This window comes from Dyella japonica A8 (assembly GCF_000725385.1).
Lineage (GTDB): Bacteria > Pseudomonadota > Gammaproteobacteria > Xanthomonadales > Rhodanobacteraceae > Dyella > Dyella japonica_C.
This window is the reverse complement of the sequence record NZ_CP008884.1, coordinates 745874-1668619: the sequence shown is the minus strand read 5'-3', so window position 1 is coordinate 1668619 and position 922746 is coordinate 745874. Positions and strand designations below refer to the sequence as shown.

The 922746-nt window shown below is 65.7% G+C and carries 758 protein-coding genes, 3 tRNA genes, 2 other RNA genes, 4 pseudogenes and 2 riboswitches (2 of these 769 only partly in view); of the genes and pseudogenes, 351 read left to right on the top strand and 416 right to left on the bottom strand.

Features of this window, described 5'->3' with window-relative positions; genetic code table 11:
- Positions 1 to 530, bottom strand: the start of a protein-coding gene (gene btuB, locus HY57_RS06845) for a TonB-dependent vitamin B12 receptor (RefSeq protein WP_081500698.1). It extends 1432 nt beyond the left edge of the window; 530 of the gene's 1962 nt are visible here — the first part of the coding sequence; the start codon lies at positions 528 to 530; the stop codon falls past the left edge of the window.
- Positions 531 to 551: 21 nt separating this feature from the next.
- A riboswitch (cobalamin riboswitch) is annotated at positions 552 to 791 on the bottom strand.
- Positions 792 to 881: 90 nt separating this feature from the next.
- Here btuB and HY57_RS21875 point away from each other — a divergent pair.
- Entirely contained in the window at positions 882 to 1112 is a 231-nt protein-coding gene (locus HY57_RS21875) for a hypothetical protein (RefSeq protein ID WP_144240785.1), read from the top strand.
- 802 nt (positions 1113 to 1914) lie between these two features.
- Here the strand turns inward: HY57_RS21875 and clpB are convergent.
- The gene (gene clpB / locus HY57_RS06835) at positions 1915 to 4497 is read right to left on the bottom strand and encodes an ATP-dependent chaperone ClpB (RefSeq protein ID WP_026033810.1); all 2583 of its coding nucleotides are present in this window, start codon (positions 4495 to 4497) and stop codon (positions 1915 to 1917) included.
- Positions 4498 to 4696: 199 nt separating this feature from the next.
- On the opposite strand from clpB, the gene otsB reads away from it, so the two are divergent.
- The 3 genes from otsB to otsA are packed head-to-tail and all read left to right on the top strand — an operon-like array spanning position 4697 to position 8671.
- Positions 4697 to 5500: a trehalose-phosphatase gene (gene otsB, locus HY57_RS06830; protein ID WP_019464605.1), complete on the top strand. Its 804-nt coding sequence runs from the start codon at positions 4697 to 4699 to the stop codon at positions 5498 to 5500.
- Complete coding sequence (locus HY57_RS06825) at positions 5472 to 7283, top strand: glycoside hydrolase family 15 protein (RefSeq protein ID WP_019464606.1); 1812 nt, start codon at positions 5472 to 5474, stop codon at positions 7281 to 7283. The genes otsB and HY57_RS06825 overlap by 29 nt, the downstream gene beginning before the upstream one ends.
- A complete protein-coding gene (otsA, locus tag HY57_RS06820; RefSeq protein ID WP_019464607.1) occupies positions 7283 to 8671 on the top strand; it encodes an alpha,alpha-trehalose-phosphate synthase (UDP-forming) in 1389 nt (462 codons plus the stop codon). Before HY57_RS06825 ends, otsA begins: the two co-directional genes overlap by 1 nt.
- 164 nt (positions 8672 to 8835) lie before the next feature.
- Here the strand turns inward: otsA and pgeF are convergent, their stop codons facing one another.
- Entirely contained in the window at positions 8836 to 9588 is a 753-nt protein-coding gene (gene pgeF, locus HY57_RS06815; RefSeq protein WP_019464608.1) for a peptidoglycan editing factor PgeF, read from the bottom strand.
- Positions 9585 to 10562 (bottom strand): 23S rRNA pseudouridine(1911/1915/1917) synthase RluD, encoded by a 978-nt coding sequence (gene rluD, locus HY57_RS06810; protein WP_026033812.1) that lies wholly within the window; start codon positions 10560 to 10562, stop codon positions 9585 to 9587. Before rluD ends, pgeF begins: the two co-directional genes overlap by 4 nt.
- Positions 10563 to 10631: 69 nt before the next feature.
- Here rluD and HY57_RS06805 point away from each other — a divergent pair, with 69 nt between their 5' ends.
- Positions 10632 to 11471 (top strand): outer membrane protein assembly factor BamD, encoded by an 840-nt coding sequence (locus HY57_RS06805; protein WP_019464610.1) that lies wholly within the window; start codon positions 10632 to 10634, stop codon positions 11469 to 11471.
- A gap of 224 nt (positions 11472 to 11695) precedes the next feature.
- On the opposite strand, the gene HY57_RS06800 is transcribed toward HY57_RS06805, so the two are convergent.
- Together HY57_RS06800 and HY57_RS06795 are read right to left on the bottom strand one after the other, a co-directional pair.
- The gene (locus HY57_RS06800) at positions 11696 to 13327 is read right to left on the bottom strand and encodes an NAD+ synthase (protein ID WP_026033813.1); all 1632 of its coding nucleotides are present in this window, start codon (positions 13325 to 13327) and stop codon (positions 11696 to 11698) included.
- Between the two features lie 111 nt (positions 13328 to 13438).
- Positions 13439 to 14056 carry a LysE/ArgO family amino acid transporter gene (locus HY57_RS06795; RefSeq protein ID WP_019464612.1) on the bottom strand — a complete coding sequence of 206 codons (618 nt, stop codon included), beginning with the start codon at positions 14054 to 14056 and terminating at the stop codon, positions 13439 to 13441.
- Between the two features lie 121 nt (positions 14057 to 14177).
- On the opposite strand from HY57_RS06795, the gene HY57_RS06790 reads away from it, so the two are divergent.
- Positions 14178 to 15077 carry a LysR family transcriptional regulator ArgP gene (locus HY57_RS06790; protein WP_019464613.1) on the top strand — a complete coding sequence of 300 codons (900 nt, stop codon included), beginning with the start codon at positions 14178 to 14180 and terminating at the stop codon, positions 15075 to 15077.
- Positions 15078 to 15263: 186 nt separating this feature from the next.
- On the opposite strand, the gene sucD is transcribed toward HY57_RS06790, so the two are convergent.
- Positions 15264 to 16139 carry a succinate--CoA ligase subunit alpha gene (gene sucD, locus HY57_RS06785; RefSeq protein ID WP_019464614.1) on the bottom strand — a complete coding sequence of 292 codons (876 nt, stop codon included), beginning with the start codon at positions 16137 to 16139 and terminating at the stop codon, positions 15264 to 15266.
- A 14-nt stretch (positions 16140 to 16153) separates the two neighbouring features.
- Positions 16154 to 17317, bottom strand: a complete 1164-nt coding sequence (gene sucC / locus HY57_RS06780; RefSeq protein WP_019464615.1) for an ADP-forming succinate--CoA ligase subunit beta — start codon at positions 17315 to 17317, stop codon at positions 16154 to 16156.
- A 298-nt stretch (positions 17318 to 17615) separates the two neighbouring features.
- Between sucC and HY57_RS06775 the strand changes: the two genes are divergently transcribed.
- Positions 17616 to 19262 (top strand): sensor histidine kinase, encoded by a 1647-nt coding sequence (locus HY57_RS06775; RefSeq protein ID WP_019464616.1) that lies wholly within the window; start codon positions 17616 to 17618, stop codon positions 19260 to 19262.
- Positions 19263 to 19587: 325 nt separating this feature from the next.
- Here the strand turns inward: HY57_RS06775 and HY57_RS06770 are convergent, their stop codons facing one another.
- Entirely contained in the window at positions 19588 to 20541 is a 954-nt protein-coding gene (locus tag HY57_RS06770) for a LacI family DNA-binding transcriptional regulator (RefSeq protein ID WP_019464617.1), read from the bottom strand.
- A 408-nt stretch (positions 20542 to 20949) separates the two neighbouring features.
- Here HY57_RS06770 and pgmB point away from each other — a divergent pair, with 408 nt between their 5' ends.
- The 7 genes from pgmB to HY57_RS21910 all read left to right on the top strand — a co-directional run bounded on the left by pgmB (position 20950) and on the right by HY57_RS21910 (position 33175).
- On the top strand, positions 20950 to 24009 hold the full coding sequence (gene pgmB / locus HY57_RS06765; protein ID WP_019464618.1) for a beta-phosphoglucomutase: 3060 nt from the start codon (positions 20950 to 20952) through the stop codon (positions 24007 to 24009).
- A 30-nt stretch (positions 24010 to 24039) separates the two neighbouring features.
- Positions 24040 to 26595, top strand: coding sequence for a TonB-dependent receptor (locus HY57_RS06760; protein ID WP_019464619.1), 2556 nt, complete (start codon positions 24040 to 24042; stop codon positions 26593 to 26595).
- Positions 26596 to 26694: 99 nt separating this feature from the next.
- The gene (locus HY57_RS06755) at positions 26695 to 27960 is read left to right on the top strand and encodes an MFS transporter (RefSeq protein WP_026033815.1); all 1266 of its coding nucleotides are present in this window, start codon (positions 26695 to 26697) and stop codon (positions 27958 to 27960) included.
- Between the two features lie 79 nt (positions 27961 to 28039).
- A complete protein-coding gene (locus HY57_RS06750) occupies positions 28040 to 29728 on the top strand; it encodes a trehalase family glycosidase (protein WP_019464621.1) in 1689 nt (562 codons plus the stop codon).
- Positions 29725 to 30792, top strand: a complete 1068-nt coding sequence (locus HY57_RS06745) for an alpha/beta hydrolase (RefSeq protein ID WP_019464622.1) — start codon at positions 29725 to 29727, stop codon at positions 30790 to 30792. Before HY57_RS06750 ends, HY57_RS06745 begins: the two co-directional genes overlap by 4 nt.
- A gap of 79 nt (positions 30793 to 30871) precedes the next feature.
- Positions 30872 to 32278, top strand: coding sequence for a sigma-54-dependent transcriptional regulator (locus HY57_RS06740; protein ID WP_019464623.1), 1407 nt, complete (start codon positions 30872 to 30874; stop codon positions 32276 to 32278).
- A 717-nt stretch (positions 32279 to 32995) separates the two neighbouring features.
- Positions 32996 to 33175: a hypothetical protein gene (locus HY57_RS21910; protein WP_144240784.1), complete on the top strand. Its 180-nt coding sequence runs from the start codon at positions 32996 to 32998 to the stop codon at positions 33173 to 33175.
- 558 nt (positions 33176 to 33733) lie between these two features.
- Here HY57_RS21910 and HY57_RS06730 read toward each other — a convergent pair.
- The 4 genes from HY57_RS06730 to HY57_RS06715 form a co-directional block, all read right to left on the bottom strand.
- A complete protein-coding gene (locus HY57_RS06730; protein ID WP_038580632.1) occupies positions 33734 to 35290 on the bottom strand; it encodes an ATP-binding response regulator in 1557 nt (518 codons plus the stop codon).
- A gap of 66 nt (positions 35291 to 35356) precedes the next feature.
- Entirely contained in the window at positions 35357 to 35803 is a 447-nt protein-coding gene (locus HY57_RS06725) for a response regulator (protein ID WP_019465375.1), read from the bottom strand.
- Positions 35800 to 37596 (bottom strand): sensor histidine kinase, encoded by a 1797-nt coding sequence (locus tag HY57_RS06720; protein ID WP_019465376.1) that lies wholly within the window; start codon positions 37594 to 37596, stop codon positions 35800 to 35802. Before HY57_RS06720 ends, HY57_RS06725 begins: the two co-directional genes overlap by 4 nt.
- Positions 37597 to 37682: 86 nt before the next feature.
- Complete coding sequence (locus HY57_RS06715; RefSeq protein ID WP_019465377.1) at positions 37683 to 40085, bottom strand: GH92 family glycosyl hydrolase; 2403 nt, start codon at positions 40083 to 40085, stop codon at positions 37683 to 37685.
- Positions 40086 to 40242: 157 nt separating this feature from the next.
- Between HY57_RS06715 and HY57_RS06710 the strand changes: the two genes are divergently transcribed.
- Genes HY57_RS06710 through HY57_RS06695 form a run of 4 tightly spaced genes read left to right on the top strand, consistent with a single transcriptional unit; the run spans position 40243 to position 45206 of the window.
- Positions 40243 to 41292, top strand: a complete 1050-nt coding sequence (locus HY57_RS06710) for a LacI family DNA-binding transcriptional regulator (protein ID WP_026033946.1) — start codon at positions 40243 to 40245, stop codon at positions 41290 to 41292.
- Between the two features lie 15 nt (positions 41293 to 41307).
- Entirely contained in the window at positions 41308 to 43008 is a 1701-nt protein-coding gene (locus tag HY57_RS20775; RefSeq protein ID WP_019465379.1) for a sugar MFS transporter, read from the top strand.
- Positions 43009 to 43020: 12 nt separating this feature from the next.
- Positions 43021 to 43998, top strand: coding sequence for a carbohydrate kinase family protein (locus HY57_RS06700; protein WP_019465380.1), 978 nt, complete (start codon positions 43021 to 43023; stop codon positions 43996 to 43998).
- Positions 43995 to 45206, top strand: coding sequence for an AGE family epimerase/isomerase (locus tag HY57_RS06695; RefSeq protein ID WP_019465381.1), 1212 nt, complete (start codon positions 43995 to 43997; stop codon positions 45204 to 45206). The genes HY57_RS06700 and HY57_RS06695 overlap by 4 nt, the downstream gene beginning before the upstream one ends.
- Positions 45207 to 45395: 189 nt before the next feature.
- On the opposite strand, the gene HY57_RS06690 is transcribed toward HY57_RS06695, so the two are convergent.
- Complete coding sequence (locus HY57_RS06690; protein ID WP_019465382.1) at positions 45396 to 46022, bottom strand: hypothetical protein; 627 nt, start codon at positions 46020 to 46022, stop codon at positions 45396 to 45398.
- A gap of 230 nt (positions 46023 to 46252) precedes the next feature.
- Between HY57_RS06690 and HY57_RS06685 the strand changes: the two genes are divergently transcribed.
- Together HY57_RS06685 and HY57_RS06680 are read left to right on the top strand one after the other, a co-directional pair.
- A complete protein-coding gene (locus HY57_RS06685; RefSeq protein WP_235186627.1) occupies positions 46253 to 47116 on the top strand; it encodes an SDR family NAD(P)-dependent oxidoreductase in 864 nt (287 codons plus the stop codon).
- 128 nt (positions 47117 to 47244) lie between these two features.
- A complete protein-coding gene (locus tag HY57_RS06680; protein WP_019465385.1) occupies positions 47245 to 47658 on the top strand; it encodes a DoxX family protein in 414 nt (137 codons plus the stop codon).
- A 40-nt stretch (positions 47659 to 47698) separates the two neighbouring features.
- On the opposite strand, the gene HY57_RS06675 is transcribed toward HY57_RS06680, so the two are convergent.
- From HY57_RS06675 to HY57_RS06600, 16 genes are all read right to left on the bottom strand, one after another.
- Positions 47699 to 48523, bottom strand: a complete 825-nt coding sequence (locus HY57_RS06675) for an alpha/beta hydrolase (RefSeq protein WP_019465386.1) — start codon at positions 48521 to 48523, stop codon at positions 47699 to 47701.
- 200 nt (positions 48524 to 48723) lie between these two features.
- The gene (locus tag HY57_RS06670) at positions 48724 to 51195 is read right to left on the bottom strand and encodes a tetratricopeptide repeat protein (RefSeq protein ID WP_019465387.1); all 2472 of its coding nucleotides are present in this window, start codon (positions 51193 to 51195) and stop codon (positions 48724 to 48726) included.
- 127 nt (positions 51196 to 51322) lie between these two features.
- Entirely contained in the window at positions 51323 to 52657 is a 1335-nt protein-coding gene (locus HY57_RS06665) for a BatD family protein (RefSeq protein WP_019465388.1), read from the bottom strand.
- Positions 52654 to 54279 (bottom strand): VWA domain-containing protein, encoded by a 1626-nt coding sequence (locus tag HY57_RS06660; protein WP_019465389.1) that lies wholly within the window; start codon positions 54277 to 54279, stop codon positions 52654 to 52656. Before HY57_RS06660 ends, HY57_RS06665 begins: the two co-directional genes overlap by 4 nt.
- Positions 54280 to 54282: 3 nt before the next feature.
- Entirely contained in the window at positions 54283 to 55305 is a 1023-nt protein-coding gene (locus tag HY57_RS06655; protein ID WP_019465390.1) for a vWA domain-containing protein, read from the bottom strand.
- A complete protein-coding gene (locus tag HY57_RS06650) occupies positions 55292 to 55795 on the bottom strand; it encodes a DUF4381 domain-containing protein (RefSeq protein ID WP_019465391.1) in 504 nt (167 codons plus the stop codon). Before HY57_RS06650 ends, HY57_RS06655 begins: the two co-directional genes overlap by 14 nt.
- 4 nt (positions 55796 to 55799) lie before the next feature.
- Positions 55800 to 56750, bottom strand: a complete 951-nt coding sequence (locus HY57_RS06645; RefSeq protein WP_019465392.1) for a DUF58 domain-containing protein — start codon at positions 56748 to 56750, stop codon at positions 55800 to 55802.
- Positions 56751 to 56758: 8 nt separating this feature from the next.
- A complete protein-coding gene (locus HY57_RS06640) occupies positions 56759 to 57739 on the bottom strand; it encodes an AAA family ATPase (protein ID WP_026033947.1) in 981 nt (326 codons plus the stop codon).
- 31 nt (positions 57740 to 57770) lie between these two features.
- Positions 57771 to 60236 carry a fused MFS/spermidine synthase gene (locus HY57_RS06635; protein WP_200873907.1) on the bottom strand — a complete coding sequence of 822 codons (2466 nt, stop codon included), beginning with the start codon at positions 60234 to 60236 and terminating at the stop codon, positions 57771 to 57773.
- Positions 60237 to 60604: 368 nt separating this feature from the next.
- Positions 60605 to 62272 (bottom strand): arylsulfatase, encoded by a 1668-nt coding sequence (locus HY57_RS06630; protein ID WP_019465395.1) that lies wholly within the window; start codon positions 62270 to 62272, stop codon positions 60605 to 60607.
- Between the two features lie 98 nt (positions 62273 to 62370).
- Positions 62371 to 63303 carry an HAD family hydrolase gene (locus HY57_RS06625; RefSeq protein WP_200873906.1) on the bottom strand — a complete coding sequence of 311 codons (933 nt, stop codon included), beginning with the start codon at positions 63301 to 63303 and terminating at the stop codon, positions 62371 to 62373.
- A gap of 458 nt (positions 63304 to 63761) precedes the next feature.
- Positions 63762 to 64292 (bottom strand): NADPH-dependent FMN reductase, encoded by a 531-nt coding sequence (locus tag HY57_RS06620; RefSeq protein WP_019465397.1) that lies wholly within the window; start codon positions 64290 to 64292, stop codon positions 63762 to 63764.
- 64 nt (positions 64293 to 64356) lie between these two features.
- Positions 64357 to 65889: a CehA/McbA family metallohydrolase gene (locus HY57_RS06615; RefSeq protein WP_019465398.1), complete on the bottom strand. Its 1533-nt coding sequence runs from the start codon at positions 65887 to 65889 to the stop codon at positions 64357 to 64359.
- Positions 65890 to 65962: 73 nt separating this feature from the next.
- A complete protein-coding gene (locus HY57_RS06610; protein ID WP_200873905.1) occupies positions 65963 to 68764 on the bottom strand; it encodes a TonB-dependent receptor domain-containing protein in 2802 nt (933 codons plus the stop codon).
- A gap of 126 nt (positions 68765 to 68890) precedes the next feature.
- Positions 68891 to 70006, bottom strand: coding sequence for a FecR family protein (locus HY57_RS06605; protein ID WP_019465400.1), 1116 nt, complete (start codon positions 70004 to 70006; stop codon positions 68891 to 68893).
- Positions 69999 to 70514, bottom strand: a complete 516-nt coding sequence (locus HY57_RS06600; RefSeq protein ID WP_019465401.1) for an RNA polymerase sigma factor — start codon at positions 70512 to 70514, stop codon at positions 69999 to 70001. Before HY57_RS06600 ends, HY57_RS06605 begins: the two co-directional genes overlap by 8 nt.
- Positions 70515 to 71262: 748 nt before the next feature.
- Between HY57_RS06600 and HY57_RS06595 the strand changes: the two genes are divergently transcribed.
- The 7 genes from HY57_RS06595 to HY57_RS06565 all read left to right on the top strand — a co-directional run bounded on the left by HY57_RS06595 (position 71263) and on the right by HY57_RS06565 (position 80374).
- The gene (locus HY57_RS06595) at positions 71263 to 71469 is read left to right on the top strand and encodes a hypothetical protein (protein ID WP_144240782.1); all 207 of its coding nucleotides are present in this window, start codon (positions 71263 to 71265) and stop codon (positions 71467 to 71469) included.
- A gap of 108 nt (positions 71470 to 71577) precedes the next feature.
- A complete protein-coding gene (locus tag HY57_RS06590; RefSeq protein ID WP_019465403.1) occupies positions 71578 to 74223 on the top strand; it encodes a beta-mannosidase in 2646 nt (881 codons plus the stop codon).
- On the top strand, positions 74223 to 75659 hold the full coding sequence (locus HY57_RS06585) for a glycoside hydrolase family 125 protein (RefSeq protein WP_019465404.1): 1437 nt from the start codon (positions 74223 to 74225) through the stop codon (positions 75657 to 75659). Before HY57_RS06590 ends, HY57_RS06585 begins: the two co-directional genes overlap by 1 nt.
- Positions 75660 to 75732: 73 nt before the next feature.
- A complete protein-coding gene (locus HY57_RS06580) occupies positions 75733 to 78150 on the top strand; it encodes a GH92 family glycosyl hydrolase (protein WP_019465405.1) in 2418 nt (805 codons plus the stop codon).
- A gap of 2 nt (positions 78151 to 78152) precedes the next feature.
- A complete protein-coding gene (locus HY57_RS06575) occupies positions 78153 to 78686 on the top strand; it encodes a gluconokinase (RefSeq protein ID WP_019465406.1) in 534 nt (177 codons plus the stop codon).
- A 106-nt stretch (positions 78687 to 78792) separates the two neighbouring features.
- Complete coding sequence (locus HY57_RS06570) at positions 78793 to 79449, top strand: class I SAM-dependent methyltransferase (protein WP_019465407.1); 657 nt, start codon at positions 78793 to 78795, stop codon at positions 79447 to 79449.
- A 1-nt stretch (position 79450) separates the two neighbouring features.
- A complete protein-coding gene (locus tag HY57_RS06565) occupies positions 79451 to 80374 on the top strand; it encodes a flavin reductase (RefSeq protein WP_019465408.1) in 924 nt (307 codons plus the stop codon).
- Between the two features lie 218 nt (positions 80375 to 80592).
- Here HY57_RS06565 and HY57_RS06560 read toward each other — a convergent pair whose 3' ends face one another.
- Positions 80593 to 82353 carry an ATP-binding cassette domain-containing protein gene (locus tag HY57_RS06560; RefSeq protein ID WP_050997852.1) on the bottom strand — a complete coding sequence of 587 codons (1761 nt, stop codon included), beginning with the start codon at positions 82351 to 82353 and terminating at the stop codon, positions 80593 to 80595.
- Positions 82354 to 82502: 149 nt separating this feature from the next.
- Entirely contained in the window at positions 82503 to 83519 is a 1017-nt protein-coding gene (locus HY57_RS06555; RefSeq protein WP_026033643.1) for a serine kinase, read from the bottom strand.
- A gap of 207 nt (positions 83520 to 83726) precedes the next feature.
- On the opposite strand from HY57_RS06555, the gene HY57_RS06550 reads away from it, so the two are divergent.
- From HY57_RS06550 to HY57_RS06515, 8 genes are all read left to right on the top strand, one after another.
- A complete protein-coding gene (locus HY57_RS06550; RefSeq protein WP_019463567.1) occupies positions 83727 to 85205 on the top strand; it encodes a B12-binding domain-containing radical SAM protein in 1479 nt (492 codons plus the stop codon).
- A 22-nt stretch (positions 85206 to 85227) separates the two neighbouring features.
- A complete protein-coding gene (locus HY57_RS06545; RefSeq protein ID WP_051821646.1) occupies positions 85228 to 86445 on the top strand; it encodes a nucleotidyltransferase family protein in 1218 nt (405 codons plus the stop codon).
- 474 nt (positions 86446 to 86919) lie between these two features.
- Positions 86920 to 89577 (top strand): type VI secretion system Vgr family protein, encoded by a 2658-nt coding sequence (locus tag HY57_RS06540; RefSeq protein ID WP_038579450.1) that lies wholly within the window; start codon positions 86920 to 86922, stop codon positions 89575 to 89577.
- Positions 89578 to 89579: 2 nt separating this feature from the next.
- Positions 89580 to 91568 carry a phospholipase D-like domain-containing protein gene (locus HY57_RS06535; protein ID WP_019463599.1) on the top strand — a complete coding sequence of 663 codons (1989 nt, stop codon included), beginning with the start codon at positions 89580 to 89582 and terminating at the stop codon, positions 91566 to 91568.
- Positions 91569 to 91640: 72 nt separating this feature from the next.
- Positions 91641 to 92879: an SEL1-like repeat protein gene (locus tag HY57_RS06530; RefSeq protein ID WP_019463600.1), complete on the top strand. Its 1239-nt coding sequence runs from the start codon at positions 91641 to 91643 to the stop codon at positions 92877 to 92879.
- Positions 92876 to 94171 carry an SEL1-like repeat protein gene (locus HY57_RS06525; RefSeq protein ID WP_019463601.1) on the top strand — a complete coding sequence of 432 codons (1296 nt, stop codon included), beginning with the start codon at positions 92876 to 92878 and terminating at the stop codon, positions 94169 to 94171. Before HY57_RS06530 ends, HY57_RS06525 begins: the two co-directional genes overlap by 4 nt.
- Positions 94168 to 95484 carry an SEL1-like repeat protein gene (locus HY57_RS06520; protein ID WP_200873904.1) on the top strand — a complete coding sequence of 439 codons (1317 nt, stop codon included), beginning with the start codon at positions 94168 to 94170 and terminating at the stop codon, positions 95482 to 95484. The genes HY57_RS06525 and HY57_RS06520 overlap by 4 nt, the downstream gene beginning before the upstream one ends.
- A gap of 212 nt (positions 95485 to 95696) precedes the next feature.
- Entirely contained in the window at positions 95697 to 96122 is a 426-nt protein-coding gene (locus tag HY57_RS06515; protein ID WP_038579447.1) for a hypothetical protein, read from the top strand.
- A gap of 222 nt (positions 96123 to 96344) precedes the next feature.
- Here HY57_RS06515 and HY57_RS06510 read toward each other — a convergent pair whose 3' ends face one another.
- Genes HY57_RS06510 through HY57_RS06440 form a run of 15 tightly spaced genes read right to left on the bottom strand, consistent with a single transcriptional unit; the run spans position 96345 to position 111342 of the window.
- Positions 96345 to 97508, bottom strand: coding sequence for a glycosyltransferase family 4 protein (locus HY57_RS06510; RefSeq protein WP_019463532.1), 1164 nt, complete (start codon positions 97506 to 97508; stop codon positions 96345 to 96347).
- A complete protein-coding gene (locus tag HY57_RS06505) occupies positions 97505 to 98575 on the bottom strand; it encodes a glycosyltransferase family 4 protein (RefSeq protein ID WP_235186626.1) in 1071 nt (356 codons plus the stop codon). Before HY57_RS06505 ends, HY57_RS06510 begins: the two co-directional genes overlap by 4 nt.
- A 60-nt stretch (positions 98576 to 98635) precedes the next feature.
- Positions 98636 to 100174, bottom strand: a complete 1539-nt coding sequence (locus tag HY57_RS06500) for a B12-binding domain-containing radical SAM protein (protein WP_235186625.1) — start codon at positions 100172 to 100174, stop codon at positions 98636 to 98638.
- Positions 100171 to 100869, bottom strand: coding sequence for a class I SAM-dependent methyltransferase (locus HY57_RS06495; protein ID WP_038579444.1), 699 nt, complete (start codon positions 100867 to 100869; stop codon positions 100171 to 100173). The genes HY57_RS06500 and HY57_RS06495 overlap by 4 nt, the downstream gene beginning before the upstream one ends.
- A complete protein-coding gene (locus HY57_RS06490) occupies positions 100869 to 102104 on the bottom strand; it encodes an amidohydrolase family protein (RefSeq protein ID WP_019464602.1) in 1236 nt (411 codons plus the stop codon). Before HY57_RS06490 ends, HY57_RS06495 begins: the two co-directional genes overlap by 1 nt.
- Positions 102105 to 102108: 4 nt before the next feature.
- Positions 102109 to 102951 (bottom strand): class I SAM-dependent methyltransferase, encoded by an 843-nt coding sequence (locus HY57_RS06485; RefSeq protein WP_050997886.1) that lies wholly within the window; start codon positions 102949 to 102951, stop codon positions 102109 to 102111.
- A complete protein-coding gene (locus HY57_RS06480; RefSeq protein WP_019464600.1) occupies positions 102948 to 103892 on the bottom strand; it encodes a Wzz/FepE/Etk N-terminal domain-containing protein in 945 nt (314 codons plus the stop codon). The genes HY57_RS06485 and HY57_RS06480 overlap by 4 nt, the downstream gene beginning before the upstream one ends.
- Positions 103893 to 103903: 11 nt before the next feature.
- Positions 103904 to 105085: a hypothetical protein gene (locus tag HY57_RS06475; RefSeq protein ID WP_019464599.1), complete on the bottom strand. Its 1182-nt coding sequence runs from the start codon at positions 105083 to 105085 to the stop codon at positions 103904 to 103906.
- Positions 105082 to 106020, bottom strand: coding sequence for a glycosyltransferase (locus tag HY57_RS06470; RefSeq protein ID WP_100218165.1), 939 nt, complete (start codon positions 106018 to 106020; stop codon positions 105082 to 105084). Before HY57_RS06470 ends, HY57_RS06475 begins: the two co-directional genes overlap by 4 nt.
- The gene (locus HY57_RS06465) at positions 106017 to 107267 is read right to left on the bottom strand and encodes an O-antigen translocase (protein ID WP_019464597.1); all 1251 of its coding nucleotides are present in this window, start codon (positions 107265 to 107267) and stop codon (positions 106017 to 106019) included. The genes HY57_RS06470 and HY57_RS06465 overlap by 4 nt, the downstream gene beginning before the upstream one ends.
- Positions 107264 to 108376 (bottom strand): DegT/DnrJ/EryC1/StrS family aminotransferase, encoded by a 1113-nt coding sequence (locus HY57_RS06460; RefSeq protein ID WP_019464596.1) that lies wholly within the window; start codon positions 108374 to 108376, stop codon positions 107264 to 107266. The genes HY57_RS06465 and HY57_RS06460 overlap by 4 nt, the downstream gene beginning before the upstream one ends.
- Positions 108376 to 109308 carry a GNAT family N-acetyltransferase gene (locus tag HY57_RS06455; protein WP_019464595.1) on the bottom strand — a complete coding sequence of 311 codons (933 nt, stop codon included), beginning with the start codon at positions 109306 to 109308 and terminating at the stop codon, positions 108376 to 108378. The genes HY57_RS06460 and HY57_RS06455 overlap by 1 nt, the downstream gene beginning before the upstream one ends.
- Entirely contained in the window at positions 109301 to 110248 is a 948-nt protein-coding gene (locus tag HY57_RS06450; protein WP_026033807.1) for a hypothetical protein, read from the bottom strand. Before HY57_RS06450 ends, HY57_RS06455 begins: the two co-directional genes overlap by 8 nt.
- Positions 110249 to 110254: 6 nt before the next feature.
- The gene (locus HY57_RS06445; protein WP_026033806.1) at positions 110255 to 110920 is read right to left on the bottom strand and encodes an acetyltransferase; all 666 of its coding nucleotides are present in this window, start codon (positions 110918 to 110920) and stop codon (positions 110255 to 110257) included.
- Entirely contained in the window at positions 110905 to 111342 is a 438-nt protein-coding gene (locus HY57_RS06440; protein WP_019464592.1) for a sugar 3,4-ketoisomerase, read from the bottom strand. Before HY57_RS06440 ends, HY57_RS06445 begins: the two co-directional genes overlap by 16 nt.
- 250 nt (positions 111343 to 111592) lie before the next feature.
- Between HY57_RS06440 and HY57_RS06435 the strand changes: the two genes are divergently transcribed.
- From HY57_RS06435 to folE2, 8 genes are all read left to right on the top strand, one after another.
- Positions 111593 to 112210 (top strand): cytochrome b, encoded by a 618-nt coding sequence (locus tag HY57_RS06435; RefSeq protein WP_019464591.1) that lies wholly within the window; start codon positions 111593 to 111595, stop codon positions 112208 to 112210.
- Between the two features lie 49 nt (positions 112211 to 112259).
- Positions 112260 to 113588: a cytochrome C gene (locus HY57_RS06430; RefSeq protein ID WP_100218164.1), complete on the top strand. Its 1329-nt coding sequence runs from the start codon at positions 112260 to 112262 to the stop codon at positions 113586 to 113588.
- Positions 113589 to 113649: 61 nt separating this feature from the next.
- A complete protein-coding gene (locus HY57_RS06425; protein WP_100218163.1) occupies positions 113650 to 114006 on the top strand; it encodes a c-type cytochrome in 357 nt (118 codons plus the stop codon).
- A gap of 180 nt (positions 114007 to 114186) precedes the next feature.
- Positions 114187 to 114978 (top strand): hypothetical protein, encoded by a 792-nt coding sequence (locus HY57_RS06420; protein ID WP_019464588.1) that lies wholly within the window; start codon positions 114187 to 114189, stop codon positions 114976 to 114978.
- A 64-nt stretch (positions 114979 to 115042) separates the two neighbouring features.
- Positions 115043 to 115630: a sigma-70 family RNA polymerase sigma factor gene (locus tag HY57_RS06415; protein ID WP_019464587.1), complete on the top strand. Its 588-nt coding sequence runs from the start codon at positions 115043 to 115045 to the stop codon at positions 115628 to 115630.
- On the top strand, positions 115627 to 116262 hold the full coding sequence (locus HY57_RS06410) for an anti-sigma factor family protein (protein ID WP_019464586.1): 636 nt from the start codon (positions 115627 to 115629) through the stop codon (positions 116260 to 116262). Before HY57_RS06415 ends, HY57_RS06410 begins: the two co-directional genes overlap by 4 nt.
- Positions 116259 to 117551 (top strand): S8 family serine peptidase, encoded by a 1293-nt coding sequence (locus HY57_RS06405; RefSeq protein ID WP_019464585.1) that lies wholly within the window; start codon positions 116259 to 116261, stop codon positions 117549 to 117551. The genes HY57_RS06410 and HY57_RS06405 overlap by 4 nt, the downstream gene beginning before the upstream one ends.
- A 64-nt stretch (positions 117552 to 117615) precedes the next feature.
- A complete protein-coding gene (gene folE2, locus HY57_RS06400) occupies positions 117616 to 118515 on the top strand; it encodes a GTP cyclohydrolase FolE2 (protein WP_038580590.1) in 900 nt (299 codons plus the stop codon).
- 54 nt (positions 118516 to 118569) lie between these two features.
- Here the strand turns inward: folE2 and HY57_RS06395 are convergent, their stop codons facing one another.
- Entirely contained in the window at positions 118570 to 119193 is a 624-nt protein-coding gene (locus HY57_RS06395) for a DNA-3-methyladenine glycosylase (protein ID WP_026033803.1), read from the bottom strand.
- A gap of 924 nt (positions 119194 to 120117) precedes the next feature.
- Here HY57_RS06395 and HY57_RS06390 point away from each other — a divergent pair.
- Positions 120118 to 120720 (top strand): GNAT family N-acetyltransferase, encoded by a 603-nt coding sequence (locus tag HY57_RS06390; protein ID WP_268746183.1) that lies wholly within the window; start codon positions 120118 to 120120, stop codon positions 120718 to 120720.
- Positions 120721 to 120783: 63 nt separating this feature from the next.
- Here HY57_RS06390 and HY57_RS21505 read toward each other — a convergent pair whose 3' ends face one another.
- The 17 genes from HY57_RS21505 to HY57_RS06310 form a co-directional block, all read right to left on the bottom strand.
- Entirely contained in the window at positions 120784 to 121029 is a 246-nt protein-coding gene (locus HY57_RS21505) for a hypothetical protein (protein WP_144240781.1), read from the bottom strand.
- 367 nt (positions 121030 to 121396) lie between these two features.
- Complete coding sequence (locus HY57_RS06380) at positions 121397 to 121807, bottom strand: hypothetical protein (RefSeq protein ID WP_019464579.1); 411 nt, start codon at positions 121805 to 121807, stop codon at positions 121397 to 121399.
- Positions 121808 to 121881: 74 nt separating this feature from the next.
- On the bottom strand, positions 121882 to 122289 hold the full coding sequence (locus HY57_RS06375) for an MAPEG family protein (RefSeq protein ID WP_019464578.1): 408 nt from the start codon (positions 122287 to 122289) through the stop codon (positions 121882 to 121884).
- Positions 122290 to 122467: 178 nt separating this feature from the next.
- The gene (locus HY57_RS06370; RefSeq protein ID WP_019464577.1) at positions 122468 to 122809 is read right to left on the bottom strand and encodes an antibiotic biosynthesis monooxygenase family protein; all 342 of its coding nucleotides are present in this window, start codon (positions 122807 to 122809) and stop codon (positions 122468 to 122470) included.
- Positions 122810 to 123032: 223 nt separating this feature from the next.
- Positions 123033 to 123791, bottom strand: a complete 759-nt coding sequence (locus HY57_RS06365) for an EAL domain-containing protein (protein WP_019464576.1) — start codon at positions 123789 to 123791, stop codon at positions 123033 to 123035.
- 171 nt (positions 123792 to 123962) lie between these two features.
- Positions 123963 to 126605 (bottom strand): excinuclease ABC subunit UvrA, encoded by a 2643-nt coding sequence (locus tag HY57_RS06360; protein WP_026033802.1) that lies wholly within the window; start codon positions 126603 to 126605, stop codon positions 123963 to 123965.
- Positions 126606 to 127005: 400 nt separating this feature from the next.
- Positions 127006 to 127566: a single-stranded DNA-binding protein gene (ssb, locus tag HY57_RS06355; protein WP_019464574.1), complete on the bottom strand. Its 561-nt coding sequence runs from the start codon at positions 127564 to 127566 to the stop codon at positions 127006 to 127008.
- Between the two features lie 232 nt (positions 127567 to 127798).
- Complete coding sequence (locus tag HY57_RS06350; RefSeq protein WP_019464573.1) at positions 127799 to 128491, bottom strand: response regulator; 693 nt, start codon at positions 128489 to 128491, stop codon at positions 127799 to 127801.
- Positions 128488 to 131154, bottom strand: a complete 2667-nt coding sequence (locus tag HY57_RS06345; protein WP_019464572.1) for a sensor histidine kinase — start codon at positions 131152 to 131154, stop codon at positions 128488 to 128490. Before HY57_RS06345 ends, HY57_RS06350 begins: the two co-directional genes overlap by 4 nt.
- Positions 131155 to 131950: 796 nt before the next feature.
- A complete protein-coding gene (gene kdpC / locus HY57_RS06340; RefSeq protein WP_019464334.1) occupies positions 131951 to 132520 on the bottom strand; it encodes a potassium-transporting ATPase subunit KdpC in 570 nt (189 codons plus the stop codon).
- A 10-nt stretch (positions 132521 to 132530) separates the two neighbouring features.
- Positions 132531 to 134024, bottom strand: a complete 1494-nt coding sequence (locus tag HY57_RS06335; protein WP_019464333.1) for an outer membrane beta-barrel protein — start codon at positions 134022 to 134024, stop codon at positions 132531 to 132533.
- 86 nt (positions 134025 to 134110) lie between these two features.
- The gene (locus HY57_RS06330; RefSeq protein ID WP_019464332.1) at positions 134111 to 134311 is read right to left on the bottom strand and encodes a hypothetical protein; all 201 of its coding nucleotides are present in this window, start codon (positions 134309 to 134311) and stop codon (positions 134111 to 134113) included.
- A 155-nt stretch (positions 134312 to 134466) separates the two neighbouring features.
- Positions 134467 to 136542, bottom strand: a complete 2076-nt coding sequence (kdpB, locus tag HY57_RS06325) for a potassium-transporting ATPase subunit KdpB (protein ID WP_019464331.1) — start codon at positions 136540 to 136542, stop codon at positions 134467 to 134469.
- Between the two features lie 31 nt (positions 136543 to 136573).
- The gene (gene kdpA / locus HY57_RS06320) at positions 136574 to 138376 is read right to left on the bottom strand and encodes a potassium-transporting ATPase subunit KdpA (RefSeq protein WP_019464330.1); all 1803 of its coding nucleotides are present in this window, start codon (positions 138374 to 138376) and stop codon (positions 136574 to 136576) included.
- Positions 138373 to 138465 (bottom strand): K(+)-transporting ATPase subunit F, encoded by a 93-nt coding sequence (gene kdpF / locus HY57_RS21145; protein ID WP_019464329.1) that lies wholly within the window; start codon positions 138463 to 138465, stop codon positions 138373 to 138375. Before kdpF ends, kdpA begins: the two co-directional genes overlap by 4 nt.
- A gap of 379 nt (positions 138466 to 138844) precedes the next feature.
- Positions 138845 to 139816 carry a VTT domain-containing protein gene (locus HY57_RS06315; RefSeq protein ID WP_038580584.1) on the bottom strand — a complete coding sequence of 324 codons (972 nt, stop codon included), beginning with the start codon at positions 139814 to 139816 and terminating at the stop codon, positions 138845 to 138847.
- 108 nt (positions 139817 to 139924) lie between these two features.
- Positions 139925 to 141145: an MFS transporter gene (locus HY57_RS06310; RefSeq protein WP_026033768.1), complete on the bottom strand. Its 1221-nt coding sequence runs from the start codon at positions 141143 to 141145 to the stop codon at positions 139925 to 139927.
- Between the two features lie 139 nt (positions 141146 to 141284).
- Between HY57_RS06310 and HY57_RS06305 the strand changes: the two genes are divergently transcribed.
- Positions 141285 to 142286 (top strand): polyprenyl synthetase family protein, encoded by a 1002-nt coding sequence (locus HY57_RS06305; RefSeq protein WP_019464325.1) that lies wholly within the window; start codon positions 141285 to 141287, stop codon positions 142284 to 142286.
- Between the two features lie 331 nt (positions 142287 to 142617).
- Here HY57_RS06305 and HY57_RS06300 read toward each other — a convergent pair whose 3' ends face one another.
- From HY57_RS06300 to ubiH, 3 genes are read right to left on the bottom strand one after another with little or no spacing between them, the layout of a single operon-like run.
- A complete protein-coding gene (locus HY57_RS06300) occupies positions 142618 to 143406 on the bottom strand; it encodes a dienelactone hydrolase family protein (protein WP_019464324.1) in 789 nt (262 codons plus the stop codon).
- Between the two features lie 35 nt (positions 143407 to 143441).
- The gene (locus HY57_RS06295) at positions 143442 to 144668 is read right to left on the bottom strand and encodes a UbiH/UbiF/VisC/COQ6 family ubiquinone biosynthesis hydroxylase (RefSeq protein ID WP_019464323.1); all 1227 of its coding nucleotides are present in this window, start codon (positions 144666 to 144668) and stop codon (positions 143442 to 143444) included.
- Entirely contained in the window at positions 144665 to 145894 is a 1230-nt protein-coding gene (gene ubiH, locus HY57_RS06290; RefSeq protein WP_019464322.1) for a 2-octaprenyl-6-methoxyphenyl hydroxylase, read from the bottom strand. The genes HY57_RS06295 and ubiH overlap by 4 nt, the downstream gene beginning before the upstream one ends.
- A 124-nt stretch (positions 145895 to 146018) precedes the next feature.
- Here ubiH and HY57_RS06285 point away from each other — a divergent pair, with 124 nt between their 5' ends.
- The 9 genes from HY57_RS06285 (at position 146019) to HY57_RS06245 (ending at position 155279) form a co-directional block, all read left to right on the top strand.
- A complete protein-coding gene (locus tag HY57_RS06285) occupies positions 146019 to 146624 on the top strand; it encodes a hypothetical protein (protein ID WP_019464321.1) in 606 nt (201 codons plus the stop codon).
- A 5-nt stretch (positions 146625 to 146629) separates the two neighbouring features.
- On the top strand, positions 146630 to 147196 hold the full coding sequence (locus HY57_RS06280) for a cob(I)yrinic acid a,c-diamide adenosyltransferase (RefSeq protein ID WP_019464320.1): 567 nt from the start codon (positions 146630 to 146632) through the stop codon (positions 147194 to 147196).
- A gap of 6 nt (positions 147197 to 147202) precedes the next feature.
- A complete protein-coding gene (locus HY57_RS06275) occupies positions 147203 to 148126 on the top strand; it encodes a histone deacetylase family protein (RefSeq protein WP_019464319.1) in 924 nt (307 codons plus the stop codon).
- A gap of 168 nt (positions 148127 to 148294) precedes the next feature.
- A complete protein-coding gene (locus tag HY57_RS06270; RefSeq protein WP_019464318.1) occupies positions 148295 to 150772 on the top strand; it encodes an LPS-assembly protein LptD in 2478 nt (825 codons plus the stop codon).
- Between the two features lie 38 nt (positions 150773 to 150810).
- Positions 150811 to 152157 carry a peptidylprolyl isomerase gene (locus HY57_RS06265; RefSeq protein ID WP_019464317.1) on the top strand — a complete coding sequence of 449 codons (1347 nt, stop codon included), beginning with the start codon at positions 150811 to 150813 and terminating at the stop codon, positions 152155 to 152157.
- Positions 152158 to 152170: 13 nt separating this feature from the next.
- Positions 152171 to 153175 carry a 4-hydroxythreonine-4-phosphate dehydrogenase PdxA gene (gene pdxA / locus HY57_RS06260; protein ID WP_019464316.1) on the top strand — a complete coding sequence of 335 codons (1005 nt, stop codon included), beginning with the start codon at positions 152171 to 152173 and terminating at the stop codon, positions 153173 to 153175.
- On the top strand, positions 153172 to 153957 hold the full coding sequence (gene rsmA / locus HY57_RS06255; RefSeq protein ID WP_019464315.1) for a 16S rRNA (adenine(1518)-N(6)/adenine(1519)-N(6))-dimethyltransferase RsmA: 786 nt from the start codon (positions 153172 to 153174) through the stop codon (positions 153955 to 153957). The genes pdxA and rsmA overlap by 4 nt, the downstream gene beginning before the upstream one ends.
- 90 nt (positions 153958 to 154047) lie before the next feature.
- A complete protein-coding gene (gene apaG / locus HY57_RS06250; RefSeq protein WP_026033765.1) occupies positions 154048 to 154431 on the top strand; it encodes a Co2+/Mg2+ efflux protein ApaG in 384 nt (127 codons plus the stop codon).
- Complete coding sequence (locus tag HY57_RS06245) at positions 154431 to 155279, top strand: symmetrical bis(5'-nucleosyl)-tetraphosphatase (protein WP_019464313.1); 849 nt, start codon at positions 154431 to 154433, stop codon at positions 155277 to 155279. Before apaG ends, HY57_RS06245 begins: the two co-directional genes overlap by 1 nt.
- A 1208-nt stretch (positions 155280 to 156487) precedes the next feature.
- On the opposite strand, the gene secA is transcribed toward HY57_RS06245, so the two are convergent.
- Both secA and HY57_RS06235 read right to left on the bottom strand, forming a co-directional pair.
- Positions 156488 to 159223 carry a preprotein translocase subunit SecA gene (secA, locus tag HY57_RS06240; RefSeq protein WP_019465338.1) on the bottom strand — a complete coding sequence of 912 codons (2736 nt, stop codon included), beginning with the start codon at positions 159221 to 159223 and terminating at the stop codon, positions 156488 to 156490.
- A gap of 246 nt (positions 159224 to 159469) precedes the next feature.
- On the bottom strand, positions 159470 to 160399 hold the full coding sequence (locus tag HY57_RS06235) for a M23 family metallopeptidase (RefSeq protein WP_019465339.1): 930 nt from the start codon (positions 160397 to 160399) through the stop codon (positions 159470 to 159472).
- A gap of 31 nt (positions 160400 to 160430) precedes the next feature.
- Between HY57_RS06235 and HY57_RS06230 the strand changes: the two genes are divergently transcribed.
- Positions 160431 to 160913, top strand: a complete 483-nt coding sequence (locus HY57_RS06230; RefSeq protein WP_026033943.1) for a DUF721 domain-containing protein — start codon at positions 160431 to 160433, stop codon at positions 160911 to 160913.
- Between the two features lie 231 nt (positions 160914 to 161144).
- Here the strand turns inward: HY57_RS06230 and lpxC are convergent, their stop codons facing one another.
- The 17 genes from lpxC to rsmI all read right to left on the bottom strand — a co-directional run bounded on the left by lpxC (position 161145) and on the right by rsmI (position 179492).
- Positions 161145 to 162059, bottom strand: coding sequence for a UDP-3-O-acyl-N-acetylglucosamine deacetylase (gene lpxC / locus HY57_RS06225; RefSeq protein ID WP_019465341.1), 915 nt, complete (start codon positions 162057 to 162059; stop codon positions 161145 to 161147).
- 462 nt (positions 162060 to 162521) lie between these two features.
- A complete protein-coding gene (gene ftsZ / locus HY57_RS06220) occupies positions 162522 to 163706 on the bottom strand; it encodes a cell division protein FtsZ (RefSeq protein WP_019465342.1) in 1185 nt (394 codons plus the stop codon).
- Positions 163707 to 163854: 148 nt separating this feature from the next.
- A complete protein-coding gene (ftsA, locus tag HY57_RS06215; RefSeq protein ID WP_019465343.1) occupies positions 163855 to 165087 on the bottom strand; it encodes a cell division protein FtsA in 1233 nt (410 codons plus the stop codon).
- The gene (locus HY57_RS06210; protein WP_019465344.1) at positions 165084 to 165821 is read right to left on the bottom strand and encodes a cell division protein FtsQ/DivIB; all 738 of its coding nucleotides are present in this window, start codon (positions 165819 to 165821) and stop codon (positions 165084 to 165086) included. Before HY57_RS06210 ends, ftsA begins: the two co-directional genes overlap by 4 nt.
- Complete coding sequence (locus tag HY57_RS06205; RefSeq protein WP_019465345.1) at positions 165818 to 166753, bottom strand: D-alanine--D-alanine ligase; 936 nt, start codon at positions 166751 to 166753, stop codon at positions 165818 to 165820. Before HY57_RS06205 ends, HY57_RS06210 begins: the two co-directional genes overlap by 4 nt.
- The gene (murC, locus tag HY57_RS06200; protein ID WP_019465346.1) at positions 166750 to 168189 is read right to left on the bottom strand and encodes a UDP-N-acetylmuramate--L-alanine ligase; all 1440 of its coding nucleotides are present in this window, start codon (positions 168187 to 168189) and stop codon (positions 166750 to 166752) included. The genes HY57_RS06205 and murC overlap by 4 nt, the downstream gene beginning before the upstream one ends.
- Entirely contained in the window at positions 168186 to 169259 is a 1074-nt protein-coding gene (murG, locus tag HY57_RS06195; protein WP_019465347.1) for an undecaprenyldiphospho-muramoylpentapeptide beta-N-acetylglucosaminyltransferase, read from the bottom strand. Before murG ends, murC begins: the two co-directional genes overlap by 4 nt.
- Positions 169256 to 170491, bottom strand: coding sequence for a putative lipid II flippase FtsW (ftsW, locus tag HY57_RS06190; protein ID WP_019465348.1), 1236 nt, complete (start codon positions 170489 to 170491; stop codon positions 169256 to 169258). Before ftsW ends, murG begins: the two co-directional genes overlap by 4 nt.
- A gap of 1 nt (position 170492) precedes the next feature.
- The gene (mraY, locus tag HY57_RS06185; RefSeq protein ID WP_019465349.1) at positions 170493 to 171593 is read right to left on the bottom strand and encodes a phospho-N-acetylmuramoyl-pentapeptide-transferase; all 1101 of its coding nucleotides are present in this window, start codon (positions 171591 to 171593) and stop codon (positions 170493 to 170495) included.
- Positions 171583 to 172953, bottom strand: a complete 1371-nt coding sequence (locus tag HY57_RS06180) for a UDP-N-acetylmuramoyl-tripeptide--D-alanyl-D-alanine ligase (RefSeq protein ID WP_019465350.1) — start codon at positions 172951 to 172953, stop codon at positions 171583 to 171585. The genes mraY and HY57_RS06180 overlap by 11 nt, the downstream gene beginning before the upstream one ends.
- Positions 172950 to 174422 carry a UDP-N-acetylmuramoyl-L-alanyl-D-glutamate--2,6-diaminopimelate ligase gene (locus HY57_RS06175; RefSeq protein WP_019465351.1) on the bottom strand — a complete coding sequence of 491 codons (1473 nt, stop codon included), beginning with the start codon at positions 174420 to 174422 and terminating at the stop codon, positions 172950 to 172952. Before HY57_RS06175 ends, HY57_RS06180 begins: the two co-directional genes overlap by 4 nt.
- Positions 174419 to 176212, bottom strand: a complete 1794-nt coding sequence (locus tag HY57_RS06170) for a peptidoglycan D,D-transpeptidase FtsI family protein (protein WP_235186623.1) — start codon at positions 176210 to 176212, stop codon at positions 174419 to 174421. The genes HY57_RS06175 and HY57_RS06170 overlap by 4 nt, the downstream gene beginning before the upstream one ends.
- 14 nt (positions 176213 to 176226) lie before the next feature.
- Positions 176227 to 176499: a cell division protein FtsL gene (gene ftsL, locus HY57_RS06165; RefSeq protein ID WP_019465353.1), complete on the bottom strand. Its 273-nt coding sequence runs from the start codon at positions 176497 to 176499 to the stop codon at positions 176227 to 176229.
- Positions 176496 to 177419: a 16S rRNA (cytosine(1402)-N(4))-methyltransferase RsmH gene (gene rsmH, locus HY57_RS06160; protein ID WP_019465354.1), complete on the bottom strand. Its 924-nt coding sequence runs from the start codon at positions 177417 to 177419 to the stop codon at positions 176496 to 176498. The genes ftsL and rsmH overlap by 4 nt, the downstream gene beginning before the upstream one ends.
- A gap of 56 nt (positions 177420 to 177475) precedes the next feature.
- Entirely contained in the window at positions 177476 to 177922 is a 447-nt protein-coding gene (gene mraZ, locus HY57_RS06155) for a division/cell wall cluster transcriptional repressor MraZ (protein ID WP_019465355.1), read from the bottom strand.
- 313 nt (positions 177923 to 178235) lie between these two features.
- Positions 178236 to 178602: RNase P RNA component class A (rnpB, locus tag HY57_RS21030), an RNA gene on the bottom strand.
- A 62-nt stretch (positions 178603 to 178664) separates the two neighbouring features.
- The gene (rsmI, locus tag HY57_RS06150) at positions 178665 to 179492 is read right to left on the bottom strand and encodes a 16S rRNA (cytidine(1402)-2'-O)-methyltransferase (protein WP_019465356.1); all 828 of its coding nucleotides are present in this window, start codon (positions 179490 to 179492) and stop codon (positions 178665 to 178667) included.
- Between the two features lie 94 nt (positions 179493 to 179586).
- Between rsmI and HY57_RS06145 the strand changes: the two genes are divergently transcribed.
- From HY57_RS06145 to HY57_RS06130, 4 genes are all read left to right on the top strand, one after another.
- Positions 179587 to 181443 carry a penicillin-binding protein activator gene (locus HY57_RS06145; RefSeq protein ID WP_019465357.1) on the top strand — a complete coding sequence of 619 codons (1857 nt, stop codon included), beginning with the start codon at positions 179587 to 179589 and terminating at the stop codon, positions 181441 to 181443.
- The gene (locus HY57_RS06140) at positions 181443 to 181799 is read left to right on the top strand and encodes a YraN family protein (protein ID WP_019465358.1); all 357 of its coding nucleotides are present in this window, start codon (positions 181443 to 181445) and stop codon (positions 181797 to 181799) included. The genes HY57_RS06145 and HY57_RS06140 overlap by 1 nt, the downstream gene beginning before the upstream one ends.
- Positions 181800 to 181947: 148 nt before the next feature.
- Positions 181948 to 183453, top strand: a complete 1506-nt coding sequence (locus HY57_RS06135) for an alpha/beta hydrolase (RefSeq protein WP_050997915.1) — start codon at positions 181948 to 181950, stop codon at positions 183451 to 183453.
- 45 nt (positions 183454 to 183498) lie between these two features.
- Positions 183499 to 184869, top strand: a complete 1371-nt coding sequence (locus HY57_RS06130) for an FAD-binding oxidoreductase (protein WP_019465360.1) — start codon at positions 183499 to 183501, stop codon at positions 184867 to 184869.
- 50 nt (positions 184870 to 184919) lie between these two features.
- On the opposite strand, the gene rhtC is transcribed toward HY57_RS06130, so the two are convergent.
- Positions 184920 to 185543 (bottom strand): threonine export protein RhtC, encoded by a 624-nt coding sequence (rhtC, locus tag HY57_RS06125; RefSeq protein ID WP_019465361.1) that lies wholly within the window; start codon positions 185541 to 185543, stop codon positions 184920 to 184922.
- Positions 185544 to 185761: 218 nt separating this feature from the next.
- Here rhtC and HY57_RS06120 point away from each other — a divergent pair, with 218 nt between their 5' ends.
- The 4 genes from HY57_RS06120 (at position 185762) to HY57_RS06105 (ending at position 190396) form a co-directional block, all read left to right on the top strand.
- Positions 185762 to 187030, top strand: coding sequence for a nucleoside permease (locus HY57_RS06120; RefSeq protein ID WP_019465362.1), 1269 nt, complete (start codon positions 185762 to 185764; stop codon positions 187028 to 187030).
- A 124-nt stretch (positions 187031 to 187154) separates the two neighbouring features.
- Positions 187155 to 188141: a tRNA dihydrouridine synthase DusB gene (dusB, locus tag HY57_RS06115; RefSeq protein ID WP_019465363.1), complete on the top strand. Its 987-nt coding sequence runs from the start codon at positions 187155 to 187157 to the stop codon at positions 188139 to 188141.
- A gap of 419 nt (positions 188142 to 188560) precedes the next feature.
- The gene (locus tag HY57_RS06110) at positions 188561 to 189496 is read left to right on the top strand and encodes an alpha/beta hydrolase (protein WP_019465364.1); all 936 of its coding nucleotides are present in this window, start codon (positions 188561 to 188563) and stop codon (positions 189494 to 189496) included.
- A gap of 69 nt (positions 189497 to 189565) precedes the next feature.
- Positions 189566 to 190396 (top strand): class I SAM-dependent methyltransferase, encoded by an 831-nt coding sequence (locus tag HY57_RS06105; RefSeq protein ID WP_019465365.1) that lies wholly within the window; start codon positions 189566 to 189568, stop codon positions 190394 to 190396.
- 16 nt (positions 190397 to 190412) lie between these two features.
- Here the strand turns inward: HY57_RS06105 and HY57_RS06100 are convergent, their stop codons facing one another.
- Positions 190413 to 191090: a hypothetical protein gene (locus HY57_RS06100; protein ID WP_144240780.1), complete on the bottom strand. Its 678-nt coding sequence runs from the start codon at positions 191088 to 191090 to the stop codon at positions 190413 to 190415.
- Between the two features lie 155 nt (positions 191091 to 191245).
- Positions 191246 to 191941, bottom strand: a complete 696-nt coding sequence (locus HY57_RS06095) for an SGNH/GDSL hydrolase family protein (protein ID WP_019465367.1) — start codon at positions 191939 to 191941, stop codon at positions 191246 to 191248.
- A gap of 178 nt (positions 191942 to 192119) precedes the next feature.
- Between HY57_RS06095 and HY57_RS06090 the strand changes: the two genes are divergently transcribed.
- Both HY57_RS06090 and metK read left to right on the top strand, forming a co-directional pair.
- Positions 192120 to 193949 (top strand): FAD-dependent oxidoreductase, encoded by a 1830-nt coding sequence (locus tag HY57_RS06090; RefSeq protein WP_019465368.1) that lies wholly within the window; start codon positions 192120 to 192122, stop codon positions 193947 to 193949.
- Between the two features lie 255 nt (positions 193950 to 194204).
- Complete coding sequence (gene metK / locus HY57_RS06085) at positions 194205 to 195404, top strand: methionine adenosyltransferase (RefSeq protein ID WP_019465369.1); 1200 nt, start codon at positions 194205 to 194207, stop codon at positions 195402 to 195404.
- A 264-nt stretch (positions 195405 to 195668) separates the two neighbouring features.
- Here the strand turns inward: metK and HY57_RS06080 are convergent, their stop codons facing one another.
- Positions 195669 to 196781 (bottom strand): D-alanyl-D-alanine carboxypeptidase family protein, encoded by a 1113-nt coding sequence (locus HY57_RS06080; RefSeq protein WP_019465370.1) that lies wholly within the window; start codon positions 196779 to 196781, stop codon positions 195669 to 195671.
- 399 nt (positions 196782 to 197180) lie between these two features.
- Between HY57_RS06080 and HY57_RS06075 the strand changes: the two genes are divergently transcribed.
- On the top strand, positions 197181 to 199052 hold the full coding sequence (locus HY57_RS06075; RefSeq protein ID WP_019465371.1) for an ATP-binding cassette domain-containing protein: 1872 nt from the start codon (positions 197181 to 197183) through the stop codon (positions 199050 to 199052).
- A gap of 34 nt (positions 199053 to 199086) precedes the next feature.
- Here HY57_RS06075 and HY57_RS06070 read toward each other — a convergent pair whose 3' ends face one another.
- From HY57_RS06070 to HY57_RS06060, 3 genes are all read right to left on the bottom strand, one after another.
- Positions 199087 to 200055: a glutathione S-transferase family protein gene (locus tag HY57_RS06070; RefSeq protein WP_019465372.1), complete on the bottom strand. Its 969-nt coding sequence runs from the start codon at positions 200053 to 200055 to the stop codon at positions 199087 to 199089.
- A gap of 68 nt (positions 200056 to 200123) precedes the next feature.
- On the bottom strand, positions 200124 to 202829 hold the full coding sequence (gene ppc / locus HY57_RS06065) for a phosphoenolpyruvate carboxylase (protein ID WP_019465373.1): 2706 nt from the start codon (positions 202827 to 202829) through the stop codon (positions 200124 to 200126).
- 723 nt (positions 202830 to 203552) lie between these two features.
- Positions 203553 to 206054 (bottom strand): S9 family peptidase, encoded by a 2502-nt coding sequence (locus HY57_RS06060; protein ID WP_019466298.1) that lies wholly within the window; start codon positions 206052 to 206054, stop codon positions 203553 to 203555.
- Positions 206055 to 206305: 251 nt separating this feature from the next.
- A riboswitch (S-adenosyl-L-homocysteine riboswitch) is annotated at positions 206306 to 206393 on the top strand.
- A 40-nt stretch (positions 206394 to 206433) separates the two neighbouring features.
- On the opposite strand from HY57_RS06060, the gene ahcY reads away from it, so the two are divergent.
- Positions 206434 to 207867: an adenosylhomocysteinase gene (gene ahcY / locus HY57_RS06055; protein WP_019466297.1), complete on the top strand. Its 1434-nt coding sequence runs from the start codon at positions 206434 to 206436 to the stop codon at positions 207865 to 207867.
- A gap of 141 nt (positions 207868 to 208008) precedes the next feature.
- Here ahcY and HY57_RS06050 read toward each other — a convergent pair whose 3' ends face one another.
- From HY57_RS06050 to ccoN, 10 genes are read right to left on the bottom strand one after another with little or no spacing between them, the layout of a single operon-like run.
- A complete protein-coding gene (locus tag HY57_RS06050; RefSeq protein ID WP_019466296.1) occupies positions 208009 to 208734 on the bottom strand; it encodes a sulfite exporter TauE/SafE family protein in 726 nt (241 codons plus the stop codon).
- Complete coding sequence (gene ccoS / locus HY57_RS06045; RefSeq protein ID WP_019466295.1) at positions 208724 to 208930, bottom strand: cbb3-type cytochrome oxidase assembly protein CcoS; 207 nt, start codon at positions 208928 to 208930, stop codon at positions 208724 to 208726. Before ccoS ends, HY57_RS06050 begins: the two co-directional genes overlap by 11 nt.
- Entirely contained in the window at positions 208927 to 211332 is a 2406-nt protein-coding gene (locus HY57_RS06040; protein ID WP_026034103.1) for a heavy metal translocating P-type ATPase, read from the bottom strand. Before HY57_RS06040 ends, ccoS begins: the two co-directional genes overlap by 4 nt.
- 2 nt (positions 211333 to 211334) lie before the next feature.
- Positions 211335 to 211820, bottom strand: coding sequence for a hypothetical protein (locus tag HY57_RS06035; RefSeq protein ID WP_144240779.1), 486 nt, complete (start codon positions 211818 to 211820; stop codon positions 211335 to 211337).
- Complete coding sequence (locus HY57_RS06030; RefSeq protein ID WP_019466292.1) at positions 211817 to 213370, bottom strand: 4Fe-4S dicluster domain-containing protein; 1554 nt, start codon at positions 213368 to 213370, stop codon at positions 211817 to 211819. The genes HY57_RS06035 and HY57_RS06030 overlap by 4 nt, the downstream gene beginning before the upstream one ends.
- Positions 213367 to 213651, bottom strand: a complete 285-nt coding sequence (locus HY57_RS06025) for a hypothetical protein (RefSeq protein WP_050997954.1) — start codon at positions 213649 to 213651, stop codon at positions 213367 to 213369. The genes HY57_RS06030 and HY57_RS06025 overlap by 4 nt, the downstream gene beginning before the upstream one ends.
- A gap of 20 nt (positions 213652 to 213671) precedes the next feature.
- On the bottom strand, positions 213672 to 214607 hold the full coding sequence (gene ccoP, locus HY57_RS06020; RefSeq protein WP_019466290.1) for a cytochrome-c oxidase, cbb3-type subunit III: 936 nt from the start codon (positions 214605 to 214607) through the stop codon (positions 213672 to 213674).
- Positions 214604 to 214744 carry a cbb3-type cytochrome c oxidase subunit 3 gene (locus HY57_RS21140; protein ID WP_019466289.1) on the bottom strand — a complete coding sequence of 47 codons (141 nt, stop codon included), beginning with the start codon at positions 214742 to 214744 and terminating at the stop codon, positions 214604 to 214606. The genes ccoP and HY57_RS21140 overlap by 4 nt, the downstream gene beginning before the upstream one ends.
- A 1-nt stretch (position 214745) precedes the next feature.
- Entirely contained in the window at positions 214746 to 215387 is a 642-nt protein-coding gene (gene ccoO, locus HY57_RS06015) for a cytochrome-c oxidase, cbb3-type subunit II (RefSeq protein ID WP_019466288.1), read from the bottom strand.
- 10 nt (positions 215388 to 215397) lie between these two features.
- Positions 215398 to 216843, bottom strand: coding sequence for a cytochrome-c oxidase, cbb3-type subunit I (ccoN, locus tag HY57_RS06010; RefSeq protein ID WP_019466287.1), 1446 nt, complete (start codon positions 216841 to 216843; stop codon positions 215398 to 215400).
- 214 nt (positions 216844 to 217057) lie between these two features.
- Here ccoN and metF point away from each other — a divergent pair, with 214 nt between their 5' ends.
- The 3 genes from metF (at position 217058) to HY57_RS05995 (ending at position 219492) form a co-directional block, all read left to right on the top strand.
- Complete coding sequence (gene metF / locus HY57_RS06005; protein WP_019466286.1) at positions 217058 to 217885, top strand: methylenetetrahydrofolate reductase [NAD(P)H]; 828 nt, start codon at positions 217058 to 217060, stop codon at positions 217883 to 217885.
- Positions 217886 to 217913: 28 nt separating this feature from the next.
- The gene (locus HY57_RS06000; RefSeq protein ID WP_019466285.1) at positions 217914 to 218489 is read left to right on the top strand and encodes a DUF4124 domain-containing protein; all 576 of its coding nucleotides are present in this window, start codon (positions 217914 to 217916) and stop codon (positions 218487 to 218489) included.
- An 85-nt stretch (positions 218490 to 218574) separates the two neighbouring features.
- Positions 218575 to 219492: a branched-chain amino acid transaminase gene (locus tag HY57_RS05995; RefSeq protein ID WP_019466284.1), complete on the top strand. Its 918-nt coding sequence runs from the start codon at positions 218575 to 218577 to the stop codon at positions 219490 to 219492.
- 99 nt (positions 219493 to 219591) lie between these two features.
- On the opposite strand, the gene HY57_RS05990 is transcribed toward HY57_RS05995, so the two are convergent.
- The 6 genes from HY57_RS05990 to HY57_RS05965 all read right to left on the bottom strand — a co-directional run bounded on the left by HY57_RS05990 (position 219592) and on the right by HY57_RS05965 (position 223938).
- The gene (locus tag HY57_RS05990; protein WP_019466283.1) at positions 219592 to 220875 is read right to left on the bottom strand and encodes a sensor histidine kinase; all 1284 of its coding nucleotides are present in this window, start codon (positions 220873 to 220875) and stop codon (positions 219592 to 219594) included.
- Complete coding sequence (locus HY57_RS05985) at positions 220859 to 221545, bottom strand: response regulator transcription factor (RefSeq protein WP_019466282.1); 687 nt, start codon at positions 221543 to 221545, stop codon at positions 220859 to 220861. The genes HY57_RS05990 and HY57_RS05985 overlap by 17 nt, the downstream gene beginning before the upstream one ends.
- Positions 221546 to 221837: 292 nt before the next feature.
- Positions 221838 to 222320: a hypothetical protein gene (locus HY57_RS05980; RefSeq protein ID WP_019466281.1), complete on the bottom strand. Its 483-nt coding sequence runs from the start codon at positions 222318 to 222320 to the stop codon at positions 221838 to 221840.
- Between the two features lie 112 nt (positions 222321 to 222432).
- Positions 222433 to 223356, bottom strand: a complete 924-nt coding sequence (gene rimK / locus HY57_RS05975; RefSeq protein ID WP_019466280.1) for a 30S ribosomal protein S6--L-glutamate ligase — start codon at positions 223354 to 223356, stop codon at positions 222433 to 222435.
- Positions 223353 to 223808, bottom strand: coding sequence for an ATP-dependent zinc protease family protein (locus HY57_RS05970; RefSeq protein ID WP_019466279.1), 456 nt, complete (start codon positions 223806 to 223808; stop codon positions 223353 to 223355). Before HY57_RS05970 ends, rimK begins: the two co-directional genes overlap by 4 nt.
- 56 nt (positions 223809 to 223864) lie before the next feature.
- A tRNA-Gly gene (locus HY57_RS05965) sits at positions 223865 to 223938 on the bottom strand.
- Between the two features lie 239 nt (positions 223939 to 224177).
- On the opposite strand from HY57_RS05965, the gene HY57_RS05960 reads away from it, so the two are divergent.
- The 5 genes from HY57_RS05960 to HY57_RS05940 all read left to right on the top strand — a co-directional run bounded on the left by HY57_RS05960 (position 224178) and on the right by HY57_RS05940 (position 230995).
- Positions 224178 to 226598: a DUF6600 domain-containing protein gene (locus HY57_RS05960; protein ID WP_019466278.1), complete on the top strand. Its 2421-nt coding sequence runs from the start codon at positions 224178 to 224180 to the stop codon at positions 226596 to 226598.
- Positions 226599 to 226696: 98 nt separating this feature from the next.
- A complete protein-coding gene (thiS, locus tag HY57_RS05955; protein WP_019466277.1) occupies positions 226697 to 226897 on the top strand; it encodes a sulfur carrier protein ThiS in 201 nt (66 codons plus the stop codon).
- Between the two features lie 59 nt (positions 226898 to 226956).
- Positions 226957 to 227757: a thiazole synthase gene (locus tag HY57_RS05950; protein WP_019466276.1), complete on the top strand. Its 801-nt coding sequence runs from the start codon at positions 226957 to 226959 to the stop codon at positions 227755 to 227757.
- Between the two features lie 3 nt (positions 227758 to 227760).
- A complete protein-coding gene (trmB, locus tag HY57_RS05945) occupies positions 227761 to 228486 on the top strand; it encodes a tRNA (guanosine(46)-N7)-methyltransferase TrmB (RefSeq protein WP_019466275.1) in 726 nt (241 codons plus the stop codon).
- A 691-nt stretch (positions 228487 to 229177) separates the two neighbouring features.
- Entirely contained in the window at positions 229178 to 230995 is a 1818-nt protein-coding gene (locus HY57_RS05940; RefSeq protein WP_019466274.1) for an SLC13 family permease, read from the top strand.
- Between the two features lie 15 nt (positions 230996 to 231010).
- Here the strand turns inward: HY57_RS05940 and HY57_RS05935 are convergent, their stop codons facing one another.
- Positions 231011 to 231355, bottom strand: coding sequence for a Rieske (2Fe-2S) protein (locus HY57_RS05935; protein WP_019466273.1), 345 nt, complete (start codon positions 231353 to 231355; stop codon positions 231011 to 231013).
- Between the two features lie 78 nt (positions 231356 to 231433).
- Between HY57_RS05935 and HY57_RS05930 the strand changes: the two genes are divergently transcribed.
- From HY57_RS05930 to HY57_RS05915, 4 genes are all read left to right on the top strand, one after another.
- On the top strand, positions 231434 to 231706 hold the full coding sequence (locus HY57_RS05930) for a hypothetical protein (RefSeq protein ID WP_019466272.1): 273 nt from the start codon (positions 231434 to 231436) through the stop codon (positions 231704 to 231706).
- 178 nt (positions 231707 to 231884) lie between these two features.
- Positions 231885 to 232763 (top strand): methylated-DNA--[protein]-cysteine S-methyltransferase, encoded by an 879-nt coding sequence (locus tag HY57_RS05925; protein WP_100218252.1) that lies wholly within the window; start codon positions 231885 to 231887, stop codon positions 232761 to 232763.
- Between the two features lie 128 nt (positions 232764 to 232891).
- Complete coding sequence (yedA, locus tag HY57_RS05920; protein WP_019466270.1) at positions 232892 to 233806, top strand: drug/metabolite exporter YedA; 915 nt, start codon at positions 232892 to 232894, stop codon at positions 233804 to 233806.
- A 101-nt stretch (positions 233807 to 233907) separates the two neighbouring features.
- Entirely contained in the window at positions 233908 to 235296 is a 1389-nt protein-coding gene (locus HY57_RS05915) for a short-chain fatty acid transporter (protein ID WP_026034101.1), read from the top strand.
- Here the strand turns inward: HY57_RS05915 and HY57_RS20770 are convergent.
- The 5 genes from HY57_RS20770 to HY57_RS05890 all read right to left on the bottom strand — a co-directional run bounded on the left by HY57_RS20770 (position 235272) and on the right by HY57_RS05890 (position 241353).
- Positions 235272 to 236351: an alpha/beta hydrolase family protein gene (locus HY57_RS20770; protein WP_019466268.1), complete on the bottom strand. Its 1080-nt coding sequence runs from the start codon at positions 236349 to 236351 to the stop codon at positions 235272 to 235274. The two genes, HY57_RS05915 and HY57_RS20770, sit on opposite strands and share 25 nt — an antisense overlap.
- A gap of 338 nt (positions 236352 to 236689) precedes the next feature.
- Positions 236690 to 238009 (bottom strand): ABC transporter permease, encoded by a 1320-nt coding sequence (locus HY57_RS05905; RefSeq protein ID WP_019466267.1) that lies wholly within the window; start codon positions 238007 to 238009, stop codon positions 236690 to 236692.
- A 10-nt stretch (positions 238010 to 238019) separates the two neighbouring features.
- The gene (locus tag HY57_RS05900) at positions 238020 to 239186 is read right to left on the bottom strand and encodes an ABC transporter permease (protein WP_019466266.1); all 1167 of its coding nucleotides are present in this window, start codon (positions 239184 to 239186) and stop codon (positions 238020 to 238022) included.
- 108 nt (positions 239187 to 239294) lie between these two features.
- Positions 239295 to 239984: an ABC transporter ATP-binding protein gene (locus tag HY57_RS05895; RefSeq protein ID WP_019466265.1), complete on the bottom strand. Its 690-nt coding sequence runs from the start codon at positions 239982 to 239984 to the stop codon at positions 239295 to 239297.
- Positions 239985 to 240066: 82 nt separating this feature from the next.
- Positions 240067 to 241353 carry an efflux RND transporter periplasmic adaptor subunit gene (locus HY57_RS05890; RefSeq protein ID WP_100218248.1) on the bottom strand — a complete coding sequence of 429 codons (1287 nt, stop codon included), beginning with the start codon at positions 241351 to 241353 and terminating at the stop codon, positions 240067 to 240069.
- A 185-nt stretch (positions 241354 to 241538) separates the two neighbouring features.
- Between HY57_RS05890 and HY57_RS05885 the strand changes: the two genes are divergently transcribed.
- The 3 genes from HY57_RS05885 to HY57_RS05875 all read left to right on the top strand — a co-directional run bounded on the left by HY57_RS05885 (position 241539) and on the right by HY57_RS05875 (position 244465).
- Positions 241539 to 242225, top strand: a complete 687-nt coding sequence (locus tag HY57_RS05885; RefSeq protein WP_019466263.1) for a fumarylacetoacetate hydrolase family protein — start codon at positions 241539 to 241541, stop codon at positions 242223 to 242225.
- Between the two features lie 238 nt (positions 242226 to 242463).
- The gene (gene mscL, locus HY57_RS05880) at positions 242464 to 242880 is read left to right on the top strand and encodes a large-conductance mechanosensitive channel protein MscL (RefSeq protein WP_019466262.1); all 417 of its coding nucleotides are present in this window, start codon (positions 242464 to 242466) and stop codon (positions 242878 to 242880) included.
- Positions 242881 to 243025: 145 nt separating this feature from the next.
- Positions 243026 to 244465, top strand: coding sequence for a M20/M25/M40 family metallo-hydrolase (locus HY57_RS05875; RefSeq protein WP_019466261.1), 1440 nt, complete (start codon positions 243026 to 243028; stop codon positions 244463 to 244465).
- Between the two features lie 167 nt (positions 244466 to 244632).
- Here HY57_RS05875 and HY57_RS05870 read toward each other — a convergent pair whose 3' ends face one another.
- From HY57_RS05870 to HY57_RS05860, 3 genes are all read right to left on the bottom strand, one after another.
- Positions 244633 to 247734: an efflux RND transporter permease subunit gene (locus HY57_RS05870; RefSeq protein WP_026034100.1), complete on the bottom strand. Its 3102-nt coding sequence runs from the start codon at positions 247732 to 247734 to the stop codon at positions 244633 to 244635.
- A 13-nt stretch (positions 247735 to 247747) separates the two neighbouring features.
- Entirely contained in the window at positions 247748 to 248881 is a 1134-nt protein-coding gene (locus HY57_RS05865; RefSeq protein ID WP_050997953.1) for an efflux RND transporter periplasmic adaptor subunit, read from the bottom strand.
- Between the two features lie 283 nt (positions 248882 to 249164).
- Positions 249165 to 249629, bottom strand: coding sequence for a MarR family winged helix-turn-helix transcriptional regulator (locus tag HY57_RS05860; RefSeq protein ID WP_019466258.1), 465 nt, complete (start codon positions 249627 to 249629; stop codon positions 249165 to 249167).
- A gap of 73 nt (positions 249630 to 249702) precedes the next feature.
- Here HY57_RS05860 and HY57_RS05855 point away from each other — a divergent pair, with 73 nt between their 5' ends.
- On the top strand, positions 249703 to 250224 hold the full coding sequence (locus tag HY57_RS05855) for an O-acetyl-ADP-ribose deacetylase (RefSeq protein WP_019466257.1): 522 nt from the start codon (positions 249703 to 249705) through the stop codon (positions 250222 to 250224).
- On the opposite strand, the gene HY57_RS05850 is transcribed toward HY57_RS05855, so the two are convergent.
- From HY57_RS05850 to HY57_RS05800, 11 genes are all read right to left on the bottom strand, one after another.
- Positions 250208 to 251914 (bottom strand): BatD family protein, encoded by a 1707-nt coding sequence (locus tag HY57_RS05850; RefSeq protein ID WP_019466256.1) that lies wholly within the window; start codon positions 251912 to 251914, stop codon positions 250208 to 250210. The genes HY57_RS05855 and HY57_RS05850 overlap by 17 nt on opposite strands.
- Positions 251911 to 253824, bottom strand: a complete 1914-nt coding sequence (locus HY57_RS05845; protein WP_019466255.1) for a tetratricopeptide repeat protein — start codon at positions 253822 to 253824, stop codon at positions 251911 to 251913. The genes HY57_RS05850 and HY57_RS05845 overlap by 4 nt, the downstream gene beginning before the upstream one ends.
- The gene (locus tag HY57_RS05840; RefSeq protein ID WP_019466254.1) at positions 253821 to 254801 is read right to left on the bottom strand and encodes a VWA domain-containing protein; all 981 of its coding nucleotides are present in this window, start codon (positions 254799 to 254801) and stop codon (positions 253821 to 253823) included. Before HY57_RS05840 ends, HY57_RS05845 begins: the two co-directional genes overlap by 4 nt.
- Positions 254798 to 255325, bottom strand: a complete 528-nt coding sequence (locus tag HY57_RS05835) for a DUF4381 family protein (RefSeq protein WP_026034098.1) — start codon at positions 255323 to 255325, stop codon at positions 254798 to 254800. The genes HY57_RS05840 and HY57_RS05835 overlap by 4 nt, the downstream gene beginning before the upstream one ends.
- Complete coding sequence (locus HY57_RS05830) at positions 255322 to 256254, bottom strand: DUF58 domain-containing protein (protein WP_019466252.1); 933 nt, start codon at positions 256252 to 256254, stop codon at positions 255322 to 255324. The genes HY57_RS05835 and HY57_RS05830 overlap by 4 nt, the downstream gene beginning before the upstream one ends.
- Positions 256251 to 257246 (bottom strand): AAA family ATPase, encoded by a 996-nt coding sequence (locus HY57_RS05825; RefSeq protein WP_019466251.1) that lies wholly within the window; start codon positions 257244 to 257246, stop codon positions 256251 to 256253. Before HY57_RS05825 ends, HY57_RS05830 begins: the two co-directional genes overlap by 4 nt.
- A gap of 158 nt (positions 257247 to 257404) precedes the next feature.
- Positions 257405 to 259555 (bottom strand): type IV pilus secretin PilQ, encoded by a 2151-nt coding sequence (gene pilQ, locus HY57_RS05820; protein ID WP_019466250.1) that lies wholly within the window; start codon positions 259553 to 259555, stop codon positions 257405 to 257407.
- A gap of 54 nt (positions 259556 to 259609) precedes the next feature.
- A complete protein-coding gene (locus HY57_RS05815) occupies positions 259610 to 260146 on the bottom strand; it encodes a pilus assembly protein PilP (RefSeq protein ID WP_019466249.1) in 537 nt (178 codons plus the stop codon).
- Entirely contained in the window at positions 260143 to 260823 is a 681-nt protein-coding gene (locus tag HY57_RS05810; protein WP_019466248.1) for a type 4a pilus biogenesis protein PilO, read from the bottom strand. Before HY57_RS05810 ends, HY57_RS05815 begins: the two co-directional genes overlap by 4 nt.
- On the bottom strand, positions 260823 to 261548 hold the full coding sequence (locus HY57_RS05805; RefSeq protein ID WP_019466247.1) for a PilN domain-containing protein: 726 nt from the start codon (positions 261546 to 261548) through the stop codon (positions 260823 to 260825). The genes HY57_RS05810 and HY57_RS05805 overlap by 1 nt, the downstream gene beginning before the upstream one ends.
- Positions 261548 to 262606, bottom strand: coding sequence for a pilus assembly protein PilM (locus HY57_RS05800; RefSeq protein ID WP_019466246.1), 1059 nt, complete (start codon positions 262604 to 262606; stop codon positions 261548 to 261550). Before HY57_RS05800 ends, HY57_RS05805 begins: the two co-directional genes overlap by 1 nt.
- A 251-nt stretch (positions 262607 to 262857) precedes the next feature.
- On the opposite strand from HY57_RS05800, the gene HY57_RS05795 reads away from it, so the two are divergent.
- The gene (locus HY57_RS05795) at positions 262858 to 265353 is read left to right on the top strand and encodes a penicillin-binding protein 1A (protein ID WP_026034097.1); all 2496 of its coding nucleotides are present in this window, start codon (positions 262858 to 262860) and stop codon (positions 265351 to 265353) included.
- Between the two features lie 345 nt (positions 265354 to 265698).
- Positions 265699 to 266373 carry a hypothetical protein gene (locus HY57_RS05790; protein ID WP_019466244.1) on the top strand — a complete coding sequence of 225 codons (675 nt, stop codon included), beginning with the start codon at positions 265699 to 265701 and terminating at the stop codon, positions 266371 to 266373.
- A 140-nt stretch (positions 266374 to 266513) separates the two neighbouring features.
- On the opposite strand, the gene HY57_RS05785 is transcribed toward HY57_RS05790, so the two are convergent.
- The 7 genes from HY57_RS05785 to rpoZ all read right to left on the bottom strand — a co-directional run bounded on the left by HY57_RS05785 (position 266514) and on the right by rpoZ (position 274735).
- Positions 266514 to 267809 (bottom strand): citrate synthase, encoded by a 1296-nt coding sequence (locus HY57_RS05785; RefSeq protein WP_019466243.1) that lies wholly within the window; start codon positions 267807 to 267809, stop codon positions 266514 to 266516.
- A gap of 256 nt (positions 267810 to 268065) precedes the next feature.
- Positions 268066 to 268311, bottom strand: coding sequence for a type B 50S ribosomal protein L31 (locus tag HY57_RS05780; protein ID WP_019466242.1), 246 nt, complete (start codon positions 268309 to 268311; stop codon positions 268066 to 268068).
- A 108-nt stretch (positions 268312 to 268419) separates the two neighbouring features.
- Positions 268420 to 269346, bottom strand: coding sequence for a nucleoside hydrolase (locus HY57_RS05775; protein ID WP_019466241.1), 927 nt, complete (start codon positions 269344 to 269346; stop codon positions 268420 to 268422).
- A 95-nt stretch (positions 269347 to 269441) separates the two neighbouring features.
- Positions 269442 to 271559, bottom strand: a complete 2118-nt coding sequence (gene recG, locus HY57_RS05770) for an ATP-dependent DNA helicase RecG (protein ID WP_019466240.1) — start codon at positions 271557 to 271559, stop codon at positions 269442 to 269444.
- 81 nt (positions 271560 to 271640) lie between these two features.
- A complete protein-coding gene (locus HY57_RS05765; protein WP_019466239.1) occupies positions 271641 to 272024 on the bottom strand; it encodes a RidA family protein in 384 nt (127 codons plus the stop codon).
- Positions 272025 to 272145: 121 nt separating this feature from the next.
- Entirely contained in the window at positions 272146 to 274311 is a 2166-nt protein-coding gene (locus HY57_RS05760; protein ID WP_019466238.1) for a RelA/SpoT family protein, read from the bottom strand.
- A gap of 133 nt (positions 274312 to 274444) precedes the next feature.
- The gene (rpoZ, locus tag HY57_RS05755) at positions 274445 to 274735 is read right to left on the bottom strand and encodes a DNA-directed RNA polymerase subunit omega (RefSeq protein ID WP_019466236.1); all 291 of its coding nucleotides are present in this window, start codon (positions 274733 to 274735) and stop codon (positions 274445 to 274447) included.
- A gap of 201 nt (positions 274736 to 274936) precedes the next feature.
- Between rpoZ and HY57_RS05750 the strand changes: the two genes are divergently transcribed.
- Entirely contained in the window at positions 274937 to 275797 is an 861-nt protein-coding gene (locus HY57_RS05750) for an MlaA family lipoprotein (RefSeq protein ID WP_019466235.1), read from the top strand.
- A gap of 71 nt (positions 275798 to 275868) precedes the next feature.
- Here the strand turns inward: HY57_RS05750 and HY57_RS05745 are convergent, their stop codons facing one another.
- From HY57_RS05745 to HY57_RS05715, 7 genes are all read right to left on the bottom strand, one after another.
- Positions 275869 to 276174: an STAS domain-containing protein gene (locus HY57_RS05745; RefSeq protein ID WP_019466234.1), complete on the bottom strand. Its 306-nt coding sequence runs from the start codon at positions 276172 to 276174 to the stop codon at positions 275869 to 275871.
- Positions 276171 to 276854, bottom strand: coding sequence for an MlaC/ttg2D family ABC transporter substrate-binding protein (locus HY57_RS05740; protein ID WP_019466233.1), 684 nt, complete (start codon positions 276852 to 276854; stop codon positions 276171 to 276173). The genes HY57_RS05745 and HY57_RS05740 overlap by 4 nt, the downstream gene beginning before the upstream one ends.
- Before the next feature lie 53 nt (positions 276855 to 276907).
- Positions 276908 to 277771, bottom strand: a complete 864-nt coding sequence (gene mlaD / locus HY57_RS05735) for an outer membrane lipid asymmetry maintenance protein MlaD (protein ID WP_019466232.1) — start codon at positions 277769 to 277771, stop codon at positions 276908 to 276910.
- Between the two features lie 46 nt (positions 277772 to 277817).
- Positions 277818 to 278591: a lipid asymmetry maintenance ABC transporter permease subunit MlaE gene (mlaE, locus tag HY57_RS05730; protein ID WP_019466231.1), complete on the bottom strand. Its 774-nt coding sequence runs from the start codon at positions 278589 to 278591 to the stop codon at positions 277818 to 277820.
- A complete protein-coding gene (locus tag HY57_RS05725; protein ID WP_019466230.1) occupies positions 278588 to 279424 on the bottom strand; it encodes an ABC transporter ATP-binding protein in 837 nt (278 codons plus the stop codon). The genes mlaE and HY57_RS05725 overlap by 4 nt, the downstream gene beginning before the upstream one ends.
- Before the next feature lie 259 nt (positions 279425 to 279683).
- Complete coding sequence (gene gmk, locus HY57_RS05720; RefSeq protein ID WP_019463609.1) at positions 279684 to 280310, bottom strand: guanylate kinase; 627 nt, start codon at positions 280308 to 280310, stop codon at positions 279684 to 279686.
- Positions 280307 to 281167 carry a YicC/YloC family endoribonuclease gene (locus tag HY57_RS05715; protein WP_019463610.1) on the bottom strand — a complete coding sequence of 287 codons (861 nt, stop codon included), beginning with the start codon at positions 281165 to 281167 and terminating at the stop codon, positions 280307 to 280309. The genes gmk and HY57_RS05715 overlap by 4 nt, the downstream gene beginning before the upstream one ends.
- A 75-nt stretch (positions 281168 to 281242) precedes the next feature.
- Between HY57_RS05715 and rph the strand changes: the two genes are divergently transcribed.
- The 10 genes from rph (at position 281243) to cydX (ending at position 292452) form a co-directional block, all read left to right on the top strand.
- Positions 281243 to 281974 carry a ribonuclease PH gene (gene rph / locus HY57_RS05710; RefSeq protein WP_026033650.1) on the top strand — a complete coding sequence of 244 codons (732 nt, stop codon included), beginning with the start codon at positions 281243 to 281245 and terminating at the stop codon, positions 281972 to 281974.
- A gap of 16 nt (positions 281975 to 281990) precedes the next feature.
- On the top strand, positions 281991 to 282590 hold the full coding sequence (rdgB, locus tag HY57_RS05705; protein WP_019463612.1) for an RdgB/HAM1 family non-canonical purine NTP pyrophosphatase: 600 nt from the start codon (positions 281991 to 281993) through the stop codon (positions 282588 to 282590).
- A 3-nt stretch (positions 282591 to 282593) separates the two neighbouring features.
- On the top strand, positions 282594 to 283760 hold the full coding sequence (gene hemW, locus HY57_RS05700) for a radical SAM family heme chaperone HemW (protein WP_019463613.1): 1167 nt from the start codon (positions 282594 to 282596) through the stop codon (positions 283758 to 283760).
- 81 nt (positions 283761 to 283841) lie between these two features.
- Positions 283842 to 286127 carry a DUF1631 family protein gene (locus tag HY57_RS05695; RefSeq protein WP_019463614.1) on the top strand — a complete coding sequence of 762 codons (2286 nt, stop codon included), beginning with the start codon at positions 283842 to 283844 and terminating at the stop codon, positions 286125 to 286127.
- Positions 286124 to 286483, top strand: a complete 360-nt coding sequence (locus HY57_RS05690) for a hypothetical protein (RefSeq protein WP_019463615.1) — start codon at positions 286124 to 286126, stop codon at positions 286481 to 286483. The genes HY57_RS05695 and HY57_RS05690 overlap by 4 nt, the downstream gene beginning before the upstream one ends.
- A 1334-nt stretch (positions 286484 to 287817) precedes the next feature.
- A complete protein-coding gene (gene pepQ / locus HY57_RS05685) occupies positions 287818 to 289143 on the top strand; it encodes a Xaa-Pro dipeptidase (RefSeq protein ID WP_019463937.1) in 1326 nt (441 codons plus the stop codon).
- A gap of 201 nt (positions 289144 to 289344) precedes the next feature.
- Positions 289345 to 289587, top strand: coding sequence for a hypothetical protein (locus HY57_RS05680; RefSeq protein ID WP_019463936.1), 243 nt, complete (start codon positions 289345 to 289347; stop codon positions 289585 to 289587).
- Entirely contained in the window at positions 289587 to 291164 is a 1578-nt protein-coding gene (locus HY57_RS05675) for a cytochrome ubiquinol oxidase subunit I (protein ID WP_200873924.1), read from the top strand. The genes HY57_RS05680 and HY57_RS05675 overlap by 1 nt, the downstream gene beginning before the upstream one ends.
- Before the next feature lie 10 nt (positions 291165 to 291174).
- Positions 291175 to 292305, top strand: coding sequence for a cytochrome d ubiquinol oxidase subunit II (gene cydB, locus HY57_RS05670; RefSeq protein ID WP_019463934.1), 1131 nt, complete (start codon positions 291175 to 291177; stop codon positions 292303 to 292305).
- Positions 292306 to 292320: 15 nt separating this feature from the next.
- Positions 292321 to 292452, top strand: coding sequence for a cytochrome bd-I oxidase subunit CydX (cydX, locus tag HY57_RS05665; protein WP_019463933.1), 132 nt, complete (start codon positions 292321 to 292323; stop codon positions 292450 to 292452).
- 100 nt (positions 292453 to 292552) lie between these two features.
- Here cydX and HY57_RS05660 read toward each other — a convergent pair whose 3' ends face one another.
- Together HY57_RS05660 and HY57_RS05655 are read right to left on the bottom strand one after the other, a co-directional pair.
- The gene (locus tag HY57_RS05660) at positions 292553 to 293863 is read right to left on the bottom strand and encodes an aminopeptidase P N-terminal domain-containing protein (protein WP_019463932.1); all 1311 of its coding nucleotides are present in this window, start codon (positions 293861 to 293863) and stop codon (positions 292553 to 292555) included.
- Positions 293860 to 294423 (bottom strand): UPF0149 family protein, encoded by a 564-nt coding sequence (locus HY57_RS05655; protein ID WP_019463931.1) that lies wholly within the window; start codon positions 294421 to 294423, stop codon positions 293860 to 293862. The genes HY57_RS05660 and HY57_RS05655 overlap by 4 nt, the downstream gene beginning before the upstream one ends.
- Before the next feature lie 151 nt (positions 294424 to 294574).
- Between HY57_RS05655 and HY57_RS05650 the strand changes: the two genes are divergently transcribed.
- From HY57_RS05650 to HY57_RS05625, 7 genes are all read left to right on the top strand, one after another.
- Positions 294575 to 294814: a TIGR02449 family protein gene (locus tag HY57_RS05650; protein WP_019463930.1), complete on the top strand. Its 240-nt coding sequence runs from the start codon at positions 294575 to 294577 to the stop codon at positions 294812 to 294814.
- Positions 294807 to 295130 (top strand): cell division protein ZapA, encoded by a 324-nt coding sequence (locus HY57_RS05645; RefSeq protein WP_019463929.1) that lies wholly within the window; start codon positions 294807 to 294809, stop codon positions 295128 to 295130. The genes HY57_RS05650 and HY57_RS05645 overlap by 8 nt, the downstream gene beginning before the upstream one ends.
- A gap of 7 nt (positions 295131 to 295137) precedes the next feature.
- Positions 295138 to 295324, top strand: a non-coding RNA gene (gene ssrS, locus HY57_RS21135) — 6S RNA.
- Positions 295325 to 295396: 72 nt separating this feature from the next.
- Positions 295397 to 296017, top strand: a complete 621-nt coding sequence (locus HY57_RS05640; RefSeq protein WP_019463928.1) for a 5-formyltetrahydrofolate cyclo-ligase — start codon at positions 295397 to 295399, stop codon at positions 296015 to 296017.
- On the top strand, positions 296014 to 296478 hold the full coding sequence (locus HY57_RS05635) for an EVE domain-containing protein (protein WP_019463927.1): 465 nt from the start codon (positions 296014 to 296016) through the stop codon (positions 296476 to 296478). Before HY57_RS05640 ends, HY57_RS05635 begins: the two co-directional genes overlap by 4 nt.
- A gap of 30 nt (positions 296479 to 296508) precedes the next feature.
- Entirely contained in the window at positions 296509 to 297147 is a 639-nt protein-coding gene (gene rpiA / locus HY57_RS05630) for a ribose-5-phosphate isomerase RpiA (RefSeq protein WP_019463926.1), read from the top strand.
- Between the two features lie 269 nt (positions 297148 to 297416).
- Positions 297417 to 298301, top strand: a complete 885-nt coding sequence (locus HY57_RS05625) for a hypothetical protein (protein ID WP_144240778.1) — start codon at positions 297417 to 297419, stop codon at positions 298299 to 298301.
- Between the two features lie 374 nt (positions 298302 to 298675).
- On the opposite strand, the gene HY57_RS05620 is transcribed toward HY57_RS05625, so the two are convergent.
- The 3 genes and pseudogenes from HY57_RS05620 to rplM all read right to left on the bottom strand — a co-directional run bounded on the left by HY57_RS05620 (position 298676) and on the right by rplM (position 299635).
- Positions 298676 to 298749, bottom strand: a tRNA-Gln gene (locus HY57_RS05620).
- A gap of 54 nt (positions 298750 to 298803) precedes the next feature.
- A pseudogene (gene rpsI, locus HY57_RS05615) lies at positions 298804 to 299197 on the bottom strand (30S ribosomal protein S9).
- 9 nt (positions 299198 to 299206) lie between these two features.
- A complete protein-coding gene (rplM, locus tag HY57_RS05610) occupies positions 299207 to 299635 on the bottom strand; it encodes a 50S ribosomal protein L13 (RefSeq protein WP_019463923.1) in 429 nt (142 codons plus the stop codon).
- Between the two features lie 140 nt (positions 299636 to 299775).
- On the opposite strand from rplM, the gene HY57_RS05605 reads away from it, so the two are divergent.
- Positions 299776 to 300984 (top strand): (Fe-S)-binding protein, encoded by a 1209-nt coding sequence (locus HY57_RS05605; protein ID WP_235186620.1) that lies wholly within the window; start codon positions 299776 to 299778, stop codon positions 300982 to 300984.
- The gene (gene coq7, locus HY57_RS05600; RefSeq protein ID WP_019463921.1) at positions 300981 to 301622 is read left to right on the top strand and encodes a 2-polyprenyl-3-methyl-6-methoxy-1,4-benzoquinone monooxygenase; all 642 of its coding nucleotides are present in this window, start codon (positions 300981 to 300983) and stop codon (positions 301620 to 301622) included. The genes HY57_RS05605 and coq7 overlap by 4 nt, the downstream gene beginning before the upstream one ends.
- Before the next feature lie 270 nt (positions 301623 to 301892).
- On the opposite strand, the gene speD is transcribed toward coq7, so the two are convergent.
- Positions 301893 to 302678, bottom strand: coding sequence for an adenosylmethionine decarboxylase (gene speD / locus HY57_RS05595; RefSeq protein ID WP_019465856.1), 786 nt, complete (start codon positions 302676 to 302678; stop codon positions 301893 to 301895).
- Positions 302679 to 302944: 266 nt separating this feature from the next.
- Here speD and crp point away from each other — a divergent pair, with 266 nt between their 5' ends.
- Complete coding sequence (gene crp / locus HY57_RS05590) at positions 302945 to 303652, top strand: cAMP-activated global transcriptional regulator CRP (RefSeq protein WP_192813455.1); 708 nt, start codon at positions 302945 to 302947, stop codon at positions 303650 to 303652.
- A 63-nt stretch (positions 303653 to 303715) separates the two neighbouring features.
- Here crp and HY57_RS05585 read toward each other — a convergent pair whose 3' ends face one another.
- From HY57_RS05585 to HY57_RS05535, 11 genes are all read right to left on the bottom strand, one after another.
- Positions 303716 to 304687, bottom strand: coding sequence for a bifunctional helix-turn-helix transcriptional regulator/GNAT family N-acetyltransferase (locus HY57_RS05585; protein WP_019465854.1), 972 nt, complete (start codon positions 304685 to 304687; stop codon positions 303716 to 303718).
- Positions 304688 to 304856: 169 nt separating this feature from the next.
- Positions 304857 to 305558: an HAD family hydrolase gene (locus HY57_RS05580; RefSeq protein ID WP_038579425.1), complete on the bottom strand. Its 702-nt coding sequence runs from the start codon at positions 305556 to 305558 to the stop codon at positions 304857 to 304859.
- 24 nt (positions 305559 to 305582) lie between these two features.
- Positions 305583 to 306377, bottom strand: coding sequence for an indole-3-glycerol phosphate synthase TrpC (gene trpC, locus HY57_RS05575; RefSeq protein ID WP_019465852.1), 795 nt, complete (start codon positions 306375 to 306377; stop codon positions 305583 to 305585).
- A gap of 42 nt (positions 306378 to 306419) precedes the next feature.
- On the bottom strand, positions 306420 to 307487 hold the full coding sequence (trpD, locus tag HY57_RS05570; RefSeq protein WP_019465851.1) for an anthranilate phosphoribosyltransferase: 1068 nt from the start codon (positions 307485 to 307487) through the stop codon (positions 306420 to 306422).
- A complete protein-coding gene (locus tag HY57_RS05565; RefSeq protein ID WP_019465850.1) occupies positions 307484 to 308080 on the bottom strand; it encodes an anthranilate synthase component II in 597 nt (198 codons plus the stop codon). Before HY57_RS05565 ends, trpD begins: the two co-directional genes overlap by 4 nt.
- Before the next feature lie 366 nt (positions 308081 to 308446).
- Complete coding sequence (locus HY57_RS05560) at positions 308447 to 309583, bottom strand: NAD(P)/FAD-dependent oxidoreductase (RefSeq protein WP_019465849.1); 1137 nt, start codon at positions 309581 to 309583, stop codon at positions 308447 to 308449.
- Between the two features lie 106 nt (positions 309584 to 309689).
- On the bottom strand, positions 309690 to 310475 hold the full coding sequence (locus tag HY57_RS05555; protein WP_026034025.1) for a L,D-transpeptidase family protein: 786 nt from the start codon (positions 310473 to 310475) through the stop codon (positions 309690 to 309692).
- Positions 310476 to 310522: 47 nt separating this feature from the next.
- Positions 310523 to 311377, bottom strand: a complete 855-nt coding sequence (locus HY57_RS05550) for a MurR/RpiR family transcriptional regulator (RefSeq protein WP_019465847.1) — start codon at positions 311375 to 311377, stop codon at positions 310523 to 310525.
- Between the two features lies 1 nt (position 311378).
- On the bottom strand, positions 311379 to 312476 hold the full coding sequence (locus HY57_RS05545; RefSeq protein ID WP_019465846.1) for a dipeptide epimerase: 1098 nt from the start codon (positions 312474 to 312476) through the stop codon (positions 311379 to 311381).
- A 44-nt stretch (positions 312477 to 312520) separates the two neighbouring features.
- Complete coding sequence (locus HY57_RS05540; RefSeq protein ID WP_019465845.1) at positions 312521 to 313918, bottom strand: SH3 domain-containing protein; 1398 nt, start codon at positions 313916 to 313918, stop codon at positions 312521 to 312523.
- Between the two features lie 17 nt (positions 313919 to 313935).
- Positions 313936 to 315090: a DUF819 domain-containing protein gene (locus tag HY57_RS05535; RefSeq protein WP_019465844.1), complete on the bottom strand. Its 1155-nt coding sequence runs from the start codon at positions 315088 to 315090 to the stop codon at positions 313936 to 313938.
- Between the two features lie 148 nt (positions 315091 to 315238).
- Between HY57_RS05535 and HY57_RS05530 the strand changes: the two genes are divergently transcribed.
- From HY57_RS05530 to HY57_RS05515, 4 genes are all read left to right on the top strand, one after another.
- Entirely contained in the window at positions 315239 to 316738 is a 1500-nt protein-coding gene (locus HY57_RS05530) for a transglutaminase-like domain-containing protein (protein ID WP_019465843.1), read from the top strand.
- A 218-nt stretch (positions 316739 to 316956) separates the two neighbouring features.
- The gene (locus HY57_RS05525; RefSeq protein WP_019465842.1) at positions 316957 to 318174 is read left to right on the top strand and encodes a dipeptidase; all 1218 of its coding nucleotides are present in this window, start codon (positions 316957 to 316959) and stop codon (positions 318172 to 318174) included.
- 4 nt (positions 318175 to 318178) lie between these two features.
- Entirely contained in the window at positions 318179 to 319711 is a 1533-nt protein-coding gene (locus HY57_RS05520) for a serine hydrolase (protein WP_019465841.1), read from the top strand.
- Positions 319698 to 320423 carry a M15 family metallopeptidase gene (locus HY57_RS05515; protein ID WP_085931560.1) on the top strand — a complete coding sequence of 242 codons (726 nt, stop codon included), beginning with the start codon at positions 319698 to 319700 and terminating at the stop codon, positions 320421 to 320423. Before HY57_RS05520 ends, HY57_RS05515 begins: the two co-directional genes overlap by 14 nt.
- A gap of 63 nt (positions 320424 to 320486) precedes the next feature.
- Here the strand turns inward: HY57_RS05515 and HY57_RS05510 are convergent, their stop codons facing one another.
- From HY57_RS05510 to trpE, 4 genes are all read right to left on the bottom strand, one after another.
- Positions 320487 to 320720 (bottom strand): hypothetical protein, encoded by a 234-nt coding sequence (locus HY57_RS05510; RefSeq protein WP_019465839.1) that lies wholly within the window; start codon positions 320718 to 320720, stop codon positions 320487 to 320489.
- A 159-nt stretch (positions 320721 to 320879) separates the two neighbouring features.
- Positions 320880 to 321575 (bottom strand): hypothetical protein, encoded by a 696-nt coding sequence (locus tag HY57_RS20765; protein WP_019465838.1) that lies wholly within the window; start codon positions 321573 to 321575, stop codon positions 320880 to 320882.
- 415 nt (positions 321576 to 321990) lie between these two features.
- Positions 321991 to 322662, bottom strand: coding sequence for a hypothetical protein (locus HY57_RS05500; protein WP_019465837.1), 672 nt, complete (start codon positions 322660 to 322662; stop codon positions 321991 to 321993).
- 26 nt (positions 322663 to 322688) lie between these two features.
- Entirely contained in the window at positions 322689 to 324164 is a 1476-nt protein-coding gene (gene trpE / locus HY57_RS05495; RefSeq protein WP_019465836.1) for an anthranilate synthase component I, read from the bottom strand.
- A gap of 151 nt (positions 324165 to 324315) precedes the next feature.
- On the opposite strand from trpE, the gene HY57_RS05490 reads away from it, so the two are divergent.
- Positions 324316 to 325527 (top strand): hypothetical protein, encoded by a 1212-nt coding sequence (locus tag HY57_RS05490; RefSeq protein WP_019465835.1) that lies wholly within the window; start codon positions 324316 to 324318, stop codon positions 325525 to 325527.
- 120 nt (positions 325528 to 325647) lie between these two features.
- Here HY57_RS05490 and HY57_RS05485 read toward each other — a convergent pair whose 3' ends face one another.
- From HY57_RS05485 to HY57_RS05460, 6 genes are all read right to left on the bottom strand, one after another.
- Positions 325648 to 327651, bottom strand: coding sequence for an ATP-binding protein (locus HY57_RS05485; RefSeq protein ID WP_019465834.1), 2004 nt, complete (start codon positions 327649 to 327651; stop codon positions 325648 to 325650).
- Between the two features lie 279 nt (positions 327652 to 327930).
- Entirely contained in the window at positions 327931 to 328527 is a 597-nt protein-coding gene (locus HY57_RS05480; protein WP_019465833.1) for a hypothetical protein, read from the bottom strand.
- Positions 328527 to 329216 (bottom strand): proteobacterial dedicated sortase system response regulator, encoded by a 690-nt coding sequence (gene pdsR / locus HY57_RS05475; protein ID WP_019465832.1) that lies wholly within the window; start codon positions 329214 to 329216, stop codon positions 328527 to 328529. The genes HY57_RS05480 and pdsR overlap by 1 nt, the downstream gene beginning before the upstream one ends.
- Before the next feature lie 762 nt (positions 329217 to 329978).
- Entirely contained in the window at positions 329979 to 330659 is a 681-nt protein-coding gene (rpe, locus tag HY57_RS05470) for a ribulose-phosphate 3-epimerase (RefSeq protein ID WP_019465830.1), read from the bottom strand.
- A gap of 98 nt (positions 330660 to 330757) precedes the next feature.
- A complete protein-coding gene (djlA, locus tag HY57_RS05465; RefSeq protein ID WP_019465829.1) occupies positions 330758 to 331576 on the bottom strand; it encodes a co-chaperone DjlA in 819 nt (272 codons plus the stop codon).
- Positions 331573 to 331875 carry a c-type cytochrome gene (locus HY57_RS05460; RefSeq protein WP_019465828.1) on the bottom strand — a complete coding sequence of 101 codons (303 nt, stop codon included), beginning with the start codon at positions 331873 to 331875 and terminating at the stop codon, positions 331573 to 331575. Before HY57_RS05460 ends, djlA begins: the two co-directional genes overlap by 4 nt.
- A gap of 239 nt (positions 331876 to 332114) precedes the next feature.
- Here HY57_RS05460 and HY57_RS05455 point away from each other — a divergent pair, with 239 nt between their 5' ends.
- The 3 genes from HY57_RS05455 to HY57_RS05445 all read left to right on the top strand — a co-directional run bounded on the left by HY57_RS05455 (position 332115) and on the right by HY57_RS05445 (position 333962).
- The gene (locus HY57_RS05455) at positions 332115 to 333011 is read left to right on the top strand and encodes a phosphoribosylaminoimidazolesuccinocarboxamide synthase (RefSeq protein WP_019465827.1); all 897 of its coding nucleotides are present in this window, start codon (positions 332115 to 332117) and stop codon (positions 333009 to 333011) included.
- A gap of 7 nt (positions 333012 to 333018) precedes the next feature.
- Positions 333019 to 333468, top strand: a complete 450-nt coding sequence (locus HY57_RS05450; RefSeq protein WP_019465826.1) for a DUF962 domain-containing protein — start codon at positions 333019 to 333021, stop codon at positions 333466 to 333468.
- An 86-nt stretch (positions 333469 to 333554) separates the two neighbouring features.
- Complete coding sequence (locus HY57_RS05445; RefSeq protein WP_019465825.1) at positions 333555 to 333962, top strand: hypothetical protein; 408 nt, start codon at positions 333555 to 333557, stop codon at positions 333960 to 333962.
- A gap of 113 nt (positions 333963 to 334075) precedes the next feature.
- Here the strand turns inward: HY57_RS05445 and HY57_RS05440 are convergent, their stop codons facing one another.
- Both HY57_RS05440 and HY57_RS05435 read right to left on the bottom strand, forming a co-directional pair.
- Complete coding sequence (locus tag HY57_RS05440) at positions 334076 to 336310, bottom strand: hypothetical protein (protein WP_019465824.1); 2235 nt, start codon at positions 336308 to 336310, stop codon at positions 334076 to 334078.
- Positions 336311 to 336398: 88 nt separating this feature from the next.
- Positions 336399 to 337733, bottom strand: a complete 1335-nt coding sequence (locus HY57_RS05435) for an APC family permease (protein WP_019465823.1) — start codon at positions 337731 to 337733, stop codon at positions 336399 to 336401.
- 298 nt (positions 337734 to 338031) lie between these two features.
- On the opposite strand from HY57_RS05435, the gene HY57_RS05430 reads away from it, so the two are divergent.
- The 6 genes from HY57_RS05430 (at position 338032) to HY57_RS05405 (ending at position 348136) form a co-directional block, all read left to right on the top strand.
- Entirely contained in the window at positions 338032 to 339357 is a 1326-nt protein-coding gene (locus tag HY57_RS05430) for a flavohemoglobin expression-modulating QEGLA motif protein (RefSeq protein ID WP_019465822.1), read from the top strand.
- Positions 339358 to 339495: 138 nt separating this feature from the next.
- The gene (gene dinB, locus HY57_RS05425) at positions 339496 to 340599 is read left to right on the top strand and encodes a DNA polymerase IV (protein WP_019465821.1); all 1104 of its coding nucleotides are present in this window, start codon (positions 339496 to 339498) and stop codon (positions 340597 to 340599) included.
- 170 nt (positions 340600 to 340769) lie between these two features.
- Positions 340770 to 343682, top strand: coding sequence for a TonB-dependent receptor domain-containing protein (locus HY57_RS05420; protein ID WP_019465820.1), 2913 nt, complete (start codon positions 340770 to 340772; stop codon positions 343680 to 343682).
- A 69-nt stretch (positions 343683 to 343751) separates the two neighbouring features.
- Entirely contained in the window at positions 343752 to 345623 is a 1872-nt protein-coding gene (locus HY57_RS05415; RefSeq protein WP_019465819.1) for a tetratricopeptide repeat-containing sulfotransferase family protein, read from the top strand.
- Positions 345624 to 345683: 60 nt separating this feature from the next.
- Positions 345684 to 346352 (top strand): hypothetical protein, encoded by a 669-nt coding sequence (locus tag HY57_RS05410; RefSeq protein WP_019465818.1) that lies wholly within the window; start codon positions 345684 to 345686, stop codon positions 346350 to 346352.
- A 734-nt stretch (positions 346353 to 347086) separates the two neighbouring features.
- On the top strand, positions 347087 to 348136 hold the full coding sequence (locus tag HY57_RS05405; RefSeq protein WP_019465817.1) for a hypothetical protein: 1050 nt from the start codon (positions 347087 to 347089) through the stop codon (positions 348134 to 348136).
- A gap of 63 nt (positions 348137 to 348199) precedes the next feature.
- Here the strand turns inward: HY57_RS05405 and lpdA are convergent, their stop codons facing one another.
- The 3 genes from lpdA to HY57_RS05390 all read right to left on the bottom strand — a co-directional run bounded on the left by lpdA (position 348200) and on the right by HY57_RS05390 (position 352826).
- A complete protein-coding gene (lpdA, locus tag HY57_RS05400; protein ID WP_019465816.1) occupies positions 348200 to 349984 on the bottom strand; it encodes a dihydrolipoyl dehydrogenase in 1785 nt (594 codons plus the stop codon).
- A 107-nt stretch (positions 349985 to 350091) separates the two neighbouring features.
- Positions 350092 to 351777: a dihydrolipoyllysine-residue acetyltransferase gene (aceF, locus tag HY57_RS05395; RefSeq protein ID WP_019465815.1), complete on the bottom strand. Its 1686-nt coding sequence runs from the start codon at positions 351775 to 351777 to the stop codon at positions 350092 to 350094.
- A 215-nt stretch (positions 351778 to 351992) separates the two neighbouring features.
- Positions 351993 to 352826 carry a mechanosensitive ion channel family protein gene (locus tag HY57_RS05390; protein WP_019465814.1) on the bottom strand — a complete coding sequence of 278 codons (834 nt, stop codon included), beginning with the start codon at positions 352824 to 352826 and terminating at the stop codon, positions 351993 to 351995.
- 538 nt (positions 352827 to 353364) lie between these two features.
- Here HY57_RS05390 and HY57_RS05385 point away from each other — a divergent pair.
- Together HY57_RS05385 and HY57_RS05380 are read left to right on the top strand one after the other, a co-directional pair.
- Positions 353365 to 355023: an FAD-binding dehydrogenase gene (locus HY57_RS05385; protein ID WP_019465813.1), complete on the top strand. Its 1659-nt coding sequence runs from the start codon at positions 353365 to 353367 to the stop codon at positions 355021 to 355023.
- On the top strand, positions 355020 to 356057 hold the full coding sequence (locus HY57_RS05380) for a 2-dehydropantoate 2-reductase (RefSeq protein ID WP_019465812.1): 1038 nt from the start codon (positions 355020 to 355022) through the stop codon (positions 356055 to 356057). The genes HY57_RS05385 and HY57_RS05380 overlap by 4 nt, the downstream gene beginning before the upstream one ends.
- A 98-nt stretch (positions 356058 to 356155) precedes the next feature.
- On the opposite strand, the gene HY57_RS05375 is transcribed toward HY57_RS05380, so the two are convergent.
- The 9 genes from HY57_RS05375 to HY57_RS05335 form a co-directional block, all read right to left on the bottom strand.
- Complete coding sequence (locus HY57_RS05375; protein ID WP_019465811.1) at positions 356156 to 357376, bottom strand: low temperature requirement protein A; 1221 nt, start codon at positions 357374 to 357376, stop codon at positions 356156 to 356158.
- 59 nt (positions 357377 to 357435) lie between these two features.
- The gene (locus tag HY57_RS05370) at positions 357436 to 357753 is read right to left on the bottom strand and encodes a DUF2845 domain-containing protein (RefSeq protein WP_019465810.1); all 318 of its coding nucleotides are present in this window, start codon (positions 357751 to 357753) and stop codon (positions 357436 to 357438) included.
- 146 nt (positions 357754 to 357899) lie between these two features.
- Positions 357900 to 358172: a hypothetical protein gene (locus HY57_RS05365; protein ID WP_019465809.1), complete on the bottom strand. Its 273-nt coding sequence runs from the start codon at positions 358170 to 358172 to the stop codon at positions 357900 to 357902.
- A 38-nt stretch (positions 358173 to 358210) separates the two neighbouring features.
- Complete coding sequence (locus HY57_RS05360) at positions 358211 to 358786, bottom strand: DUF924 family protein (RefSeq protein ID WP_026034017.1); 576 nt, start codon at positions 358784 to 358786, stop codon at positions 358211 to 358213.
- Between the two features lie 30 nt (positions 358787 to 358816).
- Positions 358817 to 359251 carry a PA2169 family four-helix-bundle protein gene (locus HY57_RS05355; protein WP_019465807.1) on the bottom strand — a complete coding sequence of 145 codons (435 nt, stop codon included), beginning with the start codon at positions 359249 to 359251 and terminating at the stop codon, positions 358817 to 358819.
- A 117-nt stretch (positions 359252 to 359368) separates the two neighbouring features.
- Positions 359369 to 360121, bottom strand: coding sequence for a DUF2884 family protein (locus HY57_RS05350; protein WP_019465806.1), 753 nt, complete (start codon positions 360119 to 360121; stop codon positions 359369 to 359371).
- Positions 360122 to 360208: 87 nt separating this feature from the next.
- Positions 360209 to 360760 carry a hypothetical protein gene (locus HY57_RS05345; RefSeq protein WP_144240777.1) on the bottom strand — a complete coding sequence of 184 codons (552 nt, stop codon included), beginning with the start codon at positions 360758 to 360760 and terminating at the stop codon, positions 360209 to 360211.
- An 11-nt stretch (positions 360761 to 360771) separates the two neighbouring features.
- Positions 360772 to 361317 carry a peroxiredoxin gene (locus HY57_RS05340; RefSeq protein ID WP_019465804.1) on the bottom strand — a complete coding sequence of 182 codons (546 nt, stop codon included), beginning with the start codon at positions 361315 to 361317 and terminating at the stop codon, positions 360772 to 360774.
- A 93-nt stretch (positions 361318 to 361410) separates the two neighbouring features.
- Positions 361411 to 361869, bottom strand: a complete 459-nt coding sequence (locus tag HY57_RS05335) for a hypothetical protein (RefSeq protein ID WP_019465803.1) — start codon at positions 361867 to 361869, stop codon at positions 361411 to 361413.
- Between the two features lie 397 nt (positions 361870 to 362266).
- Between HY57_RS05335 and HY57_RS05330 the strand changes: the two genes are divergently transcribed.
- Together HY57_RS05330 and HY57_RS05325 are read left to right on the top strand one after the other, a co-directional pair.
- Positions 362267 to 362683 carry a universal stress protein gene (locus tag HY57_RS05330; RefSeq protein ID WP_019465802.1) on the top strand — a complete coding sequence of 139 codons (417 nt, stop codon included), beginning with the start codon at positions 362267 to 362269 and terminating at the stop codon, positions 362681 to 362683.
- 143 nt (positions 362684 to 362826) lie between these two features.
- Complete coding sequence (locus HY57_RS05325) at positions 362827 to 363648, top strand: ferritin-like domain-containing protein (RefSeq protein ID WP_019465801.1); 822 nt, start codon at positions 362827 to 362829, stop codon at positions 363646 to 363648.
- A 1218-nt stretch (positions 363649 to 364866) separates the two neighbouring features.
- Here the strand turns inward: HY57_RS05325 and HY57_RS05320 are convergent.
- The 3 genes from HY57_RS05320 to HY57_RS05310 form a co-directional block, all read right to left on the bottom strand.
- The gene (locus HY57_RS05320; RefSeq protein WP_026033638.1) at positions 364867 to 365313 is read right to left on the bottom strand and encodes a DUF6491 family protein; all 447 of its coding nucleotides are present in this window, start codon (positions 365311 to 365313) and stop codon (positions 364867 to 364869) included.
- Positions 365314 to 365371: 58 nt separating this feature from the next.
- Positions 365372 to 366097, bottom strand: a complete 726-nt coding sequence (locus HY57_RS05315) for a hypothetical protein (protein ID WP_019463548.1) — start codon at positions 366095 to 366097, stop codon at positions 365372 to 365374.
- A gap of 90 nt (positions 366098 to 366187) precedes the next feature.
- The gene (locus HY57_RS05310; protein ID WP_019463549.1) at positions 366188 to 367081 is read right to left on the bottom strand and encodes a LytTR family DNA-binding domain-containing protein; all 894 of its coding nucleotides are present in this window, start codon (positions 367079 to 367081) and stop codon (positions 366188 to 366190) included.
- A gap of 154 nt (positions 367082 to 367235) precedes the next feature.
- On the opposite strand from HY57_RS05310, the gene HY57_RS05305 reads away from it, so the two are divergent.
- Positions 367236 to 368468 (top strand): acyltransferase family protein, encoded by a 1233-nt coding sequence (locus HY57_RS05305; RefSeq protein WP_019463550.1) that lies wholly within the window; start codon positions 367236 to 367238, stop codon positions 368466 to 368468.
- 20 nt (positions 368469 to 368488) lie between these two features.
- Here the strand turns inward: HY57_RS05305 and HY57_RS05300 are convergent, their stop codons facing one another.
- Positions 368489 to 368791 (bottom strand): DUF3247 family protein, encoded by a 303-nt coding sequence (locus tag HY57_RS05300; RefSeq protein WP_019463551.1) that lies wholly within the window; start codon positions 368789 to 368791, stop codon positions 368489 to 368491.
- A gap of 140 nt (positions 368792 to 368931) precedes the next feature.
- On the opposite strand from HY57_RS05300, the gene HY57_RS05295 reads away from it, so the two are divergent.
- The 3 genes from HY57_RS05295 (at position 368932) to HY57_RS05285 (ending at position 372151) form a co-directional block, all read left to right on the top strand.
- Positions 368932 to 370200, top strand: a complete 1269-nt coding sequence (locus tag HY57_RS05295; protein WP_038579418.1) for an MFS transporter — start codon at positions 368932 to 368934, stop codon at positions 370198 to 370200.
- Between the two features lie 344 nt (positions 370201 to 370544).
- Complete coding sequence (gene ubiM / locus HY57_RS05290; RefSeq protein WP_019463556.1) at positions 370545 to 371750, top strand: 5-demethoxyubiquinol-8 5-hydroxylase UbiM; 1206 nt, start codon at positions 370545 to 370547, stop codon at positions 371748 to 371750.
- Between the two features lie 77 nt (positions 371751 to 371827).
- Positions 371828 to 372151, top strand: coding sequence for a hypothetical protein (locus HY57_RS05285; protein ID WP_019463557.1), 324 nt, complete (start codon positions 371828 to 371830; stop codon positions 372149 to 372151).
- A 234-nt stretch (positions 372152 to 372385) separates the two neighbouring features.
- Here HY57_RS05285 and aceE read toward each other — a convergent pair whose 3' ends face one another.
- The 5 genes from aceE to rsgA form a co-directional block, all read right to left on the bottom strand.
- Positions 372386 to 375079 (bottom strand): pyruvate dehydrogenase (acetyl-transferring), homodimeric type, encoded by a 2694-nt coding sequence (aceE, locus tag HY57_RS05280; protein WP_019463558.1) that lies wholly within the window; start codon positions 375077 to 375079, stop codon positions 372386 to 372388.
- A 1498-nt stretch (positions 375080 to 376577) separates the two neighbouring features.
- Positions 376578 to 378869, bottom strand: coding sequence for an NADP-dependent malic enzyme (locus HY57_RS05275; RefSeq protein WP_019463744.1), 2292 nt, complete (start codon positions 378867 to 378869; stop codon positions 376578 to 376580).
- A 238-nt stretch (positions 378870 to 379107) separates the two neighbouring features.
- On the bottom strand, positions 379108 to 380382 hold the full coding sequence (locus HY57_RS05270; protein ID WP_019463745.1) for a flavohemoglobin expression-modulating QEGLA motif protein: 1275 nt from the start codon (positions 380380 to 380382) through the stop codon (positions 379108 to 379110).
- Complete coding sequence (locus tag HY57_RS05265; RefSeq protein ID WP_019463746.1) at positions 380379 to 380861, bottom strand: hypothetical protein; 483 nt, start codon at positions 380859 to 380861, stop codon at positions 380379 to 380381. The genes HY57_RS05270 and HY57_RS05265 overlap by 4 nt, the downstream gene beginning before the upstream one ends.
- A 73-nt stretch (positions 380862 to 380934) precedes the next feature.
- A complete protein-coding gene (rsgA, locus tag HY57_RS05260; RefSeq protein ID WP_019463747.1) occupies positions 380935 to 381990 on the bottom strand; it encodes a ribosome small subunit-dependent GTPase A in 1056 nt (351 codons plus the stop codon).
- Positions 381991 to 382129: 139 nt separating this feature from the next.
- Between rsgA and HY57_RS05255 the strand changes: the two genes are divergently transcribed.
- From HY57_RS05255 to HY57_RS05225, 7 genes are all read left to right on the top strand, one after another.
- Positions 382130 to 383374 (top strand): aminotransferase class I/II-fold pyridoxal phosphate-dependent enzyme, encoded by a 1245-nt coding sequence (locus HY57_RS05255; protein WP_019463748.1) that lies wholly within the window; start codon positions 382130 to 382132, stop codon positions 383372 to 383374.
- A 12-nt stretch (positions 383375 to 383386) separates the two neighbouring features.
- A complete protein-coding gene (locus HY57_RS05250; protein WP_235186619.1) occupies positions 383387 to 383998 on the top strand; it encodes an SGNH/GDSL hydrolase family protein in 612 nt (203 codons plus the stop codon).
- A gap of 258 nt (positions 383999 to 384256) precedes the next feature.
- Complete coding sequence (locus tag HY57_RS05245) at positions 384257 to 385114, top strand: UDP-2,3-diacylglucosamine diphosphatase (RefSeq protein ID WP_019463750.1); 858 nt, start codon at positions 384257 to 384259, stop codon at positions 385112 to 385114.
- Between the two features lie 251 nt (positions 385115 to 385365).
- A complete protein-coding gene (gene grxD / locus HY57_RS05240; protein WP_019463751.1) occupies positions 385366 to 386289 on the top strand; it encodes a Grx4 family monothiol glutaredoxin in 924 nt (307 codons plus the stop codon).
- Between the two features lie 144 nt (positions 386290 to 386433).
- The gene (locus HY57_RS05235) at positions 386434 to 387099 is read left to right on the top strand and encodes a response regulator (protein WP_019463752.1); all 666 of its coding nucleotides are present in this window, start codon (positions 386434 to 386436) and stop codon (positions 387097 to 387099) included.
- A 19-nt stretch (positions 387100 to 387118) separates the two neighbouring features.
- On the top strand, positions 387119 to 388516 hold the full coding sequence (locus tag HY57_RS05230) for a sensor histidine kinase (RefSeq protein ID WP_038579413.1): 1398 nt from the start codon (positions 387119 to 387121) through the stop codon (positions 388514 to 388516).
- Positions 388517 to 388619: 103 nt separating this feature from the next.
- Positions 388620 to 389987, top strand: a complete 1368-nt coding sequence (locus HY57_RS05225; protein ID WP_019463764.1) for a glutamate--cysteine ligase — start codon at positions 388620 to 388622, stop codon at positions 389985 to 389987.
- A gap of 60 nt (positions 389988 to 390047) precedes the next feature.
- Here the strand turns inward: HY57_RS05225 and HY57_RS05220 are convergent, their stop codons facing one another.
- Entirely contained in the window at positions 390048 to 390869 is an 822-nt protein-coding gene (locus HY57_RS05220) for a hypothetical protein (RefSeq protein ID WP_144240775.1), read from the bottom strand.
- 203 nt (positions 390870 to 391072) lie between these two features.
- On the opposite strand from HY57_RS05220, the gene HY57_RS05215 reads away from it, so the two are divergent.
- Positions 391073 to 392062: a TolB family protein gene (locus tag HY57_RS05215; RefSeq protein ID WP_019463766.1), complete on the top strand. Its 990-nt coding sequence runs from the start codon at positions 391073 to 391075 to the stop codon at positions 392060 to 392062.
- A 78-nt stretch (positions 392063 to 392140) separates the two neighbouring features.
- Positions 392141 to 392704, top strand: coding sequence for a hypothetical protein (locus HY57_RS05210; RefSeq protein ID WP_019463767.1), 564 nt, complete (start codon positions 392141 to 392143; stop codon positions 392702 to 392704).
- Positions 392705 to 392810: 106 nt separating this feature from the next.
- Here the strand turns inward: HY57_RS05210 and dcp are convergent, their stop codons facing one another.
- The 3 genes from dcp to bioD form a co-directional block, all read right to left on the bottom strand.
- On the bottom strand, positions 392811 to 395015 hold the full coding sequence (gene dcp, locus HY57_RS05205; protein WP_019463768.1) for a peptidyl-dipeptidase Dcp: 2205 nt from the start codon (positions 395013 to 395015) through the stop codon (positions 392811 to 392813).
- Between the two features lie 114 nt (positions 395016 to 395129).
- Complete coding sequence (locus tag HY57_RS05200; protein ID WP_019463769.1) at positions 395130 to 395474, bottom strand: hypothetical protein; 345 nt, start codon at positions 395472 to 395474, stop codon at positions 395130 to 395132.
- A 56-nt stretch (positions 395475 to 395530) separates the two neighbouring features.
- A complete protein-coding gene (gene bioD, locus HY57_RS05195; protein ID WP_019463770.1) occupies positions 395531 to 396202 on the bottom strand; it encodes a dethiobiotin synthase in 672 nt (223 codons plus the stop codon).
- Between the two features lie 144 nt (positions 396203 to 396346).
- Between bioD and HY57_RS05190 the strand changes: the two genes are divergently transcribed.
- Positions 396347 to 396841: a GAF domain-containing protein gene (locus HY57_RS05190; protein WP_019463771.1), complete on the top strand. Its 495-nt coding sequence runs from the start codon at positions 396347 to 396349 to the stop codon at positions 396839 to 396841.
- A 27-nt stretch (positions 396842 to 396868) separates the two neighbouring features.
- Here the strand turns inward: HY57_RS05190 and yihA are convergent, their stop codons facing one another.
- Complete coding sequence (gene yihA, locus HY57_RS05185) at positions 396869 to 397504, bottom strand: ribosome biogenesis GTP-binding protein YihA/YsxC (RefSeq protein WP_019463772.1); 636 nt, start codon at positions 397502 to 397504, stop codon at positions 396869 to 396871.
- Positions 397505 to 397614: 110 nt separating this feature from the next.
- Between yihA and HY57_RS05180 the strand changes: the two genes are divergently transcribed.
- The 5 genes from HY57_RS05180 (at position 397615) to HY57_RS05160 (ending at position 401241) form a co-directional block, all read left to right on the top strand.
- Positions 397615 to 398397 carry a c-type cytochrome gene (locus tag HY57_RS05180; RefSeq protein ID WP_026033677.1) on the top strand — a complete coding sequence of 261 codons (783 nt, stop codon included), beginning with the start codon at positions 397615 to 397617 and terminating at the stop codon, positions 398395 to 398397.
- 92 nt (positions 398398 to 398489) lie between these two features.
- Entirely contained in the window at positions 398490 to 399188 is a 699-nt protein-coding gene (locus HY57_RS05175) for a thiol:disulfide interchange protein DsbA/DsbL (protein ID WP_235186618.1), read from the top strand.
- 46 nt (positions 399189 to 399234) lie between these two features.
- Positions 399235 to 399891, top strand: a complete 657-nt coding sequence (locus tag HY57_RS05170) for a thiol:disulfide interchange protein DsbA/DsbL (RefSeq protein ID WP_019464375.1) — start codon at positions 399235 to 399237, stop codon at positions 399889 to 399891.
- Between the two features lie 109 nt (positions 399892 to 400000).
- Positions 400001 to 400807, top strand: a complete 807-nt coding sequence (locus HY57_RS05165; protein WP_019464374.1) for an endonuclease/exonuclease/phosphatase family protein — start codon at positions 400001 to 400003, stop codon at positions 400805 to 400807.
- Positions 400804 to 401241 (top strand): hypothetical protein, encoded by a 438-nt coding sequence (locus HY57_RS05160; protein WP_019464373.1) that lies wholly within the window; start codon positions 400804 to 400806, stop codon positions 401239 to 401241. Before HY57_RS05165 ends, HY57_RS05160 begins: the two co-directional genes overlap by 4 nt.
- On the opposite strand, the gene HY57_RS05155 is transcribed toward HY57_RS05160, so the two are convergent.
- The gene (locus HY57_RS05155; RefSeq protein WP_019464372.1) at positions 401137 to 402759 is read right to left on the bottom strand and encodes a hypothetical protein; all 1623 of its coding nucleotides are present in this window, start codon (positions 402757 to 402759) and stop codon (positions 401137 to 401139) included. The two genes, HY57_RS05160 and HY57_RS05155, sit on opposite strands and share 105 nt — an antisense overlap.
- 407 nt (positions 402760 to 403166) lie before the next feature.
- Between HY57_RS05155 and HY57_RS05150 the strand changes: the two genes are divergently transcribed.
- From HY57_RS05150 to HY57_RS05135, 4 genes are all read left to right on the top strand, one after another.
- On the top strand, positions 403167 to 405245 hold the full coding sequence (locus HY57_RS05150; RefSeq protein WP_019464371.1) for a transglycosylase SLT domain-containing protein: 2079 nt from the start codon (positions 403167 to 403169) through the stop codon (positions 405243 to 405245).
- A 20-nt stretch (positions 405246 to 405265) separates the two neighbouring features.
- Entirely contained in the window at positions 405266 to 406204 is a 939-nt protein-coding gene (locus HY57_RS05145) for a complex I NDUFA9 subunit family protein (RefSeq protein WP_026033776.1), read from the top strand.
- Between the two features lie 133 nt (positions 406205 to 406337).
- Positions 406338 to 407567: a multifunctional CCA addition/repair protein gene (locus tag HY57_RS05140; protein WP_019464369.1), complete on the top strand. Its 1230-nt coding sequence runs from the start codon at positions 406338 to 406340 to the stop codon at positions 407565 to 407567.
- Between the two features lie 166 nt (positions 407568 to 407733).
- The gene (locus HY57_RS05135; protein WP_019464368.1) at positions 407734 to 409689 is read left to right on the top strand and encodes an LTA synthase family protein; all 1956 of its coding nucleotides are present in this window, start codon (positions 407734 to 407736) and stop codon (positions 409687 to 409689) included.
- A gap of 235 nt (positions 409690 to 409924) precedes the next feature.
- On the opposite strand, the gene HY57_RS05130 is transcribed toward HY57_RS05135, so the two are convergent.
- From HY57_RS05130 to HY57_RS05115, 4 genes are all read right to left on the bottom strand, one after another.
- On the bottom strand, positions 409925 to 411049 hold the full coding sequence (locus tag HY57_RS05130; protein WP_019464367.1) for an acyltransferase family protein: 1125 nt from the start codon (positions 411047 to 411049) through the stop codon (positions 409925 to 409927).
- A gap of 216 nt (positions 411050 to 411265) precedes the next feature.
- Positions 411266 to 412552: a hypothetical protein gene (locus HY57_RS05125; RefSeq protein ID WP_158407923.1), complete on the bottom strand. Its 1287-nt coding sequence runs from the start codon at positions 412550 to 412552 to the stop codon at positions 411266 to 411268.
- A gap of 109 nt (positions 412553 to 412661) precedes the next feature.
- A complete protein-coding gene (locus HY57_RS05120) occupies positions 412662 to 413855 on the bottom strand; it encodes a class I SAM-dependent methyltransferase (RefSeq protein ID WP_019464365.1) in 1194 nt (397 codons plus the stop codon).
- 110 nt (positions 413856 to 413965) lie between these two features.
- Positions 413966 to 416167 (bottom strand): TonB-dependent receptor, encoded by a 2202-nt coding sequence (locus HY57_RS05115; protein ID WP_019464364.1) that lies wholly within the window; start codon positions 416165 to 416167, stop codon positions 413966 to 413968.
- A gap of 934 nt (positions 416168 to 417101) precedes the next feature.
- On the opposite strand from HY57_RS05115, the gene HY57_RS05110 reads away from it, so the two are divergent.
- The 7 genes from HY57_RS05110 to HY57_RS05085 all read left to right on the top strand — a co-directional run bounded on the left by HY57_RS05110 (position 417102) and on the right by HY57_RS05085 (position 433798).
- Entirely contained in the window at positions 417102 to 418736 is a 1635-nt protein-coding gene (locus HY57_RS05110) for an arylsulfatase (protein ID WP_050997874.1), read from the top strand.
- A gap of 259 nt (positions 418737 to 418995) precedes the next feature.
- Positions 418996 to 419586 (top strand): YSC84-related protein, encoded by a 591-nt coding sequence (locus HY57_RS05105; RefSeq protein ID WP_019464362.1) that lies wholly within the window; start codon positions 418996 to 418998, stop codon positions 419584 to 419586.
- A gap of 249 nt (positions 419587 to 419835) precedes the next feature.
- Entirely contained in the window at positions 419836 to 419991 is a 156-nt protein-coding gene (locus HY57_RS21815) for a hypothetical protein (protein ID WP_019464361.1), read from the top strand.
- On the top strand, positions 419988 to 420788 hold the full coding sequence (locus tag HY57_RS05100) for a DUF2092 domain-containing protein (RefSeq protein WP_158407922.1): 801 nt from the start codon (positions 419988 to 419990) through the stop codon (positions 420786 to 420788). Before HY57_RS21815 ends, HY57_RS05100 begins: the two co-directional genes overlap by 4 nt.
- Positions 420785 to 421303 carry a DUF6515 family protein gene (locus tag HY57_RS22065; protein ID WP_100218152.1) on the top strand — a complete coding sequence of 173 codons (519 nt, stop codon included), beginning with the start codon at positions 420785 to 420787 and terminating at the stop codon, positions 421301 to 421303. Before HY57_RS05100 ends, HY57_RS22065 begins: the two co-directional genes overlap by 4 nt.
- Before the next feature lie 292 nt (positions 421304 to 421595).
- Positions 421596 to 432038 carry a YDG domain-containing protein gene (locus HY57_RS05090; protein WP_081870086.1) on the top strand — a complete coding sequence of 3481 codons (10443 nt, stop codon included), beginning with the start codon at positions 421596 to 421598 and terminating at the stop codon, positions 432036 to 432038.
- 56 nt (positions 432039 to 432094) lie between these two features.
- A complete protein-coding gene (locus HY57_RS05085; protein ID WP_038579406.1) occupies positions 432095 to 433798 on the top strand; it encodes a ShlB/FhaC/HecB family hemolysin secretion/activation protein in 1704 nt (567 codons plus the stop codon).
- 154 nt (positions 433799 to 433952) lie between these two features.
- Here HY57_RS05085 and HY57_RS20760 read toward each other — a convergent pair whose 3' ends face one another.
- A complete protein-coding gene (locus HY57_RS20760) occupies positions 433953 to 434960 on the bottom strand; it encodes an AraC family transcriptional regulator (protein WP_144240773.1) in 1008 nt (335 codons plus the stop codon).
- Between the two features lie 680 nt (positions 434961 to 435640).
- Between HY57_RS20760 and HY57_RS05075 the strand changes: the two genes are divergently transcribed.
- The 3 genes from HY57_RS05075 to HY57_RS05065 all read left to right on the top strand — a co-directional run bounded on the left by HY57_RS05075 (position 435641) and on the right by HY57_RS05065 (position 438193).
- Positions 435641 to 436315: a response regulator transcription factor gene (locus HY57_RS05075; protein ID WP_019464954.1), complete on the top strand. Its 675-nt coding sequence runs from the start codon at positions 435641 to 435643 to the stop codon at positions 436313 to 436315.
- A gap of 425 nt (positions 436316 to 436740) precedes the next feature.
- On the top strand, positions 436741 to 437388 hold the full coding sequence (locus HY57_RS05070) for a hypothetical protein (protein WP_019464953.1): 648 nt from the start codon (positions 436741 to 436743) through the stop codon (positions 437386 to 437388).
- A 58-nt stretch (positions 437389 to 437446) separates the two neighbouring features.
- Entirely contained in the window at positions 437447 to 438193 is a 747-nt protein-coding gene (locus HY57_RS05065) for a pteridine reductase (RefSeq protein ID WP_019464952.1), read from the top strand.
- Between the two features lie 56 nt (positions 438194 to 438249).
- Here the strand turns inward: HY57_RS05065 and HY57_RS05060 are convergent, their stop codons facing one another.
- The 4 genes from HY57_RS05060 to tsaD all read right to left on the bottom strand — a co-directional run bounded on the left by HY57_RS05060 (position 438250) and on the right by tsaD (position 441316).
- A complete protein-coding gene (locus HY57_RS05060; RefSeq protein ID WP_019464951.1) occupies positions 438250 to 439104 on the bottom strand; it encodes a DUF6159 family protein in 855 nt (284 codons plus the stop codon).
- A 221-nt stretch (positions 439105 to 439325) separates the two neighbouring features.
- Complete coding sequence (folK, locus tag HY57_RS05055) at positions 439326 to 439808, bottom strand: 2-amino-4-hydroxy-6-hydroxymethyldihydropteridine diphosphokinase (protein ID WP_019464950.1); 483 nt, start codon at positions 439806 to 439808, stop codon at positions 439326 to 439328.
- Positions 439809 to 439820: 12 nt separating this feature from the next.
- Positions 439821 to 440180, bottom strand: coding sequence for a dihydroneopterin aldolase (gene folB, locus HY57_RS05050; protein WP_019464949.1), 360 nt, complete (start codon positions 440178 to 440180; stop codon positions 439821 to 439823).
- Positions 440181 to 440290: 110 nt separating this feature from the next.
- On the bottom strand, positions 440291 to 441316 hold the full coding sequence (tsaD, locus tag HY57_RS05045) for a tRNA (adenosine(37)-N6)-threonylcarbamoyltransferase complex transferase subunit TsaD (RefSeq protein ID WP_019464948.1): 1026 nt from the start codon (positions 441314 to 441316) through the stop codon (positions 440291 to 440293).
- A 123-nt stretch (positions 441317 to 441439) separates the two neighbouring features.
- Here tsaD and rpsU point away from each other — a divergent pair, with 123 nt between their 5' ends.
- Complete coding sequence (rpsU, locus tag HY57_RS05040) at positions 441440 to 441655, top strand: 30S ribosomal protein S21 (RefSeq protein WP_014404075.1); 216 nt, start codon at positions 441440 to 441442, stop codon at positions 441653 to 441655.
- Positions 441656 to 442089: 434 nt separating this feature from the next.
- Positions 442090 to 442536 carry a GatB/YqeY domain-containing protein gene (locus HY57_RS05035; RefSeq protein WP_019464947.1) on the top strand — a complete coding sequence of 149 codons (447 nt, stop codon included), beginning with the start codon at positions 442090 to 442092 and terminating at the stop codon, positions 442534 to 442536.
- Positions 442537 to 442560: 24 nt separating this feature from the next.
- Here the strand turns inward: HY57_RS05035 and HY57_RS05030 are convergent, their stop codons facing one another.
- Positions 442561 to 444303 carry a S41 family peptidase gene (locus tag HY57_RS05030; protein ID WP_019464946.1) on the bottom strand — a complete coding sequence of 581 codons (1743 nt, stop codon included), beginning with the start codon at positions 444301 to 444303 and terminating at the stop codon, positions 442561 to 442563.
- A 235-nt stretch (positions 444304 to 444538) separates the two neighbouring features.
- Here HY57_RS05030 and HY57_RS21130 point away from each other — a divergent pair, with 235 nt between their 5' ends.
- On the top strand, positions 444539 to 444709 hold the full coding sequence (locus HY57_RS21130; RefSeq protein WP_019464945.1) for a DUF1328 domain-containing protein: 171 nt from the start codon (positions 444539 to 444541) through the stop codon (positions 444707 to 444709).
- A gap of 5 nt (positions 444710 to 444714) precedes the next feature.
- On the opposite strand, the gene HY57_RS05020 is transcribed toward HY57_RS21130, so the two are convergent.
- On the bottom strand, positions 444715 to 445353 hold the full coding sequence (locus HY57_RS05020; protein ID WP_019464944.1) for a GNAT family N-acetyltransferase: 639 nt from the start codon (positions 445351 to 445353) through the stop codon (positions 444715 to 444717).
- A 162-nt stretch (positions 445354 to 445515) separates the two neighbouring features.
- On the opposite strand from HY57_RS05020, the gene dnaG reads away from it, so the two are divergent.
- Both dnaG and HY57_RS05010 read left to right on the top strand, forming a co-directional pair.
- A complete protein-coding gene (gene dnaG / locus HY57_RS05015; protein WP_019464943.1) occupies positions 445516 to 447246 on the top strand; it encodes a DNA primase in 1731 nt (576 codons plus the stop codon).
- 402 nt (positions 447247 to 447648) lie between these two features.
- Positions 447649 to 448275, top strand: coding sequence for a DedA family protein (locus HY57_RS05010; RefSeq protein WP_019464942.1), 627 nt, complete (start codon positions 447649 to 447651; stop codon positions 448273 to 448275).
- Between the two features lie 237 nt (positions 448276 to 448512).
- Here HY57_RS05010 and HY57_RS05005 read toward each other — a convergent pair whose 3' ends face one another.
- From HY57_RS05005 to HY57_RS04960, 10 genes are all read right to left on the bottom strand, one after another.
- Entirely contained in the window at positions 448513 to 450030 is a 1518-nt protein-coding gene (locus HY57_RS05005; protein WP_019464941.1) for an efflux transporter outer membrane subunit, read from the bottom strand.
- Positions 450031 to 450032: 2 nt separating this feature from the next.
- Positions 450033 to 453134, bottom strand: a complete 3102-nt coding sequence (locus HY57_RS05000) for an efflux RND transporter permease subunit (RefSeq protein WP_019464940.1) — start codon at positions 453132 to 453134, stop codon at positions 450033 to 450035.
- Positions 453127 to 454239, bottom strand: coding sequence for an efflux RND transporter periplasmic adaptor subunit (locus HY57_RS04995; protein ID WP_019464939.1), 1113 nt, complete (start codon positions 454237 to 454239; stop codon positions 453127 to 453129). The genes HY57_RS05000 and HY57_RS04995 overlap by 8 nt, the downstream gene beginning before the upstream one ends.
- A 289-nt stretch (positions 454240 to 454528) precedes the next feature.
- Complete coding sequence (locus tag HY57_RS04990; protein WP_019464938.1) at positions 454529 to 456178, bottom strand: Na/Pi cotransporter family protein; 1650 nt, start codon at positions 456176 to 456178, stop codon at positions 454529 to 454531.
- A 332-nt stretch (positions 456179 to 456510) separates the two neighbouring features.
- Entirely contained in the window at positions 456511 to 459180 is a 2670-nt protein-coding gene (mgtA, locus tag HY57_RS04985) for a magnesium-translocating P-type ATPase (RefSeq protein ID WP_019464937.1), read from the bottom strand.
- Between the two features lie 167 nt (positions 459181 to 459347).
- Entirely contained in the window at positions 459348 to 459578 is a 231-nt protein-coding gene (locus tag HY57_RS04980; RefSeq protein ID WP_019464936.1) for a hypothetical protein, read from the bottom strand.
- A gap of 1240 nt (positions 459579 to 460818) precedes the next feature.
- Entirely contained in the window at positions 460819 to 461733 is a 915-nt protein-coding gene (cyoE, locus tag HY57_RS04975; protein ID WP_019464084.1) for a heme o synthase, read from the bottom strand.
- The gene (locus HY57_RS04970) at positions 461730 to 462896 is read right to left on the bottom strand and encodes a COX15/CtaA family protein (protein WP_019464085.1); all 1167 of its coding nucleotides are present in this window, start codon (positions 462894 to 462896) and stop codon (positions 461730 to 461732) included. The genes cyoE and HY57_RS04970 overlap by 4 nt, the downstream gene beginning before the upstream one ends.
- Complete coding sequence (locus HY57_RS04965) at positions 462896 to 463465, bottom strand: hypothetical protein (protein WP_019464086.1); 570 nt, start codon at positions 463463 to 463465, stop codon at positions 462896 to 462898. The genes HY57_RS04970 and HY57_RS04965 overlap by 1 nt, the downstream gene beginning before the upstream one ends.
- Positions 463462 to 464199, bottom strand: coding sequence for an SURF1 family protein (locus HY57_RS04960; protein ID WP_019464087.1), 738 nt, complete (start codon positions 464197 to 464199; stop codon positions 463462 to 463464). The genes HY57_RS04965 and HY57_RS04960 overlap by 4 nt, the downstream gene beginning before the upstream one ends.
- 59 nt (positions 464200 to 464258) lie before the next feature.
- On the opposite strand from HY57_RS04960, the gene HY57_RS04955 reads away from it, so the two are divergent.
- Positions 464259 to 464474, top strand: a complete 216-nt coding sequence (locus tag HY57_RS04955; RefSeq protein ID WP_019464088.1) for a twin transmembrane helix small protein — start codon at positions 464259 to 464261, stop codon at positions 464472 to 464474.
- Between the two features lie 248 nt (positions 464475 to 464722).
- On the opposite strand, the gene HY57_RS04950 is transcribed toward HY57_RS04955, so the two are convergent.
- From HY57_RS04950 to HY57_RS04935, 5 genes are read right to left on the bottom strand one after another with little or no spacing between them, the layout of a single operon-like run.
- Positions 464723 to 465610, bottom strand: a complete 888-nt coding sequence (locus HY57_RS04950; protein ID WP_019464089.1) for a cytochrome c oxidase subunit 3 — start codon at positions 465608 to 465610, stop codon at positions 464723 to 464725.
- A gap of 60 nt (positions 465611 to 465670) precedes the next feature.
- The gene (locus tag HY57_RS22210) at positions 465671 to 465802 is read right to left on the bottom strand and encodes a hypothetical protein (protein WP_019464090.1); all 132 of its coding nucleotides are present in this window, start codon (positions 465800 to 465802) and stop codon (positions 465671 to 465673) included.
- A 51-nt stretch (positions 465803 to 465853) separates the two neighbouring features.
- Positions 465854 to 467473 (bottom strand): cytochrome c oxidase subunit I, encoded by a 1620-nt coding sequence (gene ctaD / locus HY57_RS04945; RefSeq protein WP_026033727.1) that lies wholly within the window; start codon positions 467471 to 467473, stop codon positions 465854 to 465856.
- Between the two features lie 47 nt (positions 467474 to 467520).
- Positions 467521 to 468483, bottom strand: a complete 963-nt coding sequence (coxB, locus tag HY57_RS04940; RefSeq protein WP_026033728.1) for a cytochrome c oxidase subunit II — start codon at positions 468481 to 468483, stop codon at positions 467521 to 467523.
- A 23-nt stretch (positions 468484 to 468506) separates the two neighbouring features.
- Complete coding sequence (locus tag HY57_RS04935; RefSeq protein ID WP_050997864.1) at positions 468507 to 468947, bottom strand: DUF2244 domain-containing protein; 441 nt, start codon at positions 468945 to 468947, stop codon at positions 468507 to 468509.
- A gap of 710 nt (positions 468948 to 469657) precedes the next feature.
- On the opposite strand from HY57_RS04935, the gene putA reads away from it, so the two are divergent.
- Positions 469658 to 472813 (top strand): bifunctional proline dehydrogenase/L-glutamate gamma-semialdehyde dehydrogenase PutA, encoded by a 3156-nt coding sequence (gene putA / locus HY57_RS04930; protein WP_019464094.1) that lies wholly within the window; start codon positions 469658 to 469660, stop codon positions 472811 to 472813.
- 56 nt (positions 472814 to 472869) lie between these two features.
- Entirely contained in the window at positions 472870 to 473604 is a 735-nt protein-coding gene (locus HY57_RS04925) for a TlpA family protein disulfide reductase (protein ID WP_081500578.1), read from the top strand.
- Between the two features lie 177 nt (positions 473605 to 473781).
- Here HY57_RS04925 and HY57_RS04920 read toward each other — a convergent pair whose 3' ends face one another.
- Positions 473782 to 474579, bottom strand: a complete 798-nt coding sequence (locus HY57_RS04920; protein WP_019464096.1) for an acid phosphatase — start codon at positions 474577 to 474579, stop codon at positions 473782 to 473784.
- Between the two features lie 131 nt (positions 474580 to 474710).
- Between HY57_RS04920 and HY57_RS04915 the strand changes: the two genes are divergently transcribed.
- Positions 474711 to 475784 carry an AraC family transcriptional regulator gene (locus HY57_RS04915; protein ID WP_019464097.1) on the top strand — a complete coding sequence of 358 codons (1074 nt, stop codon included), beginning with the start codon at positions 474711 to 474713 and terminating at the stop codon, positions 475782 to 475784.
- A 145-nt stretch (positions 475785 to 475929) separates the two neighbouring features.
- On the opposite strand, the gene HY57_RS04910 is transcribed toward HY57_RS04915, so the two are convergent.
- The 3 genes from HY57_RS04910 to HY57_RS04900 all read right to left on the bottom strand — a co-directional run bounded on the left by HY57_RS04910 (position 475930) and on the right by HY57_RS04900 (position 480569).
- A complete protein-coding gene (locus HY57_RS04910) occupies positions 475930 to 477600 on the bottom strand; it encodes an ArnT family glycosyltransferase (protein ID WP_235186616.1) in 1671 nt (556 codons plus the stop codon).
- Positions 477601 to 477659: 59 nt separating this feature from the next.
- Entirely contained in the window at positions 477660 to 479375 is a 1716-nt protein-coding gene (locus HY57_RS04905) for an ArnT family glycosyltransferase (RefSeq protein ID WP_019464099.1), read from the bottom strand.
- A 63-nt stretch (positions 479376 to 479438) separates the two neighbouring features.
- Positions 479439 to 480569 carry a glycosyltransferase family 9 protein gene (locus HY57_RS04900; RefSeq protein WP_019463522.1) on the bottom strand — a complete coding sequence of 377 codons (1131 nt, stop codon included), beginning with the start codon at positions 480567 to 480569 and terminating at the stop codon, positions 479439 to 479441.
- A 358-nt stretch (positions 480570 to 480927) separates the two neighbouring features.
- On the opposite strand from HY57_RS04900, the gene HY57_RS04895 reads away from it, so the two are divergent.
- From HY57_RS04895 to HY57_RS04880, 4 genes are all read left to right on the top strand, one after another.
- Positions 480928 to 482166, top strand: a complete 1239-nt coding sequence (locus tag HY57_RS04895) for a parallel beta-helix domain-containing protein (RefSeq protein WP_019463521.1) — start codon at positions 480928 to 480930, stop codon at positions 482164 to 482166.
- A gap of 209 nt (positions 482167 to 482375) precedes the next feature.
- Entirely contained in the window at positions 482376 to 483518 is a 1143-nt protein-coding gene (locus HY57_RS04890) for an SO2930 family diheme c-type cytochrome (RefSeq protein ID WP_019463553.1), read from the top strand.
- 60 nt (positions 483519 to 483578) lie between these two features.
- On the top strand, positions 483579 to 486059 hold the full coding sequence (locus tag HY57_RS04885; RefSeq protein WP_019463554.1) for a TonB-dependent receptor: 2481 nt from the start codon (positions 483579 to 483581) through the stop codon (positions 486057 to 486059).
- A gap of 15 nt (positions 486060 to 486074) precedes the next feature.
- On the top strand, positions 486075 to 487487 hold the full coding sequence (locus HY57_RS04880) for a coniferyl aldehyde dehydrogenase (protein ID WP_038579393.1): 1413 nt from the start codon (positions 486075 to 486077) through the stop codon (positions 487485 to 487487).
- Between the two features lie 210 nt (positions 487488 to 487697).
- On the opposite strand, the gene HY57_RS04875 is transcribed toward HY57_RS04880, so the two are convergent.
- A complete protein-coding gene (locus tag HY57_RS04875) occupies positions 487698 to 492614 on the bottom strand; it encodes an ESPR-type extended signal peptide-containing protein (protein ID WP_038579390.1) in 4917 nt (1638 codons plus the stop codon).
- 403 nt (positions 492615 to 493017) lie between these two features.
- Between HY57_RS04875 and HY57_RS04870 the strand changes: the two genes are divergently transcribed.
- Positions 493018 to 493296, top strand: a complete 279-nt coding sequence (locus HY57_RS04870) for an aldehyde dehydrogenase family protein (protein ID WP_026033706.1) — start codon at positions 493018 to 493020, stop codon at positions 493294 to 493296.
- 203 nt (positions 493297 to 493499) lie between these two features.
- Here the strand turns inward: HY57_RS04870 and HY57_RS04865 are convergent, their stop codons facing one another.
- The gene (locus HY57_RS04865; protein WP_019463971.1) at positions 493500 to 494939 is read right to left on the bottom strand and encodes an OmpP1/FadL family transporter; all 1440 of its coding nucleotides are present in this window, start codon (positions 494937 to 494939) and stop codon (positions 493500 to 493502) included.
- Between the two features lie 345 nt (positions 494940 to 495284).
- Here HY57_RS04865 and HY57_RS04860 point away from each other — a divergent pair, with 345 nt between their 5' ends.
- Entirely contained in the window at positions 495285 to 495581 is a 297-nt protein-coding gene (locus HY57_RS04860; protein ID WP_019463970.1) for a YcgL domain-containing protein, read from the top strand.
- An 84-nt stretch (positions 495582 to 495665) separates the two neighbouring features.
- Positions 495666 to 499133, top strand: coding sequence for an ankyrin repeat domain-containing protein (locus tag HY57_RS04855; RefSeq protein WP_019463969.1), 3468 nt, complete (start codon positions 495666 to 495668; stop codon positions 499131 to 499133).
- Here HY57_RS04855 and HY57_RS04850 read toward each other — a convergent pair.
- The 3 genes from HY57_RS04850 to HY57_RS04840 form a co-directional block, all read right to left on the bottom strand.
- Positions 499130 to 500221 carry a glycosyltransferase family 9 protein gene (locus HY57_RS04850; protein ID WP_019463968.1) on the bottom strand — a complete coding sequence of 364 codons (1092 nt, stop codon included), beginning with the start codon at positions 500219 to 500221 and terminating at the stop codon, positions 499130 to 499132. The genes HY57_RS04855 and HY57_RS04850 overlap by 4 nt on opposite strands.
- Positions 500222 to 500416: 195 nt before the next feature.
- Complete coding sequence (locus HY57_RS04845; RefSeq protein ID WP_019463967.1) at positions 500417 to 502264, bottom strand: monovalent cation:proton antiporter-2 (CPA2) family protein; 1848 nt, start codon at positions 502262 to 502264, stop codon at positions 500417 to 500419.
- A 91-nt stretch (positions 502265 to 502355) separates the two neighbouring features.
- The gene (locus tag HY57_RS04840) at positions 502356 to 503246 is read right to left on the bottom strand and encodes a LysR substrate-binding domain-containing protein (RefSeq protein ID WP_026033705.1); all 891 of its coding nucleotides are present in this window, start codon (positions 503244 to 503246) and stop codon (positions 502356 to 502358) included.
- Between the two features lie 106 nt (positions 503247 to 503352).
- On the opposite strand from HY57_RS04840, the gene HY57_RS04835 reads away from it, so the two are divergent.
- Both HY57_RS04835 and HY57_RS04830 read left to right on the top strand, forming a co-directional pair.
- Positions 503353 to 503898, top strand: a complete 546-nt coding sequence (locus HY57_RS04835; RefSeq protein ID WP_019463965.1) for a DUF4865 family protein — start codon at positions 503353 to 503355, stop codon at positions 503896 to 503898.
- 18 nt (positions 503899 to 503916) lie between these two features.
- On the top strand, positions 503917 to 504297 hold the full coding sequence (locus HY57_RS04830; protein WP_019463964.1) for a tautomerase family protein: 381 nt from the start codon (positions 503917 to 503919) through the stop codon (positions 504295 to 504297).
- Positions 504298 to 504472: 175 nt separating this feature from the next.
- Here HY57_RS04830 and soxR read toward each other — a convergent pair whose 3' ends face one another.
- The gene (gene soxR / locus HY57_RS04825) at positions 504473 to 504940 is read right to left on the bottom strand and encodes a redox-sensitive transcriptional activator SoxR (protein ID WP_026033704.1); all 468 of its coding nucleotides are present in this window, start codon (positions 504938 to 504940) and stop codon (positions 504473 to 504475) included.
- Between the two features lie 70 nt (positions 504941 to 505010).
- Between soxR and HY57_RS04820 the strand changes: the two genes are divergently transcribed.
- Positions 505011 to 505346: a hypothetical protein gene (locus tag HY57_RS04820; protein WP_019463962.1), complete on the top strand. Its 336-nt coding sequence runs from the start codon at positions 505011 to 505013 to the stop codon at positions 505344 to 505346.
- A 1220-nt stretch (positions 505347 to 506566) separates the two neighbouring features.
- Here HY57_RS04820 and hemB read toward each other — a convergent pair.
- Positions 506567 to 507559, bottom strand: a complete 993-nt coding sequence (hemB, locus tag HY57_RS04815; RefSeq protein WP_019463524.1) for a porphobilinogen synthase — start codon at positions 507557 to 507559, stop codon at positions 506567 to 506569.
- Between the two features lie 185 nt (positions 507560 to 507744).
- Between hemB and HY57_RS04810 the strand changes: the two genes are divergently transcribed.
- A complete protein-coding gene (locus tag HY57_RS04810) occupies positions 507745 to 509403 on the top strand; it encodes a S53 family peptidase (RefSeq protein ID WP_019463523.1) in 1659 nt (552 codons plus the stop codon).
- Between the two features lie 35 nt (positions 509404 to 509438).
- On the opposite strand, the gene HY57_RS04805 is transcribed toward HY57_RS04810, so the two are convergent.
- Positions 509439 to 510287 (bottom strand): fumarylacetoacetate hydrolase family protein, encoded by an 849-nt coding sequence (locus HY57_RS04805; RefSeq protein WP_200873902.1) that lies wholly within the window; start codon positions 510285 to 510287, stop codon positions 509439 to 509441.
- Positions 510288 to 510496: 209 nt separating this feature from the next.
- On the opposite strand from HY57_RS04805, the gene HY57_RS04800 reads away from it, so the two are divergent.
- From HY57_RS04800 to HY57_RS04795, 3 genes are all read left to right on the top strand, one after another.
- Positions 510497 to 511297, top strand: coding sequence for an alpha/beta fold hydrolase (locus tag HY57_RS04800; protein ID WP_050997863.1), 801 nt, complete (start codon positions 510497 to 510499; stop codon positions 511295 to 511297).
- Positions 511298 to 511630: 333 nt separating this feature from the next.
- A complete protein-coding gene (locus HY57_RS21810; protein ID WP_157786172.1) occupies positions 511631 to 511816 on the top strand; it encodes a hypothetical protein in 186 nt (61 codons plus the stop codon).
- A complete protein-coding gene (locus HY57_RS04795) occupies positions 511816 to 513660 on the top strand; it encodes a tetratricopeptide repeat-containing diguanylate cyclase (RefSeq protein WP_019464053.1) in 1845 nt (614 codons plus the stop codon). Before HY57_RS21810 ends, HY57_RS04795 begins: the two co-directional genes overlap by 1 nt.
- Positions 513661 to 513921: 261 nt before the next feature.
- Here the strand turns inward: HY57_RS04795 and HY57_RS04790 are convergent, their stop codons facing one another.
- The 6 genes from HY57_RS04790 to HY57_RS04765 all read right to left on the bottom strand — a co-directional run bounded on the left by HY57_RS04790 (position 513922) and on the right by HY57_RS04765 (position 523497).
- Positions 513922 to 515526 carry an ArnT family glycosyltransferase gene (locus HY57_RS04790; RefSeq protein ID WP_158407921.1) on the bottom strand — a complete coding sequence of 535 codons (1605 nt, stop codon included), beginning with the start codon at positions 515524 to 515526 and terminating at the stop codon, positions 513922 to 513924.
- A gap of 125 nt (positions 515527 to 515651) precedes the next feature.
- A complete protein-coding gene (locus HY57_RS04785) occupies positions 515652 to 518702 on the bottom strand; it encodes an efflux RND transporter permease subunit (RefSeq protein ID WP_019464055.1) in 3051 nt (1016 codons plus the stop codon).
- Complete coding sequence (locus tag HY57_RS04780) at positions 518699 to 519763, bottom strand: efflux RND transporter periplasmic adaptor subunit (RefSeq protein ID WP_019464056.1); 1065 nt, start codon at positions 519761 to 519763, stop codon at positions 518699 to 518701. The genes HY57_RS04785 and HY57_RS04780 overlap by 4 nt, the downstream gene beginning before the upstream one ends.
- Positions 519760 to 521124, bottom strand: coding sequence for a TolC family protein (locus HY57_RS04775; protein ID WP_019464057.1), 1365 nt, complete (start codon positions 521122 to 521124; stop codon positions 519760 to 519762). Before HY57_RS04775 ends, HY57_RS04780 begins: the two co-directional genes overlap by 4 nt.
- Positions 521125 to 521425: 301 nt before the next feature.
- Positions 521426 to 522835: an ATP-binding protein gene (locus HY57_RS04770; protein ID WP_019464058.1), complete on the bottom strand. Its 1410-nt coding sequence runs from the start codon at positions 522833 to 522835 to the stop codon at positions 521426 to 521428.
- A complete protein-coding gene (locus HY57_RS04765; protein WP_019464059.1) occupies positions 522832 to 523497 on the bottom strand; it encodes a response regulator in 666 nt (221 codons plus the stop codon). Before HY57_RS04765 ends, HY57_RS04770 begins: the two co-directional genes overlap by 4 nt.
- 253 nt (positions 523498 to 523750) lie before the next feature.
- Between HY57_RS04765 and HY57_RS04760 the strand changes: the two genes are divergently transcribed.
- From HY57_RS04760 to HY57_RS04750, 3 genes are all read left to right on the top strand, one after another.
- The gene (locus HY57_RS04760) at positions 523751 to 526171 is read left to right on the top strand and encodes a DEAD/DEAH box helicase (RefSeq protein WP_019464060.1); all 2421 of its coding nucleotides are present in this window, start codon (positions 523751 to 523753) and stop codon (positions 526169 to 526171) included.
- A complete protein-coding gene (locus HY57_RS04755) occupies positions 526168 to 527007 on the top strand; it encodes a ribonuclease H-like domain-containing protein (RefSeq protein WP_019464061.1) in 840 nt (279 codons plus the stop codon). The genes HY57_RS04760 and HY57_RS04755 overlap by 4 nt, the downstream gene beginning before the upstream one ends.
- Before the next feature lie 1350 nt (positions 527008 to 528357).
- A complete protein-coding gene (locus HY57_RS04750) occupies positions 528358 to 529020 on the top strand; it encodes a MarC family protein (protein ID WP_019465164.1) in 663 nt (220 codons plus the stop codon).
- A gap of 15 nt (positions 529021 to 529035) precedes the next feature.
- Here the strand turns inward: HY57_RS04750 and HY57_RS04745 are convergent, their stop codons facing one another.
- From HY57_RS04745 to HY57_RS04735, 3 genes are read right to left on the bottom strand one after another with little or no spacing between them, the layout of a single operon-like run.
- Positions 529036 to 529764 carry a cytochrome c biogenesis CcdA family protein gene (locus HY57_RS04745; protein ID WP_019465163.1) on the bottom strand — a complete coding sequence of 243 codons (729 nt, stop codon included), beginning with the start codon at positions 529762 to 529764 and terminating at the stop codon, positions 529036 to 529038.
- Positions 529764 to 530150, bottom strand: coding sequence for a thioredoxin family protein (locus HY57_RS04740; RefSeq protein ID WP_019465162.1), 387 nt, complete (start codon positions 530148 to 530150; stop codon positions 529764 to 529766). The genes HY57_RS04745 and HY57_RS04740 overlap by 1 nt, the downstream gene beginning before the upstream one ends.
- Before the next feature lie 26 nt (positions 530151 to 530176).
- Positions 530177 to 530683, bottom strand: coding sequence for a DoxX family protein (locus HY57_RS04735; RefSeq protein ID WP_157786187.1), 507 nt, complete (start codon positions 530681 to 530683; stop codon positions 530177 to 530179).
- 289 nt (positions 530684 to 530972) lie between these two features.
- Here HY57_RS04735 and bufA2 point away from each other — a divergent pair, with 289 nt between their 5' ends.
- From bufA2 to HY57_RS04715, 4 genes are all read left to right on the top strand, one after another.
- Positions 530973 to 531257: a BufA2 family periplasmic bufferin-type metallophore gene (gene bufA2, locus HY57_RS04730; protein WP_019465160.1), complete on the top strand. Its 285-nt coding sequence runs from the start codon at positions 530973 to 530975 to the stop codon at positions 531255 to 531257.
- Between the two features lie 62 nt (positions 531258 to 531319).
- Complete coding sequence (gene bufB / locus HY57_RS04725; RefSeq protein ID WP_235186615.1) at positions 531320 to 532162, top strand: MNIO family bufferin maturase; 843 nt, start codon at positions 531320 to 531322, stop codon at positions 532160 to 532162.
- Positions 532159 to 532938: a DNA-binding domain-containing protein gene (locus tag HY57_RS04720; RefSeq protein ID WP_019465158.1), complete on the top strand. Its 780-nt coding sequence runs from the start codon at positions 532159 to 532161 to the stop codon at positions 532936 to 532938. The genes bufB and HY57_RS04720 overlap by 4 nt, the downstream gene beginning before the upstream one ends.
- Positions 532939 to 533008: 70 nt before the next feature.
- Positions 533009 to 533923: a helix-turn-helix transcriptional regulator gene (locus tag HY57_RS04715; RefSeq protein WP_050997904.1), complete on the top strand. Its 915-nt coding sequence runs from the start codon at positions 533009 to 533011 to the stop codon at positions 533921 to 533923.
- Positions 533924 to 533929: 6 nt separating this feature from the next.
- Here the strand turns inward: HY57_RS04715 and HY57_RS04710 are convergent, their stop codons facing one another.
- Positions 533930 to 534967: a sensor domain-containing diguanylate cyclase gene (locus tag HY57_RS04710; protein WP_200873901.1), complete on the bottom strand. Its 1038-nt coding sequence runs from the start codon at positions 534965 to 534967 to the stop codon at positions 533930 to 533932.
- Between the two features lie 509 nt (positions 534968 to 535476).
- Between HY57_RS04710 and HY57_RS04705 the strand changes: the two genes are divergently transcribed.
- The 6 genes from HY57_RS04705 to HY57_RS04680 all read left to right on the top strand — a co-directional run bounded on the left by HY57_RS04705 (position 535477) and on the right by HY57_RS04680 (position 543722).
- A complete protein-coding gene (locus HY57_RS04705) occupies positions 535477 to 537348 on the top strand; it encodes a serine hydrolase domain-containing protein (RefSeq protein ID WP_019465155.1) in 1872 nt (623 codons plus the stop codon).
- Between the two features lie 3 nt (positions 537349 to 537351).
- Positions 537352 to 537723 carry an MliC family protein gene (locus HY57_RS04700; RefSeq protein WP_019465154.1) on the top strand — a complete coding sequence of 124 codons (372 nt, stop codon included), beginning with the start codon at positions 537352 to 537354 and terminating at the stop codon, positions 537721 to 537723.
- A gap of 230 nt (positions 537724 to 537953) precedes the next feature.
- Positions 537954 to 540908, top strand: a complete 2955-nt coding sequence (locus HY57_RS04695) for a TonB-dependent receptor (protein ID WP_019465153.1) — start codon at positions 537954 to 537956, stop codon at positions 540906 to 540908.
- A 236-nt stretch (positions 540909 to 541144) separates the two neighbouring features.
- Entirely contained in the window at positions 541145 to 542098 is a 954-nt protein-coding gene (gene pip, locus HY57_RS04690) for a prolyl aminopeptidase (RefSeq protein ID WP_019465152.1), read from the top strand.
- Positions 542099 to 542337: 239 nt separating this feature from the next.
- Positions 542338 to 543285 (top strand): hypothetical protein, encoded by a 948-nt coding sequence (locus HY57_RS04685; protein WP_019465151.1) that lies wholly within the window; start codon positions 542338 to 542340, stop codon positions 543283 to 543285.
- 155 nt (positions 543286 to 543440) lie between these two features.
- On the top strand, positions 543441 to 543722 hold the full coding sequence (locus HY57_RS04680) for a hypothetical protein (RefSeq protein ID WP_144240771.1): 282 nt from the start codon (positions 543441 to 543443) through the stop codon (positions 543720 to 543722).
- A gap of 32 nt (positions 543723 to 543754) precedes the next feature.
- Here the strand turns inward: HY57_RS04680 and HY57_RS04675 are convergent, their stop codons facing one another.
- From HY57_RS04675 to HY57_RS04660, 4 genes are all read right to left on the bottom strand, one after another.
- Entirely contained in the window at positions 543755 to 545335 is a 1581-nt protein-coding gene (locus tag HY57_RS04675) for a tryptophan halogenase family protein (protein ID WP_019465149.1), read from the bottom strand.
- Between the two features lie 367 nt (positions 545336 to 545702).
- Positions 545703 to 548180: a TonB-dependent receptor gene (locus tag HY57_RS04670; protein ID WP_019465148.1), complete on the bottom strand. Its 2478-nt coding sequence runs from the start codon at positions 548178 to 548180 to the stop codon at positions 545703 to 545705.
- Positions 548181 to 548545: 365 nt separating this feature from the next.
- Entirely contained in the window at positions 548546 to 551080 is a 2535-nt protein-coding gene (locus HY57_RS04665; RefSeq protein ID WP_081500642.1) for a glycoside hydrolase family 3 protein, read from the bottom strand.
- A 202-nt stretch (positions 551081 to 551282) separates the two neighbouring features.
- Positions 551283 to 552296 (bottom strand): LacI family DNA-binding transcriptional regulator, encoded by a 1014-nt coding sequence (locus HY57_RS04660; RefSeq protein ID WP_019465146.1) that lies wholly within the window; start codon positions 552294 to 552296, stop codon positions 551283 to 551285.
- Positions 552297 to 552532: 236 nt separating this feature from the next.
- Between HY57_RS04660 and HY57_RS04655 the strand changes: the two genes are divergently transcribed.
- A complete protein-coding gene (locus HY57_RS04655; protein ID WP_019465145.1) occupies positions 552533 to 553126 on the top strand; it encodes a hypothetical protein in 594 nt (197 codons plus the stop codon).
- Positions 553127 to 553217: 91 nt separating this feature from the next.
- Here HY57_RS04655 and HY57_RS04650 read toward each other — a convergent pair whose 3' ends face one another.
- Positions 553218 to 554402 (bottom strand): alpha/beta fold hydrolase, encoded by a 1185-nt coding sequence (locus tag HY57_RS04650; RefSeq protein WP_026033900.1) that lies wholly within the window; start codon positions 554400 to 554402, stop codon positions 553218 to 553220.
- A 316-nt stretch (positions 554403 to 554718) separates the two neighbouring features.
- Between HY57_RS04650 and HY57_RS04645 the strand changes: the two genes are divergently transcribed.
- Entirely contained in the window at positions 554719 to 555837 is a 1119-nt protein-coding gene (locus HY57_RS04645; protein ID WP_144240770.1) for a hypothetical protein, read from the top strand.
- Positions 555838 to 556038: 201 nt separating this feature from the next.
- Positions 556039 to 556668 carry a hypothetical protein gene (locus HY57_RS04640; protein ID WP_019465141.1) on the top strand — a complete coding sequence of 210 codons (630 nt, stop codon included), beginning with the start codon at positions 556039 to 556041 and terminating at the stop codon, positions 556666 to 556668.
- A gap of 334 nt (positions 556669 to 557002) precedes the next feature.
- Here the strand turns inward: HY57_RS04640 and HY57_RS04635 are convergent, their stop codons facing one another.
- Positions 557003 to 558652, bottom strand: coding sequence for a M20/M25/M40 family metallo-hydrolase (locus HY57_RS04635; protein WP_019465140.1), 1650 nt, complete (start codon positions 558650 to 558652; stop codon positions 557003 to 557005).
- 530 nt (positions 558653 to 559182) lie between these two features.
- On the opposite strand from HY57_RS04635, the gene HY57_RS04630 reads away from it, so the two are divergent.
- From HY57_RS04630 to HY57_RS04600, 7 genes are read left to right on the top strand one after another with little or no spacing between them, the layout of a single operon-like run.
- Positions 559183 to 559908 carry a FadR/GntR family transcriptional regulator gene (locus HY57_RS04630; RefSeq protein WP_050997903.1) on the top strand — a complete coding sequence of 242 codons (726 nt, stop codon included), beginning with the start codon at positions 559183 to 559185 and terminating at the stop codon, positions 559906 to 559908.
- Complete coding sequence (locus HY57_RS04625; RefSeq protein ID WP_019465138.1) at positions 559905 to 560828, top strand: 2-dehydro-3-deoxygalactonokinase; 924 nt, start codon at positions 559905 to 559907, stop codon at positions 560826 to 560828. The genes HY57_RS04630 and HY57_RS04625 overlap by 4 nt, the downstream gene beginning before the upstream one ends.
- A 4-nt stretch (positions 560829 to 560832) precedes the next feature.
- A complete protein-coding gene (locus tag HY57_RS04620; RefSeq protein WP_019465137.1) occupies positions 560833 to 561471 on the top strand; it encodes a 2-dehydro-3-deoxy-6-phosphogalactonate aldolase in 639 nt (212 codons plus the stop codon).
- Complete coding sequence (gene dgoD, locus HY57_RS04615; protein ID WP_019465136.1) at positions 561468 to 562616, top strand: galactonate dehydratase; 1149 nt, start codon at positions 561468 to 561470, stop codon at positions 562614 to 562616. Before HY57_RS04620 ends, dgoD begins: the two co-directional genes overlap by 4 nt.
- Before the next feature lie 2 nt (positions 562617 to 562618).
- Positions 562619 to 563380: an SDR family NAD(P)-dependent oxidoreductase gene (locus HY57_RS04610; RefSeq protein WP_019465135.1), complete on the top strand. Its 762-nt coding sequence runs from the start codon at positions 562619 to 562621 to the stop codon at positions 563378 to 563380.
- Positions 563377 to 564312, top strand: a complete 936-nt coding sequence (locus HY57_RS04605; protein ID WP_019465134.1) for an SMP-30/gluconolactonase/LRE family protein — start codon at positions 563377 to 563379, stop codon at positions 564310 to 564312. Before HY57_RS04610 ends, HY57_RS04605 begins: the two co-directional genes overlap by 4 nt.
- A gap of 35 nt (positions 564313 to 564347) precedes the next feature.
- Complete coding sequence (locus HY57_RS04600; RefSeq protein WP_019465133.1) at positions 564348 to 565739, top strand: sugar porter family MFS transporter; 1392 nt, start codon at positions 564348 to 564350, stop codon at positions 565737 to 565739.
- A gap of 191 nt (positions 565740 to 565930) precedes the next feature.
- Here HY57_RS04600 and hrpB read toward each other — a convergent pair whose 3' ends face one another.
- Positions 565931 to 568447, bottom strand: a complete 2517-nt coding sequence (gene hrpB, locus HY57_RS04595) for an ATP-dependent helicase HrpB (protein ID WP_026033898.1) — start codon at positions 568445 to 568447, stop codon at positions 565931 to 565933.
- A 620-nt stretch (positions 568448 to 569067) separates the two neighbouring features.
- On the opposite strand from hrpB, the gene HY57_RS21125 reads away from it, so the two are divergent.
- Complete coding sequence (locus HY57_RS21125; protein ID WP_081870085.1) at positions 569068 to 569283, top strand: hypothetical protein; 216 nt, start codon at positions 569068 to 569070, stop codon at positions 569281 to 569283.
- Between the two features lie 437 nt (positions 569284 to 569720).
- On the opposite strand, the gene gspD is transcribed toward HY57_RS21125, so the two are convergent.
- From gspD to gspE, 11 genes are all read right to left on the bottom strand, one after another.
- Positions 569721 to 572138: a type II secretion system secretin GspD gene (gspD, locus tag HY57_RS04590; RefSeq protein ID WP_019463525.1), complete on the bottom strand. Its 2418-nt coding sequence runs from the start codon at positions 572136 to 572138 to the stop codon at positions 569721 to 569723.
- Positions 572139 to 572141: 3 nt separating this feature from the next.
- Positions 572142 to 572873, bottom strand: a complete 732-nt coding sequence (locus HY57_RS04585; RefSeq protein ID WP_038579379.1) for a hypothetical protein — start codon at positions 572871 to 572873, stop codon at positions 572142 to 572144.
- A complete protein-coding gene (gene gspM / locus HY57_RS04580; protein ID WP_019463883.1) occupies positions 572870 to 573511 on the bottom strand; it encodes a type II secretion system protein GspM in 642 nt (213 codons plus the stop codon). The genes HY57_RS04585 and gspM overlap by 4 nt, the downstream gene beginning before the upstream one ends.
- Positions 573508 to 574674 (bottom strand): PilN domain-containing protein, encoded by a 1167-nt coding sequence (locus HY57_RS04575; RefSeq protein WP_019463882.1) that lies wholly within the window; start codon positions 574672 to 574674, stop codon positions 573508 to 573510. Before HY57_RS04575 ends, gspM begins: the two co-directional genes overlap by 4 nt.
- Positions 574671 to 575519 (bottom strand): general secretion pathway protein GspK, encoded by an 849-nt coding sequence (locus tag HY57_RS04570; protein WP_026033690.1) that lies wholly within the window; start codon positions 575517 to 575519, stop codon positions 574671 to 574673. Before HY57_RS04570 ends, HY57_RS04575 begins: the two co-directional genes overlap by 4 nt.
- An 8-nt stretch (positions 575520 to 575527) precedes the next feature.
- The gene (locus tag HY57_RS04565; RefSeq protein WP_019463880.1) at positions 575528 to 576211 is read right to left on the bottom strand and encodes a prepilin-type N-terminal cleavage/methylation domain-containing protein; all 684 of its coding nucleotides are present in this window, start codon (positions 576209 to 576211) and stop codon (positions 575528 to 575530) included.
- Positions 576208 to 576606, bottom strand: coding sequence for a prepilin-type N-terminal cleavage/methylation domain-containing protein (locus tag HY57_RS04560; protein WP_019463879.1), 399 nt, complete (start codon positions 576604 to 576606; stop codon positions 576208 to 576210). The genes HY57_RS04565 and HY57_RS04560 overlap by 4 nt, the downstream gene beginning before the upstream one ends.
- Positions 576603 to 577064, bottom strand: coding sequence for a GspH/FimT family pseudopilin (locus tag HY57_RS04555; protein ID WP_019463878.1), 462 nt, complete (start codon positions 577062 to 577064; stop codon positions 576603 to 576605). The genes HY57_RS04560 and HY57_RS04555 overlap by 4 nt, the downstream gene beginning before the upstream one ends.
- A 77-nt stretch (positions 577065 to 577141) precedes the next feature.
- The gene (gene gspG / locus HY57_RS04550) at positions 577142 to 577567 is read right to left on the bottom strand and encodes a type II secretion system major pseudopilin GspG (RefSeq protein ID WP_019463877.1); all 426 of its coding nucleotides are present in this window, start codon (positions 577565 to 577567) and stop codon (positions 577142 to 577144) included.
- A 42-nt stretch (positions 577568 to 577609) separates the two neighbouring features.
- Positions 577610 to 578827 carry a type II secretion system inner membrane protein GspF gene (gspF, locus tag HY57_RS04545; RefSeq protein WP_019463876.1) on the bottom strand — a complete coding sequence of 406 codons (1218 nt, stop codon included), beginning with the start codon at positions 578825 to 578827 and terminating at the stop codon, positions 577610 to 577612.
- Between the two features lie 225 nt (positions 578828 to 579052).
- Positions 579053 to 580786 carry a type II secretion system ATPase GspE gene (gene gspE, locus HY57_RS04540; protein WP_019463875.1) on the bottom strand — a complete coding sequence of 578 codons (1734 nt, stop codon included), beginning with the start codon at positions 580784 to 580786 and terminating at the stop codon, positions 579053 to 579055.
- A 317-nt stretch (positions 580787 to 581103) separates the two neighbouring features.
- On the opposite strand from gspE, the gene HY57_RS04535 reads away from it, so the two are divergent.
- Entirely contained in the window at positions 581104 to 581898 is a 795-nt protein-coding gene (locus HY57_RS04535) for a TatD family hydrolase (protein WP_019463874.1), read from the top strand.
- Between the two features lie 52 nt (positions 581899 to 581950).
- Here the strand turns inward: HY57_RS04535 and HY57_RS04530 are convergent, their stop codons facing one another.
- The 4 genes from HY57_RS04530 to HY57_RS04515 all read right to left on the bottom strand — a co-directional run bounded on the left by HY57_RS04530 (position 581951) and on the right by HY57_RS04515 (position 585450).
- Positions 581951 to 582523 (bottom strand): OmpA/MotB family protein, encoded by a 573-nt coding sequence (locus tag HY57_RS04530; protein ID WP_019463873.1) that lies wholly within the window; start codon positions 582521 to 582523, stop codon positions 581951 to 581953.
- Positions 582524 to 582859: 336 nt separating this feature from the next.
- The gene (locus tag HY57_RS04525) at positions 582860 to 583393 is read right to left on the bottom strand and encodes a pseudouridine synthase (protein WP_019463872.1); all 534 of its coding nucleotides are present in this window, start codon (positions 583391 to 583393) and stop codon (positions 582860 to 582862) included.
- A gap of 38 nt (positions 583394 to 583431) precedes the next feature.
- Complete coding sequence (locus tag HY57_RS04520) at positions 583432 to 584319, bottom strand: class I SAM-dependent methyltransferase (protein WP_038579374.1); 888 nt, start codon at positions 584317 to 584319, stop codon at positions 583432 to 583434.
- Positions 584320 to 584532: 213 nt separating this feature from the next.
- Positions 584533 to 585450 carry a LysR substrate-binding domain-containing protein gene (locus HY57_RS04515; RefSeq protein ID WP_019463870.1) on the bottom strand — a complete coding sequence of 306 codons (918 nt, stop codon included), beginning with the start codon at positions 585448 to 585450 and terminating at the stop codon, positions 584533 to 584535.
- A 105-nt stretch (positions 585451 to 585555) separates the two neighbouring features.
- Between HY57_RS04515 and HY57_RS04510 the strand changes: the two genes are divergently transcribed.
- Positions 585556 to 585747, top strand: coding sequence for a hypothetical protein (locus tag HY57_RS04510; protein WP_019463869.1), 192 nt, complete (start codon positions 585556 to 585558; stop codon positions 585745 to 585747).
- Positions 585748 to 585962: 215 nt separating this feature from the next.
- On the opposite strand, the gene HY57_RS04505 is transcribed toward HY57_RS04510, so the two are convergent.
- Positions 585963 to 588194, bottom strand: coding sequence for a beta-glucosidase family protein (locus HY57_RS04505; protein ID WP_019464083.1), 2232 nt, complete (start codon positions 588192 to 588194; stop codon positions 585963 to 585965).
- Positions 588195 to 588308: 114 nt separating this feature from the next.
- Between HY57_RS04505 and HY57_RS04500 the strand changes: the two genes are divergently transcribed.
- A complete protein-coding gene (locus tag HY57_RS04500) occupies positions 588309 to 589253 on the top strand; it encodes an aldo/keto reductase (RefSeq protein ID WP_019464082.1) in 945 nt (314 codons plus the stop codon).
- A gap of 37 nt (positions 589254 to 589290) precedes the next feature.
- On the opposite strand, the gene HY57_RS04495 is transcribed toward HY57_RS04500, so the two are convergent.
- From HY57_RS04495 to HY57_RS04465, 7 genes are all read right to left on the bottom strand, one after another.
- Positions 589291 to 590370 carry a TraB/GumN family protein gene (locus tag HY57_RS04495; RefSeq protein WP_019464081.1) on the bottom strand — a complete coding sequence of 360 codons (1080 nt, stop codon included), beginning with the start codon at positions 590368 to 590370 and terminating at the stop codon, positions 589291 to 589293.
- Positions 590371 to 590444: 74 nt separating this feature from the next.
- Entirely contained in the window at positions 590445 to 591659 is a 1215-nt protein-coding gene (gene chrA, locus HY57_RS04490) for a chromate efflux transporter (protein ID WP_019464080.1), read from the bottom strand.
- A 199-nt stretch (positions 591660 to 591858) separates the two neighbouring features.
- A complete protein-coding gene (locus HY57_RS04485; RefSeq protein ID WP_019464079.1) occupies positions 591859 to 594087 on the bottom strand; it encodes an NADP-dependent isocitrate dehydrogenase in 2229 nt (742 codons plus the stop codon).
- A gap of 312 nt (positions 594088 to 594399) precedes the next feature.
- Positions 594400 to 597528: an efflux RND transporter permease subunit gene (locus HY57_RS04480; protein WP_019464078.1), complete on the bottom strand. Its 3129-nt coding sequence runs from the start codon at positions 597526 to 597528 to the stop codon at positions 594400 to 594402.
- A gap of 332 nt (positions 597529 to 597860) precedes the next feature.
- Complete coding sequence (locus HY57_RS04475; protein WP_026033726.1) at positions 597861 to 598376, bottom strand: hypothetical protein; 516 nt, start codon at positions 598374 to 598376, stop codon at positions 597861 to 597863.
- A gap of 154 nt (positions 598377 to 598530) precedes the next feature.
- A complete protein-coding gene (locus HY57_RS04470; protein ID WP_019464076.1) occupies positions 598531 to 601767 on the bottom strand; it encodes an efflux RND transporter permease subunit in 3237 nt (1078 codons plus the stop codon).
- A gap of 171 nt (positions 601768 to 601938) precedes the next feature.
- Entirely contained in the window at positions 601939 to 603201 is a 1263-nt protein-coding gene (locus HY57_RS04465; protein WP_019464075.1) for an efflux RND transporter periplasmic adaptor subunit, read from the bottom strand.
- A gap of 367 nt (positions 603202 to 603568) precedes the next feature.
- On the opposite strand from HY57_RS04465, the gene HY57_RS04460 reads away from it, so the two are divergent.
- Positions 603569 to 604090: a c-type cytochrome gene (locus tag HY57_RS04460; RefSeq protein ID WP_026033725.1), complete on the top strand. Its 522-nt coding sequence runs from the start codon at positions 603569 to 603571 to the stop codon at positions 604088 to 604090.
- Positions 604091 to 605340: 1250 nt separating this feature from the next.
- Here the strand turns inward: HY57_RS04460 and HY57_RS04455 are convergent.
- Positions 605341 to 605934, bottom strand: a complete 594-nt coding sequence (locus HY57_RS04455; RefSeq protein WP_019463735.1) for an ACP phosphodiesterase — start codon at positions 605932 to 605934, stop codon at positions 605341 to 605343.
- Positions 605935 to 605982: 48 nt separating this feature from the next.
- On the opposite strand from HY57_RS04455, the gene HY57_RS04450 reads away from it, so the two are divergent.
- The 4 genes from HY57_RS04450 to HY57_RS04435 all read left to right on the top strand — a co-directional run bounded on the left by HY57_RS04450 (position 605983) and on the right by HY57_RS04435 (position 610400).
- Positions 605983 to 606672 (top strand): alpha/beta hydrolase, encoded by a 690-nt coding sequence (locus HY57_RS04450; RefSeq protein WP_019463736.1) that lies wholly within the window; start codon positions 605983 to 605985, stop codon positions 606670 to 606672.
- 70 nt (positions 606673 to 606742) lie between these two features.
- The gene (zapE, locus tag HY57_RS04445; protein WP_019463737.1) at positions 606743 to 607864 is read left to right on the top strand and encodes a cell division protein ZapE; all 1122 of its coding nucleotides are present in this window, start codon (positions 606743 to 606745) and stop codon (positions 607862 to 607864) included.
- A gap of 180 nt (positions 607865 to 608044) precedes the next feature.
- Positions 608045 to 608422, top strand: coding sequence for a hypothetical protein (locus tag HY57_RS04440; protein WP_019463738.1), 378 nt, complete (start codon positions 608045 to 608047; stop codon positions 608420 to 608422).
- Between the two features lie 136 nt (positions 608423 to 608558).
- Positions 608559 to 610400, top strand: coding sequence for a putative bifunctional diguanylate cyclase/phosphodiesterase (locus HY57_RS04435; protein ID WP_019463739.1), 1842 nt, complete (start codon positions 608559 to 608561; stop codon positions 610398 to 610400).
- Between the two features lie 129 nt (positions 610401 to 610529).
- Here the strand turns inward: HY57_RS04435 and HY57_RS04430 are convergent, their stop codons facing one another.
- Positions 610530 to 612209 carry an AMP-binding protein gene (locus HY57_RS04430; protein WP_019463740.1) on the bottom strand — a complete coding sequence of 560 codons (1680 nt, stop codon included), beginning with the start codon at positions 612207 to 612209 and terminating at the stop codon, positions 610530 to 610532.
- Between the two features lie 335 nt (positions 612210 to 612544).
- Here HY57_RS04430 and HY57_RS04425 point away from each other — a divergent pair, with 335 nt between their 5' ends.
- Positions 612545 to 613840: an amidohydrolase gene (locus HY57_RS04425; RefSeq protein ID WP_019463741.1), complete on the top strand. Its 1296-nt coding sequence runs from the start codon at positions 612545 to 612547 to the stop codon at positions 613838 to 613840.
- A gap of 67 nt (positions 613841 to 613907) precedes the next feature.
- Here HY57_RS04425 and HY57_RS04420 read toward each other — a convergent pair whose 3' ends face one another.
- Both HY57_RS04420 and HY57_RS04415 read right to left on the bottom strand, forming a co-directional pair.
- Positions 613908 to 615839 carry a S8 family serine peptidase gene (locus HY57_RS04420; RefSeq protein WP_019463742.1) on the bottom strand — a complete coding sequence of 644 codons (1932 nt, stop codon included), beginning with the start codon at positions 615837 to 615839 and terminating at the stop codon, positions 613908 to 613910.
- 58 nt (positions 615840 to 615897) lie between these two features.
- Positions 615898 to 619533 (bottom strand): beta strand repeat-containing protein, encoded by a 3636-nt coding sequence (locus tag HY57_RS04415; protein ID WP_038579368.1) that lies wholly within the window; start codon positions 619531 to 619533, stop codon positions 615898 to 615900.
- A 332-nt stretch (positions 619534 to 619865) separates the two neighbouring features.
- Between HY57_RS04415 and HY57_RS04410 the strand changes: the two genes are divergently transcribed.
- Complete coding sequence (locus tag HY57_RS04410; protein ID WP_157786170.1) at positions 619866 to 621293, top strand: sensor histidine kinase; 1428 nt, start codon at positions 619866 to 619868, stop codon at positions 621291 to 621293.
- Here HY57_RS04410 and HY57_RS04405 read toward each other — a convergent pair.
- Complete coding sequence (locus HY57_RS04405) at positions 621290 to 622033, bottom strand: response regulator transcription factor (protein ID WP_019463698.1); 744 nt, start codon at positions 622031 to 622033, stop codon at positions 621290 to 621292. The two genes, HY57_RS04410 and HY57_RS04405, sit on opposite strands and share 4 nt — an antisense overlap.
- Positions 622034 to 622408: 375 nt before the next feature.
- On the opposite strand from HY57_RS04405, the gene HY57_RS04400 reads away from it, so the two are divergent.
- The 3 genes and pseudogenes from HY57_RS04400 to HY57_RS04395 all read left to right on the top strand — a co-directional run bounded on the left by HY57_RS04400 (position 622409) and on the right by HY57_RS04395 (position 627514).
- Positions 622409 to 624658 (top strand): protease pro-enzyme activation domain-containing protein, encoded by a 2250-nt coding sequence (locus HY57_RS04400; protein WP_019463697.1) that lies wholly within the window; start codon positions 622409 to 622411, stop codon positions 624656 to 624658.
- A 180-nt stretch (positions 624659 to 624838) separates the two neighbouring features.
- Positions 624839 to 624952 (top strand): annotated as a pseudogene (locus HY57_RS22275) (ESPR domain-containing protein); the annotation flags it as partial.
- 186 nt (positions 624953 to 625138) lie between these two features.
- The gene (locus tag HY57_RS04395) at positions 625139 to 627514 is read left to right on the top strand and encodes a YadA family autotransporter adhesin (RefSeq protein ID WP_235186613.1); all 2376 of its coding nucleotides are present in this window, start codon (positions 625139 to 625141) and stop codon (positions 627512 to 627514) included.
- 86 nt (positions 627515 to 627600) lie between these two features.
- Here HY57_RS04395 and HY57_RS04390 read toward each other — a convergent pair whose 3' ends face one another.
- The 5 genes from HY57_RS04390 to HY57_RS04370 all read right to left on the bottom strand — a co-directional run bounded on the left by HY57_RS04390 (position 627601) and on the right by HY57_RS04370 (position 634687).
- Entirely contained in the window at positions 627601 to 627816 is a 216-nt protein-coding gene (locus HY57_RS04390) for a hypothetical protein (protein WP_019463544.1), read from the bottom strand.
- Between the two features lie 183 nt (positions 627817 to 627999).
- Positions 628000 to 628821 carry an OmpA family protein gene (locus tag HY57_RS04385; RefSeq protein WP_019463545.1) on the bottom strand — a complete coding sequence of 274 codons (822 nt, stop codon included), beginning with the start codon at positions 628819 to 628821 and terminating at the stop codon, positions 628000 to 628002.
- A gap of 44 nt (positions 628822 to 628865) precedes the next feature.
- Positions 628866 to 632078 carry a YadA-like family protein gene (locus HY57_RS04380; RefSeq protein WP_144240768.1) on the bottom strand — a complete coding sequence of 1071 codons (3213 nt, stop codon included), beginning with the start codon at positions 632076 to 632078 and terminating at the stop codon, positions 628866 to 628868.
- On the bottom strand, positions 632024 to 633436 hold the full coding sequence (locus tag HY57_RS04375; protein ID WP_038579362.1) for an ESPR-type extended signal peptide-containing protein: 1413 nt from the start codon (positions 633434 to 633436) through the stop codon (positions 632024 to 632026). The genes HY57_RS04380 and HY57_RS04375 overlap by 55 nt, the downstream gene beginning before the upstream one ends.
- Before the next feature lie 279 nt (positions 633437 to 633715).
- Positions 633716 to 634687, bottom strand: a complete 972-nt coding sequence (locus HY57_RS04370) for an AraC family transcriptional regulator (RefSeq protein WP_019464294.1) — start codon at positions 634685 to 634687, stop codon at positions 633716 to 633718.
- 618 nt (positions 634688 to 635305) lie between these two features.
- On the opposite strand from HY57_RS04370, the gene HY57_RS04365 reads away from it, so the two are divergent.
- From HY57_RS04365 to HY57_RS04305, 13 genes are all read left to right on the top strand, one after another.
- Positions 635306 to 635491, top strand: coding sequence for a Flp family type IVb pilin (locus tag HY57_RS04365; RefSeq protein WP_019464295.1), 186 nt, complete (start codon positions 635306 to 635308; stop codon positions 635489 to 635491).
- Between the two features lie 71 nt (positions 635492 to 635562).
- Positions 635563 to 636105 carry an A24 family peptidase gene (locus HY57_RS04360; RefSeq protein ID WP_019464296.1) on the top strand — a complete coding sequence of 181 codons (543 nt, stop codon included), beginning with the start codon at positions 635563 to 635565 and terminating at the stop codon, positions 636103 to 636105.
- Positions 636102 to 636593 carry a TadE/TadG family type IV pilus assembly protein gene (locus tag HY57_RS04355; protein ID WP_019464297.1) on the top strand — a complete coding sequence of 164 codons (492 nt, stop codon included), beginning with the start codon at positions 636102 to 636104 and terminating at the stop codon, positions 636591 to 636593. The genes HY57_RS04360 and HY57_RS04355 overlap by 4 nt, the downstream gene beginning before the upstream one ends.
- Positions 636594 to 636629: 36 nt before the next feature.
- On the top strand, positions 636630 to 637631 hold the full coding sequence (gene cpaB, locus HY57_RS04350; protein WP_019464298.1) for a Flp pilus assembly protein CpaB: 1002 nt from the start codon (positions 636630 to 636632) through the stop codon (positions 637629 to 637631).
- A complete protein-coding gene (locus tag HY57_RS04345) occupies positions 637628 to 638926 on the top strand; it encodes a type II and III secretion system protein family protein (protein WP_019464299.1) in 1299 nt (432 codons plus the stop codon). Before cpaB ends, HY57_RS04345 begins: the two co-directional genes overlap by 4 nt.
- A gap of 10 nt (positions 638927 to 638936) precedes the next feature.
- Positions 638937 to 640217 carry an AAA family ATPase gene (locus tag HY57_RS04340; protein WP_019464300.1) on the top strand — a complete coding sequence of 427 codons (1281 nt, stop codon included), beginning with the start codon at positions 638937 to 638939 and terminating at the stop codon, positions 640215 to 640217.
- Positions 640202 to 641566 carry a CpaF family protein gene (locus tag HY57_RS04335; protein ID WP_019464301.1) on the top strand — a complete coding sequence of 455 codons (1365 nt, stop codon included), beginning with the start codon at positions 640202 to 640204 and terminating at the stop codon, positions 641564 to 641566. Before HY57_RS04340 ends, HY57_RS04335 begins: the two co-directional genes overlap by 16 nt.
- Complete coding sequence (locus tag HY57_RS04330; protein ID WP_019464302.1) at positions 641563 to 642492, top strand: type II secretion system F family protein; 930 nt, start codon at positions 641563 to 641565, stop codon at positions 642490 to 642492. Before HY57_RS04335 ends, HY57_RS04330 begins: the two co-directional genes overlap by 4 nt.
- 33 nt (positions 642493 to 642525) lie before the next feature.
- Positions 642526 to 643479, top strand: coding sequence for a type II secretion system F family protein (locus HY57_RS04325; RefSeq protein ID WP_026033763.1), 954 nt, complete (start codon positions 642526 to 642528; stop codon positions 643477 to 643479).
- Positions 643480 to 643481: 2 nt separating this feature from the next.
- Complete coding sequence (locus tag HY57_RS04320) at positions 643482 to 644333, top strand: hypothetical protein (protein WP_019464304.1); 852 nt, start codon at positions 643482 to 643484, stop codon at positions 644331 to 644333.
- Complete coding sequence (locus HY57_RS04315) at positions 644330 to 644755, top strand: DUF3613 domain-containing protein (RefSeq protein WP_081500587.1); 426 nt, start codon at positions 644330 to 644332, stop codon at positions 644753 to 644755. The genes HY57_RS04320 and HY57_RS04315 overlap by 4 nt, the downstream gene beginning before the upstream one ends.
- Positions 644756 to 644760: 5 nt before the next feature.
- The gene (locus HY57_RS04310) at positions 644761 to 646938 is read left to right on the top strand and encodes a TadG family pilus assembly protein (RefSeq protein ID WP_144240766.1); all 2178 of its coding nucleotides are present in this window, start codon (positions 644761 to 644763) and stop codon (positions 646936 to 646938) included.
- 124 nt (positions 646939 to 647062) lie between these two features.
- Complete coding sequence (locus HY57_RS04305; protein WP_019464307.1) at positions 647063 to 647806, top strand: DUF2968 domain-containing protein; 744 nt, start codon at positions 647063 to 647065, stop codon at positions 647804 to 647806.
- 58 nt (positions 647807 to 647864) lie between these two features.
- Here HY57_RS04305 and HY57_RS04300 read toward each other — a convergent pair whose 3' ends face one another.
- Positions 647865 to 648584, bottom strand: coding sequence for a DUF6624 domain-containing protein (locus HY57_RS04300; protein WP_019464308.1), 720 nt, complete (start codon positions 648582 to 648584; stop codon positions 647865 to 647867).
- Positions 648585 to 648735: 151 nt separating this feature from the next.
- Here HY57_RS04300 and HY57_RS04295 point away from each other — a divergent pair, with 151 nt between their 5' ends.
- From HY57_RS04295 to HY57_RS04270, 6 genes are all read left to right on the top strand, one after another.
- On the top strand, positions 648736 to 650277 hold the full coding sequence (locus tag HY57_RS04295) for a S10 family peptidase (protein WP_019464309.1): 1542 nt from the start codon (positions 648736 to 648738) through the stop codon (positions 650275 to 650277).
- Between the two features lie 165 nt (positions 650278 to 650442).
- Complete coding sequence (locus HY57_RS04290; RefSeq protein WP_019464310.1) at positions 650443 to 652008, top strand: S10 family peptidase; 1566 nt, start codon at positions 650443 to 650445, stop codon at positions 652006 to 652008.
- Positions 652005 to 653699, top strand: a complete 1695-nt coding sequence (acpA, locus tag HY57_RS04285; protein ID WP_019464311.1) for an acid phosphatase — start codon at positions 652005 to 652007, stop codon at positions 653697 to 653699. The genes HY57_RS04290 and acpA overlap by 4 nt, the downstream gene beginning before the upstream one ends.
- 185 nt (positions 653700 to 653884) lie before the next feature.
- Positions 653885 to 654202 (top strand): EF-hand domain-containing protein, encoded by a 318-nt coding sequence (locus HY57_RS04280; RefSeq protein ID WP_019464312.1) that lies wholly within the window; start codon positions 653885 to 653887, stop codon positions 654200 to 654202.
- Positions 654203 to 654525: 323 nt separating this feature from the next.
- Positions 654526 to 656382: a M1 family metallopeptidase gene (locus HY57_RS04275; protein ID WP_019463678.1), complete on the top strand. Its 1857-nt coding sequence runs from the start codon at positions 654526 to 654528 to the stop codon at positions 656380 to 656382.
- A 75-nt stretch (positions 656383 to 656457) separates the two neighbouring features.
- Positions 656458 to 657462, top strand: a complete 1005-nt coding sequence (locus HY57_RS04270) for an alpha/beta fold hydrolase (RefSeq protein ID WP_019463677.1) — start codon at positions 656458 to 656460, stop codon at positions 657460 to 657462.
- Positions 657463 to 657502: 40 nt separating this feature from the next.
- On the opposite strand, the gene HY57_RS04265 is transcribed toward HY57_RS04270, so the two are convergent.
- The 5 genes from HY57_RS04265 to ttcA all read right to left on the bottom strand — a co-directional run bounded on the left by HY57_RS04265 (position 657503) and on the right by ttcA (position 662324).
- A complete protein-coding gene (locus HY57_RS04265) occupies positions 657503 to 658081 on the bottom strand; it encodes a methyltransferase family protein (RefSeq protein WP_019463676.1) in 579 nt (192 codons plus the stop codon).
- A gap of 179 nt (positions 658082 to 658260) precedes the next feature.
- A complete protein-coding gene (locus HY57_RS04260; RefSeq protein WP_019463675.1) occupies positions 658261 to 659031 on the bottom strand; it encodes a M48 family metallopeptidase in 771 nt (256 codons plus the stop codon).
- 138 nt (positions 659032 to 659169) lie between these two features.
- The gene (locus HY57_RS04255) at positions 659170 to 660087 is read right to left on the bottom strand and encodes a recombination-associated protein RdgC (protein WP_019463674.1); all 918 of its coding nucleotides are present in this window, start codon (positions 660085 to 660087) and stop codon (positions 659170 to 659172) included.
- 145 nt (positions 660088 to 660232) lie between these two features.
- Positions 660233 to 661432 carry an aromatic amino acid transaminase gene (locus HY57_RS04250; protein ID WP_026033664.1) on the bottom strand — a complete coding sequence of 400 codons (1200 nt, stop codon included), beginning with the start codon at positions 661430 to 661432 and terminating at the stop codon, positions 660233 to 660235.
- Positions 661433 to 661460: 28 nt separating this feature from the next.
- The gene (gene ttcA / locus HY57_RS04245; protein ID WP_019463672.1) at positions 661461 to 662324 is read right to left on the bottom strand and encodes a tRNA 2-thiocytidine(32) synthetase TtcA; all 864 of its coding nucleotides are present in this window, start codon (positions 662322 to 662324) and stop codon (positions 661461 to 661463) included.
- A 98-nt stretch (positions 662325 to 662422) separates the two neighbouring features.
- On the opposite strand from ttcA, the gene HY57_RS04240 reads away from it, so the two are divergent.
- Positions 662423 to 662629, top strand: a complete 207-nt coding sequence (locus tag HY57_RS04240) for a YdcH family protein (RefSeq protein WP_019463671.1) — start codon at positions 662423 to 662425, stop codon at positions 662627 to 662629.
- A gap of 25 nt (positions 662630 to 662654) precedes the next feature.
- Positions 662655 to 663251 carry a GNAT family N-acetyltransferase gene (locus HY57_RS04235; RefSeq protein WP_019463670.1) on the top strand — a complete coding sequence of 199 codons (597 nt, stop codon included), beginning with the start codon at positions 662655 to 662657 and terminating at the stop codon, positions 663249 to 663251.
- Between the two features lie 937 nt (positions 663252 to 664188).
- Here HY57_RS04235 and pssA read toward each other — a convergent pair.
- From pssA to HY57_RS04195, 7 genes are all read right to left on the bottom strand, one after another.
- Positions 664189 to 665583: a CDP-diacylglycerol--serine O-phosphatidyltransferase gene (pssA, locus tag HY57_RS04225; RefSeq protein ID WP_026033673.1), complete on the bottom strand. Its 1395-nt coding sequence runs from the start codon at positions 665581 to 665583 to the stop codon at positions 664189 to 664191.
- A 125-nt stretch (positions 665584 to 665708) separates the two neighbouring features.
- A complete protein-coding gene (locus HY57_RS04220; protein ID WP_019463716.1) occupies positions 665709 to 666737 on the bottom strand; it encodes a biotin/lipoyl-binding protein in 1029 nt (342 codons plus the stop codon).
- 9 nt (positions 666738 to 666746) lie between these two features.
- A complete protein-coding gene (locus tag HY57_RS04215) occupies positions 666747 to 666947 on the bottom strand; it encodes a DUF1656 domain-containing protein (RefSeq protein WP_019463715.1) in 201 nt (66 codons plus the stop codon).
- Positions 666937 to 669078, bottom strand: coding sequence for an FUSC family protein (locus HY57_RS04210; protein ID WP_019463714.1), 2142 nt, complete (start codon positions 669076 to 669078; stop codon positions 666937 to 666939). The genes HY57_RS04215 and HY57_RS04210 overlap by 11 nt, the downstream gene beginning before the upstream one ends.
- Before the next feature lie 3 nt (positions 669079 to 669081).
- Positions 669082 to 669576, bottom strand: coding sequence for a MarR family transcriptional regulator (locus tag HY57_RS04205; RefSeq protein ID WP_019463713.1), 495 nt, complete (start codon positions 669574 to 669576; stop codon positions 669082 to 669084).
- 197 nt (positions 669577 to 669773) lie between these two features.
- Positions 669774 to 670199: a DUF4156 domain-containing protein gene (locus tag HY57_RS04200; protein WP_019463712.1), complete on the bottom strand. Its 426-nt coding sequence runs from the start codon at positions 670197 to 670199 to the stop codon at positions 669774 to 669776.
- Positions 670200 to 670301: 102 nt separating this feature from the next.
- Entirely contained in the window at positions 670302 to 673184 is a 2883-nt protein-coding gene (locus HY57_RS04195) for a M16 family metallopeptidase (protein WP_038579348.1), read from the bottom strand.
- A gap of 323 nt (positions 673185 to 673507) precedes the next feature.
- On the opposite strand from HY57_RS04195, the gene HY57_RS04190 reads away from it, so the two are divergent.
- The 9 genes from HY57_RS04190 to HY57_RS04150 all read left to right on the top strand — a co-directional run bounded on the left by HY57_RS04190 (position 673508) and on the right by HY57_RS04150 (position 681310).
- Positions 673508 to 673708, top strand: a complete 201-nt coding sequence (locus tag HY57_RS04190; protein ID WP_026033671.1) for a hypothetical protein — start codon at positions 673508 to 673510, stop codon at positions 673706 to 673708.
- 52 nt (positions 673709 to 673760) lie between these two features.
- On the top strand, positions 673761 to 674228 hold the full coding sequence (gene trmL / locus HY57_RS04185; RefSeq protein WP_026033670.1) for a tRNA (uridine(34)/cytosine(34)/5-carboxymethylaminomethyluridine(34)-2'-O)-methyltransferase TrmL: 468 nt from the start codon (positions 673761 to 673763) through the stop codon (positions 674226 to 674228).
- Between the two features lie 1349 nt (positions 674229 to 675577).
- A complete protein-coding gene (locus HY57_RS04180) occupies positions 675578 to 676231 on the top strand; it encodes a ubiquinone biosynthesis accessory factor UbiJ (RefSeq protein WP_019465504.1) in 654 nt (217 codons plus the stop codon).
- Between the two features lie 29 nt (positions 676232 to 676260).
- Positions 676261 to 677877: a ubiquinone biosynthesis regulatory protein kinase UbiB gene (ubiB, locus tag HY57_RS04175; protein WP_038580466.1), complete on the top strand. Its 1617-nt coding sequence runs from the start codon at positions 676261 to 676263 to the stop codon at positions 677875 to 677877.
- Between the two features lie 180 nt (positions 677878 to 678057).
- Positions 678058 to 678759: a pseudouridine synthase gene (locus HY57_RS04170; protein ID WP_026033965.1), complete on the top strand. Its 702-nt coding sequence runs from the start codon at positions 678058 to 678060 to the stop codon at positions 678757 to 678759.
- A gap of 49 nt (positions 678760 to 678808) precedes the next feature.
- Complete coding sequence (gene arfB, locus HY57_RS04165; RefSeq protein WP_019465507.1) at positions 678809 to 679231, top strand: alternative ribosome rescue aminoacyl-tRNA hydrolase ArfB; 423 nt, start codon at positions 678809 to 678811, stop codon at positions 679229 to 679231.
- A gap of 8 nt (positions 679232 to 679239) precedes the next feature.
- Complete coding sequence (locus tag HY57_RS04160; protein ID WP_235186612.1) at positions 679240 to 679821, top strand: 1-acyl-sn-glycerol-3-phosphate acyltransferase; 582 nt, start codon at positions 679240 to 679242, stop codon at positions 679819 to 679821.
- Between the two features lie 63 nt (positions 679822 to 679884).
- Complete coding sequence (locus HY57_RS04155) at positions 679885 to 680652, top strand: TonB family protein (protein WP_038579345.1); 768 nt, start codon at positions 679885 to 679887, stop codon at positions 680650 to 680652.
- A gap of 22 nt (positions 680653 to 680674) precedes the next feature.
- On the top strand, positions 680675 to 681310 hold the full coding sequence (locus HY57_RS04150) for a LysE family translocator (protein WP_019465510.1): 636 nt from the start codon (positions 680675 to 680677) through the stop codon (positions 681308 to 681310).
- 109 nt (positions 681311 to 681419) lie between these two features.
- On the opposite strand, the gene HY57_RS04145 is transcribed toward HY57_RS04150, so the two are convergent.
- Entirely contained in the window at positions 681420 to 682442 is a 1023-nt protein-coding gene (locus HY57_RS04145) for a LysR substrate-binding domain-containing protein (RefSeq protein ID WP_019465511.1), read from the bottom strand.
- 145 nt (positions 682443 to 682587) lie between these two features.
- Between HY57_RS04145 and aceB the strand changes: the two genes are divergently transcribed.
- Both aceB and aceA read left to right on the top strand, forming a co-directional pair.
- The gene (aceB, locus tag HY57_RS04140; protein ID WP_019465512.1) at positions 682588 to 684186 is read left to right on the top strand and encodes a malate synthase A; all 1599 of its coding nucleotides are present in this window, start codon (positions 682588 to 682590) and stop codon (positions 684184 to 684186) included.
- Positions 684187 to 684311: 125 nt separating this feature from the next.
- Entirely contained in the window at positions 684312 to 685616 is a 1305-nt protein-coding gene (aceA, locus tag HY57_RS04135; protein ID WP_019465513.1) for an isocitrate lyase, read from the top strand.
- A 99-nt stretch (positions 685617 to 685715) separates the two neighbouring features.
- Here the strand turns inward: aceA and HY57_RS04130 are convergent, their stop codons facing one another.
- The 3 genes from HY57_RS04130 to HY57_RS04120 form a co-directional block, all read right to left on the bottom strand.
- The gene (locus tag HY57_RS04130; RefSeq protein ID WP_019465514.1) at positions 685716 to 687506 is read right to left on the bottom strand and encodes a cation:proton antiporter; all 1791 of its coding nucleotides are present in this window, start codon (positions 687504 to 687506) and stop codon (positions 685716 to 685718) included.
- A 282-nt stretch (positions 687507 to 687788) separates the two neighbouring features.
- Positions 687789 to 689288: a YifB family Mg chelatase-like AAA ATPase gene (locus tag HY57_RS04125; RefSeq protein ID WP_026033968.1), complete on the bottom strand. Its 1500-nt coding sequence runs from the start codon at positions 689286 to 689288 to the stop codon at positions 687789 to 687791.
- Positions 689289 to 689454: 166 nt separating this feature from the next.
- Positions 689455 to 689703, bottom strand: a complete 249-nt coding sequence (locus tag HY57_RS04120; RefSeq protein WP_019465516.1) for an accessory factor UbiK family protein — start codon at positions 689701 to 689703, stop codon at positions 689455 to 689457.
- 194 nt (positions 689704 to 689897) lie between these two features.
- On the opposite strand from HY57_RS04120, the gene glnK reads away from it, so the two are divergent.
- Positions 689898 to 690236 (top strand): P-II family nitrogen regulator, encoded by a 339-nt coding sequence (gene glnK, locus HY57_RS04115; RefSeq protein ID WP_019465517.1) that lies wholly within the window; start codon positions 689898 to 689900, stop codon positions 690234 to 690236.
- A gap of 5 nt (positions 690237 to 690241) precedes the next feature.
- Here glnK and HY57_RS04110 read toward each other — a convergent pair whose 3' ends face one another.
- Together HY57_RS04110 and gpmA are read right to left on the bottom strand one after the other, a co-directional pair.
- On the bottom strand, positions 690242 to 690751 hold the full coding sequence (locus HY57_RS04110) for a hypothetical protein (protein WP_019465518.1): 510 nt from the start codon (positions 690749 to 690751) through the stop codon (positions 690242 to 690244).
- Positions 690752 to 690875: 124 nt separating this feature from the next.
- Positions 690876 to 691619 carry a 2,3-diphosphoglycerate-dependent phosphoglycerate mutase gene (gpmA, locus tag HY57_RS04105; RefSeq protein ID WP_019465519.1) on the bottom strand — a complete coding sequence of 248 codons (744 nt, stop codon included), beginning with the start codon at positions 691617 to 691619 and terminating at the stop codon, positions 690876 to 690878.
- 145 nt (positions 691620 to 691764) lie between these two features.
- Here gpmA and HY57_RS04100 point away from each other — a divergent pair, with 145 nt between their 5' ends.
- Positions 691765 to 692427, top strand: a complete 663-nt coding sequence (locus HY57_RS04100; protein WP_019465520.1) for a hypothetical protein — start codon at positions 691765 to 691767, stop codon at positions 692425 to 692427.
- A gap of 234 nt (positions 692428 to 692661) precedes the next feature.
- Here the strand turns inward: HY57_RS04100 and hemF are convergent, their stop codons facing one another.
- Together hemF and HY57_RS04090 are read right to left on the bottom strand one after the other, a co-directional pair.
- Positions 692662 to 693564 carry an oxygen-dependent coproporphyrinogen oxidase gene (gene hemF, locus HY57_RS04095; protein WP_019465521.1) on the bottom strand — a complete coding sequence of 301 codons (903 nt, stop codon included), beginning with the start codon at positions 693562 to 693564 and terminating at the stop codon, positions 692662 to 692664.
- 86 nt (positions 693565 to 693650) lie between these two features.
- A complete protein-coding gene (locus HY57_RS04090) occupies positions 693651 to 694364 on the bottom strand; it encodes a YdcF family protein (RefSeq protein WP_235186611.1) in 714 nt (237 codons plus the stop codon).
- Between the two features lie 157 nt (positions 694365 to 694521).
- Here HY57_RS04090 and HY57_RS04085 point away from each other — a divergent pair, with 157 nt between their 5' ends.
- Genes HY57_RS04085 through HY57_RS04075 form a run of 3 tightly spaced genes read left to right on the top strand, consistent with a single transcriptional unit; the run spans position 694522 to position 697270 of the window.
- Positions 694522 to 695721 carry a beta-ketoacyl-[acyl-carrier-protein] synthase family protein gene (locus HY57_RS04085; RefSeq protein ID WP_019465523.1) on the top strand — a complete coding sequence of 400 codons (1200 nt, stop codon included), beginning with the start codon at positions 694522 to 694524 and terminating at the stop codon, positions 695719 to 695721.
- The gene (locus HY57_RS04080) at positions 695718 to 696515 is read left to right on the top strand and encodes a beta-ketoacyl synthase chain length factor (RefSeq protein WP_019465524.1); all 798 of its coding nucleotides are present in this window, start codon (positions 695718 to 695720) and stop codon (positions 696513 to 696515) included. Before HY57_RS04085 ends, HY57_RS04080 begins: the two co-directional genes overlap by 4 nt.
- Positions 696512 to 697270: a glycosyltransferase family 2 protein gene (locus HY57_RS04075; RefSeq protein WP_019465525.1), complete on the top strand. Its 759-nt coding sequence runs from the start codon at positions 696512 to 696514 to the stop codon at positions 697268 to 697270. The genes HY57_RS04080 and HY57_RS04075 overlap by 4 nt, the downstream gene beginning before the upstream one ends.
- A gap of 10 nt (positions 697271 to 697280) precedes the next feature.
- Here the strand turns inward: HY57_RS04075 and fabG are convergent, their stop codons facing one another.
- The 8 genes from fabG to HY57_RS04035 all read right to left on the bottom strand — a co-directional run bounded on the left by fabG (position 697281) and on the right by HY57_RS04035 (position 703665).
- Positions 697281 to 698018, bottom strand: coding sequence for a 3-oxoacyl-ACP reductase FabG (gene fabG, locus HY57_RS04070; protein ID WP_019465526.1), 738 nt, complete (start codon positions 698016 to 698018; stop codon positions 697281 to 697283).
- Positions 698019 to 698031: 13 nt separating this feature from the next.
- Positions 698032 to 698466: a hypothetical protein gene (locus HY57_RS04065; protein ID WP_019465527.1), complete on the bottom strand. Its 435-nt coding sequence runs from the start codon at positions 698464 to 698466 to the stop codon at positions 698032 to 698034.
- On the bottom strand, positions 698450 to 700768 hold the full coding sequence (locus HY57_RS04060) for an MMPL family transporter (RefSeq protein WP_019465528.1): 2319 nt from the start codon (positions 700766 to 700768) through the stop codon (positions 698450 to 698452). The genes HY57_RS04065 and HY57_RS04060 overlap by 17 nt, the downstream gene beginning before the upstream one ends.
- Before the next feature lie 2 nt (positions 700769 to 700770).
- On the bottom strand, positions 700771 to 701397 hold the full coding sequence (locus HY57_RS04055) for a LolA-related protein (protein ID WP_026033971.1): 627 nt from the start codon (positions 701395 to 701397) through the stop codon (positions 700771 to 700773).
- Positions 701342 to 702301, bottom strand: coding sequence for a hypothetical protein (locus HY57_RS04050; protein ID WP_019465530.1), 960 nt, complete (start codon positions 702299 to 702301; stop codon positions 701342 to 701344). Before HY57_RS04050 ends, HY57_RS04055 begins: the two co-directional genes overlap by 56 nt.
- A complete protein-coding gene (locus tag HY57_RS04045) occupies positions 702298 to 702597 on the bottom strand; it encodes a hypothetical protein (RefSeq protein WP_019465531.1) in 300 nt (99 codons plus the stop codon). The genes HY57_RS04050 and HY57_RS04045 overlap by 4 nt, the downstream gene beginning before the upstream one ends.
- Entirely contained in the window at positions 702594 to 703316 is a 723-nt protein-coding gene (locus HY57_RS04040) for a hypothetical protein (RefSeq protein WP_026033972.1), read from the bottom strand. The genes HY57_RS04045 and HY57_RS04040 overlap by 4 nt, the downstream gene beginning before the upstream one ends.
- A 79-nt stretch (positions 703317 to 703395) precedes the next feature.
- Positions 703396 to 703665 (bottom strand): phosphopantetheine-binding protein, encoded by a 270-nt coding sequence (locus HY57_RS04035; protein WP_019465533.1) that lies wholly within the window; start codon positions 703663 to 703665, stop codon positions 703396 to 703398.
- Positions 703666 to 703757: 92 nt separating this feature from the next.
- Here HY57_RS04035 and HY57_RS04030 point away from each other — a divergent pair, with 92 nt between their 5' ends.
- On the top strand, positions 703758 to 704744 hold the full coding sequence (locus tag HY57_RS04030; RefSeq protein WP_026033973.1) for a pteridine-dependent deoxygenase: 987 nt from the start codon (positions 703758 to 703760) through the stop codon (positions 704742 to 704744).
- Positions 704745 to 704751: 7 nt separating this feature from the next.
- Here HY57_RS04030 and HY57_RS04025 read toward each other — a convergent pair whose 3' ends face one another.
- From HY57_RS04025 to HY57_RS03950, 16 genes are all read right to left on the bottom strand, one after another.
- Positions 704752 to 704991: a hypothetical protein gene (locus tag HY57_RS04025; protein WP_144240765.1), complete on the bottom strand. Its 240-nt coding sequence runs from the start codon at positions 704989 to 704991 to the stop codon at positions 704752 to 704754.
- A gap of 50 nt (positions 704992 to 705041) precedes the next feature.
- Positions 705042 to 705587, bottom strand: coding sequence for a hypothetical protein (locus tag HY57_RS04020; protein ID WP_144240764.1), 546 nt, complete (start codon positions 705585 to 705587; stop codon positions 705042 to 705044).
- 57 nt (positions 705588 to 705644) lie between these two features.
- On the bottom strand, positions 705645 to 707018 hold the full coding sequence (gene glmU, locus HY57_RS04015) for a bifunctional UDP-N-acetylglucosamine diphosphorylase/glucosamine-1-phosphate N-acetyltransferase GlmU (protein ID WP_019465537.1): 1374 nt from the start codon (positions 707016 to 707018) through the stop codon (positions 705645 to 705647).
- 82 nt (positions 707019 to 707100) lie between these two features.
- Positions 707101 to 707667 (bottom strand): energy transducer TonB, encoded by a 567-nt coding sequence (locus HY57_RS04010; protein ID WP_235186610.1) that lies wholly within the window; start codon positions 707665 to 707667, stop codon positions 707101 to 707103.
- Between the two features lie 89 nt (positions 707668 to 707756).
- Positions 707757 to 708182, bottom strand: coding sequence for a F0F1 ATP synthase subunit epsilon (locus HY57_RS04005; RefSeq protein ID WP_019465539.1), 426 nt, complete (start codon positions 708180 to 708182; stop codon positions 707757 to 707759).
- Between the two features lie 79 nt (positions 708183 to 708261).
- Positions 708262 to 709674, bottom strand: coding sequence for a F0F1 ATP synthase subunit beta (gene atpD / locus HY57_RS04000; RefSeq protein WP_019465540.1), 1413 nt, complete (start codon positions 709672 to 709674; stop codon positions 708262 to 708264).
- 127 nt (positions 709675 to 709801) lie between these two features.
- Entirely contained in the window at positions 709802 to 710728 is a 927-nt protein-coding gene (gene atpG / locus HY57_RS03995; protein WP_019465541.1) for a F0F1 ATP synthase subunit gamma, read from the bottom strand.
- An 89-nt stretch (positions 710729 to 710817) separates the two neighbouring features.
- The gene (gene atpA, locus HY57_RS03990; protein ID WP_019465542.1) at positions 710818 to 712368 is read right to left on the bottom strand and encodes a F0F1 ATP synthase subunit alpha; all 1551 of its coding nucleotides are present in this window, start codon (positions 712366 to 712368) and stop codon (positions 710818 to 710820) included.
- A gap of 92 nt (positions 712369 to 712460) precedes the next feature.
- Positions 712461 to 712994, bottom strand: coding sequence for a F0F1 ATP synthase subunit delta (locus HY57_RS03985; protein WP_019465543.1), 534 nt, complete (start codon positions 712992 to 712994; stop codon positions 712461 to 712463).
- Between the two features lie 3 nt (positions 712995 to 712997).
- Positions 712998 to 713468, bottom strand: a complete 471-nt coding sequence (locus HY57_RS03980; RefSeq protein WP_019465544.1) for a F0F1 ATP synthase subunit B — start codon at positions 713466 to 713468, stop codon at positions 712998 to 713000.
- An 83-nt stretch (positions 713469 to 713551) separates the two neighbouring features.
- Positions 713552 to 713839 (bottom strand): F0F1 ATP synthase subunit C, encoded by a 288-nt coding sequence (atpE, locus tag HY57_RS03975; RefSeq protein ID WP_019465545.1) that lies wholly within the window; start codon positions 713837 to 713839, stop codon positions 713552 to 713554.
- Positions 713840 to 713915: 76 nt separating this feature from the next.
- Positions 713916 to 714749, bottom strand: coding sequence for a F0F1 ATP synthase subunit A (gene atpB / locus HY57_RS03970; RefSeq protein ID WP_019465546.1), 834 nt, complete (start codon positions 714747 to 714749; stop codon positions 713916 to 713918).
- Positions 714750 to 714752: 3 nt separating this feature from the next.
- Positions 714753 to 715118 (bottom strand): ATP synthase subunit I, encoded by a 366-nt coding sequence (locus HY57_RS03965; protein ID WP_019465547.1) that lies wholly within the window; start codon positions 715116 to 715118, stop codon positions 714753 to 714755.
- 246 nt (positions 715119 to 715364) lie between these two features.
- The gene (locus HY57_RS03960) at positions 715365 to 715763 is read right to left on the bottom strand and encodes a phasin family protein (RefSeq protein ID WP_019465548.1); all 399 of its coding nucleotides are present in this window, start codon (positions 715761 to 715763) and stop codon (positions 715365 to 715367) included.
- 153 nt (positions 715764 to 715916) lie between these two features.
- A complete protein-coding gene (gene queD / locus HY57_RS03955) occupies positions 715917 to 716279 on the bottom strand; it encodes a 6-carboxytetrahydropterin synthase QueD (protein WP_019465549.1) in 363 nt (120 codons plus the stop codon).
- A 298-nt stretch (positions 716280 to 716577) separates the two neighbouring features.
- Positions 716578 to 716654, bottom strand: a tRNA-Met gene (locus HY57_RS03950).
- Positions 716655 to 716837: 183 nt separating this feature from the next.
- On the opposite strand from HY57_RS03950, the gene HY57_RS03945 reads away from it, so the two are divergent.
- From HY57_RS03945 to HY57_RS03910, 8 genes are all read left to right on the top strand, one after another.
- Positions 716838 to 717395: an RNA pyrophosphohydrolase gene (locus HY57_RS03945; protein ID WP_019465551.1), complete on the top strand. Its 558-nt coding sequence runs from the start codon at positions 716838 to 716840 to the stop codon at positions 717393 to 717395.
- 154 nt (positions 717396 to 717549) lie between these two features.
- Positions 717550 to 717750, top strand: a complete 201-nt coding sequence (locus tag HY57_RS03940; protein WP_019465552.1) for a (2Fe-2S)-binding protein — start codon at positions 717550 to 717552, stop codon at positions 717748 to 717750.
- A gap of 138 nt (positions 717751 to 717888) precedes the next feature.
- Complete coding sequence (bfr, locus tag HY57_RS03935; protein WP_019465553.1) at positions 717889 to 718359, top strand: bacterioferritin; 471 nt, start codon at positions 717889 to 717891, stop codon at positions 718357 to 718359.
- Between the two features lie 98 nt (positions 718360 to 718457).
- Positions 718458 to 719207 (top strand): DUF6776 family protein, encoded by a 750-nt coding sequence (locus HY57_RS03930; protein ID WP_019465554.1) that lies wholly within the window; start codon positions 718458 to 718460, stop codon positions 719205 to 719207.
- Positions 719194 to 719616, top strand: coding sequence for a bactofilin family protein (locus HY57_RS03925; RefSeq protein WP_019465555.1), 423 nt, complete (start codon positions 719194 to 719196; stop codon positions 719614 to 719616). Before HY57_RS03930 ends, HY57_RS03925 begins: the two co-directional genes overlap by 14 nt.
- A 46-nt stretch (positions 719617 to 719662) precedes the next feature.
- Positions 719663 to 720040, top strand: coding sequence for an iron-sulfur cluster insertion protein ErpA (gene erpA, locus HY57_RS03920; protein WP_019465556.1), 378 nt, complete (start codon positions 719663 to 719665; stop codon positions 720038 to 720040).
- A gap of 13 nt (positions 720041 to 720053) precedes the next feature.
- Complete coding sequence (gene nudC / locus HY57_RS03915; protein ID WP_019465557.1) at positions 720054 to 721025, top strand: NAD(+) diphosphatase; 972 nt, start codon at positions 720054 to 720056, stop codon at positions 721023 to 721025.
- A gap of 224 nt (positions 721026 to 721249) precedes the next feature.
- A complete protein-coding gene (locus tag HY57_RS03910) occupies positions 721250 to 722119 on the top strand; it encodes a cobalamin biosynthesis protein (RefSeq protein ID WP_019465558.1) in 870 nt (289 codons plus the stop codon).
- Between the two features lie 58 nt (positions 722120 to 722177).
- On the opposite strand, the gene HY57_RS03905 is transcribed toward HY57_RS03910, so the two are convergent.
- Complete coding sequence (locus tag HY57_RS03905) at positions 722178 to 724052, bottom strand: MFS transporter (RefSeq protein WP_019465559.1); 1875 nt, start codon at positions 724050 to 724052, stop codon at positions 722178 to 722180.
- A gap of 175 nt (positions 724053 to 724227) precedes the next feature.
- On the opposite strand from HY57_RS03905, the gene HY57_RS03900 reads away from it, so the two are divergent.
- From HY57_RS03900 to HY57_RS03890, 3 genes are all read left to right on the top strand, one after another.
- Entirely contained in the window at positions 724228 to 724647 is a 420-nt protein-coding gene (locus HY57_RS03900) for a hypothetical protein (RefSeq protein WP_019465560.1), read from the top strand.
- 140 nt (positions 724648 to 724787) lie between these two features.
- Positions 724788 to 725438 carry a dihydrofolate reductase family protein gene (locus HY57_RS03895; protein ID WP_026033974.1) on the top strand — a complete coding sequence of 217 codons (651 nt, stop codon included), beginning with the start codon at positions 724788 to 724790 and terminating at the stop codon, positions 725436 to 725438.
- Between the two features lie 86 nt (positions 725439 to 725524).
- Positions 725525 to 725971: an SRPBCC family protein gene (locus HY57_RS03890; RefSeq protein WP_019465562.1), complete on the top strand. Its 447-nt coding sequence runs from the start codon at positions 725525 to 725527 to the stop codon at positions 725969 to 725971.
- Between the two features lie 60 nt (positions 725972 to 726031).
- Here HY57_RS03890 and purD read toward each other — a convergent pair whose 3' ends face one another.
- From purD to HY57_RS03860, 6 genes are all read right to left on the bottom strand, one after another.
- Complete coding sequence (gene purD / locus HY57_RS03885; RefSeq protein WP_019465563.1) at positions 726032 to 727315, bottom strand: phosphoribosylamine--glycine ligase; 1284 nt, start codon at positions 727313 to 727315, stop codon at positions 726032 to 726034.
- Positions 727316 to 728412: 1097 nt separating this feature from the next.
- Positions 728413 to 729783, bottom strand: a complete 1371-nt coding sequence (locus HY57_RS03880; RefSeq protein WP_019463846.1) for an AMP-binding protein — start codon at positions 729781 to 729783, stop codon at positions 728413 to 728415.
- A gap of 189 nt (positions 729784 to 729972) precedes the next feature.
- Positions 729973 to 730545 carry an L-threonylcarbamoyladenylate synthase gene (locus tag HY57_RS03875; RefSeq protein ID WP_019463845.1) on the bottom strand — a complete coding sequence of 191 codons (573 nt, stop codon included), beginning with the start codon at positions 730543 to 730545 and terminating at the stop codon, positions 729973 to 729975.
- Positions 730546 to 733071 carry a DNA topoisomerase I gene (locus tag HY57_RS03870; protein ID WP_019463844.1) on the bottom strand — a complete coding sequence of 842 codons (2526 nt, stop codon included), beginning with the start codon at positions 733069 to 733071 and terminating at the stop codon, positions 730546 to 730548.
- A 124-nt stretch (positions 733072 to 733195) separates the two neighbouring features.
- Complete coding sequence (dprA, locus tag HY57_RS03865) at positions 733196 to 734323, bottom strand: DNA-processing protein DprA (protein WP_019463843.1); 1128 nt, start codon at positions 734321 to 734323, stop codon at positions 733196 to 733198.
- A gap of 82 nt (positions 734324 to 734405) precedes the next feature.
- A complete protein-coding gene (locus tag HY57_RS03860; RefSeq protein ID WP_019463842.1) occupies positions 734406 to 735533 on the bottom strand; it encodes a LysM peptidoglycan-binding domain-containing protein in 1128 nt (375 codons plus the stop codon).
- A 188-nt stretch (positions 735534 to 735721) separates the two neighbouring features.
- Between HY57_RS03860 and def the strand changes: the two genes are divergently transcribed.
- From def to HY57_RS03840, 4 genes are all read left to right on the top strand, one after another.
- On the top strand, positions 735722 to 736231 hold the full coding sequence (def, locus tag HY57_RS03855) for a peptide deformylase (protein WP_019463841.1): 510 nt from the start codon (positions 735722 to 735724) through the stop codon (positions 736229 to 736231).
- Positions 736228 to 737148: a methionyl-tRNA formyltransferase gene (gene fmt / locus HY57_RS03850; RefSeq protein ID WP_019463840.1), complete on the top strand. Its 921-nt coding sequence runs from the start codon at positions 736228 to 736230 to the stop codon at positions 737146 to 737148. The genes def and fmt overlap by 4 nt, the downstream gene beginning before the upstream one ends.
- Before the next feature lie 191 nt (positions 737149 to 737339).
- Positions 737340 to 738635, top strand: a complete 1296-nt coding sequence (rsmB, locus tag HY57_RS03845; RefSeq protein ID WP_019463839.1) for a 16S rRNA (cytosine(967)-C(5))-methyltransferase RsmB — start codon at positions 737340 to 737342, stop codon at positions 738633 to 738635.
- Between the two features lie 101 nt (positions 738636 to 738736).
- Positions 738737 to 740467 carry an ArnT family glycosyltransferase gene (locus HY57_RS03840; protein WP_019463838.1) on the top strand — a complete coding sequence of 577 codons (1731 nt, stop codon included), beginning with the start codon at positions 738737 to 738739 and terminating at the stop codon, positions 740465 to 740467.
- Positions 740468 to 741208: 741 nt separating this feature from the next.
- On the opposite strand, the gene HY57_RS03835 is transcribed toward HY57_RS03840, so the two are convergent.
- The 5 genes from HY57_RS03835 to HY57_RS03815 all read right to left on the bottom strand — a co-directional run bounded on the left by HY57_RS03835 (position 741209) and on the right by HY57_RS03815 (position 746273).
- The gene (locus HY57_RS03835) at positions 741209 to 742324 is read right to left on the bottom strand and encodes a glycosyltransferase family 4 protein (protein WP_019465027.1); all 1116 of its coding nucleotides are present in this window, start codon (positions 742322 to 742324) and stop codon (positions 741209 to 741211) included.
- Positions 742321 to 743163, bottom strand: a complete 843-nt coding sequence (locus HY57_RS03830; protein WP_019465026.1) for a glycosyltransferase family 2 protein — start codon at positions 743161 to 743163, stop codon at positions 742321 to 742323. Before HY57_RS03830 ends, HY57_RS03835 begins: the two co-directional genes overlap by 4 nt.
- Entirely contained in the window at positions 743160 to 744377 is a 1218-nt protein-coding gene (locus HY57_RS03825) for an O-antigen ligase family protein (protein WP_019465025.1), read from the bottom strand. Before HY57_RS03825 ends, HY57_RS03830 begins: the two co-directional genes overlap by 4 nt.
- Positions 744374 to 745270: a glycosyltransferase family 2 protein gene (locus HY57_RS03820; protein ID WP_019465024.1), complete on the bottom strand. Its 897-nt coding sequence runs from the start codon at positions 745268 to 745270 to the stop codon at positions 744374 to 744376. The genes HY57_RS03825 and HY57_RS03820 overlap by 4 nt, the downstream gene beginning before the upstream one ends.
- Before the next feature lie 100 nt (positions 745271 to 745370).
- A complete protein-coding gene (locus tag HY57_RS03815) occupies positions 745371 to 746273 on the bottom strand; it encodes a hypothetical protein (RefSeq protein WP_019465023.1) in 903 nt (300 codons plus the stop codon).
- 306 nt (positions 746274 to 746579) lie between these two features.
- Between HY57_RS03815 and HY57_RS03810 the strand changes: the two genes are divergently transcribed.
- The 4 genes from HY57_RS03810 (at position 746580) to HY57_RS03795 (ending at position 750560) form a co-directional block, all read left to right on the top strand.
- Positions 746580 to 747395: a glycosyltransferase family 2 protein gene (locus HY57_RS03810; protein ID WP_026033880.1), complete on the top strand. Its 816-nt coding sequence runs from the start codon at positions 746580 to 746582 to the stop codon at positions 747393 to 747395.
- Positions 747396 to 747398: 3 nt separating this feature from the next.
- Positions 747399 to 748448, top strand: a complete 1050-nt coding sequence (locus tag HY57_RS03805; protein WP_019465021.1) for a CDP-glycerol glycerophosphotransferase family protein — start codon at positions 747399 to 747401, stop codon at positions 748446 to 748448.
- A gap of 88 nt (positions 748449 to 748536) precedes the next feature.
- Positions 748537 to 750243: an ArnT family glycosyltransferase gene (locus HY57_RS03800; protein WP_019465020.1), complete on the top strand. Its 1707-nt coding sequence runs from the start codon at positions 748537 to 748539 to the stop codon at positions 750241 to 750243.
- Positions 750240 to 750560 carry a tetratricopeptide repeat protein gene (locus tag HY57_RS03795; protein ID WP_019465019.1) on the top strand — a complete coding sequence of 107 codons (321 nt, stop codon included), beginning with the start codon at positions 750240 to 750242 and terminating at the stop codon, positions 750558 to 750560. The genes HY57_RS03800 and HY57_RS03795 overlap by 4 nt, the downstream gene beginning before the upstream one ends.
- A gap of 205 nt (positions 750561 to 750765) precedes the next feature.
- Here the strand turns inward: HY57_RS03795 and HY57_RS03790 are convergent, their stop codons facing one another.
- A complete protein-coding gene (locus tag HY57_RS03790) occupies positions 750766 to 751647 on the bottom strand; it encodes a lipid A biosynthesis acyltransferase (RefSeq protein ID WP_019465018.1) in 882 nt (293 codons plus the stop codon).
- 141 nt (positions 751648 to 751788) lie between these two features.
- Between HY57_RS03790 and dtd the strand changes: the two genes are divergently transcribed.
- The 3 genes from dtd to rpoD are packed head-to-tail and all read left to right on the top strand — an operon-like array spanning position 751789 to position 754257.
- Positions 751789 to 752229, top strand: coding sequence for a D-aminoacyl-tRNA deacylase (gene dtd, locus HY57_RS03785; RefSeq protein WP_019465017.1), 441 nt, complete (start codon positions 751789 to 751791; stop codon positions 752227 to 752229).
- Positions 752226 to 752402, top strand: coding sequence for a hypothetical protein (locus HY57_RS21805; protein WP_157786185.1), 177 nt, complete (start codon positions 752226 to 752228; stop codon positions 752400 to 752402). The genes dtd and HY57_RS21805 overlap by 4 nt, the downstream gene beginning before the upstream one ends.
- The gene (gene rpoD, locus HY57_RS03780) at positions 752395 to 754257 is read left to right on the top strand and encodes an RNA polymerase sigma factor RpoD (RefSeq protein WP_019465016.1); all 1863 of its coding nucleotides are present in this window, start codon (positions 752395 to 752397) and stop codon (positions 754255 to 754257) included. The genes HY57_RS21805 and rpoD overlap by 8 nt, the downstream gene beginning before the upstream one ends.
- 223 nt (positions 754258 to 754480) lie before the next feature.
- Here rpoD and HY57_RS03775 read toward each other — a convergent pair whose 3' ends face one another.
- The 5 genes from HY57_RS03775 to ftrA all read right to left on the bottom strand — a co-directional run bounded on the left by HY57_RS03775 (position 754481) and on the right by ftrA (position 758908).
- Positions 754481 to 754855, bottom strand: coding sequence for a nuclear transport factor 2 family protein (locus tag HY57_RS03775; protein ID WP_019465015.1), 375 nt, complete (start codon positions 754853 to 754855; stop codon positions 754481 to 754483).
- Positions 754856 to 754969: 114 nt separating this feature from the next.
- The gene (locus HY57_RS03770) at positions 754970 to 756145 is read right to left on the bottom strand and encodes a radical SAM protein (RefSeq protein WP_157786184.1); all 1176 of its coding nucleotides are present in this window, start codon (positions 756143 to 756145) and stop codon (positions 754970 to 754972) included.
- 168 nt (positions 756146 to 756313) lie between these two features.
- The gene (locus HY57_RS22205) at positions 756314 to 756436 is read right to left on the bottom strand and encodes a hypothetical protein (RefSeq protein WP_268746182.1); all 123 of its coding nucleotides are present in this window, start codon (positions 756434 to 756436) and stop codon (positions 756314 to 756316) included.
- 538 nt (positions 756437 to 756974) lie between these two features.
- Positions 756975 to 757832, bottom strand: a complete 858-nt coding sequence (locus HY57_RS03765; RefSeq protein ID WP_019465012.1) for an EamA family transporter — start codon at positions 757830 to 757832, stop codon at positions 756975 to 756977.
- 86 nt (positions 757833 to 757918) lie between these two features.
- Positions 757919 to 758908 (bottom strand): transcriptional regulator FtrA, encoded by a 990-nt coding sequence (gene ftrA / locus HY57_RS03760; protein ID WP_050997895.1) that lies wholly within the window; start codon positions 758906 to 758908, stop codon positions 757919 to 757921.
- Between the two features lie 78 nt (positions 758909 to 758986).
- Between ftrA and HY57_RS03755 the strand changes: the two genes are divergently transcribed.
- The 4 genes from HY57_RS03755 to HY57_RS20750 all read left to right on the top strand — a co-directional run bounded on the left by HY57_RS03755 (position 758987) and on the right by HY57_RS20750 (position 762484).
- Entirely contained in the window at positions 758987 to 759379 is a 393-nt protein-coding gene (locus HY57_RS03755; protein WP_019465010.1) for a rhodanese-like domain-containing protein, read from the top strand.
- A gap of 1 nt (position 759380) precedes the next feature.
- Positions 759381 to 759857, top strand: coding sequence for a GNAT family N-acetyltransferase (locus HY57_RS03750; protein ID WP_200873900.1), 477 nt, complete (start codon positions 759381 to 759383; stop codon positions 759855 to 759857).
- A 64-nt stretch (positions 759858 to 759921) separates the two neighbouring features.
- Entirely contained in the window at positions 759922 to 760227 is a 306-nt protein-coding gene (locus HY57_RS03745; RefSeq protein WP_019465008.1) for a DUF1272 domain-containing protein, read from the top strand.
- Positions 760228 to 760306: 79 nt separating this feature from the next.
- Entirely contained in the window at positions 760307 to 762484 is a 2178-nt protein-coding gene (locus tag HY57_RS20750; RefSeq protein ID WP_019465007.1) for a sensor domain-containing diguanylate cyclase, read from the top strand.
- A gap of 10 nt (positions 762485 to 762494) precedes the next feature.
- Here the strand turns inward: HY57_RS20750 and HY57_RS03735 are convergent, their stop codons facing one another.
- Entirely contained in the window at positions 762495 to 763820 is a 1326-nt protein-coding gene (locus tag HY57_RS03735; protein WP_019465006.1) for an MFS transporter, read from the bottom strand.
- 142 nt (positions 763821 to 763962) lie between these two features.
- On the opposite strand from HY57_RS03735, the gene cyoA reads away from it, so the two are divergent.
- The 5 genes from cyoA to HY57_RS03710 are packed head-to-tail and all read left to right on the top strand — an operon-like array spanning position 763963 to position 768778.
- Positions 763963 to 764943, top strand: coding sequence for a ubiquinol oxidase subunit II (gene cyoA, locus HY57_RS03730; protein ID WP_019465005.1), 981 nt, complete (start codon positions 763963 to 763965; stop codon positions 764941 to 764943).
- A gap of 45 nt (positions 764944 to 764988) precedes the next feature.
- Entirely contained in the window at positions 764989 to 766962 is a 1974-nt protein-coding gene (cyoB, locus tag HY57_RS03725; RefSeq protein ID WP_200873918.1) for a cytochrome o ubiquinol oxidase subunit I, read from the top strand.
- A complete protein-coding gene (gene cyoC, locus HY57_RS03720) occupies positions 766955 to 767590 on the top strand; it encodes a cytochrome o ubiquinol oxidase subunit III (protein WP_026033875.1) in 636 nt (211 codons plus the stop codon). Before cyoB ends, cyoC begins: the two co-directional genes overlap by 8 nt.
- Positions 767587 to 767976, top strand: coding sequence for a cytochrome o ubiquinol oxidase subunit IV (cyoD, locus tag HY57_RS03715; protein ID WP_019465002.1), 390 nt, complete (start codon positions 767587 to 767589; stop codon positions 767974 to 767976). Before cyoC ends, cyoD begins: the two co-directional genes overlap by 4 nt.
- Positions 767977 to 768010: 34 nt before the next feature.
- Positions 768011 to 768778, top strand: a complete 768-nt coding sequence (locus HY57_RS03710) for an SURF1 family protein (RefSeq protein WP_019465001.1) — start codon at positions 768011 to 768013, stop codon at positions 768776 to 768778.
- 105 nt (positions 768779 to 768883) lie between these two features.
- Here HY57_RS03710 and HY57_RS20745 read toward each other — a convergent pair whose 3' ends face one another.
- Entirely contained in the window at positions 768884 to 769417 is a 534-nt protein-coding gene (locus HY57_RS20745; protein ID WP_019465000.1) for a DUF2501 domain-containing protein, read from the bottom strand.
- Between the two features lie 157 nt (positions 769418 to 769574).
- On the opposite strand from HY57_RS20745, the gene HY57_RS03700 reads away from it, so the two are divergent.
- The gene (locus tag HY57_RS03700; RefSeq protein ID WP_019464999.1) at positions 769575 to 769940 is read left to right on the top strand and encodes a membrane lipoprotein lipid attachment site-containing protein; all 366 of its coding nucleotides are present in this window, start codon (positions 769575 to 769577) and stop codon (positions 769938 to 769940) included.
- Positions 769941 to 770040: 100 nt separating this feature from the next.
- Here HY57_RS03700 and eda read toward each other — a convergent pair whose 3' ends face one another.
- From eda to zwf, 4 genes are all read right to left on the bottom strand, one after another.
- Positions 770041 to 770682: a bifunctional 4-hydroxy-2-oxoglutarate aldolase/2-dehydro-3-deoxy-phosphogluconate aldolase gene (gene eda, locus HY57_RS03695; protein WP_019464998.1), complete on the bottom strand. Its 642-nt coding sequence runs from the start codon at positions 770680 to 770682 to the stop codon at positions 770041 to 770043.
- 173 nt (positions 770683 to 770855) lie between these two features.
- Complete coding sequence (edd, locus tag HY57_RS03690) at positions 770856 to 772673, bottom strand: phosphogluconate dehydratase (protein ID WP_019464997.1); 1818 nt, start codon at positions 772671 to 772673, stop codon at positions 770856 to 770858.
- A 70-nt stretch (positions 772674 to 772743) separates the two neighbouring features.
- Positions 772744 to 773457, bottom strand: coding sequence for a 6-phosphogluconolactonase (gene pgl / locus HY57_RS03685; RefSeq protein WP_026033874.1), 714 nt, complete (start codon positions 773455 to 773457; stop codon positions 772744 to 772746).
- Positions 773458 to 773699: 242 nt separating this feature from the next.
- Entirely contained in the window at positions 773700 to 775205 is a 1506-nt protein-coding gene (gene zwf / locus HY57_RS03680) for a glucose-6-phosphate dehydrogenase (protein WP_019464995.1), read from the bottom strand.
- 178 nt (positions 775206 to 775383) lie between these two features.
- On the opposite strand from zwf, the gene HY57_RS03675 reads away from it, so the two are divergent.
- From HY57_RS03675 to HY57_RS03665, 3 genes are all read left to right on the top strand, one after another.
- Entirely contained in the window at positions 775384 to 776136 is a 753-nt protein-coding gene (locus HY57_RS03675; RefSeq protein ID WP_019464994.1) for a GntR family transcriptional regulator, read from the top strand.
- A 187-nt stretch (positions 776137 to 776323) separates the two neighbouring features.
- Positions 776324 to 779479: an efflux RND transporter permease subunit gene (locus HY57_RS03670; RefSeq protein ID WP_038579326.1), complete on the top strand. Its 3156-nt coding sequence runs from the start codon at positions 776324 to 776326 to the stop codon at positions 779477 to 779479.
- A gap of 1500 nt (positions 779480 to 780979) precedes the next feature.
- On the top strand, positions 780980 to 784135 hold the full coding sequence (locus tag HY57_RS03665; protein WP_038579323.1) for an efflux RND transporter permease subunit: 3156 nt from the start codon (positions 780980 to 780982) through the stop codon (positions 784133 to 784135).
- 1286 nt (positions 784136 to 785421) lie between these two features.
- Here the strand turns inward: HY57_RS03665 and HY57_RS03660 are convergent.
- The 5 genes from HY57_RS03660 to HY57_RS03635 all read right to left on the bottom strand — a co-directional run bounded on the left by HY57_RS03660 (position 785422) and on the right by HY57_RS03635 (position 792380).
- Positions 785422 to 785892, bottom strand: a complete 471-nt coding sequence (locus tag HY57_RS03660; RefSeq protein ID WP_019463679.1) for a DUF3617 domain-containing protein — start codon at positions 785890 to 785892, stop codon at positions 785422 to 785424.
- 75 nt (positions 785893 to 785967) lie between these two features.
- Positions 785968 to 787989: an alkaline phosphatase family protein gene (locus HY57_RS03655; RefSeq protein ID WP_100218129.1), complete on the bottom strand. Its 2022-nt coding sequence runs from the start codon at positions 787987 to 787989 to the stop codon at positions 785968 to 785970.
- 471 nt (positions 787990 to 788460) lie between these two features.
- Entirely contained in the window at positions 788461 to 790107 is a 1647-nt protein-coding gene (locus tag HY57_RS03645; RefSeq protein WP_019463682.1) for a multicopper oxidase family protein, read from the bottom strand.
- A gap of 170 nt (positions 790108 to 790277) precedes the next feature.
- Positions 790278 to 791753, bottom strand: coding sequence for an MATE family efflux transporter (locus HY57_RS03640; RefSeq protein ID WP_019463683.1), 1476 nt, complete (start codon positions 791751 to 791753; stop codon positions 790278 to 790280).
- 30 nt (positions 791754 to 791783) lie between these two features.
- Positions 791784 to 792380: a DUF2239 family protein gene (locus tag HY57_RS03635; protein ID WP_019463684.1), complete on the bottom strand. Its 597-nt coding sequence runs from the start codon at positions 792378 to 792380 to the stop codon at positions 791784 to 791786.
- Positions 792381 to 792498: 118 nt separating this feature from the next.
- Here HY57_RS03635 and HY57_RS03630 point away from each other — a divergent pair, with 118 nt between their 5' ends.
- Both HY57_RS03630 and HY57_RS03625 read left to right on the top strand, forming a co-directional pair.
- On the top strand, positions 792499 to 793419 hold the full coding sequence (locus HY57_RS03630) for a bestrophin family protein (protein WP_019463685.1): 921 nt from the start codon (positions 792499 to 792501) through the stop codon (positions 793417 to 793419).
- A 265-nt stretch (positions 793420 to 793684) separates the two neighbouring features.
- The gene (locus tag HY57_RS03625) at positions 793685 to 794200 is read left to right on the top strand and encodes a hypothetical protein (protein WP_019463686.1); all 516 of its coding nucleotides are present in this window, start codon (positions 793685 to 793687) and stop codon (positions 794198 to 794200) included.
- A gap of 682 nt (positions 794201 to 794882) precedes the next feature.
- Here HY57_RS03625 and HY57_RS03620 read toward each other — a convergent pair.
- The 5 genes from HY57_RS03620 to HY57_RS03600 all read right to left on the bottom strand — a co-directional run bounded on the left by HY57_RS03620 (position 794883) and on the right by HY57_RS03600 (position 800156).
- Positions 794883 to 796403, bottom strand: a complete 1521-nt coding sequence (locus HY57_RS03620; RefSeq protein ID WP_019463593.1) for a DHA2 family efflux MFS transporter permease subunit — start codon at positions 796401 to 796403, stop codon at positions 794883 to 794885.
- Between the two features lie 257 nt (positions 796404 to 796660).
- A complete protein-coding gene (locus HY57_RS03615; RefSeq protein ID WP_019463594.1) occupies positions 796661 to 797863 on the bottom strand; it encodes an efflux RND transporter periplasmic adaptor subunit in 1203 nt (400 codons plus the stop codon).
- Positions 797864 to 797878: 15 nt separating this feature from the next.
- Positions 797879 to 799345, bottom strand: coding sequence for an efflux transporter outer membrane subunit (locus tag HY57_RS03610; RefSeq protein ID WP_019463595.1), 1467 nt, complete (start codon positions 799343 to 799345; stop codon positions 797879 to 797881).
- A 29-nt stretch (positions 799346 to 799374) separates the two neighbouring features.
- Positions 799375 to 799746 carry a MarR family transcriptional regulator gene (locus HY57_RS03605; RefSeq protein WP_019463596.1) on the bottom strand — a complete coding sequence of 124 codons (372 nt, stop codon included), beginning with the start codon at positions 799744 to 799746 and terminating at the stop codon, positions 799375 to 799377.
- 170 nt (positions 799747 to 799916) lie between these two features.
- A complete protein-coding gene (locus HY57_RS03600; RefSeq protein WP_019463597.1) occupies positions 799917 to 800156 on the bottom strand; it encodes a hypothetical protein in 240 nt (79 codons plus the stop codon).
- A 244-nt stretch (positions 800157 to 800400) separates the two neighbouring features.
- On the opposite strand from HY57_RS03600, the gene HY57_RS03595 reads away from it, so the two are divergent.
- Positions 800401 to 801225: an AraC family transcriptional regulator gene (locus tag HY57_RS03595; protein ID WP_019463598.1), complete on the top strand. Its 825-nt coding sequence runs from the start codon at positions 800401 to 800403 to the stop codon at positions 801223 to 801225.
- 816 nt (positions 801226 to 802041) lie between these two features.
- Here the strand turns inward: HY57_RS03595 and HY57_RS03590 are convergent.
- Positions 802042 to 804477, bottom strand: coding sequence for a S9 family peptidase (locus tag HY57_RS03590; protein WP_019463868.1), 2436 nt, complete (start codon positions 804475 to 804477; stop codon positions 802042 to 802044).
- Positions 804478 to 804717: 240 nt separating this feature from the next.
- Here HY57_RS03590 and HY57_RS03585 point away from each other — a divergent pair, with 240 nt between their 5' ends.
- From HY57_RS03585 to HY57_RS03575, 3 genes are all read left to right on the top strand, one after another.
- Entirely contained in the window at positions 804718 to 805383 is a 666-nt protein-coding gene (locus HY57_RS03585) for an alpha/beta hydrolase (protein ID WP_019463867.1), read from the top strand.
- 255 nt (positions 805384 to 805638) lie between these two features.
- Positions 805639 to 806685, top strand: coding sequence for a sensor histidine kinase (locus HY57_RS03580; protein ID WP_026033688.1), 1047 nt, complete (start codon positions 805639 to 805641; stop codon positions 806683 to 806685).
- Between the two features lie 10 nt (positions 806686 to 806695).
- Positions 806696 to 807400 (top strand): LytR/AlgR family response regulator transcription factor, encoded by a 705-nt coding sequence (locus HY57_RS03575; protein WP_019463865.1) that lies wholly within the window; start codon positions 806696 to 806698, stop codon positions 807398 to 807400.
- Positions 807401 to 807437: 37 nt separating this feature from the next.
- Here the strand turns inward: HY57_RS03575 and HY57_RS03570 are convergent, their stop codons facing one another.
- On the bottom strand, positions 807438 to 808106 hold the full coding sequence (locus HY57_RS03570) for a tetratricopeptide repeat protein (RefSeq protein WP_144240763.1): 669 nt from the start codon (positions 808104 to 808106) through the stop codon (positions 807438 to 807440).
- A gap of 135 nt (positions 808107 to 808241) precedes the next feature.
- On the opposite strand from HY57_RS03570, the gene hemC reads away from it, so the two are divergent.
- On the top strand, positions 808242 to 809159 hold the full coding sequence (hemC, locus tag HY57_RS03565; protein WP_019463863.1) for a hydroxymethylbilane synthase: 918 nt from the start codon (positions 808242 to 808244) through the stop codon (positions 809157 to 809159).
- Positions 809160 to 809234: 75 nt separating this feature from the next.
- Here the strand turns inward: hemC and HY57_RS03560 are convergent, their stop codons facing one another.
- Together HY57_RS03560 and HY57_RS03555 are read right to left on the bottom strand one after the other, a co-directional pair.
- A complete protein-coding gene (locus HY57_RS03560) occupies positions 809235 to 810071 on the bottom strand; it encodes a DUF481 domain-containing protein (protein WP_019463862.1) in 837 nt (278 codons plus the stop codon).
- 128 nt (positions 810072 to 810199) lie between these two features.
- Positions 810200 to 811102: a hypothetical protein gene (locus HY57_RS03555; RefSeq protein WP_019463861.1), complete on the bottom strand. Its 903-nt coding sequence runs from the start codon at positions 811100 to 811102 to the stop codon at positions 810200 to 810202.
- 143 nt (positions 811103 to 811245) lie between these two features.
- On the opposite strand from HY57_RS03555, the gene HY57_RS03550 reads away from it, so the two are divergent.
- Positions 811246 to 812217 (top strand): helix-turn-helix transcriptional regulator, encoded by a 972-nt coding sequence (locus HY57_RS03550; protein ID WP_019463860.1) that lies wholly within the window; start codon positions 811246 to 811248, stop codon positions 812215 to 812217.
- Between the two features lie 94 nt (positions 812218 to 812311).
- Positions 812312 to 813271: a patatin-like phospholipase family protein gene (locus HY57_RS03545; RefSeq protein WP_038580440.1), complete on the top strand. Its 960-nt coding sequence runs from the start codon at positions 812312 to 812314 to the stop codon at positions 813269 to 813271.
- A gap of 4 nt (positions 813272 to 813275) precedes the next feature.
- Here the strand turns inward: HY57_RS03545 and HY57_RS03540 are convergent, their stop codons facing one another.
- The 10 genes from HY57_RS03540 to HY57_RS03495 all read right to left on the bottom strand — a co-directional run bounded on the left by HY57_RS03540 (position 813276) and on the right by HY57_RS03495 (position 823973).
- A complete protein-coding gene (locus HY57_RS03540) occupies positions 813276 to 813641 on the bottom strand; it encodes a DUF488 domain-containing protein (RefSeq protein WP_019463858.1) in 366 nt (121 codons plus the stop codon).
- Positions 813642 to 813853: 212 nt separating this feature from the next.
- The gene (locus HY57_RS03535; RefSeq protein ID WP_019463857.1) at positions 813854 to 814570 is read right to left on the bottom strand and encodes a glycosyltransferase; all 717 of its coding nucleotides are present in this window, start codon (positions 814568 to 814570) and stop codon (positions 813854 to 813856) included.
- 1212 nt (positions 814571 to 815782) lie between these two features.
- Positions 815783 to 816655 (bottom strand): ParB/RepB/Spo0J family partition protein, encoded by an 873-nt coding sequence (locus tag HY57_RS03530; protein WP_019464150.1) that lies wholly within the window; start codon positions 816653 to 816655, stop codon positions 815783 to 815785.
- Between the two features lie 2 nt (positions 816656 to 816657).
- On the bottom strand, positions 816658 to 817521 hold the full coding sequence (locus HY57_RS03525; RefSeq protein WP_019464151.1) for a ParA family protein: 864 nt from the start codon (positions 817519 to 817521) through the stop codon (positions 816658 to 816660).
- A 50-nt stretch (positions 817522 to 817571) separates the two neighbouring features.
- Positions 817572 to 818207 (bottom strand): 16S rRNA (guanine(527)-N(7))-methyltransferase RsmG, encoded by a 636-nt coding sequence (gene rsmG, locus HY57_RS03520; protein ID WP_019464152.1) that lies wholly within the window; start codon positions 818205 to 818207, stop codon positions 817572 to 817574.
- A gap of 274 nt (positions 818208 to 818481) precedes the next feature.
- Positions 818482 to 818940: an SPFH domain-containing protein gene (locus HY57_RS03515; RefSeq protein ID WP_019464153.1), complete on the bottom strand. Its 459-nt coding sequence runs from the start codon at positions 818938 to 818940 to the stop codon at positions 818482 to 818484.
- Between the two features lie 455 nt (positions 818941 to 819395).
- Entirely contained in the window at positions 819396 to 820229 is an 834-nt protein-coding gene (locus HY57_RS03510; protein WP_019464154.1) for a pirin family protein, read from the bottom strand.
- 155 nt (positions 820230 to 820384) lie between these two features.
- Positions 820385 to 821062, bottom strand: a complete 678-nt coding sequence (locus HY57_RS03505) for a YecA family protein (protein ID WP_019464155.1) — start codon at positions 821060 to 821062, stop codon at positions 820385 to 820387.
- A gap of 31 nt (positions 821063 to 821093) precedes the next feature.
- Positions 821094 to 821873, bottom strand: a complete 780-nt coding sequence (xth, locus tag HY57_RS03500; protein ID WP_019464156.1) for an exodeoxyribonuclease III — start codon at positions 821871 to 821873, stop codon at positions 821094 to 821096.
- A 57-nt stretch (positions 821874 to 821930) separates the two neighbouring features.
- On the bottom strand, positions 821931 to 823973 hold the full coding sequence (locus HY57_RS03495; RefSeq protein WP_019464157.1) for a M3 family metallopeptidase: 2043 nt from the start codon (positions 823971 to 823973) through the stop codon (positions 821931 to 821933).
- Between the two features lie 110 nt (positions 823974 to 824083).
- Between HY57_RS03495 and HY57_RS03490 the strand changes: the two genes are divergently transcribed.
- Positions 824084 to 825799 (top strand): patatin-like phospholipase family protein, encoded by a 1716-nt coding sequence (locus tag HY57_RS03490; RefSeq protein WP_019464158.1) that lies wholly within the window; start codon positions 824084 to 824086, stop codon positions 825797 to 825799.
- 169 nt (positions 825800 to 825968) lie between these two features.
- Complete coding sequence (locus HY57_RS03485; protein ID WP_019464159.1) at positions 825969 to 826505, top strand: gamma carbonic anhydrase family protein; 537 nt, start codon at positions 825969 to 825971, stop codon at positions 826503 to 826505.
- 88 nt (positions 826506 to 826593) lie between these two features.
- Here HY57_RS03485 and HY57_RS03480 read toward each other — a convergent pair whose 3' ends face one another.
- The 6 genes from HY57_RS03480 to aroE form a co-directional block, all read right to left on the bottom strand.
- On the bottom strand, positions 826594 to 827142 hold the full coding sequence (locus tag HY57_RS03480; RefSeq protein WP_019464160.1) for a hypothetical protein: 549 nt from the start codon (positions 827140 to 827142) through the stop codon (positions 826594 to 826596).
- Between the two features lie 144 nt (positions 827143 to 827286).
- Positions 827287 to 827577 carry a hypothetical protein gene (locus tag HY57_RS03475; protein WP_019464161.1) on the bottom strand — a complete coding sequence of 97 codons (291 nt, stop codon included), beginning with the start codon at positions 827575 to 827577 and terminating at the stop codon, positions 827287 to 827289.
- Positions 827578 to 827635: 58 nt separating this feature from the next.
- Entirely contained in the window at positions 827636 to 828604 is a 969-nt protein-coding gene (locus tag HY57_RS03470) for an energy transducer TonB (protein ID WP_019464162.1), read from the bottom strand.
- A gap of 200 nt (positions 828605 to 828804) precedes the next feature.
- Positions 828805 to 830571 (bottom strand): peptide-N4-asparagine amidase, encoded by a 1767-nt coding sequence (locus tag HY57_RS03465; protein ID WP_019464163.1) that lies wholly within the window; start codon positions 830569 to 830571, stop codon positions 828805 to 828807.
- A gap of 129 nt (positions 830572 to 830700) precedes the next feature.
- Positions 830701 to 830979 (bottom strand): YkgJ family cysteine cluster protein, encoded by a 279-nt coding sequence (locus HY57_RS03460; RefSeq protein ID WP_026033744.1) that lies wholly within the window; start codon positions 830977 to 830979, stop codon positions 830701 to 830703.
- Positions 830980 to 830989: 10 nt separating this feature from the next.
- Complete coding sequence (gene aroE, locus HY57_RS03455) at positions 830990 to 831820, bottom strand: shikimate dehydrogenase (protein WP_019464165.1); 831 nt, start codon at positions 831818 to 831820, stop codon at positions 830990 to 830992.
- Positions 831821 to 831976: 156 nt separating this feature from the next.
- Between aroE and HY57_RS20740 the strand changes: the two genes are divergently transcribed.
- On the top strand, positions 831977 to 832231 hold the full coding sequence (locus HY57_RS20740; protein ID WP_019464166.1) for a hypothetical protein: 255 nt from the start codon (positions 831977 to 831979) through the stop codon (positions 832229 to 832231).
- A 338-nt stretch (positions 832232 to 832569) separates the two neighbouring features.
- Here the strand turns inward: HY57_RS20740 and HY57_RS03445 are convergent, their stop codons facing one another.
- Entirely contained in the window at positions 832570 to 834054 is a 1485-nt protein-coding gene (locus HY57_RS03445; protein ID WP_019464167.1) for a RimK family protein, read from the bottom strand.
- 368 nt (positions 834055 to 834422) lie between these two features.
- On the opposite strand from HY57_RS03445, the gene HY57_RS03440 reads away from it, so the two are divergent.
- On the top strand, positions 834423 to 834887 hold the full coding sequence (locus HY57_RS03440; RefSeq protein WP_019464168.1) for a GNAT family N-acetyltransferase: 465 nt from the start codon (positions 834423 to 834425) through the stop codon (positions 834885 to 834887).
- Between the two features lie 1161 nt (positions 834888 to 836048).
- Here the strand turns inward: HY57_RS03440 and HY57_RS03435 are convergent.
- Entirely contained in the window at positions 836049 to 836720 is a 672-nt protein-coding gene (locus HY57_RS03435; protein ID WP_019464765.1) for a hypothetical protein, read from the bottom strand.
- 158 nt (positions 836721 to 836878) lie between these two features.
- Between HY57_RS03435 and lptM the strand changes: the two genes are divergently transcribed.
- The 8 genes from lptM to HY57_RS03395 all read left to right on the top strand — a co-directional run bounded on the left by lptM (position 836879) and on the right by HY57_RS03395 (position 842936).
- Entirely contained in the window at positions 836879 to 837247 is a 369-nt protein-coding gene (gene lptM, locus HY57_RS22060) for an LPS translocon maturation chaperone LptM (protein ID WP_019464766.1), read from the top strand.
- Entirely contained in the window at positions 837247 to 838080 is an 834-nt protein-coding gene (gene dapF / locus HY57_RS03425; RefSeq protein ID WP_019464767.1) for a diaminopimelate epimerase, read from the top strand. The genes lptM and dapF overlap by 1 nt, the downstream gene beginning before the upstream one ends.
- Positions 838081 to 838174: 94 nt before the next feature.
- The gene (locus HY57_RS03420) at positions 838175 to 838858 is read left to right on the top strand and encodes a DUF484 family protein (protein WP_019464768.1); all 684 of its coding nucleotides are present in this window, start codon (positions 838175 to 838177) and stop codon (positions 838856 to 838858) included.
- 9 nt (positions 838859 to 838867) lie between these two features.
- Positions 838868 to 839755 (top strand): tyrosine recombinase XerC, encoded by an 888-nt coding sequence (gene xerC / locus HY57_RS03415; protein ID WP_019464769.1) that lies wholly within the window; start codon positions 838868 to 838870, stop codon positions 839753 to 839755.
- Positions 839756 to 839763: 8 nt separating this feature from the next.
- A complete protein-coding gene (locus HY57_RS03410) occupies positions 839764 to 840096 on the top strand; it encodes a GlpM family protein (RefSeq protein WP_026033837.1) in 333 nt (110 codons plus the stop codon).
- A gap of 183 nt (positions 840097 to 840279) precedes the next feature.
- Complete coding sequence (gene hslV / locus HY57_RS03405; RefSeq protein WP_019464771.1) at positions 840280 to 840813, top strand: ATP-dependent protease subunit HslV; 534 nt, start codon at positions 840280 to 840282, stop codon at positions 840811 to 840813.
- Between the two features lie 134 nt (positions 840814 to 840947).
- The gene (hslU, locus tag HY57_RS03400; RefSeq protein ID WP_019464772.1) at positions 840948 to 842285 is read left to right on the top strand and encodes an ATP-dependent protease ATPase subunit HslU; all 1338 of its coding nucleotides are present in this window, start codon (positions 840948 to 840950) and stop codon (positions 842283 to 842285) included.
- A gap of 36 nt (positions 842286 to 842321) precedes the next feature.
- Positions 842322 to 842936 (top strand): hypothetical protein, encoded by a 615-nt coding sequence (locus tag HY57_RS03395; RefSeq protein ID WP_019464773.1) that lies wholly within the window; start codon positions 842322 to 842324, stop codon positions 842934 to 842936.
- A 244-nt stretch (positions 842937 to 843180) separates the two neighbouring features.
- On the opposite strand, the gene HY57_RS03390 is transcribed toward HY57_RS03395, so the two are convergent.
- Both HY57_RS03390 and HY57_RS03385 read right to left on the bottom strand, forming a co-directional pair.
- Entirely contained in the window at positions 843181 to 845454 is a 2274-nt protein-coding gene (locus HY57_RS03390) for a S9 family peptidase (RefSeq protein WP_019464774.1), read from the bottom strand.
- 269 nt (positions 845455 to 845723) lie between these two features.
- On the bottom strand, positions 845724 to 846422 hold the full coding sequence (locus HY57_RS03385; protein WP_019464775.1) for a glutathione binding-like protein: 699 nt from the start codon (positions 846420 to 846422) through the stop codon (positions 845724 to 845726).
- A gap of 133 nt (positions 846423 to 846555) precedes the next feature.
- Here HY57_RS03385 and HY57_RS03380 point away from each other — a divergent pair, with 133 nt between their 5' ends.
- Both HY57_RS03380 and rbsK read left to right on the top strand, forming a co-directional pair.
- On the top strand, positions 846556 to 847008 hold the full coding sequence (locus HY57_RS03380; protein ID WP_019464776.1) for a hypothetical protein: 453 nt from the start codon (positions 846556 to 846558) through the stop codon (positions 847006 to 847008).
- Between the two features lie 74 nt (positions 847009 to 847082).
- On the top strand, positions 847083 to 847964 hold the full coding sequence (gene rbsK / locus HY57_RS03375) for a ribokinase (RefSeq protein ID WP_019464777.1): 882 nt from the start codon (positions 847083 to 847085) through the stop codon (positions 847962 to 847964).
- A gap of 127 nt (positions 847965 to 848091) precedes the next feature.
- Here the strand turns inward: rbsK and HY57_RS22055 are convergent.
- The 5 genes and pseudogenes from HY57_RS22055 to HY57_RS03350 form a co-directional block, all read right to left on the bottom strand.
- Positions 848092 to 849561: pseudogene (locus HY57_RS22055) on the bottom strand (DNA translocase FtsK); the annotation flags it as partial.
- Between the two features lie 750 nt (positions 849562 to 850311).
- A pseudogene (locus tag HY57_RS22050) lies at positions 850312 to 850656 on the bottom strand (DNA translocase FtsK 4TM domain-containing protein); the annotation flags it as partial.
- 319 nt (positions 850657 to 850975) lie between these two features.
- Positions 850976 to 851392, bottom strand: a complete 417-nt coding sequence (locus HY57_RS03365; protein WP_019464779.1) for a DUF4279 domain-containing protein — start codon at positions 851390 to 851392, stop codon at positions 850976 to 850978.
- A gap of 233 nt (positions 851393 to 851625) precedes the next feature.
- Positions 851626 to 852615 (bottom strand): SOS response-associated peptidase family protein, encoded by a 990-nt coding sequence (locus HY57_RS03360; protein ID WP_019464780.1) that lies wholly within the window; start codon positions 852613 to 852615, stop codon positions 851626 to 851628.
- A gap of 229 nt (positions 852616 to 852844) precedes the next feature.
- The gene (locus tag HY57_RS03350; protein WP_019464782.1) at positions 852845 to 853159 is read right to left on the bottom strand and encodes a hypothetical protein; all 315 of its coding nucleotides are present in this window, start codon (positions 853157 to 853159) and stop codon (positions 852845 to 852847) included.
- 315 nt (positions 853160 to 853474) lie between these two features.
- Here HY57_RS03350 and HY57_RS21120 point away from each other — a divergent pair, with 315 nt between their 5' ends.
- The gene (locus HY57_RS21120) at positions 853475 to 855283 is read left to right on the top strand and encodes a recombinase family protein (protein WP_158407920.1); all 1809 of its coding nucleotides are present in this window, start codon (positions 853475 to 853477) and stop codon (positions 855281 to 855283) included.
- An 867-nt stretch (positions 855284 to 856150) separates the two neighbouring features.
- Positions 856151 to 857287, top strand: coding sequence for a fimbrial protein (locus HY57_RS22045; protein ID WP_235186609.1), 1137 nt, complete (start codon positions 856151 to 856153; stop codon positions 857285 to 857287).
- A 155-nt stretch (positions 857288 to 857442) separates the two neighbouring features.
- Here the strand turns inward: HY57_RS22045 and mnmE are convergent, their stop codons facing one another.
- The 4 genes from mnmE to rpmH form a co-directional block, all read right to left on the bottom strand.
- Complete coding sequence (gene mnmE, locus HY57_RS03330; protein ID WP_026033838.1) at positions 857443 to 858783, bottom strand: tRNA uridine-5-carboxymethylaminomethyl(34) synthesis GTPase MnmE; 1341 nt, start codon at positions 858781 to 858783, stop codon at positions 857443 to 857445.
- A 236-nt stretch (positions 858784 to 859019) separates the two neighbouring features.
- Entirely contained in the window at positions 859020 to 860708 is a 1689-nt protein-coding gene (yidC, locus tag HY57_RS03325; RefSeq protein ID WP_026033839.1) for a membrane protein insertase YidC, read from the bottom strand.
- Between the two features lie 58 nt (positions 860709 to 860766).
- The gene (gene rnpA / locus HY57_RS03320) at positions 860767 to 861165 is read right to left on the bottom strand and encodes a ribonuclease P protein component (protein ID WP_019464788.1); all 399 of its coding nucleotides are present in this window, start codon (positions 861163 to 861165) and stop codon (positions 860767 to 860769) included.
- Positions 861166 to 861178: 13 nt separating this feature from the next.
- The gene (gene rpmH / locus HY57_RS03315; RefSeq protein ID WP_019464789.1) at positions 861179 to 861316 is read right to left on the bottom strand and encodes a 50S ribosomal protein L34; all 138 of its coding nucleotides are present in this window, start codon (positions 861314 to 861316) and stop codon (positions 861179 to 861181) included.
- A 212-nt stretch (positions 861317 to 861528) separates the two neighbouring features.
- Here rpmH and dnaA point away from each other — a divergent pair, with 212 nt between their 5' ends.
- The 9 genes from dnaA (at position 861529) to HY57_RS03270 (ending at position 872009) form a co-directional block, all read left to right on the top strand.
- Positions 861529 to 862878: a chromosomal replication initiator protein DnaA gene (gene dnaA, locus HY57_RS03310; protein WP_019464790.1), complete on the top strand. Its 1350-nt coding sequence runs from the start codon at positions 861529 to 861531 to the stop codon at positions 862876 to 862878.
- A 250-nt stretch (positions 862879 to 863128) separates the two neighbouring features.
- A complete protein-coding gene (gene dnaN, locus HY57_RS03305) occupies positions 863129 to 864229 on the top strand; it encodes a DNA polymerase III subunit beta (protein WP_019464791.1) in 1101 nt (366 codons plus the stop codon).
- Positions 864230 to 864325: 96 nt separating this feature from the next.
- A complete protein-coding gene (gene recF, locus HY57_RS03300) occupies positions 864326 to 865405 on the top strand; it encodes a DNA replication/repair protein RecF (protein WP_019464792.1) in 1080 nt (359 codons plus the stop codon).
- A gap of 76 nt (positions 865406 to 865481) precedes the next feature.
- Positions 865482 to 867902: a DNA topoisomerase (ATP-hydrolyzing) subunit B gene (gene gyrB / locus HY57_RS03295; RefSeq protein WP_019464793.1), complete on the top strand. Its 2421-nt coding sequence runs from the start codon at positions 865482 to 865484 to the stop codon at positions 867900 to 867902.
- Positions 867903 to 868213: 311 nt separating this feature from the next.
- Positions 868214 to 869503: a tetratricopeptide repeat protein gene (locus HY57_RS03290; protein WP_019464794.1), complete on the top strand. Its 1290-nt coding sequence runs from the start codon at positions 868214 to 868216 to the stop codon at positions 869501 to 869503.
- Positions 869504 to 869699: 196 nt separating this feature from the next.
- Positions 869700 to 870365, top strand: coding sequence for an energy transducer TonB (locus HY57_RS03285; RefSeq protein ID WP_038579307.1), 666 nt, complete (start codon positions 869700 to 869702; stop codon positions 870363 to 870365).
- A 49-nt stretch (positions 870366 to 870414) separates the two neighbouring features.
- A complete protein-coding gene (locus HY57_RS03280) occupies positions 870415 to 871161 on the top strand; it encodes a MotA/TolQ/ExbB proton channel family protein (RefSeq protein WP_019464024.1) in 747 nt (248 codons plus the stop codon).
- Positions 871162 to 871172: 11 nt separating this feature from the next.
- A complete protein-coding gene (locus tag HY57_RS03275; protein WP_026033714.1) occupies positions 871173 to 871586 on the top strand; it encodes an ExbD/TolR family protein in 414 nt (137 codons plus the stop codon).
- A 6-nt stretch (positions 871587 to 871592) separates the two neighbouring features.
- A complete protein-coding gene (locus HY57_RS03270; protein ID WP_026033713.1) occupies positions 871593 to 872009 on the top strand; it encodes an ExbD/TolR family protein in 417 nt (138 codons plus the stop codon).
- Positions 872010 to 872173: 164 nt separating this feature from the next.
- On the opposite strand, the gene HY57_RS03265 is transcribed toward HY57_RS03270, so the two are convergent.
- Complete coding sequence (locus HY57_RS03265) at positions 872174 to 872917, bottom strand: pyridoxine 5'-phosphate synthase (protein WP_019464021.1); 744 nt, start codon at positions 872915 to 872917, stop codon at positions 872174 to 872176.
- 72 nt (positions 872918 to 872989) lie between these two features.
- Positions 872990 to 873634: a 4'-phosphopantetheinyl transferase family protein gene (locus HY57_RS03260; protein ID WP_019464020.1), complete on the bottom strand. Its 645-nt coding sequence runs from the start codon at positions 873632 to 873634 to the stop codon at positions 872990 to 872992.
- 116 nt (positions 873635 to 873750) lie between these two features.
- Between HY57_RS03260 and HY57_RS03255 the strand changes: the two genes are divergently transcribed.
- Positions 873751 to 877215 (top strand): hybrid sensor histidine kinase/response regulator, encoded by a 3465-nt coding sequence (locus HY57_RS03255; protein WP_026033712.1) that lies wholly within the window; start codon positions 873751 to 873753, stop codon positions 877213 to 877215.
- A 90-nt stretch (positions 877216 to 877305) separates the two neighbouring features.
- Here HY57_RS03255 and HY57_RS03250 read toward each other — a convergent pair whose 3' ends face one another.
- Positions 877306 to 877977, bottom strand: a complete 672-nt coding sequence (locus HY57_RS03250; RefSeq protein WP_019464018.1) for a response regulator transcription factor — start codon at positions 877975 to 877977, stop codon at positions 877306 to 877308.
- 152 nt (positions 877978 to 878129) lie between these two features.
- Positions 878130 to 880070 (bottom strand): acetate--CoA ligase, encoded by a 1941-nt coding sequence (gene acs / locus HY57_RS03245; protein WP_019464017.1) that lies wholly within the window; start codon positions 880068 to 880070, stop codon positions 878130 to 878132.
- A gap of 219 nt (positions 880071 to 880289) precedes the next feature.
- Here acs and HY57_RS03240 point away from each other — a divergent pair, with 219 nt between their 5' ends.
- Both HY57_RS03240 and HY57_RS03235 read left to right on the top strand, forming a co-directional pair.
- Positions 880290 to 881792, top strand: a complete 1503-nt coding sequence (locus HY57_RS03240) for a hypothetical protein (RefSeq protein ID WP_019464016.1) — start codon at positions 880290 to 880292, stop codon at positions 881790 to 881792.
- Between the two features lie 180 nt (positions 881793 to 881972).
- A complete protein-coding gene (locus tag HY57_RS03235) occupies positions 881973 to 883631 on the top strand; it encodes an MFS transporter (RefSeq protein ID WP_019464015.1) in 1659 nt (552 codons plus the stop codon).
- Positions 883632 to 883695: 64 nt separating this feature from the next.
- Here the strand turns inward: HY57_RS03235 and HY57_RS03230 are convergent, their stop codons facing one another.
- Positions 883696 to 883956 carry a GlsB/YeaQ/YmgE family stress response membrane protein gene (locus HY57_RS03230; protein ID WP_019464014.1) on the bottom strand — a complete coding sequence of 87 codons (261 nt, stop codon included), beginning with the start codon at positions 883954 to 883956 and terminating at the stop codon, positions 883696 to 883698.
- Between the two features lie 195 nt (positions 883957 to 884151).
- On the opposite strand from HY57_RS03230, the gene HY57_RS03225 reads away from it, so the two are divergent.
- From HY57_RS03225 to HY57_RS03205, 5 genes are all read left to right on the top strand, one after another.
- Positions 884152 to 886368: a hypothetical protein gene (locus tag HY57_RS03225; protein ID WP_158407919.1), complete on the top strand. Its 2217-nt coding sequence runs from the start codon at positions 884152 to 884154 to the stop codon at positions 886366 to 886368.
- Positions 886369 to 886904: 536 nt separating this feature from the next.
- Positions 886905 to 887681 carry a class I SAM-dependent methyltransferase gene (locus HY57_RS20735; protein WP_019463508.1) on the top strand — a complete coding sequence of 259 codons (777 nt, stop codon included), beginning with the start codon at positions 886905 to 886907 and terminating at the stop codon, positions 887679 to 887681.
- Between the two features lie 114 nt (positions 887682 to 887795).
- Positions 887796 to 888254, top strand: a complete 459-nt coding sequence (locus HY57_RS03215) for a hypothetical protein (RefSeq protein WP_038579300.1) — start codon at positions 887796 to 887798, stop codon at positions 888252 to 888254.
- A gap of 153 nt (positions 888255 to 888407) precedes the next feature.
- Positions 888408 to 889499, top strand: coding sequence for a PA0069 family radical SAM protein (locus HY57_RS03210; protein WP_019464190.1), 1092 nt, complete (start codon positions 888408 to 888410; stop codon positions 889497 to 889499).
- 235 nt (positions 889500 to 889734) lie between these two features.
- Positions 889735 to 891174, top strand: coding sequence for a hypothetical protein (locus HY57_RS03205; protein ID WP_019464191.1), 1440 nt, complete (start codon positions 889735 to 889737; stop codon positions 891172 to 891174).
- A 369-nt stretch (positions 891175 to 891543) separates the two neighbouring features.
- On the opposite strand, the gene HY57_RS03200 is transcribed toward HY57_RS03205, so the two are convergent.
- Positions 891544 to 891888 (bottom strand): helix-turn-helix domain-containing protein, encoded by a 345-nt coding sequence (locus HY57_RS03200; protein WP_019464192.1) that lies wholly within the window; start codon positions 891886 to 891888, stop codon positions 891544 to 891546.
- 222 nt (positions 891889 to 892110) lie between these two features.
- Between HY57_RS03200 and HY57_RS03195 the strand changes: the two genes are divergently transcribed.
- The 9 genes from HY57_RS03195 to HY57_RS03160 all read left to right on the top strand — a co-directional run bounded on the left by HY57_RS03195 (position 892111) and on the right by HY57_RS03160 (position 901548).
- On the top strand, positions 892111 to 892704 hold the full coding sequence (locus HY57_RS03195) for a fimbrial protein (protein ID WP_019464193.1): 594 nt from the start codon (positions 892111 to 892113) through the stop codon (positions 892702 to 892704).
- 90 nt (positions 892705 to 892794) lie between these two features.
- Positions 892795 to 893529 (top strand): fimbrial biogenesis chaperone, encoded by a 735-nt coding sequence (locus HY57_RS03190; protein ID WP_038579296.1) that lies wholly within the window; start codon positions 892795 to 892797, stop codon positions 893527 to 893529.
- A gap of 295 nt (positions 893530 to 893824) precedes the next feature.
- Positions 893825 to 896677 (top strand): fimbria/pilus outer membrane usher protein, encoded by a 2853-nt coding sequence (locus HY57_RS03185; RefSeq protein ID WP_019464195.1) that lies wholly within the window; start codon positions 893825 to 893827, stop codon positions 896675 to 896677.
- A gap of 51 nt (positions 896678 to 896728) precedes the next feature.
- The gene (locus tag HY57_RS22035) at positions 896729 to 897811 is read left to right on the top strand and encodes a fimbrial protein (RefSeq protein ID WP_235186608.1); all 1083 of its coding nucleotides are present in this window, start codon (positions 896729 to 896731) and stop codon (positions 897809 to 897811) included.
- Between the two features lie 200 nt (positions 897812 to 898011).
- Positions 898012 to 898581 carry a hypothetical protein gene (locus tag HY57_RS21490; protein ID WP_144240761.1) on the top strand — a complete coding sequence of 190 codons (570 nt, stop codon included), beginning with the start codon at positions 898012 to 898014 and terminating at the stop codon, positions 898579 to 898581.
- Between the two features lie 553 nt (positions 898582 to 899134).
- The gene (locus tag HY57_RS03175; protein WP_019464197.1) at positions 899135 to 899518 is read left to right on the top strand and encodes a hypothetical protein; all 384 of its coding nucleotides are present in this window, start codon (positions 899135 to 899137) and stop codon (positions 899516 to 899518) included.
- 43 nt (positions 899519 to 899561) lie between these two features.
- Positions 899562 to 899807: a hypothetical protein gene (locus tag HY57_RS03170; RefSeq protein ID WP_019464198.1), complete on the top strand. Its 246-nt coding sequence runs from the start codon at positions 899562 to 899564 to the stop codon at positions 899805 to 899807.
- A gap of 412 nt (positions 899808 to 900219) precedes the next feature.
- Entirely contained in the window at positions 900220 to 900882 is a 663-nt protein-coding gene (locus HY57_RS03165; protein ID WP_019464199.1) for a hypothetical protein, read from the top strand.
- Positions 900883 to 900885: 3 nt separating this feature from the next.
- Positions 900886 to 901548 carry a helix-turn-helix transcriptional regulator gene (locus tag HY57_RS03160; protein WP_019464200.1) on the top strand — a complete coding sequence of 221 codons (663 nt, stop codon included), beginning with the start codon at positions 900886 to 900888 and terminating at the stop codon, positions 901546 to 901548.
- A gap of 17 nt (positions 901549 to 901565) precedes the next feature.
- On the opposite strand, the gene HY57_RS03155 is transcribed toward HY57_RS03160, so the two are convergent.
- The 7 genes from HY57_RS03155 to HY57_RS03125 form a co-directional block, all read right to left on the bottom strand.
- Positions 901566 to 903053, bottom strand: a complete 1488-nt coding sequence (locus HY57_RS03155; RefSeq protein ID WP_019464201.1) for a hypothetical protein — start codon at positions 903051 to 903053, stop codon at positions 901566 to 901568.
- The gene (locus HY57_RS03150) at positions 903050 to 903946 is read right to left on the bottom strand and encodes an ABC transporter ATP-binding protein (RefSeq protein WP_019464202.1); all 897 of its coding nucleotides are present in this window, start codon (positions 903944 to 903946) and stop codon (positions 903050 to 903052) included. Before HY57_RS03150 ends, HY57_RS03155 begins: the two co-directional genes overlap by 4 nt.
- Positions 903947 to 904033: 87 nt before the next feature.
- A complete protein-coding gene (locus HY57_RS03145; protein ID WP_019464203.1) occupies positions 904034 to 904417 on the bottom strand; it encodes a GntR family transcriptional regulator in 384 nt (127 codons plus the stop codon).
- Between the two features lie 109 nt (positions 904418 to 904526).
- The gene (locus HY57_RS03140; protein WP_019464204.1) at positions 904527 to 906557 is read right to left on the bottom strand and encodes an alpha/beta hydrolase family protein; all 2031 of its coding nucleotides are present in this window, start codon (positions 906555 to 906557) and stop codon (positions 904527 to 904529) included.
- Positions 906558 to 906623: 66 nt separating this feature from the next.
- Complete coding sequence (locus HY57_RS03135) at positions 906624 to 907139, bottom strand: hypothetical protein (protein ID WP_019464205.1); 516 nt, start codon at positions 907137 to 907139, stop codon at positions 906624 to 906626.
- A gap of 102 nt (positions 907140 to 907241) precedes the next feature.
- Positions 907242 to 908189 (bottom strand): patatin-like phospholipase family protein, encoded by a 948-nt coding sequence (locus tag HY57_RS03130; protein ID WP_019464206.1) that lies wholly within the window; start codon positions 908187 to 908189, stop codon positions 907242 to 907244.
- Positions 908190 to 909629: 1440 nt separating this feature from the next.
- Positions 909630 to 910643, bottom strand: coding sequence for a class 1 fructose-bisphosphatase (locus HY57_RS03125; RefSeq protein ID WP_019463536.1), 1014 nt, complete (start codon positions 910641 to 910643; stop codon positions 909630 to 909632).
- Positions 910644 to 910977: 334 nt separating this feature from the next.
- Here HY57_RS03125 and HY57_RS03120 point away from each other — a divergent pair, with 334 nt between their 5' ends.
- The 8 genes from HY57_RS03120 to HY57_RS03085 all read left to right on the top strand — a co-directional run bounded on the left by HY57_RS03120 (position 910978) and on the right by HY57_RS03085 (position 919828).
- Positions 910978 to 911595, top strand: a complete 618-nt coding sequence (locus tag HY57_RS03120) for a DJ-1/PfpI family protein (RefSeq protein ID WP_019463537.1) — start codon at positions 910978 to 910980, stop codon at positions 911593 to 911595.
- A gap of 22 nt (positions 911596 to 911617) precedes the next feature.
- Entirely contained in the window at positions 911618 to 911812 is a 195-nt protein-coding gene (locus HY57_RS03115) for a hypothetical protein (protein WP_019463538.1), read from the top strand.
- Positions 911809 to 912213: a GFA family protein gene (locus HY57_RS03110; RefSeq protein WP_019463539.1), complete on the top strand. Its 405-nt coding sequence runs from the start codon at positions 911809 to 911811 to the stop codon at positions 912211 to 912213. The genes HY57_RS03115 and HY57_RS03110 overlap by 4 nt, the downstream gene beginning before the upstream one ends.
- Before the next feature lie 22 nt (positions 912214 to 912235).
- Positions 912236 to 912865: a glutathione S-transferase family protein gene (locus tag HY57_RS03105; protein WP_019463540.1), complete on the top strand. Its 630-nt coding sequence runs from the start codon at positions 912236 to 912238 to the stop codon at positions 912863 to 912865.
- A gap of 234 nt (positions 912866 to 913099) precedes the next feature.
- Entirely contained in the window at positions 913100 to 913807 is a 708-nt protein-coding gene (locus HY57_RS03100) for a helix-turn-helix transcriptional regulator (RefSeq protein ID WP_019463542.1), read from the top strand.
- A gap of 1212 nt (positions 913808 to 915019) precedes the next feature.
- Positions 915020 to 916687, top strand: coding sequence for a SulP family inorganic anion transporter (locus HY57_RS03095; protein ID WP_019466494.1), 1668 nt, complete (start codon positions 915020 to 915022; stop codon positions 916685 to 916687).
- Entirely contained in the window at positions 916684 to 918474 is a 1791-nt protein-coding gene (locus tag HY57_RS03090) for a DUF885 domain-containing protein (protein ID WP_019466495.1), read from the top strand. The genes HY57_RS03095 and HY57_RS03090 overlap by 4 nt, the downstream gene beginning before the upstream one ends.
- A gap of 118 nt (positions 918475 to 918592) precedes the next feature.
- Positions 918593 to 919828, top strand: coding sequence for a hypothetical protein (locus HY57_RS03085; protein ID WP_019466496.1), 1236 nt, complete (start codon positions 918593 to 918595; stop codon positions 919826 to 919828).
- A gap of 7 nt (positions 919829 to 919835) precedes the next feature.
- Here HY57_RS03085 and HY57_RS03080 read toward each other — a convergent pair whose 3' ends face one another.
- Positions 919836 to 920381: an SRPBCC family protein gene (locus tag HY57_RS03080; protein WP_019466497.1), complete on the bottom strand. Its 546-nt coding sequence runs from the start codon at positions 920379 to 920381 to the stop codon at positions 919836 to 919838.
- Positions 920382 to 920524: 143 nt separating this feature from the next.
- Here HY57_RS03080 and HY57_RS03075 point away from each other — a divergent pair, with 143 nt between their 5' ends.
- Positions 920525 to 920917 carry an MbcA/ParS/Xre antitoxin family protein gene (locus HY57_RS03075; RefSeq protein WP_019466498.1) on the top strand — a complete coding sequence of 131 codons (393 nt, stop codon included), beginning with the start codon at positions 920525 to 920527 and terminating at the stop codon, positions 920915 to 920917.
- Positions 920918 to 921079: 162 nt separating this feature from the next.
- Positions 921080 to 921763, top strand: coding sequence for an RES family NAD+ phosphorylase (locus HY57_RS03070; protein WP_019466499.1), 684 nt, complete (start codon positions 921080 to 921082; stop codon positions 921761 to 921763).
- Positions 921764 to 921841: 78 nt separating this feature from the next.
- On the opposite strand, the gene HY57_RS03065 is transcribed toward HY57_RS03070, so the two are convergent.
- Together HY57_RS03065 and phhA are read right to left on the bottom strand one after the other, a co-directional pair.
- A complete protein-coding gene (locus HY57_RS03065; protein WP_019466500.1) occupies positions 921842 to 922459 on the bottom strand; it encodes an OmpW/AlkL family protein in 618 nt (205 codons plus the stop codon).
- A 176-nt stretch (positions 922460 to 922635) separates the two neighbouring features.
- Positions 922636 to 922746: the 3' end of a phenylalanine 4-monooxygenase gene (gene phhA, locus HY57_RS03060; RefSeq protein WP_019466501.1), read on the bottom strand. It continues 780 nt past the right edge of the window; 111 of the gene's 891 nt are visible here — the last part of the coding sequence; the start codon falls outside the window, past its right edge; the stop codon is at positions 922636 to 922638.

The following is a 922746-nucleotide window of genomic DNA, read 5'->3' as shown; positions in this document are numbered from 1 at the left end:
GAGCCATACAGGCTGGAAAACGGACCGCGCACGATTTCGATGCGCTCGATCTGCTCGACCGGGATGTCCTGCAGCGCGGCCGTGCCCAGGGTGGCCGAGCCGATCTTGACGCCGTCGATCATCACCAGCACGTGATCTGCTTCGGTACCACGCAGGAAGGCACTGGTGGCCTTGCCGGCACCGCCATTGTTGGTGATCTGCATGCCCGGCGTGCCACGCAGCAAATCCGCCAGCGACGAGGGCTGCAGGCGTTCGATGTCGGCGCGGTCGATCACGGTGACCGCCGAGAGCGTCTGGCTCTGGGTCTGCTCGGTGCGCGTGGCGGTGACGACGACGCCGTCGAGGTTGGTGGTTCCCTCGTCCGCGAGCGCGGGGAAGACCACAGACAAAAGCGCCGTCGCCAGCACGGAACGACGGATCGTGGAAATTCGGATGGCCAAAACATTGCTCCTCAGCCGCGCCTGCCCGCGCGGATCGCATGGATAAAGGACAGGTGGAGGGAGACTTGGCGTCCGTGCGATACACGGCATCCCCAACATGGCCCACCGCCTGTCTGGTCGTACCTCAAGGCCGGTCTCCGGGCTCGCGGGCGAAGACGCTGACGTCTTCCAGATCGACGCCTTCCCGTGCGCGGGGCACAGTGGCTTGATGTCAGTCTGTCGATCCTCTCTGGATCGCACTCGCCTACCGTTGCGGGGGCAGCTCCGGAATGGGCGCTCACGCGCCGCACCGGATTCCCGTTTCAACCTTCGGCCGTTTGGCCGTTGGTCACCTCAGGTGGTGCGCATGGTAGCAGACAAGGAAATGTGAAGGCCGGGGGTGGCGAGGGTGGGCTTGCGAAAGGGGGCGCGCTGCTCGCCGGGGTATGGGGGTGGCCGTGGATGGGCGCGGCCTTAAGGGTTGGAGAGAGGGTTGGAGAGAGGGTTGGAGAGAGGGTTGGAGAGAGGGCTGGGGAGAGGGCTGGGGAGAGGGCTGGGGAGAGGGTTGGGGAGAGGGCTGGGGAGAGGGTTGGGGAGAGGGCTGGGGAGAGGGCTGGGGAGAGGGTTGGGGAGAGGGCTGGGGAGAGGGCTGGGGAGAGGGTTGGGGAGAGGGTTGGGGAGAGGGTCGGGTAAGGGGGCCATCTAGCCCCACCGCTCCATAAGCACCGTCATCCCGGCGCAGGCCGGGATCCAGTGACTTTGCGTTTGGTTGTCGCCTCAGACGATCCCGCGATCTGGCCGCTTACGCAGCGGGCGTTTCGACCTTCTGCCGAAGGCCGAGTCACTTTTCTTTTGCTGGCCCAAAAGAAAAGTAACCCAAAGAAAATGGCCTCAAGAGCCAGAGCTGGCAGCATTGCCCAGGGAAAAGCTCGAACGCTCGAGGCGGTTTGTTGCTTGGCTACCTCCGCCTCTACACAGCGGGTATTTCCAAGCGCTTCGCAACGCGCCAAGGCGATGAGGACTTAAAGCAGCGCCTCTCTGCTCTTTGGCGTGGTCGGAACCCGCACGGCCGCCCGCTTTTCTGTGGGAGCGCACCCTGTGCGCGACAACCTAACGGAGCGATGACTACGAGGCCCCGCAGTCGCGCACAGGGTGCGCTCCCACAGGGGACTCGCCACCTTCAGGAGGGCGGAAGCCCGCGGCAGGCGAGCCAGGTCGCCGTATCGCGACAACTAAACACCGAGGCTCTGGATCCCGCCCCTTGCCCCCTTTCCGGGGTACGCAGGGATGACGGCTAAAGAACGAAGCAGTGAGCCCCCCCTACCCCAACTCTCACCACGCTCGTCAAACCACCACCATCCACAACCACTCCTCGCGTGCCCCAAAAAAAGCGAGCAAGAAGCCCCCCCCGGCAAGAACAACAACCCCAGAAACAAAACGCCCGCCCTGCTCTCACAGGACGGGCGCTCCCCTTCGCCATCAACGCTTCAAGGCATCACTGCTTGTGAAACGTCAAATGGCCATCCTTCGCATCCACCACAATGGTGTCACCCGCAAGGAACTTCCCTTCCAGGATCTCCTTCGCCAGCGGATTCTCCAACTGTTGCTGGATGGCCCGCTTCAGCGGTCGCGCGCCATACACCGGATCAAAACCCACGTTGCCCAGCAGATCCAGCGCCTTGTCGCTGATCTCCATGCGCAGATCACGCTCCGTCAGGCGCTTCTCCAGATAGGTCAGCTGGATCAAGGCGATCTTGCGGATCTGCTTCTTCTGCAGCGGACGGAACACCACCAGCTCGTCGAGGCGGTTGATGAACTCCGGGCGGAAGTGCGCCTGCACCACGCCCAGCACCGCGGCCTTCATCTGCACGTAGTCGGCCTCGCTGTCACCAGCGTTCTCCTGGATCATCTGCGAGCCGAGGTTGGAGGTCATCACGATGACGGTGTTACGGAAATCCACCGTGCGACCCTGTCCATCGGTAAGGCGACCGTCGTCCAGCACCTGCAGCAGGATGTTGAACACATCCGGATGGGCCTTCTCTACCTCGTCCAGCAGGATGACGCTGTACGGGCGGCGACGCACCGCCTCGGTGAGGTAACCGCCTTCCTCGTAACCCACGTAGCCCGGAGGCGCGCCGATCAGGCGGCTCACGGAGTGCTTCTCCATGAACTCGCTCATGTCGATGCGCACCATCGCGTCCTGCGTGTCGAACATGAACTCGGCGAGCGCCTTGCACAGCTCGGTCTTGCCTACGCCCGTCGGGCCAAGGAACAGGAACGAGCCATACGGGCGATTGGGATCGGACAGGCCGGCGCGCGCACGACGGATCGCGTCGGACACGGCACGCACGGCCTCATCCTGGCCCACCACGCGCTTGTGCAGCGCCTCTTCCATGTGCAGCAGCTTGTCGCGCTCGCCTTCCAGCATCTTGTTGACGGGGATGCCCGTCCAGCGAGACACCACCTCAGCGATCTCTTCCTCGGTGACGCGATCCTGCACCAGCTTGAATTCCTGCTTCTCGGCGGCCTGCGCGGCGGCGAGCTGCTTTTCCAGTTCCGGCAGCTTGCCGTACTGGATCTCGCTCATCTTCGCGTAGTCCTGATGGCGCTGGGCCGTTTCCAGTTCCACGCGCGCGGCTTCGATCTGCTCCTTCACCTTGGTCGCGCCCTGCAGCGCGGCTTTTTCGGATTTCCAGATCTCGTTGAGGTCGGAGAACTCTCGCTCCAGCTTTTCGATGTCCGCATCAAGATCGGCCAGGCGTTTCTTGGAGGCGTCGTCGGTTTCCTTCTTCAGCATCTCGCGCTGGATCTTCAACTGGATCAGGCGACGCTCCAGGCGATCGAGCTCTTCCGGCTTGGAATCGATTTCCATGCGGATGCGCGACGCGGCTTCGTCCATCAGGTCGATGGCCTTGTCCGGCAGCTGGCGATCCGGGATGTAGCGGTTGGACAACGTGGCGGCCGCAACAATGGCCGGGTCGGTGATCTCCACGCCGTGGTGCACCGCGTAGCGTTCCTTCAGGCCGCGCAGGATAGCGATGGTGTCTTCCACGCTGGGCTCGCCCACGTAGACCTTCTGGAAGCGGCGCTCCAGCGCGGCATCCTTTTCGATGTACTTGCGGTATTCGTCCAGCGTGGTGGCGCCGATGCAATGCAGTTCGCCACGCGCCAGCGCGGGCTTGAGCATGTTGCCTGCATCCATGGCGCCGTCGGCCTTGCCGGCGCCGACCATGGTGTGCAGTTCGTCGATGAACAGGATGATCTGGCCTTCGCCCTTGGCAAGGTCGTTGAGCACGGCCTTGAGGCGCTCCTCGAATTCACCGCGGAACTTGGCGCCGGCGATCAGGGCGCCCATGTCCAGCGCAAGCACGCGACGGTCGCGCAGGCCTTCGGGCACCTCGCCCTTGACGATGCGCTGCGCCAGGCCTTCGACGATAGCCGTCTTGCCCACGCCGGGCTCGCCGATCAGCACCGGGTTGTTCTTGGTGCGACGCTGCAGCACCTGGATGGTGCGGCGGATTTCCTCGTCGCGGCCGATCACCGGATCGAGCTTGCCCGACTCGGCTCGCGCCGTCAGGTCGATGCAATATTTCTCCAGCGCCTGGCGCTGGTCCTCGGCATTCTCGCTCTGCACCTTTTCACCGCCACGCATCTTGTCGATAGCGGCCTCCAGGTTCGCCTTGGTCGCGCCGGCAGCCTTCAGCGCCGAGCCCAGTTCACCCTTGTCCTCCAGGGCGGCCAGCACGAACAGTTCGCTGGCAATGAACTGGTCGCCGCGCTGCTGTGCGAGCTTGTCGGTAAGGTTGAGCAGGCGCGTCAGTTCGTTGCCCACATGGATGTTGCCTTCCTGTCCGGTGACGCGCGGCAGGCGGTCCACCATTTCGTTCACGCGCTGGCGCAACGCGGGCACGTTCACGTGCGCCTGCGTCAGCAGCGGTGCGGTCGAGCCGCCTTGCTGTTCAAGCAACGCGGCCATGACGTGCACCGGTTCAAGCATGTTGTTGTCGCGTCCGACGGCAAGCGATTGGGCATCTGCCAACGCCTGCTGAAAACGCGACGTGAGTTTGTCCATCCTCATGGGTGTCCCCTCGATCAATAGGATTGGCGGCCACGCCACCTCTGCGCGATGAGATGCGGCTCGCCCGCGCATGATTCAAGCCGCGTCAACGTCAGGTGTAGGCCTTTTTTTCAGTCGTCTTTCCCAAGCATCCATAGCTCGCCTTCACATTCGCCTTGATAGGCTGCTGCACGTGCAATCGCCCGCGTCCCAACCTGCCATGGCCGCCCAACTGCCCCTCCCGGTTCCGCCCCTGCCAGGCGTGGAAGATCGCTGGGCGTTGTTTCTTGACGTCGACGGCACGCTGCTCGACTTCACCGATCATCCCGACCAGGTCTGCGTCGATTCGCGCCTGCGCGAACTGGTGGAAGACCTCTATGGTGCCCTCGACGGCGCGCTGGCCCTGGTGAGCGGGCGCGGGCTGGATGACCTGGACGACCTGTTCGACCACCCGCCCTGGGCCATGGCCGGCCTGCATGGGCTGGAGCTGCGCGGTGCCGACGGTCGTTATCGTGGCGTGCATATCGGCGCCAGCCGGCGCTCGCTGGTGCGCGACATTGCCGGCAGCGTCGCCGCCGGGTTGCCAGGCGTCATGATGGAAGACAAGGGCATGGCGGTGGCCCTGCACTGCCGTACCTCGCCGCAGCTGTTTGAACGTCTGCGCGAACAGGTGCAGAACGTGCTGCCCTCGCTGGCCGGCTATGAAATGCAGCCGGGCAACATGGTGATCGAGCTGAAACCCGAAGGCATGGACAAGGGCTCGGCGGTCACCACCCTGATGGCCACGTGGCCGTTCCGCGGCCGCCAGCCGGTGTACCTCGGCGATGACCTGACCGACGAGCACGCTTTCGCCGCGGCAAACCTCGAGAGCGGGTTGAGCATTCGCGTGGGTTCCCGCGAACCAAGCCTGGCTCGCTATTCCCTGCCCGAGCCCGCCGCTGCGCGGGCCTGGCTGTTCCGCGTGCTGCACGCGCTCAAGCATGGAGCCCTCTCGCATGCCCATTCCTCAGGAGGAAAACACTGACGCCCTGTCCAGCCTGGAACTGGGCGTCATCGGCAACGGTAGCGTTGCCGCACTGATCGACGGGAGCGGCCGCATCGTCTGGTGTTGCCTGCCGCGCTTCGACGGCGATGCGAGCTTCTGCGCGCTGCTGTCGCCCCGGCGTGAAGGGGGCGACTGGACGATCGAGCTGGAAGACCTCGAGCGCAGCGAGCAGCACTACATGCCGAACACGGCCGTGCTGGTGACGCGCCTTTACGACCGCAGCGGTGCGGGCGTGGAGATCGTCGACTACATGCCGCGCTTCCGCTCACGGGGGCGCTTCTACCATCCGGTCCTGCTTGCCCGCCGCGTACGCCCCATCGGCGGCTCACCGCGCATCCGCGTGCTGCTGCGGCCGCTTTGCCGGTATGGCGCCGAGGCGCCACAGACCACCTCGGGCAGCAATCACATCCGTTTCCTGCTCGATGGCGTCGTGCAGCGCCTGACCTGCGATGTCGCGTCCATCATGGTCGAGCGGGGCTTGCCGTTCTTCCTGGAGAAGCCCGCGCATTTCGTGTTCGGCCCCGACGAAACCCTCACGCACAGCCCGGCGGATTTCATCCACCACACCCTCGAACGCACGCTGGGCTACTGGCGTGAATGGGTACGCAACCTGTCGGTGCCTTACGAGTGGCAGGAGCCCATCATTCGCGCTGCCATCACGCTGAAGCTGTGCCAGTACGAGGCCACCGGCGCGATCGTGGCGGCGCTCACCACGTCCATTCCCGAATCCCCGCACTCCGAGCGCAATTGGGACTACCGCTATTGCTGGCTTCGTGACGCCGCCTTCACCGTGCGCGCGCTGAACCGCCTCGGCGCAACCCGCAGCATGGAGGAATACATCCGCTACGTGTTCAACCTGGTTGCCTCCGACGGCGACAACGAGATCGGGCCAGTGTTCGGCATCACCTTCGAGCACGAGCTGCCCGAAACCCAGGTGGACAGCCTGGCCGGGTATCGCGGCATGGGGCCGGTACGGGTGGGCAACGATGCGTGGCGGCAACGCCAGAACGACGTCTACGGTTCGGTGGTGCTGGCCGCGGCCCAGGTCTTTTTCGACCGCCGCCTGGAACACCCGGGCGACGAACTGACCTTCCGGCGACTGGAGCGCATGGGCGAGATGGCGCTGCGCGTGGCCGAAACGCCCGACGCGGGGCTGTGGGAATACCGTGGCCGTGCCGCGGTGCACACCTATTCGGCGGCCATGTGCTGGGCAGCGTGCGACCGGCTGGCCCATATCGCCACGGAGCTGGGCCTGGACGAGCGCGCCCGCTACTGGCACGACGAAGCCGTGGCGCTGCACGCGCGCATCGAGGCGCGGGCGTGGAACAACCGCCTGGGCACCTTCGTCGATGCCTACGACGGCGAGCACCTGGATGCGAGCCTGCTGCTGCTCGCCGACATCGGCTTCATCCCTGCCATGGACCCGCGCTTCATCGCCACGGTGGACGCCATCGGCCAGGCGCTGGGGCGCGGCGACTACCTGTTCCGCTATATCGCGCCGGACGATTTCGGCGCCCCGGAAACCAGCTTCAACATCTGCACGTTCTGGTACATCGAGGCGCTCGCCGCCACCGGCCGCAAGGAGCGCGCCCGCGCCATGTTCGAGCACATGCTTTCGCAACGGAACCCGCTGGGCCTGCTGTCGGAAGACATCGCGCCGGCCAATGGCGAGCACTGGGGCAATTTCCCGCAGACCTATTCGATGGTGGGCCTGATCCAGGCCGCCATGCGCCTGTCCCGGCGCTGGGAGGATGCATTGTGATGAGGGTGGGCAGGGGCAACGATCAGGGACGTTTGATCGTGGTCTCCAACCGGGTCGCACTGCCCGACCAGACCGCCACCGGCGGACTCGCCTCGGCCATGCGCGCCGCCCTGCAGGAGCGGGGAGGCCTGTGGTTCGGCTGGAGCGGCAAGCTCGCGCGGCAGACCGCCGAGGAGGTGCACAAGCAGCGGGACGGCCCGGTGGAATACGCCACCATCGACCTCTCCCGCGCGGACCACGACGACTTCTACGACGGCTTCGCCAACCGCACGCTATGGCCGCTGCTGCACTACCGGCCCGACCTGGTGGACTACGACCGCAAGCACCTGGCCGGCTACCTGCGCGTCAACAACGTCTTCGCCGAACGACTGATGTCGCTGATCCGTCCCAACGATCTGGTCTGGATCAACGATTACCACCTGATCCCGCTGGCCGCCATGCTGCGCGAGCGTGGCGTGCGCAACCGCATCGGCTTCTTCCTGCATACGCCCCTGCCGGCCGCCGGCCTGCTGATTACCCTGCCCCGCCACCGGGAGCTGCTGGAGACGCTGGCGAGCTACGACCTGATCGGCCTGCACACGCCACGCGACCGCCGCGCGCTGGAGGAGTACTTCCTGCACGAGCTGGGCGCGACCATGCGCCGCGACGGGCGCATCCGCACGCCGGAAGGACGCCTGTTCCGCGCAGAGGTGTTCGCCATTGGCATCGACACCGCCGAGGTGGCCGAATCAGCCAGCCATGCCAACGAGCACGAGGAAATCCACGACCTCACCCAGAGCCTGGAAGGCCGCGCGCTGATCATCGGCGTGGACCGCCTGGATTACTCCAAGGGTCTGCCCGAACGCTTCCAGGCCTATGCACGCCTGCTCGAGCGTTCACCGCAGCTGCATCGCAAGGTGAGCTTCCTGCAGATCGCTCCCCCCTCGCGCGGCGGCGTGCCGGAGTACCGGCAGATCCGCCGGGAGCTCGAACGCATGGCCGGCCACATCAACGGCATGTATGCGGCGCCGGACTGGGTGCCGATCCGCTACGTCAACAACTCCTTTCCACACAGCCTGCTCAGCGGCTACTACCGCAGCGCACGCGTGGGGCTGGTGACGCCGCTGCGCGACGGCATGAACCTGGTGGCCAAGGAGTACGTCGCCAGCCAGGACCCGGACGACCCCGGCGTGCTCGTGCTGTCCCGCTTCGCGGGCGCCGCGCAGGAGCTTCGCGAAGCGCTGCTGGTCAACCCAGCGGATACGGAGGAAGTGGCCGAGGCGCTGGGTGTCGCGCTGGACATGCCGCTGCACGAACGCCGCCGCCGCTGGCGCCTGATGATGGACGTGCTGGAAAAGCAGGACGTCACGGCGTGGCGCAATGCGTTCCTGCGGCGGCTGGCCGAATGACCTCAGGACACCGGTGGGAGCGCACCCTGTGCGCGACCGCGGACTGCCGGCGTTCGTCGGTGTCCGGTCGTCGCGATGATGCGATCCCGGCCGTCGTCGCCCCGACATGCGTGGCGCAGTCGCGCACAGGGTGCGCTCCCACAGTGAGGGTCCGATCTGGGGGGTTAGCCCTCGATCCAGATCAGGCTCGCGAAGCGACCACTTTGCGCGCCATCGCGCCGGTAGGAATAAAACCGGTCGTCGGTGCGCGTATCAAATTCCCCGCCAAGGATGCTGGCCACGCCCGCCGCCTGCAGCCGGCGCCGTGCCAACCAGGCAAGGTCGCACAGCCAGTGGCCTGGGCGCGTGGGCTCGAAACCACCGACCGCACCGTGATCGAGGGCGATGAAGGCGTCACGCACCTCATCCCCGACCTCATAGCTGGCCTTGCCGATGCACGGCCCCAGCCACGCCATGACATCGGCAGCGGGTGACTGCAGCGCCTTGAGGGTCTCTTCCAGCACGCCGGCCTGCAGCCCCCGCCAGCCCGCGTGGGCCGCGGCCACCGCACGGCCGTCGGCCGTGCAGAAAAGCACCGGCAAGCAGTCGGCAGTGAGGATGGCCAGGGGTTCGCCCAGCCGATGGGTCACGGATGCGTCCGCCCGGGGTTCCGCCGCGTCGGTCGGGTGATCCACCCGGGCCACGTCCACGCCGTGGACCTGCTGCAGCCAGTGCGGGTCACGCGCCAGCCCCAGCGCGGCCGGCACGGTCGCCCGGTTGGCGGCGACCGCCTCGGGCGCATCGCCGCAGCGGGCGCCAAGATTGAACCGTTCCCAGGCGCCGGTGGAGATGCCCGGCCCATACCGGGTACTGACCGCCGCCCGCACGCCGGGAGGCGCCGGCCAATCGGGGATGACCCAGGCGCCGTCCTGGCTCACCGCCAGTCGTCCGGATCGGCCTGGGCGGCGTCGGCGCGCAGGGCGTCGATCAGGGCCTGCTGGTCAGCCGGCCGCTCGGCGCTGAACGACAGCGGCTCATGGGTCACCGGGTGCTCGAAGGCCAGCCGCTCGGCGTGCAGCGCCTGGCGCCGGAAGCCGCGCAGGGCGGCGACCAGCTCCGGCGTGGCGCCCTTGGGCAGCTTCAGGCCACCGCCGTACAGCGGGTCGCCAACCAGCGGATGGTTGATATGGGCCATGTGCACGCGGATCTGGTGGGTGCGGCCGGTTTCCAGGCTGCACTGGATCAGGCTGTGGGCGCGGAAGCGCTCGCGCAGGCGGTAATGGGTGACGGCGCGCTTGCCGTCCTCCTCGTCACGCACGGCCTGGCGCAGGCGGTCGCCCATGTGGCGGCCGATAGGGGCATCCACGGTGCCGCCGGCCACCAGGGTGCCCAGCACCACGGCCTCGTACTGCCGCTCCACATCGTGGCGGGACAGCATGTCCACCAGCGCCGTATGCGCCGGCAGGCTCTTGGCCACCACCATCAGGCCCGAGGTGTCCTTGTCCAGGCGGTGCACGATGCCGCCGCGGGGCAGCTGGGCCAGCGCCGGATCGTGGTGCAGCAAGGCATTCAGCACCGTACCGGCGCTATTTCCTGCGCCCGGGTGCACCACCAGCCCGGCCGGCTTGTTCAGCACCAGCAGGTGCTCGTCCTCGTGGACGATATTCAGCTCGATGGCCTCCGGGGCCAGCTCCACTTCGGTCTCAAGTTCCGCTTCCAGCTGGACTTTTTCCCCGCCACGCAACAGCTGGCGGGGCGGCGCCACGGCGCCGTCCAGGGTCACAGCACCCGCCTTGATCCACGCCGTGAGGCGGGACCGGGAGTAGTCGGGGAACATCTCGGCCAAAGCCTGGTCGAATCTCCGACCCGCGGCAGACAGGGGCACCGTGGCTTCGTGACGGATCGTCGTCATGACCGGCCCCCCGGGCGCCCGGTGGTTTCGGCTATCATCCCTTTTCGCTCAAACATCTGAACCTTTCTCATGCGCGTAACCAAGCTGCCGGCTTTCAAAGTTTTTGTCGTGCTCGCCATCGCCGTTTCGATGAGCGCTTGCTCGATGTTCCATCACAAGAGGGACACCAACGATACGCTGCCGGTTGACCAGCTTTACGCCAAGGCTCACGACTCGATGCAGCACGCCGACTATTCGGCAGCCACGAAAGCGTACCAGCGACTGATCGCCCGTTTCCCGTCCGGCGACTACAACGAGCAGGCCCAGCTTGACCTGGCCTACTCGCAGTACAAGGACAACCAGCCGGACGACGCCTATTCCACGATCAACCGCTTCATCAAGACGTATCCGACCCAGAAGCATGTGGATTATGCCTATTACCTGCGCGGTCTGATCAATTTTGACCGCACTGGCGGCGCCATGGAGCGCCTGCTGCAGCCGGGTGACCCGCAGACCCGCCGCGACCAGGGCTTCAACCTGAAGTCGTTCGACGATTTCTCGGAGCTGTCGCGCCGCTTCCCGGACAGCGCCTACACCGCCGACGCCCGCCAGCGCATGATCTACCTGCGCAACCTGCTGGCCCAGTTCGAGATCAACGTGGCCGAATACTACCTGCGCAACAACGCCTACGTGGCCTCGGCCAACCGCGCCCAGTACGTGATCGAGCATTACCAGCAGGCACCGCAGACCGGCGACGCGCTGGCCATCCTCACCCGCAGCTACATCGGCATGGACCAGAAGAACCTCGCCGACCAGACGCGCCAGGTGCTGGCCATGAACTACCCGGACCATCCGTACCTGAAGGATCCGAAGTGGCCGCATTCGCCGTCGCTGCTGCGCAAGGCGATCCCGTTCTCGGGTCACCACTGATCGAACATCCGGGTTACCGGATGGCATGAAAAAAAGCCGGTGCGAATGCACCGGCTTTTTTGTTGGGTCGTCACGCGACCCGGCTTCACTGTGGGAGCGCACCCTGTGCGCGACAGCCAACGAAGCGATGAAGCAGCTGCGATTGGCGGCGAAAGCGCAACACAGCGATACACCGGAACTCCGCGGTCGCGCACAGGGTGCGCTCCCACAGGTGTGGCTGTGCGTTACTTCCAGCCCGACGTAATGGGATAACGCCGCTCGCGCCCGAATGCCCGCGTGGTCACGCGCGGCCCCGGCGCAGACTGACGGCGCTTGAACTCATTGAGCAGCACCAGCCGCACCACGCGCCGCACGGTGTCGGCATGGAAACCCTGCGAGGTGATTTCGGCCTGCGATTCCTCGCCCTCGATGAAGCGCGCGAGGATGGCATCCAGCTCGTCGTAGGGCGGCAGCGAATCCTGATCGGTCTGGTTGTCGCGCAGCTCCGCCGAGGGCGGGCGGTCGATCACCGCCGAAGGAATGGCCTCCGGCTCGCCCATGCGGGCGGCATGCGCGTTGCGCCAGCGCGACAGGCGGTAGACGACGGTCTTGTAGACGTCCTTCAGCGGTGCATAGGCGCCGCACATGTCGCCATAAAGCGTGGCATAGCCCACCGCCATCTCGCTCTTGTTGCCGGTGGCGAGCAGCAGGCGGCCATGCTTGTTGGACAACGCCATCAGCGTCACGCCGCGCGTGCGCGACTGCAGGTTTTCCTCGGTGGTGTCCGCCGGCTTGCCGGCGAACGCGGGCGCCAGCGAGCCGAGGAAGGCATCGACCATCGGCTCGATGTTGATGACGTGGTAGTCCACGCCCAGCTGCTCGGCCTGCGCACGCGCGCCGTCCAGCGACAGCTGCGAGGTGTAGCGCGTCGGCATCATCACGGCGGTGACACGGTCCGCGCCCAGCGCGTCCACGGCCAGCGCCAGCGTCAGCGCGGAATCGATACCGCCGGACAAACCGAGCAGCACGCCCGGGAAGCCGTTCTTCTCGATGTAGTCGCGAATGCCGCGCACCAGCGCCGCATACAGCGTCGCCTCGTGGGACGCATCGGGCACGGTCGGCCAGTTGTCCGGGCGCAGCGTACGCGTCTCGCTGTCAAACTCGGCCCAGAGCATGGCGTCGACGAAGTTCGGCGCACGCGCGGCGATGCTGCCGTCGGCATTCAACAGGATGGAGCCGCCGTCGTACACGACTTCGTCCTGCCCGCCGACCATGTTCACGTAGGCGATGGCGCAGCCGGTTTCCAGCGCGCGCGCGATCAGCACCTCCTCGCGACCGGTTTGCTTGGCGTCGTCCCACGGCGAAGCGTTGATCACCACGATCAGCTCGGCGCCCGCGGCAGCGGCCTTGGCGGCGGGCTCGGGCTCCCACACGTCTTCGCAGATGATGATGCCCACGCAGACGCCGTCGATCATCGCCACGGCACTGTCGCTACCGGGGCGGAAATAGCGCTTGTCGTCGAACACGCCGTAATTGGGCAAGGCCTGCTTGTGCGTGGTCAGCTCGATGGCGCCATGACGCAGCAGGCTGGCGGCGTTGTATACCTCGCCCTCGCTGTGCGGATGACCCACCAGCGCGGCGATGCCGTTGGTGGCGCCGGCCAGCGCATTGAGCTCGCACTGGCACGCGGCGAGGAAGCTCGGGCGCAGCAGCAGGTCTTCCGGCGGATAACCGCTCAGGGTCAGCTCGGGAAACGCCACCAGCGCCGCGCCGCCTTCGCGCGCCTGCGCCAGCAGGTCGCCCACCTTGGCCGCATTGGCCGCAACCGCGCCTACCGGGAAATCGAACTGCGCCAGCGCGAAGCGTAGGGAGGACATGCCGTCGGAATCCATAGCCTTGGGGCCCGTCATTGTACCCGAGCGCCCCTGGCCCCCGTCCCGGTCAGGGGCGGCCGGGCTACCCCATGGGCTGCCTACCCCACGAGTTGCCTACCCCACGGGCTGGCACACCAGCAGCACCGCCAGGGTCAGCATGAACAAAGCGATGGCCACGTCGAACACACGCCACGCCAGCGGGCTGCGGAACACCGGCAGCAGCAGGCGCGCGCCGTAGCCCAGCGAGAGGAACCACGCCACGCTCGCCGTGCACGCCCCGGCCGCGAAAACCCAGCGTTCATCACCCTGGTAGTGGGTGGAAAGGCTGCCGAGCAGCACCACCGTGTCCAGATACACGTGGGGATTGAGCAAGGTGAAGGCCAGGCACGCCGCCATCACGCGGCCGCGGCTCAGCGCGCCGTCGCCCGCTGGCTGCAGGCCACTTTCGCCCTGCCACGCGCGCCGCGCCGCCATGGCGCCATAGGTGACCAGGAAGGCCGCACCGGCATAACGCAGCCATTGCAGCAGCCCCGGATGCTGCTGCACTGCCAGCCCCATGCCGGCAACGCCCAGCAGAATCAGGCTGATGTCGGCCAGGATGCACACGGCCACCACCGAGCCGATGTAATGGCGCTGCACGCCCTGCCGCAGCACGAACGCGTTCTGCGCGCCAATGGCGATGATCAGGCCCGCGCCAGCCGCGAGGCCAGCCAGGTAAGGCGCGAAATCCATGGGATGACCTCCGGAAAAGGCGCCTACTCTCGCTTAGACGTCCCATTCAGTAAAACTAAATATCCTTATGATGCTTCAGTTCTACTAATGTGGCCGCGCGTCCGCGCGGTAGGAGATGCCGATGAGCCTGCTCAATCCCCAGCTGGCCGCCTTCGCCGCGGTGCTCGATGAGGGCAGCTTCGACGGCGCGGCCCAGCGCCTGTCGCTGACGCCATCGGCCATCTCCCAGCGCATCAAGGCACTGGAGGATCGACTCGGCCAGATTCTTATCCTGCGCCGCACGCCCTGCGAGGCCACCGAAGCCGGGGAACGCCTGCTGCGCAGCGTGCAGCAAATGCGGCTGCTCGAAGCCGAAACACTGAACGATTTCCACGTCGGCCCCGACAGCAGCGGCCCCACCACCGTCGCCATCGGCGTCAATGCCGATTCGCTGGCCACCTGGTTCCTGTCCGCGCTGGCGCAACTGCACGACACACATCAACTGCTGTTCGACATCCGCGTGGAAGACCAGGACCACTCCACCAACCTGCTGCGCGACGGCTCCGTGCTCGGCGCCATCACCGCCGAGGCCAGTCCGGTGCAGGGTTGCAGCGTGAAGAAACTCGGCGTGATGCGTTACCTGCCCGTCGCCCCACCCGCCTTCGTTGCGCGCTACTTCGGCGAAGGCGTAAACGCCGCATCGCTGGGCAACACGCCCATGCTCGTGTTCAACCGCAAGGACGAGTTGCAGTGGCGCTTCATGCACGGCATCACGCGCGCACGACTCGCGCCGCCCATCCATTACGTGCCCTCGGCCACGGCGTTCGTGGAAGGCGCCGCACTGGGCCTGGGCTGGGCCATGGCGCCGGAATCCCTGCTGCAGAAGCACTTTGCCGATGGCACGCTCAAGCCCATCGCACCGAATCGATGGCTCGACGTGCCGTTGTACTGGCAGAGCTGGTCGATTCGTTCGAGCACGCTGGCGATGGTGACGGATGTCTTGATCAAGGCCGCGAGCACCGGGCTTCGCCAGCATCGCTGACGCCGAACTCCCTGCAGGCCTTTTGTGGGAGCCCACCCTGTGGGCGACAAACCCGCGACGAGGCAGCGGCACAGCGCCGTCGCGCACAGGGTGCGCTCCCGCAGGAAGGCGATCGCACCGTGACTTACGCGCAAAGAAAAAGGGCCGCATCGCTGCGGCCCTTTTCATATCGGTAATAAAACCCGATTACTTCTTCATCAGACCGGCGAGGGTCTTGCCGAGGTCGGCCGGGGACTTCACCGTGGTGACGCCCGCCTTCTCCAGCGCAGCGAACTTCGCAGCCGCCGTGCCCTTGCCGCCCGAGATGATGGCGCCGGCATGGCCCATGCGCTTGCCCGGAGGGGCCGAAGCGCCAGCGATGAACGAGACCACCGGCTTGGTGACGTACTCGCCGATGAACTCGGCAGCGTCTTCTTCAGCCGAACCGCCGATTTCGCCGACCATGATGATGCCTTCGGTCTGCGGATCGTCCTGGAACATCTTCAGGCAGTCGATGAAGCTCAGGCCGTTGATCGGGTCGCCGCCGATGCCGATGACCGTGGACTGGCCCAGGCCTTCGTTGGTGGTCTGGAACACCGATTCGTACGTCAGCGTGCCGGAGCGCGAGACGATGCCGACCTTGCCCGGCATGTGGATGTGACCCGGCATGATGCCGATCTTGCACTCGCCCGGGGTGATGATGCCGGGGCAGTTCGGCCCGATCAGCACGGTTTCCGGATGCTGTGCCAGCACGTTCTTCACGCGCAGCATGTCCAGCACCGGGATGCCCTCGGTGATCGCCACGATGACCTTGATGCCGGCATCGATGGCTTCGAGGATCGAGTCGGCCGCGAACGGCGGCGGCACGAAGATGACGGACGCATCGGCGCCGGTTTCATCGACAGCCTCGGCGACCGAGTTGAAGACCGGCAGGCCGATGTGCGAGGTGCCGCCCTTGCCCGGGGTCACGCCGCCGACGACCTTGGTGCCGTAGTCCAGCGCCTGCTGCGCGTGGAAGGTGCCCTGCTGGCCGGTGAAGCCCTGCACGAGGACCTTGGTGTTCTTGTTGACGAGAACGCTCATGGTTCTTTTGCTCCTCAGGCCTTGGCCGCAGCCACGGCTTTCTGCGCCGCATCGTTGAGATCGTCAGCCGGCGTGATCGCCAGGCCGGAGTTGGCCAGCAGTTCGCGGCCCAGCTCCACATTGGTGCCCTGCAGGCGCACCACGACGGGGATCTTCAGACCCACTTCCTTCACGGCCGCGATGATGCCTTCGGCGATCAGGTCGCAACGCACGATGCCGCCGAAGATGTTGACCAGGATGGCCTTCACCTTGTCGGAGGAGAGGATGAGCTTGAACGCCTCGGTGACGCGTTCCTTGGTGGCGCCGCCGCCGACGTCAAGGAAGTTGGCCGGCTCGCCGCCTGCCAGCTGGATCACGTCCATGGTGGCCATGGCCAGGCCTGCGCCGTTGACCATGCAGCCGATGGAGCCGTCCATCGTCACGTAGTTGAGGTTGTGCTGCACGGCAGCCGCTTCGGCCTGGTCTTCCTGGGTCAGGTCGCGCATGGCGGCCAGGTCCGGGTGACGGAACTCGGCGTTGTCGTCGGAGTTGACCTTGCCGTCGAGGGCGGCGAGGTTGCCGTCTTCGAGGATGGCGAGCGGGTTCAGCTCGACCAGGGACAGGTCCTTCTCGTTGAACAGCTTGTACAGGCCCAGCATGATCTTGGTCAGCTGGCCGACCTGCTTCGCGTTGAGGTCCATGGCGAAGCCGAGCTGGCGGCACTGGTACGGCTGCAGGCCTTCCACGAAGTCCACCACGATGGTGTGGATGTCTTCCGGCGTGTCCTTGGCAACCTGCTCGATGTCCACGCCGCCGTGCTTGGAGGCGATGAACGAGATCGACTTGGAATCGCGATCCGTCAGGATCGACAGATACAGTTCCTTGGCGATGTTGGTGGCGTCCGTCACCAGCACCAGGTTCACCGGCAGCGCACGGCCGGCGGACTGGTAGGTTTCCATGTTGGTGCCCAGCATGCCCTTGGCAGCTGCGCGCACGTCGTCGAGGCTCTTGCAGAACTTGACGCCGCCGGCCTTGCCGCGGCCGCCTGCGTGGATCTGAGCCTTGACCATCCACTGCGAACCACCAAGGTGCTTGGCGGCGTCGACAGCGGCATCGGGAGAGTTGGCGACCTTGCCCGGCGGCACGGCGATGCCGTACTTCGCGAACAATTCTTTGGCCTGGTACTCGTGGAAATTCATGGATACCTCGAGAGTACGGGGAAACATGGCGGCCGTGATGGACTGTGGGGGCCCATACGGTCAGGGGAACGACGGCGGTACAAGCGCTGCCGGATGCAGTGCGCCGCCGTCAGGCCTGTCGACATGACGAAAACCGCGCAATACGGCCGCCTATTTTCGCGGAAGCGGCCCCCGATGGAAAGGGGCGCGCCGTGAAGGGGCCCCGCCGACACACGGCGGGGGGCCGCCCACCCAGAGTGTGAAAGCCCCGTCTATACTGGTTAAAACCGCCCTCTGACCCGCCGAGAGAGCCCGCCAGGTGTCCAGCACCGTGCAGTCTGCCTACCCCAACGCGCGCCCCGCTCCCGAGGCCGCGCGCCACGAATTGCTGTTCCTCAACTGCTTCCGGCTGGCCCAGGCCCTGGTCTACGTGGGCCTGGCGCTGAGTCCCAGCACGCTGGGCTGGCCCAAGCTGGCCGACGTCGGCCTGGCCCGCGGCGTGGGGGTGCTGTTCCTGCTGTTCGCGCTGGGCATGCTGTCGCTGACCCGCCGATCCACCCCGTACATCCGCTGGACGGTATCGGCTGCCCTGGTGGTGGACATCATCGCGGCGGTGCTGGCCATCATCACCATGCACGATGCCCGCATCGGCATCGCCATGATGCTGGCGGTGAACCTGGCCGCCGGCGCGCTGATCCTGCCGCTGCGCCTGTCGTGTTTTTTTGCGTCGCTGGCCACCCTGGGGGTGATCGGGCACTCGGTCATCGAAGTGCAACACGGCCAGGCGGGCATGGACCGGGAGCTGCTCGAATCGAGCCTGTTCGGCCTCGCCTACTTCGCCATCACCATGCTCTGCTACGTGCTGAGCCGCCAGATCCGCGCCAGCGAGGCGCTGGCCGAGCAGCGCGGCGTGGACCTGGCCAACCTAGCCCAGGTCAACGAACTGATCATCCGCCGCATGAAGACCGGCGTGCTGCTGGTGGACGACGCCAACCGCGTCCACCAGATGAACGAATCGGCCTGGATGCTGCTGGGCAACCCCACCGCTGACCAGCGCGACCTGGGCCGCGTGGCGCCGGAGCTGTCCCGCCGCCTGTATCACTGGATGACCTCCGGCAAGCTGGACGAGTCGGCCACCCAGCTCGCCGACGGCGTGCCCGAAGTGGTGCCGCGCTTCAGCCGCCTGGCGCCCAACGACGACTCGCACGTGCTGATCTTCCTGGACGACACCTCGCTGGTGTCGCGTCGCGCCGAGGAGCTGACGCTCAGTTCGCTGGGCCGTCTCTCCGCCTCGATCGCGCACGAGATCCGCAATCCGCTGGCGGCCATCCGCTACTCGGCGCAGCTGCTGGCCGAGTCGGAGGACCTGCCGCCGACCGACCAGCGCATGGTGGAGATCATCAACAACCACTGCGTGCGCCTGAACGAGATCATCGAAAACATCCTGCAGCTGTCGCGGCGCGAACGCTCGCGGCCGGAAACCCTGGACCTGGGCACCTGGGCCAACCTGTTCGTGGACGAGTACCGCCAGGGCAACGACCTGGGCGAAGACTCGCTGCGCGTGATCCAGGCCAGCACGCCCGTGGCCGCCGTGGCCGACCCGCAGCAGCTGCAGCAGGTGGTGTGGAACCTCGTGCAGAACGCCCTGCGCTACGGCCGCATGCCGGGTGAACCCGCCCGCGTGATGGTGGTGGCGCGTCACGGCGAGCACGGCGTGCCGATTCTTGAAGTGATCGATCGCGGCCCCGGCATCGCGCCGAAAGTCGCTGCGCAGATTTTCGAGCCGTTCTACACGACGCACGAATACGGCACCGGCCTGGGCCTGTACCTCGCTCGCCAGATGAGCGAGGCCAATCAGGCGTCACTGGAATACGTGCGCGTGGCGGGTGGCGGCAGCTGCTTCCGCCTGGTGCTGACGCCGGCACGCATGGGCAAGGCGACCGGTGACGCCGCGGCCACCGGCTAACTCCATTTCCTGATTGCGAGCCACGCTTTTCTGTAGGAGCGCACTTGTGCGCGACAAGGTAACGACGAAGCGCTGCAGTCGCGCACAGGGTGCGCTCCCACCGAAGCCAGCCGCGCCTCGCTCTTTTGTGGGAGTCCACCCTGAGGGCGACGGCCGTGCGGCAAGGTAACGACGAAGCGCTGCGGTCGCGCACAAGTGCGCTCCTACAGGACCTCCGCGCCCATCACTCTTTTGTGGGAGCCCACCCTGTGGGCGACGGGCCTGCGATGAGGTAACAACGAAGCGCTGCGGTCGCGCACGAGTGCGCTCCTACAGGGGCGCGCGCTCAGGTTTCGCGAACCACCAGCTCCACCGGCAGCGTTTCCGACTGCTCCTGCTGGTCGTTGATCATCGCCAGCACCTTGCGCGCCAGCAGGGTGCCACCTTCCTGCCAGTCTTGTCGCACGGAGCTGAGCGGCGGCAGGAAGCTGGCGGCGAGCGGCATGTCGTCATACCCCACCACGGACACATCGCCGGGCACGGTGCGGCCCAGTTTGTTGAGCGCGCGGATGGCTCCCATGGCCAGCAGGTCGCTGCAGGCGAACACGGCATCGAACGGCACGGCGCGATCCATCAGCGAGTGCATGGCGTCTCCACCCGACGCCAGGGTGAATTCGTCGCGGCGGATCAACAGCGGCTTGATGCCGTGCGCGGCCAGCGCATCCACGAAACCGGTGAGTCGCTCGAAGATCTCCGGATGGTTGGGGTTGCCCACGAACACCGGGTTGCGGCGCCCCAGGCTGACGAAATGCTCCGCCACCACGCGGCCGCCCTGGCGGTTGTCGCTGCCCACCACCACGTGCTCGTCGCCCGGCGCGCCCCACACCACCATGGGCAGGCCCAGCTTGTCGAAGCGGCGCACCGCGTCCTGCCGCGAACCCTGACCGAGCAGGATCAGCCCATCCGCCGCCTGCACCGCTGCCGCTGTGGCCCCTTGGCGAGTGGTAAGCAGGACGCTGTAGCCGTGCGCGGTCAGCTCCTGGGAGATACCGCCCAGCAGCACCAGCGGGTAGGGGTCGAGCATGGTGCGGTCGTGCGAGGGCTTCATTTCCACGATCACCGCCACCGTATGGCTGCGGCGCAGGCGCAGGTTGCGCGCGCTGACATTGAGCTTGTAACCCGCCTCCTGGGCCAGGGCCTGCAAACGCTCGCGCGTTTCGCGATTCACCAGCGGGCTGTCACTCAAGGCCCGCGAAATGGTGATCTTGGATACGCCGGCCATCTTCGCCAGATCCGCCATGGTGAGACTGGCGGAAGGCACGGCTCCCTGGCGGTTCTTTTGGTGACGACTCAAGACCTGGCCCCGATGTCCTGTGAGCGGTCGCGCGGCTCCCACGCGCCGGCCAACCTTGGCAAACCGGGACAGTGTCGCGGTTTGCGTTCTTAACGTCCAACACCGTACGGCATCGCGCGTACCGGTCGGTCACACCGGCGTCCGGGCCTGTTTCGCAAGCCTTTGCCCGGGATCAAGCAACACTCGTGCATGATATCGATATCATACGCAACCATGTTGTGTTGCAGCAATTGTTATCGATGTCTTGATATCGATAACAATTGCTGCGAAGCTCCGCCCCCACATAAGAACCTACGCCTCACCCACACGACGACGGGCGAGACGGGAAGCAAACAGCGCAGCGGGGAGAGGACGTTGGATCATCGAGAAACGGCGCAGGCGTTGCCGCCCTCTGATCGTGCCCGGCACGACCCCTGGGTCGTCACCAGCCGTCGCGTCGATCCCGCCTGCTTCGCCCAGGACGAGAGCCTGTTCGCTCTGTCCAACGGCGCGCTGGGTGTGCGCGGCGGCCTGGAAGAAGATGACAGCCCCAGCCAGGGCTGTTTCCTCGCCGGGGCGTGGGAACGCACGCCCATCGAGTACCACGAACGCTTCCCCGGCTTCGCCGCCCACACCGACACGCGCATCCCCGTGGCCGACGCCACCCGCATCCACCTGCGCCTGGGCGATACGCCGGTGCGCCTTGGCGAAGGCGAATGGCAGTACTTCGAGCGCGCGCTGGACCTGCGCAGCGGCTGCTACCGCCGCCAGCTGGGCTGGCGTTCGCCGGAAGGCGCCACGCTGCTGATCGAGGCGGAGCGCATCGTCAGCCTGGATCGCCCGGCCCTGCTGGCCATCCGCTTCCGCGTGCATTCGATCGACTACACCGGGCCGGTGACGCTGGAGTCCTCCATCAGCACCGCGCGTAACGCCACCGAACAAGGCGATGACCCGCGCATCGGCACCCGCGTCGACGGCGGCCTGGCGACGATCGACGCGGCAGCTGGCGAGTCGACCTCGCATGTGCTTCAGTGCACCGCCCACAGCGACATCCGCGTGGCCTGCATGCAGCAGCACGCCGTGGTCAACGACAGCCTGCGCTTCCGCCTGGCCAATCTCGCCCCGCACGGGGTCATGCAGGTGTTCGAGGGCAAGCTGTCCCCCGGCCGCTCCGTGGTGCTGGAAAAGTACGTCGCGTACGCATGGACCCAGCCCGGTGGCACCGATACCGACGCGGAACTGCTGGCGCGTACCGCGCATGAGCTGGCCAACGCACATGCGCTGGGTCACGGCGCGCTGCTCACCCGTCAGACCAGCATGCTGGCGCAGCTGTGGCAGAACGCCGACCTGGCCATCGACGGTGATGACGCCACCGAACAGGCACTGCGCTTCAACCTCTTCCACGTGTTCCAGTCCAGCAGCCGCGACGGCCTGGGCAGCACGGCCGCCAAGGGCCTCACCGGTGAAGGCTACGAAGGGCACTACTTCTGGGATGCCGAGGTATTCATGCTGCCGGCGATGGTCGCGGTGGCACCGCACGTGGCACGCAGCATGCTGATGTACCGCCACGGCACGCTGGAGCGCGCCCGCGCGCACGCCCGCGAACTCAATCACGCACGCGGCGCGCTGTATGCGTGGCGCACCATCAGCGGCGACGAATGTTCCGCCTATTTCCCCAGCGGTTCGGCGCAGTACCACATCAATGCCGCCGTGGCCTGGGCGATCCGCCACTATGTGGACGGCACCGGCGACGAGGCGTTCCTGCGCGACGCCGGCGCCGAAATGCTGTTCGAGACGGCGCGCGTGTGGCTGGACATCGGCCACTTCAACCCGCGCCGCGATGGTGCCTTCTGTATTCACGGCGTCACCGGTCCGGACGAATACACAGCACTGGTCGACAACAACCATTACACCAACCGCATGGCGCAACGGCACCTGCGGGACGCGGCTGCCGTGGCGCACTGGCTGCAGGACACCGCGCCGGCGCTGTATGCGGAACTGTCGCGCCGCATCGGCCTTGAGCCATTCGAGATCATGCAGTGGCAGCGCGCCGCCGAGCAGATGTATCTGGCCGAAGACGCACAGCTCCGCATCTTCCCGCAGGACGACACCTTCCTCGACAAGCCGCGCATGCCCGCCCGCAGTACAGGCGAAGGCAAGCGCCCGCTGCTGCTGGAACTGCACCCGCTCACCATCTATCGCCACCAGGTGTGCAAACAGGCCGATGCCATGCTGGCGCTGATGCTGGCGGGCGACGGCGTGCCGGTCGCCGCCAAGCGACGCAACTTCGATTACTACGAAGGCGTCACCGTGCATGACTCCACGCTGTCGGCATCCACGTTCAGCGTAATGGCCGCCGAAGTCGGGGCCATGGAGAAAGCCTGGCACTATTTCCAGGACACCTTGCGCGTCGACCTGGACGACCTCCACGGCAACGCCGCCCACGGCCTGCACATGGCCGCGATGGCCGGTAGTTGGCTGTCGCTGGCCTGGGGCTATGGCGGCATGCGCGTGGTCGACGGCGAACTGAGCCTTCATCCGCAATTGCCGGGCGCGTGGCGCAGCTACCGCTTCGGCATCAGCTGGCGCGGTGCGCACCTGCGCGTGGACGTCGACGCGAACGGCGTGCGCTACACCGTGACGCGCGGTGACCAGGTAACGTTCCGCCATGCCGGCGAAGCCCTGCGCGTGCGCAACGGCGAGCCCGTGTCCCGCACGCACCGGCATCAGGTGATGAAAGCCCCGCTGCAGGCCGTGATCTTCGACCTCGACGGCGTCATCGCCGACACGGCCGTGGTGCATCGCGCGGCGTGGGAGCGCCTGGCACGGGAAATCGGCGCGCCCTTCGACGAGGACATCGCCGCGCGCATGAAGGGCGTCGACCGGCGCGGTTCGCTGGACATCCTGCTGGAGCGCGCCCCGCGCGCCTACGGCGAGCAGGAAAAGTGTGAGCTGGAGGCGCGCAAGAACGGCTACTACGTCGAACGCATCGAAAGCTTCGGCCCGGACCAGCTGCTGCCCGGTGCCCGCGACGCGGTGGAATCGGTTCGCGCGGCAGGACTGCGCATTGGCCTGGCGTCCGCCAGCCGCAACGCGCCGCTGCTGCTCGAACGGCTCGGCATCGCCCCTCTGTTCGACTACATCGTGGACGCCGCTCGCATCGAGCGCTCCAAACCCGATCCGGAAATTTTCCTGGCGGCCGCCGCAGGTCTGGGCGTGCCGCCGGAGGCCTGCCTCGGCGTGGAAGACGCCGCCGCGGGTGTCGACAGCATTCACGCCGCGGGCATGGTCGCCATCGGTATGGGTCGGCGCGAAGACCTGGGGGAGGCAGACATCGTGCTGCCAGGCCTGATCGCGCTTCGTATTGCGGACTTCGTAGACAACAAGAACGGTGCGACGGCGAGGGTTGCCGACGCCACCAACATCAACGCGTAAGTGGCCCACATTCGGGCGGGGAGGCTCGGCATGAAGAACACGCAAGGCATCACACGACAGTTGTTGGCGGCAGCCATCGTCAGCGCGCTGGCGATCGGCGCGGCGCACGCGCAGGATGCATCACAGACATCCGCGGCACCGGCAGCCGCGCCGGCCGCCCAGCAGGCCAACGGCCCGGCACCGGCGAAGGGCGAAGAGAAGTCCGCCAAGACGCTCGACCAGGTGGTGGTCACGGGTACGTCCGCCGCTGGCGGCCTGAAGAAGATCGACGCCAGCTACTCCATCGTCAGCGCCAATGCCGAGCAGATCAAGGAAGCCAACCCCAAGAGCACGGCCGACCTGCTGAAGATCTCGCCAGGCCTCTGGCCGGAATCCACCGGTGGCCAGACGGGTGCCAATATCGAGATCCCCGGTTTCCCGGGCGGCGGCGATGCACCGTTCTTCACCACGCAGATGATGGGTTCGCCGCTGTACGGCATGCCCACCCTGTCCTTCTTTGAAACCACCTCGATCTTCCGCCTGGACGACACGGTCGAGCGCGCGGAAATCCTGCAGGGCGGCCCGTCGGTGGTGTACGGTGACGGCCAGATGGGCGCCACCGCCAACTTCATCCTCAAGCAGGGTACCGACGTGCCCAGCGGCAGCTTCGGCGTCACCTACGGCAACGAAGGCCTGTGGCGCTACGACGGCTTCCTCGGCTTCAAGATCGCCGACAAGTGGTACGGCAGCATCGGCGGCTTCTACCGCGATTCGGACGGCGTGCGCAGCCCCGGCTACCCGGCCGACAAGGGTGGCCAGTTCACCGCCACGCTGTCGCACGACATGGACAACGGCTCGCTGGTGTTCTACGCGCGCCAGCTCAATGACCGCAACCAGTTCATCACGCCGATTCCGCTGATCCAGCATGGCTCGGACAACTTCAGCGCCTATCCGGGCTTCGACCCGCTGACCGACACGTACTACAGCAAATACATCCAGCACGTGAACCTGCCGGGCTATCCGGGTGGCGGCACCAGCGCCAACCTGGCCAACGGCCGCGGTGCGAAGTTCAGCTTCTTCGGCATGAACTTCGACTACGACCTGGGCGACGGCTGGAACCTGTCGGACAAGTTCCTGATCGACGGCGGCAACGTCGATACCAACGCGCTGTTCTCCGGCACCAACCCGGCCTCGCTCAACGACGAGCTGTACAACCTCGGCACCGATTTCGGCGGCTTCAAGCTGCCGGCCGGCTCCGCCACGGCCACCTACGTCAACGGCGGCGGCGCGGTCGACCCGAACCAGAGCGTGATCCATCAGGGCTGGTGGTTCATCCACAAGCACCTGAAGAACATCAACAACGACTTCCGCGTCAGCAAGGAACTGTTCGACGGCAACACGCTGACCGGTGGCGTGTACCTGGCGCACTACACCGACGACGACCAGTGGAACCTCGGCAACCAGATGCTGATGACCAACACGCCGAACGCGCGGCCGATCCAGGTCAGCTACGTGAAGAACGGCCAGACGCATCAGCTGACCGACTACCAGGGCTTCCTGGACTACGGCGCATACAACATCACCGAGCACGGCACCTCGACCAACAAGGCGTTCTACCTGTCCGACTCGTGGCGCATCGACCGCTGGCTGATCGACGCCTCCGCGCGCATCGAGAACCAGGACTCCACGCTGCACGTGTGCAACCTGACCAACCAGAACCTGGACGGCAACCCGCTCACGGACTACGACAACGCAGTGCCCGTATGCAACGGCACCTTCGCCACCACCAACTACAACAAGACGCATACGTCCTGGACGTTCGGCGTGAACTATGAGCTCGCCGACAACATGTCGGTGTACTTCCGCGCCAACAAGGGCGCCCACTTCGGCGACTTCGACAACGCGCTGCGTGGCAACACCACCGGCAACACGCCGCCGCTGCAGAAGGTCCAGAACTTCGAAGGCGGCTTCAAGTACCAGTCCAAGTACGCGTATGCGGACATCAGCATCTATCACCGCCAGTTCAACGGCCTGCCCTACCAGCCGACCAATGGCGAAGGCGTGCCGGTGGGCCAGCCGCTGCTGTACGGCTCCGACTCGAAGGGCGTCAACCTGACCGGGTCCGTCACGCCCATCGACAACCTGAAGCTGTCGCTGGTCGCCAACTACATGGACGGCCATTACTCGCACTACTCGGCCTGTATCCCGTACGTGAACCAGGTCAGCGGCAATGGCTGCGCGTTCATCGACGGCGTGCAGCTGCAGCGCCAGCCGAAGTACCGCTACATGTTCACGCCGAGCTACAAGATCCCGTTCTCGTGGGGCGACATCATGGCCTTCGTCACCTACACCTACGTGGGTCCGCATACGCAGGATCTGTCGGGCCTGCAGCAGCTGGGCACCTACTACACGCTGGACTTCGGCGTGGTGGCGGACATCCAGCAGAACTGGGAGCTGCGCGTGCAGGGCACCAACATGACCAACCAGCTGGGTCTCACCGAGAGCAACTCGCGCATCTTCGGTTCGGCCGTCGGCACGAATGGCGTGATCCTGGCGCGTCCGCTGGAAGGTCGCGAGGTCAATTTCCAGGTGAAGTACAAGTTCTGATGTAGTGTTTCCCCCCGAGTCCCGGGCCGCCAGTGGATCGGCGGTCCGGGACTGTTTTGCGGGGACGTGGGCAAACCGCAGGGGCGAGGGAGGTTGGGGATGAGTCGTTACCGCATGATCGCGGCGCTGGCGTCGATTTACATGGTGTTCGCGATACTGCTGAACAGCGTCGGCACAGTCATCCTGCAATCCATCCACACCTTCGGCGTCGACAAGCCGCAGGCAAGCCTGCTGGAACTGTTCAAGGACCTGCCGATCGCCATCACCTCGTTCCTGGTGGCGTCGTTCCTGCCGAAACTGGGCTATCGCCGCGCCATGATGCTGGCGCTGGGCATCGTGGGCTGCGCGTGCATGCTGATGCCGTTGTTCCCGGGTTTCCACACCACCGAACTGCTGTTCACCTGCATCGGCGTGTCGTTCGCGCTGGCGAAGGTGGCCGTCTACTCCTCCATCGGCCTGCTCACCCACGACAAGGCCGAGCATGGTCGCCTGACCAATACCATCGAAGGCCTGTTCATGCTGGGCGTGCTGGCCAGCGGCTGGCTGTTCAGCGCGTTCATCGACCACGCGAACCCGGCCAACCCGTCGTGGTTCAACGTTTACTGGGTGCTGGCCGTGCTGTGCTTCGGCACGCTGGCGCTGCTGTGGGGCGCGCAGCTGGATGAATCGGCCGCGCACGGCGGCACCGCGCATTCGCTGGTGCAGGCCATGCGCGACATGTATCGCCTGCTGATGCGCACGCTGGTGTATGTGTTCCTGCTGTCCGCCTTCCTCTACGTGTTGATCGAGCAGAGCTTCAGCACCTGGCTGCCGACCTTCAACAACGAGATCCTCAAGCTGCCCAACACGATGAGCATTCAGATGGCGAGCATCCTCGCCGGTGCCACCGCGCTGGGCCGCATTGCCGCCGGGCAACTGCTGCGCCGCATGTCCTGGCATGTCCTGCTCAATCTCTGCGTGGTCGGCATGGGCGCCCTGATCCTGCTGGTGCTGCCGCTGGCGCGCGAGGTGCACCCGGGCGCCAGCGTGGGCTGGCTGAACGCGCCACTGGCGGCCTATCTGATCCCACTGATCGGCCTGCTGATGGCGCCGATCTATCCGGTCATCAACTCGGTGGCGCTCAGCTCGCTGCCCAAACCGTCGCACGCGGCGATGACGGGCCTCATCGTGATCTTTTCCGCACTGGGCGGCACGCTGGGCTCGCGCATCACCGCCATCGTGTTCTCCAGCTTCGGCGGCATCCACGCGTTCTATTTCTCGCTGGTACCGATGACCCTGGTGCTGGTGACGCTGTTCTATTTCAAGCGCGAAACCGATCGCGCCGGCATCGCCGAACCGGTGGCCGCCGGCTTTTCGGCGGAGTGACGATACATCGCGCAAAGCCAGCGCCCGATTCCAGGAAGAGATAGACGTTCAACGACCACGCAACGACCCGGGAGCCGACATGACCCGCCACGCCCTTCCGCCCGTCCGCCTTCGTCTGATCACCGCCGCGCTCACATGTGCGGTCGCAGGCACGGTCTTCGCGGCCACGCCAGACCCGGCGAAGACCCGCGCCTATATCGACAAGGCCTGGACCACGCTTACCCGCTCGCAGGACGACTGCGCGGCGCTCACCGACACCAAGGTGGTGGGTCATCCGGTGCTCTATGTTCCCGCGGATATGCCGGTGCCGGCCAACGTGGCGCAGACAGGCAAGCGTTGCGGCATCGACGTGCGCCCGCTGCCGCGCAAGGTCGAGCAGCTGGGTGACATCGACGCTACCCAGTTGCCCCAACAAGGACTGCTGTACCTGCCGCGCCCCTATGTGGTGCCAGGTGGCTTCTTCAACGAGATGTACGGTTGGGACAGCTATTTCATCCTGCTGGGGCTGGTTGCCGATCACAAGCTGGACCTGGCGAAAGACATGGTCGACAACGCGCTGTTCGAGGTGGCGCACTACGGCGGCGTGCTCAATGCCAACCGCACATACTACCTCAGCCGCTCGCAACCGCCCTTCCTCACCGCGATGATGACGGCGCTGCTGGACGACCCCGCCAGCTTCCCCAGCGCCGATGCACGGCGCGAATGGCTGGCCAGGGCGTATCCGCTGGCCGTGCGCAACTACGAGATCTGGACGCGCCCCGAACATCGCGCCGGCGACACGGGACTGGCGCGTTACTACGACCTGGGCAGCGGGCCGGTGCTCGAGGCCAAGGACAGCGAGTTCTACAAGGGCGTGATGCGCTGGCTGATCGCGCATCCGAAGGACGATCCCGGTTATCTCCTCAAGGCCCCGCAGCACCCGGACGACGCGGAGGCCGCGCGACTGAAGGACACCAGCTGCGACGTGCGCGCATCGAAGGTATGCGAGGGCGCGTGGGTGGATGGTTACCGGCTCACCGCCGCCTACTTCCACGGCGACCGCGCCATGCGCGAATCGGGCTTTGACACCAATTCGCACTTCGGCCCCTTCGGCGGCTCCACGCACCACTACGCCGACGCCAGCCTCAACAGCCTGCTCTACCGCTACGAGCGCGACCTGCACGACCTTGCCCTGCAGCTGGGCAAAGCCGGCGACGCCGAACGCTGGGCCAAGGCAGCGGACGCGCGCAAGGCTGCGATGGACAAGTACCTGTGGAACGCACAGGACGGCATGTACCGCGACTACGACTTCGTAGCCGGCAAGCCGTCGCCGTATCCCTATGTCACCACGTACTACCCGTTGTGGGCCGGCGCGGCCTCACCACAGCAGGCGGCGGTGGTGCGCGGCAAGCTCGGCGTGTTCGAGCGCAAGGGCGGCCTGAGCATGGACAACCGGCCGATGAGCGTGCAGTGGGGCGACCCGTTCGGCTGGGCGCCAACCAATTGGCTGGCGGTGAAGGGCCTCGATGACTACGGCTTCCACGACGACGCGCGCCGCATCGCCGCCAAGTTCGCCACCACCGTGGACCAGGGCCTGGCTGATGACGGCACCATCCGCGAGAAATACAACATGGCGCTCGGCAACGCCGACGTGAAGGTGAGCGCGGGATACAGCGAAAACGTGGTGGGCTTTGGCTGGACCAACGGTGTCTACCTGAAGCTGCACCAGATCCTGGATGCGTCCGCGACGCAGCCCAGCCCGGCCGCCAGGAAGGTGACGACGCCATGAGCGCACGCCCACTCCTCCGTGTCGCGCTGGCGGCGGCCCTGCTGTGTGGCCCCTTGCATGCGCAGGAGGGCAAGCCCACGGTGCATGCCGACGGCAGCATCCATGGCGCAGGCATCACCCTGCCGTACTCGTCGATGGCGTCGCCGGAGGCGCGCGCCTTCTTCCCGAAGATGCTCGCCGCCGGCAGCAAGGCGCCGCCGATCACCGCGCCCATCGAGCAGAGCCGCGCCTTCTACGACCGCATGAACACCGATCGCGCTCGTCGCATGATGGCGATCTATCCGGTGAAGACACACCGCGAAACCATCGCCGGCGTGGTGACCGACGTGGTCGAGCCCGCGCAAGGCATCGCACCTGCCAACCAGAAGCGCGTGCTGATCAACCTTCACGGCGGCGCGTTCCTGTGGGGCGCGCACAGCGGCGGCCTGGTGGAATCCATCCCCATCGCCAGCCTGGGCCGCATCAAGGTCATCAGCGTCGACTACCGGCAAGGGCCCGAACACGTGTTTCCCGCCGCCAGCGAAGACGTAGAGGCGGTGTATCGCCAACTGCTCAAGCAATACTCACCCGGCAGCATTGGCATCTATGGCTGCTCGGCCGGCGGCGTGCTTACCGGCGAGGCGGTGGCGCGGTTGATCGACCACCAATTGCCCGTGCCCGGCGCCATCGGCACCTTCTGCGGCTCGCTGGTGGACATGTCCGGCGATTCGGCCTACATGGCCCCGCTGCTCAACGGCGCGCCCGTGCCGGACCATCCCCTGGCCCTCGCCGACCTGCCCTACTTCAAGGGCGCCCGCGCAACCGACCCGATGGTGTCCCCCGGGCTTTCCCCGGGCTTGCTGGCCAGGTTCCCGCCCACCCTGCTGATCACCGGCACGCGCGACATGGCCATGAGCTCAGTCATCCACAGCGAGAACCTGCTCAGCCAGGCCGGCGTGAGCACCGAACTGCACGTCTGGGAAGGCATGTGGCACTCGTTTTTCTCCGACCCCGAGATGCCGGAATCCAGGGCGGCCTACGAGACTATCGTGAGATTCTTCGACCATCACCTGGCCCACCCGTAGTCGCCGCTCCGGCGTCAGACTTTGCCCACTGGCGGGGTGCCGGTTATCCTAGCCCCGTCCACAGCGCAATACTGACGACATGAGCCAACAGACCGTTCTGGTCATCGATGACGAACGCGATATTCGCGAACTCCTGACCATTACCCTCGGTCGCATGGATTTGCTGGTCGATGCGGTGGGTACCGTGACGGAAGCCCGTCGCGCCCTCGCCGAACGCCATTACGACCTTTGCTTCACCGACATGCGCCTGCCTGACGGCACGGGGCATGAGGTGGTGGAGCTGATCGCCGCCGAACATCCGGACACGCCGGTCGCCATGATCACGGCGTACGGCAACGTCGATGCCGCGGTGAGCGCGCTCAAGGCCGGCGCCTTCGATTTCGTCTCCAAGCCGGTCGACATCCAGATGTTGCGCCGCCTGGTGCGCACCGCCCTGCGCCTGGCCGAGGAAAAGCGCAGCGGCCACGCCGCGGCCAAGCCCGATGGCAACGAGCGGCTGATCGGCGAATCGCCCGTCATGCAGCAGGTGCGCGGCACCATCGGCAAGCTCGCCCGCAACCAGGCCCCGGTGTATATCGCCGGCGAGTCCGGCGTGGGCAAGGAGCTGGTCGCCCGCCTCATCCACGAACAAGGCCCCCGCGCCACCGGCCCGTTCGTACCGGTGAACTGCGGCGCCATTCCCTCCGAGCTGATGGAAAGCGAGTTCTTCGGCCACCGCAAGGGCAGCTTCACCGGCGCGGTGGGCGACAAGGAAGGCCTGTTCCAGGCCGCCCACGGCGGCACGCTGTTCCTCGACGAAGTGGCCGAACTGCCGCTGCACATGCAGGTAAAGCTGCTGCGCGCGATCCAGGAAAAGGCCGTGCGCCCGATCGGCGCGCGCGAGGAAGTGCCAGTGGACGTGCGCATCCTCTCGGCCACGCACAAAAACCTTGCCGCGCTGGTCGAACAGGGCCAGTTCCGCCAGGACCTGTTCTACCGCATCAACGTCATCGAACTGCGCGTGCCGCCGCTGCGCGAGCGCCGCGGCGACGTGCCGCTGCTCGCCAACTTCGTGCTGCGCCAGCTCGCCACCAAGAGCGGCGGCACACCCGGCCACCTGCTGCCCGCCGCCCAGCAGGCGCTGGAGAGCTACGACTTCCCCGGCAACGTGCGCGAGCTGGAGAACATCCTCGAGCGCGCGATGGCGATGTGCGATGGCGACCAGATCGACGTCAGCGACCTGATGCTGCCGCAACGCGCGCCGCGCGCCCACGCTGAAGCCGCTGCAGCCACGCCCGCCACGGCAAGCATGCCAGCCGCTGAGCCTGCCCAGCCCGCCTCGGCCACGGCCAATGGCGGCCTTGACGACTACATCAGCAACCTTGAACGCACGGCGATCATCAAGGCGCTGGAGGAGTCGCGTTACAACAAGACCGCGGCGGCGAAGAAGCTGGGGATTACGTTCCGGGCGCTGCGGTATAAGTTGAAGAAGCTGGGTATCGACTGAAGCGGGTCGATGCGATGCGATGCGAAGGGGCCGGACATTGTCCGGCCTTTTTTGTTTTTGGGGGTTGCTCGGGGCGGTTTGGAGTTTGGGCCCCTCGCCCGTTTTGGGGGACGTGGGAAGGGGTGATGGGTGGTCGCGGTGTGGAGAGGGGTGTGGAGAGGGGTGTGGAGAGGGGTGTGGAGAGGGGTGTGGAGAGGGGTGTGGAGAGGGGTGTGGAGAGGGGTGTGGAGAGAGGTCTGGAGCGGATTGGGATGAGGGTTGGATGGTTGCCGCACCGTTTCATCTTTGCCGTCATCCCGGCGCAGGCCGGGATCCAGTTTCGGTCACGTTGGGTCTTCGCCTCGTGCGCTCCCGCGATCTGGCCGCTTACGCAGCGGGCGTTTCGACCTTCTGCCGAAGGCCGAGTCACTTTTCTTTTGCTGGCCCAAAAGAAAAGTAACCCAAAGAAAATGGCCTCAAGAGCCAGAGCTGGCAGCATTTCATGGGGATAAGCCCGAACGCGTGAGGCAGATCGTTGCTTGGCCACCTTCGCCTCTACATAGCGGGTACTTCCAAGCGCTTCGCAACGCGCCCTGGCGAAGAGGACTTAAAGCGGGGCCTCGCTTCGCTTCGGCGCCGATGGAATACGCACGGTCGCCTCACTTTTCTGTGGGAGCGCACCCTGCGCGCGACAACCTAACGGAGCGGTGACTACGAGGCGCCGCGGTCGCGCACAGGGTGCGCTCCCACAAGGGACTCGCCACCTTGAGATGCTCCGCTGACAGCGCGGGTTCTTGCTTTGGCTTTGGCTTTGGCTTTGGCTTTGGCTTTGGCTTTGGCTTTGGCTCTGGTTTTGGCTCTGGTTTTGGTTTTGGTTTTGGTTCTGGTTTTGGCTTTGGCTCTTGCTTTGGCTTTTGACCTACCGGGTCCCCGTATGACGCGGCGGGCGGGTGGAGATCAGGCCCCGCAGGGGTGCCAGGGATGGATCCCTGGCACTTTTCGTCGGGGCAGGATGCCCCGTCGAAAAGCCCGGAACCCGCCCGCGAACCTTTCGGGCCAAAGGCCCGGAAGGCGCGTCATCCGGGGGGCCCTTCTCTTTGGTTACTTTCTCTTGGGCAAGCAAGAGAAAGTGACCCGGCCTCCGGCAGGAGGACGGAACGCCCGCCGCGCAGGCGGCCCGGTCGCGACAACGTCCGAAGCGACAACCAAACACCGACGCGCTGGATGACCAGCCACGCGGCTGTTGCAAAGCGCTTCCGACCTGCGACGCGAAGCTAGTCCCTGCGGGGCTCCGGGATGACGGCTAAAGGACGAAGCGGTGAGGCTAGGTTGAACCCAACACCCAACCCTCTCCCCCGCCTCCCCTCAAGGCACGGCCTCAACGCCCCGCCTCAAAGGCAAGAAGAAGCAAGCTCCTCCCACTACACCGCCATCATCACGACAGCAACAGGAAAACCCACAACCACAAAATCCCCCTTACACCGGCCCCATCGGCCCCACCCCCGACGCACTCTCCTCCAGCGCCTCCCTCACCGTCCTCAACAACTTCATCGTCGAAATCGGCTTGTCCACCAGATACAGATGCTCCATCACCGGGAGCTCGTCCATGTCCGGCGGCGCCTCCGGTCGTGCCAGCAGGATCACCGCGCCGCGATAACCGTGGTCAAACAAAGCCGCCAGCGTACGCACACCGGTGAAGAGGTTCATGTCCGCATCGAGCACGACCAGGTCAGGCACGCCTTGCGCCTCGAGCCACTGCAGGGCGGCGGTACCGCTCTGGCTGGCATGGGCCTGATAACCCCACGAATCGAGCGTGTCGACTAGCAGGGACAACTGGCCGGCTTCTTCCACCACCACCAGTACCCGCTCGGCCTCGCCCTGCAGGTTGACGCTTCCCTGCTCCTCGACCACGTCGCCGGGTTGCTGCATCAGGGGGATGTGCATGTGGAAGCGCGTGCCTTCACCCGGCCGGCTGTCCACGCGCATCACGCCGCCATGCGCGGTGATGATGCGCTTGCACGAGACCAGGCCTAGCCCGGTGCCGCTCTCCTTGGTGGTGTAGAACGGCTCGAACAGGTGCTGCAACGCTGCATCGTCCATGCCCGTGCCCGTGTCGCTCACGGTCAGGCATACGTAGCTGCCTTCGCGGCATTCTTCGCCGGGTTGAAAGAAGCTCTCCGGCAAGGAGGCCAGCGAGGCGGAAATGCGCAGCGTGCCGCCCTCCGGCATGGCCTGGATGGCGTTGAGGCTGAGGTTGAGCAGGCATTGCTGCAGCTCGGTATGGTTGCCGTCGAAGCTGAGGTCGGGGTCGTAGGCGTCCAGGTTGAGCGTTACGTTGCGCGGCACACTGCCCTGCAGCAGCAGGCCAAGCGCGTCGAGCAGCGCCCCCACCCGCACCTGCTCGGCACGTCGCGCGCCACGCGCAAAGGAGAGCATGGACTGCACCATGTCCAGGCCGCGCTTGCCGCAGTCGCGCACGAGGCGGCCCAGGCGCGCCAGGCGCGGATCGTCCTGGTAATCCTGCAGGCTGTCGCCAGCCAGCAGCAGCGGTTGCAGCAGGTTGCGCAGGTCGTGGCTGAGGCCGCCGGCCAGCATGGCCAGGCTCTCGAAGCGCTGCGCGCGGATCAGCTCGGTTTCCGCACGGCGCCGCACGCGCTGCGCCTCCGCCTCGCGCATGGCGCGACGCACGGCCGATGCCAGGCGCGCGGGATTCTGCTTGAGGATGTAATCGGTGGCGCCGTTGCGCAGCGCTTCAATGGCCGCCTCTTCACCCAGCGTCGCGGAGACGAAGATGAAGGGCAGGTCCTGGTCGCGCTCGCGCAGGATGTCCAGCGCACGCTGCCCGGAAAAACCGGGCATGCTCAAATCGGACAACACGATATCCGGCTGGAACTCATCCAGCGCGCAAAGATATTCGCGCTCCGCATCCACCAGCCGCACGTCGTAGTCGATGTGATCGGCATCCAGCTCGGACAACACCAGTTCGGCGTCGAGCTGGCTGTCTTCGATCTGCAGTACACGGATTCGGGGCAACGCCCACTGCTGCCTTTCCACGTTCAACCACCCCGTTCTGGAGCTTCCCGTCCCGTCCTGTTGCCTTCAGACATGATCCGGGCCCTGGTTGAGCACGGCCCAGAACTGACCCAAGGTACGCACCGCTTCAAAAAACTGGTCCACGTCCACCGGTTTGATCACGTAAGCATTCGCACCGATGTCCCAACTGCGCGCCAGGTCGCTCTCTTCCCGCGACGAGGACAGGATCACCACCGGCACCCGGCGGAAACGGTCGTCCGCGCGCAGTTGCGTGAGCACTTCCAGGCCGCTCATGCGCGGCATCTTGATGTCCAGCAACACCACGGCGGGGTCGATCGGCTCGCGGCCGGCCCATTGGCCACGGCAGTAAAGGTAATCCAGGCAATCCACGCCGTCCTCGACGTGCACCACGGGATTGGCAAGGTGTGCCCCGGCAAGCGCATCCAGCGCCATTTCGGCATCGGCGAGGCTGTCCTCCACCAGCAGGATGGTACGCAGGTCTCGATGTTTCATTGGCGCCTCTGCGCGAAGCTTTCTGCGAGGTCCGAGGACGGCAGGGTGAAATGGAAACGCGCGCCCTGGCCGGGCTGGGCATCCGCCCAGACGCGGCCGCCGTGTCGCGTGACGATGCGACGCACGTTGGCCAGGCCGATGCCGTTGCCCGGGAATTCCGAGGCACGGTGCAGCCGCTGGAACACACCGAACAGTTTACCCGCGTACTGCATGTCAAAGCCGGCGCCGTTGTCGCTCACCACGAATTCGTAACTGCCGTCGCGGTGGCGCTGCACGTCCACGTCGATGCGCGCCACCTCGCATTTACCGGTGTATTTCACCGCGTTGCCCAGCAGGTTCTGCCAGACGGTGCGCAGCATGTTCTCGTCGCCGATGACAATGGGCAGCGGCGCGATGGACCAGACGATATGGCGGCCGTGCGCGTCCGTCTCGGCCAGCGCGCGGGCCTCGTCCGCCAGCGACTGCATGTCCACCGGCTGCAGGCGCAGCGCGCCGCGGCCCAGGCGCGAGAACACCAGCAGGTCCTCGATCAGCAGCGCCATGCGCTTGGCGGCGTCGTTGATCACCTCGATGTAGTGGCGCGAGCGCTCGTCCGCCTGCTCGCCCAGGTGCTGGTGCAGCTTGCCGGCGAAGCCGCTGATGTGGCGCAGCGGTGCGCGCAGATCGTGCGACACCGAATAGCTGAAGGCCTCGAGCTCACGGTTCACGTCCGACACCTGCTCGATCTTGCCCTCCAGCTGCCGGTTCAGCTCCTTCACCTGCTGCTCGACCAGTGCGCGCGCCGTGACATCGCTCAGGGTCAGCAGCAGCACCGGATCGCCGCCGCCATCCTGCTCCAGTCGGCGGGCGTTGATCACCACGTGGCGGTCCACGCCGTCGACGGTGCGCTGTATCAGCTCGTAATCCCACAGCTCGCGATCGAGCAGCAGCACGTCGTTGAGGCGTTGCAGCAAGGCGCTGTCGCTCCAGGCGCCGTCGCCGATTTCGGTAAGCGGCAGCGACTGGCGGAAATCGGGCGGCAGACCGTAGAGCTCGCCGAAGGCGGCGTTGACCAGCAGCGTGCCGAGGCTGGCGTCGAGCAGCGCGATGGGTTCGCGCACCGCCTGCACGATCAGTTGCGAACGCTGCACGGCCTGCCCTTCGCGCACTTCGGCGCGCAGGCGGCGGCTGATCTGGCGCTCGGACACGATGACCACGATGGCGAGCAGCAGCACCTGCGCGATGGCAGTGATGGTCAGCGCCAGTTCGCTGTTGAACGATTCGCGGTTGGCGGCATCCCGGCGATTGAGCAACGTGCTGTCTTCGTTGCGCACGATGCCGTCGATCAGGTCGTCCATCTTGAACAGCGTGCCGGAGTCGCGCATGGCATCGCTCGCGCCGGCCTCGTCGCCATGGTCGTGGCGCATCACGGCCTGCCCGCTCAGCGCAAGGCGGCCACTGACGGTGGAACTGAGCGAGCCGATCAGCGCCTGCTGGTCGGGGCTGTCGCGCGTCATCTCGCGCAGCTGCTGCAGCAGGCCGGGCATCTCGTGGGTGGCCCGTTCCGCGCGCAGGCGCACCTGCGGGTCCGCGTCACCATGAATAAGGCGATAGATCGACGCCTCGCTGTCGCGCGTGACGTAGGCGATCCGGTAGGTGAGCGACTTCACTTCGCTGGAATGGGTGACGCGCTCGTTCGCCAGAATCGCTTCGCTGGCGCCGGAGCGGGTCACCACGTACGGCAAGGCCACGATGACCAGCACGGCGGCCAGCAGGCCGCCCAGCCGCCAGCGCAGCGCGACGCGGTCCTTCATGGACGGTCGTTTTGTCGACGCCGTTTTCCAGGATGAGCGCAACATGCCCGGCATAGTTGCAGAATCACCCCGGCAAACGCCACCACCTATCGGGCTGTTTTGGTATCACTTTTGCGGGAGGCGTCCGCGACCTTGGTCGTAGAGACACTCATCGACGAAGGCCGTTCGCCCTGCGCCTGTCCCCAGGCACGGTTGGGCTCGGCCTGCATGGTGAAGTGCAGCTCGCCACCCGCGACCAGCTCGCCATGGCGCAGGAAGACGCGGTTCAGCGGCTTGCCGTTGAGCGTCACCGCGCCGACATAGGGATGGGCGTCGTCCAGCGGATCGGCCGTGACCGTGAAGGTCTTGCCGCCGGCCAGGTGCAGGGTGGCGCGCGCCACGAACGGGCGACCGATGGCGTACTCGTCACTGGCCGGCGTCACCGGATAGAAACCGAGCGCAGTGAAGATGTACCAGGCCGACATCTGGCCCAGGTCGTCATTGCCTGCCAGGCCGTCGGGACGCGTGGCGTACTGGCTGTCCATGATCTGCTTCAGCCGCTTCTGCGTCTGCCATGGCGCCCCCGCATAGTCGTACAGGTACGCCAGGTGATGGCTGGGTTCGTTGCCGTGCGCGTACCAGCCGATCAGGCCGGTGATGTCCTCGACGTTGGCGAAGTGCGACGGATCGACCTTGGCGTCGAACACGCTGTCCAGCTTGCTGACGAAGCGCTGGTCGCCGCCCATGGCCTTGACCAGCGCGGCGACGTCCTGCGGCACGTACCACGAGTACTGCCACGCGTTGCCTTCGGTGTAGTCGCTGCCGTAGCCGGCGGTATCCGGGTTGAACGGCTCGCGGAACGCGCCGTCACTCTTGCGCGCACGCATGAAGCCGGTCTTGGGGTCGTACGCGTTGCGCCAGTTGCCTGCGCGCTTGTCGAAGGTGGCGGCGATGTCCTTGCGGCCCATGGCCTTGGCCATCTGTGCCAGCGACCAGTCGTCGTAGGCGTATTCGAGCGTCTTGGAGGCGGCTTCCGGCTCCTTGTCGATGGGCACGTAGCCGAGCTTCATGTAATCGCCGAGGTCACCGTACGGCGCATAGGTCGCGCTGGCGACCATCGCCTTCAGCGCCGCATCCGCATCGAAACCGCGCACGCCCTTGACGTAGGCGTCGGCGATCACCGGCACCGCGTGGTAGCCGATCATGCACCACGTCTCCAGGCCCTGGTACGCCCACACGGGCAGGATGCCGAACGGGCTGGCTTCACGCGAGGCGATCAGCGAGCGGATGAAATCCGTGCTGCGCTCAGGCATCAGCAAGGCCATCAACGGCTGCTGCGCGCGATAGACGTCCCACAGCGACCAGGTGGAATGGAAGGCGAACTTGCCGTTCTTGTCGACGGCCTCGTGCACGGCGCCGTCGGGTCCGCGGAACTGGCCGTTCACGTCCATGCTCAGCGTGGGCGACAGCAGGGCGTGATAGAGCGAGGTGTAGAAGCCGACGCGCTGGTCCTTGCTGCCTTCCACGTCGATGGAGGCCAGCGCCTTGTCCCAGTCGGCACGCGCCTCGGCGCGGCGGGCGTCGAAATCCCAGCCCTGTCCTTCCGCATCGAGGTTGGCGACCGCATTGGCCTCGCTCACCGTCGAGATCGCTACCTTCACGCCCAGCGGCTGCTTGAGGTTGCCGAAGTCGAACACGCCTTCCAGCGCGCGGCCGCTCTGCGCATCGCGGTCCTCCGGCTGATGGCCCGGGCCCTTGAAGCCCTTGTAGACCACGTCGGTTTCGCGGTTGTAGAGCGTGCGCGAGCTCATCGGCTGCGAGAAGCGCATGGCAAAGCACAGCTCGCGGCCGGGCGCCCAACCGCGCGTGGTGCGGCAGCCGGTGACAGTGCCGTCGTCGTGCACGCGCAGGCTGGCCCACAGCACCTTGCCGGGGTAGTCGTAGATGCTCGGGCGCAGGTCCAGCAGCAGGTGCGCCGGCTTGCCCGCCGGGAACGTATAGCGATGCCAGCCGATGCGGCGGCCGGCCGTCAGCTCGGCGCGCACACCGCCGTCGCTCAGGGTCACCGCGTAATAGCCGGCCTGCACCACTTCGGTGTCGTGGCTGAAGCGGGAGCGGTAGCCGCTGCCCGGTTTGGCTGCGTCGCCCGGCTCCAGGCGGACCTCACCGGCCATGGGCATGACCAGCACGTCGCCCATGTCCGAATGGCCGGAGCCGGAGAAGTGCGTATGGGAAAAGCCCAGCAGGCTGCCGTCGCCGTATTGGTAGCCGGCGGCGTACTTGTAGGCGTGCTTGAAGTCCGGCATGGCCGTGTCCGGGGACAGCTGGATCATGCCGAACGGGACGGTGGCTCCGGGGAAGGTGTGGCCATCCCCACCGGTGCCGATGCGGGGATCGACATCGGCCGAATGCCCCTCGGCGGCTTGGACCCCGGCCGGTGCCGCGAGGGCAAGGGACACGGCAACCGCCAGCAGACCGGGCAGGTATGCGCGCAAGGACGGACAACGCATAGAATTCCCCAAAGCAGTAGATTTGAATCGTTCTAATTTCGCCTGACGCTAACACCCAAGCAGGCATCGTTGCATGCTGCGTCGCGCCATCGAAATCGGTTTCGTCCGCGACGGAGGCGAGGTACCTTTAGATCGTTCCAATTAACCCAGGCCTGCGATGGAAAGCCAGACCCCGGTCGGAAGAAAGATCACACTGAACGACATCGCAGCGGGCTGCGGGGTGTCGCGCGCCACGGTTTCACTGGTGCTGCGAGGCAGCCCCCTAGTGAACAAGATTACCCGGGCGCGGGTAGAGGAAGAACTGCGCCGCCAGGGCTATGTCTACAACCGCGCCGCCGCCAACCTACGCCGGCGTACGTCCTCCAGCGTGGCGCTGGTCATCAATGAACTGGCCAACCCGTTCTTCGCCGAATTCGCCGCCGGTGTCGACGAGACCCTGGGCGCGGCCGGCTTCGTCACCCTGCTCGGCAGCACCGGCGACTCCGCCGAGCGCGAGCATGCCGTGCTGGGCTCGCTGATCGAGCACGGCCCGGGCGGCATCATTCTTTCCCCGGCGGAAGACAGCGAGGCGCGCAAGGTGCTGGCCGCCGTTGGCACGCATACCCCGGTGGTGCTGTTCAACCGCGAGCTCGGCGGCGAACTGCCGGAATACGCGCACTGGGATCGCCTGATGCTCGACAACGAGCGCGGCGCCCGCATGGCCACCGAGCACCTGATCGCCCAGGGCCACCGGCACATCGCTTTCTTCGGCGGACACGACCACGCCAGCTCGACCCGCCAGCGCTACGCGGGCTACCGCCAGGCCATGCAGGCGGCTGGGCTTGCCATCGAGCCGCAATGGCGCGTGCAGAGCACGCCCACCCGCACGGACGCCGCACGCGCGGCGGGGGCCCTGTTCGAAGGACAGGCCACCGTGCCGACCGCCGCCGTCTGCTACAACGACGCGGTCGCGCTGGGCCTGATGCTCGGCCTGCACCAGCACGGGCGGCAGGCCGGGCGCGACTTCGCCGTCACCGGTTTCGACGACATCGCCGAAGCCGCCATGAGCATGCCGTCGCTGACCACTCTGTCCACCGCGCCGCGCGCCCGCGGGCGGCAGGCGGCCGACATGCTCCTCGCCCGCCTGCGGGATCCGCAGGCGCCCTCGGGCACCCTCGTCGCGCCAGTGGACCTGGTCGTGCGCGAAAGCAGCTGTCCTCACTCCTGACCCTTCGGATAACGCATGGCCTTCGCAGCTCCACCCATCCAGTCGGCGACCACGTCGCCGGCCACCGGAAAGACGCGCTATACGGACTATCCGATGGCGATGGCGGTTACCACCACGATCTTCTTCATGTGGGGGTTCCTGACCGTCCTCAACGACATCCTGATTCCGCACCTGAAAACGGTGTTCGAGCTGAACTACGCGCAGGCGATGCTTGTGCAGTTCACCTTCTTCGGCGCGTACTTCCTGATGTCGCTGCCGGCCGGCCGCGTGGTGGCCGCCCTGGGGTACAAGAAAGGCATCGTGGCGGGGCTGGCGATTGCCGCGGTCGGTGCGTTCGGCTTCTGGCCGGCGGCGCAGCTGCACTCGTATGCGGCCTTCCTGGCGGCACTGTTCGTGCTCGCCACCGGCATCACGGTGCTGCAGGTGGCGGCCAATGCCTATGTCGCCCTGCTGGGCCCTGAGCGCACCAGCTCCAGCCGCCTGACCCTGGCGCAGGCGATGAATTCGCTGGGCACCACCATCGGGCCGAAGTTCGGTGGCCTGCTGATCCTCTCCGCCGCCACCGCGGTGATTCCGCTGGCCCTGCGCCAAGCACCGGAAACCGTGCAGCTGGTGCAGACCCTCAACAGCGCACCGGCGGCGCAGGCCTTGGAGGCGATTCGCCAGGCGCCGCCTGACCGGCTCGTCGCCGCGCTGGACGATGCCTCGGCCACCGCCCTCGATCGCCTGCCGGCCGCGGACCTGGCCAACAGCATCGTGCGCCTGCCGGCCCAGCCGATGGCGCAGGTGGTGGATACCCTTTCCGGTGCGCCGCTGCTGGCCACGCTCTCGGCCATGTCGCCGCAACAGCTGGCCACCCTGCCCGCCGCCACGCTCGCCACTGCGCTGGACAAGCTGGCGTCCTCGCGGCTGGCTGCCGATGACGCCGCGCAGTTCGCCAAGGTGCGCGCAGGCCTGACCCAGGAAACCACGCAGCAGCTCGCCAGCTATCGACAGAAGCAGGCCGAACTCGTGCAGGTGCCTTATCTCGGGCTGGGCCTTGCGCTGGTCGTGCTCGCCAATGGCGTGTGGCTGTTCCGCCTGCCGCCGCTGACCGAGTCCACCGAACAGGCCGACACCTCGCACCACACCCTGATGGACGCGCTGCGCCACAGCCACGTGTTCTTCGGCGTGCTTGCCATCTTCTTCTACGTGGGCGCGGAAGTGTCCATCGGCAGCTTCCTGGTGAACTACCTGTCGCTGCCGGAAATCGGCCACATGAGCGAACAGGCGGCGGCCGGCCACGTGATGTACTACTGGGGCGGCGCCATGGTGGGCCGCATTGCCGGCTCGGCCCTGCTCGTCTATTTCAATCCGCGCAAGCTGCTGGCGGTCTTTGCCGCCATCGCCGGCCTGCTGGTGCTCACCACCATGCTCACGCAGGGCAACGTGGCGATGGCCAGCGTGATCGCGATTGGCCTGTTCAACTCCATCATGTTTCCGACCATCTTTGCGCTCGGCATCGAACGCATGGGCCCGCTCACCGGCAAGGCCTCCAGCCTGCTGATCATGGCCATCGTCGGCGGCGCGCTGGTGCCGCTGGCGCAGGGCGTGCTGGCCGACCACATGGGCATCCAGCACGCCTTTATCCTGCCGCTGCTCTGCTACGGCTACATCATCTTCTATGGACTGCGCGGTTCGCTTGTACGCGATCCCGTCACGCCCGTTACCCACTGAGTCGCACAACAGATGTCACGCACCATCCTCTGCTTCGGTGAAGCCCTGATCGATTTCCACAGCGAAGGCGGCGACGAAGCCGGCTTCCCCCGCAGTTTCGTCCCTTACGCCGGCGGCGCGCCGGCCAACGTCGCCGTGGCGGTCGCGCGCCTGGGTGGCGACTCGGCCTTCGCCGGCATGCTGGGCAAGGACATGTTCGGCGATTTCCTGCTGGACAGCCTGCGTCGCGTCGGCGTAAACACCGACGGCGTCGCGCGCACCGGCGAAGCGAATACGGCCCTCGCCTTCGTATCGCTGGATGCGACCGGCGAACGCAGCTTCAGCTTCTATCGCCCGCCGTCGGCCGACCTGCTGTTCCGCCCCATGCATTTCCACCCGGAAAGCTTCAAGGGCACGGCGGTATTCCACGTCTGTTCCAACAGCATGACGGATGCCGCGCTGGCCGAAACCACGCGCGAAGGCATGCGTCGCGCGCACGCGGCCGGCGCCCTGGTGAGCTTCGACCTCAACCTGCGCCCGGCACTGTGGCCGCGCGACGTGGAACCGCGTCCGCTGATCTGGCCTGCGCTGCACCTGGCCGACGTGGTCAAGCTCAGCGCCGAGGAGTTCGCCTGGCTCGCCGTGGACGGCGAGGAAGCGACGCTGGAAAAACTCTGGAAAGGCCGCACGCGCCTGGTCATCATCACCGACGGTGCGAACGCGCTGCGCTGGTTCCACCCCGACGTGGAAGGCGAATTGCCGGTGTATTCCGTGCCGGCCGTGGATACCACCGCGGCGGGCGACGCCTTCGTCGGCGGCCTGCTGCATCAGCTTGCCAAGCTGGACCACACCGCGCACCGCATCGACCACCTCATCACCGAACTGCCCCGCCTGCATGCAGCGCTGCGCTTCGCGTCGGCCTGTGGCGCACTCACCGTGACGCGCCAGGGTTCGTTCTCGGCCATTCCCGACGAAGCCGAAGTGTTCAGCTTCATGGAGACCTACGCATGACCACCACGCCCGATGTCCGCAGCGCGGCGTTCCTGCGCGAACACATCGCCACGACGATGGCGTTCTACCACCCGCACTGCATCGATCCGGCCGGTGGCTTCTTCCACTACTACAAGGACGACGGCACGATCTACGATCGCAGCCATCGCCACCTGGTCAGCAGCACGCGCTTCGTCTTCAACTACGCGATGGCGCATAACGAGTTCGGCAACCCCGAGTACCTCGATGCCGTGCACCACGGCCTGCGCTATCTGCGCGACGTGCACCGCAACCCGGCCACGGGCGGCTATGCGTGGACCATCCGCGACGGCAAGCCCGAGGACACCATGTACCACGCGTACGGCGTGGCCTTCGTGCTGCTCGCCTACTCCACCGCCCTGAAGGCCGGCGTGCGCGAAGCCAGCGCGTGGATGGACGAAACCTGGAACCTGCTGGAACAGCGCTACTGGGACGCCGACGCCGGCCTGTACCGCGACGAGGCGAACGACCAGTGGCAGTTCACCGACTACCGCGGCCAGAACGCCAACATGCATATGTGCGAGGCCATGCTCGCCGCCTACCAGGCCAGCGACGAGCCGCGCTATCTCGAACGCGCGCTGCAACTGGCGGACCACATGACGCGCCGCCAAGCCGCCAAGGCCGATGGCCTGGTGTGGGAACACTACGACGTGAACTGGAACGTCGACTGGAAGTACAACCTCGACAATCCCAAGCACCTGTTCCGCCCGTGGGGCTTCCAGCCCGGCCACCAGACCGAGTGGGCCAAGCTGCTGCTGATCATGGAACCGCTGCTGCTCGAGCGTGGCCGCGAAGAGAACTGGCTGGTGCCCACCGCCAAGCACCTGTTCGATACGGCGCTCGCCCGCTCGTGGGACAACGAGTACGGCGGCATGGCCTACGGCTTTGCACCGGACGGCACCGTGTGCGATGACGACAAGTATTTCTGGGTGCAGGCCGAATCCCTTGCCGCTGCCGCCTTGCTGCACGCGCGCACGGGGCTGGCCGAATACGACACGTGGTACCAGAAACTGTGGGCGTATTCGTGGGAGCACATGATCGATCACACGTACGGTGCGTGGTTCCGCATCCTCACGCGCGACAACCGCAAGTATGACGACGAGAAGAGCCCCGCCGGCAAGACCGACTACCACACCATGGGTGCATGCTATGAGGTGTTGGCGTTGATTCGGGATGGCGGGGTTCCGTAAGCGCCCCTGGCACTGGCGTGGCCCCTGTGGGAGCGCACCCTGTGCGCGACAACCTGACGGAGCGGGAACTGTGTGCGCCGCCGTCGCGCACAGGGTGCGCTCCCACAGACCAGCGGCCCGCGCATCCTGCGCCTGTGCACCCATCCCTGTGCCAAGCAAAGAGAGGGCCGCATCGCGGCCCTCTCTGACTCACTTGGACTTCGCCGCCTTGGCCTTCGGCGTCACCGTGACCGCCAGGGCTTCGACATAGGTGGCAACGACCATGTCGCCCACCTTCAGTTCGCTCATCTTCGCCTGCCGTTCCGGATCCTTCACGGCAATCGTGCGCTCGTTGCCGTCGGGGCCCTTCAGGGTCACCGTGTGGTTCTTCAGGTCGATCGCCGTGAGCTTGCTGGTCACGGTCACCGCCTGCCCTTCCTTCACGCCCGGCTTGCTCCCCGGCGCCGCGGTTGCCTGGCCGGCGTCATAGGTCACATCGCGCTTGGCGCTGCCGGCGGGCATGATCTGCACGGCCACGGCGGCCTGATAGTGCGCCGTCACCTGGTCGCCCGCCTTCAGCTGGTCGAAGTTCTTCACTTCGGGTCCGGCCTGGATGGTCACTTCCTTGCCCTTGGGGCCCTTGAGCGTGATGAAGCGCTCCTGCTGGTCCACGGACACCACGGTCGCGGTGATCGTCTTGTCTTCGCGCGCCAGCTCGTCCGCGGTGGACTGCACGGCAGGCTCCGTGGTCGCCTGCTGTGCCCAGGCGAACATCGGGGTCGAGAGGGCCATCGCCGCGCCAAGCAGGTAACGGGTGGAATGTGGGAACGTCTTCATGATGATGTCTCCTGTGGGTATCGATCGCCCGGTGCCGGGTTCGGTGTGGGAGGGCGGATGCGATCCGCGCATGCGCGGCTGGCGCATCCTTCACCCGGTCATGTTCGAACAGGACGCCTTGGGCCACGAGCGAAAAACCACCCAAAGGCGATAGGTATATCTACTGAAGAATTAACCGCGCGCGGCGTGACACCGCGTGCTGGCGGGCGCAAGCTTGGGCGGGCGTTGCCATGCACCGACGCGATCACGCCATCCTCACCCCGCAGCCAGAGAGAGACACCATGGTCGTCGTGGAACAGCTCGACACGGTCCTGATCACCGGCGCGTCCGCCGGCATAGGCGCGGCCTACGCGGACCGTTTCGCCCGGCGCGGCCATCCGGTCGTGCTGGTGGCCCGCAACGAGGAGCGGCTGGAAGCGCTGGCCCTGCGGCTTTCCCGTGAATATGCCGTGAAAGCGGAAGTGCTGGCGGCGGACCTGACCGTGCCGGACGAACGCGCCCGCGTGGAACGGCGACTGTCCGCGGACGATGCCATTGGCGTCCTGGTGAACAATGCCGGCATCGAGGGCGGACCGGCGTTGACGCAGACCACCCCGGACGCTGTGCAGGCGATGATCGAACTCAACGTCACCGCACCTTCGCGCCTGGTTGCCGCCCTGCTGCCGCGCCTGCTGGCCCGTGGCCGGGGCAGCATCATCAACATCGCATCGATCCTGGCGCTGGCGCCCGAGCTGTTCGACGGCGCGTACGCCGCCAGCAAAAGCTATGTGCTGTCCTATACGCAGACGCTGCACAAGGAAGTGGCCGCGCGCGGCATCCGCGTGCAGTGCGTGCTGCCCGGCGTGACGCGCACCGCGATCTGGAACGCGACGGGCGGGGTCGATGCGTTCCCTCCCCGCATGATCATGGAAGTGGATGAAATGGTGGACGCGGCGCTGACCGGCTACGACCAGGGCGAGCTGGTCACCATCCCGTCGCTGGTCGACGGTGCGGAATGGAAGCGCTTCGAGGAGGCACGCCGGCACATGCTGCCGGAGCTTTCGCGCAGCGTGGCCGCCGACCGTTACAAGAGCGATATACCCGAGGACGCATGACCCGCCCACCGGGACTGCACCATCGGCCGCGCGCAGGCATATAGTGTTGTCGACCGCGTCGCGTGGGTGGCGCGGTCCACGCGGGTTACCCACCCGCATGCCTTGCGTGGAGTCATGGGAGAACGACCATGCGTTATACGTTACTGGCAGGCAGCAAAGACGGCATGCTGCTCCTCGCTCGCCTTCTGCTGATGATCCTGTTCGTCATCTTCGGCTGGAGCAAGCTCATGAGCTTCTCCGAATCGACGGCCTACATGAGCTCGGTAGGGGTGCCCATGCCGGCGGTCACGGCGGCCATCGCAGTGATCATGGAGTTCGTCGTCGGCATCGCCATCGCCATCGGGTTCTATACGCGGCCGCTGGCCATCCTGCTGGGCCTGTACACGCTGGCCGCAGCGGTGATCGGCCACCAGTTCTGGAACATGGTGGACCCCGAGCGCATCGGCGCGATGATCAATTTCTACAAGAACGTGAGCATCGCCGGCGGCCTGCTGTTGTTGTGCATCGCCGGCCCCGGCAAATACTCGCTGGATCGACGCTAGTCACGCCGCCTGGCTTTCCCTGGCGCGATGAAGCGTCGCGTCAGGGCAGGCCAAGGCCGTGCAGGAAGGCATCCACGGCGCCGGTGTAGTCGCCGGGCTCCCCCAGCGTCGCATTGATCTGGCCGTGCGTGAGCGGCTCGGGCAGCACGCTGGCCCGTACACCAAGCCCTTGTGCCTTCGCCGCATACCCCTCGTTGTGCGGGCACGACGCCTTCCGCTGGCGGGAGCACACCAGCAGGATCGGCAGGGCATCCCGGCCAAGCCGGTCGATCGGCGAGGCTTCCCGCCATGACGCAGGATTCTTGCCGAACACGCGGTCGTAGAAGCCCGCATGCGGCGCACCCATGATGCCCGGCACATCGATGGCACCCGCATCGAGCGACACCGTGCCCAGCCAGCGCTGTGCTCCGCGCCCCGTGGCCAATGAGGGCGACGACGACAGCAGTGCCACCAGGTGCGCGCCGGCCGAATGCCCCATCAGCACGATCCGCGAGGGATCGGCGCCCCACGCCTTCGCATGCTGCTGGACGTAGGCCAGCGCATCGGCCACGTCGTTCGCCTGTTCGAGCGGACCGGCCTGCGGCCACAGGCGATAGTCCACCGAGACGAAGACATAGCCGGCCTGCGTCCAGTGGGTGGCCTTGGGTTCGACCACGGCACGATGGGACTTGTCGCCGATCATCCAGGCGCCGCCGTGAACCATCACGATGACGGGCGCGTCGTGCGGGGTCGCAGGCAGATAGACGTCCAGACGCTGGGCTGGCGCCGCCCCGTAGGCCAGGTCATGCCGGATCTCCATGGCCACGGCGGCATGGATGCCGCCCCATGCCAGAAGCAGAGCGAACCCGCCGCGCCAGCGAATCATGGTGGCTTCCTCGTCATGTGTCGGTCCAGCGCCATGTCACGCCACCGGGCGCGACATCGTCGCCACTATCAACGGACCAGATCACCGCAGGCTGACCGTCGCCCTGAACCCCGCCGTTTCGAAGCCTGTTTCCAATCGGCCGGGAGCGCGCGCCAGACGCACCGCGTCGGGGGGCTGAGTTCAGCCCCCACCGCCAGCCATCAACGGAAGGCCGGCAGGCTGTCGCCACCCAGGCTTTGCAGCAACTCGCGGGCCTCGCGGGAGCGCGGCGCCACCGCCACCAGCCGCTCGGCATAACCGCGGGCCTGGTCCTTGTTGCCGGCGTCGCGTTCGGCGCCCGCCAAGGCGAACAGCAGCGAAGGGTCGTACGGTGACGTTCGCAGACTCTCCTCCCACAGCTTGCGTGCCTGCTCGCCCTGCCCGGCCGAGTTGAGCGCCACGCCATAGACGTAGGCGAACCGTGCATTGGCCGGCTCGGCGCGATGCGCGCGCTCCAGCCAGGTCAGCGCCTCCTTCGACTGGTCCTGGCGGATCAGCGCCAGGCCCTTGGCATGTAGCAGGTTGGCATTGCCCGGCACGGCCTTGAGCCCCTCGTCGATGAGCTTGCCGGCATCCGCTTCGCGGCCCATCGCCCGATACATGTCCGCCAGGTTCACATAAGCGGGCACGAAATCCGGCTGCAGTTTCAATGCCTGCCGGAACGCCTGCTCCGCCGCCGCGGTATCGCCACGCTCGACATAGACCAGACCCAGATCGAAATGCGATTCGGGCCGATCGGCGATGGCGTCCTGCGCCTGCCGGTAGGTGGCGAACGCGCGGTCACGCGCCATGCGCTGGTTCGCATCGAGCGGCGCGTCGGGCACGCCCGCCAACACACGGCCGGCTTTCACCCGCACGGCCAACACCGGGTCATCCGCCAGCGGTGCCGCCAGCGGCCCGCGTACCTCGGTGGGAAAAGCCAGCAACGCGTCGAGCGCTGCCTCACGCATGAGCGGGTCGGCATCGCCGAGCGCCGCCTGGATCGCTGGCACCGCGTCAGGACTGGCGTAGTGGCGCAGTTCGCCGACAGCCGTGGCACGGGCGATCGTCGGGGACGAGGCATCGCCCGCCAGCGTGGTCAGCAACGATGCGGCACCGGGCTTGCCGTGTCGCGCTGCATCCAGCGCCTCGACGAAGTGCTGGTAGCCCTTGCGCTCGGGTCCGTGCGCCTTCGTGATGGCATCCGCTGCCCACGGCGCGCCCTTGTCGGCATGGCAGTTGGCGCAGGCGTTCGGCACACCGTATTGCACGGTGAGATCCGGCCGCGGCACGCGAATGGAATGATCCGGCCGCGCGTTGATCACCATGTAGTTCTTGGACGGCATATGGCAGGCCACGCATTGCGAGCCGGCGCTGCCGTCCTTGTGCATGGTGTGCTGGGCCGTGTCGTAGACGGCCGGCGTATGGCAGCTCTCGCACAGTGCATTGCCCTGTGCACGGGTCTTGCCGGTGTGCGGATCGTGGCAATCGCTGCAGGTAACGCCCTTGGCATACATGCGGCTCTGCAGGAACGAGGCATACACATAGACCTCGTCCAGCTGCTGGCCGTCGGCGTGATAACGACCCTCGGTGAGCAGCACGGGATCGTGCGTGTCCATCAGGCGCCCCGTGGGCGCCGTATCCTTGGCGATGATGCCCCGGCGCGCATGGCAGACCGCGCAGGTTTCCACTTCGCGATGCGTAGACAGCGGCGCGCTGCGCACGGGGTTGCCGGTCGCGGGATTGGGGATCCAGTGCATGTCCCTGCGCTCGTCGAGCGCGATGGTCAACCCCTTGGATGAATCGGCCTTCTTCTTGTCGCCGCTGGCGTTCGACCATTCAACGTGGCGGGAGCCCGGGCCGTGGCAGGCCTCGCAGGCGACGTTGATCTCGCTCCACGTCGACTTGAAGGTGTTGCTGGCCACGTCGTAGTTGCGCTGCACATTCGTGGAATGGCAGTCCGCGCACATGAAGTTCCAGTTCTGGTTCAGCCGTGTCCAGTGCAGCGTGTCGTGCGCATCGATGTGTTCGCCGGGATAGAGGTTGAACCAGCGCTGCCCGCCCTCGGCGGAGGGGCGTGCATCCCAGGTCGCGCGCAGCGCCTGCAAGCGGCCGTCCGGGAAGGCGACGAGATACTGCTGCAGAGGATAGACGCCGAAGGTGTACTTCACCTCGAACTCGCCGGGCTTGCCGTCCGGCCCGTCGGTCTTCACGAAGTACGCGTGGTCACGCTTGAAGAAGCCGGCGGTGGAGCCATCCGCCTTCAGCGTGCCCTCGAAGTGGCCCTCGATAGTCTTGTCGTCGGCCACCTGCATGGCCAGCGCATGATGGGATTGCTGCCAGGCCTGGGTTTCCTTCGCATGGCACGAAGCGCATGCCTGTGCACCGACGTAGTGCGCCGGTGGCGTGGCCTGGGATGCAGGCGCGGCGGCCGAAGCAGCCGTGGCCACCGGTGCGGTCGCTACGCCTGGCGCGGGCGCGCGCAACCACCAGATGCCAAACAGGACGAGCACCAGCACGGCCACACCCAGCGGCAACCACCACAGGTGGCGATGACGAGGCTCAGCGGCCGGTGGCGGTGCCGGCACTGGCGACGGCGGCGCAGCCGCTGCCTTGCCAGAGCGCTTGCCATGGCTCTTCCTGGAACGCCCCATCCTGCTCTCCCCCATTCCTACGGCATGAATGTCATGCGTCCCTTCCTGGGACGCTGTTTTTTTCGTTCGCGCGGGGGCATGTTAGCCGGCGCATGCGATGGGTTCGTGAATGTCCCGCCATTACTGGTCACGGCGCGGGGTTCAGCGGCGGCAGCGCGGGACGGCGCTGCCAACGCCGCGAACCACGCTTCCACCTTCGCCGTGCGGATGCAAGTGCATCGACGAGAGCGGGCGCCGACCATGTCGATGCACCCTGCCCGTACAGTGCATCCTGCAATGCGTTCCAATGCGCCTGCAGCGAGGCATCGCCATAATGCACTGCCCAGCCCGCCACGCTGGCCGGCGCGCCATGGTCCGCCGCACGCCGCACCCACGCATCGACCGCTTCGGCCAATATCGCCGCCGACGTGGCGCGGCGCTGGCGGGCGACGGCACGGAACGCGACCGCCTCGGATTGACGATGCCGGTAACGCCACGCCTTCCCTTGCTGCCAAAGCCGTTGCCACGAATCTCGAAAGCGCCAGCTGAGCCACGCCAGGCCAGCCAACACGAGAACGCCGAGCCCGGCATCGCTGGACAGCCACTCGATCAGCCTCGGCATGAAGCCACGCTGCGGCAAGGCGAAGCGCGGTTTGTCCGTGCCGCCCCACCATGCATGGAAATGGACGGCCGGCACGGTGCTTTCGCGCCATTCGCGCGTGCGGCTGTCCATCCAGCGCACGGTCACGGGCGGCAGGGTATAGCGGCCCCGGCGGTCGACGACGTAGCTGGCGGTATCCACGCGATTGCCGCCGACGAAGCCACCGTGATTGTCCACGGCGTCGCGCACGATCGGCGATGCCGCATACAAGGTAAGCCCACCCACCGGCGCGAAGACGGTGGGCGGCAACATCATCGCGGGCGTACCTTCGGCGGCGATCTCGACGCGGCGCGTCACCGTATCGCCCACATGCAGGCTGCCGTCCTGCGGCGTGACGGTCTGCGTGATCTTCAGCGAGCCGGCGATCAGGGCGTCCGTCACGCCGGCAGGCAATACCAGCGGCTGTACCTGCAGCGCCAGCGGCTGGGTCTGTACGGCGACGGGGGTGCGCTGCGCGCCCAGGTGCGCGGTGATTTCGAAGGAGGGGATCTCCATCGGGCCGGACATCAACGGCGTGATGAGGTAGGTGCGCGACACCCCGGACCAACTCTGCCCGGCGATGGTCTCCACCAGGTGCCCGGGCGTTTCATCGGAAAGCGACAGATAAGCGCCGTCCACATGCAACTCGGGCAGTACCGGCGCATCAGTGAAGAAATCCGGTGTCAGCATGTCCACCACGATGCGCGTGGTCTCGCCCTGCATCAGCGTGCCGGGTGGCTCCTGATGCACGCGCACCTGGATGGGTGGCGCGGGCGGCGCGGGCTCGTCGGCATGGACGGCGACCGCGCACAGCCACAGCAGGCACCACCACCACGTTTTCATGGCGATGGCTCCGGCGAACTTGTCGCGGGTGCCGGCACAGGTGGCGCCGATGTGCCGTTCTCGATACTGAACTTGGTACGCAGGAACTCGGCGGGCGACACGCTCAGGTTGCGCATCCATACATCCGCCGGCAGCTGGATGGGTCGCTGGCCCATGACCTGGTCCATCTTGTTGCCCTTATTGCCTTCCTTGTCTTTCTTGATTTTGTCGGGCTTGGTGTCGTCGTCTTCGGTTTCCGGTGGCACCTCCGCCCGCTGCTTCATCAGCTTGACCATCAGGCGCAGGTTGGCTTCCGCCTCGGGAAACGGGTGACGCATGCGCAGCGCTTCGTTATAGGCGTCGATGGCCTCCTGGTATTCGAACTGGCGCGCATAGCTGTTGCCCGACATCAACTTCGCGTCCGGCCCCGGCAGGGTGTCGAAGACCTTCTGTGCCTCGTCGTAGCGCCCGTGCTGGTACAGGGCCCAGCCTTTCCAGTAAGGGTTCTGGAAATGTTCCGCGGCGCGGCCGAAATCCCGGTGTTCGTAGTACCAGCGCCCCTGCTGGTCCGGCGTGAAGAACCAGTCCGCCACATGCCCGTCTGCCGCGGCCGCCGGCGTCGGCAACGCGCCCAGCCCGGCGAAGCCGAGCACGAAGACCCATCGCACCATCCAGCCACGGCGGAACCAGAGCAGGGCCAACAACACCAGCGGGTAGCACAGGTAATAGCCATACTCCTTCCAGTGCACGGACGACTTGTCGTTGACGATCTGCAGGTGATGCACAGCCTCGCGCTGCACCCACTGCATGTCGGCGTTGTTCGTGGTGATGCTCGCCAGCGGAATATGCGCCTGCGACGCGAGGCGCTGCAGTGCCTTGTCGTCGAGCTTGGCCACCACCGGGGAGCCGTCCTCCCCGGTCTGCTCGCCGCCATGGGCCGTGCGCAGGGGGCCACCCCTGGTGGTACCCACGGCAAGCATCAGCACCTGTTGCCGCGAATGCTGGCGATGCGCGACAAACGCGGGAATCTGCGTGTCGTCGAATCCACTGGTGAAGAACACGATGGTGCCAGGGTCGTGCTCGGCGTCCAGCAACCGGTCGGCCAGTGTCAGCGCGGCACCTGCGTTGAGCCCCTTGGCCGGCAGCAGGTCGGTGCTCAGTGCCGAAAGAAACATCTCCATCAGGCCGGCATCGTCCGTGGGCGGCAACACCATATGCGCGGTGTTGGTGTACACGATGAGGCCGGTGCGCCCGCCCACCCGCAATGCCATCAGGTCACGCACCTTTTGCTTCGCACGCTCCAGCCGCGTCGGCGAAACATCCATGGCATTCATGGCCGGCGACAAGTCCATGGCCACCATCATCGGCGCCCGGTCCTCGGCGAACGGCGGCGACTCGCGCTCCCACGTCGGTCCGGCACAGGCGATGCTGCCGACGACGATGACGGCGCAAACGAGGTGGATGGGTCGCGGCCGCCAGTGCTCACTGTCGCCCACCACCAGATGGGCCAGCAGATGCGGCGCGATCATGCCCTTCCAGCGTTGCAGCGGGTCGTTGCGCCGCTGCCACCACCACAGCAGCAGCGGACCGAGCGGCAACAGCAGCAGCCACAGCGGACGGATGAAGTGGAAGCCCTGATCCATCGCTCAGCCCTCCGATGGCTCAGGCGACACCGATGCGCCAACACGCTTGCGCGTGAGGGGCGCGAAAACGCCGAGCATCAGCAGGTGATAGACGACCATCAGCAGCAAGGCCGCGCCCAGCGGCAGGTAGTACAGCTTGACCTTGGGCCGGTAGACCGAGTGCTTCACCTTGCTGGGCGTCATGCGGTCGAGCAAGGCATAGATGTCGGCCAGCTGCTCGCGGTTTTCGCCGCGAAAACTGCGCCCGCCGGTGGCCGCGGCAATGCGCTCGAGCGCATCCAGGTCCACCCGGTTCTCGCCCTTGGCGTTCGGATCGCCGATGCCGATGGTATGGATGACGATATGGTTGGCCTTGGCGATATCAGCGGCCGTGCCCGCGGGAATCCGGCCGGCGGTATCGTTGCCGTCGGTCAACAGGATCAGCACGCGCTCGCGTTGCTGCGAGTGCGCGGTCATCTTCACCGCCACGCCGATGGCGTCGCCAATGGCGGTCTGCTCGCCCGCCATGCCCACACGCAGTTCTTCCAGCAGCTCGCGCACGGCCACGTGGTCCAGCGTCAGCGGCGCCTGGGGAAAAGCGTTGGTGCCGAAGACGATGAGCCCGATGCGGTCGGTGGCGCGGCGTCCGATGAAATCGTCCACGACACCTTTCACCGCGTCCAGGCGGGAAATACACTGGCCCTGCGGATCGAGGAAGTCCGGCGTGGCCATGGATCCGGAGAGATCGATGGCGAGCAGCAGATCGCGCGCCGCCTCGGTACGTTCAACCGGCGGCTCCAGTCGCTGGGGGCCTGCCAGCGCAAGCACCACCAGCGCCCAGCACAGCGGCGCCAGCACGCGGCGCAACCAATTGCCTCGCAGCACGACCGCTCCGCGCGCCGGCTTCTGCCCCGTCGCTTCGGCGAGTTCGTCGAAGAAAGGCACGCGAACCGCGCGCGTGCGCTCCCCGTAGGGCGGCAGCAGCCACCACACCAACAGCGGCAAGGGCAGCACGACCAGCAGCCAGGGATACTCAAGCTGCAACATGGCCGTCGATCCATTGGTGCAGCAAGGCCATGAGCGACGCCAGCTCGTCATGGGCGATCGTGCCCTGCCCATAGGCCAGCTCATCGAGCTGTCGGCCCGGTCCCTGCGAGAAGCCACCCGCGGGATAGGTACGGTCCAGATAACGCAGCCACGCCTCGCCGCTCATCGGCCCCACCTGTGCCCGTGGCGCCCAGGCAAGCACGGTCCGTTTCACCAGTGCCGGGATGGCCATCAGCGCCGCCGCACGGGTGGCGGGATCGGCCATGGCCTGCTCGATGGCGGCCAGCTCGGCGCGTGCCTCACGGCGATAGCGGTTGCGTCGCCAGGCGCGCCAGCGCAGGAACAGGAAGACCAGAAGCCCCGCCAGGAGGACGCCCCCGACGACCCACCAACCCGCGGTCTGCGGCATCCAGGAAACCGGCGGCGGCGCGGGAATGTCCCTGAGATCGGCGATGGACGCCATCTTGGCGGGCTCGGCAAGCCAAAGCATGCGCCTAGCCCCGCATCTGCGCGAAGTGACCGAGCATGCGCGCCATCTGCAGCAAGGTGGGCTGTTCGGTATCGATGGCCAGCGTGGGCACGCCGCAGCGCTGCACCAGTGCCACCGTCTGCTGCAGGCGCTGGTCGAACATGGCGCTGAGCGGCTCGCGAATGGTCTTGCGACCGAAATCCAGCTCGACCTGCAACTCGCCCTCGGTCACCACGATCTTGCCGTTGTCGGGCACGGCGCGCGCCGAGGGATCGAACACCAGCACGGCGACGACATCGTTGTGCGTCGCCAGCTCGCGGATGAGCTGCAGGGTCTGTTCGTCCGCACCAAGAAAATCGCTCACGATGCAGACCAGGTAGTCATGGGTTGCCAGATGCAAGGCCGCACGCAGCGCTCCATCCAGCTGCGCGGGATTGATGCGCGCGGGGCTGTCGGCGCGCAACGCCTGATTGCTCTGCGCCAATGCGCCCAGCACCGCTTGCACGCTGGAGCGGCTGCGGCGCGCACGCACGCTGTGGATCTGGCTGTCGTCGAACACCACGGCGCCCGCACGGTCACCCGCCTGGAAACTCATCCAGGCGCCCAGCGCGGCAACTTCCGCCGCCACCACCGACTTCATCGCGCGACGGGTGCCATAGAACATCGACATGCGCTGATCCACCACGAACAACGCGGGCCGGTCGCGCTCCTCGGTGTACGACCGCACCATGGCATGTCCCACGCGCAGGGAAACCTTCCAGTCGAGATGGCGGATGTCGTCGCCCGGCACGTAGGCCCGTATTTCCTCGAAATTCAGTCCGCGCCCGCGCAGGCGCGACGCATGCCGGCCCGCGAGCACGCTGTGGTGGGGGCGATGCGGCGTGGCCCGCAGGCGACGCGCGTCGTACTCCATGCGCGCCAGATGCGCGGGAGTGACGTAGACCGTGCCGATGTCACTGGCTTTCACCGTGCTCATTCGCCACCTCAGGCCGGCACGGCGACCCGTTCCAGAATCCTGTCGATCACCTGATCGGCACGAACACCCTCGGCGCTGGCGTCATAGGAAAGCATGATGCGGTGACGAAGCACGGGATGAACCATGGCGCGCACGTCGTCCGGCGTGACGTGGTCACGGCCTTCCAGCCATGCATGGACGCGCGCGGTGCGCTCCAGCGCGATGCCGCCACGGGGGCTGGAGCCGATCTGGATCCATGTCGCCAGCGTCGTGTCGTAGCGGTCCGCGTGTCGCGTGGCGTCGACCAGGGCCATGATGTATTGCTCGATGGCTGGCGCCACGTGCACGCCGTGGATCTCGCCCCGTGCCGCGAAGATGCTGGCGGGCTCGATGCGCTGCGTGGATGCGCCAGCGCTCCCGGACGGACCGCCCACCTCTTCGCTGCGCACCAGTTCGAGCACGCCGATCTCGCTGTCGCGGTCGGGATAATCCACCAGCACCTTCAGCAGGAAGCGGTCGAGCTGCGCCTCAGGCAAGGGGTAGGTGCCCTCCTGCTCGATGGGGTTCTGCGTCGCCATCACGATGAACAGGTCGGACATCTTGTGCGTGGTGCCCGCCACGGTGATCTGCCGCTCCTCCATGGCTTCGAGCAACGCGGCCTGCACCTTGGCCGGCGCACGGTTGATCTCGTCGGCCAGAATGACGTTGCCGAAGATGGGCCCCGGCTGGAACTGGAAGACGTTCTGCCCGCCCTGCTGATGCAGCACTTCGGTGCCGGTGATGTCCGACGGGAGCAGGTCGGGCGTGAACTGGATGCGGCGCATTTCGGTGTCCAGATGCCTGGCCATGCTCTTCACCGCGCGGGTCTTGGCGAGGCCGGGCAGGCTTTCCAGCAACAGGTGTCCGTTGGCCAGCAGGCCCACGATCATCTGACGGATCAGGTCGCGCTGCCCGATGATGGATGTTTCCATCTGCGTCTGCAGGGTTGAAACGGCCTCTCTGGCGTTCATCGGTCCTCCCGGCTCCCTTGCCTGGCGCGCATTACTGAGCATCGCCGGCGATCCATCGGTAATAAGGGTTCTGGCCATCGGCCTGCATGACCATGCCCATGGCCTCGGACCACTGGTCGCGATCACCCTGATAGGCGGCCAGGCCCGCGGCGTAGAAGGTGAACAGCACATCGCGTTGGCGGCGCATGGCTTCGATCAGTTCCGGGTTCGCGCCGTGCAGCGGCGGCTCGACACGCAGCCTCACCAGCTCGGGCAGTACGCGCACCAGTTCGTTGCGCCGCACCCAGGTGGCGTATTCGATGCTCGGACGATCGTCGGTCACCGGCGGGGTGTCGCCCGCGTAACGCTCGAGTCCGGCGCGATCGGTCACCCAGGTGGCGAGCAGCGCTTCGGGCGAGCCCACGCCGACCTCGCCAAGCGCACGGGCGACAGACGGCTGGTTGAAGCGTTGCGCGATCTGCGTCGCGTCCAGTTCGATGGGGTCAAGGGAGCCGACCAGCAGCATTTCATGCAGCTCGGTGGTCCACAGCGTGGCGTGGGGGAACGCATCGAGGAAGGCACGCACCATGGCGCGCGAATCCTCGTCGTTCTGCGTCGGCAGAGGCAGCCATTGCGCCAACAGGCCTCCCGGTGCAAGGCGTTTTGCGGCCAGCTGGTAGAAGTCGCGGGAATAGAGGTTGACCACGCCGGCCGCCGAGGGCGGTGGTGGCTCCAGCGTAATCATGTCGTAGGCCTGCCCGCTCGCCAGCAGTTCACGGCGGCCGTCACGCAGGCGGACCTCAAGCCCGGGATCAGCGCCCGCACCATAGTTGCCGTTGAACTGCGCATGCGCCTGCACGACCGCAGGCAGCAATTCCGCGCACACACGCGTCGTCAGCCCCGGATACTGCGACAGCGCACCGGCCGTAATGCCCGTGCCGAACCCGATCACCAAGGCCGAGCGCGGCTCGCCGCGATGGATGAGGAGCGGCAACAGTGCCTGCAGACGCATATAACGTTGCGACGGCAAGGTGTCGCCCGAGTTGGACACGCCCTGGATATACAGGCGATGGAAGCGGTTGTTCCCCTGCCCCTGTGCCAGCACGGCCACGGTGCCGCCGCGGCTTTCCTGATAGAACGTGATATCGCCGCCGCGCGCCTGGGCCAGCAGCTGCGCCATCTTCTGCGGCGGCATGAGCACCGCCACCGCCAACGTGCCAAGGCAGACGCCCACGACGGCCCAGCGCGAACGTCCACGCGAGCCGGTACCGGCAAACGCGGCCATCAGGCCCACCACGCCGGCCGCCAAGGCCAGCAGCGCCAGCGACCGCACCAGTCCGAACGCCGGCACCAGCACGAAACCGGTCAAGGCCGTACCCGCGATGCCACCCAGGGTATTGAGCGCCACCGCCAAGCCGATGCCACGACCACTGCGCTCCGGCTGCGCCGACAGGCGGAGCACGGCGGGAAACGCAGCGCCGAGCAACAAGGTCGGCAGCAACACCAGCGCGGCAGCCGCCACCGCGAAGCGTGTGCACATGGCCACCAGCCGACTCCCCGTGAGCGAGGTAGCGACCTCGGCCAGCGTCGCCTGCAGAGCCGGCAACCAGGCACCGAGCAAGCCAACCTGCAGCAAGGCGACCAGGCCGGCCAATGCAATCAGGACGCCGAAGGCAGCCCACGCGTTGCGTACCCGATCGGCGAAGCGCGCATAGATTGCACTGCCCGCCATCAAACCCAGCAGGTAGACCGCCAGCATCATGGCGAACGCGAACGCGCGCGTGCTCATGAACTGTACGACGGTCTGCGACCAGATCACCTCGTAGCCCAACGCGATGCCACCGGCGATGGCGTACAAGCTCAGCGCCAGCCGCGCGGAACGCAGCGGCAACGCGGTTTCGGCCGTCACCGATGGCGTGGCGGACGGGCGCCGCCGATCCAGCGCCAGCGCCACCACCGCCACCAGCCCATTGATGGCCGCGGCCGCCAACGCCGAACCCAACACGCCAAGCGCTGGCAGGAGCACGAAGGGCGCGAGCAGCACACCGGCGATGGCGCCGGCCGTATTGGCCGCGTAGAGCCGGCCGCCGGCCGCCGCCACGCTGTGGCGCGCGGTGGCACGCACCAGCACCGGCAAGGTGCCACCCATGGCTATCGCCGGCGCGCCGACCAGCGCAAAAGGCAGCAACCAGGCCAGCCAGCCGACATGCAGCTCAAGCTGCGCGAACAGCGCGGCGCTATGCGCCAGCAACACGGTCGCCATGACGGCCAGCAACGCGACACCGCCTTCCAGCCAGGCATAAAGCCGCAACGGGTGCGCTATCTCGTCAGCCCTGCGGCCGAACCAGGCGCCACCGATGGCGAGTCCTCCGAAGAATGCACTGACGGCAACGGTGACGGCGTAGACCTCGACGCCGACCACCAGCGAAAGCTGTTTGATCCAGAGCAACTGGTACACCAGCGATGCTGCGCCCGAACCGAAGAGCAGCGCAGCGGCCCCACCCGTTGTCGACGACACGGCGGGCTCGGCGACGAAAGCATGTTGTCCAACACGGGGAGGCTTCATGACGTGCATGGTTCTCGCGCAAGGCTGGATGTATCCGAGTATAGGGATGAAACAGCGCGCGATACGCTACTTAAGTAAGAATGATCTCAGACAGCACCGCAGCGAATAGCGAAGACGTCGTCTGCCCTTCGCAAGCAATCCCTTTCCTGTGCGACCGGCCTCTCCTGCCATGAAAACGGCAGAGCGACAACGCCCTTGGCGATGGTGAACGTGACCACGTCTTCATCACGACCCACCAAAGAAAAGCGCCAGCCGTGTACAACGGCTGGCGCCCGTCTTTCTCCTCACCAGCGGCATCCATGCCGCACACCTGCTCGCTCCTACTTACCTTCCTTCTGCAGCTGCATCTTCAGCTGCTCAACGGCCTTGTCGATGGTGAAGGAATCCGGCGTCTGGCTCGGCGGATAGTCCTTGAAGGTCTGAAGGAATCGTGCCGCACGCATATTGCCCTCGATGACCACGTAAGCGTTCTCGGTCATCCACTGGTAGTAGCCGTTTGTCTGACCGATATCCGCTCGCTCATAGGGATCCATGCGCAAGTTGTAGAGCTTGGGCAGACGCAGGCAGGTGAAGGGTTCAGACCAAATCTGCAAGCTGCCCGGTGCCCGCTGTTCGCAGAATACGTCCTTCCAGGCATCGGGGCGGACGCCACCCGGCTCCATCGGATCCCAACGAACAGCTACCAACTGGGCATCGTCGTCGAAATAGAAGAACTCATTGCGGGGACTGGTATTGGTCTTACCCGTCAGGTAGGGCAGGAAGTTGTACCCGTCCAGATGGACCTTGAACGTCTTACCACCGATGCTGGTGCCCTTCAGCAGCTTGTTCGCGATGTCGCTATCGCCTGCGGCCGCCACCAGGGTGGGAAACCAGTCCAGGCCGGAGATCAGCGCATTGCTTACCGTGTTGGGACGGATATGACCCGGCCAGCGGATCATGGCCGGTACGCGGAAGGCACCTTCCCAGTTCGAGTCTTTCTCGCTGCGGAACGGCGAGTTCGCCGCGTCCGGCCAGCTGAAGAAGTTGGGACCGTTGTCGGTGGTGAAGATCACGATGGTGTTCTTGGTGATGCCCGCATCGTCCAGCGTCTTCAGCAGCTTGCCGACGTTCTGGTCCATCTCCCACATGCCATCGGCATAGTTATGGCCCTTGCCCAGGCCACCCTTGCCTTCGTACTCCGGCCGCACGTGCGTGAACATATGCATGCGCGTGAAGTTCATCCACACAAAGAAAGGTTGCTTGGCCTGTGCCTGCTTCTGGATGTAGCCAATCGCGGCACCCGTGGTCTCATCGTCAATCGTTTCCATGCGCTTGACGTTCAGCGGACCGGTATCCTGAACCTTGCCGTCGGCGAAGGAGTGAATCACGCCGCGCGGGTTATAGACCTTCAGGAAGGCCGGATCATTCGACGGCCAGTACGGGCGCTCGGGCTCTTCCTCGGCATTGAGGTGATACAGATTGCCGAAATACTCGTCAAAGCCGTGCTTGGTCGGCAGGTACTCATCACGATCACCCAGATGGTTCTTGCCGAACTGACCCGTGGCATAGCCCATGCCCTTGAGCGCTTGAGCAATCGTCACGTCACGATCCTGCAGGCCCGCCTTCGCGCCGGGCATGCCCACCTTGGACAGGCCGGTACGCAGCACCGTCTGGCCCGTGATGAAGGTCGAACGACCTGCCGTACAGCTGTTTTCACCGTAGTAGTCGGTGAAGAGCATGCCCTCGCGGGCGATGCGGTCGATGTTCGGCGTGCGGTAGCCGACCACGCCCATACCGTAGGCGCTCAGGTTCGAGATGCCCACGTCATCGCCAAAGATGACGAGGATGTTCGGCTTTCCGTTGTCGGATGACTGCTCCTGCGAATCCTGCGCTGGCTGTGCTTTGACGACAGGGGGTTGGATGGTCACCGCAGCCACGACGAGCAAGGCTGTCGTGACGACGGTAGTCAGTGATTTCAGCAAGGTACTGCGCTGCCACGGGCGAAACATGGGGAGTCCTCCTTCTATGCACGACTGCTCGGGGCAGCCACCGGTCATTGCTTCACTCAATCCTCAACGGCGCCCAGGGACGACTCCGTCGTCTTGCGTTACTGCCTTTCTGCCGGGTAGATCACCTTCCACTCTTTCTTCATGTCCACCACGGTCCAACCCTTGGCACCGGCTTCGTCCAGCGCCTTGTCCAGCGTGCCTACCTTCGACTGGCGGTCGTAGGCGTATTCGCGATCGGCATCGGTGTGATGAACAAGACCGGCAAAGCGCGCGCCGTCGCCGGACATCGTCCACTCGAGCATCTGCTGGTCGCCGTCGGAGTTGCCGAAGGCGAAGATGGGCTTGCGGCCGATAAAGCGCTCGATGCCCACCGGCTTGCCGGCGTGGTCATCCACGAGGGCGACCTTGGGCTGCTTCAGGAGCACCGGCTGGCCATCCCGCCACTCGTAGGTGAGTTCGCCTTCGCTGCCGATCACCTGTTCCGGTGGAATGCCGTACACCGCCTCGGCCCAGGCGCGCATGAAGTCCTGCCCGCCGCCGGACACGATGTAGATCTTGAAGCCGTTGTCGCGCAGGTAGTGCAGCAGTTCCAGCATGGGCTGGTAGACCATCTCGGTGAAGACGCGGTGCGTCTTCGGATGGCGTGCGGTAGATACCCATTGGTTGACGCGACGGGCGAATTCGTCGGTGGTCATGCCGGCGTGGGTAGCCGCCACCAACTCGAGGGCGCCTTTCTCGCCGGTGGCGGCGAGCCCCTTCATGTCGCCCGCGAGCGCGGACTTGAACGGCTCGGTGGTTTTCCATTCGGGGTGCTGGGGCGACTGCGCCTTGACCTGGTCCAGCGCGAAGAACACCTCGGCATACACCGGCTGCTCGGTCCACAAGGTGCCGTCGTTGTCGAACACGGCGATGCGTTTGGCCGGCTCTACGTAGTCGGGGGATCCCGGCGTCGTGACTTTCCTGACGAAACTTTCGATCTGCTGCCTGCTGGCCCCATCGTTCCAGGAGGGCAACGCATCCTGCGCCGCCATGCAAGTCTGAGCCCACACCAGCGCACCGAACATGCACAACGCAGCCCAACGGCTGCGCCACCGATGTCCCGGCATGGCGCTGACAGCGTCAGATCGACTCGCTACATGCATTCACGCAATCCCCGGTGATTCGATCCGGTCGCCTCGACCGACGCAGCCTGTCGTGCCGACCCGTTCGGCTCGTCGCAGGGCACATCCAACGCCCCACATCAATGCAGGCCAATGCCCGCAATGAGCGACGGTCTTAACCGTCGCGGATTTGGGTGGCCCTGACAATTCGAGAGACTACGTATATGTGCTAGGCAAAATTACGGTGCCCAAATGCGGCGACACCGGCGAGCACATCGCTCAGGCGAGCGTGATGGCGTGAGGAGAGAGTGAAAACGGCCGCCACAGGCACGACATGACGCGGCCAACGGCGCGCGGATATAACCGCCGCCTATACCTTCGACAAAGCGCTAGCCTGCACGGATGGCCGTTGCAAGCTCCGACAGGAATCCGATGACCTGCGCGGCCTGGTCAGGCTCGCTCATCATCACGTCCACCTCGGCCGGCGACTTGCCGACCAGGGGAGTACGCAGGAACACCTGACTCAGGAAACCATCGCTGACGGTGGCAAGCACGGTGCGCAACGACGCCAGCATCTCGTCCCCACGATGGGATGCATGGGCGAGCGCGATGGGTTTGCCGATGACCTCCAGGCGCGACACCATCCAGTCGATGGCGTTCTTCATGCCGCCGGGAATCGCGCGCACATACTCCGGGCTGGAAATGATGATGCCATCGGCCTGGGCCACCCGTTCCAGGAACCGAAGCACCGCCACCGGTGTTCGTTCTCCCTCGGCATCCGGCGAGAAGACCGGCAAGCTGTCCAGGCGATGGAAGACGGATACCTCCACACCCTCGGGTGCAAGGCGCTTCATCGCCCTCAGCAGGGCGGTGTTGGTGGAGTCATGGCGTGCGCTGCCGGAGATGGCCAGAAGCTTCATGTCGGCGGGATCGTGGACGGGTTTCTTCCCTGAAAGCTGGCAGAGGTTGCCCGTCGACGCAACCTCAGTCGTTGAGATAGACCGGATTGCCCACGATCAGCAGTGTCCCGTCCGCCGCGCGCACATTGGCGCGGAGCCAGTGCCTGCGGCCATCCGATGGCCAGTCGAATGACAGGGACTGCTCAGCGTCACGAATGGCCAGGTCCGCCTTGGGTTTGACGAGATGGCCGTCGACGATGATCTCCCCATGTGCGCCGGCCATGCCCTTGACGTGGATGGCGACCCGCACGGTGCTGTTACGCGGCGCGGGCAGCGTGTCACCCATCTCCACCGTGCGGTCGCCTGCCGTGGCGGCGAAATCAAAGGCCGAACCCGGCTTGCCTTGCGTGTCGATGTAGACATGGCCCGCGCGAATGGCTTCGACGATCGCCTGCATCGACAATTCGCCCGCATGCACCACCGTGGTCGGGATGCCGATCGGGTTGCTGCCACCCGGTGCCGGCAGCGGCAGCTTGACGTCATGGCTGTCGCTGCCGCCGATGCCGGTGAGGTGGAAGCCCTTGTCGAGCTGTTCCTGCCAGAACGCGATGCCGCTGTACGTCGGGCTGAGCGAATCCATGCCGTTCACCGCCTCGATGGCCTGTACCAGGTGCATGTCCACCGGTTGCGCGGGCGTCCAGCCGCAACCCATGCAGGTCTCGTCGTTGGGGCGAATCGGATGGTTGATGGAGAACACGCCATGCAGGCCGGCCGCCTGCGTGAGCAGTGCGTTCCAGTCCGGCACGGCCTTGCTGCCCAGACGGAAATCCAGCGGCTCGCTGCTGCCCAGCAGGTTGCCATGCCCCTGGAAGGTGGTCACCTCGCGCGAGGGAATCAGCAGAAGCCGATCGTAATAGGGCTGCAGCTCGCGGATGTCGTTGGCCTGCGACACGGCGTTGTGGTCGCTCAGCGCGATGAAGTCGAGCCCGCGCCGTGCCGCGTCTTCCACCGTGAAGGACAGCGGACAGGGCACGCGCGCATCGCCGCTCTCGCTCTTGCAGCTGCCATCGCTGTGCGCGCCATGCATGTGCAGGTCGCCGCGATACCAGCCCGGCCCCGTGCGCAGCGCCGGATGGAGCACCGCCGGCTGCCACGCCGGGTCACCCGGATGCCCGAACCAGATCTTCGCGGTGAAGTCGGAAGTCGACGCCGCGCGTATGTTGGGAATACCCAGCAGCAGGTGCCAACGCCCCGGCTGGATCGGCCCCGGCGAGAACGACGGCGTGGCATCCACCGCGCCCACGGTGAAGAGCCGCTTGCTGCCGCCGGTCCAGCCGCGCAGCCCCTGCTGGCCATGGAAGCCGTCCGGATCCTTCAGCCCCAGGTCGACCGCCGTGTGTTCCTCGCGGCCGCTGTATTCGAACTGCACGGTGATGCGGTTGACGCCTGCCGGCACATCGAACGGCACGTCGCGATAGCTGTGATTGTCGCTGCCGTCCAGCCGGCCGCGCAGCACCAGGTCGGGCGCGGTCTCGGTGGCACAGGCCACCCCGAGGATCGTCAGCCACAGTGCCACCAGGGCAAGAAAGCGGGGCGGGCAACGGGAATATTCAGTCATGACGCGATTCCTTCCACGGTAACACCGTCCCGCGTGTCGCCATGCGGAGCGACACGCGGGACACCAGACGCCATCAGAAGCGGTACATCACCGAGGCGCGGAACGAGCGGCCCAGCAGCGGACGCGCAATGAACACGCTCTTGGTCGCATCGCTGCTCGCCAGCTCGCCGGCACGCGGGTTGCCCTCGGTCAGTCCCAGCGAGTTGTTGAGGTTGTCGGCGTAGAAGAAGAACGACAGCTCCGGCGTCATCTGGTAGCGGGCACTGAAGCCGATGGTGTGGTACTGCGGCAGCACCACGGAGTTGGCGGTGTCGACATAGCGGCGGCCTTCGTACTCGTAGCTCATCTGCAGGCGCAGCTTGTCGTCCAGCAGGTTCACGCCGGGCACGATGCGGAAGCTGTTCTTGGGCACGCGGATGAGCTGGTTGCCGTCATAGTCGAGCAGCACCGGCGCATTGTTGGTGATGACGGTGTAGCGCAGGCCCTTGTACTGGGGATCCTGGACGGTGGCCGTGTACTGCACGTCGAAATACTTCGACGGGTAGAAGGTGCCTTCCAGCTCCAGGCCGTAGGTCTTGGTATCCGCATAGCCCGTCTGCGGCGTCGACACGCCCGTATTCGGATCGAACACGTAGTTGCTGAAGCTGACGTTGTTGTACTTGGTATAGAACAGCGTGGCGTACGCATCCATGTAGCGGTTGCTGTACTTGTAGCCCATCTCCGGCAGGATCATCGTCTGGATGACCGGCGTGGCCGTGGGCGAGGTGATGTACGAGCTCAGGTTCGGCAGGCGGAAGGTGGAGGTGTAGCGCGCGAACACGCCCTGGTGGTCGCTGAACTGGTAGTTCGCGCCAAGGGTCCAGCCGATCTTGTCGAAGCTGTGGTCATACGACACGTACTGGCCGTTGCCGGTGAGGATGTTCGATGTCGGCGGCGTGCCCAGGTTCACCGTCTGCGAACCCTCGGTCCAGCCCTTGGTGTTCACGCGCTCCCAGCGCGCGCCGCCGTCGATGCGCAGCTGGTCGTTGACCTGCCATTCGTCCGACAGGTAGAACGCGCTGGTATTGGACGTGCCGCTGGCGTGCGCCCACTCATAACCGTAGCTGTAGATGCCGCCGTTGGTGAGCTTGCCCAGCGGATTGCCGGCCGCATTCACCGCCACCACGTCCAGCAGGCGCGCGTTGTCCGTCGCGGTAAGAATGGCGGTGGACGAATAGCGGTCAAAGCTCTGGTTGAAGTGCGCGTAGTAGTAACCCAGCGTGACGTCGTGGGTCTGGTCGCCGAATTCGAACTTGCGCATCACCCGCGTGTTGCTGGTGAACTCGTCCATCGGCATGGTGACGCCACGCAGGCCGCCCAGGATGACCAGGCCGTTGTTGCCCTGGTTGGGGACAAACGCCTGGCCGTTGTCCACGTACTGCAGCTGCATGCCGGCCGCGCCCGGGTAGTACTGCGCCAGCCGCTTCTTCGCCGTGGCGAGGAAGTCGCTCACCGTCTGCACGGCGTTCGGAAACACGCCATTGCGCTGCGTGTCGGTGTCGCTGTAGCGCAGGTCCTCGGCAATCTTCCAGCCGTCGCCCAGGTTGTAGTCGAACTTGGTGGTGAACTGCGTGCGCTTCACCTGGGTGCCCAGGCTGTTGTCGAAGTTGTACAGGCTGCCATTGCCCTGAATCATCTTGACGTGTTCGGTCTCAGGGCCGGCCAGCGTGCCGTAGTTGCCGTTGAAGCCCGGCACGGCCACCAGATCGCTGCTGGCATTGCGGTACATCGGAATGCCAAGGTCCAGCGCCACCTTGTCGTCCATGCGCTTGATGTCGAAGCTGATGCTGCCGTTTTCGAACTGCTTGGACAGCGTCGCGCGGAGCTGGCCACCCTGGTCGTTGGTATAGCCGGGCCGGCGGATGCCATTGTCCTGGCGATAGAAGCCGCCCGCGCTCAGCTTCCAGCCGTCGCCGACCGGCGTGCCGTACCAGAAGTCGAGGCGGTTGAGGCCGTAGTTGCCCACGGTGTACTTCACCAGGCCCTCGGCGGCATCGCCGACCTGGCGCGGGATGAAGTTGATGGCGCCGGCCGGCGCGTTGGAATAGAAGATCGACGACGGGCCGCCACGCACCACTTCGATGTGGTCGATGGTCTCGTCGATGCGGAACGCCTGGTCGGCATTGAGATAACCCAGCGCCGGGTCGTGCTGCACCGGGATGCCGTCTTCCAGCAGGTTCACGGAACCATAGCCGTCCACCGGAATGCCGCGCGCGCGGATGTTGCCGCTCGCCTCGCCGCCCGACGACTCCACCCAGAAACCCGGCACCGATTTCATCGCTTCGGTAACGCTGGTGGGGTTTTGCATGCGCAGGCGGTCTTCATCGATCGTGGTGATCGAATAGCTGGTCTGCGCCTTGGACCGCTCGTCCACGCCGGAGCGTGCGGTAACCACCACCTGGTCCAGATCCTTGGCACTCTTGCTGGTGCCCGGCGCGGCCGTCGCGTCGCTGGCGGGATCAGCGCTGGCGTTACCGGCCGTCGTCACCGCAGCGGAGGCCGGATTGCCCGCATTGGCTGCCACGTTTCCCGGGATGATCGACACCGTGTTTGGCGTGACGAAGCGATAGGTCAGGCCGGTGCCTGCGAGCAGCTGGCGCAGCTGCTGCTCCGGCGCCACGCCGCCATCGGCGCCGGGGCTGCGGATGGCATCGGGAATGTCCGAGCCATACACCACCTGCATGCCCGCCTCGTGCGAGAAGTTCTCCAGCGCCCTGGAGAGCGGCATGGCGGCAATGGCCGTGGTATGCGGCGCAGCGGCGGCCTGGGCAAAGGCGGCCAGGGGAAGACCGGCGCCAAGCGCCAGCGCGATATGGAAGGCCAAACGATTACGCATGTGGAAAGCAACCTTGAGTGGGATAGTCGATGGCCGGCGCGACACGCGATGTGTTTTTCGCCGCCCCATACCCATCAAGAGCCTCCGCTCGCGCAACCGGGTACCTCCGATTGCATGAATCTTTTCTTACAGTCGCCGGGCTTTCGTTTCCATCTGGTTCGCGGCCACGATACGCACGCGGTCGCGTTCTTCGATGACACGCACGTCCGGCAGCGTTGCCAGGTAGGCAGCGAACGCCTGCGGGTTGTCGGCATGGAAGATGCCGCTGATGCGCTCCTGGGCAATGTCCTCGTTCTCGATCACCAGTGGCCTGCTCGTGTACGCATTGAACCGGCGGGCGACATTGCCGATGGTCTCGTGCTGAAAACGTATGTCCGCAGGCAGCCATGCCGTGGTCCTGGCGATCTGCGCAGGCTCTTTCACCCCCACGCTGGCCGTGCCCAGGGAGATCTGCTGGCCTGCCGTGAGATCCGCCACGGCCTCGCCCTCCAGCAGGGAGAAATCAAAGGCCGCCAGCGGCGTGTCCGGCGCATTGAGCACGCGCACGCGACCGCTGATGACGGTAAGCGTGTCGCCATGCACATCGCGCCTGACGTCGAATACGGTGCCGATGTCCTGCAGGATATGTCCGCCCACGTTGACCAGCATGGGCCTATCCGCATCCTTGCCCACATCGAACAGCGCATTGCCCCGCACCACTTCAATGCGGCGCAGGCGGCCATCGAAATGCACGTCGATGACGCTGCCCCGCTCCATCTGCACCAACGTGCCATCGGGTAGCGCCACGGAACGCACGGCAGCGGCATCGGCGGCGTAGCTCTGTTCGACGTAGCCATGGGCGGAACGCCATGGCCCCACACCAAGCCACGCGACCGCCACCGCGGCGGCCACCGCCACCAGCCCGGCGACCACGCGATGCGCGCGCCCCGTGCGCGGCGCCGGTGGCTCATGCATGGCCCGATCCATGTGCGGGAACATGACGACGGGGTTGTTGCTGCTGGCCTGCTCGACCAGCTCGTCGGTCGTGATGGTCTTCAGCGCGGCGGCCGCCCGCAGGTCACCATGCATCTGCGCCACCGCGAGGTATTCCGCCACGTGGCGCGGCGACGCGCGCAACCATTCGAGGAAGGCCACGCGCCGGCGTTCGCTCAGCGGCTCCTGCTGCTCGATGTACCAGGACACCGCCTGTTCGGTGATGCGCCGCGCCTGCCGTGCGGCGTCGAACTGGGAGGAATCATTCATAGTCGGCCATCCTTTGCCTGCATGCCGCCAAGCCTTTCACGATGTACTTCTTCACCATGTTCGTCGAGATGGACATGCGCTCGGCGATCTCGCGATACGACAGGTCGTCGCGATAATGCATGATGAGCACGGCCTTGCACTTGGGCGACAGGCGATCGATCAGCACGCCCAGGCGCTCCTGCCGCCGTTCGCGGTCCATGTCCGCTTCGAGGTTGGTCGGCGCCACGAGTTGCTCCACCACCTGTTCCAGCTGATCGCTGCCCAGCGGCTGCTGCTGGCGCAGCACGGCGTGCTCCTTCACCAGGTTCGCCGCCACGGTGAAAAGATACGCCTCGGGGCTGCGGATGTTGGCCGCGTCGTCCGGCTCGATGCGCAAGAGGCGCAGGTAGACCTCCTGCACCAGGTCCTGCGCATCCCAGCGATGCGCCACGCGACGCAGGAAATACTTGCTCAGCGTCGCGCCCTTCTCCGCGAACAGCGCCGACCACGCCCCATGCTTTTCGCGCACCGCGCCCTCCTCCGACCGTATTCGCCGAAGCTGGCTACGGCACCCAGACGGCCCCGGAGCCTAGGGACCGGTTGTGACGGATTGGTGAAGGCACCAACTTCCCGCGCCCCCTGGCCATGGTCCAGCACCGGCGGAAGGCCAGCCCCGGCCCGCCCTGCGCGCGAGCTTGCGATGCAACGCAGCAAAACCGGCGGGTGATCCATCGCCGCCGCCGCGATCCAGCGTCAGCCGCATGAATGCCAGTCCCCGCCTGACTCCCCGGGCGATGGTCGTCCTGCTCGCCATAGGCCATCAGCTTGGATCGATTTAAAAACGCCCTCCAAGATATTGCAGCGCAATATCCGGCCTGATCTTTTCATTCCGCCAAATCAATCAGTTACGCACACGCATTATTTTTAGATCGAGTTAAATTTTCTGTTGACAAGGTTGTCCACGCACTCCAAGAATGACCTGTCGTCGGCGACCGCCACACGTGGCCAGCGATACGGCAGGGGTTCTGAGGCAAGCGGTCTGAGTCGCGTGACACCGAGAAGGCGAGGGCGCCCCCCACGGCTGCCCGACGGCCCCATCGGCATCTGGTCCAGCGCTGGCAAGCGACCCGTTCCCTCGCCGGCCCCAACCGGCCAACTCACCCGAAGACCCTTGTCACCGCCGCCAGGCAGTGCGGGGGAGTTCGTCCCGAAAACCACGGGCAGCGCGCCTGATGCGCGTCGCCCCACAGCCCGTTCAACGTTGCAGGAAGGTAGGCGTGACTTATCGGAAGAACGCACTTTGGATGGGCACGGCGGCGGACGCCTCCGTCGGCCGCCCGGGCAACGACCACGCGCGCGTCTCGCGCGGCGACACGAACCTGATGGACCCGACCTGCCATGTCGACCACACCGCCACGGCCGAACCGTTCCATGCGTACGAGAACGCGCCCACCCGCACGCTCAACCTCGGATTCAAGTTGTAAGCCCCCCACTTTGGGCGCTCCCTGAGCGCCCATTTTTTTGAGCCGGCGCCCCTCTGACGCCGGCCCGTGCGATAAGCCACCTTTCAGCGAGATCTGGAGCGCCCTGCCTTGCCGTCCCTGACCCGTCTGTCCACCGGCCTGCTGGCCGCCCTCACCTTCGCGCCTGCCATCACCTGGGCGGCCGCCACCATCACTCCGCTCAACGACGGCTGGCAGTTCCGCCTGTCACCCGATGCGGCACAGGTCGCCCAACACCCCGATCTGACGGGCTGGACGCCGGCCCATGTGCCCGGCAGCGTACAGACCGATCTGCTGACGACCGGCAACATCGGCGACCCGTTCTACCGCGACAACGAAGCGCAGCTGCAGTGGATCGGCCTGGCCGACTGGGATTACCAGCTCAGCTTCAACGTCGATGCGGCCACGCTCAAGCAGGATCACGTGGAGCTGGTGTTCGACGGCGTGGATACGTTTGCCGACGTCATCGTCAACGACAAGCCGCTGCTGAAGACCGGCAACATGTTCCGCCGCTGGCGCATCCCGGTGAAGAAAGTGCTGCACGCCGGCAGCAATACGCTCACCCTGCGCCTGCACTCGCCCATCGCCAAGCTGCAACCGTGGCTGCTGATGCAGCCGTATGCCCTGCCCGGCGAGTTCGACTCGGCGTTCGGCGACGAACCCAAGGGCAAGCAGACGTCCAACTACGTGCGCAAGGCCAACTACCAGTACGGCTGGGACTGGGGCCCGCGCTTCGTCACGCTGGGCATCTGGCAGCCCGTTCGCCTGGAAAGCTGGACGGATGCGCGGCTGGAGGATGTCCATATCGCCCAGCCGCATGTCGACGCCGACCACGCGCAGCTCGCCGCGGAAGTCTCGCTGCAGGCGGGCAAGGCCGGCCCCGCGCACGTCACCGTCAACTGGACCGCGCCGGACGGCAGCCAAGGCGAGACGGCGCAGGACGTCACCCTGAAGGCCGGCGACAACACGCTGAGCCTGCCCTTTGCCATCGCCCATCCCGATCGCTGGTGGCCCGTCGGTTACGGCAAGCAGAACCTCTATCGCTTCCACGTCGACGTGACCCGCGGCACCGACACGCTGGCCAGTGCCGACCGCAACACGGGCCTGCGCAGCGTCGAGCTGCGCCGCGATCACGACCAGTGGGGCCGCGGCTTCGCCTTCGTGGTCAACGGCGTGCCCATCTTCGCCAAGGGCGCGGACCTCATCCCGACCGACAGCTTCCCCGAGCGCACCACGCCCGAGCAGCTGAAGCAGCTGCTCACCTCCGCCCGCGACGGCAACATGAACATGCTGCGCATGTGGGGCGGCGGTTACTACCAGAGCGATGCCTTCTACGACCTGGCCGACCAGCTCGGCATCATGATCTGGCAGGACTTCATGTTCGGCGGTGCGATCACGCCTTATGACCATGAGTTCCTCGGCAACTCGCGCGTGGAGGCCGAGGAACAGGTGCGCCGCCTGCGCAACCACCCCAGCATCGTCCTGTGGTGCGGCAACAACGAAGTGCAGACGGGTTGGGAATCCTGGCCGGATCGCCTCGACTTCAGGAAGTCGATCAGCGACGCCGAGCGCCAGCGCATCGAAAGCGGCATGACCGAGTTGTTCGGTCACACGCTACGCGAGGTGGTGAAGAACAACGATCCGGACGTGCCGTACTGGGCCAGCTCGCCCAGCACGGATTTCGACGGCGAAGCCAACGTGCTCAACGATGGCGACTACCACTACTGGAAAGTGTGGTCCGGCTCCGAGCCCATCGAGCACTACCTGGACATCACGCCGCGCTTCCAGTCCGAGTACGGCCTGCAGTCGTTCCCGGTGATGTCCACCATCGAAAGCTTCGCCACGCCAGCCGACATGGCGCCGAACTCACCGGTGATGCGCGCGCACCAGAAGTTCGCCAACGGCAACGGCAACGACCGCCTGCTGCTCTACATCCGCGGCAACTACGGCGAGCCGAAGGACTTTGCTTCGTTCGTCTACCTCAGCCAGCTGATGCAGGCGGAGGGTATCGAACTGGCGGCGGAACATCTGCGCAGTGCGCGTCCGCAGAGCATGGGCTCGCTGTACTGGCAGCTCAACGACGTGTGGCCGGGCCCGTCGTGGTCCAGCATCGACTACAACGGTCGCTGGAAGGCGCTGCAGTTCCACGCCAGGCGCTTCTATGCACCGGTGGACGTGGTGCCGATCCGTCGCGACGGCCAGACCACGCTGCACCTGGTGTCCGACCGCACCGAGCCCTTCAAGGCCACGCTGCGCACGCGCGTCTACGACATGGCGGGCAAGCTGCTGCACGAAAGCAGCAAGCCGGTGGATGCCGCCGCGCTCGGCAGCACGTCGGTCGCCGAGTACAGCGACGCGGACCTGCTGCACGGTGCGAAGCCGGCGCAGACGGTGGCCGCGTTCGACGTGATCGAGGACGACAACGTGGTAGCGCACCACCTGCTCTATTTTGGCCTGGCCAAGACGCTGGACCTGCCCAGGCAGCCGGGCCTGAGCACCGCATGGCACAGCGACGGTGACAAGACCGTGCTGCGCATCAGCACCAAAAAGCTGGCACGTGGCGTGTGGATCGATTTCGGCAAGCTCGACGCCACGCTGTCCAACAACGCCTTCGACCTGCTGCCTGGCGAGCACGTCGATATCACCGTGGACAGCAAGGCCGACCCCGCCGCGCTCAAGGCGGCGCTCAAGCTGACCTCGCTGGTGGACGCGGTGAAACCGGGGGCCACGCCGTGATGACCACCCGCCGCCACCTGCTCAAGTGGATGGCGCTGGCGCCGGCCGCCACGCTGCTGTCCGACGGAGTGTTCGCCGCCACGGGCAAGGCCAGCTACCTCAGCCAGCGTCCGCCCGTGGGCAAGCGCAAGTTCACCAGCGCCGCCGTGGAGCAGCTGATCGCGCAGACCAAGGCGCGCATCGGCGACCCCGAGCTGGCCTGGATGTTCGAGAACTGCTTCCCCAACACGCTCGACACCACCGTCGAGGTGGGCACGCTGCGCGGCAAGCCCGATACCTTCGTCATCACCGGCGATATCAACGCGATGTGGATGCGTGATTCGTCCGCCCAGGTCTGGCCCTACGTGCGGCTGGCGAAACAGGACAAGGCGCTGCAACAGCTGTTTCGTGGCCTGATCCACCGCCACGCCCTGTGCATCAGCATCGATCCCTACGCGAATGCCTTCATGCCGGACCCAGGCGCGACGTCGAACCTGGACTGGGCGCAGCACGACATCACCGATATGAAGCCCGGCGTAGCCGAGCGCAAATGGGAAATCGACTCGCTGTGCTATCCCATCCGCCTCGCGCACGGCTACTGGAAGGCGACTGGCGATACCTCCGCCTTCGATGACGACTGGCACGCCGCCATGCGTACCGTGCTCGCCACCTTCCGCGTGCAGCAACGCAAGGACGGCCACGGGCCCTACCATTTCCAGCGCACGTCGCCCACGCCCAGCGAATCGCAGTTCCTGCAGGGCTACGGCAACCCGACGCACCCGGTCGGCATGATCCACGCGATGTTCCGCCCGTCGGACGACGCCACGGTCTACCCGTTCAACATTCCCGGCAATCTGTTCGCGGTCACCAGCCTGCGCCAGCTTGCCGAGATGTTGCGGGCCGTTCGCCACGACGACGCCACCGCCAGCGACTGCAGCGCGCTCGCCGACGAGATCCAGCGCGCGGCGGAAGCGCATGGCGTGATCCACGGCGATGGCGGCGACTACTGGGCCTACGAAGTGGACGGCTACGGCAACCAGCTGTTCATGGACGACGCCAATGTCCCCAGCCTGCTCGCCCTGCCCTACCTCGGCGCCTGCGAGCAAGGCGATGCGCGCTACCAGCGCACGCGCGCGCAGGCATGGAGCACGCGTAATCCGTATTTCTTCAAGGGCAGCGCCGCCGAAGGCATCGGCGGTCCGCACGAAGGGCTGCGCATGATCTGGCCGATGTCGATCATGATGCGCGCCTTCACCACCCAGGACACACGCGAGATCGCCCAGTGCGTGTCGTGGCTCAAGACCACGCATGCGGGCTCCGGCTTCATGCACGAGGCCTTCGACCAGGACGATCCGAAAACCTTCACGCGGCCCTGGTTCGCCTGGGCCAACACGTTGTTCGGCGAGCTGATCGTGCATCTGGTCGATCGCCATCCGGAAGTGCTGCGCAAGGCGTAGCACCTTCCTGCCATTCATTCGGGGATTTTCCGGCCGACCCACGGCCCACGTTTCGCTTCATAGGAGTCAGACCATGGTTACGCGCCGCCGCTTCCTGCAAGGCATGGCCGCACTTTCCGTCCTGGGCAGCAGCGTCCGTACGCTGCCGTCCTTTGCCGCCGCCGGCAAGAAGACCGCGCTGGCCGATGCTGTGTCGCGCCATGTCGACGTGTTCGTCGGTACCGGCGGACACGGCCATACCTACCCGGGCCCGTCGATGCCGTTCGGCATGATGCAGCTCGGCCCCGACACCAATAACTCGCAATGGGACGGCAGCTCCGGCTACCACCAGGGCGACGGCTCGATCATGGGCTTCTCGCACACGCACCTGTCGGGCACCGGCGCCGCGGACATGCTCGACGTGCTCGTGGTGCCGGCGATGGGGCCGGTGCTGCTGCAACCGGGCGACCGCGACTATGACGGCGTCAACTACACCTCGCGCTATGACGGTGTCCACGCGGGCAACGGCCCCAAGCCCAAGGGCTACCGCACCGGCATCAAGGGTTACCGCTCGCACTACACCGGCGAGCAGGCGCGCCCCGGCTACTACCGCGTGCAGCTCACCGATAGCCACGTGCTGGCCGAGTTGACCACCACCGAGCGCGCGGGCATCCATCGCTACACCTTCCAGCAGCCGGGCGAGGCTCACCTGCTGGTCGACTTCGCGCACGGCTTCCACGACGATCCGAAGACGCCGGCCAAGGTCACCGATGCCGAGCTGAAGCTGGTCGGCAACGACACCGTGGTCGGCAGCCGCGTGGTGCACCAGTGGGCCAATGGCCGCCACATCTACTTCGCGATGAAGGTGTCGCGCCCGTTCAAGCGCGGCGTGCTCTATGCCAACGACACCGCGCTCGCCGATGGCAACACCCAGGCCAGCGGCACCAACCTCAAGGCCGCGCTGCACTACGACACGCTCAACGATGCACCGTTGCTGGTGAAGGTCGGTATTTCCGGCGTGGACATCGAAGGCGCGCTGCGCAACCTGAGCACCGAGATTCCCGCGTGGGATTTCGACGGCGTACAGGCCGCCGCCGAAGCGGCGTGGGAGAAGGAGCTGAGCCGCATCCGCGTGCAGTCCTCGGACGACGCCGTGATGCGCACCTTCTACAGCTCGCTGTACCACACCATGCTCGCGCCCACGTTGTTCAGCGACGTGGACGGCCGTTACCGCGGCATGGACATGAAGGTGCACCAGCTGCCCAAGGGCCAGCACAACTACAGCACCTACTCGCTGTGGGACACCTACCGCGCCGAGCATCCGCTGTTCACGCTGTACCAGTCCGAGCGCGTGCCCGACCTGGTCAACGGCCTGGTGCGCATGGCGCAGGAAAGCCCCGCCGGCCCGCCGGTGTGGCCGCTGCAGGGCATCGAGACGGTGTGCATGATCGGCTACCACTCCGCCGTGGTCATCGCCGAGGCGCAGGCCAAGGGCTTCACCGGCATCGATTACGCCGCCGCGTGGCCGGTGTTCCGCAAGCGCGCGATGGAAGACGATTACTTCGGCCTGCCGGAGTACCGCAAGCGCGGCTACATCCCCAGCGATGTGGAAGGCGAAGCGGTCAGCAAGACGCTCGAATACTCGTACGACGACTGGGTGATGTCGCACTACGCCGAGAAGCTCGGCCATCACGAGGATGCCGTGGCGCTCAAGACGCGTTCGCAGAACTACCGCAACGTGTTCGACAAGGCGACCAACTTCGCGCGTCCGCGTGGCAGCGACGGCCAGTGGCTGGAGCCGTTCGACCCGCGCGGCATGGGCCATTCCAAGAAGTGGCGGGACTTCACCGAGTCGAATGCGTGGCAGGCCACCTTCCTCAACCAGCATGACGTCTACACGTTCATGAAGATGTTCGGCAGCGTCGACGTCTTCGAGAAGAAGCTGGACGAACTGTTCACCACCGACTCCGAACTGCCCTCCGACGCACCGCCGGACATCGCCGGCATGGTCGGCCAGTTCGCCTTCGGCAACGAACCCGCCCACCACATGCCTTACCTGTACGCCTACAGCGGCGCGCATCACAAGACGCAGGCGCGCGTGCGCATGCTGCTGGAAACCATGTACCTGCCCGAGCCCGATGGCCTGCCCGGCAACGAGGACTGCGGCCAGATGAGCGCCTGGTACGTGATGAGCGCGCTGGGCCTGTACGCGGTCGACCCGGTGAGCACGCACTACGTGTTCGGCAGCCCGCTGCTGGACCGCGCCGAAGTGCAGCTGGCCGGCGGCAAGAAGCTCGTGGTGCAGACCCAGGGCAACGGCAAGGGCCGCCCCTACATCCAGTCGGTGAGCTGGAACGGCAAGCCGTGGACCAAGAGCTGGATCAGTCACGAGGAACTCACCGCAGGCGGCACCCTGCTCTTCGTGATGGGCGACAAGCCGAACACCTCGTTCGGCAAGGCACCGACGGATCGCCCGCCGAGCTTCGGGAAATCCGCCAGCGAACAGGTGTAACCGTGGGCGGGGCGTCGCCGGACGCCATGCGCGCCATCGTGGTGATGGGCGTCACCGGGTGTGGCAAGACCAGCGTCGCCATGGCGCTGGCCGAACGCATCGACGCACGCATGCTCGAGGGCGACGCCTTCCACCCCGCGCAGAACATCCAGAAGATGAAGGACGGCATCCCGCTGACGGATGCCGATCGCCAGGGCTGGCTCGAAAGCCTGGGGCACGAACTCGCCCAGGCCAGCGCCGCGGGCGAGTTCGCCGTGCTGAGCTGTTCGGCACTGAAGCGGCGCTATCGCGACACCTTGCGCGCCTCTTCACCGGGCCTCGGCTTCGTTTTCCTGCAGCTGTCGCGCTCCGCGGCGATGGAGCGCGTCGCCCATCGGAATGGCCATTTCATGCCCGCTTCCCTGGTCGACAGCCAGTTCCGCGACCTCGAGCCGCCCATCGACGAGCCAGCCGTGCTGACCCTCGATGCCACCGAGTCGCTGCCCGTCATCGTCGATCGCATCGTGGCCTGCTGGCGCCTGCCCCGGGCCGGCTGAGGCCCGCCCCTCCGAAGTCGGCCGGCCGCAACCATTCACCGGTCAGCCGGGCACTCACGCCCGGGCCGCCCCATGCGGGCTCCTCGATACCGGAGCCCTGGGCAAGGTGCTTGTCGACAACACGGTCGGTGACATGCATACGGGTGAGCAGTACCACAACTTCTTCCTTACCTCGCGGCGGGACGTGGCCGTGCGCAGCCGGTTCCAGCGGATGGCGATGGAGCTGCTGCCCCGCGGCGCGGACGTGCTCGACTTCGGCGCCGGTACCGGCATCGACGCACGAACGTACGCGGCCCATGGGCACCGCACGTTCGTCTACGAGCCGTCGGCGTCCATGCGGGAATACCTGTTGACGTACTGCCGCGAAGAACTCGAGCAGCGCACCATCGTCGCAATCGACTCTCTCCGGGACTGCAAGGTGCCGGCGGTCACGGCGAACTTCGCGGTGCTCAACCATTTCGCCGACCACGCCGAGCTTTTCGATGAGCTGTCGTGCATCGTTCCCCGCGGCGGCTTCGTGCTGGCGAGCATGCTCAACCCGTTCTACCTCGGCGATGCGCGTTACGGCTGGTGGCTGGCGAACGTCTTCCACCTGATCCGCCAGGGCCACTACGCCATCCCCAGCGAAAGCCGCATCCACCGCTTCACGCCGCGCGTCGTCGCACGGGCGGCGGAGCCCTATTTCCAACTGGAACAACGGGTGCCTGGCGGTTTCGGCATCGCCACCCAGCTCTACATGTTCCTGCTGTTCCGGCGAACCTGACATGTGGAAAGACTGGATACGGCCGTTCGTCCGTCCGCTGCCGCAATGGTCGGTGGTGGCGGTGGCGCCTCCGCAGCATGCGGTGGCGGCTTACCTGCGCGGGGACGATGGCGCGGTGGATGTCACGATGGACCACACCGTGGCCTCGCTCAAGCCACTGGTCATCGCCTCCAGCGTGGACGCGGGCCAGCGCCCGGTCATCGAATACTGCGACACGGCCACGGGCCGGCTGGTCGGCATCCTGCGGCTGGCGCGCATGGTGACCCTGGATACCGACGGCGCATCGCTCACGCTCTATCGCGTCACGGCGGGCGAGCACCATTGCCTTCACTGGCCGCGGCGTTCGTGGAACCGCTGGCTGCAGAACCGGGGGATGCGCAAGCAGCCTTCGGGGCAGCACGCCTTGATGACGCCCGCGACGGTACAGCAGCTGATGGTGGCGTATCTCTGTCCACGGCCGGTTGTGCTGGTGTCCGTCGACACGCCAGGCCACCAGAACATGTTCCCCATGGACCTGATCGGCCCGCTGGCGCAGAGCGGGCTCTACTCGCTCGCCTTGCGCAGCACCAACGTGTCGGCCCAGGTCATGCGCGAGACGGGACGCGTGGCACTGTCCTGCGTTCCCGCGGCGATGAAGCCGGAGGTCTACCGGCTGAGCGAGCACCACAAACATCCATTGCAGGACTGGAGTGCGCTGCCCTTCCCTGTTCGCTCGTCGCGGGAACATGGCATCCCCGCGGTGGCCTCCGCATTGTACGTGCACGAGCTGACCATCCTGCACAGCCAGCAGATCGGTTCGCACATCTTCTTCCTCGGCCGTCTCGCCTTGGGCGAACGCCTCGCCGAAGGCGCGCAGCTGCATCACACGCCGGGTTTCTACCAGGCGTATCGGCGGCGTCGGGATATGGCGTTTGCGGAGGTTTAGGGAGTGCGTTGCCTTCGTGCCCGCACGAACCCTAGGGCACAACGGACTCCCCTCACCGTCATCCCCGCGAAAGCGGGGATCCAGCGTCTTTCGCTCTTCCCGTGCGCTTTAAAGGCACTGGATCCCCGCTTTCGCGGGGATGACGGTGAGGGGGGATGACGGTGAGGGAAAGATTGTGTGTGACGGAGGGAATAGGCAGGTACGAAAACATCCGCCCTCTAGCGCACAGTCGTTCCGGTACGACCCGCATCCGCAAGCAACCGCGCCCCTCGCCCTTCCTCATCCACCAGCGCCGTCACGCTCGCCACAAGATCGCTGCCGATGACCAGGCTGCTGTCCGCCAGGTCGGCAACGCTGGCGCGATGGGAGATCACCACGAGGATCGTGCCGGGCAGCCGTTGCTTCACCATCGAAAGCACCCTGGCCTCCGCGCCGGCATCGAGGGCGTTGGTTGCTTCGTCGAGAATGGCCAGGGCCGGGCGGCGCAACAGCACCTGCGCCAGCAGCAGGCGCTGGAGTTCGCCACCCGAAAGCCTGCCCGAAGAACCATCCAGCGTAGCGTCCAGTCCCTGTCCGGCAAGGCGCTTGTCCAGGCCGACATCCACCAGGGCCGCATGCATGGCGGCGTCGGTGGCGTCGGCGGCGGCCCAGCGCAGGCAATCGCGCACGGTGCGTTGCCACGGCCGCACGCTCTGGCTGATGTAGGCGCCGTTGCGTACCCATGCCCGGTAGGCGTCGAAATCCATGCGGCATCCGTCCAGCCATGCCGTGAACGCTGCCGGGCGGATCATGCCTGCCAGCACATCCGCCAGGCTTGTCTTGCCGATGCCGGAATCGCCGGAAATCAGCAGCAGTTCGCCCGGATGAAGCCACAGGTCCGTCACGCGAAGAGGCACGGGATCGGCGAGGGCCAGCGTCTCGATGCGCATCGGCAACCAGCCTTGCGCAGGCACGTACTCGCGGTTCGCGGGTGGCGACGGTGCCATGCCTGCGTACCGGCACCAGAGCTCGAAGGCCGGAATGGCCGAGGCCAGCTGGTGGAAACTCTGCCGGGTGTAAACCAGATAGGGAAGCAATCGCCCCAGCAGCAGGCATACCGCGATCAACGACGCCTGGTCGACGCCGCGCCAGCAGTACGCCACCAGGAAGATCGCCGCGATGCCAAGCGCCGCGAGCAATTCCAGCAGCAGGCGTCCCGAGGCGATCAATTCCATCTGCCGGCGATGCCCGTTGCCCAATTGCGCTGACGCGGCCGCGTGGCTCGCCTTCTCCGCCTGCTCCTGCCCGAACGACTTGATGTGCCGCCAGCGTCGCGGGAAGTCCTCGCTCATCCAGAACAACCGCGTCATGTCGGCCACGTACTGCCGGCTCACCGCCGCGTGCTCGCGGCTGCTGAAGCGCGCGGCGATCAACGAACACGCCACGATGACCGGCACCGCCAGCACCAGCGGCGGTGACACCCAGAGCGCAAGCGCCAGGCTCACCACCGTGGTGATGCCCGCGACCAGCAACTGCAGCAGTGCGTTGAAGCCCTGGGTGACGATCTCGACATTGTGCGTGAGGACGTTGGCCAGCTCCGCGGACGTGGCGTCGGCCAGCGAAGAAAGCGGCGCTTCGATCAGGCTGTCGTGCACGCGCGCGCGCAGCTGCATGCCGTAGCCGCTCGCCAGCCGTGCCGCCAGCCGTGCCGCCTGCCAGCGCACCAGGGCGAACACTGCCGACGCGACGAGGAACAACGCCGCCCGCATCTCCATGCCGACGGGAGCACCCGGCCATCGGCCGTCGAACCATGCCGTGGACCCGGGCTGTATCAGCGGAACCACCAGCAGGGCGGCGACACCGCCGGTCAAGGCGCTGCCGAGCGACAACACCACGTAGGCGACGATCCTGAGCGGCCCCAGCGGGGTCAAGGTGGCAAAGAAGGACCGCGGCAGGCCATTCACCCGGTCACGCAACACTCCCGTCCATGCGCTCGGCATGATCAGGATTCCATGTCGCTGCATGACCGCGCCTGTCGCGGCTCAGTTGGCACCTGGTGACTACGCAAGACCCTACCCGGATGAACCCTTACTGCCGATGAGTGCGGCCCGGCGGCGAAAGGGTTGCCTTGCGTGGCGCAAGATGTGGCTCAGTCCAGCAGCGGCATCAAGGCCCGGACGGAATCCGCCGGATGCCGGCCACGTACCAGTTCGCAGGCCGTCAGGCGGGACAGTCCGCGCATGAAGTCGTCCCAGCCTGCCTGCCCGGCGGCGTAGGGTTGTTCGGCGACAAGGCGTGCGGACAAGCTGTCCCTGTCGATGGGGCGCCATCGCGCCGGGCTCTCGCCCGGCTCCGGCGGCGTCACGAACACAATGCCCGCCAGTTCGACCGGTGAAGCGGCGAGGCTCGCCGGCCCCTTGCGGAGATCGACCTCGAACTTCTCCACGCCGCTGCGGCGCCTGATCATCGGCGAGTCGCTGATCCAGCGCCGGTGCCGCTCGTCGTCCACCCACGCCAGTCCGTCCGGCCTCACGTGAAGGTAGTTGGCGACACCGGTGGCGCGCAGGCTTTGCGGGTGCACGAAGACGGCGTCCTCGGCGAGCACCTCCAGGCCTTCCAGCACGGCACGCAGAACCAGCGTGGACTTTCCCGCCCCGCTGCTTCCCACGATCAGCAGGCCACGCCCTTCCCGGCCAAGGCAGGCGCCGTGCAGCGGAACCAGTTGCTGCACGCGCGTCGCCAGGGTGAACACCGCGAACTCGATGAGTTCGTAACGCAGGTGATAAGGGAACGCGAGCAGGTCTTCGGACACCACCACGAGCGCCCGTCCCGCGTCGGGCGCCATCACCACGAAGTTGGCCGCATCCATGACGCCGCACAGCAGCCCCGCACCCGATTGCAGGTTGACCGGTGGCGGCTCGTCGCCATGCCACCCGGCGCAATGCGGCGTGAGGCGAAGCTCGATCTCAAGCACCGACGAGGTGACGGGCAGTACATGGTCCGGCAGGCCGCCGTACGCGGCATCCACCAGTGCCAGCAGGGCCTCGCTCGCACTGGTGAAACGGAAGCGTCCGCCGAGAATCCAGTGCTCCACCGATCGCCCGCGCAGCGGTCGCTCCAGGAAAGGATCCGCAAGGATGTCGTTGGTCCCGGACTCGGATGTCATGAGGCACATCGATGGCTTTCGGCGGCCCTGTGATAGCACAGGCCCGAACGAATGGACATCCAAATATTTCCGCCGGCCCACGCAACCGCTGCCCCACGCCACGGCACTCACCCCCGACGAGCGTAGAACGCTGGAGGCTCTGGAGCCGACCTGCCGTGGATGCGCCGGATCTGCTCGCCCAACGGTCAGGACGGAGGCCCTTCCAAGATGCTAACCATTCAGGTCGGCCACTCCTATTTCCTGAGGTTCGACCGCAAGCAATGGGAGCGTGGCAAGCCCTATCCACCGCTCGCGACCATCCACGTGGCCGCGTTGCTGCGGCGCATGGGCCACCGGGTTTCCCTGTTCGACGCCATGCTCGCCGAGGGTGTCGAGGACTACGCGCGCAGCCTTCCGGCATCGCGGCCCGACGTCGTGGTGATCTACGAAGACAACTTCAACTACCTCACCAAGATGTGCCTTGGCCGCATGCGCGATGCCGCGTGCGAAATGATCGCGATGGCGCATGCCTCGGGTGCGCGCGTGATCGTGGCGGGGTCCGACGCGTCGGACCAGCCGGAGGCCTTCCTGGCCGCTGGCGCCGATGCCGTGCTGATCGGCGAAGGCGTTGCGCCGTTGATCGAACTGATCCGCCGTCTCGATGGCGATCCCTCGCTGGCCACGGGCACATGGGCGGCCGGCCTCGCTGGCGTGGCATCGCTGGCGGATGGGCAGCTGCAGCTGACACGCGTCGGCGCGACGCCGCCCGATCCGCGCATCGTCGGTCATCCGGCCTGGGATCTGGTCGACATCGAACGCTATCGCCAGCTGTGGATGGAACGCCACGGCTACTTCAGCCTCAACATGGCGGCCTCGCGCGGTTGCCCGTTCCGCTGCAACTGGTGCGCCAAACCCATCTGGGGCAATCACTACAACCGACGTCCCGCCGAGGACGTCGCGGCGGAGATGGCGCATCTCAAGCACACCTTCCGTGCGGACCATATCTGGCTTGCCGACGACATCTTCGGCTTCCACGTGGATTGGGTGGAAGCCTTCGCCGCGCACGTCAACCAGACCGGCGGCTCCATTCCCTTCACCATCCAGACGCGTGCCGACCTGGTCAGCGAACGCATGGCCACCGCACTGAGCCACGCGGGCTGCGCGGAGGCATGGATAGGCGCGGAGAGCGGCAGCCAGCGCGTGCTCGACCACATGAACAAGGGCACCAAGGTCGCCGACCTGATCAACGCGCGCGAACGCCTCGGCGCGCACGGCATTCGCGTCGGCTTCTTCATCCAGCTCGGCTACCTGGGCGAGCAGCTCGACGACTTGCTGGCCACGCGTGACCTGATTACGCGTGCCGCGCCGGACGACATCGGCGTCAGCGTCTCCTATCCCTTGCCCGGCACGCGCTTCTACGACGAGGTGAAAGCACAGCTCGGCGACAAGACGCATTGGCTGGACAGCGGCGACCTGGCGATGATGTTCCAGGGCGCGTACGACTCGGAGTTCTATCGCCATGTGCGCGACCTTCTGCACGAACAGGTGCTGGCGCAGCAATGGAAGGTGGTGGACCAGCTCGACCGGCGCCGGCAGGCGTCGCGCGCCGTCGAGGCGAAGTGGCGCGCACTGATCGAGGTCGAGGAAGCCCACCGCACGACGCCGATGGCCACGCCGTTGCTGGCGGGGACATCCCGCCATGTCTGACCGTCACGACCCGCACGATGACTTGCCGCCGCTGGGCGCCATCAAGGCCGGGCTTGAGCGCACGACCGAGGTGCTGGCGAACGAACTGGCCCACCCGACCGGCGACACGCCTGACTGGACGGCACTCGAATGGCGCCTGGCCACAGCAGCGGCCACCGTGCATGGCGTCGGCGGGCAACGGGACATCTATGGCCGCTGGCGGCATACCGCCTGGGTGAGGTTTCTGGAAAGCCAGCGCGAACACGTGGCGCTGCGTCACCAGCGTATCGCGGCCCTGCTGGAACGCATCGACGCGGAAGCACGCGGCATGGGCCTGCCGCTGGTCGCGCTCAAGGGAGCGGCCCTGCACGCGCTGGGCGTCTATGAGCCGGGCGAGCGCCCCATGGCCGACATCGACCTGCTGGTGAGCGAGGCCGACCGGGAGCGCGCGGGCGCCATGCTCGAACGCATCGGCTACGTCCTGGGGTCCGCCAGCTGGAAGCACCATGCCTACAAGCCGGCGGAAGGCGCGCCACACGCGGGCCCCGGCGAACACCGCGATACACCGGTCAACATTGAACTGCACACCCGCATCCAGGAACGGCTTCCGGTATCCACGGTGGATATCACCCACTGCATCTATCCCCGGGCGCCGGTACCGGGCATCAACCCCTATCCGTCGCATGGCGCGTTGATGAGCCACCTGCTGCTGCACGCGGCGGGTTGCATCTGCAGCCGCTCGACACGGCTCATCCACCTCAACGACATCTCCCTGCTTGCCACGCGCATGATGCGCGGCGAATGGCTGGCGCTGTGGGGAGACGGCACGACGGAACCGCCCTGGTGGGCGCTGCCGCCGCTGCTGCTGGTGTCGCGCTACTACCACGGCGCGGTGCCGGCCACGCTGCTGTATGAGCTTGAGCGCGACTGTCCCGCCGTGCTGCGGTTCGCATCGAAGCATCTCACCCTGACGCAGGTGTCCTTGTCCGAACTGTGGCTGCATGCCTGGCCGGGCATCGAATGGGCGCGTTCCGTGCGTGAAGTCGGGCAATACGTGCGCAACCGCGTGCGGCCCTCGGCGGAAGCACGACAGGAGCGCGCGGACATGGTGCGCACCCAGCTGTGGCTGCAGGAATCCACCTGGGTCACCTCCAGCCAGCTGCATCGCATCGTCGCCTGGCTGACGCACCCGGTGACGCGCACGGACACCATGTATGCCGTGCGTGCCGCGCTCGGGCAGGCGCCGGCTGCGTGGGCCTGAGAGCCTGTTCAAAACCTTGCGTGGAACCCGCCACCCCTCACCGTCATCCCCGCTTTGGCGGGGAAGGTGAGGAAGGCTGGCCCTTGAAGGAAATCGTGAACAGGCTCTTAGCCATCGCTTCAGTTTCACCCTAACGGCGGTGGATAGCGGGCGGCGAGTGCGCTAGCACTCAGCGCCCGCGCTCTTGGTTGATCGTCAATCGATGCCGCCACTGGCGTCGACACATCGCCGGGCGACGTCTGGCATCCGTTCCGACATGCCCCCACAAATTCAGCCTAGTCCGATGGATTCCCCCCGGGCGCCATCGTTACGTTCAACGCTTCGTAAAACCGATCCTTCTTGCTCTTCCTGCGGGCACGCGGCACGTCTGGGCCTGTCCGTGCAAGGTGATACGCCTACCCAGTCACCGCCGCCAGGTCAGGCAAGGGGTTGTTTCGGCAAGACCACGCTCCGTGCCTGCTCAAGGAAGAACCGATGTCTGATCGCTTTGACGCCATCGCCGCCACGGTCGCGGGCCCGTTTCACCAGCACTACGCTATCGAGGTCCCCGGCCTTGCCACGGCGTCGACGTTGTCCGTGCAATCGTTCAAGGTGCACGAATCGCTGGGCGAGCCGTACCGCATCACGCTCAGCCTCACCTCGCCGCAGACGCTGTCGCGAGGCGACCTGCTCGGCAAGCTCGCCACCTTCCGCATGCGCTCCGCTGAACGCATGCCGCGCCGCTTCGCCGGCTGCATCACTGCCTTCAGCCAGCTCAAGCGCACCCCGGACGAGGTGACCTATGGTCTGGTGATCGAGCCGCAGGTCGCACGGCTGCGCCTTACCCGGGCATCACGCGTGTTCCAGCACATGACGGCCCCGGCCATGATCGACGCGCTGCTGCGCCGTCACCGCCTTGAGGGCCATCAGTTCGCGTTCCGGCTCCGCCGTGCGTATGCGGAGCACGCCTTCCATCTGCAGTACCAGCAGAGTGACTGGGAGTACGTGCACCTCCTGATGGAACAGGAAGGCATCTATTGCTTCTTCGAGGAAGGCGAGCATGGCGATGTGCTCGTCTTTGCCGACGACGTCGACCATTACACCTACCAGCCCACCCTCACGCTGCCCCTGCGCGAATCGGCCGGCCTGAACGCCGCCAGCGACGCCATCCTCTCGCTGGAAACGCATGCGCGGACGGTGCAGCAATCCTTCGTCGTCGCGGATTACAACCCGGATCAGGCGTGGGAGCGCCTCAAGGCTGACGCCAACCTGGCCAGCAAGGATGCCACCACCTACGGCGAGTCCTATGTCTACGGCACGGGCCACCTCGATCAGGCCCAGGCCCGTTGGCAGGCACAGCTGCGGCATGAAGCGGCCCTTGCCGCCCAGGTGGTGTTCGCAGGCCAGAGTACCGCGCTGGCCCTGCGGCCCGGCCGCGTCACCCACACGGACAGCGCCCTGCCGGAGGCGCCTCACGGCATGGTGATTACCGCCGTGACCCATCACGGTGCGCGCGATAAGCCGTATGCCAACGACTTCAAGGCCATCCCGGCCGATCGGCGCTTCCGGCTTCCGCTCAACCCAGCAACGTGGCCGACCCTCACCGGCACCCTGTCCGCGCGGGTCACGTCCCCCAGCACCTACAAGTACGCCTATCTGACCAAGGCAGGCGAATACGTCGTGCGCCTCGACCTGGATTTCGACCCGTGGAACCCCGGCGGCGAAAGCGTGCCGCTGCGCCTCGCCAAGCCCTTCGCCGGCAAGCTGCAAACCGGCATGCACTTCCCGGCGCTGGATGGCGACGAAGCCGTCATCGCCTTCCGCGACGGCGACCCCAACAAGCCGTATATCGCCGCCTTCCACCACCACAGCCAAGCCACCGACCTGATCACCAATCAGGACCGCTGGATGTCGCGCAACGTCATCCGCACGCAAAGCGATAACAAGCTGCAGATGGAGGACTGGGAAGGCCAGGAGCACGTCAAGCTCAGTACGGAGCATTCCGGCAAAAGCCAGCTCACGCTGGGCCACATGGTGAGTGGCGCGATGGTCAACGGCCAGCGCGAGACGCGCGGCGAGGGCTTTGAGCTGCGCACCTCCGCCAAGGGCGCGGTGCGGGCGGGCCACGGTCTGTTCGTCACCACCGATGATCGTCCTCGTGCCCAGGGCAAGCAGCTCGACATGCAGGAGGCGATGCAGCAGTTAAGCGCCGCGCAGGCAGCGATGGAACGTCTGGCCGAGGTGGTCCGTGCAGCGCAGGCAGACGCGGCGGACACCATCGCCATGAACCACGTACTGCAACAGCAGCTCAAGGATCTCAAGGAAGCGGTGATGCTGTTCTCCGCGTCATCGTCCATCGCCCTGACCACACCCGAATCCATCCAGCACAGCGCCGGCAAACACCTCACGTTCACCGCGGGTGAGAACGCCGACGTGGGCGTGCTGAAAAAATTCACCGTCGCGGCGGGCGAGGCGATCAGCCTGTTTGCGCAAAAGATGGGCATCAAGCTGTTCGCCGCCAAGGGCAAGGTCACGATCCAGGCCCAGAACGACGACATGAGTCTGGCTGCGCTGAAGGACCTCACCATCACCAGCACCAACGGCAAGCTGATTCTCAGTGCCAAGGAGGAGGTGTGGCTCGGTGCGGGCGGCTCGTACATCAAGATCAACAGCAACCGCATCGAAAACGGCACGCCCGGCGATATCTACGAAAAATGCGCGTGGTGGGGAACGCAGAAGGCGGCCTCGCAAGCCATGCCTGCTGAACTCAAGAACAGCCTTCCGGCCACGCCACTGCAACTGCGTGCCTTCGCCTCGCCGGCATCCCGCAACGCCATTTCCGCCGGCATGCCTTACAAGCTGTTCGCCGATGGTGCGCTGGTAGGAACGGGCGTCATCGACGCGACCGGCAACCTGCCCATCGCACACCAGCGCGCAACGCAGGCGTATCGGGTCGAACTGGCCAACGGTCATGCCTTTCATATCCCCGTCGCGGAGAACTTTCGCGGCGACGCCGCCAACGGCGCGCTAGCCAACCAGGGTTTTCACTACCTCGAAGACTCGCCCGAGGCCGGTGCCTCAAGCGTCGACCGCGCCGTCCATCGGCAGACCTACCACGCCGTGCTCCACCCGAACGCCGACAAGGACGCCTGACCATGAGCAAGCCAGCCACCACCGTCCCCATCGCGCTTAGCCGTGACACCACGGCTGACCTCACGCTGCCCTGGTTCGTGCAAAAGGCCGAATACCTTGCCGCACCGGCCACCTTCAAGCCACTCGTCAATGGCGAGGAGGCTTTCGGCGCGGTCTACGATGCCATCTTCCATGCAAAGAAAACCGTGGACATCATCTGCTGGGGATTCCAGCCGTCCATGTACTTCAAGCGCGGCGCCGAAGGCCGGGGCACACTGCCCATCGGCACACTGCTGGAAGAGAAAGGCAAGCAAGGCGTCATGGTGCGCCTACTGTGCTGGTACGACCCGCTGCATCTCACCGACGTATTCAGCGAGAACATGCAGCCGGGAAACAACCCCGCCTCCCTCATGGCCGACACCCGTAACAGCGCGCAGCGGGAGCTGGATGCGCGGTGGTACTTCCGCGCCCGCTACAACGACGTCACCAAGACCTCGCTTCCCGAGCGCATGATTGTCACCACGCGGGACATCGCGACTGCCGTGGGAGCGGGCGTTCTTCGCGCCAAACCCTTCGACAACCTTGAATTTGCCAATCGCAGCTTTGATTTTCTGGAGCGCACCGAAATTGCCTGGCGCACATGGCTGCAAGGCGCGGATATAGAACGCAGTGCGGACACCAAGGCCATGAATAGCGGCGGCATGGGCGTCGTGCCCACGCATCACCAGAAAACTGTGCTGGTCGACGTGGAAGACCCTGGGCGCGCTATCGGCTTCGTCATGGGCCACAACATGCTCGACGAATACTGGGACACCAACGAGCACAGTAGCGTGCGCCTCCATCCACAAATGGGGCGTAATGGCAAGCACGCGCGCCAAGACATCTCCAGCCGCGTCACTGGCCCCATCCTCAAAAGTCTCAACCACAACTTCTGCACTGCTTGGGATCGGGCCACCGGCCAAGACCTCACGGCCACCCGCGCCGCCATCCGTTACCCGGAAACGCTGCGGGTCGATGAAGGCACCCCCGTGATAGCGCAGATCCTGCGCACCCAATCCCAAGAGGGCAAATGCGACATCGAAAAGATGTACCTGCAGGCGGTCAACAACGCCACCCAGTTCATCTACATTGAAAACCAGTACTTTCGATGGAAACCCCTGGTAGATCAACTCCAGCAGGCCGTGCGCAAGCAGATCGAATGGGGCCGCGTCACGGGAGAGCACGGTGCGGTTCATCTGTTCGTGGTCACCAACGCCAGTGACGAAGGCATCGGCGATGGCACCGTTAACACCTACCGCATGCTCGATGCGCTGGGTCGGGCCGACACCATTCCCAACGTGGCAAAGGCTGAACGCAACACGGCGCTGCTCAAGCAGCGCCACGAACTGGAAAAACGGGTCAGCGAAGAGCGAGCGATTCAGAACGATCCGGGCGTGGGTACGGGCGACCCCTATGGATACAGCCTTTCCACCTCGCAGCGGCAAACCCTGCGTTCCCAGAGTAGAGGCCGTGAGCAAAGCGCCCAACAACAGGTCGACCAGCTGGATCAACAGATCAAGAAGAATAACGATGAAAAGGTGCTGTCGACATCCATTGATGGCTTGAAGGTGCACATATGCACCCTGGTGTCGCCCGACACGCCACCGGCCCAGCCGTGGCAGTACACCTACGTGCACGCCAAGTTGATGATCGTGGATGACGTGTTCACCACGTTGGGCTCGGCCAATATCAACACGCGCAGCATGGAAGGCGACAGCGAACTCAATATCTGCCATGAGCACAGTGGGGTGACGCAGCCGTTACGGCGGAAGTTGTGGGGATTGCATACGAAGGGGGTCAAGGATGGGGCTTCGGATGATCCGGCGGATGCGTTTGATGCGTGGGCTGTCATCATCGATCAAAACAAAAAGCGCCAGAAGGCCAATGAGACGCCCGGGGAGGCGCATCAGACTCCCTACGCCCCGCTAGTCGAGTTCCAGTACACAGGCACCAAGCGCAGCATTCTGGACTAACGCATGAAACGCCTCCTGCCGCCCTGCCTACTCGTCCTACTTATCAGCGCTTGCTCCCACTCGGATAACGCCATGCCTACGCCCACCGAACTAGCCGCCATGCGCGCCAACCTCGCTTTTACATGTACCCGCGAGACGGATCGCCATCCGCCTCTGAACCCCGAGGCGGATCAACTGTTCAAGTACGCCCGCTATCTGCAGAAGGCGGATGGCCCCAAAGACTTCAACACCGTGGCGCGTTACTACCGCATCGCAGCCGCGTATGGTCACTACAAGGCTAATCACAACCTGCAACTATTGGTGTCGGAAGGCTTCGCCGATTCGCCCAACCGCTCCAAGGAGACCATCGACTTAGTCGAGCAGCTGATCAAGGATGGCATCCCCGGTGGCTACTACGACATGGGACGTTATCTGGAGTTGGGCTATGGCGTCGAGCAAAATCAGGAGAAAGCGTTGCAGTACTTCCGCAAGGCAGCGGACTTTGGCAACCCGGAGGCGCAATATTATGTAGCCGACAAGCTCACCTCAGCGAAAGATGCTGATGCCTTCGCAGTGGGCATGCAGATGTACCGCTGCGCAGCGGAGCAGGGGTACGGACAAGCAGCCAATTTTTTGGGAGTGATGCTCCAGGACCTTGGCGATGGTTCGGGCGGGGCAGATGCGGACAATGCCAAAGCGGTCGAAGCTTTTCAAAAAGGTGTAGCTGCCGGTAATGGCAAATCTGCGGCCATATTAGAGGAAGCATTCGAGGCGCCTTCGCCGGGCAGCCTGGGTCATCTCGATCTCCAAAGCGATCCCGATCGCTCACGCCGGTACCGCGAAATCCGTCTATTTTTCCGCCGCAACGATGGCCGCAACCCCAAAGTCCCCGACATCGACCAAATCGTGCCCCTGCCGCCCGCGCCGTTACCGGAGTGGGACGGCACGTTCCAGTGGGAGAAAGAACAAGCCGCCGCCACGCCGCCACCGCAGCCCAGCGAGGAACTGATCCAGCGCTTGGCCAAGGCCAAAAACCTCGATCCCGCCACGGGCCTGCCTATTCCACCGCCACCCAAAGCAGCATTGGGCACACGCGCGCAAACCGGCGAACGCTGCCCTGAACATGGCGAATGGTGCGTGCGCTTCAACGATGGCTTCCGCTCGCATGATCGGTACACCTTCACCAAGGGCGAGACCCTGCCCACCTACGCCGCCTATCGGCCACGCCGCTTCGATCTGTTCGACGTGCTCGAAAACCTGTTTGGCATGCGCTACGAGCAGGTAGCCGTGACGTGGGAGCTGGTGGGCTATGGGAAGGAGCCGGTCGCATGAGGCATCGATGGCATGCCGGTTTTTCGCTGGGGCTGCTCGTGCTGTTGATCAGCGCCTGCTCCCACTCGGATAACGCCATGCCTACTCCCACTGAACTAGCCGCCGCGCGCGCCAATCTTGCTTTTACCTGCACGCATGAGGCGGATCATCTGCCGCCGCTTAACTCGGAAGCAGATGAGTTGTTCAAGTACGCCCGATATCTGGAAAAGGTTAACGGCCCCAAGGATTTCAACGCGGTAGCGCGTTACTACCGCATTGCAGCGGCCTACGGTCATTACAAGGCCAACGGCAATCTGCAACAGTTGGTGTCGGAAGGCTTTGCCGATTCGCCGAATCGCGCGAAGGAAACTATCGCCTTGGTGGACCAGCTTATCAAGGACGGTATTCCCGGTGGCTACTACGACATGGGCCACTTTCTGGAGCTTGGCTACGGTGTCGAGCAGAATCAGGAGAAGGCGCTGCGGTACTTCCGCAAAGCGGCAGACCTTGGAAACTCAGAGGCACAGTATTACGTGGGCGACAAGCTCACATCCGCAAAGGACGCCGAAGCCTTCGATGTGGGCGTGCAGATGTACCGCTGCGCCGCAGGGCAAGGACATGGTGAAGCAGCTAGTACATTGGGCATCGACCTAAAAAATGATAAGAACTACACGGAGGCTATCACTGTATTCCAGCAAGGTGTGGCGGCAGGTGATACATCGTCGGCGTCGTTCCTGGAACAGGGGTTCACCGCACCACCACTCAAAGACATGTACTACCTCGCCCTCTCTAGCGATCCCGAGCGCTATCGCCGATACCACGAGATTCGTCTATTTTTTCGCCGCAACGACGGTCGCAACCCCAAAGTCCCCGACATCGACCAGATCGTACCGCTGCCGCCGGCACCGTTGCCCGCATGGGATGGCACCTTTCAGTGGGAAAAGGAACAGGCCGCCGCCACACCACCCGCGAAGCCCAGCGAAGAGTTGATGCAACGCCTCGCCAAGGCCAAGCATCTCGATCCTGTCACGGGTCTGCCCATACCACCGCCACCCAAAGCGGCACTGGGCACCCGCGCGCAAACCGGCGAACGCTGCCCCGAACATGGTGAATGGTGCGTGCGCTTCAACGATGGCTTCCGCTCGCCTGATCGGTACACCTTCACCAAGGGCGAGACCCTGCCCACCTACGCCGCCTATCGGCCACGCCGCTTCGATGTGTTTGATGTGCTCGAAAACCTGTTTGGCATGCGCTACGAGCACGTTGCCGTGACGTGGGAACTGGTGGGCTATGGGAAGGAGCCGGTCGCATGAGGCATCGATGGCATGTCGGTTTATCGCTGGGGCTGCTCGTGCTGTTGACGAGCGCTTGCTCCCACTCGGATAACGCCATGCCTACTCCCGCTGAACTGGCCGCCGTGCGTGCCAACCTTGCCTTTACTTGCACACATGAAGCCGATCATCTGCCACCACTCAATATGGAAGCGGATCAGTTGTTCAAGTACGGCCTCCATCTAGAAAAGAAAGACGGTCCCAAAGACTTCAATGCGGTCGCACGCTACTACCGCATCGCGGCGGCCTACGGTCATTACAAAGCCAATCACAATCTGCAATTGTTGGTATCTGAAGGCTTTGCGGATTCGCCTAGCCGCCCCAAGGAAACCATCGCCTTGACCGAGCATCTCATCAAGGATGGTATCCCCGGTGGCTACTACGACATGGGCCACTATCTGGAATTGGGTTATGGCGTGAAGCAGGACGAGGAATTGGCCTTGCGGTATTACCGCAAGGCGGCGGATAAGGGCAGTCCGGAGGGACAGTATTACGTCGCCGACAAGCTCACCTCTGCCAAAGATGCCGATGCCTTCAAAGTGGGCGTGCAGATGTATCGCTGTGCTGCCGAACAAGGGCACGGAGATGCGGCCAACTTTCTTGGCGTCATGCTCCGAGATATTGGTGATGGTTCCCGTGGGCCAGACGCCAATAACGCAAAGGCCGCGGAGGCGTTTCAAAAGGGCGTGGCAGCGGGCGATAACTTATCAGCATCCATACTGGAAGGGGCGTTCAAGGCTCCGCCACCTGGCAGCCTTAGCCATCTGGATCTCCCCAATGATCCCGAACGCTCCCGCCGCTACGAGTTGATCGGCCAATTCATCGACAACAACTACGGCCTTAACCCCAAAGTCCCCGACATCGACCAGATCGTGCCGCTGCCACCCGCAGCGCTGCCCACGTGGGACGGCACCTTCCAGTGGCAAAAAGAGCGCGATGCCGCCACGCCACCGGCGCCACCTTCAGAAGACCTGATGCAACGCCTGGCCAAGGCCAAGAACCTCGATCCCGCCACGGGCCTGCCCATACCACCACCACCCAAAGCGGCATTGGGCACACGCGCGCAAACCGGCGAACGCTGCCCCGAACATGGCGAATGGTGCGTGCGCTTCAACGATGGCTTCCGCTCGCGTGATCGATACACCTTCACCAAGGGCGAGACCCTGCCCACCTACGCCGCCTATCGGCCACGCCGCTTCGATCTGTTCGACGTGCTCGAAAACCTGTTCGGTATGCGCTACGAGCACGTGGCCGTGACGTGGGAGCTAGTGAGCTACATCGATGACAAGGCGTGACCGTTCCCCCATGCCTAAGTCGCGCACGAGCTATCTAGCCATGATGGGGTTCCTTGGGCTGGCGCTGGTCGCTTGCTCCCAGGAAGGCCTCATGTCCCCCTTATACGGATGAGGCGTGATGGGACAAGTGCGCGTCAGGTCAAACACGCGCAGTTGCACGGACGGATCGATGAAGCCCCTTTTGCTGCCTTGCCTGCTGGTGTTGCTGGCGAGTGCTTGCACACCATCCGATAACGCTGCTGCTGGTGTCGCGCTACTACCACGGCGCGGTGCCGGCCACGCTGCTGTATGAGCTTGAGCGCGACTGTCCCGCCGTGCTGCGGTTCGCATCGAAGCATCTCACCCTGACGCAGGTGTCCTTGTCCGAACTGTGGCTGCATGCCTGGCCGGGCATCGAATGGGCGCGTTCCGTGCGTGAAGTCGGGCAATACGTGCGCAACCGCGTGCGGCCCTCGGCGGAAGCACGACAGGAGCGCGCGGACATGGTGCGCACCCAGCTGTGGCTGCAGGAATCCACCTGGGTCACCTCCAGCCAGCTGCATCGCATCGTCGCCTGGCTGACGCACCCGGTGACGCGCACGGACACCATGTATGCCGTGCGCGCGGCACTCGGGCAGGCGCCGGCTGCGTGGGCCTGAGAGCCTGTTCAAAACCTTGCCTGGCACCCGCACCCCCTCACCGTCATTCCCGCGAAAGCGGGAGGCGACTTTCAACAGCCGAAGGGCTGGTCATCCAGTGCCTTTAAGCTTTGAGCGGAACGGGAAAAGGCACTGGATCCCCGCTTTCGCGGGGATGACGGTGAGGGAACATGGGGCTTGTTGGTGACTTCGAACAGGCGCCAGACATGCGCCACCCGGCACTCACCCCATTTTCTTCGGCGTACGCGGGGATGACGCGGCATGCAAGGCGCCCCCGCGGCCCGACCCCGTCGCCACGGCCTGCAGATAAAGCGTCTGGAACGTGCGCGCGGTGTAGTCGGCATCTTCCGTGATGGCACGGCGTTGCGCCGCCACGGCCAGCCGCAGGCGCAGCTCGTCATCGGCAAGCACGTGCCGGATGGCCTCCGCGAGCGCGGCCCAGTCCCCCACCGGCACCGACCGCGCGGCCGATGGCGACCATTCCGCGATATGTCCCACGGCGGTGCCGACGGTGGGTACGCCGACCACGGCCGCTTCCAGCAGCACCAGCGGCCCGGCCTCGTGGAGCGATGACATCACCAGCAGGTCGGCCTGCTCCATCATCGGCCTCAGCTCGCGCTGCGTCCGGAAGCCATGAAAACGCACGCGCCCGTCCAGGCTCAGTTCGTGGGCCAGGCGCTGCATCTCGCCGTCGAGCGTGTCCTGCCCCACGATGTCCATGTGGAAATCCACGCCTGTCTCGGCGAGCACCGCGAGTGCGTGCAGCAGCGTCGACTGGTCCTTCACGCGGTTGAGGCTGGCGACGTGGATGAGCTGCGCGCGCCCCTCGCGCCTGCCATGCGGCGGCCGCGGCGGCCAGTAGCGCAGGTCCACGCCCAGTGGCACGCGGCGCGCCTGCAGGCCCAGCGCGCGCAGCGAATCGATGATGGGTGCACTCGCTGCCGTGACCGTGCCGGCGCCGCGCAGCACCAGCGCTTCGCGCACACGCCCCTTCAGGAAGCGCCGGCCGCCGTAGCCGATCTCGTGCATGGCTACCAGTTCGCCGCCACCGATGTGCACCAGGCTCGGCAGGCCCAGCGACATCGCGGCGGCGACGGCAACGAAGCTGCACGAGCCGGAAAATATCGCGTGTACCAGGTCGAACGGCGCGCGGCGGTGTTCCTCGCGGATGGCGCGGATGGCACGCAGCCGTGGCCAGCCGTCGCCGATGTTGTGGATGTGCGCGCCCATGAGCTGCCAGCAGTCGGCGGACGCTTCCTGCCGCAGTGCGTATACGTGCACTTCGTGCTCGCAGGCAAGCCGCCGGATCAAGGACAGCAGCACGGGAATCACGCGGAACTCGCCGGTGCGATCGACGCCGCCGGGCACCACCAGCGCCAGTTTCATGACGGGGCTCCCCGTGGGCCGCGTGCCAGTTGCGCGTAGGCATCGCCCCAGCGCCGGCCCACCGCCTCCAGCGACAAATGGCGCTCGAAGTGCGCGCGCGCCGCCTGCGGTGACGGGCCCCGCGCGACCGCATCGATCAGCGCCTTGGCGAGCGCCGCCGCATCGCCGCACGCCCACCGATGGCCGATGTCACCGGTCAACGCGCGGAACGAGGGAATATCGGTCACCACCGGTGTCGCGCCGCAGGCCATCGCTTCGAGCAAGGCGTAGCCGCAGCTTTCCCGGTGGCTGCCCGATACGAAGATATCCGCCGCGCGCAGCAGCGACTGCACGCGCTCATGCGGCACCCGGCCCAGCAAGTGGACGCGCCCGGCGAGCCGCGGATCGTCCGCGATGCGCCGCTGCACCTGCTCCAGCAACGGTGCGGTGCCAAAGGCGCACCACAGTTGCAGGCCCGGCAACGCCTCCGACGCACGCGCCACGCCGTCGAGCACGCTCAACGGGTCCTTGTTCGGCTGCAGATGCCCTACCCAGACCACGCAGGGTTCACCGTAGAGCCCCGTCTCGGCCCGCGCACTGGCACGGCTTCCCGGCGTGAAGCGGCTGGTGGATTCGGGGATGGAAAACAGCCGCATGGAGGGATCGAACAGGCCCGCCGACACATACGGCCCCGCCAGCTCCGGTGCCGTGAACGCCGCGCCACGCGCGGAGGCATACCAGCGCCGCCAGCGCGGACGCCGCCACCACGCAGGCATGCGATCCGCATGGTCCTGCAGCAGGATGGGCACGCCGGGCAAGGCGCGCGACAGGGCATGCGCACCCGCCGCCGCACCGAGGCTGTGGATGTGCATCAGGTCCGGGCGAAGATCCACCAGCGCGCACGCCATGCCATCGAAGCGATGCAAGTGCGTGGCAGCATCCGCCACGACGAAACGGTACTCGACGCCATGGCGATGCAACTGTTCGGCATGGGATGCCGACTGCAGTACCGTGATCCGCGCGCCGCTGCTGGCGGCGGCTTCGGCAACGTCGGCCAGCGACGGCCATTGCGCCAATGTCTCCGCCAATCCCCATCCTTTCGGCGCGGGAAAGAAGTTGATCTGGGTGACATGGAGCGGCGGCACGGATCAGAGCCCCTCGGCCTGTGGCAAGCGCAGGCGCACCAGCCGGTTGGCAAGGGTCAGCTCCCACGGGCGGTCGTAGCGGCGCAGGCGATAACGCCACGAGGCTGCCGCGGCGAGCGTGCGCTTGGCCCACGGCGGCGACCGCAGGTCTTGCACGGTGGGATAGCGGCAACGCAGCACGGTGACGAAATCGTCGATGCGCTGGCGCAGCTTTTCGCTCAACCAGGGCGCGTCCGCGTGGCAGGCGTAATCCACCCAGTGCTTCTGCGTCCACTCGTCCGGTGTCGAGGGAAACACCACCGGCTCGCCGTGGAGATCCCGCAGCGTCGCCGTCGGATGGCGCAGGCGATCCTTCTCGTGCCGGCTGCTGTCGGGCAGTGGCGTGTAGATGTAGATGACGATTTCGGACTGTGGATTGACGCGCTTGAGCGCGCGAATGAACTCGAACGTGTGCTCGGTTTCTTCCTCGGTGTTCTCCGGCGGCGCCACCATGAAGGAGAACTCCGGGATGACTCCGTGTCGCCGGCACGCTTCGGCCACGGCCATCGTCTGGTCCGGCCGCGTGCCCTTGCGGATTTCCTTCAGCATGGTCGGGCTCGGCGATTCCGCGCCGATGTAGGCCATGCGCAGGCGGCTCCTGCGCACCAGCTTCCAGCTGCTCTCCGACAGGTTCAGCAGGGCATCGGCACGCGCGAAGCACCACCACGGCAGTTCGTGGCGCGCCATCACTTCGAGCAGCGGGATCATGTCCTGCTCGCGGTCGAAGAAGTTGTGGTCGAAGTACTGGACGGAGTCGGCGCCAAGCTCATGCTTGAGGTAAGTCAGGTCGCGATCCAGCCGCGCGGCGGGTGGCAAGGCGGTGGCTCCGCCGAACATGGCCGCCACGCCACAGAACGTGCAGTGGAAACGGCACCCCACCGCGGCCTGGTGCGCCACCGTGCGACGGCCGAGATAGGTGCGCGCCAGGTAGCGGCGTGGATCGCCCAGCTTGTCGTACGGCAACAGCGTGGGTGGACCGTTGCGGGAGAACGCACGGGCAGGGTTGTGGCTGATGCCGCCCTCGTGCTTCCACGACAGGCCGCTGATCGTCGGCAGCCGCGACGCGTCGCCGGCATGCAGTGCGTCCACCAGTTCCCGCAGGCTGTCTTCGCCCTGCCCGCGAATGGCGTAGTCCACATAGGGCGCCGCCAGTACGGTGTCCGTGTAAAGCGTGGGGAAATAGCCACCCCATACGATGGGCAACTCCGGCCGATGCGCGCGGACGGCACGCGAGATGGCAATGGCCGGCGCCACATGCGGGCCACCCATGACGCTGATGCCGACCGCGGTGCAGGCGCGTTCGTCCAGCGCGCGCAAGGTGGCGTCGACCACATCGCGATCCAGGTTGCCATCGACGATGCGGCTGCTGCCGACGCGGTCAAGCGACAGGGCCAGATGCAGCAGCGACAACGGAAACCGCGCGCTGTGGCGCGACGTAATGGTGGGGTTGACCAGCAGCGTATGCGGTTGGGGGTTCATGGGTGCAGGGATGGTCAGGGTCATGGCCGGCGCCACAACTGGAAGACAAGGGCGACCGGCACCTCCAGCGCCGCCGGGTCGAAATGCGCGCCGGCCGGGATGTCCGCAGGGTCGAGCATCGGCTCCAGCACGCCGCCGATCTCCAGCCCCAGTGCCGCGCACGCCGCGTGCCAGTGGCTGTAGAGGTGTGCGGTGTGGCGCACGGCGTAGCGGCGCCCTTCCGCCTTGAAGTCGCGCAACCAGCCGAGTGCATGGCCGATGGGATGCACGTCGCTACACAACACCATGCCGCCCGGCTGCGTCACGCGACACAGCTCGGCCAGCACGGGCTCCAGCTGTTCCACATGACCGACGGCCAGCCCGCAGACGGTAAGGTCGGCCCAGGCATCGGCCAGCGGCAAGGCATCCAGCCTGCCCTGCATGAGCTCCATCGGTACGCGCCGCCGCTCGCCACGCAGTTCACCGGCGGCGCGCGCCAGCATGTCGCGCGACAGGTCCACGCCGGACACCCGTGCCGCACCACGCTGGATGGCGTGGCGCATATAGCGTCCGGTGCCGCAACCGGCATCGAGCACGTTGCGCCCGCTCAGGTCCTGCGGCAGCAGGCTCAGCATCGCCCGCTCCTCCGCCTGCATCACGGGGTTGTGCGCATGCGCCGGATAATGGGGCGCCCACAGCGCGTAGGCTTCGGCGGGATCGAGGATGGGCGTGTGCAGCATCAGCGGCATGCCTCGAGGGAGATAAAGGCCTGCACCGCGCGGGTGTCGCGGGCGTCGGACAACACCAGGCCCGGCTCCAGCGCGATCACGGCCGGTTCTGCCAGCGCCTTGGCGAGCAGCTTGGGGCGACCGTCGAGCGTAACCGGCACCGCCTCCACGCCCGCCGCCTCGAACCAGTCCGCGAAATCCGGGTCGGCGATGCGTGGCAGGCCATCGCGCACGACGGCGCGCAGCTGCCTGCGTTCGATGCCGACCAGGCTGCGCAACGGATCGCCGCCGCGATCGGCGACGATGACCAGGTCCGCGTGCGCACCCACCTGCAGGTGGCCATGCCGCGGCAGGCGCAGCAGGCGCGCCGCATCGTCCGTCACCAGTCCCAGCCATTGCTGCGGCGGAAGTTCATCGCCGGCAGCGACGCGACGCAGTTCTTCCAGCAGATCGCGCGATCCGCTCAGGCGCGAGTCCGTGCCCAGGGCCAGATGCCCCGCGTCGGCCAGCCGGCCCGGTCGCAGGGTGCGGCCCAGCAGGCGTTCGTTGCTGGTGGGGCACCACACCACCCCGGCGCCCACAGCGATGATCCGGTCGATATCCGCCTCGCGCAGCCCCACGCCGTGCACCAGCACGCTGCGCGGCGCCAGGCAGCCGAGTTCGTCGAGGCGGGCGAGTTCGCCCTGCGCCGCCGCATCCGTGCCCTCGGCCAGGTGGATCAGCCACGGCCAGTCCACCGGCGTCTGCGCAAAGCTCTGCTGCACGGGCGGACCGTACGAGGTCCAGTCCAGCGCATAGCTCCAACCGTAGTCGCGCAGCAGCGCCACGGGAAAATCCGCGTCATCCAGCGCCGTGTGCCATGGATCGTGGTGCGCGACGCAGGTGGTTCCGGCCAGCAGGTTCTTCAGCCCGCCATGGCGCAGTCGCACCGCCTTGGGCACCAGCAGCGCCTCGATCACGGCCGGCTCGCCGAAGTGCTGCTGGAACGCCTCGATCCACGCATAGCTGTTGGGAAACACCGCGGTCGTGGCGAGCGGCGGCACCGCGTTCACCTGCAGGTGTTCGTGCGCGTTGACCAGCCCGGGGAAGATCAGGTGATCGCGCAGGTCCACCCGGTACGCCCAGGCCGGCACCGACGCGGCGACGCGGCCGCCGCGTATCCGCAGCGGTGCGCGCGATACGCCCTGCGGCAGCACGCTTGCGGCGCCGCACAGGCTGGCATGGGCTCGGGCGGACCGGACGGCCATGGCATTACCGCCTGCGCATGACGATGAGGAAGTGGTCACCCATGTCGCGCAACAGCGGCAGCGCGCCGAGGTGGTCGTCGAGGCGCCCCAGCCGTTCGTACCAGTGCCGGCGACGGCGGTAGTAGTGCACCAGGTACGGCGGCGGCATGAACAGGCTCAGCGCCCGGTAGTGCTCCAGCGAGAACAGCGGGGCGAAGGCGCGGTAGAACTCGCGCGGCAGGTAGTAGTACGTCCAGATCGTGTGCTTGTTCATGCCCACCGCCGCCGGGCCGCGCGTGCCGCGCACGCTGGCCCGGCGAAAACGGCCGCGCAGCGCGTAGTGCCCCAGCTCCCAGGGGCAGATGCGCCCGATCACGGAGAACACCAGCTTGCCGCCGGGCTTGAGCAGCCGCGCGCACTCCTGCGCCACCACGTGCAGGTCCGGCGCGCAGTTGAGCGGACCGAAGTTGGAGTAGATGCCGCCGAATTCTTCCTGCAACTGGTCCAGTTGCTGCACGCCCAGGTGCACCGCCACCACGCTCGATTCCAGCCCCGCTACCGCGGCGCGCGAACGCGTGCGGCCCACCATCGCCGGGGACCAGTCGCTGGCGACGACCTGGTAGCCGCGCCGCGCGAACTCGATGGCATCCAGGCCGGTGCCGCAGCCGATGTCCAGCAGCTGCGCGCCCGCCGGCACCTCGCGGCTCACGGTGTCCCACAGCGTGCCGCGCATGCGCTGGATCAGCTCGTTGTTGCCGCGCGGGCCATCGTAGTCCTCGGCAACGCTGTCGAAGGCGCGCTGCGTGTCGAGCAATTGCGCTTCGTTCAAGGAGGCCTCCGCCGGGCGTCGGCTTGCTTGTCCCATCATGGGCTACCCACGCCTGCCTGAAGATTGGACGCGACGGCGTCACGCCCGGCCTGGGCACCACGACCGCCATTCGCCGGTAGGTGCCTTGTGTCTTCCGTTTGGTTGAACGACATCGTGGTCCCGTGCGACCGCCGCAGCGCATGCCGCACGATGGCGGCGAAGGCGCCCAGCGACAGGGCGAAGAGCAGGCCGATGCCCATCACCAGGAAGAGATTCGGAAAGGCCTGCGAGCGGGGCACGTAGATCGGCCACATCAAGGAGGTGTCGTAGGTGTAGTTCGGGCTCAGGCGTACCGTGAGATCACCCTCGGCCTGGCGCAGGCCGAGAATCTCGGCATCGGTGGTGGTGAGCAGCACGGACGCCACGCTCGCGGTCGGCGCGTCCTTGCCATGCGTATCGCCGACGGCCTGCGCCAGCCGTTGACGCTCGCTCTGCGCGCTGACGAGATCGGCCTTCACCTCGCCCAGTCGCGCCTGCGTCATGGCCAGTGGCCCGGCCAGCAGCTTCTGATGCAAAGCCTGCAACTGCGTCACGGTGGCGTCGGCAAACTGCCTGGCTTGTTGCGGCGACCAGCCGCGCACGGTGAATTTCACCAGGGGACCGGCATACGGCAGCGGCTCGATCTTCAGACTCTTGCGATACAGCTTCGCCTCCGGCGCGTCGTCCTTGATGCCGATGCTGGCCATCACCTGGTTCTGGAACGGCACCAGCTTCAGGCGCTCGAGCACGCGCGCCAGCGGCTCCACCTTGGGATCCTGTCCCGGCGGCACGCCCGACACCTGGCCGATCTGGATATACGCCGTCGCCTCCCATTGCGGCCGGGCCGCATGCGCGAAGGCGAACACCGCCGCGAGCACCAGCAGCGCTCCCGCCACAAACCAGCGCCATTCGCGCAGGAGGATCCGCCACATGTCCAGTACGTACACTTCGTCTCGTTGCATGGCTGCCTGACTCATGGATGGGTGGTTGGGGACGCGCCGGCACCCGCGGGTACGGCGTGATCGAAGGATGTGGCGGCGGCGCGCCGGCGATCCGGCAGCAGCGCTGCCACCAGCTGCAGCAACAGGCACAGCGCGATGAAACCGAAGCTGGTCCAGGTGAAGGCCTGCGGCGCGAAGGGCGCCATGGCGGCCGTATAGGACACGCGCAGGAAGATCAGCAGACCGAACAACGGCACCGTGGGCTGCACGCGGCGCACGCTCCACAGCAGCATCAGGTACAGCGCGACCATGGAGGCGACGGCACCCGCCGGCCCCAGCGCCATGAGGAAGGGAAAGAACTCCGTGCCCACGTTTATGTTGGGCGCGTCCAGCGGAATGCCGGTGCCCGCCGTGACGATCGAACCGGCCATCGGCACCAGCTGATTGATCAGGAAATGGGTATCCGAGTACTGCTTGGCCAGGATGGCGGCGAAGTTGTAAGGCCCCGCGCTGGCGTACAGCAGCAGCCATTTCACGCCCTGCGGCGCATCCCGGTACATGTCGCTGAAGGGCAGCGTGACGTAGTCCAGCGTGCCCGAGCGCAGGATGCCGAGCACCGAGAACACCACGGTGCCGGCAAGCGCCAGCGCCAGCACCCGCTTCCACGGGAAGGGCTTCGCCTCGGGACGCCGCAGCAGCATCACCAGCGCGACGGAGAACAAGGCGGCGAAGATGCGGTTGCGGTCGATCACCAGCACCGGGAAGACAAAGCCGATCAGCACCAGTGTGGCGCGCAGCCAGCGGTTGCGCGTGCACAGCAGGCCGATCGGCGGCAGTACCCAGCACATGTCGGACACGTGCCGGATGTGGTCGCGACCACCTTCCATGTTCGCGTAGGACGAGGGAGAGGCAAACAGGGGCACCGGAAAGAGCAACAGATCGAGCGCGCAGAACGCCACGATCAGCGCGGCGAATACCAGGGCGACCAAAGCATCCCGCGTGCCGGCGTAGTCGCGGGCAAGGAACGCCTCGCTGCGTGGCAGGCGCACACCGGCGAAGACGTCGAATGCCAGGATGGCCATGGCGACGGCGGCCAGCAGCAACAGCCCTTCCAGGTAGTCGGTCGGCAGGTCGTAGGTGAGCAGGGTCAGCCCGCAGGCGACCAGCAGCGGCATGCTCAGGTAGAACGACGGCAGGCGCAGGAGCTGTTTCATGCCGGCGTCACCACTCGATGCGGCGGCCCGCGCCGCGTCCGCGCGACCAGCAACAGCAGCCCGTAGACCGCCATGTGCATCACCACCGACCACAGCCGCCGCTGCAGAAAGGACACCTTGGCGCCCAGATGGTGCGACTGCGCAAGCAACAGCGTGCGGTACGGCTCATCGAACATGGCCATGCGCCGGATCGCCACGTCACGCGCCTCGATGAGGTTGTGGATGCGGGTGCGGGCATCGCGTGTGCGGCTTACGTTCGTACCGTGGATGCGGTAGGCGCACACGTTGCAGTCGATGAAACCGATGGCATCGTGCGCGGCCAGGCGCAGGAAGAAATCCCAGTCGTCGAAGCGCAGGCCCTCGCTCCACCCGGCCACCGTCTCCAGCGCGCGGCGACGCACTAGGGTCACCGGGCCGCCGATGGCCCATTGCGTGATCACCGCGCGGCGGATGCCGTCGTCGGTGCGATAGAGCGCCTTGTCCGCATGGTGCAGGTCACGCATGCCGCTGTCGTGCAGGCGGTGGCCGTGCTGGTCCACCACTTCCGAGTCGCCGATCACCGCCCACTTGCCGGGATGCGTCAGCAGGTAGCCCACCTGCGCGTCGAGGCCGCCCGGCAACAGGTAATCGTCGCTCGCGCCCAGCCGCAGGAAATCGCCACGCGCGCGCGCGGCCAGTTCATTGAGCGTGGCGGTGATGCCCTTGTTGCCGCGGCGCACGTATTCCACCGGCACCTCGTTGCCATGGCGAGAGATCCAGGCGGCGATCCGCCGGCCGGTACCGTCGGTGGAGCCGTCGTCGATGATGACGATTTCCTTCGACGGGTACGGATCCTCCAGCACGCTGTCGAGGCAGCGCTCCACGAAGGCCTCGTGGTTGTACGCAGGCACCAGCACGGACACCAGCGGCATGGGTGCGCCTCCGTCCATCGTCATAGCCCTCCCAGGTAGCGACGCACGATGACCACGTTGAAAACCAGGTAAAGCGCGTAGTTCACCGCGAACGCATACATGGCCCCGACCAGACCGAAGCGCGCGGTGAACAGAAACACCAACCCCACGTAGCTGATGGCGAAGGCCAGCTCGGACGCCACGAACAGCCGCGTCATGGCCTTGGCCAGCATCACGTAGGACAGGACGAACGAGGCAATCTTCACCACGTCGCCGACCAGTTGCGGCGCGTACAAGGCATTGGCAGCGGCGAAGCCGTCACTGAACAACAGCGACGTCACCCAGCCACGGCACAGGTAGACCCCGGCGGCCAGCAACACGACGGCCGGCATGATGTAGCGATAGGCCTGGCGCAGTTCCGACACCAGCGACTCGCGCGCATGCGTGGAGGCCAGCTTGGGCAGGTAATACACATTGATGGCGGTGGTGAGGAACAACAGGTACGCATCCGACACCTTGCCTACGGCCTGCCAGTAGCCCACCTGCTCCCAACCGAAGCGCCCGGCGAGGTGATCGCGCACGGCGATGTTCACCAGCGGCGGCAGCAGCGCGGAGGTCAGCGTCATCACGGAGAACGCGGCCAGCCGCAGCGTCATCTCGCGATCGAAGCGCATGCGCAGCATGCCGCGGTCGAAGTACGGGCTATGCCACCAGGCCGGCAGGCCGACCACCAGTACCAGCAGCTGCCCGATCACCAGCGCGAGCAAAGCGCCATAGAGATGCAGCCAGTGCGCCAAGGCCAGCGCCACCACAATGCTCAGCAGCGAACCCAGCACCTGGATGCAGGCCAGCCGCTTCACGTCCATGAAGCCGTTGATGACGGCCAGGATGTAGTTGACCAGCGCGATGCCCAGCTGCACCGCCGCCAGCACGGCGATGAGCCCCTGGTAACGGATATCGCCCAGCAGCCAGCCGGCGATCTGCCGGCTGAGCAGCAGGCCGACCGCGCCGGTCAGACAGGACGCGCACAGCGCGTACCACAGCGCCGCGGCCAGCAGGCGCGAGAGCTTCTGCGGATCATCCCGATATTCGGCGACGTACTTCACCACGCCCGCACTGATGCCGCCGCCGGCCAGCACGGCCAGCACCGACATCAGGCTCATGAACTGGCCCAGCCGGCCCACGCCTTCGGGGCCCGCCTTCCATGCCACCAGCTTGATGATGACCAGGCCCGCGAGCAGCTTGGCCGCCGTGGCGATGGATGCGTAGATGCTGGCGCGCGCGATGTTCACGCCGCGCCTCCGAAGGCATTGCACGCATCGATAACCCGCGCAATGGCTTCCTCGCCCATAACCGGGCTCATCGGCAGGCTCAGCACCTCGCGGTGCATCTGTTCGGTGACTGGCAGTTGTGCATCGTGCAGCGACGCATAGGCCGGCTGGCGGTGCGCCGGCACCGGGTAGTGCACCTGGCTCTGCACGCCGTGCGCGCCAAGGTGATCCCGGAGCGCGTCGCGCTGGGCGCAGCGGACCACGAACAGGTGCCACGCATGCCTCTCTTCGGCCTGCACGCGCGGCAGCGCGATCTGCGGATGACGTATCCCATCGCGGTAGCGTCGCGCCACCTGCCGGCGACGCGCGACCTCTTCGTCCAGATGCGCCAGCTTGACCCGCAGCATGGCCGCCTGCATCTCGTCGAGGCGCGAGTTGAGTCCCTGGTACAGGTGGTGATACTTCACCTCGGAGCCGTAGTTGCGCAGCGCCGTCACGCGCGCGGCGAGCTCGTCGTCATTCGTCACGACGGCGCCGCCGTCACCGAGCGCGCCCAGGTTCTTGGCGGGGAAGAAGCTGAATCCCGCCGCGTCACCGAAGGCCCCGGCCCGCCGGGCGCCATCGCTCGCGCCATGCGCCTGCGCGGCATCCTCGATCAGCAGCAGGCGGTGCCGGTCCGCGATGTCCGCCAACGCGGCCATGTCCGCCAGCTGCCCGTACAGGTGCACCGGCATGATCGCGCGCGTGCGCGTCCCCACCGCGGCCGCGACATGGGCCGGATCGATGTTGCAGGTGGCCGGGTCCGGCTCCACCGGCACCGGCACCAGCCGGTTCGCGGAAATCGCCAGGAAGGTGGCGATGAAGGTGTTGCCGGGAACGATCACCTCGTCACCGTCGCGCAGCCGCCCCATCTCCTTGTAGCCGCGCAGGATCAACGACAGTGCGTCCAGCCCGTTGCCCACGCCCACGGCATGCCCGACACCGCAGTAAGCGGCGAACTCGCGCTCGAAGGCCGCCAGTTCGTCGCCCATGATGTACCAGCCCGAATCGATCACCCGCGCCGCGGCGGCCTTGAGCTCGTCGACATAGCGGGCATTGACGTCGCGCAGCGAGAGGAAGGGCACGTCCATCACAGCGTCCACTCGTAGAAGTCGTGCACGACGCCACGCGCGCCGAAGGATTCCTTCTGCGCGACCAGCCCGCTGTTCAGCACCCTCCCCTCCTGCTCGGTGGAGATGCCAAAGCTGAAATAGGTACGGTCCGCGTATACGGCATCCACCAGTTCGCCGAGCAGCAGGCTGAGTGCGTCGACGCGCTTGCCCTCTGCCGAGGCAGCGATGTATTGCGCGTGCACCGTCTGCCCGAAGTCATAGACGAGCACGCCAGCGAGCAGGGCCCCGTCCATGCGCGCCTCATGAAGCACGATCTGCCCGGGGAAGCGCGACTGCAACAGGCTCAGCTCGGCCGCGCTGTGCGTGGGTGCGGCACCGTGCCCCCGCAACACCTCGCTCAGCAAGGCGTGGAACGCCGTGAGGTCGTCGCCGCGCTGGATCTGCACACCGGCGCTCTTCGCCTTGCGGATGGCCCGCCGCCGCGTGTCCGAGAAGCCCGCGCCGTCACGCAACAGCGCCACTGAGGAAATGTCCCGTCGCTTCAGCCGTGCCCCCATCCGCTGCAGGGCATACAGGTCCTCCTCGCTCGGGTAGGCGTGGAACACATGCGGCACCGGCTTGTAGATCAGGCGTTGCGCGCCGGCCTGCCGGTAATGCCCGGCCATCCGTTCGAACACGGCGAGGGTGGATTCGGCCCGCAGCTCGTGGGTCGCGATCAGGCCCGCGTAGGTCAGCCCGCCATGGCTGGTCACCACGTGCTCGCGAATATTGGCGGGAAACACGGCCACCATCTCGCCGCCCCGCTCCACCACCAGCGAGCAGTCCGTGAAGCGGTCGGCGTGATAATCCATGTAGGCACGCCGGTGCAGGAAATTGCCATTCCTCGAGCGCGCCACCGCGGCATCCCAGGCGTTGGCGTCCGACGGCTGGTAGCGGCGTACCTCAAGCATGGTCGCCACCGTCGAACAGCGGCGTGCGGGCGACCGCCACACCGAAGCCATCCAGCCCCATGTCGTTGCCGTTGTAGAACATCAGCACGTCGTCGCCGCGGCGTATCAGCGCGGGATAGCACAGCGTGCGCGAGTCCCAGCCGCTGTCGGAAAGGGCAATGCCCAGCGCCTCGTCGCGGCGTTCCCAGCCGATGCCATCGTCGCTGAAAGCCAGCCCGGGGAAGTATTCGCCGGTGACGTTGCCGCGCGTAAACACCATCGCGTAACGGCCGTCCATCCGGTAGACGCGCGGTCGTCCGATGCGGTACTCGCTGCCGCGCGGCAACAGGCAGACGTGGTCATCGCGGGGGATATCCGCCAGGTCGCGCGTCGTCACGCAACGGATGTGATAGCGGGGAAACGGCCGCCCGTCGATGAACTCCCAGTCGTCGCCCACGGCGTACCAGAGGCGCCACTGCGCGCCATCGAACATCGCCGAGTGCACGGCGCCGATGGTGCTGCGCCCGGGGGCACGGTCGAGGATGGGCGTGTCCTGCACGCGCTGGAAAGACTCGCCACCATCGGTGGACAGGGCCAGTCCGGTGAAGGCCAGGAACTTCGCGCGCGCCACGCGCTGAAAGCCCACGTAGAACAGATGGAGGCCGCCGGGCCCGTCCACGACATCGCCCAGGATCATGCCGTTGTCATCGAAACAGCCGCCACGGCCCACGTCCAGCACCGGTGCGCTGCTGACGCGACGCACGACGGACGGATCGTCCGCAAGCACGTCGACGTAGCCGATGCGGCTCACGCCCTCGTCGTCGCGGAAGCCGGCGTAGACGCGAATGGTTTCGCCGTCCATCCGCCAAGGGGTTGGCGTCAGCGCGGAATGACGCATCCAGCCGCCCACGCCCTGTCGCGCGGTGTCGAAGACCAGCCCCTGCTTGCGCCATGCCGCCATGGGCATTCAGAGCCTCACGTCAAAACTGGATCGATCGGGCACCGCCTTCGCGGGCGAGCCGACGTAAACCCTTCCCGGTTCCGTATCGCGGTGGACCAGCGCGCCGGAACCGATCACGTTGTCCATGGCCACCTTCACGTGGTCGTTGAAGGTGGTGTTGACGCCGATGAAGCTGCTTTCGCCCACGTCGCAATAGCCCGAGATCACCGCGTGCGAGGCGACGAACACGTGGTCGCGTATCACCGTGCGATGCCCGACGTGGTTGCCGCTCCACAGGATGCAGTTATTGCCGATGCGCACGAACGGCTGGATCACGTTGTTCTCGAAGATGAAGCTGTTCTCGCCGATCTCCACGTTGCGCCACACGAAGGCATGCGAGCTCACGTAGGTCGCGAAGCGATAGCCGCGGGCCTTCGCGTCGAGGTAGAAGCGCGTGCGCAGGCGGTTGAGCTGGCTGGCCGGAATGGCCACGAACAGCTCGTACTCCGTCGGCGGATAAAGCGACTCCAGCGCCTCGTAGGCCACCACGGGCCGACCGGCCAGCGTGCTATCGGTCAGGTAGGCGCTTTCGACACTGAAAGCGGCAACGTCATAGTCGCTGTCGTGCTCGAAGTACTCGCAGGCAATCTGCGCCAGTTCGCCCGCCCCGATCAGCACTAGACGCTTTGGCATGCGACCAGTCCTGCCGGGTAGGGGATGCCTTTCACTTCGCTCAGGAAGGCATCGTAGTCGGTGATGTAGTCGGCCGGGTCGTACAGATGGTCCGCCAGCACCATCAACACGCAGTCTTCACTGAAGTCGTACAGCTCGCGCCATACCATGTCGCCCATCAGCAGGCCCTGGGACGGATCGTTCAGCACCACCTCGACCGGTCCCGAGCCGTCGTCGAGCAGGATGGTCACCGACCCGCGCACGGCCACCGCCAACTGGCGCAGATGCCGGTGCGCGTGCTTGCCGCGGTGCACGTCATGCTCGGTCGCGAAGATGTAGTACACGCGCCGGATCACGAAGGGCACGTTGATGTCTTGTTCCAGGGCGATGAGCATACCGCCGTGGTCGCCATGCATCTGCAGTTGTACGCGTTCGATGTCCATGCTGTCGGCCCGGCATTTGGCGTTGTCGTGGAGAACCCTTGGCACTGAGTGCCTGCTGCCTCGGCGAAAGGTTGCGTGGCGACGTTCAACCGGCCGTTCGGCCAGCCATACAACCTTTCCGTGCCGCGCTGGCACTCACGCACATAGAGCAGTTCCGGTTCCGCGCGCCCTTCCTGTCTCCCGGCACGTCATCGCCGTTGAAGGCGTGCGGACCGCGTGGACGCCAGTGGCGTGGTGCAGAGGCGCGTACATGGATTGGCAGAACAAGAATCCGCCAGCAACGAATACCAGCAGGGCGACCTCGCCGGACCCCGCCGCAAGCGCCGCAGGCGACGCGTTGCCGATGCGTCCGCGCGCCCTCGTCATCCTGCACTGGCTGACCGCGCTGTTCCTGGTGCTTGGCGTCACCCTCATCCTGGTACGCGACGAGGTGGAAGGCCGCGCGTTGCGCCAGTGGCTGCTGGAAGGCCATCGCCACTTCGGGCTGCTGATCCTGCTGCTGTTCTTCGTGCGGGCGGCGCTGCGCTTCCGGCTGGGCAAGTGGCCGGCCGAGGGCGACACGTCGCCCTTGGTCCGTTTTGCGGCGGCCTCGACGCACCTGGCCCTGTATGTCCTGCTGCTGGTGCAGCCCTTGCTTGGCTGGGCGCTGAGCAGCGCGGAAGGCAAGCCGGTGCATTTTTTCGGACTCACCCTGCCCTCGCTGGTCGCCAGCGACGAAGACCTCGCCGACAGGCTCACCGACTGGCACCAGGGCGTTGCCTGGGTGCTGCTTGCCCTGATCACGCTGCACGTGGCCGCCTCGCTCTGGCACCACTTCGTGCTGCGCGATCGCACGCTCCGCATGATGTTGCCCAGGCGCGGCCGCTGATGCGCGCCGGGCGCCGCATGCACGAGCCTCATCGAGACAAGGAAACCTCATGCATCCCTCAATGACCCGTTACTGGCCCCTGGTGGCCTGCTATGTCGTGGTCGTCGTGCTGTCCTTGCTGGCAAGCAACGGCGTGCACGCGGTGCCTGCCTATGCCCGCCAGACCGGCTCCGCCTGCGCGGATTGCCACGCCGGCGCCTACGGTCCGGCGCTGACGCCCTATGGCATGCGCTTCAAGCTCGGCGGTTATACCGATACGGATGGCCAGGGCATCAAGATCCCGGTGGCCGCGCAGCTCATCGGCTCGCACAACGTGCCCGAGACCGGCCAGCACACCACCCAGCTCACCGAGGCGGACATCTATCTGGCCGGCCGCATCAGCGACCACCTCGGCGGCTTCGTGAAGGTGGAGACGGACAACAACGGCAAGGACCAGTTCAGCACCCGGCTCAGCAATCTGGATCTGCGCTTCGTCGCCAAGGACCTGAAGATCGCTGGCAAGGACACCATCGTGGGCGTGAGCGTCAACAACAGCCCTGGCTTCGACGATCCCCTCGGCGTGCTGCCCAACGCATCGACCCTGGGCCCACCGGCGATATCCGGCACGCTGCTCAATCTGTCCAGCCCCAATTCGCTGTACAACCGCGTGATCGGTGGCGGCGTGTATGCGCTCTACGACGACAACTGGTACGGCGAGATCGGCACCTACAACAGCATGCCGACCTCGGTGCAGGACAAGCTCGGCTACAAGCTTGCCGGCGATCCCGGCCGCCTCAGCGATACGGGCTACTTCCGCTTCGCCTATATGAAGGACATGAAGCGACAGTTCTTCTCCGTAGGCCTGGTGGCGCTCACCACCACGCGGCGCCTGCCGCGCAATGCGCCGGGCGACGACATCACCGACCTCGGTTACGACCTGACCTACCAGTTCCTCGGCAATCACGAGCACATCGTGCAGGCGAGCTATGTGAACATCCTGGAGCAGCGCGACTACGGCAGTACGCCGACCATCAACGGCCTGGTGGCCAAATCGCACGGCGATGCGCACGACCGCACGCTCAGCGTGACCTATACCTTCAAGCAGAGCTATGCGCTGCAGGTCGCGCACCTGGTAAGCACGGGCACGGAAGATGCCGCGCGCTACCCACCCTATGGCAAGCCGGACAGCACCGCCAACCTGATTACCCTGTACTGGACGCCGTTCGGCAAGGACGATTCGTTCACCTCCAAGGCGAACCTGAAGATCGCCGCCACCTGGTTCCTCTTCACGCGCTTCAACGGCGTGAGCAACAACGTGTTCGGCGCCCCGCCGGGCGCGCCGATGTTGCGGGCCAAAGACCTTGATGCCTTCACCTTGAGCGCAAGCATTGCGTTCTGACACCTGCGGGAGCCTGGACGTGACTACACCCAAGCTGGGGAGAGCGGCGCGCAGCGCCTTGATGACCGGAATGCTTGTCTACGCCGCGGGCAGCCAGCCCGCGCTGGCGGGCGATGCGAGTGCCGGCGCGGATGTGTTCAAGCAGGAGTGCTCCGAATGCCACACCACCCGGGAGGGCCACAACAAGAAGGGCCCCAGCCTGTTCGGCATCGTCGGTCGCCACGCGGGCAGCCTTGCCGGCTACAAGTACACGGACGCGCTCAAGAACGCCGACTGGGTGTGGACCGAGGACAAGCTGCACTGGTACCTGTCGCAATCGGCCAGGAAGGCCAACCCCGGAACCCGGATGAAGTACCCGGGGCTCGACGACCCCAGGCAGCTCGACGACCTGATCGCCTACCTGCAATCGAACCACTGACGGGATGGGGCATGCACGTGTACAGCGCCTGTGCCGGCGATTAATCTAGGCCGGCACCGACGCGGCTCATCACGGGGAACGATGTTGCACGGCGCTGCCCCAGCCAGCAGTAACCGGGCCTACCCACCCGCGGTGCTAGCCGGCCCGCGTGGTGCGGATGCGCGCCTCCCCGGGTGGCCCATGCAGCCGCCCAGCAGCGCCTCGCCCGTCGTCACCGTCATCACGCAGCGTCGACATCGGATTCATCACGCGCTGGTCGCCATGGCCGCATGCGCCTGCCTGCCATGGCCGGCGCTGGCGCAGTCGGGAAACATCAACGGCATCGTGGCCCTCAGTTCGCAACTCGTCGACCGCGGGCTGGCCGTCACTTCCGACACGGCCATTGTGCAGGGCGCGGTGTCCTGGACGCTGCCTTCCGGCTGGGCATTCGGCGTCGCCGCCAGTACGGAAGTACGCAACGCCACACCGCTCGCCGAAACATTCGCGCAAGCTTCTCACACCTGGCGGATGACGCCGGACTGGCAGTTCGCGGCCACCGCCGCCTATTACGACTACCCGGGGCGCGGCAATGGCGCCTTCAACCGCGCCGAAGGCGGCGCCAACTGGATCTACCGCGACGTCCTTACCCTGGGCATCGCGGCCATGATTCCCACGGGTGGCGGCAACCACCAGCTGCGCGGCGCGGCCGACGTGGATTTCCACTGGCCGCTGCCCTGGCATGTTTCCTTTTCGGCAGGCGCCGGCTATGCCCAGACCCAGGTGCCCACCTACGGCACCTACGACGATGAGTACGGCAGCCACCGCTATCCTCGCGGCGACCGCGTAAACTCCTATGGGTACGGGCACCTGGGCCTGATCTGGGCGCAGGGCCCGTGGCGTGTGGAAGTGGATCGCGTGTTCGTCGACGCGAGCATGCGCGAAGCCTGGTTGGCCGCCTCGCCTTGGGTGGCGACGATGTCGTGGTCATTCTGAGACGGGACAACCATTTCGGTCGGATCGGGCACTAACCGGGTAACACCCTGCCTTCGTCACAGCCATGAAAAATGACGATATTGATGCGGATGAGACGGACCGCCTGCTGCTCCAGCGCATGGCGACAGGCGACCGCGCGGCGCTGGCCACGCTGTACCACGCCTACCACGGCCGGTTGTCCCGGTTCCTGTCGCGATTGACGCGCCGGGCCGACCTGATCGAGGAAGTCATCAACGACTGCTTCTGGATCGTCTGGCAGAAGGCTGGCGCGTTCAACGGCGATTCGCGAGTCTCGACCTGGATCATCGGCATCGCGTATCGCTGCGGCTTGAAGGCGCTGCGCCAGCGCGGCGACGAGCCGGTGGACGAGGAAGGGCTGCCCGAAGACCGCATACCCGCCTTCGACCCCAGCGAAGACCGCGAACTGCGCGACTGGCTGGGCAAGGCCATGGAACGCCTCTCGGCCGACCAGCGCGTGGTGGTAGAACTGGTCTACGGCGTGGGACACACGCTGGATGACGTCGCCGCCATCATGCAATGCCCGGTGGGCACGGTGAAGGCGCGGCTGTTCCATGCCAGGGTGAAGTTGCGCAACGTACTGCCAGCCCTTGCTGGCGAACAGCTCACGCAGAAAGAGAACCGCGTGCCATGAAGTTGACGAAAGACACCGACAAGGATTGTGCAAAGGCGTGGGAAGCGATGCCGTGGGTGCTGCAGGACAGCGCCCCGGCGGAGCAGAGCGCCTGGCTCACCGAACACCTTGCCGGTTGTGAGGCCTGCCGCGAAGAGTTCGCGCAGCAGAGCAAACTGCGCCTGGCACTGGCCCTGCCGACCGGCATCCAGCTCGACCCCGAGGCCGGACTGCGGCGATTGCTGGGCCGCATCGACGCCGAGGAGGCCGACGCACCGGCAGCCCCGGCGCGCACCGGCAGCTGGGTCACCCGTGCACTGGTGGCCGCCGTGCTGGTGCAGGCCGTGGGCATGGGCATCCTTGGCGCGGAGCTGTGGTCGTCCGATGGCGCCCATTCGTCCTACCGCACGCTGAGCGATTCCGCGCAGCGGACCCTGCCGGGGGCGATCCGCGTGGTTCCCGACACCGGCATGAAGCTCGCCGAGTGGAACGCCCTGCTGCACTCGCTGCAGCTCGATGTGGTCAATGGCCCCAACGATGTCGGCGCCTACACCGTGGTGCCGGCGCATGCCTCGTCCGCACCGGACGCTCTGCGGCAATTGCGCGCCGCGCGTGGCATCCGCCTCGCCGAGCCGGTCGCCGCGAACCCATGAAGTACGCCACGCTGCTGCTTCTGTTGGCCATCACCCTGCTGGGCGCGTGCACGCCGTTGCGCCCCGATCCACCGTCGGATACCGCCGCCGGTGGTGGTGCCGTCACCACCATGGACAGCACGCGGGACATCGTGCTCGCCGTCACCAACCCACAGGACCCGCCGCCGACGCACGCCGGCTCCACCATGCTCGGCTATGTCCCCAACGCGAATTACGGCGCGGGACAGCGCGCGATGTCGGCGCTGCAGGCCATGCGCCAGCATTACGGCTGGCACGAGGTAGTGGGCTGGCCCATCAAGGCGCTGAGCCTGTATTGCATCGTGCTCGAACCGCCCTCGGGCATGACGCGCGACGAGCTGCTTGCCGCCCTGTCGAAGGATGACCGCGTCGCGCTGGCGCAACCGCTGCAGGATTACACCGTGTACTCGGCGCCGTCGTCCGACGCGCACAAGTACAACGACCCCTATGCCAACCTGCAGCGGGGTTTCGTCGAAACGGACGCGGCCGAAGCACACAACATCAGCCAGGGCGACCACGTCCATATCGCCATTGTCGACACCGGCGTCGACACCTCGCACCCCGACCTTCAGGGGCGCATCCATGACACCAGCAACGAAGTCGATGGCAACGGGCCGGCCTTCAACCGCGACCCGCATGGCACGGAAGTCGCCGGCATCATCGGCGCCATCGGTGACAACCACGTGGGCATCGTCGGCATCGCGCCACGGTCCATCATCAGCGTCTACAAGGCGTGCTGGTATCCCGCCAACAGCCAGGAAGGCGCGCGCTGCAATTCGTTCACGCTCGCCAAGGCCATGGCGGCGATCCTTGATACCGATGCGCGCATCGTCAACCTCAGCCTTGGCGGACCGCCGGATCCCCTGTTGAACAAGCTGCTTGGGCAGCTGCTGGAACAACAACGCATCATCGTCGCGGCGATGCCACCCGATGGAAGCCATGCCGGATTTCCCGACAGCGCGCCCGGCGTGATCGTGGTGCGCGTGAGCGGCAGCACGCCGGCACCGCCTGGCGTGCTGAACGCGCCCGGCAACGACATCCTCACGACCCAGCCGGGCGGGGGCTACGACTTCACCTCCGGCTCGTCCATGGCCGCCGCTCACGTCAGCGGCATCGTCGCCTTGCTGCTGTCGCTATCGCCCAACCTCGATGCCGGCAGCGTCCGCGACCTGCTCCTGACCAACAGCAAGGTGGTGGGCGGCACGCCACAGGTCGATGCGGCGGCGGCGGTGAACGCGCTGCGCAAGGGCCGCGACGCTTCGCATCGCTGACGCCCTGCCCTCCACCCCTGCCCCCGGTGCCGACGTGAAGCAGATCGCCGAACCCCTGTTCCTCATGCCCGATGTCGCTGTCGATCCCGCGCTGGGCGGCCAGCTGGCATGGGTCGGGATGGAACGCATCGCCACGCCCGTGCGCATCGATGCCGGTGGCTCAACCACGCTGCAGGTGATCGCCAGCGTCGATGCCTTCGTCAATCTAGTGCGCACGGACCGGCGCGGCATCCACATGTCGCGCCTGTACCGGCTGATCGACGAACACCTCGGCGCCGAGCCGATCAGCACGGTGATGCTCGAACGCCTGCTGCGTGCGTTCCTGCAGTCCCAGCACGGGCTTGCCGACCGCGCGCGCCTGCGCCTGCGTTTCGAGCAGCCGGTGCGCCGCATGGCGCTGCGCAGCGGGCAAGACGGGTGGCGCGTGTACCCGGTGACCATCGAAGCGACGATGGAACACGGCGACATGGATGTTTCGCTGGCCATCGAGGTCACCTATTCGTCCACCTGCCCTGCGTCGGCGGCCCTGGCGCGGCAAGTCATCACCGAGCACTTCGCACGGCGATTCCCCTCGCCCGATCCCGTGCCCCGCGATGCCGCGCTGGCGTGGCTGGACAGCGAGCAGGGCATAGCCGCCACACCGCATGCGCAGCGCAGCATGGCCTATGTGTGGACGCGGCTGGCCCATGGCTCGGCCTGGGATGCCCCTGCCCTGATCGACCGCGTCGAAGCCTCGCTGGGCACGCCCGTGCAGGCCATGGTCAAGCGCGAGGACGAGCAAGCCTTCGCGCTGGCCAACGGCAGCAACCTGATGTTCTGCGAGGATGCCGCGCGACGCATCCAGCAGGCGCTGGAGACGGACGACGGCATCGCGGACTTCCACATCCGCGTCGAGCACCAGGAAAGCCTGCACGCGCACAATGCGGTGGCACAGGCGAGGAAGGCGCTGACGCCTCGCGCGTGACATCGCCAGGTGCAACGCGCGCTCCAGCGACGAAACGCACGGGGAAAACCCCACTCAGGGCGATGCGGTCGCCATGCGGCCCGACACGTAGCGATTGTCCGGCACGCTCCATCGCCACGGAAAATCCACGCCCACCCGGATGCCGATGCGCGGCCCGCCCAGCAGCGCGTCGGGCGGGGCGGTGCCGTCATCGACGATGGTGAAGCCGTCGCGTGCACGGACCAGGTCAATGCCGTTCTGCGCACCGGCAATCCCCATGGCCTGCGTCAGGCGCGCCGGCCCGCGGCAAAGATCCCGCTCACGGGTTCCCGATGGGCGCGCCTCATGCATCAGGTCCAGGCCGTGAAGCGGTTCGAGCGCCCGAATCAGCACGCCTTCGCCCGTGGCGCACACGCAGTTGCAGCACCAGTGCATGCCATAGGTGAAGTAGACATACATATGCCCGGCCGGGCCGAACATGGTGGCGTTCCTCGGGGTCTTGCCGCGATACGTATGCGCGGCCGGATCGATGGAGCCCACATAGGCCTCCACCTCCACAATGCGGCCCGCCCGGCCATCCGCGCGGGCAAGGATCTTGTTGAGCAACTGCGGCGCCACCGTCGTGGACGGCCGCTCGAAGAACGGCCGGGACAGCACACGGCCCGGCCACGCCACCGGTCGAGAAGATCCCCTGGGCATCCGAACGCTCCGCTCAGCCTGTCTGAAACACCATTCTAGCCAGGCGCCCCGCAATCACCGTCGCCCTTGACCATACACAGGTCGGGATAACGGGACAGGAAGGCCAGCCGCATGGGCAGGAGGTAGCGCATGCCGAGCGACGTGGGAGCGCTGACCTTCAGCGTATTGGCGGGGAATTTTGATCGACGCCCGCGGCGGTCATCGCCCATGGTTACCACGCATGGATAGGTAGAACCGCTCGCCACGCCGAATGCGGATCTTCGCGGCAACCCCCGCGCTGGGTCGGAAGCGGACGCTGGAACTCGACGTTTCTGGCTTCGGAAGACTGCCGGCCTCAACCTGAGCGCTTTCCACCTTCCAGCCAAGCAGGAGGCTGCAGCCAGCGTGTTACCACGATGTTGAGCTGGGTTCCCACTCCTTCACCGAACCTTATCGGCGCGCTTCGTATTGCCGGCACATAATGCCAGTGCGATTGGCGCCAGGCCCATGCAATCGGGAGAGCAACGATGACCAGTCACAAAGTGAAAGGCGATTCCGACGCGAAAGCGAAAGACCGGGCAGCCAAAGGCCAGGGCCCGGCACGAGCTGGCCAGCAGCATGCGGAATCAAGGGAATCCTCCCATTACGTGGCCGGCCAGGGAGCTCCGGGTGGCACCTGCGACGATGACGGCGACAGCGCAAATCAACAGGGCGACAGTGGCCACGACGCAGCAAAGCCCAACACCAGATAGGGCCTCAGCCCCTCAGACTTTCCTCTTGCGACCGCTTTGGGTCGAAAGCGGACCTTGGAAACGAGTTTCGGGCTAGCCCATTTCCACCCCGACCGGCTTGCCCTCGAACGGCCTCCATCGCGACACGGGTACGTCAGCCTTTGCGTGTGCAATACGTCCCCATTCTCTGGGCTATCTGCACAACAGGCGCACCGTGCTCACTCCTTGGCTTCAACACCCACTGATCCTCAAAGGCTGCCAGGTTGAACTTCGCCCTGTGGAAGAAGAACACCTGGATGCACTCTTCGATGTCGGTCGCGACCGAGACATATGGCGCCTGACTTCCGTGGACTACTCGGACCCTGCCATCTTCTATCAGAGCTTCAAAACCGCGTTGCAAGACCGGGCGCTAGGCAAGGCGTATCCGTTCCTGGTGTGCCTTCGCGGCAGCGGCCGGATCATAGGTACCACGCGGATCCTCGACATTCATCCCGACGACAAAAAGGTCGAGATCGGCGTCACTTGGATCGCAAGCGAGTTCTGGGGTACCGGCATCAATATGGAATGCAAGCAGCTACTGCTCACGTTTTGCTTCGACACGCTCGGCGTCGGTCGCGTCCAGTTTCGAGCCAAGGCCGACAACGCCAGATCACGGCGTGCGCTCGAAAAGGTCGGGGCAACATTCGAGGGAATTCTGCGACGTGACAAGATTGAGCCCAATGGCAAGCCACGAAATACGGCCTTCTACAGCATCGTGAGCGACGAATGGCCATCTGTGAAATCCCATCTCGCAAGCCAGCTGGCAACGCCCCGATAGCCAGGCCTGCCACTCTCGCTCCTGATGCCCGCTACGGGTCGGAAGCGGACATCGACCACCGAACTACGCTTCGTTGATAACTTCCGCCGACGATGTCGCCGCGTGAATCAGGCGAGCCGCGATCTTGTAGGGCCGTGTCACGAAGTAAATGCCGAGACCGATCTGCAGGACATCCAGTAGTGCGGCTATCCTCCCTCCAACTCCAAGCCAGTCAAAAGCTGTTTTCCCGGCATCCGCAGACAATGCGACAGCCCTGAGCCATAGGCCAAGAAGAGGAATGATTGCCTCTTTCAACCACCACAGGCCCATCAGGACGCACCCAGTGGCCACTAGATCAGTTGCGTTGAGCCTTGGACTTTCTGCTTGCTGCATTCCGGAAGTGAGCCATCTTGAAAGAGGGCCGCTTATTGCCCAGACGATGGCCGCGGCGCCGATGAACACCCCGACAGCCAACACCCCAAGCCATTGGGAATCACCCCAAGCTATCGCTTGCCTTCTGAATACAGCGACGAGCCCAAAAGCCTGAAATGCAGCGACGCCCAACCAAAGGGCGAATAGCCTTAGGCCTACCGTTACCAACTGTCTTACTTGCATGCGCTCCCCCTTTTGATCCCCGTTTCACCATACCCGACCAGCGAACAGCGCGTCCGCTTTGGGTCGGCAGCGGACCTGACAATCAAGGATCCCAAATCGGCTTGGTAATGGGGAGTGATGTCCGCGAACTGATGGCCTGGAGGAGTTCATCAAACCTCGCAATGCCACCATCCAGCCAGAGTGTCCTCCCTCCCTGAAGCTCAACTGCGCCAGTTCTCCCACCTTTCGTTCGCCGGACGCTGATAGCCTTGATGCTCGAAAGCGCATATTGCCTGCGCATAAACGAGCCAGCATCTATCTCCGCGTCGGTTACCCGCACCGAGTACATCCATTCGGATGCACCAATCGCGGCAACGACAAGCGCAAAGGCCGATGAAGCAACGAATCCGGTGAGCGACGCCTGACCTATAACTGCGCCAAGCAGGAAGACTGTCGCCAAGCAGAAAAGGAGCAGCGAGCGTCGCCGGGGAAACCTGAAAGTATCAACGGACATGCGGCCCTCGATATCTCCTGATTTATGTCCGCTTTGAGTCGGAGGCAGACACCCCAATCATCCAAACGCATGAACTATCGTGCGAGTAATGCCAACGTCCAGTAGACCGCGATCGTTAGCTGAACTGCAAAGAAGAAAAAGCGCGCATTGACCGCGAAGATACTTAAGGAGACGAGATGCGTGATTGACTGGGCAATGCGGGCAAACAAGAGCCATGGGGCTAACGTATCGGTAAGCCCGGTACGGCTGGTCAGCATAGCGACAAGAAGAAGGCCACCAAAAACAGGAAGGCTCTCGATACAGTTGGCATGTGCCCGCGCCAGTCGCTGCAAAAATGGGGATAGGTTTGAGTTGTCGGGCTTGAATTCATTGGACTTGGCACGACCGGAGAGAACCAGATAAGAGCGAATGCCTTCCATGAGCACGAGCAAGAAGAGTGCCCAAGCGATGAATAGCGTCAGTACCAAGGCAGAAGTACTCATCGATCAACTCTCCTGCATTCTGAAGTGGATGAATATGCCTTGCCGATCTTGGAAGGGCCTTCCCACGTTTGATATCCATTACTCTCCCTCAAGAAGAGCTGATATCACCTACGGCACTCTTGGCGCTAACAACGTCCGCTTCGGGCCGAAACCAGACGTCTGCCGCTGACTCAAACCGCTAGCTTTCGGTCTTCGTTTGACGGGTCGGCACCATCAGATCAACCACTGGCTCAAGAACGATTTCCGGCAGGGTCTCGGCAATGGCGCTACGCATGAGCTCCCCGGTCTCCCTGTCGAGCGTACCTGCCGAGAAGGCCGCTTCCCGGGCGGCCCTGTCCGGCCACTGAGCGTAGCTATACCAGATGCCCTCCGGACCGCGATGCAGTCGTGAACCCAGTGACCCGTGTCGATGCAGATAAAGCTCGGAGATACGCGTCCAGGCTTCGATGAACTGAGCCTCCTTCCCTGGATGCAGTCGCCACCGATAGATGACGGCAAAACCGGCGGTGGATTCTTTCATGGCTGCCACTCCTTTCATTGCCTGGGTCCGCTCCTAGCACAGCGGGCGGATCCCGAAGGTCTGCTGCGCGATCTGGTCGGCATGGGTGATGCCAAGGTGTGGTCGATGGAACAAGCCCATCTCCGATGTCAGGGGCGTGCGTTGTTTCGTGCATCGAGGAGTCGCGCTGTCGCGGCCCGCTCCACGATGCGCCTGGGGTTACGTGACTCCGCAAAAACATGTTTCATGATCGGGCGGCATAGAACGCCTTGAGCTCTTCCGCCGGCACGGACTTCGAATACAGCCAGCCTTGCGCGTACTGCACACCGATGTCGCGCAGCAAACGTTCCTGCGCGACGGTTTCCACACCTTCGGCCACCACGTAATGCCCTGGCATGCGGATCAACGCGGCGACCTGTTCCAGCCGCGCACCGCCTGTGCCTGTCAGGCTGGCCACGAATGCCTTGTCGAGCTTGATCACCGGAACCGGTTGCCGGGACAGCACGATGAAGTTGCTCTCGTCCAGATCCACGTCGTCCATGGCAATGAGCTGGTGCCCGCGAGCCAGGTCACGCAACTCGGCCAGACCGAGCCGGTCGGGAATGCCCCGCTCGGTGATCTCCAGGATGATCTGCCGCCTCACCTCGAACAGCGCCGCCCGGCGCGAGGCGTATTCCAGCCCTCCCCGCCCGAGTACTTCCGGGGGAATGTTGATGCCGACATGCGCGCTGCGGTGCCTGCGCAGCCAGTCGCCCAACTCGCTGGCAACGGTGTCGATGACCCAATAGGTCAGCAGGCCCGATACGGGGGTGTCTTCCACGACCGGCACGAAATCACCGGGATACAGCACGTGCGAGCCGCGCCGCCAGCGCACCAGTGCCTCGCAACCCACGCAGCGGCCATGCTCCTGGAGTGCGATGGTCGGCAGGTATTCAAGGAAAAGCTCGTTGCGGTTCATGCCCTCATGCACCGCACTGGGCGTGATGTCGTCGTGCGCTGCCATGGTTTCCCCACAAGACCCCGGCCCTGGGAAGGACTCTAGCACGCTCGTTCATCCGTTCCCGGCTGCAACCGTGGCCCCATCAGGCGCTCAGGCGCGTCATCCGGCACGACCCACGCCATAGCGATATCAGCTTTGCTGACGACGCCGCCTCAGGTGGCCCAGTCACTCATGTCACTTGAGCTGCTGTGCAAGAAACGGGGCCGTTCGGCTACCGCGTGCCCGCGCCACCTGTTGAGGCGTGCCAGTGGCCACGATAAGGCCGCCGGCATCGCCCGCGCCTGGCCCCACGTCGATCACCCAATCCGCCTGGGCCACTGCGCGCATATCGTGCTCAACCATCACCACGGTATTGCCGGCATCGACCAGGCGCTGCAACTGGACCATCAGGCGATCGGCATCTGCCGCGTGCAGCCCCGTGGTCGGCTCGTCGAGGACATACAGGCTGCGACCACGCTGGCTGCGCTGCAATTCGGTGGCCAGCTTGATGCGCTGCGCCTCGCCGCCGGACAGTTCGGTGGCAGGTTGTCCCAGGCGCAGGTAGCCCAGCCCGATCTCTTTCAGCAATTGCAGTGGCCGCGCCACGGCGTCCTCATCCGCGAAGAACTCGTGCGCTTCGTCCACTGTCATCCGCAGCACTTCGGCGATGTTGCGCCCGTTCCAGAGCACCTTCAGCGTCGCCTCGTTGTAGCGGGCACCATGGCACGTCGGGCATGGTGCGTAGACACTGGGCATGAACAGCAATTCCACGCTGACGAATCCCTCGCCCTCGCAGGTTTCGCAGCGCCCCTTGGCCACATTGAACGAGAACCGCCCGGCATCGTAGCGACGGCGGCGCGCATCTGGCGTGGCGGCGAACAGCTTGCGCACGTGGTCGAACAGGCCGGTATAGGTCGCCAGGTTGGAGCGTGGCGTACGCCCGATCGGCTTCTGGTCCACCTGCACCAGTCGCTGTATGGCATCCACGTCACCGGCCAGATGGCCACCGGTGACCTCGATCACCGCCGGCCCTTCGCTGTTGCCGCTTTCGGCCGCATCGTCTTCGGGCTCGTGGCCCAGGTGCAGCAACACCAGCTCTGGCAACGCCTGCGCGACGAGACTGGATTTGCCCGAGCCGGATATGCCGGTCACCGCCGTCAACACGCTGAGCGGAATACGCGCATCCACACCGTGCAGGTTGTGGCGCTGGATGCCTTGCAGCTCCAACCAGCCGGCGGGTTTGCGCTCACGGCTGCTGGGCGAGGGGATCTCATCGAACAGATAGCGGGCGGTACGCGATTCGGCAATCGTGCGAAGGCCGGCTGGCTCACCGCTGTAGAGCACGCGGCCACCGCGCTCACCGGCCTCCGGCCCCACGTCCACCAGCCATTGCGCGCGGCGCATCAGGTCCAGGTCGTGCTCCACCACGAACACCGAATTGCCTGCATCGCGCAGCCTGTCGAGCGCGTCGTAAAGCGCCTGGCTGTCGGAGGGATGCAAGCCCGCCGAGGGTTCATCAAGCACGTACACGACGCCGAACAACAGGGAACTCAATTGCGTGGCCAGCCGCAGTCGCTGCAACTCGCCGGCCGAAAGGGTGGGCGTGGCCCGGTCCAGCGTCAGGTAGCCCAGGCCCAGCCCGCGCAGTTGACGCAGACGCCCCACCACGCCACCGGCAAGGCGTTGCGCGGCGAGGCGCTTTTCTTCCGATAGCGCGGAGGTGCGTCGCACATCGGGCGCCACCGCATGAACGGCGCGGCCGGAAGCCTTGCGTTCCGCTCGGTCGCGCCGGGTGGCTTCCTTGTCAGTGCCAGCGCCCGCCGCATGGGCGCGGAAGTCGCCTTGGGCGATGGGTTCGAGCAACGCCGCCAGCTGGTCCACTGGCATTTGCATGAACTCGCCAATGTCCACGCCAGCGAAGGTCACCGACAGCGCCTCCGGCTTGAGCCGCTTGCCGTGGCAGGCGGGGCACAGCTTGCCTTCCATGAAGCGGGAAACGCGCCTGCGCATCAAAGCACTTTGCGTACTCGCAAACGTGTGCAACACGTAGCGCCGCGCCCCCGTGAAGGTGCCCATGTAGCTCGGCTCCATCTTGCGCCGGAGGGCAGCGCGCGTCTCGGCAGGCGTCAAGCCGGCATAGACGGGCACGGTCGGGGTTTCTTCCGTAAACAGGATCCAGTCGCGATCCTTCTTGGGCAGATCCTTCCATGGACGGTCGACGTCGTAGCCCAGGCTGACCAGGATGTCGCGCAGGTTCTGCCCTTGCCAGGCCGGCGGCCACGAGGCGATCGCCCGCTCGCGAATGGTCAGCGAGGGATCGGGCACCATGGTGGCCTCGGTCACCTCGTACACATGGCCCAGGCCATGGCAGGTCGGACATGCGCCCTGCGGGGTGTTCGGCGAAAAATCCTCGGCGTACAGCATCGGCTGATGCGCCGGATAGGCGCCGGCGCGCGAGTACATCATCCGTATGAGGCTGGACAAGGTGGTCACGCTTCCGACGGAAGAGCGCGCATTGCTGGCGCCGCGTTGCTGCTGGAGCGCTACCGCCGGTGGCAGGCCATCGATGGCATCGACATCCGGCACCCCCGCCTGATCGATCAGGCGGCGAGCATACGGAGCCACCGACTCGAAATAGCGTCGCTGCGCCTCGGCATAAATGGTGCCGAAGGCGAGCGAGGACTTGCCGGAGCCGGAGACCCCGGAAAACACCACCAGCGCATTGCGCGGTATGGAGACGTCGACATCCTTGAGGTTGTGCTCGCGCGCGCCACGCACTTCCACGAGGCCGCTGGCCGCAGCGGAACAAGAGGATTCACCGAAAGTAAGGGTTGGCATGTTCTTATCCTGCCGGTCGTGAGAGTGCGATGGAAAAAATGCTGGATGGGATCGTTCAGGCATCCATTTCACGCAGCCCCGTGTCATCAAGCGGGAGCAGCCAAGCGAGCCCTTTACGCCTTGTTCGCTCGGTACATCCAACTGTCGATCGGTACCCGTCCGCTCGCGTCATACCTTCCGGGAGATACGCTTGACCCGCGGCGTCGCCGTTAAGCCCGTGAAGGAAAAAGGTGCAGCGCGAATCTCTTCGGTCATTCATGGCGGCTGATGAAGGGATGCCGCAACGCATCACCCTGCGGCACACCCGACACCCGACCCAACGAGTACGCCTCGCAAACAAAAAGCCCATGGCGACCATGGGCTCTTTGATATCACGCAACGATGTCGCCGCCGATGAAAATCAGAACGGGATATCGTCGTCGTCGAAGCTGTTGTTCTGCACCGGCGGCGCGGACTGGCGCTGCTGGTTGCCGTAGTTGTCGCCGCCGCGCGAGCCGCCGCCGTAGTTGTCGCCACCGCGGGACTGCTGGCCACCGCCGTAGCCGCCCTGGCGCTGGCCACCGCCGCCGCCCTGGGAGGAGCGCTGGAAGTTGCCGCCGCCACCGCCGCCCGCACCGCCTTCCGAGCCACCGCCGAGCATCTGCATTTCGGCCGCGATGATGTCGGTGCTGAAGCGCTCGACGCCGTCCTTGTCGGTGTACTTGTCGGTGCGCAGCGAGCCTTCGATGTAGACCTGGCGACCCTTCTTCAGGTATTCGCCGGCGATTTCAGCGAGGCGGCCGAACAGCTTCACGCGATGCCACTCGGTGCGCTCTTGCTTCTCGCCGCTCTGCTTGTCGGTCCAGTTTTCGGACGTGGCGATACGGATGCTGGTGATCGCCGTACCGTTGCCGGTGTAGCGGGTTTCCGGGTCCGCGCCGAGGTTGCCGACGATGATGACTTTGTTGATGCCGCGTGCCATGGGTTTTGATGTCCTCTGTGAGCCGGCGCTGCGTTCTTGGGCAGTCAGCGCCGGGATGTTGGTCCGGCGGCCATCATAACCGCGCCCCGCCCGTGGAGACAGGCGTTGACCGGTGCCGGAGAACTGTGAATCTGGCCAGCCTTCGCCCCGCCCCGGCGTCCGGGACGGGCGAAAAAAGCCCTTGAATCAGACCACTACCGGCTCTCACCGGCTGCGACACCGGCCCGTTGGCTCAGCCGGGGCCGAGGAAGCGGTAGCCCACGCCCGGCTCGGTCTTGAGCCAGCGGGGTGTCGCCGGGTCGTCGCCCAGTTTCTGGCGCAGCTTGCCCACCACGATGCGCAGGTAGTGGCTGTCGTGGGTGTGGGTGGCGCCCCAGATCTCCCGCAGCAGCTGTTGCTGGGTCACCACGCGGCCGGCATGGCGCAGCAGCAGGGCCAGCACGGCGTATTCCTTGCGGGTGAGCGACAGCGGCGCACCGTCGAGCGACACCTCGCGGCGGGAAAGGTCGATGGCCAGGCGGCCGTCGTCGTAGCGCTGCGTGGCCTCCGGCTCGCCCTGCCGGTTGCGCAACAGGGCGCGCAGGCGTGCCATCAGTTCCTGGATGCCGAACGGCTTGGTGACGTAGTCGTTGGCGCCGGCGTCGAGCGCCTTCACCTTTTCGCTTTCCGCATCGCGCACGGACAGCATCACCACGGGGACGTGGCTCCACTGGCGCAGCTCGGCCAGCACCTCGTGCCCCTCCTTGTCGGGGAGGCCGATGTCGAGGATCACCAGATCGGGCGAGCGCGTGGCCGCCAACGCCAGCCCTTCGGTCGCGTTCGCGGCCAGCAGCACCTCGTAGCCTTCGGCGCGCAGGCCAATGTCGAGGAATTTGCGGATCTGCGCCTCGTCGTCGATGACCAGGACACGTGCGGCTGACGTCATGCGTGGTTAACGGGCTGCGCCGGCAACGGCAAGGTAATGCGAATGGTGGTGCCAACGCCGTCCCCCGGCAAGGCCTCCACGCTGCCGCCATGCGCGCCGATCATGCCGCGGCAGATGGCAAGGCCCAGGCCGGTGCCCTGCGGCGCGCGGTCGCCGCGCGACACGGAATAGAACATGTCGAAAATGCGGGCGCGCTCATCTTCGGGAATGCCCGGACCGCGATCGACCACGTCCATCTGCACCTGCTCGCCCTTGGGCCGCACCACCACGCGCACCGGTTCGCCGGGCGGCGAGAAGCGCGCGGCGTTCTCCAGGATGTTGAACAGGGCCTGCTCGATCAGCGCGGGATGGACGTACAGCAGCAGGGTCTGCGGGGGCAGCACGGTATCCACCCGCAGATCGGGGAACAGCTTGCGCAGTCGCGTGGTGGCGGCCGCGACGATCTCGGCGACGTCGGTCCAGTCGCGGTTGAGTTTCAGCGTGCCGTGGCCGAGCTTGGTCATGTCCAGCAGGTTCTGGATGTAGCGATCCAGCCGCTGGCCTTCGCCGAGGATGGCTTCCAGCAGTTCCCGCCGTTCTTCCGGCGGCAGCTGGTCGCCGTAGCTGGACAAGGTGCCGGCGGAACCGATCATCGAGGCCAGCGGGGAACGCAGGTCGTGCGACACCGACGACAACAAGGCATTGCGCAGGCGCTCGGTTTCGCCCTGCACGCGGGCGCCTTCCAGTTCCTCCGCGAGCCGCGCGCGCTGCAGGGCCTGGCCGATGTCCTGCACCATGGTCAGCGCAAGGCTGCGCTCGTCGGTGGAGGGCTCGCCCTGCCCCGGTGGAAAGCGCAGCGCCGCCACGCCCAGATGGTTGTTGTCGCTGCCCAGCGGCAATACCCAGCATGGCGCGGCGTTGAGCGTATCGGTGTAACGGCCGGCCTGTTCCGCGTGCTGCTCACACCACGCGGCGGCGCCGAGATCCTGCGTGGTCAGGTCGAAGTCACGCGGCGACGCTGCCACCGCGCGCAACACCTGGCTGGCATCGCGCGCCAGCATCGCCACGTCGCACCGCAGGACGTCCGCTAGCGCGGCGGCGCCCACGCGGCGGATGCCCTCGGCGTCTGTACTGGTGGAAAGCCGCTGCCCCAGCGCGAGCAGCGCACGCGCCTGCGCATGCGCCATGCGAAGGGATTCCACCTGGCTGGCGAGCTTGGTCGCCAACCGGCTCGCCACCAATGCCGCGACGAGGAACAGGCAAACCGCCAGCACGTCGTCGAAGTTGGCGATCATCAGGGTGTAGCGCGGCGGAGCGAAGAAGAAGTTGTAGCCCAGGAAACACAGCGTTGCCGTGTAGACCGCCACCGCCATGCGCGTACGCACCGCCACCACCAGCACGGCGGTGAGGAAGATCAGCGAAAGATTCGCCACGGACAGGTAGCGGTCGGCGATGAACGACAGGCCGAACGCCACCAGCGTGGCGAGCGTGGCGTAGATGTACTCGCCGCGCCGCCCCGGCCCACCCGGCATGCGAAGGCGCAGGCGCGACTTCGCCCGCTCGGCGGGCGTGGCGATGATGGTGAGCTCCAGGTGCGCCCCACGCCGCAGCAGCAACTGTGTCAGTGAGCGGCCAAGCATGCGCGCCAACGGACGTTCACGCGTACGCCCAAGGATGATCTGGCCGATGCCCTCGCGATCCGCGTGCGCGATCAGTTCATCGGCAATGGCATGACCGCGCAGCACCACGGTGTCGCCACCCAGGCGGCGCGCAAGCCGCATGGCGGCGTCCAGCCGTTCGCGTCGCCCTTTGTCGAGGGTAACGCCGGTATCGACGAACGCCACGCTCCATGGCGCACCGCGGCGCTCGGCGATACGGCGCGCGATGCGCACGAGGTATTCGCTCTGCGAATGCCCGTCGATGGCGGCCAGCACACGCCGCCGCACCGGCATCGCGCCACCGCGCGCCAGCATGTGCTCGCGCAGGTCGCTGTCCACGTGGCCGGCCACGGTATCCACCGCCAGCTCGCGCAGGGCGACGAGATTGGTGGGCGAGAAGAACGCATCCAGCGCCGCGGCGGCCGTCTCGGGCACATACACCTTGCCCTGCTTCAGCCGCTGGATTAGCTCGCGCGGCGGTAGATCCACCAGCACGATGTCACGCGCGCGGTCGAGGAACGCATCCGGCACGGTTTCGCGCACGGTGACGTTGGTGATGCGCCGCACCTGATCGTTGAGGCTCTCCAGATGCTGCACATTGAGCGCGGTGTAGACCTCGATGCCCGCTTCCAGCAGCTCGGCGATGTCCTGCCAGCGCCGTTCGTGGCGACCGCCCGGCAGGTTGGTGTGTGCGAGCTCATCGACCAGGATGATGTCCGGCCGGCGTGCGAGGGCGGCATCGAGATCGAACTCCGTGAAGTCCCGCCCCTTGTAGTTCACCTTGCGACGGGGGAGCTGCTCCAGCCCGTCCAGCAGTGCCGCGGTTTCCTGTCGGCCATGCGTCTCCACCAGCCCGATCACCACGTCCACACCCTGCCGCTTCAACTCGCGCGCGGCCGAGAGCATGGCGTAGGTCTTGCCCACGCCCGGCGCGGCGCCGAGGAAGATCTTCAGGCGGCGCGTGCGCTCCTCCTGCACGGAATCGAGCAGGGCGTCGGCACGTGCTTCGCGGGAGGGTTCGGACATGGGTGGCCGTGGGTGGTGGTGTGTGGATAAGGGTAGGACTTGGAGTGGGGAGCAGGAAGTGAAATCGTTTTGTTCGCTGGCTATGTTCCCACGAGCCCCCTCCCCTTACTCCGCCCTCTCCCCCTAGGGAGAGGGGAAAATGATGTTCGCAGCGAACCAAACAAAGCTACAACAGCACAACGCTTTAAGCCCTCTTGGCGACGGCGCGTTGCGGTGTAACCGTAGTGTGTAGGCGTTACGCCTGTCGCATTCCGGGCTCCGGAACCGGCACCGCTTGTATTCCACGCCATGCAGAGCTCCTCAGGGTGATGGCGCGTTGCGGTGTAGCCGCGGTGTGTAGGCGTTACGCCTGTCGCAATCCGGGCTCCGGAACCGGCACTGCTTGTATTCCACGCCATGCAGAGCTCCTCAGGGTGATGGCGCGTTGCGGTGTAGCCGTATCGTTCAATAAGGAGATCGCGCGGCACCGGTTACCGAGGTCTTCAAGGTTTGTATTCAACACGGCGCTACTGGAGCTCTAAAGGCCATTTCTTTGGGTTACTTTCGACGCGAAGCTAGTCCCCGTGGGATCTTTTGGGCCAGCAAAGAAAAGTGACTCGGCCTTCGGCAGAAGGTCGAAACGCCCGCTGCGTAAGCGGCCCGATCGCGGGAAGGTACGAGGCGACGACCGACCACAGACGCTACTGGATCCCGGCCTACGCCGGGATGACGGCTGAAGAATGAAGCGGTGAGGCGAGCACCCGCCCCTCACCCCAACCCTCTCCCCTGCGGGGAGAGGGTGGAAAGGGGCTCACGTTCAACGGCCATCCAATGCCAGATTGAGCTTCAGCACATTCACCCGCGGCTCGCCCAACATCCCAAACTGCCGCCCCGTGGTCGCCATCGCCACCATCGCCTGCACCTGCGACTCGCTCAAGCCACGCACCTTGGCGACACGCGATACCTGATAGTCGGCGGCCGCCGGCGAGATCTCCGGATCGAGGCCACTGGCCGAGGCCGTCACCAGATCCACCGGCACCGGCTTCGTATTGCCCGGATCCGCCGCGCGCAGCGCGTCAATGCGCTGCTTCACCGCATCAGTGAGAGCAGGATTCGTAGGGCCCTGGTTCGAGCCGTTGGAACCCGTGCCGTTGTTCGGCTGCGGCGTGGTGGCCGAAGGACGACCCCAGAAATACTTGGGGTCGTCGAACGATTGGCCGATCAGGGTGGAGCCGACCGGCTTGCCGTCTTTCACGATCAGGCTGCCGTTCGCCTGCGACGGGAACAGCACCTGGGCCAGGCCGGTGACCACCAGCGGATAGGCCACGCCGGTAATCACGGTCATCAGGAGCAACATCACGATAGCGCTGCGAATCAACTTGCCCATGGTTCAAACCTCAGTAGTGGAGGATCGCGTCGAGAAGAGCGATCGCCTGGTAGTTCTTCTTGCCGTTGTTGTAGGCATTCACGTTGTACGAGTGCTCGTAGCGAAGCTCGGGACGGATCTCGAGGTCCGGCGACACCCAATGCGTGAGGCCCAGCGTGTGGCTGCTGTACTTGGTGGCGAAGCCGGTGCGCTGGCCCTTCTGGTCGTTGTAGAACTCGTTGCGGAACGACAACATGTTGTTGGCGTTCAACTCGAAGTTCAGGTAGTTCACCACGCCGTACTCGCCCGCCTTGCCCGGGTACGGCGAGGAAGCCACCACGCCCGGCTCGCCATCCGGCCCGAAGCCGGGGATGTTGCGGCCGTACATGTAGTAGGCCTCCGTCTGCATGTGCACCTTCTGGCTGAAGCGGTGGCCCCAGGTCATCACGTACATCTGCACGTTGTTGTAGTTGTAGTCGGACGTGTTCCAGCTGTTGATGCAGGGGTAGAGCATGTCGTTGTTGTCTTTGGACACCCAGCGCACGCAACCCTGCAGCGTCGGGCGCGCGGAGTGGTTCCACGGCGCCGTGTCGTTGCTGGCATTGATGCCCAGCTGCACCGTCCACTGGCTGCTGAGCTTGGTCGTGGTCATGATGCCGGTCTGGGTATACGGGTCGACCGTGTAGAGAATCGAGTGCGTCACCAGGTAGTTCTGCGGCGAGAACTGCGCCTCGATGTCCGGCAGCGACAGATAGCGGCCAAAGCGGATGACCATGCCCTCGGCAACCGACGGAATGTACAGGTCGTAGTAGAACAGCATCGGATCGACGCCGTAGATCTTGCCGTTCAGCGCGCTGTGCGCCTTGGGGTTGTTCAGCAGCTGGTTGCTGAACACGCCCTTGGTCACGGTGTAGTGGTAGTCGTAGCCGTACAGCGTGGAGATGTTGAAACCCCAGTCCACGTGATCGGTCTGTACCGTGTCCTCGACGCGGGTGATGTTGAACACCAGCTGGTCGAACTCCAGGCGATTGGGGCGCGTCGCGTACGACAGCGGGAAGTTGGTGAAGCTGGAGGAGCTCGCGTTCAGCGACGGATTGATCCAGCCGTTGATCTCGATGCGGTTGCGCTTCATCCAGCCACCCAGCTTGGTGCAGGACAGCGCCTTCTGCAGCGGGTACTGGCCGTAGCTGTTCGGCACGCCGATGGGTGCCGCCACGCCGCCGAGCTGCCATTCACCGCTCGGGAACGGCGGAGAATCCAAAGGTGCGTCCATGCCGCGACGCTGGGCGGCGGGGGCATTGGGATCGGCCGGCTGCGCGTCTTCGCGATAGGCCGCGCCGAGACGGGAGAGGAAGCCTTGCGAGCAATCATCGCTGGCGGCCGTCGGCGCGCTCGCCGGGCTGTCGCCCAGGCTCGCGGCAGGCGCCACATCCGTGCTGTCGACGGATACCGCAGCGGCGGCCGCTTCGCCCGCGGGAGCGAGGGCCAGCAACAGTGCAAACGAAAGAACCTTCTTGGACATCATGGGGTGTTCCTGAAACCGGCTCGGGGCGAGCCGTCCTTTTCTTGTGAGTAGGGAGTAGTAGTGGGCCGCTGTCATGCGGCCTCGTATCAGATGCCGGCGTAACCGCCGAGCACGTAATCGTCCTGTTCGCTGTGCGGCGTTTCCGTGTCACGCGCCTGGATGCGCGTGCGTCCCTGCGCCGGCAGCGCGATCACCACGTCGCAGCTGGAGTCGTTCGAGGAAAGCCGAAGCTCCATGTCCGGGTGGGTATCGTCGGGCAGTGAAACGGAAAGCTTGAGTACTTGCATGGCAAAGACTCCGGGAGTGAAGAGCAAAGCGTTTCTTTTCCTATCCGTCATCCCGGCGCAGGCCGGGATCCAGTAGCGTGAGTGCGCGCTTTTCGCGACAACCTGTCACCGCGGCTACTGGATTCCGGCCTGCGCCGGAATGACGAGCAGAAGCGTCAGGCCAGACCGCAGACCACCAACAACATATCGATCACCTTGATGCCCAGGAACGGCACCACGATGCCGCCGAGGCCGTACACGAGCAGGTTGCGCCGGAGCAAGGCGCCAGCGCCCAGCGCCCGGTACTTCACGCCCTTCAGCGCCAATGGGATCAGGAAGATGATGATGAGCGCGTTGAAGATCACCGCCGACAGAATGGCGCTCTGCGGGGTGGCGAGCTTCATCACATTCAGCGTGTTCAATGCCGGGTAGGTCGTCGCGAAGGCCGCCGGGATAATGGCGAAGTACTTGGCGACGTCGTTGGCGATGGAGAACGTGGTCAACGAGCCGCGCGTGATCAGCATCTGCTTGCCGATCTCCACCACCTCGATGAGCTTGGTTGGGTTGGAATCGAGGTCGACCATGTTGCCGGCTTCCTTGGCCGCCTGGGTACCCGTATTCATCGCCACCGCCACGTCGGCCTGGGCCAGCGCCGGGGCGTCGTTGGTGCCGTCGCCGCACATGGCCACCAGGCGGTTCTCGGCCTGGATCTTGCGGATCAGCTTGAGCTTGGCTTCCGGCGTGGCCTCGGCGAGGAAGTCGTCCACGCCGGCTTCCGCTGCGATCGCCGCTGCCGTCAGCGGGTTGTCGCCGGTGATCATGATGGTCTTGATGCCCATCCGGCGCATTTCGGCGAAACGCTCACGGATGCCGCCCTTCACGATGTCCTTCAGCTCGATCACGCCCAGGGCGGTGATGCCTTCGGTGACGATCAGCGGCGTGGCACCACGGCGCGCGATGTCTTCGGCCAGGCGCTTGACCAGCGGCGGCAGGTGGCTGCCGCTGGTCTCGAGGTAACGCTCCACCGCATCCAGCGCGCCCTTGCGGATCTGGCGATCGCCGATATTCACGCCACTCATGCGGGTCTGCGCGGTGAACGGCACGAACTCGGCGTGGCCTTCTTCCAACTGACGCTCGCGGATGCCGAAGCGCTCCTTGGCCAGCACCACGATGCTGCGACCTTCCGGCGTTTCATCGGCCAGCGAAGCAAGCTGCGCGGCATCGGCCAGCTTGCCTTCCTCGACGCCCGGGGCCGGCACAAAGGCCACGGCCTGGCGGTTGCCCAGCGTGATGGTGCCGGTCTTGTCGAGCAGCAGCACGTCCACGTCGCCCGCCGCTTCCACCGCACGGCCGGAGGTGGCGATGACGTTGGCGCGGATCATGCGGTCCATGCCCGCGATGCCGATGGCCGACAGCAGCGCACCGATGGTGGTGGGAATCAGGCACACCAGCAGCGCCACCAGCACGGTAAGCGTGATGGGATTGCCCGAACCGGCCACCTGCACGCTGTAAATGGAATACGGCAGCAGCGTGGCGCAGGCCAGCAGGAAGATCAAGGTGAACTTGGCCAGCAGGATGGTGAGGGCGATCTCGTTGGGCGTCTTGCGGCGCGCGGCGCCTTCCACCATCGCGATCATGCGGTCCAGGAAGCTTTCGCCCGGGTTGGCGGTGATGCGCACCACCAGCCAGTCGGAAAGCACACGGGTACCACCCGTCACCGCGCTGCGGTCGCCGCCCGATTCGCGGATCACCGGCGCGGATTCGCCGGTGATGGCGCTTTCGTCAACGCTGGCCGCACCCATCACCACTTCACCGTCGCCCGGCATCTGCTCGCCGGCTTCCACCAGCACGTGATGACCCACGCGCAGCTCGGAGGACGGCGTGAACGTCACGTTGGCGTCCTTGTGCGGCGAGGCCAGGCGTTTGGCGACGACGTCCTTGCGCGAGCTGCGCAGCGCGGCGGCCTGGGCCTTGCCGCGGCCTTCGGCCAGCGCCTCGGCGAAGTTGGCGAACAGCAGGGTGAACCACAGCCACACCGTCACCCAGAAGATGAAACCGGTAGGCGCTTCGCCGTGGCCGGTCAGCGCCTGCACCCACAGGAGGGTGGTCAGGATGCTGCACACGAACACCACGAACATCACCGGATTGCGGAACTGCTGCTTCGGCGACAGCTTGCGGAACGAGTCCGCCACGGCTTTCACGATCAGGTCGCGATCGAAGCTGCGAACACCGTGAACAGGGGTATGAGTCATTGTCATGGTTCCAGGTTCCTTCGCGCGCTTCTCAGCGCACCGACATCAGGAATTCAGCGATGGGACCCAGGGCGAGCGCGGGCAGGAAGGTCAGCGCACCCACCACCACCACCACGCAGGCAAGCAAGGTCACGAACAACGGCGTATGCGTGGGCAGCGTGCCGGCCGACGGCGGCACGTGGCGCTTGGCGGCCAGCGAGCCGGCCATGGCGAGCATGGCGATGGCGAGCAGGAAGCGCGACAGGTACATGCACACGGCCAGCAGCACGTTCCAGAACGGCGTGTTGGCAGACAAACCACCGAACGCGCTGCCGTTGTTGTTGGTCGCCGACGACACCGCGTAAAGGATTTCGCTGAAGCTGTGCGCACCGGGGTTGCCCACGCCGGCCACGCCGGCCGGCGACAGCACGGCGATGGCGGTGCAGATGACGATCAGCGCGCACGGCACCAGCACGGCCAGGCTGGCCATCTTCATCTCATGCGCCTCGATCTTCTTGCCGAGGTATTCGGGCGTACGACCCACCATTAGTCCGGCAATGAACACCGCGACCACGGCGAAGGCAAGCATGCCGTAAAGACCGCAACCGACGCCGCCGAAGATCACCTCACCCAGCTGGATCAGCCACATCGGCACCAGGCCGCCAAGCGGCGTCATGGAGTCGTGCATGCTGTTCACCGCGCCACACGAAGCGGCCGTGGTGATGGTGGCGAACAGGCCGCTCGCGGCGATGCCGAAGCGCGTTTCCTTGCCTTCCATATTGCCGCCCGCCTGCAGCGCGGAGGCCTGCTGGTCGACGGCCAGGCCATGCAGCGCCGGATTGCCGGCCTGCTCGGCACCCACCGCGGCGTAAGCAAGGGGGATAAAGATGAGCAGCATGGTGGCGAGGATCGCCCAGCCCTGTCGGCGGTCACCCACCATGCTGCCGAACGTGTAGCAAAGTCCCCCAGGAATCAGGAAGATCGCCAGCATCTCGATGAAGTTGCTGAACGGCGTCGGGTTTTCGTACGGATGCGCGGAGTTCGCGTTGAAGAAGCCGCCACCGTTGGTGCCAAGCTGCTTGATCGCGATCTGCGAGGCGGCCGGGCCCATCGGCAGGGTCTGCGTGGTGACCGTGCTGGACTTGGTCACGTCCTTGCCCTGGGCATCCTTCACCGTATTGCCCGCGGCATCCTTCACCGTTTCCACGGCCGTGGTGTTCTGCACCAGCGGCACGTCGACGTAGGATTTGAAGTTCTGCACCACGCCCTGCGAGGAAAGCAGCAGCGCGATCACCAGCGAGAACGGCACCAGCACATAAAACGTACTGCGCGTCATGTCGACCCAGAAGTTGCCGACACTGTTTGCACTGCGACGCGTGAAGCCGCGAATGACCGCAAGCAGCACGGCCATCGCCGTGGCCGCCGACAGGAAGTTCTGCACCGCCAAACCCATCATCTGGGTCAGGTAGCTCATGGTGCTTTCGCCGCCATAGGCCTGCCAGTTGGTGTTGGTGACGAAGCTGATGGCCGTGTTCATGGCCAAGTCCGGCGACAGCGCATCGAAATGCTGCGGGTTGAGCGGCAGCCACTGCTGCACGCGCTGCAGGCCATACACCACGAACACGCCGACCAGGTTGAACACCAGCATGGCGATGGCGTAGCGCTTCCAGCTCATCTGGTCGTCGACATGCACGCCGGCGAGGCGATAGAGCAGATGCTCGAGCTTGCCGCCCACGCGGTTCACCCGGTTGGGAGTATCGGCGAACGCGAGCGCCATGTAGCTGCCCACGGGCTTGATCAGCACGAGCAGCACGGCGAGATAGAGCACGACCTGGAAGAAGTCGAAAGTAGTCATTCGAACCACTCCGGCTTCAGCAGGGCCACGCACAGATAGCCCGTCAAGGCCACCGCGATCACGGCAGCCACGATATACAACGCGTTCATGGATGAAATCTCCCGAAGGAAAGGCGGGGACCCGGTCGCCAGCAGGGGCGACAGGTGCTCGTCAGGGACGGCGGCCCAGGCGGTCGCAGATCAGCAGGAAGCCGAGCGCCGCGGCGAATAGCACGATCGAAAAAAGTAGATAAATGGCGTCCATGGAAGCCCGACTCACCGTGTCAGTTAACGGTGGAAATTGTCGGAACCGGCGCATAAGAAAGGGGTAGCGAATTTTCGCGACCGCGTATAAAAGCCGTAAAAATTTGCCGGGACCCAGAGAGCACAGTTGTGGGAGCGCACCCTGTGCGCGACCGCAGAGGTGGGGCTACCGCTCCGCACGTTTGTCGCGCACAGGGTGCACTCCCACAGGAAAGAGAAGTAGCCCTCAGACCGCGTGGGAGACCACGACCTCTTCCACCACCGGGGGGCGATGCACCGGGTACCCCGCAGCATCCCACGCGTCCAGCCCGCCCAGCAGGGGCCGCACGCGCTTGTAGCCGCGCGACATCAAGGCCTTGGCCACCAGCGCGGCGGAGGCTTCGTTCGGGCAGGTGCAATAAACCACCAGCTCCGCATCCAGTGGAACCACTTCCACGATGCGGTCGACGCTGTTCACGTCCGCCAGCAACGCGCCGGGGATGATGCGTGCGTCGATCACTCGGGCCGCCTCCGAACGCACGTCGACAATGGCCGGGTTACGGCCATTGATCACGGCGTCGTTGAGTTCTTCCACGGTGATGCGCGCCATGCGAAGGGCGCGCAGCAGGCGATGGCGCTGCCACCACTTGATGAGGATGTAGAGCGCGAGCAGGCTGCCGATCAGCATCAGGGCCACGCTGCCGGCATTGGCCAGTGCCATCAGCACGGCATCGATCTGGTTGGCGAAGACGTAGCCAAGACTGACCGCCATGCCCACCCACATCAGTGAGCCTAGCCCGTCGAACAGGATGAAGGGCGCCGCGCGCAAACCCATGGCCCCTACCAACGGCGGAGCCACGGTGGACAAGCCCGGCACGAACTTGGCGAGCAGCAGCACGCCGCCGCGCCAGCGCTGGAAACGCAGCTCCGACTGCTTGACGCAGGAGTCGGGCGACAGGGAAATGCGGCACAGCGTGCGCATCACGCCACCACCGAAATAGCGACCCGCCGCATACCAGGCGTAGTCGGCCAGCAGGCAGGCCAGCAGGGCCACCAACACCACGCCGGTCAGCGGCAATCGCTCCATGGCCGCCAGGGCACCGGCCACGATCATGGTCGGTACGGCAGGCACAGGGACACCCGCCTGCTCGATCAGCACGTTGGCGAAAACCAGCAGCAGTCCGTACTGCGCGATGAGTTCAATGATGTGGTGTGCCATGGACGCCAGCCTCGTCGCCCGATCGGGCGGCAACGCGCCGCCCGGCGCCACGATCATTGGGTCTGCGGGGCCTAAACGCAATGCGTCCGCGCACACTTTTTACAGCGCTCAGGCGCCCGGCGACACCTCGGCCGCGGCGCCCACCCGCGAGGCGCTGCCGGCGATGCGCCGGCCGCCCAGCAGGACCAGCGGCAACCACGCCAGGGTCAGGGCCGCCGAGCACAGGAAGATGCCCTCCGTCCCCAACCGCCCCAGCGCGATACCCCCCACCGCGCCACCCACGAAGGCACCCAGGAACTGGCTAGTGGAATAGGCGCCCATCGCCGCGCCGCGCAGGGAGCCTGGTGCCAGCTGGGACACCAGGCTCGGCAAGGCGGCCTCGAGCAGGTTGAAGGCCGAGAAAAAGACCGCTGCGGATACCCCGAGCGCCGCCACGTGATGGCCCGACAGGCCCAAGCCCAGCAGCCCGAGCCCGGTCGCCACCACGCACAAGGCCACCAGCCGCAGGCTTTGCGCAAGCTCGCGCATACGGTGCAGGCAGGCGCCCATGACGAAGGCGGCGATCACCATCACCGGCAGGTAAAGCTCCCAGTGGCGGTTCACCGGCAGGTGCAGTCCGTCGGCGAGCAACAGCGGCAGGCCAACGAAGCTGGCCGTCAACAACATGTGCAGGAAGAACACCGAGCCGTTGAGCACGAGCAGGCGGCCGTCACGCAACATGGACAGGACGCCGGCAAACGTCGCCGACGCGGGCGCCGCCGGCCGCTCGGGCGTGGGGACGATCAACCACAACAGGACCAGCGCGGCCAGGGCCAGTACCGACGTGGTGGCGAACAACCCCGGCAGCCCCGCGATGGCCTCCAGCGGCGGCCCGAGGATGAGCGCCAGCAAAAACGCCACGCCGATCGAGACGCCGATGATGCCCATGACCTTGCCGCGGTTCTCATGGCGTGTCAGGTCGGCGGCCAGCGCCGTGCCGGCGCCGGCCACCGCGCCCATGCCCTGCAGCGCCCGGCCCAGCACGATGCCAAGCAGGCTGTGCGCCATGGCGGCCACCAGCCCACCGGCTGCGAACACCAGCAAACCCAGCGTAATCGCCGACTTGCGACCGATCCGGTCGGACAGCAGTCCCAGCGGAATCTGCAACAGCACCTGCCCCAGCCCGTAGACCCCCAGGGCCAGGCCGATCAGCCACGGCGTGGCATCCGGCATGCGCTGCGCGTACAGCGAAAACACCGGCATGATCAGGAACAGGCCGAACAACCGCAGGCTGATCACGCAGGCCAGGGTCAACGCACTGCGCCGCTCGAGTGGGGAGAGTTTGCTCACCGGGGGCTTCTTAAAAGGGTCGCACCAGGGCGCGATTATTACGTCTCGGCCCAAAAAACCAACCGTGGTGCCGTGTCGCGGCGGTTTCTTGCGAACGTTCTCTCTCTATAATGCCTGAATACGACGCTACGACCGCCTCATGACCACGACCCAAGCCGACACCCGCCGCTCTGCCGACTTTGCCGCCGTCCGGGGGCTCGCCGCCGCAGACATGCACCGGGTCGACTCCCTGATCCGCCAACGCCTTTCGTCAGACGTGGTGCTGATCAACCAGATCGCCGACCACATCATCGCGGGCGGCGGCAAGCGGCTGCGCCCGATGCTGCACGTGCTGGCGGCGAACGCGGCCGGGTACCGTGGCGAACACCACATCAAGCTGGCGGCCGTGATCGAGTTCATCCACACGTCCACCCTGCTGCACGACGACGTGGTGGACGAATCGGACCTCCGCCGCGGCCGCAAGACGGCCAACGCGCTGTGGGGCAATGCCGCCAGCGTGCTGGTGGGCGACTTCCTGTACTCCCGCTCGTTCCAGATGATGGTCGAGCTGGATGACATGCGCGTCATGCGCATCCTGGCCGACACCACCAACACCATCGCCGAAGGCGAAGTGCTGCAGCTGCTCAACATCGGCAACGCCGACGTGGACGAGGCGTCCTACCTCAACGTGATCGAGCGCAAGACTGCCGTGCTGTTTGCTGCCGCCACCGAACTCGGCGCCCTGCTGGGCGGCTTGCCGGCAGAGCAGCAGGTGGCGCTGCGCCGCTACGGCATGCAGCTGGGCTACGCCTTCCAGATTGCCGACGACCTGCTCGACTACGTCTCCGACGCGGGCACGCTGGGCAAGAACATCGGCGACGACCTCGCCGAAGGCAAGCCCACGCTGCCGCTGATCTACGCGCTGCAGCGCGCCGACGGTGAGCAGCGGCGGTCGTTGCGCCACGCGATCGAACACGGCGGTCTGGATTCGCTCGACCGCATCATCGCCGCCATCCGCGATTCCGGCGCGCTGGAGCGCACCCACGAGCGTGCCGTGATGCACGCCGACGCCGCGCGCGACGCGCTGCGCGTACTGCCGGATTCGCCGTGGCGCGACGCCATGGCGACGCTGGCGGATTATTCGGTGCAGCGGTCGTTCTGACGCACTCTTAGGCAAGTTCCAACGCGTTCTTCAGGCTTGGGCGTACCGGGCCTGCCCGCCCAACGGTTTGGCACACGCCCATTCACCCTCACCGTCATTCCATCCTCACCGTCATCCCGGCGCAGGCCGGGATCCAGTAGCCGCAGGCTGCGATTCTTGCGGCAGTACAGGTGCGGGATAAGGCGAAGACTGCGAACTGACATTACTGGATCCCGGCCCTTGCCCCCTTTTGCGGGGTGCGCCGGGATGACGGTGAGGACATCATGGGGGCATGAGGGCATGCAGGCTGTACGGCACCCCGCCTCCGCCCCACGCGTGTCGCGAGATCGACTCACGGCGTGCCGCTGAACGCCCCGTGCAGCCAATCCTGCATCATCCGGTAGCTACGCTTGGCGGCCCGCTCGTCATAGGCACAACCGGTGCTGTGCTGGTCAGTTTCCGTGAAGCAATGCACCGCATTGCCGAGCACCACAAACTGCCAGTCGGCCTTGGTGGCGCGCATTTCGTCCATGAACTTGTCGGCGTCAGGCATGGTGCCCTTGTCGTCGGCGCCGTTCATCACGAGCACGCGCGCCTTGATGTTCTTGGCCAGCGCCGGATCGTCGGTCTGCAACCCGCCATGGAATGACACGACGGCCGCCACGTCGGCGCCGCTGCGCGCCAGATCCAGGACGGCGGTACCGCCGAAGCAGAAACCGATCGCCGCCAGTTTGGTGAGGTCGACGGGTGCCGCCTTGGCCTGCGCCTTGAGTTGGTCCAGCGCCATGTTGGCGCGCTTGCGCATCAGCACGCGGTCGCCATACAGCGGCTTGATCGCCGCGCGCGCCTCGTCATCGTTGGCCGGACGCGTTTTCGCGCCGTACATATCGGTGAGCAGGATCACGTACTCCTTGCCCGCGATCATTTCGGCCTTCTTGATGGCCAGGTCGTTCACGCCATACCAGTTGGGCACCATCACCAGGCCGGGGCGCTTGGTGGCCACGGCATCGTTATAGATCAGCACGCTGTGGAAGGTGGTGCCATCCTGGGTCCATTCGACCGGCTTCTCCACCATCTTCGCCTGCGCGGCGACGGCGAATCCTGCGAACAACAGAAAGCTGCAAAGACGGGCGATGCGCATGACGTCCTCTCCTCGTTGCTGTTTTTTGAAGCCGGTTACAGGCCGGCGGCGTGTTCCGCGAGTCTGCGTTTGACGGGTGACAGTTTGTCGATCAGGCGCACGCCCAGGCCGCGTGCGGCCACCAGCGGCGACGCCTGCCAGGCGTAGATGCGCGCCAGCGCGTCGAAACCCAGTGCGTCGAGGGTGTCCTCGCTGCGGCGGCGGCGCGCATAGCGGCGCAGCACGTGGGTCGCGGCAATGTCGCTGCCTGCGTCCCGGGCGGCCACCAGCGTGTCGCGCAGTTCGGCGACGTCGCGCAAACCCAGATTCACGCCCTGGCCTGCCAACGGGTGCACGGCATGCGCGGCATCGCCCAGCAGCACGAATCGCTCGGCCTGGTAGGTTTCCGCGAGCTGCAGGCGCAGCGGGAATGCCGCGCGCGCGGTGGCGCCGATGATGCGCCCCAGGCGGAAGTCGCTGGCGACACCGAGTTCGTTGAAGAACGCCTTGTCGTCCAGCGCGAGCACGCGTTGCGCTTCATCCTCCGGCAGCGACCAGACGATGGAGCTGCGCCCGTCCGCCAGCGGCAGCAAGGCGAGCGGGCCGGTGTCGAGGAAGCGCTGCCACGCCGTGCCGTCGTGCGGTCGCTCAGTCTGTACGTGCGCGACCACGCCACGCTGCGCGTAGTCGCGGCCCGTGGTGCCTATGCCGGCCATGGTGCGCAGCGGCGACGCCGCTCCGTCGGCGGCCACCAGCAGGCGTGCGGAAACCGCGTCCGTATCGGCGCCGTTCAGCGATAACTGCACGCGATCGTCGAGCACCTCATAACCGGTGACCTGCGCGGGACAAATGCGACGCACGCCCGCCGCCTCGAGCGCATCCCAGAGCCGCCATTGCACGAGGTTGTTCTCGACGATGTAGCCAAGCAGGTCGCGGCCTTCCTGGGCGGCATCGAAATGGATGGCAGCACCGGTGGCCGCGTCCCACACATGCATGTGCGCGTAGGGGCTGGCGCGCGACGTGCGGATGGACGTCCATACACCGAGCTCGTCCAGCAACCCGATGGACGAAGGCGCCAGGCCGACCACGCGCAGATCCACGTCGTCGCGCGGCGACCACGGTGCCGGCGCGCGGGCCTCGAGCAGCGCCGTGGCAGAGCCGGCGCGTGCCAGCGCCAACGCCGCCGCCGCACCCACCATGCCGCCACCCACCACGGCCACGTCGAGCGACGGACCGCGGCGACGCGACGATTCGTAGCGCGAAGAAGACGCCGGCATGCTCATGGCAGGCGCTCCAGCACGGCACGGGGCGGCTCGCCGCGGAAACCCATGCCGCGCCGTGCCATCAGGCGCTGCAGGGGCGGCAGGCGATCGAACGCCAGCATGGCCATGGAACGCAACGGCCCCAGCAAGGGCTGTGGCAGACAGGCGAGCTGCACCAGGCCGTGGCTCATCATCATGGTGCCTTCGCGATCCGGCGCGCGGCGCGCGACGTAAGTCGCCAGCAGTTCGTCAGCCCCGGGATCGGCGGCGCCCGTCAGCAGCTCGGCCAAGGTGAGGGCATCGCGCAGGCCCAGATTGAAGCCCTGCGCGCCGATGGGATGCACCGTCTGCGCCGCGTTGCCCACCAGCACGGCACGCGTGGACACCAAGGAACGCGCGGCCACCCGCTGGATCGCATAGGGATGACGCTTGCCTGGGCGGCTGAGGCGCCCGAGGCGCCAACCGAAACGCTCCTGCGCCAGCGCGATGAAGGCCTCATCGTCCATGGCCTCCACCGACCGGGCCTCATGCTGCGGCACCGTAAGCACGAGGCCGCAGCGTCGGGCCGCCAACGGCAGCAGGGCGATGGGCCCGTTGTCCGCGAAGCGCTCGTAGGCGCGCTGGGCGTGATCGCGCTCGGGCGTCACCGTGCAGACGAACAAGGTCTGCCGGTAATCGTGGCGCTCGACCTCGATGCCGAGGCGCTCGCGCACGAAGGATGCCGTGCCGTCGGCGCCCACCAGCAGCGGCGTGTCGATCTCGACTGCACCATCGGCGGTCTGGATGCGGGCACGCCAGCCATCGACCAGCGGTTCCAGTGATTCCACGCGCGCGGGCGCCAGGCGCCGCAGGCGCGTGCATTCGTCCAGGCGACGCAGCAGGGCGGCGCCGAGCTCGCGCGCGGGCAGCGTCCAGCCCATGGCATCGACACCGTGGCGCTCGGCATCCATCTGCACACTGCCGAATTCCCCGGCCCGCGTGACATGGATATGCCGGATCGGCGTGGCCTGGGTCACCGCATGCTTCCACACGCCGATGGCGGTCAGCCCATTGACGGTGGCGCGCGCCAGGGCCAGATTGCGTTCGTCGTAACTCGGCTGCTCGCCGATGCGCGGCGCGGCCGCTTCCACCATCACGGCGTCGATGCCCGCGGCATCCAGGGCAATGGCCAGGCTGGCACCGACCAGCCCGCCACCGACGATGAGTACGGGCTGCCGGGAGGCGGCCAGGGAAGATGGGTTCGTCATGGCGCCGAATGATACGCGCTAAGCGCCTGCCCCAAGCTCCTGTGGTGCCCTGCCCGCCTTGGGGCCTGTCCAATTGCGATAGACTTGGCCCTTGCACTCGACGCGACCCTTTCTGGAGCAGCTCATGGCTAAGACGCAAACCCAGCGCCTCGGCATTTTCCTTGCCTTGGCCGCGGTGATGGCCGCCACCCGCATTCATCTTTCGCTGTTCCACCATGACATCTGGGACGCTTCGTGGGGCATCTTCTTCCTGGCCGGCTTCTGGCTGCGCGGTTCGGTGCGCTGGGCCTTCCCGCTGCTGATGGCGGAAGCCGTGCTGGTGGACTACCTGGTCATCAGTAACCAGGGCATCAACTTCTGGGATCACTACTGCGTCTCGGCGGGTTACTGGTTCCTGATCCCGTCGTACTTCAGCCTGTGGCTGGGCGGCAGCTGGCTGGCTGGCCGCAAGCTCGGCCTCAACGCCCGCAGCCTCGCCCTTGCCCTGGGTGCCGTGCTGGTGAGCTGGCTGGCCTGCTACGTGATCTCCAACGGCAGCTACTACTGGCTGAGCAGCACCGTGCCGCAGCCGCGCAGCGTCGCGGCGTGGTTCTCCAATATGACCGACTGGTACGGTTTCTTCCTGGAGACCACGGCGCTCTACGTGGCGCTCGGTCTGGTCATGCATGGTCTGGTGGTGCAGCTGTCACAGCTGCTGGGCCATGCCGATTCCTCGAAGCTGTCGCGCTAACCACGATGGGTAACCGCCTCTCGAAGATCTACACCCGCACCGGCGACGACGGCAGCACCGGACTCGGCGACGGCTCGCGCGTCGCCAAGGACTCGCTGCGCGTCGGCGCCTACGGCACGGTGGACGAACTCAATAGCACCATCGGCATGGTGCTCGCGTCCGACGGCGTTGCCGACGACGTGCGCGAAGCATTGACCCAGGTACAGCACGACCTGTTCGACCTGGGTGGCGAGCTGTGCATCCCGGGCATGGCGATGGTCCACGACGCTGATATCGAGCGCCTGGAACAGGTGCTCGATGCGTTCAACGATCCGCTGCCGCCGCTCAAGGATTTCATCCTGCCCGGCGGCGGCATGGCGGCATCCTGCTGCCATCTGGCGCGCACCGTGTGTCGCCGCGCCGAGCGCGAGGTGATCGCGCTGGGCCGTGAGGAAGAGGTGCGACCGCAGGCGCAGCGCTATCTCAATCGCCTGTCCGACCTGCTGTTCGTCGTGTCGCGCGTGCTGGCCCGTGCCAGCGGCCACGGCGAAGTGCTCTGGAACCACGAGCGCCGCCGCAAGCCACAGGCGTAACCGGCAATGCTGCGGCTCTACACCCACGCCAGTTGCCTGCAGCACGACCCCGGCCCGGCCCAGCCCGAATCACCCGCCCGCCTGCGTGCGGTATTGCAGGCGCTGGACCACGACCGTTTCGCGGCCATTGACCGCGTGGAGGCGCCACGCGCCACGCGCGAGCACCTGCTGCGCGTGCATGCGCCGGCCTACGTGGACCGCATCCTCGGCATCACGCCGGCCGAAGGCACGGTTCGTCTGGACGAAGACACGCTGATGTCGCCCGGCTCGGCCGAGGCGGCGTTGCGGGCGGCAGGCGCCGTGGTGGCCGCGGTGGACGCGGTGCTGGGCGCCCAGGGCGGCAAGGCATTCTGCGCGGTGCGCCCGCCGGGGCACCATGCCACGCCCGACCGCGCCATGGGCTTCTGCCTGTTCAACAACGTGGCGGTGGGCGCGGCTCATGCCCTCGCGGAGCACGGCCTCAAGCGCGTCGCCATCGCCGACTTTGACGTGCACCACGGCAACGGCACGCAGGATATTTTCGCCCGCGAGCCGCGCGTGCTGTTCATCTCCAGCCACCAGATGCCGCTGTATCCGGAAACGGGAAGCGCGGAGGAATGCGGTGTCGGCAACATCGTCAACGCGCCTTTGTCGCCGGGCGACGGCTCCTATGAATTCCGCGAGCTGTGGGAAGGGGCGCTGATTCCCAGGCTGCACGCGTTCAGGCCGCAGCTGCTGCTGATCTCGGCAGGCTTCGACGCCCATCGCAACGACCCGCTGGCCGACCTACGCCTGGGCAGCGAAGACTACGCGTGGATCACCCAGCGCCTGATGGACGTGGCCCGCGCCCATGCGCAAGGGCGCGTGGTGTCGACCCTGGAGGGCGGCTACAACTTGCTCGCACTCTCGACCAGCGTCGCCGCCCATGTGGGCGAACTGCTCGAAGGCTGAGGCCTGCACCCCATCACTCCAGCCATTTGGGTGTCAGCCATGGGCGGGCCTTTTGCGCATTTTCTGACCAGGCATACTGAACCCGGCTTCCGGCGGCGGGGTGCGCAACTGCCGCCCATGGGGCCTTTCTGCTAGTTTTACGGGCCTCCCAGCCGACAGACTGCCACCGTGACGCCAAAGCTCCCTCCGCGCCACCTGCCACCGCGCCGCCTGCTGGCGGTTGCCGCCGCCCTTGCCCTGTTCGGCAGCCCGGTCGAGGCACAGTCTGCGCCGGACCAGCCCGTCGCCCCGGACCAGCCCAGCCCGGCGCCACCGCCGAGCAATACGGCGCCCGCGGCCGTGTCCAACTGCCCGCTGGGCGCCTTCCGCTGTCCGCCGCGCCCGCTGAATTTCAGCATGTGCCGCCCCAATGCGATGCTCTCGTTCTACGACCCGACGATGAGCAAGGACAGCTCCGTCCGCGAAACGTCGAACACCTTTGTCTCGGCGCAGCGCGTGGATGGCTCCAACCAGACCGTCTACCACCTCGAGGGTGATGTGAAGCTGGACCGTGCCGACCAGCGCCTGCAGGCCGACGTCGCCGACTACAACAACGACACCACCGACTACGACGCGCGCGGCAACGTGCGCTATCAGGAAGCCGGTCAGCTGATGTCGACGGACCATATGCGCGGCAACCAGGACGCCAGCACGGCGACCGCCGACAACGTCGCCTTCCAGATGCTCACCACCCGCGGCAACGGCGTGGCGACCCAGGGCCAGCTGCTGGACGACCAGCGCAGCCGCTATTTGAACGCCACCTACTCCACCTGCGACGTGGGCAACCACGTGTGGGAGATCCGCGGCAAGGACATCCGCATGGACAAGGAGACCGGCGAGGGCGTGGCGCACGATGCCACCATGTCCGTCTACGGGTTTCCGCTGTTCTGGCTGCCGACCTTCACGTTCCCCATCGACGACCGTCGCAAGACGGGCTTCCTGACCCCGACCATCGGCAACTCCAGCCGCTCGGGCTTCACGGTGAGCACGCCGTACTACCTGAACCTGGCGCCGAACTATGACGCCACGCTGGACCCGCGCATCTATACCGACCGCGGCGCCATGCTGGCGGGCGAGTTCCGCTATCTCGTGCCCGGCAGCCTGGGCCAGATGAATTTCGAATACCTGCCCAACGACCGTGGCGACAATGATCCGGACAGCACGGCGGTCACCAAGGGCAAGGACCGCTGGCTGCTGAAGTACTACGACTCCACGCACCTGTACGGCCCGTGGTCGCTCAATGTCGGCGTAAACCGAGCCTCCGATCGCAATTACATGCGCGACTTCGGCGACGACCTCTATACGACGACGATCAGCCAGCTGGTCTCGTCCACCTACATCAGTGGCGGCGGCAAGTGGGGCAAGGCCTACTGGAACGCCAGCCTCGGCGCGGACTACTACCAGAACGTCGACTACTCGCTGCCGGATTCCTCGGTGCAGTACAAGCGCTGGCCCCGCGCCACCTTCAACGTGGATTACCCCATCAACCGCTGGCTCGACGTGGGGGCCAATACCGAGGCGGTGGCGTTCCGCAAGAACGACTCGGTCGAAGGCAACCGCCTGGACCTCTACCCGTACATCCAGGCCAATTTCCAGGGCGCCGCGTGGTTCGTGAAGCCCAGGGTCGCCTATCGCTATACGGGTTACGACCTCACCGGCAACTACCAGCAGTACGGCTATTACGGCCTGCTTGGTCAAGGCCAGGCCTCGCCGTTCAGCAGCAGCTCGCCGAGCCGCTCGCTGCCCGTGGTCAGCGTGGACAGCGGCCTCGTCTTCGACCGCAGCATGTCGCTGTTCGGCACCAGCTATACGCAGACGCTCGAACCGCGCCTGTATTACCTGTACGTGCCGTACCGCAACCAGGACAACATCCCGCTGTTCGACACCAACCTGATGTCGTTCGATACCTGGGAGCTGTTCACGCCCAACACCTATTCGGGCGCGGACCGCCAGATCAATGCGAACAACCTCAGCGCCATGCTGACCACACGCCTGTTGGACGACAACGGCGTGGAACGCGTGTCGGCCAGCTTCGGCCAGATCCGCTACTTCACCCAGCAGCGGGTGCAGACGCCCAACAGCAACAACACCGTCACGCCGCCGACGAACTGGTCCGGCTCCGACTACGTCATCGACCTCACCACCCAGCTCAACGACGACTGGAAGGTGACCTCGCAATACCAGTGGAACCCGAACACCAGTCTCACGGACCTGGGAGCCATCGGCCTGCAGATGCGCATCAAGACCGACGGCATCCTCAACTTCTCTTACCGTTATCGCCGCCAGCCGGGCACCGAATCCCCCCTGCTGGAACAATATGACGCCTCCGTGGTCTATCCCGTTTCCGACCGCTGGCGCCTGATCGGCCACTGGACCTATTCGGTGCTGGACAAGCGGACGGTGGAGGCCCTGGCCGGTGTGGAATACGACACCTGCTGCGTGGCGTGGCGGCTGGTGGGGCGCCACTACGTGAACACCTACAACTACAACACCCAGCTGGGTTCGGCCAACACGGCGGTCATGCTGGAAGTGGAGTTCAAGGGGTTGACCAACTTCACCGGTCAGTCGGAAAACGCCTTGCGCAATGGTATTCTTGGTTATCAATAACTTCCCTGTCGCCTACGGCGATTGAAGGCCCCGGACTGATGAAGCAGCCTCTCGCGTTGTTCTTGCTCGCGATCGCTACCGCGACCGCCCTGCCCGCCCATGCCCAGCTCCTGCCGCAGGCGGCTCAGGGCAAGCAGCCGCTCGACCGCATCGTGGCGGTGGTGGACGAAGGGGTGATCCTGCAGAGCGAGCTGAACGAGGCCGTGCGTTCGGTCCAGCAGCAGTACGCCAACAACCCGGGCCAGCTGCCGCCGATGGACGTGCTGCAGCGCCAGGTGCTGGATCGCCTGATCCTGATGAAGCTGCAGGTGCAGCGCGCCGACGACCAGGGCATCCGCGTGTCCGATGCCGACGTGGATCAGGCGGTTGCCGCCGTGGCCCAGCAGAACCACATGACGCCGGAGCAGTTGCGCGCTGCCGTGGAATCCGAAGGTGGCAGCTTCGCCGCGTTCCGTCACCAGTTATCCGACCAGCTCATCGCCCAGCGCCTGCATGACAGCGTGATCCGCGATCAGGTGACCATCACCGACAGCGAAATCAACAACATGCTCGCCAGCCCGTCCTACAAGGCGGGTGAAGTCCACCTGGCCCACATCCAGGTCAGCCTGCCGGCCGGCGCCAGCGCCGCCGACATCAAGGCTGCCCAGGACAAGGCCACCCAGGCCATGGACGCCATCAAGGGCGGCATGGACTTCCACGCCGCGGCCATCCGCTACTCCGATGCCCAGGACGCGCTTGAAGGCGGCGACCTCGGCTGGCGCCGCATGGACGAGATCCCGCCGGCCTTTGCCGACGCCGTGGGCAACATGAAGCCCGGCGATGTCTCCCCGGCCATGCGCGGCCCCACCGGCTTCCATATCCTGAAGCTGGTCGAGCAGCGCCAGCCCAGCCGCCAGGTGGTGCAGGAATTCCACGCCCGCCAGATCCTCATTCGCCCGAGCGAACTGATGACGCCGGAGCAGGCCCACCAGAAGGCCCAGGATCTCTACAGCCGCATCGTCAACAAGCATGAGGACTTCGCCACCCTGGCGAAGGAAAACTCCAAGGACGACACCACCGCCAACAACGGTGGCGACATGGGCTGGTTCATGCAGAACGACTGGGGCTCCACCATTGCCCAGCACATGGGCGAGCTGAAGGACGACCAGGTATCGCAGCCCTTCCAGAGCGAAGCCGGCTGGCACATCCTGCAGCGCTTGGGTACCCGCCAGAGCGACCGCACCGACGAGCTTTCGCGCAACCAGGCGCGCCAGGCCATCGGCAATCGCAAGGCGGAGCAGGCGTACGAAGACTACTTGCGCGAGATGCGTTCCAGCGCTTACGTGAACATCCTGGTTCCCGAGCTGCGCGACCCGAACGAGCAGCAGGGCAAGAAGTCATCCTGAGGCCGCTTTGAACATGCAGACCCTGCCCCGGCTGGCCATCACCGCAGGTGAGCCGGCGGGGATCGGTCCCGAGCTCCTTATCCGATTGGCCGCCACTCCGCTGGCGGCCAATTTCATTGCGGTCACGGATCGCGCGCTGCTGGAGCGCGCAGCGGCGCGCTGCGGCCAGCCCATCGAACTGATCGACGATGACGGCAGCGACACGGCCATGCGCCGGCCCGGGCAACTGCGCGTGCGCCACGTTCCGCTGGGCACGACGGAACAACCCGGCACGCCCGATCCCGCCAATGCCCATCATGTGCTGGCCACGCTCACAGAAGCTGCCGATGGCTGCATGGCGGGTCGCTACGCGGCCATCGTCACGGCGCCGCTGCAGAAATCCTCGATCAACGAGGCAGGCATCCGCTTCAGCGGCCACACCGAATTCTTCGCCGAGCGCGCCCATGCCGACGTGGTGATGATGCTGGCGAGCCCGGAGCTGCGCGTGACGCTGGCGACCACGCATCTTCCGCTCTCCGCCGTGCCCGCGGCGATCACCCATGATGCGCTCACCCGCGTGCTGCGGATCGTCCATCGCGAACTGCAGGGCAAGTTCGGCCTGCTCGAACCGCGCATCGCCGTGCTCGGCCTCAACCCGCACGCGGGCGAAGGCGGCCATCTCGGGCGCGAGGAACTGGACACCATCATTCCCGCGCTCGATGCCCTGCGTGCCGAAGGCATGGACCTGCTCGGCCCCCTGCCCGCCGACACCGCCTTCGTGCCGTCGCTGCGCGAGCGCTACGACGCCGTGCTGGCGATGTATCACGACCAGGCGCTGCCGGTGCTCAAGAGCGAGGCGTTCGACCGCACGGTGAACCTCACCCTGGGCCTGCCTTTCATTCGTACCTCCGTCGACCACGGCACGGCGCTCGATCTTGCCGGCACCGGTCGCGGCGATCCCTCCAGCCTGATCGCGGCAGCGAGGATGGCGCTTGAGCTCGTGGCACGGCGCAGCGCCCACCCGCAAGGACATTCATGAACGCCCGTCCCAAGAAAAGTTTTGGCCAGCACTTCCTGCACGAGAAGCGCTACATCGAGCGCATCGTCAGCGCGATCTCGCCGCGCCCGGATGATTTCGTCGTCGAGATCGGCCCCGGCGAGGGCGCACTGACGCTGCCGCTGCTGGCCGCCGCCGGCAAGCTCACCGCGATCGAACTGGACACGGACCTGATTCCCGACCTGCAGGCGCGCGCCGCCAGCGTGGGCGAGTTGAGCATCATCCATTCGGACGTGCTGAAGGTGGATTTCACCGCGCTTGCGCATCGCCACGGCGTGGAGCGCCTGCGCATCGCCGGCAACCTGCCGTATTACATCTCCAGCCCCATCCTGTTCCACTGCGTGGAGCATGCGCGCGCCATCCAGGACATGTGCTTCATGCTGCAGAAGGAAGTGGTGGATCGCATGGCCGCGGAGCCCGGCAGCAAGGTCTATGGACGTCTGTCTGTCATGTTGCAGCTGGCCTGCCGGGTCGAGCCCTTGTTCGTCGTACCGCCCGGAGCGTTCCGGCCGCCGCCGAAGGTGGACTCGGCCGTCGTGCGACTGGTGCCGCTGGGCCCCGACCAGCTGCCCGATGCGGACCCGGCGCGTATTCACGCGATCGTGAAGGCCGCCTTCGCGCAGCGTCGCAAGACGCTGGGCAATGCGCTGAAGAACGTGATGGACGCAGATGCCATCATGAGCGCCGACGTGGATCCCAAGGCACGCGCCGAGACACTTTCCCCGCAGGACTACGTCCGCCTGGCGTGCGTCCCGGCTGGCTGATCGGCCATCCGTCGTTCGGCGGACTTCCCCGATTCAGCGAGTCGCACGCAAGCTTCACCCATGCGGCGCGACAACCCTTACAATCGGGGCATGAATGAACGATCTTCCTACACGATCGACGTGCAGGTCGAACCCCGCTTTGTCCCCGACCAATCCCGTCCCGGCGACAACCGCTATGTTTTCGCCTACACGATCACGCTGCACAACGCGGGCGACGTCGCTGCGCGCCTGCTGACCCGTCACTGGATCATCACCGACTCCAACGGCAAGGTCGAAGAAGTGACCGGCGAAGGCGTCGTCGGCGAGCAACCGTGGATCCGCCCTGGCGACGAGTACGAGTACACCTCGGGCGCCGTGCTGGAAACCTCGGTGGGCGTGATGCAGGGCAGCTACCAGATGGTGGCCGACGACGGCACCCGTTTCGAGGCGCCGATCCCGCCGTTCACGCTTTCGATCCCGCGCACCCTGCACTGATGGCTACGTACGCAATCGGTGATGTGCAGGGCTGCCTTCCCGAACTCCAACGCCTCCTCGACAAGATCCGCTTCGACCCCGCCAGCGACCGCCTCTGGTTCTGCGGCGACCTCGTCAATCGCGGCGGGCAATCGCTGCAGACACTGCGGCTGATCCACGGCCTGCGCGAGCAATCCATCGTCACGCTGGGCAACCACGACCTCAGCCTCCTGGCCATTGCGCAACGGCGCCCCGAAGCGCAGTCGAAGGTGAACCCCGAGCTGCGCGAAGTACTGTTCGCGGACGATGCGCCCGTGCTGCTGGAATGGCTGCGCTCGCAGAAGCTGCTGCATCACGACGAGCAACTCAACTGGACCATGGTGCACGCCGGCCTGGCCCCGATGTGGACACTGCGCCAGGCGCAGCGGTCCGCCCAGGAAATCGAGCGCGAGCTCGGCGGCCCGCGTCACCCGCGCCTGTTGAAGAACCTGTTCGGCAACCGTCCCGCCGCATGGAGCAGCCGCCTGCAGGGCGTGGAGCGCATGCGCGCATCGATCAATACGCTTACGCGCATGCGCTACTGCGATATCCAGGGACGCATCGATTTCGAGAGCAAGGGCATTCCGGGCACGCAGAAGCCGGGCATGTATCCCTGGTTCGAAGTGCCGGGCATGCGCCAGCGCGGGGCACGCATCGTGTGCGGGCATTGGTCCGCGCTCGGACGCTTCGCCGGCATGGGCGTGTACGCGATCGACACTGGTTGCGTGTGGGGCGGGCAGCTCACCGCACTGCGGCTGGATGTGGAAGAACCGCAGTATGTGGCGGTGGATGCGGAGCCGTATCGGAAGAAGGTGCCGGGCGGGGATTGAGGTGGCTCGCTACCGGTCGCGGTACGCGATGACGCTTGTTGCTTGAGTGCCAGCGTTTCTTTTTCGCTCCGTCGAGAGGACCTGCTAGCTTGGGGCGCGTGTACCGCCCCCAGGATGGCCCAGGCAATCCAGCCTCACCGCTTTAAAAAAAGAGCCCGTCACCCCTGCGAAGGCAGGGGTCCAGTGACTCTGCTTTTAAGGGTTTGGGCTTACGGTTGCCGTGCTTCTGCCGGGGTGCCGCCTACGCGGCGGGCGTTTCGACGTTCTGCCGACGACGCGAAGCTAGTCCCGTGGGAAGGCCGAGTCACTTTTCTTTTGCTGGCCCAAAAGAAAAGTAACCAAAAGAAAAGGCACCCCGGATGAAGCGCCTTTCGGGCTTTTCGACGGGGCATCCTGCCCCGTCGAAAAGTGCCTGGCCTCCTTGCCAGGCCCCCTGCGGGGCCTGATCTCCACCCGCCCGCCGCGTCATACGGGGACCCGGGAGATCAAGAGCCAAAAGCCAAAAGCCAAAAGCCAAAGCAAGAACCCGAGCCCTCGGCGAAGCATCCAAAGAGGCGAGTTCCTTGTGGGAGCGCACCCTGTGCGCGATTGGGGCGTCTCGTAGTCACCGCTCCGTTAGGTTGTCGCGCACAGGGTGCGCTCCCACAGAAAAGCGGGCGACCGTGCAGGTCCCGTCAGAGCCGAAGCGCAGCAAGGCGCTGCTTTAAGTCCTCATCGCCATGGCGCGTTGCGAAGCGCTGGGATCTGCCCGCTGTGTAGAGGCGAAGGTCGCCAAGCAACGACCTGCCTCACGCGTTCGGGCTTATCCCCACGGAATGCTGCCAGCTCTGGCTCTTCAGGCCATTTTCTTTGGGTTACTTTTCTTTTGGGCCAGCAAAAGAAAAGTGACTCGGCCTTCGGCAGAAGGTCGAAACGCCCGCTGCGTAAGCGGCCAGATCGCGGTCACGCACGAGGCGACAACCAACCGCAAAGTCACTGGATCCCGGCCTGCGCCGGGATGACGGTGCTTATGAAGTGTTGGGGCTAGATTGCGCCCCCTCCTTGCTCCTCAAAATCCGCATCCTTCCATAGGTGCTGCGCGCCCCTCCGTAAAAACGGGGAACGCCATGGACACCCCGCATGCACACCGACCACAGTGCACAGCCCTCAGCCTCAAAACCCAAGGCGCCAAAAAAGAAACCCCGCCGAAGCGGGGTTTCTCGTATCCGTCAGGTCAACTGACCGTGGCAGTGCTTGTACTTCTTGCCGGACCCGCAAGGACACGGATCGTTGCGTCCCACGCGAGGGCCATCGTGCTCATGCGCACCCACCGGCGCCGCCATGGCGCCAGCGGCCACCGCCTCGGCATCAGCACCCAGTGCAGCCACCGGCGCACCACCGCCGCTGGCCAGCATCTGGCGCTGCAGGCGCTCGGCAAGGCGCTGCTGCTCGGCCTCCATCGCGGCGACTTCTTCCTCGCTGCGAATGCGCACGCGAGCGAGCATCTGCACCACTTCGGTCTTGATGCGATCGAGCATGCTGGAGAACAGCTCGAACGATTCGCGCTTGAACTCCTGCTTCGGCTGCTTCTGCGCATAGCCGCGCAGATAGATGCCCTGGCGCAGGTAGTCCATGCTGGCGAGGTGTTCCTTCCACGCGTTGTCTACCACGCTCAGCATGATGTGCTTTTCGAGCTGGCGCATGGTGTCGTTGCCGATCTGCTGTTCCTTCGCCTTGAACAGCTGCTCCACGCCCTCGCGCACGTGCTCGAGGACCATCTTGTCGTCGATCTCGTGCTGCTGGTCGACCCAGGCCTTGAGGTTGAGCGACAGGCCAAACTCGCCCTCCAGCTCGCGGTCGAGGCCGGCCAGATCCCACTGTTCGTCGATGCTGTCGGCCGGCACGTAGCGGTGCACCAGATTGGTGACCACGTCGTCGCGGATGTCGGCGATGGTGTCGGACACGTCATCCACCACCAGCAGCTCGTCGCGCTGGCTGTAGATCACCTTGCGCTGGTCGTTGGCGACGTCGTCGAACTCGAGCAGGTGCTTGCGGATGTCGAAGTTGTGCTGCTCGACCTTGCGCTGCGCCTTTTCGATCTGGCGACTGACCATGCGGTCTTCCAGCGCATCCTCTTCCTTCATGCCGAACATGCGCATCCAGCGGCCGACCCAGTCGCCGGCGAAGATGCGCAGCAGGTTGTCTTCCAGCGACAGGTAAAAGCGCGAGGAGCCCGGGTCGCCCTGGCGGCCGGAACGACCACGCAACTGGTTGTCGATGCGACGCGATTCGTGGCGCTCGGTGCCCACGATGTGCAGGCCGCCCGAAGAGAGCACGGTCTCGTGCAGCTTCTTCCACTCGGACTTGGCCTTGGCGCGCTCAGCGTCGGTCGCCGTTTCCGGCAACGCCGCCAGTGCCGCTTCCAGGCTGCCGCCGAGCACGATGTCGGTGCCGCGGCCGGCCATGTTGGTGGCGATGGTCACCGAGCCCGGCGCGCCGGCCTGGGCCACGATGTGCGCTTCGCGCTCGTGCTGCTTGGCGTTCAGCACCTCGTGCGGAATCTTTTCCTTGCGCAGCAGGTTCGACAGCAGCTCGGACACCTCGATGGAGGTGGTACCCACCAGCACCGGCTGGCCGCGCTTGTTGCAGTCCTTGATGTCCTCGATCACGGCGCGGTACTTGGCCTGCTGGCCGAGGAACACCATGTCCGAGTTGTCCTTGCGGATCATCGGCTTGTGGGTGGGAATCACCACCACTTCCAGGCCGTAGATCTGCTGGAATTCGTAGGCTTCCGTATCGGCTGTACCGGTCATGCCGGCCAGCTTCTTGTACATGCGGAACAGGTTCTGGAAGGTGATCGTCGCGAGCGTCTGGTTCTCGCGCTGGATCGGCACGCCTTCCTTCGCTTCCACCGCTTGGTGCAAGCCATCGGACCAGCGGCGGCCAGCCAGCGTACGGCCGGTGAACTCGTCCACGATGATCACTTCGCCGTCGCGCACGATGTAGTCGACGTCGCGGTGGTAGATGGCGTTGGCGCGCAGCGCGGCATTGAGGTGATGGACGACGGCAAGGTTCTTGGCGTCGTACAGGCCGCTTTCCGGATCGATCACGCCGGCCTGGCGCAACAGTTCGTCGGCGTGCGACATGCCCTCTTCGGACAGGTGCACCTGCTTCTGCTTCTCATCGACCCAGTAATCGCCCGCGCCGTCTTCCTTCTCCTGGCGGATCATCCTGGGGACGATCTTGTTCACCGCGAGGTACAGCTGCGGGGAATCCTCGGCCGGGCCGGAAATGATCAGCGGCGTGCGCGCTTCGTCGATCAGGATGGAGTCGACCTCGTCGACGATGGCGTAGTGCAGGCCGCGCTGGTAGCGCTGGTCCTTGCTGAGCGCCATGTTGTCGCGCAGGTAGTCGAAGCCGAATTCGTTGTTGGTGCCGTAGGTGATGTCGGCGGCGTAGGCAGCGTGCTTGTCCGCGTGATCCATGCCCGGCCACACCACGCCGGTGCTCAGGCCGAGGAAGCCGTAGAGCTTGCCCATCTGGGCCGAGTCGCGGCGAGCCAGGTAATCGTTCACGGTGACGACGTGCACGCCCTTGCCTTCCAGCGCATTGAGGTACACCGGCAGGGTACCGACCAGGGTCTTGCCCTCGCCCGTGCGCATTTCGGCAATGCGACCGGCATGGAGCACCATGCCGCCAATCAGCTGCACGTCGTAGTGGCGCATGCCCAGCACGCGCTTGGCGCCTTCGCGCACCACGGCAAAGGCTTCCGGCAGGATCTTGTCCAGCGACTCGCCCGCGGCGACGCGCTGCTTGAACTCGTCGGTCTTGGCGCGCAGCGCCTCGTCGCTCAGCTTCTCGAACTCAGGTTCCAGCGCATTGATGCGCGCGACATTCTTGGAGAGCTGGCGCAGCACGCGTTCGTTGCGGCTACCGAAAAGGCTCGTCAGGGCACGGTTGAGCATCGATCTTCCGGATCAGGATTCGTGAACCGCCTGCCGCGGCAAACCCGGGCAGGACGAAAGGATTGATGATACTAGGGTCGGCGGGCTATCCCAAACGCCGCGCCGCCGCAGGCACCGGCCAGCACCTCGACGCGACATCCCCTTTCCGGCGGACGCCGCGAACTCCCCCAATCATCGTCCCGACCATGGAGTGGCGGCGGGTTCCAGCCCTTTCAAGGGCGCCTCGGGGCGCCCTGGCTGGCCCGCTCAGCGGTGGTTCTTCACAAAGGCCAGCGGGTTGACCACCCGGCCCTTGTACCAGACCTCGAAATGAACGTGGGAGCCGGTCGAACGCCCGGTCGAGCCCGCTTCGGAGACCACGTCGCCCACATGCACACGCTGGCCCGGACGGACCTCGAGCTTGCTGTTGTGGGCATAGCGGGTCATGTAGCCATTGCCGTGGTCGATCTCGATGACCTCGCCGTAGCCGGTACGGTCGCCGGCATAGGTGACCATGCCTTCGGCCACGGCATGGACCGGGGTGCCCTTGGGCGCGGAGATGTCCAGGCCGGTGTGGTAGGCGCTGTGACCGCTGAACGGGTCCGGGCGACCACCGAAATAGGAAGAAATATAGCCCTCGACCGGCATCCCGGTGGGCTTGAGATTGGACTCAATCTTGGCATCCAGCAGCAGGCTCTGCAGCGCCGTGAGCTGCGCCTGCTGGCTGTCGAACTGGTCGGCCAGCTGGTTGATGCTGGTATCGAGGTTCTGCGGCAGCGAGTAACCGCTGTCCGTCGTGTCCTCCACACCGCCGACGGCCGGCTGCTCGTCGAAGTTGAACTCGCCATCGTCGAGCTTGCCGACCTGGGTCAGGCGCTCGCCGAGTGCGTTGAGACGGGTGGACTGCGCCTGCAGCTGGCCCAGCTTCACGGCCAGCGCATCCACGTCGCGCTGGGCGTCCTTGCGGACGCCGGCAAGCTGCTCGTTCTGCTGCTGCACCTGCTGGCGCAGCTGGCGGATTTCAGCCAGCGCCCGGTCATGCGGGCTGGCCACCACCATGGCCACCGCGCCACCAAGCGCCGCGCAGCCCAGGATCGCCGCAGCCGCTGCGCCCATCAAGCGATAGCGCAGGCGCCGGTCGGCGAGATTCCAGGTTTTCGGCACCTTTTTGGTGCGGGACACAAGTATGATTTGCATGTTGTTCTTACGTCAGAAGATGTCGGCATCCATGCAGCGCGATGATCCAAAACCCTCTCGCCGCACCGGTTCTGGACTTAAAGCCATCACCGAGTTTGGCCCCGTTGCTTCACTGGCCCGCAAGGCCCGTCAGCTGGATGCATTGGATCGCGCACTGCGCCAGACGTTACCGTCACCACTCCGCGAGCAGGTTCGTTTCGCCAACCTGCAAGACGGCCGCCTCGTTTTTCTGGCTCCCTCCTCGGCTCTGGCCGCCAGGCTGCGCCTTCTCCAGGCGCAAATCCTCTCGACCGCACGCGCCGTAGGCACGTACGCCAAGTCAGTCACCGTGAAAGTGGCCCCCCCACCACCGACAGAAATCGTGCCGGATCGGTCAAAACCGCTTTCGCCAGCCGCCGCCTCTCACCTGAGAGCCGCCGCGGCCTCAACCACAGACCCCGAATTGCGGGAACTGTTCCTCGAGTTGGCGTCCATCGCCGAAATTTCTGATTCCCGATCCGACGAAACCCGCTGACTCTGGGTTTCATTTCTTCCCAAAGCGGTACTGCCCACCCACCGATCCTTCGATCGATGCGCAGGGTTTTATACCACGCCCCCACGGACCTGACAGACCCTGATGTCATCAGTACGTGAACAGCAGCAAAGAGAAGGGGCGAGGTATATCACAAAACAAACGGCCGCGTCTTTGAGACGCGGCCGCATGTTTTGTTCAGTATTGTGAAGGACTTAGCGGATCGCGGTGCGATCAGATCGCCTGGGCCGGATGGGCGTAGGAGATCGGCGAGGTCGCCGGATCGTCCGCGAAGCTGACCTCTTCCCAGGCCGAGGCGTCGGCCATCAGGGTGCGCAGGAGCTTGTTGTTGAGCTCGTGGCCCGACTTGTGGGCGTAGTACGCACCGACCAGGCTGTGGCCCAGCAGGTAGAGATCGCCGATCGCGTCGAGGATCTTGTGCTTGACGAACTCGTCCTCGTAACGGAGGCCGTCTTCGTTGAGCACGCGGTAGTCGTCGAGCACCACGGCGTTGTCCATCGAACCGCCCAGCGCGAGGTTGTGCTCGCGAAGCATCTCGATGTCGCGCATGAAGCCGAAGGTGCGGGCGCGGCTCACTTCCTTCACGAAGGAGGTGGTCGAGAAGTCGATCTCGGCGCGCGAGGTGCGCTTGCTGATGATCGGGTGGTTGAACTCGATCGAGAAACCCACCTTGAAACCTTCGAACGGTTCAAAGCTGGCCCACTTGTCGCCTTCCTGCACCTTGATCGGCTTCTTGATGCGGATGAAGCGCTTGGCGGCATTCTGTTCTTCGATGCCCGCCGACTGCAGCAGGAACACGAAGGGACCGGCGCTGCCGTCCATGATCGGCACTTCCGGCGCGGAAAGATCCACGTAGGCGTTGTCGATGCCAAGGCCGGCCATCGCGGAAAGCAGATGCTCCACCGTCGAGACGCGTACATCGCCATTGACGAGCGTGGTCGACAGGCGCGTATCGCCGACATTGTCGGGACGCGCGTGGATTTCGACCGGCGGATTCAGATCGGTACGACGAAACACGATGCCCGTATTCGGGGCAGCGGGGCGAAGCGTCATGTACACCTTGTCGCCGGTATGCAGACCGACGCCTGTGGCGCGAATGATGTTCTTGAGCGTACGCTGCTTGATCATTTTTTTGGTACCTGTAAGGGGCAGCAGCCAAATTAGGGAACGGATGCTAACACAGTCTTAACCTGTGAAAAGGCGATCCGCGCCACACACACCGTTCACCCTTTCATACTCCTTTCATGCACGAATGAATCCCATTCGTGGGGTGATTAGCACTTTCCCAAGTACTTTCAATGACTTGACTGAAGCGCAACGCCCCGGACCGGGACGGGATCCGGTCTCGGGGCGTTCGACCAGCCTGGATTCACTTCCTGGCCGGTCATGCTCATCCGTGAAGCATGGCCCTACATCTCAAGAACGAGTGCCGGAACAGCGTCAGTCAAGCCGCCCACCGCTCCAAAACGGCGGAAGAACGGGCTCGGGCAAGGGCTCCGCCGGGGCGGATCCCATGCGCGATTCGTTACTGACAAGTGAAACCGGCTATTTGTTCAATTTTTCTTCAAATTATTTGCCCAGTCAGTCTTATCAGTCCGCCTGACGACGCAGGAAGGCCGGGATGTCCAGGTAGTCGAAGCTCGGATCGGCGCTCTTGGCCTGGGTGCTGGCCTCGACGCGGCTGGTCATCGTGGCTTCGGGCTGGGCGTAGTCGACCACTTCGTTGCCGGTGCCGGTACGCAGCACGACCGGGCGCGGACGCTGGCGCATTTCCACCTGCTGGGCCACCACCGGACGCTGCGGCTGGCGGGCCGCCACGGCACGGTTGAGGCCGGTGGCCACCACGGTGACGCGCACGTCGTCCTGCATTTCCGGATCGAGCGAGGTGCCCATGACCACGGTGGCGTCTTCGCTGGCGAAGTCGTGGATGACGCGGCCGATCTCGTCGAACTCGCGCATGGTCAGGTTCGGACCGGCCGTGACGTTCACCAGGATGCCGCAGGCGCCGTTGAGGTTGACGTCTTCCAGCAGCGGGTTGTTGATGGCGGCCTCGGCGGCGGCCTGGGCGCGATCGTCACCGCGAGCGGTGCCCGAGCCCATCATGGCCATGCCCATTTCGGACATCACGGTGCGCACGTCGGCAAAGTCGACGTTGATCAGGCCCGGGGCGGTGATCAGGTCGGCGATGCCCTGCACGGCGCCGAGCAGCACGTCGTTGGCAGCCTTGAACGCATTAAGAAGCGTCACTTCGCGGCCGAGCACCGACAGCAGCTTCTCGTTGGGCACGGTGATCAGCGAATCGACGTGCTGCGAGAGGTCTTCGATGCCCTTCATCGCCACCTGCATGCGGCGACGGCCTTCGAACGGGAACGGCTTGGTGACCACGGCCACCGTCAGGATGCCCTTCTCCTTGGCGAGCTGAGCCACGACCGGAGCCGCGCCCGTGCCGGTACCGCCGCCCATACCGGCGGTGATGAACACCATGTCGGCACCCTCGAGCATCTCTTCGATGCGCTCGCGGTCTTCCAGCGCGGCCTGGCGACCCACTTCCGGGTTGGCACCGGCGCCCAGGCCCTTGGTCACGTTGGCACCCAGCTGCAGGTGCGTACGCGAACCGCAGGTCTTCATGGCCTGCGAGTCGGTGTTGGCGACGACGAAATCGACGCCTTCGATGTTTGCATTCAGCATGTGCGCCACGGCATTGCCGCCGCCGCCGCCCACGCCGATGACCTTGATGACTGCATTTGGTGCGAGTTTTTCGATCAGTTCAAACATTTCCCGTCCTCCGTAGAGCATCGTTGTCGTTGTAACCGCGGGTGCCGACGTTCCAGTCGCCCCTTGGTGGTGGACGAACATCCATTCGTCCTGGACGGGGCCTCCTGCCCCATCCGGTTTCGCTATCTCGCGTTTCGCGAGGTACCCATCAGAAATTCTTGCTGACCCAGCCGAACAGCTTGTCGAACAGGCCACCCACGCTGCCGCCGCTCGGCCCGCTCACGCGCATGCCACTGGAGCGCGAGCCGTGCAGCAGCAGGCCCACACCGGTGGAATGCAGCGGGTTGGAGACGACCTCGCCCAGGCCGGAGACGTGCTGCGGCACGCCGATGCGCACCATCTTGTGGAAGATCTCCTCGGCCAGCTCCAGCGCGCCTTCCATGCGCGACGCGCCGCCGGTGAGCACCACGCCCGCCGCCACCAGGCTTTCGTAGCCGGAGCGGCGCAGCTCGTCCTGCACCATTTCGAAGATTTCCTCGTAGCGCGCCTGCACCGACTGCGCGAGCGACTGGCGAGCCAGGCGGCGCGGCGGGCGATCGCCCACGCTCGGCACCTGGATGGTTTCCTCGGCATGCGCCAGCTGCGCGAGCGCGCAGGCGTACTTGATCTTGATCTCTTCGGCATGCGCGGTCGGCGTGTGCACGCCGTAGGCGATGTCGTTGGTCACCTGGTCGCCACCCACCGGCAGCGACTTGGTGTAGCGGATCGAGCCCTGCGTATAGATGGAGATGTCGGTGGTGCCCGCGCCGATGTCCACCAGGCACACGCCCAGCTCGCGCTCGTCGTCGGTCAGCACGGACTTGGCGCTGGCCACGGCCGACGGCACCAGCTCGTCCACGGTGAGACCGCAGCGTTGGATGCACTTGCTGATGTTCTGCACGGCCGCGGCGGCACCGGTCACCAGGTGCACGCTCGCCTCCAGGCGCACGCCGCTCATGCCCACCGGCGAGCGGATGCCGTCCTGGCCGTCGATGCGGTATTCCTGCGACTCCTTGTAGAGCACCTTGCGGTCGGCCGGGATCGCCACCGCGCTCGCCGCTTCCAGCACCTGGTCCAGGTCGCCCGGCGTCACTTCGCGATCACGGATCGCGGCGGTGCCGTGGGAGTTCTTGGTTTCCAGGTGGCTGCCGGAGATCGAGGCGTAGACGGAGCGGATGTCGCAGCCGGCCATCAGCTCGGCCTCTTCCACGGCACGCTGGATGGAATGCACGGTCGATTCGATATCCACCACCGAACCGCGCTTCATGCCGCGCGACACGTGCGTGCCGATGCCGATCACTTCGATCGGTTCGCCGGGTTCGTACTCGCCGACGATCGCCACCACTTTCGAGGTGCCGATGTCGAGGCCGACCACTAGCTGCTTGTCGTTCTTGGTCTTCATGTGCGGGGTGAGCCTCCAGCGTTCACGGTGCTCGCCTGGGGCGGCCATCGAACGGCAAATCCATTGGTGTAACGAAGATCGGCGTAGGCGAAGCCCTCGGAGTGGCCCGCCACCAGTTGTGGATAGACATCGAGGAAACGGCGCAGGCGACGGCCCGCCTGGTCGCGATCACCGATGATGATCTGCGCGCCGCTGCTCGTGGTGAGGCTCCAGCTGCCACGCTCGGTGAGCGAGACGCCGGTGATTTTCAGTTTGGTGTTGGTGAACGCCTTCTGCGTTTCCGCGTAGAAGCTCACCACTTCCGCCAGCCGCGCATCCGGCCCGCGCAGGTCAGGCAGGTCGGTGTTGGCGGCCACGTCGGGCACATCGAACACCAGGCCCTGGCGGCTGATCAGCTGCTTCTCGTTCCAACGCGCGAACGGCTGGCGCTCGTAGATGCGCAGGATCAGCGTATCGGGCCAGCGCTTGCGCGCCTCCACCGACTCCACCCACGGCAGCGCGGCGACGGCCTTTTGCACGCCGTCCAGGTCGAGCGCGAAGAACCCCTTGCCAAGGCGCGGCATGACGACCGAACGGAGCTCGTCCTCGGTCACATGCTTGAACTCGGCTTGCACCGTCAACTGGGTTACCGGCCAACGATTGGCCGCAAACCATCCACGCAGCACGCCGACGATCGGCAGCGCCACGAGCGCGATGGCCAGAACCCAGGCAACGAGGCGGACAGTTCCCCTCACACGCCCTCCCGGAAGCTCGTTTCCAGCACGCGCCAGCACAGCGTCTGGTAGTCAATGCCCGCGACGGCGGCCGCCTTGGGCACCAGCGAATGCGAGGTCATGCCCGGCGCGGTATTCACTTCCAGCAGCCAGTTGCGGCCCTGCTTGTCGCGCATCACGTCCACGCGACCCCAGCCCGAGCAGGCCAGCGCGTCGAACGCGCGCAGGGCCAGTTCCTGCATCTCGCGCTCCGCGTCGCCGTGCAGGCCCGGGCAGATGTACTGGGTGTCCTCGGCGATGTACTTGGCGTTGTAGTCGTAGTACTCGCCCTTGGGCACGATGTTGATCGTGACCAGCACCTGGCGGTTGAGGATGCCGACGGTGTACTCGCCGCCTTCGATCAGCGTTTCCATCAGCATGTCGCCGGGATACTTCTGCGCCAGCTCGACGGCGGCATCCAGGCCGCTCTCGTCGAACACGCGCGTGACGCCCACGCTGGAACCTTCCCAGGCCGGCTTCACGATCAGCGGAAAGCCGATCTCGCGCGCGGCGGCATGCACGTCCGCGCCACGCGGCAGCGCCTTGAACGTCGGCGTGGGCAGGCCGAGGGCCTGCCACACCAGCTTGGCGCGGATCTTGTCGAGCGACAGCGCGGAGCCAAGCACGCCGGAACCGGTGAACGGGATGCCCAGCGACTGCAACGCGCCCTGCAGCTCGCCGTTCTCGCCGCCACCACCGTGCAGGATGTTGAACACGCGCGCGAAGTGACCCGCGCGCACCGCATCGAGCAGTGCCGGGATGCCGTCGATGGCATGCGCGTCGACGCCGCGCGCCCGCAGCGCGGCCAGCACGTTGCGGCCGGAATCCAGCGACACTTCGCGCTCGGCCGAACTGCCGCCCATGACCACGGCGACACGGCCAAACTGTGCGGGATCGGTAATCGTCTTGCTCACTTGTTCGTCCTCAAATGGCCTGCCTGCGCCAGCTCCACGGCCGCCGCGCCGATATCGCCAGCGCCCAGCAACAGCAACAGATCGCCGTCGCGCAGCAGCGCGGGCAGCGTGTCCTTCAATTCGCGCGGATGATCGACCAGCACCGGATCGACCTTGCCGCGTGCGCGCACGGCGCGAGCCAGTGCGCGTCCATCGGCGCCCGCGATCGGCGCCTCACCGGCGGGATAGACGTCCGTCAGCACCAGCACGTCGGCCTCGGCCAGCACGTTGGCGAAATCGTCCAGCAGGTCGCGCGTGCGGCTGTAGCGGTGCGGCTGGAAGCCGACCACGAGGCGGCGGTCCGGCCAGCCGCCACGCGCGGCGGCGAACACGGCCGCAAGTTCGCGCGGATGATGGCCGTAGTCGTCGACCAGCAATGCCGTGCCCTTGTCCAACGCAATCTCGCCACGACGATGGAAGCGGCGACCCACACCCTGGAAGTTCTGCAGGGCGTGGGCGATCGACTGGGCCTCCACGCCCAGCTGCCAGCCGATGGTGGCGGCGGCCAGCGCGTTGAGCACGTTGTGGCGGCCCGGCAGGTTGAGCTTGACGTGCAGCGCCTCGTTGCGGCCCGGCAGCCACAGGTCGAAATGCATCTCGAAACCGTGCTGCGAGAGGTTGCTCGCGCGCACGTCGGCGTCCTTGGTGTCGATGCCGTAGGTCATCACACGGCGCGTGGTGGACTTGGCGAGCTCCGCCACTTCCGGATCGTCCACGCAGAGCACGGCCAGGCCGTAGAACGGCAGGCGGTGCAGGAAGTCGCTGAAGGCCTTCTTCACCAGCGCGAAATCGCCCTGGTAATTCTCCAGGTGATCCGCATCGATGTTGGTGACCGCGGCGATCACCGGCGAGAGCATCAGGAAGGAGCCGTCCGATTCGTCCGCCTCGGCCACGATGTACTGGCCCGTGCCCAGCCGTGCATTGGCACCGGCCGCATTGAGCTGGCCACCGATCACGAAGGTCGGGTCATAGTTGGCCTCGGCCAGCACGCTGGCGGCGAGGCTGGTGGTGGTGGTCTTGCCATGCGTACCGGCGATGGCGATGCCACGACGGAAGCGCATCAACTCACCCAGCATCTCGGCGCGCGGCACCACCGGGATGCGCGCGGCGCGGGCCGCCTGCAGTTCCGGATTCTCCGCGTTGATGGCGCTGGAAGTGACGACCACGTCCGCATCACCAATGTGTTCGGCGGCGTGCCCCACGTGCACCACGATGCCCAGGCTTGCCAGGCGCTGTGCCGTCGGCGAATTGGACCGATCGGAGCCGGACACGGCGTAACCAAGGTTGTGCAGCACTTCGGCGATGCCGCTCATGCCCACGCCGCCGATGCCGATGAAATGCACGCGGCGGAAGGTGGTCATCAGGTCTTCGTGTGCGAGCAGGCGACGCGGGGTCATGCGACGACCTCCAGGCAGGCGCGCGCGATCACTTCCGCGGCATCGGTCTTGGCCAGCGTGCGCGCGGCCTCGCCCATCGCGACCAGTCGTTCGCGATCATCCAGCAACGCTTCAAGGCGCTGCGCCAACTGCTGTACGTCCAGATCCTTCTCCTGAATCAATTCGGCCGCATGCGCGGCGACCAGCGCCTCCGCATTGCGGGTCTGGTGGTCGTCCACCGCATAAGGGAACGGCACGAGCACTGCGCCGAGTCCGGCGGCGGTGAGCTCGGCAAGGGTCAGCGCACCGGCACGGCAGACGGCAAGATCCGCCCACGCGTAGGTGCCAGCCATGTCTTCGATGAAAGGCACGATCTGCGCCTCGACGCCCGCCTTGGCGTAGGCCGCGCGTGCTTCATCGATGCCGCGATTGCCGCACTGGTGCAACACTTCCGGGCGCTGTGCCGGCGACATCAGCGCGAGCGCCTGGGGCAAGGCGATGTTGAGCGCGCGCGCGCCAAGGCTGCCACCCAGCACCAGCAGGCACGGGCGGCCCGTGCGGCCCGCCATGCGCTCGCGCGGCGGCGGCAAGGCGGCAATGGCGCCACGCACCGGATTGCCCACCCACTCGGCGTTCGGCAACGTGTCGCTGAAACCGGCCAGCACGCGCTGCGCGTGGGCGGCGAGCTTGCGATTGGTGAAACCGGCGACGCGATTCTGCTCATGCACCAGCAGCGGGCGACGCGTCATGCGTGCCGCCACGCCACCGGGACCGGCCACGTAGCCGCCCATCGACAGCACGCTGCGCGGGTTGATTCTGCGCAGCGCCGACAACGAGGACAGCAGCGCGCGCGCCAGCATCAGCGGCGCCATCACGCGCGTCTTCCAACCCTTGCCACGCAGGCCAGCCACCGGCACGGTCACCAGCTCGATGCCATGGGCCGGCACGACCCGGGTCTCCATGCCGCCCTCGGCACCTAGCCACACCACCGGTACGCCTTGGGCACGCAGGGCATCGGCCACGGCGAGGCCAGGGAAGATATGGCCACCGGTGCCGCCGGCCATGATCAGCACGGGCTTGGGCGCGCTCATGCGGTCACCGCCTCGCGCGCGGGCGCGGCCGCCGCGTTCGCATCGGGCACCGCGTTGGCCGGCATGCGCGCGGCCATCTGGCGCGCATCGATGGCGCGGTTGATTTCGTAAGTGGTACGCAGCAGCACGCCAGCCATCGCGCAGGTCAGCACGATGGACGAACCGCCGTAGCTGATCAGCGGCAGGGTCAGGCCCTTGGTCGGCAGCGCGCCCAGGTTCACGCCAATGGACACCATCGCCTGCAGGCCGATCATCAGCGAGATGCCGCAGGCCACGTAGCCGGCGAAGCGCTGGCCCAGCTCCATGCCCTTGACGCCGAGATAGAGGCCACGGCCCACGGCAAGGCCGAACAGACCCATCACGAACAGGATGCCGGCAAGGCCGAACTCTTCGGAAATCACCGCAAAAATGAAGTCGGTGTGCGCTTCGGGCAGGTAGGACAGCTTCAGCACGCTGGAGCCCAGGCCCACGCCCGTCCACTCGCCACGGCCGATCGCCATCAGCGACTGCGTCAGCTGGAAGCCGTCATTGAACGGATCGGCCCACGGATCGACGAACGAAGTCAGGCGGCGCATGCGGTACGGCTCGAACTTCGCCACGAACCACAGCAGTGCCACCACGGGTAGCCCCATGCCGCCGAGGTAGACCGGCTTGGCACCGCCCATCCAGATCATGCCGATGGTCACCGCAATCATCAGCGTCGCCGAACCGAAGTCCGGCTGCGCCAGCAGCAGCACCACGAACATGCCGGCCACCATGATCGGCTTGAACAGGCCCCAGAAGCTTGTCTCTACGCTCTCGCGATGACGTACGAGATAGCTCGCCGTGTAGATGACCAGGATCAGCTTGACCGCCTCGACCGGCTGGAAACTGGTGATGCGGAAATTGAGCCAGCGGTGCGCACCGTTGAGCCGCATGCCAACGCCCGGCACAAACACCAGCAGCAGCAGAACCACCGCACCACCGAACAGCAGGTAGGCGTGCTTCTCCAGCAACTTCAGCTCGGTACGCATGGCAAAGCTGGCCAGCACGACACCCAGCGTCAGGAACAGCAGGTGGCGCTTGAGGAAGTAGAACGCACCGATGTGCTGGCTCTCGGCCACGGCGATCGAGCTGGACGCCACCATCACGACACCGACGCAGGCCAGACCGACGAGCGCGATCACCAGCAGCATGTCGAAGCTGCCGCGGGGACCCTGTCGTCGTTTGGCCTGGGTGGTGTCGAAGAGCATGTCAGCGCACCTTCAACGTGGCGAGGCCGATCAGCACCAGCACGACGCTGATGATCCAGAAGCGCACGATCACGCGCGGCTCCGGCCAGCCCTTGAGTTCGAAATGGTGATGAATGGGCGCCATGCGGAACACGCGCTTGCCCGTCATCTTGAAGCTGGCCACCTGGATCATCACCGAGGCGGTTTCCATCACGAACACGCCGCCCATCACCAGCAGCACAATCTCCTGGCGCACGATCACGGCGATGGCGGCCAGCGCGGCGCCGATGGCCAGCGCGCCGACGTCACCCATGAATACTTGCGCGGGATAGGTGTTGAACCACAGGAAGCCCAGACCCGCGCCGGACAGCGCACCACAGAAGATGGCCAGCTCGCCCGCGCCCGGAATCGACGGAATACCCAGGTACTCCGAGAACAGGCGGTTGCCCGCGAGGTAGGCGAACACGCCCAGCGCGCCGGACACCAGCACGGTCGGCATGATGGCCAGTCCATCGAGGCCATCCGTGAGGTTCACTGCGTTGGAGAAGCCCACGATCATGAAGTAGGCGACCACCACGAACAGGATGCCCAGCGGAAGCGCCACCTGCTTGAACAGCGGCACATACAAGGCCGTCTCCGCCACCGGCGCCGCGCCCACGGCCTGCGGTGCCGTGTAGTAGAGGAACAGCGCGGCGGCAAGGCCGAACACGGACTGCCAGAAATACTTCCAGCGCGAGGCGAGGCCACGGCTGTCCTTGAGCACCAGCTTCTTGTAGTCGTCGTAGAAGCCGATCACGCCGAAGGCGAGCAGCACCGCCAGCACCAGCCACACGTAGCGGTTGTGCAGATCGGTCCACAGGATGGTGGAGACGGTCACCGCGAGCAGGATCATCACGCCGCCCATGGTCGGCGTGCCGGCCTTGGACAGGTGCGTCTGCGGGCCATCCTTGCGCACCACTTGCCCGGCCTTCAGATCGGCCAGCTTCTGGATGAGCGCAGGACCAAACAGCAGCGACATCGCCAGCGCGGTGAGCGCGGCCATGATCGTGCGGAACGTGATGTACTGGAACAGGTGCAGGGCGGTGAAGTGCCGTGCCATCCAGTCTGCGAGTTCAAGCAGCATCGGATGTGCCCTCCCCTTTTCCCTTGTTGTCGCGAAGCGCGACGACGACCTGATCCATGCCGGCGGAACGCGAGCCCTTGATCAGGCACGTGACGTCGCCATGAAGTTGTTGCTTGAGTGCGGCGATGAGCGCCGCCTTGTCGGCGAAGTGCTGGCCGCGCTCGCCGAAGGCCTTGACCGCCGCGGCACCCAACGGGCCCACGGCAAGCAGACGGTCGATGCCATGCTGGCGGGCGCGCTCGCCGATGCCGGCGTGCAGCGCAGCGGCGTTCTCGCCCAGCTCCGCCATGTCACCCAGCACCAGCCAGCGCTCGCCACCGGCGAGTGCCAGCGTGTCGATGGCGGCACCGACCGAACCGGGATTGGCGTTGTAGCTGTCGTCGATCAGCGTCCAGCCGCCCGGCATGCGCTCGAACTGCAGGCGGCCAGCGACGCCCGGCACCTGCTCGAGGCCTTCCACGATGGTGTCGAGCGGCACGTTCAGCGCCAGCGCGATCGACGCGGCGGCCATCGCGTTGGCGATGTTGTGACGGCCGGCCAGCGGCAAATGCACATCCGCGTCTCCCACCGGCGTGCTCAACACGAAGTGCGAGCCATCCACGCGCTGGTCGACGATATCGGCGCCGACATCAGCCTTGTGATTCAGCGCAAAGCGCAACTGGCGACGCGAACCGGCCAGCCCCGTAAAGAAACTGGCGAACGCGTCGTCCGCATTGATGATCGCCACGCCGTCGACCGGCAAGGCCTGATACAGCGCGCCCTTGGTCTCGGCCACGCCTTCCACGCTGCCCATGCGCTCAAGATGCGCCGGCGCGATGGTATTCACGAGGCCGATATCGGGCCGCGCGATGGCGGCGAGGTAGGCGATGTCGCCCGGCTTGCCGGCACCCATCTCGAGCACGGCGTATTCGGTGTCCTGCGGCATCGCCAGCAGGGTCAGCGGCAGGCCCAGCTCGTTGTTGTAGTTGCCGGCATTGACGTGCGTGCGGCCATGACGGGACAGGATGGACGCGGTCAGCGTCTTCACCGTGGTCTTGCCATTGGAGCCGGTGATGCCGATGACGCGCACATTGCTCTGCGCGCGCACCGCGCTCGCCAGGTCGCCCAGCGCCAGCTCCGTGTCCTCCACCACCACCTGCGGCAGCGGGGAGTCGACCTTGCGTGTGACCAGGGCGGCGACGGCACCGCGTGACTGTGCGTCGGCAAGGAAGTCATGGCCATCGACGCGCTCGCCCTTGATGGCCACGAACAGATCGCCGGGCTGGATCTTGCGCGTATCGATGGCGACACCCGAGACATCCACGTCTTCGCCCACCAGGCGTCCGCGGGTCCAAAGCGCAATGGTGCTCAAGCGCATCATGCGCGACCCTCCAGAGCCTGACGCGCAACCGCCAGGTCGTCGAACGGGCGCTTGCCGTGCGCGCCTTCTTGATAAGTCTCGTGTCCCTTGCCGGCGATCAGCACGACGTCGCCAGGCTGCGCCGAGGCGAGGGCGAGGCCGATCGCCTTGGCGCGGTCACGTTCCACCATGGCCATGTCGGGCTGGCGAAGCCCGGCCACGATCTGCGCGACGATGACGTCGCCGTCCTCGCCACGCGGGTTGTCATCGGTAACGATGATGCGGTCCGCCAGGCGTTCGGCAATGGCGCCCATCTGAGGGCGCTTGCCCGCATCGCGTTCGCCGCCGCAGCCGAACACGCAGACCAACTGGCCTTCGCAGTGCGCGCGCAGTGCATTGAGCGCCTGCTCCAGCGCATCCGGCGTATGGGCGTAATCGACCACCACCAGCGGCAAGTCGGCAACACCGCCGAGGCGATTCATGCGGCCGTTGATCGGCTCCAGTGCTTCCACGGCCTCCACGATGCGCGCGAACGGTGCACCCAGCGCGCCCAGGCAGGCAATCACGGCCAGCAGGTTGGCCACGTTGAAGCGGCCGAGCAGGCGGCTGCGGATGGCATGACTGCCCCAGGGCGTGTGCAGGTCGAAGGCCAGGCCTTCGGCGGAGGTGACGATATGGGTGGCGCTCACGTCGGCATCCGCGTGGTTTTCGGCGCTGAGACGCAACGCGCGCACGCCCGACGGAAGACGTTCCGCCAACGCGCGGCCGAACGCGTCGTCCAGGTTGATCGCTGCGGCCTCCAGCGTCGGCCATGCAAACAGCCGGGCCTTCGCTTCGCCGTAGGCTTCCATGCTGCCGTGGTAGTCGAGATGGTCGCGCGTAAGGTTGGTGAACGCGGCGACATCAAACGCCACCGCCGCCACGCGGCCCTGCTCCAGCGCGTGGGAGGACACTTCCATCGCCACGTGCGTGGCGCCGCCGTCGCGGAACGAGGCCAGCAGGCCCTGCACGTTGATGGCGTCCGGCGTGGTGCGCTCGCCTTCCTGGAGCTGGCCGTGCAGACCGGCGCCCAGCGTGCCGATGGTTGCCGCACGATGGCCCAGATGTTCCAGCGCCTGCGCCAGCAGTTGCACCGTCGACGTCTTACCGTTGGTGCCGGTCACGCCGATCACCCGCAGCGACTCGGACGGACGCCCGAAGAAACGCGAGGCGATCTCGCTCACCTTGCCGTGCAGGCCATCGACCCACAGCACGGGCGCGTCGATGCCTTCCACGTGGGACGCCGGCGCCTCTGCCAGCACCACGCGCGCGCCGCGCTCGACAGCGCCGCGCGCAAAAGCGATGCCGTGCTCGCGGGTGCCGCGCAGGGCGAAGAAGGCATCACCCGGACGCACCTGGCGCGAGTCGAGCGTAAGCCCTGAAACGACGATATCGCCGACACCCGGGGTCTCGGCGATGTCCTTGAGCAGTTGGTCGAGGCGCGCGGTCATTGGGGAGCCTCGTCGACCGGTGCGTCATCCACGGTTTCGACCGTGGGCGGCTTGCTTCCTGTCAGGCCGTTCTGTCCCTGCAGGGGCCCACCGACATACCAGCGACCGATGTTGTCCGGCGGCACGTCCAACAGCCGCAGTGCGCCATCCAGGACTTTGGAGAACACCGGACCGGAAACCAGCGCGCCGTAGTAGCTGCCCTTCCTCGGGTTGTCGACGATCACCACCGCCGCCAGACGCGGGTTGGAGGCGGGCACGACGCCGGCAAAGGCGGAGCTGTAATTGCTGTTGGAATAGCCGCCGGCCGTCGCCTTGTGCGCCGTTCCGGACTTGCCGGCCACGCCATAGTTGGCAATCCAGGCGTACGGCGCACCGGTACCGCCCGGCTGTGTTACCGCCACCATCATCTGCACCAATTGGTTGGCGACCTTGGGATCGATGATCTGCTTGGCCTCGTTGTCCGAGCCTTTCACGAAGGTGGGCAGATGCATCACGCCGTTGTCGGCGATGGTTGCGTAAGCGTTGGTGAGCTGCAGCGGCGTTACGTTGAGGCCATAGCCATACGCCAGAATCGCCTTCTCCAGCATGCCCCAGCCCTTGCCCGGCTTGAGATAGCCAGACGCCTCACCAGGGAAGCCGCTGTTGGTGCTCGCGCCGAAGCCGAACGCATGATAGGTCTCATACATCAGGCCGGTGTCCAGCGTCAGCGCGACCTTGGCGGCGCCGATGTTGCTGGACTTGGCGATGATGCCGGTGGGCGACAGCATGCCGTTCGAGTGCGTGTCGCGGATGTCCTTGCGGATATAGAAGAAGTGGCCGTTGCCGGTATCGACCAGCGGCCCGGTCGGCGTGTACTTGCCGCTGGACAAGGCCGCAGCCATCAGGATCGGCTTGATGGTGGAACCGGGTTCCACCACGTCGGTCATCGCGCGGTTGCGGCGGCTGGACGGGTTGCTCCCGCGCAGCGCGTTCGGGTTGTAGGTCGGCCAGTTCACCATGGCCAGCACTTCGCCGTTGCGTACGTCGATGATCACCACCGAGCCGGAATCGGCGTCCGACTGCTGGATGGTGTTCTTCAGTTCGTTATAGGCCAGGAACTGGATGCGGCGGTCGATGCTGAGCGTGATGTCGCGACCCGGCTGCGGCGCGCGCACCAGGTCGAGATCTTCCACGACATGACCCTGGCGATCGCGGATGACGCGCTTGCGCCCTTCCTTGCCGGCCAGCCAGTCGTCGAACGCCAGCTCCAGGCCTTCCTGGCCATGGTCGTCGATATTGGTGAAGCCCAATACGTGCGCCATCACCGGGCCGGACGGATAGAAACGGCGGAACTCGCGCTGGCCATTCACGCCCGGCACGCTGAGATCGAGCACGACCTGGGCTGCATCCGGCGACATCTGGCGCTTGAGGTAGACGAACTCGCGCTCCGAACGCTGCTGCAGATACTGCTTCAGCGCTTCGGTATCCATGCCGATGGCCTTGGCCAGCGCCGGCAGCTTGTCTTCGTTGTCCAGTACCTCGGCCGGGTTCGCCCAGATCGACACCACCGGCGTGGACACCGCCAGCGGCTCGCCGTTGCGGTCGAAGATGGTGCCGCGCGACACCGCGATGGGCACTTCGCGCAGGATGCGGGCGTCCGCCTGGTTCTGGTAGAAGTCCTTGCGCACCACCTGCATGTCGAACGCACGCGCCACCAGGCCCAGCGAGGCGGCGGCAAGCACGCAGCCCACCACCAGCATGCGGCGGCGGGCACTCGGGGCCGCGGCGTGGCGGCGGGAGGGTGAGGACATGCGCGGGCGCGGCTTCATCGACGCACCAGCTGGATGTCTTGCGGCTTGGGATTGACCATGCCCAGCGCCTGACGCGCCTCGTCGTCCACGCGACGCGGCTCGGCCCAGGTGGCCTGCTCCAGCTCCAGCTTGCCGTATTCGATGTTGAGGTCGTCGCGCTGGTTCTGCAGCCGGGTCAGCTCGACGAACAGCACGCGGCTCTCATGACGCGTCCACACCACGGTGATGGCGCTGGAAAGCACCGCCGCGATCAGGATGAGCATGAAGAGGCCGCCGAGTACCTTCATGCGAGCTTCTCCGCCACGCGCAGCACCGCCGAGCGGGAGCGCGGATTGACGGACAGCTCTTGTTCCGAGGGAAACTGCGCCTTGCCGACAGCGGCGAGGCGTGCCGGCGCGGCCGCTACCGGCGGGCCGCGGCGACTGCCCTGCACGCGGCCGGAATGGTCGCGGATGAACAGCTTCACCGCGCGGTCTTCCAGCGAGTGGAAGCTGATGATGGAGAGGCGGCCGCCGACCTTGAGCAGATCGAGCGCAGCGTTGAGGCCCCGGTCGAGCGCCTCCAGTTCGCCATTCACGCGGATGCGCAGCGCCTGGAAGCTGCGGGTGGCCGGGTGCTTGCCGGGCTCGCGGCGACCGATCAGGCGCTCGATCAGCGCGGCAAGCTGGCCGGTGCGCGTGATGGGGTTTTCGGCGCGGTCTTCGACGATGGCGCGGGCGATCTTGCGGCTGAAGCGCTCCTCGCCGTAGATCCACAGCACGTCGGCGATCTCCTTCTCCGACGCATGGGCGAGGAAGTCCGCCGCGCTCTCGCCCTGGGTGGTGTCCATGCGCATGTCCAGCGGCGCATCCGCCATGAAGCTGAAACCGCGCGCGGCTTCGTCGAGCTGGGGCGAGGACACGCCAAGGTCCAGCAGGATGCCGTCGAGGCCGCCGGCGGTTTCGCTCCACTCGGCCATGCTGGAGAAGTTGGCGTGCCGGATGGACACGCGCGGGTCGCTGGCGAACTCGGTCTGCGCCGTAGCGATGGCGGTGGGGTCGCGGTCCATCAGCAACAGGCGGCCGTCCGGCCCGAGGCGCAACAGCACGGCGCGGGCGTGGCCGCCGCGTCCAAAGGTGCCATCGAGATAACGCCCGCCAGCCTGCACGGCGAGACCCTCCACTGCTTCACCCAGCATCACCGGGATGTGCACTAAACGCTCGGCCATGCCGCTCGCACTCCCGCTCCCGTCCCGTTACTCCACTGCGCCGCCACCGTTGCCGGTTACAGCTGCAGCTCCGCCATGTCGTCGGTGATCTCGTCTTCGCCGATGGTCTGGCGGATCTTGGCCAGGTGGGCTTGTTCGCTCCAAAGCTCGAACTTGTTGCCCATGCCCAGCAGAACCGCCTTCTTCTCGATGCCGGTGGTCGCGCGCTGGCTTGCCGGCAACAGGATGCGCACGGCGGAATCAGGCTCGACCACGGCCGCGGCACCCACCAGCTTCATCTGCATGTCGCGGTGGGCCGCCTTGACCTTGGAAAGTCCGTTGACCTGGTCGCGCACCTTTTCCCACTCCGCGTACGGGAACAGCCACAGGCAGCCCGACTCGAAGGGGTTGTAGGTGATCACCAGACGATTGGCGCAGGCGTCGGCCACCAACTCGCGGTACGCGGTCGGTATGGCCAGCCGGCCCTTGTCGTCAACGGTGATGGCGGTTTCGCCCTGGAACACGACCGTATGGCTCCACGAATTCCCACGATTTCACACAGGAACCCACGATAGTCTCGCCCCCTGAGACTGTCAAGGAAATTTTTCTTGTGAATCAATGAGAAAGGCGGTGATGTGGCAGTAATTCCAGCCCTTTCTGAGGAAACACCCCAAGGTGTTTGAATGGCTAGGATTTTTTGATCCGCAACCGTGCCATCCGTCACGCTTCCGGCCGCCCCTGAAGGCCCCGGACATGAATCGCCATTCATGGCCCGCCATACGCGACCGTCACCACCCTGCCCACAGGGGGCACGGCGGTGACGACCGGTCGTGAAGGAGGCGGAGTCGGCCTGTAAGCCGGGTTCTGTACGCCTTGCGGCGCGACAGTCATTCCTCTCGGCCTGGCGTCACCGCCAGGCTCCAGCAACCTACCCGGGAACAACGCGGGCCGCGTTATCGTTCCCCTATTCGGTCTTGCTCCAGGTGGGGTTTACCGTGCCATGCGGCGTTAGCCCCGCACGCGGTGCGCTCTTACCGCACCCTTTCACCCTTACCACGCGCACCCGAAGATGCCGTTCGGCGGTCTGCTCTCTGTTGCACTGGCCGTCAGCTCGCGCTGCCCAGGCGTTACCTGGCACCTTGCCCTATGGAGCCCGGACTTTCCTCGACGCGCTTGCGCGCGACGCGACTGCCCGGCCGACTCCGCCGCCCATTCTAATGGAACGCGGCGCTCAAAACCTCAGAGAATCGGTCTTTTCAGGGGCAATCAGCCCTCATAGAGCAGCTTGCGCGGCGCCCCTGTGATGGCCGCGGCCAGCTTGGCCGCCTTCGCCGGGGGCAGTTCTTCGCGCAGGATGGCGAACACGCGCCGCCCTTCCGCCTCGCGTGCATCCGCCTCTTCACCGCGTCCGGCCACGAGAATCACGCACTCGCCGCGCTGCTGGTCGGGGTCATTCGCAACACGCGTCGCCAGCTCGCCCAGCGGTTCGCCAATCACGGTTTCGAACAGCTTCGTCAGTTCGCGGGCCAGCACGCCTTCGCGCGCCTCGCCGAATACATCGCGCATGTCGGCCAGGCTTTCGGCCACGCGATGCGAGGACTCATAAAAGATAAGCGTGCGCGCGTCGCCCGCAAGTTCCTGCAAACGCGAGCGTCGCGCGGCGGCCTTGGGCGGCAAGAAACCTTCGAACACAAACCGATCGCTGGGCAGGCCGGCCACTGAAAGTGCGGCAATGGCCGCGCAGGCACCAGGCACGGGCACGCAACGGATGCCCGCCGCGCGCGCGGCGCGCACCAGGCGAAAGCCCGGGTCGCTGATCAGCGGCGTGCCCGCATCGGAAATCAGCGCTACCGATTCACCGCCCAGCAGGCGCCTGACGATGGCGTCCACCACCTCGCGCTCGTTGTGTTCATGCAGGGCCACCAGCGGCGTGCCGATGTTGTAATGCATCAGCAATGGACGGCTGTGCCGGGTGTCCTCGGCGGCGATCACCGCGACCTTACGCAACGTTTCAATAGCACGTGCGGAAAAGTCATCCCGATGACCGATCGGCGTGGCGACCACCCAAAGCAGACCAGGCTGAATTTGTGACATCTTGCTGCTTCCTGCGCCGTGGAGCGGCGTTCCAATGGGCTATCATCGCCCATTCGCCGACCATGTCGTCAAAAAAGCTCGAAGGGATTTGGCCATGCGCTTGTACCGCGCCGCAGGCGTTGCCCTGCTGATTTCTCTGGCACTTGCAGGTTGCGTACCGCCGGCAGCGCAAAGGTCGCCTGCCGAGATCGCGGCGAGTGAGCAAGCCGACGCCCTGGTCCAGCAGGGCAAGCTCGACGAAGCCGCCCAGGCGTATCTCACGCTGGCCCAGACCGGCAGCAATCGCGACCACTACCAGTTGCTGGCCGCCGAGACTTACCGGCAGGAAGGCCAGCTCGATCGCGCCGCACCCCTGCTCGACACCATCCGCCGCCAGCGCCTCACCGGCGACGAGCCCTCGCGACTGGACCTGCTGCAGGCCGAGTGGGCGTTGAAACAGCACAACGCTGCGCGCGCGCTGCAGCTCACCACGCAGCCCAACATCAGCGTGCCGCCCACGCTCAACCTGCGCCTGCTGGAGCTTCGCTCGCAGGCTATGGAACAGACGGGCGATCTGTGGGGCGCCGCACGCTCCCGCGTGGAGATGGATGGCCAGCTGAGCGGACTGGACCAGGCACAGAACCGCAAGCAGGTCGTGGCGCTGCTCGGCAAGCTCGGCGTCGATCCGCTCAAGCAGCGCGCCGCCGCGATGCAACCGGGTGACCGCATGCTGCCGTGGGTAAACGAGGCGCTGACCCAGCTCGGCGTCGCCGTGGCCCGTCCCGCGCCTGCGCTGGAGCAGGAAGTGGGCACCATGATCCCGGGCGAAGGCGCCAACGTCCGCGAAGGCTTCAAGATGCCCTCGCGCGTCGCGCTGCTGCTGCCGACCAGCGGCAACCTCGGCGCCGCCGGCACCGCCATCCGCGAAGGCTTCTTCGCTGCCTATGCCGATTCCGCGCGCAATCACACGCCGCGTCCGCCCGTGCGCATCTATGACAGCAATGGCACGGCTGCCGGTGCCATCAAGGCATACCAGCAAGCCGTCACCGATGGCGCACAGCTCGTCATCGGCCCGCTGACACGGGGCGAAGTATCCGCGCTGTTCGGCCTGCCCCAGCTGCCCGTGCCGTTGCTCGCGCTCAACCATCCGGACGACAAGAGCCTGCCTGCCAGCGGCGTCAGCGAATTCGGCCTGCTGCCTGAAACGGAAGGCGCCCAGGCGGCCGACCACATGGTGGAGAACGGCATCACCACGGCGTTCGTCATCGTGAGCAACGACGACTTCGCGCAACGCGCCGCCAAGTCGTTCAAGGCCGAACTGGAAGCGCGTGGCGGCAAGCTGTCCGGCGCGGGCAACCTCAATGGCAGCGGGGTCAACTTCGCCTCGACCATCAGCGGCCTCGGCATGCCGACCGACAACGGCAACCCGCCGGGCACGCCCAACACCACCGGCCTGTTCATCAGCATGCGTCCGCAACAGGCGCGCCTGCTGCTGCCGCAGCTCAAGCTGGCCCACATCAACCTGCCGGTGTTCGGCACCTCGCATATCTATGCTGGCACCGACGATGCAAGCGCCAACCGCGATCTGGAAGGCGTGGAGTTCTGCGATTCGCCGTGGCTGTTCGACGCGCAGCCGGGCCTGCCCAACCATGCCGACATCGCCTCGCAGCTGCCCGCCGCACGCGGCACGTCGGCGCGCCTGTTCGCGTTCGGCATGGACGCGTGGAATCTCGCGCCGTACATCGATTGGCTGCGCGCGCATCCTGGCAGCTACCTGCCGGGCGCCAGCGGACAGCTGACCTCCGACCAGTTCGGCCGCATCCGGCGCGTCATGGTGTGGGCCAAGTTCCAGGATGGCCTCGCCCGTCCGCTCAACGGCAGCCTGCAGATGGATTCGGCGCCCGCCCTCGCTCCGCCGACGGATGCCAGCGGCACGCCGCAGCTGCAGAGCGAGCAGCCGACCTCGCATTGATGCGCGCCGCGGGCGCCGCCTTCGAACAACGGGCCTGCGTGGAACTCCAGCGCGCAGGCTTCGTCCTGCTGGATCGCAACTACACCACGCGCTACGGCGAACTCGACCTGGTGATGCTCGAGGGCGACACGGTCGTGTTCGTCGAAGTGCGCCACCGCCTGCACGCCAGCCACGGCGGCGCAGCCGCCTCGGTCACCGCCAGCAAGCAGGCGCGTCTGGTCGCCGCGGCGCAGCTGTGGCTCTCGACTCATCCGAAGCACGCCCAACACGCGTGCCGCTTCGATGTCGTCAGCTATGACGGTGCGGGCGCCAACGCGCGCATGGCGCACTGGCGCCATGCCTTTGAAAGCTGCTGAACGATCGACGTCGGCCAGGCGAATTCCCTCGAGAAGGTGCCACGACACCCCCGAAGCCAGCCTTAGGAAGCTTCTACGGTTTCCCCATGCTTTCTCGGGCACACTGTGAATGCTGGCCGCCTCCGGTGGCCCCGCCCACGGGGACCGCATGCTTCGCGCCTTGATCAAGATCGGCAAATGGACGTCCATCGTCGCCCTGGTATTCCTGGTCTCGCTACTTGGCATCCGAGCCTGGGATTCACAACAGGGAGACCCGTTGGCCCCATGGCAGACCTTCGTTCCCGATGAGCTCACGCCCTCGCAGCTCGACGCTACCGACTGGACAGGCTATCTGGCGGCGGAACAACACGCGTTCGACCAGGTGAAGACCGAGGTCACGGACAAGCTCGAACCTTCCGAGCGTGTCGCGACCAACCGGTATTTCCAGGGCGCGCCGATGTATCCGGGGCATTTCGCGCACGACTGGAACCGCTCGTACGTACTGGAACCCACCGGCACGCCGGTCGGTGCCGTGGTGCTGATCCATGGCCTGACCGATTCACCGTACAGCCTGCGCGACATCGCCGAGCTGTACCGCGCGCACGGCTTCGTCGCCATCGGGCTGCGCGTGCCCGGGCATGGCACCGTGCCTGCCTCACTCACCCGGGTGGACTGGCCCGACTGGCTGGCGGCAACCCGGCTGGCCATGCGCGAGGCGCGTCGCCGCGTAGGGCCGGACTTGCCCATTCACATGGTCGGCTATTCGAACGGTGGCGCGCTCGCCGTGAAGTACACGCTGGATGCCTGCGAGCACCATGAACTGACCATGCCGACGCGGCTCGTCCTGCTGTCACCGATGATCGGCGTTACCCGCTTCGCGCGATTCGCCGGGTTGGCCGGCCTGCCGGCCCTGCTGCCGCGATTCGCCAAGGCGGCGTGGCTGGACCTGCTGCCGGAATACAACCCGTACAAGTACAACTCGTTTCCGGTGAACGCGGCACGGCAGTCCTACCTGCTGACCGATGCCATCCGCAGCCAGGTGCTGCGCATGGCGCGCGGCAAGCAACTCTCCCGCCTGCCGCCCATCCTCACCTTCCAGTCGGTGGTGGACGATACGGTGAGCGCTTCCGCCGTGATGCGCACGCTCTATGCCCACCTGCCGGCGAATGGCAGCGAAGTCGTGCTGTTCGATGTCAACCGCGACCATCGCTTCGATACCTTGCTGAAGCCGGCCTCGCTCATGGCGCTCAACCGCATGCTGCCATCCGGCCCGCAGTCGTATCGCGCCACGGTGGTCAGCAATACCGCGGAGAACGACGACCACACTGTTGCCCGCACCACGGAAGCCGGCCAGACGACAGCGACTGCCACGCCGCTGCCCATCCGGTATCCGGACAATATCTTCTCGCTCTCGCACATCGCCCTGCCGTTTCCACCTAACGATCCGTTGTACGGCACCGAGCCGGACATGTCGGAGGACTACGGCATCCGCCTGGGCACGGCGGCGCCGCGTGGCGAGCGCGGTGCGCTGATCCTGAACCTCGACGCAGTCCTGCGCATCAGCTCCAACCCGTTCTATCCCTATGTGCGCCAACGGATCGAAGCCTTGCTACCCGCCATACCAACGCCACCGCCAACACGCACGAACGCGCCGGTCGCGCACATCGCCGGCTAGCCGCCTCCCAGAGCGACCGGCGCGGTGGAGTGGGATACTTGCCCCATGAACCTGCCCGCCGCCCTGCTCGACGCCCTCAGCCAACTCTTTCCCGGTGATGCCATGGCCACCGGCATGGCCGAGCGCCTCGCCTACGCCTATGACAACTCGCGCCGCAACGCCCTGCCCGATGCCGTGGTGTTTCCCACCACGCACGAACAGACCGAGGCGCTGATGCAGGCCTGCCGCGCGCATCGCGTGCCGGTGATCGGGCGCGGGCGCGGCACCAACACCACCGGCGCGACGGTGCCGGTGGAAGGCGGTGTGGTGGTGAGCTTCGAGCGCATGAACCGCATCCTGCGCATCGATCCGGATAATCGCCTTGCCGTGGTGGAGCCCGGCGTGCTCAACGGCGACCTGCAGCAGGCACTGAAGCCCCACGGCTTTTTCTGGCCGCCGGACCCCTCCTCATCGCCCTGGTGCAGCATCGGTGGCAACCTCGCCTGCAATTCGGCGGGACCGCGCACTGTGAAATACGGCAGTCCGCGCGAAAACACGCTGGGCCTGCGCGCCGTCGCAGGCACCGGCGAAGGCTTCCGCTGTGGCACCTACACTAGCAAGGGCGCCACCGGTTATGACCTGACGCGCCTGCTGATCGGTTCGGAGGGCACGCTGGCGCTGATCACCGAAGCCACGCTGAAGCTCACGCCCAAGCCGTCGGCCCTGCGCACCATCCGCGCCACCTACCGCGACGTTTCCGCTGCCGCGCGCGCGGTGGCACGCATCATGGCGCAGCCGGTCACGCCGTGCGCTCTGGAGTTCATCGACGACGTCGCGCTGAAGCTCGCGCGCGACTATGGTGGTGACGGCGTGCCGCTGGCCGGCGCCATGCTGATGATCGAAGTGGATGGCGAACCGGAGACGCTGCCCAGCGCGGTGGACGCCGTGTCGCGCGCTGCGCGCGGCGAAGGACTGGAAGACCTGCGCGTGGCCGAGACCGCGAAGGAAACCGAAGCCTTGTGGTCTGCGCGCAAAGCACTATCCCCGGCACAACGCACCATCTCGCCGAACAAGATCAACGAAGACGTGGTCGTGCCGGTCAGCCGTCTGCCGGAACTGGTGGATGGCATCAAACAGCTGGCCAAGAAACACGACGTGCTGATCGTGAGCTTCGGCCACGCAGGCAACGGCAACCTGCACGTGAACCTGCTGCCGCGCGACGATGCGGAACGCGAACGCTCCCACGCCTGCCTGGCTGAGATTTTCGCGCTGGTGATCTCGCTCGAAGGCACACTGTCGGGCGAACACGGCATCGGGCTGGTCAAGAAGGAGTTCATGCCGCTCGCGCTGCAGCCTTCCACCCTGCACCTGATGCGCAACGTGAAGGCGGCGTTCGACCCTGAGGGCATCCTCAATCCAGGCAAGCTGCTGCCTTAACCCTTAGCGAGGCTCAATCGTAAAGTCGCTAAGTGGTCAGTCGCAGTCTCTTACCCCTTGCGAGCGAAAATCAGGTGCAGGCCGAACGCCACGAACACCGTGCCGGCCAGGCCATCGATCCAACGCGAGAGCCTGAGATAGCCGCGACGCATGGCCGGCAGCGCGAACACGCCGGCCACCAGGGTGAACCACAGCAGCGTTTCGGCGACGACCATGCTCCAGAGCCCCCAGCGCGCGCCCACGCTCACGCGATCACCCAGGAAGGCTGAAAACACGCTGCCGAAGTAGATCACCACCTTGGGATTGGACAGGTTGGTGAGCAGGCCGGCGCGCAGGGTGGCCCAGTCGCTCTGCTGCAGGACTTGCACGGGCTCGCCCTGCGTGGCCGGCGCCTTGAATGCGCCGCGCAACATCTTCAACCCCATCCACACCAGGTAAAGGCCACCGGCAACGGCGATCAGGCGTTCCAGCCAGGCCAACCGCTGCAGCGCCAGCTGAAGCCCCGCCAGCGCCAGCGCCGACCACACGACGACGCCGAGGGTGATGCCGATGACACCGAACATCGCTTGCCGCCGCGAGCGGCTCACCGCCGTCTGCGACACGAAGAAAAAGTCGGGACCGGGACTCGACAGGGCCACCAGATGCACCACGGCAATGGTCAGGAACAGGTTCACAGGGGTCTCCCGGGGAAATCGGATCGCAATATTTCGCGGCGGCGCAGCTTGTCGCCACTGCGGCGGTCCTCTAGGCTGCCGCTATTTTGGCACGGTCCCGGGTTGTTCCAGGCCGTTTGCAGGGGATCTTCGGCTCGCCCGCCAGGCCCGCACCCGGCCTGGGGGCGGGAGCGCGCCGCCCCTTCGTCCACCACCGTTTGAAGCACACGAATACGCTGATGAGCCTGCGACTGCGCCTGACCGCCATGAACTTCCTGCAATATTACGTGTGGGGGTCGTGGCTCATTACCATCGGCGCGTACTGGTTCCAGACCAAGCATTGGTCGGGCGCGCAGTTCGGTGCGATCTTCTCGACCATGGGCATCGCCTCGCTGTTCATGCCGTCCATCGCGGGCGTGATCGCGGACAAGTACATCAATGCCGAGAAGCTCTACGGCATCTTCCATATCTGCGGCGCCGCCGTGCTGTGCGCCGTGCCGATGATTCAGTCGCCCGGCCTGATGTTCTGGGTGATGCTGATCAACATGATGTTCTACATGCCGACCATCTCGCTCGCCATCGCCGTGGCGTACAACGCGCTCAAGAGCGACGGCAAGGACGTGGTGCGCGACTACCCGCCGATCCGCGTGTGGGGCACGGTGGGGTTCATCGCCGCGCTGTGGACGGTGAGCCTGATGCGCCTGGAAACCTCCTCGGGCCAGTTCTACGTGGCCGCCGCCGCCGCGCTGGCGCTGGGCCTGTACGCCTTCACGCTGCCGCCCTGCCCGCCGCGTTTCCAGCGCAAGGCCAACCAGTCGTGGCTGGATACCTTCGGCCTGACCTCGTTCAAGCTGTTCCGCGATGCACGCATGGCGGTGTTCTTCCTGTTCGCCATGCTGCTGGGCGCCTCGCTGCAGCTCACCAACGCGTATGGCGATACATTCCTGCACGACTTCGCGCAGATGGACGCGTACAAGGACCTGGTGGCCGTGCGCTACCCGGCCATCATCATGTCCATCTCGCAGGTGTCCGAAACGCTGTTCATCCTTGCCATTCCGTTCTTCCTGCGCCGCTTCGGCATCAAGACGGTGATGCTGATCAGCATGCTGGCGTGGACGCTGCGCTTCGGCCTGTTCGCCTATGGCGACCCGGGTCCGGGCCTGTGGATGATCGTGCTGTCGTGCATCGTGTACGGCATGGCGTTCGACTTCTTCAACATCTCCGGCTCGCTGTTCGTGGAAGGCCAGAGCGACCCCTCGATCCGCGCCAGCGCGCAAGGCCTGTTCATGCTGATGACCAATGGCATCGGCGCGGTGCTGGGCAGCTCCATCAGCGGCCTGGTGATCGAGGCGTTCTTCACCCATCCGGACCAGAGCAAGGACTGGCACGGCATCTGGATGACCTTCGCCACCTATTCGCTGATCGTGGCGGTGCTGTTCCTAGTGCTGTTCCGCCACAAGCACGACCCGGCCCAGGCGCAGGCACTGGCGGCCAAGGCCGCGCACTAACCCCGCTCTTCCCTGTGGGAGCGCACCCTGTGCGCGACAACCCTACGGAGAGGCAACCCGGCAGCCTGCGGTCGCGCACAAGTGCGCTCCTACAGGGGTTTCGCTACCCGGGTACAATGGCCGGATGCAGATCGGCCCCTACCGCATCGACCCGCCCGTGGTGCTCGCGCCCATGGCCGGGGTCACCGACAAGCCTTTCCGCCTGCTGTGCAAACGGCTGGGCGCGGGTCTGGCCGTGTCGGAGATGACCAACGCCGATCCTCGCCTGTGGCAGACGCGCAAGTCGCGGCAACGCATGGACCACCACGGCGAGCCCGAGCCGGTGAGCGTGCAGATCGCCGGCTACGACCCCACGATGCTGGCCGAAGCCGCGCGCTACAACGCGGACAACGGCGCGCAGATCATCGACATCAACATGGGCTGCCCGGCCAAGAAGGTCTGCAACGTGTGGTCTGGCTCGGCGCTGCTGCAGGACGAGCCGTTGGTCGCGCGCATCGTGAAGGCCGTGGTGGACGCCGTGGACGTGCCGGTAACGCTGAAGATCCGCACCGGCTGGGATCGACAGAACAAGAACGCGCTGACCATTGCGAAGATCGCCGAGGACGCCGGCATCGCCGCACTCGCGGTGCACGGCCGCACGCGTGCCGACAAGTACGAAGGCGAGGCCGAGTACGACACCATTGCCGCCGTGAAGGGCAGCGTGCGCATCCCCATCTTCGCCAACGGCGACGTGGTGACGCCGCAACAGGCCAAGCATGTGCTGGACGTGACCGGCGCGGATGCGGTGATGGTGGGCCGTGGCGCGCAGGGCCGGCCGTGGATCTTCCGCGAGATCGCCCATTACCTCGCCACCGGTGAAAACCTGCCGGAGCCGACGCCAGCCGAGGTGTGCGATATCCTCGTGCATCACCTTGAGCATCTTTACGCGTTCTACGGCGAACTGCAGGGCGTGCGCATCGCGCGCAAGCACCTGGGCTGGTATGCGAAGGACCGTCCCGAAAATGCCGCGTTCCGTAGCGTAGTGAACCGGGCGGAAAGTGCCGTCGAGCAGTTGCAGCTGACGCGCGAGTATTTTGCGGTTTTGGGCGACCAGGATCGGCTGGCAGCCTAAGAGCCTGTTCGAGATCCCCCATCCTGCCACTGGATTCCGGCGCACCCCACAAAAGGGGGCAAGGGCCGGAATCCAGTGGCGACTACGTTGAATAGTGGCCGGAGCCGACCAGCCCTGGGGCTGCTTCGCGAAAACCCGATACAGAGGCCACTGGATTCCGGCCCTTGCCCCCTTTTGTGGGGTGCGCCGGAATGACGGTGAGGGGCTTGGGCGTTCAAGCGAGATTTTGAGCAAGCGCTACGTGCGACGGAAGATCACTGCGTAGCCCCATGGTTGCTTCACCGTTGCCTGCGCGAAGGGAATGACAGCGAGGAATCGAAACAGCGCTCCTGAGCCTCACGCAGGGTAGGATCGCAAACCCTTGCGCAAGCGCCTGGGGCATCATCGGTACTCCATCGCTTACACGCCACGCCACAGTCATGCCGCGCCACCCTTCACGCCAACGCCTTGCTTACGCCACGCTGGGTCGATGGCTGGGGTTGTGCGTGGCCGTGTTGCTTGGCGGCTGCGAGGCGACGCTGTTCGCGGGCCTCAATACCACCGATCAACACAAGGACCTCCAGGAGCGGCGGGGCATCGAGTTCGACGCCGACCACCATCTTGCTTTGGACGTCTATACGCCAGCTCATGCGGAACACGCGCCGGTGGTGGTGTTCTTCTACGGCGGCGATTGGACGCACGGCGAACGAGCGTGGTATCGCTTCGTCGGCACGGCGTTGGCGGCGCGCGGCGTGACGGTGGTCGTTCCGGATTACCGCAAGGTGCCGCAGGTGGGTCTGACGGGCTTCATGCAGGACGCAGCGAATGCCGTGGCCTGGGCACATGCCCACGCCCACGAGTTCGGCGGCAACGCGGACGATATGTTTGTGATGGGGCACTCGGCCGGCGGCCAGATCTCGGCATTGCTCGCCACCGACCCGTCGTGGCTCGGCGCTCACGGCATGCACCCGAAGGATCTCGCCGGCTTTATCGGCCTCGCCGGCTGCTACGACTTCGTACCGGTACCGGCGGACGACCAGGACATGATCGGCGCCTTCGGACCAACGCCCGAACAACAGCGCCAGGGCGAGCCCGTCGCCTTCGTTCAGGGCGCCGAGCCCCCCATGCTGTTGTTGCAGGGCATCGACGATCACGAGGTGGAGCCTTCCAATGCCATCTCGATGAACCGCGCCATGGTCGCGCAACATGAAGAAGTGACCCTGAAGCTCTATCCCGGCGTGGGTCACGAGATCCTGCTGTTCGCGCTGTCCCGTCCCTTGCATGGCGACACGCCGATACTGGGCGACATCCTCGACTTCATCGAGATGCATCCGGCGGCTCAACCCATGGCACAGTCGGGCGCGGCCTCCCGCTGACCGCCACCTTCCGTCGACGCCCGATGGCGTATCGTGGCTTCCGTCGCGATTCAAACGCAGGCCTGCACCATGAACAGCATCGTCACGGGTGAATTTCCCTACATCCATGGCTTTTCGCCCGAGGAACAGTCACGACTGATGCGCCAGGCGCGCATGTTCGAGACCATCCTGTTCAATCGCATCGACTACAGCGAGGCCTCGCGCCTGCTGGAGATCGGCAGCGGGGTCGGGGCGCAGACGGAAATCCTGCTGCGCCGCTTTCCCAACCTGCACGTGACGGGTGTGGACCTTTCCGCGGCGCAACTGGCGGCGGCGGAGAAGAACCTTGCCACCACCGCATGGTGCAGCGCGCGCTACACCCTGCAGCAAGCCGACGCCACCGACCTGCCCTTCGCCGACCGCAGCTTCGACGCGGCCTACCTGTGCTGGGTGCTGGAGCACATGCCCAGCCCGGCGCGCGTGCTGAGCGAGCTGCGGCGGGTGCTGAGCCCGGGCGCCGTCATCTACGTGACCGAGGTGCTCAATTCCTCTTTCTTCCTCGACCCGTATTCGCCCAACCTGTTGCGCTATTGGATGGCCTTCAACGACCACCAGTACGACAGTGGCGGTGATCCGTTCATCGGCGCCAAGCTGGGCAACCTGCTGCTGGCCGGCGGCTATCGCGACGTGCAGACCGAGGTGAAGAGCTTCCACCTCGACAACCGCCAGCCCGGCAAGCGCAAGCAGATGATCGAGTTCTGGGAGGAGTTGCTGCTGTCGGCGGCCGACCAGCTGGTGGCCACCGGCAAGGTGGACACCGCGACGGTGGAGGGCATGCGCCGCGAGCTGCAGGCCGTGCGCAACGATCCGAACGCGGTGTTTTTCTTCGCCTTCGTGCAGGCGCGGGCAACGGTTTACTGATCGCCGCGCCTGACGGTCATCCGGAAACCTTGGACGACTGCAGCTCTTCGGTGTACCGGGAGGAACGCACGCCCTTGCTGTCGTAATACTCCTCCACGGCCTTCACGAAGCGCTTCTGCTCCGGCACGTACCAGAATGCCTTGTACATGCGCCCGCTGGTCGTGCGCGGACGCGTGACCTGGCTCTGCGACAGGCTCACCGCGCCACCGGCATCCACCTGGCCATGGGAGTCGGTCGATACGGCCGGGGCGACAACCGCGCTCCACTGCCCCTGCGCCTCGATTTTCATCGCCCTGAAGGAACCGGCCGGCACCTGTACGTCCTCCCAGCCGACCACGGTGAGTTCGCTGCTGAAGGTTTCGCTGGTGTGCTGCCGGTTCGGATTGGCTTCCGTGTACTCCACGCGCCACTTTTTGCCGGATGACAGCGGGAACACCAGCGGGCGGTTCACCACCTGCTGCGTACCGTTGATGTCACGCGAGCGGCTCCAGTCCCGCCCGACCAGGCGTTCTACCGGCGGCTGCGTGGAGCCCTCCTGCCTGATCGACACGAGCATGCTGTCAGCGTCGACACGCTCCACGGTGATGGACTCGTTCTTGCGCGACCAGCCTTGCGGACCCGTTTCCACGGTATCGACGTAGACCCAGTTGTCGCCCGCCTTCAGTGCCGGTGCCGGCAACGATTCTGCAAACACCGCACCACACCACATCCCTACCGCCACGAAACACCAGCGACCGACCATGACACCCCCTGTTGGCTGTCGGCGCAGGCTAGCCGAACACCCACACAGGTTCATGCGACCAAACGCAGAAAGTTATGCACTCAGGCTGTGCGCACCGGAGCATGCCGTCAGGTGCCTGATCGGATCACGAAGCCGTAGTCAGCCAGCACGGGTTTCAACGCGGCGATCCACAGGGCATAGCCGGCCGGCAGCATGTGCAGGCCATCGGGCCGGAACAGTTCCGCCCGCGGCTTGCCTTGCGCGTCGAGCATGACGGGGGCGATGTCGACGAAGCGGACATCCTTCTGCGTGGCTGCCCAGTCGCGGATCCTGTCGTTGGCGGCCTTCATGGCCGGCCACAGCGCGACGCGCTCGACGCTGGGCTTGATCGAGATGTAGACGATCGGCACTCCGGGCACGCCCTGGCGCGCACGGGCGACGAACTGCTGGAACGAGGCGAGCACCTGCCCGGCCGTCGCACCATCGTTGACGTCGTTGTCGCCGGCATACATCACGATCACGGCGGGCTTGTACGGCCACACGATACGGTCGGCGTAATAAGTGGAATCGGGCAGCGCGGAGCCACCGAAGCCGCGGTTAATCACCGGGATGCCGGGAAAGTCTTCCGCCAGCGACTTCCAGAACTGGATGGACGAGCTGCCGATGAACAGCACGCTGTGGTACATCGGCGGATGCTCGCGGTCGGCGGCCACGAAGGCTTCGATGTCCGGGATCCAGTGCGAGGAGGGCTGGCTGTCCGCCTGCGCCATGGCCGGGGCCACGAGCGACATCAGCAAGAGGGCCAGCCAGGTCAGTCGCTTCATGCGTTCGCTCCGGCAACGAGGGGAGCGTTCGATTATGTCCACCCCGGCGGACATGTCCAACGCCGGTCACCACCAGCCCACCGCTCGTCCCGGAACCACCGCCGTTCATCACCTTGCGCTTGTTCCCACCATGGCACCGTCCAAAGTGGCGTCATCCATCCGCCCAGGGAGTCCGTCCATGCATCGCCGCGATCTGCTCAAGGCCGCTCTCACCCTCCCTCTGTTGCCGTGGGCGCTGTCGCCGACCGTGGCCCGCGCATGGGAGGCCGGCCCAGCGGTCGCCGGGCTTCGCTCGCGGGTACGGCCCGGCGATGCCGGCTGGCCGACCTCGACGCAGTGGAATCAGCTCAAGGACGCGGTGGGCGGCCGGCTGCAGGCGCTGCACTCGCCCTTCGAAGCCTGCAGCGCGCAGAACGCGGCGTGCCAGGAAGCGCTGGCACAGATCAAGAACCCCTACTACCTGGGCGACCAGCCCGCGCTCACCCAGACCAGCGGCTGGGCCGATGCCTGGACCTCGCATCCCAGCGCCTATGCCGTAGCCGCCGAGACCACGCAGGATGTCGTCGCCGCCGTGAACTTCGCCCGCAGGCACCATCTGCGGCTGGTGGTGAAAGGCGGCGGCCACAGCTACCAGGGCACCTCGGCCGCGCCGGATTCCTTGCTGATCTGGACGCGCCATATGAACGCCGTGAGCCTGCACGACGCCTTCGTCCCGCAAGGTGGTGAAGGCCGAGAGGCGCCGGTGCCCGCCGTCTCGGTCCAGTCCGGCGCGATGTGGATCGATGCCTATAACGCGGTGACCACTCGGGGCGGGCGCTACGTGCAGGGTGGTGGCTGCACCACCGTGGGCGTGGCCGGACTGGTGCAAAGCGGCGGCTTCGGCAGCTTCTCGAAGAATTTCGGGAGCGCATCGGGCAACCTGCTGGAGGCGGAGGTCGTGACGGCCGACGGCAAGGTGCGGGTGGTCAATCAGCACCAAGACCCCGAGTTGTTCTGGGGTATCAAGGGCGGTGGCGGCGGCAGCCTGGGCGTGGTGACGCGACTCACCCTGCGCACGCACGATCTGCCGGATACCTTCGGCGCGGTATTCGGCGCCATCAAGGCCGACTCCGACGAGGCATATCGCGCCCTGCTCGCCTTCACCATGCGCTTCTATCGCGACGCCCTGTTCAACCCGCACTGGGGTGAACAGATCCAGTTCCGCGGCAACAACATCGTGAAGTTGTCGATGGTGTTCCAGGGCCTGAGCCAACAACAGGCCGAACAGGTCTGGACGCCCTACCTCGCCGCCGTCCGCGCCCGGCACGACTGGCACATCCAAGACGACGTGAAAGTCCTCGCCCTGCCCGCGCGCCATTTCTGGGATGCGGACTTCTTCCGCGCCCACTTCCCGGACGCTATCGTCCCCGATCGCCGCGAAGGCGCGCCACGCGAGCACATGGTCTGGGCGGGCGACGAAGGGCAGGTCGGCCAGTTCATTCACGGCTATCGCTCCGGCTGGCTGCCACAGTCACTGCTGGACGAGCGGCAACTGGACAGGTTGAGCAACGCGATGTTCGACGCCAGCCGCCGCTGGGGCTTCTCGCTGCACTTCAACAAAGGCCTGGCCGGCGCCCCGGCCGACGCCATCGCGCGGTCACGCGACACGGCCATGAACCCCGGCGCGATGGATGCCTTCGCACTCATGATCACGGGCGGCGAAAGCGACCCCGCCTTTCCCGGTATGCCGGGTGCCGAACCGAACCTGGACAAGGCGCGGAAAGACAAGGCGGCCATCGACCGTTGTGCGGACGCCCTGCTGGGCGTGGCGCCGGGCGCCGGCTCCTATGTCTCCGAAAGCGATTACTTCGAGGGCGACTGGCAGGCCTCGTTCTGGGGCGCCAACTACCCGCGGCTGGCCACCGCCAAGCGCCGCTACGACCCGGACGGCCTGTTCTTCGTGCGCCACGGCGTGGGCAGCGAAGGCTGGAGCGAGGACGGCTTCACCCGCCTGCGGCAAAACGCCTGACACCTGACGCCCCAGCCCCATCGGGCACCCCTGCGACACCCTTGGGGTATCCTGAGTGCTCGCGCCGCCGCCCCCTGGGCGGCTTTGGCGTATCCGGGATCGCCCCGGAAAACAGCCGCAAAGCCGTCCAAATGGCTGAATCGGCATGAAATCGTCATATGCCGCCCCCATGCTGAGGCTGCAAACCCGGGGTGGGCCGTGTATCATGCGCCACCCCCTTTATCTCTTTATCCGTAAGGAAGGATATAACCCGCAATGAGCAACTTCCTCTTCACCTCCGAGTCGGTCTCCGAAGGCCATCCGGACAAAGTCGCCGACCAGATCTCCGATGCCGTCCTCGATGCGATCATCGCGCAGGATCCGCGTGCGCGCGTGGCCTGCGAAACGATGGTGAAGACGGGCGTGGCCATCGTGGCCGGCGAAATCACCACCAGCGCCTGGGTCGACCTCGAAGGCCTGACCCGCAAGGTCATCACCGACATCGGTTATGACTCCTCCGACGTCGGCTTCGACGGCGAGACCTGCGGCGTGCTGAACCTGATCGGCAAGCAGTCGCCGGACATCAACCAGGGCGTGGACCGCAAGAAGCCGGAAGAACAGGGCGCTGGCGACCAGGGCCTGATGTTCGGCTACGCCACCAACGAAACCAAGGACTACATGCCGGCGGCGATCTACTACTCGCATCGCCTCGTCGAGCAGCAGGCCAAGGTCCGCAAGAAGAAGAACTCGCCGCTGCCGTGGCTGCGCCCGGACGCCAAGAGCCAGGTCACCCTGCGCTACGAGAACGGCGTGGCCACCGCCATCGACGCCGTGGTGCTGTCGACCCAGCATGACCCGAACGTCAAGCAGAAGGACCTGGTCGAGGCCGTGCGCGAGCACATCCTCAAGCCGGTGCTGCCGGCGAAGCTGCTGCACAAGGGCACCAAGTTCCACATCAACCCGACCGGCAAGTTCGTGATCGGCGGCCCGGTGGGCGACTGCGGCCTGACCGGCCGCAAGATCATCGTCGACACCTACGGCGGCTGGGCCCGTCACGGTGGTGGCGCGTTCTCGGGCAAGGATCCGTCGAAGGTGGACCGTTCGGCCGCCTACGCCGCCCGCTACGTGGCCAAGAACATCGTGGCCGCCGGCATCGCCGACCGTTGCGAAGTGCAGGTGAGCTACGCCATCGGCGTGGCCGAGCCGACCTCCATCTCGGTCACCACCTTCGGCACCGGCAAGATCGCCGACGACAAGATCGAGAAGCTGATCCGCAAGCACTTCGACCTGCGTCCGTACGGCATCATCCAGATGCTCGACCTGATCCACCCGATGTACCAGCAGACCGCGAGCTACGGCCACTTCGGCCGCACCCCGCAGGAAGTGAAGGGCCCGGATGGCAAGGTCTACTCCACGTTCTCGTGGGAGAAGACGGACAAGGCCGAGGCGCTGCGCGCCGATGCCAAGCTGAAGTAAGCCACGCTTGCTTCGATGAAAAAACGGGCCGCGCAAGCGGCCCGTTTTTTTGCGCCCGGCCAACTTGCCATGACACTCGGCCTTGCCCTGGTGGGAGCGCACCCTGTGCGCGACCGCGGAGCCACGGTGTGCACGCTCCGCTCGGCTGTCGCGCACAGGGTGCGCTCCCACAGGAAAGGGACGCGGACTCCGGATCCGATCGCGCCAACAAAAAAGGGCCGCTTGCGCGGCCCGTTTTCCATCAACCCGGCGCGTGGTCCGCGCTTACTTGTCCGGCGAAACCCGCGCGGTCGAAGCCACCTTCGTTCCCGAGCCGGCCTTGCTGCTGCGCGCCGTGCCGGGGCAGGTGGCGCCCTTCTTCTTCTTCGAGCACGACGCCGCGGCCGTGGCGACCGCTTCCGTCTTCGATGCACGGCGATGATGGCGACGCGAGCCCGCCGACGCATCCGCCACAGCGGTGGCCTTCGCCGCCACGCCGCCCTTGGTGCGGCGGCCCTTGGCGGCCGATGCCGGCGCCTCGCCCGCCTGGGCGACCAGTTCGGCCGGCGTTTCCTGGTTCTCGAAGCCGTCGTCCAGCAGGCGTGCCATCAGCCGGTCACGCGAGGCGGCGGTGCGGCCACCCATCACCACGGAGAACAGGCGGCGCCCATCCTTCACGGCGGTGGAGGCCAGGTTGAAGCCCGCGGCATTGGTGAAGCCGGTCTTCAGGCCGTCCATGCCCGGGTACTTGTCCATCAGATTGTTGTGGCCACGCACCAGCCGGCCTCGGAACATGAAGTCCTTGGTGGCGAAGTAGTGCGAGTACTGCGGGAAATCGTGGTACAGCGCCATGGCCAGCTTGCTCATGTCGCGGGCCGTGGTGGTGTCTTCCGGATCAGGCAGGCCGGAGGCGTTGGCGAAGCGGGTATTGCTCATGCCCAGCAGCTGGGCCTGGGCATTCATCATCTCGACGAAATGGCTCTCGTTGCCGCCGAGGCCTTCGGCCACCACGGTGGCAGCGTCGTTGGCCGACTTGGTGATCATGCCGAGCACACAGTCTTCGACGGTGATGGTCTGGCCGTTGCGCAGATCGAGCTTGGTCGGCGCCTTGGCCGCGGCCCAGGAGGACACGGGCAGTTCCTGGTCCATCTTGAGCGTGCCGTTCTGCACCGCCTGGAAGGCGAGGTACAGCGTCATCATCTTGGCCAGCGAGGCGGGATGATTCGGCTCGTCGGCGTTCACGGCCGTGATCACCTGGCCGTCGCCTTCGTTGATGACGATGGCAGCGTCACCGGCATGCGCGAGACTCGCAAAACCGCCTGCAACGCTCACGAGCAGTGCAAGCAGACCTTGACGCCAGGTACCCCCCCTGGCCGGCGTGTTGGACTTGATAGCCACCCCGATTCCTCGCTTCCACTGCCGCTTTATCCGGCGTTACAAACCCTGAACTGCAACGCCACCGCCACAGGCCCAGACAATACTTGAATTACATCACATAAGTCCATGTTTCCATGGACGATAAAAGCAAACGGCGCACCCAGCGCCGTCCTAACATAAATTTCACCGTGAAGGCTTTGTCTACGCGTCAAGCGAGTGTGCCTTCAAACGCTGTAGGGGAAAAGGACTTTTTTCTGAAGGTCGCCACTTTTTTGTCTGAAAAAGCAACGACCTTGCCATGCTCCCTCCACACGCTGCCGACCCGTTCACACCCCGGCATGTGACCCTATCGGCAGCCGGCCACGGTCATTGAGCACGCCCCGGCATGGGCAGGGGCGACACATCGCCTAAAATGGCCGGATGTCTCTTATCCAACTCCAGCGCGTCGACTTCAGCATCGGCGGCCCCCTCCTGCTCGAACACGTCGACCTTTCCATCGAGGTGAACGAGCGCGTGTGCATCGTCGGTCGCAACGGCGAAGGCAAATCCACCCTGATGAAGCTCATCGCCGGCGAACTGAAAGCCGACGATGGCGAAGTGCGCGTGCAGAACGGCGTCGTCGTCGCACGCATGGCACAGGAAGTACCGCAGGACACCGCCGGCAGTGTGTTCGATGTCGTGGCGCAAGGCCTGGGCGATCTCGGCCAGTTGCTCGCGCGCTATCACCACCTGCTCGCCGAAGGCGACATGGATGCGCTCGGCGACGTGCAGGCGCAGATCGAAGCGCAACACGGCTGGGATCTCGATCGCCGCGTCACCGACGTGCTGACTCGCCTCGAGCTTCCTGGCGATACCGATTTCGCCGCGCTGTCCGGCGGCATGAAGCGTCGCGTGCTGCTCGCGCAAGCGCTGGTGCGCAAGCCCGACGTGCTGCTGCTCGACGAGCCCACCAACCATCTGGACATCGAAGCCATCGGCTGGCTGGAAAACTTCCTGCGCCAGTTCGAAGGCAGCATCGTGTTCATCACCCATGACCGCAGCTTTCTCCGCGCGCTCGCCACGCGCATCGTCGAGATCGATCGCGGCCAGCTCACCGACTGGCCGGGCGACTACGACAACTACCTGCGCCGCCGCGAAGAGCGCCTGCATGCCGAAGCGCAGGCCAATGCGCTGTTCGACAAAAAGCTCGCGCAGGAAGAAGTGTGGATCCGCCAGGGCATCAAGGCCCGCCGCACACGCAACGAAGGACGCGTGCGTGCATTGAAAGCGTTGCGCGTGGAGCGCTCGCAGCGACGCGAGCTGTCCGGCAACGTGAAGATGACGCTCGCCAACGCACAGGCGTCCGGCAAGAAAGTGATCGACCTGGAACACGTGCACCAGGGTTACAGCGGCCGCGTACTGATTGGCAACCTCAGCACCGCGATCATGCGTGGCGACCGCGTCGGCATCATCGGTCCCAACGGCGCGGGCAAGAGCACGCTGCTGAAGATCATGCTCGGCGAACTCAAGCCGGAACGCGGCCATGCCGCGCTCGGTACCGGCATCCAGATCGCGTACTTTGACCAGCACCGCGTGCAGCTCAACGACCAACTCAATGCGCTGGACAACGTGGCCGAGGGCCGCGAGTACATCGAGCTCAACGGTACGCGCAAACACATCATCGGCTACCTGCAGGATTTCCTGTTCTCGCCGGAACGCGCACGCGCGCCCATCACGCGGCTGTCCGGCGGCGAGCGCAACCGCCTGCTGCTGGCCAAGCTGTTCGCGCAGCCGTCCAACCTGCTGGTGATGGACGAACCGACCAACGACCTCGACGTGGAAACACTCGAACTTCTCGAGGAATTGCTCACCGAATACCAGGGCACACTGCTGCTGGTATCGCACGACCGCGAATTCCTCGACAACGTGGTGTCGAGCACGCTGGTGCTCGAGGGCGACGGCAAGATCGGCGAATACGTCGGCGGCTACACCGACTGGCTACGACAGCGCCCCACGCTCACCGCAGCCACCGCCAAGCCCGCGGAAGCGAAGGTTGCCGCCACCGCTGCGGCGACACCCGCCACGACGGAGGCCAAGCGCAAACTCAGCTACAAGGACGCGCGCGAACTTGAACAACTGCCAGCACGTATCGAGGCACTGGAAGCGGACATTGCCACGCGTACCGAGGCGATGAACGATCCCTCGTTCTACCAGCAGGACAGCGGCGCCATCGTCAAGGCCAATGAAGCGCTCGCGCAGGTTCAGGCTGAACTCGAGCGCGCCTACGAGCGCTGGAGCGAGCTGGACGGCTGAGGAAGGGGACGCCGGGTGGCGTCCCGGATCGAGTTCACGTCGACACGGCCTGGAGATGCGGCGCCATGACATACGGCATGGCCCGTACGCCGCTAAACCAGCGCAAGCGCAGATAGCCCGGCCATGCCTTCATCAGGCTCAACGAATTGACCGGATGTTGATCATTCACGGCGGCACGCAGCGGTTCATCGCGAACCGCTGGCTCCGGAGAAATCGACGTCAGCCAGCTCACCCGCCCCAACATGCGCCCGCTCCGCTGGCGCTGCGCGGCGATCAGTTCTTCATAAAGCAAAGGCCGGTCTCGGCCGTGCGATCGAAATAAGCGGTCTTGCCAGGCAAACAGCCCCTGCAAGCGCGGGTGGTGACTGAAATGCGGCACGATGCGCAGCGGCCGCAGCAACGAGGCCAGCGTGATATCCGCGGCGGTGAATCGATGCCCCAACAAGAAAGGCATGCGCTTCAGCCGTTCGTCCAGCGACAGCAGCAATGACTCCAGCTGTTCGTAGAGGCGATCCTGGCGATTGCGATCGAAGCGAAACCGCCGGATCAGCATCATGCCGAGCACGGGAGCGGCGAGGTTGCGCCAGCCGCGCCGCGTGAACAACCCGCGGCATACCTCCGGCATGAACAGGCGTGCCAGTACCTGCGGGCACTCCATGATGAGTTGCGTATAACCGAGCCGTCGCGCGAACAGGCCGAGCGTGGAATCCAGCCGAAGCATCCATTGCCACGCCTCTTCGCGTTCAGCGGGATCCTCGGAAAGCAGCGGCCGCTCAGGATAGGTCTCATCCAGATAGCGGATGATGGGCGAGGAATCGCTGATCGCCGTGCCGGTGTCCGTATCATGGATCAGGGGCACCGTCTGCGCGCAGGAGAAGCGGCGCATCTCTTCCTTCTTGTAGGCCACAACATCAATGGCCTTCCATGGCAGCCCCTTGTAGTCCAGCGCCCAGCGCACCTTTTCCACGTAGTGCGACCATCGCAACTGATATAGCTCGATCATCCCTGCGGCTCCCTGGCTGGATGTTCCATCCATGGGGACCCGCAGGGGATCATTCAATCCTGCGATGCTCAACCCGTGTTCTGCAGCCCCTGCGACACACCATTCACGCAGGCCACCAGCGCCGTGAGCAAGGCCTCGTCGCCTTCCCCGCCCTCGCGCCAGCGCCGGAGCAGATCCACCTGCAGCAGGCTCATCGGGTCGACATAGGGGTTGCGCAAGTCAATCGACGTCGCCAGCCGTGGCTCGTTCTGCAGCAGGCTGTCGTTCTGCTTCAGGCGCATCAGCCAGTGGCGCGTGCGCTCGAACTCATCGCGAATGAGCCCGAAGAACGGTTCGTGCAGCGGGCCCGCCAGTGTCGAGAATGCTTCGGCGATACCCAGGTCGCACTTGGCCAGCACCATCGACACGTCGTCGAGCATATTGGCGAAAAATGGCCAGTCATACGCCATTTCCGACATGGCGGCCTCGCCGTATTCACTCACGCCGAATTCGAGCGCGGTACCCAGCCCGTACCAACCGGGCAGGATCGAGCGGCACTGCGTCCACGCGAATACCCAGGGGATCGCGCGCAGATCCTGCACACCCCGCATACTGCGCCGGCGCGACGGACGGGAACCCAGGGTCATGCGCTCGATCACGTCGATGGGCGTGGCGGAACGGAAGTAGTCGACAAAGCCCTCGCGGTCGACGAAGGCCCGGTAATGCTCGCGGCTGCGCGCGGACAAGCGGCTCATGCGATCGCGCCACAGGTCCTCGCGCGGCTCGTGCATGCGGGGCCGCAATGAGGCGCGCAGCACCGCGCCCACCGTCTGCTCGAGATTGCGCAAGGCAAGCGCTCGGATGCCGTACTTGCGATGGATCACTTCACCTTGCTCGGTGACGCGCAATACGCCGGCCACCGAACCGCGCGGCGAAGACAAGAGCGCTGGCGTGATGCGCGCGCCGCCGCGACTGGCCGAACCGCCGCGGCCATGGAAGAACGACAGCCGGACACCGGCCTCCGCCGCCACTTCCAGCAATTCCACCTGCGCACGCTGAAGGCCCCAGCGCGAGGCCAGCGTGCCGCCGTCCTTGCCGCTGTCCGAATAGCCGAGCATCACCCACTGACGGTTGCCGCGCGACGCGAGGTGGTCCCGATAGACCGGATCGTCCAGCAAGGCGCGCAGCGTCGCGGGGGCGTTGGCCAGGTCATCCACGGTCTCGAATAGCGGCGCCACATCGAGCGGAACGCGGCCGTTTTCGACAAGCCCGCCGTAACGCGCCAGCGCGAGCACCGCGAGCACGTCCGCCGCCGATCGCGCCATGCTGATGATGTAGAGGCCCAGCGAGGACGTACCGTAGCGTCCGCGCGCCTCGCCCATCGTGGCGAACACGTCATGCAGCGAGGCGGCGGTGGCATCACCGCTGTCCTGCAACGCGTCCTGCCCGCCAGCATAGGCACGCAACCGTGCGGCACGCTCCGCCGGGCTGCGCGACACCCATTCGGCGTCCCCCAGCAGCTGTGACAGCGCGTCGTCATGCACACGCGAATCCTGCCGCACGTCCAGCCGCGCCAGGTGGAAGCCGAACGTGCGCACGCGCCAGATCAGGCGGCGCACGGCATAGGCACCGGCGTGCAGGCCCCGGTGGTCGATCAGGCTGACCGCGACCAGATGCAGGTCCTCGAGCAACTCGTCGACCGAGGTATAGCCTTCCGGATGATCGTCATCGTGCGTTGCCTCCAGCCGCGCGCCGATGATGGTGAGCAGGCTGCGGTACGGCATGTCGGCATGGCGCGGACGCACCTTGGCCGCCGCTTCGGGAAAGCGCACGCGATAGTCGAACAGGCGGTTGGCCAGCGCGCTGCCGATGGGAACACGGTCCTCGGTCTGGCTGAGCAGGCGGGCAAGGCCGGCGATGTCCTCGATGTAATGCTCCAGCACGTGGGCGCGCTGCGTGGACAAGCTGGCCGCAATGGTGGCGGCGCCGACGTTGGGGTTGCCATCCATGTCGCCGCCAACCCATGTGGCAAAGCTCAGCAGGCGCGGGATGGGTACGGCCACGCCGTAGACCGTCTGCAGTGCGTCAGCCAGCGATTCGTAGAGCGCCGGGACAATGCGATAGATCGGATTGGCGAGATAGAAGCCGACGTGGTGGTGCTCGTCCTGCACGGTGGGGCTCACGGCGGACGCCTCGGCCGTCTGCCAGCCCGCGCTGAGCGCCATGAAGATGCGGTCGTCGTCTTCCTTGCGCTCTTGCGGCGTGCGCGTGGGGTCGAAGTTGTCGACCAGCGCCCGCACGATGGACTGTTCTTTTTCCAGCAGCGAGCGGCGCACGGCTTCGGTCGGATGCGCCGTGAAAACTGGTTCCACCTGTAACCGTTCCAGCCATTCGATCAACTCGCCCGCTTCCACGCCCTGCGCCTTCAGACGCGTAAGCACGTCCAGCAGGGATTCGGGCTGCGGCGCGCCGCCCTCGCGCTGGTAGTCGCGGCGACGACGGATGCGATGGATGCGTTCGGCGATATTCACCGCCTGGAAATAGGTGGCGAAGGCGCGCGCCAGCGACTCGGCCTTGTCCGTATCCAGACCGGTGAGGAGGCCGCCAAGTACGTCCAGCGGCGCGTTTTCCACGCGGCGTTCGATGGCGGCAGTGCGGATACGCTCGACTTCGTCGAGGAAAGCAGGGGAAATCTGCTCGGCCAGCATATGCCCGACCAGGGTGCCGAGGCGGCGGACGTCTTCGCGCAAGGGCGCGTCATGCGGAGCGAACTCAGGACTGCGGTGCTGGTTCATCGATGCCACGGTGCGGATGTCTGGACGTCCAAGACTACCCCAAGCGGAGCGGATTTGTGCAGCGCGGCAAAAAGAATCGACCGAGGTCCGTTGCCTTAGCCAACGAGGCCCAACCTCCCGCCACGTGCGACCGCCTCACCTACCCCGTCATTCCGGCGAGGGCCGGAAACTAGAGCCAGAGGATCTGGTTTTCGCAAACCCGACCAAAGACCGAGGCCCTGGATTCCGGCCTGCGCCGGAATGACGAGCGTGGGCGTGGCGCAAGGTCGAGAAGGCGCGCAAGAAAGATGGATGACGCTGTCCGTTGCCATCAACGACCGTAGGCACCTCCAGGCACTTGCCGCACGCCCCCCTATAACCGTCATTCCGGCGCAGGCCGGAATCCAGAGCGACAGGATCTGGTTTTCGCGAACCCGACCAAAGACCGAGGCCCTGGATTCCGGCCTGCGCCGGAATGACGAGTGTGGGGCTGGCGCAAGGTCGAGAAGGCGCGCAAGAAAGATGGATGACGCTGGCCGTTGCCATCAACGACCGTAGGCACCTCCAGGCACTTGCCGCACGCCCCCCCCTATAGCCGTCATTCCGGCGAAGGCCGGAATCCAGAGCCACAGGATCTGGTTTTCGCGAACCCGACCAAAGACCGGGGCCCTGGATTCCGGCCTGCGCCGGAATGACGAGCATGGGCGCTGCGCAGGGCTGCGCAGCGCCGCTCAGCGGCCTTCATCAAGGCGAAGCGCTTTGCTTCTCCACTGTCCCAGGCTTCGCCTGCTTCATATACGTCTCCAGCCAGCTATTCATCTCCGCCAGCATCTGCATGATCGATTCACGCGCGCGATAGGCATGCGCTTCGTTCGGCAGCAGCACCAGCCGCGCGGTGCCACCCAGGCCCTTGATGGCGGCGTACATACGCTCGCTCTGGATCGGGAAGGTGCCGGAGTTGTTGTCCTGCTCACCATGGATCATCAGCAACGCGTCCTTGATGTCACCCGCGTAATTGAATGGCGACATGGCGTTGTACACGTCCATCGCCTGCCAGTAGTTGCGCTCTTCCGACTGGAAACCGAAGGGCGTCAGCGTGCGGTTGTAGGCGCCGCTGCGCGCGATGCCGGCCTTGAACAGGCGCGTGTGCGCGAGCAGGTTGGCGGTCATGAACGCACCGTAGGAGTGGCCACCCACCGCGATGCGGTTGCGATCGGCCACGCCACGGCGCACGACCTCATCCACCGCCGCCTCCGCGCTGGCGACCAGCTGCGGGATATAGGTGTCGTTGGGTTCCTTGCTGCCCTCGCCCACGATCGGCACGGCGAAGTTGTCCAGCACGGTGTAGCCCATGGTGAGGAAGGCCTGCGGGCCCCAGTAACTGATGCGGTTGAAGCGGTACGGGGAATCCCTGACCTGGCCCGCTGCATCGGCGGATTTGAACTCGGCCGGGTACGCCCACATCAGCATCGGGCGCGGGCCATCCTTCTTCGGATCGTAGTGGGGCGGCAGATACAGCGTGGCGGTAAGTTCCACGCCATCCTTGCGCTTGTAGCGGATCTGCTCCTTCTTCACGTCCTTCAGTTGCGGCAGCGGATTGGGGAAATGAGTGAGCTCGCGCAGCTTGCCGTTGCCGGCGAGGTCACGCACGTAGAAGTTGGTGGGCTCGGTGGGCGATTCGCGCGAGATCAGTGCGCGCGTGCCTTCCACGTCCAGCAGCACCTGCGGGTCTTCGAAGTACGGCGCCTGCGACTGGAACAGCCGTGTGCTCTGGCCGGAGGCAAGGTTGACCCGGTCGATGAACGGCCGGTCGCCTTCGGGCGATGCGCCCTGGCCGAGGCGATAGATGCTCTGTCCGTCCGCGGTGACGACGAGCCGCGACTCGCCATGCTCGTCCAGCATCGTCGCTGGCTTGCCGGGGTCGCGGTAGCGGTCTTCGGAGGAGCCTTCGCGCACGAGCACCGGTGCCTGCACGGGCTGGTCGGGCGCCACGCGCCATTCCTTCACGTGGCGCGTCTTCCACCAGAATTCATTCACCAGCGCGAGGCTGCCATTGGCCCAGTAAGCGCCGGCGTAGCGGCTGCCCAGCTTGGCCAGCGTCACCGGAGCGCGGTCGAACGGTGCTGCCTGCATCTGCACGATGTCACGGATGTCCGCCTGCCGCGCGGGATCACCGCCATCCTGCGCCTCGGCCCACACCAGCGTGGCCGGTGCATCGGTGCGCCAGTCGATGTCGCGCACACCGGTGGGTACGGCGTCGTTGCCCGTGGGCAGACCCTCCACCAGCGGTAGATGCGCAATCTCCTTCACCAGCTTGCCGTCGCGGTCCAGCACCTCGATGCGCTGCGGGAAGCTGTCCACCGGCACCAGATAGGAGAACGGGCGCTCCACGCGCTGGCGCAGCAGGTAGCGGCCATCGGGCGACGGCGCCATCGACAGCGTCAGCGCCGGCTCGCCGAGCGTGGTGACCTTGCCATCGAGGTCCACCAGCGCCGACTGCGAGCGGAGGTAGTGCTCGAAGAGCTTCGCGTCGTTCTCGTCGTGCAGCATGTCCTGATAGGTACGGATGGCCTTCACGCCGCCACCTGCCTGCGTCTGCTGCGTGTCCGGACCGGTCGGGATGATGCTGGCGATCGGCGCCGCGCCCTGCCCCTGCGGCTGCAACTGCACGAGCAGCTGCTTGCCGTCGGGCATCCAGCGATAGCCACGACCGGCCACGGTGTTCAGCGGCAACGCGATCAGGCGATGCGCGGAACGTGCCGCCACGTCCACGATCCACAACTCGTTGGTGCCGGCGCGCGCATCGACCTGGTTGAAGGCGAGGTAGCGTTGGTCGGGCGACCATGACGAGGTGGCGATGGACAGCGGCTGCGGCAGGCCCTGCAGGCGAATCTCCTTGCCAGTGGCCACATCCATCAGCCACAGGTCCGTGCCGAACACGAAGCGGCTCTGCGCATAGGTGCGCGGATTGATGCGCAGGCCGGCGAGCTTCAGCTCCGGCTGCGCGACCACATCGATGCCCGGCAGTGCCGGCGTCTGGGTCAGCGCGAGCAGGTCGCGATGTGGGCTGATCGAGAGCTGTGGCGGACGCGGGGCATCCACCAGGGCCTGCAGCGGCGCAGGCGGCGTGAGATAGCCGGAGGCAGGCGCGCTGACAGGTGCCTTGGGCGCCTGATCGGCCAGGACTTGCGGAGAAACGGTCAGCAGCAGGCCGACCAGTGCGAAGCATCGGAGCGACATATCCATGTGAGGGGACCCCTGTGTCGTAATACTTTGCGACATTAACCCTTCCAAGCCCGGCCTGACCCCGCCATCAGTCATGGGTCGAACTGAACTACCCCAGGGCCGGGAGCCTGTTCAAAATCTCGCGTCAACGTTCGTTTTCCTCACCGTCATTCCGGCGAAGGCCGGAATGACGACGGATGGCAAGAATGGAGATGTTGAACAGGCTCCGACAGGCCACGAAACCATCATCCGAGAACGCTATACTTCAAAATCCCGTCGAGGGGCGCTGCGACCGCGGCTTCGTGCACCACGAACCCGGCCAGGCTCGACGGATTTCATTTGTAACGGCGCCCGGCCAACGATGCGACTTTCTCGGTCGCAACAACCGGAGCTAAGCCACATGAACGCAGTCACCAAGGATTCCGCCTCGCAGGATTTCAAGGTCCGCGACATCTCCCTCGCCGACCTGGGCCGCCGCCGCATCCGCATGGCGGAAGAGGAAATGCCGGGCCTGATGCAGATCCGCGCCCGCTACTCCAAGGAAAAGCCGCTGAAGGGCGTGCGCCTTTCCGGCTCCCTGCATTGCACCAAGGAAACGGCCGTGCTGGCCGAGACCCTGCGCGAGCTGGGCGCTTCGGTGCGCTGGGCCTCGTGCAACATTTTCTCCACCCAGGACGACGTCGCCGCTGCGCTGGCGGCCGGTGGCCTGCCGGTGTTCGCCTGGAAGGGCGAGACGCTGGAGGAATACTGGCAGTGCACGCTCGACATGCTGACCCACCCGGGTGAGCTCGGCCCGCAGCTGATCGTGGACGATGGTGGCGACGCCACCCTGTTCATTCACAAGGGCGTGGAGCTGGAAGACGGCAGCGACTGGGTCAACACCCCGAGCGGCAACCACGAAGAGCAGGTCATCAAGGATCTGGTCAAGCGCACCGAAGCCGAGCGTCCGGGCTGGTTCAAGAAGATCGCCGCCGAATGGAAGGGCGTCTCGGAAGAGACCACCACCGGCGTGCATCGCCTGTACCAGCTCGCCGAAGCCGGCAAGCTGCTGGTGCCGGCCATCAACGTCAACGACTCGGTGACCAAGTCGAAGTTCGACAACCTGTACGGCTGCCGCGAGTCGCTGGCCGACGGCATCAAGCGTGCGACCGACCTGATGGTCGCCGGCAAGGTGGCCGTGGTGTGCGGCTACGGTGACGTGGGCAAGGGTTGCGCCCACTCGCTCAAGGGCTTCGGCGCCCGCGTGATCGTGACCGAGATCGACCCGATCAACGCGCTGCAGGCCGCGATGGAAGGCTTCCAGGTCACCACCATCGAAGACACCTTGGGCATCGGCGACATCTACGTCACCACCACCGGCAACAAGGACATCATCACGCTGGAGCACATGGCGGCGATGAAGAACAACGCGCTGGTGTGCAACATCGGCCACTTCGACAACGAGATCCAGATGGATCGCCTGAACGCTGCCAAGGATGTGTCGCGCGAGACCATCAAGCCGCAGGTGGACCGCTACACCTTCGCCAAGAGCGGCCACAGCATCTACATGCTGGCCGAAGGCCGCCTGGTGAACCTGGGCTGCGCCCATGGCCACCCGAGCTTCGTGATGTCCAACAGCTTCTCCAACCAGACGCTGGCCCAGCTCGACCTGTGGGCGAACAAGGACTTCTACGACAAGACCGTCTACCGCTTGCCGAAGAAGCTGGACGAGGAAGTGGCCCGCCTGCACCTGGAGCAGATCGGCGTGAAGCTGACCAAGCTCACCCCCGAACAGGCTGCCTACATCGGCGTGCCGGTGGATGGCCCGTACAAGCCGGATCACTACCGCTACTGATCGCACCTTCGGGTGAATCGAAAAGGCCGCCGCAAGGCGGCCTTTTTTATGGTCGGGTTTTATGGTCGGGTCGGTCGCGCACGAGTGCGCTCTTACAGAGAGGCCCGCCCCATGGAGGAGCGCACTCGTGTGCGACCCGCCTCACCGAGCCACCGGCCCACACCCCAACCATCCCATCAGCCCATGCAACGACGGCACCTGCATCAACCACGGCGCCGCCATCGTGATTACACCAGCGACCAGCACAAACGCCGCCGCACCCTGTCTTGCCCCGGTGCGCTGCATCCAGCGCCCTACGCGCGCACCCGACCACGTGAGCGGGACCATCACCACCCAGGTGCCCATGCCGAAGACCGCCAGGATGAGCGCCCCTTTTGCCGCGCTCGCCTGCAGCCAGGCCGCTGCCAGCATCGTGGCGCTGAGGCCACAGGGCATCCAGCCCCACAACATGCCCGCGGCGATGCGTCGTGCCACGGTGTTGGCCGGCAGCACGCGACGCTGCAGAGGTTGTAGCCAACGCCACAGATGCACGCTCGACCGCCCCAGAAAGCGAAGCCGCCCTTTCTGGTCCAACAGGCGCAACGCGACGAGCACCAGCACCAACCCCATCGCCACGCGCGTGGCGATAACGAGCACCTGCCATTCGAACAACCGCAACACGCCGTCGCCCATGCCGCCAACCAGCGCACCCGCCAGCGCATAGCCCAGCACGCGCCCCGCGTTCAGCTGCACCGAGGCAGCCAGACCATGCCGGGGCGACCACATCGAAAACCCCGTGGCGATCCCGCCGCACATCGCAGCGCAGTGCACGCCGCCTAGCAGGCCACTCAACCATGCCGCCGACAACGCAAGCAGATCAATCGGCATGACGACCGACACCGTGGATCGCCTCGCGCGTCTTCAAGGCGGGTGAATCGCCGGCTCGCTCGTCGTCATGAAGAATGTCCAACGCTGGCGTATCCATGTCGTCGAACTGTCCCTTGCGAACGGCCCACACGAACGCGCCGATGGCGAACGCGAGCAACATCAGGCTCAAGGGAATAAGCATGAGAAGGATGATCATGACGCCGCCTCCACGCCTGTGTGTCGCATCAATCGCAGCGCGTTCGCCGTCACGGTAAGCGACGACAGCGCCATGCCGAGTGCGGCGAGCGCCGGCGTCACATGGCCCGTCATGGCCAGTGGAAGCGCGAGCAAGTTGTAGCCTACGGCCCAGGCAAAGTTCTGCCGGATCACGCGTTGCGTACGACGCACCAGGCGAATGGCCGCCGGAATGCGCTGCAGCGACGGCGATGTCAGCACCATGTCCGCGGCCTGCTGGGCTAGCGGCGCGCCTTCGCCCATGGCGATGGCGATATCCGCACCGGCCAGCACCGGCGCATCGTTGAGCCCGTCGCCCACCATCGCGACCACGCGCCCTTTCGCCTGCAGTGCACGCACCAGCGCCAGCTTGTCCTCGGACGATTGCCGTGCATGCGCCTCGGCGAGCGACAGCCTGCGCGTCAGGCGCTCCACCGCACGGACGCCATCGCCACTGGCGAGATGAATGTGCAGGCCAAGGTCACGCAAGGTGGCCAAGGCCTCCGCAGCATGTGGTCGAAGCACTTCCTGCACGCCAAACCAGGCCACGGCACGCTGGCCGTCGCCCAACCAGAGCTGTCCATCGTCTTCACCGCCAGCGGCGAACGATGCGCGGCCCAACTTCCAGACCCGGCCTGCGATGCAGCCGGTAACGCCATGCCCCGTCACCTCGCGCATGTTCTCTACCTGCAGCGACGTGGGCACGCCGGCGAAGGCCTCGGCGATGGGGTGACGGCTGTCGCGCTCCAGTGCCGCGGCCATCTCCAAGGCCAACGCCGGATCGAAGCCGTCGATGGTGCCCATGTCGCTCACGGCCAGCTGCACGCTGGTCAACGTGCCGGTCTTGTCGAATACCACGTCGGTGACGCGGGCAAGGTTTTCCATGCTGCCCGAGCGGACCGACAGCACGCCCATGCGCGCCAGCGCACCATGGCTGGCCGCCAGCGCCGCCGGAACCGCCAGCGACAAGGCGCATGGGCAACTCACCACCAGCAGGGACAACGTGACTTCGAACGCGCGTGCCGGATCATGCATGCGCCACAGCGCATAGACGGCAATCGCCAGCACGATGAGCACGGTGACGAACACCCGCCCGATGCGATCGGCCACGCGCGCCAGCGGCGGTCGCTGGGACTGCGCCTGGTCGACCAGCCTTGCCAGGTGGGACAAGCGCGTCGCACTGCCCACCTGCGTCGCCCGAATGCGCGCCGGCGTGTCGCGGCAAGTGGTGCCTGCGTAGATCGTTGCGCCCCGCATTCGGCTCACCGGCCGTGATTCGCCGGTCAGCAGGGCTTCCTCGAAGGAAGCATGCGCATCGAGCAGGCAGCCATCGACCGGAACCACCTCGCCCACGGCCACGCAGACGACATCGTCCGTCGACAACGATGCCACGGGCACCATGGCGCGGCTGCCATCGGCGAGCTCCCTGGCCGCGAGCATGGGCCTCGCCCGCGCCAGCGCGTCCACCTGCGCGCTGGCGACACGACGGGCACGCTGTTCGAGCAGCCGGGCGGCAAGCAGCAGGAAGACGAACATCGTCGCGGCGTCGTACCAGACCTGCGCGCCACCGCGCAGCGTCTCCACCACGCTCGCCAGATAGGCCAACAGCGTCGATATCGCGATCAACGTATCCATGCCGGGATGCCGCTGCCGCAGCTCGCGCCAGCATCCCAGCAGGAAAGGCCAGCCCGCGTAGAACACCACGGGCGTGGCGACCAGCAAGGCCACCCAGCGGAAGAAGTCGCGCGTAGCGCCGGCCATGTGATGGCCGAAGTCCAGGTACAGGGCCTCGGAGAACATCATGGTCTGCATGGCGCCCAGGCCGGCCACGCCAAGCCGCACCAGCCACCGGCGATGTTCGGCGACGCGTTCACGCTCACGCTCAGCGCCGGTGGCCAGGTACGGCCGGTAGCCGAGCATGGCCAGTCGCGCGAGCAAGGCCGACAACGTCGTCCGTGCCGGATCCCAGCTGATGCGGATGCGCCCGGTCACGGCATTGGCACCCGCTTCCAGTACGCCGGGCTCCGCATGCAGGGCGCGATCGATCAGCCAGGCGCAGGCGGCACACCGCATGCCATCGGTCAGCACAATGATCTCGAGGCCGCCAGGCACAGGCACGGCATGATCGCCGAGCAGATCCCCGCGATCCCAGCCCGAGAGGTCCGGCACGTCGGCCACGCGCGTTGCCGGAACGCTGCGCAAGCGATAGTAGTCACCCAGTGCCGATTGCCTGATCCACTCCGTCGCCGCGGCACAGCCATGACAACAGAAGGCTTGCGACTCACTCGCCACGTCGACCCGTACCGGCGACTGCGGCAAGGCTTCACCGCAGTGGTAGCAAACCAGGACGCGGCCCGGTGCGCCGATGTCAACGACAGCGTCCACGATCAGGGCATCAGACGAATGAAGCGTGCCTGTGATGTCCAATGCCCGCTCAGCGCCCAGGTGGCGTTATCCGGGCGCAGTTCAACCACCCAGTCATGGCCGCCGTCCAGCGAACCGACGCCACGCCAACCTAGCTCGCTCGGTGACAACAGGAAGACGCGCCCTGGCCCACCCGCTTCGCTGGGTACCAGCGTCAGCTGCAGCTTGCCGCCACGCGGAAATTCGCCATCCATGGGAATGGCTTCGATCATGTCGCCCTTCAACCGCAGCACGAGCCCCTTGGTGGCGATCTCCGCGGCCGGTGCGCGGTCCTCCGCCGCTACCAGCAGCTTGCCCACCTTGTTGACCCTGCCAACGGTTTCCATGTCTTCGTTGCCGGGATGCACGGCGGCGAACAGCAGGGCAAAGCCAATGACGACCGACGCCAGCGGCAGGCCGACCAGCATCCACACCATGGGTTCGCGCCAGGTACTGCGTGTCTGATTCATGGGACAGGTCCAAAGAAACTGCTTTTGACGGTGACCGATGCGCCGCCGTCGAGATCGCGAATGCGGAAACTCACATCGTGCCGGCCGCTGACTTCCGATGCCGTCATGACGGTGACCGGCACCGACAAGACCTCACCGCTGTCCGCGCTCACGGTTTTTGCGCCACCGCCAAGTTCAAGGCCAGGCACGTCGGCTGAGATAACATCGATCTGGAAACGATGGGTCTCCTGCGCCTTGTTCACCAGCTTGAGCGTGTAGGCATTCTGGATTCCGCCATGGGCCGCCTCGCTGTACATGGCATTGCGGTCGCGCAGCACCTCGGCCATCAGCAGGCTGCGATGGGTCACGCCATAGAGCCAGCCGCCCATCAGCGCAAGCAATAGCGCGCCGTACACAAAGACGCGCGGACGCAGGACCCTGGCCGGCTTGCCATCGATCTGGTTCTGCGTGCTGTAGCGGATCAGGCCCTGGGGATAGCCGACCTTGCCCATCACCTCGTTGCAGGCATCGATGCAGGCACCGCAGGCAATGCATTCGTACTGCAGGCCGTTGCGGATATCGATACCGGTAGGGCAAACCTGCACGCAGATCGTGCAGTCGACGCAATCGCCCAGTTCTTCCAGCGTGAACTTCGGCAAGGGCTCGGCCTCATCACCCATGCCGGCCAGCGCGATGGTTCCACCGGCCTGCGCGCGATGATCGGCGGCCGATGGATGACGACTGGCGCGAAACACGTAGTCGTACGCGGTGACCGTGTCGAGCAGGCCGCGCGCCCGCTCCAGCACGCTCTGAAGACCCCGCTTGCGCGGCCCGCGAGGCTCGCCGCGCATGGGATCATAGGCAATGATCAGCGTATTGCGATCGAACATCGCGCTCTGGAAGCGCGCATACGGACACATGTACTTGCACACCTGCTGACGCAGGAAGCCCGCATTGCCCCAGGTGGCAAACGCATAGAACAGGATCCAGAAGGCCTCCCAGCCGCCCCAGTCGAAGGGCGTGCGGCGCACAAGGTCACCGATGGGGCTGAAATAGCCGACGAAGGTGAACCCCGTCCACAAGGAAAACAGTACCCACACGGTGTGTCGTGCCGTCTTGCGCAGGATCTTCTCGCGCGTCCACGGCCCGGCATCCAGCTTCATGCGCTTGTTGCGGTCACCTTCGAACCAGCGTTCGATCCACAGCGACACTTCCGTCCACACCGTTTGAGGGCACGCATAGCCGCAGAACAGCCGGCCCGCCAGCGCGGTGAAGAAAAACAGGGCCAGCGCCGCAATGATCAGCAGCACCGACAGGAACAGGAAATCCTGTGGCAGGAAGAGCAGCCCGAACACGTGGAACTTGCGCGCGGGCAGATCGAGCAAGACGGCCTGCCTCCCCTGCCACGTCAGCCAGGGCAGCACATAGAACAGGCCCAGCAGCCAGACGACCGCCGCGACCCGCAGGCGGTTGAAGCGGCCCGACACGTCGCGCGGGTAAACCTTGCGCTCGCTGACGTAGTACGAGTCACTCGCGTCGTCGATGACCTGGAGCGGAATGCGGCGACTCATGGGCCCCTGCCGGAACGCGTGGACGACCTGATCTGACGACCGGGGCGCAGGAGGATCCAAGTGAACAGGCTCGACGACGCGGTCGCCAGCCAGATCAGGAAAAAGCCGAGTGTGTAACCGAGTTCCCTGCCCAGCTTCAGCGAGGGAAAGGTGATGTCCCGCAACGCGATGGGATCAATGAAGCTGAAGAACACCACCGTCACCACACCCGCCACGAAGAAGCTTGGCCAGAGCAAGGCTCCCAGGCATTGCGGGATGGGCGTGGACTCGTCGCGGGGCATGACGGTGGCGTTCCTGTGGATCATTCGGCGACGACGGCACCGGCCGGCGGCGCATCCTTGTGGGGCGACAAGGTCCACACATAGGCACCGACCAGACGCGTGCGCGTGTCGCCGAGGATCGGCTTCCATGCCGGCATGACGCCCTGGCGACCCTCGTTCAATGTCTTCTGCAACGACATCTTGCTGCTGCCGTAGAGCCAGTAGTTGTCGGTGAGATCAGGTGCACCAACTACCTGGTTGCCCTTGCCCTGCGGCCCATGACAGGCCACGCACGTGGTCGCGAACAGCTTCTCGCCACGTTCGACTGCTTCATCCTTGGGCTGCGAGGGCCTGGACAGGGACAGGACGTACGCGATGGTGTCGTCGACCGCGCTCGCGCCACCCTCCGCGGTGAGCGTCGGCCGCCAGGCCGGCATGACGGCCTGGCGGCCATCCTGGATGGTTTCCAGGATGCGATGCGGCGTGCCGCCCCAATGCCAGATGTCGTCCGTGAGATCGGGGAAGCCCGTGGCACCGTGACCGGTGGAGCCATGGCAAGCCGCGCATCGGTTGATGAAGATGGTGCGCCCGATTGCCACGGCGGCAGGGTCCTGGGCCAGCATATCGATCGGCTTGCCCGCGTACAGCTTCAGCGTGTCGTCCAGGCGCGCCTGCTCCGCTGCCTCGTCAAGTGCCCATTCTTTCTGCGAACTCCAGTTGCCGAAGCCGCGGAACGTGCCCACGCCGTACCACAGCAGGTAGGCGACGGAGAACACGATGGTGATGTAGAACAGGTTGATCCACCACCGCGGCAGTGGCTTGTTGTATTCGGTGATGTCGCCATCCCACACATGCCCGGTTTCGTCGGGCTTGGGATCGGAGGGGCGGCGGCGGGTATTCCCGCGCAACAGCCACACGCAACCGATCAGGTTGATCACCGCGATGGCGATGACATACCAGGTCCATCCGGAAGTCATGCGATCTCCTCCTTGTCATCGTCCAGCGGCATCTGCGCCGCGGCATCCATGGCCGGCTTCACGCTCGGCCGCCACAGCCAGATGCTTCCGCCCACGAAGAGCACGAGCAGGGCCGCCGTAATCAGTCCTGGCACCATCTCACTCCACTCCTTCGGCGGTCTGCATATCGGCCTGCGAGACGTGGGTACCCAGCCCCTGCAGGTAGGCGATGACGGCGTCGAGCTCGGTCTTGCCTTCGACCGCCTTGGCGGCTCCCTCGATGTCTGCGTCGCTGTAAGGGTCACCAATGCGCTTGAGCGCGCGCATGTGCTGGGCGACTTCCGCGCCATCCAGCTTGTTGCCGGCCAGCCACGGGTACGCCGGCATGTTGGATTCCGGCACGACGTCGCGCGGGTTGTGCAGATGCGCGCGATGCCAGTCGTCGGAGTAGCCGCGCAGGCCAACACGGGCGAGATCGGGACCGGTGCGCTTGCTTCCCCACTGGAACGGGTGGTCGTAGACCGATTCACCGGCAAGCGAGTAATGGCCGTAGCGCTCCGTTTCGAAACGCAGCGTGCGCACCATCTGCGAATGGCAGTTATAGCAACCCTCGCGGACGTACACGTCGCGGCCCGCGAGCTCCAGCGCGGGATAAGGCTTGATGCCGGGCAAAGGCTTGATGGTTTCGGCCTGGAACATCAACGGCACGATTTCGGCGAGGCCACCGAAGGAGACGGCCACGGCGACCAGGATGGCCATGAGGCCGATGTTCTTTTCGAGTTTGGCGTGTGTCTGGCTCATGTCTGTTCCCTCAGGCACGGGCGTCCGCGGCATCGGGCGCGAGCAGTGGTTCTGGCGCGGTGCTCGCGGCGGTCAGGCGGAAGGTCTTGAACACGTTCCAGCCCATCACGAACATGCCGGACAACACGATCAGGCCGCCGCCAAGGCGGAACAGGTAGTACGGCTTGGTGGCGTTGAGCGCTTCGACGAACGAGTAGACCAGCGTGCCGGTTTCCGCATCGGTGGCACGCCACATCAGGCCCTGCGTGACGCCGGCAATCCACATGGCGGCGATGTAGACGACCACGCCGATGGTGTGCAGCCAGAAATGCAGGTCGATCAGCTTGACCGAATACATCTTGGGCAGGTGCAGCAGGCGCGGCAGCATGGCGTAGATCGAGCCGATGGAGATCATCGCCACCCAGCCCAGCGCGCCAGCATGCACATGGCCGATGGTCCAGTCGGTGTAGTGGCTGAGCGAGTTGACCGTCTTGATCGACATCATCGGCCCCTCGAACGTGCTCATCATGTAGAACGAGAGCGAGACGATGAGGAACTTGAGGATGGGATCGGTGCGTAGCTTGTACCAAACGCCCGACAGGGTGAGGATGCCGTTGATTGCACCGCCCCACGACGGCGCCAGCAGCACCAGCGAGAACACCATGCCCAGCGATTGCGCCCAGTCCGGCAACGCCGTGTACTGCAGGTGGTGCGGGCCCGCCCACATGTAGATGGCGATCAATGCCCAGAAGTGCACGATCGACAGGCGGTAAGAGTAGATCGGGCGACCGGCCTGCTTGGGCACGAAGTAATACATCATGCCGAGGAAGGCGGTGGTCAGGAAAAAGCCCACGGCGTTATGGCCGTACCACCACTGCACCATCGCGTCGACAGCGCCGGAGTACACCGAATACGACTTCATCCAGCCGGCGGGAATGGCCAGGTTGTTGACCACGTGCAGCAGCGCGATGGTGATGATGTACGCGCCGTAGAACCAGTTGGCGACGTAGATGTGTTTCACCTTGCGCTTGACGATGGTGCCGAAGAACAGCACGGCGTACGCCACCCATACGATGGTGATGAGCACGTCGATGGGCCATTCCAGTTCGGCGTATTCCTTGCCCTGCGTGTAGCCCAGCGGCAGCGAGATGGCGGCGGCCACGATCACCAGCTGCCAGCCCCAGAACACGAACGAGGCGAGCTTGTCGGAAATCAGCCTTACGTGGCAGGTGCGCTGCACGGTGTAGAGGCTGGTGGCGAACAGCGCGCAACCACCGAAGGCGAAGATCACCGCATTGGTATGCAGCGGACGCAGGCGGCCGTAGCTGAGCCACGGCACATCGAAATTGAGGGCCGGCCAGTACAGCTGGGCGGCGATGAAAACGCCCACCAGCATGCCGACCACGCCCCAGACCACGGTCATCACGGAGAACTGCCGTATGACCTTGTCGTTGTAACTCCCCTCGACGCCCACCATGAGGCCCACTCCTAGGCAAAAACTGAACGGCGAGAAGTCTGGGGGGCGGCCAGGGTCCAGCAATTGATCTGGATCAACGACACGCCCCGGTAGCGGTGACGCGGTTTGTCGCAGGCCGCGCACCCCGTGTTTCGGGGCTCTGATGAATAAATATCTCTCTATCGCGAAAAAGAGATATATACTCCCGACAGCCACTTCCACAGGGATCGCCTCGATGTCGTCCATCAGCTTTGAGTTCTTCCCGCCCAAGACCGATGAGCAGCGCGCCCAGCTCGACCAGACCGCCACGCTGCTCAAGCCGCATGCCCCTGAATATGTCTCCGTGACCTTTGGCGCGGGCGGGTCGACGCTGAGCTATACCGGCGAAACGGTGCATCGCCTGCACACCCGGCATGGGCTGCCGGTCGCGCCGCATCTTTCCTGCGTCGGCGGCACGCGCGCCGAACTGGCGGCACTGCTGGACGACTACCGCGCCGCCGGCTATCGCCGCATCGTTGCGCTGCGCGGGGACCTGCCCTCCGGCATGGCCTCCCCCGGCGACTTCCGCTATGCCTCGGAGCTGGTCCGCTTCATCCGCGAACACACGGGTGACCACTTCCACATCGAAGTGGCGGCGTATCCGGAAACCCATCCGCAGGCCGATGACGCGCTCGCCGACCTGCGGCACTTCAAGGCCAAGGTGGATGCGGGCGCGAACGGCGCGATCACGCAGTACTTCTTCAACGCGGATGCATATTTCCGCTTTGTCGACGACGCACGGCGGCTGGGCGTGAACGTGCCGATCGTGCCCGGCATCATGCCGATCGCGAACTTCTCCCAGCTCAAGCGGTTCTCTGACATGTGCGGCGCGGAAATTCCCCGCTGGATCGTCAAGCGCATGCAGGCGCACGGCGACGATGCGGCATCGATCCGCGAACTGGGCGCCGATGTCGTGGCACAGCTGTGCCGGCGACTGCTCGATGGCGGCGCACCGGGCCTGCACTTCTATACCCTGAACCGCGCTCGCCCCACGCGCGCGATTCTGGACCGGCTGCACGGATAACCCACGGCGCCGGGCGTAAGCTCGCTGGATGATGCGAGCCTGTCTGGTGCTGTTGTTGTTCCTGCTTCCGTTGTGCGTGATGGCGCAGGGTGGCATTCATCGCTGCATCGGCGCGGATGGCAACCCGTTGTTCACCGACCAGCCCTGCGCCGCGCTGCAGGCAACGCCCGTCAATCCACCACCGGCGCCCACATCGGCGCCGCCGGGCTTGTCGAACGCGGCCCCCGTCGCCCCGCCGGCGATCACCTGCGCCACCTCGGTCGATCAATTGCGCCAGAGCATGGTCGATGCCTTTGCCGCGCGTGACCCGAACCGGCTGGCGGGGCTGATGATCTGGAATGGTGTCGGCCGCGACGCGGTCGTGGCCGACATCCGCTCGCTGGGAGCGCTGATGCAACGGCCCTTGCTGGACGTCAATGCACCGGGTGACGACAGCGTGCCGCCCTCGGGTGCTGGCGAGGACGCCCCGCTCAGGCAGGGCGGCGGGGATCCGGACCGGCTGATCGTGCATACGGCCGCGAACGATGGCTCTGGCACGCCGCACGAAAGCCGCTTCACCATCGTGCATCGCTCGGGCTGCCTCTGGCTGCGCGCCTCGGGCTGAACCCAAGGGCTTTGGTGCTGCGCAAAATCGCGGGGGTGGGCGCGCGCGGTATCATGGCGTGATTTTTTCCCCCGGAGATCCCCCCATGGCGCAGCAGTACCCCGACTGGATCTGGCAGAACGGCACCATCAAGCCCTGGCAGGACGCCACCGTCCACGTGATGGCGCACGCCCTGCATTACGGCTCCTCGGTATTCGAAGGCATCCGCAGTTATGCAACGCCGGATGGCGCGGCGATCTTTCGCCTGACCGATCACCTCAAGCGCCTGTACCAGTCCGCCAAGATCTACGACATGGTCCTGCCATACTCGCAGGACGAGCTGGCCGCCGCCTGCCGCGAGGTGGTTCGCAAGAACGGCTTGTCCGCCGCCTACCTGCGCCCGGTCGCCTATCGTGGCCTGGGCGGTTTCGGCCTCTCCGCCGAAACGCCGATCGACGTGGCGGTCGCCTCGTGGGCCATGGGCCCCTACCTCGGCCCTGAGGCGCTGGAAACGGGCATCGAGGCCTGCGTATCGAGCTGGCAGCGCTTTGCGCCCAACACCATTCCGGCCGGTGCCAAGGCGGGCGGCAACTATCTTTCCGGTCAGCTGATCGCGCGCGAGGCGCGTCGCCTGGGCTTCGGCGAAGGCATTGCCATGGCCTCCACCGGCCTGCTCAGCGAAGGCGCGGGCGAGAACCTGTTCCTGGTGTTCGATGGCGTGCTGCACACCACCCCGGCCAGTGCCTCCATCCTTACCGGCATCACGCGCGACACGCTGAAGACGCTGGCCCACGAGGATGGCATCGAGGTGGTCGAGCGCGATATTCCGCGCGAATACCTCTACCTGTGCGACGAACTGCTGATGTGCGGCACGGCGGCGGAAATCACCCCGATCCGCTCGGTGGACGGCAAGCAGATCGGCAACGGCAAGGCCGGCCGCGTGACGCGTCGCCTGCAGGAGCTGTTCTTCGGCCTGTTCAACGGCAAGACCAATGACCAGTGGGGTTGGCTGGAACCGCTCTAAGCGACAAGGAAATCGCGTTCTTGCCCGTCATTCCCGCGAACCCCGAAAAGGGGTTCGCGGGAATGACGGCAAGAGCATGGCGGACCAGGGGGCCGCGGCTTACTGAAACGCGATGCTCGCGATGGCGCCGTTGGTATTCGTGCGTGGACGCATCGACACATCCCAGCCGTAGAGGTCGCACAGGCGACGCACGATGGCGAGGCCCAGGCCCGCGCCGCTGCCGCCCGCGCCTTCGCCGCGCACGCCACGCTGGAACAGGCGCTCGGCATCCTCGGGCTTGATGCCCGGGCCGGTATCGATCACTTCGATGCGACCCGCGCTCACCTCGACGGTGACGCGGCCTTCGAGGGTGTACTTGATGGCGTTGCCGATCAGGTTGGTCAGCGCCACGGCCAGCACGGATGCAGGCGCATTCACGCTCACCGGCTGCCTGACGATCAGTTCCACTTCCAGCGGCTTGTCGCGCATCTGCGGACGCTGGCTTTCGATGACGTCCGACGCCACCTTGGCCACTTCCGTGGTTTCGCCACGCGTGGGGCCGCGGCGTTCGGCGCGGGAGAGCAGCAGCAGGGCCTCGATCAGTTCCGTGGCCTGGCGCGACGAACGCTCGATGCGCTTGAGGCGCTCGCGCAGCTTGTCGGTGAGGTCCGGTGAGCCCTGCAGAAGCTCGGTCGTACTGGAGATGACCGCCAGCGGCGTGCGCAGTTCATGGCTCACGTCGGAGTTGAACTCACGGTCGCGCTCCACCATCGCGGTAAGGCGTTGCGAGTACTCGTCCAAGGCCAGCGCCAGCTCGCCGACCTCGTCGTCGGCGAAATGAGGCGCGAGTGGTTCTGCCTTGCCGGCCTTGCGGAAATCTCTGAGGCGGCGCGCCAACTCGCTCACGGGCTTTAGCACCTTGCGTGACAACCAAAAGCCCAGCACAAGCGACAAAAGACCGAAGACGAACACTGCACCAATGACGCTAAAAAGCAGTTGCTGCTTGCCCAGCTCATCCCGGGACACATCAAACTGCATAAACGTGATAACGCCATCTTTGCGGCGCACCGCAAGCTTGTAATGGTGCATCCGGCCGTCGGGGCCTGGCTCAAAAACGTCGTGAACGCCCGTATCCAGCCCCTGCCAGGTCAGAGGGGCTTTGTAGATCGTACGATCGCTCCACGAGAACGCCTTCACGATATCGAAAGAAGGCGCGCGATCAGAGTGTTCGAGCACCTGTTGATTAAGGTGATCGACCTCTTCCTGAAGGCTGGTCGTAATGAGCTGGTTTTCGACCCTGGTACGGATATTCAGCGCCGCAAATGCAAACAACGCGCTGAGGCCGAAGCCGAACAGCGCGAAGGAGACGACCAGGCGGAACCTGAGCTTACGCCTGGACTGCATCCGGCTCGACCATCCTGTAACCGATGCCGTGACGCGTATGGATCAACGGCTTCTCGAACGGCTTGTCGATCGCCGCACGCAGACCGTGGATGTGCACACGCAGCGAATCGCTGTCGGGCAGTTCCTCGCCCCACACGCGCTGTTCCAGGTCCTGTCGCGTCACCACGGACGGGCTGGCCTCCATGAGTGCCTGCAGCAGCTTGAGGCCGATCGGGTTGAGCTGGATCGACTTGCCTTCGCGGGTCACCGTGAGCGTGTCGAGGTTGTAGGTGAGGTCGCCCACCTTGAGCACGCGGCTCTGCGGACCCTTGCCGCGACGGGCCAGCACTTCCAGGCGCGCCGCCAGCTCCTGCAGGGCGAACGGCTTGGTCATGTAGTCATCGGCACCCGACTCGAAGCCGGTCAGCTTCTGCTCCAGCGCGTCGCGCGCGGTAAGCATGAGGATGGGCGTCTGCTTGTGCGCTTCGTGGCGCAACTTGCGGGCGACGTCCAGGCCGTCCATGCCGGGCAGGGTCAGGTCGAGCACAATGACGTCGAAATCATGCACCACGGCCAGATGCAGGCCGGTGACGCCGTCGCCGGCGAAATCGACCACATGGCCGCGGTCTTCCAGATAATCGCCGATGTTGGTGGCGATATCGCTGTTGTCTTCGATCACCAGTACGCGCATGCGTCCTCCATACGCAGCCAGCCTCAGGGCCGGCCGGGGCAGCAAGCTTAACAAGCTTGCGTAACGGAAAGGGGCCCTGGCGGGCGGCAAAGCTGAACAAGGGCGAAAATCGGGCAAGAAAAAAGCCCAGGCGGATCGACACATGGTCGCTCGCCTGGGCCCAAGCTACTGCCCCGATACCGAAATCTGCTGTCGCCAGACCTTGCGGAAAGTGCCGAGCAAATTGCAGTGGGGCCTTTATAGGTGCCGCGCGGTTACACGGCAGTTAACCGGTACTCACGCCGGCGTTAACTCAATGGCCGCCCTTCAGCTGGGTGCGCTGGCTCTGGTCCTGCATGAAACGCTGCGCGGAACCATTTTCCTGGTCGATCTGGCGCTGCGTGCGGCACACCGTCTTGGGAATATTGGAGCCCATCGGCTTGACCTGCTCACAGACCTCGCGATCCGCGTCATGGCGCGTCAGGATCGCGTTGACCTCGGACTGGTTGTTGTAAAGCTCGACCTTGGTTGACTGGTCCATCGCGTCGACCGTGCCGAACTTGTCGTACAGCGACGACATGTTGCTGAGGTCGCGATTGACCGTGGCCTGATCGTCCTTGTCGACGTTTTCGAACCGCCCGCCGGGGCCCATCTGCTGGCGAACGTGATCGGCTACCGCGGCAAACTCGTCCTTGGTATTGGCCTTCACATCAGGCTTGGTTTCCTTCGCCTGGACCGTCGCCACCTGCAACACCATCATCGCCACCGCAACCGGCAGCCACAGCTTGCGCTTCATGCTCGTCCTCCACCCTGCCGCATCCCCCCTCGGGACGCGCCCTGCAGGAACCAAGGATGGTAGGCCCGCCTGACGGGGTGGTCAAAGTGCCAGTCGGCGTAGGGCCGTCCGGTTATTCGACGCGCTGGAGGCGCCGCCGGGGGCGGGACGGGACCTGGCCAGCCTGGGCTTCGGATTCAAGAAGCTGAATGATGGCGCCGGCCACGTCCACGCCGGTGGCGGCCTCGATGCCCTCCAGGCCCGGCGAGGCATTCACCTCCAGGATCAGCGGGCCCCGCTTGGAACGGAGCATGTCGACGCCGGCCACGCCCAGCCCCAGCGCTGCCGCAGCCCGTACCGCGATGCGACGCTCCTCCGCGCTGAGCGTCGCCGCCATGGCGCTGCCGCCACGGTGCAGGTTGGCGCGGAACTCGCCCGGACTGGCTTCGCGCTGCATCGCCGCCACTACTTTCTTGCCCACCACGAAGCAGCGCAGGTCGGTGCCCTTGGCCTCGGCGATGAACTCCTGCACGAGGAAGTTGGCGTAGAGGCCGCGGAAGGCCTCGATGACGCTCTGCGAGGCGCTGCGCTTTTCCGCCAGCACCACGCCGGTGCCCTGGCTGCCTTCGTTGAGCTTGATGACGTGCGGCGGCTCGCCCAGCATGGCGAGCACGTCGGACGTGTCGTCCGGGTTGTCGCCAAACACCGTCGCCGGCATGTCCAGGCCCTTGGCGGCCAGGATCTGCAGCGAGCGCAGCTTGTCACGCGCACTGAGCACGGCGTCGGACGAATTGGGCGTGTAGATCCCCATCATCTCGAGCTGGCGGAGCACGGCCGTGCCATAGAACGTGCTGGTGACGCCAATGCGCGGAATCACCGCGTCGATGCCCTTGACCGGCTTGCCCTTGAAACGGATCGACATGTTGCCCGGCGCGATGCGCACGTAGCAGCGCAACGGATCGAGCACCCGCACCACATGCCCGCGTTCGCGCGCGACATCGACCAGGCGCTGCGTCGAGTAAAGGCGGGTGTTGCGCGAAAGAATGGCGATCTTCATGAAATACCCGTCGTGCCCGCCCTGATCGGCCGGGACTGTGAATAGGAAAGCGCGGGATCCACCAGGAACCGCCCGTGCAGCGCGCTGCGCCCGAGCAACATGGGGAACAGCATATGGCGCCTGTCGGTCAGATTGATGTCCACGGCAAAACGTTCCCCTGCCAGGACAACGTCGGTACGTATGAACCAGCGCATGGTGCGCCGCCCGCCCGTGTCGGTGACGGCGCGACGATCCAGGGCAACCGTTTCGCAGGTGACGGCCACCCGATGGCGCCCGCCCACGGTGACGGAAAAGCGCAGCCATGTATCGCCCGCGCGCTCGAAGCTTTCCAGCGTATCGACATGCAGCGAACTGCTGCGCGCGCCGGTATCAAGCTTGGCTTTGAGCAAGGGAATGCCGAGCATCGGCAATGCCAGGCGCTCCCGCCAGCCGAGGGTAATCACATCCGCCATGATCAGCGCGCGCCGCAGGGTCTACGTGTAGGGGCTCGGAGGGGCCGGGAGCAAAATGGAGCGGGTGAAGGGAATCGAACCCTCGTCAGTAGCTTGGGAAGCTACAGCTCTACCATTGAGCTACACCCGCAAGGCCGGGCGATGGTAACCCGCCTCCGCGGGACTTGGGAACAGGCTCTTAGCCGAAACACGGCGTGAACCGGAGATGGCGGCCGGCTGAACCATTTCCCGGGCCGATGGCGCCGGTCCTTGCGGCGAACGGAGCGTACATCCGCATAATGCACTCGACGACGGCCGCTACCTAAGTGTTTTTGCGGACGACGGGAGAAACATTCCGCGATGACGTCGCGTCCAGCTCCGGAGAACCCGATGCGTGTGCTTCCTGCTTCCTTGATGTCGCCGCGCGGCTGGCGATGGATGGCGGCGGCTTTGTTGATCTGCGCCAGCGGATGGCTGCAGGCGCAAGACCAGATGCCCCCGGACGATGGCAGCGGCGCTGGTGACCCGCCCGCGCGCATCGCGCGGCTTTCGTACCGAGAGGGCGACGTCGGCCTGCTCCCGTCGGGCGAAAAGGACTGGGGCGACGCCAGCCTCAACCGGCCGCTGACCACCGGCGACCGCCTCTCCACCGGCCAGAGCGGCCGCGCCGAGCTGCAATTGGACAGCGGCACGCTGCGCATCGCCGACGACTCCAATTTCGGCTTCCTGACCCTCAACGACCAGCTCACCCAGGTCGAGCTCACCCAGGGCACGGTCAATCTGACCGTGAACAACCTGGGCGAGGGGCAAAGCTACGAGATCGATACGCCCACCGTGGCGTTGGTGGTCAACCAGCCGGGCACCTACCGGGTGGATATCAGCGAGGACGGCAAGTCCACCCGCGTCACCGATTTCGATGGCCGCGCCGCGGTCTACGGCGAAGGCGGCGCGCAACGCACGGTCGCCGCGGGACGCTCGTACGAGTTCGCCGATTCCTCGCTCAACGAGGTGACCGTCAACGACATCGACGGCGGCGACGATTTCGACGCCTGGTGCAACAGCCGCAACCAGCGCTACGCCGCCCGGCCCGTCGAGCAGCAGTACGTGTCGCCGGACGTGGTGGGCGCGCAGGACCTGAACCAGTACGGCAACTGGCAGTCCGACCCGGATTACGGCCAGGTCTGGTACCCGTCGAACGTGGCGGCGGACTGGTCCCCGTACAGCGATGGCCACTGGTCCTACGTCGCACCGTGGGGCTGGACGTGGGTCGACACGGCACCCTGGGGTTTCGCGCCGTATCACTACGGCCGCTGGGCGCATGTCCGCGAGCGCTGGTGCTGGGTGCCAGGCCCCATCGGCGTGCGTCCGGTCTATGCGCCGGCGCTGGTCGCCTTCGTGGGCGGCGTGGGCTTCAGCGCCTCGGTGGGTATAGGCGGCAGGCCGGTGGGCTGGTTCCCGCTGGGCCCGGGCGAGGTCTACAACCCGTGGTACCGCGCCAGCCGCAACTACTACACCAACGTCAACGTCACCAACATCTACGTGCGCAACGTCAACCGCACGGTGGTGATCAACAACATCAACAACAACTACAACTACTTCCGCGAAGGCCGCGGCATGCCCAACGAGCGCTACGTGAACCGCGATGTGCCGCGCGCGTTCAGGGCCATGTCCAGCCAGGACTTCGTCGCGGCCCGCAACGCACGACAGCACATGGCGGCGGTGGACCCGCGCCAGTTCGCCAACGCGCCGGTCACGCCCCGTGGCGTCAGCGGCATCGCGCCGGTGCGGGCCAGCTTCGTGCCGCCTCGCGCCGCCAACGCCCGCCCGCTTCCCGCCGCGGGTTTCCAGCGCGACGTGGTGGCCCGTACGCCGCCTGCCGCGAACTTCGCCGGCCGCCCCGCCAACATCGCTGGCGCACCGCGCATGGCGCCCGCTCCCGGCAACGCCGGCAACGTGCGCCTGCTGAATGGCCAAGGTCCGGGCATGCGCACGAATGTCCCCAACCGCCAGCCCGCCTTCTCCCAGGAGCAGAACGGACCAGGCCGCAACGGCATGCCCACGCCCGCCCAGGGCCCGGCCAACCGCCCCGCCCCGCGCATGGACAACGAAGCCACCCAGATGCGGCCAGGTGAACTGCCGTCGGCCCGCTTCGCCCGCCCGAATCCGGGCAATCCGCAGCCGCCGGTCCAGCGCGGCGAGGCCAACCAGGCACGGCCGGGCGTGAGCTACATCCCGAACGCCACCGAGGACCGCCAGCGCACCCAGCCGCCGCAGGGCACGCTGCCCAACGTCCAGCGCATTGAACAGGCGCCGCGCCAGCCGACGAACCAGGACAACGCGGAGCGCTTTCAGCGCGACAACGCCATGCAGCGCCAGGCTGCGCAACAACAGCAGGACATGCAGCAGCGCCAGGCCATGCAGCAACAGGAAACACAGCAACGCCAGATGCAGCAGCAACAAATGCAACAGCGCCAGGCTGCGCAGCAGCAGGAAGCGCAGCAGCGCCAGATGCAACAGCAACAAATGCAACAGCGCGAGGAGGCACAGCGCCAGGCCGCGCAGGAGCAAATTCAGCAACGGCAGGAGATGCAACAGCGTCAGGCCATGCAACAGCAACAGGAAATGCAGCAGCGCCAGGAGATGCAGCAACGCCAGGCCATGCAGCAACAGCAGGAAATGCAGCAGCGCCAGATGCAACAGCAGCAGCAACGGAGCTACCAGCCGCCCCAGCCCCAGCCGCGCCCACAGCCGCAGCAGGGCCACGAGGAGCGCAAGCCGCCGCCGCCGCGCAAGGACGACCAGCACAACTGAGGCCCCGCAAGGCCTCACCGCCCGAAAGGCCCGGCTCTGCCGGGCCTTTTTCTTGCCTGGGGACCGGCATCGGGCCCAGCAGCCGCTACAATGGCCGGATGCACATCACGCTCAATGGCAGTCCGCGCGACTGCGCCCCCGCCACGACCGTCGCCCAGCTGCTCGAGGAGGCCGGTTACGGCCAGCGTCGCGTCGCCGTGGAAGTGAACCACGAGATCGTCCCGCGCAGCCTGCACGCCAGCCATCCGCTGGCCGACGGCGACCGCGTGGAAATCGTCCATGCCATCGGCGGCGGCTGATCGCCCCGGTATCCGCGTTCATGCGATGCCCCGGCGTCGCGCCGACTGAAGACTTCACGATGAACATCAAGACGCTCGACTCCTCCGACCCCCTGATCATCGCCGGCAAGAGCTACGGCTCGCGCCTGCTCACCGGCACGGGCAAGTACAAGGATTTCGACGAGACCCGCCGCGCCAGCCAGGCTGCCGGCGCCGAGATCGTCACGGTGGCGATCCGTCGCGTGAACATCGGCCAGGACGCCGGCCAGCCCAACCTGCTGGACGCGCTGCCCCCGGAAGAATTCACCCTGCTGCCCAACACCGCCGGCTGCTACAACGCGGTCGATGCCGTACGCACCTGCAAGCTCGCCCGCGAACTGCTGGACGGCCACAAGCTGGTGAAGCTGGAAGTGCTGGGCGACCAGCGCACGCTGTTCCCGGATGTGGTGGAAACGCTCAAGGCCGCTGAAACGCTGGTGGCCGATGGTTTCGACGTGATGGTCTACACCAGCGACGACCCGATCCTGGCCAAGCGCCTGGAAGACATCGGCTGCGTGGCGGTGATGCCGCTGGCCGCGCCAATCGGTTCAGGCCTGGGCATCCAGAACCGCTACAACCTGCTCGAGATCATCGAGAACGCCAAGGTGCCGATCATCGTCGATGCCGGCGTGGGTACAGCCTCCGATGCCGCCATCGCCATGGAGCTGGGCTGCGACGGCGTGCTGATGAATACCGCCATCGCCGGCGCCAAGGATCCGGTGCTGATGGCCCACGCCATGAAGCTCGCCATCCAGGCCGGCCGCGCCGCCTTCAAGGCCGGCCGCATCCCGCGCAAGCGTTTCGCTTCGGCCTCCAGCCCGATCGACGGCACCATCGGTTGATCCATGACTGACCAGCACGACCACGACGGCGAACACGACGACGCCGAGCATCCGCACTTCATGCGCCGCATCCGCAGCTTCGTGCTGCGCGAGGGCCGCATGACGCCGGCCCAGCAGCGTGCCTTCGACGAACACTGGGCCCGTTTCGGCATCGACTACACCGCCACGCCGCAGGACTACGCCGCACGCTTCGGCCGCAACGCGCCGCTGGTGCTGGAAATCGGCTTTGGCAACGGCGAGGCGCTGGCATGGGCCAGCGAGAACGACCTCGGCCGCGACTTCCTCGGCGTTGAGGTGCATGGCCCCGGCGTAGGCCGCCTGATGAACGCCCTGGCGGCGCGCGCCGCCACCAACGTGCGCCTGTACAAGCACGACGCCGTGGAAGTGCTGGAAAACGAGATCCCACCCGGCACGCTGGCCGAGGCGCGCATCTGGTTCCCGGACCCGTGGCACAAGAAGCGCCACAACAAGCGTCGCATCATCCAGCCCGGGTTCGTCGCCCTGCTCGCTTCGCGCATGGCTCCGAACGGTTTGTTGCACCTGGCGACGGACTGGCAACCGTATGCCGAGCACATGCTCGAAGTGATGGAAGCGGCGCCGGATTGGCGCAACGACATCGGGCCGGGCCAGTATGCCGAGAAGCCTGCGTGGCGCATCGAGACGCACTTTGAGCGTCGCGGGCTGAAGTTGGGGCACGGGGTGTGGGATCTGCTCTATCGCAAGGTGTGAGCTAGCGGCCCCACATTGGGTTTGACCGTGTCGTTTGAGACTTCCTGTTGTCTCTGGCGGTGAACCGCAGGCGAGTACGGCGTGCAGGGAACGCCCCCGTTTGCGCCCCCTCTCACCGCCAAGGAGCGGGCCAGGGCTAGAGTGAGAGCGGGACAACCTAGCCTCACGATTTCATAGATGCCGTCATCCCTGCGAAAGCAGGGATCCAGTGTCTTTGCTCTACGAGCTTGGTCCCACGCTGCCGTGATCTCGCGATCTGGCCGCCTGTGACGCGGGATCACTGCGCCCGAAGGTCAAAGGCCAAGTCACTGGATCCCTGCCTTCGCAGGGATGACGGCTAAAGAATGAAATGGTGGAGCGAGCACCCGCCCCTCACCCCAGCCCTGCCCCATAGGAGAGGGGCTCAGAGCGGTGGCGATCCAGGGCCGCTCCCACGCATGCACCAAAGAGCAGAGAGAGAAAACACGCACCGCCGCGCAGCCACTCAGGTTGAATCCAAATCAACGACCAGGAACACCATCACGCGCCGTTTGCAGGCTAGGTTCACCAGCCCGCGTCCCCGCACGCTTATACTCACTCCTCAAACAGGGACGAGTCGTCGCAGCGTGAAGCTCCCACTGCCCACATCCAATCGTCATCACGACGCCCAGCCAGGGGGCGCCCGCTAGTGGGACTCGCCCTCACCCCTGAAATGATCCTGGTACTGGGGCTGGTGGGCTTCACCATGCTGATGCTGGTGCTGGAGTGGATCCGCGCCGACATGGTCGCCCTGCTCGTGGTGGTGGTGATCGGCCTGACCGGGCTCATTCCCTCCGACCGCGTGTTCAACGGCTTCGCCGGTAACGCCGTCATCGCCATCATCGCCATCATGATCATGGGCGCGGGGCTGGATCGCGCCGGTGTGCTCACGCTGACCGCCAGTTTCGTCATGCGCATGGCGCGAGGCGTGGAATCGCGCCTGGGCGTGGTGATCAACCTCGTCACCAGCCTGTTCAGCGCGGTGATCCCCAGCCAGGCGCTGGCGGCGCTGATGATTCCGGTGACCAGCCGCCTCGCCGCGCGCACCGGTGTGCCGATCTCGCGGCTGCTGCTGCCGATGGCGTTCTGCATTCTCACCGCCACCAACACCACGCTGATCGCCAACTCGCCACTGATCGTGCTGAACGACCTGGTGGCCAGTTCCAATGCCAACCTGCCGGCCGGCGCTCACACGATTCCGAAATTCGGCCTGTTCAGCGTCACGCCCGTCGGCCTCGTGCTCGCGTTGGCCGGCGTTGGCTTCTTTTATTTCTTCGGCAAGAAGCTGCTGCCCGAACGCGAGGACGAGCGCCTCAAGGTGACGCCGGGCCGCACGGAGAGCTACTTCGCCGACACCTACGGCATCGTCGGCGAAACCGCCGAACTCACGGTGACCGCGGAAAGCCCGCTGGTGGGCATGAGCATCGGCGAAGTGGAGCAGCTCTATGGCGCGCCGCTGATCCTCGCCATCAAGAGCGGCAACGACGCGCGCATGGCGCCGCCCGCCGACCACGTCATCTGGGTGGGCTCGGTGCTCGGTGTGCTTGGCCCGCGCGACCAGCTCAACCAGTTCGCCAACAATCAGCTGTGCAAGCTCTCGCCGCGCATGCGCCAGTTGGGCGAGTTGTTCAATCCGTCACGCGCGGGCATTTCCGAAGCGGTGATTCCGCCGAGCTCGCGCTTCCTCAAGCAGACCGTGGGCGAACTCCGGCTGCGCAAGCGCTATGGCATTTCCGTGCTAGCGGTGAACCGTGGCGACCAGGTGTATCGCGACGACGTTCGCTCGGTGAGCCTGCGCGCCGGTGACACGCTGGTGCTGCATTCGAGCTGGCGCGACCTGGTACTAGCCACCGAAGACCGCGATCTCGTTGTGGTCACCGACATCCCGAAGGAAGAGCAGCGCCCCGGCAAGATCTGGCAGGCCGTGGGTTTCTTCCTGCTGGCGAAGTGTCTCGCGCTGTTCACCCACCTCGACCTTTCGGTGGCGATGATGACTGGCGCCATCGGCATGCTGCTCACCGGCGTGCTGAACATGGACGAGGCCTACAAGGCGGTGAACTGGAAGACCATCTTCGTCACCGCTTGCCTCATTCCGCTGGGCTGGTCGATGGATGCCACGGGCGCCGCCGCATGGCTCGCGCAGGTCGTGCTGCAGCATCTGGGGCACACCAACCACTGGATCCTGCAGCTGGCACTGGCCATCCTCACGCTGCTGTTCTCGCAGGTCATGTCCAACGTCGGCGCCACCGTGATGATGGTGCCCATCGCCATCAGCGTTGCCGTCGCCACCGGAAACAACCCCTCGGCCTACGCCCTGATCGTGGCCGTTTCCTCGTCCAACACCTTCCTGCTCAGCTCCGGTCACCCGGCGTTGATGATGGTGGCGGGCCCAGGTGGTTATCGAGGCAAGGACTTCCTGAGAGTGGGTTTGCCACTCACCGCCATCGTGCTGGTATTGACGCTGGTGACGATCAACCTGATGTATCACTGACTGCAGGCAGCGGCCTCAGTCGTCCAGCCAGACTTCCCCGTCCGCCACCCGCACGCCCACCCGGCGCAGATGCTCGCCGCGGCACGGCCCGCCGATGCACAGGCCGTCGACGTCCTGGAACGACGCGCCGTGTGCGGCGCAGATCAGCAGGTTGTCCTTCACCAGGAACTTGCCCGGCGCCCAGTCCAGCCGCCGGCCGGCGTGGGGACAGGTATTGAGGTAGGCGTGCACCGCGCCATCGCGACGCAGCACGATCACGCTTTCCTCGCCGTCGCGCAGCATGGCGTCGACGGCAATGGCGCCGTTGTCGGGAATGTCGTCCAGCCGGCAAAGCGCCTGGTCGGGAGTTGCTGTATCCATAGGCACTTGCCTCTTGGGCCGTAAGGCCCCATCGTTACACACGTAAGTCGTTGATTTTACCACACGGATTTTTAACACATGCGTTTTTCGCTGCCCATGCCGCGTCGCTCCCGCCATCCGCTGGTTCGCGCCCTGTCCCTTCTGGTGGGGCTGGCCGTGGTCGGTGTGCTGATGGTGTTCGGTCTCGTGGTGGCCGGCGTGCTGCTGGTCGGAGGCGCCGTGGTGTTCGCCCTGCGCCAATGGTCGCGCAAGCGTGGCGCTGTGTCGCCTGCGGGCGGCCGCACCCACAGGCCCGAGGTGATCGAGGGCGAGTACGTGGTGCTGCACCAGACGCGCCACGCGGCGCGCTGAGTCCGTGTCCACCGTGGGTCGATGACCCCACGACCGGGGCGCGCTGCGGCTCCGCGGTCGCGCACCGGGTGCGCTCCTCCGGGTGGAATGTCGAGGCCGGGATGTCGGCGCAAGATCCGGATGGCTGCCACCCCGCGGCGGCACTAGGCTGGACCTATCGGTTCACCGGATGTCGATCATGAACGCTCGCCTCGCCAACGAAACCAAGCTCGAACAGGTCCGCCAGCTGCTGGAGCGCGCGGACGAAGCACCGACCCTGCAGGCCCTGGCCGAGGTCGCCGGCCTCAGCCCCAGCCATCTGCAACGCGCCTTTCGCCGCCGCTATGGCATGAGCCCGGCGGAGTATCACCGGGCGCGCCGTTTCGGCCAGCTGAAGAGCGCGCTGCGCAAGGGTGCCGCCGTTTCCGACGCGGTGTATGACGCCGGCTTCGGTTCCGGCAGCCGCGTCTATGAACACAGCGACCGCCTGCTGGGCATGACGCCTGCGAGCTACCGGGCAGGCGGTGCCGGCGCGGATATCCGCTACACCACCACCGGCACCCCGCTGGGGCGCTTGCTGGTCGCCACCACTTCGCGCGGCATTTGCTCGGTGACGCTGGGCGATACCGATGCCGAGCTGGAACAACGGCTCGCCAATGAATTCCCGAAGGCATCGCGTGAACGCGTGGATGCGGGCCGCGAAGAGTGGCTTGATGCCGTCATCGCCCGTATCGCGAACGAGCTCGGCTGGAGCGATGCCGCTGCGCCCGACCTGCCGCCGCTCGACGTCGCCGCCACGGCCTTCCAGTGGCGCGTGTGGAATGCACTGACGCGCATTCCTTCCGGCATCACCAAGAGCTACGGCGAACTGGCCGCTGAGCTGGGCATGCCCAGGGCCGCCCGCGCCATCGGCAACGCCTGCGGCAACAACCGGTTGGCCTTGATCGTGCCTTGCCATCGCATTGTCCGCGAAGACGGCTCGCTGGGCGGCTGGCGCTGGGGCGTGGAGCGCAAGCGCGAACTGCTCGCCAATGAGCAGCGCAACCACGAGCCACAGAGGAAGCGCTCGGCCGCCTGACTTGAGCGTTGTTCAAGACTATCTTGCGGAAGCCTCGCTTCTGCCTTGGCTTCGCCCGGTTTAATGTTGCGGTGCCTGTAAACTATAGGCGGCATCCGCCCCGCGATGCTCCCCCCGCGCAACCTGCCATGACCGACACGACGACTGCCAACGCCGCGCCTGCGGCGACATCGCCCATTGCCGACGCCCGCGTGCTGGTGCCGCTGGGTCTGTTTGCGCTGTACATCATCTGGGGTTCGACCTACCTGGGTATCCGCTACGCCCTGGAGAGCTACCCGCCCTTCCTGCTCGCCGGCATCCGTTTTCTCGGCGCGGGGGTGGCGCTGTTCGCTTTCCTGCGCCTGCGCGGCGTGGCCATGCCGACACCGCGTCAATGGCGCAACGCCGCCATCACCGGCATCCTGCTGCTGGGCTTCGGCAACGGGCTGGTCTGCTTCGCCGAGGAGCGGGTGAGTTCCGGCATCGCGGCCGTCGCTGTCGCCAGCATGCCGCTGTTTGCCGCGCTGTTCGCCGGGCTTTACGGTGAATGGCCGAATCGACGTGAAACCGTGGGCCTGGTGATCGGCTTCGTCGGCGTGATTGTGCTCAACCTTGGCAGCAGCCTGTCCGGTTCGCGCATCGGTGCCATCGCGCTGCTGGTCGCCGCCATGAGCTGGGCGTTCGGTGCCACCTGGAGCCGCCGCCAGGACATGCCCGCCGGCCCCATGAACACCGCCGCACAGATGCTCTGCGCCAGCGTGGCCATCTTGGCCATGGGCTTCGCCAGTGGCGAGCGGCTGCCGGCACATCCGACGGTGCGCGCGACGGCGGCGCTGGTCTACCTTGCCGTGTTCGGCTCCATCATCGCCTTCAGCGCCTTCCTGTACGTGCTCAAGCACGCCCGCCCTGCGCTGGCGACCAGCTACGCCTATGTGAACCCCCCGGTGGCCGTGCTGTTCGGTGTGCTGCTGGCGGGTGAAAGCGTGGGCCCGTACGACCTGGTCGGCATGGCCATCATTCTGCTGGGCGTGGGCGCCATCACCCTCGCGCGACAGCGCCGCTGACCTGTCCCGGTCGCCGCTGGCTTGCCTCGCCGGTAGCCGGGCGGCCACCATGGCCCGATCCAGCCAGGGGTCGGCCCATGAATGCAACCAACGAAGGTCTGATGGCCCGCGCCGCGCTGCGCAGCGCGGCGTGGTCGGAAAAGTGGTTTCCCGATGCCTGGGTGTTCGCGGCGCTTGGCGTGATCTTCGTCGCCATCGCCGCACTGGCTTTCGGCGCGACGCCGGCCGTCACCGTCAACGCATTCGGTGACGGCTTCTGGAGCCTGATTCCCTTCACCATGCAGATGGCCTTCGTGGTCATCGGCGGCTACGTGGTGGCCACGGCGCCGGTCGTCGCGCGTTTCATCGAATGGCTGGCGCGCGCACCGAGGACGGGGCGTGGCGCCATCTGCTACGTGGGCCTGGTCAGCATGCTCGCGTCGCTGCTGTCGTGGGGCTTCTCGCTGGTGTTCGGCGGTTTGCTGGTGCGTGCGCTCGCACGGCGCAACGATCTACGCATGGACTATCGCGCCGCGGGCGCCGCCGCCTATCTCGGGCTTGGCGCGGTATGGGCCATGGGCCTTTCCTCGTCGGCCGCGCAATTGCAGGCCAATCCCAAGAGCATGCCGCCGGGTCTCATCAACATCACCGGCGTGCTGCCCTTCAGCGAAACCATTTTCCTGTGGCAGTCGATCGTGCTGACCGCGGCGCTCGTCGCGGTGTCGCTGCTGGTCTGCTGGCTTACCGCGCCATCGGATCACAACACACGCACGGCGGACGACTTCGGCATCACCGAGACCGCGACGCCCCCGCTACCACCCCGCCAGCGCCCCGGCGAGTGGCTGGAATACAGCCCGTTGCTGTCGGTGCTGATCGGCCTGCTGGGACTGGGCTGGCTTGGTCATGAGTTCGCCAGCAAGCCGGCGGTCACCGCCATCGCCAACCTCAACACCTACAATTTCCTGTTCCTCACGGCGGGATTGCTGCTGCACTGGCGGCCGCGCAGTTTCCTCAACGCGGTGGCGCGCGCCGTGCCAAGCACGGCCGGCGTGCTCATCCAGTTTCCGCTGTACGGTGGCATCGCCGCGCTGCTCACGCATGCGCCGGGCGTGGGCGACGTGACGTTGTCGCATCGCTTATCCGGCCTGTTCGTGCACATCGCCACTACCGACACCTTTCCGCTGGTGATGGGCGTCTACTCGTCGGTGCTTGGCTTCTTCGTTCCCTCGGGTGGCGGCAAGTGGCTGGTGGAAGCACCTTACGTGATGCAGGCCGCCAATGACCTGCATGTGCACCTGGGCTGGGCGGTGCAGGTGTACAACGCGGCCGAAGCCCTGCCCAACCTGATCAATCCGTTCTGGATGCTGCCCTTGCTCGGCGTGCTGGGCCTGAAGGCGCGCGACGTGGTCGGCTTCACCTTCATGCAACTGGTGGTGCATGTACCGCTGGTGCTGGGCCTGCTATGGGTGCTGGGATGGACGCTGGCTTATGTGCCGCCCGTGATGCCCTGAGGTCTTGGGCCGCTGGCACGCACCGACGAGGGCAGCGGCACGAACGCAGGACACGCGGTATCGGGAGACGCCGCCAAAGCCTGCATCCAGTCAAGCATCGGTTGCAGCAAGCGGTCGGTCCGCAACGGCAAGGTGATGTGATTTTCGCCGGACAGCTCGATGTAACGGACTCGTGCCGATGCATCGGTCAGCGCCTTGAGCGTCTGCGCAGAAACCAGCGGGTCGTTGCCTCCCCGCAGGATGAGCGTGCACGGCGCGTGCGCAAGCGCACCGGCCGTATCGATATGCGCAAGATCGACACCAAGGTCCGTGCTCGCCCGTTTGATCGCTGCATCCATGTTCGACGCACCGATGACCGAGCCAAGCCAGCGCGGACCAAACAGATTTGTCGACGGTGCGCGACGGATCACGTCGGCGGCATTGCCGTAAGGTTCCAGCGTGATCACACCACGCACGTCGCCAAGCTCGCTGGCAGCGAATACAGCCGCCGTAGCGCCATAGGACACACCCATGAGGAACCCCGGTTCGGGCAACTGCTGCTTCGCCCGAAGGTCGCGCACCAATTCGGCGATGTCCCTGCCCTCACGCGGTCCATAGCCCACCGGGGCCTTGTCGGATTCGCCCTGGCTGCGCAGGTCGGGCAATACCGTCACATAGCCCGCCGACGCAAGGTGGTAGGCCCAGCCCGCCAGCATGGCGCCCTCGCCTTCCCACGGGTGCAGCAGCACGATGCTGCCTCTCGCACGCAGGCGCGAGCCATCGAAGGGTTTCTCTGGGAGCCGCATGTTCCAGTGGTAACTCGGCCCATCTCCCAGCAGGGTGAAGGTTTCCGTGATGTCGTAGACGTGCGGCGGACCGAGCCAGTACGCCATGCGCACACCATCCGTCGTGCGCATCGACGACTTGCCGAAGCCCTGCGCTGCGAGGTTCTCGTGGAAATAGTCCGGCAGGCGCCCATGTGAGATCGCCGGATGCTCGATCTTGTGCGTGACATAGCTGGCGCAGCCAGCGAACAGCGGCAGCAGCGCCGCCAGAAGTGCACGTCCCTTGCGCATGGCCTTCCCTCTCGTTCCGGGCAAGCCTTGCGCGGAACGGCAGACTACGCAAGTCGCGGTGCGGGAGTGATTCCCGCACCGCGCTTTCACTCGCAGCTCGCGCAACGCCACCGTCACCGGCAACCGCGCCGCACGCACCACTGGGTACAGGCCGCCGAAGCGGGAGGTGCCTTACAACAGCCGAATGGCTGGTCATCCAGCGACTTTAAACACGCTGAAAGCGAAGGCACTGGATTCCCGCTTTCGCGGGAATGACGAGCTATTGGAGATTCCGGCAGTGCCTACGGCAATTAAAGAAGCGCGGCCACCGCCGCGCTTCTTATTCCTTCATGGCGATATCACAGCTCGCGCAATGCCGTCGTCACCGGCAACCGCGCCGCGCGCACCGCCGGATACAGGCCACCGATGAAGCCGATGGCAAGCGCCCACTTCAGGCCGGTCCACAGCAGCTCGGGCGACACGTGCAGCTCGAAGCTCAGCTTGCCCACCGTGCCCGCCGCCAGCGTCGAGGCGCTGTAGCCGTTGAAGATCAGCCAGGCCAGCAGGCCACCCAGCACGCCGCCGATGGCCGCGAGCAGCATCGTCTCCAGCATCACCGCCACCACCACGGGGAACCCGCGGAAGCCGATGGCGCGCAACGTGGCTATTTCCCGTGCGCGCGACGCGACGGCGGCGAACATGGTGTTGAGCGCACCGAACATCGCACCGATGGCCATGATCAGGCCCACCGTGATGCCGATGGCCTTGATCACCTTGGTCATGCCCTCGGACTGCTTGCTGAAGTAGTCGAGCGTGGTGCTCACGTCGACCTTGAGCTGCGGGTTGTTTTCCAGCTCCTTCTTGAACGCGTCGTAGGCCTTGGGATCGGTGAGGCGCACCATCACCGAGGCACGGCTGCTACCACGGCGATAGGTGTCGGCCACCACGCTAGCGTCGCCCCATACTTCCGAGTCCATCGCGTCGCCGGAGGCGAACACACCCACCACGGTCCACTGCTGGTTGCCCAGTTTCACGGTATGTCCGGGTTCGAGGCCCGCGAACTGCTTGGCCGCGCCCTTGCCGACGATCAGCTCGCGCATGCCCGGCTGGAAGTTGCGACCCTCGATGATCTTCACGTTGGGACGCACCGCCCACGCCTGTTCGCTGACACCGCGCAGTTGCACGCTGCCTTCGTCGTCCGCCGTGCTGCCCTTGAGCGGCAGGTTGGCCGCGACCACGAGTTCGGGCGAGGCGATGGGCTGGCCCTTGGCATCCTTGGCGATGCCGACAGCCTGCGGGATCAGCGTGACGCTGTCGTGGTCGAGCACGGACATCACTTCCGAGGCCGACGAGCCACGCATGACGATGGCGGTGTCGGGGCTGCCGGTATTGCGCAGCGTTTCGCTGTAGCCCTCGCCCATCGCCAGCAGGGCGACCAGCACGCCGACCACGCCGGCGATGCCGATCACGATGACCGCCGACGAACCGATGCGCTGGCCCAGCGTGCTGATGCCCACGCTCGCCACCGAGGCGGCGCGGCGACCGGCCCGGGTCAGGCCCATCCACAGGGCGAACAACACCACGAGCACGATGGCCGCCTGCCAGGGCAGCAGGACCCAAAAGGCGATGGCGATCGCGACGAGGACAAGCAGGCCGAGATTGATCAGGAAATTATTCATGTCGCTCTCCTTAGCGGCCCGCGAGCGCGTCGACGATGTTCAGGCGCATGGCGCGGATCGCCGGCAAGGCCCCCACCAGCAGGCCGATGGCGATCATCAGCACAACGCCGAGAATCCAGCTGCTCGCGCCGACAATGGGAAGGTTGAGCATGCCGCCGCTGCCTGCGCTCACCGCAGGAATGATCAGCGACGCAATGCCCAGCCCGATGACACCACCAAGCAGCAACAGCAGCACCGACTCGGCCAGCACGATGGCGAGCACCGCGTGGTTGGAAAAGCCCAGCGTCTTGAGCACGGCCAATTCGCTGGTGCGCTCGCGCACGGCCTGCATCATGGTGTTGCCCGAGAGCAGCAGCAGCGTGAAGAACACCGCACCCATGATCGAACCGACGATGAGGCCGATGTCCGCAAGCTGCTTCATCCAGTTGGCCGTCGCCGCCTGCTCGGTCTGCGTGCGCGTTTCGTGATCGGAGTTGGCCGACAGCGCGTCGATGGCCTTCGCCACGCGGTCAGCCTGGTTCACGTCCGTCACACGCGTGACGTACCAGCCCACCTGGCCGCGGTTGAACGGCGTGGTCTCATCAAAATACTTCCAGTGCAGCAGGAGCATCTGGTCGAAGAAGCCGCCGGTCTTCTTGTCCTTCGCATGCATGATGCCGACGATGTCGAACGTCCAGTTCTTGCTGCCCTGGCGGTTGGGGAAGATGGTGGACTGCATGGGAATCTTGTCGCCCACCTTCCAGTTGAAGCGCTTCGCCAGCGTCTCACCCACAAGCACGCCGGTACGCGTGTCATCGAAGGTCTTGCGCTCGGCCGGGCTCACGTCGATCTCGGGGTACAGATCAATGTAGTTGGGCTCCACGGCAAAGCTGAAGACCTGGTTGTGCGGATCCTGGTAGGCGCCACCGAACCAGTTGGCATAGGTCACCATTTTCACGCCCGGCACCTGCGCAATCTGCGCTTCCAGCGATTGCGGCAGGGTCTGGATGAAAGACAGCTTGGAGCCGGTCTGCAGGCGCTCCGCGCCGTTGGCGCTCTGGCCTGCCTGGTTGAAGGAGGTACGCACGGCGTCGAGCATGCCGAACAGCAGGAACGCGGCGATGATCGATACCAGCGTGAGTATCGTGCGGGTCTTGCGCCGGAACAGCGCGGCCCAGATGAGATGGAGATATTTCATGAAAAGTTCGCTCCACGAATAGTGGTATGGCAAGCAACCGTTCCTGGTGCGCTGCCGCTTGGCATCCTGCCTCGCCCTCGCGCGGCGCGCGTGATGCCATTCAAGGCATCACGCAAGTGCGCCTTGCTCGACCAGCGTGCCCTTGTCCAGATGAAGCGTGTGGTTGGCGTATTCGGCTGCCTTGGGATCGTGCGTGACCATCACGATGGTCTTGCCGTGTTCCCGATTGAGCACGCGCAACAGGCCGAGCACTTCCTCGGCGGAATGGCGATCCAGGTCACCGGTCGGTTCGTCGCAGACCAGCAGCGTGGGGTCGGACACGATGGCGCGGGCGATCGCCACGCGCTGCTGCTGACCGCCGGAGAGTTCGCTGGGCTTGTGCGAGGCGCGCTCACCCAGACCTACCAGCTGCAAGGCGATGGATGCGTTCTTGCGGCGCTGCGCAGCGGAAAGCTTGGTGAGCAGCAGTGGCAACTCCACGTTGCGCTGGGCCGAGAGCATCGGCATCAGGTTGTAGAACTGGAACACGAAACCAACGTGCGAGGCACGCCACTTGGCGAGCTGGCCGCCGCTGAGCTGGTCCAGGCGCTGGCCGGCCACCGTGATGCTGCCGCCGGTCGGCGTATCGAGGCCACCGATGAGATTGAGCAGGGTGGTCTTGCCCGAACCGGACGGACCCATCAGCGCAAGGAAGTCGCCTTCGGCGATGTCCAGGTTGATGTGATGCAGCACTTCCACTTTCTGCTTGCCGCGCTCGTACACCTTGGAAAGATCGCGGGTTTCAATCAACGTGTTCATGGCTTTCACTCCGATGCGAATGGCCTTGGATGCCGTACACGCACCGCTCCGACGGTGCGCCTGATTCCGCTCTACGAACCGGTTACGGCGCAGCCTTGGCTGCCGCCTTGATCCGGTCGCCGTCCTTCAATGCTGCCGGTGGCGACACCACCACGGTGTCGCCCACGTCCACGCCCGTCGGCAACAGGCTCTGGTCGCCGACCTTCGATGCGGTGGTCGGCACATCGCGCTGCTGCACGGTGTCGCCCCGCACGATGAACACCACGCCATGCCCGTCGCGCTGGGCGATGGCCGCGGCCGGCACCAGCGCACCCTGCGGCGCCTGCACCGGCTGCTGATCCTGCTTCTGTTCCAGGAAGGACACCCGCACGCCCATGTCGGGCACGATGCGCGCATCTTTCTTTTCCATGGCCACGCGCACCTTCACGGTGGCCTTGCCGCGATCGGCGGCCGGGACGATGGCGATGACGTGGGCGGGAATCTTCCAGTCGGGATACGCGTCCAGCACCGCCTCGGCGGCCATATTCGGTTTCACGCGACCGATGTACGCCTCGTTGACGTCCACGTCCACTTCCAGCGAATCCATATCGACCACCGTGCCGATGCCGGTGCGGGTGAAGCCGCCGCCAGCCGAGAACGGCGAGACGATTTCGCCGACCTGTGCGTCCTTGGTGGTGATCACGCCGTCGAACGGCGCGCGGATCACGCAGTAATCGAAATTCACCTTGGCCTCGACCACCTGCGAGTCTGCCGATGCCGCATTGCGCTGCTGCGACAGCAGCTGGGCACGCGTGCTGTCCACCAGTGTGCGCGATTGCTCCGCCGTCTGCTTGGCGACCAGCCCCTTGGTGGCCAGTTGTTCGTTGCGAACCGCGTCGCGCTCGTTCTGAGCCAGTTGCGCCTGGAACTGCGCCACCAGCGCATGCGACGCCGCCGCCGCGGTGCGGGCCGCTTCCAGCGCCGCCTTGTACTGTGAGTCGTCCAGCCGCGCCACGACCTGGCCCTGCTTTACGTGGTCACCTTCCTCGATCAGCACCTCGGTCAGCGTGCCGGTGATCTGCGCCGAGACGGTGGCCTGGCGGCGCGCGGTGACATAGCCAGTGGCCTGCAACACCGCGCCGGCGGCCGCATTGGCTACCGGCGACTGGGCCTGCGCGGTCTGCACCTCGATCGCGCGATGGCCCATCGCCAGCCACGCCACCAGGGCCACCAACGTGAGCACGAGCACGACGCCGCCGACGATCCACGGCCAGCGACCCGGCCCTTGGCCGTGTTCCTCGCGCAGGTGTTTCTCGATGCGCAGTTCCTTCAATAGATCCGCATTCGCCACACGCTCTCCCTGCCGGTCCCCGCCGGTTCCACGATGCATTACAGAATGCTGGGGCAGCTCCGCCGCCTCCAGAAGCCCTCATCAGCCCAATACAATGACAGCTGTCACACGCTGGCGGGCAGAGGCCGAAAGCCGGGCCGGTTGTACTCGCATGCCGGCCCCGAAAAAAGCTGACGTGACATATAGACTGGCGCCGCTCCGCCACGGTGGTACCCTTCCCGGCCATGTCATACGCCATCACGCCCCCGCCTGTTCCGAGCCTGCCGATCGCCGGCAGCGACCAACGCTTTCCAGTACGCCGCATCTTCTGCATCGGCCGCAATTACGCGGAGCATGCTCGCGAAATGGGCGCGACGGTGGACAAGGACACACCGCTGTTCTTCACCAAGCCGGCCGATGCCGTGGTGACCGATGGTGCCGACGTCATCTACCCGCAAGCCACGCACGACCTGCACCACGAAGTGGAGATGGTGGTGGCGCTGGGCGGCGGTGGCCGCGACCTGTCGGCCGCGCAGGCCGGCGACCTGGTGTGGGGCTATGGCGTAGGCCTGGATCTGACGCGCCGCGACCTGCAAGCCATCGCCAAGGCCAAGAGCCATCCGTGGGACGTCGCCAAGGGCTTCGACCACTCCGCGCCGGTATCCGCCCTGCACCCTGCGCGCGAGGTGACGCTGCACGCTGACACCGCGCTGACGCTTGCCGTGAACGGCCAGCAGCGCCAGCACGGGCGCCTGGGCGACATGGTGCACGGAGTCAATGAGATCATCGCCACCCTGTCCCGCCTGTTCGAGCTGAAGGCCGGCGACCTGATCTTTACGGGCACGCCCGCCGGCGTATCGGCGCTGCAGCGGGGGGATCGGTTCCGCGCGGAGCTGGAAGGCGTGGCGGTGCTGGAAGGGCGCGTGGTTTAGCGACGCAAGGCCCGACAAGCGTGCTCCCTGCCGCAACCTTGCCAAAGGCCTGCCTCCTCTCGCCGTCCTCGCCGCGAGGCGCTGTTCAACAGCCGAAGGCGGGTCAAGCGGGTATGACAGCGAGGGCCATCCAGGCTCACGAGAGCATGATCGTCCTCGCAAAACCTTGTCGCCCCGCCCTGCCCCACCCATCCCTGCTACCCTTTCCCCGTCGGGGGTTCATACAAGGGAGAGAAGCATGAGCATGATCAAAGAGTTCAAAGAATTCGCCATGCGTGGCAACGTCATCGACCTCGCGGTCGGCGTGGTCATCGGCGGCGCATTCGGCAAGATCGTCACCTCACTGGTGGACCAGATCATCATGCCGCCCATCGGCATGCTCACCGGCGGCATCGACTTCTCGCAGATGAAGTGGGTGCTCAAGCCGGCCGACAATACCGATCCGGCGCACAAAATCGCGGAAGTGGCTATTGGCTACGGCACCTTCATCAATACCCTGATCCAGTTCCTCATCATTGCCTTCGCGATCTTCCTGGTGGTCAAGGCCATCAACAAGCTCAGCAAGAAGCAGGAAGCCGCGCCCGCACCGCCGCCGGCGGATGTGGTGCTGCTCACCGAGATCCGCGACCTGCTGAAGTCGCAGAACCCGAAGTAAGCAACGGGGAACAACGCGCGAACCAGGCGCCTGCGGGCGCCTTTTTCGTTTGGCTGCTTTGTTCGTTGCCCGCACCATGACTTCTGGCCTAAGCAGCCACGTGGGGGCGGGCCATAATCGATGTTTCCGCCCAAGGACTGTCCCCATGCGCCGACTGCCGCTCACCCTGCTCTCCGCCAGCCTGATGCTCGCCATCGGTACGGCGAATGCAGCCACCCAAACCACCATCCCCGCCGCAGCCGTAAAGACGGCCGAACAACTGCGCGACACGGCGATGAACGACAACACGGCCTACCAGGTCGTCGAATCGCTGACCACCGAAGTGGGTTCGCGCCTGGCCGGCAGCCCGGCCGATGCACGCGGCCGCGAGTGGGCCATCGCCAAGTTCAAGGCGCTGGGCTTCGACAAGGTCTACACCGAGGAAGTGAGCTATCCGCTGTGGGAACGCCGCAGCGAGCACGCCGAAATCGTCGGACCGTTCCCGCAGGCGCTGGACCTGATTGCGCTGGGCTACTCCGCCGGCACGCCCAAGGGCGGCCTCACCGCCGACGTGGTGCGCTTCGATAGCCTCGATGCGCTGAAGAAGGCCGATCCTGCCAGCGTGAAGGGCAAGATCGTCTACGTGGACGCCCACATGGAGCGCCACAAGGATGGCCACGACTACGCCATCGGCTCGGCCGTGCGCGTCGGCGGCCCGGTGATCGCCGCCAAAATGGGCGCCGCCGCGTTCTTGCTGCGCTCGGCCGGCACCGATGCCCACAGCCGCACGCCGCACACCGGCGTCACCGGCTTCACGGATCCGAAGGACGCCATTCCGGCCGCCGCGCTGTCCAACCCCGATGCCGACCAGCTCACGCGCGTCATCGCCTATGGCAAGCCGGTTTCGATCAAGCTCGATCTCGACTGCGGCTTCAATGGCACCTACAAGGGCGCCAACGTGATCGGTGAAGTCACCGGCAAGAAGCACCCGGACCAGGTCGTCGCCATTGGCGGCCATCTCGACTCGTGGGATCCGGGCACGGGCGCCATCGACGACGGCGCCGGCGTGGCCATCGCCATGGCGGCCGGCAAGCTCATCCACGACCTGCCGCAGCGTCCGGACCGCACCATCCGCGTCATCGCCTTTGCCAACGAGGAGATGGGCCTGTGGGGCGGCCGCGCCTATGCCGACAAGCACGCCAAGGAAGTGGCCAAGTTCCAGCTCGGCACCGAGTCGGACTTCGGCGCACGCAAAATCTGGCTGATGAGTGCCAGTGTGAAGCCTGAGGCGCGCGGCGCCATCGAGCAGATCGCCAAGGTGCTCGCTCCCGTCGGTGTGGATTACGACGCCAAGAAGCCGGGCGGCGGCGGCTCCGACCTGTCGCAGATGCACGGCAAGGGCATGGCCGCGCTGACCCTGGTGCAGGACGGCACCGACTACTTCGACTACCACCACACCGCCAACGACACGCTCGACAAGATCGACCCGAAGGAGCTGTCGCAGAACGTCGCGGTGTACGCGGCGTTCTCGTACATGGCCGCGCAGGCCGATGGCGATTTCGGTTCGAAGCCGGGGGCGTTTGCGAAGGATGGCGCGGAGGAGTGATCTTTCCTCCGGCATGACGGAAAAGGGCGGCCCATGGCCGCCCTTTTTTTCACCCGCCCGAACCACGCACCTGTGGGAGCGCACCCTGTGCGCGACAATCCAGCGGAGAGAAAGCACTGCCATGCCGAAGTCGCGCACAGGGTGCGCTCCCACAGTGGCTTGCTATCTCAATGCGCGGCTTCTGCACCACCCACGCGCCGCTTGCGCGAGAAGCGCGTATGCAGCCGATCCAGGTACAGGTAGATCACCGGCGTCAGGTACAGCGTGAGCACCTGCGACACCAGCAGGCCGCCGACCACGGCCAGGCCCAGCGGACGGCGCGTCTCCGCGCCCGCGCCAAGGCCGAGCGCAATGGGCAAGGTGCCGGCGAAGGCCGCCATGGTGGTCATCATGATCGGGCGGAAGCGCACCTGGCACGCCTCCACGATGGCCAGCGCCGGGTCGGTGCCTTCGCTACGCTGCTTTTCCAGCGCGAAGTCGATCATCATGATCGCGTTCTTTTTCACGATGCCGATCAGCATCACGATGCCCACGAAGGAGAACAAGTCCAGCGGCGCACGGAAGATCATCAGCGTGAGCAGTGCGCCCACACCCGCCGACGGCAGGCCCGAGAGAATGGTCAACGGATGGATGAAGCTCTCGTACAGGATGCCCAGCACCAGGTAGATCACGAACACCGCCAGCACCAGCAGCAGGCCCATGCCCTGCATCGAGTCCTGGAAGGCCTGCGCCGTGCCCTGCACGCTGCCGGTGATCGACGGCGGCAGGTTCATCTGCTTCATCGCACCGTCGATGCTCGCCACCGCCTCGCTGAGGCTCACGCCGGGCGCGAGGTTGAACGACACCGTCACCGACGGGATCTGCCCTTGGTGATTCACCGTGAGCGCCTGCGGCTTGCGCTCGAAGGTCGCCACGGCATTGAGCGGAACCAGCGTGCCGCTGCCTGAGGTGACATAGATCTGCGAGAGCACGTCGGGATCATTCTGCAGCGCGTAGTACACCTGCAGGATTACCCAGTACTGCGAGGAGGCGCCATAGATGGTGGAAATCTGGCTGGCGCCGAACGCCGATCCCAGCGCCTTCTGCACCTGGTCCATGGTCAGCCCCAGCGTGCCCAGCTTGTCACGATCGATGTCCAGGACAATGGACGGCCCATTGAGATCGAGGTCGCTGGTGACGTCCTGGAAGCCCGGCAGCTTACTGAAGGCCTCGATCACCCTGCCGGACCAGTGGTACAAGGCCTGCGTGTCAATGGATTGCAGCGTGTACTGGTACTGCGCCTTCGACTGCCGTCCGCCCACCTGGATGGACGGCGGATTCTGGATGTAGGCGCGAACGCCCGGCACCGCGGCGAACTTCGCGCGCAGTTCCTGGATGATGCCGTTGACGTCGAGCGGGCGCGCGCCGGCGGGCTTCAGTGTGAGCGACAGCGAACCGTTGTTGGTCGTGGTGCGCGCGCCGCCACTGCCCACCGACGACATGTAGCTCTCGATATTGGGATCGTCGGCGACGATCTTCGCTAGCTGCTGCTGGCGCTGCACCATGCCCGCGACCGAGGTGTCGTCCGGCCCCTCGACGTTGACATTGAGCTGGCCGGAATCGCCGGCGGGAATGAAATCCTTGTCCACCACCACGAACAACAGGCCGGTCGCCAGCAGGCTGGCCGCGAACAGGCACAGGATGCTGCGCGGATGGTGCACGGCCCAGGTCAGCGTGCCCACGTAGCCGCGACGCACGCGCTCGAAGCCGGCATCGAACCACTGCACGATACGCGCCTTCTTCTCGTGCTCGGCGTGCTTCAGGAAGCGGCTGCACAGCATCGGCGTGAGCGTGATCGAGACAAAGCCGGAGATCAGGATCGCCACGCTCAGCGTCACCGCGAACTCGTGGAACAGGCGCCCCACGATGCCCCCCATGAACATCACCGGGAGGAACACCGCCACCAGCGAAAGCGTCATGGAGAAGATGGTGAAGCCGATCTCGCTGGCGCCCTTGAGCGATGCCTCGTACGGGTCCATGCCGTCCTCGACATGACGCACGATGTTCTCCAGCATCACGATGGCATCGTCCACCACGAAGCCCACGACCAGGGTCAACGCCAACAGCGAAAGATTGTCCAGGCTGTAGCCCAGCGCGAACATCGCGCCAAAGGTGCCGACAATGGACACGGGCAGCGCCAGGGCCGGAATCAAGGTGGCCGATGCATTACCCAGGAACAGGTAGATCACCAGCACCACCAGCACGCCGGCCAGCAGCAGGGTGAACTGCACGTCGCTGACCGACTCGCGGATGGACACGGAGCGGTCGTACAGCACGGACAGCTTGATCGACGGTGGCAGGGTGGCCTCGAAGGTGGGCAGCACCGCGCGGATGCGGTCGATGGTCGCCACCGTGTTCGAGCCCGGCTGGCGCTGGATCGCCAGCACGATGGCACGCTCGCCGTTGTACCAGCTGGCCACCTGGTCGTTCTGCACGCTGTCCTCGGCCTTGCCCAGGTCCGACAGTCGCACCGGCGCACCGTTGCGATAGGCCACGATGATGTTGTTGTACAGGTTGGCGCGCTGCAGCTGGCCGTCCGAACGGATCTGCAACAACTGGCGGTTGCCGTTGAGCGAGCCCGTCGCCAGGTTTACGTTCGCCGCCGATACCGCACTCTGCACGGTGTCGATGCCGATGCCGCTCGCCGCCAGCTTCTGCGGGTCCACGCTGATGCGCACGGCGTACTTCTGCGAACCGTACACGTTCACCTGCGCGACGCCATCGATCATCGACAGGCGCTGCGCGAGCTGCGTTTCCGCGTAGTCGTCCACGACCGACAAGGGCTGCGTGCGCGAGCGCAGGGTGAGGTAGAGGATGGCCGCATCCGCCGGGTTCACCTTGCGGAAGGTCGGCGGCGTGGGCATGTTGGTGGGCAACTGGCGTTGCGCCGACGAGATGGCGGCCTGCACGTCCTGCGCTGCGCCATCGATGTTGCGGTCGAGCTCGAACGTCAGCGTGATCGAGGTGGAGCCGAGCGCGCTGGTCGAGGTCATCGACTGAATGCCGGCAATGGTGGAGAGCTGGTTTTCCAGCGGCGTCGCCACCGCCGTCGCCATCGTCTCCGGCGCCGCGCCGGGCAGGCTCGCGTTCACCGTGATGGTGGGGAAGTCGACGTTGGGCAGCTCGTTGACCGGCAGCTTCGGATAGGCGGCGATGCCAAATACCAGCAACGCCACCATCAGCAGCGTGGTCATCACCGGGCGTCGAATGCAGAGGGCGGGCAGGTTCATGGACGTCGACGGCTCAGCCGTTGTCCTTCACGATGTGGATCCGGGTGCCGTCGACGAGCAGCAACTGTCCGTCGGTCACCACGGTTTCATGGCCATCCAGACCCTTCTCGATGACGATCTGCGAGCCCGTGGTGGGCCCGGCCGTCACCACGCGCTGCTGCACCGTACCGTCGGCGTTGGCGACGAACACGAAGCTGCCCAGGGGCGAGTTCTGCAGGGCCACCACCGGCACGGTCACCACGTTGGCGAGGCGCGTGGTCGGCAACGACACTTCGACGAACTGGCCGGGCGTCAGGCGCAGGTCGTCATTGGCGTAGCGCGCCTTGAGCTGGATGGTGCTGGTTGTGGCGTCGACGGCGTTGTTGATGAAGTCGAGCTCGGCATCCATCGGTGCCGCTTTCGCGCCGGGGATGTTCACCTTGACCGGCACCTTGCCGCGCGCCATCGAGGCCTTGATGCCGTCAAGCCCGGTTTCCGGCACCGAGAAGGTCACATGGATGGGTCGGATCTGGTTGAGCACGACGATGGAGGTGTCATTCGCCGTGACCTGCGCGCCCGGGTACACCAGCGGCGCACCGGCGATACTGTCGAACGGCGCCTGGATCTGCGCATAGCCCAGCTGCGTGCGCGCCAGTTCAACCGCTGCCTTGTCCGCCTTCACCGCCGCCGTGTAGATGCCCTGGTTGGCCTTGTACGTGTCGTAGTCCATCTGCGACACATAGCCCTTGCCGAGCAGCGGCTGGTAGCGCCGGATGATGGTGTTGGCGTTGTCGAGCTGCGCCTGGTCCTTGGCGAGGTTGCCTTCGGCCTGATCCAACTGCGCCTGCAGCAGGCTCTGGTCGATGCGGACGATGGTGGCACCCTGCTTCACCTGCCCACCGGGCACGAACGACAGCGCCTGCAACTGCCCGCTGACGCGTGCCTGCACGTTGACCGTGGAGAATGCCTCGGCGCGACCGATCACCTTCAAGGTGAGATCCAGATCGCCGCGATGCGCGCTGGCCACCTTCACCGGCACGGACGATGGCGCCACGGCGGGCGTCTTCGCCTTGGCGCGCTCGCTGCCACGGAACATCTGCGCGGCGGCGATGGCCACGATGATGCCCGTAGCGAGCACGATGTATTTCCTGCGAGACGTACGCTGCATGATGTCTCCGACCACTCACCGCTACCGGCATACCCGTCATGCGCCGGGATGCCGCTTCATCGGCTGCGCTGCCTGTCAAAAAGGGGATGCACCTTGCCCACTCTGCCGGTGCGTTGCACAGGCATTGTGGATGCAGCGCGGGACCATGCCCCGCACGACCGACAGCACTTGGCAAAACGCCGGCCGTCAGGCAGGCGCAATAGTTCTGGCAAAGTAGTGTGGCGGAGCGATGAAGCGCACCTGCCAAAAGGCCTGGTGCGCCTGTCTTTATGAGGGCAGCGACTTAGACCTCGCCCTCTTCCTCGGCCGATCCGGCGTCGAGCGCCTGCAGGTTTTCCTTCATGCGGTTGAGCACGCCCAGCGCCTGCTCCAGTTCCGGCACCGGAATGCCCTTGGCGGCGTCCTTCCGCACGCCGCGGGCGATGAGCTCCATGTCGGCGATGACGCTGCGCGCCTGGTCGGTGACGTAGAGACGCCAAGCGCGCCTATCCTTGGGATCGGGCCGGCGCTCCACGAAGCCGGCGGCCTGCAGGCGATCGATCACGCGCCCCACCGCGATGGGCTCCATCTCCAGCGATTCGGCCAACTCGGTCTGGCGCATGCCCTCACGGTGGTAGAGCATCTTGGTGGCCCGCCACTGTGCACGGGTCAACCCGAATTTCACGGCACGTCTGTCGAAGTGCTTGCGGATCAGCAAGGTGACATCGTTGAGCAGGTAACCGAAGGAGATGTCTTCTGCCTTAGTCATGGCGATGGATCAGTCCCTGCGTGCCGGAAGGTAGGTCAAGCATACGTCGCAACTTTTTACGAATCCAATGCCAATGAGCATAGAAGTCATCACGGGCGACATCACGCGCCTCGACGTGGACGCCATCGTCAACGCCGCCAATACCACCCTGCTCGGCGGCGGCGGTGTGGACGGCGCCATCCACCGTGCCGCAGGGCCGCGCTTGCTGCAAGCCTGCCGGGCCATTCCCGAGATCAGCCCCGGCGTGCGTTGCCCCACGGGAGAGGCCCGCGTCACGCCCGGCTTCGAGCTGCCCGCACGTTACGTCATCCATACCGTCGGACCCGTGTGGCGCGGCGGCGGGAACGGCGAGCCGGCGCTGCTGGCGAGCTGCTACCAGCAGAGCATGACCCTGGCAGCCGAGTATGACCTTTCCTCCATCGCGTTTCCCGCGATTAGCTGCGGTGTTTACGGCTATCCCCCCGAACAGGCATCCCAGGTCGCGCTGCGCACCCTGCTCGACCAGCCCGAAGGCGGCCCGGAGCGCGTGCTGATCTGTTGCTTCAGCGACGCCATGGCCGCCATCTGGCGCGGCGCGCTCAGCGACGCAGATTGAAGGGATAGAGTGGCGGCAACGGCGAGGCATCGGATGAACCCGGCGCCGGCTGCCACGCAAAGCCGTCCTTGAACACCGTGGCGAGCCGATCGCCCAGCGCCGCGTCTTCCGCGCCCGCGTACTGCTTGCGTTGCAACGCATCGATAGCCTCCCGCTGCGGACTGGCCGACAAGGCCCGGGCCAGCTCGCCCAGGTTCTGCAACGCCGGCCGCTCCGCCTTCGCCCATGACAACAGCGCGCTGGCCTGCTTCGCGGCATCGTTGCCGCGGGCTTCGAGCAGGAACGCCGCACGCAGGCGCGCTGCCGATGCGCCGGCAGGCTCCGTGCGCGTCACCGGCGTTGAGCCCCGCTGACGCTCGCGCCAGCGCCATGCGAGCCAGGCGAGGACGCTGAGCACCCACAAGCCAAGACTGATGAGGGCGAGCACACGCCAGGGCGTCCCTGCGACGGCGACCACCGGTTCCTGCGTTGCGGTCGATGCCAGCGGCGCCGCGGCTGCCTGCGGGGCGCTGGATGAGGATGGCGCCGGCCCACCGGCCGTGGGCAGCACGGTGAAGGTCCGTGCGGGGACGCGCGCCGTTTCCGCATGGTTCTCGGCCAGGTTCCACCAAGTCAGCGTGGTCTCCGGAATGGTGAACGTGCCGGCGCGATTGGGCACCACCGCGAAGCTCTGCTGGCGGCGTCCCACCAGCCACTGGCCATCCACGCGCGTGCCATTCACGGGCTTGTCCGGGTACACCGTGGCGCCATCGAGAGACGGCAGGCTGAGCGATGGCAGGGCTTCATACGGCAGGCCCGTGGCCTGCAGGTTCATCACCAGGTTGAGGGGTTCGCCCACATGCAGGTCGCCGTGCGCGGGGCCGCCATCCAGCGTGAGGCTGAGCTCGCGCGCCGGCAGCCACGCACCCTGCCCCACCTGCGCGGGCGCCGGGCGCACGTCGATGTCCACCGTCGGCGACGCGGCGCTGATGGGTGTGCCGTTGCCGAAGAAGGCATCCGAACCGGCCATGTTGACCGACTCGCCCTGGAACGCCACCGACGGAATCCGCAGATGCCCTTCGCGCTGCGGCGTGGCTGCGTAGCGGCGTTCAATCACGTTGTAGCGGCGGCCGCCCCGCTCTGCCTGATAGTTGATTTCATTGCCCAGGCGACGGAAGTCGATGCCCGTTACCTGAGGATCTTCCAGCGCGCCGCTGGTGAGGTCGGTGGCGAAGAACAGGCGCACCGTATAGACCATCTGCTGGCCGACGTAGGCGCTGGCGGGGTCGATGGTGGCCTCGAGAAAGACGTCTTTCCGTCCAGCGGTTTCGGCGCCTGCGTCGGGCGGTACCACCTCCAGATTGACGGGTGCCGTGGTGCCTCCGGCAAACGACAGCGCCGGAATATGCAGCGTCCCCGCGTGCAACGGCCGCAACGCCACGCCCACGGTGAGCTGGGCAGTGCGCCGTCCGTTGACGATGCTGATGCTGGTGTTGCTCGATGAACCGAGCACGGCAAAGTCGCGGGACAGCGCGCTCAGGTCCGGCGTATTGGCCATGGCGTCGCCATCGGCCCGCAAGTTCAGCGTGACGGTTTCGCCCAGCTCCACGCGCGAGCGGTCCAGCGTGGCCTGCACGTCGGCGGCCAGTGCGGCCAGCGGCCACAGGCACGACAAGCTGCACAGCAAAAGCATCAGGTAGCGCCGCTTCACGGTGAATCACCCTCTGACGGCGCGGCGCCACCATGGCGCTGCCGGTATTCAAGTTCGAACTTGCGCCGCAACAGCGCACCCGGATCGTCCGGCACGCGTTGCAACGCCTGCCGCACATCGGCCGGCAGCTTCGCCTGCGCATCGCCCTTCGCGACGGCGCCCAGCTCGTGCGCACCATGCGACGGCTGGTCTTTGGCCTCCTTGCCCAGCGCGGCATCCATCTGCTTTTGCAGGGCCTGCTGCGCCTGCTCCTGGCGGGCCTGTTGTGCGGCCTGTTGCTCAGGCGTCTGCGGCTGGCCGACAGAACCCTGGTCGGGCGAGCGATCCATCGACTGCTGGCCCGCCTGCTCGTTCTTCTGGCTGTCGTTGCCCTGCGAACCACCGTGCGAATCCTGCGAGGACTTGCCCGGTTCCTGCGCCTGCTTGCCTTCGTCGCGCTGCTGCCCCGACTGGCCCTGCGCGTTGTCAGGCGGCGTGGTGGACGGCCCCGTACCCGCCTTGCCCTTGTTGTCCTTCGCACCGTTATCGTTCTGCGGGTTCCTGGGCTGGCGATGCATCCAGTCCTCCACCGCCTTGCGGTTCGCGCGCGCATCGGCGTTGCCGGGGTCGGCCTTGAGCGCGCGATCGTAGGCATCCAGCGCGGCCTGGTAGTCACCCTGTTTCGCCAGCGCGTTGCCGAGGTTGTACTGGGGATCCGTGCCAGGCAGAGGGCGCAGGTTCTTCCCCGCCTCGGCGTAATCGCCCGCGCGGTACGCCGCGGCACCGCGCCATGCCGGATCGCGCGCAAGCTGCTGTGCACGCTTCGCATCGCCTTGCTGCAGGGCGGCGGCGGCCTGCTGGTCGGGGCGACGCCAGAGGTCACTCCAGCTGCCCGCCCGTGCGGTGCCGGGGAACGCGGGAACGAAGGCCAGTGCGAGCAGCATCAGCCAGCCACGGCGGAACGAGGTGGCAACGAGCGGCAGCAACAGCAACAGCAGCCAGGGGCCGCGATCCTGCCATTCGTCACTGTGCAGGTCACTGACGGGCACCGCCGGACCACCAAGGGACAGCTCACCGGCAAGAGCGCGCACGTCGCGATCATCGTCCGTCATGGGCACGTAGTCGCCGCCGCCACTCGCCGCCACGGCGCGTAGCGCCTCGTCGTTGCGCCGAGCAAGCAACACGCCGCCCTGTGCATCGCGCTGGAAGCCATTGTCCGACAGCGACACGGGACCGCCCTGCGAGGTGCCCATGCCCAGCACCGACACGCGCACGCCATCCGCGGCAGCCTTGCTGGCAGCGGCCTGCGCGGCGGCATCGGCGTCATCGGTGACCAGCACGAGCGATCCGCCGCCGACTTTCGCGTCGCGGATCAACGCGACGCCTCGCTCGATGGCCTGCGCTGCGTTGTCACCGTCGACGGGCATGGTGTCCGGCGCAAGGGCATCCAGCAGGTCGTTGAGCGCCGATGCGTCGGAGGTCAGCGGCGCCACCACGAAAGCATCGCCCGCATAGGCGATCAGCGCATTCAGCCCGTCATGGTTGGCGGTCTGGAGATCACGCACCTTGTAACGCGCGCGATCCAGCCGGCTGGGCGCCACGTCGCGCGCCAGCATGCGCTGCGACATGGACACCGCCACCACCTGCGCCGCGCGCTTGGCATACAGCGGCTGGGCGACGCGGCTCCAGGTCGGCCCCGCCATCGCCAGCGTCGCGAGCAACCAGCCGGCGGCAAGCAGCCAGGGCGAGGCGCGACGGCGAACCGCGTGCCCCTTCAGCAGGAAGGGAAGCAACGCCGGGTCGACCAGGCGTGACAATTGCTCACGCGCACCGTGACGCCGCGAAGCCAGCAGCACCAGCAGCGGCAGCGCCCCCAGTGCCAGCAGCCACCACGGACGCAGGAAATGGAACTGCTGCAGCGCCTCGCTCATGCCAGCGCCTCCCGACGACGCATGCCAGGCGCGAAGGCCAGCAGCCACGCGAGCACGGCCAGTGCGAGCGGCCAGCGGAACAACTCGTGCCGCGGACGCAGCGACGGGCCTTGCTGCGGCATCGGCTCCAGCGCATCGATGGCGTGATAGGCGTCGGCAAGCTGGTTGGAATCAGTGGCGCGGAAATAGCGGCCGCCCGTCTGGCTGGCGATGGAGCGCAGCATGCCTTCGTCCAGGTCCGCCGACGGATTAACGGTGTGCGAGCCGAACAAGTCCGGAATGCTCATCTCGGTGGCGCCGATGCCGATGGTGTAGATGCGCACGCCAGCGGCCTTGGCAGCATGCGCCGCATCGAGCGGCGTGATATTGCCGGCGTTGTTGACGCCATCGGTCAGCAGCACCACGACGCGCGCCTGCTCCGGCTGGCCGGCGAGGCGCTTCACCGCAACGGCGATGGCGTCGCCGATGGCGGTTTCCGTACCGGCCAGGCCCACCGCCGCACCCTGCAGTTGCGCCTGCACCGCGTGAAGGTCATAGGTCAGCGGCGTCACCAGGAAGGCGCGGCTACCGAACAGGATCAGGCCCATTTCATCGCCGCTGCGCCGCGAAATGAAGTCGCCTGCAATCGCCTCGACGGCGCCAAAGCGACTCACCGATTGCCCGCCCAGTTGCATGTCGTCCGTGCGCATGCTTCCGGACAGATCCACCGCGAGCATCAGGGCACGCCCGCTGCGTTGTTGCGCCTGTGGCGGCCCCACCCATTGCGGCCGCGCCGCCGCGGCGAGCAAGCCCAGCCATGCGAGCACCAGCAGCCATGTGCGCCAGCTGCCGCGCCCCTGGCGTTCCGGGGTATCCAGATGCACACCCGGATGGGGCAAATGCAGTGCCTGGCCAGGCGGCGCCGGACGCAGCCACCAGCGCAACAGCCATGGCAGCGGCGCCAGCACCACCACCCATGGCCACGCGAAGGCCATCATGGCCGCACCTCGACTGCCTTCGACAGGTCGCGCGCGCGTGACTTGTGCCCCTGTCGCCACGCCAGCGCCAGCCAGCGGCGCGTGGCGTTGGCGGCGGCATCGGCATCCAGCGATGCGCCCGGACGGAACGTGGCGGTTTCAACCGCGTGCAGCTGCTCGAGCGTCGCGCCATCCACAGGCATCCGGGCCAGCGTCTGGCGCCAATCGTCACCATGCAACTGGCCAGCGAGTGGATCGATGCGCAACGCACCGCGCCGCAACAACTGGTGCAGCCCCGCGGCAAGTGCCTGCGGTTGCTCGCGCGACAGCGCCAGCAACTGATCGACTTCCGCCAGCACCCGCCTTTCCGCAGCGCGTCGCTGCCCCCGCCGTCGCCACCACCAGATGCCGATGGCAGCGCAAGCGATGACCAACACCGCCAACCCCCACCAACCCGGTGCCGGCGGCCACCACGAAGGTGGCGGCGGCAGATGGATATCACGCAGCGATGGCCCGTTCTGCTGGGCGGCCGCCGGCGCGCTCATCGACGCACTCCGGGTGCCAGCAGGGACATCACGGTATCCAGCGGATCGGCTGCGGTATCGACGGTGGCATGGGGCAGCCCGAGTGATTGCGCCATGCCGTTGAGCCGCGCCTGTCCCGCGCCCAGCGCCTGCTGGAATTCCCTACGCTGGCGCTCGCCAAACAACGCGACCTCGCGGCGCACGCCATCGTGCTCCATGGGATAGCGCCCGGCCGGCGGCATACCGAGTTCCAGTGCATCGGCAACGACCAGCACGCGAATGCCGGCCTTGCTCGACAGATCCAGCAGGCGACCGCGCGCAGCTTCGTCACAGCTGAGGCCATCACTGATCAGGAGCACGCGGTTGGCGCCATGCATCAGGCGCCCCGCGCGCAGCAACGCATCGGACAGCGGCTCGCCGGGCACGGGGCGGACGTCGGCGTCCCAGTCGGCCAGCGCGCCGCACACGGCAAGCGCCCCGCGCGTACCGCCCTGGGGACGCAACAGGCGATGTCCGTTGCCGAAGGACATGAGGCCAACGCGTTCTCCCGCACGCACCGCGTACCAGGCGGCCAATGCCGCGACGCGCGCGGCCTGTACGGATTTCAGTCGCACGCGCGTGCCGAATCGCATGCTCTCGTGCGCGTCCAGCAAGATCAGCAGGCGTCCTTCGCGCTCCTCCTGGAACAGCTTGGTGTGCAGCCGGCCGCTGCGGGCGGTGAGGCGCCAGTCGAGGCGACGCACGTCGTCACCGGGCTGGTAGACGCGCGATTCGGCGTAATCCATGCCCCGGCCATAAAGCCGGCTGGACTGCTGACCCGCCCGCATCGCACGACTCTCCAGCCGCGGCAGCGCGGCCTTGGCGACACGGGCACGCAGCGCCACGAGTTCGGCGAGGCGAACGCGCGTGCGGCCGTCAGCCTGCGGGTCGAGGTCGAGGACGGCACTCACGGCAACGGCACGAGGTCCATCACGCGACGGATCACCTGATCGCTACGCACGCCCTCGGCCTCCGCCTCATAACTGAGCAACACGCGATGCCGCAGCACTTCGTGGACGATGGCATGCACGTCTTCGGGCAAGGCGTAATCCCGGCCGGCCAGCCAGGCATGCGCGCGCGCGCAGCGATCGAGCGCAATGGTGCCGCGCGGACTTGCTCCCCAGGCGATCCACCGCTTGAGCTCCGGCCCATAGACGCCAGGCTCGCGCGTGGCCAGCACCAGCTGCGTTATGTATTCCTCCAGCGCGGGTGCCATGTGCACGTCGAGCACTGCTTCGCGTGCGTTGAACACATCCGCCTGGCTCAGCGATGGGCGCGCCGCCGAGACCGGATGCAGGTTCCTGCGCGCCTGCTGGCGGGCGAGCTGCAAGATCGCCAGCTCGGAGGAGGCGTCGGGGTACCCGATGGTCACGTGCATCACAAAACGGTCGAGCTGGGCTTCGGGCAGCGCGAAGGTGCCTTCCTGCTCGATCGGGTTCTGCGTCGCCATCACCATGAACAGGTCCGGCAGGCGCCAGGTACTGCGGCCGACGGTGATCTGGCGCTCGGCCATGGCTTCGAGCAGGGCCGATTGCACCTTGGCGGGCGCGCGATTGATCTCGTCAGCCAGCACGATGTTGTGGAACAGCGGCCCCTTCTCGAATTCAAAACTGCCCGATTGCTGACGGAATACATCCGTGCCCGTGAGATCGGCCGGCAACAGGTCGGGCGTGAACTGCACGCGGTGGAAATCCGCCTCGATGCAGCCAGCCAGCGCCTTCACCACCGTGGTCTTGGCCAGGCCGGGCGCGCCTTCGACGAGCAGGTGCCCGTCCGCCAGCAAGGCGACGAGCAGGCAGTCGATCAGGTGCGGCTGGCCGATGACGCTGCGTTGCAGCTCATCGCGAACGTGCAGGAACGCCTGCTGCAGGCGGGATGAGGAGGTGGCCTCGGGCATGTCCATCGGGGAATCCATCGGGGGTTGAACGTACGACAGACCTTAACTGGCCCCGGAAGTTTAATACCCATGACTTCCGACCTCCGTGGGTGCCCGGCAACCCACTGAAAACAAAAGGGGCGGCCAAGGCCGCCCCTTTTCCCGCTGGTTTCCCGCTAGGCCTATTACTGCAGGCTTTCGCTCAGGATGCGCGGCGTCACGAAGATCAGCAGCTCCGCCTTGTCGCTCTCGCGCTTGGTGTTGCGGAACAGTACGCCCAGACCCGGAATGTCACCCAAACCTGGCACCTTGGTCGCGCTATTGGACTTGGTGATCTCGTAGATGCCGCCGAGCACCACCGTCTGACCATTGTCGACCAGCACCGAGGTATTGATCTCACGCGTGTCGATCTGCGGCACCTGGCCACTGCCCGGCACGGTGATGAACTGGGCCAGCGCGTCCTTCTTGACGTTGATCATCAGGTATACGCGGTTGTCGGAGGTGATCGTCGGCGTCACCTTCAACTCGAGCACCGCGTCCTTGAACTGCACGGTGGCGGTGCCGCTGCCGGCCGCACCGGTGGCGCTGTTCTGATAGGTCACGTAGCCGATTTCCTGACCCTGGCGAATCACCGCTTCCTGCTGGTTGGCGGTAATGACGCGCGGGCTGGAGATCACTTCGCTGCGGCCTTCGGTCTGCGCGGCCGAGAGTTCCAGGTCGAGGGCGTAGTTCTTGCCCAGGATGCCCAGTGCGAAGCTGCCGGCCGGAGCGGCTGCAGGCAGGTTCACGTTGAGGCCAGCCGCGTTCGGAGCAACACCCGTGGTCGTGCCGTTGCCCAGATCAAGGCCGCTCGTGGAAAGGGTCTGGCCGCTCGGATTTACCTTCTTGCCCTGCACGCCGAACTTGGCACCCAGCTCGCGGGTGAAGTTGTCGGTGGCAATGACGATGCGCGATTCGATCAGCACCTGCTGCACCGGCTTGTCAAGCACGGCGATCAGGGTGCGCAACTCGCGGATCTTCTGCGGGTTGTCGTTGATCAGCAGAGTATTGGTGCGATCGTCGAACGACACACTGCCGCGGGCCGACATGAAACCATGCGAGCTATTGCTGCCGTTTCCACCGCCGTTGCCGCCTGCCTGCATACTGCCGGTGGTCAGCAGCTTGGCGATGTCCTTCGCCTTGCCGTAGCTGATCGGCACATAGTCGGTGACGAGCTCCGCGTTGTCTTCCGCCTTCATGCGCGCATCGGCCACGCTCTGCTCGTACTTGGCCAGCTCTTCCTGCGGCGCGATCCAGATGACGTTGCCGTTGCGGCGCTTGTCCAGGCTCTTGGCGCGCAGCACCACGTCGAGTGCCTGATCCCACGGCACGTTGACCAGGCGCAGCGTCACGCTGCCACCGACCGTGTCCGATGCCACCAGGTTGAGGCCGGAAATATCAGCCAGCAACTGCAGGGCCGAACGCACCGGGATGTCCTGGAAGTTGAAGGTCACGCGGTTGCCCGTGTAGACCGGCTCCTGGCCCCTGGCCAGCGCGCCATCGGCCTTGGCGTCCTTCTTCTTCGGCGCCACCTCGACCACGTACTGGTTGCCGCTCTGGTACGCCGACGTATCCGCCGGGCCCTTCACGCTGATTTCCATGTGCGCGCCGCCACGCGGGCCGGCCTTGGTCACGATCGACTGCACCGGCGTGGCGAAGTCGAGCACGTCCAGGCGCTGGGCCAGGTTGGACGGCAGGCTGGCATGGTCGATGTCGACCACGACCTTGTCCCCCTGGTGCTTCATGTCGGCCGTCGCGCCGGCAGCACTGAAGTCGATCAGGATGCGGCCTTCGCCATTCGGGCCGCGACGGAAGTCGATGTTGGACACCGACGGGCCACTGGCCATCGACGGCAAGGCCTTGGACGGATCAATCGTCGCCGCCGTCGTCGTGGTCTGCGCATCCGTACCGTTGTTGACGGTCAGGATGAGGCTGCTGCCTTCGACGCGCGAGCGATAGGTGGAATCGCGAACCAGCTCCACCACCACGCGGGTGCGGCCGCCAGCGGATACCGCCGACACGCCCGTCGTCGCGCCCTTGCCGATATCGAGGTGACGTGCCGCGGCGTTGTCGGTGTCCGGGAAATCCACCGCGATGCGCGGCGGGTTGCCGGTGGTGAAGATCTTCGGTTCCGGCACCGGCCCCTGGGCGAAGTTCAGATGCAGCTCGACGCGGCCCCCTGGCAGCGCGTCATAGCTGATGTCCTTCAGGGTGCTGGTGGCGGCCGCCGCGGTGTTCGACCAGGCGGCGCCCAGCGCCAGCAGGCTCACGACCACATAACGGCTAGCCTGGCGCATGACACGGCCCCGAACAGTTTTGAATTGGTTGGTCATTGCATCAGCCCCTGTTTCTTATTTCTCGCTGAGCGCGATGCTGGCGGAACGTTCCATCCAGCCACCGTTGCCATTGGAAACCAGTTCCACCAGATCGATGTGGTCATCGCCGATCGCGGTGACCCGACCATAGTTCTGGCCCATGTATTCATTGCGATGGACGCGATGGATCACGCCACCGGGATCCTTCACGAGCACTTCCATGCCGGCACCGACCCCGACGGTGCCGACCATCTTCAAGCTGTCCAGGGCGAACATTTCGAGCGGTTCCTTCACCCGGTTTTCATCCGGACGCGGTCCCGCGTTGGCGTTGCCCTGGAGTTCGGCCGTGCTCGGGCTGAACGGATCGCGCTTGTCCTGGTCGGTGTACTGGAAGGTTTCGAAGGTCTTGATCACAGGGAGGGGCGGAATCGGTGCGCCCTTCTTCTGCTTTTCCTGCGCAACCCACTGGTGAAGATCGTCTTGCCCGCTACAGGCGGCGAGCGTCAGCACCGCGCACAGCACCAGCGACGCTTTCGCCACGAAGGCAGGCGTGATGGCAGTCAACTTGCTCATTTCTGCCCCTCCGCCTTCTTGCCGTGAGGTGACTTGGCGTTGGCCGCCTTGGCGGCCGCGCTTTCGTCTTCATCCAGGTAGCGATACGTCTTGACCGTGCCCTGCAGCACCAGCAGCCCATCGGCAGCCGGATTGCCCTTGGCGTCCTTGTTCTTCGGCGTCAGCGACACGTCGTGCATGGTCAGGATCACCACGCGCGGCAGCGAGGCAACGCCACTGATGAAGGTGCCAAACTGGTGGTAGGTACCCACCATACGCAGCTGGATCGGCTTCTCGGCGTAGAAATCCTTCGGCGTTTCCGGGCCCGGCTGGAACAGGTCGGCCTCAAGGCCCGCCGAAAGAGCTGTCTGCGAGACATCCACCAGCAGTTCCGGCATTTCGGTCTTGCTGGGCAGCTGCCGCAGCAACTGGCGCAGCATGTCTTGCATTTCATCGAGCTGCTGCTGGAGCGCTTCGAGATTGACCGCCTTGGCCTGCTTCTCGGAGAACTCCTTCTTCAGCTGATCTTCCTTGGTGGCCGCCGCCTGCAACTGGTCCTGCTGGTCGCTGATGAAGAGGTACCAACCGAAGAACACGATGATGGCGAACAGCAAGCCCGTGAAGAACGTCTTTACCGACCTTGGCCAACCGCCGATGTTGTTGCGGTCGAGGCTCTGCAAATCCTGGAGGAATTTCATTACTTGGCTCCTCCGTTGGCCGCCGCAGGCGCGGAACTGGCCGGCTTGGTCGCCACGGCAGCGCTGGCCGCCTTGGCCGGCTCCGCGGCATTGGCCGGGGCAGGCTTGGCCGGCGCCGCCGTCGAACTGGCCGCAGCCGGTGCGTGGCCGTCATCCGAGGTGCCGTCGCCGTTCTCGTCCGTCTTCGGACGGTTCAGCGCAACGTCGAGGCCGAAGGAGTACGGCAGGCGGCTGTCGCCATGCGTGTTCTCGGTCTTGCGCAGATCGGCATGGCCCATCCACGGCGAGGTTTCGATGTTGCGCATGTACTCGGCCACGCTGGCGTTGGACTGCGCGGCGCCATCCAGCGACATCGAATCGCCGGACTGCTTGAGGCCGTTCAGGCGGGCACTGGCGGGAATGGTCTTCACCAGCTCGTCGAACAGATGGACCATCTGCGAGCGGTTGGCCTGCAGCTGCTCGATGATCTGCTTTCGCGCCAGCAGGCTCTCGCGGACCTTCTCCAGGTCCTTGATCTTGACGATGCGTTCGTCGAGCTGCTTGATCTCGCCCTGCAGGTAGGTGTTGCGGTCGTTCTGGCCGCTGATGCGCGAATCCATCCAGAGCGACCACACCACGACCGCCAGCAGCGCCGCCACGAAGGCGGAGCCGAGCTGCATGAAGAACTCACGCTCGCGCTGCTTGCGGCGCTCGATGCGCCACGGGAGTAGGTTGATGTGTGCCATCAGTCAAAACTCCTCAGCGCGAGGCCGACCGCGATCATCAAGGCGGGGGCGTCCTGTGCCAGCGACTGGGCCTGCACGCGAGGCGACAGCGACATGCGGGCCAGCGGGTTGGCCACCACGCAAGGCACGCCGAGCTGCTGTTCCAGCATGGGGCCGATGCCTTCGATGGACGCGCAACCGCCGGCCAGCACAACCTGGTCGACCTTGCTGTATTCGCTGCCCGCGAAGAAGAACTGGAGCAGGCGGCTGATCTGCTGCACCAGCGACTCCTTGAAGGGCTCAAGGGCTTCGCTTTCGTAGGAGTCAGGCAGGCCACCCTTGCGCTTGGCACGACCGGCTTCCTCATAGGAGAGGCCGTAGCGGCGCATGATTTCATCGGTGAGCTGCTTGCCGCCGAACACCTGCTCGCGCGAATAGATGGTGCGCTGGTTGCGCAGCACCGACAGCGTGGTCATGGTGGCGCCAATGTCGACCACGGCGACCAGCGCATCGCGGCCGACGTTCAGCTGGTCCGCCACCATGGCGAAGGCGTTTTCCATCGCGAACGCCTCGACGTCGATCACCTTGGCGGACAGACCGCCCAGGTCGAGCGCGGCGACGCGCATGTCCACGTTCTCGGTGCGCGAGGCAGCGAGCAGGACGTTGTTCATTTCGGGGTTGTCGCGCACCGGACCGAGCACTTCGTAGTCCAGGCTGACTTCCTCGATCGGGTACGGGATGTACTGGTTGGCCTCGACCTGAATCTGGCCCTCCAGATCATCCTCGGACAGTTCGCTCGGCATCGGGATGACGCGAGTGATGACTGCCGACCCGGCCACGGCCGCGGCCGCGTGCTTGAGCTTGGACCCCGAGCGCGACAACGCGCGCCGGATGGCCTCGCCCACGGCGTCGACCTCGACGATGTTCTTCTCGACGACAGCATTGGGGGGCAGTGGCTCGACCGCGTAGTGTTCCACGCGATAGCGACCGCCGGCCTGGCTGAGCTGCAGCAGCTTGACGGCCGTCGAACTGATGTCGACACCAACAAGCGGCGGCTTCTTGGGTGTGAAAAGCCCCACGATTTTTCCCCCTTACCCCTAGGCGCCCATGCCAGTGGCTGGCACAGTCCGCGTCGGCATTTAATCCAAAAATTAACGTATTGGCAACGGCCTACGAGCGTTTTCTCGAATCATTCGCGTGACGGCATGCACAGCTTTAACGAATGGGTCGGTGGCCTGTTTTTTGCTGTGGCACCCTACGGTTCATGCCGTAGATACTGCTACATCTATACTCTGTCTTGTTTTGACTCACGTCTCGCAAACACCCCATCATGCAAATTCTTAAGCGGTTGCTGCGCTGGATCCTGGTCCTGGCCTTTACGGGTTTGCTGCTGGGCGTCGCGGCGGTCGGGGTGGCCTACTGGCTGATTTCCCCCCGTCTGCCCTCGGTGGCCGTCCTCAAGGACTACCACATGCAGGTGCCGCTCAGAGTGCTATCGGCTGATGGCAAGCTGATTGCGAGCTTTGGCGAAACCCGACGTATCCCCGTGGCTATCGGCGAGGTGCCGGACCGGCTGAAGCACGCCGTGCTGGCCGCCGAGGACGCCAGCTTCTACCAGCATCCGGGCGTGGACTGGCACGGCATCGCCCGCGCCGGCTGGCACGTCGTGGTGTCCGGGGGCGACAAGGGCCCGGGCGGCTCGACCATCACCCAGCAGGTGGCCCGCAATTTCTTTCTGAGCCCGGAAAAGCTCTATTCGCGCAAGCTGACGGAGATCTTCATCGCCCTGCGCATGGAGAGCGAGCTGACCAAGGACCAGATCCTGGAGCTCTACCTCAACAAGATGTTCCTGGGCCACCGCTCCTACGGCGTGGCGGCGGCGGCCTCGTTCTATTACGGCAAGACGCTGGACCAGCTTTCCGTGGCCGAATGCGCCACCATCGCCTCCACGTTCCAGCTGCCCTCGCTGGTGAACCCGCTCAACAGCCCCAAGCGCATGATCGCCCGCCGCAACTGGACCCTGGGCCAGATGCTGGAGAACCGCTACATCTCCAAGGCCGAGTACGAGCAGGCCATCGCCGAGCCCAACAACGCCTCGCCGCATGAGCCGCCGATCGAGGTGGACGCGCCCTATCTGGCCGAAATGGTGCGCCTGCAGGTGCTGGACCGCCTGGGCAACGATGCGCTGACCGAGGGTTATGTGGTCAAGACCACGGTCGACAGCCGGCGCCAGCAGGCCGCCGTGGAAGCCGTGCGCTCGGGCCTGGTGGACTATGACCACCGCCATGGCTGGCGCGGCCCGGAGGCCCACCAGGAGCTCGCTGCCGACGCCAGTACCGAGGAACTGGAGCGTGCGCTGGCCGGCTATACCGACATCTCCGGCATGGACCCGGGCATCGTCACCCAGGTCTCGGCCACCGAGGCCAGCGTCTACCTGGCCAGCCGCGACCAGGTGAAGCTGAGCCTGGATGCGATGAGCTGGGCCCGCCCCCGTATCGACGACACCCGCGTGGGCGCCACGCCCAAGAGCGTGTCCACGGTGCTCAAGCGCGGCGACATCATCCGCGTCTCGCGCGACGAGAAGGGTCAGTGGCAGCTCACCCAGATCCCCTCGGCCCAGGCGGCGCTGGTCTCCCTCAACCCTGAGGATGGCGCCCTGCAGTCCCTGGTGGGCGGCTTCAACTTCCTGCGCAGCAAGTTCAACCGCGCCGTGATGGCGGCCCGCCAGCCCGGCTCCAGCTTCAAGCCGTTCATCTACTCGGCGGCCTTCGAGCGCGGCTTTACCCCGGCCTCCATCGTCAACGACGCGCCGCTGGCCCTGCCCGACCCCTCGCGCCCGGGCGGCCTGTGGACGCCGTCCAACGATGACGACAAGTTCGATGGCCCCATACCGCTGCGCGAAGCCCTGGTGCAGTCCAAGAACCTGGTATCGGTGCGCCTGCTGGATGCCATCGGCGTGCGTTATGCGCGCGACTATGCGACCCGCTTCGGCTTCTCCCTGGACTCGTTGCCGAGCAACCTTTCGATGGCGCTGGGCACGGCCTCGGTATCGCCCATGAGCATGGCCCGCGGCTATGCCGTGTTCGCCAACGGCGGCTATCTGGTCACGCCCTACTTCATCAGCGAAATCGACGATCGCGACGGCAAGCCGGTGTACCAGGCCAATCCGGCCCGCGCCTGCCGCACCTGCGCCGAGCGCCTGCTCGACACCCGTCCGCCGGGTCCGCCGCCGGCCGGCAGCTCAGCAGCCCCCGTCAACGCGGTAGCCGCTGCCGGTTCGGCAAGCACCCCGGCCACGACCGGCAGCGTGGCCGGCGTAGGCGACGCGGTGCTCCCGGCAGACGCCCATGGCGAGGGCGCCCACCCGCCCGTGCTGGCACCTCAGGTCATCGACGTGCGCAACGACTATCTGATCACCTCCCTGATGCAGGACGTGATCAAGCGAGGCACGGGCTCCGCCGCCATGGCGCTGGGCCGCACCGACCTGGCTGGCAAGACCGGCTCCACCAACGACCACCGCGACGCCTGGTTCTCGGGCTTCAACGGCTCCCTGGTGGGCACGGTCTGGGTGGGCTTCGACGACTTCGGCTCGCTGGGCAAGGGCGAGTTCGGCGCCAAGGCCGCGCTGCCGATCTGGATGTCGTACATGGGTACCGTGCTGAAGGATCAGCCATCGGATACCCTGCCCATGCCACCGGGCATTTCGACGGTGCAGATCAATGGCCGGTCCGAAATCATGAAGGTCGAAGATGTGGACCGGATGAAGCAGCAGGCCAACCAGGAACAGGAGGATCAGGACCAGCAGCACGCCTACGACATCTTCTAAAGCCTGATCGAGGTCTCCCCGTAGCCTGCGCCGGAAGCGGTTTGCGCGCAGGGCAAGGAAGAGTGAGGAAGTGTATGTCGATACACGACCGAGCGACGCCGCCGCCATGCGGGCAAACCGACCCGGCCCGAAGGGTTGTCGTTGAGTGGCCGCCATGCAGCGGCGCGCGGCTTGGCCTGACAGCCAGTCAGGCCTGCACCACGCACCACCGCCTGACAGCCACTCAACGACAACGCAGGCCACGGGGGGACCTCGATCAGGCTTCCTGGCAGCGCCGGTTCGATCCCCAGGCCGCACTGCCGCCCGCGCTCGCGCATGCGAGCGTTAGAGCCTGAGGAATGAGGCATGGCACGAGGTCAGCACCATCGCATCCACGCGCAGGATCGTCTTCAGCGCAATCGTCTGCGCGTCGCCCAGGAAGCGGCGCGACTGATGAGCGAACACGGCATCCGCGATTTCCACCACGCCAAGATCAAGGCCGCCGAGCGGCTCGGCATCCTCGATGCGCAGGCCTTGCCGCGCAACAACGAAATCGAGGATGCGCTGCGGGAACACCAGCGCATCTTCCACGCCGAATCCCAACCCCAACTCCTGCAGGAGCGCCGCGAGGCTGCCGCCGAAGCGATGCGCTTCCTCGACCGTTTCGATCCGCGCCTGGTTGGCGCCGTGCTCGAAGGCACGGCTGACGCGCATTCCGCCGTATGCCTGCACGTGTTCAGCGACACGCCGGAAAGCGTCGTGCTGTTCCTTGAAGAACGTGGCGTCCCACTCACCCAGCAAACCCGCCGCCTGCGCATCACGCGGGACGAGCAGCAGGAATATCCCGTGTTGCTGTTCGCGGCGGACGGCCTGCCCTTCGACATCACCGTGCTACCCCGTGATTCGCTCCGGCAGCCTCCACTGGATCGCATCGACGAGAAACCCATGCGCCGCGCCTCACTTGCCGCCGTCGAAGAACTGCTCGCCACGGCCGACAATGACGACGAGTTCGAACGCATGCTGTCCTCGGCGCTGAAATAGAGCGAGGAGCGAGTAAAGAAGTAAGAGAGTACCGCTGCTTTCTCTCACTTCTCACTTCTCACTCCTGGCTTTTGTTGCCAGATGCCCAAAAAAAAAGCCCCGGCATGCCGGGGCGTTTTTCTTCGCGACGTCTAAAACGCTTAGCGCTTGTCGGCCGCCACGTAGTTGCGCACGTCGGAGCCAGTGTAGATCTGGCGCGGACGGCCGATGCGCGCACCCGGGGTTTCGTGCTGCTCGATCCAGTGCGAGATCCAGCCAGCGGTGCGGGCAATGGCGAACATCACGGTGAACATCTCGGTCGGGATGCCGAGCGCCTTGTAGATGATGCCCGAGTAGAAGTCGACGTTGGGGTACAGCTTGCGCTCGACGAAGTAATCGTCCTTCAGCGCCGCCTCTTCCAGCTTCATCGCCACTTCCAGCAGCGGATCGTTAACGCCCAGCTCGCCGAGCACCTTGTGGGTCATCTCACGGATGATCTTGGCGCGCGGATCGAAGTTCTTGTACACGCGATGGCCAAAGCCCATCAGGCGGAAGTTGTCGTTCTTGTCCTTCGCGCGCTTGACGGCGGTTTCGACCTTGTCGGCCGTACCGATCTCCTCGAGCATCTTCAGCACGGCTTCGTTGGCACCGCCATGTGCCGGGCCCCACAGCGCGGTGATGCCGGCAGCGATGGAAGCATACGGGTTGGCACCGGTCGAACCGACCAGGCGAACGGTCGAGGTGGAAGCGTTCTGCTCATGGTCGGCGTGCAGGATGAACAACAGGTCCAGCGCCTTGGCGGCCACCGGGCTCATCTGCAGCGGCTCGCTCGGCACTTCGAACATCATGTGCAGGAAGCGGTCGACGTACTCGAGGTTGTTGCGCGGGTAGCGGAACGGCCAGCCGATGGAGTAGCGGTAGCAGGCAGCGGCGATGGTCGGCATCTTGGCGATCAGGCGGATCGCGGCCAGCTTGCGGTCTTCGGCGTTATCGACGTCGATGTCGTCGTGGTAGAAGGCCGACAGCGAGGCCACCGAGGCGGCCAGCATGGCCATCGGGTGCGCGTCGTGGTGGAAGCCCTTGAAGAAGTCCTTCAGGGACTCGTGCATCATCGTGTGATGCGTGATGTCGTGCTCGAACTTGGTGAACTGGTCCTTGGTCGGCAGCTCGCCGTTGAGGAGCAGGTACGAGGTTTCGAGGAAGCTGGACTTCTCGGCCAGCTGTTCGATCGGGTAACCACGGTACAGCAGGACGCCTTCGTCGCCGTCGATGTAGGTGATGGCGCTCTTGGTGCTGGCAGTGCTGCCGTAACCCGGGTCATAGGTGAAATGGCCCGTGTCCTTGTACAACGTTCCGATGTCGATGCATGCGGGACCGAGCGTACCGCTCAGCAGGGGCAGTTCACTGCTGCGGTTGGTCGACTCATCCACCAACTTGACGATCTTGGAATCGGACACGGAAAACCTCCTTCACGAAATGTCATCGTCGGCGTACCGCGGTTGAGCGATGGCCGGCGAGGTAGGGTTGATGTCGCGTATGGGGGATGGCTGCGACACCTCGCCGCCCATTATCACATATCGACTCGCCAACATGCCCTAGCGGATGGTCGGATGGCGAACGCAAAAAAGCACGGGGCGAGCCTAGGCTCGCCCCGTGCGTTCAAGCATGCTTACACCACGCCGCCGTGGCGTGACAGCCGATGCGTTCGCGCGATTACTTCTGCGCGTAGCGCTTGCGGAACTTGTCGACGCGGCCGCCGGTGTCCAGCGTCTTCTGCTTGCCGGTGTAGAACGGATGGGAGTGGCTCGAGATATCCACCTTGATCAGCGGGTACTCGTTACCGTCTTCCCACTTGACGGTTTCCTTGGTGGCGATCGTCGAACGCGTCAGGAACGCGAAGTCCGACGACAGGTCCTGGAACACCACCGGGCGATAATTCGGATGGATATCGGGCTTCATGACTGACTCAAAGCGGTGGGTGAAAAGAGCGGCATTTTAACCACAGGCCTTGCCCATTAGCAAGTCCGTCAGTCACTTGGACCGCCCGGCGGCTCCTGGCCGGCCCTTTCAGGCCCCCAGCGCCCGCCGCACCATGGCCCCGAAACGGGCCTGATCGACCTCCATCACGATGCGCGCATTAGCCGGCTGGCCCAGTCGCGCCGTCCAGTCCACCACGGTCGCACCGCGCGTCAGGCGCCCGTCCATTTCCACCGCGACATGACGCTCTTCGGCGCGCGTGACGATGGCCGGATCGATCGCCACCGCCATGGCCAGCGCATCGGCGGCGATCACGCCGCGACGTCCTCGCTTGGCATTGAATGCGCGCGCGGTACCGAACACCTGCTCGAAGAACACGGCACGCTTGTCACCCGCGGCGATCCAGCCCTTGAACTCTTCGTCGTCGAAGGCATGGCGCAACACGACTTCCCAGTCGACCATATCGAACGCCGGGAACGCCTCGAACACCACATGCGCGGCCTCGGGATCGAAGCCGATATTGAACTCGGCAGGGATCTTGCCCGTATTGCCGAGACCAGTCACGGCGCCGCCCATGATCACCAGGCGCTTCACGCGCTGCGGCAGCGTGGGATCCAGCCGCACGGCCAACGCCAGATTGGTCAGCGGCCCCAGCGCCACCAGGGTGAGATCAGGATGCTCTCGCGTCAGCCGGAGGATCGCGTGTACTGCGTGCTCGTCGGCGGCGCGGCTGGCGGGTTCCGGAAAGCCGACATCGCCCAGGCCGTCGCTGCCATGGACGTGTACCGCATCCTCCTCGGGCATGCGTACGAGCGGCGTTGGGCAACCCGGGAACACCGGCGTCGGCTTCTCCACCAGATCGACCAGCGTGCGTGCGTTGCGCACCGTATGGACGAGACCGACGTTGCCTGCCGCAATCGTCAGGCCGAGCACATCGGCATGCGCGTGGGCCATCAGGATGGCGAGCGCGTCATCCACGCCCGGGTCGGTGTCGATCAACAATGGCAGCTGGCTCATAGGGATCTTTCTACTTGGGGACGGATTAGCTTAGGGCCTTGCCGCGTATGCGCAAAGTCTTGCGGAAAGCATGCGCCGGCCCGATGAAACCGCGGTTACGCGTGCGCGTAGCGGGCGGCCGCGCCGATCCAGCGCGTGATGAGCAGTTCGGCCTGGCGAGGATGCTGCGCCAACAGCCGGGCGCCCACCACCTGCACCGCGGGCAGCAGGTGCGCATCCCGCGCGAGATCGGCAATGCGGAAGCTCAATTGACCGGTCTGCCTTGTTCCCAGCACCTCCCCGGGGCCACGCAGCTCCAGGTCTTTCTCGGCAATGCGGAAGCCATCGTTGGTGTCGCGCATGACCTGCAGGCGCTCACGCGCCAACTGCCCGAGCGGCGGCTGGTAGAGCAGCACGCAATTGGAGGCGATCGCTCCGCGCCCCACCCGCCCACGCAGCTGATGCAGCTGCGCCAGACCGAGACGCTCGCTGTTTTCGATCACCATCAGGCTCGCATTGGGTACGTCCACGCCCACTTCGATGACCGTGGTTGCCACCAGCACCGACAATTCGCCGGCCTTGAAAGCATTCATCACGGCCTGCTTTTCCTTGGGCTTCATGCGCCCGTGGACAAGGCCGATACGGCAGTCGGACAGCGCTGCCGACAGCTCCGCGTGAGCCACTTCCGCCGCCTGCGCGCGCAACTGCTCTGACTCTTCGATCAGCGTGCACACCCAATAGGCCTGGCGCCCTTCCAGGCAGGCCACATGAATGCGCTCGATCACGTCGAAGCGACGCGCATTGGAAATCGCGATGGTCTGCACCGGCGTGCGGCCGGGTGGCAGTTCGTCGATGGCGGAAACGTCGAGATCCGCGTAGGCGCTCATCGCCAGTGTGCGCGGGATCGGCGTGGCGGTGAGCACCAACTGGTGTGGCACCAGACCCGACTCGTGGTCCGCCCCCTTGTCGCGCAGGGACAACCGCTGCTGCACACCGAAGCGGTGCTGTTCGTCCACGATCACCAGGCCCAGCTGTGAGAAGGACACGCCCTCCTGCATCAATGCGTGCGTGCCGATCACGACGTGCGCGCCCGAGGCCACACGCTGCAACGCCTGCTGACGAGCCTTGCCGGCCACCTTGCCGGCCAGCCACGCCACTTCGATACCCAACGGGGTCAGCCAATGGCGGAAATGATTCAGGTGCTGCTCGGCCAGCAGTTCCGTGGGCGCCATCAACGCCACCTGCTGGCCCGACTCCACCGCTGCCAGCGCGGCGAGTGCCGCGACGATGGTCTTGCCGCTGCCAACATCGCCTTGCACCAGCCGCAGCATCGGACTGGGTTCGGCAATATCCCTGGCGATCTCCTCGCTGACCCGCTGCTGCGCCCCCGTCAGGCCAAAGGGAAGGCTTGCGAGCAGCCGCGCGCGCAACTCGCCCGTCCCTGTGAGGCGTGGCGCATGGCGACGACGCACCGCCGCGCGCATGCGCTTGAGGCTCAGGTGCTGGGTCAGCAGCTCTTCGAAGGCCAGCCGCTGCTGGGAGGGATGATGCCCCGTGGTGAGTTGCCCCAGATGGGCATCCGGCGGCGGGCGATGCACGTAGAGCAACGCCTCCCGCAGCGAGGCCAGCCCATGCTCAACGCACAGCTCGGCAGGAATCAGTTCCAGCTGCGCATCCGGCGGCAACAGGGCCAGCGCCTTGGCGATGACGCCGGCAAGTCGCTTCTGGCCCAGGCCTTCCGTGGTCGGATAGACCGGCGTCAGCAAGTCATCCACCGTCGCCGGCTCATCGCCGCTCAAACGCTGGTATTGCGGATGCACCATCTCCAGCCCCTGCGCCGCCTGCCGCACTTCGCCGTAGCACAGCAGCCGCGTGCCGGGCTTCAGTTGCTCGGACTGGTTGCGATTGAAGTGGAAGAAGCGCAGCACCAGGGTCTGGTGCGAGTCGTCGCTGATGGCGACTTTCAGCTGGGGGCGGTAGCGGAAGCCACGCTCGACGGCGTCGATGACACCCACGACCTGCGCTCTTTCACCGGGGCGCAGGTCGGCGATCGGGGTCACCCGCGTGCGGTCCTCGTAGCGCAAAGGCAAGTGGAACCACAGGTCCTGTACGCGCTCCAGCCCCAGGCGCGCCAGCGTCTCCGCCAGCGCAGGGCCCACGCCCGGCAGCGACGACACCGGCGTCGCGCCAGGGTCGGAAAGGATCGTGGCGGCGTTGGCACGAGAGGGCGGCATCGGTGAAGCCTGACCGGGCGAGCCGTCCAGGCCGATGGCCGCCGCGAAGGGCGGGTCACCGGCGTGGAACGTGCGGCTCGATCAGTCGAGCACCATGATGGCATCGACCTCGATGCACGCGAGCTTGGGCAGCGCGGATACCTCGATGGTCGAGCGCGCCGGGTACGGCGCCTTGAAATACTCGGACATGATTTCGTTGACGGTGGCGAAGTGACCGAGGTTGGTCACATAGATGCCGATGCGCACGATCTTCTCGAGCGAACCGCCCGCCGCCTCGGCCACGGCCTTGAGGTTCACGAACACCTGGCGCGCCTGCAGCGCAATGTCACCTTCGACCATGTTGCCGGTCGCCGGATCCAGCGGGATCTGGCCCGAAAAGTACACGGTATTGCCGGTGCGCACGGCCTGCGAGTAAGGGCCAATGGCGGCCGGCGCCTTGTCGGTAGTGATGATGGTGCGGGACATGGGGAAGCCTCGTGGTTGCTCAGACGCGACAGTCTAAAACCAGAAACGAGTGAAGAGGAGTGAGAAGTGAGAGGGCTGGGCCTTTCTCTCACTTCTCACTCCTCTTCACTCACTTCTCGCCTTACAGCGGATAGCGGTAGGCGCCGCTCACCACGCCGGTACGGCGCACGCGGCGAATCACATCGGCCAGGTGCTTGCGATTCTTCACTTCGAGCGCGAACAACAACGTGGCGGCGGCGGCATCGCGCTCGACGTATTCCACGTTCTCGATGTTCGAGTTGGCCGCCGCGATGGCAGCTGCCACGGTGGCAAGCACGCCCGGACGGTTGATGACCTCGATGCGCAGCTCGGCGCGGTAATCGCCCTGCACGTCGCGATCCCACTCGATCGCCACGCAACGCTCGGGCGACTTGCGCAGCTCCACCACGTTCGGGCATTCGACGCGATGGACGACAATGCCCTTACCCGAGGAGAGGTAACCGATGATCTCGTCGCCCGGCAGCGGATGACAGCAATTGCTGAAGCTGAGGACGCCGCGCTCCGCACCGGTAATGCGGATCTTCTCCATGGCGTGCGTCGCCTGCTGCACCTCGGAGGATTTCTTGCCGCGCGCCGCGACCAGCTGGCTGGCCACCAGGTGCGGAATGCGATTGCCCAGGGCGATATCAGAGAGCAACTCTTCGAGGCGTTTGAGCTTGGACGTTTCAAGGAAACGATCCAGCACGGCCGGCGGGATCGCATCGAGGCTGGTACCCAGCGCATCGAGTGCGCGATCGAGCATGCGGTGGCCGAAGTCCACGGCATCCTCGTGCTGCAGGTGCTTCAGGTACTGGCGGATCGCCGTGCGCGCCTTGCCGGTGACCACCGACTCCAGCCAGGCCGGGTTCGGCACCGCCGACGGCGCGGTGATGATCTCCACCAGCTGACCCGACTCAAGGCGCGTGCGCAACGGCACCAGCTTCTTGTCCACACGCGCCGCCACCGCGTGGTCGCCTACGTCGGTATGCACGGCATAGGCAAAGTCGAGCGCGGTGGCATTGCGCGGCAGCGCAAGGATGTCGCCGCGCGGCGTGAACAGGTAGACCTCGTCCGGGAACAGGTCGATCTTGACGTTCTCGATGAACTCGGACGACGAAACGGTATTGGCCTGGCTGTCCGCCAGCGACGACAGCCATTCGCGGGCACGGGCCTGCGCGCTGTTGGCCGGACCGGAGTCGGTCTTGTAGGCCCAGTGCGCGGCGACGCCGCGCTCGGCCACCGAATCCATCTCCGCCGTGCGGACCTGCACCTCGATGGGCGCACCGAACGGCCCCAGCAGCACGGTGTGCAGCGACTGGTAGCCATTGGCCTTGGGAATGGCGATGAAATCCTTGAAGCGACGATCCACCGGCTTGTAGAGCCCGTGCACCGCGCCCAACGCCATGTAGCAACTCATGGCCGAGTCGACCACCACGCGAAAGCCGTAGACGTCCATCAGCTGCGCGAAGCTCTTGTGCTCGTTGCGCATCTTCGAATAGATGCTCCACGGCGACTTGATCCGCCCCACCACCTTCGCGGTGATGTGGTCGGCGGTCAGGCGCGTGGACAGTGCGGCTTCGATCTTGCCCATCGCTTCGCGGCGATTGCCCAGCGCGGCGCGGATGCGCTCGCTGATCACGCGGTAGCGGTCCGGATGCAGCGCGCGGAAGCCCAGATCCTGCAGCTCCGCCTTGAACTTGTTCATGCCCAGGCGCTGGGCGATGGGTGCGTAGATTTCCAGCGTTTCGCGCGCGATGCGGCGGCGCGACGGCGCATCTTTCGCGCCCAGCGTACGCATGTTGTGCAGGCGGTCGGCCAGCTTGATCAGGATGACGCGCAGGTCGCGCGCCATCGCCAGCAGCATCTTGCGGAAGCTCTCGGCATCCGCCTCCTGCCGGCTGGAGAAGCTCATCTTGTCCAGCTTGGTGACGCCGTCGACCAGTTCGGCCACGGTCTCGCCGAACTCGCCGGCGAGCTCGGCACGGCTCAGCGAGGTGTCTTCCAGCGTGTCGTGCAGGATCGCCGCGATGATGGTCTCGGCGTCCATGCCCAGCTCGGCCAGGATGCCGGCCACAGCGACGGGATGCGTGATGTAGGGCTCACCGCTCTTGCGAGCCTGCCCTTCGTGCGCCACGGCGCCCACTTCGTAGGCGCGGATCACGCGGGCGACCTGCGACTCGGGCAGGTAGGCCACGCGCTCCTTCAGGGCCAGCACGTACGGGGGCAGCGTCGACGTATCCAGAGGGGTGGAGTCCGTGACGGCCGGCATGGATGTTCGGTCCCCGCTCAGGCGACCGCCTCGCTGCGCTTGAGTGGCGCGAGGTTGGCGGCATCAAGCCCGCAGCGCAAAGCGCCGGACAAGCCGGCGCCGCGACGTTGCTGGCTACAGCCGCCGCCTTCCATCAGTCGTCTCCGCCCTTGGAGAGGTCGTCGTCCACTTCGGCGGCGGCCCACTCCAGCGCCTCGCGCTCGGCGCGCTCGCGCTCGGCCTTGTCGATCTCGTCGATGGTGGCCTGGTCGATACGGCGATCGGCGATTTCGCGCAGGGCGAGCACCGTCGGCTTGTCATGATCGGGATGGACTGCCGGCTCGGCACCCTTGGCGAGCTGGCGGGCGCGCTTGGTCGCCATCAGCACCAGTTCGAAGCGGTTGTCGACCACCTGCAGGCAGTCTTCGACGGTAATGCGGGCCATTACTGAAATCCTTAGAGAATAAAGCGACTTATCACCTGTCAGTGTAGCCAGCGCGGGCTTTGCTGGCAATGCAGCAAAGCTTATGATGCACGGTTCACGCGGCCTGCAGCCTGACCCCATAGACTTATGGGGCCTGTACATAATAAAAAACCCGACAGTACAATATTGTACTCCCTCCAGCCCCTTGGGACAGTCGCCTTCATGCCGTCCGCCCTCCGCTCACTTGTCATGCGCAGCCTGCCCCTGGTGGCCATCGCACTGCTCGCCGGCTGCACGATCGCCAAGCCCCGTACCGACGACCCGTACGAGAAGATGAACCGCAAGGTTTACGCCTTCAACGACTCGTTGGACAAGGCCGTCATCCGCCCGGTGGCCGTGGGTTACCGCAAGGTGACCAATCCGACCATCCGGCGTTGCGTGAGCGACTTCTTCACCAACATCCACATGCCGATCTCGGTGGCGAACGACCTGCTGCAGGCGCGCCCGAAAGAAGCCCTGCAGGGCAGCGGCCGCTTCATCGTCAACCTGACGCTGGGCATCGGCGGCTTCTTCGATCCGGCCAGCCAGCTGGGCATCCCGCTGAAGGAAACCGACTTCGGCATCACCCTGGCGCGCTGGGGCGTGCCGGACGGCCCGTACCTGGTCGTCCCGCTGTTCGGCCCCACCACGGGGCGCGACTTCTGGCGCGTACCGGTGGACGGCTACTTCTTCGACCCGATCAGCTACTTCAGCCGGAACAACCACTACGAATACGGCCAGCAGTACCTGCCTGAGCTGATGTATCTGGTGACCATCCGCTCCAGCGCCATCGACGCGGAAAGCTTCCTCAACTCGGCCTACGACCCGTACGCCTTCATCCGCGACGCGTACCGCCAGCAGCGCATCTACCAGATCTATGACGGCAACCCGCCGGAAGACGTGATCGAGCAGATGCAAGGCCTGAAGGACAAGAGCTTCGATCCCGACCAGCTGCTGGAAGAACAGCAGAAGTGGGAAAACACGGAGAAAAAGCCCCAGGCAAACGACAACCAGCCTGCACCGGCCGAGCCCAAGAAGAATTGAGGCACGTTTCCCGCGCAAAAAACAAAGGGGCCGAAAGGCCCCTTTTTGCTGTCAGGCAATAGCGCGAGCGGTCAGGCCATCAGGCCCTCGACCTCGCACACGCTGGCCAGCAGGCGCATGCCCTCGGGCATGTGGTTCACGCTGAGCCGGCGTCCCCGCTCGGCCGACTGTGCCAGTACCGCCAGCACGCAGGCCAGGCCCGCGCTGTCGCTGCGGGTGATACCCGACAGGTCGAGCACGGAGCGGCCATCGCGCGCCACAGCCGCACCGATCGCCTGAAGCGCCGCGGCGGCATTGCCGAAGGTCAGCTCACCAGCCACGCGAACGCTGCCCGCTGTGGGCTCGTCGATGCGCACGGCTGCCGGCACGGCATTCACGGCTTGGCGCCCGGCTGACCCTTGGTGTCCTGCTCCATTTCCTTCAGGGCCTGATCACCCTGGGTTTCCAGGTTGCTGGTCAGCTTGTCGATGCCGACCTTGCGGATCTCGGCATCCACCTGGTTGCGGTAGTTGGTGATGTAGGAAATGCCTTCGATGATCACATCATAGGCCTTCCAGTTGCCCGCCTTGTCCTTGCGGAAGGCGTAATCGACGGCCACCGTCTTGCCATCGTCCATCACCACCTGGCTGCGCACGATGGTGCGCTTGTCGTTGAGGTCGCCGGAGAACGGCAGCACCTTCACGCGACCCTTGGTGTAGTCGAGCAGGCCTTCGGCGTAACGATGGGTGATGGAGTTGTAGAACGCCTTGGCGAAGCGCGCGCGCTGCTCGGGCGTCGCTTCACGGGCGTGCTGGCCCAGCACCAGGATCGACGCGTAATCGATGTCGAAGTGCGGCAGGAACACGCTGTCGATCACGCCGATCAGCTTTTCGTGGTTGTTCTTCAGCTCCTGCTGATGGCCGTCGATCGCCTTGGAAAGACCGTCGGTCACCGCCTGCACGACCTGCACCGGCGTCTGCTGCGAGGCGTCGCTCTGCGCGGCGTCCTGCGCGAGCACGGGAGCGGCGATCACGCTGCCGAAGGCGATGGCGGTGGCAATGGCCAAACTGCGCAACATGGGGAAACTCCTGGAAGACATGTCGTTGGAATATCGGTACGCGATGCGCCGGTTCAATGCTTGCCGCTGTCGGTCTTGCCGGCGTCGGCGGGCTTCTTGTCAGAGGACGAGCCGCTGACGAGGAACTTGCCGATCAGGTCTTCGATCTGCAGGGCCGACTGGGTCAATACCAGCTCATCGCCGTTCTTGAGCATGTCCGGCGAGCCGCCGGGCTGGATGGCAACGTACTGGGTGCCGATCAAACCACTGGTGAACACGGCGGCGGCCGAATCGTCCGGAATCTGGTTGTAGCGCTTGTCGATGGCCAGGCTCACCTCGGCATCGAGCTTGACCGGGTCAGCCACCACCGACTGGACCGTGCCGATGGCCACGCCGGCCATCTTGACCGGGGCGCCCACCGACAGCGAACCGACGTTGGTGAAGCGGCCCTTGACCACATAGCTGCCGCCCAGGTTGTCCGCCACGCCGCCGGCGCCGAAGAACTTGCCGAGCATTTCCTCCAGCTGCTGGGCCGGACGCGTGAGCGCCAGCGTGCCACCGTCGGTGAGACTCTTCTTCGAATTGCCGTACTGCAGGCCCACGTACTGATCACCCAGCAGGCCGCTGGTGAAGATGGTGGCCACCGAGTTGTCGGGAATCTGGTCGTAACGCTTGTCGATGGCCAGCTTCACGTCGGCCGTCTCCTTGCCCGGATCGAGCACGATCGACTGCACCTGGCCGACGCGCACACCGGCCACCTTCACCGGCGCACGCTCCTTCAGCTGGCCGATGTTGGCGAAATGCGCCTCGACGATGTAGCTCGGACCGCGGCTGGTGTTGGCCACCGACGTGGTCTGCGTGGCGAGGTAACCCAGCGCGGCAAAGCCGAGCACGATGAACAGGCCGGTGCCGACGGCATAGGATTGTCTCTGGCTCACGGCACGATCCTCATGGAAAAGTGGATGGATACGGTCATTGAGGCGCTCACATCAGGAAGGCGGTGAGCACGAAGTCCAGCGCCAGGATGGCGATGGACGAAGCGACGACGGTGCGCGTGGTCGCGTAGGCGACGCCCTCGCTGGTCGGCGGCGTGGTGTAGCCCTGGAACACGGCGATCAGCGACACCACCGTGCCGAACACGACGCTCTTCCAGACCACGCCGTTGATCACGTCCTTCACCACCTCGACGGTGGCGGTCATGTTCGACCAGAAGGTGCCGTTGTCGATGCCCAGCCACGTCACACCCACCAGGTGGCCGCCGAAGATGCCCAGCGCGCAGAACACGCAGGTCAGCAGGGGCATGGCGATCACACCGGCAAGGAAGCGCGGCACGGCCACGTAAGCGATGGGGTCCACCGCCATCATTTCCATGGCGGCGATCTGGTCGGTGGCGCGCATCAGGCCGATCTCGGCGGTAACCGAGGTGCCGGCACGACCGGCGAAAAGCAAGGCGGTGACCACCGGCCCAAGTTCGCGGTAGATGGCGATGGCCACCACCGTGCCGGTCGCCGACGTGCCGCCGAAGATCGACAGCACGTCGTACAGCTGCAGGCCCAGCACCATGCCCACGAACAGGCCGCAGACCATGATGATGATCAGGCTCATCGCCCCGACGAACCACAGCTGCCGCACCGTTTCGCGCCAGTGGCGCAGGCTGCTGGGCACGGCGGCAAGCATGCGCAGGAGGAACAGCCCGCAGTCGCCGATCTGCGATAGCGAACGCACTACGATGTTTTCGGAACGTGTCGTCGCGCTCATGCGCCCTTCCCTGGAAAACCGAGCGCCGCGCCCAGGTCGCCTGCCGGATACTGGAACGGCACGGGGCCGTCGGCATCGCCACCAAAGAACTGGCGCGTCCACGGCGAACCGTCGTCGGCGATGGTCTTGGGGTCGCCCTGCGCCACCACCTTGCCGTTGGCAATGAGGTAAATGTGGTCGGCCACCTGCTTGATCGCCTCCAGCTCGTGCGCCACCAGCACGCTGGTGATGCCCAGAGTCTGGTTGAGCGTGCGGATCAGCTTGAGCACCTGGTTCAACGCGATGGGATCGAGGCCGACGAAGGGTTCGTCGTACAGGATCAGCATCGGATCGAACACGATGGCGCGTGCCAGCGCCACGCGACGCGCCATGCCGCCCGACAGCTCCGTCGGCATCAATGCCGCGGCACCGCGCAGGCCGACGGCCTGCAGCTTGGTCAGCACGATGTTGCGGATCAGCACTTCCGGCAGCTCCGTGTGCTGACGCAGCGGGAAGGCCACGTTCTCGAACACGTCGAAGTCGGTCAACAGCGCGGAGTTCTGGAACAGGTAACCGATGCGCTCGCGCAGCTCGAACAGCTTGTCGCGCGACAGCTTCGCCACGTTCTGGCCGTCCACCCAGACCTCTCCCGCCTCGCCGCGCATCTGGCCGGTGATGTGCTTGAGCAGGGTGGTCTTGCCGGTGCCGCTGGGGCCCATGATGGCGGTGATCTTGCCGCGCGGAATGTCGATATCCAGCGAGTCGAAGACTTTCTTGCCATTGAGCACCGTGGTCAGGCCACGGACGCGCACCAGGGCGCTGTCGTCTGGCTTGGCGCTAACGGAGTCGGTCATGGGCGGCAGGGGGCTGGGGAAAGTCGCCAAGTTAGCTGAATAGGGGCGTGAAGGCCATGAGCCCCGTCTCAGGGCGCTCAGGAATGGCTAACGGAACAAGACCTTACTGGTAACCCACTGTTCCCTTGTGGGAGCGCACCCTGTGCGCGACGAGCCTGAAAAATCACCGGGTCCGCCAGCACGGAGGCAGCCACGGCCAGAGGCAATCCGTTTTGCCGCGGTCGCGCACAGGGTGCGCTCCCACAGGGGAGCCGGACTGTCAGGCCAGCAGCTCCTGGATCAGGGCCTCGTGACGCTTCCATTGCAGTCCTGAGCGCTGCCGCACGGCGCGCACGATGGACTGCAGGTCACCGAGCGCATCGTCGAAGTTGTCGTTGACGATGATGTAGTCGAACTCATGCGCGTGGGCGATCTCCTCGCGCGAGTTGTGCAGCCGGCGCGCGATGACCTCGGCGCTGTCCGAACCGCGGCCACGCAGGCGGCGCTCCAGTTCGGCGCGCGACGGCGGCAGGATGAACACGCTCACGCAGTCCGGCTTGCTCTTGCGGATCTGCCGTGCGCCCTGCCAGTCGATCTCCAGCAGCACGTCGCGGCCTTCGGCCAGCAGCGTGTCCACCGTGTTGCGCGACGTACCGTAGAGATTGCCATGCACTTCGGCATGCTCGAGGAAGATGCCGTCGGCGATCTCCTGCTCGAAGGCATCGCGCTCGACGAAGTAGTAATGGCGACCGTACTGCTCACCCGGACGCGGCGGTCGCGTGGTGTGCGAGATCGACAGCGAGATGGCCGGCTCGCGCTCCAGCAGCGCGTTGACCAGCGTGGACTTGCCGGCGCCCGAGGGCGCAGCCACCACGAAGAGCGTGCACTGGGGCGCGGTCGTGTTCATTCGATGTTCTGCACCTGTTCGCGCATCTGTTCGATCAGCACCTTCAGCTCGACGGCTGCGTTGGTGCTGCGCACGTCGACGGCCTTGGAGCCGAGCGTATTCGCTTCGCGGTTGAATTCCTGCATGAGGAAATCGAGGCGGCGGCCGACCGGCTCCCGGGTGCCCAGCACGCGGCGGGTCTCGGCGATGTGCGTGGTCAGGCGGTCCAGTTCCTCATCGACGTCGCTGCGGGTGATCTGCAGCACCAGCTCCTGCTCCAGGCGGCCCGGGTCGGCCGGCTGCTTGAGGTCGGCCAGGCGCGATTCCAGGCGTGCGCGCAGGCCTTCGCGGATCTGCGGCATGAAGGTGCGCACGTCGGCGACGATGCGTTCGATGGCGTCCAGGCGCTCCTTGAGCAGGACCGCCAGCTTGGCGCCTTCGCGTTCACGGGTGGCGGTGAGGGCGTCGAGTGCGCGGTCGAGCACGTCGAGCAGGGCGGCCTGCAGCACCTCCGGATCCACGTCCGACTGCTGCAGCACGCCGGGAAAGCGCAACAGCTCGGTGAATTCGATGTTCATGCGCGGAAAGCGCGCTTCCAGGTCCAGCGCCAGCTCGGACAGGCGCGCCAGCGCCGTGGCGTTGACCTGCAGCGATTCGGCACGGGCCTCGCCACGCAAGCGCACGGTGACGTCCACCTTGCCGCGCGACAGCTTGGCCGCGATGCGCTCGCGCAGGGCCGGCTCGAACACGCGCAGCTCGTCGGGCAGGCGCGGGCTCAGCTCCAGGTAGCGATGGTTGACCGTGCGCAGTTCGCAGGCGAGCGTGCCGGCCGGGCCGGTCGTCTCGGCGGAGGCGTAAGCCGTCATGCTGCGGGTCATGGGGAGCCTTGGAGTCGCTGGAAAGGGCGCAATGGTAAACTTTCCCGCCCTGCCTTGCCCAATGGCCCGCCATTCATGAGCTCCCCCACCCGCCCCAGTGGCCGCGCCAGCGACCAGCTGCGCAACGTCACCATCGAACGCCATTACACCCGCCACGCCGAAGGTTCGGTGCTGGTCAGCTTCGGCGACACCCGTGTGCTGTGCACCGCCAGCATCGAAGACCGCGTGCCACCGTGGCTGCGCGGCAAGGGTGAAGGCTGGGTCACCGCCGAATACGGCATGCTGCCCCGCGCCACCAGCAGCCGCACGCAGCGCGAAGCCGCGCGTGGCGGCCAGGGCGGGCGCACGATGGAAATCCAGCGGCTGATCGGCCGCAGCCTGCGCGCCTGCGTGGACCGCCAGGCTCTGGGCGAGCGCGTGATCACCCTGGACTGCGACGTCATCCAGGCCGACGGCGGCACCCGCACGGCCGCCATCACGGGCGCCTACGTGGCGCTGGTGGATGCCGTCACCCTGCTGATGAAGCGCGAGAACCTGCGCCGCAACCCGATCATGGGCGCCATCGCCGCCGTCTCGGTCGGCATCTACCAGGGTGTGCCGGTGCTCGACCTGGACTACGCCGAGGACTCCAACTGCGACACCGACATGAACGTCGTGATGAACGACGGCGGCGGTTTCATCGAAGTGCAGGGCACGGCCGAGGGCCATGCCTTCCGTCGCGACGAGATGGACGCGCTGCTCGGCCTGGCCGAAAAGGGCATCACCGAACTGGTCGCCGCCCAGCGCGCGGCGCTGGAACTGTCCTGATCCACGCGGAAACACCATGACGCGCATCGTCCTCGCCAGCAGCAACCCCGGCAAGCTGAAGGAGTTCAACGCCCTGTTGGCCGACAGCGGGCTGCACTTCGAACCGCAGTCCGCCTTCAACGTGCCGGATGCTGACGAAACCGGCCTCACCTTCGTGGAAAACGCCTTGCTCAAGGCCCGCCATGCGTCGCGCCTCAGCGGGCTGCCGGCGCTGGCGGACGACTCGGGCCTGTGCGTGGAACATCTGCGTGGCGCGCCGGGGCTGTATTCGGCGCGCTACAGCGGCAACCACGGTGACAACGCCGCCAACAACGCGAAGCTGTTGCGTGAGCTCGATGGCGTGCCCACGGAACAGCGTGGCGCGTTCTTCATCAGCGTGCTGGTGCTGTTGCAGCATGCCGACGATCCGGCACCGCTGATCGCCGAAGGCCGCTGGCACGGACGCGTGCTCACCGAAGAACGCGGTGAGCACGGCTTCGGCTACGACCCCTTGTTCCTGCCCAATGGCGAAACGGTGAGCGCGGCCGAGCTGTCGCCCGGCCTGAAGAACCGCATCAGCCATCGCGGCCGCGCGCTGGCGCTGCTGCGCAGCCAGCTCGCCGAGCAGCATCGATAAGCCATGTCCCTGATCGCACCGCCGCTGTCGCTGTACGTCCACATGCCGTGGTGCGTGAAGAAGTGCCCCTATTGCGACTTCAACTCCCATGGGCTGCGCGGCGAACCGCCGCCGTACGACGCCTACGTCGACGCCCTGCTCGCCGACCTGGACGCCGACCTGCGTGACTTCGGCGCCGCCGTCCACGGCCGCGCCGTGCACAGCGTCTTCTTCGGTGGCGGCACGCCCAGCCTGTTCACGCCCGAACTGATCGACCGTTTCCTCGACGGCGTGCGCGAGCGCCTGCCGTTGCCCGAGGGCACCGAGATCACGCTGGAAACCAATCCGGGCACCGTCGAGCACGGACGTTTCGACGGCTATCTGTCCGCCGGAGTGAATCGCCTCTCGTTCGGCATCCAGAGCTTCGACGACGACAAGCTGCGCCGGCTCGGCCGCATCCATTCGGCCAGTGAGGCCGAGGCCGCCGTGAAGTCGGCGCAGGACGCCGGCTACGCCAACATCAACCTCGACCTGATGTACGCCCTGCCCGAGCAATCGCAGGAAGGCGCGCTGGCTGACGTCTCGCGCGCCATCGCTTTGCAGCCGACGCATATCTCGCACTACCAGCTGACCCTGGAGCCGAATACCGCGTTCGCTGCGAATCCGCCGCCCCTGCCCGACGACGATCATGCGTGGGCCATGCAGGAGGCCTGCGAACAGCAGCTGGGTGCCGCCGGCTATAGGCAATACGAGGTATCCGCGTATGCGGGCGCTGACCGCCGTTGCGCGCACAACCTCAACTACTGGCGCTTCGGCGACTACCTGGGCATTGGCGCCGGCGCGCACGGCAAGATCTCCGACCTCGCCACCGGCGAGGTACTCCGCCGCTGGAAGACCCGTCACCCCAAGGCCTACCTGGCCTCGCCCGGCGGCCCGGAGCGGATCGGCGGCGGCGGCCCGGTGGCCGTGGACGAGCTGCCATTCGAATACATGCTCAATGCCCTGCGCCTGATCGACGGCGTGCCCATGACGGATTTCGCCGAACGCACCGGCCTGCCGGACGAACGCATCGCCGCCGCCCTCACCCGGGCCCGTGAGCGAGGCTGGCTGACCACCGAGGCCGGTCATCTACAGACGACCCCTCTCGGCCAGCGCTTCCTCAACGACGTCATTTCCGGTTTTCTTGACTGAATCCACCGTCCGGCCGATGGCGAGCGCCCAAGGGGCCCTTTAGACTCGCCGCCATCCGGGGGGAATCCAACAAGGTGTGTCATGGAAGTCGAACAGCAGGGTCGACGGCCACCGCTTGCATCCGACAGAGACTTGCGCCCCGATCACGCCAGCTGGGCGCCCCGCGCCCGTCGGCTGATCGAAGAAACGCACGCACTCTGCATGAGCTGGCTCGAGGCGCCACTTCGCCAGTGCCTTGGCGAGGCCGAGCAGCGCCTGTACGCGCTGGCCGAGCGCTCGCGCAGTCCCGCTGAGCAGCAGCAATGCCTGTACTCGCGCCAGCTGATCCAGCAGCAACGCGCCATCGTCGATCGCGGCTTCATGGAAGGCCTGCGCCAGCACTTCAATCGCATGGGCACGGCGACCGACCCACATGTGCATGCCGATACGCCACGCCGCCCTCTCGAACTGCTCGATACGACCGAACACGAGCAGACGGCGGCCATGGACAAACTGGTGGCTCGCGGTGAAGCCCGCCACGGCACGTCGCTGTTCGAGCTGGGCTATCGCTTCGCCGTGCTGGTAGGCCAGCCACCGCTGGAAGGCGAGCATTTGCCGCTGGGGCCACATGCCCTGGCATCGGCATTCCGCTCGGCGGTGGCACAAGTGGATCTGCCCGTGGAGCATCGACTGCTGCTCCTGCAGAGCTTCGACGTGGCAGTGGTACAGAGCCTGGCGACGCTGTACGACACGGTCAATGAGCACCTGCGTGCCGACGGCATCCTGTCGCAGCTGCGTGCGTTTCCCATCGCGCCGCGCACGCAGATGGACCGGCAGCCGCGCACCATCGCCAACGACAGCCCGCCGGCAACATTCCAGCGCCAGCCGCCCGCCCCCTCGACGCCGGCCAGCAGCACGCCCGCCCGCACCGACAACATCGCCGTACTCGACAACCTGCGCGAGATGCTTGCGCAGCATCGCGCAGGACAGGGCGCGCTGATTGACCAGGGTGGCGGCCGTACCGCCACGCCCGAAGAACTGCAACTGGCGCTGGACGCCCTGCAATTGCACGTCAGCGACATCGCCGACCAGGCGCGCCGCGAACTGCTCAGCGCACAGGCCCTGCGCGAGGAACTGGTGACACAGCTCAACACGGGGCGGCCGCAAGGCTCCACGCCGATGCACCTCACCGATGAGCAGGACGACACGGTGGAACTTGTGGCCATGCTGTTCGAGCAGATGGACCGTCAACTGCACAACCGGGGCAATGCGCATTCCCTGCTCGGTGACCTGCAGTTGCCGCTGTTGCGCCTCGCCGTGGCCGACCAGGGCTTCTTCAACCAGAGCGAGCACCCCGCGCGCAAATTGCTCGGCGTGGTCACCGAAGCGGCCAACGACTGGCTGGATGGTCCCGAGGGCGACATCGATCGAACGCTCGAGGCCAAGCTCACCCAGCTGGTGGAGCGCGCCCGCCGCGAACCGCCCAGCACTGGCCTCTACACCAGCCTGCTGGCCGACATCGAACATCACCTTGGCCTGCTCAACCGCAAGGCGCAGATCGCCGAACGACGCCAGGTGGAAGCCATGCAAGGCCGCGAACGTCTGGAGCAGGCCCGCCACCGCGCCGCCGAACTGATGACGGAACGCTTCGAGACATGCAACCCGCGCGGCCTGCTGCGCACGCTGCTGGAACGGGCCTGGTCCGACGTGCTGGCACTGACGCTGCTGCGCCACGGTGAAGACAGCGAAGCCTTTTCGCTGCGCCTGCGTATCACCGACCAGCTGCTGGGCCAACAACCCGTGGCCGATCGCCACCTGCTGCAGGCCGAGGTAGAGGCAGGCCTGCAACAGATCGGCATGCATACCGAGGAAGCCGTGCAGGTCGCGCAACGCCTGCTGGGCATTCCCGCCGCCAGCGCCGCCCGCCACGAAACCGCCACCACGACCACCGAGCTTGCACTCAAGCTCAAGCAACACCAGCGGCTCGGCGAAAACAGCGTCACGGAGGCTCCTGCGCCGGTACCGGCACCGTCGGCGCCCATGCCATCACCGGAATCGCCCGAACACCGCATTCGCCAGCGCCTGCGCCAGTTGCCCTTTGGCAGTTGGTTCGAATTCATCGACCCGGCCAACGGCCGCGTCAGCCAGCGCAAGCTGGCGTGGTATTCGCCCGTGTCCGGCAACAGCCTGTTCGTCACCCGCCGCGGCCTTCGCAGTCAGGAAATCACGCTGGAACAACTCGCCCATGAAATGGCCCGCGGCCGCGTGCGTGAAATGCCGCCGGTGAAGGAAACCCTGCTCGACCGCGCCTGGCATGCACTGACCAGCCAATTGCGCCAGCTCACCAGCGGCCATGGCAGCCCCTCGCGCCCCGGAGCATCGACGTGAGCGACAACGTGGCATCCATCGACCAGCGCCGCGCCCTGCGCAAGCGCGCCAATTTCACCGCTGTCGTCACCGACGTGGTCACCGGCCAGCCCGTCGGCCACCTGGGCAACCTCTCCGCCAACGGCATGCTGCTGATCAGCACGCACCCACCGCGCAGCGAGGCGATCTACCAGGTGAGCCTTGCCCTGCCCGGGCTGGGCAGTGCGCCGCAGAACATCGAGGTGGGTATCCAGGAGCAATGGCATGAGGCCGCGGCCAGCCCCGGGCAGGTATGGGCGGGGTATCGCATCGTGGCGATCGATGATGCGGATGCGGCGTTGCTGGATGCGTGGCTGGAGCAGCCGGAGAGGGATTAGGTTTGTGCTGCCTGTTTCGGTGTTGGGTTTTGGGGTGTTCTTTGTGCGAAGGGTCCTGGACTTGGTGCGATAGGTCCTGGACGGGGGTCCTCGTCTGAGTCAGGCAAGCGCGAGGCCTTTAGGGGGCTCGCAATCGAGCCTCACGGTTTCATAAGCACCGTCATCCCGGCGCAGGCCGGGATCCAGTGACTTTGCGGTTGGTTGTCGCCTCGTGCGATCCCGCGATCGGGCCGCTTACGCAGCGGGCGTTTCGACCTTCTGCCGAAGGCCGAGTCACTTTTCTTTTGCTGGCCCAAAAGAAAAGTAACCCAAAGAAAATGGCCTGAAGAGCCAGAGCTGGCAGCATTCTGTGGGGATAAGCCTGAGCGCGTGAAGCACGTCGTTGCTTGGCAACCTTCGCCTCTACACAGCGGGTAGTTCCAAGCGCTTCGCAACGCGCCAGGGCGATGAGGACTTAAAGCAGCCCCTCGCTTCGCTTTGGCGTGGTCGGGACCCGCACGGTCGCCCGCTTTTCTCTTTTCTGTGGGAGCGCACCCTGTGCGCGACAACCTAACGGAGCGGTGACTACGAGACGCTCCAGTCGCGCACAGGGTGCGCTCCCACAAGGGACTCGCCTCTTTGGATGCTTCGCCAACGGCTCGGCTTCTTGCTTCGGTTTTTAGTTTTTAGTTTTTGGCTTTTGACCTACCGGGTCCCCGTATGACGCGGCGGGCGGGTGGAGATCAGGCCCCGCAGGGGTGTCAGGGAGGGATCCCTGGCACTTTTCGACGGGGCAGGATGCCCCGCCGAAAAGCCCGGAACCCGACCGCGAACCTTCCGGGCCGTAGGCCCGGAAGGCGCGTCATCCGGGGGGCCCTTTCCTTGGGTTACTTTCGACGCGAAGCTAGTCCCCGTGGGATCTTTTGGGCAAGCAAAGAAAAGTGACCCGCCCTCCGGCAGGAGGGCGGAAGCCCGCGGCAGGCGAGCCAGGTCGCCGTAACGCCTGAGGCGACGACCGACCGCGACAGAAACGGGATGACCAGCCATGCGGCTGTTGAAAAGCGCCTCCGGCCTGCGACGCGAAGCCAGTCCCTGTGGAACGCCGGGATGACGGCTTTTTTTAAGCCGTGGGGCGAGCCCCTCACCCCAGTCCTCACCCCATAGGGGAAAAACCATCAAAACAGCAACCCATCCGTGGCGGCGTCGCCCATCTCAAAAAGGGCAGACCGAGAACCACATGCATCCACCACCGCCTGGAACTCCCCAAAACTGGCGATGCCTCCCCCTACGCGCCATCATGTCACCCTCCCCTCGCCCCAACGCCCAAACACCAGGGCGCCCCTCCCGGAGTCCCCATGCAAGAGCGCCTCGCCACCCTCTACCCCCAGCACCTCGCCACCCTGCGCGAACGCGCCGACAAGGCGCTCGCGAAGGGCGGGTTCGATCACCTGGTGATCGCGGCGGGAACGCCGCTGCGCAAGTTCCTCGACGACCAGGACTATCCGTTCGTCGCCAACCCGCATTTTCGTCACTGGCTGCCGCTGACCGACACCCCCGGCAGCTGGATCGTCTACACACCCGGCCACAAGCCGAAACTGATCTATCTGCAGCCCCGGGATTACTGGCACGTCGTACCAACGGCGCCGACGGGCTACTGGGTGGAACACTTTGATATCGAGATCGTGCGCGAGGCGACGGACGCGGTGGCCCTGCTGCCCGGCGCCCATACCCGCCGCGCCATCCTCGGTCCCGAATGCCCGGCGGTACCCGGCGCCGAAGCGAACAACCCGCAGGCCGTTCTCGACGTCCTGCACTGGCATCGCTCGTACAAGACGCCGTACGAACGGGAACTGATGCGTGAGGCGAGCCGCATCGGCACGCGTGCGCACCATGCTGCGGAGCAGGCCTTCCGTGCCGGTGAGAGTGAGTTCGACATCCACATGGCGTATCTCATCGCCGCGCGCCAGATCGATGCCGAACTGCCCTACGCCAGCATCGTGGCCCTCAATGAGCACGGCGCGGTGCTTCACTACACCCATTTCGATCGCAAGGCGCCTGCGGAAAGCCGCTCGTTCCTGATTGACGCCGGTGCCAGCGCCGCCGGCTACGCCAGCGATATCACGCGCACCTACGCCGCACGCGGCCACGACGAATTCCAGGCGCTGATCGACAGCGTGGACGCAGCGCAGCAGGGCTTTGTCGCGAAGGTACGTGCCGGCCAGAGCTATCCGGAGCTGCACATCCACGCGCACCATGTGCTGGCCGATGTGCTGCGTGAGCACGGCATTCTCCGCATGAGCGCGGAGAGCGCGGTGGCCTCCGGCGTCACTTCCGCGTTCTTCCCGCACGGCCTTGGCCATCCCATCGGCCTGCAGGTGCACGACGTGGCGGGCTTCCAGGCCTCCGAGGCCGGCGGCACCATCGCACGCCCGCAGGGCCATCCCTACCTGCGCATGACGCGCGTGCTCGAACCGGGCATGGTGGTGACGATCGAGCCGGGCCTGTACTTCATCGACATGCTGCTCGACGAACTGCGCGCCAAGCCGGTGGCCAGCGATATCGACTGGGCCCGCGTGGAGCGCTTCCGCCCCTATGGCGGCATCCGCATCGAGGACGATGTGGTGTGTACCGATGGCGCGCCTGAGAATCTCACGCGCGACGCCTTTGCGCTGATCGGCTGATCGCGCGGCACGCAACACCCTGCAGGAGGCCTGCCCGGTGACGCCGGGCGGGCCGTAGGTAGAAACACCTACAACAGTTCGCCGGGCGTTCGTAGTGACATTTCCGCCCACGCGGCTATCCACCGCTGCGTCATCGTCCCGCACGACAACTTCACATACCTTCCGTATGCTCGCCCCAAGGCAATGCAAGGGGCTCCAAGCATGTTCATGCCGTCCGTCGGGCCGGCCGGTTCAAACCAGGCTCCCGCCGATCCACCAAGGCCACTGCTGCGCCGACTGGGGCGCAAGCTGATCTTGCTGGTGCTCGCCAAGATCGCGTTCATTTCGTTGATCTGGTGGGTGGTCGCGGCGCATTACGTCCGTCCCGACACCCGACCTGCCGCGATCGAGCACCTGCTCGCGCCGGCGTCCTCCTCTACCTCACCGCAAGCAGGCAGCCCATGATCATCGACGCCGATGTTGTCACGCTCTCACGCCTGCAGTTCGCGCTGACCGCGCTCTATCACTTCCTGTTCGTGCCGCTGACGCTGGGCATCGTGTGGATCCTCGCCATCATGGAGAGCGTCTACGTGATGACCGGGCGCGAAGTCTGGAAGCGCATGGTGCAGTTCTGGGGCGTGCTGTTCGGCATCAACTTCGCCATGGGCGTCGCCACCGGCGTCACCATGGAGTTCCAGTTCGGTATGAACTGGGCCTATTACGCGCACTACGTGGGCGACGTGTTCGGTACGCCGCTGGCCATCGAGGGCCTGATGGCGTTCTTCCTCGAAGCGACGCTGGTTGGCCTGTTCTTCATGGGCTGGAACCGCATGTCGCGCGTGTCGCACCTGCTCACCACCTGGTTCCTCGCGCTGGGCACGAACCTTTCGGCATTGTGGATATTGATCGCCAACGGCTGGATGCAGAACCCGGTGGGCTCGGCCTTCAATGCCGAAACCATGCGCATGGAAGTGACCTCCTTCAGCGAGGTGATGTTCAACACCGTGGCCCAGGCCAAGTTCGTACACACGGTGAGCGCTGGCTACGTGGTGGGCTCGATGTTCGTGCTGTCCATCAGCGCCTGGTTCCTGCTGAAGGGACGCAATATCGATTTCGCCAAGCGTTCGATGACGGTGGCGGCGAGTTTCGGCCTGGCCGCCGCGCTGTCCGTGGTGGTGCTCGGCGACGAATCGGGTTATGCCGTGTCCGAGAACCAGAAGATGAAGATGGCCGCGATCGAGGCGATGTGGGAAACCGAACCGGCGCCCGCCTCGTTCACGCTGTTCGGCATACCCGACGTGGAGAACCACACCACGCACTATGCATTGCGTATCCCGTGGGTAATGGGCCTGATCGGCACGCGTTCCATCGACAAGCCGATCCCCGGCATCGCCAACCTGGTGGAGGAAACCAAGGGGCGCATCAACAACGGCATCCTCGCGTACGACGCCATGCTGGTGCTGCGTGAGGACAAGAACAATGCGCAGGCCAAGGCCATTCTTGCCGCGCACGACAAGGACATGGGCTACGCACTGCTGCTGAAGCGCGTCATGGATGATCCGCGCAAGGCGACACCGGCGGACATCCAGAAGGCGGCGGCCAGCACCATACCGAACGTACCCGTGCTGTTCTGGGCCTTCCGCCTGATGGTCGCCTGCGGTTTTTACTTCATCGCGCTGTTCGGCTTCATGTTCTGGCAAGCCAGCAAGCGGCAGCTCGACAAGCGCCCCTGGCTGCTCAAGCTCGCCCTGTGGAGCCTGCCGCTGCCATGGCTTGCCGCCGAACTGGGCTGGATCGTGGCGGAGTACGGCCGCCAGCCGTGGGCCATCGAAGGCATCCTGCCGACCGCGCTGGGGGTATCCAGCGTGACGGCGGGACAGGTATGGACTTCGCTGGGCGGCTTCGTGCTGTTCTACAGCGCACTGGCCGTGATCGACGCCGTGCTGATGGTGAAGTACGCCAAGAAGGGGCCCGATGGCCTGGGGCTGTGGCCACCTGCCCACCCCGCGCGAGCCGCCACCAACGCACCGGCCCACGCCTGAGGAGAACGCCATGTTCGATTACGAAACACTACGCGTGATCTGGTGGGCCCTCCTTGGCGTGCTGCTGATCGGCTTCGCCATCATGGACGGCTTCGACTTTGGCATCGCGGCGTTGCTGCGCGTGCTGGGGAAGACCGAGGACGAACGGCTCGTCATGCTGGAAACCATCGAACCCACCTGGGAAGGCAACCAGGTGTGGTTCGTGCTCGGCGGCGGCGCGGCGTTCGCTGCGTGGCCGCAGCTCTACGCGGTGTCGTTCTCCGGCATGTACCTGGCGATCTTCCTGGTGCTGGTCGCGCTCATTCTTCGCCCGGTGGGCTTCAATTTCCGCGGCAAGGTGCATGACGAGCGCTGGCGCACTCTGTGGGACTGGGTGCTCACCTGTTCCGGCATCGTGGTGATGCTGATCTCGGGCGTAGCCTTCGGCAACCTGTTCCTGGGCGCGCCGTTCCAGTTCGACAACGATCTGCGCATGAGCTGGCACGGCAGCTTCTTCGAACTGCTGCATCCGTTCGCGCTGATGGCCGGCCTCGTGTCGCTCACCATGCTGCTGTCGCACGGCGCCTGCTGGGCGGCGTACAAGGCGGACCACATCATCGCCGACCGCGCTGTTCGCGTGGCGCGCTGGACCACGCTGGCCTATGTGGTGTTCTACGTCGCCGCGGGTATCTGGCTCGCCTACGGCGTGGCCGGTTACGCCATCGTCGGCCCGGTAGTGACCAATGGCGTGTCCAATCCGCTCTACAAGCAGGTGGCGCACGGCAGCAGCTGGTTTGCCAGCTACATGGAGCACCCGAGCTTCTGGCTTGCACCGGTACTTGCCCTGGCCGGAGCGATCGGCGTACAGCTCACGGTGGGCAAGAAGGGCCTGGGCTGCTTCATCACCAGCAGCCTGATGGTGGCCGGCACCATACTTTCCGCCGGCTTCGCACTGTTCCCGTTCCTGTTGCCCTCGCGACTGGATCCACGCTCCAGCCTGACGGTGTGGGACGCCTCCTCCAGCAAGGGCACGCTGGGGCTGATGCTAGCCATGACGGTGATCTTCATGCCGCTCATCATCATCTACACCAGCTGGGTGTACCGCGTCATGCGCGGGCGCGTCACGCTGGACCACGTGCGCCAGTCCGGCCACGGTTACTGAGGGGAGAACAGCGCCATGTGGTATTTCTCGTGGATTCTCGGCCTGGGCCTCGCCACCGCCTTCGGCATCCTCAATGCGATGTGGTACGAGGTGCACGCGACGGATGAAGCACATCGGCGCAAGGAGCCGCGCACGCCGGGCAAATAGCAAAAGCTCTTGTGGGAGCGCACCCTGTGCGCGACTGCCGCAGGCCACCAGCCGGAGCAGTCGCGCACAGGGTGCGCTCCCACAGGAGACGGAGAGGTGTTCAACGCGAGGCCAGCAACGCCTCGATCTCGTCCGCATCCTTGGGGACGCCATCGGTCAGCACGTCGCATCCGTCCTTGGTCACGGCCACGTCGTCCTCGATGCGGATGCCGATGCCGCGCCAGCGCTCGGCCACGGTGAAATCGCCCGGCGACACGTAGATACCCGGCTCCACCGTCACCACCATGCCGGGCTCGAGCACACGCGGCTCGCCGTCCACGCGGTAGTCGCCCACGTCATGCACGTCCAGGCCAAGCCAATGACCCGTCTTGGCGGGAAAGAAGCGCTTGTAGCTGCCTTCGGCGATGGCGTCGTCCGCCGAACCCTTGATCAGGCCCAGCGCGCACAAGCCTTCGGCGATGACGCGCACGGCGGCTTCGTGCGCGGCGTTGAACGCGCGCCCTGGCAGTACCTCGTCGATGGCCGCCAGCTGCGCAGCCAGCACCACTTCGTACAGGGCGCGCTGCTCACGGCTGTAGCGCCCGCTCACCGGGAACGTGCGCGTGATGTCGGACGCATAACAGTCCACTTCCGCGCCGGCATCTACCAACAGCAGATCGCCGTCGCGCAGCAAGGCCCGGTTGGCCGTGTAATGCATCACGCAGGCATGCGCGCCACCTGCCACGATGGGCGGGAATGCAGGGACAGCACCGCGGCTGCGCATCACGCGCAGGATGTCGGCTTCGACCTCATATTCGTGGCGACCCGCGAGGGCCGCCTGCATCGCCGCGTGATGCGCCTCGGCGGCAATGGACGCAGAGGCACGCATCAACTTCAGCTCGCCGCGCGATTTGTACAGACGCAAGTCATGCAGTAAATGGCCCAGCGCGACGAACTCCTTCGGCACCACGCCGCCGCCCCGCAACTGGCGAAGGCGGCGCATCCAGCCCAGCAGGCGGGCATCGAATTCCGGTTCGCGGCCAAAATGGCAATAGACGCGCGCCCTGCCCTCGATCATGCCCGGCAGGATGTCGTCGATGTCGTCGATGGGGAACGCATCGTCCATGCCATGCTCGCTCACGGCGCGGTCGGTACCGATGGACTCGCCATGCCAGCGTTCGTGTTCTTCGTCACGCTCGCGGCAGAACAGCACCGCCTCACCGTGCTTGCGACCGGGCATCAGGGCCAGCACGGCATCCGGCTCGGGAAAGCCGGACAGATAGTGCAGGTCCGAGTCCTGCCGGTACGGCCAATTGGCGTCCGCGTTACGCACGCGCTCGGGCGCGGCGGCGATCAGCAGCACCGCGTCTTCGCCCGCCATGCGCATCAGCTGGCGGCGGCGGCGGGCGTATTCTTCAGGCGAAATGTTCAATGCACGGTGTCGTTGCTGGGCCCGTTGCGGTTCGAACACTCGGCAAACAGCAGCATGGCGCCCATGCGCACGAACTCGTGGACTTCGATCAGCGAATCCTCGTCTTCGGCTTCGTCGCCGAACTCGAAGGACGAGGCGGCAATGGTGGCCAGGTCTTTCAGGATCTCCTGCGCCTCGTCGGACAGCTTGGCGTGGGTTTCGGCGCCGCCCAGGCCAAAGCCGCCCAGGAAACCGCGGCACCAGTCGACCAGGGCGTCCGCGCGCTCGGCCACCGGGCGGTCGTCGGCCGGCATCAGCGGCTCGAACCCCAGTTCGGGATCGGCCAGTTCCGACTCGGTCTGCTTCACCAGGCGCTCCAGCAGCGCCTGGTCGCCGGCGGACGGCGTGGCCGCCTCGGCGTCCATGTGCAGCGCCTCCACCAGGGACTGCTTGCCGATGCGGCCGCCACAGGCCAGGAAGCCGCACAGCGAGCCATGCAGGCCACTGGCATCCTCCGCCAGCTTCAGGCGGGCGGCCGCGGCGTCCAGTTCGTCGTAGCCAATCAGCTCGTTGGCGGTCATGGCATGGCTCCTTTCAAGACAATGGGTGAGTTTAAGGCAACACTGAACAAGTATCGCCTTCATGCACTGGTTCGCGGAACGCCCGGCAGCCGGCTGGTTAACGTAGGGCCGCCTGCTGCTTTGGGCAGGCCTCCTGCTATAGTTCCGAACCATGAGCGCGTCCGATTCCGTCAAGGCAGACCCCGTGAAACAAGAGCTTGCAGCCCTCGGTGAACAGGTCGACCGACTGCTCGACGCCGTGCGCCGTCTCACCGAAGAAAACCGTAGCCTCCGCCACAGCCAGGAGCAGCTGGCGAGCGAGCGTGCCGGCCTCATGGCACGCAACGAACAGGCGCGCAGCCGCGTCGAGGCAATGATCCAGCGACTGAAGGCGCTTGAGAACAATGGCTGAGACCAACATGGGCACCACTGCCAACGAACCGGTCGCCCTGCGGCTGGTGGACCGTGAATTCCTGATCGCCTGCGCGCCGGAAGAGCGCGACGGCCTGCTGGAATCGGCCGCCTACCTCGACCGCAAGATGCGCGAATTGCGTGCCAACGCGAAGGCGCCGGGCTTCGACCGCCTGGCCGTGCTGGCCGCCATCAGCGTCACGCACGAATTCCTCGCCCTGCGCAAGCAGCACACCGGTTCTGATCAGAGCGTGACCGACGGCATCGCTGCATTGCGACGCAAGCTTGAAGCGGCACTCGACGCCCACATAAAATAGTCCACGGCGTTTTCTGCGGTGTGCGCCAGCACACTCTTACATTTGCCTTGTTCCTAAATACGGCCCCGGGTCGGCTTTTCATCGGTTGTTGTGCATGTCCGCCGCGTGCGGAAAGCCTTGAGACCATGTCGCCCTCCCACCTGATCCATCGTGGATCAAGGTCGTTCGGTGGGCAGCGGCATCGCGGTTAACGCCACCTTTTCCCTACTTGCGGCGCCTACGGGCGCCGCAAGTTCTAGGGGGCTCGCACAGCAGGAGACGCGAACGTGGACGCCAACGCCCAGCGACGCGAGTTACGCCAGCAGCTGGCCACTCAGCGCCGCGCCCTGACACCGGCCCAGCGCATCGCCGCCGCGCAAGGCCTGCGCCGCAGCCTGGAACAGCTCCCCGAGTACCTGACGGACGCCCGTGTAGCCGGCTACTGGGCCTGCGACGGCGAGCTGCCGCTGAACCTGGTGATTCCGCCGCTGGCCACCCGCGGCCAGCAGTTCCTGTTGCCGGTGATCGGCCCCAACCACCAGTTGCGCTTTGCGCCCTGGCAGTCCGGCGAGGACGTTCAGCCCAACCGCTACGGCATCCCCGAACCGGCCCAGCCCCGCGAACTGCTGGAACCTTTCCAGCTCGACCTGGTGCTTGTGCCGCTGACCGCCTTCGACCGACGCGGCAACCGCCTGGGCACGGGCGGCGGCTACTACGACCGGGCGTTCGCCTTCCTCAACGAGCAGGTACGCCCCACCGAGCCACTGCTGGTCGGCATTGCCTATGCGTTCCAGGAGCTGCCCGAGATCGACGACGAACCCTGGGACGTGCCGCTCGATTTCATCGCCACCGATCAGGAACTGATCGACTGCCACGCCACCGGCAAGGACGGAGAAGCCCACGCATGAGCAAGAACACCCAGTATTGGCTGATGAAGTCCGAGCCGGATGCCTTCTCCATCGACGACCTGAAGAAAAAAGGCCAGGAGCACTGGGACGGCGTACGCAACTACCAGGCGCGCAATTTCATGCGCGACGGCATGCGCGTGGGTGACAAGGTGTTCTTCTACCATTCCAACTGCGATCAACCGGGCATCGTCGGCGTGGCCGAAGTCGCCACCGACGCGTACCCCGATCCCAGCCAGTTCGACCCCAAGAGCAAGTACTTCGATGCCGCCAGCTCGCGAGACAACCCGCGCTGGATACTGGTGGACGTGAAGTTCGTGAAGAAGCTCAAGCGCACCATCACGCTCAAGGAACTGCAGGCCGACCCCGCACTCGCCGAGATGGCGCTGGTGCGCAAGGGCAACCGACTCTCCGTCATGCCGGTGGGTGCCGAGGAATGGCGCCACATCCTGGCCATGGAATAACGCTTTCATCCCTTATTGGAACAAACGCCCATGAGCGCCAACGAAAAACGCCAGGCCGGTGAAGCCGCCATCCGCTACGTCGAGGAAGGCGCCATCGTCGGCGTCGGCACCGGCTCCACCGTTGCCTTCTTCATCGATGCCCTCGCCGACCTGAAGGATCGCATCCAGGGGGCCGTGTCCAGCTCGGAGCAGTCCACCGCGCACCTCAAGCGCGTGGGCATTCCCGTGCTCGACCTCAACGCCACGGGCCGCCTCACGCTTTACGTGGATGGCGCCGACGAATGCGACCCGCACAAGCGCCTCATCAAGGGCGGCGGCGCCGCGCTCACGCGCGAGAAGATCATCGCCGAGGCCAGCGACAAGTTCGTCTGCATCATCGATTCGAGCAAGCAGGTGCCCCTGCTGGGCAAGTTTCCGCTGCCCATCGAAGTGATTCCCATGGCGCGCAGCCTGATCGGCCGCGAGATCGTCAAGCGCGGCGGCAACCCGGTGTGGCGCGACGGCGTGGTCACCGACAACGGCAACTGGGTGATCGACGTGCACGGCTGGCAGATCACCGACCCGGTGGCGCTGGAAAACGACCTCAACCAGCTTCCCGGCATCGTCACCGTGGGTCTGTTTGCGCGCCGGCCGGCGGATGTGGTGCTGGTGGGTGATCGCGAGATGTGATCGCTTTGCCGGCCCGGCTGTGCCGAGCATGATGAAACGCCGCCCTCGTGGGCGGCGTTTTGCTTTCAGGGCCATGCCCCGCGCAAACCGCCACGGCCTCGCTTATCCTCGACGCACGACAAGGAGGCGATATGCGGCAGGCACGCTTTGCGCGATGGTCCGTGTTATCCAGAGCCACCACTCTCGTCACCGTCGGGCTGCTATGGGCCCTGCTCCTACCCAGAAGCGCGAATGCGGTGGAACCTGTCCGCGCAGGCCAGGAATCCTCGTTGATCCGCGCGGTCTTTGTCGACGGCCGGCTCTGGCTCCTTTCCGATGCGGGTGAACTGTCCGCCATCGAGCCCTCCGGAAGCGAGCGCGAGCCACAGCATCTTCCCGAACCCGCGCTCGACCTGTGCGTATCCCATGGGCAGCCTCAAGTGGTCACCGGTGAGGAAGCAACCGCATGGACCATTCGAACGCGCGCCGCCAATGGGACATGGGCGACGACCGGCGATGTGCCGCGTCATGATGACCGCCTCATCGCCATGAGGTGCGCGGACAGCGGGATGACGACCCTGCTTTCGCACACACGCTTGATCGAGATGGACGGCCAAGGCCGGACGCGCAGCGTGGACCTTCAAGGGACGCTGCCTCCCGGTATCGTCAGCGCCACGTATGACGATGAAGGCGCACTCTACGTCGCCATCAACGGCGGCGAATGGGGCGGTGGCCTGCAACGCATCGATCGGCTCACGGGCACGGTGACACCTATCGAGCGCAAGGGTGCCGATATCTGCAGCGGACCGCTCAATGGCGCTTGCGATCCCGTCAACGGCATCACCGCCGAACCCTGGAATCCACGATGCCTGGCTGTTGCCGTCGGCCTCGTCCACATGATGGCGCACGGCCGGATCGTCCAGGTATGCGGCAACGACATTCGCGAGCTCTACGCCAAACCCTACGTCAGTGCTTTCGGGGCGGAGTTCTTCAGGAATGCCCCCTCGAAAGAGACGACGCCGTTCTTTGGCCTCATCGCCAGCGGAGGGTCGCTATGGGCTGCCGGCACGGACGGCCTCTATCGCATCGACGCCTCAGGCAAGGCCACCATGCGTCCGCTGCCTGCCTTCAAGACGATCGGGGGGGGGTCGAGGTCAGCTTCGACGATTCGCTGATCATTCTGGTGATGACGAGCGTCAATCAAAGGCATGCGGTGAGTGGGCGGGTGCCGATGTTGGTGACGCGGTGAGGGTGGGCGGCAGGGAATTCGTTTGGGAAGATGTTGGGGAACGATAGAGAGTCTTTCGGCTTTTCCAATCGAGAACAAAAAGCCCGCCAACAAGGCGGGCTCTTTGTGAGGGATCGCAAACGTGCGCGACTAGGATTGTTCGCCCCATCCATGGGGCTCACCCCTCCGCGCTGCGCGCTACGGGGCCAGCGCTGTGCGCTGTCCAAATTCGTTCCAGACGAATTTGTCGAACGAGGCCCGCCTCCTGACCCTCCCAGATCAAAAAACAAAAAGCCGCCACTGAGGCGGGCTTTTTGTTTTTGGCTGGGAGACTAGGATTCGAACCTAGATAAACGGAGTCAGAGTCCGTTGTCCTACCGTTAGACGATCTCCCAAAACCCTGCTGAGCGGTGCGCTCTGACTTGATGCACCGGCCAGTCGAAGCGTGATTAGCGCTTCGAGAACTGGGTAGCGCGGCGGGCCTTGTGGAGACCGACCTTCTTGCGCTCGACCTCGCGGGCGTCGCGGGTCACGAAGCCAGCCTTGCGAGAGCTGGGACTTCAGGTTTTCGTCGTATTCGATCAGGGCGCGGGCGATGCCGAGACGGATCGCGCCGGCCTGGCCGGTGATGCCGCCGCCAGCGACGGTGACGTTCACGTCGAACTTGTCGGTCGCTTCGATCAGCTCGAGCGGCTGACGAACGATCATGCGCGACGTCTCACGACCGAAGAACTGGTCGAGGGTCTTGCCGTTGACGGTGATCGCGCCGGTGCCCTTGCGCAGGAACACGCGAGCAGCGGAGGTCTTGCGGCGGCCGGTGCCGTAGTTCTGCTGGATAGCCATGATGGTTCCTTAGATTTCCAGCGCCTGCGGCTGCTGTGCGGTATGCGGGTGCTCGGCACCGCCGTACACCTTGAGCTTGCGGTACATCGCACGGCCCAGCGGGTTCTTCGGCAGCATGCCCTTGACGGCGATTTCGATGACGCGCTCCGGGTGCGTAGCCAGCATGTCCTTGAGACTCGTGGTCTTCAGGTTGCCGACGTAGCCGGTGAAGCGGTGGTACATCTTGTCGTCCAGCTTGGCACCGGTGACGGCCACCTTCTCGGCGTTGACCACGACGATGTAATCGCCGGTGTCGACGTGCGGGGTGAATTCCGGCTTGTGCTTGCCGCGCAGACGGCGGGCGATCTCGGTCGAGAGACGACCGAGCGTCTTATCGGTGGCGTCGATCACGAACCAATCGCGCTTGACGCTTTCCGGCTTGGCGCTGAACGTTTTCATTTCAGAATACCTGGGCTGCCGCCACATGGGCGGTACACATAATCGGTGGAACAAAGGCGCGAGATGATAACGGAGTTTTCATCAATCGCGCAAGCCCACCGACCGGTGGGATGCGAGCTGGCAATGATAGCATGATCACCATGGCGCTTGAAAAGCCCCCCCACACTCGAAAACAGAAGATAGCCGCCCTCGCCGACCAGTGCGTGCAGTGTGGCCTGTGCCTGCCGACCTGCCCCACCTATGGGCTGGATGGCAACGAAGCGGAGTCCCCGCGCGGTCGCATCGCCATCGCCGCGGCGCTCGCCCGGGGCGATGCCGAGCCCACCGCCGCCCTGCGTATCCATCTGGATCACTGCCTGGGCTGCCTCAACTGCCAGCGCGTGTGCCCGGCCAACGTCAAATACGACGAGCTGCTGGTGGAAACACGCGCCCTGATCGGTCCGGCGCCGGAACGCCCCCGCGCGTTGCTGGCGATGCTCAGGCAGCCGACGCTGCTACGTCTTGCCTCGCGGCTGGCGGACGCCACGGGACTGCAGCGCTGGAAGTCGCGCCTGGCCGACCGCCTGCCGGCAAACTCGGCGTGGCGAGCCGCCCTGGAAACCTGGCCGGACACCGATGATGGTGTCTTGGCAGCAGCCGCCAAGACCAATGATGCCGGGCAAGGTACCGTGGCGATCTTCCCCGGTTGCGTGGCGAGCGTCGAAGACGAGGCGGCAGAGCGTGCAGCCATCGTCTTGCTGCAGGCTGCCGGCTACCGGGTCGCACGCCTCCCTGCCTTCTGCTGCGGCGCCATGGATCTGCATGGCGGTGACATGAGCACCGCCGACCGTTTGGCCGAACGCGTGCGCGAGAGCTGGAAGCAGTCTGGCGCGGATCAACTCATCACCGTCACGCCCGGTTGCCTGGGTACGCTGCGACGCGCATTGCCCGACGTTGCCGTGACCGATCCAGTGGCCTTGCTCGCAGGCCGCATCGACCGGCTGACCTTCCGGCCGCTGGAACGACGCGTTGCGCTGCACCTGCCGTGTACGCAGCTCAACGTGGCGCGCAGCGAATCCGATCTGCAGAAGCTGCTGGCGAAGGTGCCGTCACTGGATGTCGCCGTGGTGCCGCGCCCGCCGCACTGCTGCGGTGCCGCTGGCGTGCACATGCTGGAATTCCCGGAGCGTGCGGCGCGCTTGCGCGATGGCGTACTGGGACAGATCACCACCTTGGCGCCGCAGCAGCTGTTGTCGTCCAATATCGGTTGCCGCCTGCACCTGTCCGCAGGCATGGATGAGCAAGGCCGGCATTGGCCGCACCTGCATCCACTCACGCTGCTGGCACAGCAACTGGAGGTTTCCCCATGAACGCACGCACGCTTTCCCCGCTCGACCGTCTGCTGGCCGGCATTGAGCGCGCGCTGGAAACCGTGTCCGGTGCCCCGGAAGCCGCCCGCCCCTCGCCCGCCGACGCCTTCGACGAAACGGATATGGATGATGCCGAGCGCCGCCACGCCGCCGGGCTCATGCGCATCAACCACACGGGCGAGGTCTGCGCGCAGGCGCTTTACGACGGACAGGCGGCGCTCGCGCGCAATGAAGACACCCGCGAACACTTGCTGCACGCCGCCGCCGAGGAAACCGACCACCTCGCCTGGTGCGCCGACCGCCTGAAGGAGCTGGACAGCCGCCCCAGCCTGTTCAATCCGCTGTGGTATGCGGGCAGCTATGCCATCGGGGCGCTCGCGGCCCTCGCCGGCGATCCGGTGAGCCTGGGTTTCGTGGTGGAAACGGAGCGCCAGGTGGAAGCGCACCTGGAAGAGCACCTCGACAAACTTCCCCCGCAGGATGAGCGCTCGCGTGCTGTGCTGACACAGATGCAGGCGGAGGAGATCCGGCATGCGCATAACGCGCGGGAGCGTGGGGGCATCGATCTGCCGTTTCCGATCCCGGGGGTGATGCATTTGACGTCGATGGTGATGAAGGCCGTGGCGTACAGGGTTTGAGGCTCCGCATCGCCCCCAAGGTTCCCAAGCCCTATGTGCCCCTCACCGTCATTCCCGCGAAAGCGGGAGGTGTCTTTCAACAGCCGAAGGGCTGGTCATCCAGCGCCTTTTAGGGTGCGGCGAAAGACACTGGATTCCCGCTTTCGCGGGAATGACGGTGAGGGATACACGCGCCATCGCAAACGCCAACTCGCCGCCCCATGACTCCAATCTTGCCGCGCAAGCGCGGGAAGGGAGAAAAGAAAAACCCGCCTTTCGGCGGGTTTTTCGTCACATCAGGTTGCGGCCGTGGAACAACTCCTCGATCTCGCGACGCAGCAGCGACTCGATGCGCTGGCGCTCCTTGAACGAAAGGTCGTCGGCATGCGCCTCGAAGAGGTAGGTATCAAGGTCGAAGTCCTTGATGTGCATCTTCGTGTGGAACATGTTTTCCTGATACACGTTCACGTCGAACATCTCGTACTTCTGGCGGATGTGCTTGGCCAGATAGTCCTGCACCGAGTTGATCTTGTGGTCGATGAAGTGCTTCTTGCCCTTCACGTCGCGCGTGAAGCCGCGCACGCGGTAGTCGGCGATAACGATATCCGACTCGAAGCTGTCGATCAGGTAGTTCAGGGCCTTCAGCGGCGAGATGACGCCACAGGTGGCCACGTCGATGTCCGCGCGGAAGGTCGCGATGCCGTTGTGCGGATGCGTTTCCGGGTAGGTATGGACGGTGATGTGGCTCTTGTCCAGGTGCGCGACCACGGCGTCGGAGATGGTGTCGCGGCCCAGCTTCTCCACCACGGGCTCCTCAGAGATGAGGATCGTGACGGAGGCGCCTTGCGGATCGTAGTCCTGGCGTGCAATGTTCAGGATGTTGGCGCCAATGATCTCGGCCACATCCGTCAGGATCTGGGTGAGACGGTCGGCGTCGTACTGCTCATCGATGTATTCGATATAGCGCTGGCGCTGCTCTTCGGACACCGCATAGCAGATGTCGTAGATGTTGAAGCTCAGTGCCTTGGTCAAATTGTTGAAGCCCTGCAGACGCAGGCGCGGAAGCGGTTTCACCACAGCGACTCTCCAGGCCGGGAAGGGGCCATTAGCAGAGGGCGGGTTAGCTACAAGGGTCCCCGCTAGATAATTGAACGTGAAAGCGGGAAGCTTCCACGACCCTTGTGACCGGAGCGCGACAAAGGGATCGCGTCCGAAAGACCGTGAAGTATGCGGCAAAAAAAGGGAAAACTGAACCTTCGGCTGATTAGGTTACTTTGCCATAATGCCCGGAGGGGGGAATGGATCGGACTATCGGGGGACGCTTGCGCCCCCCGTTTGAATCTATGGGATCTAACGTGGCGCAACTCAAATATCAGCTACAACAAGCCTTTGAACGTTCTCAGGCGCCAGCCAACTTTGCGCCGGACCCGGCCTCGATGGAGCGTTTTCTTGCGCTTTGCCATCGCCGGCGCTACCCGGGCAAGACCGCGATCATCCGTCCGGGCGATCCCGCCAATACGCTTTATTACATCGTGGACGGCTCGCTGGCCGTTTGCACCGAAGATGAACAGGGGCGCGAGCTGATCCTGGCTTACCTGAGCCGTGGCCAGTTCATCGGCGAGATGGGCCTGTTCGTCGAGCAGGCCCAGCGCGAATCCATGGTGCGCACCCGCACCGCCTGCGAAATGGCCGAGATCAGCTACGAACGCCTGTTCCAGCTGATGGAAGGCCCGCTGCGCGAGGAATGCCCGAAGATCCTGTTCGCCATCGGCTCCCAGCTGACCCACCGCCTGCTGCGCACCTCGCGCCAGGTCAGCCGCATGGCCTTCATGGACGTCACCAACCGCATCTCCAAGACCCTGCTGGACCTGTGCCAGGAGCCGGATGCGATGACCCATCCGGACGGCACCCAGATCCGCATCTCCCGCCAGGAAGTGAGCCGCATCGTGGGCTGCTCGCGCGAAATGGTGGGCCGCGTGCTCAAGCAGCTCGAGGAGCAGGGCATGATCGACGTGGCGGGCAAGACCATCGTGGTGCGCGGCACGCGCTGAGCCACCCGCCAACGGCAAAAAAAAGCCCGGCTCCGGCCGGGCTTTTTCATGGGCGGGCGCCGCTCAGCCCCCGGCGCCCTGCTGCACGGGCTGGTACACCATGTAGACATCCGCCCGCTCGTAATGCGAGCCGGGGCGCACGGCGGGCTGCATGACGAAGCCCGCCTGCTCGTACATGCGCAGCGCCGTCTTCAGGCGGCTGTTGGATTCCAGGAACAGCTCCTTGCCTCCGCGGCGATGGAACTCGGCAATCGCCGCCGCCAGCAGGCGGCGCCCGGCGCCCATGCCACGGAACGTCTCGTCCACCCCCATCTTGGAAAGCTCGTAGACGCCCGGCGATTCGTGCAGCAACGCACAGGTGCCGATGACCTCGCCGTCCAGGCGGGCGAAGAAGATGGCGCCGCCCGGTGTGAGGACGTAGCGTTCCGGGTCGCCCAGCATCTCCCGGTCGATGTCCTCGATGCGGAAGTGCCGCTCCAGCCATTGCGCATTGAGCCGGTAGAAATGCTCCTTCAGCGCCGGCGCATAGGGCACGACTTCCAGCGACGCCGACGCCAGCACCGCATGCTCGGCGAGCATGGCGTCGACCACCGGGCGCTCCTGCAGCGCGGCTTCCGTGGCCGCCAAGGCGTCCAGCAGCGTCTCCAGGCCCTGTTCGCCCAGCGATTTCACGATGCCCCGGCGTACCGCCACCCAGATCGGCCCCAGCGCGGCGAGGCTGGATCGCCCCTGGTCAGTCAGCGCCAGCAGGCTGCGGCGACCATCCAGGATGTCCTTGTTGCGACAAACCAGGCCCGCGTCCACCAGCTTGTCCGCCAGCTGGCTGACGGCCGAATGGGTCTGCCCGATGGCCTGCGCCACGTCGCTGACGGTGGTTTCGCCGTTCTCCCAGAGGAAGCGCAGCACCGGGAACCAGCGCGATTCCACGCCCGCGCCGCAGGTGCGATAGACCTCGTCCACCGCAGCATAGAAATGGTCGCTGAGCGACTTCAGCCGGCTGCCGAGCGCCAGCTGGGCGAGCGAAGGGAGGTACATCCGACTACCCTCGAACCAATCATGTAAGTGCTAACGTAATTTGACCGCCGAATCCGGACAAGCCTGGACCCCGGCAGCGCCATCTTCCCTGGCGCCGCCCTCCGGCAAGGACATACCCCTCCCGCCCCGTGGTCGCGCACAGGGTGCACTCTCGTGGGGAAAAACCCGGTTAGAACCAGTCGACGCGGGTAATAGTGCGGCCCAGGGCCTTTTCCAGCTTCTTGCAAAGCTTGGGCGTGCCGTTGACCAGCACAGCCTCGGCCGCAGGCTTGAGCATGGGGGCATCGGCCAGTGAGTCGCTATAGGCCACATGCCACTCGCTAACGCCAAAAGCCGCCAGCTGCGCGGGTTTGCGACGGCCCACGTTGTGCAGTTTCACACGCATCCCCAGCGGGCCGGGGCGCAACTGCGAGGCCAGCACGTCGATGCCACCCAGGCCCAGCTGGGCCAGGATGTGGCTGACCAGCACGTGCTCGCAGCCCGTCACCACGATGACGCGGTCGCCCGACGCCTGGTGCCGGCGCAAGGCGTTGAGGCCGTCCCGGCAGAACTGCCTGGGCCGGCGCACCAGGCCCGCGCCGAAGGTTTCGGCCGCGGCCCGGTACCGGTGCTCATTGAGGCCCATCAGGCCCACGTGTACCAAGGCCCGTTCCGCCAGCTTGCGGGAGAACGGCGCCACCAGAAGCATCCACGGCACCGCACACAGCGCGCCCAGCTTGCGCAGCCATGACCGGCGGTAGCGATCGCGCATGAACAGGTAGAAGGCGTCGCCGTGGATCAGCACGCCATCGAAATCGAACAGCACCGTGCGCGGCGCAGCCACGGCCGCTTCTGCCGCTACCGGCTCCAGACTGGTTTCCCCTGTGGTCATGCGTCTACGGCTTCTGCGGTGCTTTTACGTCGTGGCAAACAGGCGCTTCAGCTCCGCGCCAGGGTCGTCGGCGCGCATGAACGCCTCGCCGACCAGGAAGGCATTGATGCCGGCGTCCCGCAGCGTGGCCACGTCGTCAGGCGTGTGGATGCCCGATTCGCTGACCAGGATGCGGTCGTACTCGATCAGCTGCTGCAGCTCCAGCGAGGTGTCCAGCGAGGTGTGGAACGTACGCAGGTTGCGGTTGTTGACGCCAATCAGGGGCACGGGCAGCGCCAGCGCGCGCTCCATCTCCTCCGCGTCATGGACTTCGCACAGCACATCGAGGTCGAGCTCGGCCGCCAGCAACGACAGCTCCAGCAGCGCGGCATCGCCCAGCGCGGCCACGATGAGCAGGATGCAGTCCGCCCCGATCGCGCGCGCCTCGTACACCTGGTACGGGTCGATGACGAAATCCTTGCGCAACACCGGCAACGAACACGCATCGCGCGCCTGTTGCAGGAAATCCTCGCTGCCGTGGAAGAAATCCTTGTCCGTGAGCACCGAAAGGCAGGCTGCCCCGCCTTTCTCATAGCTGCGCGCGATCGCGGCCGGATCGAAATCCGGGCGGATCACGCCCTTGCTTGGGCTGGCGCGCTTCACCTCGGCGATCACGGCGGGCAGGCCGGCATCGATCTTGGCCTCGATGGCGGCGGAAAATCCGCGGGTTTCCGGCAGGTCCGCCACGCGCGCGGAGAGTTCCGCCAGCGGCAGCCTGGCGCTGCGCTCGGCGACTTCTTCGGACTTGCGGCTGAGAATGCGTTGCAGGATGTCGGTCATGGGCAAAGCTTGCGGGGACTGGGGATGAAGACGATGTGAGCGTCAGGCCACGCCCGCGAGTCGTCGCGTGGTGGCTACGAAGGCGTCCATTTTTGCACGTGCTGCGCCGCTGGCAATGGTGGCGCGCGCCAGTTCGATGCCGGCACCGATGGAGTCCACCACGTTGGCGGCGTACAGCGCCGCGCCAGCGTTGAGGCAGACGATGTCGTGCGGCACGCCGCGGCGCCCTTCCAGCGCCTCCAGCAGCATGGCCCGCGACTCTTCGGCGTTTTCCACGCGCAGGTTCCGGCTGGATGCCATGGCCAGGCCGAAGTCCTCCGGCTCCACCTCGTACTCGCGCACTTCGCCGTCACGCAGTTCGCCGACCAGCGTGGCCGCGCCCAGCGAGATCTCGTCCATGCCGTCGCGCCCCCACACCACCAGCGCGTGCTTCGCGCCCAGCTGTTGCAGTACGCGCACCTGGATGCCGACCAGGTCCGGGTGGAACACGCCCATCAGGATGTTCGGCGCGCCGGCCGGGTTGGTCAGCGGCCCGAGGATATTGAACAGCGTGCGCACGCCCATTTCCTTGCGCACCGGCGCCACCACCTTCATCGCGGGATGGTGGTTGGGCGCGAACATGAAGCCGATGCCGACCTCTTCCATGCACTGCGCCACCTGGGCCGGCGGCAGGTCGATCACGGCGCCGAGCGCCTCCAGCACGTCCGCGCTGCCCGACTTGGACGACACGCTGCGACCGCCATGCTTGGCGATGCGCGCGCCGGCCGCGGCGGCCACGAACATGGAGGCGGTGGAGATGTTGAAGCTCGACGCGCCATCGCCGCCGGTGCCCACGATGTCGACGAAGTGCTCGTGCGGTGGCAGCGCCACCTTGGCGGACAGCTCACGCATCACGCGTGCCGCGCCGGTGATCTCGCCCACGGTTTCCTTCTTCACGCGCAGGCCGGTAATGATCGCCGCCGTCATCAGCGGGCTCACTTCGCCGCGCATGATCTGCCGCATCAGCTCGATCATCTCGTCATGGAAGATCTCGCGATGCTCGATGGTGCGCTCGAGCGCTTCCTGCGGCGTGATGGAGACGCGGCGCCCCACGGTCCCGGCGCTGTTCATGCCGCGAGCTTCAGCGGCAGGCCCAGGAAGTTGCGCAACAGGTCGTGGCCGTACTGCGTAAGGATCGACTCCGGGTGAAACTGCACCCCTTCGACCTTCAGCGTCTTGTGGCGCAGGCCCATGATCTCGTCGATGCTGCCATCGGCGTTCTCCGTCCACGCGGTGACCTCGAGGCAATCGGGCAGCGAATCCTGCTCCACCACCAGCGAGTGGTAGCGCGTGGCCTCGAACGGATCAGGCAAGCCGGCGAACACGCCCTGCCCCCGGTGGCGCACCGGCGAGGTCTTGCCGTGCATGATCTGCTTGGCGCGGATCACCTTGCCGCCGAACACCTGGCCGATGGCCTGATGGCCCAGGCACACGCCGAACACCGGGATCTCACCCGCCAGCTCGCGCAGCACGTCCAGTGACACGCCGGCATCGTCCGGTGTGCCCGGGCCCGGCGAAATCATGATGTGGGAAGGTTTCAGCGCCCGGATGCCCGCCACATCCACTGCGTCGTTGCGCACCACTTTCACCGCCTGCCCCAACTCGCCCAGGTACTGCACGAGGTTGAAGGTGAAGCTGTCGTAGTTGTCGATCATCAGGAGCATAAGCGGCCTTACCTGTGAATCTCTTGCCGGGGATAGGTGGCATCCGGCCGGGCTGCCGGAGAAGCCGATTGTAGCGGCCACCGTCGCCGCGATGCAGCATGCCGACAAGAAAGTTCCAAGCACGCAAAGAAGCAAAAAAGCTCACGGATACGTGCGAAAAAGTAACGCCAGCAACCGTCCTGGCTCATGGTACGGCCCCAGGCCACCGGCCCAGCGCCCAGGACCAGCGAATCCAGAGATATCCCCATGCGCCGTGCAGGACGGAAGCGTCCTCACCCGGCTGAATGCCGCGCAGGTCGGCATGTGGGTCGACCGCCACCGACTGGCCTTCGCCGACGACGAGCGCGCGTATCTGCGGGGCGTCGCTCAGCGCTTCAGTCGCCGCGGATCGAGCATCGCGGCCGTCACACCGGCGTCCTGCAGATGGCCGGGCAAAGGACGGCCCAGCACCAGATGAGCGCAGGCCTCGCCCATGGAGGCAGAGGTCTGGATGCCATAACCGCCTTGCGCGGCCACCCAGAAAAAATCCCTCGCATCGGGCGCGAACCCGCCCACCAGATCGCCATCCGCCACAAACGAACGCAAACCCGCCCATGCTCGCGTAGGGCGGCGAATGGTCATCGTGGTGGCCTCTTCGATGCGATGAATGCCGATGGCGATATCGAGCTCCTCCGGCTGCACGTCGTGCGGGACCACTGGGTCCGCATTCGCGGGGCAACCCAGCAGCAGGCCCGCATCCGGCTTGAAGTAGAACGTTTCTTCGACATCGGTGACGAACGGCCAGCGCGAGGTGTCCACACTCGATGGCGGCTCGAACAGGAACGCAGAACGACGCTTCGGCTGGATGCCGATAGGCGCGACACCGGCGAGCGCGGCGACCTGGTCCACCCAGGCACCGGCGGCATTGACCAGCAGGGGCGCGCGGAAGTGCTCACTGCCCGCATCGATGAACCAATGCCCCGGCCCGCGCTCGATCGAACGGATGTCTACACTGAAGCGCAACTGCGCGCCGCTTGCCCGCGCGCCGCGCAGAAAACCCTGGTGCAATTCGTTCACGTCGATATCCGCCGCGCCGGGCTCGACCAGCCCGATCTGCGCAGCCTCCGGGCGCAGTACCGGCACGGTTTCGCGCAACCACGCCGCATCCACGACTCGAAGACCCTGAGTCCGCGCGGCCATCTCCGCGTGCAAGGCGTACACCCGGTCGATCTGCTCGTCCGTACCGATGCTCACCGAGCCACGGGGCGAAAGAAGGGCGTGACCGGCAAACCCTGCGGGTGGACGGTCGAAGAAGCGCCGCGCCGCCCGCGTCAGCGCGCGCACCTGCGCCGAGCCATACGTCTCGGAAAACATCGCTGCCGAACGACCGGTCGAATGCATGCCCGCATGCTCCTCGCGCTCGAGCAGCAGCACGCGCGCATGCGGCGCCAGGAAATGGGCCACAGAGGCACCAGCCATACCCGCCCCGATCACCATGACGTCGGCGTCGTGCAGCTTGCTCATGCGGTTTTGCCCTCCCGGACGGATGGATAGGCCACCCATCGGGTGGCGGTAAGGCCGGCGGCAATATCGCCCAGCCCGGGGCCTCCCCCTACCCGCGAAGCAGGCCTCACGGCTGCCGGCCCAGCGCAGGCAGGTGCCACGACGACTGCAGCCGCACATACTCGCTTCGCGGCAGCAGCACGAAGACGGGCTGCTCGTCCGGCTTCATCCAGGCCAGCAGTTGGCGCATCACGGGCTCGGGCATCGCGGTGCAGCCGGCCGTGGCATCGGTTGGCGATGCCCACAGATGCGCGAAGATGCAGCTGCCGCCACCCGGCTTGCCCTTGGCGTTGTGTTCGATGACGAAGCCGATCTTGTAGCGCTGGTCGCCATGCAGGTGCAGGTCGCGCCGCATGGGTTCGCTCGCGCCATCCACCGCCTTCTCGCCCACCTTCTTCGCATCGACGATCTGGTTGTAGTACGGCGAGCCATCCACGTCGACGCACCAGTCGGTGTCCGTCATGGCCGCATAGGGCATGTGCGTATCGGCACTGGCCGCATAGCCAAAAACTTCGCCGACGCGATAGACGCCCGCCGCGGCGCGACCATCGCCCTCGTGCTTCTGCGGGCCATCTGCCTGTGGCGCATTAAGGCCCATGCCCCAGGCCGAACCGGCGCGCCCCACCGTGACCGCCTGCGCATCCACCACCGGCGTCCAGCTGTCACCGGTGCGCTCGAAGGCGCGCAGCACGCCGTGATCGGTATTCCAGTCGGGCGTGATCACCAGCACCATCTGGCGGGACGATCGCCAGTTGCCGTCGTCATGGGCGGCAAGCGCGGGCGCCACGAAGGTCGCGGCAAGCGCGAGAGCGAGAAGACGACGGAGCGCGAAACGACGGTATGGAGTAGTCATGCGATGCCGTGGATGGGTGGCCGGGACAAAAGTCATTCGGAGTTGCCCTAAGGTTCCAGCATCTGCCGGACGCGTTCGAGATTCCTGAGCAGCTGGCCGTGTCGTTGCTCGTCGCTTTCGCACAGTTGCACGAACACGTTATCGAGCAGGTGCTGCAACGCCGATTGGTAGAGCACCGGCTGGATGTACGGCCGGTCGTCGTGCGCGGACACCAGCAGGGCGATGTCCGCGAGCGCACGCAAGGGGTTGGAGGTATGCCGCGTCACCGAGATCAGCCGGCCGCGGCGCTCGCGGAAGAAGCGGCCGATCTTGCACAGCGCCGGATGATTGCCGTGCTCGGAGAACACCAGCAGCACGTCGCCGGCACCGGCGGCAGACACGCTGGCCGCCATGCGCGCCGCATCGAAGTGGTGCACGACGGCCATGCCAAGCAACGACAGGCGCAGCGCGAAACTGCGCGCATAGATGTCGTCGTCGCCCAGGCCGATCATGAAGACCTTGCCGGTGGCGCCCGCCTTGGCGATGGCTTCCGCCACGGCCCGCAAGGTGTCCGGCGAGTTGATCAGCCGCGTCTCTTCTTCCGCCCCGGACTTGCATCGCCAGAGGTTGCCGGCCGGTTCGCCCACGGCCGCCCGCGCGTGCGGCACGACCTGTTCGGTTTCGCCTTGGTCGGCTCGCGCGATGGCCTCGCCGACGGAATACTTGAGGTCCGGGTAACCCTTGAACCCCAGCTTCTGCGTGAACTTCACCACACTGGACTGGCTGATGCCCAGCGCGTCCGCCAGCTGCTGCGAGGAATAATCACGCAGCAGTTGGGCGTTCTCGAGGATGAAATCGGCGACGCGCCGCTCGACCGCCGACATCTGGTCGCGTTCGGAGCGGATTTTCACCAGGGGTGACATGTCAGCCCGCCAGCTTTTCGAGGCCACGGATTTCCCGGATACCCAGGCCCGGCGCGTCGGTGACGGAGATCTCCGACTCGTTGAAGACCACGCCGCCGTTGACCGGGTCATACTGGCACAGCGACGGGCCGTCCAGATCCACCTTGGTGATCACCGCCGACTTGGCCACTGCCACATGCACGGCCGCCGCCACGCTGATGCTGGTTTCCAGCATGCAGCCGATCATGCACTCTACCCCGTACATGCCGGCGATGTCGGCGATGCGAATGGCGTTGGAGATGCCGCCGGTCTTCATCAGCTTGATGTTGATGATGTCCGCCGCGCGCATCTGGATCAGGTCGATCACTTCCATCGGGCCGAACACGCTTTCGTCGGCCATGATGGGCGTGTGCACGCGTTCGGTGACATAGCGCATGCCCTCCAGGTCGCGCGCCTTCACCGGCTGCTCCACCAGTTCCAGCCGCACGCCGGCGTCCTCCAGCGTCTGCAGCGCGTAGACGGCCTGTTTGGCGGTCCAGCCCTGGTTGGCGTCCAGGCGCAGCAGCGCGCGGTTTTCCACCGCCGCGTAGATCGCCTTGACACGCTCGATGTCCACGCCAATGTCCTTGCCCACCTTGATCTTGAGCGACTCGAAGCCGCGCTCCACCGCGCTGATGGAATCAGCCACCATCTTGTCGATGTAGTCGACGCTGATGGTGATGTCGGTGGTGATCACCGGGTCGCCGCCACCGAGCAACTTGTACAGCGGTGCGTTGTAGAGCTGCCCCCACAGGTCGTAGACGGCGATTTCCACCGCCGCCTTGGCGCTGGTGTTCTTCTCCATCGAGCCCTGGATCAGTTGGGTGAGGCGATTGAGGTCGGCGATGTCCTCGCCGATCAGGCGCGGCGCGATGTAATGACGGATCGCATCGATGATCGAGCCGTGCGTGTCACCCGTGATCACCGCGGTCGCCGGTGCCTCGCCATGGCCGACGTGGCCGGTGTCGGTGCGCACCATCACCACGATGTCCTCGACCTGGTTGACCGTGCGCAGCGCCGTCTTGAACGGCGTCTTCAACGGTACCCTCAGCATGCCGAACTGGATGTCCGTGATCTTCATGGGACTTGAAACACTTCCTGTCGTCGATGGGGATGCGATGGCATTCACGGGCGCACGTGCACGATGCTGGTCATGCGGTCGACGTAGCTGTGCGTGTCGTCGTACATCAGTGGCAGCAACGGCGTCACCGACACTTCGTTGAGCTTGACGCGGCGCATGCCGCCCCTGCCATCGCGATAGGCGATGCCACTGGTGTCGTGGATGACGTAGGGCGCGCCATTGAGCTTGCCGACCACCATCATCACGTGGCCGGGGATGTAGACGAGATCACCCACGTTCAGCGCCATCGCCGCCTGCATGCGCGCGTCGTGGCTGTCCTTGTCGCTAAAAGCCTGGTGCGTAAAGCCCGGGCTGGTCGCCTGCTTGCTGGTGTTGCGCGGCATCTCCACACCCAAGCTGCGATAGACGTCCGAAACGAAGCCGCTGCAGTCGCGGCCATCGTAATCGTGGCCCCAACCGTAACGTTCGCCGAGAAACTTGAATGCTTGCCGGAGAATGTTGGCTTCCGTCAGCGGCAGGTAGTCGTCCTGCGTATCGGCGATGCGCTGGATCAAGGCAGGCGAGAAGGCGAGCTTGCCGTCTGCCTGGCGGATGGGCAGATCCACCACGTACGAGGTGTACGGCGATTGGCCATTCACCGGCTGGTCGGCGGGAAGATCGGACAACACCGGCAGGGCGATGCCCATGTCCAGCTGCAACTGCGACACGGCCGGCTGCTCCGGCGTGAATACGCTGCGCACCGTGCCACCAGTGATAACGCGATGCGGCCTGCGGCCGGCATACGACAGCACCTCGGCAGCCGCCCCTTCGGCCACGTTCTCGCGGTGCGTCCACGCGGCATAGCGCGGGCTCACCACGAACAGCCAGCGGCCGTCGCGGCTGGCGTGCGCGATCAGCACCGGCGTGCCCGGAAATTCCGCGCTTTCCTGGAAGCGGTCGATATCGGTGTCGTCGGTCGAGGTGAACACCCGTGTGTCGGTCGGGAAGGTGCGCAACGCGGCACGCTGAACCACCATGCCGTAGCGAGCCGGTTGTTGCGCCGGCACCGCGTCCAGCGCCAGTGCGGCTGCCAGTTGCCCGCGCAAGCTGTCGGGCACGGCCTGCCCCTTGGCGTCGTAGAGCTTGCGCGTGGGGTATTGCGACAGGTCGCTGATCCAGCCGGTCACCATCGCGCGGTCGATCTGCGCGGGCAACGCCCGGAGGTCGTGCATGGACGGATCGGCCTTGAAAAGGTTTGCGTTTTGCGCGGTGATCTCGCTGGCGTCGAGCAGCACGCGGCCGGGCTGGGCGGACTGCTTGATCCAGAAGTCCGGTCCGAGCATCGCGTTGTTGGAGATACCGATGACACCGGACGGCGGCACGGGGACCGGATCGGGCCCCTTGTCCGCCAGCACAGGTGCGGCCGCGAGGGCGGCGATCAGACATAACGTCAGGCGAGGCATGGGTCGCATGATGATTCCTAAGCAGCAATGGCCAGCGACGACATCACCGACGCCACCAACAGGCCGAACCCGGTACCGAGGATGTAGCCGAGCAAGGCCAGCAGGATGCCCACCGGCACCAGCGAGCGCGAATAGCTGGCCGCGAGTATCGGCGTGGCGGCCACGCCGCCGATGCAGGCCAGCGAGGAGATGCCGCACAGGTAGAGATCGAAGTGGAACACGCGCGCGGCACCAGCCAACAGCACGGCATGGATGGCGATGATGCAGATGCCGCACACGATGTAGAGCGGCGCCGAGCCGATGCCGTCGAAGTTGCTCTGCGAGGCGAGGATGGCCACCACGCTGATCAGCATCGCGCTGGAAATGGTGCTGGCCCCGGCGAAGCGCGCCAGCGGCGTGTGTGCCGCGACCAGGCCCAGCGTCGTCGCCAGCATGATGGCCCAGGTGGTGGACGACACCATGTCGGACGTGGGCAGGCGATCGGCCAGCCAGGCCGAGAAGGCCGCCGCCATCAGCGCCATGCCCAGCCACAGCAGCACGTTGTCGGGCGTGGTAGGGCCGTGGCTGCGGGTTTCCTCCACCACCATGTCCCCGCTCGAGCGGGCGCCCGCCCAACGGTTGAACTGCGTGGCGACGCGGCCCAGGCCGAACAGCACCACCACCCACATCGAATAGCACAGCGCATCGGTCAGCAGGGAGAACGCCAGCAGCTTGTCCGGCATGCCGATGGCCTGCTTCACCGCCACCATGTTCGCCGTGCCGCCGATCCAGCTGCCGGACAGTGCGGCCAACGGCTGCCAGGCATTGCCCGGCAGCCAGTGCCGGAACACCAGGAAGGTGCCGACGAACGCCACGAACAGGCAGACCATGGTCGCGAAGAACACGGCCAGGACGCGCGGCCCCAATCGATAGATGGCCCGCAAGTCGCAGTTGATCATCAGCAGGAACAGCAGCGCCGGCACCAGGTGCTCGATCAGCATGGTCTGCGCGCCGCGGATTTCCTCATTGACCTGCCACAGCCCGGTGACCGCCAGGGCGGTGACGAGCAGGTAGGTCAGCACGATGGGCGGGAGGACTTCGAAGAATCGCCAGTGGAAGCGGCGCTCCAGCGCGGGAAACAAGCCCGCTGCGAGCAACATGACAGCGAGATAAGGCCAGGCCGTGTGGATCATGCGTCCCCTCTGACTCCCCGTTCGCATTCGTCGCTGAAATAGCTTGGAATATTTGATTCAGGCAATGTTTTATCGGAGCATAAATTATTGACCGGCGATTGCAAGCGTGCTACATCACCCCTTGCCATGGCTTACCGGGGAGTGGGAAGTGCGGACGGCCCGACGCTTTTCATTCCTGCGCCTTCACCGCACCCTGCCGGCCGCGCTGGTCCTTGCCTGCCTGTCCGGGGCCGCCGTTGCCACGGCCCCGCCAGACTCGCCCGTGCAGCATGCCATCACCCTGGTCGACGCAGGGCAGTTCGCATCGGCGGAAACCGACATCGCCAAGGCGCTGGCCCAGCCCGGGCTTCCGCCGGACGCACGCGACGCCCTGTTGTTCCAGCGCGAACGCATGCGTCGCATCCTGCTCGATTTCACGCTCGACGCCGACGCTGCCAAGGCAGGCGTGCGCAAACAGATTCCCGACCTCACTGAGGCGGAGTTCGCCCGCTGGGACCGGCAAGGCCTGATCGAGCATCAGGTGATCGACGGCCGCACGCTCTACTTCAAACGGGCGCCGAACAACCTGTTCCTGCTCAGCAAGGAAGCGGCCGCGCGGCGAATGCAGCCGTCGCCATCCGGCGACAGCCCGATGCAATCGATCAACGACCACCATCGCGCCACGCGACGCGACGCGCTGGCCATGCATCGAAGCGAGGTCACGCCCAACCACGTGCGCGTCACCGAGACCGTGACCGTCCGTGCCGACGCCGTGCCCGCGGGTGAAACCATCCGGGCGTGGCTGCCCTTTCCGCGCGAACTGCCCGGGCAGCAACAGGACGTGACGCTCGTGGACAGCCAGCCCACGGGAGCGCGGTTGGCACCTGCCGACACCCTGCAGCGCACGGCCTACCTGGAGAAGAAGGCCGAAGCCGGCAAGCCCACCACCTTCGCCGTCAGCTATGAACTGACCATCTACGCGCAGTACCACGAGATCGACGCCGCGAAGGTGGTGCCTGCGACGATCACGCCCGAGCTCGCGCCTTTCGTCGCCGAGCGCGCGCCGCATATCGTGTTCACCGACGACCTGCGCGCGTTTTCGCGCAAGGCGGTCGGCGACGAGAAGAACCCGTACCGCATCGCACAGAAGCTCTTCGCTGCGGTCGATGAGATTCCCTGGGCCGGCGCCCGCGAATACTCGACCATCAGCAACCTCAGCGACTACACGCTGCACGCCGGCCATGGCGACTGCGGCGAACAGACCATGCTGCTGATCGCGCTGCTGCGCCTCAACGGTATCCCCGCGCGCTGGCAGTCCGGCTGGATCTTCTCCGATGGCGAGTACAACAACATCCACGACTGGGGCCAGCTCTACCTCGCGCCCTACGGCTGGGTACCCATGGACGTGACCTTCGGCCAGCTCCATCCGGCCCCGGGGGACGACCCCGCCCTGCGGTGGTTCTACCTCGGCGGGCTGGACGCGTACCGCATCGCCTTCAACAGCGACTTCAGCCAGCCTTTTGTGCCGCTCAAGCAGTTCTTCCGCTCCGAGACGGTGGATTCGCAGCGTGGCGAACTGGAGTGGCGCGGCGGCAATGTGTATTTCGACCAGTGGGACTACGATTTCACATGGCAGCTCCTGCCCACGCCCCAACGAGCCGGGAAGTAGCGGGCCTCGCAACGACAAAGGCGACATCAGGGGGGCGATGGCCGATGGCACTTGTTTGCAGGACCCACCCGCGGATGCGCCACGCCCAAGCCTGTACGATGCCTGGCACGACATCGCATCGACAGTCGGGCAACGCGCTCGATGACGGCATGCGGCAATACCAGCGTTTCAAAGACAGGGTCGCCGGCAAACAGCCGGCCCGAACATGGGGAGACGGCATGAAGACTTTCGGTCTACTGGGCAGCGGCATCGCACTCGCATTCGCGCTTGGCAGTCCTGCGGCCAGCGCGCAGCAGGATCCGCCGATCACGCTGGACACGCATGTGGATATTCCCTTCGCCTATATGCGCGAGCCACGCTTCGACTTCGGCAAGCAGACGCCGCTGCAGGTGGACCTGGACAAGATGCGACGCGGCGGCCTCGACGCCGTGTTCTTCATCGTCTACGTGGACCAGGGGCCGCTGACGCCCGAAGGCTGGGCGCATGCCGTGGCGCAGGCGAAACAGAAGTACGACGACATCGACCTGATGGTGAAGACCTATCCCGACCAGATCCGCCTGGCCACCACGTCCGACCAGGTGCTGGCCAACAAGAAGGCGGGGCGGCTGTCCGCGATGATCGGCGTGGAGAACGGCTATTCGCTGGGCCACGACATCAAGAACCTCGATATCGCCTACAAGCACGGTGCGCGCTATGTCGGCCTTGCCCATATGGGCAACAACGACCTGTGCAGCAGTTCCACGCCGGAAGCGGCCCTGGGCGACACGCCGCTGCCGGAGTACAGCATCACCGAGTTCGGCCGCAGCGTGGTCAAGCGCGCCAATCAGCTGGGCATCATGGTGGATGTCTCGCACTCCTCCGACGCCTGCGTGCGCGAGGTGCTCGCGCTATCCACCTCGCCGGTGATTGCATCGCATTCTTCATCGCGTGCGCTCGATGCCCATCCGCGCAACCTTTCCGATGAGCTGCTGCGCGCCATCGCCGCCAAGGGTGGCGTGATCCAGGCGGTGGCCGTGCAGGATTTCATCCGGCTCGACCCGGCGCGCGAGCTTGCCATCAAGGCCCTGCAGGCGCAGGTGGCGAAGCAGGCCGGGGACAAGAGCTTCGACAGTGAGAAACACGAGTACCTGCCGGCCTATGTCGAAGGCATGAAACGGATCGATGCGGCGCTTCCTCCGCCCAACGTGGACGACTTCGTCGCGCACATCAAGCATATGGTCGAGGTTGCCGGCATCGACCACGTCGGCATCGCCTCGGATTTCGATGGCGGCGGCGGTATCGCCGGCTGGAGCGACACCAGCCAGACGCGCAACCTCACGGCCGCGCTGCGCCGTGCCGGTTTCAGCGAGGCGGACATCGCCAAGATCTGGGGCGGCAACCTGCTGCGCGTCTGGGGCGAGGTAACCCAACGCGCCACGGCGAACCGTGCAGGCTGAGCGGATGGTGCGGTGGGGCCTCGCGGCGCTGGCCCTGATGGCCGGCGTCGCGGCAGCGGCGCCCTCGCCGTCCACGGCCCAGCTCGACCATATCGTCGACACGACGGCAGCGCGCTATCACCTGGCCGGTGTCGCCGTGGGCGTGATCGATCACGGCGAGGTGATCTATACACGCACGCTGGGCGAGCGCGTGGCGGGTTCCGGCGAACCGATCACGCCGGACACCCTGTTCAAGATCGCCTCCCACAGCAAGGCGATGACGGCGACCTTGCTCGCGCGACTGGTGGAGCAAGGCAGGCTGCGCTGGGATACCCCGGTGCGCAGCATCCTGGCCGATTTCCGCATGGCCGACCCCTGGGTCACCGAACACATGCAGGTCGGCGACCTGCTCACCCACCGCAGCGGCCTGCGCGAAGGCGCCGGCGACCTGATGCTGTGGCCGGAACCGAATGCGTTCACGCGCAAGGACATCCTGCATGCGCTGGCCTATCTCAAGCCGGCCTACAGCTTCCGTGCCGGCTACGCCTACGACAACCTGCTCTACGTGGTGGCGGGCGACGTAGCGGCCGCAGCAGGCCATGACAGTTACGACGCACTGCTGCGCCGCGAGGTATTCGATCCTCTTGGGCTCACGCGCTGCCAGATCGGTACCTGGCAGCGCGACCGCGTGGGCAACGTCGCCCAACCGCATGCGTGGAAGGACGGGCGCAACGTCGTGATCCGTGCGGACGAGGCAACGATTCCCGACATCACCTCTGCCGCTGCGGGCGGCGTGCGCTGCAGCCTCACCGACATGCTCACTTGGGCGCGAAACTGGCTGGCACCTACGCCGGAGCAGCTCCGGTGGCTGTCGCCGGACCAGCGCCAGATCCTGTGGACGCCTTACACCCCGATGCCCATCTCCGCGCGACGCCGCGCCTGGGACGGCACCCGCCTCTACGCCTACGGCTATGGCTGGCGCATCGCCGATGTCGATGGCCAGCTCACCGTGTCGCACACAGGCACGCTGTCGGGCATGTATTCGGCGATGACGCTGCTGCCGGACCGCAAGGCCGGCTTCGTCGTGCTGATCAACAGCGAGGCGGAAGATGCCCGCACCGTACTGGTGGAAGCGCTGACCAAACAGTTCACTTCGCCGGACGATCCTCGCGATGTCGACGGCTACGCCGACGAGCTGGCCCACGCCACAAAGGGTTCGCACGAAGCAACGATTACGCCGTCATCGCAGGCCGCCACGGCGGATGAACTACGCAAACACCTGGGCCGCTGGCGCGACCCCTGGTTCGGCGCCATCACCGTGTGCCCACAGGGCGGCACCGTGCGCTTCGCAGCGGCGAAGTCGCCACGCCTCACGGGCACGGTGATGCGTGCGGGCCAGCGTTACCTGGTGCATTGGGACCATGACGACGCCGACGCATGGCTGGCGTTCCCGCAAAGTGCCGACGGCATACTGCACATGAACAAGGTCGATCCGGCGGCCGATTTCAGCTATGACTTCGAGGATCTGGCCTTCCAGCGGGAGCATGCCTGTGATTGAGCACCGACGACTTCCACTGGCATGCGCGTTGATCGCGCTGGCCAACCTGGTCCACGCCGACGGCACCCCGCACCTGTCGCCCGCGACCACGCCGGCACAGGCAGGACTGGTCGATATTCGCAGGCTCGCCCCGGATATCGCCGAGGACATCAAATACGCCGGCAGCGACAACTTCGTCGGCACGCCGGTGGATGGCTATCTCGCGCCCAAGTGCCTGCTGCTCCAACCGGCGGCCGACGCCCTGGCCAGGGTGGAGCGCGACCTGCGCGCACAACACCAACGCCTTGAGCTGTTCGACTGTTATCGCCCGGCGCGCGCGGTGCAGCATTTCGTGCGCTGGGCTGGCGACCTCGCGGACCAGCGCACCAAGGCCACGCACTACCCCACGCTGGACAAGAGCAAGCTGCTGGGTGACTACATCGCACCGGTCTCAGGCCACAGTCGCGGCGCCACGGTGGATCTCACCCTGATGCAATGCGACGCCGCGGATACGCACTGCGCGCCGCTCGATATGGGCACGGATTTCGACTATTTCGGCACGCTCGCCAACACCGACTCGCCGGATGCCACCGCCACTCAGCACGCCAACCGCGAGCGGCTCAAGCACGCCATGGAACGCGAAGGCTTCCGCAACTATGCGATGGAATGGTGGCATTACACGCTCAGCCCCGAACCCACGCCCGACCTCATCTACGACGTGCCCGTGCAGTGAGTCCGGATCGCCGGAGCGGCAGCTTATGCGCAAGGTCGCATTGGTGATCGCCACAGCCCCGACTCAGGCCGCGCGTCGCCACTGCCCGCCGCCCGGCAGTTCGCCAAGGTCCCGTTGATCCATCAACACGCGCGTGGCATGCCTGCCCTGCGCGGCCTCGCATTCGGCGAGCTGGGTGGCGAAATCCAATGCATCAGCCAGGGCGTAGCGACGGCCGATCGGGGCATGGCCGCGCAGTACGGCCCAGCCACCACCGTGCTGGCGCACGACGAGATATTCGATAGCGTGGGTAAGCATGTGAGAACTCCGGCCTGCGGGTTATTCCCACAGACGTGATCCGAGGTTCCTACAAGCTATTTCCTGCTATCGGGCGAAAATATGGGATCTCTCTGAAAGCCACGAGGAAGCCGACCGCTGGCCGGCTCCCCCGTCTTGCGCTAGGCAGCGCCGCGCCGCTCAGTTGCTCGCGACGCCGGCCGGCTGCATGACCACGCAGGCATCGCCCGCGCATTCGATCTGCACGTCGCCTGTCGCGGCGCACTGCGAGCGGAACATCGCCCGTTGCCCATCCACCATCACCACGTGGATGGCGCGATCGCACTGATGGGCGGCCGCCACGTTCTGCGCGGCGTTGAACATCGACTTGCTGATGCGGCCATCGAGGCTGGCCAGGCCGTCCGTTCCCGCCGACGATGGCGCGGCATGGCTACCCGACGGCGCGGTGTCGTTGCTGATGGGAGTGGAGGTGGCGGCGACATAAGACGAAGGCACCATCACGCTGACCTTGTCCGGATAGTGATGCGACGCGCCGTCAGAGAAATCGACCACGATGCCGATCAGGCCGCCAAAGACGATGTTGCCCCACACCAGGCCACGAATGCTCGAGTCGTAAGACTGCTGGCCAATCTGCTTGCCGTCTTTCTGGCAGCTCACGTTGAGGTCGTGGGACGAACGATGCACCGTCGCGGTGCCCGGCGTCATCACGCGCACCTGTCCCTCGCCATTGCTCAACGTGCAGTCGGCACGAATGCTCTGGTCGGCAGCGCGCGTTTCCACCTGGATGTTCTGGTAACGGCCACCGACGATGGACGCGCACGCGGACACGCTCAAGGCACACGCGATCACCGCGCCCTTCTTCCATACCTGCTTCATGTCATTCCCCTGACCGGGAATGCCCTGACCGGTTCACCCAAGGCCTGCACCCTATCCGCAGGGCCGGTTCGGTTGGGTCACGACTTCGCATCGCATCGTCTCGATGGGCGTCCTGCCTACGACGGGACGACGCGAAGCCGTGGCCCAACCGAACCGGTGTCGTCCTTGGCAAACGGATCAGTGCATCCCTTGGGGTCCCACGCCTTCGCCGGGCACTCCCCCTTGGATGCCCCGTAGCGCGGGATACAAACAGGAGGCGTGGTATGCATCGTGCCCACCTGGCGCGAACGCGTCGTGGGTCAACAGCCGATGCAAAGGCAGTCAGCCCCCTGTGACTGCGCCCGTGCATTCTCATCGAAGAAGCTCGCGAAAAACGAGAGGCCGGATATCTGCCTTATGGCCGATGCCATACGGCCTATGGCCGATACCCGGGTGGTGCGAAGGCAAGCACCTGTGAGGTGTAACTCTCGACCACGAGGCTGAAAGGCCGGTTGGACTGGTCGAACAACAACGCGCGATGCTGCAGCACGTGGTGCGGCATGACCAGCGTCGCGCCACGGGATGCCGGCAGCGATGCCTCGTTCTCCCGGCCCTGCGGCAAGGGCGACCACAGCAACTCCGCCGACAGGGTCTGGCGACGGAAATGCAGCGCCTGCACCACCTTGCCGAACGGCGTGTCGGTGGTATCGAGTTCGTGGTTCATCGCCTCGGTCAGGCGCGATGGCACATACCAGTTGTCGGCCTCGGACAATACGTGCCCACCACAAGCGAGCTGCACGCGCCGATAGCGCACGGGTTCGTCGGTGCCGATCTGCAGCTGGTCGCGCGCATCGGCCGGCAACGGTTTGTCTTCGCCCTGCACGCGCTCGGCAACCACCTTCGCCTCCGGCGCCAGATGATGCGCACCGCACCAGCGTTCCAGCGTGAGCGTGGCGCTGGGATGGCTGAGTAGCTCAGCGTTTAGCGATTGCAGCAACGCCAGCGCTTCGAGTCGCGAGGTGGCGTCGTCATGCCATAGCGGCAACGCGTCGGGTTCGCGCGCATGCACCGGCGTGAGCAGCAAGGTGCTGCCAAGACCCAGCCACATGGCTCCCCGCCGGACGCCGCGCATGTTCAGAGCCCCTTGGCTGCCTGGGCCACGGCGCGGAACAACGCGCGGCCCTTGTTCATGGTTTCTTCCCACTCCGACGACGGATCGGAGTCGTACACGATGCCCGCGCCAGCCTGCACGTGCAGGCGTCCATCCTGGATCACGGCGGTACGGATGGCGATGGCCGTGTCCGCATCGCCCCACCAGCCGATCCAGCCGATGGCGCCGGCGTAGATGTTGCGCTTGTAGGGTTCCAGTTCCTGGATGATCTCCAGCGCGCGGATCTTGGGCGCGCCGCTGAGCGTGCCGGCCGGGAAGGTAGCCTTGAGCACGTCCATGTAGCCGACGTCCGGGCGCACGTCGCCCTGCACCTGCGAAACGATGTGCATGACGTGCGAGTAGCGTTCGACCACGAAGGACTCGCTGACTTCCACACTGCCCGTCTCGCTGATGCGGCCGATGTCGTTGCGGCCCAGGTCGATCAGCATCACGTGCTCGGCGCGCTCCTTGGGGTCGGCGAGCAGTTCGGCTTCCAGCGCCAGGTCTTCCTGTTCGTTGGCGCCGCGCTTGCGCGTACCGGCCAGCGGGCGCACCACGACCTTGCCGTCCTTGAGGCGCGCGAGGATTTCCGGCGAAGAGCCGACGATCTGCGTCTGGCCCAGGTCCACGAAGTACATGTACGGCGACGGGTTCAGCGCACGCAGGGCGCGGTATACGTCCACCGGGCGCGCATTGAAGCCCACGCTCAGGCGCTGCGACGGCACCACCTGGAAGATGTCGCCCGCGCGGATGTATTCCTTCGCGCGCTCCACCATCGCCTCGAACTCCTCCTTGGTGAAGGAGGACTTGAAGTCGCTCTCGTCGAGCGCCGTGCTCTGGTTGAGCTGCGGGTACGACACGCCGCTCTGGCGCAGGCGATAGACCAGGGCATCGAGCCGGCGCTGCGCCTCGGCGTAGGCATGCGGCTGCGAGGGATCCGCGTGCACGATCAAGTACAAGCGCCCCTTGAGGTTGTCGAACACGGCCACTTCCTCGGCCAGCATCAGCAGCACGTCGGGCGTGCCCAGCTCGTCAGGTCGATCCCACTGCGCCAGGCGCGGCTCGATATAGCCGATGGTCTCGAAGCCGAAGTAGCCGACCAGGCCGCCGGTGAAAGCCGGGAGCTGCGGCAGGCGCGGCACGTCGTACTGCTTGCGCAGCGCCTCGATCTCGGCCAGCGGGTCTGCCACGTGGCGGCGCTCGGTCACTTCGCCGGCGTCTTCCACTTCCAGCTCATGGCCGCGCAGGCGGTACACGCGTTTCGCCGGCAGGCCGATGATGGAATAACGCCCCCAGGTGGCGCCGCCCTCGACCGATTCGAACAGGAAGGTGTAGGGGCCGTCGGCCAGCTTCAGGTAGACCGACAGTGGCGTATCGAGGTCGGAAAACACCTCGCGCACCAGCGGGATACGGGTATGACCCTGCGCTGCCAGCGCGTCGAAATCGTCTCGGGAAATCACGTAGGGGATCCGGATGGCCAAGCTTGAACGACCATTGTAGGCGCAGGACGAGGCCGAACCGAAGCCTGTACCCGCTTGTCCGGTCACGCTGGCACGCCTAACCTTGGGGCCCTGGTGCACACGAAGGCACCCGCAGGGGGAATCGATGGGTATGGACCACCGTTGCCTGGTACTTTCCGGCCGCCTGCTCGACGGGCAGGATCCGACGGCCGTGCATGCGCGCATGGCCGCCGCCTTCGGCATGGAAATGGCGGGGTTTCGCGAGCGTGTGTTCTCGCGGGCGCCCCTGATCATCCGCCGCGGCCTCGATGCCGACACCGCCCAGGCACAGGTCGCGCAGTTGCGTGGCATGGGCGTGGAGGCTGACGCCTGGCCGGATGGCGACCGCCTGGTCTGGCTGCGCCGCGACAACCAGGTACGCGGCCCACTGCCCGAGGAAGCGCTGGGCTGCTATGCCGAAGCGGGCGATCAGTGGTGCCACGACGGCGGCCAGACCTGGTTCAACTGGGAGCCGGCACCGGCCGGTCCGGAACCGCCGCCGCTGCCGATGCAGGCGAGCGCCTCCGTGCACCCTGTTCCGGAGGCTGGCGAAAGCGCGGATGACGCCGCGGCCGCACTATCCGAAACGCCGCCAGCGGAACCGGTCCTGCCACCGCCCCTGCCGGCGGCTGCCGCCGCCAGGCCGGTGAAGAAATCGCTCTCCCTGGCAGCGGTGTTTGCCGCGGTGCTCGGGGTGGCTGCGCTGCATTGGCATGTCCTGTCGCCCTTCGCCCTGCTGGTGGCGCTGTGCGCCCTGGTCTACCTGTTTCCGCGACCGACGCTGCGGGGACGCGCCATCGCCGTGGCCGCCGTGGCGGTGAGCGCGCTCGCACTGGTGCTGTGGATGCAACGCCCCGCCACCACGCCAGTGGTGCAGCAACCCTACGTGCCACGGCCATTGAAGCCGTTGCAGGCCGGTGGCCCCGGGGCTGCCGCCACGGCCCAGTGCATGGCGCAGACCGCCACGCCGAAGAACGACGAGGACCGCTTCCTGCTCACCGGCGAGCGGCTCCTCACCGGCCGCGCCCAGCGCAAGGGCGATACCTACGTGGCCGAAGCAGCCGTTGCCGTCGACCAGCAATGCCAGCCCAGCGCGCTGCAGCTCTATGTGTTCCGCAACGGCGTGTTCATCGGCACCGTACTCGACAAGGCCGCCGGCATGGCCAGTAACAGGCTCACGAATTTCGACCTGGTGGACGACCAGCACCTGCGCGTCACGCTGGCCCAATGCACCGACCAGCCAGCCAGCTGCGCGGCAACCAGCGTGCGGCAGTTTGCGGTGATGCCGGGGGGCGGTGGCTGGACGCTGGGGGAGATGAAGTAAAACCTGGCATCAGCCACCTGTGGGAGCGCACCCTGTGCGCGACTCAATCTTGCGAGGCAGTGCCGAGATCGAGTCGCGCACAGGGTGCGCTCCCACCAAAGACGAAAACCGCGCGAAGCATTACAGCCGCTGTCGCGGCATGCCATGCAGCTGCAGGGTGAATGCCACGCCGTCCTCAAGGTTGCGAGCCATCGCCACGCCGCCGTGACGCTCGGCGACCAGACGCACCACGTAAAGCCCCAGGCCAAGATGCGGTGCATCACCCGGCGTGGCCTTGTCGCGCAGGCTCACCAGCGAATCAAACAGGCGGCCCTGCATCGCTGCCGGCAACGGCGGCCCCTGGTTCGCCAGTTCGATCTCCGCGCCGAAGCTGGTGGCGCGCAACGCCAGGCGCAGCCAGCCACCGTCGGGCGTGAACGACAGCGCGTTGTCGAACAGCTTGTCCAGCGCCTGCGCGATGAGTTCGGGCGCGCAGTGCATGGTCAGCGGCTCGTCGGGCAACACGGTTTCCAGGCGCCTGGTGCCGGCCAGCGGGCGGTAGGCTTCGCCGCAGCCGCGTACCACTTCGACCAGGTCGACGTCTTCGGGTTCGGCGGCGGCAATCGCACGCTCCATGCGGCTGGCTTCGCTCATGGCTCGCACCAGCGCACCCAGCCGCGCCACGCCGTCGCGGGCACGCTGCATATAGGGCTGCGCATCGGGCGGCATGGCGTTGCCGGCCTGCAGGGCGTGCTCCAGGTTGTCCAGCGACGACTTCACGATCGCCAGCGGCGTGTTCAGTTCGTGGGAAAGCTTGGACGCCAGCGTGCGCAGGTAGTCGGTGTAACCGCCCACCACCTCGAACAGGCGCTCGAAGCTGCGCGCGAGGTCGCCGATCTCGTCCTCCGCGGCGGTCATGGGGAATGGGCCGTCCAGACGTCCATCGTTCAATTGCGCGCGCTCGGCGGCATCACGCAGGCGCCCGAGGCGAATACTCAGGCGCGTGGCGAAGATCAGCAGGATCGCGCCCGCCACCAGCAGCACGCCGAAACTCGTCAGCAGCAGGCCCAGCAGGGCGCGGTTGGCCAGCAGCGGCACGGCGCGGCTGGCCTGCTCCAGCAGCAGCACGCCGCGTACCTGGCCATCCCGCTCGATAGGCACGGCCGCGGCCAGCACCACGCTGCCGCGCGCTTCACCTTGTCGCCACAGCGTGGCTGGCCGGCCGTCGCTGGCCTCGCGCACCTGGGCGCCATCGAGCCGTGGCACGTCCTGCGTCCACAGCTCGGCGTCGTCGACCCGGTTGGCAAACAGCGAGCGATAAACCAACGCAGCGAACCAGCCCGGCTGCTCGCCCGGGGTGGTTGCCGGCGTGTTGAGGCGTCCCGTCTGTGCCAGCAACCAGCCTTGCGGTGCCAGTACGCGCGCCTGCACGCCATCGAGCGCCAGCAGGCCCAGTTCCTTCGACAGCGGCGTGGAGTAGGTCACCAGCGGGCGGCTCTTCACCGCCTCGGGATCGCCGCCGGTCGCCGGATCGAATACCGCCAGCCCCAGCGCGTCGACGTTGTTGCGCGGCACCCGCAGTTCCACGCGATAGCCACTGCCGTCTTCCTGCCATTGCGCGGTGAGGCGTGCCGGCAAGCCCTCCACCGGCGGATCGAGCGGAAGGGCCGTGACCAGGCCGGGTGCGGAACTGGCGATCAGGAAGCGGCGCGACTGGCCACCCTTGCCCAGGCTGAGCACCAGGTGGTCGGCACGCAGGGCAGTGGCGTCGTCGGCATCGGCGCGCGTGCGCAGCGCGCCGCGCACATCGGCGTACAGGTAGAGCCACTCCGCGTCCTGCGCGAGCAGCAGCTTGCCGCGGTTGTCCAGCGGCTGGCTCCACGGTGTCAGTGGCGCCCAGTCGTCGCCATAGCCATCGACGGTGATGGGGTTGGCGGCCGACTGCACGTACCACACCGGCCCGGCCGGGGGCAGCGGTGCGTCGGTGACCACCAGGCTGCGTGCCATCGCACGCGCCGACGCGGTGAGCGCCTGTGCCTGGCCTTCGCGCAGCAGGGTTTCCATCTGGCGCACGTACAGCCAGCCGGTCGCCGGCAGGGCCAGCGTGCAGAGGGCGACGAGCAGGAGCTTGTGGCGAAGGGACATGGACAGAACGATAGTAGGCGGGACGGTAAAAGTCGTCGGAGGAAATGAGTGCGCTTCTTGTGCCCCCTCTCCGCCGCACTTCCCTCGCCGTCACCCCTGCGAAAACAGGAGGCGTCTTTCAACAGCCGAATGGCTGGTCATCCAATGCCTTTATGGCGCAAAACAAGGGCGGAAGGCGCTGGATCCCTGCTTTCGCAGGGATGACGATGAGAGGCTAGGCCGCTGACGGCGAGAACATGCAAACGTGCAGGCAAGCGCACTTCTAATGGCCCGCCTTCTCTAACGGCCCGCCTTGGTTCCGGCGCCATGCGTTTCATCCGAATACTTAAGATATTTCGACTGATCGACCACCCGCTGGAACAACGCTATGAGTTCCGCTTTGCGGGGATCGTCATGGGCCAACGTCATCGACCAACTGAGACGGACGCCGGTTGCGAGGCCTGGATCGCAGAAAACGACCAGATCGTCCTTGTGGTCAGCGCCTTCATAGTGCACGCCGCGACACGTCATCGACTTGTTGTCGATGGCAATCGCACCCACTTTCGCAGCCGGATCTCGGCCAAGATAGTGGTGCCGATCATCCTGCAACTCAGCCTCGAGCGAGGAGAGTTTGGACGGCCATACGTTTAGCACCATCACCCGCTCCGGGTCCCCCGTCCACTCACCCTGATACAGGACAAGATTGACGCCGATGGCCTTGGCGTACATGCAGCAATCGCGGGTCCAGCCATCGGGAAGATCCGTCGTGATGGCCCAGCCGGGAACATCCCGATCCGCTTTGCCGTAGGCCATCACGCCCCGACCGCTATCGTCGCCGACGGCATGGGCCGCCACCGACAGCAGCCCAAGCAAGAACAGCGTCAGCAAGCGCTTCATCACGGCTTCCATCGATAACCCACGCCGTGCACCGTCTCGATGGCGTCGAACTCCGGCGCCACGGCGATGAATTTCTTGCGGATGCGCTTGATGTGCGAGGTGATGGTGGCGTCGTCCACCACCAGCTCCGCCTCGCGCATCAGCTGGTCGCGGTTCTTCACGTGGCCGGGGAAGCGCACCAGCGTGTGCACCATCCAGAATTCGGTGACGGTGAGCGGGATCTCTTCGTGGTTCCAGGTGATGCGCATGCGCTCGGACTCGAGCTTGAGCGGCCCATGCTCGATCACCGTCTCGCTGCTGGCCGGCACCTTCAGCGATTCGATGCGCCGGAACAGCGCCGCGATGCGCGCGGCCAGCTGGTGCAGGCTGGTGTCCTTGCTGAGGTAATCGTCGGCACCCAGGCGCAGGCCGGAGATCACGTCGAAATCCGAGTCGCGCGCGGTGAGGAAGATGATCGGCAGTGTGGCCGACTTGGCGCGCAGTTCGCGGCACAGGTCGAAGCCGCCCTCGGGCTCGTCGCCCAGGCCGATGTCGATGATGACCAGTTCGGGCAGGCGCATCGCGAATGCGCTGGAGGCTTCCTGCCGCGAGCCGTAGCCGCGCGTCTCGTAGCCGAAGCGGGTCAGCGCTTCGACGTAGTTCGCGCGGATCAGCGGCTCGTCTTCGACGATGGCGATACTGCGGCCCATGGTTCACTCCGAAGTGGGGTCGGCGCGCAGCGTGAAGCCTGCGGCGGGGCCGCGCAAGCCATGGCCGCCCACTGCCCGCGTTTCGCCATGTTGGATCGGCGTGGCGCCACAGCCGGGCGGACGTCGTTCGCAGAAAGAGGCCTCCGCCCGGGGACGGGCCGATCTTGCCCGCGTTTTGCCATATTCGGGGCCCGCCCCATGCCCCTGCCGGCCGCCCAATGGGCCCGTCTTTCGAGGAACCTAAGTCATGCGTCCCACCGGCCAGCCCCCTGTCGATCCCAATGCCGAGCTGCGCGGCTTCGAACCATTGCGCGTGGTGCTGGCCCTGGGCGGCCTGCTGCTGGGGCTGGTCATGAGCCTGCACTGAGGCCGCGTTCATGAACGTCGATACCGACCTGAACGATCTGCCCCTCCCCTCTACCGTGGAAGCCTTGGAAGCGGCTGGTGCGCACGGAAGCGCGCCGGCCGCCGGGGCTGACCGTCCGGCTGCCTGCTGGCGGCCCGCATAAACCTACCGTTCCGATCCTCTAGGCACGTTCCTTCCCCGCCGGCAGGCGGGGATTTTTTTGCGCGTTAACAAAGCGCTATCGCAAGGTGACGACGCAAGGACGGGAACCAAGCCGTAAATTTACGGTCCCAGTTCCTGACGGTCGATGGTTCTTGCCGTGGATCAGCGGCCGTCGTGTGGTCTCCTCACACGTCGTTCCGACGAAACTTTTCCCGGCGCGGATGCGCCGGGATTTTCTTATCCAGACCTGCCGATCAGCCGCGCACCGCGGCCAGTTCCTTGTGCATGGCCTCGATCACGGTCTGATAGTCCGGCGCATTGAAGATGGCCGAGCCGGCCACGAAGGTGTCGGCGCCCGCGGCCGAGATCTCGCCGATGTTCGCAGCCGTCACGCCGCCGTCGATCTCCAGGCGGATCGGGCGGCCGCTCTCATCGATGCGGCGACGCACCTCGCGCAGCTTGTCCAGCGCCGAGGGGATGAACTTCTGCCCGCCGAAACCCGGGTTCACCGACATCAGCAGGATCAGGTCGAGCTTGTCCATCACGTAGTCGAGCCACGAGAGCGGCGTGGCCGGGTTGAACACCAGGCCCACCTGGCAGCCCGAGTCCTTGATCAGGCCGATGGTGCGGTCCACGTGCTCGCTGGCTTCCGGATGGAAGCTGATCACCGTGGCGCCGGCCTTGGCGAAGTCCGGCACGATGCGATCCACCGGCTTCACCATCAGATGCACGTCGATCGGTGCGGTGATGCCGTAGTCGCGCAGCGCCTTGAGCACCATCGGGCCCATGGTGAGGTTGGGCACGTAGTGGTTGTCCATCACGTCGAAGTGCACCCAGTCCGCGCCGGCGGCGAGCGCCTTGGCCGTGTCCTCGCCAAGCCTGGCGAAATCGGCGGAGAGGATGGACGGGGCGATGACGTTGCTCTGCTTGCTCATGCTTTGGATTCCTGTAGGAGCGCATCGTGTGCGCGACCTGGGGTTTCGAGGTGGCGGCAGTCGCGCACAGGGTGCGCTCCCACATGTCGTCGCCGGGTTTACTTGAAGCCGCGCTCGGCCTTGATGCGTTCGTAGGCGGCGTTGATCTCGCTGGCGCGGGCCTCGGCCTGTTTGCGCATGGCTTCGGGCAGGTCGCCCAGGCGATCCGGATGGTGTTCGGAAATCAGCTTGCGGTAAGCGCGCTTCACCGCGCGATCGTCCACGTCGCGCGAAATGCCGAGCACCGTGTACGGGTCGGGGCCCTGCGTGTTGCGCTGGGGCGGCACGTAGCCGCCATAGCCACCACCATTGCCGCGCGAGCCGTAGCCGCGCGAGCCGCTGGTGGCATTCCAGGCGTAGCCCTTCATCGCCATCAGCGCCATCAGTTCCATGTCGCTGACGCGCAGCGCGAACGCGAGCTGTCGCAGGATGGCCATTTTCTCCGGCGGCGGGTTGCCCTCGGCCAGCACGGTTTCGATCACCACATCCAGCACGGGGAAGGCGTGGTCGCGGCGCAGGCCCACCCAGCGGCGCAGTTCCTCGATGGCCGGGGTGACGTTGAACTCCGGTGCCTTGCCCGCGTTGAAGGCGGTGATGGCCTGCCTGCGCTGGTCATGTTCCAGGCCCATGCGCTGCATGAGGCGCTCGGCAATGGCGATCTCCGCCTCGGACACGCGGCCATCGGATTTCGCCACCGCACCCAGCAGGGCGAACAAGGGGCTGATGTAACCGCCCGCTTCCGGCGTGGCCCGCTTGCGCTGGCCCTGACGCAGGCTGTCGATGATGAAGCCGGTGATGCCGCCCACCACGGCGCCGGGCAAGCCGTGGCCGAAGATCAATCCAAGCAGGGCGAGCCAGATGGTCCAGGTGAAATTCATGGGTTGCCTTGGTGGGACGGCGCCTGCGCGCTGAACCAGCGCGCCAGTTCATCGAGATCAGCGTCGCTCATGGGACCGATGGCCGCGCGCATCTGCGGTACGTTGCGGCGACCGTCGCGGTATTGCTTGAGCGCATCGCGCAGGTAATCCAGCTTCTGCCCGGCGAGGTTGGGCACACCGGGCACCTGCGCCATGCCGGTTTCGCCATGGCAGGCCGCGCACAGGCCCAGGCGCGTCGGTTTCGCGGGCCCCGCCGCATGCGCCAACGCCGCGCCGCACGCCAGCGAGGCGGCGACCATGCACCGTGCAAGCCATGCGAGGCGGGAAGACGACTGGACCATGTTCAAAGGACCGGGCTCAAAAAGCGCCGATTCTAGCAGCCACCGGAAGTCCCGCCGGGAGATGCCATGCCGCGGCGACGCCTCGCGAAGGGGCGCCACCCGCTACAATTGCCCGCTTGATCGCCGGCCCGTCCCGGGCCGTCTTCCCCGTTTTCCCGTCCTGGAGCGCCAGGCCGGCCTTCCAGGAGCGAACGACCGTGCCCACCACCCTGCTGCAATCGAACCTCCCGGGCCTGGACCTGATCCACCGCGGCAAGGTGCGTGACGTCTATGCGCTGCCGGAGAATCGGCTGCTGATCGTGGCCAGCGACCGCCTGTCGGCCTTTGACGTGGTGTTGCCCGATCCGATCCCGGGCAAGGGCGAGATGCTCACGCAGATCTCCAACTTCTGGTTCGCCAAGACCGCGCACCTGGTGCCCAACCACCTGCTCGACGTGCCTCTGGCCGACGTGCTGCCCGCCGGCACCGACCTGAAGCTTTACGAGAAGCGCGCCGTGGTGACGCGCCGGCTGAAGCCGGTGCCAGTGGAGGCCATCGCGCGCGGTTACCTCATCGGTTCGGGCTGGAAGGACTACCAGGCCACCGGCTCGCTGTGCGGCATCAAGCTGCCGGCCGGCCTGAAGCAGGCCCAGCAGCTGCCGGAACCCATCTTCACCCCGTCGACCAAGGCCGCCGTGGGCGACCACGACGAGAACGTGAGCTTCGACGCGGTGGTGGCCGCCGTGGGCCCGGCACTCGCCGAGCAGGTGCGCGAGGCCACCTTGTCCATCTACCAGTGGGCGGCGGCCTATGCCGCCGAGCGCGGCATCATCATCGCCGACACCAAGTTCGAGTTCGGCACCGACGAGAACGGCAAGCTCTACGTGATGGACGAGATGCTCACGCCGGACTCCTCGCGCTTCTGGCCGGCCGATTCCTACCAGGTCGGCATCAGCCCGCCGAGCTACGACAAGCAGTTTGTGCGCGACTATCTGGAAACGCTGGACTGGAACAAGAAGGCCCCGGGCCCGCACGTGCCCGCCGACGTGACCGGCGCCACCGCGGCCAAGTACGCCGAAGCCCTGCAGCGCCTGGCCAACATCACCGTCGACTGAGGCTCGCATGCAGCGCTGGCTCGACAGTTACAGCAACGACCACCAGAACCCCACCAATCGCCTGCTGCACTGGATCTGCGTGCCGCTGATCGTGTGGTGCGCCATCGCCATGATGTGGACCATCCCGGTGCCGCCCATGATCGGCCGCCCCGGCTTCTGGGCGGTGGCCGCGCTGGTGCTGGCGTTCGCGTGGTACTGGAAGCAGTCGCATCGCATCGCCGCCGGGCTGTTCGTCGCGCTGGTGCTGCTGTGCCTGCTCACCGAGTTCGCGTATCGCACGCTGGGCCCGCACACGCTGCTGCTCACCGGCATCGGCGTGTTCGTGGTGGCGTGGGTCGGGCAGTTCGTGGGCCATGCCATCGAAGGGCGCCGGCCGAGCTTCCTGACCGACCTGGCCTACCTGCTGGTGGGACCAGCGTGGTTGATGGACAAGCTGCTGCGGCGTATCGGCGTCTAACACCCTCGCCTACCCGTCATTCCGGCCCTTGCTCCCTTTTCGGGGTGAGCCGGAATGACGAGCAAAAAACCACAGGACATCGCTGAATGACCACCCTGCTCACCCTCATCAGCACCCTGCTCTGGTGGGTGCTCTACAGCAGCATCGGCGCGCTGTTCTTCGCCATTATCGCGTGGTCGGTGCTGCGCTGGGCCGAACGCTGCCCGGTGGTGTTCAACCGCACCTACCTCGCCTGCCTGGTATGGAGCCTCGCCGGCCTGCTGATCGTCGCCGGTGTCGCCATGCACGAGGGGCATACGAAACCGCCTTATGCGCCGCTGCTGGGCTCGCCGTTGTTCCGCGGCGCACTGGTGCTGGACATGCTGATCGGCGTGTTCGTGTTGTGGCGGCTCATTCCACGCGTGGACGCGCATCGCATCCGGCCCGCCAGTGCCTGCCTGGCGGTGGCCGTAGTGATGGCGCTGGCGTTTGGCGCGGCGACCAGCCTGGCCTGAGCATCAGCCCTTGTGGGAGCGCACCCTGTGCGCGACTGCAACGCCGCACGTTTCCTCAGCCGGGATGTGGCGAGTCGCGCACAGGGTGCGCTCCCACAGGGTGAACGCTTCGCTCAATACCCCGTCTTGCGATTCGCCTCGCGCACGGCGTCGATGAAGTGCGTGAACGGCCGGTCGGTGATGGCGACAAGGCCGATATGCGCGTTCTCGCCATCGATCAAACGACCGGTCACAGGTTGGTCGACATACTGGAACCAGTGCACGCCGACAATGACGGGATTGGCCACGGCGTCGGCCACGTAGTGCGCATATGCCTCGCCACGCTGCTGCTCGTTCCAGGTCGGCACGATGCCCTTGCCGAACGGGCCACGGTCGTCGGAGCCGAAATGGAATTCCGAGATCAGCGCTGGCTTGTCGAGCTTGGCGAACGCCGCCGCATCGAAGGCGTGCTCGGGCACGTCGGCATAGCCGTTGAAGCTCACCACGTCGCAGAACTGCGCGCATGACGCCACGGCTTCCGGCGTATGCACCGCGAAGCGTCCGCCCAGGAACAGGTGATGCGGATCATGCTTGTGGATCGCCTGCGCGACCGTGCGGAAGTATTGATCGGCGTAGGTGCGCAGCCACGCGCTGTAGTCATCGGCGATGGCCGGATGCGCGTCTTCCGGAGTCGGTGCCGCGAAGTTGGTGGCGTTCAGTGCATCCCACGAATCCAGCGCGATGCCCCAGGCGGCGGCGAGCTTCGCCGGCGTACCGTATTTTTTCTTCAGGGCTGCGATAAACGCCTGCTTGGCCGGGCTGCGCGCTTCGCCGCGCAAGGTGCCCTGTGCGAGCCCCCAGCGCCCCTGCGGGCCCTGGCCGGCCCACGCCAGTTCGTTGTCGGCGAAGTAGCCGAGCATCCACGGATCGTCGCGCACTTCCTTCGCCGCCTGCGCGGCGGCGGCGTCAGCAGCCTGCGCGAAACGCGGATCGAACGGATCGGGCATGCGGCCCCAGTAGTCGTAGCCGCTGGAGACATTGCCGAACGTGCCGGCGATGTTCACCGAGCGCGTGTATGCCATGCGGTGCATCTGGCTCAGCGCGTCGTCGCTCCAGTTGCCCAGCGTGTTGAAGCCCCAGTGGTCGAGACGTTCGATGGTGCGCGTGCGCCACGCCTGCCGCCAATGGCGACCATCGGCAAGGAACAGGTTCGCCGAGTAGTAGTCGAACCATTTGCCCTGGTGGTAGGCGATGCCCGCCGATGCCTGCTGGCCACCCGTCGATTTGCCGGTGGTGCCGTAGAACGGCGCCCAGCGGCCGCTGTCGCGCGGCAGGTCCTTGAACATGAATTCGCGGCCGTCGATATAGGTGCGGCCACCATCGTCGTCGACGACATTCACGCCCAGCGAAAAGAACGCGTGCCCTTCCGGCGTCACCAGTTGCCAGCGCCCATCACGCTTTTCCGTGCGGAACCAGCCGCTGGCCTTGAATGCGGGCAGGTCGGTGCGGCCGCCATAGCGGTCGAAGCCTTTGTGCGCCGACGCCGTTGCGGGCGTAGCCGCGGGCGCCGGGGCACCCGGCTTCGACTTGAGTTTGGACTTGGGACGGACGCCACGCAGGGCGTCATCGGAATCCACCTTGCCCGGCCACTGGCCACGCGTGTACTGGCCCCAGGCATCGACGATGCCGGTGTAGGCATCGCGCAGATCGTGATCGCCACGCGAGGTATCGAGCTTGCCGAACAGCAGGGTCTGTGCCGCGTTGGGCGAGGGCATGCCCAGGCGCACCGACTTCACGTGCGCAAGATCAAGCGAGCCTTCCACCGTCGTCGCCACGAACAGGCGCTTGCCGCCTGACACATACGGCATCGGCGGACCGGCCTGCATGCCCATCGCACGCGGCGAGGTGGCGTGCAGCGGAATCACCAGCGTCTGCGGCGGGCCCGCGGGAATGCCAAGCGTGGCGCGCAGGTGCTCGCCCTCCTTGACCCCGTCGATGTCGACGGTCAGCGTGACCGGCCACGACATCGCGTTCTGCATATCCACGCGGAGCGAGCCTTCCTTCGACCAGTCGCCCTTGCTCAATACCACCGTGACCTGCGGCTGCGGCGATGGCTGGAACACATAGCGCTGCAACGACATGCCGTCGACCGTGACCGGCTTGCCGTCGAGGGTCACGTGATCGAGCGAGGTCTGGGGCGTCGCGGGTGCCGGCACGGCGCCACTGCTGGCGGCGGTGGCGGGGACAGCGGCGTGCGCTGACGCGGCAGCGGCCGCCCGGCTGAGGTCCGCTTGATCGGTATCACTGGCCTTGTGGCAACCCGCGAGGGCAAACAGGCAGGCAACGGCAAGGGGAGCGATCCGGTTCATCGGCGGCTCAGTACGTGGAATTGGCGGCAGTATGCCTGCGCCGTCTGAAGGCTGCCTTGCTGGATTGGCCTGCCGTGCAAACGCAAATTCATGCAGCCCGCCTCCGTTGCCACGCGCGCCACACGTAATACACCGGCGCACCGGCGGCGATCAGCGCCAGGCTCATGCCGGCATCGCCCGGCGATTTGATGGAGGTGACGATGATCACGCCGAGCACCGTGCAGACAAACAGCAGCGGCAAGACCGGATAGAACGGCACGCGATACGGTGACGGCTCGTTGCGAAAACGCCGGCGATACCAGAACAGCGTGGCGATGCCGAACGCATGCGACAACCACTCGCCCACCGTGGTGTAGTCCACCAGTTGGCCGAAGCTGCCCGAAACCACCAGCACGATGGCCCAGCCACCCAGCACCGCCAGTGCCACGCGCGGCGCGTGCGAGCGCGCATGGATGCGACCCACGGCGTTGAACAACATGCCGTCCGCGCCCATGGTCTGCAGCACGCGCGCGCCGCCGGCAATGGCGATGCTGCAATAGCCGAAGGTGGAGCAGGCGATACCGATGGCGATCACGGTGGCGCCGTTCTCGCCGAACAGGCGGCGCATCAGGTCGGCGGCCGGCGCCTGGCTGGCCGCAAGACCGGCATGGCCCAGGCCCGCGAGGTAAGCGAAGTTGACCATCACGTAGCAGATCACCACGCCGCCCAGGCCCAGGCCCAGCGCGCGCGGCAGGGTTCGCTGCGGTTCGCGGACTTCGCCGGCCAGGTCGTTGAGGTAGTGGAAGCCGCCATAGGAGAAGAGCACCGGCAGCAACGCCCCGAAGAACGCGCCGGGCGCCACCGGGTGGGCCGTATCCGTCGCCAGCACGGCGCCGAACTGCCCGTGCGCCAGCACCACGCCCACCACCACGAGCAATGCGATGGCGGTCAGCTTGAGCACGGTGAACACATTGAGCATGCGGGAGCCGGCGCGGATGCCGAAGAAGTTCACGCCCACGATGAAGGCAATGGCGCCCGCCGCGACCGGCTTCACCCACATCCGCGTGTCCAGCCCCACGGCCGCGCACAAATAGTCCGCAAAGGTAGTGGCCACGGCCGCCACGCTGCCGGGGTAATTGATGAGCGCCATGGTCCAGCCGAACAGGAAGGCCGGCAACTGCCCGAACGCCTCGCGCAGATAGATGTAGACACCGCCCGCATGCGGCCGCCGCGCGCCCAGCTCCGCGTAGCAGAGCACGCCGGCCAGGGTGAGCAGGCCACCGATGGCCCACAGCGTCAGCAGTTGCGCGCCCGAGGCGGTGCGCTCGGCCACCGTGGAAGCGGTGCGGAAGATGCCTCCGCCAATGACGCCACCGATCACGATGGCCGCCGCATCCCAGGTGCCCAGGCGGCGCAGATAGGCGGAAGAAGTCTCAGCAGTCATGGGGCGGCACGGCTTCCTTCGCGACAGGTGGGAAGCACGGACGATAGCGGACTGCGGCCGGTTGTTCGACTGGCTGAAGACACGCGGTTGCCCGCCCCTGCAAGAGGGGCGCAACGGCAGGTCCCCGCAAGGTCACGCGGTCGCCGTGATCGGCAAACCGCCCTCGATGCCACGAAATCTCCAAGGCAATCAGTAGTTTTTCGCTATCGGGCGCTGCCCGCCCCGGCCATAGTCAGGGCTTCGGTCGCCAACGCGATCCGGCTCCCCTTCCCCTGCTGAAGCATTGCCCGGAGGCACCATGAGCACCGTTGCGAGCCTCGTCCCCCCCGAGGACGACAAAACCCTTGGCCCCCTGCTGGCAGGCGACCGCGAACTGGTCGCCGTGGGCAAGAAGATCCGCGTGCTGAAGGCCATCGACTGGCCACAGACCATGGAGGCGGCCTTCATGGCTTCCTGGGAGAAGGGCAACCCGGTACTGCCTCAGCCCCCCATACACCAGCCGGACCTGACCGGCGAGACGGCCACCCTGAAGACCATCATGGCCAGGCTGGACCGTGGCCACCCCATCGGCGACTGGCTGTTCAAGACCGCGTGGAGCTATCTCACCGCCGCGCAAATGCTGATGGGCATCGGCACGGCGGCTTTCACCCGTTGCTCGACGGCACTGTACGGGCGTCCCGACACGATCTATCCCGGGCAGACCTCCAACGCCGTGGATGCCGCCAGGGATCTGCTCACCATCAGCGACGACCTGATCAGCCGCGAAGGCATCCCACACGTGCCGGCGGACATTCCCGCGGAGGAATTTGCCCAGCGCCTGCGCGAACGGCTGGGCCCGTTCTTCGACAAGGACGAGGTGAAAGTCGTGCTCGACCCCGACTTGCCGTCCAAGGCAACGGCGGGAAGCAAGAGCATCAACCTGCGTTCGACGGCGCTGTTTTCCGCACTGGACCTGGAGCAACTCACCGAACACGAAGCCTTCGTGCATACGGCGACGCTGCTCAATGGCAAGCACCAGCCTTACTTCAAATCGCTGGGCCTGGGCGCGCCGCGCACCACCCGCGCGCAGGAAGGGTTGGCGACGTTCTCGGAGATCATTACCGGCTCGATCGACCTCAACCGACTCCGTCGCATTGCGCTGCGCGTGGTCGCGGTCAAGAACGCGCTGGATGGCGCGGACTTCATCGACGTGTTCCGCGGCTTTCTCGACGCCGGCCAGTCGCCGGTGGAGAGTTACCAGAGCGCCGCACGCATCTTCCGTGGCGGCGATCCGCGCGGCCGCATCTGCTTCACCAAGGATGCCGCCTACCTGGAAGGCGTGATGGGCATCTATGTGTTCATCCGCAAGGTGCTGCAGGCGGGCCACGTGGAGATGCTGCCGCTGCTGTTCGCCGGCCGCGTGACCACCTCCGACGTCATCACGCTCAGCCCTTACCTGCAGGACGGCCTGATCGCGCGCGCCGTCTACGTGCCGCCGTGGGCGCGCAATCCGCAGCGCATCCTGTCGCTGATGGCGTTTTTTACGGCGGCCCAGCGCTTCCGGCTCGACACCTTCGATCTCCACACCTTCGTGGAACTGGAAGAACAGCGCGTGGACGAGAGCCTGCATACACCTTGGCAATAAGGCGGCAGCTGTCGCGCACAGGGTGCGCTCCCACAAGTGGCCGGCGTTCCTGTGCGCAACAGGCCATGCGACCCACGCCACGCGCCAACGCCGCGGTTTCGTGGTTGACTGTGCCTCCCCTTCGCCCCGTGTCCCGTTGTGCCGTCCCAGCCTCGCAAGATCATCCACGTCGACATGGACGCGTTCTACGCGTCGGTGGAGCAGCGCGACGATCCCTCGCTGCGCGGCAAACCCGTGGTGGTGGCGTGGCGCGGTGCACGCTCGGTGGTGTGCGCCGCCAGCTACGAGGCCCGCAAGTTCGGCGTGCGTTCGGCCATGCCGGCAGTGCGGGCGGAGCGCCTGTGCCCGCAGGCGATCTTCGTGCCACCCGACTTCACGCGCTACAAGGCCGTATCGCGGCAGGTTCGCGAGATCTTCGCGCGCCACACCGACCTGATCGAACCGCTGTCGCTGGACGAGGCCTACCTCGACGTCACCACCACGCACACGAAACTGCCCTCGGCGACGGCCACCGCCGAAGCTATCCGCAGCGCCATTCGCGACGAAACGCAGCTCACCGCCTCCGCCGGCGTGGCGCCCAACAAGTTCCTCGCCAAGATAGCCTCGGACTGGCGCAAGCCCGATGGCCTGTTCGTGATCCGCCCGAACCAGGTGGAGGCCTTTCTGGCGCCGCTGGAGGTGGGACGCCTTCCCGGCGTCGGCAAGGTGATGGAGGCGAGGCTGGCCGAACTGGGCATTGCCACCGTCGCCGACCTCCGGGCGCTGGACGCGCTGGCGCTGGAGCAGCGCTTCGGGCGCTGGGGCCGGCGCCTGCACGAGCTGTCGCTGGGCATCGACGAGCACGTCGTGCAGCCCGACCGCCCGACCCTGCAGGTGTCGGCGGAAGACACCTTCGAAAGCGACCTCACGCTGGCGGAGATCGAGCCGCACATCCGCCGCCTGGCGGAAAAGGCGTGGGCGGCGCACCAGCGCGAGGCCAGCGGCCCGCACGCACGCGTGGCGCGCACGGTGGTGCTGAAGCTGAAGACCTCGGACTTCCATACGCTCACGCGAAGCTTCACGCCATCGACACGCCCCGGCTCATCGCAAGAAGTTGCCGACGTCGCCTGCGCCCTGCGTGATCGCGTCGAACGCCCGGCGGATCTGCGCTATCGGCTGGTGGGCGTGGGCCTGGCGGGCTTCGTGGATGCAGACAGTTTTGCCGCGCAAAGCGATCTCTTCGGCGCCATTGGTTTCAACTGAAACCACAGCTGTAGGTGTTCGGCGACCGAAAGAATTGTTAAAGAGGCCTTGTCTCGGTCCCGATTTCCTGAAAGAGTGACTGCGGGGAACCCAACAAGCGGTGCAATACCTATAGACGTCCAGGCGCCTATAGCGGGGACTCTTTTGCCTAAAAATTCGGGGAGACATCCATGCAGTCCAATTACAATCGTCTGTCGATAGCGGTACGTCTGGCGCTTTCCGTCGGTATCGCTTCCACGGCCGCCATGGCTCAGGCGCAGGACGCAACAACGAACAAGGACGCATCGAACGCGCAGAGCCAGGGCACCACAGAACAGCCCAAGCAATCCAGCGCGAAAACACTTACCGCCGTTTCGGTGACCGGCTCGCTGATCCGCCGCGTGGACGCCGAAACAGCCAGCCCGGTCGTCACGCTCGACCGCAACGCGATCACCAACAACGGCAGCCCCACCCTCGGCAACGTGCTGCAGCAGTTGCCCAGCGTCGCGGGTAATGCCACCAACACGCAGAACAACAGCAACGGCGGCGGCGGCGCGAGCCCCACGCTGGAAGGTGGCGACGGCGCGGCCCGCGTGTCGTTGCGTGGCCTCGGCACGACCCGCACCCTGGTGCTGGTAGACGGCCAGCGCCTGGCCAATGCCGACCTCAACATGATTCCGCAGAACATGATCGAGCGCGTGGACGTGCTGGCCGAGGGTGCCTCGACCGTGTACGGCTCCGACGCCATCGGCGGCGTGGTCAACTTCATCCTGCGCAAGGACTTCAAGGGCGCGGAGCTGAGCGTCAACGACGGAATCTCCGACCATGGTGACGGCCAGCGCCACGGTGCGCAGTTCACCATCGGCGCCAGTGGCGAGCAGGGCAACGTCTACGCCGGTGTCGACTACAACAAGTACGACCCGGTGCTCGCGCCGCGTCGCGACTTCTCGGCCCGACAGCTGTATCTGTACAACGGCGGCCCGCAGGCGTCGGGTTCGCACAGCATTCCGACCGGCCGTATTCTCGTGCCGGCAGGGGGGCCGCTGGGAGATAAGACGCCGGGTGGTTGCGAAATCAACTCGCAAGGCAATGCCTATGTGACGCTGGCCAACGGCAATGGCAGCAGCCTCGGCAACTATCGCTGCTTCAGCAACGCGAACGACACGTACAACTACAACGCGTTCAACTACATCCAGCAGAAGCAGGAACGCACCAACGTCTTCGTCGGCGGCAACTACAAGTTCAACGACAACGTGACGTTCTTCGGCCAGGCGTTCTACAACCACACCAACTCGTCGGGCCAGGATGCCCCGGCGCCGACCGGCGTGGGCGATGGCTGGCACGTGCTGGCGAGCAATCCGAACAACCCGTTCGGCGTTACCTTCAGCCAGGGCACCCTGGTCGATCCGGCCGCACCGGGCGCCGACAGCGGCTATGCCTTCAACACCCGCCTTACGGGCCTGGGCACCCGCCTGCACACCTTCACCACCACGAATGAACAGATCAACGCGGGCCTGCGCGGCAACTTTGGCCAGAGCAGCTGGATCTGGGACGCCAGCGTCAACTACGGCCACTCGCACCGCGAGCAGACCAACTACAACGAAGTGAACGTGCCGGCCTTCCAGGCCGCCATCGACGCCGGCGCCAACATCTTCAACCAGGCCGATCCGGCGGTGACGGCGCTGTTGAGGAAGGGCGTGGATGCGCCGCAGTACACCCTCACCAACACCATGAAGCAGGCGCAGGCGAACGCGTCGGGTGAACTGTGGGATCTGCCCGCAGGCACCATGCAGCTTTCGGTGGGCGCGCTGTATCGCAAGACGTCGATGACGTACAACGTCACGTCCGACGCGATCCTCGATCCGGTGACCAACACCTGCGTCGTGCTGTCCGAAGCCTGCGGCTCGCCGGGTGGCGGCAGCGACACGGTGAAGGAACTCTATGCCGAAACACTGATCCCGCTGCTGTCCGAACAGCCCTTCGCCTACTCGCTGAACGTCGACGTGGGCCTGCGTTATTCGGACTATGACTCCTCGGGCAACACCACCAACGGCAAGATCGCCATCGAGTACCGCCCGATCGCCGACCTGCTGATGCGTGGCACGATCTCGCAGGTGTTCCGCGCGCCCAACATGGACGAGCTGTACGACGGTCGCACCGTGGCCGGTCCCAACCTGACCGACCCCTGCGTCAACCTCAACGCGGCACAGCTGGCAGCGCATTCGGCGGCCTGCCAGAACGTTCCGGTGGGCTGGAGCGGCAACCCGCTGGGCCAGGTCACCGGCTACTACTCGGGTGCCGCCGCGATTGGTTCCAAGCTCAAGCCTGAGCAGGGCAAGTCGATCGACATCGGCCTGGTCTACTCGCCGAGCTGGCTCACGGGCCTGTCGAGCTCACTCGACTTCTGGCACATCTACCTCAGCGACACGCTGACGCCGGTTCAGGCGCAGACCGTCGTGAACGCTTGCTTCAACAACAACAACAGCCCGTACTGCTCGTACATCAACCGCTATGACCAGACCAACAAGCTGGCCGGCGCGGTGAACTACATCAATACGCCTGTCGTGAACCTGGGCAATCTGAGCACCAGCGGCGTCGACTTCACCTTGAACTACGCCATCCCGCACTTCGACATCGGCGGCGTGGACCCGGGCAACTTCAAGGCCGGCCTCAACACCACCTACATCGCCACGTACAAGAACGATGCCACCCCCGGCCAGCCGGGCGCGCAGTCGATCAACTACGCCGGCACCTTTGGTACGCAGTTCGGCAACATCTCCCGCTGGCGCGGCACGCTCACGCTCAACTGGGCGATGGGTCCGTGGAGCGCCCAGTGGCAGTCGCGCTACATCCACCCGGTGACCAACCTCAATGCCAACCTGGATACCGGCGGCAGCGCACCGATGGCTTCCGTGCTGTATCACTCCATCCAGGCTGGTTACGAGTGGGCGAAGATCCACACCCGCTTCGACGTGGGCATCGACAACCTCAGCAACAAGACCCCGCCGCTCGCCTACGAGAACGGGTCGAACTACAACGTCGATACCGCCACGTACGACGTGATGGGCCGCTACTACTGGGCTCGCGCGACGGTCAAGTTCTGATCTGACCGGCACCATGGCCGGATGGCCGCGACGAATCCGTCGCGGCCATCCCGCTGCTAGGATTCAGGGATGACGAATCACTCGCCATCCACCGCGGAACGCACCGCACGCATGCTCGCCGCCTACAATCGGGGCGACCTGGCCACCGTGCTGTCCCTCGGCGAGCCACTGCGCGATACCGAAGACAGCGACGAAACCGCCTTGCTGCTGCTGGGCGCGGCCCAGCAGGGCAACGGGCAGCTGCAGGATGCGCTGGACAGCTTCCAGCGATTGGTGCGCCGCCACCCGCAGGTTCCCGAGTACTGGAACAACCTCTCTGTCGTGGCACGCCAGCTGGGCGATCTTGAAAGCGCCGAGCACGCATTGCTGCAGGCACGCACACTCGCGCCGCAGGAAGCCCAGGTCCACTACAACCTTGGCCTGCTGTATGCACAGCAGCAACGCTGGCTGCAGGCGCGCCATGCGCTGCTCGATGCCGTGCAGCTCATCCCGGGATTCGTCGATGCGCGGCTGCAGGCGGCCCATGCCTGTCACCAGTGCGGCGACAACCAGGGCGAAGAGGCGATGCTCGCCGGTGCGGCCACTTGGCCGCCCCAGCCGGCGGAACAAGCGCTGCTGCTGGCCACGATGCTGTCCGGCCAGGGCGACCAGGCCACCGCCTTCCACGTGCTGTCGCAAGCCGAACTGCCGGACGGGCCGGACGCGCAGGCCATGTCGTGGCGGCTAGCAGTCCTTCGCGGGGCCATGCACGAACGCAGCAACCAGACCGAGCTCGCACAGGCGGAACTGGATCGCATACCCGCGCACGTGCTGGCGTCGCCACAGGATCACGCACCCGCCCTGATCACTGCGCTGTGGCAGGCCCGTGCGGCCATCGCACTGCGTCGCGGACAGCCCGAACTGGCGGCGGAACTGTACGAACACCTGCTTGCCCGGGACGACGCGCCCGAGGCGAGCGCAACCGCTGCATTCGGACTGGCGGGCGCGCGGGACAAGCAAGGCCGCCGCGAAGAAGCCTGGCAGGCCGCCGAACGGGCCCATGCCATTCAATGGAACCTCGCCAGCGCGCTGGTGCCCGAACTCACCGTCGAAGGCAGCCACGCGCTGACCATGACGGCGCACGGTGTCAGCCATCGCGAGCATGACCGCTGGACGCCATTGACCGCCCCGTCCAGCCGGGAAAGCCCGGTCTTCGTGGTGGGTTTTCCGCGCTCGGGCACGACGCTGCTGGAGCAGATGCTCGACTCGCACCCGGACTTCCGCTCCATGGACGAGCGGGGTTTCGTCTACGAGCTGATCGGACGCATGCAGGCCGCCGGCCAGTCGTACCCGAACGATCTGGCCCGCATGACGCAGGGCGAAGCGAACCAGCTGCGCGCGATCTATGGCGACATGGCGGCCAAGGTCCTTCCGGACCTCGGGCAACGGCGGCTCGTCGACAAGAACCCGCTCAACATGCTCTGCCTGCCCATGATCGCGCGCCTGTTCCCGGAAGCGCGCATCATCATGTGCCTGCGCCATCCCTGCGATGTGCTGCTCAGCTGCTACATGCTTCCCTTCCGCTCACCGCCCTTCATGGTGCTCTGCTCGTCGCTGCAACGGCTGGCCGAGGGCTATGTGCAGGCCTTCGAACACTGGTACCGGCAGGTCGAGGTGTTCGCGCCGCGCGTGCTCGAATGGCGTTATGAATCGGTGGTCAGCCGCTTCGATGAGCACGTCGTGCGCCTGGGCCAGTTCCTCGACGTGGACGACACGGCGCCGATGGCCCACTTCGCCGAACATGCCCGCGCCAAGGGTTACATCAGCACGCCGAGCTATGCGCAGGTCACCGAGGGCATTCATCGCAAGGCGGTGAACCGGTGGCACGCCTACCGCGAAAAGTTCGAGCCGGTGTTGCCGATCCTCCGGCCGGTCATGGCCCGGCTTGGCTACGACGAATGACACGCGTCGCCGCTGCCGCGCGGCACTAAGCTGCTTCATACCCTCCATGGACGAAACCCCATGCATGTCGAAGTACCCAAGGTGAAGTGGCATTCGCTGCGCGAGTTCCTGCAGCATTACCTGATGATCGTGCTCAGCATCCTCACCGCCCTTGGCCTGGAACAGTGGATCGAGCACGCGCACCATCGACATGCTGCCGAGCACGCGAGCGAGCAGATCAACACGGAGCTGGGCAACACGCTGCGCGACATCCAGGCCGCCATCGACATGGATGAGAAGAAGCTCGAGCCGCTGATCGCCCTCGACACGGCCATCAGCGACGACGTTCGCAAGGGGCTGTCGGATGTGGAGATCAACAAGCACATCCGGGAGCAGAGCAAAGGCTTCACCCTTGCCATCAACTGGCCGGCCTTCAACAGCCAGGCCTGGGACGTGGCCGTCGCCAACCAGTCGGCCACCTGGATCGACGCGGATCACCTGCACCGCTACGCCGTCGCCTACGCGGCCTTGCGCGAAACCGCGAACTGGACCACGCACAACGCCACCCTGGCGCTCAATGCACCACGCATGATCGACCTGCAGACGCGCATTCGCCTGGGCAAGGATGTCGATCCGATGGAGTTTCTGAGTATGTCGCAGCAGATGATCGTCAGCACGCGGGGAACCATCCAATACCTGAAGGATGCCTCGACACCGATCAAGGCGGCGCTGGACCCTATCGGCCAATGACACCGGACGCCTGATGGAACGGCAGCGCCACGGCACGGCGTTGCCTTTGCCATGCCAGGCCGCGTGAGCTGGCAATCCATCTCGTAGCGAGATTTCCTTCCTGCAAGACCTCGCTTTCACGCAAGACATCCACGTTGCATCGTCGGCGACGACCATGGTCGCCGGACGACTTCACGAAGCAGTCACAACTTCGTCGTACCGCTCCGCATGAAATGTGCAGCGCATCACAGACATGTCGACCATGTCAAAAATGGCTTGTTTTAGGCACTTTTTTGCATGACCACGACAGTCATGAACGAGTCTTGCAACAAGCCATTGTGATGACGACTTTCACGCTCGCGCTTTTTTGCGGGCACCGTCGTCAACGATGATGCGTCCTCTCGCGTCGACGAGACGATATTTGCTTTGTTCTCAATGCCTCGTGTCGCTTTGATCGATGCAAGGCATTCTGTCGTGTTCCTTACATCGAACGACGCACTTTTTTTCGATTTGCAACGGCGCGACGCATGGGTTACCAAACGCTCCTGAGTGCTCAGGGGACACCCTGTTTCCCCGAGTGCTCGTGACTGGGGAAGTCTTCACCTTCCGTCGTCCGGAAGGAGCCATGAGATCGCAAGAGATTCGCTGCAACCCTCGGGTTGCCGGCGTGTAGGTGAGTTGTTGCCTGTCATCGGCCGACGGAATCGTCCGCGGTCGACAACCCATGACCATTCGCGTTCCAAGGGAGATACTCAATGCGTGCAAACACCAAGATTGCGCTGCTCGCGGGCCTGATCAGCGCCGCCCTCCTTCCCGCTGTCTACGCCGCGCCTTCGGGCGGCGCTTCCATGCAGGCTGCGACGTACGTCAGCCCGATGGAAGAAACGGCACGCGCCAGCTGGCGCGAAGCCATGGCGCAGATCGCCACGCCGTCGGAAGGTTGCTTCCAGGCCACGTACCCCAGCGTCATCTGGCACCAGACCGCCTGTCATGAGCTTCAGCCGCGCGTTGCCCCGACCCCGCGCTTCCGCCTGTTCGGTGGTGCGGCGGAAACCGCCGGCAATGGCAACGACTACACGCTGCAGAGCACCAGCCTGATCAAGCAGGCCGTGGGCACATTCCCGTCGGTGACGGGCGTGACGTCGGAAACCGGCGTGGGCGTGGCGGCGTATGGCGGCGGCGGCATCCTTGGCCCGAACGAGTATTCGCTGCAGATCAACTCCAGTTTCAACGACACCACCTCCGCCTGCCGGGGCCACTCGGGTTGTACGGTGTGGCAGCAGTTCGTCTACGCGCCCGACTATGAAGTGCAAGGCTCGGCCGCCGTGTTCATGCAGTACTGGCTGATCAACTACGGTGGCACGCGCTGCCCGACCGGCTTCGGCAGCGACGGCGCAGGCGACTGCTACAAGAACAGCGCCGCCACCACCGCGCCGGACGTACCAGCCACCCAGCTGGGTAACGTCAAGCTGAGCGGCGGCGTCACCGCCGGCGGCAAGGACACGGTGGTGTTCACCAACGGCACCACGGCCTACAGCTCCAGCGGCGCCGACAGCGTGCTGTACCTGGCGCAGGTGTGGAAGGTCGGCGAGTTCAACGTGGTCGGCAACGCGGGTGGCTCGGAAGCGCAGTTCAACAGCGGCTCGCACATCACCGTGAAGCTGGCGGTGACCAACGGCTCCACCACGGCACCGTCCTGCGTCGCCAACTCCGGCAGCACGGGCGAGAGCAACAACCTCAACCTGGGCAGCTGCACGACGGCGGGCGGCAGCAACCCGTCGATCCAGTTCACCGAATCGAACTGATCGCAGGCACAAAAAAAGAGCCCGGGATGTCCCGGGCTCTTTCTTCGTAGCGACAGTGCCGACTTACTTTTTCTTCTTCGGCATGTACAGGTCGGTAATAGTGCCTTCGTAGACTTCCGCCGCCATGCCCACCGACTCACCCAGCGTGGGATGCGGGTGGATGGTGAGGCCGATGTCGGCCGCTTCCGCACCCATTTCGATCGCCAGGCAAAGCTCGCTGATCAGGTCGCCCGCATGCGGGCCGACGATGGCGCCACCGACGATGCGGTGGGTCTCTTCGTCGAAGATCAGCTTGGTGAAGCCTTCCGTGCGGTCGATGCCGATGGCGCGGCCGCTGGCCGCCCACGGGAACTTGCCCACGCCGACCTTGAGGCCCTTTTCCTTCGCCTCACGTTCGGTGACGCCCACCCATGCCACTTCCGGATCGGTGAAGGCGACGGACGGGATCACGCGCGCATCGAAGTAGCTCTTCATGCCGGCAACGACTTCCGCCGCCACGCGTGCCTCGTGCGTGGCCTTGTGCGCCAGCATGGGCTGGCCGACCAGGTCGCCGATGGCGTAGATGTGCGGCACGTTGGTGCGCATCTGCGTGTCGACATTGATGAAGCCGCGCTCGGTCACTGCCACGCCGGCCTTGTCCGCGCCGATCTTGTTGCCGTTGGGCGAGCGGCCCACGGCGACCAGCACGCGGTCGAACACGGTGGTTTCCGGAATGCTCTCGCCTTCGTAGCTGACCTCGATGCCCTTCTTGGTGGCCTTGGCTTCCACCACCTTGGTCTTGAGGTGCACGCCCTTGAGCTTCTTGGCCAGGCGCTGCGCCAGCGGCTTGATCAGGTCGGCGTCGGCGCCCGGGATGATCTGGTCCATGAACTCGACCACGGTCACTTCGCTGCCGAGCGAGGAGTACACGGTGGCCATTTCCAGGCCAATGATGCCGCCACCGACGACGAGCAGCTTCTTCGGCACTTCCTTCAGCTCGAGCGCGCCGGTGGAATCCATGATGCGCTCGTCGTCCCACGGGAAGGCCGGCAGCTTCACCGACTGCGAACCCGCGGCGATGATGGCGTTCTCGAAACGGATCAGCTTGGTGCCTTCGGCCGTCTGGACTTCCATCTCGTTCGGCGAGACGAAGGTACCCACGCCCTGCACGGTACGCACCTTGCGCTGCTTGGCCATGCTGGACAGGCCGCCGGTGAGCTTGCCGACCACCTTGGTCTTGAAGTCGCGCAGCTTGTCGATGTCGATCTTCGGCGCGCCGAAGCTGACGCCGTGCGCGGCCATCGCTTCCGCTTCGTCGATCACGGCGGCCGCGTGCAGCAGCGCCTTGGAGGGAATGCAGCCGACGTTGAGGCAGACGCCGCCCAGCGTGGCGTAACGCTCGACCAGCACGGTATCGACGTCGAGGTCGGCCGCGCGGAACGCGGCGGTGTAGCCGCCGGGGCCGGAGCCGAGCACGACCAGCTTGCATTCGATGTCGGGCGTGCGGCCCGAGGCACCGGCGGCCTTCGGCGCGGGCGCGGCAGCCGGTGCCGGCGCTGCGGCAGGAGCCGGCGCCGGTGCGGGTGCCGGAGCAGCGGCCTTCGGCGCATCCGCCTTGGCGGCGCCGTCAGCGGCTTCCAGCACGGCGATCAGCGCGCCTTCGGACACTTCGTCGCCCACCTTGACCTTCAGCTCCTTGATCACGCCGGCGGCGCTCGACGGAATCTCCATCGTGGCCTTGTCCGACTCGAGCGTGATCAGGCTCTGTTCCTTGGCGACGGTGTCGCCAACCTTCACCAGCACCTCGATCACCGGCACGTTGTCGTGGCCGCCGATGTCGGGGACTTTGATTTCGATGGTGCTTGCCATGGGGAATCCTTGGATTTCTTTTCGCTACGCAGTGAAAGGACGTCTTCGCAAGATTGGCCCCTCACCCCAGCCCCCTCCCCCGGAGGGGAGAGGCAGACGTCAACGCGTCAGAGGAGCAGGCGGCGGATATCGCCGAGCTGCTGTGCGAGATAGGAAGCGAAGCGCGCGGCGAGTGCGCCGTCGATCACGCGGTGGTCGTAGCTGAGCGACAGCGGCAGCACCAGACGCGGCGCGAATTCCTTGCCGTTCCACACCGGCTTCATGGCGGCCTTGGACACGCCGAGGATGGCCACTTCCGGCGCGTTGACGATCGGCGTGAACGCCGTGCCGCCGATGCCGCCGAGCGAGGAGATGGAGAAGCAGCCACCCGACATTTCGTTGGGGCCGAGCTTCTTGTCGCGCGCCTTCTTGGAGATCTCGCCGAGCTCGATGGCCAGATCCAGCAGGCCCTTCTTGTCGCAGTCGCGGATCACCGGCACCACCAGGCCATCGGGCGTATCCACCGCGATGCCGATGTGGAAGTACTTCTTGAGGATCAGCTTCTCGCCGGTGACGTCCAGCGAAGCATTGAACTGCGGGAACTTCTTCAGCGCCGCAACGACGGCCTTGATCTGGAACACCAGCGGGGTGATCTTCAGGTCCTTGTTCTCATCGCCGAGCTTCTTGCGGAAGGCTTCCAGCTCGGTGATATCGGCGTCTTCGTGCTGGGTGACGTGCGGAATCATCGCCCAGTTGCGCGCGAGGTTCGCACCCGAGATCTTCTGGATGCGCGACAGCGGCTTCTCTTCGATCTCGCCGAACTTGCTGAAATCGACCTTCGGCCACGGCAGCAGGTTGAGGCCACCGCCGGCGGCCACGGGGGCACCGGCCGGGCGCGCGCCGGAGGCCAGCGCGTGTTTCACGTAACCAGTGACGTCGTCGCGCTGGATGCGGCCACCACGGCCCGAACCCTTCACCTGGCGGATGTCCACGCCCAACTCGCGCGCGAAGGCGCGGATAGCGGGACTGGCGTACGGGGCATCACCCGGCATGACGATGTTGGAGTCGAACGGCGGGCGCGCGGTCGGCGCCACGTCGCCTTCCGGCACGTTGCCCGGGAGCACGCCGCGGCCACCCATGGGTTCGGGCTTCTCCGCGACCTGGGGTGCCTCCACCCTGGCGGCGGCCGGCGCGGGAGCCGGCGCAGCGGCGGGCGCGCCACCGGCGGCTTCGACCAGCGCGATGACGCTGCCTTCGGACAGCTCGTCGCCCAGCTTGACCTTGATGTCCTTCACCACGCCCGCGAACGGCGCCGGCACTTCCATCGTGGCCTTGTCCGATTCCAGCGTGATCAGGCCCTGGTCCTTGGCGATGCTGTCGCCCACTTTCACCAGGATCTCGATGACCGGCACGTTCTCGCTGCCGATGTCAGGCACCTTCACTTCCTGCACGCCACCGCCGCCAGCGGCGGGCGCGGCGGCCGGTGCCGGCGCGGGAGCCGGAGCGGGGGCTGCCTTGGCGGGCGTTTCCACCTTGGCCGGCGCAGCCTGCGTGGGAGCAGGCGCGGCCGCTTCGCCGTCGGCTTCGATGATGGCGATGAGCGTGCCTTCGGACACCTCGTCACCCACCTTCAGCTTGATTTCCTTCACCGTGCCCGCGAACGGGGCCGGCACTTCCATGGTCGCCTTGTCCGATTCCAGCGTGACCAGGCCCTGCTCTTTGGCCACCTTGTCGCCGGGTTTCACCAGCACTTCGATCACCGGCACATTCTCGCTGCCGATATCGGGAACGCGTGCTTCTTTAAGGTCGGCCATGGTTTCTCCTACGGATGGCGATGGCGAGCCGGCGGGGATGACGGCCGCGTAAGGCTTTAATCATAGCGAACGAGACCCGGTTCCGGACGCTTTTGGATCGGTTGAAGGCACCATTCGCATACGTATGCACGACTTTTTTCCGGCCTGGCGGACGATCTGTCGCAGGAACATCGAAAACGGCGATCCATCAGGCCTTCCCGGTGCATTCCACTTGGTCAGGTGGTCTGCTCCGGCAACGCCCCTCGCACCACCGCCACCTCGCGCTGCGGAACCGGGATGCTGACGCCTTCGGCATCGAAGCGCTCCTTCACCGCGCGCAGGACATCGGTCTGCGTGGCCCAGGAATCGCCACTGCGCGTAAAGGCGCGCATCACCAGCACCACGGCGCCCTGATCCAGGCTGTCCAGCCACACGCCTGGCGCGGGATCGGTCAGGATGCGCGCGTCGGCGGCGAAAAGCTGGCGGATCAGGTCCATCGCCTTGCCGATGTCGTCCTTGTAGCCAATGCCCACTTTCAGCTCGAAACGCCGCGTACCGCGCCGGTTGAAATTGATGATGGCGTCCGAGCCGATCTTGGCGTTCGGCACGATCGCCTCGCGGTTGTCCGGCATGACCAGCAGCGTGTACATCAGGCTGATGCCTTCCACCGTGCCTTCGATGGCGCCGGCGCGAACGTAATCGCCCACGCTCAACGGGCGGAACAGGATCAGCAGCACGCCCCACGCCAGATTGCTGAGCGAGCCCTGCAGCGCAAGGCCGATGGCAAGGCCGCCCGCGCCCAGCGCCGCCACCAGCGGGGCCGACGGCACGCCGGCCTGTTGCAGCGTCATCACGATCAGCACCGAGACCAGCACGCCGTAAATAAGGTTGCGCAGGAAGCCGGTCAGCGTCGGGTCCAGGTTGGCGCGATGCATGGCCCGCCGCCCTATGTTGGCCACGCGCGCGGCCAACCATAGCCCGACCAGCAGCATCACCAGGGCGAGGCTGAGGTTGATGAGCATGGTGATGCTGCGCTCGGAAAGCGGCAGGCGGGCCAGGAGCTGGTGCATGGATGGTGGTCCCTCGGATGACAAACCTCGCGAGCCTAGCAGTCGGTCAATCAAGGTTCCGTTGTCCTGGCGCAGGCAAAACGGACCATGCCGGGAACCGGCATGGTCCAAACGTCGTGCTGGGGAGCCCCGACAGTGGATCAGTACGCGAAGTCGCCTCTGCCGGCGCGCGCACTGTCCGTGGCTGTAATCAGCTTCTTGTTGTCCTGGTCACGGCTGGGCCTGGGTGCGCGAACCGTGGCGCTGGCGGAAAGGAAACCGTGTTGCGGCGCATCGAACGAACCCGGTCCCGGGTACCGTGCAAGCCATCAGGGTGGTGCGCATCCTGCTCCCTCCGTGTGCTGTCTGGGCGCGTATGCCGCGCGTCATTCAGGGGCACGATGCAGCACGGCACGACACGCCGGCATGGGCCGCTCGTCATGCCGTGTCGTCGGTCATGGCGTGCCTTCCGGCCTATGACGCAGCGCACCTAGGAATGCCTTTCCGGCCACGCTAAGTTCGGGGTTCGGTAACGCGAATCGCCACGGGGAGGCGGGGGATGCGGGACGGGTGCGATGTGGTCGTGGTGGGAGCCGGCCTCGCAGGGCTGGTGGCCGCCACGGAGCTGGCTGACGCCGGCAAGCGCGTGCTGGTGCTGGAGCAGGAACCGGAACAAAGTCTGGGGGGACAGGCGTTCTGGTCGTTCGGAGGGCTGTTTTTCGTCGACTCGCCGGAGCAACGGCGCATGGGCGTGCGCGACTCGCACGCCTTGGCGCTCGCCGACTGGATGGGTACCGCGGCATTCGATCGCCCTGAAGATCACTGGCCGCGCCGCTGGGCCGAAGCCTATGTCGATTTCGCCGCTGGCGAAAAGCGCGCGTGGCTGCACGCCATGGGCATGCGCTGGTTTCCCGTGGTGGGTTGGGCCGAGCGCGGCGGCCACGGCTCGATCGGCCACGGCAACTCGGTGCCGCGTTTCCATGTGACCTGGGGCACCGGCCCCGGGGTGATCGAACCGTTCGTGCGGCGTGCGCGCGAGGCACAGGCAAAAGGCCTGCTGCAGTTCGGCTTCCGCCATTGCGTGGATGAACTCATCGTGGAAGGCGGCGCCGTGACCGGTGTGCGCGGCAACGTGCTGACGCCCGATGGCACGGAACGCGGCAAACCCAGTTCACGCGACGTGATGCATGGCTTCGAGCAGCATGCGCAGGCGGTGATCGTGGCGTCTGGCGGTATCGGCGGCAATCATTCGCTGGTACGGCAGAACTGGCCCGAACGCCTTGGGCCGCCGCCGGTCCACATGCTGAGCGGCGTGCCGGCGCACGTGGATGGCCGCATGCTCGGCATCAGCGAAAGCGTCGGCGCGCGGCTGATCAACCGCGACCGCATGTGGCACTACGTCGAAGGCATCGAGAACTGGAACCCGATCTGGCCCCGGCATGCGATACGCATCCTTCCAGGCCCGTCGTCGTTCTGGTTCGATGCCACCGGCCAACGCTTGCCAGGGCCTTTGTGGCCGGGCTTCGACACCCTGGGCACGCTCGAACACCTGCGGCGCACGGGCCATGACTACAGCTGGTTCATTCTCGACCAGCAGATCATCCGCCGCGAGTTCGCGCTATCGGGCTCGGAACAGAATCCCGACCTGACCGGCAAGAGCTGGCGGCAGGTAGCCAAACGCGCGATCGGTAAAAACGCGCCGGCGCCGGTGGAAGCCTTCAAGCAGCATGGCCGCGATTTCGTCGTGCGCGACACGCTGGAGGAACTGGTCGCCGGCATGAATGCACTGGCGAACAATACGCTGCTGGATGCCGCGCATATTCGCCGCGAAATCGAGGCACGCGACCGGCAGTTCGACAATCCGTTCGCCAAGGACAGCCAGGTGATGGCTATCCACAACGCACGGCGTTATCGCGGCGACCGGCTGGTGCGCGTGGCGAAGCCGCACAGGCTGCTCGATCCCGCGAACGGTCCGCTCATCGGCGTGCGCTTGAACATCCTCACGCGCAAGACGCTGGGCGGTCTGGAAACCGATCTGGACGCACGCGTGCTTGGCCCGGATGGCCAGCCGCTGCCGGGCCTGTATGCGGTGGGCGAGGCGGCGGGCTTCGGTGGCGGCGGCCTGCACGGCTATCGCGCGCTGGAGGGCAGTTTCCTGGGCGGCTGCCTGTTCTCCGGCCGCGTCGCGGGGCGTGCCGCGGCAAAGGCCGTCGCGTGAGCGCGCATGCCCTGCCCCGCATCGCCATCTATGGCGCGGGCAGCGTCGGCGGTTACCTCGCTGCCCGGTTGCATGAGCATGCGCGGATCACCTGCATCGGACGCCGTCGCGTGATCGATGCATGGCGCATCCACGGCGGCCTCGACTGGAGCGATCTGCGTGGCGGTCACGAACACGTCGCCACCCGCGACGTGGAATTGCAGGTCGATCCGTTTGCCGCCGCCAAGGCGCATCTGGTGCTGGTGACCGTGAAATCGGCAGCGACGGAAACCGTCGCCCGGGAACTGGCAGAAGTCATTGCACCCGGCGTACCCGTGGTGAGCTTCCAGAATGGCCTGCACAACGCCGCCCTGCTGCGCGATGCGCTGCCGGGACACCCGGTGCTGGCCGGCATGGTGCCGTTCAACGTGCTCCAGCGCATTCCCGGCGATTTCCACCAGGGCTCCGGCGGTGAGCTGATGGTGGAAGCCCACGATGCGCTGGCGGCCTTCCTTCCCGTGTTCCAGGCATCGGGCCTGCCGCTGATGCCGCGCACCGACATGCCCGCGGTACTGGCCGCCAAGCTATTGCTCAATCTCAACAACGCCATCAACGCGCTGTCGAACGTGCCGCTGAAGGAAGAGCTTTCCCAGCGCGACTGGCGCCGCTGCCTGGCGTTGGCCCAGCGCGAAGCGCTCGCCGTATTCGATGCCGCGGGCACGCTTCCCGCCAGGCTCACGCCGCTACCGCCGCAGTGGTTGCCGCGCGTGCTCGAGATGCCTGACGCATGGTTCCGCCGCCTCGCCTCGCGACTGCTGGCGATCGACCCGGTGGCGCGCTCGTCCATGTGGGAAGACCTGGAACGCGGCCGCCCGACCGAAGTCGATGCCATCAACGGCGAAGTCGTACGGATCGCCCGTGAGCATCATGTTGCCGCGCCGGTGAACGCACGCCTGGTGGCGCTGGTGCATGAAGCCGAGCAGACGCGCCGTACCTGGAGTTCACAGGAGCTGCTCTCGGAACTGCACGACGCCCAGGCAACGCCTAACGCGTAACGGTGGGAGCGCACCCTGTGCGCGACTGCGGCGCATGATGCGACTGCGCCGTGCGGTTGTCGCGCACAGGGTGCGCTCCCACAAGAAAAGCTCGGCGCTTACTCCTCCGCCGCGCCGTACAACTCCCGCCGCAGATCACGCAGCGAAAAGCTCTCCCACACCGCCACCACCACCAGCACCACGGTGGTCGCCAACGCCAGCGACAACACCGTCATGCCATGAGCCGGCCACAGCAGCATCGCCAGCATCCCCAGCCCGGCCAGGTGCGACAGCGGCATGTTTGTCTGGTTGACCGACTGCTTGAACAACGCATTGCCCAGCAGATAGAGCGCCGGTCCACCGAGCAGCACGGCGATCTGCGCCGTATCCGCCTGCGCATGCGGCTGGGCCAGGCTCAACTCGTCGCCCACCGCGCTCACGATGATGCCGGCGACGATCAGCAGGTGCAGGTAGGTGTAGGCGATCCGTGCGGTGCGCCCCGGATCGGCCGAGTGGCGAATCGAACGGCTGCCCCGCTCCACGCCCATGTCGAAATAGATCCACCACATCGCCACGCAGCCGATGAAAGCCGTGACACAGGTGAACCACAGGTCTGCCGTACGGGCACTGTCCGCGAACGTGCTGCCCATCACCACCACCGATTCCCCCAGCGCGATGATGACGAACAGGCTGCAACGCTCCGCCATGTGCCCACCCTCCACATCCCATTCGCGCGTGGAAGACCGCCCCAGGCCCGGCACGTAGAAGAACGCCGCCGGCCCGAGATACTCGATGCCCAGCGCCACCACCCACCACGCCAGGCGCGCCTCGCCGGATGCAAAGGCGCCCACCAGCCACAACACGCCCGTGACCGTCAGCCAGGTAGTGATGCGGTAGAAGTTGAACCGCGCCGCCTGATTCGCGTGGCGCAGCGCCCAGACCATGAACAGCGAACGCCCCACCTGCATGGCGACGTAGGCCATGGCGAAAACCTTGCCGCGCCCGTCGAAGGCCAGGGGCAATGCGGTCGACAGCAGCAGGCCGGCGAACATCAACGCCAGCACCAGCAAGCGGACGGCCAAACGTTCGGGATCGAGCCAGTTGGTGATCCAGCCGGTGAAGATCCATACCCACCACACCGCCAGGAACAACAACAGCACGCGCACCGCCCCCATCGCGGTCAGGTCGTGCAGCAAGGTGTGGGACAACTGCGTCACCGCATAGACGAACACCAGGTCGAAGAACAACTCGACATTGGTGACCTTGCCGTGGGTGCCCGGCTGTCGCGGGCGCAACAGGCCGGGCGAGGGGTGTTCCGCCGCGTGGGGCACTTCGGACATGGCGATCTCCCTGGTATCGCCACCCTTATCGCACGGCCGGCAGGCACGCCGCCATCGTCTCAGCGACCGTCGTCGCGGATGCCGGTGACCTTGCCCTCGGCCACGGTGATGGTGACGAGCCGGTTGCCCTGGCGATACTGCCATTGCTCACCGCCGGAAGTGCTTCCCTTAGCGCCCTTCTTGCGACCCGACGTGTTGCCGGACGACGACTTGTTCGCCTTGGCATGCGTGCGGTAAGCCGGCTTGCCCAGCAGTTCGATCACTCGCGTGGCGCTGTCGCCCACCACCAGCACCTGACTGCCCACGCGCAGGGTTCCGCCGCCGGCATGCGCCGCGCACGCCAGCACCAGGCCCACCAGTCCAAGATATCGACGCATCGCCCACTCGCTCTTCCATGCGCGTCGCCGCGCGGAAGAGTCACCTTATCGAGGCCATGCGGGACGACAGAATGCGTTGGACGCCGTCGCCGCCTGTCAGCCATGCCCGCACGCGGGCGTCATTCGCCGGCGAGCGGGCGGAGCGCTCAGCGCGAGCGATCCGCGATGTCCGACACCTTGCCGTTGATGATGGTGATGATGACGATGCGTCCGTCGTCGCGCGCGTACTGCCAGCGCTCGCCCTGGTATCCGCCGTAATCACTCTGCACGGGCTCCTTGAAATCGGGCTTGCCCATCAACTGCATGGCGCGCACGGCGCTGTCGCCCACGGTAAGCACCTCGCTGCCGACACGATAAGTGTTGCTGGCATAGGCGGATGCGCTCAACAGCAGCAGGGCGGTGAGGAGATAGCGGCGCATGATGAACTCCGTGTCGTCGGTAACGCTCAGAAAACCGCTCAGAAGCCGGCGCCCGGGCTCGCCATATACGCTTGCTCCGCAGGCGTATCGGTACGGCCAAGGACGGCGTTGCGGTGGGGAAACCTGCCGAACCGCTCTATCACATCGTGGTGGTGGCGGGCGTAATCAAGGAAGTCGTCGAAACGGGAACGCGTCGCCGCCGGCTGGCTCGCCGCAAGGCCTTCGAACAGGCGCACGCAATGCTTCTGCAGATCCGTGCTTTCCGCATGTTCCAGCGGCAGATAGGCAAAGACGCGCTGGAGTGGCGACAACCCCAGGTCAAGCCCGCGCGCCATGCCCTCCAGGGCGATGGCCTGCGTGGCCTGATCATCCGACCAGGCGCGGGCGTCGTTGCGGTAGAGGTTCCGGCTGAACTGGTCGCGCACGATCAGCAGGGCCAGCCAACCATCGGGCGTCTGCGCCCAATCGTCCAGATCGCCGCGCCGGGCCGCCGTCAACGTGTCGCCGAAACGCTCGCGGATGCGTGCATCGAAGGCGTCGCTGCGCGCGAACCAGAGCGCCTCGGTGGCACTGTCGAACCAGAAATCCAGCACGTCCGCGGGAGTCGATGGCACACAGGTTCCTTGTGTGGATGAAGCGGCCGGTCAACCGTGGTTGGTGCCGGCCAGGCAGTGCATATCCTTATGGATGCCGTAGAGGCGGGACAACTGGACTCTCAGCACACGCGCCGATTCGCCGGAGGCCTGCGCCATCTGCTGCTCGAAGCTGTTCAGGAGGGCGCATTCGTTTCGCGCCAGGTAGTGCACCCACGCCGAATCGCGGTTGGAGGCCAGCCCGGTGACCATCGCCGCCAGCGCGCTGCGGATGGCTCCCGTGAGCGTCCCGTGACGGGCCGGTGTGCGGCCACTGGCGTGTACCTGTGCCTGCAGATCGCCGATCAAGGCGTCGAGCGTCTGCAGGTTCTCCGCCAGCAAAGCCTGCAGACCGGGCTCGCGGACGTCAGCCAGGGCCCGGCGATACAGGTCCCGGTCATCGATGCCCCGTCGGATGAGGGCGTTGTAGTGTGGTACCCGCGACACGAGGTCGCCTCCTGCGGACTGCTGAGCCTGAAACGGTGGCGGACGACATCCTCGCGCTTCGCCACTTAGCGGAAGGTTAATCACGGGCGAAGCAGAGACCCTTGCTCAGCCGCGGTTTTACTGCCCGACCTGAAGCAGGTTCAGGGGTTGCCCGCCAGCGCCGCGAATCCCCTGCTGCAGCTCGGCCAGACGCTGAACCGCCGGGCACAGCGCCTGCACCTGGGGCGAAAGCGCCTGCATCCGCTGCTCCAGGCGGGGGCGCAGCTGGGTGGCGAGATCCGCCGCGGTGTCGCGCAGACTGGCCGCGGCCTGCAGGTCGCCGGTCATGGCCGCGTTCATGGCCTGCTGACCCAGGTCGTTGGCCAGCAGCGGCATCAGGTCGGAGGCCAGCTGGTTGGCGTACTGGTCGGCCAGGTTGCCCTGCCAGTCGTGCGTGCTGTTGCTGGCAGCGATGCGCTGCTTGAGCTCCACGGCACGTGTGGCCACGCGACGGTCGAGCTCGGTCCGCGTGGCGGCGTCCAGCGAGAGCCGCGCGCCTTCGTCATGCATGGCGGCGGCCAGCATGTCCACGCCGTTGGATGCCACCGCCTTCACGCGTGGCATCAGGGCGCGCAGTTCGCGCTCGAACAGGGCCAGCCGGTCTTCGTCATCGGGCCGCAACGAGGCCACGGCCCCATCGGTGCGCAGGCTGCCATCGTGCATCACCACCACGCGGGGCGAGGGCTGCGGCCGGTCAAACTGGAGGTGATCCGGCGCCACGGTGAGGTCGTAGCTGCTGGTCGCATGGCAGGTGGTGGCCAGGTCCTGCGCATGCAGGGCCAGGCTGGCGAAGGAGAACATCAGGAGAACGGACAAACGGCGCAGGCGCATGGGAAAAACCGGAACGGACGATGCCGCAGCGATAACCTGCGCTGCGGCAACCGAACCTGAATAAGCCAACGCGAAGTAAGTATCGCCTTAACGCGCCCTGCGCAGGGTACGGAACTGTTGGCGCACCGCAGGTTGCCCCAGCCGCCAGGCCAGCCACAGCAGCAGCGGGCCACCCACAACCTTGATGCCCATGGCGATGAGGAAACTGCGATGCATATGGGCAAGCGCCATTTGCGAGGCGGTATCCAGCGATGACTGCGCGTTCGTCATCGCCACGCCCTGGCTGAATTCGTGCCATTGCGAGAACAGCATCAGGCCGCCGACCAGCCCCCAGCCCACAGCCAGCAGCACGCAGGCCACCTGCAAGGCGGAACGCGCCCACGCCTGTCGAAGAATGGCGCCCGCGCAGATCACCACCAAGGCGAACGCCGCGAGGAAATAGAGCACATCCCAGGCCAGCATCTTCTGCAGCTGCACGATATCCCCCGTGTCCGACGCCGGCAGCGGCTGCAGCGCATGCCACAGCTGCTGGGCGTGCGTCACGTACTGCAGGCAGCCGTATGCCGCCAGCAACAGGATCAGCCACACCAGGATGCGCCAGAACGCAAAGCCGTCGTGCCGGGAGCTTTCAGTACGCATGGCGAGCGGCATCAGGAGGAGGCCTTCAGCGTGGCCAGGTCGGACAGCACCTGCGCCGAATGCTTCTCGGGATCCACATCCGGGTAGACCTTGGCGATCTTGCCCTGCGGATCGATCAGGAACGTGGTGCGGCGTGCGTACTTGAAGCCCAGCTTGGAAGTGAGCACGCCGTAGGCCCGGGCGGTGGCGCCATCGGCATCGGAGAGCAGCGGGAACGGCACGTGGTATTTGGCGGCGAATTCGGCGTGCGATGTCACGTCATCCAGGCTCACGCCCAGCACGTCGGCGCCTTGCTGGCGCAGTTTGGCCACGTCATCGCGGAAGGTGCAGACCTCGGTGGTGCAACCAGGCGTGAAGTCCTTCGGATAGAAGTACAGGACCACCCAATGGCCCTTGTGATCGGCCGGCATGTGCCACTTGCCATTCTGATCCTGCAGGTGGAAATCGGGAGCCGCCTGGCCGGCCTGGGGCATCGGGGGCGCGGAATCGCCGGCATAGGCCGGGGCCAGCAGCCCGGTCAAGAGACCAAGCAACAACAGGAACGACAGGCGACGCATGACCACACTCCAACCGGGAATGTCGCAGAGTGTACGCGTACCAAAACAAAGGGCGCCACGCGGCGCCCTTTGTGTGCTGCAACAAGGCCAGGCTTACTTGCGGGTGATGGAGAACGCACCCACCGACACACCCAGGTTGATGCCCTCGCCGCTGCCGTGCAGGGCCAGCGAGGTGGTGCCCTTGCTCAACACCTGCGCTTCGCCGCTCTTGATCACACCGGCTTCGGCACTCGCCTGCGCGTAATCGCCGAACACGTCGTCGATGCTGCGCACGTGGGTGATATCGCCCTTGCCGTTATCGATGCGGTACTTGCCGGCCGTGAGGCCACCACCGTTGACCGAGATCTTCACGTGGGCCTTCTGGCCGTTGCTGCAGACCACGGTACCGCTGCCCGACGCATGCTTGTAGATAACCGACCACCCGGAGAGGCTGAAGGTCAGGTCGCACTTCACTTCCGCCTCGGCCGCCCGGGCCGGTGCCGACGGCAAGGCCGTCATCGCACCCGCGCAGGCCAGAACCAGGGCCGCCATACCGAACGTACGCTTGATCATCGCAGTCTCCTTGTCATGGGTCCGAACTCGGGACGACACCTGCCATTCTCGCCAGCAACACTGAACGCCCGCAGATGCTCGCGAGGTCCATCGTCGGCAGTTCCTGTGAACGCCACGTGGAATCGACGGAGCGATTCGTGAATGGCGCTTCATCGCATGCCTTCGCCACCCTGGAAAAACCAGTCAGGACCGTGGGTTGCGCGCGCAGGCAGCCGGCCTTCAAGGGTGCAGCCGCCCGCCGGATCGGCCAGCGGATCGAAACATGCTGCGCACGATGGCGCAGGCGGTCGCCGAGGATTACGCTGGGATCACGATCCGAAAAACCCGGTGGGCGAACGTCCCTGGACCGGATGCGCCAGGTCCGTTGCCGCCGCCCGCCCGCGCCAAGAGACAGTACATGATCAAGTACTCGCTGGTCGGCTATGACGGTTCCGCCACCTCGCAGCGCGCGGTCCGCTTCGCGGTGGAAATGGCCCAGGCCACGGGCGGTCGCGTGCGCGTGGTGACCGTACTGCAGCTGACCGAAGGCAGCGCCGACACCTGCGCGCTGATGATGACCGACCAGGGCGGCACGCGTTGCTCCCGCCTGCTCGAAGAAGTAAAGCAGCTCGTGCCCGATGCCGCGACGCTGATCGACGCGGAAGTCGTGCGCGGCAGTCCGGGCGACGTGCTGCTCGAACAGGTGCGCCGTCACGGCGTCGATCACATCGTGATCGGCCATACCGGGCGGGGTGTCCTGGCACGCTGGCTGCTCGGCTCGGTGTCCGGCGATGTCCTGGAACGCGCCCACGTGCCGGTGACCGTGGTCCGCTGACCAGCCGGCCCTCTCGCCCCGCCGGGTCGGCGCTCGTTAATCCCCTGTGGTCGTCTCGAAGTATGCTGTCACAAGACCGTCATGCCAGGCTGGCGCCGTGCCCGCGTTGAACCAGCCCTCTGGCCCCGCACAGGAATGCCCGCGTGAGCTACACCCAATCGTTGCCCTGGACTGTGGAAAGTCTGGACTTCAGCCAAATCGAAATTCAGCGCGTTCGCCAGAACGAAGACCTGTTCTTCCTGCTTTGCAGCGCCTCGTTCGTCGAGAGTGGCTCGGACCTGTATACGCACAATCTCGTCGACCACTTCGCCGGCGACGAAACCCTGCAGACCTGGCTCAGCCAGCATTGGGAACACGAAGAACTACAGCACGGCCGCGCCCTCGCCGCCTACGTGAAGGCGGTGTGGCCGGAATTTGACTGGGACAAGGGCTTCGCCTCGTTCTGGGCCGAGTACGGTGCCGTGTGCACCGCCGAGCAACTGGAAGCAAGCCGCGGCCTGGAACTGGCCGCCCGCTGTGTGGTGGAAACCGGCACCGCCAGCCTCTATCGCGCGCTCAACGACATCACCGACGAACCGGTGCTCAAGCAGCTCACCGGCCACATCAAGAGCGACGAAGTCCGTCACTACAAGCACTTCTATCAGCATTTCCGCCTGTACCGGGAGCGCGAGGGCTTCAGCCGCTACAAAGTGTTCCGCACCATCCTGCGCCGCCTCAACGAGATCCGCAGCGAGGACAGCGACATCGCCCTGCGGCATGTGTTCGACCAGTGCTATCCGCATCTCAAGGACAACCAGGCGGAGTTCAAGCGCATCACCGGGCGTGCGCAGGGTTTGCTGAAGCGCAATATTCCGGCGGAGATGACGGTGAAGATGTTGCTGAAGCCGCTGGAGTTGCCGCCGCGGTTGCAGAATGCGATGGAGAAGCCGCTGGCGAAGTTGGCGGAGCGGTTGTTTCTCAACTGATCGGGGTGCTGTCTTCCTCTCCTTAGGGTGAGACGGCCATGGGGCGGCGTTGGCGAGCTGTTCTTCAGGCATGCTGGCCGTGTGGCCTCACTAGAGCCGTCATCCCGGCGTCCCACCGGGACTAGCTTCGCGTCGCGGGCCGGAGGCGCTTTTCAACAGCCGTATGGCTGGTCATCCAGTTTCGGCTAGGTTGGGTCTTCGCCTCGTGCGTTATCGCGACCTGGCCGCTTACGCAGCGGGCGTTTCGACCTTCTGCCGAAGGCCGAGTCACTTTTCTTTTGCTGGCCCAAAAGAAAAGTAACCCAAAGAAAATGGCCTGAAGAGCCAGAGCTGGCAGCATTCTGTGGGGACAAGCCCGAACGGTTGAGGCAGGTCGCTACTCGGCTACCTCCGCCTCTACACAGCGTGTCATTCCAAGCGCTTCGCAACGCGCCAGAGCGATGAGGACTTAAAGCAGCCCCTCGCTTCGCTTTGGCGTGGTCGGGACCCGCACGGTCGCCCGCTTTTCTCTTTTCTGTGGGAGCGCACCCTGTGCGCGACAACCTAACGGAGCGGTGACTACGAGACGCCGCTGTCGCGCACAGGGTGCGCTCCCACAAGGGACTCGCCTCTTTGGATGCTTCGCCAACGGCTCGGCTTCTTACTTCGGCTTTTAGCTTTTAGCTTTGGCTTTTGGCTTTGGCTTTTAGCTTTTGGCTTTTGGCTTTTGACCTACCGGGTCCCCGTATGACGCGGCGGGCGGGTGGAGATCAGGCCCCGCAGGGGTGCCAGGGAGGGATCCCTGGCACTTTTCGTCGGGGCAGGATGCCCCGTCGAAAAGCCCGGAACCCGCCCGCGTACCTTCCGGGCTGCAAGCCCGGAAGGCGCGTCATCCGGGGGGCCCTTCTCTTTGGTTACTTTCTCTTGGGCAAGCAAGAGAAAGTGACCCGCCCTCCGGCAGGAGGGCGGAAGCCCGCGGCAGGCGAGCCAGGTCGCCACAACGCGACAACCGAGCACCGAGGCTCTGGATCCCGGCCTGCGCCGGGATGACGGCTAAAGGACGAGGCGGTGAGGCCAGGTTGCACCCCTCACCCCAACCCTCTCTTCAATCCTCAACACCCCAGCCTTCCAAGACTGCTCCCGCGCCCCCAAAGAAGCAGAGAGAAAGGAACCGGCACGTCCACAACCCACGACCCATACCAAAGCGGCGAAACCATCACCCGCTTCAGCAAGCGCCAGCTACTTCGCCGGCCTCGGCGCCTCCTCAACCTCTCGCGGCTTGCCCTCCTGCGGCGCGTTGAGCTGCTTCAGGTCCACCGGCCGGATCTGCTTGATAAAGCACGGTGCATCCTGTGGCCCCGTGAGCACACGGTCAAACTTCACCGACACCTCGCTGGCGCTCGAGGTCAGCCCGATGTGGTTGGTGAATTCCAGGTTGCTGCAGCGACCGTCGAGGTCGATCAGCCAGGCCTCGTTCGCGCGCGTATAGACGGCCAATTGCCGGTCACTGAGCGGCTCCCACGACCATAGGCTGAAATAGTGGAAGCTGTTGACCGGGGTGCCGGCGGCGGCCGCATAGGCCTGCCGCCGTGCGTCCATGCGCGAGGTGTAGTCCGCGCCGACGCGGGCGCAGCCGCTGAGGGCGGCAACCACCGCGACGGCGGCAAGAACGGTTTTCACTGCCATGACCTTCATCTCCATGAGTGCTGTACGTGCAAACGCGTGAACTGCCTGCGCGTGGACGTTATTTTTTCTTCGCCGGGGACTTGCTCACTGCCTGCCACTTGGCCGGATCAAAACCGCCGGTTTCGAACACCAGCGTCACCTTCTTCTCACCGTCCTGCAGCGTGACGTCCATGGTGATCTTCTTGGCCTTCTCCAGCTGGGCGATGAAACCCTTGTCGTCCTTGAACAGCAGCGCAGGCTCGCCCGTGGTCGGCGCGAAGGCGCTGATGGTGCCGGGTTTGCCGTCGAACGTGGCCTTGATGGAGCAGACGCCCTTGCACACGAAGCCGTGCGGACCGCCGTTGAACAGGAAGGCGTTTTGCCCCCACTCGGTATGGCGGCGCAGCACCAGGCGCACGCGGTCTTCACCCGCGGGCTGGCTGGTGTAGATGGTGGCGGTCGATTGCGTGCCGCCCTCCATGGGCGACACCTGGTAGAGCCACAAACCGGCGAGCCGGTTCTTTTCGCTGTTCTCGGTGTAGCGCTTCTCGATCGCCGGCAGGGTTTCCTGCACTTCCTTGGCCGCCGCGCTATTGGGATAGCGATTGAGGATGTCCTTGCCCATGGTCACCGCCATCTCGTCGTTGCCGATGCGCAGGAGCTGGCGATAGGTGTCGAGCTTGCCGGCGGAGTCGTCGGCAGGCGCCTGCTGCGGGGCCTGGGCCTGGTCGCCGGACTGGGAGCAGCCCACCAGTGCGAGCAAGGTGCCAAGGGTGGTGGCGGCAAGGCGAAGGCGCTGTGTCATGGAAGGTATCCCGTTGCGGTTAGACGGTTAGAGTGGAACGAGGTCCAGGGGCGTTGCAACCTTGCCTCCCCTTCGTTGCAGGAGCGTCGATCAAGCGCCGACAGGCACGTCGCCAAAGCGCTCGCGCAGTTGGGTACGGAAGCGCCGGCTGCACGGCAGCGTGGCGCCATCGCGCATGGTCAGCCGGGCGTCGCCCGTGTCCAGCGGCTCCATCTCGGCGAGATAGTCCAGGTTCACCAGATAGCTGCGGTGCACGCGCACGAACCGCGTGGGGTCGAGCCGCTCCTCGATGCCGGCCATGGTGGCGCGCAGCGGATAGTCGCGACCGCGCACGTGCAGGTTCACGTAGTTGCCGGAGGCCTGCAGCCATTCGATCTCGCGGGCTGCAATGAGGAACTCCTTGCCCAGCTTGCGCACCAGGAAGCGCTCGGGCCGGTCGACCGGCTCCACCGGTGGGCCCTCGTCCGGCTCGGCCAGCAGGCTGGCTTCGCCCTGCAGGCGCAGTACGAGCAGGCGATAGCCGCCGATGGTGGCCAGGAACAGGAAGTAGGTGCGGATGTCCTTCAGGTATTCGTAACCCAGCTGCCGCAGCCAGTCGTCCCCGAAGTGATAGCGCCAGTCCAGGATCATCCGGTATGCGATCAGGCGCAGCACGATCATCAGGCCGACATGCACCACGCAGAACGGCACGCTGAGCGCGATATGGATCTTCAGGTTCTGCCGCCAGGTATCCAGGCGGAGCGGCCAGCGGCGACTGGCCATGACCACGAACGGCAGCAGCGCCAGGATGACCACGCTGCTGCTCGCTTCCCAGATCCATGGCTCGATGCTCTGCGCGCGATGGCTCCGGTAGGTGACGTCGAACCACGTCACCATACCGTTGAACACGGTATTGACCAGCAGGACGACAACCCAGAAGCCGATCTCGAAAGGTCGGCGCCAGCGCTGAAAGCGGATGTAGTCGAACGACGAGGTCGTGGTCATGGCCGGGATTCTACGTGGGGCATGGTTTCAACCGCACATTTCGTCCCTTGCCACCCGCCACTCGTCCCCACTTTCGGTCAATCAATCACTTAGCGGGCGACCCGGGGCTGGCGACGGCGGAGCATGCGCGGCACTTTCCCACGGAGTTCTGTTCATGAACCGCCGCCATGACATCGACGCCTTGCGCGTCCTGGCCTTCGGCCTACTGATCGTCTACCACTTGGGCATGCTCTACGTGGGCCCGGCCGACGATTGGAAGTTCCATCTCAAGAGCAGCTATATCGCCGACTGGCTGGCCTACCCCATGATCGCCTCGGCGTTCTGGCGCATGGACCTGCTGTTCCTGATCTCCGGCATGGCGGTGCATTTCCTCCGTGGCCGCCTGAGCCTGCCGGCACTGGCGTGGAAGCGCACGACGCGCCTGCTGCTGCCGCTGTTGTTCGGCATGGCGGTGGTCATCCCCATTCAGCCTTATGTGCAGGGTGTGGTGAACGGGCTGGTGGCGCCGGGCTTTGGCCACTTCCTGCTGCGTTACTGGACCGGCGGCCCGTGGCCGGCGGGCGCGTTCGACGGCTGGCAGTTCGGCGTCACCTGGAACCACCTGTGGTACCTGCCGTACGTATGGCTCTACACCATGCTGCTGATCGCGCTGCTGCCGGCGCTGGAATCGTCATGGGGGCAGCGCGTGATCGGCGCCATCCATCGCCTGCGCGGCTGGCCGCTGCTGGTGCTGCCTGCACTGCCCTTGCTTGCGTACAACCTGTGGCTGGCGGCCCGCTTCCCCCAGAACCACGCCATGGTCGGCGACTGGTATGCCCATGCCTGCTACGCCACGATGTTCTTCTATGGCTACGCCATCGGCACGCATGCAGAACTCTGGGACGAGCTGGCGCGGCTGCGTCGGCGTTCGCTGGGCATGGCCGTGTTCTGCTTTGCCGCCTTCCTGCTGCTGGACCGCCTGAGCGACCTGATCGCCATCGGCGGCGGGTCGGCCCCCGGGCTGGCCGTGGGTCGCCTGGGCATGCTGTGTATGCACGCCCTGCGCTTCTTCTATATGTGGAGCGCCATTGCCGCGGTGCTGGGCTGGGGACACCAATACCTCAACCGCCCGTTCCGCTGGCTGCCCTATGCGCGTGAGGCCGTGTTCCCCTGGTACGTCCTGCACCAGAGCGTGATGCTCGCCGCGGCCTACTGGCTGCTTCCGCTCAAGCTCGGCCCCGTGCTGGAACCGACGCTGGTGCTGGCAGGCACGGTGGTCGGTTGCGCGGCGCTGCATGAGTACGTGATCCGCCGCACGCGCTGGCTGCGTCCGCTGTTCGGGCTTGACGCCGTGCCCCGTGCAGCACGGCGCGAACCCTCACTGACGGCAAGCACGCAAGGGGCGTGAGCATGACGGGCGGCGAGGCCTCAGGCCTCGCTGCCCGTGATGGAATCGAGCTGCTCCACGCTTTGGATGTCACCCAGCCAGACGTAGCGCGTCCAGGCCGGCTCGTCCGGCCGTTCGAGTCGCAGCACGCCGTTGATGCCTTCGTTTTCCTGAGGGTCGCGGAATACCTGCACGCTTGGGCTCTCGCACACCACGCCTTCACAGCAGGTGCCGTCGGCGAGCTGCAGCACCACGTGGCCGCCCGTCGGCAACTGCTCGATCAGGTCCTCCAGGCGCTGGATCATGGCGGGATCGGTATACACGCGTTCGGCAAACTGGCCCATGGTTCACCTCCTCGGCTGGCTTTCACACGCCCACCCTAAGGCGGCGGGGGGCAAGGCCCCATCACGCCGACGTGAAGCCGTGGTGCTTTGTCGCGCCGCTTCAGCCATCGATAATGATCCGGTCCCCGCAAGGATCTTCCATGGCGTCCTCCCCCGCGCAAGCTTCCGCGGATTCGTTGCGCTCACATCCGGCATTCGTGCAGTTCTGGTTCGCCCGGATCTGTTCGGGCTTTGGCTTCCAGATGTTGTCGGTCGCCGTCGGCTGGCAGATCTATGCCATCACCGGCCGCGCACTGGACCTGGGCCTGATCGGGCTGGTGCAGTTCTTCCCGTCGGTGATGCTCGCGCTGCCCGCGGGCCACGTCGCCGACCAGTTCGAGCGCCGCCGCATCGTGATGCTGGGGCAGATCGTGGACATGCTGGCCATCGCCGTGCTCGCCGCCATCACGCTGATGCGGCTTACGCACGAGACGATGATCCTCGCGCTGGTGTTCGTCATCGGCGTCGCCAAGGCATTCGAGTTCCCGGCATTGCAGTCGATGCTGCCCGCCCTGGTGCCATCGCCCATCCTGCCGCGCGCCATGGCCGCCAGTGCATCGGCGGGACAAGCCGCGATGATCCTGGGGCCTGCCGTCGGCGGCCTGCTTTACGTCGCCGGGCCGGGCACGGTCTACAGCGTCTGCGCGCTGCTTTATCTGGTCGCCGTCGTGCTGATGGCCCGCCTGCGTTACGAACAGGCACAGCCCAGGCGCGAGCCGGCCACCTTGAAGACCTTGTTTGCCGGCGTGCATTTCATACGCCATCGCCCCGACGTACTCGGCGTGATCTCGCTGGACCTGTTCGCGGTGCTGCTGGGTGGCGCCACCGCCCTGCTGCCCATCTTCGCCAGGGACATCCTGCATACCGGCCCGTGGGGACTTGGCCTGCTGCGCGCGGCACCGGCCGTGGGTGCGCTGTTGATGTCGCTGTGGCTCGCGCGTCATTCGATGGAACGACGGGTGGGGCCGATCATGTTCGCTTCCGTGGCTGGCTTCGGCGTGGCGACGCTGGTGTTCGCCGTATCGAAGGTGCTGTGGCTATCGCTGGCCGCCCTGTTCGCACTGGGCGCGCTCGACATGGTGAGCATGGTGATCCGTGGCGCGCTGGTGCAGCTCGATACGCCGGACGACATGCGCGGCCGCGTCAGCGCGGTGAATGCCATCTTCATCAATACATCGAACCAGCTGGGCGAGTTCGAATCCGGCCTGCTCGCCGCCTGGGTGGGCGCGGTCAACGCCACGGTGATCGGCGGCATCGGCACGCTGGTGGTGGTGGGTCTGTGGATGGCCATGTTTCCCACGCTGCGCCGCCGGCAGAGCCTTCGCGCGGACGTGCCCCAGGAACCGGCAGGCGCGGAAGCCACGCTCTAAAAGCCGGCTCACCATCCCCTTCATGCACCAAGTTTCCCTCACCGTCATTCCCGCGAAAGCTGGAATCCAGTGCCTTTAGGCTCTGAACACCACGGAAAAAGACGCTGGATTCCCGCTCTTGCCCCCTTTTCGGGGTTCGCGGGAATGACGGTGAGGGGGACGGAGTGTCTAGCAAGATTTTGAATAGGCTCAAAGAGCGTGAACAAGCTCTACCGCGGCCTCCGTTCTCAATAGCGTCCGCCACCGCCACCGGACCAGACACCGAAGCGCACTGGTTTGATCCGCATCAATGGCGACGCCCAGGCGCCCGATAGCATGGGCCACCCTTTCCTGCGTGCCATGCCATGAATGTGGATATCGCGATCGTCGGCGGCGGCCCCGCCGGCCTGTGCCTCGCCCGATCGCTGGCGGACTCCGGCCTCAGCATCCTGGTGATCGAACAACAAGCGCGGGATACCTTGCACGAGCCACCGTTCGACGGGCGAGAGATCGCGTTGACGCCCCGCTCCGTGCGCATCCTCGATGAGCTCGGCATCTGGCAGCGGCTTGGCCCCGTGGACGCATCGCCACTCCGCAGCGCACGCGTGCTCAACGGGCACGGACGGCATGGCCTGCACGTCACGCCGTGTGACAGGCACGACAACGAACTGGGCTTCCTCGTGCCGAACGATCGCATTCGCCGCGCCGCGTTCGCCAGCATCGAACACGAGCCGCGCGTGACGCTGGCATGCGGCACCTCGGTGGAAGGTGTCACCTGGGATGGCGACGCGGCGCACCTGCACCTGTCCGATGGCAGCAAGGTGTCCGCACGACTGGTCGTCGGCGCCGACAGCCGCTTCTCACGCGTGCGACGCGATGCCGGCATCGCAGCCGATATGCACGACTTCGGCAAGACCATGCTGGTCTGCCGCATGGCATTGGAGAAGCCCCACGCTGGCGAAGCGCTGGAATGGTTCGGCCATGCACAGACCCTGGCCGCGCTGCCCCTGCACAACGGCGAAGCATCCATCGTCGTGACCTTGCCGCCACACGACATGCAGCGGCTCATGGACAGGGACGACGACGCCTTCAACGCGGAGATGCGCCGTCGTTTCGATCACTATTTCGGTGACATGCGACTGGTGTCGACGCGGCACACCTATCCATTGGTCGGCGTGTATGCGCGCCGATTCGTCGCGCCGCGCTTCGCCCTGGTCGGCGACGCGGCCGTGGGCATGCATCCGGTCACCGCCCACGGCTTCAACCTGGGGCTGCGCAGCATCGACACGCTTGCCTCGCTGATCCGGCGCGCGGCAGCTGGCGGTGGTGATATCGCCTCGCCCGGGCTGTTGCAGCGCTATCAGCGCATGCACCGGCTCGCCACCTGGCCGCTGTACGCCGCCACCATGGCCATCGTCACCATGTACACCGACGATCGCCCGATCGCACGCCGTGCCCGCTCGGCGCTGCTGCGGGCCAGCCAGGCGCTGCCCCCAGTCCGGCATGCCATTGCGCATGCGCTCGCGGCAGACAGCCACGACAGTTCCAGCCATTACCGACATAACGGCTGAACAGGCCGCTTCATCATTTACGCACCGCTCACACCGCCGCTGGCAACGTGAGAACCCTGTCTCGCAAGGAGGACGCCATGAGCCGCCACCATGACCTTGAGAACACCGTCAACGGCGTCCGTGACCGCGTGCGGCACTATGCCGGCGAGGCCGCCAGCCGGGCGGACGATCTGATGGAGCGCGGCCGCGACGCCGGCCGCCGCTTTGGCCGCAGCCGCACCGCGTACGCGCGGCGCATCGGCCACGCCGCAGAGGATTTCGCCGACGAGGCCAACTACCAGTACCGCCGCCTGCGCCGCCACGTCACCCGCCATCCGGTGGCGACCACGGCGATCGTGGCCGGCACGGTAGGGGCATTCTTCCTGCTGCGGCATCTTTTCCGCAGCCGCGACGATGATTGATTTGTGCTTTCCGACAGTGAGTACGAACCCGCCGAAAGGCGGGTTTCTTTTTGGACGGCTGTTTGTGCAGATCGCCGTATCTGTGGGAGCGCACCCTGTGCGCGACGGCTCGCACAAACATGTCTCGTCGCGGGTTTGTCGCGCACAGGGTGCGCTCCCACAAAACCGGTCAAAGAAAAACGCCGCGGGTGACCGCGGCGTTTTTGTCTTGCATCAGCGGTACGGGCTTTCGCCTCAGACCGTTTCGGGATTCGGCTTGTCCGGATCCAGCTTGTAGGTCTTGATGGCGCGGGCCACGTCCTTCGGATTGACCTTGCCTTCCTTCGCCAGGGCGGAAAGGGCGGCCTGGGCGATCCAGTAACGATCGACCTCGAAGAAGCCACGCAGGTGCTCACGCGTATCCGAGCGACCGAAACCGTCGGTGCCCAGCACGGTGAAGCGCATGCCGTCCGGCATGAAGGCGCGGATCTGGTCGGCGTATTCGCGCACGTAGTCGGTGGCGGCCACGGCCGGACCCTGGCGGCCCTGCAGCAGGCTGGTGACGTACGGCACGCGCTGCTCGGCTTCCGGATGCAGGCGGTTCCAGCGCTCCGCATCGAAACCGTCGCGACGCAGCTCGACGAAGCTCGGGCAGGACCAGATGTCGGCGGTGACACCAAAATCCTTCTCCAGCAGCTCGGCGGCGGCGATGACTTCGCGCAGGATCGTGCCCGAACCCATCAGCTGCACGCGCGGCTCGCCCTTCTTCGGCTTGCCGGCATCCTTGAACAGGTACATGCCCTTGATGATGCCTTCCTCGACGCCCTGCGGCAGATCGGGGTGGCTGTAGTTCTCGTTCATCACGGTGATGTAGTAGTAGACGTCTTCCTGCTCCTGCACCATGCGACGGGTGCCGTCCTGCAGGATCACCGCCACTTCGTACGAGAAGGTCGGGTCATACGACTTCACGTTCGGGATGGCGCCGGCCATCAGGTGCGAGTGGCCGTCTTCGTGCTGCAGGCCTTCGCCGTTGAGCGTGGTACGACCGGCCGTGCCGCCGACCAGGAAGCCGCGCGCGCGCATGTCGCCCGCCGCCCAGGCCAGGTCGCCGATGCGCTGGAAGCCGAACATCGAGTAGTAGATGAAGAACGGCAGCATCGCCTGGTTGCTGATGCTGTAGCTGGTCGCCGCGGCCATCCAGGCGGCCATGCCGCCGGCCTCGGAGATGCCTTCCTGCAGCACCTGGCCCTTCTGGTCTTCGCGGTAGTACAGCAGCTGGTCGGCGTCCTGCGGACGGTACTTCTGGCCGAACGGCGCGTAGATGCCGATCTGGCGGAACATGCCTTCCATGCCGAACGTGCGCGCTTCGTCGGCCACGATGGGCACGATGCGCTCGCCGATCTGCTTGTCGCGCAGCAGCAGGTTCATGCCGCGCACCAGCGCCATGGTGGTGGAGATTTCGCGCTCGCCCGTGCCCTTGGTGATCTGCTCGAATGCCGACAGTTCCGGCGTCTTGAGCTTGGCGTCGGCATGGCGGCGACGCTGCGGCAGGAAGCCGCCCAGCGCGCGGCGACGCTCCAGCATGTATTCCACTTCCGGCGAGTTCTTGCCCGGGTGGTAGTACGGCACGTCGGCCAGCTTGTCGTCCGACACCGGGATGTTGAAGCGGTCGCGGAAGTGGCGCACAGCGTCGGCATCCAGCTTCTTCTGCTGATGCGTCGGGTTCTGCGATTCGCCGGCCGCGCCCATGCCGTAACCCTTCACCGTCTTGGCGAGGATCACGGTCGGCATGCCCTTGGTCTTGGTGGCCTGGTCGTACGCCGCGTACACCTTGTGCGGATCGTGGCCACCGCGGTTGAGGCGCCAGATGTCGTCGTCGGACAGGTTGGCGACCATCTCGCGGGTTTCGGGGTACTTATTGAAGAAGTGCTCGCGCGTGTACGCGCCACCGAAGGCCTTGCACGCCTGGTACTCGCCGTCGACGGTTTCCATCATCAGCTTGCGCAGCACGCCCTTGGTGTCACGGGCAAGGAGCGGATCCCAGTAGCTGCCCCAAACGACCTTGATGGCATTCCAGCCGGCGCCACGGAACACGCCTTCCAGTTCCTGGATGATCTTGCCGTTGCCGCGCACCGGACCGTCCAGGCGCTGCAGGTTGGCGTTGATCACGAACACCAGGTTGTCCAGGCCTTCGCGGCCGGCCAGCGAGATGGCGCCCAGCGATTCGGGCTCGTCGGTTTCGCCGTCGCCCATGAAGCACCAGATCTTGCGGTCGGTCTTGGGCATCAGGCCGCGATGTTCCAGGTACTTCCAGAACTGCGCCTGGTAGATGGCCTGGATCGGGCCCAGACCCATCGACACCGTCGGCACCTGCCAGTAATCCGGCATCAGCCACGGGTGCGGGTACGAGGACAGGCCACGGCCATGGCCGGCCACTTCCATGCGGAACAGGTCGAGCTGTTCTTCGGAGATGCGGCCTTCCAGGAAGGAACGCGCATAGACGCCCGGGCTGGAGTGGCCCTGGTGGAACACCAGGTCACCCGGGTGATCGGCGCTCGGTGCGCGCCAGAAATGGTTGAAGCCCACGTCGTACAGCGTCGCCGACGAGGCAAAGGAAGCGATATGCCCGCCCAGCTCGCCCGGCTTGCGGTTGGCGCGCACGACCATGGCCATCGCGTTCCAGCGGATCAGCGTGCGGATACGCCATTCCATCGCCGCGTCGCCCGGCATCTTGGCTTCGTTGCCCGGCGAAATGGTGTTGACGTATTCGGTGGTCGGGTTGAACGGCAAGTAGCCGCCGGCCCGGCGCGTCGAATCGACCATCTTCTCCAAGAGGTAATGCGCGCGCTCGGTGCCATCGTGGTTGATGACGGCATTGAGCGATTCGACCCATTCCTGGGTTTCGGTCGGGTCGAGGTCTTGATGAAGGATGTCGTCGAGCTGATCCATGGGGAGCTTCTCTCCGCGGCGCCGGGGGCATGGCGCGGCTATGGGTGGATCGCCTCCGGGTGAGAGGCGGGAAACCCTCCGAGTGTAGCTCCGGCGGGGTTTTTCGCCAATTGGATCGAGACAATACGGGGGCGAATGGAGGGTGTTGGTGGGTTTGATGTCGTTGGGAAGCGGGTGAGTCTGACTGGGTGGGGGAATCCCTCACTAACCGATTTGGATCCGTTGGGCCGGGGCGCGGCAGCGTTGGCGTTGGCGTTGGCGTTGGCGTTGGCGTTGGCGTTGGCGTTGGCGCTGAGCTGAGCTTTTTTGCTCCCTCTCCCCTTCGGGGAGAGGGTTGGGGTGAGGGGCGGGTGCTCGCCTCATCGCTTCATGCTTTAGCCGTCATCCCGGCGTAGGCCGGGATCCAGAGCCACGGTTTTCAGTTGTCGCGATACGGCGACCTGGCCGCCTACGCGGCGGGCGTTCCGACCTCCTGCCGGAGGCCGGGTCACTTTTCTTTGCTTGCCCAAAGAAAAGTAACCAAAAGAAAGGGCACCCCCATCGCGGCGCTGGCCGATAGAGCTGGCCAGTGCGTGAGGGTCGGCCGGGCTTTTCGACGGGGCTCCTGCCCCGACGAAAAGTGCCTGGCATCCATGCCAGGCACCCCTGCGGGGCCTGATCGACCGCCCCTCACCGCCGCTCAAGGGGGCCCGAAGGCCAAAAGCACCAAGCGCACGACTCGTGCAGCTGCGCTGCACATCGCGTCGTAGAACGAGGCGATGTGGCTCAAAGTGCGGTCGATGACGGCGCACGTTGGTGTTGATCAGATGCGGACTCCGCAAGTCCGCCCCGGATTTTCGCTGCGCTTCATCCGGGCTACGCATAGCGTGTTCGCCACGAATGCACTGCTTTAAGCCCTCTTCGCGATGGCGCGTTGCGAAGCGCTACGGAGTACCCGCTATGTAGCGGCGAAGGTTGCCGAACCCCACGATTCCTCAGCCGTTCGGGCTTTTCCCCCACGGAATGCAGAGCTCCTCAACGCATCGGCGCCTTGCGGCGTAGCCGTATCGCCTGTCGGATGGATCGATCAGTGCCGAGTACCGAAGCCTTCAAGGCTCGTATTCAACACGACGCTACCGGAGCTCTGAAGGCCATTTTCTTTGGGTTACTTTTCTTTTGGGCCAGCAAAAGAAAAGTGACTCGGCCTTCGGCAGAAGGTCGAAACGCCCGCTGCGTAAGCGGCCCGATCGCGGAAGCGCTTGAGGGAGTCGATAGCCAATGCCCTCCGCGCGATAACCGAGCGCAAAGTCACCGGCCCCCTGCCTTCGCAGGGGTGACGGCTAAAGAAGGAAACGGTGAGGCGAACACCCGCCCCTCACCCCAGCCCTCTCCCCGAAGGGGAGAGGGCGAAAAAAACGCCCTATCGAACAGTGAACAGCTCCCTCAACCATCCAACCACCAAAACAAAAACGGGACCCTCAAGGTCCCGTTCTCGCCAAACAATTAAACCCACCTACCCTCAGCTGCGCCGCTCACCCTGCGCCTGGCGAATCTGCGCATCCACCGCGGCAATCGCGGTCATGTTCACCACGCGACGCGGCGTCGCCGCCGGCGTCAGGATGTGTGCCGGCTTGTTGATACCCATCAGGATCGGGCCAATGGCCACGCCGTCGGTCATCACCCGCACGATGTTGTAGGTGATGTTGGCGGCGTCGAGGTTCGGCATCACGAACAGGTTGGCGCGACCGGTGAGCGTGGTGTTGGGGAACATGCGCAGGCGCAGCGCTTCGTCCCACGCGGTGTCGGCCTGCATTTCGCCGTCCATGTCGAGCTTGGGACCGCGCTGCAGGAGGATCTCGCGCACCTTGCGCATCTTCGCCGCGCTCGGGTTGTCATGGCTGCCGTAGTTGGAGTGCGAGAGCAGCGCGATCTTCGGCTCGATGCCGAACAGCTTCAGGCGATAGCTGGCCTGCAGCGTGGCTTCGGCGATCTGCTCGGCAGTGGGGTCGCACTGCACATGCGTATCGAGGAAGAACCACGCGCCCTGGTCGTTGATCACGCCGGTCATGGCCGAGGTGCACGACACGCCCGGGTCAAGGCCGAACACGCTGCGCATGTAGCCCAGCTTTTTGTGGAAGCGACCCACCAGGCCGCAGATCATCGCGTCGGCTTCGCCGCGCTCGACCATCAGCGAGGCGATCAGCGTGGGCCGCGAGCGCATCAGGTTCTTCGCGGCCGCGGGCGTCACGCCACGACGCTCGGTGAGCGCGTGGTACTGCTGCCAGTACTCGTTGAAGCGCGGATCGTCGTTGATGTTGGTGATCTCGTAATCCACGCCTTCGCGCATGCGCAGGCCAAGGCGCTGGATACGCGTCTCGATCACTTCCGGGCGGCCGATGAGGATCGGGAACGCCAGGCGCTCGTCGATCACCGTCTGCACGGCGCGCAGCACGGTCTCTTCCTCGCCTTCGGCGTAGACCACGCGCTTGCGGTCGGCGCGCGCGCGCTCGTACACCGGCTTCATCAAGAGGCCCGTGCGATAGATGAACTGGCCGAGCTTTTCCTTGTACGCCTCCATGTCCACGATGGGACGCGCGGCCACGCCCGAGTCCATCGCGGCCTGCGCGACGGCGGGCGCCAGCATTACCAGCAGGCGCGGATCGAACGGACGCGGGATCAGGTAATCCGGACCGAAGGTCGGGATATCGCCGCCGTAGGCACTGGCCAGGTCACCGGCTTCCATGCGGGCCAGTTCGGCGATGGCGCGCACGCAGGCGGTCTTCATCGCCTCGTTGATGCCGGTGGCGCCCACGTCCAGCGCGCCGCGGAAGATGTACGGGAAGCACAGCGCGTTGTTGACCTGGTTCGGGTAGTCCGAACGGCCGGTGGCGATGATGCAGTCCGGGCGCACCTTCTTGGCGTCTTCCGGCGAGATCTCGGGATTGGGGTTGGCCAGCGCCAGGATCACCGGCTTGTCGGCCATGGTGGCGACCATCTCCGGCTTGAGGATGCCGCCGGCGGACAGGCCCAGGAACACGTCCGCGCCCGCGACGATCTCCGCCAGCGTGCGCTTGTCGGTATCGCGCGCGTAGCGGCGCTTGTCCGGATCCATGTGGTCGCGGCCGTTGTAGAGCACGCCTTCGCGGTCGTACGCGAGGATGTTCTCCGGCTTCAGGCCCAGCGCCACCAGCATGTCCAGGCAGGCGATGCCCGCCGCGCCCACACCCGTGGTGGCGAGCTTCACCTCGCCGATCTTCTTGCCGACCACTTCGAGCGCGTTGACGATGGCCGCGCCCACGATGATCGCGGTGCCGTGCTGGTCGTCGTGGAACACGGGGATCTTCATGCGCTCGCGCAGCTTGCGCTCGACGATGAAGCACTCCGGCGCCTTGATGTCCTCGAGGTTGATGCCGCCGAAGGTCGGCTCGAGCGAGGCAATGATGTCGACCAGCTTGTCCGGGTCGCGCTCGTTGATCTCGATGTCGAACACGTCGATGCCGGCGAACTTCTGGAACAGCACGCCCTTGCCTTCCATCACCGGCTTGCCGGCGAGCGGGCCGATGTCGCCCAGGCCGAGTACGGCGGTGCCGTTGGTGATGACCGCGACAAGGTTGCCGCGCGCCGTCATCTCGCTGGCGGCGTTCGGATCCTCGACGATGGCCTCGCAGGCGTAAGCCACGCCGGGCGAGTACGCCAGCGCCAGGTCACGCTGCGTGACCATGGGCTTGGTCGCGGTGACTTTGATCTTGCCGGGGTGCGGAAGGCGGTGGTACTCGAGAGCGGCGAGGCGCAGTTCTTCGGGAAGGGCCATGGGAATGAGGGATCGGATGTGATGGGGAATCGGGGCCGCGACAGCGGTATCAGGCAATGGTATCACCGGTGACACCCCTCTCCCGACCGTGCGCTGCAGCATGGTGACGCGGTGGTTCACACAACTGGTATGCAAAGCCGAATATCAACGGTAGGAGCGTACTTGTGCGCGACCGCAGAGTATCGAACTACCCCACCGCGGGCCTGTCGCGCACAAGTGCGCTCCTACAAAAAGCGGGTCAAAGGCTCAGCGACAACGTCTCCGCCTGCACCTTGCCCATGTGTATGCGATTGACGAACAAGGAGAAGGCCAGTTTGCCGGCCAGTCCGTGAGCGTGCTGCATCCACGGCGGCAGCCAGCGCGGCGCGGCAATGACACCGGATTCGAAATACGGTTGCAGGCTGATGACATCGTGCAGCGCCAGCTTGCCGGCGAAAAGATTCCGCAACATGTCCATGCGCCGCTGCTTGAGCGCCCAGCGGAAGAAGGTGTGCACGGTGAGCAGGCCCGACAGGTACACATTGTCCTTGGCGAACGCCGCGCCACCGGTAAGCGGCACGCCACGGAACACGCGCTGTGCGGAGTGGAAGCTGTCGGCCGGGTTTTGCCCGCAGTCGCTGAAGAACTTGTAGACCTCGACGAAATCCGCACCGCCCAGCGCCATGTCGATCGCCAGGATGCGCAGGCTGATGCGCTTGAGGCGCGAGATGTCGATGGCGCCGGACATCAGCTCGGCGAACACCGCCAGCCCTTCCTGCGTGGCAGTGACGCGCGGCGAGGTGCGGGCGAACGAGGCAAGCAGGGGTTGGGCACGTCCGTTCAACGCGGTCAGCGAATGGACCAGCGCCTCGTGCGCCAGCAACTGGTGGCGGTCGTAATCGGTGAAGCGTGTGCCGCCACGCAGGCGGATGCGCGTGGCGCCGGCCGCCGCCTTGGCGGTGAGTTCTGGATCCACCTCCACCGAAATCATCGGCTCGCCGAAGAAGTCGTCCAGCGTCTTGCTCAGGTCCGCACGCAGTGCTTCGGCGGAAATCGCCACGTTGACGTCGTCGGCGATCAGGTCCGAGCCCAGTTCGTCCGACAGCTCGACGAAGTAGCGCGCCGCGTCCAGATTGCTGCGATCGCTGCCGGGGATCTTGTCGCCGGGGCGGCCGTACAACACGATGGATGGCGCGGTGACCTGGTCGGTGCCCACGGCCTCGAGCATTTCGGCGGCGATGCGCCACGACTCGGCGGTGCGGCACAGGTATTCGCCCAGCGGATCGTCGTAGCCAGCCTCGCGCTCGATGGCGGCAAGCTCGGCGCGTTCGGCGGAAAGGTCGGGCACGTGGTACTGCACTTCCGGCAGCGTGAACTGGCCTTTCGCGTAGGCCGCGATCATGCGGTCTTCCAGCGAGGCCGGCCACGCCACCGTGGGCAGGATGCGGATGCCCTTCACCGCCGCCAGCAGGCGCTGGTCGAGGTCGGCGTAGCGTTGCAGCTCGGGGCTGAAACGGGTGGCGTCGACGCTCATGCCTTCCTCCGGCGCGCCTCGTCCACGCACTCGATCAGCTGCGTGGCGACGGGATTGGCCTTGAACGCCCCAAACAGTCCGCGGGGACCATCCGGCACGAAGGTGACCGTCTTGCCCAGGCGGGACGATTCGGTGCGTAGCGTCAGGGAAATACGTGGTGGATTGGTCAGCGAGGTGACATTTACGTTCATCACGTTGTCGAGCGCGACGCTTACCTGATCATCACGATTCCTGACCAGCAGGTGGTCGCCCGCCAGCCACACCTCATCGACCAGGTCGGCAATGATGGTCTTGTAGATCACCCAGCCGACGACCGCCATGAACAACGCGGGAAGCACCGATAGCCAGGCTTCGGGGCGCTTTCCCGCGGCGCTGGATACAACCCAGGCCACGGCCACGCCGATGCCGACCAGGCCGAGCAAGAACAAAGGAAAGATCCGTTTGTAGAAAAACGTCGAACGCGACGACAGCCGCTGCATGCCCGCTCCCCGAACCACCATGCCCCGATACTAGTGCTTTCCGGCCGGAAGGCAGCAACACCGCGGCGTTCAACTATTCCCGCTCGCGCGGGTGTCGGTTGCCATGGGGCTTGGCCGCCGGCCGCCCGCCACGCTGGCGGCGCAGCTTGGCCTCCAGCGTGGTCGCCTGCTCCTCGCGTTCGTCCCGCAATTTCAGGTAGTTGCGCCAGCGCTCGGCCGACAGGTCGCCGCTGTCCAGCGCCGCCTGCACCGCGCAGCCCGGTTCGCTGCCGTGGCCGCAGTCGGCGAAGCGGCAGCGCTCGGCCAGTTCGTCGATATCGGCGAACAGGTCCAGGTTCTCCTCACCGGTCAACTTGAGTTCGCGCATGCCGGGCGTGTCGATCAGGCAGCCGCCACTGGGCAGCTGCAGCAGCGCCCGATAGGTGGTGGTGTGGCGGCCGCGACTGTCATGGCCGCGCACGGCGCCGGTGGCCATCCGCTCGGTGCCCAGCAGCGTATTGGTCAGCGTGGATTTGCCGGCGCCGGACGAACCCACCAGCACGGCGCTGTCACCGGGCTGCAGATAGGGCAGCAAGACCGCCACGCTGGCCGGATCCTTGCCGTTGACGGCGTGGATCGGCGTGCCCTGCGGCAGCCGTGCGCGCAGCGCCGCCAGCAGCTCGGCGGCGTCCTCGCGGGTATCGAGCTTGCTGAGCAGCACCACCGGCTGGGCGCCGGAACCCTCGGTGAGCGACAGGTAGCGCTCGATGCGGGCCGGGTTGAAGTCGCCGTCCAGCCCCGTCAGCACCAGCACGTAGTCGATGTTGGTGGCGATGATCTGCCGCTCGTAGCGTTCACCGGCCGCGGCGCGCGACAGCACCGTGCGGCGCGGCTGTACCTTGACGATGTGTGGCGGCTTGCCCGGCTCGATCTCCACGAAGTCGCCCACCGCGGGCCGTTCGGCCGGATCCAGGCTGCGCTTGAGGAAATGCCCCGCCGGCTGCGCGCCGAACAGGTGCTCGCCGTCGTGCAGTTCATAGCCGGCGCGATGCTGGGCCACCACACGGGCCAGTTGCAGGCCGTCGGTGGGCAAGGTGTCGCCACGCCAGCCGATGCGGCGCAGTCGCTCGATGATTTCGGGGGCCATCATGGGCACTCATTATGCCTTGCCCGGAAAATGCCCGACAAACGGTGCTTTTTGCCTCCCACCACCCGCCGTTACGCTGCTAGGATCGGGCTGACGGCGAAATTCTTGCGCCGCAACAACACCAAGACGAAGGACGCTTGCGTTGGCCTCGATCAAACCCAGTGCGCACCTGGCGGACGTGCGCTATGAAATCCGTGGCGCCCTGACCCGGCGATCCCGTGAGCTGGAGGCTGCCGGCCTGCCGATCATCAAGCTCAACATCGGCAACCCCGGCCGCTACGGCTTCGAGACCCCGGCCCATCTGCGCGAGGCCATCGCCCGTCACCTTCACGACAGCGAGGCCTATGGCCACGAACAGGGCCTGGAAGAGGCCCGCGAAGCCATTGCCGCCCAGCAGCGCCATCGCGGCGCGCACGGCGTGGACGTGGAGCGCGTCTTCGTCGGCAACGGCGTCAGCGAACTGATCGACCTGAGCCTGCGCGCCCTGCTGCAGCCGGGCGACGAGGTGCTGCTGCCCAGCCCGGACTACCCGCTGTGGAGCGCGGCCACCATCCTCAATGACGGCAAGCCGCGCTACTACCGCTGCCTGGCGGAGAACGGCCACCTGCCGGACCCCGAGGAAATCGAATCGCTGGTCACGCCGCGCACCCGCGCCATCGTGCTGATCAACCCGAACAACCCGACCGGCGCGGTGTATCCGCGCGAGCTGCTGGCGCGCATCGTCGACATCGCCGCGCGCCATCGCCTGCTGCTGCTCAGCGATGAGATCTACGACGAGATCCTCTACGACGGCACCACCTTCCACCCCCTGGCCGCCGTAGCCGGCGAGGTGCCCTGCGTCAGTTTCGGCGGCCTCAGCAAGGTGCATCGCGCCTGCGGTTACCGCGTGGGCTGGATGAGCCTGTCGGGCGATCCCTCGCGCACTACCGAATACCGCGACGCCCTGCAGCTGCTTGCCGCCCTGCGCCTGTGCGCCAACGTCACCGCGCAGTGGGCCGTGCGCCCCGCGCTGGAAACCGCACCGACCATCAACGCGCTCACCGCGCCGGGCGGCCGCCTGCACGAAGCCCGGCGCGCCGTGCTGGAAGGCGTGGCCTCCAGCCAGTTCCTGGACCTGGTGTCGCCGGCCGGCGCGCTGTATGCCTTCCCGCGCGTGCGCGCCGACCGTCTGGCCGACTTCGACGACAACGCCTTCGCGCTGCGCCTGCTGGAAGAGGAATCGGTGCTGGTGGTGCCCGGCAGCAGCTTCAACGTGCCGCACAGCCGCCACCTGCGCCTGACCCTGCTGCCCCAGCCGGAACAGTTGCGCGAGGTATTCGTGCGCATCGAACGGGTGCTCGCCGGCATGGCCAAGACGCAAAAACCGCGCGCGGCCGCGGTCGCCTGACGGACGATGGCCATGGAACCGGCCCCGATGCGTTACCTGGCCCTGGGCGACTCCTATTCCATCGGCGAAGGCGTGCCGGAGGCGGGTCGCTGGCCGGTGCAGCTCGCCGTGCGCCTGCGCCGGGAAGGCGTGGCGCTGGACGACCCCACCATCATCGCCACCACCGGCTGGACCACCGACGAGTTGTCCGCCGCGATGGACGCCGCCACGCTCACCCCGCCGTACGACCTGGTCAGCCTGCTGATCGGCGTGAACAACCAGTACCGCGGGCGCAGCGCCGACGACTATCGCGACGAGTTCCGCCGCATGCTCGACCGCGCCATCGCCCTGGCCAGGCAGCGCGCTAACCGCGTGCTGGTGCTGTCGATTCCCGACTGGGGCGTTACCCCATTCGCGCATGGCAGCGGGCGCGACGTGCTGCGCATCGCTGAAGAACTGGACGTCTATAACGCCATTGCCAGTGAAGAGGCCGAAGCCAGCGGCGCGCGTTTCGTGGACATCACCGCCATCTCGCGCCAGCACCCGGCGCTGCTGGCTGACGACGGGCTGCATCCGTCGGCGGCGCAGTACGCGTTGTGGACGGAGGCGGCCGTGCCGGTGGCGCTGGCTATGCTCGCGGATTGACGCCCGGCTCACTGTGGGAGCGCACCCTGTGCGCGACGGGTGGCGCGGCAGCGGCCGGTAAACCCTGATCCTGTTTCGCCCTACCGAGACCATGACTGTCGCGACACGCCTACCGTGGCGTGTCGCGCACAGGGTGCGCTCCCACAAAAGCGTGAAGGCCCGGGGCTTGCGCCGAAACCGCACTGCAACCTTCCCGCCATCCCATCGTGACGTAGGCGCGGCATCCTGACATCCCGGTAACCACCGGGAGAGAGTGCCATGGCGACCTTCCACTGCCGCAGCGCCTTCATCTCCGACGTGCACCTGGGCACGCCGGACTGCAAGGCCCGCTACCTGCTCGACTTCCTGCGCAAACTGCGCTGCGAAAAGCTGTATCTGGTCGGCGACATCATCGACATGGAAGCGCTGGCACGCCGCACGTGGTGGCATGCCGACCACGGGGCAGTGATCGCCGAAGTGCTCGACCTTGCGCGCCGCGGCGTCGAGGTCATCTATATCCCCGGCAACCACGACGCACCGGTGCGCGGCCTGGCGGGGCAGAGTTTCGGCGGCGTGAAGATCGCACTGGACGCGGTGCACGAAGGCGCCGACGGTCGCCGCTACCGCGTCAGCCACGGCGACGAATTCGATCCGGAGCAGGTCGGACGCACATGGATGGTGCACCTGGGGGAAGTGATGCATCGCTTCATCTGCTGGACCAACCGCCGGGTCCACGCGATGCGCAGTCGCCTGGAGCTGCCCTACCTGCCGCTGTCCATCATCGTGAAGTCGCACATCGGCAAGGCGCTGGCCTATATCCGCGCCTATGAGGAACGCGTGGCCAGCGACGCCCGCGAGCGCGGCTTCGACGGCCACATCTGCGGGCACATCCATTTCGGCCATGTGCGCGAGATGGATGGCGTGCTGTACCTCAATGACGGCGACTGGGTGGAACACTGCACGGTGCTGGTGGAAGACCACACCGGCGCGATGGAGCTGATCCACTGGAGCGAGCAGTACGCCCCGCTGGGCCGCGCCAGCCGCGAACTGGTGCTGCCCTCACCCGCCTCCGCGCTGGCGCTGGCGCCGCTGACGCGGGCGAAGCTGGATTTGACGGAGCTGCGGCCGGCGGCTTGAGGCCGAACGCCACCCCGCCCAGTCCGTCATTCCCGCGAAAGCGGGAGGCGTCTTTCAACAGCCGAAGGGCTGGTCATCCAGTGACTTTGCTCTTTCCTCGCCCCGACCGCCGAAAGTCGCTGGATTCCCGCTTTCGCGGGAATGACGGTGCTTTGGGAGACGCTCGAGAAGGGCCACCCCTTGCATCCCCTCAAACCGCCGGCATATGGCAAGGGTTACAATTAGCCCTCTTTGCCGGAGTCTCCCGCCCCATGTCCCTCGACAGCGCCACCCGCGAACGTATCCAATCCCTGCTGCAGAACCACCGCGTGGTGCTGTTCATGAAGGGCACCCGCCAGCAGCCGATGTGCGGCTTCTCGGCGGCCGCCACCAACACGCTCAACGAGCTGTTGCCGGACTACCACACGGTGAACGTGCTGGAAGACCCGGAAATCCGCGAAGGCATCAAGGTCTACGGCGACTGGCCGACGATCCCGCAGTTGTACGTGGGCGGCGAGCTGGTCGGTGGTGCCGACATCATTCGCCAGATGTACGCCTCGGGCGAGCTGCACCAGCTCTTCGGCGCCGCCGCGCCGGATCGCACGCCGCCTGAGATCACCATCACCGACAAGGCCGCCGAGGCCATCCGCCAGGGCACGGCGAACGCCCAGGGCCTGGCCCTGCACCTGGAAATCGGCCCGGACCACAGCGCCGGCTTCCAGCTCGCCCCGGGCAGCGACCACGACATCGTGGTGACGTCCAACGGCATCGAAGTCCACTTTGACCCAGGCAGCGCTGCGCGCGCCAAGGGCATCGTGATCGACTGGGTCTCCACCGTGCAGGGTGAGGGCCTGAGCCTGAAGTTCCCGGGCGCGCAGGAGATCGGCACGCTGACCGTGCAGCAGCTCAAGGAGCGCCTGGCCACCGGGGACATCACCCTGGTGGACGTGCGCCCGGCCCATGGCCGCGCCGCCGCCGCGCCGCTGGCCCAGGCCCGCATCCTGGAAGAGGAAGGCTACGAGGCGCTGGCCACCCTGCCGAAGGACGCGCCGATCGCCTTCATCTGCCACCACGGCGTGTCCAGCCGGGGCGTGGCCGAGCGCTTCGCGGCGCACGGCTTCACCAAGGTCTTCAACGTGGAAGGCGGCATGGACGCCTGGGCGCGGGAGATCGACCCGACCGTGCCGCGCTACTGAGCCCACCGCTGGTAGCCCCAAGGAAGCGCCTGCCCCCGGCAGGCGCTTTTTATTTGCGCCGCCCCCGCTATCAGGCGATTCTGACGACGGCGAACTGAAAGGCGTGCCTGTTAGCATGCCCGTACCATTTCCATGACGTGCCCTATGCGCATCCTGCTCGTCGAAGATGATTCTCTCGTTTCCGATGCCATTTCCCGTGGCCTGATCGGGTCTGGTTATGTGGTCGACGCCGTGGGCGACGCCGAGTCCGTGGCTTCGCGACTGTCCGACACCCATTACGACCTGGCCATCGTGGACCTCGGCCTGCCCGGCGAAGACGGCCTGTCGCTGGTGAAGCGCCTGCGCCGCAACGGCAGCTCGCTGCCGCTGCTGATCGTCACCGCCCGTGACGGCCTGGACGACCGCATCAACGCGCTGGACCTGGGCGCCGACGATTACCTGGTCAAGCCGTTCGCCCTGCCGGAACTGGCCGCGCGTTGCCGCGCCCTGATTCGCCGCGCCACCGCCGCGGCCGCCAACGAGATCGCGATCGGCGGCCTGCGCATCGACCTGGCCGGTCGCCGCGCGCTCAACGAGAAGGGCGAAGTGCTCGAACTCACGCGCCGCGAGTGGTCGATCCTGGAGTGCCTGGCACACCACAGCGGCCGTGTGGTGAGCAAGGAGCGCCTGACCCAGGCCATCACCGGCTGGAGCGAAGACATCTCGGGCAACGCCATCGAGGTGCATGTGTCGCGTCTGCGCAGCAAGCTGGGCAGCTCCGCCACGGTGCGCGGCATTCGTGGGCTCGGCTACCGCCTCGAAGACGCCTGACCCGAACCGGTAAACCGCGATGGCCGAACGCAGGCGATCCACCAGCGTCCACAAGCGGCTGCTGAGCTACCTGCTCGCGCCGCTGCTGTTGCTGCTGGTGGCCGGCGTGGCGGTGGACCACCACGTCATCGTCAGCCCCATCCATAACGCGTTCGATCATTCGCTGTCGCGTTCCGCGCTTGCCATCGTCGCGCGCATCCACCCCCGCGGCGACGGACAGCTCGACGTCGCCCTGCCCTCCCGCCCGCCCGCCCCGCTGCGGGCCTTGCCGGACGAGCACTTCTACTACCGGGTGAGCCTGCCCGACGGCACCACCATCGCGGGAACGCCGGAGCTGCCGATCGCGCCGGACAACCAGTCGGCGGACGGCTTCAGCTACACCAACCTCGACTTCCGCGGCCAGCCATTCCGCCTGGCCAGCTACCGCACCAGCGAAACCGGCGACCCGCTCGTGGTGACAGTGGCGGAGACACCGGCGCGCCGCGACCGCGCCGTGCATCGCCTGGACGTCGCCTTCTTCATCAACGACACCCTGCAGATGGCCGCCGTGCTGATCATTGCGCTGATCGGCATCCGCATCGCCCTGCGCCCACTGCAACGCCTGAGCCGGCAGATCGCCGGCCGGCCCGCCGTGGCGCTCAACCAGCTGCCGACCAACGAAGTACCCGCGGAGGTACTGCCGGTGGTCGAGTCGCTCAACACGCTGCTCGGCCGCGTGCGCGACTCGGTGTTGTCGCAGCAGCACTTCCTGGCCAATGCCGCGCATCAATTGCGTACGCCACTGACCGGGTTGAAGGCCCAGCTGGAGGTGCTCGCCCGGGAGACGGCCGGCACGCCCCTGCAGGAGCGCATCGACCTGCTGCAGGGCGGTGTCGACCGGCTGGCCCATACGGCCAACCAGCTGCTCACGCTGGCGCGCGCCGAACCGTCCGCCCATCGCGCCAGCCATTTCACGGCGATCGACCTGCCCCACCTGATCGGCGAGGTCATCGACAGCTCGCTCGACCGCGCCATCGCCCACGGCATCGACCTGGGCGCGGACGCCCAGCCGGTGCAGGTCACCGGCGTGTACTGGCTGCTGCACGAAGTGCTCAACAACCTGATGGACAACGCCATCCGCCACACACCGCCGGGCGGCAATATCACCATCCGCTGCGGCATCGAGCAGGGACACCCCTTCCTGGAAGTGGACGACAGCGGCGTCGGCATTCCCCTCGAGGAGCGCGACAAGGTGCGCGAGCGTTTCTACCGCAGCGTACGCAGCACCAGCAGCGGGGCGGACGGCTGTGGCCTGGGCCTGGCCATCGTGGACGAAGTGTCACGCGTGCATGGCGCCCAGTTGAGTATCCTCGAGGGGTCGTCCGGACGTGGCGCCCGGATGCGCATCGACTTCCCGGCCACCAGCCAGGGATCCTGATCCGCGTCAGGGCACTCTAATTTCAAAAGTTCGGATAATCGGCACTTTGAATTAGGATGCGTCGCCCCCAAGAGTGGTGGCAACCTCGCAAGGAGTCCTCCCCGTGTCCATACCCAGTGCCGTCAAGAGCACCCCCATCGACAGCCGCCAGCAGCTGGTCGATTACCTGGCCGCAGGGGAGAAGCCCCGCGATGCCTGGCGCATCGGCACCGAGCACGAGAAGTTCGGCTTCCTCACCGACACCCTTCGCCCGCCCACTTTCGAGGGCGACCGCGGCATCCGCGTGCTGCTCGAAACGCTGGCCACGCGCTACGGCTGGGAGGTGTCCCGCGAGGGCGACAATCCGGTCGCGTTGTCGCGCGACAAGGCCTCCATCACGCTGGAGCCGGCCGGCCAGCTGGAGCTTTCCGGCGCGCCGCTGGAATCCATCCACCAGACCTGCATGGAGGTCAACACGCACCTCACCGAGGTGCGCTCCATCGCGGAAGGCCTGGGCATGGGCTTCCTGGGCATGGGCTTCCAGCCCAAATGGCGCCGCGACGAGATGCCGTGGATGCCCAAGGGCCGCTACAAGATCATGCGCGAGTACATGCCCAAGGTCGGCAACCTGGGCCTGGACATGATGACGCGCACCTGCACCGTGCAGGTCAACCTGGATTTCGACAGCGAAGCGGACATGGTGCGCAAGTTCCGCACCAGCCTGGCGCTGCAGCCGATCGCCACGGCGCTGTTCGCCGACTCGCCCTTCACCGATGGCCATCCAAACGGCTATCTGTCCTACCGCTCGCACGTCTGGGAAGACACCGACCCCGACCGTACCGGCATGCTCGACTTTGTGTTCGAGGACGGCTTCGGCTACGAGCGCTACGTCGACTACATGCTCGACGTGCCGATGTACTTCAGCTACCAGAACGGCAACTACATCGATCTGTCCGGCCAGGACTTCAAGCGCTTCATGGCCGGCAACCTGCCCGCCGTGCCGGGCGTGCGCGCCACCATGAAGGACTGGGCCGACCACCTCACCACCGCCTTCCCGGAAGTGCGCCTCAAGCAGTACCTGGAGATGCGCGGCGCGGACGGTGGCCCGTGGAACCGCCTCTGCGCCCTGCCCGCACTGTGGGTCGGCCTGCTCTATGACGACGACGCCCTGACCGCCGCATGGGATCTGGTCAAGGACTTCAGCCGCGCCGAACGCCAGGCCCTGCGCGACGGCGTGCCGCGCCAGGCGCTGAAGTTGCCGTTCCGCACGCACAGCGTGCGCGAGCTGGCCGCCGAAACGCTGAAGATCGCCTCGCACGGCCTGAAGCGCCGCGCGCGCCTCAACAAGAGCGGCGCCGACGAAAGCATCTTCCTCGAACCGCTGATCGAGATCGTGGAAGCCGGCCAGACGCCGGCCGAGCGCAAGCTCGAGTTGTTCCACGGCCCGTGGCACGGCAGCGTGGATCCGGTGTTCCGCGAATTCGCCTACTGATCCGGCGCATCCCGCAGGAGAGGCCCCGCTGACCGCGGGGCTTTTCTTTAGGGGAAGCGATCAACCGGAAGCCGGGCTGGGCGTGTCCAGGCGCGAGTGCTGCGGCAAGGCACGTCCATCCACGGGACGCGACAGCGTCATCTCCGGCACGTAGTAGTAACCGTGCCATGGCAGTGAGTGCCCGTCGGGGAGGACGACGATCTTCACGCCACCCTTTTCCGGTTGAGTAAGGACCGGCTTGGGCGCGCACTCCGGGGAACAGATCCACCCTTCCCCACCCGCCGCTTGCGCATTCAGCGAGATCACACTGAAACCAGCCGCCGCCACGTTGTGTGCGAACGGCTCGGAGTTCTGTCCTTGCATGCGAACCATGCGCGCATGCGCATTGCCGATGAGGACGAGTGCGCGGCTTGCGCCCATGGACCTCATCGTGTCGGTCAGCAGCCTGGCGCCTTCCACATCGATGGGCTGCCGCGCCAGAGCCAACAGGCGCAGCGAGCCCTTCGATTGCGCGGACTGCGCCATAAGGTGATGAACCAGATCCAGCATGGCCGCGCTATGGCGCCCGTCCCTGAACTCGCTCCAGAACGGATGGGCACGTACATGCGCCCACGCCGTATCCAGGCTCTTTTGATCCAGCCCGTCGAAGTAGGCATTGAAGGACTCGGGCAACTCCAGCCCGACGATGCCGCGATGTGGCCCCTGTGACGTCCCAAACAAGCATGCAGCCTGCTCGAAGAGAGCCGGTGACTGGACGGTGCCATGCAGGTCGCCAAAGACCACGACTTGAGCGCTGTCCGTCGCCGCAAAACCAGGCAAGGGCGCACAGGTACTGGCGGGCGCCGCATTCGCCAAGGGGGAGCAGAGCAACGCGATGACCAACAACACGATCCATGAAAGACGCGACATGAAACCTCCTTGTCATTCGCCGGTTGTCGGCCGGCGGCGAGCGCAGTTACTTGCGTCATGAGGCCAATTGCACATGACTTCAAGCACGTCCTCTCGCCGGGGTGCAGAGGCAAGAATGGCGCCGCTCCGGAAGTGCGCCTGCAGTTCGTTCCCATCCCGGCATAAGGATCGGTGGCATGAAGCATCTGACGCGTGTGATGTTGGCAACCTGCTGCGCGATGGGCCTGATGGCAATGGCACATGCCGACGAGACGCCCTCGCAGGCACCTGAGATATTTGCGCCCGGCATTGTTTCGGGGCCGGCCAACGAAGACTCCGCGGCCTTCACGCCCGACGGCAACACGGTGTTCTTCGACCGCATCAACTGGCCCAACGCGGCCATCATGGTGTCGCATCGCGTGAACGGCGCCTGGAGCGCGCCGACGGTAGCGCCGTTCTCCGGGCAGTGGCTGGATCACGATCCCGCGATGGCACCGGACGGTTCCTTCCTGATCTTTTCGTCCAATCGCCCCGACCACCAAGGCGGCAAGACGCTCGACGCCGTCATGGCAAACGGCAAGGTTTCGCCGGGCTCCGGTGGCCACTTGTGGCGCGTCGAGCGCAAGGGTGACGGCTGGGGCGAACCCGTGCGGCTGCCTGACGCGGTGAACAGCAGCTCGCGCACCTATGCGCCTGCGGTGACGGCCGATGGCAGCGTGTATTTCCAGCGCCCCGGTGATGACGGCGATTTCCGCCTGTTCCGCTCGCAATACCGCGACGGCGCTTACCAGTCGCCGGTACCGGTGATGCTGGGGGATGCCTCAGCGCACAAGCTGGATCCCGCCGTGGCGCCGGATGAATCCTTCATCGTGTTCGACGCCAACTTCAGCGGCAAGGATGATCCGGATCGCCTCTACATCGCTTTCCGCGAAGGCAATGGATGGAGCAAGCCGGTGGACCTGGGCAAGGACATCAACACCAAGGGACCGTGGGGCTCGCATCTGGGTCCCGACCATCGCACGCTGTACTTCAGCAGCACGCGCTCGGTACCCGTGCACTACCCGCGCACACTGGAGCAGGCCAGCCAGGACATCGCGCGCATGCAGTCGTGGGACAACGGCAGCGACAACATCTGGTCCGTGTCGCTGGCGCCATGGCTGGATGCCCACCGCGCACACAGCGGCTGATCACTCGCTTTCCGGCGTTTGAGATATCGCCGGACCGGCGACTTCCCTACCATAGCGCCCCCATTCAACGCCTCAAGGATGATCGTGAAGACATGGATTGCCGTCGCGCTGCTTGCCGTGGCGCCGCCCGGCATCGCGCAGGCCGGCGCGGAACCCGGACTCGCAGCACCTCACGTCAACGTCCTGTTGTGGCCGCGCGAATCCGCCGCCGATTTCGGTTGCTATATGGAGAAGACGCTCCACCATCGCGATGTGCGCTTCAACTGTGCGTTGCGAGGCTATCGCAATCGTGCCGATATCTGCAGGAATCCCGACGCTTACTACGAAGGCCCGGATTTTCCCGACGAGCTGGCCAGCACCGTGCATCCGCTTGCCACACACATCGGGCTGAGCTGGGAACACGGCAACCTGCAGGCGGTGGGCATCACGCTGAAAGGCACGTGGAACGAGGCCGACGTCCGCCGGGTGTTCGGGCTTCCGCGCACGGCCGCCTTTGGGCTGACCGTGGCGGAGCAGAAGGCGCATGCGTGGCCGAGGAACATCATGGATACCGGCGTGCGCTTTCCCACGCAGGACATCACCGAGGTAACGCTTACCGGCTTCGACCACATCGGCGGCGCCGACGTGGGTTGCGGAGAATGAGCCAGCGGGGCGGCTGAGTCTGCCACGCCGGACCACACGCGCATCGTCAACGCAAAAAGAAAGGGCCGGCATGGCCGGCCCTTTCCTCGTCAGCACGCCGCAGGCTTTACTTCTTCCGCGGAGCTTCCTTCAGGCCACGGTTCAGCAGCATCGGCTCGATGCTCGGATCCTTGCCGCGCCAGTTCTTGTAGAGCTTGCCCAGATCCTGCGTGTTGCCCTGGGAGAGCACCATCTCGCGGAAGCGATCACCGTTCGCGCGGGTCATGCCACCCTTGTCCACGAAGCCCTGGAAGGCGTCGTCGGCCAGCATTTCCGTCCACAGGTAGGCGTAGTAGCCGGCGGCATAGCCGTTGCCCCAGATGTGCTGGAAATAGCTGGAACGGTAGCGCGGCGGCACGTAGCTCAGGTTGATCTTGGCCTTGGTGAGCGCGTCCATCTCGAACTTGTCCGGATCCTGCTTCGGCGCGTCGGCCGGCAGGCTGTGCCAGCTCATGTCCAGCAACGCGGCACCGACCAGCTCGGTCATGCCGTAGCCCTTGTTGAAGGTCTTGGCCTTCTTGATCTTCTCGACCAGTTCGGCCGGCATCGGTGCGCCGGTCTGATAGTTCTTCGCGTAGTTGGCGAAGATCTTCGGGTCGGTTGCCCAGTGCTCGTTGAACTGCGACGGGAACTCCACGAAGTCGCGCGCGGTGGCGGCGCCGGACAGGCTCGGATACTGCGTGTTGGCAAAGATGCCATGCAGGCCGTGGCCAAACTCGTGGAACATGGTGATCACGTCGTCGAACGACAGCAGGGCCGGCTGGCCCGGCGCGGGCTTGGTGAAGTTGGCGACGTTGAAGATCACCGGCTTGGTGCCCAGCAGCTTGGACTGGTCGACCAGGTTGCTCATCCACGCGCCGCCGTTCTTGTTGTCGCGCTTGAAGTAGTCGCAATAGAACAGCGCCATGGAGGTGCCGTCCTTGTCGAACACTTCGAACACGCGCACGTCAGGCTGCCAGACGGGGATGTCCTTGCGCTCCTTAAAGGTCAGGCCGTAGAGCTGGTTGGCGGCGTAGAACACGCCGTTCTGCAGCACGTTGTCCAGCTCGAAGTACGGCTTGACCTGCGATTCGTCGAGGTCGTACTTGGCCTTGCGCACCTGCTCGGCATAGTGCTCCCAATCCCATGCCTCGACCTTGAAGCCACCCTTCTGCTGGTCGATGACGTCCTGGATGTCTTTGGCCTCGCGCTCGGCGCGGGCAGTGGCGGCCGGGGCCAGCTTGTCCATGAAGGTGATCGCCGCTTCCGGCGTCTTGGCCATCTGGTCTTCCAGCTTCCATGCGGCGTAGTTCGGATAACCCAGCAGCTTGGCCTGTTCGGCGCGGATCTGCGCGATGCGGGCGATCATGTCGCGCGTGTCGTTGGCATCGCCCTTCTCGGCGCGATCCCACGAGTTCTTGAACAGTTGCTCGCGCGTGGCGCGGTCGTTGAGACCCTGCAGCGCGGGCTGCTGCGTGGTGTTCTGCAGCGGGATCACCCACTTGCCATCGAGCTTGCGGGCCTTGGCGGCTTCGGCCGCGGCAGCGATGTCGCCATCGGACAGGCCATCGAGCTTGGCCTTGTCGTCCACCACCAGCGCACCAGCCTTGGTGGCGGCGAGCAGCTTGTTGGTGAACTGCGTGCTCAGCGAGGACTCTTCCTTGTTGAGGTCCTTGAGCTTGGCCTTGTCGGCGTCGGACAGCTTGGCGCCGCCACGCACGAAGTTCTGGTAGGTCACCTCGACCAGGCGCCGGGATTCCGGATCGAGCTTGAGCGAGTCGCGCTGGTCGTAGACGGTCGAGATGCGCTTGAACAGCTTCTCGTTCATCACGATGGCGTCCTGGTGCTCGGCGAGCTTCGGTGCCTCGTCTTCCTGCACCTTCTGCAGCGTGTCGTCGGTGTTGGCGCCGCTGACGGCGTTGAACGCCTGCATCACGCGGGTCAGCATGCGGCCCGACTGTTCCATCGGAATGAAGGTGTTCTCGAAGGTCGGCGCATCCGGGTTGTCGGCGATCTTCTCGATCTCCGCCAGGTGCTGCTTCATGCCTTCCTCAAAGGCCGGCTGATAGTCGCCATCCTTGATCTTGTCGAACGGCGGTGCCTGGAACGGCAGCGTGCTCTGCTCAAGGAACGGATTGACTGCACTGACCTCGGGCGCGGCAGCGGCGGTGGAAGCCTTGGCCGGCGCCGTGCTGGCAGGCGCGGGCTGCTTCGGCGCCTGCTCGTTCGACTGCTGCGAGCAGGCGGCGAGCGCGATGGAAGTGGCAATGACAAGGGTGCGGAGGCGAAGCATCGGAATTCCCCATGGGAGCGTTCAAACGAATTCCGAGACTAACCACAGCCCGGCGTGGGTGCCAAGGGCTGGAAGTACTGGATGCCGCGCCGGGTGCCTCCGCCGTGCGTCGGCTCAGGCCTTGCGCATGTCACGCAATTGCCAGCTGTTGCCGATCAGCAGGTTCAGGCGGTGCCGCACGATGCTCATGGGCAGGTCGGTGATCAGGTCCAGGTCCGTGTGCAGGTCGCTGACCCGCGCGCTGGCGGCGGCCTGTGGGTCGACCGTGCCCAGCGAAGGATCGACATCCTCCGGCTCGTCCTGCAGGGCGCGCCAGTGCGCGAACAGATCCGTCGTGCGCATGGCGTTTTGCACTGCAGCAGCAAGATCGTTCGGACCCGCGCCGTCGTAGCTGAGCGCCGGCACCGGCCCGTGCGCATGCGCAAGGTCGGCGATGGAGAGGTAGTAGTGACTGCGCATACCGGCGTGCCTCCTGCGGTGTCGATGCGCGCATCCAAGCACGCACCGCGTGAACGTCATTCCAAGATCAGGCTCAGATCGAGCTGGGCCACCGCATCGTGTGGTGACACGCCATAGGGAAGAATGCCCAGGCACGGCGCAGGCAAATGATGCCGCAGCGTTTCGATGTTTTCGTCCACGGCGTCCATGTGCGGATCGATGCAGTTGCCGATCCAGCCGATCAGCCGGCAGCCATCGGTGGCAATGGCACGCGCGGACAGCAACGCATGATTCAGACAGCCCAGGCGCAGCCCCACCACCAGCACCACCGGCAGTTGCCATTGGCGCGGGATATCCGAGGCGAGCAGGCTGCGCGACAAGGGCACCAGCCAGCCGCCCACGCCCTCGACCAGCACCGTCTCATGCATGCCGCGCAGGCGTTCGAACGCGTCGCTCAAGGGGCCCAGGCGAATCTCCACGCCTTCGTGCGCTGCCGCCAGGTGCGGTGACAGCGGCTCACGCAGGGCGACAGGATTGACCCACTCGTAGGGCATGGGCGTCGCGCTGGCCGCCTGCAGGGCCAGCGCATCGTCGTTGCGCAAACCTTCCGGCGTTTCCACGCAGCCGCTCGCCACCGGCTTCATGCCGCAGGCCTGGATGCTGCGGGCGCGCAGGGCATGCAGCAAGGTGCACGTGGCGTGGGTCTTGCCGACGCCGGTATCGGTGCCTGCGATGAACAATGTCGACATGGGCCTTCCCCTGATGACAGCGCCCCGGCCTGTCCGTGCCGGCGTCGCCCCGCAGGCGCATAATACGGCCTTTGCGGTCGCCCGCTCGCAACGTTCGGCCATCCGTGCCAGGCGCGTCGGGCCTCGCCAGAGGAACCCCCATCCATGCACGAACTGAAGACGCAGGCCTACGCCAGCAAACGCGAACACTACGAGGACCTGTGCAGCCAGGCCCGCGGCCTGATGGAAGGCGAACCGGACATGATCGCCAACGCGGCGAACTTCTCCGCGCTGGTCTACCACAGCCTGTCTGACCTCAACTGGAGCGGCTTCTATCTCTACGACGGCAACGAGCTGGTCGTGGGACCGTTCCAGGGCAAGCCGGCCTGCATCCGCATCGCGCTCGGCCGCGGCGTGTGCGGCACCGCGGCCCAGTCACGCCAGACGCAGGTCGTGCGCGACGTGCACGCGTTCGACGGCCACATTGCATGCGACGCCGCGTCGCAGTCCGAAATCGTGGTGCCGCTGGTGCGCGCGGACGGCAGCCTGTTCGGCGTGTGGGATGTGGACAGCCCGTCCATCGCCCGTTTCGACGATGAAGACCGCGCCGGCATGGAAGCCCTGTGCGCCGTGTTCATGGCGGCGATCGACAAGCGCTGAGCCCGCGCCGCGGTTTTCCGGCGGCGACTATTGCCGCGGCGTGTTGAGCAGGGTCATCACCATGTCGCGCGCCTCCTCCACGCCGGTCGGCGCCTGCGAGGAAAACACCTGCGCGGTGGCCTGCGTGCCGCTGGCCGCCAGTTCCTTGCGCAGCGCCGCCAGCGCTTGCGCCGCCTGGTTCCGCGACAATTTGTCCGCCTTGGTCAACAGCAGGTGGCAGGGCAGATGCGTAGCGAAGCAGAACTCCAGCATCATCCGGTCGAAGTCCTTGAGCGGATGGCGAATATCGGCGATCAGCACCACGCCTCGCAGGCTGCGGCGCTGGTGCAGGTACGCATCGATCTCCAGCTTCCAGTGCTCACGCAGTGCCTCGGGCACCTTGGCGTAGCCGTAGCCGGGTAGGTCAATTAGTCGCGCCTGCAAGGGCGGCTGGCCTTCGCCCTGGATCAGCGGAGGCAGCGAAAACGCCACCATCTGCTGGGTGCGGCCGGGCGTCTTGGACGTGCGCGCAAGGCCGCGATGTGCGGTCAAGGTATTGAGCGCACTGGACTTGCCGGCATTGGAGCGACCGGCGAAAGCCACCTCCGCGCCGTGGTCGCTCGGGAGCTGAGAAATTCGATGGGCGGCCAGCACGAACTGGGCGCCCTGCAATGGATTGGACATGGTTTGACCGGCTAGGGTGGCGCAGTAATAATCCGGGAGTTTCTGCCAGTTGCGGACGTGCTGGCCAGCGCGGACCGTGCAGCCACAGCAGTTTTTCGGGAGACAAGTGTATGAGTTTTCGGCCTGCCGGTTTCCGGTCCGCTGTCGTTCGTTCTGCCGTAGTCCTCGTTTTCGCGCTGTCTTCCGGCGCGGTGCTCGCCCAGGAAGCCAAGGCCCCCGCCCCGGCAGCCACCGCTGCCAAACTCGCAGCCACTGCCACGGCGCCGGCCGAACAGGCCGCCAAACCGGCGGAAGCCACGGCCGCCGTGAAGCCCGGTGACGCCACCGCCGGCCAGGGCAAGGCCGCCGCCTGCGGCGCTTGCCACGGCATGGATGGCAACTCCACCGATCCGCAGTATCCCAAGCTCGCCGGCCAGAGCGAGGCGTACATCGCCCACCAGCTCACCAACTTCAAGTCCGGCAAGCGCCAGAACCCGATCATGCTGGGCATGGCCACCGCGCTGTCCGAGCAGGACATGCACGACATCGGCGCCTACTTCGCCAGCAAGAGCTCGCTGCCGGGCGTGGCCGACCAGGCGCTGGTCGAGCGCGGCGAGCAGCTCTACCGCCAGGGCGACACCGCCAAGGGCGTGCCGGCCTGCATGGCCTGCCACAGCATCGACGGCCGCGGCAATCCGGGCGCGATGTATCCGCAGCTCACCAGCCAGCACGCGCAGTACATCGAAGCCACGCTGAAGGCCTGGCATGACGGCACCGTCTGGGGCGAGGACGCCCATTCGCAGATCATGCCGGGCATCGCCAAGAAGCTGGACGAGAAGGACATCGCCGCCGTCGCCAGCTATGTCGAAGGCCTGCATGCCGCCGAAGGCGCGGGCGCTTCCGCCGCCAAGTAAACGCCTTCGACACGCCGGCCGTTGGCCGGCGTGTCCGTTCGAAGCCAAGTGAAAGTATTGAGGACCACCATGCTGAAGCGTCTGTCGTTCCTGTGTACCGCCCTGCTCGCGCTCGCCGCCTGCAGCAACAACAACGACAACGCCCTGCCGCTCCGGCCACGCCGTTCGTGGACGAGGGCAAGTGGGTGGAAGGCAAGCACTACTTCCGCATCGAGCCGGCGCAGGCGAAGGTCAGCGGGACCGACAAGGTCGAAGTGGCCGAGGTGTTCTCCTATGGCTGCCCGGCCTGCAACGCCTTCCACCCGACCATGAACGAGCTGGCGAAGCAGCTGCCGTCCAACGCCGCCATCGCCTATCTGCCGGCCTCCTTCATGCCGGCGGAAAACTGGCCGATGCTGCAGCGTGCCTTCCTCACCGCCCAGTCGCTGGGCGTGGCCGACAAGGCCAACGACGCCATGTACGAGGCGGTGTGGAACACCAAGGTGCTGAGCGCCATGCAGACGGAGACCAGCCTCAAGCCCGCTTCCGCGCTGCCCACGCTGGACGATGCCGCCAAGATCTACGCCAAGTTCGGCGCCGACCCGAAGGAGTTCGTGGCCGTGGCCAACTCCTTCGCCATCAACACCAAGGTCAAGCGCGCGGACGACCTGCTGAAGGCGTATGGCGTGGAGTCCACGCCGACCATCGTGGTCAACGGCAAGTACCGCCTGACCCCGGGCTCGGCCGGCGGCTACGACCAGACGATTGAACTCGTCAAATGGCTGGTGTCCAAGGAAGCTGCCGGCAAGTAAGCCGCATCCGTCACCCGCCTACTGCCCTCCGAACGAGTACCGCCCCATGTTCAAGCGTTTTTCTTCCTTGCGCGCGCTCTGCCTCGTCGCCGGCCTGCTGCTGGCCAGCGCGTGCACGGCCACCGGTTCCGGCGATGCCGCGCCCTACACCAATGGCAATGAGTATGTGACGTTGCCCGCCGATGCCCCCCGCATGAGTCCGGAGGGCAAGGTGGAAGTGGTGGAGGTGTTCTCCTACGGCTGCATCCACTGCGCGCATTTCGCGCCCATCGCCGACCAGCTGCGCAAGCAGCTGCCGCCCGGCGTGACGTTCAAGCTGCTGCCGGCCGCGTTCAACGACCAGTGGGTGCCGTTCGCCCGTGCCTATTACGCCGCGCAGAAGCTCGGCGTGCTGGAGCAGACGCACCTGGCCCTGTTCAAGGCCAAGTTCGACGAGCACTACCCGATCTCCACGCTGGATGAGCTGGCCGACTTCTATGCCGCGCACGGCGTGAAGCGCGACGACTTCATGCGCATCGCCACTTCCGACGAAGTGACCCAGCGGATCCGCAGTGATGCCCAGCTGGTGCAGGCCTGGCAGGTCGACGGTACGCCGACCATCGTGATCGACGGCAAGTACCGCACTGCCAACGTGAAGAGCCTCGAGGAACTGTCGGCCGTCACCCAGTGGCTGGCCAAGCGGGAGCTGGCCGGCGCCAAGTAACGCGCCGCCGGAGCTTTCCCCGCGTTCACAACCGACCGGGCATCCTTAGCGCCTGTTTTCGGAGCCGGCCGCCACCGCGACGGTGGCGGCTGGCCATAGAGCCCGCCCGATGACCCGCGCCGATACCCCCAACGCAGCCCCCGAACGCCGCCTGCGCCTGCTGAGCTGCAACATCCTGGCCGGTGCCAGCGTGCAGCGGTACAGCGAGTACCTCACGCGCAGCATCAACGCCGTGCTGCCGGGCCGCAGCAAGCTGGACAACCTCGACCGCCTCGCCGAAGTGCTGCCGCAGTTCGACGTGATCGGCCTGCAGGAGGCCGACGCAGGCAGCCTGCGTTCGGGTTTCCTCAACCAGACCCGCTACCTCGCCGAAGCGGCGGGCATGCCGTTCTGGAGCCACCAGCCCAACCGCCCGATGGCGCGCCTGGCCCATTCGGCCAACGGCTTGATCAGCCGCCTCGAACCCACCAGCGTGCTCGATTACCCGCTGCCCAGCCGTATTCCCGGCCGTGGCGCACTGCTGGCCCGTTTCGGCGAAGGGGCGGACGCACTGGCCGTAATGATCGCCCACCTCTCGCTGAGCGCGCCGGCGCGCGCCAAGCAGCTGGATTTTATCGGCGAGGTGCTGCAGGACTACCCGCATGCCGTGCTGATGGGTGACCTCAACACCGAGATCCGCAGCGCGGAAATGAAGCACCTGTTCGCCAAGTCCAGCCTGGTGCCACCTGACCAGGCCACGCCGACTTTCCCCAGCTGGAAACCCCGGCGCGCCCTGGACCACATTCTCACTTCCGAGAAGATCCACCTCGACAAGGTGTGGGCGCTGCCGCAGGCTTTCTCGGATCACCTGCCGATCGCGGCGGAAATCCGCCTGCCCAGCCATATCGCTCCCCGCCTGCACCGGACGCGTCGATGAAGAATGTTTTGCGCCTGACCCTGCCCTGGTTGTCGCTGATCGCGATCGGCGCCCTCGCCTATGCGCTGCGCTACGCGCTGGTCGAATCCCCCGACGTCGCCAACCTCTGCGAGAAGAGCGCGTCGTCCGAATGCACGCTGCGGCACATCGCGGTGATGGGCTTCATCCTCGGCCGCACGTTCGGCTACCAGATGGGCATCTACGGCTGGGTGGCCCTGCTTGCCGCCAGCCTGGCTCTGTTCTGGAAAAAGCCGTTCACCGCGTGGTTTGCCGCGGCGACGGGGCTGGTGGCGGTGATCCTCTATTGCTTCGCGCCAGGCGCGTTCGCGCTACTGGTAGGCTGCCTGCGGCTGGTTCGCCTGCAGTCGTCGGCCGGCCCGACGCCATTCGATCATCACGGCGCCGGCGGTCGCGAGATTCACGCCCAGCCATAGCCACGTCGAGGGATTGAGCCCGATCTCCTGCGCCACCACCACGGCGGCAAGCAACGGCAGTGCGCAGGCGATGAAACGCTCCTCGATGACGGGCACCACGCACTGGCTGCGCGTTTCCATCAGCGAGGCGATCAGGAAGCCCACCGCGGTTGGCCAGAACAGGCCCAGCGGGAAGTCGCGGTAACGACCGTCGAAGACCATCAGCAGATCGTAGAACGCCAGACCGAACATCCACAGGAAGCGCAGGCGGCGATCCGGCAGCGGGATGGCGGCGCCCGCCAGTCGCGCCGCGATGCGACGTGCCAGATAGACGGCCGAAAGCAGCGCGAGCGCGCACAGCAGGCCTGAAAACACCCACTCCAGCTGGTTGCGGCAGTCGTAGATCATGCGCCGGCACTGCCACGCGATGGACGTGGCCGTGGCGAATCCCGCCATGGCCAGCGCGCTGCGGCTGCGTGGGTTGCCCAGCTCGCGGCGCCAGAACCCGGCGAGCAGGAACAGCACGGCGCCCGCCGCGCCCGCGTACCAGCCGACGATCCAGTCCGGCTCTTCGGTCACCGGGCCCTGCATGCCGAACTTGGGCTTCGCGTTCACGTCGAAGATGCCCCAGTAGCCGCCCACCGTGCCTTCCTGCGCCCGCTTCCACGGCTGGTCGAAGGCTTCGATCACGTTGTAGGGCATGTCCACGCTGCCGGCGTAGCGCAGGAAGTCACGCAGGTAGCGGGCCTCGTTGACCAGGCTCGCGCTCGCCTCGCGGCGCGTGCGGCCTGAGCTGGGCCAGCCAGTTTCGCCGATCATCACGGCGCGACCGGGGAAGCGTGCCTTCATGCGCGCATAGACATCGGCCACATGCTGGACCGCCGCCTCCGGCGGCACGGGCTCGTCTTCCCAGTAAGGAAGAATATGGATGGTGATGTAGTCGACCGCATCCGCCATCTGCGGATAACGCAGCCAGAACTCCCACACGTCGGCGTAAGTCACGGGCACGTGAACACCCTTCAGTGCGTCGCGGACCTGCCTGGCATAGCCAAGCAAAGCATCCGGCGATTGCTCGCCACGCAGCAGCACCTCGTTGCCGACGATCACGCCACGGATCACTTCCGGGTGCGCCTTCGCCGTGGCGATGCCCATCGCCACTTCGTTGTCGTTGAACTTCTTGTCGCGGCCAAGCCAGATACCCATCAGCACCTTCATGCCGTACTTCTGGGCAATCTGCGGCACCACGTTCAGGCCGAAGCTCTGCGAATAGGTGCGCACGCAATCGAAGCGCTCGGACAAGGCCTTCAGGTCCGCGTCGATGCGCTCGGGCGTGACGAAGGCATGCGGATCGAGCGGCGTCTCGCCCGGCTTGCGGAAAGGCGCGTAGGACACGCAGGCGATGCGCGCGGTCGGCGCATCAGGCAACGGCACCGGCCGGCCGATGCGCCACCACCACAGCGCCCCCGCCACCACGGCCACGACGAGGATCAGCCATGCGACGGGAACAACGCGGGACGAGGGCGAGGACGTGGGCGACATGCACTTCCAGATATGCGCCGGACACGGCGGCTCGTAGGTGATGGCTGATTCTAACAGGCAGCCCACCTTCGCCACGTGCGTACTAAGCCGCTGACAAAGCCTCAAATTCGTCATTCCGGCATCCCACGGGGACTAGCTGCGCGTCGCAGGCTGGAATCCAGTCGCGGGAAGATTCGACTGTCGCGATACCCCCAGGGCCATGACGGCAAGGCGATAATCCCATCCTGCCGCCGCTGGATTCCGGCCTACGCCGGAATGACGAGCTTGGGACATGAGGACTGTTTCTGCCGGCATCCCGTTTCACGTCACGCTCAGCGGGCATTGGCCATTCTGCGCAGTCCCGCGCAGCGCGCCGCCCCTGCGGAACCGCGACCTGTCACTGCGTCGGTCTTGGCAAAGGAGTAGTCATGTCCCAGCACGCAGCACCGCGGCATCTCGCCCGACGCTTGCTCATCCTGGTGGCCGGCCTGTGGCTGGCAGGCGCGGCCCAGGCGGCCGAACCCACGGAAGCGCAGCGCACTGCCTTCAAGCAGGCGTATGCCACCGCCCAGCAGGGTGGCGATGGCTGGAAGAGCGCGGCCAGCGGGCTGCAGGGCTATCCGCTGTACCCGTATCTGGAAGCGGCCTCGCTCACGCACGACATCCGCCAGGTACAGCGCCCGCAGGTGGAGGATTACCTCAAGCACTATCCGGCGCTGATCCCGGCCAGCGACCTGCGCCGCGACTTCCTCACCGAACTGGCGCGCCGCCAGGACTGGGACAACTTCCTGGCGATGTACCAGCCGGGCCTTGGCGATGCGCTCACCTGCAATGCCCTGCAGGCGCAGATGAGCAAGGGCGCGTCGCTCGATTTCGATCGCGATCTCGCCGCGCTGTGGTCCAAACCCAAGCTGCCCAGCGCCTGCGACCCCGTGCTGGGCGCGGCGCACGACCAGGGCCTGCTCACCGAGCCGCGCCTGTGGGATCGCATCGAACGCGCCGCCGATGCCGTGCAGCCCGGCACCATCAACAACCTGGCCGGCTGGCTACCGGCCGACCAGTCGGAATCCGCGCGGCGCATCGCCTCCGCGCTGACTGACCCGGGTGCCGCTGCCGTGGCCGCGAACCAGTGGCCCGATTCGCCGCGCAACCGGCAGGCCGCCATGCTCGCGCTCGAGCGGCTGGCGCGGCGCCAGTCCGTCACGGCGGACATTGCATGGCAGAAGCTGGAGGGCCGCTTTGCCTTCACGCCGGAGCAGCGCAATCGCGTGATGTACGCGCTGGCGCTGTTCCATGCCACCGACTACGACGCCAGTGCGATCTCACGCCTCGTCGCCCTGCCGGTGTCGGTGCAGACCGATACCAGCCGCGAATGGCGCGTGCGCGCCGCCCTGGCACTGCAGGACTGGACCGCCGCGCTCGCCGCCATCGATGCCATGCCGGCCGCGCAGCAGCAGGATGGCGAATGGCGCTGGTTCCGCGCCCGCGCGCTGACCCAGACGGGCCGCGCGAGCGAAGCGCAGCAGGTGCTCGCCAGCCTTGCGCAGGAACCGACGTTCTTCGGCTTCCTCGCCGCCGACCGCGTCAACGCGCCGTACGGCATCTGCCAGCTCGAACTGAAGGGCAACCCGCAGCGCGAGCGCACTCTGCTGGCCAACCAGGGTCTGGTGCGCGCGTTCGAGCTCTACGCCGTAGGCCTGCCCAGGCAGGCGCGCCGCGAATGGACGCAGGCGCTCGACGGCGCCGACATGGAAACGCTGAAACAGGCCGTCGATATCGCCTATCGCCGCGGCTGGTATGACCGTGCGGTATTCACTTTCAATACCGGCGATGCGCTGCGCTACTACGAGCAACGCTTTCCCCTGGCCAGCCAGGACGGCCTGGTGCCGCAAGCCGAAGAGGCGGGCATCGAACCCTCGTGGGCCTATGCCATCCTCCGCGCGGAAAGTGCGTGGATGCCCGATGCGCGCTCCGGCGCCGACGCACGCGGCCTGATGCAGCTGCTGCCGTCGACGGCGGCGCTGGTGGCCAAGCGCAACGGCATTACCTGGGTCGGCGGCGATTCGCTGTTCAATCCTGTCACCAACATCATCCTGGGCACGCGCTACCTCGCGCAGATGGCGGGCAGCTTCAACGGCGCGCCCTGGCTCGCCAGCGCGGCGTACAACGCCGGCCCCGGCAAGGTAAACCAGTGGCTGGAAGCACGTGGCACGCTGCCGCCGGACCTGTTCATCGCCACCATTCCGTACAAGGAAACGCGGGAATACGTCGCGCGCGTGATGTCCTTCGCGGTGATCTATGACTGGCGCCAGCACGGCAACGCCGTGACGCTGTCGCAGCGCCTGACGCCCATCGGCCAGACCTACACGCTGCCGGACAGTCATAGCGAGCGTAAGCTGGTGACCTGCCCGGTGGTGGCGCCGCCCACGCCGGCGGAGCCAGCCTCGGCAGCACCCGCGAGCAACCTGCCCCCGCCGGCTTCGGCCAGCAGCACCGGCACTCGTTGACGGAGAGGCAAACAGTGACCCTGAAAGCCAAACAACTGGTAGTGCTCGGCGGCAGCGGCTTCGTCGGTTCGCATCTGTTGCCGCGCCTGGCAAAAGACGGCCATCGCATCGTGCTGCTTTCGCGCAACCGGGAACGGCAACGCGCCATGGCCGTGCTGCCGGACGTGCGCATCCGCAGCGTGGACGTCTATGACGCCAATGCCCTGCGTCGTCAGTTTGACGGCGCGGACGCGGTGATCAACCTGGTCGGTATCCTCAACGCCTTCGGCAACCAGACCTTCCAGCACGCGCACGTGGACCTCGCGCAGCGCGTGCTCGGCGCATGCCAGGCAGCCGGCGTGTCGCGCCTGCATCACATGAGCGCGCTCAAGGCGGGCCAGGGCCTGTCGCAGTACCTCAAGAGCAAGGGCGAGGCCGAGGCGCTGATCCGTCACTCGTCGCTGGACTGGACCATCTACCAGCCCAGCGTGATGTTCGGCGCGGGCGGCGGCCTGGTGGATCGCTTCGCCACGCTGCTGCGCCAGTTGCCCGCACTGCCGCTGCCACGCGCCGCCTCGCGGATGGCGCCGACCTGGGTGGGCGACGTGGCCGAAGCCATGGCGCGCTGCATCGGCGACGACAAGCTGGGCGTGGACCGCAGCTTCGAGCTGTACGGCCCCGATGTGCTGACGCTCGGCGAGATCGTGCGGCTGATCCGCTCCAACCTGGGCGTACGCACGCCCATCATCCCGCTGCCCGACAGCCTGGGCCGCCTGCAGGCGCAAGTAGCCCAGCTACTGCCCGGCAAGCCGTTTTCCCTGGACAACTTCCGCTCGCTGCGCACCGATTCGGTGGGCAAGGCGGACGGCTACGCGGCGCTTGGCATCACACCCCAGCCGCTGGAAGCGTGGCTTCCCGTGTTGCTGAAGGAGCCGGCACGGCAGCGGCGGCTGAAGAAGGCGCGCTCCACCGGCCGCTGAACGCTTTTCGGTCTTTTGTGGGAGCGCACCCTGTGCGCGACGGCGTCGCCGCTTCGTCGGCTTGTCGCGCACAGGGTGCGCTCCCACAGGTATATGGCGAGACCCTTGCGCCCCGCATGGCAGAATCCCCCTCATGCACACCTACCTCGTCGGCGGCGCCGTCCGCGACAAACTGCTGGGCCGGCCGGTGGCCGACCACGACCACGTGGTGGTCGGCGCACGCCCCGAAGACATGCTGGAACAGGGCTTTCGTCCGGTCGGCAAGGACTTTCCGGTATTCCTGCATCCGCGTACCGGCGAGGAATATGCCCTGGCGCGCACCGAGCGCAAGACCGGCCACGGCTACCACGGCTTCGCGTTCCACGCCGATCCCTCGGTGACGCTGGAAGAGGATCTTGCGCGACGCGACCTCACCATCAACGCCATGGCGGAAACCGCGGACGGCCAATTGGTCGATCCGTTCCTGGGCGCGCGCGACCTGGAACAACGCCTGTTGCGCCACGTGTCGCCCGCGTTTGTGGAAGACCCCGTGCGCCTGCTGCGCGTGGCGCGTTTCGCCGCGCGTTTCGCGCCGCTGGGCTTCACCGTGGCACCCGACACCATGGCGCTGATGCAGCAGATGGTGCGCGATGGCGAAGTGGATCATCTCGTGCCCGAACGTGTCTGGCAGGAAACACGCAAGGCGCTGGGCGAGGCGCAGCCTTCGGCCTTCCTGCGCGTACTGCGCGAATCGGGCGCGCTGGCCGTGCTGTTTCCCGAAGTGGACGCCTTGTACGGCGTGCCGCAACGCGCGGAGTTCCATCCAGAGATCGACACCGGCGTGCACGTGGAGATGGTGCTCGACATGGCCGCCCGCATCGCGCCGGGCAATGACGTGGTGGGCTTCTGCGCGCTCACGCACGACCTGGGCAAGGCACTGACGCCCGCCGACGTGCTGCCGCGCCACCTGGGCCATGAGCATGCCGGCGTCGCCCCGCTGCAGCGGCTGGCTGCCCGTCTGAAGGTGCCCACCGAGCACGCCGCGCTGGCCGAGCAGGTGTGTCGCGAGCACCTCAATGCCCACCGGGCCTTCGAGCTGAAACCATCGACGGTGCTGCGCCTGCTCACCTCGCTGGACGCGCTGCGGCGCCCGGAGCGTCTGGAGCTGTTCCTTGCCGCCTGCGAGGCTGACAAGCGCGGACGGCTGGGCCACGAGGATGACGACTACCCACAGGCGGACTACCTGCGGCGCACCCGCGACGCGGCAGCCGCCGTGCGTTCGGAGCCATTCGTGGCCGATGGGTTGAAAGGCCCGGCCATCGGCGAAGCCATGGCAGCGGCCCGCGTGGCGGCCATTGCCGCCCTACGAAAGCCATCGGCCTGAAGGAAGCCATGCGCAAGGCAGATGAAAGGCAGCGCCAAATAAGGTAGAAGGTTCATTGTCCGCCCGCTTGGTGCCTCCAAGCCTGTTCCATGCATGAACGCGGCCACCCCATTCCACCTGGCTGCCACGCGGCCAGGTACCTGTTTCCCGCACTCCGGAGTTTTTCGTGCCGACTGAGTTCTCACCGATCCCGCCGCTGCGCCAGCGGTTCCGCCCGCTGTCGTGGTTGGCCATCAGCTATGTGCTGATCGGTGCACTCACCCGCATCGTGCTGCTCTTCATGGCAGGCAGCGGCGTGCCGCACAACCCGCTGTACTGGGCCTACGCCTTCGGCGTGGGCCTGAGCTATGACCTGATCGCCTACGTCTACCTCGCCTGGCCGCTGGTGCTTTACCTGTGGCTGGTGCCGCGACGCATCTACACATCGCGCCTGGGGCAGTGGCTGCTCTACGGTGGCGGCGCCGTGCTGCTGTTTGGCCTGCTGTTCACGGCGGCCTCGGAACTGGTGTTCTGGGGCGAGTTCGGCACGCGCTTCAACTTCATCGCGGTGGATTACCTGGTCTACACGACCGAGGTGATCGGCAACATCCGCGAATCGTATCCGCTGGGCACGTGGATCAGCCTGCTGGCCTTCGCTACCTTCGTGGTGGTGTGGCTGAGCCGCAAGAGCCTCGCCGCGCGTGATGGTGGCACCACTTTCCTCCAGCGCAGCAAGGTGGCGCTGGCGTGGCTGGTGATCACGGTGGTGACAGCGGTGGCCATCAAGGGCACCTTCAAGGACCGCACCGACAACGCCTACGTCAACGAGCTTTCGGGCAATGGCGTGTACGAATTCGTCGCCGCCTTCCGCAGCAGCCACCTCGACTATTCGCGCTTCTACCGCACCCTGCCCGACGATGAAGCGTTCAGGCGCGTGCGCGACCTGGTGAAGACGCCCGAGGCCACCTACGTGAGCGACGACCCGCAGGATCTCACCCGCGAGATCCGCCATGCCGGCCCGGAGAAGCATCTCAACGTGGTGCTGATCAGCGTGGAGAGCTTCTCGGCCGATTTCCTCAAGGAATTCGGCGACAAGCGCGGCATCACGCCCAATCTCGATGCCCTGATCGACAAGAGCATGTTCTTCGACAATCTCTACGCCAACGGCACCCGCACGGTGCGTGGCCTGGAGGCGCTGTCGCTGTCGGTGCCGCCCACGCCGGGCGATTCCATCGTCAAGGCGCACAACAACGAAAACCTGTTCTCCGCCGCGAACGTCTTCAATGACCGTGGCTACCAGTCCGATTTTGTCTACGGTGGCTACGGCTACTTCGACAACATGAACTACTTCTTCGCGCACAACGGCTATCGCGCGGTGGATCGCAACGACATCGCCAAGGGCGAGACGATCCATCACGAGAACGTGTGGGGTGTGGCGGACGAGGATCTCTACACGCTGGCACTCAAGCAGATGGACGAGGCGCAGGCGCAGGGCAAGCCGTTCTTCCTGCACATCATGACCACCTCCAACCACCGCCCGTTCACGGTGCCGGCCAACCGCGTGCCACAGAAAGACGGCACGCGCGAAGCCGCCGTGGCCTACACCGACTGGTCAATCGCCGATTTCATCAAGCGCGCGCAGTCCCGCCCGTACTTCGACAACACCGTCTTCGTGATCACCGCCGACCACTGCGCCTCCAGCGCGGGTCGCACCAGCGTGCCGATCAACCGCTACCACATCCCGCTTTGGATCTATTCGCCGAAGAACATCCAGCCACAGCGCGTGTCGCGCCAGATGTCCCAGATCGACATCATCCCGACCGTCATGGGCCTGTTGAACTTCAGCTATCGCAGCCGCTTCTTCGGTGCTGACATCTTCCAGCTCGAGCCGGGCCGCGAACGCGCTTTCCCCGCCACCTACGAGAAGCTCGGCTACCTGCACGGCGACCTGCTCACTGTGCTCGAGCCGCAACGCAAGCTTGAACAGGTAAAGCCAGACTTCGACACTGGCGACGCCGTGCCGAACACGCCGGTGAACCAGGCGCAGGTGGATGACGCCACGGTCTACTACCAGGTGGCCGCTTACCTGTACAAGCACGGGCAGATGGGCAAGCGAGTCGATGACAACAAGCCCGTGAACTGAGCCACCTGCAGGCAGCGGGGCCGCTCTTCGGAAGAGTGCCCCGTATCACCTCAGTCCACGAAACTATTGATGCCACCGTGCGTCGGCACCCTCCACAGGGCAAAGGCAGCTCGGCCGGCGGATGTTTACCTACGTTGATGCCGGTACGGCCGCTCAGCTGGTCTTGTTGCAGGAGTGCCTCCACAACAGCTCGCATCCGATTGCCACCCGATCAAGCCATCCACGCTCGTCCGTACTAGGCCTCGCCCTCGCGCGACTTCAGCGCCGTCTTGCGCCTGGCGTGGCCTCTCACCGATGCCAGCCATTGATAGCCCTTGCCGGGCAACGCCTTGAGGCCCAGCGCCGGCTTCTCGACCATGTGCCAGGAGAAGATGGCCATCACCATCGCGAGCGGCCAGGCGAAGGCCGCGTTGGCCAGACCCGAAGCGCCCGGCACATGCTGCGCCACGACCTGCTGGATGGGGAAGCCCCACAGGTAGAGGCCGTAGGAATAATCGCCAAGGCGATTAAATCGATCGCATCGCGTGTTGTACGCGAAGGCAAACACGAAGCTGGCTAGCGCAAGCGCCATGGCAAACGGATACACCACGCTGCCGTGGGCGAGCCACGCAAGAATGCCGGTCACCAGGGCGACTGGCCAGCCGACATACACCCATGCCCGATTCAGGAAACAGAAAGCGCCCAAAGCAAAATAGCCGGCGAGCGGCACGAAATCCGCGAGCGGAACAAGCGGGATCGAGGCGGGCCGCATGACGCCCCAGGCAACCAAGGCTGCGATGAACACAGTGGCGAGATACTTGCCCCCAAGGATTCCCGTCACGCCGACGAGCGCAACCCACAGATACATCCGCACTTCTGCCGGCAAGGTCCAAATCGACCCATTGACTGCGCCACCGACCTGGTTGCCGGTGAAGACACCGGGCAAGTGATAGGCGAGATACTTGCCGAGCTCAAGATTCTTGCTCACATATCGCCATACCTGTTGATCGCGAAGGTAGTCCGCGAGCGGCAGTGAGGTGACGATGGCGCCAACCAGATACGCCGACACCAGCAGGCAGAACACATATGCCGGATAAATCCGCAGAAGGCGCGCCCACAGAAAGCTCGGAAGATGCCGGCGCCGGACATAGCTACCCGTAATCATGAAGCCGCTGATGACAAAGAACGCACTTACGGCTATGGCGCCCGAATACGAGCCCCAGCCGAGCCACACGAACAGGTCCGGAAACCTGGCGTTAGCGCTTACTGCGTTGCCATGCCCATAGATCACCATGCTCGCGGCCATCAGGCGCAGCAACAGAAAATTATCCTGCCCTTGGGCCGATGCCTCGGCCAGCGTACGCGTTCGGAACAGACTCATCATTGAATCGTGAAATAGCCATCCATGGCAGAATTCTGCCGGTTTTCACTCCCGATAGACAGGATGGCCGGTGCCTGGCGACGAGATCAGCGCCCGCACCGGACCGGGCCAGGAAACGCCACTGCACGCTGGTGCACCTCGACCTGCGCGATGCCGAAACACCGGGTGATCTCACTAAGTCTGGCGGGTGCGTTGCCCCTTTTTGACCTGTGCGAATCAGTGATTCGTGCGTTGCAGGCTACCGTCATTCCTAATCAGATAATCGGCCGACTCTCCCTGCGGTACCAGCTGCACCCGATCGCCGATAGGCACGCCTCGATAGGCAGGAATGTCGTGGGTAAGGCGGATATAGATCCAGCGATCCCTTTCATTCTCCGGACGCAAGCGGACCGGCGATGGATTCGAGGCCACGGCTTCGGCCAACTGTGGCGAGAAATGCGCCTGCTTGACGCCGATATCATGCATGCTGCGAATGATGTTTACGCCGTGCCACACGCACATCGCGCCGATCAACACCACGATGACACGGCCTGTCACAGCGAGCCGCTTCCACGCAAGCGCACATACGGCCGCCGTGACGGCCGCGAAGCCATAGCCGTAGTGATTGGCGGCATCTGCCAGCACGAGCACAGGCCCCAGCGCCACCACGCCTCCCAGCAGGAACGCCGCCAACCAACGCCCACCTGCACGACCCAGTGACCATGCAAGCAGCAGCCACCACGCCATGGCCACGATGATCGCCCGGTTTGCCAGCCCCTTGGCGAGGAAGTCGCCCGCGCCAAGACGGCCGGTCAGCATGGGGAACACCTGGTATTCGAACCAGCGCGCGGGAATGTTCATCACGCTCCACTGGTAGATGGAGCCTGTATTGCCGCCCGCGAACAGAATCGAGTTCAGGCGCAGGGCGAGGTAAATCGCCACCGGCGCGGCCGTGGCCACGAAGGCCCATCCCCAACGCTTCTCGCGACCCGAGAACCACCAGCCGAGCGCAATCAGAGCCGGAATGACAATGGCGGACTCTTTCGCGAGCAAGGCCATCGCGCAGAGCGCAAACATCACCGGAAGCGCAAAGGCCAACCGCACGCCGCTCTTCAACAGCGAGGCAATCAGTAGGGCGCAGCTCACCCAGATGAGATCAGCGATCGTAGCCACCCATCCGTGCGTGTGTGCCGCATAAGGGCCGAGCGCGAACACCAGGGCGGCCAACCAGGCAACCGCGACACTCGCACCGCTTCGCCGCATCAGCACAGCCAACAGGCCCGCATTGATGGCGCCCCAACCTACGAGAATGGCATGGAAGGCGTAAGGATGCTCAAACAGGCGGCGCGACAGCTCGATCCACAGCGAAAAGGTCAGCGGTCGATACTGGAACGCGTGCAGGTCGCCCCACAAGCCGTTGCTGAAGAAGCCGCCGCTGATCTGTTGGGCGTAATAGCCCCACTGCAGCTCATCATGGCTCAGATAGCCGGGGTTGAAGATCAGCAGGGCCTGCGCCGCCAGCACGCAAAACAGTGTGGCGACAAACAACAGCCAGCCATGGCGATTCCGTGTATCCATCGCGGAAAAATGTCCTTGCATACCGATTGAAGATGCCAAGCCAGCCTGACGTATGTCAGAGCCGATCACCCTGATCCGCCTCGAGCAGTTCGGCCGGCAGCGGCAACACGTCCATGCCGCGCGCGAACAACATCACCTGGAAGCGCTCGCCCATCTGGTCGGGCAGGGTGAGCTTCTTCACTTGCTGGGCGAGGCTGTAGCGGACGGCCTCGTCGGGCGCGCTTTCATAAGCGGCCCCAAAGATGTCCTGCAGCCCGCTGCCGATCAGGAACTGCGCCTGTGGCATGTAGCCGGCCACGCCGAAGCCGGCGCTGTTGCCCGCCTCGGCCAGCGCGGTGAAATCCACCGATGCGGTGAGGTCGTTGAGTCCCGGGAAATGCAGCGGATCGTTGTGCGCGCGATGGCGATAGAACGCGCGCAGGGTGCCGTCGTTGCGCTCGGGCAGGTAGTACTCGCGCCGTACGTAACCGTAGTCGATGAACAGCATCATGCCTGCGGTGAGCGAGCCGGCCACGGCCTGGATCCAGTACGGCAGCTGCGGCAGGATTTCCGAGCGGTACCCGTCAGGGAACTCCGCCTCGAGGTCGCGCTCGACGTGCCGCACCGCGCCCGACACCAGCGCATCCGCGGGACGATCGACGCGCATCAGGCGGCCTTCGCCATCCAGCGCGACATACTCCTCGTACACCTCGCCGGCCTTCATGGCGAAACGCGTGGTCGGCAAGGCGTCGATCACTTCGTTGGCGAACAGCACGCCCTGCCAGTCCTGTTCGGGTGGACGATCCAGCCACAGCACGTGGGCGAACAGGTCCGCCGGCAGCGCCGTTTCCAGACGTTCGCGCTGGCGCTCGCGCAGGTCGGCGCTGGGTTCGAGGATGTAATAACGGCGCGGCACCGTCCCGTTGGCGGCAAATGCCTTGATGGCCGCTTCCGCAAAGGCGCCACTGCCACCGCCAAGCTCGAGGAAGTCGGCGTTTTCGCCCAGCATCTGGATCACCGGGTACGCGGCATTCACCACGCAGCGCGCAAACAGCTCGCCCAGCTCCGGCGCAGTGACGAAATCGCCCGCCTCGCCGAACTTGGTCTTGCCCGCGCTGTAGTAACCCAGGCCCGGCGCATAGAGGCAACGCTCCATGTACTGCGAGAACGGCATGGGCCCGTGCGCGGCGATTTCCTCGCGCAGGCGCGTCAGCAGCCGGTCGGAATGGGCGCGCTCATCAGCGCCGGGATCGGGAAGTCGGGAAGACATGCGCGTTGCCTGCAGGGAAACGCGGGAAGTTTAACCCATGCCCCGCCATAGCCTCGTGAGGGGGAGGAGGAAGGCTATGGCGGGGGCATCGGCCCAGCTGACTGGGAAGCTTAGAAACTGAAATCCTTCTGCAGGCTCAGGTACACGCCGCGACGTGGGCCGAACTGCGGCGCACCCACGCCCACGCCGGTGCCGTCACGCAGCTCGTAGGTGCGGTCGAGCACGTTGATCACCGCCAGCTGCGTCTTCACCGTGCCGAAGCTGCCGAAGGTGAAGTCGTGACCCACGTTGAGGTTGAGCTGGAAGTAGTACGGCAGCGAAGCGCCATTGGGCACACCCGGCGCGCCCTTGCGCAGGCCGCTGCCGAAGATGTAATCGGCGCCCACGCGCGTGGCCTTGGTGAACGAGTAGGTGATGCCACCGGACGAGGCCAGCTTCTGGTCGTGGTCGAGATGGATCCAGTTGTCGTAGATGTAGGCCAGCTCTTCTGGACTGAAGTTGTACTGGCCGGTCATCACGCGCTTGCCCATGGCACGGCTGAACGCCGCATTGAAGTACGCCGTGATCGGGCCGTTGTCGTAGTTGGCGGTGAACTCCACGCCACGGACGCGGCCGTAGTCATAGTTGAAATTGGAGTAGATCAGCGCCGCGCCGAACTGGCCTTCGTCCTGCAGGCGGCGCACCTGGCGGTAGTACGCATCCACGCCCAGCGTGAGCGTGGAGCCGACCTGCTGCTGGATACCGAGGTCGTAGTAGTCGGAGCGCTCGGCCAGCGGCAGGTTGTTGCCGCCGCTCGGCAGCTGGTTGGTGGTGCCGTCGAAGCGCGCGATGTTGCTGTCATCGATCACTTCCGTCGCCGGCGGCGTGAAGTAGCGCGAGTAGCCGGCGTGGATGGTGGTGCTGTCGGTGGCCTGGTAGACCACGCCCAGGCGTGGGCTGAGCTGGCTTTCGGTACGGAACAGTTCGTAGCGATCACCGCGCAGGCCGTAGTTCACCGTCCACTTGTCGCCGATGCTCCACTCGTCCTGCAGGTAGGCCGAATAGGTGCGGGCCAACAGTTTCGTCGCATCGTAGATACCAATCGGGGTGGTGCTCGCCTGCGAGCCGTCCGGATTGGCCGGGAACACCAGCGAATTATTGCTGATGTTGCCGCGTTCGAATTCGCCATAGAGACCGTAGCGCAGCGTGTGGCTGTCGCCCAATGGCGTGGAGAAATCGGCCTGCAGGGTGTCGGCCCGGTTGCTGCGGCGAATGGTGGAGGCGACGCCGTTGAACATCAGGTCGCCGACATCGTCCGGATCGAAACCCACACTGCTGTAACGCTGGCCTACCGACACCTGGTAATCCGTCTTGCCCCACTTGCCCTGCAGCGAGAGCACGCCGAAGCGCGTCTTTTCCTGCTGGCGCTCGTTGAGGTCGGCGGAGTTGAAGTTCACCGTGTCCAGGTAGCCGAACTGCGGCGTCTGGTTCGGGTTGTTGGGAATCTGGAAGCGGTTATTGGTCGCGCCGAACATGAAACTGAGGCGCGTGTTGTCGTTGATCAGGTAGGAGATGTCACCGAAGCCCTTCACCTGGTTGGTGTGGTCATGGATGGGCTTGCGGCTCGAGGTCGGGTTCTCGATGCCGACATCGTTCTCCATGTAGTTGGCGGTGACGAACCAGCTCCAGCGATCGTTGCTGCCCCACACCGAGGCATTCGGGTTCAGCGTGCCGAACGAGCCACCGGTGATGCCGACGCTACCGCCATTGCCCAGGTCATGGCCGCTCTTGGTGTCGATATCCACCACGGCGGCCGTGCGCAGGCCGTACTGCGCCGGCAGCGCGCCGTCGAGCAGTTTCACGCTCTGGATGGTGCGCGCATCCAGGGTCTGGCCGAAGCCGGAAATCGACTCGGGGATGATCACGCCATTGATGCGGTACTGCAGGTTCGCGTGGTCGCCACGAACGTGCACGCCGCCGTAGGAATCCTGCACCACGCCCGGCGCCTGCAGGATCACCTGGTTGAGCGGGGTGGAATCACCCAGCGGCAATTGCTGGATGGCCTTCTGGTCGATCACGTACTGGCTGCTGCCGGTGTCAGGCGAAAGCGAGTTGCGCGACTGGTCCAGCGCCGCGCTCACGCTGATGGCGCTGAGCTGCTTCACCTTGGCGGGTTGATTGCGCGTGGCGCTGCTGGTGGCCGCGTCGCCGCCGCCGGAGGTGTTGGGCGTGGCGACGTTGCTGGTATCCGGGGTCGGGCTGGTCTGGGCAAAGGCGGCGGGGACGGCGCCAAAGGCAACGACAAGACTCGCGGCAAGCAGGGTACGTTTCATCGTGATTCCGGGAAGGGGGCGGTGATCTTGTTATTTTCGATACGTTATAACATTGCCATTCTAACCCGACCCACGCCTGCCCCAGAAGTCATGCCTGCCCCTCACGCCTACTTGGGAGCTAGCCGCGAGAACAGCCTTTTGGAGTCTCGTGTCACCGTGCCCTGTCGTCGTGGCGGCCGGCTCTCCAATGCGATGTTAGGCTACATTGGCGGCCATATCACGGAGTTTGCCGACGATTGAGGTGTGTTTACCGGTTTCTGGTGGGTTATCCCTGACCATTGACGCCCGGCGACGTGACGGCCTACCGGCGCCGGCTCAGCGCCCGCCAGGCCGGGGCCGTCTTTGCCAATGCATTGGTAGTCCAGATGAATCGCGTCTCTCATCCTGTGGCCACAGGCTTGATCGCCCACCCTCACTGGACCCCAACCTCCCCCCTTGCCACCGACGACGGCAAGACAGGCCCGTCCACCAGGCGGGGGACCACTTGATCCTGGAAGGGGCTTTCCTCGCTGGGCGCCACAGGAACAGTTGTTGCCATTGGCAACGCTGCCATCGACGGCGACCTGTTCCCCCTGCTTCCGGCTGAGCCGGTGGCAATGCCATGCGTATGACGACGTAAGGCCAGGGCACGCACGCCCCCTAAGCACTCAACCGGCGTCACAACGTAGGTAGATTTACCCATTGCTCACTAGGTAGCTATCCGCTGTCGCTCACCCTTTCCCCTGCAGTCAAATGGACTTCCGACTACATCGGTTGCGGGCTACTACCTAAGGAGGTTCCGGTCATGCGCTGGATTTCAGGGTTGTCACGAACGGCCATCGCACTGCTAGTGGTGCTTGGAGCCGCCTGTTCATCAAGCAACAATGCAACGGCAAACCAGGGGGCTGTCGAGTCGGCAGCTTCAACCACGCCACAGTCGGCGCAAGCGGCTCAATTGTCCGCGCCAACGGCTCAGGCGCCCGACACGGCGACGCCATCGCCCGAGGCCGCCAAAGGCAATTACCGGGGAAGCAAGCCCAACATCGTGCTGATCGTGGCCGATGACGTGGGCTGGGGCGATCTGGGTGTCTACGGTGGTGGCGAAGGGCGTGGCATGCCCACCCCCAATCTGGATCGTCTTGCCGCGGAAGGCATGACGTTCTTCGATTTTTACGGGCAGCCCAGTTGCACCCCGGGTCGTGCGGCGATCCAGACCGGCCGTATCCCCAACCGCAGCGGCATGACCACCGTGTCATTCCAGGGCCAGGGCGGCGGCCTTCCGCATGCCGAGTGGACACTGGCCTCGGTGCTCAAGGGCGCCAACTACCAGACATTCTTCGTGGGCAAGTGGCATCTTGGCGAGTCGGACTACGCGTTGCCCAACGCCCATGGCTATGACGTGATGAAGTACGCGCTGCTGTATCACCTCAACGCCTACACCTATACCGATCCCAAGTGGTTCCCGGACATGAGCCCGGAATTGCGCGAACTGTTCACCAAGTCGACCCTGGGAGCACTCGAGGCCAATGCCGGGGAGAAGCCCAAGGAGCTGTGGAAGGTCAACGGCGAGTATGTCGATACGCCTGACAAGGGTGTCGTGGGCATCCCCTTTATCGATGGCTATGTCGAAAAGGCAACGCTCGACTATCTCGATAGCGCTGGCAAATCGGGCAAGCCCTTCTTCATGAGCGTCAATTTCATGAAGGTGCACCAGCCCAACATGCCGCACCCCGACTTCATCGGCAAGTCGCTGTCCAAGAGCAAATACGCCGACTCGATCGTCGAACTCGACACCCGCGTTGGCCACGTCCTGGACAAGATCAAGGAGCTTGGCATCGAGAACAACACGGTGATCGTGTTCACCACCGACAATGGTGCGTGGCAGGACGTGTATCCGGATGCAGGCTACACGCCGTTCCGTGGCACCAAGGGCACGGTGCGCGAAGGTGGCGCCCGCGTACCTGCGGTCATCGCCTGGCCAGGTCACATCAAGGGCAATTCGCGCAACTACGACATCCTCGGCAGCCTGGATTTCATGGCAACCTTTGCCAATCTTGCCGGCCTGAACCTGCCGACCAACGATCGCGAGAACAAGCCGATCATCTTCGACAGCTTCGACATGTCGCCGGTGCTGTTCGGCACGGGCAAGTCGGCCCGCAAGTCGTGGTTCTACTTCACTGAAAACGAGCTGTCCCCGGGTGCCGTGCGCTTGGGCAACTACAAGGCCGTGTTCAATCTTCGCGGCGATGATGGTGTGAGCACGGGCGGCCTGGCCGTGGACAGCAACCTGGGCTGGAAGGGCCAGGAGAAGTACGTTGCCGCGGTGCCCCAGATTTTCGATCTGTGGCAAGACCCGCAGGAGCGCTACGACCTGTTCATGAATAACTTCACGGAACGCACCTGGACGCTGCCGGCCTTCAGCCAGGCGGTGAACGAGCTGATGAAGACCTATGTGAAGTACCCGCCGCGCAAGCAGCAGAGCGAAGCCTACTCTGGCCCGATCACGCTGCAGCAATACGAGCGCTTCCAGCACGTGCGCGATGCCTTGCAGAAGAGCGGCGTCACCATCGCTCCCGGAGGTGGGGACTAAGCCCCCTTCGAGAGACGACGCACCTCCTGCCGTGGGGTAGTGCGCCGTTTCCTTGGCCGAGGGGAGCAGGCTTGCCTGCTCCCCTCACTCCTTGTTTCAGGGCACCGCGAAGGGAGCATGGCACCGAACGATCGCGCCAGCTCGGCCCCCATCCAGCGCCTGCCGTGAGCACCCGGTCGATCACGGCATGCAGTCACGCGTTCGTCGCAGGTGTCTTCCACATCGCCATTTGATGGTCAAACCGGAAGGAGTCGATGCCATGTTCAAACCCATGCGATCTGCTGCAGTTACTTCCTTGTTGATCGCTGCCATCGCGTGTTCCGCGTCCGCCATGTTGCTCTTTCCGGGCCGCGTGCATGCAACCGCAGCTTCAGACTCGAACGACCCAACGCTCGAACGTGACAGTTTCGCGGCGCTGAACGCGCTGTATGCCAGTGAACCGAAGGCCAAGCAGATAGGCGCCAAATCCCGGGCCATCCTGGTCTTTCCAGGCATTGTCAAAGCCGGGCTGATGGTGGGTGGCCTGGAAGGCAATGGTGTGCTGATCGAGCAAGGCAAGGTCACTGCCAAGTACAACATCTCGGCAGCATCGTTCGGGCTTCAGGCGGGTGCGCAGAAGTTTTCCCAGGTGATGTTTCTCGCCAACGATCAATCGCTTGCCTACCTGAATAAGTCGAGCGGCTGGTCGGTAGGGGTTGGCCCCAGTGTGGTCGTCGTGGATTCCGGTACGGCGAAGTCGATGACGACCGACAATCTCAACTCCGATGTCTACGTGTTCATCTTTGGGCAGAAGGGGTTGATGGGCGGGCTGGGAGTTCAGGGGCAGAAGATCACCCGAACCTCCCATTGAACGCACAAGGCCGAAGTGTTCCGTGGACGGTGGGTGATCAGACCGGCCCGCGTGCTGCGCAACGGAGTGGTGTTTTGCTCATGTCGCCAGCGCATGGGACCACGCGCCAGTGGGCTGCATCTGTGACAGCGCGAATCTGCGCTACCCGGATTCAGTAGTCCTACGTGATCGAATGTCTGAAGTTCTACGGATTCCCCGAATGGGATCGCAAGCGCAAGCTATCGAGGTCGGTAGATCGGAAGGGGTTACATGGAAATCGCTGCGCCGCACGGCAAGTGCCTGCCTGCATTCCCCACTGCCAGCACCTTATCCGCCCATAGCTACATGGTGAAGCCGGACGACGACGCGTCCCGCTGCCGGACGCGGAAAGGCTTTATGGCCAACGTCAAGGAGGTGGCATCGTGAGACATCAATGGCAGTTGATCATCGTGGTATCGCTTGCGGCCGCGTGTGCCGCGACGTCAACCTGGGCCCAGGGTGCACAGGCACCGACACCGCCGCAGGAGTCATCCAATGAATCGCCCGCGGTCGAACCGGCGGCGATTCACGCCATCGATGACATGGCGAAGAAGCTTCGCTCGCTCAAGACCTTTTCGGTAACCGCCGACATCACTGATGAAGAGGTTTTTGAGTCAGGGCAGAAGGTGACCTATGGGGGAACCGTTACCTACAAGATAAAAGCCCCCAATCACTTCTTCGCGGCCATCGACAGCGACCGCAAGCAACGCAGCTTTTACTATGACGGAAGCCAGTTCACCGTCTACGCGCCACGGATGCACTACTACGCGCGCAAGCCGATGACCGGCAGCGTCAGCCAGCTGGTGGAGGCAGCCCAGCAGGACTATGGCATCGACATGCCGTTGGCCGACCTCTTTTACTGGGGTACGGACAAGGCGCCCACGTCGTCCATCGAGGCGGCGACCGTAATCGGCCCCGCCCGCATAGGAAAGACCGAATGCGATCACCTGCTGATGCGTCAGTCCGGCGTGGACTGGCAGGTGTGGATCTCAAGGCAGACCCTGCTTCCCATCAAATTGATCATCGCCAATCTCGATGACCCGACCCAGCCCGAGTACCGCGCCACCTTCGACTGGGATACCAGCACCGCTCTCACGGACAGCGCCTTCAGCTTCAATCCGACGCCGGACGATCACCCGATCAAGATCGACGAAGGCACGCAGACCAAGGAGGCCTCGCCATGAACAGCCGAATCACCCCACTGGTTATGGCTCTGCACGGTGCATTCCTGCTGTGTGCCGCGGCGCTGGTGTTTTCGCCACCCGTGGAGGCGGCGCGTGGTGGCCGCGGCGGCGGCAACTATCAACCCCGCGCCTCGTCACGCTCCAGCATCAACGCCCCCGCACGGAACAACACCGGGAACCGCAATTTCAACAACAGCAACGTCAACAATCGCAACGTCAATCGCAACACGAACATCAACCAGAACGTCAACGTGAACCGCAACGTGAACGTGGACGTGGACAACGGTTGGGATCATCGCGGATGGAATGACCACCCGGTCGCCACTGCCGCAGCCGTGACAGCGACGGTCGCCGTCACCGCCGCCGTGGTGGGCTCGGTCGTCCATTCGGTGCCACCGAACTGCCAGACGGTGGTCACCAATGGCGTGACCTACTCGCAGTGCGGCAACACCTGGTACCAGCCGAGCTATGCGGGAAGCCAGGTGCAATACGTGGTGGTCAATCCACCTTACTGATGCAAGCGCGCCCAGCCCGACGCAGCGGGTTGGGCGCGCACCGTATCCATGCCTGGTCACGCCGCCATTTTCCCCAGATCCCGTTTCATGCAACGAGCACGAGCCACCGTGACGCAGTAACCGCGTGAAGCGCTCAGTCCCCGCGCCGGCCCATGGTCGAACGCGACGTTTACGCGAGATGTAGCAGACCCATCCAAAACCAAATGGCTTGTTCTGGCCGACGCGATTGTGCCCGCTCGTCCGGAGGCAACGCCGGGACGTGTTGTCCCGGTTTTCCAGAGGTGCCAAGACCATGAATCAGATTTACCGCCTGTGCTGGAACCGAGTTCTTCGTCAGTGGGTGGTCGCCTCTGAGTTGGCCAGTGACCGGTCCACGCCGCCCGCACGGAAGGGGCAAGACAGGCGCAGACAGGTGCTGGCGCTGTCGGTCCTGGCCAGCGCTCTGGCGATGACTGGCATGGCGCGAGCGGCGAGCGGACCCACCGGCGGCCAGATCATTGCGGGCAGTGGCAGCATCCAGCAGAGCGGCTCGACCACGACGATCCAGCAGAACAGCCCCACCCTTCAGCTCAACTGGCAGAGCTTCAACATCGGCGCGGACCAGACGGTCAACTTTGCGCAACCTGGGCGCAGTGCCATCGCGGTGAATCGCATTCTCGGCAATACACCCAGTGACATCTTTGGCCATCTGAATGCCAACGGCCAGGTCTGGCTGATCAACCCCAACGGCGTACTGTTTGGACAGAGCGCACAGGTGAACGTAGGCGGCCTGGTTGCCTCCACGCTGGACCCTGGCAATGACAGCCTCACGGGGAACCAGCACAGCTTCAGTGGGTCCGGTACCGGCAGCGTCGTCAATCAGGGCACGATCCACGCTGCCACTGGTGGTTATGTCGCCCTGCTTGGCAACCAGGTATCCAACCAGGGCGTGATCAGCGCCACGCTCGGCTCGGTGGCGCTGGCCGGTGGCAGCGCGATCACGCTCACGTTCAGCGATTCGAAGCTCGTTCACGTGCAGGTTGACCGCAGCACGCTCAACAATCTTGCCGAGAACCGCCAGCTGCTGCTCGCCGACGGCGGCCAGGTCATCATGACCGCGGGCGCCAGGGACTCGCTGCTCGCCAGCGCCGTGAACAACAGCGGCAAGATACGCGCGCAGGCCGTGGAGAACCACAACGGCACCATCACGCTGATGGCGGGCATGTCGGCGGGACAGGTAAACGTCGGCGGCCAGCTCGATGCCAGCGCACCGCATGGTGGCGACGGTGGCCTCATCGAAACCTCGGCGGCGCATTTCGCACTGGCGCCCGACGCCCAGATCACCGCTGCCGCACCGCACGGCCGTGCCGGAACCTGGCTGGTCGACCCGACCGACCTGACGATCGACAGCGCCGCGGCCACCACTATTTCCACCACCTTGAACGGCGGCACCAGCGTCGTGGAGCAGACGACCGCGACAGGTGCGTCCGGCGCTGGCCTGCAGAGCCCCGGGAGTGGTGACATCACCGTGGCTGCCCCAATCAGCTGGACTAACGCCGCCGCCAACCTGACCCTGGATGCGTACAACGCGATCAACGTCAACGCACCGATCGGTGGCGCCGGCAAGGTCACCCTGCTGGCCCGCGCTTCCAACCTCACCATCGGCTCGGGCGCTACGATCACCGGTGGCAAAGGCGTGACCCTGGCGACCGCCGGCAACTTCATCAACAACGGTGGCGCGAGCGCGGTCAGCACCGGCACGTCGGCGCCATGGCTGATCTACTCGAGCAATCCCGCCAACGACACCACCGGCGGGCTCGCGCCCGCCTTCGTCCAGTACAACGCGCCCTATTCGACCACGCCTGCCGCCAGCGGCAACGGCTTCCTCTACAGCCTTGCGCCCACCATCAACCTCACCGGCCTGACCGGCACGGTAAGCAAGGTGTACGACGCCACCACTACGGCAACCCTGACCGGCGCCAACCTGCAGACCACGGGCCTGGTGAACGGTGACAAGATCACCCGCGCCATCGGCACGTATGCCACCGCCAACGCAGGCAACAGCATCGTGGTGAACTCGCCCACGTCGCTGGCCAACGTCACTATCGTCACCGCCGCGGGCCTGCCGGTGTATGGCTACAAGGCTGGCGGCACGGCCAGCGCCGCCATCGGCACCATTACCCCTGCACCACTGACGGCGAGCATCGTCAACGATCCCACCAAGGTCTATGACGGCACCACCAACGCGACGCTCAGAGCCAACGACTACAGCTTCAGCGGATTCGTCGCAGGACAGGGAGCCACCGTCAACCAGGCCAGTTCAGCCAACTATGCCAGCGCCAACGCGGGCACGGGCATTGCGGTCACCGCCACGTTTACCCCGACCAATTTCGTGGCCGACAGCGGAACCAACCTCGCCAACTACAGCCTGCCCATCAGCGCAACGGGCACCGGCACCATCTCACAGGCACCTTTGCTGGTCACCGGCCTGGCCACATCCAACAAGGTCTACGACGGCACCCGGGCAGCCAGCCTCAGTACCAGCGGTGCCACGCTGTTCGGCCTGATCAGCACCGACACCGGACAGGTCACCCTGGGTACCTCGGGCGCGAGCGCGGCATTCGTCACGCCAAATGTCGGCAACGGCATCCAGGTGCTGGCCAGCGGCTTCTCGCTAAGCGGCACCAAGGCAGGCAACTATTTCATCCAGCCGACGGACTACCTGCACGCCGACATCACGCAAAAGGCGTTGTCCATTGCGGGCGTCACCGCCAACAACAAGGTGTACGACGGCACCAATGTGGCCACGCTCAATCTGTCCAGCGCGACGGTCAGCGGCCTGGTTCCCTCGGACGCGGGCAACGTGAGTCTGTCGACCAGTGGCGCTACCGGCACCTTCAGCCAATCCAACGTGGGCAACAACCTGGCCGTTTCGGCCAATGGCTTTACGCTGTCCGGGTCGGCGGCGGGCAATTACAGCATCGCAGCGTTGGCAGGCGTCACCGCCAACATCACGCCCGCCCCCTTGACCATCAACTTCCTGGGCAGCCCCACCAAGGTCTACGACGGCACCACGGCCGTGGTGCTGAACCAGTCCAACTACAGCATCTCGGGATTCGTGGCGGGCCAAAGCGCCACCATCACGCAAGTGTCCGGCGGTTATGCCACGCCGCATGCCGGCACCGGCATTGCCGTCACCGCGACGCTGACGGCATCCGACTTCAGCCCGGCGACCGGCACCTCGATGTCGAACTACAGCTTTCCCACCAGCCTGGTCGGTTCCACGGGCATCATCCAGCCGCAGCCGATCCAGGTCGACATCGTCAACAATCCGAGCAAGCAGTACGACGGGAACGATGTCGCCACGCTGGGGCCGGGCAACTATGCCGTCACCGGCACCATTCCCGGCGAGCAGATCAACCTGAGTCCGGCACCGACGACCGGCACCTATGCCTCGGCCAATGCCGGTTTCTGGAACGTCACCACGACGCTCTCGCCCAGCAATTTCGCAGCGGGTCCCAACACGCTGTTGAGCGATTACGTATTGCCCACCACGGCCAACGGCATGGGCACGATCTACAAGAGGCAGATCGGTCCCGGCTACTTCACCGTGAACATCACGGGCAACCCATCCAAGGTCTATGACGGCACCACCACGGCCATCATCGCGGCCAGCGACTTCACCCTGTCGGGCTTCGCGCCTGGCCAGGGAGCCACCGTGAATCAAACCGTGATCGGCGATTACGCGACCAAGAATGCAGGTTCGCAGCCGGTGCACGCATCGATACTGGAATCCTATTTCACACCCAACCCTGGCACAGACCTCAACAACTACACCTTCCCCGTGGACGCCTACGGCACCGGCACCATCATCCCGGCGCCGCTGACCGTCAGCATCATCAACAACCCGACCAAGATCTATAACGGCAGCGCCTTGGCGCGGCTCACCAGCACCAACTTCCAGATCAATGGTTTCGTAAGCGGCGAAGGCGCCACCCTTACGCCAACCACGCAGTTCAACTATGCGCTTGCCCGCGCCGGAAACTGGAACATCAGCGGATCGCTGGTGCCGAGCAACTACACCGCCAACAGCGGCACGCTGCTCAGCAACTACGAACTGGCCACCACGGCCGCAGGCCCGGGCACCATCAATCCGGCGCCGCTCTACATCATCAACGCGTACGCCAACAACAAGGTGTACGACACCACCACCGCGGCGACGCTCAACGTCGGCAGCGCTGCGCTCTCCGGCCTGGTGGCGGGCGATGTAGGCAACGTCACGCTCAATACCAGCACCAGCGGCACTTTTGCGCAGGCGAACGTAGGCAATGGCATCGCCGTCAGCGCCAATGGTTTCACCATTTCAGGTACCGCCGCGGCCAACTATCTGCTGCAGCCGATCGCGGGACTGACTGCCAACATCACGCCCGCCCCGCTCATCGTCAACGGCGCCATCGCCAACAACAAGGTGTACGACGGCACCACTACAGCCACCATCAACACCAGCGGTGCCACCCTGAGTGGCGTGCTCGGCACGGACAAGGTCACGCTCAACTCGTCCGGCGGCACCGGCAATTTCATCACCTCCAATGTGGGCAACAGCCTGCAGGTCACCACCAGCGGGTTTACACTGGGTGGTGCGCAGGCCGGCAATTACTCGGTGTCGCAGCCTTACGGACTCACCGCGAACATCACGCCAGCGCCGTTGTCGGTGAGCATCACCGGCAACCCGATCAAGGCCTACGACGGCTCCAACTCGGTCACGCTTACGTCCGGCGACTACACTCTCACCGGTTTCGTCAGCGGCCAGAGCGGCAGCATCAATGGCGTGACCAGCGCGGGCTACCTGTCGCCCAACGTCGGCACCAACATCGGTCTGCAGGCCACGCTGGAACCATCGAACTATTCATCCGCGGTCGGCACCAGCCTGTCCAACTATCTGCTGCCAACCAGTGCCACCGGCCCGCTGGGCGAGATCACGGCCGCCCTCATCACGCTCACCGGCACGCGGGTGTATGACGCCACCACCCTTGCGAATGCCAGCGTGTTCTCCGTCAACGGCCTGGTCAACGGAGTCAACGGCCAGACGCTGGGGCTGACTGGCGTTGGCACCTTGTCGAGCAAGAACGTCGGCATACACGTACCGCTCAGCAGCCTGGGTACGCTTGCACTGACCGATGGCTCTGGCCTGGCCGCCAACTACCAGTTGAACGTCGCCGCCAATGACTGGGTCACCATCACGCCGGCTACATTGACCGTGCTCAACACCACGGCGGGAACCAGGGTCTATGACGGCACCACGGCGGCGACGCTCAGCGGCGCCACGCTGAATGGCGTGCTCACCGGTGCCAGTGGCCCCGACAATGTCACCTTGACCAATGCTACCAATGGCACGTTCAACAACAAGAACGTGGGCAACGGCAAGCCCGTCAGCACCAACATGGGGATCACCGGCACCGATGCCGGCAACTACACCCTGGTCCAGCCCACCGGAGTCACCGGTGACATCACCCCGCTGGATGTGACGGTGAGCATCACCGGCAACAACAAGGTGTACGACGGCACCAACGCGGCCACGGTCAATTACCTGTCCATCCCCAACCTGATCGCTGGCGACAATGTCGGCTATACCGCGGGCTCGTCCACTTTCTCGCAGGCCGATGTCGCCAACAACCTGACCGTCACCGTGACCAATATCACGCTGACCGGCGCCGATGCCTACGATTACCACCTGACCAACAGCGGCCGCACCGCCACGACAACGGCCAACATCACGCCGTATATCCTCAATCTGCAGGGCACGCGTATCTACGACACCACCCGCAATGCCGCCGCCGCACTGTTTGGCGCGAATGGCGTCATCAACGGCATCCCTGGCGGAAACGGCGCACCGGCAGAAACACTCACGCTGACCGGCACGGGCACCCTGGCGTCAAAGAACGTCGGCCAGGAGACGATCACCGACGTCAACACCGCGTTCACCCTGACCGGCAACAACGGCGCCAAAGCCAGCAATTACGCCTACGGCACCAACAACTGGGTCAACGTGACGCCAGCCACCCTGAACGTGATCAACGCCGTGGCGGCAAACAAGGTCTATGACGGCAACACGAATGCCACGATCAGCGGCGCCACCCTGAGCGGCGTACTCAGCGGCGACCAGGTCACGCTTGGCAACGACACCACGGGAACCTTCGACAACAAGAATGTGGGCAACGGCAAGCCGGTCAGCACCATCAATCCCACCGGCAGCCCCAACGGCATGACCATCTCCGGTACCGACGCCGGCAACTACACACTGATCCAGCCAAGCTACCTGACCGCCAACATCACGCAGCTGGTGATCAACGCCGCCGTGAATGCCACGGCCCAGGACAAGGTGTACGACGGCAACACCACTGCCACCGTCTCCCTTTCCAGCCCGCAGGTGGTGGCGGGCGATACGGTGAACTTCAGCTACGGCACGGCCAATTTCGATACCAAGGATGCCGGCATAGGCAAGACGGTCACCGTCAATGGCATTACGGAGAGTGGCGCCGATGCAGGCAACTATGACTTCACCAATACATCGGCCAGCACCACCGCCAGCATCACGCCCTATGTGCTTAACCTCACCGGCACGCGCGTCTACGACAGCACGGTCAACGCCAACGCCAGTCTGTTTGGCAACCATGGCGTGTTGACTGGCGTTGCCAGTGAAACGCTCACCCTGTCGGGTAGCGGCACGCTGGTCGACAAGAACGTCGGCAACCAGAAGGCTTTCAGTTCCCTCAGTGGCTTCACGCTGGCCGGCAACAATGGCGCACTGGCCAGCAACTACACGCTGGTCGGTGGCACGGACTGGGTCACCATCACTCCCTACGCCCTGAGCGTAAGCGGCACCTCGGTGGTCTCCAAGGTCTATGACGCCACCATCGCAGCCACCTTGCAGGGATCGCAACTGGTGGGTGTATTCAATGGCGATACGGTTACCCTGGGCAACGACACCACGGGAACCTTCGACAACAAGAACGTCGGCAGCGGAAAGGCCGTGGCCGCCGGCACCATGAGCATCAGCGGCGCCGATGCAGGCAACTATGTGCTGACCCAGCCCTCCGGGCTCACCGGCACGATCACGGCGCGGCCCATCACGGTGGATGTCACCGCCCTCAACAAGGTCTACGACACCACCACCACAGCTACCGCCACGGCAACCTCCACCGGTGTGCTGGCGGGCGACAACCTGACATTCACCGCGGGACCGTCCAACTTCGTCACGCCAGATGCTGCCAATGGCATCACCGTCAACGTGACCGGCATCACCGGCAGCGGCAGCGATCTGAACAACTACACGTTCAACACCACCGCCTCCACCACCGCCAACATCACGCCCTATATCCTGGCCATCAGCGGCGCACGCGTTTACGACGCCACCATGGGCGCCGCGGCAGCCGTCTTTGGCAACAACGGCGTGGTGACCGGCCTCAACGGGCAGACGCTGAACGTGACCGGCGCGGGCACGCTGGTATCCAAGAATGTCGGCAGGGAGACGCTGTCCAGCCTCGGCACACTCGCGCTGTCAAACGGCACCGGCCTGGCCACCAACTACCAGCTGGACGTGGCAGGCAACGATTTCGTCACGGTCAGCCCCCGCTCCATTACGGTTGATGCCACGGGCCAGAACAAGGTTTACGACGGCAACAGCAACGCCACCGTCACGCTGGCAAGCAGCGGCGTGCTCGGAGCAGATGCGGTCAGCTTCAGCTACGGCTCCGCCCTGTTCAACAACCCCAACGTCGGCAATGGCAAGCCGGTCAGCGTCAGTGGCATCAGCGACAGCGGCGCGGACGCGGGCAACTACACCATCAACACCAGCGCCACTACCAGCGCGAACATCACGCCCTATCTGCTTACGTTGCAAGGTACCCGCGTCTACGACGGCACCACCAGCGCGGCAGCCAGCCTGTTCGGCAATAACGGCGTACTCACCGGCGTCAACGGCGAAACACTCACGCTGGGCGGCACCGGCACCCTGGCGAGCAAAAATGCCAGCACGGCCCAGCCCTTTGCGGCAAACGGCCTCGCCGGCTTTACGCTTGCGGGCAACAACGGTGCGCTGGCCAGCAACTACACGCTGGGCACCGGGGTAGGTGACTGGGTGGCGATCACCCGCAAGGCGCTCACGGTCACCGCGGTCGGCCAGGACAAGGTCTATGACGCCACCACCGCTGCCCAGCTGAGCAGCTTTACCGTCAATGGCCTGGTGGCCGGCGACAGCGCCTCGCTGGTCTACACCAGCGCCGACTTCGCCCAGTCCAACGCAGGCAACCATCTTCTGATCACCGTAGCCGGCATCGGCGGTAGCGGCAACGATATTGCCAATTACACCTTCCCCGGCTCGGTCACCACCTACGCCAACATCACCCCGTACATCCTCAACCTCACCGGCACCCGCGTGTACGACGGCACGGCCAGCGCCGCCGCCAGCCTGTTCGGCACCAGCGGCGTGCTTGCCGGCGTCAAGGGCGAAACGCTCACCCTCGGCGGCAGCGGCGCCCTGGTGGACAAACACGCGGGCATCCGCAAGCCATTCGCGACGAACGGCCTGGCCGGCTTCACGCTGACCGGCAACAACGGCGCACTGGCCAGCAACTACACACTCACGGGCGGCACCGACTGGGTGACCATTACCCCGCTGCCGATCAGCCTTGCCGCCACCGGGCAGGACAAGGTCTACGACGGCAGCACGGCCGCACAAGTCTCGCTGACACCCACCGGCATACTCGCTGGCGACACGGTGAACTTCAGTTACGCCGCCGCCAACTTCGACACCAGAAACGTCGGTAACAACAAGCTGATCACGGTCACCGGCATCACCGACGGCGGTGCCGACGCGGTCGACTACATCTTCAGTCCCACCGCCACCACGACCGCCAATATCACGCCATTCATCCTCAACCTTACGGGACTGCGCATCTACGACGGTACCCGCACCGCGGATGCGGGCCTGTTCGGGAATAACGGCGTGCTCACCGGCGTCAATGGTGAAACGCTCACCCTCAGCGGCAGCGGCAACCTGGTCGACAAGAACGCCGGCATCCAAAAACCATTTGCGCTGCTTGGCCTCAACGGCTTCAGCCTCACGGGCAACAACGGGGCACTGGCCAGCAACTACACCTTCGCCGGCGGCACCGACTGGGTGACGGTGACACCCAAGCCCATCGTGGTCACGGCCAATGTCGCCGACAAGATCTACGACGGCACCACGGTGGCGACGCTACTCAGTGCAAACTACGGCGGCATCATTTCCGGTGACAACATCGCGATCAGCTACCTTTCGGCCGCGTTCGTTTCACCCAACGTGGGCACCCACGTGCCCATCGTGGTGCACGGGGTCAATCTGAGCGGCAGCGATGCCGGCAACTACATCTATCCATCCACGGTGCCGACGACGGCGAGCATCCTCCCCTATGTGCTCAACCTGACCGGAACGCGCGTTTACGACGGCAGCGCCGTGGCCGCCGCCACGCTGTTCGGCAACGATGGCGTGCTCACCGGTGTGAATGGTGAAACGCTCACCCTTGGCGGCAGCAGCATCCTGTCCAACAAGAACGTGGGCAGCCAGAAACCATTTGCATCCAACCTGCTGCCCGGCCTCACGCTGACCGGCAACAACGGCGCGCTGGCCAGCAACTACACCTTCGTCGGCGGTACCGATTGGGTAACCATCACGCCACTGGCCATCAACGTCGCCGCCAGCGCCAGCGACAAGACCTATGACGGCAACACCGCCGCCAGCGTGGACCTGGTGGGCAACGGCGTGCTGGCCGGCGACAACGTGAGCTTCAGCGATGGCTCGGCGAACTTCGCCACCAAGGATGCGGGCACCGGCAAACTCGTCACCGTCACCGGCATCAGCGCCAGCGGCACCGACGCGGGCAATTACAGCTTCAACAACATCGCCATAGCGCACGCCAGCATCGACCCGGCCGTTCTCAACCTCACCGGCACGCGCGTCTACGATGCCACCCCGAATGCGCCGGCCAGCCTGTTCGGCAACAACGGCGTGCTGGCCGGCGTGAATGGCGAAACCCTCACGCTCACCGGCACGGGCATCCTGTCGAACAAGAACGTGGGTCAACAGAAGGCGTTTGCGGCGGATGGCCTGTCCGGCTTCACGCTGACCGGCAACAACGGCGCGCTTGCCGGCAACTACACCCTGGCCGGCGGCATCGACTGGGTCACTGTCACGCCAGCGCTGCTGGCGGTGATCGACACCGTCGCCCATGACAAGGTCTATGACGGCAACACCAGCGACGTACTGAGCGACGCGACATTAAGCGGCGTGCTCAACGGCGATACCGTGGTCCTCGGCAACGACACCACCGGTACGTTCAACGACCCCAGCGTCGGCAACAACAAACCGGTGAGCACCAGCATGACCCTCAGCGGCAGCGACGCCGGAAACTACGTGCTGGAGCAGCCCGCCGGACTCACCGCCAATATCACCCAACCCATCGGGCCGCCCACGCCGCCGCTGCCGCATCCGTTCCCGCTTGGCTTCCTGGCGGTGCTGCAGTCGCCCTTCGCCCACAACGACATCGAGACGCCATACGGCACCGCGCCGGCCAATGCCATGGGGGCTGTCACCGGCAACCAGAAGCAGGAGGCCGACCACCCACTGGAGCGCAATCGCATCCGTTCGGACTTCCATGCCGGCTTGCCGCTGCAGGTCGTCGACGGCGGCATTCGCCTGCCCGCGGAGAGGTTGCCGTGATCCCACCCGCGAAGGCCCGCCGAGGCTACCTCCCCTCCATGCACAGGTTTGAGCTCATGCGATCGATGCGTTCGGCAAGTTCACGCGGTATCCGTCTCTGCGTGGCGATCGCCATCGCCCTGAACACCCATGCGGTGCTGGCACAGAACCAACCCGTGACGCCGCCGACCAGCAGTGGCCAGCTCTTGCAGCAAGTGACGCGGCCGCCAGCCGACCCCCCGTCGAAGCTCGGCCTGAGCATTCAGCCGCAGGCGCAGAGCGCCTCGCAAAGCACGGCGCGTTTCCTGGTAAAGAGCATCCAGATCACCGGCAACACCGAGCTCCCCACCGATCTTCTGCACGCGGCGGTGGCTTCCGGTGAAAACCGGGAATTGTCATTGAGTGACCTGGACGCGCTCGCCCTGCGCATCAGCGAGGTTTATCACCAGCACGGCTATCCGCTGGCCACCGCTTATGTGCCGGTGCAGACCATCAAGGATGGCGTGGTGCGTATCGATGTGGCCGAGGCTCGCTATGGCAGCGTCACCGTCAACAACCAGAGCTATGTGTCCAGCCGCGTGCTCCATGCCCCACTGGCGTCGCTGGAATCAGGGCAGCCGATTACCGAGTACACGCTGGAGCGCAGCCTGCTGTTGCTTACGGATGTCCCCGGCGCCACCGTCAATTCCACCATGCACCCGGGACAAAGCGTGGGCACGTCGGACCTGCAGGTCGATGTCACCCCGCAAGCGCGCTTCAGTGGCGAGGTGGGCCTGGACAACTTCGCCGCGCAGTACACCGGTGACGTGCGCGCCACCGGCAATATCTCCATCAACAGTCCGCTGGGCCAGGGCGACCTGCTCGACTTCGACGCGATCACCAGCGGCAGTGGCATGAAGTATGGCCGAGGGGAATACCGCTATCGCCTCAATGGCTATGGCACCACCATCGGCATCGCCTACTCCGGGCTCGACTATCGCCTCGGCGGCGATGCCCGCAACCTCGATGCGCACGGCACCGCCAGCGTCGGCAGTGTGTTCCTGTCGCAGCCGATCATCCGAAACACCGCGGGCAACCTGTATGCCATGGTCGAGTACGACCACCGCCGGCTGGACGACCGAATCGACGTGATCGGCCTCAACAACGACCGCCACATCGATCGCTGGAGCGCCACCCTGGCCGGTGACCAGATCGACGCCACCGGCGTGACCAACGCGCGCATCTCGGTGGATTATGGACGGTTGTTTACCGACAACTTCCAGACGGCGTTCTTCGACTATTTCGGTGCACAGACCGCCGGAAGCTACACCAAGTTCGAGTTCTCGATCTCGCGACTGCAGCAGCTTGACGCGACCAATGCCATGTACCTCGGCTTCTCGGCCCAGACGGCGAACAAGAACCTGGACAGTTCCGAGCAGTTTTTCCTCGGCGGCCCCGACAGCGTGCGCGGCTACGACGTGGGCGTAATCGCCGGCACCATCGGCAGCCTGGCTACCGTCGAGTACCGCCACGACATGGTGTTTTCTTCCGCACCTGGCGTCTGGCAGTTCACGGCCTTCTTCGATAGCGGCCGCGTGCAGATCTACGACAAGCCCATCCTGCCTGGCACCAACAGCGCGCGGCTGGACAGCCTTGGTCTCGGCCTGAGCTGGGCGGCGACGCATGGCTGGCATCTGGCGGCGACCGTCGCCAAGCCTGTCAGCGGCACACCGGCACTGCTTGGCGACCGGGTCGACACCTCCACCCATGTCTGGGCACAGGTACGCAAGGCGTTCTACTGATCACCGGGCGACCTTCAGCGATGAGGACCGGCCGGTGCAAGGCCCGACGCGCTGGCGCGAAACGTGTTGAAAAATAGATGTACGCGCTCACGCGATGCCGGCAGCGGGAGACCGGTGAAACCACGCGCCCTGCCACGCAGCTGCCTGCGCTTGCTCAGGCCGGGACCGCGGGACGCCCCCTCGACAGGACCTTTGATGGCAGCTCACCGTAGATGTGCTTGTAGCTACGGGAAAACCGCCCGAAATCCCATACGCCAAAGCGCCCGCAGATCTGCGCAACCGTCTCCGTCTGCCCGGCAGATTGCAATGCCTCATGGATGGCGCGTAGCCGCCTCAGCATCAGGAATCGATGCGGAGTCAGACCAAAATGCTCCAGGAACGCCGTCTGCAGGGTGCGGCTCGATACTCCCGCGGCCTGACTCAGATCCGTAACGAGCAGTGTTTCGCTCATCTCCATATCGAGCAGATCCAGCGCCCGGCGGATGATCTCCTTGCGTGCCAGTCTTGGCCGGCCGTGCGCGGTTGACGGCAAGGGCTCAACAGCCTGCACCGCATCGTAAATGCCAGACACGAGTTGCTCGTACAACGTGCGACGGGCGCTCATGTCCTCCAAAGCCTCCGGAGCGACATCGCTGACCCGGAAGATCCTGCACACAAGATCACCCAGGCCTGCGACGAGGCTCGGCATCGACTGGCCAACAAGGTGTTCCCCCGGGCCGGGACGAAAATCCTCCGCCAGATCATTCAGCCAATGGCGGACCGTGCCGCACCCGACACTGATGCCAACCCAACGCAACACATCACTGTTGTAGCAGTGAAAATGTCGATCCGGCACTAGCCACGCGATGGTTCTTTGTCCCATCGGCTGACCGTTCAAGATCACGTCGCCAGTTCGCGATAAAGGAAAGAACAACCCGAAGTTCTCTGGCTGGCATGCACCTTCGTAGATACTCCCTCCACCGTTGTGGCCAAGCATCACTTCGATGTCGGCCAGCACGATGTACTGCATGCCCCATTCGTCCGTATTCCGTTTCAGGGGAACATAGCGGCCCGAGACGCCGCGCATCGCTTCTTCAAAGGCGTCAAAAGCGAGTCCAAGCAAGCGAACCATTGCACCCCCAATGGCGGAACACATTCCCGTCGAGTCGATGCGGCCTTCCACGCCGAATGACCCCTCTCGCTCCCAGCGAGGCTACCCACTACAGATAGATTCATACCAAGGACACTTCAGACGGCCGTTTGCGCCAACTTATGCAGGCGCCGACTGTCATGCTCACCTTGTCAAGAATCGATAAGCTGCGTCAATGTTCCGTGAATTCGGGCGTGCAACGTCCAAGGATGAAGACACGGCGGCGCACACCGCCGGCAGGGTTGCGAAGAGCGTCGATGCACTGCCGATGACACCGGAGCCCGCGCCGCTTTCTGTCCCTTAATTTTCCGATTTTACGTAGAAGTTTCCGGATGCGGCGAACAGTATCCGATCGCCTGCTGCTAAATCCCTCGTTCTGTAATGACATGCACGCTGATTCAAGCTTCCACTCGCGACCTTGACGACCAAAGGCTTTAAAAAGAAGGCAGCCCAGTCGACGTCACGCAATCCCCGAGGTGAGGAACGACGATACTCCCACAAATCGAGCGACCATCCTGACGTATGCGCCAAGCCTCACCGAGCATGAGCTAACAGAAGTCCAGCCGGCATGACGCGAGCCACTTTGTCCTTTCCGGACAGGCCCCATCTCGCGGCTAATCACCTCACGGTGATGAGGCATCTGGAAACATATATTTGCATGGGACGCCCAAACCCTTGTCCAGCGACCAGCATTCACATCGACCGAGCTCATCATGGCAGCCATGCACAAGGAGCGACCGAAGGCCATCGTTGCCGACCCGCAGAGGATCATCTGTGAATGCCTCGCACATGTCCTCAGCAAGCGCTTCGACATCGTTCGGATGGTCCAGACGGGTCCTGCACTCTATCTGGCAATACATGAGTGCAAACCCGCGGTCGTCGTACTCGACGCATCCATGGCCGAGTGCACCGGCCTTCAGGTCTTACGGCGACTGAAAGAGGAGGGTTTCCCGGCAACTTACGTTGTCATCAGCGAGCATGACTCCGTAGCGGTCGCTTCTGCCGCCCTGAAGAGCGGGGCATCGGCTTTCGTTCCAAAACATCGTTCGAGTGAGACATTGCTTGAAGCAATGAGCCAATCACTGTCAGGGCGACCGTATGTCGCCCTTTCGACATTCAGGCGTCTTGCGAATAACGATTATGGCCGGTTTCAGAAACTCACCGACCGTCAACGTTCAGTGCTTCGTCTTATCCTTGCCGGAAAGACTTCCAAGCGTATCGGTCAGGAGCTTGGCATCTCGCATCGGACGGTGGAGTCGCACAAGTACACGATCATGAAAATATTCAATGCCGAGGCCACCATGACACTCTTGCAGTGCATAAAGCCCTTTGAAGAAGAGCTCTATGGGAGCGAAGGGTCCCTCGGGAGGGCCGTGGAGATGGCCTAGGCGGCCATGGAAAAATGAGCCGGCGTTTGGCTCAGGTAGCGGCGGCGGGTTGCTTAGGCGAGTCGGCTCAGGCCGTCGCCAGTACCGTCCGAAGGTTGATGTCATGCGAGCTGTCTTGTCAGCCATCGCCACCCGGGCCACATAGTGGTGAGATCGCGACGATAAGCGGATAACCCGATGCGGATAATCCATTGATTTTAAAGCACGCGAGCGAGCCATGGCCTCGACTTTCACGCATGGTCAGCATGGATGAATCGCCGGACGCCCCAACTTACAGGCCCTGAAGGGTTCGAGCTTTGGGAGAATCTCGCCCCAGAGCTCCCGCCATTCAGGCCAACGAAGCCGACCGGGCTCAGCCGGATTTCACCCGGGCGGCCTAGACTGATGCGCCATGTGGCATCCGCCGCCCCACCGAGTCCGGCCCCATGACCCAACCACCCTCCCAGCTTCCGGCCGTCATCACCGACCACAGCCGCGTGACCCAGGCCATCCTGGACTTCGTCAGCCAGATCCCCGACAGCAAGGTGCCGGGGGCCAGTGATCCGGAAAAAGCCGCCCGGCGGCTGGCCGCCCGTGCCCAGCAGCGCGCCGCGCTCACCGCCGGATCGCTGGCGCTGCCGCCCGGCCCGCTCGGCTGGCTCACCGTGCTGCCCGAGGTCATCGCTATCTGGAAGATCCAGGCGCAGATGGTCAGCGATATCGCCGCCGCCTACGGCCAGCACCAGGAACTGGGCCGCGAGCAGATGCTGTGGTGCCTGTTCCGCCACACGGCCGCGCAGGCGTTCCGCGACCTGGTGGTGCGCGTGGGCGACCGCCTGCTGTTCCGCCGGGTCACCTATTCCGTCATCGAGCGCATTGCCAAGACCGTAGGCATCAAGGTGACCCAGCGCGCCGTGGGCAGCGGCATCTCGCGCTGGCTGCCGGTGGTCGGCGCCATGGGCGTGGGCGGCTACGCGTACTACGACACCGGACAGGTGGCGCGCACCGCCATCGCCATGTTCAGCCAGCCGTTCGCCACCGATACGACCCTGGCCGACGCACCCGGCACGGAAACGACGACGCCCGCGGGATGACGTCACCCCCGCTTTGGGGCAAGCTCGCCGCCTGATTGCGCCACGCAGGAGCCCACGCATGAACCCTCGCCACGAGCGCCCCGTTGCATTGATCACCGGTGCCGGCAAGCGCGTCGGCGCCGTCATCGCACGCACGCTGCATGCCGCCGGCTATGACCTCGCCCTGCATTACCGCCATTCCGCCACCGAGGCTGAGCTACTTGCCGCCTCGCTGGAGCGCCAGCGCAGCGGCAGCACGTTTACCGTGCAGGCGGAACTGGCGGATCTGGACGTGCTGCCAGTGATGGTGCAGCGCGTGGCGGACCGCTTCGGCCGCCTCGATGCGCTGGTCAACAATGCCTCGGCGTTCTACCCCACGCCCGTCGGCACGGCGACGCCCGCGCAATGGAACGAGCTGTTCGCCTCCAATGCGCAGGCGCCGTTCTTCATCGCGCAGGCGGCCACGCCCGCGTTGCGCGAAGCGCGCGGCGCCATCGTCAACATGGTGGACATTTACGCGGAGCGCCCGCTCGCCAACCATCCGGTCTACTGCATGGCGAAGGCCGCGCTCGAAGCGATGACGCGTTCGCTGGCGCTGGACCTGGGCCCCGACGTGCGCGTCAACGGCGTCGCGCCCGGCGCGGTGATGTGGCCCAGCGATGGCAAATCCTATGACGACCAGCAGGCCATGCTGGCGCGCACGCCGCTACGTCGCGCGGGTTCGCCGGAGGACGTCGCCGGTGCGGTGCTGTGGCTGTTGCGCGACGCGCCGTTCGTGACCGGGCAGATCATCCGCGTCGATGGCGGGCGGACACTGTCCGTATAAACGCATGTGGCCGCGACAATGCGCGGCCACATGGTTTTCCTGTACGAGGTTCCCGCTTACTTCTTCGGCTTGAACGCCTGCTCCAGCATGGCCTGGTCGAAGCCGTGGCCCACTTCGCCGTCTTCCGCGTAGCGATACAACGCTGCAGCGTAGATGCCCTGCAGCGAGGCCTGGATCAGGCCGAGCATGGTCAGGCCGACCACCACGATGACGACGGCAGCGATGATGGCCGCCGTCGACTGCATGGCGAACGCGCCGCCGACCAGCAGGGCCGACACGAGGATGGCGAAGAACATCAGCAGGCCAAACACCACGCCAATGCCGGCGTTGCCGATGATGTTCTCGCCCCAGGTGCGCTTGAGCAGTTCCACGCTGCGCGAGATCGCCTCGGTCGGGCCCACGTCCTGGCTGGCCAGCACCGGCACCACGAGGAAGGTCGCGACCGTCCAGGCAAGGCCGAGGAAACCGGCGACGAGACGGCCGATCAGGCCCAGGCGCTCCTGCAGCGCACGCAGCACCAGGCCCACGGTGGCGGCGATCAGCGCGTAGCCGAAGATGCTCACGATGCGCTCGCGGGCAATCGCCATGCCGTCGCTGAAGCTGGTGTCCTCGCCACGCAGGCGTGCCAGCGCGGCGCCGGCCAGCGCGGTGTTGAAGAAGATGATCACGAAGTACTGCGCGAGATAGAACAGGAACATCAGTACATAACCGCCCGCGGTCATGCGACGGCCGTGCTCCGCCACGTCGCCTGCCGCGACCAGGGCCGCGATGATCGGAATCAGGAAGCTCGCCGCCACCAGCAGACAGCAGATGCTGGAGGCCAACGGAAACATCAACAACGACTTGTCCGAACGCAATACGTCGGCGCTGGCCTTCATCAAGGTCCAGCTTCGCGCGAAACGACCTGCCATATCCCTACTCCCCTGTCCTGTGGTGGCTGCGATTTCTAGCACTTGCCGTGTTACAGCGACAGTGCGGCGGGCCCGAGGCTTCCCCGGTCTTTATTCGTCCTCACCGTCATTCCCGCGAAAGCGGGAATCCAGCGTCTTTAAGTACACCCGCGAAGGCACTGGATTCCCGCTTTCGCGGGAATGACGGTGAGGACGATCGGCGCCAATAGAGGGGCCGTCCCTCAGAGCCGCTGAAGCTGCAGCGGCTCGCTCTCAGCCGGAAACGCCTCCCACAACGCCTGCATGGTCAACCCTGTCACCGGATGCCTAAGCTCCGGCGCAATGTCCGCGATGGGCTTGAGCACGAAGGCATGCCTCAGCTCCTTGCGCGGGATGTCCAGGTGCCCCTCGCCCTGACGCACCAGGTCGTCGTACAGCACGATGTCCACGTCCAGCGTGCGGTCGGCATAGCGCGGCACGTCGCGGCGGCGTCCGTGGCGGTCTTCCAGCGCATGCAGCCACTCGTTAAGCGCCTCGGGGGAAAGCTCGGTATCCAGCCCCACCGCAAGGTTCACGAAATCCGCGCCGTCAAAGCCCACCGATTGGCTGCGGTAGGCCGGCGAGACGGCCAGCGCGCCAAATCGCGCGCGAAGTTCGTCCAGTGCGGCGTTGAGATAGCGCACGGGTTCGACGTTGGAACCCAGGCTCAAGTAGACGCGTGCCATCGATTCAGTGCGTCACTGCGGCCGGGTGCCGCGCTCGATGCGCACGCCGACCGACTTCGCTCCGCGTACCGCACCGGGCTTGGACAGCTTGAGCCGCACCCAGGCCACGCCGAACTCCTCGCGGATGATCGCGGCGCATCGTTCCGCCAGCGTTTCCACCAGGCCGAAGCTGGAGGCGCCGACGTAGTCGATCAGGCGCTTGGACACGTCCTTGTAATTGAGCGTGAGCGCAATGTCGTCGCTGGCGGCGGGGAGGGTGTTGTCGAACGCCATTTCGATGTCGAACGACAAGGTCTGGCGCACGCGGCGCTCCCAGTCGTAGATGCCAATGACGGCATCGATGCGCAGATCTTCGATGAAAACGATATCCATGCGGATAGGTTACCGGGCCATCCGTGGGAGCGCACCCTGTGCGCGACTGCCGATGCCTCGACGAGCGTCGGTCGCGCACAGGGTGCGCTCCCACAGAACGCAGCCTGGCGTCACACTGCCGGCGGCAATGTTTCCAGATCCCAGCGCGGGAACACCTGCACTGATTCGTCCTGGTGCTGGCCATGCGCCAGGCGGATGGCGCCGGCCAGCGCAATCATCGCCCCGTTGTCGGTGCAGAACGCCAGACGCGGGAAGTAGGCCTTGAAGCCATCCTTCTCGCCGGCCGCGGCCAGTTCGGTGCGCAGGCGCTTGTTGGCGCCCACGCCACCGGCGATCACCAGTCGCTTCGCACCACTGGCCTGCAAGGCACGGCGACACTTGATGATCATGGTGTCGACGATGGCTTCCTCGAACGCACGGGCGATATCCGCGCGCGTCTGCTCGCTCTGGTCCGACTGCTGCCAGGCCAGCAACACCTGGGTCTTCAGGCCCGAGAAGCTGAAATCCAGGCCGGGACGGTCGGTCATCGGGCGGGAGAAACGAAACGTCCCGGGGCGCCCCTGCTCGGCCAGCTTGGCCAGCGCGGGGCCGCCCGGATACGGCAGGCCCATCAGCTTGGCCGTCTTGTCGAAGGCCTCGCCGGCGGCGTCGTCCAGCGTGTCGCCAAGGATCTTGTAGTCGCCGATGCCCTTCACTTCCACCAGCATGGAGTGGCCGCCGGACACCAGCAACGCCACGAAGGGCGGTTCCGGCGGGTCTTCCTCCAGCAGCGGGGCCAGCAGGTGGCCCTCCATGTGGTGCACGCCGATGGCCGGCACGCCCAGCGCCCAGGCCATGGCCCGGGCCGCCGAGGCGCCCACCAGCAGGGCGCCGACCAGGCCGGGACCGGCGGTATAGGCCACGCCGCCAAGATCGGCCGGGGCCAGGCCCGCCTGGCCCAGCGCCTCGCGCACCAGCGGCAACAGCTTGCGCACGTGGTCGCGGCTGGCCAGTTCCGGCACCACCCCGCCGTATTCGGCGTGCAGCTTGATCTGGCTGTAGAGGGTATGTGAAAGCAGCCCGTTGCCGGGCGCGTCCTGTTCCCAGCGCAGCAGGGCCACGCCGGTCTCGTCACAGGAGGTCTCGATGCCCAGCACCGGCTTGTTCAGAACCGGGTTGTACTGGGGCTTTGAAATTGCTGTCGTTTCCACGTTATACTTCGCGGCTCACCGTATTCAAACGGCCCGTTCAGGCGAGCCAGTCTACCACTTGGAGTTTCCATGCCCAGCGTAAAAGTCCGCGAGAACGAGCCGTTCGAGCTTGCCCTCCGTCGCTTCAAGCGCACCTGCGAAAAGGCCGGCGTCCTGGCCGAGACCCGCAAGCGCGAGTTCTACGAAAAGCCGACCCAGGAGCGTAAGCGCAAGCGTGCAGCTGCCGTGAAGCGTCACCTGCGCCGCCTCTCGCGCGACACCTCGCGTCGTACGCGCCTGTACTGAGCCCGTCGTCCGCTACGCGGACGATTGCGGTTCCGGCACCTTTCGGTGCCATGACAGGTAGCCTGGCAGCTGGCGCGTCCATCCGCTGCCGCTGAGTCAGTAGACCTACACTAGCCGGCGTTGCCCAGTGCAACGCCGGCTTTGTGTGCTTCCAAGGATAAGAGCCTGTCTAAGGTCTCCCCGTGCCCCGCGCTGACCTTGAGAGCCCGTCAGGTGGTAGTGCGTGGCGCAGCGCCTGCCTGGCGGGCAGGCCAAGCCGCGTGCTGCCGCATGACGGCCTCTCAAGGTCAACCCGGAGGGCCGGGTCTGTTTGCCCGCAGGCCGGCGTCATCACTCAGTCGTGTACGGACGTACACTCCTTCATTCTTCCTTGACCTGCGCGCAAACAGCTCCCGGCGCGGGGCACGAGGAGACCTTAGACAGGCTCTAAACCCATGACACTGAAACAGCAGCTTACCGACGACATGAAGACCGCCATGCGTGGCGGCGAGAAGGACCGCCTGGGCGTCATCCGACTGATCCTGGCCGCGGTCAAGCAGCGCGAGGTGGACGAGCGCATCGAGCTGGACGACGTCCAGACCCTGGCCGTGCTGGAAAAGATGGTCAAGCAGCGCAAGGACTCCATCAGCCAGTACCAGGCGGCCAATCGCCAGGACCTGGCCGACGTGGAGCAGGCCGAAATGAAGGTGATCGAGACCTACCTGCCGGCCAAGCTCAGCGAGGAAGAGATCGACGCGCTGATCACCGCCGCCATCGCCGAAACCGGCGCCAGCTCGGCCCGCGACATGGGCAAGGTGGTGGCCGCCGTGAAGGAAAAGGCCGCCGGCCGCGCCGACATGGGCGTGGTGTCCGGCCGCATCAAGGCCCGCCTGGCGGGCTGATCGCCTGCCTTGTCCGCCTGCGCCTCAGGGCGCAGGCGTGGCCGGCGAGGCCTCCTTGCCGGCCAGCACCGCCAGCGCCCGCTGGATGACGGGGTCGCGTCCCGCGCGAATGTCCTCGACCGTGGGGGCCACGGTGATCTGGGGCGCAATGCCCTTGCCCACGAATTCCCGGCCGTCCGGAAAGCTGTCGTGCTTGGTGCAGATCCTCGCCGTGCCGCCACCGGGCAGCTTGAACTGGAGCGGTTCCCCCGTGCTTCCGCCGGTGGTCTCGCCCATCAGGGTGCCTCGCTTCAAGGCATCAAAAGCGACCACGAAGTCTTCCGCCGCCGAATACGTGCGCGGCCCGACGAGCACGACGACGGGGCCGTGATAGCGCTGCGCGCGCTCCATCTGGAAAGTGCCAGCCTCCCATTCGTTCCAGGCGGTGTAAGGCCCCGCGTCCGCCCGATACACCGGTGCATATTCCTGGGTTCTGCTGCGACTCCCTTGAAGCGGCCGGTCCGTCAGGTAACTCAGGATCTGCGCGCCCACCACATCGGAGCCACCGGTGTTGCGGCGAAGATCCAGGATCAAGCCCTTGGCATGCAGGATCTGCGGCAACGCGCGCTCGAAGGCTTTCACACCGTCATCGTCCTCGAATTCATGGATGGCGAGATAGGCCACGCCATCGGGCAACATGCGCCAGTCGACCGTCGGCGCAACCTGGACGGACGGGTCGTTCTCACGTGACAACCGCACCTGGCGCAGGCGACCCGCAGCGTCCTTCAGCCCCAGCGTCACCGGCTGCCGATGATCGCCCTGCAGCAAGCGGTAGTCGTAGACGTGGACGAGCGTGTCCTGCGGCGTCGATGTACTTGCATAGGGCTCGACGCGCTCCTGCGCGTACTGGCGAACGTCCTGACCGTCGACGCTCACCACCTCGTCGCCGACGCGCACCTGCGACGCCAGCTTCGGGCTGCACACTTCCGTGACCAGTACATGGCCGTCGATCATGGCCGTGCGAATCGCCGGGCGTGCGTAGAACTCGTTCGAGATCGTCGCGGGCGGCGTGATGCTGGTATGGCCGTCATGCAGCAAAGGCGCGAACCGCATCATCACCTCGTAGTAGTCGTGCAGGCTCTTCGCTGCGATCACCTTGGGCAGGAAATCCACATATGCCTGGTTCCAGTCGAGATCGGGCACCAGCTCGAAGTGCACGAAGTTGTAGCGCGCTTCCGACCAGAACAGCGAAAGTCCGGCGATGCGGTGCGCCTCGTCCAGTTCGGTATCCGTCGTCGCGATGGCCGGTGCACGCCACTGCGAATCCAGTCGCCCCAGTGCCGCGATGACCGCCTTGTAGCGTGGTTCGTCGCGCAAGCGGTCGAGCGCATGATTCTTCGCAAGCAGGTCGGCCGTCGATGCCTCCACCCATGCTTCCTTCAGAAGCGATTCCAGACAGGCGAGCGCGTGCTCACGATCGTTCTGAAGCGCATAGGCACTGGCGAGGATACGCAAGGCGTCGCTGTGGCGTTGCGTCACTTCCAAGGCAAGGCCTGCGTTTTCCCGCAGTGCCGCCTTCATCTGCTCCGCGCTCGCCAGTGATTGCCGGGACAGCTCCACAGCTTTCGCCAGTGCCTGCGGATCGCCGGAAGGGGCGGACACCAGTCGCCAGGACGTATTGTTCAGATCCTGGATGTGCGCGTACTGCTGCTGCAGCGAAGCGTCCCCGGCGTGTACCGAAAAGCTCAGCAGGCAGGCAGCGCCCAAGGCCGTCCATCCATAACGCATGGTCCCTCTCCCATTGGCCTCTCCCCCGAGAAGCACGTGCATCCAAGCTAGCAAGTTCGGCCGGCGTCGCCCCCTGCCTGTCGTCGTGGTTGTTTCCTTAACTACGACAAGCGCGCCACATGAATGGCCCCGCCCTGCCTGCACAGGCGCACTGCATGACGTTCACATGCAGGCATCTACAACGGATCCACCTTCGGCCCCGCCGGCGGCGCCCGTTCCTCCCAGGGAGTGACACATGCTCAGATGGGCCATCATCCTCGCCATCGTCTCCATCGTCACCGGCTGGCTCGGTTTCGGCACGCTATCGGGTGTGACGGGGGCGATCGCCAAGCTGCTGTTCGCGGTCTTCATCATCCTGTTCCTGCTCGCGCTGCTGGCCGTGATCGGCCTGATTCACCTGGCCTAGCCGGCTCAGTCGATCACGCGCTCCATGCGCCGATGGTCGGGAACGCGACCGCGCTCGTTGGCGAGTTGTGACCGGCGCTCGCCGATGACCTTGAATCCCGCGCGGCGGTAAAGAGCCTCGGCTCTTGGATTGCTGACGGCCACATCCAGCGTGACGCGGCGGCGCCCTGCATCGCGTGCCGTGCCGATCAACTGGTCGATCAGCGCACGGCCGATGCCGTGTCCCCGCAGCTCGGGCAACACTGCCAGGTGCGCGAGGTAGTGCATGTCGCCATCCGGCGGACGGATCACCGACTCCACCCGCAGCCCGCGGGCGATCACGCCCAGCCCTCGGCGCAGGCCATAGTGGCCGATGATCTGGCGGGCTGCCGCCAGGGTGAATGGCCACTTGGTGTCCGCACCAAAACCCGCACCCACCGCCACGACCTGGCCATCGGCCACGCCGACCCAGTGATTGCGCCAGCCGAATTCACCGGCACCGTCCACGAAGCAGTGCTGCAGGAACACCTGGGCGTCACCGCCGTCGCGGGTGGTGAACACGTAGTCGAATGCGGTCGGGCCGGAGCTGTAGATCAATGGCACCGCCACGTCGGCATCCTCCGGCGCGGCCGGACGAAACCGCACCCGCAGGCCCGGGCGAGCCATCCCCAATACGTTCCCCATGTCTCCCCCAGGCCATCACGGCTCCCCGCCGACAGCATAAGGCAGCCGGATGACCGCCACAGTGGGGCCCGGCGGCCCGAACGGGGGTGGAATGCGGCCATCCATGCGCCCCGGGAAGGCCGCAACCGATAAACTACACACCTTATGCGCGGACGTATCCCTGACAGCTTCATCGACGAACTGCTTGCCCGCGTCGACATCGTCGACGTGATCGAGCGGCGCGTGCCGCTGAAGAAGGCCGGCCGCGAGTGGACAGCCTGCTGCCCGTTCCACAACGAACGCTCGCCCTCGTTCTACGTGAGCCCCGCCAAACAGTTCTTCCACTGCTTCGGCTGCGGCGCGCACGGCAGCGCGGTGAAGTTCCTGATGGATTACGAGCGGCTGGAATTTCCCGATGCGGTGGAGGAGCTGGCGCAGTCGGTCGGCCTGACCGTGCCGCGCGAAGGCGGCGACGATCGCCCGCGCGAGGACAAGACCGACCTCTATGCGCTGCTCGACGCGGCGGCCAGCTGGTACGAGAAGGAACTGCCGCGCAGCGCCGACGCGCAGGCGTACTGCAAGAAACGCGGGCTGGATGCGCAGACCATCCAGCGCTTCCGCATCGGCTGGGCGCCCGCGGGCTTCGATGGCGTGATCAAGGCGCTGGGCGGCAGCGATCGCCGCATGAAGCTGCTCAACGAAGCGGGCATGGTGGCCAGCAACGAACGCGGCAGCCGTTACGACCGCTTCCGCGAACGGCTGATGTTCCCCATCCTCGACCGGCGTGGCCGCGTGATCGCCTTCGGCGGTCGTGTGTTGCAATCGGAGCAGGGCCCGAAGTACCTCAACTCACCCGAAACACCGCTGTTCCACAAGGGTCGCGAGCTGTTCGCCATGTGGCAGGTGAAACAGGCCAACCCGAGCCTGCCGCGCATCGTGGTGGTCGAGGGCTACATGGACGTGATCGCCATGCATCAGGCCGGCCTGCCCATTGCGGTGGCCACGCTGGGCACGGCGACCACACCCGAACATACCGAGGTGCTGTTCCGCGCCGCGCCCGACGTGGTGTTCTGTTTCGATGGCGACCGCGCCGGCCGCGCTGCCGCGTGGAAGGCGCTGGAATCGGCCCTGCCGCGCCTGCGCGATGGCCGGCAGGCGTATTTCCTGTTCCTGCCCGATGGCGAGGATCCGGACACGCTGATCCGCAAGGAAGGCAAGGAAGGCTTTGAGAAGCGCCTGAAGGCCGCGACGCCGCTTTCCGAATACTTCTTCGGCGAGCTGGCGCACGACGTGGACACCGGCAGCCTCGACGGCCGCGCGCGCCTCGCCGAGCGTGCTCGCCCACTGATCGCCCGCCTGCCCGACGGCGCCTTCCGCGACCTGATGGCGCAGGAACTGGAAAAGCGTACCGGCGCACGCACGACGCTAGACAACTCGCCCGCCCCGCGCACGGCGGTGCAGCGACCCACCGTGGTCCAGCGTTCGCTGGTGCGCAGCGCCATCGCCCTGTTGCTGGCGCAGCCCGGCGCCGCGGATGAGGTAGAACGTCCCTACGGCTTCCTGCGCCTCGACAAGCCGGGCGTGGAACTGCTGGCGGAGCTGATCGACCTGGCGCGTTCACGCCCCGGCATCAACTCCGCTTCGCTGGTGGAGCATTTCGCCGAGCGCGCCGAATATTCCGCCCTGCAGAAACTGATGGCCGCCATGGTGGTGGGTGAACCGGAGGCCCAGCGCGCGGAGTTCTTCGACGCGCTCAAGCGCATGGAACAGCAGGCCGTGATCCAGCGCCGCGACTGGCTGACCGCCAAGAGCCGCGAGGGCACCCTGGACAACGCGGAGAAAACCGAGCTGCGCGAACTGCTCGCGGCGCGGGTGACCCCGCCCAAGTCCGCCTGATCGACTGGCACCTGGCTGAGAGCCAGTTCACAACCTCTCGCAAACGCCAAGTTTCCTCACCGTCATTCCCGCGGAAGCGGGAATCCAGCGTCTTTTCACGCTGTGCTCAAAGCTCCAAGGCACTGGATTCCCGCTCTTGCCCCCTTTTCGGGGTTCGCGGGAATGACGGTGAGGGGTGCTGGGTGCTGAAGCGAGATTTTGAACAGGCGCAAAGATCCGGAACAGTCTCCGGGACAACAGGCTTCTAACCAGCATCCCGGCAAGATGCCGCCCTGCCCCGTCCCTGTCAGAAGGTCGGGGCACGGGGCCACCCTGCGCTGCCGCAAGCGCATGGGCATGTCCCTATGGGATCATCAAACCCTCTTGAGAGGCACGGGGTAGTCCACCAGGGCGCGGATGTAGATGGAACTGCTTGAACGACTGGTCACGGTGTTCGCCGAAAACGGCTACCTCGCGGTGTTTCTCGCGTTGTTGCTGTGCGGCGCCGGCGTGCCCTTGCCCGAGGACATCACCCTGGTCGCCGGCGGCGTCATCGCCGGCCTGGGCTACGCCAACGTGCACACCATGTTCGGCGTGGGCATGGCCGGCGTGCTGGTGGGCGATTCGGGCATGTTCCTGCTGGGACACCATTTCGGCGCACGCATCCTCAAGTTGCGCTTCGTGGCGCGCGTGCTCACGCCGGAGCGCTATGCCAAGGTGCAGCACAAGTTCGAGCGTTACGGCAATCGCCTGATGTTCATCGCACGCTTCCTGCCCGGCATGCGCACCGCCGTGTTCATTACCGCCGGCTCGACGCATCGCGTGTCGTTCCTGCGCTTCTTCCTGCTCGATGGGCTGGCGGCACTGATCAGCGTGCCGATCTGGGTGTACCTGGGCTATTTCGGCGCCGACAACCATGAATGGCTGGCCATGTGGATCCATCGTGGCCAGCACGGCTTGTGGCTGGTCGGCGGCATCGCGCTCGTCGTCGCACTGGTGCTGTGGTGGCGGCACAAGCGCCGCGTGGCGTGCGAGTCGGGTTCACGCTGAATCGCTGGGCGCCAAATTGCCAAAGAACACCTGCGCCCTCCCCGTCATTCCCGCTTCTTTCCCGTCATTCCCGCGAAGGCGGGAATCCAGTGACTTTCATGGCATCAAAGGCGCTGGATCCCCGCTCTTGCCCCCTTTTCGGGGTTCGCGGGGATGACGATGAGGGGAGCCGAATGCCCGTTCTGGCCCCCTTTTCGGGGTTCGCGAGGATGACTATGAGGGGACGCGAATGGCGCGTCAGTGACTTTCCTTCGACACCCCTGACCCAGCCATGTCGGCGGTATCCGTGCGATGCCACCAACCACCACCCAGCGCCTGGAACAACGCCACCGTATCGGCATAGCGCGCCGCCCTCGCCTGCACCAGCGCCAGCGCCGTCTGCTGCCACGCCAGTTCGGTGTTGAGCATGGCGCTTTCGCTCAGGTCGCCCAGGGCGAGCTGACGCTTCGCCACGTCCAGGCTGTGGGCTGCCGCGCGTTCGGCGCGTTCGCTGGCTGCCAGTGCCTGCGCATCCGCGTCGATGGCGTGCAACGTATCGGCCACGTTCTGCACCGCCTGCAGTACTGTGCTGCGGTACTGCGCGGCCGCCTGCTGGAGCTGTGCTTCGGCACCGCGTTGCTTGTGCTTGAGCGTGCCGCCATCGAACAGTGGCTGCGATACCGCGGCGCCCAGGTTCCAGAAGCCATTGCCTGCGTTGAACAACTGGCTGGCCTTCTCCGAGGCACGTCCGAACGAGGCGTTGATCTGCACATTGGGCAGCCGATTGGCGATGGCCACGCCCACCTGCGCGCTGGCCGAGTGCAGCGCCTCTTCCGACATGCGCACGTCGGGCCGCTGTTCCACCAGCTGCGCCGGCAGGCTGAGCGGCAGGTCGGTAGGCAATTGCAGGCTGTCCAGCGTGAACTGCGCATCGATGCGCTGGTCCGGCGTGCGGCCGGTCAGCACGGCGAGCAGATCGCGCTGCTGTGCCAGCTGCTTGTCCAGCGGCGGCAGCGTGGCCTTGCTCTGCTCCAATGCGGTGACCTGGGCGGCCACGCTTGCATCGGAGGCGTCACCCAGCTCGTGCTGGCGCTGCAGCGTGGCAAGGATGCGCGTCTGCGCCTCGATGATCTGCTGCGTGGTCTGGATCTGCGCGCGCAGCGACGCCTCTTCGATCGCCGCGTTCACCACGTTGCTGGTGATCGTGAGGTAGGTGGCTTCCAGTTGGAAACGCTGCTGGTTCGCCTGCGCCACCAGCGACTCGACCTGACGGCGATTGCCGCCCCACAGGTCGAGCACGTACGACACGCTCACCTGCGCGGTGGTGAGGTTGTAGAGATCCGCGCCGGACGAGGCCGGGCTGGCGAGATCCTTGGCGATGTCCTGGCGGGTGGGATTCACGCTGGCAGTCACCTGCGGGAAGTACACGCCACGCTGCGCGTACGCAGCCTCCCAGGCCGCCTTCAACGCGGCGTGCGCGGCTTCCGCGTCCGCGTTGTGCTTGAGCGCATCGTCAATCAGCGCATTGAGCGGCTCGGAATGGAACAACGTCCACCACTGACCCGGCATGTCCATGGACTGCAGCAGGTGTTGGGATTCGCCGCCCGCGCCCGTCGCCGACGCGGTATCGCGGGCGATCGGCGTGGGTGCGTATTCCTTGGCCTTGGGGGCCTGCGGCCGCTTGTAGTCGGGGCCGACGGCGCACGCGGTGAGCGCAAGGGCGATGCTCACGGCGAGCACCGGGCGGAACGGATAAAGGCACTTGGTCTTGGTCATGATCACAGCTCCCGCGACGGATGCGGACGGTGCTGGCGACGGCGTCGTTCGAGGAATCGTTCGAGCGCGAAATAGAAGCCCGGAAGGATGAACAGCGTGAGCAGCGTGGCGATGGGCAGGCCGCCCACCACGACGGTGGCAAGCCCGCGCTGCACGTCGGTACCGATGCCGGTGGCGAGTGCCGCCGGCAACATGCCCACGCTGGCCACGGTGGCAGTCATCAGCACCGGACGGAAGCGCTCGGTCGCGCCTTCCAGCACGGCATCGCGCAGGTTGTGGCCGCTCTTCCGCACGCGATTGATGTTGGCCACCATGATGATGCCGTTCTGCACTGCCACGCCGAACAGCGCGATGAAGCCGACGGCGGTAGCGATGTTCAGCGTCTCGCCGCGCAGGTGCAGCGAGATCAGGCCGCCCACCGTCGCCAGCGGCACCACCGCCAGCACCATCACCGCCTGATGCAGCTTGCCGAATTCCATGAACAGGAACACCAGCATGATCGCCATCACCAGGCCCATCACCACCACCAGGCGGGCCTGGGCGCGCTGCTGGTTCTCGAACGTACCCGCCCATTGCAGCTGGTAGTTCTGCTTGTCGAAATGCACCTTGGCGTCGATCTGCTGCTGCGCGTCGGCCAGGTACTCCGACAGCGCGCGGTCACGGTTGTCGATGCGGATGGTGATCTGGCGCTTGCCGTTCTCGTGCGCGATGGTGCTTTCGCCGGTCTTGTAGCGGATGTCCGCCACCTGCTTCAGCGGCACCTGCGCGCCACCGGCCGAGGTCAACGGCAACTGGCCGACTGCTTCCAGGCTGTTGGCGGTCGCGTTGGAAACGCGCGCCGTCACGTTGTAGATGCGATCGGCGACGTAGACCTGCGTGATCGGCGCGCCGCCGATGCCGGTCTGGATGAGGTTGCTGATGTCACCGACATTGATGCCGTAGCGGGCCGCCGCATCGCGATCGGCGGTGATGGCCAGCTGCGGGATCGGCGGCTCCTGGAAGATCGATGCTTCCGCCGTGCCACGCACGCCGCGCAACACGTCCACGATCTCGCCGCCGATGCGGCGCAGTTCGTTGAAGTCGTCGCCGTAGATGCGCAGCACCAGCGGGCTGTGCGCGCCGCCGATCATGTCGTTCTCGCCATCCACGATAGGCTGACTGATGCCGACCGAGATGCCGGGAATCTGCTGCATGCGGGCGTTGAAGCGGCGCAGGAACTCCGCCTTGCTCTCATGATCAGGCCAGGTGTCGTACGGCTTCAGGCCCACGCCGGCCTCGACGTGCGACGGTGTCCACGGGTCGGTACCGGTGTCGTTGCGGCCCATTTGGGTGACGATGTAGGACACCTCGGGAAACTCGCGCACGGCGCGGCGCAGGTCCGCCGTCATGGCGCTTGCCTTGTCCATCGACAGGCCCGTCGGCATCTGCACCTGCAGCCACAGCGAACCTTCGTCCAACTCGGGGAGGAACTCCCGGCCGATGCTGGCACCCAACACAACCACGCCCAGGAAAGCGGCACCGGCCACCGCATAGACCACCGGCAACCGGCCGAGCAGGTGAGCCAGCGTCGCCGTGAAAGCGGCCTGCAGGCGTTCCAGCGGCTTGTTGTGGAAGATCTTCCGCGGCTTGCGTAGCGCGATGTAGGCCAGGCCCGGCGTCAATGTCACCGTGCACAGCAGCGCGGCCAGCAATGCGTAGCCCACGGTGAAGGCCATCGGGCGGAACAGCTTGCCCTCGGCATGTTCGAACGCGAACAGCGGCAGGTAGGCGGTGACGATGATCAGGGTCGCGAAGAAGATCGAGCGGCCGACGTGCTTGGTCACCGTCATCACGTCATCTTCGGTGAGCACCGCGTTGGGCTTTTCCTCGCGACGACGAAGGATGGCCTCGGTCACCACGATGGTGCCGTCCACGATCACGCCGAAGTCGATCGCACCCAGCGAAAACAGGTTCGCCGGCATGTGCGTGAACTGCATAAGGATGAATACGGTCACCAGCGACATGGGGATCGCCACCGCCGCCACCATCGCCGAACGCGGGCTGCCCAGGAACAGGATCAGCACGATGCAGACCAGGCCCACGCCTTCCATCACGGTGTGGAAGACCTTTTCCTTGGTCGCTTCGACCAGGTCGTCGCGATCGATGTAAGGCACGATGCGCACGTCCTGCCCGGCGAGCTGCTTGTTCAGCTCGGCGACCGTGGCATGGATGCCTTCCAGCACGCGTGACGGATTCTCGTACTTCAGCAGGTCGACGATGCCTTCGATGGTGTCGGGGTTGTTGTTCTTGCCCAGGATGCCCTCGCGCACCTGGTGGCCGTACTCGAGTTTGCCCAGGTCGCGTACCAGCACGGGCACGCCGTTGCTCTGGGTCACCACGACGTCGCCCAGGTCCTTCAGCGTGTGCACCATGCCGATGCCGCGCACGATGTACGACTGCTCGCCACGCGTAATGCGGCCACCGCCCGCATTGGCGGTATTGGCCGAGATCGCGCTGCTGACCTGGCTGACGCTGACGCCGTACTTCAGCAGCTTGCTCGGATCGAGCTCCAGCCGGAATTCCTTGGTAAAGCCGCCGAAGATGTCCACGTTGGCGACGCCGGAAACCTTTTCGAGCGCTGGCACCACCACCCAGCGCTGGATTTCCGACAGCTCCATCAGGTTCTTGCTGGTGGATTCAAGCGTGTAGCGATAGATCTCACCCGCCGGACCGGAGACGGGATCGAGCCCGGGCGTGATGCCCGCCGGCAGAGTCACCTGGCTGATGCGTTCCATCACGCGCTGGCGCGACCAGTAGTCCTCGGCGCCGTCCTTGAACACCAGGGTGATCAGCGACAGGCCGAACGTGCTGCTCGAACGCATGCTTACCAGCCCGGGCGTGCCCGACAGGCCGCGCTCCAGCGGAATGGTGATCTGCTGTTCGATTTCCTCCGCAGCCAGACCCGGCACCTGCGTCGTCACCTGCGCGGTGACGTCGCTCAGCTCCGGATACGCCTCGATGGCGAGCTGCGTCCACGAGTAGTAGCCGAAGCACAACACCAGTGCCGAGATGACGAAGAACATCACGCGCTTCTGGAAACAGAAGTGGAAGATCGCGTTAATCATTGAGCAGGACTCCGCCCTTCACGACCACGCGATCGCCCGCCTTCAGGCCCTTCAGCACGCGTGCGCCCGCGGTCTCGTCGTAGCTCAGCTCCACCGTGCGGCGCTGGAACGTCCACGGCGACACTTCGACGAATACCGTGGTGCTGTCGTTGTTCATCAGCAGCGCCGACTCGGGCACGATCACCTGCGCCGGCTGCGGCACGGCGATGCTGGCGTTGGCATACATGTTGGGCTTCAGGCGGCCGTCCGCGTTGGGGAACACGGCGCGCACCATGTCGCGGCGGGTATCCGACTGCAGCACCTGGCTGACGAAGCTCACCTTGCCGTGGAACACCTGGTCCGGATAAGCGGAGAGCACGGCGTCCACGGCCTCGCCCTTGGCGATATGGCCAACGTCGGCTTCCGGCACGTTGGCGGTGATCCAGACCGAACTGAGGTCGGCAATGGTCATCAGCGGCGTGGTGGTGTCGTTGACGTAGGTGCCCTGCGAGCCGGTGAGGGTCGTCACGTAGCCGCTCACCGGCGAGGTGATGCGGATGCCGCGCGCGGACCCTGCCTGGCCAGCCGTGTTGAGCGATTGCTCACGCGTTTGCGCGCGGGTGAGCTCCGCCTGGGCCTGGTTGTAACCACTCTGCGCCGCCTCGAGGTCCTTCACGGCGTTGCCGCCGGCCTGCTGCACGCCGTGTGCGCGATCGAGCGTTTTCTTCGCCAGGGCCAGCGCATCCGCCGCCTTGACGACGTCGGCATGGGCCTGCGCCATGTCGCCAGAATCGATCACGGCCAGCAGCTGGTTGTGTTCGACGTGGTCGCCCAGGCCGACCTTGAGTTCCGTGATGCGGCCCGTGAGCGGCGCGACGACGTTGGCCGTATGCGCGGGGTCCGCTTCGACGGTCGCGGGAAACTGCATGGCGTGCGCGGCCTCGCGCATGTCGACCGGTGCGATCACCAGTTCTTTGCGCAACGGCGATCCATCCGGAACGCGAAGTGTGCCGTGGTCATCCACGAAGGCCGGCGCGGCGGCCTGGTCGTCGGCGTGGTGGGAACAGGCAGCCAGCGAAGCGCTGATGGCCAAGGCGATGGAAACGCGGGACAGGCGGTGAAACATGGGTAATCCCCTGCAAAAATTCGGCATGCGGCTGCAATCCACTCCCATACCGGGGATGGAGCAGTGTTTGCGAAGGGGTTGCGTTCCAGGTCGCCTGGAGCTGGAACGCGTGACCCGCTCGCGGTGTGCGCCGACACCGGCCACCGCTTGCGGGATTTACTCCGGAAGGAGCACGCGCAGGAACGAGGACGGCGTCGTCAGCAAGAAAATGCGATGTCAGTCGATGGGTCCGGGTCCAATGTGCCGTTGCTCCTTTACAGGTTGAATACGATAGCCGCCAAGGCTTACATCAGGTCGTCGCGTGCTCGCGCACGAGGCGATCCTGCAGCAGGCCGGCGCGCTCCAGCGGCAGGTAGGCCAGGGCCGCCAGGTGGGAATGGATGCGCTTGAGGTCGCGCAGGATGCGCAGATACACGTCCCCGCCACCGCCGCCGTCGCGGCGTTCGCGCAGTGACTTGATGTGCCGCTCGGACGCCTCGTTCTCCAGCCGCCACAAGGCCTCCTTGCGCGCGATCAGCTGCTGGGCCGCGCGCAGGTCGCCGCGCAGGAACACGGTAAGGCCCAGGCGCAGGCTTTCCATCACCAGGGTGTGCATGGCCGCCAGGTCCTGGATGTCGTCGGCGGAGAAGTCCTGGCCACTCGCCGCCTTCTTGGCGGCGAACTCCATCAGGTTGTTGGCCGTGATGTCGCCGATGTGCTCGATGTTGATGACGAAGGCGAGGATTTCCTGGCTGCGCTCGCCGTCCTCCTCGTTCAACGGCTGGCCACCGAGGTCCGCCAAGTATTCGCGGATGGCCATGCCCAGCTTGTCGAGGGAGGGGTCCATGCGGCTGACGGCGGCGGCGCGGGCGCGGTCGTCCTTGCCGAACACTTCGACAATGCCCTTGAGCATGCCCTCCACCATGTCGGCCATGCGCATGGATTCGCGCGCCGCATTCGCCAGTGCGACGTTGGCCGAATCCAGCGCGGCCTCGTCCAGGTACTGCGGCACGCCCGGATCATTGGGCTTGGGCGGCTCCGGCAGCAGGCGCACCAGCAGGCGCGACAGGCTTTCCACCGGCACGATGAAGATCAACGCCAGCGCCAGGTTGAACGCGGTATGGAAGTTCACCACGATGCGCGCCGGCGACGCGCCGAGCGGCGCAAGCCAGTGGGCGACCAGCGGCAGGATCGGCAGGCACACGATGCAACCGAAGGCGCGCACCATCAGGTTGCCCATCGGCAGGCGGCGGGCGAACGGCGTATGCGCCTCCATCAGCGCCGGAATGGTGCTGCCGAGGTTGGCGCCCAGCACCAGCGCAAGCGCGCCCGGCGCGTCGACCACGCCTGCCGTCGCCAGCGACACGATCAGCAGCACCACGGCCACGCTGGAATGGCAGGCCCAGGTCAGCAGGGCCGCGACCAGCATGGCCAGCACCGGCTCGCTGGCCAGGCTCTGCAGGATGGCGTGCAGTACGGCCGCGTTTTCCACCGGCGCCATCGCGCCGACCAGCAAATGCAAGGCGAGCAGCATCAGTCCCAGGCCAATGGCGACGCGCCCGAGGTTCTCGTAGCTCACATCGTCGGTGCGGCGATGGACGGTGAAGCCGATCAGGATCAGCACCGGCGCCACGATGGAGATGTCGAAGGACATCACCTGCACGATCAGCGTGGTACCCACGTTGGCGCCCAGCATCACGGCCAGCCCCGGCGCCAGGCCGAGGAAGCCGCTGGCGGCGAACGAGGTCGCCATCAGGCCGGTGGCGGTGCTGCTCTGGAGCAGCGCCGTGACGCAGATGCCGAAACCCAGCGCAGCCGGCCTATGGCCGAGATAACGACCCATCCAGCGGCGCAGCATGCTGCCGTAGCCACGCAGCACGCCGCTGGTGACCATGTGCGTGCCCCACAGCAGCAGGGCGACGTAGCCGGCAATGTCGAGAAGAGCGAAGGTGCCTTTCATGGCTTGGCCTCCTTTTTGGACAAACGGGATGCAGGCAGCATCCACGCACTCCCTTGCGAGAGTCTTTGGAACGGATGGAACGCCATGATGGCGACCCCAATTATTTTGATGCGGCGCAGTGATGCCGATCGATGCGCGGCGACTTTAGCCGTCATTCCGGCGAAGGCCGGAATCCAGTAGCGGGGCAAGCGATTTTCGACGCTAGCCCCAAGCCTTGGATGCGGACCGGTGCGACAACCGCACCTTGCCGCTACTGGATTCCGGCCTACGCCGGAATGACGAGCAGTGTGGACTAAGGCGGCCTCCACTCCAGGGCGGCCGCCGCAACCCCCTTACAACCAGCGCCCGTACCGCCGGATATACACCAGCTTCATCAACTGGGTCAGTACGCAGTACGTCAGCACCGTCGCGGCCAGCCAGCCGAAGTACACGCCCGGCATCGGCATCATGCCGATCTTCTCGCCCAGGCCCGAGTACGGCACCAGCATGCCGATGATGATGATGGCCGTGGTCAGCGCCAGCACCGGCGCCGAGGCGATGCTCTGCACGAACGGGATCTTGCGCGTGCGGATCATGTGCACGATCAACGTCTGCGTGAGCAGGCTCTCGATGAACCAGCCGGACTGGAAGAACGACTGGTGTTCCGGCGAGTTCGCCCCGAACAGGTACCACAACAGCAGGAACGTGGTGATGTCGAAGATCGAGCTGACCGGGCCGATCCACACCATGAAACGGCCGATGTCGCTGGCGTCCCACTTGCGCGGCTTGCGCAGGTATTCGTCGTCCATGCGGTCGAACGGAATCGACAGCTGCGAGATGTCGTACAGCAGGTTCAGCACCAGGATCTGCAGCGGCAGCATCGGCAGGAACGGCAGGAACGCGCTCGCGATCAGCACCGAGAACATGTTGCCGAAGTTGGAGCTGGCGGTCATCTTGATGTACTTGATGATGTTGCCGAAGGTGATACGACCTTCGATGACACCCTCTTCCAGCACCATCAGGTTCTTTTCGAGCAGGATGATGTCCGCCGACTCCTTGGCGATGTCGGTGGCGGTATCCACCGAAATGCCCACGTCGGCCTCGCGCAGCGCCGGTGCGTCGTTGATGCCGTCGCCCAGGAAGCCCACGGTGTGGCCCTGGCGCTGTAGCGACTTCACCACGCGCGCCTTCTGCAGCGGCGACATCTTGGCGAACACCGTGGTGCGCTTGACCAGCTCGTCCAGTTCGTCGTCGCTCAGTGGCTCGATGTGCTTGCCCTGTGCGGAGTGCTCGACATCCAGGCCCACCTCGCGACAGATCTTGCGCGTCACCGCCTCGTTGTCGCCGGTGATCACCTTCACCTCGACGCCATGGTGGTGCAGCGCTGCAATAGCCGTGGCCGCGCTGTCCTTCGGCGGATCAAGGAAGGCCAGGCAGCCCACCGCGATCAGGTTGCTCTCGTCCGCCACGCCGTAGGCGCGGCCGGCCGGCGGCTGGCGCTTGATGGCGACCACGAGCACGCGCAGGCCATCCTCATTGAGGCCGCGCGTCATCGCCTTGATGTCGGCGCGCATCTCGTCCGTCATCGGCAGGATCTCGTCACCCGCCTGGGCAGAAGAGCAGATCGACAGCATTTCCTCGACCGCGCCCTTGCACACCAGCAACTCGTGGCCATCGCCGTTACCCAGCACCACCGACATGCGGCGACGCTGGAAGTCGAACGGGATCTCGTCGACGATGCGGTAGTGCTGAGCGGTTTCCTCCAGGTCGCGATGCTCCAGCACCGCCTTGTCCATCAGGTTCTTCAGGCCCGTCTGGAAACGGCTGTTGAGGTAACCGTATTCCAGTGCCTCGTCCGATTCCTCGCCGTACAGGTCGAGGTGACGCTCCAGCACGATCTTGTCCAGCGTGAGGGTGCCTGTCTTGTCGGTGCACAGCACGTCCATCGCGCCGAAGTTCTGGATTGCGTTGAGGCGCTTCACCACCACCTTGCGGCTGGACATCGCCAACGCGCCCTTGGCCAGGTTCGCCGTCACGATCAGCGGCAGCATCTCCGGCGTCAGGCCCACGGCCACCGACAGCGCAAACAGGAACGCCTGCAGCCAGTCGTGCTTGTCCAGGCCGTTGATGATGAAGACGATCGGCACCATCACCGCCATGAAGCGGATCAGCAGCCAGCTGACGCTGTTCACGCCACGGTCGAAGCTGGTCTGCACGCGCTGACCGACGATGGTTCGCGCCAGCGAGCCCAGGTAGGTGCGCGCGCCGGTACCCACCACCACGGCGGTGGCGGTGCCGCTCACCACGTTGGTGCCCATGTAGCAGACGGTCGGCAGGTCCAGCGGGTTGTCGCCATGCTGGCCGCTGTCCAGTTCGTCACCGCTGTGCACGTGTGCGGGCGCAGACTTTTCCACCGGCAGCGATTCGCCGGTGAGGATGGCCTGACTGATGAACAGATCCTTCGCCGAAACCAGCCGCAGGTCGGCCGGCACCATGTCGCCAGCGGCGAGATGCACGATATCGCCCGCCACCAGCTCGCCCACCGGCACTTCGATGCGCTCGCTGTGACCGTCCGACGCGCGGCGCGTCACGGTGGCCGTGTTGCGCACCATGGCCTTGAGCTTCTCGGCGGCCTTCGACGAGCGGTACTCCTGGGTAAAGCTCAGCAGCACGCTGATGCCCACCATCACCGCGATGATGATCGGGCCGGTGAGATCCGAGCCATCGGTCACCAGCTGCACGACGGCCAGCACCAGCAGCACGATGATGAACGGGTTCTTGAACGCCTTGAGCAGCTGCACCGACCAGTGCGGCGGCTTCTCGTGCGAGACCTCGTTGAGGCCGTCGCGATCCAGACGCTCGGAGATCTGCTCCTCGTTGAGACCGGCCGCGCTGGTATCGAGGGCTGCGTACAGCGCCTCGTTATGGCGGAACGCCTCCTGCGCAACGGCCACGCGCACCGGTGCGGCGGCGCTCGTGCCGGCCGCCTTGCCGGTGACGGTCTGGGTGGAGTGCTTCAACATGACTCGCTTCCGTGAAATCGGTATATCAGAGGCCGGACCAGCGAGCTGGCGGGGTTCAACCCGCGCGTGACGCCAAGACCCGCACTACGGACTTCGTCGCAATCGTGCCCAGGGGACTGGCGGAGGCCAGCCCTTGCGGGGAAACGCCTGGCGCGACGAAGCGTTCATCAGTGACTGGATACCAGTTGCAGATGACGGTGTGCTTGCGGAGCGGCATGTTCCTTCCGGCGGGCGACCTGCAGGCCGCGCGGAGCGTCGGAAAGGCGATGGGTATCGGACGACGGGACACTCTGCACCTGGGCCAGCGGAGCCGGCACGGTGATCGTCCAGGAACGGGAGTCCGCACGGCGGCCCGGACGGGCAACACGCAGACGGAAGAAATCGCGAAGGAGCTTCATGGCCCTTTCTCCTCGTTAACGGCGCTTTGGCGCCGTCAGAGGTGGGCCGGTCTTCCCTAGTCGAGGAAAGCGCCAGCCGACCGCAGGCGGTCGCCGCAGCAGATCAGCTTGTTATGCAATGCCGGCACCCGATGCTCGCGGATGTCGACGTTGCGACTAGGGTAAACGTCCATATGCCTTGGGTTGATAGGACAGAGGCCACTGATGGGCAAACCGCGCCCGGTGGCGCGCAGATTGTCTTGCTGCGGTGCGGAAGTGTCAACCCTGTGACGGTGATTTTCTTTGGGCGGAAGTTGCTGCGTTCAGGGGAGGGGGTGGGATGTGGGGGAGGTAGGGGTGGCCGCCCCGGGGGTTTCACGGGACCCAGAGGTGCGTGAGACGGCCCTTCGGCGGCGTTAGCGAGCTGTTCCCCCAGGTACTCTTGCCGCACCCTTCCTACCCGTCATCCCGGCGCAGGCCGGGATCCAGTGACTTTGCGCCTGGTTATCGCCTCAGGCCTTCCCGCGATCGGGCCGCTTACGCAGCGGGCGTTTCGACCTTCTGCCGAAGGCCGAGTCACTTTTCTTTTGCTGGCCCAAAAGAAAAGTAACCCAAAGAAAATGGCCTTGAGAGCCAGAGCTGGCAGCAATTCGTGGGGATAAGCCCGAACGCTCGAGGCAGTTTGTTGCTTGGCTACCTACGCCTCTACACAGCGGGTACTTCCAAGCTCTTCGCAACGCGCCTTGGCGATGAGGACTTAAAGCGGCGCCTCGCTTCGCTTCGGCGTTGATGGAACCCGCACGGTCGCCCGCTTTTCTCTTTTCTGTGGGAGCGCACCCTGTGCGCGACAACCTAACGGAGCGGTGACTACGAGACGCCGCTGTCGCGCACAGGGTGCGCTCCCACAAGGGGCTCGCCTCGTTGGATGCTCCGCCGAAGGCTCGGGTTTTTGCTTCGGCTTTTAGCTTTTAGCTTTTAGCTTTTAGCTTTTAGCTTTGGCTTTTGGCTTTTGACCTTTGACCTACCGGGTCCCCGGCAGGAGGCCGGAAGCCCACCGCTGGCGAGCCAGGTCGCGGAATCACGACGACCAAAGGCCAAGAGCAAAGTCACTGGATCCCAGCCTTCGCTGGGATGACGGCTAAAGGACGAGGCGGTGAGGCCGGGTTGCATACCTCACCTCAACCCTATCCTCTCTCCCCAAGGCCCCTTCACCCAAGCCCACTCTCTGCATGCCCCGCGGGCGAGAAGGAGAAAACCCGCATCAAACCGTGCGCTCGAACACCACACCCTGGTGATGCACCAGTGGCTCCATCAGCCAATGGTCCGCGAGCAGGAACGCGAACAGCGCCATCAGGTACACGATGGAATAGTTGAACACCTTCATTGCGAAGAACTCATCCGGCGGATTAAGCAGCCGAACCGCGTAATAAAGGAAGCCCGCCCCGAGCACGGCAGCGCCGCCCAGGTACACCATCCCGCTATACCCCGTCAGCGCCGGCAACAACGTCACCAGCACCAGCAGGATCGTGTAGAACAACACATGCCAGCGCGTGAACACCACGCCATGCGTCACCGGCAGCATCGGCACCTGCGCACGCGAGTAATCATCGCGGCGGAAAATCGCCAGTGCCCAGAAATGCGGCGGCGTCCACACGAAAATGATCAGGCACAGCTGCAGCGCGAACGGATGCAGTTCACCCGTCACGGCCGTCCAGCCCAGCACGGGCGGAATCGCGCCGGCCAGGCCGCCAATCACGATGTTCTGTGGTGTCGCACGCTTGAGATACGCGGTGTAGATCACCGCATAACCGATCAGGCCACCAAAGGTGAGCAGCGCGGTAAGCGGGTTCACCAGCACCACCAGCACCACCATCGACAACACGCCCAACGTGAATGCGAAGGTGAATACCTGGCGCGGCGTGAGCTGCCCCGTAGCCAGCGGGCGATGCGCGGTGCGTGCCATCACCTTGTCGATGCGCTGGTCGATCAGGTGGTTGAAGGCCGCCGCGGAACCCGAGGCCATCCAGATGCCCAGCGTGCCGAACACCAGCGCACGCCACGGCGGCAGGCCGGGCACGGCGAGGAACATGCCGATGACCGCGCAGAACACCAGCAGCGCCACGACGCGCGGCTTGGTCAGTTCCAGGTACTCATGGAAACGGCTGCTCATCGTCATCGGTATCCGTGGGAAAGAAACATCGCGTCTTCATGACGCTTCTGCGTACGCGCCAGCGTGGCCAGCAAGGTGAAAAGCAGCAGGGCGGCCACGCCATTGTGCGCCGTCGCCACCGGCAGGGGCAGCCCGAAATGCACGTTGCTGACGCCCAGCAGTACCTGCGCCACCAGCACCGCGGCCATCGCCAGGCCCAGCGAACGCAGCCCTTGGCGCGACACGCGGTGCGCCAGCCAGGCGAGATAGCAGAACACCACCAGTGCACCGAGGCGATGGGTGATCTGGATGGCGCTGCGTGCCGCCATGTCGAGCACGCCGCCTTCGTAGTTCACGCCGATACCACGCCACAGCACGAAACCTTCGCGGAAATCGGTAGCCGGCATCCATTGGCCCAGGCACTTGGGAAAATCGGTGCCGCAGGCGAGCGCCGCGTAGTTGGACGAGGTCCAGCCACCCAGCGCGATCTGCGCCAGCAGCAGCACTATGCCCACCACCACCGCTTTGCGCAGGCCGGCGTAACGGTCGTCGTTGGCACCGACGCCTGCAAAGCGCAACGCCGCATAGGCCAACAGGGCAAAGGTGGTGATGCCGCCCATCAGATGCCCCATGACCACAATGGGTTTGAGCAGCAGCGTCACCGTCCACATGCCGAGCATCGCCTGGAACACCACCACGGCCAGCGCCAGCACACTGATGCGCCACGCGCCGGGCCGGCCCAGGCCAAGGGCCGCGATGATGGGCAAGGCCATGGCTACCAACGACACCAGCAGCGACCAGTGGTGCTCGCCCTTCATGTACATGCCCACGCCCACCGCCGCACAGACCGCGCCCACGATCACCGCGTAACGTGCCCATGGGCGGCGCCAGCTGGCGCCCAGCGCCAGCGCGAACACCAGCGTGCCGAGCGTGCCCGCGAGGAAGCGATGCACCTGCTCGCGCCACGCCTTGTGGGTTTCATAGGGGCGGTCCGGGAATGCCTGGTTCGCCTGCGCGATCTCGTGCTGCTGTTCCGGCCAGGTGGCGCGGCCATAGCAGGTCGGCCAATCCGGGCACGAAAGACCGGCGTTGGAGAGGCGCACGAACGCACCGAACATCACCACGCCGAATGCGAACACGGCGGCAAGCAGCGCGAGGCCGCGCAGCACCCTGGGGGAACGAACGGTCATCAGCGAATCACCTTCTGAAGATCCTTGCGCAGGCCGGTGGCGTCGAAGCCCGCAGGATAGAACGACAAGGCGGTACCGTCGGATTCAACCAGCAGCGCGCTCACCGTATCGGGCGTGGTCGGCGTGAACGGTGCGAGCGCTCCCATCGCATCCTGGCCCAGCTTCCAGTAGCCGGTCATGCCACTGGCAGCGGCGTCGGCCGGCGGCTTGCCCACATAGAGCAGGCGCAGGCGCGAGGCGTTCTGGTTGAGCGTGATGCGCGCGGCAGCCATCTTGGTGAGCACGTCCAGGCACTGTTTCGCGCAGTCGGGACCGGCCAGCGCGACCAGGGTGAGCTGCGGCTCGCTGGCCCGCCACGCCCAGGTGTCGCCATTGGTGAGGGACACCGGCACCTGTTCGGCGGCGAAGTTCCGTTGGGGCGCCACGGGCTGGCCATTGGCCTTGCCCTCCGGCTGCCAGCCCGACAGTGTCAGCAATATCGCCGCGACAATGGGCGCGGCGAACACCAGCATGATCGACAGCAGTTTGAGGCGGCTTGCACGCAGCTTGACGGGATCGGGCTTGTTCATGGCTTGCCTGGTCGGGAAGGACGGCGACGATGCAGCACCAGCAGGATCACCAGCGCCGCCACGGCGAAGGTGAACCACTGGAACGCGTAGGCGCGATGACGCGCCGGCGGCATCGCCGAGAAGTCGATGGTGTGCTCGCGCACGTAGATGGAGGAAGGGTCCGCATCAAGCGTGAGCACCTGCGGATACAACGCGCCGCCCAGATCGGTGGCAACCTGCGGCAGGTCGAGGTACACGGTGGTCTTGGGCCAGCGCGTCTGGCGCGCCAATGCGTTGCCACCCATCTCGAACCCCACGCCGGGCGCGGGCACGTAAAGCCCATGCAGATCCTGCGCACCCGTTGGCAGCGGCGGCAATTGCGGCGCCTGGTCGGTACCGTTGCCCGGGAGAAAACCCAGGTCCACCAGCAGCAGCCGGTCACCGTTGCGCGGACGGAAAGGCGCATAGACTTCCACGCCACCGCGCTGGTCGTGCCTGGGGTTGTCCAGCAGGTAGAGGCGGTCGGCCAGGTATTCGCCCTGCACGTTGACGCGCGCGAACGCGTCCACGGGGGGATTCGCGGCCACTGCGGCAAAGTCGCTCGCCGCCGCTGTTTCCGCTGTGGCATACCGTCGCAGAATCTGCTCCTTTTCGTCCGCGCGATGCAGCTGCCACACGCCCAAGCGTATGAACAGCAAGGCGCCAGCCACGGTGAGCAGCAGCGCGAACCACGACGGACGGCGCAGCCACTTCACGCAGTGGCACCGTGCACGACCGCTATACTGCGGATGTCAAAAACGTTCGGACCTATCACGTGGAAACCATCTACAAATATGCGCTGGTGATTCTGCTGCTGGTGGTGCTGTTCAATCTTGGTCAGGCCCTGTACTTCATGATGACCGACAAGGAAGGCAGCAAGCGCACGGTGTGGGCGCTGACGCGCCGCATCGGTTTGTCGGTGCTGCTCATCCTGATGGTGGTGCTGGGCATCTGGATGGGCTGGCTCCACCCCCACGGCGTGGGCCAGTAATTGTAGCTTCCCGCCGTCGCTGGCGCCTCGCTTGCGACATCCGGTTCCCCGAAGGCCCGCCATTGGCGGGCTTTCGCTTTCAAGGCTTCGACACCCCTGTGGGAGCGCACCCTGTGCGCGACGACCCACCGGAGCGGTGGCGCCGCCCGTCCGCGGTCGCGCACAGGGTGCGCTCCCACAACACACCACTCCGGGGCCAACAAAAAACCCGCCTTCCGGCGGGTTTTTTGCTGCGGCGCGCCAGCGCCTCAGAGGATGTAGACGAACATGAAGAGGCCCAGCCACACCACGTCGACGAAGTGCCAGTACCAGGCCACCGCCTCGAAGGCGAAGTGGTGTTCCTTGGTGAAATGGCCCTTGGCCACGCGCAGCCAGATGATCGCCAGCATGATCGTGCCCAGCGTCACGTGCATGCCGTGGAAGCCGGTGAGCATGAAGAAGGTCGAACCGTACACGCCGCTCTGCAGCGTGAGGTTGAGCTCCTTGTAGGCCTCGATGTACTCGTGCGCCTGGAACCACAGGAAGGTGGCGCCCAGCAGCACGGTGAGGCCGAGGAACAGCAGGATCCGGCCGCGATGACCGGCCTTGAGCGCATGGTGCGCAATGGTCACGGTGACGCTGGAGGAAAGCAGGATCAGCGTATTGAGCAGCGGCAGGCCCCAGGGCGCCACCGTCTGGAAGTTGCCGCCGATGCGCTCCGGGCCGTTGCCGCCACCGGCGCCCCAGGCCGCGGAATAGCTGTCCCACAGGAACTGGTGGGTCAGCACGCCGTGACCTTCGCCGCCCAGCCACGGCACCGCGAACATGCGGGCGTAGAACAGCGCGCCGAAGAAAGCGCCGAAGAACATCACTTCGGAGAAGATGAACCACATCATGCCCATGCGGAACGAGCGGTCCACCTGGCTGTTGTAGTTGCCCGCGAGCGATTCGCGGATCACCGAGCGGAACCAGCCGAAGAACATCAGCAGGATGCCGACGAAGCCAATGGTCAGCATCGTCTTGCCGAAGCTGGCTTCGCCTGGCGGCGCGTTCAGCCAGTGCGCGGCACCGAGCACAGTGACGAACATGACCACCGCGGCCACGATCGGCCACTGGCTCTTGGATGGAACGAAATAAACGCCTTGTTGCTGAGCCATGGGAGATCCCTGTGGAATGCTCTGTCTACGTCAACGGTACGACATGGAAAGTCGGCAACGTCAGGAGTACTGCAGCCCCTGCAACAACGAGAGCACGAAGATCGCAACGGCGATGCCGCCAAACAACGTGACGGTGATACGCACGCCTTTCCTGCGCTGCTGCTCGATGGCTGTTGTCGATGACTGGTTCATCTGTTCGCTTCCAGCCGCCCCGGCGCAAGGCCGGAGCGGTCATGCTTGGGATCAATCCTCGACGTGGCCGTGGGCCAGTTCTTCGTCGTGGATCACCGGCGGCACTTCGAAGGTGTGGTACGGCGCCGGCGACGGCAGCGTCCACTCCAGGCCCTTGGCACCTTCCCACACGCGGTCCATCGCCTTCTTCTTGGAGAAGAACACGCAGTGCACGATCACGCCCACGAAGATCAGCTGCGAGGCGCCGAACAGGAAGCCACCGATCGAGCTGATCATGTTGAAGTTGGCGAACGCGACGTTGTAGTCGGGGATGCGGCGCGGCATGCCGGCCAGGCCGAGGAAGTGCTGCGGGAAGAACAACACATTCACCCACACCACGCTGTTCCAGAAGTGCATCTTGCCCCAGAACTCGCTGTACATGTGGCCGGTCCACTTCGGCAACCAGTAGTAGGTGCCCGCGATGATCGCGAAGATCGCACCGGTCACCAGCACGTAGTGGAAGTGCGCCACCACGAAGTAGGTGTCGTGGTACTGGAAGTCCGCCGGCGCCAGCGCCAGCATCAGGCCCGAGAAACCACCGATGGTGAACAGGATGACGAACGCGATGGCAAACAGCATCGGCGTTTCGAACGTCATCGAGCCGCCCCACATGGTGCTGACCCAGTTGAACACCTTCACGCCCGTCGGTACCGCGATCAGCATGGTGGCGTACATGAAGAAGATCTCGCCGCCCAGCGGCAGACCCACCGCGAACATGTGGTGCGCCCACACGATGAACGACAGGAAGGCGATCGACGCGATGGCGAACACCATCGCCTTGTAACCAAAGATCGGCTTGCGCGCGAAGGTCGGGATGATCTCGGACACCAGGCCAAAGGCCGGCAAGATCATGATGTAGACCTCGGGGTGGCCGAAGAACCAGAAGATGTGCTGGAACAGCACCGGGTCGCCACCGCCAGCCGCATTGAAGAAGCTGGTGCCGAAGTACTTGTCGGTGAGCAGCATGGTCACCGCACCGGCGAGCACCGGCATCACCGCGATCAGCAGGAACGCCGTGATCAGCCAGCTCCACACGAACACCGGCATCTTCAGGAGATCCATGCCCGGCGCGCGCATGTTGAGGATGGTCGCGATGATGTTGATCGCGCCCATGATGGAGCTGATACCCATCAAGTGCACGGCGAACACCAGGTACGCCACCGAATCACCCTGCAGCGACAGCGGCGGGTACATCGTCCAGCCGCCGGCCGGGCCACCGCCCGGGAGGAACAGCGTGGACAGCAGCAGCGCGAAGGCGAACGGCAGGATCCAGAACGACAGGTTGTTCATGCGCGGCAACGCCATGTCCGGCGCACCGATCATCAGCGGGATCATCCAGTTGCCCAGGCCCACGAAGGCCGGCATCACCGCGCCGAAGATCATGACCAGCGCATGCATCGTGGTCATTTCGTTGAAGAAGTACGGCTGCACCAGCTGCAGGCCGGGCTTGAACAGTTCCGCGCGGATCACCATCGCGAAACTGCCGCCAATGAAGAACATCAGGAGCGAGAACACCAGGTACAGCGTGCCGATGTCCTTGTGGTTGGTGGACATGCACCAACGTACGAAGAAATTCTTGGGCGCGCCGTGGTGATCGTCGTGATGATGATCGTGTGTAGCTGCGTGGGCCATGCCTTACACCTCTACCTAAATACGAATGCTGTTGACTGGCTGATTGCTCAGCCCTGATGGCCCTGCGAAACAGGTGCGTCGGTCGCCTGCGCCGTGGCCGGCGCGGCAGCGGTGGAAGCCGCCGCCGGAGCGGCAGGCTGCGCCGGCTTGTTGGCCTCGGCTTCCTGGTCCGCCAGCCACTTGTCGAATTCCGCCTTCGGCACCGCCTTCACCACGATCGGCATGAAGCCGTGATCCTGGCCGCACAGCTCGGCGCACTGGCCGCGATACACGCCCGGCTCGATGATGTTGGTCCAGGCCGAGTTGACGATGCCCGGGATGGCGTCCATCTTCCAGCCCAGCGCCGGCACCCACCACGAGTGGATGACATCGCCAGCCGTGATGACGAAGCGGATCTTGGTGCCGACCGGCACGACCAGCGGCTTGTCCACGTTGATCAGGTAGGTGTTGTAGCCATCCACCTGGACGTTCTTCGGATCAAGGCCCGAATCGAGCTGGCGCGTCTCGTCGCTCTCTTTGTCGAGCTTGGACATGAAGCCGACCTTCTCGATCGCCTTGCCCTTGTAGTCGACATAGTCGTAGCGCCACTTCCACTGGTAGCCGGTGACCTTGACGGTCATCTCCGAGCCGGTGGTGTCGGCGAAGGTGCGCAGACCGCCCGTGGCGAGGTACGCCAGCACGATCAGGATGATGACGGGGATGGTGGTCCACACGATTTCCAGCGTCGTGTTGTGGGACCACTTTTCGGCCACCGCGCCGCGCGATTTGCGGAAGCGGAACATGGCGATGAACATCGCGCCGAACACAAGGATGCCGATGACGACGCAGACGCCGAGGGCAACGTTGTTGAGGAAATAAGCCTCGGGCGACCAGGTGGACGCGCCACGGGTCATGTTCAACTGCCCGGGCTGCGGATTGGCCAGGGCCACGCCGCCGAACATCGTGAGTGCGAAGAGTGCTGCCGTGACCGCTCGCTTGATACCGCCAGGCCTGATGCCGCCAGATGTCATGTCGTGATGCACCTTTGTTGAACCTACCTGCGTCGCTGCTGGTTGAGCTCCGTCAGCAACACCATGAGTTTCCTTGACAGCTCGGCACGCTCCTCTTCCCCGAGGAAGGCCCCGATTTCCAGCTCGCGTCCATGCGACGTCAGCAACAGACGCCCCCTCCCCTGGCCAGACTGCAGCTGCACACGCACCCAATACGTCTGAAAGCGCGCACTGCGCCGACCTGGCAGGGACTGCACCTCCAGCGACGATTCGTCGAGGGTGATGCGCTCGCTGCGGTCGCCGGCCCGCCAGGCTACGCCCAGGGCGAAAGCCACCGCGGAGGACTCGACCAGTGCAAACAAAGGAGCGAAGACATTCCCCTGCCATGCTCCCAACACGGCCGTCGTCAGCGCCAGCGCCGCCAGTCCTCCGATCAGTCGACGCAGGTCGCGACGGCTCAGGGCACGATTGGGCTTGAGCCACATCGTTGCGCACGGCAAGCCGGCCGCTGCTGGTCGAAGCACGATCATGAGAACCCGGCGTGCCTGGAACGCAGGCATGATAGGCCGCGAGCGCGTCGGGGAGCAACAACGCCGCATGTGCTTGATTTGAAGCAAGGATGAACCAGCAGCGATGTGATTGGCGCGACGCACGCGACGCGCGTCTCAGCACGATTGCGTGGATAGTCAGGGGCTTGAGACGGGTGCGGCTGGTGCGGCTGCGTCCGGCATCAGGCGTTGCGCGCAGGGTGCGACGGTTTGCCACAGTAGTGACATGGTTGTGTTCTGCGGGGCTCGTGCCCTGCTTCGGTCTCGCCCAGGCCCCGTACCCGGCGCACGCCCGGCACGCAACGCGCCTCGGCTCAAAAAAAAGATCGTCATTCCCGCGAAAGCGGGAGGCGTCCTTCAACAGCCGAAGGGCTGGTCATCCAGTGCCTTCGCCCCTGGGGGTAGACAGGCGCTGGATTCCCGCTTTCGCGGGAATGACGGAGAGGGAACGTGGTGCTCCTGGCATCTCCCACCCTCCACTCCCCACCCTTGCCTTCCTCGAAGCCGGCTTTTCAGGGTCTCACCCTTATATATAGGTACGCCCCCGCCCCTGCCGCACCGCACCACCACGTACGGGTGCGTGCGTTTTCCCCCACGCGTACAATCCGGCGATTCCCCGCCCCACCAACGTTTCGGCTAAAAACCCAGTGACACAGCCCATTCTCAGCCCCGAACTGCCCACCGGCGTCGAGCCGGCGCGCGCGCGCATTACCGCCAACTGGCTGCGCGACGAAACCGAAGCGGTCAACGACCTGCTCACCCAGGCCACCCTGCCCCCGGTCGAACGCGAGAAAGTGATCGACCTGGCCGCCGACCTGGTGACCCGCGTCCGTGCCCGCGCCAAGGACCAGAGCGCGGTCGAATCCTTCATGCGCCAGTACGACCTGTCTTCGGAAGAAGGCGTGCTGCTGATGTGCGTGGCCGAAGCCCTGCTGCGCATCCCCGACAAGGGCACGGCGGACAAGCTGATTCGCGACAAGCTGGGCGATGCGAACTGGAAGAAGCATCTGGGCCAGAGCGAATCCGTGTTCGTCAACATGTCGACGTGGGGCCTGATGCTCACCGGCAAGCTGGTGACGCTGTCGGAAGAAACCCGCCACGATTTCACCGGCGCGCTGCGCCGCCTGGTCGGTCGCGCCGGTGAGCCGGCCATCCGTCTGGCCGTCCGTCAGGCCATGCGCATCATGGGCCACCAGTTCGTGATGGGGCAGACCATCGGCGAAGCGCTGGACCGCTGCGCACAGAAGGAATACGCGGTGTATCGCTATTCCTACGACATGCTGGGCGAATCCGCGCTCACCAGCGAAACCGCCGAGCGTTACCAGCAGGATTACCGCAACGCGATCGCCTCGATCGGTTCGCGCGGTCCGTTCGCCAACCACACGGATGCGCCGTCGATCTCTGTGAAGCTGTCCGCGCTGCATCCGCGCTACGAAGTGGCCAAGCGTGAGATCGCCCGCCGCGACCTTACCGCCAAGCTGCTCGAGCTGTCGCAGCTGGCCATGAAGCAGGGCATTGCGCTGTCCGTCGACGCGGAAGAAGCCGATCGCCTCGAACTCTCGCTCGACATCATCGGCGACGTGTTCGCGCATCCCTCGCTGGAAGGCTGGAACGGTCTCGGCATCGTGGTGCAGGCGTATGCCAAGCGCACGCCGTTCGTCATCGACTGGCTGATCGAAACCGCGCGCGCCACCGGCCGCCGCTGGTACGTGCGCCTGGTGAAGGGCGCGTACTGGGACGCGGAAGTGAAGCGCGCCCAGGAAAACGGCCTCAGCGGCTACCCGGTGTATACGCGCAAGCCGAACACCGACGTGTCGTACCTCGCGTGCGCACGCAAGCTGTTCGACGCCGGCGTGGAACTGATCTACCCGCAGTTCGCCACGCATAACGCGCACACCATTGCTGCGGTATATCACCTCTCGCAGGGTCGTCCGTACGAAAACCAGCGCCTGCACGGCATGGGCACGGACCTCTACGCCGAAGTGATCGGCAAGCAGAACCTCAACGTGCCGTGCCGCGTGTACGCGCCGGTGGGCACGCATGAAGATCTGCTGCCTTACCTGGTGCGCCGCCTGCTGGAAAACGGCGCCAACACCAGCTTCGTCAACCGCGTGGTCGACGAAACGCTGCCGGTGCGCGAACTGGTCGCCGATCCGTGCGAGACCGTGCGCTCCTTTGCCTCCATCCCTCACCCGCGCATCCCCCTGCCGGTGAATCTCTACGGTGAACTGCGGAAGAATTCCATGGGCGTCAACTTCTCCAACGACAACGAACTGAAGGCCCTCGCCGAGGCGATCCAGAGCAAGAACGGTCCGTGGACCGCCGAGCCGCTGGTGCCGGGCGCCAAGAGCACCGGCGCCACCGTGCAGGTGACCAACCCGGCTGACCGCCGCCAGGCCGTGGGCAGCTACGTCGCCGCCGACAGCGCCACCGTCGACAAGGCGCTGGCCAACGCCGTCGCCGCGCATCACAACTGGGATCGCCTGCCGGCCGCCAGCCGCGCCGCGATTCTTGAGCACGCCGCCGAGCTGCTCGAAGCGCGCCGCGGCGAGTTCATCGCCCTGTGCGTGCGCGAAGCCGGCAAGAGCCTGCCGGACGCCATCGCTGAGATCCGCGAAGCCGCCGACTTCCTGCGCTACTACGCCACCATGGCGCGCCGCCTGTTTGGCCATCCGGAACAGCTCCCCGGTCCGACCGGCGAGAGCAACCAGCTGTTCCTCAACGGCCGCGGCGTGTTCGTCTGCATCAGCCCGTGGAACTTCCCGCTGGCGATCTTCCTGGGCCAGGTCAGCGCCGCGCTGGCTGCCGGCAACGCCGTCATCGCCAAGCCGGCCGAACAGACCAGCCTGATCGGCTACGCCGCCGTGAAGCTGCTGCACGAAGCCGGCGTGCCGGCCGAGGTGCTGCAGTACCTGCCGGGCGACGGCGCCACCGTGGGCGCTGCCCTGACGCGCGATCCGCGCGTGGCCGGCGTGGCCTTCACCGGCTCCACCGAAACCGCCTGGGCGATCAACCGCGCGCTTGCCGCACGCAACGCCCCGATCGCCGCTCTGGTGGCCGAGACCGGCGGCCAGAACGCGATGATCGCCGACTCCTCCGCGCTGCCGGAGCAGATCGTGAAGGACGTCGTCGCCTCCGCCTTCCAGTCCGCCGGCCAGCGCTGCTCCGCCGCGCGCGTGCTGTTCGTGCAGGAAGACATCGCCGACAAGGTCAGCGCGATGCTCGCCGGCGCCATGGAAGAGCTGAAGGTCGGCGATCCGGGCCAGCTCTCCACCGACGTGGGCCCGGTGATCGACGAAGACGCCAAGAAGATCCTCGTCGACCATGCCGCGCGCATGGACAAGGAAGCAAAGAAGATCGGCGAAGTGAAGCTCGACGCGGCCACCACCGGCAACGGCACCTTCTTCGCGCCGCGCGCCTACGAAATCCCGGGCCTGTCCACGCTGACCCGCGAAATCTTCGGCCCGGTGCTGCACGTGATCCGCTGGAAGGGCGACGAGCTGGGCAAGGTGGTCGACGCCATCAACGCCACCGGCTACGGCCTGACGCTGGGCATCCACAGCCGCATCGACGACACGGTGGAGTTCATCCAGAGCCGCGCCCGCGTGGGCAACTGCTACGTCAACCGCAACCAGATCGGCGCGGTGGTCGGCGTGCAGCCGTTCGGCGGCGAAGGCCTGTCCGGCACCGGCCCCAAGGCCGGCGGCCCGCACTACCTGCTGCGTTTCGCGGGCGAGCGCACGCTCACCATCAACACCACTGCCGCTGGCGGCAACGCCTCGCTGCTCACCATCGGCGAGTAAGCGGGACACGGGGCCGGCGCAAAAGCGCCGGCCTCTTCACTCGACGGGAGATCCGCATGCGGCACCCGGCACGACTCGCATCGATGCTGGCGATGGCGCTGCTCGCGTCATCGCTCCACGCCATGCCGGCACAGGACGACGAACAACGTTTCGTCGCCACGCTGCAACTGGGCGCCTCGCCCGACGTCCACTACCTCGATGCGAACGGCAAGCCGCTGGGCTACGCCGCGTTCGCGCAGCAACTGGGTACAGGCCGCAACTACAGCACCACCGCCGACAGCAAGGCCAACGCTGCCATGCTGCGCTTGCGCCCGCCGGGCACCAGCACCGGTACCGGCCGCTTTTCGTTCGGTCGCGGCAGCATGTTTCCTCCGTTCGAACTGCCCTCATCGCAGGGCGGCACGCTGCACTCGAGCGCGCTGCGCGGGCGCTATACGCTGGTCAGCTTTTTCTTCGCCGAATGCGCGCCGTGCATCGCCGACGTGCCGGTGCTCAATGCCTTCGCGAAAGCCAACGGCGACATGGGTTTCGTCGCCATCACCTACGAAGACGCTGACACCGCGCGCGCGTTCGTGAACGATCGTGGCCTGCGCTGGCCCGTGCTGCACGACGGGCAGGCATTGATCGATACGCTGGGCGTGAACGTCTACCCCACCCTGATCCTGATCGATCCGGCCGGCCGTGTGGCGGGCGCGGCCGTGGGCATGACCATGCGTGATGGGCAGGACAAGCAGCTGGCCGATCTCACGGGGTGGGTGCAGCAGTGGAAGGCGGCCAGAGCGGCGAAGTAGGCTTGGTGGCTTGGAAGTGTAGGTACACCCCCTTGTCCCTCACCGTCATTCCCGCGAAAGCGGGAATCCAGTGCCTTGCGCTCCTAGCAACGCTCCAAAGGCGCTGGATTCCCGCTTTCGCGGGAATGACGGTGAGGTGTGGATGGGAGCCTAGGGGAGCTGCCTTGCGCATCACGCCTAATACGGCGCCGGCTCGATCAACGCTTTCTCCGCCGCACACTTCACATCCGCTGTCACCGGATTCGCCGCGCGATACGCCTCCAACTCGCGCTTCGCATCAGCAAGACTCCCCTGAAACGAAGGCGACGCATGCAACACCGCCACCACCGCCGCGCCATTCATCGCTCCCGCCTCGACAGCGCTGAGGTTGTGCACGCCGCACACCACGCGGCTGTCGGCAAACGCACGTGAGCGCAGCAGCAGATCACTGGCCCGGTCCGGCGCCAGCTCTGCCAGCACCAGCCCCACCGCCCAGCCACGCGTGGCGTGGCCGGAGGGGTAGTCAAAGCTGGTCTTCAGCCGGTCGGTGGACTGGCAGGTCACCCCTGGGTCGATCAGGAAGGGCCGCTGCCGCTGGTTGGCCTGCTTCGCCGGCCCGGTGGAGGCGTCGGCCGCGTTGCTGGTGGCGTCGACTAGGGCCGCCAGCTTCGGCAACGTCGTGGCGTCCAGCGGCGCCCCCATGGCACAACTGAAGTCGGCCATCAGCCTGGGGGTGGCGTAATCCACGTCCTGCTGGGCCAGCGTCCAACGTGACGTACCTTCCAGCTTGCGGGTGGCGAGGAAGACCTGCCGGTCGGCCTCATAGCGCGGCGAGCCCGCCCTGGGCGCCGCGGGCAGCAGTTCGGCCGTCTGCAGCGTGGCCACCGCGCCGGTCGGCGGTGCCTTCGACATCGGCGTCTGCACGGGCGCGCAGGCTGCCAGCGGCAGCAGGACGAGCCCGAAAGCGTGGCGACAACGGACCGCGACAGCGTTCATCGGCGTTCTCCCCTAGGCAGGGCCCGGTCCGCCTTGTGCATTGCGCAAGGCGATGGGCCTGTGGCCATGATATAGATCAAGAAGTCTCGCCGGGCCTGCCCGGCGCTCTCAGGGGGTGGGAGCTCAAGTTCATGACGTCTGTTGCCGTCAGCCATGCCATCGATGACGCCGCCGTGCCCGCAGGCACGGATGCGCGCTACACCGTGGCCGAGACGCCGCCGAACATCCTGGTGCACCTGACCCAGCTGGCACTGTCGCGCGGGCAGCGCTGCGATGGCTGGTTCGCCGGCTCGGGGCTGACCCGGGAACAGCTGAATGACCCGACGCTGCGCATTTCCTACCGGCAGGCCCGCTCGGTGATCCGCCGCGCACTGCAGGCCACCGGCGAACCGGGGCTGGGGCTGGCGGTGGGTCGCGTGGAAACGCTCGGCAGCTTCGGCCTGCTGGGCCTGGCCATGATGACCTCCGCCACGTTCGGCGATGCCATGCAGGTGGGCATTACCCACCATCGCGTGAGCGGCAGCCTGCTGGATGTGAGTTTCGAAGTGGTGGGGCAGCGCGAAGTGGCGCTGGCCGTGTGGCCGCGCTTCAACGACGCGCCGCTGTTGCCCTTCCTGTGCGAGGAGCTGTTCGCCAGCTCGCTGGCCATCGGGCGGGAGCTGGCTGGCCAGAACTTCAACCCGCTGCGGCTTGAACTGACCTACGCACGCCCCGCCTGCGCCGACGAATACGCCGATTTCTTCCGTTGCGAGCTGGTGTTCGGCGCTCGCCACAACCAGCTGGTGATCGACGCGCAATGGCTGGAACACCGGCTGCCCACGCACAACCCGCTGACCGCCCAGCAGGCGCTGGCGTTGTGCACGCAGCAGCATGACGTCGACGGTCCGCAGCAGGAGATCGTGGCCTCGGTGGAACGCCTGCTGCGCAGCCACCTGCGCCACCAGCCGCGCCTGCCCGACGTGGCGCGCATGCTCAACATGAGCGAACGCTCGCTGCGCCGCCGGCTTGCCGAAGGCGGCCGTGTGTTCCGCGAAATCCACGACCGCGTGCGTGCCGAACGCGCGCTGGAATTGCTGCACGGTGGCACGTTGAGCGTGGCGGAGATCGGGCTGGAAATCGGCTTCAGCGACCCGCGCGAATTCCGCCGCGCGTTCAAGCGCTGGACCGGCATGCCACCGCGCAGCGCCCGCCAGCACGCGGCTTGACCGCCCCTGGCGGCCAGCGACTGCTGGCCTTGGCGAAGCCGCCAAACGTCAACAACGTTGAATGTCAGGCTCCGCCGCATCAGCGCGTGCATGACAGCAGCACGCTGCCTTCACCATCACCCCGCGTGCTCCGCCGGGACAGGACTCAGTCGTCCACTTCACCACGAGCCTGTGCATCGATGAAGGCGTTCACCGGCCACACCGCCAGCCAGATGCCGCGGAACGGCTGGATGTAGACGGCATGGGCGCGCGCGGCATCCGAGAGCCGGCGCGGATAGGTGATCACCAGCCCTTCCGGGTGTCCGGCCGCCCACTGCTTCACGTCGGCGATGCCATGCAGCTGCGTGACCGGCTCGGTAAGGCGCCCGAGGAAGGTGTACTGGCCGTCGTTCGACTCGAGGTTGGCGATGGGGCGCCCGCCCGCCTCCGCCTTCGCCAGCATGTGCGCCACCGGCGTGAAGTCGTACGCGGGCCACAGCGTGAGCGTGAACAGGCCATGCGCGGTCACCAGCGCGATCAGGCTGACCATGGCCACGCGAATCACCTCGCCCTTGCGCAGCAGCACCAGCGGCAGCGCCAGCAACAGGAAAGCCAGGCCGAACGGCACGCTGTAGCGAACCAGCGAGGCGTAGAAGTGATCGCGCACGTAGCCGGCGTGCACCAGCCCATCCATGCCAAGCAGGATCACGCCCGCCGCTGCGCAGGCCAATGCCAGCGGCCAGGGGCCGAGCCAGCGCGACGCGGTGGCGCGCCGCTCCTGCATCAACGACAGCGCGGCCGCCATCAGCACGGCGTACCCGCCGAACTCCGGCAGCATGTAGTACGGCTGCTTGCCGCTGACGGCGGAAAAACCGAGGAACACCGGCACCAGCCAGCAGGCGAGGAAGCGCACGCCCGCCTCCAGCGGACGCCGCAGCGAGAACAGCGCCGCCCACACGCGCGGCCACAGGCTGAAGGGCAGCAGCAGCACCGGCAGCAGCGGCACGTACCACCAGAACGGCTCGGCATGCGCGAAGGCATCCACCACGCGGCCAGCCGTCTGGTGCACGACCAGTTTCTGCCGGTAGGTTTCACCGCCGGTGGTGGTGGCCAGCAGCACCCATGCGAGCAGCAGCAGCACGCCGACGACCAGCGCCACCGCGCCACCGATGTACCAGCGACGCCCCTCCTGCCTGGCCCAGCGGTTCCACAGCGGCCCCAGCAGCCACGGAAACGCAACGTGCAGCAGCATCACCGGCCCCTTGGTGAGCAGACCCAGCCCCACGGCCAACGCGAACCAGCCGAAGCGCGGCGACTCCTGTTTCGCGGTGGGTGCCAGGCAGAGCAAGGCCGCGAGCACGCAGTCGGCCAGCAGCACCTCGTACATGACCTGCAGGCCGAACAGGAAGCCGAAGCTGTAGGCGGCGAGTATCCACGGCGCGTAACGCGCCACGTCGGGGCGATCGGGGAACAGGCGCTGCGCCAGTCGATGCACGAGCACCAGTTGCACTGCGCCCAGCAGTACCTCCAGCAGGCGCGGCCACACATCGCCCACGCCGCCCACCGCCCAGCCGAGGTGGATCAGCCACAGCAGCAACGGCGGCTTGTCGCTGTACGGCAGGCCGTTGAGATAGGGCACGAAGTAGCTGTGGCGCAGCCACATTTCCCACGCCACCGACAGGGTGCGCGTGGAATACATCGGCATCGGCCCGTGCTGGAAGATGGCGATGAGCGCGGCGACCAGCCAGCACCACAACCATGGCATCGCCACCACCGCGTCCCGCAGGCGGCGAAGCGGCGTGGATGGCTGGAGCGTTGTGGAAGCAGATGTGGTCACGCTTGGAACTCGATGGAATCGGATATGTGCTGCAAATCGTGCGGAGCGGCGGCCCGTGCTCAACGGCGCCGGTCGATGCCGCCCCAGTCGTCCACGTCGCCCTCGGGCACCACACCGCCGCGGCAGGCCTGCGCCACGGCATCAAGCCGGTACAGCCGCCAGTCGCGGCCACTGGTGATGCCCATGTCGAGCGTGGCGTCCTTGTTGATGCAAGGGCCCATGACGTCGGCAAGGATGAGCACCCAGCGCTGGCCAGGCGATTGCTCCTGCCAGCGGATGGAGTCCGCCAGCTGCTGGTGCCACGGCGTCACGAAGCCGAAGTCGGTCAGCTTGTAGTCGCCGAACGCCAGCGGCAGTTCTTCCTTCCACGCCACCAGCGCCAGCTGGCCGCCCGGCCCGACGATCTGTTCCACGCGCTGCACCAGCGGCGCCTGCGAACTGGCACGGGCCAGCAGCGGCGCCACCGACAAGCCCCAGACCATCCACACGCCCGCCATGGCGGCGAGCACGGCGGCGCCCGCGCGTCGCAGGCGGAACAGCGCCGCGCACCCGAGCATCCATGCGCCCATGGCGACAAACGCCCACCACAGCGACGAGGCGTGCTCGCCCAGCTGTCGCGCGGCGGCGAAACGCTGCATCCACGCCGACGGATGCGTCAGGCCCTGCACGCCGAACACCAGCAACGGCAGCGCCAGCGCCAGCACGAACACCAGTGCGGTCCACCGCGCCCAGCGCCGCTCGAGGATGCCGGCCAGCCACGGCCCCGTGCACAGGGCCAGCATCGGCAACGCAGGCATGATGTACACGTCGCGCTTGGCCCGCGTGATGCTGAAGAACACGATCAGCAACACCGCCCAGGCCAGCGGCAGCAGCACGCGCGCATCGCGCTCGCGCAATGCGTTGCGCCACGCCGGCACCAGCCCCGGCAAGGCCAGGCTGAGCGGCAGCCACGAGGTGAAGATCACCTCGATGTAGAACCACGGCGGCTGGAAGCTGTTCCAGGGATGCACGTAACGGTGCACCGTCTGGTTGACGAAGATGTCCTGCACATAGGCACGCGCCTCAGGGCTGTCGTGCGTGTGCACGTAGATGGCCAGCGGCACCAGCCACAACGCGAGTGCCGCCGCGAACGCCAGCACGGCGCCCAGCCACACCATCGCGCCGCCATCGGCGGGCGCCAGTCCCTTCCAGCGATAGCGCTGCGCGAACCACAGCGGCACCAGCATCAGGAAGGCCAGCGCGCCGACGCCCTTGGTGATCACGCCCAGGCCCGCCGCGAAACAGCCCAGCCACAGGGCGCGGCGATCCGGGCCCAGCAGCACGTGGCGCAGGATGCACACGTTCGCGGCCGTCACGAAGAACGTCACCGTGGGATCGATCTGACCTCGCTTGGCCTGGAACACGAACTGCACGGTGCACAGCATGGCCAGCGCCGCCCACAGGCCGGCGCGATGTCCCCACAGGCGCCGTCCGACGTCGTAGATCAGCCACAGCGTGCCCAGCGAGGCGAGCAGCGATGGCAGCAGGAAGGCAATGCGCCAGTCACCCGTCAGTGCATGGGATGCCGCCTGCGCCGCCATGAACAGCGGCGGCTTGTCCGAGTACCAGTCCGCGCCGCGATGGGGAATCAGCCAGTTGCCGGAGGCCGCCATCTGGTGCGCGACCAGCGCAAAGCGCGGCTCGTCCGATGGGGTGGGCGTGCGCATGCCGATGCCGGCAGCCAGCAGCACCAGCGCGGCGAGCATCAGGAACCAGCGTTCCATCGGCTCGTGCATGTCGTCCCGCCACTTCGTCACTGGCCCGGTTCGTCCCACGGCATCACCCACGACAACGTCCCATCAGTGGGACAGGCCGAGTGAGCCGAGGTTGTCGTGATGCTCGCCCGCGTCATCCCATTGCAACGGCTGCTGCGCCGGCGCGGCGCCCGGCACGGCGGCGTCCCCCAGCAAGTGGGGGAACGCACGCACCGCCTGGATGGCGGCTTCGCGGGCGGACAGGCCCTGCGTGACCAGCGCGCTGCTACCGTGGCCATACGGCGCGTACACCGAGGCGTCGGTCACCGAGAACATGCCCAGCGTCGGCGCCCTGGAGGCGACGGCCAGATGCATCACGCCGCAGTCGGCCGTCATCATCAGATCCATGTTGGCCATCACTGCTCCCATGCGTCGAATATCGGAAGAGTAATAACCCGGCCACGCATCGCCAAGCATCGACCGCCCATGCATGGGAATCAGCTCAAGCAGATTCGCCTGGGGGCTGATCTCCCTGAGGGTCGTGATGAACTCCGCCCACCACTCCGAGGAGTAGCGCTTGGCGCCCGTGGCGTTGGCGAACAGGCCGACCACCGGGCGTGCCGTGCCCCGCTCCGTGTCGCTCAGCAACTGGTCGACGGCGGCGCGCCCCTGCAGGAGTTCCTGCTCCGTCAGCCGCAGGTCGAGCGACGGGTAATGACTGGTGTCGTCTACCACGCCCGAGTAGGTCGCGCGCGCCCAGCGCAGCAGGTTGATCGGGCGCTGCCCCATGTGGTTGCCGGCGACCGACTCCGGCACGGGATGCGTCAGGCCGGAACGTGCCCCGTCGTCGCTGAAGCCCAGCGTGTAGCGACCGCGCAGGTGGCGCGTCATCGCCCGGCTGAAGCCCGAGCCGATGCAGGGGTCGATGATCAGGTCGTACTGCGTCTGTCGGATGCCGTGGAGCATCCCCAGGAAGCTCACCGGATGCTTGAAGCCGCGCTTGGGCAGGCAATAGATGTTCTTCACGCTGAAGAAGCTGGAAAACACTTCCTCCGCGATGCGCCCTTCGGAAAGGATATCGATCTCGACACCCGGATATACCCGCTCCAGTTCCTGGATCAGCGGCGTCATCAGGATCATGTTGCCGAGCCGATGGTTGGGCCGGCAGACAAGAATGCGATAGATGCCCTTGCGCGCGAGGGGCGCGGGGGCCGAATGGACGCTGGATGAGTTCACGCAACACCAAGATCGAAAAAACGTGGCACGAGTCGTCGCATCCGGCGCAGCACGTCGAAACGACACGCCTGACATGATTCCCTCCCTGGTAACGCACAGTATCGGCGGCAGTCACTTTCGCCAAACTTATGCGACATCCTTGCGCCAAGCTTGCGACAAACTTGCGTCGCAAGTCCTTGCGCGTCGCGGCATCCCAAGGGGCGTAAAGACGGCCAAGCCCCGGGCGCGTACATTCAAACGATCGTCACACTGGCCGATTTGCCCCCCTTTGCCGCACGTTCTGCCCTCCCTTGTGCGCCGCGGTTTCCGGGACAGTGGGGCATCACGCAGCCAGCCGCTCCTGGGGAGGAAAGCGACCATGCGCAAGACCCTATTGTTTCTCGCCCTGCCGCTGGCCCTGGCGGCCTGCCACCACGATGAGCAGGCGGCACAGAGCGGCGCCGACGCCACGTTCGAGGCCAACCTGCAGCAACAGCTGCTGGATGCCAAGCCGGGCAGCGTCATCGATATTCCGGCCGGGCATTACCACCTGCAGCGTGGCCTGAGCCTGCGCACCGACGGCGTCACCATCAAGGGCGCCGGCATGGACAAGACGGTGCTGTCGTTCAAGGGCCAGGTGGTCGGCCCAGAAGGCCTGCTGGTGAACGCCAACGACTTCACCATCGAGAACCTCGCGCTGGAAGACACCAAGGGCGACGCGCTCAAGATCAACCAGGGCAAGAACATCACCATCCGCGGCGTGCGCGTGGAATGGACCGGCGGCCCCAAGACCACCAACGGCGCCTACGGCCTGTATCCGGTGAAGACGCAGAACGTGCTGATCGAGGACTCGGTGGTCATCGGCGCCTCCGACGCCGGCATCTACGTGGGCCAGTCCCATACCATCGTGGTGCGCCGCAACCGTGCCGAGTACAACGTGGCCGGCATCGAGATCGAGAACTCGGTGAACGCGGACGTCTACGAGAACACCGCCACCCACAACACCGGCGGCATCCTGGTGTTCAACATGCCCAACCTGTCGCAGGCCGGGCACAGCACGCGCGTGTTCAAGAACCAGGTGATCGACAACAACACCGACAACTTCGCCGCCAAGGGCGCGGCGGTGGCCAGTGTGCCGCGCGGCTCCGGCGTGGTGGTGAACTCCAACGACAAGGTGGAGATTTTCGACAACGACATCGTGGACAGCCAGACCGCCAACGTCATCATCTCCAGCTATTTCTCCACCAACTACTACAACACCAAGGGTGTGGCGGCCGACTACAACCCGTACCCCAAGGGCATCTTCATCTACGACAACCGCTTCAAGGGCGGCGGCGATTCGCCGGACGGCCTGAAGTTCAAGACGCTCAAGACTGCGGTGTACGGCCTCAACGGCAAGTTCCCGGACATCCTGTGGGACGGCTATGTGGACGAGAAGTCGCTGGTCGACGGCCTGCCGCCGGCCAATGACCGCTTCTGCATCCAGAACGGCGACGTGGGCGTGATCAACGCCGATGGCCCGCACGACTACAAGAATCCCAGCACCGACACCAAGCCGTACCAGTGCACGCTGCCTAAGCTGCCGCCGGTGGTGTTGGATCCGGAGCCGAAGGCCTGACGGCCTGCCCTTGGGAAGCGGATCTTTACCGCTGCCTTCGTGCGTCCTCACCGTCATCCCGGCGCAGGCCGGGATCCAGTGACTTTCCGCCGTGACGCACATCGAAAGACGCTGGATCCCGGCCTGCGCCGGGATGACGGTGAGGGAGGGTTCTTCGCTACCTCGACCTGCAGGCGCCTCTTCACCCAAACCATTGGACAGATCGCAGTATGACGTTGTCGACGAAGTTGTTTTTCCTGCTATCGCTGCTCCTGCTGACCGCCTGCCACCGCGACCTCGATCCCGTGGCGTTCCAGGCAGACGGCCGCCCGCCGAAGCTCAGCGACTGGCATGTGGTGGAAGTGCGCGATGGCAAGCTGGTGCTCAACCAGGGCGTGGTGCCGTACGACCTCAACACGCCACTGTTCACCGACTACGCGCACAAGCTGCGCACGATCTGGATGCCCAAGGGCGTGTCGGCCAAGTACGACCCGACCGATACCTTCGACTTCCCGGTCGGCACCGTGATCAGCAAGACCTTCTATTACCCGCGCACGGCGGACGGCAAGTTCAGCGACGTGGCGCGTACCTTTGACACGTCGAAGGACTTTGCCGGCGAGGGGCTGGATCTCTCACAGGTGCATCTGGTCGAAACGCGCATCCTGGTGCATCGCGAATCGGGTTGGGCGGCCATTCCCTATGTGTGGAAGGATGACCAGAGCGACGCCATGCTGGCGCGCACCGGCGCGGTGATCCCGCTGACGCTGGTGGACGACAAGGCCGCGCGGGAAGACTTCAACTACGTGGTACCCGACGAAAGCCAGTGCTCCAGTTGCCACGCGCAGGACTGGGTGAGCCGCAAGATCCATCCGATCGGACCCAAGGCGCGTCATCTCAATCGCGACTACCACTACGCGGCAGGCGACGAGAACGAACTCGCGCACCTGGTGAAGGTGGGCTATCTCAGCGGCGCACCGGCCCCGGCCGACGCACCGCGCAACGCCAACTGGGCAGACGAGCATGCGTCGCTCGATGCCCGCGCACGCGCCTATCTCGACATCAACTGCGGGCACTGCCACAACCCCAAAGGCGCGGCCAACACCACCGGGCTGACCTTGGACGTGAGCGTGCCCGAAGACCGTCATCTGGGCATCTGCAAGCCACCGGTCGCCGCGGGGCGCGGCACGGGTGACCATTTGTTCGACATCGTGCCGGGCCAGCCTGACGATTCCATCCTGCCGTTCCGGATGAACTCGGCCGACCCGGGCACGATGATGCCGGAACTGGGCCGAAGCACGGTGCACCGCGAAGGCGTGGCACTGATCAAGGCATGGATTGCGTCGCAGTCGGGGGGCTGCGTCGCCATCCACTGAAAGGAGTAGCGCCGCGGCCTTCGGGCCGCGGCCTTTTCATATCGAGGGGAGAACCTGCTGATGAAGATCCGCCCGCGTCCGTTGTCCGCCTGCCTGCATCGCCTGTTGATCGGCGGCAGTCTGGTGCTTGGTGCACTGCCCGCCGACAGCTGGGCCAGCGACGATGCAGCACCCGCGCCGCAGCAAGGCAGCAACAGCGCGCAGAGCGGCAGCACCACTGCCGATCCCGAGAAGGCCAAGCTGCTCGGCAACGTCACCGTGACGGCGCAGAGCCGCACGCAGGAAGTGCAGTCGGTGCCGATTCCGCTGCAGATCGTCACGGCCAAGCAGATCGACACGCTGGCCGCGACGGACCTCAGCAAGATGGATATCTTCGTGCCCGGCCTGGTGATCGACGCCAGCCAGCCCACGCAGCCCACCTATGAATTGCGCGGCATCGCCACCAGCAACTTTGGCGTGGGCACCGAATCGGCGGTGGGCATCTACGTCAATGGCGTGTACGCAGCACGCTCGGGCGGCTCGCTGCTTGCCTTCAACGACATTGCGCGCATCGAGGTGCTGAAGGGACCGCAGGGCACGTTGTTCGGCCGCAATGCCGCCGCCGGCGCCATCTCCATCGTTACCAACGAGCCCACCGACAAGTTCGAAGGCAAGGCGCGCGTGCGCTTCGGCAACGACGGCCGCAAGTACGCCGACGGGCTGCTGAACATCCCGATCAACAAGGACATGGCGCTGCGCCTGAGCGTGCTGGACAACCAGAGCGACGGCTGGATCAGGGACGCCGCTACCGGCAAGCGCTACGGCGAAGACAACGAGTGGGGCACGCGCGCCGTGTTCCGCTGGAACGTCACCGACAACACGCGTGTGCTGCTGTCGTGGGACCACGAGAAGCTCGACCAGCCGCCCGCGCCGGCCATCGGCCTGATTCCTCTGTCGAACGACACCAACCAGCGCGCGCCCTTTCCGCCCGATCCGAGCACCTATCTCAACCCGCTGCGCGCACCGCTCTACAATGACGCCATCGGTGCGCGCGAGTCGCGGCGCTTCGACGGCGGCACGCTGCAGATCGACCATTCCTTTGGCTGGGGCGATTTCGTCTCGACCACGGCATGGCGCGGCTTCGACACCTACAACCTGGGCGACTACGACGGCACCAACCACGTCGTCACCTACCTCGATACCGCCAACATCGAGCACAACAACAGCTGGTACCAAGAGTTCAAGCTGTCGGGCAACAACGACCGGATGGACTGGGTCGCGGGCGTGAGCTACTACCGGGAACAGGCGCGCCAGACCAGCCAGACCGACGTCAACACCAACAGCCTGGACACGCTCGCGCAGAACGCACTGGGCGTAGGCACGCCGCTCACCGACATCAGCAATGCGCTGGCCTCGTTCGGCCTGCCGTTCACGCTGCTGGGCGACCCGTGGAAGGAGGCCATCAGCAACGACGGCAACTTCAAGGCCTACGCCGCGTTCGGCGACGTTATCTGGCACATCAGCGACCGTTTCGACGTCACCACCGGCCTGCGCTACACCCGCGACGAGAAGGAATTCAGCTGGTACAACATGCCGCGCAGCGCGCCGGCCTTTGACGCGACCATCGCGGGCCTGGAAGGCCTGGGCATCGTGCAGATGCTGCCGCCCCAGGCGCAGGCCGCGCTGGCCGCATTCGGCCAGAACGTGATCTTCACCAGTGCCGTGGGCACGCCGGTCTACGCCAGCAACACTTGGAACAACTGGAGCCCGCGCGTCGTCGCCAGCTACAAGTTCACGCCGGACGTGATGGGCTATTTCTCCGTCACCCGTGGCTACAAGGCGGGCGGCTACAACAGCGTGCAGGTCGGCTCCACCTTCCAGCCGGAAAAGGTCACCAACTACGAGGGCGGCATCAAGAGCCTGTTCCCCGACCAGAACCTGCTGCTCAACGGCTCGGTGTACTACTACCGCTACGACAACATGCAGTCGCTGGCGCTGGACCCGAACAGCCCGGCCACCGGCCTGCCCATCTACGTCGTCAACAGCAGCAACCAGGAGGCCAAGGGCCTGGAGCTGGAAGCGCAGTGGCAGCCGATCAGCGATTTCCGCGTCAACTTCATGGGCGCCTATATCGATGCCAAGTACCGCAAGGCCACCGCGCCCGACGGCACCGACCTGAGCGGCCAGGCCACCGGCGCGCCTTACTTCTCCGGCGCGGCGTCGCTGTCCTACACTTGGCGTGGCGTCGCCAACGGCGACCTGGAGTTTGACCTGTCGCAGGCCTATCGCGGACCGACGCGCTGCAATGCCGATTCACAGTTCCAGGGCTCGTGCAACGTGAGCCCGAACTTCAAGATCGGCACCAGCCAGCAGCGCACCGATGGCCGCATCGACTGGCATGCGCCGGGCGACCGTTGGGGCGTGGCGCTGTACGGCACCAACCTCTTCAACAAGCGTTACGTCACAGGCGTGAACAATATCACCACCTCCGTGTTCGGCACGCCTTTCGCCACGATCTCGCCGCCCCGCATGTGGGGTATCGAGCTGCGTGCGAAGTTCTGACCGGGAAACCTGACCATGAAAGAGCCCGCTCCGTCATTGCATGCCATCCTGCTTCGCCTGCGCGAAGCGCAGGCCCGCGACCCGATGCCGCCGTGGAACGTACGCGCCACGCGGCTGCGCACACTGGAACGGATGCTCAACGAGCAGCGGGACGCCTTCGCCGCGGCCATCGACGCCGACTTCGGCCATCGGCCGAAAGAGGAAACGGAACTGCTGGAGCTGTACCCCAGTCTTTCCAACCTCCGGCACTCGCTCAAGCGCGGTCGTGGCTGGATGCGGCCGCGCGGCAGGCTCGCCAACCTGGTGTTCCTGCCGGCCCGCACTACGCTGCTGCCGCAGCCACGCGGCGTGGTGGGCATCATCGTGCCGTGGAATTACCCAATCTTCCTCTCGGTGGGCCCGTTGATCGACGCGCTCACCGCCGGCAACCGCGTCATGCTCAAGATGAGCGAGTACACGCCGCGCTTCTCTGCGCTGTTCGCCGAACAGGTCGCCCGCTATTTTTCCTCGGATGAAGTGGTGGTGGTCACGGGCGACGCGGACGTTGCGCAGGCGTTCTCGGCGCTGCCGTTCGACCACCTGCTGTTCACCGGCTCCACCGCCGTGGGCTACCACGTGATGCGCGCGGCGGCGGCGAACCTCACGCCGGTGACGCTGGAACTGGGTGGCAAATCGCCCGCCATCATCGGCCCCGGTGCCCGCTTCGAGCATGCCGTGGAACGCATCGTGTTCGGCAAGCTGGTCAACGCCGGCCAGACCTGCATCGCACCGGACTATGTGCTGGTGCCACGCGCACGCATGGACGAGTTCGTCGCGACCGCACGCGACATGGCGGCCAGGCTGTATCCCAACCTGCGCGCACAGCAGCAGTACGCCTCGATCGTCTCGGACCGCCACTACGATCGCCTGCTCAAGCTTCGCGACGATGCCGTGGCAGCCGGCGCACGTCCCGAACCGATGAGCGATGCGCAGGATCTACCCGCCAAGCGCCTGCTCGCACCGGTGATGCTCACCCAGGTCGGCGACACGATGCAGGTGATGCAGGAAGAGATCTTCGGCCCACTGCTGCCGGTGATGCCTTATGACTCGCTGGACGGCGCCATCGAGTACATCGCTACGCATCCGCAACCGCTGGCGCTGTACCTGTTCGAGGAAAGCCGCGCGACCATCGACCACGTGCTCGCCCGCACGCACGCGGGCGGCGTCACAGTGAACGACACGCTGTATCACATCGCCCAGCACAACCTGCCGTTCGGCGGCGTGGGCCCCTCGGGCATCGGCGGCTATCACGGCGAGGCGGGCTTCCAGACGTTCTCGCACATGAAGCCGGTGTTCCGCCAGGCGCGACTCAATGGCACCGGCATGCTCAATCCACCCTACGGCAAGCGCTTCTGGAAGATGTTGAAGTTGTTGATGCGGTTGGGCTGAGAGCCCTGCCCTTGTAGGAGCGAACCTTGTGCGCGACGGCAGCGTCGCGTCGTTACCACACCGTGGATCTGTCGCGCACAGGGTGCGCTCCCACAGAGAAGCTTCGCCACGATCAGATCTCATAAAAAAGCCTCCCCGCTTGCGCGGGGAGGCCTGTTCGGATCTCTCCCGCTGCGCTCTGCCGCAGCGGAAGATCACTAGCTACACGACTTACCAGACCATGCCGGCACCAACCGCCATGCCTGCGTCACCCTTGGTATTGACGCTACCGCTGACCTTCAAGATATAGCGGCCACTCTCCGTGATCGTCGACATGCCCACGGCCATACTGCTCTGGCCGCGATACGTACCGAAGGCAACGCCTCCAGAACTCTGGTTCGGCTGGTAGGCCTGCGGAAGAGTCGCCATAGCCATGGCAGAAGCGGTGCCAGCCGATGCCTGCCTGCTCTCGTTCTTGATCTGCTGGTCGGTGTAGCTCTTCGCCCAGTTCCCGACCTGATTGACGCTGCTATTGAGCTGCCCCACATTCACGGCATCGGTGGTTGCCGTGCCTGCACCCACGTTGTGGATGACGGTCGGATCGCCACCTTGGTTCATGGTGAGGCTCGACCCATTGACGCTGCCATCGGCATTGAGGTCATAGCGGACCGTACCCGCCTGGGAAGCGCGCAGTTGGCCCAGGTTGACCGCGTCGGTGGCTTCCGTACCGGCAGCAACGTTGGTGATCTGACGTTCGCCACCGGCGGAACCCACCGATACCGAGTTCGCACGGGAAGCCACCGAACTTGCGCCAATGGCCACGCTGTTGTCACCCGTAGCTTGGGCGTTGTTACCCAAGGCCGTGCTGCTGTTGCCCGAGGCAACCGCACCATTACCGCCTGCCGTGGCCTGCGTGCCGGACGCCACCGGCTTGGTCACGCCGCTTTCCTGGCTGACCTGGAACACACCGTCCTGGCCATTGACGACCTTGTTCACCGTGTTGGTCACGTTGGTGATATCACCGGTGTAGGTGTTGACCGTGTTTTCGATATTGGTGACGCGATTGTCCAGCTGGCCCACCGCCTGGTTGGTGGCATACAACTGGCTGCCGTTCACCACGTCGGTGCTGGTGGCGCTCAGATCGCCTGCCGATGCGCCGGTGATCTTGCGCGTACCTGCCGTGCCGCTCACGTCAACCACTGTGCCATCAGCATCCTTCGCCACGGTAATGTTGCGCGTGGTCGCGTCCTGCTGCACCAGGCCCACCGTACCGTTGTTGATTTGGTTGGTGATATTGGTGATGGAGTTGGTGTTGTTGGTGACCGCCGTATCCAGCGAGCCCAGAGCCGAACCCACATTGTTATAGGTAGCGCCCTGGACGGTATAGCTCGGCCCATTCATCACGCCGGTCGCGCTGTTATAGGCCGCGCCGCCACCAAGGTAGGCCGCCATGGACGTCATGGCCTGATCGGACTTCGCTTCCACGCGGGTGATGTTCGCGGCGTTGGTCGACACGTTGGCATTGGTCGCGTTCAACTGCGACATGTTCACCGCATCGGTATCGTTCACGCCCGCCGTCACGTTCTTCAGCGTGCGGGTCGACCCGGCCTTGTCGGCAAAATCCACCGCCGCACCGTCCGTGCCCTTGCCCACCGTCAGGTCAGCACCGGCCGCGGACTGCTGCACCAGGCCCACCGTACCGCTGTTGATCTGGTTGGTGATGTCGGTGATCGAGTTGGTGTTGTTGGTGACCGACGTATTCAGGCTACCCAGCGCGTCGTCGACCTTGCTGAAACCATCCGTCACGGTCGTGGCAGCACCTGTGGTGCCGTTGATCGCGTTGGCGTGGGTCAGACCGAAGCTGGTACCCGACAGCGAGCCAGTGGTCGGATCGAACGTCGTGCTGCCGCCCAGCGCCGCCGCCGCCGCGGTGCCAAGGTTGCCAACATGGGTGCTGTTGGCGGTAATGTTGGTCGTGTTGGCTGTCACGTTGGCGTTGGTCGCGTTCAGCTGCGACATGTTCACCGCATCGGTATCGTTCACACCTGCCGTCACGTTCTTCAGCGTGCGGGTGTTGCCGCCCTTGTCGGCAAAGTCCACCGCCGCACCGTCCGTGCCCTTGCCCACCGTCAGGTCGGCACCGGCCTTGGACTGCTGCACCAGACCCACCGTGCCGCTGTTGATCTGGTTGGTGATGTCGGTGATGGAGCTGGTGTTGTTGGTCACCGCCGTGTCCAGCGAGCCAAGGGCGTCGCCCACGTTGTTGTAGTTGCCACCCTGCACCGCGTAGCTCGGCGCGCCGATCGTGCCGGTCGTGCTGTCATAGGTTGCACCGCCACCCAGGTGAGCCGCCACGTCGGCGACCGACTGGTCAGCCTTGCCCTCCACGCGAACGATGTCGCTGGTGTTCTGCGCGATGTTCGTCGCGTTGGTCGACACGTTGGCGTTGGTCACGTTCAGCTGCGACATGTTCACTGCATCGGTGTCGGCCACGCCCGCCTTCACGCTCTTCAGCGTGCGAGCGTTGCCGTCCTTGTCGGCAAAGTCCACCGCCACGCCGTCCGTGTCCTTGCCCACCGTCAGGTCGGCACCGGCCTTGGACTGCTGCACCAGGCCCACCGTACCGCTGTTGATCTGGTTGGTGATGTCGGTGATCGACTGCGTGTTGCCCGCGATCGCCGTGGTGTTGTTGGTCACTGCCGTGTCCAGCGAGCCCAGGGCGTCGCCCACGTTGTTGTAGTTGCCACCCTGCACCGCGTAGCTCGGCGCGCTGATCGCGCCGGTCGTGCTGTCATAGACCGCACCGCCACCCAGGTGAGCCGCCACGTCGGCGCCCGACTGATCGGCCTTGCCTTCCACGCGAACGATGTCGCTCGTGTTCTGCGCGATGTTTGTCGCGTTGGTCGACACGTTGGCATTGGTCGCGTTGAGCTGCGACATGTTCACCGCGTCGGTATCGTTCACACCTGCCGTCACGTTCTTCAGCGTGCGGGTGTTGCCGTCCTTGTCGGCAAAGTCCACCGCCGCACCGTCCGTGTCCTTGCCCACCGTCAGGTCGGCACCGGCTGCAGACTGCTGCACCAGACCCACCGTGCCGCTGTTGATCTGGTTGGTGATGTCGGTGATGGAGCTGGTGTTGCTGGTCACTGCCGTGTCCAGCGAGCCCAGGGCGTCGCCCACGTTGTTGTAGTTGCCACCCTGCACCGCGTAGCTCGGCGCGCTGATCGTGCCGGTCGTGCTGTCATAGGCCGCGCCGCCACCCAGGTGAGCCGCCACGTCAGCGCCCGACTGGTCGGCCTTGCCTTCCACGCGAGCGATGTCCGCCGCGTTAACCGCGACATTGGCGTTGGTCGCCTTCAGCTGCGACATGTTCACCGCGTCGGTATTGGCCACGCCAGCCGCCACATTGGTGACCTTGTTGTTGCCCATATTCACGGACTGACCCGCGCCCACGGTCAGGCCGCCATTGGCGGTTACCGCGCCGGCAAAGGTCGGGTTACTGACCACATCCACCTTTACCTGGTTGGTGGCGGCATTGAAGCTGGCCGTAGTGTTGCTACCGTTGACGAAGTTCACCGCACCGCCCGGGGCAATCTGCGTAGCCGTGCCACCGTTGGCCTGCACGTTCCAGCCCTTGTTGGCCACGGCGTTGACGTTGCCGAGGGCGCTGTCGACACGACCAAGCGCACTGCCCACATCACTAACCGCACCGCTGGCGCCCGTGATCGCGTTGGCGTTGTTGAGCGTGTAGCTCGGGCCAGTCACCTGACCAGTAGTGCCATTGAACGATGCACCGCCACCCAGCGAACTCACCACCGGCATGAGCTGCGAGACGTTTACCGCATCGGTCGCCGCCACACCCGCGGCCATGTTGACAATCTGACGCTGTGCCGTGGCAGAACCCACCGAAACCGTGTTGGCACGCGTAGTGGCCGAATTAGAACCAAGCACCACCGAGTTGGATGCGGTACTGGTGATGTTGTTGCCAAGTGCAAAGACATCAGTCAGGCCTGAAGCAATGGAACCATCACTGCCGATGACCGTGCTGCTGTTGCCGTTGACAGTGTTGGTATTACCGAACGCAAAGCTGCTGTTACCGGGGATGGTGTTGTTGTCGCCCACGGCATAGCTGTTGTTGCCGGCGATGATGTTCGGGTCACCGAACGCACCCGAACCGTTGCCCGATACCTTGTTACCCGTACCCACGCTGAGCGAGGACGTGCCGGTGGCCGTTGCACCATTGCCGATGGCAATGCCGTTAGCGCCAGAGACGGTTGCCGTCGTACCGATGGCGACGCCATTGGTGCCGGTCGCCGACGTGGAAGCCTGCAGGCCCATGGCAACGCTGCTGGCGGCAGCGCTGGAAGCGCTGGTGCCAATGCTCACCGCGTCGCTACCGGCCGCATTGGCCGCCGACGCGATATAGGTACCATCGGCAGCCGTATCGCCCGCAGAAGACAGCTGGTTCGAAGTACCGATGGCGATGGCGCGCAGGCCACCCGCCGTCGCTGACTGACCGATGCCGATGGCGCCTGTGCCGGTTGCCGTGGAAACAAAGCCGCTGGCGATACTGTAATTGCCACTGGCCAACGCCTCACGGCCGGTTGCAACGGCACCAAGGCCATTGGCCGTCGCATTGCCACCCACGGCCACGGAGAAGTTGTGCAAGGCCTGGGAGTTGGCGCCAATCGCCACTGCCGTTTCACCCACCACCGCCGCGTTGTCACCCACGGCGACGCCGCCGCCACGACCATTACCGTTGTAGCCGTCGAGCTTGAAGATCGCGTCGTCGGTCTTGTTGGTTTTGCCCGACGCATAAGCACCGATCAAGGTGTACCCACCCAGGGCTCCCTTGCCATCCCACACCTTCGGATTGGCATAGGCCGAGCTGCGATACAGGTACTGGTAGTAGTCGGCAGTGTTGGAATCGACAGAAGTGCTGGTACCAAGCGTGGTGACCTGAGCCGCCGCCGCGAAACTGCTGCTGGAGAACCCCATACCCAGCATCAAGGCCGACAGCGACGCCAGGCCAGAAGCCACAACCTTCGCCTTGCCTGCCTTGCCCTTCTTGCGCGAGTTAGCCAATTCCGAGGCAACTACCCAGGTGCCAGTGGACTGATTCCAAACGATGCGATAGACCTTGTTCATAACGCGAGCCTCAATGAGCGATGCATAGGGAGGGAGAAATGCATGCCGATCGAGGACATCACGGCCCCTGGATAGGGCCTTTACTCACAGACGACATCGTGATGTCGCGGTGGGTGCATTGCTTGGCAACGAACTCTGCAAATCGACATTGCCAGCTTTGCGATGAAGCGATCGGCTGCTACTCGTCGTAGCGGTGTGCGATACAGATGTTAGAAATCGCCCGATACGCAACATATGAGAGAGCTCTCAATGGGTGGCTTTCCGGAAAAGTCTCAAGACGATCATGCCGCGTGCAACGAGATGACTCAGATCTGTGCAGAGGCCATAGAGATCGGATATCGCTCATTGGGACGACGGTATTCTCGCGTTACGGCGCCTGATCGATTGACAGCAATCTCGAACGTTGAAAAGCCGCGCGACCATCGCCCATGTGCTCGCCCGCACACGGGCCTGCGGCGTCACCGTGAACGACACGCTGCATCACATCGCCCGACTCAACTTGCCGTTCGGTGGCGTGGGCCCCTCGGGCATCGGCGGCTATCACGGCGAGGCGGGCTTCCAGACGTTCTCGCACATGAAGCCGGTGTTCCGTCAGGCGCGACTCAATGGCGCCGGCATGCTGAACCCGCCCTACGGGAAGCGCTTCTGGAAGATGCTGAAGTTGTTGATGCGGTTGGGCTGAGATCAGCCCTGCCCTCCACTGTAGGAGCGCACTTGTGCGCGACCACGGCGCCGTGTCGTTAGGGCAGCATCGGGCTGTCGCGCACAAGTGCGCTCCTACAGAAGAACACTGCTCACGCTTCCCTCACCATTTCCCATAAAAAAAACCTCCCGCCTTGCGCGGGGAGGTTTTTTTGCTTCGGTTCGTTACGCGGTGTACCGCGGTCAGAACTTGTACTGGGCCGACAGGCTGAGCAGGTTGCCGTAGTCGTCCGAGGTGCCGGTGAGCACGTCGCCGGTGGAGCTGACGGCATTCATGCGCGCCTTGTTCACGAAGATGTGCGCATACGAGGCATTGAGCACGAACTTCTCGGTGACCTTGTAGCCAGCACCGAAGGAAACCAGCTGGCGGGTACCATCGGGCACGCGCGGGTCGCGCGTGGCCGTGGAGGTCGGCGTGGTGTCGAGGGCGATACCGGCGCGCAGGGTCAGCTTGTCGTTGGCGTAGTACTCGCCGCCCACCGAGATGTACCAGCTGTTCTTCCAGTCGAAGACTTCAGTGGTCGTCGGCTGGGCCGGGTTGGCGTAGTACACGGTGAGGTTCTTGAACGAATCCCACTTGGTCCAGGCCACGTCGGCGCCCAGGCCGAACTTCTCTTCCTGGTGCCAGTAGCTGGCGGTGGCAACCGCCGGCGTGGTGAACGGCGCGGTGCCGTCGGTGTGGGTGAACGGCACGCCGCCCGCACCGGCCAGCAGGGCCGCCACGGTCGGGTTGCTCAGCAGCGCCTGCACGTTGGCCGGCACGGTGAAGTTGGCCGTGCCTTCGATGCGGTGCGAGATCTTCGAGCGGTAGTCGAGCGCGAACTTGTCGTTCGCGGTGGCGCGCCACAGCATGCCGACCTGCCAGCCGTAGGCCCAGTCGTCACCCTTGATGCGGGCCACGCCGTCCGAACCCGGCGGCACCACCACATTGACCTGCTGGCCAAGCTGCTGGCCCACGGCCGGCGGGATGGCACCGGCGGCCACCGCCTGGTTCACCAGGCCCAGGCCGACCATGTTGTAGTTGATGGCGGAGGTCAGCTCGGCAGAGGTCTTCTGCGCGATGCCGCTCACGCCGATCGCGAAGTTGTCGTTGACGTCATAGGACACCGACAGGGTGCCGTCGAGCGAGGTGAACTTGGACTTGAGGGCGTTGTAACGGCCGACCCAGTTGTTGTTGTACTCGGTCTGGAAGCCGAACGGCACGGTGAAGGCGCCGCCGACGTGCCACTTGTCACCCAGCTGGGTGGCGAAGAACAGCGCCGGGACCGGCATGGTGGTGCCGGCGTCGCCGCCGCCATTGCCGCTGATCGGACGACCCAGCGCATCGTGGGCCGAGCCGCTGAAGGTGGTGCCGAAGTTGATGGCGGTAACGTCCGCCTGGAAATAGGTGCCCTTGAGGTCGCTCATCGCGGCCGGGTTGTTGGCCACGACGGACACGTCGCCACCTGCCGTGGTGGAACCGGCGTAGGCGCGACCCATGGCGGCGGCGCTGTCTTCATGCAGCTGGAAGGCGCTGGCATGGGCGCGCTGCGGTGCAGCAAGCGACCCGATGATGGCCAGGCTCAGCGCAGCGAGCGTGAGCGGACGGCCCGCACGGGACAGTTGACGGAATGACATCTGCATCAGCAATGCTCCTGCTTATCGTTGGTCTGGCTTCGGGTAATAGCGGGGGCTTGACGTCATCGCCCTTTTTTCATACGCGCGTTTGACACCCCTCGCCGGCACTGTGCCGGCTCACCGCAGGCCTTGCAAGTGCGGTTGCAGCAAAGTTCCCTGTGAATTGCCGACTCATGTCCACCGTTCGTCGGCGATTAACGAAGTTGCCGTGCGTCCCCATCTCGCAAACGCAAACGTATGGTGGAAACAAGATGCAACAGTGATAAAGGGGGACGTGGCCGGACGGGACTGGTAACCTTACAGACCGCGCCCGCGGGTGCGCCCTTCCTCATCACTACAGAAGGTGCCGCCATGCACTGTTTCGTCTATGCCAGCCAGCGCAAGCCCGATACGTACCTGTGGCTCGGCCGTCGCGACGACTTCGAACGCATCCCGGAGTCGCTCGCCCTCCTGCTCGGTGACCTGCGCTTCGTGCTCGAGGTCGAACTGACCGGCGAGCGCAAGCTGCCCCACGAAGATGCCGCGCAGGTGCTCCAGCACATCGAGGAACATGGCTGGCACCTGCAGTTGCCGCCGAACGAGACGCTGGCCACGGCCAACCACCCTGCCTACAAAAGCGCGCCGCACGATTCGCAACGCGATCACTGAGGCTATCGCCTCGCGCCCGCCCCTGGACGCCTGTTAACACGGGATTACCGTCTGGCGTTGCCACGATTCCTATACTCCGCGCCCATGGCCTACTCAAAAACGCGTCGCCCGCCCCCGTTTCTGCAAGCCCTCGCCTGGTTCATTCCCGGTCTGGTCGCTACCGCCATCGCCGCCTTCGGCGCCCATCCGCTGGCGCTCATCCCGCTGCTGGTCGGCAATGCGCTGACCATGGCGGCGGTGTGCCACGCGATCGGCTTCGACCCGGAGCCGCGCTTTGGCCGCACCGTGCTGCGTCGTGGCGCGGCCTACCTGGTGATGTTCACCGCCTATGTGGTGCTGGTGTTCCTGCTGATCGCGTGGCCCATGCTCAAGCTCAACCACTCGCCCAGCCTGGGCGAAGCGTTGATGCTGGCGGGCGCGCTGGTGGTCGCGCTGGGTGCGCTGTGGCGTGTGTGGCCGGCATTCGGTCTGGTCTATGTATGGGATGACGCCTACCCCGCGCAAAGCGATGGCTCGTGGATCTTCACCGCCACCGCACGCAGCCTGGCGTTTGGGCGCCACCTGTCGCGCGAAGAACGCTTCTTCACCCACTTTTTGCCGGCCGCGCTGTCGCTGCTGGCGCTGGCTTTCATCGCCATTGCACTGACCGGCCTCTACGGCGTGCTGCCTTCGGAGCTTCGCACTGCCGCGCTGGTGCTCTATGGCGTGGTGCTGATGCCGTTGGGCTGCCTGATCATCGCCAACCGCACCCTGCGTGCATTGCTGTGCGAAGGGCGCCGTCCGCTGCGCCAGCCCGCCACCGGCGTGGTGGAAGCCCCGGCTCCTGCACCGGTGCCCAGGCCCGCACCGCAGCTGAGCGAGCAGGAGCGCACCGCCGGCACGCCGGAACAGGCACAGGCGCTGCTGGCCGCTACGCGCGACAGCGACATCGAGCGCGCACTCGCGCTGGTGGAAGCCGGCGCCGATCCGAACACCGCCCCGCCGCAGGGCGACCGTGACCAGCGCCCGGTGCTGATGCTCGCAGCCCTGCTGCCCGATACCCGGCTGCTGCGTGCGCTGATCGTCAAGGGCGCGGACGTGAATCGCGCCACGGGCGGCTTTACGCCGCTGCTGGCCGCTACCCGCGACAGCTGGCACGGTCGCGCCGACGCCGTGATGACCTTGCTGGCCAACGGCGCCAGCGCGCTCGCCAGCGATGCGGAGGGCAACACGCCGCTGCATGGCGCGGTGCTCAGTGGCGAACCGATCGTCGCGGCGATGCTGCTCGACGCCGGTGCGGCCATCAACGCACTCAACCGGGCCGGGCTGAGCCCGCTCGCCGTCGCCTGCCGCGCCGCCAACTGGCCGGTAGCGAAGTTCCTGCTCGAACGCAGCGCCAAGCCGACGCCCGCCGATGGCGAACCCGCCCTGGTCGCCGCCGCCGGCGTACCGGACGACGACGTCGAAGGCGTGAAGCTGCTGCTCAAGCATCGCGCCGCCGTAAACGCCGTGGACGCGCGCCATCGCAGCGCGCTGATGGCCGCCGCGTCCGAAGGACACGAGCAGATCGCCCGCGCGTTGCGCGCAGCCGGCGCCGACGTGAACCTCGCGGACCGCCATGGCAGCACGGCACTGATGGAAGCCGCGCGCGCCGGTGCGGTGGGCATCGTGAAGTTGCTGGCCGAAGCGCAGCCGGACGCCCGCGCGCGGGACAGCCACGGGCGCGATGCGCTCACCCTCGCCTGCCAGTCGCCGAAGGCCCATGCCGAAGTCGTGCGCGCCCTGCTCACCCTGGGCGCCGAACCCAAAACCCCCGGCACCAATGGCCGCAGCGCGCTCGACTACGCGGCCTCCGCCGGCCGCTGGGACTTGGTCGCCCTGCTCGATCCGGAAACCCCGCTGCCCGCCAGCCTCAGCATGGATGCGCTGCCCGAAGGCGCGGACACGCCCGCCCACCTGCTCGACGGGCTGCGCTTCGGCCACTGGGCCGTGGTGTCCACCTTTACGCAGCGCGTGCGCGAGTGGCCGCAATCGCAGCTGGCACAGCTCTATCTGGACCTGGCCGGCCCCGGCCTGAGCGCCGCACGCCGCTGGCTGCTCGATCACGCACTGGACCCGGAAGCCCGCCTGCAGCCGCAACTGGTCGATGACGCGGAGACGCTGGAAGGCGTGGAACCCTCGCTGCCGCCGCTGGGCCGTCGCCTGTTCGATGCCCTGCTGCAACAACTGCCCGCCGCCACCGAGGCCGTCGAAGATCTGCTGCATGCCGGCGCCACCCCGGCCGGCGCGGGCCTGCTGGCGCAGGCGCTGCTGCGGCTGGAAGACAGTGCACAGGGTGCGGCGCTGCCGCTGGTGATGCTGGAGCGCGGCGCGGATCCGTTCGGCGCCGACACACGCGAGCGCACGCCGGTGCACCTGGCCGCCACCTACGGCCACGCGTCGCTGCTGCAGGCGCTGCTGGCGCGCGGCTGCGATCCGAACACGCGCGACGTCAGCGGCCGCACGCCCCTGTTCGCGGCACTGGAACACGGCGAACGCGCGTTGCCCCTGGTGCGTTCGCTGGTGGCGCATGGCGCCGATCCGGAAGCCATCGATGCCAACGGCGAGACGCCGCTCGGCCTTTCGCTGGAGCACGAGGCCATCGAGCGCTGGATGAACTGGGGCGACTGGGCGCGGCCCACACGCCCGCTGCGCGCCGACGACCTGCCCGCGGCCGCCAAGGCCGGCGCGCTCGCGGCGGTAGAACGCATGCTGGAGCTGGGCTTCGCCGTCGACGCGCAGGATCGCCAGGGCGCCACCGCCCTGCTGCATGCCTGTGGCGCGGGACAACGCGAGGTCGCCGCGCTGCTGTTGGACAAGGGCGCCGATGCCGCACTGGCGGCCACCAACGGCATGACCCCGCTGGCCGCTGCGGTAAGCGCGCGCCGCGACGCGCTGGTCGCGCTGCTGCTGCAGAACGGCGCCGCCGTCGACCAGCGCCTGCCGGGCGAGGCAACGGCCTTGATGATCGCCGGAGCGATGGGTTATCCCGAAATCGCCGAGCAGTTGCTCGATGGCGGTGCCGATGTGAATGCCGTGGACGCGCGCGGCCACGGCGCGCTGCATGCCGCCGCACAATACGGCTTCGCTCACAACGACAGCCTGCGCGCGCGACGCCTGTTCGATGCCCTGCTGAAGCGCAGTGCGGACGTCAGCCTCGCCGACAAGGAAGGCAAGACGCCGCTACTGCTGTTGCTCGGCGCTCACCTGCGCCCGGGAAGCGAATGCGACCCCACCCACATCGGCGCCCTGGTGCCGGTGTTGCTGGACGCCGGCGCCGTGCTTGAACACGCCGACCAGCGCGGCGTCACCGCGCTGCACGCGTGCGCGATGCATGCACTCCTCGCGCCCGCACGCGTGCTGCTGGCGCGCGGCGCCGATCGCCAGGCCGAAGATGCCTTCGGGCGCACCGCCGCGGACGTGGCGCGCGCGATCGGCTACATCGACATCGCTCACGAACTGGCCGCGCGCAGCACGGGAAGCATCCCCAGCGTACGGCAGATGTTGCGGCAACCGGCCCAACCGGCGGATTAAAGCGCCTCCTGCACGAGGCGGCGCGCGGCCCGCAGCGGACGTGGCGGCAACTGGCGCCACGCCTGCACCACGTCATCGAGGCCGATGTGATCCACGCGTGGCACGTCCGGCAGGCCGCCGATGGCGTGCACGGCGCTGCCACTCGCGCTGCGTGGCTTCCACGTCGACGGCCAGCGGTTGCCGAACAACACCACCAGTGGGCAACCCACGGCCGCCGCCAGATGCGCCGGCCCCGTGTCGACGGACACCATGCTGTGCGCGACATGCAGCAGCGCGCGCAGGTGACCCAGCGGCAAGCCACCGTGTGGAACGATGACGTGTTCGTGTCGCGCGGCCTCGCCGATGGTGGCCAGGTAAGCCGCCTCGGCGGCCGAGCCGCACAACACCACGCGCGCATCGGGCATCTCGGTGATGATGGCCTTGCACAGCGCGGCCCAACGCTCCACCGGCCACGACTTGTCGTCGTCTTCGCGCTTGCGTATACCGTTCCAGCGCATGGTGCGCTTGTTCGCCGGCTGCAGCAGCACCAGCGGGTATCCCTGCAGGCTCCGTCGCGCCAGCCATTGCTGTGCGTCCCCCAGTTCCACCGGCGTGGGTTCCAGCTGGGGGGCGCGCGGCAGGTCGTCACCACAGCGCCATGCATCGCGGAATGCGGCCGGCGTCTCATCGGCAAAGCGCATCAGCCAGTCCACCCAGTGCTCGTCCTGGTGCAGCGGCGTGTCTTCGATGAAGACGCAGTGCCTGGCCGGAATGCCGGCAAGCGCCAGCATGGGCCGCACCTTGGTGCGCGTGCGCACATCCGGCTCGCAGATATAGAACGGCGATTCGCGCAATTCGCGCAACGAGAAGGCCGTGCGCAGGCGCTGCGGATTGAACCAGAGCGCGCCGTACTGGCTGTCGAAATGGCGTACTTCCGCCACGTCTTCACTGCCTTCGTACAACACCCGCGAGCATTCACCCAGCGAGACGAGCCGGCAGGCGCCGCCGTAGCGGTGCCTTAGCTTGCGCAACAGAGGTTGCAACAAGATGGTGTCACCCAGTCGCCCGAAGCGGATGACAACCGGATGGTGCTGCTCGCGCTGGCTCATGCAAGATCAGACCGACATCGGGCAAGCCCGATCCGTCAGGTGGTCCGCCCCCCGGCGGCACGACCCTCAGGCGGCGCCATCTTTCCTGATTCACGGCGAAATGAGTTACGAATTCACCGCAAGTTGCCACGCATGCGCGTCCGGCACGCTGCGCAGGAAATCGTGTGTGTATGTGCGCATGCGCTGCGGTGGCGATCAGCGCGTCACGTCTTCGTCGTTGGGCTTGGCGTCCGTGGGCTCTTCGCGTTCGCGCTTTGCCTCGGGCGAAGCGTCAGCCTGGTACAACTGATCCAGGTCGGCCAGTGCTTCGCGCGTGGTCTGCACAATGCGCGCGTCATCGTCATAGACCAGGTACTGGCGCTTGAGCAGTTCGGCGTCCTGACGGCGGAAGCGCTCGACCTGGTCGGCGGCCTTTTCCGCCGAGATGCCCAGAGCTTCCAGCGTCTGCCGCGTCATCTTGAGGCTGGAATACAACGTTTCGCGCACCGGCATTTCCACGCCCAGGTCCATCAGGCGCCACACGTGCTGGCGGTTGCGTGCACGCGCGATGATCCTGAGGTCGGGATACAGGCGACGTACCACGCGCGCGGTGCGCAGGCTCGCTTCCGGATCATCCACCGCCAGCACGAACACCTCGGCACGGTCGGCCTGCGCGGCGCGCAGCAGTTCCGGCCGCGCCGGATCGCCGTAGAAGAGCTCGCTCCATTTGCCGAAGCGCTGGACGAGATCGATCTGCTCCACCGAATGGTCGAGCGCCACGAACGGAATGCCCTGTGCCCGCAGCATACGCGCCACGATCTGGCCCATGCGTCCGTAGCCGGCGATGATCACGCGCGGCGAGTCCGTCACGATGGTGTCGAACTCGCGCTTCTCCTTCTTGGTCTCGGATTTCTGCAGCACGCGGCCCAGGCCCGCCACCATCAGCGGGGTGAGTGCCATCGACAAGGTGATGGCCAGTACGTGCAGGCCATGCTGCCGGTCGCTGATCAGGTTCTGGTCGCCGGCGAGCTTGAGCACCACGAAGGCGAATTCGCCACCGCAGGCAAGCAGCACGGCAAGACGCAAGGCATCGCGTCCGTTGAGGCCGCCCACGATGCGCCCCAGCGGCCACAGCAGCGCGCCCTTGGCCAGCAACAGGGCCAGCACCAGCAAGAGCACTTTCCCGGGCTCGTGGACCAGCAGCATGATGTCCATCGACATGCCGACGCTGATGAAGAACAGGCCGAGCAGCAGGCCCTTGAACGGCTCGAGGTGCGATTCCAGTTCGTGCCGGTATTCCGAATCCGCCAGCAGCACGCCGGCAAGGAAGGCGCCCAGCGTGGCGGACACGCCGACCACTTCCATCAGCCACGCGGTGCCCAGCACCACCAGCAGTGCGGTCGCCGTGGACACTTCCACGTTGTCCGCCTTGGCCACGAAACGGAACACCGGACGCAACAGGTAGCGGCCGCCGACCATCACCGCCACGATGGCGGCCACGGTGCGCAGCACCGCGTAAGGGTCGAAGCCATGCGTGGTCGACGCACTCGCCAGCAAGGGCACGGCGGCGATCAGGGGAATGGCGGCAAGATCCTGGAACAGCAGAATGGCGAACGCCTGCCGGCCATACGCCGTGCCGGCTTCCTTACGCTCGGCAAGGATCTGCAGGCCAAACGCCGTCGACGACAAGGCCAGGCTGCCGCCGACGATCGCCGCCGCGTTCACCGTGAAGCCGAACAGGAAGTAGGCCGCCGCGCCGATCACCAGGCTGGTCGCCATCACCTGCAACAGGCCCGTGCCAAACACCTGTCGCCGCATCACCCACAGGCGTTGCGGCGACAGCTCAAGGCCGATCACGAACAGCATCAGCACCACGCCGAATTCGGAAATGGTCGCCACGCCCGAGGTATCGGAGACCAGGCCCAGTTCCTGCGGACCGATCACCACGCCCGCCACCAGGTAGCCCAATACCGAGCCCAACCGGAAACGCTTGGTCAGCGGTACCGCGATGACCGTCGCCACCAGGAAAACCAGCGCCGTCTCCAGGAAATGGTGGCTATCCACTCGCACACTCCATTCGGGGGATCCGCATTATTCCACGCCGCCGCGCCATAAGCCGATCACTATCGGGTGAGTCGGTGATCTTCGTCGCGAATCACGCAGCCGACGGCAGCCCTCGCCACTGCTGGGTCAGGATGGTGGCGAGCCGCTCCACGGCCGGCGAGGGTTCGGCATCCGCGCGATGCAGGCACAAACCCAGTTCGCCCAGGGCGGGCAGCGTCGTCTCGTGTGGCAACAGCGCGCGCACGCTGGCCGGCAGACCATGAGGCGTGCGCAACGACACGCCAAGGCCGGCCGCCACGGCGGCCCATGTTCCCGCCAGGCTGGCGCTGGTAAAGGCAATGCGCCAGGGGATGTTCGCGCGGTCCAGCGCCGCGGTGGCCGCGGCGCGCATGATGCACGGCGCCTCCAGCATGACCAGCGGCAGCGGCTCGCCGTCGTCGCGCGGCCACGCGGGCGTGGCACCGGCGCCGCCGATCCAGCGCAACGGCACGGTGCCCACGCGCTCGGCATGCGCGGTAGCCCCGCCGGCCTCCCAGGCCAGTGCCAGGTCGAGGCGGCCCGAAGCAATGCGGTCGAGCAATTCCACGTTGCGGGCGATGCGCACTTCCACCTTCACGCGCGGATGCGCACGGGCGAAACGCCCCAGCACGTCGGTAAGCAGACTTTCGCCGAAATCTTCCTGCAGGCCCAGTCGCACCCAACCTTCCAGCTCGGCACCGTGCAGCGCGGCCGCTGCCTCGTCGTTGAGCTCCAGCAGCCGGCGGGCGTAGGCGAGCATGGTTTCACCTGCTTCGGTCAGCACCATGCCGCGTCCGGATTTGCGCAACACCGGCACGCCCGCCTGTTCTTCCAGCTTCTTGAGCTGCGCGCTCACGGCCGAGGTCGAGCGGCTCAGGCGCTCCGCGGCCCTGGCGAAGCTGCCCAGCTCCACGCCGGCAACAAAGGTGCGCAGCACATCGAGGTCAAAGGTGATCCGCCGCATGGCAACCATCCTGTTTTAATGGACTGTTTGTCCATTATTTTCCAATTTTCAGGATGATACTGTCCGCCGTAGCCTAGTCCCCGTCAAGCACCGAGGAGATGCACGCATGATCGCCATGCAATACGGCTTCACCCTGCCTGCGGACTACGACATGGCGATCATCCGCCAGCGCATCGCCGAGAAGGGCCCCATGCTCGACCACTTCGACGGACTGCTGCTGAAGAGCTACCTGCACGCGGAACGTGGCACGGCATCGGCCGAAAACCTCTATGCACCGTTCTATGTATGGCGCGACAGCGCCGCGATGCAGCGTTTTCTTGGCAGCGAGGGCTTCGCCCGCCTCGTCGAGGCGTTCGGCTGGCCCTCCATCCGGATATGGCCGGTGTGGGATGCGTATCTCTCGCCGCAAGCCCGTCACGCCCGCTTTGCCACACGCGAGATCCAGCCCATCCCGCCCTACGCTCCACTCGATGCGCTACGCCAGGAGCAGCACGCCCAATTGCAACGCGATGTCGAGCGCGGCGCGCTCGCCGCCATCAGCGCCTTTGAGCCAACCACCTGGACGCGCGTGAACTTCCGCCTGTGGAACGAAATACCCGCCACCCCACTGCCCGGCCAGCACTATGCGGTCGGCCACGTTTCCCAACCCTGATCCCCGCTGGAGAACCCCATGCCTCTCGTACGCATCTCGCTCCGCCGCGGCAAGAGCCCGCACCACCTGGCCGCGATCCGCAACAGCATCTATCGCGCCATGACCGAGTCGTTCAACGTCCCGCAGAACGACCGTTTCATCGTGATGCACCAGCATGACGCCGATGAATTCGACTACGACCCCCACTACCTCGACATCACACGCAGCGACGACCTGGTGATCATCCAGATCGCCTGCAACAACACGCGCACCGTGGAGCAGAAGCAGGCCTTCTACAAACGCACCGCCGAGCTGCTGAGCGAGGAGCCGGGGTTGCGCCCGCAGGATGTCTTCATCAACCTGCTGGAGACGGGCAAGGAAAACTGGTCATTCGGCAACGGCATCGCGCAGTACGTGTGATGCCGTTTTCCATGCGGAACCTCACCATGTGGGAGCGCACCCTGTGCGCGACCGCAGACTCGCACGTCACTTCACCGCTTGGTTGACGCCTGGCCGTCCATCGCCACGCAGGAACCGATGAACGAGGCGGCACCCCGCGTGACAGTCGCGCACAGGGTGCGCTCCCACCAAGCCCTCAGCGCTTCTTCACCAGCAGGCGTTGCGGGCCAACGCCCTCGTCACCCAGCCTGTCCTGCGGATTGCGCAGGCGACACCGGTCAATCGACAGGCAGCCGCAGCCTATGCAGTCATCCAGCGTATCGCGCAGCTTCTTCAGCTGCGCCATGCGCTCGTCCAGTTCCTCCCGCCACGCGGCGGACAACCTGGCCCAATCCTCCCGGCTCGGCGCTGCCGTCGCCGGCAAGGTCTGCAGCACGGCGGCAATATCCGCCAGCGAAATGCCCACGCGCTGTGCCACCCGGATGAAGGACACGCGTCGCAGCACCGCCCGTGCGTAACGACGCTGGTTGCCCGCCGTCCGTTCGCTGCGGATCAAGCCCTTCGCCTCGTAGAAATGCAGCGTGGACACCGCCACGCCACTGCGCCGCGCCACCTCGCCCACGCCAAGAGTCATCGGCAACCCATGCCCCGGTAACTTGCCCATGCGACGCCCCTTGACCTCAACTTTGGTTGAGGTCTTAGAGTGCCACGCACTTCAACGTGAGTGCATACCCATGAGCCAAGCCATCGCCTTCGACCGCCGGCCGGTCTACCGCATCGACCGTTTCAACGTTCCCGCCACCGGATGGAACGCCTTCCTGGAACGGCTGCACCTGACGCAGCGCGCACTGGACCAGTTGCCGGGCTGTTGTCAGAACCTGGTGCTCACACAGCCTGACCTCGGCGGCGAGTTCAACGTGATGACGGTGGTGGAATGGATCGACGAGTCGCATATGTCCGCGGCGAAGGCGGTGATGCAGGCGCGCTATGCCAAGGAGCGCTTTGACCCGGCGGCGTTCATGCAGGGGTTGGGGGTGCGGGCGGAGTTGGGGGTTTATCGGAGTGAGTGAGGCGACGTTGTGGTTTGTCGTGGCGACGCGGTGGAACGGCCGACGGTCGAAGGCGATGGCATGGGCGCGGGGTGGTGGGCACCTCGTGTTTTGAGGCGTTCGTTATGCCATGCATGTCCGATAGCGTTGGGTTGGGCCGTTTTTTGGGGGCGTGGAACGCTGCTGGGGCTTTTGCAATCCGACCACTCCGTTTCATAAGAGCCGTCATCCCGGCGCAGGCCGGGATCCAGTGACTTTGCGGTTGGTTGTCGCCTCAGACGATCCCGCGATCGGGCCGCTTACGCAGCGGGCGTTTCGACCTTCTGCCGAAGGCCGAGTCACTTTTCTTTTGCTGGCCCAAAAGAAAAGTAACCCAAAGAAAATGGCCTTGAGAGCCAGAGCTGGCAGCATTTCGTTGGGATAAGCCCTAACGGGTGAGGAACGTTGTGACTCGACTACCTCCGCCTCTACACAGCGGGTACTTCCAAGCGCTTCGCAACGCGCCAGGGCGATGAGGACTTAAAGCAGCGCTTCGCTTCGGTGCCGATGAGACCCACACGGTCGCGCGCTTTTCTGTGGGAGCGCACCCTGTGCGCGACAAGCCAACGGAGCGGTAATCACGAGACGCCGCTGTCGCGCACAGGGTGCGCTCCCACAAAGAACCCGCCACCTTGGGATGTTCCGCTAACGGCTCGGGTTCTTGCTTTGGCTTTTGGCTTTTGGCTTTTGGCTTTTGGCTTTTGGCTTCTGGCTTTTGGCTTTTGGCTTTTGACCTACCGGGTCCCCGTATGACGCGGCGGGCGGGTGGAGATCAGGCCCCGCAGGGGTGCCAGGGAGGGATCCCTGGCACTTTTCGTCGGGGCAGGATGCCCCGTCGAAAAGCCCGGAACCCGCCTGCGTACCTTCCGGGCTAAGCCCGGAAGGCGCGTCATCCGGGGGCCCTTTCTTTGGGTTACTTTTCTTTGGGCAAGCAAAGAAAAGTGACCCGCCCTCCGGCAGGAGGGCGGAAGCCCGCCGCAGGCGAGCCAGGTCGCGGTATCGCTAAAGCCGCAGGCCTAGAGCAAAGTCACTGGATCCCTGCCCTTGCCCCCTTTTCGGGGTTCGCAGGGATGACGGCTAAAGAACGAAGCGGTGAGGTGAACACCCACCCCTCACCCCAACCCCCTCCTCACTCCTCAAAGCCACCACCATCCATGGCCACTCCTGCGCCGCGGAAGGATGGAGGAGACAAAAGCGCAGCATCACTCCCCGCGCAACCACCGCGCGGCATCCACAGCGAAATAAGTCAGGATCGCATCCGCCCCCGCTCGCTTGAACGCCGTCAACGACTCCAGCACCACCGCCTTCTCATCCAGCCACCCGTTCTGCGCAGCCGCCTTCAGCATCGCGTACTCGCCGCTCACCTGATAAACGAAGGTCGGCATGCCAAACGCATCCTTCACCCGGCGCAGCACGTCCAGATATGGCATGCCCGGCTTCACCATCACCGCATCCGCGCCTTCGTGGATGTCCAGCTCGATCTCGCGCAGCGCTTCGTCGCTGTTACCCACGTCCATCTGGTACGTGTGTTTGTTGCCCTTGCCCAGGTTGCCCGCCGAGCCCACCGCGTCGCGGAACGGGCCGTAGAACGCCGAGGCGTACTTCGCCGAGTACGCCAGGATGCGCGTATGGATGTAACCGGCCGCTTCCAGTGCATCGCGGATCGCGCCGATGCGCCCATCCATCATGTCCGACGGCGCCACGAAATCCATGCCCGCCTCGGCCTGCGCCAGCGACATCTTGATCAGCGCCTCGATAGTCGGCTCGTTCATCACGTAGCCGTGCTCGTCGATCAGGCCATCCTGTCCGTGCGTGGTGTAGGGATCGAGCGCCACGTCGCCGATCAGCCCCAGGTCCGGATACGTCGCCTTGAGCGCACGCGTCGCGCGCTGCATCAGGCCATCGGGATTCCACGCCTCGCGCGCGTCTTCGCTCTTCACCGACGAACCCGGCGAGGGAAACAGCGCGAGCGCGGGGATGCCCAGGCGCTCGCATTCACCGGCCAGTTTCAGCAATTCATCGATGGACACCCGATCCACCCCCGGCATGGAGGGTACCGGCTCACGCTGTCCTTCGCCCTCGATGACAAAGGCCACCATGATCAGGTCGCTGGCCAGCAGCGTGTTCTCGCGCATCAGTGCGCGGGAGAAGGCATCACGACGCATGCGGCGCATGCGGACGGCGGGATAGCTCATGGATGAATGCTCAGGCAAGACATTGGCGCATTTTAGCGCCTCCTTGCAGCGGCGACGGAAGGCAGGTTGACGCGGACGGTGAGACACCCAAACCGCACCATGCATGAACGCACTGCACGGCAAACACCCCGCTGCAACATTCGACAGTGCAGTCTCGACCCGCCTGCCGCCCAAGGAGACAGACCATGAGCACGACCGCTGCCCGCCGCCATCACTGGCCGTTGGCCAACGAAGCACGCTACCTGGGACCGCATGAAGGTACGGAGCCGATGGATGTCACCATCGTCATGCGCCATCGCGGGGGCAGGCATCCTGAACCGGCCACGTGGCCGCACCAGCCGGCTCTGCCGCGTGCGGATTTCGGCACGCAATGGGGTGCGGATCCGGCAGACGCCGACGTGATCCGCAAGTTCGCGAGCGAGCATGGCCTGACCGAGATCAGTTGCGCGCTGAATCGTCGCGTGATGCACCTGCGCGGTACGCCGCAGCAGTTGCAGCAGGCGTTCGGCGTGGCGTTCGGAAGCTACCAGATGCCCGACGGCGGACCGGCGATGATCGGATGCCACCTGCCGCCCTCCCTGCCCAGCACGATCTCGCCGTCCGTCATCGCGGTGCTCGGCCTGGACAAGCGCCCCATTGCACGCCCTCATTTCCGCCGTGCGGCCACGCCGCCGGCGACGACGTACACGCCCGTGCAGCTGGGCTCGCTCTACCAGTTCCCGGCGAACCTCGACGGCACCGGCCAGACGGTGGCGGTGATCGAACTGGGTGGCGGTTTCACGCAGACGGATTTCACCAGCTACATGCAATCGCTCGGCCTCAAGGTGCCTGCGGTCAACGTGGTGTCCGTGCAGGGCGGCACCAGTCAGCCCGGCGGCGACGCCGATGGCGAGGTGATGCTCGACGTCGAAGTGATCGGCGCGCTGGCCCCCGGCGCCGCCATTGCCCTGTACTTCGCGCCCAATACCGACCAGGGTTTCTACGAAGCCATCTCGCAGGCGGCGCACGATGCCGCCAACCATCCCTCGGTCATCTCGATCAGCTGGGGCGGTCCGGAGGACAACTGGTCCGCGTCCTCGCTCAGCGCCATGCAGAGCGCGCTGCAGGATGCCGCCGCGATGGGCGTCACCGTCACCGTGGCCTGTGGCGACAGCGGTTACACCGATGGCGAGAGCGACAACAACCCGCATGTGGACTTTCCCGCTTCCAGCCCTTACGCGCTGGCCTGCGGCGGCACCACGCTCCACGGTGCCGGCACGGCGATCACCAGCGAGGTGGTGTGGAACGACCTGTCCACCAACGAGGGCGCCACGGGCGGCGGCGTGAGCGCAAGCTTTGCCTTGCCCACGTGGCAGCAGTCATCGAAGGTGCCCGCTGGCGCCAACGGCTACGTGGGCCGTGGCCTGCCCGACGTGGCCGGCGATGCCGACCCCAACACGGGCTACCAGGTATTGGTGGATGGACAAAGCCAGGTCATCGGCGGCACCAGCGCGGTGGCGCCGCTGTGGGCCGCGCTGATCGCGCGCTTCAACCAGCAGCTGGGACAGAGCGTCGGCGATCCCCATGCGGCGCTTTACGGCATCGGCGAAAGCGCATTCAACGACATCACGCAAGGCAACAACGGCAAGTTCAATGCGACGGCCGGCTGGGATGCGTGCACCGGCCTGGGCACACCCAAGGGCCAGACGCTGCTGGATGCGCTGGCCGCGCTGAAGGGTGGCGGCGGCACGACCGCGCCGTCCCCACCGACGAACCCGACCAGCCCTTCCAAGCCCACGAAGCCGACGAAACCCAAGAAGCCGACGAAGCCGACGAAGCCGTCCAAACCCAAGCCAAGCAAGTAATGTCGACACCGGCGGGCGCCTCGCGCCCGCCGGTGTCACGACTCCTGCACCACCGTGTTGCGCAAGGTCGCGATGCGTTCGATGGATACCTCGCACACGTCACCGGGCTTCATGTACACCGGCGGCTTGCGTCCCGAACCCACGCCCGAGGGCGTGCCCATCACGATCAGGTCGCCAGCGGCAAGCGTCATGCCTTCGCTGATGATGGCGATGGTCTGCGCCACGCCAAACACCATGTCGCTGGTGGAGGCGCGCTGCATCACCTCGCCGTTGAGGCGCGTCTCCAGCATCAGCCCGGTGGCGCCGGGCGGCAGTTCGTCGGCGGTGACCAGCCACGGGCCGAACGCGCCCGTGCCGTCGAAGTTCTTGCCCATGGTCCACTGCGAGGTACGAAACTGGACATCGCGTACCGAAGCATCGTTGAACACGCCATAGGCGAAGACATGATCGAGCGCGTCCTCCCGCGCGATGTGCCGGCCACCGCGGCCAAGCATCAGGACCAGTTCGCCTTCGTAATCGAACTTGCTGGACACGCGCGGGCGCACAAGCGGTTGCCCGTGGCCGACCAGGCTCGAGGCAAAGCGCGCGAACAGCGTGGGATAGGACGGCGATGGCAGCTCGATTTCGCGGGCATGATCGCGATAGTTGAGTCCAAGGCAGATGATCTTGCCCGGATGGGCAGCCGGCGGCAGGCAAGTGACGCGGTCCGCGTCGAGGGCGAAGCCACCTTGCAGGCGGTCGATCCATGCCGTGCGCGTCGCTTCGTCGCTCGCGGCGATAACGCTGACATCGAAGGGAACGCCTTCTTCGTCGAGGAAGCGTGCGCGCCATCCATCGCCGGCGTCCACCGCCACACCCGTTCGTCCGTCCTGCTGAAAGCGCATGAACCGCATATCCAAGCTCCTACGCTCAATGGGGTGGCCATGGCGGATCGGCGGCTTGTGCGATGAAGCACGTCCGCATCACCGCGTGGCACCGGCAGCATGGGCAGGGCCACGGCTGTTCCGCATGAACCACGCGATCATAGCGATGCGCGACCACCACGAACCAGTGACATTCTTCCTGCTGTCGCATCCCGCCAGGGCCATGCACCATGGCGACGATTCAACCGCCGGACCCGCGCGCCATGGAAAGCCGCCTGTCGACGTACCGTTTCGTGAAAGTGCGTGGCCATCGCATGGCTTATCGCACCTGTGGCGACGAGGGCGGCGCGCCGGTGCTGCTGATCCACGCCTTCGCAAGCCGCTCGGCCAGCTGGGAAACCACCGCCGTGACGCTGGCGCGGCTGGGCTTTCGGGTCATCGCGCCAGATCTTCGCGGGCATGGCCGCAGCCAATGGACATCCACCTACGCGCTGATGGATTTCGAACAGGATCTGATCGCGCTGCTCGACGCGCTGGCGCTGCCACAGGTCAGCCTGATCGGCCACTCGCTGGGCGGCCACCTCGCGCTGAAGCTGGCGACACACCAACCGGAACGCATCCGGCGAGTGGTGGTGGAAGCCGCGCCCGTACCGCCTTGCGATGACAGCGATGCCGCCGCCATCGCCGCGGCGTCATCGCCACCGGCATGGAAAGGCTCCCTGGGACGGCTGGGCCTGGGTCGCCTGCTCCAGCTCGTCCTCCTGCGGCGTTTCGATGTCCGCTCCGCCCGTTCGGTGCTGCCGGAGCTGCGCCGCCCGATGCCGCTATGGTGGAACCGCCTCGCCACCCTGCCTGTGCCTTGCCTGCTGCTCGCCGGCCGCGATGACGGACTCGTCACCACGCGCCTGCCGCTGCTGGCGTCGCGGCTTCCCCGGGCCACCGCACGGCAACTTGGCAGCGGACATCGCCTGCACGGCGAACACACCGAAGCGTTCCTTGCCGCCGTCGTTCCCTTCCTTGGCGGCGCATGACGCCACACCGGCGCACGTGCTGATCTCACTGCGCCCGATATCGCGCCCGGCCTGCGCTGCGGAGCTACCCGCGGTGTGCACATTTCGGCCAGGGAACGGGGCTATGATCGGAAACCCAGCGGCAGCCAGACAGTCGCGAGACCGGGGAGCCGGGGATACGGAGCATCCACGCACTGTCGGACGTGGCGACAGGACCATCGGGTGGGTGCGAGGAGAGGGATCGCCTCCACGCCCTCCCTACGCCCTGGACGGGCAGGAACAACGCCCGCCCACCGCAGCCCGGCCCGGACGATGCCGATGGCCGGTGTGCGTGCCGTCATTCGGAAACCCGGCATGGATCCGGCCGGCGCCCCGCGGATGCAGGGCGACAACATCGCGGAAAACGTCGGGCATGACCATCCGCATGCTGTCACCGTACTATTTGCCTCCAGGGGGAAATGCATGTCGATCGTGATCGGGTTTCTGGAAACGCGGGAGGCAGGCGCCCGCCTGCGCCCGGCTGGCGAGACCGCCTGCTGATGGTCCGTTCCGGCCGCCATTGCCGGAACCTGCTCCTGGCGGCATGCCTGCTGCCGGGGCTGTGGATGGGTGCGGCCGTCGCGGCCACGCCGCCCTCCGTGGAAGGCACCGAGGAGATGCTGGACCGGGCCGACCGCATCAAGACCTCCAACCACGACGAATTCCTCAAGCTGCTGGGCGAGCTTGACCAGCGGAAGAACGAACTCACCCTGGCCCGGCAATGGCGGCTTCGCTACCTGGATGCCTGGCAGACGGCCTACGAGGGCCGCTACGAGCAGGCCAAGCCCCAGCTCACCGAAGTGATCAACCTGTCCGGCGACGCGACGCTGCAGGTCAGGGCCACGGCCACCCTGGTGAATATCCTGGGCTACGGCCGGCGTTACGAAGATGCGTTCACCCGGCTGAACATGCTCATCGATCAGCTGCCGACCGTGAAAGACACCGAGGCCCGCTACCAGGCGCTGGGCGAAGCGGCCCAATTCCTGGCCATGGCGGGCCAGTACGATCTCGCCTCGGGCTACGCGCAGCAGATCCTGGACGACCCCGCGTTGCGCGACCACACATGCCAGGGCATGTCCTTCAAGCTGCACGCGCTTTACCGCAACGGCGACATCAAGGGCACCGACCCTGGCTTCGATCGCGGCATCGATGCCTGCCTGGCCAACAAGCAGGAACTGTTCGGCAATGAGATGCGGGCAGACCGCGCCGACTACGCGATCAAGCAGGGCCGCGCCGACGAGGCCCTGGCACTGCTGCAGTCGCATTACGACGAAGTGCGTGCGTATCGCTACCCCGCGCTCATCGCGAGCTTCGACACCCTGCTCGCACGCGCCTATTGGGAACGGGGCGACCTGGCACAGGCACGCAAGTACGCCAACGCCACCCTCGACGACTCCGTGCGGGACGAGTACGCCCAATCGCGCAGCCAGGCGTACCAGGTGCTGTACAACGTGGAAAACCGGCTGGGCAATGTGCAGGCCGCGCTGGACTACCACGAGAAGTACATGGACGCGGACAAGGGCTATCTCACTGACGTGACGGCCCGCGCCCTCGCCTACCAGACCGTCAGGCAGCAGTTGCTGGCCAACAAGGTGCAGGTCGACGCGCTGAACAAGCAGAACGAGATCCTGCAGCTGCAGCGCAAACTGGATCGCAAGGAGATGGAAACCAGCCGGCTGTATATCGCCCTGCTGCTGACCATCGTGGCGTCCATCGCCTTCTGGCTGCTGCGCACCAAGCGTTCACAGCTGCGCTTCAAGCGGCTCGCGACCCGCGACAGCCTGACCGGCGTGCACAGTCGCCAGCACTTTGTCGACGAGGTGGAAGTGGCCCTGCGCGTCTCCGCCAGGTCGACGCGCGATGCCTGCCTGGTGCTGCTGGACCTGGACCACTTCAAGGACGTGAACGACACGCACGGGCACGTCATCGGCGACCTCGTGCTCAAGCGCGCCGTCGCCGCCTGCCAGCACCACCTGCGGCGCCACGATATCTTTGGACGCCTTGGCGGCGAGGAATTCGCCGTATTCATGCCCGACTGCAGCGCCTCGCAGGCGCGCGAGCGCGCGGAACGTATCCGCCAGGCCATCGCCGCCGCGCCGCTCTGGGGTGAGACCCGGCACGTCATCATTTCCGCCAGCTTCGGCGTGGCGTCCACCGACCGCAGCGGGTACGACCTGCACCAGCTGATGATCGATGCCGACAACGCGCTCTACCAGGCCAAGCGCGATGGCCGCAATCGCGTCGTGTATGGCCAGCTCGGCGACTTCATCGCCCCCATCGAGCCCACCGCTCCGGCCAACGACAACGCCCCCATGGGCAGCGCGGCGAGCGTCAACCGGCCTTAGGGCCGGTTCACTATCTCCCTCAGATCCCAAGTTTCCTCATCGTCATTCCCGCGAACCCCGAAAAGGGGGCAAGAGCGGGAATCCAGTGACTTTCGGCTTTCGATGGCGGCTTAAAATCCAGTGACTTTCGGCTTTCGATGGCGCTTAAAGGCACTGGATTCCCGCTCTTGCCCCCTTTTCGGGGTTCGCGGGAATGACGGTGAGGGGAAAAAGGTGCTGCAGCGAGATTTTGAACAGGCTCTCAAGCCCCGTCCGCAACGCTTAATCAGCGCCTGCGTCGCCCGACTTGTCGATCACCTTGGGGCGACTGACCACCAACGGCGCAGGCAGCAGCGCGACCCAGCCATTGGCCAGCCGCGTGCTGGCGATCGCGCCGGCCGGCGCCTTGCCGCCGGTGGCATAGGCCAGCAATACGCCATCGGGATGCTCCGCGCACCAGCCCACCGCATCACGCGCCTCGGGAAGCGGCGAGGGCATGCGCGCAAGGAAGGTCAGCAGACCGGGTTCGTTGGCCGTATGCGCCAGCGGCACGCCGCGTGAGCGCAGCTCGTTCACCTGCTGCGCCAGCCCCCGCACGTCGAGCGAGCTGACTGCCTGCAGGCGCACCAGCGGCAGCGCGGCCAGCGCGACGAGCAGCGCCACCGGCGCGGCGCGCGATGCCAGCTCGGCGCCGCGCCCCAGCCACAGCAGCAGCATCGCGGCCACGAGCAGGCCCGCCGACAACACGTACAACGCCATGATGGTGCCGTGATCCAGCAGTTCGCTGCCCAGCGGCGCCGGCCGCAGCACCGCCCACACCAGCACACCCACCATCGCGGCCAGCAAGATCCACAACCGTTTCACCGCCAGCAACCCGGGCTCATGGCGCAGCCACGCGCCGAGCAGGATCGCCGCGCCCGGCATCACCGGCAGCAGGTAGTGCAGTTGCTTGCCGCTGACGAAACAGAACGCCAGCAGCGCCGGCAGGGTCGCGCTCAGGCCGAAACGCGCCGCCTGCGACACGCGCCATGCGCCCATCGCCGCGCCGAGACGGCGCCAACGCAGCAGCAGCGGCCACGGCAGCAACAGCACGGGGACCCACGGCAGATACCACCAGACCGGGCGGTTGTGCGCGAAGCTTTTCACCACGCGCCCCGCCGTCTGGTGCAGCAGCAGTTCCTGCGCGTCGGCGGGATTGAGGTGATGCACCGCCGCCCACGCCCAGCCCAGTGCCGGCAGGCCGCCCAGCACCGCCACCAGCACCAGGGTCACCACGGTGCGCCAGGACACGCGCGGCGACGGCATGGACCACCAGGGCGCGAGCAGGATCGGCCCCACCAGATGCAGCAGCATCACCGGCCCCTTGGCCAGCACGCCTAGTGCACTGGCCACGAACAGCAGGGCCAGGGCCTTGCCCTCGCGCCGTTGCACGTAGTCAACCGTGGCGACGAAGCCCAGCAGCACCCACAGGCACAGCAGCACGTCGAACATCACCACGCCGGTGTACAGCACGAAGAAGATCAGCCCGAGCATCAGCCAGCCGGCCTGCCCGGAGGCATCAGGGGCCAGCCGTCGCTCCAGCCGCCCGCACAGCGCCACGCAACCGATGCCGCAGGCCACCAGCAGAGCGCGCGAAGCCCACAGCGAGGGCCCCAGCACGGCCCACGCCATGTTCAACAGCCAAAACAGCAGCGGCGGCTTGTCAAAGTACGGCAGCCCGTTGAGATGCAGCGTGACCCACTGACCGGTCTGGCGCATTTCCCACGCGATGCTCAGGTAGCGCGTCTCGTCGATGGGGACGGGCGACAGCACCGCCAGCAGCGGCAAGAGCAGCAGCAACCAGAGGGCGGGGGGCAGCCGCCGTAAGACTTGGGCAGGGGAATTCATGGGCGGCATCTTGCTCGGCGCTTGCTTACCGTTCTTTTATCGAGCCTGTTTCAGTCTCTTGTGGAGTCTGTTCCAGGTCACCACGCGGACCTGCCAGGACCACGTCCCGGCAGGTTTCACGGCCCCTACGCGCGATGGTCCTGGTGGTGGTGTCCATGCCCGGCCACCAGGCCAATCAACGTCGGCATCACCAGCAGCACCAGCGGGTACTGCAGGGTCAGTCCGGCGATGATAGCAATCGCCAGCGGTTGCTGGATGCCTGCGCCCTGTCCCCAGGCCAGCGCCAGCGGCAGCAGGGTGAGGATGGCGGCGAGCGTGGTCATGGTGATCGGGCGCAGACGGTCGCGGCTGGCCATGCGCAGGGCCTGCAGCGGCGGCATCCCCTGCGAGAGGGTGACGTACTCCGACACATAGAAGATCGCCATCTCCGTGCCCATGCCGATGATCATCGTCATGCCCATCATCGCGGTGATGTTGAGGTCCACCCCGCACAGCCACAGCGCGATGAACACCGCCGTGGCCGAGAACAGCGAGCAACCCATTACCACGAACGCCAGGCTGGCCCGGCCATAGAGGAACAGCAGCAGCACGAACTCGGCCACCAGCGCCATCAGGAACACCTTGGCCAGGCCCACGAAGGCGATCTGCTGCTGTTGGTACAGGCCACCCAGTTCGTAGCGCGTGTCGGCGGCCAGCATGCCCGGCTGCGCCAGCAGCTTCTTCACGTCCGCCACCGCCGCGCCCATGCCACGTCCGTCGATGCGCGCCGTCACGGCAACCATCTGCTGCAGGTTCTCACGCGAGATCTGCGGCTGGCCGTTCTCGGTGACGATGCTGGCCACGCGGCTCAGCGGGAACACATGCCCGTCGGGCGCACGCACCGGCAGCTCCATCAGCTGCGGCAGCTTCCACCGCATGGCGTCCGGCATGCGGATGCGCACGCCCACGCTCTTGGTGGCCTGCGGCAACTGCGTGGCCACCACGCCGGTCAGCGCATTGTTGATGGCCTGCGTCACGGTGGCCGCCGTCATGCCTTCCAGCGTGGCCTTGTCCGGATCGACCTGCACGTTCAGCGCATCGCCGGCCAGCTGCACGCCGTCCTTGATCTCCACCACGCCGGGGATATCGGCGATGGCCTTGGCAACCTTCTGCGCCTGCGGCACCAGGGTCTTCGGATCGGCCGAATACAGCTTGATCTCGATCGGCTGCGGCACGGCGGTAAGGTCGCCGATCAGGTCTTCCATCAGCTGCGCCAGTTCCACCTCGACGCCGGGCACTTCGTGCTCGATGTGTTCGCGCACGTCGCTCATGACCTCTTCGGTGGCGCGCTCGTGGTCCGGCTTCAGGCGCACGAAGAAGTCACCGTGGTAGGACTGCCCCAGGTCGCCGCCCAGGCCGGTGCCCAGGCGGCGGGAGAACGTGTCCACCTCCGGCATGGAGCGCAGGATGGCTTCCACCTGCCCCACCTGCCGCGCGGTTTCGGGCAGTGACGTACCCGGTTTCGTGTAGTAGTCCATCACGAAGCCGCTTTCGTCCACCGACGGCATGAAGCCCGTGGTGACATGCGTATAGGCCACGCCACCGACCACCAGCAACGGCAGCACGAAGGCCAGCAGCCAGGCGGGACGCCGCGCGAACGCGTCGTACAGGTGTGCGTGCGCGCGCGGCAGCCAGCGCTCGTGGTCGAGCCCGGGATCGTGCCAGCGATGGAAATCCACCCAGCGCCGCAGCAGCGGCGGCACCACGAAGGCGGTGACCAGCCACGACACGGCGAGCGCACTGGCCATGGTGATCGACAAGGCCTTGGAGAACGCGCCGGTGACGCCGCTGAGCAGGCCCAGCGGCACGAACACGATCAGCGTGGCCAGGCTTGAACCGGTGAGCGGCTGCAGGAATTCGCGCGCCGCTGGCAGCACCGCCGATTCGCCGCCACCTTCCAGCGCGCCCGCGCGACGCGCGACGTGCTCGACCATCACGATCACATCGTCGATCACCAGGCCCACAGCGGCCGCGATGCCGCCCAGCGTCATGATGTTGAAGCTCATGCCGAACACCTGCAGCAGCAGCACGGTGACGGCGAGCGTCACCGGCACCACCAGCATGGCGATCAGCGTCACGCGCAGGTTGCGCAGGAACAGCAACAGCACCGCCGCCGCCAGCAGCAGGCCGATCAGCACGGCGTCGCGCACGCTGTGCGCGGACTCCACCACCAGCTCGCTCTGGTCGTACCAGGACTTGAGCGTCACGCCCTTGGGCAGCCGGAAGGAGGCCAGCTTGGCGCGCACTTCGCTGGCGATCTGCACGGCGTTGCCGTCCGGTTGCTCGTAGACGTTGAACAGCACGGCGGCCTTGCCGTCCTCGCTCACCTTCACCCATTGCGGCACGTAGCCATCGTGCACGCTGGCGACGTCGGACAGCTTCACCCAGCCGTGCGCATCGTTCTTCACAATGATGTTGCGGATGGCCTCGATGCGCTGCAGCGAGTGATCGGCGACCACGAGGTAAAGCTGGTTGCGATCCTGCAGGCGGCCGACGGCGGCCAGCTGGTTGGCGCCGTTGACGACGGTGGCGAGGTCGTCCAGGCCCAGGCCGTATTGCGCAAGCTTGCGCGGGTCGGCCTCCACTTCCACTTCGGCGGTTTCGCCGCCCTGCACGTCCACGCGCGCCAGGCCCTGCACCGAGGCGAGTAGCGGCACGATCTGGTATTGCGCCAGGTCGCGCAGCGCCACGGGCGACAGCGTGTCCGACTGCAACGCATAGGAGATGATCGGAAACACCGTCGGGTCCATGCGGCGCACGTTGTACGACGCGCCGGCCGGCAGGCCGGGCAGCACGCGTGCGATGGCCGAATCCACCTGCAGGGTGGACGCGATCATGTCGCGGCCCCAGCCGAAGTCCACGGAAATCTGTGCCGAACCGCGCGTGGTTTCCGAACGCAGGCCGGCCACGCCGGGCACGGTACGGATGGCTTCTTCCACCGGGCGGGTCAGCAGCAGGGCGGTCTGGTCGGCCGGACGGTCGCCGGCATCGAGATCCACCACCACGCGCGGGAACGACACCTGCGGGAACAGGCCGACCGGCAACGTAAAGGAACTGGCCAGGCCCGCGAGCGCCAGCGCAAAGGCCACGATGACGATGGCACGCGCGTGCCGTGCCAGCAACGTCGGCAGACTCATGGCTTGGTCTTCTCCGCCGGCATGCGCACGACCATGCCGTCGTCGAGCTGCGTGGCGCCTTCCGTCACCAGCGGCAGCTTGGCGTCGAGCGCACCGGTGGCAACGGTGACCTCATCCGTTTCACCGAGCACCTTCACCGGCACGCTCTTGGCCTTGCCATCCGCCACCTGGAATACGTGGCGGTCTTCTTCGTCGCCCTGCACCGAGTCGCGGGGCACCAACCAGCCCTGCCACTGGCCCACCACGATCTCGGCGCGGAACCCTTCGCCACCGACAAGCGCGCCATCGGGCACGATCTCCACGTCGAGCTGGTGCGTGTTCTTGTTGAGCGTGCGCGCCACGCGGCGCACGGTGCCATGCATGGCCTCGCCGCCATCGATGGGAACCAGCTCGGCCTTGGCGCCTACCTGCACACGCCCCATCGCCTCGCGTTCCACCCCGGCAGTCACCACCAGGCCGTCGCCGCGCTGGACGGTGAGCAGCGGCGCGCCCGGCTGCAGGTTGTCACCCTGCTGCGCATCGACCGTCGCCACGGTGCCGTCGAACGGCGCCTTCACGTCCACCGTGGGGCTGCGGCCTTGCTGCTGCACCAGGGCATCCAGGTTGGACTGCGCGTCATGCAGGGCTTTTTCCGCCTGCTCCATCTGGTCGCGCGTGGCGAGCTGCTGCGACAGCAGTTGCGCGGTATGCGCGCGTTGCGTTTCGGCCAGCTGCTGCGCCGTCACGGCCTGCTGATAGGCCGCCACGGCGGAAGGCGCCAGCGCAAACGTAAGCAGCGACTGGCCGCGCTTCACCGATGCACCGGCGGTCACGTTCCAGCGCAGCACACGGCCGGCGGCCTGCACATTGACGACCTGCGCCGCATCGGCGGCAGGCCCGGCATTGCCGTAGGCGGTCACGGTATCGGGCAGGCTGCCCTGCTTCACCGGCACGGTGGTCACGGCGGCGCTCACCGTCGCTTCGTCGGGCGCTTCACCACCGGAGCATGCGGACAGCGCGCAGGCAGCCAGCACCACGGCGATCCATGGCAGTCGATAAATCCATGGCAGTCGATAAGTCATGGGGCCATCACATCCTGTTCAAGAGCAGTCGGCATGCCGCGTCCCACCAGCAGTTCCAGCGCAGCCTGTTGTTCGAGCATGGCCTGCTCGGTCGCCAGTTGCGCCAGCTGCCGGTTGAGGGCGGCGACGTGGAGATCGGTAACGTTGCGCAGATCCAGCAGGCCGGCCTGCGCAGCCTGCCCGGCCTGCGCTGAGGCGTGCACGGCGCTGTCGGTGGCCGGGACGAGCGTCTTCTGCTGTGCGTCGAGCTGCGCGTATTGCGCGAGCAAGGCATCGACCTCGTCGCGCGAGGTCGCCAGCCGCACGGTGTATTCCTGATGCAGTTGTTCGCGCGTCGCCTTGGCGATGGCGACGTTGTGCTGGTTGTGATCGAACAGCGGCAAGGTGAAGTTCACCGCCGGGCCGCCATTGCGCACGCGGCTGTTGTCCTGCGAGGCGTCGTAACCGATCGCCAGCGGTGGAAACTGCGCAAGCACAGCGGCACGCAGCGTGGCCTCCTGCGCGCGATAGCCAAGCTGCAGCGCGACCAGGTCCGGCCGGCGACGGCTGACGTCGTCGAACTGCTGGCGAATCGACGCGGCGTCCACGCTGGGCGCGGGCAGCGACGGCGACAAGGGCACGACAACGTCAGGCTTGAGGCCCAGCAGCGCATTGAGTTGCTGCTGCAGATCCAGCTGGCGACGCTGCAGATCGTTCAACGCGGTGCGCGCATCCGCGGCGGCGGCGAGATCGGATGCCACCGTGACGCGCTCCATGTTGCCAGCGCCCACCGCACTGACGATGCGCGATTCGCGCTGCGCCAGCGCATCCAGCGCCTGCTGCTGCAGGGCGATCTGCCGCTGGCCTTCCACCAGGTCGATGACCAGCAGGCGCGCCTTGCCCAGCACCTGCCATTGCTCCCACAGCAGTCCGGCATCCACTTCGTCCGCCGTGGCCTGGGCCGCTTCGCGGCGCGGGCGCAAGGTGATCAGCGAGGTGATGTCCTGGCTGATCGACGCCGTCCACGCGGTGGCGTCGCCGGCGCCGGAGAGCAGGTAACCGACGTTGCCGCCAACGCTGGGGTTGGGCAGCACGCCGTCCTGCTTGCGCTGTGCCTGCGCCGCCTGGCGGCGCGCATGCTGGCTGCGCAGATCCGGGTTGTTCAGCAGCACCAGGCGTTCGACCGCCGCCATGTCCAGCGGCAAGGCGGCCGTGTCATAACCTTGTAACTGAGACAGCGACGACGACGACGCGGCCTGCGCCGGCAGCGGCTTCGCATGGTACGTGGCGCAGCCGCCAAGGCAGGCGGTCAGCAGGACAGCCGCGGCCTTGCGCGGCCACGCGGAACGTCCTGCCAGGGGCTTGGCAAACGAAGGAGACACCGACGATCCATGCAGGGTTGGGGAGGTCATACCCTACCGGACGTGGCTTAGCGTTCACTTTGTAAGGACGGGGTGCGACACCCTCCAACGCCGTCATTCCGGCGTAGGCCGGAATCCAGTAGCGGCGAGATCCAGTTTTCGCCGCGATACCGGCTATTCCTCGCCGGTGCAGCACCTCGCGAGAACCGAACACGACGGTCACTGGATTCCGGCCTGCGCCGGAATGACGGTGAGGGAGTACCGGTGCTCTCGTGCATGCCCCCCACGCGCCCCTGATAGCGACCCCCGCGAGACCCGCCCCTCAGGAGTTTGCACCCCGGCTCAACGGCAGCCGCACGGACACGCGCAAGCCACGCCCATAGGGCGAATCCAGCAGCACGATGTCGGCATCGTGCATCTGCGCGGCGCGCTGCACGATGGATAGTCCCAGCCCATAGCCATCGCCCCGGCTGCCGGCTTCGCGATGGAAGCGCGCGAACACGGCGGCGCGGCGCTCGGGCGGAATGCCTTCGCCGTTGTCGATCACGTCGATCACGGCCTGCGCCTGCTCGCGCTGGATGATCAGCTTGACGAAACCGCCCGCCGGCACATGACGGAACGCGTTCTCCAGCAGGTTGCGCAGCAGGGCGGCCAGCGCCACCGCGTGGCCGCGCACCATCAGCGGCCCGTCGGCGAGTGTCACGTCCAGTTCCACGTCGGAGTCGCCGATCAGCGGCGCCAGTTCCTCGATGACCGTGCGCGCCACCGCCATCAGGTCGATGTCGGCATGCTGGTCCGAGCGCGAGCTGGCCTCCAGCCGTGCCAGCGACAGGAGCTGCTCGACGCGGCGCGCCAGCGCGGCAAGACTTTCGCGCGCGCCGGACAGGGCCTCGTCGGCCTCGCCCGTGTCGCGACTGGCCTGGGCGTTTTCCAGGTTGATCATGGTGGAGGCGATCGGCGTGCGCAGTTCGTGCGCCACGTCGGCGCTGAAGCGCCGCTCGCGCTCCAGCGCTTCCTCCAGCAGGGTGAACTGAGTGTTGAGGGCATCCAGCACGGGTTCCAGCTCGCGCGGCGCCTCGGCCACGTCCAGCGTGTCCCGGCTGCCGGGCCGGCGCGCCGCCAGCTTTTCCGCCAGTGCATCCAACGGCCGCAGGCCGCGCCGCACGGCCCAGCCCACCAGCAGCGCCAGCACCGGCAGCGCAATCAAGGGCGCCAGCGCATGCTCGACCCATAGCGCCACGGTGATGTCGCGCCGGCTGTCGTAGCGTTCGGCCGCACGCACCACCAGGCCGTCCTGCGTGGGCGGCAGGGTGAACAAACGCCAGCGATAATTGCCCAGCCGCACGTTGTGGAAGCCGAAATGCCCGGCGGCGGGCGGCGGCAGCACGGTGAGGTTGCCCGTCGCCATCAGCGTGCGGCCGCTGCGGTCAAACACTTGGAAACCCACTTCCGACTCGTAGGTGTGGCCGTGCAGCACCACCTCCTGCGTCGGCTTGGTGGTGACCGGCACCACCATGCCCGTCTCCGCATTGCGCTGCTGCAGCGAGGTCAGGCCGATCTCGTCCACCAGCGTCTGCAGCGTGCGCGCCGATTGCGCCAGGCGCGCATCCGACAGTTCGCTCACCTCGTTGATGGTGCGCCGCATGCTGTAGACGCCCAGCGGCACCAGCACCAGCGCGATGACGCCCAGGATCAGCCAGCGCAGCCCGGCGCGCAGACTGCTGCGGCTCACTTGGGATCCTGCGGGATCATGTAGCCGAAGCCGCGCACGTTGCGGATCGTCTCGAAGCTCAGCTTGCGGCGCAGCGAATGCACCAGCACTTCGAGCGCGTTGTTGCCCACCACGTGGTCCAGCCCGTACAGCGAGTTCTCCAGGCTTTCACGCCGCACCAGCTTGCCGGCGTTCTCCATCAGCGCCTGCAGCAGCGCGAACTCGCGGCGCGTGAGGTCCACCGCTTCGCCGCGGAAGCTGACCTCGGATGTGCCCACGTCCAGGCTCAGCGCGCCCACGTCGATGCGGTTGACCGACAGGCCGCGCATGCGGCGCGTGAGCGAGCGGATGCGCGCGGCCAGCTCTTCCACGTGGAATGGTTTGGTCAGGTAGTCGTCGGCACCGGCGTCCAGCCCGTCCACGCGGGCGGACAGGCCGTCGCGCGCGGTCATCACCAGCACCGGCGTATCCACGTGGACGCGGCGCGCCTCGATCAGCACCTCGATGCCGTCCCGGCCCGGCAGGCCGAGATCCAGCAGCACCAGGTCGGCGGTGCGGTCGCGCATGGCGCTGAGCGCAGAACGGCCGTCGCGCAGCCACGACACGGTGTAGCTCAGCCGTTCCAGGGCGCGCTGGATAGCCGACCCCAGCTGCGCGTCGTCTTCGACCAGAAGAATGTGCACGTGCCTGACGCTCCTTCGCCCTTCCGGCGATGTTCGCCGGGATTATCCGACAACGGGCTTAGAAAACACTTAAAGCCGCCGCCTTCCTGTGGGAGCGCACCCTGTGCGCGACAAGCGGCGGCGCGACGGCGCGAGGTGCGCCGGGGCGCCGCGGTCGCGCACAGGGTGCGCTCCCACAAGGGGGCATTCCCGGGCCGTCTCAGGGATTGAGACGGCCGCCGGTTGCAATGCCGTCCCCGGATGGAGCGCCCCGATGAACGCCTTGCCCAACCCCATGGCCCAACGCGCGGTGCGCGGCGACGGTGCGCTGGCCGCACCCGCATCCGGCGGCGATCAGCTGGCGCGGCGGCTCGCCAGACGCTACGGCGACCGCATCACCGGCTCGTTCGTGCTGCCCGGGCGCGACGGCCAATTCGCCCCGCTGCCCGGAGACATGCCGCCCGCACTGGCCGATGCCCTGCGTGCGCGCGGCATCAGCCAGCTCTATGCGCACCAGGCGCAGGCATGGAACGCCACCGCCGCGGGCGAGCACGTGGTGATCGCCACGCCCACCGCCTCGGGCAAGTCGCTGTGCTACACCCTGCCGGTGATCAGCGCGGCCATCCGCCAGCGCGCCAAGGCGCTGTTCCTGTTTCCCACCAAGGCGCTGGCGCAGGACCAGGTGGCGGAATTGCTGGAGCTCAATCAGGCCGGCGACCTGGGCGTGAAGGCCTTCACCTTCGACGGCGACACGCCGGGCGATGCGCGGCAGGCCATCCGCCTGCATGGCGACATCGTGGTGAGCAACCCCGACATGCTGCACCAGGCGATCCTGCCGCATCACACCAAGTGGGCGCAGTTCTTCGAGAACCTGCGCTACGTGGTGATCGACGAGGTGCACACCTATCGCGGCGTGTTCGGCTCGCACGTGGCCAATGTATTGCGCCGGCTGCAGCGCGTGTGCGCGTTCTACGGCGTGTCGCCGCAGTTCATCTTGTGCTCGGCCACCATCGGCAACCCGGCGGAACATGCGAGCGCGCTGATCGAGCAGCCGGTCACGGCGATCACTGAAAGCGGCGCGCCGGTGGGCGAGAAGCACGTACTGCTGTGGAACCCGCCGGTGGTGAACCCCGACCTCGGCCTGCGCGCCTCGGCGCGCTCGCAGTCCAACCGCATCGCGCGCACGGCCATCCGTGCGGGACTGAAGACGCTGGTGTTCGCGCAGTCGCGCCTGATGGTGGAAGTGCTCACCAAGTACCTCAAGGACGTGTTCGACAACGACCCGCGCAAGCCGCCGCGCATCCGTGCCTACCGTGGCGGCTACCTGCCCACCGAACGGCGCGCGGCGGAACGCGAGATGCGCGCGGGACAGGTGGACGGCATCGTCAGCACCTCTGCGCTGGAACTGGGCGTGGACATCGGCGCGCTGGACGTGGTGGTGCTCAACGGCTATCCCGGCAGCGTGGCAGCGACATGGCAGCGCTTCGGGCGCGCCGGCCGCCGCCAGCAGGCTTCGCTGGGCGTGCTGGTGGCCAGCAGCGATCCGCTCGACCAGTACTTGGTGCGCCATCCGGAGTTCTTCCAGGGCGCGCCGCCGGAACATGCGCGCATCGCGCCCGACCAGCCGCTGATCCTGCTGGACCATATCCGCTGCGCCGCCTTCGAGCTGCCGTTCAAGGACGGCGAACTGTTCGGCCCGCAGGACGCCACGCCGTGGCTGCAGGTGCTCGCCGAGGAAGGCGTGCTGCATCAGGAGGGCGAACGCTTCGAATGGATCGCCGACAGCTACCCGGCCAACGCCGTATCACTGCGCTCGGTGGCCGACGGCAACTTCGTGGTGGTGGATCGCACCGACGGCCGGCAGACCATCATCGCGGAAGTGGATTTCAGCGCCGCCTCGCTCACGCTGTACGAAGGTGCCATCCATATGGTCCAGTCCGTGCCCTACCAGGTGGAGCGGCTGGACTGGAACGGCCGCAAGGCCTTCGTCACGCGCACCCATGTGGACTACTACACCGACGCCATCGACTACACCAAGCTCAAGGTGCTGGAAGCCTTCGACGGCTCGCCCGCCGGCACGGGCAGCGCGCATCACGGCGAGGTGCATGTGGCACGGCGCGTGGCCGGCTACAAGAAAATCCGCTACTACACACACGAGAACATCGGCTACGGCCCGGTGAACCTTCCCGACCTCGAACTGCACACCACCGCCGTGTGGTGGCAGCTCCCGCAGCGTGCGCTGGAGCAGGCCTTCGATCATCGCCAGGAAGCGCTGGATGGTTTCCTCGCGGCAGCCCATGCCCTGCATATCGTGGCGACGGTAGCGGTGATGGCCGAGTCGCGTGACCTGCAGAAGGCCGTGGGCAGCGGCGACGGCGCATGGTTCGCCACGCCGGATGCGCATGGACGCGCGCAGATCCGCTCGGGATTGGGCGACGGCGAGGCATCGATACGCGGGCCGTTCATCCCGACGCTGTATCTCTACGACGCTTTCCCGGGCGGCGTGGGCCTGAGCGCGCCCTTGTTCGAGCGGCGCGAAGATCTGGTGCGCCTCGCCCGCGAGCTGGTGCATCGCTGCGACTGCCGCGCGGGATGTCCCGCCTGTGTCGGGCCGGTACTGGCTGTCGACGAGGCGAACGCACGCTCGCTGAAATCGCTCGCCACGCGCGTGCTCGACCTGATCATCGCGCTGTGAGCGCGCTTGCCGACAAACTGCGCGGCCTGCGGCAGCAGGCGGGCGTCGTTTCGCCCGCAGCCGCGCCCGTGCCGGCACGCCCGCGCCCTGCACTGCCGGACAACATCGCCCAGCTGCTCGGCATCCGCCAACGCGCGCAAGGCGGCACGCCGCGCCGCAGGACCATCGCAGAACCAGGCACGCTACCCGGACAGACGATCGCGCCCGGCCTGCAGTTGTGCGAAACGCGCAGCGCATGGCCGCCCATGCCACCGGCGTTCCATGCCGCCTTCGCGCGGCTGGAGGAAACCATCGACCCCAGCCGGCTGGTGCTGTTCGACACCGAAACCACCGGCCTGGCCGGAGGCACCGGCACGCGCGCTTTCATGATTGGCGTGGGCGATTGGCACGAAGGCGGTTTTCGCGAACGGCAATTGCTGATCACGACGCTGGCCGGCGAAGCGGCCATGCTCGACTGCTTCGCATCGTGGCTGCGCCCGGATGCGGTGCTGGTGAGCTACAACGGCAAATCGTACGACTCGCCGCTGCTCAAGACGCGCTTCCGCCTGCTCCAGCGAGCGTGTCCGCTGGAGGGGCTTGCGCATATCGATCTGCTGCATCCGGTGCGCCGGCGATGGCGCGGCGCCTGGGAGAACTGCCGGCTCGCCACCGCAGAGAGGCAGTTGCTACAGGTGGTGCGTGAGGATGACCTGCCGGGGTCCGAGGCACCGGCGGCGTGGCTGGGGTTTCTGCGGGGTGGGTCGGCCGCGCCGTTGCATCGCGTGGCGCGGCATAACAGCCAGGATCTGCGGAGCCTTGGGGGGATTCTTCATCGGTTTGCGATGGGGGAGGGGTGAGGGCTTGGCTTACCGCTTTGTTGTGACTTTCATCTCGACGCGGGAAGGGTTGGCGCGGAACGAGCAGATGTGTGACGCGTAGAACGCTGGCGAGGCGGATCTTCGGTGTCTGGCCTCACGGCTTCATACTTTAGCCGTCATCCCGGCGTAGGCCGGAGGCGCTTTTCAACAGCCGCATGGCTGGTCATCCAGTGACTTTGCGGTTGGTTGTCGCCTCGTACGCTCCCGCGATCTGGCCGCTTACGCAGCGGGCGTTTCGACCTTCTGCCGAAGGCCGAGTCACTTTTCTTTTGCTGGCCCAAAAGAAAAGTAACCCAAAGAAAATGGCCTTTAGAGCCAGAGCTGGCAGCATTTCGTGGGGATAAGCCCGAACGGGTGAGGCAGGTCGGTGCTTGGCAACCTCCGCCGCTACACAGCGGGTACGTCCAGGCGCTTCGCAACGCGCCATCGCGATGAGGGCTTAAAGCGAAGCCTCGCTTCGGCGCTGACTGGACGCGCGCCGCCCCTCGCTTTTCTGTGGGAGCGCACCCTGTGCGCGACAAGCCAGCGGAGCGGTGATCACCAGACTCTGCTGTCGCGCACAGGGTGCGCTCCCACAGGGGACTCGCCTCTTTGGATGCTCCGCTGACGGCTCGGGCTCTTGCTTTGGCCTTTGGCCTTTGGCCTTTGGCCTTTGGCCTTTGGCCTTTGGCTTTTGGCTTTTGGCTTTTGGCTTTTGGCTTTTGGCTTTTGGCTTTTGACCTACCGGGTCCCCGTATGACGCGGCGGGCGGGTGGAGATCAGGCCCCACAGGGGTGCCTGGCAGGGATGCCAGGCACTTTTCGTCGGGGCAGGAGCCCCGTCGAAAAGCCCGGAACCCGCCCGCGAACCTTCCGGGCTGCAAGCCCGGAAGGCGCGTCATCCGGGGGGCCCTTCTCTTTGGTTACTTTCTCTTGGGCAAGCAAGAGAAAGTGACCCGGCCTCCGGCAGGAGGGCGGAAGCCCGCGGCAGGCGAGCCAGGTCACGGGAGCGCCTGAGGCGACGACCGACCACCACAGAAACTGGATCCCGGCCTGCGCCGGGATGACGGTGTCTTTGAAACGCTAAGGCGAGATTGCCTTTTTTGGGAGGTGCCGGGATGACGGCTAAAGAACGAGGCCGTGAGGCGAGCACCCGCCCCTCACCCCAACTCTTTTTCCATCCCCCAGAACAACGCCCACCGTTGCCCCGCCCGCATACCACCAAACCAAGAAAACCCAACCACACACCACCAGAACAACCTCAAACCTGCGCGCCCCCAACATCACCCCTTGCCGCACCCAGCCGTCCATGCTGCGATAAACCCGGCCACGCACCGGGGAGCTCCAAGCCATGCTGAAAGACTTCACGCAGACCGCCCTGCTGCTCATCACGGGCCTCTTCCCCATCATCAACCCCATCGGCTCCGCCTTCATCGTGCTGAGCATGATCCCGCACACCACCACAGCCGAACGCACGGACCTGGCGTGGCGCATCACCATCAACAGCTTCGTCATCCTGCTGGTGTCGTTGGTCATGGGTGCTTACGTGCTCACCTTCTTCGGGATTTCCATCCCGGTGCTGCGCGTGGCCGGTGGCATGATCATCGCGGTGGCGGGCTGGAACCTGCTGCAGAAGCCTGACGATGACGACGCCAGCGCGAAGGTGCAGGAGGTCAAGACGCCGAACCCGCATTCGTCGCTCGGCGCCAAGGCCTTCTATCCGTTGACGCTGCCCCTGATGGTGGGCCCCGGCTCGATCTCGGTGGCGATCGCGCTGGGCACCGTCTCGCCGCGCGAGGGACTGGACCCCGGGCATGTGCTTGGCGTGGCGGCGGCGCTGGTGGTGCTGTGCGCCTGCATTTACGTGTGCATGCGCTTCGCCGGCACGCTGGAGCGCTGGCTGGGCGTTTCGGGCACCAGGATCGTGATGCGTCTGTTTGCGCTGGTCACGTTCTGCATCGGCATGCAGCTGTTGTGGCTGGGGCTTTCAGAGTTGCTTACGTCGATCAAGTGACACCGCCGCCTCGCGCTACAGGGATGTCGTCAGCCGCGTCAGCCAGTCGGGGCTGAGGGAAAGCACCAGGGCCTCGAAGCGGTGGTCCAGGCCGGTCAGCACCATCACCCCGATCAATACGAAGCACGCGCCAAGCACCGACTTCACCGCACCGCCCACGGAAAGCAGCGCGCCTCGCACGCGTGTCATCGCCGCGCCGGACACCGTGCTCAGCACCAGCAAGGGCAGGCCCGCGCCCAGACCGAACAACAGCATCAACAAGGCGATCTGCACGAGGTTTCTTCCCTGCGCCGCCAGCGTGGTAGCCGCACCCAGCGTCGGCCCCACGCAGGGGCTCCACACCAGCCCCAGCAACAGCCCGATCAGGAATTGACTGAGGCCACCCTCGCCACGCACCGAGCCCAGGGCCTGCTGGCCTTGGTTGCCCAGCCGCGCCGTGATGCGCGCGAACGTCCGTTGCAACGGCGGCAACAGCATCACCGCGCCGAACAGCACCATCAGCGACGCGGCGATGGTGCGCAGGGTGGTGGCATCCAGGCCGATGGACGCGCCCAGCGTCGCGATCAACGTACCGGTAAGTGCGAACGACAGGCCTAGCCCCAACGCCAGCATCGCGCCACCCCACCAGTGCCGCGACAACGCCGACGTCAGCAGGATGGGCAGGATCGGCAACACGCAGGGTGACAACAGCGTCGCCATGCCGGCGAGAAAACCGAGCGCATAGGTACCCCACCCGAAGTCCATCAGAGGGCCTGCTCCAGCACGGCGCGTATGGCCGGTTCGGCGGTCTGGCCGGTCGAGCGCGTCACTTCATGTCCCTGTTTGAAGACGACGAAGGTGGACTGGTGGGATACGCCCAGCGCTTTCTCCAATGCGGTTTCCTTGTCGAAATCCGCCACGAAGATGGTCACGCCACCGAATTTCGGGTCTTTCGACAGACGATCGACGATGGGCTTCTGTGCACGGCATGTCGGACACCAGTCCGCATGCAGGTAGACCACCACCGGCTTTCCCGCGGCGACTTCATGCGTGTACTGCGCCTGGTCGAAGGGAACCTCGGCCGCGGCGGCCTCGCCGGCAAGCGCCAGCCACAGTGCGGTGACGGCGAGGCGGATGGTATTCGTCTTCATGGTGAGGCAACTCCTGCGTGGAAGGGTCAATCCGTCACGGTGCGCATGCCGATGCGGCGCACCGGTGCGTTGCCGGCCTGGGGGCGAATGCCCAACATCCGCGCCACCAGCGTGTCGAGGCTGGCCTTGCCCGGTCCGCTGACCAGCAGCCAGAAGAAGATCAGGCTGTAGACGATCTCATCGGCTTCGACGTAGTCATCCAGGCTCATCAGGTTGGCCGATACCACCAGCGTCACCGCCACGGCCATGTTGATCAGCATGGGAATGCACACCAGCCGCGTGAACAGGCCGAGCATGATCAGCAGGCCGCCGACCAGTTCCGTCCACGCGGAAAGCCCTGCGCTGAAGGCCGGATACGGAACACCCCAGCCCACGAAGCGCTGGGTGAAACCGTCCAGGTTGTGCACCTTGGCGATGCCGGTTTCCAGCCAGAAATAGCCAAACACCACGCGCACCACCAGCGGACCGATCCAATCGACGCGATGAAGTGCCTGGAGCAGGCGCGATGCCTTGTCGGCGATGAACGGGCGCATGACGGCGAATCCGTGGAGGGAGGTGCAGCGATGATGCGAAGCGCCGTCGCGCGTCGCCATGGCTGGTCGTCCACCGTTGCTTGCCGGCCGTCCGGTCCTGCGGCGCGCCGGCGCACGGCCTTCCGTCATCGGACGATCGGGCACAAAAGCGGGACGCCGGGGGACAGCCGCCCACTCGTCGCCTGTCGAGAATGGCTCCGTCGGCATCCGCTTCGGACACGACTGTCCGGTCCGACGTTACTCACCCGTGCCGCCACGTGGCGGCGCCACCACCTGTCAGGAGTGTTCCATGAAGACCAACAAGCTCAACGGTGCCGCCATGGCGATGATGGTTGCCGGCCTGTTCGCCGTCACCTCGATGTCCGCCTCCGCGACCGAGAAGATGTCCGCCGGCAAGACCGGCGACACCGCCAGCGTGAAGTGCATGAACTCCTCGTCGTGCAAGGGCCATGGCTCCTGCAAGCAGGCCACCAATGCGTGCAAGGGCCAGAACGCCTGCAAGGGCCAGGGCTTCACTATGCAGAAGAGCCAGGCCGATTGCGACGCAGCCCAGGCAGCAGCCAAGCAGTCGTAAGAACGGCGGCGGGGCCTTCGCGCCGTGCGAATGCTCCGCCAGCTTCCGCCATGGAGAACGCCGTGCCCGCTTCCCGCCCGCTTCCCTATCTCGGCTTCGGCCTCGGCCTGCGCGTCGATCACTATGAAGCGCTGCTGGAGGAACCGGGCAACGTCGAGTGGCTGGAGATCGTCTCGGAGAATTACCTCGTGCCGGGCGGGCGACCGCTGCGCTGGCTGGAACGTTTTCGCGAGCGTTTCCCGCTGGTGATGCACGGCGTGTCCTTGTCCATCGGCGGCACCGATCCGCTCGACCCTGCCTATCTCGACCAGCTTGCCGCGCTGGCCCGCCACGTGCAGCCCGCGTGGATCTCCGACCACCTGTGCTGGACCGGCGTGGATGGTGTGAACCTGCATGACCTGATGCCGCTGCCGTATACAGAGGAAGCACTGGGCCACGTGGTCGATCGCGTGCACCGCGTGCAGGACCGGCTCGGCCGGCGCATCCTGCTGGAGAATGTCTCCAGCTACATCAGCTTCGCGCAGTCTCAGCTGACCGAGTGGGAATTCCTCGCGGCGGTCGCCGAACGCGCGGACTGCCTGATCCTGCTCGACATCAACAACGTATATGTGAGCGCGCACAACCACGGGTTCCGTGCGCTGGATTATCTCGATGGGTTGCCGCCATCGCGCGTGCAGCAGTTTCATCTCGCCGGCCACGAGCAGGGCGATGCCCTGTTGATCGACACGCACGACGCCCCCGTGGGGGATGCCGTGTGGCATCTCTACGTGGAAGCCGTGCGACGCTTCGGCCGCGTGTCCACCATGATCGAGCGTGACGACCACATTCCCCCGCTCGCCACCTTGCGCGCGGAACTCGACCACGCCCGTGCGCTCGCCCACGCACTGTGGCAGGAAGCGGCATGAGCGGGCTGCGCGCCATGCAGCGGCAGTTGGCCGATGCACTGCGTGCGGATGCCATGCCGCACCTGGCCTCGCTGCACGGCGATGGCGTGGCCGATGCCACGAGCCGGCTCGCGGTGTATCACCATGGCTACCGCCTCCGACTGGTGGAGGCACTGCGCACGGAGTTTCCCGGCCTGGCACTGCTGGCTGGCAAACGTTTCGCGAATGTGCTGCACGACTACGTGACGGCCCATCCGTCGACACACTTCAACATCCGCTGGCATGGCGAAGGCCTCGCCGACTTTCTCGCTTACGCGTCGCCATGGTGTGAACGGCCAGCACTGGCGGAGATGGCGCAGTTGGACTGGGCCATTTCCACCGCGTTCGACGCGGCCGACCATCCCACGATCACCGCCAGCGAGCTGGCACATGTACCACCCGATGGCTGGGCGACGCTGCGCCTGCATCCCCTGCCGCATGCCCGCGTGCTGCGCGTGACGCACAACATCGCCGCGCTCCGTCGCGCGGCAGATCGGGGCACGGCGCGACCCGCGTTGCGGCGACTGCGCCAGCCGCGGCATCTGCTGGTGTGGCGCCCAGCGCTGGAAGTGCGCTACCGCCCGGTAGCGCCTGCCGAGTTCCCTGCGCTGCAGGCTGCGCTGCATGGCGAGACTTTCGCGAAACTGTGCGAACGGCTGGCGCAACGCCACGGCGCTCGCTCCGCCCTGCCTCGCATGGCCGCCCTGCTCGGCCAATGGATGAACGAAGGCCTGATCGGCAGGCTCGACACGACCTGACCGGCGACGATGTAACCGGACCCTGTCCTTCGGCGAAGTCACTGTAGAGACATTCGCTGAAAGGACGCCCATGGTCATCCAACCGAACCCACTGTTGCCTGCCGGCCCACACCCCAGGCTGGTCGAGCCCGCTTTGGAATCCCTGCTCAACCGGTCGATGCTGCAGGTGCAGGTGGTGGCCGAGTTGCACCGCTGCGGTTCGTGGTACGCGGATGCACCCCGTTACGAATGCGGCCTGTTCCATCTGGTGGGCGCCGGCCGCTGCCGGGTGCAGAGCGACGAACTGGGCACCGCCGCGGAACTGGAAACCGGCGATCTGGTGATCTTTCCGCACGGCGCGCCGCATCGCCTGCTCGACGCGCAGGGCGGTGATGCCGCCCACACCAGCCTGATCTGTGGCGAATTTCGCTTCGTGGGTTCGGGACAGCACCCGCTGAACCTGGCGTTGCCTTCATGCCTGATCATCCATGCATCACAGGCCAGCGCACCCTTCCGCCAGCTCGCCACCGCCATGGCCGATGTCGTGCACGCCGACTGCGCCGGACGCCATGTGCTGCTCAACAAGCTGGCCGATGCGCTGTTTACGCTCGCCATCTGCGATTACTCGCGCCAGACCGCCGGGCGGCAGGGTTTGTTCGCCTCGCTGGCCGATCCGCGCATTGCCCGCGTGCTGCAGGCCGTGCACGATCATCCGGGCAAGGCGTGGACCATGCAGTCCATGGCCGCCCTGGCCTGCATGTCGCGCTCCGCCTTCGCCGAGCGCTTCACGCAATTGATGAAGTTGCCGCCGATCCAATACGTCACGCAGTGGCGCGTCAGCGTGGCCGAACAATTGCTGCGTGATCGCCAGCAATCGGTCGCGGGCATTGCGCAGCAGCTGGGCTACAGCAGCGAGGCAGCGTTCCGCCGGCTGTTCAAACGGGTCAGTGGCATCTGCCCCGGCCGTGTCCGCGGCGAGGGCCTGCGTGCGGCAGCGCTGAACTGACAGGGCTCAGCGCAGCGCCTGTCCCTGCCGGCGTTCGCGCTTGACCTCGTACATGGCTGCGTCGGCCTGTGCGATCAGCGCTTCGGGCTCCGCCTCACCCGACATCGACACGATGGTGCCGATGCTCGGCCCGGCGTAGTCGAGCGTCAGCTCACCCAGGTGAAAGCGTCCGGTAGTGGCGCCCTGCAGTCGCTTGCGCAGCATCCCGGCCACCTCCAGCGCGTCGCCATGCGCAGGGCTGGAAAGCACCACGAACTCGTCGCCGCCGAGCCGGGCGACGAAATCACCGCCGCGCACCGCACCCTGCATGCGCCCGCCGATGGCGGCGAGGAAGCGATCACCCGCGTCATGGCCGTGGATATCGTTGATGGCCTTGAACTGGTCCAGGTCGACAAAGGCCACGATCAGCGCATGCCCCTCCGGTCCGTGACCAGTGAGGCGACGGCGCAACTCGTCCATCAGGGCGCGGCGGTTGGGCAGGCCGGTGGTCGTGTCGGTCAGTGCGCTGACCGCCAGCGTGTCGTTGGCGCGTTGCAGTGCCTGCAGCATGCGTTCGCGGTCGATCTGCTGGCCGATCAGGCGGGAGAACATCTGCAGCACCTGCTCGGCGCCATCGGCCAGCGGCTTGCGCTCGCCACTGGCCGCGCACAACGTGCCATAGAGCGACCCGTCGTCCAGCCGCACCGGCGTGCTCGCATAGGTGGCGATGCCAAGCTCGCGCGCGGGACCGGAATCGGCCCAGCAATTGGCGACGTCGTCCGTATAAGGGCGCCCTTCCTCCAGCGCGCGCTTGCACAACGTGCCCTCCCACGGCACCGACAAGCCCTCGGGAATGTCCAGGCGGCTGGTGTTGCGGGAAAACAGGATGTACTGGCAACCCGCATCGGTGTCGATGGTCGTGAGGTAGGTGGACTCCAGCCCGGTCACCGCCTGCAACAGCTCAAGCAGCGGCCGCACCAGTTCCTCCAGCGTGCGCGCCCGGCTGACGGAATTCGCCAGCTGGCCAACGAAATCGGGCATGGACAGGGATACGGTTGTATTCATCGTCTGGTCTTCTGCAAACAAGGGCTGGCGCACGGTGACCCGTCGTCGTGGCATGGAACATGGTAGACACGAAACTGGCGTGGCCCTTTCATCCCTGTCGTGCGGCGACGCCTGCGCATTCTGGCGCAGGGTCACCGTCGATGCCGAGATGAATGGCGCGAAACGGGCGAGACACGCCGCATCGTCAGACGGAGTGATGATGAACGCGGCTGGCGTCCGCCTTGGCGATGAACCCGCGGCGGATCGCCCGCCGTCGTCGCCAGCGCACTGGCATCCCGCGACAACGTGCGTAGACTTTCCAGGACCACCCGTGTCATCGACTCATGTCGCGCCGGGCTGCGTGTCCGGCGCATGACCACCGCGTGCTCCCCTCGTGGCGAGGTGCCACCATGTTGATGCGTTGCGTTGCCCTGGTTGGGATGTTGGCGCTGGCGACCACGTCGCTGTCCAGCCCCGTGCCCACTCCCGCGCCACCTGCCGCGAGCGCAGCGGTGAAAACCGATACGCCAATGACGACGTCCGCCGGCACCCAGTTCGTGGTGCCCACCGGATGGACGGCGCGCGTTGCCGGCCACAAGGTGACGCTCGCTCCGCCCGAAGCCGGCTCGCAGGTCGTGCTGGTGGACATCCAGGCCAGCACGCCCGACGAGGCGGTGGCCCAGGCATGGAAGGCGTATGCCCCCGCCAGGACCTGGCCCCTGCAGGTGGCGAGCGACGCCTCGCCACGCGACGACTGGGACCAGATCCGCGCCTACGACTACGAGACATCGGCCAACGACAAACGCAGTGTCGACGCCGTCGCTTATCGCCGCGGCGAGCAATACACCGTCGTGATCTTCGACATGGCGAACGACGTCGGCGAAAAGCGCGCCTCGCAGTTGCGCGCCATCTCCGACCGGTTGCTGCCCAGGGGCTACAGGCGTGAAAGCTTTGCCGGCAGGAAGGCGCACCCGCTCGACGCCGCCCGCGTCGACGCGATCAAGGGCTTTGTGGAGCATGCACGCAAGGCGTACGACGTGCCGGGCATCGCCATTGGGCTGATCGACCACGGCAAGGTGGTCTTCGCCGGTGGCTTTGGCGTGCGGGAGATCAACAAGCCGGCACCGGTGGATGCGGATACGTTGTTCATGATCGCCTCCAACACCAAGGCGCTCACCACGCTGATGCTCGCGCGCGAGGTGGACCAGAAGAAGTTCCGCTGGAACACGCCGGTGGTGGAGGTCATGCCCGCGTTCAAGCTGGGCGATGCGGCGACGACCACGCAGGTACAGATGCGCCACCTGATCTGCGCCTGCACCGGCATGCCGCGGCAGGACATGGAATGGCTGCTCAACAGCCGCGACGCCACGCCGGAAACGGTGATGAAAGCGCTGTCCGGCATGCAGCCCACCAGCCGGTTCGGCGAACTGTTTCAGTATTCCAACCTGATGGCCGCGGCGGCCGGCTACATCGGTGGACACGTGCTGTATCCGGATCTTGAACTGGGTGCCGCATACGACCTGGCCATGCAGAAACAGGTGTTCGATCCGCTCGGCATGACGCTCACCACCTTCGACGATGACAAGGCCTTGCTGGGCAACCACGCCACGCCCCACGGCTTCGACGTGGACGGCCACACCGCGATCGTCGCCATGGGCATCAACGATTCCATCCGCGCTGCGCGCCCCGCCGGCGCGGCATGGAGTTCAGTGAACGACATGCTGCACTACGTGCGGATGGAGCTGGCCGACGGCCTGCTGCCCGACGGCAAGCGCTACGTATCGAAGGAGGCCCTGCGGGAGCGTCGCAAGCCCAACGTCGCGCTGGGCACCACGGCCAGCTATGGCATGGGCCTGATCGTGGACCGCACCTGGGGCGTGCCCGTGGTCCACCACGGCGGCGACCTCGCCGGCTTCCACTCCGACATGATCTGGCTGCCCGACCAGAACGTGGGCGCGGTGATCCTTACCAACGCCGACGCTGGCGGGGCGATACGCGGGCCCTTCCAGCGTCGTCTGCTCGAAGTGCTGTTCGATGGCAAGCCGCTGGCACAGGGCGACATCGACGCCGGGGTGAAGAACATGAAGGCGCAGATCGCCGCCGAACGCAAACGCCTCACCGTGCCGGCCGACCCCGCCGCGGTGGCCAGGCTCGCGGACAGGTACCGCAACCCTGCCGTGGGCTCCATCCAGGTAGATCGCAGCGGCAAGGACGTCCAGTTCAACTTCGGCGCATGGCACAGTGACATGGCCTCGCGCCGGAACGATGACGGCTCGCTCTCGTTCGTACCCATTTCCCCGGGCACGTATGACTTCGAGTTCGTGGTCTCCGGCACGGCGGACAGCCGCAAACTGGTGCTGCGCGACGGCCAGCACGAATACATCTACGACGAGGTGAAGTGAGCCATGAACCGCCACGGCATGCGTATCGTGTTGCTCATCCTGCCGATGCTGGCCGGCACGGCGGCCATGGCCGAAACACCCTTCCTGCCGCCGGTGCCGATAACCGACGCGCGGGTGGTCGACTACCGGTGCCACGCCGGCAAGTCGCTGCAGGTCGCGTACTACAACCAGCGCGGTGGGCAGAGCTTCGCCAGGATGACGGTGAAGAACGAAGCGCTACTGTTCGTCGACACCATCGCTGCCTCGGGCGTGAAGTACGTGGCCGGCCCCTACGCATGGTGGACCAAGGGCGAGCATGGCGATCTCTACGACATGACGGCCGGGCCGAACGCCGCGCCCCTCATCGCCGGATGCAGCGCCATGCCGGGCAAGTGATGACGTTTCACTCATCACGCTGAACGAAAACACGGCGCTTCTTCAGCGACATGACCCGGTTGCTGCGTCGCATGATGACGCGGCAATTTCTCTCGCTCATGCTCACCCCCGCACGCAGAAACCTGCCGTTTGGCCACCTGATCGAAAGACCTTGAAGGCCATGGAAAGGCGTGCCTGCGTCGGCCGTGCGGGGAGCACGGCCCTCATACATAACGACTCGGGGAAGAGAGATGGACTGTCGCCGCTCGCAGGATATCGTCGTACGTCGCACGCACTGGGCCAGGCGCCCGCTCGCCATGGCCTGTGCCGCCGCACTGCTCACCTTGGCGGGCATGCATCCCGCGTGGGCACAGCAGACGCAGGACCAGACGACCACCGCGCCGCAGCATACACAGGCCACGCCGTCGGACAAGAAGCCGGCGAAGCCCGGAGAGAAGCCCGCACCGAAATCCGAAGACCGGGCGGCCAACCTCGACGCCATCGTCGTCACCGGCATCGCCGGCAGCATCGAGAACGCGATCAAGACCAAGCAGAATGCCAACAATATCGTCGAAGCGATTTCCGCCGAAGACATCGGCAAGCTGCCTGATGCGAGCATCGCGGAAAGCCTGGCCCGCCTGCCCGGCCTTGCCACCCAGCGCGTGGACGGCCGCGCGGACCAGATCTCCATCCGCGGCCTTTCGCCCGATTTCGCCGGCACCACGCTCAACGGGCGCGAGCAGTCGACCATCGGCGAAAACCGTGGCGTGGAGTTCGACCAGTATCCGGCGGAGCTGATCAGCGGCGCCGTGGTCTACAAGACGCCCGACGCCAGCCTGATCGGGCAAGGCCTCTCGGGCACCATGGACCTGCACACGCTGCATCCACTGGATCTGCCCAATCGCGTCCTGGTCGCCAACCTGCGCGGCGAATACACCACCAACGGCAAGCAGAACCCCGGTACCGGCACGGGTGACCTCGGCCACCGCGCGAGCTTCTCGTACGTGGACCAGTTCCTGGACCACACGCTGGGCCTCGCCGTGGGCTTCGCGCAGCTCGACTCCCCCATCCAGGAAAAGCAGTACCAGGCGTGGTGGTGGAGCATGAACAATGGCCCCGGCAGCATCGAAGACGCCTGGGGTGGACCGCATTCGCCGGGCCTGCCCAATGGCGTCATCTCGCAGGAAGGCATGCAGTTGCGCGCGCAATCGGAAAACCAGCTGCGCAACGGCCTGATGGCCGTGCTGGAGTGGGCGCCGAATGACTGGTACCACGGCACGCTGGATACCTACTACTCCACCTTCAACGAGAAGAAGTACACCAACGGCGTGCAGTGGGCGAGCGGCCCCTACAACACCGATCCCAATGGCAACCAGGATCCCGCCGTATACAGCAACGTGGGCGTGGTGCCCGCGTCGCCGTATCCCATCGTCACCACCGGCGATATCGCCAACATCCGGCCGATCCTGCAGAACGAGTACACCAAGGAACACGACAAGCTGTTCTCGGTGGGCTGGAACAACCAGTTCTCGTTCGCCAACGGCTGGGAAGCGATGGCGGATTTCTCCTATTCCAGCGCCAAGAAGGACCTGCACGACGCCTACCTGTTCAGCGGCCTGGCCAACGGCGCCACCACCAGCGTGCAGTTCGCCACGCCGTTGAACTACGGCTTTCCCGACTTCCGCACGGGCGCGGACCTGGCGGACCCGTCCCAGGTCGTGTTCACCGACCCGAACGGCTACGGCTACAACGGCCGCCAGGAATTCGACCACCAGGACGACCACATCAAGGCCATCCGCCTGCAGGTGTCGCATCCGGTGGGCTGGATCTTCAGCACCGTGGACGTCGGCGTGAACTACTCCGACCGCAAGAAGACCAAATCCGCCGACGTCGAGTTCGCATGGCTCAACGGCAATGGCTCCAGTGGCGGTGCCTACCAGCCTGGCTTCAGCGTACCGGTCGATCCGTCGTTGCTGTATGGGCCGACGTCGCTCAACTACGGCGGCATCGGGCCCATCCTCAACTACAACGTGCTTGGCGCACTGGCCAGCCAGTTCTACCTCACCTCGGGCAACAAGCAGGCCGACTGGGCGCGCAATTACTCGGTCGAGGAAAAGGTGCCGGTCGCCTATGTGAAGTTCAATATCGACACGATGCTGGGCGACATCCCGCTGCGCGGCAATGCCGGCGTGCAGTTCGTGCATACCGACCAATCCTCGGATGCGCTGCAGACCAACGGTGACAACCTGGTTGGCAAGCTGACCGGTGGCACCACGTACAACAACGTGCTGCCCAGCCTGAATCTGATCGCCACGATCGGTGAGAACCAGTACCTGCGCTTCGGCCTTGCCAAGACCATGGCGCGCGGACGCATCGACGACGAGAAGGTGGCCTCGTCCGCCAGCCTCGACGTCGTCACTTCCGGCCCTGCCACCGGCCAGGTGCTGTGGTCGGGCAGCGGCGGCAACCCGAACCTCAAGCCGTATGTCGCGGTGGGCACCGACCTGTCCTGGGAAAAATACTTCGGCAAGTCGAGCTATGTCGCTGTCGCGGTGTTCAACAAGAACCTGTTGAACTACATCTACAACCAGACGGTCCTGGACTACGACTTCTCCAAGTACACCAACAACGACGCCACGCTCAAGCCGAGCAGCCCTTACGGCTCCTTCACCACGCCGGAGAACGGCACCGGCGGCAAGATGCAGGGCCTGGAACTGTCGGGCGCGCTGGAAGGCGGCCTGGTCACACGCTGGCTGGACGGCTTCGGCATGCAGGGCAACTTCTCGCTCACCAACAGCACCGTGCCGGTAAGCTCGGTGACATCGATTCCGGGTGCGCCATCCACCCTGCCCGGCCTGTCGCGCAAGGTCGCCAACCTCACGCTTTACTACGAGAAGAACGGCTGGTCGTTCCGCATCACCGAGCGCTACCGTTCCTCCTTCACCGGTGAAGCGGTCGCCCTATTCGACCAGCTCGGTTACCAGAAGGTGCTGGCCGACAAGCAGACCGACTTTCAGGCGGGCTACGCCTTCACGCAGGGCAGCTGGAATGGCCTGTCGATCCTGCTGCAGCTCTACAACCTCACCAACTCGCCCTACAAGACCCAGCAGATCTCCAGCCTGCCCAACAACGTGCAGATCGCCCGTCCGCTGGACTACAACACCTGGGGACGCACGGTGATGTTCGGGGTCAATTACAAGCTCTGACCGATTCTCATCGGGTCCGGGGCGCACCGCATTCCACGGTAAGCGCCCCTGTTTCCCCTGTAGGAGCGCACTGGTGCGCGACCGCAGCGTTGAAGCACCTTCGGCCTTGTGAGCGCACGGTCGCGCACCAGTGCGCTCGTACAGGGGGTGCCGGATCCGGGTGCCCGGCCAAACCCACTCGCACGATCTCCGACCGTGGACGCTATGCTTCGGCAAGCCTTCCCACGGAGCGACCCATGCGCGAGCTATACCCCGAGATCGAGCCCTATCGCACCCATCGACTGCGCGTGGACGACATCCACGAGCTGTACATCGAAGAGTGCGGCCATCCCGACGGCCTGCCCGTGGTGTTCCTGCATGGCGGCCCCGGCGCGGGGCTTTCCGCGTATCACCGTCGCTTCTTCGACCCCACGCGTTACCGCATCGTGCTGTTCGATCAGCGTGGCGCAGGCAAATCCACGCCGCACGCCGAGCTGCGCGACAACACCACCTGGCATCTGGTCGCCGACATCGAGGCGATCCGCGAGTACTTCGGCATCGAGCGCTGGGTGGTGTTCGGCGGTTCGTGGGGGTCCACGCTGGCGCTGGCCTATGCGCAGAAGCATCCCGAGCGGGTGCTTGGGCTGGTGTTGCGCGGCATCTTTCTCGGCCGGCCGGATGAGCTGCGCTGGTTCAATGAACTCGATGGCGGCGCACGCTTCATCTTTCCCGAGCGCTGGGAGCGCTATCTTGCGCACATCCCCGAGGACGAACGTCACGACATGGTGGAAGCGTACTGGCGTCGCCTCGACAGCGACGACCCTTCCGTCCGCGTCGATGCGGCCATCGCGTGGGGCAACTGGGAAGGCGGCAGCACGACACTGGTGCACGACCCGGACGAGCCGGGCAACTTCGAGGACCCGCACGCTGCCGTGAGCGTGGCGCGCGCCGAGGCGCACTACTTCCGCCACCGCATCTTCCTGGAACCCGATCAGCTGCTGCGCGATATCCACCGCATCCGCCGCATTCCCGCCACCATCGTGCATGGCCGCTACGACATCATCTGCCCGGTGAAGACGGCGCATGACCTCGCCTCGGCATGGCCGGAGGCCGCCTTCCATATCGTGCTGGCCGGTCACAGCGCGGCGGACCCCGCCATTGTCGATGTGCTGGTGAGCGCCACCGACGCGCTGGCCGATCGCTACGCCTGATGTTCCGCGGATAGCGCGCAGGCTGGCCGATTTTCCCCCTTGTCATCGCTGCCGGGCTACGCTGTGATGCGTTCGCCCGGCGGCGATGTCCCCGTTATCGCGCCGCTCGCATTCTGGAATACCTTGCCGTGGCGCCTCGCGCGGCTGTGCGTTGCCCGGCTGGATCCGTCGATCCGGCCCATGCTGCTGTGTTTGGCTGTAGACACTGTCGTTCAGTCCACGCAACCGGGAGAGGTGACATGGAGATCAAGCAGGGACGTTTTGCGCGTATCGCCGCTATGGCCGTGCTGTTGCTGGCCGGTACCGCCCTTCATGCGGGCACGCCGGAGCACGCGGATCCGTCCGGCGCGCGGCTGGACTTCGTCGCCTCGCCGTATGCGGATTTCCTCTCCTACCTGCTGCACCGGGACAACGCCGGGTTTCCCGACCTGCGCGCCTCGGTGCCGCTGGACAACGTGAAGGAACTCAACACCGGCTCGTTTCTTCCCGCCTATGCCATGGCGTCGGATGTCCGCAGCTATGCCGACCTTTACAAGCTGGCCTACACCTACGATGAGAGCGCCGTGCTGATCACCACGCTCAAGCAGGGCGAACCACACTTCCAGCGCTTCATGGCGTATTGGCAACAACACGTCGAGCCCACCGAACAGGCGACCATCCAGGCATGGAAGACCGAGGAGGCGAAAGGACGCCACGTGCAGCGGCTGGAGGAGCTCACCCGCATGCGCTTCCCCTATGCGGCGGTGAAGGTGGCCGTGATCGCACTTGGCCCGCCCGACCGGACCATCGAGAACCCGCCGATCATGTTCGCCACCATGAAGGACGCCAGCCTTCCCGCCGTGGTCGGTTATGAAGGCACGCACATGATGATGAGCGGACGCGCCGCGGACTGGAAGAAACGCCGCAACGCATCGAAGGCCATCGAGTTGATCTCCGCCCGTGGCGGCACCTCCTACGACATCGAGGAAGCGCTGTGCCTGCTCATGCAGTCGAAACTGCCCGAGGCCTACGCCGCCGAGGTGCCGGCCAGCGATGCCGGTGACACGCCGCGGCGCGTCCTGCTGCGCGCGATGGAACGCGACTGGAGCCGCTATCGCGCAGACACTTCAATGAACGCGGCGGACTTCGCCATCGCCGAAACCATCCGCACGTTCGGTGCCGGCAACGTGGCCGATACATCGCCATAGGCCGCGCGCCGGGAAGCGCGGGCATGCCGCGAGGTCTTCCGACCTTGCCGCGCCCGGATGACGCATGACAAGGCACATCCGCATTTCAGCTTCATCCGATGGAGCGGATGGCTAGCAAGGCCTACGGTGGGCGCTTTCCGTCCACGGTGTCGTCCTTGTCTGTCCAATATATCGTCTGCCCCCATTGCGCCATCGAACTGCGCAAGGGCATCAAGGCTTGCCGCGGATGCGATGCCGCCGTGCGCTACGGCCCGCCGTGGCCATACATCGTGGCGGCGCTGGTGCCCTCGGTCTGGCTTGCGGTGGTCTCCCACCGGATCTTCTACGACTCGGTCATCGTATCGGTGCTGGTGGGCGCGATCTTCTTCGGCGGCCTCTGGGCCATGTTGAGCATGGCTTTCGACGACCGGGCCGTATTCAAGCGCCCGTCGACCTGAAACGTCACGCGGCGCGGCGGCGGCATTTCTGCTCAGGCCGCCGCCGTGCTCGTGCCCGCACGTTCATGGTGATCCCTGCACATCTGCTCCACCAGCATGCGGTGATCGGGAAGGTCCTGTAGCGCCTGCGCCGCGGCGCGCTGGATGTTGTGGAACTCCTGCCGCGCCTCGTCCACGCGCGGATAGGCACTGCGCATGGCACTGAGGTCGGTGCGGAACTCCATGCCGTACAGCACGTATTGCCAGCTGGAAACCAGGAACATTTCCAGGTCGCTGACAAAATCCAGCCGGTGCGGCGGGCGATGCTTCCACAGCGCCAGCTTGTCCTGCAGCGTCTGCGGAATGCTTGCGGGGTCGGCGTTGTCGATCCAGAACGGGGAGTCGCGGCGGTGGCTCAGGCAGTAGTGCATCTTGATGAAATCGATGATGCGGTCGTAGCGCGCGACCATCATCGCGTTGTAGTGCCGCGCCGCGCGCTCCATATCGTCGGTGTCGCCGGGCAGCAGGTGCGAAAGCAGGTAGGTCGCCAGTTCGATCAGCGCGATGCCGGTGGATTCCAGCGGCTCGACGAATCCGCCTGCCAGCCCCACCGCCACGCAGTTCTTGCGCCAGTGCTCGGGGCGGTAGCCGGTTTCGAACTTGATATGCATGGCCTTGAGGCCTTCGGCCACCGGACCGAGGTAATGGCGGAACACCTCCTCCGCCCGTTCGTCGGAGGTGTGGCGCGCTGAATACACGTAGCCGACGCCGCGGCGCTGCTGCAGGCCGATATCCCAGATCCACCCCGCTTCCTGCGCGGTGGAGATCGTGTACGAGGGAATCGGCGCATCTTGCCGCTCGTACGGCACCTGCATGGCGACGGCGCGGTTGGCGAACAACACGTCCGCACGACTGCGGAACGGCGATTGCATGACGTTGCCGATCAGCAGGCCGCGCAGGCCGGTGCAGTCGACATAGAGATCGGCGGTGAGTTCGCCCAGCTCCTTCGTCACCACGCGCGCGATGGCGCCATGCTCATCCAGCTCGGTGCGTTCCACGGTGGCTACATGGCGCGTCACGCCCAGCGTTTCCTGGCCATGCTCGGCCAGCACGCGGGCGAAGCAGGCGGCATCGAAGTGGAAGGCGTGGTTCATCGGCCCCTGATAGTCCGGGTCCTTGAAGCGCCTGGGTCCACGCGCATGATCGACCAGTGTGGCCTGCATCGACACCGCATCGGCGAAGGGCATGCCGGGCGGCGCCGCGCCAAGCAACCAGTACGGCAACAGCTCCGGGCCGCCGGGCCGCTGGCTGGGTGCATTGAACGGGTGGAAGAAGTGATCCGCACCCGGCGCTCCCGGTGGACGCACCCAGTGGCGATAGTGGATGCCCTGCTTGTACGTGGCCGTGGCGCCCACCAGGAAACGGCGCTCGTCCAGGCCGATCGCCGAGAGCGTGCCCCGAATGGAGGGAAACGTGGCCTCGCCCACGCCGAGCAGGCCGATGTCCGGCGACTCCACCAGATGCACCTGCACGGCCTGCGGGTCCACCGCATTCACCGCCTTGGCGAGGTAGCACGCGGCGAGCCAGCCAGCGGTGCCGCCACCGACGATCAGTACTTTCTTCAGACGAGCCATGAGATCTCCGGGCTGGCAGGTTGTGACGCGCGTGGTGCTTAGTGCTTGCCCCATGTGCACTTTGTGCCTCACCGTCATCCCTGCGAAAGCAGGGATCCAGTGCCTTTTCTCTAGGTGTTAGGCAAGAGCGAAAGACGCTGGATCCCTGCTTTCGCAGGGATGACGGTGAGGGAAATGGATGGGTGCCGAGGCAATGGGAGGCACACGCGGGAACAGGTGCGACAATGAAAAAACGGCCGGGCCGCCCCACGCGGACCCGGCAAATAACGCCATTCAAGGGGAAGATGGGCGACGCTCCCCGAGCGTCGCCGGCAGAACGGCAAACATCAGGCGGCGCATACATCATGGGGCGCCGCCCTGCATCCCGTCAGAACCAGACGCCGAGCTGCACGCCGTAGGTACGCGGCGCGAGGTACTGCGACACGTACTGCAGCGAGCCGTCGGACATCAGGAAGCGCCCCGCGCTGGTGCGGATCTTGTCGTCCGACACGTTCTGCACATACGCGTTGACCCACCACTTGTCGCCCGGCTCGGTGTAGCGCAGCGAAAGGTCGCCGCGCGTATACGCCTTCTGCTGGTCGCCCGAGCCGAGGTTGAAGTAGCTCAGCCACTGCGTGCTCTGGTACTGCGCGCTGATGCGCGGCGTAAGGCGTCCACCATTGGAAAGGTGGAAATCATGCTCGTAGATGCCCGTGAGCGAGACGTTCGGTGCATGCGGCAGGTCGTTGCCGGTGACGTTCATGCAATTGGCGAGGTTTGACGCGGGCGGACACGCGGGCAGGCCCTGGTAGTCGTTGGAGCCGGCATAGATCAGCGTGCCGAGTTCCTTCTTCGGGATGGCCGAAAAGATCAGGTTGAAGCGGTCGTCCTTCTGCTGGTACGCCAGCTCCGATTCGATGCCGAGCACCTTGGTGCTGCCGCCCACGTTGGAGAAACCCAGGCCGTGGTTGCCATCCGGATAGACGATGGGCGCGGAGAGCTGGAAGTTCTTGAAGTCCTCGTAGTAGATGGCCGAGTTCCAGGTCATGTGGCCATCGAGGAAGGTGAACTTGCTGCCGATTTCATAGTTGGTCAGCGTCTCGGGCTTGTACAGCGTGCCCGCGTCCTGCGTGCCGCCGGACTTGTAGCCGGTGGACACGCTGGCGTAGAGCAGCCCGTTGGCGCCCACGTCGGTATCCAGGCGCAGCAGCCAGGTCGGCTTGCTCTTGCTGTACTTGGCGCTGTTGCGCTGGGAAATGCTGAAGCCGTTCGACGGGTCCGGAGTCACGCCCGGCGAGATCGGCACCTGCGGCACCGCCGGGTTGTAATCCCAGCCCCAGTTGATGCCGCCCTTGTTTTCCTTGTCGTCATGCGACCAGCGCGCGCCACCGGTGAGGCGCCAGTGGTCGGTGATATGCCAGGTCGCCTGGCCGAACAAGGCATAGGACTCCACCGTTTCCTTCGGCTGGATGAAGGAGCCCTGCCAGTTCACCGAACCGTAGCGGGTGCCGTTCATGATGGGAATGTCGAAACGGATGTTGTTGTCTTCGTACCCGTAGTACGCGCCGACGATCCAGTCCACGGTCTGCGGGCCGGTGGACTTGAGGTCCACTTCCTGGCTCCAGCTTTCGTAGTTGGAGTAGTTGGTGCGGTCGTCCTGGTACACGCCGCCCGTGGTGAAGCTGGTGGGCACGGCCACGCCCACGTCCTGGTCGAAATCGCTCTTGCCCGAATAGCGGTTGTAGCCGGCGATGTAGCTCAGCTGCATGCCGTCGTTGATGTTCCAGTCCATGCGGCTACGCAGCGTCTTGGAGGTGCGGTCCAGGTACGGCGCGGTGTCGATCAGCGCGGACCAGAAATCCTGTCCCTGGCGCGGCGTCTGCATCAGGCTCAGGTCGGGCGTGCCGCGATCGACGAAGTATTCGTACGACAGGTTCCACTTGAACGAATCGCTGGGCTGCCACAATGCGCTCACGCGCGCGGCGGACTGGTCCTGCGAGTTGTACTTCTGGCCGCCCTGCACGTACTGGCTGGGGTCGATCGCCTTGAAGTTGGCCAGGCTGCCGCCGGAAGCGAGATAGGCCTGCTGCTGTTGCGCCACGCTCGGCAGTTCGCTCGACGGATTCTGGTAGTCGACATAGCCGTCGTGCTGCTCGTGCACCACCGCCACGCGCATGGCGAACGTGTCGCTGATCGGCAGGTTGAACGCCGCGCGCGCGCCGATCTGGTTGTAGTTGCCCGCCTCCACCTGCGCATTGCCGTAGAAGCCCGCGCCGATCTCAGGTTTGGCCGTCTGAAAGCTGATGGCGCCAGCGGTGGAGTTGCGTCCCCACAGCGTGCCCTGCGGGCCGCGCAGCACTTCCACGCCGTCCATGTCCAGCAGCAGGCCCGAGGCGGCTTCGGCGCGCGGCGCATAGACGCCGTCGACAAAGGTGGCCACTTCCGGATCGGCGTATTCGGTTTTCGCACTGTCGTTGCCGATGCCGCGCAAGGTCAGCGTGACCACGCCGTGGTCGCCTTCGCTGGTGCCCTGCAGGCCCGGCACGAGCTTGGTCAGGTCCTGCACGGTCATGACACGCTCCTTGTCGAGCGTGTCGGGCGTGATGGCGCTCACGGCCACCGGGGTTTTCTGGAGCGGCGTCTCGCGTTTGGTCGCGCTCACTGAAATGGCATCGAGCTGCTTCACCTTCTTGTCGGCTGGCGACGCGACGCCCTGCGAAGGTCCGCCCTGCGAAGGTCCGCCCTGCGAAGGTGTGTTCTGCGAAGACGCGCCCTGCGGTGCCGCGTCCTGATCCGCTGCCAGCACGACGCCTGGCGCGAGCACCAGGGACATCGCGATGTACAACGCCGAGTAGCGCAACTTCATGTGACTTCCCCTCGATTCATTTGGATTGTTGTTGGTCACCGCCCTCGACGGCGACTGGCTCCAGTGACACCCCCAATGACAGCGCTGTCATTTGTTTAGATGACAGCGCTGTCATGGCGATCATAGACCGGTTTCCGGGCAGAAGCTTGACGCGTGGCAGCAAGCCGCCTGAACCCGCGAAACCGTTACTGCACCTGGCGTGGATGGATAGTTACACGTGCAACGTCCCGCTTTTTGATGCGGATGCAAATAGCCATCCAGCCGTCCGTTGTCCGTCATCGCTGACGCATCCATGCCTGCGAACTACCTGACGGGTTATCCGGACTGACCAGCAAAACCTCCCCTGCCCAGCCCGCATTGCCCCTTTACCGCTTGACGCAATCGACCACCATGTCCACATCGGTGCCCAGCGAAACGCGGGACAGCGACATATCGGTGCCCTTGCCCGCGCCCCATGCGAACGGCTGGTCAATGTGATGCATGTCGGCTCCGGCGGCGCGCAGGCATTTGAGCGGCACGCCCACACGCATCCATCGGCCCGGCGTGAGCGTGGACAAGGTGGCGCCGATGGCCACGCGGCCTTCGCAGCCCGTGCCGCACCCCATGCCGACCCACGCACCCCTGGTCGGCAGTGCGTCGACACGCAGCGTCACCGCCAGCAATACGTCGCCATTGGTTTCGCGATCCAGATCGAGCGGTGCACGCGCGCGGATCGAGAGCCGCGCCGTGCCCGCTTGCCAGGTGAATCGACGCGCATCCTCCTGCGCCTTGTAATCGAGCGCGACCATGTGCAGGCTGCCGTCCGGCGCGCTTGCCGGTGCCACATCGCCGCTCACCGATGCGCCTTTCGCGTCGACCAGCGTGAATGTGTAGCCATGCACGGCCTTGCCGCGTTCAAGATAGTGGCCAACCGGAATCTGCTCGCCGGTGATGCCGGACACTTCCGACAGTGCCGGCAACGAGGCGTGGCTGGCGTAGGTGAGGCCGTAGCCCAGCGCAAACTGCGGCGCACCCTGCCCCACCACCGCCGTCGAGGGCCAGCCATAGGCGAGCTTGCCGTGAAAGCCGTGGGCAATGCTGCCGTCACGTCGACGCAGCAACACGTCCGCCACGCCGCCGCCTTCGCTGCCCGGCAGCCAAGCGGCGACGAAGGCATCCGAGGCATTGATCTCGCGATTCACCCAGAGCGGCCGGCCGCTGAGGAACACGGCGACCACGGGAATGCCCTGTGCGCGCAGCGTGCGCAACAGTTCCAGATCGTGATCGTCGCCCGGCCGGTACAGCAGGTTGGGAAGGTCGCCCTGGAACTCCGCATACGGATCTTCACCGAATACCACCACGGCGACGTCGGGCTTCGCGGTGAAATGGCCGTCCGTTTCGATCTCGGCCGAACCGCCCGCCAGCTTCACCTGCTCCACCATGCCAGCGCCGATGGATTGCGCGCCCGGAAAATCGGCGTTCTTCAGGCCCGTGCCCTGCCAGTTGAGCGTCCAGCCACCACTCTGGCGCGAGATATTGTCCGCGCCCTCGCCAGCAATGAGGATGCGCTTGCGTGGATCGAGCGGCAGCAGTCCGCCGTTGTTCTTGAGCAGCACCAGCGACTCGCGCACGGCCCGCCGCGCGATGGCCCGATGCGCCGGGCTACCCACGACCTCGCCCGCCTTCTGCACGAGTGGCTGCGTCGACGGTGCGCCAGCTTCGAACAGGCCCGCGCGGAACTTCACGCGCAGGATGCGCGCCACGGCGTCATCGACGCGCGCCATCGGGATCGCGCCGGACTTCACCTCGGCCAGCGTGTGTTCGTACAGGCCGCGCCAGCTGTCGGGCGCCATCAGCATGTCGAGTCCGGCGTTATAGGAGGCCGGGCAATCGTCGTTGGTGCAGCCGGGCACCTGCCCGTGCGCATTCCAGTCGCCCACCACCAGTCCCTGGAAATCCATGCGCTGCTTGAGCACATCGGTGATCAGCGCCTTGTCGGCCGACATCTTGCGGCCGTTCCAGCTGGAGAAGGAGGCCATGATCACCTGCACGCCCGCATCGATGGCCGGCGGGTAGCCCGCCGCATGTATATCGCGCAGCGTGGCCTCGCTGATCTGCGCATCGCCCTGGTCCTTGCCGTTGGTCGTGCCTCCGTCGGCGAGGAAATGCTTGGCCGAGGCGAGCACATGCGAACCATCGAGGAACTGCGGCGTGCCCACCTTGCCCTGCAGTCCCTCCACCATCGCGGTGGCGTACTGCGCGACGATGTTCGGGTCCTGCGAATAGCCTTCGTAGGCACGGCCCCAGCGCTCGTCCTGCGGCACCGCCAGCGTGGGCGCGAAGGTCCAGTTGATGCCGGTGGCGCGCACTTCCGCCGCGGTCGCCTCGCCGATCTCGCGGATCAGCGCCGGGTCATGCGCGTTCCCCAGCGCCGAGTTCTGCGGAAACAACGTCGCGCCCACCACGTTGTTGTGGCCGTGCACGGCGTCGATACCGAACAGCAGTGGAATCGGCGGATGGTCGCCCGTCGCCGTCATGCTCGCGCGGTAGAACGATTCGGATGCCGCCTTCCATTCGTCGACGGTCGCCGTGACCGTGCCACGCGGTTTGGAGTTGCCGCCTGCGAGAATGGCGCCGAGATGGTATCTGCGCACGTCGTCCGGCGTGACGCTGAGGATGTCCGCCTGGATCAGCTGGCCGACCTTTTCCTCCACCGTCATCTTTGCCATCAGGTCGGAAACGCGCCGCTCCAGCGCGGCGTCTTTCGGGAACGGCCAGGTGGCGCGCGGCCATGCGTCCGCATGCACGGGCGACGCATCGCCAGCGCAGACGGCACCCGCGCAGGCACAGGCCAGCGCAGCGGCAAGAACGGTCCGGACACAACGCAAACGACGAGCGGAAGCCAGCACGGCTCTCTCCATCAGGCAGGGAGCCGGCTCCCCCTTGGAGCCGGCCGCCGCCGAGACTGACAGAAATGACAGCGCTGTCAATTTGCGATGCAACAGGCCGCAGAACGGACCGGAAGTTCACGCGACAGCCCGTTTATTTCTTTTTAATCAGAGTGTTAAGCCAGGACGACAGCCTTCGACCAGGGTGGGACGGGATGCCTGGCCGGTGGCGGGCTCAGGGAACCCGCGAGGTGGATTCGCGCAGCTGCAGCGCGTACGGCACCTGCACCAGCAGGCCGGTACCGCGCCCACGCAGCAGTTCCATCAGCTGCAGCGCGGCAAGCTTGCCCATCTCGCGGCTGGGCTGGCGCACGGTGGTGAGTGGCGGCCATAGCTGCGTGGCCAGCGGCGTGTCATCGAAGCCGCAGACGGACAGGTCGCGCGGCACCTTCAGGCCGCGCTCGTTCGCCGCCCACATCACACCCGCGGCCATGTCGTCATTGGCGGCGAAGATGGCGGTGGGCAGCTCCGGCAGGGCGAACAGCTCGCGCGCCGCGAGCACGCCCGAGCCGAAGGTGAACTCGCCCTGCACCACGTACTGCGGATCGAACGGCAGGCCAGCCGCAGCCAGCGCGTCCTTGTAGCCCGCCAGTCGCCAGCGGCTGGCGCCGTGGTTGGCGATGCCGACGATGTGCGCGATGCGCCGGTGCCCCAGTTCCACCAGATGCGTCACCAGGGCCTTGGCCGCCAGCTGCTCGTCCATGCACACGCCGATGGTGCCTTCGTGCTGCAACGGCGACAGGCTGGCGTGCGGCACGCCGTGTTCCTTCAATCGCTGCAGCAGCGGCGCGTAGTCGGTGAGCGGTGGCGTCATGATCACACCGTCGATGTGGTGGTCGTACACCAATGCATCGACGCGACGGATGAAGTCCTTGCCGCGCATGCGCAGCGGACAGGCCATCATGCTGTAGCGATGCGCATCGCAGGCGTCGAGCACGCCATCCTGCACTTCGGCCAGATAGGTCGACGCCGGGTTGTCGTTGTTGTCGTAAAGCATCGCGACCAGGAACGACCGGCTGCCCGCCAGCCCGCGTGCGGCGGGGCTGGGGCGATAGTTCATCGACTCCATCGCCGCCAGCACCTTCTGGCGGGTGGATTCCTTGACCGAGGATTCTTCGTTGAGGACGCGGGACACCGTCTTGGGCGAGACGCCCGTCGCACGTGCTACATCTTCGAGGCGGACCCGCATGACTTCTCCAACGCGAACTGCTGCCGGATCAATATGCCTTTTGCCGAAGGCGGTTTACAAGAACCCGGAGCTGGCGCCGCGCTGACGTTGCCGCATCCCCCGTCAGGTGGGAGGCCGCCACCCGGGGAAACGGGATATGCTCCGCCGCAGGAAGAGGGGTTCGACGCCATCACGGAGAGGTGCGACGGTGCCTTGCACACTGCCGCGCACGTTCGGACAACAGGGGAGAAGGAAACATGCCGTTGCTCGATAGCCGGTGGGCCAAAGGGCTGGCCGGTGCTTTGCCGTTGCTTGCGCTGCTGGTCCCGGGCCACGCACGGGCCGACATCTACAAATGCGTGAAGGCTGGCGCGGTCGCGTACCAGGAAACGCCGTGCGAAGGCAGCAATGTGCAGTCCACGCACATCGAGGACCGCGACGCCAACCACTTCGTGGGCTGCTTCGCCGTGATCGAGCGCCAGTACGCGCACTATTACGAAGTACGCGCCAATGGCGCCGGCACTTACCAGCTGATCGACGAACGCAATCCGTTCGGCCAGACCACGTTGCTCAAGCAGGCCACCGGAGAAGAACTGGCGGCGCTCAGCGACGGCCTCCACATCAAGGTGACCGGGGGACTCAGCCGGTACAACCCGCAGATGCGGACCATGGGGTACGGCGGCCGCTATGGCAATCGCTACGGCACCATGCCCGCGCAGCAGATCTCCTCGTATGACCTGTATGGCGTCTACAAGGCGACAGGCGCCAGCGGCAGGCCGATGACTCTGTTGTACAGCGGGGGCAGCGTGCCGCAGACCCTGGCCAAGTCGGACTGCCCCAACACCTACTGAGGTCCGCGCAGCTCGCCGGCCACATCCGCTTTCCCACCGAAACCGGACGACCTTCGCCCGGCGAGCCGTCGCGGCTCGCCGGGCGTCGCCATCAATGATCCCGGGTGATTTCAGCCGGCGCCACGTCGCCTGCCTTCTGCGCGAGCGGCAGCGCGTCGTTCACCAGGTGCACAAGGAAGCGGCCGGGCTGCTCCTGCATGACCATGTGCGCGGAGTCGGCGAACACCACCAGCCGCTTGGACGGCGCCTGCAGGTCGCCGAACCACTTCTCGGCGTTCTCGTGCGGCGTGGTGTAGTCGTGCGCGCCGATGTAGACCAGCACCGGGCAGGCAAAGTGCGTGGTGTGGTCGAAGTCCGCGTTCAGCATGGCATCGAGCAGGTGGTTGAGCGAGAACAGGCTGCCCTTGTCGATGGCATCCAGGTCTTCGCGCGAGTAGTCGGGCGAAAGCTCTTCGGCATCCACATCGAACTGGTAGTCCTTGCGCCCCCATGCCAGGCCACCGTAGTACATCTCCCACTGGCCACGCACACCGATGCGTTCGGGCGTGAGCTTGGCCGTGCCCGGGTACGGGCCGATGCCTTCGAGTGCGGCGATCGCCTTGCGGTTGCCTTCGGCCCTGGCCCGGCCGAGCGCGTAGTTGTAGCCGACCTCTTCGTTGCGGCGGCCGTTCACCACCTGGCCCACCGAGATGTACGCGTAGAACCAGTCCGGATGCAGCTGTGCAAGGTGCACGCCGAGCACGGTGCCCCACGAGTGGCCCAGCAGGAAGATCTTCTGCTTGTGGTAGTGCTCGCGCAGGTACTGCGCGACCTGCGCCGCGTCGTCGGTCATGCCGTCCACCGTCATGCCCGGCGCCATCGCGGCTTCCGTGTTCGCGCGGTACGTCTTGCCGCTGCCACGCTGATCCCATTGCACGACGGTGAAGTAATCCTCCCACGGGGTCTGGAAGGTGTAGCCCTCGGGCATGGCGGGCGATGCCGGGCCACCGTGCAGGAACAGCAGGATGGGATTGCGGCGATCCTTGCCGCGGACGGAAATCCACTGGTCGATGCCGTTGATGTGCAGCTTGACCTTCTCGTCGATGCCCTGCGTGGTGTCGATCCGACGGTTGCTGTCGAGGATGCGGCGCACTTCGTCGCGCGAGATCATCGACTTGTCCGGCGTGCTCGCGGACGCGGCGGATGGGGCGGATGCCTCGTCGGCATGAACGCGCCCGGCCTGGAAGCCGATCGCAAGAGCCAACGTGACGAACATGGATGCACGCAAGATATTCAAGACCACTCTCCTGTCGGTGTGCCGGGGAGCCCCTCTGCTCCCTCGGGTACGTCGTTGGCGACACGCGCTCGATCGCATCGCCGCTGTTCCCCAGTTAGCAAGCGGCGTGCCAGCCCCGCGCCGCGCCACAGATTTCCGTCAGATCAGTGACTTGCAACGCGCGTCACGCGGCAGGCCCAGCGTCCGCGGACAAAACCCCGGACGTCCGGCCCTGTCCGCCCTGTCCGGACAACGGCCAGGCCAGCACCCCCTTCACCCATGAGACATCCCGTTTGCCGCACACTTGCCGACCTCTTTGCATGATCAGGTCGTTCACGTGCGAGTCGCTCATCCCACGCATCGCCCCGGATTTCCACTACGCCAGACGCTGTGCGCCTTCGCCATGCTGCTGGGCGGCGCCGCGACCATGCAGGCCCATGCACAAGGCGCGTCGCGCGGTGCCGCGCAAGGCACGAGCGGCAGTCAGCTCGCCGTGCAGGTCAACGATGACCGCATCACGCTGTCCGTCGCCAAGGTGCCGCAGGTCTACCTGTACGGCCCGATCGACGCGGACGCGGCGCAGCGCGTGGGCGCGCTGATCCAGTCGCGCAAGATCCCGCCCAACAGCGACATCTATCTCAACTCGCCGGGCGGCGACCTGGCCGCAGGCATCGCACTGGGACGGCTGTTCCGCGCGGGCAACATGACCACGCACCTTGGCTCGCCACGGCGCACCGCCACCCAACCGATCTTCCCGAAATCGTCGCAGTGCGTGGACGCCTGCGCCTACGCCTATGCCGGCGGGCTGTTCCGCTGGGCGCCCACGGGCAGCGACCGCTTTGGGGCGCAGCCGGTGGCCGGCAACGCCTCCGCCGCTACGGCCACGGCCTACCTGAAGGACATGGGCGTTGACCCGCAGGTGTTCGGCAACGCATCGAGCAGCGAAGTGACCTGGCTGGATGCCGAGCAGATGCGCAAGGACGGCCTGGCCAACAACGGTCGCCTCACGCCGACCGCGGTCTACGGCCCGGCGAACGGCGGCACCTCGCTTACCCTCACGCAGCTGGCGCGTGATGGCGAGCATCGCCTGATTCTGCAGTGCCACCCCGATGGTCTCTCCATCACCGCGAACTACGCCATCGGCGCGGATCGCGCACGGCAGATGGTGGCGCGCGCCACCCACTCGTATTTCGAGATCAACGACAAGCCCGCCGCCGAAGACAACCATGCAAATATCTCGACGGTAGGCTCATCGGTGGTGTTCACCCAGAGCATTCCGCTGGCGCAACTGAGCCAGCTGCCCTCCGCCTACCTGATGGCCGCGTGGCTGGCCGATCGCGGCGGCAGCGTGCGCTACGGTTTCTGGATGGAGATGGATCCGGTGCGCAACGAGTTGCGCAGCTTCAGCAGCGGCTGCCAACAGATGGCGAAACAGACCAGCACCACCAAGGGCTGAACGCCATCGCCGCCGGGATGTCCGGCGACCGCACGGACGCCATCGGCGTGACCTGCGATGCCATGCAGGCCATGCCGCATGGCAGGGGACGGCACGTCGCGCACGATGGCACCCTCGTTGCCGTGCGCTCAAGACCTGGCCTGGCCCTCGCCTTGAACCGTCAACGGAACAGCGAGGTGCGTCATGTGGAAAACAATGGCAATGGCGTCACTGACCCTGGCGTGCCTTGTGTTGCCTGCCCATGGACAGACGCCGGAACGAACGGTGCGCGGTACAACCGTCATCTCCAGCCACGACCCGAAGATACGCATCGACCTGCCCGCCTCGGCGCAGTACGTGGGCGCGGACCGGTGGCTGCTGCTGGGCTTCGACGACTGCGAGATGCACCTGTTCGTGGACGCCGATGCCGACAAGCGCATCCAGCGCCTGTATTGGGTGCAGTTCGAGGCGTACATCCCGTCGCGGCCCGAGCTGCACCATGACTACGCAGGCTCTCGCCACGTCACCATCAACGGCCTGGATTTCTATCTGGATACGTGGGTACAGGACGCGAATGAGCCCAGCGAGCCGGGCTCCGATGGCGAGCACCAGCGCCAGCTGCTGGCCGCCAAAGGATACCTGCGTCCTGCCAATGGCATGTATGTGCGGCTGGTCCATCTGCCCGATGCGCAGAAGCGCAAGGAGCTGATGGTGATCTATGGCGAGGATCTGGCACCGACCGGGTTTACCGCGGCGCAGCTGGGCAAGGGCGGCGCAGAGCATGCACGCTGGCCAGCCATCGAGAAGGCGCTGATTGAACGCGCGCGCGAGCACGTGTCGTTCCAGCCGTAACGCGCGACACCACAGCTCGTCATCCCCGCGGAGGCGGGGATCCAGTGACTTTGCTACGGATGGCCTAAAGGCACTGGATTCCCGCTCTCGCCCCCTTTTCGGGGTTCGCGGGAATGGCGAGCGTTAAAACCTGTCGCACGCTGGCCAGCCATCGAGAAGGTGCTGATTGATCGCGCGCGCGAGCACGTGTCGTTCCAGCCGTAACGCGCGACACCATAGCTCGTCATCCCCGCGGAGGCGGGGATCCAGTGACTTTGCTACGGATGGCCTAAAGGCACTGGATTCCCGCCTCCGCGGGAATGACGGGCTTTGAAGGTGATCGCAAGCGACGTGCTTACGGTGCCTTGCCCCCACCCGGATGCGACACGAACTTCGGCGGCGTCGCCTCGTTGGCGAACTGCCAGGTGCTCAGATAAGCCAGCTTGAGGATCCTGGCCATCTTCGGATAGTCGATCTTCTCCGCCGTGTCGCTCGGGTGGTGGTAGTCCGGGTGGAAGCCGGTGAACCACCAGAACGCCGGCACGTTGTGCAGCACGAACGGGAACTGGTCGGAGCGGAAGAACACGTTCAGCGCGTACTCGTGGTCGAAGCGGTCGTCCAGCGTGAGGCCCACGTCCCCGTTGGCCTTGGCCACGGTGCGCTGGTAGTCCGGGCTATACGCCGCGCCGATCAGGTTGAGGCGGTTGCTGGTGTCGGCTGGGATGTCGATCAGGCCGTCCGTCTGGGGGCTGGGCTTCTCGTCGCGGCCGATCATGTCGAAGTTGACCATGGCGCGCGTGGTGTCGAGCGGACGCAGCGGATGCGCTGCCAGGTAGTACGCACCCAGCAAGCCGCGCTCTTCCGCCGCGAACACGGCGAACAGGATGGAACGCTTCGGCTTGGTCGGGTTGGCCGCGAACGCACGGGCCAGCGTGACCACGCCCACCGTGCCGGAGGCGTTGTCGTCGGCGCCGTGCCAGATCTTGTCGCCGGCCTGCCCGTCGTGGTCGTGGTGGCCGCTGATGATGATGGTTTCCGGCGCCAGCTTCGGATCGCTGCCTTCCACCAGGCCGACCACGTTCCAGGTGGTGGCCTCGCGACGCGAGCTGTTCTTCAGGTGCAGGCTGATCGCCGTATCCGGCAGGGCCTGCGAATGCGGTTTGAGATCCGCGTCAATGCCCGACTGCAGCGCCGCCGGCGTGCTGCCGCTGGCGCTGAGCAGCGCGTTGGACACATCGGCGGAGATGATCATGCTGGGGATATGCAGCGGGCTGTCGGCCAGCGCCTGCGAGGGAATCGGGTTGGCCGCGTGCTCGGCGTGGTGGCCGATGCGCGCGCGCACTTCCTGCGCCGAGGGATGGTTGTGCGAGGGCTCGGGCGCCATCAGCACCGCCACGGCGCCATGCTCCTGGGCGTTGAGCACCTTCACGTAGCCGGTGGCGTAGCGCGTGTTGCCGGTGCCGTTGAAGATGGACTTGGGGTCCTTCTCCTGCGGCTCGTGGTCGAACACCACGACCACCTTGCCCTTCACGTCGATGCCGGCGTAGTCGTCGTAACCCAGCTCGGGCGCGGTGATGCCGTAGCCGGCGAACACCACGGGCGCGGAGACATCCTGGTCGGTGGGGAAGGCGCCGGAAACTTCGGGCTCCTTCCACTCGATGTTCTTGCCCTGGCGCGTCAGGGTCAGGCGCGTGGCCTTCGCGTCGGCGCGATATTCGACCAGCGGCACGGCCTGCAGGAAGCTCGGCTGACCCTGCGCATCGGTGGCGATGGGCTTGAGCCCGGCCTTGGCGAACTCCGAGGCAATCCACTGCACGGCGGCGTCATCGCCCGGCTGCAGGGACAGGCGCCCCTGCAACGCGTCGGAGGCCAGGAAGCCAATGTCCGCGCGCAGGTCGCCTTCGCGGATCTGCGCCAGGCCGGGTTGCTCCGCGGCGGGAACCGCGGCCAGCGCGGCGGTGGTGAAGGTCGCGGCAAGCGCGAAGGCAAGGAACGTGCGGGGCATGGGCACTCCGGGTGGCTCGGACGGCGCGGCGTCCGGGGGATATAAGGCTGGGAGGGTGCCATGCCCGCCGGGAGGGTTCAAACCAGACCAAGGTCGGCCACGGGTCCGCCCTGCCGGTGGACGCAGGGAGGAAAGAGCCGGCCGCTTCGACCTGCACCCTCACAGGAACTTCACGCGTACTGCCGGTTTCGGCGGGCCATCCCGTCTGCCTACGGGTCGGTCTGTAGCCATATTGTATGATTATCCTTCAATATAGGAAGGACATCGCCGCGACGTGGCGCGATGCACCATGCACGAAACGCGGCCACCGCACGGCCTGCACGTGATGGGCGGCAAAACGGCGTTGCTGCGGCATGTCGCCAGCGTTTGAAGGACGGCACCACGTCGCTGGGAAATTGCTGTAGAAAACCATGGCACCAGCCGGGTAAGTTGCTTATAGTCAGTTTGTATGACAAATGACCCGGGCACCTGCCGCTTCGCCACGAGGCACGCGGGCCGCCCATCGCCAGGACCGGGGAGCCGAGGAAGTCATGATGAAGCCGATCACCGTTCGCAGCCTGTACGGGCACGTCATGCACGAGCTTGGGCAGCGCATCGTCAGCGGCAAGGTCAAGCCGGGCGAAGTGCTCCCGCGTGAGGAAACCCTGGCCGAGAGCCTGCAGGTCAGCCGTACCGCCCTGCGCGAAGCGCTGAAGGTGCTGTCGGCGAAGGGCCTGATCGAGTCGCGCACGGGCGTGGGCGCACGCGTGCTGGAAGAGCGCCACTGGAACCAGCTGGATGCCGACGTGCTCAACTGGCGCTGCGCCTCCATGCCCACGGACGACTTCGTCGACAAGCTGGTGGAGATGCGCGAGATCATCGAGCCGGCCGCCGCGGCCGCCGCCGCGCGCCGTCGCACCGCCGCGCAACTCGCCCATATCGAAGAGGCGTACAACGCCATGGACGCCGCGCAGACGCTGGACGCGTGGTCGGAGGCCGACCTGGCCTTCCACGATGCCGTGCTGCAGGCCACCGGTAACGAACTGATGCAGTCGCTGTTCTCGGTGATCGAGACGGCCATGGGCACGTTCTTCACCCTCTCCGCTCGCAACGTGAGCAACTTCCGCTATTCGCTGCCTTACCACCAGAAGGTGTTCGAGGCGATCAAGCGCAAGCAGCCGGAAGTGGCACGCAAGACCATGCAGGCCATGATCGCGGACTCGCACGAGAACCTGCAGCGCAACCGCGCGCGTGCGCGCCGGAAGGCGAGCGCATGACCACCTGCCTTATCGGGCTCGACTGGGGCAGCACGTATCTGCGTGCCTACCGCTTTGACGCCCGGGGCCAGGTGCTGGAGAAGCGCGCGCTTCCCTACGGCATCCGCCATCTTCCCGAGGGCGGTTATCCCGCGGCGTTCGCACAGGCAGTGGAAGGCTGGCCCGACGCTCCCGTACTCGCCTGCGGCATGGTCGGCAGCCGCAACGGCTGGCGGGAAGTGCCTTACCTGGATACACCCACCGGCGTCGACCGTCTCGCCCGCGCCCTGACGCCCATGACAACACCCGACGGCCGCCGCCTGCACCTGGTGCCGGGGCTGCGCGATCCCGTGCGACCCGATGTCATGCGCGGCGAGGAAACCCAGATCGTCGGCGTGATGGCGCAGACGCCGGATATCGCGCGCCACGGCTGCCTGCTGCTGCCGGGCACGCACAGCAAATGGGTCACGCTGCGCGAAGGCGTTGTGACCGGCTTCGCCACGGTGATGACGGGCGAGTTGTTCGGCCTGCTGACGCAACATTCCTTGCTCGGGGCGCAGCTGCCGCCCGCCGTCGACGACACGGGCGCTTTCAGGCGCGGGGTCGACACGGCCCGCGACAGCGGCGCGGCGGGTGCGTTGTCGCGGGTGTTCTCCGCGCGCACGCTGATGCTCGACGGCAGCTTGCCGCCCACGTCGGTTCCGGACTATCTCTCGGGCCTGTTGATCGGCGACGAGTTGCGCATGGCCATCGCCGCCGGCTGGGCCGATGCACACACGCAGGTGCACATGGTGGGCGAAGGCCCGCTGTGCGATCGCTATCTGCGCGCGGCCGAACGCTTCGCACTCACCCTGCGGGCCGCGCCCGACGCCACCACGTCGCACGGCCTGTGGTGCATTGCCGAGGCGGCCGGCCTGACCTCCACGCACGCAACGGCATGAATGTATGAAGGCATGGCTTGATCCCCTCCCCCTCGTCGCCATCCTGCGCGGACTGACGCCTGGCGAATCCGCGGACATCGGCCGCGTACTGGCCGAGGCCGGCTTCCGCATGCTGGAAGTGCCGCTGAATTCGCCGCAGCCCTTCGACAGCATCCGTTGCATGGTCGATACGCTGGGCGACGACTATCTGATCGGTGCAGGCACCGTGCTCGATCCCTCGCAGGTGAAGCAGGTCGCCGATGCCGGTGGCCGCCTGATCGTGATGCCGCACGCCGACGTCACCGTGATCCGCGCCGCCAAGCAGGCAGGCCTGATCTGCGTGCCCGGCGTCGCCACGCCCACCGAAGCGTTCGCCGCGCTGGCCGCCGGCGCCGACGCGCTGAAGCTTTTCCCCGCCGAACAATCCAGCCCCGCCGTCCTCAAGGCATGGCGCGCCGTGCTGCCGAAGGATCTCGCCGTGCTGCCGGTCGGCGGCATCGCACCCGACACCATGGGGCCGTGGCTCGCCGCCGGTGCCAACGGTTTCGGCATCGGCTCCGCGCTCTATGCCCCCGGCCGTGCGGCCGGCGACGTCGCCGCGCGTGCCCGCGCTTTCGCCGACGCCTGGCGGGGTCACCACGTTTCCCAAGGAACACCTGCATGAAGATCACCCGACTCACCACCTACCTCGTTCCGCCACGCTGGCTGTTCCTGCGCATCGACACCGATGCGGGCGTGGTCGGCTGGGGTGAGCCCATTGTCGAAGGCCGCGCCCATACCGTCGCCGCCGCCGTGGAAGAGCTGTCCGACTACCTGATCGGCAAGGATCCGCGTCATATCGAAGACCTGTGGAACGTGATGTACCGCGGCGGCTTCTATCGCGGCGGCCCGGTGCTGATGAGCGCCATCGCCGGCATTGATCAGGCGCTGTGGGATATCAAGGGCAAGGATCTCGGCCAGCCGGTGCACCAGTTGCTTGGCGGCCCGGTGCGCGATCGCATCCGCGTGTACTCGTGGATCGGCGGTGACCGCCCGGCCGACACCGCGCGCGCCGCGAAGGATGCCGTGGCACGTGGCTTCACTGCGGTGAAGATGAACGCCACCGAGGAGCTGCAGTACGTCGACACGCACGACAAGGTGGAGCAGGTGATCGAGAACGTGCAGGCCATCCGCGATGCAGTGGGCCCGCATATCGGCATCGGCCTGGACTTCCACGGCCGCGTGCACAAGCCGATGGCCAAGGTGCTGATGCGCGAACTGGCACCGTTCAAGCTGATGTTCATCGAGGAGCCGGTGCTTTCCGATCATCTCGAAGCCTTGCCGGAACTGGCTGCGATCTCGCCCGCACCGATCGCGCTCGGCGAGCGGCTGTATACCCGCTACGACTTCAAGCGTGTGCTGCAGATGGGCGGCGTGGACATCATCCAGCCCGATCCCTCGCACTCCGGCGGCATCACCGAAACGCGCAAGATCGCGGCCATGGCCGAAGCCTACGACGTGGCCCTGGCGCTGCACTGCCCGCTCGGCCCGATCGCGCTAGCGGCCAACCTGCAGCTCGATGCGGTGTGTCACAACGCCTTCATCCAGGAACAAAGCCTGGGCATCCATTACAACGCGGCGAATGACCTGCTCGATTATGTGAAGGACCGCAGCGTGTTCGCCTATAACGATGGCTTTGTCACCATTCCCAACGGCCCGGGCCTGGGCATCGCGGTGAACGAGGACTATGTCGCCGAGCGCGCAGCCGTCGGCCATCGCTGGCGCAACCCGATCTGGCGTCACGCCGACGGCAGCGTGGCGGAGTGGTGAGCATGCCGTTTGCGACCTACCCCAGCCTCGTCGGCCGCCACGTCTTCATCACCGGCGGCGCTACCGGCATCGGCGCTGCCTTTGTCGAGCAGTTCGCGAAGCAGGGTGCGCGCGTTTCCTTCATCGACATCGACGAGGCCAGCGGCGAGACACTGGCCGAAAGCCTCGCCGCGTGTACGCACCGACCACTGTTCATCCGCTGCGACGTCACCCAGCTCGATGCGCTGCATGCAGCCATCGCCACCGCACGCGAGCTGCACGGCAAGATCTCCGTGCTGGTGAACAATGCCGCCAACGACGTGCGCCACGAGTTCGGCAGCACCACGGCGGCGGCGTTCGACCAGAGCATCGCGATCAACCTGCGCCACCAGTACTTCGCCACGCAGGCGGTGCGCGAGGACATGCGCAAACTCGGTGGCGGTTCGGTGATCTGCCTGGGTTCCACCGGCTGGATGAAGAAGAACGCCGGTTATCCGATGTACGCGATGGCCAAGGCCGCCGTGCACGGCTTGGTCAATGGCCTGGCGCGTGAACTGGGCCGCGACCACATCCGCATCAACGCGCTGGTGCCGGGCTGGGTGATCACCGAGAAGCAGCGCCGCCTGTGGCTGGACGACGCGGGCAAGGAGGAAATCGCCCGCGTGCAATGCATGCCGGGCTACCTCATGGCCGAGGATCTTGCGCGCGCCGCGCTGTTCCTCGCCGCGGATGACAGCCGCATGTGCACCGGCCAGGACTTCATCGTCGACGGTGGCTGGGTATGAATGTGCGCGCCGCCGTTGCCATGCAGGTGCGCAACACGCTGGGCGAAGGCGTGACCTGGTGCGATCGCGGACAAGTGTTGTACTGGACCGACATACACGCCGCCACCTTGTGGCGCTACCGCCCGCATGACGGCGCCCTGCACCAGTGGACCATGCCCGAACGCCTCGGCTGTTTCGCACTGTGCGAGGCGGACGGCTGGCTGCTGCTCGGCCTGGCCTCGCGGCTGGCGTTCTTCCATCCCTCGACGCACACCATGGTGCCCGTCACCGCGGTGGAAGCGGAGCTGCCGACGCGATTGAACGACGGCGCCTGCGATCGCCAGGGGCGTTTCGTGTTCGGCACGCTGCATGAGCCGGCGAGCGGGCCGAAGCAGCCGGTGGGCGGTTTCTGGCGGTTGAATCACGATCTTTCGCTGGAACGCCTCGCGCTGCCCGGCGTGGCGATCAGTAACAGCGTGGCGTTCAGCCCGGATGGCGGCACGATGTACTTCTGCGATTCGCTGGCGCGCCGCATCGATAGCTGCGATTACGGCGACAAGGTGTCCGGTGTCCGCACCTTCGTGACGCTCGACGATGCACGCGGCGAACCCGATGGGTCCGCCGTCGATCGCGAGGGCGGTCTGTGGAATGCCCAGTGGGGACTGGGTCGCGTGGTGCGCTACACGCCGGACGGACGGCTCGACCGCATCATTGACGTGCCCGCCTCCCAGCCGACACGACCGGCGTTTGGCGGCGCGGATCTCGCCACGCTTTACATCACCAGTGCGCGCGACGGCCTTGACGAGGCCGCGCTCGCTTCACAACCCAGCGCGGGCGCGCTGTTCTTCGCCGAGCCGGGTTTCCGTGGCCTCAACGAACCGCGTTTTGCCGGTCCGCCGCCACACGTCATCGCTGCCGCGCAGGGATCGCGGTCCATTCACGAAAGCCCATAGAGGCCACCACAGACACCCGCGGGGGAGCTTCATCCATGAATGCCCAAGTCATCGCGCCAAGCTCGGCGCAATCCAGAACCACCGTCATCTTCACCTGCGTGCTCGCCGCGCTGGCGGGCCTGATGTTCGGCCTCGACATCGGCGTCATCTCCGGTGCCACGCAGTTCATCCAGGCGGAATACCAGGTCAGCGACCACACCATCGAATGGATCGTCAGCGCCATGATGTTCGGCGCCGCCGTGGGTGCCGTGGGCGCCGGCTGGCTGTCGGCCACGCTGGGCCGCAAGCGCTCGCTCATCCTTGGCGCCGTGCTGTTCGTGCTGGGATCGCTGCTGTCGGGCTTCGCGTGGTCGCCGGAAACGCTGATCGCCGCCCGCGTGGTGCTTGGCCTTGCCATCGGCCTGGCCACCTTCACCGCGCCGCTCTATCTCGCCGAAGTCGCGCCGGAGCATATCCGCGGCGCGATGATCTCCACCTACCAGCTGATGATCACCATCGGCATCCTGGTGGCCTTCCTGTCGGATACGGCGCTGAGCTACAACGGCGCATGGCGCTGGATGCTCGGCATCATCGCCATTCCCGGCGCGCTGTTCCTGCTTGGCGTGCTGTTCCTGCCGGACAGTCCGCGCTGGCTGATGATGCGTGGGCGCCGCGACGAGGCGCTGGACGTGCTGCTGCGCCTGCGTGGCGACAGCAGCGTGGTAGCGCGCGAGGCCGCCGATATCGAAGAGCAGCTCAAGACGCCGCAGCGCGGCTGGCACTTGTTCCTGGAGAACCGCAACTTCCGTCGCTCGGTGTGGCTGGGCGTGCTGTTGCAGCTGATGCAGCAGTTCACCGGCATGAACGTGGTGATGTACTACGCGCCGCGCATCTTTAAGGAGATGGGCTACGACACGGCGACGCAGATGTGGTTTACCGCGCTGGTGGGCCTGACCAACGTGCTGGCCACTTTCATCGCCATCGCGCTGATCGACCGCTGGGGCCGCAAGCCCATTCTCTACACCGGCTTCGCGGTGATGGCAGCGGGCCTGGCCGTGGTGGGCACGATGATGCACAACGGCATCCATGACCACGGCACGCAGATCTTCACCGTGACGATGCTGCTGACCTTCATCGTCGGCTTCGCCATGTCCGCCGGCCCGCTGATCTGGACGCTGTGCTCGGAGATCCAGCCGCTCAAGGGCCGCGATTTCGGCATCGCCTGCTCCACCTTCACCAACTGGGTCTGCAACATGGTGGTGGGCTTCACCTTCCTGAGCCTGCTCAACGGCGTCGGCAATGCCAACACGTTCTGGCTCTACGCCGGGCTCAACGCCGTATTCATCCTGCTGACGTTCTGGCTGGTGCCGGAAACCAAGGGCATCACGCTGGAGCAGATCGAGCGCAACCTGATGAGTGGCAAGCGGCTGCGCGATATCGGGCGCTAGAACGCTTTGTTCGCTCGCCCAGACTATTCAGCGTAATGACTTCCCCTCACCGTCATCCCCGCCTGCGCGGGGATGACGGTGAGGTCAATTGGGCGCAAGGGGACGCGCAAGCCCTGAATCAGCCACCGCAAACATCAACCAAGCGTTTCCCCCTCAGCCGCCGCACCGCAAGGTCGGCGGCTTTTTTCCGCTCACGTCCCGCGCGGCTTCGCGCGATGCGTCGGCACCGCCGTCCACGGATCGTCCGGCCACGGATGACGCGGGTAGCGGCCTTTCAGTTCCTTCTTCACCTCGGGATAGGTGCGCTCCCAGAAACCCTTCAGATCCTGCGTGACCTGGATAGGTCGACCCGCGGGCGAAAGCAGATGCAGCGTGACTGGAATGCGTCCATTGGCGACGCGCGGCGTATCGGCCAGGCCGAACAGCTCCTGCAGCTTCACGGCGAGCACAGGGGGCTCACCCTCCGTATATTCCAGGCGGCGTGACATGCCGCTGGGCACGGTCAGGCTTTCCGGCACCTGTGCATCGAGCTGGCGGCGTTGTTCGTAGTCGAACAGCGTGCCCAGGGCCTGCGAAAGCTCCTCGGCGCTCAGTGCATCCAGCCTTCGCTTGCCGTCCAGGTAGGGCGCGAGCCAGGTTTCCATGGAGGCCAGCAACGCGGCATCCGACACATCGGGCAGGCCGAGCTCCGGCATCCACCCGCGCAGGGCCTGCATGCGCGCACGCAGCCGTCGTGCGTTTTCGCTCCACGGCAGGGCATCGATCCCCTTGGCGCGAATCGCCGCCAGCAAGGCAGGCAACGCATCCTCCGGCTTTACCGGCACGCTGCGCCGCTCGAGCACGATGCCGCCGAAGCGATGTTCGTCGAAGGCCTCGACGGCGTTGCGTTCGTCGTTCCAGCGCAGTGCACGCTCGCGCTTGAACTGCGAGGGATAGTCACGCTCGAGCACGCGCAGGTCGATGGGCGCGGCAGCCAGGATCAGGCTGTCGCGCGCCTCGAAGCGCACGTCCAGCGCCACCAGCCAAGGCTCGCCATGCAGGGCCGTACTCTCGTGCAGGCGCGCGCCGCGGCCATTGGCCAAGGTGTAGCGCAACGGATTGTTGTCGTCGCGGCGCGCCACGCGATCAGGAAACGCATGCAGCAACAGGTCGCCCACGGCATGACTGTCCGGCACGCCGCTCGATGCGGAGCGCACGTCCAATCGGCGGCGCCACCCCTTGCTGGCCTGCTCGATGGCCGCGAGCGCGCCGCCATCCGCACCGCCACGCGCACCTGCCGTGTGGCGATCGCGCCAGACATGCAGCGCGCCTACACGGGCGCGGAAATCGTCGGTACGCGCTTGCTCGCCCCGCAGGGGCGATCGCGCTTCCATCAGGGCAAGCAGATCGGCAACGAGGGAACGAAGCGCCGGTTCCGCCCGCAATGCCGCCGCACCAAGGCGAGGTGTCGCACCCAGCTCCAGCATCTCGCGACCCAGTGCGGTGATGCGTCCGTCAGCCGCCAACGCACCGAGCTGCACCAACAGCTCACGCGCCTGCGCCAGTGCGCCGGACGGTGGTGCATCGAGCCACGGCAGATCGCTGGCGCCACCGGCCGTGACACCCCAGGTAGCCATTTCCAGCGCCAGGCCCGACAGTTCCGCCTGCGCCATTTCCGCCGTACGCGATACATCCAGCCGCTTGCTTTGCGGCCATAACCGATACGCCGTGCCTTCCGCGACACGGCCCGCGCGGCCCGCACGCTGGTCGGCCGATGCCTGCGAAATGTTCACCGTCTCCAACCGCGTGAAGCCGGAGTTGGGATCAAAACGCGGTTCGCGCGCCAAGCCGCTGTCCACCACCGAGCGTATGCCCGGCAGCGTCACGCTGGACTCGGCCACGTTGGTGGCCAGCACGACACGGCGCGTACCCGGTTCGGCGGGGCTCAGCGCCGCCTGCTGCTCCGCCATCGAAAGCTCGCCATGTAGCGCGACGATGTCGATGCGCTCATCCAACGACGATTCGAGCACGGCCTGGGTGCGTGCAATCTCCCGGCGGCCAGGCAGGAAGGCGAGCACATCGCCGTCGTTTTCCTCCAGCGCCAGCCGCACGACGCGAGCCAGGTGATGCTCCGTCGTCTCCTGCGTGCGCGCCGCCGGATACTCGATGCGCACCGGAAAGCTGCGCCCCGGACTGCTGATGCGCGGCGCGTCCAGCCACTGCGCGATGCGTTCGCCGTCGAGCGTGGCCGACATCACCACGATGCGCAGCTCGGGGCGCAGCGTGCCCTGCACATCCAGCGCCAGCGCGGCACCAAGATCCCCGGCGAGATGACGCTCGTGGAATTCGTCGAACAGGATGGCGCCGATGCCGGTGAGCTCGGGGTCGTCCTGGATCAGCCGGGTGAGAATGCCTTCCGTCACCACTTCGATGCGTGTACTTGGCCCGATCTTCGATTCGAAGCGGATGCGGTAACCCACCGTCTGCCCTACATCCTCCCCCAGCTGTTTCGCCATGAACTGCGCTGCCGCCCGTGCAGCGATGCGGCGCGGTTCCAGCATCAGGATCTTGCCACCCGCCAGCCACGGCTGGTCGAGCAGCGCCAGGGGGACCTGGGTGGTCTTGCCGGCACCGGGGGGTGCTTCGAGCACCAGGCGCGGGTGTGCGGCGAGAGAGGCGCGGATCTCGGGCAGCAAGGGGGTGATGGGGAAAGAGGGGGGCGTGCTCATCGGGTAGATGATAACGGGCGGGGATTCGGGCCGCGGCGGCGCTTGCCGGGGCGGTATTTCTATTGCCCCGCTGGTCTGGCGTTGGCTTGGCAAGCGGCGCGCGGAACGCTGCCGGGGCGGCGTTGGTGGTCTTGCCTCGCCACTTCAAAAGAACCTTCATCCCGGCGTAGGCCGGGATCCAGTTTCGTCAGTGGTGGGTCGTCGCCTCGTGCCTTCCCGCGATCTGGCCGCTTACGCAGCGGGCGTTTCGACCTTCTGCCGAAGGCCGAGTCACTTTTCTTTTGCTGGCCCAAAAGAAAAGTAACCCAAAGAAAATGGCCTTGAGAGCCAGAGCTGGCAGCATTTCACGAGGATAAGCCCGAACGCGTGAGGCAGATCGTTGCTTGGCAACCTTCGCCTCTACACAGCGGGTATTTCCAAGCGCTTCGCAACGCGTCATCGCGATGAGGACTTAAAGCAGCGCCTCGCTTCGCTTCGGCGAGGTCGGGACCCGCACGGTCGCCCGCTTTTCTCTTTTCTGTGGGAGCGCACCCTGTGCGCGACAACCTAACGGAGCGGGTGACAACGAGACGCCCCAGTCGCGCACAGGGTGCGCTCCCACAAGGGACTCGCCTTTTTGGATGCTTCGCCAACGGCTCGGCTTCTTGCTTCGGCTTTTAGCTTTTAGCTTTGGCTTTTGGCTTTGGCTTTGGCTTTTGGCTTTGGCTTTTGGCTTTTGGCTTTTGGCTTTTGGCTTTTGGCTTTTGGCTTTTGGCTTTTGGCTTTTGGCTTTTGGCTTTTGGCTTTTGGCTTTTGGCTTTTGGCTTTTGGCTTTTGACCTACCGGGTCCCGTATGACGCGGCGGGCGGGTGGAGATCAGGCCCCGCAGGGGTGCCAGGGAGGGATCCCTGGCACTTTTCGTCGGGGCAGGATGCCCCGTCGAAAAGCCCGGAACCCGACCGCGAACCTTCCGGGCTGCAAGACCGGAAGGCGCGTCATCCGGGGGGCCCTTTCTTTGGGTTACTTTTCTTTGGGCAAGCAAAGAAAAGTGACCCGGACTGCGGCAGCAGTTCGGAAGCCCGCGGCAGGCGAGCCAGGTCGCCACAACGCGACAACCGAGCACCGAGGCTCTGGATCCCGGCCTACGACGCGAAGCTAGTCCCTGTGGGACGCCGGAATGACGGTACGAAGCGGTGAGGCCAGGTTGACCCTAGCCCATACCCTCCCCTCGCTCCTCAAAGTCGCAGGCACCCCCAGCCGTTCCCCGCCCGCCCCGAAGAGAAGCCCATCCCCGTCACGGATGCGACGTCGACCCACCATTACCAGCCCCGCCACCCGCCGCCCCATTCGCCGCCCGCAACGGCGCCAGCGATTCAAACTTGCGCTGATACTCGTCCGTCACCTGCTTCGCCTCCTCACTGCTCGTGATCACGCGCGGCGTAATCAGCACGATCAGCTCGGTGCGGTTGCGGTTGTGGCTGGTGGTGCCGAACAGGCGGCCCAGTACCGGGATGCGATTGAGGCCGGGAATACCCGTATCGTTGTTGTTCTCGTTCTGCTGGATCAGGCCGCCGAGCAGCACCGTCTGCCCGCTCTGCACGGCAATCTGCGTGCCCACCGCGCGCTGCTGGATGGTGTAGTTGCCCTGCGAGTTGGCGGATCCGGTGGTGTTGCTTACCTGCTGCTGCACATTGAGATACACCAGGCCGCCAGGATTCACCCGCGGCTGCACATCAAGAATCACACCCGTCGGTATATAGCTGACACTGGTGGCGGTGGAGCCTGAGGTATTGAGACCCGTGACGATGGACGTCTGGTTGATCGGCACCTGGTCGCCCACCGCGATATGCGCCACCTGGTTGTTGAGCACCACCAGCGACGGTGCGGACAACGTCTTGGTGTTGCCGTTGGTTTCCAGTGCGCGAACGGCCACCTGGAACTTGCGGTTGCTGCTCAGGAACGAATAGAAGAACGGCTCGCCTTCATACTGGTTGCCACCGGAACCCAGCGAAATCTGGCGGTGCATGCCCGGCGGGATATTGGTGGCGCCATTGATGTTGCCGCTGCTGTCCGTGGTCGGCGTGCTGCCTGCCAGGCCCTGCAGGTACCACTGCACGCCGAATTCCAGCTGGCCGGTCAGATCCACTTCCAGAATGCGCATCTCGATCTGCACCTGCAGCGGCACGTTGTCCAGACGCTGGATCGCCTGCTGGATTTCCGTCCACTGCGAAGGACGCGCGCGCACCATCAGCTGGTTGTTCGAATCCACCGAGCTGATGCGAATGGAGCCGTCTTCGGAGACGTATTGCTGCCCGGTATTGCCGTTGCCACTCGCATTGTTGTTGCCGAACGACGACGACATGCCGCCGGCCGCGCCGCCGGACATGCCACTGCCGCCGAAACCGCCGCTCGTACCGTTGGCGCCAGTGCCGCCGATGCCACCCGTGGTGCTGCCGGTGCCGCTGTTGCCGAAGCCACCCGCGCTGCCGAAACCACCACCCACGCCATTGACCGAAGGCGAGCTGCCAAAGCTGCCCGCCGTGCTGCCCATGCCGCTGACGTTGCCGTTGCCATTCTCGTTGGAGGTCAGCGTGGAGCCGTTGAGCCCCGGCCCCACCTTGCCCGCGTTGCCGCCATTGCCACCGCCGTTGGCGTAGATCTGCGCCAGGTATTGGGCGAGGTCGGAGGCCTTGATGTTGCGCACGTCGTAGACGAACAGCTCCGGCTGGTTGCCGCCACCGCGGTCGATCTTGGTGATCCAGCCGCCCACTTCTTGCAGGTATTGCGGCTGGCTGCTGATCACCACGATGGCGTTGGTGCGTTCGATCGGCAGGAAACGCACCATGCCGGCCAGCGGCGTGTCGCCCTTGGGTCCGAACATCTGGTCCAGCTGCGGGCCCAGTTCGTTGACGGTGGCGTGCTGCAGGCTGAAGACGCCCACCGACATGCCGCGCAGCCAGTCCACGTCGAAGGTGTGGATGGTGCGCTGGTAGTTGTCCAGCTCCGAGGGCGTGCCCGACAGCACGATCAGGTTGCGCGACGGATCGGCCAGCAGCACCGACTCGGTGCGCGCGAACGGCTTGAGCAGCTTCTGCATCTCGGTGGCGGAGATGTAGCGCAATGGGAACAGCCGCGCCTGCAGGCCGCCCTGCGGCGCCACGGCGTTGAGGCTGGGCACCAGGTTGCCGGCCACCGCATCCTTCGCCGGCATCACCACGTACTGGCCGTCGCGCATCACCAGCGCGTTGCTGGTCCACGACAACAAGGTCTCGAGGATGGGAATGGCCTGGCTGCTGTCCACCGGTTCGGAGGTGGAGAAGGACACGTTGCCCTGCACGCCCGGCACGATGGTGTAGTTCTGCTTGAGCAGGTCGCCGAGGATGGCCTTCACCACCGCCTGCACCGGCTGGTTCTCGAAGTTGAAGGTCACCGCGCCATCACCGCTGGCCGCCTTGCGCGGCTGCGCCAGGCCCGTGGCGCGCACGAACTGGCCGGTGCCTTCGGTGACCTGCGGCTTGGGCGTGGCGTTCTGGTCGGTCGGAACGTTGCGTGTGTTCAACGGCGCGGGCACCGGCTTCTCGGTGCCCGCCATGGCCTCGCGCTGCAGTGCGCCGTCGTCGGGCGCTGGCGGCAGCGACTGGCAGCCGGCCAGCCACAGGGCCAGGGTGAGCGTACTGATGCGGGTCAACCGCGAGGTGCGCTGGATGGACATGGATTAGTGGGCTCCCTCGGGTGTCGCTGCCTGCTGTTGGGCGCGGCGCTTCTGGATGGTTTCCCGCAACATGCGGATGCGGTCGGCCTGCGAGTCCGCGCCGTTGGGCGACTGCAGGACCGGGTTCGGTGCATTGGCCGGACTGCCGACGTTGAGCATGGGGCCGTTCTGCGGCGCGGGCACCGGCACGACCGACATCGCGCCGGGCACCGGCGGCAGGTTGCCCTGCGGCGCGTTGCCCGGCGGCTTGGGCATGTCGATGGGCGCGCCGGCCGGCAGCTCGAGTTCGGTGCGGCCGGAGCTCGACTCGAACACCGCCGCGCGCGGCTTCAGCTCCACCAGACGCCAGCTGCCGTCGGGCAGGGTGTCGCCTTCGCGCACGCGCACTTCGTGGTCGCCGCTCTTGTCGCGCAACAACGCCATGTGCAGCGCAGGCGTAAGGATGATGCCGGTAAGCGACATGTCGCCCAGGCTCGCACCACCGGAAGCGGCGCGCAGCGTCGGCTTGCGGTCGTTGTTGAACAGGGGTTGCGTCCACACCGCGGAGAACTGCGCCAGCGGCACGGGCGGCGGCAGCCCCTGGTCGCGCGCGGGCGGCAGCGGCGCGGCCGCACGCGGCGGGCCCCAGGCCACGCCACGCCCCGCGCCGGCAAGCAGCACCAGCAGCAGCACGCCGAACAGCACGGCCACACCACCAAGGACAGGCGTCAGGCGACGTTGGGCGGCGGCGTTCATGGCGCGTCTCCCTGCTGGGCATCGCCCTGCGCGTCGCCCGCCGCGCGCGGCTGGCGCACGTAGCCGGACAGGGTGAACTGCACTTCCAGCGGCGCCGTCGCCTGTTGCTGCGCGGCGACCGGATTGCGGTAGATGCTCAGGTCATCCACGAACAGATACGGCGTGCCTTGCTCCAGGTCGTGCAGGGTTTCCGCCAGCGGCTGCACGTCGCAGCGCAGGCTGATGCTCACGGCCACCTTGCGATAGGGCTCGTCCGGCGCGGCAGGCGGGTTGGTCACCGGCATCTTCTGGGTGACATCGCAGGCACCACCCTGCGGATGTGCGGCGACGGCATCGACCACGTGCTGCATCAGGCCCGCGGCGGCGGCGTTCGGATCGTCTTCCGGCAGGAAGGCATGGCTGGCCGCCTGCCCGGCGCCCATCGCCGCGATGCGTTGCTGCAGCTGCGGCTTTTCGGCGATGGCGGCGGCGTAGCGCGCATGCGTGTCGCGCAGGTCGTCCATCTCCGCGTGGATGGATTGCAAGGGCGCCACGAACCACCAGTGCAGCAACGCGAAGTAAGCAAGAACCAGCACCGCGAGCAGCAGCAGCACCGCCGCAATGCGGCTTTCGCGAGGCTTGAGCGCGGCCATCTTCATCGGGTGCTCCCCGCGGTGGCCGGCGCCGCCTTGGCCGCCTTGGCGTCATTGGGCTTGCGCAGCTGCGCGACCATGTAGAAGCGTTCCTTGCCGGTGGAAGGATCCACCTGGATGGTGCCCTGGAAGTTCGCATCGGTGATGACGGTGGAACCCTTGAACGCATCGACCAGGCGCGCGGCCTGCGGGCTCTGGCCCTGGAAGCCGAGCTGCCCGTTGTTGTCGATGCTCAGGCGCTCCAGCCACGCCGTGGTCGGCAGCCGTTCGCTGATGTCCTGCAGTACGGCCAGCGCGGAAATGGTGTGCGCCTTGCGCTGGGCAAGGAAGCCTGCGGCACCGGCGTTGTCCTGCAACTGCTGGCGCAGATTCGCCACCTGCTGCGCATCGGCGCGCATGGCTTCGACATCGGTGCGCATCTGCTCCAGTGCGCTCTCGCGGTTGTGCAGGAATTGCACGAGCGACAGCAGCAGCAACACGATGGCCGCCGCACCCAACGCGAGGTTCAGGCGCTGCCGCGGATGCCTGCGGCGCGGCGTGAGTTCCGCCGGCAACAGGTTGGCGCCCAGGCGATCGGCGTCGGCCGCTACGTCCACCGCATCCACCGGCAGACCGGAGGCGGTCAGTTTCGACAGGATGGGATCCAGCGTCTGGCGCGGCACCACCACCAGCTCCGCGGCGAAGCGGCCGGCCGGCGCTGGCGTGCGCAGCTCGCGCACGTCGTAACGCACCTGTTCGACGCGGAACGGTGTCTGGCGATCCATCTCGAACGCGCCGATCTGCGCAAGATTGTCACGCGCGGCCAGCGGCAGGCTCAGGCGGGGACGGAGCACGTTCGCGCCATCCAGGCACAGCGCCATGCGCAGGTCTTCGGCGTCCACGCCGCGCAGTGCATCCTTGAACGCCACCTGCTGGCTGGCTGCATCGAGCTGGCTGTTCCAGCGCGCCAGCACCGGCGCATCGCCCGCCTTGCGCAAGGTCCATTCCTCGCCGTCCAGTTGCAGGAGGTACCACGCCTGGCCGCCGCCGAAACGGTCGCGCCAGCCGGCCGGCAGCAGCGCCCGCAACTCGCCGCCCCACCACGCGAAGAAGCGCGGCATGGGCGAGCCACGCCAGGCGCGGCGCGCGCGGTCGAGCTGCAACTGCAACTGCAGCGGTGGCGTGCTCATTCTCCCTCTCCCTCCTGCCAGCGCAGCACGGTATACGGCAAGGCGCCCGGGCGAATGCCCTGTAATCGCACCGTCGCGCGCAGCACCGCGCGCGTACCGTCAGCCAGCGTGGCCTCCGAACGAATACTATGCGTCACTCCCTGTATCGCAGCTAGGCCCTGCTGCGGGGCACCGCTCCCGCGGGAGGCCGCGATGGCCTGCGCCTGTGCCGGCGTCATGCCGGGAATGGCCGCCAGGGCCAGCGGTGGCGCCGTGTTCGGATCGGGTGTGGGGCGGCCCGACCACAGGGTGACCTGCGAAGCCACGGCCCGATAGACCTTGGGATTCATGCCCAGCACCATCTGCAGTTCCTCGACGGTGCCGAACGGGCCATGCCGGGGACCGTAGTCCAGCCCGGCGTTGGCGTAGGCGGCATTGGGCACCGTGCCCGGCGGTGAATAGGAAAAGCTGCGCCAGTCGACGATATTGCGGGTCAGTGATTGCGCGTCCATGTCGGACATGCCGGCGGCGCGGAACAGGTTCTGCAGCACGTCGGGCGAGGCGGCATTGAGATCCACCTTGCCGGTTTCACTGATGATGCTGATGCTGACCTTGGCACCGTCGAACGCGAACGGATAACGGCGGCCGTCGGGAATCCACCGCTGCTCCGCCTGGGGATCCTGCAGGGCGTAGATGGCCCGCATCACGCCGGCTTCCGCCGCGTAGTGCGCCTGGGTCTGCGCAAACTGGTAACGCGCCTGCAGGCCCTCGGTGCGCGCCAGCACCGCGTAGCCGCCCACCAGGATCGCCAGCAGCGTGCACGCCCACAACACCACGAGCAGGGCCACGCCACGTTGACGGTGCACGGCCACGCTCATTGGACGGGCCTCCGCTGCAGGCCCTGCAGCAGGTCCGCCGCCTGTCCCTGCACCGCCGCCACGTCGACGCGCAGGGGGGCATCGAGCTGCGGCCATGTCGTGGTGCCATCCAGCTGAAGGGCGACGCGCACGATACGCGGCATGGCGCGTGTATCACTCCATTCCCCACGCCACTCGCCCGCACGGTCGGCGGTGTCGGGCGAGCGATAGCTGAAGCGGCCATCGCGCACGCGATCGACCAGCACCTCCGGATCGCCCAGCGACTTTGGCGCCGCGCCATCGGGTGGCATCAGCGCAAAGCTCGCCTCCAGCCGCGACGTGCCGTCGCCATTGGGCACCAGCTTCAGCTGCTGCAATTGCGGCCCCAGCTTGCCGAGGTAACCGGGCAACGGCGCGACAAAGCGCAGCTCATGCGCGTCGCCCTTGAAGAAGATCGGATCGCCCTTGTCCGTATGGGCCAGTGCCACCGCGCGCGCCTGCGCCAGCTCACGTCGCAGGAACTGCTGGGCCGAACGGACCTGATCCACGCGCTCGATCGATGCCTCGCCCGAGCGCACCGTATGCGTGGCCGTGCGCACGCCGGAATAGACGCCCAGCAGCAACAGGGAAAACAGCGCCAGCGCGCCCAGCACTTCGAGCAGGGTGAAACCTTGCGCGCGACGGAAAGCCACCGGCTTCATGATGTTTTCACCGGACCCAATACGCGCAAGGTGCTGAAGTGCGCCGAGCGCTCGCGCAGGCGCGGCCCCCAGATGACGTCCAGGTCCAGCTTCATCACGCGCATGGGCAGGTTGTTCTGCCCGGCCGGCGCGGGCCCCCAGGGACTTACCACCAGCCGCCAGCGGTAGTTGGCGTCGAAGCGCCCCTGTGTGGTCCCGGGCTGCAGGGGCGTGGTGATGTCCACCGTGTCCAGCAGTGAGCGGGCCCACAGTGCTGCCTGGCTGTGGCCATCCGCGTTGCGCGTCAGTTCGATGGAACCGCCGGCCACTTTCAGCAGGGCGGCAAAGGCGATGGCGAGCAGCAGCGTGGCGGCGACCACTTCGAGCAGGCTGAAGCCCCGCATGCGCCGCGTCATGACTTCGCACCCACGTCGACCACGCTGACCGCACCGGTCAGCCACGACACATTCACGCGCCACTGGCGACGGTCGCGCTGCAGCGTGATGTGCCCGCCGGTGGAGCTGCCATCCGGAAAGAAGCGGATGCGCCCGGTATGGCTGTTGACCTGATCTTCCTTCGCGCTGGTGATGCCGATGTGCATGCCCTTGGGCAAGCGCACCGGCGGGCCGTTGTCGGCGCGGTAGGTGTTGTCGCGCGTATCGACATCGAGCGTGTGCTCGTTGCCATGCACGATGGCCTGCGTGCGGACGCCGCGCAGCGCCGCGGCCAGCTCGCCGCTGGCCGCGCTCACGCGTGCGCTGGCAAGCCCCTGCGTGACAGAGACGGCCACCGCCGCCGCCGCGATGCCGATCAGCAGGATCACCGCGAGCATTTCAAGCAGCGTAAAACCTGCGGTTTTATGGAAATGCGGCATGGGGAATCGAGAATCGGAAGAGCGGGGCCATCGGCACTTTGCCGATGCCCTGCTCCCGATGCCCGATTCCCGGTTTTTCACTGCCAGTTGCCCACGTCGGCGTTGTAGCCGTCGCCGCCGGGCTTGCCGTCCTGGCCGTAGAAGATCAGGTCGAAGGCACCGTGGTCACCGGGCACCTTGTAGCCGAAGTCGTGACCCCAGGGATCCTTCAGTTCCGACTCCTTCGCATACGGGCCCTGCCAGTTGTGGGCATTGGCCGGCTTCACCACCAGGTCTTGCAGCTGCTGCGGCGGCGAGCCGTTGTCCAGCGCGTAGTTCTCGACCTTCTGGCTGAGCGTGGTCAGCTGCGCCTTGCCCGCGCCGTACTTGCCCTTGTCGACGTTCTTGCCGACCTGGGTCACCACCACCGCACCGATGATGCCGATCAGCACGATCACCGCCAGCATTTCCAGCAAAGTGAAGCCGCGCGCCGCCTGGTGACGGCCGAAAGTCCTTTGTCGCATGGGGTACCTCATCGTCGTTCGAAAGGGGGCTCAAAAAGGGCACTACTGGATGTGGCTGGTGAGATCGAGCATGGGCAGCAGGATCGCCGCCATGATGATCGCCACCAGCACCGTCATCACGATGGTCAGCGCGGGCACCAGCGCCGCCAGCAGGCGGTCGATGGCGCGGCGGCTTTCCAGCTCAAAGGTGTCGGCCACCTTGAGCAGCATGGTGTCGAGCTGGCCGGCTTCCTCGCCCACCTGCACCATCTGCAGGGCGAGGCGCGGAAAGCGCTGGGACTGGGCGAGCGCGAACGACAGGCCCGCGCCCTCCTTCACCTGTTCCGAAGCCTGCGCCAGCGCTTCGTCCAGGGCCTTGTTGGCGGTGACCTGCCGCGCGATGCCGAGCGCGGTGAGCAGCGGCACGCCGTTCTTGAGCAGGGTGCCCAGCGTGCGCGCGATGCGTGCCGTCTGCACCTTCAGCATCAACGGACCCACCACGCGCATGGTCAGCAGCCGGGCATGCCACGCCAGCTGCGTGGCCGGATCGCGCAGGCGCGCGCGGCCGATGAGCACGCCGAGCACCAGCAGGATGGCGATGGCCCACCACCACGTCTGCAGCGTGCCGCCCACCGCCAGCACGATCTGCGTGATCAGCGGAATCGGCACCTGCATGTCTTCGAAGATCGGCACGAACTGCGGCACCACGTACGCCAGCAACAGCAACAGCGAGCCGAGCACGCCAACCATCAGGAAGGCGGGATAGATCAGCGCGTTGATGATGCTGCCGCGCAGTTGTTGCGAGCGCTCGAGGTAATCGGCCAGGCGGCGCAAGGTATCTTCCAGCGAGCCGCCGGCTTCGCCCGCACGCACGAGGCTGATATAGAGCTTGGGAAACACGCCGTGCTCGTCATCCAGCGCCTGCGACAACGGCGTGCCGCCGCGCACGCGGTCACGCACGCGCTCGATCAGCTGCTTCGCACTCGCGCCTTCGGGCAGATCCATCAGGATGCCCAGCGCGCGATCCAGCGGCTGGCCGGCGCCCAGCAAGGTCGCCAACTGATGCGTGAACTGCGCGAGCTGGTCGCCGGTGAACGGGCCGCGCTTGAACAGGCCGGCGATGCCGCCGCCCCCGGCCTCGCTGTCGGCAGCGCGGGCATCCAGCGGCGTGTGGCCCTGGTCCTGCAGGCGGCCGACTACTTCCTCCACGCTCGAGGCTTCCATCTGCCCCTGCAGCACTTCGCCGGCAGCGCTGACGGCGCGGTAGCGGAATTGGGTCATGGTGCGGCTCGCAACGCGTGCCGGTGGACCCATGACGACCACGTTCGCGGCAACGCCACATGCTCGTCATCCCTGCGGAGGCAGGGATCCAGTGACTTTTGCTTGTGCATGCGCGTCACCACCGAACGCAGAGACGCTGGATCCCTGCCTTCGCAGGGATGACGGTGAGGAAGCACGGGGGCTCTTGCAAGCATCAACGTCTCGCCCGTGGCTTCAAAGACACCATCAACCCTCCTGCGTGACACGCAACACCTCCTCGATGGTGGTGATGCCCGCCACCGCCTTGGCAATGCCATCCTCATACATCGTGCGCATGCCTTCGGCGCGCGCGGCGCGCTCGATCTCGCCGGCGTCCGCGCGCTGCATCACCAGGCGGCGCAGCGGATCGGTCATCACCAGGAACTCCATGATGGCGCGGCGGCCGCGGTAGCCCGTGGGATTGGCCGCGCTGCTGCCCGGCTTCCACAGGCGGATCGGGCGCTCGTCGGTGTATTTGTGCAGCTCGAATTCCTCGATCACTTCCGGCAGCGCCTCGTACGGAATGGCGGTTTCCGGATCGAGGCGGCGCACCAGGCGCTGCGCGAGGATGCCGTTGACGGTGGAGCCGAGCAGGTAATCCTCCACGCCCATGTCGAGCAGGCGCGTGATGCCGCCCGCCGCGCTGTTGGTGTGCAGGGTGGACAGCACCAGGTGGCCGGTGAGCGCGGACTGGATGGCGATGCGACAGGTTTCCAGGTCGCGCATTTCGCCGATCATGATCACGTCCGGGTCCTGGCGCACGATGGAGCGCAGGGCGCCAGCGAAGTCCAGGCCGATCTGCGGCTTCACCTGGATCTGGTTGATGCCTTCGATCTGGTATTCCACCGGATCTTCGACGGTGATGATCTTGACGTCCGGCGTATTGATCTTGGCCAGCGCCGTGTACAGCGTGGTGGTCTTGCCCGAACCCGTGGGGCCGGTGACCAGCAGGATGCCGTGCGGCCGCTCCAGCACGTCGATGAAGCGCTGCTGGAAGTGGCTGGTGAAGCCCAGCGAGGCGAAATCGAACACCACCGACTCGCGGTCGAGAATGCGCATGACCACCGATTCGCCAAAGCTCGTGGGCACGGTGGACACACGCAAGTCCAGCTCCTTGCCCTGTACGCGCAGCTGGATGCGACCGTCCTGCGGCAGGCGGCGCTCGGCGATGTTGAGCTTGGCCATGATCTTCACGCGGGAGATCACGGCGGCGGTGGAGCTGGACGGCGGTGCTTCCACTTCGTGCAGCACGCCGTCGATGCGGTAGCGCACCTTCAGGCGGTTCTCGAACGGCTCGATGTGCACGTCGGACGCGCGCTGTTCCACCGCGCGCTGGAGAATGAGGTTGACCAGGCGGATCACCGGCGCCTCGGACGCGAGGTCGCGCAGGTGCTCCACGTCGTCTTCCACGGCGGCGCTGCCGTCGAGGTTCTCCACGATGGCGCCCATCGCGGAACGGCCGGAGCCGTAGTAGCGCTCGATCAGATCGTCGATTTCCGAGCGCAGGCCGATGCGCAGTGCCACCGGCCGGCCGGCGGCCAGCTGCATGGCCTGGAGCGGGTACGGATCGGCCGGGTCGGACACCACCAGCGCCAGCCCGTCCTCGCCCACGCGCACCGGCACCACGTGCTGCTGCTTCAGGAAGCGCACGGACACATCCAATTCGGCCGGCGGCATGTCCGGCGCCTCGCGGGCGACCAGCAGCGGCGTATGGAGCAGTTCGGACCAAGCCTCGGCCAGGTCGCGCTCGGACACCAGGCCCAGCCGGGCCATCAGTGCGGTGAGGGTGCCCTCAGGCGACTCTTCATGCAGACGACGGGCCCTGGCGAGATCCGTGTCCTTCAGCCGCCCACGGGAGACCAGCAGCGCACAGACCGCCGCCTCGCGACCGTCCGTCGCCGCAACCTCCGCATTGGCCGCCGGCTTGGCAACTGCCGACATGCTTCACCCCGTTTCCAGATGGTCCGACACCTTCGGCGTCGCCCCCAACGGCACCGAAAGCGCATTGTTAACACACCCGCCCAGTGGCACGCGAGCACAGGTTTCTCACCTTTGCTCACAGGTTCGGACCCCGCCGTGACGCCAACGTTCCGCTGCCCGAGCGTAACGATGGCTTATGGCTCCCGCCTTACGTCCAGGGCCACAGAGGGTGGCGGGCCGGCCCGTCACTCGGCCGCGATATCTTGCGCCCCCACACCCGGAACACGTTCCCTCGATCCCCTATCCCTGAGAGAATCAGCCCTTTGGGCCAGCCCACCATGCAACTCGTCGACATCGGCGCCAACCTCACCCACGAGTCGTTCCGGCACGATTTCGATGCTGTGCTGCAGCGTGCGAAGGACCATGGGGTCGCCCAGCTCATGGTGACCGGCGCATCGCGTGACGGAAGCACGCATGCGCTGGCACTCGCCCAGGCGCACCCCGGCCTGCTCTTTGCGACGGCAGGCGTGCATCCACACCATGCCATCGACTACGACGACGCCACCGACGCATGGCTGCGCGAGCTGGCGACGCATCCCGAGGTGCGGGCGGTAGGCGAAACCGGCCTGGACTACAACCGCAACTATTCGCCGCGCGACGTGCAGCTGGCCGTGTTCGAGCGGCAATTGCAGATCGCCGTGGATACGCAGAAGCCCTTGTTCCTGCACCAGCGCGATGCGCACCACGATTTCGTTGCGCTGCTGCGTCGCTATCGCGACAAGATCCCGGGCGCGGTCGTGCATTGCTTCACCGACACCGGCGAGGCCATGCGCGACTACCTGGACCTCGATTGTCATATCGGCATCACCGGCTGGATCTGCGATGAGCGCCGCGGCACGCACCTGCGCGAGCTGGTCAAGGACATTCCCGCCCATCGCCTGATGATCGAGACGGACGCGCCTTATCTGCTGCCACGCACGGTGAAGCCGCCGCCTTCGCACCGGCGCAATGAGCCGATGTATCTGCGGCACATCTGTGAGGAAATCGCGCGCGACCGTGGCGAGTCCTGGCAGGAGACGGCGACACACACCACCGCGACGGCGCGGGCGTTCTTCGGATTGCCAGGCATCTGAACGCAAAAGCCCCGCCATGGCGGGGCTTTTGCGTTCCGGCGAAGAAGCCTGCTTACTGCAAGGGTGCGTTGGTGATGACAATCTCCACGCGGCGGTTCTGCGCACGCCCTTCCGCTGTATCGTTGCTCGCCACCGGGTGGCGCTCACCGAAGCCCTGCGCCGACATCAGGCGATCCGGCACGCCCTTCTTGCCCAGGTAGCGAACCACCTCGTCCGCGCGGGCGGAGGAGAGTTCCACATTGCTGGGGAAACGCGCCTTCAATGCCTCGCCGATCGGCACGTTGTCGGTAAACGCCTCCACGGCAACGCGCTGTTTGCTCAAGGTGGCCAGCGTGGGCGCGATCTTGTCGAGTGTTTTCTCACCCGTGCCGTTGAGCGCGTAGCCACCTTCGGCAAACAGCACCTGATTGACGACGGTGACCTTCAGCTCGCCGTTGAGCTGCTGGATGGTCGCCTCGTCCTTGCTGAGCTTGGAGGAGAGCTGCTGGTTCAACGCCGTCAGCTGGCCATCCTCCGCCTTGTATTGATTCGCCTGCGCCTCTTCCTTCTTGTAGGTGCTCTCGGAGACGCAACCCGCGGCGACGGCGACAGCACAGGCCAGCACGGCCATACGCAATACGTACATAACCACTCCTTTGATTTCGATGACTGGCGACCACATGCGCAGAGTCGCAAGCAACCCTGCGTCCGGACGTAAAAAACTTTAGCGAAGCGCGGCTGCACAACGAAGCCATGGAATCGATGGATTCCTCTCATTTATGGCTGGCAGGTATCAGTCGAAGCCTCTTATTCCCGCAGCTGCTTTCAAGGGACCATGCCATGCGTCGCAGTTCGCAGCGACACCACGAGCAGCGACTTATTGAAATGACCTAACGGTGATCGCGACGTCAAAGCATCGACGTCTCGTTGCGTTGCGTGTCCAGCCGATACCGTAGAACTACGGTAGTTGCGTCTATCGACCTCAGCCCACAACGCGCACGCGTCCCGGCTCGAGTCCGTCCAGCGCATACGGTCCGATGCGTTCGCGAATGAGCCGCAGCGTGGGGAAACCCACCGATGCCGTCATGCGACGCACCTGTCGGTTGCGACCCTCGCGCAGGGTGATACGCAACCAACTGGTGGGAATGAGCTTGCGAAAGCGCACGGGGGGATCGCGTGGCCACAACCACTCGGGTTCCACCGCATGCTCTGCATGAGCGGGCAGCGTGGGACCGTCGTTGAGTACGACACCGCGACGAAGCGCTGCCATGGCTTCATCCGTGATCTGGCCGTCGACCTGCACCAGGTAGGTCTTGGCTTCCTTGTGCCGTGGATCGGTGAGCTTGTGCGCAAGGCGACCGTCATCGGTCAGCAGTAGCAGGCCTTCGCTGTCGTGATCCAGGCGCCCGGCTGGATAGACGTCTTTTTGCTTGACATAAGACGCCAGCGTGGGACGACCGTCCGCATCGCTGAACTGGCAAAGGACGCCATAGGGTTTATTGAGCGCGATAAGCATGCAGCGGATAGGCGGCACGGATCCGTGCCGCTGTTTTTTTAATGATGCGACGCGGACGCGTCGGGTTTCACGAAGCGCAGGGTCATGCGGTCCGATTCGCCGATGGCGAGGTACTTGGCGCGATCCTGGTCGCCCAAGGTGAGCGTCGGCGGCAAGGTCCACACACCCTTGGGATAATCCTTGGTGTCCTTCGGGTTCGCGTTGATCTCGCTCGATTCCTGCAACTGGAAACCGGCGTCAGTGGCGAGCTTGACCACCACGTTCGTGGGCAGGTAGCCACTGTCCTTCACGGTGGCCAGGCTGGCGTTGTCGGCCGCGCGATGATCTTCCACACCCAGCACGCCACCCGGCCGGAGCACGGTGTAGAACGCCTTGAACATGGCGGGCGCGGTGTCGGCATCCACCCAGTTGTGGACATTACGGAAGGTCAGCACCATGTCAGCCGAGCCGGGCGCGCCGAAGGAAGGCGCCTTCGGATCGAACTCCACCAGCTGCGCCTTGCCGTAATGCGCGGGATCGGCGGCGAACTTCGCCTTCAGCCCGCTGAGGTCGCGGCTCGCCTCGCCATCGACGGCGGGCTTGGCCGTGGCCGCGATGTAGTGGCCGTTGTCGCGCAGCAGCGGCGCGAGGATCTCGGTGTACCAGCCGCCACCGGGCGTGATCTCGACCACGGTGAGGTCGGGACGGATGCCAAAGAATTGCAACGTCGCCTTGGGATGGCGATACACGTCGCGCGCCTTGTGTTCCTGCGAACGCCAGTCGCCGGCGATGTCCTGGTCGAGCTGCGTCGCGGTGAAATCGCTGGCGCTGGTAGGCGGCACGAGGGCGGCCGGCTGGTCCTGTACTTGCGCGGCGGCCGGCGCGGAGTTGCCACTGCAGGCCGCCAGCAGCACGGCTGCCAGCCCCAGGAACACACGGCTATTCATCGAAAACCCCTAGCAAAAACGGCGGGAAAACAGGCACAGCATAACGGGAGCAGCTTGCCGGCCACCATGTATACAAACGGTGGATAGGCGCGATGGGTACTCTCCGAATGGCCTAGTGGAGCATGGAAAGCTGGAGGTGGTCTTTCGCCAGCTCCGTGCCGGTGGAACAGCGCTTCGTTGTGGGAACCCCCAGGGAGAACTCCTGCGACGCGACTAGGCGATGACGTTGCCATTGTTGCCGGTGGCATACGACATGGCCTCGGCGTATTTGCCGGCCTCGCACAGCAGCCACTCGCGGAACGTGCGCAGGCCGGCGTGATCCTTCGCGTGCTCGGGATAGACGAGGAAGTACGCCTCCGGAATCTGCTGGTAGCGGTCACCCAACACCGTGAGCAAGCCGGCCTCGATCAGCGGGCGCGCCATCACCATGCGCCCCAGCGCGACACCCATGCCCTCCAGCGCGCCACGCTGCAGCGCGTCGGTGTTGTCGAAATGCGCCACGTAGCGCGGCGGCGGTTCGCCGCGGGTCTGCGCGAACCAGTCACGCCAGCGGTCGCCCGGGTCACCCAGCAAGGGCCATTGGCCGAGGTCGTTGGGATCGGTATCGCTCATGCGTTCCAGCAACGCGGGTGAGGCCACCGGCGCGATCCATTCGCCGAACAGGCGTTCGGTGATCAGGCCCGGCCATGGGCCGCGGCCGTAGCGCACGGCCGCGTCCACCGGGTCCCGCTCGAAATTGACCAGCTCCACGCTGGACTGCAGGTTGAGCTGGAGCTCCGGGTGCGCCGCCACCAGTCGCGCGAGGCGCGGCACCAGCCAGCTCGACATCACGCCGGGAATGGCGCTGAGCGTGAGCACGTCGTCGCGCCGGCAGCGGAATCCAGCCATGGCGCGATCGATGCCTTCGAAGTGGTGCCCCACCGCTTCCAGCAGGCGCCGGCCTTCATTGGTGAGCTGCACGCCACGCGGACCGCGTTCGAACAGCTTGCGCTCCAGGCGCTGCTCCAGCTGCCGCACCTGATGGCTGAGCGCGCTGACGGTGAGGTTGGCCTGCTCCGCGGCGCGCGAGAGGTTGCCCAGCCGGGCCACCTGCACGAATTGTTGGAGGAGATCCAGCGAGACGCGCGCCATCTTGAATATCCCTCAAGGCTGGCTTGCGAATATATCGCTTTTTCGCGCACTGCGAGAGATCTATCTTGAGCGAGTGCTCAAACGATGGCACAACGGGAGGATGTCATGAGCTCGCTGTTCACGAACATGCTGTTCCTGCATGGCCACATCACGGACCCGGAACTGGCCCGTCGACTGGCCAACACCCCTGCACCAACGTCCCGCCCCACGGGCAAACGCGAGCGCAAGCCCACCCTGCTGGCGACGGTGCGCAAGAGCCTGGCTCCGTCCAAGCTGGCCCATGGCGGCTGCGGCTGACAAACCGCGCCGCCGGCCCGATGAGCTGGCGCCATGCTCTTAGGAGCCTGTTCAAAATCTTCTGGGCGTTTCAATAAAGCGGCATCTTTTTGCTCGTCATCCCCGCGAAAGCGGGGATCCAGCGACTTTATGGGCTGCGAAAAGACACTGGATTCCCGCTTTCGCGGGAATGACGGTGAGGGAAATGGGTGTTCCGCGAGATGTTGAACCGGTTCTTAAAGCGCGGTGGCGGGAAGCTGCACGTTGACCGGGGCGGCCAGGTCGTCTGACGAACGCCCCTCGGCAAGGCTGTACTGCCCACCCTTGATCACCCAGCCATGCCTGGCGACGTCGAAGTCGGCCAGCAGGCGGGGTTCGAGCGGGATGCTCAGCGTGCGGTGTTCACCGGGCTTGAGGAACACCTTGGCGTAGCCCGCCAGGCGTGCCGACGCAGCGCCCGGCACACGCACGTATACCTGCGCCACGTCCGCACCGGCACGCGAGCCGGTGTTGGTCACCTCCACCGTGGCCTGCAACTGCGCACCGTGTGCATCGACCTTCAGCGCGCCGTGCTGGAACTGCGTGTACGACAGGCCGTAGCCGAACGGGAAGAGCGGCTTGATGCCCTTCGACTGATACCAGCGGTAACCCACGTTGGCGCCTTCGATGGCGTAGTCGACGCTGTCGGGCGGCGTACCACCCGCGGCGCCGGGGAGATCCTTGCGCGGCAACTGCGCGAGGTCGGCCGGCCAGCTCAGCGGCAGTCGGCCGGAGGGGTTCACCTTGCCCGAAAGCAGGTTCGCGATGCCCTTGCCGCCATCACCACCGGGGTACCAGGTTTCCAGCACCGCGCCGACCTGATCGAGCCACGGCATGGCCACGGGGCCGCCGTTCTCCAGCACCACGACGGTGCGTGGATTGGCCTTGGCCACGGCCGCGACCAGCGCGTCCTGGTTGTCGGGCAGCGACAGGTCAGGCGAGTCCAGCGATTCGGTCTGCCACTTCTGCACGAACACCACCGCCACCTGTGACTTGGCCGCCAGTGCAGCGGCCGCCGCCACGTCGTTGCCTTCGGCGAATTGCACGTTGGCCTTGGGCGCCGCATCGCGCAGCGCCTTCAGCGGCGCGTACGGGTGATACAGCACCGGACCCGGCCACGTCGTGGGTGCCAAGCCCGGTACGGCGTTGCCGCCCATGGCCGCCACCAGTGACGAACCGCCGCCGGCCAGCACGCCCTTGTCGGCATGCGCGCCGATCACGGCGATGGATTGCAGCTTGCCCAGATCCAGCGGCAGCGTGTCGTGCTCGTTGCGCAACAGCACCGCGCCGGATTCCAGCGTCTCGCGCGCCACCTTCAGGTTGGCCTGCGGATCGACCGGCGCCTTGCCCGCGGGATACTGGAACACGCCCGCCGCGAACATGCTGCGCAGGATGCGTTGCACCATGTCGTCGATGCGCGCCTGCTTCACCTCGCCCTTGGCCAGCGCCGCGCGCAACGGCGCGTCGAAGTAGAGCTCCTTGTCGAACACCTCGCCGGCCGATTCCTGGTCGAGCCCCGCATTCACCGCCTTGGCCGCGCTGTGGGCGCCGCCCCAATCGGACATCACGAAGCCCGGGTATTTCCAGTCGCGCTTGAGCACCTGATTCATCAGGTAGTCGTTCTCGCACGCCCAGTCGCCGTTGACCTTGTTATACGAGCACATCACCGACCCAGGCTTGCCGCGCTCGAGGGCCAGCTCGAACGCCAGCAAGTCCGACTCGCGCATCGCCTGCTCGCCGATCTGCACGTTGATGGTGTTGCGCGCCGTCTCCTGGTCGTTCAAAGCGAAGTGCTTGATGGTGGAGATGACGTGCTGATCCTGGATGCCCTTGATGGCCTCGCCCACGATGGTGCCGGCCAGCAATGGATCCTCTCCCGCGTACTCGAAGTTGCGCCCGTTGCGCGGCTCGCGCATCAGGTTGATGCCACCGGCGAGCAGTACGTTGAAACCCTTGCTGTGCGCCTCGCTGCCGATCATGGCGCCACCGCGATAGGCGACCTTGGGATCCCAGCTGGCGGCCGTTACCGGCCCCGCCGGCAGCGGTGTCGCGTGATCGCCGGGGCGCATGCGGTCGGAGCTGGCCACGCCCAGGCCCGCATCGCTTTCTTCAAGGGCGGGAATACCCAGACGCTCGATGGGAGCGACATAGCCCGCCGATGCGATGGCGCCCTTGGGGAACGGCTTGTCGGCCGGTCGGTCCGGGCCGGCGTAGTAGCTGTGGATGAGCTGGAACTTCTCGTCCTGGGTGAGCTGCGCCAGCAGGAGCTTGGCGCGCGCATCGGGCGAAAGCGTGGTGTCGTTCCAGGGCCGGGCGGGTGCTTGCGCCGAGACGCTGCCAGCAGCCGTGCACAAACCCGTCACGGCCAGCCCCGCCAGAACCGCGCCAGCCAAAACCGCGTATCGCAGTGCTGCTGCCTTGCTCTTCATCCGCCTTCCTCCAGTGTCGGCGCGACTACGCACAGGCCTCACACGGGCGGCGCGTATACTCGCTCGGGTCCCCGAGTATGCACCAACCCACCACATCGAACACGGAGTACATCCATGCAACTGCGTCCCCTGGGTCGATCCTCCCTTTCCGTCGCGCCGCTCGCCTTCGGTGGCAACGTCTTTGGCTGGAGCGCGGACGAGCAGCACTCATTCGACCTGCTCGATGCGTTCGTTGATGCCGGCTTCAACCTGATCGACACGGCCGACGTCTACTCCGCCTGGGTGCCGGGCAATCGCGGTGGCGAATCGGAAACCATCATCGGCAAATGGCTCAAGCGCAGCGGCAAGCGCGACAAGGTGCTGATCGCCACCAAGGTGGCGAAGTGGGCGGAGCATCCGGGCCTGTCGCCGATGAACATCAACCAGGCGGTCGACGGTTCGCTCAAGCGCCTGCAGACCGATTACATCGACCTTTACCAAGCACATGAAGACGATGCGACCGTGCCGCTGCATGAAACGCTCGGCGCGTTCGGCAAGCTGATCGAGCAGGGCAAGGTACGCGTGATCGGTGCGTCCAACTATGGCGCCGATCGTTTCGGCGAAGCACTGAAGATATCGGCCGAGTACCACCTGCCCCGCTACGAAACACTGCAGCCGGAATACAACCTGGTCAACCGCAAGGCCTACGAGAAGGAACTCGAGCCGCTGGTCATCGCCGAGAACGTGGGCGTCATCAACTACTACGCACTCGCCAGCGGATTTCTCAGCGGCAAGTACCGCAGCGAGGCGGACTTCGCCAAGAGCGCCGCGCGTGGCGGCACGGTGCAGAAGTACCTCAACCCGCACGGCCTGGGCGTGCTCGCCGCGCTGGATAAGGTGGCCGCGGCCCACGGCGCGACGCCAGCACAAGTCGCGCTGGCCTGGCTGATCGCCCGGCCCAGCATCACCGCGCCGATCGCCAGCGCCACCAGCGTGCCGCAGCTCGACGAGCTGCTGAAGGGCGTGGAGTTGCGGTTGAGCAAGGAAGAGATCGCGGCACTGGACAAGGCCAGCGCCTGATCACCCGCGTTTGGCGCGCCCTGGCACGGGCGCGCCATCACGGTTGCGTCGTGGCCTGCCCCTCGGCATCACTGCCATCCGGCGCCTCCACCTGATATCCCTGCGCCTTCAAGCGAGCGAGCAACCCCTTCGGCGACAGCACATCCTGCATCGGCAGCATGGCGAAAGTCTGCTTGTTGGCATTGAGCGCCCTTTCGGCTTCGGTGATCCACATCGCCTCGGACTTCTGCTTCACATCGCTGAAACCCAGCTGCTTGGCGAAGCCAGCTTCGGTCACGGCGGACAGGCAGGCTTCGCGCTGGTCATTCATCGGCAGGCTGCGCAGCAGGTCGATGTCGCCGGTGGCCCAGGCGTTCGCGCGTTCGGTGATGCGGCCCATGTCGCGCTCCACCGTGTCGAGCGTGCGGCCAAAGCACTCACGGTCGTCCATGGGAGAGGACTTGAAGGTTTTCACCGCGCTGCGCGGCTCCTCCACCACCATGGTGTAACGCACGCTGTTGATGTTGACGTTGTGCTTCTTGGCCAGCTCGCGCACCGTGTCCTTCACGCCGCCGGACGAGGTAAGGCCGTAGCGCTTGATCGCCTTGTCGTACAACTCCACCGCAGCGAAGATCGGCCGCCAGCTTTCGATGCCGCGATCACTGCCGATGTATTGCTGCTTCAGCACCAGCCAGCGCGCGTAGTCGGGCGCGGGCACCATCTGCTGCAGGGTCTGACCGTCGGGGTTCTTGCGTGCGCCGATCAGCGAAGGCAGCAGGAACAGCTTGCCGAAGAAGCCTGCCTTGGCCTTGAGCGCGACGGAAGGCGGTCCCAGCACTTCCTGTGAATCGGCGATGGTCTGCTCGACTTCATCGGTCTTCCACTGGATGCGATCGGGCAGCGGCGACAGCGTGCCGAGCACCCACATGACATGGTCGCCCTTGCTTACCCGCCAAAGACCCGGGCCCGGCTGCACGCCGCTGACCGACACCGCCTCCAGGTTCTGCACCTGGCCCGGTGCGGTGCTTGCCGGCGCCGGCGCGTTCTGCGCAAGCGACAGGCCGGCCGTCGCCAGCAAGCCGGTCGCAAGGACCAACGACAACGGACGCGCCAGACGGTTGGTTACCTTCACAGTCATCGCTTCAAGTTCCTTGCTGAGGCGTATTGAGACCGCCGAGGCGGGGTCCGGTTCCACGACCCCGTGCCACCCATTCAGTGAGCCAGCCAGGTGCCTGCACCGCTCGCCACCACGCACCACAGCACCGCCGCCCAGGCGGGCTGTCGCGCGACGGCGAGCATCACGAACCCGCACGCGGCGATGAGGATGTCCGAAACATCCCGCACCGTGCCGGTCCACACCGGATTGTAGAACGCTGCCGCCAGCAAGCCGACCACCACCGCGTTGATCGCCGCCATGACTCGCGCAGCACCGGCACGCCCGGACAGGCGCTGCCAGAACGGCAGCACGCCGCTGAGCAACAGGAAACCCGGCAGGAAGATCCCGACCAGCGCCACCAACGCACCCGCGCCGCCATGGGGGCCCGCCATGTGCTCGCCCAGATAGGCCGCCAGGGAAAACATCGGTCCGGGCATGGCCTGTGCCGCACCGTAGCCTGCAAGAAACGTGTTTTCGTTGATGAGGCCCGGCTCGACCAACGCCTGCTTCAGCCATGGCAGTACGACGTGGCCACCGCCGAACACCAGCGCGCCAGTGCGATAAAACACCGCCCCGGTCTGCATCAGCCGATCGCCATGCGTGCCGATGGCAAAGGCCAGCAGCAACAGCGACGCATAGATGGCAAGAAGAACCGTGCCCGTACGCGCCCCATAGCCCGGCCTGGGTGCGGTATCACCCGCTACACGGACATGACGGCACAGCCATGGCGCAAGCAGCGCCGCCGCAACGATGACCGCCAGCTGCACCCAGCTTCCGGGCCACCACAGCAACACGACGGCAGCGGCGACAGCCAGTGCGCGCCGCGGCCAGTCCGGCGCGAGTGAACGCCACATGCTGTAGACCGCCTGCGCGACGACCACCACCGCCACCAGCTTGAGTCCATGCAACAGAGACTGGCCCCATACGCCATGCAGATACGGCGCCCACCACGCGAAGGCGAACATGAGTAGCGCGGAAGGCAAGGTGAATCCAATGAACGCAGCGATGGCGCCACGCCAGCCGGCCCGCAGCAGGCCGATGGCAAAACCGAGCTGGCTGCTCGCCGGCCCGGGCAGGAACTGGCAGATGGCAAGCAGCTGCGAATAACGTGCGTCGTCCAGCCAGCGACGTTGTTCGACGAAGGTTCGGCGGAAGTAGCCGAGGTGTGCAATAGGGCCGCCGAAGGAGCGCAGGCCGAGCGAGAGGAAGGCGAGGAAGACCTCGCCGGCGTGGCCGGTCGGTGGTGCGTCGTCGGATGGCGAAACGCTCATGCGGGGCAGCCTAACGCAAGGTCGTTGCGGGCGCCTTTCTGTGGGAGCGCACCCTGTGCGCGACGGCGGCGTACCGCATCTTCGCTTCGTTGGCTTGTCGCGCACAGGGTGCGCTCCCACAAACAAACCGGCGAGCCGGCGCTCAAACGAAAGAAGGCCGCTTGCGCGGCCTTCTTTCCCTACAGCGATGAAGCAACGATCAGCCCAGCGTCGCCAGCGCGTCGTTGAAGGTCTTGCTCGGACGCATGGCCTGATTAATCAGCCCGACGTTCGCGTGGTAGTAGCCCTTGATGTCCACCGCCTTGCCCTGCGCACCATTGAGCTCGCCGACGATCTTGGCCTCGTTCTCGGTCAGCACCTTGGCGATGGGTTCGAACTTGGCCTTGAGCTTGGCGTCGTCGTTCTGCGCGGCCAGCGCCTGCGCCCAGTACATGGCGAGGTAGAAATGGCTGCCACGGTTGTCGAGCTCACCCACCTTGCGCGCCGGCGACTTGTTGTTGTCGAGGATCTTGCCGTTTGCTTCGTCCAGCGTCTTGGCCAGCACGCGGGCATCGGCGTTGTCGTAGCGGTTGGCCAGGTGTTCCAGCGAGGCGGCGATGGCGAGGAATTCACCCAGCGAATCCCAACGCAGGTAGTCCTCTTCCAGGAACTGCTGCACGTGCTTCGGGGCGGAGCCGCCCGCGCCCGTCTCGAACAGGCCGCCACCGGCCATCAGCGGCACGATGGAGAGCATCTTGGCGCTGGTGCCCAGCTCCATGATCGGGAACAGGTCGGTGAGGTAGTCGCGCAGCACGTTGCCGGTCACCGAGATGGTGTCCTGGCCCTTGCGGATACGTTCCAGCGAGAACTTCGTCGCTTCTTCCGGCGACAGCACGCGAATGTCCAGGCCCGACAAGTCGTGGTCCTTCAGGTAACGCTCGACCTTCTTGATCACCTGCGCGTCATGGCCGCGCTTGCTGTCCAGCCAGAACACGGCCGGCGTGTTGCTGAGACGTGCGCGCGTGACAGCGAGCTTCACCCAGTCCTGGATCGGCGCGTCCTTGGTCTGGCACATGCGCCAGATGTCGCCGGCTTCCACCGGCTGCTCCAGCAGCACCTTGCCGGATTCGTCAATGACCTTGACCACGCCGTCGCCGGCGATCTGGAAGGTCTTGTCATGCGAGCCGTATTCCTCGGCCGCCTGCGCCATCAGGCCGACGTTGGGCACGCTGCCCATGGTGGACGGATCGAACGCACCATGCGCCTTGCAGTCTTCAATCACCACCTGATAGACGCCGGCGTAGCTGCGATCGGGGATCACCGCCTTGGTGTCCTGCAGCTTGCCTTCGGTGTTCCACATCTTGCCGGAGTCGCGGATCATCGCCGGCATCGAGGCGTCGATGATGACGTCGCTCGGCACGTGCAGGTTGGTGATGCCCTTGTCGGAGTTCACCATGGCCAGCGCCGGACGCTTGGCGTACTCGGCGGCGATGTCGGCGAGGATCGCGTCCTGCGTGGCCTGCGGCAGCTGGCCGAGGCGCGCATAGAGATCACCGATGCCGTTGTTCGGCTCGAAGCCCACGCTCTTGAGCGCGTCGGCGTGCTTGGCCAGCACGTCCTTGTAGAACTCGGTGACGACGAAGCCGAACATGATGGGGTCGGAGACCTTCATCATGGTGGCCTTCAGGTGCAGCGAGAACAGGATGCCCTGCTGCTTGGCCTCGGCGATCTGCGCGTCGATGAAGCTGGTCAGCGCCTTCTTGCTCATCACGGCGGCGTCGATGATCTCGCCGTCCTTCAGCGCGGTCTTTTCCTTCAGCACCTTGCTGGTGCCGTCCTTGCCGAACCACTCGATCTTCACGCTGGTGGCCTTGTCGACCACGGTGGACTTCTCGCTGCCGTAGAAGTCACCGCTCTCCATGTGGGCCACATGGGTCTTCGAATCCTTGCTCCACGCACCCATCTTGTGCGGGTGCTTGCGCGCGTAGTTCTTCACCGAAAGCGGTGCGCGGCGGTCGGAGTTGCCTTCGCGCAGCACCGGGTTCACGGCGCTGCCCTTGACCTTGTCGTAGCGCGCCTTGACGTTCCACTCGCTGACGTCCTTCGGGTCTTCCGGGTAATCCGGCAGCGCGTAGCCCTGGCTCTGCAGCTCCTTGATCGCGGCCTTCAGCTGCGGCATCGAGGCGCTGATATTGGGGAGCTTGATGATGTTCGCGTCCGGCGTGGTCGCCAGCTGGCCAAGTTCGGTCAGGTCGTCGGCGATCTTCTGGTTGTCCGGGAGGATGTCCGGGAACTGGGCGATGATGCGGCCGGCCAGCGAGATGTCGCGCGTTTCGACCGTGATGCCAGCGGTGCCGGTGAAGGCTTTGATGATGGGCAGCAGCGAATGCGTGGCGAGGTAGGGCGCTTCGTCCGTGAGCGTGTAGATGATCTTCGGCGTGTTCGACATTGTCTGCTATGACCTCGCTGGCTGCGGCATTACAAAAGGGGTGGCGCGATGCGCCAGACGCCCGGAGCCGTTCGACATGGGGACGAAACGGGCGGACGAAAGCCCCTCATTGTCGCGGTTTCACGGATAGGGGGAAAGCGCGGGGCTGGACTGTGCGCAAGGGTATGGAATGAAAAGGGAAATCACCGGGCGTCGCAAGGACACCGCGAACCCCTGTGGGAGCCCACCCTGTGGGCGACAAGCCAACGGAGCGATGCCGCCGATGTGCCGCCGTCGCGCACAGGGTGCGCTCCCACAGGGCTGTCGCGAGATTCAGGCGTTCTCGCTGGCCGGCAGGCGCCGGGGCTGGCGGAACCGGGCACGCCAGGCGGCGAAACGATCGGCCAGGCAGGAGAAGATCACATACAGCGCCGGCGTGCTCAGCAGGGTCAAGGTCTGCGAGATGAGCAGGCCGCCGATCAGCGCGATACCCAGCGGGCGCCGCAGGTCCGATCCTTCGCCCAGGCCCACGGCAATGGGCACGGCGGCAAGGATCGCCACCATCGTCGTCATCATGATGGGACGGAAGCGCACCATGCTTGCCTCGTAGGCGGCCTCGGCCGCACCCAGGCCATGTTCGCGCCGCTGCACGAGGGCGAAGTCGATCATCATGATCGCGTTCTTCTTCACGATGCCGATGAGCAGCACCAACGCGATCTGCGCGATCACCGACAGCTCCGTACCGGTGAGCCACAAGGCCATCAGCGCGCCGACACCGGCGGCCGGCAAGGTGGAAAGAATGGTCACCGGATGAATCAGGCTTTCATACAGCATGCCCAGCACGATGTAGACCACCACCACGGCACCCAGCAACAACCACAGCATGCCGCTCTGCGATTGCTGGAAGCGGCGGAAATCACCGCCGATGTTGATGCGGATGTCGCCCGGCAGGCGCATCTGCGAACCGGTCTGCTGGATGATCTGCAAGGCCTCGCCCATGCTCACGCCGGGTGCGAGGTTGAAGCTCATGCTCATCACGGTGTACTGGTTTTCGTGCGAGATCTGCGTGGGCGCCAGCCCAGCTTCCTGGTGTGCGAAGGCGGTGAGCGGCACCATCTTGCCTTTGCTGCTCGCCACGTAGACCTGGTCGATCGCCGCGGGCGTGGCGGTCTGGTTGGGCAGGGCGTTGACCACCACCTTGTACTGGTTGAGGTCGGAATAGATGGTGCTGATCTGGCGCTGGCCGAAGGCGTTGTACAGCGCGCCGTCGATGGTGCCGATGCCGACGTTGAGGCGCGCGGCCTTGTCGCGGTCGATCACGATGTTCTGCTGCAGGCCGGCGTCATCGACGTCGCTGCCCACGTCCTTGAGCTTGGGGTTCTTCTTCAGCTCGGCCACCAGCTTGGGCAGCCAGGTGGTGAGTTCGTCCGGATTGTCACCCTGCAGCGACACCTGGTACTGCGCGCCCTGGCTGGTACCGCCGCCACCGCCGAAGCTGGGCAGGTCCTGGATCGGGCGCAGGCGCACGTTGAGGTCGGGATAGCGCGCGGCCTTGGCAGCCAGCCGCGCTAGCACGGTAAACGTGTCGTCCTTGCGGCCCTGCGCGTGCGTCTTCAGTTCGATGTCGAAGGTGCCCGACGAACCCTGGCGGCTGGTGCCCAGGCGCGAGCCGACGCGTATCACGTCGTGGTCCTTCAGCAGCATGTCGATCAGGCGCTGCTGGCGCGCCACCGCATCCTGGAACGATACGGTGGCGCCGGACGTCGCGCGACCGCGGATCAAGCCCGTGTCCTGCGGCGGGAACAGGCCGGTCTTCACCTGGCCGAACAGGAAGATGGTGATGACGATCAGCACCAGCGGCGTCAGCGAGAACGCCAGCGCGTGCTTGAGCGAGAACTTCAGACACCGCGAATACACGCCCAGCATGGCGGCCTGGAAGTTCTCCAGCGCAATGCCCACGCGCGTGGTCGGCTTGTCCTGCTCGTGGCTGCTCAGGAACTGGCCGCACAGCGAGGTGGTAAGCGTCAGCGAGACCACCGCCGAAACGATGATGGCCGCCACCAGCGTGATGGTGAATTCCTTGAAGAACAGGCCGGTGATGCCGCTCATGAACAACAAGGGGATGAACACCGCCACCAGCGACGCGGTGATCGACACGATGGTGAAACCGATCTCCCGGGCACCCGCCAGCGCCGCTTCCATGCGCGTCATGCCCTGGTCGATGTGGCGCACGACGTTTTCGATCACCACGATGGCGTCGTCCACCACGAAGCCGATGGCGATCACCAGCGCCAGCAAGGTCAGGTTGTTGAGCGTGAAGCCGAGGATGTACATCACCATGGCCGCGCCAGCCAGCGAGAGCGGCACGGCGGCGGTGGCGATCAAGGTAGGCGCGAGGCGGCGCAGGAACAGCGCCATGGTGAGCATGACCATGACCAAGCTGATCAGCAGCGTCGCCTGCACTTCGTGCAGCGAGGCGCGGATGGTCGGCGTGCCGTCGAAATAAGGCGTCAGCGTGGTGCCGGGCTGCAGGTAGTTGCGCAGCAGCGGCACGGCGGCCTTCACGCGGTCCACGGTGCCGATGATGTTGGCGTTGGATTGCCGGTACACGTACATCAGCACGGCCGGCTTGCCCTGGAACCAGGCGCGTTGGTAGGCGTCCTGCGTGCCGTCGTAGACCTTGGCCACGTCCGACAGGCGCACCGGCACGCCCGCATGCGAGGCGATGACCAGGCTGGCGAAGTCGTCTGCCGTATGCAGCGAGTCGTTTGCCGTCACCGCCATGGTGGTTTTGCCGTCGGACAGGAAGCCCTGCGGCGAGGTGACGTTGGCCGCGGTCAGCGCATTGCGCAGCTGGTCGGGGGACAGGCCCAGCGCGCTGAGCTGGCGCAGGTTCACGTCGACGCGGATGGCCGGCGTCGCCGCGCCGAGGATGTCCACTTCGGAAACGCCGTCGAGCTGACGCAGGTGCTGGGCGAGCAGCGAATCGGCCACGTCGTAGAGCTCGCGCGCCGATTGCGTTTCCGAGGTCAGCGCGAAGGCGATGATCGGGTCGTCGTTCGGGTTGGCCTTCTGGTAGCTCGGCGGCGCATTGAGGCCGCTGGGCAGGTCCGACTGTGCCGCGTTGATGGCGGCCTGCACGTCGCGCGCGGCCGAATCCAGGTTGCGCCCGGCCTCGAACATCAGGAATACCTGCGTGCTGCCCAGCGAACTGGACGAACGCATGGTGTCGATGCCCGGCACCTGGCCCAGGTGGCGTTCCAGCGGAGCGGCCACGGTGGTGGCCATGGTGCTCGCGCTGGCGCCGGCCTGCTGGGCCTGCACGAAGATCACCGGGAACTGCATGTTCGGCAGCGCGGCCACGCCCAGCAGCAGATAGCAGATCAGGCCCACCGCGAAGACGCCCATGGCAAGCAGCGAAGTGCCGATCGGGCGGCGGATGAAGGGGCCGGAAATGTTCATGCCGTCAGGAAACCAGGAACAGCGCGCCGGGCGCAGGGGTGTTCAAAGAAGCCGCACACACCATGTCAGGGCGCACGCACGAGGATACGTATATACCGCACATTGACTGCAGAACGCATGACGGGGGATTTGGTTGATGTGTTCTGGCTCGCCCGTGGCGCGGGATCTAGCCTCACCGTCATTCCCGCGGAAGCGGGAATCCAGTGACTTTGCTCTGGAGGTGGAGGGCATGAAAGGCACTGGATTCCCGCTTCCGCGGGAATGACGGTGAGGGGTATGGAGCTCACGGTATATAGGTCGAGCTTAGGTGTCCCTTAGTCGCCCTTAGACGTCTAAACACGCACCAGCCCCAGCGATGTCAGTTGCACCCGCAACGTATCCATCGAATCCCAGGGCAGGATCGGCGAATTACCCCGCTCATCGGGCGGGTTCTGCAGCAATCCATCCGACCATCCACCGCAGCCGGTCAGCGGCAGCAAGGGCCGGTGATGCAGCCACGCCAGGCACACCTCGGAGATCGTGCCGGCGCGACCGCCGATCACCAGGCAGGCATCGCCGGCCAGCGCCATCAACAGGTTGCGCGCGTCGCCCATGCCACAGGGCACCACCACGGTGGCCGGCCAGTCGGCGTCGGGCATCGCGTCGCTGGGGATGATGCTGAGCACCTGCCCGCCCGCGTCGATGGCGCTCTGCGCGGCGTGCCGTGTCGCCGGGCTGCCGCAACCACTCACCAGCGTCACACCCGACCGTGCCAGCAGAGCGCCGGCCTGCCCGGCCAGCTCATAGGCCTTCGAACCCGGCTCCGCACTGCCGAGCACGCATACCTGGGGTTTTCTCGCCGTTGCCATCGCTACCTCGTGCAGGCCCAGGGAAGTCGGCGCGGGGCCGGGGCTTCCGGTGATGATGTACCCCTGTCACGCCGAAAGGGGCGCGCCGTAATGGCCGCGCCCCTCCCATGCCTTTCGTCGCCGATCCGCGTCATGCCGGATCGGCGCGATGCCTTCACGCCATGCTCCGCGCCTGCGACCGCTCAAGCGCGCGGCGCTCGCGGCGTTCCTTCAGCCAGTCGGAGAAGCGTTCCATGTACAGGTAGATCACCGGCGTGGTGTACAGCGTCACCAGCTGCGAGAGCAGCAGGCCGCCGACGATGGACACGCCGAGCGGACGACGCAACTCCGCACCGATGCCATTGCCCAGCGCCAGCGGCAGCGCACCGAGCATGGCCGCCGCAGTGGTCATCATGATCGGGCGGAAACGCAGCAGGCACGCGCGGCGGATCGCCTCGTGCGGCTTCATGCCTTCGCGCTGCGCCTCGATGGCGAAGTCGATCATCATGATCGCGTTCTTCTTCACGATACCGATCAAGAGCACGATGCCCACGATGCCGTCCACCGACAGGCTCATGTTGCACAGGATCAGCGCCAGCAAGGCACCGACACCGGCCGGCGGCAGCGTGGAGATGATGGTCAGCGGGTGGATGTAGCTTTCGTACAGCACGCCCAGCACGATGTAGATCACCACGATGGAGGCGATCAGCAGCAGCACTTCATTCGTCAGCGAGGTGGAGAACTCCGCCGCCTTGCCGATGAACTGGCCGCGCACCTGGGGCGGGAAGTTGAGCTGCTGCTCGACGCCGTGGATGGCTTCCACGGCCTCGGACAGCGAGTAGCCCGGCGCGAGGTTGAACGAGATGGTCACCGCCGGCAGCTGCTGCTGGTGGCTGACCACCAGCGGGGCCGTGGTGACTTCCGCCGTGGCCAGCGAGGCGAGCGGAATGGTGCTGCCCGCGCCGATGATCACGCCGGTATTGGACACGCCAAGCCCGGTGCTGGTGGACGAATTGCTCGATGCCACCTGGCCGAAGCTGGTGGCATTGCTGCCGGTCAGCGCGCCGCTGCCGTTGCTCTTCACCGTGAGCTGGTTGAGCAGCGCAGTGCTGGTGCGGAACTGCGGCGCCACCTCCAGCACCACGCGGTACTGGTTGAGCTGGGTGAAGATGGTCGAGATCTGGCGCTGGCCAAAGGAGTCGTACAGCGTGTCGTCGATGGTCTGCACGGGCACGCCGAGGCGGCTGGCCTTCTCGCGGTCGATGGTGAGCTTGAGCGAGGAACCCTGGTCGGCGAGGTTGTTGTCCACGTCGGCCAGCTCCTTGAGCTGACGCAGGGCCTGGGTCATCTGCGTGGCATAGCCGGACAGCTCGGCCGAATTCACGTCCGACATCGAGTACTGGTACTCGGTGGCCGACACGCGGCTGTCCAACGTCACGTCCTGCACGGGCTTGAGATACAGCGCCACACCCGGGATATCCGCCGCTTCCTTCTGCAGGCGCGCCACCACGGCGTCCAGGCCGTCGCGGTCGCCGCGATCCTTCAGCACGATGCTGAGCTGGCCCTGGTTGAGCGTGGGGTTGATGGAACCGGCACCGATGAACGCGGCCACGCCGGTCACTGCCTTGTCGCGGCGCAACGCTTCGGCCACGGCCTTGGTGCGCTGCTCCATCTGCGGGAAGGCGACGTTCTGGTCGGCCTGCACCACGCCGGTGATCAAGCCGGTGTCCTGCTCGGGCAGCAGGCCCTTGGGGATCACGATGTAGAGGAAGATCGTCACCACCACCGTGGTGCCGGCGATCAGCATGGTGAAGCGCTGATGGCCGAGCACCCAGTCCAGCGAGCTTTCGTACACGTTGACCAGGCGCGACCACCAGGTCTTCTTGCCGGCAGCGGCGTGGCGCTCGTGCGCGTCGTCGCCTTCGGGCAGCGCGTCGGGGCGCAGCAGGTAGGCGCACATCATCGGCGTCAGCGTCAACGACACCAGCATGGAGATGGCCACCGCAATGGTGAGCACCCACGCAAACTCGTGGAACAGGCGGCCGGTGACGCCGGGCATCAGCAGCAGCGGCAGGAACACGGCGATCAGCGACACGGTCAGCGACAGCACGGTGAAGCCGATTTCCTTCGCGCCGATTTCAGCCGCTTCCTTGCCCTCCTTGCCCTGCTCGATGTAGCGCACGATGTTCTCGATCATCACGATCGCATCGTCCACCACGAAGCCGGTGGCCACGGTCAGCGCCATCAGCGAGAGGTTGTCCAGCGACATGCCGGTGAAGGCCATCACGCCGAACGTGCCCATCAGCGACAACGGCACCGCGATGGACGGGATCACCGTAGCCCACAGGCGGCGCAGGAACACGAAGATCACCGCCACCACCAGACAGATGGTGAGGATCAGGGTGAACTGCACGTCCTCCACCGAGGCGCGGATGGTGATGGTGCGGTCGGCGAACACGTCCAGATGGACGTCCGCCGGCAACACCGCACGCAGCTGCGGCAGGATGTTGCGGATCTGCTCCACCGTCTGCACGATGTTCGCGCCCGGCTGGCGGCGGATGTCGAGCAGCACGGCGGGCTTGCCGTTGGCCCACGCGGCGAGCTGGTCGTTCTCCACGCCGTCCACCACGCTGGCCACATCGGACAGGCGCACCGGCGCGTTGTTCTTGTACGCGATGATGGTGTTCTTGTATTCGGCCGCGTCGGCGAGCTGGTCGTTGGTGCCGATGCTGTAGGACTGCGTGGCGCCGTTGAGCGTGCCCTTGGGCGCGTTGACGTTGGCCTCGGTGAGCGCGCTGCGCACGTCCTCCATGGTCAGGCCGAGGTTGGCCAACTGCGACGGGTTCACCTGCACGCGCACGGCCGGGCGCACGTTGCCCGCGATGGACACCAGGCCCACGCCCTGCACCTGCGAAAGCTTCTGCGCCAGGATGGAATCGGCGTAGTTGTTCACATCGCGCAGCGGCAGGCTGTCGGAGGTGAGCTTGAGCGTCATGATCGGCGCGTCGGCCGGGTTCACGCGGTTGTACACCGGCGGATACGGCAGCGTGCTGGGCAGCGTGCCGCGCGCCTGGTTGATGGCGGCCTGCACGTCCTGCGCGGCGATGTCGATGTCGCGATCCATCGCGAACTGCAGCACGATGGTCGAGAGGCCCGCCGACGAGTCGGAGGTCATCATCGCCAGGCCGGAGATCTGGCCGAAGTTGCGCTCCAGCGGCGTGGTGACCAGTGAGGCCATGGTGGAGGCGCTGGCACCCGGGTACTGCGTGGTCACGACCAGGCTGGGCGCGTCGATCTCGGGCAGCGCCGATACCGGCAGCTGGCGGTAGCCGAGGATGCCGAGCAGCAGCACCGCCACCATCAGCAGCGAGGTGGCGATCGGTCGGCGGATGAAGAGAGTGGAGAAGCCCATGGGTATGCCGTCGCGTTAGGTGACGGGCGCCAGTCCGTGCAGCGCCCCGTATCGTTGCCAGAGGGTCAGGGGATGGGTAGCCCGGGCACGTCCGTGGACGCGCCCGGCGACTACCGGAGTGACGGAAGGCTCGTTGGTCGCGCCCCCGTCACATCCCTCGGCTCTCTACCGTCAGCCGCCGCGGCGACCGCCGCCCTGCTGCTTGCCGTTCTTCTTGGCCTTGTCCAACTCCGCCTGAGTCGGCGCTGCCGGCACTTCACCCGGCTTGAGCGCCTTGACCTTGCTGCCCGGCTTGAGGCGGAACTGGCCTTCCGTCACCACCTGGTCGTTCAGCGCCAGGCCCGAACCGATCATCACGTGGCTGTCGCCCACTTCATTGGCCACCTTGACCGGCTGCATCTTGACCGTCTGGTCCTGCTGCAGCAGGTACACGTAATCGCCATCCGGGCCGCGCTGCACCGCCTGCGCCGGGATCACCAGGCCACCGGCCACGGTGCGCACCTTCAGGCGCACGTTGACGAACTGGCCCGGCCACAGGTCGCCCTTGGCGTTCTGGAACACCGAGCGCAACTTGAACGTGCCGGTGGTGGTGTCGATCTGGTTGTCCACCACGTTGAGACGGCCGTCGTCGGCGAGGGTGTGCGCGTCGGCACGGTCCAGCGCCAGCACTTCCAGCGGATCGTCGCCGCCCGAGGCGGAGCGGACCGCCTCCAGGTTCTGCTCGGGCAGGTTGAACATCACATAGATCGGATGGACCTGGGTCAGCGTGACCACGGCGGTGGTGGTGGTGACCACGTTGCCCGGGTCGACGTTGCGGATGCCGGCCACGCCATCGATCGGCGAGATAATGCGGGTGTAGTCCAGGTTGACCTTGGCCGAGCGCACCGCCGCCTTGTCGGCGGCCACGCTGGCGGTGAGGTTGGCCACGTTGTTGCGGAAGGTGTCCATGTCCAGCTGGGCCACGTAGCCCTTGACCACCAGCGCGTCATTGCGCTTGAGCGTGCTCTGCGCGGTGGCGAGCTGGGCCTCGTCCATCTGCTGCTTGGCGGCGGCCTGGTCATAGGCGGCCTGGAACGGGCGCGGGTCGATCTGCGCCAGCAGGTCGCCCTTCTTCACTTCCTGGCCTTCCTTGAAATTGATGCTCAGCATCTGCCCGCTGATCTGCGGGTTGATGGTGACCGTATTGAGCGCCTGCACGGTGCCCAGCGCGGTGAGGTAGACCGGCACGTCCTGCTTGACCACCGGCTCGACGGTCACCGGGACCGGCGCGGCGTCCTTGTCCTGGCCGTCGGCACCGCCGGGACCCTTGTGCTGGCCGCGCTGCTGACCCTGTGCGCCGTCCTCGGCAGCAGGCTTGTGCAGCAGACGGAAGCCCACGGCTCCCACCACGATCACGACCACAGCGATCAGCGCGATCTTCCAAAAACGCGACATGAAAAACTCCCAGAAAGAAAGACAGGCCACCCGACCCCGATCGGTGCGCTCCGCGCGCCTGACCTAATGCGTCGTACGAAAGGATAGGGTCAGTTCAACGGGAATAGACAATGCCAGTTGACATGGGTGCCCTATGACCGATGGCAGGGTTTTGCCAGCGTATCGCATCAAAATGACGAAACTTGCATGAAATCAGACCATTCGGGACCCGGCCCAAGCCGCGACATGGCGCCGCTCCCGGCCGACTGAAACTTGCCCCGGCCTTCGTCTATACTCGGTCAATTGCTGTCTGAACCATTGCCCAACCCAGCCTGTTGGCTGTCCTTTGATCTGTCCATTGATTTGGAGTCATTGCGTGAGCGGTTCCCTGACGAAATCCGACCAGAGCTTCATGCGCAGCTTCTCGCTGCTGATCGCGGGCCTGGGTGTGCTGACCTTGGTGCTGATCGGCGGCGCCTGGTTGATCTACGACCATGAGCCGAAGGAAGTGAACCCGCAGACCGCTGCGCAAACCCAGGCACGCATCGCGCCGGCCGGCGCCGTCTATGCCGGCGACACTGGCCGCGCCGCCATGCAGGCCGCGCAGGAAGCCGCCGCCAAGGCTGCCGCCTCGCAGGTCGCCTACGGTGGCAGCACCGACGGCAAGACCATCTACGACAACCTCTGCCACAGCTGCCACACGGCTGGCGTCGCCGGCGCGCCGAAGCTGGGCGACAAGGGCAGCTGGGGTCCGCGCATCGCCCAGGGCATCGACACGCTGGTCAAGCATGCCACCGACGGCTACAAGGGCCCGGACGGCAACATGATGCCGGCGAAGGGTGGCAATCCGGCGCTGACGGATGATCAGGTGAAGGCTGCCGTGCACTGGATCGTGGATCAGGCGAAGTAAGTCTTCGCTTTCGGGAATTTCCGACAACGCCGCCTTTTGGGCGGCGTTTTCTTTTGGGGCTTGGGAGGACTGGTGCGCTGGTGGTCGTCTCCCGTTCCGGGGGCGTAGGGAGCGGCCTTGGTTGGCTGGGGCTTTGAGAAGCCAGGAAAGGGGTGGGGTCAGCGTGGCCGTACCGCTTCACAAGTGCGGTTATCCCTGCGAATCGCGAATGGGCTTGGGCAGGACAAGCGCGGAACGCTTCGCTCCGGAACAGGCTTTGCATCGCAAAACGTACGCGGGGAGCTTTGCCAACCTAGCCCCACCGCGTCACAAACACCGTCATCCCGGCGCAGGCCGGGATCCAGTAGCGGTAGTGGTCGGTCTTCGCCTCGGACCTTCCCGCGATCGGGCCGCTTACGCAGCGGGCGTTTCGACCTTCTGCCGAAGGCCGAGTCACTTTTCTTTTGCTGGCCCAAAAGAAAAGTAACCCAAAGAAAATGGCCTTGAGAGCCAGAGCTGGCAGCATTCCGAAGGGATAAGCCAGGGCGCTTGAGGAAAGTTGCTACACGGCAACCTTCGCCTCTACACAGCGGGTACTTCCAAGCGCTTCGCAACGCGCCGGAGCGATGAGGACTTAAAGCAGCCCCTCGCTTCGCTTTGACGTGGTCGGGACCCGCACGCCCGCCCGCTTTTCTGTGGGAGCGCACCCTGTGCGCGACTGCGGCACATCACGATTCCCGCTCTGTCAGGTTGTCGCGCACAGGGTGCGCTCCCACAGACAAACCGGCACGACTGAGTTCCATCGCGACATTCGACGCGATGTGCAGCGAAGCGGCACGTGCCGTCCGCTTTGGCTTTGGCTTTGGCTTTGGCTTTGGCTTTTGATCTCCCGGGTCCCCGTATGACGCGGCGGGCGGGTGGAGATCAGGCCCCGCAGGGGTGCCAGGGAGGGATCCCTGGCACTTTTCGTCGGGGCAGGATGCCCCGTCGAAAAGCCCGGAACCCGCCCGCGAACCTTCCGGGCCGTAGGCCCGGAAGGCGCGTCATCCGGGGGGCCCTTCTCTTTGGTTACTTTCTCTTGGGCAAGCAAGAGAAAGTGACCCGGCCTCCGGCAGGAGGGCGGAACGCCCGCCGCGCAGGCGGCCAGATCGCCGGAAGGCCTGAGATAAAACCGACCACCGACGCTACTGGATCCCGGCCTACGCCGGGATGACGGTTAAAGAGCGAAGCGATGAGGCCAGATCAGGGTGAGACTAACTTCCCCCTCACCCCTACCCACCCCCATTCGCCTCCACCCACCCCTTCGCAAACCCCTGCAGCTGCGGAAAAAACACCTCAAACCTCGCTTGCAGCGGCCGCTCCAGCCCCACCAGCACCGGCATCGCCTCGCCCACGGGGTTGGCCCGGCTCAGGCGATGGGAAATGCCATCGAGTGCCGCGCCAAGCTCCTCCGTTCGCGCATAACCGCCCGGCAACGCATGGGCATCCATGTAGTGCCGGAAGCGCAACAGCCCCGGGGGCAATAATGGTTCATAGCGATAGAGCAAGGCCCGCACGCTGGCCGAATAAGCCTCCAGCGGATGCTCGCTCCAGCGCGGGAAATCGCGGGCGAGCAGGTGATCGAACCACATGTCCAGCAGGATGCCCCCGTAGCGCCGGAACGGCACCGGCAACAGCGACCGCGCCTCCAGCACCTCAGGATGGCTGTCGGTATAGACATCGATCGCGCGATGCAGGCGGATGCCGGTAATCACGCCTTCGGGCAAGGCCGGATCAGGCTGCCCGTGGACGAAATCCCCCATCAGGCCGCCGAGCCGCAGCAGCTCGTCGTCCCCGGCCAGCAACGCGTGCGCCAGATGATTCATGGGTGCCCTCCCGAACGCCCGGGGCACGCGGCGGTTATCATCTTGTCCATGAACCCCGTGATCATCCCCACCCAGCCCGACGATTTTCCGGAACAGGCTGCCAGCTTCGCGCTGGACGGCCCGGCCGGCAAGCTCGAAGCCGTCAGCGACGTGGCTGTGCCCGAAGAGGCACGCCGCGGCACCGCCATCATCTGCCATCCGCACCCGCTGCAGGGCGGCACCATGCACAACAAGGTGGTGACGATGGTGGAGCGCTCCCTGCGCGAGTCGGGGCTGGATACGGTGCGCTTCAATTTCCGCGGCACCGGCGAGTCCGAAGGCACGTATGACCACGGCAACGGCGAAGGCGACGACCTGGCCGCCGTGGCCGCCTGGGTGCGCAGCCTGCGCCCGGACGATGCGCTGTGGCTGGCGGGCTTCTCCTTCGGCAGCTATGTCTCCATCCGCAACGCGGTGCGCCTGCACGCCGACGCGCTGATCAGCATCGCCCCGCCGGCCGGCCGCTGGCCGTTCGAGGACATCCAGCTGCCGACCTGCCCGTGGCTGGTCGTGCAGGGTGAGGAAGACGAAATCGTCGACCCGCAGGCCGTGTTCGACTGGATCGACGGCATGCGGAAAAAGCCCGAGCTGGTGCGCATGCCGGAAACCAGCCACTTCTTCCATCGCCGCCTGATGGATCTGCGCGGCGCCATCAAGCACGCCGTGCAGCCGTGGCTGCCGCCGCTGCGTCAGGATTGATGCCGCACGCTTCTCCCCCTGTGTCGATGCCCCGTCTCCCCGCGGGGCGCCCGTAGAGTCCGCCGTACCCATGAGCAACACCCCCCTGCTCGCGCCCAGCGCGCGTTACCACGAAGGCGTCAGCGCACACCGCTGGGAAGCCGATCCGGCACAGCAAGCCTTGCTGCCGGAGTTCGACCGCATGCATGCCGAGCTCATCGCGGCAATCGGCAACGGCAATGGCGGCGGCCTGTTCGGGCGTCTGAAATCGCTGCTGGGCAACGACACGCGCGAAGGCGTGCAGGGCCTGTACCTGTGGGGCAGCGTCGGCCGCGGGAAGACCTTCCTGATGGACATGTTCGTGGCGAGCCTGCCGCAGGGCATGGCGCTGCGCCGGCATTACCACCGCTTCATGGGCGAGGTGCACGAGCAGTTGCGCGAACTGGGCGAGCGGCAGGATCCACTGATCGACGTCGCCGCCCACATCGCCTCGCGCTGTCGCGTGGTGTGCCTGGACGAGTTCCTGGTGAACGACATCGGCGACGCCATGATCCTCGCTACGTTGCTGCAGGCGCTGTTCGAGCGCGGGGTGACGCTGGTGACCACCTCCAACACGGCGCCGGGGAATCTGTACAAGGACGGCCTGCAGCGCGCGCGCTTCCTGCCCGCCATCGCGCTGATCGAAAAGCATTGCCGCGTGGTGCAGATGATCTCCTCGCACGACTGGCGCCTGCGTGCGCTCACCCAGGCGGCGGTGTACCAGACGCCACCGGGTCCGGAGGCCGAGCGCGCGCTGTCGCGCATCTTCACCACGCAGGCAGATGGCCCGGTGCAGGATGGCGGCGAGATTACCGTCAACGACCGCCCGATTCCGGTGCGCAAGCGTGCGCGCAACATCCTGTGGTTCGATTTCGAGGCGCTGTGCGAAGGGCCGCGTGCCGTGTCCGACTACATCGAGCTGGCCAAGACCGGCCCCGCCGTGATCATCTCCAACGTGCCGCAGTTCACCGTCTACACCGATGACGCCGCACGGCGCTTCGTGCTGCTGGTGGACGAGTTCTACGACCGCCACGTGAAGCTGATCCTTTCCGCCGCCGCACCGATCACCGAGCTGTACGACGGCGAGCGTCTGCGCGCGGAGTTCGGCCGTACCGAGTCGCGCCTGATCGAGATGCAGAGCGAGGAATACCTCGCGAGCGAGCATTTGCCGTAACCGACATCGCGCCGCTCTGGTGGGAGCGCACCCTGTGCGCGACTGCCACAGTGGCCGGCTTTCGCACGGATGACATGCCCGTCGCGCACAGGGTGCGCTCCCACAGGACGCCATCCGTGCCACGGTGAAACCTCACCGTGCTGCTGCTAACGTGACCCCATCTCATTGGCCGGAGCCGCCATGTCGATCCTGCTCGCCCTCGCCCTGCAGCTGAGCCCTGCCGCCGGTGCGGATTTCCATACGCGCGTCACCCAGGCCAAGCTCGCCGAAGGCGCCGCGACCGGGCCGGGCTACCAGAAGCAGATGTGGGAACGCATCGGCAATCTCACCACCGATGCCTACAAGACCTGCCTGGCCGGCAGCCAGCCGGCGGACAAGACGCCCTTCACCCTGGTTGCCGACGTGACGGCGGATGGCCGGCTGACAGGCATCGCCGTCCAGCCCGAGATCGCCGTGGCCAAGTGCATGGCCAGTCATTTCACGGGCCTCACCTTGCCGGCACCGCCGGCCAAACCCGTGCCCTACCCCATCGAAATCGACTTCAGCGTCAAATCATGAAGGTCACGTGACACCACCGTGGCGTTTGAAACGTCGACCCGCGTCATAGACACAATGGCCTCATTGCGGTCCGCGAAGGGGCTGGAGTAGCCTGCGCTGCGTAGCAGGACACTGGTCCTGCAGGGGGCAAGACGCGATGCGCACGACCACGGGTTGGGGTCCGGGGCAGCATGCGGCTGGGCATCAGGCAACATCGCCCGCCGCCGACCTGCCCGTGGAGCAGGCCGCCTCGGCAGACAGTTTCGCCGTGCCGGGCTTCGATGCCGTGGTGCGACTGGTCACCCGTTCGCTTGGCGTGCCGCTGGTGGCGCTGGTGCTCAACAGCGGCGCCGCCTACTGGTTCGCCGATGGCAACGAAGTGCCGGCCAGCGGCCCGCGCACGCTGCACCCCTTGTTTCTGCAGGCGGCTCGAAGCCTCGCCCCGCATGTGGTGCTCGATGCATTGGACGACGAGCGGCTGCGTGATGCTTCCCCGCCACTGACGGCCGGGCCCGGGCCCGTCCGGTTCTTCGCCAGCGAGCCGGTCGGCACGCTCACCGGGCTGCACATCGGCGCCTTGTGCGTGATGGATTCGCAACCGCGCGCGCAGCTCAGCGAAAGCGAGCAGACCGCCTTGCGCGACGCCGCCTCGCTGATCGGCGCGGGCGTGGTGTTGCGCAGTTACCTCGGGCGCACCGATCCCATCACGCAGCTGCCGCACCGCTATGCGTTCTTCGACGACCTGCGCAAGCACCTGCAGGAAGACGCGCACCACGCATGGGTCATCGCCGTCGACGTGGCGCCGGTGCAGCGCTTCAACGCTTTCATCCGCGCCATGGGCCACGCCTATTCGGACGAGCTGATGCGCGCCGTCGCTGCGCGTACCCTGGCCTGGATTCCGCCGGACACGCGCCTGTATCACGTGGGCCCGACGCGTTTCGCCGCCGTGCTCCCGGATCACCACCTGCTTGATGACACCGCGCGGCTGGACGATCTGGTCGCCCGACTGCGGCAGCCGTTCGATTGCCTCGGCATTCCCATCACCATCCAGCCGGGCGTGGGGTTGCTGAAGATCAACGCGAACGAACTGCGCGGCGGCGATCCGCTGCGGCTGGTGATGAACGCCTCGTATGCGGCCCAGCAGAGCCCGCGCGGCTGGGCGGTCTACAACCGCCTGCAGGACGAACAGCAACGGCAGGAATTCCTGCTGGTCACCGAACTGGCCGCGGCGCTCAACGAGGGCGCCGAACTTGACCTGCATTACCAGCCGCGCATCGACCTGGACACCGGCCGCTGCGTGGCGGTGGAAGCACTGGCGCGCTGGCACCATCCCACGCTGGGCGCCGTGCCGCCCGCGCACTTCGTGGCGCTGGCCGAACGCGCCGGCCTGATGCATTCGCTGACGCAATGGGTGATGGAACGCAGCGTCGCCCAACTCGCCGCGTGGCGGCGCGACGGCCACGACATCAAGCTGTCGCTCAATGTCTCCAGCACCGATCTCGATGCCGACCTGGTCACCCGCCTGCAAGCGGTGGCCGAGCGCCACAAGATCGGGCTGGACTCGCTGGAACTGGAGTTCACCGAGAGCACGCTGATGGAGCACAGCGCGCTCACGCGTCGTCATCTCACCGCGATCCGCCAACTGGGCGCGGGCATCGCCATCGACGATTTCGGTACCGGTTACAGCAACCTGGCCGCGCTGCGCCAGATGCCGGCCACCACCCTGAAGATCGACCAGTCCTTCGTGCGCGGCATGGGTACCAGCCCGCACGACGAGGCCATCGTGCGCTCCGTGGCAAACCTGGCGCGCAACATGGGCTTCCGCGTGGTGGTGGAAGGCGTGGAAACAGCGACCATCTACGAAAGCGTGCTGGGCATGGCCTGCGATGAAGCGCAGGGCTTCCACATCGCCTATCCGATGCCTTCATGCGATGTGCCGGCCTGGCTCGCCGCGCACGAGGCCTTGCCCTCGCGACGTGCGGTGCGCTGGGGCGGGTGAGGTTTTCTTCCAGGCGGCCGCGCACCGCCTTCTGTGGGAGCCCACCCTGTGGGCGACAAACCAACGGAGCGGTGACCATGCGGCGCCGCGGTCGCGCACAGGGTGCGCTCCCACCAAGGGCGCGCTTCGTCACACGACGGGCAGCTTCAACTCCTCCGCCATCGCCTCGCGCATCAGGTACTTCTGCACCTTGCCGGTCACCGTCATGGGGAAGGCGTCAACGAAGCGCACGTAGTGCGGCACCTTGAAGTACGCAAGATGGTGGCGGCAGTAGCTCTGGATTTCCGCCTCGCTGGATTCGCAGCCTTGGCGCAGGCATATCCACGCGCACACCTGCTCGCCGAACTTCTCGTCCGGCACGCCGAACACCTGCACGTCCTGTACCTTGGGATGGGTGTAGAGGAATTCCTCGATCTCGCGTGGATAGATGTTCTCGCCACCGCGGATGATCATGTCCTTGAGACGCCCCACAATGGTGCAGTAGCCCGCCTCGTCGATCACGGCGAGGTCGCCGGTATGCATCCAGCGTGCCTCGTCGATGGCTTCGCGCGTGCGCGCCTCGTCTTCCCAGTAGCCGAGCATCACCGAGTAGCCCCGCGTGCACAGTTCGCCCGTGGTGCCGCGCGGCACCACACGGCCGTGTTCATCCACCAGCTTCACTTCCACGTGCGGGTGGATGCGCCCGACGCTGCCGACGCGCCGCTCCAGCGGATCGCTGGTGGTCGACTGGAAACTCACCGGACTGGTTTCCGTCATGCCATAGGCGATGGTGACCTCGCTCATGTGCATGTCCTCCACCACGCGGCGCATCACCTCGATGGGACACGGCGAGCCCGCCATGATGCCGGTGCGCAACGAGCTCAGGTCGAAGTGGCGAAACTGAGGGTGCTCCAGTTCCGCGATGAACATGGTCGGCACGCCGTGCAGGCCGGTGCAGCGTTCTTCCTGCACGGCCTCCAGCGTGGCGAGCACGTCGAAGCCTTCGCCGGGGATCACCATGCAGGCACCGTGCGTCACGCAGGCCAGGTTGCCCAGCACCATGCCGAAGCAGTGGTAGAACGGCACGGGGATGCACAGCCTGTCCTGCTCGGTAAGGCGCATCGCCTCGCCGATGAAAAAGCCGTTGTTGACGATGTTGTGGTGCGTGAGCGTCGCGCCCTTGGGCGCGCCGGTGGTGCCGGAGGTGAACTGGATGTTCACCGCATCGTCGAAACCAAGCTCCTTCTCCACCGCGTGCAGGTGCGCGATCGCCTGCGCATCGGCGCGCGCGGCCAGTTCGGTCCAGCGACGCGTGCCCGGCGCCGCGTCGTCATCGAGCAGGATCACCTCACGCAGGGACGGCAACCGCTCCGATTGCAGCGCGCCGGCCGCGCTATCGGCGAGTTCAGGCGCCAGTTCCATCAGCATGTCGAGGTAGTGCGAGGACTTGAAGCGCCGCGGCAATACCAGCGCGCGGCAGCGCACCTTGTTGAGCGCGTACTCCAGCTCATGCAGGCGATAAGCGGGGTTGATGTTGACCAGGATCAGCCCTGCCTTGGGCGCGGCGAACTGCAGCACCACCCATTCCGCACGGTTGGGCGCCCAGATGCCGATGCGATCGCCCCGCTGCAGGCCCAGCGACAACAGGCCGGCGGCGACGCGCTCCACGTCGGCGTGGAATTGCCGGTAATCGAGGCGAATGCCCTGCGAGCGCACCACCAGCGCCGGCCGCTCCGGATAAGCGGCCGCGATACGGTCCAGCAGGCCACCCACGGTGTCCCCAAGCAGCGGCTGCGAACTGGCTCCCTGGACGTAGCTCGCGGCAGGCATGGCGGGATTCTCTGGGTACGGGAACCGAGCATAGCACCGGGTTTATCGGGGTCGGCGGGGTTATCGACCTTGGTCGATGAACGGTGCGATGGGATGTCTTCAAGCGCCTATCGCGTGGGCGACAAGCCGACGACGCGGTGACGATGTAGCGCGGCCCTCGCGCACAGGGTGCGCTCCCACAGGGTAGGCGGGGTCGCGGTTTGTGTGGGAGCCCACCCTGGGGGCGACAGCCAACGGAGCAGCAACGACGAGATGCTGTGGTCGCGCACAAGTGCGCTCCTACAGGGGGTGCGGGCTTGCTAGGATCGGTAGCACCTTACGCGGAGACACTCACCATGCGCCTGACCTCGCTCGCCCTGGCCGTCGCCACTGTCATCGCCGGCACCGCCCATGCCGCGGACACCACGCAACTCGTGCAGGGTGAACTGCCGCAGGTCACCGCCTGGCGACGCGATATCCACCAGCATCCCGAACTCAGCAACCGGGAAACGCGTACCTCGGCCCTGGTCGCTGCGCAGCTGAAGAAACTGGGGCTGGAGGTGCACACCGGTATCGCGCATACCGGCGTGGTGGGCATCCTCAAGGGCGGCAAGCCGGGACCGAAGCTCGCCATCCGCGCCGACATGGATGCGCTACCCGTCACTGAAGAAGTGGATCTGCCGTTCGCCTCCAAGGCCAAGGGCGAATACCGTGGCAAACAGGTCGGCGTGATGCACGCCTGCGGCCACGATGCGCACACCGCCATGTTGCTTGGCCTCGCCACCGTACTTGCCGGCATGAAGAAAGACCTGCCGGGCGAGGTGATGTTCGTGTTCCAGCCTGCCGAGGAAGGCGCCCCCGCCGGCGAGCAAGGCGGTGCGTCGCTGATGCTGAAGGATGGCGTGTTCCGTGATTTCAAGCCTGACGCGATGTTCGGCATGCACGTGGTCAGTTCGCTCAACGTCGGCATGGTATCGGTGCGCCCCGGCCCGACCATGGCGGGTTCGGACTGGTTCAAGATGGTGGTGCACGGCAAGCAGACGCACGGCGCGATGCCGTGGGGCGGCATCGACCCGATCGTGACGTCGGCGGAAATCATCAGCGCCGCGCAGACCATCGTCAGCCGCAGGCTCAACATCAGCGACCTGCCCGCCGTGCTCAGCTTCGGCATCGTCGAAGGCGGGGCGCGCTACAACATCGTGCCCGACAAGGTGGAACTGCAGGGCACGCTGCGCACCTTCGACGCCGGCATGCGCCAGCAGGCGATGGACAACCTCAAGAGCATCGCCGAACACGTCGCTGAAGCGAACGGCGCCACCGTGGAAACGCAGATCCCGGTGGGCGACAGCAACCCCGTGCTGGTGAACGATCCCGCACTGGCGGCACGCGTGCGCGCCAGCATCGGCAAGGCCATCGGCGGCGACCATGTGATCGAGGCCAAACCGTGGATGGCCTCGGAAGATTTCGCCTACTTCGCGAAGGAAGTACCCAGCGTGTATTTCTTCGTCGGCTCCACGCCCACGGGGCAGGATGCGCTGGCGGCCCCCGCCAACCATTCGCCGAAATTCTTCATGGACGAAGGCGCGCTGAAGATCGGCATGGAGTCGATGCTGCAGGCGACGCTGGATTATCTCAACGCGCCGGCGTCTTGAGCAGGAAAAACATGTGCCCGGCCCCGACGGTTCTGGACCTGCCGGGAAACCGGGCGACATGCCCCACTCAGTTCGCTACGTAGTTGGCTATCAACTGCACGTTGGCAAAGGTCTTCACACCGGTAACGCGCACGTACCACGTACCCGGCGGTGGCGCGGTGGCAACGATGGATTCGTTATTGGTGTTGGGCTTGACCGATGAGAAGTCGGCATTGGAGCCATTCGCGGCCACGGGTACACCCACCTTGGCGTACAAAGATACGTCGCCCGTTCCCCCCAATGTGCGGATGGTGAGGTTGGTGGCATTCGCTGGCAGCGTGAAAGTGTAGAGCGTCGAATCGCCTGCGTTGCCGGCTTCCACCACCGGCGTGCCGGCCTTGAGTGTAATCGGCAACTGGGTGCTCGCCGGACTCAGCGCTGCCTTCACGGCGGCGTTGGCGTCCACGATGCCGGCGCCGAACGGATAGCCCTCATTCACCGGGAACGCACGCGCGGACGCCACCAGTGCCTCCTGGATCTGGAACGGCGTAAGCGCCGGCTGGCCTGCCTGCTTCACCGCCTCGATCATCAGGGCAACCACGCCCGACACATGCGGCGTGGCCTGCGAGGTACCGGCCATGGTGCCGTAGGTCGGATTAGCCGGTGCCGTCAAGCCACTGTTGAGCGTCGACCAGACAAACCCAGCCTGCATTTGCACGCCGGTCGACACATCGTCGTTCTGGTAGATGCCACCACCGGGAGCCGCGATCGACACCAACTTGCCCGTATTGGAGTAGAACGCACGCTTGCCTGTGATACCCACGGAAGAGACGGCGACAACACCCGGGCAACTCGCCGGCGAGAAATTGGCCATGTCCACGCCGTTATTGCCGGCGGCAACCACCACGGTGACACCACGTGAAATGGCGCCTGCGATGGCGGTGCCGAAGGCGTCCGTCGCTTCGCACATGCCTGGGCCACCCAAACTCATGCTAATCACCTGCGCGGGATTGGGGTTGGCCGGCATGTTCGGCACCGAACCACCCGAGGCCCAGGTAATCGCATCGGCGATATCGGAGGTTGCACCACCGCAATGCCCCAGTGCACGCAGCGGCAACACCTGTGCACCTGGCGCCACGCCCGTCACACCCACGCCATTATTGGTGATCGCACCGATGGTGCCGGCGACGTGCGTGCCGTGCCAGCTGCTGTTGGTCCGCGTGTGACAGGACATTGTCACCCTCGTCCAGTCGCCCGTGTCCCAGCCGCCGGCCACGCGACCATCCGCGGCACGTCCCGAAGTCTCCGCCGTGGTAATGAAGTCATAGCCCGCGTTGGCAAGTGCGAGATTCAGGTCCGGGTGCTGTGTTACACCTGTATCGATCTCGGCCACCACCACGCCCGTGCCGTCGTAGCTCGGCCATACCGTGGATGCATTGCTGCCACCGTAATTGGCGTAACCGGTCGTGTCGGTGCCAATGGTTTCCACCGTACCCGTGCCCGGATGCATATGCCACTGATAGGAGAAGTACGGGTCGTTCGGCGTGCTGGTGCCCACGGCAGCGGTCTTCAGCGAGCTGGGTGCGATGTCCTGGACGATCTGCATACGCACGTCAGGCTCGACATGGGCAACGGCAGGATCGGCCGCGATCTGCTGCATCAGGGTCAACGCCTCCGCGCGACTGAGTTGGCGGCTGGCATGTACCACGTCGGCGCCGATGCCGAGCTTGCGCTTCCACTGCATGCTCACGGCATGCGTGGGCGTGGCCTTCTGCGAGGCCGCATCGAGCTTGGCGCGCGAAACCGCCGCCGCGACGCTCTGCGTCACGGCCGAGGCATTGCTTCGCTCGGAGGCGCCAGCACGATAGGTGACGATGAAACCATCGACGGTGTCATTGACGCCCATGGTGGACACATTGATGGTGGCACCGGTATTGGTGACCACAGATGCGGCGTGCGCCGCTGAAAAGCCCAGCGCCGAAGCCAGCGCGGCCAGGCGGAAAAACGTACCGTATTTCATGCATGACTCCCCGACATGATGAGTGAAAAGGCAAGGGCGCCGGACCGGCGCCCGCCCCTTACCAGCTGAAGCCGCCGCCAACGCCGACGGACGTTTCCGAACCCGACACCGATCCACCCACCGACACGCTTGCGTGGTTGTTGGCGAACGCACGCTGGTAGCCAACGGCGAACGCGCCCTGGCCGTTGTAGTTGCCGGCGCCAAAGCCCACTCGGTTATCGCCCGCGAGGTTCGACGTGTTCGCTGTCATCTGTGCCATCGCGGAACCCATCGCGCCGACACGGTCGAGACGCTGGTTGACGTTGTTGAACTGGTCATTCATCTGCGTGCGCAGCGCGCCGATGCCGGCGTTGGCGTCGTAGTTGGCAATGGCCTGGTTGGTGTACGCGTTGGCCGAGTTCAGCGTCTGCTGCGCAGAGGCGTCGGTATAGGTCTTGGCGGTGGCGATGGCCGCCTGCACCTGGCTGCTGACCTGCCCGACGTTCGCCGCATCGGTGACGTTCACGCCGGCCGCGACGTTGACGATCTGACGCTGGTTGGTGGCCGTACCCACCGACACCGTGTTGGCGGCGTTGGCCACCGAGCCCTGGCCCAGCGCCACGGCGTTGGCCGCCGTCGCCGATGCGCCCTGGCCCACGGCCGTGCCCGATGCCGCCGTCACGGACGCGCTTTCGCCCACCGCCACCGCATTGGTCGCCGCCGCGGCGATGGTGGTGTTAGCGCCCACGGCGGTACTGCCATCGGCATTGACCTTGGCGTTGCCGCCGAAGGCCGTGTCGTTGGGGCCATGCGCCAGCGCGCCGCCACCCACCGCCGTGCCGTTGTCACCGCTGACACCCGTACCCACGGCGGCACCGTTACCGATCGCCACGGCGTTGTTGCCGTTGGCACTGGCATTGCTCGTGCTACCCGCTTGGCCATTCACCGCGAAGGTGCCGGGCATGCCGCCGCCACCGGCGCCGACCTGCTTGCTCAGGGAGGTGTACTCGGTATTGAGCGTCGACAGCTCGCTGTTGATGGTGCTGGTCGCGCTGGTCAGCTGACCCAGGTTCACCGCATCGGTCGTTTGCACACCGGCGGCAACGTTGTGGATCTGCGTGCCGCTGGTGCCCGCCAGCGTGATGCCCGCCTTGGTCGCGTCGTCGTAGTTCACCGCCAGCGCAGTAGCCTGCCCAGTCGCGCTACTGAGAGCCGCGTTCAGCTGACTGACGTTCACCGCGTCGGTACTCGCGGTACCGGCAGCCACGTTGGTGATCTGGCGCTCCGCACCAGCAGCGCCCACCGAGACCGTGTTGTCGCGGTCGGCCAGGGAGCCCGCACCAATCGCCACCGCGTTGGCACCCGTCGCCGTGGCATTGGCACCCAGGGCCACACTGCTGTCACCCGTCACCAGCGCGCCATAACCCACCGCGGTGGCATAACCATTGGTGGTCGTGGTGAAGGAGCCACTGCCCAGCGCCGTGTCACCCACGCCGGACGCATAGGCACCCGAACCCATAGCAACGCCATAGTCGCCGCTGGCTTGGGCCTGAGGACCAACAGCCAGACCTTGCGTGCCCAACGCAATCGCATTGTTGCCCATGGCCTGCGCTGCCGAACCTGTGGCCGACGAGTTCACGCCCACCGCCATGGCCTGGTTGGTGTTGGCCAGCGAAGAGGCGCCGATGGCGAGCGCGTCGTTGACGCTCTGAGTGGCATCGGCGGCTGTCGGATTACCGGCCACGGCACCGTAACCAATCGCCATATTTCTTGTTCCGACGCCGGCGCCTGCAAACGCATTGGTGCCAATCGCCTCGTCACCGGTCCAGTTGGCGATAGCGTTGTAGCCCAGCGCAACAGAGTCCGTGGCCCAGGCCACGCTCTTTGCGCCGATCGCCGTGCTGTGGATCTGGCTACCACTCGCGGAGCCATCGGCAATGGCGCCGTTACCAATCACCACGCTGCCATCGCCATTAGTGAGTGCGGAATAGCCAATGGCCACGGAACCGGCGGTGGTCGCGGCGTTGCTGTAACCGGCATTGTCACCCGTCGTGGCGCTGCTGTTGGGCGTTACCGTCTGCGTGCCACCGGCCAAGGCGTTGGCACCCATCGCCACGCTGAAGTCCCCTATAGCGTGCGCACCCGCACCGTAGGCGCTTGATCCGGCGCCCGAGCTGACGGCAGAGGAGCGGTACCCCACCGAGCCGGTACCGTTGACATCCAGCCACCCGCCCACGGCCGTGGAGCCTGGACCCTGGGCGTATGCGCCCGCACCCATGGCGATCGAGCCCTCACCGTAGCCGATGGCATGATTGCCGATGCCAATGGCGTCGACGCTGCCCTGGGCAACGCCCGAACCATAGCCAAGGGCGAGACCATACATGCCGCCATAAACAACAGCATTCGCGCCAATCGCGATGCTGCCTGTTACGAGCTGGCTTACCGTGCCATTGCTGGCGGCCATGAGCGTGGCCCCTGTACCGATGGCGATGGTGTTCGGTGAGTTGGCATCCGTCGATGAACCGGCACCCAACGCGATGGCACCGCTTGCCAGCGCCTGACTACCAGCACCGAGGGCCACCGACATTTGCCCCGACGCGACCGCCGTGGCGCCCAACGCCGTGGCGTACTGGCCGGAGGCCGTCGTACTGGTGACGCCATCAGTCGTGCCCACGGCGACGGCGTACTGCGCGGAGGCCACTGCACCAGAACCGACGGCCAACGAGTTGGAGGCACTGGCTGTCGCGGCATAGCCAATCGCCGTGGCCTGGGTCAACTGGGTGTTGTTGATCAAGTCGCCAGCGATTGAACTTGCACCGAGGGCCATCGATTGCGTGGCGCCGGACACGATGGCACCCGTGCCCACCGCCGTATCGTTGGTGAGGCCCGTGTAATTGCCCGAACCCACGACCACCTGTGCACCGGAGCCCAGTACCACGGCGTTGGCCACGTCCGTACCGATCGCGCCGTTGCCAATCACCGTGCCGTTGGTACCGGTGGCTTGCGCACCGGTACCAACGGCCATGGACGCAGCGCCCGTTGCCTGTGCCCCCTGGCCCACCGCCACGCTCGCGTCGGTGGCGGCATTGGCACCCTGGCCCATCGCCATGCTGTTCAAACCCGTGGCGGTCGCGTTGTTGCCAACCGCCGTCGCGGCATTGCCGACGGCATTCGCGCCGCCGCCCACTGCCGTACCGTTATCACCCTGCGCCTGCGCTCCGGTGCCCAAGGCGGCGCTGTTGGCGCCAGTCGCCGTGGCGTTGGCGCCCAGCGCAACGGCTGCGTTCCCCACCGCGTTGGCCGCACTGCCGACCGCTGTCCCGTTATCGCCGTGCTCCTGCGCACCGGCGCCAACGGCCGTGCCGTTGCTGCCCGTGGCCACCGAGCCCGAGCCCGCGGCAACGTCGTTGCTGCCAGCCACCGACGCGTTGGTGGTGCCGCCGCTGCTGGGACCGGACATCGCAACGGTCCCCGAGGAATCAACTACGGTGGTCGTGGTGCCGCTGGCCGGCGTCGGCGTGGGTGCCGTCGCGGTGGGAGGCGTGACCTGCGCGTATGCGCCATCCGTGATGATCATGCCAAGCGCGAGTGCGCCGGCCGCGGCGATCTTGCGCGCGGCGCCCTGGCGACCCTTGCCTGCCATCTGTGCGAGTTCGGAAACCGCAACCACGGCGCCCCGCGCCGGGCTCCAGACCTTGCTATAGATCTTGTTCACTGCAAATCCTCCCCAATGGACGCTGGCAGCGTTGCCGTTCCCTCTGGCTTGACGACGGGCGATCTCCCCAGACCGCTCCGTCGACGCTGACCCGCGACGACCTTTTGAAAGGGGCGTATGCGCCCCGTTTGTGTGATGCGTTTCGGAGATTCAGCGAGGGAAAGAGGCAAGTCACGCACGCTCCCACACCGGACAGCACGCAGCTCTCCAATCTCACCAAAATTTCCTCTTGCTCACGTGGCGCAGGCGCGGAAGAATGGGAAAGTAGGTCGCGTGATCCGATGGGGATCGAAGAAACGCGATGGTTGTTGACAGCTTCCGGAGGGGGGAGTGTGACCATTCCAGGACTACGGGCCGTCAGGGAATGGCTGGACCGGGCACCAACAAAGGATCCTGTCGACCGTCTCAACGCTCGCTTTATCCAGATCCTCATGATCGCGACTGGATTGCAGGCGTTACTGGTGCGCGTGTACTACATGCTCGCCGAACCGGGCGCAGCGCTCCCCGCCGTATGGTCCGTCGCGGACATCACCGATCTCGGTGCGGACGTCGGCATTTTGCTAGGCGCGTGGATCGGTGTTCTTATGATCCGGCGCGGGCGTTTCAACCGCGGCATTCAATTCTTTCTGTGCGTTTACCTGCTGACGCTTGCGGCGAATTTCGCCACCACCGGCTATCGGCACGCGCCGCCCGACCCCACGCCAACGCTGTTGCTCGCCATTGGCGGCGTCGTCCTTGGGCGCCGTACGCTGTGGACTGTTTACTTCGCCATCATTGCCTGCTTCGCGCTTGGACAACTGGGTGACACCTGGTGGCTGCCAGGGCAAAAGCAGGACTTCTGGTGGTCGTTTCATGCGTTACCGATGCTGGTCGTCGCGTACTTGATGGTGGCTTTCGCCATCGACTGCACCACCCGCGCGTTGCGCCAGATGCTTTCCGACGCGGTGCAGCGAGGCGAGGCACTCGCCCGCAGCAACGAGCTGCTGAAAATAGAAATGGCGGAGCGCGAACGCACGCAGCACCAGCTGATCCATTCGCAAAAACTCGACGCCATCGGGCGCGCCGCCAGCGGCGTCGCCCACGATTTCGACAACGTGCTCAACGTAGTGCTCGGCTACGCGTCACAACGCGAACAACTGGCTGACCTTGGCACGCCAGCCCTGCTGAACGCCATGCAGGGTATCGAATTGGCCGCGCTACGTGCGCTCGCCATCAGCCGCAAGCTACTCAACTTCAGCCGACAGGAAGTCGGCGTCAGCCAGGTGTTCGACGCATCGACCGCGCTGACCGAACTCGAACCGATGCTGCACCAGCTGCTGGGCAACTACATACTACTCGACCTGCAGTTGCCGCCGACCGAACTGCCATTGCAACTCGACCGCGGCCAGTTCGAACTGATGATCCTCAATATCGCGGCGAACGCGCGCGACGCCATGCCGGAAGGTGGCCAGTTCACACTGCGGCTGGCTACCGGCGGCACTCCGCCCATGCTGGAGCTCACGCTGGCGGATTCCGGCGTCGGCATGAGCGACGAGGTGCGCGCCAAGGTGTTCGAGCCGTTCTACACCACCAAGCCGTTCGGGCGAGGCACCGGTCTGGGGCTATCCGTGGTGGCAAGCATGGTCAATGCTGCGCACGGCACCATCGACGTGACCAGCGCGCCGATGCAGGGAACCCGTTTCGTGATCCGACTGCCGATCCATGCCGCGCCGCAGGTGCTCGTTACCGTGGACGTCCAGACGTCCAACAATAATCACTAGTCGCTGGTGAACAGGTAGCCCTGGCCGCGCGACGTAAGCAACGGCAAAGGCTGGCCGGCCGCATCCTGCGCCTTGCGGCGCAGGCGATGCACCATCATTTCCAGGCGGTGCGGATCGAATTCGTAGATGTCTGAGGTCAGCGCGCTGATCAGCTTTTCGCGCGACACCGGCTCGCCACGCACCGCCATCAGCACCCGCAGGATGCAACGCTCGGGCGCCGTCAGCGGCAGCGCTTGTCCACCCGGCGTGACCAGGCACCAGTCATCCGTATCCAGCCGCCAGCGGCCGAGGCCTGCCGAGGGTGCCACCGGGCCGCCGCCACCGGGCGCGCCGGCGAGGCGCCGCGCCACGCTGTGCAGGGTGGCCGCCAGCACCTCGATGTTGACCGGCTTGTTGAGGAAGGCATCGGCGCCACGCGTCAGCGCCATGACGTGGTCGTCCATGCCGGTGTTGCCGGTGAGCATGACGATGCCCAGCGTGGAGATCTCGCGCAGGTGCTTCACCACGTTGAGGCCACTTTCGTCGGGCAGGCCGATGTCGAGCACCACCATGTCAAAGCGGCGGCTCAGCATGTGGCGGTACAGCTCCGCCGCCGAACCTGCGCCCGTCACCTGGAAACCGAAGTAGCGCAGGCCGGGAAGGATGATGCCTTCGCGCAGCTGTGCATCGTCTTCCAGCACGCCGATATGCCAGGCGCGGTCCAGCGTTCGGGCGGTCGTCTTGGAGGTTCCGTCGTTCATGCGGCGCGCTGGCGAGGGTGGCGTGGAAAGTCGTGACACTCTGCGTGCGCGACCTCTGTTTCGTCAACAGCGGCGTATCGTTTTTTCTCATTTTGCCGCTTTGCGCACAAGGACTTGCGTGCGGCTTCGTGGGCTGCGTGAGCAAGTGTGAGAAAGGGTGGGGGTAGGTGCGTGTGTTGTGCCGCACATCTAGTGAAAGCTGAAACCAAGCCGTCGTCTGGCTAGCGCATCGCCGCTGCAAACCAGGGGGTGCCCACGCAACCTGGGGGCACGGGGTTCACGGGATCGTCGCTAGTTGTTCGCGCTCGGCAAAGCGCCCGCCGGGCGCTCCATCGAATCGGGGCCTTGTGGCCTCTTGCATCCCGGGGATCGAAGATGTCCAACCACACCCGTACGACCCACGCCGGCGCGCCTGTCGGCAAAGCGTTCCTGCCCTTGGCCCTTGCACTTGCCTTCAGTCCGGTGGCCGCACATGCCACCAACTGGACGCCAACCCGCAGCCACGCCGTACTGCTGAAGACAGCCACCACTTCGCCGGCCACGACCGGCCAGGCGCCGGTCACGCATACCAGCTATGTGGTCAACCGCACTGGACTGCCGCAGGTGCAGTCGCTGGTGACGCCGCTCAACAACAACAAGCTCCTGCACATCGCCGTAGGCCTGACCCTGCGCAACACCAACCAGCTCGAGGCGTTCATCAGGGACGTCAACACGCGCGGTACGGCGGCGTACGGCAAGTTTCTGACACCCGCGCAGTTCAAGGCCACCTACGGTCCGACTGACGCGCAGGTGCAGAGCGTTGTGGCACACCTTCAGCAGTCGGGCTTCACGCATGTCACGGTGTCGCCCAATAACACGCTGGTCTACGCCGATGGTAACGCCGCTGCCGTAGCCACGGCCTTCAACGCCAGCATGAAGACGTATAGCGACAACGGCAAACTTCGCTTCGGCAACGACAGCGACGTCATGGTGCCCCAGGCGCTCGGCGGCATCGTGGATTCGGTGATCGGCCTGCAGAACATCGAGCACAAGCACCCGATGAACTTCCTCGGCAAGCCGATGACGGAGACGGCAAACGTCACCGCGCAAGGCACCCCGGTGGCGGTAACGCACTCGCCCGTCCAGTTCCCGGCCATCTACGACGCAGGCACCACCCCGACGGCATTCAACACCACGGTAGGCATCATTACCTGGGGCGATCTCACGCAGACGCAGCAGGATCTCAAGACCATGACCACGGCCATGGCGATGAGCGCCACCAACGTCCGCGTGGTGCCCGTGACACTTGGCACGGCCGTGGACTTCTCCGACGACCCGGGTTCGGACACGGAGTGGAACCTTGACTCACAGTCCATCGTGGGAACGTCCGGCGGCGTGAAGCAGCTAGTGTTCTATACCGCCGCCAACGGCCAGAACGGTGCCGCGGACGAAGAGTTGAGCGACGCCGGCATTACCGCCGCATACAACGCTGCGGTGACCGATGCCAGCGGCCTTGCCAAAGTGATCAACGTGTCCTTGGGCGAAGACGAAACCATCGCCAACAAGACGGGCACGCAAGCGGCCGACGACGCCATTTTCAAGCAGGCCGTGGCACAGGGCCAGACATTCTCCGTTGCCTCGGGCGACCAGGGCGTGTATGTCTCGACCAATGGCGAATTTGCCAACAGTGCCGGCGCGGTGCTGGCCTCGCCATTCAGTCTCTCGTCGTACTCGGTCAGCGAACCGTCCACGTCGCCCAACGTCATTGCTGTCGGCGGCACACAACTGATGACCAATGGCACCGCGTGGGCCGGCGAAACCGCCTGGAACGACGGCGTAGCGCAGGCCAGCGACGGCAATGAGCGTATCTGGGCCAGCACGGGTGGCAAGAGCCTGTTCGAAACCGCGCCTGCATGGCAAGCCTCGTTGCTGAGCGCCACGGTGCGCCAGGTGCCGGATATCGCGTTCGATGCGTCCTCGTACACGGGTGCGCAGATCTTCATCGGTGGCCAACGTTACTCGGTCGGCGGCACCAGCCTGGCCTCGCCGATCTTCGTAGGCGTATTCGCCCGCGTGCAGACCTATGCCAACAACAGCATCGGTTTTCCGGCCAGCATGATGTACCGCGACTTTCCGACCAATGCGTCGGTGCTGCATGACGTGACGTCCGGCAACAACGGCTTGAACTACAACGGCACCACCTACGGTTACAACGCCGCTACCGGCTGGGATTTCACCACGGGCTTCGGCTCGCTGGACATCAGCCTGTTCAACGCACTTGCCTATACCTGGGGCAACGGGGCACCGGCGACGAACGCCCCGCCCCCGCCGGCGCCGACCGCGCTGAGCAATGGCGTGGCGGTCGCCACGCAGGGGCCCGCAGGCAGCAGCCAGCAGTTCACGCTGGTCGTACCGGGTGGCGTGACGCTGCTGTCGTTCCGCACGTCGGGTGGCAGTGGCGCTGTGTCGCTGTACGTCAAGCGCGGCAGCGCCGCCAGCGCCACCGCCTACGACTACATGTCGGCTCGTCCCGGCGGTAACAACCAGAACGTTGCGGTCCGCACCCCCGCAGCAGGCATCTATTACATCACCGTAACCAGCCCGGCCATATTCACCGGCGTAACCGTGCTCGGTTCGTACCAGTAAACCCACACGCTTCCGCGCCAATCCTGCGGACCAAGTCATTTCCATGCTGCGGCGCTGGGGAGCGGCGCAGCGTGGTCATCCATCACATCGGATATCGCCGTCCATCCATCGCGCTGCCAGAAGGAGGCTCCGTGGAATGAAGGATGCGCTTTGTCCGGATGAAGCTTATCGGGGAACACCATGAATAAGGTTTACAGCAAGGTCTGGAACAAGACGTTGGGCAGGCTCGTCGTGGCAAGCGAACTCGCGCGGTCACGCAAAGGCGGCGCACGATCGTGCGTCCTCGGCATCATGTTGATCAGCGCGATGCTTGGTTTGCCAGAAGGGGGCCACGCCGCGGACCAGACGTCCACGCAAGCAACTACGCCGTCCTCGGTTCAGGTATCCACTCCCACTGACCCGTACTTCTCAGCAGACGGCGCGGGCAATGGCAGCGATTCCGCGGTGTCGCTCGGCGCGAACAGCGTGGCTGCCGGCGCTATGAGCACCGCTCTGGGCGCGCAGAGCATGGCCATGGGTTATGCGAGCCTGGCTAACGATGACTACTCCACCGCGCTCGGCGGCGGCGCGACGGCCTATGGCATCGGATCATCCGCTATCGGTAATGGCGCGAACGCGGGTTTCTCCGTCGCAGGCTACTTCAACTACGCCACCGCGCTGGGCTATCTGGCCACGGCGTCGAACTACAAGACCACGGCGGTCGGAGCGCAAGCGCAGGCGACGGGCTTGAGCAGTGTTGCCATTGGCAGCTACATCGTCGATTCCGGCGGCAATGCGAAGGTCACCGACAATTCCGGCAACCCGGTCGCCGCCCTGGCATCGGGCGATTACGCCACGGCGGTAGGCCCCAGCGCCCAAGCCACGGCCCATGGCACAACGGCGATCGGCGTGAATGCCAAAGCCACGCAAACCGACAACGTCGCCATCGGTAACTCCGCCAATGCATCCGGCGGCATCAATACCCCGGTCGTGGCCGTGGGCACCGCCGCCCAGGCCTTGGGTGACGGCACCGTCGCTCTGGGTTATCAGGCCGTGGCACAGGGAGACCTGGGTACGGCGATCGGCACCGGCGCACAGGCCACCGGCTATGCCAGCATGGCCACCGGCGTCAGCGCCATCGCCACTGGCACGGAGTCCGTCGCAACAGGCGGCGGCGCACAGGCCATGGGCGGTTACAGCATTGCGCTTGGTGTGGCATCCACCGCCTACAACACCAATGACCAGGCGATGGGCGCCAGCGCTTACGCGGGAGGTGGCGCCGGCACGGGCAACCTGGCCATTGGCAACTTGGCCGTTGCGGGTAATCCCAATGCGGATCCCACCCAGGCCGCGCAAGCGGTCAGCAATACGATCGCCATCGGCACCTCGGCGACCGCCTCGGCCACCCAGTCCATTGCACTGGGCAACGCCGCCTCGGCCACGGCCCAGAACGCCGTCGCGGTTGGTGCTGGTTCGGTGGCGAACCGCAACAACACGGTGTCCATGGGCGCATCGGGCACGGAGCGGCAAGTGGTCAACGTGGCCGCGGGCACGCAAGCGACTGACGCGATAAACATGGGTCAATTGACGTCGATGGGTACATCGGTCGCGCAGGCACTTGGCGGCGGAGCGACCGTGGCCAACAACTTCACCACGTCCTACGCTGTGCAGGGCACGACATATTCGAACGTTGGATCGGCCATCACGGCACTGGATTCAGGCGAGACTGCGCTGAACCAGGCGGTATCGGCACTGCAGACGGGCGGCGGCGGTAGTCCGCTGGCTATTTCGTACGACACCTCGGCCAAGGCCGGCGTCACGCTGGCGGGCACCGTCGGCACGCAGATCCACAACGTTGCCGCCGGTGTGCAATCGACCGATGCGGTGAACCTGGGTCAGCTGACCAGCGCGACCAGCACCATCGACAGCGAGCTGTCGACGCTCAATACCGAGTACACCTCCCTGAGCAAGCAGGTCGGCGCCGGTGGCGGCGGCATGCCCGGCACCTTCGCGGTGAATGGCCAAGCGGGTAGCACGAGCAACGCCAGTGCCAACGGCAACAACGCCGTGGCGATCGGTAACGGTGCCGCCGTGGGCACGGGTGTCAGCGGTGACAACGGCACGGCGGTGGGTGGTGGCGCGCTGGCGCATGGCCCCAACGACACGGCCTTCGGCGGCAACGCCAAGGTCAACGCCGACGGCAGCACCGCGGTGGGCGCCAACACCACCATCGCCGCGGCGGCGACCAATGCCGTGGCCGTGGGTGAAAGCGCCTCCGTCACGGCCGCGTCGGGCACGGCCGTGGGCCAGGGCGCGTCCACTACAGCGGCGAACGCCGTGGCACTCGGCCAGGGCTCGGTGGCGAATCAGGCCAACACCGTGTCGGTGGGCACGGCGACCAACCAACGTCAAATCGTCAACGTCGCGGCCGGCGTGAACGTCACCGATGCGGCGAACGTCGGGCAGGTCAGCAGCCAGGTGCAGGCGGCCATCGCCACCGCCAAGACCTATACCGACGCCTCTGCGCAGCAGACGCTGAACTCGGCCAACGCGTACACCAACCAGGCCATTGCCAATTACGACGCCAACGCCGGCATCGGCGCGCTGCGCACACAGATGAATGACCAGTTCCAGCAGGTCAACAAGCGCATCAACGACCAGGGCGCGATGGGCGCGGCCTCGACGCAGATGGCGATCAACGCTGCGGGTGCCACGGGCATCGGCCGCATCGCCGCGGGTGTGGGCTACCAGGGCTCGCGGTCGGCATTGTCCGTGGGTTACGCGACGCCGGTGGGCAGTAGCGCGCACATCAGCGTGGGTGCCACGACCAGTGGATCGCAGACCTCGGTGGGCGCCGGCTTCGGCGTGGACCTGTAAAGAGCACGCAGCGGCGACGCTCTCCCTGATCGCCGCTTTTCCGCACCCCCGGCGCCAACACGCCGGGGTCTTTTTTTCAGCGATGGCTACTGCACGCCGTAGCTGCCCAGCACGATGGGCATCTCACCGCCCAGAAATTCGACGCGCGACGGCACGCCTGTACTGTCGTGGTGCTCGCGTGCCAGGTGACGGGCCAGCTTGATCGCCACCGCAGGGCACAGCTGGCTGCGCACCAGTCGCTGGCCCAGCGTGATGCACCACTGCCGGCCATCGCGTTCGCAAATGGAATAGACGGATTTCATCGCACTTCCTCCTGCTCCTGTGGCGTTGTGCGCAAGGCGCGACGCCTGCCCTCTGGTCGTTCGTTGGTGAACCTGTCGCAGTCGGCACCGTGACGGTGGTCGGCGCTAGGGGGTGGCGCCGTAGAGGGTCACCAGGTTCCTTGTGGACCGCCACGGTGCCGACGGCGACAGGCTCGTCGTGCTTCACATCTGCGCTTTCGCCATGCCCTTGAGCTCCACGCGGCGATTGGGCGCCAGGCACGCGATCAGTCGATCGCGCTTCTTGTCATTGCACTGCACGACTGGATTGGCATCGCCGCGTCCCACCACCCGTATGTCCGTGGGTGATACGCCGTGCGCGGCCAGGTACTCGCCCACCGCCACCGCGCGGCGCTTGGACAGCACGAGGTTGTAGCGCTCGCTGCCGATGCGGTCGGTGTAGCCGGTGATCAGGATGTCCTGGATGTGGCTGGCCTCCTGCACGCGCGCGAGCAGGCCGTCGAGGTTGGCCGCGCCCTCCGGCGTCAGCGTGGCGCTGTCGAAGGCGAACATCGCATCGGAGGACAGCGTGATGGTCGTCATCGGCGCCGGTGCGGGGGCCGGCGGCGGTGCGGGCGGAGGCGGCGGCGCGAGCAGGTCCTTGCACGATTCCGGCTTCCAGTAGTACGCCCGCGCCAGGTGACGTTGGTCGAACTGCACCTGGAACTGGCATCGGAACGCACTGCCGTCGGTTTCACGGAAGGCGAAGATGTAGTTCCAGCGATGCACGCCGAACACGCCCTCGCTGAAGTGCGGCGTGCCAAGCAGGTCGTACAACTGGTGCTTGGTCATGCCGGGTGCCAGCTTGCGCAGGTTTTCCACGTTGACGAACATGCCTTCGGGCATGGTGGCGCGTGCCGGGTCGGGAAAGTCCGGACGGACATCCGCCTGTTGCGCATGGCTGGCCGTGATGCCTGCCGCCGACAGGGTGACCGCCGCCGTGACCAGCACGGACAGCAGCCGCGTGATGTTGATGCTCTTTCGCATGACGATTCCCCTTGATCGCAATCCGAAGTGGGCCGTGTGGCGCCTTACCACTGCATGCCCGCACCGAGGGCGAAACCCGCGTCGCCGCGCGTGTCCGCGCTGCCCGTGAGCTTGTAGACCCAGCGCCCGCCCTGCGAGATGGTCGACACGCCGATGGCGATGCTTGATTCACCGCGGAACGTGCCGGCGGATACCGCCGCCATGCTGCGGCCCGGCTCGTAGGCCTGGGGCAGGCCAGCCATGGCCATGCCTGCGGCAATACCGGCGTTGGCGCGATTGCCCATGTTCTGGATCTCGCCGTGGAGCTGGTTGTAGCGCTGGTCGGTGTAGTTCTGCGCCCAGTTCTGCGCCTGCTGGATGCCGGCGTTGAGCTGGCCCACGTTCGCCGCGTCGGTGGTGGCGCTGCCGGCGGCCACGTTGTGGATGGCGGTGCCGGCGCTGCTGCCATTGCCCAGGGTGACGTTGCCGTAGTCGGTGCTGCCGTCGCTGTTGGTGTCGTAGCGCACGGTGCCCTGCGTCGAACTGGTGATGCTCGCCTGCATCTGGCCCAGGTTCACCGCGTCCGTGCTGACCGTGCCGGCGGCCACGTTGGTGATCTGGCGCGTATTGCCGGCGCTGCCCACCGATACGGCGTTCGCGCGGTCCGCGATCGAGCCCTGGCCCAGCGCCACCGCGTTGGCCGCTGTCGCGGAGGCACCCTGGCCAACCGCCGTGCCGGAGGCGCCCGTGACGGAAGCGCTTTCGCCCACCGCGACCGCGTTCGTCGCCGTCGAGGCAACATTGGTATTGGCGCCCACGGCGGTACTGCCATTGGCATTCACCTTCGCGTTGCCGCCGATGGCGATGTCGTTGGGGCCAGCCGCAAGGCTGCCGTTGCCGACCGCGACCGCGTTGGCGCCGCTGGCCGTGGCGGCGGGACCGGCGGCGAGGCTGTTGGCGCCCGTCGCACTGGAATCGACCAACGCCGAGTTGACGTTGTAGTACTTCACGTTGGTGTTGTTGACCGTTCCACCGCTGCCCGGCTTGATGTTCTGGATCGCGTTGTAAAGGCTGGTGTTGCTGTAGACGTTGCTGGTGTCCTGCGTCCAGCCCCACATCTGTGCGCCGTTGACGGCCTGCGTGCTGGTCGAGTTGATGGCGCCCTGGTGCAGGTTGGCGAGGGTGGTGCCGCCCGTCACGCCGCCGTCCGTACTGCTGGGGCCGGCCAGCGTCACCGTGGCGTGCGTCGCGTCGTCGTACTGCACGGCATTGCCCGCGACGAAGGAGACCGCTTCCAGCTGCGCCAGGTTGACCGCGTCCGTCGGCGCGCTGCCGGCGGCGAGGTTGGTGATCTGACGCTCCTGCCCGGGCGCGCCGATCGACACTTCGCCCGCGGAGTTCTGCGGCGCACTGAGGCCATAGGCGGTGTACCCCGTCTGCGCGCCACGCGACGCGGTGGAGGCGTAACCCAGCGCGACACTGTTGGCGACTGTCGACGTGGCCTGCGCGCCGATGATGGTCTGCGCATTCGCCGTGCCGCTGGCGCTGTCGCCGATCACCACGGAATGGCCCTGGCGCGCGGCGTAGTCGGCGGTCGGCACGCCGGTGGGGTTGTTCGGATCGTTCGCGCCGCTGCCAGGGAAGGCCGAGGCTGCGGTGACAGCAGGCAAGGTGTGGCTTGCATTGGTGCCGATCACCACTTCCTTGGAGCCATTGGCGGTGGCGCCATCGCCCATCAGCACCTGATAGTCCTGCGCGGCATTCACCGCCCAGCACGAGGTATTCACCACGCCCAGCACATTGGCGCAGGTGGATGCCCAGGCCGGCGCGCTGTTGGGCAGCACCAGGCCGAGCAGGCCACCCGCTGCGCCGTTGTTGATGTTGGTGATGTAGCTGTCCGACTTCACCGCCCCGATCAGCGTCAGGTGGGAATTGCTTCCCGTACCGCCCAGCGAGGTACCGCCCGTCGTGGTGAGCACGGTACCCACCGGCGTGCCGTTGACCACCGGTATGCCGAGCACGCTGGTCACCGAGTAGCCCTGCGTGAAGTTCGCCGCGTTCACCTGCAGGCCACCGTTGGTCACGTAGCCGTTGGTGTTGTTGAACAGCGCGTTGCTGTTGGTGCCAAGCAACTGCCCAGCCGTACCCACCACGCCACCGTTGCCCACGATGAGTCCCGTCGGCGTGGACGACGGCTGCGGCACCACCGGCACCGCAGCCGGACTCGCACCCGTGGTGGAGCCAGTCGTACTCGTCGCTGGCGTCACGCCCAGCAGCGACGCCACGCTGGGCAGCGCCTGGTTGACCAGGCCCGATGCGCCCGGAATCGCGCCGACCAGGTTCTGGCCGGACGACTGACCGTTGCCCGTGGCACCCAGTTGCACACCCGGCACGCTGTTCACCGTGTCGGCCACGGTATTGGTGACATTGCCCAGCAGCGACGAGGCTGTGCCGCCCTGGCCAAGCGTGCCCGCAACACCCGTACCGTTGGGCTGCGCTAGCAAGGCATTCGCGGTGGAGGCGACATCGCCCGTGGTCTTGTTGAGGTCAGGCAGAACTTTGCCAAGTGCGGGATCGGTTGAACCCAGGCCGCTGCCCGAGGTCGTACCGGCGACCGTGCCCAGCACGTTGTTGAGCGTACCCGTCACCGGCTGCAGCACGCCCGACACCGTCCCACCCACCGGCGTACCCGCCGTGGCGGTGCCGACGATGCCTGTCACCGTGCTGGTGATGCCACTGACCGTGCCGGAAAGACCGGAGCTACCACCCGATGAGCCGCCGCTGCTGACCGGCTTGAGCAGCGCGCCGAGAGTCGAGGTCACCCCCGATACCACACCGTTGACGTTGCCCAGACCGGTGCCGCCGGAAACCGGCTGCAATACCGAACCCACCGTCGACGTCACGCCGTTCACGACGCCGCCCACGCCATTGCCCGCGCCAAGCACGCCGCCCAGGCCACCACCCGTGCCCGACACGCCACCGAGGACGTGGTTAACCGTGGCTGCCACCGGCTGCACCACGCCGGACACCAGGCCGCCGGCGCCGTTGCCCAGGCCAAGCACACCGCCCAGGCCGTTGCCCGCGCCTGTACTCGTGGCCGTGCCGGCCAGCGTCGTCGCCACGTTGTGCAGCGTCGATTCGACCGGCGGCAACACGGTGCCCGTGACGCCAGCGAGCGGTGTGCCTGCGGTGATGCCGCCCACCACGGCATTCACCGTGTGGTTCACGCCATCCACCGTAGCGGGCAGCGAGGAAACGAGACCGTTCGAACCCAGCACGCCGCCCAGGCCACCCAGGCCACTGCCCGAACCAGCGGTCGCGCCGCCAGCGTCGTCGCCACGTTGTGCAGCGTCGACTCGACCGGCGGCAACACGGTACCCGTGACGCCAGCGAGCGGCGTGCCTGCGGTGATGCCGCCCACCACGGCATTCACCGTGTGGTTCACGCCATCCACCGTAGCGGGCAGCGAGGAAACGAGACCGTTCGAACCCAGCACGCCGCCCAGGCCGCCCAGGCCACTGCCCGAACCAGCGCTCGCGCCCGCCAGCGTCGTCGCCACGTTGTGCAGCGTCGATTCGACCGGCGGCAACACGGTGCCCGTGACGCCAGCGAGCGGTGTGCCTGCGGTGACGCCGCCCACTACCGCGTTCACCGTGTGGTTCACGCCATCCACCGTGGCGGGCAGCGAGGAAACCAGACCATTCGAACCCAGCACGCCGCCCAGGTTGCCGGCACCCGTGCCGCTCGTGACCGATGACAGCACCGGCTGAAGCGATGAAAGTACCTGCCCACCGACGTGAAGATTGACGTTGGTATTCACCAGCGGCGTGCTCGAGAGCACCGGCACGGCGACACCGACGTGCGCATGCGCGTCCACCAGGTCGCCTTGGCTGGCGAGCACGGTGGCGCGTGCGCCTACCGTGGCATTCACCGGCGGCACGGCGATACCGGACGCCACGGGAATCGCCGGCGTGCCCCCGTGGACGAGCCCATCGGCACCCAATACCGCAGGTGCGTTGTTATCCACGAGCGAGCTTGTGGCATTCGCATGCGTGGCCAGCACCACCGAGCGGTTGCGATCCACCGCGTCATTGGTCGAGGGAAGCACGGCCGACACCACGCCTTGTCCCAGCGCCGCGACGTTGGCACCGCCGGAGATCGCACCGACGCGCGAACCCAGGTCGGCGGGAAGGGCAACGCCCGAACCCATCTGCTGGCTGGTCGGCACGATGGGCACGCCAGCCCGGGCGCGCACGCCGGCGACCGTGCTCTTGCGAGGCATGACCGGCACGGAGGACGACGCTGCCTCACCGCCCGGCAGCGTCACCGCCACACGGTTGAACACCGGCTGCGCGCCGATGCTCGCGGCGATCGGCGCGCCGGACGACGACGACGGGTGGTCGTACTTGGACGCCAGCCCCATCAGGTCGTTGAGCTTTGCATCATCCGCGCTCTGCGCATGCGATGCCTGGTGATACGCCAGCGCACACAGCGCCAGGCCGGTCATCAGGAAGGCGCGTGCCGACGGCAGGAAGCCCACCTGGCGAGCGACGCGATGACGCTGGGTCGAGAGTTCCGAAGCCGGCACCCACGCACGACGGGATTCGGACCAAACGAGTTGGTAGATGCGATTCATCAGGTTGTCCCCTATTGGCCGGCGCAGAGCACGTCGTGTGTCCGCGCATACAGGTCCACGAGCGTTGCCGGCACACGTCATGTGCAACCGGCAAGCCTGGGGCTCATTACAGCGATGCTCCGCGCCGCCGAATGCCTCATTCCGGCAACGGCATAAGCCAATCCGGCAATGCCTTGGGCAAATACGGCAGCGCCCTGCACAAATCCGGCATGCGGTGGGAACGACGTGAAGAAAGCGGGCACGCGGGCGCCCACGTCTTGCAAATGCCGAAGGGGGAGTTCAGGCCGCTTCGAACGGCGGCGAACGCATCAGCGTGTCGCGCGGACGCTCACCGAAGACGCGACGGTAGTGGTCGGCGAAGCGTGAGAGATCCCACAGGCCGCAGCTGAGCGCCACCGACTTCACCGAGCGGCGGCTGGCGTCCGACAGCGTGAGGTTCTTGCAGGCTGTGCACAGGCGCAGCATGGATAGGTAGCGATTGGGCGACACGCCCATCAGGTCGTCGAACGCATAGCGCAAGGCGCGCTCGCTGACGCCCGCCGCGTTGCACAGCTCGGTCAGGTAGATGTCCCGCCGCAGGTTGCGGCGCATGAATTCCTCGGCGCGCTGCACCGCCAGGTAATGCGTGCGGCGGCCACGCGAGCAGGCGGGGCGATCGTCAGGCCGCGCCGCGAGCGCCGCGGCGAGATGGGCCTCGATAAGCTCCCCGGGGTCCAGTTCCGCCGCGGGCACTTCGCGATGCATATGCAATATGCGATCGCGCAACGCCTCGAATTTCACGCGCAGGGCACGCGCGCGCTCGTCGTCGGACAGGCTGAACAGCGCGATAGCCCGCGTGGGCACGTCCGGCTGGTGCGGATTGAGTTCCAGGTAGGCATCCACCAGGCGCTGCTGTGGCACCAGCACGCCGGTGACGCGGCTGCCGGAGCTGAGCATGAATTCGCTCACGCCCTCGGGAAAGACGGTGAAGGCCATGCCCGAGGCCAGCCCCGTGCCGTGGCACCAGCTTTCCTGCGCGGTCTGGTGCAGATAGCCGAACAGGCACCAGCCCGGTGGCAAGGCAAAGCGTCCGCGGAAAGCGAAGTTCACCTCGCCGCTGAAACAGATGGCCTGCTCGGATGCCAGCGAGTCGACGTGCGCCTTCGGGCCTTGCTTGCCGAGCAGTACCAGCTCGAGCTCGCAGACCTTCAGGATGCCGCACAGCATGACGAGATCGGGCGACTGCAGTCCGATATCGTTCTCGACTCCCATCAGATGTCCCCCTGAGGCATCCAATTCGCCGCGCCTATAAATCGGTTGACCGATTTTCCCTGGTGACAAGGCGCATTAAAGAATTCGCACGCATTGCCCCAATGCACATTTTCGGCAACAAATGTTTTGGCTGAAATGCCACCCATTAGTTTGTGATGCAGCTCACATAAATGATCTTCACATCTGCCGTTTTTGTGCAAGCAGTCACGCATGACCGAACAAGACTGTGGCTGTACATCACTCCGCCCAGGACGGCCGGAACGTACATGCACGGGGGATATTAATGGTTTCGCGTCAAGCGAAGTGATCATTTGCGTCAGTTTTTCACCATTAACTGGCGTGAATATGTCTTCACATAATTCACCATTCCTCACGACCCTACCCGTTTCATCGATCTAAATAATCGATGGCCAGGCAAATAACGGGCTTTTTTGCCGTTCAAACTGGCCATTCGGATTATTAGACCGATCAAAGGCACGGGGTATGCATTCGTGGTCCGTAGTCCAAATGGACTAGTCGCGAACCGCTCAGTGGCGGCGACGTGAAGTCGATAACCACTGACGGGTTGCTCAAACACTGGCATTGATTGAGAGCGTGGAGCTCTTCAGGAGGCAAGCAATGAACACCATGATCCGCAAGTTCCTGACTGAAGAAGACGGCATCACCGCAGTCGAGTACGGCATCCTGGCTGCCGTTGTGGCAGTCGCCATCCTGGCGATATTCGGCGGCACGGGCGCCAACAGCCTGCAGGGTGTCTATACCACCATCATGACCGCCCTCACCAACGCGGTGAACAAAGCCTGAGAAACGACGCCGGGGGATGGAATCTCCTGGCACCAAGAGCCGGCTTTGGACGGCCATTCAGGGGAGAGGCCATGACCGCAGTGCTGCCAACGCTCGCCGTCACACTCAGCGCAACGATTGCGCTGAGTGACCTCTACGCTCGCCGCGTGCCCAATAAGTGGCTCGCGGCGGCCCTCCTCCTCGCCATTGCTGCCACCGTGCTGCCATGGATCGGGGGGATCACACCGTTGGCCTGGCCATCATTGACGGGTTTTGCCATTGGGCTCACCGCCATGCTGCCTTTCTATGCGATAGGCTGGATGGGCGCTGGCGACGTCAAGCTTTTTGCAACGCTTGGTTTTCTGCTGGGCACACGCGCACTGCTGCCCATCTGGGTCATCGCCTGCCTGATGACCGGCATCCATGCCTTCGCCATACTGATGTTCCGCTTGCCCCGGATCGCTTACGCACCGGGCATCGCGATGATGCGGCAACATCTTTATGCGCTGCCACTGTGGCAGCGGGCCCTGCACGCACGCCAGGGGCGGGCGGGTCAGCCCCATGCGGCCTACCTTGGCATGGCAACGATTTTTGTCGTGCTGCACCCGGAATGGATGCATTGGGGGCAGCCATGAAAGCGCTTCCCCTTCGTACGCGCCCGTCGCATCAGCGCGGTTCCGCTGCCATCGAGTTCGCCATGGTGTTCCTGCTGGGCGTGCTGCCCTTGCTGTTGATCACCATGACCGGCGTGATGATCTTCGCTGCCCAGGAAGCGCTGTCGCTAGCCTCCGCCGAAGGCGCGCGCGCCGCACTCCAGTACGGCACTACCGCGCAACGCCAGACCAACGCCTGCAATGCCGCGCAACGTTCGATGTCCTGGCTGTTGACGTTTTCCGGCGAAAGCGCCAGCTGCACCACGCCCACGACACCGGGCGGCACCTACGTGCCGATCGCCGTCTCTGCCGCCGCACCCTGCCCCACCAATGCTGCCGCCACCTGCATCACGGTGGTGACCTCGTTCGACTACGACAACCACCCGTTCATTCCCGGCACCAAGACGCTGTACGGCTGGGCGATGGGATCCAACCTCAGCAGCACGGCCACCGTGCAGCTGGACCTATAGCGCAACTAACGATCCTACGCACCGGAGACGCTTCAGATGCACAACGTGTCACGCATCGCCGCCATCCTGCTGGTCGTCCTTGCGACGGTGCTGGCACTGATCGCTTTCTCGCTGGGCAAGCGTCGCCAGGACGTCGCGCCAGCCGCGCAACCCACAGCCGCTGCGCCCGCGGCACCGATCATTCCCGCGAAAACCGAGCGCATGGTGGTCGCCGCGCAAATGCTGCCTGGTGGCCAGGTGATCCAGGCGTCATCGCTGCGCGTGGTGGCCGTATCCACCGCGCCCGAAGGCAGCTATGGCCAGCCCGAACTGCTGGTGGGGGACGTGCCACGGGTCGACATCCCCGAAGGCGCCGTCATCACCGCCTCGCTGCTTTCCAATCCCATCGCCATGCAGCTTCGCCCCGGCGAGCGAGCGCTCGCGATACCGGTGGACGAGATCTCCGGTGTCGGTTACCGCGTACAGCCGGGTGACTATGTCGATGTGGTGCTGACGCTGAAGATCACCGAGGCCTCGGCGGCCAATGCCGCCCTGGCCAAGGACCACTCGGAAAGCCGCCTGCTGGCCTCGCGCCTGCGCGTGCTCGCCTACGGCGTGCGCGACCTGCCGCGTGTCGGCGAGGCACCGACGGCCGCGACCGCTTCCACCAAGGCCGAACAGACCGAACCGCCGGCGAAGATGGCGGTGCTGGCCGTGCCGGTGGATGAGATCGACCCGCTCGTGCTCGCGACGCAGAGCGGCAAGCTGTCCCTTGCGCTGCGCCATCCCGGTGACGACGGCATGCCCAGCAACCTGTTGTTCCCGATGCCGGCCACGGTGCTTGCGCCGCGCGGTGATCTTTCCGGCGAGCAGCGCGGGTGGCTGGCGTCGCCGGAGAATCGCGCCTATGCCGGCATCGACGAGCCCGGACTGGTCGGCCGTTCGAAGACAGTGACACCGCGCGGGACATCGCATGCACCCGTGCGAGGTGGACTGGAGATCATCCGCGGCTCGGCCGACCCGTCCTCGACACACACGGCACTGGCGGTGAACCCATGAATCCGCGTCTGGGGCTCATCCTGCTCTGTGCCGCATGGCCGTTGACGGCCGCGATGGCGGCCACCGCGAACGATGCCGCCATCGCGCTGCAGGTGCACGAGCAGCGCCCGTGGCACCTGCCCAACGATATCGAGCGCGTCGCCATCGCCGATCCGGCGGTCACTGACATCGTGATGCTCAAGGGCCAGCGCGACGCGCTGCTGGTCGGCAAGAAGCCCGGCGAAACCACACTGCTGCTGTGGCGCCGCGGCGCCACGGACCCGCAACGCCTCGCCGTGCAGGTACGCAGCGCCGGCCAGGCATCGCTGCAAGGCGACAGCAGCCTGCAGATCGCCGTGCAGGACAATGAAGCGGTGCTGCGCGGCCAGGCCGACAGCATGCTCGAGCACGAGCGTGGCGTCAGCGCCGCGCAGAACGCCGTGGGCGACAAGGGCTCGGTGATCGATGCCTCCAGCGTCTCCAGCGGCGGCGTGGTGCAGGTGGAAGTGAAGGTGGTCGAGTTCGACAAGAACGTGATGAGCCAGGTCGGCATCAATTTCAACGCCACCAACAACGGCTTCAGCTACGGCTTCGCCTCGCCGCTGGTCAGCAGTACCACCGCGGGTGGCACCATCGCGTCGGCGTTCAACCTCGTGCTTGGCCACAAGGGCGCGAATGGCAACGTGTGGAATGCCAACCTCAACCTGCTGCAGAGCGATGGCATGGCCCGCGTGCTGGCCGAGCCGACGCTGGTGGCCCTGTCGGGCCAGAGTGCGAGCTTCCTTTCCGGTGGCGAACTGCCCATCCCGGTTCCGCAGGGGTTGGCTACCACCACCATCGTGTACAAGCCGTTCGGCATCGGCCTGACGGTGACACCCACCGTGCTCGCGCCCGACCGCATCGCGCTGAAAGTGGCGCCGGAGGCGAGCGACCTGGATTACACCAATGCGCTGCAGATCGCCGGCGTGTCGGTGCCTGCCATCACCACGCGCCGCGCCGACACCACGGTGGAGCTGGGCGACGGCGAAACTTTCGTGATCGGCGGACTGGTGAGCCAGAACATCACCAGCCAGGTCGACAAGATCCCGTTGCTGGGCGATATCCCGATCATCGGGTCGTTCTTTCGCGATCTCAAATACAGCCGGCAGGAAAAGGAACTGGTGCTGATCGTCACGCCGCACCTGGTGCGTCCCATTGCCAGGGACACCAAGCTTCCGCTGCCCGGCGAACGTGAAGAACGCAACAACCTCCCGGTTTGGGGGTCGTGGCTGCTCAATCCCGCAGGCTCCGACCAACTACCCGGCTTTTCGCGTTGAGGACATGGCCATGCAGGCGAACCCCATCGTAGTCAATCTGGCGAAGCCAGCGCTGGAACCCACGCTGCTGCTGTACTCGCCGGACGAGAACAACGCGCAGCGCTTCTCCGCGCGACTGCGCAACCTGGTGACGCTGTCGTGGTGCGACAGCCAGCAGTTCACCGCCAGCCGCCGCGTGCTGGACCAGCACCAGCCGCGCCTCGTGCTGCTCGATTTCTCCAAGGGCTACACGGACGCGTCGGCGGAGATCGCGCACCAGCTGATGGCGCTCGATCCCGGGCTGACCTTGCTGGGCATCGGCGCCGCCGCATCGGATCGCGGTGCCGGCGTGCTGTGCGCGATGCGCGCGGGCTTGAAGGATTTCATCGACATCGACGCGGCTGACGAGGAGATCCTCGAGCAGCTGACCACCGCGCTGGATCAGCTGAAGACGGCAACGGCGGGCCAGCCGGCCCGCGCCGGCAAGCGCGGCCAGCTGGTGCTGGTGTGTGGCGTCCGCCCCGGCCTGGGCAGCAGCACGCTGGCCGCCCATCTTGGTGCGCTGGCCGCGTCGGCCAAGTCCTCGGGCGATGCCACGGCCTGCGCCAACAACGTGATGGTGCTTGACCTTGGCCATTCCAGCGGCGACGTCGGCCTGTACCTCGGCACCGGCGGCGACTTCCATCTGGACGACGCGCTGCGCAACGCCAGCCGCATCGATGCCACGCTGGTGCGCACGGCGGTGCCACGCCACGCCAGCGGCACGGCCGTGCTCGGCCAGCCACGCGAGCGCAACATCAGCCTCGGCGGTGCCGAAGTGGCTCCGTTGCTCGAGCGCCTGCTTTCCATGTTCGACCTGGTGCTGTGCGACCTGGACTATCGCGCACTTGACGATGTCGCCCATACGCTGCTCAAGCTTGCCGATGAGATCTGGCTGGTCGCGGACCAGTCGATCGGCTCGATGGTGGCGCTCGATGCCTGTCTGCGCCAGCTGGAACGGGCACAGGCGCGCGACCTGCGCGTGTCGCTGGTGGTGAACCGCTATGACGAATCCTGTGGCATCAGCGGCCAGCGCATGTCCGAACGATTCAGCCTGCCGCTGCTGGCGACCCTGCCGGAACGGCCGCGCCCGCTGCGCGCCGCCGCCAACCGTGGATCCCTGCTGCACGAAACCACGCCCAACGATGCTTACGTGCGTGCACTGTCGCCCCTGCTCGCCCGTTTCCGCCTGCGTGTGAAGCACGAGGCGGACAAGAGCGCACTGCATGCGTTGTTCAACCGAATGGGGGGTACCCTATGGAAACGCCGCTGAATTCGTCCGGCGCCCTGCTCGCCGCCGCGTTGCGCCGCGCCGATGTGTCTGCCCGGCTGGATGGATCCGACCTGCCCTTCGAACAGACCCAGCAGTTCCAGGACGTGCTGTCGGCCGCCCACGAATTCCTGCTGAACCGCATCGAAGACCAGCGCATCGACATCGCCTCGTGGTCGCGCAGCACCGTCACCAAATACGTGGAGACGGAAACCGCGAGCTTTGTGCAGGAGTGGCGCATTCCGGTCAACGAGTCGGAGATGCAGCAGGTCTCCGGCGCGCTGGTGAAGGAGCTCACCGGCTTCGGTCCGCTGGACGATCTGCTGCTGGATGCGGCGGTGGAGGACATCCTGATCAACGGGCACGACGACGTCTACGTGTCCCGTGGCGGCATACTCAAGCGCGAGAACATCCGCTTCAGTGACAATCACCATCTGCTGCGCATCGTGCGCCGCATCCTGGCGCCGCTCGGGCGCCGCCTGGACGACTCCAACCCCATGGTGGACGCGCGCCTGCCCAACGGCGGCCGCCTCAACGCCATCATCGAACCGCTGTCGGTCAACGGCCCCAGCGTATCGATCCGCAAGTTCCGCAAGGACCCGTTCACGCCGGAAGAGCTGCAGGAAAAGGGCACCTTCGACCGCGCCATCCGCGCGCTGCTCCAGGCAATGGTGCTAGGCCGCTGCAACATCATCGTGTCGGGCGGCACCAGCTCGGGCAAGACTTCGCTGCTCAACGCGCTGGCCAGTTTCATCCCGCACCAGGAGCGCGTAATCACCATCGAGGACACCGCCGAGCTGTCGCTCAACCATCCGCACGTAGTGCGCCTGGAAAGCCGCCTCGGCAGCTTCGACGGCGAAGGCACGGTGAACATCCGCGACCTGGTGCGCAACAGCCTGCGCATGCGCCCCGACCGCATCGTGGTGGGCGAGGTACGCGGCACGGAAGTGCTGGAAATGCTGCAGGCCATGAACACCGGCCACGACGGCTCCATGTCCACCATCCACGCCAACGCGCCGCGCGATGCGCTCTACCGGCTGGAGATGCTGGCCGGCTTTGCCGGCTTCCAGGGCAGCGAGAACAGCCTGCGCCGGCAGATCGCCAGCGCGGTGGATTTCATCGTGCAGATCGCGCGCCTGAGCAATGGCCGCCGCGTGATCTCCTCCATCACCGAGGTGACCGGCGTGGGCGACAACATCATCACCACGCAGGACATGTACCGGCACGAGGCGTTCCTGGATCGCGACGGCAAGGAAGCCGACCGCTGGATGAGTCTGGGTTTGCAGCCGCATACCACCAAGCTGGAACCATTCCGTCAGATGCTGCGCGAAGCGAGCGGTCCGTTCGCATGATCCAGGCACTTGCCCTCGCCGCCATCACCCTGCTGCTGCTCGCCGGCGCGATCGAGCTGTGGTGGGGCAGCGCGGCGCGGCTGCAGCAACGCAGGAGCCTGGAGAACGTGGAGCAGCGCCTGGTCGCGCAGGCACCGGTGGAACGCCGCACGCTGCCGCCGCCGTTGCCGGGACGGCAGAAGCGCGCCTTCCTGCAGCAGGCGGATGGCCTGCTGATGCGTTGCAATCTTCCTGTGAACCGGGCGATCTATGCGCTCTTCGCCAGTGGCGGCATCCTGCTCGCCCTGCTGGCGTGGTGGCGCATCGGTAGCGCACTCGCCATGCCGCTGGTGCTGGCCCTGTACGGCGCCGGGGTGTGGTTGTGGTTGCGTACCCGCATCGAGAAGCAGCAACAGCGGCTGCTGGCGCAGCTGCCGGATTTCCTTGACGGCATGGTCCGCATGACCAGCGTCGGCAACAGCCTGCCGATGGCGTTCCAGAGTACGTCCAAGTCCGTGGCGATGCCGCTGCGCGGCGTGCTCGACCGCACCTTGTCGTCCATGCATGCCGGCGCCGATCTCGACCAGGCGCTGGCGATGGCATCCCGTCCGTACAAGCTGGAGGAGCTGTCGCTGCTGCACGCCGTGTTTGGCATCGGCATGCGCGTGGGCGGGCGCGCGGACGACGTCCTGCAACGCATGAGCGACTTCATGCGCGATCACTCGCATGCGCGCTCCGAGTTGAAGGCGATCACTTCGGAAACGCGCATGTCCGCCTGGGTGCTGGCGTTGTTGCCGGTGGCCGTGTCGACTTTCATGACGTTCGTGGATCCCGCCTTCTTCAGGCCGATGTTCCACGAACCGCTGGGACACAAGCTGCTGCTGACCGCGCTTGGGCTAGAGGTGCTTGGAGGCCTGTTGCTTTACCGCCTTGCCAAGTCGCTGTAGCGGCGCGGCGGGTTCGCTCACAGGGGGAGTGCCGTGGATACGGGTTGGATGATGATGGTTGCCGCGCTCGCTCTGGTCGCAGGACTTGCCCTGCTGGCCAACGAAGCCATGCGCCATATGCGGCAGCGCCGGGTGGAAAGCCGCCTGATCGATCGCGCGCTGCTCGGCCAACCGGCCAACAGCGCCACGGATGCCGCCGGAGAAAGCGAGGAGCGCGGCTGGCAGCTGGTGGTGCACTGGCTTCACCAGCTGGGCAAGCGCTTTGAGAGCAGCCGCCTGGGACAGGCGCTGATCACCCCGGAAGACCGTCTGTTGCTGGGACAGATCAACCGCAATACCGGCGAGGGGCGTGCGGTGTTCCTTGGCCTGCGGCTGGCACTGGCCATGGCCGTGCCGCTGCCGGTGATGCTCTGGCTGGCGCCGGGTGGCTTCCGCGCGTTCGCGGTCTTTGTGGGTGCGGCGGCCTTCGGCCTGATCGCGCCCAAATTCGTACTTGGCGTGTGGGCCAAGCGACTGCGCAAGCGGGCCGATGACGAACTGCCCCTGCTGATCGACCTGCTTCGTCTATTGCAGGGCGTGGGTTTCAGCGTGGACCAGAGCCTGCAGATGGTGGCCGACCGCTTTCAGGAAGCCATGCCGCTGCTGAGCCGCGAAGTAGGCGACGCCAATACGCTGTACCTGCACGGCCGCTCGCGCATGCAGTCGCTGCACCGCCTGTGCGAATTCGACAACGACGGCTTGAAAAGCCTCGTGCAGATCCTGGTGCAGGTGCACGAGCACGGCGGCGCCGTGCAGGAGCCGCTGCGCCAGTTCGGTGATCGTCTGCGCGAGCAGCGCAAGCTGCGCATGCGGGAACTGAGCGGCAAGCTCTCGGTGAAGATGACGGTGGTGATGATGGCCACGCTCATTCCCGCCCTGCTGATCGTGCTTGCCGGCCCCGCCGTCATTTCCCTCGCCGCCAGCATGGCCAAGTTGCCAGGACATTGATCATGACCCATCGCGCCCCTGTCTACCGCTGGATGGTCGCCGTGGCGGCCTGCGTACTGCTCGCTGCCTGCGGCAAGACGCTCGGCGGCTATCCCAACCACGCGCCGACCCCGTCGCTGGTCGCCCCCAGCAGCGGCCCGCACGACGACAAGGCGGTGTACATGGATCTGATCCGCCAGATGCAGCAGCAGGGCGCGTACTACGCTTCGCTTGCGCATATCGATGCTTATCGCCAGCGCTTCGGCACCACGCCCGAACTGCGCCGTCGCCAGGCGGATGCCCTGCGCGCCACCGGGCAACTCGACGCGGCGCGCACCATTTATCGCAGCCTGCTCGGTGGCGACCAGGCCGCTGCCGCATGGCATGGCCTGGGACTGGTCGAGGCGCAGGCCGGCCAGGCCGTCGCTGCCGACGAGGCCTTGCTCAAGGCGACGGAACTGGAGCCGGTGAATGCGGCCTATCTCAGCGACCTCGGTTTTGCGCGCCTGTGCGACGGGCAGACGAGCTCGGCAAAAGATCCGCTGGCGATGGCGGCCGAACTCGATCCGACCAATGCCAAGGTCATCGCCAACCTGGCGCTGTGGGCCATGCTGACCGGCGACACGACGCGCGCCGACGCGATCATGCAGCGCGGTCAGCTGCCGGCGGATAGCCAGAACAACGTGCGCCAGCTGGCCGCACAGATCGCCTCGCGTCAGCGTCAGGCGGCGATATCGACGAACCGCCCGGCCGCGGCTTCCGCTCCCACCGCCGCGGCGAAACAGGCTGCCGGTACGCCAACCAACGTCGACGTGCCGGCCAGCATGCTGCAGCGCTTCACCACCGACGCCACCGCTTACGAGGCCCGTCCATGAAACCCTCGATGACCTCCTGCCAGCGACTCGCCATCGCCGCGCTGCTCGGCGGCGCGATGTCGCTCGCAGCCCATGCACAACAGACACCGATCACCGGACAGATGGGTGCACCGGGGGCCTCCACGGGTACGGCCCATGTCCCCGCTCCGTCTCCTTTCGCCGGCCCCCTGCAGCCCACACCAGGCACGGACACGGGGGGTACGGCCACCCATGTCGGCAGTGTGACGAGGCAGTTGTTCGCCATGCAAAGCCAGGGAACGAACGCCGGCCGCGCGCTGCCCATTCCCGGGCAGGAGGCGTCGGCGAGCTACCAGCGCTACCTGAAGAGCTTCAGCCATTCGATTCCCGAGTTCTATGACACCGCGGTGTCCAAGAACGGCAGCAGCGCCGGAGGCACCGGCGGCTCCTCTGGCGTGCCGTGATCGCCATGTCACATCTCTTCGGCCAGCTGACGCCATGGAACGACGCACGCCGCGCATCACGCGCTCGGCAACGCGGCGCCACGGCCATCGCCATGCTGCTGACGCTGCTGTTCCTTATCAGCATGCTCGGCATGGTCGAAGTGAGCTATCTGTACTGGACCAAGCGTGACACGCAGAAAGTGGCGGATCTTGCCGCGCTGGCGGGCGCGCAGCTGATGAGCGCCTGCGTATCGGGAAACACGGACAACACGGCCGCGCGTGGCAACGCTGTGACGGAGAACGGTTTCAGCGGCCCCTCGTGGACGCTGCAGATCACCTGCGGCACGTGGGATCCGGTCGCCAACAGCGGCATCACCGATCACTTCTCCACCACGGCAAGCGGAAGCACGCCCAACGCGGTGAAGGTGGTCGCGCAACGCCCGGTGTCGGCGCTCTTCGGGCTGGCCGGCCAGCTACCGAACATCACCACAGAGGCGGTCGCCACCAGCAAGCAGCCCATTGCGGTGTTCAGCGTGGGCAGCACGCTGGCCACGGTGAGCAACCAGTCCACCCTGGGCGGCCTGCTGACTGCCGTGGGCATTTCCATTCCGCAGGCCTCGCTGGTCGGCTACAACGGCCTGGCCAACGCCACCGTGACGCCGGCCGGGCTGCTTGCCGCGCTGGGCGTGCAGGTACCGGCGAATATCACGGTGGGCGGACTCAATACGCTGCTGGCCTCGTCGGCCAACGCGCATGCGCTGATCGACGTGCTCAACGCCACCGTCGTCGCCGCCGGCCAGCAACAACTGCTGAGCGCCAACACCACGCTGGTGAATGCGATAAGCACCGCCGTGGGCAGCCCGCCGGGCATGGTCACGCTGGGTTCCAACGGAGCGACGCCCACCGGGTTGTTCGCGCAGATCACCGCGCCCGACTCGGCGGCGCAGTCCGCGCTGAATGCGCAGGTGAACGCCTTGCAGCTGGTCAGCACGGCCATTGGCGTGGCGACGGGGCAGCATGCGATCAACGTACCCAGTCTCGCCGTCAATGTTCCACCGAACGTGGTGACCACGCAGGCGAAGGCCAGCGTGATCGAACCGCCAGCGATCGGTATCGGCGGCGTGGGCACGACGGCGTTCACCTCGCAGGTGCGCGCCTTCATCCAGCTAGGCGTGAACTCCAGCAACGCCCCGCTGGTCGGCGGACTGCTTTCCACGCTCGGCACGCAGATCTACATCAACATACCGATTGCCATCGACCTGGTGAATGCGAAAGCCACCCTGACCGGCCTGTGCACGAGCAAGGACAGCAGCGGCAGGGACCTGGCGACCATCCAGGTGAATTCGTCGGTACTCAAGACCTGCGTCGGCGCGTTCAACCAGTCGGCCGCCTTCTCCACCACGGGCGACTGCAGCAGCGTGCCTGGCGCCAATACGGATCAGACCCTGCTCAAGATCACCGTGGGCGGCGCCACCGTGGCGAACGTCACCACGCATTTCGCCATCAGCGCGCTCGATGCCAGCGGTTCGGCGCCGTTTTACGTGGGTCAGCAACAGAACGTGCCGACCAACGGCACGCCACTGACCATCGGCACCACCGTCAGCAATATCTTCACGGCCATCACCACGCTGCTGCTCAACGGCGTGGTCAACACCACCAACAGCAGCAGCAACGGCAGCATCGTCAGCAACCTGGCCTCGGATCTGTGGAGTGCCAATGCGGCGTCAGGGGCGGGTAATGGGAGCGGGGGCAGCAATATCGGCCAGCTGACGGCAGCACTGAACCAGCTGGACACCGCCAACAACACGCTCGGGAGTTTCCTGCAGAACCTGCCGACCCAGGTCACCAGCATCCTCGGGAGCACCCTGACCCTGAATGTGGGGGGATTGCTGCAAGGTGTCACCGGCCTGGCCGGCGGCGTGCTCAACCTGGTGAACAACGTGCTGGGCCAGGCGGGATGCGCGTTGTCGACAAGCGCCTGCATCGGCGTCATCCAGGGCGCCATGAACGGCAGCTCCAACAGCATTCCCAATGGCATGCTGGGCTTGTTTTCCCTGCTCATTCAGCAATTGCAGACGCCCCTGAACAACCTGGGCACGGGATTTCTTACGCCCATGCTCAACAACACCCTGGGCATCGACCTGGGTGTCAGCACGGTGACTTTGCACTCCCTGCAATGCCACGGTGTGCAACTGGTCTATTAGTTGGCAGGCGCCGCCCCTTGACCGCCTCAGGCAGACCCTTAGACTGTCCCGGATGGCCCGGCCAGGGACGGGAAGCGCGCTCCAGCGCACTCCGGGGCCGGCCACGATCAGAGGGGAATACGGGATGAAGGCTTTGACTCGCAGCGCGAGCCCGCGGCGTGTGCTGTTCGTGATCGGCACCATGGTGCTCATGGCCACCTCGGCCTGCGCCAGCTCCCCCGCGACGAGCAACAACCCCATGCCCGAGGCCACGGTCGCCCCGGCATCGGCCCAGGCCCGTGTGCCGCTGGGCACGGTGGAGGGCCTGCGCCAGCTGATCGACAACCACCAGCTCACCGAGATGCGCACGACCTACAACAGCACCTATGGCGCGAGCCTGCTGTTCCGGCCGGAGACGCTGGGCTATTACGTGGTGCTGTTCCACGGCAAAGAGTTCTGGCGCGTCATGCAGACGGACTCCTTCGACGAGGCCGAAGGCCTCTACCGCACCTTCGTCACGCAGACGCAGACGCTGGGCCAGGTGGAGATCGATACCGCCCGCCTGGATGCCGGCAACAAGTACGCCGAGCACATGATCGCGGTGAACGAAGCCAAGCTGCGCAGCCTGCAGCAGGACGCGAACAACCAGCAGCAGCAGGCGCGCCAGGTGGCCGAGGCACAGGAGCAGGCACGCCAGCAGGCCGTGTCGCTCAGCAGTGATCTGCACAACACCAACGCGCAGCTCGACGCGGTGAAGCAGCAGGTGCGCGCGCTGGAAGCGATGCAGGCGAACCCGGCCCTGGTGCTGCCCACACCCGCACCGGCCGCCACCACGGCCGCGCCGACCGCGCAGCCGTCGCAGCAGCAGCCGCCTGCCTCCTCGCCCTGATTCATAAACACCCGGGCACCGAACCTGATCGCCGCGATCCGCAAGGATCGCGGCGATGTCATTTCTGGGCCGGGTTCACCGCATAGGTCGCACGCAAGGCGCATTCGTAGTCGTGCATCGGCATCAGCCCCATGCTTGCGCGGCGTTCGTCCAGATGCGCGGGATCTTCCACCGGCGACACATGCATCTCGCCCGGCTTCGCCGCATCACCCGCGAACTGCGAACCATAAAGCTGCGGCCTGCCCCGACTGAGCCGCACGCGGTCCACCAGCATGGCGTAGTCGGACGGGCGGATGGAGCCGTCGTGCACGCGCGGCTCCATCGCATCGAGCACCAGGGACTGAAAGGCGGGATCCTGGTCCGCGTGCTGCACGAGCAGCCACGCATCGGTGACGCCCTGCATGCCCACCTGCGCGGGCGTGGGAAACCCGGCATGGACGAACACGCCCTTGAACCACGCGGTGTTCGCCGCATCCACCTGCCGGGTGGCCTCGGCCTCCCGGCTGTCCACGCGAAGCCCGGCAGCGACCCAGGCATCTCTCGCCTGCTGGTCGCGGTCCACCCGTCGATGCAGCTCGGCACGCAACGCCGGCTCGGAGAAAGCGTGGTGGTCCCCACTCCCGGGGGCCTGCGGTGGCGCCCGGTGCGCCTTGATCCACGCAGCGGCGGCAGAGCAGGAACCGGCCACCTTCGTCAGGGCACCGTCGTCCGCGTCAGCCTGTCCCCGCCCGGAAAAGACCACCGCCAACAGCACCACCGTCACGATCCGTCGATACATACCCGCTCTCCCTGCGTGTCATCCCGAGGGGATCCTAACGGGGTGGCATCCCGTCAGCCAAAAGCAAGCCATCCAGTACTTTTGTCACGGTCGTCACGCGGCCGTCATACGCATACTCGGGGCTTGCACCGATCTGTCCCTGGGGAGTTCCATGCGTCGCCTTCTGACCCTGCTGATGGCCGGCAGCCTTGCGCTGTCGCCGTTTTCCACCACCTTGGCCAAGGATGCGCCGACCGACAAAAAAGCCGCCAGCAAGGAGGAAGACGGCCAGGCCCCCAGCACCGAGACGGCGGTGCGCAGCAAGCACAGCGTGACGATCAACGGTCGCTCGGTGGCCTACACCGCCACGGCCGGCACGGTGATCATCCGCGACGACAAGGGCGAGCCGCAGGCCAGCGTGTTCTACGTCGCCTACACGGTGGACAACGGCAAGCCGGAAAAGCGCCCGGTGACCTTTCTCTACAACGGCGGGCCGGGTTCCTCCTCCATGTGGCTGCACATGGGTTCGTTCGGCCCGGTGCGCATTGCCACCGATAGTCCGGCCGCCACCGCGCCCGCGCCGTACAAGCTGGTGCCCAACAGCGACAGCCTGCTGGACAAGACCGACCTGGTGTTCATCGACGCCATCGGCACGGGTTACTCGCGTCCGCTCGGCAAGGCCGAGGGCAAGGATTTCTGGGGTGTGGACCAGGATGTATCGGCCTTCACGCGCGCCATCCAGCGCTACGTGACCCTCAACAACCGCTGGAACTCGCCGAAGTTCCTCTATGGCGAGAGCTACGGCACCACGCGTTCGGGCGCACTGGTGGACGCGCTGCAGGACAAGGGCATGTCGTTCAACGGCGTGATCATCATGTCGTCCATCCTCAACTACGGCATGCGCATGCCGGGCTACGACGAGATGTTCATCGGCTACGTGCCCAGCTACGCCGCCGCCGCGTGGTATCACAACAAGCTCGCCAACAAGCCGGCCGACCTGACGGCCTACCTCGACCAGGTACGCGCGTTCGCACGCGGCCCCTACGCCACCGCGCTGGCCAAGGGACAGGACGTGCCACCGGCGGAAGCCGATGCGGTGGCGCGCCAGCTCGCTGCCTACACCGGACTCACGGTCGACTACGTCAAGGAAACGAACCTGCGCGTGGATCCCTCGCGCTTCCGCAAGGAGCTGCTGCGCAACGAACGCCGCACCATCGGCCGCTACGACGCGCGGTTTGAAGGCGTGGACGAGGACTCCGCGGGCGAAGTGCCCGACTACGATGCGTCGGATACGGGCATCAGCGGCGCCTTCGTCACCGCGTTCCACGAGTACGTGAGCAACCAGCTCAACTATCACAGCGACCTGGACTACCGGCCGACCTTCGGCGACATCGGCAAGGCGTGGGACTGGAAGCACCAGGCGGCAGGCATCAAGCGCCCGCTGCAGACCGCCTACGTGGCTGGCGACCTGGCGCATGCGATGCGCACCAACCCGCACCTGCAGCTGCTGTCGGTGAACGGCTACTACGACTTCGCCACGCCGTTCTTCAACACCGAGTACGACATCTCGCACATGAACCTGGAGCCGTCGCTCCGCGGCAACGTGCATTTTCTGTACTACCCGTCGGGGCACATGATCTATCTCAACACGGAAGCGCTGCAGCAGCTCAAGGGCGATCTGGCGCGCTATTACGACGCCACGACGCGTTCGTGACGCTGGAGTCTCTCGCCACCTCGCAACATCGTCATTCCCGCGAAGGCGGGAATCCAGTGACTTCCTCGCACCTTTGCAAAGGCACTGGATCCCCGCCTTCGCGGGGATGACGGTGAGGAAGACATACTCACGAAGTCCGTGAACCGGCTCCAAGGACACACCCACATGCGCCAACTCCCCTTTGCCACGCTCGCTCTCGCCACCCTTCTCGCCCTGGGCAGCTTGCCGCTGCACGCCGCCGACTCGCCCAAGGACGCGCCCAAGTCCGAACAAGGCGACAAGGACAAAGACAAGAAGACCGACGAGAACGAACAGCCCGCACCGCCCGAGCATGCTTCGGTGACCAAGCACAGCGTGCGCGTGGGCAACCGCACTATCAGCTACACCGCCACCGCAGGCCGCCTGACCATCCGCGACGACAAGGGCAAGCCGACGGTGAGCTTCTTCTACGTCGCCTACACGGCGGACGGCGGCAAGAACAGCAAGCGTCCGGTAACGTTCTTCTACAACGGCGGCCCTGGCTCCTCGTCGATGTGGCTGCACATGGGCTCGTTCGGCCCGGTGCGCGTGGCCAACGACGGCGACAAGCCGATTCCGCCCGCGCCTTACCACTGGGTGCCGAACGAGCAGAGCCTGCTGGACAAGAGCGACCTGGTCTTCATCGATGCGCCGGGCACGGGTTATTCGCGTCTGGTCGGCAAGACCGAGGGCAAGGACGTGTGGGGCGTGGACCAGGATGCCGAGGCGTTCAACAAGTTCGTGACCCGCTACATCAGCGTGAACAACCGCTGGAACTCGCCGAAGTTCCTGTTCGGCGAAAGCTACGGCACCACGCGCTCGGCCGTGCTGGTGAAGTCGTTGCAGGAGAGCGGCATGGAATTGAACGGCGTCATCCTGATGTCGTCGATTCTCGATTTCTCCGTCGCGGCGCCGGGCATCGACCATGGCTATGTGGTGAACCTGCCGACCGAAGCGGCCATTGCCTGGTATCACAACAAGGTGTCGAACAAGCCGGCGGACATCAAAAGCTTCCTCGACGAGGTGCGCCGCTTTGCTTCGGGCGACTACACGCTGGCACTGGCCAAGGGCGACGCCATCGATCCGGCGGAGGCCGACCGCGTGGCCAACCAGATGAGCCGCTATCTCGGTATCTCCCCGCAGTACATCAAGGAGGCGAACCTGCGTGTGAGCCCCAGCCGCTTCCGCAAGGAGCTGCTGCGCAACGAGCGGCTGACGGTGGGACGTCTGGACGGCCGTTTCCAGGGTATCGACCCCGACGCCGCCGGCGAGACGCCCGACGGCGATACCGCCAGCGACGCCATCACGGGCGCCTATGTGGCGGCGTTCAACCAGTATGCCGCGACGGAACTGAAGTTCACCGACGACCGCGCCTACCTGCCCAACAACTACGCCGCCATCGGCAAGAACTGGGACTGGAAGCGCAAGAAGAGCGGCGGCTGGTTGCAGGCGACCTATGTCGGCGACGACCTTGGCGACGCCATGCGGCGCAATCCGCATCTCAAAGTGTTCTCGGCAAACGGGTACTATGACCTCGCCACGCCGTTCTATGCGACCGAATTCGACCTCACCCACCTTGGGCTCGAACCGGCCGAACGCAAGAACATCTCCTACGGTTTCTACCCCTCTGGTCACATGATTTACCTCGACCAGGCGTCGCTGCAGGAGACCAAGGCGGACCTCTCCCGTTTCTACGACGATGCAGCACCGTGAGCCAACGCCAGCCCCCGCATTCCCCCGATGTCACTGAAGAACCACCCGTAGACCCTGCGCGCCGCCGCCTGCTTGGCGGCATCGCGCTGGGCGGTGCCGCGCTTGCGTTGGGTGGTGCCGAAACCATCGCCGCTGCCAAGCCCGGTGCGTCGCCCGCCGCGCCGACGGCCATCGACGATGCCTTGCGCAAGCAGGTACAGAAGGTGGTGGTGATCTACCTGGAGAACCGCAGCTTCAACAATCTGTTCGCCAATTTCCCCGGCGTTGAAAAGCCGCTCAGCGAACTGAAGCCCGAGGACTACCTGCAGCGCGACCGCGATGGTTCGGTGCTGCAGACCCTGCCGCCGATCTGGCACGGTCTGGCGCCGCACAAGCAGACGGTGCAACACCGCACCTACCAGGTGATGGAGGAACACCTCACCGGCCTGCCGAACGCGCCGTGGGCGCTGCGCACGGGCGATGGCGACCCGCTACCGCATGGCGTGGTGACGCGCGACCTGGTGCATGCCTTCTACGAGAACCAGCGCCAGATCAACGGCGGCAGGAACGATGGCTTCGTCGCCTGGGGCGACACCGGCGCGATGGTGATGGGCCACTACGAGGACAGCGCCTCGAACCTGCGCTTGTGGCAGCTCGCGCGCCAGTACACGCTGTGCGACAACTGGTTCATGGGTGCGTTTGGCGGCTCGTTCCTCAACCACCAGTATCTGGTGGCCGCGCACCCCCCGTTCTATCCGGACGCGGACAAGAGCCCCGCGCAGTTCAACATCGCCGTGACCGAAAGCGGCAAGGCCGACGACCCGCGCCTCAAGCTCGCCGCGGATTCGCCGGACAGCGCCATGTCCGGCAAGCCCAAGTTCGCCTCGCGCAGCCAGCTCACGCCGGATTTCTGGGCGGTGAACACGATGATGCCGCCGTACCAGCCGACCAGCACGCAGTCCGGCAGGAACCCGGCACTGGCTTCGGAAGACAGCCCCAATACGCTGCCGCCGCAGGTGCACAAGACCATCGGCGACGCACTGTCGGAAAAGAACGTGGACTGGGCGTGGTACGCCGGCGCGTGGCAGCTTGCGCTGGATGGCAAAGGCGACGGCGACGAGCACCAGTTTCCGCAGCGGCCCAATTTCCAGATCCATCACCAGCCGCTGAACTACTTCAAGAGCTTCGCGCCCGGCACCGAGGCGCGCGCGAAACACCTGCGCGACGCCGGCACCGGCGAGACAGCGAAGACCAACCATTTCCTCGCGGACATCAAGGCCAACCGCCTGCCTTCCGTGAGCTTCTACAAGCCGCAGGGCGACCTCAACATGCACGCCGGCTACTCGGACGTGGATGCGGGCGATCGCCATGTGATGACCATCGTGAACGCCCTGCAGAAGTCGCCGGCGTGGAAGCACACGCTGGTGATCATCACCGTCGACGAGAACGGCGGCTGGTGGGATCACGTGGCGCCGCCCAAGGGCGACCGCTGGGGACCGGGTTCGCGCATTCCCGCGCTCATCGTGTCGCCGCTGGCCAGGAAAGGCTACGTGGACCACACCATCTACGACACGGGGTCCATCGCACGCTTCCTCACGCGCCGTTTCGGGCTGGACAAACTGCCCGGCCTGACCATGCGCGAGGAGGCCATGATCGCCGCGGGCGGGCCGCCCCCGGGCGACCTTACCAACGCGCTGGAGCTGGGCGCGTAAGCCAACACCCACCTGTGGGAGCGCACCCTGTGCGCGACGGCCGTTACCTTGATGAAGGCCCGTCGCGCACAGGGTGCGCTCCCAGAGGGATCGTGAGTGCGGACGCCAGCGTTGGTATGGGCCGAACGAACCTCTCACATCTCAGGTGACATACTCCGCGCGCCTTTCAGGAAGAGAGTTCAATCATGCGCAACACCCTGCTGATCGCCGCCGCCCTTGCCGCCTTCGCCGTTACCGCCAGCCATGCGCAGACGGGCCTTGGCCCCATCGCCAACCAGGCCAAGAACGCCATGAAGAACTTCGACATCGCCGACAAGAACAAGGACGGCCTGTTGACGAAGGAAGAGGCGGAGAAAGGCCCCGTGCCGTTCATCCGCGCCCATTTCGATGCGATCGACAAGAACCATCGCGGTGTGGTGTCCAAGCAGGATGTGGTCGAGTACATCCAGTCGCTGGAGCACGGCGGCCCGGTAGCACCGGCACCGGCGGCTTCGACGCACTGATTGCAGGCCTGCTCGGGAGAGGAGCGCGGCTCCTCCCTCAAGATATCTAACCCTCACCGTCTTCCCGACGCAGGCCGGGATCCAGTTGCCGCTGTTTACGGTGATCGCCCTACGGTGGCCAACCAGACAGGTTGTCGTATCGCGAGAATCGGGGACCGACGAAACTGGATCCCGGCCTGCGCCGGGATGACGAGCTTGGCCTGAGGCTTTGCCCGCGTTGCTCGCCTGCCCGCCTGCCCGCCCTACCCAGGGTGACCATCCACACCCGCGTCCACCCGCCCGCCAGTGGCATACTCGGCGCTCCTGCTTTTGGAGTACCCCCGATGCGCCCGTTCCACCTCCTCGCCTTCGGCGCGCTCGCGCTGCCGCTGAGTGCCCTCGCCGCCGACCCGCATTCCTACGCCCAGCCCGACCAGGTCCGTGTGACCCATCTGGACCTGGACCTGAAGGTCGACTTCCCGCACAAGCAGCTCGATGGCCAGGCCACGCTGAAGCTGGACTGGAAGGATGCGAAGGCGCAGTCGCTGGTGCTGGATACGCGCGACCTGAAGATCGCCAGCGTCGAAGGCATCGACGCCGCGGGCAAGGCGAGCGCGCTGAAGTACGCACTGGCGCCGCGCGACAAGGAACTGGGCAGCAAGCTCACCATCGCCACGCCGCAGCATCCGGCCCAGGTGCGCATCGTCTACACCACGGTGCCGACCGCGTCGGGCCTGCAGTGGCTGACGCCGGAGCAGACGGCGGACAAGAAGCTGCCCTTCATGTTCTCGCAGTCCGAATCCATCCACGCGCGCTCGTGGGTGCCGCTGCAGGATTCGCCGGCTGTCCGCTTCACCTATGACGCCCACGTCAGCGCACCGAAGGACGTGCGCGTGGTGATGAGCGCACTGAACGACGCCAACCATCCGCTGGATGGCGACTTCACGTTCAGCCAGCCGCATCCGATTTCCTCCTACCTGCTGGCCATCGCGGCAGGCGATATCGCGGCGAAGGAAACCGGCCCGCGTTCGGCCGTCTATGCGGAGCCCAGCGTGGTCGGCAAGGCCGCGAAGGAATTCGAGGACACCGAGAAGCTGATCAAGGCCGCCGAGGCACTGTACGGCCCGTACGCCTGGGGTCGCTACGACCTGCTGGTGCTGCCGCCGTCGTTCCCGTTCGGCGGCATGGAAAACCCGAACATGACCTTCGCCACGCCGACCCTGCTGGTGGGCGACAAGAGCTTGGTGTCGGTGATTTCGCATGAGCTGGCCCACTCGTGGTCGGGCAACCTGGTGACCAGCGCCGCGTGGCGCGACATCTGGCTCAATGAGGGTTTCACCACCTACGTGCAGGGCCGCATCACCGAAGCCGTCTACGGCAAGGCGCTGGCCGACGAAGAAGCGCTGATCTCGGCGCGCGGCCTGCAGAAGAACCTGAAGGACATGCCGGAGAACGCACAGCGCCTCGCGCCGAAGCCCGGCATCGGCGCCGACGATTCCATTTCCGAAGTGCCTTACGACAAGGGCAGCTGGTTCCTGCGCACGCTGGAGCAGCGCTTTGGTCGCGAGACGTTCGATGCGTATCTGAAGGGTTACTTCGCGCACTTCGCGTTCCAGAGCATCACCACGGAACAGATGCTGGATTACCTGAAGGCCAATCTGTTCGACAAGAACCCCGGCAAGATGAGCTGGGATGAAGTGAAGCAGTGGGTGTACGAGCCGGGCGTGCCGAAGGATGCGCCGCTGCCGGATTCGCCGCGCTTCAACGCCATCGACAAGGCACGCGCCTCGTTCCTCGCCGGCTCGCTCGCCGCCGACAAGCTCGACGCGAAGAGCTGGAACACGCAGGAGTGGATGTACTTCCTCGACGGCCTGCCGGACGTGACGCCGCTGGACAAGATCAAGCAGATCGACGCCGCCTGGCACCTCACCGGCACGCCGAACGCGGAGATCGGCATGCGCTGGTACAGCCACGCCATCGCTGCCGGCGACAAGGACGTGTGGCCGGCAGCCGCCGAGCACATGACACGCATCGGCCGCCTGTACCTGACCATGCCGCTGTACCGCGCCTTCGTGAAGACGCCGGATGGCCTCGCCTACGCCGAGCAGGTCTACGCCAAGGCGAAGAACGGCTACCACCCGCTGACGCAGGACGCGGTGGAATCGCTGTTCGCCAAGGCGAAGAAGGGCGACAAGAAGTAAGCCGGACGCGCGCCTCCTTGCAAAAGGAGGCGCGCGCCGCCATCGATAGCTGCGCTCCCCATCACCGGTTTCCCCATGGCCACCAAGAAAACGACGCCTGTCACGCCCGCCCCGACGCGCCCGCTATGGCAGCGGCTCGCCCTGCGCCGGCTCAAGTTCCTCGGCTTCGTCGCCCTCGTGCTCGCCGTGGTGCTGGGCGGCTCGTACCTGTTTGCGCCGCAATGGCTGATGAGCGCCGAGATCAAGCGCGAGGCCATGTCCGCGCACGTGGACAAGCATTCCGTGCAGGTGGGCGACACCACATGGGTCTACTACGAGGGTGGCGAAGGCCCCACGCTGCTGATGCTGCACGGCTTTGCCGCCAGCAAGGAAGTGTGGATGAAGCAGATGGAACAGCTGTCACCGCATTTCCACGTGATCGCGCCGGACCTGCCGGGCTGGGGCGAGTCCACCCGTGTCGATGGCGCCAGCTACAACATCGATGCGCAGGTCTCGCGCCTGCAGGGCTTCATGGAAGCGCTGCACCTTCCGAAGCTGGTGCTGATCGGCCACTCGATGGGCGGCGCCATCGCCGGCACCTACGCCGCCGAGCACCCGGAGCACGTCGCCGAACTCGTGCTGATCGATTCGTTCGGCCTGAAGGCCAATGAAAACGACTTCTCGCGCCTGGCCAAGTCCGGCACCAACCCATTCGTGTTCGACAACCGCGAGCAGTTCGCCAAGGCCACCGCGTGGGCCTTCGCCAAGCCGCTGGACCTTCCCGGCCGCTTCCAGGACGTACTGATCGCACGCAACCAGAAAGACCGCGCTTTCATCGATCACACCTTCAACGAACTACGCGAGCCCTCGCAGTACCTGTCGCTGCAGAACCGCCTCGACCAGCTGCAGATGCCAGTGCTCGGCCTGTGGTGCCATGACGACAAGATCATCGACATCTCCGCACTCGACAGCCTGCGCAACGGCCTGAAGAATGCCAGCGCGATCAGCACCAGCATGCTGACCGGCTGCAACCACATGCCGAATGTGGAGAAGCCCGAGGAAACGGCGCGCATCATCACGGGGTTTGCGCTGTCGCACTGACCGTGTCGCCGGATGGCTTCGCCGCCACCCGGCGCTTCCGCTACAGCAGCCCGGGAATCAAAGCCTTCGTGCGCTGCATGTATTGCACGTAGGTGGCGCCGAAGCTCTCGCGCATCCAACGCTCCTCCAGCCGCAGCTTGAACCAGAACGACGTGGCCACGATCAGCACGGCTATCGCGCTACGCCATTCTCCGATCGCCGTGCCCGTTCCCACGAACGCCAGCAGCATGCCGGTGTAGATGGGATGGCGCACCCAGCGATAGGGACCGCTCTGAATCAATTCGTGGCCTTGCTTCACCTGAACCACTGAGCTCCAGTTGCGTCCGAGCACATGGCGCGCCCAACACGCAAAGACGACGCCCAGCAAGGTGAGCAAGGCGCCCAGCAGAGCGATGGCGACGCTTTCCGGATACATGCGCGAGCCGAGCCAGGTGCCATGAAGCCACTCGCGGGGGCTGATCAACAGCACGGCCACGGCCAGCGGCAGCCAATATTTGAGCAGTCGCGGCAGGATGGGCTCGCTGCGACTGGCGTCCTTGACGCGACGCCACCCCCACAACCAGTACAGGAGAAACAGCATCCACGATGCTTCAATGACCTGCGCGATCGGCAACTCCATGGCTCGTCTCCACGTGATCGTCCGGAGCACAGAATCCTGCCGCCAGGACGATGTCACAAGTGGCAGTTGTCATCCGACCGGGCTGGTGCGCCCCGCCGGTGGACGTCCGTTGTCGCCATGCACCTTGCCGCGCAGCCATGCTCACGCAGGCAAGAGTGATGCGCCGAAGGCCAAGGCCCTCAGTCCGCCACGTCGGCAATCAAACGATCGAGTTCGGTCTTCAGCCACGCCCCGTTGAGCCGCAGCCAGTCGCGCTGCTCACGCCACTCTGGGAACAGGCCTTCCACCTGCTGCCAGAAACGCGGCGCGTGGCTGCGCACCTTGAGGTGGCAGAGTTCGTGCGCGAGCACGTAGCGCAGCGCATTGGGCGGCGCGAGCGCGAGGGCGAGATCGAGGTTGATGCGGTCGCGCGTGTCCAGGCTGCCCCACAGGCTTTTCATGGGGCGCACGCGCAACGCGGTGGGTGCGAGGCCTAGCTGCGGCACGTAGCCCGCGAGCCAACGTGCCACGTCGCGGCGGATCTGCGATTCGAGGTATGAGGCGAGCAATCCGCGTGCGACGGGCAACGCCCGCGTGTGCGGCCGGGGTATCACCAGCGTGAGCGTGCCCTCGCCCGCTTCGACTTTCGGATACGGGCCATCGGCCCAATCGAGCTGCACGGTTTCGCCACGCAGCGGGAATTCCGTGGGCGTACCGAAGCGCAGCGGCGGCACGGGTTTGACGATGAGGTGCAACTCGTCGAGCTTGCGCTCCAGCCAGTCGGCGTGATGGCGCAGGAACGCGCTCACCTGCGCGGGATGCGTGCCGTGCGGATACGACACACGCGCGCCCTTGGGCGTCACGGTGAGGCGCAAGCGGCGTGCGCGCGGATGCGCGGCCTTGAGCACACGGATAGTGCTGCCGCTTGCGGTGGCCAGTTCAAGCCAATCGCCTTCGAGGTGCTGCGTCATGTTCCGCCCTACTACGACTACGAGTGGCGTCCAGGCCGACTAGTGTCCCAAAGGAAATGTGGGGGGAGCATGCAGGCTTCGCAAGACGGCCCTGTGACCGCCCGGACCATACGGTCAGGGCGGCCCAGGCTGAACGGCTCAGGCCTCGGCGGGACGCGGCAGGCCGAACCACTCCTCCAGCTTGCCGAGCAGGCGCTCCAGCTCCAGCGTGAGCAGGGCGAAGGTGGCGTCGGCCTCGGCGGCGGCGTCCGGGTGGCTGTCGCCCAGTTCGTCGACCACCACGTCGAGGAACTTGAGCTTGCGGACGATCAGGTCCTCGCCCAGCACGAAGCTCATGCGCTCATCGAAGGTGAGACCGAGCTGGAACACCTGTTTGCCGTTGCGCAGGTGTTCCTTCACTTCCTCGCCGTCCAGGTCCTGGCGGCGGCACTTGGCGATGGCGCCGGTGGCCGAGGCGGGGTCGCGCAGCTCCACCTCGTCGCCGAAGGCCAGCCCGGCCGGCAGGTTGCCGTTGGCCAGCCAGTCGGTCATGAGCACGCGCGGGCCCTCTTCCGGCGCCAGCGGCACGGCCGGGAAGCTGCCCAGCGCCTCGCGCATCTGGGTGAGCGTGTTCTCAGCGGACTTGCGACTGGAGGTGTCCAGCACCAGCCAGCCGTTCTTCTTGTCCACGTAGGCACGCTGGCGCGAGCTGCGGATGAAGGCACGCGGCACCAGCTCGTTGAGCACGTCCTCCTTCAGGCGCTTGCGCTCGCGACCGCCGACCTTGCGGCCTTCTTCTTCGGCGATCTTCTGCACACGGCGGTGAAGTTCGTCGTTCACCACGGCGCCGGGAAGGAGTTTGTCCTCGCTGCCCACGGTAACCATGGTGCAGGCGTGCACGACGTGGGTGAGCGCGGCTTCCTCGCCCCGGCCCACCGGCGGCACGAAACCCTTGGTGCCCATTTCCATGGGGCCGCAGGGGCGCAGGCGGTACTCGCCCAGCACCTCATCGAGGCGGTTCAGGTCGTCGGCAACGGCGGGGGAAAAGCGGAACAGCGTGAGATTGCGGAAGAACATTCGGTATCCGTGCTTTTGCCGTCATTCCGGCGGAGGCCGGAATCCAGTTGCCGTGCATCTCGAAGATGCCGTTTCGCATCTTCAAACACCGAGGCGCTGGATCCCGGCCTGCGCCGGGATGACGAGCTGTAGGGTTGAGGCTAGATCAGCGGCTGACCGCAGCCACGGCATTCACCACCGTATCCAGGTTGGCGCGGTTGAGCGCGGCGACGCAGATGCGGCCGGTGCCGATGGCGTAGATGGCGTATTCCTCGCGCAGGCGGTCCACCTGGGCCTTGCTGAGGCCCGAGTAGGAGAACATACCGGCCTGCTGCTGGATGAAGCCGAACTGCGGGGAGCCCGCGGCGGCCAGCTTCTCCACCATGCCGGCGCGCATCGCGTGGATGCGCTCGCGCATCTCGCCCAGCTCCTGCTCCCACATGGCCTTCAGCTCGCGGCTGTTGAGCACGCCGGAGACGAGGGCGCCGCCGTGGGTGGCCGGGCTGGAGTAGTTGGAGCGGATGGTGCGCTTGACCAGCGACTGCACGCGCAGCGCTTCGTCGCGGTCCTTGCCCACCACCGACAGCGCGCCCACGCGCTCGCCGTACAGCGAGAACGACTTGGAGTACGAGTTGGCGACCACGAAGGCGTCGATGCCGGAGGCAGCAAACAGGCGCACGGCGGTGGCGTCGGCGTCGATGCCTTCGTCGAAGCCCTGGTAGGCCATGTCGACGAACGGCATCAGGCCGCGCTCCTTCACCAGGTCCACCACCTGCTGCCACTGTTCGGCGTTGAGGTCCACGCCGGTCGGGTTGTGGCAGCACGCGTGCAGCAGCACCACGGTGCCCGGCTCCAGCTTGCCGAGGTCTGCCAGCATGCCGGCGAAATCCAGGCCATGCGTGGCGGCGTCGTAGTAGGCGTAGTCGACCACGTCGAAGCCGGCGGCGCTGAACACCACGCGGTGGTTTTCCCAGCTCGGGTTGCTGATGGCGACCTTGGCCTTGGGCAACACCTTCTTCAGCAGGTCGGCGCCGATGCGCAGCGCGCCACTGCCGCCGATGGTCTGCGAGGTGGCCACGCGGCCGGCGGCCAGCAGCGGCGAGTCTTCACCGAACACCAGCTTCTGCGTGGCGATGTTGTAGGTCGGCATGCCATCGATGGGCAGGTAGCCGCGCGGCTTGGCTTCCAGCGCCAGCGACTTTTCCACTTCGTGCACGGCGCGCATCAGCGGGATGCGGCCCTTCTCGTCGTAATAGATACCCACGCCCAGGTTGACCTTGCCCGGACGGCTGTCGGCCAGGTAGGCCTCGGTGAGTCCCAGGATCGGATCGCCCGGGGTCATTTCAACGGATGCAAAGAGGGACACGGCGTTACTCAATTCAGTGGTTGAAGATTCACGACTCGTCGGGCGTGCCGGCAAGCCACTGGTGCGCATCGGCGCGGGGAGTGCATTCGCGTGCGCCTAGCGACGCGAAGTCGAACAGGTTGCGATCGGCGAGCTGAGAGGGTGACACGCTGCCCAACGCGCGGAAAATATTCTCGGCGCGGCCGGGCTGGGTCTGTTCCCAGTCCTCCATCATGCGCTTAACTGCCTTGCGTTGCAGGTTTTCCTGCGAACCGCAGAGGTTGCAGGGGATGATCGGGAACGCGCGCTCCTCCGCGTAGGCGGCGATATCGCTTTCCTTGCAGTAGGCCAACGGCCGGATCACCACGTGGCGGCCATCGTCCGAGCGCAGCTTGGGCGGCATGGCCTTGAGCTGGGCCTGGTAGAACAGGTTCAGGAAGAACGTGCCCAGGATGTCGTCGCGATGGTGGCCCAGCGCAATCTTGGTGACGCCGTTGGCCGCCGCCCAGTGGTACAGCGCGCCGCGCCGCAGGCGCGAGCACAGGCTGCACATGGTCTTCCCTTCCGGGATGACGCGGGTGACGGTGCTGTAGGTGTCCTGCTCGATGATGTGAAACGGCACGCCCAGCGCGGTCAGGTATTCCGGCAGCACATGCTCGGGAAAGCCCGGCTGCTTCTGGTCCAGGTTCACCGCGACGATCTCAAAGCGCACCGGCGCCCTGGCCTGCAGCGACAACAGGATGTCCAGCAGCGTGTAGGAATCCTTGCCGCCGGACAGGCACACCATGACCTTGTCGCCTGCCTCGACCATGTTGAAGTCAGCAATGGCCTGGCCCACCTGGTGACGCAGGCGCTTGGCCAGCTTGGCGGCCTCGTAGTGCTGCTTGCGGGTGGCTTCGGGCTGGGCGGACATGGATCGTTCGGGGCGGGACGGCCCCCTATTGTACCGACCTGACCGGCCGGGGTCCGGCGGAGGTACACTGGCGGGGTTTCCCCAGCCAAACCGCCGTCATGCAGGTCCAGGACCAAGCCGAGATCGCCCATCTGCTGGCCGAATTGCGCGTCGAGCACCGCGACCTCGACGTGGCCATCGAACACCTGGCGGCGTCGTTCAGCCGCGACGAGCTGCAGCTCACCCGCATGAAGAAGCGCAAACTGCTGCTGAAAGATCATATTGCGCGACTGGAAAGCAAGCTGATCCCCGACCTGGACGCCTGAACGTCCGCCCCTCCCCGGAGCACCGATGTCCGCGCTGACGCCTGTCCTGCTGGAAGACGCCTACGTCGCCCTCGAACCCCTCACGCCCGACCACGCCCCGGCCCTCGAAGCGGCGGCGGCGGACGGCGAGCTGTGGAATCTGTGGTTCACCAGCGCGCCCGCACCGGGCGAGGCGGCGGCGTACATCGCCAAGGCGCTGGATGGCCAGAAGGCCGGTTTGATGCTGCCCTTCGCGGTGCGCGAAAAGAGCAGCGGCGACATCGTCGGCACCACGCGCTTCTACGATGCCGTGAACGACCCGCGTCGCGTGGCCATTGGCTACACCTGGTACGCCAAGCGCTGGCAGAAGAGCCACCTCAACACCGCGTGCAAGCGCCTGCTGCTGCAGCATGCCTTCGAACAACTGGGCTGCGTCGCGGTGGAGTTTCACACCGACCACCGCAACCTCGATTCACAGCGCGCCATCGAGCGCCTCGGCGCCGTGCGCGAAGGCATGCTGCGCAACCACAAGCGACGCCCTGACGGCACACTTCGCCACACCGTGTGCTTCAGTGTGATCGACAACGAATGGCCGGACGTCGCGCGCTGGCTGGCGATGCGGCTGGAACGCCTGGCCGGCTGACCCCGAGCCGGACGAAGCCCTTGTGGGAGCGCACCCTGTGCGCGGCAGCAACGCCTCGCCGTCACCGCTCCATCGGCTTGTCGCCCACCAGTGGGCTCCTACAGAAAATCCGCATCATCGAAGCGCCAAGCTCTCTTGTAGGAGCGCACTTGTGCGCGACCGGTGCGCCTCGAAGTCACCGCTTCGTTGCCTGTCGCCCACAGGGTGGGCTCCCACAGAAAAGCCCGCATCATCGCGGTGCCACGCTCCCTTGTGGGAGCGCACCCTGTGCGCGACTGCGGCGCCTCGCCGTCACCGCTCCGTCGGCCTGTCGCCCACCAGTGGGCTCCTACAGAAAATCCCCATCATCGAAGCGCCAAGCTCTCTTGTAGGAGCGCACTTGTGCGCGACCGCGGCGCCTCGAAGTCACCGCTCTGTTGGCTTGTCGCCCACAGGGTGGGCTCCCACAGAAAAGCCCGCATCATCGCGGTGCCACGCTCCCTTGTGGGAGCGCACCCTGTGCGCGACTGCGACGCCTCGGCGTCACCGCTCCGTCGGCCTGTCGCCCACCAGTGGGCTCCTGCAGAAAATCCGCATCATCGAAACGCCAAGCTCTCTTGTAGGAGCGCACTTGTGCGCGACCGGTGCGCCTCGAAGTCACCGCTCTGTTGGCCTGTCGCCCACAGGGTGGGCTCCCACAGAAAAGCCTGCATCATCGCGGTGCCACGCTCCCTTGTGGGAGCGCACCCTGTGCGCGACTGCGGCGCCTCGGCGTCACCGCTCCGTCGGCCTGTCGCCCACAGGGTGGGCTCCCACAGAAAAGCCTGCATCATCGCGGTGCCACGCTCTCGTGTGGGAGCGCACCCTGTGCGCGACTGCGGCGCCTCTCCGTCACCGCTCCGTTAGCTTGTCGCCCACCAGTGGGCTCCTACAAAAAAGCTCTGCGGTCGCTTTGTGATCAGAGCAACCGACCAATAAGCCGGTCCAACCGCACGCGCCGCAGGCGCTTCAACAACTTACGCACTTCCGGCGGATAGCTGCGCGCACCCGGCAGGTCGCGATAGTGCTCAAGCCGGGTGGCGTGGCTGCGTAGCGCCTGCCATTCCGCCTCGTGCTGTGCCATCAGCTGGCGCGACTGGTCACGCAGCAGCAGGCCGTTTTCCAGATCCAGTGCCCAGGCGCGTGGATTGAGGTTGTTGCCGGTGAGCACGGCAATCTCCTCGTCCACGAACAGGCCCTTGAGGTGGTAGGTGTTGTCGCCGTCGCGCCACAGCCACAGGTTGAGCTGGCCGTTGTCGATGGCGCGCTGGTGGATGCGCGCGAAGCGGCGCAGGTTGGCCTCGTACAGGTACGGCAGCAGGCCGATGCGGTTGAACGGCTGTTCCGGCGGAATGTAGAAATCGTTGGCGGTCTTGTCGCCGACCATGATGTCCAGCTGGCAACCGCGACGCAGCAACTGGCCGACCACCGCGCGCACCGGGCGCGGCATGTTGAAATACGGTGTCAGCAGGATCACGCGGCGCTGCGCGCCACGCAGTAGATCCAGCAGGGCTTCGTTGAGCGCATTGTCGTCGCGGCCCAGGCCCGCCAGCGGGATCACCATCACATCGCCATGGCGGGGCACTTCGCTCTCGCCGGTGTACTTCGCCTGCTGCAGGGACTGGCGCAGGCGGCGGATCGGCTCCTGCAGCTCGCGTGCGCGCGGCTGCGGCTGGCGATCCAGCCGCGGCACGGCGTCGCTGTCGCGAAACTGCCGGTGCACGAACGCCACCATGCTGTCCGCGAGCGGCTGGTGGCGGATGACGTGGTAGCGGTCGAGGCGGTAGCGGCCGTGCTTCGCCAGGTACACATCGTTGAGGCTGGCGCCGCTGTAGAGCACCGTGTCGTCGATGATGAAGCCCTTCAGGTGCAGCACGCCGAACAGCTCGCGCGTCTGCACCGGCACGCCGCGGATCACCACGTCATCGCCCAGGCGCTCGGCATACTGACGGTACATGGCGGCATTGCCTTCGCTGCCGCCCTTGCCGATCAGGCCGCGACGCGCGCGATGCCAGTCCACGTAAACCTCGATGCAGAGCTCCGGCCGCGCCGCCTGCGCCGCGTGCAGGGCTTCAAGCACTTCGCGACCCGCATCGTCATCCTGCAGGTACAAGGCGACCAGCACGATGCGCCGTTCTGCCTGCGCGATCAGCGTCAGCAGCGTGTCGCGAAAGGCCGCCGGCCCCGCCAGCGTGGTGATCGCCGCCGCCGGCACGGCGAAATTCACGTGCGCGGACAGATCCGGCCCGCGCCGCCGGCGCAGGGAAAGCAGTCGGCGGGCAAGGCTGCGTGGCGAGGGTAGCGGTCGATTCATGGGGCGCCATGGTATCAACCCACCCTGTCGGGTAGGAGCGCACCTTGTGCGCGACCGCAACGTTTCGGCGTCTCCGCTCCGTTGGCTTGTCGCCCACAGGGTGGGCTCCCACAGGGTTCGACGCGTTACTTCGACGCCTGTTCGTCGTCCGCCGCGTGACTCGGGTTCACGTCGATACTGGCGGTCATGCCGGCCGCGAGGATCATGCCCTTCGGCACGCTGTCTTCTTCAATCTCGATGCGTACCGGCACGCGCTGCGCCAGGCGCACCCAGTTGAACGTGGGATTGACGTCCGCCAGCAGGTCGCGGCCGGTCGGGTTGTCGCGGTCGGTGATGCCGCGCGCCACGCCGACGATGCGTCCCTTCAGGCGCGCGCCGCCGGCCATCATGCGGATGTCCACCGTGTCACCGATGCGCAGGTGCGGCAGCTTGGTTTCTTCGAAATAGCCGTAGATGTAGTAGCTGTGCCGGTCGATCAGGGCCAGGCGCGGGCTGCCGGTGGCGGCGTAGTCGCCCACGCGCACATCGAGGTTGGTCACATAGCCGTCCACCGGTGCACGCACCTCGGTGCGCTCCAGATCCAGCTTGGCGCGATCGACGGCGACCTGCGCCTGCACCACGGCGGCCTCGGCCTGCTCGCGCGATGCGCTGGCCTGGTGGCCGCTGGCCTGCGCCTGCTCCCAGATGGCGCGCGCGGTCGTGGCGGCGGACTTGGCATCGGTGCGCTCTTCCTTGGGCACCACGTCGGCCAGCTCCTGGCGACGCTGCGCCTGCTCCTGGCGCATGTCGTACTCCGCTTTGCGCGCGGCGGCGCTGGCCAGCACGGCGTCGATGTTGGCGCCGGCGGCACGTGCCGCGGCCTTGGCGGAGTTGAGGTTGGCATCGGCCTGCGCCAGCGCGATCTGGTAACGCTGCGGATCGATTTCGAAGAGCACGTCGCCCTTCTTCACCTCGGCGTTGTCGATCACCGGCACGCGCGTGACCAGACCAGAGACGTCGGGCGCGATGCGTATCACTTCCGCGCGCACGCGGCCGTCGCGTGTCCACGGCGAATACATGTAGTGCCGCCACAGGAGATGGCATAGCACCAACGCGACGATCACGACGACCGCGGTGATGGCAAATCGGAGCAGGGCTTGGGGCTGAAATTTCATAGTGGCGACTCAGGGATACAACAACAGGCCAGCCGCGCCGAACAGCACGAAGAACACGGCCACGCGGAACAGGGAGGGATGCCAGACATAGCGATACAGGCCATAGCGCCCGACGATGGTGTCGATGGCCCACAGCACCAGCAGGCAGCCCAGGTAAACCAGCAGCATGCCGGGCACCAGGGCGTCGCCAAGGGCGATTTCAAGCGGCATGGTCGGTCTCCGGTGCCTTGACGATGTAAGGGGCGAGCGCCGACTCGTCGTCGCGCAGCGCCGTGCGCAATTGCAGCAGGTGCGCCAGCGCCGGCTGGCAGCTCGCCCGGGCCAGCGGCAGTGTCTGCCGGGTCAACGTGAGGGCGTGATCCACGTCGCGATCCGCCGCCGCCCAGCGCGCCTGATCCGGCTCGTCGTAGAGCCGGGCCAGCGATTGCACGGCTCGCTGCAGGGTTTCCATGATCGGTGGCGGCAGCTCGGCTTGTTGCATGTCCTGGCGCAGCTCGATCACCGCGCGGCCGGAGTCATGCACGGCCAGCGCCCAGGCCAGCTGGCCGCGCGACTCGGCGCTGCCCGGCTTGGTGAACTGCACGATCTGATGGAACAGGTCGCGATTCTCGCTTTCGAACCGGTACACCAGGCCTTCCAGCGGCGCGGTGGCGGCCATCGTCACCTGGCGGCGCAGTTGCTGGAGTTGCCGCCTGCGCAGCCATTCCGTGCCGATCACGGCGGGAATGATCATGAAGGCCACGCCGCACATGATCAGGCCGAACAGGGAAGCAATGGCGTCGTTGAACAGCCGGTCCGGCGCGTAAACCATGGGGTTCTTCAACGCCAGGATGGTGGCGAAGCCCAGCATGTAGCCGGAGCCGATGCCCGGCAACGTCGCGTTGCGCGTGGTCAGGTACGGCCCGATCATCAGCAAGGGACCGCTGGCCAGTATCAGCATCAGGAAACCATCGCTGCCGGGCAGTATCCACAGCACCACGATGAAAGCGGCCAGCATGCCCAGCGCCACGCCGATCCACATGTTGACGGTGGCCGGGATTGGCCGTGGCGATGTCGCGAGCAGTCCGCTGAACACGGTGGCCAACAGCATCGCCGTGGTTCCGGACGGCCAGTTCGTGATCAGCCAGAACGTGCTGAGCGTGGCCAGGGTAAGGAACGTGCGGACGACCGCGATGCCCGGCGCGACGAACTCGTTGGCGCGCCGGAAGCTGATCCGCTCCACCGTGCCGCCCAGCGTGCCCTGCGTTTCTCGCAGCGTGGCTTCGAGCGCCGTGAAGTCGCGCAGTTCCCTGACGAAGCGATAGAGCAGCGCGGCGCCGCTGTCGAACTCCAGCAGCATTTCCGGATCCTGCCGCAGCTCCTCGCGCAGTTGCGCGGCCAGCTCCGGCAGCCTGGGTTCGCAGGCTTCCAGGCGGCTGGCCATCACCCGGGGCCGGTGCTGCTCGTCGGCCGGCGGCGACAGCGCCTCGCCCACCGGGGCATAAAGCTTGATCAGCGCGCCGGCCGTGCGGGGATGGTTGGTGCGCTTCAGGCGGTTGATCAGATGGTGCAGCGACTGGAAGCTGGTGGCCGCCGCCATGTAGAGCACGTTGAGCAACTGCATGCGGCTGCTGCGCGCGCGGGCTTCGGGATCTTCGAAGATCACCGTGGAACGCAGGTCCTCGATTTCCACGGCGGCGCGCACAAAGTGCAGATGCGCCTGTTCCATCTCTTCGCGCGGAATGACACCGCCCAGGCTGCCGCGCGCGAAATCGAGGAAGTGCCCGTAGTGCTCCCGCGCCCTTCGCCGCAGCACCTGGCGCAGGCGCTCGGGCAACACCGTGTCGCTGACCAGGCCGGCCACGATGATGCCCAGCATTACTTCGCTCACGCGCTGCACGGCCGAATTGAACACGGCGTAGGGGTTGTCGATGGCCGGCAGGGTCACGATCACCGCGGTGTAACCCGCCAGCACGAAACCGTAGGACATGAAGTTGCGGTACAGCACCGCGCCGCCCGCGCACAGGCCCACCCACAGCGAGAGACTGAACAGGAACAGCTCACGCTGCTGCGGAAACACCGTCATCAACACCAACGCGAACAAGCTGCCGGTGCAGGTGCCGATGGTGCGGTAGAAGCTCTTGGCCAGCACCATGCCGCTTTGCGGATGCATCACGATCGATACCGTGATCATGGTGGTGGAGGGTTGCTCCAGCTGGAACACCATGGTCAGCCACGCGGCGAGATAGAACGCCAGCATGCACTTGAAGACAAAGATCCACCCCTGGCGCTCGCCGACGAGAAAATCCCGCAGCCAGGGCCAGCGTTGTCGGATCGATGGATCGGATGGCACGGCCGACATCGTTCAGTCCCGCTCCAACTGTGTCAGGAACCGCTTCAGCAGACGCTCCAATTGCAGCATTTCGCGGGGCTGCATGTCACCGACCTGCCGCACCAGCAAGGTGCAGACATCCGGCAGGAAACTTTCGATCAGGTCCACGCCTTCCTTCGTCAGCGTGAGCGCCACCTTGCGGCGGTCTTCGTCGCTGGCGTTCCTCGCGATCAGCCCCTTGTCGGCTAGCTCGTTGGTCAGCCGCGTGATGTTGGCCGACTTCTCGCCCGCCGCATCGGCCAGTTCCGTGGGGTGCAGGGTGTACCCCTCGGTGCCGTACAGCATCATCAGCAGGTTGTACTCGGGATGATTGATGCCGTAGGGGCGCAGCATGGCGTTCGCGTCATCGTGCACACGCTTGAAGATGTGCTTGATCAGGCGAATGAGCACGGCTGGATCCCGCGGAAACGCGGGGTACCGCTGGCGCGTCACGGCCAGTCGCTGTTCGGTGGGGAGGAAGCTGCTCATGGCGCGCGGCCTAATTAGTACATATATGTAATATATGCATGTGAATTTTATGCCTGTCCCCGCCAAGCATGCAAGAGCGTCAACCTCCGCGCGTGAAAAAGGCGCCACGAGGGCGCCTTTCGGAGTGTGCCGGCGAGCGGGCCGCCGACCGGCCCGGCAAGGCCGGGCCAGCGATATTCGCGCCGCCACGCGGCCGGTCAGTTGCCCTTGACCGGATACGTCTCGAACGCGCCCGGCGCCGTCGTGCCCGGTTGTGCCGGGTTCGGGTTCGCCAGATTGGCCGGGCGGGCCGCCGGAGCCAGCTGGGCGTTGCCGCACTGGTAGGCGCCCCACGGCTGCGAACCATCCTTGGGATCGCTCAGTGGCTTGATGGTGTCGGCGTGCATCTTGGCCGCTTCGTTGCGCGCCATGACTTCCAGCTCGTCGCGCACCTTGATGTCGTTGCGATTGACCGGGCCCACGTGATCCATCACGGACACGGTGACCTTGCCCAGGTCGCGGCACTGGGACACGTCGCCACTCCAGGCCGTGCGGACGTTCTTCCCGGCATCGTCCAGCGTGATGCCATAGGTGCACGCGCCGAGCAGCGCGATGGGAACGAGCAACAGCAGGGTCTTGCGCATGGATAGCTCCGCTTGGACATAAACAAGAAAAGGCCGGGCGGTTCCCCGCCCGGCCTCCATCCTAACCCGGGGACGTGAACAACTCCCCACGGGATCTCAGGCTTACTTCGACGGCTTGGCCGCCGCCGGCTTGCCGTCGCCGTCGATCACCTGCACGTCGCCCAGGTTCAGCGCGCGCACCGGTGCCTCGATCTTCTTCAGGTCACCCACGATCACCCAGGTCAACGCGGTCGGCTTGATGATCTCCTTGATCGCGTCTTCCGCCTGCGGCTGCGTGACGGCTTCGGTGCGGGCCTTGAGGGTCTGCACGTAATCGTCCGGACGGTTGTACTGGACGATCTCGCTCATCGCGCCCAGCACTTCAGAGCCGGTCTCGAAGCTGCCCGGCAGGCCACGGACGTTGGAGTCCTTGATCTTGTCCACTTCCTGCTGGGTGAGCGGACGGGCGGCGATAACAGCGTTGGCTTCCTTGGATACTTCGTTGGCGGACTCGGCGGTCTTGTCGGTCTGCACCGGCGCATACATCAGGAACGGGCGCTGGCCGATCGCATCGCGCATGAAGCTGAAGGCGCCATAGGCCCAGCGCTTGTCCTCGCGCAGGTTCATGTTGAGGCGCGAGGTGAAGCTGCCGCCGAAGGCGCCGTTGGCGACGTCGATGGCCAGCTCGTTCGGCGCCTTGCTCGACGGTGCGAGCAGGCCGGCGAGGATCAGCGACTGCGGCGCATCCGGCTTGTCGATCAGGAACACGCGCGGCTTGGCCTGCGCGGCCACGGTGGCGATGTTCTTCTTCGGCACGGCGGTGGACGGGGCCTTCCAGTCGCCGAAGGCGGCGTCCAGCTGCGGGATGATCTGCTGCAGCGTGGTATCGCCCGCGACGAGGATCTTCACGTTGTCCGGGCGCAGCCAGTCATGCTGGAACGCGGTGAGGTCCGACGCCTGCATGGCCTTGATGGCCGCTTCCGTGCCCGAACCAGTGAACGGGATGCCGTAGGCATGGTTGGCGCCATACAGCAGCGGCGGCAGGGTGCGCAGCGCCAGCGCGGTCGGCTGGGTTTTCTCCTGCGCGATACCGGCCAGCCACTGGCCGCGGATGCGCTCGATATCGTCCGCCTTGAAGGCCGGGTTGCGCACGATGTCGGCGAACAGTGCCAGCGACGGCTGCAGCTGGTCGTTCAACGCATTGAGCGACGCGGAACATGCGTCCAGGCCGCAGCCGATGCGGGTGATCGCCCCCAGGCGCTGCTTGCGCTTGGCCACTTCCACCGAGTCGAGATCCTTGGTGCTCTCGTTCATCAGCGTGGTGGTGAAGCTGGCGGTGCCGAGCTTGCGGCCCTGGTCAGCCGCGTAGCCGGCGTCGAACATCAGCTGCACGTGCGTCACCGGGATGGTGTGGCGCTGCGCCAGGATCACCTCGATGCCGTTCTTGAGCTTGCCGCGCTCGAGTTCCGGGAACTTCAGATCGGGGAACTGCGCGACCTGCGGCACGCCCTTGCTGCGGTCCACCTGGTTCTTGCCAACGACGTAGTCGTGCTTTGCGGGCATCTTGGCGACGGGGCGGCCTTCCTGCGAACCAAGCGCGACGACCTTGGCGTCCTCGGCATCCAGGTTGTCGTTGGCACCGGCAGGCAGCACGGTCAGCAGGTAGTCGCCCTTGCTTAGCCACTTGTCGGCGGCCGCCTTGACGCTGGCCGGGGTAGCGGCGTTGGCGCGCTCCAGGTCCTTCTTGTAGGCGCCCGGATCACCGCGATAGACCTGACCCTCGGCCAGGATCACCGCCTTTCCGCCAAAACCGCCGACCTTTTCCAGGCCACGCACGAAGCCGGCGCGATTGCCAATCTTGGCGCGCTCGAGTTCGTCGGCGGTCGGGCCTTCGGCGAGGAACTTCTTCACCTCTTCGGCGATGACCGCCTCGACCTTGGCCTGGTCCACGCCGTCCTTGATGTCGGCCTGGATCTGGAACTGGCTGGCCAGCGCGAACGGCGAAATGCTGGCGGACACGTCGTCGACCAGTTTGTCCTGGTAGACCAGGCGCTGGTACAGGCGCGAGGTCTTGCCGCCGCCGAGCACGGTGGAGGCCAGATCGAGCTGGATGGCGTCATCGCTGCCCAGCTGCGGCACCACCCAGGTGCGGTAGATGCGCGTCTGCGCCACATGGTCGTGCTGCACGCCGCGCGTGGATTTCTCCAGCGGGGTGATCCACGCCTGCTGGCGCGGCACCGGCGGGCCCGCCGGGATGTCGCCGAAATACTTCTCGGCCTTGGCCTTGGCTTCCGCCACGGTGATGTCGCCAGCCAGCACCAGGGTGGTGTTGGCCGCGCCGTAGTAGTCGTGGAACCACTGTTTCACGTCGCCCAGCGAGGCCGCGTTGAGGTCGGCCATCGAACCGATGGTGTCGTGCTGGTACGGGTGGTTGCCGGGATACGTGTTGGACAGGATGTTCTGATCCACGCGGCCGTACGGGCGGTTCTCGCCCTGGCGCTTCTCGTTCTGCACCACGCCGCGCTGGGTATCGAGCTCCTTCTGGCCGATGGCGCCGAGCAGGTGGCCCATGCGATCCGATTCCATCCACAGCGCCATGTCGAGCGCGGTGGTAGGCACGGTTTCAAAGTAGTTGGTGCGGTCGAACCAGGTGGTGCCATTCATGTCGGTGGCACCGGCCAGTTCGAACGGCTGGAAGTAGGTGCCCTTGTGGTTCTCCGAGCCGGAGAACATCAGGTGCTCGAACAAGTGCGCGAAACCGGTCTTGCCCTTGGGCTCGTCGGCCGAGCCCACGTGGTACCAGATGCTGACCGCGACAACGGGCGCCTTGTGGTCCTCGTGCACCACCACGGTGAGGCCGTTGGGCAGCGTAAAGCGCGTGAAGGCGATATCCGGAACCGCCTGGGTCGCCTCGGCCGCGGCAGCCTGCGGCACCGCGATCGCGGGCAGGCCAGCCGTCATGCTGAGTACGCCTGCGACGAGCAGGGCGAGGGGCTTTCTTGCCATCACGACACTCCTGTTTTGGATGGATGAACGCACCGAGGCTAGCCACGCCCCGGAACCTTGGCAAATGACCAATGGCACAGTGGACCCCGGCGGTCTCACATGGTTCGACGCCAACGACCCGCCGAACGGGCTCGGCCGCCCCCCGGACAGTGTCCGCCGGCTGTCCGGCAGCGCCCGGTCGCTGTCCGCGGACAGCCGGCGCCCCAACGCGCGGCACACAAATATTCAGCAAATACAGTCGCTTGATGAAAAACGCGGGCTTGGCACGAGGCTTGCTATATCTACCGTGCAGGACCTACCCCCCTTTCATCGGAGACATGATCATGAAATTCGAAACCCTGATGCTGCGCAGCCTCTTCGTCGCCTGCCTGCTGGTTTGCGGACTCGTGCTGGGTGCCATGGTGACTTCCTCGCCGCAGGCCATTCGCCTTGCCGCCGCCGGCAGCGCGGGCCAGTTGATCGCCCCGACCGTCTGCGCGCTGCCGCCCGATGGCGTGGTGTGCCCGCGCCTTTCCAACGGCTGAGTAAGGACGCTCTCCGTTTTGCGGGCCGAGGGAGAGGCCCGATAATGGCCGGATGCTGCATGTCATTCTCTACCGACCGGAAATACCCCCCAATACGGGCAATGCGATCAGGTTGTGCGCCAACACCGGCGCCTCGTTGCACCTGATCCGGCCCCTGGGCTTCGAGCTGGACGATGCCCGCCTGCGCCGTGCAGGCCTGGACTATCACGAATATGCGCAGCTGGCCGTGCACGACGACCTCGCCAGCTGCCTTGAGCGCATCGGCCAGCCTCGCGTGTTCGCGTTCTCCACGCGTGGTCGCGTGGCCCATGTGGATGCGCGTTTCGTGGAGGGCGATGCCCTGCTGTTCGGAAGCGAGACCGCCGGGTTGCCTGGCGAGGTACTCGACGCCATTCCCGAGGCGCAGCGTTTGCGGTTGCCGATGCGGCCGGATAGCCGCAGCCTGAATTTGTCCAATACCGTGGCGGTCGCGGTGTATGAGGCGTGGCGGCAGATGGGGTTTGTTGGCGCGGCGCAGTGATGGTTGGGTTGAGTTGGTGGGCTGGCCTAGCCCCTGTTTCAGCCAAGGCGTTGTCTTGATGTGCGGCCATGGGAAGTGAGGGACGGACAAGCGCCACGCGCGCGACACATCTACCGGGCTTCCTGACCCAGCCCCGCCACATCAAAAGAACCGTCATCCCGGCGCCCCACAGGGACTAGCTTCGCGTCGCAGGCCGGGATCCAGTGACTTTGCGGTTGGTTGTCGCCTCAGGCGATCCCGCGATCGGGCCGCTTACGCAGCGGGCGTTTCGACCTTCTGCCGAAGGCCGAGTCACTTTTCTTTTGCTGGCCCAAAAGAAAAGTAACCCAAAGAAAATGGCCTGAAGAGCCAGAGCTGGCAGCATTCTGTTGGGATAAGCCCGAACGGTTGAGGCAAGTTGTTGCTTGGCAACCTTCGCCTCCACACAGCGGATACTTCCAAGCGCTTCGCAACGCACCATGGCGATGAGGACTTAAAGCAGCGCCTCGCTTTAGTGCCGATGAGACCCGCACGGTCGCCCGCTTTTCTCTTTTCTGTGGGAGCGCACCCTGTGCGCGACTGCGGCACATCACGATTCCCGCTCTGTCAGGTTGTCGCGCACAGGGTGCGCTCCCACAAGGGTCCCGCGACCTTGGGATGCCCCCTGACGGCTCGGGCTCTTGCTTTGGCCTTTGGCCTTTGGCCTTTGGCCTTTGGCCTTTGGCCTTTGGCCTTTGGCTTTTGGCTTTTGGCTTTTGGCTTTTGGCTTTTGGCTTTTGATCTCCCGGGTCCCCGTATGACGCGGCGGGCGGGTGGAGATCAGGCCCCGCAGGGGTGCCAGGGAGGGATCCCTGGCACTTTTCGTCGGGGCAGGATGCCCCGTCGAAAAGCCCGGAACCCGACCGCGCACCTGGAGGGCCGTAGGCCCGGAAGGCGCGTCATCCGGGGGGCCCTTTCTTTGGGTTACTTTTCTTTGGGCAAGCAAAGAAAAGTGACCCGACCTCCGGCAGGAGGACGGAAGCCCGCGGCAGGCGAGCCAAGTCGCCGTATCGCTAAAACCAAACACCGAGGCTCTGGATCCCGGCCTGCGACGCGAAGCTAGTCCCTGTGTGGCGCCGGGATGACGGCTAAAGAACGAAGCGGTGAGGCAAGGCTGCCCCCTCTCCCCCGACCTTCCCCCTGCTCCTCAAAACCTCAGCCATACACGGCCGCTCCCCGCGCAGCCCAATAAAGGGAGGGTGCAAAACGATCCACGCGAAAACCGCGCGCCACATCGACCCATGCCCACGCGCTCCCGCCCATCCCTTCAAACATCCGCTCACACCCCATCCCCACACCGACCCCACAACGCGAGCGGCTACAATCTCCCAATGACCGCCCCATCCCTCCAGTCACTGCTCCCCCGTCCGCTGCGCGCCCTCGCCGGCCGCGCGCTGGAAACCGCGCTCAACCACACCTTGTCGCTCGACCCGGAAACCAAGACCCGGCTGTCCGCGCTCGACGGTCGCAGTGTGCAATTGCACCTGCGCGGGCCGGAGCTTGCGTTGTCGGTCACCGTGGAAGGCGACCGCCTGAAGGTCGGCCCGGCGCAGGACGACAACCACCTGCGCGTCGCCGCCACCCCGGGCAGCCTGCTTGCCATGCTGGTGAAGCGCGACGACGAGGGCGTGGCGCCGGGCAAGGTGGAGATCGCCGGTGATGCCGACCTCGCCCGACGCCTGGAGAAGCTCGCCAGCAAGTTCGCGCCTGATTTCGAGGAGGCGTTCGCGCGCACCTTCGGCGATGTGCTTGGGGTGCCGCTCGCCAAGGCGGTGCGCAAGGGGCTGGCGCATGCGAAGGAAACCGGCAGTCATCTCGCCACCGACACGGCCGACTGGCTGCGTGACGAAGCGCGCGTGGCGGCCGCGCCGGGTGAAGTGGAAGGTTTTCTCGACGGCGTGGACGACCTGCGCGAACGCGCCGACCGGCTGGAAGCACGCCTTGGGCGGCTGGAGCAGCGCCTGAAGAAGGGGCCTGCCGCGTGAGAACACCGCTGAAGGTCGTGCCGCGCGTGATGCGCGTGGCGTCCGTGTTGCTGGCGTATCGCCTCGACGAACTGGTCGATGCCGCGCACCTGTTTCGTCCGCTGAAGCTGGTGCGCCCGTTCGTGGCGCGCCCGCGCACCGATGTGACGAACCTCTCGCGGGGGGCGCGTCTGCGTCTGGCGCTCACCGAACTCGGGCCCATCTTCGTCAAGGCCGGCCAGGTGCTGTCCACGCGCCGCGACCTGGTGCCGGCGGACATCGCCGACGAACTGGCGCAGTTGCAGGACCAGGTGCCGCCGTTCCCGGGCGCGGAAGCGCGCGCCATCATCGAGCAGGAACTGAAGGCGCCAATCACCTCGCTGTACACCAGCTTCGACGAAACGCCGCTGGCTTCCGCCTCCATTGCGCAGGTGCACGCCGCCACGCTGCAGGACGGCAACGCGGTGGTGGTCAAGGTATTGCGCCCTGGTATCGACCAGCAGATCGAGCGCGACGTGAAGTTGCTGCGCTCGCTGGGCGAACTGGCGCAGCGCTGGCATCCCAATGCGGACAAGATCCGCCCACTCGACGTCGTCGCCGAAGTCGAGAAGATGTTGGAGAACGAGCTGGATCTGCAGCGCGAAGGCGCCAGTGCCAGCCTGCTTCGCCGCAATTTCGAAAGCGGTGAAGACCTCTATGTGCCGATGGTGCATTGGGATCTCACCAGTGCACGCGTGCTGACGCTGGAGCGTGTCTACGGCGTGAGCTGCGACGACATCGCCTCCATCGATGCCGCCGGCATCGACCGCAAGGCGCTCGCGGTGAAGGGCGTGCGGCTGTTCTACGAGCAGGTGTTCCGCGACAACTTCTTCCACGCCGATGCGCACCCCGGCAATATCTGGGTGGACACCTCGCGACCGAACGATGCGCGCTTCATCGCGCTGGATTTCGGCATCATGGGCTCGCTGCCGGAACAGGACCAGTACTGGCTGGCGCAGAATTTCATCGCGCTGTTCGAACGTGATTACGCGCGCATCGCGCAGTTGCACGTGGACGCGGGCTGGATGCCTTCGACAGTGCGCATCGACGAGCTCACCGCCGCGGTGCGTACCGTGTGCGAGCCTTACTTCACCCGGCCGCTGTCGCAGATTTCACTGGCCGAGCTGGTGGTGAAGCTGTTCCAGACCGCACGGCGTTACGAGCTCACGCTGCAGCCGCAGTTGATCCTGCTGCAGAAGACCCTGCTCAACATCGAAGGCGTCGGCCGCATGCTCGATCCGCAGATCGATATCTGGGCGGTGGCGCATCCGGTACTCAAGCGCATCCTTCGTGAACGCTATAGCCCGCGCCGTACGCTGCGCGAGCTGCGCAAGCATCTGCCGGAGTGGTTCCATGCCGCGCCGCAGTTTCCGGAACTGGTGCGCAATGCCTTGCAGCAAGTGGCCAAGGGCGAGCGGCAGGCGATCAGCGATCCGCGCGCGCTGGAACAGCAGCGCGAGGAGGCGCAGCGCACGCGGCGTGCGCTGTCGTTTGGTTTGCTGGGCAGCAGCCTGCTTGTTGGCAGCGCGGTGTTGTGGACGCTGGCGCCCGTGCATGGAGCTTGGCATGCCTCCGCCGTTGGCGTCGCTGGATTGATCGCGTTTGCTGCGGGCTGGCCACGCCGCTGAATCGCCCTCGCCGTCATCCCCGCGAAAGCGGGAGGCGTACTTTCAACAGCCGAAGGGCTGGTCATCCAGCGACTTTTTTTATCTTCAAAGATAAGTGCGAAAGGCACTGGATCCCCGCTTTCGCGGGGATGACGGTTCTATTGAATTCTCCGGGCACCCCTACCCTTTCTGATGTCCCAGATGCTCGAAATCCTCTACCAAGACGACGCCCTCATCGCGGTGAACAAGCCTGCGGGCCTCGCCGTGCATCGCTCCAAGATGGTCGGCAACGCCGAGGAATTCCTCATCGACCTGCTGCGCGAACAAGTGGGCGGCATCACCTATCTCGCCCACCGGCTCGATCGCGCCACCAGCGGCGTATTGCTGGTGGCCCGCTCTTCCGAGATCGCTGCCGCACTCGGCGAGCAGTTCATGGGACGCGACGTGCACAAGCAGTACCTGGCCGTGGTGCGCGGCTGGCCGGAGCCGGAAGAAGCGTTGATCGACTATGCCCTGCCCGGCTCGCGCGAAACGGGTCCGCGGCGCGAGGCGAGCACCAGCTATCGCCGGCTGGCCACGGTGGAAGTGCCCATCGCGCTCGGCCGCTACCCCCAGCAGCGCTACGCGCTGGTGCTGGCTGAGCCGCACACCGGCCGGTTCCGCCAGATCCGCAAGCATATGGCGCACGTCCACCACCCCATCATCGGCGACTGCCAGCACGGCCGTGGCGACCACAACCGCCTGTACAAGCAGTACTTCAGCTGCCACCGCATGCTGTTGCACGCCTGGCGACTGAGCTTTGCCCACCCCCTCACGGGTGAGCCGATGCGGCTGGAAGCCCCCCTGGATGCGGCCTACCAGGGCTTGCTCGAACGTTTCGGCTGGTCGCTTCCCGAACTCTGATGCGCTGCGTCGTGGCGGCGCGTCATGCGCGCCCGTTAAACTTCGCGCCATGCTCACCATCAGCCGATCCATCGTCCTGCCAGAGACCGAGCTGACTGAGCGTTTCCTTCGCGCAGACGGCCCCGGCGGACAGCACGTCAACCGCACCGAAAGCGCCGTCGAGCTGCGTTTCGACGTGGCGCGCTCGCCTTCCCTGCCTGAACCGCTGCGCGCACGCCTGCTGGCCCGGCGCGACCGCCGCCTGACCGACGAAGGCGTGCTGGTGATCCAGGCACGGCGCTTCCGCGACCAGGGCCGCAACCGCGAGGACGCCCGCGAGCGGCTGGTCGAGATCATCCGCGCCGCGCTGGTCGTACCCAAGGCACGCATTGCCACCAAACCCACCCGCGGCTCGCAGGAACGGCGCCTCGCCGGCAAGCAACAGCGCGGCAAGATCAAGCAAACACGGTCGCGTGACTGGAGTCGCGAATGAGCACGCCGATGCTCCCCCCTGCCCCACCCGAAGCACCCAAGCTCAACAGCAGATTCTGGCCGTGGTTCGCGCGCTGCCTGCTGCGCCTGTCCGGCTGGAAGCTCATCGGCCAGCTGCCGAACGAGCCCAAGCTGATCATCATCGGCGCCCCGCATTCGTCGTATTGGGATGGCTACTACGGCCTGCTGATGAAGATCGGCCTTGGCGTGGACATCAACATCATGATCAAGCGCGAGGTGCTGGACGGGCCGCTGGGCCTCATCCTGCGCCCCATCGGCATGATCCCGATCAACCGCAGCGCGGCGCTCAACGTGGTGGACCAGATGGTGCAGCGGTTCCGCGACAAGGACCGCATGTGGCTGGGCATCACGCCCGAGGGCACGCGCAAGAAGGTGAAGAACTGGAAGTCGGGCTTCCTGCGCATCGCGCACGATGCCAACGTGCCGATCCAGACCTTGTTCCTCGACTACCCGTCCAAGACGTTTACCTTTGGCCCGGTAGTGCGTGCCACCGATGATCCGGATGCCGACATGGTGCGCATCCGCGCGCTGTTCACGCCGTATCGGGGGAAGCATCGCGACGCGAATTGATGCGTCGGTAGTTCAAGCAGCCTTGTCGTAGTCATCCGTCATTCTTGCTTGGGGGGAAGGAAGATGAAGATGCTGTCGTGGTGTGCCGCAACGTTGTTGATGGTCCTGCCCTCGGCCTTGCTCGGAAAGGAGGCGACGAGTGATGGCTGGGAAGATGTTTACCCTTTCATCGTCGTGGCCACCCACGTCGATGCCACCGGGCAGGTGGCACAGGCGGAGTTGCTCGGCACGGGAGCCCTACCGCAGCTGGAAGCACTCGCCATCCAGACCGTCAAACCCTTGCGTTTCGTTCCGGCGACCATCAATGGCGTAGCGACTAGCTCGCTCACTTACGTCATGTTGCGCGCGCAGAAGCACGAGGATGCTGGAAAGTTCTCCTTGAGGCTTCACTACGTCTCGCATGGCCCGGGCCCGGCCTTTGATGCCTATCCGCACTATCCCAAGGGAATGATTCAAGCCCGCACCCAGGCACAGGTCACCATTGCCGCCACGGTAACTGCAGCCGGCACCTATACCGATATCCACGTGGTGGAAGCCGAAACGACAGGCGGCAGAGCCGGCAAATCCTTTTACGACGCCACCATGCGCGCCTTCTCCCAGACGCACGTCATGCCGGAACAGGTAGACGGACGCCCCGTCGCGACACACGTGCGCATTCCTGTCAGCTTTAGCTTGAACGAGATCGGGGGAAGCGGCGCCTACGAGGAGCTCAGAAGGGCCTCCGATTCGCCGCGGTCCATTTCGCCCGACGATAGGAACGTCCCAACCACCTTTGCCGACGTCCCCATCGCGCTGGACAGCCCGCTCAAACTCGTGGCCACACCCCCTTGATGCAACCCTTCGGCCTTACTGCATGAACACGCTTGGCATCCTGCATTTCGACGCCTTCCTGCTCGCCTGCATCGCGCTGAACCTGACGCCGGGGCTGGATACGTTCTACATCCTCACGCGCAGCGGCCGCGAAGGCCGTGGCGTCGGCATGGCTGCCGCGCTGGGCATCAATGCCGGTTGCATCGTGCACACGCTGGCGGCGGTGCTGGGCATTTCCGCGATCCTCATGACCTCTGCCCTCGCCTTTTCCGTGCTGAAGTACCTGGGTGCGGCCTATCTGGTGTGGATCGGCCTGCGCATGCTGGTGGCGCGCAGCGGAGCACGCCAGCCGACGGTAACGCGCGGCATGGGCCTGGCAGCGGCGTTCCGGCAAGGCATGCTGACCAATGTGCTCAATCCCAAGGTGGCACTGTTTTTCCTCGCCTTCCTGCCGCAGTTCGTGTCCATGCAGGCGGCGCATCCGCAGCTCGGCCTGCTGGTGCTTGGTCTGAGCTTCATCGGCACTGGCACAATGTGGTCGATGGTGTTGGCGCTGCTCGGCGGGCACATCCATCGGCTGCTGACGACGCGTCCGCGTTTCGGCCAGTGGATGGATCGCGTGTGCGGCACGGTGTTGCTGGGGTTTGGGGTGAAGCTGGCGCTGCAAGGCCGGCATTGACCCTCGAACCCTGTGGGAGCGCACCCTGTGCGCGACGGGGGTGTCTCGTGATTACCGCTCCGTTGGCTTGTCGCGCACAGGGTGCGCTCCCACAGAAGAGCGGCGGGATTCAGCGCTCGGAATGTCCTGACTCGTCGTAATCGCGGTGCGTCAACAATCCCGGCTTCACCAGATCGATGAACGCCCTCGCCTCCGGACTGAGGAATTTGCCCTTGCGCATCACCACACCATAGCTGCGCTGCGGGAAGTACTGCGTCATGTTTCGGACGGCCAGACGTCCGCGATCGGCCTCGGTGATGCAGATGCCGGTGACGATGGAAATGCCCAGCCCCATCGCGACGTATTCCTTGATCACGTCCCAGCCGCCCACCTCGATAGCCACCCGGTAGGGCACCTGTTGCTGCTGGAATACGAGGTCGACAAGCCGATAGGTGGACAGGCGTTGCGGCGGCAGGATCAGGCCGTAAGGAGAGAGATCCTGCAACGTCACCGTGGCTTTGGACGCCAAGGGATGATCGGTCGGCATGATCAGCATGGGGTCGTAGTGATGTACCGGGGCCCAGGCGATGTCGTTGGGTACGTCGAGCATGGAGCCGATGGCGAAATCCGCCTCGTCCGCGCGCAGTAGCGCCAGGCCGTCCTTGCCGGTGACGTTGGCAAGCTGCAATTGCACCTCAGGGAAGCTTTCGCGGTAGCGACGCACCAGGTCGGGCAGCAGGTATTGGATGGTCGAGCTGCCCGCGGCAATGATCAGCCTGCCGCCCTGCATGCCCTTCACCTTGGCGTGGAAGTCGCGGTCGAGGTGCTCCCAGCCTTCCACCAGCGGGCGCGCCAGCTCGTACAGCACCTCGCCCGCGTCGGTGAGGTTGATACGGCGGCGGCGGCGCTCCAGCAGGCTCACGCCCAGCTCCCGCTCCAGCGCCTGGAGCTGCAGGCTCACCGTTGGCTGAGACAGAAACAGGGCCTCGGCCGCGCGGGTCAAGGTGCCCAGCTTCACGGTGTAGACGAAGGCACGCATCTGCTTTTGGCGGTTGCCCTTGTAGTAGTAGCGGCCGGCCTCGTCCGCTGCCGGACGATCTCCCTTTCGCCGCCGCAAGGTCTTGGATCGGCCTTTTTTCCGCACCTGCAGCATTTTTTCAGGGTCTTTCATGGCTTTTCACTCAATGAGTTGCCAGACACATTGATAAACACAATAGCAAAGATTGAAACATTTGCTTTGTCAAAGCTAATTTCGGTGACCTAGTGTCATCCCATCGTCATCACCGAGGTTCGCCCCCATGGCTGTCCCCAAGGAACGCGTCGTTCTCGCCCCGGCACAGGTCCACGGCGCCACCACGCCGGCGCACGATGCCATCCTCACCCCCCAGGCCCTGGCCTTCCTGGCTGGGCTGCACCGCCAGTTCGATGCCCGCCGCCTGGACCTGCTGGCGGCCCGCGACGCCCGTCAGGCCCGGTACGACGCCGGCGAGCTGCCGGACTTCCGCGCCGACACCGTGGCCATCCGCGAGGGCCACTGGACGGTCGCCCCGATCCCGGCCGCCCTGCGTGACCGCCGCGTGGAGATCACCGGCCCGGTCGAGCGCAAGATGATCATCAACGCGCTCAATTCCGGGGCGAAGGTGTTCATGGCGGACTTCGAGGACTCCTCGGCGCCCACCTTCGCCAATCAGATCGACGGGCAGATCAACCTGCGCGATGCGGTGAGCGGCTCGATCGAATACACCTCGCCCGAGGGCAAGCATTACCGCGTCAACGGCAACCCGGCCGTGCTGATCGTGCGTCCGCGCGGCTGGCACCTGCCTGAGCGCCATATCACCGTCGACGGCGAGCCGATGGCCGGCGCGCTGGTGGATTTCGGCCTGTACGCCTTCCACAACGCGCAGGCGCTGCAATCGCGCGATCGCGGCCCCTATTTCTACCTGCCCAAGCTGCAGGCGATGGAAGAGGCCGCGCTGTGGGACGACGTGATGGCTGCTGCCGAAGCCGCGCTCGACCTGCCGCCGGACTGCATGAAGGCCACCGTGCTGATCGAGACGCTGCCGGCCGTGTTCCAGATGCACGAAATCCTGCATGCGCTGCGCGGCCGCGTGGTCGGCCTCAACTGTGGGCGCTGGGATTACATCTTTTCCTACCTCAAGACCTTCCGCAGCCATCGCGACCGCCTGCTGCCCGACCGCAGCCAGGTGCTAATGACGGTGCCCTTCCTGAAGTCGTACTCGGAGCTGCTGATCCAGACCTGTCATCGCCGCGGCGCATTTGCGATGGGCGGCATGGCTGCGCAGATTCCGATCAAGGGCGACGAAGCCGCCAACGACGCTGCACTGGCCAAGGTGCGCGCCGACAAGCTGCGCGAGGTGCAGGCCGGCCATGACGGCACCTGGGTGGCGCATCCCGCGCTGGTGCCGGTGGCGCAGGAAGTGTTCGACAAGTACATGCCTTCGCCCAACCAGCTCAACGTCGCACGCAACGACGTGAAAGTGTGCCGCGACCAGCTGATCGCGCCGTGCAGCGGCACCATCACGCGCGCTGGTTTCGACAACAACGTGGAAGTGGCGCTGCGCTATACCGCCTCGTGGCTGGACGGGCAGGGCTGCGTGCCGATCCATCACCTGATGGAGGACGCGGCTACCGCCGAAATCGCACGCTCGCAGATCTGGCAGTGGCTGCATCGCGGCCCGCTGGAATTCACCGACCACGCGCCCATCGATTTCGCCTTGTTCGACCACGCACTGGTCAAGCACACGCATCGCCTGGTCGAAAGCAACAGCCCGTTAGCGCATCGCGCCGAACAGGCGGCCGCGCTGCTCCGGCAACTCACGCACGCCGACGAACTCGGCGATTTCCTCACCCTGGCCGCTTACGCCCAGATCGACTGACCACCGCCTTTTCACCGTAGGAGCGCACGTGTGCGCGACCACTCCAAGGACCGGATGCGCCGCCGCGCGACGGTCGCGGACAAGTGCGCCCCTACGAAAGAGCAAGCACGCACTGGAGTCATGCCATGAAGAACGCGCTTCCCACCGCTGAACAGATCGCCATTGACTGGAAGAACAACCCTCGCTGGAGCGGTATCCAGCGCCATTACAGCCCGGAAGACGTAGCGCGCCTGCGCGGCACGGTGCAGGTGGAGCATTCGCTGGCCCGTCGCGGCGCAGAGCGCCTGTGGAAGTCGCTGCACAAGGAAGACTTCGTCAATGCGCTGGGTGCGCTCACCGGCAACCAGGCCATGCAGCAGGTGAAGGCCGGCCTGCAGGCCATCTACCTGAGCGGCTGGCAGGTGGCGGCGGATGCCAACCTCGCTGGCGAGATGTATCCCGACCAGTCGCTGTATCCGGCCAATTCCGTGCCGCAGGTGGTCAAGCGCATCAACAACACGCTGCTGCGCGCGGACCAATTGCACCATGCGGAAGGGCAGAACGACATCGACTGGATGGTGCCCATCGTGGCCGACGCGGAGGCCGGCTTTGGCGGCGTGCTCAACGCGTTCGAGCTGATGAAGGCGATGATCGAGGCGGGGGCCGCCGGCGTACATTTCGAAGACCAGCTCGCCTCGGTGAAGAAGTGCGGCCATATGGGCGGCAAGGTGCTGGTGCCGACGCGCGAAGCCGTGGACAAGCTCAACGCCGCACGCCTCGCCGCTGACGTGCTCGGCGTGCCCACGCTGATCGTGGCCCGCACCGATGCGGATGCCGCGGATCTGCTCACCTCCGACATCGACGACAACGACAAGCCGTTTGTCACCGGCGAACGCACGGTGGAAGGCTTCTTCCGCGTGCGGCCCGGCCTGGACCAGGCCATCAGCCGTGGACTCGCCTATGCGCCGTACGCCGATCTCGTGTGGTGCGAGACCAGCAAGCCGAACCTGGAAGAAGCGCGCAAGTTCGCCGAGGCGATCCACGCGAAGTACCCGGGCAAGCTGCTGGCCTACAATTGCTCGCCGAGCTTCAACTGGAGGAAGAACCTGGACGACGCGACCATCGCGACGTTCCAGAAGGAACTGGGCGCCATGGGCTACAAATTCCAGTTCATCACCCTGGCCGGTTTCCATAGCCTTAACTACGGCATGTTCGATCTGGCTTATGGTTACGCCCGTCGCCAGATGAGCGCGTTCGTGGAACTGCAGGAGAAGGAGTTCGCCGCCGCCGAGCGTGGCTTCACCGCGGTGAAGCACCAGCGCGAAGTGGGCACGGGCTACTTCGACGCCGTGACTCAGGCCATCCAGCAAGGGCAGTCGTCCACCACCGCGCTCAAGGGTTCCACCGAAGAGGCGCAGTTCCACGCCTCGCGTCAGGCCAGCGCCGCCTGACCAGTGCCTGCCTCGCGTAAGCCGACACGGACGTCGACGCGTGCGTGGGGAGCGCGGCCCTGTCCAGCGCCCCCACGCATGCACGCAGGGAATGGGTGACTAAGGTGCGGCTTCCGGCGGCACCAGCGCAATCACCGTCCAGCCCGGACGCGGTTCCAGCTCGCGCTTCTCCGACGCCACGCGCAACGCGCCTTTCTCTTCCACGCCGAACAACAACACCGTTGGCGAACCGTATTGCTCGATGAAGTTCGGCCAGTCGAACGTGGCCGTCAGTCGCGTCGACTTGATGCGCCAGCCGTCGGCGAGTCGCTCCAGGAAGCGCTCGTGCGTCATGCCCGCCTCGAACAAGGCGGGTGCCGCGAGATCGCCACCGAGCTGCACGCGGCCGTCCGTTGCCTGCGCATCGTCATTGGTCAGTCGATAGACCTTGCCGCGCCCGAATTCCTGCCGGTAATACACACAGCTCAAGGCATTGCGCTCGCGGTTGTTCGACATCGCCAGCAGGCGGCCGACGCCCGTGAGATCGAGATGGCGCTCGGCGTACGACGACGCAGGAAAACCGAAGAAGGTCGGCAGGCCTTCCATGCGCGCCTGCCTGATGCCATCCCAGTGCTCGTCGGCCACCACGACGTGGAAACCTGCGTCCACCAAGGCGCGCGCCACCACGCGCGCTGCCTGATCCGAGCCGTAGATGAGCACGCCGTTGGGATCGGGTTCGGCCACGTTCAACCAGCGGGCCAGCGGGCGCGCCGTGGCACTCTGCACGACGACGGTGCCGATGATCAGGATGAAGACGAGCGGCACCAGTTGCCGGGCCCCTGGCATGCCGAGCGCTTCGAGCTTCAACGCGAACAGGGCGGAGACCGCCGCCGCCACGATGCCGCGCGGTGCGATCCATGCGATGAGCGCGCGCTCACGCCAGCTCAATGCGCTGCCGATGCTGGCGAGAACGGCCGTGACGGGACGCACGACCAGCTGGGCCACCAGAAAGATGACGATGCCCGACCACAGTACGCCGTCCGGCAACGGCCAGCTCAGTCGCGCCGCCAGCAGGATGAAGAGCGTCGACACCAGCAGGGTGGTGAGGTTCTCCTTGAAATCGAGGATATCGTCGATGTGCACGCCACGCATGTTGCCGAGCGCGATGCCCATGATCGTCACCGCGAGCAGGCCCGACTCATGCGTGATCGCGTTCGATACGGTGAACGCCAGCAGCACCGCGACCAGCGTGCCGTAGTTCCGCAGGTATTCCGGGATCATCTGGCGTCGCAGCAGGAAGGCGAGCGTCCACGCCGCCAGCAGGCCGACCAGCACGCCGCTGGCGACCACGGCAAGGAAGACGCCGATGGTATGGCCCTGGTGGCGGGACACGATGGCTTCGTACACCAGCACGGCAAACAGGGCACCCAGTGGATCGATGACGATGCCTTCCCAGCGCAGGGTATTGGCGATGCGCGCATTCGGCCGCACCGTGCGCAGCATCGGCGCAATCACGGTGGGGCCGGTGACGCAGGTCAGCGCACCGAACAGCAGCGCGACTTCCCAGCTCAGGCCCGCGAGATAGTGCGCGGCCACGCCAAGCAGGAAGACGGCGATCACGGCGCCATAGGTCACCAGTCCGCGCACGGCGCGACCGATCTCGCGCAGCTCGCTGAAGCGCAGGGTCAGGCTGCCTTCGAACAGGATCAGCGCCACGGCCAGCGACACCACCGGGAACAACAGCGGCCCCAGCAATCTGTCCGGCGCCAGCACGCCCACCACCGGCCCCATCAGGATGCCGGCAGGCAGGAGGAACAGGATGGCGGGCAGCCTCACCCGCCAGGCCAGCCATTGGGCGAGAAAACCGACGCCGAGAATGCACACCAGCAACAGTCCGAGATCCAGCGTCATGCACGGTCCTTCGAGCGATCGCAGCGGCAACTATCGGATCACGCACGCGAAGAGACCGTCCATCTCACGCAGGAGCAACGGTTTGAAGGGGTTGGGCGCGTCGGGAGGAAAGGGCCAAGCCCCGGTATCGGACGGGGGAGGGGAGGGGAGTACCGATACCGGGGTGGCAGGCATAGTTCAATGCAGAACTAGCGGGTACAGATAATACGCCTCGCCCAACCCAAGTCAATACCCGTCAGTTCAAAAATTGCCCGCAAGCGCCATTTGGCATGGTCTGCCGTCTCAGAAACGGCGATACATCAAGGCTTCGGCCAGATGGGAACGATCCAGCAGGGCGGCGCCGCCGTCGAGATCGGCAATGGTCCGGGCCACGCGCAGCGTGCGGTGATAGGCACGCGCCGAGTACCCCAGCCGCTCCAGCGCCCCTTCGAACCAATGCCGCTCGGCAGGCCCCAGCGCGCAGTCGCGCTCCAGTTCGCGGGTGCTGATCTCGGCGTTCGCCCGGCCGGCGCGCATCAGGCCGTGCTGGCGGGCCTTGATCACCCGGGACCGGACGGTGCCCGAGTCCTCGTCGTTCGGCCCGCGCGGCGTACCCAGCTCACCCAGCGGAACGCGCGGTACTTCGATGCAGAGGTCCAGGCGGTCCATCAGCGGCCCGGAAACCCGGCCGCGATAGCGCTGCACCTGATCGGGCGTGCACTGGCAACGCTGGCGCGGATCGCCCGCGTAGCCGCAGGGGCAGGGATTCATGGCCGCCACTAGCTGAAACTGGGCCGGAAACGTCGACTGGCGCGCCGCGCGCGAAATGACGATGTGCCCGGATTCCATCGGCTCGCGCAGCACATCCAGCACATGCCGGCCAAATTCAGGCAACTCATCCAGGAACAGCACGCCGTTGTGGGCCAGCGAGATCTCGCCCGGGCGCGGCACCGCGCCACCGCCCACCAGGGCCACGGCGGAACTCGTGTGGTGCGGTGCGCGGAAAGGCCGCCGACGCCAGAGCTTGGGATCGACCGTCTGGCCGGCGACAGAGAGGATGGCGCAGGTTTCCAGCGCCTCCGATTCGGTGAGCGGCGGCAGGATGCCCGGCAGTCGCTCGGCCAGCATGGTCTTGCCTGTACCCGGTGGGCCGAGCAGCAACAGATGGTGGCCACCGGCGGCAGCGATCTCCAGCGCGCGGCGCGCCTGCAACTGGCCGCGCACGTCGGCGAGGTCGGGGCCAATGGTTCCGTCGTAGATGGCGGAGGCTTCGCCGGGCGGCGCCAGGTCATGTGCACCGCGCAGCCAGCCGCAGACATCGGCCAGCGTGTCGGCGACCAGCACCTCAGCATCGGCGACCAGCGCCGCCTCGGCGGCATTGGCACGCGGAACCACCACGCGCCGGCCGCGCGCCCGCGCGCGCAACAGGGCCGGCAGCACACCCGAAACCCCGCGCAAGGCGCCGGACAGGGCAAGCTCGCCCAGGAATTCGCAATCGTCCAGCTTCTCTCGCGGCACCTGCCCGCCGGCAGCCAGGATGCCCAGCGCGATGGCAAGGTCGAAGCGCCCGCCATCCTTGGGCAGTTCGGCGGGGGCGAGGTTCACCGTGACCTTGCGGTTGGGATACTCGAACGCGGTGTTCTGGATCGCCACGCGAACGCGGTCGCGCGCTTCGCGCACGGCCGCTTCTGGAAGTCCCACGATATTGGTGCCGGGCAGGCCGCCAGACAGGTGGACTTCCACCATGACCTGCGGCGCCGCCACGCCCTCCTGGGCCCGGCTGAGAGTGACGGCAAGACTCATGACGCTCGTGGGAGACGGGCGCGGGAGTGGCTGCCAGGCTGAAACACGGAGCAACTCCCTCAAGCGACCTGCAGAGAAAAATAGCCGCCCCCGACCGTTCTCGGGGTGAGGGTGACAAATCGGGGGCGGCTCCCGGGACATGGGCCCGTGCCGCACCCGTCATTCGTCAGGTGCCGGCACCAGCCTCAAGATCTGCGATTCGCTTCTCCAGGGCCTCAACCTTGGCGCGGGTACGCGCCAGCAGTTGAGTCTGGACCTCAAACTCTTCGCGGGTGACTAGGTCAAGGCGGCGCAATCCCTGCGCCAGGACATCGCCGAAGTTGGTGCGCAAATCCTGTTGCGCCTGAGCCAATCCTGGCGGAACCAACGAAACAAGACGCTGGGCAAGTTGATCGATATCCTGCCTATCCATCATGGATAGCACCTCGAACTCGTCGGAAGGAAGTTTAGGTTCATAAGTTCAAATGCCACTATCGGCATGCTCCACTTCTGTGAGTAGGAATTTTCCTACAGAACATACCGGGGCGACAGTTGACCGCCCCGACAGGCAAAATGCCGTTCCCCGGCCCACCCGCTGAAGCGGGTGCCCCAACGACGAGAGGAAAACCCATGAAGCTGGTGGTTGCGATCATCAAGCCGTTCAAGCTGGACGATGTGCGCGAAGCCCTGGCCGAGGTGGGGGTGCAGGGCATCACGGTGACCGAGGTCAAGGGCTTTGGCCGGCAGAAAGGCCATACCGAACTCTATCGCGGCGCCGAGTACGTGGTCGACTTCCTGCCCAAGATCAAGCTGGAAGTGGCCGTGGCCGACGAGCAGGTGGACCGCGTGGTCGAGGCCATCCAGGCATCGGCCAAGACCGGCAAGATCGGCGACGGCAAGATCTTCGTCAGCCCGCTGGAGCAGGTCATCCGCATCCGCACCGGCGAGATGGACGCCGACGCGTTGTAAGCCCGTCAGCCCGCCAGCTGGCCCCGTTCGAAACGGCGGTGATGCACCAGCAGGCCGGCGAAGTAACAGACGTAGTAGCCGATCATCAGGCCGAAGATGGCCAGTGTCAGCGGGCTGTTGCCCATCGGCGGGGCCGCGTGCGCCATCGCCAGGCCCTGCAGCTGCGGCATGACGACCAGCAGACGCCAGGCCAGGCGCCCGATCAGCAAGGCAGTGACCAGGCCACCGATCCAGGCGTTGGGAATGTAGAGGTCGTTGCCCTGCGCATCGCGCTCGAAGTGCGTCAGGCGCAGGCCGACCGTACCCAGCGCAGCGCCCGCCAGCACGCCTCCCGCGAGGCCCTCGAGCAGCCGGACGTTGTGCAGCCCGCTCAGCCCCAGCAGGCCGGCGACGACACAGAAGACGACGATGCGGAAGATCATCCGCTGGCGGCGGATCGGCTGCCGCCCGAAGCTGCCGCGCACACGGCGCCAGACGACGAAGGCCATCAGCGGGATCATCAGCGCAGAAATCATGTTCGGGGTCATCGCGACGGCCTCGGCGTGGCATGCGAGGCAGCTTAGCGAGGCCATGCGGCCGGTACGACTGACGGGCCGCCGCCATCGCGGGTGACAGGCGTCACCCGCGGCGGGGAAGGCCTTACTTCGCCTTGCCCTGGTTGGCCACGGCGGCCATCTTCGCGGCGATGGCGTCGGCGTCGCCCAGGTAGTAATGGCGGATCGGCTTGAGGTCCTTGTCGAACTCGTACACCAGCGGCACGCCGTTGGGAATGTTGAGCTCGGTGATCTCCTCGTCGGAGATGTTGTCCAGGTACTTCACCAGCGCGCGCAGCGAATTGCCGTGCGCTGCCACCACCACGCGCTGGCCGGAGGCGATCGCCGGCGCCAGCACGTCGTGCCAGTAGGGCAGTACGCGGTCGACGGTGTCCTTCAGGCACTCGGTGTCCGGGATCATCGACGGGTCGAGGTTGGCGTAGCGCGGGTCGTTCACCGACTCGTTGCTGGCGCGGTCGAGCGGCGGCGGCGGGATGTCGTAGCTGCGACGCCACACCTTGACCTGGTCCTCGCCGTACTTGGCTGCCGTCTCAGCCTTGTTGAGGCCGGTGAGGCCGCCGTAGTGGCGCTCGTTGAGGCGCCAGTCGGTAACCACGGGCAACCACATCTGGTCCACGCCATCGAGCACGCCCCACAGGGTACGCACGGCGCGCTTGAGCACGGAGGTGTGCGCCACGTCGAAAGCATAGCCCTCGGCCTTCAGCAGGCGGCCCGCTTCGGCGGCTTCGGCCCTGCCCTGTTCGGTGAGATCCACGTCGGCCCAGCCGCTGAAGCGGTTGTCGAGGTTCCACTGGGACTGGCCGTGACGGATGAGTACGAGCTTGTACATGGCGGGAATTCGCGGCGGGAAACCCGTGATGGTGAGGCTCCGCCCGGGCCCCGTCAAATCGCCGCGCCCCCTGTCGAAGGTCATGCTAAACCCGGGCTCGCGCAGGTGCATCCTAGATCCGTTACCCACTTACACGGAGTTCGCCATGCGTCGTCATCTGCTTGCCATCGCCCTCGCCCTGACCCTGCCCGTCCTGGCCCAGGCCGCCGACGGCGACATCGACAAGGTCAACGGCACCGTGCGCGTGGATGCCGGGCAACATGCCGGCAATGTGAGCACGGTCAACGGTGCCGTCCGCGTGGGCGACAACGCAGTGATACAGAAGGCCAGCACCGTCAACGGCGCGGTGGACCTGGGCGATCACGTGCAGGCGGCAGCGGTCGACACGGTCAACGGCGGCGTCACCATCGGCTCCAACGCCCGCGTCGCCGGCACCGTGAGCACCACCAATGGCGGCGTGCGCCTGGGCAAGGCCACCGATGTGGCCGGCAAGGTCGGCACCGTCAACGGCAGCATCAACCTCGACGCGGCTCACGTCGGCGGCGGTCTGCAGACTGCCAATGGCGACATCACGGTGGGCGCCAACTCGCGCGTCGAGGGCGGCATCCTGGTCGAGAAGCCGGGCGGCTGGTTCAACTTCAACAGCAACAACCGCCCGCCGCACGTGGTGATCGGCCCGCATGCCGTGGTGCAGGGCACGCTGGATTTCCGCCGCGACGTGGTGCTGCAGGTGAGCGACAGCGCGCAGATCGGCCCGGTGAAGGGCGCGACGCCGGTGAAGTTCAGCGGCGAGCAGCCCACGGAGTAATGGGCAGCTCTTAGGGCCTGTTCTACATCTCGCGGAACACCGATTTTCCTCACCGTCATTCCCGCGAAAGCGGGAATCCAGTGTCTTTTCGCAGCCCATAAAGTCGCTGGATGACCAGCCCTTCGGCTGTTGAAAGAGCGCCTCCCGCTTTCGCGGGGATGACGAGCAAGAAGATGTCGCTTTTTTGAAACGCCCGAAAGACTTTGAACAGGCTCTTAGAGCGACGTGCTCGGTTTACACCCAATCGCGCGGCTTGAGGTAATCCGCCAGCCGCGCTTCCGGTGATTCCGGTTCCGGCTGGAAGTTGTATTCGAAGCGCACGCGCGGCGGCAGGCTCATCAGGATCGATTCCGTGCGGCCGCCCGACTGCAGGCCGAACAGCGTGCCGCGGTCGTACACCAGGTTGAATTCCACGTAGCGGCCACGGCGGTAGAGCTGGAATTCGCGCTCGCGTTCGCCATAGGCCTCGCCCTTGCGCCGCTCGACGATGGGCAGGTAGGCATCGAGAAAACCCTGCCCCACGTCGCGGGTGAAAGCGAAGCAGCGTTCGAAGCCACCTTCGTTCAGATCGTCGTAGAACAAGCCGCCGACACCGCGCGTTTCACCGCGATGCTTGAGGTAGAAATAGTCGTCGCACCACTTCTTGTAGCGCGCATAGACGTCATCGCCATAGGGCGCGCACACATCGCGCGCCACGGTGTGCCAATGCACCACGTCTTCCTCGCGCGGGTAGAACGGCGTGAGGTCGAAACCGCCGCCGAACCACCACACCGGGTCCACGCCTTCCTTGCTCGCCTCGAAGTAGCGCACGTTGGCGTGCGTGGTGGGCACGTGCGGGTTGCGCGGATGCAGCACCAGCGACACGCCGGTGGCCACGAAGCCGCCACCGGCCAAGTCGGGACGATGCGCGGTAGCGCTGGGCGGCAACTGGCTGCCGTACACGCGCGAGAAGTTCACGCCCGCCTGCTCGAAGATCGCACCATCGCGCAGCACGCGCGTGCGGCCGCCGCCACCAGCGGGGCGCGTCCACGCGTCTTCCTCGAAACGCGCCTTGCCATCGACCTGTTCGATCGCCGAGCAGATGCGATCCTGCAGTTCACGCAGGAACAGTTCGGCTTGATCGGCTTGCTGGCTCATGGGGCGGTCCGTCGTGGTTCGAGTACCGCAAGCTTAGCAAGCACGGTGCGGGGAACCGCTGTGGCGGCGCGTCGCGTACAGCCAGCTCAACGGACGCGTGCGGTGATCCGCCGATGGCCGATGAAGGTTGCCCAGCGCAGCCCGATATCGATCCACATGAGATAACCCGATTCGGCCAGCAAGCGGATGACATAGCGACGATTGAGCACCAATGCGGGCTCCGCCGCGATGGGCACGCTCTGGAAACCCAGCCGGCGCGCGAGCAGTTGGCAACGCGCAAGGTGATAGCGACTGGTCACCAGCGCCACCGGCGGCAACACGCGCGTCACGGGGCCGTCTTCCTGCAGCAGGCTGCGTGCGTGGCGCAGGTTTTCCAGCGAGTCGACCGAGGCCTGCTCCAGCTGCACCACCACACCGGCGGGCAGCTCGTGCTGCGCCAGCCATGCACGCCCGGCTTCGGCTTCGCTGATGAGGCTTCCCTCGCTGCGCCCGCCCAACAGCAGCACGCGCTCGGTGGCGCGCGAACGCATCAAGGCCAGCACGCGCCACAAGCGCTGCTGGTAATCCTTCTCCGGGGCATCCCGGACCAGCCGCCGCCCGAACACCAGGGTAGTCATGGGCTGCGCGGGCGCCAGCGGGCTGCGGGCCGCCATCCGGCATACATGAACGAGGTAGCCGATCCAGACCAGGCCAAGACTCAGCAGGAAAACCAGCAGGGTGACCACGGCCGCATGCAGCACGTCACGATCGCTGAGATAGCGCCAGGGGCCACGTTTGAGCGGTGCAGTCAGGGGTGGCACAGGCGGGGCAGGGCAGGCGGTGGCCGGTAGCGCAGTGTGCTCAGCCCCTAGGCCGCGCGCAATCGGCGGCGCGGGGCGCCCTGGCAAAGATGAACGGGGAAGCCTGCCCGGGGGGTCCAGACTAGGAAATAGCCGAGGTGCTCGCTAGGCTCGCGCGATGTCCGTACCGATCCACCCCCTTGCCGTCAGTTCCTACACGGCCACCTCCGCGCTTGGCCTTGGTCTCGAAAGCCACCTCGCCGCCCTGTCCACCGGGCGCGGCGGGCTGCGCGAAAACGACTTCAGCAGCGCCCCGCTGGCATGCTGGATAGGCCGTGTCGATGGCGTCGAAGACGCCGCGCTGCCCGCTGCCCACGCGATGTGGGAATGCCGCAACAACCGGCTCGCCTGGCTGGGACTGCACCAGGACCAGTTCATCGACCGTGCGCTGGACGCGCGCCAGCGCTATGGCGCCGCCCGCGTGGCACTGGTGCTGGGTACGTCCACAGCCAGCATCGGCGCCACCGAGGAAGGCTATCGCCGCCTCGATGAGGCCGGCCAGATGCCGGCGGAACTGCGTCGGCCACCCATCCACGCTCCTCATTCGCTGGCCGGTTTCGTGGCTGAGGCGCTGGGGCTGGAAGGCCCCTGCCTTACCGTGTCCACGGCCTGTTCCTCCAGCGCCAAGGTGTTCGCGACGGCCGAGCGGTTGATCCGCCTTGGCTTGGCGGATGCCGCCGTGGTCGGCGGCGTGGACACGCTGTGCGACAGCGTGCTGTTCGGCTTCAACGCGCTGGAACTGGTATCGCCCGAGCCATGCCGCCCGTTCGACCAGGCCCGCCATGGCATCTCCATCGGCGAAGCCGCCGGCTTCGCGCTGCTCGAGCGCATCGTGGCCGCACCGGATGCCCCGCGCCTGCTTGGCTACGGCGAATCCAGCGATGCGCACCACATGTCGACGCCCCACCCGGAAGGCCTCGGCGCCGAACTGGCGCTGCGCGATGCGCTGGCGCGCGGCGGCCTGCGCGCGGAGCAGATCGATTACATCAACCTGCATGGCACGGCGAGCATGAAGAACGACGAGGTGGAAGCCGCCCTGGTGGCGCGCGCCTTCCCGTCCACCACGCGGGCCAGCTCCACCAAGGGCTACACCGGGCACACGCTGGGCGCCGCCGGCATTCTCGAAGCCACCTTCGCGTTGCTGGCCATTCGCCACGGCCTGGTGCCCGGCAACTTCGGCTGCACCCATCCTGACGAGGCTTGCGGACCGCAGCTGGCCCTGGTCAGCGAGCGGCGCGAGGTCAACGTGGCGCTCAGCAATTCGTTTGGATTTGGTGGCAACAACGCCTGCCTTGCCTTCGGGAGGGCACCCGCATGAGTACGCTGCAAGTCCATGTGGAAGGCATTGGCCTGTGGTCGCCCGCGCTGGGCGATTTCGCCGCCCTGCGGGCGCAGCTTCGGGGCGAGCCGGCGGACGCACCGGCGGCCCGCCCTGCCGCCGCGATGCTGCCGGCGAATGAGCGGCGCCGTGCACCCGAGAGCGTGCTGCTCGCCGTGGAAGTGGCGGGACAGGCAGTGGCAATGAGCGGGCTGGCCGCCAGCGAGCTGCCCTGCGTCTTCAGCTCCGCCTATGGCGACCAGTCCATTTCCGACTATATGTGCGCCACGCTGGCGGCCGCTCCGACAGAATTGTCTCCGACGCGCTTCCACAATTCCGTGCACAACGCGCCGGCCGGCTACTGGACCATCGCCACGGGCTGCCACGCGACTTCCAGCGCCATCACCGCCGGCCCCGCCAGCCTGGGCGCCGGCCTGCTGGAGGCGGCTTCGCTCTGCGTCGCCGAGCAGCGCCCGGTGTTGCTGGTGTGCAGCGACATCGCGGGCCACGGCCCGCTGGGCGAGATGACCGGCACGCGCAGCCCGTTCGGCCTGGCGCTGGTGCTCGCCCCCACGGTCAGCCCGCGCACCCTGGCCCACCTCGACCTGGGCCTGATCCCCCATGCGGAGGGGCAGCTCCGCCCCACGCCGGTCACAGGCGCGTGGTACGAAACCAACCCGATTGCCACATCGGCATGGCCGCTGATGCAAAATCTCGTTCTGGGCGAAGGTGACTGCACCCTAGCCGCCGCCGAAACCCTGGCTTTGAGGGTTGTCTTGGAGACACCTGTTTGAATACGTCCGATGCCCGCTGGTGCGTGCTGATTCCCTGCCTCAATGAAGAGGCGGCGATCGGCAGGATCATCCAGTCCGTCCTTTCGCTTGGCGTACCTGTCATCGTGGTCGATGACGGCTCGGACGACCGCACGCCGGACATCGTGCGGGAGCTTCCTGTCACGCTGCTGCGCCATCCGCAGCGCAGTGGCAAGGGCGAGGCGCTGCGCACCGGTTTCCGCGAAGCGCTGCGGCAGGGCTACGACGCGGTGCTCACCATGGATGGCGACGGCCAGCACCTGGCCAGCGACATTCCGCGCATCGCCGCCGCGGCACAGCGCTACCCGAACCACATCGTCATCGGCGCGCGCCTGCTCGAGCGCGAACAGCAGCCCAAGGCGCGCCGCCGTGCCAACGCCGTCGCCGACTGGGGCATCTCGTGGGCCTGCGCACAACCCGTGGCAGACACGCAGAGCGGACAGCGCTGGTATCCGCGCGCCGCGCTCGACCTGGTGGATCTGCCGGCGGAGAACTTTGTGTTCGAGGCCGCCATCCTCATCGCCGCCTCGCGCGAGAAAGGGCTGGGCGTGGTGTCGGTGCCGATCGCTTCGCGCTACGAGGGCGAGTTCCGCATCAGCCATTTCAGCCCGATCCGCGACGTCACGCGCATCACCACCTACACCGTGGGACAGGTGTTTCGCTATGGCGACATCATGGCGAGCTATCGCCGGTCCCGCGCCTCGCAGCCGATCGTGTTCGATACGGCGGTGACCTGAGCCCGTCGACTCAGGCCATGCCGCCGTTGACGCCGATCACCTGGCCGTTGATGTAACCGGCGGCCTCGGAACACAGAAAAGCCACCAGCGCGGCCACCTCTTCCGGTCGGCCCGCACGTTGCGCGGGCACGAGCTCGCGGATGCGTTCGGGCGGGAAATCCTCGCCGATCATGCGGCCTTCGATCACGCCTGGTGCCACCACGTTGGCGGTGATCCCGCGCGATGCCATCTCGCGCGCGAGCGAGCGGGTAGCGCCGTGCAAGGCCGATTTCGCCGCTGCATAGTTGACCTGCCCGCGATTGCCGAGCTGCGCCGCCACCGAGCTTACCGACACGATGCGCCCGAAACGCGCACGTGCCATCGGCAGCAGCAAGGGCTGCGTGACGTGGAAGAAACCGTGCAGCGATACGTCGATCACGCGATGCCAGGCCTCCTCCGACATGCCCGCCATGGGGCTGTCCTCGTGCACGCCAGCGTTGTTGACCACGACGTGGATCGGGCCGTCGGCCAGCAGGCCGTCCAGCGCATGCCGCGTGGCGGCTGCGTCCGTCACATCGAAGGCCACTGCCTGCGCGCTGCCGCCTACGTCGCGGATGGCCGAGGCCACGTCGTCCGCGCGCGCAAGCCCGGCATTCGCATGTACCACCACGTGGTAGCCGCCCGCCGCCAGCGCGCGTGAAATCGCGCCGCCCAGATCGCCGCTGCCACCGGTCACCAGGGCGCGACGGGAAGAATGGAGCTGTGACATGGCGACCTCGCTATCAGGGGGAAGGGTGGATGACGGCGGCGCGGCCACTCACCAGCATCCGGCCATTCTGTTCCACGCGGAAGCTGTACTGCGCACCGGACACGTCTGCGTAGAGACGCTCCGCATGGACGTCCAGACGTCCCTGGGAAGGATCGACATATTCGACGTCCAGCGAGACATCGCGCAGGCTGACCAGGCGTCCGGGCCGCACATCGGTTGCGCCGTGCTCGCGAGCCAGCAGCGCGCCGTGCACCGCCATCGCCTGTGCGCCGTATTCGGCCAGATGCACCGCATGCAATCCGTCGCTCCCGCGAAGCGGATGCTCCGCCAGCGCATGGGTTTCGGACAGGGCATGAATGGTGGATTCATTCCACGCCACCACGGCGTCGAGCAGGCTCATGGCGCCCTGGTGGGGAATGAGGTGGGCCCAGTCAGTCTTGGCGAGCATGAGGAGCCATCAGGATCGAAAGACAGAAGTGGAAGGCGACGCCCAGGCTAACCGTAAGGCCAATGGCGCGCAGCACAGGAATGGTGCTCCAGGCCAGCATGCCGAACACCAGCAGCGCCGACAACACGCAGACCAGCGTGGCGTGCAGCGTGCGCCGTTGCTCGGCGGCATCACCGGTGTCGCGCTCGAAGAACAACGCGTAGTGCAGGCCCAGGCCCGCCGCCAGGATCAGCGCCACCAGGTGGAACAACGACACTTCCACGCCGGATAGGCGCTCCACCGCCAGCACCAGGAAGGTCGCCAGCGTCATCGGCGCCAGCACATGCCAGGCGCGGCGCACGCTGCGCAGGGCGATCACGATCGCCACCACCAGCAGGCCCGTAGCGCCCAGCAGGGCATGCAGGATGCGCGTGCGGTAATCGACCACCAGCGACTCGGCGGCCGCCTTGAGGTCGAGCAGCCGCACGGCGCCAGCGCTGTCACGCGCGAGCGCCTGCAACGCCCCGATGTCATGCACGCCGCTGAGCGTGCCCAGCCCCAGCCAGTGACCGTCCCGCGCCATCAGCATCCCGGACAGGCGCTGCCCCAGTGGCGATGAGGCGAAATGCGCCGGCGTCAGCAGAGGCAGTTCGCGTGCCTTCTGCACGTCGTCGACAAACGGCTGGAACAGCCCGGGCTGGAACGGCATGCCTTGTTCCGCCTCGCCCAGCGCGGCCTCCAGCGCGTCGCGCACTGGCAGGGCCTGCTGGCGCGCGCGCTGCACGGCTTCGCTGGACAGGTAGCGCGAAGGCAGCTCCACCGCGTCGACCGCGTGGCGTGCGACGAGCGCATCCGCCGCGGGCTCCAGCTTTTCGGACAGCCTCAACACCGCCTGCTCATCCGGCGCCTGCAGCACCAGCAGGTAGCGCACGTCCGGCGCGCCGAGCGCTTCACGCAGGCGGGCGTCGCGCATCAGCAGGTCGCGCGGCAACGGGGTCAGCGCGGACAGGTCGTTCTGCCAGAACGGCCCCTGCGCAAACACCAGCATCACCACGGTGGCCACGGCCACCAGCAGCGGTACCCAGCGGGGGCGCGGCAGGCCGTCCACGAGCCGTCGCGCACGAATCAACCAACCCATGCCGGCGACGTCGTGCACGCGCGTGGGCAAGAGGTGCGGCAGCAGGTAGCGGGTGCTGAAGCCGGCCACCAGCAGGCCGGTCACGGTGAACACCGCCAGCTGCTTGAGGCCGTTCACGCCCGAAGCGAAGAAGGCGAGGTAAGCGATGCATGCCGACGCGATGGCGGTGAGCAGCAGCGGCCACAGGTCGCGCACGCTCTGCACGGCGCTTTCGTCGGCGCGCCGATGGCTGAGCACGCGGATCGGGTACTCCTGCGCCACGCCCAGCAGCGTGAAGCCGAAGGCGAGCGTGATGCCGTGGACCTGCGGGAACAGCACGATGAGCGCCGCGATGCCGGCCAGCGCCGCGCTGGCGATCGGCAACGCAGAGAACAGCAGCGAACCGATGCTCCGGTAGGCCAGCAGAAGCAACACGATGAAGCCCACCGTGGAAATGCGACCTATCCACTCCGCCTGCCCGCGCGTCTGCGCACTCGCCACGACACTGAAGTAGCCTGGCCCACTCACCACCAGCGACGCGCCGGCATGATCGGGGAGGCCATCAAAAGCGCGATGGATCCCGTCGATCGCCGACGCCTGCGCGTCCGGATCGAAACCCGGAGCTTTTGTCAGCACCAGCAAGAGGGCTTCGTGCTGCGGCGAGAACCACACGCCTTGCACGACCTCGGGCGACCTGGGCGGCGACCAGCGCTCGGCCAGCTTGAGCACCTCCAGCGTAGGGTCGCGCGGCAACAGACCCTTCAGCAGGCTGGCTGCCGGTGATGACAGGTCATCCAGCCGCTGTTCGAGCTGGTCGCGCAGATGGGCCGCATCCAGCGGCTCGTGATCCAGCGTGGGCGAGAGCAGGTACCGATACGGCAACAACGCATCATCCAGCGCGCCGATGTCGAAACTGCCGTTCAGCACCTGCGTGTAACGCGCGTCCTTGTGCAAGGCGCCGGACAGCTGCTGGCTCAACGTGGCGAGCTGCTCGTCGGGCTTGCCCGCGATGGCCACCAGCAGCAGGCGGGAGCCGGGGCCTTCACCCACCTGCTCCATCAACAGGCGCTGGTCCGGCGTGGTCGGCGCAGGCATGAAGCTACGCAGGTCCGTGCTCACCACGAGGTGTGTCACCACGAACAGGCCGAGCGCGGCCAGCGTTGCCAGCCACCCCACCAGCAATGTCACGCGACCGCCGCGACGCACGATCAGTCGCCCTGGCAGATCGTGGCGAGCGCGTCGCGGGTGGGCGTGGCCGGCATCTTCGCGGCATACGCGCCAAGCAGGTCGATGGCGACGTCGCCGTCGGCCTCCTGCATGCGCATGCAGTGCGGTTCGTTGCCGCTGCCGTCGATGTCGATGCGGCTGACCGTCTGCGCGAGTTTCGCGTCACGCGGCGTCAGCGTCAGCGTCCAGTGATCGGCGCCATCGGCGCTGTGCTGCACCACGAAGGCCTGGTCCAGCCGCGCCGCATCGCCGCCAAGCAGGGCGACGAAACTGTCGAGCAGCAGCTGCAACTGCGGCGCGCGCTTGAGCGAGAAGCTGCGCGGCGAACGACCCTCGCGCTGCTGGCTCACTTCGCCGTTGGCAATGGTCGAGACTTCGCGATGGGGATGCTCGACGGTGCGCTCCAGGCGGTCCTCGCCCAGCCAGGCCAGCTGCCCCGACACCACCAGCGGCTGGTCCAGCATCTTCATGAAGCGTGCTTCGGCAAACGGCGTGCGCGCGGGAGCGGGCCGCCCCAGCGACGCGATCAGCGCCCGGGTCGTGGCGGCGTCTTCAGGCGCCGACGCGTTCGCGCTCAGCGACAGCATCAGGCTGCTTAGCAGTAGCACTGCCCATGTCTTGCTGCCAGAAGTCATAGAAGTTGAACCAGTTGTAGGGGGCGACGTGGATGTAATGTTCCACGCGGGCGGCGAAGCGGGTCATCACGGCGTCCAGCGCCTGCGCGCGATCCTGTCGTGGAATGTCGATGCGTTCGGCAAACGGCTCGAAGACCAGACGATACCGGTTACCGCCTTCATACAGGCCGAAGCACAGCATCACCGGCACGCGCAGGGTATGCGCGAGCAACCAGGGGCCTACCGGGAACGGCGCCGGCTCGCCGAGCAACGGCACGCGCCGCAGCACTTCCTGTTCGCGCCCGCGATCGGCCAGCAAGGCCACCATGGCGCCCTGCTCGCAGGCCTCCGCCATCGCCAGCGTGATGGAAGCGCCGCCAAGGGACGCATCGATGACGTTGGCGCCGATGTCTGGCGCAAGCGCTTCCAGCAGTTCGGTCATGGCCGGCGTTTTCTGCTTGTCCAGCACGACGCGCAGCGGGATGTCGGGACGGCGCGAGCTGATCGCGCGCAAGGCTTCGAAACTGCCCTGGTGCGTGCCGAGCAGCAACAGGCCACGCCCCTGCGCCAGGCAGGCCTCGAGTTCGTCCAGGCCCTCCACGCTGACATTGAAGTCTTTCTCGCCGTGCGCGAGCAGGAAGATGCGATCGAGGATCGTCGCGGCGAAGCCATGGATGTGCTTCATCACATGCCAGGGCATGACCGGCTTGCCGAGCGCGCGCTGCAGGAAACGACGCGACGCCCGTCGCTCGGGGCCGCGCCGCAGGTAGAAGTAGAACGTGATCGGATACAGCACCAGTCGTCCCAGTGGACGACCGCCGTGCAGCGCGATCGTGCGGATCAGCCACAGCGCGAATCGACCGCCGCCTTCCGGACGGCTCTGCCAGTGCTCGGTCATGGCGCTCCCTCGACCGAGCCGCGCGCGAGCAGGGTATCGTCGCGACGTATGTCGAAGCGCACGCGACCGTTGGCTTCGGTCAATGCGATGGTCGCATCCTGCCCCGGCAGCAGCGGCGCTACGAACTTGGCTTCCAGCACGCGCGCCAGCCGCTCGCCGCGCCACTCTCGCAGGGCCAGTGCCACCTGTTCCAGCAGCATCACGCCCGGTACCAGCGGCGAACCCGGAAAATGTCCCGGCAGGCTGGGATGGTCAACGGCCACGCGAAACACGCGCTGGAAGGACACAGGGCTCATGGCGAGGCCGGATCCTCGCCGCGCACCAGCTTCGGCCAGCGCGCAGCCACGCCAACCACCAGTTCATGCAGGCGCGGATGGCGGATGTGTCGCAGATGCAGGCGGCGGAACACATGCTCCAGCAGGAAGGCGCTGACGATCAGTACATAGCCGCCCAGGTGCACATACGACTGCGCGATCCCCGCTGGCACGGGCCAGGGCGACGCCACGCCCAGCGAGCCGAGCAGGCCGCCGGGTTCGGCGCACAGCAACAGCACGGCGAGCACCAGCGCCTGCGTCGCGGTCAGCAGCGTCCAGAACCAGGTGAGATGCCGCGCGTAGGACGCCACGCCCGGCACGTCGAGGCGCTCCGGACCTTCCAGTGCTTCGATGATGCGCGCGATCAGCGGCGTGCTGCCACCGCGCAGACTGCGTCCGAACAGGCACGCCAGCAGGATGTTGATGGCGATGGGCACGCATTCCAGCAACAGCCCGACCATGTCCTGCCACCACAGCCACCCCATCGCCGCCAGCGTGCCCAGCCACACGAGCCAGGGCAGCACGCGGCGCGTGGCGAGCGCGGGCGCCATCAGCACCGTGAGCAGCAACGTGCACGCCGCCAGCGAGAAGCCCTGGCGATGGGTGAGCACGCCCGCCATCGCCAGCACCGGATAGCCGAACATCAGCGGCCACCAGCGCCGCGACGTCGAATTCCGTGGTGATGCGATGGGTGAAGACATGAATGGCTCAACCTGCCGGGCAACGAAGCGGCGACGATGCAAGTCTGCCGCGCATGCAGCCCATCATGCCGGACGAGGGTTAAACGGCGCGGTGCTGTTCGACGTGTTCGGACAGGGTGCGCAGGCTGGTGAAGATCTTGCGATTCTCGGGGTTGTCCGAACGCAGCTGGAACCCGTAGCGCTTGGACACCGCCAGCGCGATTTCCAGCGCGTCGATGGAATCCAGGCCCAGATCGCCGCCGAAAAGCGGGGCATCCGGGTCAATCTGGTCGGCCGTGACGGTTTCCAGATTGAGGCTGTCCACGATCAACGTGGCCAGTTCGTGTTGTGCGCTGCTCTGCTCGGCCATGCCGTTCCGTACCCGAAATTCTTGCGCCTCTCCCCCAGAGGTGCAGGCCTGCCAGTGTAACATAGCGAGTCAGCTTCTCCGGTTGGATGTCCATGGTTCAGGGTTGTGAAAACGTCAGGCCCGCACTGCGCCGGGCCCCGCGGGTGTCCTACCGATGGGTCGATCCCGGAATGGCTTTGCAGGAGCCTGGCGTGCTGGCCGTGTTCGGCTTCGGCACGGGCGTCGCACACGGCGCCGACCCGCGCTGGCTCAGCGTGGATCTGGAAAGCTTCGATGCGCCCACGCCGCTGGAAGTCTGGCAGGTCGATGGCCCCGTGACGCACGGCCGCGTCGGCGAGGTGCAGTGGTCCTGCGGCGACGGCTGGCTGTTTGCCGCCATCACGCTCGACGAGGCGCTCCATGGCGGCCCGCGCGACACGGCGGCCATCGCCTATGCCCAGCTGTGCGACTTCGTCGCCGCCCGCCGCGAGCATCACGTGCAGCGCATCTGGAACTACCTGGGCGACATCAACCAGGGCGACGGTGACGGCGAGCGTTACAAGCAGTTCTGCGAAGGTCGCGCCGAGGGCATGGGCAGCTTTTTCGCCGACGGCTTTCCGGCCGCCACGGCCATTGGCCACCGCGCGGCGGCCATGCGCCTGCAGGTGTACCTGCTGGCCTGCGACGAGCCCGGCGAGCGAGTGGAGAATCCTCGCCAGGTCAGCGCCTGGCAGTACCCCCGGCAATACGGCCGCACGGCGCCCACCTTCGCCCGTGCCATGACCCTGCCCGGCCAGGACGTGCTGGCGATCTCGGGCACCGCCGCCGTCGTGGGCCACGCCTCGGCGCACGAAGACGACCTGCTCGCGCAGCTCGACGAAACCCTGGTGAATCTCGAAACCCTGCTGGCCAGCGCGGGCATGCCGGCCGGTTTCGACACGCAGTCGCCGTTGAAGGCGTACGTGCGCCACCCGACCGATGCGCCGCTGGTGCACGACTTCCTGCAGCACCGGCTGCCTGGCGTGCCGGTGCTGGCGGTACACGGCGATATCTGCCGGCGCGAATTGCTGGTGGAGATCGACGGCTGGCGCTACGCCTGAGCCACGCTCAGCCTGGCCAGCCGTCGGGTGAATGGCCCTGCCGCAAGCTGGAAACCAGGAAGTCCGCCGTCGCGGACCGGACGGCCCGCAGAGTCGCGTACATCTCCGCCAACGCCAGCGTGCCCTTCTGGGCATCGCTGGGCGCCGCGATGGCCACAGTGCTTTGCATCGCGGCACGCACGAAGAATCCGTGGGAGCGGTAGCGGAACAGCAGCGCGTCATCGTCCGGGCGTGATGGCCAGCTCATGACGGGATGGGACTGCCCCCTATCGGCCGCGCGGCGACCCTTTCGCGCCATCAGGACGCCGCCGGCTTGTAGCTCGGATCCAGATGTTTCAGAAAGTCGCGCACCTGTGCCTCCAGATACGGATTGGCCGACCCATGGTCCCGGTCGGCCATTCTTTCCTGGTGCCAGGTCATCGACTTGACCAGCTTGCCACTGGACGTGTCGAACACGCGGACGTTGGCGACGTAGCTCACGATCGGCAACCCGCTCGACCCAGCGTCGAGGGAGTTGCTCACTGAAGCCATCTCAGGCGCGTAACGCACGGTGATCAGGTAGGGCGTATCGGCGGATGGCGATACGGGGTCGGCCGGAAAACGCGCCGCCTCATCCGGGGTGAGCGAATGCACCGTCACCTGGCGGTCGTCAGCCCAGTGACCGAACATCTGCTCGATGATCTCGCACTGGACCGTCTTGCTGACGCAGGCAAGGTAGAACGAGAAGCGTGGCGCGCCGTCGTCCTTGAACAGCTGCACGCTCGACCCGGCGCGTGCCGGAGTGCTCATGCCCTGCAACAACAGCAGGCCCAACATGCTCCATGCCAACGTCCGACTACGCATGACACGTTCCTTGTTCGCTGGGTAGCCGCCGCGACACAGGGGCATCGCGGCGTGGAATCACTTCTGCTTGGTGGGTCGCTGCCATCCATTCAAGGTGACCTGGCGCGCGCGTGCCAGGGTGAGCTCGCCCGCGGGCGCGTCCTTGCCGATGACGGAACCCGCGCCGATCGTCGCGCCGGCACCAATGGTCACCGGTGCCACCAGCGCACTGTTGGAGCCGATGAAGGCGCGGTCGCCGATGGTGGTGAGGTGCTTGTTCACGCCGTCGTAGTTGCAGGTGATGGTGCCGGCGCCGATGTTCACGCCACTGCCGACGACGGTGTCGCCGAGATAACTGAGGTGATTGGCCTTGCTGCCTTCGCCAAGCGTGGCCTTCTTGGTTTCGACGAAGTTGCCGATGTGCACGCCGGCAGCCAGTTCGGTGCCGGGGCGCAGCCGCGCAAACGGGCCGATGGTGCAGGGGCCATGCGTCACCACACCTTCGAGATCGCAGTGCGCCTGCACGATGGTGCCGGCGGCGAGGGTGACGTTCTTCAGGCGCGTGAACGGGCCGATCTGTACGTCGTCGCCGAGCACCACGGTGCCTTCGAGGATGACGTCGACATCAATTTCCACGTCCATGCCGGCACTGACCTTGCCGCGCACATCGATGCGGGTGGGATCGGCGATGCGTACGCCATCGAGCGCCAGCGCCTTGGCGGTGCGCGTGCGGTACTCCGCTTCAAGCTCGGCGAGCTGCCAGGGATTATTGGCGCCGGCCGCTTCGTATTCGTCATCGCACTCCACGCAGGCCGCCGCGCGGTTTTCGTCGGCGGCCATGGCGAAGATGTCGGTAAGGTAATACTCGCCTTGCACGTTGTTGCGGCCGAGTCTGGACGTCCATCGCTTCAGCGCGACGGACTCGGCGGCGACGATGCCGGTGTTGATCAGGTTGATCGCGCGCTGCGTTTCGTCGGCGTCCTTTTCCTCCACCACCGCGCGCACGAGGCCGTTGCCGTCGCGCAGCACGCGGCCATAACCGAAGGGATTGGCCACGCGGGTGGCCAGCAGGCTGACGGTGCCTTCTGCACCCACCAGCTTTTCCAGCGTCTGGGCGCGGGTCAGCGGCACGTCACCGTACAGCACCAGCACCGACGCATCGTCCGGCACGTCGAGCAATGCCTCGCGCACGGCATGCCCCGTCCCCAGCCGCTGCGACTGCAGCACCCAGCGCAGATCGTCCTGCCCCTCGAACGCCGCGCGCACCTGCTCGCCACAGTGGCCATACACCACGTGGATCACCTGGGGTTTCAGCGCCCGCGCAGCATCGAGTACGTGCGCCAGCAGCGGGCGGCCGGCCAGCGGCATGAGCACCTTGGCCTTCTTCGACTTCATGCGCTTGCCTTCGCCGGCGGCGAGGACGATGACGTGCAACGGGGCGTTCTTGAGCATGGGGCAAGCCTGTTTTAGCTAACGGCGGAGGATAACAGCCGGAGCACGCCCTTCCAGAGGCCTGAGGAAGCAGGTCATGTGGCTATCTCGGGGCATGCGGTGACGCCGAGGCATCGGCGACCGGCTTGCCGTCCTTCCAGGCGAAACGAAATACATAGTCCATGCTGAACGGACGCTCTTCGCTGCCGACTTGATGGGTGTTGCCGTTGGCGTCCGCAGCCCACTGGCTGACGTGCAGGGGCGCGAACACCCATTGCATGGCCGCGGCCCGCACCGCTTCGTCGAACAGGCGCGTTTCGGCATCGACCTGCGCCTCGTCGGCGATACGGACTTCGGTGACCTTGCCCGCTTCATCCACGATCAGTCGCGCTTCCACTTCATGTGGCGGCAGTTGTCGATCGAGCAGCGAGGGAGGATAGGTAGGCGCAGGATGTTCCCGGGGCGTGGCGCCGGTCGCGACCTGGCCCAGCGCGAGCTGGTAGTGCTTGAGATCGTCCTTGGCCACCGCGTGACAAGAGGTGTCACCCTCCGTGGTGGGCCTGGCTGGCGCCGCTGGCGGCGTGCTGACGCAGCCCGCCAGGACGAAGCCCAACCCGCCCATGCCCATCCATTGGGCTAGCGCCCAACCGCCACGGTACGTCGCGTCCATGTCCACGCCTCCCTGTCGATAGGGAGCAGCATAAACAAAAACGCCGGCCCAGGGCCGGCGTTCTGCGGGGCGTTACCCAGCAAGCGCGCTTAGTGCTTGAGCGTCTTGCGCAGGCGCTCCAGCGCCTGCAGCTGGGTGATGGCTTCGGCCAGCTTGGCCTGCGCCTCGGCGATCTCGACCGCGTCGGTGCGATTGGCCAGCGCGTCCTCGGCTTCCTGCTTGGCGCGCTGAGCGGCAGCTTCATCGAGGTCGGACGCGCGCGCGGCGGTATCCGCCAGCACGGTGACGACCTGCGGCTGCACTTCCAGGATGCCGCCGGACACCCAGAACTGCTGACGCTCGCCGTTGCCCAGCACCACATCGACGTGGCCCGGCTTCAGGCGGGTGATCAGCGGCGCGTGGCGGGGCGCGATGCCCAGTTCGCCCATCTCGCCGGTGGCGACCACGAGCTGCGCTTCGCCGGAGAAGATCTCGGCTTCGGCGCTGACGATGTCGACACGGAGGGTATGACTCATGACGGTATTCCGGTGCGTTTGAAGCAGTGGCGATAGAGCAGTTGACTCTTAATCAACTGCTCCGAGCGCCGTCACAGGATCAGGCCGCCTTCTTGGCGCCCATTTCCTCGGCCTTCTTGATGGCTTCGTCGATGCCGCCGACCATGTAGAACGCCTGCTCTGGCAGGTGGTCCACGTCGCCGTCCACGATCATCTTGAAGCCGCGGATGGTTTCCTTCAGCGGCACGTACTTGCCCGGCGAGCCGGTGAACACTTCGGCCACGTGGAACGGCTGCGAGAAGAAGCGCTCGATCTTGCGGGCTCGCGACACGGCCTGCTTGTCGTCTTCCGACAGTTCGTCCATGCCCAGGATCGCGATGATGTCCTTGAGCTCCTTGTAGCGCTGCAGCGTGCCCTGCACGCGGCGGGCCACATCGTAGTGCTCGGCGCCGACGATGCCCGGATCGAGCTGGCGGCTGGTGGAGTCCAGCGGGTCCACGGCCGGGTAGATACCCAGCGAGGCGATGTTACGCGACAGCGTGACGGTCGAATCCAAGTGCGCGAAGGTGGTGGCCGGCGACGGGTCGGTCAGGTCGTCCGCGGGCACGTACACGGCCTGGATGGACGTGATCGAACCGGTCTTGGTCGAGGTGATGCGCTCCTGCAGGACGCCCATTTCCTCGGCCAGCGTCGGCTGGTAACCCACGGCGGACGGCATACGGCCGAGCAGCGCGGACACTTCGGTACCGGCCAGCGTGTAGCGGTAGATGTTGTCCACGAACAGCAGCACGTCCTTGCCCTTGCCGTGCTCGTCCTTCTCGTCGCGGAAGTACTCGGCCATGGTCAGGCCGGTCAGCGCCACGCGCAGACGGTTGCCCGGCGGCTCGTTCATCTGGCCGTACACCATGGCCACCTTGTCGAGCACGTTGGAGTCCTTCATCTCGTGGTAGAAGTCGTTGCCCTCGCGGGTACGCTCACCCACGCCGGCGAACACGGACAGACCCGAGTGCGCCTTCGCGATGTTGTTGATCAGCTCCATCATGTTCACGGTCTTGCCCACGCCGGCGCCGCCGAACAGGCCGACCTTGCCGCCCTTGGCGAACGGGCAGACCAGATCGATGACCTTGATGCCGGTTTCCAGCAGGTCGTTCGAGGTCGCCTGGTCAGCGTAGCTCGGGGCTTCGCGGTGGATGACCCAGTGGTCCTTGGTGTCGATCGGACCGGCTTCGTCGATGGGGCTGCCGAGCACGTCCATGATGCGGCCGAGGGTGGCCTTGCCGACCGGCACCTTGATGCCTTCGCCGGTGTTGCGGGCCACGAGGCCACGCTTCAGGCCGTCGGTGGAACCGAGGGCGATCGTACGCACGATGCCGTCACCCAGCACCTGCTGGACTTCCAGCGTGATGTCGGTGCCGTCGATCTTCAGCGCGTCGTAAACCTGCGGCACCCGGTCGCGTGCGAATTCCACGTCGATAACCGCGCCGATGATCTGTACAACTTTGCCCTGGCTCATGGATGTGCTCCGGATGGATCTTTTAGTGTTTGGACTACTCGCGCCCTGTCACGGTCGCGTGGTTTTAGTGAAGAGTGCGGCCATGGATGGCCGCCCTTTTGATCTTCGCGCTCATGGATGAGCGCACTTATACCGCTGCGGCACCGCCGACGATTTCCGAGATTTCCTGGGTAATCGCGGCCTGACGCGCCTTGTTGTAGATCAGCGTCAATTCGCCGATCACCTTGTTGGCGTTGTCCGACGCCGCCTTCATGGCGACCATGCGCGCGGCATGTTCGCTGGCGAGGTTTTCCAGCACGCCCTGGTACACCACCGACTCGATGTAGCGAGCCAGCACGAACTCCAGCACGGTGGCCGCGTCGGGTTCGTAGATGTAGTCCCAATCGTGCTTCTGCTCGAGCTTGAGGCCGGCGACCGGGAAGTCCGGCGAATTCGGCTTGCCCTCGCTGCTCACCATTTCCTGGGCCACCACCGGCAACGGCAGCAGCGCGTGGATCGACGGCTTCTGCGTCATGGTGTTGACGAAGTCGTTGTGCGCCAGGAACACGCGATCCAGCTTGCCGCCGGTGTAGGCGTCGAGCATTACCTTGATCACGCCGACCAGGTCTTCGACCTTGGGCTTCTCGCCAAGATGGGTGGCGCTGCCGATCAGGTTCACGCCCTTGATGCGGCGGAAGAACTGCACGGCCTTCTGGCCGACGGCCACGACGTCGATCTCGGCGCCCTTGTCCTGCCACTCGCGGATGACCGGGAGCAGGCGACGGAACAGGTTGGAGTTCAGACCGCCGCACAGGCCACGGTCGGTGCTGACGACCAGGAAGCCGACGCGCCGGACCTTCTCGCGTTCCTGCAGGAACGGATGGCTGAAGTCGGTGCTGGCCTGGGCCACGTGCGCGATCACCTTGCGCATGGCGCGCGCATAGGGACGCGAGGCCTTCATCAGATCCTGCGCCTTGCGGATCTTCGAGGCCGAGACCATCTCGAGCGCGCGCGTCACCTTGCGCATGTTCTGCGTGCTCTTGATCTTGGTTTTGATTTCGCGTCCGCTTGCCACGTTTGCCTCAACCTAGTGGGTTAGTGCGATCCCGGCTCTTCACCGGAGTGCGGTGCGGCCGCATGGACGGCCGACCACCCTGTTACTGCTTACCAGCTGCCGGTCTTCTTGTACTCGTCGAGCGAGGACTTGAAGGTGGCTTCGATGTCGTTGTTCCAGTCACCGGTGGCGACGATCTTCTTCATCAGTTCGCCGTGGTTCTGGTGCATGAAGGCGTGCAGGCCCTTCTCGAACGGCAGCACCTTGTTGACCGGCAGGTCGTCCAGGTAGCCCTTCTCGGCGGCGTACACCGACAGTGCGAGCTCGGCGATGGACAGTGGCGCGTACTGCGACTGCTTCATCAGCTCGGTCACGCGCTGGCCGCGGTCCAGCTGGGCGCGGGTGGCCGGGTCCAGGTCCGAAGCGAACTGCGCGAACGCAGCCAGCTCGCGGAACTGCGCCAGGGCCAGCTTCACGCCACCGGACAGCTTCTTCACGATCTTGGTCTGGGCGGCACCGCCCACGCGCGACACCGAGATACCGGCGTTCACGGCCGGGCGGATGCCGGCGTTGAACAGGTCGGTTTCCAGGAAGATCTGGCCGTCGGTGATCGAGATCACGTTGGTCGGCACGAACGCGGACACGTCACCGGCCTGCGTTTCGATGATCGGCAGCGCGGTCAGCGAACCGGTCTTGCCCTTCACTTCGCCGTTGGTGAACTTCTCGACGTACTCCGCCGAAACGCGAGCGGCACGCTCGAGCAGGCGGGAGTGGAGATAGAACACGTCACCCGGATAGGCTTCGCGGCCCGGCGGGCGCTTGAGCAGCAGCGAGATCTGGCGGTAGGCCACGGCCTGCTTGGACAGATCGTCGTAGATGATCAGCGCGTCTTCGCCGCGGTCGCGGAAGTATTCGCCCATGGCGCAGCCGGCGTACGGCGCGATGTACTGCAGCGCGGCCGACTCGGAAGCCGAAGCCACCACCACGATGGTGTTGGCCAGCGCGCCGTGCTCTTCGAGCTTGCGCACCACGTTGGCGATCGACGAGCGCTTCTGGCCGATGGCGACGTAGATGCACTTAATGCCGGAGTCTTTCTGGTTGATGATCGCGTCGATGGCCAGCGCGGTCTTGCCGGTCTGGCGGTCGCCGATGATCAGCTCGCGCTGGCCACGGCCGATCGGGATCATCGAGTCGACGGACTTGTAACCGGTCTGCACCGGCTGGTCGACCGACTGGCGCCAGATCACGCCCGGCGCGACCTTTTCGATCGGCGAGCTGGTCTTGGCGTTGAGCGGGCCCTTGCCGTCGATCGGGTTGCCGAGGGAGTCGACCACGCGACCCAGCAGCTCCGGACCGGTCGGCACTTCGAGGATGCGGCCGGTGGTCTTGGCGGTGTCGCCTTCGCGCAGGTGCTGGTATTCGCCCAGCACCACGGCGCCGACCGAGTCACGCTCGAGGTTCAGCGCCAGGGCGAACGAATTGCCCGGCAGTTCGATCATTTCGCCCTGCATCACGTCGGCCAGGCCGTGGATGCGCACGATGCCGTCGGACACGCTGATGATCGTGCCTTCGTTGCGTGCTTCCGCGCCAAGCTTGAACTGCTCGATGCGGGTCTTGATCAGTTCGCTGATCTCGGACGGGTTCAGAGTGGTGCTGGACATGGGTCGATATCCTGGAATTTGAGTCTTTTTTGAAGAGTCCAGCCATGGATGGCTGGTTTTTGCTCTTCGCGAAACGGACTTCGCTTAAATACTTATGCCGTCAACGCGCGGGTCATGCGCGACAGACGTCCGCGGGCGGAGCCGTCGATCACTTCGCTGCCGGTGTCGATCACGACGCCACCCAGCAGCGATGCATCGACCTGGGTATCCAGTTCGATCTCGCGCTTGAAGCGACGCTTGAGCGATGCCTTGAGCTGCTCGGCCTGCGCGGCGTCCAGCGCGAACGCGCTGGTCACCTTGACCAGCAGCTGCGACTCGGACTCGCGCTTGTACTGCTCGAACAGCTCGGCGATTTCCGGCAGCAACGCCATACGACGGTGCTCGGCCAGTTCGCCCAGGAAATGGCCGAACGGCGTATCGGCGCCCATGCCCTGGGGCAGGTGCAGCGCGACGAGCTGTTCCGGCGACACGCGCGGATCATTGCCGAAGCCGGCCACGCGCGCGTCCTTCGCCACTTCCGCGGCGAAGGCCAGCGCCTGCGACCATGCGCCCAGCGAGCCGGCCTCGTGGGCCAGCTCGAAGGCAGCACGCGCATAGGGGCGGGCGAGGGTGATTGCCTGGGCCATGACTTAGATCTCGGCCACGAGCTGGTCGAGCATCGCCTTGTGGGCGTTGGCGTCGACTTCGCGCTGCACGATCTTCTCGGCGCCCTGGACGGCCAGACGGCCGACCCAGCCACGCAGTTCCTCGCGCGCACGCAGCTGCATGCTCACGATTTCCTCAGCGGCGTTGGCCTTCACGCGGTTGGCTTCGCTGACCGCTTCGGCGCGAGCCTTGTCCACGATCTGGTTGGCCTGGCTCTGGGCGCGCTCGATGATCTCGTTGGCCTGCTGACGGGCCTGCTTGATCTCGTTGGCGACCTTGGCGTCGGCGTCCTTCAGTTCGGCGCGCGCCTTTTCGGCGGCGGCCAGACCATCGGCAACCTTCTTCTGGCGCTCTTCAATCGCATGATTGAGCTGCGGCCAGATGAACTTGGTGGTGAACCAGACCAGGATGGCGAAAGAGACCATCTGGCCCAGGAAAGTCAGATTGATATTCATGAGCTTTCCAACTAACTCCGGTAACGCGTTAAACCGCCGATCGCCGTAGCGCGTTCACGCTACGGCGACTGTCTCTGAGCCGATTAGTGACCGGCGACAGCCTGGATGGCGGACAGCAGCGGGTTCGAGAAGGCGAACAGCAGCGCCACGGCCAGACCGATAATGAACGCAGCGTCGATCAGGCCGGCGAGCAGGAACATGCGGCCCTGCAGCAGCGGAACCAGCTCCGGCTGACGGGCGGCGGACTCGAGGAACTTGGAACCCATGATGGCGATGCCCAAGCAAGCGCCGAGAGCGCCGAGGCCAATGATGATGCCGATGGCGATGGCGGTCAGGCCCTGCACATGGGTAAGAAGTTCGGCGACGTTCATGGAATTCTCCTGTGGATCTTTCTAAAGAGTGATAAAGGCAAAGCGGTTTAAAGCGGAACCGGATGAAACAAAAACCTCAGTGATGCTCACGCGCCGTGGCGATGTACACGATGGTCAGCATCATGAAGATGAATGCCTGCAGCAGGATGATCAGGATGTGGAAGATCGCCCATGCGGTGTTGAAGATCACACCCGGCAGGAAGCTGATCCAGCCCGCGAACAGGCCCGCGATCAGCATGAACACCAGCTCGCCACCGTACATGTTGCCGAACAGTCGCATGGCGAGCGACACCGGCTTAGACAGGTATTCAACGACGTTGAGCAGGAAATTGAATGGCACCAGGATGGCGACGACGACCGGGTTGTGCGCGTGGAACGGCGCGGTCATCAGCTCCTTGCCGAAGCCCAGGCCACCCTTCGCCTTGATGCCATGACCCAGCACGATGAAGAACACGACCAGGGCCAGGCCCACGGTGGTGTTGATATCGGCGGTCGGCACCCAGCGGAAGAAGGTGTGGTGAGCCGTTTCGACGCCAGCGGCGGTCTTCACCGTCCAGCTCGGGGCGTCCAGCGGCAGCAGGTCCATCGCGTTGAGGAAGGTCACCCACATGAAGATCGACAGCGCCAACGGGGTCACCGTGCGGCGGTCACCGTGGAAGGTGTCCTTCACCTGGGTGTCGACGAACTCGACGATGAGCTCGACGAAGGCCTGGCCCTTGGACGGCACGCCCGAAGTGGCCTTGCGGGCCATCAGCCAGAACCACAGGCAGAACACCGCGCCCAGCAGGAAGGCCACGAGGATCGAGTCCACATGGATCTTCATGAAAGGAGCGTCACCCAAACTCACCACGTTGTGGTGAAGGTGATGCTGGATGTATTCGGTTAGTCCGCCCTGCGGCTCGCTTGCCATGTGTTAGCCCTTGAATCTGAACGCCAGCAGATTTATTGCGTAAGCAGCCACCAGCCCCGTGATGGCAGCTAGTGGCGGTAATTTCCATTGACCCAGGATCGCGACGAGCCCTCCGCCGATCACGATCCATTTCAGGACCATACCTGACATCACGCGCCACATCGTCATGCCGCCGCCACCCAGCCCCCCGAAGGTGCGCCACGCCAGAAGCGCGGTACCCAGCGCCACGAGTGTGGCGCCTGCAGCGGCCGCCAAAGCTTGGCGCGGCCCCTGCAAAAGGAAGGTGAGAGCCAGAGCCCCCGCCACGGCAAGCTGCAGCAAGATAATGCGCAGCGCCAGACGACGACCGGAAGCAAGACTGTTGATCACGTGACGTTCCCGCGCGGCTTCGCTCTAGGCGGCACCGAACCAGCTACGGGCCACGGTCCAATCTCAAAAAGTATATCAGCGAGGCATTTACAGCGACAAGCCGCGCTTGCCGCGACATGTTGTCAAGCGGCGAATTTGTTCACAAAGTGATTGGATCGTGAGAAATCGCGGATAGAAAAAGGGCCGGACATCCGTCCGGCCCTTTGACGCAACTGGGGGGAAGAAGCGCTGCGTCTGCAAACGGCCTTACTTGGCGGCAGCGGCAGCGGCCTTCTTGACGGCCGCAACCGGCGCCGACACGGCGTCGTTGGCAGCCTGCTGCTGTTCCTGCACGAGCGCGCTGAGCGACTCGGCGGTCTTCTGCGTGACGGCGATGATTTCCTGGGTCACGGACACGGCACGCTCAGCGTTCTCACGACCAGCGGTGGTGGCCTTTTCCCACAGGGCACGCAGACCGTCGACATCACGGGTTTCGAGGGCACCACTGATGAACTGGGCGGCGGCTTCGGACTGCTTTTCCAGCGCGCGGATCTGCAGTTCGGCGACCTGCTCCAGACCCTTCAGGGCCACGGACTGGGCCTTGAAAGCGCTGTCGGCCAGCTGCTTGGCGTAAGCAAAAACCTGAGCGTTCAGTTGCTGCGTCATGACTTGGTCCCTCGACGGGAATAGGGGTGGTGACGCCTACCCTATCAAGGCATTTTGTGCGTTGCAATATATTTTTTCTGAATGGATCGATTTTACTTAAAAACTTCAAGATTACCAATCCATTACAGTTCTACGCCAAAATATTGCAACGCGTCAAAAGCTGTCACGGCTACAACTGGCGCCCGACGTGCAGGTCTCGTGCACGACCACCTTGTCCAGGCCAGGCAGCGAAGGCTGCAGGCGCTTGAAGATCCAGCGGCAGAGCATCTCGCTGGTCGGATTCTCCAGGCCCTCGATGTCGTTGAGGTAGTGATGGTCGAGCTGCTCGAACAGCGGGGCGAAAGCGGCCTTCACGTCGGCGAAATCCATGACCCAGCCAAGCGTGGGGTCGGGCTCGCCCTCAACGTGGATTTCGATGCGGAAGGAATGGCCGTGCAGCCGCGCGCACTTGTGGCCCGGCGGCACGTTGGGCAGCCGATGCGCGGCCTCGATGTGGAATTCTTTGAAGATGTGCATACACGTATTCTAGCGCGTCGCCTCGCGCACCCTCCGCTTGCCGCCACCTCAACGGAATCCACGCCAGCGCGAACGCGCCAGCCTCCGTCACGATCGGGCGCGGCCAGCCATCCATGGAGATGGAGGTACTCGATACGAGGATGGGCATCAGCTCGGACGCGGTATTCCGCGCGCAGTGCAAACGCGCAACGCCACCAGGCAAACAGGAAATGCACCCGTGGAAGCCACGCGAGGCGAACGACCGCGCCACGGCTCGCAAGAGCCGCAAATAAACAGGAAAACGGGGGATTTGACGCAATGGTGGCTATGGGTGGACTCGAACCACCGACCCCAGCATTATGAGTGCTGTGCTCTAACCGGCTGAGCTACATAGCCTTGGGTGCCGCCCGCCAGGGATGCCGACATGGCGTCGGTAAGGCGGGGCCCGGCAGTGTAGTGGGCTATGCCTTCCGGTTCAAGAGGTCCGGTTGTCCCGCCTTCCTGCGCGTGCTTGAATGGGCTCCAGAGCCATGGCGGATGTGAGTCGTCCGTCGTACCCGCCCGGCTTCAGGAGGCAACATGATCGACGTCGATGGCTATCGCCCCAATGTAGGCATCGTTCTGCTCAATGCGGACGGCCAGCTGTTCTGGGCGCGCCGCGTCAATCGTGATGGCTGGCAGTTCCCCCAGGGCGGCATGCGCAGCGACGAGACGCCGCTGGAGGCGATGTACCGCGAGCTGGAAGAGGAAACCGGCCTGGCCCCGCACCATGTCGAGGTGATCGGCGCCACCCGGGGCTGGCTGCGCTACCGCCTGCCCAGCCGTTATGTCCGCCACCACCAGCATCCCACCTGCATCGGCCAGAAGCAGGTGTGGTTTCTGTTGCGCCTGGTGGGTGAGGAAGACGATCTGCGCCTGGATGCCTGCGAGAAACCGGAGTTCGATCATTGGCGCTGGGTGGATTTCTGGTACCCGGCGGCGCACGTGGTCAACTTCAAGCGGCAGGTCTATGAGCGCGCCCTGCGCCATTTCGCGCCGCTGGTGGAATCCCTGCTGAGCGTCGAGCTGGGCGAACTGCCGCAGCGCGACGGCCCGCATGTCGGCGATGGTCGCCGCAAGGGCAAGGCAGCGGCCTGATCCCCGGGCCACGCCGCCCCCTTCGCTTCGGGCGGCCATCGGGCACGCCTGCGTCAGCTCTTCACCTACCCGGCCGGCCGCTGAACACCCCCCCTCCGGCGCCCGCTTCATTCTTAGTTGACAATCATTCGCATTTGCGTTCCCATATACGCCTATGTATATCTGCATGTGCAACGCCGTGACCGACGGCGACATCCGCCGAGCCGCCGCCGAAGGCGTCCATCAGTTCGCCGAACTGCAGGCGCGCACGGGCTGCTCGGACTGCTGCGGCTGCTGTGAGCAGGAAGCCCGCGACACGCTGGACAAAGCCGTCCAGCAGGTGCTCGCGACCTTGCCGGTCGTCGCCATCGCCTGATTTCGGCCTTCTGGATATTCCCCGTAACGCGCAGCCCAGGCTGCGCGTTTTCGTATGCGCAACTCCTAGTCATTCTCGTTCCGGCGTGTCGACGAAGTACGCCGTATAGTCGTCTGCTGAGCTGCCAGGAGACTTCCCATGAAGGGCGACGCCAAGGTCATCGAGTTCCTCAACAAGGTGCTCTACAACGAGCTGACCGCCATCAACCAGTACTGGCTGCATTACCGCATGTACAAGGACTGGGGCTACAACGAACTGGCCGAGCACGAGCAGAAGGAATCCATCGAGGAGATGAAGCACGCCGATCACCTGATCGAGCGCATCCTGTTCCTCGACGGCCTGCCCAACCTGCAGCATCTGGGCAAGCTGCGCATCGGCGAGAATCCGGTCGAGTGCCTGCAGGGCGACCTGGATCTGGAAATGGCCGCCGTGAAGGATCTGCGCGAAGCCATCGCCCACAGCGAGAACATCGCCGATTTCGTCAGCCGCGACCTGTTCAAGACCATCCTCCACGACGAGGAAGAACACATCGACTGGCTGGAAACCCAGTTCAGCCTGATCAAGGATCTCAGCGCCGAGCGCTACCTGCAGTCCAAGATCGACAGCTGATCCCACCGCTCATGGGAACGGTCGCAAAGCGTGCCGCCGTTCCTTGACGCTTTCTGCACGGCGGGGCTATACGTTGCTTTTCCTTGGGAAAGCCACGCATGGCTTCACGTCCACCACCGCGCTTCGTGGTACGTCCGCACGACGCGTCCGTCGGGCGGCGTCGGCTGTGGCTGGGCGCGGCCTGGGCGGCCAGCCTGCTCATCGTGGGGCTAGTGGTTGGCAGCATTGCCCACCACGGTACCCCGGCGGCCACCGAGGAACGCCAGCTCAAGGCACTGACCCGGCAGAACAACGACCTGCAGCAGCAGGTGGCCAACCTGCAGCGTGCCGGCCAGGTGGCCGACATCGCCAACCGCTCGCTGCGCAAGACGCTGTCCTCGCGTGAAGAGGAAATCAGTGGCCTGCGAGCCGACCTCGGCTTCTATGCCCGCCTCACCGGGGGCGACGCCCAGCGCGAAGGGCTGAAGGTGCAGGAGATACGCCTGCAGCCGGTCGACCATTCGCACGCCTGGAACCTCACCCTCAGCCTGACCCAGAACGCCAAGCGCGGCGACGACGTCACCGGCAATGCCACGGTGAGCGTGGAAGGCCTGCGCGGCGAGAAGGTGGTCCAGCTCGACTGGCCGGCGCTGGGCGACACCGCGCATCGCGATGGCATCCCGTTCCGCTTCAAGTATTTCCAGCAGCTGCAGAGCACCATCGTGCTGCCGGCCGACTTCCGGCCCACCCGTCTCATCATCAAGGTCCAGCCCGCCGGGGACGACCCGGTGACCCGCGCGGTCGCCTGGGGCGAAGCGCTGTCTGGCCACCTCACGCCCACCCAAGGGGAACAAGATGCTCAGCCGTAAGCGCAACGAACGCGCGCCAGCCCACCCGGACACCAGCCTGATCGCCCGCGGCACCATCATCCAGGGTGACGTGCGCTTCAGTGGCGCACTGCATCTCGACGGCCAGATCGTCGGCTCGGTGTTGGCCGAAGAGCAGGGCGCCGTCTTCACGCTCAGCGAGAGCGGTCATGTGCAGGGCGAGATCCGCGTGCCGCACGCCATCATCAACGGCCAGGTGCGCGGCGACATCCATGCCACCGAACGGCTGGAGCTGGCCTCCGAGGCCCGGGTGACCGGCGACGTGCAATACCGGACCCTGGAAATGGCCGCCGGCGCCCAGGTGAATGGCCGCATGAGCCATCATTCCGCGGATACCCCCCGCGAGTTGCCCGCGCCTGTGCTGCTGGATGCGGAAGCCGTACCGGCCTGATCGCGGTATCCTTGCGTACGCGTTGACGCACCCCCACCTGAGTCCCATGGATACCGTCGTCCCCTTCCCCATCGTTCCCGACTACCGCAGCGCCGGTGCCCCACTGGTGTTCACCGAGGCTGCGGCCCGCAAGGTGCATGAGCTGATCCAGGAAGAGGGCAACCCTGAGCTCAAGCTGCGCGTGTACATCACGGGCGGCGGGTGTTCGGGGTTCCAGTACGGCTTCACCTTCGACGAGGCCCAGGCCGAGGACGACTACGCGCTGGCGCGCGAAGGCGTGACCCTGCTGGTGGATCCGCTGTCCCTGCAGTACCTGACCGGCGCCGAGATCGATTACTCGGAAAGCCTGAGCGGTTCGCAGTTCGTCATCCGCAACCCCAACGCCAAGACCACCTGCGGCTGCGGCTCCTCCTTCTCCACCTGAGATTCGCCACGGCATGGATCGCACCACCTTGCCGCGACACAACACTTTCGCGGGACTGAGCCTGATCCTCGATCGCGTCGCCGAGCGGCGCGATGAGTCCGTATGGATCAGCGAGCTGGCGGCTTCCGACAGCGCACGCTATTTGCTGATCGATCCGCTGGGGCAGACCTACCTGCAGGCTGGCAGCGAATCGCTGCGCTGGCTCGGCAGCGCCGAGCGCGAACGGCTGCTGGGCGACGTGAAGGCGAGCTTCCTTGGCCTGACCGGCGAACGCCCGAACTTCCTGCTGGCGCTGGATGACGACAAGCGCGCCGCCGAACTGGAGCACGCGCTGAACGCGCGCCGCGCCGGCTTGCGCGACGTGGGCCTGCTGTTGCCCGCCGACGAGGCTGGCCTGTTCGCCTACGGCAAGGGCCTGGCGCACTGGCAGCGCGAGACGCGCCATTGCCCGTACTGCGGTGCGCCGCTGGTGCTGGTGGCGTCGGGCCATCGCGCGCAATGCACCAACAACGACTGCGGCCGCATGCACTTCCCGCGCACGGACGCTGCCGTCATCGTCATCGTGGAACACGACGGCGCCTGCCTGCTGGGCCGCCAGGCCGGCTGGCCGAAGGGGCGCTATTCCACCCTGGCCGGGTTCGTCGAACCGGGCGAATCGCTGGAAGACGCCGTGCGCCGCGAGGTCGCGGAGGAATCGGGCGTCGTCGTGGGCGACGTGCATTACCACTCCTCGCAGCCATGGCCGCTGCCGCAGTCGCTGATGGTCGGCTTCACCGCCAAGGCCGTGGCGCGCACCATTCGCCTGCGCGACCACGAACTGGAAGAAGCGCGCTGGTTCACACCGCAGGACATCGTCGACGGCATGGCCGACGGCAGCTTCCTTCCCTCGCCGCCGTTGTCGGTGTCCTATCGCCTGCTCGAGCACTGGCTGCGTGAGCGGGCCGGGTTGGAGCTGGACCAACTGGTCGCGCAGTACAAGCGCTGACCGGCCGCGATAGCGCCCCACGCCCGTCATTCCGGCGCAGGCCGGAATTCAGTGGCGATGAGGATCGGTTTTCGCCGCGCGCCACAGCGCCGAGGCATCGCGACAACCCAACACCCCGCTACTGGATTCCGGCCTGCGCCGGAATGACGGCAAGAAATCAAACAGCTCGCTGACCCGTCACGACCTTGCCCTACAATGCGGCCGTCGACAGGAGAACCGCACCCATGGCTGTCAGTTTGCTATCCGCACTCATCGCACTCGGCCTGGTGCATGTCATGCCGCAACTCGCGCACTGGCGTGGCGATGGCGGCTTCCGCCGCTGGGTGGCGCAACTGGGTGATACCGCCGGCCCGGCGCGCGTCGCGGTGACGCTGGGCGTGCCCGTGGTGCTGTGCCTTGTGGCCATCTGGTTGATCCACCTGCTGCCGGGCACGGACTTCCTCCGCCTGGCCTTCTCCTTCGTGGTGCTGCTGTACTGCTTTGGCCCGCACGCCTACGAGGCGGATCTGGAAACCATCATCAAGGCGCCGGACCAGCCTTCGCGCGAGGCCGCAGCGCAGGCGCTGTCGGATGACGGCGAACCAGTGGCGTGGCATGCCGTGGCGCTGGGCGAAGCAACCGCGTATGCCGCCCTGCACCGCCGCTTTGGCGTGCTGCTGTGGTTCTTCCTGCTGGGCCCGGCCGGTGCGCTGCTTTATCGCCTCGCGCAGACGCTGGGTCGCGACCAGACCCTGCGACTCGATACGCCAGCGCGCAGCGCCGCACGCTCGTTCGCCAACGTGGCCGACTGGCTGCCGGCGCAACTGATGGTGTTCACGCTGGCCCTGGTCGGCCACTGGGACGCCGTGATCGGTGCGTGGAAGCGCTGGCACCAGCAGCAATCGCCCAACAGCTGGTACGTGGAGGGCCCGGGCTTTCTGGGCGCTGCGGCGCGGGCGGACGTGCAGGTGGATATCGAGGCGGGCGACGGTTACGCGGAAGAACGCATCGACACGCTGGCCGAACTGATCCGCCTGCGCGGTGCGTTGCTGCGCGCCCTGCTGGCCTGGCTCAGCCTGGTGGCGTTGATCGTGCTGGCGGGCTGGACGGCGTAAGCACGACTACGCGCCCGGCGGCGCCCCCGGCAGCGCACGCCCTGCCAGGGCCATTCGCTCAGGCGAAATCGCCGCGCAGCTGCCGTACCCGTGTTTCCAGGGTTTCCAGTCTCGCGTCAGCGGGCGCATAGGGCGCGCCCGCCACCAGTTCCACGCGGGCACGGAAACGACGCGGCAAGCGGGCGCGATGCAGCATGGAATCGCGACGGCTCCACACGCTGCCCCACAGGCCGCGCAGCGCCAGCGGCACCACCGGCACGGGACGTCGTTCCAGGATGCGCGCCACGCCCGGGCGGAACGGTGCGATGTCACCATCCCTGGTCAGCCCGCCTTCGGGGAAGATGCACACCAGGTCGCCCTCGGCGAGCGCGGCATCCACCTCGTCGTAAGCCTGTTGCAGCACGGCGGGGTCTTCCTTCTGCCCCGCGATCGGTATCGCCTTGGCGGTATGGAACACGAACTTCAGCACCGGGATGTTGAAGATCTTGTAGTACATGACGAAGCGCGCGGGCCGCCGCAGGTTCGCCATCAGCACCAGCGGATCCATGAAGCTGACGTGGTTGCACACGAGCAGCGCGGGGCCTTCTTCTGGGATGTTTTCCAGACCGTCGACGCGCACCCGATACAGCGTGTTCACCAGCACCCAGGTGATGAAGCGCATCAGGAACTCGGGAACGATGGTGAAGATGTAGACCGCCACGATGACGTTGAGCAACGCGGCCGCAAGGAAGATCTGCACGGCCGTGAGGCCCAGCGCACCCAGCCCCAGCCCGAAGCCCGAGGCCAGGCAGATGAACAGCGCATTGAGGATGTTGTTGCCCGCGATGACCCGCGAAAGACGGTCGCGCGGCGTGCGCGCCTGCACGTAGGCGAACAGCGGCACCACGTAGAAGCCGCTGAACACACCGATCAGGGTGAGATCCATCACCACGCGCCAGGTGCCCGCGGCATGCAGGAAGCCGAGCCAGTCCAGGCCATGCACGGTGGCCAGGTGCGGATGGGCGAAATACAGGTCCACGCCAAACGCGGTCAGGCCGAAGGCACCCAGTGGCACCAGGCCCACCTCCACGCGATGACCCGACATGCGTTCGCACAACAGCGCGCCGATACCCGTGCCCAGCGAGAACAAGGTGAGCACCAGCGTATTGACCGAACCATCGCCGCCTAGGTTGAGGCGCGTGTAGTTTGGCAGTTGCGCGATCAGCACCGTGCCGAAAAACCAGAACCACGAGATGCCGAGCACGGCGTTGAATACGCGCCGGTCCTGCCGGGTGATGCCGAGCACGCGCGCCGTCTCGGTCGCCGGATTCCAGTTGAAGACGAGATCGGGTGCGGTGGCTGGCGCGGGCGGAATGCGGCGACTGGCGAGATAACCCAGCACGGCGATGACGATGGTGGTGGCCGAGGCCGCAATCGGCCCATAACCATGGATCAGCATCAGCGAGTTGCCGGCGATCATGCCGATGAGCATCGCCAACTGCGTGCCCATTTCCACCATGCCGTTGCCACCGACCAGTTCATCCGGCTTCAGCGCCTGCGGCAGGATGGCGTACTTGATCGGACCAAACGTCGTGGAGTGCAGGCCCATCAGGAACAGCACCACCAACAACAGCGTGGTGTGGTGCGTGTAGAAACCGATGGCGGCAATCACCATGGCGGCGATCTCGAACAACTTCACGTAGCGAATGATGCGCGACTTCTCATACTTCTCCGCCAGCTGGCCCGCCGTGGCCGAGAACAGGAAGTAGGGCAGGATGAACAACGCCGGGGCGAGGTTGGTGTACAGCGACACCGTTTTGTCATCCAGACCCATCTGGAACGCCACCAGCATGACCATGGCGTTGCGGAACGCGTTGTCGTTGAACGCGCCCAGCGCCTGGGTCCAGAAGAAGGGCGCGAAGCGCCGGCTTCCAAGCAGGTTGAACTGGCTCATGCGGACCCCTGGCGTGTCATGGCGGCAAGCCTAGCGCGAAATAGTGCCTTTGGCGGACTTGTGGAGTATCCCGTCCGGCGTATCCAATGACCTGGCCAGCGCATATCAGGAAGGGGCTTCGATGCCTGCAAGCCGCTGGTTACCCGACTGCATTCGTGTTCACAGGGAGTGACTCATGCATTTTCGTATCGACGTGGCACCTGCCATTCAGACCATTCGCGCCTACGCCGATGATGCCGTTCGCAGCATGCGCGACACCTACGGCCTTTGCCTTGATCATTCGCTGGAATCGCTCGCCCACCTGGACGACGTGCTGGCGACATGGCATGAGGACGGGGCGACGGCCGACACCATGACTCCTTCGATCTTTGCGTTCGGCAGCTACGCAGGCGAGGTCCTGTGTGAACACGAGCCGGGCCGCTGGATCGAGCCGCCGACGAACGATCACGGTGCCTGGGACGATCTGTTTCCATTCGTGCGCCTGCTGGACGGCAGGGAGTGGCGTCCCATTGGCCTGGCATTCGCTGCCTTGATGGACGGCCCGCCCTACAGCTTGCTGCAGTCCGCGCGACGATTGCTGGCCACCGGGGCGTAAACAACGCTGCGCTACCTGTTGGAGTAGCCTCCGGTTCGCGTGCAACGCAACCCTCGTGGCCGCGCGCGTTGCGGCCACCCATGTCGAATTCGACATGACCGGTGCGTCGTACCCATGACCTCCACTACCGGCAGCGAACCATGACGAAACTCCGTGTGCAGAGCTTTGCGGTTTCACTCGACGGCTACAGCGCCGGCCCCGCCCAGGATATGGACAACCCACTCGGCGTCGGTGGCATGGCCCTGATGGACTGGCTCTTTCACACCCGCATGTGGCAACAGATGCACGGCGGCGACGGCGGCGGTGAAGCGGGCGTGGACAACGCCATGGCCGAGCGCGGCTTCGACGGTATCGGTGCATGGATCCTCGGACGCAACATGTTTGGCCCCGTGCGCGGCCCCTGGCCCGACGACAGCTGGAAGGGCTGGTGGGGCGACGAGCCGCCGTACCACGTGCCCGTCTTCGTCCTCACGCACCACGCGCGGCCAGCGTTGACGATGGCCGGCGGCACGACCTTCCATTTCGTGACCGAAGGCATTCATGCGGCGCTCGAACAGGCACGCGCAGCGGCGGGCGATCGGGATATACGCCTCGGCGGCGGCGTTGCCACCGTCCGACAATACCTTCAGGCAAGCCTGATCGACGAGCTGCATCTCGCCATGAGTCCATGGTTGCTTGGACGCGGCGAGAACCTGTTCGCGGGCCTGGACCTGCCAGCACTCGGCTACGCATGTGTGGAAAGCGTGGCAGGCGAGCGGGCCACCCATGTCATGCTGCATCGACGCGCATGAAGGTGAATGTCGAAAGCGTGCCTTGCCGTTCGTCGGATCCATGACGGGCCTACACGGCCTGTTCATACCTCCACAGGAGTACCCGCATGACCACCGGAACCGTCACGCTTCACCGCGTCCTCCGCACGACCCCCGCGAAGATCTATCGCGCCTTCACCACGGCCGAGGCCATGGCGCGCTGGCTGCCGCCATACGGCTTCACCGGCAAGGTGCAGCATCTGGATGCCCAGGTGGGCGGCAGTTACCACATGACGTTCACCAACTTCACCAGCGGCAACGTCCATGGCTTCGGCGGCACGTACAAGGAACTCGTGCCGGGCGAGCGCATCCGCTATACCGCGAGCTTCGACGACGCCATGCCACCGGGCGAGATGCAGACCACCGTCACGCTGACCAAGGTGTCCTGCGGCACGGAGCTGCATGTCGTGCAGGAAGGCATTCCTTCCATGATTCCCGTCGAGCAGTGCTATCTCGGCTGGCAGGAATCGCTGGTGCACCTGGCGCAGCTGGTGGAACCGGATATTCCGGGTTGACCGGACCATAAAAAAAGCCCCGGCATGCCGGGGCTTTTTCGTGAAGGCCAGCGGTGCGGATCAGCCGCGATGCAAGGCGCGATGCGCGATGTCGCGACGGCAGAAGGCGCCTTCATAGTGGAGCTTCGACACGGCTGCGTACGCGTTTTGGCGTGCCGTGGCGATGTCCTTGCCCAGGGCACAGACGGTAAGCACGCGGCCACCGGCCGTGACCACATTGCCCTGCGCGTCGAGCTGCGTGCCGGCGTGGAACACCTTCGCGTCCGGACCAAAATCAGCATCCAGTCCGGTGATGACGTCGCCGTTGCGCACCTTGCCCGGATAACCACCCGCCGCCATCACCACGCCCAGCGAAGGACGCGCGTCCCACTGCACGTGAGTGTGATGCAGCTCGCCATCGAGCGCGGCCTCGATCAGGTCGACCAGATCCGACTTCAGGCGCAGCATGATGGGTTGTGTTTCCGGATCGCCGAAGCGCACGTTGAACTCGATGACCTTGGGTGCACCGCTCTTGTCGATCATCAGGCCGGCATAGAGGAAGCCGATGAACGGCGCGCCTTCCATCGCCATACCGCGCAGGGTCGGCTCGATCACTTCCTTGAGGATGCGCTTCTCCACCTCCGGCGTGACCACCGGCGCTGGCGAATACGCGCCCATGCCACCGGTATTCGGGCCAAGGTCGCCCTCGTCGCGGCGCTTGTGGTCCTGGCTGCTGGCCATCGGCAGCGCGTGCTGGCCATCGCTCATCACGATGTAGCTGGCTTCCTCGCCATCGAGGAACTCCTCGATCACCACGCGTGCGGAAGCATCGCCGAACTGATGCGCGCCCAGCATGTCGTGCAGCGCCTGCTCGGCATCCGCCAGCGTCAGCGCCACCACCACACCCTTGCCCGCCGCCAGGCCATCGGCCTTGATGACGATGGGCGCGCCATGCTTGCGCACGTAGGCAAGCGCGGGATCCAGTTGCGTGAACACCGCATAGCGCGCGGTGGGGATGTTGTGGCGAAGCAGGAAGTCCTTCGCGAACGCCTTGGAACCTTCCAGCTGCGCGGCGACAGCGCGCGGACCGAAGCAGCGCAGGCCGGCGGCCCGGAACTTGTCCACCACACCCGCCACCAGCGGCACTTCCGGGCCAACCACAGTCAGCGCGATCTTCTCGTCCTTGGCCAGCTTGAGCAGGCCGTCGATATCCGTCACGGCGATGTTGGCATTGCGCAGGCCTTTTTCACGCGCGGTGCCCGCATTGCCCGGGGCAACGATCACTTCGCTCACGCGCGGCGACTGCTTGAGCTTCCACGCCAGCGCGTGCTCGCGCCCGCCGCTGCCGATGACCAGGACTTTCATGGGGACTCCAACTGCCGAAGGAACGCGCCGAGGGCGGCGCAATGGGACATTGTAAGGGGCAGGAGGGGGATTTCGCAGCGCAGCATGGCGGGGGCGCCGGGGCAGGGGCCGAGAGGGCGCATGGGGATGTGCTGGAGGCGTGGCGCGGCCTGTGCCGTCTGGCGTCGTGGCTCCAAAGAGGCCGTGATCCCGGCTCACCCCGAAAAGGGGGCAAGGGGCCGGGGGCACTTTTCAACGGCCGCATGGCGGGTCATCCAGAGCCTCGGTGCTTGGTTGTCGCGCTACGGCGACCGGGCTCGCCTGCGGCGGGCTTCCGCCCTCCGGTGGGGGGCGGCAAATCAAGAGCCAGAGTCAAAAGCCAAAAGGCTAAGCCAGAACCCTTGCCGTCTGCGGAGCATCCCAAAGACGCGAGCCTCCTGTGGGAGCGCACCCTGTGCGCGACAGCGGCGTCTGGTGATCACCGCTCCGTTAGGTTGTCGCGCACAGGGTGCGCTCCCACAGAAAAGAGAAAAGCGGGCGACCGTGCGGGTCATGTCCCCGCCGAAGCGAGGCGCTGCTTTAAGTCCTCATCGCCATGGCGCGTTGCGAAGCGCTTGGTAGTACCTGCTGTGCAGAGGCGAAGGTTGCCAAACGACGACTTGCCTCAATCGTTCGGGCTTATCCCCACAGAATGCTGCCAGCTCTGGCTCTTCAGGCCATTTTCTTTGGGTTACTTTTCTTTTGGGCCAGCAAAAGAAAAGTGACTCGGCCTTCGGCAGAAGGTCGAAACGCCCGCTGCGTAAGCGGCCCGATCGCGGGAAGGCCTGAGGCGACGACCGACCATTACAGAAACTGGATGACCAGCCTTCGGCTGTTGTGAAGCGCCTCCGGCCTGCGCCGGGATGACGGCTCTGATGAAAAGATGAGGGTAGACGGTTGAAAGCGTCCGGTGGACTTTCCGCGCGCTTCACGCTCGCCCAGCTACCCCGGGATGACGGGTAGGAAAGGTGAGGCAAGAGGAGGGGAACCGGACCCTCATCCAACCCCTTCCCACTCCTCAAAACCACAACCATCCATGCCAGCTCTCGCGCCCCCAAAGAGACGCGGGAATACAGAACTCAAAGCAACGCCAGCAGCGCCGCGCGGGGCAACTTCCCCGTCTCGTTGCGCGGCAAGCTATCCACCAACTTCAACGGCCGCGGCAAAAACACCGGATCCACCGACTGGCGGAACGCCTCCAGTATCGTGTGCTCATCCAGCCCCGGCGCCACCGCCAGCGCGGCGATGCGATGCACGCCCAGTGCATCCCCACTCTCGAGCTGGAACACCACGCCGTCCTGCACGCCAGGAACGGCCTGCAAGCGACGCGTCAGATCTCCCAGCGACGCACGCTTCCCCGCGATATCGAGCAAGTCCGAATGGCGCCCGCACAGACGAAACCGGCGGCCGCCGTCGTGCAGGGTGACGATGTCCGCCAGCGTCATCGGCTGTTCCAGCTGCGGCGCGCGCACCAGCGTGCCGTCCGGCTGCGGATGCAGGTATACGTCGTCGTAAAGCGTCCACGGTTCGTCCGCGGCCGCGCGGCGGCTGGCGAACACACAGGTTTCGGTGGAGCCGAACACTTCCAGCAGCGGCGCGCCAAACCGGGCTTCCGCCGCCTGGGCCAGTTCCACCGGCATCGGCGCGGTGGCCGACACCATGGCATCGATCGGCGGCAGTTCCACACCCGATTCGATCAGCGCGCGCAGATGCACCGGTGTCGTCACCAGCACGCGAGGGGTGGGGACGCCCGCCAGCGCGGCGGCCACGTCGGCCGGCAGCAGCGGGCGGCCGGCATGTACGGCCACATCGTCCAGCAAGGGCAGCAGCACCGACATCTCCATGCCGTACATGTGCTGCGGCGGTACCGTGGCGACCACGTGGAAGTGCTTGCCGACCACGGGGTGCAAGGCGCGCATGTTGCCCGCGTTGCTGGCATGGAAACTGCCCCAGGTCTTGGGGTTGCCCTTGGGGACGCCGGTCGAGCCGGAGGTGTAGCCAATGGCCACGACCTGGTCGGCCGGCAGCAGCGGGATGTCCAGCGTCCCGCCAGCCTCGGGCGTGTCCATCAGGCCCGGCAGGTGGCGGTAATGGGCGGGCGGTGTCTCCAGCGCCAGCTCACCCAGCGCATAGCTTCCGGGGTGGGCGGCCATCACCTCGGCCACGGCCTTGGGAGCGCGGGAGGAAGGAAGCAGGTTGGTCTGGCCACGCAGCGCGATGGCACAGAACGCCACCAGGAACGCGTAGCGGTCCTCGCACAGGTTCACCGCGGCAGGGGCAGGGGCTACGGGCAGCTGGTCGGCGACGGCCTGCACGTGTGCCATGAAGCGCGCGAGGCTCACCGGCCGGTCGTGGCGCCACACCACCGGACGGTCCGCTGCGCCAGCCGCCAGCAGCGGCAACACCGGTGCCGACCGCTCGAGCTGTAGGTTTTCGATAACGCTGGCCAAAGTGCTCTCCGACAACTGCCATTCGCGCCCCCGGTCCGGCCGGAGCCGGCCCGACGTGCGGACGGAAAAGTAGATCCGCGATGGTCCCCATCCTCGCGGTAGCCACTGAATCACTCCCTACTGAGAGCGGGTGGCATGCGGAAGCCGTTCATCCTCGCCATGGATTCAGGGCGAGCGGTCGGGCTTCAGTCAGGCACGAATGATAGCGCCGGAGAGGGCGTCGCGTATGACGGTAGGCCGCTGTTGGCCGCCCACGGGCGCGTCCAGCACCCCTTCCAGGGCCTGGCCGAAATAGCCCACGGCCACGTCCGCACTGCGTGCCGGGGGCTCGCCGTGGGGGTTGGCACTGGTGGAAACGAGGGCCGCGCCGTAGGCCCGGCATAGGGCAGCGGCGGGCGGGTGGGCGGTGACACGCAAGGCGATGCCGGCGTGGGCGCCAGCCACCCAATCGGGCACCAGCGGGGAGCGCGGGAAGATCCAGGTGTTGGGACCAGGCCAGCTCTCGCGCACCTGGGCCAGCACTTCGACCGGCACGGCGGCGAGGTCGATGTAAGGCTCGACCTGCGCGAAGTCTGCGCCAATCAGCAACACGCCCTGCGTAGGCGGCCGCTGCTTGAGCGCGAACAGGCGCTCGAAGGCCTCACGGTTATGAGGGTTGCAGCCCAGCCCGTAGACCGCTTCGGTCGGATACGCCAGCACGCCGCCGTCGCGCATCAGCGCGGCGGCGGCGTCGATGTCGGCCAGGGTGAAGCGTGCCGTCACTCAGGCGTCCGCCTTTTTCTTGGCGGCAGGCTTCTTGGTCGCGGTCTTGGTGGTCGCCTTTTTCGCGGCCGTCTTTTTCGCAGCGGTCTTCTTGGTCGCTGCCTTCTTGGCGGTGGTCTTCTTGGCGGCTGTCTTGGTGGCGGACTTGGCAGCCGCCTTCTTGGCCGCCGGCTTCTTCTCGGCGGCGGCCTTCTTCGCCGCCGCCTTCTTGAACGCGCCGCGGCCCTTCTTTGCCGGAGCAGCGGCGAGTAGTTCCACGCACTGCGCTTCGGTCAGGTCCTTGGGTTCCTGATCCTTCGGGATGCGCGCGTTCTTCTCGCCGTCGGTGATGTACGGGCCGAAGCGGCCGTTGAGCACCTGAATGCCGTTGCCGAAATCCTTGATGATGCGGTTGGCGAGCATCTCCAGCTTTTCCTGCACGATCTGCAGGGCGCGCGGCAGCTCGATGGTGTACGGGTCGTCCTCGGCCTTGAGCGAGGCATAGGTGCTGCCCTGCTTCACGAACGGACCGAAGCGGCCCACGCCCACCGACACCTCGTCACCGTTCTCCGCCTGGCCGAGCTTGCGCGGCAGCTTGAACAGCTCCAGCGCGTCTTCCAGTGTGATGGTGTGCATGCTCGTGCCGGGACGCAGTGAGGCGAACTGCAGCTTCTCGTCCGTGTCCTTGTCGCCGATTTGCGCGTACGGCCCGTAGCGGCCCAGGCGCACCGACACCGGCTTGCCGGATTTCGGATCGGTGCCCAGCTCGCGCGCGCCGGTGGCTTCGCTGCGGTCGACCGTTTCGGTCTTCTCGTCCACCTGCTGCTTGAACGGCTGCCAGAAGCGCTCCATCAGCGGCACCCACTGTTCTTCGCCACGGCTCACGGCATCCAGCTCGTCCTCGAGCTTGGCGGTGAAGTCGTAGTCGACGTAGCGGGTGAAATGCGCGGTGAGGAACTTGCTGACGGCGCGACCCACGTCCGTCGGCTTGAAGCGACGGCTGTCGAGGAACACGTATTCGCGGTTGAGCAGCACCTGGATGATGCTGGCGTAGGTCGACGGACGGCCGATGCCGTGCTCTTCCAGCGCCTTCACCAGGCTCGCTTCGGAATAGCGCGGCGGCGGCTCGGTGAAGTGCTGGTCGGCCAGGACGTCCTGCAGCGCCACGCGCTCGCCCACGTCGAGCTTGGGCAGGCGACGGCCTTCGTCCTCGTCCTCGGCGGTCTTCTGGTCGCGGCCTTCCTCGTACACGGCAAGGAAGCCCGGGTCGACCACGGTGGTGCCGGTGGAGCGGAACGCGGCGTCGCCACCCTTCACGTGCGGCACATTGAAATCCACCGACACGGTGTTCATGGTCGCGTGGATCATCTGGCAGGCGACGGTGCGCTTCCAGATCAGCTCGTAAAGCTTGCGCTGCTCATCGTTGAGGAACGCAGCGACCTCGCGCGGCGTGCGCATGGCCGAGGTCGGGCGAATGGCTTCATGCGCTTCCTGCGCATTCTTGGCCTTGGACTTGTAGGTCTGCGCGTGATCCGGCAGCGCCTTGTTGCCGTAGTCGCGCGCGATCAGCTGGCGCAGCTCGCCCACGGCGTCCTCGGACAAGGCCACCGAGTCGGTACGCATGTAGGTGATCAGGCCGACGTTGCCTTCGGTGCCGATCGACACGCCCTCGTACAGGCCCTGCGCGACCTTCATGGTGCGGCTGGTGGAGAAACCGAGCTTGCGCGCGGCCTCCTGCTGCAGCGTGGAGGTGGTGAACGGCGGTGCCGGACGGCGCTTGCGCTCCTTGCTGCTGACGTCGCTGACGGTCAGGTGGCCGCGGGCGGCCTCCTTCAGCGCGTGGCGTGCGGCCAGGGCATCGTGTTCGTTGGTGAGGTCGAACTGCTCGAACTTCTTGCCGTGGAGCTTGGTGAGGCGCGCCGAGAAGTCGCCTTCCGGATGGTGCAGCGAGGCCTCGATAGTCCAGTACTCGCGGGCAACGAAGGCTTCGATCTCTTCCTCGCGCTCCACGATCATGCGCAGCGCGGGCGACTGCACGCGGCCGGCGGACAGGCCACGCTGCACCTTGCGCCACAGCACCGGCGACAGGTTGAAGCCCACCAGGTAATCCAGCGCGCGGCGCGCCTGCTGGGCGTCCACCAGGTCGTGCGAAAGCTGGCGCGGCGCCGCCACGGCGGCCTTGATCGCCTTGGGCGTGATCTCGGAGAACACCACGCGATGGAGCTGCTTGCCCTTGGTCAGGCCGCGCTCCTTGAGAATCTCGCTGATGTGCCAGGAGATCGCCTCACCCTCGCGATCCAAGTCGGTCGCGAGATAGATGTCGTCGGCCACCTTGGCCGCCTTGGCGATGGCGTCGACGTGCTTTTCGTTGCGGTCGATCACCTCGTAGGCCATGGCGAAGCCGTTGTCGGGGTCCACGGCCCCTTCCTTCGGCTTCAGGTCACGCACGTGCCCATAGGAGGCCAGGACCTGGAAGTCCTTGCCGAGGTATTTGTTGATCGTCTTCGCCTTGGCCGGCGACTCGACGATGAGCAGGTTCTTTGCCATGAAACTCGCTATCCGCCATCTACGGCCGACCTGTCTGGGCCGGCTTCCTATATTTAGTTAAAGGCATGGCGACCTGACGCCGTCAAGCTGAACCATGTGAAAGCGCGCCGCAGGTCGACTTTCGTCAGCCCGGCAGGCGCTGGTAGCGGTTGCCGGGCAACGATTCGACCCTGCCCTCCAGTTCCAGCAACAGCAGCGCAGACGACAGCCCTGCGACAGCTTGGCCGGTAAAGGCCGCCAGATCCTCAAGCGCGACCAGCCCGTGACCGAGCGCATCGAGCAACGCCTGGAGCGATGGATCGACCTCGGACGCCGTCTCTACATGGGGCGAGACAGCCGCCCCATCAAGCCGGACAGCCAACTCACGACCCAGTGCGACAGCAGCGGGAGCAAGCACTTCCACGATTTCAGCAGCCGTTTCGACCAGCCGCGCGCCATCGCGAATAAGCCGATGGCAACCGTGAGCGAGCGGATTATGAATGGAACCGGGCAGGGCGAACACCTCACGACCCTGTTCCGCCGCCAACCGGGCCGTAATCAGTGACCCAGACTGCAAACCCGCCTCGACCACCAGGGTGCCCAGCGACAGGCCGGCGATGAGGCGATTGCGGCGGGGAAAGTGATCGCTGCGGGCCGGCGTGCCCGGCGGGAACTCGCTGACCAGCACGCCCTCGGCCGCCAGCCGCCGGGCCAGCGCGTGATGTCTGGCCGGATAGACCCGGTCCGGACCCGTGCCCACCACGGCCACGGTAGGCAGGCCGGCGTCGAGTGCGGCGACATGCGCGGCACCGTCGACGCCATCGGCCATGCCGCTGGTGATGGTGAAGCCGGCCAGGCCCAGCGCCTGCGCAAAGGCCCGGGCATGCGCCCGCCCGCTCAGGGTCGCCCCGCGCGCGCCCACGATGGCCAGCTGCGGGTGCAACAGCAGGCTGGCGTCGCCCGTCACGAACAGGGCCGCCGGCGGCTGGGCAATGGCCTCCAGCAGGGGCGGGAAGTCCTCGTCGGTGCAAAGCATCAGGCGCCGGCCGGGTGGCTCGAGCCAGGTGAGGTCGTCGTCGAGCCGACGCTCGTCGGGTCGCTCGAGCCAGCGGCGCGTGTCGTCGGGCAGGGAGGACAGGCGTTGCCTGAGCGCGTCGAGCACAGCGTCGACCCGGCCGCCGCAGGCGTCCAGTTGCTCGCGCAGCGCCGCGGGGCCAAGGCGGGGCGTGCGCAGCAGGGTCAGCCAGGTACGGAGGTGTGCGGTTTCATCCATGGCCGCCCAGCGTAGAGGCGGCACAAAAAGAAACGGCGCGGTGATGACCGCGCCGTTCTGTCGTCCTGTACCGCTCGGATGCTTATTCCGGCAGTTCGAGCTTGTCGTGACGGTGCACCGGGCGCAGGCCGTCCATGATCAGGCCGTAGCTCACGCGGTCGAAGGTGCGGAACACCATCACGTGGCCGACGAACTCCTGCGGCAGCGTCACCTTCTTGCCGGTGCCGCGGTCCCAGCTGTCGCTGGCCACGTCGTCCGGAATGGTTTCGCCCGGCTGGTAGATCGAATAGGTCTGGCCGTTGTCCACGCCATCCTGCGAACCGATGTTGAGCGCCACCACCTGGTGCGGGCCCACCGCGTCGTAGGCGTCGGCGAAGGCGATGACGCGCGCATTGCCCGGCAACGACTTGGGCGCATGCGGGTAGTAGTAGGCGTCGTACGGCTTGTCGTCGATCGGCAGCAGGCGGTCGCCCTTGTTGATCTCCATGGTGGAGTCCAGCAGGAGCAGGGTGGTCGGGTCGCCGGTGCGCAGCACTTCGGCGGTGCCGATCACCATGACCTCGGTACCGATGTCCTCACCCTTGCCGTAGTGGCCATCGGCGCGGAAGTCTTCCTTCCACGGCGTGCGCACGAGCGACACGTTGCTGTCGAGCGGATGTGCCACCAGGTCCGAACCGCTGTCGCGACCCTTCTTGCTGTCGAAGTCGCGGAAGGTCTGGGTGGGGCGCACGATGGCAAAACGCTGGCCCGGCTCCGCCGACAGGTTGCGTGCGTAGACGTTCCGGCCGACCGTGCCGCGCAGGTCCGCTTCCTCGAAGCCGACCACATAGGGCAGCGACTTCACTTCGGAAGAATTGAGGACGCGCATTTCCTTCAGGAACGTGCGCACCTGGTCCAGCGGGATGGCTGGAACGGCATCGCCTTCGGCACGCACACGCGGCTGCAAGCCCAGGCGCGGACCGTTGGCAAACGAAAGATTCAGCACGTCACCCGGGTAAATGAGGTGCGGATTCTGCACCTGCGGGTTCGCCTGCCAGATCTCCGGCCACAGCCACGGCTTGGAAAGGAAGCGTGCGGAAATCGCCCAGAGCGTGTCGCCCTTTTTCACCGTATAGGTATCGGGGTGATCGGCACGCAATTGCGCGCCCGCAGCGTAAACGGCCACCGTGACCAGCATGCCGGCCAGCAGCCCAATGGACTTTCTGATCATAAACGGGAATCCCCCATCCCCCCGACGCTCGGGCGAGTGTAACCGAACAACTTGTTCACGCAACCGTGACCAGTTGGCAAAACGGCATGCCAGACGGGGGCTTGGAAGCGTACAATAAGGGCCATTCTAAGATGCGCCCGGGCTTGGTTTTTACCGATTCGCCCGCACTTTTGGCGCTGAGGTGAGCCATGTCTGTCCTGACCATTCTCGAATTTCCCGACCCCCGCCTGCGTACCAAGGCCGAACCCGTGCGTGTGTTCGACGCCGAACTCAAGCAGTTCGTAGCCGACATGTTCGAGACCATGTATGACGCCAATGGTGTCGGCCTGGCCGCCACCCAGGTCAACGTGCACCAGCAGGTGCTGGTGGCCGACATGAGCGACGAGCGCAACCAGCCCATCGTGCTGATCAACGCCCAGATCCTCGAGAAGGACGGCGCGCAGGTATACCAGGAGGGCTGCCTGTCCTTCCCCGGCATCTACGCCGACGTCACCCGTGCCCTCAAGGTGAAGGTAAAAGCCAACGACGTGGACGGCAGCGAGGTCGTGCGCGAGTTCGAGGGCCCGTTGGCCGTGTGCATCCAGCACGAGATGGATCACCTCGCCGGCAAGGTGTTCGTGGATTACCTCTCGCCGCTGAAGCGCTCCATGCTGCTCAAGCGCATGGAAAAGCAGCGCAAGCAGGCGGCCAGCGCTTGAAACTCCGCGTCGTCTTCGCGGGTACCCCCGAGTTTTCCGTCCCCTGCCTTGAAGCCTGCCGCGCCAGCGGCGCCGAGGTAGTGGCTGTCTATACCCAGCCGGACCGCCCCGCCGGGCGCGGCCGCAAGCTGACGCCCAGCCCGGTGAAAGAGGCAGCCATCGCGACCGGCATCCCGGTCGAGCAGCCCGAGTCGCTCAAGTCCGAGGAAGCCCGCGCCACGCTGGCGGCCTACGCGCCCGACCTGATGGTGGTGGTGGCCTACGGCCTGATCCTTCCCCGCAAGGTATTGGCCATTCCGCGGCTGGGTTGCTGGAACGTGCACGCCAGCCTGCTGCCGCGCTGGCGCGGCGCGGCGCCCATCCAGCGCGCCATCCTGGCCGGCGATGCCGAGAGCGGTGTCGACCTGATGCAGATGGAAGCCGGGCTGGATACTGGCCCCGTCCTGCTGGAACGCCGCACACCGATCGGCGCCGACGACACCGGCGGCTCGCTCCACGACCGCCTCGCCGCGCTGGGCGCCGACGTGCTGGCCGAAGGCCTGGCACGGGTGATGGCAGGCGAAACCCTCGCCCCCCATCCGCAGCCCGACGAGGGCGTGACCTACGCGCACAAGCTGGACAAGGCCGAGGCGCGACTCGATTTCAGCCGTCCCGCCATCGAACTGGAACGCCAGGTGCGTGCCTTCGATCCCTGGCCCGTGGCCGAGGGCGAGATCAGCGGGGAGACGCTGCGCATCTGGGCGGCGCGTGCTATCGAAGGCCACGGCGAACCGGGCACGGTGCTCGGCATGAGCCGCGACGGCATCGACCTCGCTTGCGGTGAAGGCGCGTTGCGCGTGACCGCGCTGCAGCGGGCGGGCGGCAAGCGGATCACGGCGGCGGATTACCTCAACGCCATGAAGACGCGCGGGGCTTAAGCTTCGTCATTCCGGCGCAGGCCGGAATCCAGTAGCGACATCGCCGGGTTTTCGCCTCGCGCCCAAGGCAAAGGGGAGGTCCTGCGAGAACCGGATGTTGTCGCTACTGGATTCCGGCCTGCGCCGGAATGACGAGCAAAAATTGGCGGCGTTTACCTTCGCTTTTCATCCCTCCCAGCTAAGTTCACTCCATGACCGACACCCGCGCCCTCGCCGCCCAAGCCCTTGCCGACGTCGCCCTGCGCGGAGCCTCACTGCGCGATGCCATGGAGCGCCACGCCCCCAAGCTTGCCGACAGTCGCGACCGTTCCTTGCTGATGGCCCTGCTCAGCGACGGCGCCCGCTGGTGGCTGCGCTTCGACCCGGTGCTGGATCGCCTGCTCGAAAAGCCGCTGCGCCAGAAGGAGCCCGTCGTCCACGCCTTGCTGGTGCTCGGCCTGGTGCAGCTGGAAATCCTGCAGTTGCCGGAGTACGCGGCGGTCGCCGCGACCGTGCAGGCCACGCGCGCCATGCAGCGTCCGCGCATGGCGGGGCTGGTCAATGCCGTCCTTCGCCGCTGGCTGCGTGAACGCGAGACGCTGCTGGCCGCACTCGACGCCAAACCGCAGACGCGCCACGCGCACCCGGTGTGGCTGGCCAAGGCCCTGGCCCGCGACTGGCCCGAACAGGCCGACGCTGTGATGGTGACCAACAACACCGAACCGCCGTTGATGTTGCGCGTGAACCAGCGCCGTACGACGCGCGAATCCCTGCTCGATCGCCTGCGTTCGGATGGCTATACGGCTGAATTGCACGCCTGGCTGGCGGACGGCATCGTGCTGCCGCACAGCACCGATGTCACCCGCCTGCCCGGCTTTGCCGCGGGCGAATTTGCCGTACAGGATGGCGCCGCACAGATCGCCGCGGACCTGGCCGACGTTCGCGACGGGCAACGCGTGCTCGATGCCTGCGCCGCCCCGGGCGGCAAAGCCTGCCATCTGCTCGAGCGCGCGGACATCGCGCTTACCGCCCTTGAGTTCGATGCGAAGCGCACGCCGCGCATCACCCAGAATCTTCAGCGCCTCGGGCTCGAGGCAGACATCGTCGTCGGCGACGCCGGCCAGCCGAAGGACTGGTGGGACGGCAAACCATTCGACCGCATCCTGATCGACGCCCCTTGTTCGGCCACCGGCGTGCTGCGGCGCCGGCCCGACGTGCGCCTGCACCGTCGCGAAAGCGACATGGCCGCGCTTGCCGCGCAGCAGCGGCGCATCCTGGCAGCCTTGTGGCCGTTGCTCGCCCCGGGCGGACGCCTGGTCTACATCACCTGCTCCATGCTGCGCGCCGAGAATGACGCCGTCGTCAGCGAGTGGCTGACAACGGTGGCAGACGCCCGCGTCGTCGACTTCACGCTGCCGGTGGGGCAATCCGCCACCGTGGGCTGGCAGGTGCTGCCCGGCGATGGCGATCTGGACGGCATGTACTATGCCGTCATCGAAAAGGCCTGAACCTGCCGGCCGGCGACACGCCCAAGCGTGCCGCGCACGGGCCCGAGCCTTCGGGCTGCTTGGTCAGTGATGCGGCCCTGCCGCTCCCCCGGAATCCACGTATGCCTGTTTTCCCTGAAGCCACACCCCTGGAACGCCGCCGCTTCTGGCTGTTGCTGCTGATCGCGTTCATCGTGATTGGCGCCGGCATGGGCCTGCGTGATCCCTGGCCGTCCGACGAACCACGCTTCGCGCTCGCGGCCAAGCAGATGGTGGAGAGTGGCGACTGGCTGTTCCCGCATCGCGGCAGCGAACTGTACTCGGACAAGCCACCGATGTTGTTCTGGCTGGAGGCCGCCAGTTATACCGTGCTGCGCAGCTGGCGCATCGCCTTCCTGCTGCCGTCATTGCTGGCCGCGCTGGGCTCGTTGCTGCTGGTGTATGACCTGGGCCGCCGCCTGTGGAATCGCCAGGTTGGCCTCTACGCCGCGTCGGCGCTGCTCATCACCTTCCAGTTCGTCTACCAGACCAAGCGCGCACAGATCGATCCGCTGGTGATGTTCTACATCACCGCGGCTAACTGGGGCCTGCTGGTCCACATGCTGAAGGGACCGAACTGGCGCGCGTTCTGGTTCGGCTGTTTCTGTGCGGGACTTGGCGTGATCACCAAGGGCGTAGGCGTGCTCGCGCTGCTGCTGTTCCTGCCGTATCTGGTCGCCGTGTTCGGCCAGTGGCATGGCGTATCGCGCATGGGCGACGGTGCCTGGTGGCGCTGGTCACTGGGCCTGGTGGCGCTGCTGTTCGCCATGGCGTTGTGGCTGGTACCGATGCTGCTGGGCGCAAAGGCGCATGCGGGCGACCCCGCCTATGCCGCGTACGTCAACGACATCCTGTTCCACCAGACGGCCGGTCGTTACGGCAAGTCGTGGGACCACCACCATCCGGTCTTCTACTACGTCCCCATCGTGCTATTCACCTGGCTGCCGCTCTCACTGACGTACCCGGGCACGCTGCCGCGCTGGTGGCAGGCGCTGAAGACAAAGGATGCACGCATCCTGCTGCCGCTGGGCTGGATCGTGCTGCTGCTGGTGTTTTTCTCCATCCCCAAGGGCAAGCGCGATGTGTACATCATGCCCGCGCTGCCGATGCTGGCATTGATTACCGCGCCTTATCTCGGCGAACTGCTGCAGAAGCGCTGGCTGCGCATCGCCGGGCTCGCCTTCATTGTCATCATGGGTGCGGCGATGCTGGGCGTCGGCGCCGCCGCCCTTGTCGCGCATCCGAAGTTCGCCAGCGAATTCGCCACCGCACGCGGCTTCGAGGATGGCGGCCGCTCGCTATGGTGGATGGCCCTCTCCATCGGCGTCATCATGCTGGCGCTCATCGTCATCTTGCGCGTGCGCCATGCGGTTGCCGCGGTGGCCTGCAGCATGGCCGCGATGTGGCTGATATGGAGCCTGTGGGCCTACCCCATCCTCAACGACTCCAGTTCCGCGGCAGGCTTGATGCAGGAAGTACGCGAACACCTGCCCCCCGGCGACCAGCTCGGTATGGTGGCGTGGAAAGAACAGAACCTGCTGATGCTCGATCGGCCCGCGACCGATTTCGGCTTCACCAAACCGTGGCACGACCAGTACGCCGCCGCGGTGAAGTGGCAGGCGGAAGACCCCTCGCATCGCTGGCTCTTCGCGCTGGACGGCGTGATGGCCGACTGCGTGGACCGCAGCAAGGCCATCAGCCTGGGCCACGCCAACCGCCGCGAATGGTGGATGTTCCGGGCCGACGCGGTGGTGCAAGGGTGTTTGCCGGGTGAGGATGTGGATCGCGTGCCGGCGGCGACGTTGGAGGAGTAAGGGGTGGCGCTCTCGGCTGTCGTCCCGAAGAGGGTCGATGCCAGTGCGAGTATCGAGTGGTTGAGTACTCGCCTTATCGCTTCATTCTTTAGCCGTCATCCCTGCGCCCCACAGGGACTAGCTTCGCGTCGAAAGTAACCCAAAGAAAGGGCCCCCGATGGCGCGCCTTCCGGGGACCCGGGAGATGAAAAGCCAAAAGCAAGAGCCAGAGCCGTCAGCGCAGCATCCCAAAGAGGCGAGCCCCTTGTGGGAGCGCACCCTGTGCGCGACAGCGGCGTCTGGTGATCACCGCTCCGTTAGGTTGTCGCGCACAGGGTGCGCTCCCACAGAAAAGCGGGGCGACCGTGCGGGTCCATCAGGGCCAAAGCGAAGCGAGGCGCCGCTTTAAGTCCTCATCGCCAGGGCGCGTTGCGAAACGCTTGGAAGTACCCGCTGTGTAAAGGCGAAGGTCGCCAAGCAACAACGTGCCTCACGCGTTCGGGCTTATCCCCACGAAATGCTGCCAGCTCTTCAGGCCATTTTCTTTGGGTTACTTTTCTTTTGGGCCAGCAAAAGAAAAGTGACTCGGCCTTCGGCAGAAGGTCGAAACGCCCGCTGCGTAAGCGGCCCGATCGCGGGAAGGCACGAGGCGACACCGACCACGACAGAAACTGGATCCCGGCCTGCGCCGGGATGACGGGTAGGAAGGCGAGGCTAGACCGCCGAGATCGTCCCCTCAGCACCGCCCCGCAACCTCCCCCCCTACCGCAACCCCAACAACCGCTCGTACGCCTCTTCCGTCCGCCCCACAAACAACGGCAACCCAAACTCCCGCTCCGCGTGCTCCCGCGCCGCCACACCCATCGCCGGCAACGCCCCGCGCTGTTCGACCAAACGCTGGACCGCAACGGCTAACGCGCCTGGGTCACGCACAGGCACGAGCCATCCATCCTTGCCTTCGTGGATGTTCTCGGGAAGCCCCGCATAATTCGTCAGCAGCACCGGCTTGCCCATCGCCATCATCTCGCGGCACGCAAACGAAATCGTCTCCACGTCGTACGAGAGCACGAAGCCCGCATCAAGCGAGGCCACCATACTCCGCGCATCCGCCAGCACACCGGGAAAGACCACCTGTCCGGCCAGGCCGAGTTGCGCCACGCGCTCCAGCTCGTCCGCTTTCGGCGGCACGCCGGCAATCAGCACGCGCACGCGGCTGCGCACATCGGCAGGAAGCAGGGGCAACGCTTCCATCAGGTCCATCCAGCCCTTGTAGCTCGCGGTGCCGGCGTTGCTGCCGAGCAGGAACAAGCGCTCGTCGCCACCGTTCCAGCTGATGCGCTCGGCCTTGGCTGCATCCTCGGACCACGGCGCCCAGCGCTCGATATCCACGCCGTTGTAGACCGTTTCCAGGCGGCAACGCCGATAGGCGGTATGCATCAACTCACGCCGCGTGTACTCGCACACGGCGATCACCAGATCCGTGCGTCGCGCGCGCAGTGCGTTGCCGATGCCACGGACAGGCTTGGAGTTGTGCTTGGTCCATACCAGCGCCGGTCGCTTCGCCGGCATCGCCGACAACACCAGGCGATGATCGGCCGAGCCGTTGACGTGCACGATGTCGAAGCCCTGCTTGTGCAGGTAGGCCGCGAGCTGGGCACGCGCACGGCGGCGCGCCTTCCACTTGTTCAGGCCATTGGGAAACGGCTGGTCCAGCACGAACACGCCGGGCAGGGCGCGTGCCTCGCGGTTGAGGCGGCTGCCCGGTGGGGCCGCCACGTGCACTTCATGGCGCGATGCCAGCGCCGCGGCCAACTCGCGGATGTAGGTGGTATGGCCACCGCCGTCACCGCCGTGGAAATTCGTGTAGAGCAGCTTCATGCGTGGGGCGCGCCGTCTTCGAGCAGGTCGACATGCTGGCTGACGCCGCGCTCACACCAGGTGATGCCCTGGGTGCGCGTCGCGTGGAACAGGCGGTTGTTCGGCAGGCTCATGTCGTCCACGTCCGGCGGGGAGCGCGAGTTGTGCCACAGGTGGGCGGCGAGCGCGGCCCATTTGAGCGCGCGCCGCTTCAGGCCGGCGTTCTCCAGCCGTGCCGCCAGTTCGCGATCCTCGGCGCCATAACCTTCCATGCGCTCGTCGAAACCGTTCACGCGCAGCAGGTCGTCGCGCCAGAAACTCATGTTGCAGCTCATCACCCGGCCACCGCTGCGCGAGCGGGCCTTCCAGCGCGCCAGCGGCGGTGCACGGAATGCGTAGAGGCGTCGCGTGCCGTCGAATTCGTCGAAGTTGGCCTCAGCCCACGGCGCGTAGACGGGCGCCTTGCCGTCCAGCAAGCGCTGCGATTCCTCCGGCGTCGCCTTGATGCGGCCGCCTTGCAGGAAGTAACCACGCTCGGCCAGCATCAGGTGATCGGCGATGAAATGCGGCTCCACCAGCATGTCGCCATCGAGCAGGATCACGTAGTCGCCGCGGCTCGCCGCGATGCCGCGGTTGCGCGCGCGGGCGGCGCGAAAGCCCTGGTCTTCGTGCCACAGATGGCGCAGCGGCACGGGAAAGTCCGCCGCAAGGCGCGCGATCACCGCGGCCGTCTCCGGGCCGGAACCATCGTCAGCGACCAACACTTCGTCAGGCAGGCAGGTCTGCGCGGCAATGCTGAGCAGTACCTTTTCCAGAGCCTCAGGCCAGTTGTAGGTGAGGACGATCAGCGAGACTTTCATGCGGCGTTCGCGCCACCCCTGCCAGGCCGGTATGCCAGCGACATGCCTAGCGCCAGCGGCAGCCAGGTGATCAGCCAGGCGGGCCGCGGGCTGTCGATCAGGTGGGGCAGGTCAAATTGCACCAGCACCGTGCCGAACGTCCAAAGGCCCAGCACGATCGCGCCCAGCGGCTCCCGCCGGCAGCGCCAGCCAAGCCAGCCCAGGGCCAGCCAGATGCCCGCCCACAGCACGAGACCGGGAAGGCCAAGCTCGATCGCCAGCTGACTGTACATGTTGTGCGCATGGGTCATCACTTCGCCGCCGGCTTTCAGCTGGAAAGGTGTCCCTTCACCAAGGCCCAGCCACGGATGCGTCAGGAACAGGTGCATCGCCTGGGTGAAGATCTCCGGCCGCAGCGACAAGCCGCGCGCCATCAGGAACTGGGCACCGGCCACCGCGCTGGCGATGCCAATCACCACCACCATCCCCGCATACAACCAGGCGCGTCGCCCGCCACGGCTGAGCACCATCAGCACCAGCGCGACGAACAGCGCGGCCAGCGCGCTGCGCGTGAGCGTCATCACCACGAAGAAGCCCAGTATCGAGATCGCGGCCCACTTGGCGATGCACCCGCGGGTGTTCCCAAAACGCCATGGCCACAACCACAGCAGCGCCGCGCCCATGGCGCCGGCAGCCAGGTTGGCGTTGGCCATGACGCCGAACCCGGCGAGTCGCGCATCCGGCTGCGGGTACATCAGGCTCATCGCAATCGCCGCCACCGCGACCACCGCCATGACGAGACCACACCCCACCAGCAGTCGCCGGATGAGCGCCTCATCCCGGCTGAACACCTGCTGCCAACCGAACAGGAACAGCACGATGCTGACGCTGTGGCCGGCCTCGTCCAACGGTCGCACGGCATGCCCCCAGAGCAGCGTCAACACGCTCCAGCCCATCAGCAGGAGAACCCAGGGCACCAGCGGCCTGCGCCAGAAATCCAGTGCACGCGAAGGCCGCATGACCAGCAGCAGCAACGCGGGCAGGTACAGGGTCAGGCCCAGCACGCGCTGGTAGAGCTTGCCCGGGTTGAACGACACCCCCGCCGGCATCACCGCCATGCCGAGGATCAGCCAGACCACGCCCACCACCACCAGGCGGCGGAGCCAGCGCGTCACCGCACCATCCCCGACCAGCGATGCGGCTGGCGGCAGTGTTTCCTGACGAACGTCGCTCATCCCGCCCTCACCGACTGCTCACGCAGGTCCGCCGGCGGCTGGGTGAAGTCGGCCAAGTGCGCATCCAGGCCATGTTCGGTACGGATCGTTTGAGCGTCGCGAGCGGCATACAGCAGTTGGTTGTTGGGCAGGTCCGGATCGGCCGGGTCGGGCGGCGCCACGCTGCGGTGTTCCAGGTGCAGGGCCAGGGCGGCGAACTTGATCTGGCTGCGGCGCAGGCCGGCGTTCTGCAGGCGCAGGTCGATCTCCAGATCTTCGCTGCCGTAGCCATGCATGCGCTCGTCGTAACCGTTGACCTTCAGCAGGTCGGCGCGCCAGAAACTCACGTTGCAGCCCATCGGGTGGCCGCTGGCGCGCGACTTCAGCCGGGCCAGCCAGGGCAGGCGCAAGGTGTGGTGGCGGCGGCCGAAGTGGTAGGTGCTGCGATCCTTGTCGTCGCGGAAGTACGCATCGGTAAACCAGCTGAAACGCGGCTGGCCGCCGCCGATCAGGCGTGCCGTCTCCGCCACCGTGGTGCGGATGCGCGTGCCCTGCAGGAACAGGCCGGGGGCGGCAAGACTCAGGTGGTCCGCCACGAAGTGGCGGTGCAGCACCATGTCGCCATCGACCTGGATGACGTAGTCGCCACGGGCGGCGGCGATGCCGCGATTGAGGATGCGCGCCTTGCGGAACCCCTCGTCGGCCTGCCAGACGTGCCGCAGCGGCACCGGGAAGCTGCGGGCAATCGCGCGCAGCAGTTCGGCCGTGTCCTGCCGCGAACCGTCGTCCACCACGATGACCTCGTCAGGCAGGCGGCTCTGCGCGGCCACGCTGCGCAGGACCAGCGCAAGGGCCTCTTTCCAGTTATAGGTGGAGACCAGCAGTGAGACGGTGGTCGGGGAAGGATGGGACATGACGCTCGGTTCTACGGTGGGTTGGCACGGGGCCGGCGATAGTGCTCGCGAGCCCCGCTGTCCGGACGACGCCTGCGCCAGGGAGGCCGGCCTGCGCCTCTCAGGCTGGCATTCTGTCCTCGAAGGCGCTGACGAGTACAGGGTGGCGGTCGTACTGGTGCACGATGGGGACCGCCCGCCCGTCCTCGTTGAGCAGCATGCCATCGTTGGACAAGACGAACTGCGACGCATCCAGGCATCCCAGGGTGGCGATCAGTGATTGCAGCGGCTGGCACAGCACGGTGGTACCGAGTTCGCCGCAATACAGCAGCTTATTGTGGAACGCCTGGTCGTAAATCCGCGTCTTCATTTTGCTGAACGGAAGCCGCATGGCTTCCTGCAATATCTGGCGGACATAGGCCTGCATCGACGCCATGTCACCCAGCGTCACGCCCGAGCAACACACCTGCCGATCGCCAATGCGCTGCAGCATGGCTTCGCCATAGGCGTCGAGCATCCAGTCGCGGTCGAACGGTTCGGTGGCGATGGTCAGGGCTGGGCTTTCCATGCCCAGGTAGAGCCCCTGCTCCACGCCCAGGAAGGGATCGTCCTGGAACACCACATCGCGCACGTCGCTGACCAGCACGTGCGTGTAGCCGGGATGCGACGCCAGGTAATCCTGGTAATGGAAATAGCGCGCGACATGCGGTGCGCCCTGGAAGCGCAGCATGCGACGCTTGAGACCGGGAAACCGCTCGGCGGGCATTAGCTCGAAGAACCGCTTGTAGCACGACCGTATGAACTTGACGTGTTCGCGTATGCCGCGGATCGGCACGAGCTCCACGTCGAGCGACGGCGCGCGCTCCTGCACGAAGGCGCGCATGACGTCCATCTGGCCGCGATACACGAACAGCACCAGCCTGCCGCGGAAACCCACGCGTGCAAGGCTTTGCACGAAAAGCCTGATCTTGTCGGGCGTGTATCCCGCCGCCGCCCCCAGGATCAGATTGGCCCGCTCACCCATGACACTCCTGCCCGCTCCGTCACTGGCGATCGCCGCTCGGATACTGGTCAACGACACCTGCCCCGCCGTAAACGCCGGAGCAGCCAAAACGGACGACGCGTCCGAAACGGTGTGGCCACGCGATGACTTTGCCGGCCCATTCGCCGTAAAGCCAGCACACGGCCCGCACGCCTACCCCGCCCCCGAGGCCGCGGCATCTTAGCCGATCCGGGTTGCGGCAACGGGAACGCCGCCCCAACCACGGCGATGGCCCGGCTGTCGGCCATCACAGCGAACCCTCGGCGGTGTTGCCCTAGAATGCCGCGCATGAGCCTGCTTCCCATCACCCTCGTGGTCATCACCCACAACGAGGCCGACAACATCGCGCGCTGCCTCGACAGCGTGCCGTTCGCGGCCGAAAAGCTCGTGGTCGACAGCGGCAGCACCGACGACACGGTCGCCGTTGCCCGTGCGCACGGCGCCCGCGTGGTGCACCAGGACTGGCTGGGTTTCGGCCCCCAGCGCAATGCCGCCGCCACCCACTGCTCGCACGACTGGATTCTGGCCCTGGACGCTGACGAAAGCCTGAGCCCTGAACTGGCCCGGGAGCTGGAGCAGGGCTTGCCCGCGCTTATGGCCAGCGAGGTACCGGCGGCCATCCTGCGCCGGCGGACCATCTTCATGGGGCGCGCCATGCGCTGGTACCGGCCGTCCGTGGGCGAAAAGATGGCTCGCCTGTACCACCGCGGCCGGGCGCGCTGGTCAGACGCGCGCGTGCATGAATCGCTGCGCTTCGAAGGCTCGGTGCCCACCCTGCGCGCGCCCTTCAACCACGTGAACAACCCGACGCTGGTGCACAAGCAGCTGAAGGTGCTGCGCTATTCCGAACTGAAATGCCTGGACTGGCTGGACAAGGGCAAGTCGGTACGCATGTGGCAGGCGCCGTTCGTGTACTGGCTGAGCTTCGTCAAGGACTACGTCTTTCGCCTGGGCGCACTGGACGGATGGCGCGGCTTCATCGTCGCGCACACGGCGGCGAGCTACGCCTTGTACAAGCGCATGCGCTACTACGAGATGCGCCACCATCCCGAATCGGTCCGGCTTGCGGAAGCCGCCCTTCTTCGCCACGGCATTGAACGCTGATCGATGAGCAAGCAGCCCGATTCCAAACAGCACTATCTCCTTTACGGCTCCGAACGTTATGCGCTGGCCATCCTTCGGCCCGTGCAAGACGCCATCCGCGCACGCGGCGACGAGGCGGCGTGGTTCTTCGACGGCCCGGGCGCCGAGGATCTGGTGGACGGCGAACGCCTGCTCAGCGTGGAGGAAATCCGCGCGTGGAAGCCGCGCGCCGTCATCACCTCCAGCAACGCGGTGCCGCACTTCTTTCCCGGCGTGAAGGTGGAAACCTTCCACGGCTTCGATGCGGGCAAGCCGCGCCACATCTATATCCGCGGTTTCTTCGACCTGTACTGCACCACCGGCCCGCGCGACACCGCGCAGTTCAAGGCCATTGCCGAGCGCGTGGGGCATTTTGCCGTGATGGAGACGGGCTTCCCCAAGCTTGACCCCTTCATGAAGGAAATCAGCGGGCCGCTGCCGCCGGTGCGCCAGCCGCCCGTCATCCTTTACCACTCCACCTTCTCCCCGTCGTGGAGCGCCGCCGAAGCGCTGTACGAGGAAGTGAAGCGCCTGTCGCGCGACGGCCGCTGGCGCTGGATCGTCACCTTCCATCCAAAGATGAATCCCGAGACGGTGGCCAAGTACAAGGCGCTGCAGAACGAGCACCTGACGTTCGCCGAGAACGACAACATCCTCGAGCTGTTCCCGCAAGTGGACCTGATGTGTTCGGACACCTCGTCCGCGCTCAACGAGTTCCTGCTCACCGGCAAGCCGGTGGTGACGTTCAAGAACCGCCGGCCCGGCCCGCAGCTGATCGATATCGACGACCCGGCCCAGTTCGAGCCGGCGATCGAGCGCGCACTGGCGCGGCCGCCCGAGCTGATGCAGGCCATCCGCGAGTACGGTGACGCCATCCACCCCTATCGGGACGGCCATTCGAGTGAGCGCATCCTGCAGGCCATCGACGGCTTCATAGCCGCCGGCGGACGCAATCGTCGTCGTAAGCCGTGGAATCTGTGGCGAAAACTGAAGATCCGCCGCCGCATTGGTTACTGGGGGCCCGCCGGGTACTGAGCATGCCCGGGCCGGCCTTGGGCCGGGTCAGCATGGAGCAAGGGCGGGTCGGGATAGAATTGTTTCATTCCCAAAAAGAAGACTGCCCGTGGCATCCAGCAGCTACAGCCGCACCGAACACCTGCGCTCCCTCTGGCCTTGGTTGCCGCTGTGGGCGCTGGTCGCCCTGCTGGCGATCTTTTCGCACGGGCCGATGCCGCTGTACTCCACGCGCACCCTCGCGGTGGCGTGGGAGATGTTCAACCACCACTACTGGCTGGTGCCGCACATCAACGGCACGCCTTACAGCGAGAAGGTGCCGCTGCTGTTCTGGCTGATCCATGCCGGCTGGTTCGTGTTCGGCGTGAACGACGTATGGCCCCGCGTGCTCGAGGTGATCTTCGGCGGCACCCAGCTGGTGCTGGTGTCGGTGCTGGCCCAGCGGCTGTTCCCCAGCCGCCCGTGGGTGGCCAAGGGCGCGCCGTGGATCCTGCTGTCGCTGGGTTACGCGTTCCTGTTCGGCCTGCAGATCATGTACGAGGTGCTGCTGGCCGTATGGGTGCTGGCCGCGCTGCTGTGCCTGACGCCCAAGCCGCAGCGCGCCGAGCCACGCTGGGTGCTGTTTGGCCTGTGCGTGGGCGCCGGCCTGCTCACCAAGGGCCCGGTGATGTTCCTGCACGTGGCCTTTCCGTTCCTGCTCGGCCCCCTGTGGAACGACTGGGCGCGCGACAACCGCGCGCGCTGGTATGGCCGCGGCGTGCTCGCGCTGTTGCTGGGCGGCGCCATGCTGCTGGCCTGGGCGCTGCCGGCCGGCTACAGCGGCGGCGAGGCCTATCGCCAGCGCCTGTTCTTCACGCAGACCGCCGGGCGCGTGGTGAATGCGTTCGACCACGCGCGCCCGTTCTGGTGGTACGTACCGGTGATCCCGGCGCTGCTGTTCCCCTTCAGCGGCTGGCCGCGCGCATGGGCCGCGCTGATCACGCTGCGCCGCCCGCTCGATGCCGGCCTGCGTTTTGCGCTGTGCTGGCTGATTCCGGTGATGGTGGTGTTCTCCTTCATCAGCGGCAAGCAGCTGTATTACCCGCTGCCGGAATACGCCGGCGCCGCCTTGCTGCTCGCCGGCGCCATCGCCGTGTTGCGCGACCAGCGCCCGGCGCTCGCCGACAACCCCTGGCTGGGCACGTGGCCGCTGGGCGTGGGCGGCATCCTGTTCGGCGTTTTCCTGTTCGTGCTGCCCGTGCTGGTATCGCACAACGAGCTGCATGGCGAGTGGTTCGACACCACCCAGCGCTACAGCCGCTTCTTCAGCGTGGTGTTCGTGTTGCTCGGCGCGCTGCTGCTGTTGCGCGGCCGTGGCGAGATGCGCCGGCTGGCGTTCGCCGGCCTGGTGGGCACGCTGGCGCTCAATACGCTGTTCACGCTGACCATGTGGCAGAACTTCGACCTGCGCCCGTCGGCGCAGATGCTGGGCGCGGCCGACGCGGAGAACCGTGCCATCGGCATGCTGGGCAACTACGAAGGGCAGTTCCACTTCGCCGGCCGCCTGACCCATTCGATCGAACGCCTGTACGAGGGCGAGTCGCTGCAGCAGTTCGCGCAGGCGCATCCGGACGGCCTGATCGTGGAGCATCCTGAAAAGCTGACCAACGACTCGCTGCGCTATGCGCTGCTGGTGCAGCCGTTCCGCTCGACCTGGGTGGTGATCTGGCCGGCGAAATCGCTGGCTGAGCTGCGTGCGGGCCGCGTGCCTCCAGAGCCGCCGCACCCGACCCGGGTCTACCAGGTCGACGAGTGGCGCTTCCGCGCCCTGCAATGAACGACACGCTGATCGCCAACCTGCGCGCGCAGTGCGGTGGACCGCGGGACGGCGCGCTGCTGCGCTTCTCGCTGGGCAACGCACTCCTTAATGCGGGCGATGCCGCCGCGGCGATTCCCGAATTCCGCAGGGCCGTCGCATTTGACGCCGGCTATTCCGCTGCATGGAAGCTGCTGGGCAAGGCCTGCCTGGCCGTCGAGGACAAGCCGGGCGCGGCCGACGCCTGGCGTCAGGGCATTGCCGCCGCGCAAGCGCGTGGCGACAAGCAGGCCGAGAAGGAAATGACGGTGTTCCTGCGGCGGATCGAGAAACCGTAAGCCTCAAACGTGCCGTCATTCCGGCGCACCCCGAAAAAGGGGGCAAAGGCCGGAGGCGCTTCACAACAGCCGAAGGCTGGTCATCCAGTTACCGGATTGGTCGGTTTTCGCGAAAGCGGTCGTCAAACCCGTCGCGAAAGCCACACCTTGCCGCCACTGGATTCCGGCCTGCGCCGCAATGACGGCGTTGTTGCGACTCAACGAATCAATCGTACGGGCTACGCCACGTATCGGCCGAATACCGCTTGTAGTGCCACTGGTATTGAGTAAAGGCCAGCTCCACGCAGCGCTCCACGCCCTGGTTGAGCGCACGGCAGGCGACGGACAGGTCGGTATCGGCCAACCCTTCCGGCGCGGGCATCAGATGGATGCGGAATCCCTCGCCCCGGGGCAGTCGCTCGGCAAATGCGAACAGTACGGTCGCCCCGGTGCGGGCCGCCAGGCGCGGCAACAACACCATGGTCAACGCGTTCTGCCCAAAGAACGGGGCGACTTCGCCCTCGCCCGCGCGTGGCTTCTGGTCCGGCAGGATGCCCACCGTGCCGCCGGCCGCCAGCCGCTTGTACAGCGTGCGCACGCCGGCGCCTTCGGCACGCACCTGCTCCGGCGCCAGCGCGCCGCGCACCTTGCGCAGCAGGCCCTCGATCGCGGCGATGCGCGGCGGGCGGTACAGGATGGCCATGGGCGTCTTGCGGCATAGCCAGTAGTTGAGCAGCTCCCAGCAGCCCAGGTGCGGCGCAGCGATGATCACGCCCTTGCCGGAGGCCAGCGCGGCATCGAACAGCGCCTCGCCGCGCACCTCGCGCACCATGTCCAGCGCACGCTCGGCGTCGTTGCCCCAGATCTTGGCGATCTCGGTGGCGGAGCGGCCGCTGTCTTCCATGACCTGGCGGAGCAGGGCAGCGTGTGCGTGCTCGTCCAGCGATGGCCGCACGAGTTTCAGGTTGACCGCCGTGGTGTGCGCCGTGCCGGTGCGTAGCGCCAGCGACAGGCGGCCGATGCCGGCACCGATGGCGTGCAGCGCGCGCAGCGGCAGCAGGCCGAGCAGGCGCAGGAGGAGGTACAGGAGAGTGATGTCGAATCGCATGGGCGACGCAGTGTACCTGCCGCCGGGCCGGGTTCACGGGTCAACGACAGGCCGCCTGTTGTCGTTCTGGTGCCCAAGGCTATCGCCCCCGGCTGGCCCAGGCCCTACTCTTTCGCCCCCCCTTCTGCCGTTACCCAGTCGATGATCGCCCTGATCCAGCGCGTCCAATCCGCCCGTGTCGATGTCGAAAACACCACCGTGGGGGCCATCGGCCCCGGTCTGCTGGCCCTGGTTGCCGTGCAGCCGGGCGATGACGAGCCGCGCACCCGGCGCATGCTGGAACGGCTGCTGGGCTACCGCGTGTTTTCGGACGAGCAGGGCCGCATGAACCGGTCCCTGGCCGACACCGGGGGCGAGCTGCTGCTGGTCAGCCAGTTCACCCTGGCCGCCGACACCCGCTCGGGCATGCGCCCCAGCTTTACCAGCGCGGCGACACCGGAAGAGGGGCGCCGCTGGTTCGACCGGCTGGTCGAACTGGCCCGCGCCGCGCACCCCAGGGTGGAAATCGGGCGTTTCGGCGCCCATATGGAAGTGCACCTGGTCAACGACGGCCCGGTCACCTTCTGGCTGGAGACCCCATGATCGCCATCACCCTCGGCGCATCGGGAGCACTTCGACAAAATCACTGGAAAATGCCGATTTGGCGCGATTTTTGCGTGTCGGCATTTCGTTTTTTCTTCCTTGAAAACTGGTCAAAAAAGCATCACATCGGTATACTGATCGGTTCCTGCATACGCGGCGGTAGGTATGAATAGCAAAGCTCCTGAGCAACAGTCTGAAATCAAGGCGCTCATCTCCAAGGGTCTGGAGCAGGGCTACCTGACTTACGCCGAGATCAACGACCACCTGCCCGACGACATCGTCGATCCGGAGCAGATCGAAGACATCATGGCGGTGCTCAAGGGCGTCGGCATCGAGGTGCATGACGCCGCGCCGGACTCCGACCCCCTGTCGGACAACGCTCCGGGCGCCTCCACCGACGATGAGGCCGCCGCCGAAGAGGCCGTGGCGCTGCTGTCGGCCGTCGACTCCGAAGTGGGCCGCACCACCGACCCCGTCCGCATGTACATGCGTGAGATGGGTACGGTCGAGCTGCTGACCCGCGAGGGCGAAATCGCCATCGCCAAGCGCATCGAGGAAGGCCTGGGCCAGGTGCAGACCGCGCTCGCCTCCTTCCCGCTGACCATCGAGCTGCTGCTCGAGGAATACGACCAGCACCTGGACGGCAAGCGCCGCCTGAGCGAAATCCTGGCCGGCTTCGCCGATCTGGAAGAAGCCGCCGACGCCGCCCAGGCTGCCGCGGCCGACGCCGAGGTCGAAGACTCCGACGCCGAATCCGACGAGGACGAAGGCGAAGAAGGCTCGGGCGAAGAGGAAGAAACCGGCCCGACCGGTCCGGATCCGGAAGAGGTCAAGCGCCGCATGGAACTGCTGCGCGACTACTACGGCAAGTTCCAGAAGGCGGCCCCCAAGGCCACCGACATCAACGACAAGAAGGTCACCAAGCTGCGCGACCAGATGGCTGAGGAGTTCCTCAAGCTCAAGCTGCCGTCCGCGCTGATCGACAGCTTCGTGCGCAAGCTGCGCGAAGTGGTGAACGACATCCGTCACCACGAGCGCGTGCTGATGGACATCTTCGTCAAGCACGTGAAGATGCCCAAGGCCGAGTTCCTCAAAACGTTCCCGAGCAACGAGGGCAACCTCGAGTGGGCGAACGAGCTGGGCCGCAAGCGCCAGAAGTGGTCGCCGAACATCAAGCCGCACAAGGAAGCGATCGACGCCGAGCAGGAAAAGCTCGCCTCCATCGAGCGCAAGCTGTTCCTGCCGCTGACCGACATCAAGGAAATCAACCGCACCATGTCGATCGGCGAGGCCAAGGCCCGCCGCGCGAAGAAGGAAATGGTCGAGGCCAACCTGCGCCTGGTCATCTCCATCGCCAAGAAGTACACCAACCGCGGCCTGCAGTTCCTCGACCTCATCCAGGAAGGCAACATCGGCCTGATGAAGGCCGTGGACAAGTTCGAATACCGCCGCGGCTACAAGTTCTCCACGTACGCCACGTGGTGGATCCGCCAGGCCATCACCCGCTCGATCGCCGACCAGGCACGCACCATTCGTATCCCGGTGCACATGATCGAAACGATCAACAAGTTGAACCGCATTTCCCGCCAGATGCTGCAGCAGTTCGGCCGCGAGCCGACGCCGGAGGAGCTGGCCAAGGAAATGGACATGCCCGAGGACAAGATCCGCAAGGTGCTGAAGATCGCGAAGGAACCGATCTCGATGGAAACCCCCATCGGCGACGACGAAGATTCGCATCTGGGCGACTTCATCGAGGATTCCAACGCGGCTTCGCCGATCGAGTCCGCCACGGAAACGGGCCTGATGGAAACCGTGCGTGACGTGCTCGCCGGCCTCACCCCGCGTGAAGCGAAGGTGCTGCGCATGCGCTTCGGCATCGACATGAACACCGACCACACGCTGGAAGAAGTCGGCAAGCAGTTCGACGTGACGCGCGAGCGCATCCGTCAGATCGAGGCCAAGGCGTTGCGTAAGCTGCGTCACCCGAGCCGCTCGGAGCAGCTGCGCTCGTTCCTCGATATCGACTAAGCACTACGACGCTAGTGCAAGTGACAGGAAGCCCCGCGAAAGCGGGGCTTTTTGTTGGGGTGACCCCCGGGCAAACGCACCTTGTGGGAGCGCACCCTGTGCGCGACAGGCCGACAGGGTGACCCCGCTGCGGACGGCGAAAACCGTCCACCAGCGGCATCTTGGGAGTCTGCGGTCGCGCACAGGGTGCGCTCCCACAGGGGGGCCATGGCGTGGCGAAACCTCAACCCCCCGTGTCGTAGAAAAACTGCTCCCGCGTGATCTTGTCGTCCTTCACGTGATAGACGCAGATCTCCGTCATGGTGAGGCGGCCGTACTCCTTCATGGTCACGTCCATGGTCATCACGACGCTGAACCAGTTGCCGGCGATCAGCGGATCGCTGACTTCGATGCCGTGCAGCTGGGTGACGCCGGCCTGGAACCGCTTGCCCTTCTCCAGAATGGCGTCCAGCCCCTGCACGTTGCCCATGGGCCCGTTGGCCATGGCCTCCGGCTCGATGCTCACCGCGTCCTTGGCATACAACTCGTGCTGCGCTTCCTCGAATTGACCGTGGCGGCACATGGCCACCAGGCGCTTGGCGACGGCTTCGGTGCTCATGCAGCAATCTCCGGCAGGCGAGAGGTGCGAGCGTAGCGCCGCCGGCGGTAGGCAGACGTGAAGGCGCGCCGCCATCGGCACGCCTTCCGTTCCACGTCGGCGCCTGCCGCCTTGTCAGGCCTCGAAGACGAGTTCGGCCGCCGCCAGCTCGTTGCTTCGCCGCGTGCGTTCGTCGATGTCCTTCAGATCCATGTAGTCGGACAGGTACTGCCTGACGCGCCGGTACAGCGCCTTGTTCCTGCTGCAGTAGATGGTCGGGTTGTTGAACTTGCGGCTCTTGGAATAGCGCGTGATGAGCTCACCGCCACCGCAGTAGCCCAGCCACTCGCATTTCGCACATGTTTCCGGGGGCGTCGATACGCTGCTGCGCAGGTCCGACCACAGCGGCCGGTCATAGAACTCTTTCAACGTGGACGTGGCGACGTTGCAGCCCGTGTGCCGATATTCCTCGCTGATGGATGGCAGCGAGTCGTCCGGCGACACATCGCCGTTGCTGCGGATGGTGATCGTCTCGGTCAGGTCCACGATGTAGTTGATGCGCATATCCACGCCGAAATCCGTCAGGAACGGTGCGAAGACATTTTTCATAGAGCGCACGTTGATCTTCGGGTCGTCGTCCTCGAGCCAGCACTCCAGCAGCTCCAGGGAGAACTTCTCGATGAAGTCCGTCATCTCGGGCGAGTAGTTTTCCCAGCTGTCCTTGGGAAGCATGAAGTCGAACTTCAACAGGCCGAGTTCGTGCACGATGTGCGTGTAGATCTCGCGCGCGGACGTGCCCGGAAGAATCACCGCCAGCGCGCCGGGCTCACCGATCAGCCCTTCCTGATGACTCTTCTTGAGCAGCTCGATGGCCTTGACGATGCGGTCATAACTGCCGCGCCGCTTCTTGTCGTACCTGACCGTGTCATTGACGTGCTTGGGCCCGTCGATGCTGATGCCGACGCTGATATTCAACTCGGAGAACATCCTGATCCACTCTTCGTCGAGCAGAATGCCATTCGTCTGGACGCCCATCTGCAGCTCGGCGTGGGGCGACACGGTGCGCATCAGCGTCTCGGCGATCTCGCGGAACCGCTTCTTTCCCACCATGAGCGGTTCGCCGCCGTGGAGCGCCACCGACACGGTGGGTATGCCTAGTTCCTGTGCGCCCTGAGCAAGGAACTTGCCCGCGCGTTCGGCCGTTTCCACAGACATGCGGGCCGGGTTGGTCTTGTAGCTATCGTCGCCGTTGAAAAAGAAGTAGCAGTACGGACAGTCAAGATTGCACACTTCCGACATCTTGAAGCTCACGAAGAGCTTCCTGCTCTCCATCCGAGTGGTCATCAAGCGCATGACTTTCTCCGGGCCCGGTCATGAATGCCAGGTCCAAGGCAGGGGCCGACCTGCGGTCGGCTCCCTGATTTGGACGCATCGGCCCCCGGGAATGGCGTCAGCCATTCCAGTGGGCGCCCTTGAGAACTACTGGATGCTGTACCAGGTGCTGCACTGGGCCAGATCACCCGCCGTTTCGTTCGAATGGGCGATCACCAGCTGGCTCATCGGCTTCAGCGTGACGGGCGCGCTGACTTCAAGGGTTTCCACGGAGCACTCGTTATGGTCCATAGCATTGATCCTTGGTTGGGATGCTCAACATCGATGATCCCGCACACTCAACTTCGGGACGAACCCCGGCGTCGAATGCGTGGGCGATATGTCGTGCCACCGCATGCCGCACACAAATCACTTGCTGAAGGTATGTCCGTCGCGGCTGTTGCACGACCCGGCGGTTCTATCAAAGTGGTTTTTCTGCAGCAATGAACGATAGGTTGTAGTCCAAGGACTACGCTCCTCGCACGCGCGCCGTGCCACGTCGCCCGAAGCGAGTGCTAACGCACTAACTTGCGGCATGGATTCCTGGCGACTCATGCGCTCAACAGATGTTTCGGAACGAATTAGTTTCCGCCGAACCCATGCCGCGCCGGGAGGGCTTGCTGAACAGCCGAAGGTTTCTGCGGCGCGATGGGACGTCTGCGCGCCGCACGACGCATCACGCGGCGCGATCAGATTTGTGATGGCGATCACATGATTCCCAAGGCATGCCATCGCGGAAATCGCCCTGGCAGCTCGTCCAACGCAGGCGTTACTGCGTGGCGATGACCACGATCGCCAGCAGCGCCAGCATCACGCCAAGCACATTGAGCCGGCTCAATCGTTCGCGAAACGCCACCGTGCCGATGATCGCGCCCAGCGCGACCACGCCGAGATTCATGCTGGCAAATACCAGCGATGGATGATCCGGCAGGGCCTGATGCCCGCGCACGTAGAACACGATGTTGCCGAAATTGGCGAGACCGAGCAGAAGACCCGCCACCGCATCACGCAGGGTGAAAAAGGTGCGGTCATGCCAGCGGCGCCACAGCAGGATGAGCAGGGAGACGACGAAGGCCAGCGCAAACGCGGCCTGCAACGAGGCCGCGAATGGTGTTCCAGCCGCCGCCACCCGCTTGAACAGGATATCGATGGCGCCAAAGCCCGCGAACACCAGCAGCGGCCACAGCCATCCGCGTTCGTCATGGCCATGCGCGCCGGGCACGTCACGCCACACCATGCACGCCAGCGATGCCAGACCCAGCACGATACCGATGCCCTTGCCCATGCTCAGGCTCTCGCCGAAGAGCAGGAACGCCGCCAGCAGCGAGATCAGCAACGACAGCCGCTGCGCCGCATCCGTGCGCACGATGCCTGCACTGCTCACCGAAGCCGCCAGTGCGAGAAAGATCAACGGCAGCAGCAAACCGAGCCCGATGAAGCCCAGCCAAGGCGCCTGCGGCCCCGTCAGCACCGACAGCTGGGGATGGAACACCGTGGCCGTCAGCACGCTGGTCGCGACATAGTTCCAGGCAATGGCCTGCCCCACGTCGACCGACAACCGGCGGGCAAGCTTCAAAAGCACTGACACCAGCACGCTGCAGACGACGCTCAGCAACACATAGACCATGAGGAATCCTTGAGGGTGACGGCACGGTGTGCTCCGCCGATATACCGGGACATGATGTCAGCCGTCCTGCGGCCAGCCGGGAACGCTCACCGCTGGTGGGTGAACCGCTCGCGATAGCGCGCCGGACTCAGCTGCAGATGCTGGCGAAAATGGTGACGCAGGGTATCCGTACTGCCGAATCCGCACACCTCGGCCACGCGGTCGACGCCCATGTCGCTGCCTTCCAGCAGCTCGCGCGCCCGGCCCAGGCGCTCGTGCGTCAGCCACTGCTTCGGTGAACAACCGGTGGCCTCCTCGAAGCGTCGCAGCAGGGTGCGCTCGCTCATGCGGGCGCGTTCGGCCAGCGTGGACACCGGCAATGGCTGATCCAGGTGACGCCGCATCCAGTCCAGCAGCTTGCCCAGGCCATCGCCCTGCGCGGGCAGGGGGGACTGGATGAACTGCGCCTGCCCGCCATCGCGATGCGCCGGCACCACCGCGCGCCGGGCCACGCTGTTGGCAACGTCCGGACCATAGTCGCGGCGGATCAGGTGCAGCGAGAGATCCAGCGCCGCGGCGCTGCCGGCCGACGTGAGCAACGACCCTTCATCCACGTAGAGCACGTCCGGCTCGACCCGGATGCGCGGATGACGCTCGGCCAGGGCGTCCACATAACGCCAGTGCGTGGTGGCGCGGCGCCCGTCCAGCAACCCGGTCGCGGCCAGCACGAACACGCCGGAACAGTACGACAGCAGGCGCGCACCGCGCGCATGGGCCGAGCGCAGGGCATCCAGCAACGGCTCCGGTGGCGGGGCATCCACGCCACGCCAGCCTGGCACGACGATGGAGCCGGCCGTGGCCAGCGCTTCCAGGCCGTGATCCGCCAGCACCCGCATGCCGCCCGCGGCGCGCATCGGCCCGCGATCCACCGCACAGAGCCCGAAGTCGTACCACTCGGCCAGCTCCGGTCGTGGCAGGCCGAACATCTCGACGGCAATACCGAATTCGAAGGTACACAGCCCGTCGTACACCAGCGCGGCCACACGCCGGTTGGGTGGACCGGAAAGACGTCTGGATCGCTTTGGCGGATTCTTCATGGTGATTGTCATTCTTGCCAATGTGCGCCACCCGCGCCAGTGCCGATACTGCCGCCATCCCAATGCAGGAGTGAAACCATGAGCAGTGTGGTGCAACGTGTTCCCGCCGCCGGCAGCCTTGATGCACTGGCGCATTTCCAGGCACGGCTGGGCTTTGAGACCGACTGCGCGGACGTCTATTACGCGACGAACCACGAAGCCAAGGATTTCGTGCTGCTCGATGTGCGCACGCCCACGCTCTATGCGGCCGGCCACGTGCCGGGTGCCATCAACCTGCCCACGCGCATGATCAGCGAGCCGCGCCTGGCGGACTATCCCGCCGAGACGTTGTTCGTGGTCTATTGCGCCGGCCCGCACTGCAACGGCGCCAACAAGGCGGCGGTGAAGCTGGCGCAGCTGGGACGGCCCGTGAAGGAGATGATTGGCGGCCTCACCGGTTGGATCGATGAAGGCTTTGGCCTGGAACGCTGACGTGGACGCTGAGACGGGCGAAGGCCTGGCCATACGCCGCGCGGGCGGGAACGATGTTCCCGCGCTGCTTTCGCTCGGGGCGGAGCATGCCGCGTTCGAACGGCTGCCGCATCGCGCCAGCCAACGTGCCGGCGCGCTGGCGCTGGCGCTCGATGGCGAACCGCCGCGGTTGCACGCATGGATCGCCCGTCTTGGCAGCGAGGTCGTCGGCTACGCCAGCGCCACGCTGGATTTCTCCACGCTGGATGGCGCGGACTACCTGCACATGGATTGCCTGTATGTCCGCGAAGCCTGGCGCGGCCATGGCATGGGCCTGCGCTTGTGGGCTGCCGTGCGCGACTTCGCGCGCGCACGCCAATGCGCCACCATGCAATGGCAGACGCCCTGGTGGAACGTGGATGCCGCGCGCTTCTACCGCCGCCTGGGCGCCGGTGAAACCGCCAAGCTGCGCTACGGCCTGGCGCTCGATGAGGCGTGAAGCCACGGCGCCGCAGGTGCGTGGCAATGCGATCATGCCGGCCCGATGACACGGAGGACGTTGCATGCTGGAACTACGCCCCACCTGCGAGCAGTGCAACAAGGCACTGCCGCCGGCCTCGACCGAGGCCATGATCTGCTCGTTCGAATGTACCTACTGCCGTGACTGCGTCGAACGGCTGCAGAACGTGTGCCCCAACTGCGGCGGTGGCTTCACGCCGCGCCCGGTTCGGCCGGCCCATGCGTGGCGGCCGGGCGTTTCGCTGGAAGGCCACCCAGCCACCGGAAAGGTCACATACAACCCGGTGGACTTGGTCGCGCACGCGCGCTTCGTGGCGCTGCTGGACGGGCGGCCGCCGGAACAGCGCTGACGCCACGACGGCGCTTTGACGCGCGCCGTCCTAAACAGGGCGCTTCCCACCATGCAGGCGTCCGCAACGCCCCGGGGACATGGCCACGCGTGAACCAACCCAATCAGGCCGCGAGCGACAGGTCCTGCTGGGTGGATCGGCCGCCCTGTTCCTGGTGATCTTCGCCTCGAGCGCGATCTCATTGCTGCTCTCGCAACGGGGAGGCGCCATGGCCTCGCTGTGGTCCGCCAACGGCATCGCCGCCGGTGTCCTCCTGTCCGTGCCGCGGCCATGCTGGAGGGCCCTGGTTTCCGCCACCGCTGCCGCGCTGGTAGTCGGACAGTGGGTTGCCTTCGGTGCACTGCTCACCAGCCACCTGCTGCTGGTACCGGCCGACCTGGTGGAGATCCTCATCGTAGCGGGCCTCATTCACCGCCGCTTTCCGGTCATCACCGGGCAAGCGAGCGGCTACCTGCGCCTGGGTCGCGTGGCGATGGTCGCCGCCCTGGCCGGCTGCCTGGCATCCACCCTGCTGGCCGTCATCGCGCAAGAGTTGGCGACGGGCCGCGCCTTCCCCGGCACGGCGCAGGAATGGTGTCGCGCCCACCTGCTCGGCATGGTGATCGTGGGCATGCTCACGCTGGTGGCGTTTCGCGAACGCGGACGCCTGCTCGGTGCGCCCGGCCTGCGCATCCGCATGCTGCGCGACGTGCTGCTGCTCGCCGCCGTCACGCTGGGCGTCTTCGTGCAGACGCGCTATCCGCTGCTGTTCACCGTCTTTGCGCCACTGCTCTACCTTGTATTCCGCTACCGTTTTCCGGGCCTGGTGCTGGGCGTGACCACGGTGACCCTGATCACCAACGTGGCCACGGCCATGGGCCAGGGCCCGTTCGCACTCATCCCCGCGGCAGATGCCAGCGAGCGCGCGCTGATCGCCCAGGTCTACCTTGGCGTGCTGTGTCTGGTGGCGGTCCCTGTGGCGCTGGCGCTCGCCGACAGGCAACGGCTGGCGGCAAAAGTCGCCGAGAGCGAGAGCCTCTATCGACTGCTCGCGGATTACGCGAGCGACCTCATCGTGCGCATCGCCGAAGACGGCACCCGCCGTTACGTGTCGCCCTCGGTCAAGGACATGCTGGGCTGGACGCCTGAGGAGTTCGCCGCCCAGCGCGGCGAGCTGCTGCACCCGGACGATCGCGAGCTCGTGCGGGGTGTCTTGGCGCGACTGCGGGTAACCGGCACGCCGGAACTCGTGCGCTACCGGGTGCGCAACCGCGCCGGCGAGTACCGATGGCTGGAAGCGATGGGCAAGCTCGCGCCCAGCCCGGATCGCCAAGGCGACATCGAAACCGTCTACAGCGCCCGGGACATCACCGAGCGCGTACTGGCGGAAGAAGCGCTCGCCGACAGCCAGAAGCGCCTGCGCACCATTACCGACAACGTGCCAGCTGTCATCGCGCATGTGGATACTGCTCAGCGCTATACCTTCATCAATGCGTACGCGTCCGAGGTGATCGGCGTGGACGCGACAAGGAACATCGGGCATACCGTCGAGGAAACGCGCGGCGCCGTCGTCTATGCCCTACTCAAACCGCACATCGATCAGGCCCTGCACGGCACGGCCTCTACCTTCGAGTACGACGTGCAGGCCGGCGGGCAGACCCGCTACTTCCAGGCCAACTACGTGCCGGCGACCACCGCCGATGGCGCGTCCACCGGCTTCTACACACTGACGACGGAGATCACGCGCATCAAGCTCGCCGAACAGCAGCTGGATTTCCTGGCCCACCACGACGCGCTCACCGGCATCGCCAACCGCTTGTCGTTTCGCGAAAGCGTCCACCTGGCGGTGGAGCACGCCGACGCCACGCACGAGCCCTTGTTGCTGATGATGATCGACGTCGACCACTTCAAACAGATCAACGACACCTATGGCCATGCCGCCGGCGATGCCGCCCTGAGTGAGGTCGCGAGCCGGCTCAAGGCGAGCATCCGCAAGACCGACCTGCTCGCCCGCCTGGGCGGCGACGAGTTCGTGATCCTGTGCCGCGCCATCGACGACATCGATACGGCGCGGCAACTGGCGCAGAAGATCACCGACGCGATGCAGCCACCGGTGGCGATCGGCAAGACGACGATTCCCGTCACCCTAAGCATGGGCGTTGCGCTATGCCGCGATGTCGGCAACGCGGACGCACTCGCGCAGCACGCCGACGAAGCGCTTTATCAGGCCAAGGAAGCCGGGCGCGCCTGCTACCGCATTGCCGCGCACGGCATGTGACGGGCATGCCTTACTCGCGCGCGGCCAGCGCCCGGTTCACGCGCAGCGCCAACAGAGTGCACACCACGCCAGACAACAGATAGGCACTGACCGCCACCAGGCCAAAGCGCGTGGACAGGCCCAGCGCCACCAGCGGCGCGAACGCCGCGCCGATCAGCCAGGCGAAATCCGTGGTGAGCGCTGCACCGGCATAGCGCAGGCGCATCTCGAAGTTGGACGTGACGCTGCCGGCCGACTGGCCGTAGGACAGGCCCAGTCCGCCAAAGCCCAGGATGATGAAGGCATCCTGCCCCAGCGTGCCGCCACCCAGCAGCCACGGCGTGATCAGCGCGAAGATGGCGATCAGGGCGGCCATCAGGCCAAGCGTGGTGCGTCGCCCGATGCGGTCGGCCAGCAGGCCCGACACGATCATGCCCAGGATGCACGCCACCGCGCCGATGATCTCTGCCACCAGCACCGCATTCACGGACTGCGTGGAACCCAGCACGATCCACGACAGCGGGAAGATCGTCACCAGGTGGAACAGTGCATAGCTCGCCAGTGCCGCGAAGGCGCCGATGAAGATGTTGTAGCCCTGCGTGCGCAGCAGCTCGACGATGCCGATGGGTTCCAGCTCGCGCTCTTCCATGGCGACGGTGTATTCCTCCGTCACCACCAGGCGCAGACGCGCGAACAGCGCCACCACGTTGATAGCGAACGCCACGAAGAACGGATAGCGCCAACCCCAGTCGATGAAATCTTCCTGGTTGAGGTTGCTGTGCAGGAACAGGAACAGGGCGCCCGCCACCATGAAACCGATCGGCGCACTCAGCTGGCCGAGCATGGCGTACCAGCCGCGCTTCTGCGGCGGCGTATTGAGCGCCAGCAGCGACGGCAGGCCATCCCACGAACCGCCCAGCGCAATGCCCTGCAGGATGCGGAACAGCACCAGCAAACCAATCGACCAGTCGCCGATCACCTTGTAGCCCGGCAGGAAAGCCATGCCCGCGGTGGCGCTGCCGAGCAGGAACAACGCAATGGTGAGCTTGATGCCGCGACTCCAGCGTCGCTGGAAGCTCATGAACAACGTGGTACCGAGGGGGCGGGCGATGAAAGCCAGTGAAAAGATCGTGAAGGCGTAAAGCATGCCGTTCAACGGACTGGCGAAGGGGAACAGCAGGGAGGGGAAGACCAGCACGCAGGAAATGCCGAACACGAAGAAGTCGAAGTGTTCGGAAGTGCGCCCGATGATGACGCCGATGGCGATCTCGCCCGGCGCCACCTTCGCGTGGGCCTGGATGCGCTGGATGTCCTCTACCGTGTGGCCCGTGCCGTGCTCAGGGAACGTGCTTGACATAGTCATTACTCGGGAAGAGGGAGGATGACGTGGCCACACTATGGCACCACCACGCCTCTCGCGTCACTTGGAATATTGCCAGTTCCGGTTTCGCGCCGAACGGCGTACCGTTCTCCACACTCGTTGCGTCGTCGGTATGTCTATGAAGGCTTTCCGTGGACTGCTCGTCGTATCCGTCGCCTTCCTGCTTGGGGGTTGCCAGACCGTATTGATGTCGCCATCGGGCGACCTCGCGGTGCAGCAGCGCAACCTGATCATCACCTCGACCGTGTTGATGCTGCTGATCATCGTGCCGGTGATCGTGCTTACACTGCTGTTCGCCTGGCATTTCCGTGCGTCCAACAAGAAGGCCACCTACGATCCCGAGTGGGATCACTCCACCATCCTCGAACTGCTGATCTGGTCTGCGCCGCTGCTCATCATCATTGCCCTGGGCGCGATCACCTGGGTCAGCACGCACAAGCTCGATCCCTACCGCCCGCTCGACCGCGTCGCTGCCCATCGCCCGATGCCCGGTGATGCACGACCGTTACAGGTCGACGTGGTCGCGCTCGACTGGAAGTGGCTGTTCATATACCCCGAGCAAGGCATTGCCACCGTGAACGAACTGGCGGCACCGGTCGATCGCCCCATCCAGTTCAAGATTACGGCCTCCACGGTGATGAACTCGTTCTTCATCCCCGCGCTTGCGGGCCAGATCTATGCCATGCCCGGCATGGAAACGCAGCTGCAGGCGGTGATCAACGCGCCCGGCGAATTCCAGGGTTTTTCCGCCAACTACAGCGGCCATGGCTTCTCCGGCATGCACTTTCTCTTCCACGGCGTGACCGAAGAAGGCTTTGCGCAGTGGGTGCAGAAGGCCAAGGCCGGCGGCAACGACCTCAGCCGTGAGGCCTACGTGAAACTGGCCCAGCCCAGCGAGAACGATCCGGTGACCTACTACGCGACGGTGGAGCCGGGCCTGTACCGGGCCATCCTTACCCGTTGCGTGGATCCGGAGAGCCCATCGTGCATGACGCGCGTGGACCTGAGCCCGCACGAGGCCAGCGACTCGGGCGCCACGCCCGCGTCCGGCCAGGCCAACGGCATGGCCGCCATGGCGGCCCATTCCCACTCCGACTGATCGGTGGTGACCACGATGCTTCTGCAAACCGACCTGGCCAAGCTGATCTTCGGTCGACTCACGCTGGACTCGTTGCCGTTGCACGAGCCCATCGTGGTCGTGACCTTCATCGGGGTGGCGATCGGCGCGCTCGCCGTCCTGGGCGCCATCACCTACTACAAGCTGTGGGGCTATCTGTGGCACGAATGGTTCACCAGCATCGACCACAAGAAGATCGGCATCATGTACATGATCCTTGGCTTCGTGATGCTGCTTCGCGGCTTCTCGGACGCGATCATGATGCGCGCCCAGCAGGCGATCTCCTTCGGTGGCTCGCACGGTTACCTGCCGCCCGAGCACTACGACCAGATCTTCACCGCGCACGGCGTGATCATGATCTTCTTCGTCGCCATGCCCATGGTGACGGGCCTGATGAACTTCGTGATGCCGCTGCAGATCGGCGCGCGCGACGTGGCGTTTCCCTTCCTCAACAACTTCAGCTTCTGGATGACCGTCGCCGGCGCGATGCTGGTGATGTGCTCGCTGTTCATCGGTGAGTTCGCGCGCACCGGCTGGCTGGCCTACCCGCCGTTGTCGGACATCGTGTCCAGCCCCGACGCGGGCGTGGACTACTACATATGGTCGTTGCAGATAGCCGGCGTCGGCACCACGTTATCGGGCATCAACCTGCTGGTGACCATCGTGAAGATGCGTGCGCCCGGCATGACCATGATGAAGATGCCGGTGTTCACCTGGACGTCGCTGTGCACCAACGTGCTGATCGTTGCGGCGTTCCCGGTGCTCACCGTCTGCCTCGCGCTGCTGGCGCTCGACCGCTACGCCGGCACCAACTTCTTCACGACCGAGCTTGGCGGCAACGCCATGATGTACGTGAACCTGATCTGGATCTGGGGCCATCCGGAGGTCTACATCCTGATCCTGCCGGCGTTCGGCATCTTCTCCGAAGTCACCGCCACCTTCAGCCGCAAGCCGCTGTTCGGCTACGCCTCGATGGTGTACGCCACGGTGGTGATCACGGTGCTGTCGTACCTGGTGTGGCTGCACCACTTCTTCACCATGGGCTCGGGGGCGAGCGTCAACTCGTTCTTCGGCATCACCACGATGATCATCTCGATCCCCACGGGCGCGAAGATCTTCAACTGGCTGTTCACCATGTACCGCGGCCGCGTGGACTTCCAGCTGCCGATGATGTGGACAGTCGCCTTCATGGTCACCTTCGTCATCGGCGGCATGACCGGCGTGCTGCTCGCCGTGCCGCCGGCGGATTTCTCGCTGCACAACAGCCTGTTCCTGATCGCGCACTTCCATAACGTGATCATCGGCGGCGTGCTGTTCGGCCTGTTCGCCGGCATCACCTACTGGTTCCCCAAGGCCTTCGGTTTCCGGCTGGATCCGTTCTGGGGCAAGTGCTCGTTCTGGTTCTGGGTCACGGGCTTCTACTTCGCCTTCATGCCGCTGTACGTGCTGGGCCTGATGGGCATCACGCGCCGGCTCAGCCATTTCGACGACCCCTCGTTGCAGATCTGGTTCCAGATTGCCGCGTTTGGCGCGCTCCTGATCGCGCTGGGCATCGGCTGCAACATCATCCAGTTCATCGTGAGCTTCAAGAACCGCGAGAAGTTGCGCGACGTCACCGGCGATCCCTGGGATGGCCGCACGCTGGAGTGGTCGACCTCCTCGCCGCCGCCGAAGTACAACTTCGCATTCACGCCGCTGGTCCACGACCATGACGCGTGGTGGATGATGAAGAAGCACCACTACCAGCGTCCGATCGGCGGCTTCGTGCAGATCCACATGCCGCTCAACACGGGGGCGGGCATCATCATGGGGGCCTTAAGCTTCGTCTTCGGCTTCGCCATGATCTGGTACATGTGGCTGTTGGCGGCGGTGTCCTTCATCGCGCTGCTGGCGGTCGGCATCGGACATACCTTCAACTATCACCGCGACTACTACCTGAGCGCGGATGAAGTGACCCGCGTCGAGGCATCCCGAACGGAGCTGCTGGCCAGCCATGTCTGACATCACTACTTCCATGCCCGGCAGCGGGCCCGCGCAACCGCTGGCCTTCCACGACACCCACGAAAGCCACCCGGTCAACGGGACGCTGCTCGGCTTCTGGGTGTACCTGATGAGCGACTGCCTCGTCTTCGCCTGCCTGTTCGCTGCCTACGGCGTGCTGGGCCGCGAGTACGCGGGCGGCCCCACCGCGCAGGAGGTGCTGGAGCTGCCGGCGGTGGCCGTGAACACCACGCTGCTGCTGCTCTCCTCCATCACGTACGGCTTCGCGGTGCTGGAGATGCAGCGTAACCGGCAGAACCCGATGCTGGTGTGGCTGGTGATCACCGGCCTGCTGGGCGCCGGCTTTATCACGCTGGAACTGCGTGAGTTTTTCCACCTCGCCTCCATCGGGGCGGGGCCGCAGCGCAGCGCCTTCCTCTCTTCGTTCTTCACCCTGGTGGGCACGCACGGCCTGCACGTCACCTGTGGCCTGATCTGGCTGGTGGTGCTGATCACTCAGGTGCTGAAGAAGGGCCTGATCACGGCCAACAAACGACGCCTGCTGTGCCTGTCGATGTTCTGGCACTTCCTGGACGTGGTGTGGGTGGGTGTCTTCAGCTTCGTCTACCTGATGGGGGTGCTGCCATGAGTGCACATGACGAAACGCACGCCCACGGCGACGGGCACGGTCACGAAGACGACTTCGGCATCCACGCCACCTTCGGTGGCTACATGACGGGTTTCGTGCTGGCGGTGGTACTCACCGTCATCCCGTTCTGGCTGGTGATGGGCCATGTCATTGCCACGTCAAGCACGGCCGCCGTCATCATCCTAGGGTTGGCGGCGGTGCAGATCGTGGTGCACATGATCTACTTCCTGCACATGAACGCGAAATCGGAAGGCGGCTGGAACATGCTGGCGCTGGTGTTTACCATCGTGCTGGTCGTCATTACGCTGAGCGGGTCGATCTGGATCATGTATCACCTCAACAGCAACATGATGCCGTCGATGATGGATCCGTCGAATCTGCCCTGACGGTCCGCGCCTACCCCTGATACGTGTATTCCCGATGAGTGTTGCTGAAGAACCGGGCCGCCAGCCGCGCGGCCCCGTGGCGCTGGGCCTGCTGGCCTTGCTTGGACTCGTGCTGTTCGCCGGCTTCGTGGCCCTGGGTACGTGGCAGGTCTATCGCCTGAGCTGGAAGCGCGACCTGATCGCGCGCGTGGAGGCTCGCGTGCACGCACCGCCAGTGGCCGCGCCGGGCCCCGCCGATTGGGGCGGGGTGACCGCCGAGTCGGCTGAGTACCGCCATGTCGAGCTGCGCGGCACCTTCCTGCACGACCGCCAGACGCTGATATGGACAGCCACGGATTTCGGCACCGGCTACTGGCTGATGACGCCGCTGCAGGAGGCCGATGGCTCCATCGTGCTGGTCAATCGCGGCTTCGTGCCCACCGACTGGTGCGGCATCAAGGGGAGTTGTGTGGCAGGCCCGACTGGCGAAACCACGCTGACCGGCCTGCTGCGCATCAGCGAATCGCCGCGACCGTTCCGCCACAATAATCCGGCGGGCAACAGCTGGTATACGCGCGATGTGGCGGCCATCGCCACCGCGCGTGGCCTGACGCATGTCGCGCCGTATTTCGTCGACGTGGACGCGGCACCCGGCACGCTCGACGCCGGCAAGCCCGCGTGGCCGCAAGGCGGCCTGACCGTGATCTCGTTTCCCAACAACCACCTCAGCTACCTGATCACCTGGTACGTGCTGGCGCTGATGGTGCTGGCGGCGGGGATCTATGTGGCGAGGGACGAAAGGCGGCTGCGCCAAGACCGGTAAGCCATCGCACCTGTGGGAGCGCACCCTGTGCGCGACGGCCGCCTCGCAGGCCACGGCGATGTGCGGCTGTCGCGCACAGGGTGCGCTCCCACAGCATTGGCGTGCTTACATCTTCAGGAACGACTTGCCCTGCTTGAGCACGGTGTCGCATACCTTGGTGGTCAGCTGCGACTTCAGGTCGCTGGAGCCGCCGCCGAGGCTGTTCAGGTCCATCTTCTGCCCGTTGCTGCCCTGCAGGATGCCCTGGGCGCCGCTGAGATAGCCGGGATCATTGGTGGCGCCGCCCGAGCTGCCGACACTGCTGTCGGACGATTTTTTCTTGCTGCCGGTGAGCTGGCTCAGCATGTCGCTGGTGCTCGAGCCGGCGCTGTTGCTGGACGAGTTGGAGCCGCCGCCCAGCTTGCCCATCAGCTGGCTCTGGATGCCCGAGGCACCCGAGTTGCCGCCGAGGTAGTTGTTCTTCACGCAGTATTCCAGCAGGCCGGCAACATTGCCCATGCTGCCGGACGTCATCGAGCCCGTACCGCCACCCAGCATGCCGCCGAGCTTGCCCAGGTCCTGCGACCCAGCCGTGCTGCAGGCCAGGCTCAGGGCCAGGGCCACGCAGGTCGTTCCGATGCTGCTGATACGTTTGTTCATGGGTATCCCTCCGTCAGGTGCGGGCATTCAACACCCGCCGTTGTTATGACCGCGTCAGCGTAATACAGGGGCTGGGCGTTCTCACGCCGGGCAGCGCCAAAACCGCGCGCATGCTATCTAGGCATCCACCCCTTACCCGACCGATGGAAGGCTTTCGATGAAACGAACCATTGTCCTCGCCTTGGCAGTGACGCTGCTTGCCGGCTGCGCGAGCGCAGGCAGCCTGCGCAACTCCAAACCCACGGCCTCCTATGCCGGTCCCGGCAGCGCGGGCGACATCGCGTCGTGCGTGTCCAATGCGTGGAGCACCAAGCCCGTGCACCTGGAGTCCTACGTGCTCTACACGGGCACCACCATCGAGATCCACAAGACCGAAAATGGCCCCGCCATCGCGCTGGTGGACATCAAGCCAGTCAGTGACCGCACGGTGGCGACTTATTACTCGAACTTCGACGAGGACGACACCTGGTATTTCGAACAGGTGGAACACTGCGTGGATGTGACGCCGCCGCCGGCCAACTGATCGCCCGTCACGCCATCGGCTCACGGCGATCGGCGGCCTACACCGGCATGCACCCGTGGACCCGACTGGATGACGCGTCGGGCCACCACGGTCACCAGGCTCAACGCAACGCGGCGGCCTCGCGTGCCAGGGCCTCGATGCCGGCCCAGTCGCCGCTGCGCAGCTTGTCGGCCGGGGTGAGCCAGGAGCCGCCCACGCACACCACGTTCGGCAGCGAGAGGAAATCCGGCGCGCTGCTCAGGCTGATGCCGCCGGTGGGGCAGAACGTGACCTGCGGCAGCGGGCTCGCCCAGGCGCCAACCAGCTTGTGTCCACCCGCGGGAACGGCCGGGAAGAACTTCAGGAACCGGTAACCGCGCTCGAGCAGCGTCATCACCTCGCTGGCCGTGGCGGCGCCCGGCAGCAACGGCAGTTCGCTGTCATCGGCGGCGTCCAACAGGCCGGGCGAGACGCCCGGCGACACCGCGAACTTCGCGCCAGCCTTGTGCGCCGCGCGCAGGTCCTTGGCGCTGAGCACGGTGCCCACGCCCACCACCGCACCTTCCACTTCGTCGGCAATCGCCTTGATGGCGTCGAGCGCGGCCGGCGTGCGCAGGGTGACTTCGATGGCGGGAATGCCGCCCGCCACCAGCGCGCGTGCCATCGGCACAGCCTGGCGTGCATCGTCGATGATCACCACGGGAACCACCGGCGCGAGGCGCAGCGTGGATTCGACCTGCTTCTGCTTGTTTTCGATGCTCATGGTGTTCTATGCAATGAAGGTGGAATAGATGACATCACGGATGCCGTCATCCCAGCGAAGCTGGGATCCAGCGTCTTTCGGCAACGCGATGACCCTGCAAAAGGCACGGAATCCCAGCTTTCGCTGGGATGACCGTGCATATGCAACGCCGGGCATCATGCGCGGGCCCAACGTCAGAACACGCCCGCGCCAAGATCGGCGGTGGTGGCGTTGCGGCGGAAGATGCCGAACAGTTCGCGGCCAAGGCCGAACTGGTGCGTAGACAGATCCGCCGTCGCTGGTACGCGCGCCTCGAATTCGGCGGCGTCCACCAGCACGTCCACGCGACCCTCGATGGCGTCCAGGCGCACGATGTCCCCGTCGCGGATGCGCGAGATCGCACCGTTGTCCTGCGCTTCCGGTGTCACGTGGATCGCCGCCGGCACGCGGCCGGACGCGCCGGACATGCGGCCGTCCGTGAGCAGGGCGATACGATGGCCGCGATCCTGCAGCACTGACAGCGTCGGCGTGAGCTTGTGCAGCTCGGGCATGCCGATGGCCTGCGGGCCCTGGAAGCGCACCACGGCAACGAAGTCGCGATTCAGTTCACCACGCTCGAAGGCCTTGCGCACATCATCCTGGTCGTGGAACACGATGGCGGGCGCTTCGATAACCAGGCGGTCTTCCGGCACGGACGACACCTTGATCACCGCGCGGCCGAGGTTGCCGGTGAGCATGCGCAAGCCGCCGTCCGGACGGAACGGCTCGGCCATGCCACGCAGCACGCCGCGGTTGCCGCTTTCCCTGGACACCGGCTTCCATACCAGCGCGCCGTGCTCGTCGAGGTGGGGCACCTGCGTATAGCCGTCCATGCCGGTACCGAACACGGTGCGCACGTCCGCGTGCAGCAGGCCCTGGCTCAATAGCTGGTCAATCAGGAAGGCCATGCCGCCGGCGTCGTGGAACTGGTTCACATCGGCGTAGCCGTTGGGATACACGCGCGCCAGCAGCGGAATCACCGAGGACAACGCGTCGAAATCATCCCAGCGCAGCTCGATGCCCGCCGCCCGCGCAATGGCGACCAGGTGCAGCAGGTGATTGGTCGAGCCGCCGGTGGCATGCAGGCCGATCACGCCGTTGATGATGGCGCGCTCGTCGATGATGTGGCCCAGCGGCAGGTACGACGAACCCGGCGCGCTCAGCTCGGCCACGCGCAGCACGGCTTCGCGCGTGAGCGCGTCGCGCAGCGGCGTGTCCGGCGCGACGAAGCTGGAGCCCGGCAGGTGCAGGCCCATGATCTCCATCAGCATCTGGTTGGAGTTGGCGGTGCCGTAGAAGGTGCAGGTGCCCGGTGCGTGGTACGACGCAGCCTCCGCTTCCAGCAGTTCGGCCTTGCTCGCCTTGCCTTCCGCATACGCCTGGCGGACCTTGGATTTCTGCTCATTGCTGATGCCGCTGGGCATCGGGCCGCCGGGCACGAAGATGCCGGGCAGGTGGCCGAAACTCAGTGCGCCAATCAGCAGGCCCGGCACGATCTTGTCGCAGATGCCCAGGTACATCGCGCCATCGAACATGTCGTGCGAGAGCGACACGGCGGTGGCCATGGCGATGAGGTCGCGCGAGAACAACGACATCTCCATGCCGGCACGGCCCTGCGTGATGCCGTCGCACATCGCCGGCACGCCGCCGGCCATCTGCGCCGTGATGCCCGCGTCGCGCGCGACGTTGCGGATCAGCTCCGGGTAGCGCTCATACGGCTGGTGCGCCGAAAGCATGTCGTTGTACGAATTGATGATGGCCAGGTTGGGCGTATGGCCCTCGCGCAGGCGCTCCTTGTCGGTCGCGCCGCAGGCAGCAAAGCCGTGGGCCAGGTTGCCGCACGACAGGCGTTCGCGATGCGGTCCGTTGCCCTGCGCGGCCTCGATGCGGCGCAGGTACTCAGCGCGCGACGCGCGGCTGCGCTCGCGCAGGCGCTCGGTGACTTCGGCAAGGACGGGGTGCAGCACACTCATGTTCGAACTCCGGGAGATTCAGGTGGCGCGCTGCGTCGCGCGCCGGTCCGTCGGGTGAAGCTTTCGATGCTCAGGGGCACCAGTACACGGCGACCGGCACGCGCTGCTGGACAAGCACCGCGCGCACGGGAAAATTCGCAGCCTCGCCGAGGCCCATGCGCGCATCCGCCAGCAACTGGCGCTTGGCCTCGCCTTCGATGTGCAGGAATAGCGCCCGCGTATCGAGCAGCGCGGGCAGGGTGAAGGTGATGCGCGGCTCGCCCGCACCGGCGGCACGCATGGGCAGCACGCGCGCAACGTTGTTCAGGTCGAGTGCTTCGGGCAAGCGGTCGCCGCCCGGGAAGAACGACGCGGTGTGCCCATCGTTGCCCATGCCCAGCACCACGGCGTCGAACGGCAGCGCCAGCGAGGCCATGCGCGTGCGCACCGTGGCGAGGCCGGCCTCCGGTGTCGGTGCATCGGTGTAGAGCGGCACGAACTGCGCGGTGCTCGCCTCGTGCTGCAACAGCAGCGTCTTCACCATGGCGGCATTGGAGCGCTCGTTGCTTTCCGGTACCCAGCGTTCGTCGACCAGGGTGACCTGCACCTTCGACCAGTCCAGCGCTTCGCGCGACAGCTTCTCGAAGAAATGCCGCGGCGTGCTGCCGCCGGATACCGCCAGCAGGGCGTGGCCGCGTTCGGCGATGGCTTCGCGCAGGCGCTCGGCGACGCGTTCGGCCAGGGCGATGGCAAGCGCGTCGCAGTCGGTGAAGCTGTGGGTGGTGACGTTGAGAGTGTCAGGCATGGTGAGTGGAAGATTGAAGCTGCGCGGGAACACACGCGCGGCGAATGTGCTCGTCATCCCTGCGGAAGCAGGGATCCAGTGTCTTTTGCCGATCCGGAGCGAAGGCTCTGGATTCCCGCCCTTGCCCCCTTTTCGGGGTTCGCGGGAAGGACGCCAGGTGAGCTGGAGAACAGACTACCGGCGCCGCCGCGATGCACGGGTGAAGCACCCGTGCATCGCCGTCGACCAAACAGGACGGAGGCTTATTCACTGTCCTCGTTCCAGGTGCGTCCGTCGCGCTCGATCAGCGCCACGGCAGCACTCGGGCCCCAGGTACCGGAGGTGTACGGACGCGGCGCCTCGCCGCTGTCCGCCCAGGCGGCCAGGATGGGATCGGCCCAGCGCCATGCGGCTTCCACTTCGTCGCGGCGCATGAACAGGGTGGGGTTGCCGCGCACCACGTCGAGCAGCAGGCGCTCGTAGGCATCCGGCTGCTGCACGCCAAAGGCTTCGGCAAAGCTCATGTCCAGCGGCACGTGACGCAGACGCAGGCCGCCCGGACCCGGGTGCTTGATGGTGAGCCACAGCTTGATGTCCTCGTCCGGCTGCAGGCGCAGCACCAGGCGGTTCTGCTGCAGCGGGCCCGCGGAGGGATCGAAGATGGAATGCGGCACGGCCTTGAATACCACCGTGATCTCCGACACACGATCCGGCAGGCGCTTGCCCGTGCGCAGGTAGAACGGCACGCCGGCCCAGCGCCAGTTGGCGATCTCGGCCTTCACCGCCACGAAGGTCTCGGTATTGGACTTGTGGTCCTTCAGTTCATCCAGATAGCCCGGCACGGCCTGGCCTTCCGCCGAACCGGCGCGGTACTGGCCGCGCACGGTGAGCTGGGCGGCGTTGCTTTCATTGATCGGCTTGAGCGAGCGCAGCACCTTGAGCTTCTCGTCACGCACCGCGTCGGGCGAGAGCGAGGAGGGCGGCTCCATGGCCAGCATGCACAGCAGCTGCAGGATGTGGTTCTGCACCATGTCGCGCAGCGCGCCGGCATGGTCGTAGTAACCCGCGCGCTGGCCCACGCCCAGCGTCTCGGCCACGGTGATCTGCACGTGGTCGATGTGTTCGGCGTTCCACAGCGGCTCGAACAGCGCGTTGCCGAAGCGCAGCGCCAGCAGGTTTTGCACCGTCTCCTTGCCGAGGTAGTGGTCGATGCGGAACGTCTGCGACTCGTCGAAGAAACGGCCGACGTCGTCGTTGATCTGGTTGGCGCTCTTCAGGTCGTGGCCAATGGGCTTTTCCAGCACCACGCGCGATTGGCCCTTGTTGAGGCCGTACTTGCCCAGGCGGTTGCAGATGTCGACGAACAGGTCCGGCGAGGTCGACAGGTAGAACACGCGGATGCGGTTGGGATCCTTGCCCATCAGTTCGGCGAAGTCGTCCCAGCCATCGTCCTTGCGCGCATCCAGCGAGCGGTAGCTGACCAGCTTGAGGAAATCCTCCACCTTGCCGGCATTGCCGTCCTTCACCAGCACCTTGCGCAGGTTGTCGCGGTAACCCTCGTCGTCCAGGCCCTCGCGGGCGATGCCGATGATGCGGCTGTCGTCGGGGATCTGGCCGTCCGTGTAGCGGTGGTAGAGCGCCGGCAGCAGCTTGCGCAGGGCAAGGTCGCCGGTTCCGCCAAAAATCACCAGGTCGAAGGTTTCAACCGGCTGGGGAGAAGCAGTCACTTCAGTCACCTCGGGGCGATGCGTGGGGCGGGCGCGTGGCATGCATACCACGTACGTTGCCCACTGATCGTACCAGTGACATACCAGACAAAACCAGTTCTCCTGCGACGCCTTGGGAACCTGCGCTGGGCAAGGATTCGACCGCAAAATTGGTACCACCAAAAAGCCCCGCCAGAACAGCCGATTGCCAGATTGGTATGGTCATTGGTATCGTTTAGGTATGGAAACCGCTCTCGTCAACGAATACCGCCGGCTCAGCCGCGACCCCGCCACCAGCCAGCCGCTGGCCTATCTGCGCCTGCGCAGGGCCATCCGCAACGTGGTGGAGCACCGCGACATCGAGCCGGGCCAGGCCCTGCCCAGCGAGCGCGATCTTTCCCGCCTGCTCCAGCTGTCGCGCGTGACCGTGCGCAAGGCCATCTCCGGCCTGGTGGAAGAGGGGCTGCTCAACCAGCGCCACGGCGCGGGCACCTTCGTGGCCGAACGCATCATCAAGCCGATGTCGCGCCTCACCAGCTTCACCGAAGACTTGCGTGCGCGCGGCCTGAATCCGCGCTCTGAATTTTCCGAACGCGTCATCGGCGAGGTCACTCCCGAGGAATCGATGGCGCTCAACCTGTCGCCGGGCGTACTGGTGGCGCGCCTGCACCGCGTGCGCTACGCGAAGGAAGAGCCCCTGGCGATCGAGCGCAGCGTGGTGCCGGCCAGCATCCTGCCCGACCCGACCATCGTGCAGGACTCGCTCTACCAGGTGCTCGAAGCTCTTGGCGCGCGCCCGCGTCGCGCGCTGCAACGCCTGCGCGCCGTATCGCTGGGTGCGCAACAGGCGCGCCTGCTGCACGTGCCCGCCGGCAGCGCCGGCCTCAACATCGAGCGTCGCAGCTTTCTCGATGACGGCCGCGTGGTGGAGTTCACCACCTCGTGGTATCGCGGCGACATCTACGACTTCGTCGCGGAACTGCAGACCGATTGACGCCCGTCGCGCGGCACGCGAGCCTGCGCGACGCTGAAGCGGCCCCATCGACCATCACGGCATAGGCACTTACGGCACATTCGCCACCACCGGTTTGCGTGCATAAAGACGGCTGAGATGGCTGCCCGGTAGCATCTCGTGTCCCCCAGGCGCGGACGAGGGCGCGCCGCCGAAACGTTGGCATGCCGTGAATGTCTTCGCACCACTGATACGCCGCCCCATCGGCACCTCCGTGCTGGCGTTCGGACTCGCGCTGGCAGGTTTCTGGGCCTACCTGCTGCTGGGCGTGGCGGCGCTGCCGTCGCTGGAATTCCCCGGCATGGTGGTCTACACCGAGTTGCCGGGCGCCAATGCACAGACCATGGCGGCGACCGTCGCTGCGCCGCTGGAACGCCACCTGGGCCGCATCCCCGGCATCAAGGAAATGCACTCGGAAAGCAACGACGGCTCCACGTCGGTGCGCATCATCTTCAATTTCGGCAACAACACCGACAAGGTCGCGCGCGACGTGCAGGCCGCGATCAACGCGAGCATGGCCGACCTGCCCGCCGGCATTCCGATACCGCCGCGCTATTACAAGTTCAACACCGCCAACATCCCGGTGTTGCTGCTTTCGCTCACCTCCAACTCCTTGCCGCCGGACAAGCTCTACGACCTGGCTGACACGCTGATCAACCCGGCGATCTCGCAGATTCCCGGCGTGGCCCAGGTGCGCGTGATCGGTGGGCGACCGAAGGCCGTGCGCGTGGAGCTCAATACGGCAGCACTGGCCGCCAAGGGCCTGACCGCCAACGACGTCGCCAACACACTGCGCGCGGCGAACGTCACCTCGCCGCAGGGCGCGCTGAGCGACGGGCGAACGCAGATGACGGTGGCGGCCACCGACGCGCTGAGCACGCCGCAGGAGTTCGGCAAGCTGCTCATCGCCGTGCAGAAGGGCGCGCCGGTGCGCTTGTCCGACCTGGCAAAGGTCACCACCGGCCAGCAGGACGAATACCAGGCAGCGTGGTTCAACGACCATCGCGCGGTAGCCGTCCGCATCAGCAAGCGGCCCGAGGCCAATGCCGTGGCCACCGCCGACGCCGTGCGCGCCAAGCTGCCGCAGATGCGCGCATGGTTGCCGGCCGACCTGCAGATCACGCCGATCTTCGACCTCACCCAGACCACCAAGTCGGCGCTGCATGAAGTGGAAATCGCCTTGCTGCTCAGCGTGCTGCTGGTGGCGGCGGTGATGCTGGTGTTCCTGCGCCGCATCGGCCCCACGCTGATCGCCATGCTCAGCGTGCCGCTCTCGCTGGCCGGCGCCTTCACCGTGATGTGGTCGCTTGGCTTCACGCTCAACACACTGTCGCTGGTGGCGCTGGTGCTGTGCATTGGTTTCGTGGTGGACGATGCCATCGTGGTGATCGAGAACATCGTGCGCCACATGGAACATGGCTCCCCGCCGCTGCAGGCCTCGCTGGATGGCGTGAGGGAGATCGGCTTTACCGTGGTGTCGATCACGCTGTCGCTGATCGCCGTTTTCGCGCCGCTACTGTTCGGCAACAACCAGTTCACCCTGCTGCTGCGCGAGTTCTCGGTGACACTGACCGCCGCCGTGGTGATCTCGGCCGTGATCTCGTTGTCCCTGACGCCCGCCCTGTGCGGCCGCTTTCTTACGCTGGAGAACACCGGCGACCGCAAGCCCCATCGTGCCGAGCAGGCGCTGGCACGCTTTGACCGTGGGCTGCACAACGTCTATGAGCGCGCGCTCGACTGGGCCATGCGCCACCGTCGCCTGATGCGCTGGCAGCCGCTCATCCTGCTGACGCTGACGGTTGGCATGGCGGCCGCCGTGGTGAAACTGTATGGCTTCGATTTCATGCCGAAGGAGGACATCGGCATGATCCAGGGCGATGTGCGCGCCGACACCAACATCTCCCCCACGCTCATGGCCGAGCGCGCGAAGAAGGCGGCGGCGATCATGGTGGCCGATCCCGCCGTGCGCGACGTCACCACCTTCCTTGGCAGCGACAACGCCGGCGGTGCGGTGGGCAACCAGGCCACCATGTTCGTCGACCTCAAGCCCAAGGGCCACGGGCCGGGCATGCGCGCCGAGTCCATCAAGGACATCGTTGCCCGCCTCAACAAGGCGTACGAGAAGCTGCCTGAGCTGCACGTATCGCTCAATTCCATCGGTTTCTTCAACGACAACAACGACAGCAACCGTGGCAGCCAGAGCTTCCAGCTGATCAGCAGCGACAACATCGACCTGCAGCCGTGGGCCTACAAGGTCACGCAGCTGATGCGCCAGCACAAGGAGTTCCGCGACATCAGCAGCGACTACGACAATATCGACAAGCAGCAGATGCTGACCGTCGACCGCCTCGCGGCGGGCCGCCTGCACCTGAGCATGGGCAACATCGACTCGGCGCTGTACAACGCCTTCGGCCAGCGGCAGGTGTCGATCATCTACTCCAACATCAACCAGTACTGGGTGGTGCTCACCTCGTCGGCGGAGCGCTCGCTCAGCCCCGACACCCTGCTCAATACCTATGTGCGCAGCGACAACGGCACCATGGTGCCGTTGTCCGCTGTCGCGCGCATTGCGCCCAACGTCACGCCCTCGTTCGTGATCCACACCAACCAGCTGGAAGCGACCCAGATCTACTACAACACCGAACAGGGTTTGCCACAGGACAAGGCGACCGACCTGATCAACCAGATCGTGTCCGATGCCCGCCTGCCCGCCGGCGTGCAGCTGGGGTATTCCGGCGAGGCGAAGAACCTGGAGGAGACACGCTCCAACGCCAACGTACTGCTGCTTGGCTCCATCCTCGCCATGTACATCGTGCTGGGCATCCTCTACGAGAGCCTTGGCCACCCGCTGACCATTCTTTCCACGTTGCCGGCGGCGGGCGCGGGTGCGTTCCTGGCCATGCTGGTGACGGGCACGTCGATGTCGCTGATGGCGATCATCGCGATACTGATGTTGATCGGCATCGTGAAGAAGAACGCGATCCTGATGGTGGATTTTGCCCTGGTGGCCCAGCGCGAGCACGGGCGTTCGCCGCCAGAAGCGATTCGCGAGGCCGCGCTGGTGCGCTTCCGTCCGATCACCATGACGACGCTGGTGGCGATGGGTGCAGCGTTGCCGCTGGCGATTGGTTTCGGCATTGGCTCGGAGCTGAGGCAGCCGCTCGGCGTGGCCATCGTTGGCGGGTTGCTGGTATCGCAGTTGCTGACGTTGTTGAGTACGCCGGCGATTTATCTGTGGAATTACGATCGGAAGGTGCGCAAGGAGGCGCGGCGGGTGAAGAGGGCGGCGAAGAGGGCGCTGAAGGCTCAGCCGGTGGCGGGTTGAGTGATCAATCCAGCCTCACCGTTTCATTCTTTAGCCGTCATCCCCGCGAAAGCGGGAGGTGCTTTTCAACAGCCGAAGGGCTGGTCATCCAGTGACTTTGGCTCTTGGCCTGGTGTCTTCGGTTGCGGTGTTTCCGCGATCGGGCCGCCTACGCAGCGGGCGTTTCGACCTTCTGCCGACGACGCGAAGCTAGTCCCGTGGGAAGGCCGAGTCACTTTTCTTTTGCTGGCCCACGCATGCGCAGGAGCGCATGCGAACGGCGAAGCCGGCCCGAAGGGCGTAGGGCAGGATGCCCGGAGTCAAAAATCCCACGGGGACTAGCTTTGCGTCGAAAGTAACCCAAAGAAAATGGCCTTGAGAGCCAGGACTGGCAGCATTCCGTGGGGATAAGCCCGAACGGGTGCGGAACATGGTGGCTTGCAACCTTCGCCGCTACACAGCGGGTAGTTCCAAGCGCTTTGCAACGCGCCATGGCGATGAGGACTTAAAGCCGAGCCTCGCTTCGTTTTGACTCTGGCGGGACACGCGCGGGTACCCGCTTTTCTGTGGGAGCGCACCCTGTGCGCGACAAGCCAACAGAGCGGTGGCACCGCGGCGCCGCAGTCGCGCACAGGGTGCGCTCCCACAAAGGGCCTGCCTCTTTGAATGCTCCGCTGACGGCTCGGGTTCTTGCTTTGGCTTTTGGCTTTTGGCTCTTGATCTCCCGGGCCCCGTATGAGGCGGCGGGCGGGTGGAGATCAGGCCCCGCAGGGGTGCCTGGCAAGGAGGCCAGGCACTTTTCGTCGGGGCAAGAGGCCCCGTCGAAAAGCCCGTAACCCGACCGCGAACCTTCCGGGCATAGCCCGGAAGGCGCCTCATCCGGGGGGCCCTTTCTTTGGGTTACTTTCGACGCAAAGCTAGTCCCCGTGGGATCTTTGACTCCGGGCATCCTGCCCTACGCCCTTCGGGCCGGCTTCGCCGTTCGCATGCGCTCCTGCGCATGCGTGGGCAAGCAAAGAAAAGTGACCCGGCCTTCCCACGGGACTAGCTTCGCGTCGCCGGCAGGAGGGCGGAAGCCCGCGGCAGGCGAGCCTGATCGCGGTATCGCTAAAACCGAAGGCCCAGAGCAAAGTCACTGGATGACCAGCCCTTCGGCTGTTGAAAAGCACCTCCCGCCTTCGCGGGAATGACGGATAGAAACGATGAGGCGAGATTGCCCCCTCACCCCGACCCTCACCCCGACCCTCGCCCCAACCCTCCCCTCAACCAACAGGCAGAGCGCACAAAGCACGCCCCAGCCCCAAAGCGGAGCAAAATACCCCACCGGACGTCAGCTTCATCTCCATTCTCCGCCCCCTGCCTTTCGGCATGGACCGACTTCAGGCACATTCGCCTTTCCCGTCCCCACAGGCATAAATAGCGGTATGTCTGGGCCTTTCGCCTTGCTTGCGTGAACGTGTGCCCGCGCTGATGGTCTGCCTGGGTGACGGGCGTGCAGCCCTAACCGGTATGGAAACCTGAGTGAACATCTTCGCCCCCCTGATCCGTCGACCCGTGGGCACGTCGCTGCTGGCGCTGGGCCTGCTGCTGGCGGGCATCTTCGCGTACCGCCTGCTGGGCGTGGCGGCGCTGCCGTCGCTGGAATTTCCCGGCGTGTACATCGTGGCGCAGTTGCCGGGCGCGAACGCACAGACCATGGCGTCCACCGTGCTGGCGCCGCTGGAGCGCCACATCGGCCGCATCCCCGGCATCGACGATATGTACGGCAATGCCTCCGAGGGCACGGCGTCGATCCAGGTGCGCTTCACCTTCGACCGCACGGCCGACCAGGCAGCGCGCGACGTGCAGGCCGCGATCAACGCGGCCCAGGCCGACCTGCCGCAGCTGCCCAGCCCGCCGCAGTATTTCAAGTTCGATACCTCACAGATTCCCATTCTGCTGGTCTCGCTCACCTCGACCGGCCTGCCGCAGGACAAGCTCTACGACCTCACCGACACCCTGCTGAAGCCTGCCGTGGCGCAGATTCCGGGCGTGGCCCAGGTGCAGGTGTTCGGCGGCACGCCGCATGCGGTGCGCGTGGAGCTGGACATCAACGCGCTGGCCGCGAAGAACCTCACCGCCAACGATGTGCGCAACGCACTGGTTGCGGCGAACGTGACCTCACCGCAGGGTGTCCTCACCGATGGCCGCACCCAGATGACGGTGACGGCCAACGACGGCCTGAGCCAGGCGGCGGATTTTGCCAATGTGCTCGTCGCCACGCGGAACGGCGCTCCCGTGCGCCTGTCGGACGTGGCCAAGGTGTACAGCGGCCAGCAGGACATCTATCAGGGTGCGTGGTTCAACGGCCAGTCCACGGTGGCGATGCAGATCAGCAAGCGCCCCGAGGCGAATGCGGTGGAAACGGTGGACGAGATCCGCCGGCGCTTGCCGGAATTCAGCCAATGGATGCCGGCGGACGTCAAGATCACGCCGATCTTCGACCTCACCACCACCACCAAGTCGGCGCTGCATGAAGTGGAGGTGGCGCTGCTGATCAGTATCGCGATGGTCGTGCTGGTCATGATGGTGTTCCTGCGCCGCCTGCGACCCACGCTGATCGCCTCGCTGAGCGTGCCCTTGTCGCTGGCCGGTGCGTTCGTGGCGATGCTGGCGCTGAACTACACGCTCAATACGCTTTCGCTGGTTGCGTTGGTGTTGTGCATCGGCTTTGTGGTGGACGATGCCATCGTGGTGATCGAAAACATCGTGCGCCACATGGAAAAGGGTGAGCCGCCGCTCCAGGCCGCGCTCATCGGTGTGCGCGAAATCGGCTTCACGGTGGTATCGATCACGCTGTCGCTGGTGGCCGTGTTCGCGCCGCTGCTGTTCGGCAACAACATGCTCATCATGCTGCTGCGCGAGTTCTCGGTGACGCTGGCGGTGGCAGTGGTGATTTCGGCCATTGTCTCGCTCACGCTCACGCCCGCGCTGTGCGGCAGGCTGCTCAAGCACGAGGAGGCCGGCGAACGCACGCCGGGCCGCATGGAGCGATGGCTGGAGCGCCTCGACAAGGGCCTCCATCACGTATACGAGCGCGCGCTGGACTGGGCCATGCGCCATCGCCGGCTGATGCGCTGGCAGCCGATCATCCTGCTGCTCACCACCTTTGCGCTGGGCGCCGCCGTGGTGGCGACGGCCGGTGGCAACTTCATGCCCGAGGAAGACATCGGCATGATCCAGGGCGACATTCGCGCCGACGCCAACATCTCGCCTACGCTGATGGCCACGCAGGCGAGAAAGGCCGCCGACATCATGAAAAATGATCCGGCCGTGCTCGACGTGCTCACCACGCTGGGCGGCAACGACGGCACCGGCGCCGTGGGCAACTCGGGCAGCATGTTCGTCGACCTGAAGCCGAAAGGCAGCGGCCCCAACGACCGCCACGAAAGCGCCAAGGCAGTGATGGAACGCCTCTCCAAGCAGTACGACCAGTTGGCCGGCATCCGCGTCTCGCTGGACCTGGTGCAGTTCCTCGGCGGCGGTGGCAGCGGCGACAAGGGCGGTTCGTACGAATTCCAGCTCATCGGCAGCAACGGCGAGGACCTGCAGCCGTGGACGCTGAAGATGGTGCAGCAGATGCGCAAGATGAAGGAGTTCCGCGACGTCGGCAGCAACTTCGACCTGGTGGGCAAGCAGCAGCAGCTGAAGGTGGACCGCAGCTCGGCGAGCCGGCTGGGAGTGACCATGGGCGACGTGGATACCGCGCTGCTCAATTCCTTCGGCCAGCGGCAGGTATCGATCATCTACTCGGACATCAACCAGTACTGGGTGGTGCTGACCTCCAGCTCGGCGACGTCGTTGAGTCCCCAGGCATTGCTCAACGTGCGCGTGCGCAACGCCAAGGGGGAAATGATTCCGCTATCTGCGCTTGCCCGCATCGAGCCGAACATGAGCCCGATGCGCATCCGCCACCACAACCAGCTGGAAGCCTCGACCATCACCTACAACCTGGCCAAGGACGTTTCACAGGACGTGGGCACCCGTCTGGTGGAGAACGCCGGCATCCTGGCAGGCCTGCCCGAAGGCGTGCGCGTGGAATGGACCGGCCAGAACCAGCGCCTGCAGCAGGCCAAGAGCAACGGCATGGTGCTGTTGATCGGCGCCATCGTGGCGATGTATATCGTGCTGGGCATTCTGTACGAGAGCCTGGGCCATCCCCTGACCATCCTTTCCACGCTCCCGGCGGCGGGGGCGGGCGCGTTCCTGGCCATGCTGGTGACGCAGACGCAGCTCACCTTGATGGCGATCATTGCGATATTGATGTTGATCGGCATCGTGAAGAAGAACGCGATCCTGATGGTGGACTTTGCCTTGGTGGCGCAACGCGAGCGCGGGTTGTCCCCGCCGGATGCGATCAGGGAGGCGGCACTGGTGCGCTTCCGGCCGATCACCATGACGACGTTGGTGGCGATGGGTGCGGCGTTGCCGCTGGCGATTGGTTTCGGCGTGGGTTCGGAGATGCGCCAGCCGCTGGGTGTGGCGATCGTCGGTGGCTTGCTGGTGTCGCAGTTGTTGACGTTGTTGAGTACGCCGGCGATTTATCTGTGGAATTACGATCGCAAGATTCGCAAGGAGAAGCGTCGGGCGAAGCGGGCGGCGAAGCGCGCGTTGAAGGCGCAGACGGCGGCGGGGTGAGATTTGGTCTCACTCCCTCTCGGGGCACGCGGGGGGCGGCCGTGGATGGCGAAAGGTTTGAGTGGCAAGGATAGGGTTGGGGTGTGGGGTGAGTGCTCGCCTCACCGCTTCACTCTTTAGCCGTCACCCCTGCGGAGGCAGGGGTCCAGTGACTTTGCCCTTGTCCCTTCGCGCGCAGGGCCTTCGGTTGCTGTGATACCGCCAGGGTGCCGCCTACGCGGCGGGCGTTTCGACCTTCTGCCGAAGGCCGAGTCACTTTTCTTTTTGCTGGCCCACGCATGCGCAGGAGCGCATGCGAACGGCGAAGCCGGCCCGAAGGGCGTAGGGCAGGATGCCCGGAGTCAAAGATCCCACGGGGACTAGCTTCGCGTCGAAAGTAACCCAAAGAAAATGGCCTTCAGAGCTGGCAGCATTCCGTGGGGATAAGCCCGAGCACTCGAGGAACGTTGCTACTTGGCAACCTTCGCCGCCACATAGCGAGTACCTCCAAGCGCTTCGCAACGCGCCATGGCGCAGAGGACTTAACGCGGAGCGTGGTGCCACTCCGCGGCACCTACTTCCTCGCCCCTAGGTCGTTCACGTTGAACATCACCTATCGCTCGTCCTCTCTCTTCCGAGAGAGAACTGGCTTGAACCCTGAGGCAGCCTTGTGGGAGCGCACCCTGTGCGCGACAGCCTGACGGAGCGGTGATCACCAGACGCTGCGGTCGCGCACAGGGTGCGCTCCTACAAGGAAGCTCCCGCCATGGCGAACGTGCCGTCCTTCGACACGCCGCGAGGTGCCGCGCAGCGGCACGAGCCGTCGGCTTGGTGCTCTTGATCTACCGGGTCCCCGTATGAGGCGGCGGGCGGGTGGAGATCAGGCCCCGCAGGGGTGCCAGGGAGGGATCCCTGGCACTTTTCGCCGGGGCAGGAGCCCCGTCGAAAAGCCCGGAACCCGCCCGCGTACCTTCCGGGCCGAGGGCCCGGAAGGCGCCGATTCCGGGGGGCCCTTTCTTTGGGTTACTTTTCTTTACTCCGGGCATCCTGCCCTCCGCCCTTCGGGCCGGCTTCGCCGTTCGCATGCGCTCCTGCGCATGCGTGGGCAAGCAAAGAAAAGTGACCCGGCCTCCGGCAGGAGGTCGGAACGCCCGCCGCGTAGGCGGCCAGTTCGCGGGAGCGCATGAGGCGACGACCTGCCACTACGGAAACTGGATCCCGGCCTGCGCCGGGATGACGGCATCGATGAAGCCATGAGGCTAGAGTGACCCCTCATCCCACACCCCCTAACAACAAGGAGAGAGGCCTCAGTCCTTCGGACTCGTACACGCCGCATAGCGGCGCCCCTCCACCTGCACCACATCCTGCCCCTTGATGTTGATGCGCGCGGTGTAATGCTCCGCCAAATCAAACTTCACCTGCCCACGCGCGGCATCGGCCAGTCCCTGGCACTGCATGGTCCAGCTGAGCGCTGTACTGCTGCGATGTTGATCGGCCCGCTCACACTGCGCATGACCAGGCACGGGAAGCTGGGCGAACTCCACCCATGGATCCGGACTCTCGTCCACGCAATGCCAGGCCACCTGCGGCTGCCCTTCCTTGCCGTGATCAAACACGCGCGTGACGATCTTCCACAGGCCGGGCATGGCCTGGAAATCTCCCGGATCGGCGTGGCCTGGCTCGCCGACGAGGGCGGCACCCAGCAAGACCAGCACGGCAACCGCCCGCGCGATGGCGTGGCCGCGATGGCCCGGGACGGCTTGGCTGAAGGGGGTCATGACGGACAGCGACTCCAGGAGCAGGAAAGACCCTGCCCGCTTGCGCGGGCAGGGTCCGGATGTCCCGCTATTGGATCAGTCTTGTGTTTCAGCTGCTGCGTAGCTGTGACCGTGACCGTCGCGATCGAAGTCGAACATGTTCATCAGGTTGCCGATAGCCGGGGCGTTGAGCGGCACGTACGGGTTGCTGGGCAGCGCCACCGGGTTGGGCAGGTTGTCGCGGCTGCGGCCCGAGATGGTCTCGTGCAGGCCCCAGTTGGCTTCGACGAATTTGTCGAAGGACACATGGTCGTAGTACGTGTGCACCACGCGGCCGCCTTCGGAGTAGCGCGAGATCACCAGCAGCGGGATGCGCGTGCCATCGCCGAAGAAGTCCACCGGCTGGATGTAGCCCGAATCGTAGTAGCCGCCACCTTCATCGAAGGTCACCATGATCACGGTGTCGTTCCACACCTTCGGGTTGGCCTTGGCCATGTCCACGATCTTCTTCACGTAGCCTTCGAACAGGTCCAGCTTGGACGAGGCCGGGTGGCCGTCCAGGATGCCGTCCGGCTTGGCGATGGATACGGCCGGCAGCGTGTCGTTCTGGATGTCGTTGTACAGGTCGGTGAGATCCTGGTTGTTCGCACGCAGCTTCGGATTGGTCATGACCTGCGTGGAGTACAGGAACGGATCGCAGATGTTGCAGAAGGTGCCGGCCTCGCCGTTTTCCTTGCCCTTGGCGTAGCCCTCGCCGTAGTACTTCCACGAAACGTGATGGCGGGTCAGGAGCAGCGCGAGGTTGTCCTGGCGCGACGGCGGGATGGTGAACTGGTGGGCGCCGAGCGGGGCGGGCGTGCCATCGCCCAGGTAGCCCGGGTTGTAGTTGTTCACCAGGTAGTAGGCGTTCTTCCGGCAGTCGGTGCCGTGGAAGGTGTGGTACGGCAGGGACTTCAGGTAGTCCTTCACCGCGGCCACGCCGGGCTGCGTGTCATCGGCGCAATTGACGTAGGAGCCGCCGCCGTAGCCGTCCTGCACGTACCAGTTGTTGGTGCCGGGCTGCGCATCCGGATTCTCAATCTGGTTCGACGGCGGCGTGGCCGGCTCACCCTTGGCGTCGGCGTAATAAATCAGGTCACCGAAGCCCAGCATGATGTGGTTGGCGCCCGTGCCGCCCATCACCGACTGGTGGAAGTTGTCGCTCAGCGTGTACGTGCGGGCCAGCTCGGCGAAATAGGGTGCATCGCCCTTGGCCATGTTGAGGAACTGCATCGCCGTGGCGCCTTCGCCGGTGCTTTCGTCATCGAAACCGGCCGGCTGCGGCTTGCCGTTGGTGCCGGCGCCGATGGAGGTTTCCACCCACGGGAACAGATCCATGCGGCAACCGCTGGGGTTCTTCGCGGTGGCGGCGGTCACGTCGCAGTCCAGCTGCTGCCACATCTGGAAGAAGCGGTGCACGGGGCTGTTGGCGTAGTCGTCGTAGGCGATCGACGCATGCATGTCGACCGGCGCGTTCGGCAGTTGCGAGGGGAAGCGCGTGTCCAGCGTGTCGTTCGGCAAGCCGGTGCCGCCCGCGGCGAGCATGCCGTAATCGCTGGAGGGCAGGCCCGGCTCGATCGCCTGGGCCTGCGTGGCGGACGCAAACGGCGCCTGCGTCGGCGCACCGCCGGTGTTCATCAGCGGCAGCGAGGTATAGGCGCTGGTGTGCGTGGGCGCGAGTACGAACTTGCCAGTGCTGGTGGCCTGCCACTGCTTCGCGGCGGCGACATTCGGGCCCGGCGTGCCATCGGCGTTGACGATGCCTTCGGACAGCAGGTTGAACACGCTCTGGCCCTTCGGCGGCGTGTAGGTGGCGTAGACATGGTCGAACGTGCGGTTTTCGCCGATCAGCAGGATCACGTGCTTGATGGGCGTGCGAGTGTGTTCGCTGTGATCGCCCTGGTCGTCGTCGTCACCGCCCGGCCTGTGCAGCACGGCCATACCCGACGCAGGGCTTTGGCTGCCGGCGACGGTCGAGTGGGTGGAGTTGCTCTGGGCGCTCACGACGCCGGCCAGGCCGACGGCAAGCATTCCGATGACAAGCGGCAGCAGCCGCTTGCGGACGTGCGTCATGGACATGACTTCAATCTCCTGCAGACACCAGCAAGGGCTGCTCGGGTGGTTCCCCCTGATTGACCGGCGCTGGGTCGCAACGGTGTGCGGCGTCGATCGGCGGCGAGTCTGGTCCGCGCAGATGACGGCCCCTTGGCGCTTTTGCGACAGCGCCACTGCGCCAGATGACAGTGCCAAGACGCCGCAAATCCTTGCGTGGCTGGGCATGACGCCAGCCCTTGCGGCTGCGTAACCGGCTTTGCGCCAGCCCCCATGCCTCCTTAACTGGAGAGCAAGAACTTACCTTGGTGATGGTGGAAAACGAGGCGGCAAAAATGCGCTGCGACTTTTGTGGGAGCGCACCCTGTGCGCGACTAACGGTGCCGATGTAGGGCGATCGCAGCGTCGGCACAAGCACCTCGTGGAACACGTCGCGCTTCGCCGTCGCGCACAGGGTGCGCTCTCACAGAAATAGGCATGCCGCGTGCCTGCCGGTGATCAAGCCGGCAATAGCTGAAACGGCCGCATCATCTCGTTGTCTTCGTGTTCGAGCAGGTGGCAATGCCACACGTAGCGGCCCGGCTCGCCTTCAAAGCGCGCGATGATGCGCGTGACCATGCCGGGGTCGGCGCGCACGGTGTCCTTCCAGCCCATCTCTTCCGGCGACGGCGGTATTGCGGGGCCAGTGTAGGTGAGCGTCTTGTTCTCGTTCCACGCGAACAGGTCGAACGGCCGGCGCTCAAGCACCTGGAAGCGCACCAGGTGCAGGTGCATGGGATGGGCATCACCCGTGAGATTCACCATGCTCCAGATTTCGGTGGTGTCCTGGCGCGGATCCTCGGTGATCGGCGCGGACCAGTGCTTGCCGCCAAGCATCATCATCATCGGGCTGCCACCGGCATCGTCCTGCTCGCCCAGCGTCAGTACGCGATCGCGCACGGCGCTTGCGGCGCTCATGCGCTCGATCGTGCGCAAACTCGCCGGCACTGCGCTGGTGTCCTTGCGGCCGCGATCGCGCACGCGAAATTCCATGATCGCTTCCGACTGCTGGCGCAACTGCACGGACTTGCCGTCCATGCCGGAGAAGTCGATGACCACCTCGGCGCGCTCGGCCGGATAAAGCGTCACGCGCGGGCGCGGCAGCGGTGCGGCCAGCAGCCCTTGGTCGCTGGCGATCTGCTGGAACGGCAGGCCGCCCGACAAGGACAACTCATAGAAGCGCGTATTGGCGGCATTGATGAGGCGGATGCGGTACCTGCGCGGCTCCACCTCCAGGAATGGATACAGCTTGCCATTGCAGAGAATGGCGTTGCCGTTGCACTCGCTGACCCAGGGCGCCTCCGGATCGTCCGACACGGGATAGTAGAGCTCACCCGTGCGGGCGATCAGCCGGTCGCACAGGATCAAGGGTAGGTCACAGTCACCTTTGGGCAGGTTCAATGCCTGCTCTGCGTCGTCCTCGATCAGGTACGCGCCAAGCAGGCCCGCGTAGATGTTCAGCCGCGTAATGCCCATCGCGTGGTCGTGGTACCACAGCGTGGCCGCATCCTGCGCATTGGGATAGTGCGAGATGGCCGAATGGCCGGGAGCGAACCACGCCTCCGGATAACCGTCGTTGGAGGAAGACACGCGGGCGCCGTGCACGTGCGCCACCGTGCGCACTTCCGGTTTGTCGCGTTCTGCACCATGGATGTTGTGGTCGATGGGCAGGAAGTGTTTGTCCGGCAACGCGTTGGCCCACTCGATCAGCAAGGGTTCGTTGCGCCGCGCGAGCAGCGTCGGCCCGGGAAAACAGCCGCCGTATCCCCACATCGGCGTTGCAGGCAGGTCGCGATGGAGTGGCGCCTTGAAGGCGCGCATTTCCATCCGGTAGAACGGCAGCGACTTGCCGGGGTAGGCCGGATGTGAGCGCTGCCCCGCTGGCTTCGCCACGGCCGGAAGCGGTAACGGATCGACAAAGCGTGCGAGCGTCACCGGATTGACCAACGGCACCTTGGGCGCAGCAAGCAGGGGCATCGCCATGCGGGCCATCTTTTCGTCACCGATGGCGGGTGACGGCCATGCAAGCAGGCCCAGCTCCACCGCCGCGGCGGCGCCGGCCATGTCGACGATGCCGCGCAGGAACTGGCGACGCGAGAGCGTCATGCGATCTCTCCGAGGAGAGCATCGCCGTCCGACGTCATTGCCGTACGTGCCGGAGGATGGATAAGACCACGAGTCATCGAGCCACCCTAGGCAGCCCGGATGACAGTCGCGTGGCAGAACGTGAAAGTGGGTTCACCCTGCGCGGGCAAGGCCGCGCAGGGTGCATCCCGTCACTCGGCGGACGCCGGCACGCCTTGTGCCGTGGTGGACGCCTGCGGCGCGGCCACGGCCGCTTCGCCCGGCGGTTGCTGCCCTGCCTTTGCGATCGGCGTGGCCAGCATGCGTGCGCGGCGCCAGCCGCCCCACTTGTAATAGCCCATCGCCATCAGCATCGAGGCGAGCGAACCGAGCGGAAAGCTCCACCAGATCGAATCCGCGCCCAGCTGGGGGGCCAGTGCCAGCGCGAACGGCGGGCGGATCAGCCACATCGAAATGAACAGGATCACCAGCGGCGGAATCACCGCGCCGGTGGAGCGCACCACGCCAAACAGCACGAAGGTGACGCCGAAGAACATGAACGACCACACGGCGATGCCGTTGAGATGCTGCGCCAGCGTCAGCGCCTGGGCGTCGTTGGGCAGGAACAGGCCCAGCGCCGCGTGGTTGAACAGGTAGATCACCCCGATCAACAGGCCACTGAGCAGGAAGTTGTAGAGCACGCCCATCTTGGTGATGCGGCTGACGCGATCCCACAGGCTGGCCCCCACGTTCTGCGCTGCCATGGAGGACACCGCCGCGCCGATGGCCATCGCCGGCATCTGCACGTAGGCCCACAGCTGCGTGGCCGCGCCGTAGGCGGCGGTGGTCTTGGAGCCGTAGTTGTTGACCATGTGGATCATGATCATCGCGGAGCTGGAGATCACGATCATCTGCAGGCCCATGGGCAAGCCCTTGAACACCAGCGAACGCAGGATCTCCATGTCCGGCTTGAGGTAACCCAGTTCGGCGCGCGTCAGGCGCAGGAAGTGCTTGCGGCGATAGAGCGTAAAGAGCAGGGCGAACAGCGCGAAGGTCTGCGCGATCAAGGTGGAGGTGGCGGAACCGGCGATGCCAAGGCGCGGGAACGGACCCACGCCGAAGATCAGCAGCGGGTTGAACACGATGTCCAGCACCACTGAGAGCGCCATGAAGACGAAGGGCGTGCGCGAATCGCCCGCGCCGCGCAGCGTCATCATCAGGAAGTTGTAGAAGAACATCGACGGCACGGCGACGAAGATGATGCGCAGGTACGGCACGGCGAACGCCTGCGCATCGGCCGGCGTGTTGAGCGCGTTGAGCATCAGCGGCGTGGTGAAGAAGCCGGCGATGGCGACAACGACGGACACCGACACGAAGAACGTCACGCCAGTGCCGACCACGCGCTTGGCTTCGAGCATGTTGCGCGCGCCCAGGCTCTGGCCGATCAGGATGGTGCAGGCCATGCTGAGCCCGAAGACGGCGCCCAGCAGCAGGAACAGGATCAGGTTGGCGTTGCTCACCGCCGTGAGCGCGGCTTCGCCCAGGTAGTGGCCGATCCACATCGCATTGACCGACCCGTTGAGCGACTGCAGCACCGTGCTGCCCAGGATGGGCAGGGCGAACATCAGCAGCGTGCGGGCGATCGGTCCTTCGGTGAGCAACGGCTGCTTCGCAGCAAGAGATGACATCGACTAGGTTTCCGCAAAGGGGAGTGGGGATCAGTCGCCGGCACCGGCTGCCTGCCATGCGCGGGTCGCGAGACGACGCACATGCTCGCGCACATCGCCGGGCCATGCATCTGTCAATTGGATGAAACGCTCGCGCTCCTTGCGCCAGAAGGCTCGCGAGGCCTCTTCGTGTCCCGGCAGGTTGCCCGTCATGGCGCTCATGAAGCGATCCACCGCCTCACCCGTCAGGCGCGCGGCATCGTGCTCACGATGGGTGCGACGGGCTTCCTCCACCAGGCGCCGCAGGGTGGCCGAGGCACCGCCAGGCTGACTGGCGAGCCAGTCCCAATGGCGCGGGAGCAACGTGACTTCGCGGGCGATCACGCCCAGCTTCGGACGGCCCGGGCCACGGGGCGCGGTGTCTTCCTCCGGGGTGGATACGGGCAAGCGTGCGAGCACGTCATCCGCTGTGCCGCGCAGATCCAGTTCCACGGGAAGGCTGCTGAGCTCGTCGAACACCAACAGCGGCCCGGCGACACCCGCATCGATCGCCTGCTTGGCGGCCAGGGCCACCTCCGCCAGCGTACCGGCGGCGATCTGGCGATGGCCGTCGAAGGCGATGCAGGAGACGGTGTCGGCGACAGCCATTATTTTGCCCGGGTATAAATAGGTCGCCACTATGGCTCGCGCGATACCGAAGATCAAGAGCTAAGCCGCTGCCGTGCCCCGGCGGTACCATTTCCCGACCCACTGCCAAGCCATTCCCATGGTCATCCACCCGCCGCACCGCTCGCTCAGGCTCATGCTGTTCACCCTGCGCGGCTCCATCATCCCGGTGATCTGGAAACGGGTGGTCGGCATGATGCTGCTGTCGGTGGCGGTAGTCCTGCTGGAACACCGCTTGCCGCGCACCGGTGTGGAGCTGGGTGCCATTCCGCCCACCCTGATGGGGCTGACGCTGGCGATCTTCCTGGGCTTCCGCAACACCGTTGCCTACCAGCGCTGGTGGGAGGCGCGCACGCTGTGGGGCGAGCTGCTGATCGTGCTGCGCAACCTGGCACGGCAGACCGTGAGCCTGCCGGAAGGTCTGTCACAGGAAGACCGCGCACGCATGGTGCACCGGTTGATCGCCTTCGCCCATGCGCTCCGCCACCACTTGCGCGGCACACCACCGGGTGACGATGTATCCCGCTGGCTCACGCCCGCGGACGTAGCCGCCATGGCCGGCAGGCCCAATCCGCCGAACGTGTTGCTCGGCCTGATCGCCCAGGGTTACGCGCAACTTCGGCGCGATGGCCGGCTCGACCCGATCCTGCTGGCCAACATCGACGCCCAGGTGACACGCGTGTCGTACGTGCTTGGCGGCTGCGAGCGCATCCACAACACGCCGATTCCGTTCGCCTACATCCTGCTGCTCCACCGCACCGTCTACATCTACTGCCTGCTGCTGCCGTTCTGCCTCATCGGCAGCGTCGGCTGGGTAACGCCGCTGATGGTGGGCGTGCTCTCCTACACCTTCTTCGGGCTCGATGCGCTGGGTGACCAGATCGAAAACCCCTTCGACCGCCTGCCCAACGACCTGCCCCTCGACGCCCTGTGCCGCACTATCGAAATCGGCCTCGGCGAGCTGCTGGGCGAGCGCGATCTGCCGGCGCCACTGCAGCCGGTGGACGGCGTGCTGATGTAAGCGCGATGCGCCGGGCCCGGCGCGGACCTCCATTCCGCAAGGTTACCGAAAGTTCTTGCCGTAGTTTTACGGCATTTTCGGCGCGTGCTTAACGTTTGTCGGAACAAACTGAACCCCTACAGGGGAAGCACACAGAGGCACTAGTACCGCCCAGGCAACGCAGTGTTGCCTTGATTCGACCTATTTCCAGTACCGGTCGGTCCAGTTAAGTAATTATACTAGGCGGTGTAGGAATCCCTCTCTCAAGCCAGAAGAAGAACAGCACATGCGATCCCTCCTCCTGCGTAGCGCCGCCGCGCTTGCACTGATCGGTGCATCCGCCGCCGCCATGGCCGACCCCCGCATCGAAATCAACGGAGGCCGAAGCTACTCCGACGGACACTGGACCAACACCGCCTGGATCGAAGGCATCTGGGGCGAACACACCTTCGGCCACAGCGAGTTCTCGTGGGCTCCCGCCGCCTCACTGGGCTTCGTCAATGGCCGTCACGTGGCTCGCTACGGCAACGCCGTTTCCGACGACGTATGGCTGCTGGGCGGCGGCGTCCGCCTGCGTTATGGCGGTGCCGACGACTGGTACCACCACCTGTTCTGGACCTCGGAAATCGCCGCCCAGGCCGGCCGCACCCAGGAACTGAGCAGCGCCGGCGAGTTCGTGAACTCCGTAGGCTGGACCGGCGAACACTGGACCTTCCAGATCCGCCACGCCTCCAACGCCGGCATCAAAGGCCCCAACCGCGGCGAGACGATGGCGCTGATCGGGTTCGCGTTCAACCCGTAAGTGGCATGACCAGCGATGGACACGACAACGGCCCCGCGAGGGGCCGTTGTCGTTTGGATGGCTGAATGGTTCATGGGTGGCGAGGCTGGGGGTATGGCGTCCGCGGACTGGCCCCTTGGGGAGCGCACCCGGTGCGCGACGGCGGCATCTTGTGATTGCCGCTTCGTTGGCTTGTCGCGCACAGGGTGCGCTCCCACAGAAAAGCCGGCCGCGGCGCATATCTCGGCCAAAGCGAAGCGAGGCGCCGCTTTAAGTCCTCACCGCCAGGGCGCGTTGCGTAGCGCCTGGGAGTACCTGCTGTGTAGAGGCGAAGGTCGCCAAGTAACGATTTACCTCACGCGTTCGGGCTTATCCCATCGACATGCTGCCAGCTCTTAAGGCCATTTTCTTTGGGTTACTTTTCTTTTGGGCCAGCAAAAGAAAAGTGACTCGGCCTTCGGCAGAAGGTCGAAACGCCCGCTGCGTAAGCGGCCCGATCGCGGTCACGTCCGAGGCGACAACCAACCGCAAAGTCACTGGATCCCGGCCTGCGCCGGGATGACGGCCTAGGATGAAACGCTGAGGTTAGCTTACAAAAGCAGCCCAAGCCCCTCCCGGAATCCATCGCGATAACAGCACCGGCACCCGGAGCAAAAAAAAGGCCGCTCAAAGCGGCCTCTTTCATCGTGAACCAGGCACAGGATCAGTGATCCGACCCCGGCCCCGCCTTCGCACTGAACGGCGGCTTCGCCAACCACACCACCACGATCAGACTGAGGAACACCCACCCCAGCATGTGGAACACCTCGTTGAACGAGATCTGATAACCCTGCTGCGTGATCAGCTGATCCAGCAGGACATTCGCCGACTGCCCCTGCACGCCCACACCCTGCAGCGTCGCCTGTGCCGACGGATCGTACGGCGTGATGTGCTCGGCCAGGTGCGCGTGATGCACGATCGCGCGGTGATCCCACAGGAAGGTGGTCAGCGAGGCCGAAAAACTCGCGCCCAGCGTGCGCAGGAATGTCGCCAGGCCACCGCCCGAAGCGATCTCGTTGGGCCGCAAGTCCGACAGCAGGATCGTCGTCACCGGCATGAAGAACAACGCCACGCCCAAACCCTGGAACAGCTGCACACCGGCCACGTGCCAGAAATCGATCTGCACGAAGAAGTTCGAACGCATGAAGCACGTCGTACCCATCACCAGGAACGCGCACGAGGCCAGCAGGCGCATGTCCGTGCGGTTGGCGTACTTGCCCACGATGAAGGTGAGCATCACCGGCAGCACGCCCAGCGGTGCCGCGGCAAAACCCGCCCAGGTGGAGGTATAGCCAATGTTCCGCTGCAGCCACTGCGGCACCAGCAGGCCGATGGCGAAGAACGCCGCGTAAGCCAGCACCAGCGCAATGGTGCCCACGCGGAAGTTGTGGTGCCGCAGCAGACGCAGATTGACGATGGGCTCGTCGTCGGTGAGTTCCCAGATCAGGAAGACCGCCAGCGCAACCACCGACACGATGGTGGTGATCACGATGAACGGCGAACTGAACCAGTCTTCATCGTTGCCCTTGTCGAGCACGATCTGCAAAGCGCCCACACCGACGATCAGCGTGATCAGGCCCACGTAGTCGACCTTCGGGCGCGAGGTGACGTCCGCGCGTCCGCGCATCTGGTTGCCGACCACCATGCTGGCGAAGATGCCGATGGGCACGTTGATGAAGAAGATCCACGGCCACGAATAGTTGTCGGTGATCCAGCCGCCGAGAATCGGGCCCGCGATAGGCGCCACCACCGTCACCATCGCCAGCAGGGCCAGCGCCATGCCGCGTTTGGCGGGTGGATAGATCGATATCAGCAGACTCTGCGTGATCGGATACATCGGGCCGGCCACCGCGCCTTGCAGTGCGCGGAACAGGATCAGCATCGGCATGCTCTGCGCGAGGCCGCACAGGAAGGAGGCGATCGAGAACAGCAGCGTTGACCAGATGAACAGCCGCACCTCGCCGAAGCGGCGGGTGAGGAAGCCGGTCAGCGGCAGCGCGATCGCCGTGCTCACCGCGAAAGAGGTAATGACCCAGGTGCTCTGGTTGACGCTCACGCCGAGGTTGCCGGCGATCGTCGGCAGCGACACGTTCGCGATCGTCGTGTCCAGCACCTGCATGAAGGTCGCCAACGAGAGACCGATGGTGGTCAGTGCCAGGTTGGGCGGACGGAAATCTTGGCTCATCGCACGGATAACCTGCGGAGTGATGGGTTTGCCCGCTCCGGAAAGCTCATCGAAGCGGTCTTTGCTTTTTGCCCGTCATTCCGGCGCACCCTGAAAAGGGGGCAAGGGCCGGAATCCAATGACTCGGTTTGGACACGTGCGAAGAACTTCATGCCGTGTCGCTACTGGATTCCGGCTTTCGCCGGAATGACGCTTTGAATGACCACAGCGGCTAGCGTGGATGGCGATGCAGCGCCGCCACGCCAACCACAAAACACTTACTTCTTCGGCGCCTCGCCGCTGCCCGCCATGTTCGCGTGAATGATCTCCGCGATCACACCGTCGGCCTTGGCGAGCTGTTCCTTGTAAACGTCGGTCGTGAACGCCGGCTGCGTCGGCGCCTGCTTGGCCAGCAGCGCGCCGTTCTGGTCGCGCAGGTTCACTTCCACCTTGGTCGACAGGCCGATGCGCAGCGGATGGTCCTCCAGCTGTTTGGGGTCGGTGAAGAACACGCGCACCGGCACACGCTGCACGATCTTGATCCAGTTGCCGGTGGCGTTCTGCGCCGGCAGCAGCGAGAAGGCACTGCCCGTGCCCACGCCCAGGCTTTCGATCTTGGCCTTGTACGTGACCGAGCCGCCGTACACGTCGGCGCGGACTTCCACCGGCTGGCCGATGCGCATGCGGGTGAGCTGCGTTTCCTTGAAGTTGGCGTCGATCCACACCTCATGCAGCGGCACCACGGCCATCAGCGGGTTGCCCGGCGCGACGCGCTGGCCCAGCTGCACGGAACGCTTGGCGACGTAGCCGTCCACGGGCGCGATGATCGAGGTACGCACGTCATCCAGGTAGGCAGCGCGCAGGCGGGCGGCGGCCGTCTGGACGTCCGGATGCGAGGCGACGACGGTATCGTCCACCAGCACCTTGTTGGTCTGCAGCTGCTGCTGCGCGGTGGTCAGCGCGCTCTGCGCGGTGGTCAGCGCATCCAGTGCGTGCGACAGCTCTTCGGCCGAGATGGCACCGGACTTGGCGAGGTCACGGCGACGGTTGTAGTCGGCCTGCGCCTTGTCCACGGCGGTCTTGCGTGCGGCCACTTCGGCCTGGGCACCATTCACGTTGCTGTAGAGGCCGCGCACCTTGCGCACGGTGCTGGCCAGGTTGGCGCGCGCCTGCTGGAGCGCGACGTCGGCATCGGCCGGATCGAGCTTCACCAGCACGTCGCCTGCATGCACCAGGTCGCCGTCGTCGGCGCCAATGGTGATGACCGAGCCCGGTACCTGCGGGGTGATCTGCACCACGTTGCCGTTGACGTAGGCATCGTCGGTCTCTTCGTACCAGCGGCCTTCAAGGAAGTACCACAGGCCCCAGCCGATGGCGGCGAGCACCAGCACGGCACCGAGCATCTTCAGCATGAAGCCGCGACGGCTCTTCGGGGGTTGGGCGGCCGCGTTCTCGGCCGCGAGCGGGGTTTGGCTAGACATGGGGGCAGCCTTTGTTCAAAGCGAATGATCAGGGGAAGTTTGGACGGCCACGTCGGCGTTGCCTTGCGGGCGGAAACCGCCGCCGAGCGCCTGAATGAGCTGCACGGACAGGTCCACCTGCTGCGACTGCAGCGCGGCGAGGCGTTCCTGCGCGCTGAGCAGCTGCTGGCGCACGATCAGCGCCTCCAGATAGCTGCCGACACCGGCCTTGTAGCGCTGCTCGGACAGCTGCCACGCCTGTGTGGCGGCGTCCACCGCGCGCTGCTGCGCAGCGACCTGTTCCTTGGACGACTGCACGGCGTCGTAGCCATCGGCCACTTCGTTCACCGCGCGCACCAGTGCCTGGTTGTATTGGGCGACGGCTTCGTCGTACTGCGCATCCCGCGCGGACAGGTTCGAACGCAGGCGACCACCGTCGAAGATGGGCAGGCTGAGCGATGGACCGAAGGTGTAAAAGCGCGCCGGCAACTGCAGCGGATTGATGCTGCCGAAGGCAGCCACGCCGGCCATCGCGCTGATGCTCACGTTGGGCAGGAACTGGGTCTTGGCGACCTTGATCTCCTTGCCCGCCGATTCCACGCGCCAGCGTGCGGCGACGATATCCGCGCGATGACCGAGCAGTTCGGTCGACAGATCCGCCGGCACCGTGAGTGCACCCGGTTGCAACAGCTGCGGGCGGCTGATGTCCAGGCCGCGGTCCGGGCCCTTGCCCAGCAGCACCGACAGCGACGAACGCGCCGCGTCGATGGCGCGGTTGGCGGCGGCCACCTGCTGGTCGGCATTCGCCACCTCGGTGTCGCTCTGCTTGAGCTGCAGCTGGTTGTCCAGGCCGGCGGAGACGCGCTGCTGGGTCAGCTGGCGTGCGGTGGTGGCGCGCTCATGCTCGGCCTTGGCCACGTCCTGCTGCGCGTAGGCATAGGACAGCTGCACATAGGCGCGGGCCACGTTGGTGGACAGCTCGATACGCGCTGCCTGCTGCTCGATCTCGGCCGCACGCTGCATGCCGACGGCCGCTTCCCACGCGGCGCGCTTGCCGCCCCACAGGTCAAGACCCCAGCTGAAGCTGGCGCGGGCATCCTTGAACCAGGTGAACTTGCCGCCGCCCAGTTCCGGCGGCGCGGCGGTGAGCGGCAGGCGCTGGCCGACCACGTTGGCGCCCGCGGAAACACTGGGGCCACGGTCGGCATCGGCCGCGCCGGCTTCCGCCTGCGCCTGGCGCGCGCGCGCGTCGGCCACGACGAGGGTCGGGTTGTCCTTCAGCGCCTCGGTAATCAAGGCCGAGAGCTGCGGATCGCCCAGGCCCGTCCACCAGTCATTGGCCGGCCAGGCAGCGGGGGAGAGGGCGGCGCCGGACAGGCTGCGATCGGCCTTCAGCGAGGAGGCATCGGTCAGCGTGCCTTCCGGATGCAGGCCGCCGCTGCTGACGCATCCCGCCAACGCGAGGGAGAGGCCGGTGGCTGCCGCAAGGATTTGCAGACGCATGGGCTTGGTTTCCAGGAAAGTGAAACGGATCAATTCATGTCGCGGAGCGCTTCGAGCACGCGCACCAGGTAATCGCGCAGCTGCTCACGCTCGGTCGGGTTCAGCGCCTTCTGGGCCGCATCCAGGACGCGGTCGTTGCACGGCGTGATCTGTCGCCATATGGCATCGCCGGCCGGGGTCAGCTCGATGCGCAGGGCGCGGCGGTCCTGCTCATGCGGCTGGCGGCGCAGCAGGCCCTTGCGTTCGAGCTGGTCGAGCTGGCGGGTCATGGCGCCGCCATCCAGTTCCACCGCGCGGGCGAGCTCGCTGGCTGACATCGGGCCCATGTGGGCAAGGCGCTTGAGGATCAGGAACTGGGTAAAGCGCAGGTCCACGCCCGAGGCCTGCAGCTCGGCCTCCATCTTGCGGACGATCTCGCTGCGAACCAGCCCAACGAGGACGCCAATGCTGTCCTGCGGATACGAAGGAGGGTTAGAGGGGCTCATGAGAACGGCAATTTTATTGCCGGAAATATATTTGTCAAGGCAAATATGGTCAGGATAGATTTTGCCCGAACAAATTTGAGCCAACCTCAATGGCGCCCCTCCCGCATCTCGTCTTCCAGCCAGGCGCGCAGGGCGGGATGGCGCAGCTCGAACAGCTCGAACACCCCCAGCGCGCGCAGCGCCGGCAACAGGGCGACCAGCCGCGGCTCCAACGCGCGGCGGGCGGCCTCGGGGGTCTCGGGGGCCAGCATCTGGTGGGCACAGGCCACGAATGCCTCCAGCGGGGCGGTCTCGGCGGTGGGCGTGCGTACGGCAATCATCGACATGGATCGGCTCTCCCTTCGACGCCGGGCGGCGGCGCCGCGTGCTTGCTTCTTCAGGACGCGTGTCGGGGTGCGGGCGTGACCGTGCCACTTCAAGCAGGAGGAATGGCACGGGTGGGGGAAACCGCGACCGACGCCGCGTTTGGCACCGCGAGCGGCGGCAGCGGTGGGGATCGGGCCAGCATGATTGAGCAGGCGCAGGGAATACTGTTAGCGTTATTTGGTCAAAGTTTGTCGAGAATCGGCCATGGGTCATGTCACCGAGAAGGATGAAGCACAGTTCCACGCGTTGATCGAACGACTGGACGGCCCCTCCGTGATCGCCTATTGGACCGAAGGCGAGGCCTCGAGCGAATACAGCGAAAACACCCGCCAGTACGACTGGCATTCCCACGCGCGAGGCCAGCTGTACTGCGTGGAAAGCGGGCTGGTGCACGTGCGCACGGCGCAGGGCTCCTGGTTGCTGCCGCCGCACCGCGCGGGCTGGATGCCGGCGGGCGTGGAGCACACGGTGACCCTCAGCGGCGCGATGAGCGGCTGGGGTGTGTTCGTCACCCCGCTTGAATGCGGCTGCCTGCCCGCCGCCCCCTGCGTCATCGGTGTCACCGAACTGATGCGCGCGCTGGTGCGCCGCGCGAGTTCATGGGTATGGGAGCGGGAGCTCGACGAGAGCCAGGAGCGGATCACCCGCGTCCTGCTGGAAGAGATCTGCCGCGCGCGCCACGAACCACTGCACCTGCCGATGCCGACGGACCGCCGTGCATTGCGCATCGCCGTGGCGCTGTTGGAGAACCCGAACGACAACCGTGGGCTGGACGAGTGGGCGGTGTGGGCGGGCCTGTCGCCGCGCAGCCTCAGCCGCTTGTTCCGCAGCGAGACGGCGTTGAGTTTTGCGCAGTGGCGGCAATTGGCGCGGTTGTCGCGCGGGCTTGAGCGGCTGGCGGATGGCGAGCCGGTGTCGTCGGTGGCGGATGCGTTGGGGTATGCGAGTGTGAGTGCGTTTGTGGCGATGTTCCGGCGGAGTTTTGGGCAGCCGCCGGCGAGGTATTTTGCGGCGCAGGCGGGGCAGTAGGTGGGGGTGAGGGGGCACTCTCGCCTCACCTTACCTACCCGTCATCCCGGCGCAGGCCGGAGGCGCTTCACAACAGCCGAAGGCTGGTCATCCAGTGACTTTGCGGTTGGTTGTCACCTCGGACGTGACCGCGATCGGGCCGCTTACGCAGCGGGCGTTTCGACCTTCTGCCGAAGGCCGAGTCACTTTTCTTTTGCTGGCCCAAAAGAAAAGTAACCCAAAGAAAATGGCCTTGAGAGCCAGAGCTGGCAGCATTTCGTGGGAAAAAGCTCGAACGCTTGAGGCGGTTTGTTGCTTGGCGACCTTCGCCTCTAAACAGCGGGTAGTTCCATGCGCTTCGCAACGCGCCATGGCGATGAGGGCTTAAAGCGGCGCCTTGCTTCACTTTGGCTCTGAGGGAACCCGCACGACCGCGCTCTTTTCTGTGGGAGCGCACCCTGTGCGCGACAACCTAACGGAGCCGTGACTACGAGGCGCCGCTGTCGCGCACAGGGTGCGCTCCCACAAGGGACTCGACTCTTTGAAAGCTTCGCCAATGGCTCGGGTTCTTGCTTCGGCTTTTAGCTTTTAGCTTTTAGCTTTGGCTTTTGACCTGCCGGGTCCCGGGATGACGCGCCTTCCGGAAGGAGGTCGGAAGCCCGCCGCATGCGAGCCAGGTCGCGGGAGCGCTAGAGCCAAGCCGTGTTGCCTAAGGCGACAACCGATTACCGACGCTACTGGATCCCGGCCTACGCCGGGATGACGATACAAACGGTGAGGCTAGATTGCGCCCCTCACCCCAACCCTCTCCCCTTTCAGGGAGAGGGAACACAAGCATCACTGCTTCGCGGGCTTCACATACGTATTGAACAACTCGTCAATCCGACGGTACTCGTCGTACCACGAATCCGGATGCTGGAAGCCGTGCCGCTCCATCGGATACAGCGACATCCAGAAATTGTTCTTGTGCAACTCGATGAAGCGTTGGTAGAGGCGAATGGTGTCGCTGGTCAGCACGTTGTCGTCGATCAGGCCGTGCTGCATCAACAGCGGATCCTGCAGCTTGTCGGCGTAGTTGATCGGCGAGCTGATCTGGTACGACTCCGGATCGAGCTGGGGATCGTTGAGGATGTTGGACGTGTACTCGTGGTTGTAGCTGGTCCAGTCGGTCACCGGACGCAATGCGGAGCCCGCAGCGAACTCGCCCGGCGCGCGCAGCAGGGACATCAGCGTCATGAAGCCGCCGTAGCTGCCGCCGTACATGCCCACGCGCTGGGGATCCACGCCGTGGTTCTTCACCAACCATGCCTTGCCGTCGAGCAGGTCTTCCAGTTCCGGATGACCCATCTGGCGGTAGATCGCGGTGCGCCACGCGCGGCCGTAGCCTTCGGAGGCGCGGTAGTCCATGTCCAGCACCACGTAGCCCTGCTGCACCAGCAGGTTGTGGAACATCTGTTCGCGGAAGTAGTTGGAGTACGACAGCGTGACGTTCTGCAGGTAGCCCGCGCCGTGCACGAAGATCACCGCGGGACGCGAGGCGGCAGCGGCCTCGTCGGCCGGGCCGTAGTACTTCGCCCAGATCGTGCCCGCGCCATGCGAGGACGGCACGCCGACGATCTTCGGCTGGATCCACGCGTGCGCGGTGAAAGCCGGCTTCATGGTGTTGGTGAGTTCGCGCGGCGTGCCGCCGTCGACGCTCTGCACGGCCAGCTGCGCCAGCGTGTACGGTGAGGAATGCAGCACGGCCAGCTGGCGGCCATCGGGCGACAAGGCGAAGTCGTCCATGCCCTGGTACTGCGTGAGGCGGGTCAGCTCGCCGCCGGCACTCGGCACGCGATAGACGTCGTAGCTGTAGGGCGCGACCTGGTTGGTGCGCATGTAGAACCACTGGCCGTCGTCGCTCAGCGCCGGATGGCTCACTTCGAACTTGCCGGTGGTCAGCGCCTTGGCCTTGCCGCCCAGCGGCTTGGTGTAGAGCTGCGAGTAGCCGGTGTCCTCACTGAGGTACCACAGCGTGCGGCCGTCCTTGAGCCAGCCGAAATCGTTGAAGTTCCAGTTGATCCAGGCGTTGTCGGTGAGACGGTCCTGGTTGACCAGCGCGTGCTTGTCGAAATCGACGCTGGCGATCCAGCGATCCTTGTTGTCGATGGCGCGCAGTTGGATGGCGACGTTCTGGCCGTCGTCACTCCACACGATGCCACCACCGCCGCCGTCGTCGGCGCTGGAGATGATGCGCACCGCGCGCACGTCCGGCGCCTTCAGTGCCTTGGCTTCGTCGGCCTTGCCGTCCTTCTGCAGGGCGGCCACGGTCTTGGCGCGAATGCCCTTGAGCGGATCATCCTTGATGCCGGGCAGGCCGTCGGTCTTGAGCGGATAGAACTTGGCGGCCTTCAGGTCCACCAACACCAGCGACTGCGGCGCGGGATCATTGTGGCCCACGTAGACGCGCGTCTCCTGCTGCTCGGCGTAGCCGGATTCGGTGACGTAGTGGGTGACCTCGGGGCGCTTGCCTTCCTTCGCGCCCTTGGGCTTGGTCACGACCACCATCCAGCGGCCATCGGGCGACAGCTCAGTGTCGGCCGGCTCGCCGCCGTCGCCCAGATAGATGGGCTTGGGCGCGCGGCCAGGGTCGGCGGCCATCATCGCGTCGTCGTTCTCGCGCGCGGCGTCCTTGTCCGACTTGTTCTCGCGCAGCGACTTGAACAGCCCCAGCTGCATGTCCTTGAGCGGATCGGGCTTCTTTTCCTGCGGGTCGTCGCTGAAGCGCAGCACAGCGGCAGGGCCGCTCACGCCCGAGGCAAGGTCGTAGACGAACCAGTCGTTGCCCTGGCGATACTGCAGGCTGCGGCCATCGCTGGAGAAGCGCGGCGCGGATTCCGGCGCCGACGAGCGGGTGACCTGCACGCGGCGGCCGCTGGACAGGTCGATCATGAAGATGTCGCCATGCATCACATAGGCGGCGTGGCGATGCGCGCGGTCATAGACCGCCGGGCCCTCGGCCTGCGCCATGGCAGCCGGGTCGAGCTTCACGCTCTGGCCACCGGCGGGATCCACGCGGTACAGGTCGCGCACCTTGCTGCCCTCGCGCTTGAGCGAGTAGTACAGGCTGTGGCCGTCCGCGCTCCAGTAGGGCTGCTCCACCGCCACGCCGATCCAGTCCGGATTGGCCATGATGGTTTCCAGGTCGAGCTGGCCAACCGACGACGGGGGCGACACGGCCGCCGCCGGCAGGGTGGCGAGGGCGGCGAGGCCGGCAAACAGCGTTCGGCGCATGGAGGGCTCCACAGTCAAAACAGGGCAGCATAGCCAAGGCCCCGTGCCGCACAAGCGCCGATGGTCTAGGTTCAAACTAACGGCCTAGACAGCTAGTCTTGGCGGTTACCCTTGCGCCTCGGCCGCGTGCCCGCATGGCGGGCGTGTGTCGTCCAACCCGCGAGCCGTGCGTTCGGTGAGGTTCTCCCGCATGTCTTCGCGGCATGCTTTCCTGCAGTCCCCAAGCCCCGGCGAATCCCTATGCCCCTGCCTACCGTTGAGATCGAAACCGCCCCGAATCCCGGCCACAGCGTGATCTGGATGCACGGGCTGGGCGCCGATGGCAACGATTTCGCGCCCATCGTGCCGGAGCTGGTTTCGCCCTCGTGGCCTGCGCTGCGCTTCGTGTTCCCGCATGCGCCGGTGCGGCCGGTGACAGTCAACGGCGGCATGCCCATGCGCGCCTGGTATGACATCGTCGGCGTCGATCTCATTTCCCGGCAGGACGAGACGGGCATGCGCGCCTCCGTCGCCAGCGTGGAAGCGCTGATCGCCCGCGAGAACGAGCGTGGCGTGCCTTCCGAACGGATCCTGCTGGCGGGCTTTTCGCAGGGTGGCGCCATCGCCCTGTCGGCGGGGCTGCGCCACGCCGGGACACTGGCTGGCGTGATCGCGCTGTCCACCTACCTGCCGCTGCAGGAGGCCTTCGTCGCCGAGCGCAGCCCCGCCAATGGACAGACGCCGGTGTTCTGGGGTCATGGCACCGCCGATCCGATCGTGCCGCTCACCCGCGGCGTAAATTCGCGTGACCTGCTGCAGTCCCTGGGTTACCCGGTGAGCTGGCACACCTACCCGATGCCGCATTCGGTATGCGCCGAGGAAGTGGCCGACCTGCGCCAGTGGATGACGGTGCGACTGGAGGCCTGAGCGCCTCTTCACGATCGCCCTCAAGACCCAAGTTCCTCATCGTCATCCCCGCGAAGGCGGGGATCCAGTGCCTCTAAGCGCCATCGAAAACCTAAAGTCACTGGATCCCCGCTCTTGCCCCCTTTTCGGGGTTCGCGGGGATGACGGTGAGGGGAAGCAGGGCGCTACGGTGAGATTTTCAACAGGCTCCTGGCGCCCGTCAGGCTGGGATGCCATGCAAGGAAGCCTACGCACGCATGCGGCATACTCCTTCGCATGAGGGAGCCTGCCACCGCTACAACAGCGCCTATTCGTCCGGAGCATCGCCCGCTGCCTGATTTCTGCAGCGGGCCGGTGATCTTTGCGCTGCTGATCACGGCATCGATCACCGTGACGGTGATGTGGCTGGCGCCCAACAACAGCCACGGCTGGCGCGGCTATACCGTGGGCATGCTGTTCGCCGACTGGCTGGCCGTGGTGATCGGCGTGGCGCTGTGCAAGTTGCGGCCGCTGTTCGTCCGCTTGCCGGGCAACGCGTCGTACGCGGGCGTGTGGCTGGCGATGGTGTGGATCGTGGCTGGCGGCAGCCTGCTGGTGTACTGGATGGACGGCGTCATGCAGATGGAGCTGCTGCGCGATACCGCCGGCACGTTCGTCGTCAACAACACGATGATCGCGGCGTTGCTGGGCGCGGCGATGCTGCGCTATTTCTATCTGCTCGCGCAGTGGCAGACCCGGCTGGAGGCCGTGTCGCAGGCACAGGTGGCCGCCCTGCAGGCGCGCATCCGCCCGCACTTCCTGTTCAACAGCATGAACACCGTAGCGGCCCTGGTGCGGGTTGATCCTGCCGCCGCCGAACGCACGGTGGAAGATCTCTCCGAACTCTTCCGCGCGGCGCTTGGCGAACACAGCACGCACGACGGTACGCTGGCTGAAGAGCTGGGCCTGGTCGACCGCTATCTCGACATCGAACAACTGCGGCTGGGCGAGCGCCTGCGCGTGCGCCGCGAACTGGATGACCTGCCCGCGGGCTTCCCGCTCCCGCGCCTGCTGCTGCAGCCGCTGGTGGAAAACGCCGTGCGCCACGGCATCCAGCCACTGCGCGAAGGCGGCGAGGTGATCCTGCGCGGCCGTCGCGAACGCGATGGCGTGCGTATCGAGATCGACAACCCGCTGGCGAACGTGCCCACGCCCGGCGGCCACGGCCATGGCCTGGACAATGTGCGCCGCCGCGTCGCGTATCGTTACGGGCCGGGCGCGCGCGTGACGGCCGGCCCCGACGCCGGTCGCTTCGTGGTGTGCCTGCAGTTGCCAACCCAGTAGAACCGGACTCATGCGCGTACTTATCGTGGACGACGAACCCCTGGCACGCACGCGCCTCGCGGCGCTGCTGGCCGGATGCAGCGATGTCGACGTGGTGGGCAGTGTCGGCGATGGCGAAGCGGCCATCGACGCCGTGGGCGAATGCCAGCCTGACGTGCTGCTGCTGGACATCAACATGCCCGGCATCAGCGGCACCGCGCTCGCACAGCGGCTCGCCGGCAGCAAACGGCCTCTGGTGGTGTTCTGCACGGCCTATGAAAGCCACGCCCTGCACGCCTTTGAACTTGGCGCGGTGGATTACCTGCTGAAACCGGTGCGTCTGGAGCGCCTCAACGAGGCATTGCAACGCGCACGCCTGCGCCTGCAACAAGCGCCCGGCGACACCGGCGGCTATCTGCACGGACGCCTGCGCGGCGAACAGGTGCGGGTCGCCCTGGACGACGTGATCAGCCTGTTGGCGGAAGAAAAGTACGTGGTGGTGCAGCATCGCGGCGGGCAGCTACTGCTGGAAGATTCGTTGCGCCAGCTCGAGGACGCTTATCCCGACACGCTGATCCGCCTGCATCGCAATTGTCTGGTGCCGGCGCAACGGTTGATCGGCCTGAAGACGCTCACCGACGGCCGCGTGCTGGCGCGGCTGGGTGGTACGGAACTGATGCCGGAAGTCAGCCGGCGCAACCTGCCGGCCTTGCGCAAGCTGCTGCGCATGGGGTGAAGCGGCGGGCGAGGGCACCCACCGCTTCGTGCCGCCGTCAACGCACGGCCAGCTCCCTCACGGAGGGGTTGTCGCCCTGCGCGGCGTAACCGATCAACTGCCGGATCAGCGCTCGCTCGCTGGACGTCCAGTGCAGCGTCGTGCGCAAGGTGGCGTTGTCGGTGCCAAAGCGCACCGGGTCACTCAAGGCCGCCGCGCGATACCAGGCCAGCGCGGCATCACGCTGGCCCGAGGCCGTGTAGGTCAGCGCCATGGCCATCGGCACCCACTGCGGCCGTTGGCCCGGGCGCAACGAGAGGTTTCGCTGGAACGCCTCCAGCGCACACGCCGGATCGCCAAGATTGATCATGCTCCAGCCATAGGCCCACAGCAGGCGGCGGTCATTCGGCTTGATGCGCAGGGCGCGCTGAAAGTTGATCTGCGCCGCGCTGGCGCGATGCGTGCTCGCCGCCAGCCAGCCTTCGTCGGTCAACTCGCGCACCGGCGAGATCTGCGGGAATACACTGGGATACTGGGCCTGATTGAACGCCGAGGCTTCCGGCAGGCCGCGCGCCGTCACGTCCGGATCGGTGTAGGGGCGTCCGTCGGGCAACAGTACCGGCAACCCGTTGCCCGTGGGCTCCACGGGCGGAGCCACCTCGGCCGCGAGCGCGGCATGGCCAGCCATGGCGAAAACAACCGTGCAAACCATCCTGCGGATATTCATGACAACACTCCTTGCTGTCTCCGTTCCGGCATCAGGATAGCCCCTCGTGCGACGCCATACCTAATGCAGCCGCGACAACAATTACGCGACAATAGGATCCCGACAAAGCCCCGCATGGCACCACCAGAGAGAACCATGACGCCAACCCTGCTGCGTATCGCCACCCGCAAGAGCGCGCTCGCCCTTTGGCAGGCCGAACACGTCGCCGCGGAACTGCGCGCGGTCCATCGGGGGTTGATCGTGGATCTGGTCCCGCTGTCGACGCGAGGTGATGAAATCCTCGACCAGCCGCTCGCCACCATTGGCGGCAAGGGCCTGTTCCTGAAGGAGCTGGAGGTCGCGATGCTGGAAGGCCGCGCCGACCTGGCCGTGCATTCGCTCAAGGACGTGCCGGCCGAGCTGGAGCCCGGCTTTGCGCTACCGGCCATCCTGCCCCGCGCCGATGCGGCCGACGCCTTCGTGAGCAACGACTACGCCGACCTGGCCGCGCTGCCGCTGGGCGCGCGCGTGGGCACCTCGTCGCTGCGCCGCCAGGCGCAGCTGCGCGCCGTGCGCCCCGACCTGACCCTGCTCGACCTGCGCGGCAATGTCGGTACCCGCCTGGCCAAGCTCGACGCCGGCCATTACGACGCGATCCTGCTCGCCTGCGCCGGGCTGGAACGGCTGGGTCTGGCGTCCCGCATCCGCAACCGCCTCGCCGCACCCGACTGGCTGCCGGCGCCGGGGCAGGCCGCCATCGCCATTGAAGCCCGCTCCGACCGGCCCGAGGTGCTCGCGCTGCTGAGTGCGCTGGACGATGCCCAAACCCGCCTTGCCGTCACCGCCGAGCGCTCGATGAACCAGGCACTGGGTGGCAGCTGCACCGTGCCGGTAGGCGCCTGGTGCACCGTGACCGAACGCGGCCTGCACCTGCGCGGCATGGTGGGTGACGTCAGCAGCGGCCGCCTGCTGCAGGCCCAGGCCGAAGCGGAAGGCGACCAGGCCGAGGCGCTCGGCAAACAGGTGGCACAGGCGCTGTTCGACCTGGGCGCGGGCGCGCTGCTGGGCCGCTGACAGCAAAAGAAAGCCGCCCCGCGAAAGCCGTCGTCGACGGTTCCGCCAGGGCGGCCAAGGGTGTGCTGCGAACGCTTAGAAGTTGTAGAGCAGGTTGGTCGTCACCAGCGAATCCGTGCTTTGCGTGCCCGGCTGCACGTCGCTGTTGTAGCGCAACTGGTAGCCGAGCTTGAGCGCGACCTTCTTGGTCATGCTCACCGCCAGGCCGATGTCGTTCTGGTAGTACTTGTTGTCCGAACCCGCTTCGATCAGCAGCGTGTCTTCCAGCGCCGTATTGCTGGTGAGACGGTACTTGTAGTTGATCAGGCCACGGCCCACCGCTTCGCTCACGGTGTTCTGGCGAACCTTTTCCGACGTCGTCGTGGTGGTGCCGTCCGGGTTAGTCACCGTCACCGGCACATTTTCGTCGGCCGGGCGATAACGCTTGTAACCGGGGCCAACTTCGAACGACAGCTCGGTGCGTTCCGTCTTCAACGCCACGTAGCCGTAGCCCACCGAGATGATGCCCTGCCACAGGTTGGCGCCGAAATCGTCGTGCTCATAGCGTGCGGCGGTCACAATGTAGCTGCGCGGGTCGAGCTTGTAGCCCACCGAAGCGCCGGTGTCGTAACGGTTGGCCGTCGTGGTCAGGCGGTCAACCGTGTTGCCCTGCTGGTCCACCACTTTGACGTCGCCCTTGGAGCGCAGGCCGTTGAGGAAGAAGTTGTTCTTCCACAGGTCGTTTTCCTGGTTCAGGCCGAGCTTGGCGTTGATGTTTTCCGAGCGGGAGTTGCCGTAGGAGGAGGCGAAACCGAATTCGCCCGAACCCGTCCACCCGCCGTTGTTGGCCGGATTGGCTGGCGCATCGTCGGCCTGGGCGCCAAAACTGACCAGCGCTGCGAGCAGGGCGCCCGCCATCAGGGTCTTGTTCATGGGGATTTGTTCCTTTTTCGTTAAAAACTGTCACAGCCCGCCACCTTAACGGGGCGGATTGAACTGCCTGTGAACCGGGGCTGCGGGTATTCAGCGCAAAGGCCCGGCGGGCGCCATGGAGCCTGGCTCTAGGGGCCGCCTGGCAAGGCTGCCAGGGCTTCATCATACAAACTAAGCTCGGTCGCCATGCCCAGCGTGCAACTGATGGCCGCCACGGAGGCCAGGGCGAGCCAGCCGACGCCGAAACTCATCAGCAGCAGGGCGGCGCACGGCACCGCGTAAACCAGCAGCGCAGCCAGGAAACGTCCGGGCTGCAATTCCAGCCGACCGCGGGGCGCGATCACCCGCTGCAGGGCCGCCTGCCAGCGCAGGCTCTCCACCAGGCCACGCAGCAACGCCAGCACCAGCAGGCCGACGATCCACCCGGTCGGGTGCAGTCCATCCTCACTGACGCCCTGGCCCGCGGCGCAGAGCCAAAGCCACAGGCCGCCGCCGTAGGTGGCCGACACCACGCGGCTCAGCGGCAACTGCGTGGCGAGATGATGATCCATGTCCGGTGCCTGCCGCCGGGCGTCGGCGTAGGCGGTGAGGATCAGGCTGCACAGGCTGCACAGCGCCATGGCCGCGCCAGACAGGCGCGTGGCCCAGAACGAATTGTCGCCGCGCGCAAGGCCCGCCACCGCCAGCACCGGCAAGCCGCAGGCAAGCGCGATAAGCGCGTCGCGCGTGGGCCGTGAGCCTTTGACGATGATCCAGCCATGCCAGTGCGGCATCCAGCGTGAGTGGGCGCAGGCGGCAAGCAGGCCCACGGCCACCAGCAGCGTACCCAGCGCAATCGGCACCAGCACGCCCCCACGGCCGTCGGCATACACGCCGATGGCCAGGGCAAGCCCAAGCACCATCCACAGGCCAAAACCGTCGTAGCCGGCGACATGGAGCAAGGTGGCGGCGAGCGGACGGGGGCGCGCCCTGGCAGGGCGCTGTCCGTCGCCCGTGGTGGCATGCCTTTGCAAGGTATGGCGCGGTTTCATGAGTGTGGCGTCTTTTGTACGTGAAGAGGGGATCACGCGCACGTGACCGTGGCGTGGTCTTGCTGAATATCACCATCTGGTGGACTTGCGACTGGCGCCGGCCGTGCGCATGCTACGCGGAGCCAGCCGTCGAAAGTGATTTCATGGATCGTTACGAGCGCATTCTGACCTTGCACCGACTGCTCAAGTCGGCGCACTACCCCGTGCCTCTGCCTCGCCTGATGGACGAGCTGGAGTGCTCGCGAGCGACGCTTTACCGCGACGTGGCCTTCCTGCGCGACGCGCTGGGCGCGCCCATCGAGAGCGCGGGCGGCGAACACGCCGCGTTCCGCTATGCCGTGGGTGAAGGCGAACGCTTCGAACTGCCTGGCTTGTGGCTCACCTCCGATGAACTGGCTGCGTTGCTTGCCCTCAACGAGCTGATCGGACGCAGCGGCCCGGGTGTACTTGCGGGTGCGCTCGCGCCGTTCAAGGCGCGCATCGAACACCTGCTGTCCGACCAGGGTACCGGCAAGACATTGCCGATCGAACGCATCCGCGTCATTGCGTGGGGCGAGCGCAAGCTCGACCAGCAGGTGTTCCGCGTGGTGGCCGGCGCGGTGCTTGAACGCAAGCAGCTGCGCTTCCGCTATCGCGCGCGCACCACGAATTCCGATAGCCATCGCCGCGTGTCGCCACAGCGCCTCACGCACTACCGCGATAACTGGTATCTGGACGTGTGGGATCACGACCGCGAGGCGTTGCGCAGCTTCGCCGTGGACCGCATCGCCGAGCCGCAGGCGCTCGACGAGCCCGCCCGTGACGTGCCCGAGCAGGAACTCAACGACGCGCTCGCCTCCAGCTACGGCATCTTCGCCGGCAAGCCCAAGGCCTGGGCCACGCTGCGCTTCTCGCAGCATGCCGCGCGCTGGGTGGCGGACGAGCACTGGCACTCGCAGCAGAAGGGCGAGTGGCTGCCGGACGGCCGCTACGAATTGCAGGTGCCCTATTCCAATTCCAAGGAACTGCTGATGGACGTGCTCAAGTACGGCCCGGATGCGGAAGTGGTGGCGCCGTTGTCGCTGCGGGAGGAAATGAAGATCCAGCTGCAGCTGGCGCTGGGTGGCTATCAGTGAGAGAAACGAGTAAACAGAAGTGAATGGCAAGGGAAAGCGCTGACGCTCCCTCGCGCTACTCACTCCTCTCCACTCGTTTCTCGTTATGCCGCTCATGAGCGCCACTGATACCGCCGATCCCTCAACGCTGCCCGCCAAAGCCGCCGCCACGAAGAAACCGACCGTCGCTCTCGCGCTTGGTTCCGGGGGAGCCAAGGGATTGGCGCATATCGGCGCGATCGAGGAAATCGAAGCGCAGGGCTACCAGATCGTCGCCATTGCCGGCACCTCCATGGGCGCGCTCATCGGCGGCATCTACGCCATGGGCAAGCTGGCCGTGTACCGCGACTGGGTCTGCTCGCTCGCCAAGATGGATGTGCTCAAGCTGGTCGACTGGACGCTGTCCGGTGGCGGCCTCATCAAGGGCGAGCGCATCATCGAGACGATGCGTGGCCTGATCGGCGACGCCGCCATCGAAGACCTGCCGCTGGCCTATACCGCCGTGGCGACCGACCTGGACCGCGAGCGCGAGGTGTGGCTCACACGTGGCCCGCTGTTCGACGCAATCCGCGCCTCCATCGCCATTCCCACCCTGTTCCGCCCTCACGTCCTGTCCGAGCGCCGGCTGATCGACGGCGGCCTGCTCAATCCCGTGCCGGTGACGCCACTGATCCGCGAACCCGCGGACTACCTGTTCGCGGTAAGCATGGACGGCCCACCCGACGCGGGCACACCGGACGTCGTGCCGGCCACGCCAACGGAAAACCCCGACAGCTACCGTTCGCGCATCGGCGAGTTCATCGGCAAGCTGGTGCCGCACGGCGCCGAGAAGTCGCGCGAGCCGGGCATGCTCGAATTGCTCATGCAGTCGATGGACCTGATGCAGGCCAATCTTTCGCGCCTGCGCCTGGCGGCCTACGAGCCGGATCTGTTGATCCGGATGCCGCGCAACGTCGCCACGGTCTATGAGTTCTACCGCGCCGCCGAACTGATCGAGATGGGTCGCCAGCAGGCACGCCAGGCGCTGTCGAACTGGCAGCCCACCCGCGCCGCGCTGTTCACCGGCCGGCCGTGAATCGTCAGTACGCGTATTCCTTCAACAGCGCATCGAGATAGCACTTCAGCGCCACGGCGTTGTTGTGTTCTTCGTCGTGCGCGCCGAACAGCAGCGTGACGCGATGGCGAGAGGCCTGCGTGAGCAAAGGACGCCAATATTCGCCGGACGCATCAAGCTCGGATGCGTAGCGATGGCGGAAACACTCCCAGCGTGCGGGGTCATGCCCAAACCATTTGCGCAGCGCCGTGGAAGGAGCGAGCTCCTTGCTCCATGCGTCGAGCGCGGCGTCATCCTTCTTCAGGCCGCGTGGCCACAAGCGATCCACCAGGACGCGATAACCATCGCTCTGGGCGGCGGGTTCATAAATGCGCTTAACGGCAATGCTCATGGGTGGGCGGCCTCCCGGAGCTGAGAATCATCAGCATACGCCGATGAAGGCCGCGTTGAAGCCATCTTGCCTTTTTGTAGGAGCGCACGTGTGCGCGACCACGGCTCAGCAGCGGATGCCGCGGTCCATGTCTTTGTCGCCAGGCGCTCTTGCGCCTCCGCTCCGTAGGCTTGTCGCGCACACGTGCGCTCCTACACGGGGAGGCGCGGTGATCAGATCTCTTCGACCTGGGTCACCTTGCCGCGACGCATGAGCCATGCGACGCCGCGCAGGTCGGCAATGCCCACCCACAGGCGATCGAGCATGCCGTACTTGGAGGTGCCCGCCGTACGCGGTCGGTGGCCCACCGGCACGCTGGTGCTCTGGAAGCCCGCGCGCTTGACCAGCGCCGGCAGGTAGCGGTGCATGTGGTCGAAGTAGGGCAGGCGCATGAACACGTCGCGATCAAACAGCTTCAGGCCGCAGCCGGTGTCGGGCGTGGAATCCTGGAGCATGCGCGAGCGCACCGCGTTGGCGATCTTGGAGGAAATGCGCTTGTTGAAGCTGTCGCGGCGCGTGGTGCGCCAACCGGCGAAGAGACGCACGTTCTGCGCCGACTTGTCCCGCTCGGCGAGCAGCTTGGGGATATCGGCCGGGTCGTTCTGGCCGTCGCCGTCCAGCGTGGCGATCCACGGCGAACGGGCGGCGCGCACGCCGTTCCACACCGCCGTGCTCTGCCCGCTGCGGGTCAGGTGGCGGACGATGCGCAGTTCCGGGTACTTGGGCTTCTCCGCGGCCAGCACGGCCACGCTGTCGTCACTGGAGTCGTCGTCCACGTACACGACTTCGAAGTCGACCTTGCCGCGCAGGGCGTTGGCGATTTCGGCGAGCAGCGGCGGGATGTTGTCGCGCTCGTTGAAGACAGGCACGACGACGGACAGTTGGGGCATGGGGAGAGCCTTGGCTTGAACAGGGGGCGCGGGGCGCCAGGGCGTCATTCTAGTGGGTGGAGGGCGTGGCGTCAGGGGCAAGGGGGTGGCGACGCTGTCGCGGCGGGGTTTGTGCTGGTCGGCGGGAGCCTACTTATCGGCCCTCCAGGCGGGTGGCGTGTGCCGTTTTCTGGGGCGCCAAGGGGGAGTGAAGGGGGCGTTGCCAACCTAGCCCCACCGCTTCATTCTTTAGCCGTCATCCCTGCGGAGGCAGGAGGCGCTTTTCAACAGCCGTATGGCTGGTCATCCAGTGACTTTGCTCTTGGCCTCCGGTTGCCGTGATTCCGCGACCTGGCCGCTTACGCAGCGGGCGTTTTGACCTTCTGCCGAAGGCCGAGTCACTTTTCTTTTGCTGGCCCAAAAGAAAAGTAACCCAAAGAAAATGGCCTTGAGAGCCAGAGCTGGCAGCATTTCGTGGGGATAAGCCTGAACGCCTGAGGCAAGTTGTTGGCCGGCAACCTCCGCCTCTACACAGCGGATACCTCCAAGCGCTTCGCAACGCGCCCTAGCGATGAGGACTTAAAGCAGCGCCTCGCTGCGCTTTGGCGTGGTCGGAACCCTCACGGACGCTCCCACAGGGGACTCGCCACTTTGGATGCTCCGCCGTGGGCCCGAGTTCTTGCTTCGACTTTTGGCTTTTAGCTTTTAGCTTTGGCTTTTGACCTACCAGGTCCCCGTATGACGCGGCGGGCGGGTGGAGATCAGGCCCCGCAGGGGTGCCAGGGAGGGATCCCTGGCACTTTTCGTCGGGGCAGGATGCCCCGTCGAAAAGCCCGGAACCCGACCGCGAACCTTCCGGGCAACGCCCGGAAGGCGCGTCATCCGGGGGGCCCTTTCTTTTGGTTACTTTCGACGCGAAGCTAGTCCCCGTGGGATCTTTTGGGCAAGCAAAGAAAAGTGACCCGGCCTCCGGCAGGAGGTCGGAACGCCCGCCGCGTAGGCGGCCAGATCGCGGAAAGGCTCGAGGCGACAACCGACCACTACCGCTACTAGATCCCGGCCCTTGCCCCCTTTTCGGGGTGCGCCGAGATGACGGCTAAAGAACGAAGCCCAGGGCCAGGTGGCACCCGTCACCCCAACCCTTCCCCCAAACAGGAAAGAGCGCGGCGTCTGCCGCACAGACGCACACCCCAGCAAACCAAACCACCGAAGACAAACCAGCGAAAACCCGCCTTAGCGAATCTTCCCCAGAATCCCATCCAGCTCATCGTTGCTGTGATAGTGGATCACCAACTTACCCTTGCCCCCGCGCCCCTGCGCCAACTCCACGCGAGTGGCAAAACGCTCGCCCAGTTCGCGCTCCAGCGCATCGACGTTCGGATCACGGGCCGGCGCATGCTTGGCCTTGCCCTTGGGCGCGGTCTGCGCGCGGCGGGCGTGCTCTTCCAGCTCGCGCACGCTCCAGCCATGACGCGACGCTTCCAGCGCCAGGCCTTCGGCCATGCTTTCGGGCAGGGTGATAAGGCAACGCGCGTGGCCCATCTCCAGCTTGCCTTCGTCGAGCAGGCGCTTGATGGACACCGGCAGTTCGGTCAGGCGCAGCAGGTTGGACACCGCCGCACGCGAACGGCCCACCGCATCGGCCGCCTGCTGGTGGGTCAAGTCGAAATCGTCGATCAGGCGCTTGAGCGCGTCGGCTTCTTCGAGCGGAGTAAGGTCCTGGCGCTGGATGTTCTCGATCAGCGCCATGGCCGGCACGGCCACTTCGGGGACGTCCTTCACCAGCGCGGGCAGCTCGGAGAGCTGCGCGCGCTGCGCGGCGCGCCAGCGGCGTTCGCCGGCGATCAGCTCGAACTGGTTCTTGCCGATCTCGCGCACCACCACCGGCTGGATAAGACCCTGCGCGCGGATGGAGGCAGCCAGTTCGTCCAGGGCTTCATCGTTCCAATGGCGACGCGGCTGGTATTTGCCGGGCTGGATGTGCTGGATCGGCAGCGTGCGCAGCTCGCCTTCCTGCTCCAGTACCGTCGGCTTGCCGGGTTCGTCCGACCCGCCCAGCAACACGTCGAGCCCGCGTCCCAGGCCCCGTTTTTTCGCAGCGGACATGCTTACTCCTGATGAACGTCGACGACGTCGTCGAGCGTCTCGTCTGAATCGGCGTGCAGCATCGGCGTGACCACGTCGTTCGTTTCCTGCGAGGCGGCATTCAGGCCGCGCTCGCGACGGATCATTTCGCCGGCCAGCCCGATATAGGCGATGGCGCCGCGCGAACTGCGGTCATACAGATGGATCGGCTGCCCATGGCTGGGCGCCTCGGCCAGACGCACGTTGCGCGGAATGATGGAGCGCAGCACCTTGTCGCCGAAATGCGTGGTGAGCTGCGCGGATACTTCGTTGCCCAGGTTGTTGCGCACGTCGTACATGGTGCGCAGCAGGCCTTCGATTTCCAGCGTGGGATTCAGGCGCTGGCGCACGGCCTTCACCGTGTCGAGCAGGCTGGAAAGGCCTTCCAGTGCGAAGTATTCGCACTGCACCGGGATCAGCAGGCCGTTCGCCGCCGCCAGCGCATTGAGCGTCAGCAGATGCAGCGACGGTGGGCAGTCGATGAGGATGATGTCGTAGCGATCGGTGACTTTCGCGAGCGCGTCCTTGAGACGGCTTTCGCGTGCGATCGCGTCCATCAGCTTCAGCTCGGCGGCGGTGAGGTCACCGTTGCCGGGCAGCAGGTCGTAGTTCGCCTCGGTCTTGAGGATGGCCTGCTCGATCGGCGCCTCGTCCAGCAGGACTTCACAGCCATTGGGCTTGGCCACGCGCTTGTCCACGCCCGAGGCCATGGTCGCGTTGCCCTGCGGATCGAAGTCGACGAGCAGCACCTTGCGCTTGGCAGCAGCCAGCGCGGCGGCGAGATTGACGGCAGTCGTTGTTTTGCCGACGCCGCCCTTCTGGTTGGCGACAGCGATGATGCGGGCCATGTGTCGTCGAGACCGTGAACGAGTGAAAGGGGGCTAGATTAGCAGCCTGATCAAGCGGCTGTCCGGCCCAACACGACGAGATGGCGCTCGCCGCCCACGTCGGGCACGGCCAGCGTATGGATGGCGCGCACCTCGAAACCGACCGGCACGCCGGGCAATTCCTCGTCCGGATGCTTGCCCTTCATGGCGAGCCAGATGCCGTCCTTGGTCAAAAGGTGACCACCCCAGGCCAACATGTCTTCAAGACTGGCAAAGGCGCGGGCGGTGACGCAGTCGAACTGGCCTTCCACCTCTTCCACGCGCGACTGCACGGCGCGAACGTTCTCAAGCTTGAGTGAGCGGATGGCTTCGCGCAGGAAGCGGACCTTCTTGCCATTGGAATCAACCAGCAGCACCTGGCGCTCGGGCGCGGCGATGGCCAGCGGGATGCCCGGCAGCCCCGGTCCGGTGCCGAGGTCCGCCAGCGTCTGGCCTTGCACGTACGGCAGGATGGCCAGCGAGTCGATCAGATGGCGGCTCACCATCTCGCCCGGGTCGCGGATCGCCGTGAGGTTGTAGGTGGCGTTCCAGCGCGCCAGCAGCGCCCGGTAGTCCAGCAGCCGCTCCACCGCGCCGGCCGGCAACGACACGCCAAGCGCGGCGATGCCGCGTTCCAGCCGGGTTTGCAGGTCGTGTCGGGAGCTCATGGGCGTGCCTTGGTGTGCGTGCTTGGGTCAAACGGGTTGGCAAGTATCCGGGTGTGCCGCCCTGGATGCCAGTTGGAACGCCCTTGTTCGATGTGGGAGCGCACCCTGTGCGCGACAGACATCATCGTGAACGTTCAGTCGCGCACAGGGTGCGCTCCCACAGAAAAGCTGGCACGGATAAAGAAAAAGCCCGCCGGAGCGGGCTTCAAGGGTCTCCCCTGGGGCGGGTGCTCTTAGGCCACCTTCGCCCGGACCTGTCCGGCAGCACTCCGGATCAGGCAAATTCCAGTTCCACCCGCGTCACCATCATGCCGCGCTCGCGCAGGGCGCCATTCATGCTCTGCTTCAGACGCGAGCCGAGGTCGCGACGATCGGCATTGAACGCCTCCGGCTCATCGCGCAGGGCCGCCAGGGCACCGCCGCGGATCAGCTGGTCGGCCTGGTCGATCACCGCATCGGCACGCTCGGGCTCCAGCACCTGCCAATACACCGTGCCGCGCACATCGTGGGCGTTGGGCAGCAGTTCCTCGAAGCGCAGCACCTGGCCGCTGAGGTTGATGCGGTGCTCCACACGGTCGATCAGCGGGAGGGCCATATGGGTACCCGGCTGCAACAGGCGGAACGGCCTGCCCCTGCGGTAGAGGCTATGCACCTGGTCGGCCGGCACACGCTTGATCGCGGTAGCGAACGTCGCGATCAGCGCCAGGACAACGAGAGTAATCAGGGCATTCATAATAATGAATACAACGAGTTATATGTGTTTTCTTCGCAAAGAGCTGTAGGTTGATAGTACAGCCGGTTGCACCCCTTTGGATTAATCCTTATTTAACGGCAATCTAAGATTGTTTTACAACCAGTCATTTGGCCTAACTTGCTGATTCTGTGAACCCGGCGGCAGGCACGGATGGGGATGCATCGATCCTGCCATCCGTGCCGCCACCGCCGGATTCCCCCTACTTCAATGGGGTTAACGGCCGGGGCGGCCGGTGGCTTGAGCCTGTCCGGCGTGGTGCGGCGACCAAGGGGTGCGAAGTCCCAAAAGAAACGTCATCCCAGCGAAAGCTGGGATCCAGTGACTTTTCGACACGAAGTCAAAGACGCTGGATCCCAGCTTTCACTGGGATGACGAAGGGGAAAGCCTAAGGGCGGCAAAAAAAGAGCCGCCTGATGCGGCGGCCCTTTCAACGATCAGAACTTGCCGGCGCGGAAGTCGGCGATGGCCTGATGGATCTCTTCCGGCGTGTTCATCACGAACGGTCCATAGCGGGTCACCGGCTCGTTGAGCGGATGACCGGCGACCAGCAGCACGCGCGCCGCTGTGTCGCGGCCGGCAATGCGCAGCTCGCCGCTGCGCGAGAGCACCGCCAGCTCGCTGCGGGCCAGGGGCTCACCCGCGACCTCGGCCTCCTGGCCATCGAATACGTAGGCGAAGCCAGCGTGGCCTTCGGGCAGCGGAATCGTCACCGTTGCGCCGGGCTGCACGGCAATGTCGAGATAGATCGGCTGGGTGACGATTTCCGCCACGGGGCCGGTCACGCCATCGAATTCACCGGCAATCACCTTCACTTCCACGCCTTCCGCCGGACGCGCGACCGGAATGCGTTCCGGACCGATGTCCTGGTAGCGCGGCGCGATCAACTTTTCCTTGGACGGCAGGTTCACCCACAGCTGGAAACCCCACATCAGGCCGTCTTCCTGCTCGGGCATTTCCGAATGCAGGATGCCGCGGCCGGCAGTCATCCACTGCACGCTGCCCGGCACCAGGTCGCCGCTGTTGCCGTGGTTGTCGCGGTGCTTCATATGGCCCGCGAGCATGTAGGTCACGGTTTCGAAGCCGCGATGCGGATGCTCGGGGAAACCCGCGATGTAATCACCCGCCTGGTCGGACCGGAACTCGTCCAGCAAAAGGAACGGATCGAGCATGTCCAGGCCAGGCTGGCCGATGATGCGCTTGAGCCGCACGCCCGCACCATCGGACGTATCGACGCCGCGGATGCGGCGGAGAATGCTGCGCTCAGTCATGGCTGTCTCCAGTAAGTGGACTGCTCATCATGATGGCGCTGCGGCGGTCCGTACCCAAGACGCGCCGGTGGAACGGATTGTTCGCTTAAAGCGAGAAGTGAGTGAAGGCGCGCCCTGAACTCTCGTTTCTGGCGCCTCTTCACCCACGCCTGCTCTCAATGCACCCAATGCCCGCTGCGTTGGCGTGGCGGCGTGGCCTGCAGATCCTTCTCCTCTGCCGGACGCACGGCGGCCTCGATCTCCACCTCGGTCACCGGGTGTTCGTTCCAGTAATGGTTCACCGCATTGAGCACGCCCGGCACCTGCGCCAGGCATTCGTCGTATTCCTCGTCGCTGAGCTTCTCGAACTCCGCGTCCGCGCTGAGGATGCCTTCGTCCACCGCCAGCGCCATCACCGGCCCGAGCATTTCCATCAGCTGCGGGTCGTCCGCCAGACGCTTTTCCCACAGGCCCGCGCGCAGGTCGATGCCGCGGCTGAAGCCCTCGCACCAGCCGGCGGCGGAAAGTACCGGGCCGGTTTCCGTGTCCACCTCGCCCAGGATGGGCTCATACGCGTCGACGTCGAGTTCGGCGCTGATCGAATCGTTGAGCTTGGCCAGCAGCGCCAGCACGCGATTGCCTTCGGATTCGTCGGTGAAGGGTTCGTGCAGCACTTCCGGCAGCCATTCTTCGGGCAGCACCTGCATGGGGCCCACGGCGAGTGCGGAAAGCAGCCCATGCACCCCGTCGAGCAGCAGGTCGCCCTCGCCGACGTGGCCGCGCAGGTATTGGTCCAGTTCCTCGAGTTCGTCGTCGCCTAGCGAACTGGGCCATTCGGTCTTCGGTGTATTCATCAGCTGCCTGTTGACGGTGTTGCCGTGTTTCTTAGATATCCAGATCAACCGTTACCGGCGTGTGATCGGAAGGACGTTCCCACGTGCGTGGCGTACGGTCGATGGTGGCCGCTTTTGCGGCGGATTTCAGGGCATCGCCGATCAGGATCAGGTCGATGCGCAAACCCATGTTGCGCCGGAACGCACCCTGGCGATAGTCCCACCAGCTGTAGTGTTCACCCGCCGGTTCGAACAGCCGGAAGCTGTCGTGCAGGCCAAGATCGGTGATGCGCTTGAGCGCTTCGCGCTCCGGCGGCGAGCACAGGATGTCCTCGCCCCAGGCGACCGGGTCGTACACGTCGCGGTCGTCCGGCGCGATGTTGAAATCGCCCAGCACCACGAGGTTGGGATGGCGTTCGTGCTCGCGTGCGAGGAACTCGCGCATCTTCGCCAGCCAGTCCAGCTTGTACGCGTATTTCTCGTCGCCCACGGCCTTGCCATTGACCACGTAAAGATCGACCACGCGCACGCCGCCGATGGTGGCGGCGAGAATGCGTCGCTGCGGGTCGTCCAGGTTCGGGATGTCGGTGACGACATCCTCGAATTCGCTATGCGCGTCGGCGCGCGCCAGCAGGGCGACACCGTTGTAGGTCTTCTGGCCGGAGAACACCGCCCGATAACCGGCGGCCGCCAGTTCATCGACCGGGAACTTGGCGTCCTCCAGCTTGGTTTCCTGCAGCGCCACCACGTCCGGTCGGGCGTCGGCCAGCCACTGCGTGAGGTGCGGCATGCGCACCTTGAGCGAGTTCACGTTCCACGAGGCGATTTTCATGGGGACATTGTAAGCGATGAGCAAAAGGACACCGCCGCCCGGAGGCGGCGGTGTGGCTCAGGCCAGGCCGTGGCTCTTCAGCAAGGCCTCCGGCTCCGGTGCGCGGCCACGGAAGGCGATGAAGCTTTCAATGGCGGGGCGGCTGGCGCCGACGGAAAGGACTTCCTTGCGGAAGCGGTCACCGGTGGCCCGGTCGATCACGCCATGCGCCTCGAACTCGCCGAAGGCATCGGCGCTGAGCAGTTCGGCCCACAGGTAGCTGTAGTAACCCGCCGCATAACCGCCCGCGAAGATGTGCGAGAACGCGTGCGGGAAGCGCTGCCAGGCCGGCGGATGCAGCACGGCCACGTCGTGGCGCACTTCTTCCAGCACTTCCATGGTGCGCGCGCCCTGGGCCGGGTCGTATTCCAGGTGCAGCAGGAAGTCGAACATGCCAAATTCAAGCTGGCGCACCAGGAACAGGCCGGCGTGGAAATGGCGTGCCGCCAGCATGCGCTGGAACAGCTCATCGGGCAGGCGCTCGCCGGTTTCGTAGTGGTGCGCGAACAGGTCGAGCGCTTCGCGGTTCCAGCCGAAGTTCTCCATGAACTGGCTGGGCAGTTCCACCGCATCCCATTCCACGCCGTCGATACCGCCGATGGACGGCAGCGCGATCTCGGTCAGCAGGTGGTGCAGGCCGTGGCCGAATTCATGGAAGAGGGTGAGCACGTCATCGTGCGTGAGCAGGGCGGGGCGGCCTTCGGTGGGCGGCGCGAAGTTGCAGGTGAGGAAGGCCACCGGCAGTTGTTCTTCGTCGCCGTCGCGGAAGCGGGCGCGGCACACGTCCATCCAGGCGCCGCCACGCTTGCCGGTGCGCGCGTACAGGTCCACATAGGCGCCGGCGAACACGCGGCCATCGGCATCGCGCACGTCGTAATAGCGCACGTCCGGATGCCACGTGTCCACGTCATCGCGCACGCTCAGCGTGATGCCGTAAAGACGCTGGGTAAGGCCGAACAGGCCCTCGATCACCGCCGGCAGCGGGAAGTACGGCTTGAGCTGTTCTTCGTCGAGGTCGTACTCGCGCTGACGCAGCTTCTCCGATGCGTAGCCGACGTCCCACGATTCGAGGTTGTCGAGCTTCAGCTCCGTGGTGGCGAACTCGCGCAGATGATTGAGTTCCCTGCGCGCCACGGGCTTGGCGCGGTTGGCGAGGTCGTGCAGGAACTCCATCACCTCGGTGGGCGAGCCGGCCATCTTGGTGGCCAGCGATTCCTCGGCCGCGTTGTTGAAGCCAAGCAGGCGCGCCGCTTCGTAACGCAGGGCCATGATGCGTTCGATGCGTTCGCTGTTGTCGTACTTGCCCGCCTGCGGGCCCTGGTCGGACGCGCGCGTCTGGTAAGCCCAGTACACGCGTTCGCGCAGGCCGCGGTTGTCGGCGTAGGTGAGCACGGCCTGCACACTCGGCTGCTTGAGCGTCACCAGGTAGCCATCGAGCTTCTGCTCCTTGGCGTACTGCCGCAGCACGGCGCGGCCGGATTCGGGGATGCCGGCGAGGTCGCGCTCATCGGTGATGTGCTCGTGCCAGGCGTCGGTGGCATCGAGCACGGCATTGGAAAACTCGGTGGAGAGGCGGCTCAGTTCCACGCCGATCTCGCGGTACCGGGTGCGCGCCGGTTCTTCCAGCGCGACGCCGGACAGGCGGAAGTCGCGCAGCGCGTGTTCCACCAGGGCGCGCTCGGGGCGCGACAGGCCGGCAAACGCCGGCGCGTCGGCCAGGGCCTGCACGGCCTGATACAGCGCACGGTTCTGGCCGACTTCAATGGCGTGCTCGGTGAGCTTTTCCTCCGCTGGGCCGTAGACCTCACGCAAGGCTTCGCTGTCCGCCACCGCATGCAGGTGGCCCACCGGCGCCCAGGCACGCGCCAGCTGCTGGTCCAGCCGTTCCTGGGTGAGCATGACGCTCGCGAAATCGTGCGGTGCGCCAGGTTGGGTCAACGCGTCGATGCCGGCGCGGTAGTCGGCCAGCAGGGTGTCGATGGCGGGGGTGACGTGCTCGGGGCGGATCTGCGAAAACGCCGGCAGCGTGTCGTCGGCCAGCAGCGGATTGTTCGGTTCCATGGTGTCTCCTGAATGCCCTGCCAGCGTGGCGACCCGATGGGTCGAAATCAAGCCGCCGTCACGTCGCTTCACTGACTATTTGTCATATCCCGGACCCATCATCCCGCGCCATGTCCAAGCCCGATTTTTCCGCCCTGTTGCGTCGAAGCGACGTGTTCGGGCACCTCGGGGACGAGGCGCTGGCCGCACTGGTTCCTGAACTGCAATGGTTTTCCCTGCCCGGCGGCCGCACCCTGTTCAAGCAGGGCGACCCCGCGGATGCGCTGTACTTCGTCGTCAGCGGCAGTCTTGGCGTATTCGCGGGGCCCACCGAATGGGTGCGCCTGGTGGCGGCCGGGGACAGCATCGGCGAGATCGGCCTGATCACCGGCGAGGCGCGCCATCACACGGCACGGGCACTGCGCGACAGCGAACTGCTGCGCCTGGACCTGGCCACCTACGAGGCGCTGACCCAACGCCACCCGCAGGCCATGCTGGGGGTGGCCCGGGTCGCCATTGGCCGCCTGCAGGAGCGCCTGCGCGGCGACGAAAGCCCCGGCATTGCCCGCACGTTCGCCCTGCTGCCCGCCAGCCCCGACGTACCCGCCCGCTCGCTCGCCATGCAGCTGGCGATGGAACTGGAGCACTGGGGCAGCTGCGCCGTGATCGATGCGGAGCATGGTGCGGGACGCGGCAGCGACTGGTTTGCCGAGCGCGAGGCGCAGGCGCGCTTCGTGATCTACCTGGACAGCACCGGCGACAGTCTGTGGCGCGAGCGCTGCCTGCGGCAGGCGGATGTGCTGCTGTTGCCCGCGCTTGCCGCACAGCAGCCCCGGCCCTGGCCCGAGGCGATGCCGATGCACCCCTCGCGCGCCGGCCATCGCCCGCGCCACCTCATCCTGCTGCATCCAGGCCGCCAGCCGGCGCTGGGCGCGGCGAAACGCTGGCGGGCGGAGTTCAGCGGCGAACTGCACCACCATCACGTAGGCGGCCGTGCGGACATCGCGCGGCTAGCCCGCGTGATCAGTGGCAATGCACGTGGACTGGTGCTGGCCGGCGGCGGCGCCCGTGGCGTGGCCCATCTGGGCGCGCTGCGTGCACTGCACGAGGCCGGCCACACCTTCGACGCCGTGGGAGGCACCAGCATCGGCGCGATCATCGGCGCCAGCGTGGCGGCGGGCTGGGAACTGGATGCCACCATCGACACGCTTCGGCGGGCGTTCGTGCAAGGCCGCCCGCTATCGGACTGGACGGTACCCATCGTGGCGCTGACGCGAGGCAAGCGCGCGGCATTGATGCTGCGCCGCGCATTCGGCGCGCTGGATATCGAAGACCTGACGCTACCGTTCTTCTGCGTGTCCACCTGCCTGTCGGGCGACGGCATGATGGTCCATCGCGACGGCCCGCTGTGGTTGTGGCTGCGTGCTTCCAGCGCCATTCCCGGCGTGCTGCCGCCGGTGCTTCACCACGGCCGCGTATTCGTGGACGGCGCGCTGGTCGACAACCTGCCCACCGACGTGATGGCGGACGATGGCCTGGCGCACATCACCGCCATCGATATCCGCGCGGAAATCTCCCTGCTCACCACCGCCGAGGAGTTCGCCACGCCACCGTGGTGGCAGTTGCTGCTGGGGCGACAGAACATCCAGCGGCCCGGGCTGGTGTCCACCCTGGTACGCGCCGCCATGGTCAACAGCGAAGGCCCCAGCGAACACCGCCGCGAACGCGCCGACCTGCTGCTCACGCCGCCGCTGGAACACATCGGCATGCTCGACTGGAAGGATTGGGAGCGGGCGATGGAGGCGGGGTATCTGTACACCAAGAGCGTGCTGGAGAAACAGGGCTGACCCGCCGCCTGCCATGTGGGAGCGCACCCTGTGCGCGACATGTGCATGTCAGCCTGTGGGAACGTGAGCCGCGACGGCGGAGGGATGATTCTTCGTCATCGCTCCGTCGGCTTGTCGCGCACAGGGTGCGCTCCCACAGAAGAACCTCGTGCGGGGGTACCATAGGCCCATGGATCCCATACGCAAATACAAGGGCATCTGGCCCACGCTGCACCAGCGCGTCTATGTCGACGTCGCTTCCACCGTCATCGGCGCGGTGGAGCTCCTCGACGATGTCTCCGTCTGGCCGGGCGCGGTGTTGCGCGGTGACGTGAACTTCATCCGCATCGGCGCGCGCACCAACATCCAGGACGGCGCGGTGGTGCATGTGACCCACGACGGCCCGTACACGCCGGGTGGCCAGCCGACCATCGTCGGCGAGGGCGTCACCATCGGCCATGGCGCGGTGATCCACGCCTGCACCATCGAGGACTATTGCCTCATCGGCATGCATGCCACGGTGCTCGACGGCGCGGTGGTGAAGAAGCACGGCTTCGTCGGCGCGGGCAGCGTGATCCCGCCGGGCAAGGTGGTGGGTGAAGGCGAGCTGTGGCTGGGCAATCCGGCGCAGAAGGTGCGCGTGCTGAGCGACAAGCAGATCGAGCAGCTGCACTACTCGGCCGATCACTATGTGCGCCTCAAGGACGAGTACCTCGCCACGCGATGACGGCACCGCGCCGCGTCCTGTTCCTGTGCAGCCGGAGCTGGTCGAGCTGCTGTTGAAGAAGGCAGGGCCGCTGCTGCGCTGACGCGCCTTACATCATCGAGCCGTTGCCCGCCGACTGCTGCTGCGCCTGCATGGCGGCGGCGCGGGCTTCGTCCTGGTGGATCTGGATCTGTCGCTGTGCGTCGAGCTTGCCGCCCAGCAGCGAGAGGATGTAGTTGGTCTTGTCGAACTCGCGCAGTAGCGACAGCTCGCGCTGGGCTTCGTCAAGATTGTTGTCGTTGATGGCGCGCTCCACGTCCGCCGAGGCCACCTCGAACGATTCGTGCAGCTGGTCCTGCGCGATCTTGTTCTGCGGATCGAGCTGCAGCACGCTGAGGTAGAACTCATACGCGTTGCTGCCGGCCGGCGCGACCAGGCGTTTTTCGGTCACGGCCGTCTTGGCCAGGTCGAGCAGGATGCCCACGCCGTTGTCGTCCTTGCCGCCGGCCGATGAGGCGCTGGCGACGCCGCTGCCCGTGATGCCCGGCATGCTGCCCTTCGACCAGAAGTAGGCACCGGCGCCCACGGCGACGAGCGCGACCAGAGAGACGACGACGAGCACGCGTTGGCGTGGCGCGAAGGAAGCGGAACGTGACATGGCAGCACTGCGTAGGGTGTAACCCGCACACAGGAAGGCCTGCTCCAGGCGTCCCGGCGGAACCCTGTCACATTATCGTTACATCATGTCAGCGATGTGACTCGCGCAATGCCCGGACGCATGGACGTCCGAGCATCCTGACGTTCAACTGAAGTGACCGCCGGTGATGCGGCCGTCCTTGTCCAGCTCGGCGAAATAGCGGCTGTTGTTCGAGCGGTATTCCATCGTAGCGACCGTACCCGGCATGACCAGCAGCACATCCGGATAGGCCGTACGGAACTGCTCCGGCGTGGGGTGCGTGGCAATGAAGGCGTCGAACGCCTTCATGTCGGTGACAAATCCATGCACCGGCGTGGGCGTGGCGGGCATCGAGGCCTGGCATCCACCCAGGACCACGGCGACAGCAAGAACGGCAGGGGCGATGAAGCGCTGCATGGCGTGACTCCTTGTAAGGCCGCCGCGGATTATGCACCTGCCTGCGTGAGCCCCGGCATCACAGATGGAATTCGATGCGCTGGCGCATCTGCGCCGCCACCGGCTTGCCATCCTGCATGCTGGGATTGAACTGCCAGCGCGACACCGCGCTGAGCGCCGCGCGATCAAACACATACTTGGGTTCGGCATCGGTGACCGAGGCGCCGCTGACGCTGCCATCCGCCTGCACGGTGAAGGCGACGTCCACCCAACCCTGGCGGCGCGTGCGCTTGGCTTCCGGCGGGTAGGCCGGCGCGACGCGATGCGTCAACACCGGGTCGCTGCCGCTGCTGGCATCAGCCTGCATCGTCGACGGCGCCCGCACATGCACCGCCGATTTCGGCGCGGCTTCCACCGGCGTCGATTCCACATGCAGCTGGGCAATGGCCTGCTCCGAGGGCGTCAGCGTGTTGGCGGCTCGCGTGGGTGCCATCGGCGCGGACGCCACGACAACCGTCGATGGTGCGGGAGCAACGGGCGTTGCCGGCGCCGGCGTCTTGCCGGATGGCGCCGCCGGCTCGCGATGAGCCGCCGGCGGCGGCACGGACTGCGCCGCGGCCGTGCGCTGGGCCTGCAACTTCGCACGCAGCAGGGTAAGCGTGTAGTTCCCGGGGTCGGCGCGTGTCAGCAGGTCGATCTGGCGCTGCGCTTCGGCGTCGTCGCCCGCGTCGATGGTCTGTTCCGCCGCATTGGCGGCGAACGGGAAAATTTCGCGCAGGGCATCCTGCGCCACGCGGTTGCCCGGGCTGTGCTGGAGCACGGCAAGGTAGAACTCGAAGGCGTTGTTGCCTGCGGGCGCGAGCAGGCGGTGGGCCGTCATCGCCTCGCGCGCATGCTGCAACAGTTCATCGGTGCCCAGCGTCGTGCGCACCACCGGGCCGGATGCGGCGACCACTGCTTGCACAGGCTGGTCGGCGTCACTGCCACGCCTGATCTGCCGGTAGATGAGGCCACCGGCGATCGCGAGGAGCGTGACGAGAATCGGCAAACTGTACCGGACGACACCTTGGGCACGACGACGCGACGAAGCGGAGGACATGGGCCACACACACGAAGAAGCCGGCGCGCCGGCAGGGCGCGCAAGCTTAGGGGTGGCATGTTGCGAAGATGTTGCCCCGCATCAAACGCCATGACGCAGCTCACGCGCCGGGCGCAACCGCCACGACGCGTGAACGGCGACGGCCGTCATCAGTGTCCTGGCAACAGGCTGCTGCTGGGCGAACCATCGGGATGGGCGAACCAGGACACGCGGTTGGTGCCATCCGGGCAACCCTGTCCCGCGTTGTAGCTCGCCACCGCTCCCGCCTGCGTGGTCAGCGCGGCGCGATAGCAGCTGCCCCGCGTGTCGTGGAAGGCGAAGGTCTGCGCGCTCTGCTGCCCGCTGTGGCTGGTCAGGCTGCCGCTGGCATCGAACACCAGGGTGTCCTGCGAGTCGACGGTGTTGTCGACGTTGGCGCCATAGGCAAGCAGGCCGAACAGATGCAACTCGTCGCGCTGGCGATAGCCCTGGTGCACGGTGGATGCCGCACTGGTGCTGCCGTCACTGGCCAGCTGCTGGTTGTAGTCGAGCGTGAACGGATAGCTGACGTGCTGTTGCCGCTCCGCCACCGGGAAGTTACCCAGGCGGCTTTCGCTCTTGCTGTCCGTCCAGGTGCGCTGCGAGGTCAGCTGGCGGTAGGTGCTGCTGTTGATGGTAAAGGTCTGCGTGTCGTCGAAGCCGGTGTTCTGCGTCACCGAGCTGGTGATGCGCCCGTGCGAGGTCATGGCGTACCCCTCGATCACGAAGTGGCGGTCAAGCTTCGTCGTGATGTCGCCGGCGATGTCGCCATTGCTCGCCGTCACCAACGTGTTGCCGATGGTTGGCGTCGGAGCCTGGCCAGCCAGCGTGTTGCGGGTGATCTTGCCCGTCACCTGCTTGGCATGCGCATCGCGATAGACCAGCAACGCCGCGGTGGCCGAGAAGTAGCCGTTCGCACCGGCCACCTGCACCGCTACTTCATGCGGGTTGCCGTCGCTGAGCTGTCCGGCGAACGGCGTAAGGTCGACGCGGTACGGCATGAAGTTGAGCGTCTGCACGCCGGGCGTGGGCCGCCACAGGTAGGGATCGACACCACCCGTATAGATCCACGGATACACCGGCGCCACGCCGGCCGGCTGGCCGTCGATGCTGATCTCTGCCTCGCGGAAGTTGCCGCCGCCGCATTCGCTGACCTGTGCGGCGTAGGCATCGGGCACGCAGGTGTACCAGAACTCGTCGCCGCCCTGGCTCTGGGTGAACACGTCCAGATACGCGCGTTCCACGTTGGTCGGCAGGGTGAGCGTGCGCGAAAGCTTGTCGCTCGACGTGTTGAGGGACACCGTGCTGCCCACCGGGTCGCTGCCCAGCGGATAGACCGCGTCCGGCGCTTCCGCAGCGCGGGCGCCCGCCGAGGCTGGGTAGAACAGCAGGCGCGCGCTGCCGTGGATCACGCCGGTGTAGGTGCTGTTGACCAGGTTGCCGATGATGGCCTGGCCCTGGCCCGCGTTACGCAGCAACGCAGCGTAATCGGTAAGGTCGCGCTCGACGTGCCAGGCGGGCGACACCGTCTTCGACGGCTCCTGCGTGGTGCCGAAATAGAGGTTCACGCCACCCAGCCACAACGTGGCGGTGCGGTCGTACTGGCGACCCGCGGTCACGGAGAAATCCGCTTCCAGCACCACCTTGGACCATGACCCGGAGCATGAGGTCGGCGGCGCATAACTGTAGGGCCGGGTGCCAAAGTCGTCGAAGGCGACATTGGTGAACAAGGTCACCACGCACGGCTGGCCCGGCGGGCGCGGCACCGTCGGATCGGCCGTGGCCACGTTGGTCGAGCCAACCACCGGATCGGCAGCAGCACGCACGCTAAAGCCGCCCACCAGCGTCGCCGCCAGCACGCACACCGCCAGATGGCGGACGAAACCCCCAGGCACCATGACGTTCTCTCCCCGCAATGTGCCCCCTGTGGCGCGGAAATTAGCACGATCTAATGTCAGGCGGACGTCTAGACGGCCGCACTTCGCGCAGGCACGTTCTTGCGAATCGTCAGCGACGTGAAGGCTTCGTCAGCCCGAGCGCGTGGCGGCTTCCAGGGCGGCCAGATAGGCCATGGCGTGTTCGCGGGAATCGCCGCACATGGCGGCATCCGGCCGCAGGCCGGAACAGACTGCGGGACGCTCCGGCTGGCCAAAGATTGCGCAGCGGTTGTCGTCCGTCAGTTGCACACAGCGCACGCCGGCCGGCTTGCCGTGGGGCATGCCGGGGATCGGCGAGGAAATGGACGGTGCGATGCAGCAGGCGCCGCAGCCGGCCCGGCAGAGGAGTGCAGTTGCCGGGCGCGACATGCGGGCCCGCTCAGCCGAACTGCTTGCGCAAGTCGGCGTAGACCGGGTCGGTGTCGGGGCGCTTGCCATGCCACAGCTCGAAGGCGTCCGCCGCGGTCTCGATCAACATGCCCAGGCCGTCGAACGCATAACGCGCGCCCGCGGTGCGTGCCCAGGCCAGGAAGCCAGCCGCCGCCGTGCCATACGAGAGGTCATAGCACAGGGCGCGATTGCCCACGACCGCGAACGGCAGATCCAGCGACTTGCCCAGCACGCCGGCGGAGGTGGCGTTGACGATCAGGTCGAACGCGCCCAGATCGGCCAGGTCTTCCCAGTAGCGCGTATGCGCGCGTGCCGGCTCGCCGATGGCATCGGCCAGCGCGTCGGCGGCCTCGGGCGTGCGGTTGACGATGGTCAGCGTGTCCACGCCGGCGTCGAGCAGCGACCATGCCACGCCGTGGGCCGCGCCACCGGCGCCAAGCAACAGGGCGGTGTGGCCGCGCAGATCCACGCTGTGGCGCTCCGTGATGTCACGCACCATGCCGTCGCCATCGGTGTTGTGGGCGGCAAGCCGCCCGCCCGGCAACGGGGTGAGCACGTTGGCGGTGCCGGCACGCTGCGCGGACTCGCTGCGCTCATCGGCCATCGCGAACGCGGCCGTCTTGTGCGGCAGGGTCACATTGGCGCCACACCCACCGTCGGCGAAAAAGCGGCGCACGGCCGCATCGAATCCGCCCGGCGCGGCATCGATGGTGCGGTACTCCAGGTCGATCCCGAACTGGCGCGCGAACGCCTGGTGGATGTGCGGTGACAACGAATGGCCGATGGGGTGGCCAAACACCGCGAACTGTCCTGCACTCATGCCTGCTCCTGATGACTGTCCCTGCCGCCCGACGACGGATTCCGGTGGTGCCGGACCATCTATTTTAGCCCCGCCATCCGCGCCACGTGTGGCATCGCAGGTTTTGAGATCCCGTCCGGTCAGGCTCTGCGCCACACACGACGACGGATCACTCCCATGCGCCCGACCACCCGAATCGCCCATCACGAACGCCTGCTTGGCGCCGCCCTGCTGTGGCTGCTGGCTGGCGCGGCGCTGCTGCTGACCACGCTGGCGCCGGCGCACACCGACGCGCTCGGCTGGACACCGGCGTTCTGGCTGGTGGGCGCGCCGCTGGTGGTGCTGCTGGCGCTGGAGCCCTCACTGCCGCGTCAGCTGCTGGCTCTGCTGCGGCCGCGCCGCCGCTCGGCCGCCCAGCTGATCTGGAACTGATGCGATAACGAATCTGCCTGGCAGTGGATGCCGCGACAGGAGCGTCGCGGCGTGGGGCCCCGTGCGACGGCCTGGGATGGCTGGGCACCTCGCCGGGGCGGCGCGATGGATCGCGCCCGCGTGACGGCAGTCCAGGGACGGGCTGCCGGAATCACCCTGCTGTCCGGCGGCCAACGCCATCTGTGGGAGCGCCCCCTGTGCGCGACATGGGCGGCTCAACATTACTCAACATCTGGTTGTTACGATGGCGTCCTGCGAAAACCAGCCACTGAGACGTCAGCGCTGCTCCGCGGTCGCGCACAGGGTGCGCTCCCACCAGGGCGGCGACGAACGTCGGATCAATCCGTGGCGCCTGCGCGCTTGAGCTCCATGCGCCGCAGGAACTCTTGCATGATGCGGCCATAGAGTTCTTCGCCGAGGTGTTCATCCTCGACGCCGGCGTCGATGGACGGGTTGTCGTTCACCTCGATCACTACCGGCTTGTCGCCGACGCGCTTGATGTCCACGCCGTACAGGCCATTGCCCACGGCCTGCGTGGCCTTGAGCGCCAGCTTCACCACGTCGGTGGGCGCCTTATCGATGGGCAACGTTTCCGACTCGCCGGTTTTTGACGCGCCTTTCGCGCCATGGTTGTAGATCTGCCAGTGGCCGCGCGACATGAAGTATTTGCACGCGTACAGCGGCTCGTTGTTGAGCACGCCGATGCGCCAGTCGAATTCGGTGTAAACAAATTCCTGCGCCAGCAGCAACGCGCTGTGCTGGAACAGCTCGGCCGTCGCCTTGTTGAGCGCCGCCTCGTCCTCCACCTTGACCACGCCCCGCGAGAACGAGCCGTCGGGAATCTTCAGCACCAGCGGATAACCGAGCTTGCCGGCGAGTTCTTTCAGTCCCTTGGCGTCGTCGCGGTAGAGGATCTCCGTGCGTGGCACGGCGAGTTTGCGCGACACCATCAGGTCGTTGAGGAAGATCTTGTTCGTGCAGCGCAGAATCGACGTCGGGTCATCCATCACCACCATGCCTTCCTTTTCCGCGCGATGCGCGAAGCGATAGGTATGGTTGTCGCTGGCGGTGGTTTCGCGAATGAACAGGCCGTCGTACTCGGCCAGCCGCTGGTAGTCGTTCTTGCCGATGGGATCGACTTCGATGCCCAGTTCCTTGCCCGCGGCGATGAACAGCTTCTGCGCCTTCTTGTTCGACGGCGGCATCGCCTCGTGCGGATCGACCAGCATGGCAATGTCGTAGCGGAACTGCTTGCGTGCCTTGGGCTTGCGCCACAGCTTCTTGCTGAAGCGGTCCAACTCCTCGGCGAAGGCATCTTCCTGCGCATCGTCCAGCGAATGCAGGCCCACCGGCTTGATGGCGCTGATCTGCCACACGCGGTCGCGCTCGAACTCGATGCGAAGCAACGGGCAGGGGAACATTTCGAAGACCTGGCGCGCCAGGTCCTGCAGCGCCGGGTGAGCGGTCTGCCCGAAGTAGACCAGGATGCCGAAGTCGGTGGTGTCGCGACCGCCGGCCGGCAGGAAGTGAGTGAGCTTGGCGCTGAGGTCCTCGATCTCCAGGCCATACAGCGCGCGGCGACGCAGGTCATTCACCGTGCGCACTGACGGCATCACGCGATGCCCGCGCGCTTCCGCCAGCAGCGAGACGTAGTAGCCCGTGCCCAGGTACTTGTAACTGCGGCAGAGATTGATGACGTGGGTGCGCTCGTCGTCCACGCCGACGGGCTCGCGCAGGTAATCCATCGCCGTGACCACGTCCGCGGACGGGTAGTAGACGCTCCAGTCGGAGGCCTTCTCGACAACAAGGACGAGACGGGTCATGACACCTCTGTCAGATGGAACCGAGGAGTGTCGTCACGCGGGGGAACGGGGCGGCACGGCGCAAGTGCCGCAGTGTGCGCACATGCGCCGCACGACACAAGCCAACGCATGGGCTGGATTTAAGAGGCGGTTCAAATTCCGGACGGTGAGGTCAGTCCGGTGCCCAGGGACGGAGCATCCACCGCGGGTTTCTTCACGCCGTCGCGCCCGGACGTGGACCTGATCGTTACATCCTGCGCCGGCCAGGGCCGGCAAATTGGACACGCTCTGAAATACGCCACAAGTCATCGTTGCCCCCGGGGGGTGGGGGGACTAAAGTGCGCCGCTTGTTTCATAGCGCGCCAGCGGGACCGCCCCTGATGACACCCATGCCCGCGACCGCCGCCGTACGCGTGCGGCGTGCCGAACTTTCCGATCTGGACGACCTTGTTGCCCTGGAAGAGAGCAGTTTCGCGACCGACCGCCTGAGCCGGGGCCAGTATCGCCGCCACCTCGACAGCGAAAGCGCCCAGGTGCTGGTGGCCAGCGCCAACCATCGCCACTTCCTGGGCACGGCGGTGGTGTTCTTCCGCAAGGGCACGCAGGTGGCTCGGCTGTATTCCATCGCCACCAAGGCGGAGGCGCGCGGGAAGGGGGTGGGGTCGGCCTTGCTCGAGGCGGCGGAGAGGTTGGCGGAACGCCGCCGCTGCACGTCTCTTCGCCTGGAAGTGCGCACCGACAACGACGATGCGATCCGGCTGTATGAGCGGCTGGGGTATCAGCGCATCGGGCGCTACGCGCGGTATTACGGGGATGGGGCGGATGCGTGGCGGTATGAGAAGGTGTTGGACTGATTGGGTGTTGGCTGGCGCCTGGGTGTCTAGGTGATGGGGCGAGGACCGACAGGCACGAGGGGCATCCCACTGGGCCGGCCTTGTGTCGCGGAAGACCGGCAGGGTGGCTTTTCGCAATCCAGCCTCACGGTGTCATAAGCACCGTCATCCCGGCGCAGGCCGGGATCCAGTTTCGGCCAGGTTTGGTTGTCGCCTCGTGCGATCCCGCGATCTGGCCGCTTACGCAGCGGGCGTTTCGACCTTCTGCCGAAGGCCGAGTCACTTTTCTTTTGCTGGCCCAAAAGAAAAGTAACCCAAAGAAAATGGCCTTTAGAGCCAGAGCTGGCAGCATTTCGTGGGGAAAGGCCCGAACGCGTGAGGCAATCTATTGTTTGGCAGCCTTCGCCTCTACACAGCGGATACTTCCAAGCGCTTCGCAACGCGCCATGGCGATGAGGACTTAAAGCGAGGCCGCGCTTCGGCGCCGATGGGATACGCACGGTCGCCCCGCTTTTCTGTGGGAGCGCACCCTGTGCGCGACAACCTAGCGGAGCGGTGACTACGAGACGCCCCAGTCGCGCACAGGGTGCGCTCCCACAGGGGACTCGCCTCTTTGGATGCTCCGCTGACGGCTCGGGCTCTTGCTTTGGCCTTTGGCCTTTGGCTTTTGGCTTTTGGCTTTTGACCTACCGGGTCCCCGTATGACGCGGCGGGCGGGTGGAGATCAGGCCCCGTAGGGGTGCCTGGCAGGGATGCCAGGCACTTTTCGTCGGGGCAGGAGCCCCGTCGAAAAGCCCGGAACCCGTCCGCGAACCTTCCGGGCAACGCCCGGAGGGCGCGTCATCCGGGGGGCCCTTTCTTTGGGTTACTTTTCTTTGGGCAAGCAAAGAAAAGTGACCCGGCCTCCGGCAGGAGGGCGGAAGCCCGCGGCAGGCGAGCCAGGTCGCGGAATCGCTACAACCGAGCGCAAAGTCACTGGATCCCGGCCTACGCCGGGATGACGGCTAAAGAACGAAGCGGTGAGGCCAGGTGGCAACCCTCACCCCAACTAACACCTCGCTCCTCAGAACCGCAGCCATCCATAGCTACTCCCCGCACGCCCAAGGGGAAGCGCCCGCCAAAATCGGCGCGATAGCGCGTCGAAGCCCCCACTCTTCACCAAAGTCAGAGGAGCACCCTTCATCAAAACGGCTGCGCAATCCGCTGCTGCGTCGCCTCATCCGGCCGCGCCACCAACGCACCCGTCCGCATCAGGCTTACCGTGTAATGCCCCTGGTCCACCAGCGGCAGATACACCCCGCTGCCAAACAGCACATCCACATCCGGCAGCCAGCGCGGATACTGCTTGTGCAGATCGAGCAGATCGAACTGTCCCGCCTCGCGAAAATCCACCACCGTGCGCGGCGCATGCATCTCCTCGTTCGGATCGTCATAGCGACCCGACAAGCGGTCCAGGCGATACAGCGGCGGCAACAGCGGCAGTTTCCACTTCAGCACCACCGCCTCCACGCGCCAGGCGTCGCCGGCCACGTCCACGCTGCGGATGGTGCCGTCAGGCCAGTGCACGACGACCATCCAGCGCTGCGGCGAAAGGATGCGTGCGTCCAGGTCCACCACCGGCGACTCGTCGTTGAGCAGGCGATAGCCGCGCAGCGCGAAACCCATGCCGCTCAGGGCGAGGGTGAGCGCAAACGCCACGATGAGCAGTACCGCGCGGCCCGCGGCGGCCAGCCGGTGCCCGTGGTCCAGCCGATGGCGCAATGCCACCAGTTGGAAGAGGGTGAACATCAGCGCGATCACCGCCAGGATCAGCAGGATCGTCGAAGGGAGGCGCAGCAGCGCGGTCCAATCCATCGTCGTCTTTCTTTTGCACTCGAACCGCGCGGGGCGGCGACAGCGGCATGATAGCGGCAGGCAGGCTGCCGCGCGGACCTGAAGCGTGCGCCCGGCGTTCGCTCGCCACGTTTTCGACGCTTGCCTATACTGGCGCGGTTCCCGCCGGATACCCCGACATGCGCCGATCACTCCTGCTGCTTCCGTTGTGCACCGCCGTTGCCCTGCTCGCTGGATGCGGCAACAAGGGGCCGTTGTACATGGCCAAGCCCACGCCCGCCGGCACCCAGCCGGCCACGCCTGCCGCCGCCCCGGCAGCGCCGGCCACGACGGCGCCCGCGCCGGTGCATGGTTTCGTGACGGACATGACGGCATTCAACGCGTTCATCGCTACCCATCCGACGCCCGACCAGTTCCGCGCCGCCTACCCGGACGTGCTGCTGGTGCTGCCGGGTACGGTGGCCACGCGCGAGCTGCGCAGCAACAACAGCCGCTATTTCGCCGAAGTGGATGCCAACGGCCGGATCACCGGCGGCAAGTTCATGTGATGGCGCTTCCCTTCTCCAAGATGCATGGCATCGGCAACGACTTCGTGATGGTCGATTGCCGCCACGGCGCGTTTCCGCTTGATGCGGAACAGATCCGCGCCATCGCGGACCGCCACACTGGCGTCGGCTTCGACCAGCTGATCAGCATCGAACCGCCGCGCGACGGGTCGTGCGCGTTCTATTACGGCATCTGGAACGCCGACGGCACGCCGTCGGGGCAATGCGGCAACGGCGTGCGCTGCGTGGCGGCATGGCTGCACCGCGCGGGCGAGCTCTCCATCGGCGAGCTGGTGCGGCTGGAGAGCCCCTCCGGGCCGGTGTCGGTGCGGCTTATTGGCCCGAACGAGGTCACCGTGGACATGGGCGTGCCGATGCTTGAGCCCTCGCGCATTCCCTTCCGCGCTGATGCCACGGCAGATCGTTACGCCATCGATGTGGGCGGCAACGTGCTGGAGATCGGCTCGCTGTCGATGGGCAACCCCCATGCCGTGGTCGAGGTGGCGGACCTGCAGGCACCGGCCCTGTATCGGCTCGGCCCGCTGCTGACCACGCATGAACGGTTCCCCGAGGGCGCTAACGCCGGATTCGTGCAGAAGATCGATCGGGGCCAGCTGCGCCTGCGCGTGCATGAGCGCGGCAGCGGCTGGACGCTGGCCTGCGGCACCGGTGCATGCGCGGCCATGGCCGTGTTGCGCCTGCGCGACGAGGTGGATGAACGGGTGAAGGTCACCCTGCCCGGCGGCACGCTCACCATCGACTGGGCGGGTCCGGGGCACACCCTGTGGATGACCGGGCCGGCGGACTTCGCTTTCGAGGGCGAGTGGCTGGGCTGAACGGCCGTTTCCTCCTTGTCCGGTTGAAAGCCGGTGGCCGGGCATCGCACACTCGGGCCCGCGCCGCATCGACTTCGCCGAGGTAGAGGTACCCATGTCCGACACCGCCACCGCCGACACGCTTTCCGCCAGCGACGTTGCGGCCTACCTGCGCCGTCATCCGGAGTTCCTTAGCGATTACCCCGACATCGCCGCCCAGCTCACGCTGCCGCGCGAACAGGGTCGGGTCGCTTCACTGGCCGTCTACCAGTTGCAGAGCCTGCGCGAGAAGAACGCGGAGCTGGAGCAGCAGCTGGCCACGCTGATCGGCATCGCCGCTGAAAACGAGCGGTTGATGCAGCGCGTGCACGAGCTCAATCTCGCCGTGCTGCGCGCCGGCACGCCGGCCGTCGCCGCGCGCAGCGTGGTGGCGCGGTTGTCGGAGGATTTCCAGACCGACCAGGTCCGCCTGATGCTGTTCGGACCGGTGGGCCTGCCCCCGGCCGACTGGCTGGTGCACGTGCCGGGCGGCCGCTCGCAGGTACCGGAGTTCGGCGATTTCCTCGCCCACCATGAACCCATTGCCGGCCGACTCTCGGCCGAGCGCCTGTACCGCCTGTTCGGCGACCACGCGCCGGAGATCCGCTCCGCCGCGATGATGCCGCTGGGTGAGTTCGGCATCCTGGCCATCGGCAGCGGCGACCTGGACCATTTCCAGCCCGGCATGGGCACGGTGTTCCTGAAGATGATCGCAGGCACCGTCACCGCCGCGCTGCTCCGTTCGCAGGAAGTTCTGTAAGCGCCTTCCATGTCAAAACCGCAGGATCATGTCGACGCATGGCTCGCCCGGCTGGCGGGTGAGCGGCAGGCGTCGGCGCACACGGTGGACGGTTACCGTCGTGACCTGGCCAAGTTGCTGCGGTGGATGGACACCCAGGGCATCGCCAGCTTCGACGCACTCGAACCCAACCGCATGCGCGGCTTCGTGGCGACTGAACACCGGGCCGGCCTGTCGCCGAAGAGCCTGCAGCGGCTGCTGTCCTCCTGCCGCAGCCTGTTCCGCCAGCTGACGCGCGAGGGCCTGCTGGATCACGATCCGCTGGCCGGCGTGCGCGGCCCCAAGGTGCATCGCAAGCTGCCGCAGGTGCTCGACGTGGACGAGGCCACCACGCTGGTGGAAACACAGAGCGAGGGCGCGCTGAATGTTCGCGACCGCGCGATGCTGGAGCTGTTCTATTCCTCCGGCCTGCGCCTGTCCGAACTCACCGGCCTGCGCTGGATCGACCTGGATCTGCAACAGGGCGAAGTGCGCGTGCTGGGCAAGGGCAGCAAGACGCGCATCGTTCCCGTGGGTCGCCATGCCGTGGCGGCGTTGCGTGCGCTGGGCGAGAAGGAGGGCATGGTGCCCGAGCAGCCGGTGTTCAAAGGACGCGGCGGGGCGCCGATCAACCCCCGCACCGTGCAGCTGCGCCTGAAAACGCTGGCCGTGCAGCAGGGCATGGCCAAGCACATCCATCCGCATCTGCTTCGCCACACGTTCGCCAGCCATATGCTGGAATCGTCGGGCGACCTGCGCGCGGTGCAGGAGTTGCTGGGCCACGCCGACATCGCCACCACGCAGATCTACACCCACCTGGATTTCCAGCACCTGGCGCGCGTTTATGACGCCGCGCATCCGCGCGCCAAGCGCAAATGACCGGTGCGATGAACCTGCTGATCAAGGCACTCATCGGCGCGCTGATGGTGCTGCTGATCGGCCTGCTGTCCCGCACGCGCAACTACTACATCGCCGGCCTGCTGCCGCTGTTCCCCACCTTTGCGTTGATGGCCCACTACATCGTCGGCAGCGAGCGCGGCACAGCCGACCTGCGCGCCACCATCGCGTTCGGCATGTGGGCGGTGGTGCCGTACCTGGCCTACCTGGCGTCCCTGTACTGGCTGGTGGCCCGCCTGCGGCTGCTGCCGGCGTTGGGCACGGCGCTGCTGGTGTGGTGTCTGGTGGCCGGGTTTCTTGTCGTGGCCTGGAACCGGCGGTAACGCCTCGCGCACCTGTGGGAGCGCACCCTGTGCGCGACAGGGCGCCACGCCGGTAACGCTCCGCCTGAAGGTCAGTCGCGCACAGGGTGCGCTCCCACAAGGGACGCCCCGGTACGCCTCCCCGCTTGGATTCCGCCCCCACGGCCCCAAACTCAGGCGAATTCACTCTTTACGGAGTCCCGCATGGAATCCTTTCACGCAACCACCATCGTCTCGGTGCGCCGCAACGGGCGCGTCGTGATCGGTGGTGACGGCCAGGTCACCCTCGGCAACACGGTGATGAAGGCCAACGCCCGCAAGATCCGCCGCCTGGGCAAGGGCAACGTGCTGGCGGGCTTCGCCGGCGCCACCGCCGATGCCTTCACCCTGTTCGAGCTGTTCGAGCAGAAGCTGGACAAGCACGGCGGCAACCTGACCCGCTCAGCCGTGGAGCTGGCCAAGGAATGGCGCACCGACCGCCGCCTGGGCCGTCTGGAAGCCATGCTGGCGGTGGCCGACAAGGATGCTTCGCTGCTGATCTCCGGCAACGGCGACGTGCTGGAACCCGAGCACGGCCTGATCGCCATCGGCTCCGGCGGCCCGTACGCGCAGTCCGCCGCGCTGGCGCTGCTGGAGAACACCGAGATGGATTCGCGCGAGATTGTCGAGCGGGCGCTGAAGATCGCCGGCGACATCTGCATCTACACCAACCACAACACCTCGATCGAGGAGCTGTAAGCGCAAGGCGCGACGGCCCTCCTCACCGTCATTCCCGCGAAGGCGGGAATCCAGCGCCTGTCAAAGGCCAACGACACTGGATTCCCGCCTTCGCGGGAATGACGGCAAGAAACCAACACTTTGCCGGTGACCCCATGTCCGAACTGACACCCCGCGAAATCGTCAACGAACTCGACCGCTACATCATCGGCCAGCACGACGCCAAGCGCGCCGTGGCCATTGCGCTGCGCAACCGCTGGCGCCGCATGCAGCTCGAACCCACGCTGCGCGACGAAGTCACGCCCAAGAACATCCTGATGATCGGTCCCACCGGCGTGGGCAAGACCGAGATTGCCCGCCGCCTCGCCACGCTGGCCAACGCGCCGTTCGTGAAGGTGGAAGCCACCAAGTTCACCGAGGTGGGCTACGTGGGCAAGGACGTTGAATCCATCGTCCGCGACCTCGCCGATGTGGCCTACAAGCTCACCCGCGAGCAGGCCATGAAGCGCGTGCGCACCCAGGCCGAAGACCGCGCCGAGGATCGCATCCTCGACGCCCTGCTACCGCGCCGCCAGACGCCGACCGACTGGTCCCACGACGCCGCCCCCAGCGCCGAGCAGAACGACACCCGCCAGAAGCTGCGCAAGCAGCTGCGCGAAGGCGCGCTGGACGAGCGCGAGATCGAGCTGGACTTCGCCATGAACGTGGGCGTGGAAATCATGTCGCCGCCGGGCATGGAGGAGATGGGCCAGCAGCTGCGCCAGATGTTCCAGAACATCGGCGGCGCCAAGACCCAGCAGCGCAAGGTCGCCATCAAGGCAGCGCGTCCCATGCTGATCGACGAAGAAGCCGCCAAGCTGCTCAACGAGGAAGAGGTGCGCGCCCAGGCCATGCAGGTGGCCGAGCAGAACGGCATCGTCTTCATCGACGAGATCGACAAGATCGCCCAGCGCTCCGAATGGGGTGGTGCGGGCGTGAGCCGCGAAGGCGTGCAGCGCGACCTGCTGCCGCTGGTGGAAGGCTCCACCGTGTCGACCAAGTACGGCCCGATCAAGACCGACCACATGCTGTTCATCGCCTCCGGCGCGTTCTCGCTGGCCAAGCCCTCGGACCTGATCCCGGAGCTGCAGGGCCGCCTGCCGATCCGTGTGGAGCTGTCGGCGCTGTCGGTCGAGGACTTCAAGCGCATCCTGCGCGAGCCGCATAACGCCTTGACCAAGCAGTACATTGCGCTGCTGGGCACCGAGGGCGTGACGGTCAATTTCACGGAGTCCGGGGTGGACCGGCTGGCCGAGGTGGCCTTCCAGGTGAATGAGCGGACCGAGAACATCGGCGCCCGCCGCCTGCACACGGTGATGGAGCGGTTGCTGGAGAAGATCTCCTACGAAGCGGCTGACAAATCCGGCGAAAACTACCTGATTGACGCCGAATATGTGGATAAAAACCTCGGAATGCTCGTCCAGGACGAAGATTTGTCGCGTTACATCCTGTAAACAAGGGGAAAGCCCCGGGCTGGTAAAATTTTGACCATGGGAAATGTGATTGAACTGAAGACCACCGGCCAGCGCGCCCAGCTTCGCGAAGCGCAGCAGCAGCACCAGCTGGTCCGGTTGTGGCGCGGCGAACTCGAACACGGCAGCTTCTGCGGTTACGTGGGCGGTGTGGGTCGTGAATTCTTTTTGCTGTGGGTCGTCGGCGACGGCATCACCTACGACGGTATGTACGTGATGCGTCACCGCGACGTCTCCGAACTGGAGGCGCCCGACAAGCACGCGCCCTTCATGGAGAAGGCGCTGGCCCTGAAGCACCTGATGCCGCGCACCCCGCGGGGATTCCCGCTGGACGACATCCGCAGCGTGATCCAGGCCGCGGCCGCGCAGGCGCCGGTGATCGGCGTGCACGTGGACAGCGAGGATGAGTCAGAGGTCTGCTACATCGGCCGCCTGATCAGCGCGGAAGAGGACGGCTTCAACCTGCAGGAGATCTCGCCCGACGCCGAATGGCTGCGGGAGGCGTCGTTCTTCTCGTGGGATGAGGTGTCCACCGTCAGCATCGAGGACGGCTACGCCACGTCGCTGCTCGCCGTGGCCGGCACGCCACCGCCGCTGGAGCAGGGCGATTCGGGTGTGGGGCACGCGCACTGACCGATGTTGCTTTGCATGAAAAAGGCCGGCTAGATGCCGGCCTTTTCTTTTTGCGGCTTCGCCTCGTTCAAGGACGAACATCACCCAAGCCCGAACGCCTCCTACCCGTCATTCCGGCGCAGGCCGGAATCCAGTAGCGTCAGTGGCGGGTTGTCGCGACCGTCGGCAAGGCTCTTGGCTCCACGGCGAAAACCCGACCATGCTGAAACTGGATTCCGGCCTGCGCCGGAATGACGAGCGAAGGTCACCGCGTCGTGGCCGCCGCCGCCGGTTGAGCCACCGGCTTCGGCGCCACCGGCACCGCCACACCCCTCACCTGCTGCTGAAAGAAATTCTCGATCAGGTGGTACACATGGCTGCGCTGCCCCGGCAGGTTCAGCCCATGCTTGGCCCCCGGATAGGCCATGAACTGGAACTGCGTACCCCGCTTCTGCAACTCCGCCATCAGCTCGGTGGAGTTGAGGAACAGCACGTTGTCGTCCGCCATGCCGTGCACGAGATACAGCTTGGACGTGAGGCCATCCAGCCATGCCATCGGCGAGCTACGGGTGTAGCCGGCCTCGTTGTCCTGCGGGCGGCCGAGATAGCGCTCGGTATAGAACGTGTCGTACAGGCGCCAGTTGGTCACCGGCGCCACCGCCACGCCGCCGGCCAGTTCGTTGGAAGCCTTGGCCAGCATCATGGTGGTCATGTAACCACCGTAGCTCCAGCCGAACACACCGATATGGCGGCCATCGACCCAGGGCTGCGACTTGAGCCAGTGGATGCCGACCAGCTGATCGTCCACTTCGGCAGCGCCGAGCTGCTGGTAGATCACGCTGTCGAACTGGCGACCGCGGCGGGCCATGCCCCGGTTGTCCAGCGTGAACACCACGAAACCCTGGTTGGCCATGTACTGGTTGAAGTAGTCGCCCCACTGGTTGGCAACCATCTGCGCGTGCGGGCCGCCGTAGTACATGTCGAACACGGGGTACTTCTTCGAGGGGTCGAAGCCCGCCGGCTTGTACAGGCGGTAGTACAGGATCTGCCCGTCGGCCGCCTTGAGGGTGCCGAATTCCGGCTTGATCAGGCTGTCGCGGTAGGGCCAGAACGGATGCTTCTCGTCGAGCTTGTTGGGCTCGATCCAGGTGACCAGGCTGCCGTCCGCCTTGTGCAGGCTGACCTGCGGCGGTGTGTCGACGCTGGAGAAGTTGTCCAGGTAGAAGCTGCCGTCCGGCGCGAACGTGGCGGCGTGCATGCCCGCGCCCTGGCTGATGCGCACCGGCGCCTTGGCGGTGCTGCCGTCGAGCTTGAGCGCGTAGACCTGCTTCTCGGGCACGGCGTCCTTGTTCGAGGCGACGTACACCGTGCCGGCGTGCTCGTTCACCGCCAGCAAGCCATCGATTTGCCAGTCACCCTCGCTCACCGCGTGCTTGAGCGTGCCGTCCAGGCCGTACAGGTACAGGTGGTGGAAGCCGCTGCGCTCGCTGCCCCACAGGAAGCTCTTGCCGTCCTTGAGGAAGCTGAGGTCGTCGTTGAGGTTGATCCAGGTATCGCTGGTCTCGGTGAGCAGGGTGCGCTGCGCCAGCGTCTTCGCATCCACCAGGCGCAGGTCCAGTTTCTGCTGGCTGCGCGGCATGCGCTGGTAGCTGACGTGCTTGCCGTCCGGCAGCCAGTTCACGCGAACCAGGTAGATGTCCGGGTCCTTGCCCAGGTCGACCCAGCGCGGCTGGCCGCCGGCCGGGGAGACCAGGCCCAGCTTCACCGCCACGTTGGGCGTGCCGGCAGCGGGGTAGCGCTGGTCGATCACGTCGGTGTGGTCGGCATACAGCTCGGTGCGCTTGGTCACCGGTACCTTGGCTTCGTCGTAGCGCTCGAAGGCGATGGCCGAATCATCGGGCGCCCACCAATAGCCGCTGCTGCGGTCCATTTCCTCCTGCGCGACGAACTCGGCCTCGCCGTTGTGCACGGTGCCGCCGCCATCGTGGGTGAGCTGCTTCGCGTCGCCGCTGGCCAGGTCGATGACCCACAGGTTCTGGTCGCGCACGTAGGACACGTAATGGCCCTTGGGCGAGATCCTGGGATCGAGCACGTTGTCGCCGGTATCGAGCTGTTTCGGCGCCGCATCCGGGGTCGCCAGCGTGTAGACGTAGAGCTTGCCGTTGATCGGGATCAGCAGCTGCTTGCCGTCCGGCGACCACTGGTAGCTCACGATGCCGTGCAGGCCGGCGGTGCGTTCGCGCTCACGGCGCGCCTTTTCCGCATCCGAGAGCTGCTCGCCATGGGGTTCGAGCTTCTTCGAGTCCACCAGCAGACGGGTCTTGCCGCCCTTGAGCTCGTATTCCCACAGGTCGAGCTGATTCTGGTCATCCGGCCTGGCGCGCAGGAAGGTGACGCGGTTGCCGTCGGGCGATATCTGCAGGCCGCGCGGCGCGGCACCGGCAAGATTGCCACCGTCGAAGATGCGTTCGATCGTGAGTTTTTCGGCCATGGTCGGCAAGGCCACCATCGTGAGGGCGGCAAAGAGGAGGGCGCGCATGAATACTTCCTTGGGCGACGCGTCGTACGTAAGAACAAGCGGCGATTAGAACGCGTTGCGCGCGGGGAAACCAGCGTTTTTGCGGGAAAGATGTGAAGTGCCGGCATGGGTGGCTCGTGTGCAGCAACGATCATCATCGTCTCGCAGCGCACTTCCTCCCTCACTGTCATCCCTGCGAAAGCAGGGATCCAGCGTCTTTCGTTCTTGCCCAACGCCTCGAAAAAGGCACGGGATCCCCGCCTTCGCGGGGATGACGGTGAGGACCCGACTCAGCTTTTCGCGCCCTGACCAAACAGGATCTTGCGCGCTTCCTCATCGGTGCTCAGGTCGAACTTGCCCTTGATCTCATCCCCCAGCGCATACGCGCGTTTCGTTGCAGGGCGCTCGCGTATGGCCTCGAACCAGGCCTTCAGATGCGGGAAATCCTCCAGCGCCATGCCCTGGTTTTCATAGGGCACGATCCAGGGATACGCGGCCATGTCGGCAATGGTGTAGTCCTTGCCAGCAAGGAAGGCGCGGCCTTTGAGGCGCTTGTCCAGCACGCCGTACAGGCGGCGCGTCTCGTTGACGTAGCGGTCGATGGCGTAGGGGATCTTCTCCGGCGCGTAGCGGTTGAAGTGGTGGTTCTGCCCCAGCATCGGGCCCAGCCCGCCCACCTGCCAGTAGAGCCATTCCAGCACGGTGTATTTCCCACGCAGGTCGGCGGGCATGAACCGGCCCGTCTTTTCGGCCAGGTACTGCAGGATGGCACCCGACTCGAACACACTGAGCGGATCGCCACCGCCCGCCGGCGCGGTATCCACGATGGCCGGCATGCGGTTGTTCGGCGAAATGGCCAGGAACGCGGGCTGGAACTGCTCGCCCCGGCCGATGTTCACCGGCTTGATCGTGTAGGGAACGGCGGCTTCTTCCAGGAACAGGGTGATCTTGTGCCCGTTGGGCGTGGGCCAGTAATGCAGTTCGATCATGGCGTTTCCTTGGGCGGGCGATGGGTTGATCTTCGGGGCATCGGGGCGGGAATCAACCTAGGCCCGCCCACGACCCCGTCAACCGGCCCCGGACGCCCGCGTTCCCGGCGGGTAACCCACAGGAGAGCCGCCCATGAACCGCTTTTCCACCTTCACCGCCTTGGCCCTGGTCGCCGCGCTGTCCGGCCAGGCCTGCGCCCAGCAGAGTGCCCCGGCGCCTACCAACGGCGGCAACAACCTGCCCGCGGCCACTAGCCAGCGCATGCACAAGTTCGACGCGCAGACGCAACTGCAACACCTGACCAAACAGCTCCAGCTGACACCCGAGCAGCAGGCCAAGATCGGTCCCATGCTCCAGCAGCGCGACCAACAGCTGGAAGCCCTGCACGGCGACAGCAGCCTCAAGCCGGCCGACCGCCGGGCCAAGGCCATGGCTATCGTGCAGGACAGCCAGAGCCAGATCGGCGGCGTGCTGACCCAGGAACAGAACGACAAGTGGAAAGCCATGCGCGAGAAGGCGATGGAACGCATGCAGGAGAAGCGCGGCCAGAAGGTGCCGTCCTCGCCGGGCAGTAGCGGCGGCTGATCGCAAGATAGCGCGCCGTATCCCGCCATCCCGTATCCTGCGCCATCCCCGCGAAAAGCACAGATGGAGCAGGTATGGCACGCGTCGTCGTGGTCGGCAGCATCAACATGGACCTGGTGACGCTGGCGCCGCGCTTTGCCGGACCCGGTGAAACCATTCTCGGTGAACGCTTCCTCACCGTGCACGGCGGCAAGGGCGCGAACCAGGCGGTGGCCGCCGCGCGACTCGGCGCGGATGTCGCGCTGGTCGGCGCACTCGGCGATGATGCCTTTAGCACGCAGTTGTACGAAGGCCTCGCCCGCGAAGGCGTCGCCCTCGAACACGTCTCGCGCATCGCCGACTGCGGCAGCGGCACCGCGTCGATCACCGTCGCCGAAGGCGAGAACCACATCATCGTGGTGCCCGCCGCCAACGCACGCGTGACGCCGACGCAGATCGAACGCGCGCAAGCCACGCTGGCCAGTGCCGATGCCATCCTCGTGCAGATGGAGATTCCGCTGGAATCGGTGGAGGCCACGCTTCGTCTCGGCCAGCGCCTGGGCAAGCCGGTGATCCTCAATCCCGCTCCCGCGCAGAAGCTGCCGGTGGAGTGGCTCAAACTCGCGCGCTACCTCACGCCCAACCAGCACGAACTGGCCATCCTGCTGGGTGCCGGCGACGACGAGGATTTCCGCTCGCTGATGCAACGCGCGCCCGCACCCGTGGTGCTCACGCGCGGCGGCGATGGTGCGTGGTATCGCGACGGCGGTGAACCCGTGCACCAACCCGGTTTCAAGGTGGACGTGGTGGATACCACCGGAGCCGGCGACACGTTCAACGCGGCGCTGGCCGTGTTCCTGCAGGAAGGCCTGCCGACAGCTGTGCGCAAAGCCTGTGCTGCCGCTGCATTGTCCGTTACGCGACTGGGTGCACAGGGAGGCATGCCGACGCGCGCGGAGCTCGACGCGTTTCTGTAAATCCGCGCCCCCTGGTGGGAGCGCACCCTGTGCGCGACCGAGGAGCTTCGCCGCTACCTCTCCGTAGGGTTGTCGCGCACAGGGTGCGCTCCCACAAAGAAAGCACCTCGCTTGCGAAGGCCCGGTATTACTCCACCGGCCCTGGCGCGATCACATCACGCTGCCCATTGATACCCATGGGCGACACCAACCCCGCGGCTTCCATCGCTTCCACCAGTCGCGCCGCGCGGTTGTAGCCGATGCGGAACTGGCGTTGCACGAAGGAAATGGAAGCACGCCGCGTGCGCAACACGAAGGCGGCGGCTTCGTCGTAGAGCGGGTCGAGTTCGGCGTCGCCGCCTTCCTCGGTAAAGAGATCGCCGGAGCCTTCGCTCGGCGGGCCGGCAAGGATCTCATCCTTGTAGTCGGGCTCGCCATAGAGCTTCAGGTGCGCCACGATGCGGTGCACTTCTTCGTCGGCGACAAACGCGCCATGGATGCGCTGTGGATAACCCGTGCCCGGCGGCAGGAACAGCATGTCGCCCTGGCCAAGCAGGCTTTCCGCGCCCATCTGGTCGAGGATGGTGCGTGAGTCGATCTTGGACGACACCTGGAAAGCGACGCGCGTGGGGATGTTGGCCTTGATGAGGCCGGTGATCACGTCCACCGACGGGCGCTGCGTGGCGAGGATGAGATGGATGCCGGCCGCGCGCGCCTTCTGCGCGAGTCGCGCGATGAGTTCTTCGATCTTCTTGCCGGCGACCATCATCAGGTCGGCGAGCTCATCGATCACCACCACGATCATCGGCAGCGTATCGAGCGTTTCCGGTATTTCAGGATGCGCGGGGAACGGATTCATCAGCGGACGTCCGGCCGCCTGCGCCTCGCGCACCTTCTGGTTGAAGCCGGCCAGGTTGCGCACGCGCAGGTCGGACATCAGGCGATAGCGGTTCTCCATTTCGCCCACGCACCACGCCAGCGCGTTGGCGGCGAGCTTCATGTCGGTGACGACCGGCGCGAGCAGATGCGGGATGCCCTCGTACACCGAGAGTTCCAGCATCTTCGGGTCGATCATGATCATGCGCACGTCGTCGGGCGTGGCCTTGTACAGCATCGACAGGATCATCGCGTTCACCGCGACGGACTTGCCCGAGCCCGTGGTGCCGGCCACCAGCATGTGCGGCGCCTTGGCCAGGTCGGTCACCAGCGGCTCGCCGGTGATGCCCTTGCCCATCGCCAGGGTGAGCAGCGAATCGGCGTTGCGATAGGCCGCCGAATCGAGGATCTCGGACAGCGCGATCATCTGGCGCTGCTCGTTGGGCAGCTCCAGGCCCATGCAGGTCTTGCCGGGAATGGTTTCGACCACGCGAATGGACGTCCGTCCGAGGCCGCGCGCCAGGTCTTTCATCAGCGCGACGATCTGGTTGCCGCGTACGCCAACGGCGGGTTCCACTTCGAAGCGCGTGATGACAGGGCCTGCCGATGCACCGACCACGGTGACCGGCACCTTGAATTCGCGCAGGCGTTGCTCGATCAGCTCGCCGGTTTCGGCCAGCTGCGCGTCGTCGATGGCGGCGACTTCCGACCTTGGCGCCGCAAGCAGGGAAAGCGGTGGCAGCGTGACCGCCGAACGTTGACGCGGCGACGTAGCGACCTGCGGCGCGGCCACGCTGGCCGCTGCATCGACGGCATCGTCATCGTTGGCCGCGTAGCGTCGCGCCGGTGCGATGGTCGTCGCCGCGGTCGGTGCGCTTGCCGCCGACAGATCGATATCGAACGGTTCGTCATCTGTCATCGCTGCTGTTTCGATCACGGGCGGCGACAGGGCTTCCGCTTCCATTGAAACGTCGGGCGTATCTACGAGAGGCTGCGGCTCCACCGGAACGGATATCGGCGGCGTCGGCATCACCTCCACGGCTGCCTCGATGGCCGCTGCCGTGGCAACCGGCGTCGCGATCGCCTTGGCGACGGCCGGGCTGATGGCGATGGCAGGCGCCGGGCGGCTCAGGGGAGTGCGCTGCACGGGAGGCGCAGGACGGCCGTGCTTGGGCGTGAGCCAGGGTTCCCGGATGACCTTCTCTTGCGCGGCGGCATACCGCACGCGTGACAACGGCGCGGGAGCGGGCGCGGTGGGCGGTGCCGAATCCGGTTCGGGCTTGGCCGTCACCATGGGCGGCGCAGGTGCCTGGGTCCGGCGTGTCGCGGGCGACCCGGTGCGACGCGCCTGCCTGGACGACCGCTCGGCGCGACGCACGGCGCCGCGAGAGCCTCGCGAAGCGGACGACTGCCCTCGCCGTGCCGCGATGGCATCGAGCAGACGCTGCAAAAGTCCGGCGAGAACGTCCACGCCGCCAGACACACGCTTGAACATCGCCGGCCAGCCCACGCCGAGATACCACGGCAACGCCGCCGCCATCAGCGCGAGCATCACCAGCGCGCACAGCCAGCCACCGAGCAAACCGCCAACGCCGTGGGACAGCGCGCGGCAAACTACACCGCCGGCATTCGCGTCGTCGGTGTACTGGTCGATCACCAGGCCCTCCAGCGTCGCGCTGGCCAGCAGTACCAGCAGCGCGCCAAGCCAGAAGCGGATCGAGCCCTCGCCGCCGCCGGATAGCGTGCGCCGCTTCAGCAGGGTTCGGCTGACGCGCCAGATCAGGGGAGCAAGCCAGAGGGTGGACAGCCCGAAGGCGCCGAATAAGAAAGAGAGCATGCCTGAGATGTTCGATCGTCCGCGTGCAAACTCAGCATGTTAGCGCCAATGCATAAGGCCCGTCAGCAGATTGCACGGTAACAGGCTGTTATCGCGAGTGTATTGCGCTCGTGCAGATGGCGGTGCCACCCGGGAAATCGATGTATCCGGAACGGCGCTAATCGGCATCGGGCCTGATAGTTGCTCGGCAAGTGCTCTGGCGTGCTCAATCGCTCGCTCATTCTTCGAGCTCATTGCTCCCCCGTTACACGACGCGCCACCGACAACTTGCTAGGTCCGCTCTGGGTCGAAAGCGGACATTGCGCAGGCTTCCCGCCGGTTAGTCTTCCGAATGATCATAGATGTCGAGACCGAGTTCGATCCCACGCTCGCCCAGCGCAAGCAAATGCTCCGGTGAAATGGATAACCCATTGTTGCCAGAGCTCATAAACAAGCCGACGAACAGGTCAATTTGGCACGTTTCTCTGACGGTTGACCAGGCACGCATGTCGTCGGTAAGTCTCCCAAGAAGCTCATCAATCTGACCGGGCAAATCTTCCGGATCTCGCTGCGTGGCACGGAGACGCCACAAGCCGGTTCTCGCAACGCGAACCGTTCCGGTCTTTTGACCGATAATTTCCTCACCCATCCGCTGCGACGTCGTTGGCTCGCAGCCAAGTATTGCCGTTACTTCCTCGGGATTGAGGGAGTCACCGAAGACGCGAATCGTCGCCTGAGACCTTTCGAATACCGCCACGCTTGTACCTCAATCCAAAGTTAAGGACGACGCTCGGTCAAGACCCCGTAATGTCCGCTTCGGGTCGAAAGCGGACCTTACGGTTCCGACGATAGCAAGCGGCCTGTCCCGCGAAAATGCGCCGGGCGGTGACCGCGGTTGGGTAGCGAGTAGCCCGGATGAAGCGCAGCGGGAATCCGGGAGGGCAACGTGCCAAGTAGCAAGTCCCAGGGCAACCCCGAAAGGGGCTGAGCCTAAGTCTCGTCGCTCTTCTCCGGCAGTTCGTGCTGGTAGTAGGCGTCGATCGGGTCGTCCAGAATCGCGTACATCGCCGACAGTTGGCCCGGGTCCGGCTTCAACCAGGCGTCGATATGTTCGGGCTTCAGGGCAATGATGCAGCGGTCGTGCCCGGCCTCCAGCACTTCCACCGGTGGGTCGCGCGTGATGGCAGCGAAGGAATAGAACCCTTCCTCGGTGTCGGTGGCCGGCACATACCGCCAGAGGCACGCGAGAAACATTTCTTGCTTCGGCTCCGGCTCGAATCGGATCTCGATGGGAATATCTTTCTCCCCCGGCACTAATGCCCGGTGCTGCAGCCGGTGCAGCGACACGCTCTCATAGAACCGGCGCGCCACGATGACACCATGGTTGTAACCGAACAGCTTTTTCCAGGTCGTGGACAGCTTGTCCTTACGCGCGTTGTACGTGCCCGGCTTTTCCAACTCGTCGGCCTTCGTCCAACCGGGGAGGCGGCAGCGGTATCGCGCCGGCACAATCATCCGGGCACCCGTTTCGGGGTCACGAATCAGGACGGGGGCAAACTGGCCGGGCCACATGCGACCGTAGCCGTCGCTCTTGGCATGGGACTGGATTTCGTCCAGCTTCTCGCGCGCCGCCGCAATCTTGTTGGTGGCCACGCGCTTATCGGTTTTGGCCTTCTTGGTGGGCTTTGGCGAGGCAAGCACGGCCTCCGCTTTCACCAGGCGCTCGGTCTGCACCGCGATTTCTTCCTCGATCGCCAGAGTGGCTGCCCGGTGGGCTTCGAGCATCTTCTCTTTGACGCCCTTCTCGCCCTCATTGCGTGGGTGCAGGAAGGGCTCGCGCATGGCCTTAGGCACGACCTTGAACAAGTCACCCGTAAAGCGGCGCGCCTCCATCATCTTCGCGAAAGCGTGAATGTCGAGCGTACCGCCCAGGCGCTCATAGAGCCGGAAGTCTTCCCACACCTCGGCGGAGTAGCACACGGCGCGTCCCCTATGGGGCCGGCGCCCCGTGAAAGGTCAGCATACTCTCGAGCCTGTCGGCGACCCACTCGTGATCCTGGCCAGCCCCCTCGATCACAGCTTCGGACTCTCCGGCAAAGGCTGGCCAGAACTCACCCGGCTCCGGGAACTGCTCCAGGAGGTGAGGGAGATAGGCCTCAATGCGGTTCAGAGCTTTTTGGAGGGCGGCGCGCGTGGTCATGGCGCCAAGCTAAAGGCGCCGAGTCTCATAGGTCGAGAAACGACCATGCCCACCGCAAACCTGGGCCGGGAGGGATGCGCCGTGCAAAGCCGCCCATCGTTCAACCCGGCGGAAGCCCTTTTCCTTGGACCCGACCTCGAAGGACCGCAGGCGGTCAGAACTAACGTTCGGATACCAAATCAGGTGCCATTGGTCATCGATACGCATGTGCACCAGCGTGGCAAAGTTGCCGGTGACGTGAGGTTCAATCACTCGGAAAAGATAGAGGTCGTGCGCGGCAATCGTGCCAGGCCGTTCCGATTCGATGACGATGCCGGTGCTCATCGTGCCAGCCTACGCCGGCGATGTCTCACCGCCTGAGCGCAACTCCGTATGTCCGCTTCGAGTCGAGAGCGGGCACCCTTTATTCAACCCAATGCTACTTCAAGCCTGGCCAGAAGAACGAAGAAACGGAGTCAGGTTCATTCCTTCCCAACCAGGCAGGGGAAAAACGGACCCGCTCCTGTTTTAGCCAAAGACATTGAGCATCGCTTCTACGTGACGTATATCTTGTTCCGACAAAGCGCTGAATGCTCGACTCAACGCTTGGGGGGAATCTCAGGTGATGTAGCTACCATCGCGCCTAGCGAGGAGCAACCTATGTCTCCGAAATTACACATCGTTCAAGCGACCCAACGAAGGGCCGCGCTGTATCTACGCATGTCGACTGACCGACAAAAGTATTCGATTGAAAATCAAAGCTGCGCGCTCTACGCGTATGCGGTTGAGCATGACATTGAAGTTGTCGAACAGTTTTGCGATGAAGCAAAAAGCGGACTTACGTTCGAAGGACGCCCCGCCATGAGACGCCTAATTGAACAGGTAAAGTCAGGGCAATGTGGATTCAACTCCATTCTTACCTACGACGTCAGTAGGTGGGGCCGCTATCAAGATGCCGACGAGTCGGCGTATTACGAGCACCTTTGCAGACAGGCGGGTATTGAGGTCATCTACTGCGCGGAAGGCTTCGATGCGTACGAGGGTCCGATATCCTTTGTACTGAAAAGCCTTAAGCGAACCATGGCCGCCGAATACAGTCGCGACTTATCGCAGAAAGTCACTGATGCTCGATGGCGCATGGCCAAAGCAGGGTTGCACACCGGTTCGCGTCCCCGGATAGGGTTGTGTCGTGCTGTTGTCAATAAGGACGGAGTAGTCGAGGGAACCGTCGAAGATGGGTGCTGCCGCCATCACCCGGGGGATCAACTCATGATTCGCCCGGGCCCACGGCATGAACAGGTAGTTGTTCAAAGAATATTTCGACAGTATGCAGAACTTCGACTGAGCATACCTGCCATAGTGAAGGGCTTGAACGACGATCCTGCCGCACGCGTAAACGGCCGGTGTTGGACGTTTTCAATGGTGAGAATGATCCTCATCGATGAGCGCTACATTGGCAACTTGGTATTCAGAAGCTTTCATCAGACCGGCCAAATTAAAAGGGCAAAGATGCCCACCAGGATCATTAGGCATGAAGGCGTCTTCGATCCGATTGTTCCTCTATCGCTCTATCAGGCCGCCGCTAAGAGGCTTTCCCAAACATGGAAGGCCTGGGATAAGGCATCACTGCTCGACTCGCTCAAGGAGGTTTACGCCGAGAACGGAAAAGTGACAACGCAAATATTGAACAGTCGCTGTGGTGGTCCGTCGTCAACAACCTACGCCAAGCACTTTGGAAGCTTAGTGAACGCGTATCTCGCCGCTGGTATTCAACCAACAAAAGACTGTTCATGGGTTGCGCGCAGGGCTGCCAATAACTCCGACCGCAAGAAAATGATGAACGATGTAGCGGCGACTCTGATGGCGCAAGGCCATAGCGTTCAGATGAACTACAAAGAGTGCATTTTAGACGTGGATGCGTCTTGGGGTATCCACATAAAGCTAGTTCGAGCAAAGCGCCTCAAAACTGGCTTTGTGCGTTGGATGTTTGAGCTCGTTGACGCGCATCGTACAGATTTATTGTTGCTGCTTAGATTGGATCAAACTGGCAGCCATGTGGAGGATATGTATCTCGTTCCTACGCTGAGCATTCGACGAACACCGGATCACGTCGTTCTCGGTCGTGTCAATAACCTCGGCACCGAAATGTATCGCATCGGTGCGTTCTCCGAAATTCCTCCGCTGGCAAACCGCTATCTTGCGGATGTAGAGGATTGCATGGCGCACTTCGGGCGCACGCAGCAGGACGTTGATAAGCGCTTTAGTCGTCGGCGAGCCAAGCAACCTGATCCGGCCTTGGAACCATCCGAGGCAGCCAGAACCAAGGAAGCTCGTCGCATCAACCGCATCAGGAGCCAAGCCGGAGGGAAGGTGCGGCGAGCTTCACATCCCCAGCTTAGCGCAACGCCGCCAGTGCCCCGCACCGATGATGTCCGCCATGGGTCGAAAGCGAACATTCCAAGAATATAGCGTGGTGGGGCTGACGGTGAGGGAGCCTTGGCCCTGTCGGCGCCGCAGCGAATAGCCCGGATGAAGCGCAGCGAGAATCCGGGGTGGCGATGCACCCCAACCCAACGTCACCCGCACCCCGCCCTACATCACGTTGGTCGCATGGATGATGTGCATCGCTACCTCGGTTTTCGGTCCGACCTGACCCCGGTTGCCGAACCCCGGCAGCCTTTATGGAACGCTCATTAAAGTTACAGCGCCCACCGCGCATCGGTGTAGCGATAGCACCCAGGCCCTATAGGGTTATTCCTTCAAACACGCAAAGCCTGACAAGGATGGCTTGTGCCGTCCGTGGGTCATTTCCTTCCGAGCACGATGCGCACTGACGTGAACGGGAGTGGCGTCCGGCGACGGCCCCTGTCGAATAACGATGAAGTTCGCGCATCGTCGCGGCTCGTGAAGCCGGTCGCCGAACTTGACGACGCGCGTTGGCGCCCCGCCGCGCCGAAGGCACGAATGTAAGGTCATGCCGCAGGCCCTGTCATCCCAATGATATGGACCCCACGCGTCCACAGCGGTCTGGAAGAGCCAGACTGGCAGCGCCGACGCGTATCTAGGTCTACAGGTCTAGACGTATCGGCAACGCGTCACGCCCTGCACGAGTCATTGGTTGGTGAACACGCCACCTTGACGAGCCGTGGGTCGTGGATGCGTGCCACCACAAAAAAGGGCCACCGTGTGCGCGCGGTGTTGCCAACTGTCGGGTATGAACCACGATGCGTCAACGAACGCACAACGCCGCAAAGCACAACGAGGCATGAGAGGTTAGGATGGAAAAGAAGTGGTTCAAACAACATAGAATCGCGGTATCGCGCGGAGGTTACTGAGATGGGTTTCCTCAACGCGAAACCATCGCGATGCCGCAGCGCGTTCTTTCAGATGGTGGTGTTTGTTCTGCTATTGCTAAGCAGTCATGGCGCCAAGGCGGCGTGGTGTTCCGGGGGCGGTGGGCAAGTGATGCCGGTATCCATGCCGGCAAGCGTGGCCGTGCCGCGTGACACACCCATAGGCACCGCACTGACCGGCTGGATCAGTAGCCCCACGTCCACCAACTGGTACACCAACTGCCAAACGGGGCCAGCCTCCGCGGTGAGCAATTCGCCGAAAGGCCTCGCGTACCAGGCCGTGGGACTCTCCGGCAGCGGAAAGACGTATACCAACTCGGGTGTTATCTACAGTCTATGGGAGACTGGTGTTCCAGGCGTCGGCATGGCGGTGTCCTATGAGGTCTACTCCAATGCCTATTGTGGCGGCACCGGTTGGCAGAGCTGGGGTGACTTAAAGCCCGGTGGTGGAAACAGCTTTGGGGGCGGGGTTCAACAGGCAATATCTGGCTGGTCCACGTACGCGCCGTGTGGCTGGGCCAACACCGAAGCGTCCCCCATGAACATGGGCGGAGGCATACGCGCCATGCTGGTGACCACGGGGCCGGTGTCCCCCGGGGTAACGAACGCAGGAACCTTGGTGCAAGCGGCTGGCTTCAACAATTACGCGATCAATACGGATTGGCCTTTCGTCACGTTTGCGTTCACCTCGACACAGATCACCGTGTTGGCTTGCACCACACCGGACGTCACCGTGCCGTTGGGGGCGCATAGCCGCACCGAGTTGACTGGCCTGAACACCTTCACCGCCGCCACCAGCTTCAACGTCAGCCTCAACAGCTGTCCCGCATCCATGAATACCATCCAGTACCGCATCGATCCCGTCACCACGGTGCTCAACAGCGCGCAGTCGGTGGTGGCGCTGGATGGCAGTTCGAGTGCCACGGGCGTAGGTGTGCAGTTGCTGGATGGCAATGGCGCGGTGATGCCGTTGGCCACGTACAAAACGTTCAGTGGCTATAGCAAGACCACGGGCGGCAGCTACACCATCCCGTTCAAGGCCCGCTACTACCAAACCGCCGCGACGGTGGGCCCCGGCACCGCCAACTCGGCGATGACCTTTACCATGCTCTATCAGTAGCCCAGGTTTATCGCGTCACCCCAACCCAGGGCCGCACGAGCGGCCTTGGGTTTAACCATAGCCCCCGTTCGAGTACGTCCGTGGACAGTCGAATGGCTACATGACGCCATTTTTCTTTTTTCCAGAGACCCCAATGGACGCTCGTGGACGAATAACTATTTTCCGATGCAGAACGAACTGAAGATGGCGCCCAGCAGGTCGTCGCTGGTGTAGGTGCCAGTGATTTCACCCAGTGCATGCTGGGCCTGGCGCAATTCTTCCGCGGCGAGTTCACCCGCGCGCGTGGCACGAAGCACCTCGTCCGCGAGCCCCAGATGGGCTGCCACCTGTTCCAACGCCAGTACATGGCGTCGGCGCGCACTGAACGCACCTTCGCCGCTGCCGGCACCGGCGAGTTGCTTGAGATGGTCGCGCAATGCGTCCAGGCCGGCGCCGGTCTTGGCCGATGCCCATACCCAAATCGCGTCGCTGCGAACCTCATAGCGCGCAGCGTGACTGTCCAGGTCAATCTTGTTCACCAGTACGATGCGCTCGACGCTTGGCGGCAGGTCGCCAAGCAAGGCGAGATCGTGTTCGGCGTGCTGTGCATCGGTGACGAGCAGGGCGACGTCCGCCCGGGCGAGTTCGCCGTGCGCCCGGCGCACGCCTTCACGCTCGACGGGGTCGTCCGTCTCGCGCAGGCCAGCCGTGTCAGCCAGTTCCAGCGCGATGCCATCGAGGTTCAGCGATTCGCGCAGCACATCGCGCGTGGTGCCGGCAATGTCGGTGACAATGGCGCGGTCGCTGCCCGCGAGCGCGTTGAGCAAACTGGACTTGCCGGCGTTTGGACGTCCAATGATGGCGACGCGCAAACCGTCGTTGAGGCGCACGCCGCGTTGCGCTTCGCGCAGCAGGTCGGCCAGCTGCGCCCGCAGCGCTTCGAGCTGCTGCATGATCGCCGGGTCGGCCAGGAAGTCGATTTCCTCCTCAGGGAAGTCGATGGCGGCCTCAATATGCACGCGCAGTGCGATCAACGCCTGCAGCAGATCGTGCACCTTGCGCGAGAACGCCCCTTCCATCGACTGCAGCGCGGCGCGCGCGCCGGCCTGTGAACGCGCGGCGATAAGGTCGGCAACCGCTTCCGCCTGGGCGAGGTCGAGCTTGCCGTTGAGGAAGGCGCGTTCGGTGAATTCACCGGGTCGCGCAAGCCGGGCGCCCATGGCACACACGCGGCGCAACAGTGCATCGAGCAATACCGGGCTGCCGTGGCCTTGCAGTTCCAGCACGTGTTCGCCGGTGTAGGAGGCGGGGGCAGGGAAGTAGAGCAGCAGGCCGCGATCGATCAGTTCGCCCTGCCGCTCGCGGAAGGCGGTGAAATGAGCGCGACGCGGATCGGGGTCACGGCCCAGCAGTTCGGCGGCGATGCCCGGCACGGCCGGGCCCGACACGCGCAGCACGCCGACACCGGCGGCGCCGGGTGCGCTGGCAATGGCGGCGATGGTGTCGGTAGGGGTCATGGGGCGAATTATGCGGTTTGCGTGCGGGATTGCGAAAACGGCATCGTTTTCCTCACCGTCATCCCGGCGCAGGCCGGGATCCAGTAGCGCAGGCTTTCGGTTTTCGCGGAAGCGCATGGCGTATTAACACTGGCGCGAAGACCGATCATTGCCGCTACTGGATCCCGGCCTGCGCCGGGATGACGGGCAAGAAAAAGGCCGCGTCAGCGGCCTTTTTCTCCGGAGCCTTCAAACGATCAGGCCGCCTTGGCCTTCTCGTCCGCGCGCTCCACGCTGCGCGTGATCAGCCACTGCTGGGTCAGGCTGGTGATGCCGTTGATCACCCAGTACAGCACCAGGCCGGCCGGGAAGAACAGGAACATGAAGCCGAACACCACCGGCATCACCTTCATCATCTTCTGCTGCGCCGGGTCCATGCCCGCGGCGGACGGCGAGAGCCACTGGGTGGCCAGCATCACCAGGATGTAGATCACCGGCAGCACGAAGAACGGATCGGGCGCGGACAGGTCGTGCACCCAGCCGAAGAACGGCGCATGGCGCAGCTCCACGCTTTCCATCAGCACGCGGTACAGGCCGAAGAAGACGGGCATGGTGATCAGCACCGGCAGGCAGCCCGACATCGGGTTGACCTTCTCCTTCTTGTACAGCTCCATCATGGCCTGCTGCATCTTCATCTTGTCGTCGCCGTAACGCTCCTTGAGAGCGTTCACGCGCGGCTGCAGCTTGCGCATCTTGGCGCCGGAGCGGAACTGCGTGGCGGTGAGCTTCCACAGGGCCGCCTTCAGCAGCAGCACCAGCAGGATGATGGCCACGCCCCAGTTGCCGGCGATGGCGTGCAGCTGCGAGAGCAGCCAGTGCAACGGCTGCGCCACCACGGTGAGCATGCCGTAGTTGGTGGTCAGGTCGAGGCCCGGCGCCACCTGGTCCAGCGTGCCCTGCAGCTTCGGACCAACATACAGGCGCGACGCGGTGCTCTGGCTCTGGCCCGGTGCCACATTGATCGACGGGCCCACGGCACGGATCAGGTACACCGGCTGCGCGGTGTCCGGATTGATCACACTGGTGGTGTAGGTGTTGGCGTCCTGTGCCGACGGGATCCACGACACGAAGAAGTAGTGCTGCAGCATCGCCGCCCAGCCGCCAGTGATGGCGTGGTTGAGCGGCTTCTTGATGAAGTCGCTGAAGGGCAGCGTGGACATCTTGTCATCCGGGCTGTACCAGGCAGCGCCGTAGAAGCTGTGCGACGACGGGTCGCTGAAGTTCTGCCACCAGCTCTTCTGCTGCACCGGGGCCACGCGCTGCAGCTGCTCGTAGGCGTTGCCGGCCCAGGCAGTGCTGCCGCCGTTGTCGATCTTCTGGTCGACGGTGATGGCGTAGCTGCCGCGCTTGAGCACGAAGGTCTTGGTGACCTTGAGGCCCGCGGCGTCCTGCCAGTTGAGGTCGACCTTCAGTTCATCCTGTCCCTGGGCCAGCGCGTAGCTGGTCTGCGCCGCGGAGAACACGGCGCGATGGTCGGGTGCGCTGCCCTGGTTGCTGACCAGGCCGCTCTGCGCCACGAAGTACTGGGCGCGGTCGTCATCGAGCAGGCGCACCGGCGCGGGGTCCGGATCCTTCTTGGTCACCGGCGCCACGGGGTAGTGGAGCAGCTCCGAACGCACCACGCTGCCGCCACGCGTATCGATGGTCAGGCGCAGCACGTCGGTGCTCACGGTGATCAGCTGGGCGGACGCCTCACTGACGGTGCCCGGCACGGCGGCCGGCGCGCTCGACGAGGTGGCACCCGGCACGCTGCTGTCGGCGCTCGTGCCCGCGGCGGTCGCGGCGACGGCCGGCGGCTTCGGGCCGTAGTCCTTCTCCCAGGCCTGGAACAACAGATAGGCCACGGCCAGCAGGGCAAAGATGAGGAACGTGCGCGTTTGATTCATCGCGAGGCAGATCCGGTGCATACCGCGACGCCTAGCCGCGGAAGAGGGTGGAAAAAGGTCAACGCACGATTGTGCCGGTCGGGTCGCCCGGCTTCAACGTGGCCTCGATGTTGGCGGAACGCAATTTCTTCCACAGCTGCTGCAGTTCGGCGAGCAACTCCGGGCCGGACAGGCCGCAGGCCTGCTCGCGCGCCATCACCATGAGGTCGACGGGCGGAAGCTCAAGGCGGGCGCGGCGAAACGACTCGCGGATAAGGCGCTTGATACGGTTGCGATCGACCGCGCGCTTGGAGACGCGCTTGGAAATGGCCAGGCCCAGGCGCGGGTGGCCCAGGTCGTTGACCCGATAGCGCACAGAAAAACAGCGGCCGCCGAAGCGGCCGCTGGCTTGACGCAGAGCAGCGAAATCACCGGCGCGGCGGAGCCGCGCCTCGCGCGGCAGGCCGGCGGCAGGCATGGATGCCCGCCGCTTACGGGATCAGGCGCTTGCGGCCCTTGGCGCGACGGGCGTTGAGGATCTTGCGACCATCGGCCGTGGCCATACGGGCACGGAAGCCGTGGGTGCGGGCGCGCTTGAGCTTGCTGGGCTGGAAGGTCCGCTTGGACATGGCTTCCTCCAAAGTAAGTTGATAAAAAGGTTGGAAATTATGCGGGGTGGTTTGGGGCCATGTCAAATAGGGCGTTTTCGGGGTTGACAAAGGGCTGTTGATTGCCTGTGGATATCCATGTGGATATCCGTACCAAAAAGATCGGTTCCTGCTGCTAGACTTTCCGGTCCACCCCGCGCGAAAGCGCTCCTTGCAGTGGTTGAAGACTTCCCATGAGTGACCTGTGGCGGCGCTGTCTCGAGCGTCTCGAGGGCGAATTGAACGCCGAAGACCTGCATACGTGGCTGATGCCGCTGCAGGCACGCGACGACACGCATGGCCTGAAGCTGTTCGCGCCCAATCCGTACACACTGGACACGGTGCGCGAGCGCTATCTGGCCCGCATCGAAACGGTGATCAGCCAGCTCACCGGCCATGACCTGACCGTGCGCCTGGAGGTGGGCTCAAGCTCGCCGCGTGTGAGCCCGACCGGCAAGCCCGCCGCAGCACCGGCGCCCGCCAAGGTGGAGCCGGTGGTGGCCGAGGCGCCGGCCGCGACCTTTAGCCACAACCTGGATCCGCACTACACCTTCGAAACCTTCGTCGAGGGCAAGTCGAACCAGCTGGGCAAGGCCGCCGCCATGCAGGTGGCGATGAATCCGGGCCGTGCCTACAACCCGCTGCTGCTGTACGGCGGCACGGGCCTGGGCAAGACCCACTTGATGCACGCCACCGGCAACCTGATGCGCGAGCGCAATCCGGACTTCAAGGTGCTGTACTTGCGTTCGGAGCAGTTCGTCGGCTCGATGATCGAGGCGCTGCGCACCAAGAGCATGGACGAGTTCAAGCGCCGCTTCCGCTCGGTGGATGCGCTGCTGATCGACGACATCCAGTTCTTCGCCGGCAAGGACACCACGCAGGAAGAGTTTTTCCACACCTTCAACGCGCTGTTCGAGTCCAAGCAGCAGATCATCCTGACCTGCGACCGCTATCCCAAGGAAGTGGACAAGCTGGAGCCGCGCCTGAAGTCGCGCCTGGGCTGGGGCCTGTCGGTGGCGATCGAGCCGCCGGACTTCGAAACCCGTGCGGCGATCCTGCTCTCCAAGGCCCACGACAAGGGCGTGGCGGTGGGGGAGAACGTGGCCATGCTGCTGGCCAAGCGCATCCGCTCCAACGTGCGCGACCTCGAAGGCGCGCTCAACACGCTGGCCGCGCGCGCCAACTTCTACGGCAAGCCCATCACCATCGACTTCGCCGAGGAAACCCTGCGCGACCTGCTCGCCACGCATGCGCAGGCGGTAACGGTGCCCAACATCCAGAAGACGGTGGCCGACTACTACCAGGTGCGCCTGCAGGATCTGTTGTCCAAGCGCCGCGTGCGTTCGTTGGCGCGCCCGCGCCAGATCGCCATGGCGCTGTCCAAGGAACTGACGGAACACAGCCTGCCGGAGATCGGCGAGGCCTTCGGCGGGCGCGACCACACGACGGTGCTGCATGCCTGCCGCACCATCAAGAAGTTTTGCGAGACCGACACACGCATGCGTCAGGATTGGGAACAGCTCATCCGCATCCTTACCGGCTGAAAACCGGTGGGGCTGTGCACTGATTGCTTGAAAAGTACTGTGGCAACCTGTGGATAATAGGTGGACGATTTGGACGATAGAGTTATCCACAATCGACACACAGTCATCCGGCTATTTGGGACACAAGCTGAAAATCTTTCAACGTATTGATTTTCAAGGGTAATTTCAGATTTTTGAGTTATCCACGGCACCTACCACCACCACAGAACTTCTTTTAAAAACAGAAAAGCAGGATTGGGGAAGCGCATACATGCAATTCAGCATTCAACGAGAAGCTCTGCTCAAACCGTTGCAGCAGGTCGTGGGCGTGGTCGAACGCCGTCAGACACTGCCGGTGCTGGCCAACCTGCTGGTGAAGGTCGCCGACGGCAAAGTGTCGATGACCGGTACGGATCTGGAAGTGGAAATGATCGCGACGACACCAGCGGACAAGCTGGTCGACGGCGAGATCACCATTCCCGCACGCAAGTTGTTCGACATCGTGCGTGCGCTGCCGGACGGCGCGCAGATCGAGCTGAAGCTCAACGGCGACCGCGTGGCAATGAATGCGGGACGCAGTCGCTTCACGCTGGCCACGCTGCCAGCCACCGAATTCCCGACCATCGATGAAATAGAGCTGGTTGAGCGGGTCACGCTGCCGGAAGAAGTGCTGCGCGATCTGATGGAGCGCACCGCGTTCGCCATGGCCAACCAGGACGTGCGCTACTACTTGAACGGCATGCTGCTGGACCTGCAGGAGCACACGCTTCGTTGCGTGGCTACCGACGGTCATCGTCTGGCGCTGAAAGAAACGAAGCTGGACAGCAAAGTGTCCTCGCGCCGTCAGATCATCATTCCGCGCAAGGGCGTGAACGAGCTGATCGGTTTGTTCGAGACGGGCGATGGCCAGATCGAGCTGGAGTTTGGCCGTAATCACCTTCGTGTCCGTCGCGGTGACGTGGTCTTTACCTCGAAGCTGATCGACGGTCGTTTCCCGGATTACGAAGCGGTCATTCCGCTGGGCGCCGACAAGCACGCCACGCTGGATCGCGAAGTGCTTCGTGGTGCGCTCCAGCGCGCGGCCATTCTTTCCAACGAAAAGTATCGCGGTGTGAAGCTGGAACTGTCGCCGGGCAAGCTGCGCATCGTCGCGCACAATCCCGAGCAGGAAGAGGCCGTGGAAGAGGTCGAGGCCGAGACGCCGGTGTCCGATCTGGCCGTGGGCTTCAACGTCGGTTACCTGCTGGATGCACTCGGCGCCCTGCGCGGTGACAAGGCCCGGTTGAATCTGCGTGATGCCCAGTCCAGCTGCCTAGTGCAGGAAGACGACAACGATCAGGCCCGCCACGTGATCATGCCGCTGCGCCTCTGACACCGATGAATTGTTTGCCTTGTAAGGGCAAGCCAGCACTGAACGCCGGAGCCGTCGAAAGACGCTCCGGCGTTCTTGCTTCCGGAGTTTGCTGACATGAGGTTGGAAACCCTTCGAATTCGCGGGCTGCGCTGCCTGGCGGATGCCTCCATTTCCCTGGAACCGGGCGTTACGGTGTTTTCCGGTGCCAATGGCGCGGGAAAAACCAGCGTTCTCGAGGCGGCCTTTCTTCTCTCCCATGCCCGGTCGTTCCGGGCGGGAGCCAAGGACGCCTTGCTTCAACGCGGTGCCGATGCTTTGTCGGTGTTCGCGGAGCTACGGCACGAGGACGGGCGGGTGAGGCGACTTGGTCTTGGCCGGCAGGGAGCCCGCTGGGAAGCCAAGATGGATGGCGAAACCGCCAGCCTGAGCGAACTGGTGGGGGAGTGCGCCGTGGTTTGCTTCGAGCCGGGCTCGCACGCGCTGATCGCGGGCGGGGCGGAAGAGCGCCGCCGCTATCTCGATTGGGGTGTGTTCCACGTGGAACACGAATTCATTTCGGCATGGCGCCGGTATCAGCGAGCCCTGAAACAGCGGAACACCCTGCTTCGCGCGGCCACACCTCCGCCGGAGGCCCTGTTTCTGCCCTGGGAAGCCGAGCTGGACGCTACTGCGTCGACCATCGATCGCCTCAGGGAGCTGTATTTGGCGGCGCTTCGCCCCCATATAGGTAGGGCTTTGGCGGGGCTTTTACCGGAACTTGGCCCGGTCGAGATGCGGTACCGGCGGGGCTGGGCAGACGATGTCTCGCTGGGCGAGCTGCTCGCCAGCCAACGGGGCAGGGATCTCGCCCGGGGGCACACCACCATCGGGTCACATCGTGCCGACTGGTCCATCGTGTTCGAGCACGCACCGCTGAGGGAACACCTGTCCCGCGGGCAGGAGAAGCTCACCGCCCTGGGTTGCACCCTGGCTCAGGCGTCGCTTTACGCCGAGCGGCGAGGGGAGTGGCCCATCGTCTGCCTGGATGATCTTGCTTCCGAGCTCGACAAGTCCCATCAGGCCGCCGTGGTGGACCAGCTAAGGTCCGTCGGGGCGCAGGTGCTGGTTACCGGCACCGAGGTACCAGAGGCCCTGCAGGTGGGTCCGGCCCGGGTGTTCCACGTGGAACAAGGCCTTCTCAACCCCCTGCTATAATCCATCGATTGTGTCCCCATCCGGCCCTGAAAGGCGCCGAACCGGGTGGGAAAAGGCGCCAGGAATCGGTCACCGAATGAACGATAAAACCTACGACTCGAGCAACATCAAGGTTCTCAAGGGACTGGAAGCGGTGCGCAAGCGCCCCGGCATGTACATCGGCGACACCGATGACGGTACCGGCCTGCACCACATGGTGTTCGAAGTCGTCGACAACTCGATCGACGAAGCCCTTGCCGGCTATTGCGACCACGTGACCGTGACCATCCTGGAGGACGGCTCCGTCAGCGTGACCGACAACGGCCGCGGCATCCCGGTCGACACGCATCCGGAAGAGGGCCGTTCCACCGCCGAAGTCGTCATGACCGTGCTGCATGCGGGTGGCAAGTTCGACGCGAACTCGTACAAGGTCTCCGGCGGCCTGCACGGTGTGGGCGTGTCCGTGGTGAACGCGCTCAGCTCGCACCTGTGGCTGACCATCTACCGCGACGGCAAGGAGTACCAGCAGGAATACGCCCTGGGCGAGCCGCAGTACGCCGTGAAGGAAGTCGGCCCGGCCGCCAACAGGACCGGCACCACCGTCCGCTTCCTGCCGAGCACGGACACCTTCTCCAACATCGAATTCCACTACGACATCCTGGCCAAGCGCCTTCGCGAGCTGGCGTTCCTCAATTCGGGCGTCACCATCGACCTGAAGGACGAGCGGGGCGAAGGGCGCCATGACACGTTTGCCTACGAGGGCGGCATCAAGTCCTTCGTACAGCACCTGGCTCAGCTCAAGACCGCGCTGCACCCCAACGTGATCAGCCTGAGCGCCATGCAGGAAGGCATCTCGGTCGAACTGGCGATGCAGTGGACCGATGCCTACCAGGAGACGATGTACTGCTTCACCAACAACATTCCCCAGCGCGACGGCGGCACCCACCTCACGGGCTTCCGCGCCGCGCTGACGCGCTCGCTGCAGGGCTATATCGAGAAGGAAGGCCTGGCCAAGAACGCCAAGGTCGCGCTGTCGGGCGACGACATGCGCGAAGGCCTGATCGCCGTGCTCTCGGTGAAGGTGCCGGACCCTAAGTTCTCCTCGCAGACCAAGGACAAGTTGGTTTCCTCCGAGGTGAAGACCGCGGTGGAGCAGGCCGTCAACGAGAAGCTGGGCGAGTTCCTGCTGGAACACCCGAACGAAGCCAAGGCCATCGCCTCCAAGGTGGTGGACGCCGCCCGCGCCCGCGAGGCCGCCCGCAAGGCACGCGAGATGACCCGCCGCAAGGGCGCGCTGGATATCGCCGGCCTGCCGGGCAAGCTCGCCGACTGCCAGGAGAAGGATCCCGCCCTGTGCGAACTGTTCCTGGTCGAGGGTGATTCCGCAGGCGGTTCCGCCAAGCAGGGCCGCAACCGCAAGACGCAGGCCGTGCTGCCGTTGAAGGGCAAGATCCTCAACGTGGAAAAGGCCCGCTTCGACAAGATGCTGTCCTCCGCCGAAGTCGGCACGCTGATCACCGCGCTCGGCACGGGCATCGGCAAGGAGGAGTACAACCCGGACAAGCTGCGCTACCACCGCATCGTCATCATGACCGACGCGGACGTGGACGGCTCGCACATCCGCACCCTGCTGCTGACGTTCTTCTACCGCCAGATGCCCGAGCTGATCGAGCGCGGCCACGTCTACATCGGCCTGCCGCCGCTCTACAAGATCAAGCAGGGCAAGAACGAGATGTACCTGAAGGACGACGCGGCCCTCAACGGTTACCTCGTCAACAGCGCCGTGGATGGCGCCGGGCTTGAGCCGACGGCCGATGCGCCGGCGATCAGCGGCGAGCCGCTGGAGAAGCTGCTGCGCGACTACCAGGTGGCACTCGATCAGATCGAGCGCCTCGGCCACCGCTTCGACGCCACCGTGCTCACCGCATTGCTCGAACACGCACCGCTGGAACCGGCGGTGTGGACGGACAGTGCGGCGATGCAGGTCTGGTTGAAGGGTGTGGAATCGCGCCTCGCGGCCAGCGGCTTGGGCAAGCCCCGTTACCGCCTCGCGCTGCGTCCTGCGGAAGGCGAGCAGCCGGCCGCCATCGAGGTGGTCAAGGAGCAGCACGGCCTCAGCCACACCTGGCTGCTGCCGCAGCCGTTCTTCAGCAGCGCCGAGTTCCGTCCGATCCTGCAGATGAGCCAGCAGCTTTCCGGCCTGGTCCAGCCGGACGCCGTGGTTCGCCGCGGCAACGGCTCGCGTGGCGTGCAGAACTTTGCCGAAGCACGCCACTGGCTGCTGGAAGAAGGCAAGAAGGGCCGCATGATCCAGCGCTTCAAGGGCCTGGGTGAAATGAACCCGGAACAGCTGTGGGAGACCACCGTGAATCCGGAAACCCGCCGCATGCTGCAGGTGGGCATCGAAGACGCGTTCGCCGCCGACCAGATGTTCTCCATGCTGATGGGCGAGGCGGTGGAGCCGCGCCGCGACTTTATCGAAGCCAACGCCCTGAAGGTCGCCAACCTCGACATCTGAGGCAACGGCCGTGGGCCCTGCGGGCAGGATCCGCAGGGCCCACGGCTTTTCTTTCGGCATCGCGTACTAACGCGCTAGTGCATTAGCTAAAGTCAGGAAAATAACGCCGATAGCGTGTTTCCAGGCCAAAAAGTCACGCCCGACAGGGCGCCGTGCCTTGAAAATCAGGCCCAGTCATTGGCGTATGGTTCAACTTATTGATTTTTAACAATCTTTTATGTCGCGCTGCGACTTGTTATCTGTTGCCGAGTCAGGTTACGCTCAGCGATCCCCCGCGTAGTAATCGCGTGAAACCTACATTGAGGCCTGCCATGAAGCGTGTTCCCCTGATCAAGATGCTTGCCGGCTCGGCGCTTGCCCTTGCCGTGGTGAGCACGCCGGTCATTGCAGGCGACAGCTCTTCCAAGGACAAGAAGGAAGCGCTCTACCCCAATGCGACCCGCAAGGAACCGAAGCTGGACCTCACCAGCGAGAAGGATCAGAAGGCGATCAACGAAGGCCTTGACGCGGTCAACAACCAGGACAAGGAAAAGGCGACGCAGATCCTCCAGCCGATCGCCGATAGCAGCAAGAGCAAGTACGCACAGGCGCTGGCCCTGCAGGGCCTGGCGAACGTGCACTACAACGACGGCGACGTGAAGGGCGCCATCGACCTGCTCAAGAAGGCGCTCGACAACGGCACCATGCCGAACGACACCTTCTTCCAGCTCGAGTACATGCTGGCCCAGTTCTACCTGGCCGACGAGCAGTACCAGCTGACCATCGACACCGTCGAAAAGTGGCGCACGGAAGGCAAGAAGGAAACCGCCGACTCCTACGCGCTGGAAGGCAACGCCTACTACCGCCTTCAGAAGTACCCCGAAGCGATTGCCGCCGTGAAGAAGGCGCAGTCGATGACCGACAAGCCGAGCGACAGCTGGAACCAGATCCTCATGGCCAGCTACTCCGAATCCGGCCAGACCGACCAGGCTGCCCAGATGGCGCAGCAGCAGCTCGCGTCCAACCCGAATGACCCGAACGCCCTGAACAACGCCGTCGCCGTGCTGATGCAGGCGCAGAAGTACCCGGAAGCGATCTCGCTGATGGAGAAGGCCCGCGCCAATGGCCAGCTCAAGACCGAGAAGGACTACGTCAACCTCGCCAAGCTCTACCTGGTGAGCGGCCAGAACAGCGGTGACCAGAAGGAACCCGCCACCAAGGCCGCTGCCGTGCTGCAGGAAGGCTTCAGCAAGGGCATCGTGACCCAGACCGCGGACAACTACGAGCTGCTGGGCGCCGCCAACTACATGTCCGACAACACCTCGGGCGCCCTGGCGGCCTACCAGAAGGCGGTTCCGCTGGCGAAGAACGGCGAGGCGAACATCCGCGCCGGCCAGCTGCTCATCCAGGACAGCAAGTACAGCGAGGCCAAGAGCCTCATCCAACAGGGCATCGACAAGGGCGTGCAGCACAAGGGCACGGCTTACATGTTGCTGGCCGAAGCCTGCCGTGGTCTCAAGGACAAGGCAGGTGCGATCGCAGCCATGGAGAAAGCGGCACAGGATCCAGAAACTTCAGCAAAAGCCAAGGCTTGGCTGAAGTCGCCGACAGTAAGCAAGTAAGGCAGAGGTGTAACAATTGCGGGGCAGATAGACGTCCATTTGTCTGCCTCACAAGTGCTATACAAATGCCATTTGCTGTTGTACCGTTGAAACCTTTCCGTGCTCCCGTCCAGTGGCAAACGTCATCCCAACAGGATCGCTGCCACCGGAATTCGTGACCACGTCTCACCGATTGATTAGCTCCAGATAGTGACAGATGGCCTCAAGTAACGAAGCAACCGGCCAAGGGCCGTTCAATTGGAGGCGTACCTGGGCGCTGGCAGTTGCCATCGCGCTGCATGCGTTCGCGTTCCTGTTGCTGGTGGCGCCTATGGCACCGCCGAAGCAGGTCCAGAAGGAAAAAGAACGCACTGTCCAGGTGAACTTTATCGAGCCGCCCCCGCCGCCGCCGCCCCCGCCGCCGCCGCCGCCGCCGCCGGAGCCGCCGAAGCAGCCGCCGCCGAAGATCATTCAGCAGGTCAAGCCGCCGCCGACCCCGCCGCCGCCGGCTCCGCCGCCGAGCGTGGAAGAGCATTCGGCCAATGCCGTCGCGGCAGCGCCGCCGGCTCCGCCTGCTCCTCCGGCACCGCCTGCGGACATCACCGCCAGTCAAGACATCAGCTACAACAGCCGTATTACGCCCAAGTATCCGCCGCAGGCTATCCGCCAGCGTCACGAGGGCACGGTCACGCTGATGATCCTGGTTGCCGTCGATGGAACGCCGAAGGACATCAAGGTGGAGGTATCCAGCGGTTATCGCGAGCTGGATCAGGCCGCGATTGAAACGGCACGCAAGTGGCGCTTCAATCCGAATATAAGGAACGGACAAAAGACGGAAGGCTATGTCCGCGTCCCGATCAACTTTAATCTCAATCAGCTGTAACTTCGGTTACGGTCAATCAGTTCACGCTTGACTTTCCAAGGGTAGCGTTATGTTCCTGCAAACTTCTCCGGCCCCCGCGGGCGGTACCACCAACGCCGAAGCCATGAAGTCGATGGGCTTCGACCACCTGATCCACAACTTCGACCCGCTGGGTTGGATTGTGTTTATCGTGCTCGTGGTGATGTCCTTCTCTTCCTGGTACTTCATCGTCGCCAACGCGATCCGCAACTCGATGGTTCGCGGCCGCGCCGACAAGGTCATCAACGGCTTCTGGTCGAATGGTTCGACCCAGGACGCCATTCGCGAACTCGAAGCCCAGCCCAAGGGCGAACCGTTCTCGAAGATCGCCCTCGACGCCGCTTCGGCCGTCGCTCACCACCAGCAGGCTTCGGCCGGCGGTGGTCGCCTCGCCGAGTCGCTCAGCCGCTCCGAGTTCATCGACCGCGCCCTGCGCCAGGCCGTGGCTCGCGAGAGCCTGCGCCTTGAAGGCGGCCTGACCCTGCTCGCCACGGTCGGTTCGTCGGCGCCGTTCATCGGTCTGCTCGGTACCGTGTGGGGCATCTACCACGCGCTGATCAAGATCTCCGCGTCGGGCAACGCTTCGATGGAAGCCGTGGCCGGTCCGGTGGGTGAAGCTCTGATCATGACCGCCTTCGGTCTGTTCACCGCTATCCCGGCCGTGCTCGCCTACAACTTCTTCAACCGCTCCAACCGTCTGACCTACGCTCAGTTCGACGAGTTTGCGCACGACCTGCACGACTTCTTCGCCACCGGCGCTCGCGTCGAAGGCAAGTGAGGATCTGACCCATGGCAATGAGTTCCGGAGGCAATTCCGGCGGTCCGATGTCGGAGATCAACGTTACGCCGCTCGTCGACGTGATGTTGGTGCTGCTGATCATCTTCATGATCACGGCGCCGCTGATGTCCCATCGAATCACGGTGGAGCTACCGACTGCGAATCCGAAGACCACGGATACGGAGCAGGTCACGCCGATGGACTTGGCCGTGAAGCCGGATGGCTCGATGTACCTCGATGACGTTGAAGTCAACGAAGGCGAGCTGAAGGCGAAGTTCGCGGTTGCGGCGCAGCAGTCGCCGCAGCCCGAGCTGCAGATCCGTGCGGACAAGACCACGGAATACAAGATCGTGAAGAAGGTCCTCGCCGACGCCAAGGAAGCTGGCATGGTGCATGTCGGCTTCATGACGACCGGCAAGGAGTAACCAGCCATGGCATTCAGTTCTGGAAGTGGCAAGGGCCCCATGGCCGAAATCAACGTCACGCCGCTCGTCGACGTGATGCTGGTGCTGCTGATCATCTTCATGATCACGGCACCGATCCTGACCCATAAGGTGAAGATCGATCTTCCCCAGCCGAACCCGAACGTGGTTCAGCCGGAAAATCCGCCGGAACCTGTCCGCCTCAAGATCGACCAGTCCGGCGCGCTGTACTGGAACGATACCCCGGTGGATGAGCTGGGCCTCAAGGCTCAGCTGGCGGTGATCGGTGGTCTGGGCGATCCGGCCAAGCAGCCGGAAGTGCAGATCAACGCGGATGACGCCGTGGCCTATGAGCACGTGGCTCGCGTCCTCGCGGATGCCAAGAGCTACGGTCTCACCAAGATCGGCTTTACTGAAGGTCAGTGATTCCGACAGGAATCACAGCAACACTACCCTTTGGACCCCCGCCTTGCGCGGGGGTTCTTTTTTGGGGGATTTGAAAAATGGGCGCGACACCAGAGACGCCCGCGTGCCCCGCAACAGACGTATAGACGTCCAGACGCGGCAGCGCTGCCATCGCAGCGCCGTGCTCAACGCAGTATCTGCAGGTACTTCCGCACGGTCGTGGTCAGGCCTTCGTAGAGGGCTTCGCCAATCAGTGCGTGTCCGATGGATACTTCCGCCAGGCCAGGAATGGCGGCCTTGAATGTGCCGAGATTGGCCTGGCTAAGGTCGTGCCCGGCGTTGACCGCCAGGCCTGCGTGCTGCGCGCGTCGTGCGGTGTCGGCGCAGCGTTCGAGCTCGGCCTGCACATTGCCCTCTTCGAAAGCCTGCGCGTAGGGGCCGGTATAGATCTCGATGCGCTGCACGCCGATCGCCAGCGCGGCATCAAAGCCGGTTGCGCCCGAATCCACGAACAGACTTACCCGACAGCCGATGTCGCGCAACTGTGCGACCAGCGGCCTGAGTGTTTCGATATCGCGAGTCAGGTCGAAACCGTGGTCCGAGGTGATCTGGCCGTCACCATCGGGCACCAGCGTCACCTGCGTCGGGCGCGTCTCGCGTGCCAGCTCGATCAGGCCAGGGTAACTGCCGCGCGCGCCGGCGAAGGGATTGCCCTCGATGTTGTACTCGACGCGACCGCGCGTCAGGGCCGCGAGCGCGCGCACATCGTCAGGACGGACATGCCGCTGATCCGGACGCGGATGCACGGTAATGCCACCACAGCCGGCATCGATGCAGGCATGGGCGGCACGGAGGATGTCGGGTTCCGTACCGCCGCGCGAATTGCGAAGCACGGCAATCTTGTTGACGTTGACGCTGAGCAGGGTCATGGGCTGTTCGTTACTCGCTTGCAGGGCGCAGCAAGGCGCCGGAACCATGGCGGGTTGCACACAGTGCGCCCATCAGACCGCCCCGGCAAGTGTCCATTGCCGGATCCGGCGAGGCTCTCCTTGCCATGCCAGCGTGCCGACGTGTTGCTCGTCGAGCGCCAAACGGTGCAATTGCCACTGGTCGGCCTCGTGGCCCTCCAGTCGATGCAGCACCGGCAGGTCGGAAGGCCCGGCAATACTCAACCGATGCAGGCCAAACGCCAGTCCCCGGCCGAGCGCCTTGAGCACGGCCTCCTTGGCCGTCCACAGTTCCAGAAAGGCGCGATCGCGTTGTTCGGGGCTAAGTGCTTCCAGCGCCGCTGTCTCGTCGGGGCTGAAATAGCGCCGCGCGATGGGCACGGCCTTGGGATGGGCGCGCAGGCGTTCGAGGTCGACGCCCGGCAGCACGCCGCGAGCCACCGCGATCAGCGCCTGGTCCTGGCAGTGGGACCAATTGAACGAGAGCGTGTCACGGCGTGCGCCGGCCAGCGCCGGACGGCCGTGCTCCAGTGTTTCCAGTTCCACGGCTTCCGCCGGGACGCCCAGATAGACGCCCAGCATCGCCAGCAGGGGCGCCCGGCCCTGGTGATGGTCGTAGGCGAGGCGCCAGACGTGGATCTCATCGTCTCCCAGCGCCGTCGCCAACGGGGCCAGCGCCTGGCCGTCGGTAGTGATCATCCGCGCATGTTGCCGCCCAAGGGGCGATACTTACAAGCGCCGCCGGCGCCGAAGAACGACGCCTCGCGCCTGGATACGCCCACCCGAAGGGAAGCCCTCATGCCGGAGAACACCGCTTGATTGCCGGATGGCTATTGCTGCTGGTTTCCCTGCTGTACGTCGGACTGCTGTTTGTCGTGGCCTACCTCGGCGATCGCCGTCCGCTCTATCCGCGCCAGCCACGACTGCGTCCCATCGTGTACAGCCTTGCGCTGGCGGTGTATTGCTCCTCGTGGACGTTCTACGGCGCGGTGGGTACGGCGGCGCGCGAAGGCCTGGGCTACCTGCCGATCTATCTTGGCCCGATCCTGCTGTTCGTGTTCGGCTTCGGCCTGTTGCGCCGTCTGGTGTTGCTGGCACGCCAGCGCAACATCACCTCGATTGCCGACTTCATTGGCGCCCGCTTTGGCAAATCGCACGGACTGGCGGCGCTGGTCGCGGTCATCGCCGTGATCGCGGTGGTGCCGTACCTCGCGCTGCAGTTCAAGGCAGTGGCGATGTCGTATGCGGTGCTGGGCAGCGCCGTGCCGCCCGGCACCTCGCAGTTCAGCGACAGCGCCCTGTGGTGCGCCATTCTTCTCGCCACGTTCGCGATCCTGTTTGGCACGCGCACCATCGATGCCACCGAACACCACCACGGCATGATGCTGGCCATCGCGGTCGAGTCGCTGATCAAGCTGGTGGTGTTCATCGTGCTCGCGGGCTACGCACTGTGGCGCGGACCAGGGCTCGCCGCCACGATCCAGCTGCCGGTGCAGCAGGCGGCCGAAGGCGTGTCGCCCGGCTTCCTCGCGCAGACCCTGCTCGCCTTCTGCGCCATGTTCTGCCTGCCGCGCCAGTTCCAGATCGGCGTGGTGGAGTGCGAAGACCCGCACGATGTCTCGCGCGCACGCTGGATGTTTCCGATCTACATGGTGATCGTGAGTCTGGCGGTCCTGCCCATCGTGGCGGCCGGCCTGCATCTGCCGTCATTGCAGTCAGGCAACAAGGACGCCTGGGTGCTCACGCTGCCGATGGCCTACGGTGATGGCACCATGGCCTTGCTCGCCTTTATCGGCGGCTTCTCCGCGGCCACGGGCATGGTGATCGTGGCGTGCGTGGCGTTGTCGACGATGATCAGCAATGACATCGTGATGCCGATGCTGTTGCGCATCCGCGCATTCAAGCTGGAGCAACGCGCCGATCTCTCGCAACTGGTGCTGCTCGTGCGCCGCATCGCCATCATCGCGCTCGCGGCGATGGCCTATGTCTACTACCGCGTGGTGGCCGACACCACCAACCTCGCAGCCACCGGCTTGCTCGCCTTCGCCGCGGTGGCGCAGTTTGCCCCCGGCATCGTCGCCGCACTGTACTGGCGCGGCGCCAGCCGCAAGGGCGTGGCGGTAGGTCTGGCGATGGGCTTTCTGGTGTGGACCTACACCCTGCTGCTGCCCGCCATGAACCATTCCGCCACCTGGCTGGACACCGGCCCGATGAACCTCAGTTGGTTGCAGCCGCGGGCGCTGTTCCACCTCAACGGCTGGGACCCGGTGATGCACGGCACGTTCTGGTCGTTGCTGGTTAACGTGGCCTGCCTGATCTTCGTCTCGCTGCGCTTCCGCCCCAATCTGGAAGAACGCCTGCACGCGGCCATGTTCATCGACCCGTATGCCATCGATAGCCGGGGCGCCGGTGACTGGCGTGGCCGCGTGGCCGTGGCCGACCTGCGCACCATCGCCGAACGCATCGTGGGTGAACGCAGCAGCCAGCGCGCATTCGACGACTACGCGGAGCGACGCGGCAAACCGCTGCAATCGGGCGAGGCCGCCGATCGCGCGCTGATCCAGTACACCGAGCGCCTGCTCGCTTCCGCCGTGGGCGCCGCGAGCGCGCGACGCATCCTGATGGGCGCCCTCTCGGGTTCCGGCCTGGACATCGCCGAGGCCATGGCGCTGATGGACGAGGCCTCGCAGGAACTGCGCTTCAACCGCGAGCTTCTTTCCACCACGCTGGAAAACGTGTCGCAAGGTATCAGCGTGGTCGATGCGAACATGCGGCTGGTCGCGTGGAACCGGCGCTACCTGGAACTGTTCGACTATCCCGACGGCATGGTCTACGTCGGCGTGCCGGTGGCCGACCTCATCGGCTGGAACGCGGACCACGGTGAATGCGGGCCAGGCGAAGTCGAGGCACACGTGGCCAAGCGCATCGCGCACATGCACGCTGGCTCGCCCCATGTGTTCCAGCGCATTCGTCCTGACGGCTCGGTGATCGAGATGCGCGGACGCGCGCTTCCCGGTGGCGGTTACGTCACCACCTACACCGACGTCACCGCCTACAAGCACGCCGAGCAGGCGTTGATCGAGGCCAACGAAAACCTGGAGCAACGCGTCGACCTGCGCACGGCGGAATTGAGCGAAGCCCTGAACTCCGCCGCACGCGCGCGCCGCGAGGCGGAAATGGCCAACGCCTCGAAGACGCGATTCCTCGCCGCAGCCAGCCATGACCTGTTGCAGCCCTTGAATGCGGCGCGCCTGTTCACTGCCGCGCTGCGACAGCACCCGGGGCTCGACGGCGAAGCGAGCTTGCTCGCCGAGCGCATCGACGCCTCGTTCCGCGCCGCGGAAGACCTGCTCGACGCTTTGTTGGATACCTCACGCCTGGATGCCGGCAGCTATCGGGCCGACGTGAGCAACGTGGCACTGTCTGATCTGTTCGAATCGCTCAAGGCGCAATTCGCCGTGCTGTCCCAGCAGCGCGGCCTGCGCCTGCGTGTCGTGCCGACCAGGCTCGCCGTGCGCAGCGATCCGCAGCTACTGCGCCGCGTCCTGCAGAACTTCATCTCCAACGCCCTGCGCTATACCCGCGAGGGCGGCATCCTGCTCGGCGCGCGACGGATCGGCAACGAAGTACGCATCGAGGTTTGGGACACGGGGCCCGGCATTGCCGAGGAACAGCGCGCGCGCATCTTTGGCGAGTTCCAGCGACTCGATCGCCCTTCGCCCTGGGGGGAGAAAGGCCTGGGCCTCGGCTTGTCCATCTGCGAACGCATCGCCGGCATCCTGGACCACAGGCTCGAGCTGGTATCGCGCGTAGGCAAGGGCAGCCGCTTCGCCGTGCGCGTACCGCGCGCGGAAAGTGCGATATCGCGCCGGCGCGCGAGCGCGCATCCCGTGTCGAACGAACAGTTGCCACTCACCGTGCTATGCCTGGACAACGATCCGGCCATCCTCGATGGCATGCGCGCCCTGCTGCAGCGTTGGGGCGTGGATTGCCGCACCGCGTTGGACGTGACGCAGGCCGAACAGGAAATGCGCCGAGGCGGTATCGACCTGATCCTGGCCGATTACCATCTCACCGATGACCTCGATGGCCTGCAGGCGCTCGACGCATTGCGCGAAGTGGTGGGCGAACTGCCACCGGTGGCCATGATCACGGCGGACGGCAGCAGCGAGTTGAAGCAGCGTGCGCGTGCGCTGGGTTACCCGATCCTGCACAAGCCCGTGCGGCCGGCGGCGTTGCGCGCCCTGTTGAGTGCGTTGGTAAGGCGGCAGACGGCTTGAGAGCGAGCAGTGAGTGACGAGAAGTGAGACACGAGAGAAAGCTCCTCGCTCGCATTACTCACGTCTCCTTACTCACTCTTCGCGCCCTGGTCACTCATCGTCATCCGGCAACGACGGCATCGCTTCTTGATCGATCGCCAGATGGCTTGCTGCCAGCGCCACCTGCGTGCGGTTGTTCACCCCGAGCTTGCGCATGATCGCCGTCATGTGCGCTTTCACCGTGGCTTCGGACACACCAAGGTCATAGGCGATCTGCTTGTTGAGCAGGCCCTCGGCGATCATGGTGAGCACGCGGAACTGCTGCGGCGTGAGCGTGGCCACGCGGGTGGCCACGGCCGCCTCGTCGGGCTTCAGCTCCATGCCACCGCCGACCAGCTGGTGCGGCAGCCAGACATCGCCATCGAGCACCTTGCGGATGGCGGTGATGATGTCTTCGCCCGGTGTTGATTTGGGGATATACGCCGATGCGCCATGCGCCAGCGCGCGCCGCGCGACCTGCACGTCCTCATGGCCCGACACGACGATGGTCGGCAACCCGGGAAACTGCCCGCGGATATGCGCCAGCGCCGAATAGCCGCGTGCACCCGGCATGTGCAGGTCCAGCAGCAACAGCTCGGCGTCGGGAAATTGCTCGATCAGGCTGAGCAGGGAATACACGCTGTCCGCGCTGTGCACGCTGGAATCGGGAATGGCCGCGACAACGGCACGTTGCAGCGCGTCGCGGAACAGCGGGTGATCGTCGGCGATCAGTACGTCAGGCATGGTTCTTCAGCTTTTCTGTAGGAGCGCACGTGTGCGCGACCAGCATTACCTCGGAGCGATGACGCCATATCGACCGCGTCGCGAAGATCCCATCCCGGGATGACACCGTCGCTCCGCGGTCGCGCACAGGGTGCGCTCCTAGATGGACTGCATTACTTGATGAGGCGTTCTTCCACCAGGTTCTTCACCACGCCCGGATCAGCCAGCGTGGAGATATCGCCGAGCTGGTCAGGCTGGTTCTCGCCGATCTTGCGCAGGATGCGGCGCATGATCTTGCCCGAGCGCGTCTTCGGCAGGCCCGGCGCCCACTGCAGGAAATCCGGTGTGGCGATGGGGCCGATTTCCTTGCGCACCCAGGCCACGAGTTCCTTGCGCAGCTCTTCGCTGCCCTGTTCACCGGCCACCAGCGTGACGAAGGCATAGATGCCCTGGCCCTTGATGTCGTGCGGCGCGCCGACCACGGCAGCTTCGGCCACCTTCGGGTGCGCCACCAGCGCGCTCTCCACTTCGGCGGTGCCGATGCGGTGGCCGCTGACATTGATCACATCGTCGACGCGGCCGGTGATCCAGTAGTAACCGTCGTCATCGCGGCGCACGCCGTCGCCGGTGAAGTAGTTGCCGGGATAAGCGCTGAAGTAAGTGTCGATGAAGCGCTGGTGGTCGCCGTACACCGTGCGCATCTGGCCCGGCCACGAATCGGCGATGACCAGGTTACCTTCGGTCGCGCCTTCCAGCACCGCGCCGCCGGCGTCGACAATGGCCGGCTTGATGCCGAAGAACGGCAGCGTGGCCGAACCCGGCTTGGCGTCAATGGCGCCCGCCAGCGGGGTGATCAGGATGCCGCCGGTTTCGGTCTGCCACCACGTATCCACGATCGGGCAGCGCTCGTCACCCACCACGCGGTAGTACCACTCCCAGGCTTCCGGATTGATCGGCTCGCCCACCGAACCCAGCAGGCGCAGCGACGTACGCGAGGCCTTCTTCACCGGGGCTTCGCCTTCGCGCATCAGCGCGCGGATGGCCGTGGGCGCAGTGTAGAACAGCGTCACCTTGTGCTTGTCCACCACGTTCCAGAAGCGGCTGGTGTCCGGATAGTTGGGCACGCCGTCGAACATCACCGTGGTCGCGCCATTGGCGAGCGGGCCGTACACCACGTAGCTGTGGCCGGTGACCCAGCCCACGTCGGCGGTGCACCAGTACACGTCGTCCTCGCGCAGGTCGAACACCAGTTCATGCGTGTAGCTGGCGTAGACCAGGTAGCCGCCCGAAGTGTGCAGCACACCCTTGGGCTTGCCGGTGGAACCGGAGGTGTAGAGGATGAACAGCGGATGCTCCGCGTCCACCGGTGTCGGCGGGCAATCGGCGGACTGGCCTTCCATCAGCGTGTGGTAATAGCGGTCGCGCGGCGACTGCATCGGCACGGCGCTGCCGGTGCGGCGCACCACAATCACCGTCTCCACGCTGTTGGTGCCTGGGCGTTCCAGCGCGGCATCCACGTTGGCCTTGAGCGGGATCTTCTTGCCGCCGCGCACGCCCTCGTCGGCGGTGACCACCACCTTGCAGGTCGAGTCCGCGATGCGGCCGGCCAGCGAGTCCGGTGAGAAGCCGCCGAACACCACTGAGTGGATGGCGCCGATACGCGCGCAGGCCAGCATGGCCACGGCGGCTTCCGGCACCATCGGCATATAGATGGCTACGCGGTCGCCCTTGACCACGCCAAGATGCTTGAGCGTGTTGGCGAACTTGCACACCTCGGCGTGCAGTTCCTTATAGGTAATGTGGCGCGACTCGTTCGGGTCGTCGCCCTCGAAGATGATGGCGGTCTTGTCGCCGCGCTCGGCCAGGTGGCGGTCCAGGCAGTTCGCCGCGACATTCAGCTCGCCGTCCTCATACCAGCGGATGTGCAGGTTCTTGGGGTCGTAGGAGACGTTCTTGATCTTGCTCGGCGCCTTCATCCACTGCAGCCGCTGGCCGACCTTGCCCCAGAAGCCCTCCGGATCCTTCACCGACTCGGCGTAGAGCCGCTCGTAATCGTCCTTGCGGATGCGTGCCTTGGCGGCGAAATCGGGCCTGACGGGGTAGACCTTGGACATCACGGGGCTCCTGCGGCCGGCCCTGCCGGCCTCCTGATGGTGGAATGTCGCCGCGGGTCACGGCGTTACCCGTCGAGTGTAGCCGTTGGGCGGTGATCGTTACGTTTCCTTCGCAAAGTCACCGCTTTCGACTTTGGTCGAGGTTCGACCAATGGTGAATAGGCGTCCGCATGGCAGCACGGACATTCTCAGGTGGTCATCGACCTGGGGAGGCCTGCTATGACACTGCCTACAACCGCACGCCGCCATGGCCTGCTGGCACTCAGCATCGCTTGCGCGCTGAGCCTGCCGCTGGGGGCCCATGCGCAGAGCACCACCAAAAGCGCCAAGAGCAGTACGCGCGAACAGCAGCTTGAAAAGCGGGTGAACCAGCTGGAACAGGAACTGGCCGAACTGAAGGCCATGATCCAGGAACAGAAAACCGCCACTACCCAGGCCACGCAGACGGCGCAGCAGGCCCAGGCCACGGCTGTACAGGCACAAAGCACCGCGCAGGCCACCTCGACCAAAGTGGAAGCGGCACCCAAGCCGCAGTTCACCACGGCGCCTGGCCTGTCGGTGGCCTTGCACGGTTTCATCGATGCCACCGTGTTCGGCCAGAACCGGACCTTCTCCAACTACGGCAACGGGCAGAACGCGGAACTGCCGGCGCCGCCCACGGCGGCCAACAAGGCCAACGGCTATACCGGCTCGCTGAGCGGCGCGGACATCCGCAACACCCGCTTCTGGCTCGACTTCACCGGCGCCAAGTTGAACGAAGACTGGAACGGCAGCGGTCGCATCGAGATGGATTTCTTCGGCGGCAACAACGGCACCGGCGCCTATGCACAACAGCAGCCGATTCCGCGCCTGCGCCAGGCCTACATGGACATCACCAATCCAACCTGGGGCACCACGGTGCGCATCGGCCAGATGTGGGACCTGATGTTCCCGCTGGAAAACACCCCCACCTCGCTGTCGCACATCGCGTTTCCGCTGGGCTATGGCGCGGGCATCGTGGGCTGGCGCTACCCGGGCGTGATCGTGATGCAGGATCTCAATCACGGTTCCGAAGGCATCAAGTGGCGCTTCGATTTCGCCGTGCTGGAAGGCAACTGGAGCGGCCCCGCCAACGAGGCGGGCACGTCCAATATCAACTACCTCAACGCGGGCGCGGCCCACTTCAAGCCGCAGTTGGAAGCACGACTGCATGCGCAGGGCAGCGACTGGCTGGCTTACCTCTCGGCGCATTATTCCCAGGTGGACCTGCACGGCGTAGGCGACATCGTGGCCAAGCCGCGGCGCGACAACCTGCAGAGCATCGGCTACGACCTGGGCGGCCAGTGGAAGCCTGGTCCGTGGACCCTCAAGGGCCTGGTCTACAGTGGCAAGGCGCTGGCGGAAATCTTTGGTGCGATGTCGCAGTTCGGCAACATCAAGGAATCGGGAGGCTTCGTGCAGGCGGGTTACAACTTCACGCCAAAGTGGAGCGTCAACGCGTTCTATGCCGCCGCGCGTCCCAATCACAATGACGTCGTCGCATGGACCACCACCAGCCCCGTCGCGGGTACCGCACTGCTGCGCAACGACATGTCCGCGCTCAGCCTGCAATACGCCTCGGGCAACTATGAGCTGGGCGTGGAATGGCTGTACGACAACCTGCACTACCAAGTGGGTTCCGCCGGTGCCAACCAGCGCGTGAGCGGCAACCAGGTCAGCTTCAGCGGCATGTACAAGTTCTGAGCAAATCGCGCCGGCAACGCGGAGGGCGTTGCCAGCGGCAACACCGGTGTGGGGTGACGGGAGGCGCCCGGACCGGAACGAGGAGAGGACGGCTATGGGTGGCCACCGCCGCTCCAGGGCCCTGCACCCGGAAAACACCACCCATCGACCTGACCGAGCGTCACAACTGAGGGCTTTATCATGGCTACGACCGCCGTCGACATGCGCGGATCGCTCGACACCGGCCACCGCCGCGTCATCCTGGCTTCCAGCCTGGGCACCGTGTTCGAGTGGTACGACTTCTACCTCTACGGCTCGCTGGCCGCGTTGATCGGCAAGCACTTCTTCAGCGGCCTCAACGAGACGAGTCAGTTCATCTTCGCGCTGCTGGCCTTTGCCGCGGGCTTCGCGGTACGCCCCTTCGGCGCCATCGTGTTTGGACGGCTGGGCGACCTGATCGGTCGCAAATACACCTTCCTCATCACCATCGTCATCATGGGCCTGTCGACCTTCTTTGTCGGCCTGCTGCCCAATTACGCGCAGATCGGCGCGGCCGCGCCCACCATCCTGATCGCGCTGCGCCTGCTGCAGGGCTTGGCCCTGGGCGGCGAATACGGTGGTGCCGCGACCTATGTGGCCGAGCACGCCCCCAACGGCAAGCGCGGCCTGTACACCAGCTTCATCCAGATCACCGCCACCTTCGGCCTGTTCCTCTCGCTGCTGGTCATCCTGGGCACGCGCATGGGCCTGGGCGACAAAACCTTCGACGATTGGGGCTGGCGTATTCCCTTCCTGGTGTCTTCGCTGCTGCTCGCGGTGTCGGTCTACATCCGCATGCAGCTGCAGGAATCGCCGGTGTTCAAGCAGATGAAGGCGGAAGGCAAACAGTCCAAGGCACCGCTCACCGAGGCGTTCGGCCACTGGTCGAACCTCAAGCTGGTGATTCTCGCGCTGCTCGGTGCCACCGCCGGCCAGGCGGTGGTGTGGTACACCGGCCAGTTCTACGCGCTGTACTTCCTTACCCAAAGCCTGAAGATCGACGGCACCACGGCCAACCTGCTGATTGCCGCCGCGCTCGCCATCGGCACGCCGTTCTTCGTGTTGTTCGGCTGGCTGTCCGATCGCATCGGTCGCAAAACCATCGTGCTGGCGGGGTGTTTGCTCGCTGCGCTCACCTACTTTCCGATCTTCAAGGGCCTCACCCACTTCGGCAACCCGGCCATCGAAACCGCCGCGGCGACGTCACCGGTCAAGGTCATCGCCGACCCCAACGGGTGCAGCTTCCAGTTCGATCCGGTGGGCAAGACCAAGTTCACCAGCTCCTGCGACGTAGCCAAGAGCGCGCTGGCAAAGAAGGGCATTCCGTACTCCAACGTCACCGCCGAGCCGGGCGCCGTTGCCTCGGTGAAGATCGGCGACCAGAGCATCAGCTCCTTCGAAGGCGGTTCGCTGGACAGCAAGGCCTTTGCGGAGCAGGGCAAGGCCTTCGGCACGCAGCTGAGTACCGCACTCAAGGCGGCGGGCTACCCGGAAAAGGCCGATCCCGCGCAACGCAACGACGTGATGCTGGTCGTGCTGCTGGCCATCCTGGTGATCTACGTGACCATGGTGTACGGGCCCATCGCGGCGTGGCTGGTGGAGATGTTCCCCACGCGCATCCGCTATACCTCGATGAGCCTGCCGTATCACATCGGCAATGGCTGGTTCGGCGGTTTCGTACCGACCATCGGCTTCATGCTGGTGGCCTGGAAGGGCGATATCTACTACGGCCTGTGGTATCCGATTATCGTCGCCATTGGCACGTTCTTCATCGGCCTGTTGTTCCTGCGCGAAACCAAGGACGTCGACATTCGCGGCTGATCACGCGTCCTGCAAATGAAGAAGGCGCGACGGGCCACCGCCGCGCCTTCTTCATTCGCGCGCCTCACAGGCGGCGGATCACACCGATGATGGCCAGCAGGATCACCGCGCCAATCAGCGCATGCAGCACGCTGTTGAAGAACGGGCCCATCACGGCGAAGTGCAGGCCGAGCCGCGGCAGCAGCCACCCGGCAAAGAATGCGCCAATGATGCCGACCACGATGTTGCCGATCAGGCCGAAGCCGAAACCCCGCACGATCAAGCCGGCCAACCAGCCGGCGATAGCGCCGATCAACAGGAAAACCAGCAGGCCCTCAACCGCCATCGCATGCTCCTCGCCGTAACGCGTATCTGAAGTATCCACGGCGCGCGTGAGCGCACGCCCAATGCCCGCTCACTCCTTCAGCGCCGGGTCGGCGATGTGGGCAAAGCGTGCATGCCAACGCCATCACGTGTGACAGGGCCCCTTCGCTCTACTATGGTCGCGGCCATGAGCAAGCACGGCACCGGAGGGAGCCGCATGCCCGATGTCGAACGCCCGAGGGGAACGCGGCGGCGCGTCATCCGCCATCACTGGCGACGCATGCTGGGGTGGACCGCGCTGGTGCTCGATCACCTCAAGCCCGTACGCGTATCGCTGCTGGTGCTGGCGGCGGTGGCCATCGTGACCGTCACCGTCGACCAGGCGGCCGAACTATTCCTCATCGCGTTGTGGACCGATCCGAGCCGCGCGCGCTATCTCGGCTTGCTGGCGAGCAGCGCGTTGGCGGGCCTTGCCATGTGGTACGCCGCGCGCAACGCGTACCGCCTGCGCTATCCACGCTGGCCGGCCTTGCAGGACGAGCGCGCCGCCTTCCTGCGTGACTGGTTGCCGCGCTTGCTCGGCGCATCCGTGCCATTGCTGGTCTGTATCGGTTATGTGATTGCGCTGACGCGGTTGCCCCATGGCCCCTGCGTCCTTACCGAACAGTGCATGCAACGCAGCTGGCGAGCGCTGGGGTTGCTGGTGGAATCGGCGGCCATGATCGCCTTCTTCATCATGCGGCGTCGCGTGGCCTACCTGCTCAAGCGTCGCCGAGGCCGCACACGCCCCCATGTCTGGCACCCACGGGAGGCCAGACGCGTGTGGCGGGTGAGCGACCTTGGCCGATGGACCGTGGCCACCTATATCGTCGCGGTGACGCTCAACGTGATCGCCGCGGTCGTGATCGCCTTCGTGCCTGAGTTGCTCGACGGCATCGGTCCACTGGCGATCCTGCTCATCGCCGAGGCCTTCCTCTGCTACACCGGCGGATTGCTGTGCATGATCGGCGACCGGCGCGGCGTGCCATTGCTCAGCATCCTGCTGCTGGTCAGTGCGTCGTTTCATTGGCTGCACCTCAACGACAACCATCACGTGCGGCAGTACCCGGCGATGAGCACGCACGAGCGTCCCGGCCCGCAGCCGCCGGATACGCGCCCGACCTTCGACGCCTATGTGGATGCCTGGCTCACCGACCGTTGCACCGGGCGCCGGCCTTGTCCCGTGATCCTGGTGTCCGCCGAAGGCGGCGGCATCCGCAGCGCGGCATGGACAAGCGAAGTACTCAGCCGCCTCACCGCCATCACACAGCAGGGGCAACCATCCCGTGGCGAACCGCTGTTTGCGCGCTATCTGCTCGCGGCGAGCGGCGTATCGGGTGGAAGCATGGGGCTGGCGGTCTACACCGCCTCTCTCGCACAACCGCAGCCGGTGGAGGCCGCCACGCTGGAGCCGCGTGCGCGCAACATGCTCAGCCACGACTTCCTCGCACCCATGCTGGCGAACGCGTTCTTCGTGGACCTCACCCAGCGCTGGCTGCCCGGCGCATGGATGAATGACCGCTCCCGTGCATTGACCCGTGCGTGGGAATCGGCGGCGCGCCTGGAGGGCATGCCGGCATTCGCGCAACCGTTCTCCGCACTCTACGGACCGGCAGGCACGCCTGCGCTGACCTCTGTACCGGCGTTGTTCCTCAACAGCACCACGGTGACGCAGGGCAAGCGCTTCATCCAGCACCCGTTCAAACCCTTGGCAACGCCACAGCGACAACCGTGGACCGCCGGCTTTGATGGATCGAGCTGGCTGGACCCGCGCGTGCCGTTGAGCGAAGTCGTGCTCAACAGTGCGCGCTTCACTTATGTAAGTCCTGCCGGCACGCTCGAGGCGAACCTGGCCAACCCGCCCGTACCCTCCCGCCTGCAGCTCGTCGACGGCGGCTACTTCGAGAACTCCGGAACCACCACCCTCCTCGAGCTGATGCAGCTGGTGCGCGACAAGGCGAGCCAACGCGGCATTCCGTTGCGCTTCATCGTCATCCACATCAGCAACGATCCGCTGATGAGCGACTTCATCGAGCAACACGACGCCAGCCACCCCATGCCCTTCTACTCCGTCGCCTGTGCACAGGCACCCGGCCGCGTGAGCGGGCCGGTGAGCGGCGAAGCGATTGCGCCAGTCGAAGCCTTGCTCGACACCCGCAGCGCTCGCGGCGAATACGCGCGCGTGCAACTGCTGCACGCCCTGAGCCCGGACCCCGCCCAGCCAGAGAACGGCGACATGCTGTGGCACTTCCGCCTATGCCCCGGCGACTACCCCATCCCGATGGGCTGGACCATCTCCACACCGGTGTTCAGCGAGTTGGGGAGGCAATTGAACCGGTATCCGCTGGATGCCATGGGCGCGGCGCTAAAAACCCAGCTGGCACCCCCGAGATAACCACCCCTCCGTGGGAGCGCACCCTGTGCGCGACGGCGGCGCACAGCGCCGCTGCCCCCCGCGTGGCGAGTCGCGCACAGGGTGCGCTCCCACAACGGAATGAGGCGACCAAGGTGTCGCGCCACCTGAGACATCCCCAGCGCACACTCCCCCCATGGCCGACTCCTTCCTCCCCTGCAGGCCCTCAAGGGTCGCGGCGCCGCTTCCAACCCGGAGGGGCGCTTCGAATCCATTCGCCATCAGGCGGAAGACGACGGCTGGCAAAGCCTGCTGCTCGGCGAACAAGCGCCCCGCCCGCGTACCGAGGTCACGGAAGAACGCGCCCGCAGCGTGATCACCCGCAACGACTCGCCTGACATCCACTTCAACCAGGCGCTGAATCCGTATCGCGGTTGTGAGCACGAACTACGCCGGAAACCTACGTTTGAGTATCGAGTGATTCTGATCACCTTACCTGTGCGGTGCCGCGCAGGACAGGGCCGACGGAATGCCTTAGAGTCTGGGGCCTGTTGGGGACCAGACTCAGGCTCAAGGCGATGAACGAAGGCATTCAGGCGGCGACGGCTACAGCCAGCCATGGCAAATGGGATGCGATAACCAAGGTGATCGGCCCGGTCGATCTGCATTACCATTTTCGATCGAGGCCCCTGCTGAAGTTCTTCGCACGTCAAGACCCGAATCAGAAGACTCGTGTCCTTGAGTTCGGATGCGGCGAAGGCGCCAATCTCTTTGCGCTGCGCGAGCGCTTACCAGGAATGACCGGCCTCGGCGTGGACATCGATCCGCGATCGATTGGCCGCGCCAACGCGCTGGCTACCGAACGCGGCACGGATGGCATGGACTTCGTGTGTGCTGACTCGATGAAAGCGTTCGACTTTGCGCCGGCGAGCTTTGACTATGCGCTGCTCATTGATGTGTTGGAGCACCTGAACGATCCAGGCGCTCTGCTGCTGGACATCAATCGGCTGCTTAAGCCCGATGGCACCATCCTGATCTCGGTACCGACACACCGCTATCCGCGTGTGTTCGGGCGCGAGTTCCACAACGCAGTCGGTCACGTTCGTGACGGCTTCAATATGACCGAGCTGGACGACCTGCTCGGACCGCTTTTCGAAAGAACCCAGTCGAGCTACAACACGGGCCTGCTGGCTGGTGCCGCGTGCGCGGCCTTCTACCGTGGTGTCCCGAAAATCTCATCGCGAAAGCTAGCGATCATAACGATGTTGGGCCTTCACCTCTCCAGGTTGGCCGACTTCTTCAATGGCCCATCTGTTTCCAGTTCGATCTGGGCAGTCTATCGCCGCCGCGCGTAATCATTCGCGTCGCTGAGACGGTATCGGCATAGCCTGCAGGCATGCATGAGCGTGTAGAGTTCGAGTGGGAGTAGGCGACCATGAGCAGGCAGCGGCTCGATCATCCTCGAGCTGATGCAATTGGTGCGCGACAAGGCGAGCCAACGCGGCATCCCATTGCGCTTCATCGTCATCCACATCAGCAACGATCCGCTGATGGGCGACTTCATCGAGCAACACGACGCCAGCCACCCCATGCCGTTCTACTCCGTCGCCTGTGCACAGGCACCCGGCCGCGTGAGCGAGCCGGTGAGCGGCGAAGCGATTGCGCCAGTCGAAGCCTTGCTCGACACCCGCAGCGCTCGCGGCGAATACGCGCGCGTGCAACTGCTGCACGCCCTGCGCCCGGACCCCGCCCAGCCACAAAACGGCGACATGCTGTGGCACTTCCGCCTATGCCCCGGCGACTACCCCATACCGATGGGCTGGACCATCTCCACACCGGTGTTCAGCGAGCTGGGGAGGCAATTGAACGGGTATCCGCTGGATGCCATGGGCGCGGCGCTAAGAACCCAGCTGGCACCTGCGAGATAACCGCCCCGCTGTGGGAGCGCACCCTGTGCGCGACGGCGGCGCCATGCGCCGCTGCCCCCGCGTGGCGAGTCGCGCACAGGGTGCGCTCCCACAACGGAATGAGGCGACCAAGGTGTCGCGCCACCTGAGACATCTCCAGCGCACACTCCCCCCATGGCCGACTCCTTCCTCCCCCTGCAGGCCCTCAAGGGTCGCGGCGCCGCTTCCAACCCGGAGGGGCGCTTCGAATCGATTCGCCACCAGGCGGAAGACGACGGCTGGCAAAGCCTGCTGCTCGACGAACAGGCGCCCCGCCCGCGCACCGAGGTCACGGAAGAACGCGCTCGCAGCGTGATCACCCGCAACGACTCGCCGGACATCCACTTCAACCAGGCGCTGAATCCGTATCGCGGTTGTGAGCATGGCTGCATCTACTGCTTCGCGCGCCCTTCGCACAGTTACCTCAATCTCTCGCCCGGCCTTGATTTCGAAACCAAGCTGCGTGCCAAGAGCAATCTCGCCGAAGTGCTGCGCCATGAACTCGCGCGCCCCTCGTACACCGTCAGCCCCATCAACATCGGCAGCAACACCGACCCCTACCAACCCGTTGAGCGTCGCTGGAAACTCACCCGCGCCGCGCTGGAAGTGCTGGCGGAGTGCCGGCACCCGTGCACCATCGTCACCAAGAACGCCATGGTGGAACGCGACCTGGACATCCTCGCGCCCATGGCGCGCGACAACCTGGTGCAGGTGTTCGTCTCGGTCAATTCGCTGGACAACCACCTTGCCGCCAAACTCGAACCGCGCGCCAGCGCGCCGCACCGGCGCATCCAGGCCATCCGCACGCTGCGCGAGGCCGGCGTACCGGTCGGCGTCCTGGTGGCGCCCATCATCCCCGCACTCAACGACAGCGACCTGGAAGCCGTGCTGGAGCAGGCCGCCGACGCCGGCGCCACCTGCGCTGGTTACACCACGCTGCGCCTGCCCTACGAACTGAAAGCCCTGTTCCGCGAATGGCTAGCGCTGCACGTGCCGCAACGCGCCGGCCACGTGATGAGCCTGATCCAGCAAATGCACGGCGGCCGCGACTACGACAGCGACTTCACCACCCGCATGCGCGGGCAGGGCGTGTTCGCCGAACTCATCCGCCGCCGCTTCGATGTCGCCTGCCGCAAGCATGGTTTCGGAAGGGCACGCGAATTGTGGCTGGACACCACCAAGTTCACGCCGCCGCGCAAGCCGTCGCCGCAGGGACAGTTGTTCTGAAAGAACCGTCGCGACCGCATCGACCTGCCGCACACGCTCGTGACATGAGCTTGTAGCCCACCGCCCTGCCGGATTCCCGCTGCCTTCACCCCGGCAACCCGTCGCCAGGCTGTCGCAACCTATGGCAAAACATGGTTTTTATTGCAGGTGAGAATGGTTTCCATTTAAATTTGCGCCTCTTTCAGCCCGGGGGCGCCCTATGTTTTGCCTTTCCTCCCATCGCCGGGGACGCGGCGTGCTTGTTTTTGCGCTGATCGGCGCACTCGCCCTGATGCCACTCGCTTCCCATGCGTCGGAAGCCGAGCTCAAGTCGCTTATTGCGCAACTTAAACAGCGGCTCGACGCGCAAGACGCCCAGCTGAAGTCGGAAGCGGCTGAGATCAAACAGCTGCACGAACAGACCGACCAGATAGCGGCCACTCAAGGCAAGGCGTCGCCCGCCACGGCGACGCCGGCGCAAACGGCATCGGTAAACCCGGTGTCTGCGGCAGCGCCGATGCCTTCCACCATCGTTGCCAATACACCAGTGGCCAGTTCCACCGCGAGCATGGCGGCAGCTTCTGCTTCGTCAGCCGCGCCCACCGGCGGCAGCCAGAAATCGGATACCTCCTTCGGCGGTTACGGCGAGATCAACTACAACAACTACGTGCACGATGGCAGTCGCACGCAGGCCGACCTGCGGCGCTTTGTGGTGCTGCTCAGCCACCAGTTCTCCGACCGCCTGAGTTTCAACAGCGAAATGGAATGGGAACACGCCGTCACCAGCGCCAGCGATCAGGGTGAAAGCGAGATCGAGCAGGCGTTCCTCAACTATCAGATCGCCTCGGGCGTGAACCTCAAGACCGGCCTGTTCCTCATGCCGTTCGGGTTCATCAACCAGTCGCACGAGCCACCCATGTACTACGGTGTCGAGCGCAACGAGGTGGAGACCCGCATCATTCCCTCCACCTGGCGCGAGGGTGGCATGGGCCTATGGGGCAGCACCAACGCCGGTCTCGCGTGGGACGTGGGCGTCACTACCGGATTCGACGTCGCCAAGTTCGACGACCCCAGCGCACCGCTGCACGCCATCCATCAGGAATTGCAGTTGGCCAAGGCACACGATCTGTCTGTCTATGGCGCGCTCAATTACCAGGGCATTCCGGGCTGGACCATCGGCGGCGGCGTGTTTACCGGCAACTCCACGCACGCCAACGCCGATTACAAGGCCAACCCGGACAGCCCCGATCTGGCCGGCATCAAAGCCCGCGTCACCCTGTGGGACATGCACACCCGTTGGCAACGCAACGGCTGGGATCTTGAAGCGCTCTACACCAGGGGCACCATCGGTCAAGCGGCAAAGATCGACGCATCCATACAGGCATTCAACAACACCAATCAGACAGCGCGCCCCTATGTACCTGGTGCCTTCTACGGTTGGCTGATGCAAGCGGCGTACACCGTGTGGGAGCACGGCGACATGACGCTGACGCCGTTCGTGCGCTATGAGCGATTCAACACGCAGTCGCATATGCCTGCGGGCTTCGCTGCGGATCCCGCGAACGCCGACCACGTCGCCACCATGGGTTTGACGTTCAGCCCTTATCCGCAGGTCGTGTGCAAGGCCGACTATCAGAAGTATCAAGACAACCACAAGAACGATCGCTTCAATCTCGGCATGGGCTACATGTTCTAACCGTAGAGAGAAAACGCGCGACGCGTGTCTGCGCAAAAGCACTCGAGAACACCCAGTAGCCCGGATGCAGCCAACGGCGGCATCCGGGCAACGCAGCGCATCATCAACACCGCAAGAGTGATGAAGGCGCCGTTGCGCTAATGGTGCTCGTGGGTGCCGCACCACCCTCTCGGATTCCCGCTCCGCTTCATCCGGGCTACATGCGCCTCTGTGGCGGCGGAAGGGGACACGACACCGCCGACAGGGGCGGATTGAGTTACATCAACGCGTTTATCGCAAATCGGTGTAGAGACAGCACCAAAGCTCTGTAGGACTATTCCTTCACATCCTCAAAAGCCTGACAAAGCCAGCACCCGCTGACCCAGCGCGTCACTTCCTACCCAGCACGATCAGCAACGACTTGAGCTGTAGCGGCGTCAAACGACGGCCCATATCAAGCAGGCGGCGAAGCTCGGGCGTCAACGGCGCCTCATACCGCGCAGCGACTTCCTGGACACCGCGTTCGCGCCCCTGTCCATCGCCGCAATACAGGTAATCCAGCGTCACGCCAAGCTCTTTTCTCAGCTGGGGCAACACGTGCGCATTCGGAAACTGTCGGCCGTTTTCCCAGTCCGATACCGCTTGCTTGGATAAACCCAGGGCAAAGCCCAATTCTTCCTGCGTCAGGCTGGCGGCTTTTCGTGCTTTTTTGAGTCGGTCACTGAACGTAACCATGCGCGTTTGTGCCCCATCACTCTTAGAACACAAATGTAAGGTTATGCCGCGTCTCTTGTCGTCCGGTTGCCATTGACCCTTAATATCCGCAAATACCAGACTTGCGAAGCCGCCGCGTTCCTACACTCGTCGGCGACTCATCACTCCCTGCACATAGGCATGGGTGGCGAGCACCCCACCGTTCCAAACCTGTTTGGAATAACCGCTTCGTAAGGACACCCCATGAAAAAGACGCTTTTCTCCACCGCCCTGGCCGCCGCGCTCGGCTTCGTTGCCATGCAGGCCTCTGCTGCGGACGGCACCATCACCTTCAACGGTGAAGTCACCGACACCACCTGCACCATCACCGGCGGCGGCGCGGCTACCGGCACGGGCAACATCACCGTGACCCTGCCCACCGTGAGCACCTCGGCGCTGGCGGCGGATGGCCAGACCGCAGGCGACACCAACTTCTCGCTGATCCTTGGCGGTGGCGCCAACTGCACCAACGGCAAAACCGCTGCGCTGTGGATCGAAACCACACAGACGCCGGCGCTCGACGCCTCCACCGGTGCGCTCAAGAACCAGACCGCCGGCGGCGCCGGCAACACGCAGGTGCGCATGGTGAACCCGGCCAACAGCCAGCCGATCAACCTGGGCATCAATGCCCTTGTCACCAACGGCGCCACCGTGATCGCTTCCAGCAACCAGCCGGCCGCCACCATTGCCAGCAACACCGCCACGCTCAAGTACACCGCGCAGTACCTGGCCAAGGGCGGCGCCGCCACCGCAGGCACGGTCAGCACGTACCTGACTTACTCCATGCAGTACAACTGATCCCACGCTGGGCATCAGCGGCAAGGCCGGGCAACCGGCCTTGCCAACCTGTACGCGGTTACTGAGTTACCCAACGTCTGGAAGTTACGCATGAACGTCTTTACTCGAGCCCTTTGTGTCATGGGCCTGGCCCTTGGTGGCCTCGGCACCGCCCACGCGGGCATCACCATCAACGGTACGCGCGTGGTGTACCCCGCCGACCAACGCGAAGTGTCGTTGAGCATGGTCAACGACGGCACGGAAGCACGCCTCATTCAGGCATGGGTGGATGCTGGCGACGCCAGCGAACGCGCGGAAAGCAGCAAGGCCCCTTTCTTGATCACGCCGCCCATGGCGCGGGTGGATCCACACAAAGGCCAGACGCTGCGCATCATGTACACCGGCGCCGCCGAGCCGCAGGACCGCGAAACGGTTTTCTGGCTCAACATTCTCGAGATCCCGCCCAAGCCGAAAGCCGGTGCCGAAGGCGCGGATAACTACATGCAGCTTGCGGTGCGCTCGCGCATGAAACTGTTCTACCGCCCCAAGGGCCTGCCGGGCACGCCGGATGCCGCCGCCGATCAACTGAGCTGGCGCATCGTGCAGCAGGGCAACGGCTACGTGGCGGAATGCACCAACAACACCGCTTACAACATCTCCTTCAGCGACCTCACTTTCAAGGGCGCCAAACAGGAGTCATCGGTGACCAAGGGCGGCATGTGTCCGGCGAAAGGCACAGGCACCTTGCCCGTGACGGGCACACCGGATGCCAGCAACCAACTCGTGGTCACCGTGATCAACGATTTCGGCGGCTTCAACGAACACGAAGCCAGCTATACCCGCTGATCGCCAACGCGGGCCATTCGCAACACGCCGCCATCACCCCGCACCGGAGCACCTGATACAGCCGCCACAACGCATAAAGCCTTGTCGTGTTCCAAAGACATGGCGTGCAGAGCGGCGCGTGACCGCCAAACCCAACCACGTCCGGGTGTCAGTACCCGCCCGGACATTCACAAGCACCTCGAAACCACTTTTCGATGACGCCCGTTCGGCGTCGCGCCAGGAGTGTTTTGCCCGGATTCGGCACCCGCCGCCCCCGATGCGGCTGGCGCCATCAACAGACGAATTGGAAGCGCACATGACCACGCAACACCACCTCCTCTACAAAGACGGCAGCAGGGCGAGCCATGTCACGCTGCTGCGCAGTCGCCGCTTGCCCATGCTCATCATGGCAGCGTTTGGCTCTACGTCGGCATGGGCGGCGCCGGCAGCGCCTGCCGCCGCATCGGGGGCGCTGGAGCCTGCCGCCGATCCGGGCGTGGTGCAGTTCAGCAATGCGTTTGTCGGTACGGGCCAGTCGTCGGTAGACCTATCCCGCTTCGAGCAGGGCACCACCGTGCTACCCGGCAACTACAGCGTGGATATCTTCGTCAACGAAGGCCGCGTTTCACGCCAGGACATGACTTTCCATGCCGTTGACGGCCTGAAGAACGCGCAGCCCTGCTTTACCTACGCCGAGCTGGTGCAGATGGGCGTGGATATCAGCACGCTCGATCCCGCCACCGTCAACCCGCAAAACGTCTGCATCGCCATCAGCGCGGTCAGCCCCGAGGCTACCGCCAAAATGGACATGGGCGAGCTGCGCCTGAATGTGTCCATTCCGCAGGCCTCGCTGCTCAAGCGCGCGCGCGGTTACGTAAGTCCCGACCTGTTGGACCAGGGCGAAACCGCCTTTCTGCTCGGCTACACCGTCAACGCTTACGCCATCAACCAGAGCAGCAGCGGTCCGCGCAGCAGCGGCGGTAACGCTATCAGCACCGACGGCACGCCCGTACAGGTGCAAAACAGTGCGTACTACACGCCAACGGGCAGCGGCACCTACACGCCGAGCACCAGCGGCAACTACATGCTCAGCAACAACGGCACCTACGTACCCGTGCAGGTCGGCAGCTATACGCCGGCCACGAGCAGCGGCTACCACTACAGCGACATCAACGCCTACGTCGGCCTCAACCTTGGCTTGAACGTGGCTGGCTGGCGCATCCGCAGCGTGGAAACCGCGCAGTGGGACCAAAACACCGGCCACACCACCTGGCACAACTTCAACACCACCGCCACCCACGACATCACGCCGTGGAAAGCCCAATTGACCCTCGGCGACAGCTACACCCAGGGCATCCTGTTCGACACCACGCCGTTCCGTGGCCTTACCCTGTACAGCGACGACCGCATGCGGCCCGACTCGCAGCAGGGCTTTGCGCCCGTGGTGCGCGGCGTCGCCAACACGCAGGCCCGCGTGGAAGTGCGCCAAAACGGCAACCTGCTGTACGAAACCACCGTGGCGCCCGGGCCCTTCGTCATCAACGACCTGTACTCCACCGGCTACGGCGGCGACCTGCAGGTCATGGTGTTTGAAGCCGATGGCACCGTGCACAGTTTTACCGTGCCGTACTCCGCCGTGCCCATGCTGCTGCGTCCTGGTGTCAGCCGCTGGGCCATCACCGATGGCCAGGTGCGCAACACCTCGCTGCAAAACGGCATGCCCTACTTTGTGGAGGGCACCTATCAGCGCGGCATCAACAACTGGCTGACGCTCTATACGGGTGCGCAGTCCACCTATCGCAACCTGTATCACGCCTACCTGGGTGGCGCGGCCATCAATACGCCGGTGGGTGCCTTCGCGCTGGATGTCACCAACTCGCACACCACCTTCAAGGGCGCGGGCGCCTCGCAGTCCGGCTACAGCACCCGCCTTTCGTACTCCAAGGCCATCGCCACCTCCGGTACCACCTTGGCGGTGGCCTCCTACCGCTACTCCAACGGCAACTACCTGTCGTTGGGCGACGCCGTGCAAACGCAGGATCTGCTGACCTCCATGGCCAGCAACCCCAGCAACTGGGCCGCGCCCAGCCTGTTGCGCTCCAAACAGCGCGTGCAGGTCACCATCAACCAGGACTTTGGCGGCAAGTACGGCCAGCTGTACTTCAACGGCTCGCGCAACACCTACTGGAACGGCATACCCAATGCCACCACCTACCAGCTTGGTTACAGCAACACCTTCAAGCGGGTGAACTACGGTGTCACCGCCAGCCGCACCTATAGCTACAGTCCCGCGCTGCGGGGCAGTCGCTACGACAACCAGGTCGGCCTGAATATCTCCATTCCACTGGGCGGCCCCTCGGCCCGCAACGTGCCCATGCTCTCGGCGATGGTGTCGCACGACGACGTCATGGGCAACAACGACCGCGTAGGCATCAACGGCTCCTTTGGCGAGCGCAGCCAGTACAACTACAACGCCAACGTTAACTACGCCGACCACAGCAACGACAAAACCACGGCCAGCGGCAACTTGGGCTGGCAGGCGGCGTACGGCAACCTCAACGCTGGCTACTCGTACAGCAGCCACTACCAGCAGGGCTCCGTAGGCGCGTCGGGTGGCGTGGTGGTGCACGGCGGCGGCGTCACGCTGGCCCCGCAGATCGACCTCACCAGCCCGGTGGCCATCATTGATGCGCCCGGCGCCGAGGGTGCCCGTGTCTCCAGTAGCGGCCAAGCCAAGATCAACAGCCAGGGCTACGCCGTGGTCACCAGCCTCACGCCATACCGCATCAACGACGTCACCTTGGACCCCACCGGCGCCTCCATGGACGTGGAGCTGCAAACCACGCGCCTGCAAACCGCGCCGCGTGCCGGCGCCGTGGTGCCGCTCAAGTTCGACACCGTCAGCGGTCGCGCGGCGCTGATTCGCGCCACCCAGCCCAATGGCGAGGTGCTGCCGTTTGGTGCGGAAGTGATCGACGCCAGCGGCAACAGCGTGGGCACCGTGGGACAGGGCGGGCAGATGTTCGTGCGCGGTGCGGAAGACGGCGGTGCGCTCACCGTCAAGTGGGGCGACAGCGAACGCGAACAATGCAAGGTCAATTATCAGTTGCCGGCGCGGACGAAGGGCCGGGCATCGAGCCTGGAAAGCGCTGATGCGGTGTGTCGCTAACTACGGAATTTGAACTTTCCGCTTCAGTTTTCGCGCAATGAGGATATTGATATGAAATTCTTTAACGCAAAACAACCTCGGCGCCGGGGCTTCCTGTTGCAGCTGATGGCGCTCGTGTTTCTTCTCGTTGGTTCGAGGGGCGCATGGGCGGGTTGTACAGGAGGCAATCAGACAATCAATTTGACCCTTCCATCGACAATCACTGTGCCACGCGATGCTCCAGTGGGCTCGTTACTGACAAGCTGGGTGTATTCGCCGGCGGCAACCGATTACTACAATTGCGGTGGCTATAGCCCTGACATCACGGGTATACGCATATATGCCGGCTCGTTGTTTACAGCTGACTCTGGGCTTAGAGCAAATACGGCTCCGGTGTTCAAGACCAATGTACCTGGCATCGGCATTGCCATTGCCGGCAATATTTATATTTCTTTTGGTTGTATGGGAGGGTGGGCGGGATGGCAGTACTTGATGGCGCTCCCTAAGATTACGGGGTACACCTGCACCGGCCAGGCGGGTGTGAAGGGAGGAGGGCAGGTGGCTATAGCCCTGGTCAAGACAGCCGCTGCTGTTTCTACGGGAGGAACGGTAACTGGAGGGCAAGTGAGCTACATCATCCCGATAGTCGCGAACACAGAGCAGTCGAGCCTGCGCAACTTCTATGTGATCAATCCCGTCACGATTGTTCCGTTGGCCTGCACCACACCGGATGTCATTGTGCCGTTGGGTACGCATTCAGCGAGCGAAATGGCTTCGGTGGGCGCAACTACGGCGGCAGTCAGTTTCAACGTCAGTCTCAACAATTGCCCTGCAGGCCTCGGTACAGGTGTTGAAGGTCTCAATTCTGTCAATCCAGCGATCCAGTTTCGTATCGATCCGGCAACCACGGTAGTTAGTAGCGCACAGTCAGTCGTGGCCCTAGATAGCAGTTCAAGTGCAGCGGGCGTAGGTGTGCAGTTGCTGGATGGCAATGGCGCGGTGTTCCCTTTGGCGACCTACAAAATGGCCAGCGGCTACGACACGACCGCGGGCGGAAGCTTCACTATTCCTCTTAAGGCGCGCTACTACCGTACGGGTGCCGTCAAGCCTGGCCCGGCCAACACCTCGATGACCTTCACCATGCTCTACCAGTAACCCGGAGCACGTAGCCCGGATGAAGCCAACGGCGGAATCCGGGGCAGCGCGGCACACCACCCACGCCACCGGAGTGACGCAGCGCGGGGTGCGGGTGACGTTGGGTGGGTGCGCATCGCCCTCCCGGATTCCCGCTGCGCTCCATCCGGGCTACTGGCTAAACGTCCCCGCGTCATCTTCTCAACGACTGAGAGGTAAGCATGCGCCTTCTTGCCTTGATGCTTATGCTATGCGCCATGGCTGGGCGTCCTGTCGTGGCGCAAGAGGGTTACTACGGACTAACGCCGCTCGCTATCCGGCAGGTCGGCAAAGCGCCGGTAGCCTGCCTGGCTCCCGACGATGAACCTTTTACCCTGGCAGCCGTTGCGGTGGTGGGCCTTGATGACATTTGGCCACCTCGTCCATGGGCGCTGACTCTTCGGGACGGGGCCATGCCAATCACCGTAAAGCCTGGGAAATGCGTGAGCTATCGCGCGAATCTGGTTGGCTATAAACAAGTGGGTGGCGATCGCCATTTAGAGATAGGCGAAACCTACGCCTTTACGATGCGGCGCACGGGAGAAGACCAAGACCCGGGACACGCACTACGCGTCGGTCTGTTTTGCATTGAACAGTCCGCAGGGAAGGCCCGCCAATTTCTGCCGTATAACTTTCATGCAGACGGCAGCGTCACTTATCCACGCTGCGGCAAGTACGTGGGGCGAAAGGCGGCGCCTGACGGCGTTATCCCCCACGATTATCCCGCGCCCCTTCGACAACCAGCCTCCTAACATGGCCCGCGTTCGTTCATGGCGCCGAGAAACAGGGTCAGGCTCACCTGACAAGTAGCCCGGATTCCCCTGCGCTTCATCCGGGCTACTTGCTACCCAACCGCTGCCACCGCCCGGCGCATTTGCCCGGGATAGGCCGCCTGCTATCGTCGGAGCCGTAAGGTCCGCTTTCGACCCGAAGCGGACGTTAGTAAGCGCTTTAGGCTATCTGGTCGCCATCAATACAAAGGACAGCAATATGACCGTCGTTATCAAGTACACCCAAGGTTCGGGCCCCACAGAAGTTACGATTCGAGGCTGTTCTTCTGAAGCTGACGGCATATCGCAATTTTGGGCAATGCCTCAAACTAGGAATAATTCAAAGACAGCAATTGTTAGCGTGAGGTCTTACTGAAAGGGTCAAAGAATAGGTAGAAGCCCGGTCAAGGCATCGAGATCATCACCGGTTTTAGAAGCCACTTTATCCCGACTGCCGATGAGCGCGTGCAGTACAAGCAGCTCATCCTGCCGGATCGGGAATAACCAGCCACCGATACACAGAGGAAGATGCTAAATGCGCACTGTCTCGACGCCGCCACAAATCGGCGAATTCCAGGTCTGCGATGAATGTTTTCACGAGCGACGCGACCAGATGTTCGAGCACACGTTCAATCCCGGGATCGGCGAGACGTGCGCGCTTTGCAACGCCTTCCAAGACGCGCGACCGGGCGACGCTCTGTACAGCCCTCACCTCTTTAGTTTGACGGAAGCGGCTCAGGAAATTAGCCAGGCCAAGGGGGCCGGGCCCACCACGGCAGCCAGCGCAAAATTTGCTGGCAAACTGTTGGCGAACACGACGGTCATAGCGGCCAAGTTGGGCTGGAAATTCGCGAAGGAGCTCCCCGTGATCACTGCCAAAATGGCCGCAGAAGTGGCCAAAGAGGCGGCCAAGAAGTGATGATGGCAAGCTGCCGTCCCAGGTCGAAATTAGGATTCGGTGAATGAGTAGATATGAAGAGCTGGCCCGTGAGGAGCAGCGGCTGGCGACCACCTCGGATGCTGCTGCCCGCGCCGCCAACATTGCCCTGCACGAGCTCGATATGAGCTTGCCTGGCACATCGGACCATGACCAGAAGCGTCGGGAATTTGAGGCGGCCAGAATCAGATTTGCCGAGGCCAGTAGGCTGTGGGAGCAGGCGAAAGCCGGACTCGATGCTCATGTCCGCACCGAGGGAGGGGCCCAGTGACGCCCTGCCCACGACGAAGATCTTGCATGCCCGGTGCTGCCAGGTCGCCTAGTTGACCTGCGATCAGGCCGATATCGGTCTGAGTCGCTTATTCCCTAAGGTCCGCTTTCGACCCAAAGCGGACCTAAACGGGCGCGAATCTGAGGAGTCTGGCTTAGAGCGGCTATCTCAATGCCATGGGGTTGCAGCACGTAGCCCGGATGGAGCCAACGGCGGCATCCGGGGTAGCGCGGCGCATCACCCGTGCGACCGGGGTGTTGTAGGGCGGAGCGGGGTGTCGCTTCCCCGGATGAGCCGATCCACAAACTGTCCATCGGCTATCCACAGGCTTTACACATAGATCGATTGCGTGAAAATGGGGGCGGTCCAGACTGTCGGTTGTCGCCTTTCGCGACTTACCGGAGGATTCCCCATGAAGACCAAGACGTGGTTGTTGACGATGACGGTGGCGTGCTTCGCCACCACGGGGCTGGCGACGGCGGCACCCGCGCCGCATGACATGAATGGCATGGCGCAGACGGCGCCTGCCGCCACGGTGGCGGCGCCCAAGCTGCAGGCCGCGATGCGCCAGCTGTGGCATGGCCATGTGGTGCATACCCGCGAATACGCGATGGCCGTGCATGCGCATGACGCGGCAAAGGCCAAGGCCGCTGAAGAGGCGGTGGTGGCGAATGCGAAGCAGATTGCCGATGCCGTCGGCGGTTTCTATGGCAAGCCCGCGGGCGAACAGACCTTGCAGTTGCTGGCGGGCCACTGGGGCGGCGTGAAAGCGCTGACCGAAGCCACTGCCGCGAACGACAAGGCTGCCGAGCAGAAGGCGATGAACGACCTCAATACCAACGTCACGGCGATTGCCAAGTTCTTCTCGGGTGCGAACCCCAACTTGCCCGAAAACGCGGTGCAGGGGCTGTTCGCCGCGCACGTGGCGCATCACGCCACGCAGATCCAGCAGATCATGACGGGTGACAGCAAGGGCGAGCAGGCGACCTGGACGGCCATGCAGGCGCATATGAACACCATTGCCGACGCGCTGGCGGCCGGTATCGCCAAGCAATTCCCGGACAAGGCGAGCTGAGCCATGGGCGCGCTCGGGCAACTCGGCGCCACGCAGCAGCGTCTATTGCGACAGCTGTTGAAGGGCGGCGAGGGTGGCACGGTGGAAGCGCTGTGCGATGCCTTGCGCATCACGCACAACGCCGTGCGCCAGCACCTGAGCGCGCTGCTGGCGCGCGGCTACGTGGAGCGCGCGCAGTCGCGTCCCAGCGGTGGGCGGCCCCTGGCGTGCTATCGGCTTACCGAAGCGGGGCACGCTTTGTTTCCGCGCAACTACGGCACCATCGCCACGGCGCTGCTGGCGCAGTTGCAGGTGCGGCTGGGAACGGCCGACGTGGAAAAACTATTGCGCGACCTCGGCGAACAACTCGGTTCGAACGAGGTCGCGCCGCCGGCATCGGCGCCACCGGCGGACGTGGTCAGGCAGCTTGCGCAGCAACTCGATGCGCTGGGCTACGAAGCGTTGCCGGTCAAGCACGGTGAGGAATGGCAGGTGGAGGCGTTCAACTGCGTCTTCCACGCGCTCGCGAAAGCGCATCCCCAGGTGTGCAAGTTCGACCTGGCCTTCATGGAGGCAGCGAGTGGCCGCCGCATCCATCACATGGAATGTATCGTGCGCGGCGGCAAGTGCTGCCGGTTTCGCGTGGGCACGCCGGTATCGGCAGAGGACGATCGCGACACGCATTGACCGTGCCCCGCTCCCGCTCAGGCCGGGTTGGCGATGAAGGGGTGTGGACGATGCGCGAGGCCACGCCAGCCGCGCCATGCCAGCCAGCCGAGCACCGCGAACAACACGGCCCACGCTCCGGCGAACCAGACGAGGTATTGGTGCGTCACCATCCCTTCGGTATCGAGCATGGGGATGAAGATGCTGGTGGAGAACAGGACATAGCCGAACACGCAAAGCCCCGCGCTGGGCCAGCGGCCCAACGGCCGGCCGCCGATGACCGATACGATGAAGGCGGAGAGGAAGGCGGCACCGCCGCCCAGGGTCAGCAGCATGGCGCACACACTGAGCGCGCCCGCATGCAGCAACACCGCCGCCATCAGCCCCAGGATCAGGAAGCCGGTCATCGCCGCGATCGGGGGCAGCAGGGAGGCGCACAGCAACCGGCGCTTCACCCGCGTTGCGTCGCCCAGGCCCGGCAGCAGTGCGAGCAACGGCAGTTCCGCGTTTTGCTTTGCCCAGCGTTGCATGAGCTGGGCGATGGGCATGATGGCCATCATGCTCCCGCCGAAACCCGCGCCCCACATCAGCAAGCCGGTCAGGCTGCTGTGGACGAAGTTCTCGCTGAAATGCCCGGGGTTACGCTGCGCCGCCTGGCTGCCAAGCTGCAGCACGACGATCAGCGCCGATCCCAAGACAACGCTTAGTTGAAGCAGGCGGCCGGCCACGGTGAGTGGTGCGAACAGGCCGCCAAGGCCAATGCGCAGGCTGAGCACCGGGTAGGCGGGGCCGCTCTGGCGCAAGGCCAGTCGGGGCCGTAGCCAGGCCGGGTTGCGACGGACCTGGGTGCTGGGGTCCAGGCCCGCACCGCCCCAACTGCCCCAGCCGCCACGCCATCCCGTGCGGAGCTGCATCAGCACGGGCGTGCAGTCGTAGGGTTGAGCGGAGCGCATGATGCGGCGCCAGCACACCAGCGACGTGACGCCGAAGACCAGCGTCAGCACGCCGCAAAACGGCGCAAACGCCGAGTCGACTGGCCGGGGCAGGTGGAGCACCGGCTGCAGGATGTTGAACGCGGCGGGGAGCATCCAGACGAAGAAGCTCACGGTGCGCGGCAGCAAGGCCATGGCCAGCCCCGAGGCAACCGCCGCGGCCAGCGCGGCCATCACGTTGAGCATGTAGCCGCCCGTGCCGCCGATCAGCAGCCCTGGCACGAGCACCAGCAATGTGCCGTACAGCAGCACCGCGGCGGATGCCTCGCGTTCGAGCCGGGGCAAGCGCATCTGCCTGCCATCTATGGCGAGCAACAGGCAAGGCGAAAGGCCGAAGGCAACCAGCATGAACACGCCAAACGACAGCAGCATGGCGGTGACCGGCGCCCAATAGGCATGGCCTGGGCCGCGCATAGTCAGGGTGGCCACGGCCACGGTACCCGCCGCCAGCAGTGCACTGAATACCAGGATCATCCAGCGCGTTGGCCTGCGCATGGCGTGCCAGGGCGCGATCCATATCCCGTGCAGGTTCATCCGGCGATCTCCACGAAAAGATCTTCCAGCCCCAGTGCATCCAACCGCACGCCCGGCAGGCGGGACGCCTCGGGCCACCGCCCGTTCGCATCGCGCTCCACCACCAGGCTCAGGCTGCCGTCGTCATGGCGGTGGCGGCCCAGCACGGCCGACGGCGCGGCAGCCGACATGGCGGCGGGCATCCACAGGCGTGCGAAGCGTTCCTTGGTCTCGTCCACGGCACAGTGCAAGAGCAGCTTGCCGTCGTGCAGGAAGGCGATGTCCGAGGCGACGCGTTCCAGGTCCGAGACGATATGCGTGGAGAACAGCACGCTGGTGCCCGCCTCGCCGGCGCGCAGCGCGATCTCGCGCAGCAGTTCGCGGCGCGCGACCGGATCAAGCGCCGCCGCGGGTTCGTCGAGTACCAGCAGCTCGGGACGCGAAGCCAGCGCGCGGATCAGGTCCACGCGTTGGCGTTCGCCCGGTGAGAGCTTGCCGAGCAACTTGTCCGGTGCAATCTGCCAGCGTTCGAGCGTGGTTTTCGCGAATGCAGCATCCCAGGTGGGATAGAAGCGCCCCACGTAATCGAACATCTGCCGCGCGGTGAGCCATGCGAGTGCTTCGGGCTGTTGCGGCACATACGCCATGCGCGCCTTGGTGCGGTCGGAGAGCTTCAGGGCCGGCTCGCCGAACACCGTGCACTCGCCCGTACGCGGTGGCAGCAGGCCCAGCATGGCGCGGATCAGCGTGGACTTGCCGGCGCCGTTGCGGCCGATCAGGCCCAACACGTTGCCCGGTTCCAGCGCGAGGTCGACGCCGGACAGCACCGCGCTGTCCTCGTAACCATGCGACAGGCCGCGAACGGCCAGGGGGGCGGTATCGTTGTCGTGGATGGATCGCAGTACGGCATTCATCGAAACATTCCCTCGCGTCAGACGCTTGTCGGATCCGGGCGGTCCCCGCCGCCGGTCATGCGAAAGGCCAAAGCCCTTCGCGTAAGCTCATTCGTCCAGCAACTTGCCCAGCCGCCGCAGCACCGTGTCGGCAGGCAGTTCAAGCTCGCGCGCCTGGCGCGCCAGTTCCTGCAGCTGCGGCTCCAGCAGCGCCATGCGCTGCGTCGGCGTGGCGCTGCTGCGCGTGGTCGCGGCCACGGCCATGCCCTTGCCGCGCAGCCGTTCCAGCAGGCCGTCGGCCTCGGCCATGCCGTAGGCGCGCGACACCGTCATCGGGTTGATGGCGTGAAAGCCCGCCACGTCACGCACGGAAGGCAGCAGCTCGCCGGCCACCAGTTGTCCACTGGCAATCAAGCGACGCAGTTGTTCCACGATCTGCCGATAGATCGGTTCGGCAGAGATGGGCTGAATGGCAAACATCGAGGCATCCATGTGTATTAATACAACAATACACGTGGGTCACATGCAATAGGCCGGACGGCAGGGGACAAAAAAAGCCGCCGGTGCGGACACCGGCGGCTTGGTGGGGAGCCCCTGCGGATTACTTCGACGGCGGCAGGTACTTCTCGAACCACGTCAACGCGCGCTGCAGCACGTCGCGCTGGTGGTCGGGGTCGACGAAGTGATGGCCTTCGTTCGGATACACCACCAGCGAGGTCGGCACGCCCTGAGCGCGCAATGCGTGCCAGTACTCGAACGATTGCGGTGCCGGGCATTCGGCGTCGCGGTCGCCCACCACCACCAGCGTCGGCGACTTGGTCTGCTTGATGAAGTTGATCGCCGAGCTCTTCGCGTACACCTGCGGGTCGTCGTATACCGACGCGCCGAAGAACGGGATCATCCACTGGTCGATCAGGTTCTGGCCGTAATAGCTCTGCCAGTTGGCGATGCCGGCGCCCGCGACCACGGCGCGGAAGCGCTGCGTCTGGGTGGGGATGAACATGCTCATGAAGCCGCCGTAGCTCCAGCCGGTCAGGCCGAGCCGCTTGTCGTCCACCGGCAGTTTCTTCTCGATGGTGTCGATGCCGGCCAGGATGTCGCGCAGGTCGCCGTGGCCGAAGTCCTTGCGGTTGGCCTGTACATAGGCCTCGCCCTGGCCGAAGCTGCCGCGCGGGTTGGGCATGAACACGAAATAGCCCAGCGCGGAGAACGGCACGCCGCCAAAGCCCACGCCGGGCCAGCGCGGCATCACCGCGCTCGACGGGCCGCCGTGCACGGTGACGATCATCGGGTACGACTTGGCCGGATCGTAGTTGGCGGGATACAGCAGCCAGCCCTGCACATGGCGGCCTTCGCTATCCCACTCCACCGATTCCGCCTTGCCCCAGCCGGGCTTGAGCGCCGTGTTGATGTGGGTGACAGCCGGCGGCGGCGTATCGGCCAGTGCGCCGGCGTGCACTTCGGGCGCCTGGGCGTAGCTGCTCTGCACGAACGCGACCTTGGCCTGATCCGCCGACAGCGACAGCGCCATTTCCGCGCTGCCATCGCCCATGCTGGCGGGCAGGGTGAACAGCGTGCCCGCTTGCGTGGCCTTGCCCGCATCGACGTCGTAGCGCACGACCTGGCTCTGGCCGTTGGTGATCTGCGCCACCACCATCTGCTGTGCGTTCGCCCATGCGAACCAGGCAGGTGTCACGCGCGTGCCGGGCGTGAGGTTCACCGGCTCGCCGCCGTTGACCGACACCGCGTAGAGATCGCCGCCGGTGGCGCCCTGGTCGCTCATCAGGCCGCCGATGAAGGCAATGCGCTGGCCATCGGGCGACCAGCGCGGCAGGGCCATCTGCAGGCCATGCAGCGAACCCTTCACCGTCGATGGATCGAGGATCTCGGTGGCTTTGGCGTCGGCTGTGGCGTTCTGCACGTAGAGCCGGGCCAGCCACCAGTTGTTGTCCCCTGGCGGACGGGCCGCGGTGTAGGTGATGCGCCGGCTGTCCGGCGACCAGGCGAACTCGTAGGCGTAGATGCTTTCAGGCGTGAGCAGGTGCACGGCGCCGCCCGTGGCATCGACGGTGGCCACGCGCTGCACTTCCAGTCCGTCGACGCCGATCTCGCCCGAGGCCGGCTTGGCGGCATACACGGCGCTGGCGCGGCGGGTGCCGTTGGGCACGTAGAGGAAACCCAGCGATTTGCCGTCCGGTGACCAGTTCAGATCCTGTGCCACGCCGGGCAGCGATGCCATGTGCTTCACCGATTCCCTGACCTGCGTATCGGCGATCAGCAGATCCTTCTGCCGCAGGTTGCCGCTGGCGCAGCTGGAAAGAAAGGCGAGGTGGCGGGAATCCGGCGACCAGGCCGGATCGGTTTCGTTGCAGTCGCCGGCCTTCGGCATCTCGATGCGGCGTGCCTCGCTGCCGTCCGCCTTGGCTACTTCAATGACGTCCTTGCCATCGATACGCACCACCCAGGCGAGCTGGCTGCCATCGGGCGACAGCTGCACCGCGCTGATTGCGTGCACCTTGCCCAGATCGGTCAGCAGGTTCTCGATACGTGGATCGACGCTGGGGGCGGCGTGAAGCGCCGGGGCACCTGCGGCCACGAGCAGTGGCAGCAGCAGACGGGCAGGGTGTTGCATGGCGAAACCTGTCGTGGAAGATGAAACCCCACGCTAGCAGGCAGCGCATCCGCCCGCCAAGACGCCTCAGCGCGGGGCCGGCGCCTGCGACTGCGATTGCGCGTCCAGATAGTGCTTGGCAATCGTGCGTCGCACGATCTGCTCGAACTGCGCCGTGGGCTGGCCCGACTCGCGCCTGCACAGGCCGGCGATGTTGCGGCCGATCTGGATGGGCGTGACCAGCAGCCCCCAGGGAAAGCCCCACCAGCCGAGCGTGGCGCAATACAGCGTGCTCAACAGCTGGTCGCGCCGCCCGCAGCGGCGGCAGCACACGCTGCGTCGCGTGTTCCACTGCGTCATCAACACCAGTGAATGCACGCGGTGGTGCTCATGCACGTCGATGGTGCCGTCCTTGCGCTTGCACTTGGGACAGGCCGACGCGCGCCACTCCGCGACGTGGCGCTGCAGGACGTCGGCCGGCACGCGGTCGGCCATCTGGTGCAGCGGGTGCGAGCGGGCGCAGGCCGCGCTGCAGTAACGACGTCCTTCCAGTGTCTGGCCGCCGAACAGGATCGACTTGCCGCATTGCTGGCACGAGCTCATGGTGTTCCCCCCGGATATCCCGCGGCAAAACTAACCGGTCCGCGTGCGTGCTCCCATCGTCCGGACGGCCGTCTGGACAGAAACCGGGGAAGCTGCTGTGGCTCAGCGGGTGGTGGCGGGTGCGACCCGTGCACGCGCCGCCGCCTGCTGGCGGGTCACCTGCACCGCGGCGAGTTTGGCCTTGATCGCCGGCATGGCCGCCAGGGCGGCGCGCTCACCTTCCAGGATGGCCTGGTCGCGTTGCTCGAAGTCGGCCGCGCCGATCTGGTTCACCTTCGGGCGGATCACCACGTCCGCGCGAGCCAGCTCCTGCTCGCCGAGCTTCTGGCCCATGATGCTGATGGACTGGCCAACAATGCCCAGCATGCCCTGCGGGTTGGTACCGCTGGCCTTGCTGGAGATATCCACCGCAATCACCACGTCCGCACCCAGCTGGCGGGCGGCGTCCACCGGCACCGGACTGACCACGCCGCCGTCGACGTAGTGCTTGCCGTTGATCTCCACCGGCTCGAACACGCCGGGCACGCTGCTAGATGCACGCACCGCCTGGCCCGTGTTGCCGCGCACGAACACCGTGCGCTGACCGGTTTCCAGCTGCGTGGCCACGGCGGCGAACGGCACATTGAGCTTGTCCAGCGGCCGGTTCTTCACCTGCTGGTTCACGTAGTCCTGCAGCTTCTGTCCCTGCACCACGCCCCCGGAGAACAACCGCACGTCGCGGATGCTGGTCTGGTCAAGCGCGCTGGCGGTTTCCTGCAGCTGGAACGCGTCCATGCCGCTGGCGTAGAGCGCACCCACCACGCTGCCCGCGCTGGTGCCGGACACCACATCTGGATGGATGCCGTTGGCCTCCAGCATCTTGATCACACCGATATGCGCAAAACCCTTCGCCGCACCGCCACCCAACGCCAGGCCGATACGCAGCTTCACCACCGGCGGCGGCGCGATGGGCGCAGGCGGCGGGGTGGGCTTGGTGCCTCCGAAGCACGCGCAGAGCGCCAGCGTGGCAAGCAAGGGAAGGAGTGAACGGATGCGGCGGGTGGACGTCATGTCGGTGATGGAGAAGGTGGGTGAAGGGTTTGCCGGCCGGTCCGTCGGTGGCGGGGTGTTGGTGCGGGGCGAGTGTACGACTGGCTGGGGGCGCGGTGATGGCGGAATGGGGTGTGTTGTTGGGCGGCGGTCAGGTGGGGCTGTTGCGGGCGTGGCGGTAGTGTTTTGGTGAGTGTTGTCAGGTGGGGCGAGGAGGGGGCTGGGGTGAGGGTTGCCACCTGGCCTCACTGCTTCGTTCTTTAGCCGTCATCCCGGCGTAGGCCGCACGAGCGTGAAGCGCGCGGAAGATTCGGCGGGCGATCTCCGCGTTCTAGCCGCACCCTTCCTATCCGTCATCCCGGCGCAGGCCGGACAAGCGCGCAGCGCGCAGAACGCCCGTAGGGCGGCCCCAAAGGGGCGAGCGTAGCGAGTCATCCAGTAGCGTCAGTGGTCGGTTGTCGCCTCAGGCCTTCCCGCGGCCTGGCCGCCTACGCGGCGGGCGTTCCGACCTCCTGCCGGAGGCCGGGTCACTTTTCTTTGCTTGCCCAAAGAAAAGTAACCCAAAGAAAGGGCCCCCCGGATGAGGCGCCTTCCGGGCCTACGGCCCTGCAGGTTCGCGGCCGGGTTCCGGGCTTTTCGACGGGGCTCCTGCCCCGACGAAAAGTGCCAGGGATCCCTCCCTGGCACCCCTGCGGGGCCTGATCTCCACCCGCCCGCCGCGTCATACGGGGACCCGGGAGATCAAGAGCCAAAAGGCAAAAGCTAAAAGCCGAAGCAAGAACCCGAGCTGTCGGCGAAGCATCCAAAGAGGCGAGTTCCTTGTGGGAGCGCACCCTGTGCGCGACTGGGGCGTCTCGTAGTCACCGCTCCGTTAGGTTGTCGCGCACAGGGTGCGCTCCCACAGAAAAGCGGGGCGAGCGTGCGGGTCCCGTCCGCGCGGAAACGAAGCGAGGCTCCGCTTTAAGTCCTCATCGCTCCCGCGCGTTGCGAAGCGCTTGGAAGTACCCGCTGTGTAGAGGCGGAGGTGGGCAGGCAACGACTTACCTCACGCGTTCGGGCCTATCCCAACAGCATGCTGCCAGCTCTGGCTCTCAAGGCCATTTTCTTTGGGTTACTTTTCTTTTGGGCCAGCAAAAGAAAAGTGACTCGGCCTTCGGCAGAAGGTCGAAACGCCCGCTGCGTAAGCGGCCAGGTCGCGGAAGCGTACGAGGCGAAGACCAAACGCAAAGTCACTGGATCCCGGCCTGCGCCGGGATGACGGTGCTTATGGAGCGGTGGGGCTAGATGGCCCCCTTACCCCGACCCTCCCCCCCTAAAGCGCGCGCCTCTGGCCGCTCCCCCCCCGCCTAAGCAGGAAGAACGCGCAGCCCCAAGTCATTCCGCAAGCTACGCGCGCCTCCACATCACCGCTGACAGCGGCAATAGAGGCTGGCCTCAAAGCCAGCCCCCACCAGCGACGGATCAACCCGCCGCATCCGCCTCGACGTGGTAATGCGTCGCCACTTCCACTTCCTTCTTCGAGCCCAGGAACACCGGCACGCGCTGGTGCAGGCCAGAAGGCTTGATCCCCATGATGCGCTCGCGCCCGGTGGTCGCCGCACCACCCGCCTGCTCGATGATGAAGGCCATCGGATTGGCCTCGTACATCAGGCGCAGCTTGCCGCCCTTGGACTTGATCTTCGCGTCCAGCGGATAAAAGAACACACCGCCGCGCGTGATGATGCGATGCACGTCGGCCACCATCGAGGCGACCCAGCGCATGTTGAAGTCCCGGCCGCGCGGGCCGTCCTTGCCGGCCAGCAGCTCGCCGATGTAGCGCTGCATCGGCGCCTCCCAGTGGCGCTGGTTGGACATGTTGATGGCGAACTCGCCGGTCTCTTCCGGAATCTGGATGCTGCGGCGGCTCAGGATGAAGCTGCCCACTTCACGATCCAGCGTGAACTCGTGCGTGCCGTGGCCGAAGGTGAGCACCAGCACCGTGGCGGGGCCGTACACCACGTAACCGGCGGCGAGCTGGGTGGTGCCTTCCTGCAGGAAGTGCTCCGCCTTGGGCTCGCTGATGCCGTCCGGGCAGCGCAGCACCGAGAAGATGGTGCCGACGGAGATGTTCACGTCGATGTTGGAGCTGCCGTCCAGGGGATCGAACAGCAACAGGTGGTTGCCCTTCGGGTACATGTCGGGAATCGGCTGCGGATCTTCCATTTCCTCCGACGCGCACGCGGCGAGCTGGCCACCCCAGGCGTTGGCTTCGAGCAAGATCTCGTTGGAGATCACGTCCAGCTTCTTCTGCGCCTCACCCTGGATGTTGCCGGTGCCGGCCTCGCCGAGCACGCCGCCCAGGGCGCCCTTGTTGGTGGCCACCGCGATGCGCTTGCAGGCGCGCGCGACGACTTCGATCAGTAGGGACAGCTCGGCGTTCATGCGGCCGGCGCGGCGTTCCTCGATGAGGAACTGGATGAGCGAGATGGACTTCATGGCAAACCCGCAAGCAAAGGGACGCCTATTGTCCCGGCAGACCCCTCCGCTTGTCAGCTCAAAACCTGACCAGTGGGTTCATCTTCCCGTTCTGAAACCGTTTTCTGGCAAACCACCTGGCCCTGCCTACCCTTGTGGGAGCGCACCCTGTGCGCGACAGGGGCGCTGGGTCGATACCTTGGTGGCTGGTTTTCGCGCCGATGCCCACCGGGGCAAACCCGTCGCGCACAGGGTGCGCTCCCACCGAGGCTCGCCGCTGCCGCTCACCCCTGCTGACAACACGTTGGCAGCAGGGGGTCCTCAGACTTCCCCTCTGTCAGATGGAGGGACTCTCATGCGCGATACGGTGTATTTCCTGGCGTTCGATGGCTACGCGGACTGGCATGCGGCGCATGCGCTCTGCGAGATCCGCCGTCCGGGCGATTGGCAGTTGAAGACGGTGGGCTTTTCCATGCAGCCGGTGCTCTCGATGGGGGGGCTGCGGGTGGTGCCCGAGCTGACCCTGGACCAGCTGGACCTCAAGCGCGCGGCATTGCTGATCGTGCCCGGCGGGTACCTGTGGGAACACGGCCATGGCGACGAAGCGGTGGACGCGGCGCGCCGGGTGCACGCCGCCGGTGCGCCGGTGGCCGCCGTCGACAGTGGTGTGCTGGTGCTGGCCCGGGCCGGGCTGCTGGATGCCTGCCGTCATACCGGCAGCTGGCCGGGCCACATCGGCGCCCACGTGCATGGCTATGCCGGCGCCGACCAGTACGACGCCCATGTGCTTGCGGTCAGCGATGGCGGTGTCATCACCGCCAGCCAGCTGGGTTGCGTGGAGTTCGCCCGCGAAGTGATCCGCACGCTCGATCTCTACAGCCCGAGCGACCGCGAGCACTGGTACCGCCTGTTCAAGCACGCCCTGCCGCCGCCGTGGTGTGCGGGCGAAGCCGCCACGGCCGTGGCGGCGTGACCCACGTGACGAGGAGGACGTCATGGCATTCCCGATTGGAAAGATCCTGATGGCTTACCGGCCCCTGTACCTGCGCGGCTTGCTGATGGACGGCCAATACCGTCTGCCCGCCAGCACGCCGGCGCCCACACAGGGCACGAAGGTGAAAGTGAGCAAGGAAGTCGCGGCGACGCGCGTGCCCGCCGCATCAACCACCCTACGAGGAGCCCGTGCATGACCCGCATCCACCAAGGCAGTTGCCACTGCGGCGCCGTCCGCTACGAAGCCGAGCTTGACCTGTCCGCTGGCACGGGCCGCTGCAATTGTTCCATCTGCCGCAAGCTGCGTTTCTGGGGCGTCCGGGCCAAGCCGGAAACCTTCCGCGTGCTGAGCGGCGAAGATGCCCTGGTCGACTACCAGTTCGGCACCAACAGCGCACACAACCTGTTCTGTCGCCACTGCGGCACACATTCCTTCCATCGCGGCTATGTCGAGCAGATTGGCGGCGCCTACGTGTCCGTCAACGTGGCCTGCCTGGACGACGTAAGTGACGAAGACTGGGCCGCCGCACCGGTGAACTACGCCGATGGCCGCGACAACAACTGGCGGAACAGGCCGGTGGTGACCAGCTACCTGTGATCGCCCACGAGAGGACCGTGCCATGACTACGCAGCGCGTCACCTTTTATCACGCACCGAACAGCCGCTCCGCCGGCGCCCGCGCCCTGCTCGAGGAGCTGGGTGCGGCGTACGACCTGCACGTGCTCAGCTTCAAGAAGAACGAGCAGCGTTCCGAGCCGTATACGTCCGTCAACCCAATGGGCAAGGTGCCCGCCATTGCTCATCGTGGCGAGCTGGTGACCGAGCAGCCGGCGGTGTTTCTCTATCTCGCCGATCTGTACGCGGACAAGGGACTCGCGCCCGCGCTCGACGATCCGCTGCGCGGACCGTACCTGCGCTGGATGGTGTTCTACGGTTCGTGTTTCGAACCCGCCGCCGTGGATCGCGCCATGAAGCGCGAGGCGGTGCCGCCCTCCACCTGCCCTTACAGCGACTGGGACACCATGTTCAACACGCTGGTGGCGCAGCTGGAGCGCGGGCCGTACATGCTCGGTGATCGTTTCACGGCGGTCGACCTGCTGTGGGGCACGGCGCTGAAGTGGATGACGATGTTCAAGCTGGTGCCCGATCTGCCGGTGATCGTTGCCTATGTCGAACGCGTGGCGGCCCGGCCCGCGATGCAGCGCGCCGCGGCGCTGGATGAAGCGCTGGCGGCGGAGCTGGCGGCCTGAAGTGGCCAGCCGCGGCATGAACCCTCACCGTCATTCCCGCGGACCCCGAAAAGGGGGCAAGAGTGGGAATCCAGTGCCTTTTGCAGTTCACCGTAAAAACCAAAGTCTCTGGATTCCCGCTCTTGCCCCCTTTTCGGGGTCCGCGGGAATGACGGTGAGGATGAACTGGGCGTTGCGGCACATCCATGACTCCCGGCGCTGGCCCCGCACGCTCCGCTCCGCCATCATCTGCGGATGCGTCGCGCCGACCGGCTCTTCCTCATCATCCACGCCCTGCGCGGGCGTCGTACCGCGCTGCAGGCGCGCCAGCTCGCCGGCACGCTCGGCGTGTCGCTGCGCACCGTCTACCGCGACGTGGCCGATCTGCAGCTCTCCGGCGTCCCCATCGAGGGCGAAGCCGGCGTCGGCTATCTGCTGCGCAAGGGGTCGGACATCCCGCCGCTGATGTTCACCGCCGACGAACTCGAATCGCTGGTGGTCGGCACGCGCTTCGTGCGCGCCTTCGCCGGGCAGAAGCTGGCCGAAAGCGCGCAGGCCGCGCTGCTCAAGATCGAAGCCGTGCTGCCTCCCGACTTGCGCGACCGTGCCACGCGTACACGCATCTACGCACCCATCTGGCGCGACCAGAACAAAACGGAGTTCGCGGCGCTCATCGATCGCCTCAATGCCGCGATTACGGATAGCCAGGTGCTACGGCTGGAGTACAGCGACGAGGCGGGACGCACATCGACCCGTGATGTGGAGCCGCTGTGCCTGGCGTTCTGGGGAGGCAAGTGGACGCTGGGGACATGGTGTCGGCTGCGGGTGGGGTTCCGCAATTTCCGGCCGGATCGCATTGCCGGTTGCACGGTGACGGGTGAGCGGTTTGGCGATGTGGATGGGCGCAATCTGGATGCATATCTGGAAGCGATGCGGGGGTATTACGAGGGAATGGAGAGTTGAGGTTTTTCTTCCCGATGAGGCGCGCGGAGAGCGGGTTGGCCGTGGGTGGCTGCGGTCTTGTGGGGGTGAAGATGGGATTGGGGTGACGAGTGCAATCTGGCCGCACCGCTTCGTTCTTTAGCCGTCATCCCTGCGAAGGCAGGAGGCGCTTTTCAACAGCCGTATGGCTGGTCATCCAGTGACTTTGCTCTAGGCCTACGGTTTTAGCGATACCGTGATCTGGCTCGCCTGCGGCGGGCTTCCGAACTGCTGCCGCAGTCCGGGTTGCTTTCTCTTACTTGCCCAAGTCCCACAGGGATTAGCTTCGCGTCAGAAAGTAACCAAGGAGAAGGGCCACCCGCCCGCCGCGTCATACGGGGACCCGGTAGGTCAAAAGCCAAAAGCCAAAAGCCAAAGGCCAAAAGCCAAAAGCCAAAAGCCAAAAGCCAAAGCAAGAGCCCGAGCCTTCAGCGGAGCATCCCAAGGTCGCGGGACCCTTGTGGGAGCGCACCCTATGCGCGACTGCGGTGTCTCGAGATCACCGCTCCGTTAGGTTGTCGCGCACAGGGTGCGCTCCCACAGAAAAGCGGGCGGTCGTGCGGGTTCCGTCTGCGCCAAAGCGAAGCGAGGCTCCGCTTTAAGTCCCTATCGCCAGGGCGCGTTGCGAAGCGCTTGGATGTACCCGCTGTGTAGAGGCGGAGGTCGCCAAGCAACGACCTGCCTCACGCGTTCGGGCTTTTCCCCACGAAATGCTGCCAGCTCTGGCTCTAAAGGCCATTTTCTTTGGGTTACTTTTCTTTTGGGCCAGCAAAAGAAAAGTGACTCGGCCTTCGGCAGAAGGTCGAAACGCCCGCTGCGTAAGCGGCCAGATCGCGGGAACGTTCGAGACCTAAGGGCAAGAGCAAAGTCACTGGACCCCTGCCTTCGCAGGGGTGACGGCTAAAGAATGAAGCGGGAGGGCGAGCCCCGACCTTCGCCCCCTTTGCCCCCTTTGTTCCCTTCGCCCCCTTTTTCAGGGTGCGAAGGGATGACGAGTAGGAGGGCTGAGGCAAGAGCGACCTCTCCCCGTCCTAGACAGCACTCCTTGGAACTCCCAAGGCCCAATCACCGAAACCACCGCCAACATCCCGCGCCAGCGCCAGCGCCAGCGCCAGCGCCACGACTCCGCCCCCCAGAACGACTCACCCCACCAATCCGTTACCCTCACTCCGCGCACCCAGGCCGGAGCCACCCATGTCGACCACCGCCAGCCCCGCCACCAAGGCTTCCCCCACCTGGCATCTCGACCTGGTGGCCGGCCTGTCCATCGCCGGTCTGTTGATCCCCGAGGCCGTCGCTTACTCCGGCATCGCCAACCTGCCACCGCAAGCGGGTGTCATCGCCCTGTTCGTCGGCCTGGCGACGTATGGGCTGCTGGGGCGCAGCCGCTACGCCATCGTCTCGGCCACCTCGTCGTCCGCCGCGGTGCTGGCGGCGGGAACACTCGCGTTGGCCGGTGGCAGTGACGTGTCACGCGTGGCGATGGCGGCGACCCTGGTCTTGCTCGGCGGCGTCTGCTTCCTGATCGCGGGCGCGGCCCGGCTCGGTGGTCTTTCGCACCTGATCGCCCGCCCCGTGCTGCGCGGTTATACGTTCGGCCTCGCCTGCGTCATCGCGCTGAAGCAGCTGCCGCATCTGATGGGTGTGGCCGATGTGCATGGCGACTTCGTGCCGGCGTTGATCCTGCAGCTGGCGAGGGTGTTGCCACAGGTGAACGTGGCGGCGCTGGGCGCGGGCGTGGTCGCCTTGCTCCTGCTGTTCGCTTGCGAGCGGTTCCGCAAGCTGCCGGGCAGCCTGGTGGTCATCGCGCTGGGCGTGGCAGCCTCGGGTTGGCTGTCGGCGCACGGCGTGGGCCTGACCGGAGACATCCGCCTGGCCGCTGATCTTGGCTGGCCGACCTTGCCGCAGAGTGGCCAATGGTTGCCCAGCGTCGAACTCGCGGCCGCCCTGCTGCTGATCCTTTACGCGGAGTCGTACAGCTCCATCCGCGGCTTTGCCCTCAAGCATGGCGATACGGTGAACCCCAATCGCGACCTGCTGGTGCTCGGCGTGGCCAATGTGGTTTCCGGCGCGCTGCATGGCATGCCGGTGGGCGCGGGCTATTCGGGTACCTCCGCGAACGAGGCGGCCGGGGCGCAGTCGCGGCTGGCGGGGCTGATCGGTGCCGCCGCCGTGCTGGTGCTGGTGTTGATCGCGCTGCCTTGGATCGAGCGCATTCCCCAGCCGGTGCTTGCGGCCATCGTGATCCACGCGGTGAGCAAGTCGTTGCGGGTATCCGTGTTCGCTCCCTACCTGCGTTGGCATCGCGACCGGCTGGTGCTGCTCGCGGCGGTGGTGGCGGTGCTGTCGCTGGGCATCCTCAACGGCTTGCTGTGCGCTATCGCCTTCAGCCTGGTCATGTTGTTGCGCCAGCTCGCCACGCCGCGCCTGAGCGTGCTCGGGCGGCTGGCCGACGGCCACGACTTCGTGGACGTCGAGCAGCATCCTGGCGCCACGCAGGTGCCGGGCATGCTGATCGTGCGACCAGAGGAGCCGTTGTTCTTCGCCAACGCCGAGGCCATGCTGGCGCAGGCGCGCCAACGCGTGGAAGCCTGCCACGGGCTCAAGCGCGTGGTGCTCAGCCTGGAGGTCAGCCCCGACCTGGATGGCACCTCGCTCGAAGCCATCGGCGATTTCGCCACCTGGCTGGCCGCCCGCGGCATCGAGTTGCGCTTGGCGCGCCTGAAGGACGAGGCGCGCGATGCCCTCACGCGCATGGCGCTGCCCCAGCTTCCGCCACAGGCGCTGGAAGACTGGAGCGTAGAGGATGCCGTGTCGGCATCGCCGTCCACGACACCTTTGTCCAAGGGAAACCCGCAGTGAAGAAAGCTTTTCGCCTGACCTGGCTGGCCGCGGCCACCACGCTTGCCCTGGCCGCCCCGGCCTGGGCCGACACCGCCGCCGATGCGCGCTTCAGGCAGATCTACGAGCAGGAGTGGGCATGGCGCAACGGCCAGTCCGGCATTGCTTCCTCCGGTGAGGCCCAGCCCAATGGTTCGCGCCTGGACAACGTGGACGCGGCCAACCAGCAGAAGCGCCTGGATTATTGGCAGAAGGTGTCCAACGACCTCGACGGCATCGACGTGAAGCAGCTGTCGCCGGAAGAACAGGTCAACTACGCGGTGTACCGCGCGCAGATCCAGAACCTGCTGGCCGCGCAGAAGTTCAGGCAGTGGCAGATGCCGTTCAACAGTGACTCGGCGTTCTGGAGCGACCTGAACTACGTGCTGCAGGGCGACAACCTGCGCACGACGCAGGACTATCAGCGCTACATCGAGCGTCTCAACCAAGTGCCCGCCTACTTCCAGCAGCAGATCGACAATATGCGCGATGGCCTGGCGCGTGGCTTCACGGTGCCGAAGGAAGTGCTGAAGGGCCGCGATGTCTCCATCGCCGCCGTATCCGAACTCAAGGACCCGACGCAGAGCAGCTTCTACAAGCCGTTCGAGAAGATGCCCACCGGCATGCCCGCCACGGATGCCGACAAGCTGCGCAACGAGGCGAAGCAGGCCATCAGCGGCAAGCTGATCCCGGCCTTTGCCAACCTGCTCACCTTCTTCCGCAACGAATACGTGCCCAAGGCACGCACTACGCTGGCCGCCGAATCCATGCCGGACGGCAAGGCGTTCTATCGCCAGCAGATCATCGAATACACCACGCTGGACCTGGACCCGGACACCATCCACAAGGTGGGCATGGAGCAGGTGGCGAAGATCCACGCCGAGATGGTCAAGACCATGCAGGAGACGGGCTTCAAGGGAAGCTTCGCCGACTTCCTGCATTTCCTGCGCACCGACCCGCAGTTCTATGCCAAGACGCCCGATGAACTGCTGATGCGCACGGCATGGGTCGCCAAGCAGGTGGACGCGCAGCTCGGCAAGGAATTCGGCCGCCTGCCGCGCCAGCGCTTCGCCATCGTGCCCGTACCGGCCGATATCGCGCCGTACTACACCTCCGGCCGCGGCGGCGCGGGCACCTATCTGGTGAACACCTACGACCTGCCGTCGCGCCCGCTCTACAACATGCCCGCGCTGACGCTGCATGAATCGGCGCCGGGCCACTCGTTGCAGCTCGCCATGGCCGCCGAGCAGCATGGCCAACCGGACTTCCGCCGCGAGGGCTACATCTCCGCCTACGGCGAAGGCTGGGGCCTGTACTCGGAATACCTCGGCAACGAGATGGGCATCTACAAGACGCCCTACGAGCGCTTCGGCTACCTCACCTACCAAATGTGGCGCGCGTGCCGCCTGGTGGTCGATACCGGCATCCACCACCTGGGCTGGACGCGCCAGCAGGCGATCGACTTCATGACGCAGAACACCGCCTTGTCCGATCGCGAGATCGCCAACGAGGTGGACCGCTACATCAGCTGGCCGGGCCAGGCGCTGTCGTATGAACTGGGCTACCTGAAGATCCTGGAACTGCGCCAGAAGGCCGAGCAGGCGCTGGGTGCGAAGTTCGACATCCGCCACTTCCACGACACCGTGCTGCAGATCGGCTCAGTGCCGCTGCCGGTGCTGGAGATGCGCGTCGATCAGTTCATCGCCGCAGGTGGACCGGAGCCGGACTTCGGGTGTGATTGCGGGAAGGGCAAGGAAGGGAAGAAGTAGCGCTTCTGCGAGAAGGGATGCCGTCATCGCAAAGGTGATGGCATCCGCGTGAATCATAGCCATCGAATCCCTTAAGCTCGGCCCACGACTACGCAACGTTCAAGGGGAGAGCGGCGTCATGAGTGATGTGCAAGGAGTACTGGGCAAGGACTGGCACCGCGATATCCGCTATCCACTCGTGTTTACCGTCACCCGAGGTCAGAAGATAGCCTGCTGGTTGCTTGGGGTGCTGTTTGGCTCGATGGGGGTAGGGGTGTTGTTCCTTACGGGACAAGGCCGCATGGAACGTGGCGGGGCGTTCCTTACCGGCGCTATAGGTCTGTGCCTGCTCTACGTTCCCATCTATTGCGCACTTTATGCGAGTCGCGCACGGGTGACACTGGAAGCGAACGCCATTGAAGTGCGTAAAGCCTTCAGCAGGCGGCGAGTCGAAACGAGAGACATCCGGGGCCGCCGCATGATGCAAGGAAGAGGCGGTATTTACCCAGTGATCGTGCCGAAGGCGGGTACAGCGTTGCGGCTCGAAGGATCGATCTTTGGTCTTGATGACCGCTTCAAGGCTTGGTTCAACGCCTTGCCTGACCTCGATGGGCAGGAGCGTACCGAAACCCTCGCCGAGGTATCGCGCGACGCCTCGTTGGGCGCCAGTCCGCAGGAACGGATGGCGAAGCTGGAAAAAGCCAAGACATTGGGAAAGGGGCTTGGTGCAGCAGCTACCGCACTCGCGTTCTGGGGTTTCTTCTACCCTCAGCCCTATGGTCTCGTGATAGCCGCAGCGGCATTGGTGCCGTGGGTGGCGGTACTGCTGCTATGGGTGAGACCAAGTCTGTTTCAGCTTGACGGCAGGCCTGGCGATGTCAAGCCAAATCTGGCGGCGCTGGTGCTCATGCCGCCTCTCATGCTTGCGATGCGTGCGATACGCGATCTTACGGTGGTGGATTTGGGGCACCTGTTCCTGTGGGGGGCGGTGCTGGCGGCTCCCCTATACCTCGCGTTGCTACTCGCGCCGCAGTCCGGTTCCACACCTATGCGGGGACGCGTCGCGCTTCGTCTGCTGTTGGTGCCATTCGTGGTTGCCTATGGCGTTGGCTTGCTGGCTTTGACAGATGCCATGTGGGACCACGCGCGGCCCGAAGTGGTCGAAACCACCATCACTGGCAAGGACGTGAGCCGCGGAAGGAGCACGACCTACTACGTGCATCTCGCGCCTTGGAGCACGAACATACACGAAGACCGTATTGCCGTTACGCGTGCCTATTACGAGTCTGCGCAGAAGGGGGATTCGGTATGTATCCGACTGCATCCAGGCAAGTTCAATCTGCGCTGGATGCAACTTGGCGGCTGCAGCACGTGAGTGCGCGTCAGGGCTTCTTCGTCGGCGCATTCCTTCCCGTTTCGGCGTAACGCTGCAATCGCTGCAGTTGCTCCATCAGCACACCGTCAACCGCCGGGGCGATCTTGTCCAGGCCGCTGGCACCGGAGCCGTTGACGCGGTACTCGAACTGCAGCGCCGTGCCTTCGGGCGCGGGTTTCAGTGTGAAGGTCATCACGCCCGTCACGGCCATCGACTGCAGAGGGCCAAGTGCCGTGCTCAGGCGCAGCGCGTGGCCGGGGGCGGCCCAGATCACGCGGCCGTGTTCAACGCTCTGGTTGTCCCAGCGCTCGCAGAAGCAGCCGCCAGCCTCGGCTTTGAGGCTTAGGTGCGACGCATCACCGGAATAGGTGTGCTCGCTGTTCCACCAGTGGCCAATGTCCGCCAGGGCGGCGTAGAGCTTGTCGGGTGGCGCGTGGATGGTCCGGCTGTCCTGGATCAGCAGATGATCAGGCGCGGCCTCCTTCACCTCGGCACGCCCCCCGGGGGCGACCAGCAACAACAGGATGGCGGCCGCAACGGCTTGGCTACGCATGGTGGTTCCTCCCGACGGGGCGGGCCGAGTATGCGGCGGGTGTGCAGGCGCCTGTACTGGCCGAACGGCAGATGACCAGCCCACTGGCGAAAAATTCACCAGTGGAGTAAATTGTCAATCAACTTCACAGGGAGAGTCGAACCATGGCGGCTCATCTCCAGCCCGAAAGCCACCCGGCCACCGATCTCGGCGGCCCCGCGCTGCGCGCCTTCTTCAACATCGCCGAGCGCTGGCACCTGCGCATTGCCGACCAGCGCCGCCTGCTGGGCGATCCGCCGGAATCGACCTTCTACAAGTGGAAGCGCCTGCAGAGCGGCACGCTGGGGCGGGACACGCTCGAACGCATCAGTTATCTGCTGGGCATCTTCAAGGATCTGCAGATCCTGTTCCCCGATCCGGACCAGGCCGACGGCTGGGTCCATCGCGCAAACAAGGCCACGCTGTTCGGCGGCCGGCCGGCGCTAGACCGCATGCTCTCCGGCAACGTGGCCGACCTCTACGTGGTACGCCAGTACCTCGACGCCCAGCGCGGCTGACGCCAACCGATGCTCCCCTGTGGGAGCGCACCCTGTGCGCGACGGCCGCGCCGTAGCGTCCACACGCCGCGCCCAGCCACCTTGCGTCCCACGTCGCAACCTGCGATACGCCGCTCCGACATACTTCTTTCCCTCTGGCAGATCGCGTGAGAGATCCACGTCATGGCCGACATTCCACCGCTCAAACGCATCCGCTGGAGTCATGCCTACCGCATCGTTCCCAGCCGTTTCCCGCCCATCGGCGTATTCGACCGCATTGCCGAGCCGGCTGACCTGGAGGCGCTGTATGCGATCGAGGCGATCACCAATCCGCGCCTGCGCAACGAGATCGGCGACCTGCATCTGGTGCCACCGGAGCGGCGCGTCAGCGGCCCTGGCACCACGCCGGTGATGGCGGCGTTCACGCATCTCAACCCCGAAGGCAGCCGCTTTTCCGACGGCACGTGGGGCGTGTTCTACGCCGCACACACTGTGGCGACGGCGGTGGAGGAAACCGTCTACCACCGCGAGCTGTTCCTTGCGGCCACGTCCGAACCGCCGTGCGACATCGAGATGCGGTGCTATGGCACCAGCATCCAGGCGAAGCTGCACGACCTGCGCGGGGGATGGAAGGCCGAGCACGATCCGGACCATTACGCTGCCGGTGTCGCGCTCGCGCGCAAGTTGCGCAACGCGGGGTCGGATGGACTCGTGTATGACAGCGTGCGCCATGCGGGTGGCGAATGCGTGGCCGTGTTCTATCCCGATCGCGTCGCACCTTGCGTACAGACGCAACACCTGATGTATCGCTGGGACGGCAAACGCATCGCGCAGGTGCTGACGGTCGATGAGTGGAAGCGCAGCTAGCGGCGGTCCACCTTCAGGACAATAAAAGGGGCCCTTCTCACGAAGGGCCCCGCAGCTTCCCTGCTGACGGGTCTCCCCTTAGAAGCGGTAGCCCACGCTGGCGCCGAACACGATCGGATCGATCTTGGCCTTGCCCACCTTGGTGCCATCGACCTTCACGTCGCTCTCGATATAGGCCCAGCGCACATCCACCGTGGCCAGCCACTTGTCGGAGATCTTCATGTCGAAGCCGACGCGCGCAGCCGGGCCCCAGCTGTTGGCGATGCTGACACTGCTGCCGTAGAGGGCACCGGTGCCGTGCGTGCTGTAGAAATTGGTGTAGTTGACGCCCGCGCCCACGAACGGCGACCAGGCAGCATCGGGCATGAAGTGATAGTTGATGCCCACCGTGGGCGGCAGTTCCATGGTGCGCGCCACGGTGCCCAGGCCGGCAAGCTTCACGTCGTGCTGGAACGGCCATGCACCGAGCACGTCCACGCCCCAGTTCGGGGTGAACATGTATTCAAGGTCGATGGTGGGCCGCGTGCTGCTGCTCACATCGGCGCGCGCACCAGCGAGGGTGCCGTTGTTGCCCTTGGGCGCGACGACGGCGCCGCCGACGCGCACGACCCACGAATCCGCGCCTTCCGCATGGGCGGCGGGGACGGCGAGTGCACCGAGAGTAGCGGCAAGGGCGAGGGGAAGCAGGGCTTTCATGACGTGGGTTCCATCGTGTTTTCGTTGGGGACAGCGTCATGGTCGTTAGGAACTCGTTGTCTCCTATTGATCCAGGTCATATCGCCGTGGGGCATTCGGACGCAGCCGCACACGCGAAAAAGAAAAGGCCCGCACGATGGCGGGCCTTTCGTCGTTTACAGCAACGGGCGTTGCGATCAATTGTCCGCGTTGGTCGCCCAGCCCTCGCGATTGCCGCGCGTGAACACGCGGTCGCTGTCCAGCACGTCGCCCGCCGCGTGCGCGGGCGTTTCGCGCAGCTTTGCGTA

What these genes read in the sequence shown, in the direction of transcription:
- HY57_RS04715 (WP_050997904.1), top strand. Translation starts at nt 533,009, where the DNA reads ATGGTCATCCAACCGAACCCACTGTTGCCTGCCGGCCCACACCCCAGG.
- HY57_RS04355 (WP_019464297.1), top strand. Translation starts at nt 636,102, where the DNA reads ATGAAAGCGCTTCCCCTTCGTACGCGCCCGTCGCATCAGCGCGGTTCC.
- HY57_RS20770 (WP_019466268.1), bottom strand. Translation starts at nt 236,351, where the DNA reads ATGCGCAAGGGACGTGCACTTCTGGCGGCGCTGCTGCCGCTGTTCGCT.
- HY57_RS05450 (WP_019465826.1), top strand. Translation starts at nt 333,019, where the DNA reads ATGCAGCGCTGGCTCGACAGTTACAGCAACGACCACCAGAACCCCACC.
- HY57_RS03890 (WP_019465562.1), top strand. Translation starts at nt 725,525, where the DNA reads ATGACCACCGGAACCGTCACGCTTCACCGCGTCCTCCGCACGACCCCC.
- HY57_RS06130 (WP_019465360.1), top strand. Translation starts at nt 183,499, where the DNA reads ATGAACCTGCCCGCCGCCCTGCTCGACGCCCTCAGCCAACTCTTTCCC.
- HY57_RS04405 (WP_019463698.1), bottom strand. Translation starts at nt 622,033, where the DNA reads ATGAACGACGGAACCTCCAAGACGACCGCCCGAACGCTGGACCGCGCC.
- HY57_RS03575 (WP_019463865.1), top strand. Translation starts at nt 806,696, where the DNA reads ATGCGCGTACTTATCGTGGACGACGAACCCCTGGCACGCACGCGCCTC.
- HY57_RS06300 (WP_019464324.1), bottom strand. Translation starts at nt 143,406, where the DNA reads ATGCGCATCGCCCGTCTTTGCAGCTTTCTGTTGTTCGCAGGATTCGCC.
- HY57_RS05070 (WP_019464953.1), top strand. Translation starts at nt 436,741, where the DNA reads ATGACCCAACCACCCTCCCAGCTTCCGGCCGTCATCACCGACCACAGC.
- HY57_RS03185 (WP_019464195.1), top strand. Translation starts at nt 893,825, where the DNA reads ATGACCACGCAACACCACCTCCTCTACAAAGACGGCAGCAGGGCGAGC.
- HY57_RS04465 (WP_019464075.1), bottom strand. Translation starts at nt 603,201, where the DNA reads ATGTCGCGTTTTTGGAAGATCGCGCTGATCGCTGTGGTCGTGATCGTG.
- HY57_RS04385 (WP_019463545.1), bottom strand. Translation starts at nt 628,821, where the DNA reads ATGCGAAAGAGCATCAACATCACGCGGCTGCTGTCCGTGCTGGTCACG.
- rpsU (WP_014404075.1), top strand. Translation starts at nt 441,440, where the DNA reads ATGCCCAGCGTAAAAGTCCGCGAGAACGAGCCGTTCGAGCTTGCCCTC.
- HY57_RS05430 (WP_019465822.1), top strand. Translation starts at nt 338,032, where the DNA reads ATGAGCACCGTTGCGAGCCTCGTCCCCCCCGAGGACGACAAAACCCTT.
- HY57_RS04360 (WP_019464296.1), top strand. Translation starts at nt 635,563, where the DNA reads ATGACCGCAGTGCTGCCAACGCTCGCCGTCACACTCAGCGCAACGATT.
- lpdA (WP_019465816.1), bottom strand. Translation starts at nt 349,984, where the DNA reads ATGGCAAGCACCATCGAAATCAAAGTCCCCGACATCGGCGGCCACGAC.
- HY57_RS05930 (WP_019466272.1), top strand. Translation starts at nt 231,434, where the DNA reads ATGCGTTTTTCGCTGCCCATGCCGCGTCGCTCCCGCCATCCGCTGGTT.
- HY57_RS04695 (WP_019465153.1), top strand. Translation starts at nt 537,954, where the DNA reads ATGGACTGTCGCCGCTCGCAGGATATCGTCGTACGTCGCACGCACTGG.
- rpmH (WP_019464789.1), bottom strand. Translation starts at nt 861,316, where the DNA reads ATGTCCAAGCGGACCTTCCAGCCCAGCAAGCTCAAGCGCGCCCGCACC.
- HY57_RS06740 (WP_019464623.1), top strand. Translation starts at nt 30,872, where the DNA reads ATGAGCCAACAGACCGTTCTGGTCATCGATGACGAACGCGATATTCGC.
- HY57_RS06450 (WP_026033807.1), bottom strand. Translation starts at nt 110,248, where the DNA reads ATGGCGGCATGGCGCAAGCAGGGGCTGGTCTTCGACACCGCGCGACAG.
- cpaB (WP_019464298.1), top strand. Translation starts at nt 636,630, where the DNA reads ATGCACAACGTGTCACGCATCGCCGCCATCCTGCTGGTCGTCCTTGCG.
- HY57_RS06235 (WP_019465339.1), bottom strand. Translation starts at nt 160,399, where the DNA reads ATGCAAATCATACTTGTGTCCCGCACCAAAAAGGTGCCGAAAACCTGG.
- HY57_RS05840 (WP_019466254.1), bottom strand. Translation starts at nt 254,801, where the DNA reads ATGATGGCCTTCGCGTGGCCATGGGTGGTGGTGCTGGCGCCGCTGCCA.
- HY57_RS04475 (WP_026033726.1), bottom strand. Translation starts at nt 598,376, where the DNA reads ATGGCAACGGCGAGAAAACCCCAGGTATGCGTGCTCGGCAGTGCGGAG.
- HY57_RS06630 (WP_019465395.1), bottom strand. Translation starts at nt 62,272, where the DNA reads ATGTTTCGCCCGTGGCAGCGCAGTACCTTGCTGAAATCACTGACTACC.
- HY57_RS04295 (WP_019464309.1), top strand. Translation starts at nt 648,736, where the DNA reads ATGCGTCGCCTTCTGACCCTGCTGATGGCCGGCAGCCTTGCGCTGTCG.
- HY57_RS03155 (WP_019464201.1), bottom strand. Translation starts at nt 903,053, where the DNA reads ATGAACCTGCACGGGATATGGATCGCGCCCTGGCACGCCATGCGCAGG.
- HY57_RS03120 (WP_019463537.1), top strand. Translation starts at nt 910,978, where the DNA reads ATGCGCGATACGGTGTATTTCCTGGCGTTCGATGGCTACGCGGACTGG.
- HY57_RS05655 (WP_019463931.1), bottom strand. Translation starts at nt 294,423, where the DNA reads ATGACCGCCAACGAGCTGATTGGCTACGACGAACTGGACGCCGCGGCC.
- HY57_RS04855 (WP_019463969.1), top strand. Translation starts at nt 495,666, where the DNA reads ATGGCCTACTCAAAAACGCGTCGCCCGCCCCCGTTTCTGCAAGCCCTC.
- HY57_RS04280 (WP_019464312.1), top strand. Translation starts at nt 653,885, where the DNA reads ATGCGCAACACCCTGCTGATCGCCGCCGCCCTTGCCGCCTTCGCCGTT.
- HY57_RS05635 (WP_019463927.1), top strand. Translation starts at nt 296,014, where the DNA reads ATGAGCAAGAACACCCAGTATTGGCTGATGAAGTCCGAGCCGGATGCC.
- recG (WP_019466240.1), bottom strand. Translation starts at nt 271,559, where the DNA reads ATGCCGCCCTCTCGTGCCAACGCCGCCACGATCCTTTCCGACCCTGGC.
- HY57_RS03215 (WP_038579300.1), top strand. Translation starts at nt 887,796, where the DNA reads ATGCAATTGGTGCGCGACAAGGCGAGCCAACGCGGCATCCCATTGCGC.
- HY57_RS05060 (WP_019464951.1), bottom strand. Translation starts at nt 439,104, where the DNA reads ATGGCAGGTCGTTTCGCGCGAAGCTGGACCTTGATGAAGGCCAGCGCC.
- bioD (WP_019463770.1), bottom strand. Translation starts at nt 396,202, where the DNA reads ATGTCGACATTGTTCATCGCAGGCACCGATACCGGCGTCGGCAAGACC.
- HY57_RS05295 (WP_038579418.1), top strand. Translation starts at nt 368,932, where the DNA reads ATGGCGTCCTCCCCCGCGCAAGCTTCCGCGGATTCGTTGCGCTCACAT.
- hemC (WP_019463863.1), top strand. Translation starts at nt 808,242, where the DNA reads ATGACGCCAACCCTGCTGCGTATCGCCACCCGCAAGAGCGCGCTCGCC.
- HY57_RS05490 (WP_019465835.1), top strand. Translation starts at nt 324,316, where the DNA reads ATGGACCACCGTTGCCTGGTACTTTCCGGCCGCCTGCTCGACGGGCAG.
- HY57_RS03745 (WP_019465008.1), top strand. Translation starts at nt 759,922, where the DNA reads ATGCTGGAACTACGCCCCACCTGCGAGCAGTGCAACAAGGCACTGCCG.
- yedA (WP_019466270.1), top strand. Translation starts at nt 232,892, where the DNA reads ATGACCGACACGACGACTGCCAACGCCGCGCCTGCGGCGACATCGCCC.
- pepQ (WP_019463937.1), top strand. Translation starts at nt 287,818, where the DNA reads ATGCAAGAGCGCCTCGCCACCCTCTACCCCCAGCACCTCGCCACCCTG.
- mgtA (WP_019464937.1), bottom strand. Translation starts at nt 459,180, where the DNA reads ATGTTGAAGCACTCCACCCAGACCGTCACCGGCAAGGCGGCCGGCACG.
- HY57_RS21140 (WP_019466289.1), bottom strand. Translation starts at nt 214,744, where the DNA reads ATGGTGCCAGGACTGATTACGGCGGCCCTGCTCGTGCTCTTCGTGGGC.
- HY57_RS05200 (WP_019463769.1), bottom strand. Translation starts at nt 395,474, where the DNA reads ATGCGCAGTCACTACTACCTCTCCATCGCCGACCTTGCGCATGCGCAC.
- hslU (WP_019464772.1), top strand. Translation starts at nt 840,948, where the DNA reads ATGTCCGAACTGACACCCCGCGAAATCGTCAACGAACTCGACCGCTAC.
- HY57_RS05370 (WP_019465810.1), bottom strand. Translation starts at nt 357,753, where the DNA reads ATGCGTCGATATCTTGGACTGGTGGGCCTGGTGCTGGCGTGCGCGGCG.
- HY57_RS04375 (WP_038579362.1), bottom strand. Translation starts at nt 633,436, where the DNA reads ATGAATCGCATCTACCAACTCGTTTGGTCCGAATCCCGTCGTGCGTGG.
- HY57_RS06350 (WP_019464573.1), bottom strand. Translation starts at nt 128,491, where the DNA reads ATGACGTCAGCCGCACGTGTCCTGGTCATCGACGACGAGGCGCAGATC.
- HY57_RS06525 (WP_019463601.1), top strand. Translation starts at nt 92,876, where the DNA reads ATGAGGCATCGATGGCATGCCGGTTTTTCGCTGGGGCTGCTCGTGCTG.
- HY57_RS06365 (WP_019464576.1), bottom strand. Translation starts at nt 123,791, where the DNA reads ATGGCAGCGCACGACGACATCACGCCCAGTGCGGTGCATGAGGGCATG.
- HY57_RS04205 (WP_019463713.1), bottom strand. Translation starts at nt 669,576, where the DNA reads ATGAGCAGCTTCCTCCCCACCGAACAGCGACTGGCCGTGACGCGCCAG.
- HY57_RS05525 (WP_019465842.1), top strand. Translation starts at nt 316,957, where the DNA reads ATGAAGACTTTCGGTCTACTGGGCAGCGGCATCGCACTCGCATTCGCG.
- rpe (WP_019465830.1), bottom strand. Translation starts at nt 330,659, where the DNA reads ATGAGCAAGCAGAGCAACGTCATCGCCCCGTCCATCCTCTCCGCCGAT.
- sucD (WP_019464614.1), bottom strand. Translation starts at nt 16,139, where the DNA reads ATGAGCGTTCTCGTCAACAAGAACACCAAGGTCCTCGTGCAGGGCTTC.
- HY57_RS03275 (WP_026033714.1), top strand. Translation starts at nt 871,173, where the DNA reads ATGGCAATGAGTTCCGGAGGCAATTCCGGCGGTCCGATGTCGGAGATC.
- HY57_RS05435 (WP_019465823.1), bottom strand. Translation starts at nt 337,733, where the DNA reads ATGACTGCTGAGACTTCTTCCGCCTATCTGCGCCGCCTGGGCACCTGG.
- crp (WP_192813455.1), top strand. Translation starts at nt 302,945, where the DNA reads ATGGGATCTAACGTGGCGCAACTCAAATATCAGCTACAACAAGCCTTT.
- HY57_RS06440 (WP_019464592.1), bottom strand. Translation starts at nt 111,342, where the DNA reads ATGGACATCGAACGCGTACAACTGCAGATGCATGGCGACCACGGCGGT.
- HY57_RS03645 (WP_019463682.1), bottom strand. Translation starts at nt 790,107, where the DNA reads ATGACGCTCTCGCGTCGCCAGTTCCTGCGCGGCATCGTCGACATGGCC.
- HY57_RS04840 (WP_026033705.1), bottom strand. Translation starts at nt 503,246, where the DNA reads ATGCGGCGGATCACCTTTGACCTCGATGTGCTGCGCACCTTTGTTGCC.
- HY57_RS05030 (WP_019464946.1), bottom strand. Translation starts at nt 444,303, where the DNA reads ATGCGTTATGGATGGACGGCCTTGGGCGCTGCCTGCCTGCTGAGCTTT.
- HY57_RS03290 (WP_019464794.1), top strand. Translation starts at nt 868,214, where the DNA reads ATGAAGCGTGTTCCCCTGATCAAGATGCTTGCCGGCTCGGCGCTTGCC.
- HY57_RS04210 (WP_019463714.1), bottom strand. Translation starts at nt 669,078, where the DNA reads ATGTCGGCCGTGCCATCCGATCCATCGATCCGACAACGCTGGCCCTGG.
- HY57_RS04265 (WP_019463676.1), bottom strand. Translation starts at nt 658,081, where the DNA reads ATGGAGTTGCCGATCGCGCAGGTCATTGAAGCATCGTGGATGCTGTTT.
- HY57_RS03395 (WP_019464773.1), top strand. Translation starts at nt 842,322, where the DNA reads ATGGGAAATGTGATTGAACTGAAGACCACCGGCCAGCGCGCCCAGCTT.
- HY57_RS05165 (WP_019464374.1), top strand. Translation starts at nt 400,001, where the DNA reads ATGACCCGCGCCGATACCCCCAACGCAGCCCCCGAACGCCGCCTGCGC.
- HY57_RS06475 (WP_019464599.1), bottom strand. Translation starts at nt 105,085, where the DNA reads ATGAAACAGCTCCTGCGCCTGCCGTCGTTCTACCTGAGCATGCCGCTG.
- ftsL (WP_019465353.1), bottom strand. Translation starts at nt 176,499, where the DNA reads ATGAAGGTACTCGGCGGCCTCTTCATGCTCATCCTGATCGCGGCGGTG.
- gspF (WP_019463876.1), bottom strand. Translation starts at nt 578,827, where the DNA reads ATGACCCAATTCCGCTACCGCGCCGTCAGCGCTGCCGGCGAAGTGCTG.
- HY57_RS06230 (WP_026033943.1), top strand. Translation starts at nt 160,431, where the DNA reads ATGCAGCGCGATGATCCAAAACCCTCTCGCCGCACCGGTTCTGGACTT.
- HY57_RS04560 (WP_019463879.1), bottom strand. Translation starts at nt 576,606, where the DNA reads ATGACGCGGCGCATGCGGGGCTTCAGCCTGCTCGAAGTGGTCGCCGCC.
- cyoD (WP_019465002.1), top strand. Translation starts at nt 767,587, where the DNA reads ATGAGTGCACATGACGAAACGCACGCCCACGGCGACGGGCACGGTCAC.
- HY57_RS03840 (WP_019463838.1), top strand. Translation starts at nt 738,737, where the DNA reads ATGCCTGTTTTCCCTGAAGCCACACCCCTGGAACGCCGCCGCTTCTGG.
- HY57_RS05130 (WP_019464367.1), bottom strand. Translation starts at nt 411,049, where the DNA reads ATGAGTCTGTTCCGAACGCGTACGCTGGCCGAGGCATCGGCCCAAGGG.
- HY57_RS03675 (WP_019464994.1), top strand. Translation starts at nt 775,384, where the DNA reads ATGGAAACCGCTCTCGTCAACGAATACCGCCGGCTCAGCCGCGACCCC.
- HY57_RS20745 (WP_019465000.1), bottom strand. Translation starts at nt 769,417, where the DNA reads ATGAACAAACGTATCAGCAGCATCGGAACGACCTGCGTGGCCCTGGCC.
- hemW (WP_019463613.1), top strand. Translation starts at nt 282,594, where the DNA reads ATGTCCCTGATCGCACCGCCGCTGTCGCTGTACGTCCACATGCCGTGG.
- rluD (WP_026033812.1), bottom strand. Translation starts at nt 10,562, where the DNA reads ATGACGACGATCCGTCACGAAGCCACGGTGCCCCTGTCTGCCGCGGGT.
- HY57_RS04600 (WP_019465133.1), top strand. Translation starts at nt 564,348, where the DNA reads ATGAATGCCCAAGTCATCGCGCCAAGCTCGGCGCAATCCAGAACCACC.
- HY57_RS05520 (WP_019465841.1), top strand. Translation starts at nt 318,179, where the DNA reads ATGGTGCGGTGGGGCCTCGCGGCGCTGGCCCTGATGGCCGGCGTCGCG.
- arfB (WP_019465507.1), top strand. Translation starts at nt 678,809, where the DNA reads ATGCTCACCATCAGCCGATCCATCGTCCTGCCAGAGACCGAGCTGACT.
- HY57_RS05310 (WP_019463549.1), bottom strand. Translation starts at nt 367,081, where the DNA reads ATGACCACGACCTCGTCGTTCGACTACATCCGCTTTCAGCGCTGGCGC.
- HY57_RS03580 (WP_026033688.1), top strand. Translation starts at nt 805,639, where the DNA reads ATGAGGGAGCCTGCCACCGCTACAACAGCGCCTATTCGTCCGGAGCAT.
- HY57_RS04430 (WP_019463740.1), bottom strand. Translation starts at nt 612,209, where the DNA reads ATGCCTGCCGCGAGCTACGTCCAGGGAGCCAGTTCGCAGCCGCTGCTT.
- HY57_RS04925 (WP_081500578.1), top strand. Translation starts at nt 472,870, where the DNA reads ATGCGGCACCCGGCACGACTCGCATCGATGCTGGCGATGGCGCTGCTC.
- HY57_RS05765 (WP_019466239.1), bottom strand. Translation starts at nt 272,024, where the DNA reads ATGTCCCGCACCATCATCACTACCGACAAGGCGCCGGCCGCCATTGGC.
- HY57_RS05160 (WP_019464373.1), top strand. Translation starts at nt 400,804, where the DNA reads ATGAAGAATGTTTTGCGCCTGACCCTGCCCTGGTTGTCGCTGATCGCG.
- HY57_RS03660 (WP_019463679.1), bottom strand. Translation starts at nt 785,892, where the DNA reads ATGACCCCCTTCAGCCAAGCCGTCCCGGGCCATCGCGGCCACGCCATC.
- HY57_RS03545 (WP_038580440.1), top strand. Translation starts at nt 812,312, where the DNA reads ATGAGCGCCACTGATACCGCCGATCCCTCAACGCTGCCCGCCAAAGCC.
- kdpB (WP_019464331.1), bottom strand. Translation starts at nt 136,542, where the DNA reads ATGACTCATACCCCTGTTCACGGTGTTCGCAGCTTCGATCGCGACCTG.
- HY57_RS04830 (WP_019463964.1), top strand. Translation starts at nt 503,917, where the DNA reads ATGCCTCTCGTACGCATCTCGCTCCGCCGCGGCAAGAGCCCGCACCAC.
- HY57_RS03535 (WP_019463857.1), bottom strand. Translation starts at nt 814,570, where the DNA reads ATGCCCCAACTGTCCGTCGTCGTGCCTGTCTTCAACGAGCGCGACAAC.
- HY57_RS04330 (WP_019464302.1), top strand. Translation starts at nt 641,563, where the DNA reads ATGATCCAGGCACTTGCCCTCGCCGCCATCACCCTGCTGCTGCTCGCC.
- HY57_RS05985 (WP_019466282.1), bottom strand. Translation starts at nt 221,545, where the DNA reads ATGCGCGTACTGGTGATCGAAGACAACAGCGATATCGCCACCAACATC.
- HY57_RS05695 (WP_019463614.1), top strand. Translation starts at nt 283,842, where the DNA reads ATGGAAGTCGAACAGCAGGGTCGACGGCCACCGCTTGCATCCGACAGA.
- HY57_RS05410 (WP_019465818.1), top strand. Translation starts at nt 345,684, where the DNA reads ATGCATGTCGAAGTACCCAAGGTGAAGTGGCATTCGCTGCGCGAGTTC.
- glmU (WP_019465537.1), bottom strand. Translation starts at nt 707,018, where the DNA reads ATGCTCAAGAACGCCCCGTTGCACGTCATCGTCCTCGCCGCCGGCGAA.
- HY57_RS03445 (WP_019464167.1), bottom strand. Translation starts at nt 834,054, where the DNA reads ATGACCCGTCTCGTCCTTGTTGTCGAGAAGGCCTCCGACTGGAGCGTC.
- dgoD (WP_019465136.1), top strand. Translation starts at nt 561,468, where the DNA reads ATGAAGATCACCCGACTCACCACCTACCTCGTTCCGCCACGCTGGCTG.
- HY57_RS05235 (WP_019463752.1), top strand. Translation starts at nt 386,434, where the DNA reads ATGCGCATCCTGCTCGTCGAAGATGATTCTCTCGTTTCCGATGCCATT.
- HY57_RS04300 (WP_019464308.1), bottom strand. Translation starts at nt 648,584, where the DNA reads ATGTATCGACGGATCGTGACGGTGGTGCTGTTGGCGGTGGTCTTTTCC.
- HY57_RS04935 (WP_050997864.1), bottom strand. Translation starts at nt 468,947, where the DNA reads ATGTGGCTCAAGCCCAATCGTGCCCTGAGCCGTCGCGACCTGCGTCGA.
- HY57_RS03190 (WP_038579296.1), top strand. Translation starts at nt 892,795, where the DNA reads ATGAACGTCTTTACTCGAGCCCTTTGTGTCATGGGCCTGGCCCTTGGT.
- pdsR (WP_019465832.1), bottom strand. Translation starts at nt 329,216, where the DNA reads ATGGGCCGCAGTATCGCCATCGTCGAAGACGAGCCGCTGATCCGCGCG.
- HY57_RS05120 (WP_019464365.1), bottom strand. Translation starts at nt 413,855, where the DNA reads ATGTCTTCCCGACTTCCCGATCCCGGCGCTGATGAGCGCGCCCATTCC.
- xerC (WP_019464769.1), top strand. Translation starts at nt 838,868, where the DNA reads ATGTCAAAACCGCAGGATCATGTCGACGCATGGCTCGCCCGGCTGGCG.
- HY57_RS03285 (WP_038579307.1), top strand. Translation starts at nt 869,700, where the DNA reads ATGGCCTCAAGTAACGAAGCAACCGGCCAAGGGCCGTTCAATTGGAGG.
- HY57_RS04365 (WP_019464295.1), top strand. Translation starts at nt 635,306, where the DNA reads ATGAACACCATGATCCGCAAGTTCCTGACTGAAGAAGACGGCATCACC.
- HY57_RS05825 (WP_019466251.1), bottom strand. Translation starts at nt 257,246, where the DNA reads ATGGACATGCCCGAGGCCACCTCCTCATCCCGCCTGCAGCAGGCGTTC.
- HY57_RS04675 (WP_019465149.1), bottom strand. Translation starts at nt 545,335, where the DNA reads ATGGCTCGTCTGAAGAAAGTACTGATCGTCGGTGGCGGCACCGCTGGC.
- HY57_RS05540 (WP_019465845.1), bottom strand. Translation starts at nt 313,918, where the DNA reads ATGCCTCGCCTGACGTTATGTCTGATCGCCGCCCTCGCGGCCGCACCT.
- HY57_RS05900 (WP_019466266.1), bottom strand. Translation starts at nt 239,186, where the DNA reads ATGAAATATCTCCATCTCATCTGGGCCGCGCTGTTCCGGCGCAAGACC.
- HY57_RS06585 (WP_019465404.1), top strand. Translation starts at nt 74,223, where the DNA reads ATGACCACCCGCCGCCACCTGCTCAAGTGGATGGCGCTGGCGCCGGCC.
- HY57_RS04345 (WP_019464299.1), top strand. Translation starts at nt 637,628, where the DNA reads ATGAATCCGCGTCTGGGGCTCATCCTGCTCTGTGCCGCATGGCCGTTG.
- HY57_RS06035 (WP_144240779.1), bottom strand. Translation starts at nt 211,820, where the DNA reads ATGAATCAGACACGCAGTACCTGGCGCGAACCCATGGTGTGGATGCTG.
- thiS (WP_019466277.1), top strand. Translation starts at nt 226,697, where the DNA reads ATGCACATCACGCTCAATGGCAGTCCGCGCGACTGCGCCCCCGCCACG.
- HY57_RS05090 (WP_081870086.1), top strand. Translation starts at nt 421,596, where the DNA reads ATGAATCAGATTTACCGCCTGTGCTGGAACCGAGTTCTTCGTCAGTGG.
- hemF (WP_019465521.1), bottom strand. Translation starts at nt 693,564, where the DNA reads ATGAGCCAGCAAGCCGATCAAGCCGAACTGTTCCTGCGTGAACTGCAG.
- HY57_RS22065 (WP_100218152.1), top strand. Translation starts at nt 420,785, where the DNA reads ATGAACAGCCGAATCACCCCACTGGTTATGGCTCTGCACGGTGCATTC.
- HY57_RS05180 (WP_026033677.1), top strand. Translation starts at nt 397,615, where the DNA reads ATGAGTTTTCGGCCTGCCGGTTTCCGGTCCGCTGTCGTTCGTTCTGCC.
- HY57_RS04395 (WP_235186613.1), top strand. Translation starts at nt 625,139, where the DNA reads ATGAGCACCGCTCTGGGCGCGCAGAGCATGGCCATGGGTTATGCGAGC.
- HY57_RS04170 (WP_026033965.1), top strand. Translation starts at nt 678,058, where the DNA reads ATGCTCGAAATCCTCTACCAAGACGACGCCCTCATCGCGGTGAACAAG.
- HY57_RS06445 (WP_026033806.1), bottom strand. Translation starts at nt 110,920, where the DNA reads ATGCCAAAGCGTCTAGTGCTGATCGGGGCGGGCGAACTGGCGCAGATT.
- cyoC (WP_026033875.1), top strand. Translation starts at nt 766,955, where the DNA reads ATGTCTGACATCACTACTTCCATGCCCGGCAGCGGGCCCGCGCAACCG.
- ppc (WP_019465373.1), bottom strand. Translation starts at nt 202,829, where the DNA reads ATGAACCAGCACCGCAGTCCTGAGTTCGCTCCGCATGACGCGCCCTTG.
- HY57_RS04275 (WP_019463678.1), top strand. Translation starts at nt 654,526, where the DNA reads ATGCGCCCGTTCCACCTCCTCGCCTTCGGCGCGCTCGCGCTGCCGCTG.
- HY57_RS04065 (WP_019465527.1), bottom strand. Translation starts at nt 698,466, where the DNA reads ATGCTCGCCAAGACTGACTGGGCCCACCTCATTCCCCACCAGGGCGCC.
- HY57_RS03830 (WP_019465026.1), bottom strand. Translation starts at nt 743,163, where the DNA reads ATGAAAGTCTCGCTGATCGTCCTCACCTACAACTGGCCTGAGGCTCTG.
- HY57_RS03510 (WP_019464154.1), bottom strand. Translation starts at nt 820,229, where the DNA reads ATGACTGAGCGCAGCATTCTCCGCCGCATCCGCGGCGTCGATACGTCC.
- edd (WP_019464997.1), bottom strand. Translation starts at nt 772,673, where the DNA reads ATGAGTGTGCTGCACCCCGTCCTTGCCGAAGTCACCGAGCGCCTGCGC.
- kdpF (WP_019464329.1), bottom strand. Translation starts at nt 138,465, where the DNA reads ATGAACGCGTTGTATATCGTGGCTGCCGTGATCGCGGTGGCCTTGACG.
- HY57_RS06420 (WP_019464588.1), top strand. Translation starts at nt 114,187, where the DNA reads ATGCAGCCGCCCAGCAGCGCCTCGCCCGTCGTCACCGTCATCACGCAG.
- HY57_RS06700 (WP_019465380.1), top strand. Translation starts at nt 43,021, where the DNA reads ATGTCACGCACCATCCTCTGCTTCGGTGAAGCCCTGATCGATTTCCAC.
- ctaD (WP_026033727.1), bottom strand. Translation starts at nt 467,473, where the DNA reads ATGGCCCACGCAGCTACACACGATCATCATCACGACGATCACCACGGC.
- HY57_RS03385 (WP_019464775.1), bottom strand. Translation starts at nt 846,422, where the DNA reads ATGATCGAACTGCATTACTGGCCCACGCCCAACGGGCACAAGATCACC.
- HY57_RS06565 (WP_019465408.1), top strand. Translation starts at nt 79,451, where the DNA reads ATGTGGAAAGACTGGATACGGCCGTTCGTCCGTCCGCTGCCGCAATGG.
- HY57_RS03100 (WP_019463542.1), top strand. Translation starts at nt 913,100, where the DNA reads ATGCGTCGCGCCGACCGGCTCTTCCTCATCATCCACGCCCTGCGCGGG.
- HY57_RS05905 (WP_019466267.1), bottom strand. Translation starts at nt 238,009, where the DNA reads ATGAATAATTTCCTGATCAATCTCGGCCTGCTTGTCCTCGTCGCGATC.
- HY57_RS05555 (WP_026034025.1), bottom strand. Translation starts at nt 310,475, where the DNA reads ATGACTACTCCATACCGTCGTTTCGCGCTCCGTCGTCTTCTCGCTCTC.
- HY57_RS04640 (WP_019465141.1), top strand. Translation starts at nt 556,039, where the DNA reads ATGGCGTCACTGACCCTGGCGTGCCTTGTGTTGCCTGCCCATGGACAG.
- HY57_RS04040 (WP_026033972.1), bottom strand. Translation starts at nt 703,316, where the DNA reads ATGTCTTCACCCATCGCATCACCACGGAATTCGACGTCGCGGCGCTGG.
- HY57_RS04035 (WP_019465533.1), bottom strand. Translation starts at nt 703,665, where the DNA reads ATGGCCGAGCAGAGCAGCGCACAACACGAACTGGCCACGTTGATCGTG.
- HY57_RS06265 (WP_019464317.1), top strand. Translation starts at nt 150,811, where the DNA reads ATGAAGCAGCCTCTCGCGTTGTTCTTGCTCGCGATCGCTACCGCGACC.
- HY57_RS06695 (WP_019465381.1), top strand. Translation starts at nt 43,995, where the DNA reads ATGACCACCACGCCCGATGTCCGCAGCGCGGCGTTCCTGCGCGAACAC.
- metF (WP_019466286.1), top strand. Translation starts at nt 217,058, where the DNA reads ATGTCGTCCATCAGCTTTGAGTTCTTCCCGCCCAAGACCGATGAGCAG.
- HY57_RS06070 (WP_019465372.1), bottom strand. Translation starts at nt 200,055, where the DNA reads ATGATCGAGCTATATCAGTTGCGATGGTCGCACTACGTGGAAAAGGTG.
- HY57_RS06615 (WP_019465398.1), bottom strand. Translation starts at nt 65,889, where the DNA reads ATGACTGAATATTCCCGTTGCCCGCCCCGCTTTCTTGCCCTGGTGGCA.
- HY57_RS03495 (WP_019464157.1), bottom strand. Translation starts at nt 823,973, where the DNA reads ATGGAACCGAACAATCCGCTGCTGGCCGACGACACGCTGCCGGCGTTT.
- soxR (WP_026033704.1), bottom strand. Translation starts at nt 504,940, where the DNA reads ATGGGCAAGTTACCGGGGCATGGGTTGCCGATGACTCTTGGCGTGGGC.
- lpxC (WP_019465341.1), bottom strand. Translation starts at nt 162,059, where the DNA reads ATGATCAAGCAGCGTACGCTCAAGAACATCATTCGCGCCACAGGCGTC.
- purD (WP_019465563.1), bottom strand. Translation starts at nt 727,315, where the DNA reads ATGAAAGTCCTGGTCATCGGCAGCGGCGGGCGCGAGCACGCGCTGGCG.
- atpE (WP_019465545.1), bottom strand. Translation starts at nt 713,839, where the DNA reads ATGAACGTCGCCGAACTTCTTACCCATGTGCAGGGCCTGACCGCCATC.
- HY57_RS06485 (WP_050997886.1), bottom strand. Translation starts at nt 102,951, where the DNA reads ATGATGGGACAAGCAAGCCGACGCCCGGCGGAGGCCTCCTTGAACGAA.
- HY57_RS03170 (WP_019464198.1), top strand. Translation starts at nt 899,562, where the DNA reads ATGAGTAGATATGAAGAGCTGGCCCGTGAGGAGCAGCGGCTGGCGACC.
- erpA (WP_019465556.1), top strand. Translation starts at nt 719,663, where the DNA reads ATGGATACCGTCGTCCCCTTCCCCATCGTTCCCGACTACCGCAGCGCC.
- pdxA (WP_019464316.1), top strand. Translation starts at nt 152,171, where the DNA reads ATGCAGACCCTGCCCCGGCTGGCCATCACCGCAGGTGAGCCGGCGGGG.
- HY57_RS06405 (WP_019464585.1), top strand. Translation starts at nt 116,259, where the DNA reads ATGAAGTACGCCACGCTGCTGCTTCTGTTGGCCATCACCCTGCTGGGC.
- fabG (WP_019465526.1), bottom strand. Translation starts at nt 698,018, where the DNA reads ATGTCACAGCTCCATTCTTCCCGTCGCGCCCTGGTGACCGGTGGCAGC.
- HY57_RS03810 (WP_026033880.1), top strand. Translation starts at nt 746,580, where the DNA reads ATGAGCCTGCTTCCCATCACCCTCGTGGTCATCACCCACAACGAGGCC.
- HY57_RS06690 (WP_019465382.1), bottom strand. Translation starts at nt 46,022, where the DNA reads ATGAAGACGTTCCCACATTCCACCCGTTACCTGCTTGGCGCGGCGATG.
- kdpC (WP_019464334.1), bottom strand. Translation starts at nt 132,520, where the DNA reads ATGGGCAAGTTGATTCGCAGCGCTATCGTGATGTTGCTCCTGATGACC.
- ubiB (WP_038580466.1), top strand. Translation starts at nt 676,261, where the DNA reads ATGCGCGTGGCGTCCGTGTTGCTGGCGTATCGCCTCGACGAACTGGTC.
- HY57_RS04980 (WP_019464936.1), bottom strand. Translation starts at nt 459,578, where the DNA reads ATGAAGCTCCTTCGCGATTTCTTCCGTCTGCGTGTTGCCCGTCCGGGC.
- HY57_RS03390 (WP_019464774.1), bottom strand. Translation starts at nt 845,454, where the DNA reads ATGCGCGCCCTCCTCTTTGCCGCCCTCACGATGGTGGCCTTGCCGACC.
- HY57_RS05230 (WP_038579413.1), top strand. Translation starts at nt 387,119, where the DNA reads ATGGCCGAACGCAGGCGATCCACCAGCGTCCACAAGCGGCTGCTGAGC.
- HY57_RS06315 (WP_038580584.1), bottom strand. Translation starts at nt 139,816, where the DNA reads ATGGCACACCACATCATTGAACTCATCGCGCAGTACGGACTGCTGCTG.
- HY57_RS04710 (WP_200873901.1), bottom strand. Translation starts at nt 534,967, where the DNA reads ATGAATACAACCGTATCCCTGTCCATGCCCGATTTCGTTGGCCAGCTG.
- HY57_RS04050 (WP_019465530.1), bottom strand. Translation starts at nt 702,301, where the DNA reads ATGACCGAGCACTGGCAGAGCCGTCCGGAAGGCGGCGGTCGATTCGCG.
- HY57_RS04480 (WP_019464078.1), bottom strand. Translation starts at nt 597,528, where the DNA reads ATGAACATTTCCGGCCCCTTCATCCGCCGCCCGATCGGCACTTCGCTG.
- HY57_RS05750 (WP_019466235.1), top strand. Translation starts at nt 274,937, where the DNA reads ATGCCGTCCGCCCTCCGCTCACTTGTCATGCGCAGCCTGCCCCTGGTG.
- HY57_RS06750 (WP_019464621.1), top strand. Translation starts at nt 28,040, where the DNA reads ATGACCCGCCACGCCCTTCCGCCCGTCCGCCTTCGTCTGATCACCGCC.
- HY57_RS05155 (WP_019464372.1), bottom strand. Translation starts at nt 402,759, where the DNA reads ATGTCGCCCACGTCCTCGCCCTCGTCCCGCGTTGTTCCCGTCGCATGG.
- cydX (WP_019463933.1), top strand. Translation starts at nt 292,321, where the DNA reads ATGTGGTATTTCTCGTGGATTCTCGGCCTGGGCCTCGCCACCGCCTTC.
- atpA (WP_019465542.1), bottom strand. Translation starts at nt 712,368, where the DNA reads ATGTCCAGCACCACTCTGAACCCGTCCGAGATCAGCGAACTGATCAAG.
- HY57_RS21810 (WP_157786172.1), top strand. Translation starts at nt 511,631, where the DNA reads ATGGATCCGGCCGGCGCCCCGCGGATGCAGGGCGACAACATCGCGGAA.
- HY57_RS21125 (WP_081870085.1), top strand. Translation starts at nt 569,068, where the DNA reads ATGCTTCGCCAACGGCTCGGCTTCTTGCTTCGGCTTTTAGCTTTTAGC.
- HY57_RS04800 (WP_050997863.1), top strand. Translation starts at nt 510,497, where the DNA reads ATGGCGACGATTCAACCGCCGGACCCGCGCGCCATGGAAAGCCGCCTG.
- HY57_RS05385 (WP_019465813.1), top strand. Translation starts at nt 353,365, where the DNA reads ATGCGGGACGGGTGCGATGTGGTCGTGGTGGGAGCCGGCCTCGCAGGG.
- HY57_RS04670 (WP_019465148.1), bottom strand. Translation starts at nt 548,180, where the DNA reads ATGAAGTTGCGCTACTCGGCGTTGTACATCGCGATGTCCCTGGTGCTC.
- HY57_RS03160 (WP_019464200.1), top strand. Translation starts at nt 900,886, where the DNA reads ATGGGCGCGCTCGGGCAACTCGGCGCCACGCAGCAGCGTCTATTGCGA.
- HY57_RS04255 (WP_019463674.1), bottom strand. Translation starts at nt 660,087, where the DNA reads ATGTTCTTCCGCAATCTCACGCTGTTCCGCTTTTCCCCCGCCGTTGCC.
- HY57_RS03505 (WP_019464155.1), bottom strand. Translation starts at nt 821,062, where the DNA reads ATGAATACACCGAAGACCGAATGGCCCAGTTCGCTAGGCGACGACGAA.
- HY57_RS04150 (WP_019465510.1), top strand. Translation starts at nt 680,675, where the DNA reads ATGAACACGCTTGGCATCCTGCATTTCGACGCCTTCCTGCTCGCCTGC.
- HY57_RS06360 (WP_026033802.1), bottom strand. Translation starts at nt 126,605, where the DNA reads ATGCCAACCCTTACTTTCGGTGAATCCTCTTGTTCCGCTGCGGCCAGC.
- HY57_RS04805 (WP_200873902.1), bottom strand. Translation starts at nt 510,287, where the DNA reads ATGCGCTTTCAGCAGGACGGACGAACGGGTGTGGCGGTGGACGCCGGC.
- HY57_RS04760 (WP_019464060.1), top strand. Translation starts at nt 523,751, where the DNA reads ATGAACGCCTTGCCCAACCCCATGGCCCAACGCGCGGTGCGCGGCGAC.
- gmk (WP_019463609.1), bottom strand. Translation starts at nt 280,310, where the DNA reads ATGAACACGACCGCGCCCCAGTGCACGCTCTTCGTGGTGGCTGCGCCC.
- HY57_RS04860 (WP_019463970.1), top strand. Translation starts at nt 495,285, where the DNA reads ATGCACTGTTTCGTCTATGCCAGCCAGCGCAAGCCCGATACGTACCTG.
- HY57_RS03910 (WP_019465558.1), top strand. Translation starts at nt 721,250, where the DNA reads ATGGCTGTCAGTTTGCTATCCGCACTCATCGCACTCGGCCTGGTGCAT.
- HY57_RS04155 (WP_038579345.1), top strand. Translation starts at nt 679,885, where the DNA reads ATGAAGATGCTGTCGTGGTGTGCCGCAACGTTGTTGATGGTCCTGCCC.
- coq7 (WP_019463921.1), top strand. Translation starts at nt 300,981, where the DNA reads ATGAACGCACGCACGCTTTCCCCGCTCGACCGTCTGCTGGCCGGCATT.
- HY57_RS03960 (WP_019465548.1), bottom strand. Translation starts at nt 715,763, where the DNA reads ATGACGCAGCAACTGAACGCTCAGGTTTTTGCTTACGCCAAGCAGCTG.
- HY57_RS06025 (WP_050997954.1), bottom strand. Translation starts at nt 213,651, where the DNA reads ATGCCCCGCGACGAGTCCACGCCCATCCCGCAATGCCTGGGAGCCTTG.
- HY57_RS05500 (WP_019465837.1), bottom strand. Translation starts at nt 322,662, where the DNA reads ATGTGGCTGGGTCTTGGCAGCACCTTGCTGCTCACGCCGGTGCATGCG.
- HY57_RS05140 (WP_019464369.1), top strand. Translation starts at nt 406,338, where the DNA reads ATGCACACCTACCTCGTCGGCGGCGCCGTCCGCGACAAACTGCTGGGC.
- HY57_RS03870 (WP_019463844.1), bottom strand. Translation starts at nt 733,071, where the DNA reads ATGGCAAAGAACCTGCTCATCGTCGAGTCGCCGGCCAAGGCGAAGACG.
- HY57_RS03655 (WP_100218129.1), bottom strand. Translation starts at nt 787,989, where the DNA reads ATGTCCATGACGCACGTCCGCAAGCGGCTGCTGCCGCTTGTCATCGGA.
- aceB (WP_019465512.1), top strand. Translation starts at nt 682,588, where the DNA reads ATGGCTGTCCCCAAGGAACGCGTCGTTCTCGCCCCGGCACAGGTCCAC.
- zapE (WP_019463737.1), top strand. Translation starts at nt 606,743, where the DNA reads ATGAGCAACACCCCCCTGCTCGCGCCCAGCGCGCGTTACCACGAAGGC.
- rnpA (WP_019464788.1), bottom strand. Translation starts at nt 861,165, where the DNA reads ATGCCTGCCGCCGGCCTGCCGCGCGAGGCGCGGCTCCGCCGCGCCGGT.
- HY57_RS21805 (WP_157786185.1), top strand. Translation starts at nt 752,226, where the DNA reads ATGATCGCCATCACCCTCGGCGCATCGGGAGCACTTCGACAAAATCAC.
- HY57_RS04180 (WP_019465504.1), top strand. Translation starts at nt 675,578, where the DNA reads ATGACCGCCCCATCCCTCCAGTCACTGCTCCCCCGTCCGCTGCGCGCC.
- HY57_RS06665 (WP_019465388.1), bottom strand. Translation starts at nt 52,657, where the DNA reads ATGAAAACGTGGTGGTGGTGCCTGCTGTGGCTGTGCGCGGTCGCCGTC.
- HY57_RS03085 (WP_019466496.1), top strand. Translation starts at nt 918,593, where the DNA reads ATGAGTGATGTGCAAGGAGTACTGGGCAAGGACTGGCACCGCGATATC.
- trpC (WP_019465852.1), bottom strand. Translation starts at nt 306,377, where the DNA reads ATGACCGACATCCTGCAACGCATTCTCAGCCGCAAGTCCGAAGAAGTC.
- HY57_RS03550 (WP_019463860.1), top strand. Translation starts at nt 811,246, where the DNA reads ATGGATCGTTACGAGCGCATTCTGACCTTGCACCGACTGCTCAAGTCG.
- HY57_RS04810 (WP_019463523.1), top strand. Translation starts at nt 507,745, where the DNA reads ATGAGCACGACCGCTGCCCGCCGCCATCACTGGCCGTTGGCCAACGAA.
- HY57_RS05480 (WP_019465833.1), bottom strand. Translation starts at nt 328,527, where the DNA reads ATGAAGCGCTTGCTGACGCTGTTCTTGCTTGGGCTGCTGTCGGTGGCG.
- HY57_RS04510 (WP_019463869.1), top strand. Translation starts at nt 585,556, where the DNA reads ATGAGCTCGCTGTTCACGAACATGCTGTTCCTGCATGGCCACATCACG.
- HY57_RS03250 (WP_019464018.1), bottom strand. Translation starts at nt 877,977, where the DNA reads ATGCCTGACGTACTGATCGCCGACGATCACCCGCTGTTCCGCGACGCG.
- HY57_RS04130 (WP_019465514.1), bottom strand. Translation starts at nt 687,506, where the DNA reads ATGACGCTGGATCTCGGACTGTTGCTGGTGTGCATTCTCGGCGTCGGT.
- HY57_RS04700 (WP_019465154.1), top strand. Translation starts at nt 537,352, where the DNA reads ATGAACCGCCACGGCATGCGTATCGTGTTGCTCATCCTGCCGATGCTG.
- HY57_RS05510 (WP_019465839.1), bottom strand. Translation starts at nt 320,720, where the DNA reads ATGCTTACCCACGCTATCGAATATCTCGTCGTGCGCCAGCACGGTGGT.
- HY57_RS04905 (WP_019464099.1), bottom strand. Translation starts at nt 479,375, where the DNA reads ATGCACGAGCCGATGGAACGCTGGTTCCTGATGCTCGCCGCGCTGGTG.
- HY57_RS04110 (WP_019465518.1), bottom strand. Translation starts at nt 690,751, where the DNA reads ATGATTTCTGCGCTGATGATCCCGCTGATGGCCTTCGTCGTCTGGCGC.
- HY57_RS06110 (WP_019465364.1), top strand. Translation starts at nt 188,561, where the DNA reads ATGCCGCGCCACCCTTCACGCCAACGCCTTGCTTACGCCACGCTGGGT.
- HY57_RS05190 (WP_019463771.1), top strand. Translation starts at nt 396,347, where the DNA reads ATGCACGAACTGAAGACGCAGGCCTACGCCAGCAAACGCGAACACTAC.
- HY57_RS04520 (WP_038579374.1), bottom strand. Translation starts at nt 584,319, where the DNA reads ATGAATAGCCGTGTGTTCCTGGGGCTGGCAGCCGTGCTGCTGGCGGCC.
- HY57_RS22210 (WP_019464090.1), bottom strand. Translation starts at nt 465,802, where the DNA reads ATGAACCAGTCATCGACAACAGCCATCGAGCAGCAGCGCAGGAAAGGC.
- HY57_RS03765 (WP_019465012.1), bottom strand. Translation starts at nt 757,832, where the DNA reads ATGGTCTATGTGTTGCTGAGCGTCGTCTGCAGCGTGCTGGTGTCAGTG.
- HY57_RS04610 (WP_019465135.1), top strand. Translation starts at nt 562,619, where the DNA reads ATGCCGTTTGCGACCTACCCCAGCCTCGTCGGCCGCCACGTCTTCATC.
- pgl (WP_026033874.1), bottom strand. Translation starts at nt 773,457, where the DNA reads ATGCCTGACACTCTCAACGTCACCACCCACAGCTTCACCGACTGCGAC.
- HY57_RS05960 (WP_019466278.1), top strand. Translation starts at nt 224,178, where the DNA reads ATGCGTGTGCTTCCTGCTTCCTTGATGTCGCCGCGCGGCTGGCGATGG.
- HY57_RS05415 (WP_019465819.1), top strand. Translation starts at nt 343,752, where the DNA reads ATGACGAATCACTCGCCATCCACCGCGGAACGCACCGCACGCATGCTC.
- HY57_RS03555 (WP_019463861.1), bottom strand. Translation starts at nt 811,102, where the DNA reads ATGAAACCGCGCCATACCTTGCAAAGGCATGCCACCACGGGCGACGGA.
- HY57_RS04895 (WP_019463521.1), top strand. Translation starts at nt 480,928, where the DNA reads ATGCGCAAGACCCTATTGTTTCTCGCCCTGCCGCTGGCCCTGGCGGCC.
- HY57_RS05990 (WP_019466283.1), bottom strand. Translation starts at nt 220,875, where the DNA reads ATGCAGTCCAGGCGTAAGCTCAGGTTCCGCCTGGTCGTCTCCTTCGCG.
- HY57_RS05005 (WP_019464941.1), bottom strand. Translation starts at nt 450,030, where the DNA reads ATGACCAAGACCAAGTGCCTTTATCCGTTCCGCCCGGTGCTCGCCGTG.
- mraY (WP_019465349.1), bottom strand. Translation starts at nt 171,593, where the DNA reads ATGCTGCTTGAACTCGCAGACTGGATGGCACGGCACTTCACCGCCCTG.
- HY57_RS05980 (WP_019466281.1), bottom strand. Translation starts at nt 222,320, where the DNA reads ATGAAGCGCAAGCTGTGGCTGCCGGTTGCGGTGGCGATGATGGTGTTG.
- hslV (WP_019464771.1), top strand. Translation starts at nt 840,280, where the DNA reads ATGGAATCCTTTCACGCAACCACCATCGTCTCGGTGCGCCGCAACGGG.
- HY57_RS03460 (WP_026033744.1), bottom strand. Translation starts at nt 830,979, where the DNA reads ATGTCGCGCCCGGCAACTGCACTCCTCTGCCGGGCCGGCTGCGGCGCC.
- gspD (WP_019463525.1), bottom strand. Translation starts at nt 572,138, where the DNA reads ATGTCCATCCAGCGCACCTCGCGGTTGACCCGCATCAGTACGCTCACC.
- HY57_RS06660 (WP_019465389.1), bottom strand. Translation starts at nt 54,279, where the DNA reads ATGGATCAGGGCTTCCACTTCATCCGTCCGCTGTGGCTGCTGCTGTTG.
- HY57_RS03260 (WP_019464020.1), bottom strand. Translation starts at nt 873,634, where the DNA reads ATGATCACTACCGACGGCCAGGCGCTGGCCCCGTTGGCGACGGCGCTG.
- HY57_RS04145 (WP_019465511.1), bottom strand. Translation starts at nt 682,442, where the DNA reads ATGCTGCAGGTGCGGAAAAAAGGCCGATCCAAGACCTTGCGGCGGCGA.
- HY57_RS05650 (WP_019463930.1), top strand. Translation starts at nt 294,575, where the DNA reads ATGAGCGCGTCCGATTCCGTCAAGGCAGACCCCGTGAAACAAGAGCTT.
- HY57_RS03625 (WP_019463686.1), top strand. Translation starts at nt 793,685, where the DNA reads ATGCGATCCCTCCTCCTGCGTAGCGCCGCCGCGCTTGCACTGATCGGT.
- HY57_RS22035 (WP_235186608.1), top strand. Translation starts at nt 896,729, where the DNA reads ATGAAATTCTTTAACGCAAAACAACCTCGGCGCCGGGGCTTCCTGTTG.
- HY57_RS03710 (WP_019465001.1), top strand. Translation starts at nt 768,011, where the DNA reads ATGAGTGTTGCTGAAGAACCGGGCCGCCAGCCGCGCGGCCCCGTGGCG.
- HY57_RS03905 (WP_019465559.1), bottom strand. Translation starts at nt 724,052, where the DNA reads ATGAGCCAGTTCAACCTGCTTGGAAGCCGGCGCTTCGCGCCCTTCTTC.
- HY57_RS05020 (WP_019464944.1), bottom strand. Translation starts at nt 445,353, where the DNA reads ATGGCTCGCCCGGGCCTGCGGGTGCGGTTTCGTCCGGCCGCGCCGGAG.
- rsmI (WP_019465356.1), bottom strand. Translation starts at nt 179,492, where the DNA reads ATGTCACAAATTCAGCCTGGTCTGCTTTGGGTGGTCGCCACGCCGATC.
- HY57_RS05895 (WP_019466265.1), bottom strand. Translation starts at nt 239,984, where the DNA reads ATGAACACGTTGATTGAAACCCGCGATCTTTCCAAGGTGTACGAGCGC.
- HY57_RS03805 (WP_019465021.1), top strand. Translation starts at nt 747,399, where the DNA reads ATGAGCAAGCAGCCCGATTCCAAACAGCACTATCTCCTTTACGGCTCC.
- HY57_RS06060 (WP_019466298.1), bottom strand. Translation starts at nt 206,054, where the DNA reads ATGGATATGTCGCTCCGATGCTTCGCACTGGTCGGCCTGCTGCTGACC.
- HY57_RS04235 (WP_019463670.1), top strand. Translation starts at nt 662,655, where the DNA reads ATGTCCGCGCTGACGCCTGTCCTGCTGGAAGACGCCTACGTCGCCCTC.
- HY57_RS03630 (WP_019463685.1), top strand. Translation starts at nt 792,499, where the DNA reads ATGGTCATCCACCCGCCGCACCGCTCGCTCAGGCTCATGCTGTTCACC.
- HY57_RS06370 (WP_019464577.1), bottom strand. Translation starts at nt 122,809, where the DNA reads ATGAAAGAATCCACCGCCGGTTTTGCCGTCATCTATCGGTGGCGACTG.
- HY57_RS05075 (WP_019464954.1), top strand. Translation starts at nt 435,641, where the DNA reads ATGGCAGCCATGCACAAGGAGCGACCGAAGGCCATCGTTGCCGACCCG.
- dtd (WP_019465017.1), top strand. Translation starts at nt 751,789, where the DNA reads ATGATCGCCCTGATCCAGCGCGTCCAATCCGCCCGTGTCGATGTCGAA.
- HY57_RS06175 (WP_019465351.1), bottom strand. Translation starts at nt 174,422, where the DNA reads ATGACCGCGCGCCTCGACCAACTGCTCAAGGACATCGCCGAGACCCCG.
- HY57_RS03465 (WP_019464163.1), bottom strand. Translation starts at nt 830,571, where the DNA reads ATGGTGCCTGGGGGTTTCGTCCGCCATCTGGCGGTGTGCGTGCTGGCG.
- HY57_RS04160 (WP_235186612.1), top strand. Translation starts at nt 679,240, where the DNA reads ATGCTCCCCCCTGCCCCACCCGAAGCACCCAAGCTCAACAGCAGATTC.
- HY57_RS03475 (WP_019464161.1), bottom strand. Translation starts at nt 827,577, where the DNA reads ATGCAGCGCTTCATCGCCCCTGCCGTTCTTGCTGTCGCCGTGGTCCTG.
- HY57_RS03080 (WP_019466497.1), bottom strand. Translation starts at nt 920,381, where the DNA reads ATGCGTAGCCAAGCCGTTGCGGCCGCCATCCTGTTGTTGCTGGTCGCC.
- dapF (WP_019464767.1), top strand. Translation starts at nt 837,247, where the DNA reads ATGGCGCTTCCCTTCTCCAAGATGCATGGCATCGGCAACGACTTCGTG.
- ftsW (WP_019465348.1), bottom strand. Translation starts at nt 170,491, where the DNA reads ATGCTCTTCGACACCACCCAGGCCAAACGACGACAGGGTCCCCGCGGC.
- HY57_RS04915 (WP_019464097.1), top strand. Translation starts at nt 474,711, where the DNA reads ATGACGTCTGTTGCCGTCAGCCATGCCATCGATGACGCCGCCGTGCCC.
- ccoN (WP_019466287.1), bottom strand. Translation starts at nt 216,843, where the DNA reads ATGGTGGGCGTCGAGGGGAGTTACAACGACAAGGTCATACGGCAGTTC.
- cyoE (WP_019464084.1), bottom strand. Translation starts at nt 461,733, where the DNA reads ATGACGATGAGCAGCCGTTTCCATGAGTACCTGGAACTGACCAAGCCG.
- HY57_RS03530 (WP_019464150.1), bottom strand. Translation starts at nt 816,655, where the DNA reads ATGTCCGCTGCGAAAAAACGGGGCCTGGGACGCGGGCTCGACGTGTTG.
- HY57_RS05085 (WP_038579406.1), top strand. Translation starts at nt 432,095, where the DNA reads ATGCGATCGATGCGTTCGGCAAGTTCACGCGGTATCCGTCTCTGCGTG.
- HY57_RS06470 (WP_100218165.1), bottom strand. Translation starts at nt 106,020, where the DNA reads ATGACGATGGACGGAGGCGCACCCATGCCGCTGGTGTCCGTGCTGGTG.
- HY57_RS06135 (WP_050997915.1), top strand. Translation starts at nt 181,948, where the DNA reads ATGCTTCGCGCCTTGATCAAGATCGGCAAATGGACGTCCATCGTCGCC.
- HY57_RS05460 (WP_019465828.1), bottom strand. Translation starts at nt 331,875, where the DNA reads ATGGTCGCCGCCTCGCTGGCGTGCGGCGCGGCGTTGGCGCATGCGGCG.
- HY57_RS04030 (WP_026033973.1), top strand. Translation starts at nt 703,758, where the DNA reads ATGGTTCAGGGTTGTGAAAACGTCAGGCCCGCACTGCGCCGGGCCCCG.
- HY57_RS05545 (WP_019465846.1), bottom strand. Translation starts at nt 312,476, where the DNA reads ATGAAGATCACGGACATCCAGTTCGGCATGCTGAGGGTACCGTTGAAG.
- rpoD (WP_019465016.1), top strand. Translation starts at nt 752,395, where the DNA reads ATGAATAGCAAAGCTCCTGAGCAACAGTCTGAAATCAAGGCGCTCATC.
- HY57_RS04865 (WP_019463971.1), bottom strand. Translation starts at nt 494,939, where the DNA reads ATGCAGATGTCATTCCGTCAACTGTCCCGTGCGGGCCGTCCGCTCACG.
- hemB (WP_019463524.1), bottom strand. Translation starts at nt 507,559, where the DNA reads ATGAGCTATCCCGCCGTCCGCATGCGCCGCATGCGTCGTGATGCCTTC.
- HY57_RS06760 (WP_019464619.1), top strand. Translation starts at nt 24,040, where the DNA reads ATGAAGAACACGCAAGGCATCACACGACAGTTGTTGGCGGCAGCCATC.
- HY57_RS03480 (WP_019464160.1), bottom strand. Translation starts at nt 827,142, where the DNA reads ATGTCACGTTCCGCTTCCTTCGCGCCACGCCAACGCGTGCTCGTCGTC.
- HY57_RS04005 (WP_019465539.1), bottom strand. Translation starts at nt 708,182, where the DNA reads ATGAGTCATACCCTCCGTGTCGACATCGTCAGCGCCGAAGCCGAGATC.
- HY57_RS06375 (WP_019464578.1), bottom strand. Translation starts at nt 122,289, where the DNA reads ATGAGTACTTCTGCCTTGGTACTGACGCTATTCATCGCTTGGGCACTC.
- HY57_RS05270 (WP_019463745.1), bottom strand. Translation starts at nt 380,382, where the DNA reads ATGAGCGTCGACGCCACCCGTTTCAGCCCCGAGCTGCAACGCTACGCC.
- grxD (WP_019463751.1), top strand. Translation starts at nt 385,366, where the DNA reads ATGTCCCTCGACAGCGCCACCCGCGAACGTATCCAATCCCTGCTGCAG.
- HY57_RS04970 (WP_019464085.1), bottom strand. Translation starts at nt 462,896, where the DNA reads ATGACCGTTCGTTCCCCCAGGGTGCTGCGCGGCCTCGCGCTGCTTGCC.
- HY57_RS03410 (WP_026033837.1), top strand. Translation starts at nt 839,764, where the DNA reads ATGAACCTGCTGATCAAGGCACTCATCGGCGCGCTGATGGTGCTGCTG.
- HY57_RS03145 (WP_019464203.1), bottom strand. Translation starts at nt 904,417, where the DNA reads ATGGATGCCTCGATGTTTGCCATTCAGCCCATCTCTGCCGAACCGATC.
- cydB (WP_019463934.1), top strand. Translation starts at nt 291,175, where the DNA reads ATGTTCGATTACGAAACACTACGCGTGATCTGGTGGGCCCTCCTTGGC.
- HY57_RS06655 (WP_019465390.1), bottom strand. Translation starts at nt 55,305, where the DNA reads ATGTTGCAGCTTGAGTATCCCTGGCTGCTGGTCGTGCTGCCCTTGCCG.
- HY57_RS04420 (WP_019463742.1), bottom strand. Translation starts at nt 615,839, where the DNA reads ATGAAATACGGTACGTTTTTCCGCCTGGCCGCGCTGGCTTCGGCGCTG.
- HY57_RS04270 (WP_019463677.1), top strand. Translation starts at nt 656,458, where the DNA reads ATGGCCACCAAGAAAACGACGCCTGTCACGCCCGCCCCGACGCGCCCG.
- HY57_RS06555 (WP_026033643.1), bottom strand. Translation starts at nt 83,519, where the DNA reads ATGACATCCGAGTCCGGGACCAACGACATCCTTGCGGATCCTTTCCTG.
- HY57_RS04240 (WP_019463671.1), top strand. Translation starts at nt 662,423, where the DNA reads ATGCAGGTCCAGGACCAAGCCGAGATCGCCCATCTGCTGGCCGAATTG.
- HY57_RS03125 (WP_019463536.1), bottom strand. Translation starts at nt 910,643, where the DNA reads ATGAAGTCCATCTCGCTCATCCAGTTCCTCATCGAGGAACGCCGCGCC.
- HY57_RS06715 (WP_019465377.1), bottom strand. Translation starts at nt 40,085, where the DNA reads ATGCGTTGTCCGTCCTTGCGCGCATACCTGCCCGGTCTGCTGGCGGTT.
- nudC (WP_019465557.1), top strand. Translation starts at nt 720,054, where the DNA reads ATGGATCGCACCACCTTGCCGCGACACAACACTTTCGCGGGACTGAGC.
- HY57_RS05560 (WP_019465849.1), bottom strand. Translation starts at nt 309,583, where the DNA reads ATGAGCAAGCTGCACGACGCCGACGTCATGGTGATCGGGGCGGGTATG.
- HY57_RS04655 (WP_019465145.1), top strand. Translation starts at nt 552,533, where the DNA reads ATGCCGTTGCTCGATAGCCGGTGGGCCAAAGGGCTGGCCGGTGCTTTG.
- HY57_RS06425 (WP_100218163.1), top strand. Translation starts at nt 113,650, where the DNA reads ATGACCGGAATGCTTGTCTACGCCGCGGGCAGCCAGCCCGCGCTGGCG.
- HY57_RS03940 (WP_019465552.1), top strand. Translation starts at nt 717,550, where the DNA reads ATGTATATCTGCATGTGCAACGCCGTGACCGACGGCGACATCCGCCGA.
- HY57_RS06275 (WP_019464319.1), top strand. Translation starts at nt 147,203, where the DNA reads ATGCTGCGGCTCTACACCCACGCCAGTTGCCTGCAGCACGACCCCGGC.
- djlA (WP_019465829.1), bottom strand. Translation starts at nt 331,576, where the DNA reads ATGAATTTCACCTGGACCATCTGGCTCGCCCTGCTTGGATTGATCTTC.
- hrpB (WP_026033898.1), bottom strand. Translation starts at nt 568,447, where the DNA reads ATGAGCACGCCCCCCTCTTTCCCCATCACCCCCTTGCTGCCCGAGATC.
- HY57_RS03420 (WP_019464768.1), top strand. Translation starts at nt 838,175, where the DNA reads ATGTCCGACACCGCCACCGCCGACACGCTTTCCGCCAGCGACGTTGCG.
- HY57_RS06335 (WP_019464333.1), bottom strand. Translation starts at nt 134,024, where the DNA reads ATGATGTCCAAGAAGGTTCTTTCGTTTGCACTGTTGCTGGCCCTCGCT.
- ubiM (WP_019463556.1), top strand. Translation starts at nt 370,545, where the DNA reads ATGAATGTGGATATCGCGATCGTCGGCGGCGGCCCCGCCGGCCTGTGC.
- trpD (WP_019465851.1), bottom strand. Translation starts at nt 307,487, where the DNA reads ATGAACAGCGCCGGGACCGTGGGGCGCCGCGTCTCCATCACGCCGCAG.
- mlaE (WP_019466231.1), bottom strand. Translation starts at nt 278,591, where the DNA reads ATGAGCGCGACGACACGTTCCGAAAACATCGTAGTGCGTTCGCTATCG.
- HY57_RS06415 (WP_019464587.1), top strand. Translation starts at nt 115,043, where the DNA reads ATGAAAAATGACGATATTGATGCGGATGAGACGGACCGCCTGCTGCTC.
- HY57_RS21120 (WP_158407920.1), top strand. Translation starts at nt 853,475, where the DNA reads ATGTCTCCGAAATTACACATCGTTCAAGCGACCCAACGAAGGGCCGCG.
- HY57_RS03200 (WP_019464192.1), bottom strand. Translation starts at nt 891,888, where the DNA reads ATGGTTACGTTCAGTGACCGACTCAAAAAAGCACGAAAAGCCGCCAGC.
- HY57_RS04315 (WP_081500587.1), top strand. Translation starts at nt 644,330, where the DNA reads ATGAAACCCTCGATGACCTCCTGCCAGCGACTCGCCATCGCCGCGCTG.
- HY57_RS04470 (WP_019464076.1), bottom strand. Translation starts at nt 601,767, where the DNA reads ATGGGCTTCTCCACTCTCTTCATCCGCCGACCGATCGCCACCTCGCTG.
- HY57_RS03820 (WP_019465024.1), bottom strand. Translation starts at nt 745,270, where the DNA reads ATGTCCCATCCTTCCCCGACCACCGTCTCACTGCTGGTCTCCACCTAT.
- HY57_RS04820 (WP_019463962.1), top strand. Translation starts at nt 505,011, where the DNA reads ATGAGCCAAGCCATCGCCTTCGACCGCCGGCCGGTCTACCGCATCGAC.
- HY57_RS03135 (WP_019464205.1), bottom strand. Translation starts at nt 907,139, where the DNA reads ATGAGCTCGTGCCAGCAATGCGGCAAGTCGATCCTGTTCGGCGGCCAG.
- HY57_RS03620 (WP_019463593.1), bottom strand. Translation starts at nt 796,403, where the DNA reads ATGAGCCAAGATTTCCGTCCGCCCAACCTGGCACTGACCACCATCGGT.
- HY57_RS05285 (WP_019463557.1), top strand. Translation starts at nt 371,828, where the DNA reads ATGAGCCGCCACCATGACCTTGAGAACACCGTCAACGGCGTCCGTGAC.
- otsB (WP_019464605.1), top strand. Translation starts at nt 4,697, where the DNA reads ATGGCCGCCCAACTGCCCCTCCCGGTTCCGCCCCTGCCAGGCGTGGAA.
- HY57_RS05440 (WP_019465824.1), bottom strand. Translation starts at nt 336,310, where the DNA reads ATGAACCGGATCGCTCCCCTTGCCGTTGCCTGCCTGTTTGCCCTCGCG.
- zwf (WP_019464995.1), bottom strand. Translation starts at nt 775,205, where the DNA reads ATGCCACGCGCCCGCCCCACGCATCGCCCCGAGGTGACTGAAGTGACT.
- HY57_RS05340 (WP_019465804.1), bottom strand. Translation starts at nt 361,317, where the DNA reads ATGCGTCGCCTGTCGTTCCTGTTGTTGCTTGGTCTCTTGACCGGGCTG.
- HY57_RS04635 (WP_019465140.1), bottom strand. Translation starts at nt 558,652, where the DNA reads ATGCCCCGCACGTTCCTTGCCTTCGCGCTTGCCGCGACCTTCACCACC.
- dprA (WP_019463843.1), bottom strand. Translation starts at nt 734,323, where the DNA reads ATGGATGAAACCGCACACCTCCGTACCTGGCTGACCCTGCTGCGCACG.
- HY57_RS21490 (WP_144240761.1), top strand. Translation starts at nt 898,012, where the DNA reads ATGCGCCTTCTTGCCTTGATGCTTATGCTATGCGCCATGGCTGGGCGT.
- trmL (WP_026033670.1), top strand. Translation starts at nt 673,761, where the DNA reads ATGCTGCATGTCATTCTCTACCGACCGGAAATACCCCCCAATACGGGC.
- HY57_RS06800 (WP_026033813.1), bottom strand. Translation starts at nt 13,327, where the DNA reads ATGTCCTCCCTACGCTTCGCGCTGGCGCAGTTCGATTTCCCGGTAGGC.
- dnaA (WP_019464790.1), top strand. Translation starts at nt 861,529, where the DNA reads ATGAGTGACCTGTGGCGGCGCTGTCTCGAGCGTCTCGAGGGCGAATTG.
- HY57_RS21875 (WP_144240785.1), top strand. Translation starts at nt 882, where the DNA reads ATGGGCGCGGCCTTAAGGGTTGGAGAGAGGGTTGGAGAGAGGGTTGGA.
- HY57_RS04530 (WP_019463873.1), bottom strand. Translation starts at nt 582,523, where the DNA reads ATGTACGTATTGCGTATGGCCGTGCTGGCCTGTGCTGTCGCCGTCGCC.
- HY57_RS06500 (WP_235186625.1), bottom strand. Translation starts at nt 100,174, where the DNA reads ATGACCCTGACCATCCCTGCACCCATGAACCCCCAACCGCATACGCTG.
- HY57_RS06625 (WP_200873906.1), bottom strand. Translation starts at nt 63,303, where the DNA reads ATGGCGGCGCAGGATGCGTTGCCCTCCTGGAACGATGGGGCCAGCAGG.
- trmB (WP_019466275.1), top strand. Translation starts at nt 227,761, where the DNA reads ATGACTGACCAGCACGACCACGACGGCGAACACGACGACGCCGAGCAT.
- HY57_RS05815 (WP_019466249.1), bottom strand. Translation starts at nt 260,146, where the DNA reads ATGAGCAAGTTGACTGCCATCACGCCTGCCTTCGTGGCGAAAGCGTCG.
- HY57_RS04745 (WP_019465163.1), bottom strand. Translation starts at nt 529,764, where the DNA reads ATGGACTTCGGGTGGGGTACCTATGCGCTCGGTTTTCTCGCCGGCATG.
- rsmA (WP_019464315.1), top strand. Translation starts at nt 153,172, where the DNA reads ATGAACGCCCGTCCCAAGAAAAGTTTTGGCCAGCACTTCCTGCACGAG.
- mscL (WP_019466262.1), top strand. Translation starts at nt 242,464, where the DNA reads ATGAGCATGATCAAAGAGTTCAAAGAATTCGCCATGCGTGGCAACGTC.
- HY57_RS03560 (WP_019463862.1), bottom strand. Translation starts at nt 810,071, where the DNA reads ATGAACAAGACCCTGATGGCGGGCGCCCTGCTCGCAGCGCTGGTCAGT.
- HY57_RS04780 (WP_019464056.1), bottom strand. Translation starts at nt 519,763, where the DNA reads ATGACTTATCGACTGCCATGGATTTATCGACTGCCATGGATCGCCGTG.
- HY57_RS05845 (WP_019466255.1), bottom strand. Translation starts at nt 253,824, where the DNA reads ATGAGCGAGGCGCTGCAGCAGTTCCATTTCCTGCGTCCGTGGTGGCTG.
- HY57_RS05970 (WP_019466279.1), bottom strand. Translation starts at nt 223,808, where the DNA reads ATGGCGGATGTGATTACCCTCGGCTGGCGGGAGCGCCTGGCATTGCCG.
- HY57_RS20750 (WP_019465007.1), top strand. Translation starts at nt 760,307, where the DNA reads ATGGCCACGCGTGAACCAACCCAATCAGGCCGCGAGCGACAGGTCCTG.
- HY57_RS06145 (WP_019465357.1), top strand. Translation starts at nt 179,587, where the DNA reads ATGCGCTTGTACCGCGCCGCAGGCGTTGCCCTGCTGATTTCTCTGGCA.
- HY57_RS05150 (WP_019464371.1), top strand. Translation starts at nt 403,167, where the DNA reads ATGTCCCAGCACGCAGCACCGCGGCATCTCGCCCGACGCTTGCTCATC.
- HY57_RS06380 (WP_019464579.1), bottom strand. Translation starts at nt 121,807, where the DNA reads ATGTCCGTTGATACTTTCAGGTTTCCCCGGCGACGCTCGCTGCTCCTT.
- HY57_RS03635 (WP_019463684.1), bottom strand. Translation starts at nt 792,380, where the DNA reads ATGGCTGTCGCCGACACCGTCTCCTGCATCGCCTTCGACGGCCATCGC.
- HY57_RS06610 (WP_200873905.1), bottom strand. Translation starts at nt 68,764, where the DNA reads ATGCGTAATCGTTTGGCCTTCCATATCGCGCTGGCGCTTGGCGCCGGT.
- HY57_RS05950 (WP_019466276.1), top strand. Translation starts at nt 226,957, where the DNA reads ATGAACATCAAGACGCTCGACTCCTCCGACCCCCTGATCATCGCCGGC.
- HY57_RS04195 (WP_038579348.1), bottom strand. Translation starts at nt 673,184, where the DNA reads ATGGCAAGAAAGCCCCTCGCCCTGCTCGTCGCAGGCGTACTCAGCATG.
- HY57_RS04450 (WP_019463736.1), top strand. Translation starts at nt 605,983, where the DNA reads ATGAACCCCGTGATCATCCCCACCCAGCCCGACGATTTTCCGGAACAG.
- HY57_RS04290 (WP_019464310.1), top strand. Translation starts at nt 650,443, where the DNA reads ATGCGCCAACTCCCCTTTGCCACGCTCGCTCTCGCCACCCTTCTCGCC.
- HY57_RS04890 (WP_019463553.1), top strand. Translation starts at nt 482,376, where the DNA reads ATGACGTTGTCGACGAAGTTGTTTTTCCTGCTATCGCTGCTCCTGCTG.
- dnaN (WP_019464791.1), top strand. Translation starts at nt 863,129, where the DNA reads ATGCAATTCAGCATTCAACGAGAAGCTCTGCTCAAACCGTTGCAGCAG.
- HY57_RS05345 (WP_144240777.1), bottom strand. Translation starts at nt 360,760, where the DNA reads ATGCGTACTGAAAGCTCCCGGCACGACGGCTTTGCGTTCTGGCGCATC.
- HY57_RS06520 (WP_200873904.1), top strand. Translation starts at nt 94,168, where the DNA reads ATGAGGCATCGATGGCATGTCGGTTTATCGCTGGGGCTGCTCGTGCTG.
- HY57_RS05995 (WP_019466284.1), top strand. Translation starts at nt 218,575, where the DNA reads ATGGCGCAGCAGTACCCCGACTGGATCTGGCAGAACGGCACCATCAAG.
- HY57_RS04995 (WP_019464939.1), bottom strand. Translation starts at nt 454,239, where the DNA reads ATGTTTCACCGCCTGTCCCGCGTTTCCATCGCCTTGGCCATCAGCGCT.
- HY57_RS06605 (WP_019465400.1), bottom strand. Translation starts at nt 70,006, where the DNA reads ATGAATGATTCCTCCCAGTTCGACGCCGCACGGCAGGCGCGGCGCATC.
- HY57_RS04260 (WP_019463675.1), bottom strand. Translation starts at nt 659,031, where the DNA reads ATGACGCAGCACCTCGAAGGCGATTGGCTTGAACTGGCCACCGCAAGC.
- HY57_RS03610 (WP_019463595.1), bottom strand. Translation starts at nt 799,345, where the DNA reads ATGCGTCTGCAAATCCTTGCGGCAGCCACCGGCCTCTCCCTCGCGTTG.
- ttcA (WP_019463672.1), bottom strand. Translation starts at nt 662,324, where the DNA reads ATGTCCGCCCAGCCCGAAGCCACCCGCAAGCAGCACTACGAGGCCGCC.
- HY57_RS04100 (WP_019465520.1), top strand. Translation starts at nt 691,765, where the DNA reads ATGCGTCGTCATCTGCTTGCCATCGCCCTCGCCCTGACCCTGCCCGTC.
- HY57_RS06535 (WP_019463599.1), top strand. Translation starts at nt 89,580, where the DNA reads ATGAGCAAGCCAGCCACCACCGTCCCCATCGCGCTTAGCCGTGACACC.
- HY57_RS06550 (WP_019463567.1), top strand. Translation starts at nt 83,727, where the DNA reads ATGCTAACCATTCAGGTCGGCCACTCCTATTTCCTGAGGTTCGACCGC.
- HY57_RS05265 (WP_019463746.1), bottom strand. Translation starts at nt 380,861, where the DNA reads ATGCAGCGGCTGTCGTCGCGTTCGACGTTTTTCTACAAACGGATCTTT.
- HY57_RS06120 (WP_019465362.1), top strand. Translation starts at nt 185,762, where the DNA reads ATGAGCCTGCGACTGCGCCTGACCGCCATGAACTTCCTGCAATATTAC.
- HY57_RS05315 (WP_019463548.1), bottom strand. Translation starts at nt 366,097, where the DNA reads ATGACACAGCGCCTTCGCCTTGCCGCCACCACCCTTGGCACCTTGCTC.
- HY57_RS06560 (WP_050997852.1), bottom strand. Translation starts at nt 82,353, where the DNA reads ATGCCGAGCGCATGGACGGGAGTGTTGCGTGACCGGGTGAATGGCCTG.
- HY57_RS06650 (WP_019465391.1), bottom strand. Translation starts at nt 55,795, where the DNA reads ATGCTTTGGCTTGCCGAGCCCGCCAAGATGGCGTCCATCGCCGATCTC.
- bufA2 (WP_019465160.1), top strand. Translation starts at nt 530,973, where the DNA reads ATGAAGACCAACAAGCTCAACGGTGCCGCCATGGCGATGATGGTTGCC.
- HY57_RS03825 (WP_019465025.1), bottom strand. Translation starts at nt 744,377, where the DNA reads ATGAGCGACGTTCGTCAGGAAACACTGCCGCCAGCCGCATCGCTGGTC.
- HY57_RS06245 (WP_019464313.1), top strand. Translation starts at nt 154,431, where the DNA reads ATGGCTACGTACGCAATCGGTGATGTGCAGGGCTGCCTTCCCGAACTC.
- HY57_RS04400 (WP_019463697.1), top strand. Translation starts at nt 622,409, where the DNA reads ATGTCCAACCACACCCGTACGACCCACGCCGGCGCGCCTGTCGGCAAA.
- HY57_RS05365 (WP_019465809.1), bottom strand. Translation starts at nt 358,172, where the DNA reads ATGCGCCGCTATCTCCTCACCGCCCTGCTGCTGTTGAGCGCATCCGCC.
- HY57_RS05335 (WP_019465803.1), bottom strand. Translation starts at nt 361,869, where the DNA reads ATGATCAAGCGTACGTTCGGTATGGCGGCCCTGGTTCTGGCCTGCGCG.
- HY57_RS04080 (WP_019465524.1), top strand. Translation starts at nt 695,718, where the DNA reads ATGAGTACGCTGCAAGTCCATGTGGAAGGCATTGGCCTGTGGTCGCCC.
- HY57_RS04125 (WP_026033968.1), bottom strand. Translation starts at nt 689,288, where the DNA reads ATGAGTCTTGCCGTCACTCTCAGCCGGGCCCAGGAGGGCGTGGCGGCG.
- HY57_RS03815 (WP_019465023.1), bottom strand. Translation starts at nt 746,273, where the DNA reads ATGGGTGAGCGGGCCAATCTGATCCTGGGGGCGGCGGCGGGATACACG.
- HY57_RS06395 (WP_026033803.1), bottom strand. Translation starts at nt 119,193, where the DNA reads ATGCCCAGGGGATCTTCTCGACCGGTGGCGTGGCCGGGCCGTGTGCTG.
- HY57_RS03105 (WP_019463540.1), top strand. Translation starts at nt 912,236, where the DNA reads ATGACTACGCAGCGCGTCACCTTTTATCACGCACCGAACAGCCGCTCC.
- ccoP (WP_019466290.1), bottom strand. Translation starts at nt 214,607, where the DNA reads ATGACTTCCGGATGGACCTGGTATGTCATCGCCATCGCGGTGATCAAC.
- HY57_RS05725 (WP_019466230.1), bottom strand. Translation starts at nt 279,424, where the DNA reads ATGACCGACTCCGTTAGCGCCAAGCCAGACGACAGCGCCCTGGTGCGC.
- HY57_RS04750 (WP_019465164.1), top strand. Translation starts at nt 528,358, where the DNA reads ATGCTGAAAGACTTCACGCAGACCGCCCTGCTGCTCATCACGGGCCTC.
- HY57_RS06640 (WP_026033947.1), bottom strand. Translation starts at nt 57,739, where the DNA reads ATGAACGCCAGAGAGGCCGTTTCAACCCTGCAGACGCAGATGGAAACA.
- HY57_RS04485 (WP_019464079.1), bottom strand. Translation starts at nt 594,087, where the DNA reads ATGTCGAACACGCCGAAGATCATCTACACGCTCACGGACGAAGCGCCC.
- HY57_RS04850 (WP_019463968.1), bottom strand. Translation starts at nt 500,221, where the DNA reads ATGAGCCAGCGCGAGCAGCACCATCCGGTTGTCATCCGCTTCGGGCGA.
- HY57_RS04500 (WP_019464082.1), top strand. Translation starts at nt 588,309, where the DNA reads ATGCAACTGCGTCCCCTGGGTCGATCCTCCCTTTCCGTCGCGCCGCTC.
- HY57_RS04740 (WP_019465162.1), bottom strand. Translation starts at nt 530,150, where the DNA reads ATGAAGACGAATACCATCCGCCTCGCCGTCACCGCACTGTGGCTGGCG.
- HY57_RS04630 (WP_050997903.1), top strand. Translation starts at nt 559,183, where the DNA reads ATGATGAAGCCGATCACCGTTCGCAGCCTGTACGGGCACGTCATGCAC.
- HY57_RS04585 (WP_038579379.1), bottom strand. Translation starts at nt 572,873, where the DNA reads ATGAACGCCGCCGCCCAACGTCGCCTGACGCCTGTCCTTGGTGGTGTG.
- HY57_RS06455 (WP_019464595.1), bottom strand. Translation starts at nt 109,308, where the DNA reads ATGCTTGAGGTACGCCGCTACCAGCCGTCGGACGCCAACGCCTGGGAT.
- HY57_RS03150 (WP_019464202.1), bottom strand. Translation starts at nt 903,946, where the DNA reads ATGAATGCCGTACTGCGATCCATCCACGACAACGATACCGCCCCCCTG.
- HY57_RS04535 (WP_019463874.1), top strand. Translation starts at nt 581,104, where the DNA reads ATGCAACTCGTCGACATCGGCGCCAACCTCACCCACGAGTCGTTCCGG.
- HY57_RS04200 (WP_019463712.1), bottom strand. Translation starts at nt 670,199, where the DNA reads ATGCGCAAGACCCTGCTGTTGCTCGTTCCCATCGCGCTGCTCGGCGCG.
- HY57_RS20740 (WP_019464166.1), top strand. Translation starts at nt 831,977, where the DNA reads ATGCGCCCGACCACCCGAATCGCCCATCACGAACGCCTGCTTGGCGCC.
- HY57_RS05215 (WP_019463766.1), top strand. Translation starts at nt 391,073, where the DNA reads ATGAAGCATCTGACGCGTGTGATGTTGGCAACCTGCTGCGCGATGGGC.
- ftrA (WP_050997895.1), bottom strand. Translation starts at nt 758,908, where the DNA reads ATGAAGAATCCGCCAAAGCGATCCAGACGTCTTTCCGGTCCACCCAAC.
- ubiH (WP_019464322.1), bottom strand. Translation starts at nt 145,894, where the DNA reads ATGACGAACCCATCTTCCCTGGCCGCCTCCCGGCAGCCCGTACTCATC.
- HY57_RS05875 (WP_019466261.1), top strand. Translation starts at nt 243,026, where the DNA reads ATGCGCCGACTGCCGCTCACCCTGCTCTCCGCCAGCCTGATGCTCGCC.
- HY57_RS05740 (WP_019466233.1), bottom strand. Translation starts at nt 276,854, where the DNA reads ATGTTGCGCAGTTTGGCCATTGCCACCGCCATCGCCTTCGGCAGCGTG.
- HY57_RS06140 (WP_019465358.1), top strand. Translation starts at nt 181,443, where the DNA reads ATGCGCGCCGCGGGCGCCGCCTTCGAACAACGGGCCTGCGTGGAACTC.
- HY57_RS05000 (WP_019464940.1), bottom strand. Translation starts at nt 453,134, where the DNA reads ATGATTAACGCGATCTTCCACTTCTGTTTCCAGAAGCGCGTGATGTTC.
- HY57_RS04455 (WP_019463735.1), bottom strand. Translation starts at nt 605,934, where the DNA reads ATGAATCATCTGGCGCACGCGTTGCTGGCCGGGGACGACGAGCTGCTG.
- dusB (WP_019465363.1), top strand. Translation starts at nt 187,155, where the DNA reads ATGCAGATCGGCCCCTACCGCATCGACCCGCCCGTGGTGCTCGCGCCC.
- HY57_RS06050 (WP_019466296.1), bottom strand. Translation starts at nt 208,734, where the DNA reads ATGCCGATTGATCTGCTTGCGTTGTCGGCGGCATGGTTGAGTGGCCTG.
- HY57_RS03070 (WP_019466499.1), top strand. Translation starts at nt 921,080, where the DNA reads ATGGCCGACATTCCACCGCTCAAACGCATCCGCTGGAGTCATGCCTAC.
- HY57_RS04965 (WP_019464086.1), bottom strand. Translation starts at nt 463,465, where the DNA reads ATGAACAAGCCCGATCCCGTCAAGCTGCGTGCAAGCCGCCTCAAACTG.
- bfr (WP_019465553.1), top strand. Translation starts at nt 717,889, where the DNA reads ATGAAGGGCGACGCCAAGGTCATCGAGTTCCTCAACAAGGTGCTCTAC.
- HY57_RS04990 (WP_019464938.1), bottom strand. Translation starts at nt 456,178, where the DNA reads ATGAAAGGCACCTTCGCTCTTCTCGACATTGCCGGCTACGTCGCCCTG.
- HY57_RS05065 (WP_019464952.1), top strand. Translation starts at nt 437,447, where the DNA reads ATGAACCCTCGCCACGAGCGCCCCGTTGCATTGATCACCGGTGCCGGC.
- rpiA (WP_019463926.1), top strand. Translation starts at nt 296,509, where the DNA reads ATGAGCGCCAACGAAAAACGCCAGGCCGGTGAAGCCGCCATCCGCTAC.
- HY57_RS03525 (WP_019464151.1), bottom strand. Translation starts at nt 817,521, where the DNA reads ATGGCCCGCATCATCGCTGTCGCCAACCAGAAGGGCGGCGTCGGCAAA.
- HY57_RS05915 (WP_026034101.1), top strand. Translation starts at nt 233,908, where the DNA reads ATGGCCCGCGCCGCGCTGCGCAGCGCGGCGTGGTCGGAAAAGTGGTTT.
- HY57_RS03755 (WP_019465010.1), top strand. Translation starts at nt 758,987, where the DNA reads ATGAGCAGTGTGGTGCAACGTGTTCCCGCCGCCGGCAGCCTTGATGCA.
- pip (WP_019465152.1), top strand. Translation starts at nt 541,145, where the DNA reads ATGCGCGAGCTATACCCCGAGATCGAGCCCTATCGCACCCATCGACTG.
- HY57_RS03585 (WP_019463867.1), top strand. Translation starts at nt 804,718, where the DNA reads ATGCCCCTGCCTACCGTTGAGATCGAAACCGCCCCGAATCCCGGCCAC.
- HY57_RS03790 (WP_019465018.1), bottom strand. Translation starts at nt 751,647, where the DNA reads ATGCGATTCGACATCACTCTCCTGTACCTCCTCCTGCGCCTGCTCGGC.
- HY57_RS04835 (WP_019463965.1), top strand. Translation starts at nt 503,353, where the DNA reads ATGATCGCCATGCAATACGGCTTCACCCTGCCTGCGGACTACGACATG.
- HY57_RS06720 (WP_019465376.1), bottom strand. Translation starts at nt 37,596, where the DNA reads ATGAAGGACCGCGTCGCGCTGCGCTGGCGGCTGGGCGGCCTGCTGGCC.
- HY57_RS03210 (WP_019464190.1), top strand. Translation starts at nt 888,408, where the DNA reads ATGGCCGACTCCTTCCTCCCCCTGCAGGCCCTCAAGGGTCGCGGCGCC.
- HY57_RS04880 (WP_038579393.1), top strand. Translation starts at nt 486,075, where the DNA reads ATGAAAGAGCCCGCTCCGTCATTGCATGCCATCCTGCTTCGCCTGCGC.
- gyrB (WP_019464793.1), top strand. Translation starts at nt 865,482, where the DNA reads ATGAACGATAAAACCTACGACTCGAGCAACATCAAGGTTCTCAAGGGA.
- HY57_RS05790 (WP_019466244.1), top strand. Translation starts at nt 265,699, where the DNA reads ATGGCACGAGGTCAGCACCATCGCATCCACGCGCAGGATCGTCTTCAG.
- HY57_RS06725 (WP_019465375.1), bottom strand. Translation starts at nt 35,803, where the DNA reads ATGAAACATCGAGACCTGCGTACCATCCTGCTGGTGGAGGACAGCCTC.
- HY57_RS06745 (WP_019464622.1), top strand. Translation starts at nt 29,725, where the DNA reads ATGAGCGCACGCCCACTCCTCCGTGTCGCGCTGGCGGCGGCCCTGCTG.
- HY57_RS06685 (WP_235186627.1), top strand. Translation starts at nt 46,253, where the DNA reads ATGCACCGACGCGATCACGCCATCCTCACCCCGCAGCCAGAGAGAGAC.
- HY57_RS06825 (WP_019464606.1), top strand. Translation starts at nt 5,472, where the DNA reads ATGCCCATTCCTCAGGAGGAAAACACTGACGCCCTGTCCAGCCTGGAA.
- gpmA (WP_019465519.1), bottom strand. Translation starts at nt 691,619, where the DNA reads ATGTACAAGCTCGTACTCATCCGTCACGGCCAGTCCCAGTGGAACCTC.
- otsA (WP_019464607.1), top strand. Translation starts at nt 7,283, where the DNA reads ATGAGGGTGGGCAGGGGCAACGATCAGGGACGTTTGATCGTGGTCTCC.
- cyoA (WP_019465005.1), top strand. Translation starts at nt 763,963, where the DNA reads ATGAAGGCTTTCCGTGGACTGCTCGTCGTATCCGTCGCCTTCCTGCTT.
- HY57_RS05250 (WP_235186619.1), top strand. Translation starts at nt 383,387, where the DNA reads ATGGAACCGGCCCCGATGCGTTACCTGGCCCTGGGCGACTCCTATTCC.
- HY57_RS03280 (WP_019464024.1), top strand. Translation starts at nt 870,415, where the DNA reads ATGTTCCTGCAAACTTCTCCGGCCCCCGCGGGCGGTACCACCAACGCC.
- HY57_RS04120 (WP_019465516.1), bottom strand. Translation starts at nt 689,703, where the DNA reads ATGATGGATAGGCAGGATATCGATCAACTTGCCCAGCGTCTTGTTTCG.
- rsgA (WP_019463747.1), bottom strand. Translation starts at nt 381,990, where the DNA reads ATGATGGCCCCCGAAATCATCGAGCGACTGCGCCGCATCGGCTGGCGT.
- HY57_RS20765 (WP_019465838.1), bottom strand. Translation starts at nt 321,575, where the DNA reads ATGAAGCAGGTATGGAAGAAGGGCGCGGTGATCGCGTGTGCCTTGAGC.
- gspM (WP_019463883.1), bottom strand. Translation starts at nt 573,511, where the DNA reads ATGAAGATGGCCGCGCTCAAGCCTCGCGAAAGCCGCATTGCGGCGGTG.
- HY57_RS03195 (WP_019464193.1), top strand. Translation starts at nt 892,111, where the DNA reads ATGAAAAAGACGCTTTTCTCCACCGCCCTGGCCGCCGCGCTCGGCTTC.
- HY57_RS06480 (WP_019464600.1), bottom strand. Translation starts at nt 103,892, where the DNA reads ATGCAACGAGACGAAGTGTACGTACTGGACATGTGGCGGATCCTCCTG.
- HY57_RS05605 (WP_235186620.1), top strand. Translation starts at nt 299,776, where the DNA reads ATGGCGCTTGAAAAGCCCCCCCACACTCGAAAACAGAAGATAGCCGCC.
- atpD (WP_019465540.1), bottom strand. Translation starts at nt 709,674, where the DNA reads ATGAGCCAGGGCAAAGTTGTACAGATCATCGGCGCGGTTATCGACGTG.
- HY57_RS03270 (WP_026033713.1), top strand. Translation starts at nt 871,593, where the DNA reads ATGGCATTCAGTTCTGGAAGTGGCAAGGGCCCCATGGCCGAAATCAAC.
- dcp (WP_019463768.1), bottom strand. Translation starts at nt 395,015, where the DNA reads ATGCTTCGCCTCCGCACCCTTGTCATTGCCACTTCCATCGCGCTCGCC.
- HY57_RS05010 (WP_019464942.1), top strand. Translation starts at nt 447,649, where the DNA reads ATGGAACTGCTTGAACGACTGGTCACGGTGTTCGCCGAAAACGGCTAC.
- HY57_RS06790 (WP_019464613.1), top strand. Translation starts at nt 14,178, where the DNA reads ATGAGCCTGCTCAATCCCCAGCTGGCCGCCTTCGCCGCGGTGCTCGAT.
- HY57_RS03435 (WP_019464765.1), bottom strand. Translation starts at nt 836,720, where the DNA reads ATGGATTGGACCGCGCTGCTGCGCCTCCCTTCGACGATCCTGCTGATC.
- queD (WP_019465549.1), bottom strand. Translation starts at nt 716,279, where the DNA reads ATGCACATCTTCAAAGAATTCCACATCGAGGCCGCGCATCGGCTGCCC.
- rsmB (WP_019463839.1), top strand. Translation starts at nt 737,340, where the DNA reads ATGACCGACACCCGCGCCCTCGCCGCCCAAGCCCTTGCCGACGTCGCC.
- HY57_RS04620 (WP_019465137.1), top strand. Translation starts at nt 560,833, where the DNA reads ATGAAGGCATGGCTTGATCCCCTCCCCCTCGTCGCCATCCTGCGCGGA.
- HY57_RS05330 (WP_019465802.1), top strand. Translation starts at nt 362,267, where the DNA reads ATGATCAAGTACTCGCTGGTCGGCTATGACGGTTCCGCCACCTCGCAG.
- HY57_RS03165 (WP_019464199.1), top strand. Translation starts at nt 900,220, where the DNA reads ATGAAGACCAAGACGTGGTTGTTGACGATGACGGTGGCGTGCTTCGCC.
- mnmE (WP_026033838.1), bottom strand. Translation starts at nt 858,783, where the DNA reads ATGACCCCTACCGACACCATCGCCGCCATTGCCAGCGCACCCGGCGCC.
- HY57_RS06620 (WP_019465397.1), bottom strand. Translation starts at nt 64,292, where the DNA reads ATGAAGCTTCTGGCCATCTCCGGCAGCGCACGCCATGACTCCACCAAC.
- HY57_RS04575 (WP_019463882.1), bottom strand. Translation starts at nt 574,674, where the DNA reads ATGAGCACGCCACCGCTGCAGTTGCAGTTGCAGCTCGACCGCGCGCGC.
- HY57_RS05940 (WP_019466274.1), top strand. Translation starts at nt 229,178, where the DNA reads ATGATCCTGGTACTGGGGCTGGTGGGCTTCACCATGCTGATGCTGGTG.
- def (WP_019463841.1), top strand. Translation starts at nt 735,722, where the DNA reads ATGTCTGTCCTGACCATTCTCGAATTTCCCGACCCCCGCCTGCGTACC.
- aceE (WP_019463558.1), bottom strand. Translation starts at nt 375,079, where the DNA reads ATGGATCAGCTCGACGACATCCTTCATCAAGACCTCGACCCGACCGAA.
- HY57_RS05855 (WP_019466257.1), top strand. Translation starts at nt 249,703, where the DNA reads ATGAGCATAGAAGTCATCACGGGCGACATCACGCGCCTCGACGTGGAC.
- acs (WP_019464017.1), bottom strand. Translation starts at nt 880,070, where the DNA reads ATGTCCAAGGTCTACCCCGTCAGGCCCGATTTCGCCGCCAAGGCACGC.
- HY57_RS04010 (WP_235186610.1), bottom strand. Translation starts at nt 707,667, where the DNA reads ATGGACGCGACGTACCGTGGCGGTTGGGCGCTAGCCCAATGGATGGGC.
- rplM (WP_019463923.1), bottom strand. Translation starts at nt 299,635, where the DNA reads ATGAAAACGTTCAGCGCCAAGCCGGAAAGCGTCAAGCGCGATTGGTTC.
- HY57_RS06170 (WP_235186623.1), bottom strand. Translation starts at nt 176,212, where the DNA reads ATGTCCTCACCCTCCCGCCGCCACGCCGCGGCCCCGAGTGCCCGCCGC.
- HY57_RS05870 (WP_026034100.1), bottom strand. Translation starts at nt 247,734, where the DNA reads ATGAACCTGCCCGCCCTCTGCATTCGACGCCCGGTGATGACCACGCTG.
- HY57_RS05925 (WP_100218252.1), top strand. Translation starts at nt 231,885, where the DNA reads ATGAACGCTCGCCTCGCCAACGAAACCAAGCTCGAACAGGTCCGCCAG.
- HY57_RS03985 (WP_019465543.1), bottom strand. Translation starts at nt 712,994, where the DNA reads ATGGCCCAGGCAATCACCCTCGCCCGCCCCTATGCGCGTGCTGCCTTC.
- HY57_RS03595 (WP_019463598.1), top strand. Translation starts at nt 800,401, where the DNA reads ATGGGTCATGTCACCGAGAAGGATGAAGCACAGTTCCACGCGTTGATC.
- rimK (WP_019466280.1), bottom strand. Translation starts at nt 223,356, where the DNA reads ATGAAGATCGCCATTCTTTCGCGCAACACCCGCCTTTACTCGACGCAG.
- HY57_RS06285 (WP_019464321.1), top strand. Translation starts at nt 146,019, where the DNA reads ATGGCTAAGACGCAAACCCAGCGCCTCGGCATTTTCCTTGCCTTGGCC.
- HY57_RS06090 (WP_019465368.1), top strand. Translation starts at nt 192,120, where the DNA reads ATGCATCGCCGCGATCTGCTCAAGGCCGCTCTCACCCTCCCTCTGTTG.
- HY57_RS06435 (WP_019464591.1), top strand. Translation starts at nt 111,593, where the DNA reads ATGGATTGGCAGAACAAGAATCCGCCAGCAACGAATACCAGCAGGGCG.
- HY57_RS05375 (WP_019465811.1), bottom strand. Translation starts at nt 357,376, where the DNA reads ATGTCCGAAGTGCCCCACGCGGCGGAACACCCCTCGCCCGGCCTGTTG.
- HY57_RS06180 (WP_019465350.1), bottom strand. Translation starts at nt 172,953, where the DNA reads ATGATGCGCTTGAGCACCATTGCGCTTTGGACCCGCGGACGCCTGGTG.
- HY57_RS04720 (WP_019465158.1), top strand. Translation starts at nt 532,159, where the DNA reads ATGAGCGGGCTGCGCGCCATGCAGCGGCAGTTGGCCGATGCACTGCGT.
- HY57_RS04220 (WP_019463716.1), bottom strand. Translation starts at nt 666,737, where the DNA reads ATGAAATTTCAGCCCCAAGCCCTGCTCCGATTTGCCATCACCGCGGTC.
- HY57_RS03640 (WP_019463683.1), bottom strand. Translation starts at nt 791,753, where the DNA reads ATGTCATCTCTTGCTGCGAAGCAGCCGTTGCTCACCGAAGGACCGATC.
- folB (WP_019464949.1), bottom strand. Translation starts at nt 440,180, where the DNA reads ATGGATATCGTTTTCATCGAAGATCTGCGCATCGATGCCGTCATTGGC.
- HY57_RS06295 (WP_019464323.1), bottom strand. Translation starts at nt 144,668, where the DNA reads ATGAGCATGCCGGCGTCTTCTTCGCGCTACGAATCGTCGCGTCGCCGC.
- HY57_RS03700 (WP_019464999.1), top strand. Translation starts at nt 769,575, where the DNA reads ATGAAACGAACCATTGTCCTCGCCTTGGCAGTGACGCTGCTTGCCGGC.
- ssb (WP_019464574.1), bottom strand. Translation starts at nt 127,566, where the DNA reads ATGGCACGCGGCATCAACAAAGTCATCATCGTCGGCAACCTCGGCGCG.
- HY57_RS04435 (WP_019463739.1), top strand. Translation starts at nt 608,559, where the DNA reads ATGCGCACGACCACGGGTTGGGGTCCGGGGCAGCATGCGGCTGGGCAT.
- HY57_RS05645 (WP_019463929.1), top strand. Translation starts at nt 294,807, where the DNA reads ATGGCTGAGACCAACATGGGCACCACTGCCAACGAACCGGTCGCCCTG.
- HY57_RS05210 (WP_019463767.1), top strand. Translation starts at nt 392,141, where the DNA reads ATGATCGTGAAGACATGGATTGCCGTCGCGCTGCTTGCCGTGGCGCCG.
- HY57_RS06460 (WP_019464596.1), bottom strand. Translation starts at nt 108,376, where the DNA reads ATGGACGTGCCCTTCCTCTCGCTGCGCGACGTCAATGCCCGCTATGTC.
- aceA (WP_019465513.1), top strand. Translation starts at nt 684,312, where the DNA reads ATGAAGAACGCGCTTCCCACCGCTGAACAGATCGCCATTGACTGGAAG.
- HY57_RS05935 (WP_019466273.1), bottom strand. Translation starts at nt 231,355, where the DNA reads ATGGATACAGCAACTCCCGACCAGGCGCTTTGCCGGCTGGACGACATT.
- HY57_RS05585 (WP_019465854.1), bottom strand. Translation starts at nt 304,687, where the DNA reads ATGTACCTCCCTTCGCTCGCCCAGCTGGCGCTCGGCAGCCGGCTGAAG.
- HY57_RS05860 (WP_019466258.1), bottom strand. Translation starts at nt 249,629, where the DNA reads ATGACTAAGGCAGAAGACATCTCCTTCGGTTACCTGCTCAACGATGTC.
- HY57_RS05275 (WP_019463744.1), bottom strand. Translation starts at nt 378,869, where the DNA reads ATGGCCCTTCCCGAAGAACTGCGCCTCGCCGCTCTCGAGTACCACCGC.
- HY57_RS03225 (WP_158407919.1), top strand. Translation starts at nt 884,152, where the DNA reads ATGCCCGATGTCGAACGCCCGAGGGGAACGCGGCGGCGCGTCATCCGC.
- HY57_RS06280 (WP_019464320.1), top strand. Translation starts at nt 146,630, where the DNA reads ATGGGTAACCGCCTCTCGAAGATCTACACCCGCACCGGCGACGACGGC.
- gspG (WP_019463877.1), bottom strand. Translation starts at nt 577,567, where the DNA reads ATGCGACAAAGGACTTTCGGCCGTCACCAGGCGGCGCGCGGCTTCACT.
- HY57_RS04735 (WP_157786187.1), bottom strand. Translation starts at nt 530,683, where the DNA reads ATGCGCCCGTTCATCGCCGACAAGGCATCGCGCCTGCTCCAGGCACTT.
- HY57_RS05485 (WP_019465834.1), bottom strand. Translation starts at nt 327,651, where the DNA reads ATGTCCCTTCGCCACAAGCTCCTGCTCGTCGCCCTCTGCACGCTGGCC.
- HY57_RS05865 (WP_050997953.1), bottom strand. Translation starts at nt 248,881, where the DNA reads ATGCAGCGTACGTCTCGCAGGAAATACATCGTGCTCGCTACGGGCATC.
- HY57_RS04320 (WP_019464304.1), top strand. Translation starts at nt 643,482, where the DNA reads ATGACCCATCGCGCCCCTGTCTACCGCTGGATGGTCGCCGTGGCGGCC.
- ccoO (WP_019466288.1), bottom strand. Translation starts at nt 215,387, where the DNA reads ATGAGCCAGACACACGCCAAACTCGAAAAGAACATCGGCCTCATGGCC.
- HY57_RS20735 (WP_019463508.1), top strand. Translation starts at nt 886,905, where the DNA reads ATGAACGAAGGCATTCAGGCGGCGACGGCTACAGCCAGCCATGGCAAA.
- HY57_RS03175 (WP_019464197.1), top strand. Translation starts at nt 899,135, where the DNA reads ATGCGCACTGTCTCGACGCCGCCACAAATCGGCGAATTCCAGGTCTGC.
- HY57_RS05780 (WP_019466242.1), bottom strand. Translation starts at nt 268,311, where the DNA reads ATGAAGCCCGATATCCATCCGAATTATCGCCCGGTGGTGTTCCAGGAC.
- HY57_RS05105 (WP_019464362.1), top strand. Translation starts at nt 418,996, where the DNA reads ATGTTCAAACCCATGCGATCTGCTGCAGTTACTTCCTTGTTGATCGCT.
- HY57_RS05550 (WP_019465847.1), bottom strand. Translation starts at nt 311,377, where the DNA reads ATGTCACCCCTGGTGAAAATCCGCTCCGAACGCGACCAGATGTCGGCG.
- HY57_RS05170 (WP_019464375.1), top strand. Translation starts at nt 399,235, where the DNA reads ATGTTCAAGCGTTTTTCTTCCTTGCGCGCGCTCTGCCTCGTCGCCGGC.
- HY57_RS06330 (WP_019464332.1), bottom strand. Translation starts at nt 134,311, where the DNA reads ATGCAAGTACTCAAGCTTTCCGTTTCACTGCCCGACGATACCCACCCG.
- HY57_RS03775 (WP_019465015.1), bottom strand. Translation starts at nt 754,855, where the DNA reads ATGAGCACCGAAGCCGTCGCCAAGCGCCTGGTGGCCATGTGCCGCCAC.
- HY57_RS05795 (WP_026034097.1), top strand. Translation starts at nt 262,858, where the DNA reads ATGCAAATTCTTAAGCGGTTGCTGCGCTGGATCCTGGTCCTGGCCTTT.
- HY57_RS04685 (WP_019465151.1), top strand. Translation starts at nt 542,338, where the DNA reads ATGGAGATCAAGCAGGGACGTTTTGCGCGTATCGCCGCTATGGCCGTG.
- sucC (WP_019464615.1), bottom strand. Translation starts at nt 17,317, where the DNA reads ATGAATTTCCACGAGTACCAGGCCAAAGAATTGTTCGCGAAGTACGGC.
- HY57_RS04045 (WP_019465531.1), bottom strand. Translation starts at nt 702,597, where the DNA reads ATGAGCCCTGTGTCCTTCCAGCGCGTGTTTCGCGTGGCCGTTGACCAT.
- HY57_RS03240 (WP_019464016.1), top strand. Translation starts at nt 880,290, where the DNA reads ATGACACTGCCTACAACCGCACGCCGCCATGGCCTGCTGGCACTCAGC.
- HY57_RS05565 (WP_019465850.1), bottom strand. Translation starts at nt 308,080, where the DNA reads ATGCTCCTGATGATCGACAACTACGACAGCTTCACCTTCAACCTCGTG.
- HY57_RS06495 (WP_038579444.1), bottom strand. Translation starts at nt 100,869, where the DNA reads ATGCTGCACACGCCCATCCTCGATCCCGCCGAAGCCTACGCGCTGTGG.
- HY57_RS04310 (WP_144240766.1), top strand. Translation starts at nt 644,761, where the DNA reads ATGTCACATCTCTTCGGCCAGCTGACGCCATGGAACGACGCACGCCGC.
- HY57_RS06345 (WP_019464572.1), bottom strand. Translation starts at nt 131,154, where the DNA reads ATGTCCGAACCCTCCCGCGAAGCACGTGCCGACGCCCTGCTCGATTCC.
- HY57_RS04505 (WP_019464083.1), bottom strand. Translation starts at nt 588,194, where the DNA reads ATGAAGAGCAAGGCAGCAGCACTGCGATACGCGGTTTTGGCTGGCGCG.
- HY57_RS03945 (WP_019465551.1), top strand. Translation starts at nt 716,838, where the DNA reads ATGATCGACGTCGATGGCTATCGCCCCAATGTAGGCATCGTTCTGCTC.
- HY57_RS04625 (WP_019465138.1), top strand. Translation starts at nt 559,905, where the DNA reads ATGACCACCTGCCTTATCGGGCTCGACTGGGGCAGCACGTATCTGCGT.
- HY57_RS04665 (WP_081500642.1), bottom strand. Translation starts at nt 551,080, where the DNA reads ATGGAGAGAGCCGTGCTGGCTTCCGCTCGTCGTTTGCGTTGTGTCCGG.
- HY57_RS04335 (WP_019464301.1), top strand. Translation starts at nt 640,202, where the DNA reads ATGGAAACGCCGCTGAATTCGTCCGGCGCCCTGCTCGCCGCCGCGTTG.
- HY57_RS04340 (WP_019464300.1), top strand. Translation starts at nt 638,937, where the DNA reads ATGCAGGCGAACCCCATCGTAGTCAATCTGGCGAAGCCAGCGCTGGAA.
- secA (WP_019465338.1), bottom strand. Translation starts at nt 159,223, where the DNA reads ATGCTCAACCGTGCCCTGACGAGCCTTTTCGGTAGCCGCAACGAACGC.
- HY57_RS06530 (WP_019463600.1), top strand. Translation starts at nt 91,641, where the DNA reads ATGCCTACGCCCACCGAACTAGCCGCCATGCGCGCCAACCTCGCTTTT.
- HY57_RS06675 (WP_019465386.1), bottom strand. Translation starts at nt 48,523, where the DNA reads ATGATTCGCTGGCGCGGCGGGTTCGCTCTGCTTCTGGCATGGGGCGGC.
- HY57_RS06490 (WP_019464602.1), bottom strand. Translation starts at nt 102,104, where the DNA reads ATGGCCGTCCGGTCCGCCCGAGCCCATGCCAGCCTGTGCGGCGCCGCA.
- coxB (WP_026033728.1), bottom strand. Translation starts at nt 468,483, where the DNA reads ATGACATCTGGCGGCATCAGGCCTGGCGGTATCAAGCGAGCGGTCACG.
- HY57_RS05405 (WP_019465817.1), top strand. Translation starts at nt 347,087, where the DNA reads ATGCGTGCAAACACCAAGATTGCGCTGCTCGCGGGCCTGATCAGCGCC.
- HY57_RS03540 (WP_019463858.1), bottom strand. Translation starts at nt 813,641, where the DNA reads ATGAGCATTGCCGTTAAGCGCATTTATGAACCCGCCGCCCAGAGCGAT.
- HY57_RS03795 (WP_019465019.1), top strand. Translation starts at nt 750,240, where the DNA reads ATGAACGACACGCTGATCGCCAACCTGCGCGCGCAGTGCGGTGGACCG.
- HY57_RS06770 (WP_019464617.1), bottom strand. Translation starts at nt 20,541, where the DNA reads ATGGCGGATCTGGCGAAGATGGCCGGCGTATCCAAGATCACCATTTCG.
- HY57_RS03110 (WP_019463539.1), top strand. Translation starts at nt 911,809, where the DNA reads ATGACCCGCATCCACCAAGGCAGTTGCCACTGCGGCGCCGTCCGCTAC.
- HY57_RS22045 (WP_235186609.1), top strand. Translation starts at nt 856,151, where the DNA reads ATGGGTTTCCTCAACGCGAAACCATCGCGATGCCGCAGCGCGTTCTTT.
- HY57_RS04215 (WP_019463715.1), bottom strand. Translation starts at nt 666,947, where the DNA reads ATGCCGCTTGAAATCGCCCTTGGCGACGCCCTGGTGCCCGGCATGCTG.
- ftsA (WP_019465343.1), bottom strand. Translation starts at nt 165,087, where the DNA reads ATGAAGACCAAGAACGACAAGCAGCTAGTGGTCGGCCTCGACATCGGC.
- HY57_RS06075 (WP_019465371.1), top strand. Translation starts at nt 197,181, where the DNA reads ATGTCTCTTATCCAACTCCAGCGCGTCGACTTCAGCATCGGCGGCCCC.
- HY57_RS03075 (WP_019466498.1), top strand. Translation starts at nt 920,525, where the DNA reads ATGGCGGCTCATCTCCAGCCCGAAAGCCACCCGGCCACCGATCTCGGC.
- HY57_RS04425 (WP_019463741.1), top strand. Translation starts at nt 612,545, where the DNA reads ATGCGCCTGACCTCGCTCGCCCTGGCCGTCGCCACTGTCATCGCCGGC.
- HY57_RS05320 (WP_026033638.1), bottom strand. Translation starts at nt 365,313, where the DNA reads ATGGCAGTGAAAACCGTTCTTGCCGCCGTCGCGGTGGTTGCCGCCCTC.
- HY57_RS06805 (WP_019464610.1), top strand. Translation starts at nt 10,632, where the DNA reads ATGCGCGTAACCAAGCTGCCGGCTTTCAAAGTTTTTGTCGTGCTCGCC.
- murC (WP_019465346.1), bottom strand. Translation starts at nt 168,189, where the DNA reads ATGACCCCGCGTCGCCTGCTCGCACACGAAGACCTGATGACCACCTTC.
- HY57_RS06095 (WP_019465367.1), bottom strand. Translation starts at nt 191,941, where the DNA reads ATGAAGCGACTGACCTGGCTGGCCCTCTTGCTGATGTCGCTCGTGGCC.
- HY57_RS04875 (WP_038579390.1), bottom strand. Translation starts at nt 492,614, where the DNA reads ATGAACAAGGTCTATCGCATCGTTTGGAATCAGTCCACTGGCACCTGG.
- HY57_RS06430 (WP_100218164.1), top strand. Translation starts at nt 112,260, where the DNA reads ATGCATCCCTCAATGACCCGTTACTGGCCCCTGGTGGCCTGCTATGTC.
- HY57_RS05580 (WP_038579425.1), bottom strand. Translation starts at nt 305,558, where the DNA reads ATGACCACAGGGGAAACCAGTCTGGAGCCGGTAGCGGCAGAAGCGGCC.
- HY57_RS03570 (WP_144240763.1), bottom strand. Translation starts at nt 808,106, where the DNA reads ATGAATATCCGCAGGATGGTTTGCACGGTTGTTTTCGCCATGGCTGGC.
- pssA (WP_026033673.1), bottom strand. Translation starts at nt 665,583, where the DNA reads ATGAATCGACCGCTACCCTCGCCACGCAGCCTTGCCCGCCGACTGCTT.
- HY57_RS03350 (WP_019464782.1), bottom strand. Translation starts at nt 853,159, where the DNA reads ATGAGCACCGGCATCGTCATCGAATCGGAACGGCCTGGCACGATTGCC.
- rpoZ (WP_019466236.1), bottom strand. Translation starts at nt 274,735, where the DNA reads ATGGCCCGCATTACCGTCGAAGACTGCCTGCAGGTGGTCGACAACCGC.
- HY57_RS03230 (WP_019464014.1), bottom strand. Translation starts at nt 883,956, where the DNA reads ATGGCGGTTGAGGGCCTGCTGGTTTTCCTGTTGATCGGCGCTATCGCC.
- HY57_RS05445 (WP_019465825.1), top strand. Translation starts at nt 333,555, where the DNA reads ATGACCACCCTGCTCACCCTCATCAGCACCCTGCTCTGGTGGGTGCTC.
- HY57_RS03130 (WP_019464206.1), bottom strand. Translation starts at nt 908,189, where the DNA reads ATGACGTCCACCCGCCGCATCCGTTCACTCCTTCCCTTGCTTGCCACG.
- HY57_RS03605 (WP_019463596.1), bottom strand. Translation starts at nt 799,746, where the DNA reads ATGGAGGCCGAGCTGCAGGCCTCGGGCGTGGACCTGCGCTTTACCCAG.
- aroE (WP_019464165.1), bottom strand. Translation starts at nt 831,820, where the DNA reads ATGAGTGCAGGACAGTTCGCGGTGTTTGGCCACCCCATCGGCCATTCG.
- ccoS (WP_019466295.1), bottom strand. Translation starts at nt 208,930, where the DNA reads ATGATCATCCTTCTCATGCTTATTCCCTTGAGCCTGATGTTGCTCGCG.
- ahcY (WP_019466297.1), top strand. Translation starts at nt 206,434, where the DNA reads ATGAACGCAGTCACCAAGGATTCCGCCTCGCAGGATTTCAAGGTCCGC.
- HY57_RS06710 (WP_026033946.1), top strand. Translation starts at nt 40,243, where the DNA reads ATGGAAAGCCAGACCCCGGTCGGAAGAAAGATCACACTGAACGACATC.
- HY57_RS03095 (WP_019466494.1), top strand. Translation starts at nt 915,020, where the DNA reads ATGTCGACCACCGCCAGCCCCGCCACCAAGGCTTCCCCCACCTGGCAT.
- HY57_RS04020 (WP_144240764.1), bottom strand. Translation starts at nt 705,587, where the DNA reads ATGCGTAGTCGGACGTTGGCATGGAGCATGTTGGGCCTGCTGTTGTTG.
- folE2 (WP_038580590.1), top strand. Translation starts at nt 117,616, where the DNA reads ATGCCCGATGTCGCTGTCGATCCCGCGCTGGGCGGCCAGCTGGCATGG.
- HY57_RS04785 (WP_019464055.1), bottom strand. Translation starts at nt 518,702, where the DNA reads ATGAGTCTGCCGACGTTGCTGGCACGGCACGCGCGTGCCATCGTCATC.
- kdpA (WP_019464330.1), bottom strand. Translation starts at nt 138,376, where the DNA reads ATGACTACTTTCGACTTCTTCCAGGTCGTGCTCTATCTCGCCGTGCTG.
- HY57_RS06755 (WP_026033815.1), top strand. Translation starts at nt 26,695, where the DNA reads ATGAGTCGTTACCGCATGATCGCGGCGCTGGCGTCGATTTACATGGTG.
- HY57_RS05115 (WP_019464364.1), bottom strand. Translation starts at nt 416,167, where the DNA reads ATGAAACGTACCCTGCTTGCCGCGAGTCTTGTCGTTGCCTTTGGCGCC.
- recF (WP_019464792.1), top strand. Translation starts at nt 864,326, where the DNA reads ATGAGGTTGGAAACCCTTCGAATTCGCGGGCTGCGCTGCCTGGCGGAT.
- HY57_RS06305 (WP_019464325.1), top strand. Translation starts at nt 141,285, where the DNA reads ATGACCACGACCCAAGCCGACACCCGCCGCTCTGCCGACTTTGCCGCC.
- HY57_RS04705 (WP_019465155.1), top strand. Translation starts at nt 535,477, where the DNA reads ATGACGACGTCCGCCGGCACCCAGTTCGTGGTGCCCACCGGATGGACG.
- ftsZ (WP_019465342.1), bottom strand. Translation starts at nt 163,706, where the DNA reads ATGTTTGAACTGATCGAAAAACTCGCACCAAATGCAGTCATCAAGGTC.
- HY57_RS03515 (WP_019464153.1), bottom strand. Translation starts at nt 818,940, where the DNA reads ATGAATGCCCTGATTACTCTCGTTGTCCTGGCGCTGATCGCGACGTTC.
- HY57_RS05035 (WP_019464947.1), top strand. Translation starts at nt 442,090, where the DNA reads ATGACACTGAAACAGCAGCTTACCGACGACATGAAGACCGCCATGCGT.
- HY57_RS05420 (WP_019465820.1), top strand. Translation starts at nt 340,770, where the DNA reads ATGCAGTCCAATTACAATCGTCTGTCGATAGCGGTACGTCTGGCGCTT.
- HY57_RS06105 (WP_019465365.1), top strand. Translation starts at nt 189,566, where the DNA reads ATGAACAGCATCGTCACGGGTGAATTTCCCTACATCCATGGCTTTTCG.
- HY57_RS05515 (WP_085931560.1), top strand. Translation starts at nt 319,698, where the DNA reads ATGCCTGTGATTGAGCACCGACGACTTCCACTGGCATGCGCGTTGATC.
- HY57_RS03065 (WP_019466500.1), bottom strand. Translation starts at nt 922,459, where the DNA reads ATGAAAGCCCTGCTTCCCCTCGCCCTTGCCGCTACTCTCGGTGCACTC.
- HY57_RS04920 (WP_019464096.1), bottom strand. Translation starts at nt 474,579, where the DNA reads ATGAACGCTGTCGCGGTCCGTTGTCGCCACGCTTTCGGGCTCGTCCTG.
- pilQ (WP_019466250.1), bottom strand. Translation starts at nt 259,555, where the DNA reads ATGCGCCAGGCTAGCCGTTATGTGGTCGTGAGCCTGCTGGCGCTGGGC.
- HY57_RS05810 (WP_019466248.1), bottom strand. Translation starts at nt 260,823, where the DNA reads ATGAAATTCCTCCAGGATTTGCAGAGCCTCGACCGCAACAACATCGGC.
- HY57_RS06680 (WP_019465385.1), top strand. Translation starts at nt 47,245, where the DNA reads ATGCGTTATACGTTACTGGCAGGCAGCAAAGACGGCATGCTGCTCCTC.
- HY57_RS03600 (WP_019463597.1), bottom strand. Translation starts at nt 800,156, where the DNA reads ATGTCGATGATTGCCGTACGCACGCCCACCGCCGAGACCGCCCCGCTG.
- HY57_RS04660 (WP_019465146.1), bottom strand. Translation starts at nt 552,296, where the DNA reads ATGCGGGTCCGCCTCGAAGATGTAGCACGTGCGACGGGCGTCTCGCCC.
- HY57_RS03440 (WP_019464168.1), top strand. Translation starts at nt 834,423, where the DNA reads ATGCCCGCGACCGCCGCCGTACGCGTGCGGCGTGCCGAACTTTCCGAT.
- metK (WP_019465369.1), top strand. Translation starts at nt 194,205, where the DNA reads ATGAGCAACTTCCTCTTCACCTCCGAGTCGGTCTCCGAAGGCCATCCG.
- HY57_RS03265 (WP_019464021.1), bottom strand. Translation starts at nt 872,917, where the DNA reads ATGACCCTGCTCAGCGTCAACGTCAACAAGATTGCCGTGCTTCGCAAT.
- murG (WP_019465347.1), bottom strand. Translation starts at nt 169,259, where the DNA reads ATGAGCGCGCCCAAGCCCGTGCTGATCATGGCCGGCGGCACCGGTGGC.
- HY57_RS03115 (WP_019463538.1), top strand. Translation starts at nt 911,618, where the DNA reads ATGGCATTCCCGATTGGAAAGATCCTGATGGCTTACCGGCCCCTGTAC.
- rph (WP_026033650.1), top strand. Translation starts at nt 281,243, where the DNA reads ATGAGCTCCCCCACCCGCCCCAGTGGCCGCGCCAGCGACCAGCTGCGC.
- HY57_RS06030 (WP_019466292.1), bottom strand. Translation starts at nt 213,370, where the DNA reads ATGAGTCGCCGCATTCCGCTCCAGGTCATCGACGACGCGAGTGACTCG.
- HY57_RS05775 (WP_019466241.1), bottom strand. Translation starts at nt 269,346, where the DNA reads ATGAGCCAGCTGCCATTGTTGATCGACACCGACCCGGGCGTGGATGAC.
- HY57_RS03860 (WP_019463842.1), bottom strand. Translation starts at nt 735,533, where the DNA reads ATGATCAGAAAGTCCATTGGGCTGCTGGCCGGCATGCTGGTCACGGTG.
- HY57_RS04085 (WP_019465523.1), top strand. Translation starts at nt 694,522, where the DNA reads ATGTCCGTACCGATCCACCCCCTTGCCGTCAGTTCCTACACGGCCACC.
- HY57_RS05300 (WP_019463551.1), bottom strand. Translation starts at nt 368,791, where the DNA reads ATGGGCCAGTTTGCCGAACGCGTGTATACCGATCCCGCCATGATCCAG.
- HY57_RS06000 (WP_019466285.1), top strand. Translation starts at nt 217,914, where the DNA reads ATGATGCGAGCCTGTCTGGTGCTGTTGTTGTTCCTGCTTCCGTTGTGC.
- HY57_RS06670 (WP_019465387.1), bottom strand. Translation starts at nt 51,195, where the DNA reads ATGGGGCGTTCCAGGAAGAGCCATGGCAAGCGCTCTGGCAAGGCAGCG.
- HY57_RS03895 (WP_026033974.1), top strand. Translation starts at nt 724,788, where the DNA reads ATGACGAAACTCCGTGTGCAGAGCTTTGCGGTTTCACTCGACGGCTAC.
- HY57_RS05245 (WP_019463750.1), top strand. Translation starts at nt 384,257, where the DNA reads ATGGCGACCTTCCACTGCCGCAGCGCCTTCATCTCCGACGTGCACCTG.
- HY57_RS06580 (WP_019465405.1), top strand. Translation starts at nt 75,733, where the DNA reads ATGGTTACGCGCCGCCGCTTCCTGCAAGGCATGGCCGCACTTTCCGTC.
- HY57_RS04525 (WP_019463872.1), bottom strand. Translation starts at nt 583,393, where the DNA reads ATGCTTATCGCGCTCAATAAACCCTATGGCGTCCTTTGCCAGTTCAGC.
- HY57_RS05835 (WP_026034098.1), bottom strand. Translation starts at nt 255,325, where the DNA reads ATGAGCGCGCCGGCGGCCGCCCAGCAGAACGGGCCATCGCTGCGTGAT.
- HY57_RS06510 (WP_019463532.1), bottom strand. Translation starts at nt 97,508, where the DNA reads ATGAAACTGGCGCTGGTGGTGCCCGGCGGCGTCGATCGCACCGGCGAG.
- HY57_RS04565 (WP_019463880.1), bottom strand. Translation starts at nt 576,211, where the DNA reads ATGAAGCCGGTGGCTTTCCGTCGCGCGCAAGGTTTCACCCTGCTCGAA.
- HY57_RS03980 (WP_019465544.1), bottom strand. Translation starts at nt 713,468, where the DNA reads ATGAATATCAATCTGACTTTCCTGGGCCAGATGGTCTCTTTCGCCATC.
- HY57_RS03925 (WP_019465555.1), top strand. Translation starts at nt 719,194, where the DNA reads ATGCTCAGCCGTAAGCGCAACGAACGCGCGCCAGCCCACCCGGACACC.
- HY57_RS06410 (WP_019464586.1), top strand. Translation starts at nt 115,627, where the DNA reads ATGAAGTTGACGAAAGACACCGACAAGGATTGTGCAAAGGCGTGGGAA.
- HY57_RS04440 (WP_019463738.1), top strand. Translation starts at nt 608,045, where the DNA reads ATGTCGATCCTGCTCGCCCTCGCCCTGCAGCTGAGCCCTGCCGCCGGT.
- atpB (WP_019465546.1), bottom strand. Translation starts at nt 714,749, where the DNA reads ATGGCAAGCGAGCCGCAGGGCGGACTAACCGAATACATCCAGCATCAC.
- HY57_RS04025 (WP_144240765.1), bottom strand. Translation starts at nt 704,991, where the DNA reads ATGAGCTGGCCATCACGCCCGGACGATGACGCGCTGCTGTTCCGCTAC.
- eda (WP_019464998.1), bottom strand. Translation starts at nt 770,682, where the DNA reads ATGAGCATCGAAAACAAGCAGAAGCAGGTCGAATCCACGCTGCGCCTC.
- lptM (WP_019464766.1), top strand. Translation starts at nt 836,879, where the DNA reads ATGCGCCGATCACTCCTGCTGCTTCCGTTGTGCACCGCCGTTGCCCTG.
- HY57_RS03490 (WP_019464158.1), top strand. Translation starts at nt 824,084, where the DNA reads ATGTCCAAGCCCGATTTTTCCGCCCTGTTGCGTCGAAGCGACGTGTTC.
- gspE (WP_019463875.1), bottom strand. Translation starts at nt 580,786, where the DNA reads ATGTCGGCAGTTGCCAAGCCGGCGGCCAATGCGGAGGTTGCGGCGACG.
- HY57_RS05890 (WP_100218248.1), bottom strand. Translation starts at nt 241,353, where the DNA reads ATGCATCGTGGAACCGGCGGGGACCGGCAGGGAGAGCGTGTGGCGAAT.
- HY57_RS03380 (WP_019464776.1), top strand. Translation starts at nt 846,556, where the DNA reads ATGAACCGCTTTTCCACCTTCACCGCCTTGGCCCTGGTCGCCGCGCTG.
- HY57_RS05885 (WP_019466263.1), top strand. Translation starts at nt 241,539, where the DNA reads ATGTCATACGCCATCACGCCCCCGCCTGTTCCGAGCCTGCCGATCGCC.
- HY57_RS04515 (WP_019463870.1), bottom strand. Translation starts at nt 585,450, where the DNA reads ATGGCGCGCGTCTCGCTGGATCTCCTCCAACAATTCGTGCAGGTGGCC.
- HY57_RS21505 (WP_144240781.1), bottom strand. Translation starts at nt 121,029, where the DNA reads ATGGGCCTGTGGTGGTTGAAAGAGGCAATCATTCCTCTTCTTGGCCTA.
- xth (WP_019464156.1), bottom strand. Translation starts at nt 821,873, where the DNA reads ATGAAAATCGCCTCGTGGAACGTGAACTCGCTCAAGGTGCGCATGCCG.
- glnK (WP_019465517.1), top strand. Translation starts at nt 689,898, where the DNA reads ATGAAGCTGGTGGTTGCGATCATCAAGCCGTTCAAGCTGGACGATGTG.
- HY57_RS04950 (WP_019464089.1), bottom strand. Translation starts at nt 465,610, where the DNA reads ATGGCTCAGCAACAAGGCGTTTATTTCGTTCCATCCAAGAGCCAGTGG.
- HY57_RS03900 (WP_019465560.1), top strand. Translation starts at nt 724,228, where the DNA reads ATGCATTTTCGTATCGACGTGGCACCTGCCATTCAGACCATTCGCGCC.
- yihA (WP_019463772.1), bottom strand. Translation starts at nt 397,504, where the DNA reads ATGTCCAATCCATTGCAGGGCGCCCAGTTCGTGCTGGCCGCCCATCGA.
- HY57_RS05535 (WP_019465844.1), bottom strand. Translation starts at nt 315,090, where the DNA reads ATGATCCACACGGCCTGGCCTTATCTCGCTGTCATGTTGCTCGCAGCG.
- clpB (WP_026033810.1), bottom strand. Translation starts at nt 4,497, where the DNA reads ATGAGGATGGACAAACTCACGTCGCGTTTTCAGCAGGCGTTGGCAGAT.
- dnaG (WP_019464943.1), top strand. Translation starts at nt 445,516, where the DNA reads ATGCGCGGACGTATCCCTGACAGCTTCATCGACGAACTGCTTGCCCGC.
- apaG (WP_026033765.1), top strand. Translation starts at nt 154,048, where the DNA reads ATGAATGAACGATCTTCCTACACGATCGACGTGCAGGTCGAACCCCGC.
- HY57_RS05680 (WP_019463936.1), top strand. Translation starts at nt 289,345, where the DNA reads ATGTTCATGCCGTCCGTCGGGCCGGCCGGTTCAAACCAGGCTCCCGCC.
- HY57_RS21130 (WP_019464945.1), top strand. Translation starts at nt 444,539, where the DNA reads ATGCTCAGATGGGCCATCATCCTCGCCATCGTCTCCATCGTCACCGGC.
- HY57_RS05305 (WP_019463550.1), top strand. Translation starts at nt 367,236, where the DNA reads ATGAACCGCCGCCATGACATCGACGCCTTGCGCGTCCTGGCCTTCGGC.
- HY57_RS06540 (WP_038579450.1), top strand. Translation starts at nt 86,920, where the DNA reads ATGTCTGATCGCTTTGACGCCATCGCCGCCACGGTCGCGGGCCCGTTT.
- HY57_RS04370 (WP_019464294.1), bottom strand. Translation starts at nt 634,687, where the DNA reads ATGGGAGTCGAGAACGATATCGGACTGCAGTCGCCCGATCTCGTCATG.
- HY57_RS04790 (WP_158407921.1), bottom strand. Translation starts at nt 515,526, where the DNA reads ATGAATTCCCCTGCCCAAGTCTTACGGCGGCTGCCCCCCGCCCTCTGG.
- HY57_RS05390 (WP_019465814.1), bottom strand. Translation starts at nt 352,826, where the DNA reads ATGCACCAGCTCCTGGCCCGCCTGCCGCTTTCCGAGCGCAGCATCACC.
- HY57_RS05350 (WP_019465806.1), bottom strand. Translation starts at nt 360,121, where the DNA reads ATGCGCCTGCGCCGTTTGTCCGTTCTCCTGATGTTCTCCTTCGCCAGC.
- HY57_RS03235 (WP_019464015.1), top strand. Translation starts at nt 881,973, where the DNA reads ATGGCTACGACCGCCGTCGACATGCGCGGATCGCTCGACACCGGCCAC.
- HY57_RS05760 (WP_019466238.1), bottom strand. Translation starts at nt 274,311, where the DNA reads ATGCCGGCCGTCACGGACTCCACCCCTCTGGATACGTCGACGCTGCCC.
- HY57_RS20775 (WP_019465379.1), top strand. Translation starts at nt 41,308, where the DNA reads ATGGCCTTCGCAGCTCCACCCATCCAGTCGGCGACCACGTCGCCGGCC.
- HY57_RS04605 (WP_019465134.1), top strand. Translation starts at nt 563,377, where the DNA reads ATGAATGTGCGCGCCGCCGTTGCCATGCAGGTGCGCAACACGCTGGGC.
- HY57_RS03835 (WP_019465027.1), bottom strand. Translation starts at nt 742,324, where the DNA reads ATGAAGCTGCTCTACACGAATTTCCACGGCGGTGACGGCGGTGGCCAT.
- HY57_RS03930 (WP_019465554.1), top strand. Translation starts at nt 718,458, where the DNA reads ATGGCTTCACGTCCACCACCGCGCTTCGTGGTACGTCCGCACGACGCG.
- HY57_RS03615 (WP_019463594.1), bottom strand. Translation starts at nt 797,863, where the DNA reads ATGTCTAGCCAAACCCCGCTCGCGGCCGAGAACGCGGCCGCCCAACCC.
- rbsK (WP_019464777.1), top strand. Translation starts at nt 847,083, where the DNA reads ATGGCACGCGTCGTCGTGGTCGGCAGCATCAACATGGACCTGGTGACG.
- HY57_RS03735 (WP_019465006.1), bottom strand. Translation starts at nt 763,820, where the DNA reads ATGTCAAGCACGTTCCCTGAGCACGGCACGGGCCACACGGTAGAGGAC.
- HY57_RS04555 (WP_019463878.1), bottom strand. Translation starts at nt 577,064, where the DNA reads ATGCCGCATTTCCATAAAACCGCAGGTTTTACGCTGCTTGAAATGCTC.
- rsmH (WP_019465354.1), bottom strand. Translation starts at nt 177,419, where the DNA reads ATGGCCGAGCGTTTAGTGCACATCCCGGTGATGCTGGGTGAAGCAGTG.
- HY57_RS03140 (WP_019464204.1), bottom strand. Translation starts at nt 906,557, where the DNA reads ATGCAACACCCTGCCCGTCTGCTGCTGCCACTGCTCGTGGCCGCAGGT.
- rsmG (WP_019464152.1), bottom strand. Translation starts at nt 818,207, where the DNA reads ATGAGCTCCCGACACGACCTGCAAACCCGGCTGGAACGCGGCATCGCC.
- HY57_RS06645 (WP_019465392.1), bottom strand. Translation starts at nt 56,750, where the DNA reads ATGAGCACGGTGAAAGCCAGTGACATCGGCACGGTCTACGTCACTCCC.
- HY57_RS05715 (WP_019463610.1), bottom strand. Translation starts at nt 281,167, where the DNA reads ATGACCCGCAGCATGACGGCTTACGCCTCCGCCGAGACGACCGGCCCG.
- HY57_RS04390 (WP_019463544.1), bottom strand. Translation starts at nt 627,816, where the DNA reads ATGAAATCCGTCTATTCCATTTGCGAACGCGATGGCCGGCAGTGGTGC.
- HY57_RS04495 (WP_019464081.1), bottom strand. Translation starts at nt 590,370, where the DNA reads ATGACTGTGAAGGTAACCAACCGTCTGGCGCGTCCGTTGTCGTTGGTC.
- aceF (WP_019465815.1), bottom strand. Translation starts at nt 351,777, where the DNA reads ATGGCCGACCTTAAAGAAGCACGCGTTCCCGATATCGGCAGCGAGAAT.
- HY57_RS06795 (WP_019464612.1), bottom strand. Translation starts at nt 14,056, where the DNA reads ATGGATTTCGCGCCTTACCTGGCTGGCCTCGCGGCTGGCGCGGGCCTG.
- yidC (WP_026033839.1), bottom strand. Translation starts at nt 860,708, where the DNA reads ATGAATCAAACGCGCACGTTCCTCATCTTTGCCCTGCTGGCCGTGGCC.
- HY57_RS04305 (WP_019464307.1), top strand. Translation starts at nt 647,063, where the DNA reads ATGAAGGCTTTGACTCGCAGCGCGAGCCCGCGGCGTGTGCTGTTCGTG.
- HY57_RS03590 (WP_019463868.1), bottom strand. Translation starts at nt 804,477, where the DNA reads ATGCGCCGAACGCTGTTTGCCGGCCTCGCCGCCCTCGCCACCCTGCCG.
- HY57_RS04885 (WP_019463554.1), top strand. Translation starts at nt 483,579, where the DNA reads ATGAAGATCCGCCCGCGTCCGTTGTCCGCCTGCCTGCATCGCCTGTTG.
- rdgB (WP_019463612.1), top strand. Translation starts at nt 281,991, where the DNA reads ATGACGCGCATCGTCCTCGCCAGCAGCAACCCCGGCAAGCTGAAGGAG.
- folK (WP_019464950.1), bottom strand. Translation starts at nt 439,808, where the DNA reads ATGGCACGCGTCTACTTGAGCCTGGGTTCCAACGTCGAACCCGTGCGC.
- HY57_RS03485 (WP_019464159.1), top strand. Translation starts at nt 825,969, where the DNA reads ATGGATCCCATACGCAAATACAAGGGCATCTGGCCCACGCTGCACCAG.
- chrA (WP_019464080.1), bottom strand. Translation starts at nt 591,659, where the DNA reads ATGAGCGTTTCGCCATCCGACGACGCACCACCGACCGGCCACGCCGGC.
- HY57_RS04190 (WP_026033671.1), top strand. Translation starts at nt 673,508, where the DNA reads ATGAAATTCGAAACCCTGATGCTGCGCAGCCTCTTCGTCGCCTGCCTG.
- HY57_RS05805 (WP_019466247.1), bottom strand. Translation starts at nt 261,548, where the DNA reads ATGGCACACATCAACCTACTCCCGTGGCGCATCGAGCGCCGCAAGCAG.
- HY57_RS04795 (WP_019464053.1), top strand. Translation starts at nt 511,816, where the DNA reads ATGGTCCGTTCCGGCCGCCATTGCCGGAACCTGCTCCTGGCGGCATGC.
- HY57_RS21815 (WP_019464361.1), top strand. Translation starts at nt 419,836, where the DNA reads ATGGAAATCGCTGCGCCGCACGGCAAGTGCCTGCCTGCATTCCCCACT.